Source organism: Pseudomonas sp. DR208 (assembly GCF_019823005.1).
Classification (GTDB): Bacteria; Pseudomonadota; Gammaproteobacteria; order Pseudomonadales; family Pseudomonadaceae; genus Aquipseudomonas; species Aquipseudomonas extremorientalis.
Genome location: NZ_CP081944.1, coordinates 3,193,976 through 4,116,721, shown reverse-complemented (window position 1 = coordinate 4,116,721; position 922,746 = coordinate 3,193,976). Strand labels below are relative to the sequence as shown.

The 922,746-nt window shown below is 61.4% G+C and carries 774 protein-coding genes, 2 tRNA genes, 14 pseudogenes and 2 riboswitches (2 of these 792 only partly in view); of the genes and pseudogenes, 429 read left to right on the top strand and 361 right to left on the bottom strand.

The features are described from left to right. From gspE to K5K89_RS18425, 4 genes are all read left to right on the top strand, one after another. A protein-coding gene (gene gspE / locus K5K89_RS18440) for a type II secretion system ATPase GspE (RefSeq protein WP_222539989.1) crosses the window boundary here: on the top strand, positions 1-936 show its 3' portion. It extends 483 nt beyond the left edge of the window; 936 of the gene's 1,419 nt are visible here — the last part of the coding sequence; its start codon lies off the left edge, out of view; the stop codon is at positions 934-936. Then, a complete protein-coding gene (gspF, locus tag K5K89_RS18435; RefSeq protein WP_071491221.1) occupies positions 936-2,147 on the top strand; it encodes a type II secretion system inner membrane protein GspF in 1,212 nt (403 codons plus the stop codon). Before gspE ends, gspF begins: the two co-directional genes overlap by 1 nt. Before the next feature lie 324 nt (positions 2,148-2,471). Next, a complete protein-coding gene (locus K5K89_RS18430; protein WP_071491222.1) occupies positions 2,472-3,659 on the top strand; it encodes a substrate-binding domain-containing protein in 1,188 nt (395 codons plus the stop codon). 205 nt (positions 3,660-3,864) lie between these two features. Continuing rightward, positions 3,865-16,107 (top strand): filamentous haemagglutinin family protein, encoded by a 12,243-nt coding sequence (locus tag K5K89_RS18425; protein WP_222539988.1) that lies wholly within the window; start codon positions 3,865-3,867, stop codon positions 16,105-16,107. Positions 16,108-16,174: 67 nt separating this feature from the next. On the opposite strand, the gene K5K89_RS18420 is transcribed toward K5K89_RS18425, so the two are convergent. The 3 genes from K5K89_RS18420 to K5K89_RS18410 form a co-directional block, all read right to left on the bottom strand. After that, the gene (locus tag K5K89_RS18420; protein WP_083351581.1) at positions 16,175-17,764 is read right to left on the bottom strand and encodes a hypothetical protein; all 1,590 of its coding nucleotides are present in this window, start codon (positions 17,762-17,764) and stop codon (positions 16,175-16,177) included. A 67-nt stretch (positions 17,765-17,831) separates the two neighbouring features. After that, the gene (locus K5K89_RS18415; protein WP_222539987.1) at positions 17,832-19,565 is read right to left on the bottom strand and encodes a hypothetical protein; all 1,734 of its coding nucleotides are present in this window, start codon (positions 19,563-19,565) and stop codon (positions 17,832-17,834) included. After that, positions 19,562-21,349 carry a tyrosinase family protein gene (locus K5K89_RS18410; protein WP_222539986.1) on the bottom strand — a complete coding sequence of 596 codons (1,788 nt, stop codon included), beginning with the start codon at positions 21,347-21,349 and terminating at the stop codon, positions 19,562-19,564. Before K5K89_RS18410 ends, K5K89_RS18415 begins: the two co-directional genes overlap by 4 nt. 159 nt (positions 21,350-21,508) lie before the next feature. Between K5K89_RS18410 and K5K89_RS18405 the strand changes: the two genes are divergently transcribed. The 11 genes from K5K89_RS18405 (at position 21,509) to K5K89_RS18355 (ending at position 32,771) form a co-directional block, all read left to right on the top strand. After that, positions 21,509-21,985 (top strand): Lrp/AsnC family transcriptional regulator, encoded by a 477-nt coding sequence (locus tag K5K89_RS18405; protein ID WP_222539985.1) that lies wholly within the window; start codon positions 21,509-21,511, stop codon positions 21,983-21,985. A gap of 752 nt (positions 21,986-22,737) precedes the next feature. Further along, the gene (locus K5K89_RS18400) at positions 22,738-23,331 is read left to right on the top strand and encodes a transposase (RefSeq protein WP_071491225.1); all 594 of its coding nucleotides are present in this window, start codon (positions 22,738-22,740) and stop codon (positions 23,329-23,331) included. 59 nt (positions 23,332-23,390) lie between these two features. Next, on the top strand, positions 23,391-24,974 hold the full coding sequence (locus tag K5K89_RS18395; RefSeq protein ID WP_222539984.1) for a ShlB/FhaC/HecB family hemolysin secretion/activation protein: 1,584 nt from the start codon (positions 23,391-23,393) through the stop codon (positions 24,972-24,974). 24 nt (positions 24,975-24,998) lie between these two features. Then, on the top strand, positions 24,999-26,798 hold the full coding sequence (locus K5K89_RS18390; RefSeq protein ID WP_222539983.1) for a DUF2341 domain-containing protein: 1,800 nt from the start codon (positions 24,999-25,001) through the stop codon (positions 26,796-26,798). Positions 26,799-26,809: 11 nt separating this feature from the next. Continuing rightward, on the top strand, positions 26,810-27,235 hold the full coding sequence (locus K5K89_RS18385; protein ID WP_010564254.1) for an ExbD/TolR family protein: 426 nt from the start codon (positions 26,810-26,812) through the stop codon (positions 27,233-27,235). Between the two features lie 3 nt (positions 27,236-27,238). Continuing rightward, positions 27,239-27,943, top strand: coding sequence for an energy transducer TonB (locus K5K89_RS18380; RefSeq protein ID WP_093513696.1), 705 nt, complete (start codon positions 27,239-27,241; stop codon positions 27,941-27,943). A 42-nt stretch (positions 27,944-27,985) separates the two neighbouring features. Continuing rightward, positions 27,986-29,686, top strand: a complete 1,701-nt coding sequence (locus tag K5K89_RS18375) for a putative porin (protein ID WP_222539982.1) — start codon at positions 27,986-27,988, stop codon at positions 29,684-29,686. Between the two features lie 18 nt (positions 29,687-29,704). Next, entirely contained in the window at positions 29,705-30,331 is a 627-nt protein-coding gene (locus K5K89_RS18370; RefSeq protein WP_071491231.1) for a DNA repair protein, read from the top strand. 20 nt (positions 30,332-30,351) lie between these two features. Next, positions 30,352-30,804, top strand: coding sequence for a YbjN domain-containing protein (locus K5K89_RS18365; protein ID WP_173668605.1), 453 nt, complete (start codon positions 30,352-30,354; stop codon positions 30,802-30,804). Next, positions 30,801-31,742 (top strand): peptidylprolyl isomerase, encoded by a 942-nt coding sequence (locus K5K89_RS18360; protein ID WP_093126658.1) that lies wholly within the window; start codon positions 30,801-30,803, stop codon positions 31,740-31,742. The genes K5K89_RS18365 and K5K89_RS18360 overlap by 4 nt, the downstream gene beginning before the upstream one ends. Positions 31,743-31,793: 51 nt before the next feature. Then, complete coding sequence (locus K5K89_RS18355; protein WP_222539981.1) at positions 31,794-32,771, top strand: LysR family transcriptional regulator; 978 nt, start codon at positions 31,794-31,796, stop codon at positions 32,769-32,771. 73 nt (positions 32,772-32,844) lie between these two features. Here K5K89_RS18355 and K5K89_RS18350 read toward each other — a convergent pair whose 3' ends face one another. Further along, positions 32,845-33,711, bottom strand: coding sequence for a LysR family transcriptional regulator (locus tag K5K89_RS18350; RefSeq protein ID WP_222539980.1), 867 nt, complete (start codon positions 33,709-33,711; stop codon positions 32,845-32,847). 93 nt (positions 33,712-33,804) lie between these two features. Between K5K89_RS18350 and K5K89_RS18345 the strand changes: the two genes are divergently transcribed. Genes K5K89_RS18345 through K5K89_RS18330 form a run of 4 tightly spaced genes read left to right on the top strand, consistent with a single transcriptional unit; the run spans position 33,805 to position 36,487 of the window. Then, entirely contained in the window at positions 33,805-34,353 is a 549-nt protein-coding gene (locus tag K5K89_RS18345; RefSeq protein WP_222539979.1) for a DUF4865 family protein, read from the top strand. 47 nt (positions 34,354-34,400) lie between these two features. Further along, positions 34,401-34,955, top strand: coding sequence for a histidine phosphatase family protein (locus tag K5K89_RS18340; RefSeq protein ID WP_222539978.1), 555 nt, complete (start codon positions 34,401-34,403; stop codon positions 34,953-34,955). A 45-nt stretch (positions 34,956-35,000) separates the two neighbouring features. Continuing rightward, positions 35,001-35,756 (top strand): precorrin-6A synthase (deacetylating), encoded by a 756-nt coding sequence (gene cobF, locus K5K89_RS18335; RefSeq protein ID WP_071491237.1) that lies wholly within the window; start codon positions 35,001-35,003, stop codon positions 35,754-35,756. Positions 35,757-35,767: 11 nt separating this feature from the next. Beyond that, entirely contained in the window at positions 35,768-36,487 is a 720-nt protein-coding gene (locus K5K89_RS18330; protein ID WP_222539977.1) for an alpha/beta hydrolase, read from the top strand. Positions 36,488-36,554: 67 nt separating this feature from the next. Here K5K89_RS18330 and K5K89_RS18325 read toward each other — a convergent pair whose 3' ends face one another. After that, entirely contained in the window at positions 36,555-37,109 is a 555-nt protein-coding gene (locus K5K89_RS18325) for a hypothetical protein (RefSeq protein WP_071491239.1), read from the bottom strand. Positions 37,110-37,182: 73 nt separating this feature from the next. Continuing rightward, entirely contained in the window at positions 37,183-38,991 is a 1,809-nt protein-coding gene (locus K5K89_RS18320) for a monovalent cation:proton antiporter-2 (CPA2) family protein (RefSeq protein WP_071491240.1), read from the bottom strand. Between the two features lie 117 nt (positions 38,992-39,108). Between K5K89_RS18320 and K5K89_RS28700 the strand changes: the two are divergent. The 3 genes and pseudogenes from K5K89_RS28700 to K5K89_RS18310 all read left to right on the top strand — a co-directional run. Next, a pseudogene (locus tag K5K89_RS28700) lies at positions 39,109-39,307 on the top strand (type II toxin-antitoxin system RelE/ParE family toxin); the annotation flags it as partial. Positions 39,308-39,451: 144 nt separating this feature from the next. Beyond that, positions 39,452-41,005 carry a DUF726 domain-containing protein gene (locus K5K89_RS18315; protein WP_222539976.1) on the top strand — a complete coding sequence of 518 codons (1,554 nt, stop codon included), beginning with the start codon at positions 39,452-39,454 and terminating at the stop codon, positions 41,003-41,005. Between the two features lie 41 nt (positions 41,006-41,046). Further along, complete coding sequence (locus K5K89_RS18310; protein WP_092245833.1) at positions 41,047-42,369, top strand: Nramp family divalent metal transporter; 1,323 nt, start codon at positions 41,047-41,049, stop codon at positions 42,367-42,369. Between the two features lie 23 nt (positions 42,370-42,392). Here the strand turns inward: K5K89_RS18310 and K5K89_RS18305 are convergent, their stop codons facing one another. From K5K89_RS18305 to K5K89_RS18295, 3 genes are all read right to left on the bottom strand, one after another. After that, positions 42,393-42,770 (bottom strand): type II toxin-antitoxin system VapC family toxin, encoded by a 378-nt coding sequence (locus K5K89_RS18305; protein ID WP_222539975.1) that lies wholly within the window; start codon positions 42,768-42,770, stop codon positions 42,393-42,395. Further along, positions 42,767-43,006, bottom strand: a complete 240-nt coding sequence (locus K5K89_RS18300; protein ID WP_222539974.1) for a type II toxin-antitoxin system Phd/YefM family antitoxin — start codon at positions 43,004-43,006, stop codon at positions 42,767-42,769. Before K5K89_RS18300 ends, K5K89_RS18305 begins: the two co-directional genes overlap by 4 nt. Positions 43,007-43,270: 264 nt before the next feature. After that, entirely contained in the window at positions 43,271-44,203 is a 933-nt protein-coding gene (locus K5K89_RS18295; protein WP_071491276.1) for a LysR family transcriptional regulator, read from the bottom strand. A gap of 116 nt (positions 44,204-44,319) precedes the next feature. Between K5K89_RS18295 and K5K89_RS18290 the strand changes: the two genes are divergently transcribed. The 6 genes and pseudogenes from K5K89_RS18290 to K5K89_RS18265 all read left to right on the top strand — a co-directional run bounded on the left by K5K89_RS18290 (position 44,320) and on the right by K5K89_RS18265 (position 47,662). Then, a complete protein-coding gene (locus K5K89_RS18290; protein WP_071491245.1) occupies positions 44,320-44,808 on the top strand; it encodes a DMT family transporter in 489 nt (162 codons plus the stop codon). Positions 44,809-44,812: 4 nt separating this feature from the next. Then, positions 44,813-45,265 carry a DMT family transporter gene (locus K5K89_RS18285; protein WP_222539973.1) on the top strand — a complete coding sequence of 151 codons (453 nt, stop codon included), beginning with the start codon at positions 44,813-44,815 and terminating at the stop codon, positions 45,263-45,265. Positions 45,266-45,354: 89 nt separating this feature from the next. Next, positions 45,355-45,525, top strand: a complete 171-nt coding sequence (locus K5K89_RS18280) for a metallothionein (RefSeq protein WP_081049255.1) — start codon at positions 45,355-45,357, stop codon at positions 45,523-45,525. A gap of 120 nt (positions 45,526-45,645) precedes the next feature. Then, positions 45,646-46,430 (top strand): annotated as a pseudogene (locus tag K5K89_RS18275) (AraC family transcriptional regulator). A gap of 68 nt (positions 46,431-46,498) precedes the next feature. Further along, positions 46,499-46,672: a DUF1427 family protein gene (locus K5K89_RS18270; protein ID WP_076955279.1), complete on the top strand. Its 174-nt coding sequence runs from the start codon at positions 46,499-46,501 to the stop codon at positions 46,670-46,672. Positions 46,673-46,702: 30 nt separating this feature from the next. Then, positions 46,703-47,662 carry a zinc-binding alcohol dehydrogenase family protein gene (locus tag K5K89_RS18265; RefSeq protein ID WP_222539972.1) on the top strand — a complete coding sequence of 320 codons (960 nt, stop codon included), beginning with the start codon at positions 46,703-46,705 and terminating at the stop codon, positions 47,660-47,662. Positions 47,663-47,671: 9 nt separating this feature from the next. Here K5K89_RS18265 and K5K89_RS18260 read toward each other — a convergent pair whose 3' ends face one another. From K5K89_RS18260 to K5K89_RS18250, 3 genes are all read right to left on the bottom strand, one after another. Next, positions 47,672-48,700: a purine-nucleoside phosphorylase gene (locus tag K5K89_RS18260; RefSeq protein ID WP_222539971.1), complete on the bottom strand. Its 1,029-nt coding sequence runs from the start codon at positions 48,698-48,700 to the stop codon at positions 47,672-47,674. Positions 48,701-48,714: 14 nt separating this feature from the next. After that, positions 48,715-49,662: a nucleoside-specific channel-forming protein Tsx gene (locus K5K89_RS18255; RefSeq protein ID WP_071491250.1), complete on the bottom strand. Its 948-nt coding sequence runs from the start codon at positions 49,660-49,662 to the stop codon at positions 48,715-48,717. 172 nt (positions 49,663-49,834) lie between these two features. After that, positions 49,835-50,755: an AraC family transcriptional regulator gene (locus K5K89_RS18250; protein ID WP_222539970.1), complete on the bottom strand. Its 921-nt coding sequence runs from the start codon at positions 50,753-50,755 to the stop codon at positions 49,835-49,837. Between the two features lie 232 nt (positions 50,756-50,987). Here K5K89_RS18250 and K5K89_RS18245 point away from each other — a divergent pair, with 232 nt between their 5' ends. Together K5K89_RS18245 and K5K89_RS18240 are read left to right on the top strand one after the other, a co-directional pair. Beyond that, positions 50,988-52,277: an ABC transporter substrate-binding protein gene (locus tag K5K89_RS18245; protein ID WP_222541726.1), complete on the top strand. Its 1,290-nt coding sequence runs from the start codon at positions 50,988-50,990 to the stop codon at positions 52,275-52,277. Between the two features lie 19 nt (positions 52,278-52,296). Next, on the top strand, positions 52,297-53,070 hold the full coding sequence (locus tag K5K89_RS18240; protein WP_222539969.1) for an L-iditol 2-dehydrogenase: 774 nt from the start codon (positions 52,297-52,299) through the stop codon (positions 53,068-53,070). Between the two features lie 64 nt (positions 53,071-53,134). Here the strand turns inward: K5K89_RS18240 and K5K89_RS18235 are convergent, their stop codons facing one another. Next, the gene (locus K5K89_RS18235) at positions 53,135-53,827 is read right to left on the bottom strand and encodes an NUDIX hydrolase (protein ID WP_071491254.1); all 693 of its coding nucleotides are present in this window, start codon (positions 53,825-53,827) and stop codon (positions 53,135-53,137) included. Positions 53,828-53,973: 146 nt separating this feature from the next. Between K5K89_RS18235 and K5K89_RS18230 the strand changes: the two genes are divergently transcribed. Genes K5K89_RS18230 through nadE form a run of 3 tightly spaced genes read left to right on the top strand, consistent with a single transcriptional unit; the run spans position 53,974 to position 56,661 of the window. Next, entirely contained in the window at positions 53,974-54,621 is a 648-nt protein-coding gene (locus K5K89_RS18230) for a nicotinamidase (protein ID WP_071491255.1), read from the top strand. Between the two features lie 11 nt (positions 54,622-54,632). After that, on the top strand, positions 54,633-55,850 hold the full coding sequence (pncB, locus tag K5K89_RS18225) for a nicotinate phosphoribosyltransferase (protein WP_071491256.1): 1,218 nt from the start codon (positions 54,633-54,635) through the stop codon (positions 55,848-55,850). Between the two features lies 1 nt (position 55,851). Beyond that, positions 55,852-56,661, top strand: coding sequence for an ammonia-dependent NAD(+) synthetase (nadE, locus tag K5K89_RS18220; RefSeq protein WP_222539968.1), 810 nt, complete (start codon positions 55,852-55,854; stop codon positions 56,659-56,661). On the opposite strand, the gene K5K89_RS18215 is transcribed toward nadE, so the two are convergent. From K5K89_RS18215 to K5K89_RS18185, 7 genes are read right to left on the bottom strand one after another with little or no spacing between them, the layout of a single operon-like run. Further along, complete coding sequence (locus K5K89_RS18215; RefSeq protein WP_071491258.1) at positions 56,662-57,693, bottom strand: ABC transporter substrate-binding protein; 1,032 nt, start codon at positions 57,691-57,693, stop codon at positions 56,662-56,664. Between the two features lie 14 nt (positions 57,694-57,707). Continuing rightward, the gene (locus K5K89_RS18210; RefSeq protein WP_222539967.1) at positions 57,708-58,805 is read right to left on the bottom strand and encodes an NAD(P)/FAD-dependent oxidoreductase; all 1,098 of its coding nucleotides are present in this window, start codon (positions 58,803-58,805) and stop codon (positions 57,708-57,710) included. Then, the gene (locus K5K89_RS18205) at positions 58,802-60,145 is read right to left on the bottom strand and encodes an NAD(P)/FAD-dependent oxidoreductase (protein ID WP_222539966.1); all 1,344 of its coding nucleotides are present in this window, start codon (positions 60,143-60,145) and stop codon (positions 58,802-58,804) included. Before K5K89_RS18205 ends, K5K89_RS18210 begins: the two co-directional genes overlap by 4 nt. Next, positions 60,142-60,432, bottom strand: a complete 291-nt coding sequence (locus K5K89_RS18200; RefSeq protein ID WP_093126731.1) for a (2Fe-2S)-binding protein — start codon at positions 60,430-60,432, stop codon at positions 60,142-60,144. The genes K5K89_RS18205 and K5K89_RS18200 overlap by 4 nt, the downstream gene beginning before the upstream one ends. Then, the gene (locus K5K89_RS18195) at positions 60,432-61,226 is read right to left on the bottom strand and encodes an ABC transporter permease (RefSeq protein WP_071491262.1); all 795 of its coding nucleotides are present in this window, start codon (positions 61,224-61,226) and stop codon (positions 60,432-60,434) included. The genes K5K89_RS18200 and K5K89_RS18195 overlap by 1 nt, the downstream gene beginning before the upstream one ends. Before the next feature lie 49 nt (positions 61,227-61,275). Beyond that, positions 61,276-62,076, bottom strand: coding sequence for an ABC transporter permease (locus tag K5K89_RS18190; protein WP_222539965.1), 801 nt, complete (start codon positions 62,074-62,076; stop codon positions 61,276-61,278). After that, positions 62,073-63,101: an ABC transporter ATP-binding protein gene (locus K5K89_RS18185; protein WP_071491264.1), complete on the bottom strand. Its 1,029-nt coding sequence runs from the start codon at positions 63,099-63,101 to the stop codon at positions 62,073-62,075. The genes K5K89_RS18190 and K5K89_RS18185 overlap by 4 nt, the downstream gene beginning before the upstream one ends. A gap of 242 nt (positions 63,102-63,343) precedes the next feature. Between K5K89_RS18185 and K5K89_RS18180 the strand changes: the two genes are divergently transcribed. From K5K89_RS18180 to K5K89_RS18160, 5 genes are all read left to right on the top strand, one after another. After that, positions 63,344-64,174: an IclR family transcriptional regulator gene (locus K5K89_RS18180; RefSeq protein WP_222539964.1), complete on the top strand. Its 831-nt coding sequence runs from the start codon at positions 63,344-63,346 to the stop codon at positions 64,172-64,174. A 291-nt stretch (positions 64,175-64,465) separates the two neighbouring features. Beyond that, complete coding sequence (locus K5K89_RS18175) at positions 64,466-65,599, top strand: hypothetical protein (protein WP_222539963.1); 1,134 nt, start codon at positions 64,466-64,468, stop codon at positions 65,597-65,599. Positions 65,600-65,958: 359 nt separating this feature from the next. After that, positions 65,959-66,531 carry a DUF2239 family protein gene (locus K5K89_RS18170; protein ID WP_222539962.1) on the top strand — a complete coding sequence of 191 codons (573 nt, stop codon included), beginning with the start codon at positions 65,959-65,961 and terminating at the stop codon, positions 66,529-66,531. 25 nt (positions 66,532-66,556) lie between these two features. Next, on the top strand, positions 66,557-67,912 hold the full coding sequence (locus K5K89_RS18165) for an MATE family efflux transporter (RefSeq protein ID WP_222539961.1): 1,356 nt from the start codon (positions 66,557-66,559) through the stop codon (positions 67,910-67,912). Positions 67,913-67,952: 40 nt separating this feature from the next. After that, positions 67,953-69,125, top strand: a complete 1,173-nt coding sequence (locus K5K89_RS18160) for an MFS transporter (RefSeq protein ID WP_222539960.1) — start codon at positions 67,953-67,955, stop codon at positions 69,123-69,125. On the opposite strand, the gene K5K89_RS18155 is transcribed toward K5K89_RS18160, so the two are convergent. Next, positions 69,126-69,428: a type II toxin-antitoxin system HicB family antitoxin gene (locus K5K89_RS18155; protein WP_222539959.1), complete on the bottom strand. Its 303-nt coding sequence runs from the start codon at positions 69,426-69,428 to the stop codon at positions 69,126-69,128. A gap of 126 nt (positions 69,429-69,554) precedes the next feature. On the opposite strand from K5K89_RS18155, the gene K5K89_RS18150 reads away from it, so the two are divergent. Both K5K89_RS18150 and K5K89_RS18145 read left to right on the top strand, forming a co-directional pair. Continuing rightward, on the top strand, positions 69,555-83,591 hold the full coding sequence (locus K5K89_RS18150; RefSeq protein ID WP_222539958.1) for a non-ribosomal peptide synthase/polyketide synthase: 14,037 nt from the start codon (positions 69,555-69,557) through the stop codon (positions 83,589-83,591). 3 nt (positions 83,592-83,594) lie between these two features. Then, the gene (locus K5K89_RS18145) at positions 83,595-95,444 is read left to right on the top strand and encodes a non-ribosomal peptide synthase/polyketide synthase (RefSeq protein WP_222539957.1); all 11,850 of its coding nucleotides are present in this window, start codon (positions 83,595-83,597) and stop codon (positions 95,442-95,444) included. Positions 95,445-95,602: 158 nt separating this feature from the next. On the opposite strand, the gene K5K89_RS18140 is transcribed toward K5K89_RS18145, so the two are convergent. Both K5K89_RS18140 and K5K89_RS18135 read right to left on the bottom strand, forming a co-directional pair. Continuing rightward, positions 95,603-98,038 carry a TonB-dependent siderophore receptor gene (locus K5K89_RS18140; RefSeq protein WP_222539956.1) on the bottom strand — a complete coding sequence of 812 codons (2,436 nt, stop codon included), beginning with the start codon at positions 98,036-98,038 and terminating at the stop codon, positions 95,603-95,605. A gap of 110 nt (positions 98,039-98,148) precedes the next feature. Continuing rightward, positions 98,149-99,801 (bottom strand): cyclic peptide export ABC transporter, encoded by a 1,653-nt coding sequence (locus K5K89_RS18135; RefSeq protein WP_092245732.1) that lies wholly within the window; start codon positions 99,799-99,801, stop codon positions 98,149-98,151. Positions 99,802-100,001: 200 nt separating this feature from the next. On the opposite strand from K5K89_RS18135, the gene K5K89_RS18130 reads away from it, so the two are divergent. Further along, on the top strand, positions 100,002-100,832 hold the full coding sequence (locus tag K5K89_RS18130) for a N(5)-hydroxyornithine transformylase PvdF (protein ID WP_071490807.1): 831 nt from the start codon (positions 100,002-100,004) through the stop codon (positions 100,830-100,832). Positions 100,833-100,896: 64 nt separating this feature from the next. Here K5K89_RS18130 and K5K89_RS18125 read toward each other — a convergent pair whose 3' ends face one another. The 3 genes from K5K89_RS18125 to pvdM are packed head-to-tail and all read right to left on the bottom strand — an operon-like array spanning position 100,897 to position 104,431. Further along, positions 100,897-101,757, bottom strand: a complete 861-nt coding sequence (locus tag K5K89_RS18125; RefSeq protein WP_071490808.1) for a formylglycine-generating enzyme family protein — start codon at positions 101,755-101,757, stop codon at positions 100,897-100,899. A 34-nt stretch (positions 101,758-101,791) separates the two neighbouring features. Next, positions 101,792-103,063, bottom strand: coding sequence for an aminotransferase class V-fold PLP-dependent enzyme (locus K5K89_RS18120; RefSeq protein ID WP_222539955.1), 1,272 nt, complete (start codon positions 103,061-103,063; stop codon positions 101,792-101,794). 18 nt (positions 103,064-103,081) lie between these two features. Continuing rightward, entirely contained in the window at positions 103,082-104,431 is a 1,350-nt protein-coding gene (gene pvdM, locus K5K89_RS18115; protein ID WP_071490810.1) for a pyoverdine-tailoring dipeptidase-like protein PvdM, read from the bottom strand. A gap of 142 nt (positions 104,432-104,573) precedes the next feature. Between pvdM and K5K89_RS18110 the strand changes: the two genes are divergently transcribed. The 5 genes from K5K89_RS18110 (at position 104,574) to K5K89_RS18090 (ending at position 134,248) form a co-directional block, all read left to right on the top strand. Then, the gene (locus K5K89_RS18110) at positions 104,574-106,193 is read left to right on the top strand and encodes a PvdJ/PvdD/PvdP-like protein (RefSeq protein WP_222539954.1); all 1,620 of its coding nucleotides are present in this window, start codon (positions 104,574-104,576) and stop codon (positions 106,191-106,193) included. Between the two features lie 388 nt (positions 106,194-106,581). After that, positions 106,582-119,409, top strand: a complete 12,828-nt coding sequence (locus K5K89_RS18105) for a non-ribosomal peptide synthetase (protein ID WP_222539953.1) — start codon at positions 106,582-106,584, stop codon at positions 119,407-119,409. Continuing rightward, on the top strand, positions 119,406-130,700 hold the full coding sequence (locus K5K89_RS18100) for a non-ribosomal peptide synthetase (RefSeq protein WP_222539952.1): 11,295 nt from the start codon (positions 119,406-119,408) through the stop codon (positions 130,698-130,700). Before K5K89_RS18105 ends, K5K89_RS18100 begins: the two co-directional genes overlap by 4 nt. A gap of 434 nt (positions 130,701-131,134) precedes the next feature. After that, positions 131,135-132,286 carry a macrolide transporter subunit MacA gene (macA, locus tag K5K89_RS18095; RefSeq protein ID WP_071490036.1) on the top strand — a complete coding sequence of 384 codons (1,152 nt, stop codon included), beginning with the start codon at positions 131,135-131,137 and terminating at the stop codon, positions 132,284-132,286. A gap of 3 nt (positions 132,287-132,289) precedes the next feature. After that, a complete protein-coding gene (locus K5K89_RS18090; protein ID WP_222539951.1) occupies positions 132,290-134,248 on the top strand; it encodes a MacB family efflux pump subunit in 1,959 nt (652 codons plus the stop codon). Positions 134,249-134,378: 130 nt separating this feature from the next. Here K5K89_RS18090 and K5K89_RS18085 read toward each other — a convergent pair whose 3' ends face one another. Both K5K89_RS18085 and K5K89_RS18080 read right to left on the bottom strand, forming a co-directional pair. Continuing rightward, positions 134,379-135,050 (bottom strand): response regulator transcription factor, encoded by a 672-nt coding sequence (locus K5K89_RS18085; protein WP_173668606.1) that lies wholly within the window; start codon positions 135,048-135,050, stop codon positions 134,379-134,381. Positions 135,051-135,206: 156 nt separating this feature from the next. Further along, on the bottom strand, positions 135,207-136,442 hold the full coding sequence (locus K5K89_RS18080) for a methionine gamma-lyase (RefSeq protein WP_092245702.1): 1,236 nt from the start codon (positions 136,440-136,442) through the stop codon (positions 135,207-135,209). Positions 136,443-136,565: 123 nt separating this feature from the next. Between K5K89_RS18080 and K5K89_RS18075 the strand changes: the two genes are divergently transcribed. From K5K89_RS18075 to K5K89_RS18055, 5 genes are all read left to right on the top strand, one after another. Then, positions 136,566-137,036, top strand: a complete 471-nt coding sequence (locus K5K89_RS18075; protein ID WP_071490032.1) for an Lrp/AsnC family transcriptional regulator — start codon at positions 136,566-136,568, stop codon at positions 137,034-137,036. A gap of 449 nt (positions 137,037-137,485) precedes the next feature. After that, positions 137,486-138,076, top strand: a complete 591-nt coding sequence (locus K5K89_RS18070; RefSeq protein ID WP_071490110.1) for an antibiotic biosynthesis monooxygenase — start codon at positions 137,486-137,488, stop codon at positions 138,074-138,076. Then, positions 138,073-139,911 carry an amidohydrolase gene (locus tag K5K89_RS18065; protein WP_222539950.1) on the top strand — a complete coding sequence of 613 codons (1,839 nt, stop codon included), beginning with the start codon at positions 138,073-138,075 and terminating at the stop codon, positions 139,909-139,911. Before K5K89_RS18070 ends, K5K89_RS18065 begins: the two co-directional genes overlap by 4 nt. A gap of 29 nt (positions 139,912-139,940) precedes the next feature. Beyond that, entirely contained in the window at positions 139,941-140,555 is a 615-nt protein-coding gene (ycaC, locus tag K5K89_RS18060; protein WP_071490108.1) for an isochorismate family cysteine hydrolase YcaC, read from the top strand. Between the two features lie 192 nt (positions 140,556-140,747). Next, complete coding sequence (locus tag K5K89_RS18055; RefSeq protein ID WP_058425557.1) at positions 140,748-141,629, top strand: LysR family transcriptional regulator; 882 nt, start codon at positions 140,748-140,750, stop codon at positions 141,627-141,629. On the opposite strand, the gene K5K89_RS18050 is transcribed toward K5K89_RS18055, so the two are convergent. Together K5K89_RS18050 and K5K89_RS18045 are read right to left on the bottom strand one after the other, a co-directional pair. Next, complete coding sequence (locus tag K5K89_RS18050) at positions 141,616-142,653, bottom strand: AraC family transcriptional regulator (RefSeq protein ID WP_071490107.1); 1,038 nt, start codon at positions 142,651-142,653, stop codon at positions 141,616-141,618. The genes K5K89_RS18055 and K5K89_RS18050 overlap by 14 nt on opposite strands. A 1-nt stretch (position 142,654) precedes the next feature. Continuing rightward, complete coding sequence (locus tag K5K89_RS18045) at positions 142,655-143,569, bottom strand: GGDEF domain-containing protein (protein ID WP_093126833.1); 915 nt, start codon at positions 143,567-143,569, stop codon at positions 142,655-142,657. A 380-nt stretch (positions 143,570-143,949) separates the two neighbouring features. On the opposite strand from K5K89_RS18045, the gene K5K89_RS18040 reads away from it, so the two are divergent. From K5K89_RS18040 to K5K89_RS18020, 5 genes are all read left to right on the top strand, one after another. Further along, complete coding sequence (locus K5K89_RS18040; RefSeq protein ID WP_222539949.1) at positions 143,950-146,463, top strand: TonB-dependent receptor; 2,514 nt, start codon at positions 143,950-143,952, stop codon at positions 146,461-146,463. 144 nt (positions 146,464-146,607) lie between these two features. Next, the gene (locus tag K5K89_RS18035; RefSeq protein WP_222539948.1) at positions 146,608-148,470 is read left to right on the top strand and encodes a phytase; all 1,863 of its coding nucleotides are present in this window, start codon (positions 146,608-146,610) and stop codon (positions 148,468-148,470) included. A 47-nt stretch (positions 148,471-148,517) separates the two neighbouring features. Then, positions 148,518-149,210 (top strand): protein TolQ, encoded by a 693-nt coding sequence (gene tolQ, locus K5K89_RS18030; protein WP_092245680.1) that lies wholly within the window; start codon positions 148,518-148,520, stop codon positions 149,208-149,210. 14 nt (positions 149,211-149,224) lie between these two features. Beyond that, the gene (gene tolR / locus K5K89_RS18025) at positions 149,225-149,671 is read left to right on the top strand and encodes a protein TolR (RefSeq protein WP_102593218.1); all 447 of its coding nucleotides are present in this window, start codon (positions 149,225-149,227) and stop codon (positions 149,669-149,671) included. Beyond that, positions 149,668-150,435, top strand: coding sequence for an energy transducer TonB (locus K5K89_RS18020; protein ID WP_222539947.1), 768 nt, complete (start codon positions 149,668-149,670; stop codon positions 150,433-150,435). The genes tolR and K5K89_RS18020 overlap by 4 nt, the downstream gene beginning before the upstream one ends. 7 nt (positions 150,436-150,442) lie before the next feature. On the opposite strand, the gene K5K89_RS18015 is transcribed toward K5K89_RS18020, so the two are convergent. From K5K89_RS18015 to K5K89_RS17990, 6 genes are all read right to left on the bottom strand, one after another. After that, the gene (locus tag K5K89_RS18015; protein WP_222539946.1) at positions 150,443-151,384 is read right to left on the bottom strand and encodes a D-isomer specific 2-hydroxyacid dehydrogenase family protein; all 942 of its coding nucleotides are present in this window, start codon (positions 151,382-151,384) and stop codon (positions 150,443-150,445) included. Further along, complete coding sequence (locus K5K89_RS18010; RefSeq protein WP_222539945.1) at positions 151,381-152,559, bottom strand: acyl-CoA dehydrogenase family protein; 1,179 nt, start codon at positions 152,557-152,559, stop codon at positions 151,381-151,383. The genes K5K89_RS18015 and K5K89_RS18010 overlap by 4 nt, the downstream gene beginning before the upstream one ends. Then, positions 152,556-153,905, bottom strand: coding sequence for an LLM class flavin-dependent oxidoreductase (locus K5K89_RS18005; RefSeq protein WP_222539944.1), 1,350 nt, complete (start codon positions 153,903-153,905; stop codon positions 152,556-152,558). Before K5K89_RS18005 ends, K5K89_RS18010 begins: the two co-directional genes overlap by 4 nt. A 12-nt stretch (positions 153,906-153,917) precedes the next feature. After that, on the bottom strand, positions 153,918-154,892 hold the full coding sequence (locus tag K5K89_RS18000) for an ABC transporter substrate-binding protein (RefSeq protein ID WP_071490097.1): 975 nt from the start codon (positions 154,890-154,892) through the stop codon (positions 153,918-153,920). An 85-nt stretch (positions 154,893-154,977) separates the two neighbouring features. Further along, positions 154,978-156,561, bottom strand: a complete 1,584-nt coding sequence (locus K5K89_RS17995) for a rhodanese-related sulfurtransferase (protein ID WP_222539943.1) — start codon at positions 156,559-156,561, stop codon at positions 154,978-154,980. After that, the gene (locus tag K5K89_RS17990) at positions 156,558-157,169 is read right to left on the bottom strand and encodes a cysteine dioxygenase (RefSeq protein ID WP_071490095.1); all 612 of its coding nucleotides are present in this window, start codon (positions 157,167-157,169) and stop codon (positions 156,558-156,560) included. The genes K5K89_RS17995 and K5K89_RS17990 overlap by 4 nt, the downstream gene beginning before the upstream one ends. Before the next feature lie 217 nt (positions 157,170-157,386). Here K5K89_RS17990 and K5K89_RS17985 point away from each other — a divergent pair, with 217 nt between their 5' ends. Then, entirely contained in the window at positions 157,387-158,292 is a 906-nt protein-coding gene (locus tag K5K89_RS17985; RefSeq protein WP_071490094.1) for a LysR family transcriptional regulator, read from the top strand. Between the two features lie 107 nt (positions 158,293-158,399). Continuing rightward, positions 158,400-159,197 carry a class II aldolase/adducin family protein gene (locus K5K89_RS17980; RefSeq protein ID WP_222539942.1) on the top strand — a complete coding sequence of 266 codons (798 nt, stop codon included), beginning with the start codon at positions 158,400-158,402 and terminating at the stop codon, positions 159,195-159,197. A 50-nt stretch (positions 159,198-159,247) separates the two neighbouring features. Here the strand turns inward: K5K89_RS17980 and K5K89_RS17975 are convergent, their stop codons facing one another. From K5K89_RS17975 to K5K89_RS17965, 3 genes are all read right to left on the bottom strand, one after another. Next, a complete protein-coding gene (locus K5K89_RS17975; protein WP_092245654.1) occupies positions 159,248-160,330 on the bottom strand; it encodes an LLM class flavin-dependent oxidoreductase in 1,083 nt (360 codons plus the stop codon). Between the two features lie 375 nt (positions 160,331-160,705). Further along, complete coding sequence (locus K5K89_RS17970) at positions 160,706-161,053, bottom strand: hypothetical protein (RefSeq protein ID WP_093126872.1); 348 nt, start codon at positions 161,051-161,053, stop codon at positions 160,706-160,708. Between the two features lie 146 nt (positions 161,054-161,199). Continuing rightward, positions 161,200-161,922: a pirin family protein gene (locus K5K89_RS17965; protein WP_071490090.1), complete on the bottom strand. Its 723-nt coding sequence runs from the start codon at positions 161,920-161,922 to the stop codon at positions 161,200-161,202. A gap of 180 nt (positions 161,923-162,102) precedes the next feature. Between K5K89_RS17965 and K5K89_RS17960 the strand changes: the two genes are divergently transcribed. Beyond that, positions 162,103-163,053: a GlxA family transcriptional regulator gene (locus K5K89_RS17960; protein ID WP_222539941.1), complete on the top strand. Its 951-nt coding sequence runs from the start codon at positions 162,103-162,105 to the stop codon at positions 163,051-163,053. 149 nt (positions 163,054-163,202) lie between these two features. Next, complete coding sequence (locus K5K89_RS17955; RefSeq protein ID WP_222539940.1) at positions 163,203-164,672, top strand: winged helix-turn-helix domain-containing protein; 1,470 nt, start codon at positions 163,203-163,205, stop codon at positions 164,670-164,672. On the opposite strand, the gene K5K89_RS17950 is transcribed toward K5K89_RS17955, so the two are convergent. Next, the gene (locus K5K89_RS17950; protein WP_222539939.1) at positions 164,619-167,381 is read right to left on the bottom strand and encodes an ATP-binding protein; all 2,763 of its coding nucleotides are present in this window, start codon (positions 167,379-167,381) and stop codon (positions 164,619-164,621) included. The genes K5K89_RS17955 and K5K89_RS17950 overlap by 54 nt on opposite strands. 58 nt (positions 167,382-167,439) lie before the next feature. Continuing rightward, positions 167,440-167,838 carry a helix-turn-helix domain-containing protein gene (locus K5K89_RS17945; protein WP_071490086.1) on the bottom strand — a complete coding sequence of 133 codons (399 nt, stop codon included), beginning with the start codon at positions 167,836-167,838 and terminating at the stop codon, positions 167,440-167,442. Positions 167,839-168,042: 204 nt separating this feature from the next. Here K5K89_RS17945 and K5K89_RS17940 point away from each other — a divergent pair, with 204 nt between their 5' ends. Both K5K89_RS17940 and K5K89_RS17935 read left to right on the top strand, forming a co-directional pair. Further along, positions 168,043-168,951 carry a LysR family transcriptional regulator gene (locus K5K89_RS17940; protein WP_071490112.1) on the top strand — a complete coding sequence of 303 codons (909 nt, stop codon included), beginning with the start codon at positions 168,043-168,045 and terminating at the stop codon, positions 168,949-168,951. Positions 168,952-169,719: 768 nt separating this feature from the next. Then, positions 169,720-170,157 carry a carboxymuconolactone decarboxylase family protein gene (locus K5K89_RS17935; RefSeq protein WP_071490085.1) on the top strand — a complete coding sequence of 146 codons (438 nt, stop codon included), beginning with the start codon at positions 169,720-169,722 and terminating at the stop codon, positions 170,155-170,157. A 3-nt stretch (positions 170,158-170,160) separates the two neighbouring features. On the opposite strand, the gene K5K89_RS17930 is transcribed toward K5K89_RS17935, so the two are convergent. Further along, positions 170,161-172,314, bottom strand: a complete 2,154-nt coding sequence (locus tag K5K89_RS17930) for a TonB-dependent siderophore receptor (protein ID WP_222539938.1) — start codon at positions 172,312-172,314, stop codon at positions 170,161-170,163. A 184-nt stretch (positions 172,315-172,498) separates the two neighbouring features. Here K5K89_RS17930 and K5K89_RS17925 point away from each other — a divergent pair, with 184 nt between their 5' ends. Further along, positions 172,499-173,278 (top strand): acetoin reductase, encoded by a 780-nt coding sequence (locus K5K89_RS17925; RefSeq protein ID WP_058425756.1) that lies wholly within the window; start codon positions 172,499-172,501, stop codon positions 173,276-173,278. A 130-nt stretch (positions 173,279-173,408) separates the two neighbouring features. Here K5K89_RS17925 and K5K89_RS17920 read toward each other — a convergent pair whose 3' ends face one another. Next, the gene (locus K5K89_RS17920; RefSeq protein WP_222539937.1) at positions 173,409-175,271 is read right to left on the bottom strand and encodes a sigma-54-dependent Fis family transcriptional regulator; all 1,863 of its coding nucleotides are present in this window, start codon (positions 175,269-175,271) and stop codon (positions 173,409-173,411) included. A gap of 298 nt (positions 175,272-175,569) precedes the next feature. On the opposite strand from K5K89_RS17920, the gene K5K89_RS17915 reads away from it, so the two are divergent. From K5K89_RS17915 to K5K89_RS17905, 3 genes are read left to right on the top strand one after another with little or no spacing between them, the layout of a single operon-like run. Then, positions 175,570-176,550 (top strand): thiamine pyrophosphate-dependent dehydrogenase E1 component subunit alpha, encoded by a 981-nt coding sequence (locus K5K89_RS17915; RefSeq protein ID WP_078048017.1) that lies wholly within the window; start codon positions 175,570-175,572, stop codon positions 176,548-176,550. Positions 176,551-176,573: 23 nt separating this feature from the next. Then, a complete protein-coding gene (locus tag K5K89_RS17910) occupies positions 176,574-177,593 on the top strand; it encodes an alpha-ketoacid dehydrogenase subunit beta (RefSeq protein ID WP_071490080.1) in 1,020 nt (339 codons plus the stop codon). After that, positions 177,590-178,693 carry an acetoin dehydrogenase dihydrolipoyllysine-residue acetyltransferase subunit gene (locus K5K89_RS17905; protein ID WP_222539936.1) on the top strand — a complete coding sequence of 368 codons (1,104 nt, stop codon included), beginning with the start codon at positions 177,590-177,592 and terminating at the stop codon, positions 178,691-178,693. The genes K5K89_RS17910 and K5K89_RS17905 overlap by 4 nt, the downstream gene beginning before the upstream one ends. Positions 178,694-178,808: 115 nt before the next feature. Here K5K89_RS17905 and K5K89_RS17900 read toward each other — a convergent pair whose 3' ends face one another. Continuing rightward, a complete protein-coding gene (locus K5K89_RS17900) occupies positions 178,809-179,696 on the bottom strand; it encodes a helix-turn-helix domain-containing protein (RefSeq protein WP_071490078.1) in 888 nt (295 codons plus the stop codon). Positions 179,697-179,835: 139 nt separating this feature from the next. Here K5K89_RS17900 and K5K89_RS17895 point away from each other — a divergent pair, with 139 nt between their 5' ends. From K5K89_RS17895 to K5K89_RS17870, 6 genes and pseudogenes are all read left to right on the top strand, one after another. Beyond that, positions 179,836-181,194, top strand: coding sequence for a glutamine synthetase family protein (locus K5K89_RS17895; RefSeq protein WP_071490077.1), 1,359 nt, complete (start codon positions 179,836-179,838; stop codon positions 181,192-181,194). Between the two features lie 23 nt (positions 181,195-181,217). Further along, positions 181,218-182,306 (top strand): polyamine ABC transporter substrate-binding protein, encoded by a 1,089-nt coding sequence (locus K5K89_RS17890; RefSeq protein WP_071490076.1) that lies wholly within the window; start codon positions 181,218-181,220, stop codon positions 182,304-182,306. Further along, the gene (locus K5K89_RS17885; RefSeq protein WP_222539935.1) at positions 182,303-183,598 is read left to right on the top strand and encodes an NAD(P)/FAD-dependent oxidoreductase; all 1,296 of its coding nucleotides are present in this window, start codon (positions 182,303-182,305) and stop codon (positions 183,596-183,598) included. The genes K5K89_RS17890 and K5K89_RS17885 overlap by 4 nt, the downstream gene beginning before the upstream one ends. Positions 183,599-183,670: 72 nt before the next feature. Further along, a pseudogene (locus K5K89_RS17880) lies at positions 183,671-183,820 on the top strand (aldo/keto reductase); the annotation flags it as partial. A gap of 17 nt (positions 183,821-183,837) precedes the next feature. Next, a complete protein-coding gene (locus tag K5K89_RS17875; RefSeq protein ID WP_222539934.1) occupies positions 183,838-184,635 on the top strand; it encodes an SDR family NAD(P)-dependent oxidoreductase in 798 nt (265 codons plus the stop codon). Between the two features lie 29 nt (positions 184,636-184,664). Next, positions 184,665-185,081, top strand: a complete 417-nt coding sequence (locus K5K89_RS17870) for an SRPBCC family protein (RefSeq protein WP_071490071.1) — start codon at positions 184,665-184,667, stop codon at positions 185,079-185,081. Between the two features lie 54 nt (positions 185,082-185,135). Here K5K89_RS17870 and K5K89_RS17865 read toward each other — a convergent pair whose 3' ends face one another. Both K5K89_RS17865 and K5K89_RS17860 read right to left on the bottom strand, forming a co-directional pair. Then, positions 185,136-186,530, bottom strand: a complete 1,395-nt coding sequence (locus K5K89_RS17865) for a sensor histidine kinase (protein ID WP_071490070.1) — start codon at positions 186,528-186,530, stop codon at positions 185,136-185,138. Continuing rightward, positions 186,508-187,191 (bottom strand): response regulator transcription factor, encoded by a 684-nt coding sequence (locus tag K5K89_RS17860; protein ID WP_071490069.1) that lies wholly within the window; start codon positions 187,189-187,191, stop codon positions 186,508-186,510. Before K5K89_RS17860 ends, K5K89_RS17865 begins: the two co-directional genes overlap by 23 nt. Before the next feature lie 323 nt (positions 187,192-187,514). Between K5K89_RS17860 and K5K89_RS17855 the strand changes: the two genes are divergently transcribed. The 7 genes from K5K89_RS17855 (at position 187,515) to K5K89_RS17830 (ending at position 195,591) form a co-directional block, all read left to right on the top strand. Then, positions 187,515-188,420, top strand: coding sequence for a hypothetical protein (locus K5K89_RS17855; RefSeq protein WP_071490068.1), 906 nt, complete (start codon positions 187,515-187,517; stop codon positions 188,418-188,420). Next, positions 188,392-188,514: a hypothetical protein gene (locus K5K89_RS28695; protein WP_259641577.1), complete on the top strand. Its 123-nt coding sequence runs from the start codon at positions 188,392-188,394 to the stop codon at positions 188,512-188,514. The genes K5K89_RS17855 and K5K89_RS28695 overlap by 29 nt, the downstream gene beginning before the upstream one ends. Before the next feature lie 150 nt (positions 188,515-188,664). Further along, positions 188,665-189,522, top strand: a complete 858-nt coding sequence (locus tag K5K89_RS17850) for a hypothetical protein (RefSeq protein ID WP_222539933.1) — start codon at positions 188,665-188,667, stop codon at positions 189,520-189,522. Between the two features lie 78 nt (positions 189,523-189,600). Further along, positions 189,601-189,939, top strand: a complete 339-nt coding sequence (locus tag K5K89_RS17845) for a hypothetical protein (RefSeq protein WP_222539932.1) — start codon at positions 189,601-189,603, stop codon at positions 189,937-189,939. A gap of 96 nt (positions 189,940-190,035) precedes the next feature. Beyond that, complete coding sequence (locus K5K89_RS17840) at positions 190,036-191,274, top strand: TolC family protein (protein WP_222539931.1); 1,239 nt, start codon at positions 190,036-190,038, stop codon at positions 191,272-191,274. Then, a complete protein-coding gene (locus K5K89_RS17835) occupies positions 191,267-192,496 on the top strand; it encodes an efflux RND transporter periplasmic adaptor subunit (protein WP_222539930.1) in 1,230 nt (409 codons plus the stop codon). The genes K5K89_RS17840 and K5K89_RS17835 overlap by 8 nt, the downstream gene beginning before the upstream one ends. Then, positions 192,493-195,591, top strand: a complete 3,099-nt coding sequence (locus K5K89_RS17830; protein ID WP_222539929.1) for an efflux RND transporter permease subunit — start codon at positions 192,493-192,495, stop codon at positions 195,589-195,591. The genes K5K89_RS17835 and K5K89_RS17830 overlap by 4 nt, the downstream gene beginning before the upstream one ends. 115 nt (positions 195,592-195,706) lie before the next feature. On the opposite strand, the gene K5K89_RS17825 is transcribed toward K5K89_RS17830, so the two are convergent. Beyond that, the gene (locus K5K89_RS17825; RefSeq protein ID WP_058425739.1) at positions 195,707-196,615 is read right to left on the bottom strand and encodes a MurR/RpiR family transcriptional regulator; all 909 of its coding nucleotides are present in this window, start codon (positions 196,613-196,615) and stop codon (positions 195,707-195,709) included. A 283-nt stretch (positions 196,616-196,898) separates the two neighbouring features. Here K5K89_RS17825 and iolC point away from each other — a divergent pair, with 283 nt between their 5' ends. From iolC to K5K89_RS17755, 14 genes are all read left to right on the top strand, one after another. Next, positions 196,899-198,836: a bifunctional 5-dehydro-2-deoxygluconokinase/5-dehydro-2-deoxyphosphogluconate aldolase gene (gene iolC / locus K5K89_RS17820; protein WP_222539928.1), complete on the top strand. Its 1,938-nt coding sequence runs from the start codon at positions 196,899-196,901 to the stop codon at positions 198,834-198,836. Positions 198,837-199,006: 170 nt separating this feature from the next. Next, the gene (iolE, locus tag K5K89_RS17815; protein ID WP_093126966.1) at positions 199,007-199,900 is read left to right on the top strand and encodes a myo-inosose-2 dehydratase; all 894 of its coding nucleotides are present in this window, start codon (positions 199,007-199,009) and stop codon (positions 199,898-199,900) included. Further along, complete coding sequence (gene iolB, locus K5K89_RS17810; protein WP_071490060.1) at positions 199,897-200,685, top strand: 5-deoxy-glucuronate isomerase; 789 nt, start codon at positions 199,897-199,899, stop codon at positions 200,683-200,685. Before iolE ends, iolB begins: the two co-directional genes overlap by 4 nt. A 29-nt stretch (positions 200,686-200,714) precedes the next feature. Beyond that, positions 200,715-201,530: a TIM barrel protein gene (locus K5K89_RS17805; protein ID WP_222539927.1), complete on the top strand. Its 816-nt coding sequence runs from the start codon at positions 200,715-200,717 to the stop codon at positions 201,528-201,530. Positions 201,531-201,540: 10 nt separating this feature from the next. Next, the gene (gene iolD / locus K5K89_RS17800) at positions 201,541-203,472 is read left to right on the top strand and encodes a 3D-(3,5/4)-trihydroxycyclohexane-1,2-dione acylhydrolase (decyclizing) (RefSeq protein ID WP_092245568.1); all 1,932 of its coding nucleotides are present in this window, start codon (positions 201,541-201,543) and stop codon (positions 203,470-203,472) included. A 19-nt stretch (positions 203,473-203,491) separates the two neighbouring features. Beyond that, positions 203,492-204,502, top strand: coding sequence for a Gfo/Idh/MocA family protein (locus tag K5K89_RS17795; RefSeq protein WP_092245565.1), 1,011 nt, complete (start codon positions 203,492-203,494; stop codon positions 204,500-204,502). A 91-nt stretch (positions 204,503-204,593) separates the two neighbouring features. Next, positions 204,594-205,622 (top strand): Gfo/Idh/MocA family oxidoreductase, encoded by a 1,029-nt coding sequence (locus K5K89_RS17790; protein WP_222539926.1) that lies wholly within the window; start codon positions 204,594-204,596, stop codon positions 205,620-205,622. 151 nt (positions 205,623-205,773) lie between these two features. After that, entirely contained in the window at positions 205,774-205,950 is a 177-nt protein-coding gene (locus K5K89_RS17785; RefSeq protein WP_188322575.1) for a hypothetical protein, read from the top strand. 48 nt (positions 205,951-205,998) lie between these two features. Next, positions 205,999-206,928, top strand: coding sequence for a sugar ABC transporter substrate-binding protein (locus K5K89_RS17780; RefSeq protein ID WP_071490055.1), 930 nt, complete (start codon positions 205,999-206,001; stop codon positions 206,926-206,928). 65 nt (positions 206,929-206,993) lie between these two features. Then, on the top strand, positions 206,994-208,547 hold the full coding sequence (locus K5K89_RS17775) for a sugar ABC transporter ATP-binding protein (protein WP_071490054.1): 1,554 nt from the start codon (positions 206,994-206,996) through the stop codon (positions 208,545-208,547). Positions 208,548-208,573: 26 nt separating this feature from the next. Beyond that, the gene (locus K5K89_RS17770; protein WP_016975559.1) at positions 208,574-209,596 is read left to right on the top strand and encodes an ABC transporter permease; all 1,023 of its coding nucleotides are present in this window, start codon (positions 208,574-208,576) and stop codon (positions 209,594-209,596) included. A 331-nt stretch (positions 209,597-209,927) separates the two neighbouring features. Next, entirely contained in the window at positions 209,928-210,332 is a 405-nt protein-coding gene (locus K5K89_RS17765) for a TraR/DksA family transcriptional regulator (protein WP_003191666.1), read from the top strand. A gap of 95 nt (positions 210,333-210,427) precedes the next feature. Beyond that, the gene (locus K5K89_RS17760) at positions 210,428-212,110 is read left to right on the top strand and encodes a methyl-accepting chemotaxis protein (RefSeq protein WP_409996274.1); all 1,683 of its coding nucleotides are present in this window, start codon (positions 210,428-210,430) and stop codon (positions 212,108-212,110) included. Positions 212,111-212,224: 114 nt separating this feature from the next. After that, positions 212,225-212,428 (top strand): hypothetical protein, encoded by a 204-nt coding sequence (locus K5K89_RS17755; RefSeq protein WP_071490052.1) that lies wholly within the window; start codon positions 212,225-212,227, stop codon positions 212,426-212,428. 7 nt (positions 212,429-212,435) lie between these two features. Here K5K89_RS17755 and K5K89_RS17750 read toward each other — a convergent pair whose 3' ends face one another. The 3 genes from K5K89_RS17750 to K5K89_RS28690 all read right to left on the bottom strand — a co-directional run bounded on the left by K5K89_RS17750 (position 212,436) and on the right by K5K89_RS28690 (position 213,737). After that, a complete protein-coding gene (locus K5K89_RS17750) occupies positions 212,436-212,672 on the bottom strand; it encodes a DUF2789 domain-containing protein (RefSeq protein ID WP_071490051.1) in 237 nt (78 codons plus the stop codon). A 67-nt stretch (positions 212,673-212,739) separates the two neighbouring features. Beyond that, positions 212,740-212,970, bottom strand: coding sequence for a hypothetical protein (locus tag K5K89_RS17745; protein ID WP_222539925.1), 231 nt, complete (start codon positions 212,968-212,970; stop codon positions 212,740-212,742). Between the two features lie 110 nt (positions 212,971-213,080). Beyond that, positions 213,081-213,737 (bottom strand): hypothetical protein, encoded by a 657-nt coding sequence (locus K5K89_RS28690; protein ID WP_231999497.1) that lies wholly within the window; start codon positions 213,735-213,737, stop codon positions 213,081-213,083. A 35-nt stretch (positions 213,738-213,772) separates the two neighbouring features. Between K5K89_RS28690 and K5K89_RS17735 the strand changes: the two genes are divergently transcribed. Both K5K89_RS17735 and K5K89_RS17730 read left to right on the top strand, forming a co-directional pair. After that, positions 213,773-214,222, top strand: a complete 450-nt coding sequence (locus K5K89_RS17735; RefSeq protein ID WP_050554011.1) for a hypothetical protein — start codon at positions 213,773-213,775, stop codon at positions 214,220-214,222. Positions 214,223-214,356: 134 nt separating this feature from the next. Next, complete coding sequence (locus tag K5K89_RS17730; RefSeq protein ID WP_222539924.1) at positions 214,357-215,373, top strand: ABC transporter substrate-binding protein; 1,017 nt, start codon at positions 214,357-214,359, stop codon at positions 215,371-215,373. Between the two features lie 138 nt (positions 215,374-215,511). On the opposite strand, the gene K5K89_RS17725 is transcribed toward K5K89_RS17730, so the two are convergent. Together K5K89_RS17725 and K5K89_RS17720 are read right to left on the bottom strand one after the other, a co-directional pair. After that, a complete protein-coding gene (locus K5K89_RS17725; protein ID WP_222539923.1) occupies positions 215,512-217,638 on the bottom strand; it encodes a TonB-dependent receptor in 2,127 nt (708 codons plus the stop codon). Between the two features lie 95 nt (positions 217,639-217,733). Further along, positions 217,734-218,123: a DUF2946 domain-containing protein gene (locus K5K89_RS17720; RefSeq protein WP_071490047.1), complete on the bottom strand. Its 390-nt coding sequence runs from the start codon at positions 218,121-218,123 to the stop codon at positions 217,734-217,736. Positions 218,124-218,216: 93 nt separating this feature from the next. On the opposite strand from K5K89_RS17720, the gene K5K89_RS17715 reads away from it, so the two are divergent. Next, on the top strand, positions 218,217-218,654 hold the full coding sequence (locus K5K89_RS17715) for a DUF3995 domain-containing protein (RefSeq protein WP_058425721.1): 438 nt from the start codon (positions 218,217-218,219) through the stop codon (positions 218,652-218,654). A gap of 29 nt (positions 218,655-218,683) precedes the next feature. Here the strand turns inward: K5K89_RS17715 and K5K89_RS17710 are convergent, their stop codons facing one another. Further along, the gene (locus K5K89_RS17710; protein WP_222539922.1) at positions 218,684-219,016 is read right to left on the bottom strand and encodes a hypothetical protein; all 333 of its coding nucleotides are present in this window, start codon (positions 219,014-219,016) and stop codon (positions 218,684-218,686) included. After that, entirely contained in the window at positions 219,013-223,647 is a 4,635-nt protein-coding gene (locus K5K89_RS17705) for an RHS repeat-associated core domain-containing protein (protein ID WP_222539921.1), read from the bottom strand. The genes K5K89_RS17710 and K5K89_RS17705 overlap by 4 nt, the downstream gene beginning before the upstream one ends. 253 nt (positions 223,648-223,900) lie before the next feature. Between K5K89_RS17705 and K5K89_RS17700 the strand changes: the two genes are divergently transcribed. The 6 genes from K5K89_RS17700 (at position 223,901) to K5K89_RS17675 (ending at position 229,339) form a co-directional block, all read left to right on the top strand. Continuing rightward, on the top strand, positions 223,901-226,402 hold the full coding sequence (locus K5K89_RS17700; protein ID WP_222539920.1) for a TonB-dependent siderophore receptor: 2,502 nt from the start codon (positions 223,901-223,903) through the stop codon (positions 226,400-226,402). 80 nt (positions 226,403-226,482) lie between these two features. Beyond that, complete coding sequence (locus K5K89_RS17695) at positions 226,483-226,812, top strand: hypothetical protein (RefSeq protein WP_071490713.1); 330 nt, start codon at positions 226,483-226,485, stop codon at positions 226,810-226,812. Positions 226,813-226,913: 101 nt separating this feature from the next. Beyond that, positions 226,914-227,609 (top strand): fumarylacetoacetate hydrolase family protein, encoded by a 696-nt coding sequence (locus tag K5K89_RS17690; protein WP_071490707.1) that lies wholly within the window; start codon positions 226,914-226,916, stop codon positions 227,607-227,609. 36 nt (positions 227,610-227,645) lie between these two features. Next, entirely contained in the window at positions 227,646-228,554 is a 909-nt protein-coding gene (locus tag K5K89_RS17685) for a helix-turn-helix transcriptional regulator (RefSeq protein ID WP_071490706.1), read from the top strand. Between the two features lie 77 nt (positions 228,555-228,631). Continuing rightward, the gene (locus K5K89_RS17680; protein WP_071490705.1) at positions 228,632-229,078 is read left to right on the top strand and encodes a GNAT family N-acetyltransferase; all 447 of its coding nucleotides are present in this window, start codon (positions 228,632-228,634) and stop codon (positions 229,076-229,078) included. Positions 229,079-229,081: 3 nt separating this feature from the next. Then, positions 229,082-229,339, top strand: a complete 258-nt coding sequence (locus K5K89_RS17675) for a hypothetical protein (RefSeq protein ID WP_071490704.1) — start codon at positions 229,082-229,084, stop codon at positions 229,337-229,339. Positions 229,340-229,605: 266 nt separating this feature from the next. On the opposite strand, the gene K5K89_RS17670 is transcribed toward K5K89_RS17675, so the two are convergent. Both K5K89_RS17670 and K5K89_RS17665 read right to left on the bottom strand, forming a co-directional pair. Further along, entirely contained in the window at positions 229,606-230,550 is a 945-nt protein-coding gene (locus K5K89_RS17670) for a GGDEF domain-containing protein (protein ID WP_071490703.1), read from the bottom strand. A 145-nt stretch (positions 230,551-230,695) separates the two neighbouring features. After that, a complete protein-coding gene (locus K5K89_RS17665; protein ID WP_170856113.1) occupies positions 230,696-230,836 on the bottom strand; it encodes a hypothetical protein in 141 nt (46 codons plus the stop codon). Between the two features lie 198 nt (positions 230,837-231,034). Between K5K89_RS17665 and K5K89_RS17660 the strand changes: the two genes are divergently transcribed. Genes K5K89_RS17660 through K5K89_RS17645 form a run of 4 tightly spaced genes read left to right on the top strand, consistent with a single transcriptional unit; the run spans position 231,035 to position 232,832 of the window. Further along, on the top strand, positions 231,035-231,346 hold the full coding sequence (locus tag K5K89_RS17660) for a YXWGXW repeat-containing protein (protein WP_071490702.1): 312 nt from the start codon (positions 231,035-231,037) through the stop codon (positions 231,344-231,346). Positions 231,347-231,361: 15 nt separating this feature from the next. Then, positions 231,362-231,940 (top strand): RNA polymerase sigma factor, encoded by a 579-nt coding sequence (locus K5K89_RS17655; RefSeq protein ID WP_071490701.1) that lies wholly within the window; start codon positions 231,362-231,364, stop codon positions 231,938-231,940. Further along, entirely contained in the window at positions 231,937-232,368 is a 432-nt protein-coding gene (locus tag K5K89_RS17650; RefSeq protein WP_071490700.1) for a hypothetical protein, read from the top strand. The genes K5K89_RS17655 and K5K89_RS17650 overlap by 4 nt, the downstream gene beginning before the upstream one ends. Next, positions 232,365-232,832: a periplasmic heavy metal sensor gene (locus K5K89_RS17645; protein WP_071490699.1), complete on the top strand. Its 468-nt coding sequence runs from the start codon at positions 232,365-232,367 to the stop codon at positions 232,830-232,832. Before K5K89_RS17650 ends, K5K89_RS17645 begins: the two co-directional genes overlap by 4 nt. Positions 232,833-232,868: 36 nt before the next feature. Here the strand turns inward: K5K89_RS17645 and K5K89_RS17640 are convergent, their stop codons facing one another. Beyond that, a complete protein-coding gene (locus K5K89_RS17640; protein ID WP_071490698.1) occupies positions 232,869-233,231 on the bottom strand; it encodes an NUDIX hydrolase in 363 nt (120 codons plus the stop codon). Between the two features lie 127 nt (positions 233,232-233,358). On the opposite strand from K5K89_RS17640, the gene K5K89_RS17635 reads away from it, so the two are divergent. Then, a complete protein-coding gene (locus K5K89_RS17635; RefSeq protein ID WP_222539919.1) occupies positions 233,359-234,339 on the top strand; it encodes a Gfo/Idh/MocA family protein in 981 nt (326 codons plus the stop codon). A gap of 36 nt (positions 234,340-234,375) precedes the next feature. Then, positions 234,376-235,005, top strand: coding sequence for a ribonuclease T2 family protein (locus tag K5K89_RS17630; protein ID WP_092248831.1), 630 nt, complete (start codon positions 234,376-234,378; stop codon positions 235,003-235,005). 26 nt (positions 235,006-235,031) lie between these two features. Here the strand turns inward: K5K89_RS17630 and K5K89_RS17625 are convergent, their stop codons facing one another. Then, complete coding sequence (locus K5K89_RS17625; protein ID WP_222539918.1) at positions 235,032-235,730, bottom strand: SDR family oxidoreductase; 699 nt, start codon at positions 235,728-235,730, stop codon at positions 235,032-235,034. Between the two features lie 106 nt (positions 235,731-235,836). Between K5K89_RS17625 and K5K89_RS17620 the strand changes: the two genes are divergently transcribed. Further along, positions 235,837-236,271: a winged helix-turn-helix transcriptional regulator gene (locus tag K5K89_RS17620; protein ID WP_222539917.1), complete on the top strand. Its 435-nt coding sequence runs from the start codon at positions 235,837-235,839 to the stop codon at positions 236,269-236,271. Between the two features lie 8 nt (positions 236,272-236,279). Here K5K89_RS17620 and K5K89_RS17615 read toward each other — a convergent pair whose 3' ends face one another. Then, positions 236,280-237,122, bottom strand: coding sequence for an alpha/beta fold hydrolase (locus K5K89_RS17615; RefSeq protein ID WP_071490693.1), 843 nt, complete (start codon positions 237,120-237,122; stop codon positions 236,280-236,282). 226 nt (positions 237,123-237,348) lie between these two features. Between K5K89_RS17615 and K5K89_RS17610 the strand changes: the two genes are divergently transcribed. Next, the gene (locus K5K89_RS17610) at positions 237,349-237,936 is read left to right on the top strand and encodes a LysE family translocator (protein ID WP_071490692.1); all 588 of its coding nucleotides are present in this window, start codon (positions 237,349-237,351) and stop codon (positions 237,934-237,936) included. Here the strand turns inward: K5K89_RS17610 and K5K89_RS17605 are convergent. From K5K89_RS17605 to gloB, 9 genes are all read right to left on the bottom strand, one after another. Further along, positions 237,878-238,753, bottom strand: coding sequence for an AraC family transcriptional regulator (locus K5K89_RS17605; protein WP_222539916.1), 876 nt, complete (start codon positions 238,751-238,753; stop codon positions 237,878-237,880). The two genes, K5K89_RS17610 and K5K89_RS17605, sit on opposite strands and share 59 nt — an antisense overlap. A gap of 49 nt (positions 238,754-238,802) precedes the next feature. Continuing rightward, entirely contained in the window at positions 238,803-242,294 is a 3,492-nt protein-coding gene (locus tag K5K89_RS17600) for a hypothetical protein (RefSeq protein ID WP_222539915.1), read from the bottom strand. Between the two features lie 158 nt (positions 242,295-242,452). Beyond that, complete coding sequence (locus K5K89_RS17595; RefSeq protein ID WP_071490689.1) at positions 242,453-244,054, bottom strand: ABC transporter ATP-binding protein; 1,602 nt, start codon at positions 244,052-244,054, stop codon at positions 242,453-242,455. 1 nt (position 244,055) lies between these two features. Further along, positions 244,056-245,075: an ABC transporter permease gene (locus K5K89_RS17590; RefSeq protein ID WP_071490688.1), complete on the bottom strand. Its 1,020-nt coding sequence runs from the start codon at positions 245,073-245,075 to the stop codon at positions 244,056-244,058. 1 nt (position 245,076) lies between these two features. Further along, positions 245,077-246,153 (bottom strand): microcin C ABC transporter permease YejB, encoded by a 1,077-nt coding sequence (locus K5K89_RS17585; RefSeq protein ID WP_025857226.1) that lies wholly within the window; start codon positions 246,151-246,153, stop codon positions 245,077-245,079. Then, positions 246,154-247,992: an extracellular solute-binding protein gene (locus K5K89_RS17580; RefSeq protein ID WP_092248855.1), complete on the bottom strand. Its 1,839-nt coding sequence runs from the start codon at positions 247,990-247,992 to the stop codon at positions 246,154-246,156. Next, complete coding sequence (locus K5K89_RS17575) at positions 247,989-249,818, bottom strand: extracellular solute-binding protein (protein ID WP_071490686.1); 1,830 nt, start codon at positions 249,816-249,818, stop codon at positions 247,989-247,991. The genes K5K89_RS17580 and K5K89_RS17575 overlap by 4 nt, the downstream gene beginning before the upstream one ends. Positions 249,819-250,026: 208 nt before the next feature. Then, positions 250,027-251,442, bottom strand: coding sequence for a lytic transglycosylase domain-containing protein (locus K5K89_RS17570; RefSeq protein ID WP_222539914.1), 1,416 nt, complete (start codon positions 251,440-251,442; stop codon positions 250,027-250,029). 98 nt (positions 251,443-251,540) lie between these two features. Next, positions 251,541-252,308: a hydroxyacylglutathione hydrolase gene (gene gloB / locus K5K89_RS17565; protein ID WP_071490684.1), complete on the bottom strand. Its 768-nt coding sequence runs from the start codon at positions 252,306-252,308 to the stop codon at positions 251,541-251,543. Between the two features lie 65 nt (positions 252,309-252,373). Between gloB and K5K89_RS17560 the strand changes: the two genes are divergently transcribed. The 5 genes from K5K89_RS17560 to K5K89_RS17540 all read left to right on the top strand — a co-directional run bounded on the left by K5K89_RS17560 (position 252,374) and on the right by K5K89_RS17540 (position 257,476). Further along, a complete protein-coding gene (locus tag K5K89_RS17560; protein ID WP_071490683.1) occupies positions 252,374-253,132 on the top strand; it encodes a class I SAM-dependent methyltransferase in 759 nt (252 codons plus the stop codon). A gap of 30 nt (positions 253,133-253,162) precedes the next feature. Next, the gene (rnhA, locus tag K5K89_RS17555; protein WP_071490682.1) at positions 253,163-253,615 is read left to right on the top strand and encodes a ribonuclease HI; all 453 of its coding nucleotides are present in this window, start codon (positions 253,163-253,165) and stop codon (positions 253,613-253,615) included. A gap of 70 nt (positions 253,616-253,685) precedes the next feature. After that, the gene (gene dnaQ / locus K5K89_RS17550) at positions 253,686-254,426 is read left to right on the top strand and encodes a DNA polymerase III subunit epsilon (protein WP_165447934.1); all 741 of its coding nucleotides are present in this window, start codon (positions 253,686-253,688) and stop codon (positions 254,424-254,426) included. A 204-nt stretch (positions 254,427-254,630) separates the two neighbouring features. Continuing rightward, positions 254,631-256,886 carry an Orn/Lys/Arg decarboxylase N-terminal domain-containing protein gene (locus K5K89_RS17545; protein WP_222539913.1) on the top strand — a complete coding sequence of 752 codons (2,256 nt, stop codon included), beginning with the start codon at positions 254,631-254,633 and terminating at the stop codon, positions 256,884-256,886. Between the two features lie 8 nt (positions 256,887-256,894). Then, a complete protein-coding gene (locus K5K89_RS17540; protein WP_083351445.1) occupies positions 256,895-257,476 on the top strand; it encodes a GNAT family N-acetyltransferase in 582 nt (193 codons plus the stop codon). Here the strand turns inward: K5K89_RS17540 and K5K89_RS17535 are convergent. Further along, positions 257,473-258,366, bottom strand: a complete 894-nt coding sequence (locus K5K89_RS17535; protein ID WP_222539912.1) for a LysR substrate-binding domain-containing protein — start codon at positions 258,364-258,366, stop codon at positions 257,473-257,475. The two genes, K5K89_RS17540 and K5K89_RS17535, sit on opposite strands and share 4 nt — an antisense overlap. Before the next feature lie 109 nt (positions 258,367-258,475). On the opposite strand from K5K89_RS17535, the gene K5K89_RS17530 reads away from it, so the two are divergent. Further along, positions 258,476-258,820 (top strand): hypothetical protein, encoded by a 345-nt coding sequence (locus tag K5K89_RS17530; RefSeq protein WP_222539911.1) that lies wholly within the window; start codon positions 258,476-258,478, stop codon positions 258,818-258,820. Between the two features lie 61 nt (positions 258,821-258,881). On the opposite strand, the gene K5K89_RS17525 is transcribed toward K5K89_RS17530, so the two are convergent. Further along, a complete protein-coding gene (locus K5K89_RS17525) occupies positions 258,882-259,118 on the bottom strand; it encodes a hypothetical protein (protein ID WP_058426290.1) in 237 nt (78 codons plus the stop codon). A 228-nt stretch (positions 259,119-259,346) separates the two neighbouring features. Here K5K89_RS17525 and K5K89_RS17520 point away from each other — a divergent pair, with 228 nt between their 5' ends. Next, positions 259,347-259,904, top strand: coding sequence for an NADPH-dependent FMN reductase (locus K5K89_RS17520; RefSeq protein WP_071490677.1), 558 nt, complete (start codon positions 259,347-259,349; stop codon positions 259,902-259,904). A 45-nt stretch (positions 259,905-259,949) separates the two neighbouring features. Here the strand turns inward: K5K89_RS17520 and poxB are convergent, their stop codons facing one another. Both poxB and K5K89_RS17510 read right to left on the bottom strand, forming a co-directional pair. Next, positions 259,950-261,674: a ubiquinone-dependent pyruvate dehydrogenase gene (poxB, locus tag K5K89_RS17515; protein WP_071490676.1), complete on the bottom strand. Its 1,725-nt coding sequence runs from the start codon at positions 261,672-261,674 to the stop codon at positions 259,950-259,952. Positions 261,675-261,751: 77 nt separating this feature from the next. Then, positions 261,752-262,984 (bottom strand): NADH:flavin oxidoreductase/NADH oxidase family protein, encoded by a 1,233-nt coding sequence (locus K5K89_RS17510; RefSeq protein WP_071490675.1) that lies wholly within the window; start codon positions 262,982-262,984, stop codon positions 261,752-261,754. Between the two features lie 71 nt (positions 262,985-263,055). Here K5K89_RS17510 and K5K89_RS17505 point away from each other — a divergent pair, with 71 nt between their 5' ends. Continuing rightward, positions 263,056-263,460 carry a MerR family transcriptional regulator gene (locus tag K5K89_RS17505; RefSeq protein ID WP_071490674.1) on the top strand — a complete coding sequence of 135 codons (405 nt, stop codon included), beginning with the start codon at positions 263,056-263,058 and terminating at the stop codon, positions 263,458-263,460. Positions 263,461-263,499: 39 nt separating this feature from the next. On the opposite strand, the gene K5K89_RS17500 is transcribed toward K5K89_RS17505, so the two are convergent. Both K5K89_RS17500 and K5K89_RS17495 read right to left on the bottom strand, forming a co-directional pair. Then, entirely contained in the window at positions 263,500-263,994 is a 495-nt protein-coding gene (locus K5K89_RS17500) for a DUF934 domain-containing protein (RefSeq protein WP_048727764.1), read from the bottom strand. After that, the gene (locus tag K5K89_RS17495) at positions 263,978-265,636 is read right to left on the bottom strand and encodes a nitrite/sulfite reductase (protein WP_222539910.1); all 1,659 of its coding nucleotides are present in this window, start codon (positions 265,634-265,636) and stop codon (positions 263,978-263,980) included. The genes K5K89_RS17500 and K5K89_RS17495 overlap by 17 nt, the downstream gene beginning before the upstream one ends. A gap of 411 nt (positions 265,637-266,047) precedes the next feature. On the opposite strand from K5K89_RS17495, the pseudogene K5K89_RS17490 reads away from it, so the two are divergent. Then, positions 266,048-266,462 (top strand): annotated as a pseudogene (locus tag K5K89_RS17490) (LacI family transcriptional regulator); the annotation flags it as partial. A 51-nt stretch (positions 266,463-266,513) separates the two neighbouring features. Here the strand turns inward: K5K89_RS17490 and K5K89_RS17485 are convergent. Both K5K89_RS17485 and metH read right to left on the bottom strand, forming a co-directional pair. After that, positions 266,514-266,732 carry a DUF2970 domain-containing protein gene (locus K5K89_RS17485; protein ID WP_058426282.1) on the bottom strand — a complete coding sequence of 73 codons (219 nt, stop codon included), beginning with the start codon at positions 266,730-266,732 and terminating at the stop codon, positions 266,514-266,516. Between the two features lie 52 nt (positions 266,733-266,784). Continuing rightward, on the bottom strand, positions 266,785-270,495 hold the full coding sequence (metH, locus tag K5K89_RS17480; RefSeq protein ID WP_071490672.1) for a methionine synthase: 3,711 nt from the start codon (positions 270,493-270,495) through the stop codon (positions 266,785-266,787). Positions 270,496-270,661: 166 nt separating this feature from the next. Between metH and K5K89_RS17475 the strand changes: the two genes are divergently transcribed. The 3 genes from K5K89_RS17475 to nfuA all read left to right on the top strand — a co-directional run bounded on the left by K5K89_RS17475 (position 270,662) and on the right by nfuA (position 274,707). After that, entirely contained in the window at positions 270,662-272,953 is a 2,292-nt protein-coding gene (locus tag K5K89_RS17475; RefSeq protein WP_071490671.1) for a fatty acid cis/trans isomerase, read from the top strand. A gap of 87 nt (positions 272,954-273,040) precedes the next feature. Then, on the top strand, positions 273,041-274,063 hold the full coding sequence (locus K5K89_RS17470) for an acyltransferase family protein (protein WP_222539909.1): 1,023 nt from the start codon (positions 273,041-273,043) through the stop codon (positions 274,061-274,063). Positions 274,064-274,122: 59 nt separating this feature from the next. Then, positions 274,123-274,707 (top strand): Fe-S biogenesis protein NfuA, encoded by a 585-nt coding sequence (nfuA, locus tag K5K89_RS17465; RefSeq protein ID WP_017528557.1) that lies wholly within the window; start codon positions 274,123-274,125, stop codon positions 274,705-274,707. 186 nt (positions 274,708-274,893) lie between these two features. Here the strand turns inward: nfuA and cobM are convergent, their stop codons facing one another. The 4 genes from cobM to K5K89_RS17445 form a co-directional block, all read right to left on the bottom strand. After that, complete coding sequence (gene cobM, locus K5K89_RS17460) at positions 274,894-275,640, bottom strand: precorrin-4 C(11)-methyltransferase (RefSeq protein WP_222539908.1); 747 nt, start codon at positions 275,638-275,640, stop codon at positions 274,894-274,896. A gap of 69 nt (positions 275,641-275,709) precedes the next feature. Continuing rightward, positions 275,710-276,102 (bottom strand): cobalamin biosynthesis protein, encoded by a 393-nt coding sequence (locus tag K5K89_RS17455; protein ID WP_222539907.1) that lies wholly within the window; start codon positions 276,100-276,102, stop codon positions 275,710-275,712. Continuing rightward, entirely contained in the window at positions 276,099-276,800 is a 702-nt protein-coding gene (locus K5K89_RS17450; RefSeq protein ID WP_222539906.1) for a CbtA family protein, read from the bottom strand. Before K5K89_RS17450 ends, K5K89_RS17455 begins: the two co-directional genes overlap by 4 nt. An 11-nt stretch (positions 276,801-276,811) precedes the next feature. After that, positions 276,812-277,000: a CbtB-domain containing protein gene (locus tag K5K89_RS17445; RefSeq protein WP_093127496.1), complete on the bottom strand. Its 189-nt coding sequence runs from the start codon at positions 276,998-277,000 to the stop codon at positions 276,812-276,814. A gap of 96 nt (positions 277,001-277,096) precedes the next feature. After that, a riboswitch (cobalamin riboswitch) is annotated at positions 277,097-277,303 on the bottom strand. 124 nt (positions 277,304-277,427) lie between these two features. Then, positions 277,428-277,628, top strand: a riboswitch (cobalamin riboswitch). Positions 277,629-277,720: 92 nt separating this feature from the next. On the opposite strand from K5K89_RS17445, the gene cobW reads away from it, so the two are divergent. The 4 genes from cobW to K5K89_RS17425 are packed head-to-tail and all read left to right on the top strand — an operon-like array spanning position 277,721 to position 284,204. Further along, positions 277,721-278,782, top strand: a complete 1,062-nt coding sequence (cobW, locus tag K5K89_RS17440) for a cobalamin biosynthesis protein CobW (RefSeq protein WP_071490665.1) — start codon at positions 277,721-277,723, stop codon at positions 278,780-278,782. A 3-nt stretch (positions 278,783-278,785) separates the two neighbouring features. Further along, positions 278,786-282,547, top strand: coding sequence for a cobaltochelatase subunit CobN (gene cobN / locus K5K89_RS17435; protein ID WP_222539905.1), 3,762 nt, complete (start codon positions 278,786-278,788; stop codon positions 282,545-282,547). Beyond that, complete coding sequence (locus K5K89_RS17430; RefSeq protein ID WP_222539904.1) at positions 282,547-283,548, top strand: ATP-binding protein; 1,002 nt, start codon at positions 282,547-282,549, stop codon at positions 283,546-283,548. The genes cobN and K5K89_RS17430 overlap by 1 nt, the downstream gene beginning before the upstream one ends. Further along, entirely contained in the window at positions 283,473-284,204 is a 732-nt protein-coding gene (locus K5K89_RS17425; RefSeq protein WP_222539903.1) for a vWA domain-containing protein, read from the top strand. The genes K5K89_RS17430 and K5K89_RS17425 overlap by 76 nt, the downstream gene beginning before the upstream one ends. A gap of 107 nt (positions 284,205-284,311) precedes the next feature. Here the strand turns inward: K5K89_RS17425 and K5K89_RS17420 are convergent, their stop codons facing one another. Further along, the gene (locus K5K89_RS17420; RefSeq protein ID WP_222539902.1) at positions 284,312-285,259 is read right to left on the bottom strand and encodes a DUF1853 family protein; all 948 of its coding nucleotides are present in this window, start codon (positions 285,257-285,259) and stop codon (positions 284,312-284,314) included. Between the two features lie 145 nt (positions 285,260-285,404). Between K5K89_RS17420 and K5K89_RS17415 the strand changes: the two genes are divergently transcribed. The 6 genes from K5K89_RS17415 to pepN are packed head-to-tail and all read left to right on the top strand — an operon-like array spanning position 285,405 to position 291,905. Next, positions 285,405-286,295 (top strand): NAD(+) kinase, encoded by an 891-nt coding sequence (locus K5K89_RS17415; protein ID WP_003217892.1) that lies wholly within the window; start codon positions 285,405-285,407, stop codon positions 286,293-286,295. Further along, on the top strand, positions 286,292-287,266 hold the full coding sequence (locus K5K89_RS17410; protein ID WP_162276401.1) for a metallophosphoesterase: 975 nt from the start codon (positions 286,292-286,294) through the stop codon (positions 287,264-287,266). The genes K5K89_RS17415 and K5K89_RS17410 overlap by 4 nt, the downstream gene beginning before the upstream one ends. Next, a complete protein-coding gene (locus K5K89_RS17405) occupies positions 287,263-288,132 on the top strand; it encodes a rhomboid family intramembrane serine protease (RefSeq protein WP_071490660.1) in 870 nt (289 codons plus the stop codon). Before K5K89_RS17410 ends, K5K89_RS17405 begins: the two co-directional genes overlap by 4 nt. A 14-nt stretch (positions 288,133-288,146) precedes the next feature. After that, entirely contained in the window at positions 288,147-288,407 is a 261-nt protein-coding gene (locus tag K5K89_RS17400; protein ID WP_017528545.1) for a YeaC family protein, read from the top strand. After that, positions 288,404-289,234: a DUF2797 domain-containing protein gene (locus K5K89_RS17395; protein WP_222541725.1), complete on the top strand. Its 831-nt coding sequence runs from the start codon at positions 288,404-288,406 to the stop codon at positions 289,232-289,234. The genes K5K89_RS17400 and K5K89_RS17395 overlap by 4 nt, the downstream gene beginning before the upstream one ends. A gap of 13 nt (positions 289,235-289,247) precedes the next feature. Beyond that, the gene (gene pepN / locus K5K89_RS17390; protein ID WP_222539901.1) at positions 289,248-291,905 is read left to right on the top strand and encodes an aminopeptidase N; all 2,658 of its coding nucleotides are present in this window, start codon (positions 289,248-289,250) and stop codon (positions 291,903-291,905) included. Between the two features lie 52 nt (positions 291,906-291,957). On the opposite strand, the gene K5K89_RS17385 is transcribed toward pepN, so the two are convergent. Next, positions 291,958-293,004: an aldo/keto reductase gene (locus K5K89_RS17385; RefSeq protein WP_222539900.1), complete on the bottom strand. Its 1,047-nt coding sequence runs from the start codon at positions 293,002-293,004 to the stop codon at positions 291,958-291,960. 162 nt (positions 293,005-293,166) lie between these two features. Between K5K89_RS17385 and K5K89_RS17380 the strand changes: the two genes are divergently transcribed. From K5K89_RS17380 to K5K89_RS17365, 4 genes are all read left to right on the top strand, one after another. Beyond that, on the top strand, positions 293,167-293,883 hold the full coding sequence (locus K5K89_RS17380) for a helix-turn-helix transcriptional regulator (protein ID WP_071490656.1): 717 nt from the start codon (positions 293,167-293,169) through the stop codon (positions 293,881-293,883). Positions 293,884-293,935: 52 nt separating this feature from the next. After that, a complete protein-coding gene (locus K5K89_RS17375) occupies positions 293,936-294,271 on the top strand; it encodes a nuclear transport factor 2 family protein (RefSeq protein ID WP_222539899.1) in 336 nt (111 codons plus the stop codon). A 15-nt stretch (positions 294,272-294,286) separates the two neighbouring features. After that, a complete protein-coding gene (gene zapE / locus K5K89_RS17370; RefSeq protein ID WP_222539898.1) occupies positions 294,287-295,390 on the top strand; it encodes a cell division protein ZapE in 1,104 nt (367 codons plus the stop codon). Between the two features lie 173 nt (positions 295,391-295,563). Next, a complete protein-coding gene (locus K5K89_RS17365; RefSeq protein WP_222539897.1) occupies positions 295,564-296,055 on the top strand; it encodes a GNAT family N-acetyltransferase in 492 nt (163 codons plus the stop codon). An 89-nt stretch (positions 296,056-296,144) separates the two neighbouring features. Here K5K89_RS17365 and K5K89_RS17360 read toward each other — a convergent pair whose 3' ends face one another. From K5K89_RS17360 to K5K89_RS17345, 4 genes are all read right to left on the bottom strand, one after another. Further along, positions 296,145-296,366: a hypothetical protein gene (locus K5K89_RS17360; protein ID WP_071490652.1), complete on the bottom strand. Its 222-nt coding sequence runs from the start codon at positions 296,364-296,366 to the stop codon at positions 296,145-296,147. Positions 296,367-296,510: 144 nt separating this feature from the next. Further along, complete coding sequence (locus tag K5K89_RS17355) at positions 296,511-298,739, bottom strand: TonB-dependent siderophore receptor (protein ID WP_222539896.1); 2,229 nt, start codon at positions 298,737-298,739, stop codon at positions 296,511-296,513. Positions 298,740-298,852: 113 nt separating this feature from the next. Continuing rightward, positions 298,853-300,610, bottom strand: a complete 1,758-nt coding sequence (locus K5K89_RS17350; RefSeq protein WP_093127750.1) for a phosphoethanolamine transferase CptA — start codon at positions 300,608-300,610, stop codon at positions 298,853-298,855. Between the two features lie 161 nt (positions 300,611-300,771). After that, a complete protein-coding gene (locus K5K89_RS17345) occupies positions 300,772-300,951 on the bottom strand; it encodes a DUF6026 family protein (RefSeq protein WP_255337132.1) in 180 nt (59 codons plus the stop codon). Positions 300,952-301,221: 270 nt separating this feature from the next. On the opposite strand from K5K89_RS17345, the gene gnd reads away from it, so the two are divergent. The 4 genes from gnd to K5K89_RS17325 all read left to right on the top strand — a co-directional run bounded on the left by gnd (position 301,222) and on the right by K5K89_RS17325 (position 309,399). Further along, positions 301,222-302,205 carry a phosphogluconate dehydrogenase (NAD(+)-dependent, decarboxylating) gene (gene gnd, locus K5K89_RS17340; RefSeq protein ID WP_222539895.1) on the top strand — a complete coding sequence of 328 codons (984 nt, stop codon included), beginning with the start codon at positions 301,222-301,224 and terminating at the stop codon, positions 302,203-302,205. Then, positions 302,202-303,725, top strand: a complete 1,524-nt coding sequence (gene zwf / locus K5K89_RS17335) for a glucose-6-phosphate dehydrogenase (RefSeq protein WP_071490649.1) — start codon at positions 302,202-302,204, stop codon at positions 303,723-303,725. Before gnd ends, zwf begins: the two co-directional genes overlap by 4 nt. After that, positions 303,722-304,567, top strand: a complete 846-nt coding sequence (locus K5K89_RS17330) for a Cof-type HAD-IIB family hydrolase (protein ID WP_071490648.1) — start codon at positions 303,722-303,724, stop codon at positions 304,565-304,567. The genes zwf and K5K89_RS17330 overlap by 4 nt, the downstream gene beginning before the upstream one ends. A 62-nt stretch (positions 304,568-304,629) precedes the next feature. Continuing rightward, the gene (locus tag K5K89_RS17325) at positions 304,630-309,399 is read left to right on the top strand and encodes a dermonecrotic toxin domain-containing protein (protein WP_222539894.1); all 4,770 of its coding nucleotides are present in this window, start codon (positions 304,630-304,632) and stop codon (positions 309,397-309,399) included. A gap of 1 nt (position 309,400) precedes the next feature. Here the strand turns inward: K5K89_RS17325 and K5K89_RS17320 are convergent, their stop codons facing one another. Beyond that, on the bottom strand, positions 309,401-309,661 hold the full coding sequence (locus K5K89_RS17320; RefSeq protein WP_071490646.1) for a hypothetical protein: 261 nt from the start codon (positions 309,659-309,661) through the stop codon (positions 309,401-309,403). 345 nt (positions 309,662-310,006) lie between these two features. On the opposite strand from K5K89_RS17320, the gene K5K89_RS17315 reads away from it, so the two are divergent. Beyond that, complete coding sequence (locus K5K89_RS17315; RefSeq protein WP_222539893.1) at positions 310,007-311,332, top strand: sigma-54 dependent transcriptional regulator; 1,326 nt, start codon at positions 310,007-310,009, stop codon at positions 311,330-311,332. 136 nt (positions 311,333-311,468) lie between these two features. On the opposite strand, the gene K5K89_RS17310 is transcribed toward K5K89_RS17315, so the two are convergent. The 7 genes from K5K89_RS17310 to K5K89_RS17280 form a co-directional block, all read right to left on the bottom strand. Further along, the gene (locus tag K5K89_RS17310) at positions 311,469-312,767 is read right to left on the bottom strand and encodes a hypothetical protein (protein WP_222539892.1); all 1,299 of its coding nucleotides are present in this window, start codon (positions 312,765-312,767) and stop codon (positions 311,469-311,471) included. 49 nt (positions 312,768-312,816) lie between these two features. Further along, entirely contained in the window at positions 312,817-313,560 is a 744-nt protein-coding gene (locus K5K89_RS17305) for a hypothetical protein (RefSeq protein WP_071490643.1), read from the bottom strand. Positions 313,561-313,598: 38 nt separating this feature from the next. Then, positions 313,599-314,279: a C39 family peptidase gene (locus tag K5K89_RS17300; RefSeq protein WP_071490642.1), complete on the bottom strand. Its 681-nt coding sequence runs from the start codon at positions 314,277-314,279 to the stop codon at positions 313,599-313,601. Positions 314,280-314,341: 62 nt separating this feature from the next. After that, positions 314,342-315,088: a hypothetical protein gene (locus tag K5K89_RS17295; RefSeq protein ID WP_222539891.1), complete on the bottom strand. Its 747-nt coding sequence runs from the start codon at positions 315,086-315,088 to the stop codon at positions 314,342-314,344. Positions 315,089-315,155: 67 nt separating this feature from the next. After that, the gene (locus K5K89_RS17290) at positions 315,156-315,707 is read right to left on the bottom strand and encodes an adhesin (protein WP_222539890.1); all 552 of its coding nucleotides are present in this window, start codon (positions 315,705-315,707) and stop codon (positions 315,156-315,158) included. Beyond that, the gene (locus K5K89_RS17285) at positions 315,704-316,138 is read right to left on the bottom strand and encodes a hypothetical protein (RefSeq protein WP_071490710.1); all 435 of its coding nucleotides are present in this window, start codon (positions 316,136-316,138) and stop codon (positions 315,704-315,706) included. Before K5K89_RS17285 ends, K5K89_RS17290 begins: the two co-directional genes overlap by 4 nt. 354 nt (positions 316,139-316,492) lie before the next feature. Further along, positions 316,493-317,488 (bottom strand): FecR family protein, encoded by a 996-nt coding sequence (locus tag K5K89_RS17280; RefSeq protein ID WP_071490639.1) that lies wholly within the window; start codon positions 317,486-317,488, stop codon positions 316,493-316,495. Between the two features lie 143 nt (positions 317,489-317,631). On the opposite strand from K5K89_RS17280, the gene K5K89_RS17275 reads away from it, so the two are divergent. Then, complete coding sequence (locus K5K89_RS17275) at positions 317,632-317,901, top strand: PepSY domain-containing protein (RefSeq protein ID WP_222539889.1); 270 nt, start codon at positions 317,632-317,634, stop codon at positions 317,899-317,901. A gap of 20 nt (positions 317,902-317,921) precedes the next feature. Here K5K89_RS17275 and K5K89_RS17270 read toward each other — a convergent pair whose 3' ends face one another. Beyond that, positions 317,922-323,000, bottom strand: coding sequence for a dermonecrotic toxin domain-containing protein (locus K5K89_RS17270; RefSeq protein WP_315901958.1), 5,079 nt, complete (start codon positions 322,998-323,000; stop codon positions 317,922-317,924). 288 nt (positions 323,001-323,288) lie between these two features. Between K5K89_RS17270 and K5K89_RS17265 the strand changes: the two genes are divergently transcribed. Then, positions 323,289-324,326, top strand: a complete 1,038-nt coding sequence (locus K5K89_RS17265; protein ID WP_071490636.1) for an Ldh family oxidoreductase — start codon at positions 323,289-323,291, stop codon at positions 324,324-324,326. A gap of 36 nt (positions 324,327-324,362) precedes the next feature. Here the strand turns inward: K5K89_RS17265 and K5K89_RS17260 are convergent, their stop codons facing one another. Then, a complete protein-coding gene (locus K5K89_RS17260; RefSeq protein WP_016979401.1) occupies positions 324,363-324,683 on the bottom strand; it encodes a YqjD family protein in 321 nt (106 codons plus the stop codon). Positions 324,684-324,846: 163 nt separating this feature from the next. Between K5K89_RS17260 and K5K89_RS17255 the strand changes: the two genes are divergently transcribed. Then, a complete protein-coding gene (locus K5K89_RS17255; protein WP_071490635.1) occupies positions 324,847-325,101 on the top strand; it encodes a hypothetical protein in 255 nt (84 codons plus the stop codon). Here K5K89_RS17255 and K5K89_RS17250 read toward each other — a convergent pair. After that, a complete protein-coding gene (locus K5K89_RS17250; RefSeq protein ID WP_222539887.1) occupies positions 325,073-325,987 on the bottom strand; it encodes a LysR family transcriptional regulator in 915 nt (304 codons plus the stop codon). The two genes, K5K89_RS17255 and K5K89_RS17250, sit on opposite strands and share 29 nt — an antisense overlap. Positions 325,988-326,069: 82 nt before the next feature. On the opposite strand from K5K89_RS17250, the gene K5K89_RS17245 reads away from it, so the two are divergent. Next, positions 326,070-326,996 (top strand): carbon-nitrogen hydrolase family protein, encoded by a 927-nt coding sequence (locus K5K89_RS17245; RefSeq protein WP_071490633.1) that lies wholly within the window; start codon positions 326,070-326,072, stop codon positions 326,994-326,996. A gap of 157 nt (positions 326,997-327,153) precedes the next feature. Here K5K89_RS17245 and K5K89_RS17240 read toward each other — a convergent pair whose 3' ends face one another. Then, complete coding sequence (locus K5K89_RS17240) at positions 327,154-327,615, bottom strand: LEA type 2 family protein (protein WP_222539886.1); 462 nt, start codon at positions 327,613-327,615, stop codon at positions 327,154-327,156. A gap of 12 nt (positions 327,616-327,627) precedes the next feature. Further along, on the bottom strand, positions 327,628-329,055 hold the full coding sequence (locus K5K89_RS17235) for a nucleobase:cation symporter-2 family protein (RefSeq protein WP_222539885.1): 1,428 nt from the start codon (positions 329,053-329,055) through the stop codon (positions 327,628-327,630). Positions 329,056-329,288: 233 nt separating this feature from the next. Between K5K89_RS17235 and K5K89_RS17230 the strand changes: the two genes are divergently transcribed. Next, positions 329,289-330,914: a methyl-accepting chemotaxis protein gene (locus K5K89_RS17230; protein ID WP_222539884.1), complete on the top strand. Its 1,626-nt coding sequence runs from the start codon at positions 329,289-329,291 to the stop codon at positions 330,912-330,914. Between the two features lie 136 nt (positions 330,915-331,050). Here the strand turns inward: K5K89_RS17230 and K5K89_RS17225 are convergent, their stop codons facing one another. The 11 genes from K5K89_RS17225 to K5K89_RS17175 all read right to left on the bottom strand — a co-directional run bounded on the left by K5K89_RS17225 (position 331,051) and on the right by K5K89_RS17175 (position 343,337). Continuing rightward, positions 331,051-332,028, bottom strand: coding sequence for an NAD(P)-dependent oxidoreductase (locus K5K89_RS17225; RefSeq protein WP_222539883.1), 978 nt, complete (start codon positions 332,026-332,028; stop codon positions 331,051-331,053). Further along, on the bottom strand, positions 332,025-333,317 hold the full coding sequence (locus K5K89_RS17220) for an MFS transporter (protein ID WP_071490628.1): 1,293 nt from the start codon (positions 333,315-333,317) through the stop codon (positions 332,025-332,027). The genes K5K89_RS17225 and K5K89_RS17220 overlap by 4 nt, the downstream gene beginning before the upstream one ends. A gap of 45 nt (positions 333,318-333,362) precedes the next feature. Beyond that, positions 333,363-334,304, bottom strand: coding sequence for a sugar kinase (locus K5K89_RS17215; protein ID WP_071490627.1), 942 nt, complete (start codon positions 334,302-334,304; stop codon positions 333,363-333,365). Continuing rightward, entirely contained in the window at positions 334,297-335,079 is a 783-nt protein-coding gene (locus K5K89_RS17210) for a sugar phosphate isomerase/epimerase family protein (protein ID WP_222539882.1), read from the bottom strand. The genes K5K89_RS17215 and K5K89_RS17210 overlap by 8 nt, the downstream gene beginning before the upstream one ends. A 44-nt stretch (positions 335,080-335,123) precedes the next feature. Then, a complete protein-coding gene (locus K5K89_RS17205; protein WP_315901957.1) occupies positions 335,124-336,137 on the bottom strand; it encodes a LacI family DNA-binding transcriptional regulator in 1,014 nt (337 codons plus the stop codon). 108 nt (positions 336,138-336,245) lie between these two features. Next, complete coding sequence (locus K5K89_RS17200; RefSeq protein ID WP_100490914.1) at positions 336,246-336,833, bottom strand: LysE family translocator; 588 nt, start codon at positions 336,831-336,833, stop codon at positions 336,246-336,248. A gap of 54 nt (positions 336,834-336,887) precedes the next feature. Continuing rightward, positions 336,888-337,727, bottom strand: coding sequence for an AraC family transcriptional regulator (locus tag K5K89_RS17195; protein ID WP_222539880.1), 840 nt, complete (start codon positions 337,725-337,727; stop codon positions 336,888-336,890). 73 nt (positions 337,728-337,800) lie between these two features. Continuing rightward, entirely contained in the window at positions 337,801-338,442 is a 642-nt protein-coding gene (locus K5K89_RS17190; RefSeq protein WP_078048145.1) for a DUF1345 domain-containing protein, read from the bottom strand. 127 nt (positions 338,443-338,569) lie between these two features. After that, positions 338,570-338,965 carry a hypothetical protein gene (locus tag K5K89_RS17185; protein WP_222539879.1) on the bottom strand — a complete coding sequence of 132 codons (396 nt, stop codon included), beginning with the start codon at positions 338,963-338,965 and terminating at the stop codon, positions 338,570-338,572. A gap of 130 nt (positions 338,966-339,095) precedes the next feature. Beyond that, positions 339,096-342,188, bottom strand: a complete 3,093-nt coding sequence (locus K5K89_RS17180; RefSeq protein ID WP_222539878.1) for an efflux RND transporter permease subunit — start codon at positions 342,186-342,188, stop codon at positions 339,096-339,098. A 6-nt stretch (positions 342,189-342,194) separates the two neighbouring features. Further along, entirely contained in the window at positions 342,195-343,337 is a 1,143-nt protein-coding gene (locus K5K89_RS17175; protein ID WP_058424858.1) for an efflux RND transporter periplasmic adaptor subunit, read from the bottom strand. Between the two features lie 288 nt (positions 343,338-343,625). Here K5K89_RS17175 and K5K89_RS17170 point away from each other — a divergent pair, with 288 nt between their 5' ends. The 4 genes from K5K89_RS17170 to K5K89_RS17155 all read left to right on the top strand — a co-directional run bounded on the left by K5K89_RS17170 (position 343,626) and on the right by K5K89_RS17155 (position 347,338). After that, positions 343,626-344,327, top strand: a complete 702-nt coding sequence (locus tag K5K89_RS17170) for a response regulator transcription factor (protein WP_058424857.1) — start codon at positions 343,626-343,628, stop codon at positions 344,325-344,327. Positions 344,328-344,330: 3 nt separating this feature from the next. Beyond that, positions 344,331-345,632: an ATP-binding protein gene (locus K5K89_RS17165; RefSeq protein ID WP_071490616.1), complete on the top strand. Its 1,302-nt coding sequence runs from the start codon at positions 344,331-344,333 to the stop codon at positions 345,630-345,632. A 58-nt stretch (positions 345,633-345,690) separates the two neighbouring features. Then, positions 345,691-346,461 (top strand): class I SAM-dependent methyltransferase, encoded by a 771-nt coding sequence (locus tag K5K89_RS17160; RefSeq protein WP_222539877.1) that lies wholly within the window; start codon positions 345,691-345,693, stop codon positions 346,459-346,461. Between the two features lie 91 nt (positions 346,462-346,552). Continuing rightward, positions 346,553-347,338 carry a sulfite exporter TauE/SafE family protein gene (locus K5K89_RS17155; RefSeq protein WP_222539876.1) on the top strand — a complete coding sequence of 262 codons (786 nt, stop codon included), beginning with the start codon at positions 346,553-346,555 and terminating at the stop codon, positions 347,336-347,338. An 84-nt stretch (positions 347,339-347,422) separates the two neighbouring features. Here the strand turns inward: K5K89_RS17155 and K5K89_RS17150 are convergent, their stop codons facing one another. Continuing rightward, the gene (locus K5K89_RS17150) at positions 347,423-348,664 is read right to left on the bottom strand and encodes an acyl-CoA dehydrogenase family protein (protein WP_222539875.1); all 1,242 of its coding nucleotides are present in this window, start codon (positions 348,662-348,664) and stop codon (positions 347,423-347,425) included. Between the two features lie 253 nt (positions 348,665-348,917). Here K5K89_RS17150 and sfnG point away from each other — a divergent pair, with 253 nt between their 5' ends. Next, positions 348,918-350,003, top strand: a complete 1,086-nt coding sequence (sfnG, locus tag K5K89_RS17145; RefSeq protein ID WP_071490612.1) for a dimethylsulfone monooxygenase SfnG — start codon at positions 348,918-348,920, stop codon at positions 350,001-350,003. Positions 350,004-350,046: 43 nt separating this feature from the next. Here the strand turns inward: sfnG and K5K89_RS17140 are convergent. Continuing rightward, positions 350,047-350,490, bottom strand: a pseudogene (locus K5K89_RS17140) (GNAT family N-acetyltransferase); the annotation flags it as partial. Between the two features lie 94 nt (positions 350,491-350,584). Here K5K89_RS17140 and K5K89_RS17135 point away from each other — a divergent pair. Then, a complete protein-coding gene (locus tag K5K89_RS17135; protein ID WP_261400672.1) occupies positions 350,585-352,171 on the top strand; it encodes a RimK family protein in 1,587 nt (528 codons plus the stop codon). A gap of 7 nt (positions 352,172-352,178) precedes the next feature. Beyond that, positions 352,179-353,117 (top strand): magnesium transporter CorA family protein, encoded by a 939-nt coding sequence (locus tag K5K89_RS17130; RefSeq protein WP_222539873.1) that lies wholly within the window; start codon positions 352,179-352,181, stop codon positions 353,115-353,117. Between the two features lie 28 nt (positions 353,118-353,145). On the opposite strand, the gene map is transcribed toward K5K89_RS17130, so the two are convergent. Then, the gene (gene map / locus K5K89_RS17125; protein WP_071490608.1) at positions 353,146-353,901 is read right to left on the bottom strand and encodes a type I methionyl aminopeptidase; all 756 of its coding nucleotides are present in this window, start codon (positions 353,899-353,901) and stop codon (positions 353,146-353,148) included. Next, positions 353,901-354,101, bottom strand: coding sequence for a ParD-like family protein (locus tag K5K89_RS17120; protein WP_222539872.1), 201 nt, complete (start codon positions 354,099-354,101; stop codon positions 353,901-353,903). Before K5K89_RS17120 ends, map begins: the two co-directional genes overlap by 1 nt. A 273-nt stretch (positions 354,102-354,374) precedes the next feature. Here K5K89_RS17120 and ilvA point away from each other — a divergent pair, with 273 nt between their 5' ends. Both ilvA and K5K89_RS17110 read left to right on the top strand, forming a co-directional pair. Next, positions 354,375-355,397 (top strand): threonine ammonia-lyase, biosynthetic, encoded by a 1,023-nt coding sequence (gene ilvA / locus K5K89_RS17115; protein ID WP_222539871.1) that lies wholly within the window; start codon positions 354,375-354,377, stop codon positions 355,395-355,397. Between the two features lie 234 nt (positions 355,398-355,631). Further along, entirely contained in the window at positions 355,632-355,901 is a 270-nt protein-coding gene (locus K5K89_RS17110; RefSeq protein ID WP_071490607.1) for a DUF1652 domain-containing protein, read from the top strand. Here the strand turns inward: K5K89_RS17110 and K5K89_RS17105 are convergent. From K5K89_RS17105 to K5K89_RS17050, 12 genes are all read right to left on the bottom strand, one after another. Continuing rightward, positions 355,898-356,296 carry a hypothetical protein gene (locus tag K5K89_RS17105; RefSeq protein ID WP_222539870.1) on the bottom strand — a complete coding sequence of 133 codons (399 nt, stop codon included), beginning with the start codon at positions 356,294-356,296 and terminating at the stop codon, positions 355,898-355,900. The two genes, K5K89_RS17110 and K5K89_RS17105, sit on opposite strands and share 4 nt — an antisense overlap. A 78-nt stretch (positions 356,297-356,374) precedes the next feature. Further along, the gene (locus K5K89_RS17100) at positions 356,375-356,644 is read right to left on the bottom strand and encodes a DUF2790 domain-containing protein (protein WP_092249050.1); all 270 of its coding nucleotides are present in this window, start codon (positions 356,642-356,644) and stop codon (positions 356,375-356,377) included. Between the two features lie 87 nt (positions 356,645-356,731). Then, entirely contained in the window at positions 356,732-357,670 is a 939-nt protein-coding gene (locus tag K5K89_RS17095) for a carbohydrate kinase family protein (protein WP_093127651.1), read from the bottom strand. A gap of 12 nt (positions 357,671-357,682) precedes the next feature. Then, the gene (xylB, locus tag K5K89_RS17090) at positions 357,683-359,164 is read right to left on the bottom strand and encodes a xylulokinase (protein ID WP_222539869.1); all 1,482 of its coding nucleotides are present in this window, start codon (positions 359,162-359,164) and stop codon (positions 357,683-357,685) included. A gap of 78 nt (positions 359,165-359,242) precedes the next feature. After that, positions 359,243-360,724, bottom strand: a complete 1,482-nt coding sequence (locus tag K5K89_RS17085; RefSeq protein WP_222539868.1) for a mannitol dehydrogenase family protein — start codon at positions 360,722-360,724, stop codon at positions 359,243-359,245. Between the two features lie 18 nt (positions 360,725-360,742). Beyond that, on the bottom strand, positions 360,743-361,846 hold the full coding sequence (locus K5K89_RS17080; RefSeq protein WP_071490601.1) for an ABC transporter ATP-binding protein: 1,104 nt from the start codon (positions 361,844-361,846) through the stop codon (positions 360,743-360,745). A 22-nt stretch (positions 361,847-361,868) separates the two neighbouring features. Next, positions 361,869-362,699 carry a carbohydrate ABC transporter permease gene (locus K5K89_RS17075; RefSeq protein ID WP_222539867.1) on the bottom strand — a complete coding sequence of 277 codons (831 nt, stop codon included), beginning with the start codon at positions 362,697-362,699 and terminating at the stop codon, positions 361,869-361,871. A 10-nt stretch (positions 362,700-362,709) separates the two neighbouring features. After that, positions 362,710-363,600 (bottom strand): carbohydrate ABC transporter permease, encoded by an 891-nt coding sequence (locus K5K89_RS17070; protein WP_071490600.1) that lies wholly within the window; start codon positions 363,598-363,600, stop codon positions 362,710-362,712. Positions 363,601-363,691: 91 nt separating this feature from the next. Then, positions 363,692-364,975: an ABC transporter substrate-binding protein gene (locus K5K89_RS17065; protein ID WP_371858640.1), complete on the bottom strand. Its 1,284-nt coding sequence runs from the start codon at positions 364,973-364,975 to the stop codon at positions 363,692-363,694. A 293-nt stretch (positions 364,976-365,268) separates the two neighbouring features. Beyond that, the gene (locus K5K89_RS17060) at positions 365,269-371,664 is read right to left on the bottom strand and encodes a hypothetical protein (protein ID WP_222539866.1); all 6,396 of its coding nucleotides are present in this window, start codon (positions 371,662-371,664) and stop codon (positions 365,269-365,271) included. A gap of 141 nt (positions 371,665-371,805) precedes the next feature. Continuing rightward, positions 371,806-372,711, bottom strand: a complete 906-nt coding sequence (locus K5K89_RS17055) for an AraC family transcriptional regulator (RefSeq protein WP_222539865.1) — start codon at positions 372,709-372,711, stop codon at positions 371,806-371,808. A 72-nt stretch (positions 372,712-372,783) separates the two neighbouring features. Next, positions 372,784-374,073 (bottom strand): glycosyltransferase, encoded by a 1,290-nt coding sequence (locus K5K89_RS17050; RefSeq protein ID WP_222539864.1) that lies wholly within the window; start codon positions 374,071-374,073, stop codon positions 372,784-372,786. A gap of 158 nt (positions 374,074-374,231) precedes the next feature. Between K5K89_RS17050 and tpx the strand changes: the two genes are divergently transcribed. The 7 genes from tpx (at position 374,232) to K5K89_RS17015 (ending at position 387,059) form a co-directional block, all read left to right on the top strand. Continuing rightward, a complete protein-coding gene (tpx, locus tag K5K89_RS17045) occupies positions 374,232-374,732 on the top strand; it encodes a thiol peroxidase (RefSeq protein ID WP_222539863.1) in 501 nt (166 codons plus the stop codon). Positions 374,733-374,963: 231 nt separating this feature from the next. Beyond that, the gene (locus K5K89_RS17040; protein WP_071490595.1) at positions 374,964-376,265 is read left to right on the top strand and encodes an MdtA/MuxA family multidrug efflux RND transporter periplasmic adaptor subunit; all 1,302 of its coding nucleotides are present in this window, start codon (positions 374,964-374,966) and stop codon (positions 376,263-376,265) included. Further along, entirely contained in the window at positions 376,262-379,363 is a 3,102-nt protein-coding gene (locus K5K89_RS17035) for an MdtB/MuxB family multidrug efflux RND transporter permease subunit (RefSeq protein WP_071490594.1), read from the top strand. Before K5K89_RS17040 ends, K5K89_RS17035 begins: the two co-directional genes overlap by 4 nt. Continuing rightward, positions 379,360-382,467, top strand: a complete 3,108-nt coding sequence (locus K5K89_RS17030) for an efflux RND transporter permease subunit (RefSeq protein WP_071490593.1) — start codon at positions 379,360-379,362, stop codon at positions 382,465-382,467. Before K5K89_RS17035 ends, K5K89_RS17030 begins: the two co-directional genes overlap by 4 nt. Next, the gene (locus K5K89_RS17025; protein ID WP_222539862.1) at positions 382,464-383,933 is read left to right on the top strand and encodes an efflux transporter outer membrane subunit; all 1,470 of its coding nucleotides are present in this window, start codon (positions 382,464-382,466) and stop codon (positions 383,931-383,933) included. The genes K5K89_RS17030 and K5K89_RS17025 overlap by 4 nt, the downstream gene beginning before the upstream one ends. A gap of 228 nt (positions 383,934-384,161) precedes the next feature. Further along, positions 384,162-386,258, top strand: a complete 2,097-nt coding sequence (locus K5K89_RS17020) for a putative bifunctional diguanylate cyclase/phosphodiesterase (RefSeq protein ID WP_222539861.1) — start codon at positions 384,162-384,164, stop codon at positions 386,256-386,258. A gap of 54 nt (positions 386,259-386,312) precedes the next feature. Beyond that, positions 386,313-387,059, top strand: a complete 747-nt coding sequence (locus K5K89_RS17015; RefSeq protein ID WP_071490590.1) for an SDR family oxidoreductase — start codon at positions 386,313-386,315, stop codon at positions 387,057-387,059. Between the two features lie 5 nt (positions 387,060-387,064). On the opposite strand, the gene K5K89_RS17010 is transcribed toward K5K89_RS17015, so the two are convergent. The 4 genes from K5K89_RS17010 to K5K89_RS16995 form a co-directional block, all read right to left on the bottom strand. After that, positions 387,065-387,505, bottom strand: a complete 441-nt coding sequence (locus tag K5K89_RS17010; RefSeq protein ID WP_071490589.1) for a hypothetical protein — start codon at positions 387,503-387,505, stop codon at positions 387,065-387,067. Between the two features lie 71 nt (positions 387,506-387,576). Further along, a complete protein-coding gene (mapR, locus tag K5K89_RS17005) occupies positions 387,577-388,986 on the bottom strand; it encodes a GntR family transcriptional regulator MpaR (protein ID WP_071490588.1) in 1,410 nt (469 codons plus the stop codon). A 31-nt stretch (positions 388,987-389,017) separates the two neighbouring features. After that, positions 389,018-390,427: a cytochrome c oxidase accessory protein CcoG gene (gene ccoG, locus K5K89_RS17000; RefSeq protein ID WP_071490587.1), complete on the bottom strand. Its 1,410-nt coding sequence runs from the start codon at positions 390,425-390,427 to the stop codon at positions 389,018-389,020. A 183-nt stretch (positions 390,428-390,610) separates the two neighbouring features. Further along, positions 390,611-390,850 carry a DUF3203 family protein gene (locus tag K5K89_RS16995; protein WP_071490586.1) on the bottom strand — a complete coding sequence of 80 codons (240 nt, stop codon included), beginning with the start codon at positions 390,848-390,850 and terminating at the stop codon, positions 390,611-390,613. A gap of 121 nt (positions 390,851-390,971) precedes the next feature. On the opposite strand from K5K89_RS16995, the gene K5K89_RS16990 reads away from it, so the two are divergent. Further along, entirely contained in the window at positions 390,972-391,460 is a 489-nt protein-coding gene (locus K5K89_RS16990) for an MgtC/SapB family protein (RefSeq protein WP_071490585.1), read from the top strand. A 21-nt stretch (positions 391,461-391,481) separates the two neighbouring features. Here K5K89_RS16990 and K5K89_RS16985 read toward each other — a convergent pair whose 3' ends face one another. Both K5K89_RS16985 and K5K89_RS16980 read right to left on the bottom strand, forming a co-directional pair. Then, the gene (locus K5K89_RS16985) at positions 391,482-392,951 is read right to left on the bottom strand and encodes a M10 family metallopeptidase C-terminal domain-containing protein (protein WP_222539860.1); all 1,470 of its coding nucleotides are present in this window, start codon (positions 392,949-392,951) and stop codon (positions 391,482-391,484) included. Positions 392,952-393,157: 206 nt separating this feature from the next. After that, the gene (locus K5K89_RS16980) at positions 393,158-393,334 is read right to left on the bottom strand and encodes a hypothetical protein (protein ID WP_165447927.1); all 177 of its coding nucleotides are present in this window, start codon (positions 393,332-393,334) and stop codon (positions 393,158-393,160) included. 204 nt (positions 393,335-393,538) lie between these two features. Here K5K89_RS16980 and K5K89_RS16975 point away from each other — a divergent pair, with 204 nt between their 5' ends. The 4 genes from K5K89_RS16975 (at position 393,539) to K5K89_RS16960 (ending at position 402,498) form a co-directional block, all read left to right on the top strand. Continuing rightward, positions 393,539-395,527 (top strand): alpha-1,4-glucan--maltose-1-phosphate maltosyltransferase, encoded by a 1,989-nt coding sequence (locus tag K5K89_RS16975; protein ID WP_222539859.1) that lies wholly within the window; start codon positions 393,539-393,541, stop codon positions 395,525-395,527. A gap of 156 nt (positions 395,528-395,683) precedes the next feature. After that, positions 395,684-399,046: a maltose alpha-D-glucosyltransferase gene (gene treS / locus K5K89_RS16970; RefSeq protein WP_222539858.1), complete on the top strand. Its 3,363-nt coding sequence runs from the start codon at positions 395,684-395,686 to the stop codon at positions 399,044-399,046. Continuing rightward, a complete protein-coding gene (gene glgB, locus K5K89_RS16965) occupies positions 399,043-401,280 on the top strand; it encodes a 1,4-alpha-glucan branching protein GlgB (RefSeq protein WP_071490581.1) in 2,238 nt (745 codons plus the stop codon). Before treS (K5K89_RS16970) ends, glgB begins: the two co-directional genes overlap by 4 nt. Positions 401,281-401,331: 51 nt before the next feature. After that, positions 401,332-402,498: a GGDEF domain-containing protein gene (locus K5K89_RS16960; protein WP_071490580.1), complete on the top strand. Its 1,167-nt coding sequence runs from the start codon at positions 401,332-401,334 to the stop codon at positions 402,496-402,498. Positions 402,499-402,513: 15 nt separating this feature from the next. Here the strand turns inward: K5K89_RS16960 and K5K89_RS16955 are convergent, their stop codons facing one another. From K5K89_RS16955 to K5K89_RS16935, 5 genes are all read right to left on the bottom strand, one after another. Next, positions 402,514-404,694 (bottom strand): GAF domain-containing protein, encoded by a 2,181-nt coding sequence (locus K5K89_RS16955; protein WP_222539857.1) that lies wholly within the window; start codon positions 404,692-404,694, stop codon positions 402,514-402,516. Between the two features lie 152 nt (positions 404,695-404,846). Continuing rightward, positions 404,847-405,698 (bottom strand): CAP domain-containing protein, encoded by an 852-nt coding sequence (locus K5K89_RS16950; RefSeq protein WP_071490578.1) that lies wholly within the window; start codon positions 405,696-405,698, stop codon positions 404,847-404,849. An 81-nt stretch (positions 405,699-405,779) separates the two neighbouring features. Next, entirely contained in the window at positions 405,780-407,105 is a 1,326-nt protein-coding gene (locus K5K89_RS16945) for an MFS transporter (RefSeq protein WP_222539856.1), read from the bottom strand. 58 nt (positions 407,106-407,163) lie between these two features. Continuing rightward, complete coding sequence (gene lhgO / locus K5K89_RS16940; protein WP_222539855.1) at positions 407,164-408,357, bottom strand: L-2-hydroxyglutarate oxidase; 1,194 nt, start codon at positions 408,355-408,357, stop codon at positions 407,164-407,166. A gap of 111 nt (positions 408,358-408,468) precedes the next feature. Beyond that, positions 408,469-409,179, bottom strand: a complete 711-nt coding sequence (locus tag K5K89_RS16935; protein WP_071490575.1) for a FadR/GntR family transcriptional regulator — start codon at positions 409,177-409,179, stop codon at positions 408,469-408,471. Positions 409,180-409,271: 92 nt separating this feature from the next. Between K5K89_RS16935 and K5K89_RS28810 the strand changes: the two are divergent. Beyond that, positions 409,272-409,388: pseudogene (locus K5K89_RS28810) on the top strand (LysR family transcriptional regulator); the annotation flags it as partial. Positions 409,389-409,410: 22 nt separating this feature from the next. Next, positions 409,411-410,076, top strand: coding sequence for a GNAT family N-acetyltransferase (locus K5K89_RS16930; RefSeq protein WP_071490574.1), 666 nt, complete (start codon positions 409,411-409,413; stop codon positions 410,074-410,076). Positions 410,077-410,175: 99 nt separating this feature from the next. On the opposite strand, the gene K5K89_RS16925 is transcribed toward K5K89_RS16930, so the two are convergent. Then, positions 410,176-410,769 carry a TetR/AcrR family transcriptional regulator gene (locus K5K89_RS16925; RefSeq protein ID WP_222539854.1) on the bottom strand — a complete coding sequence of 198 codons (594 nt, stop codon included), beginning with the start codon at positions 410,767-410,769 and terminating at the stop codon, positions 410,176-410,178. A gap of 69 nt (positions 410,770-410,838) precedes the next feature. Between K5K89_RS16925 and K5K89_RS16920 the strand changes: the two genes are divergently transcribed. Then, positions 410,839-411,438, top strand: coding sequence for an NAD(P)H-dependent oxidoreductase (locus K5K89_RS16920; RefSeq protein WP_222539853.1), 600 nt, complete (start codon positions 410,839-410,841; stop codon positions 411,436-411,438). Position 411,439: 1 nt separating this feature from the next. On the opposite strand, the gene K5K89_RS16915 is transcribed toward K5K89_RS16920, so the two are convergent. Together K5K89_RS16915 and K5K89_RS16910 are read right to left on the bottom strand one after the other, a co-directional pair. After that, complete coding sequence (locus K5K89_RS16915; RefSeq protein ID WP_071490571.1) at positions 411,440-411,829, bottom strand: hypothetical protein; 390 nt, start codon at positions 411,827-411,829, stop codon at positions 411,440-411,442. Positions 411,830-411,861: 32 nt separating this feature from the next. Beyond that, a complete protein-coding gene (locus tag K5K89_RS16910) occupies positions 411,862-413,118 on the bottom strand; it encodes a 3-phosphoshikimate 1-carboxyvinyltransferase (RefSeq protein WP_222539852.1) in 1,257 nt (418 codons plus the stop codon). 332 nt (positions 413,119-413,450) lie between these two features. Here K5K89_RS16910 and K5K89_RS16905 point away from each other — a divergent pair, with 332 nt between their 5' ends. Continuing rightward, positions 413,451-414,080 (top strand): lytic polysaccharide monooxygenase auxiliary activity family 9 protein, encoded by a 630-nt coding sequence (locus K5K89_RS16905; RefSeq protein ID WP_222539851.1) that lies wholly within the window; start codon positions 413,451-413,453, stop codon positions 414,078-414,080. Between the two features lie 7 nt (positions 414,081-414,087). On the opposite strand, the gene K5K89_RS16900 is transcribed toward K5K89_RS16905, so the two are convergent. Together K5K89_RS16900 and K5K89_RS16895 are read right to left on the bottom strand one after the other, a co-directional pair. After that, positions 414,088-414,642, bottom strand: a complete 555-nt coding sequence (locus K5K89_RS16900; RefSeq protein WP_092249115.1) for a UPF0149 family protein — start codon at positions 414,640-414,642, stop codon at positions 414,088-414,090. Between the two features lie 62 nt (positions 414,643-414,704). Continuing rightward, positions 414,705-415,973, bottom strand: a complete 1,269-nt coding sequence (locus K5K89_RS16895; protein ID WP_222539850.1) for a chloride channel protein — start codon at positions 415,971-415,973, stop codon at positions 414,705-414,707. Between the two features lie 192 nt (positions 415,974-416,165). Here K5K89_RS16895 and K5K89_RS16890 point away from each other — a divergent pair, with 192 nt between their 5' ends. After that, positions 416,166-416,978, top strand: coding sequence for a crotonase/enoyl-CoA hydratase family protein (locus K5K89_RS16890; protein ID WP_058427606.1), 813 nt, complete (start codon positions 416,166-416,168; stop codon positions 416,976-416,978). A gap of 5 nt (positions 416,979-416,983) precedes the next feature. Then, the gene (nudC, locus tag K5K89_RS16885) at positions 416,984-417,817 is read left to right on the top strand and encodes an NAD(+) diphosphatase (protein ID WP_071490566.1); all 834 of its coding nucleotides are present in this window, start codon (positions 416,984-416,986) and stop codon (positions 417,815-417,817) included. On the opposite strand, the gene K5K89_RS16880 is transcribed toward nudC, so the two are convergent. The 3 genes from K5K89_RS16880 to K5K89_RS16870 form a co-directional block, all read right to left on the bottom strand. Beyond that, positions 417,785-418,564, bottom strand: a complete 780-nt coding sequence (locus tag K5K89_RS16880; protein WP_071490565.1) for a TSUP family transporter — start codon at positions 418,562-418,564, stop codon at positions 417,785-417,787. The genes nudC and K5K89_RS16880 overlap by 33 nt on opposite strands. Before the next feature lie 179 nt (positions 418,565-418,743). Continuing rightward, positions 418,744-419,463, bottom strand: coding sequence for a phosphatidylcholine synthase (pcsA, locus tag K5K89_RS16875; protein ID WP_058427603.1), 720 nt, complete (start codon positions 419,461-419,463; stop codon positions 418,744-418,746). A 149-nt stretch (positions 419,464-419,612) separates the two neighbouring features. Beyond that, complete coding sequence (locus tag K5K89_RS16870) at positions 419,613-420,527, bottom strand: class I SAM-dependent methyltransferase (protein WP_222539849.1); 915 nt, start codon at positions 420,525-420,527, stop codon at positions 419,613-419,615. A gap of 191 nt (positions 420,528-420,718) precedes the next feature. Here K5K89_RS16870 and mdeB point away from each other — a divergent pair, with 191 nt between their 5' ends. Beyond that, the gene (gene mdeB, locus K5K89_RS16865) at positions 420,719-423,385 is read left to right on the top strand and encodes an alpha-ketoglutarate dehydrogenase (protein WP_222539848.1); all 2,667 of its coding nucleotides are present in this window, start codon (positions 420,719-420,721) and stop codon (positions 423,383-423,385) included. Between the two features lies 1 nt (position 423,386). Here the strand turns inward: mdeB and K5K89_RS16860 are convergent, their stop codons facing one another. The 4 genes from K5K89_RS16860 to K5K89_RS16845 all read right to left on the bottom strand — a co-directional run bounded on the left by K5K89_RS16860 (position 423,387) and on the right by K5K89_RS16845 (position 427,489). Further along, on the bottom strand, positions 423,387-423,875 hold the full coding sequence (locus tag K5K89_RS16860) for a DUF1289 domain-containing protein (protein ID WP_071490562.1): 489 nt from the start codon (positions 423,873-423,875) through the stop codon (positions 423,387-423,389). A gap of 136 nt (positions 423,876-424,011) precedes the next feature. Beyond that, positions 424,012-425,262 (bottom strand): ribonucleotide-diphosphate reductase subunit beta, encoded by a 1,251-nt coding sequence (locus K5K89_RS16855; protein WP_076955315.1) that lies wholly within the window; start codon positions 425,260-425,262, stop codon positions 424,012-424,014. A 185-nt stretch (positions 425,263-425,447) separates the two neighbouring features. After that, complete coding sequence (locus K5K89_RS16850) at positions 425,448-426,752, bottom strand: ATP-binding protein (RefSeq protein WP_071490715.1); 1,305 nt, start codon at positions 426,750-426,752, stop codon at positions 425,448-425,450. Then, complete coding sequence (locus K5K89_RS16845; protein ID WP_222539847.1) at positions 426,749-427,489, bottom strand: response regulator; 741 nt, start codon at positions 427,487-427,489, stop codon at positions 426,749-426,751. Before K5K89_RS16845 ends, K5K89_RS16850 begins: the two co-directional genes overlap by 4 nt. A 405-nt stretch (positions 427,490-427,894) precedes the next feature. Here K5K89_RS16845 and K5K89_RS16840 point away from each other — a divergent pair, with 405 nt between their 5' ends. After that, the gene (locus K5K89_RS16840; RefSeq protein WP_222539846.1) at positions 427,895-429,124 is read left to right on the top strand and encodes a M20/M25/M40 family metallo-hydrolase; all 1,230 of its coding nucleotides are present in this window, start codon (positions 427,895-427,897) and stop codon (positions 429,122-429,124) included. A gap of 166 nt (positions 429,125-429,290) precedes the next feature. On the opposite strand, the gene K5K89_RS16835 is transcribed toward K5K89_RS16840, so the two are convergent. The 4 genes from K5K89_RS16835 to K5K89_RS16820 all read right to left on the bottom strand — a co-directional run bounded on the left by K5K89_RS16835 (position 429,291) and on the right by K5K89_RS16820 (position 438,575). Beyond that, entirely contained in the window at positions 429,291-429,611 is a 321-nt protein-coding gene (locus K5K89_RS16835; protein ID WP_092250883.1) for a contact-dependent growth inhibition system immunity protein, read from the bottom strand. Continuing rightward, the gene (locus K5K89_RS16830) at positions 429,608-434,248 is read right to left on the bottom strand and encodes an RHS repeat-associated core domain-containing protein (protein ID WP_222541723.1); all 4,641 of its coding nucleotides are present in this window, start codon (positions 434,246-434,248) and stop codon (positions 429,608-429,610) included. The genes K5K89_RS16835 and K5K89_RS16830 overlap by 4 nt, the downstream gene beginning before the upstream one ends. A 134-nt stretch (positions 434,249-434,382) precedes the next feature. Beyond that, positions 434,383-437,466 carry an efflux RND transporter permease subunit gene (locus tag K5K89_RS16825; RefSeq protein ID WP_222539845.1) on the bottom strand — a complete coding sequence of 1,028 codons (3,084 nt, stop codon included), beginning with the start codon at positions 437,464-437,466 and terminating at the stop codon, positions 434,383-434,385. Positions 437,467-437,468: 2 nt separating this feature from the next. Continuing rightward, positions 437,469-438,575, bottom strand: a complete 1,107-nt coding sequence (locus K5K89_RS16820) for an efflux RND transporter periplasmic adaptor subunit (protein ID WP_092250270.1) — start codon at positions 438,573-438,575, stop codon at positions 437,469-437,471. Between the two features lie 100 nt (positions 438,576-438,675). Here K5K89_RS16820 and K5K89_RS16815 point away from each other — a divergent pair, with 100 nt between their 5' ends. The 4 genes from K5K89_RS16815 (at position 438,676) to K5K89_RS16800 (ending at position 443,043) form a co-directional block, all read left to right on the top strand. After that, positions 438,676-439,881: a multidrug effflux MFS transporter gene (locus K5K89_RS16815; protein ID WP_222539844.1), complete on the top strand. Its 1,206-nt coding sequence runs from the start codon at positions 438,676-438,678 to the stop codon at positions 439,879-439,881. 76 nt (positions 439,882-439,957) lie between these two features. Continuing rightward, on the top strand, positions 439,958-440,818 hold the full coding sequence (locus tag K5K89_RS16810) for a pirin family protein (RefSeq protein ID WP_071489550.1): 861 nt from the start codon (positions 439,958-439,960) through the stop codon (positions 440,816-440,818). Between the two features lie 68 nt (positions 440,819-440,886). Next, positions 440,887-442,332, top strand: a complete 1,446-nt coding sequence (locus tag K5K89_RS16805) for a mechanosensitive ion channel family protein (RefSeq protein WP_092250268.1) — start codon at positions 440,887-440,889, stop codon at positions 442,330-442,332. A gap of 84 nt (positions 442,333-442,416) precedes the next feature. Next, on the top strand, positions 442,417-443,043 hold the full coding sequence (locus K5K89_RS16800; RefSeq protein WP_071489548.1) for a transcriptional regulator: 627 nt from the start codon (positions 442,417-442,419) through the stop codon (positions 443,041-443,043). Here K5K89_RS16800 and K5K89_RS16795 read toward each other — a convergent pair. Then, positions 443,031-443,411: a RidA family protein gene (locus tag K5K89_RS16795; RefSeq protein ID WP_071489547.1), complete on the bottom strand. Its 381-nt coding sequence runs from the start codon at positions 443,409-443,411 to the stop codon at positions 443,031-443,033. The two genes, K5K89_RS16800 and K5K89_RS16795, sit on opposite strands and share 13 nt — an antisense overlap. Further along, on the bottom strand, positions 443,408-444,373 hold the full coding sequence (locus K5K89_RS16790) for a threo-3-hydroxy-L-aspartate ammonia-lyase (RefSeq protein WP_222539843.1): 966 nt from the start codon (positions 444,371-444,373) through the stop codon (positions 443,408-443,410). Before K5K89_RS16790 ends, K5K89_RS16795 begins: the two co-directional genes overlap by 4 nt. A 113-nt stretch (positions 444,374-444,486) precedes the next feature. On the opposite strand from K5K89_RS16790, the gene K5K89_RS16785 reads away from it, so the two are divergent. The 3 genes from K5K89_RS16785 (at position 444,487) to K5K89_RS16775 (ending at position 446,629) form a co-directional block, all read left to right on the top strand. After that, positions 444,487-445,104, top strand: coding sequence for an LpxA family transferase (locus K5K89_RS16785; RefSeq protein ID WP_222539842.1), 618 nt, complete (start codon positions 444,487-444,489; stop codon positions 445,102-445,104). Positions 445,105-445,196: 92 nt separating this feature from the next. Beyond that, positions 445,197-445,715 carry a sigma-70 family RNA polymerase sigma factor gene (locus K5K89_RS16780; RefSeq protein WP_102593273.1) on the top strand — a complete coding sequence of 173 codons (519 nt, stop codon included), beginning with the start codon at positions 445,197-445,199 and terminating at the stop codon, positions 445,713-445,715. Then, positions 445,712-446,629: a FecR domain-containing protein gene (locus tag K5K89_RS16775; protein ID WP_222539841.1), complete on the top strand. Its 918-nt coding sequence runs from the start codon at positions 445,712-445,714 to the stop codon at positions 446,627-446,629. Before K5K89_RS16780 ends, K5K89_RS16775 begins: the two co-directional genes overlap by 4 nt. Here the strand turns inward: K5K89_RS16775 and K5K89_RS16770 are convergent. Genes K5K89_RS16770 through K5K89_RS16760 form a run of 3 tightly spaced genes read right to left on the bottom strand, consistent with a single transcriptional unit; the run spans position 446,626 to position 449,127 of the window. Beyond that, positions 446,626-447,342, bottom strand: a complete 717-nt coding sequence (locus K5K89_RS16770) for an ABC transporter ATP-binding protein (protein ID WP_071489542.1) — start codon at positions 447,340-447,342, stop codon at positions 446,626-446,628. The two genes, K5K89_RS16775 and K5K89_RS16770, sit on opposite strands and share 4 nt — an antisense overlap. Continuing rightward, positions 447,339-448,160 (bottom strand): ABC transporter permease, encoded by an 822-nt coding sequence (locus K5K89_RS16765; RefSeq protein WP_222539840.1) that lies wholly within the window; start codon positions 448,158-448,160, stop codon positions 447,339-447,341. The genes K5K89_RS16770 and K5K89_RS16765 overlap by 4 nt, the downstream gene beginning before the upstream one ends. 10 nt (positions 448,161-448,170) lie before the next feature. Beyond that, complete coding sequence (locus tag K5K89_RS16760) at positions 448,171-449,127, bottom strand: aliphatic sulfonate ABC transporter substrate-binding protein (RefSeq protein WP_222539839.1); 957 nt, start codon at positions 449,125-449,127, stop codon at positions 448,171-448,173. 319 nt (positions 449,128-449,446) lie between these two features. On the opposite strand from K5K89_RS16760, the gene K5K89_RS16755 reads away from it, so the two are divergent. Next, complete coding sequence (locus K5K89_RS16755; protein ID WP_060752785.1) at positions 449,447-449,662, top strand: molybdopterin-binding protein; 216 nt, start codon at positions 449,447-449,449, stop codon at positions 449,660-449,662. Between the two features lie 37 nt (positions 449,663-449,699). Here the strand turns inward: K5K89_RS16755 and K5K89_RS16750 are convergent, their stop codons facing one another. The 5 genes from K5K89_RS16750 to K5K89_RS16730 all read right to left on the bottom strand — a co-directional run bounded on the left by K5K89_RS16750 (position 449,700) and on the right by K5K89_RS16730 (position 455,848). Then, complete coding sequence (locus K5K89_RS16750) at positions 449,700-453,050, bottom strand: hypothetical protein (RefSeq protein ID WP_071489539.1); 3,351 nt, start codon at positions 453,048-453,050, stop codon at positions 449,700-449,702. Between the two features lie 87 nt (positions 453,051-453,137). Next, positions 453,138-454,289, bottom strand: a complete 1,152-nt coding sequence (locus K5K89_RS16745; RefSeq protein WP_071489538.1) for a MalY/PatB family protein — start codon at positions 454,287-454,289, stop codon at positions 453,138-453,140. Positions 454,290-454,348: 59 nt separating this feature from the next. Continuing rightward, positions 454,349-454,942, bottom strand: coding sequence for an FMN-dependent NADH-azoreductase (locus tag K5K89_RS16740; RefSeq protein ID WP_071489537.1), 594 nt, complete (start codon positions 454,940-454,942; stop codon positions 454,349-454,351). Further along, positions 454,939-455,379 (bottom strand): GNAT family N-acetyltransferase, encoded by a 441-nt coding sequence (locus tag K5K89_RS16735; RefSeq protein WP_071489536.1) that lies wholly within the window; start codon positions 455,377-455,379, stop codon positions 454,939-454,941. The genes K5K89_RS16740 and K5K89_RS16735 overlap by 4 nt, the downstream gene beginning before the upstream one ends. Continuing rightward, positions 455,372-455,848: a carboxymuconolactone decarboxylase family protein gene (locus K5K89_RS16730; protein ID WP_071489535.1), complete on the bottom strand. Its 477-nt coding sequence runs from the start codon at positions 455,846-455,848 to the stop codon at positions 455,372-455,374. Before K5K89_RS16730 ends, K5K89_RS16735 begins: the two co-directional genes overlap by 8 nt. Before the next feature lie 131 nt (positions 455,849-455,979). On the opposite strand from K5K89_RS16730, the gene K5K89_RS16725 reads away from it, so the two are divergent. Continuing rightward, a complete protein-coding gene (locus tag K5K89_RS16725) occupies positions 455,980-457,353 on the top strand; it encodes a PLP-dependent aminotransferase family protein (protein WP_222539838.1) in 1,374 nt (457 codons plus the stop codon). A 126-nt stretch (positions 457,354-457,479) separates the two neighbouring features. Here the strand turns inward: K5K89_RS16725 and K5K89_RS16720 are convergent, their stop codons facing one another. The 6 genes from K5K89_RS16720 to K5K89_RS16695 form a co-directional block, all read right to left on the bottom strand. Continuing rightward, complete coding sequence (locus K5K89_RS16720) at positions 457,480-458,556, bottom strand: nucleoside hydrolase (protein ID WP_222539837.1); 1,077 nt, start codon at positions 458,554-458,556, stop codon at positions 457,480-457,482. A gap of 28 nt (positions 458,557-458,584) precedes the next feature. Then, complete coding sequence (locus tag K5K89_RS16715; protein ID WP_071489532.1) at positions 458,585-459,895, bottom strand: MFS transporter; 1,311 nt, start codon at positions 459,893-459,895, stop codon at positions 458,585-458,587. A gap of 161 nt (positions 459,896-460,056) precedes the next feature. Then, positions 460,057-460,689: an N-carbamoylsarcosine amidohydrolase gene (locus K5K89_RS16710; RefSeq protein WP_058426134.1), complete on the bottom strand. Its 633-nt coding sequence runs from the start codon at positions 460,687-460,689 to the stop codon at positions 460,057-460,059. A 171-nt stretch (positions 460,690-460,860) separates the two neighbouring features. Beyond that, complete coding sequence (locus K5K89_RS16705) at positions 460,861-461,613, bottom strand: Asp/Glu racemase (RefSeq protein ID WP_222539836.1); 753 nt, start codon at positions 461,611-461,613, stop codon at positions 460,861-460,863. Positions 461,614-461,627: 14 nt separating this feature from the next. Beyond that, positions 461,628-462,425 (bottom strand): alpha/beta fold hydrolase, encoded by a 798-nt coding sequence (locus K5K89_RS16700; protein ID WP_222539835.1) that lies wholly within the window; start codon positions 462,423-462,425, stop codon positions 461,628-461,630. Beyond that, positions 462,422-463,555, bottom strand: coding sequence for an FAD-dependent monooxygenase (locus K5K89_RS16695; protein WP_058426136.1), 1,134 nt, complete (start codon positions 463,553-463,555; stop codon positions 462,422-462,424). The genes K5K89_RS16700 and K5K89_RS16695 overlap by 4 nt, the downstream gene beginning before the upstream one ends. A 307-nt stretch (positions 463,556-463,862) precedes the next feature. On the opposite strand from K5K89_RS16695, the gene K5K89_RS16690 reads away from it, so the two are divergent. The 4 genes from K5K89_RS16690 (at position 463,863) to K5K89_RS16675 (ending at position 469,613) form a co-directional block, all read left to right on the top strand. Next, on the top strand, positions 463,863-464,915 hold the full coding sequence (locus K5K89_RS16690; RefSeq protein ID WP_071488452.1) for a 2,5-dihydroxypyridine 5,6-dioxygenase: 1,053 nt from the start codon (positions 463,863-463,865) through the stop codon (positions 464,913-464,915). Positions 464,916-464,975: 60 nt separating this feature from the next. Beyond that, entirely contained in the window at positions 464,976-465,410 is a 435-nt protein-coding gene (locus K5K89_RS16685; RefSeq protein WP_092250227.1) for a MarR family winged helix-turn-helix transcriptional regulator, read from the top strand. Positions 465,411-465,597: 187 nt separating this feature from the next. Next, complete coding sequence (locus K5K89_RS16680; protein ID WP_092250224.1) at positions 465,598-466,080, top strand: (2Fe-2S)-binding protein; 483 nt, start codon at positions 465,598-465,600, stop codon at positions 466,078-466,080. Next, on the top strand, positions 466,080-469,613 hold the full coding sequence (locus tag K5K89_RS16675; RefSeq protein WP_222539834.1) for a molybdopterin cofactor-binding domain-containing protein: 3,534 nt from the start codon (positions 466,080-466,082) through the stop codon (positions 469,611-469,613). Before K5K89_RS16680 ends, K5K89_RS16675 begins: the two co-directional genes overlap by 1 nt. A gap of 120 nt (positions 469,614-469,733) precedes the next feature. Here K5K89_RS16675 and K5K89_RS16670 read toward each other — a convergent pair whose 3' ends face one another. Beyond that, positions 469,734-470,381 carry a TetR/AcrR family transcriptional regulator gene (locus K5K89_RS16670; protein WP_092250217.1) on the bottom strand — a complete coding sequence of 216 codons (648 nt, stop codon included), beginning with the start codon at positions 470,379-470,381 and terminating at the stop codon, positions 469,734-469,736. Between the two features lie 160 nt (positions 470,382-470,541). On the opposite strand from K5K89_RS16670, the gene ggt reads away from it, so the two are divergent. Then, on the top strand, positions 470,542-472,266 hold the full coding sequence (gene ggt, locus K5K89_RS16665; protein ID WP_071488448.1) for a gamma-glutamyltransferase: 1,725 nt from the start codon (positions 470,542-470,544) through the stop codon (positions 472,264-472,266). Here the strand turns inward: ggt and K5K89_RS16660 are convergent. Continuing rightward, positions 472,260-473,381 carry an FAD-dependent oxidoreductase gene (locus tag K5K89_RS16660; protein ID WP_222539833.1) on the bottom strand — a complete coding sequence of 374 codons (1,122 nt, stop codon included), beginning with the start codon at positions 473,379-473,381 and terminating at the stop codon, positions 472,260-472,262. The genes ggt and K5K89_RS16660 overlap by 7 nt on opposite strands. A 74-nt stretch (positions 473,382-473,455) precedes the next feature. Here K5K89_RS16660 and K5K89_RS16655 point away from each other — a divergent pair, with 74 nt between their 5' ends. Next, positions 473,456-473,896: a MarR family winged helix-turn-helix transcriptional regulator gene (locus K5K89_RS16655; protein WP_222539832.1), complete on the top strand. Its 441-nt coding sequence runs from the start codon at positions 473,456-473,458 to the stop codon at positions 473,894-473,896. Here the strand turns inward: K5K89_RS16655 and K5K89_RS16650 are convergent. From K5K89_RS16650 to K5K89_RS16640, 3 genes are all read right to left on the bottom strand, one after another. Next, entirely contained in the window at positions 473,858-474,406 is a 549-nt protein-coding gene (locus K5K89_RS16650) for an AAA family ATPase (RefSeq protein ID WP_222541722.1), read from the bottom strand. The two genes, K5K89_RS16655 and K5K89_RS16650, sit on opposite strands and share 39 nt — an antisense overlap. After that, entirely contained in the window at positions 474,403-474,966 is a 564-nt protein-coding gene (gene pnuC, locus K5K89_RS16645; RefSeq protein WP_010210641.1) for a nicotinamide riboside transporter PnuC, read from the bottom strand. The genes K5K89_RS16650 and pnuC overlap by 4 nt, the downstream gene beginning before the upstream one ends. A gap of 98 nt (positions 474,967-475,064) precedes the next feature. Next, entirely contained in the window at positions 475,065-476,699 is a 1,635-nt protein-coding gene (locus K5K89_RS16640; protein WP_071488444.1) for a methyl-accepting chemotaxis protein, read from the bottom strand. A gap of 219 nt (positions 476,700-476,918) precedes the next feature. Between K5K89_RS16640 and K5K89_RS16635 the strand changes: the two genes are divergently transcribed. Both K5K89_RS16635 and K5K89_RS16630 read left to right on the top strand, forming a co-directional pair. After that, on the top strand, positions 476,919-477,749 hold the full coding sequence (locus K5K89_RS16635) for an undecaprenyl-diphosphate phosphatase (RefSeq protein ID WP_222539831.1): 831 nt from the start codon (positions 476,919-476,921) through the stop codon (positions 477,747-477,749). Continuing rightward, complete coding sequence (locus K5K89_RS16630; RefSeq protein WP_222539830.1) at positions 477,746-478,129, top strand: DUF1294 domain-containing protein; 384 nt, start codon at positions 477,746-477,748, stop codon at positions 478,127-478,129. Before K5K89_RS16635 ends, K5K89_RS16630 begins: the two co-directional genes overlap by 4 nt. Here K5K89_RS16630 and K5K89_RS16625 read toward each other — a convergent pair. Genes K5K89_RS16625 through K5K89_RS16615 form a run of 3 tightly spaced genes read right to left on the bottom strand, consistent with a single transcriptional unit; the run spans position 478,118 to position 480,818 of the window. Continuing rightward, complete coding sequence (locus K5K89_RS16625; protein ID WP_093120936.1) at positions 478,118-478,474, bottom strand: MmcQ/YjbR family DNA-binding protein; 357 nt, start codon at positions 478,472-478,474, stop codon at positions 478,118-478,120. The genes K5K89_RS16630 and K5K89_RS16625 overlap by 12 nt on opposite strands. Then, positions 478,471-479,379: a LysR substrate-binding domain-containing protein gene (locus tag K5K89_RS16620; protein ID WP_071488441.1), complete on the bottom strand. Its 909-nt coding sequence runs from the start codon at positions 479,377-479,379 to the stop codon at positions 478,471-478,473. Before K5K89_RS16620 ends, K5K89_RS16625 begins: the two co-directional genes overlap by 4 nt. 59 nt (positions 479,380-479,438) lie before the next feature. Next, entirely contained in the window at positions 479,439-480,818 is a 1,380-nt protein-coding gene (locus tag K5K89_RS16615) for an NAD-dependent succinate-semialdehyde dehydrogenase (RefSeq protein ID WP_222539829.1), read from the bottom strand. Positions 480,819-480,975: 157 nt separating this feature from the next. Between K5K89_RS16615 and K5K89_RS16610 the strand changes: the two genes are divergently transcribed. The 3 genes from K5K89_RS16610 to K5K89_RS16600 all read left to right on the top strand — a co-directional run bounded on the left by K5K89_RS16610 (position 480,976) and on the right by K5K89_RS16600 (position 483,877). Further along, the gene (locus K5K89_RS16610) at positions 480,976-481,902 is read left to right on the top strand and encodes an AraC family transcriptional regulator (protein ID WP_222539827.1); all 927 of its coding nucleotides are present in this window, start codon (positions 480,976-480,978) and stop codon (positions 481,900-481,902) included. A gap of 119 nt (positions 481,903-482,021) precedes the next feature. Next, the gene (locus tag K5K89_RS16605) at positions 482,022-482,633 is read left to right on the top strand and encodes an FMN-dependent NADH-azoreductase (RefSeq protein WP_222539826.1); all 612 of its coding nucleotides are present in this window, start codon (positions 482,022-482,024) and stop codon (positions 482,631-482,633) included. Positions 482,634-482,839: 206 nt separating this feature from the next. Further along, positions 482,840-483,877, top strand: coding sequence for an alpha/beta hydrolase family protein (locus K5K89_RS16600; protein ID WP_222539825.1), 1,038 nt, complete (start codon positions 482,840-482,842; stop codon positions 483,875-483,877). On the opposite strand, the gene K5K89_RS16595 is transcribed toward K5K89_RS16600, so the two are convergent. From K5K89_RS16595 to K5K89_RS16585, 3 genes are all read right to left on the bottom strand, one after another. Continuing rightward, on the bottom strand, positions 483,871-485,046 hold the full coding sequence (locus K5K89_RS16595; protein ID WP_222539824.1) for an MFS transporter: 1,176 nt from the start codon (positions 485,044-485,046) through the stop codon (positions 483,871-483,873). The genes K5K89_RS16600 and K5K89_RS16595 overlap by 7 nt on opposite strands. A gap of 318 nt (positions 485,047-485,364) precedes the next feature. After that, the gene (locus K5K89_RS16590) at positions 485,365-486,951 is read right to left on the bottom strand and encodes an ABC-F family ATPase (RefSeq protein WP_083351449.1); all 1,587 of its coding nucleotides are present in this window, start codon (positions 486,949-486,951) and stop codon (positions 485,365-485,367) included. 142 nt (positions 486,952-487,093) lie between these two features. Beyond that, the gene (locus K5K89_RS16585) at positions 487,094-488,332 is read right to left on the bottom strand and encodes an MFS transporter (protein WP_092250282.1); all 1,239 of its coding nucleotides are present in this window, start codon (positions 488,330-488,332) and stop codon (positions 487,094-487,096) included. Between the two features lie 154 nt (positions 488,333-488,486). Between K5K89_RS16585 and K5K89_RS16580 the strand changes: the two genes are divergently transcribed. Beyond that, positions 488,487-489,299: a class I SAM-dependent methyltransferase gene (locus tag K5K89_RS16580; RefSeq protein ID WP_071488434.1), complete on the top strand. Its 813-nt coding sequence runs from the start codon at positions 488,487-488,489 to the stop codon at positions 489,297-489,299. 31 nt (positions 489,300-489,330) lie between these two features. Here the strand turns inward: K5K89_RS16580 and K5K89_RS16575 are convergent, their stop codons facing one another. Next, positions 489,331-489,720 (bottom strand): TIGR03067 domain-containing protein, encoded by a 390-nt coding sequence (locus K5K89_RS16575; protein WP_071488433.1) that lies wholly within the window; start codon positions 489,718-489,720, stop codon positions 489,331-489,333. A gap of 283 nt (positions 489,721-490,003) precedes the next feature. On the opposite strand from K5K89_RS16575, the gene K5K89_RS16570 reads away from it, so the two are divergent. Next, a complete protein-coding gene (locus K5K89_RS16570; protein WP_222539823.1) occupies positions 490,004-491,347 on the top strand; it encodes an LPS O-antigen chain length determinant protein WzzB in 1,344 nt (447 codons plus the stop codon). A gap of 258 nt (positions 491,348-491,605) precedes the next feature. Further along, positions 491,606-492,505 (top strand): lipid A hydroxylase LpxO, encoded by a 900-nt coding sequence (gene lpxO, locus K5K89_RS16565; RefSeq protein ID WP_071488431.1) that lies wholly within the window; start codon positions 491,606-491,608, stop codon positions 492,503-492,505. 16 nt (positions 492,506-492,521) lie between these two features. On the opposite strand, the gene ligD is transcribed toward lpxO, so the two are convergent. Further along, the gene (gene ligD, locus K5K89_RS16560; protein ID WP_222539822.1) at positions 492,522-494,987 is read right to left on the bottom strand and encodes a DNA ligase D; all 2,466 of its coding nucleotides are present in this window, start codon (positions 494,985-494,987) and stop codon (positions 492,522-492,524) included. A 3-nt stretch (positions 494,988-494,990) separates the two neighbouring features. After that, positions 494,991-495,824 carry a Ku protein gene (locus K5K89_RS16555; RefSeq protein ID WP_222539821.1) on the bottom strand — a complete coding sequence of 278 codons (834 nt, stop codon included), beginning with the start codon at positions 495,822-495,824 and terminating at the stop codon, positions 494,991-494,993. A 185-nt stretch (positions 495,825-496,009) separates the two neighbouring features. Here K5K89_RS16555 and K5K89_RS16550 point away from each other — a divergent pair, with 185 nt between their 5' ends. Both K5K89_RS16550 and K5K89_RS16545 read left to right on the top strand, forming a co-directional pair. Continuing rightward, the gene (locus tag K5K89_RS16550; RefSeq protein WP_071488428.1) at positions 496,010-496,324 is read left to right on the top strand and encodes a hypothetical protein; all 315 of its coding nucleotides are present in this window, start codon (positions 496,010-496,012) and stop codon (positions 496,322-496,324) included. Between the two features lie 12 nt (positions 496,325-496,336). Continuing rightward, positions 496,337-497,494 (top strand): PQQ-dependent sugar dehydrogenase, encoded by a 1,158-nt coding sequence (locus tag K5K89_RS16545; protein WP_071488427.1) that lies wholly within the window; start codon positions 496,337-496,339, stop codon positions 497,492-497,494. A gap of 71 nt (positions 497,495-497,565) precedes the next feature. On the opposite strand, the gene K5K89_RS16540 is transcribed toward K5K89_RS16545, so the two are convergent. Both K5K89_RS16540 and K5K89_RS16535 read right to left on the bottom strand, forming a co-directional pair. After that, positions 497,566-498,045: a DUF1348 family protein gene (locus K5K89_RS16540; protein WP_071495778.1), complete on the bottom strand. Its 480-nt coding sequence runs from the start codon at positions 498,043-498,045 to the stop codon at positions 497,566-497,568. Positions 498,046-498,097: 52 nt separating this feature from the next. Next, on the bottom strand, positions 498,098-498,661 hold the full coding sequence (locus K5K89_RS16535; protein WP_093120943.1) for a TetR/AcrR family transcriptional regulator: 564 nt from the start codon (positions 498,659-498,661) through the stop codon (positions 498,098-498,100). 125 nt (positions 498,662-498,786) lie between these two features. Between K5K89_RS16535 and pssA the strand changes: the two genes are divergently transcribed. Both pssA and K5K89_RS16525 read left to right on the top strand, forming a co-directional pair. Beyond that, the gene (pssA, locus tag K5K89_RS16530; RefSeq protein WP_222539820.1) at positions 498,787-500,130 is read left to right on the top strand and encodes a CDP-diacylglycerol--serine O-phosphatidyltransferase; all 1,344 of its coding nucleotides are present in this window, start codon (positions 498,787-498,789) and stop codon (positions 500,128-500,130) included. Positions 500,131-500,442: 312 nt separating this feature from the next. Next, a complete protein-coding gene (locus tag K5K89_RS16525) occupies positions 500,443-503,451 on the top strand; it encodes a hypothetical protein (protein WP_222539819.1) in 3,009 nt (1,002 codons plus the stop codon). 51 nt (positions 503,452-503,502) lie between these two features. Here K5K89_RS16525 and efeO (K5K89_RS16520) read toward each other — a convergent pair whose 3' ends face one another. Genes efeO (K5K89_RS16520) through efeU form a run of 4 tightly spaced genes read right to left on the bottom strand, consistent with a single transcriptional unit; the run spans position 503,503 to position 507,727 of the window. Then, positions 503,503-504,321, bottom strand: coding sequence for an iron uptake system protein EfeO (gene efeO, locus K5K89_RS16520; RefSeq protein WP_222539818.1), 819 nt, complete (start codon positions 504,319-504,321; stop codon positions 503,503-503,505). A gap of 28 nt (positions 504,322-504,349) precedes the next feature. After that, positions 504,350-505,654, bottom strand: coding sequence for an iron uptake transporter deferrochelatase/peroxidase subunit (gene efeB / locus K5K89_RS16515; protein WP_071488458.1), 1,305 nt, complete (start codon positions 505,652-505,654; stop codon positions 504,350-504,352). Positions 505,655-505,668: 14 nt separating this feature from the next. After that, positions 505,669-506,871: an iron uptake system protein EfeO gene (gene efeO, locus K5K89_RS16510; RefSeq protein WP_222539817.1), complete on the bottom strand. Its 1,203-nt coding sequence runs from the start codon at positions 506,869-506,871 to the stop codon at positions 505,669-505,671. Positions 506,872-506,881: 10 nt separating this feature from the next. Next, entirely contained in the window at positions 506,882-507,727 is an 846-nt protein-coding gene (gene efeU, locus K5K89_RS16505) for an iron uptake transporter permease EfeU (protein ID WP_222539816.1), read from the bottom strand. Between the two features lie 167 nt (positions 507,728-507,894). On the opposite strand from efeU, the gene K5K89_RS16500 reads away from it, so the two are divergent. Continuing rightward, a complete protein-coding gene (locus tag K5K89_RS16500) occupies positions 507,895-508,911 on the top strand; it encodes an AraC family transcriptional regulator (RefSeq protein ID WP_222539815.1) in 1,017 nt (338 codons plus the stop codon). Between the two features lie 96 nt (positions 508,912-509,007). Beyond that, positions 509,008-514,404 carry a hypothetical protein gene (locus K5K89_RS16495; protein WP_222539814.1) on the top strand — a complete coding sequence of 1,799 codons (5,397 nt, stop codon included), beginning with the start codon at positions 509,008-509,010 and terminating at the stop codon, positions 514,402-514,404. Between the two features lie 102 nt (positions 514,405-514,506). On the opposite strand, the gene K5K89_RS16490 is transcribed toward K5K89_RS16495, so the two are convergent. Genes K5K89_RS16490 through mexE form a run of 3 tightly spaced genes read right to left on the bottom strand, consistent with a single transcriptional unit; the run spans position 514,507 to position 520,355 of the window. Continuing rightward, positions 514,507-515,922, bottom strand: coding sequence for an efflux transporter outer membrane subunit (locus K5K89_RS16490; RefSeq protein ID WP_071488417.1), 1,416 nt, complete (start codon positions 515,920-515,922; stop codon positions 514,507-514,509). Then, entirely contained in the window at positions 515,919-519,098 is a 3,180-nt protein-coding gene (locus K5K89_RS16485; protein ID WP_071488416.1) for an efflux RND transporter permease subunit, read from the bottom strand. The genes K5K89_RS16490 and K5K89_RS16485 overlap by 4 nt, the downstream gene beginning before the upstream one ends. Positions 519,099-519,113: 15 nt before the next feature. Continuing rightward, the gene (gene mexE / locus K5K89_RS16480; RefSeq protein ID WP_071488457.1) at positions 519,114-520,355 is read right to left on the bottom strand and encodes a multidrug efflux RND transporter periplasmic adaptor subunit MexE; all 1,242 of its coding nucleotides are present in this window, start codon (positions 520,353-520,355) and stop codon (positions 519,114-519,116) included. A 455-nt stretch (positions 520,356-520,810) separates the two neighbouring features. Between mexE and K5K89_RS16475 the strand changes: the two genes are divergently transcribed. Beyond that, positions 520,811-523,837 carry a TcdA/TcdB catalytic glycosyltransferase domain-containing protein gene (locus K5K89_RS16475; protein ID WP_222539813.1) on the top strand — a complete coding sequence of 1,009 codons (3,027 nt, stop codon included), beginning with the start codon at positions 520,811-520,813 and terminating at the stop codon, positions 523,835-523,837. A 27-nt stretch (positions 523,838-523,864) separates the two neighbouring features. Here K5K89_RS16475 and K5K89_RS16470 read toward each other — a convergent pair whose 3' ends face one another. Genes K5K89_RS16470 through K5K89_RS16450 form a run of 5 tightly spaced genes read right to left on the bottom strand, consistent with a single transcriptional unit; the run spans position 523,865 to position 531,400 of the window. Next, positions 523,865-525,478 carry a dipeptide ABC transporter ATP-binding protein gene (locus K5K89_RS16470; protein ID WP_222539812.1) on the bottom strand — a complete coding sequence of 538 codons (1,614 nt, stop codon included), beginning with the start codon at positions 525,476-525,478 and terminating at the stop codon, positions 523,865-523,867. Beyond that, positions 525,475-526,374 carry an ABC transporter permease gene (locus tag K5K89_RS16465; protein WP_222539811.1) on the bottom strand — a complete coding sequence of 300 codons (900 nt, stop codon included), beginning with the start codon at positions 526,372-526,374 and terminating at the stop codon, positions 525,475-525,477. Before K5K89_RS16465 ends, K5K89_RS16470 begins: the two co-directional genes overlap by 4 nt. Positions 526,375-526,377: 3 nt before the next feature. After that, positions 526,378-527,328 (bottom strand): ABC transporter permease, encoded by a 951-nt coding sequence (locus K5K89_RS16460; RefSeq protein WP_222539810.1) that lies wholly within the window; start codon positions 527,326-527,328, stop codon positions 526,378-526,380. Then, positions 527,325-528,935, bottom strand: coding sequence for an ABC transporter substrate-binding protein (locus tag K5K89_RS16455; protein WP_222541721.1), 1,611 nt, complete (start codon positions 528,933-528,935; stop codon positions 527,325-527,327). Before K5K89_RS16455 ends, K5K89_RS16460 begins: the two co-directional genes overlap by 4 nt. A gap of 44 nt (positions 528,936-528,979) precedes the next feature. Further along, positions 528,980-531,400 carry a TonB-dependent receptor plug domain-containing protein gene (locus K5K89_RS16450; RefSeq protein ID WP_222539809.1) on the bottom strand — a complete coding sequence of 807 codons (2,421 nt, stop codon included), beginning with the start codon at positions 531,398-531,400 and terminating at the stop codon, positions 528,980-528,982. A gap of 238 nt (positions 531,401-531,638) precedes the next feature. Here K5K89_RS16450 and K5K89_RS16445 point away from each other — a divergent pair, with 238 nt between their 5' ends. Beyond that, positions 531,639-532,100 carry an anti-virulence regulator CigR family protein gene (locus K5K89_RS16445; protein WP_092250118.1) on the top strand — a complete coding sequence of 154 codons (462 nt, stop codon included), beginning with the start codon at positions 531,639-531,641 and terminating at the stop codon, positions 532,098-532,100. A gap of 125 nt (positions 532,101-532,225) precedes the next feature. Here K5K89_RS16445 and K5K89_RS16440 read toward each other — a convergent pair whose 3' ends face one another. Next, the gene (locus tag K5K89_RS16440; protein WP_071488409.1) at positions 532,226-532,642 is read right to left on the bottom strand and encodes a VOC family protein; all 417 of its coding nucleotides are present in this window, start codon (positions 532,640-532,642) and stop codon (positions 532,226-532,228) included. A gap of 431 nt (positions 532,643-533,073) precedes the next feature. On the opposite strand from K5K89_RS16440, the gene K5K89_RS16435 reads away from it, so the two are divergent. After that, entirely contained in the window at positions 533,074-533,691 is a 618-nt protein-coding gene (locus tag K5K89_RS16435; RefSeq protein WP_261400667.1) for a contact-dependent growth inhibition system immunity protein, read from the top strand. Positions 533,692-533,920: 229 nt separating this feature from the next. After that, positions 533,921-534,781 (top strand): LysR family transcriptional regulator, encoded by an 861-nt coding sequence (locus K5K89_RS16430; protein WP_222539808.1) that lies wholly within the window; start codon positions 533,921-533,923, stop codon positions 534,779-534,781. A gap of 1 nt (position 534,782) precedes the next feature. Here the strand turns inward: K5K89_RS16430 and K5K89_RS16425 are convergent, their stop codons facing one another. After that, positions 534,783-536,240: an MFS transporter gene (locus K5K89_RS16425; RefSeq protein ID WP_222539807.1), complete on the bottom strand. Its 1,458-nt coding sequence runs from the start codon at positions 536,238-536,240 to the stop codon at positions 534,783-534,785. Positions 536,241-536,462: 222 nt separating this feature from the next. Here K5K89_RS16425 and K5K89_RS16420 point away from each other — a divergent pair, with 222 nt between their 5' ends. Continuing rightward, positions 536,463-537,221 carry an SDR family oxidoreductase gene (locus K5K89_RS16420; protein ID WP_093120958.1) on the top strand — a complete coding sequence of 253 codons (759 nt, stop codon included), beginning with the start codon at positions 536,463-536,465 and terminating at the stop codon, positions 537,219-537,221. A gap of 569 nt (positions 537,222-537,790) precedes the next feature. On the opposite strand, the gene K5K89_RS16415 is transcribed toward K5K89_RS16420, so the two are convergent. Then, the gene (locus tag K5K89_RS16415; RefSeq protein WP_261400666.1) at positions 537,791-538,705 is read right to left on the bottom strand and encodes a LysR family transcriptional regulator; all 915 of its coding nucleotides are present in this window, start codon (positions 538,703-538,705) and stop codon (positions 537,791-537,793) included. Between the two features lie 247 nt (positions 538,706-538,952). Between K5K89_RS16415 and K5K89_RS16410 the strand changes: the two genes are divergently transcribed. The 4 genes from K5K89_RS16410 to pgm all read left to right on the top strand — a co-directional run bounded on the left by K5K89_RS16410 (position 538,953) and on the right by pgm (position 545,256). Further along, complete coding sequence (locus K5K89_RS16410; protein ID WP_071488374.1) at positions 538,953-539,975, top strand: zinc-dependent alcohol dehydrogenase family protein; 1,023 nt, start codon at positions 538,953-538,955, stop codon at positions 539,973-539,975. 704 nt (positions 539,976-540,679) lie between these two features. Then, a complete protein-coding gene (locus tag K5K89_RS16405; RefSeq protein WP_222539806.1) occupies positions 540,680-542,104 on the top strand; it encodes a hypothetical protein in 1,425 nt (474 codons plus the stop codon). After that, a complete protein-coding gene (locus tag K5K89_RS16400; protein WP_222539805.1) occupies positions 542,101-543,507 on the top strand; it encodes a PLP-dependent aminotransferase family protein in 1,407 nt (468 codons plus the stop codon). Before K5K89_RS16405 ends, K5K89_RS16400 begins: the two co-directional genes overlap by 4 nt. Before the next feature lie 105 nt (positions 543,508-543,612). Further along, positions 543,613-545,256, top strand: coding sequence for a phosphoglucomutase (alpha-D-glucose-1,6-bisphosphate-dependent) (gene pgm / locus K5K89_RS16395; RefSeq protein WP_222539804.1), 1,644 nt, complete (start codon positions 543,613-543,615; stop codon positions 545,254-545,256). Between the two features lie 114 nt (positions 545,257-545,370). On the opposite strand, the gene K5K89_RS16390 is transcribed toward pgm, so the two are convergent. Continuing rightward, the gene (locus tag K5K89_RS16390) at positions 545,371-546,066 is read right to left on the bottom strand and encodes a pirin family protein (protein WP_222539803.1); all 696 of its coding nucleotides are present in this window, start codon (positions 546,064-546,066) and stop codon (positions 545,371-545,373) included. Between the two features lie 218 nt (positions 546,067-546,284). On the opposite strand from K5K89_RS16390, the gene K5K89_RS16385 reads away from it, so the two are divergent. Beyond that, complete coding sequence (locus K5K89_RS16385) at positions 546,285-548,732, top strand: UvrD-helicase domain-containing protein (RefSeq protein ID WP_222539802.1); 2,448 nt, start codon at positions 546,285-546,287, stop codon at positions 548,730-548,732. Between the two features lie 77 nt (positions 548,733-548,809). Here the strand turns inward: K5K89_RS16385 and K5K89_RS16380 are convergent, their stop codons facing one another. After that, positions 548,810-549,082: a DUF1652 domain-containing protein gene (locus K5K89_RS16380; protein ID WP_058425948.1), complete on the bottom strand. Its 273-nt coding sequence runs from the start codon at positions 549,080-549,082 to the stop codon at positions 548,810-548,812. Positions 549,083-549,339: 257 nt separating this feature from the next. Here K5K89_RS16380 and K5K89_RS16375 point away from each other — a divergent pair, with 257 nt between their 5' ends. The 4 genes from K5K89_RS16375 to K5K89_RS16360 are packed head-to-tail and all read left to right on the top strand — an operon-like array spanning position 549,340 to position 553,113. Then, entirely contained in the window at positions 549,340-550,149 is an 810-nt protein-coding gene (locus K5K89_RS16375; protein WP_222539801.1) for a helix-turn-helix transcriptional regulator, read from the top strand. A gap of 49 nt (positions 550,150-550,198) precedes the next feature. Continuing rightward, positions 550,199-551,605 (top strand): NAD(P)/FAD-dependent oxidoreductase, encoded by a 1,407-nt coding sequence (locus K5K89_RS16370; protein ID WP_222539800.1) that lies wholly within the window; start codon positions 550,199-550,201, stop codon positions 551,603-551,605. Between the two features lie 26 nt (positions 551,606-551,631). Next, complete coding sequence (locus K5K89_RS16365; protein ID WP_222539799.1) at positions 551,632-551,973, top strand: cupin domain-containing protein; 342 nt, start codon at positions 551,632-551,634, stop codon at positions 551,971-551,973. A gap of 60 nt (positions 551,974-552,033) precedes the next feature. Further along, the gene (locus K5K89_RS16360) at positions 552,034-553,113 is read left to right on the top strand and encodes a polyamine ABC transporter substrate-binding protein (RefSeq protein WP_222539798.1); all 1,080 of its coding nucleotides are present in this window, start codon (positions 552,034-552,036) and stop codon (positions 553,111-553,113) included. Positions 553,114-553,144: 31 nt separating this feature from the next. On the opposite strand, the gene K5K89_RS16355 is transcribed toward K5K89_RS16360, so the two are convergent. Then, on the bottom strand, positions 553,145-553,930 hold the full coding sequence (locus K5K89_RS16355) for a helix-turn-helix transcriptional regulator (protein ID WP_222539797.1): 786 nt from the start codon (positions 553,928-553,930) through the stop codon (positions 553,145-553,147). A gap of 201 nt (positions 553,931-554,131) precedes the next feature. Between K5K89_RS16355 and K5K89_RS16350 the strand changes: the two genes are divergently transcribed. From K5K89_RS16350 to K5K89_RS16300, 11 genes are all read left to right on the top strand, one after another. Beyond that, positions 554,132-555,496, top strand: coding sequence for an APC family permease (locus tag K5K89_RS16350; protein WP_222539796.1), 1,365 nt, complete (start codon positions 554,132-554,134; stop codon positions 555,494-555,496). A 9-nt stretch (positions 555,497-555,505) separates the two neighbouring features. Beyond that, positions 555,506-556,612: a P1 family peptidase gene (locus K5K89_RS16345; RefSeq protein WP_222539795.1), complete on the top strand. Its 1,107-nt coding sequence runs from the start codon at positions 555,506-555,508 to the stop codon at positions 556,610-556,612. Positions 556,613-556,975: 363 nt separating this feature from the next. Beyond that, the gene (locus K5K89_RS16340; protein ID WP_071488361.1) at positions 556,976-558,409 is read left to right on the top strand and encodes a serralysin family metalloprotease; all 1,434 of its coding nucleotides are present in this window, start codon (positions 556,976-556,978) and stop codon (positions 558,407-558,409) included. 43 nt (positions 558,410-558,452) lie between these two features. After that, positions 558,453-558,827 carry a protease inhibitor Inh/omp19 family protein gene (locus tag K5K89_RS16335; RefSeq protein ID WP_092243428.1) on the top strand — a complete coding sequence of 125 codons (375 nt, stop codon included), beginning with the start codon at positions 558,453-558,455 and terminating at the stop codon, positions 558,825-558,827. 103 nt (positions 558,828-558,930) lie between these two features. Beyond that, on the top strand, positions 558,931-560,682 hold the full coding sequence (locus K5K89_RS16330) for a type I secretion system permease/ATPase (RefSeq protein ID WP_071488359.1): 1,752 nt from the start codon (positions 558,931-558,933) through the stop codon (positions 560,680-560,682). Continuing rightward, entirely contained in the window at positions 560,679-561,992 is a 1,314-nt protein-coding gene (locus tag K5K89_RS16325) for an HlyD family type I secretion periplasmic adaptor subunit (protein WP_071488358.1), read from the top strand. Before K5K89_RS16330 ends, K5K89_RS16325 begins: the two co-directional genes overlap by 4 nt. Before the next feature lie 2 nt (positions 561,993-561,994). Beyond that, positions 561,995-563,329, top strand: coding sequence for a TolC family outer membrane protein (locus K5K89_RS16320; RefSeq protein WP_222539794.1), 1,335 nt, complete (start codon positions 561,995-561,997; stop codon positions 563,327-563,329). Positions 563,330-563,359: 30 nt separating this feature from the next. Next, entirely contained in the window at positions 563,360-566,317 is a 2,958-nt protein-coding gene (locus K5K89_RS16315) for an autotransporter serine protease (RefSeq protein ID WP_222539793.1), read from the top strand. Between the two features lie 43 nt (positions 566,318-566,360). Continuing rightward, positions 566,361-569,471, top strand: coding sequence for an autotransporter serine protease (locus K5K89_RS16310; protein WP_222539792.1), 3,111 nt, complete (start codon positions 566,361-566,363; stop codon positions 569,469-569,471). 87 nt (positions 569,472-569,558) lie between these two features. Beyond that, a complete protein-coding gene (locus tag K5K89_RS16305; RefSeq protein WP_222539791.1) occupies positions 569,559-570,989 on the top strand; it encodes a lipase in 1,431 nt (476 codons plus the stop codon). Positions 570,990-571,173: 184 nt separating this feature from the next. Next, positions 571,174-571,338 (top strand): hypothetical protein, encoded by a 165-nt coding sequence (locus K5K89_RS16300; RefSeq protein ID WP_165447925.1) that lies wholly within the window; start codon positions 571,174-571,176, stop codon positions 571,336-571,338. 47 nt (positions 571,339-571,385) lie between these two features. On the opposite strand, the gene K5K89_RS16295 is transcribed toward K5K89_RS16300, so the two are convergent. Beyond that, positions 571,386-571,610, bottom strand: coding sequence for a YgdI/YgdR family lipoprotein (locus tag K5K89_RS16295; RefSeq protein WP_071488353.1), 225 nt, complete (start codon positions 571,608-571,610; stop codon positions 571,386-571,388). A 186-nt stretch (positions 571,611-571,796) separates the two neighbouring features. On the opposite strand from K5K89_RS16295, the gene K5K89_RS16290 reads away from it, so the two are divergent. After that, positions 571,797-573,443, top strand: a complete 1,647-nt coding sequence (locus K5K89_RS16290) for a VRR-NUC domain-containing protein (protein ID WP_222539790.1) — start codon at positions 571,797-571,799, stop codon at positions 573,441-573,443. Continuing rightward, positions 573,440-575,695 carry an ATP-dependent DNA helicase gene (locus K5K89_RS16285; RefSeq protein ID WP_222539789.1) on the top strand — a complete coding sequence of 752 codons (2,256 nt, stop codon included), beginning with the start codon at positions 573,440-573,442 and terminating at the stop codon, positions 575,693-575,695. The genes K5K89_RS16290 and K5K89_RS16285 overlap by 4 nt, the downstream gene beginning before the upstream one ends. A gap of 71 nt (positions 575,696-575,766) precedes the next feature. On the opposite strand, the gene K5K89_RS16280 is transcribed toward K5K89_RS16285, so the two are convergent. Together K5K89_RS16280 and K5K89_RS16275 are read right to left on the bottom strand one after the other, a co-directional pair. After that, entirely contained in the window at positions 575,767-577,233 is a 1,467-nt protein-coding gene (locus K5K89_RS16280) for a sensor histidine kinase (RefSeq protein WP_222539788.1), read from the bottom strand. Next, positions 577,230-577,940, bottom strand: a complete 711-nt coding sequence (locus K5K89_RS16275) for a response regulator transcription factor (protein ID WP_071488349.1) — start codon at positions 577,938-577,940, stop codon at positions 577,230-577,232. Before K5K89_RS16275 ends, K5K89_RS16280 begins: the two co-directional genes overlap by 4 nt. 141 nt (positions 577,941-578,081) lie before the next feature. Here K5K89_RS16275 and msrB point away from each other — a divergent pair, with 141 nt between their 5' ends. Genes msrB through msrA form a run of 3 tightly spaced genes read left to right on the top strand, consistent with a single transcriptional unit; the run spans position 578,082 to position 581,029 of the window. After that, the gene (gene msrB, locus K5K89_RS16270; RefSeq protein WP_222539787.1) at positions 578,082-578,582 is read left to right on the top strand and encodes a peptide-methionine (R)-S-oxide reductase MsrB; all 501 of its coding nucleotides are present in this window, start codon (positions 578,082-578,084) and stop codon (positions 578,580-578,582) included. A gap of 32 nt (positions 578,583-578,614) precedes the next feature. Further along, positions 578,615-580,315, top strand: a complete 1,701-nt coding sequence (locus tag K5K89_RS16265; protein ID WP_222539786.1) for a cytochrome c biogenesis protein DipZ — start codon at positions 578,615-578,617, stop codon at positions 580,313-580,315. 15 nt (positions 580,316-580,330) lie between these two features. Further along, a complete protein-coding gene (gene msrA, locus K5K89_RS16260; RefSeq protein ID WP_222539785.1) occupies positions 580,331-581,029 on the top strand; it encodes a peptide-methionine (S)-S-oxide reductase MsrA in 699 nt (232 codons plus the stop codon). Positions 581,030-581,042: 13 nt separating this feature from the next. On the opposite strand, the gene K5K89_RS16255 is transcribed toward msrA, so the two are convergent. Beyond that, on the bottom strand, positions 581,043-581,993 hold the full coding sequence (locus K5K89_RS16255) for an alpha-E domain-containing protein (RefSeq protein WP_012724311.1): 951 nt from the start codon (positions 581,991-581,993) through the stop codon (positions 581,043-581,045). Between the two features lie 2 nt (positions 581,994-581,995). Next, positions 581,996-583,405: a circularly permuted type 2 ATP-grasp protein gene (locus tag K5K89_RS16250; RefSeq protein ID WP_058425921.1), complete on the bottom strand. Its 1,410-nt coding sequence runs from the start codon at positions 583,403-583,405 to the stop codon at positions 581,996-581,998. Between the two features lie 373 nt (positions 583,406-583,778). On the opposite strand from K5K89_RS16250, the gene K5K89_RS16245 reads away from it, so the two are divergent. The 3 genes from K5K89_RS16245 (at position 583,779) to K5K89_RS28680 (ending at position 584,768) form a co-directional block, all read left to right on the top strand. Further along, positions 583,779-584,324 carry a hypothetical protein gene (locus K5K89_RS16245; RefSeq protein WP_071488345.1) on the top strand — a complete coding sequence of 182 codons (546 nt, stop codon included), beginning with the start codon at positions 583,779-583,781 and terminating at the stop codon, positions 584,322-584,324. Positions 584,325-584,409: 85 nt separating this feature from the next. Next, positions 584,410-584,622 (top strand): hypothetical protein, encoded by a 213-nt coding sequence (locus K5K89_RS16240; protein ID WP_222539784.1) that lies wholly within the window; start codon positions 584,410-584,412, stop codon positions 584,620-584,622. Positions 584,623-584,633: 11 nt separating this feature from the next. Next, positions 584,634-584,768, top strand: coding sequence for a hypothetical protein (locus K5K89_RS28680; RefSeq protein ID WP_010210499.1), 135 nt, complete (start codon positions 584,634-584,636; stop codon positions 584,766-584,768). On the opposite strand, the gene K5K89_RS16235 is transcribed toward K5K89_RS28680, so the two are convergent. From K5K89_RS16235 to K5K89_RS16220, 4 genes are all read right to left on the bottom strand, one after another. Further along, positions 584,759-586,111: a cation:proton antiporter gene (locus K5K89_RS16235; protein WP_222539783.1), complete on the bottom strand. Its 1,353-nt coding sequence runs from the start codon at positions 586,109-586,111 to the stop codon at positions 584,759-584,761. The genes K5K89_RS28680 and K5K89_RS16235 overlap by 10 nt on opposite strands. 58 nt (positions 586,112-586,169) lie before the next feature. Continuing rightward, entirely contained in the window at positions 586,170-587,096 is a 927-nt protein-coding gene (locus K5K89_RS16230; RefSeq protein ID WP_071488342.1) for a LysR family transcriptional regulator, read from the bottom strand. Positions 587,097-587,343: 247 nt separating this feature from the next. Next, complete coding sequence (locus K5K89_RS16225) at positions 587,344-588,132, bottom strand: aldolase (RefSeq protein ID WP_222539782.1); 789 nt, start codon at positions 588,130-588,132, stop codon at positions 587,344-587,346. Between the two features lie 3 nt (positions 588,133-588,135). Beyond that, entirely contained in the window at positions 588,136-588,840 is a 705-nt protein-coding gene (locus K5K89_RS16220; protein ID WP_071488340.1) for a haloacid dehalogenase type II, read from the bottom strand. Between the two features lie 114 nt (positions 588,841-588,954). On the opposite strand from K5K89_RS16220, the gene K5K89_RS16215 reads away from it, so the two are divergent. Continuing rightward, positions 588,955-589,800 carry a LysR family transcriptional regulator gene (locus K5K89_RS16215; RefSeq protein WP_222539781.1) on the top strand — a complete coding sequence of 282 codons (846 nt, stop codon included), beginning with the start codon at positions 588,955-588,957 and terminating at the stop codon, positions 589,798-589,800. On the opposite strand, the gene K5K89_RS16210 is transcribed toward K5K89_RS16215, so the two are convergent. Genes K5K89_RS16210 through K5K89_RS16200 form a run of 3 tightly spaced genes read right to left on the bottom strand, consistent with a single transcriptional unit; the run spans position 589,786 to position 592,733 of the window. Further along, on the bottom strand, positions 589,786-591,015 hold the full coding sequence (locus K5K89_RS16210; RefSeq protein ID WP_071488338.1) for an EAL domain-containing response regulator: 1,230 nt from the start codon (positions 591,013-591,015) through the stop codon (positions 589,786-589,788). The two genes, K5K89_RS16215 and K5K89_RS16210, sit on opposite strands and share 15 nt — an antisense overlap. 9 nt (positions 591,016-591,024) lie before the next feature. After that, positions 591,025-591,408: a response regulator gene (locus tag K5K89_RS16205; protein WP_071488337.1), complete on the bottom strand. Its 384-nt coding sequence runs from the start codon at positions 591,406-591,408 to the stop codon at positions 591,025-591,027. Next, complete coding sequence (locus K5K89_RS16200) at positions 591,393-592,733, bottom strand: sensor histidine kinase (RefSeq protein WP_071488336.1); 1,341 nt, start codon at positions 592,731-592,733, stop codon at positions 591,393-591,395. Before K5K89_RS16200 ends, K5K89_RS16205 begins: the two co-directional genes overlap by 16 nt. A 323-nt stretch (positions 592,734-593,056) precedes the next feature. On the opposite strand from K5K89_RS16200, the gene K5K89_RS16195 reads away from it, so the two are divergent. From K5K89_RS16195 to xylB (K5K89_RS16175), 5 genes are read left to right on the top strand one after another with little or no spacing between them, the layout of a single operon-like run. Beyond that, positions 593,057-594,589, top strand: coding sequence for a sugar ABC transporter ATP-binding protein (locus K5K89_RS16195; protein WP_222539780.1), 1,533 nt, complete (start codon positions 593,057-593,059; stop codon positions 594,587-594,589). Then, complete coding sequence (locus tag K5K89_RS16190; RefSeq protein ID WP_025854715.1) at positions 594,582-595,559, top strand: ABC transporter permease subunit; 978 nt, start codon at positions 594,582-594,584, stop codon at positions 595,557-595,559. The genes K5K89_RS16195 and K5K89_RS16190 overlap by 8 nt, the downstream gene beginning before the upstream one ends. A 34-nt stretch (positions 595,560-595,593) precedes the next feature. Then, entirely contained in the window at positions 595,594-596,526 is a 933-nt protein-coding gene (locus tag K5K89_RS16185; RefSeq protein WP_071488334.1) for an ABC transporter substrate-binding protein, read from the top strand. Positions 596,527-596,547: 21 nt separating this feature from the next. Continuing rightward, positions 596,548-597,549, top strand: a complete 1,002-nt coding sequence (locus K5K89_RS16180; RefSeq protein ID WP_071488333.1) for a LacI family DNA-binding transcriptional regulator — start codon at positions 596,548-596,550, stop codon at positions 597,547-597,549. A 7-nt stretch (positions 597,550-597,556) separates the two neighbouring features. Further along, a complete protein-coding gene (gene xylB / locus K5K89_RS16175; protein ID WP_222539779.1) occupies positions 597,557-599,017 on the top strand; it encodes a xylulokinase in 1,461 nt (486 codons plus the stop codon). A 103-nt stretch (positions 599,018-599,120) separates the two neighbouring features. Here the strand turns inward: xylB (K5K89_RS16175) and K5K89_RS16170 are convergent, their stop codons facing one another. Next, positions 599,121-599,561, bottom strand: coding sequence for an Lrp/AsnC family transcriptional regulator (locus K5K89_RS16170; RefSeq protein ID WP_071488330.1), 441 nt, complete (start codon positions 599,559-599,561; stop codon positions 599,121-599,123). 109 nt (positions 599,562-599,670) lie between these two features. Here K5K89_RS16170 and K5K89_RS16165 point away from each other — a divergent pair, with 109 nt between their 5' ends. After that, complete coding sequence (locus tag K5K89_RS16165) at positions 599,671-600,573, top strand: DMT family transporter (protein WP_222539778.1); 903 nt, start codon at positions 599,671-599,673, stop codon at positions 600,571-600,573. Here the strand turns inward: K5K89_RS16165 and K5K89_RS16160 are convergent. The 3 genes from K5K89_RS16160 to fabF form a co-directional block, all read right to left on the bottom strand. Beyond that, a complete protein-coding gene (locus tag K5K89_RS16160) occupies positions 600,551-602,530 on the bottom strand; it encodes a peptidase U32 family protein (protein WP_071488328.1) in 1,980 nt (659 codons plus the stop codon). The two genes, K5K89_RS16165 and K5K89_RS16160, sit on opposite strands and share 23 nt — an antisense overlap. A 70-nt stretch (positions 602,531-602,600) precedes the next feature. After that, positions 602,601-602,981, bottom strand: coding sequence for a RidA family protein (locus K5K89_RS16155; protein WP_028616142.1), 381 nt, complete (start codon positions 602,979-602,981; stop codon positions 602,601-602,603). Positions 602,982-603,045: 64 nt separating this feature from the next. Further along, positions 603,046-604,314, bottom strand: a complete 1,269-nt coding sequence (gene fabF, locus K5K89_RS16150; RefSeq protein ID WP_071488327.1) for a beta-ketoacyl-ACP synthase II — start codon at positions 604,312-604,314, stop codon at positions 603,046-603,048. A gap of 107 nt (positions 604,315-604,421) precedes the next feature. Here fabF and K5K89_RS16145 point away from each other — a divergent pair, with 107 nt between their 5' ends. Beyond that, positions 604,422-604,910 carry a winged helix-turn-helix transcriptional regulator gene (locus K5K89_RS16145; protein WP_222539777.1) on the top strand — a complete coding sequence of 163 codons (489 nt, stop codon included), beginning with the start codon at positions 604,422-604,424 and terminating at the stop codon, positions 604,908-604,910. A 114-nt stretch (positions 604,911-605,024) separates the two neighbouring features. Continuing rightward, on the top strand, positions 605,025-606,380 hold the full coding sequence (locus K5K89_RS28805; RefSeq protein WP_071488325.1) for a methyl-accepting chemotaxis protein: 1,356 nt from the start codon (positions 605,025-605,027) through the stop codon (positions 606,378-606,380). 48 nt (positions 606,381-606,428) lie between these two features. On the opposite strand, the gene K5K89_RS16135 is transcribed toward K5K89_RS28805, so the two are convergent. Next, entirely contained in the window at positions 606,429-607,751 is a 1,323-nt protein-coding gene (locus K5K89_RS16135) for an OprD family porin (protein ID WP_222539776.1), read from the bottom strand. Between the two features lie 492 nt (positions 607,752-608,243). Here K5K89_RS16135 and K5K89_RS16130 point away from each other — a divergent pair, with 492 nt between their 5' ends. Beyond that, complete coding sequence (locus K5K89_RS16130) at positions 608,244-611,243, top strand: type III effector HrpK domain-containing protein (protein ID WP_222539775.1); 3,000 nt, start codon at positions 608,244-608,246, stop codon at positions 611,241-611,243. A 42-nt stretch (positions 611,244-611,285) separates the two neighbouring features. On the opposite strand, the gene K5K89_RS16125 is transcribed toward K5K89_RS16130, so the two are convergent. Continuing rightward, positions 611,286-612,155 carry an oxaloacetate decarboxylase gene (locus tag K5K89_RS16125; RefSeq protein WP_071488322.1) on the bottom strand — a complete coding sequence of 290 codons (870 nt, stop codon included), beginning with the start codon at positions 612,153-612,155 and terminating at the stop codon, positions 611,286-611,288. A gap of 605 nt (positions 612,156-612,760) precedes the next feature. On the opposite strand from K5K89_RS16125, the gene K5K89_RS16120 reads away from it, so the two are divergent. The 4 genes from K5K89_RS16120 (at position 612,761) to K5K89_RS16105 (ending at position 616,301) form a co-directional block, all read left to right on the top strand. After that, complete coding sequence (locus K5K89_RS16120) at positions 612,761-613,708, top strand: MBL fold metallo-hydrolase (protein WP_222539774.1); 948 nt, start codon at positions 612,761-612,763, stop codon at positions 613,706-613,708. A gap of 47 nt (positions 613,709-613,755) precedes the next feature. Continuing rightward, positions 613,756-614,628, top strand: coding sequence for a LysR family transcriptional regulator (locus tag K5K89_RS16115; protein ID WP_222539773.1), 873 nt, complete (start codon positions 613,756-613,758; stop codon positions 614,626-614,628). Further along, on the top strand, positions 614,625-615,521 hold the full coding sequence (locus K5K89_RS16110; protein ID WP_071488319.1) for an alpha/beta hydrolase: 897 nt from the start codon (positions 614,625-614,627) through the stop codon (positions 615,519-615,521). Before K5K89_RS16115 ends, K5K89_RS16110 begins: the two co-directional genes overlap by 4 nt. 165 nt (positions 615,522-615,686) lie before the next feature. Continuing rightward, a complete protein-coding gene (locus K5K89_RS16105; RefSeq protein WP_222539772.1) occupies positions 615,687-616,301 on the top strand; it encodes a dTMP kinase in 615 nt (204 codons plus the stop codon). 107 nt (positions 616,302-616,408) lie between these two features. Here K5K89_RS16105 and K5K89_RS16100 read toward each other — a convergent pair whose 3' ends face one another. Next, positions 616,409-617,158 carry an SDR family NAD(P)-dependent oxidoreductase gene (locus K5K89_RS16100; RefSeq protein WP_071488317.1) on the bottom strand — a complete coding sequence of 250 codons (750 nt, stop codon included), beginning with the start codon at positions 617,156-617,158 and terminating at the stop codon, positions 616,409-616,411. A 101-nt stretch (positions 617,159-617,259) separates the two neighbouring features. Here K5K89_RS16100 and K5K89_RS16095 point away from each other — a divergent pair, with 101 nt between their 5' ends. Next, positions 617,260-617,619 (top strand): winged helix-turn-helix transcriptional regulator, encoded by a 360-nt coding sequence (locus K5K89_RS16095; RefSeq protein ID WP_071488316.1) that lies wholly within the window; start codon positions 617,260-617,262, stop codon positions 617,617-617,619. A 60-nt stretch (positions 617,620-617,679) separates the two neighbouring features. On the opposite strand, the gene K5K89_RS29015 is transcribed toward K5K89_RS16095, so the two are convergent. After that, entirely contained in the window at positions 617,680-618,405 is a 726-nt protein-coding gene (locus K5K89_RS29015; protein ID WP_371917394.1) for a methyl-accepting chemotaxis protein, read from the bottom strand. Positions 618,406-618,537: 132 nt separating this feature from the next. Further along, positions 618,538-619,293: pseudogene (locus K5K89_RS29010) on the bottom strand (MCP four helix bundle domain-containing protein); the annotation flags it as partial. A gap of 155 nt (positions 619,294-619,448) precedes the next feature. Here K5K89_RS29010 and K5K89_RS16085 point away from each other — a divergent pair. Both K5K89_RS16085 and K5K89_RS16080 read left to right on the top strand, forming a co-directional pair. Next, the gene (locus tag K5K89_RS16085) at positions 619,449-620,657 is read left to right on the top strand and encodes a multidrug effflux MFS transporter (RefSeq protein WP_071488314.1); all 1,209 of its coding nucleotides are present in this window, start codon (positions 619,449-619,451) and stop codon (positions 620,655-620,657) included. 139 nt (positions 620,658-620,796) lie between these two features. After that, a complete protein-coding gene (locus K5K89_RS16080) occupies positions 620,797-621,654 on the top strand; it encodes an SDR family oxidoreductase (protein ID WP_071488313.1) in 858 nt (285 codons plus the stop codon). Positions 621,655-621,696: 42 nt separating this feature from the next. On the opposite strand, the gene xerC (K5K89_RS16075) is transcribed toward K5K89_RS16080, so the two are convergent. After that, positions 621,697-622,611, bottom strand: a complete 915-nt coding sequence (xerC, locus tag K5K89_RS16075; protein ID WP_093513243.1) for a tyrosine recombinase XerC — start codon at positions 622,609-622,611, stop codon at positions 621,697-621,699. 284 nt (positions 622,612-622,895) lie between these two features. Here xerC (K5K89_RS16075) and K5K89_RS16070 point away from each other — a divergent pair, with 284 nt between their 5' ends. Beyond that, entirely contained in the window at positions 622,896-623,393 is a 498-nt protein-coding gene (locus K5K89_RS16070) for a hypothetical protein (RefSeq protein WP_092243576.1), read from the top strand. Positions 623,394-623,418: 25 nt separating this feature from the next. Here the strand turns inward: K5K89_RS16070 and K5K89_RS16065 are convergent, their stop codons facing one another. Then, positions 623,419-624,216 carry a M949_RS01915 family surface polysaccharide biosynthesis protein gene (locus K5K89_RS16065; protein WP_071488310.1) on the bottom strand — a complete coding sequence of 266 codons (798 nt, stop codon included), beginning with the start codon at positions 624,214-624,216 and terminating at the stop codon, positions 623,419-623,421. 377 nt (positions 624,217-624,593) lie between these two features. Between K5K89_RS16065 and arnC the strand changes: the two genes are divergently transcribed. The 12 genes from arnC (at position 624,594) to K5K89_RS16005 (ending at position 637,593) form a co-directional block, all read left to right on the top strand. Next, positions 624,594-625,619 (top strand): undecaprenyl-phosphate 4-deoxy-4-formamido-L-arabinose transferase, encoded by a 1,026-nt coding sequence (gene arnC / locus K5K89_RS16060; protein WP_071488309.1) that lies wholly within the window; start codon positions 624,594-624,596, stop codon positions 625,617-625,619. Positions 625,620-625,621: 2 nt separating this feature from the next. Continuing rightward, complete coding sequence (gene arnA / locus K5K89_RS16055) at positions 625,622-627,613, top strand: bifunctional UDP-4-amino-4-deoxy-L-arabinose formyltransferase/UDP-glucuronic acid oxidase ArnA (protein ID WP_222539770.1); 1,992 nt, start codon at positions 625,622-625,624, stop codon at positions 627,611-627,613. Next, the gene (gene arnD, locus K5K89_RS16050) at positions 627,613-628,497 is read left to right on the top strand and encodes a 4-deoxy-4-formamido-L-arabinose-phosphoundecaprenol deformylase (protein ID WP_093530841.1); all 885 of its coding nucleotides are present in this window, start codon (positions 627,613-627,615) and stop codon (positions 628,495-628,497) included. The genes arnA and arnD overlap by 1 nt, the downstream gene beginning before the upstream one ends. Next, positions 628,494-630,149, top strand: coding sequence for a lipid IV(A) 4-amino-4-deoxy-L-arabinosyltransferase (gene arnT / locus K5K89_RS16045; protein WP_071488306.1), 1,656 nt, complete (start codon positions 628,494-628,496; stop codon positions 630,147-630,149). Before arnD ends, arnT begins: the two co-directional genes overlap by 4 nt. Continuing rightward, positions 630,146-630,493: a 4-amino-4-deoxy-L-arabinose-phosphoundecaprenol flippase subunit ArnE gene (arnE, locus tag K5K89_RS16040; RefSeq protein WP_071488305.1), complete on the top strand. Its 348-nt coding sequence runs from the start codon at positions 630,146-630,148 to the stop codon at positions 630,491-630,493. Before arnT ends, arnE begins: the two co-directional genes overlap by 4 nt. Then, complete coding sequence (gene arnF / locus K5K89_RS16035) at positions 630,490-630,903, top strand: 4-amino-4-deoxy-L-arabinose-phosphoundecaprenol flippase subunit ArnF (RefSeq protein ID WP_222539769.1); 414 nt, start codon at positions 630,490-630,492, stop codon at positions 630,901-630,903. Before arnE ends, arnF begins: the two co-directional genes overlap by 4 nt. Then, positions 630,900-632,279: a UDP-glucose dehydrogenase family protein gene (locus K5K89_RS16030; RefSeq protein WP_071488303.1), complete on the top strand. Its 1,380-nt coding sequence runs from the start codon at positions 630,900-630,902 to the stop codon at positions 632,277-632,279. Before arnF ends, K5K89_RS16030 begins: the two co-directional genes overlap by 4 nt. A gap of 3 nt (positions 632,280-632,282) precedes the next feature. Continuing rightward, positions 632,283-633,905, top strand: coding sequence for an ArnT family glycosyltransferase (locus K5K89_RS16025; protein ID WP_222539768.1), 1,623 nt, complete (start codon positions 632,283-632,285; stop codon positions 633,903-633,905). A 168-nt stretch (positions 633,906-634,073) separates the two neighbouring features. Next, positions 634,074-634,307 (top strand): type VI secretion system contractile sheath small subunit, encoded by a 234-nt coding sequence (locus K5K89_RS16020; protein WP_130898151.1) that lies wholly within the window; start codon positions 634,074-634,076, stop codon positions 634,305-634,307. Between the two features lie 175 nt (positions 634,308-634,482). Beyond that, a complete protein-coding gene (locus K5K89_RS16015; RefSeq protein ID WP_222539767.1) occupies positions 634,483-635,193 on the top strand; it encodes an HPP family protein in 711 nt (236 codons plus the stop codon). Between the two features lie 141 nt (positions 635,194-635,334). Next, the gene (locus tag K5K89_RS16010; protein WP_222539766.1) at positions 635,335-636,438 is read left to right on the top strand and encodes an enoyl-CoA hydratase/isomerase family protein; all 1,104 of its coding nucleotides are present in this window, start codon (positions 635,335-635,337) and stop codon (positions 636,436-636,438) included. Between the two features lie 3 nt (positions 636,439-636,441). Continuing rightward, positions 636,442-637,593: an acyl-CoA dehydrogenase family protein gene (locus K5K89_RS16005; protein WP_222539765.1), complete on the top strand. Its 1,152-nt coding sequence runs from the start codon at positions 636,442-636,444 to the stop codon at positions 637,591-637,593. Between the two features lie 56 nt (positions 637,594-637,649). Here the strand turns inward: K5K89_RS16005 and K5K89_RS16000 are convergent, their stop codons facing one another. The 4 genes from K5K89_RS16000 to K5K89_RS15985 are packed head-to-tail and all read right to left on the bottom strand — an operon-like array spanning position 637,650 to position 641,536. Further along, entirely contained in the window at positions 637,650-638,423 is a 774-nt protein-coding gene (locus K5K89_RS16000; RefSeq protein ID WP_017738134.1) for an enoyl-CoA hydratase, read from the bottom strand. 11 nt (positions 638,424-638,434) lie between these two features. Continuing rightward, a complete protein-coding gene (locus tag K5K89_RS15995) occupies positions 638,435-639,562 on the bottom strand; it encodes an acyl-CoA dehydrogenase (RefSeq protein ID WP_071488296.1) in 1,128 nt (375 codons plus the stop codon). Between the two features lie 9 nt (positions 639,563-639,571). Next, a complete protein-coding gene (locus K5K89_RS15990; RefSeq protein ID WP_409996272.1) occupies positions 639,572-640,756 on the bottom strand; it encodes an acetyl-CoA C-acyltransferase in 1,185 nt (394 codons plus the stop codon). Between the two features lie 12 nt (positions 640,757-640,768). Next, positions 640,769-641,536 (bottom strand): SDR family NAD(P)-dependent oxidoreductase, encoded by a 768-nt coding sequence (locus K5K89_RS15985; protein ID WP_222539764.1) that lies wholly within the window; start codon positions 641,534-641,536, stop codon positions 640,769-640,771. 201 nt (positions 641,537-641,737) lie between these two features. Here K5K89_RS15985 and K5K89_RS15980 point away from each other — a divergent pair, with 201 nt between their 5' ends. The 4 genes from K5K89_RS15980 (at position 641,738) to K5K89_RS15965 (ending at position 647,039) form a co-directional block, all read left to right on the top strand. Beyond that, on the top strand, positions 641,738-642,631 hold the full coding sequence (locus tag K5K89_RS15980) for a bestrophin family protein (RefSeq protein ID WP_222539763.1): 894 nt from the start codon (positions 641,738-641,740) through the stop codon (positions 642,629-642,631). Between the two features lie 70 nt (positions 642,632-642,701). Beyond that, the gene (locus K5K89_RS15975; protein WP_071488292.1) at positions 642,702-643,760 is read left to right on the top strand and encodes a tetratricopeptide repeat protein; all 1,059 of its coding nucleotides are present in this window, start codon (positions 642,702-642,704) and stop codon (positions 643,758-643,760) included. 106 nt (positions 643,761-643,866) lie between these two features. Continuing rightward, entirely contained in the window at positions 643,867-645,372 is a 1,506-nt protein-coding gene (locus tag K5K89_RS15970; protein WP_071488291.1) for an ATPase domain-containing protein, read from the top strand. Then, positions 645,369-647,039 carry an ATP-binding protein gene (locus K5K89_RS15965; protein WP_222539762.1) on the top strand — a complete coding sequence of 557 codons (1,671 nt, stop codon included), beginning with the start codon at positions 645,369-645,371 and terminating at the stop codon, positions 647,037-647,039. The genes K5K89_RS15970 and K5K89_RS15965 overlap by 4 nt, the downstream gene beginning before the upstream one ends. Positions 647,040-647,067: 28 nt before the next feature. Here the strand turns inward: K5K89_RS15965 and K5K89_RS15960 are convergent, their stop codons facing one another. From K5K89_RS15960 to K5K89_RS15940, 5 genes are all read right to left on the bottom strand, one after another. After that, positions 647,068-647,445, bottom strand: a complete 378-nt coding sequence (locus tag K5K89_RS15960) for a response regulator (protein WP_071488289.1) — start codon at positions 647,443-647,445, stop codon at positions 647,068-647,070. A 78-nt stretch (positions 647,446-647,523) separates the two neighbouring features. Beyond that, complete coding sequence (locus K5K89_RS15955; RefSeq protein WP_071488288.1) at positions 647,524-648,717, bottom strand: hybrid sensor histidine kinase/response regulator; 1,194 nt, start codon at positions 648,715-648,717, stop codon at positions 647,524-647,526. Beyond that, positions 648,711-649,316, bottom strand: coding sequence for a chemotaxis protein CheB (locus K5K89_RS15950; protein ID WP_071488287.1), 606 nt, complete (start codon positions 649,314-649,316; stop codon positions 648,711-648,713). The genes K5K89_RS15955 and K5K89_RS15950 overlap by 7 nt, the downstream gene beginning before the upstream one ends. Beyond that, positions 649,313-650,143: a CheR family methyltransferase gene (locus K5K89_RS15945; RefSeq protein WP_371322019.1), complete on the bottom strand. Its 831-nt coding sequence runs from the start codon at positions 650,141-650,143 to the stop codon at positions 649,313-649,315. Before K5K89_RS15945 ends, K5K89_RS15950 begins: the two co-directional genes overlap by 4 nt. Further along, complete coding sequence (locus tag K5K89_RS15940) at positions 650,144-653,641, bottom strand: response regulator (RefSeq protein ID WP_222539761.1); 3,498 nt, start codon at positions 653,639-653,641, stop codon at positions 650,144-650,146. A 278-nt stretch (positions 653,642-653,919) separates the two neighbouring features. On the opposite strand from K5K89_RS15940, the gene K5K89_RS15935 reads away from it, so the two are divergent. From K5K89_RS15935 to K5K89_RS15925, 3 genes are all read left to right on the top strand, one after another. Beyond that, positions 653,920-657,456, top strand: coding sequence for a YopT-type cysteine protease domain-containing protein (locus K5K89_RS15935; RefSeq protein ID WP_222539760.1), 3,537 nt, complete (start codon positions 653,920-653,922; stop codon positions 657,454-657,456). 330 nt (positions 657,457-657,786) lie between these two features. Next, on the top strand, positions 657,787-658,152 hold the full coding sequence (locus tag K5K89_RS15930; RefSeq protein ID WP_222539759.1) for a response regulator: 366 nt from the start codon (positions 657,787-657,789) through the stop codon (positions 658,150-658,152). 158 nt (positions 658,153-658,310) lie between these two features. Beyond that, complete coding sequence (locus tag K5K89_RS15925; RefSeq protein WP_222539758.1) at positions 658,311-659,711, top strand: DUF1254 domain-containing protein; 1,401 nt, start codon at positions 658,311-658,313, stop codon at positions 659,709-659,711. A gap of 60 nt (positions 659,712-659,771) precedes the next feature. On the opposite strand, the gene K5K89_RS15920 is transcribed toward K5K89_RS15925, so the two are convergent. Both K5K89_RS15920 and K5K89_RS15915 read right to left on the bottom strand, forming a co-directional pair. Next, positions 659,772-660,440, bottom strand: coding sequence for a DUF3313 domain-containing protein (locus tag K5K89_RS15920; protein ID WP_222539757.1), 669 nt, complete (start codon positions 660,438-660,440; stop codon positions 659,772-659,774). A 90-nt stretch (positions 660,441-660,530) separates the two neighbouring features. Further along, entirely contained in the window at positions 660,531-661,025 is a 495-nt protein-coding gene (locus K5K89_RS15915; RefSeq protein ID WP_222539756.1) for a hypothetical protein, read from the bottom strand. Positions 661,026-661,191: 166 nt separating this feature from the next. On the opposite strand from K5K89_RS15915, the gene ccoN reads away from it, so the two are divergent. The 4 genes from ccoN to K5K89_RS15895 all read left to right on the top strand — a co-directional run bounded on the left by ccoN (position 661,192) and on the right by K5K89_RS15895 (position 664,186). Then, positions 661,192-662,619: a cytochrome-c oxidase, cbb3-type subunit I gene (gene ccoN, locus K5K89_RS15910; RefSeq protein ID WP_222539755.1), complete on the top strand. Its 1,428-nt coding sequence runs from the start codon at positions 661,192-661,194 to the stop codon at positions 662,617-662,619. Position 662,620: 1 nt separating this feature from the next. Continuing rightward, positions 662,621-662,830 carry a cbb3-type cytochrome c oxidase subunit 3 gene (locus K5K89_RS15905; protein ID WP_071488279.1) on the top strand — a complete coding sequence of 70 codons (210 nt, stop codon included), beginning with the start codon at positions 662,621-662,623 and terminating at the stop codon, positions 662,828-662,830. Positions 662,831-662,920: 90 nt separating this feature from the next. Further along, on the top strand, positions 662,921-663,610 hold the full coding sequence (locus K5K89_RS15900) for an aspartate/glutamate racemase family protein (RefSeq protein ID WP_222539754.1): 690 nt from the start codon (positions 662,921-662,923) through the stop codon (positions 663,608-663,610). Between the two features lie 132 nt (positions 663,611-663,742). After that, complete coding sequence (locus K5K89_RS15895; RefSeq protein WP_222539753.1) at positions 663,743-664,186, top strand: hypothetical protein; 444 nt, start codon at positions 663,743-663,745, stop codon at positions 664,184-664,186. 88 nt (positions 664,187-664,274) lie between these two features. On the opposite strand, the gene K5K89_RS15890 is transcribed toward K5K89_RS15895, so the two are convergent. From K5K89_RS15890 to K5K89_RS15875, 4 genes are all read right to left on the bottom strand, one after another. Then, a complete protein-coding gene (locus K5K89_RS15890; protein WP_222539752.1) occupies positions 664,275-664,787 on the bottom strand; it encodes a GNAT family N-acetyltransferase in 513 nt (170 codons plus the stop codon). Between the two features lie 61 nt (positions 664,788-664,848). Continuing rightward, a complete protein-coding gene (locus K5K89_RS15885) occupies positions 664,849-665,913 on the bottom strand; it encodes a DUF1176 domain-containing protein (protein ID WP_222539751.1) in 1,065 nt (354 codons plus the stop codon). Between the two features lie 53 nt (positions 665,914-665,966). Next, on the bottom strand, positions 665,967-667,106 hold the full coding sequence (locus K5K89_RS15880) for a glycerate kinase (protein ID WP_222539750.1): 1,140 nt from the start codon (positions 667,104-667,106) through the stop codon (positions 665,967-665,969). 91 nt (positions 667,107-667,197) lie between these two features. Beyond that, a complete protein-coding gene (locus tag K5K89_RS15875; protein ID WP_071488274.1) occupies positions 667,198-668,304 on the bottom strand; it encodes a sugar diacid recognition domain-containing protein in 1,107 nt (368 codons plus the stop codon). Positions 668,305-668,464: 160 nt separating this feature from the next. On the opposite strand from K5K89_RS15875, the gene K5K89_RS15870 reads away from it, so the two are divergent. After that, the gene (locus K5K89_RS15870; protein ID WP_222539749.1) at positions 668,465-669,775 is read left to right on the top strand and encodes an MFS transporter; all 1,311 of its coding nucleotides are present in this window, start codon (positions 668,465-668,467) and stop codon (positions 669,773-669,775) included. 285 nt (positions 669,776-670,060) lie between these two features. On the opposite strand, the gene K5K89_RS15865 is transcribed toward K5K89_RS15870, so the two are convergent. Further along, positions 670,061-670,765, bottom strand: a complete 705-nt coding sequence (locus K5K89_RS15865; protein ID WP_222539748.1) for an SDR family oxidoreductase — start codon at positions 670,763-670,765, stop codon at positions 670,061-670,063. A 100-nt stretch (positions 670,766-670,865) separates the two neighbouring features. Between K5K89_RS15865 and K5K89_RS15860 the strand changes: the two genes are divergently transcribed. The 3 genes from K5K89_RS15860 to rarD all read left to right on the top strand — a co-directional run bounded on the left by K5K89_RS15860 (position 670,866) and on the right by rarD (position 674,012). Continuing rightward, a complete protein-coding gene (locus K5K89_RS15860) occupies positions 670,866-671,768 on the top strand; it encodes a LysR family transcriptional regulator (protein WP_222539747.1) in 903 nt (300 codons plus the stop codon). Between the two features lie 81 nt (positions 671,769-671,849). After that, a complete protein-coding gene (locus K5K89_RS15855) occupies positions 671,850-672,866 on the top strand; it encodes an aldo/keto reductase (protein WP_222539746.1) in 1,017 nt (338 codons plus the stop codon). 264 nt (positions 672,867-673,130) lie between these two features. Continuing rightward, complete coding sequence (rarD, locus tag K5K89_RS15850) at positions 673,131-674,012, top strand: EamA family transporter RarD (protein ID WP_093513417.1); 882 nt, start codon at positions 673,131-673,133, stop codon at positions 674,010-674,012. A 57-nt stretch (positions 674,013-674,069) separates the two neighbouring features. Here the strand turns inward: rarD and hppD are convergent, their stop codons facing one another. Together hppD and K5K89_RS15840 are read right to left on the bottom strand one after the other, a co-directional pair. Further along, positions 674,070-675,146, bottom strand: a complete 1,077-nt coding sequence (gene hppD, locus K5K89_RS15845; RefSeq protein WP_058425843.1) for a 4-hydroxyphenylpyruvate dioxygenase — start codon at positions 675,144-675,146, stop codon at positions 674,070-674,072. Between the two features lie 246 nt (positions 675,147-675,392). Continuing rightward, positions 675,393-676,316, bottom strand: coding sequence for a DMT family transporter (locus K5K89_RS15840; RefSeq protein WP_222539745.1), 924 nt, complete (start codon positions 676,314-676,316; stop codon positions 675,393-675,395). 78 nt (positions 676,317-676,394) lie between these two features. Here K5K89_RS15840 and K5K89_RS15835 point away from each other — a divergent pair, with 78 nt between their 5' ends. From K5K89_RS15835 to K5K89_RS15825, 3 genes are all read left to right on the top strand, one after another. Beyond that, the gene (locus K5K89_RS15835; RefSeq protein WP_222539744.1) at positions 676,395-677,282 is read left to right on the top strand and encodes a LysR family transcriptional regulator; all 888 of its coding nucleotides are present in this window, start codon (positions 676,395-676,397) and stop codon (positions 677,280-677,282) included. 346 nt (positions 677,283-677,628) lie between these two features. Beyond that, positions 677,629-679,170: an EAL domain-containing protein gene (locus tag K5K89_RS15830; RefSeq protein ID WP_222539743.1), complete on the top strand. Its 1,542-nt coding sequence runs from the start codon at positions 677,629-677,631 to the stop codon at positions 679,168-679,170. Positions 679,171-679,368: 198 nt separating this feature from the next. After that, entirely contained in the window at positions 679,369-679,731 is a 363-nt protein-coding gene (locus tag K5K89_RS15825; protein WP_071488246.1) for a histone-like nucleoid-structuring protein, MvaT/MvaU family, read from the top strand. A gap of 113 nt (positions 679,732-679,844) precedes the next feature. On the opposite strand, the gene K5K89_RS15820 is transcribed toward K5K89_RS15825, so the two are convergent. After that, a complete protein-coding gene (locus K5K89_RS15820; RefSeq protein WP_071488254.1) occupies positions 679,845-680,381 on the bottom strand; it encodes a DUF4946 domain-containing protein in 537 nt (178 codons plus the stop codon). Positions 680,382-680,576: 195 nt separating this feature from the next. On the opposite strand from K5K89_RS15820, the gene gloA reads away from it, so the two are divergent. Beyond that, entirely contained in the window at positions 680,577-681,098 is a 522-nt protein-coding gene (gloA, locus tag K5K89_RS15815; RefSeq protein ID WP_071488245.1) for a lactoylglutathione lyase, read from the top strand. A gap of 51 nt (positions 681,099-681,149) precedes the next feature. Here the strand turns inward: gloA and ahpF are convergent, their stop codons facing one another. The 3 genes from ahpF to K5K89_RS15800 all read right to left on the bottom strand — a co-directional run bounded on the left by ahpF (position 681,150) and on the right by K5K89_RS15800 (position 684,483). Beyond that, the gene (gene ahpF / locus K5K89_RS15810) at positions 681,150-682,715 is read right to left on the bottom strand and encodes an alkyl hydroperoxide reductase subunit F (protein WP_071488244.1); all 1,566 of its coding nucleotides are present in this window, start codon (positions 682,713-682,715) and stop codon (positions 681,150-681,152) included. Between the two features lie 127 nt (positions 682,716-682,842). Further along, a complete protein-coding gene (ahpC, locus tag K5K89_RS15805) occupies positions 682,843-683,406 on the bottom strand; it encodes an alkyl hydroperoxide reductase subunit C (RefSeq protein ID WP_010210361.1) in 564 nt (187 codons plus the stop codon). 144 nt (positions 683,407-683,550) lie between these two features. Further along, positions 683,551-684,483: a site-specific integrase gene (locus tag K5K89_RS15800; protein ID WP_222539742.1), complete on the bottom strand. Its 933-nt coding sequence runs from the start codon at positions 684,481-684,483 to the stop codon at positions 683,551-683,553. Between the two features lie 170 nt (positions 684,484-684,653). Here K5K89_RS15800 and K5K89_RS15795 point away from each other — a divergent pair, with 170 nt between their 5' ends. Further along, complete coding sequence (locus K5K89_RS15795) at positions 684,654-685,661, top strand: DNA-binding protein (protein ID WP_071488242.1); 1,008 nt, start codon at positions 684,654-684,656, stop codon at positions 685,659-685,661. Here the strand turns inward: K5K89_RS15795 and gorA are convergent, their stop codons facing one another. Both gorA and galU read right to left on the bottom strand, forming a co-directional pair. Further along, positions 685,662-687,020, bottom strand: coding sequence for a glutathione-disulfide reductase (gene gorA / locus K5K89_RS15790; protein WP_222539741.1), 1,359 nt, complete (start codon positions 687,018-687,020; stop codon positions 685,662-685,664). Between the two features lie 105 nt (positions 687,021-687,125). Continuing rightward, entirely contained in the window at positions 687,126-687,965 is an 840-nt protein-coding gene (gene galU / locus K5K89_RS15785) for a UTP--glucose-1-phosphate uridylyltransferase GalU (protein ID WP_003173830.1), read from the bottom strand. 308 nt (positions 687,966-688,273) lie between these two features. Here galU and K5K89_RS15780 point away from each other — a divergent pair, with 308 nt between their 5' ends. Both K5K89_RS15780 and K5K89_RS15775 read left to right on the top strand, forming a co-directional pair. Then, positions 688,274-688,459, top strand: a complete 186-nt coding sequence (locus K5K89_RS15780) for a hypothetical protein (protein WP_012724166.1) — start codon at positions 688,274-688,276, stop codon at positions 688,457-688,459. A gap of 143 nt (positions 688,460-688,602) precedes the next feature. After that, positions 688,603-688,884, top strand: coding sequence for a hypothetical protein (locus K5K89_RS15775; RefSeq protein ID WP_071488240.1), 282 nt, complete (start codon positions 688,603-688,605; stop codon positions 688,882-688,884). A gap of 9 nt (positions 688,885-688,893) precedes the next feature. Here K5K89_RS15775 and K5K89_RS15770 read toward each other — a convergent pair whose 3' ends face one another. Both K5K89_RS15770 and K5K89_RS15765 read right to left on the bottom strand, forming a co-directional pair. After that, on the bottom strand, positions 688,894-689,124 hold the full coding sequence (locus tag K5K89_RS15770) for a hypothetical protein (RefSeq protein WP_071488239.1): 231 nt from the start codon (positions 689,122-689,124) through the stop codon (positions 688,894-688,896). Positions 689,125-689,239: 115 nt separating this feature from the next. After that, complete coding sequence (locus K5K89_RS15765) at positions 689,240-689,593, bottom strand: hypothetical protein (RefSeq protein ID WP_222539740.1); 354 nt, start codon at positions 689,591-689,593, stop codon at positions 689,240-689,242. Between the two features lie 212 nt (positions 689,594-689,805). Between K5K89_RS15765 and K5K89_RS15760 the strand changes: the two genes are divergently transcribed. From K5K89_RS15760 to ada, 4 genes are all read left to right on the top strand, one after another. Beyond that, positions 689,806-690,108: a DUF1883 domain-containing protein gene (locus K5K89_RS15760; protein ID WP_003191319.1), complete on the top strand. Its 303-nt coding sequence runs from the start codon at positions 689,806-689,808 to the stop codon at positions 690,106-690,108. A 25-nt stretch (positions 690,109-690,133) separates the two neighbouring features. Then, the gene (locus K5K89_RS15755; protein ID WP_012724160.1) at positions 690,134-690,301 is read left to right on the top strand and encodes a hypothetical protein; all 168 of its coding nucleotides are present in this window, start codon (positions 690,134-690,136) and stop codon (positions 690,299-690,301) included. A gap of 4 nt (positions 690,302-690,305) precedes the next feature. Beyond that, positions 690,306-690,971 carry a DNA oxidative demethylase AlkB gene (gene alkB / locus K5K89_RS15750; RefSeq protein ID WP_222539739.1) on the top strand — a complete coding sequence of 222 codons (666 nt, stop codon included), beginning with the start codon at positions 690,306-690,308 and terminating at the stop codon, positions 690,969-690,971. 75 nt (positions 690,972-691,046) lie between these two features. After that, positions 691,047-692,099: a bifunctional DNA-binding transcriptional regulator/O6-methylguanine-DNA methyltransferase Ada gene (gene ada, locus K5K89_RS15745; RefSeq protein ID WP_222539738.1), complete on the top strand. Its 1,053-nt coding sequence runs from the start codon at positions 691,047-691,049 to the stop codon at positions 692,097-692,099. A 56-nt stretch (positions 692,100-692,155) separates the two neighbouring features. Here the strand turns inward: ada and K5K89_RS15740 are convergent, their stop codons facing one another. After that, on the bottom strand, positions 692,156-692,749 hold the full coding sequence (locus K5K89_RS15740; protein WP_222539737.1) for a CGNR zinc finger domain-containing protein: 594 nt from the start codon (positions 692,747-692,749) through the stop codon (positions 692,156-692,158). 173 nt (positions 692,750-692,922) lie between these two features. On the opposite strand from K5K89_RS15740, the gene K5K89_RS15735 reads away from it, so the two are divergent. The 8 genes from K5K89_RS15735 (at position 692,923) to K5K89_RS15700 (ending at position 701,250) form a co-directional block, all read left to right on the top strand. Then, positions 692,923-693,801, top strand: a complete 879-nt coding sequence (locus tag K5K89_RS15735) for an alpha/beta fold hydrolase (RefSeq protein ID WP_222539736.1) — start codon at positions 692,923-692,925, stop codon at positions 693,799-693,801. Positions 693,802-693,910: 109 nt separating this feature from the next. Further along, complete coding sequence (locus tag K5K89_RS15730) at positions 693,911-694,969, top strand: NAD(P)H-dependent flavin oxidoreductase (RefSeq protein ID WP_222539735.1); 1,059 nt, start codon at positions 693,911-693,913, stop codon at positions 694,967-694,969. Positions 694,970-695,088: 119 nt separating this feature from the next. After that, on the top strand, positions 695,089-695,847 hold the full coding sequence (modA, locus tag K5K89_RS15725; protein ID WP_071488232.1) for a molybdate ABC transporter substrate-binding protein: 759 nt from the start codon (positions 695,089-695,091) through the stop codon (positions 695,845-695,847). Beyond that, positions 695,848-696,528, top strand: a complete 681-nt coding sequence (gene modB / locus K5K89_RS15720) for a molybdate ABC transporter permease subunit (protein ID WP_071488231.1) — start codon at positions 695,848-695,850, stop codon at positions 696,526-696,528. A 5-nt stretch (positions 696,529-696,533) separates the two neighbouring features. Next, positions 696,534-697,613 carry a molybdenum ABC transporter ATP-binding protein gene (gene modC / locus K5K89_RS15715; protein WP_222541718.1) on the top strand — a complete coding sequence of 360 codons (1,080 nt, stop codon included), beginning with the start codon at positions 696,534-696,536 and terminating at the stop codon, positions 697,611-697,613. A gap of 78 nt (positions 697,614-697,691) precedes the next feature. Continuing rightward, on the top strand, positions 697,692-698,729 hold the full coding sequence (locus K5K89_RS15710) for a DNA topoisomerase IB (protein ID WP_071488230.1): 1,038 nt from the start codon (positions 697,692-697,694) through the stop codon (positions 698,727-698,729). 124 nt (positions 698,730-698,853) lie between these two features. Beyond that, complete coding sequence (locus K5K89_RS15705) at positions 698,854-700,476, top strand: ABC-F family ATP-binding cassette domain-containing protein (protein ID WP_222539734.1); 1,623 nt, start codon at positions 698,854-698,856, stop codon at positions 700,474-700,476. Between the two features lie 69 nt (positions 700,477-700,545). Then, on the top strand, positions 700,546-701,250 hold the full coding sequence (locus K5K89_RS15700) for a YoaK family protein (RefSeq protein ID WP_071488228.1): 705 nt from the start codon (positions 700,546-700,548) through the stop codon (positions 701,248-701,250). A 144-nt stretch (positions 701,251-701,394) separates the two neighbouring features. Here the strand turns inward: K5K89_RS15700 and K5K89_RS15695 are convergent, their stop codons facing one another. The 4 genes from K5K89_RS15695 to K5K89_RS15680 form a co-directional block, all read right to left on the bottom strand. Then, positions 701,395-701,748, bottom strand: coding sequence for a hypothetical protein (locus K5K89_RS15695; RefSeq protein ID WP_222539733.1), 354 nt, complete (start codon positions 701,746-701,748; stop codon positions 701,395-701,397). A 176-nt stretch (positions 701,749-701,924) separates the two neighbouring features. Next, positions 701,925-702,236 (bottom strand): AzlD domain-containing protein, encoded by a 312-nt coding sequence (locus tag K5K89_RS15690; protein ID WP_071488226.1) that lies wholly within the window; start codon positions 702,234-702,236, stop codon positions 701,925-701,927. Continuing rightward, positions 702,233-702,928, bottom strand: a complete 696-nt coding sequence (locus tag K5K89_RS15685; protein ID WP_071488225.1) for an AzlC family ABC transporter permease — start codon at positions 702,926-702,928, stop codon at positions 702,233-702,235. The genes K5K89_RS15690 and K5K89_RS15685 overlap by 4 nt, the downstream gene beginning before the upstream one ends. Positions 702,929-702,999: 71 nt before the next feature. Further along, positions 703,000-703,215, bottom strand: coding sequence for a hypothetical protein (locus K5K89_RS15680; protein ID WP_025856028.1), 216 nt, complete (start codon positions 703,213-703,215; stop codon positions 703,000-703,002). 177 nt (positions 703,216-703,392) lie between these two features. Here K5K89_RS15680 and K5K89_RS15675 point away from each other — a divergent pair, with 177 nt between their 5' ends. The 6 genes from K5K89_RS15675 to K5K89_RS15650 all read left to right on the top strand — a co-directional run bounded on the left by K5K89_RS15675 (position 703,393) and on the right by K5K89_RS15650 (position 707,762). Then, the gene (locus K5K89_RS15675; RefSeq protein ID WP_071488224.1) at positions 703,393-703,749 is read left to right on the top strand and encodes a metalloregulator ArsR/SmtB family transcription factor; all 357 of its coding nucleotides are present in this window, start codon (positions 703,393-703,395) and stop codon (positions 703,747-703,749) included. A gap of 19 nt (positions 703,750-703,768) precedes the next feature. Next, a complete protein-coding gene (locus K5K89_RS15670; RefSeq protein ID WP_071488223.1) occupies positions 703,769-705,052 on the top strand; it encodes an arsenic transporter in 1,284 nt (427 codons plus the stop codon). 13 nt (positions 705,053-705,065) lie between these two features. Further along, positions 705,066-705,536: an arsenate reductase ArsC gene (locus K5K89_RS15665; protein WP_071488222.1), complete on the top strand. Its 471-nt coding sequence runs from the start codon at positions 705,066-705,068 to the stop codon at positions 705,534-705,536. Positions 705,537-705,547: 11 nt separating this feature from the next. Continuing rightward, positions 705,548-706,234, top strand: a complete 687-nt coding sequence (arsH, locus tag K5K89_RS15660) for an arsenical resistance protein ArsH (RefSeq protein WP_078048549.1) — start codon at positions 705,548-705,550, stop codon at positions 706,232-706,234. Positions 706,235-706,283: 49 nt separating this feature from the next. Beyond that, positions 706,284-707,075, top strand: coding sequence for an AraC family transcriptional regulator (locus K5K89_RS15655; protein ID WP_071488220.1), 792 nt, complete (start codon positions 706,284-706,286; stop codon positions 707,073-707,075). Between the two features lie 75 nt (positions 707,076-707,150). Then, a complete protein-coding gene (locus K5K89_RS15650) occupies positions 707,151-707,762 on the top strand; it encodes a LysE family transporter (RefSeq protein WP_071488219.1) in 612 nt (203 codons plus the stop codon). Here the strand turns inward: K5K89_RS15650 and K5K89_RS15645 are convergent, their stop codons facing one another. Then, positions 707,763-709,070 carry an MFS transporter gene (locus tag K5K89_RS15645; protein ID WP_222539732.1) on the bottom strand — a complete coding sequence of 436 codons (1,308 nt, stop codon included), beginning with the start codon at positions 709,068-709,070 and terminating at the stop codon, positions 707,763-707,765. Between the two features lie 21 nt (positions 709,071-709,091). After that, positions 709,092-709,358 (bottom strand): metal-sensing transcriptional repressor, encoded by a 267-nt coding sequence (locus tag K5K89_RS15640; RefSeq protein WP_071488217.1) that lies wholly within the window; start codon positions 709,356-709,358, stop codon positions 709,092-709,094. A 440-nt stretch (positions 709,359-709,798) separates the two neighbouring features. Here K5K89_RS15640 and K5K89_RS15635 point away from each other — a divergent pair, with 440 nt between their 5' ends. The 4 genes from K5K89_RS15635 (at position 709,799) to K5K89_RS15620 (ending at position 714,297) form a co-directional block, all read left to right on the top strand. Continuing rightward, positions 709,799-710,092 carry a hypothetical protein gene (locus tag K5K89_RS15635; protein WP_071488216.1) on the top strand — a complete coding sequence of 98 codons (294 nt, stop codon included), beginning with the start codon at positions 709,799-709,801 and terminating at the stop codon, positions 710,090-710,092. 237 nt (positions 710,093-710,329) lie between these two features. Next, entirely contained in the window at positions 710,330-713,044 is a 2,715-nt protein-coding gene (gene mgtA / locus K5K89_RS15630; protein WP_222539731.1) for a magnesium-translocating P-type ATPase, read from the top strand. A 65-nt stretch (positions 713,045-713,109) separates the two neighbouring features. Further along, on the top strand, positions 713,110-713,457 hold the full coding sequence (locus tag K5K89_RS15625; protein ID WP_025999705.1) for a DUF2493 domain-containing protein: 348 nt from the start codon (positions 713,110-713,112) through the stop codon (positions 713,455-713,457). 18 nt (positions 713,458-713,475) lie between these two features. Next, on the top strand, positions 713,476-714,297 hold the full coding sequence (locus tag K5K89_RS15620; protein ID WP_222539730.1) for a hypothetical protein: 822 nt from the start codon (positions 713,476-713,478) through the stop codon (positions 714,295-714,297). On the opposite strand, the gene K5K89_RS15615 is transcribed toward K5K89_RS15620, so the two are convergent. Further along, on the bottom strand, positions 714,294-714,983 hold the full coding sequence (locus K5K89_RS15615; RefSeq protein WP_222539729.1) for a tellurite resistance TerB family protein: 690 nt from the start codon (positions 714,981-714,983) through the stop codon (positions 714,294-714,296). The genes K5K89_RS15620 and K5K89_RS15615 overlap by 4 nt on opposite strands. A gap of 125 nt (positions 714,984-715,108) precedes the next feature. Here K5K89_RS15615 and K5K89_RS15610 point away from each other — a divergent pair, with 125 nt between their 5' ends. Continuing rightward, positions 715,109-715,636, top strand: coding sequence for a DinB family protein (locus K5K89_RS15610; RefSeq protein WP_071488212.1), 528 nt, complete (start codon positions 715,109-715,111; stop codon positions 715,634-715,636). A 20-nt stretch (positions 715,637-715,656) separates the two neighbouring features. Here K5K89_RS15610 and K5K89_RS15605 read toward each other — a convergent pair whose 3' ends face one another. Beyond that, a complete protein-coding gene (locus K5K89_RS15605; protein ID WP_071488252.1) occupies positions 715,657-715,842 on the bottom strand; it encodes a DUF2188 domain-containing protein in 186 nt (61 codons plus the stop codon). 271 nt (positions 715,843-716,113) lie between these two features. On the opposite strand from K5K89_RS15605, the gene K5K89_RS15600 reads away from it, so the two are divergent. The 3 genes from K5K89_RS15600 (at position 716,114) to K5K89_RS15590 (ending at position 717,454) form a co-directional block, all read left to right on the top strand. Next, positions 716,114-716,200: transfer RNA gene (locus K5K89_RS15600), tRNA-Leu, on the top strand. A gap of 207 nt (positions 716,201-716,407) precedes the next feature. Further along, positions 716,408-716,746 carry a hypothetical protein gene (locus K5K89_RS15595; RefSeq protein WP_222539728.1) on the top strand — a complete coding sequence of 113 codons (339 nt, stop codon included), beginning with the start codon at positions 716,408-716,410 and terminating at the stop codon, positions 716,744-716,746. Between the two features lie 27 nt (positions 716,747-716,773). After that, on the top strand, positions 716,774-717,454 hold the full coding sequence (locus tag K5K89_RS15590; protein WP_222539727.1) for an SOS response-associated peptidase family protein: 681 nt from the start codon (positions 716,774-716,776) through the stop codon (positions 717,452-717,454). A gap of 153 nt (positions 717,455-717,607) precedes the next feature. Here K5K89_RS15590 and K5K89_RS15585 read toward each other — a convergent pair whose 3' ends face one another. From K5K89_RS15585 to K5K89_RS15550, 8 genes are all read right to left on the bottom strand, one after another. Next, a complete protein-coding gene (locus K5K89_RS15585) occupies positions 717,608-718,123 on the bottom strand; it encodes a lysis system i-spanin subunit Rz (RefSeq protein ID WP_222539726.1) in 516 nt (171 codons plus the stop codon). Beyond that, positions 718,120-718,653 carry a glycoside hydrolase family 19 protein gene (locus K5K89_RS15580; protein WP_222539725.1) on the bottom strand — a complete coding sequence of 178 codons (534 nt, stop codon included), beginning with the start codon at positions 718,651-718,653 and terminating at the stop codon, positions 718,120-718,122. The genes K5K89_RS15585 and K5K89_RS15580 overlap by 4 nt, the downstream gene beginning before the upstream one ends. A gap of 59 nt (positions 718,654-718,712) precedes the next feature. Continuing rightward, entirely contained in the window at positions 718,713-718,922 is a 210-nt protein-coding gene (locus K5K89_RS15575; RefSeq protein WP_222539724.1) for a hypothetical protein, read from the bottom strand. Next, a complete protein-coding gene (locus K5K89_RS15570; RefSeq protein ID WP_222539723.1) occupies positions 718,915-719,283 on the bottom strand; it encodes a hypothetical protein in 369 nt (122 codons plus the stop codon). Before K5K89_RS15570 ends, K5K89_RS15575 begins: the two co-directional genes overlap by 8 nt. A 2,184-nt stretch (positions 719,284-721,467) precedes the next feature. Then, positions 721,468-725,031 (bottom strand): host specificity protein J, encoded by a 3,564-nt coding sequence (locus tag K5K89_RS15565; protein ID WP_222541717.1) that lies wholly within the window; start codon positions 725,029-725,031, stop codon positions 721,468-721,470. Between the two features lie 58 nt (positions 725,032-725,089). After that, complete coding sequence (locus K5K89_RS15560) at positions 725,090-725,701, bottom strand: tail assembly protein (protein WP_222539722.1); 612 nt, start codon at positions 725,699-725,701, stop codon at positions 725,090-725,092. Positions 725,702-725,763: 62 nt separating this feature from the next. Then, positions 725,764-726,114: a hypothetical protein gene (locus tag K5K89_RS15555; RefSeq protein WP_222539721.1), complete on the bottom strand. Its 351-nt coding sequence runs from the start codon at positions 726,112-726,114 to the stop codon at positions 725,764-725,766. A gap of 86 nt (positions 726,115-726,200) precedes the next feature. Next, a complete protein-coding gene (locus K5K89_RS15550) occupies positions 726,201-726,692 on the bottom strand; it encodes a hypothetical protein (RefSeq protein ID WP_222539720.1) in 492 nt (163 codons plus the stop codon). A 160-nt stretch (positions 726,693-726,852) separates the two neighbouring features. On the opposite strand from K5K89_RS15550, the gene K5K89_RS15545 reads away from it, so the two are divergent. Both K5K89_RS15545 and K5K89_RS15540 read left to right on the top strand, forming a co-directional pair. Next, complete coding sequence (locus tag K5K89_RS15545) at positions 726,853-727,155, top strand: hypothetical protein (RefSeq protein ID WP_222539719.1); 303 nt, start codon at positions 726,853-726,855, stop codon at positions 727,153-727,155. Between the two features lie 81 nt (positions 727,156-727,236). Beyond that, the gene (locus K5K89_RS15540) at positions 727,237-727,491 is read left to right on the top strand and encodes a hypothetical protein (RefSeq protein ID WP_222539718.1); all 255 of its coding nucleotides are present in this window, start codon (positions 727,237-727,239) and stop codon (positions 727,489-727,491) included. Here the strand turns inward: K5K89_RS15540 and K5K89_RS15535 are convergent. The 22 genes from K5K89_RS15535 to K5K89_RS15430 all read right to left on the bottom strand — a co-directional run bounded on the left by K5K89_RS15535 (position 727,484) and on the right by K5K89_RS15430 (position 744,108). Continuing rightward, on the bottom strand, positions 727,484-727,690 hold the full coding sequence (locus K5K89_RS15535; RefSeq protein ID WP_222539717.1) for a hypothetical protein: 207 nt from the start codon (positions 727,688-727,690) through the stop codon (positions 727,484-727,486). The two genes, K5K89_RS15540 and K5K89_RS15535, sit on opposite strands and share 8 nt — an antisense overlap. 24 nt (positions 727,691-727,714) lie before the next feature. After that, positions 727,715-728,479, bottom strand: coding sequence for a C40 family peptidase (locus K5K89_RS15530; protein WP_222539716.1), 765 nt, complete (start codon positions 728,477-728,479; stop codon positions 727,715-727,717). 2 nt (positions 728,480-728,481) lie between these two features. After that, complete coding sequence (locus K5K89_RS15525; RefSeq protein ID WP_222539715.1) at positions 728,482-729,234, bottom strand: phage minor tail protein L; 753 nt, start codon at positions 729,232-729,234, stop codon at positions 728,482-728,484. Between the two features lie 11 nt (positions 729,235-729,245). Beyond that, a complete protein-coding gene (locus tag K5K89_RS15520) occupies positions 729,246-729,584 on the bottom strand; it encodes a phage tail protein (RefSeq protein ID WP_222539714.1) in 339 nt (112 codons plus the stop codon). Further along, the gene (locus K5K89_RS15515; protein WP_222539713.1) at positions 729,584-732,640 is read right to left on the bottom strand and encodes a phage tail tape measure protein; all 3,057 of its coding nucleotides are present in this window, start codon (positions 732,638-732,640) and stop codon (positions 729,584-729,586) included. Before K5K89_RS15515 ends, K5K89_RS15520 begins: the two co-directional genes overlap by 1 nt. 27 nt (positions 732,641-732,667) lie before the next feature. Further along, positions 732,668-732,940: a DUF1799 domain-containing protein gene (locus tag K5K89_RS15510; RefSeq protein WP_409996328.1), complete on the bottom strand. Its 273-nt coding sequence runs from the start codon at positions 732,938-732,940 to the stop codon at positions 732,668-732,670. A gap of 47 nt (positions 732,941-732,987) precedes the next feature. Next, positions 732,988-733,368: a phage tail assembly chaperone gene (locus K5K89_RS15505; protein WP_177024652.1), complete on the bottom strand. Its 381-nt coding sequence runs from the start codon at positions 733,366-733,368 to the stop codon at positions 732,988-732,990. A 2-nt stretch (positions 733,369-733,370) separates the two neighbouring features. Further along, on the bottom strand, positions 733,371-734,042 hold the full coding sequence (locus K5K89_RS15500; RefSeq protein WP_153649802.1) for a phage tail protein: 672 nt from the start codon (positions 734,040-734,042) through the stop codon (positions 733,371-733,373). A 68-nt stretch (positions 734,043-734,110) separates the two neighbouring features. Continuing rightward, positions 734,111-734,530, bottom strand: coding sequence for a phage tail terminator-like protein (locus tag K5K89_RS15495; RefSeq protein ID WP_222539712.1), 420 nt, complete (start codon positions 734,528-734,530; stop codon positions 734,111-734,113). After that, complete coding sequence (locus K5K89_RS15490; protein WP_222539711.1) at positions 734,527-735,123, bottom strand: hypothetical protein; 597 nt, start codon at positions 735,121-735,123, stop codon at positions 734,527-734,529. The genes K5K89_RS15495 and K5K89_RS15490 overlap by 4 nt, the downstream gene beginning before the upstream one ends. Then, a complete protein-coding gene (locus K5K89_RS15485; protein WP_222539710.1) occupies positions 735,120-735,488 on the bottom strand; it encodes a hypothetical protein in 369 nt (122 codons plus the stop codon). Before K5K89_RS15485 ends, K5K89_RS15490 begins: the two co-directional genes overlap by 4 nt. A 23-nt stretch (positions 735,489-735,511) precedes the next feature. Continuing rightward, positions 735,512-735,718, bottom strand: coding sequence for a hypothetical protein (locus tag K5K89_RS15480; protein WP_222539709.1), 207 nt, complete (start codon positions 735,716-735,718; stop codon positions 735,512-735,514). A 35-nt stretch (positions 735,719-735,753) separates the two neighbouring features. Then, positions 735,754-736,257, bottom strand: a complete 504-nt coding sequence (locus K5K89_RS15475) for a DnaT-like ssDNA-binding protein (protein WP_222539708.1) — start codon at positions 736,255-736,257, stop codon at positions 735,754-735,756. Positions 736,258-736,315: 58 nt separating this feature from the next. After that, positions 736,316-736,906, bottom strand: coding sequence for a hypothetical protein (locus K5K89_RS15470; RefSeq protein ID WP_222539707.1), 591 nt, complete (start codon positions 736,904-736,906; stop codon positions 736,316-736,318). Positions 736,907-736,952: 46 nt separating this feature from the next. Further along, entirely contained in the window at positions 736,953-737,915 is a 963-nt protein-coding gene (locus K5K89_RS15465; protein WP_090403895.1) for a major capsid protein, read from the bottom strand. Positions 737,916-737,927: 12 nt separating this feature from the next. Then, the gene (locus tag K5K89_RS15460) at positions 737,928-738,656 is read right to left on the bottom strand and encodes a hypothetical protein (protein WP_222539706.1); all 729 of its coding nucleotides are present in this window, start codon (positions 738,654-738,656) and stop codon (positions 737,928-737,930) included. Positions 738,657-738,772: 116 nt separating this feature from the next. Next, on the bottom strand, positions 738,773-739,201 hold the full coding sequence (locus tag K5K89_RS15455; protein WP_090403891.1) for a hypothetical protein: 429 nt from the start codon (positions 739,199-739,201) through the stop codon (positions 738,773-738,775). A gap of 36 nt (positions 739,202-739,237) precedes the next feature. Continuing rightward, positions 739,238-740,323, bottom strand: a complete 1,086-nt coding sequence (locus K5K89_RS15450) for a minor capsid protein (protein ID WP_222539705.1) — start codon at positions 740,321-740,323, stop codon at positions 739,238-739,240. Beyond that, on the bottom strand, positions 740,298-741,716 hold the full coding sequence (locus K5K89_RS15445) for a DUF4055 domain-containing protein (RefSeq protein WP_222539704.1): 1,419 nt from the start codon (positions 741,714-741,716) through the stop codon (positions 740,298-740,300). The genes K5K89_RS15450 and K5K89_RS15445 overlap by 26 nt, the downstream gene beginning before the upstream one ends. Beyond that, positions 741,713-743,014: a terminase large subunit domain-containing protein gene (locus K5K89_RS15440; protein ID WP_222539703.1), complete on the bottom strand. Its 1,302-nt coding sequence runs from the start codon at positions 743,012-743,014 to the stop codon at positions 741,713-741,715. The genes K5K89_RS15445 and K5K89_RS15440 overlap by 4 nt, the downstream gene beginning before the upstream one ends. Then, the gene (locus K5K89_RS15435) at positions 743,001-743,462 is read right to left on the bottom strand and encodes a DUF2280 domain-containing protein (protein WP_222539702.1); all 462 of its coding nucleotides are present in this window, start codon (positions 743,460-743,462) and stop codon (positions 743,001-743,003) included. The genes K5K89_RS15440 and K5K89_RS15435 overlap by 14 nt, the downstream gene beginning before the upstream one ends. Before the next feature lie 31 nt (positions 743,463-743,493). Further along, positions 743,494-744,108, bottom strand: coding sequence for a putative metallopeptidase (locus K5K89_RS15430; protein WP_222539701.1), 615 nt, complete (start codon positions 744,106-744,108; stop codon positions 743,494-743,496). 77 nt (positions 744,109-744,185) lie between these two features. Here K5K89_RS15430 and K5K89_RS15425 point away from each other — a divergent pair, with 77 nt between their 5' ends. After that, on the top strand, positions 744,186-744,620 hold the full coding sequence (locus K5K89_RS15425) for a hypothetical protein (protein WP_222539700.1): 435 nt from the start codon (positions 744,186-744,188) through the stop codon (positions 744,618-744,620). A 68-nt stretch (positions 744,621-744,688) separates the two neighbouring features. Here K5K89_RS15425 and K5K89_RS15420 read toward each other — a convergent pair whose 3' ends face one another. The 14 genes from K5K89_RS15420 to K5K89_RS15355 all read right to left on the bottom strand — a co-directional run bounded on the left by K5K89_RS15420 (position 744,689) and on the right by K5K89_RS15355 (position 752,602). Next, positions 744,689-745,036 carry a hypothetical protein gene (locus K5K89_RS15420; protein WP_222539699.1) on the bottom strand — a complete coding sequence of 116 codons (348 nt, stop codon included), beginning with the start codon at positions 745,034-745,036 and terminating at the stop codon, positions 744,689-744,691. A 146-nt stretch (positions 745,037-745,182) separates the two neighbouring features. Further along, the gene (locus tag K5K89_RS15415) at positions 745,183-745,527 is read right to left on the bottom strand and encodes a hypothetical protein (RefSeq protein WP_222539698.1); all 345 of its coding nucleotides are present in this window, start codon (positions 745,525-745,527) and stop codon (positions 745,183-745,185) included. Beyond that, entirely contained in the window at positions 745,524-745,862 is a 339-nt protein-coding gene (locus K5K89_RS15410; protein ID WP_003218335.1) for a hypothetical protein, read from the bottom strand. The genes K5K89_RS15415 and K5K89_RS15410 overlap by 4 nt, the downstream gene beginning before the upstream one ends. A gap of 173 nt (positions 745,863-746,035) precedes the next feature. Further along, positions 746,036-746,359, bottom strand: coding sequence for a hypothetical protein (locus K5K89_RS15405; protein ID WP_222539697.1), 324 nt, complete (start codon positions 746,357-746,359; stop codon positions 746,036-746,038). 8 nt (positions 746,360-746,367) lie between these two features. Then, a complete protein-coding gene (locus K5K89_RS15400; protein ID WP_222539696.1) occupies positions 746,368-746,559 on the bottom strand; it encodes a zinc finger domain-containing protein in 192 nt (63 codons plus the stop codon). Positions 746,560-746,659: 100 nt separating this feature from the next. Further along, positions 746,660-747,286 carry a hypothetical protein gene (locus tag K5K89_RS15395; protein WP_222539695.1) on the bottom strand — a complete coding sequence of 209 codons (627 nt, stop codon included), beginning with the start codon at positions 747,284-747,286 and terminating at the stop codon, positions 746,660-746,662. Between the two features lie 124 nt (positions 747,287-747,410). After that, a complete protein-coding gene (locus K5K89_RS15390; RefSeq protein ID WP_222539694.1) occupies positions 747,411-747,956 on the bottom strand; it encodes a hypothetical protein in 546 nt (181 codons plus the stop codon). Next, on the bottom strand, positions 747,953-748,531 hold the full coding sequence (locus K5K89_RS15385; protein ID WP_222541716.1) for a recombination protein NinG: 579 nt from the start codon (positions 748,529-748,531) through the stop codon (positions 747,953-747,955). The genes K5K89_RS15390 and K5K89_RS15385 overlap by 4 nt, the downstream gene beginning before the upstream one ends. Before the next feature lie 2 nt (positions 748,532-748,533). Continuing rightward, on the bottom strand, positions 748,534-749,049 hold the full coding sequence (locus K5K89_RS15380) for a hypothetical protein (RefSeq protein WP_021491154.1): 516 nt from the start codon (positions 749,047-749,049) through the stop codon (positions 748,534-748,536). Continuing rightward, positions 749,046-749,843: a hypothetical protein gene (locus K5K89_RS15375; protein ID WP_222539693.1), complete on the bottom strand. Its 798-nt coding sequence runs from the start codon at positions 749,841-749,843 to the stop codon at positions 749,046-749,048. Before K5K89_RS15375 ends, K5K89_RS15380 begins: the two co-directional genes overlap by 4 nt. Then, entirely contained in the window at positions 749,830-750,807 is a 978-nt protein-coding gene (locus K5K89_RS15370; RefSeq protein ID WP_222539692.1) for a phage replication protein, read from the bottom strand. Before K5K89_RS15370 ends, K5K89_RS15375 begins: the two co-directional genes overlap by 14 nt. A 1-nt stretch (position 750,808) precedes the next feature. Then, positions 750,809-751,633, bottom strand: coding sequence for a Rha family transcriptional regulator (locus tag K5K89_RS15365; RefSeq protein WP_222539691.1), 825 nt, complete (start codon positions 751,631-751,633; stop codon positions 750,809-750,811). Positions 751,634-751,702: 69 nt separating this feature from the next. Beyond that, positions 751,703-752,320 (bottom strand): hypothetical protein, encoded by a 618-nt coding sequence (locus K5K89_RS15360; protein ID WP_222539690.1) that lies wholly within the window; start codon positions 752,318-752,320, stop codon positions 751,703-751,705. 54 nt (positions 752,321-752,374) lie between these two features. Then, on the bottom strand, positions 752,375-752,602 hold the full coding sequence (locus tag K5K89_RS15355; RefSeq protein WP_012724032.1) for a helix-turn-helix domain-containing protein: 228 nt from the start codon (positions 752,600-752,602) through the stop codon (positions 752,375-752,377). Positions 752,603-752,645: 43 nt separating this feature from the next. On the opposite strand from K5K89_RS15355, the gene K5K89_RS15350 reads away from it, so the two are divergent. From K5K89_RS15350 to K5K89_RS15280, 16 genes are all read left to right on the top strand, one after another. Beyond that, the gene (locus K5K89_RS15350; RefSeq protein ID WP_222539689.1) at positions 752,646-753,353 is read left to right on the top strand and encodes a LexA family protein; all 708 of its coding nucleotides are present in this window, start codon (positions 752,646-752,648) and stop codon (positions 753,351-753,353) included. Beyond that, positions 753,353-753,595 (top strand): hypothetical protein, encoded by a 243-nt coding sequence (locus K5K89_RS28665; protein WP_261400656.1) that lies wholly within the window; start codon positions 753,353-753,355, stop codon positions 753,593-753,595. The genes K5K89_RS15350 and K5K89_RS28665 overlap by 1 nt, the downstream gene beginning before the upstream one ends. Before the next feature lie 127 nt (positions 753,596-753,722). Continuing rightward, positions 753,723-754,058: a hypothetical protein gene (locus K5K89_RS15345; RefSeq protein ID WP_222539688.1), complete on the top strand. Its 336-nt coding sequence runs from the start codon at positions 753,723-753,725 to the stop codon at positions 754,056-754,058. Positions 754,059-754,323: 265 nt separating this feature from the next. Beyond that, a complete protein-coding gene (locus K5K89_RS15340) occupies positions 754,324-754,845 on the top strand; it encodes a hypothetical protein (RefSeq protein WP_222539687.1) in 522 nt (173 codons plus the stop codon). Between the two features lie 111 nt (positions 754,846-754,956). Continuing rightward, positions 754,957-755,283, top strand: a complete 327-nt coding sequence (locus K5K89_RS15335; RefSeq protein WP_222539686.1) for a DUF2388 domain-containing protein — start codon at positions 754,957-754,959, stop codon at positions 755,281-755,283. A 187-nt stretch (positions 755,284-755,470) separates the two neighbouring features. Continuing rightward, positions 755,471-755,689: a hypothetical protein gene (locus K5K89_RS15330; RefSeq protein WP_222539685.1), complete on the top strand. Its 219-nt coding sequence runs from the start codon at positions 755,471-755,473 to the stop codon at positions 755,687-755,689. Positions 755,690-755,859: 170 nt separating this feature from the next. Further along, positions 755,860-756,111 carry a DUF1654 domain-containing protein gene (locus K5K89_RS15325; protein WP_222539684.1) on the top strand — a complete coding sequence of 84 codons (252 nt, stop codon included), beginning with the start codon at positions 755,860-755,862 and terminating at the stop codon, positions 756,109-756,111. A 1,265-nt stretch (positions 756,112-757,376) separates the two neighbouring features. Beyond that, positions 757,377-757,814, top strand: a complete 438-nt coding sequence (locus tag K5K89_RS15320; protein WP_222539683.1) for a hypothetical protein — start codon at positions 757,377-757,379, stop codon at positions 757,812-757,814. Then, positions 757,811-758,002 (top strand): hypothetical protein, encoded by a 192-nt coding sequence (locus K5K89_RS15315; RefSeq protein ID WP_155002907.1) that lies wholly within the window; start codon positions 757,811-757,813, stop codon positions 758,000-758,002. The genes K5K89_RS15320 and K5K89_RS15315 overlap by 4 nt, the downstream gene beginning before the upstream one ends. Further along, positions 757,999-758,193 carry a hypothetical protein gene (locus K5K89_RS15310; protein ID WP_222539682.1) on the top strand — a complete coding sequence of 65 codons (195 nt, stop codon included), beginning with the start codon at positions 757,999-758,001 and terminating at the stop codon, positions 758,191-758,193. Before K5K89_RS15315 ends, K5K89_RS15310 begins: the two co-directional genes overlap by 4 nt. Before the next feature lie 158 nt (positions 758,194-758,351). Further along, positions 758,352-759,446 (top strand): hypothetical protein, encoded by a 1,095-nt coding sequence (locus K5K89_RS15305; RefSeq protein ID WP_222539681.1) that lies wholly within the window; start codon positions 758,352-758,354, stop codon positions 759,444-759,446. After that, positions 759,446-760,189, top strand: a complete 744-nt coding sequence (locus tag K5K89_RS15300) for a hypothetical protein (RefSeq protein ID WP_222539680.1) — start codon at positions 759,446-759,448, stop codon at positions 760,187-760,189. Before K5K89_RS15305 ends, K5K89_RS15300 begins: the two co-directional genes overlap by 1 nt. Then, on the top strand, positions 760,186-760,749 hold the full coding sequence (locus tag K5K89_RS15295) for a siphovirus Gp157 family protein (protein ID WP_222539679.1): 564 nt from the start codon (positions 760,186-760,188) through the stop codon (positions 760,747-760,749). Before K5K89_RS15300 ends, K5K89_RS15295 begins: the two co-directional genes overlap by 4 nt. A 7-nt stretch (positions 760,750-760,756) precedes the next feature. Next, entirely contained in the window at positions 760,757-761,002 is a 246-nt protein-coding gene (locus K5K89_RS15290; protein WP_222539678.1) for a hypothetical protein, read from the top strand. Continuing rightward, positions 760,999-761,469: a hypothetical protein gene (locus K5K89_RS15285; protein ID WP_222539677.1), complete on the top strand. Its 471-nt coding sequence runs from the start codon at positions 760,999-761,001 to the stop codon at positions 761,467-761,469. The genes K5K89_RS15290 and K5K89_RS15285 overlap by 4 nt, the downstream gene beginning before the upstream one ends. A 69-nt stretch (positions 761,470-761,538) precedes the next feature. Then, positions 761,539-761,862 (top strand): hypothetical protein, encoded by a 324-nt coding sequence (locus K5K89_RS15280; protein WP_222539676.1) that lies wholly within the window; start codon positions 761,539-761,541, stop codon positions 761,860-761,862. 150 nt (positions 761,863-762,012) lie between these two features. Here K5K89_RS15280 and K5K89_RS15275 read toward each other — a convergent pair whose 3' ends face one another. Then, positions 762,013-762,609, bottom strand: coding sequence for a DUF6338 family protein (locus K5K89_RS15275; protein WP_222539675.1), 597 nt, complete (start codon positions 762,607-762,609; stop codon positions 762,013-762,015). 109 nt (positions 762,610-762,718) lie between these two features. Here K5K89_RS15275 and K5K89_RS15270 point away from each other — a divergent pair, with 109 nt between their 5' ends. Continuing rightward, entirely contained in the window at positions 762,719-763,351 is a 633-nt protein-coding gene (locus K5K89_RS15270; protein WP_222539674.1) for a hypothetical protein, read from the top strand. Between the two features lie 22 nt (positions 763,352-763,373). On the opposite strand, the gene K5K89_RS15265 is transcribed toward K5K89_RS15270, so the two are convergent. Further along, a complete protein-coding gene (locus K5K89_RS15265) occupies positions 763,374-763,670 on the bottom strand; it encodes a hypothetical protein (RefSeq protein ID WP_222539673.1) in 297 nt (98 codons plus the stop codon). Positions 763,671-763,777: 107 nt separating this feature from the next. Between K5K89_RS15265 and yejK the strand changes: the two genes are divergently transcribed. Further along, complete coding sequence (gene yejK, locus K5K89_RS15260; protein ID WP_222539672.1) at positions 763,778-764,785, top strand: nucleoid-associated protein YejK; 1,008 nt, start codon at positions 763,778-763,780, stop codon at positions 764,783-764,785. Positions 764,786-765,168: 383 nt separating this feature from the next. On the opposite strand, the gene K5K89_RS15255 is transcribed toward yejK, so the two are convergent. Together K5K89_RS15255 and K5K89_RS15250 are read right to left on the bottom strand one after the other, a co-directional pair. Next, the gene (locus tag K5K89_RS15255) at positions 765,169-765,669 is read right to left on the bottom strand and encodes a hypothetical protein (protein ID WP_222539671.1); all 501 of its coding nucleotides are present in this window, start codon (positions 765,667-765,669) and stop codon (positions 765,169-765,171) included. 102 nt (positions 765,670-765,771) lie between these two features. Continuing rightward, positions 765,772-766,431: a hypothetical protein gene (locus tag K5K89_RS15250; RefSeq protein ID WP_222539670.1), complete on the bottom strand. Its 660-nt coding sequence runs from the start codon at positions 766,429-766,431 to the stop codon at positions 765,772-765,774. Between the two features lie 37 nt (positions 766,432-766,468). On the opposite strand from K5K89_RS15250, the gene K5K89_RS15245 reads away from it, so the two are divergent. Next, positions 766,469-768,067, top strand: coding sequence for a DNA cytosine methyltransferase (locus tag K5K89_RS15245; protein ID WP_222539669.1), 1,599 nt, complete (start codon positions 766,469-766,471; stop codon positions 768,065-768,067). Here the strand turns inward: K5K89_RS15245 and K5K89_RS15240 are convergent. Beyond that, a complete protein-coding gene (locus K5K89_RS15240) occupies positions 768,058-768,291 on the bottom strand; it encodes a hypothetical protein (protein ID WP_222539668.1) in 234 nt (77 codons plus the stop codon). The genes K5K89_RS15245 and K5K89_RS15240 overlap by 10 nt on opposite strands. Before the next feature lie 95 nt (positions 768,292-768,386). Here K5K89_RS15240 and K5K89_RS15235 point away from each other — a divergent pair, with 95 nt between their 5' ends. Both K5K89_RS15235 and K5K89_RS15230 read left to right on the top strand, forming a co-directional pair. Then, a complete protein-coding gene (locus tag K5K89_RS15235; protein ID WP_222541764.1) occupies positions 768,387-768,887 on the top strand; it encodes a hypothetical protein in 501 nt (166 codons plus the stop codon). Beyond that, on the top strand, positions 768,880-769,272 hold the full coding sequence (locus K5K89_RS15230) for a hypothetical protein (RefSeq protein ID WP_222539667.1): 393 nt from the start codon (positions 768,880-768,882) through the stop codon (positions 769,270-769,272). Before K5K89_RS15235 ends, K5K89_RS15230 begins: the two co-directional genes overlap by 8 nt. Positions 769,273-769,522: 250 nt before the next feature. Here the strand turns inward: K5K89_RS15230 and K5K89_RS15225 are convergent, their stop codons facing one another. Next, positions 769,523-769,723 carry a hypothetical protein gene (locus K5K89_RS15225; protein WP_222539666.1) on the bottom strand — a complete coding sequence of 67 codons (201 nt, stop codon included), beginning with the start codon at positions 769,721-769,723 and terminating at the stop codon, positions 769,523-769,525. Positions 769,724-769,850: 127 nt separating this feature from the next. On the opposite strand from K5K89_RS15225, the gene K5K89_RS15220 reads away from it, so the two are divergent. From K5K89_RS15220 to K5K89_RS15210, 3 genes are read left to right on the top strand one after another with little or no spacing between them, the layout of a single operon-like run. Then, positions 769,851-770,477 carry a hypothetical protein gene (locus tag K5K89_RS15220; RefSeq protein ID WP_222539665.1) on the top strand — a complete coding sequence of 209 codons (627 nt, stop codon included), beginning with the start codon at positions 769,851-769,853 and terminating at the stop codon, positions 770,475-770,477. Continuing rightward, the gene (locus K5K89_RS15215) at positions 770,474-770,830 is read left to right on the top strand and encodes a hypothetical protein (protein ID WP_222539664.1); all 357 of its coding nucleotides are present in this window, start codon (positions 770,474-770,476) and stop codon (positions 770,828-770,830) included. The genes K5K89_RS15220 and K5K89_RS15215 overlap by 4 nt, the downstream gene beginning before the upstream one ends. Continuing rightward, complete coding sequence (locus K5K89_RS15210; protein ID WP_222539663.1) at positions 770,827-771,150, top strand: hypothetical protein; 324 nt, start codon at positions 770,827-770,829, stop codon at positions 771,148-771,150. The genes K5K89_RS15215 and K5K89_RS15210 overlap by 4 nt, the downstream gene beginning before the upstream one ends. A gap of 34 nt (positions 771,151-771,184) precedes the next feature. On the opposite strand, the gene K5K89_RS15205 is transcribed toward K5K89_RS15210, so the two are convergent. After that, the gene (locus tag K5K89_RS15205; protein WP_221440259.1) at positions 771,185-771,376 is read right to left on the bottom strand and encodes a hypothetical protein; all 192 of its coding nucleotides are present in this window, start codon (positions 771,374-771,376) and stop codon (positions 771,185-771,187) included. Positions 771,377-771,557: 181 nt separating this feature from the next. Between K5K89_RS15205 and K5K89_RS15200 the strand changes: the two genes are divergently transcribed. The 4 genes from K5K89_RS15200 to xerC (K5K89_RS15185) are packed head-to-tail and all read left to right on the top strand — an operon-like array spanning position 771,558 to position 773,272. Continuing rightward, entirely contained in the window at positions 771,558-771,767 is a 210-nt protein-coding gene (locus K5K89_RS15200; RefSeq protein ID WP_222539662.1) for a hypothetical protein, read from the top strand. A 36-nt stretch (positions 771,768-771,803) separates the two neighbouring features. Then, on the top strand, positions 771,804-772,022 hold the full coding sequence (locus K5K89_RS15195) for a hypothetical protein (protein WP_222539661.1): 219 nt from the start codon (positions 771,804-771,806) through the stop codon (positions 772,020-772,022). 2 nt (positions 772,023-772,024) lie between these two features. Then, on the top strand, positions 772,025-772,237 hold the full coding sequence (locus K5K89_RS15190; protein WP_222539660.1) for a DUF4224 domain-containing protein: 213 nt from the start codon (positions 772,025-772,027) through the stop codon (positions 772,235-772,237). Next, positions 772,238-773,272, top strand: a complete 1,035-nt coding sequence (xerC, locus tag K5K89_RS15185; RefSeq protein WP_222539659.1) for a tyrosine recombinase XerC — start codon at positions 772,238-772,240, stop codon at positions 773,270-773,272. Between the two features lie 422 nt (positions 773,273-773,694). On the opposite strand, the gene K5K89_RS15180 is transcribed toward xerC (K5K89_RS15185), so the two are convergent. After that, positions 773,695-773,892: a hypothetical protein gene (locus K5K89_RS15180; RefSeq protein WP_071488211.1), complete on the bottom strand. Its 198-nt coding sequence runs from the start codon at positions 773,890-773,892 to the stop codon at positions 773,695-773,697. A 197-nt stretch (positions 773,893-774,089) separates the two neighbouring features. Between K5K89_RS15180 and K5K89_RS15175 the strand changes: the two genes are divergently transcribed. Further along, positions 774,090-774,695, top strand: coding sequence for a cysteine hydrolase (locus K5K89_RS15175; RefSeq protein ID WP_222539658.1), 606 nt, complete (start codon positions 774,090-774,092; stop codon positions 774,693-774,695). Positions 774,696-774,752: 57 nt separating this feature from the next. Here the strand turns inward: K5K89_RS15175 and K5K89_RS15170 are convergent, their stop codons facing one another. The 6 genes from K5K89_RS15170 to pstS form a co-directional block, all read right to left on the bottom strand. Further along, positions 774,753-775,343 (bottom strand): hypothetical protein, encoded by a 591-nt coding sequence (locus K5K89_RS15170; protein ID WP_071488209.1) that lies wholly within the window; start codon positions 775,341-775,343, stop codon positions 774,753-774,755. Beyond that, entirely contained in the window at positions 775,343-776,041 is a 699-nt protein-coding gene (locus K5K89_RS15165) for a hypothetical protein (RefSeq protein ID WP_071488208.1), read from the bottom strand. The genes K5K89_RS15170 and K5K89_RS15165 overlap by 1 nt, the downstream gene beginning before the upstream one ends. Positions 776,042-776,070: 29 nt before the next feature. Then, positions 776,071-776,832: a phosphate ABC transporter ATP-binding protein PstB gene (gene pstB / locus K5K89_RS15160; protein WP_217649954.1), complete on the bottom strand. Its 762-nt coding sequence runs from the start codon at positions 776,830-776,832 to the stop codon at positions 776,071-776,073. 76 nt (positions 776,833-776,908) lie between these two features. Then, a complete protein-coding gene (gene pstA, locus K5K89_RS15155) occupies positions 776,909-777,802 on the bottom strand; it encodes a phosphate ABC transporter permease PstA (RefSeq protein ID WP_058427836.1) in 894 nt (297 codons plus the stop codon). Then, positions 777,802-778,767, bottom strand: coding sequence for a phosphate ABC transporter permease subunit PstC (pstC, locus tag K5K89_RS15150; protein WP_092243790.1), 966 nt, complete (start codon positions 778,765-778,767; stop codon positions 777,802-777,804). The genes pstA and pstC overlap by 1 nt, the downstream gene beginning before the upstream one ends. Before the next feature lie 74 nt (positions 778,768-778,841). Then, positions 778,842-779,870, bottom strand: coding sequence for a phosphate ABC transporter substrate-binding protein PstS (gene pstS / locus K5K89_RS15145; protein WP_071488206.1), 1,029 nt, complete (start codon positions 779,868-779,870; stop codon positions 778,842-778,844). A gap of 186 nt (positions 779,871-780,056) precedes the next feature. Here pstS and ppk2 point away from each other — a divergent pair, with 186 nt between their 5' ends. Then, a complete protein-coding gene (ppk2, locus tag K5K89_RS15140; RefSeq protein WP_071488205.1) occupies positions 780,057-780,974 on the top strand; it encodes a polyphosphate kinase 2 in 918 nt (305 codons plus the stop codon). A gap of 18 nt (positions 780,975-780,992) precedes the next feature. Here ppk2 and treS (K5K89_RS15135) read toward each other — a convergent pair whose 3' ends face one another. Both treS (K5K89_RS15135) and K5K89_RS15130 read right to left on the bottom strand, forming a co-directional pair. Next, positions 780,993-783,056: a maltose alpha-D-glucosyltransferase gene (gene treS, locus K5K89_RS15135; RefSeq protein WP_222539657.1), complete on the bottom strand. Its 2,064-nt coding sequence runs from the start codon at positions 783,054-783,056 to the stop codon at positions 780,993-780,995. An 86-nt stretch (positions 783,057-783,142) separates the two neighbouring features. After that, entirely contained in the window at positions 783,143-783,910 is a 768-nt protein-coding gene (locus K5K89_RS15130) for an AraC family transcriptional regulator (protein WP_222539656.1), read from the bottom strand. A 186-nt stretch (positions 783,911-784,096) separates the two neighbouring features. Here K5K89_RS15130 and K5K89_RS15125 point away from each other — a divergent pair, with 186 nt between their 5' ends. The 5 genes from K5K89_RS15125 to K5K89_RS15105 all read left to right on the top strand — a co-directional run bounded on the left by K5K89_RS15125 (position 784,097) and on the right by K5K89_RS15105 (position 790,513). Beyond that, on the top strand, positions 784,097-785,716 hold the full coding sequence (locus K5K89_RS15125) for an APC family permease (protein ID WP_071488202.1): 1,620 nt from the start codon (positions 784,097-784,099) through the stop codon (positions 785,714-785,716). A gap of 14 nt (positions 785,717-785,730) precedes the next feature. Continuing rightward, positions 785,731-786,657 (top strand): 4-hydroxyproline epimerase, encoded by a 927-nt coding sequence (locus K5K89_RS15120; RefSeq protein WP_222539655.1) that lies wholly within the window; start codon positions 785,731-785,733, stop codon positions 786,655-786,657. 33 nt (positions 786,658-786,690) lie between these two features. Continuing rightward, positions 786,691-787,638, top strand: a complete 948-nt coding sequence (locus tag K5K89_RS15115; protein WP_071488200.1) for a dihydrodipicolinate synthase family protein — start codon at positions 786,691-786,693, stop codon at positions 787,636-787,638. A gap of 61 nt (positions 787,639-787,699) precedes the next feature. Beyond that, positions 787,700-789,271, top strand: a complete 1,572-nt coding sequence (locus tag K5K89_RS15110; protein ID WP_222539654.1) for an aldehyde dehydrogenase (NADP(+)) — start codon at positions 787,700-787,702, stop codon at positions 789,269-789,271. 3 nt (positions 789,272-789,274) lie between these two features. Then, complete coding sequence (locus K5K89_RS15105) at positions 789,275-790,513, top strand: NAD(P)/FAD-dependent oxidoreductase (protein ID WP_222539653.1); 1,239 nt, start codon at positions 789,275-789,277, stop codon at positions 790,511-790,513. 87 nt (positions 790,514-790,600) lie between these two features. On the opposite strand, the gene K5K89_RS15100 is transcribed toward K5K89_RS15105, so the two are convergent. The 4 genes from K5K89_RS15100 to K5K89_RS15085 form a co-directional block, all read right to left on the bottom strand. Further along, a complete protein-coding gene (locus K5K89_RS15100; RefSeq protein WP_093513302.1) occupies positions 790,601-791,515 on the bottom strand; it encodes an ADP-ribosylglycohydrolase family protein in 915 nt (304 codons plus the stop codon). Positions 791,516-791,547: 32 nt separating this feature from the next. After that, the gene (locus K5K89_RS15095) at positions 791,548-792,555 is read right to left on the bottom strand and encodes a GlxA family transcriptional regulator (RefSeq protein WP_409996271.1); all 1,008 of its coding nucleotides are present in this window, start codon (positions 792,553-792,555) and stop codon (positions 791,548-791,550) included. A gap of 467 nt (positions 792,556-793,022) precedes the next feature. After that, the gene (locus tag K5K89_RS15090) at positions 793,023-793,631 is read right to left on the bottom strand and encodes a LysE family translocator (RefSeq protein ID WP_071488196.1); all 609 of its coding nucleotides are present in this window, start codon (positions 793,629-793,631) and stop codon (positions 793,023-793,025) included. Between the two features lie 250 nt (positions 793,632-793,881). Beyond that, on the bottom strand, positions 793,882-794,346 hold the full coding sequence (locus K5K89_RS15085; RefSeq protein WP_071488195.1) for a hypothetical protein: 465 nt from the start codon (positions 794,344-794,346) through the stop codon (positions 793,882-793,884). 207 nt (positions 794,347-794,553) lie between these two features. Here K5K89_RS15085 and gcvA point away from each other — a divergent pair, with 207 nt between their 5' ends. The 3 genes from gcvA to K5K89_RS15070 all read left to right on the top strand — a co-directional run bounded on the left by gcvA (position 794,554) and on the right by K5K89_RS15070 (position 797,153). Further along, positions 794,554-795,459, top strand: coding sequence for a transcriptional regulator GcvA (gene gcvA / locus K5K89_RS15080; RefSeq protein WP_092243828.1), 906 nt, complete (start codon positions 794,554-794,556; stop codon positions 795,457-795,459). A 75-nt stretch (positions 795,460-795,534) separates the two neighbouring features. Continuing rightward, positions 795,535-796,362 carry a DMT family transporter gene (locus K5K89_RS15075; protein ID WP_222539652.1) on the top strand — a complete coding sequence of 276 codons (828 nt, stop codon included), beginning with the start codon at positions 795,535-795,537 and terminating at the stop codon, positions 796,360-796,362. Positions 796,363-796,391: 29 nt separating this feature from the next. Further along, on the top strand, positions 796,392-797,153 hold the full coding sequence (locus tag K5K89_RS15070; RefSeq protein WP_093513304.1) for an SDR family oxidoreductase: 762 nt from the start codon (positions 796,392-796,394) through the stop codon (positions 797,151-797,153). Positions 797,154-797,167: 14 nt separating this feature from the next. Here K5K89_RS15070 and K5K89_RS15065 read toward each other — a convergent pair whose 3' ends face one another. Beyond that, entirely contained in the window at positions 797,168-797,881 is a 714-nt protein-coding gene (locus K5K89_RS15065; protein WP_071488191.1) for a CerR family C-terminal domain-containing protein, read from the bottom strand. Between the two features lie 99 nt (positions 797,882-797,980). Here K5K89_RS15065 and K5K89_RS15060 point away from each other — a divergent pair, with 99 nt between their 5' ends. The 5 genes from K5K89_RS15060 to K5K89_RS15040 all read left to right on the top strand — a co-directional run bounded on the left by K5K89_RS15060 (position 797,981) and on the right by K5K89_RS15040 (position 803,004). Further along, positions 797,981-799,090, top strand: a complete 1,110-nt coding sequence (locus K5K89_RS15060) for an HlyD family secretion protein (protein ID WP_093513305.1) — start codon at positions 797,981-797,983, stop codon at positions 799,088-799,090. Continuing rightward, positions 799,083-800,651 carry a DHA2 family efflux MFS transporter permease subunit gene (locus tag K5K89_RS15055; RefSeq protein ID WP_083351452.1) on the top strand — a complete coding sequence of 523 codons (1,569 nt, stop codon included), beginning with the start codon at positions 799,083-799,085 and terminating at the stop codon, positions 800,649-800,651. Before K5K89_RS15060 ends, K5K89_RS15055 begins: the two co-directional genes overlap by 8 nt. Beyond that, complete coding sequence (locus tag K5K89_RS15050; protein ID WP_222539651.1) at positions 800,648-802,066, top strand: efflux transporter outer membrane subunit; 1,419 nt, start codon at positions 800,648-800,650, stop codon at positions 802,064-802,066. Before K5K89_RS15055 ends, K5K89_RS15050 begins: the two co-directional genes overlap by 4 nt. A gap of 99 nt (positions 802,067-802,165) precedes the next feature. Beyond that, positions 802,166-802,420: a hypothetical protein gene (locus K5K89_RS15045; RefSeq protein ID WP_071488187.1), complete on the top strand. Its 255-nt coding sequence runs from the start codon at positions 802,166-802,168 to the stop codon at positions 802,418-802,420. Between the two features lie 197 nt (positions 802,421-802,617). Beyond that, entirely contained in the window at positions 802,618-803,004 is a 387-nt protein-coding gene (locus K5K89_RS15040; protein WP_222539650.1) for a DUF1090 family protein, read from the top strand. 147 nt (positions 803,005-803,151) lie between these two features. On the opposite strand, the gene K5K89_RS15035 is transcribed toward K5K89_RS15040, so the two are convergent. Both K5K89_RS15035 and K5K89_RS15030 read right to left on the bottom strand, forming a co-directional pair. Then, a tRNA-Cys gene (locus K5K89_RS15035) sits at positions 803,152-803,225 on the bottom strand. A 212-nt stretch (positions 803,226-803,437) separates the two neighbouring features. Beyond that, positions 803,438-805,723, bottom strand: coding sequence for an acylase (locus K5K89_RS15030; RefSeq protein WP_315901954.1), 2,286 nt, complete (start codon positions 805,721-805,723; stop codon positions 803,438-803,440). A 237-nt stretch (positions 805,724-805,960) separates the two neighbouring features. Between K5K89_RS15030 and K5K89_RS15025 the strand changes: the two genes are divergently transcribed. Further along, positions 805,961-806,341, top strand: coding sequence for a fe2+ zn2+ uptake regulation protein (locus K5K89_RS15025; protein ID WP_222539649.1), 381 nt, complete (start codon positions 805,961-805,963; stop codon positions 806,339-806,341). A 6-nt stretch (positions 806,342-806,347) separates the two neighbouring features. On the opposite strand, the gene K5K89_RS15020 is transcribed toward K5K89_RS15025, so the two are convergent. Next, positions 806,348-806,536 carry a hypothetical protein gene (locus tag K5K89_RS15020; protein ID WP_010210250.1) on the bottom strand — a complete coding sequence of 63 codons (189 nt, stop codon included), beginning with the start codon at positions 806,534-806,536 and terminating at the stop codon, positions 806,348-806,350. Between the two features lie 337 nt (positions 806,537-806,873). Between K5K89_RS15020 and K5K89_RS15015 the strand changes: the two genes are divergently transcribed. After that, positions 806,874-810,392, top strand: a complete 3,519-nt coding sequence (locus K5K89_RS15015; RefSeq protein ID WP_222539648.1) for a membrane-targeted effector domain-containing toxin — start codon at positions 806,874-806,876, stop codon at positions 810,390-810,392. A gap of 60 nt (positions 810,393-810,452) precedes the next feature. Here K5K89_RS15015 and K5K89_RS15010 read toward each other — a convergent pair whose 3' ends face one another. The 5 genes from K5K89_RS15010 to K5K89_RS14990 are packed head-to-tail and all read right to left on the bottom strand — an operon-like array spanning position 810,453 to position 814,857. Beyond that, positions 810,453-811,202: an ABC transporter permease gene (locus tag K5K89_RS15010; RefSeq protein WP_173668608.1), complete on the bottom strand. Its 750-nt coding sequence runs from the start codon at positions 811,200-811,202 to the stop codon at positions 810,453-810,455. 11 nt (positions 811,203-811,213) lie between these two features. Next, positions 811,214-812,413 carry an ABC transporter substrate-binding protein gene (locus K5K89_RS15005; RefSeq protein ID WP_071488181.1) on the bottom strand — a complete coding sequence of 400 codons (1,200 nt, stop codon included), beginning with the start codon at positions 812,411-812,413 and terminating at the stop codon, positions 811,214-811,216. Further along, entirely contained in the window at positions 812,400-813,203 is an 804-nt protein-coding gene (locus tag K5K89_RS15000) for an ABC transporter ATP-binding protein (RefSeq protein WP_071488180.1), read from the bottom strand. The genes K5K89_RS15005 and K5K89_RS15000 overlap by 14 nt, the downstream gene beginning before the upstream one ends. Then, positions 813,200-814,261 carry an acyl-CoA dehydrogenase family protein gene (locus K5K89_RS14995; protein ID WP_071488179.1) on the bottom strand — a complete coding sequence of 354 codons (1,062 nt, stop codon included), beginning with the start codon at positions 814,259-814,261 and terminating at the stop codon, positions 813,200-813,202. Before K5K89_RS14995 ends, K5K89_RS15000 begins: the two co-directional genes overlap by 4 nt. A 35-nt stretch (positions 814,262-814,296) precedes the next feature. Further along, a complete protein-coding gene (locus K5K89_RS14990) occupies positions 814,297-814,857 on the bottom strand; it encodes a carboxymuconolactone decarboxylase family protein (protein WP_071488178.1) in 561 nt (186 codons plus the stop codon). Between the two features lie 102 nt (positions 814,858-814,959). On the opposite strand from K5K89_RS14990, the gene K5K89_RS14985 reads away from it, so the two are divergent. Together K5K89_RS14985 and K5K89_RS14980 are read left to right on the top strand one after the other, a co-directional pair. Continuing rightward, the gene (locus K5K89_RS14985; RefSeq protein WP_222539647.1) at positions 814,960-815,871 is read left to right on the top strand and encodes an AraC family transcriptional regulator; all 912 of its coding nucleotides are present in this window, start codon (positions 814,960-814,962) and stop codon (positions 815,869-815,871) included. A 272-nt stretch (positions 815,872-816,143) separates the two neighbouring features. Further along, on the top strand, positions 816,144-817,511 hold the full coding sequence (locus tag K5K89_RS14980) for a M91 family zinc metallopeptidase (RefSeq protein ID WP_222539646.1): 1,368 nt from the start codon (positions 816,144-816,146) through the stop codon (positions 817,509-817,511). A gap of 23 nt (positions 817,512-817,534) precedes the next feature. Here K5K89_RS14980 and K5K89_RS14975 read toward each other — a convergent pair whose 3' ends face one another. Next, a complete protein-coding gene (locus K5K89_RS14975; RefSeq protein ID WP_071488176.1) occupies positions 817,535-818,452 on the bottom strand; it encodes a LysR family transcriptional regulator in 918 nt (305 codons plus the stop codon). 119 nt (positions 818,453-818,571) lie between these two features. Between K5K89_RS14975 and K5K89_RS14970 the strand changes: the two genes are divergently transcribed. The 22 genes and pseudogenes from K5K89_RS14970 (at position 818,572) to K5K89_RS14870 (ending at position 844,659) form a co-directional block, all read left to right on the top strand. After that, the gene (locus K5K89_RS14970; protein WP_071488175.1) at positions 818,572-819,567 is read left to right on the top strand and encodes an aldo/keto reductase; all 996 of its coding nucleotides are present in this window, start codon (positions 818,572-818,574) and stop codon (positions 819,565-819,567) included. 134 nt (positions 819,568-819,701) lie between these two features. Next, positions 819,702-820,835 (top strand): annotated as a pseudogene (locus tag K5K89_RS29005) (cache and HAMP domain-containing protein); the annotation flags it as partial. 15 nt (positions 820,836-820,850) lie between these two features. Then, positions 820,851-821,696 (top strand): methyl-accepting chemotaxis protein, encoded by an 846-nt coding sequence (locus K5K89_RS29000; RefSeq protein WP_371914421.1) that lies wholly within the window; start codon positions 820,851-820,853, stop codon positions 821,694-821,696. Positions 821,697-821,774: 78 nt separating this feature from the next. After that, entirely contained in the window at positions 821,775-822,233 is a 459-nt protein-coding gene (locus tag K5K89_RS14960) for an SRPBCC family protein (protein WP_071488173.1), read from the top strand. A gap of 87 nt (positions 822,234-822,320) precedes the next feature. Further along, the gene (locus K5K89_RS14955; protein ID WP_092243878.1) at positions 822,321-822,767 is read left to right on the top strand and encodes a DUF411 domain-containing protein; all 447 of its coding nucleotides are present in this window, start codon (positions 822,321-822,323) and stop codon (positions 822,765-822,767) included. Then, entirely contained in the window at positions 822,764-823,195 is a 432-nt protein-coding gene (locus tag K5K89_RS14950; RefSeq protein ID WP_222539645.1) for a YqaA family protein, read from the top strand. Before K5K89_RS14955 ends, K5K89_RS14950 begins: the two co-directional genes overlap by 4 nt. 56 nt (positions 823,196-823,251) lie before the next feature. Then, positions 823,252-824,253 (top strand): alpha/beta fold hydrolase, encoded by a 1,002-nt coding sequence (locus K5K89_RS14945; RefSeq protein WP_222539644.1) that lies wholly within the window; start codon positions 823,252-823,254, stop codon positions 824,251-824,253. A 26-nt stretch (positions 824,254-824,279) separates the two neighbouring features. Then, positions 824,280-825,233 carry a D-2-hydroxyacid dehydrogenase family protein gene (locus tag K5K89_RS14940; RefSeq protein WP_222539643.1) on the top strand — a complete coding sequence of 318 codons (954 nt, stop codon included), beginning with the start codon at positions 824,280-824,282 and terminating at the stop codon, positions 825,231-825,233. A gap of 480 nt (positions 825,234-825,713) precedes the next feature. Beyond that, positions 825,714-827,267 (top strand): glycogen synthase GlgA, encoded by a 1,554-nt coding sequence (glgA, locus tag K5K89_RS14935; RefSeq protein WP_222539642.1) that lies wholly within the window; start codon positions 825,714-825,716, stop codon positions 827,265-827,267. Between the two features lie 20 nt (positions 827,268-827,287). Then, complete coding sequence (treZ, locus tag K5K89_RS14930; RefSeq protein WP_222539641.1) at positions 827,288-829,033, top strand: malto-oligosyltrehalose trehalohydrolase; 1,746 nt, start codon at positions 827,288-827,290, stop codon at positions 829,031-829,033. Next, complete coding sequence (gene malQ, locus K5K89_RS14925) at positions 829,030-831,114, top strand: 4-alpha-glucanotransferase (RefSeq protein ID WP_071488166.1); 2,085 nt, start codon at positions 829,030-829,032, stop codon at positions 831,112-831,114. The genes treZ and malQ overlap by 4 nt, the downstream gene beginning before the upstream one ends. Then, positions 831,111-833,861, top strand: a complete 2,751-nt coding sequence (locus K5K89_RS14920) for a malto-oligosyltrehalose synthase (protein WP_222539640.1) — start codon at positions 831,111-831,113, stop codon at positions 833,859-833,861. The genes malQ and K5K89_RS14920 overlap by 4 nt, the downstream gene beginning before the upstream one ends. A 25-nt stretch (positions 833,862-833,886) precedes the next feature. Further along, on the top strand, positions 833,887-834,135 hold the full coding sequence (locus tag K5K89_RS14915; RefSeq protein WP_222539639.1) for a DUF2934 domain-containing protein: 249 nt from the start codon (positions 833,887-833,889) through the stop codon (positions 834,133-834,135). A gap of 120 nt (positions 834,136-834,255) precedes the next feature. Next, on the top strand, positions 834,256-836,415 hold the full coding sequence (glgX, locus tag K5K89_RS14910) for a glycogen debranching protein GlgX (RefSeq protein ID WP_071488163.1): 2,160 nt from the start codon (positions 834,256-834,258) through the stop codon (positions 836,413-836,415). Position 836,416: 1 nt separating this feature from the next. Then, complete coding sequence (locus K5K89_RS14905) at positions 836,417-837,415, top strand: acyl-CoA dehydrogenase family protein (RefSeq protein WP_071488162.1); 999 nt, start codon at positions 836,417-836,419, stop codon at positions 837,413-837,415. Then, positions 837,412-838,170 (top strand): PIG-L deacetylase family protein, encoded by a 759-nt coding sequence (locus K5K89_RS14900; RefSeq protein WP_071488161.1) that lies wholly within the window; start codon positions 837,412-837,414, stop codon positions 838,168-838,170. The genes K5K89_RS14905 and K5K89_RS14900 overlap by 4 nt, the downstream gene beginning before the upstream one ends. Beyond that, positions 838,167-838,766: an SAM-dependent methyltransferase gene (locus tag K5K89_RS14895; protein ID WP_222539638.1), complete on the top strand. Its 600-nt coding sequence runs from the start codon at positions 838,167-838,169 to the stop codon at positions 838,764-838,766. The genes K5K89_RS14900 and K5K89_RS14895 overlap by 4 nt, the downstream gene beginning before the upstream one ends. After that, the gene (locus K5K89_RS14890; RefSeq protein ID WP_071488159.1) at positions 838,763-839,422 is read left to right on the top strand and encodes a glycosyltransferase; all 660 of its coding nucleotides are present in this window, start codon (positions 838,763-838,765) and stop codon (positions 839,420-839,422) included. Before K5K89_RS14895 ends, K5K89_RS14890 begins: the two co-directional genes overlap by 4 nt. Positions 839,423-839,600: 178 nt before the next feature. Continuing rightward, a complete protein-coding gene (locus tag K5K89_RS14885; RefSeq protein ID WP_093121133.1) occupies positions 839,601-840,362 on the top strand; it encodes a PIG-L deacetylase family protein in 762 nt (253 codons plus the stop codon). Between the two features lie 246 nt (positions 840,363-840,608). Further along, entirely contained in the window at positions 840,609-843,020 is a 2,412-nt protein-coding gene (locus K5K89_RS14880; RefSeq protein WP_222539637.1) for an autotransporter outer membrane beta-barrel domain-containing protein, read from the top strand. 131 nt (positions 843,021-843,151) lie between these two features. Next, on the top strand, positions 843,152-844,180 hold the full coding sequence (locus K5K89_RS14875) for an alpha/beta fold hydrolase (protein ID WP_222539636.1): 1,029 nt from the start codon (positions 843,152-843,154) through the stop codon (positions 844,178-844,180). Continuing rightward, positions 844,180-844,659, top strand: coding sequence for a cytochrome P460 family protein (locus K5K89_RS14870; RefSeq protein ID WP_222539635.1), 480 nt, complete (start codon positions 844,180-844,182; stop codon positions 844,657-844,659). Before K5K89_RS14875 ends, K5K89_RS14870 begins: the two co-directional genes overlap by 1 nt. Before the next feature lie 203 nt (positions 844,660-844,862). Here K5K89_RS14870 and K5K89_RS14865 read toward each other — a convergent pair whose 3' ends face one another. Further along, a complete protein-coding gene (locus tag K5K89_RS14865; RefSeq protein WP_222539634.1) occupies positions 844,863-846,260 on the bottom strand; it encodes an amino acid permease in 1,398 nt (465 codons plus the stop codon). Positions 846,261-846,318: 58 nt separating this feature from the next. After that, complete coding sequence (locus K5K89_RS14860; protein WP_222539633.1) at positions 846,319-847,353, bottom strand: histone deacetylase family protein; 1,035 nt, start codon at positions 847,351-847,353, stop codon at positions 846,319-846,321. A gap of 121 nt (positions 847,354-847,474) precedes the next feature. Between K5K89_RS14860 and K5K89_RS14855 the strand changes: the two genes are divergently transcribed. From K5K89_RS14855 to K5K89_RS28800, 3 genes are all read left to right on the top strand, one after another. Next, positions 847,475-847,966 carry an Lrp/AsnC family transcriptional regulator gene (locus tag K5K89_RS14855; RefSeq protein ID WP_058426187.1) on the top strand — a complete coding sequence of 164 codons (492 nt, stop codon included), beginning with the start codon at positions 847,475-847,477 and terminating at the stop codon, positions 847,964-847,966. A 174-nt stretch (positions 847,967-848,140) separates the two neighbouring features. After that, positions 848,141-850,303 carry a TonB-dependent siderophore receptor gene (locus tag K5K89_RS14850; protein ID WP_222539632.1) on the top strand — a complete coding sequence of 721 codons (2,163 nt, stop codon included), beginning with the start codon at positions 848,141-848,143 and terminating at the stop codon, positions 850,301-850,303. A 167-nt stretch (positions 850,304-850,470) separates the two neighbouring features. Then, positions 850,471-851,967, top strand: coding sequence for a methyl-accepting chemotaxis protein (locus K5K89_RS28800; protein ID WP_222539631.1), 1,497 nt, complete (start codon positions 850,471-850,473; stop codon positions 851,965-851,967). Positions 851,968-851,998: 31 nt separating this feature from the next. Here the strand turns inward: K5K89_RS28800 and K5K89_RS14840 are convergent. From K5K89_RS14840 to K5K89_RS14830, 3 genes and pseudogenes are all read right to left on the bottom strand, one after another. Next, positions 851,999-853,876 (bottom strand): annotated as a pseudogene (locus K5K89_RS14840) (FUSC family protein); the annotation flags it as partial. Beyond that, positions 853,876-854,784, bottom strand: coding sequence for an HlyD family secretion protein (locus tag K5K89_RS14835; RefSeq protein ID WP_222539630.1), 909 nt, complete (start codon positions 854,782-854,784; stop codon positions 853,876-853,878). The gene K5K89_RS14835 and the pseudogene K5K89_RS14840, both read right to left, overlap by 1 nt. Before the next feature lie 10 nt (positions 854,785-854,794). Then, entirely contained in the window at positions 854,795-854,983 is a 189-nt protein-coding gene (locus K5K89_RS14830; protein WP_092243940.1) for a DUF1656 domain-containing protein, read from the bottom strand. A gap of 126 nt (positions 854,984-855,109) precedes the next feature. Between K5K89_RS14830 and K5K89_RS14825 the strand changes: the two genes are divergently transcribed. Together K5K89_RS14825 and K5K89_RS14820 are read left to right on the top strand one after the other, a co-directional pair. Continuing rightward, positions 855,110-855,922, top strand: a complete 813-nt coding sequence (locus K5K89_RS14825) for a helix-turn-helix domain-containing protein (RefSeq protein WP_222539629.1) — start codon at positions 855,110-855,112, stop codon at positions 855,920-855,922. Between the two features lie 132 nt (positions 855,923-856,054). Continuing rightward, entirely contained in the window at positions 856,055-857,392 is a 1,338-nt protein-coding gene (locus K5K89_RS14820; protein ID WP_222539628.1) for an MFS transporter, read from the top strand. Between the two features lie 123 nt (positions 857,393-857,515). Here K5K89_RS14820 and K5K89_RS14815 read toward each other — a convergent pair whose 3' ends face one another. Next, on the bottom strand, positions 857,516-858,682 hold the full coding sequence (locus tag K5K89_RS14815; RefSeq protein ID WP_222539627.1) for an MFS transporter: 1,167 nt from the start codon (positions 858,680-858,682) through the stop codon (positions 857,516-857,518). Between the two features lie 94 nt (positions 858,683-858,776). Between K5K89_RS14815 and K5K89_RS14810 the strand changes: the two genes are divergently transcribed. Next, positions 858,777-859,670, top strand: coding sequence for a LysR family transcriptional regulator (locus K5K89_RS14810; RefSeq protein WP_222539626.1), 894 nt, complete (start codon positions 858,777-858,779; stop codon positions 859,668-859,670). Here the strand turns inward: K5K89_RS14810 and K5K89_RS14805 are convergent. Beyond that, the gene (locus tag K5K89_RS14805; RefSeq protein WP_261400635.1) at positions 859,665-860,438 is read right to left on the bottom strand and encodes an NAD(P)-binding domain-containing protein; all 774 of its coding nucleotides are present in this window, start codon (positions 860,436-860,438) and stop codon (positions 859,665-859,667) included. The two genes, K5K89_RS14810 and K5K89_RS14805, sit on opposite strands and share 6 nt — an antisense overlap. A 116-nt stretch (positions 860,439-860,554) precedes the next feature. Between K5K89_RS14805 and K5K89_RS14800 the strand changes: the two genes are divergently transcribed. From K5K89_RS14800 to K5K89_RS28990, 5 genes and pseudogenes are all read left to right on the top strand, one after another. Further along, a complete protein-coding gene (locus K5K89_RS14800; RefSeq protein WP_222539625.1) occupies positions 860,555-860,911 on the top strand; it encodes a VOC family protein in 357 nt (118 codons plus the stop codon). Between the two features lie 243 nt (positions 860,912-861,154). Further along, positions 861,155-861,709, top strand: a complete 555-nt coding sequence (locus K5K89_RS14795) for an adenylate kinase (protein WP_222539624.1) — start codon at positions 861,155-861,157, stop codon at positions 861,707-861,709. A 108-nt stretch (positions 861,710-861,817) separates the two neighbouring features. Then, positions 861,818-862,003: pseudogene (locus tag K5K89_RS14790) on the top strand (LysE family translocator); the annotation flags it as partial. A 324-nt stretch (positions 862,004-862,327) separates the two neighbouring features. Next, a pseudogene (locus tag K5K89_RS28995) lies at positions 862,328-863,110 on the top strand (MCP four helix bundle domain-containing protein); the annotation flags it as partial. Positions 863,111-863,272: 162 nt separating this feature from the next. Then, positions 863,273-863,965 (top strand): annotated as a pseudogene (locus K5K89_RS28990) (methyl-accepting chemotaxis protein); the annotation flags it as partial. Between the two features lie 304 nt (positions 863,966-864,269). On the opposite strand, the gene K5K89_RS14780 reads toward K5K89_RS28990, so the two are convergent. The 3 genes and pseudogenes from K5K89_RS14780 to K5K89_RS28655 all read right to left on the bottom strand — a co-directional run. Further along, complete coding sequence (locus K5K89_RS14780) at positions 864,270-867,167, bottom strand: DEAD/DEAH box helicase (protein WP_222539622.1); 2,898 nt, start codon at positions 867,165-867,167, stop codon at positions 864,270-864,272. Positions 867,168-867,526: 359 nt separating this feature from the next. Further along, positions 867,527-867,964, bottom strand: coding sequence for a hypothetical protein (locus tag K5K89_RS14775; protein ID WP_231999500.1), 438 nt, complete (start codon positions 867,962-867,964; stop codon positions 867,527-867,529). 162 nt (positions 867,965-868,126) lie between these two features. Further along, a pseudogene (locus tag K5K89_RS28655) lies at positions 868,127-869,232 on the bottom strand (DUF4113 domain-containing protein); the annotation flags it as partial. Positions 869,233-869,719: 487 nt separating this feature from the next. Here K5K89_RS28655 and K5K89_RS14760 point away from each other — a divergent pair. Genes K5K89_RS14760 through K5K89_RS14750 form a run of 3 tightly spaced genes read left to right on the top strand, consistent with a single transcriptional unit; the run spans position 869,720 to position 871,253 of the window. Beyond that, a complete protein-coding gene (locus K5K89_RS14760; protein ID WP_222539621.1) occupies positions 869,720-870,340 on the top strand; it encodes a LysE family translocator in 621 nt (206 codons plus the stop codon). A 3-nt stretch (positions 870,341-870,343) separates the two neighbouring features. Then, positions 870,344-870,736 (top strand): ester cyclase, encoded by a 393-nt coding sequence (locus tag K5K89_RS14755; protein ID WP_071488131.1) that lies wholly within the window; start codon positions 870,344-870,346, stop codon positions 870,734-870,736. Between the two features lie 34 nt (positions 870,737-870,770). Beyond that, the gene (locus K5K89_RS14750) at positions 870,771-871,253 is read left to right on the top strand and encodes a VOC family protein (RefSeq protein WP_071488130.1); all 483 of its coding nucleotides are present in this window, start codon (positions 870,771-870,773) and stop codon (positions 871,251-871,253) included. Here K5K89_RS14750 and K5K89_RS14745 read toward each other — a convergent pair. Further along, positions 871,250-872,146 carry an SGNH/GDSL hydrolase family protein gene (locus K5K89_RS14745; protein WP_071488129.1) on the bottom strand — a complete coding sequence of 299 codons (897 nt, stop codon included), beginning with the start codon at positions 872,144-872,146 and terminating at the stop codon, positions 871,250-871,252. The two genes, K5K89_RS14750 and K5K89_RS14745, sit on opposite strands and share 4 nt — an antisense overlap. Positions 872,147-872,353: 207 nt before the next feature. Between K5K89_RS14745 and K5K89_RS14740 the strand changes: the two genes are divergently transcribed. The 4 genes from K5K89_RS14740 (at position 872,354) to K5K89_RS14725 (ending at position 877,558) form a co-directional block, all read left to right on the top strand. Continuing rightward, on the top strand, positions 872,354-873,745 hold the full coding sequence (locus K5K89_RS14740; RefSeq protein WP_071488128.1) for a hypothetical protein: 1,392 nt from the start codon (positions 872,354-872,356) through the stop codon (positions 873,743-873,745). Between the two features lie 293 nt (positions 873,746-874,038). After that, complete coding sequence (gene dapA, locus K5K89_RS14735; protein WP_222539620.1) at positions 874,039-874,902, top strand: 4-hydroxy-tetrahydrodipicolinate synthase; 864 nt, start codon at positions 874,039-874,041, stop codon at positions 874,900-874,902. 116 nt (positions 874,903-875,018) lie between these two features. Next, the gene (locus K5K89_RS14730) at positions 875,019-876,395 is read left to right on the top strand and encodes a pyridoxal-phosphate dependent enzyme (RefSeq protein WP_222539619.1); all 1,377 of its coding nucleotides are present in this window, start codon (positions 875,019-875,021) and stop codon (positions 876,393-876,395) included. Then, a complete protein-coding gene (locus K5K89_RS14725; RefSeq protein WP_222539618.1) occupies positions 876,392-877,558 on the top strand; it encodes a cystathionine gamma-synthase in 1,167 nt (388 codons plus the stop codon). The genes K5K89_RS14730 and K5K89_RS14725 overlap by 4 nt, the downstream gene beginning before the upstream one ends. 95 nt (positions 877,559-877,653) lie before the next feature. Here the strand turns inward: K5K89_RS14725 and K5K89_RS14720 are convergent, their stop codons facing one another. After that, positions 877,654-879,852 (bottom strand): OsmC domain/YcaO domain-containing protein, encoded by a 2,199-nt coding sequence (locus tag K5K89_RS14720; protein WP_071488124.1) that lies wholly within the window; start codon positions 879,850-879,852, stop codon positions 877,654-877,656. Positions 879,853-880,074: 222 nt separating this feature from the next. Between K5K89_RS14720 and K5K89_RS14715 the strand changes: the two genes are divergently transcribed. After that, a complete protein-coding gene (locus tag K5K89_RS14715; RefSeq protein ID WP_371322059.1) occupies positions 880,075-881,580 on the top strand; it encodes a methyl-accepting chemotaxis protein in 1,506 nt (501 codons plus the stop codon). Positions 881,581-881,847: 267 nt separating this feature from the next. Continuing rightward, complete coding sequence (locus K5K89_RS14710; RefSeq protein ID WP_222539616.1) at positions 881,848-882,468, top strand: LysE family translocator; 621 nt, start codon at positions 881,848-881,850, stop codon at positions 882,466-882,468. On the opposite strand, the gene K5K89_RS14705 is transcribed toward K5K89_RS14710, so the two are convergent. Beyond that, positions 882,455-883,117 carry an O-methyltransferase gene (locus K5K89_RS14705; protein ID WP_071488121.1) on the bottom strand — a complete coding sequence of 221 codons (663 nt, stop codon included), beginning with the start codon at positions 883,115-883,117 and terminating at the stop codon, positions 882,455-882,457. The genes K5K89_RS14710 and K5K89_RS14705 overlap by 14 nt on opposite strands. 111 nt (positions 883,118-883,228) lie before the next feature. Here K5K89_RS14705 and K5K89_RS14700 point away from each other — a divergent pair, with 111 nt between their 5' ends. The 3 genes from K5K89_RS14700 (at position 883,229) to K5K89_RS14690 (ending at position 885,340) form a co-directional block, all read left to right on the top strand. Beyond that, positions 883,229-883,861: a TetR family transcriptional regulator gene (locus K5K89_RS14700; protein ID WP_071488120.1), complete on the top strand. Its 633-nt coding sequence runs from the start codon at positions 883,229-883,231 to the stop codon at positions 883,859-883,861. 29 nt (positions 883,862-883,890) lie between these two features. Beyond that, the gene (locus tag K5K89_RS14695; RefSeq protein ID WP_222539615.1) at positions 883,891-884,685 is read left to right on the top strand and encodes a suppressor of fused domain protein; all 795 of its coding nucleotides are present in this window, start codon (positions 883,891-883,893) and stop codon (positions 884,683-884,685) included. A gap of 172 nt (positions 884,686-884,857) precedes the next feature. Then, positions 884,858-885,340, top strand: coding sequence for a GNAT family N-acetyltransferase (locus K5K89_RS14690; RefSeq protein WP_222539614.1), 483 nt, complete (start codon positions 884,858-884,860; stop codon positions 885,338-885,340). Positions 885,341-885,349: 9 nt separating this feature from the next. Here K5K89_RS14690 and K5K89_RS14685 read toward each other — a convergent pair whose 3' ends face one another. Then, positions 885,350-885,877, bottom strand: a complete 528-nt coding sequence (locus tag K5K89_RS14685; RefSeq protein ID WP_222539613.1) for a GNAT family N-acetyltransferase — start codon at positions 885,875-885,877, stop codon at positions 885,350-885,352. Between the two features lie 162 nt (positions 885,878-886,039). Between K5K89_RS14685 and K5K89_RS14680 the strand changes: the two genes are divergently transcribed. Then, positions 886,040-886,600, top strand: coding sequence for a cysteine hydrolase family protein (locus tag K5K89_RS14680; RefSeq protein ID WP_222539612.1), 561 nt, complete (start codon positions 886,040-886,042; stop codon positions 886,598-886,600). Between the two features lie 143 nt (positions 886,601-886,743). Here the strand turns inward: K5K89_RS14680 and K5K89_RS14675 are convergent, their stop codons facing one another. Continuing rightward, entirely contained in the window at positions 886,744-888,246 is a 1,503-nt protein-coding gene (locus K5K89_RS14675) for an FAD-dependent oxidoreductase (protein WP_222539611.1), read from the bottom strand. Positions 888,247-888,295: 49 nt separating this feature from the next. Here K5K89_RS14675 and K5K89_RS14670 point away from each other — a divergent pair, with 49 nt between their 5' ends. Then, complete coding sequence (locus K5K89_RS14670; RefSeq protein WP_261400627.1) at positions 888,296-888,793, top strand: MarR family winged helix-turn-helix transcriptional regulator; 498 nt, start codon at positions 888,296-888,298, stop codon at positions 888,791-888,793. Positions 888,794-888,873: 80 nt separating this feature from the next. Here K5K89_RS14670 and nirD read toward each other — a convergent pair whose 3' ends face one another. Next, positions 888,874-889,236, bottom strand: coding sequence for a nitrite reductase small subunit NirD (nirD, locus tag K5K89_RS14665; RefSeq protein ID WP_071487881.1), 363 nt, complete (start codon positions 889,234-889,236; stop codon positions 888,874-888,876). Continuing rightward, the gene (nirB, locus tag K5K89_RS14660) at positions 889,236-891,776 is read right to left on the bottom strand and encodes a nitrite reductase large subunit NirB (protein WP_222539610.1); all 2,541 of its coding nucleotides are present in this window, start codon (positions 891,774-891,776) and stop codon (positions 889,236-889,238) included. The genes nirD and nirB overlap by 1 nt, the downstream gene beginning before the upstream one ends. Before the next feature lie 581 nt (positions 891,777-892,357). Here nirB and K5K89_RS14655 point away from each other — a divergent pair. From K5K89_RS14655 to K5K89_RS28980, 3 genes and pseudogenes are all read left to right on the top strand, one after another. Beyond that, positions 892,358-896,332, top strand: a complete 3,975-nt coding sequence (locus tag K5K89_RS14655) for a bifunctional nitrate reductase/sulfite reductase flavoprotein subunit alpha (protein WP_222539609.1) — start codon at positions 892,358-892,360, stop codon at positions 896,330-896,332. Positions 896,333-896,471: 139 nt separating this feature from the next. Continuing rightward, a pseudogene (locus K5K89_RS28985) lies at positions 896,472-897,566 on the top strand (cache domain-containing protein); the annotation flags it as partial. Positions 897,567-897,653: 87 nt separating this feature from the next. Then, positions 897,654-898,421 carry a methyl-accepting chemotaxis protein gene (locus tag K5K89_RS28980; protein ID WP_371322060.1) on the top strand — a complete coding sequence of 256 codons (768 nt, stop codon included), beginning with the start codon at positions 897,654-897,656 and terminating at the stop codon, positions 898,419-898,421. Positions 898,422-898,455: 34 nt separating this feature from the next. On the opposite strand, the gene K5K89_RS14645 is transcribed toward K5K89_RS28980, so the two are convergent. From K5K89_RS14645 to K5K89_RS14635, 3 genes are read right to left on the bottom strand one after another with little or no spacing between them, the layout of a single operon-like run. Continuing rightward, a complete protein-coding gene (locus K5K89_RS14645) occupies positions 898,456-899,232 on the bottom strand; it encodes a nucleotidyltransferase domain-containing protein (RefSeq protein WP_071487884.1) in 777 nt (258 codons plus the stop codon). Next, positions 899,229-899,708 (bottom strand): AAA family ATPase, encoded by a 480-nt coding sequence (locus tag K5K89_RS14640; RefSeq protein ID WP_071487885.1) that lies wholly within the window; start codon positions 899,706-899,708, stop codon positions 899,229-899,231. Before K5K89_RS14640 ends, K5K89_RS14645 begins: the two co-directional genes overlap by 4 nt. 48 nt (positions 899,709-899,756) lie before the next feature. Continuing rightward, positions 899,757-900,785: a UV damage endonuclease UvsE gene (locus K5K89_RS14635; protein ID WP_222539608.1), complete on the bottom strand. Its 1,029-nt coding sequence runs from the start codon at positions 900,783-900,785 to the stop codon at positions 899,757-899,759. Positions 900,786-900,959: 174 nt separating this feature from the next. On the opposite strand from K5K89_RS14635, the gene K5K89_RS14630 reads away from it, so the two are divergent. The 3 genes from K5K89_RS14630 (at position 900,960) to K5K89_RS14620 (ending at position 903,653) form a co-directional block, all read left to right on the top strand. Beyond that, positions 900,960-901,373: a DUF2231 domain-containing protein gene (locus K5K89_RS14630; RefSeq protein WP_071487887.1), complete on the top strand. Its 414-nt coding sequence runs from the start codon at positions 900,960-900,962 to the stop codon at positions 901,371-901,373. After that, positions 901,370-902,662 carry a PQQ-dependent sugar dehydrogenase gene (locus K5K89_RS14625; protein WP_093513353.1) on the top strand — a complete coding sequence of 431 codons (1,293 nt, stop codon included), beginning with the start codon at positions 901,370-901,372 and terminating at the stop codon, positions 902,660-902,662. Before K5K89_RS14630 ends, K5K89_RS14625 begins: the two co-directional genes overlap by 4 nt. A 70-nt stretch (positions 902,663-902,732) precedes the next feature. After that, positions 902,733-903,653 (top strand): helix-turn-helix domain-containing GNAT family N-acetyltransferase, encoded by a 921-nt coding sequence (locus K5K89_RS14620; RefSeq protein ID WP_222539607.1) that lies wholly within the window; start codon positions 902,733-902,735, stop codon positions 903,651-903,653. A 37-nt stretch (positions 903,654-903,690) separates the two neighbouring features. Here the strand turns inward: K5K89_RS14620 and K5K89_RS14615 are convergent, their stop codons facing one another. Further along, entirely contained in the window at positions 903,691-905,094 is a 1,404-nt protein-coding gene (locus K5K89_RS14615; RefSeq protein ID WP_093121173.1) for an MFS transporter, read from the bottom strand. 143 nt (positions 905,095-905,237) lie between these two features. Beyond that, entirely contained in the window at positions 905,238-905,768 is a 531-nt protein-coding gene (locus K5K89_RS14610; RefSeq protein WP_222539606.1) for a GNAT family N-acetyltransferase, read from the bottom strand. Positions 905,769-905,921: 153 nt separating this feature from the next. Between K5K89_RS14610 and proP the strand changes: the two genes are divergently transcribed. The 3 genes from proP to K5K89_RS14595 all read left to right on the top strand — a co-directional run bounded on the left by proP (position 905,922) and on the right by K5K89_RS14595 (position 910,654). Next, positions 905,922-907,424, top strand: coding sequence for a glycine betaine/L-proline transporter ProP (gene proP / locus K5K89_RS14605; RefSeq protein ID WP_058424053.1), 1,503 nt, complete (start codon positions 905,922-905,924; stop codon positions 907,422-907,424). A 55-nt stretch (positions 907,425-907,479) separates the two neighbouring features. Continuing rightward, the gene (locus K5K89_RS14600) at positions 907,480-907,986 is read left to right on the top strand and encodes a GAF domain-containing protein (protein ID WP_071487893.1); all 507 of its coding nucleotides are present in this window, start codon (positions 907,480-907,482) and stop codon (positions 907,984-907,986) included. 73 nt (positions 907,987-908,059) lie between these two features. After that, positions 908,060-910,654, top strand: coding sequence for an EAL domain-containing protein (locus tag K5K89_RS14595; RefSeq protein ID WP_222539605.1), 2,595 nt, complete (start codon positions 908,060-908,062; stop codon positions 910,652-910,654). Here the strand turns inward: K5K89_RS14595 and K5K89_RS14590 are convergent. Then, positions 910,611-911,432 (bottom strand): AraC family transcriptional regulator, encoded by an 822-nt coding sequence (locus tag K5K89_RS14590; RefSeq protein ID WP_222541711.1) that lies wholly within the window; start codon positions 911,430-911,432, stop codon positions 910,611-910,613. The two genes, K5K89_RS14595 and K5K89_RS14590, sit on opposite strands and share 44 nt — an antisense overlap. A 98-nt stretch (positions 911,433-911,530) precedes the next feature. On the opposite strand from K5K89_RS14590, the gene K5K89_RS14585 reads away from it, so the two are divergent. The 3 genes from K5K89_RS14585 (at position 911,531) to K5K89_RS14575 (ending at position 915,255) form a co-directional block, all read left to right on the top strand. Then, complete coding sequence (locus K5K89_RS14585) at positions 911,531-912,742, top strand: MFS transporter (RefSeq protein WP_071487896.1); 1,212 nt, start codon at positions 911,531-911,533, stop codon at positions 912,740-912,742. Positions 912,743-912,862: 120 nt separating this feature from the next. Continuing rightward, complete coding sequence (locus K5K89_RS14580; protein WP_222539604.1) at positions 912,863-913,987, top strand: sensor histidine kinase; 1,125 nt, start codon at positions 912,863-912,865, stop codon at positions 913,985-913,987. Between the two features lie 92 nt (positions 913,988-914,079). Beyond that, positions 914,080-915,255: a GGDEF domain-containing protein gene (locus K5K89_RS14575; RefSeq protein ID WP_071487898.1), complete on the top strand. Its 1,176-nt coding sequence runs from the start codon at positions 914,080-914,082 to the stop codon at positions 915,253-915,255. Here the strand turns inward: K5K89_RS14575 and iolG are convergent. Both iolG and K5K89_RS14565 read right to left on the bottom strand, forming a co-directional pair. Continuing rightward, on the bottom strand, positions 915,237-916,247 hold the full coding sequence (gene iolG / locus K5K89_RS14570) for an inositol 2-dehydrogenase (protein WP_222539603.1): 1,011 nt from the start codon (positions 916,245-916,247) through the stop codon (positions 915,237-915,239). The genes K5K89_RS14575 and iolG overlap by 19 nt on opposite strands. A 33-nt stretch (positions 916,248-916,280) precedes the next feature. Next, the gene (locus tag K5K89_RS14565) at positions 916,281-917,306 is read right to left on the bottom strand and encodes a LacI family DNA-binding transcriptional regulator (RefSeq protein WP_222539602.1); all 1,026 of its coding nucleotides are present in this window, start codon (positions 917,304-917,306) and stop codon (positions 916,281-916,283) included. 125 nt (positions 917,307-917,431) lie between these two features. On the opposite strand from K5K89_RS14565, the gene K5K89_RS14560 reads away from it, so the two are divergent. Genes K5K89_RS14560 through K5K89_RS14550 form a run of 3 tightly spaced genes read left to right on the top strand, consistent with a single transcriptional unit; the run spans position 917,432 to position 920,366 of the window. Beyond that, the gene (locus K5K89_RS14560; protein WP_222539601.1) at positions 917,432-918,268 is read left to right on the top strand and encodes an SDR family oxidoreductase; all 837 of its coding nucleotides are present in this window, start codon (positions 917,432-917,434) and stop codon (positions 918,266-918,268) included. Beyond that, entirely contained in the window at positions 918,268-919,401 is a 1,134-nt protein-coding gene (locus tag K5K89_RS14555) for a phytanoyl-CoA dioxygenase family protein (protein ID WP_222539600.1), read from the top strand. Before K5K89_RS14560 ends, K5K89_RS14555 begins: the two co-directional genes overlap by 1 nt. A gap of 41 nt (positions 919,402-919,442) precedes the next feature. Further along, positions 919,443-920,366, top strand: a complete 924-nt coding sequence (locus K5K89_RS14550; protein ID WP_071487903.1) for a sugar ABC transporter substrate-binding protein — start codon at positions 919,443-919,445, stop codon at positions 920,364-920,366. A 66-nt stretch (positions 920,367-920,432) separates the two neighbouring features. Here K5K89_RS14550 and K5K89_RS14545 read toward each other — a convergent pair whose 3' ends face one another. Further along, positions 920,433-920,753, bottom strand: coding sequence for a DUF2834 domain-containing protein (locus K5K89_RS14545; protein ID WP_222539599.1), 321 nt, complete (start codon positions 920,751-920,753; stop codon positions 920,433-920,435). An 83-nt stretch (positions 920,754-920,836) separates the two neighbouring features. Here K5K89_RS14545 and K5K89_RS14540 point away from each other — a divergent pair, with 83 nt between their 5' ends. Together K5K89_RS14540 and K5K89_RS14535 are read left to right on the top strand one after the other, a co-directional pair. Beyond that, entirely contained in the window at positions 920,837-921,625 is a 789-nt protein-coding gene (locus K5K89_RS14540) for a helix-turn-helix domain-containing protein (protein ID WP_222539598.1), read from the top strand. Positions 921,626-921,679: 54 nt separating this feature from the next. Beyond that, on the top strand, positions 921,680-922,746 hold the 5' portion of the coding sequence (locus tag K5K89_RS14535; RefSeq protein WP_222541710.1) for an amidase. Its footprint extends 634 nt past the window's final position; the window shows 1,067 of its 1,701 coding nt (coding positions 1-1,067); its start codon is at positions 921,680-921,682; the stop codon falls past the right edge of the window.

Genomic DNA, 922,746 nt, shown 5'->3' with positions numbered 1-922,746 from the left:
AAGATCATGGCCCAACTCGATATCGCCGAAAAACGCCTGCCCCAGGACGGCCGTATCGCCCTGCGCGTGGCCGGGCGGCCCATCGATATTCGCGTGTCCACGGTGCCCACCGGCCATGGCGAAAGGGTGGTCATGCGCCTGCTGGACAAACAAGCCGGGCGCCTGCAGCTGGAAACCCTGGGCATGGAGCCGCAGCTGCTGGCACGCCTGGATACGCTGATCCGCCAGCCCCACGGCATCGTGCTGGTCACCGGACCCACCGGCAGTGGCAAGACCACCAGCCTGTACGCCGCCCTGGCGCGGCTGGATGCGAGCACCAGCAATATCCTCACCGTGGAGGACCCGGTGGAATACGACCTGCCGGGTATCAGCCAGATCCAGGTCAACGCCAAGATCGACATGACCTTCGGCCTGGCCCTGCGTGCGATCCTGCGCCAGGACCCGGACATCATCATGATCGGCGAAATCCGTGACCTGGAGACCGCACAAATCGCCGTGCAGGCTTCGCTCACCGGTCACCTGGTGCTGGCGACCCTGCACACCAACGATGCGGTGTCGGCGGTCAACCGCCTGATCGATATGGGGGTGGAGCCGTTCCTGCTGGCGTCGTCCCTGTTGGGGGTGTTGGCCCAGCGCCTGGTACGGCGCCTGTGCCCGCACTGCAAGCAGGAAGACCCCGCCGCGCCCGGCACCTGGCGCCCGGTCGGCTGCGCGCAGTGCAACCAGGTCGGCTACAGCGGACGTACCGGGATCCATGAGTTGTTCTGTGTCGACGATGCGGTACGCAGCCTGATTCATGAGGGCGCCAACGAGCAGGACCTGCGCCTGGCCGCGCGCCGCGCCGGGATGTTGAGCATGCGTGAAGACGGTGAACGCTGGGTGCGCAGCGGTGCCACCGCCCCCGAAGAAATCCTGCGTGTGACACGGGACGCCTGATGAATCGCTATCGCTATGAAGCCGCCGATAGCAGCGGCAAAGTCGAGGCCGGGCATGTGGAGGCCGACAGCCAGAGCGCAGCCTTTGCCAACCTGCGCAGTCGCGGTTTGACCGCGTTGCTGGTGCAGATCGAAGGCAATCAGCCGGCCGCGACGGGCAGCAGCCTGTTCAGCGCCAAACTGTCGGACAACGACCTGGCCTGGGCCACGCGGCAACTGGCGAGCCTGCTGGGCGCGAGCCTGCCGTTGGAAGCTGCGCTGAGTGCCACGGTGGAGCAGGCCGAGAAAAAGCATATCGCCCAGACCCTGGCCGCCGTGCGCGCCGATGTGCGGGGCGGCATGCGCCTGGCGGATGCGTTGGCGGCGCGACCTCGGGATTTTCCGTCGATCTACCGCGCGCTGATTGCGGCGGGGGAGGAGTCCGGTGACCTGGCCCAGGTGATGGAGCGTTTGGCCGACTACATCGAGGAGCGCAACAACCTGCGTGGCAAGATTCTCACCGCGTTTATCTACCCCGGTGTGGTGGGGCTGGTGTCCATCGGCATTGTGATTTTCTTGCTGAGCTACGTGGTGCCCCAGGTGGTCAGTGCGTTCTCCCAGGCCCGCCAGGACCTGCCGGGGCTGACCCTGGCGATGCTCAACGCAAGTGACTTCATCCGCGCCTGGGGCTGGCTGTGTCTTGCCGGGATCGTCGGCGGTTTCTGGAGCTGGCGCCTGTACCTGCGCAATTCCGTGGCGCGCTTGAATTGGCACAGTCGCGTACTGCGTTTGCCGCTGATCGGGCGCTTCGTGCTGGGCCTGAACACGGCACGATTCGCCTCGACCCTGGCGATTCTCGGCGGTGCCGGGGTGCCGTTGCTGCGTGCCCTGGAGGCCGCGCGGCAAACCTTGTCCAACGACCGGCTCGACCAGTGCGTCAGCGATGCCACCGCCAAGGTGCGCGAGGGCGTCAACCTGGCCCCGGCGCTGGCGGTGGAAAAGGTCTTCCCGCCGGTGCTGATCCACCTGATCGCCAGCGGCGAGAAAACCGGCTCGCTGCCACCGATGCTGGAGCGCGCGGCGCAGACACTGTCGCGGGATATCGAACGGCGTGCCATGGGCATGACCGCCTTGCTGGAGCCGCTGATGATCGTGGTGATGGGGGCCGTGGTGCTGGTGATCGTCATGGCGGTGTTGTTGCCGATCATCGAGATCAACCAACTGGTCACCTGACCGCACCTGCTCCCGTCCAACCTCGGGTTCCTCGTTCCGTCACATTCCGACAGCTCATGTCGCCTCCAGCCATACGCGCTGAAACCTGACTGTCACCTGCGCCCAAAGCGCTCGGAATCATGACCGGAACACCCGAGAATCTTTTTAAAAATCAAGGTGTTCCTCCCGAGGTTTTTTCCTACAAACGTCATCGGAAACTGCGAATTTCTGTCCCATGGTTTTAACCCCTGGCCACCCCCCTGAACACGGCTCGGGACCGAAGCCATGGCGTCATGCAAGAGCCCTCTACCCCAAACGTACAAACACGACGAAAGGAGATTCTTCATGTTTAAGCGCAACGTTCTCGCGGTATCCATGACCCTCGCTGCACTGTGCTCGGCCCAGGCTGCAATGGCTGACATCAACGGCGGCGGCGCAACCCTGCCACAAGCGCTGTACCAGACGTCTGGCGTGTTGACCGCAGGTTTTGCCCCGTACATCGGTGTGGGCAGCGGCAATGGCAAGGCAGCTTTCCTGACCAACGACTACACCAAGTTGAAGGCTGGCGTTTCCAACCTGAACGTGCACTGGGCGGGCAGCGATTCCAAGCTGAGCGCTACTGAACTGTCGACGTATGCGTCGGCCAAGCAACCTGCCTGGGGCAAGCTGATCCAAGTGCCATCGGTGGGTACTTCGGTTGCCATCCCGTTCAACAAAAGCGGGACTGCGGCCGTTGACTTGAGCATCAACGAGCTGTGCGGTGTGTTCTCCGGCCGTATCGCCGACTGGAGCGGTATCACAGGTTCGGGTCGCAGTGGCGCCATCAAAGTGGTTTACCGCAGCGAAAGCAGTGGCACCACCGAACTGTTCACGCGCTTCCTGAATGCCAAGTGCGCTGAAACCGGCACCTTCAATGTCACCACCACCTTCGGCACCAGCTACACCGGTGGCTTGCCTGCCGGCGCGGTTTCCGCAACTGGCAGCCAAGGCGTGATGACCACCCTGGCCGGTACCGACGGCGGTATCACCTACATGAGCCCTGACTTCGCCGCCCCGACCCTGGCCGGTCTGGATGACGCAACTAAAGTCGCTCGCGTGGGCAAGGACGTGGTCAACGGTGTGGCGGTCCAGGGTGTATCGCCGAAAGCGAGCAACGTATCCGCTGCCATCAATGCCGTGCCGTTGCCTGCTGTCGCTGACCGTGGCAACCCTGACGCTTGGGTGCCCGTGTTCGGCAAAGCCAACACCGCGGGTGTGGTGCCTTACCCAACGTCGGGCTACCCGATCCTGGGCTTCACCAACGTGATCTTCAGCCAGTGCTACGCCGATGCCACCCAGACCACCCAAGTGCGTGACTTCTTCACCAAGCACTACGGTTCGTCTGCCAACAACGACGCAGCGATCGAAGCCAACGCGTTCGTGCCACTGCCAAACAACTGGAAAATCGCTATTCGCGGCAGCTTCCTGACCGCCACCAATGCCCTGAGCATCGGCAACACCAACGTCTGCAACGGCATCGGTCGTCCGCTGTAACCCACGCTTTCAAAGACCCGCAACACCTGATCAGCAACGGCCTGCGCCGTTGCTGATTTTTGCGTTTGTGCTGTTCACCGCCGCGCCGACAGCGTCATGTGAACTTTGCATGACAGAAGTTCAGTCGTGTCCCTCGCCAACCGCCTAATCCTCATACGTGAGCCTGTCCTGCTCCCTGCGTAATAACAAAGAAGGAAGATTCCCGATGGTCCGCTGCAAATCGCCGGTCAACCTGAAAGCCCCCGAGACCGTCCTGCGTCTCAAGCCTTTGGCCCATGCCATTGCCTTATTGATGGTGGCGGGTAACGCCCAGGCAGCCACGGCGTTCAGTTCCGGCTGGTTTGCCGACAAGGGCGCGTCCCAGGCGGCCACGGCAGCGCGTACCGGTGCCGGCCAGGTGCCGGGGATTCCTTCATTGAACCAGCAGGCGCGGGTCAAGCAGCAGTTGGCGCGCTCCATCAGTACCTTGAACACCAGTGTCGCGGCCATTGCGGCCCAGCAGGCCGCGCAAGCGGCAGGGCGCCAGGCGGCGTTCGGTCAGGTCTCGGCGATTCCCGATGGCCTGGGCAAGGGCGGCCTGCAGGTCGACAACAGCCTGACCCAGGGTTGGACCCACGCCAAGAACCCGACCCAGATCCAGTCCGGCGGCAAGACCACGGTGACCATCGAGCAGACCGCCGACAAGGCGATCCTCAACTGGGAGACGTTCAACGTCGGGCGCAACACCACCGTGGACTTCCAGCAGCAGGCCAGTTGGGCGGTGCTCAACCGCGTCAACGATCCCAATGCGCGCCCCAGTGAGATCCAGGGCCAGATCAACGGCGCCGGTACGGTGATGATCATGAACCGCAACGGCGTGGTGTTCGGCGGCACCAGCCAGGTCAACGTGCGCAACCTGGTGGCGGCCGCCGCGAACATCACCGACGAGCAGTTCACCCAACGCGGCCTCTACGTCGATGCCAACGGCACCCAGCCGACCTTCACCGATGCGGCGGGCAAGGTCCAGGTGCAGCGCGGTGCGTTGATCCAGACCCACAATCCGGCCACCTCCACCGACGCCGGCGGCTATGCCTTGCTGCTCGGTACCGAAGTGGAAAACGCCGGCACCGTCATCACCGCCAAGGGCCAGACCACCCTGGCCGCCGGCGACAGTTTCTACATCCGCAAGGGTGTCGGCACCACGGGCAACGACCGCTCCACCACGCGTGGCAATGAGGTGGCGACCAGCCTCAACCCTGGCAGCAGCGCAGGCAAAGTCACCAACAGCGGCCTGATCATGGCCTCCACCGGCGATATCACCCTCACCGGCCACCAGGTGCAGCAAAACGGCGTGGCGCTGGCCAGCACCTCGGTGGACACTCGCGGCACGATTCATCTGCTCAACGCTGCCAGCGACAGCACCGGTAGCGTGACCCTGGGCGAGGGCAGCACCACCGCGATCTTGCTGGACGCCAGTGACAGCACCGCCCTCAACAGCCAGAAAGACAACGGGCTGGTCAAACTCGACGGAACACCCGCCAACCTGATCACCGGCCGGTTCAACCACCTCAGTGCCGTGGCTGACCGTACCGACCAATCACGCGTCGAGATCGTCAGCGGTGGCTCCGTGGACTTCCAGAAGGGTTCGATCACCCTGGCCACCGGCGGCCAGGTGGCGGTCAGCGCTACCGGGCGCAGCCTGGTGCGCGATGGCGCGATGATCGACGTCTCGGGCGCGGTCGGCGTCAAGGTGTCGATGGCATCCAACACGATCAAGATCAACGTGCAGGGTAACGAGCAGCGTGATGCTCCGGTGAACCGTGACGGCGGGCAACTGATCAACAACGATGTGTGGGTCGACCTGCGCGAGCTGGTGTTTGTACCGGCAGGCACCAACGGTTACGCGACGGATCGCTGGTACACCGCCGGCGGCTTGCTGGAAGTGGGCGGTTACCTCGGTACTCAAGGACATTCGGTCGGCGAATGGATGGCCCAGGGCGGCACGGTGACCTTTACCGGCAAGGATGTGGTCACTCAGACGGGCGCGCAGATCAACCTGTCCGGCGGCACCGTGGACGTGCAGGCCGGTTACATCCAGCAGACCTGGCTCAAGGGGCCCAATGGCCGCTTGTATGAATTGTCCAAGGCGCCCGGCGACATCCTCTATTCGGGGTTCTACAAGGGCTATGAAGACACCAGCGCGCGCTGGGGCCAGACCGAGTATTACTACAACCCGCTGATTGCGCCGCAACGCCGCTACGAGGCCGGCTACACCGTAGGCCGCGACGCCGGCAAACTGGTGGTCGGCACCACCAGTGCGGTGTTGGAAGGTCAGTTGATCAGTGATGTGTTCCAGGGCGATCGGCAGACCCAGGCGCCCAACATCAACCTCGATGGCTACCAGCAATCCAAGAAGGCCATGGCCCAGCGGGCGCAGTTGATCATCGGCCAGTACATTCCGATCTACAACAAGACCACCGGCACGCTGCGCTATGCCCTGAGCGGCACCACCGACCAGGTGCTGATCGATGGCAATACCCGGAAAATCGCCGATGGCCTGGACCTCACCACGGCGCTGCCAGCGGATCGCCAGGGCCAGATGGTGCTCGACAGCGACCCGCTCAACGGTTACCAACTGGGCGCGATCAAGGTGGGCGCCAAGCAGCAGATCACGGTGAATGGTGCGCTCAAGGTGGCAGACGGCGGCGACATCACCTTGTTCGGGCCGGGGGTCGGTATCAACGCCAATCTCACCGCCCGGGGGGGCAGTATCAACGCGGGCAACATCCTCACTCAGGTCAACCTCAACGCGGGCAACACCGTCGGCGATGTGATCCTCGCGGGCAGCGGACGGGTCGATGTGGCGACAGGCGTCAAGCTGGACGCCGCCGGGCGCTGGAACAACCTGGCGCTGGACCCGAGCCTTGGTGAAGGCGTGGCCTATGTGAACGGCGGCAAGGTGTCGCTGCGCAGCACCGGCAACCTGAACCTGGCGTCAGGCAGCGTGGTGGAGGCGTCTTCCGGCGCCACGCTCGGCGTGGATGGCAAGCTCATCGGCGGCAAGGGCGGTGACGTGACCTTGGGGGCACTGGGCAGCCTGGGGCTAGAGGGCGAGATTCGCGGTTATGGTGTCAATGGCGGCGGCACCCTGGCGTTGCAGGCCCGCAAGGTACAGATCGGCAACAGCACCGGGGCGCCTGACGTCGGCACCGTGCAACTGGCGCAAGACTTCTTCAACAAGGGCTTCTCGGCCTATGACATCACCGGCAACGAGGGCCTGCTGGTCACTGACGGCACCCAGGTGGATGTCACCACGCCGGTGTATCGCCTTGGCGAGCAGACGTCCGCTGCGCCAACGGGAGGCGACCCTGCCACGGTATTGGAGCGCTGGACCCCTGCGCTGTATCAGCAAGACGCTGCCAAAGGCGTGCTGACCCAGCGCCGTGGCGCCAGCCTGAGCCTGACTGCCGGTCGGCAGGAATCCACGGCGGCCGAACTGGCTACCACGGCCCTGACAGTGGGCCGGGGCGCGGTGATCAACGTCGACCCGGGCCAGAGCATCAACCTGCGCAGCGTCGGCCAGTTGACGGTCAACGGCACGCTCAATGCCTGGGGCGGCAGCGTCAATCTGGGAGGCCTGACCGCTGTCGGTTCCGAGGTGGCCAATGCCGCCGGGCATAACCGCTCGATTTGGGTCGGCGACCACGCGGTGATCGATGTGGCAGCCCGTGCGATCAGTGCCGCGGACAATCGCGGGCGCCTCTACGGCCAGGTCGGCCAGGGTGGCAGGATCAGCCTCGGCGGCGAAATTGACCTGGCCACCGGCATTGTCAAGGCCAGCGACCTGTTTGTGGTGGTGCGCGACGGCGCGCGCCTGGACGCTTCCGGTGCCCAGGCGATGCTCGACATTCCGGGCCAGGGCCGGGTGCAGGTGGCCAGCAATGGCGGCAGCATCAGCGTTGCGTCCAACAATGGCCTGTATCTGGATGGCAGCTTGGTCGCCCGGGCCGGCGGTGCCGCGGCGGCGGGCGGCAGTTTATCGCTGGCACTGGAAACGCCTTACTACCTCAAGGCGGCGGTCACCGACCCGATGCTCAAGGTGCGTGAACTGGTGCTCAGCCAGTCCCATCAAGCCAGCCCCCTCCCGGACACCCTCGAGTACGGCCATGGCCGCCTCGGTGTGGACCAGGTCACCACCGGCGGCTTTGATAACCTGGCCTTGCTCAGCAACGGCGTGTTGAGCTTCGACGGTGATGTGTCGCTGAACATGGGGCAAAGCCTGCGCCTGTACAGCGGCGCCATGGGCCTTGCCGAAAACGCCGCCGCCAACGCTCGCATCAACCTGTCTGCGCCTTATCTGCTGCTGGCCGGCATCCTTGCGCCGCTGGACCCCAGCAAGGACCAGTACCTGCATCCGGTGCTGGCGTCCAACCTGTCGCAACGTGGCAGCCAGGCGCTGTTCCAGGCCAGTGGCAATCTGATCGACGTGCGCGGCAATGTGCTGTTCGGCAACCAGAGTGACCTGACGCTGAGCGATGCCAGCAAGCAGAGCATCGATCGCCGTGGCTTCGATGATGTGCAGTTGAGCAGCCAGGGTGACCTGCGCTTCCTGGCCGGTGCCGGGGCGGACGTGATCGCGCAGGGCATCAGTACTCAGTTGATGACCAAAGGCGATATGACGCTGCGCGCCGCGCAGTTGTACCCGGCGACGGACGTTGGCGCACGGGTGCTGGCCGGTTTTATCGATGCCTTCTCTGGCTTCAAGTACGACCCGACCCGTACCTTGACGATCGCGCGCACGGGGACTGCTGATGCCGCCATGCCGTACTCGGCGTTTGGCCGCCTGCAACTGGGCGGCCCGACGATCAAGCAGGGCGGGGTGGTGCGTGCGCCCCTGGGCCTGATCGAAATCGGCAACCTCGGGGCCAGCCGCGTCGAGCTGCTGCCCGGCAGCCTGACCTCGGTGAGTGGCAAGGGACTGGTGTTGCCCTACGGCGGCACGGTAGACGGCCAGGTCTACAAATACAACGGCAAGACTGTGACGTTCCTTGGGCAGGGGGCGTTGCCTAACGCGAACGGCAGCCTGAATGTCGGGATGGTCCTGGGTGGCGAATCGGTGGTGGTGCAGCCTGACGCTACCGTGGACCTTTCCGGTGGCGGCGAGCTGCTTGGGGCCGGGTTTATTTCCGGGCGCGGCGGATCTACCGATGCGCGCTACAACCCCCTGGTGCAATTCGGGGCAACCGGCGGTTTTGTGTTGCCGGGGCTGGGCACCAACCCGGTCTACGCGATTGTGCCGGGCGCGCAACCGGGCTATGCCCCGGTGGGGCCGGAGGGCGGGGCGACCGACCCGTTGATTGGCCAGCAAATCACGATCGGTGCCGGTGTGCCGGGGCTGACAGCGGGCACCTACACCTTGATGCCGTCCACTTATGCCCTGATGCCGGGGGCCTTCCGCCTGGAAATCAACGGCTTGGCGGGGCTCGGCAGCGAAGGCACGACCCAGTTGCTGCGCAACGGCTCATGGTCCACTGCGGGGCGCTTGTCCATCGCCAATACCGGCATCGGCAACAGTACGGCGAGCCAGGTGATCCTCACCGCCGCCGACACCCTGCGCCGCTATTCCCAATACAACGAGACCCGTTATGCGCAATTCGCCGTGGCCGACGCGGCCCGCCTCGGGGTGCCGCGTGCGCTGTTGCCGGTGGATGCCAAGACCCTGCAACTGAACCTCAGCCCGGGGGCGGGTGCCAATGCCTTTTCGTTCAAGGGTATCGGTCGCTTCGAGGCCGCCGACGGCGGTTACGGTGGCACCGTGGCGTTGACCAATGGCAACAGGAGCACGGGCAAGGACATTGAGATCGTCGCGGCAGGCAAGGGCGCAACCCCGGGTTTCAGCGGCATCAGCGTCGAGGCCGAGAGCCTCAACGCGCTCGGCGCGGCGCGTCTGTTGATCGGTGGCCTGACCGTGGTGACCTACGGTCAGGGCGGCAACTACATCAACCTGGCCAACGGAGCCTTGAGCAACATCAACCTGCGCGAAGGCGCGAACCTGGCGGCGCCGGAAGTGTTGCTGGTGTCCTCTACCGGCAAGGTAACCGTCGAACAGGGGGCCTCGATCAACACCATCGGTCGCGGCAAGGCCAGTTATGACGCACGTGACGGCTTTGTGTACAACATGCCCAATATGCTGGCGGTGTCCAACGGCCTGCTCAACGTGGTCGCAGCAACGCCGATGGCCGGTGTGACCAGCGGCGGGATCGAGCTGGGGGCTTGCACTGGCACGCTGTGCAGCGGCCAGAGCGCTTTGTATTCCGAAGGCACACTCGTTGCCTTGACCGACAGCACCCTGCAGATGGGGGCGGACGTGCGTTATGGCACCCGTCACCTGAACCTGGGCGTATCCAGCATCAACGTCGGCAGCCCCGAAGCCTTGGCCGCCGCCGCTGCCGGCAATCGCCTGCCGGCGGGCATGACCCTCACCCAGCAAGTCCTGGAGCGCCTGCTGCGGGGGGACACTCAATTTGGCGCGCCGGCCCTGGAAACCCTGCAACTGTCGGCACGCGACAGCTTCAACTTCTATGGCACCACGACCCTGGACACTTATGACTCGGCGACTGGCAAGTCGATGCTGAGCAACCTGATGCTGTCCACGCCGGCTATTTATGGTGCGGGCGGCGCCAACGATGTAGCCACCATCCATACCGCCAACCTGATCTGGCAGGGGGCCGCGACACCGCCCGTGGCGGCAGTGACTGACGGTGCCGGCAGCGGCAGCGGGCGCCTGGATATCCATGCCGAGCGCATCGAGTTCGGCTATGGGGATTTTGCCCAGCCAAGCACCACCCAGTCCTTTGACCGCCTGGCCCTGGGCTTTGCCAACGTCAACCTGAACGCCAGCCAGCGCATCACCGCCAACCATAAGGGCAGCCTCTCGGTGTATCAGCGTCAGGGCGCCTATGACGCGATCAAGGGCTTTGCCTACAACGGCGGCAACCTGAATATCCTCACACCGTTGATGAGCGGTGAAGCCGGCTCAGTCAACCGGATCACAGCCGGTGGCGCGATTGATGTGCGCGCCTCGGCGGGGCCGGTGGGCGAAGCGAAGGGCATTGGCGGCGAGTTGTCCTTGCAGGGTGACAGCATCCGCCTGGCCAGCGCGGTGGTATTGCCCAGCGGCAAGCTCACCCTGGGCGCCCGTGGCGATGTGGTGTTGACTGATGCGGCCTTGATCGATGTGGCCGGCCGGGCCATTGCTTTCAACGACCTGACTAAATACAGCGCTGGCGGCGAGGTCCTGCTGGAAAGCCGTGCGGGCAACGTGCTGCAGGCGGTCGGTTCGACCATCGACCTGTCGGCGCAGCACAACCAGGCGGGTCGGCTGCGGGCGGTGGCCGTAGAGGGCGCGGCGGGCACCGTCGACCTGGCGGGCAGGATCGTCGCTGGCAGCAGCGGCGACTACGATGCCGGCGGTACGCGGGTGCCTTACCTGGCGGGCGCGGTGGAGATCCAGGCCCAGCGGCTGGGCACAAGCGGCACATGGAATGAACAGTTCGCCGCCCTCAATCAACGCCTCAATCAAGGCCAGGTGTATGGCTCGCGCAGCTTTCAGCTCAAGCAAGGCGATCTGATCATCGGCAGCGATGTGAAGGCCAACAGCGTCAACGTTTCGCTAGACAATGGCAGCCTGCGCGTTACCGGCCTGGTAGACGCCAGCGGCGAGCGCGTCGGCAGCATCAACCTGGCCGCCAGGAACGGCCTGGTCCTGGACAGTACGGCGGTGCTCGATGCCCATGGCACGCAAGTGCGCGTGGACAGTTATGGCAAGGTCATCGACGCGCCGAACCGCGCCACCGTTGTGCTCGGCTCAGGCCAGGGCCAGTTGACCCTGGCCGATGGCGTGCGCATCGACCTGCGCCATGGCACGGGGGCAGGGGCCGGTAATGACGGACGCAGTCTCGGCACCCTGGAGCTCAACGCGCCCCGTCTGGGCGGCGATGACATTGCCATCGATGCCAGTGGGCGCCTGACCATCACCGGCGCACGCTCCATCGCGCTCAATGGCATGGTCACCTACGACGATGCCCCGACCAGGACCGATGCCACCCCGAACGGACGTCCGTACCAGGCGATCGACCAAGCCTACCTCGACGGCAAGCACGCACTGAGCACGGCGTTCATCAATGCTGCGCTCGGCAATACCAACCTGCTGCAGAACAAACTGGCAGGCCTGAATAACGCCACCTACGGCGATGTTTTCCACCTGCGGCCTGGTGTGGAGATTATCAGCAAGACGCCCGACGGCGACCTGGTGGTACAGGGCGACCTGGATTTGTCCGGCTATCGCTACGCCAGCCTCAAGTCGACCCAACCTACCGAGGCCGGCAGCCTGACCCTGCGCGCCGGTGGCGACCTGAATATCTACGGCAGCATCAACGACGGCTTTGCGCCGCCGCCGCAAACCGATGATGACAATGGCTGGGTCCTGCGTGCAGGTATCGACTACACCGGCGGCACGGTGGTGGTGCCGGGCAGTGGTGTGACCCTGGCGGATGGCACCCTGTTCCCAGGCGGCGTGACGCTCAATTTCGATGTGCCGACGCAGCCGCTGTTCCTGCCTGCTGGCACGCGGTTGCCCGTCGCGGCAACGCTCAGCCAGTCCTTGGTGCTGCCTGCCGGGACGGTGTTGGCCGCCGCCGTGCGGGACGCATCGGGCAATGTGCTGTTCGCCGCGGGCACGCTGCTGGTTCAGAGCCAGACCCTCGCCGCCGGCAGCACGCTGGACGCCGGCACCTTGTTGGGCAGTGCGGCCAATGTCAACGGGCTGATCTGGCCCAAGGGAGTGCCTTTGGCTACCAGCCTCAAGCTGGCAGGCAGTAAAGTCTTGCCCCGTGGCGCGCTGTTGCCGTCGGGTACCGATGTCAAGTTGCCGGACGGTGCGGCGTCGGTACAGCTGCGTGTCGCCGATGCCGGGCGCCAGGGCAAGAACTGGGCGATTGCGCCGATGCTGGAGGAAGGCTCGCAAGCGTGGTCGATTCGGCTGGTGGCCGGCGCGGACACCGGCGCGGCGGACAGTCGCCTGCTGCAACCGCACCCGGTCACCGGCAACCTTCGGTTGGCCGACAGTCACTATGGGATGTACGGGCAGGGTGCGCTGGTCTGGACCGAGCAGGGCTCTTTGGATGTCTATGGCGACAACAGCATGGTGGGCAAGCCCATCGATGTGAATGATGGCTACGCCTACCCCGGGATTTGTGACGATATGCCGGAATATTGCTCGTCCGAGGGCGATGCCTACACCTTGCTGGCGGGCGGCAGTACGCGTTTCAGTGTCATCCGCACCGGCGCTGCGGACTTGGATTTGCTGGCAGGCGGCAACCTGAGCATGGAGTCGTTGTACGGTGTCTACACCGCCGGCAGCTCCTCCACGGGCACCTCGGCTGGCGACCCGTATAACCTCAAGCGTGCCCTTGGCGGCAATGGCAAGGTCCTGGGTAACGTCGGCGGTAACGAAAAGTGGGTCAACGGTGGCCCCGACAGCCTGTACCGCGCCTGGTACCCGGACACGGGCGGCAATGTGCTGGTCAAAGTGGGGGGCGACCTGACCGGCAATATCACCAGCCCTGCGCAGAATGGCGTTGCGCGTCCTGTGCCTGTCGACCTGGGGCTGGATTCAGCCAATGTCGGCAATTGGCTGTGGCGACAGGGTAATAACCTGGAGGGCAGCCAGGCACAAGCGACCGCCTGGTGGATCAATTTCGGTTCTTACGTCGCTAACGTGCGTTCGGACCAGATGGTCGGTTTTACCGGGTTCGGCACCCTGGGTGGCGGCAACCTCACGGTTGATGTGGGGGGCAATGCGGGAATCATCAGTGCGCTGTCGTCAACCGCCCAGAATGTCAGCCCACGCAGCCAAGGCCTCGTTCTGGCGGTCGGCGGTACAGGGCGGGTCGCGGCCGATGGCAGTGTGCAACTGAGCGGTGGTGGCGACTTGAACCTGCGGGTGGGCGATGCGCTGAACCCCGCCAGTCAGGTCACCGTCGATCACCTCAATGGCTCGTTGGTGAACCTGCGCGGCCACGTACAGGTGACGGGCGGCAGCCTGGGCAGCCTGACCTTGCGTTACGGCAACCAGTCCAGGGACCAGAGCCCCAGCGAAGTGCGCGCCTACGACCCGCTGCGCTCCACCTCGGCCATGGCGGCCGGCGGCTTGAGCCTGCTGCCAGGGGATTCGACCTTCAGCCTGGCTACCCGGGGCGACCTGGTCCTCCAGGATGTCGCCGATCCAGGCCGCGTACCGCAGATGAATGCCTTGGCCTACGCAAAGGAAGGCGTCAACGGGGTAGGACAGACCTGGTTCAGCCTGTGGACCGACCGTACGGCAGTCGATCTGTTCTCCTCCGGCGGTAACCTCACACCACTGACCCAGACGCTGGAAACCGATATGGCGGCGGTCTACCCCGCCACATTGCGTGCGGTCGCCGCCAGCGGCAGCCTGTACTACGGCCGTGCGTCGACGAGTAACCCGAATGTGCCGCAGCCATTGCAGGCGCTGGTGCTGGCACCGTCGGCCAACGGTCAACTGGAATTGCTGGCGGGCGATTCGATCTACGGCGGCGACTTGACCATCAGCCGTTCCAGCGCAAGTCCGCAAAGCCTGGCGACGATCCAGCGTCCGGCGTTCCTGGGCTTCATCAACAGCTTGCCGGTCGCAGGCAGCGGCAATCTTTCCAGTGATGGCAACATCGCACGCCTGGGGCTTCACCCGCTGTTCGCGTTTGGCCCTGACACCGCGAGCATGGCATGGGGCGGCGCCTTGGAACCGGCGCGTTTCTATGCGCTCAGCGGTGACCTGCTGGGGGTCAACAGTGGACGGGCGCTCAGTCTCTATGGGGCAAACGATCCACGCTTCGGTCAGACCTACTACGAAGGTGCAGGCCCGGTCTGGATGCTCGCCGGGCGCGATATCGTCAGCAGCGGCACCCGCTTGAATGGTGCCCTTGGCGGGGACGTGAGCACCGGTGAATACACGTTCATCGGTAACCTGTTCGTGCACACGGGGGCGACTGATATCTCCATTGCCAGCGCCGGGCGCGACATCCTCTACAGCAGTTTTAATGTCGCGGGCCCCGGGACCCTTGAGCTGACGGCCGGGCGCACTATCCAGATGGACGATCAGGTGGGCGTGAACAGTCTGGGCGCCGTGGCGGCCGGCGACAACCGAGCGGGTGCCAGCATCGTCCTGCAAGCCGGTGTCGGGCCCAAGGGGCCGGACTACCGTCGGTTTGTCGAGGCTTACTTGAACCCCGCCAACCTGGCGCTGCCGGGTGAGTCGATCCAGGGCAGCAAGGTCGCCAAGACCTACGAGAGGGAATTGCTCGCCTGGCTGGTCGAGCGCTTCGGGTTTACCGGAGACGCAGAACAGGCCCGCACTTACTACGCGGCGCTCCCCGCCGAGCAACAACGGGTGTTCGCTCGCGACGTGTACTTCGCCGAGTTCAAGGCCGCCGGCCGTGAGTACAACACCGCTGGCAGCGTGCGCCAGGGCAGCTACCTGCGTGGCCGCGCGGCGATTGCGGCGCTGTTCCCGGACAAGGACGTGGCCGGCAACCCGATCACCTACAAAGGCGACATCACGATGTTCGGTGGCGCGGGTGTGCACACCAACTTCGGGGGTTCCATCCAGATGCTCACGCCGGGCGGCAGCCAGACCTTCGGTATCGAAGGCGCGGCGCCACCGTCGACGGCGGGGGTGATCACCCAGGGCGCGGGGGATATCCAGCTGTATTCCCTGGGCAGCATCCTGCTGGGCCAGAGCCGCATCATGACCACCTTCGGCGGCTCGATCATGGGCTGGACCAGCGAAGGCGACATCAACGCCGGGCGCGGTTCCAAGACCACCGTGGTGTATACGCCGCCCAAGCGTGTGTATGACAACTGGGGCAACGTCGGCCTGTCGCCGTCGGTGCCGAGTACCGGTGCGGGGATCGCCACGCTCAACCCGATCCCGGAAGTGCCGGCGGGGGACATCGACCTGATCGCACCGCTGGGCACCATCGATGCCGGCGAGGCGGGCATTCGTGTGTCCGGCAACGTCAACATTGCCGCCTTGCGCGTGGTGAACGCGGCGAATATCCAGAGCCAGGGCAAGTCGTCCGGGGTGCCGGTGTCTGCTGCGGTCAACACCAACGCCATGACGTCGTCCAGCGCGGCCGGAGCGGCGGCGTCCCAGGCCGCGGAAGACGCGGCGCGCAGCCAGCAGGCGGCCGCCAAACAGGGCAGGCCGTCGATCATGACCGTGGAAGTGTTGAGCCTGGGCACCGAACCGTTGCCGCAGGAGCCTGCGCCGGCGCAGAAAACCTCCGGCTACAACCCCAACAGCCCGGTGCAGGTGCTGGGCGCCGGGCCGCTGAGCGAACAGGCGCGAGCGCGGCTGACGGATGAGGAGCGCAAGCAGATCAGTTTGTAAGGCGTTGGAAGGGACCTCTCGATGTACCGTTCGGGGCGATCAATGATCGCCCCTTTTTTTGCGCCGGTTACGGGTTGTCCTTGAGGGTCTTGAACGACTCGATGCGTTTGATCAGCCGCGTATTTTTCGCCGAGTCGGCATTGCCGAACAGGAACGAGAAGTCCGACGCCAGCCCGGATTTGCCGGCAATCGCCGCGTACTGGTGGCAGTCATTGCAGTTGTCTGTCTGCACGTAGGTTTCCATCGTGGTGTTGGCGACCACGACACTCTGGTCGCTGACAAACGGCCCATAGGACAGCGGCACCTTCACGTTCGGCCCAGGGCCTGGATCGTTGGGGGCGTTGGGCGTCTTGGACCACAGCACGTTCACCAGTTTGTAGTACTGGAACACCGACTGGCCCTGGGTCTGCTGGGCGAAGGTCTGCTGCACCGCCGTGTTCAGCGCCTGCATGTCCTGGGGCGTGGCGTTGAGCCGGGTGGCCTGCACCGGCTGGTCCAGGGGCGTGCAGTCGGGCGGCGTGTGGGTGGCGTCGCACTGCACGCGGGCGACGTTTGGCGCGCAGGCATCGCCGGTGCACTCGGGGTTGTTGAAGCTGTAGCCCTGGGGTGGGGCGGCGCCGCCATCGGGCACGTTGTCGATCTGCTCGAAGGTGGTCCAGATGAAGTTCGGCTGGGTCTGGGTCTTGTTGATGATATGCAGCCCTACCAGGCCTATCACTTCCTGGGTGCATTGCAGCGTGTCCGGGCGTTGCAGCCAGGCCACGGTGGTCAGGTAGCGCCCGTACAAGTCGGGCTTGTTGGTGAGCACGCGCCAGGCCGCCTTGAGTTCCAGGGCACCCAGCTCCTCCTGGGGCAGCGCCTTGGCCGGCAGCTCGCGCACCGGCTTGCCGGCCGGCAGTGACAGGCCGGCGGGGTGTCGGTTGTCGCTGTTTTGCGCCACGATCAGCTGGTTGGCGGCGTCGTACAAACCGTTATCGACGATGTAGTCGAACTCGGCCTTGCCCACCTTGCGCTCGAAAAACACCAGGTTGCCCGACTGGTCCGTGAGCCAGCCGCCGGACGCTTCCATGATCGAATCCGGCAGGGTCACCTGGGTGCCGCTGGACAGGTGGAAGCGGTGCTTGCGGTTGATCGCGCTTTCCGAGGTGGCGGTGATGAATTTACGCGCCCCCGTGGCAAACGCCTTGAGGTTGCCGGTGGCGGTGCAATTGGACGGCACCAGGGTTTCCACGCCCCAGCCGGACGGCTTGGCCGCGCCGGGCAGGAAGATTTCGCTGGCATCCTTGTAGCTGGCCCACACCGGGGCATTGCTCATCGGTTGGCCGGGGGTTGGCGGCACGCCGAACTGGGCCGCGCTGCTTTGGGTGTCCGGCTCACCGGCCAGGCTTGGGTTGGCCGGCCAGCCGGGATTGACCGGCCAGTTCATGGCGATGAACAACTGCCAGCCGAAACAATTGAGAAAAGCCTGCTCGGTGCCGAAATTGTTCACCGGCAGGAAGCCGCCGCTGGTGGGATCGAACACCAGCTGGCTGACGCAGCTCTGGGCGTCCGAGGCGGCATTGGCCGGTGTGGCGGCCAGCAGTGGGAGAAGGGTGCAGGTGATTGCGCAGGCAATACGCAAGCGTGCCCGGCGCAGCGGGCGAAGCCATCCGTTCATGATCGCATTCCTTGCTCAAGACTCAAGGGGCGGCCGCCCAGGCCAGGCATGGGCGGCCGGGAGGCACTCAGGCGCTGGGCACCAGGGCCAGGCCGCTTTCCCAGGGGTGCTCGGAGGCACTCGGGTTGGCCGCTTCGCTGGGGTTCAGCGCACGCACGCTGACCAGCCCCGGCGCCGCGTTGCTGCTGACGGTGATGGTCATGATGTAGCCCTGGGTGCCGCCGCCGTCGGTCTGGCCGGGAATCGCCGAGGCATCCGGCAGGAACTGCGTGACCTGGGCCGTGATGCCCGGGTTGGAGAACTGCACCCGTGCATCCGCCGCCGTGGTGTTCGGGTCGGCGCCTTGTACCACCAGCACGAACTGGCCCGAGCTGCCGGGGGCAAAGCTGGCTGGCAAGTCGCTGGGGGATTGGCCGTAGAACAGGTCAATCGGCAGCAACTGCACGGGCCAGGGTTGCGCATCGGTGGTGTTGGCAGCCACGCAGGCACACTCCTTGGGCTGGGCCGTGAGCGGCGCAGGGGTCACGCTGAGGGCCACGTTCAGTTCGTTGGCGATCACCCACACGTAGTCGATCGGCGTGCCGTTGATGGTGATCTCATTGATCGAAAACCCCGCGCTGGCCGGCACCTCGAAGACCGCCTGGAGAATCTGGTCGGAGTTGTTCGGGCCGGTGCCGGCGGTGCCACGGGTAACGCGCCAGTAGCTGCTGACATCCTGGCCTTGCGGGCCTTTCCAGGTGCTGAAGGACTTGGGTTGCTGCAGGTACAGGCCGATAGGGTTGGTCAACGAGATCAGGTTGTTGACCGCCGCCTGGTTCGCGGAGAACCCGATATGCGGGTCGGAGTTGCGGTAGTTCTGCCCGTATTGCGCGCAGCAGATCAGGCTCTGCTGGTTCTGGCTGCTGGTGAGTGGCCGCAGGATGGTGGCCGCCGCCGCCAGGTAGATCTCGGCACTCAGGGTATTGGGGCCGGAAGTCAGGTGCATCGCGCCGCCCGACACGCCCGGTATGCGCACGGTGCCGCTGTTCCATTTGTTCACGGTGTCGTAGGCGGGCTGGCCGGTGGTGGGGTCGAGTACCGGTTCGCCGGCTTTGCCGGTCGGGCCGTCGGCGGTGTAGCGCAGGTACAGGTCTTCGAGTTTCACCTGCGGGTCGACATACGCCTGGTACAGGCCCAGCACGGCACCCGGGTCGATGTTCCACATGGTCAGGAAATACGCCGGGTTCTCGCTGGTGAACATGATGCTGCGCATGTTGCCGTCGGGGTCGCGGGTGATCGACCACTCGCAGTATTCGTCCAGCCAGCCCCGTGGACCCGAGGGCGAAAAGTCGGCGTAGGGGCCGTTCCAGTTGATGGATTTGCACAGCACGCTGGGGATCTGCAGTTGGGTGGCCTTGGGGTCCGGGTACAGCGAATAGAGGGTGTCGTTGAGGGTGATCTGGCCGTGGTCGGTCAGTTGCATCACCTGGTCCAGGGTCATGGCCTTGCCGCCCAGTTGCGGGACCACGGCAGCGCCCTCGTTATAGAAAAACGTCCACAGCCGATTGGGGAAGGGCTGCCAGGTGATGGTCTTTGGCGTCAGCGTGCCGTAGCCGCTCTCCAGCGGGTTGTAATAGCCCGAGCGCGGTGCATCGTTGAGGTTGGACCAGGGGTTGCCGATGATCGACATCTGGGTCCAGCCGGTGACGTTGTTGTTCCAGTCGGTTTCGAACGCCGGCAACTGGTCCTCCAGGCCCAACTTGTTGTAGTCCTTGGGCGCTTGTTCGGCAGGGGAGGTGAATTGGGTGAAGGGTGTGCTCATGTCGGTTCTCCAGCATCGGTGTTGGTGGAGCAGCAACCGGCGCCCGGAGCGGGGCCGGCAGAGGTTTGGCGCGGGTCGTCCCACACCAGTTCGGCGATAAAGCCAGGCAGCGGCGCGTATGCATCGGCCGTCAATACCTGGCCACTATCGGAGTGGGTCACGACCAGCGATAACTGCGCTGTGTCGGTCGGTTTGAGCTTGAGTACCCGGGCATTGCGCGCAGCGTTCAGCGCCCGCGACACGCCCAGGGTGACGCAGCGGCCCTTGTCGTCGACCAGGCCCATGCCGATGCGGCTGAAGCGCCCGACGTAATGCGGGTTATCGGCGCGGGCGTGTTGCGCGGTGGCGTCGGGCTGGTTGAGGAAGGCGTCGATCAGGTAGGTGTCGTGGGTGCAGCGCACATGGTCGAACACCACCCACGGACCGGTGCCTGCCGCCTGGGACTGACGGCAGCACGCAGCCTTGGCCGCGCCGAACTGCGGGGCGACTGGCGTGCCATAGTCGTAGCCGATGTGCCGGCTGTCCTGGGCCATGTCGCCGAGGGTGGTGTAGCGCCAGGCGTCGGCGCTGGTGAAGGTCACGTCATCGGCCTGATGCCCGGCGAAGGGTTGCAACAGGCATTGGGTGGTGTACTGCGCCGCCGGGTTGGCGCGGATCCAGACCTCCAGCATGCGGTCGATGTTGGCGTGATAGGAGCAGAATACCGGGTCGAAGGCGGTGTAGGCGTTGTCGGCCATGTCGCCGCCGATCCAGCCGTGATAGTTGTCGTGGGGCTGCTCGTAGAGTCCGTCGAAATTCAGCGCACGGTTGGGGTACAGGTTGTCCGGTTGCGGCGGGTCGAAGGCCGTGATGTTGGCCCACGGATAGCCTGGCACACCCTGGGGCTGGCTGAAGGTGGTGAACGCCAGCGCATCGACCACCTGCTGCTGGAAGATCCGGCTCATGCCATACAGCTGGGTGCGCTCGAACCGAAAGGCCTCGCCCTGGGTGTAGAACAGCGGGTTGCGCTGCACGTACAGGCAGTCGACACCCTCGACCGGCGCGGTGGCGCAGACCTTGGAGCAGCCATCCTTGGCCGCCGCATAACGCAACGGGTTACGCCGCACCTCACCGGTGCGGGGGTGCACGTAGGTTTCATCGAGGAACGCCTGGGGCAAGCCGGCCTGGGGGCTGCCGTCGACACTGGCGTCTGCGGCCATCCAGTCCCAGTAGGGGATCGCGCAGTCGATCAGTGCTTCCAGGTACAGCAGGTAAGCGCGGTGCCACAGGGCGAAGGCTTCCTGGTAATGCAGGCACCAGTTGGTGTGGATGTAGGCATAGCGCTGCCAGGGCGAGCCACTGTCGGGGTCGCCGATGTGCATTACGTCATCCAGCTTGGCGCGGTACAGGTTCAGTGCTTCGGGGCTCAGGGAGCGGATGTCCTGGCGCACACGCTTGACCGGGTGTGGCAATGCCGGTGGCGGAATGCGCTCGGCCAGGTCAAACGGCGAGATGCTGTCCAGCCGCCAACCCTGGTTGACCCAAAGGCGGAAGGTTTCCAGGGCATCCATCGGCCAGAACTGTTGCTGATCGGTGGTCAGCGGCATGTTGCGCGAGGCCAGGTGCTGGTAGATGGTTTGCGACCAGGTCTTGACCGAGGCCGGGTCTTCCAGGAACACCTCATAGGCGTTCATGCAACCGACCCAGGTGGCGGCGACGGCGGCGCGCTGGGCGGCGGGTATCCAGTAGGGGGCGCTGAACAGCGCCTTGATATCACCGGTCCATGTCGGTTTCGCGACTATCATAAGATCCCTCTCATGCCGCCTTCAGGCCAGGTGTTGGCCGGGCTGCTAAGCTGGAACGATGTTAACTAGCCACTGCGCAGGATTTGTGCAAATTGGCCCGTCTTTGCGACGTATTCATTGCATTTTTTCAAGGACGATTCGGAACCGATGACAGACGCCATGGATTTGAAGATCCTGGGCAAGTTGCAGAAGGATTGCGACCAGAGCCTGGAGTTGTTGAGCGACAGCGTGGGGCTGTCTTCCACCAGTTGTTATCGGCGGATTCGCCGCATGGAGAGCGTGGGGATCATCAAGGCCAAGGTAGCGGTGCTGGATGAACGCAAATTGGGTATTCAGGTGACGGCGTTTTTCCTGATCAAGCTGGACAGGGATAGCCAGGATATTGACCGCAAGATGCAGCACATCCTTTCGACTCATCCGGAGATTCAGGATTGTTACCTGATGACGGGGGAGTTTGATTTTGTGATGGTGGCGAAGTTTCGGGATGCTGCGGAGTACACCGAGTATATCTATCGGTTTCTGGAGACTTATCGGGATATTCCGATTCGGACCTATTCGTCGACGTTGGTGGTTAGGACGGTTAAGAAGTCTTATGAGTTGCCGTTGCAGGGGGTTGGGTTTCGTTCTCGAAGTTGAGTACATATCCGTTTCTTCGGTAACGGCTACTTAGGGTTCCGCTCTTACAGCGGCTCACTTTTGGAAAGGCCGGAAGCCGGCCCAGCCAAAAGTAAGCAAAAGGCCTTCGCCCCAACACTCGGCACTTCGCCTAGGTTCGGCCAGCGTGTTTGACGGGGCGATCCCAGATCAAAAGCAAGAGCGCGGCGGCCTTGGAGCCGACCGGATTGTATGGCCGGTACTCGGTCAAAGTGTGGGAGGGGCTTGCCCCCGATGGCAGTGGGTCAGTCACTGATGAGTTGGCTGACACACCGCCATCGGGGGCAAGCCCCCTCCCACAGTTTGATCTTCATGTATCAGTTGAAGGGTGGTTTGCTCTGGCTCTGGCTCTGGCTCTGGCTCTGGCTTTTGATCTGCTTTTGATTTTGATGTTAGGCGGCCCCCCAAATCCCTGTCGGATTACGGGCACACCGAGCCTAAGCGAGGTGCCGAGTGTTGGGGCAAGAGCGTTTTGCTTACTTTTGACTGGGCCGGCATTCCGGCTTTTCAAAAGTGAGCCGCCGTAAGGGCGGAACCAATAGCCGCCGTTACCCAAATAACGGATATACACACCACCAAGAATTGCCCCCCACCCAATCCCAAATGAAGCTTTCATGACAAAAGTTCGGTAGCCCATGGCCACTCCCGTCTCCTCTGTGTAACGCGCTTGAGCCCACCAGAAAGGTGAGCTTTTCAGCCGCAAGCAGGATGCCAGGAGTGGGGCGATGGGAACTATGGAACGTTACTCGAAAGTGGGCATGCAGGAGCTCGACCAGCGCCTGTCGAAGATCGTCGAAGCGGCGCGCAAGAAGCCGGTGTCGGTCTATCGCTACGGCGCACCCTGGGTATGGATTGTCTCCCAGGAGGACTGGCAGGGCGCCCGCAAGGAAGTGGCCAGCTATATCCCGGCAGGCCATTCCCTGGTGTTGCTGCGCCCGCAGATCGACGAAGTGCTCGACCAGCACCGTGACTGGCTCACCGCCGAACCCGTGATGTCGATCCCTGCGCCGACCGTGCTGCAGATCCTGCTGCTGCAACTGCTGTATTCGGTGCCCAGCGAGCAGCAACTGCATGAACAGCTGAACTACAACCTGCTGTTCCGCTGGTTCGTCGGCCTGGACCTCAACCAGAAGGTCTGGAGTGTTCATGTCCTGACTCGCGACATCGCCACGCTGCTGAACAACCCGCGTGCGGTGCAACTCATCCAGAAAATCATCGGTGACGTGTTTTGTGGCGCCTTGCTGCACATGCCGGAGTTCTCGTTGAACTTCGCCTTGTTGCACACCTGGCTGGCACGCCACGGCAACACCGCGATCACCAGCAATTGAGCAGGCCGTACGCCGGGCATTCGGCGACGGTGCAAACAATCAGACAGTCAGGGGGCGGTGTGGAGCATCTGTTCAAATTAACGCTGGCGCTGTGTTGCGTAACGCTGGGGAGCCTGGCGCAACCGGTGTTGGCCGAGGAAGAGGCGGCGGCGCGCAGGGTCGACGTCAATGAGTACTTCGTGCGCGGCAATACCGTGCTCGATGCGGCGACGATCGAGGAGGCGGTGTACCCGTTCCTGGGGCCGCAAAAGACCCTGGACGATATCGAAGGTGCCCGCGATGCATTGCAGAAGATCTACCAGGCGCGTGGCTACCAGTCGGTGTTTGTAGAGCTGCCGGAGCAGAAGGTCGATGACGGCATCGTCTACCTGCAGGTGAGCGAAACCAAGGTTGGCCGCGTACGGGTGGTCGGCGCCAAGCATTATTCACCGGTGGAAATCCGCGAGCAGGTGCCGGCCCTGGAGGAGGGCGCGGTGCCGGACTTTGCCACGGTGCAAACCCAGTTGGCCGGCCTCAATCGCAGTGCCGGGCGCCAGGTCACGCCGCTGGTGCGCGAAGGCCAGCGCCCGGGCACGATGGATGTGGACCTGCAGGTGGAAGACCAGAACCCCTGGCACGCCACCCTCGGCCTGAACAACGACTACAGCGCCGACACCGAGAAGCTGCGTTCGGTCGCCACGCTGGGTTACGACAACCTCTGGCAGCTGGGCCACAGCATTTCCCTGACCTACTTCACCGCGCCCCAGGACACCGACAACGCCAAGGTCTGGTCCGGTTCCTACAGTGCGCCGTTGAACGAGCGCTGGACCTTGCAGTTCTCGGGTTACCAGTCCGACAGCAACATCGCCACCATCGGCGGCAGTAACGTGTTGGGCAAGGGCCATTCCTACGGCGTGTCGGCCATCTACAACCTGCCGGCGGCGGGTAATTGGGCCCATTCGTTCTCGTTCGGCGTGGACTTCAAGGACTTCGACGAGCAGATGAAATTCGGCTCCAGCAGCGACCAGGTGCCGCTCAAGTACGCACCGTTCACCTTGGGTTACAACGGCTTTCGCTACACCGAACAATCCCAGTTGGGCCTGGGCCTGAACCTGGTGGTGGGCACCCGCGCGTTCTTCGGCTACGGCAGCGATGCCGAAGAGTTCGACTACAAGCGCTACAAGGCCAGCGCCAGTTTCGCCGTGCTCAAGGGCGACCTGAATTACACCTACACCTTTGCCAACGATTGGCAGTCGGCAACCAAGGGCGGCTTCCAGCTCGCGTCGGGGCCGCTGGTTTCCAACGAGCAGTATTCCGCCGGCGGCGCCACTTCGGTGCGCGGTTACCTGGCGGCGGAGCGCACCGGGGATGAGGGTTACTTGCTCTCCCAGGAGCTGCGCACGCCGTCCCTGGCCAAGTTCCTCGGCAGTTATGTGCAGGAGTGGCGCTTTTATGCGTTCGCCGAAGGCGCGCGCATGCGCCTGCACGACCCGCTGCCCGAGCAAGAAGACGAATACAGCCTGGCCAGTGTCGGCCTGGGCACCCGCGCCAGTTTGAGCAAATGGTTGTCCGGCAGCCTGGATTGGGGCTACCCGCTGCTCGATGGACCGAACACCCAGAAACAGGACTCGCGATTGCACTTCAGTGTGCAGGCGACTTTCTGACTTTTTCTTCCGGAGACTTCACCCATGCAACGCCTATTCCTGAGCCTGTTGATCTGCCTGGGCTTCGCGCTCCCGGCCACCGCCCATGCCTGGTGGCAGGACGACTGGCACTACCGCAAACAGATTTCGGTAGACACCACCGCCCAAGGCGCCGCGATCAGCCAGGCCCTGGGTCGCACTGCACTGCTGGTGCGCCTGCACACCGGCAACTTCACTTTTGACGGGGTCAAGGACGACGGTTCTGACCTGCGTTTTGTGAGTGCCGACGACAAGACCGTGTTCAACCACCAGATCGAAAGCTTCGACCCACTGATGGGCATGGCGCTGATCTGGGTCGATGTGCCCAAGGTCGAAGGCGGCCAGCGCCAGGACCTGTGGATGTACTACGGCAACCAGAAGGCCCCGGCCACGGCCAATGGGCAACTGACCTTCGACCCGAGCTACACCGCGCTCTACCACTTTGACGGGGTCAATGGCACCCCGGCCCGGGACACCACGGCCTACGCCAACACCGCGTTGAACGCCACCGGCGCGAGCATCGACGGCGTGATCGGCCGCGCCTTGCAGTTGAGCGGCCAAGCGTTGATGTTGCCGGCCAGCCCCTCGTTACAGCACGCTGCGGGCGGCGCGTTCACGTTCAGCGCCTGGTTGCGCCTGGACCAGGCCAGCGGCGAGCAAGCGGTGCTGGCCCGTCGCGACGGCGGCCATAGTCTGTTACTGGGCCTGAACCAGGGCATGCCGTTCGTGGACGTCGACGGCCAGCGCGCCGTCTCCACTCAACCGCTGAACCCTGGTCAGTGGCAGCACCTGGCGTTCACCGCCGAGGGCGATAAGGTCACGCTGTACGTGAATGGCCGCGAAACCGCGACTCTGGCAGTGGCTCTGCCGGCGTTCAATTCTCAGACCGCCATTGGCGCCGACCTGCCGGAAGCCGGTAGCACCCACCTGCCATTCGCCGGTGCCATCGATGAGCTGCGCCTGTCCAAGGTGGCACGCCCGGCTGCGCTGTTGCTGGCCGATGCCAGCGCCCAGGGCGCCGAGTCGAAGCTGGTGGCCTACGGGGTGGATGAAGAACAATCCGGCTTCGGTTTCGGCAGCCTGGGCTTTTTGCTCAACGCCGTACCGGTGGATGCCTGGGTGATCATCCTGGTGCTGGTAGCGATGATGTTCCAGTCGTGGGTCATCATGCTGCGCAAGAACCGCCAGGTCAGGCGTGTAAGCAGTGCCAACGAGGTCTTCCGCGAGCACTTCGCGCAGATCGGCACCCGCCTGGAGATGTATGCCGACGACGCCCTGTTGGGTGAGCGCCTGACCCATTCTTCGCTGTGGCGCCTGTACCTGGTGGCGGTCAAGGAGATCCGCACCCGCCGTGCCCAGGGCGCGGACACTTCGTCGGTGTCGGCCGCCACCATCGAAGCCATCCGTTGCTCCATGGACGGCGTGCGCACCCGCGAGAACCAGGCCCTGAGTTCCAAGTTGTCGACCCTGTCCAACGCCATCGCCGGCGGCCCGTACATCGGCCTGCTCGGCACGGTGCTGGGGATCATGGTGGTGTTCCTCGGCACGGCGATGGCCGGTGACGTGAACATCAACGCGATCGCCCCTGGCATGGCGGCGGCGTTGCTGGCGACGGCCATGGGCCTGTTCGTGGCGATCCCCGCGCTGTTTGGCTACAACCGCCTGATCACGCGCAACAAGGAAGTCAGTGCGGACATGCGCGTGTTCGTCGACGAGTTCATCACTCGCCTGGCGGAGATGCACGGCGAGAGCCAGCACAGTGAAGCCGCGCACCGCCGCGAACATCACGCATCGGTTCCGGCCTGAGGAGAATCGCCATGGCTTCCGTAAATGCCTCCCACGACGATGACGATGACGCGGCCGTCGACAGCATCAACATCACGCCGCTGGTGGACGTGCTCATGGTGGTGCTGGTGATGTTTATCCTCACTGCGACCGCCCAGGTGTCGGGCATCCAGATTCACCTGCCCAAGGCCAGCGCCTCGGTGTCGTTGTCGCAGGCCAAGACCAAGGCCATCTCCGTGAATGACGGCGGCCAGGTGTTCCTCGACGCCTATCCGGTGACTCTCGGCGAGCTGGAAGAGCGCCTGCGCATCGAGAAAGCACTGAACCCGGACTTCCCGGTGATCGTGCGCGGCGATGCGATGGTGCAGTACCAGAAAGTCATCGAAGTGCTCGACCTGCTGCGCCGGCTGGAGCTGTCCCAAGTCGGGCTGGTCACCGGCAAACCGAGCCAGGGCTGAGTCATGACTGCACAGATCCCGATCGCGCCACCGCCTGTGAAAAACACGCCGCCGTTGCGCCCGTTGAAGTGGGGCGCCGGCCTGTTGCTGGGCGCCGTCGCCGCCTGGTTCTTGTGGCAGTGGGCCAACGACATGAGCGGCGTGCGCCGTGAAGCGCCGAAGGTGCCGACGATTATCCCGTTGCCGCCGCCACCTCCACCGCCGCCGGAAAAACCCAAGGAGCCCGAGCCCCAGGTCGAAGAAAAAGTCCCGGAACCGGTGCCGAGCCCCGAGCCCGAAGAGGTCAAGCCGGTCGAGGAAGCGCCGCCTTCGCCTAACGAGGATTTGGCCAACCCGATGCAGATCGATGGCGACGCCCAGTCCGGCAATGACGGTTTCAACATCGGTGCCGGCAAGGGCGGCGGTATGGCCGGCAGCGGTGGCGGCGGGCTGGGGACCGGCACCTACAAGCAGTACCTGGCCGGCACTTATCAACGGCTGATGCGCGAGGATCCTGAGCTGCGCAAGAAGGCCTTCTCGATACAGATAGACCTGTGGCTGGGCGCCGATGGCCAGGTCACCAAGGCGCTGGTGGCCAAGTCCAGCGGGGATGCCGAGACCGATGCGCAGATGCTCGCCTTGATCCAGGCGCCGCGTGCCACACAGAAACCACCGGCGTCGCTGACGCTGCCCATGCGCCTGTCCCTCAAGGGCCGGCGCCCGGATTGATTGAATCCTTTTTTCAACGGTTTTTACAGGAGTTGCGTACACATGATTTCCCCCGTGAATCGACTGACCCTGGCGGTCGGCATGGTCATCGCGACCCTGGTCGGCCAGGCGGCTGCGGCCCCGGTTGCGCCCTCGGAAAACGTCACCATCAACCTGATCCGTCTGCTGGTGCAGCAGGGCGTGCTGAGCCAGGACACCGCCAACGGGCTGATCGCCCAGGCCGAAAAAGAAGCCCGGCAGGCGCGTCAGGCGAATGCCGCGCCGCTGGTGGCCGCAGGCCCGACCGCAGCCCCCGGCGATGTGCGGGTGCAATACGTGCCGCAGGCGGTGAAGGATCAGATTCGTGACCAGGTCAAGGCCGAGGTCATGGCCACCGCCAAGCAGGAAAACTGGGCACAGCCCAATACTTTCCCGGACTGGATCTCGCGCATCAGCTTTGACGGGGATATCCGCCTGCGGGATGAGTCGCGCTACTTCTCGGGCAACAACAGCAACGAGATCGTCGACTACGCCAAGCTCAATGAAAGTGGCCCGTACGACACCAACAAAGACACCAACACCAAGCTGCCACCGCTGCTCAACACCACCAAGGACCGCGAAAACCTGTTCCGCCTGCGCGCGCGCCTGGGCATGAAAGCGGTACTGTCGCCGGACTGGACCGCCGGCATCCGGGTGGGCACCGGCTCCGACAACAACCCGGTGTCCACCACTCAGACCCTGGGCGGTGGCTTTGGCAAGAAGGACATCTGGCTCGACCAGGGTTACCTGAGCTGGAAGGCCAGCCCGGACGTGACCCTTACCGCCGGGCGCTTCGCCAACCCGTTCTATTCCACCGACATGATGTATTCGGGCGACCTGAACTTCGACGGTATCGCTGCCAACTTCAACCACGCGCTGAACAGTGAGTGGGGCCTGTTCGGCACCCTGGGCGCGTTCCCGGTGGAGTACACCTCCGACTCGGCCAGCAGCAACGGTTTCGACAAGGAAGACAGCGATACCAAATGGCTGTTTGGCGGGCAGATCGGCGCCAACTGGAAAATCAACCGCGAAAACAGCCTCAAGGGCGCGTTGGCGTACTACCACTTCGACGATATCGAAGGGAAGCGCTCCGGCGCTTGCCAGCCCTGGTCCGGCCAGCCGGCCTGTGACAGCGACGGTTCACGCCTGGCCTTCATGCAAAAGGGCAACAGCGTGTTCCTGCTACGCGACATCACCCCCAACCCGGCGACGCCCGGCCTGACCCCGCAGCCGCAGTTCGTGGGCCTGGCGTCCAAGTTCGACGTGCTCGACCTCAACCTGGCCTGGGATGCCGAGCTGCCGAGCGACTTCAAACTGCGCACCCAGGGCAATTACATCCACAACCTGGCCTACGACAAGGGCGAAATGCTCAAGCGCAGCGAAGGCCAGATCGTCAACAACATCAACAGCAACGGTCAGTTTGAAAGTGGCGGCAATGCGTTGATGGTTTCGTTCACCCTCGGCAGCGCGCTGGAAATGCGCAAGCGTGGCGACTGGAACGTACTGGCCGGCTACAAGTACATCCAGCCTGACGCCTTGCCCGACGGCTTCAACGATTCGTCGTTCCACCTGGGCGGCACCAACGCCAAGGGCTACTTCATTGGCGCCAACTACGGCATCGAAAAGAACATCTACGCCAGTGCGCGTTGGTTGAGTGCATCCGAAGTGTATGGCGCGCCGTTCGAGGTGGATGTGATGCAACTGGAACTCAACACGCGCTTTTGATGCGCAGGGAGATGCCACATGAACACGCGAATCTGCGGGCTGTTACTGCTGCTGGTCGCCAGCGGCGCGTCGGCTGAAGGCATGGAGGAGCGCCTGCGCACGCAACTGCGCAGCACCACCCAGCAATTGCAGGCCCTGCAAAGCGAGCAGGCTCAGGCCAGCGCCGCACGCCTTGCTGCGGAAAACCAGGCCAGGCAGGCCCAGGCGCAAATCAAGCAACTGACGGCCGAGCTGGACAAGGCCCGCGCCGTGGCCGAGCAAATGGCCGGCCAGCAACAGAGCCTGCACAGCCAGGCGCAGGCCCAGGTGGCGGCCAGCAATGAGCAGATCGGCAAGTTCAAGAAGGCCTATGACGAACTGCTGGTGCTGGCCAAGGGTAAAGAGGCCGAGCGAGCGCGCTTGCAGGCACAACTGAGTGAACGTGACACACAAGTGCAGCAATGTTCAGTCAAGAATCAACAGATGTACGGCGTGGCCCGGCAGTTGCTCACCGCCTACGAAAAAATCGACGTGGCCGAGGTGATGAGTATCCGCCAGCCGTTCGCCAGCAGCGTCCGGGTCAAGTTCGAGGAACTGGCCCAGGGCTTCGGCGACGATTTGTACAAGAGCCGTTTCGATGCGCCCCAGGCAACTGCCAATCATTGATAGACAGGGAAGAGATCTCCATGAGCGAATTGATCACCAGCGTCACCCCCCAGAGCCTCACCGAGTTGCTGCAGGAAGCCGGCTACCGGGTCAACCAGACTGAGCAAAACGGCATCGTGCAATTGCTCAGCGCCAGCCAGGGCATCGGCTTTGCGGTTCGCTTCGGCAACCCGGCGGCGGAGCAGGGCGGTTATGTGGATTTCACCTACAGCTGCGCACTGCGTATCCAGGGCGAGCTGCCCGAAGGCCTGGCCCAGGTGTGGAACGCTTCGCGGCGCTTTGCGCGGTTGTCGGTGCAGAGCGAATTCCTGCTGATGGAAATGGACGTGGTGGTGGCCGGTGTCGGCGCTACGCACCTGCGCAGCCAGCTGGAATTGTGGGACCGTCTGTTGCAGGAATTTATTGTTTACCTGCGTGAATACAGCCAGCAGGCGGCGCAGTTGCAGGCTGAAGCCGAGGCGCCGGTATTGTGAAAAAGCCAACCCTGATGGTCGGCGCGGGTGCGCTGGCCTTGCTGGTGGTGGCGGTTGGCTTGAGCCTGCGGCCGGGCAGCGACCCGGTGGCTGCGCAGCAACCGGCGCCGGTGAGCAACCCGGCAGCGAGCGGGCCGGCAGTGGCGCGCCTGGGCAATCAGCAGATTGACCTCATGGAACTGAAAACCGTGCTGGCCAGCCTGCCTGTCGAGTCCCGCGAGCAATTGCGCGGCAATCGTGGCGCGTTGGAAACCTGGATCCGTTCACGCCTGGCGCAAAAGGCGGTGCTCGAACAGGCTGACGCCCAGGGCTGGCGCCAGCGCCCGGACGTGGAGCAGCAAACCCGCGCCGCCGCCGAGCAGATTGTGTTTCGCGACTACATGTTGTCGGTCAGCCAGGTGCCGGCCGATTACCCCAGCGCCGCCGAATTGCAGCAGGCCTACGACAGCGGTAAATCGCAGTGGGTGACGCCGGCGTTGTATCGCGTGAGCCAGATTTTCCTCGCGGTGAATGACCCACAAGCCGTTGACAGTGTGCGCCGCCAGGCCCAGGAACTGAGCCGTCGCGCCCAGGCGGCGCCGAATGAGTTCGCCGCCCTGGCCACGCAGTTTTCCCAGGACACCGACTCTGCTGCACGCGGTGGCGACTCGGGCATGCAGCCGTTGCAGCAACTGGTGCCGGAAGTGCGCAGTGCGGTGTCGCGCCTCAAGGTCGGTGCCGTGTCGGACGTGGTGCAGAGCGCGGCGGGGTTCCATGTGCTCAAGCTCACCGGCCAGCAACCGGCACGCACCGCGACCCTCGACGAACTGCGTGAACGCCTGACCCAGGCCCTGCGTGCCCAGCGCCAGGAGCAGATCGCCAAGGCTTACCTCGAAGGCATGCTCAATACCGCCACCCTGAGTATCGACGGCGCCGAGTTGAACAAAGTGCTGGAGTAATACACGTCAACCCGCATTGGATGCACAGACTGACAAGACAGGGAGTCTCCCATGGCATTTCTAGAACCGTCTGCCCCTCAGGGGCCGTCCGCTTATCGTGCGCCAGCCGAGGGCCGCAACAGTTGGCTGGCCCTGGCCCATGAGATCGACCCGGAAGTGGCGCGCTACTTCCTGGTGAGTGCACGCTGCGGCTGTTTCATGCAGGCGGCGCGCAGTTTGAATATCAAGGCCACGCTGTTGCGCAAGCGTCTGGCGCAGTTGGAGGAACACCTGCGGCATTCGCTGTTCAGCTACCAGGGCAATGGTTTGGTGCTCAGTCGAGATGGCCAGCAGCTGCAGGCGCAGCTGATTGCCCTGGCCCATGAACGACGCCTGCCGGTGACGGAGCAGCCGCTGATTCGGCTGGCCGTGGCCGAGCCGATCCTGCATGACATCCTTGGGCGCGATCTGATCGCGTTGCTGCGCCGCAATGCCAGCGTGCGCCTGGAGATCATCTCCATCGACAGTCAGGTGTCGTTGCAGGCGGTGGATGTGGACGTGGTGCTGTGGCTGTCAGACGCCGACGGGCCGGTGCCGGGTCCGAGCTTTGCCACTGAGCCACCCCGAGCCTTGGCGCGCTTGCAGTATCTGCCGCATATCGCCAAGCGTTATTCGCGGTTGACCACGCGGCCGGACAGTGTGGAGGACCTCGACGATTACATGCTGGTGCAATGGCAGCCGGATGCGCAGGTGGGGGCTTTGCAGGCGTGGAACCAGGTTGTACAGGAGCGCCTGGCGGCAGTGGTGCAGGTGCAGGCGTATTCGCTGATGCTGGAGATGATCCGTTGTGGCGCGTGCATTGGGTTGCTGCCGCATTACATCAGCAGCTTTGACCGGGGGCTGGTGGCGTTGCCGGGGTTATTGACCGAGAGCATGCAGCGCCAGGTGTGGTTGGCGGTGAATGCGCAGGTGCGGGATGAGGAGGCGGTGCGGATGATTGTGGAACTGATCGTTGGCACCTTTGAAGGTCGGCGGGAGTGGTTTGACTGACAGATTTCTCTTAGATCACCGAATTCCCCTGTGGTGAGCGGGGCAAGCCCGCTCGCCACAAAAAACACTTATTTCAGTGTTGCAGCACGCCGCGAAAGGTCGCGCTCAGGGCACGCAGTGTCTCCCGTGAGCGCACATCGGTGATGCGGCTGTAAAGCACCACTTCACTCACCGGCAAGGGTGGCAGGCCGTATTGCTCGCTCACATCTACCGCGCCAGACGGCGCCACGCGGCGGGCGAGGGCGGCGACGCCCAATCCGGCGCTGACGGCAGCACCGACGGCCATGACGCCGCCGCCCACGAAGACTTCGGTCCAGTCGATGCGCGCCGCGTCCAGTGCGCGGGTCGCCAGGTGACGAACACCGCAGGGTGCGGCCATGGTCGCCATGCGCAGGGGCGTGCCTGGGGTGTGTTGCCAGGTGGGGGCGGCGAACCAGCCGAAGCGTTCCACTGCCAGCACTTCACCGTCCCGGCGGTCGCCCTCGTTGCGCACGATCACGGCGTCCAACTCATTGCGATCAAAAGCGGCAACCAGTTCGCGGGAGGAGGCGATGCGCACTTCGAGGATCACCAGCGGGTCGTAGGCGGCCAGGCGGCTGAGCCAGGCCGGCAGGTCGGGGCCGGCCACGTGGTCGCTGATGCCGATGACCAGGCGCCGGGGCGTGTGAGTCGCCATGTCGCCCAAGGCGCGTTCATGGGCATTGAGCAGGGCGCGGGCGGCGATGATGAACTGTTCGCCTTGGGGCGACAGCCGTACATGGCGAGGCGTGCGCTCGAGCAGGCGGTAGCCGAGGCGCTCTTCCAGGCGTTTGAGCTTGAGGCTGATGGCCGCCTGGGAGGTGTCGAGGGCTTCGGCGGCACGGGTGAAACTGGCGAAATCCGCCACCAGCACAAAGGCCTGGACGGTATCGATATCCAGCGGTCTGAGGGCGTCAGTCATATTCAATCCTTATCGCACATATATCGAAGGATATCTTGTTGAAATCATCGCCGCTGCGCAAGCTGAACGCTCATCTTGCACAGGAGTTCTCGCATGTTTGCCAAACAGTATTCACACCGCTTGCCAGCCGACTATGACATGGGCGTGATTCACCGGCGCGCCGCGCAATTGGGGCCGTTGTGGGATGACGCCGAGGGGTTGCTGTTCAAGGCGTTTATCGCCCGCGAGCAGGGGGGCAAAGTGTATTCGTCGGTGTACCTGTGGGCCGACCCGTTGCAGGCCGCTGACTTTTTATTGGGCGAGCGCTTCCAGAAGGTGCTCGACAGCTTTGGTCGCCCGCATATCGAGAGCTGGTTGCCGCTGGATGTACAACGTGGCCCGGCGCAGGGCGCAGTGAGTTTGTACCGCGAGGAATGGCCGCTGGAGGCGGGCGCGGACAGGGCGGTGGCCTTGGCCGAGGGAAAACGGCGCAATCAACAGGTGGCCGACAGCGCAGAGACCTTTGCGGTGTTCCTGGCGCTGGATGTGCAAGCGTGGCGCCTGGTGCGGTTCACCTTGTCGGCCAAGGCGCTGGACGCGCAGCACCCAGGGACGGGTTACCAGGTGCTCTATCTGGCACAAGGCGTTGCGCGACTGGGATAACTGCGCCAGTCTTGGTGGCCTCATTCCCTGGGTCCAAGCACGCTGCGATGCAAGCCACACGTCTGACACTTATTTGCCATGCCCTCACGCCCCTGCAAAAACAGGGGCGTTTCTGCGATGACGAGCCGGTGGCGATGGATTGGCAGGGGGCGGCCGGCTCTCTCGCTGGGCGTTATAGGAAAAAGCCGCGTTTACTCTGCGCTCCCGAGCTGCGTACTCGGCAGACGGCGGGCTTGTTCGGCAATGACGCGGTGATCGAAGACGCCCTGCGCGATGCTGATTTCGGCCAGTGGAAAGGCCAGGCCATCAACCAGCTCAATAGTGATGAGTTGAATACCTGGCTCACCGACAGCACCTTCGCGGCCCAGGGTGGGGAGTCAGTCGATGACCTATGTGCACGTGTAGCGCAGTGGCTGAAAACCCTCGAAACCCAACCCGGCCATATCGTCGCAATCACCCACCCCTTTGTGATCCGCGCCGTGTTGTTGCAGGTGATGCAGTTCCCGCTGTCGATGTTCTACCGTATCGACGTCGAACCGTTGTCCGCCACCGAGCTACGCTTCAACAACGTCTGGCGCCTGCGCCTGGAAACTCACGCCTGAGCGCCTGAACATGGCAAAATCCACGCCCCGCAATGAGAGCAACCCATGAAACGCATCCTGATCATCGGCATTGGCGCCGGCAACCCTGACTACATCACGATGCAGGCCGTGAAGGCGCTCAACCGCACCGACGTGTTTTTCCTGATGGACAAGGGCCAGAGCAAAGACAAGTTGATCGACCTGCGTCGCGAGATCTGCGAGACCTACATCACCGAGCCGGGTTATCGCTTCGTTGAGGCCGAGTGCCCGGAGCGCGTGCGCGGCGATATCGACTACACCACCGCCGTGCAGGACCTGAACCGCGACAAGCAACAGACCTTCGAACGCATGATCAACGAAGAAATGGCTGACGGTGAAGTAGGTGCTTTCCTGGCGTGGGGCGACCCGGCGTTATACGACAGCACCATCCGCATTTTGCAGGCGATTCTGGCCAGTGGCCGTTGCGCCTTTGAGTTCGAGGTGATCCCCGGTATCACCAGCGTGCAGGCGCTGGCCGCACAGCATAAAGTGGCGCTGAACCGTATCGGCAAGTCGGTCGAGATCACCACCGGGCGCCGTCTGGCGGCGGGGCAGGCGAGTGATGCGGACACCCTGGTGGTGATGCTCGACGCGGAAGACTCTTACCGCACCGTGGCCGATCAAGGCCTGGACATCTACTGGGGCGCCTACCTGGGCACGCCGGATGAAATCCTTATCAGCGGCAAGGTCAGTGAAGTGGCAGAAGAAATCGAACGGGTGCGCAAGGCGGCGCGCCTGGAAAATGGCTGGATCATGGACACTTATCTGCTGCGCAAACCCTGAGGTCACGTCCCATGTTCAAACTGTTTGCCCTGGCGCTGACCCTGGTGGTCGGCGTCGCTCATGCCGACGATACGCTGCACACCGACTTGCCGTTGTCGTACCTGGAACAGACCCAGGGCGATGCGCGCAACCAGCCGCTGGTGATTTTCCTGCACGGTTTCGGCAGTGACGAAGAGGATTTGTTCGGCATCAAGGACGCGCTGCCGTCCACCTGGACTTACCTGTCGGCCCGCGCGCCGATGCTGGTGGACCCCCACGGCTATCGCTGGTTTACCAAGACGCCCGGTGACGGCGAATACGATGGCGAGACCGCCGACCTGCAACGTAGCGCCCGGCTGATCGAAGACTTTGTCGGCAAAGCCACCGTCAAATACCACACCCAGCCGGATCGGGTGTTCCTGGTGGGCTTCAGTCAGGGCGCGATCATGTCTTACGAGGTAGGGTTGCGTCGGCCGGAACTGCTGCGTGGGATTGCAGCGTTGAGTGGCAGCGTGTTGCCGGTGCTCAAGGCTGAGCTGAAGCCGGATGCGTCACTGGGCAAGCTGGCGATTTTCATTGGCCACGGCACTTTGGACCAGGCGCTGCCTTATGCGTCGGCCACTCGGGCGAATGAGGTGTTGACGGGGTTGGGATTGAAGCCGGAGTTCCACGGATATCCGGGCATGCCGCATACCATCAGTGAAACGGAAGTGCAGGACCTGAAAGCCTGGCTGGAAAAGAGCCTGAATTAAACGCGGTCGAGCACTGTGAGAGGGGCTTGCTCCCTCCCACATGTGGATCGGGTTGTCTGGAAGATTGTTATTTCCCGCCGGTAATCTGCTTCACCAACGCGGCATGCCCCTTCGCATCATCCGCCCGCGAAATCGCCTGGATCACCAGCAGGTGATTGCCCGAACCGCCCAGGAACGTCGAATTCAGCGTCTTGCCGCCGCCCTGGGTGGCGGTGCTGTCCACCTGGCGCAGGCCCAGACCCTTGAAGGTCAGCTTCTTCTCGCTCTGTTTCTTGAAGTCCGGCAGGGCGGCGCTCTGGTCCTTGACGAAGCCGGCCACGGCGCCGTCCAGGAATTTCGCGTCGTTATCCCCAATAGTTACCCCATCGTTGCGCACGGTTTCGGCGACGATCACCACGCTTTTCGTGGTCTGGTTGGCGTACATCGTGCCTTGGGTATCGGCAGTGCCGTCCTCCGCCTTGCCAGCCGGCAGGGTGTCGGCGGCGTAGGCTTTGGGCAGGTTGAAGGTGAACTTGCCGCCCAAGGTGGAGATAGTTTGGGTGGTCGGCTTGGACGCGGCGAATACGCTGCCGGCGGTCAGCGCGAGGGCCAGCAGGACGGTGGTCTTGGTGAAAGTGGCCATGAAGCGCTCCAGGGGATGAACAAGATTGCGGCGTATTCTGTCAGAAAAGTCGCAATCTCGTTCACCGGCAGCCTCACAGCTTGTCGGACTCTTCCTCCAGTCGATCCATCTCAAACAGCCGCGCCAGTTCTGCCCGTGCTTCCTGGGCGGTTTGCATCACCTTGGCCGCGTCGTCGTACACTGCGTGTTGCGCGGCCAGCACTTGCAGGTCGTGGTTCTTGAAGCGGGTGATGCGTGCATCGGCCTGGGCCTGGCTCAAGCCGAGGCCCACCAGGGTGCGGCGGCTCATTTCCAGGCTGGAATAGAAGGTTTCGCGAACCGGCGAGGCGTCCAGGTCGACTAGGCGGTGCACGTGCTGGCGGTTACGTGCACGGGCGATGATCTGCATGTGCGGGTAGAGGTTGCGCACCAACTCGGCGGTCTTGATGTTGATCTCAGGGTCGTCCATGGCGATCACGAAGAACTCCGCCTGGTCGACCTTGGCCGCGTGCAGGATCTCGGGGCGTTGCGGGTCGCCGTAGAACACCGGCATGCCGCCGAAGCTGCGGGTCAGCTCGATGGTTTCCACCGAGGTGTCCAGGGCGATGAACGAGATGTTCTGTGCCCGCAGGATCCGCGCCACGATCTGGCCCATACGGCCCATGCCGGCGATCACCACGCGCGGCGCATCGCTTTCGATGGTGCGATATTCCTCGGGCACTTCCACCGGCTTGGCCTTGGGCTTGAACAGCTTCGGGCACACCAGCAGCAACAGCGGCGTCACCGCCATGGACAGGGTGATGGTCAATACCAGCACGTCGTAGAGGTGCGGTTCGAACAGGCCCTGGTCGCGGCCGATCTTGAACACCACGAAGGCAAATTCACCCCCGGCCGCCAGCACTACGCCCAGACGCAGGGCGCTTTCGCGATTGAGGTCACCCACCATGCGGCCCACGGCATACAGCAGCGGCAATTTCAGGCCTATCAACAGCAGCGTCAGGCCAATCACCACCAGCGGCGAGCTGAGCAACAGGCTGAGGTTGGCGCCCATGCCCACGCTGATGAAGAACAGCCCCAGCAGCAGGCCCTTGAATGGCTCGATCTGCGATTCCAGTTCGTGGCGGTACTCCGAGTCCGCCAGCAGCAGGCCGGCGAGGAAGGCGCCGAGGGCCATGGACACGCCCACCAATTCCATCAACCACGCCGTACCAATCACCACCAGCAGCGCGGTGGCGGTGGATACTTCACGCAGACCGGTCTTGGCCACGATGCGAAACACCGGTCGCAACAGGTAGCGTCCGCCGATGATCACCACGGCGATGCTGCCGAGGATCTGCAGTACGTGTTGCAGGCCCTGGGCCTCGGTGGTCGGGTGATCGCTGCCGGCCAGCAGCGGCACCATGGCGATCAGCGGGATCGCGGCGATGTCCTGGAACAGCAGGATGGCAAAGGCCAGGCGACCGTGGGGCTGGTTCAGCTCCTTGCGCTCGGCCAGGCTTTGCAGGCCGAAGGCAGTAGACGACAGCGCCAGGCCCAGGCCCAGCACGATAGCGCTGTTCCACGACTGGCCAAACAGCCACAACGCCACCACGCCCATTACCAGGCCCGTCAGCAGCACCTGCGCCAGGCCGACGCCGAACACCGCCTTGCGCATCACCCACAGACGCTTGGGTGACAGCTCCAGGCCGATGATGAACAGCAGCAACACCACACCCAGCTCGGAGAACTGCGCGACGCTTTGCGGGTTGCCGATCAGGCCGAGCACCGAGGGGCCGATGATCACACCGGCGAACAGATAGCCCAGCACCGCGCCCAGTTGCAGGCGTTTGGCCAGGGGCACGGTCAGCACGGCGGCGAGCAGGAACACCACGGCTGCTTGTAACAGGTTGCCTTCATGGGGCATTGGAAACTCCAGGATCTTCAAAACCAATCAACAGGCAGGTATTAGAGCGCTTTTTACATTTGGATAATTGTGTTTTTGCGGCGCAGGAGGGGGAACACGCAGTATTTTTCAAGGTTCCGAGCGCTTCGCGTGTTGTATGCCTTTGATCCGCCGATGTGCGTTGTTGCTGATCGGTGGAGACAAGACAGGGCGACACCAATGGTATGAGGAACAGGTCCCGATGGCAGAAAAGCTATATGACGTGCATTTGGAAACATTGCAAAAGCCCGGCACGTGCAGGGTTTTGTTTTATCCGGTTATCAATCGCCTTGCATGACCGCAACTTGCCCGACCGGTGCGAGATTCACTGGCCGGCGATACAACCCTACTGCCAACCGGGCGCCTTTTCCCCCAGCGGTACGGCGATGAGCCTCGTCCTTTGTTACTATCGCCGTCCCTTGTCGCCAGGAGTCACTGCCCCATGCAGCACCAGTGGGATGAAATGCACCGCACCCGCAAGCCCACCTTCGTACTGTGCGGCGAGCCTCAGGGCGACGTGCTCAATCTCTATGTTCACGGTTATTCGGCGTTCTTCAATCGGCAACAATTGGGTGGCTTCAAGGAGCAGTTGGCGAGTATCGAAGGTTCGACCAACCTGATGCTGTTCTGGCCGGCCGGGCATTTCCTGGAAAATCTGTTTGCACCCTTCAAGGAGGTGATCGGCGCAGTGCTGGGCGGCGGCAGCCTGGGCGCGGCGACCGTCGGGGTGGGCAAGGCGATTGCCTATTTTCTCGATCACTACAAAAGCGTCGAGGCGCGGGTGGACGAAGTCGCCAAAAGCCTGTTGCCGGAACTGGCCAACTACCTGCACGGTGAATCCCTTGATGTGCGGCGTATCAACCTGATCGGTCATTCCCTGGGGGCGCGCATCCTGGTCAAGAGCTTGCTCGCCAGCCCCGAAACCGCCCGTGAGCTGCCGTTGGACAACCTGTTGTTGATGGGCGGGGCGATCTGCACGTCGAGCCCGTGGGACGTGGTGTCGGCGCCGCTCAAGGGGCGAGTGATCAACTGCCACTCCAGCAAGGACTGGGCCTTGGCCATAAAGCCGGACACCGAACGCTGTATCGGCCGTTATGCAATCCCGGTGACACCGGCGCTCAAGGCCAAGGTCACCAACGTGCACCTGGCGACTTTCGATCACGCCGCCTATTGGCCGCAGTTGCAGACGGTGGTGCAGTACACCGACCTGCTGCACGAGCGGCGCGGCATGATCCGCTCTGACCAGCGCAGTGCTGAAGTACGTTTTGCCGAGGAGGACATCGATTTGTTCCCGGCGCTGGTGCAGGTCCGGCCGGAAGAGTTGAAGTTCCTCGCCGAATTGATGGCGCAAAAGCGCAGTGCATCGATAGACGCCACGGTGCGCGAGCCGCTCAAGTTGGCTGTTGAGCTGCAACGCATGGGCGGCGACAGCTTCATGAACCTGGCCCGTGGGCATGGTGTGGGTTACCGCCAGATCGCCGAAGATGTGGTGCGGCGGCTGGGGATCAAGTTCGACGAGGCGCTGGATACTGTCGCTCTGGCCGATCTCGAAGCCAGGGTCGCCGAGAAACTCATCGAACAGTACAAGGATAAACTCAGCAACGCGGACCGACAGGTGTTCGACGCAGAACTCAAGGCTGCCGCGCAAAAGGAGCAGGGCTTGTTCAGCCGTTTTGACGTAGGCCGTTCGGCTGCCACCGCGTTGAGCGGCACGGCGCTGGCCGGGCTCACCGGTTTTATCCTGCGCCGTGGCGCGGCCACGGCAATCCCGGTGGTGGGCCAGGCGTTGGCGGCGGCGATGCTGGTGGTGAGCGGCGTGCGAGCATTTTCCGGCCCGGCGTATTCGATCACCACGTTGGCCGTGCTGGTGATCGGCGTGATTCGCCAGCGCATGGAGCGTGAAGCGCTGAACCAGGAGATGGACCTGGTGGTGCAGGTAGTGGAGGCATTCGACCTGCCAAGGGACACGGTGATGCGCACGGTCGTGTCCGACTGATAAGCTGCATCCTTGTCTTGTATGTTTGCCTGGGATACCGCGTGAAATTCAGCCTGCCGAAAATTGCTACCGCCCCGTTCTGCCCGCCGGAAGTGGCCGGCTCCGTCGCCGTTGACCCCAAGGCCTCGTTCTTCAAGCGCATGTTGATGTTCGCCGGCCCTGGCTTGCTGGTCTCCATCGGCTATATGGACCCGGGCAATTGGGCCACGGCCATCGAGGCCGGTTCGCGCTACGGCTACAGTCTGTTGTTCGTGGTGTTGCTGGCCAGCCTGGCCGGGATGGCGGTGCAGTGCCTGTGCTCGCGGCTGGGCATCGCCACCGGCAAAGACCTGGCGCAGCTGTGCCGTGAGCGCTACAGCAAGGGTTCCGCTCGCACCCAATGGGTGCTGGCGGAAATCTCCATCATCGCCACCGACCTTGCCGAAGTGTTGGGCTGTGCCCTGGCATTCCACTTGCTGCTGGGGGTATCGCTGACCACCGGCATTGTGATCACCGCCTTTGACACGCTGTTGGTCCTGGCCCTGCAAAACCGTGGCTTCCGGCGCCTGGAAGCGATCATGCTGGCGCTGGTGGCGACCATCGGCGTGTGTTTCTTTATCGAACTGGTGCTGATCAAACCGTACTGGCCGGACGTATTCGGTGGTTTCGCCCCGTCACTCTCGGCCATCAGCGACGCGGCGCCGCTGTACCTGGCCATCGGTATCCTCGGGGCCACCGTGATGCCCCATAACCTCTACCTGCACAGCTCCATCGTGCAAACCCGCTTGATCGGCAAGGACCTCGCCAGCAAAGTGGATGCGGTCAAGCTGGCGCGTATCGACACCATCGGTTCATTGGCCCTGGCGCTGCTGGTCAACGCCGCGATCCTGATTCTCGCCGCCGCCGCTTTCCACAAGACCGGCCACACCGAGGTGGTCGAGATCCAGGACGCCTACCACCTGCTTGACCCGCTGGTGGGCGGTGCCTTTGCCAGTATCTTGTTCGGTATTGCGCTGTTGGCGTCCGGGCAAAGCTCTACCTTTACCGGCACCATCGCTGGGCAGGTGATCATGGAGGGCTACCTCAACCTGCGCATCCCCTGCTGGCAACGTCGGCTTATCACCCGTGGGTTGGCGCTGATTCCGGCGTTTGTGGGGGTATGGCTGATGGGCGACGATGCCATCGGCAAGCTACTGATCCTCAGCCAGGTGGTGCTCAGCCTGCAGTTGCCATTCGCGCTGTATCCGTTGATCCGCATGACCGGCGATAAACAGCTGATGGGGCCATTCGTGAATCGGCTGCCGACGCGGTTGCTGGCGTGGTTTCTGTTTGCGCTGATCAGTGGGGCGAATGCCTGGTTGATTGGGCAGTGGGTGTTTGGTTGAGGTGGTGCTGTCGTCGAGATGAGTTAGACCAGGATCGCCAAGGACGTGTATTGGGCGATGTGGGGATCGGCGGTCAACAGCCTCATGGGTTCGCTCATGGCTGTCGCAACGATGAGCCGATCAAAAGGGTCCTTGTGATGGTGTTCGAGATCCTTGACCGCGATGGCATGTTCCGAGGTGACGGGCAGCTCGACAAATCCGCTTTCCAGGCAGTACTCACGGATTTCATCCAGATCGACAGCGAGTTTCCCCAGGCCGACCTTGATTGCCATCTCCCAGAATGTCGCAGCGCTGATGTAGATCTCTGCGGCATTCTCAATCAGCTTCCTGGCTTTGCCGGATAGCCTGGGGTCTTCCGTCAGGGTCCAAAGCAGAATGTGGGTGCCCAACAGCACTCTCATGCACGCTTGCCTTCGAAGGCATCCAGCAGATCGTCAGGCAAAGGTGCGTCAAAGTCTTCGGGAATGATGAACCTGCCTTTCATGGCACCGATTCTGTGACCCTTGGATTTCCCCATGGGCACAAGCTGTGCCATCGCACGTCCATGTTTGGCTATGGTGATGACCTTGCCCGCAGCGGCCTCATCCACCAGTTTTGACAGATTGTTTTTCGCTTCGCCCAAAGGAACCGTGATCATGTGGTTATCCCCATATTTTGGCCAAAATATAGCCAAAACTGGGTGCGCTATCAAAGACGGCCAGACCACTGGCGGACGCGGCACGCTCAGATCGCGATGGTTTGTGATACGTGACTTTCATGGCAGTTCTCTAAAGGAAGATGTGGCGAAAGTCTGCCGTAACAGGCTTGGCCAGAAGAATACTGGCCCGAAAAAACAGAATGGAACTACTTCCTCCTGTAAGAAAATTCCTGATGTGGCGATGTTTCTCCCGAGCCTCTTTGCTCACCGATCCCAATACGGCACCCCCCCGAAACACTCCACAAAATAATCAATCACCGTCCGCACCTTCAGCGACAAGCGCCGGCTGCCCGGCCACAGTGCCGCAATCTGCTGCGGTTCCAGGGTTGTCGCCACTTCATAGTCGGTCAGCACCGCCTGCAACGTGCCTGCGCGCAAGCCTTCGCCGATCAACCAGGAGGGAAACACCACCAGCCCCAGCCCTTGCTCGGCGGCGTGGGTCAAGGTGTCAGCATGGTTGCCGGTGATCGGGCCCTTGACGCTGTAGGGCGTCCAGTCGCCCTGGCCCTTGCGAAAGAACCAGCGCTGCTGGCCGGTGACGCCTTTGTAGGCCAGGCATTGATGGTTGCTCAGCTCGTCGGGGTGCTGCGGGGTGCCATGTCGGGCCAGGTAGGCGGGGCTGGCGGCGATGCGAAAGCGTTGGGGCGCGAAGATGCGGGCCTGCATGCTGGAATCGTTGAGCACGCCGATGCGGAACAGCAGGTCGGTACCGTCCTGCAGTGGGTCGACGTAAGTGTCGGTCTGCTGGATGTCCAGTTGCAGCTTCGGATAGCGTCGGCACAATTCGCCCAGCCACGGTGACAGGTGACGCTGGCCGAATACCATGGGTGCATTGATGCGCACCAGGCCGCTGGGCTCGCTTTCCTGTTCCTGTAACGCCTGGCCGGCGGCTTCCAGTTGTTCCAGCATCAACCGCGCATGCCGCCCCAGCAGCCGACCGGCTTCGGTGGGGCTGACCGCGCGGGTGTGACGGTACAGCAACTGTTGGCCAAGAGCCTGTTCCATCAGCTGTATCTGCCGGGAGATAGAGGAGGGTGCCAGGCCTTCGCGGCGAGCCACTTCGGAGAAGCTGCCCAGGTCCAGCACGGCCACGAACAGGCGCAGCGCCTTGAAACTCAATTCATTCAAGCCTTGCATCATGTCTCCAGGCTGTGCGTTTTGCGCAAAGGTGTTGTCGACATGCTCCCATTTATCGCACAGCTCGGCCACCGGATAATGCGCGCCATGTTTCCTTTCTTGAGCGCGGGTGATGTATGCAAGCAAGTTCCATCGAGGGTGTGGCGCAAGCCAGGCCGAAAAAAAACGTCTTGAGGGTGCTGTTGCTGCCGCTGGTGATCCTGGCCGGCATGGGCCTGTCGGTAGAAGCCGGGTTGCTGGGCCCGCTGGGTGTGCAGGTCGGCCACTTGTGGGCGACCCTGAGCATTTTCGGGGTGGGCTCGGCGATCCTGTATCTGCTGCTGTTGTTCAGTGGCCCGCAAAAGGGCCCGGCGCTCTCCGAACTGCCGCGCTGGCAGCTGATCGGCGGTTTCCTGGGACCGATCTACGTGGTCGTGCTGACCCTGGCCACGCCGCACATCGGTATTGCGATGACCATGATCGCGATTTTGTCCGGGCAGGTCGGCAAGAGTGTGCTGATCGACCATTTCGGCTGGTTCGGCTCGGCGCGCAAGCGGGTCAATGGCGAACGCTGGATTGCCTTGGCACTGATTGTGGTGGCACTTGTTCTGATTGCACGAGGTTAAGGCGATGAATCTGATTCTGTTACTGGTAGTGGTGGTCGCCGCAGGTGCGGTGTTGAGCGTGCAAGCGGCGATCAACGGTCGCCTGGGCCAGGCGGTGGGGGTGTTGCGTGGCAGCCTGGTGACCTTCTCGGTGGGGGCGATTGTCACCGCGTTAATGATTTTCTTCTTTGAACCCGTCCAGGCGGTGAGCCTGCTGGACGTGCCGAAATGGCAACTGACCGGTGCGTTGTTCGGTGTGGTGTACATGATGGTGATGGTCGGCGCGGTGCCGGTGGTCGGCACGGCCGTTGCCACCGTCGCGGTGATCGTCGGCCAATTGGGCATGGGCATGCTGATCGACAACTTCGGCTGGCTGGGCAACCCGGCCATCGAGCTGTCGAGCAGCCGCATCGTGGCGATGGCCTGCCTGGCGTTGGCGCTGGTGTTCATGTATCGCAGCAATACCCGCACCGACTGATGGCTTGAACCAACGAAGGCGGGCCGCAGTCACTGCTTAAGGTGTCGGCGCCCGCCGCACCGGGACGACCATGAAGAAGGAGTCTGACCATGCCAGATAAAACCTGTGCCTGCCCACACTGCAAATGCGTGCTGGGACCTGATGCGGTCATGAAGGACGGCAAGGGCTATTGCTGCCAGGGCTGTGCCGAGCACCATGCCCATGGTGAGCCGTGTGCGGCTGCGACGGGGTGTGAATGTGCCAAGTCTGCCAAAGGCTAGCGGTGTTTGAACCGGTGGGGGCATGCGTGCTCCCACACGGTTTGCGGGCCGCAAAAATCGCTCGGATTGTCGTGCGGCGGTGATTACCATAGCGACTCTCCTTCGAATGATGTGCACCCCATGGCCCTGGCCGCGCCGCCTGACCTCAGTGATCCTGCCGTTCCCGTGCAACCTTTGGCGCGCACCTATCCGCGTGGGCTCTACATTGAACCCCACAGCCACGACTGGGGCCAGTTGCTTTATGCCATGAGCGGCGTGATGTGGGTCGACACCCCGCAGGAAGCGCTGGTGGTGCCGCCACAGCGTGCCGTATGGCTGCCGCCCGGCGTGGAGCATGGTATCCGCGTGGTCTCGGACTTGCAGATGCGCAATATCTACCTGCGCCCGGCCCTGGCGGCAACGCTGGACAGCCAGGTGCAGGTGATCGAAGTCGGTGGGTTGTTGCGCGAGCTGATCGTCACGTTGGTGGACGAGGGCGACAACGGTGAGGTGGCTTACTACGACGCGCTGGTCAGCCTGGCTTTGCTGGAGCTGCAACGGGCGCGTCGCTCGCCGATTCGCATCGCCATGCCGGTGGAGGCCGACCGTCGGCTGATCAATGCCTGTCAGGCGGTCATGGCTGCGCCGTCCCTGGAGATCCCTTTCGAGCAGCATGCCGAAGCCGCCGGCGCCAGCGTGCGCACCCTTGCGCGGCTGTTCCAGACCCACCTGGGCATGGGCTTTGCCGAATGGCGCCGCCAGGTGCAACTGGCCACGGCGGTGGCAGAGTTGATCCAGGGCCAGTCGGTCAGCGCCATCGCGCGTTCCCTGGGGTATTCGCCCAGCAGTTTCAGCGACATGTTCCGGCGTGAACTCGGTGTGGCGCCCTCGCAATACGTGGGCTGAGGGGTTGGCCGAAATCCTGAAGCACTTGGCCGATGCTTCAGGCTGGTGCTCTCTACACTGAGCGCATCCACCCACAAGGCGCTGCCCCATGAACTACCTCATTTCCCTGGCCATCGGCCTGTTTGTCGGCGTGATCTACGGCGCCCTCGACTTCCGCTCGCCCGCACCGCCGGCCATCGCCCTGATCGGCCTGATGGGCATGTTGCTGGGTGAAAAGCTCTGGCCCATGGGGCGGCAGCTGGTGGGCACCTGGTTCTCCTGATCTCTTTTTTCTCTTCGATGGATATTGGCCATGAAAGCACTGCAATTTACTGCCACCGGCGACCTCAACAACCTGCGCTTTGTCGACGTCGCCACCCCGGTGCCGGCCGTGGGTGAAGTGCTGGTCCAGATCAAGGCTGCGGGCCTCAACCCCAGCGACGTCAAAAACGTGCTCGGTCGTTTTCCCTATACCACCTTGCCGCGCATCCCCGGCCGTGATTTCGCCGGGATTGTGGTTGAAGGTCCGCAGGCGCTGGTCGGCCAGGAAGTGTGGGGCACCGGCCGTGACCTGGGCTTTTTTGCCGACGGCTCCCATGCCCAGTACCTCACCGTGTCGGCCAAGGGCGTGGCACATAAGCCTACCCACCTGAGTTTCGCCCAGGCCGCGAGCCTTGGTGTGCCGTACACCACCGCCTGGGATGCACTGGAGCGCAGTGGCGTGACCCAGGGCACACGCCTGCTGGTGATCGGCGCCAATGGCGCGGTGGGCAGTGCGACCCTGGCCCTGGCGAAGATCCGTGGCGCCCAGGTGCTGGCCGCCGTACGTCGCCCGGAACAGGTTGAAGTCTTGCAGAGCCAGGGCTTCGCCGCGATTGTCCTGGGCAAGCCGGAAGACCTGGGCGCGCACGTCAACGCCGTGTTCAAGGGCGGTGCGGATGTGATCTTCGATACCACCGGCTTCTGGCTGCCCGCCGCCGTGGCAGGCCTGGCACCGTTCGGCCGCATCGCCATTATCGCCGCACCGGTGGACGGCCATGTACAACTGCCGGCCCTGGCGTTGTACCGCAAGGGCGGTTCGGTGGTGGGGATCAATTCGTTGCTCTACAACTGCGAGCAGTGTGCGGTGATGCTGGAGCAGTTCGGGCGGCTCTTCGATGAAGGCTTGTTGCCGCTGCCCACCGGCCTGCGTGAAGTCGCGCTGGCCGATGGGGTGCAGTGCTTCGAAGAGGTGAACCAGGGCAGCGCAGACAAGCTCATCTTCCTGCCCTGATCCTGGCGGTCATGCCTCGGGAACACCTTTTTCCCAGGCCGACCAGTTGTTGAGGATCGCCTGTACCAGCGGGTTGCCCGTGCGGTACAGGTTCTCCAGCGCCGGGACAAAACCGCCCTGGTCCGCGTACTTCAACAGGTTATCCACTTCGCTGTAGCCCGGGTACGGCCGGTCGAAATCCGAACCGGCCCGCACCACCGCCAGGCGCTGGATGTCCACCAAACCTTCGCGGCTGGCGCGCAGCAGGGCCTCATAGGTGGAGTTGTCTTCCTGCTGCGTGGTGCAGTATTCGCCTTTGTTGTCGGTCAGCAGCTTGGTCCACACCTCGGCGCGCTCGCTCAAACGCGTGCCGGAGAACCAGGTGTTGCCCGCCAGGGTGTCGCAGCGCGTAACTTGTGGCGGCTGGTTGGCCGGCGCGGCCGGGTAGTGTTTGCGCCAGGCGCTGGATTCCTTGCTTTCCGTCAGCTCGACCTTCTGTGACAGGGCAAACGCCTTGGCCTGCAATTTGGGGTTCAGCTCAAACACTTCGGTCTTGTAGTCCAGCGGTGGTTTTTCGTTGGGGCCCTTTGTGTTGATGCCGAGATAGCCGGTCGGCCAATCCTTCGGCGCATCCCGTGAGTCCAGCTCCCATTGGGTGCCGAATTCCACCAGGTAATGCGCCCACGCGGCGGTGCCGATCGTGCCGTGCTTGGGGCTGATACCGGCGATCCCGGCGATCAGGAAATAGCTTTGGCGCAGGTCGAATTTGGGCGAAAGGGCCAATGCCAGGGTGGAGGCCGCGGCGTTGGTCTGGCCCATGCCGGTGACCAGCAGGCACACATCCCGGGTATTGCAGCGGATCACCGGATACTCGGCGGACAGGCCCGGCACGCGCACTTCCTGCTTGAGTTCCAGGCGGTCGATCCAGGTTTGCGCCTCGGGGGCGAACATGGTGATCAGCATCACCTTGGGCTTGATCGGCGCGGGTGCATCGGCCAGCACCACCTGGGGCAGAAAGGTCAGGCCAACGGCCATTGAGAGACGGGTCAATGCGTTCATCTAAAGCTCCTTGATCAGAATTGATAGCCCACGCCGGCGTAGTAACCCCAACCGTCCGAGCGGGCGCGGAAATTGCCTTCGCCGAAATTCAACTCGCTGCCGTCTTCCCAGTTGCCGCCGTTATGAAAGTAACGGCCGACCAGGGTGAAGCGCAGATGGGTAAACGAATACAGCAGCACGTTGGTGGCCACCAGCGAGTTGGCGGTGCGTGCAGGATTGTCCTTGTGCAGGTCCGAGCCAAAATCGTAGTTGGTAAAGCCGATGTAGGTCAGCGAGGCGCCGTTATCGAATTTGCCGATGGGCACGATGTACTTCATTTGCGCACGGTAGCCGTCCCAGGAATATTCGTTGCTGGCGCCATAGTTTTCCCACTGGTAACGCCCGTAGAAGTTGGCCGACAGGTTGACCCGCGAGTGGGTGTCGATATCGGTGCCCAGGCCGCTGTACAGCGTATTGGCGCGGTTGGCCTTGTTGCTGCCGTGGTCGTAGATCCAGTCGAAGGCCACGTACCATTCCTTGAATGGCCCGATGGCCAGGCTGCGGCCCGCCAGGTAGTCGATGGAAATCCGCGGCTCATGCTCCATGAACACCGGCGAGCCATGGTCCCACACGCCCTTGTCATTACTGTTACCGATGGTGAGGATCTTCGGCACGTCGATATAGCCGTACAACTCGAAAGGCCCCTTGCGACCGAAGTATTCGTACTCCAGATAGACGTCATCCTGCGGCTTGGGGCCGAAGCTGATGTCTTTGCTGCCGATCAGCGTCAGGTCCTGGTTGAACCAATCCGACAGGTACACGCCTTTTTTCGCCGGGTTGGCTTCCGGGCTGAGGGTTTCGCCCTGTGCTGAGTCATCGACGGGTTTTTCCTGCGCCAAAACGGGCGCGCTGAGTAGTCCCGTAACGGCGGTCAGTAGCAAGGAAACACCAAAGCAGGTAGGACGCCTTGAGGTGGAATGCATTGAAAATCCCTATTCGTACGCGGTTTGAACCCGATTCTTCGGGTAGAGGTGAACTTGGTCGCCAAGTTCGTACCGCAAACGTTTGCACAGGCTGTACCAACTTTGCTCAATCGATTGATCAGCTTGGAAAAAAATAGGATTAGTCGACCTTTTGGTCAGAATTGACCGGGTGTCATTTTTCGATGCGGTGGAACAGGTGCGTCGCGGTTTCCCGTCGATAGTCACTCGGCGTCTGATTCATCTCGATGCGAAAGTGCCGGTTGAAATTCGACAGGTTGGCGTAGCCCACTTCAAAGCAGATGTCCGCCACCGACATATCGCTTTGCAGCAACAGCCGGCAGGCGCGTTGTACCCGGAACTTGCGCATCAGTTCGATAAAGCCGTGGCCGGTGTTGCGCTTGAAGAAGCGCGAAAAGCCCGGTTCGCTCATCTCCAACTGTTGCGCGATCACCGACAGGCGCACATCGCCGGTCAGCTCGCGCATCAAATAGTCGAATGCCTTGTTGATGCGTTCGGCGCTGCGTGCATCCAGGGTCGGCGCGTAGCAGGGGCTGGCCAGGGCCTTGGCCTGCTGGGGCGGGGTGTTTTTCAGGGTGTCGAGCAATTGCAGGAACAGGATCAAGCGTTGCAGGCCCTGGGCGTTACCGATGGCTTCCATCAGGTGGGCCGCCTGCAGCGCCGTGTCCCCGGTGAACTCCAGGCCACGGCGGGCCTGTTCGAACAACGGCTGCAGGTCGCCCAGCTCCGGCAGGGTGTTGCGCAGGGCGAGGAGGGCGGCGCCGTCGAATTGCAGCACCACGTCGCGGCCGTTCAGGTATTCGCCGGGGGCCAGTTCGCCGATCCAGTCGTGGGGCAGGTCGGGGCCGATCAGTGCGACATGCCCGGCGCTGAATGCACCGATGTAGTCGCCCGCTACGAGTTTGCCGCTGCCTTGGCGGATCAGGTGGATTTCGAATTCGGGGTGGTGGTTCCAACGCGCCAGGTCGTAGGGGTAGTCGTGTTCGAACCAGCGGAAACAGTGGTCCGGCTCGGGCAGGATCACTTCCAGTTCGGCGGGGCGGTGCTCGAACAGCGTGGCACGGCTGATGGGCATGAGCGGACTTCTTGGGGTTCTTGTAATCGCTTCAAAATACGCGCCTCGGGCGTTCAGGCGCTACCCCCGCTTGCGTCCGGCACTGATACTTTTTTAACTCGCACGCCCGGGTTAAAAAAGTACCAGTCGAGCATCCGCCACGGGTTTGTGAGGGCCTGGCCAAGCTGCTGTAATCGGCGCTCAACAACAAAAACAACAGGTGGAAACCGCCATGTTCAAGCTTCCGCAAGTGATGTTCCTGCTGTCCGGCCTGGCGCTGGCCATGCCCAGCCACGCCGCCGACACCGTCACCATCGCCACGGTCAACAACAGCGACATGATCCGCATGCAGCGCCTGTCCAGGGTGTTCGAAGCCCAGCACCCGGACATCACGCTCAACTGGGTGGTGCTGGAAGAAAACGTACTGCGCCAGCGCCTCACCACCGACATCGCCACCCAGGGTGGGCAATTCGATGTGCTGACCATCGGCACCTACGAAACCCCGCTCTGGGGCGCCAAGCACTGGCTGGAACCCTTGGCCCAGCTGCCGGCCGATTACGATGTCGACGATATCTTCCCCTCGGTACGCCAGGGCCTGTCGGTCGACAACACCCTCTATGCCTTGCCGTTCTACGGCGAAAGCACTGTCACCTACTACCGCACCGACCTGTTCCAGCAGGCGGGCCTGAGCATGCCGGCGCACCCCACCTGGACCCAGCTCGGTGAGTTCGCGTCCAAGCTCACCGCCAAGGACAAGGGCCAATACGGCATGTGCCTGCGCGGCAAGGCCGGCTGGGGCGAGAACATCGCCTTGCTCAGCACCATGGCCAACGCCTTTGGCGCGCGCTGGTTCGACGAGCAGTGGAAGCCCGAGCTGACCAGCCCCGAGTGGACCGCGGCCGCCAACTTCTATGTCAACACCCTCAAGCAGTACGGCCCGCCGGGCGTGTCCAGCAATGGCTTCAACGAAACCCTGGCGCTGTTCAACAGTGGCAAATGTGCAATCTGGGTCGATGCCAGCGTCGCCGGCTCCTTCACCACCGATAAAAGCCAGAGCAAAGTGGCCGACAGCGTAGGCTTTGCTGCCGCGCCCACCGAGGTCACCGATAAAGGTTCGTCCTGGCTCTACGCCTGGTCCCTGGCGATCCCGGCCACTTCCAAACACAAGGACGCCGCCAAGGCCTTTATCAGTTGGGCGACGTCCAAGGACTACATCCAACTGGTGGCTGACAAAGAAGGCATCACCAACGTGCCGCCAGGCACCCGCCAGTCCACCTACAACGAGGCGTATCTGCAGGCGGCCCCGTTTGCCCAGGTGACCCTGGAGATGATGAAACACGCCGACCCCGCGCATCCGTCCGTCAAGCCGGTGCCGTACGTGGGTATCCAGTACGTGACCATCCCCGAGTTCCAGGCCATCGGCACCTCGGTCGGCAAGCTGTTCTCGGCGGCGCTGACCGGTGGCATGTCGGTTGACCAGGCCTTGCTGCAAGCGCAGTCCACCACCGAGCGCGAGATGAAACGCGCCGGCTATCCGAAGTAACTTTTGACGGGACCTACTGATGAAACGACTGGAAGGTAAAAGCGCGCTGATCACCGGATCGGCGCGCGGTATCGGCCGCGCCTTCGCCCAGGCCTACATCGAAGAGGGCGCCACAGTCGCCATCGCCGATATCAACCTGCAACGGGCCCAGGCCACGGCTGCCGAGCTGGGCCCGCAGGCCTACGCCGTGGCCATGGACGTCACCGACCAGGCCTCTATCGACGGCGCGATTGCCGCCGTGGTGGCCCAGGCCGGCAAGCTGGATATCCTGGTCAACAACGCTGCGCTGTTCGACTTGGCACCCATCGTCGACATCACCCGCAACAGCTACGAGCGGCTGTTCTCGATCAACGTCGCCGGTACGCTGTTCACCCTGCAAGCCGCGGCGCGGCAGATGATCCACCAGGGCCATGGCGGCAAGATCATCAACATGGCCAGCCAGGCCGGACGACGCGGCGAGCCACTGGTGGCGATCTACTGCGCGACCAAAGCGGCGGTGATCAGTCTGACGCAATCGGCGGGGTTGAACCTGATCAGGCAGGGCATCAACGTCAATGCCATTGCGCCCGGGGTAGTGGACGGGGAGCATTGGGATGGTGTGGATGCGCTGTTTGCCAGGCATGAAGGGCTGGCTCCGGGAGAGAAGAAGAAGCGGGTAGGGGCCGAGGTACCATTTGGACGGATGGGCACGGCGCAGGACCTGACCGGAATGGCGATCTTCCTGGCGTCAAAAGAGGCCGACTACGTGGTGGCGCAGACCTACAATGTCGATGGCGGCAACTGGATGAACTAGGGCCCAATGTGTGAGGGGGCAAGCCCCCTCCCACAGTTGAGCCTCTTTGTTCGTTGACTCGGGGCTAGTCCGCAAAACTGCGGTCGAAGAAGTAAATCTCTCCAGGCTTCAGGTTCTCCACCGTCGCCTGGGGCCTGCCGCCTTCACCCTGTTTCTTGCGCCCGGTCTCGCGCAGATACCCTGCCTCCGTCAGCTTCAACAACCGCTGGCGAATACTGGTCTTCAACACCGGCCGCGCCAGCACCAGGGAGAAAATCGTGGTCGCGTCCGGTGCGCTGAATTCATTGCCCAGAAACATCAGCGGCAAGTTGCTGTACAACGACTTGGAAAACAAACGGTCCTGCACCGCTGCCACAATGCTGTTGTGATCGAACGGCAACTTGATGCCGCCGCTCGCCACCGCTGTCAGCGAATACCAGCGCTGGTGGTCACCCAGCGTCACGTCCTCGTTCACGATCGCCAGGTAATAGGTGGACGATGACCAGCAGCGCGGATCGCGAAACGCATCCCCCACCGTCCCCACCTGTTCGCTCCAGGCCAGGTCCAGCCCGACCTTGTCACTCGCCCGCAAGCGCTCCACCGCAGCCTGGAGGCTCAGGTCCTGCACGCCGCCATTCACCACCACGCCCGGCAGCGCCCAGTGCCCGGCGAAGGGCTCGGCGTCGCGCTGGTTCAGCAGCAGTTTCAGTTCGCCAGAGATGCGGCAGTAAGACAGCACGCACAGGTCGACGGTATGGAGGTAGGCGCTACGGGGCATGTGATGTCCTTCTAAACAGCAGTGCGGCACAGTCTAACGGATCGAACAGATATGTCATGTACTGAGTCCAGGATAGATACGCAAATGTTTGTTGCAATGAAAGTACATGACGTGTACTTTTATTTCCAGGCCACAGGAGAACCACCATGACCCTCGCGACAACCGCCATTGCCTCATTCGACGTCGACGCCCAGAAGAGTTTCACGCCGCTGTGCCCCAACGAGTTGCCGGTGGCCGGCGGTGACCGGATCGGCGCCGAGCTCAACTACATGGCCAGCCTTGCCGGCCATCGTGTCGGCAGTAAGGACGCCCACACCCCGCACGCGCCCTGGGTGGTGGCGCAGCACAGCGACATGTTGCAACCCACCGGCCTGGCCCATGCCGATGTCACTTGGGTCAGCCACTGTGTACCCGGCACCGAGGGCTTCACCCTGCTGGATGAGTTGCCCACGCCTTATGACTACGACTATTTCATCTGGAAAGGCGTCGAACCCGACCTGCATCCCTACGGCGCCTGCTACCACGACCTGCACGACAAGCTGTCCACCGGCGTCATCGAGTATTTGAAGGCCCAAGGCGTGGTTCGCGTGATCGTCGGCGGCCTGGCCCTGGATTACTGCGTCAAGACCACCGCGTTGCAGTTGCTCAAGGCCGGCCTGGAAGTGGTGCTGCACTTGCCGGCGTGCCGAGGCATCAGCGAGGAGGGCGGTGTACAGGCGGTCAATGAGTTGCTCAAGGCCGGTGCCGCTATCAGCCGCACCCGCGAAGAACTGGCCGCAATGGCCACGCGTTAAGGAGAGACACCATGGAAAGTGCATACGACTACGAATCCCCGGTGATCCAGGGGTTGCTCGACACCGATTACTACACCTTCACCATGATGCAGGCGGTGTTGCACCAGTACCCCAACGTTGATGTGGAGTACAACTTCATCGTCCGCTCCAGGGAAAAGCTCGGCCACCTGATTCCTGAAATCCGTGCCGAACTGGAGAAACTCGCCAGCCTGCGGATGCGCGAAGGCGAGTTGCGCTTCCTGTTCAACCCGCGTTTTCGCGAATACCTCACCCCGGATTACGAGCGCTTCCTTGGCCTGTTCCGTTTCAACCTGCGCTACATCCACGTCAGTGAAGTCGACGGCCAACTCAATATCCGCGTGGTCGGCCCGATGCTGCACTGCATCATGTTCGAGCAACCGGTACTGGCGTTGGTCAGCGAGCTGCGCAACCGCGACAAATACCCCGATGTGACCCTGGAAGACGTCACCCGCAAGCTCTACCAGAAGTTCGACTGGCTGGAGAAAAACCTCAGCCGCGACGAACTGGCCGACCTGCGTGTATCGGACTTCTCCACTCGTCGGCGCCTGTCGTTCAAGGCCCAGCGCGAAGTGGTCGACATCATGCGCCGCGACTTCCCCGGCCAGTTCGTCGGCACCAGTAACGCGCACCTGGCCTACGAGTTCGACCTGCCGCTGATCGGCACCATGGCCCACCAATGGCTGATGGTGCACCAGCAACTGGGCCGGCTGCGCGAGAGCCAGAACGCCGCCCTGGAAAACTGGGTGCGCGAGTACCGTGGTCGCCTGGGGATCGCCCTGACCGACTGCATCAGCACCGACTTTTTCCTCAAGGACTTCGACCTGTACTTCGCCAAGCTCTACGACGGCCTGCGCCAGGACTCCGGCGACCCCATCGCCTGGGCCGACAAGGTGTTGGCCCGCTACAAGCAACTGGGCATCGACCCGATGACCAAGGACCTGATGTTCTCCGATGGCCTGAACTTCGAAAAATGCCTGCCGATCCTGCGTCACGTGCGCGGCAAGGCCAGGTTCGGGTTCGGCATGGGCACCAGCCTGGCCTGCGATGTGGACGGCGTCGAGCCGCTGAGCATCGTGATGAAACTGGTGCGGGTGCACGGCGAGCCAGTGGTGAAGTTCTCCGATGACCCGATCAAGAACGTCTGCGAAGACGCCTCGTTTTTGCAGTACGCAGCACAAGTGTTCAACGTTGGCAGTGTGGAGGTGTGACATGCAAGAACGTATCGCACGGGAACTGAACATCAATCGGGCGTTGACCCAAGGCGGCGAGCCCGAGGAAATCCAACGGCGCATCGACTTCATCAAGACCACCTTGCGCCACTCGCGCTGCAAGGCCCTGGTATTGGGCATCAGTGGCGGCGTCGACTCCCTCACCGCCGGCCGCCTGTGCCAAATGGCGGCAGAGCAATTGCGCAGCGAGGGTTACGCCGCACGCTTCATCGCCATGCGCCTGCCCTACAAGACCCAGGCCGATGAACGCGACGCCCAGGCCTCCCTGGACTTCATCACTGCGGACCACATCGACACCCTCAACATCGCCGCCAGCGTCGACGGCCTGATGGCCAGCCTGACCGCCGCCGAAGCCAGCGCCGAGCATGTCGATTTCATCAAGGGCAACGTCAAGGCCCGCACGCGCATGATCGCGCAATACGCCGTGGCCAACCTGCACAATGGCCTGGTGGTGGGCACCGACCACGGCGCCGAAGCGTTGATGGGTTTTTTCACCAAGTTCGGCGATGGCGCCTGCGACCTGGCCCCGCTGTCCGGCCTGACCAAAACCCAAGTGCGCCTGCTCGCCACGGCCCTCGGCGCACCGGACAACCTGGTGCACAAACACCCGACGGCCGACCTGGAAGAGCTGGTACCGGGCAAGCTGGACGAGCACGCCTACGGTTGCACGTATGCAGAGATCGACGCCTACCTGATGGGCGAACCGGTGAGCGAGCGGGTGAGGACGATTGTCGAGGGCGCGTACAGCAAGACAGCACACAAACGCGCGCTGCCGATTGCGCCCCTTTGATTAACGCTCGATCGACCGACTCCACCGCGCATTCCACTCCGGCCGCGCCTGGTTCACCTGGTCCCAGTCGATCGAAATTGCCGTCTGCAAGTAACCCTGCATCGCTTCCACCCGCGCACGGGTCTTGTCGGTGGTCGGTGTGGTCGGGTTCGACGGAATCTGGTCGCCTTCTTCCAGCGCCGGTGCCTGGGCTTCGGCGGTCAGCAGGAAGGCCGCGAGTTTCTGCGCCAGTTCTGGCTGGTCATTGCGGGCGATCACGCATTCGGCCACGTTCAGCACCACGGCGCCTTCCTTGGGCTGCGCGTATTCCATGGGCACGCCGAGCAGCTTCTGGGTGGCGACCTGGGTTGGGGTCAAAGGAAAGATCGCGGCTTCGTCGGTCTGCACCATCTCGGAGATTTTTGCCGAGCTGGCGATGTATTCCAGCACATTGGGCCCGACGGTTTTTGGCCAGGCCTTGAAGCCGGGCTCCACGTTGGTTTCGTCGCCGCCCTGGATGCGGTTGAACATCAGGAAGCCGTGCAGGCCGAAGGTGGACGATGCCAGGGACTGGAACACCACTTTCTCCTTGAAGCGCGGGTCGGCCAGGTCCATCCACGAGGTGGGCGCGGCCCAGCCTTTTTCCTTGAACATCCTGGCGTTGTAGCCCAGGCCGGTCACGCCGAGGGTCACGGCCACGGCTTCGTCCTTGATCTTCGCCTTGGCCGGGATCTGTTCCAGGGTCGGGCTCGGCGCCAGTTTGTCGCACAGGCCCATGGAGATCGCGCGGTACATGATGCCGTCGTCGAGGAACATCACGTGCATCTGCGGGTTGTCTTTGTTGGCCTGGACCTTGGCGAGGATGTCCGACGAGGTGCCGGGCACAATCACCACCTTGACGTTATTGGCCTTTTCGAACGCGGGCAGCACCTTGTCGGCGTACACCCGTTCCATGGTGCCGCCGTTCATGCCCAGGTACAGCGTGGGCGCGGCGTGCGCCGTTGAGGCGAGCAGGGCGAGGGACAAGCAGGACAGCGCAATACGTGGGTTCATGGATGTTTTTCCTCTCAGGCTTGGAAACGACGGATGGAAAACGCTTCGATGGGGTGGCGGCTGGCCCCGGCGCAGACGATCTCTGCCAGGGCTTCACCGACCGCGGGACCAAGCTGGAACCCGGCGCCGGCAAAGCCGAAACCGTGGAGCAAGCCCGGTTGGGTACTGCTGGGGCCGATCACCGGTTCGTGATCGGGGAGGTAACCTTCGGTGCCGCTCCAGGTGCGGATGGCCTGGGCGCCTTTGAGAAAGGGGTAGAGTTCGCCGGCATTGCGCAGGATCTCCAGCACCGCCGCCTGCCCTGGGCGCGCGGTCAACGGGCCCAGGGCAAAGCCGCGACCGCCGCCCAGGATGCAGTTGCCCCGGGCGACCTGGCGCGCATAAATCCCGCCGCCTTCAACGCCGGTACTCACGTTCATCACCACCGGCAACGGCTCGGTGACCAGCATCGCCGGGTGCGCGCAGGTGATCGGCACCGCTTCGCCAAACTGCGCGGCGACGCTTCCGGCCCAGGCGCCGGCGCAGTTGAGCAGCCACGCTGCCTGCAGGTGCAGGCCGTTGGCGCAATGCACCTGGAACCGGCGGCTGTCATGCTCGATGCGCATCACCTCGGCCTGCTCGTACACGGCGGCGCCACAACGCTGCGCGGCACGGGCGAAGGCAGGAGATACCAGACGCGGATTGGCATGCCCGTCTTCCGGACACAGCGAGGCGCCCACGGCAATATCGCCGACCCAGGGGAAGCGTGCGCGCAACTCGGCGTAGTCCAGCAACTGCAGGCCCAGGCCAAAGCCACGGGTCTGCTCGGCATACGCCTGCAACGCGGCGAAGTCGGCATGACTGCGCGCCAGCTTCAAATGCCCGGAGCGCACGTATTCGCCGTCGATGCCGATCAACCCCGGCAAGTCGGCCCACAGTTGATGGGCGCGCTGTGACAAGGGCAGTTGGTGCAGGGGCCGACCCTGGCGTCGCACGCCGCCATAGTTGACGCCACTGGAATGGGAACCGCAGAAATCCCGCTCCACCAGGGCCACGCGCTGGCCTTTCTGCGCGAGCATCAAGGCTGCCGAGGCGCCGACGATGCCGCCGCCGAGGACGATCACATCGATCATGGCTGCACCTCCACGCCAAACGGCAGCGGCTTGATCGGTGCCTGGCCGCGCAGGCGGCCCACCTGTTCAATCCCGCGACCGCTGCGCTCGGCGACGATTTCCGCCGCCGCCAGCCCACACATCCGGCCCTGGCAACGACCCATGCCAACGCGACAGTGAGCCTTGACCCGGTTGAGCTCCCAGTGGCCTTCATCCACCACCGCGCGTATCTCGCCGGCGCTGACTTCTTCGCAGCGGCACACCATCAATGCGTCCGGCGCTTGGGCCGCCCACTGCTCGGGGAAGGGGAACGCGGTTTCCAGCCCATGACGAAAACGCTGGATGCCCGCCAGTTGCTGCTCCAATACGGCGGGGCGGCGCTGATCAATCGCCACGCCCGAATCTTCCAGCACCGCCAGTGCCGCACGCTCACCGGTCATCTTCGCGGCGTCCGCGCCCATGATCCCTGCGCCGTCGCCGGCCAGGTACACACCGTTGACGCTGCTGCGCCCGGCGTTGTCCCGTTGCGGCAACCAGGCACGGTTCAAGGTGTTCCAGGCGAACTCACAGCCGAGCAAGTCCGCCAGTTGGGTTTCACTGCGCAGGGCATGAGCGAAAGCGACGGCATCGCACGCCAAAACATGGTCATCCCAGCGAATACCGCTGACTCGCTGTTCTCCGTCGATTTTCTGCAGCGTGGCACCCTGATGCACGGGAATCCCATGGGCCGTCAGCCAGGCGCGGTAATACATGCCCTTGGCCAGGGTCAGTGGCTGCCCAAGCAGCGCCGGCAACGCACGGCACTGCGCACTGAACGGCGCGCTGTCAAGTACCGCCACCACCTTGGCTCCGGCCTTGGCGTATTGGTAGGCGACCAGATACAGCAACGGCCCGCTGCCGCAGAACGCCACGCGCTCACCGATGGCGCAGCCCTGGTATTTCAAGGCGATCTGCGCCGCGCCCAGGCTGTACACGCCGGGCAGGGTCCAGCCCGGCACCGGCAGGATACGGTCGGTGGCGCCGGTCGCGACAATGATCCTGGCGTAGTCGACGCTCTCGGCACGGCCGTTGTCGAGCAGGTCCAGGCGACCGTCCTCGGCATTCCACACCAGGGTTTGCGGTCGATAGTCGATCAGCGGCGCCAGCTCATCCATCGTGCGGTGCGCGGCTTGCGCCTTGCTCGCTTCAAAGCCATAGATCTGCCTGGCACTGCGCTGAAAGCCCAAGGGTTGTCGCCGATAGATCTGCCCGCCGCCGTGCAGGTTTTCATCGACCAGGCACGGTGTGACGCCATGGTCGAGCAGGGTGCGCGCCGCGCTGATCCCGGCCGGGCCTGCGCCCACAATCACCACCGGCTTCATGGCTGGCGCCCCGGGTCGCGGCTGATCGCCTGGCCTTCTTCCAGCAGCGTCGAGCAGGCGCGCACGCGGCGACCGTCTTCAAGGCGCACCCAGCAATCCTGGCAGGCGCCCATCAGGCAGAAACCGGCGCGGCGCTCGGCGCTGAAGTCACTGCCGCGCAGGTGCTCGGCGCAGGTCAGCATGGCGGTGAGCAAGGTATCGCCGAGCAAGCCGCTGGCGGGTTGGCCGTCCAGGGTGAAGGACAGGGCAGGGCGCGCGGTCTCGGCCAAGCGTTTGAACAGGGCCATCAATGTTTCCCCACCAGCACGCGGTCCAGGCCGTAGACCCGGTCCAGCAGAATCATGGTGGCCGCCGTCAGCGCAATCACCAGCGCCGACACCGCCGCCATCATCGGGTCGATGGACTCGGTGGCGTACACGTACATGCGCACCGGCAGGGTTTGCGTGGCTGGCGAGCTGACGAAGATCGACAACGTCACCTCATCGAAACTGTTGATGAACGCCAGCAACCAGCCGCCAGCGACACCAGGCAGAATCATCGGCAGGGTGATCTGGCGAAACAGCGTAAAGCGGCTGGCGCCGAGGGATTCGGCCGCCTGTTCGGCACTGCGATCAATACCGATGGCGGCCGCCAGCACCAGGCGCAGCACATACGGCGTGACGATCACCACGTGGGCCAGCATCAGCCAGGTAAAGCTGCCGTTGACCCCCATCAGCGCGAACAACCGCAGCATCGCCACCCCCAGCACCAGGTGCGGGATGATGATCGGCGACAAAAACAACGCACTGAAAAAATTACGCCCGGGAAACGAATACCGGCTGATCGCCAACGCTGCCGGCACCGCAATCAACGTGGCCAGGCTTGCCGCAGTGAAGGCCAGCACCAGGCTGTTATAGAACGCCTGGATAAAATCCGCACGCTCGAACACCGCACGAAACCAGCGCAGGGAGAAGCCCGAGGTGGGCAGGCTCAACGTGTTTTCCGGGGTGAACGCCACCAGGCACACCACCACCAGCGGCGCCATCATGAACAGCACCACCAAGCCGTGGAAACCGAGGGCCAAAGGACCGTTTCTGGACATGCGCTCAAACCCCCAGGGACTTTTTATAGCGGCCTTCGACCATGCGGTTCTAGCTCAGCATGATCAGCAGATTGACCAACAGCAGCACCACCGCGATGGTCGCGCCCATGGGCCAGTTGAGTTCCGAGAGATATTGGTCGTACACCACGGTGGCGACCATTTTCAGGCGGCGCCCGCCAAGCAGGCCGGGGATCGCAAAGGAGCTGGCGGCCAGGCCGAACACGATCAGCGTGCCGGACAGCACGCCGGGCATGACCTGCGGCAGCACGATCTTGCGCATCACTGTGGCCTGGCTGGCCCCCAGCGACAATGCGGCCTGCTCAGCCGACGGGTCGAGTTTCTGCAGGGACGTCCACACCGGAATGATCATGAACGGCAACATCACGTGCACCAGCGCGATAATCACCGCGAAGGGCGTGTACAGCAGCTTCACCGGGCGCCCGCCGAGCAGTTGGATCAGTTGATTCACCAAACCATCGGCGCCCAATAGCAGGCTCCAGCCGAAGGCGCGCACCACCACCGAAATCAGCAATGGCGTGAGGATCAGGATCAGGAAGATCGAGCGCCACGGCGTACCCATGCGGCTGAGGATGTAGGCCTCGGGCACACCGATCACCACGCACAGCAGGGTCACCAGCGCGCTGATCCAGAAGGTGCGCCAGAAGATCTCGTAGAAGTACGAGTCGCTGAGCAGTGACAGGTAATGGGCCAAGGTCCATTCATCGGCCTTCACGCCCACCTGGTAATCGAACACGTTGAACGACAGGACCAGGGTCAGGCCCAGCGGCAAAACCAGCAGCCCGGCAAACAGCACCAGCGCCGGCAGCGACAGCAGGTAACCACGACTCATGCGTGCACCTCATCGGCTGCCAGCACGCGCAGCAGGTCCGAATGCCAGTCCAGGCCCACCGCTGCGCCACAATCCAGCGGCGCGCTACCGTCGTTGCTGCGCACCACGGTGATTTCGCCGAGGTCGGTGTGCACGCGGTACAGCCATTGGCTGCCGAAGAAATAGCGGTCGAGCACCTTGCCTTGCAGGCGACCGGCCCCCGCGTCCACCAGGGTGATTTTTTCCGGGCGCAGGCTCAGGACCAGCTCGCCGTCGCCGCTTTCATGTCGCACTTGCGCAGTGCCCAACTGATCGTAATCGCCGGCCAGCAGGTTGGCCTTGCCGACAAAGTCCGAGATAAAGCGCGTGCGCGGGTGTTCGTAGAGCGTGTACGGCGCGTCGATCTGGGTCACGCGCCCGGCCTGCATCACCACCACGCGGTCGCTGATGGACAGCGCTTCGGCCTGGTCATGGGTGACCATCAAGGTGGTGATGCCGACGGCGCACTGGATGCGGCGGATCTCGAACTGCATCTCTTCGCGCAGGTTGGCGTCGAGGTTGGACAGCGGCTCGTCGAGCAGCAACACCGGCGGCTCGATTACCAACGCACGGGCCAGGGCCACGCGCTGGCGCTGGCCGCCGGACAGTTCCCGCGGGTAGCGGTCGGCGTGGGGGGCCAGGCGCACCAGTTCGAGTACGGTCTTGACCTTGCTGGCGATCTCGGCGGCCGGCACTTTGCGCATTTTCAGGCCGAAGGCGACGTTGTCGCGCACGCTCATGTGGGGGAACAGCGCATAGCTCTGAAACACCACGCCCAGGCCACGGCTGGCGGGCTTGGCGTGGGTGATGTCGCGGCCGTCGAGCAGGATCTGCCCGCCGCTCACGTCGACGAAGCCGGCGATCATTTGCAGGGTGGTGGTCTTGCCGCAGCCCGAAGGGCCGAGCAGGGAAACGAACTCGCCTTTTTCCACCGCAAGGTCGGTGGCGACCACCGCGTCGACGGCGCCGTAGCGTTTGCTCAAGGCGTTGAGTTGGAGAAATGCCATGTCTGCGTTCCACCTTTTTTGAGTCGCGTCGAAACGCGCTTTTTTGTTTTGGGCAGATGCGAATGAGGTGTTGCCGGTGCGTTGGCGCTCGATCTTGAGTCGGCTGCCGGTTGTTGTTCATTTCGCCCCTGTGGACGCAGATTAGGGCGAAGACTAGGATGGGCGGAAGATGGAATTTCACTGAACGGACTATTATTTTCTTATTTATTCATTCACCGGAATTTGCAAAGAGATTGAAAGTCATGGATTCCACTGATCGAAATGAAAACAACAAAGAGGTCGGTGCCGGTGCGGTATCCCGGCTGTTCGCGCTGCTGCGCACCTTGGGTGACGTGCCGGAGGGCGGCGAACGCGTCACCCAACTTGCGCAACAGGTCGGCCTCTCGCAGCCCACTACCCACCGCCTGCTGCGTAGCCTGATGGACGAAGGCATGGTCGAACAGGACGCACGCAGCAAGCGCTATCGCCTGAGCCTGGAGTTTTTTGCCCTGGCGGCGAACGCGGGCAAGACCGGCAACCTGCGCGACCTGGTGCGCCCGAGCATGCTGCGCCTGAGTGCGTCATTGGGCGACTCGCTGTTCCTGCTGGCGCGCAGCGGTTTCGATGCGATCTGTCTGGACCGCAGCGAAGGCCCGTACCCGATCCGCACCTTCACCGGCGATATCGGCGGGCGCGTGGCATTGGGGGTGGGGCAGGGCAGTCTGGCGATCCTGGCCTTTCTGCCGGAGGAAGAGCGCGAAACCGTGATCCGCTACAACCTGCCACGGCTCAAGGACTTCCACCTGTATGACGAAGTGCTGTTGCGCTCGGAAGTGGAGAACGTGCGCAACCTGGGGTATGCGGCGCGCAATACCGGGGTGCTGGAAGGCATGGCCGGGTTGGCCGTGCCCATCCTCGATCGGGAGGGGCACGCGGTGGCGGCGCTCAGTGTGGCCACTATCAGCGATCGCCTGGGGCCGAGCCGGTTGCCGATGGTGGTGGAGTTGCTCAAGCGCGAAGCGGCGGCGATCGGGCCGCGGATCAATCCGTTTGATCCGACGTTACGCAGGCCCTCACAAACCTTTGGTAGGTAGTTCAGATGGCGGCCAACACTACCGACCTGGCCGTAGTACTGCACATATACAGGGGTGCGAATTAGTTATCCAGCAGGTAAGTTTTTTTGTTCATGTTTAATGGAACTGTCCTTTTACACGTTGCCACAGATGGATGTTGACTTAATGCTAACTGGCGCGTTGGTCGGCTTATTTGCATCAACTATCTGAGGTATTGCAATGACATCTACTCTTTTCGGTCCGTTCATACAAACTCACTACCCTTACTCTAATCCGTTGGACGGTGGCGCCAGGTTTGGTAATCAGCCCGCAATGAGTAACTTACTGGGGACCTCTCAGCTGCCTCCCCCTTCCACAGTTGCACGGGCCTTTGTCGACGCCTTCCCTTATTTCCAGGGAGAATCTGGTTTTGTCACGAGGGCAACGCTTGAGCATGCTGCCAATCGTCTACCGACCGGTGATCCGTATCACGATCAAATGACACAGCTGGCAAGGGACGTTCTTAGCCGTCCAGGAATGGTTGAGTCACTCGATGGTATCAACCATGGCGGCCATGAAGATGGTCTGATCAGCCTGGGTGATGCGCAGGCGGTGGTCTTTGAATACGAAGACCAGGAGGGAGCGTACATGCTGGGTGGACCGGATGCGTATAACGGTGGCACGCGAGGTGGGCCAGGAGGGAATTATGGTGGTATGCAAGGAGCGCCGGGGAATTATTACGGCAATATGCAGAGCCAGCAAGAGGGGTATTACGGTGGCATGCAGCGCAGTCGTTTTGAAAATGGATATGGCGCCAATGGGGCACGCAATTATTATCCGGCAGAGAGCGGCGTGAGCCCGCAGAATGCTGAGGTCGCAAATAATTTCAAACATGCCAAAGACTCAGATTTAACGACGGAGTTGGGTAATAATTTTGATTACTTCAAGCCAAACCAGGATGGCAAGATCACTCAGCAATCGCTTCGTGAAGTTGCAAATCGTCCTTTGACTGGTAACCCTGTGGATGACCGAATGGCCCTGTTGGCCAAGGAAATCATCAGTCGGCCGGGGCTCAATAGAAAACTGGATTCCGATCATGATGCTGACACGTCTGACGGGATTATCGGGCGCGACACTATTGAAAGGGTAGCCACGCAGAATGCAGCGCCAAGCTATCAAAAAATGAGCGATGTTGAACTGCTTCAGGCCCTTGACGAAAAGTTCAAACAGTACTGGAGTGCGGATAACTACATCAGCTTCGATAGTTTAAAAAGTGCCGCTGCAGAGTCCCCGCCGACAGATCGGTCTCGGCTCGCAGCTGAACTTCTCCGGCGCCCAGGCCTGATGAAGGAGGTCGATATTGGCACTGATGGCAAAGGCGGTAGGGGCGCAGAAGATGAAAGGTTTAACTGGGTCAACGTCGACCACGTAATAAGAGAAAAACAAGCGCAATCGTCGCGTGGTTGATTGTGGGCCGCCACATTCCGTGACCAGTCGGGGCTGATCATTCTTTCCGGCCGTACCTGTCGCTCATACTCTTCGGCGGTGATCAGTCCCAACTGCACCGCCGCCTTTCGGGTAACCTGCGCCACACGGTCATAACCCAGCAGGGGATTCAGCACCGTCGCTATCAATATCATCCGCCAGTATCGTGATGAAGATGGCGGGCTGATTACGGTGTCGGAAACGGTCTATCCAGCATGCCGTTTCACCTGATCCTGCAGATGAAGCGCGACAAGCTCTGACCCATACGACAATAACCTTGCATCTGGTAAAACTTTGGCTAATATGATCCGGGTAAAACACATATCACCCGGGTAATAACCATGCCTACGCACCCCCTTCCTGCTTGCACCGCCTTTGTTCGCCACCAACGTGTGGCGGCAGGTTCCTATGCCGACGTCGCCACGACGCTCGCCGAGCTTGACCAGCCCACGGGCAGCTTCCTGGTCTTCGACGATGCCACCGGCAACCAGGTCGATTTTCCCTGGCCTGCGGGCTATGCGCCCGAACCACCTGCCCAGGTCGACATGACTGACGAGCCTCCCGCTCCCCCCTCGGTCGGGCGCCCGAAGCTGGGGGTGGTCGCACGGGAAGTCACGTTATTGCCGCGTCATTGGGAATGGCTGGGCCAGCAGCGCGGTGGGGCTTCGGCGGCGTTGCGGCGGCTGGTGGATGAAGCGCGCGCTGCCCACGCTTCCCGTGATCGAATACGCCAGGCCAAGGAAGCCGGCTATCGGTTCATGAGTGCCATCGGCGGTGACCTGCCCGGCTTCGAAGACGCCTCGCGCGCGTTATTTGCCTTTGATGCAGCGGATTTTTCCCGCAAGATCGCGCACTGGCCGGTAGACGTGCAGGCCTACCTGGCCTGGCTGTCACGCGACGCCTTCCCTGTTTAACAACAACTCCTGGATCCGAACCCTCATGGAAGTCACCCAGCAACGGCCGCTGTGGCAGATCTACCTGATCTTTCTGGCACCGATGGTGCTGTCCAACTTCCTGCAAAGCTTTTCCGGCACCCTCAACGGTATCTATGTCGGGCAGATGCTCGGCACCCAGGCGCTGGCGGCGGTGTCTGGGATGTTTCCCATCGTGTTCTTTTTTATCGCCCTGGTGATCGGCCTGGGGGCGGGCGCCTCGGTACTGATCGGCCAGGCCTGGGGCGCGCAGGAAACCGCGCTGGTCAAGGTGATCACCGGCGCCACACTGACTCTGGGGGCGTTGGTTGGGGTGATCGCTGCGGTGCTCGGCAGCCTGTTTGCGCGCCCGGCCTTGCAGGCACTCGGCACGCCGGTCGATGTGCTCGACGACGCCGTGGGTTATGCACAGATGATGATGTTGATCATGCCGCTGCTGCTGGTCTTTATCCTCTACACCCAATTGCTGCGTGGTGTCAGCGACACGATCTCGCCGTTGCTCGCGCTGATGGTTTCGACCCTGGTCGGCCTGGTGCTGACACCGGCGCTGATCCGTGGCTGGATCGGCCTGCCGCCCTTGGGTATCCAGAGCGCGGTGTACGCCGGGTTGGTGGGTAACGCGGCAGCGATGCTGTTTCTGATAATGCGGCTGCGCCACAAGAACCATGTGATGGCGCCGGACCGTGAGTTGTTGGCGGCCCTGCGCCTGGATCGGATCATTCTCGGCAAGGTCCTGCGCATCGGCTTGCCCACGGGCTTGCAGATGGTGGTGTTGTCGCTGTCGGAGCTGGTCATCCTCGCCCTGGTCAACGGTCACGGTTCCCAGGCCACGGCGGCCTATGGCGCGGTGACGCAGATCGTCAACTACGTGCAGTTCCCGGCGCTGTCGATTGCCATCACCGCATCGATCCTCGGGGCCCAGGCGATTGGCGCCGGGCGTCTGGAGCGCATCGGCCCGATCCTGCGCACCGGCCTGCTGATCAACACCTGCCTGACCGGTGGCCTGATTGTGCTGGGTTATGTCCTGTCCCACTGGCTGCTCGGCCTGTTCATCACCGATGACGCGGCACGGGTCAAAGCCGAACACCTGTTGCACATCATGTTGTGGAGCATTTTGGTATTCGGCTTCCAGGCCGTGATCGGCGGGATCATGCGCGCAAGCGGCGTGGTGTTGATGCCGGTGGCGATCTCGATCTTCTGCGTGCTCTGCGTGGAACTGCCGATGGCGTACCTGCTCAACGCCCACTTCGGCCTGGAAGGGGTGTGGATGGCGTTTCCGTTGACCTACCTGGCCATGCTGGCGTTGCAGACTGCGTATTATCGGCTGGTGTGGCGACACAAGCAGATCAAGCGGTTGGTGTGATAAAAGGTTGCGCACCTTAAGGACAGAAGGTTTCTGAGCCATGGCAAACCCTTACGCCGAATTGTTCCAGGTCCCTGGCGCCCGGGCTTTTGTACTGGCGGGGATGCTGGCGCGCATGCCGGTGTCGATGACGGGGATCGGCTTGATCACCATGCTCTCGCAGGTGCACGGCGGTTACGGACTGGCGGGCTCGGTGGCAGCGGTATTTGCCCTGGCCACGGCGTTTTGCGCGCCGCAGGTATCCAGGCTGGTGGATCGCTACAGCCAAGGGCGGGTGTTGCCGATTGCCGCGTTGATCGGTGGCGGGGCGTTGCTGATGTTGCTGCTGTGCACTCGCTTGCAGGCACCGAACTGGACGTTGTTCCTGTTCGCCGCCCTGGCCGGTTGCATGCCCAACATGTCGGCCATGGTACGGGCGCGCTGGACCGAGTTGTACCGGGGCCAACCCAAGCTGCAGACTGCGTTTGCCCTGGAGTCGGTGCTGGATGAGGTGTGCTTCATCATCGGCCCGCCGATCTCGGTAGGTTTGTGCGTGGTGCTGTTCCCGGAAGCCGGGCCTCTGGTGGCCGCGTTGTTGCTGGCGGTGGGCGTCACCACCTTTGTGTTGCAGCGCGAGACCGAGCCACCGGTGCACGCGCATCAAGGCCATCACGGCCGCTGGCTGGTCGCGTCGCCTTCGGTGCTGATCCTGATGATCCTGCTGTTGGCCATGGGCGTGATCGTCGGCGTGGTGGATGTGGTCAGCGTCGCCTTTGCCCAGCATCAGGGCCAGCCGGCTGCTGCGAGCATCGTACTGTCGGTCTACGCCATCGGTTCGTGCCTGGCGGGACTGGCGTTCGGCACCCTCAAGCTGAAGGCGCCGCTGCCCCGGCAGTTTCTGTTGTGCGGCATCGCCACGGCGTTGACCACCTTGCCTTTACTGCTGGTGACCAACATTGCGGGGCTGGCGGTGGCGGTCTTTGTCTCCGGGCTGTTCTTTGCCCCCACCCTCATTGTGTCCATGGCCCTGGTGGAACAGGTCGTGCCCGCCAGTCGATTGACCGAGGGCATGACCTGGCTGATCACCGGCCTCAGCATCGGCGTGGCCATCGGCGCGGCCAGCTCCGGGTGGATGATCGACCACTTTGGCGCCACCAGCGGGTTCCGGGTGGCGCTGGCGGCGGGAGTAGTGGTGTTGGGGGCTGCGGTGTTGGGGTATCGGCGCCTGGGATGATCAGCCGATCGCGGGGCAGGCGTCTGTGCTGTGATGCTGCAGAAACTCGTTCAACGCCTGGCGGGTCAGGTCATTGAGTGTCACCTTTTTACGGGTCGCCGCCAGGTGCAGGTCATGGCCGGCTCGGACATTGAAGGAACCTTTGCAAGGTTTCTCTGGTGCATGCCCCAGGGTCTGGCAGGTGGTTTTCCCTTCGTAGCTCACTAGCGCCTTGATGAACAAGACCTTGCCGAACAGGCAGTTGTCTTCGAGGCTGGTTTCGATGGAGCCGATGTAGCCTTTGTGTTTCAGTTGGTTGTTCACTGATGTAACCCCTGATGACACCGTGCCCCGCGCCTGCCATCCCCCCGCTAATTTTTCCCTCTCCGGTTCGTTTTATAGGGACGACGTGCCTTTGTGCTTCCTGCCTATTGCTCCGGACTCCAAGAAATGAATGCTGAAGACTCCTTGAAACTTGCTCGCCGGTTTATCGGGTTGCCCCTGGAAAAGCGCCAATTGTTCCTGCAGGCCTTGCAGAAAGAAGGCGTGGATTTTTCCCGGTTTCCGATTCCGGCAGGGGTGGAGGCGCAGGATCGTCAGGCACTGTCCTACGCGCAGCAGCGCATGTGGTTTCTCTGGCAATTGGACCCGGCCAGCGGCGCCTACAACCTGCCGGGTGCAGTGCGACTCAAAGGGGCGTTGAGCCTCTGCGCGCTGGAGCAGGCGTTCGCCAGCCTGGTCGCGCGCCACGAAACCCTGCGCACAGCGTTCCAGCGCCAGGCAGACGAGCGCCTGTTGCAAGTGCCGGCGGACACGCCGTTGACCGTCGAGCAACTCGACTTTAGCCACTTGGACGCCCCCGCGCGCGAACAGGCCGTCAACGAGGCCGCGACCCGCCAATCGCTTTTGCCCTTCGACCTGGAAAACGGTCCGCTGCTGCGCGTGCAATTGCTCAAGCTCGACGCGCAGGAACACGTGCTGCTGCTGACCCTGCACCACATCGTCTCCGATGGCTGGTCGATGAATGTGCTGATCGACGAGTTCATCCGCTGCTACGACGCCCACGAGCGCAACGAAACACCGCAACTGCCGGCCTTGCCGATCCAGTACAGCGATTACGCCCTGTGGCAGCGCCGCTGGCTGGAAGCGGGGGAGCAGGCGCGGCAACTGGATTACTGGCAAGCGCGCCTGGGCGATGAGCACCCGGTGCTGGAGCTGCCCACCGACCGCCCGCGTCCGGCGATGCCGAGCTACCAGGGCACACGCCACAATTTCGCGATTGAGCCTGCGCTCGCCATGCAGCTGCGCAGCTGCGCGCAAAAACACAACGTCACCCTGTTCGTGCTGTTGCTCGGTGCTTTCAACGTGTTGCTGCATCGCTACACCGGGCAGCACGATATCCGCGTCGGCGTGCCGATCGCCAACCGCAACCGCACTGAAGTCGAAGGGTTGATCGGTTTCTTCGTCAACACCCAGGTGCTGCGCACCGAGCTGACCGGGCAAACCCGCATCACCGAGTTGCTGCAAAGCATCAAGGAGCACGCCCTGGGCGCCCAGGCCCATCAGGAGTTGCCTTTCGAGCGCCTGGTGGAAGCCCTCAAGGTCGAGCGCAGCCTGAGCCACACGCCGCTGTTTCAGGTGATGTACAACCATCAGCCGGTGGTGGCCGACATTACCAGTGTCAGCACCGCCTCCGGCCTGGAACTGGCATTGGTGGAGTGGCAAGGCCGCACCACCCAGTTCGACCTGACCCTCGACACCTATGAAAAATCCGGCACCCTGCATGCCGCGTTGACCTACGCCAACGACCTGTTCGACGCGCCAACCATCGAGCGCATGGCCGGGCATTGGCTCAGCCTGTTGCAGGCCATGGTGGCCGACGGTGAGCAGCGCATCGGCGAACTGCCGATGTTGGTCGCGGATGAGCAGCAGGTGCTGGTCCACGCATGGAACCAGACTGCCGAGGCGTACCCGACCGAGCGCGGCATTCATCACCTGATCGAGGACCAGGTCCGCATCACGCCCGATGCACCGGCGCTGGTGTTCGGTGCAACCACGCTGACCTACGCCCAGCTCGACACCCGCGCCAACCAGCTGGCCCACGCCTTGCGCGAGCAAGGCGTCGGCCCTGACACGCTGGTGGGGATCTGCGTCGAGCGCTCCATCGAAATGGTGGTCGGCTTGCTCGCCATTCTCAAGGCCGGCGGCGCCTATGTCCCGCTGGACCCTGAATACCCCCGGGAACGCCTGGCCTACATGATCGACGACAGCGGCATCCAGTTGCTGCTCAGCCAGCGCGACCTGTTGCCATTGCTGCCGACCGAGGGCATCCAGGTGATTGCCTTGGACCAGCCCGCGAGCTGGCTCGACGGTTACAACCGCCAGTCGCCAAGCGTCGACCTGCAGGCGCTGAACCTGGCCTATGTGATCTACACCTCCGGCTCCACCGGCAAGCCCAAGGGCGCCGGCAACAGCCATCGTGCGCTGGTCAACCGCCTGTGCTGGATGCAACAGGCCTATGGCCTGGACGCCAGCGATGCGGTGCTGCAGAAAACCCCGTTCAGTTTCGACGTGTCGGTGTGGGAGTTCTTCTGGCCGCTGATGACCGGCGCGCGCCTGGTTGTCGCCGCGCCCGGCGAACACCGCGAACCGGCGCGCTTGATCGAGACCATCGGGCAGCACTGCATCACCACCTTGCACTTCGTGCCATCGATGCTCCAGGCATTTATTCATGAGCCGGGGGTGCACGCCTGCAACAGCCTGCGACGCATCGTGTGCAGCGGTGAAGCCTTGCCGCTGGATGCGCAGTTGCAAGTGTTCGCCAAATTGCCACAGGCCAGCCTGTTCAACCTCTACGGCCCGACCGAAGCTGCCATCGACGTGACCCACTGGACCTGCGTCGACGAAGGCGCCGACAGCGTGCCCATCGGTCGACCCATCGCCAACCTCGCTACGTACGTGCTCGATGCCCAGCTCAACCCGGTGCCTGCGGGCGTCAGCGGTGAGCTGTACCTGGGCGGCGCCGGCCTGGCGCGCAGTTACCACCGGCGCCCGGCACTGACTGCCGAGCGTTTTGTGCCGAGCCCGTTCGGTGACGGTGTGCGCCTGTATCGCACCGGCGACCGCGTGCGCCTGCGCGCCGATGGGGTGATCGAATACCTCGGCCGCCTTGATCATCAGGTCAAGCTGCGCGGCCTGCGTATCGAGCTGGGCGAAATCGAGACACGCCTGATGCAACACCCCTCGGTGCGCGAAGCCGTGGTGCTGGTGCAGGGTGGCAAGCAACTGGTGGCCTACCTGGTGCTGGCCGACGAAACGCCGGTCGACCTCAAGGCCTGGCTGCTCGAAAGCCTCCCGGAATACATGGTGCCGACCCATCTGGTGCCCCTGGCTAAGCTGCCGGTGACCGCCAACGGCAAGCTCGACCGCAAGGCCTTGCCATTGCCGGATGCTGCGCCCCAGCAGGCTTATGTCGCCCCGGAAAGCGAGGTGCAAAAAGCCCTCGCGGCAATCTGGAGCGATGTGCTCGGCGTGGAGCATGTCGGCCTGGAAGACAACTTCTTCGAACTGGGTGGCGATTCGATCATCTCCATCCAGATGGTCAGCCGTGCGCGCCAGGCGGGCATTCGCCTGAGCCCACGGGACCTGTTCCAGTACCAGAGCGTGCGCAGCCTGGCGCGGGTGGCGACCTTCGAACAGGCGACGCTCGTCGACCAGGGGCCGGTCACCGGGGATGTGCTCCTCACACCGGTGCAACACAGCTTTTTCGAACAGGCGATCCCGGCACGCCAGCACTGGAACCAGTCGTTGCTGCTGACTCCGCGTGAGGTGCTGGAGCCCATGCGCCTTGAGGCCGCCTTGACTCGCTTGATCAACCATCACGACGCCTTGCGCCTGCGTTTTGTGCAACAAGCGGACGGTTGGCGCCAGGCCCACGCCGAGCCGGTTGCATCGGCTTCGTTATGGCAGTCCCAGGTCGCCGGCGAGGCTGAGTTGGCCGCACTGTGCGACGAGGCTCAACGCAGCCTTGATCTTGAACAGGGCCCGCTGCTGCGTGCGGTCCTGGCAATGATGGCCGACGGCACCCAGCGCCTGTTGCTGGTGGTGCATCACCTGGCAGTGGACGGCGTATCGTGGCGTATCCTGCTCGAAGACCTGCAACAGGCCTATCGCAACGCCGCGCTGCCGGCCAAGACCAGCGCCTACCAGCAGTGGGCGCAGCAGTTACAGGCCCACGCGCAGACGCTGGACGAGCAACTGCCGTACTGGCAGGCCCAAACCGCGAGCGCCGATCTGCCTTGCGATAACCCCCTGGGCGGCCTGCAAAACCGCCTGGGCACCACACTCGAAATCCGCCTCAGCGCCGAACACACCCGCCAACTGCTGCAAGACGCCCCGGCGGCCTATCGCACCCAGGTTAACGAACTGCTGCTGACCGCCTTGGCGCGCGTCATCAGCCGCTGGAGCGAGCAGCCCGCCGCGCTGATCCAAATGGAAGGCCATGGTCGCGAAGACCTGTTCGACACGCTCGACCTGAGCCGCACCGTGGGCTGGTTCACCAGCCTGTTCCCGGTGCGCCTGCAGGCCGGCGGCGAGCTGTCGGCGGCGATCAAGTCGGTGAAGGAGCAATTGCGTGCGGTGCCGCATAAAGGTATCGGCTATGGCCTGCTGCGCTATCTCGGCGCACCCGAGGCGCGTAAAGCCTTGTCGAACCAGGCGGCACCGCGCATCACCTTCAACTACCTGGGCCAGTTCGACCGCCAGTTCAACGAGGCAGCGCTGTTTGTTCCGGCGACCCAGGGCAGTGGGCAGGCTCAGGATTGCGAGGCACCGCTGGCCAACTGGCTGACGGTGGAAGGGCAGGTGTACGGCGGTGAGCTGGCCCTGCGGTGGGGGTTCAGTCGTGAGATGTTCGAGGTGGCGACCGTCCAACGCCTGGCGGATGACTATGCCGCTGAACTCCAGGCCTTGATTGAACACTGCTGCGCCACGCCGGCGGGGCAGGTCACGCCTTCGGACTTCCCCCTGGCGCGCCTGACCCAGCAGCAACTGGACGCCTTGCCCATCGCCGGGCCGGCGATTGCCGATCTCTATCCGTTGTCGCCGATGCAGCAGGGTATGTTGTTCCATACCCTGTATGCGCCCGAGGCCGAGGCTTACATCAACCAGTTGCGCCTGGACATTGAAGGCCTGGACTTGCTCGCATTCGGTCGTGCCTGGCAAGCCGCGCTGGATCGCCATGACATCCTGCGCAGCAGCTTCCACTGGCTCGGCCTGGACAGTGCCCATCAAGTGATTCAGCGTCATGTCGATGTGCAGTTGCAAGTGATCGAAGATGTCGATGCTGATTTTGATGCATTCGCCGCTGCCGAACGCGAGAAGGGATTTGCGCTGAATGCTGCGCCGCTGTTTCGCCTGATGCTGGTGCGCGGTGCCGGCGGTGCCTGGCACCTGATCTTCACCAGCCACCACATCCTCATGGACGGCTGGAGTAACGCCCAGTTGCTCGGCGAAGTGATCGCCCATTACGCCGGGCAAACCGTGCCGGTGCCGCAGGGGCAGTTCCGCGATTACCTGGGCTGGCTGCAACAGCAAGCGTCGGGCGAGGCGTTCTGGAAGTCTGCGCTGGCGCCGCTGCAAGCGCCAACCCTGCTTGCGCAGGCGCTGCGTGTGCCGTTCGAAGGCAAGGGCATGGCTGACCATCAGGTCGTGCTGAGCGACGACTTCACGCGTGCCCTGGGTGAGTTTTCCCGCCACCACAAAGTCACCCTCAACACCTTGCTCCAAGGCGCGTGGAGCGTGCTGCTGCAACGATATACCGGGCAGGACTGCGTGGCCTTTGGTGCCACCGTCGCGGGACGCTCGGCACCATTGCCGGGGATCGAACAGCAGTTGGGCCTGTTCATCAACACGCTGCCGATCATCAATGCAGCGTCGCCGGCCCAGCCGGTGGCCGACTGGCTGAGTGAGCTGCAAGCCCTCAACCTGAGCCTGCGCGACCATGAACATGTGCCGCTCTATGACATTCAGGGATGGGCAGGACAGCAGGGCAGCGCGCTGTTCGATACCTTGCTGGTGTTCGAAAACTTCCCGGTGGCCGAGGCCTTGAAGCCGGGCGCGCCTGCCGGCCTGACGTTCGGCCGCCTGCAAAACCACGAGCAGACCCATTATCCACTGACCCTGGGCATTGAGCTGGGCAGTTGCCTGCGCTTGGAGTTTGGTTATGACCAGGCGTGCTTCAGTGCTCGGCAGGTCGCTCAATTAAGCCGCAACCTGCACCACCTGCTGGTGCAGATGCTCGCGGATGCCCAGGCGCCCATTGGCAACCTGCTTCTGCTCGACCAAGCCGCACGGCGCGACATGCTTGCCCTCAGCCAGTCGCCCAGCCAGGCCCAGCGTCACCTGCGCGTGCACGAGCGTATCGCCGCCCAGGCCAGCGCCACACCCGACGCGATGGCCGTGCAGGCGGGTGAGGCACGCCTGAGCTACGCCCAGCTCAATGCTCGCGCCAACCGGCTTGCCCATCGCCTGCTGGAACTGGGCGTTGGCGCAGGCCAGCGCGTCGGCCTGGCGGCACGACGTGGCCCGCAGTTGATCGTCAGCCTGCTGGCGGTGCTCAAAAGTGGCGCCGCCTATGTGCCGCTGGACCCGAACTACCCCGCCGAACGCCTGGCCTACATGCTGACAGACAGCCGGCTTGACCTGCTGCTCAGCGAAACCGGGCTGCTGGCCGACCTGCCGTTGCCCCAAGGGCTGGCGCGCGAGAGTTTCACCGCGTCCGGCGAAGAACTGGCTGGCTACCCGTCGACCAATCCAACCAACCATGCCGCCGCTGCCGATCTGGCCTATGTGATCTACACCTCGGGCTCCACCGGGCTGCCCAAGGGTGTGGCCATCGACCATGCCGCCCTCGGCCAGTTCTGCGACAGCGCCGAGGCCTATAGCCGGTTGAGCGCGACGGATCGCGTGCTGCAATTTGCCACGTTCAGCTTCGACGGCTTTGTCGAGCAATGCTACCCGCCGCTGTGTGTGGGCGCAGCGTTGGTCATGCGCGGCGATGAGCTATGGGATGCCGGGCAATTGGCGCGGGAAATCGTCGAGCAGGGCGTGACCCTCGCCGATCTGCCCGCCGCCTACTGGTATTTGCTCGCCAAGGAGTGCGCCCTCGACCAGCGCACCCTGGGCAACCTGCGTCAGGTGCATGTCGGCGGCGAGGCGATGTCGGTGGAAGGGCTGCGCGCTTGGTACGCCGCCGGGTTGGGTGACGTGCGTTTGGTCAACACCTACGGGCCCACCGAGGCCACCGTGGTGTCCAGCGTGCATGACTGCCAATTGGTGGATGCCAGCGATGCGTTTGGTGTGCCGATTGGCCGGGCCATCGACGGTCGCTCCTTGTATGTGCTGGACAGTGGTTTCGAATTATTGGCCACCGACGGCGTGGGCGAGCTGTGCATCGGCGCCGAACACGGTTTGGCCCAGCGTTACTTCGATCGCCCGGCGCTTACCGCCGAGCGCTTTTTGCCAAACCCGTTTTCCGCCGTGCCCGGCGCGCGGCTTTACCGCAGTGGCGACCTGGCGCGCTATAACCAGGCGGGTGCGCTGGAGTATGTCGGGCGCATCGATCATCAAGTGAAGATCCGCGGGTTCCGCGTGGAAATGGGTGAGATCGAAGCCAGCCTGCAAGCCTTGCCGCAGCTGCGTGAAGCGGCTGTCATCGCACAATCGAGCCCGACGGGCACGCAATTGGTGGCATATGTGGTCGCCGCCAACGGGCAAAGCGTGGACTCCCCGGCATTGGCGGCCACCTTGCGCCAGTCCTTGCCGGATTACATGGTGCCGGGGCACTGGGTTGTCCTCGACGCCTTGCCGTTGAACAACAATGGCAAGCTTGACCGTCGCGCACTGCCGGCACCGGACCTGAACCAGGCGCGCCAGGCTTACCGGGCGCCGCAAACCCCGCTGCAATCGCGCTTGGCCGCCATCTGGCAAGCGGTGTTGCAAGTGGATCAGGTGGGGCTCAATGACCACTTCTTCGAACGTGGCGGTCATTCGTTGCTGGCCACCCAAGTCATTTCGCGGGTGCGCCACGCACTGCAACTGGAAGTGCCGTTGCGGGCGCTGTTCGAACAACCGACGCTGGAGGCGTTCGCCGATGCTTGTGCTGGGTTGCAGGCCAGCACTGCACGGCCTCTGGTGGTGCTGACGCGTGATCGGCCGTTGGCGCTGTCGTTCGCCCAGGAGCGCCAATGGTTCCTCTGGCAACTGGACCCGTCCAGCGCCGCCTACCACGTGCCGAGCGCGCTGCACCTGCGTGGCCGTCTGGACGTCGCGGCGCTGGAACAGGCGTTCCAGGCCCTGGTGCAACGCCATGAACCGTTGCGCACCACCTTTGTGGAAGAGGGCGAGCACACCTGGCAACGGATTCACCCGAGCCTTGCGCTGCCTATCGAACACCAACAGGTCGAGGTCTCGGCGATCGAGCCTGCCGTGGCGCAGGAGATCCAGCGCCCGTTCGACTTGATCAATGGCCCGCTGATGCGCGTCAAATTGCTTCAGATCGAGGCCGAGCACCACGTACTGGTGATCACCCAGCACCACATCATCTCCGACGGTTGGTCGATGCAGGTAATGGTCGATGAATTGGTGGCGCTGTATCAGGGCCAGGCTCAACTGCCGGCGCAGCTCATCCAGTACGCCGATTATGCCCAGTGGCAACGGGACTGGATGGCGGCCGGTGAGCAACAACGTCAACTCGACTACTGGCGCCTGCGCCTGGGCACCGAGCATGCCGTGCTGGAACTGCCCTTGGACAACCCTCGGCCGGCAGTGCAAAGCCATCGCGGCGCGCGCCGCCAGGTGCACCTGGACAGCGCGTTGGTCGCCGGGCTCAAGGCCCTGGCCCAGCGTCAGGACGTAACCTTGTTTGTGCTGCTGCTGGCGTCGTTCCAGGCCTTGCTGCATCGCTACAGTGGGCAATCCCGAATCCGGGTCGGTGTGCCGATTGCCAACCGCAATCGCCTCGAAACCGAGCGCCTGGTCGGCTTCTTCGTCAACACCCAGGTGCTGCAGGCCGACGTGCACGGGCAGATGGCGTTCGACCAATTGCTCGTCCAGGTCAAGCAGCGTGCCCTCGAAGCCCAGGCCCATCAGGACCTGCCGTTCGAGCAACTGGTGGAGGCCCTGCAACCGGAGCGTAGCCTCAGCCATAACCCGCTGTTCCAGGTGATGTTCAATCATCAGGACCGCCTGCGCGCCACCCCGCTGCAGTTACCCGGCCTGGACCTGCAAGCGCTGGATTGGGCAGGGCACAGCACCCAGTTCGACTTGAATCTCGAGACGGAGGAGTCTGCCGCAGGCCTGTGGGCCTCTCTGACCTACGCCACCGATCTGTTCGACGCCGCTACCCTGGATCGCCTGGCCGAGCATTGGCAAAACCTGTTGCACGCGGTGGTGCAGGACGCGTCCCAGGCTGTGGATGAACTGACGATGCTCAGCGCGCCGCAATGGCAGCAGATGGTCGAAACGTGGAACGACAGCGCTGTCGACTACCCCCGCGAACGCTGCGTGCACCAATTGTTCGAAGCCCAGGCCGTGGCACAGCCGCAAGCCCTCGCGGTGCAATTCAATGGCCAAACCCTGAGCTACGGCGAACTCAACCGCCGCGCCAACCGTCTGGCCCATCGCCTGATTGCGGCAGGTGTGGGGCCGGACGTATTGGTGGCGGTGCATGTCGAGCGCTCCCTGGATATAGTGGTCGGCCTGCTGGCTACCCTCAAGGCCGGTGGCGCCTATGTGCCCCTCGACCCGCAATTCCCGGCGGATCGCCTGGCGTTCATGCTCGACGACAGCCGTGCACGGGTCCTGCTGACCCAGCCACACCTGATAGGGCGCCTGGCGCACCCGCACGGTGTGCAGGTATTGATGGTCGACGCCGCCGACGCTGCGGAGCACAACCCGCAGGTCGAGGTCACGCCGGAACACCTGGCCTATGTGATCTATACCTCCGGTTCCACCGGCAAGCCCAAGGGTGTGATGGTACGACACCGGGCGCTGTGCAGCTTTACCTGCGGCATGGCCGATACCCTGGACATCGGCATTGGCGCACGGATGTTGTCACTGACCACCTTCTCGTTCGATATCTTCGCCTTGGAGCTGTACGTGCCCCTGACGGTGGGTGCCACGGTACTGCTGAGCGGCCAGGAGCTGGCCCTCGACCCGGAAGCGATCATCGATCTGGTCCACAGCCAATCGGCCAACGTGCTGCAAGCCACACCGTCGACCTGGCGCATGCTGCTGGAAAGCCCACGCGCCCAGCTGCTGCACGGTATCAAGAGCCTGTGCGGCGGCGAAGCGCTGCCGGCCGACCTGGCGCAGCGCATGCTCGACCTGCAAGGCCCGCTGTGGAACCTCTATGGCCCCACCGAAACCACCATCTGGTCGGCTGCCCATCGCCTGCACGAAGCACGGCCATTTGTGGGGCGGCCTATCGCCAATACCACGTTGTTCATCCTCAATGCCGGTTTGACGCCCAGCCCGGTGGGGGCCGCCGGTGAACTGCTGATCGGTGGTGTCGGCCTGGCTCGCGGTTACCACGAGCGCCCCGCGCTGACGGCCGAGCGCTTTGTGCCCAACCCGTATGGTGCGCCGGGAGAACGCCTGTACCGCACCGGCGACCTGGCCCGCTACCGTGCCGATGGCGTGGTGGAATACATCGGCCGCGTCGACCATCAGGTCAAGGTGCGTGGGTTCCGCATCGAACTCGGCGAAATCGAAGCGTGCCTGCGCGAGTGCGCCGGGGTGCGCGAAGCCGTGGTCCTGGCCGACAACGACCGCTTGATCGCCTACCTGGTCAGTTCCGCACCCGACACGCCAGAAGTCTACAGGGCGGCCCTGCGCGAGCGCCTGCCGGACTACATGGTGCCGGCGCACCTGGTGTTCCTCGATAGCCTGCCCCTGACCCCCAACGGCAAGCTCGACCGCAAGGCGTTGCCTGCGGTGGACGTGGCACGATTGAGCAAAGGCCATGTAGCGCCAGTGACACTGCGTGAACAGCAGGTCGCGGCGATCTGGGCCGAGGTGCTGGAGCTGCCGCAGGTCGGCCTTGACGATCACTTCTTCGAACTCGGCGGGCATTCGCTGCTGGCCACCCGTGTTGTCTCGCGGGTTCGCCAGGTGCTGGCGCTGGAAGTGGCGCTCAAGACCCTGTTCGAACACCCGCGGTTGGAGGATTTCGTTCAGGCGCTGGGCGAGGAGGGCGTGGTTGCGCCCGCGTTGCTCAAGGCTGACCGCAATCAACCGCTGCCGTTGTCCTATGCCCAGGAGCGGCAATGGTTCCTTTGGCAACTGGACCCGCAAAGCACGGCGTATCACATCCCCAGCGTATTACGTTTGAAAGGGCCGCTTGACCTGGCCGCGCTGCAGTGCAGTTTCGACACCTTGCTGGCACGCCATGAAAGCCTGCGCACCCATGTGCGCCAGGACGCTGGCGGCGCAGTTCAGGTGATTGAAGACTCGGGCCTGATCGAAATCAGCCTGCTCGACACCGAAGAAGACAGCCTCAAGGCGCGGGTCGCAGAAGTGGTTGCGCAGCCATTCGACCTGTTGCGCGGGCCGCTGTTGCGGGCCAGGTTGCTGCGCCTGGCTGTTGATGAGCACGTACTGGTGCTGGTGCAGCACCACATCGTCTCCGATGGCTGGTCGATGCAATTGATGGTCGAAAAACTGGTGCAGTTGTACGCCACCTTCAACCAGGGCCGGATGCCCGACCTGCCAGCCTTGCCGATCCAGTATGCCGATTACGCCGTGTGGCAGCGCAACTGGATGGAAGCCGGTGAGAAAGCCCGTCAACTGACTTACTGGCAGGCTCAACTGGGCGGCGTACAGCCGGTGCTGGAGCTGCCTTTCGACTACTTGCGCCCGGCGGTACAAAGCCAGCGTGGCGCGCGCCTGGGCATCGAGTTGCAACCTCAGCTGCTGACCGGTCTGCGTCAGTTGGCGCAGAGGGTCGGGGTTACCTTGCCGATGGTGCTGCTGGCGTCTTACCAGGCACTGCTGCATCGCTACAGCGGCCAGGAAGACGTGCGTGTCGGCGTGCCGATTGCCAACCGCAATCGCCTGGAAACCGAAGGGCTGATCGGCTTCTTCGTCAACACCCAGGTGCTCAAGGCCGATATCCATGGGCAGATGAGCGTGGTGCAACTGTTGCAGCAAGTGCGCCAGCGTTCGCTGGAGGCACAGGCCCATCAGGACCTGCCGTTCGAGCAACTGGTCGAAGCCTTGCAACCCGAGCGCAGCATGAGCCTGAGCCCGCTGTTCCAGGTGCTGTTCAACCATCGCGTGACCTCGGCCGCCAATCACTTGCAACACCTCGCCGAACTGGATGTCGAGGTGCTGGGTTGGGATGAAGGTGTGGCGCAGTTCGACCTGGCGCTGGATGTGGAGGAAAGCCAGGCGACGCTGCGTGCGTCCCTGAGTTATGCCACTGATCTGTTTGCCCCAGCCACGATCGAGCGCATGGCCGGCCACTGGCAGAACCTGTTGCAGGCGATGGTCGCCGATCAACAGCAACCCATCAGCCAACTCAACCTGCTGGGCGAGGATGAGCAACAACACATCCTGCGGCTGTGGAACCAGACCGAGGCCGGCTTCTCGGCCGAGCGCCTGGTTCACCAGTTGGTGGCCGACCGCGCCCGGGAAAACCCGGATGCAGTCGCCGTGAAATTCGACGCACAGACCCTGAGCTACGGCGAACTGGACCGCCAGGCCAACCGCCTGGCCCATGCGCTGATCGCCCGTGGCGTCGGCCCGGAAGTGCGCGTGGCGATTGCCATGCCGCGCAGTGCCGAAATCATGGTGGCGTTCCTGGCGGTGATGAAGGCTGGTGGTGTGTATGTGCCGCTGGATATCGAATACCCGCGTGACCGCCTGCTGTACATGATGCAGGACAGCCGTGCCCGGTTGCTGCTGACTCATAGCAGTGCCTTGCAGCAACTGCCGATTCCCGAGGGTCTGGACAGCCTGGCGATTGATCGCACCGAGGAATGGTCCGGTTACAGCGACACGGCGCCTGATGTGAAACTGAACGGCGACAACCTGGCCTACGTGATCTACACCTCCGGCTCCACCGGCATGCCCAAGGGGGTGGCGGTGTCCCACGGTCCGCTGGTGGCGCATATCATCGCCACCGGCGAGCGTTACGAAACCTCGCCCGCCGATTGCGAACTGCATTTCATGTCGTTCGCCTTCGACGGCTCCCACGAAGGCTGGATGCACCCGCTGATCAACGGCGCCAGTGTGTTGATCCGCGATGACAGCCTGTGGCTGCCGGAATACACCTACCAGCAAATGCACCGTCACAACGTGACCATGGCGGTGTTCCCGCCGGTATACCTGCAACAGTTGGCTGAGCATGCCGAGCGTGACGGCAACCCGCCGAAGGTGCGGGTGTATTGCTTCGGCGGTGATGCAGTAGCGCAAGCCAGCTACGACCTGGCCTGGCGCGCACTCAAGCCGACCTATCTATTCAACGGCTACGGCCCGACCGAAACCGTGGTCACGCCACTGCTGTGGAAAGCCCGCAAGGGCGATCCATGCGGCGCGGTCTACGCCCCCATCGGCACACTGTTGGGTAATCGCAGCGGCTACGTGCTGGATGCGCAACTCAACCTGCAACCCATCGGTGTGGCCGGTGAGCTGTATCTGGGCGGGGAGGGCGTGGCCCGTGGGTATCTGGAGCGCCCGGCGCTGACTGCCGAACGCTTTGTGCCGGACCCGTTCGGCAAGCCCGGCAGCCGTGTGTATCGCAGTGGTGACCTGACCCGTGGCCGCCCGGATGGTGTGGTGGACTACCTGGGGCGTGTCGACCATCAGGTGAAAATCCGTGGTTTCCGCATTGAGCTGGGCGAAATCGAAGCGCGTCTGCGTGAGCAGGACAACGTCGGTGAAACCGTGGTGGTCGCCCAGGAAGGCCCGACCGGCAAGCAGTTGGTGGCTTACGTAGTGCCCGCAGACGGCAGCCTGATCAACGAAACCGAGTTGCGCGACACCCTGCGCCGCGCCCTGAAAACCCGTCTGCCGGACTACATGGTGCCGACGCATTTCATGTTCCTGGCGCAAATGCCGCTGACCCCCAATGGCAAGCTCGACCGCAAGGGCCTGCCCGAGCCGGATGCGAGCCTGCTGCAACAGGCCTATGTGGCTCCCGAAACCGAGCTGGAACAACAGATCGCCGCGATCTGGGCCGATGTCCTGCGTCTGCCGCAAGTGGGTCTGAACGACAACTTCTTTGAAGTGGGCGGCCATTCCCTGCTGGCGATCCAGATCACCTCGCGGGTCCAGGCCGAACTGGGCCTGGAAGTGCCGCTGGTGGAAGTGTTCCAGACCGAAACGCTGCGTGCCTACGTGCAGGCCGCCGCCACCTTCCGCGCCGGCAGCGCGCAAGACTTTGATGATCTTCGTGACTTTTTGAGCGAACTAGAGGCGATTTGACCCATGCTTTCCAACCCTAATATCGATCTGGTTTCGCGCTTTCTTCGCCTGCCTCTGGAACAGCGTCAGCAGTTTTATCAGCGCCTGCAAAGCCGGGGCATGAGCTTCGCCCAGCTGCCGATTGCCTCGATCCGCGAGGACGGCCAGAGGCTGCCGTTGTCCTACGCTCAGGAGCGCCAGTGGTTTCTCTGGCAACTGGACCCGGACAGCGCTACTTATCATATTCCCGGCGCACTGCGTCTGCAGGGCCGACTGGACCTGGCGGCCCTGCAACGCGCGTTCGACAGCCTGCTGGCCCGCCATGAAAGCCTGCGCACACGCCTGGTACAGGACGGCGAGCGCCTGCTGCAAAACGTAGCGCCCGAGGCGCGCATCGAGATACACCAGGACGTTGCCCACGAACACCAACTGATCGCGCGCATCGAAGCCGAGATAGCCCGGCCTTTCGATTTGCAGGCGGGGCCGTTGTTGCGCGTGACCTTGCTGCAACTGGCCGAAGACGAGCATGTGCTGGTGATGGTGCAGCACCACATCATTTCCGATGGCTGGTCGATGCAGGTCATGGTCGAGGAACTGGTGCAGTTCTACGCCGCGCACAGCCAAGGCCAGGAGGTGCAATTGCCGGGCTTACCGATCCACTACGCCGACTACGCGCTGTGGCAGCGCAGCTGGATGGAAGCCGGGGAGAAGGCCCGTCAATTGGCCTACTGGCAGGACCTGTTGGGCGGTGAGCAACCGGTGCTGGAGTTGCCCCTCGACTATTCGCGCCCGGCGCAGCAAAGCCATCGCGGCGCCAGCTTGCAGGTGCATCTGCCGGCGGACTTGGTGGCTGGTATCAAGCGCCTGGCCCAGCAAGAGGGCGTGACCCCGTTCATGCTGTTGCTGGCCTCGTTCCAGACCCTGCTGTTTCGCTACAGCGGCCAGTCGGACATCCGCATCGGCGTGCCGAATGCCAACCGCAACCGCGTGGAAACCGAGCGGCTGATCGGCTTTTTCGTCAACACCCAAGTGCTCAAGGCCGACCTTGACGGGCAGATGAGCTTCGCCGAACTGCTGCAACAGGCCAAGCGTCGCGCCCTGGAAGCCCAGGCGCACCAAGACTTGCCGTTTGAACAATTGGTGGTGGCGCTGCAACCTGAACGCAGCCTGAGCCATAACCCGCTGTTCCAAGTGATGTTCAACCACCAGACCGACGCCCAGAGCGGGCGCCATGGCCAGCAATTGCCTGGCCTGCAAGTGGCGGAACTGGATTGGGAGAGCCAGACCACGCATTTCGACCTGAGCCTGGACACCCATGAGTCCGCCGAAGGCCTCTGGGCGGCGCTGACCTACGCCACCGACCTGTTCGAAAGCGCAACCATCGAACGCTTGGCGCAGCATTGGCAGAACCTGCTCCAGGCGGCAGTGAGTGCACCACGCAGCCGTCTTTGCGCGCTGTCGATGCTCGATGCACCCGAACAACAGCGGATGCTCAAGGACTGGAATGCCCCCGCCACCGTCGCCGCACCGCATGCCGTGCACCAGTTGTTCGAGGCGCAGGCCCGCGAACATCCGGCGCGCCAGGCACTGGCCTTGGATAAGCAAACGCTCAGCTACGGTGAACTGAACCGCCAGGCCAATCGCCTGGCGCACTACCTGATCGCCCAAGGCGTAGGCCCGGAAGTGCTGGTGGGGATCGCGGTCGAGCGCTCTTTTGCCATGGTGGTCAGCCTGTTGGCGGTGCTCAAGGCGGGTGGCGCCTACGTGCCGCTTGACCCTGAATACCCGCGTGAACGCCTGGTGCATATGCTCGACGACAGTGGTGTGCGACTGGTGTTGACCCAATCCCACCTGCGCGACCGCTTGCCATTACCGGCCGATCTGACGGCGCTGGACATCGATCTGGCCGACGCGCAGTTGGCGCAGTGTGCCGAGCACAACCCGCCTACCGCGTTCGAGCCCAGCAGCCTGGCGTATGTCATCTACACCTCCGGCTCCACCGGCAAACCAAAAGGCGTTGCCATCAGCCATGCGGCATTGAGCGAATTCGCCGGTATCGCGGCCGAGTATTCGCGCCTGGTCGCGGACGACCGCGTACTGCAGTTCGCGACCCTGAACTTCGATGGTTTTGTTGAGCAGCTGTACCCGGCTCTGACCCTGGGCGCGACGGTCGTGTTGCGCGGGCCGCAGTTGTGGGACGGCGCTGACCTGTACCGGCAGATTATCGACCAAGGCATCACCCTGGCCGACTTGCCCACCGCCTATTGGAAACTGTTCCTGCAGGATTGCCTGGCAGCGGGACCACGGCCCTATGGCGCATTGCGCCAAGTGCATATCGGCGGCGAAGCGATGCCGCTGGATGGCCCGGTGCTGTGGCGGCGCGCGGGGCTGGGGCATGTACGCCTGCTCAACACCTACGGGCCGACCGAGGCCACGGTGGTGTCCAGCGTGCTCGATTGCAGCGATGACAACGCCGTGATTGGCGCCACTGCCAGCCCGATTGGCCGCGCGTTGCCGGGGCGTGGCCTGTATGTGTTGGACCGTGACCTTGACCTGTTGCCGGTTGGCGCCGTGGGTGAGCTGTACATTGCCAGTGCCAGTGGCTTGGCCCGTCATTACCTGCAACGCCCGAGCCTGACCGCCGAGCGTTTTGTCGCCGACCCGTTCAGCCCCCTGGGCGAGCGTCTTTACCGCACCGGTGACCTGGCGCGTTATCGCGCCGACGGGGTGATCGAATACGTCGGTCGCGTCGACCATCAGGTCAAAATCCGCGGTTTCCGAATCGAGTTGGGTGAGATCGAAGCGCTGCTGTTGGCCCAGGAGGCGGTGCGCGAAGCCTTTCTGCTGGCGGCCGACAACCAGTTGGTGGCCTACCTTGTGCCGGCCCAGCCGTTGTCCGCCGCCGAGCATGCGGCGGCGGGCGAAACGCTCAAGGCCACCTTGCGTGAGCAACTGCCCGATTACATGGTGCCTGCGCACTTGATCTTCCTCGACCGCATGCCGTTGAACCCCAACGGCAAGCTTGACCGCCAGGCGCTGCCCAAACCCGATGGCAGCGCGGTGCAACAGGCCTGGCAGGCACCGGTTACGCCACTGCAACAGCAGGTTGCGGCGATCTGGGCTGATATTCTTGGCGTCGAGCGTGTGGGCCTGACCCACCACTTCTTCGAACTGGGCGGGCATTCGCTGATGGCCATGCAAGTGGTTTCGCGCATTCGTCAGGCATTGAAGCTCGAAGTGCCGCTCAAATTGCTGTTCGAACAGCCGCGCCTGGAGGGGTTTGTCGCCGCACTGACCACCCAGGCCCCAGGCGCGCCGAACGCGCCCGCGCTGTTGCCGGTAGGGCGGGACCAGCCGTTGCCGCTGTCCTACGCCCAGGAGCGCCAATGGTTTTTATGGCAACTGGAGCCGCAAAGCGCCGCGTACCACATCCCCAGCGCCTTGCGTTTGAAAGGGCAGCTTGATCTGGTTGCACTGCAACGCAGTTTCGATACCTTGCTGGCCCGGCATGAAAGCCTGCGCACCCATTTGCGCCTGGAGCGCGACCGCACGGTTCAAATAATTTCACCGCAGGTGTCGTTGCCGATAGCGCACGCCGAGGTACAGGAAGCGCAGCTCAAGGCGCGGGTCGAGGCCGAAATAGCCCAACCCTTCAATCTGGAACAAGGGCCTTTGCTGCGGGTTTCGTTGCTGCGCATCGCCGCTGATGAACATGTATTGGTATTGGTGCAGCATCACATCGTGTCCGATGGCTGGTCGATGCAGCTGATGGTTGAAGAGCTGGTGCAACTGTATGCGGCCTACAGCCAGGGACAGGTGTTGCAATGGCCGGCGCTGCCGATTCAGTACGCCGACTACGCCGTATGGCAGCGCAACTGGATGGAGGCGGGCGAGAAGGCCCGTCAACTGGCGTATTGGCGCGACATGCTCGGCGGTGAGCAGAGCGTGTTGGCGTTGCCGTTCGACCACCCGCGTCCTGCTGTGCAAAGCCATCGTGGCGCGCGCCTGGCATTCGAACTGCCCGGCGCGTTGACCCAAGGCCTCAAGGCCCTGGCCAAGCAGCAGGACGTGACCTTGTTCATGCTGCTATTGGCCTCGTTCCAGACCTTGCTGCATCGCTACAGTGGCCAGGAAGAGATCCGTGTCGGGGTGCCGATCGCCAACCGCAATCGCAGCGAGACCGAGCGTCTGATCGGCTTCTTCGTCAACACCCAGGTGCTCAAGGCCGATCTCCACGGCCAGATGAGCGTCGAGCAACTGCTGCAACAGGCCCGGCAACGGGCGCTGGACGCCCAGGCTCACCAGGACCTGCCCTTCGAACAACTGGTGGAAGCGCTGCAACCCGAGCGCAGCCTGAGCCACAACCCGTTGTTCCAAGTGATGTTCAACCACCAGACCGACGTGGGCCAGGCTCAGGTTCAGCAGCAACTGCCGAATCTTTCGGTAGAAGGGCTGGAATGGGAAAGCAAGACGGCGCATTTCGACCTGGACCTGGATATCCAGGAATCCACCGAAGGTATCTGGGCCACGCTCGGCTATGCCCAGGACCTGTTTGAGGCCAGTACCGTGCAACGCATGGCGCGACACTGGCAGAACCTGTTGCAAGGCATGGTTGCCGACCCACGGCAGAATCTCAGCCAATTAAACCTGCTGGACAACGCCGAACGGCAACAGATTCTTCAACTGTGGAACCAGAGCGACGCCGGCTTCTCGGCCAAGCGCCTGGTGCACGAGTTGGTGGCCGACCGCGCCTGGGAAACCCCCGAGGCGGTGGCGGTGAAATTTGGCGAGCAACAGCTGACTTACGGCGAGCTGGACCGCCAGGCCAACCGCCTGGCCCATGCGTTGATCGCCCGTGGTGTCGGCCCCGAAGTGCGCGTCGCGATTGCCATGCCGCGCAGCGCCGAGATCATGGTGGCGTTCCTGGCAGTGATGAAAGCCGGTGGCGTCTACGTGCCGCTGGACATCGAATACCCGCGTGACCGCCTGCTGTACATGATGCAGGACAGCCGCGCCCGATTGCTGTTGACCCATTCGGCGGTGCAACAGCGCTTGCCGATTCCAGATGGCCTGGAAGCCCTTGCCGTGGACCAGGCGCAAGCCTGGTCCGCTGACGACGACACCGCACCCGAGGTGGCGCTGGACGGCGACAACCTCGCCTACGTGATCTACACCTCCGGCTCCACCGGCATGCCCAAAGGCGTGGCGGTGTCCCACGGCCCGTTGGTGGCGCACATCATTGCCACCGGCGAGCGTTATGAAACGTCGCCGGCCGATTGCGAACTGCACTTCATGTCGTTCGCGTTCGATGGCTCCCACGAAGGCTGGATGCACCCGCTGATCAACGGCGCCAGCGTGCTGATTCGCGATGACAGCCTGTGGCTGCCGGAATACACCTACCAGCAGATGCATCGCCATCACGTGACCATGGCGGTGTTCCCGCCGGTGTACCTGCAACAGCTGGCCGAACATGCCGAGCGTGACGGCAACCCGCCGAAGGTGCGGGTGTACTGTTTCGGCGGTGATGCCGTGGCCCAGGCCAGCTATGACCTGGCGTGGCGCGCGCTCAAGCCGACTTACCTGTTCAACGGCTACGGCCCGACCGAAACCGTGGTCACGCCGTTGCTGTGGAAGGCCCGCCGTGGTGACCCGTGCGGTGCCGTCTACGCGCCGATCGGCACACTGCTGGGCAACCGCAGCGGCTACGTGCTGGACGCGCAACTTAACCTGCAACCCATCGGCGTAGCCGGTGAGTTGTACCTGGGCGGCGAGGGCGTGGCCCGGGGTTACCTGGAGCGCCCGGCCCTGACCGCCGAGCGCTTTGTACCGGACCCGTTCGGCAAGCCCGGCAGCCGGGTGTATCGCAGCGGCGACCTGACCCGTGGCCGCCCGGATGGCGTGGTGGATTACCTCGGCCGCGTCGACCATCAGGTGAAAATCCGTGGCTTCCGTATTGAGCTGGGCGAGATCGAAGCGCGCCTGCGCGAGCAGGACAGTGTCGGCGAAACGGTGGTGGTGGCCCAGGAAGGGCCGAGCGGCAAGCAACTGGTCGCCTATGTGGTGCCGCTGGACCCGTTGCTCGTCGACGACGCCGTGGCGCAGTCGACTTGCCGCGAAGCCTTGCGCCGCGTCCTGAAAACCCGCTTGCCGGACTATATGGTGCCCACGCACCTGATGTTCCTTGAGCGCATGCCGCTGACGCCGAATGGCAAGCTCGACCGCAAGGGCCTGCCGCGCCCGGATGTCAGCCAGATGCAGCAGGTGTACGTGGCGCCACAGAGTGAGCTGGAGCAGAAGATCGCGGCGATCTGGTCCGACGTGCTGCGTCTGCCACGTGTCGGTTTGCACGATAACTTCTTCGAGTTGGGCGGTGACTCGATCATCTCGATCCAAGTGGTCAGCCGTGCCCGCCAGGCCGGTGTGCGCTTCACGCCCAAGGATCTGTTCCAGCACCAGACGGTCCAGAGCCTGGCGGCCGTGGCCCGGGAAGGCGAGGGCGCGGTGGTGCTGGATCAGTCGGCATTGACCGGCGAGTTGTTGTTGCTGCCTGTCCAGCAGGCGTTTTTTGCCGATGATATTCCCCAGCGTCACCACTGGAACCAGTCGGTGGTGCTACAGCCACACCAGGCGTTGCAGGCGCCGCTGCTGGTGGCGGCGCTGCAGGCCTTGATCGTGCATCACGACGCCCTGCGCATCGGTTTCGTCCAGGGCGCGGCAGGCTGGAGCGCGGCGTATCGCGGGCCGCAGCAGCATCAGGCCCAGCAGGTCCTGTGGCAGACCACCTTGAATGCGGTCGAAGAGTTGGAGGCCCTGGGTGAGGAAGCCCAGCGCAGCCTCGACCTGAGCGAAGGGCCGCTGCTGCGTGCAGTGCTCGTCGACCTCGCCGACGGCTCCCAGCGCCTGCTGCTGGTGATTCATCACTTGGTGGTGGACGGTGTGTCCTGGCGCATCCTGCTGGAAGACCTGCAAACGGCTTACCGCCTGCTTGCCCAAGGTGCCACGGTCGTGTTGCCCGCCAAGACCAGTGCGACCCGGGCCTGGGCCGAGCGTCTGCAAACCTATGCACGCAGCGCCGCACTGGCGCAGGAACTGGCCTGGTGGCAGACGCAGTTGCAAGGCAGCCCTACCGGACTGCCGGGGGCCGATCCACAGGCCAGCTTGAGCAACCGGCATGCGCTGAGCGTGACCACCCATCTGGATCAGGCCTTCACGCGGCGTCTGTTGCAGGACGCCCCCAGTGCTTACCGCACCCAGATCAATGACCTGTTGCTGACTGCACTGGCTCGCGTCGTTGTGCGCTGGACCGGTGACGCGTCGATGTTGATCCGCCTGGAAGGCCATGGCCGTGAAGACCTGTTCGACGAGATCGACCTGACCCGTACCGTCGGCTGGTTCACCAGCCTCTACCCGGTGAAGCTGGTGCCGACCGATTCGCTGGCCGGCTCCCTCAAGCAGATCAAGGAGCAGCTGCGTGCGATTCCCGACAAGGGCCTGGGCTTTGGTGCCCTGCGTTACCTGGGGAATGCCGAGGCTCAACAGGCCCTGAGTGAACTGCCGCGCCCACGCATCACCTTCAACTACCTGGGGCAATTCGATGGCAGTTTTGACGGCGGCGAACAAGAAGGCTTGTTCGTCCCCTCCGGTGATGGCAGTGGTGCCGAGCAGAGTGCCGAGGCACCGCTGGGCAACTGGTTGGAAATCAACGGCCAGGTCTACGCCGGCGAATTGAAGTTGAACTGGAGCTTCAGCCAGCAGATGTTCGATGAGGCGACCGTACAACGCCTGGCGGATGACTACGCCGCGGAACTCAAGGCGTTGATCGAGCACTGTGGTGTCAACCAGGGTGTCACGCCTTCGGACTTCCCGCTGGCGCGCTTGTCCCAGGCGCAACTGGACAGCTTGCCGGTGACGGTGGCTGACATCGAAGACGTTTACCCGCTGTCGCCGATGCAGCAAGGCATGCTGTTCCAATCGCTGTACGGCGAAGGCTCGGGTGACTACATCAACCAGATGCGCATCGATGTCGAGGGCCTGGATGTACCGCGCTTCCGCCAGGCCTGGCAGGCGGCGGTCGACAGCCATGAGATCCTGCGCAGCGGTTTTCTCTGGCAGACCGAGCTTGAGCAGCCGTTGCAGGTGGTCTACAAGCAGATGCGCATGCCGTTCGCCGAGCTGGACTGGCAAGATCGGCCCGGCAGCAGTGCGGCACTCGATAGCCTGGCCGAGTCGGCGCGGGCCCAGGGGTTCGTGCTGGAACAAGCGCCGTTGCTGAGCCTGACGGTGGTCCGTACAGGGGCGTCCCGTTATCACTTGATCTACACCAACCACCACATCTTGATGGACGGCTGGAGTGGTTCGCAGTTGTTTGGCGAGGTGTTGCAACATTACGCCGGTGAACCGCTGCGTGCGCCCATCGGGCGTTACCGCGATTACATTGCCTGGCTGCAGGCACAGGACAAGTCGGTCAGCGAGGCATTCTGGAAAGAGCAACTGCTCAACCTGCAAGAACCAACCCGCCTGGCCCGTGGCCTACAGGCTGCGCACAGCGAGGCGCTGGCCGTCAACGGCGAGCATCGTCTGAACCTCGACGCCAGCCAGACCGCTCAGCTCAAGGCCTTCGCCCAGCGCAATAAAGTCACGCTCAATACACTGGTGCAAAGCGCCTGGCTGCTGCTGTTGCAGCATCACACCGGGCAGTCCACCGTGGCGTTCGGCGCCACCGTGGCAGGCCGTCCGGCGCAATTGCGCGGTATCGAACAACAGGTCGGTCTGTTCATCAACACCTTGCCCGTCGTGGCCACGCCGGATGCACAGATGACGGTCAGCCAGTGGCTGCAGCAGATCCAGGCGCAAAACGTGCGCTTGCGTGAGCAGGAGCATACGCCGCTGTTCGAGATCCAGCGTTGGGCCGGGCTGGGTGGCGAGGCGCTGTTCGACAGCATTCTGGTGTTTGAGAACTACCCGGTGTCCGAAGCGCTGGAGCAGGGCGCACCTTCGGGGCTCACGTTTGGCGCCGTCCACAGCCTGGAGCAAACCCACTATCCGTTGACGGTCTTGCTGGGCATCGGTGACACCTTGGGCCTGGAGTTCAATTACGACCGCCAGGCATTCAGCGCGGCGCATATCGAACGGTTGGCCGAGCACTTCCAGCAGGTGTTGCAGGCATTGGCAGTGGATGGCGCCCAGCGTCTGGCAACGTTGCCTTCGCTGGCCCGTTCCGAGCGCGAAACGGTCCTGCATGCCTGGAATGACACGGCCACGGACTACCCGCTGCACCTGCCGGTGCATCAGTTGATCGAAGCCCAGGTGGTGCGCACGCCGGACGCACCGGCGCTGGTATTTGCCGGGCAGGTATTGAGTTACGCCGCGCTTAACCGCCGGGCAAACCGCTTGGCGCATCGCCTGATGGCGGCCGGCGTCAGGCCGGATGTCCTCGTGGGGCTGGCGGTTGAGCGTTCGATTGAAATGGTCGTTGGCCTGCTGGCGGTACTCAAGGCAGGTGGCGCTTATGTGCCGCTGGACCCGGAATACCCCCGCGATCGATTGGCCTACATGCTGCAAGACAGCGACGTGAAGCTGTTGTTGACCCAGGCGCATTTGCTGGAGCAACTGCCGATTCCAGCGGGCTTGCACAGCCTGGTGCTGGAGCAGGGCGATGAGGGGTTGCAGGCCTACGCCGAGCGGAATCCGCAGGTCGCCGTCGATGGCGAAAACCTTGCCTATGTGATCTACACCTCGGGCTCCACCGGCCAACCCAAAGGTGCGGGTAACCGCCATTCGGCGCTGACCAACCGGCTGTGCTGGATGCAGCAGGCGTATGGCCTGGACGGCAGTGATACGGTCTTGCAGAAGACGCCGTTCAGTTTCGACGTGTCGGTGTGGGAGTTCTTCTGGCCGCTGATGACCGGTGCGCGCCTGGTGGTGGCCGCGCCGGGCGACCATCGTGACCCGGCCAGGCTGGTGAGCCTGATCAACGCCGAGCAAGTCACTACGTTGCACTTTGTGCCATCCATGCTCCAGGCCTTCTTGCAGGATGCCGGCGTCGGCGCCTGTCACAGCCTGCAGCGCATTGTGTGCAGCGGTGAAGCGCTGCCGGTGGATGCTCAGCAACAGGTGTTCGCCAAACTGCCGCGTGCCGGGTTGTACAACCTGTATGGGCCGACCGAAGCGGCAATCGACGTGACGCACTGGACCTGCGTCGACGAAGGGGGTGACGCCGTGCCGATTGGTCGGCCGATCGCCAACCTGGGCTGCTACGTGTTGGACGGCAACTTGGAACCGGCACCCGTTGGCGTGTTGGGTGAACTCTATCTCGGCGGCGTCGGCCTGGCGCGCGGTTATCACCGTCGGCCGGCGCTGACCGCCGAACGCTTTGTGACCGATCCGTTCGGCAGTGGCACCCGTTTGTATCGCTCCGGGGACCTGGCGCGTTATCGCGACGATGGGGTGATCGAGTACGCCGGGCGCATCGATCACCAGGTCAAGCTGCGTGGCTTGCGCATCGAATTGGGTGAAATCGAGGCCCGCCTGTTGGAGCACGCGTGTGTGCGTGAAGCGGCGGTGCTCGCCGTGGACGGCACGCATCTGGTGGGCTACCTGGTGCTGCAGGCGCCGAGCGAGGATTGGAAAGCACAGGTGGCGATGCACCTGGCGGCGCAGTTGCCGGACTACATGGTACCGGCGCAGTGGGTGGTGTTGACACAGATGCCGCTGAGCCCCAATGGCAAGCTGGATCGCAAGGCGTTGCCTAAACCGGAGGCGCAAGGCGCGGACGCTTATCAGGCCCCGCAAAGCGCCGTCGAGCAGCAAGTCGCGGCGATCTGGCGTGATGTCCTCGGTGTCGAGCGCGTAGGGCTGAACGACAACTTCTTCGAGTTGGGCGGTCACTCCTTGCTGGTGCTGATGCTCAAGGAGCGTATCCGTAAAGTCATCGGTGTCGGCTTATCCGTCAGCCAGTTGATGCTTAACCCGACGGTACGCAGCCAGGTCAACTGCTTGAAGGGCGACGCGCGCAGCTCGTTGATCGTCAAGCTCAACAGCCAGACCGAAGGCACACCGTTGTTCATGTTCCACCCAAGCTTCGGTTCGGTGCATTGCTACACCGCGATTGCCCTCGCGCTCCGGGAGCTGCGTCCGGTGTTCGGGGTGATTTGCCGTGCATTGGCCGAAGACGGTGCAGCGGTGCCCCAATGGCAAGCCATGGTCGAGGATTACGCCGAGCAACTCCTGTTGGCCCAGCCCCAGGGCCCCTTCCGCCTGGCAGGCTGGTCGTTGGGTGGCAACCTGGCGATGGAAGTCGCCTACGTGCTGGAGCAAGCGGGACGCGACGTCGAGTTTGTCGGCTGGATCGACTCCGCGCCGCCGCAGTGGCTCACGCCCTATTGGCAGGCGGTCGTCACCGAGGATGACCGTGAAGTCTCGGCGAACGAGCGGCGTGCGGCGTTGTTGGGCGTGATGTTCCCGGCGTTTGCCGAGCGGATTCAGGCGGCCTGGCAGCAATGTCAGCGCGATGCCCAAGACGAAGATGGGCAATGGCAAGGGTTTATCGCCTGGGCCGAGCAGACCCTGGGCGACACCTTTACCGGTATCAAGAACGAGTTGCTGCGTGGCAATGAGGCGCAGATTTCCTGGGAGGTCGACCGCGCGCTCAGTGAGCGTCTGTCGGCGGCGGACTTCAAGCCGATCAAGGCCCCGGTCAGTTGCTGGTGGGCGTCCATGAGCCGCGCCGGGCAGTTCAAAGAGCTGATCGAGCAGCACATGGCAAGCACCCTTGTTCAGGGGCGGATCGAGCGTTCAGTGGTGATTGAGACTGATCACGACGGGATCATCGACAGTGCCGAGTTCATTCGTAGCCTGGTGGCCGCCATGGAATAACACCTCAAGTGATGAACACTGAACCTGTGTCGAGGGGGCAAGCTCTCTCGCCACAGGGGACTCGCCACAGGGGAGGGCGGGGCACAAAAAAGCCCGATGAAAGCAGCGCTTCCATCGGGCTTTTGGTTGATCGCCGCCAGGGCGATCAAGGCATCACATCAGAAGTCCCAGCGGGTGCTGAACATCACGTTGCGCGGCTCGCCATAAGCGGCCGAGTTATAGAAGCCCACGTTGGTGTAGTAGGACTTGTCGAAGATGTTGTTGAAGTTGACAGTCGCCGAGAGGTTCTTGGTGACCTGATAGCGGGTCATCAAGTCCACCAGCCAATAGGACTCCTGGGTGATGTCCTGGTTGGTGTTGAGCGGCGAGTTGTAGATTTCATTCCAACCCTTGCTCTGCCAGCGCAGGCCGCCACCGATGGTGAACTTGTCGAGGTCGCCCTTGAGTTTGTAAGTGGTGTTCAGGTTGACCTGGTGCTCAGGTTCGAAGGTGGAGATCTTCTTGTCGTCTGCGTCCCGCACGATCTTGTGGGTGTAACCGCCTTGTACTTGCCAGCCGGGCGCCAGCTCACCTGAGATTTCTGCTTCGTAACCCTTGGTGACGGCCTTGGAGCTCTTGAACGCATAGTTTTGCGGGGAAGGAGTCTGGTTGTTATAGGCATCGTCCGGGATGGCACGGTTGTCTTCATGCACTTCGAAGTAGGCAATGCTGGTGTTCAAGCGACCGTCGAGAAACTCGCCCTTCAGGCCCAGCTCGTAGTTTTGGCCTTCGTCTGGTTCCAGCAACGTCTGGTTGCGGTCTTTGTACGTGCTTTCCTGGGGTTGGAAGATATCGGTGTAGCTGGTGTACACCGAGAGATTGTCGTTCAGGTCGTAGATCACGCCGGCATACGGCACGAACCGGCCGGTTTCCTTGTAGGAAGGGTTGATACCGGTGACGTGGTAGTTGGCGACGCGCCCACCGAGGATCACGTGCAGGTCATCCATCACGTTCAAGCGTGTGGTCACGTAGTAGCCGGTCTGGCGGATGGTATCGTCGATGTATTGCTGGACAGGGCCGTAGATCGGCTTGGCAATGTGGCCATTCCAGTTATAGAAATCGACTTTGTTGCCGCCTGGCCATTCCGGCGACCAGTACCCCTTGCCTTGCCAGCGCGACGTGCCGATCGAGCCGCCCACCACCAGTTCATGTTCGCGGCCAAACAGGCTGAAAGGCCCGGTGGCGTAGAGGTCGGCGGAGGTGCTTTTGGTTTCGCCGGTGTATTTCTGACCGTTGACCTCGGCGGTGCCATCGGCTGCCGGCTGGACAAACTGGATCGAACCGAGGTCGGCATGGTAGCTGTTGATCTTGTGGTCGAGCTGGAATTTGGTGACCCAGCCGTCACCCATATCATGCTCAAGCATGGCAAAGGCGGTGCGGGTGTTCTGTTCCCAGGAGCTCCAGGTGGCGCCGTTGTTGTAGGAGCGTGGCATCTTGTTGATGCTGCCGTTGGAGTTGACCAACGGGAACGAACCGGACCAGCTGGAGCCTTTCGGAATATTGTCCTGATAGTCGAAGCCGACGGTCAACATGGTGTCGGGGGACAGGTCGAACTCGGTAATGCCGTAGTAGGTTTCGGTCTTGCGCGAGTAGTGGTCCATGAAGGATTTTTTGTCCTGGTACGCCGCCACTGCACGGCCCCGGACATTACCGCTGTCGGTCAACGGGCCGCTCACATCCACTTCGCTGCGATAGTTGTCCCAGGAGCCGGCGCCCAGTTGCACATGGCCCTTGAACTCCGACGTCGGCTTCTTGCGGATCAAGTTGATGGTTGCGCCCAGGGAGCCGGCGCCGTTGAGCAGGCCGGTGGCACCCTTGAGCACTTCGACGCGGTCATAGATCGCCATGTCGCTGAGGGTATTCCCGGCCGAGTAGCCGACGTTGCGCACGGTGGACGGAATACCGTCGTACTGGAAACTGTTGACCGAGAACCCCCGCGAGTAATAGTTGGTACGGTCGGTGTCATAGGCCGATACGGTGATGCCAGGCGTGTGGCGCATCACGTCATCGACGTTGTTGAGGCCGAAGTCCTCGATATGTTGGCGGGTAATCACCGTGATCGACTGCGGGGTTTCCCGCGGGGTCAGGGTCAGCCGCGTGGCCGTGGCAATGGTGCCCGGCGTGTAGGAGCCGGAGCCCTCGGTGATGTTGCCCAGCACGTTGCCGGTCACTTGGGTCGGACTCAACTCCAGCCCGGCGGACGCGCCGGCGGCGGTAACGGTCAGCGCGTTGCCACTGAGGCTGTGAGTGGTCGAAGTGCCTGCCAGCAAGGTGTTGATCGCCTGCTGCGGATCCAGTTTACCTTTGATCGCCGTGCTGTTTTTTCCCGCCACGTCGGTCGGGCTGTACAGCACCTGCAGGTTGGCCTGGCGGCCGAATTCCTGCAGTGCACTCCCCAGTGCCTGTGCTGGAATATCCAACTCGATCTCCTGTGCCTGCACATAGCCGGCAACCGGCAGCGATACCGCTAGGGTAAGCGCGCTCGGCAGAAGGTTGATGTTCAGGGCCCTGGTTAGCGCTTTGCTCAGTGGGCTGAGACCGAGTCGTGCTGACATGGATGGTTTCTCTTCTATGTTTTAAGTGGGCAAATTCTGATGTTTATTGAGGTTAGTTCTCATTACCACTAGTGAGACGTTCCTACCTCGGAAAACCGGAAAAGAAAATTTCATGCAGGCTCCATTTCATGCACTACCTGGCCGGCGCGCAGCCGTACCAGTTGATCGGCGATGTGGAAATAGCGGTCGTCATGGCTGATCACGATGATGGTTTTGCCCAGGCGCTTGAGGTCCGGCAGCAGCTCGGTATAGAAAATCCGGCGGAAGGCCGGGTCCTGGTCGGCGGCCCATTCGTCGAACACCAGCACCGGGCGTTCTTCCAGCCAGGCGTTGACCAGTGCCAGGCGCTTGCGCTGGCCGGTGGACAGGTCGGTGGTGCTGAACACACCGTCCTTGACGCTGACCTTGTGCGCGATCTCCAGGCGTTCCAGGTATTTAGTGGCGCTGTCCAGTGACTGGGTGGCGCTGCCCTGGACCAGGTCGTCGAACAGGTAGTAGTCGGCGAATACCGTGGTGAACAATTGGCGATAGTCATCGCGCTCGGGGTCGGTCACGGCCTCGCCGTTGAGCAGGATTTCGCCGGACTGCGGCGGGTAGAGCCCCAGCAGCAATTTGATCAGCGTGGTCTTGCCACTGCCGTTTTCGCCGACGATAAATACGATGTCGCCTTGGGCAATGCTCAGGTTGATCAGCCCCAGGTGAAACGGCTCGCTGCCTTCCACGGCCGGAGGGCTGTAGCTTACGTTTCGCAGCTCAAGGCTGTTGACGATCGGTGTCGGCGCCTCGCTGTCATCCATCAGCAGGTGCGGTTCAGGAGAGGAGAAGCGCTCCGACAACTCGCTGATACGCCCGAAGGCAATCTTCGCCTTGCCCACCACGGGCAGGTAACCCAGCAGGTGTTCCAGCGGGCCTTTCATGTACAACAGCACCAGCACGAAGCCGGTAATCACGGTCGGGTCCGGGTTCGGGTTATAGGCCTGCATCGCCAGGGCCAAGCCGATGACCACGAAGAACAGCATTGAGCCGAAGGTCTTGGCGAGGATGTAGATGTTGACCGAACGCACCTGAATATCGCTGATGCGGTCCGCCGTTTCCTGGATACGGTGGGTGTTCATGCGAAAGCGCCGTGGCCGATGCATGCGCAGTTCCTTGGCGCCGGACGCGATGGCGTTGTAATAACGCTGCAATTCGTCTTCATGGCTGCGTGCAAGGTCGAAGCCTTGGATACCTTTGCCGCCGGCGATGAACTGCACGGCGCTGCCAATCACGATGGCGACGACCATCATCAGGAACATCGGCACCGACAGGTACGCCAGGTAGCCCAGGCAGCCCAGCGTCACCGTGGCGGCAATGGCCAAGGGCGTGAACGCGAAGGAGAAGTCGCTGATGGTGTCGACATCGTGGGTAAGCACCGGGATCAGTCGGTGGGAGCGGTAGCGCTCGATTTGCCCGATGGGCGCCGACAGCACCTTTTCACCCAGCTCTTTGCGCAGGGCGGCAATGATCCGTTGGCCGACGTAGTTGGTGCCGATGTCGGAAATGATCGAGCTGACCAGCGCCAGCACGCACAAGGCTGCAAAAGTCAGGATCACGCCCTGGGTCATGCCTTGTGGCGAGTGCAGGGCATTATTGATCGTCGCCAGCAACAACGTGATGGCCAGGCCGCCGGCCATGCCCAGGGCGACGGAGACGGTCACGATGGTGCGAAAGGGCCTGAGCAATGCGAGCAAACCTTTGAAGGCGCCGCGCTTGGGGTCGGTCATAAATACTTCCCGGAAAATGAAAAAGAGGGGGCTGGGCACACAGACCCTTACCCATGACAAACGAAGGATTGGCGCGACTATTTAGCGCGGCGTGCCCGGCGGTGGCGTTGATGGATAAATCAGGCGGGGGCTGGTTCGTTCTTGTGGAGTAGCCGCACGCGTTTTGGCGCGTGCCTGATTTATCCAGCGAGAGCGAAACAATGACGAAAAGGAATCTGGTGTACGTGTGGTCACTGCGCAATGCCGCCGCCGACAAGGCCGGGCAGCCAGTGGCCTACAAGGACCACGAACGCTACATGATGTCAGTGCTGGAATCCCTCGTAGGGGCACTGAATGACACGCCCCTGGGCGAGGCTTACCATCTGGTGGGCGTGGTGTACGACGATGACGAGCAGAACCCGCGTGACCAGCAACTGGTCCGCGACTACGGCTTTGCCTACCAGCCGGGCCGCCAATGGCTGTACCCGGCCGACCTGCGCGTGCAGGGGCGGCTGGTCAATGACCTGCTGCTGAGTGTGCCGTCCACCTACCGGCGCTTGCCACGGGGCAGCGCAGAACACATTGCCGGCAAGCAGGACTTCGAGCGCCGCCTGCACGACACGCTGGTGGAATTGAACGCGGACATCGTGGTGCTCGACGGCCTGCTGGTGATCCTCGATGAACTGGTACGTCCGGGTGCGCCGTTTGCGCGCCGCATCATGAACATCCACCCCGGCATTACCCGCCTCGAATCGCCGTACGAGCGCCGTGGTGCCTATGCCACCTGGAACGCGCTGTACGGTGCGCGCGGGCTGACAGTCACGGATTGGGCGACCAAGGCCACCACGCCCTCCGAGCCGCTGTACCTCACCGGCGCGTCGTTCCACTACGTGGACAACGGCATCGACTCTGGCGAAGTGTTCCACGACGTGCTCAAGACCGAGATCGCGCCGGACGACACCATCCTTGAGCTGCGCTGGAACAACTTCAATAACAGCCTGTTCCCGGCGTTGCATGAAGGGTTGGCGTTGTTGGCGCAGAAGGCAACCTAAAGCAGGCACGGTAAAAAATGTGGGAGGGGGCAAGCCCCCTCCCACAAATGAATTTCCAGTGCGGTTAGAGGTCGCGCACCACGCGAAACCCAATCCAATCCCCCCGCGTCTGCGGGTAGATGGTGTTGCGGTTGCCCGAGCGCGAGAACACCGGCGCCTCGCCCCAGTCATTGCCGCGAATCATGTAGCCCTCGCAGTTCGGCTCCATCCACACACTGCCGTCGGTGGGCGCGCCGATGTAGTTGGGGTGTTCGCAGTCGGCCACGCGCTCGTAGACATTGCCATGCATGTCGTACATGCCGAAGGCATTCGGCGGGTAGCTGCCCACCGGCGACGAATAGCTGTAGCCATCGGCCGGGCCATAGGTGTTGGCGTGCTTGGCGATGCTGTAGCCCTTGCCCTCATCGAACGGGAAGGGGAACGGCCCGGTGGAGCCGGCGCGTGCGGCGTATTCGCGTTGGGCTTCGCTGACCATGTGGTACTGCTGGCCGGTTTTCTTCGACAGCCAGGCCACGTACTGCTTGATGTCGTCCATGTCCATGCACACTGCCGGCTGGCGCGGGCCCTGGGGGTAGCGCGGCTTGCTGGCGATGCATTCGCGGCCGGGGCGGGTGTCGCCGTCGGCGATCTTCACGCCGGTCTGGCGGATGTAGCTGTCCCATTCACCGGCGGTGATATGAAAGCGGCTCATGGCGAACGGCTTGGCGAAAGTCACTTCGTGCATCGGGCCTTCATCCGGCTCACGGCCGACTTCGTCCTCGGGGGTGCCCATGGTGAAGGTGCCGGCGGGCAGCACCACCATCTCCGGGCAGTCCTTGCAGTCCTTGAACACTTTGCCAGGTTGCGGCGTGGCGGCGTGGGCCAGGTTGGGCAGCAAGGCGCCGCACAGGGCGGTAAGTGCCAATGCCGTGAGGGGTTTGTTCATGGGGGCCTCTCATTCAAAGTGGAAAAGCGGTGCGTTACACCCGTTGGCCCAGCAGCGTCATGAAGCGCTGGATCTCATCGGAGGAATTAAGCAGGCCGGGCGAGGTGCGGATCACCGGGCCGACATCACGGTCCACCGCGTCGATCACCACGCGGTTTTTCATCATGTAGTCGGCCACGGCTTCGCTGTCCTGGCCCTTGACCCGGAAGAAGGTGAAGCCGGCCGATAGCTCGGGACTGCGTGGGGTGACCAGTTCGATCTGCGGATGCGCCAGCAGGTGGTCTTTCAGTTCGGTATTCAGGGCGTGGATGCGTGCCTGCACCTGCGCCTTGCCCAGTTGCAGATGCAGCTTGAAGGCCTCATCCGCCGCCCAGCGATGTTCGAAGGCGTGAAAGCCGCCCGGGGTCATGGTGGTGGCGAAGTTCTGGTCTTCGGAGAAGGTCGGCACCATCGGGGTCACATACTTGTTTTGTGGGTCGCGGGCGCACACCAGCCCGGTGCCCCGGGGGCCGAACATCCACTTGTGGGTGCCGGCGATGAAAAAGTCGCAGTGCATGTCCGGGAAGTCGAGGTTCTCCACGCCGAAGCCGTGCACACCGTCTACCACATAGAGGATGCGGTCCCTGTCGTCGCGATTGCGGTTGTGGTCTTCCACCAGCTTGCCGATCTCGCCGATGGGCAGCTTCACGCCGCTGCCGGACTGCACCCAGGTCATGCCAAGTACGCGGGTGTTGGGGCGGATATTGCGCTGGATATTGCCCAGCACCTCGTCGACGGACACGCGATTGGCGTGTTCAAACAAGCGAATCTTGCGGACCCGGGTCTGCTCCTTGCGCACCCGGAAGTCCAGGCTGAACTCGGTGGCGTAGTGTTCGTGGACGGTAGTGAGGATCTCCTGGTCGGGTCGCACCTTGATTCCGCCATAAATCATCGCCAGCCCCTCGGAGGTGCTGCCGGTGAGGGCGATCTGCGCCGGCGTGGCCTTCAGGTAGCGGCCGGCCCACTCGCGCACCTGGCCTTCACGCTTCCAGGTTTCCTGCAAACCCCAGTCCATGGCCAGGCCCGGGTTGCGGTCGATCTGCGCGCGGTAGCGCTCGATGGCTTCTCGCACCGGCTTGGGGTGCGTGGCCACCAGGAAGTTGGAAAAGTGCAGGTAGTCCGGGTCCTGGTTGAACAGTTGCTTGAAACCCGTCCATGGGTCATTCGATGCAGGGGCGGCGATGGCCTGGGGCAACAGGGCGGTGCCCAGTGGCAGGCTGGCGGCAAATACCCCGGCCTGCTTGAGGAACGTACGGCGGTCGGTCATGGACTGGCTTCTGGATGATTAACGGTTGGCCAACGGCTTGGCGGCTTTTTGTACCTGGTCCCACACTCGCAGGAAGTTGCCGCCCCACAGCTTGGCGATATCGGCTTCGGAGTAGCCGCGCTGGATCAGTTCGGCGGTGACGTTGCGGATTTCACCGACGTTGTTCCAGCCCTGCACGCCGCCGCCATCGTTGAAGTCCGAGGCGAGGCCGACATGGTCGATGCCGATCTTGCGCACGGTGTAGTCAATGGCGTCGCCCAGGTCCTTGAGGGTGGCCTTGGGTTCTTCATCGAGGATGCCGTACAGCGCGCTGGCGTATTCGCCGAACTTGTGTTCCGGCCACGCGGCGATGATCGCGTCGCCTGGCATCAACGCCACGGCCAGGTTGGGCAGGGGCGGCAGGTCGAAGCGCGCACGCAGGGCGTTGAGCTTGTCCTGGGTCGGCTGGCTCAACGGGCGCAGGTAGGCGGAGAAGCCCACGATCTGCACCACGCCGCCACTCTGCTTGATCAGTTGCAGCTCTTTGTCGCTCAGGTTACGCGGGATATCCACCGACGCGCGCGGCGCCGAGTGGGACGCCACCATCGGCGTGCGGCTCAATTGCGCGACCTGTTCCAGGGCCTTGGTCGACATCTGCGACACGTCGATGATCACTCCCAGGTCATTGAGGCGGTGCACCGCTTGCTTGCCGATGTCCGACAAACCGTCGAGGGCGTCGGTGGAGTCATTGAAAAACGGCAGCGGGCGCGACGAGTCCGACCAGGCGTTGTTGCCCACATAGCTGAAGCCGAACATGCGCATGCCGCGCGCCGCCCACAGGTCCAGCAGGTTCAGGTCGTTGCCCAGCGGGTAGGCGTTGAGCATGCTGATAAAGATCGCGAACTTGCCTTCGCCATGCAGACGCCGGAAATCATCCGGGGTGTAGGCGATGGCGACCTGGTTGGGGTAGTCGCGCACCATGCCGCTGATGATCTTGTAGCGCACTTCCTGTTCGTTGCGGGCGGCTTCGACAAAACCATCGGTGGGCTTGTGCGGGGCGTTGGGGCCGTTCCAGATTTCCGGCCAGCCGAAAATCGTCAGTGCCGCACCGGACAGGCGCCCGCGTGCCGCCTTGGCCAGGTCGAACTGGCCGCTGCCGTCCTTGTCCGCCTCGTTGCCGGCGGTGCCGAAATCGATGGGCACGGTGATATGGCTGTCGAACGACAGCAACCGGTCCTGCATTTCATTGGCCTGCTTGATCACCGCCAGCGGGTAACCGGCATTGCCCTTGAACCAGTGATCCCAGACCAGGAAGCCGGCTCCGGCGCCGATGGCCAGTGCCAGCGGCAAGCCGATATACAGCGCCTTTTTCGAACGTGGTTTTGTCATTGCCATCTCAGTCAGTTGAGGCCTTCGCTATCAGGGAAGAACGAGTGATAGGTGGGGAAATTTAGGCGGGCAGGGCGCGCCGGTAAATTTCCCTGGCGTGCAAACGTTCTAGCTCTGATAAAGCCGTTTCCTAAGGTAGACAATGACCATCTCTCGACGTGGGTTCATCGCAGGCCTGGCGCTGACCGGCGCCGCTGTGCCGGCCGCCTTCTATGCCCATCGCGAGTTGACGCGCGAAGAAGAATTCCCCATCACTCCCGGCGAAGCCACGGTGGACCTGGCCGACACCGCCGGCCAGCACCTGGCGAACACATTGCGTGGGGTGTGGAGCCTGCGCCTGGAGGGCCGCGACGCCGGCCTCAAGGGCCTGCCGTTGGAAGGTCTGGAGCTGCTGCTCGACATCGCCCCGCGTGGACGTGGCTTGCGCGGTTACCTGGACACCGCCGCCCACCTGCGCGCCGAGGTCGAGCCGCGTTACCGCGTGCTGGGTGATCTGCTGACAGGCGAGAGCGCCGTGCTCTACTGGCGCCTGATCGACCGCGACTCGATTGACGGCGCCCCCGCCTATGAATTCAAGATGACCCTTGACGAGGTCTGGGCGGATTTTGCCAATGCCGGCAGCAGCACACTCAGCGGGCAGATCCTTGACCTTGATCGGCCATTGGCGCTGGTCGAGCGCGATAACCGCTTCATCGCCCGCAAACAGTGGTTCCCCGAGGCGCGGCAACGCATCGGCCTCAACCCGACCCTGCTGGCCTGGCTGATTTCCCCCGAACACCGTCTGTTCCACCAACTGTGGCACGCTACCCGTGACCAGTGGCACAAACTCTCCGAAGAAAAGCGCGACGCCCTGCGCGGCATCGGCTGGCAACCCGGGCCACGGGGCCAGGAACGCGACGCCCGGGGCAAGCGCAAGGATCGCAACGGCTCGGGCATCGATTTCTTCTTCATGCACCGCCACATGCTCGGCACCGCGCGCTCCATGCAGGACCTGCCCTCATGGTCGCAATTCCCCGAGCCGCAACCGGCCCTGGAGCATGATCGCCTGGGCTTTCTGCGCTACTTCGACAACCACGACGGCTTTGCGCTGCCGCCGACCTGGTCGGCGCCGGACGACAGCGACTACACCCAGTGGGTCAGCGACATCAAGAGCGCTGAGACCTACCACAGCAACTTCCAGGTGTGGGAGTCGCAGTACCGCGACCCACGCTACCTGGCCAGATTCACCCTGGGGCAGCTCGGTTCCGAAATGGAGCTGGGCCTGCACGACTGGCTGCACATGCGCTGGGCCTCGGTGCCCCGCGACCCGTCCAACGGTGCACCGGTGCCCATGGCCCGTGACCCCTCCGACTTTGCTGCGCGCTGGTACGCGGCGGAAAACGATTTCCTCGGCGATCCGTTTTCCTCCCACGTCAACCCGGTGTTCTGGCGCTTCCACGGCTGGATCGACGACCGCATCGAAGACTGGTTTCGCGCCCATGAGCGCTTCAATCCGGGGGAAGTCCGCCGCATGGAGGTCAACGGCGTAGCCTGGTTCGCGCCGGGCCGCTGGGTGGAAGTCGGCGATCCCTGGCTGGGGCCGGATACCCATGGCTGCAGCACCACGCCTGGGTTGCAGATGGGCCGGTCGATGGAGATGGACCCGGAGACCATGAAGCTCGCGTTGCGCATCACTTTCGGTGAAGACGAGAACATGCTGCAGGGGCTGTTCAAGCGGGTGCCGAGACGACCGTGGTATGCCCGTCACCTGAAACTTGCCTGAACCTGTAGTGAGCAGGCTTGCTGTGGTGAATGGGGCTGTTGTGGTGAGCAGGCTTGCCCTGCGTTGGGGCGCGAAGCGGCCCTAATCCGGCCACCTCGTTTTACCTGAAAGAACCAGCGGCTTTGATGGGGCCGCTTCGCAGCCCAACGCAGGGCAAGCCTGCTCGCCACAGCAAGCTAAATTGAACCAACCCCGTCCCGCCTTGTCCCCGCTTCCCATGTCACCCCCCGTCCGCCAAATCCCTTAATTTTCCAAGCCTGCCGGAAGCCTCTCCAGGCCCCCGGCTGCGCCCGCTTTTTTTAATGGCGGGCGTCCAGCAGACCCGATCCAAGCGGCAGCTGAAAACGGACTTTCTCCTCAACCGTGACTTATCAGGCAGGTTACCCCCATGCAGTTCAGCGAATTATTGGCAGCGATTTCCACCCATGCGATCCGTCTGCAACGGGAAGAAGGCGACCTGGTCATCCTGGGTGACGACGAGGCGCTGGACGATGCGCTGTGGGATCAACTGATCGCCCACAAGCCGCGCCTGCTGGAGCTGGTCGCCGAACATGGCGGTGACTGGCTGAGCCCGGCCTACCGCATCACGCCGGCCATGCTGCCGCTGGTCAGCCTCGACCAGGCGGCCATCGACCGTATCGTCGCTGCCATCCCCGGTGGCGCGGCGAATGTGCAGGACATCTACCCGCTGGCGCCGCTCCAGGAGGGCATGCTTTACCACCATCTGTCGGCGGAACAGGGCGATCCCTACGTGCTGCACGCGCAGTTCGAGTTCGATAGCCACGCACGTTTGCAGGCGTTTGCCGAAGCCTTGCAGTGGGTGATCGATCGCCACGACATCCTGCGCACTTCGATGGTCTGGGAGCGCCTCGACGAGCCGTTGCAGGTGGTGTGGCGCAAGGCGACCCTGGCGTGCGAGGCCGTTGGCTTCGAGGCGCGCACCGATCGCATGGACCTGGGCCAGGCACCGCTGCTGCGCCTGGTGTATACCGCAGATCCAGCGGACGGGCGTGTGGCGGCAACGTTGCTGTTTCACCACACCATCCTCGACCACACCGCCCTTGACGTAGTGCGCCACGAGATCCAGCTGTACCTGGCCGGCGAGCAAGCCCAGGCCGGTGAGCCGGTGCCGTTCCGCAGCTATATTGCCCAGGTGCGCCATGGCGTCAGCGAGCAGGCCCATGAGGTGTTTTTCCGCGAGATGCTGGCGGATATCGACGGGCCGACCCTGCCGTTCGGTTTGCAGGATGTGCAGGGCGATGGCCTGGGCATCGACGAGGCACGGGTCCCCGTCGACAGCGCACTGAGCCGCCGTCTGCGCACCCTGGCCCGCCCGCTTGGCGTGAGCGTGGCGAGCATGATGCACCTGGCGCTGGCCCGCGTATTGGGCGTGGTCGCCGGGCGTGACTCAGTGGTGTTCGGCACCGTGATGCTCGGGCGCATGGGGGCGGGCGAGGGCGGTGAACGGGCCTTGGGCATGTTCATCAACACCCTGCCATTGCGCGTGGATGTGGGCGAGCAGGGCGTGCGGGCCGGGGTCAAGGCCACCCACGAGCGCCTCACGGCATTGCTCAACCACGAACACGCGTCCCTCGCGCTGGCCCAGCGCTGCAGTGGCGTGGCGGCACCGACGCCGTTGTTCAGCGCCATGCTCAACTACCGCCACAGCGCCGCCACGGACATGGCCGAGGTGATCGAGGTGGCCGAGGGCATCCGCGTGCTCAGCGCCGAGGAGCGCACCAACTACCCGCTGACGGTCAACGTCGACGACCTGGGTGAAGATTTCGCGCTGACGGTGATGGTCGATGCCTCCATCGGCGCCGAACGTGTCGCCACCTACCTGCACACCGCCCTGGAAAGCATGGCCGACGCCCTTGAGCAGCGACCGGATATGCCGCTCAGCGGCCTGAACATCCTGCCTGACACCGAACGCCATACCCTGCTGCACGGCCTCAACCACAGCGCCACGCATTACGCCGATACCGCGCTGATCCACTCTCAAGTCGAAGCCCACGCCGCCGCCCAGCCTGACGCCATTGCCCTGCGCTTCGACAATCAGCGCATCAGCTACCGCCAACTCAACGAACGTGCCAACCAGGTCGCCCATCGCCTGCTGGCCCAGGGCATCCGCCCGGATGATCGCGTGGCGATCTGCGTGGAGCGCGGCCCGGAGATGATCATCGGCCTGCTGGGCATCCTCAAGGCCGGCGCCGGCTACGTGCCGATCGACCCGGCCTACCCGCAGGAACGCATCGCCTACACCCTGGCCGACAGCGCACCCTTGGCGGTGCTGGTGCAGGCCAATACGCGCCACCTGGTCGGCGACCTGCCGCAGATCGACCTCAACGGCTTGCGCGGCGAATCCATCGTCAACCCCCGCGTCGACCTCAGCCCGGCCCACCTGGCCTATGTGATCTACACCTCCGGCTCCACCGGCCAGCCCAAGGGCGTGATGATCGAACACCGCCAGGTCGCGCGCTTGTTCACCGCCACCGAACACTGGTTCGGCTTCAACCGCAACGACGTCTGGGCGTTGTTCCATTCCTTTGCCTTCGACTTCTCGGTATGGGAAATCTGGGGCGCGCTGATGCACGGCGGCCAGTTGCTGATCGTGCCGCAACTGGTCAGCCGCTCGCCGGACGAGTGCTACACGCTGCTCTGCGAAGCGGGCGTGAGCATCCTCAACCAGACGCCCAGCGCCTTCCGCCAATTGATCGCCGCGCAAGGCCAGAACCCCCGGTCCCATTCCCTGCGCCAGGTGATCTTCGGCGGCGAGGCGCTGGAACCAGGCGTGCTGAAGCCGTGGTACGCCCGGGCGATCAACGCCGGCACGCAACTGGTGAACATGTACGGCATCACCGAAACCACCGTGCACGTGACCTATCGCGCCCTGGAAGCGGCGGATGCGCAGTTGGTCGGCGTCAGCCCGATTGGCGTGCGCATTCCCGATTTGCAGTTGTATGTACTCGACGCGCGCCGCGAGCCGTTGCCGCTGGGCGTAGTCGGCGAGCTGTACGTGGGCGGTGCCGGGGTGGCGCGGGGTTACCTCAACCGTGAGGCGCTCACCGCCGAGCGCTTCCTGGTCGACCCGGCCACCGGCCAGCGCCTGTACAAGACCGGCGACCTTGGCCGCCTGCTGGCCGACGGCAGTGTCGAATACCTGGGCCGCAACGATGACCAGGTGAAGATCCGCGGTTTCCGTATCGAGCTGGGCGAGATCGAAGCGCACCTGGCCAGCGCGGAGGGCGTGCGTGACGCGGTAGTCATCGCCCGGGAAGACCAGCCGGGCGACAAGCGCCTGGTGGCCTACGTGATAAGCGAGGGCGAGCTGCGTGCGGCCGATCTGCGCGACCATCTGTTGCAGAGCCTGGCCGACTACATGGTGCCCAGTGCTTTTGTGCAACTGGATAAATTGCCGCTCACCACCAACGGCAAGCTCGACCGCAAGGCGCTGCCCGCACCCGATGCCGATGCCCTGGCGCGCCGGGGTTATCAGGCGCCCCAAGGCGCGGTGGAAACGGCCATCGCGGCGATCTGGCAAGACCTGCTCAAGCTTGACCGGGTGGGGCGTGACGACAACTTCTTCGAACTCGGCGGCCACTCCCTGTTGGCGGTCAAGCTGATCGAGCGCATGCGCCAGGTCGATCTCAGCGCCGATGTGCGCGTGCTGTTCGGCCAACCGACGCTGGCGGCGCTGGCCGCCGCAGTGGGTGGTCAGCAAGAGGTGCTGGTACCGGCCAACCGGATCACCACCGCCACCCAGCACATCACCCCGGACATGCTGCCTCTGGTGGAGCTGGACCAGGCCGGCCTCGACCACATCATCCAGAGCGTGCCCGGCGGCATCTGCAATGTGCAGGACATCTACGGCCTGGCGCCGTTGCAGGCCGGCATCCTGTATCACCACCTGGCAACCACCGAGGGCGATCCCTACGTGTTGCAGGTGCAGTTCAGCTTTGACGACCAGGTGGCGGTGGACGCGTTTGTCCAGGCGCTGCACAGCGTGATCGAGCGCAATGACATCCTGCGCACCGCGATCCTCTGGGAAGGCCTCAACGAGCCGGTGCAGGTGGTGTTGCGCCAGGCGGCGCTGACCGTGGAACGTATCGACGAACCGCTGGCGCAGTTGCAGCTACGCTTCGACCCGCGTCACTTCCGACTGGACTTGAGCCGTGCGTCGCTGATGCGCTTTGTCTACGCCGAAGAGCAGGGCCGGTTTGTCGGCATCCTGCTGTTGCACCATATCCTGCTCGACCACACGGCCTTGCAAGTGCTGGTGGAAGAAATGAGCGCCAGCCTGGCCGGCAACAGCGCGCAACTGCCCGCCGCCGTGCAGTACCGCAACTACGTGGCCCAGGCGCGGCTTGGGGTCAGCCAGGCCCAGCACGAAGCGTTCTTCAGCGAGATGCTCGGCGATATCGACGAGCCGACCCTGGCCTTCGGCCTGCAGGACGTGAATGGCGATGGCAGCGGCATCATCGAGGCCCACTTGCCTCTGGAGCCGGCACTGAGCCTGGGCCTGCGCGAACAAGCGCGGCAACTGGGCGTGAGCAGCGCGAGCCTGGTGCACCTGGCCTGGGCGCAGGTGCTGGGGCAGGTGTCCGGCCAGCAGTCGGTGGTATTCGGCACCGTGCTGCTAGGGCGCATGCAAGGCGGCGAAGGTGCCGACCGGGCGCTGGGGATGTTCATCAATACCTTGCCGCTGCGGGTCAGCCTCGGTGCCGTGGGTGTGCAAGCCGGCGTGCGCGCCACCCATGCGCGCCTGGCGCAGTTGCTCGGGCATGAACATGCGTCGTTGTCCCTGGCCCAGCGCTGCAGTGGCGTGCCGGGTTCGCTGCCGCTGTTCAGCACCTTGCTCAACTATCGCCACAGTGCGCCGGGGGACGCGCCGGGAGACAACCCGTTCGCGGCCTCCGGCATTCAGATCCTCAGTTCCGAGGAACGCAGCAACTACCCGCTGGTGCTCAACGTCGATGACCTGGGCACAGGCTTTGCCCTGACGGTACAAGGCGTCGCGAGCCTGGATGTACAGCGCGTGGGGGACTATATGCTCACCGCGCTGCGCCATCTGGTGGCGGCGTTGCAACAGGCGCCGACCACGCCGTTGCAGGCCGTGTCGATCCTGCCGGCCGCCGAGCGTCATCAGATACTGGTGGACTTCAACGCCACCGCCCGTGAGTACCCGGCGCACCTTACCGTGCACCAGTTGTTCGAAGCCCAGGCGCTGGCCCGTCCGGAAGCGGTCGCGGCAGTGCAGGGCGCATTGTCCCTGAGTTACCGCGACCTCAACCGGCGTGCCAACCGCCTGGCCCATCACTTGCTCAACCAGGGTGTGCAACCTGGCGAGAGCGTGGCGATTGCGCTGCCGCGCTCGCTCGACCTGCTGATCTGCCAACTGGCGATCCTCAAGTGCGGTGCGGTGTATGTACCGCTGGACATCAACGCGCCGGTCGAACGCCAGGCATTCATCGTGCAGGACAGCGGCGCGCACCGGGTGCTCACGACCCTGGCCGACTTGAACCTGGACACGTTGTCGCCGCGCAACCCTGAGCTGCCGCAGTCTGCCGAAAGCGTCGCCTATATCCTCTACACCTCCGGCTCCACCGGCGCACCCAAAGGCGTGCAAGTGCCGCACCGCGCCATCTCGCGCCTGGTGCTCAATAACGGCTATGCCGATTTCAATGCCCGCGACCGCGTGGCCTTCGCCTCCAACCCGGCATTCGACGCCAGCACCCTCGACGTGTGGGCACCCCTGCTCAATGGCGGTTGTGTGGTGGTGGTCGAGCATGCGGTGCTGTTGTCCCAGGCCGCGTTCGCCGCGTTGTTGCAGGAGCAATTCGTCAGCGTGCTGTGGATGACCGCCGGGCTGTTCCACCAGTACGCTGACGCGCTGTTGCCGGTATTCGCGCAGTTGCGCTACCTGATCGTCGGCGGCGATGTCCTCGACCCGCAGGTGATCGACCGGGTGCTCAGGCACGGCAAGCCCCGGCACCTGCTCAATGGCTACGGGCCCACCGAAGCCACCACGTTTTCCACCACCCATGAAATCACCCGGGTCGGCGAGGGCGGCATCCCCATCGGGCGCCCGATCGCCAATGCCCAGGCGTACGTGCTGGACCCGCGCCAGCAACCACTGCCGTTGGGTGTGGTCGGCGAGCTGTACATCGGCGGTGCGGGCGTGGCCACGGGGTATTTGAACCAAGCGCAACTCACTGCCGAGAAATTTATCCCGAACCCCTTCGGCGAGGGCCTGTTGTACCGCACTGGTGACCTGGCCTGCTGGCAGGCCGACGGCACCTTGCTGTATCAGGGGCGCAATGACCTGCAGGTGAAGATCCGTGGTTTTCGTATCGAACCCGGCGAGATCGAGACCTGCCTGGCCAGTTTCCCGGGCGTGAAGGACGTGGTGGTGCTGGCCCGCGAAGACCAGCCCGGCGACAAGCGCCTGGTGGCCTACTACACGGCCAGTGTGGCGCTGGAGATTGAAGCCCTGCGCGCTCACCTGCAAGGCCAGTTGCCGGACTACATGGTGCCGTCGGCGTATGTGTGGCTGGAGCTGCTGCCGCTCACCGCCAACGGCAAACTCGACCGCAAGGGCCTGCCGGTGCCGGACCAGAGCGCGCTGCTCAGCCGTGGCTTCGAGGCGCCGGAAGGCGAAGTGGAAACCCAGCTGGCGCAGATCTGGCAGGACTTGCTCAAGCTGGAGCGGGTTGGCCGTCATGATCATTTCTTCGAACTGGGCGGGCATTCGCTGCTGGCGGTCAGCCTGATCGAACGCATGCGCCAGGTCGGCCTGAGCTGCGACGTACGCGTGTTGTTCAGCCAGCCAAGCCTGGCGGCGCTGGCCGCTGCCGTGGGCAGTGGCCGGGAAATCGTGGTGCCGGCCAATGGCATCCCCAAGGGTTGCACCCGGATCACGCCGTCGATGCTGACGCTGGTGCAACTCGACCCCGCAGCCATCGAACGTATCGTCGCGAACGTGCCGGGCGGCGCGGCGAATGTGCAGGACATCTACCCGCTGGCGCCGTTGCAGGAAGGCATTCTTTATCACCACATCAGCGCCGAGCAGGGCGACCCGTACCTGCTGCAATCGCGCATGGCGTTCGACAGCCTGGAGCGCTTGCAGGGGTTCATGGGTGCGCTGCAACAGGTGGTGGCCCGCCACGACATCCTGCGTACCGGCGTGGTCTGGGAAGGCCTGGACAGCCCGGTGCAAGTGGTGTGGCGCGAGGCGAAACTGATCGTGCAAGAGGTCGACCTGGACCCGGTCGAAGGCGACATCATCGAGCAGTTGCATGCACGCTTCGATGCCCGTCACTACCGCCTGGACATCACCCAGGCGCCGTTGCTGCGCATGGTGTATGCCCAGGATCTTGCGAATCACCGTGTGGCGGCGATCCTGCTGTTCCATCACCTGGCGCTCGATCACACCGCCATGGAAGTGGTGGGCCAGGAAATGCGTGCGTTCATGTTCAACCAGGCCCGGGACTTGCCCGAGGCGGCGCCGTTTCGCAACTACGTGGCCCAGGCTCGCCTTGGCGTCAGCGTGGAGGAACACGAGGCGTTCTTCCGCGACATGCTCGCCGATGTGGATGAGCCGACCTTGCCGTTCGGTGTGCAGGACGTGCAGGGCGATGGACGCGATATCGAGGAAGCCGAACAGGCCGTGGATGCCGCGCTGGCCCAACGGGTACGCGAGCAGGCGCGGCAACTGGGCGTCAGCGCCGCGAGCCTGATGCACCTGGCCTGGGCGCAGGTGCTGGGGCTGGTATCCGGGCGTGACGACGTGGTGTTCGGCACCGTGTTGATGGGGCGCATGCAGGCCGGTGATGGCGCGGACCGTGCGCTGGGCATGTTCATCAACACCTTGCCCTTGCGCGTGGACGTGGCAGCCACTGCCGCCGCTGCGGTCAAGGCCACCCACGGGCGCTTGAGTGCCTTGCTCGGCCATGAACACGCGTCCCTCGCGCTGGCCCAGCGTTGCAGCGGCGTGGCAGGTGCATCGCCGCTGTTCAGCGCCTTGCTCAATTACCGTCACAGCAGCCCCGGTGAAATGGCCCGCGACGGCCACGGCATCTGGGAAGGCGTGCAATTGCTCGGCGGCGAAGAACGCAGCAACTACCCGCTGACCTTGAGCGTGGATGACCTGGGTGAAGGCTTTGGCCTCACGGTACTGGCGCTGCCGCAGATCGGCGCCCAGCGCCTGTGTGCCTATATGCATAACGCTGTAGAACAGTTGGTGGCCTGCCTGGAAAACGCACCGAAGACCCTGCTCAACCAGCTGACGATCCTGCCGGCGGCAGAGCGAGAAACCCTGCTGCGTGATTTCAACGCCACGGCCGAGGATTTCCCGCAGGGGCACACCGTCCACGGTGCCTTCGAGGTGCAGGCCGAACGCCAACCCCAGGCTATCGCGGTGATGCAAGACGGTGAGGCGTTGACCTACGAACAGCTCAACCGGCGCGCCAACCAACTGGCCCATTACCTGTTGGCACTCGGTGTACAGCCCGACGACCGAGTAGCCCTGTGCTGTCGTCGCGGCCCGCAGATGCTGGTGGGCTTGCTGGGCATTCTCAAGGCCGGTGCCGGTTACGTGCCCATCGACCCGGCGTATCCCGCCGAGCGCATCGCTTATTTGCTACAGGACAGCGCGCCGGTGGCGGTGCTGGCCGAAGCCAGCACCCGCGACCTGTTGGGCAACATCGCCACGGTGGACCTGCACGACCCATGTCTGCAGCAGCATGCCGTCAGCAATCCGCAGCTCAGCCTCCTGACCCCTGCGCACCTGGCCTACGTGATCTACACCTCCGGCTCCACTGGCCAGCCCAAGGGCGTGATGGTGGAACACCGCAGCGTGGAAAACCTGGTGCACTGGCACTGCGAAGCCTTTGGCCTGGATACGACGAGCCACACCAGCAGCGTCGCCGGTTTCGGGTTTGACGCGATGGCCTGGGAAGTCTGGCCGGCGCTGTGTGTGGGCGCTACCTTGCACCTGCCGCCGGCCGATGTCGGCAATGAAAACATTGACGAACTGCTGGCCTGGTGGCTGGCACAACCACTGGACGTCAGCTTCCTGCCGACGCCGGTGGCCGAGTACGCGTTCAGCCAGCAGTTGCAACACCCGACCTTGCGCATCCTGCTGATCGGCGGTGATCGCCTGCGCCAGTTCACCCAGGAGCGACGCTTTGCCGTGATCAATAACTATGGCCCCACCGAAGCCACGGTGGTTGCCACCTCTGGCCGCGTACGCGCCGGGCAGGTGCTGCATATCGGGCGGCCCATCGCCAACGGCCGTGTCTACCTGCTGGACGCGCACTTGCGTGCGGTGCCGGTGGGCGTGGCAGGCGAGTTGTACGTGGGCGGCAGCGGCGTGGCACGGGGTTACCTGAACCGTCCGGACCTGACCGCCGAACGCTTCCTGCAAGACCCGTTCAACGCTGGGCGCATGTACCGCACCGGCGACCTGGCGCGCTGGTTGCCCGATGGCAATATCGAGTACCTGGGCCGTAACGATGACCAGGTCAAGGTGCGTGGCGTGCGGGTTGAGCTGGGGGAGATCGAAAACTGCCTGGCTGCCGTGGAAGGCGTCGGCGAAGCGGTGGTGCTGGTGAGTGAAGGCCGCCTGATCGCCTGGTTCACCGCACGGCAACCGTTGGCTATCGAGACCCTGCGTGCCGACCTGCAAGCCCGGTTGCCCGAGGCCCTGGTGCCGGTCGCCTATGTGCAGGTGCAGGCACTGCCCCTGACCGCCAACGGCAAGCTGGACCGCAAGGCCCTGCCGGAGCCGGACCAGGCTGCGCTGCTGACACGCGAATACGAAGCCCCCCAGGGCGACGTGGAAACCACTCTGGCGGGCATCTGGTCCGAAGTGCTGCAGGTTGAACGGGTGGGGCGCCATGACCACTTCTTCGAGCTCGGCGGCCATTCATTGCTGGCCGTCAGCCTGATCGAACGCATGCGCCAGATCGGCCTGAGTGCCGATGTGCGCGTGCTGTTCAGCCAGCCGACCCTGGCCGCACTGGCCGCCGCTGTCGGCAGCGGTCGCGAAGTGCAGGTGCCGGCCAATCGCATTGCTGCCGATTGCCGACGCATCACCCCGGACTTGCTGACATTGGTGCAACTCGACCAGGCGACGATTGATCACGTGGTCGCCCAGGTGCCCGGCGGCGCCGCCAACGTGCAGGACATCTACCCACTGGCGCCGTTGCAGGAAGGCATTCTCTACCACCACATCACGGCCGGGCAGGGCGACCCGTACCTGCTGCAATCCCACCTGGCGTTCGACAACCTCGAGCGGCTGAATGCCTTTGCCCAGGCGTTGCAGCAGGTGATCGACCGTCACGATATCCTGCGCACCGCCGTGGTCTGGGAGGGCCTGGCGCAACCGCTGCAAGTGGTGTGGCGCAAGGCCGAGTTGGCGGTGCAGGCGGATGCGCTTGAGCACCTGCACCAGCGCTTCGACCCGCGTCAGTACCGTGTGCCGATGAGCCAGGCGCCGCTGGTGCGCCTGGTGTATGCGCCGGACCCGGCGCATCAGCGGGTGGTCGCGATCCTCTTGTTCCACCACATTGCCCTCGACCACACGGCGCTCGACGGCGTGCGTCACGAGATGCAGGCCAGCCTGCTCGGGCTGCCGCAGCCGAGCGGTGCGGCCACGCCGTACCGCAACTACGTAGCCCAGGCCCGCCTGGGCGTCAGCGAAGCGGAGCATGAGCAGTTCTTCCGCGGGATGCTCGGCGATATCAGCGAGCCGACGTTGCCGTTTGGCTTGCAGGATGTACGCGGCGACGGCAACGCCATTGAAGAGCTGCAACTGAACCTGGACCCGTCGCTCAACCAGCGCCTGCGCACCCAGGCCCGCTTGCAGGGGGTGAGTGCCGCTAGCCTGTTCCACCTGGCCTGGGCGCGGGTGCTGGCCAGCACGTCAGGCCAGGAACACGTGGTGTTCGGCACCGTGCTGCTGGGCCGCATGCAAGGCGGCAAAGGCAGTGACCGTGCCTTGGGCATGTTCATCAATACCTTGCCGTTGCGCGTGGACATCGATGGGCGCGGCGTACGCGCTGCGGTCAAGCAGACCCATGCACAACTGACCGCGCTGCTTGGCCATGAACACGCGTCCCTGGCCCTGGCCCAACGCTGCAGCGGGGTTGCCGCGCCGCAGCCGTTGTTCAGCGCGATGCTCAACTACCGCCACAGCGACAGCCGGCAGGCGCCGGTGTCCCAGGCCTGGGAAGGCATCCAGACCCTGACCAGCGAGGAGCGCACCAACTACCCGTTGACGTTGAACGTGGACGATCAGGGCGACGGTTTCCGCCTCACCGCGATGACCGCGAAGTCGATTGGCGCGCAACGCATCTGCGGTTACCTGCAGGTGACCTTGCAGGGCCTGGTCGACGCGCTGGAGCAGGCACCGCAGTGGGCGGTCAACCGCCTGCCGGTGCTGGAGGCACAGGAGCGTCAGCAACTGCTGGCCGGTTTCAATGCCACCGAAGTGGCTTACGACCTGGAGCAGACCCTGCACGGCCTGTTCGAAGCGCAGGTGATGCGGACGCCGGACGCCATCGCCGTCAAGGCCGATGACCGCGTATTGACCTATGCCGAGCTGAATGCACGGGCCAATCAATTGGCTCACCACCTGCTGGAATTGAGTGTGCAGCCGGATTCGCGGGTGGCGATCTGCGTGGAGCGCGGCCTGGACATGGTCATCGGCCTGTACGCGATCCTCAAGGCCGGCGCCGCCTATGTGCCGCTGGATCCGGCGTATCCGCTGGAGCGCATTGCCTACATGCTGGAGGACAGCGCACCGGTGGCGGTGCTGGCCCAGGGCGCGACGCGGGCATTGCTGGGGGATGTGCCGGTGGTCGATCTGGACCAACCGAGCTGGCAGCACCAGCCTGTCGACAACCCTCACGTGCCAGCCGTCAGTGCCTACGTGATCTACACCTCTGGCTCCACCGGCCAGCCCAAGGGCGTGATCAACGACCACCCCGGCGTGGTCAACCGCCTGCTGTGGATGCAGGACGCCTATGGCCTGCAAGCCCATGACCGGGTGCTGCAAAAAACGCCGTTCAGCTTCGACGTATCGGTGTGGGAGTTCTTCTGGCCGCTGTTCACCGGCGCCTGCCTGGTGATGGCGCGCCCGGGCGGTCACAAAGACCCGGCCTATCTGTGCGAAGTCATCGCGAAAGAACAGATCACCACGCTGCACTTTGTGCCGTCGATGCTCGACGTGTTCCTGGCCCATGGCGATGTAAGCCAGGCCGCCGGAATGGTCCGCGTGATGTGCAGCGGCGAAGCCTTGCCCGGCAGCCTGGTGCGGCGCTTCAAGCAGCAGTTGCCGGACATCGGCCTGTACAACCTGTACGGCCCGACCGAAGCAGCGGTGGACGTGACCGCATGGAACTGCGCACGGCCGGACGTCCCGGACAACACACCCATCGGCAAACCCATCGCCAACACCCGCATGTACGTGCTCGACGCACAGATGCAGCCCGTGCCATTGGGCGTGGTCGGCGAGCTGTTCATCGGCGGCGTGCAAGTGGCGCGGGGTTACCTGAACCGGCCGGAGCTGACTGCCGAACGCTTCCTCAAGGACCCGTTCACCGGTGGCCGCCTGTATCGCACCGGGGACCTGGGGCGTTACCTGGCCGATGGCAATATCGAGTACCTCGGGCGCAACGATGACCAGGTGAAGATCCGTGGCCTGCGCATCGAACTGGGCGAAATCCAGGCGCGCCTGCTGGAACATCCCTGGGTCAGCGAAGCCGCGGTGGTGGCCCGCGAAGAGCGACTCGTCGCCTACTACACCGGCACTCGCTCAGCCGATCTGCGTGAACATCTGTTGCAGCACCTGCCGGAGTTCATGGTGCCTGCGCTGTTCGTGCACCTGGACGCGTTGCCGTTGAGCCCCAACGGCAAGCTGGACCGCAAGGCACTGCCGGCGCCAGACGCCGATGCCTTGACCCTGCGCGACTACGAAGCCCCGGAGGGCGACACCGAAATCCTCCTGGCGCAACTCTGGGCCGAACTGCTCAACGTCGAACGGGTAGGGCGCCAGGACAATTTCTTTGAACTGGGCGGGCACTCGCTGCTCGCCGTGAGCTTGATCGGGCGCTTGCGCCAGGAAGGCATGGAAGCCGATGTGCGTGGGTTGTTCGAACAACCGACCCTGGCCGGCTACGCCGCAATGACTGAACGAATGGAGATCGTCCTGTGAGCATTCTCGAACTGCTGGCGACGCTGAAAACCAAGGATGTGCAACTCGCGCTCAAGGGCGAGCAATTGTCGGTGCAAGGCAACAAGCAAGCGCTGAGCGACCCGTTGATCCTCGCCGCCCTGCGCGAACATAAACCGGCGCTGATCGAGCTGATCAAGGCCGGTGACTACTCGGCGGCCAACGAGGTGCCGGCCAATGGCATCCCGGCTGGCGCCGCACAGATCACCCCGGCGATGTTGACCCTGTCCGAGCTGAGCCAGGACGAGATCGACCGTATCGTCGCCACCGTCGACGGCGGGGTGGCGAATATCCAGGACATCTACCCATTGGCGCCGCTGCAGGAAGGCATTCTCTTCCACCACGTCAGCACCGAGCATGGCGACCCCTATGTGATGCAGTCGCAGTTCGCCTTCGACTGCATCGAGCGTTTCGAGGCGTTTGCCCTGGCCCTACAAGGGGTGATGGACCGGCATGACATCCTGCGTACCGGCGTGGTCTGGGACGGCTTGCAGCAACCCTCGCAAGTGGTGTGGCGCACGGCAACGCTGCCGGTGCAGGCGCTGGAGCTGGACCCGGCCGACGGCGATATCGCCGCCCAGTTGCATGCGCGTTTCGACGCCCGCCATTACCGCCTCGACGTGACCCAGGCGCCGCTGTTGCGCCTGGCCTGGGCCAACGACCCGGCACAGCAGCGCATCGTCGCCATGCTGCTGTTCCATCACATGGCCCTGGACCACAGCGCCCTGGAAGTGGTGCGCCATGAAATGCAGGCGTTGCTGCAAGGCCACGCCGGGCAACTGGGGCACGCCGTGCCGTTTCGCAGCTACGTGGCGCAGGCGCGCCTGGGGGTCAGCGAGCAGCAGCACGAAGCGTTCTTCCAGCAGATGCTCGGCGATGTGCTGGAGCCGACCTTGCCCTTCGGCCTGCAGGATGTGCAAGGCGATGGCCGTGGCATCAATGAACTCGACTGGCCGCTGGCGGACACACTCAACCAGCGCCTGCGCGTCCAGGCCCGCGTGCTTGGGGTCAGCGTCGCCAGTCTGTTTCACCTGGGTTGGGCGCGGGTGCTGAGTGTGCTGGCTGGCAAGTCCCAGGTGGTGTTCGGCACCGTGCTGATGGGGCGCATGCAGGGCGGGCACGCCACGGACCGTGCCTTGGGCATTTTCATCAACACCTTGCCGTTTCGCGTGGACTTGGGCGACGACGACCTGCGCAGTGCGGCCAAGGCCACCCATGCGCGTCTTACCGGCCTGCTGCGCCACGAACACGCGCCGCTGGCCCTGGCACAGCGCTGCAGCGGGGTGCTGGCGCCGACGCCATTGTTCAGCGCGCTGCTCAATTATCGCCACAGCGGCACCGGCACCAGCAGCGAAGCGGTGGCGGCGTGGCAGGGCATCGAGACACTGCGTTCGGATGAACGTACCAACTACCCGCTGACCTTGAGTGTCGATGACCTCGGTGAAGGGTTTGTCCTGCGGCTGTTGGCGACTACCCAGGTCGATCCGCAGCGTGTCTGCGCCTACCTGCAAACCGCCCTCGACCATCTGGTGACGGCTCTGGAGGAGGCGCCGCATACCGCGCTGAATCAGCTGGCAGTGGTTCCCGCCGACGAGCAGCGCTTGCTGTTGCAGCACTTCAACTCCACCCACACGGATTTCCCCCAAAGCACCACGCTGCACGGGCGCATCGAAGCCCAGGCCGCGCTGAGCCCCGACGCCATTGCCGCCGTGCATCAGGGCCGCCAGCTCACCTATGCCGAACTCAACCAGCAAGCCAACCTGCTGGCCCATCACCTGCTGGCGCTGGGGGTCAGGCCTGACGACCGCGTTGCCATCGTCGCCCGTCGCGGGCTGGATACCCTGGCCGGCCTGCTGGCGATTCTCAAGGCCGGCGCCTGCTATGTACCGGTGGACCCGTCCCACCCGGCCGAGCGCCTCAACTACCTGCTCAGCGACAGCGCCCCGGTGGCGGTGTTGACCCAGCACGCCTTGCTGGAGCGCCTGCCGGCCCTTGATGTGCCGGTGATCAACCTCGACCGCTACACCTGGCAGCACCATTCGGCGAGCAACCCGAAGGTTGCGGTCACGCCGTCCAACCTCGCCTATGTGATCTACACCTCCGGCTCCACCGGTCTGCCCAAGGGCGTCATGGTGGAGCACCACACCGTCGCCAATCTGGTTGACTGGCATTGCCACGCCTTTGACCTGTGCGCCGGGCGCCACACCGCCAGCGTCGCCGGGTTCGGCTTTGACGCGATGGCCTGGGAAGTCTGGCCGGCGCTGTGCGTGGGCGCGACCCTGCACCTGCCACCGGCCCATGACGGCACCGAGGATGTCGACGCACTGCTGGCCTGGTGGTGCGCGCAGCCGTTGGACGTGTGCTTCCTGCCCACGCCGGTGGCCGAGTACGCGTTCAGCCAGCAGCTCGAACACCCGACGCTGCGCACGCTGCTGATCGGTGGTGATCGCTTGCGTCAGTTCGGTCGCGCCCAACGTTTCGACCTGATCAACAACTACGGGCCGACCGAAGCCACGGTGGTCGCCACCTCCGGCAAGGTCGAGGCCGGCCAGCCGTTGCACATCGGCAAACCCATCGCCAATGCCACGGTGTACCTGTTGGATGAGCAGCAGCGGCCGGTACCGCTGGGGGTGGCGGGGGAGTTGTATGTGGGCGGTAAAGGCGTGGCGCGGGGTTATCTCAACCGTGCGGAGTTGACGGCCGAACGTTTCCTGCAGGACCCATTCAACGCCGGGCGCATGTACCGTACCGGCGATCTGGCGCGCTGGCTGCCGGACGGCACTATCGAGTACCTGGGGCGCAATGACGACCAGGTGAAGATCCGTGGCATGCGCATCGAACTGGGCGAAATCGAAGCCCAACTCAACCAGTTGGCGGGTATCCAGGAAGCCGTGGTGCTGGTGCGTGAAGAGCGGCTGGTGGCGTATTTCACCGAAAACCGCCAGCTCGACCCGCTGGTGGTAGCCGAACTCCGCGCCCACCTGGTGGCGCACCTGCCGGACTACATGGTGCCGGTCGCCTATGTGAAGCTGGACGCGTTGCCCCTGACCGCCAACGGCAAGCTCGACCGCAAGGCCCTGCCGGCGCCGGACATGGCCGCAGTGTTTACCCGCGAGTACGTGGCCCCCGAAGGTGAAATCGAAACCGTACTGGCGCAGATCTGGGCCGATGTGCTGCAGGTGGAGCGGGTGGGGCGTCGCGATCATTTCTTCGAACTGGGCGGGCATTCCTTGCTGGCGATGCGCATGGTCTCGCAGATCCGCCAGCGCCTGGGTGTGGAGTTGCTGCTCGGCGATTTGTTTGCCAATGCCGAGTTGGCAGCGGTGGCCGAAGTGCTGGCCCAGTCCGGTCGCAGCACCTTGCCAGCTATCCTCCCGGCCAATCGTGATGAGCCCACGCCGCTGTCCTTCGCCCAGCAGCGCCTGTGGTTCCTGGCGCTGATGGAAGGCGCCAACACCGCCTACAACATTCCCATCGGGCTGCGTCTGCGTGGGCAGTTGCATGTGGAGGCGCTGCAACGGGCGCTGGCGCGCATCGTTGCGCGCCACGAAACCCTGCGCAGCCGCTTTGCCCAGCGCGGCGACGAGGCCCAGGTGGTGATCGTGCCCGCCGAAGACGTGTTGCCCCTGCAAGTGCAGGACCTGCGCCGCCACCCGCAACCACAGCAGGCGCTGGACGCATTGATTCATGGCGAGGCCTCGGCGCCGTTCGACCTGGAGCGCGGCCCGCTGCTGCGCGGGCGTCTGGTGGTAATGGCCGACGATCACCATGTGCTGTTGCTGACGCTGCACCATATCGTGTCCGATGGCTGGTCCATGGGCGTGCTCACCCGTGAACTGATGGCGCTGTACCAGGCCTTCAGCCACGGCCAGCCCGACCCCTTGCCGGCGTTGCCGATCCAGTACGGCGACTTCGCGGTATGGCAGCGCCTGTGGCTCAGCGGTGAAGTGCTGCAGCGCCAGAGCACCTTTTGGCAGCAGGCGCTGGCCGGTGCACCGGCCTTGCTCACGCTGCCCACCGACCGCCCGCGCCCGGCGCAGCAGGACTACGCCGGCAGTAGCGTCGAGGTGCGCCTGGACGAACGCCTCACCGCCGGGCTCAAGGCCTTGAGCCAACGCCATGGCACCACGCTGTACATGACCTTGATGAGCGCCTGGGCCTCACTGCTGGCACGGCTCTCCGGGCAGCACGATGTGGTGATCGGCTCACCCGTGGCCAACCGCACGCGCAGCGAAGTGGAAGGGCTGATCGGCCTGTTTGTGAACACCCTGGCGGTGCGCATCGACACCTCGGGCGAGCTGAGCACCGAAGCGCTGTTGGCGCGGGTCAAGGCCCAGGCCCTGGAAGCCCAGGCCCACCAGGACCTGCCGTTCGAACAAGTGGTAGAGATCACCCGGCCACCGCGCAGCCTGGCCCACAGCCCGCTGTTCCAGACCCTGCTGACCTGGCAGGACAGCAGTGCGCCGACCCTGGCCCTGGGCGACCTGGCCTTGGAAGGCATCGTCGAGGACAGTCACTTCGCCAAGTTCGACCTGTCCCTGGACCTGTCGGAAGTGCAGGGCACCATCATCGGCACGCTGGAATACGCAGTGGCGCTGTTCGACGCATCGACGGTGCAGCGTTACGTCGGCTACTTCACCCGTGTGTTGCAGGCCATGGTGGATAACGACCAGGCGGTGCTGGAACAGCTGTCGCTGGTGGATGAGCGTGAGCGCCAGCACCTGCTGTTTGATTTCAACGCCACCGAAGTCGCTTATGACCTCGAGCAGACCTTGCATGGCCTGTTCGAAACGCAGGCGACGCGGACGCCGGACGCGATTGCCGTCAAAGCCGATGACGGCGTGTTGACCTATGCCGAGCTGAATGCGCGAGCCAATCAACTGTCCCGCCACCTGCTGGAATTGGGTGTGCAGCCGGATTCACGGGTGGCGATCTGCGTGGAGCGCGGCCTGGACATGGTCATCGGCCTGTACGCGATTCTCAAGGCCGGTGCTGCCTATGTGCCGCTGGACCCGGCGTATCCGCTGGAGCGCATTGCCTACATGCTGGAGGACAGCGCACCGGTGGCGGTGCTGGCCCAGGGCGCGACGCGGGCATTGCTGGGGGATGTGCCGGTGGTCGATCTGGACCAGCCGAGCTGGCAGCACCAGCCTGTCGACAACCCTCACGTGCCAGCCGTCAGTGCCTACGTGATCTACACCTCCGGCTCCACCGGCCAGCCCAAGGGCGTGATCAACGACCACCCCGGCGTGGTCAACCGCCTGCTGTGGATGCAGGACGCCTATGGCCTGCAAGCCCATGACCGGGTGCTGCAAAAAACGCCGTTCAGCTTCGACGTGTCGGTGTGGGAGTTCTTCTGGCCGCTGTTCACCGGCGCCTGCCTGGTGATGGCGCGCCCGGGCGGGCACAAAGACCCGGTGTACCTGTGCGAGGTGATTGGCGCCGAGCAGATCACCACGCTGCACTTCGTGCCGTCGATGCTGGATGTGTTCCTGGCCCATGGCGATGTGAGCCAGGCCGAAGGGTTAGTGCGTGTGATGTGCAGCGGTGAAGCCCTGCCGGGCAGCCTGGTGCGGCGCTTCAAGCAGCAATTGCCAGGTAGCCAATTGCATAACCTGTACGGCCCGACCGAAGCCGCTGTCGATGTGACCGCATGGAACTGCGCCGGGCCGGTGACGCCGGACAACACGCCGATCGGCAAACCGATCGCCAACACCCGCATGTACGTGCTCGACGCACAGATGCAGCCCGTGCCATTGGGCGTGGTCGGCGAGCTGTTCATCGGTGGCGTGCAAGTGGCGCGCGGCTACCTGAACCGGCCGGAACTGACCGCCGAACGCTTCCTCAAGGACCCGTTCACCGAGGGGCGCCTGTACCGCACCGGCGACGTAGGTCGCTACCTGGCGGACGGGACGATCGAGTACCTGGGGCGCAACGACGATCAGGTGAAGATCCGTGGCCTGCGCATCGAACTGGGGGAAATCCAGGCGCGCCTCACCGACCACCCGCAGGTCAATGAAGCCGCGGTGATCGCCCGCGACAATCGCTTGATTGCCTACTACACCGGCGTGTCCAGCGAGATCGACGCCTTGCGCACGCATCTTTTGCAGCATCTGCCGGAATTCATGGTGCCGTCGATCTTCGTGCACCTGGATAACTTGCCCTTGAGCCCCAACGGCAAACTCGACCGCAAGGCACTGCCCGCGCCGGGCCTGGACTCGGTGGTGGTGCGCGAGTACGAAGCGCCCCAGGGCGACACGGAGATCGCCCTGGCCAGCCTGTGGGCCGAGTTGCTCAACGTGGAGCGCGTGGGCCGTCACGACAACTTCTTCGAGCTGGGCGGCCACTCGTTGCTTGCGGTGAGCCTGATGGGGCGCATGCGCGGCCTCGGGTTGTCGGCGGATGTGAAAGTGCTGTTTGGCCAGCCGACTTTGTCGGCCCTGGCGGCGGCCTTGGGCGCAGGGCGTGAAGTGGCGGTGCCGGTCAATGGCATTACGGCCGATTGCACGGCGATCACCCCGGACATGTTGCCGCTGATCCAACTGGATCAGCCGGCCATCGAGCGTATCGTCGCCTGTATCCCCGGCGGCGCGGCGAATGTGCAGGACATCTACCCGCTGGCGCCGTTGCAGGCCGGCATGCTCTATCACCATCGCGCCGCGCAGGGCGGTGACGACTATGTGCTACGGGCGCAGTTTGCATTCGACAGCGCCCAGCGACTGGAGGCATTTGCCCTGGCCTTGCAGGCGGTGATCCAGCGTCACGACATCCTGCGTTCGTCGTTCCATTGGGACGGCCTGGAAGAACCGGTGCAGGTGGTGTGGCGCGAGGCTTCGCTGCGGGTCGAACACGGGCCGGTGCCGGAGCGTCTGGACCTGTCCCAGGCACCGCTGATGCGCCTGGTGGTGTGTGACGGCAGTGCCATCTTGCTGTTCCACCACCTGGTGATGGACCACATCGCCCTGGAGATTTTGCAGCACGAAATGCAGGCGTTTCTCTCGGGCACGCCACACACCCTGGGCGCGCCGGTGCCGTATCGCAACTATGTGGCCCAGACCCGCTTGGGGGTTGATGATCACGAGGCATTCTTCCATGAGATGCTGGGCGAGATCGACGAGCCGACCCGCCTGGAAACCCTTGGCGGCAATGAGCAGGTTCACTGCCCCCTTGACCTGGAGCTGAGCCAACGCCTGCGCACCCAGGCCCGGCAATCCGGGGTGAGCGCCGCCAGCCTGATGCACCTGGCCTGGGCGCAGGTGCTGGGCAAGGTCTCGGGTCGGGAGCAGGTGGTGTTCGGCAGCGTGATGCTTGGCCGGCTGCAAGGCGGCGAAGGGGCCGAGCGGGCCATGGGCGTGTTCATCAACACCCTGCCGCTGCGGGTCGACCTGGGTCAGCACAGCGTGCGCGACGCGTTGCGCGCCACCCACGCACGCCTCACTCAATTGCTCAGCCATGAGCAGGCGCCGTTGGCCTTGGCCCAGCGCTGCAGTGGCGTGCCGGTGACCACGCCGCTGTTCGATACGCTGTTCAACTATCGCCACAGTGCGCCGCAGGTGGCGAGCGAGGCCTGGCAGGGCATCCGGTTGCTCAAGGCCGAGGAACACAGCAACTATGGCCTGTCGGTGAGCGTGGATGACCTGGGCGCGGGTTTCTCCTTGAAAGTCGTGGGGCAGGGCGCCCGTCGCGTGTGCGACTACCTGCACATCGCGGTGGAGCAACTGGTACAGGCGTTGGAACAGGGCGGTACGCTTGCCATCGCCTATGTGCCGATCCTGCCCGCCGCCGAACGCCAGCAATTGCTGGACCTGAACGCCACCACCCGGGCATTCCCGCGTGAACATACGGTGCAACGCCTGTTCGAAGCCCAGGCCCATGCACGGCCGGCTGCGCTGGCGGCGCTGCAGGGCGAGCAGTCACTCAGTTATGGCGAGCTGAACAGCCGCGCCAATCGCCTGGCCCACCATTTGCTGGGCCTTGGAGTACGCCCCGGCGATCATGTGGCGATCCTGTTGCCGCGTTCGCTGGACCTGCTGGTCAGCCAGTTGGCCGTGCTCAAGTGCGCCGCCGCCTATGTGCCGCTGGACATCAACGCCCCGGCGGAGCGCCAGGCGTTCATGGTGCAGGACAGCGGCGCGGCCTGGTTGTTGACCGGCAGCGAGCGTGTCGTCGACTACGCCGTGCAACGCCTGGACCTCGACACCCTGGCCCTCGATCCGCAACCGAGCCACAACCCGGACTTGTCGCAGTCCTCGGACAGCGTGGCGTACATCATGTACACCTCCGGCTCCACCGGCACGCCCAAAGGCGTGTTGGTGCCCCATCGCGGCATCACGCGCCTGGTGCTGAATAACGGCTACGCAGACTTCAACGCCAGTGACCGCGTTGCCTTCGCCTCCAACCCGGCGTTTGACGCCAGTACCATGGACGTGTGGGGGCCGTTGCTCAATGGCGGCCAGGTGCAGGTGATCGACCACGCCACCTTGCTCGATCCGGCTGCGTTTGGCCTGGCGTTGGCGGATGCGACGGTATTGTTCGTCACCACGGCGTTGTTCAACCAGTACGTGCAGCTGATTCCCCAGGCCCTGGCGGGCCTGCGCATCCTGCTGTGCGGTGGTGAGCGGGCCGAACCGGCGGCGTTCCGCAGTCTGTTGGCCCAGGCACCGGCATTGCGCCTGGTGCATTGCTACGGGCCGACCGAAACCACCACCTACGCCACCACCTACGAAGTGCGGTCGCTGGCCGAAACGGCCGACAGCGTGCCCATCGGCCGGCCGATCTCCAATACGCAGGTGCATGTGCTGGATGCGCAGTTGCAGCCGGTGCCCGTGGGCGTGACCGGTGAAATCTGCATCGGTGGGGATGGCGTGGCCAAGGGGTATCTGAACCGTCCTGAACTGACCGCTGAAAAGTTTGTGCAGGACCTGTTTATCCCAGGCGCCTTGATGTACCGCACCGGCGACCTTGGCCGCTGGACGGCGCAGGGCTTGCTGGAGTGCATCGGGCGCAATGACGACCAGGTGAAGATCCGCGGTTTCCGTATCGAACTGGGCGAGATCGAAGCGCGCCTGGCAAATGTTGCGGGTATCCAGGATGTGGTGGTGCTGGCCCGCGAGGACGCCCCGGGGGATAAGCGCCTGGTGGCGTATTTCACCTGGGCCGACACGCCTGTCGGCATCGACAGCGTGCGGGCTTGCCTGCAAGACCAGTTGCCGGACTACATGCTGCCGTCGGCCTTTGTGCCGCTGGAGTCCCTGCCGTTGACAGCCAATGGCAAGATCGACCGCAAAGCCTTGCCGGTGCCCGCCCTGGAAGCTTTGCACCGCCGCGAGTTTGAAGCACCGGTGGATGCGCTGGAGCAGACCCTGGCAGCGCTGTGGGCAGAGGTATTGAAGCTGGAACAGGTCGGGCGTCACGACAGCTTTTTCGAACTGGGCGGGCATTCACTGCTGGCGATCCGGTTGGTCAACCTGATGGAGGAAGCGGGTTTGCCCGTGTCCCTGGCGGAGTTGTTCCAGCATGCCAGCGTGGCCTCCGTCGCCGCGATGCTGCGTCAGCGCACTGATGAGCCTGTGCGCGATCCTGCGGTGATCACGGTGCGCAGCAGTGGTTCGCAGGCGCCGCTGTTCCTTGTGCATGAATTCAGTGGCATGGATGTGTATTTCCCGGCGCTGGGCCAGCATCTGCCCGGCGACTACCCGATTTACGGCCTGCCGGGCCTGGCGCTCGGCGAGCCGCACCTGGATACCATGGAAGGCCTGGCGGCGCGCCTGGTCGGGTTGATTCGGGGTATTCAACCCCATGGGCCTTACCGGGTCGCCGGCTGGTCGTTTGGCGGGGTGCTGGCCTATGAAGTGGCGATGCAACTAGTGGGGCTGGATGAACCGGTGGCATTCCTCGGTTTGATCGACAGCTACGTGCCGCGTATGACCGACCAGGGCAAGGCGCGCTGGAGTGGGCCGGACGCGCTCAAGCGGCATTTGTTGCTGCAGTGCACGGCGTATTGGAAAGCACAGGGAGGTGTGGATGAACTGGCGAACGTTGGGCAGTTGGCGTCGCAGATTGAACAGCTGGACTTTGCGGGCCTGCTGCAACGCTGTCGCGATCAAGGTCTGCTATACGCGCAAATGGCGGCGGCTGCGGACGCGGACCTCTTGAGCTTTATCGAACGGGAAGTAGGACACGGGCATGCGCTGGCGCACTACAGCCTGTTCCCGTTGCCCGTGGCGGTGCACCTGTTCAGCGCGGATGAGCGGCCGACCGAGTTGTCGCGGCGCAGTGAGTCCCTGGGGTGGCATGAGGTGTTGGCGCCAGGCCAGTTGCGCCAGGTACAGGTGCCGGGGGATCACCAGAGCATGATGCAAACGCCGCATATCCAGGCACTGGGGCGAGCGATGAGCGAGGTGCTGGCGGCCTGTTTGCCGCAGGCCCAGGCGCCGCATCAGCCGTTGTTGCGCATTCAGAGTGGCCGGGCGGGGTATGCGCCGGTGTTCTGCGTACCGGGGGCAGGGGACAGTGTCACCGGGTTCGTCGGCTTGGGCGAGGCACTCGGGCGTGACTGGCCTTTGTTTGGCTTGCAGCCGCGTGGGCTGGACGGCGAAGCGGTGCCCCATAGCCAGGTGGAAGCGGCGGCGGCTTGTTACTTGATGGCCTTGGAGCAGGAATGTCCGCACGGGCCGGTGCATCTGGTGGGGCATTCGTTCGGGGGCTGGGTCGCGCTGGAGATGGCGCTGCGGTTGCAGGCGGCCGGGCGGGAGGTGGCGTCATTGACGGTGATCGACAGTGAGGCACCTGGGGGGACCGCGAAGGTGTACACCACGACGGCGGCGATGCTGCGGTTGATCGAGGCGATGCAGTTGTCGGCGGGCAGGTCGCTGGGAATTGATCCTGGAGATTTTGCCGCGTGTGATGAGGAGGCGCAGCGGCAGCGGTTACATGCCGGCATGGTCGGGGCGGGGTTGTTGCCGGGGCGTTCTGCGGTGGATGCGATGGAGGGGCCGGCGCGCACTTATGCGGCGGCATTGCGTACGGCGTATCGGCCTGGTGCGCGGTTCAAGGGCGTGGTGCGGTTGGTGTTGGCTGAGGATCCGGCGCTGGACGCCGCGGGGAACCAGCGGGAGCAGGGGATGATGGTCGAGGGGTGGCGGCGACAGGGGAGTGGGTTGCAGGTTTGGTATGGCGGGGGGAATCACTTTACGTTGCTCAAGGCACCGAATGTGGCGGGGTTGGCACGGTGGTGGCTGGGGGGCGTGGTGGTTGGGGAGGTGGTTTCGTGAGTGGATTGTCGGTGTACATATCCGTTGCTTCGGTAACGGCTAGCCCGGCGGCCTCAGGGCCGACCGGTATTGTGTTTGTCGAGCGCGGCTCAAATGGGGGAGGGGGCTTGCCCCCGATGGCGGTGTGTCAGTTGATGCATCTGTGGCTGTCCCACTGCAATCGGGGGCAAGCCCCCTCCCACAGTTTGATCTCCATACATCAGGTAGATATCAGCCTGCTTTTGATCTGCTGGTGATCTGGCTTTTGCTCTCAGACGCCCCGTCAAACACGCTGGCATGCGTTCGGGCACACCGCGCCTAAGCGAGGTGCCGAGTGTTGGGGCAAGAGCCTTTTGGTCACTTTTGGGCTCTTTTCAAAAGTGACCCGCCGTAAGGGCGGAACCCCTATCAGCCGTTACCCAAGTAACGGATATGTACTCGATCAAAGGCCACCCATGGAAAAGTCAAAGTTACGCAAACTAGGAATGCTCACAGTAATCACAGTCGCCATCGGCCTGATCATCTACACGGTCCAGGCCCCCGCCGACGCCCCCCAATACCTCACAGCCACCGCTCAACGCGGTGACATCGAAAACGCCGTGCTGGCCACCGGCCTGCTCGAAGGCATCAAACAGGTCGACGTGGGCGCCCAAGTCTCCGGCCAATTGAAGTCCCTGAAAGTAAAGGTCGGCGACAAAGTGAAAAAGGGTCAATGGCTCGCCGAAATCGACCCACTGGTCCTGCAAAACACCCTGCGCAAGGCCCAGGTCGACGAAGAAAACCTTCAGGCCCAACGCCGCGCCACGGCGGCCCAGCTCAAGCAGGCCAAGTCCGTGTACGAGCGCTATAAAGGCCTGCAGATCGACGAGTCGGTATCCCGTCAGGACTTCGAAGACGCCGAGTCCAACTTCCAGGTGCAACAGGCCAACCTGCTGTCCCTGGATGCGCAGATCAAAAGCGCGCACATCCAGATCGACACCGCCAAGGTCAACCTGGCCTACACCCGCATCGTCGCGCCCATCGACGGCGATGTGGTGGGCATTGTCACCCAGGAAGGCCAGACCGTGATCGCCAGCCAACTGGCGCCGGTACTGCTCAAATTGGCGGACCTGGACACCATGACCGTCAAGGCCCAGGTCTCCGAGGCGGATGTGATCCACATCAGCCCAGGCCAGCAGGTGTACTTCACCATCCTCGGCGAGGCCGACAAGCGCTACTACGCCAAGCTGCGCGGCACCGAGCCGGCGCCGCAGAATTTCCTGGAAACCCAGACCGCCGGTACGCCAAAGCAGAACACCGCGGTGTTCTATAACGCGCTGTTCGACGTGCCCAACCCCGATCACCGCCTGCGTATCGCCATGACCGCCCAGGTGCGTATCGTGCTCGACACCGCCCAGGCCGCGTTGATGGTGCCGGTGGCGGCGCTCGGTGCGCGCAACAACGATGGCAGCTACCCGCTGCGGGTGCTGGATGCCAAGGGCAAGGCGGTGTCGCGGAATGTGAAGACCGGGATCAACAATAACGTCAAGGTGCAGATCCTCGAAGGCCTGGCCGAAGGTGACAACGTGGTGATCGGCGAAGCCACGCCGGCTGTGGCGGGGAACTGACGGATGACCCAGCCACTGTTGGAACTCAAGGGCATCACCCGCAGTTTCATGGCCGGCGAGCGTGAGTTCATTGCGCTCAAGGGCATCGACCTGACGATTCACGCCGGGGAAATGGTCGCGATCATCGGCGCCTCGGGCTCGGGTAAGTCCACCCTGATGAACATCCTCGGCGGCCTGGATTACGCCACGGCCGGCAGCTACAAGATCAATGGCATCGAAACCCGCTCATTGGGCGACGAGCAACTGGCCGAACTGCGCCGTGACTACTTCGGTTTTATCTTCCAGCGCTACCACTTGCTGGCGCACTTGAGCGCCTTGCACAACGTGGAGATGCCGGCGATCTATGCCGGTACGCCGGAGACCGCGCGCCATAGCCGTGCGCGGGAGCTGCTGGCCCGCCTGGGCTTGGCCAGCCACACCACCCATCGTCCCAGCCAGCTGTCGGGCGGGCAGCAGCAGCGGGTGAGTATCGCTCGGGCGTTGATGAACGGCGGTGAAGTGATCCTGGCCGACGAACCCACCGGCGCCCTCGACACCCACAGCGGCAAGGAGGTCATGCGTATCCTCGCTGAGCTGCACGCCGCCGGGCACACGGTGATTATCGTGACGCACGACCCCAAGGTCGCGGCGAACGCCCAGCGCATCGTCGAGGTGTGCGATGGCGAGATTGTCAGCGACAAGGCCAACGACAGTGTCGGCCTGGAGCTGCCCGGCGAAGCGCCCATCGAACCCAGGCGCAGTGGCGCCAGGCGTCTGGTGGCGAGCCTGGGGTTGTTCAAGGAAGCGTTCAACATGGCCTGGGTCGCGCTGGTGTCCCATCGCATGCGCACCTTGCTGACCATGCTCGGTATCGTCATCGGTATTACCTCGGTGGTGTCGATCTCGGCCATCGGCGAAGGCGCTAAGCGTTATGTGCTCAAGGACATTCAGGCGATCGGCAGCAACACCATCGATATCTTTTCCGGCACCAGTTTCGGTGACAGCCGCGCCTCGGCCATCGAGACGTTGATGCCCTCGGATGTCGACGCGTTGAACCAGCTGTATTACGTCGACAGTGCCACGCCGGTGGTGGGCCGCAACCTGTTGCTGCGCTTTGGCAATATCGACCTGGATGCGCAGGTCAACGGTGTGAGTGACCGCTATTTCAAGGTCAAGGGCCTGAAGCTCGAAGCCGGCATCGCCTTCAGCGAAAGCGACGCACGGCGCCAGGCCCAGGTGGTGGTGATCGACCACAACACCCGCCATCGCCTGTTCGGACCCAACGTCGACCCGCTGGGCCAGGTGATCCTGGTGGGCAACCTGCCGTGCACGGTGATCGGCGTAACGGCCGACAATAAAAACATGTTCGCCGCCAGCAAGGCATTGAATGTGTGGGTGCCCTATGAAACGGTGGCGGGGCGCCTGTTGGGTCAGCGCCATCTGGACAGTATCACCGTGCGCATCAAGGACGGTCAGCCAAGCAAGGTGGTGGAAGACAACGTCAACAAGCTGATGCTGCAACGTCACGGCACCAAGGATTTCTTCACCAACAACCTCGACAGCATCATGCAGACGGTGCAGAAAACCAGTCGCTCCCTGGCGCTGTTGCTGTCGTTGATCGCGGTGATTTCGCTGCTGGTGGGCGGTATCGGGGTGATGAACATCATGCTGGTGTCGGTGACCGAGCGTACCCGCGAGATCGGTATTCGCATGGCGGTAGGCGCCCGGCAATCGGACATTCGCCAGCAGTTCCTGGTGGAGGCGGTGATGGTGTGTTTGATCGGTGGGCTGATCGGAATCTCGTTGTCCTATGCCCTGGGCTTTTTGTTTTCAGTGTTCGTGAAGGAATGGGAAATGGTGTTTTCCCTGGGCTCGATTCTGACCGCGTTTGCCTGTTCGACATTGATCGGCATCGTGTTTGGCTTTGTGCCGGCGCGGAATGCGGCGCGGCTGGACCCGATCGAGGCCTTGGCGAGGGATTGAGTCCTGCTTGTCAATGAGAACCCAATGTGGGAGGGGGCTTGCCCCCGATTGCTGTGTATCAGCCACAATTCGGTTGCTGACCCACCGCCATCGGGGGCAAGCCCCCTCCCACATTTTGATCGGTGTGAGCTTAAAGCCCCGTACTTTCCTCGGTGGCATACATCCACCGCAACAACGAATGCCGCCCGCTGATCCCCAGCTTGATCGCCGCACGTTTCAGGTAACTCTCGATGGTGTTGACCTTCAATGCCAATTGCTCCGCCAGCTCCGGCGCCGTGCGCCCGGCCAGCAGGCCGACGCACACTTCGAGTTCACGGTTGGAGAGGGTCAGCCCCGATTGCACCAGGCGTTCCTCGATGCGCCGGCGCAGGGTTTCGAGGCCCTGGTTTTCCGGGGGCACCGGCTCGCTGTCCTGGCGGCAAGGCTGGATCGCGGCGATGTGTTTTTCGACCATGGGCAGCAGCAGGGTGGAGAAGTCCTGCAGCATGCTGCGCTCCTGCGGCGAGAAATTTTCGGACTGGTGTGAGCGATACACCGACAACACATAGCGCACGTCGTCGCGGCGGCGGGTGAGGTGCAATTGTGCGGCAGGTTGCTCTTCGCCCAAGGCTTCTACCGAGTCGGTGTAGACCGGGCTGATCTTGCGCCGGACGTGCCCTTCGGCACTCACCTGCAGTTGCGTGATATGGGTGGCGTCCACGGCCAGTTGGGTGAGGATCAGGTCATGCAGCATGCGCGGAAAATGGCGGCTGCCGGTGCTGGCGATGACCTTGCCAATATGCGGAAACAACTGTGAGTTCATCAATTCATCCATGAGGCGTGCAGGTATTCGGCCTTATAGCAGCGGGGATTAAGATGCAAGCCAATGCGAATAACCTACCGTGATAGTCCTTCCCGCCGGAACCTATGCTAGTACAGCCTGGCGGCGGGAAGGGGATCCAATCTTAAAAAATCGGATTTAAAGACTCACGAGCCTGGAAGGACGTTGCAGCGTGCGCGTGCATTTGGCCAGTGCCTGCTGTACATCCGCCAGCAGGTCGGCGATGTCTTCAAGCCCCACCGACAGGCGCACCAAGCCCTCGCTGATGCCGTGTGCGGCTCGCTCTTCCGGGGTGTAGGTGGAGTGAGTCATGCTCGCCGGGTGCTGGGCCAGTGATTCGGCGTCGCCCAGGCTGACCGCGCGGGTAAACAGCTTGAGTGCATTCATGAAGCGCCGGCCGGTTTCGATCCCGCCCTTGAGTTCGAAGGCGATCATGCCACCGGGCATTTTCATCTGGCGTGTCGCCAGTTCGTATTGAGGGAAAGAACGCAGGCCCGGGTAAGTCACGCGCTCCACGGCCGGGTGCGCCTGCAAGGCTTCGGCCACCGCCTGGGCGTTGCTGCAGTGGCGGTCCATGCGCAGGGCCAGGGTCTTGAGGCCGCGCATCAACAGCGAGGCATCCTGGGGCGACATGACGGCGCCGGTCAGGTCCTTGAGGCCTTGCAGGCGAATACGCTGGGCCAGCGCCTGGCTGCTCACGGCAATGCCCGCGGTGATATCGCCGTGGCCGCTGAGGTACTTGGTGGCCGAATGCACCACCACATCGGCGCCCAGTTCCAGGGGGCGTTGCAGGTAGGGCGTACAGTAGGTGTTGTCGACCACCACGGTGACATTGGGCTGGTGGTGGGCGAGGGTGGCGACGGCGGCGATATCCACCAGTTGCAGGTTGGGATTGGCCGGGGTTTCGCAGTAGATCATGCGCGTTGCGGGGCTGAGCGCGGCTTGCAGGGCCGCCAGGTCCGTGAGGTCGACATGCCGCACCTTGATGCCGAACTCGCCGATGCCGTGGTGCAGCAGGGCGAAGGTACAACCGTACAGCGTCTGGCTGACGATCACCTCGTCGCCGGGGCGTAGCAGGGTCCAGAACGTCGCGGCAATCGCCCCCATCCCGGAACTGAAGGCCACCGCCGCCTCGCCGTTTTCCAGGGTCGCCATGCGCGACTCCAGCAGCGCCAGGGTCGGGTTGGAAATACGCGTATAGAAGTGGCCGCTGGCTTCGCCGGCAAAACAGGCGGCACCGTATTCGGCGGTGGGGAAGGCAAAGGTGGCCGACAGATAAATCGGCGGGACGAGCGCGCCGTGGTGGTCCTTGGGGTCGTAGCCGTGGTGGATGGCGCGGGTGGAAAAGCCGAATGCATTGTGTTTATTGTTCATGTCGGACGCTCCTTATTTCCTACAATGCTATGCTCATAACCAGAGATGAACTTTGCAATATTTGCCGGTAATCCCCGCGTCCCGGGATGAAAACCTCATAAAAATAACGAATAGAGGCATGTTATGCCCATTAGTCTGGATCGCACCGATAAAGCGCTTTTAAACGCGCTGCAAGGCAATGCCCGCCTCACGGTGGCTGAATTGGCCGACCGCGTCTCCCTCACGACCTCGCCCTGTTGGCGCCGGGTGCGCAACCTGGAGGAGAGCGGGGTGATCAGCGGGTACCAGGCGATTCTCTCGCCCAAGGCGCTGGGGTATGGGGTGACGGCGTTTGTCAGCATCATGATGGAGAGTCATACCCAGGAAATTGCCCGGGCATTCGAGCAGCGTTTGTTGGCGATTCCCGAGATCGTGGCGTGCCATAACGTGTCGGGGCGGTATGATTTTTTGTTGGAAGTGGTGGCGAGGGATCTGGAGTCGTTTGGGGAGTTTGCGCGGGAGGTGTTGCAGACGTTGCCTTGCGTCAAGGAGATTTATTCGAGTTTTTCCTATAAGTCGGTGAGGGGGTTGCGGGTGATTCCGGTGCCGGGGTGATGGGGTGATGGCGGGGTGGTGTCGTGTTGTGTACATATCCGTACCTTAGAGCCGACCGGATTGTATGGGCGGTACTCGGTCAAAGTGTGGGAGGGGGCAAGCCCCCTCCCACAGTTTGATCTTCATGTATCAGTTGAAGGGTGGTTTGCTCTGGCTCTGGCTTTTGATCTGCTTTTGATTTTGATGTTAGGCCCCCCAAATCACTGTCGGATTACGGGCACACCGAGCCTAGGCGAGGTGCCGAGTGTTGGGGCGAAGGCCTTTTGGTTACTTTTGCGCTCTTTTCAAAAGTGACCCGCCGTAAGGGCGGAACCAATATCCGCCATCACCCAAATAACGGATATGTACTCAGCACAACCCCCCCCAAACAGCACGTACATCCAATTTTCCCCACCCCATCCCCCCTCAAACTCCCTCATCGCTGAATCTTCACGGCAGAGGGACACCCCATGGACCCAACCACAAAACCAGGCCCCGACGAAGTCGTCACTCTGGTGGTCAAGCACCTCATCAAACCCGGCCTGGAGGCTGACTACGAAGCCTGGCTGCGCCGCATCGTCCGCATCGCCGGCGACCGCCCTGGCCACCTCGGTGTCGACGTGGTGCGCGGCAAACAGGGCAACCTGGCGCTGTTTACCTGTGTGTTGCGCTACCGTTCCACCGATGACCTGCAAACCTGGCTCGACTCCCCCGAGCGCAAAACCCTGATCGCCGAAGCCGCGCCCATGCTTGCCGACGGTGACAACACCGAAATCGGCGCGGTGAACGAGTTCTGGTTCAACCCCGAAACCCCGAACGCCGCCAAGCCGCCGCGCTGGAAGCAGGCGGTGGTCACCCTGTGCGTGATCCTGCCGCTGACCCTGCTGGTGCCGATCGTGTGGGGCCCGGTGCTGCGCCTGCACCCGTTTCTTTCCAACTACGTGGTCGCCACGTTTCTGGTAACCGTGACCATCGTCGTGCTGGTGGTCTACCTGCTGATGCCGGCGGCCACCCGCCTGTTCGCTCCCTGGCTCGAAGCCTCTGTAAAGGAAACCCTATGAACGCCGACCTGATTCTGTTCAATGGCCAGTTCCACACCGTGGACCGTGAAAACCCGCGCGCCACGGCCGTCGCCATCCGTGAGGGGCGGTTTGTCGCCGTGGGCACCGACGGTGAAGCCATGGCCCTGCGCGGCAGTGGTACCCAGGTCATCGACCTCAAGGGCCGCACCGTCATCCCCGGCCTCAATGACTCGCACCTGCACCTGATCCGTGGCGGCTTGAACTACAACCTCGAGCTGCGCTGGGAAGGCGTGCCGTCACTGGCCGATGCCCTGCGCATGCTCAAGGACCAGGCCGACCGCACGCCGACCCCGCAATGGGTGCGCGTGGTGGGGGGCTGGAACGAATTCCAGTTCGCCGAAAAACGCATGCCGACCCTGGAAGAGTTGAACCAGGCCGCGCCCGATACGCCGGTGTTCGTGCTGCACCTGTACGACCGCGCCTTGCTCAACCGCGCAGCGCTGCGTGTGGCCGGCTATACCAAGGACACGCCGAACCCGCCGGGTGGCGAGATCGTGCGTGACAGCAACGGCAACCCCACCGGCATGCTGGTGGCGCGGCCGAACGCGATGATTCTGTACTCGACCCTGGCCAAGGGCCCGAAACTGCCGTTGGAATACCAGGTCAACTCCACCCGCCAGTTCATGCGTGAACTCAATCGCCTGGGCCTCACCAGTGCCATCGACGCCGGCGGCGGCTTCCAGAACTACCCCGATGACTACGCAGTGATCGAGCAACTGGCCAAGGACCAACAGTTGACGGTGCGTATCGCCTACAACCTGTTCACCCAGAAGCCCAAGGAAGAACTCAGCGACTTCAAGAACTGGACCGGCAGCGTCACCCTGCACCAGGGCGACGATTACCTGCGCCACAACGGCGCTGGCGAAATGCTGGTGTTCTCGGCCGCCGACTTCGAAGATTTCCTCGAACCGCGTCCCGACCTGCCGCTGACCATGGAGCAGGAACTGGAGCCGGTGGTGCGCCACCTGGTTGAACAGCGCTGGCCGTTCCGTTTGCACGCCACCTATGACGAGTCCATCTCGCGCATGCTCGACGTGTTCGAGAAGGTCAACCGCGACATTCCGTTCAATGGCCTGCCGTGGTTTTTTGACCACGCCGAAACCATTACCTCGAGAAATATCGAGCGTGTACGTGCCCTGGGTGGCGGTATTGCGATCCAGGACCGCATGGCGTTCCAGGGCGAATATTTTGTCGAGCGCTACGGCGCCAAGGCCGCCGAAGCCACGCCACCGATCAAGCGCATGCTGGCCGAAGGCGTGCCGGTGGGCGCGGGCACCGATGCGACGCGGGTGTCGAGCTACAACCCGTGGACCTCGCTGTACTGGATGGTCAGCGGCCGCACCGTCGGTGGCCTGGAACTGCATGCCGAAGGCCTGTCGCGCCTGACCGCGCTGGAATTGTTCACCCACGGCAGCGCCTGGTTCTCGTCCGAGCAGGGCAAGAAGGGCCAGATCAAGGTCGGGCAGTTGGCGGACGTGGCGGCGCTGTCGGCGGACTTCTTCAGTGTTGATGAGGAAGCCATCAAGTGGATCGAGTCGGTCCTGACCGTGGTCGGCGGCAAGGTGGTCTACGGTGCCGGTGACTTCGAAGACTTCGCACCCCCGCGCGTGCCGGTACTGCCGGATTGGTCGCCGGTGGTCAAGGTGCCAGGGCACTGGCGCCCAGGCTCGCCGTTGCAGGCGCAGGTGCACCAGTGCAGCGGCCCGTGCGGCGTGCATGCCCACAGCCACGAAAAAGCCCGCCATTCCAGCGTGCCGGTCAGCGACTTCCAGGGTTTCTGGGGTGCATTCGGCTGCTCGTGTTTTGCGTTTTGATTACCCATCCCCCCGTAAGGAGTTGAACCATGGCTAGCCCTCGTTTGAACAAAGATGACGCCGTTGTACTGTTGGTCGACCACCAGACTGGCCTGATTTCCCTGGTGCAGGATTTCTCCCCCAACGAATTCAAGAACAACGTCCTGGCCTTGGCCGATGTGGCGAAGTTCTTCAATCTGCCGACCATCCTCACCACCAGCTTCGAAAGCGGTCCCAACGGCCCACTGGTGCCCGAACTCAAGGCACTGTTCCCGGACGCGCCGTACATCGCCCGCCCTGGCCAGATCAATGCCTGGGACAACGAAGATTTCGTGAAGGCCGTCAAGGCGACTGGCCGCAAGCAGATCATCATTGCCGGCGTGGTGACGGACGTGTGCGTCGCGTTCCCGACCTTGTGCGCCCTGGAGGAAGGCTTTGAGGTGTTCGTGGTCACTGATGCGTCGGGCACCTTCAACGAAACCGTGCAACAAGCCGCCTGGGCGCGCATGACCGCCGCCGGTGCGCAACTGGTGAACTGGTTCGCCGTGGCTTGCGAACTGCAGCGCGACTGGCGCAACGACATGGAAGGCCTGGCCAACCTGCTGTCGCCGCGTATTCCCAACTACCGCAACCTGATGAACAGCTACTCGGCGTTTACCAAGTAACTGGCTCTCAAGTCTGTAGGTGATCCCTGTGGGAGGGGCGGTGCGACGATTCGACTTGCCCCCGATAGCGGTGTGTCAGTCACACTGCCATCGGGGGCAAGTCGAATCGTCGCACCGCCCCTCCCACATTTGATTTGTGGTGTGGCGACATACCCGTTATAAAAAACACCAAATGTCCACCGAGAAGCGACAATGAACCCCTTCGAAGACATGCGCCTGTTCTGCCAAGTCATGGAATCCGGCAGCTTCACCGCCGCCGCCGAACAGTTGGGCTTGTCCAAGCAATTCGTCAGCCGCCGCCTGATCCAGCTGGAAGATCGCCTCGGCGTACGCCTGCTCAATCGCTCCACCCGCCGCCTGGATGTCACGCCACTCGGCCAGAGTTACTACGAATCCGCCTTGCGCCTGCTCAGTGAAGTCGAGCAAGTGGAGCAGGGCATCGCCGGCCAGAACAGCGAACCGCGCGGCACCATTCGCCTCAGCGCGCCGTTGTCGTTTGCCATGGCCCATCTGGGTTGCCTGTTGCCGTTGTTCCTGCAGCGCCATCCCCAGGTGGCGGTGGAGGTCGACTTGAGCGACCGCCCCGTGGACCTGATCGGCGAAGGCTACGACCTGGTCTTGCGCATCGGCACCCTGGAAGATTCCACCCTGATCGCTCGGCGTATCGCCAGCATCCCCCGGGTGTATTGCGCCAGCCCCGACTACCTGGCCTTGCGCGGCACCCCGCAGAAACCCGATGACCTCGCCGACCACGATTGCCTGCCCTACGGCCATGGCCGCCAGGTGCAGTGGCGCTTCAAGGGCAAGTTGCAGGCGCTGAGCGTGAGTGGGCGTATGCGCGTGAACAATGGCGACCTGCTGCGCGATACCGCCATCGCCGGCCTGGGCGTGACCTACCTGCCGACTTTTATCGTCGGCGAGGCGTTGAAGGATGGCCGCCTGGTCACGGTGCTGGATGAGTTCGCCCCCGAAGACCTGACACTGTCGGCGGTGTACCCCCAGCACCGGCAAAGCTCGCGGCCGGTGCAGGCGCTGGTGGAGTTCCTGCGCGAACGCCTGGCTAGCGGCTGTTGAACAGCTGGCGGATCAGGTTGGGCGTACTGCCGGTCCAGCGCTTGAACGAACGGCGAAAGTTCGCCGCATCGTTGAAGTTCAGGTACGCCGCCACTTCATCATTGCTGTAGCCCTTGACCTGGTACAGGTGCAGCGCCACCTGCTTGCGCACGCGGTCCACCTGTTGCTGAAAGCCGGTGTCATGCTTGTGCAACTTGCGCTTGAGGGTCGCCGGGCTCATGGCGAAGGCCTGCGCGGCCTGTTCCAGGCTGGGCGGTTGGCGCACCTGTTCGCGCAGGTAGTCGTAGAGGCAGTCGAGAAAGCTGCTGGCAAAGCCCAGCTGTTCGATCTGTTCGCGGGCCTGCTGGCGTGCGACCTGGCCGGCGGTGGCCGAGGCGCCCGGCCACGCGCGGGTGAGGTACTCGCGGGGGATGCTCAGCATATCCAGCGGCCGTTCGAAGCGCGTCTCTTCGCCCAGGTGCACCCAATACTGCTCGATGTAGCGCGGTTCGGCATGACTGAAACAGCACACCCACGGCAAGCGCTCGCCACTGAGCCACTGGCTCATGGCAACCAGCGAGGTCATGCCGGCTTCCAGTAAAAACCGCCAATGCTCGCCGGCGCCGCAACTGTCCCGCCAGTACAGGTAGGCATGGTGCGCATCCAGTTCCAGGTGCAAGGTGACCAGCGGGCTGAGCAGCACCTGTTGCTGGATCAGGATCTCCAGGGCCTGGTGCAGGTTCTGCGCATGGCCCAGGGCATGGCTGGCCGCGCCGTAATAACCGGGCAGGAGTCGCTGGCCGAACAGAAAGCTGCTGTCGTCGGCGTCGAGCAATTTGCGACTGTTGCCGATCAACCCGAAAAACTGCTGCGGGCTCAACCGCGCCGTGCCGGCCAGGATGTCCTCGTGAAACAGTCCCGTGCCGCGCAGCAGGCGATGGCTGTCGATGTCCCGGGACAAGGCCAGGTCGATCAGCGTGGCGGGTTGGTAGTGCCCTGGTATGAAGCGGCTGTCGGCTTCATACCAGCTGGTTTTCACGGCCATCTCAGGCGCTTTTCGCCAGGGGTTGCTTGGCCCTGGCCAGGGCCAGGTTGAGGCGTTTGAGCAAGTCCTGGGGCGGCTCGTCCAAGGCCATGACCACGGCGGTGGTCGCTACCAGTTGCAGGCGTTCCCCGTGCAGCCGGGTCTTGTGTGCGAGGCCGCGCACCGCCTGCTGCAACTCCAGCGCCAGCTCCTTGGCCTGGCGCTCACCGGTGTTGGGCAGCAGCACCACAAAACGGTCGCCGGCCAGGCGGCACAGCAGGTCCTGGCGACGCAGGTTGAGCAACAGCAAATGGCTGAGGGCCTGCAACACCGCATCGCCTTCGGCATGCCCGTAGGCCTGGTTGATGGCGGCGAAGTGGTCCAGGTCCAGGGCCAGCAGGGACAGTGGTTGCTGCTGGGTCTGGCTGTCTTGCAGGCTGTCGGCCAACTGGCGCTTGAGGTAGTCGGCGCCGGCCAGGGGTGTGAGTTTGTCGAACAGCCGATGCTCGCGGAACAACCGTTCGCGTTTCTCCATCTGTGCGCTGATCGCCAGTTGTTCGCGGTGCCAGTGGTAGATGCCGATGGTCAGCAGGATCATGCCCACCGGCATCGGCCCGGACTCCAGCCAGTGGTCCCAGGTGATGCTGTCGGGCAGGCGGATGAATTCGTCGAGGCTGTCGATCCACCAGGAGAAGAAGATGCATGACAGGCCCAGCGCCAGGTAGTTGGTCACGCGCCCGGCCGGACGGCTTTTCAGCACCAGCCCCAGCCAGACCAGGGCGAGCAGGGCGGAGCCGCCTTCACCGAAGATATCCAGCCATGCCCACTCGCTGACGCTTTTCAACTCGCCGCAGGCCAGGTGCAGGATCAGCCCCAGGTTGGCCGCGATCAGCAGCAGGGAGAGTTTCCAGCGGTGGGGTTTGAGCACGGAAAACATGGCCGCGAGTCCTTGCAAGGTTCAGACGTGGGCGCCAGCACAGCAGATGGATGTGACGGTTGCATGACGGTGGGGGAGGGTCGAATCAGCTCATCCCGTCGACAATGAAAAGCAGAAAATGTGGGAGGGGGCTTGCCCCCGATAGCGGTGCGTCAGTGAGAAACCATGGGCTGAACCACCGCTATCGGGGGCAAGCCCCCTCCCACAGTTGATCTTCACAGGTCATTTCAGCTCATTCCAACCTAGGATCCTGCTCAAACCCCCGGTTTACCGGCCTTCCCACCACACCCTGTCACAGAACCGTCATCCCCCACCCCTAGCGTGCCCTCCCAGTTGCCGGGCCTCTTGCCTGGCGCCAACGGACTCTTGGGGAGGATTGCATGTACAAGCGCACCGGGCTCGTCAGCTTTACGCTTACTGCCTTGGCCCTGGCGATTGCCAGTGAGCGGCTCAATGCGGCCGAGGCGGCCAACACCGAGCACGTCGAAGTGGTCGGCCAGGCAGCGGCCATCGACCAGGCGCTCAAGGAGCAACGCAATTCCGACAGCATCAAGAGCGTGGTGCATGCCGACGGCGTGGCCCAGCTACCGGATGAAAACGTCGCCGAAGCGGCGCAGCGCTTGCCGGGTATCAGCGTGGAGCGCGACCAGGGCGAAGGGCGCTTCGTCAGCGTGCGTGGCCTGGGCCCGGACCTCAACAGCGTGACCATCAACGGCACCCTGGTGCCTGCCCCGGAGAGCGCCCGCCGCGCCGTGGCCCTCGATGTGCTGCCCTCCGAACTGGTGCAGTCACTGTCGGTGATCAAGACCCTCACCCCGGACATGGACGCCAACTCCCTTGGCGGCACCGTCGATGTGCAAAGCCTGTCGGCCTTCGACCACAAGGGCCTGTTCTACACCGGCAGCACCGAGGCCAGCTACGACAAGAACACGAGCCAGACCAGCCCCAAATTCTCCGGCGCGGCCAGCAACCGTTTCAGCCTCGGCGACGGCGTCGACAACTTCGGCGTCGCCGCCGCGCTGAGCTGGCAGAAGCGCGACTTCGGCTCGGACAACGTCGAGACCGGCGGCGCCTGGGAGTTCACCGACGGCGCCCGGCTCAACGAGTTCGAACAGCGTGACTACGACATCAGCCGCGAACGGGCCGGTGGCGGCCTGAACTTCGATTACAAGCCCGACGACTTCAGCAGCTACTACCTGCGCACTCTCTACAGCCGCTACAAAGACACCGAAACCCGCAACTCCACCAGCCTCGAATTCGCCGACCCGCAGGCCCCCGGCCAACTGGGCGATGCCGAGGGCAAGCGCAAGCTGAAGAACCGCGAAGAGACCCAGGAAATCCAGTCCTACGTATTCGGCGGCGAACGCATGCTCGGCCTGTGGACCCTGAGCGGCCAGGCCGGCTACAGCCAATCCAGCGAAGACAGCCCGGCGCACATCGCTGGTGCCACCTTTGACGGCGGCGACTTTGCCAACAGTGGTTTCCATGACAAGGACAAGCCACGCCCGATCATCGGCAGCGCCTTCTACGACGCGCGCAACTTCAGCCTCGACAAAGTCGACTGGGAAAAACAGAACACCCAGGACACCGAGAAAAACCTGCGCCTGGACCTGGCCCGCGACTACGACCTGAGCGGCTATGCGGCCCAGGTCAAATTTGGCGGCAAGGTCAGCCGCCGCAACAAGGACAACGACCTGGAGGCCTGGGTCTACAAAGACTTCGACACCCTCGGCTTCACTGCCGACCAGCTCAATCTCAGCCAGTTCCAGAAGGGCACTGTCGACTACCGCCTGGGCAGCTACGGCCCCGGCATCAGCCCCAGCGCGATCAAGCAGCTGATAGGCGGCCTCAACCCGGCGGACTTCTACGACGAGACCGAATCCCGGGTCAACGACTTCACCATTCGCGAAGACATCAACGCTGGCTACCTGATGAACACCGTCGACATCGACGACTGGCGCTTCATCGCTGGCCTGCGCTACGAAGGCACCGAGTTCGAAGCCAAGGGCACCGGCGCCACCGATGGCGTGTTCACCCCGACCGACACCCAGCGCCGCTATCACCATTGGCTGCCGGGCCTGCATGCGCGCTACCAGATCGACAAGAACACCCAGGTGCGCGCGGCCTGGACCAAGTCCGTGGTCCGCCCGACCTTTGGCCAGTTGGCGCCGGGTTTTGTGATCGATGATGACGAAGCCACCTTCGGCAACCCGGACCTCAAGCCCCTGGAATCGAGCAACCTGGACCTGGGCATCGAGCACTTCATGGGCCGCGCCGGCACCGTCTCGGCGTTCGTGTTCTACAAGGACATCAAGAACTTCGTCTACAACACCGACCTGGCCGGCACCGGCGCCTGGACCAACTTCGCCGAGGCCCACACCTACGCCAACGGCGACAGCGCCAGGCTCTACGGCCTGGAGTTGGCCTACTCACAGAAATTCGACTGGCTGCCCGCGCCGTGGAACGGCCTGTTGATCGGCGCCAACACTACGTTCAGCCGCTCCAGCGCCGACATCGAAGGTTTCGACAGTGCCAGTGGTACGAACCGCAAGCGCCACATCAGCCTGCCCAACCAGTCCGACACTGTCGGCAACCTGATGCTCGGTTGGGAAGACGACACGCTCAGTCTGCGCCTGTCGGCCAACTACAAATCGGCCTACCTCTTTGAGCTGGCGTCGATCAACGACAAGGCCCACGACCTGCATGTGGACGCGCAGACCTTTGTCGACTTCAGCGCGCGCTACTCGCTGACCAAGAACCTGCAAGTCAGCTTCGAAGCGCAGAACCTCACCGATGAGTCGTACTTCGTCTACACCGGCCACCGCAGCTACAACGGCCAATACGAAGAGTACGGCCCGACCTACAAGCTGGGCCTGACCTTCACCCACTTCTAACCCACACCTCCATTCCAATGTGGGAGGGGGCTTGCCCCCGATGGCTGTGGCCCAGCTGGCATCTGTGTTGACTGACACACTGCTATCGGGGGCAAGCCCCCTCCCACATTGGATCTCCATTGTTTTTGACGGATTGAGCCGTACATGAAGATTTCCAAGCTGTACCTACTAATAGCCTTGACCCTCTGTGCGCCGGCAATGGCCACGGACCTGGCCCTGACCCCTTGGTCACCCAGCCTCAATGCCGAGGCCATGGCCGTGCTGAGCAGCACCGAGCGCCTCACCGCCAGCACCCGCAACGGCCTGCAACTGCTCGACGCCAAAGGCACCGAACTCGCCCGTTTCAACGGCAACTTCAGCAGCCTCGACACCCGCGCTGCCGGCACCCAGGTACTGGTCGCCAGCCTCGACAACGACCGCCAGCAAGCCGTGCTGATCAACCTTGACGCGTCCGCCAAAACCTTTGGCACACCGCTGTACCTGCCCGCTCGCGACTACCCGGTAAACGGCCTGTGCCTTTATCGTGACGGCGCCGCCCACCTGTTTGTGTTCCTGGTGGGTGAAGAGGGCAAGGGCGAGCAATGGCTGGTGGGCAATGGCGCCACACTGCTCAGCGAACCCCAGCGCGTACGCGGTCTGCCGTTGCCGCCGTCGGCGCAGTTCTGCCAGGTGGATGACACAACCCATCAGTTGGTGGTGAATGAACAAAACGTCGGCTGGTGGGCCTACCCGGCGCACCCGGAAGCCGAGGTCAAGCGCACGCCGGTAGCGCTGTTCGACAACCCCAAGCGTGAAGCGGGCGCCATGGCGCTGGTGCCGGGCGGGATGGTCGCCCTCGATCCGAAGACGGCCCAGTTGCACCTGTTCCAGCACACCGGCAAGCGCTGGGTCGAACAATCGAGTCTGACGCTGCCAGGCCTCAAGGAGCCGGAACAACTCAGCGTCAACGGTCAGCAACTGCTGGTGCGCGATGACGACAATGGCAAGCTTTACCAGGGCAGGCTCGACTGGAAAGCCAAACCCGTGACGGCTGGACCGGTACTGCCGGAAGTCGCCGCCGTACGCCAGACCGACCCGGTCGGTCGCCAGGGCGACGCGGCGGATGACCCGGCGATCTGGGTTCACCCCGCGCAACCGGAAAAAAGCCGCGTACTCGGCACCAACAAGAAGCAGGGCCTGCTGGCCTACGACCTTGACGGCAAGCTGTTGCAGGAGCTGGCGGTGGGACGTCTCAACAATGTCGACGTACGCCCCGACTTCAAGCTCGGCGCGCAGACTGTCGACCTGGCCGTGGCGAGCAATCGCGATCACAACAGCCTGAGCCTGTTCAGCATTGACCGCCAGAGCGGCGAACTGCGCGAAGCCGGTGAAGTGCCGACACCGCTCAAGGAGATCTACGGTATCTGCCTGTACCAGCCCGCCAGTGGCGAGATCTACGCGATCGCCAACGGCAAGGACGGCACCTTCCTGCAATACCGCCTCAGCGCACCGGATGGTCGTGTGCAGGGCGAGTTGGTGCGCCAGTTCAAGGTCGACAGCCAGCCCGAGGGTTGCGTGGCCGATGACCAGCGCCAGCGCCTGTTTATCGGGGAAGAAGACGTCGGTGTCTGGGCGGTGGATGCCCGTGCCGACCAGCCGGCCACCCTCACCAGCGTGATCAAGGTTGGCCCGCAGCTGCACGCCGATGTCGAGGGCCTGGCGTTGTACCAGAGCGACAAGCGCGACTACCTGGTGATCTCCAGCCAGGGCAATGACAGCTACCTGGTGCTGGATGCCGAGCCGCCGTTCGCGACCCACGGTGCCTTCCGCGTCGGCCTGAATGCGCCGGCCGGGATCGATGGAGCCTCGGAAACCGATGGCCTGGAAGTCACCGCCCTCAACCTCGGCGGGCCGTGGAGCCAAGGCATGCTGGTGGTGCAGGACGGGCGCAAGCGCATGCCCGAGCAGACCCAGAACTTCAAGTTGGTGCCGTGGGCCGAGGTGACTCGCGCGCTGAAGTTGCCCTGAGCCGTCATCACCCGGTCATCACTTTTTTATCGAATAGGAGCTTCACCATGCACGCGACGATGGAACATATGACGATCTGGGGCTTGATCAGCGACGCCAGCCTGTTGGTCAAGGCGGTGATGATCACCTTGCTGCTGGCCTCCTTGCTCAGTTGGTACCTGATCATCCAGCGCGGCAGTGTGCTGCGGCGCCTGGAGCGCCAGTTGAATGGCTTTGTGCAGCGCTTTCGTGCTGCGCCGGACTTGCAACCGCTGTACCGCGACACCGTGCAGGCGGGCGAGGGCGGTATTGCGCCGATCTTTATCGCCGGCGTTCAGGAATACCAGCACCTGCACAGCCATGATCCGGCGGTGCTGGACGGTGTCGAGCGCGCCGTGCAGGTGGCGATCACCGAACAGGAAATCGAGTTGGAAAAAGGTCTGCAATTCCTCGCGACGGTGGGTTCGGTCAGCCCCTACATCGGCCTGTTCGGCACCGTATGGGGCATCATGAATTCGTTCATCGGCCTGTCCCAGGTGCAGCAGGCCACGCTGTCGACGGTCGCGCCGGGCATCGCCGAAGCGCTGATCGCCACGGCTATCGGCCTGTTCGCGGCCATCCCGGCGGTGATCGCCTACAACCGCTTTGCGGCACGCGGCCAGACCTTGCTCACCCGTTACTACGCCTTCGGCAACGAACTGCAAGTACGCCTGCACCGCACGCTGCGCGGCACGTCGAGCCACCTGGCCGTGGCCGCCTGAACAGGAGCGATTTCATGTTAGCAAGGCCGCAACGCAAGCACGGGCCCAAGGCCGAGATGAACGTGGTGCCCTATATCGACGTGATGCTGGTGCTGCTGGTGATCTTCATGGTCACCGCACCGATGCTCACCCAGGGCGTGAAGATCGAGCTGCCCAAGGTCGCCGCCGAGGCACTGGCCACCGACACCCGCCAGCAGATCCTCACGCTGTCGGTGAAGGCCGATGGCGGCTACTACTGGAACCTCGGCGGTGAACTCGACACCCAGCACCAGACCGACAGCGCGGTGACCCTCGACGAAATGGGCGCCAAGGTCATGCAGGTGGTGGCGGCGCGCAGCGACACCCAGGTGTACATCCGCGCCGACGATAACGCCGGTTACGGCCGTGTGGTCGCGGCCATGGCGGTGTTGCAGAAGGGTGGGGTGAGCAACCTGGGGCTGGTGACCGAGGCCCCGCAATGACGGCGATGATCATGCACAGTCCGATGCTGACGATGCCTTCCCGGAGGCCTTCCGGATTCTGGCGAAACAGTTTGGCGGCCAGCCTGGCGGTGGCGCTGCATGTGGGGGTGTTGGCCGCATTGATGCTTGGCTGGTCCACGGAAGTACCGCCAGTGGAGGCCCCCAGGGTGATGCATACCCAACTGGTGATGCTGCCGGCGGCGACAGCTCCAGCTCCAGCGCCTGAACCGGTGGCCGTCACACCCCCGGAGCCCGTCGCGGTTCCCGTACCGGTAAAGCCCACGCTCGATCCGCAGATCCAGGCGCGCAAACTCGAAAAGGCCGCCCTGGCGCGCAAACGCGTCGAAGAAAAGCAGCAGGAGCAGCAACGGCTGGCCACTGAACAGCACAATCGTGAGCAGGCACAACAGCGTGCTGACCAGCAGCGCCTGGCCGCTGAAACAGCGCGGGCCGCGACACCGGCCGTGACACCGGCTGCGGCACCGGCGTTCGACAGCCGCCAGTACCAGCCCTTGAGCAAGGAAGCGCCGGACTACCCCGAGCGTGCCCTGGACAAAAACATCGAAGGCGATTGTTCGGTGGAGTACACCGTCAACACCCAGGGCCGCGTGGAAAACCCCAGGGTGCTGGACGGCTGCCACCCGCTGTTCATGCGGCCATCACTGGCGGCGGCGAATACCTTCCGTTACCAGCCGAGGATCGTCGATGGCAAGGCTGTTGCGGTGCCGGCGGTGCGCAATACCTTTCATTACCGCATCAAGTAAGCGGCGATCAATTGGCACGGTTGTACAGCTCAACATTGGCAGCATACCGCGCCAGGTTCGCCAGGAACGTATCGGCGATTTCCTCCTTGCTGCGGGTGGAAATCGCCGAGGTGTGCGGCGACAGCCTTACCCGCGGATGGGTGTACAACGGATGCCCCAGCGGCAACGGCTCCGGCTCGGTCACGTCCAGCGATGCCAAACCAACCTGCCCATTGTCCAGCGCTTGCAGCAACGCCTCCTGATCCAGCAACCCACCCCGTGCGATATTGATCAGGTGCAACCCCGGCCTGGCGCTGGCGAGGACGTCGCGGTTGATGATATGCCGCGTGGTCTCGGTCAGCGGCGCCGCCACCACCAGGTGATCGGCGCGGGCGAACAGGTCGTGGATGTCCCTGGCGGCTTCCACGCCTGCGCTGAACGGCGCCGGGCTTTGACGCAGCGCCACCACCCTGATGCCCAGGGCCAGGGCCTTCTGCGCCAGGCGTTCGCCAATCGCTCCAAACCCCAGGATGCCCAGTGTGGTGCCCTTGAGCGGGCGCAGCGGGGTGAAGTGCCACTGGTCATCCTTGACCCAGATGGCCGGCAGGTGCTTGGACGCGGCAAAGATCGCCGCCAGGGCGAATTCGGCCAGGTTGTCGGCGGCGCTGCCACGCGATGTCGTCACCGGAGGGCCGTTGAACAGCCACTGCGGGTAGAAGTCGATGCCCGACGACACCAGGTGCACCCACTGTGCGCCGTAGGGCCAACCGGGTGGCGGAGTGTCCGGGGCGGTGTAGCCGCGCACGTTGATCGGGCGCAGCAGCAGGATATTCGCCTGGGGCGGCAGGTCGCTGGGCACCCCGACGGGCACCCCGATCACCTGGGCTTCGGGATGGATCGACGCCAGGCGCTGGCGGATCACCTCGTTGTAATCCTCGTCCAGCTGGCTGGCGATAATCACCTGGCTCATGTGCGCTCCTTGTGGCGTTGGGCGAAGGCGGCCTTGCCGACACCTTGTAATACAGCGTCGTTCTGTGGGGTATGCACGCGGCTGCACAACACGTCGCGGTAGTGCCGTTGCAGCGGGCTATGGCGCGACAGGCCCGGGTTGCCCGAGGCTTCGATGGCCAGCTCCACGGCGCGGATCGCGTTGTTCGTTACCAGGTACTTCAATTGCGCGGCGTTGGCGGCCGGGGTGTGGCCCTCGGCAGCAGCGTCGAGCAGGCTGCGATTGGCAAACAGCAGGGTGTCGATATGGCCAACGGTTTCCTGGAAGCGTGGCAGGGTCGACAGCGCCGCACCGAGGTTGGACGGTTGGCGCTCCTCCAGCCAGTTCACCAGCCATTCCCGGGCGGCCTGGGCCACGGCGTCGTACACCGAGGACAACAACACTGACATCCACAGGAAGCCCTCGGGGTCCAACTCTGGCGCCGGCGCACTCCAGGGGCTGACGCTGACAGCGTGGTCCAGCGGCACCAGCACGTTGTCGAGCACCACTTCATGGCTACAGGTGGCGCGCATGCCCAGGTGGTCCCAGGTGTCGATGATGCTCACGCCGGGGCTGTCCTTGGGCACCAGCCAGGCGCCCACCAGCGGGTCGGCGTCGTCACTGCGGGCCCACACGCTGAACCAGCTCAGGCCGTGGCTGCCGGTGGAGTAGATCTTGCGCCCGCTGATGCGCCAGCCCTCGGCGGTGCGCACGGCGGTGGTCGCCGGCAGCCCGCCACGGGCCGGGGTGCCGAGGTCGGGTTCGACGCGCAGGGCGTTGATCAAGGCGCCATTGCGCACCGCGTCTACGGCCACTTGCCTGCGCAGGTGCACGGGCCAGGTCTTGCTGTCTTGCAGGCGGGTGTGTTGCAGGTATTGCATCACCAGGATCAGCGCAGTGGACGGCTCGCCCTTGGCAATCGCACGGATCGCCTTGCGTGCCTGGGACAGGCTGGCCCCGCCGCCGCCCAGGGTCTTGGGCACGGTGAGGGCGAGCAGGCCGTGTTCGTGCAGCAACTTGAAGTTGGCGTGAGGGAAAGCGCCGCTCTCGTCGTAGAGATGGGCGGTGCTGGCCAGCTCGGTGGTGAGGCGTTCGAGCAAGGCGTCGAAGTGGGCGACTTCCACGGAGCGCAAGGAGGGCTGCGAGGATTGGCTCATGCCAGCGCCTCTTGCTGCGCTTCAACCTCGGCGGCGACGCTGTAGCGGTTCACCGGCACTTCCAGGTCCAGGTTGTCGCGCAGGGTCTGGCCGCTGTATTCGCTGCGCAGCAGGCCGCGTTGTTGCAACACCGGCGCCACCAGTTCGGTGAAGTACTGCAAGCCATCCGGCAGCACCGAGTTGATGATGAAACCGTCACTGGCGCCGCGCTCGAACCAGGTCTGGATCGCATCGGCGACCTGTTCCGGGGTGCCGACAAAATCACGTTTGGGCCGCGAGAAACGCAGGGCCACTTCGCGCAGGGTCAAGCCTTCGTCCCTGGCCAGTTGCTTGATGCGGTCGGAGCCGCCTTTCTGGCTGTTGGACCCCAGGTCCCCCAGTTCCGGGAACGGCGCGTCCAGCGGGTATTGGCTGAAATCGTGGTCATTGAACGGGCGGCCGAGGGCGACGATGGCATCTTCCACGGTGACCAGCTCCACGGCCTGCTGGTAGCGGCTTTCCACTTCGGCCTCGTCGCGGCCGACAATCGGGCGGATGCCCGGCAGGATCGACAGGCTTTGCGGATCGCGGCCAAAGCCCTTGGCGCGGCGTTTCAGGTCTTGGGAATAGGCCAGGCCTTCTTCGATGCTGTCCACGTGCACAAAGATCGCATCGGCGTTCTGCGCCGCGAAGTTGCGCCCGTCTTCCGAGGTGCCGGCCTGGAAAATCACCGGCTGGCCCTGGCGAGAACGCGCGATGTTCAGCGGGCCTTTCACCGAGAAGAAATCGCCCTTGTGGTTGAGTGCATGCAGCTTGCCTGGGGCGAAAAATTCGCCGGACTGTTTGTTGTAGGTGAAGGCGTCGTCTTCCCAGGAGTCCCACAGGCCCTTGACGGTATCCAGGTGCTCCTTGGCGATGCGGTACCGCACGGCGTGGGGCGGGTGCTCGGCCTTGCCGAAGTTGTCGGCGGTGCCGCTGAGCCACGAGGTGACCACGTTCCAACCGGCGCGACCGCCGCTGATATGGTCCAGGGACGCGAACTGGCGCGCCACCTGGTAAGGCTCGGTGTAGCTGACGGTCACCGTGGCGACGAGGCCGATATGTGTGGTGATTGCGGCGAGTGCCGACAGGATCGTCAGTGGTTCGAAGCGATTGAGGTAATGCGGGCTGGACTTGGCGTGGATATGCAGGCTGTCGGCGATGAACACGAAGTCGAACTTGGCGGCTTCGGCCAATTCAGTCTGCTGCTTGTAGAAGCCGAAGCTGGTGCTGGCATTCGGTTGGGCCTGCGGGTGGCGCCATTCGCCCCAGCCGTGACCGACGCCATGGACCATGGCTCCCAGTTTCAAATGACGTGGCTTGCTCATGTGCTGCTCCTTTTAGCGCGAGGCTTGGTTGAAGGGGACACGCTTGGCGTTGAAGCTCTTGTCGAAGCCCTGCGACACGTCGATGTGCTTGAGCAGCAGGCCTTCCTGTTGATAGGTGTCGGCGGTCGCTTGCAGGCCGCTGATCACTGCGTCGTCGATCGTGACCGGGTTCAGGCGGGTGTCCTTGGCTACCGTCACGTGCACGTCCAGCGGCAGGCCGGTGATCCTGGCCTGGGCGGCGGCGTATTCATCGGGGTGGGTATTGGCCCAGGCATAGGCGCGGTCAACGCGGGCGACAAAGTCGTCGAGCTGCGGGCGCTTGTCGGCGATGGCCTGGCTGGTGGCGGCAAGGTACAGGTGGTTGCTCAGCAGTTTATTGCCACTGACCAGCACGCGTGCCTGGCTTTGCGAGGTCACTACGGTGGTGTACGGGTCCCAGGTGGCCCAGGCGTCGGCGGTGCCGTTATCCAGCACCAGGCGTGATTCGCTGGGCAGCAGGAAAATGAACTGCACGTCCCGGGTGGTCAGGCCGGCGGTGGCCAGGGCCTTGATCGCCAGGTAATGGCCGATGGAACCACGCCCGGTGACGATCTTCTTGCCCTTGAGGTCGGCAACGGTCTTGATCGGTGAGTCCTTGGGCACGACCAGGGCGGTGGTGTTGCGCCCTTCGGAGTGGATGATGCTGACCACCTTGAGAGATGCACCGGCACCGAGGGCGAACACGTACGGCGCATCACCGAGGGCGCCGATGTCCACGGCACCGGCGTTGAGTGCTTCGCCCAACGGTGAGGCAGACGGGAATTCCGACCACTGGATTGTGTAAGGCACGTTCCGGGTTTCGCCGGAGGCTTCCAGCAGCGCCTTGATCGTCGATTTCTGGTTGGCCACCCGCAGCGGTTGCAGGTCAGCGGCAGCGGCGCTGCCGATCAGGCCAAGGGCGAGGGCGGTGCCCAGGAGCACGCGTTTGAAAGGGGTGGTGTAGAGCATGGGGCAAACTCCAGGCGTTTGTGGTGTTTCAAGGGATACCTCCGCCTGGAGAAGGGGTCGGATTCCATCACATGTACGGGGTGGGTCAGATCACATGGAAACCGTGGGTGCCGTCGCGTGCCAGCTGGTCGACCAGGCCGAATTCCCAGTCAAGATAGGCCTGCATGGCTTCCCTGGGGTTGTCGGTGCCTTCGTACGGGCGGCGGTAGCGGTCGATACGCGGCGAGGCCAGGTGGGTTTCGCCTTCTTCCAGCGGCAGTTGCGCGTTGATCCAGCCGGCGGTGCCGTCCTGCAGCAGGAACACTGGCTTGCCGGTAAGGGCTTCGACTTCAGCCACCGCCAGGCGCGCCAGTTGGCTGCTGCCGCAGGTCAGCACGTAGCGCTGGGCGGCGGGCACCTTGGCCAGGGCCTGGGGCAGTTGCGCACGCAGTACCCACCAGGCTCCGGGAATATGGCGCTTCACATAGTTGGCGCTGGCGGTGAAATCCAGTACCACGGTGTCGCCGTGGGCCTGCCAGTCGGCGAGGGTAGAGGGGCTGATCGGTTCGGCCTGGGGCGGCGCCGGCACCGGCGCGACCCAGGTACCTTGCTCGCTGAAGTGTTCCGCTTGCAGGTCATCCAGCACATGCACTTCCCAGCCCAGTTGGGCCAGCCAGGACGCAGACATGTTCGCGCGTACGCCGTCGTCATCCGCCAGCACCAGCCGCGCACCGCGCACGCTGGCAACGTGATCGGTTTCCTGCACCAGTTGCCCGCCCGGTGTGGAGCGCGCGCCTGGCAGGTGGCCGGCTTCGAATTCTTCCGGGGTGCGGACATCGAACAGGTAGGTGGTGCGTGTGGTGTCCTGCTGCCAGGTACGCAGGTCGCTCAGGGTGGCACGGCCAACGCGGGCCTTATCGGCCACGCGGCGTGCATCGATGGCGGCGGCCAGGCGATGCTCCTCGCTGGTCGGCGCAAAACGTCGAGATTGGCCATGGGCAAGCTTCTGCCCGGCCAGGGTCCAGCCGATGGTGCCGTTGCGCAGGGCCGACACCGGGTTGGCCACGCCGGCATTGATCAGCGACTGAGTGCCGATAATGCTGCGGGTACGCCCGGCGCAGTTGACGATGATGCGGGTGGCCGGGTCCGGCGCCAGTTCGCGGGCGCGCAACACCAGTTCGGCCCCCGGCACGCTGATGCCGGTGGGAATGCTCATGGTCTGGTATTCGTCGAAACGCCGGGCGTCGAGCACCACTACGTCGGCCTGGCTGTCGAGCAGCGCCTGCACCTCTTCAGCGGCCAGGGACGGCGTATGGCGTTCGCTTTCCACCAGTTCGCCGAACGCCTTGCTCGGTACGTTGACGTCGATGAACAGCTCGCCACCGGCGTTGCGCCAACCGTCCAGGCCTCCTTCAAGCAGGCTGACCTGGGTGTAGCCCAAGGCAACCAGGCGTTCGGCAGCGCGGGCAGCCAGGCCTTCACCATTGTCATACACGGTGACCTGGGTATCGCGCCGCGGAATGCGCGCATACACCTCCAGTTCCAGCTTGGACAGCGGGATGTTCGCGGCAAACAGTGGATGGGATTCGGCGAACGGCGCTTCTTCGCGCACATCGATCAGGGCGACTTCTTCTTGGTCCAACAGGGCTTGGCGAATCCGCGCAAAGCTGCGGGTGGAGAGGGTGGTCATAGGGCAGGGCTCTTTTCTTTGGACAAATCCCAGATATTCGGGAGAAAGGCGTTGGAATAACCGGAGATAAACAGTTTCTCGCTGCCGTCGGGCTGGTACACCGCGCGGCGCACCGCACCGATATTGGCGCCGTACACATGGATACTGATGGACACCTGGTCGCTATGGGCGTTGCTCACCTGGTGGATGTCGCCGACCTTGGGCGACACCGCTTCAACCTGGCCCGGCACCAGCCGTATCGGCTTGCCTTCAGCCACCAGGCTGCCGTCAGGGGCGCGTTCAAACCCTTGGGAAAACTCTGAGCCGCGCAGCATGCCAATCAGGCCCCATACCCGGTGGTCATGGATCGGTGTGCTTTGCCCCGGCCCCCACACAAAGCTGACGACACTGAAACGCTGGCGTGAATCGGCATGCAGCAGGAACTGCTGGTAGCGCTCGGGATCGGGTTGGGCGAATTCGTCGGGAAGCCAGTCGTCGTGGCTGACCAGTTGCGCCAGCAGCTTGCCGCCACGGTGCAGCAGGTCGCCTTCGCGTGGATTACCGTCGATCAATTCCGCCAGGGCGCCTATGAAGGCTCTGAGTCTCTCGGGGTGTCGGGCCTGGGTCATGACAGTTCCATCTTGCGGTCGGTGGTGATGGGTTTATATAAGCATAATGTTTATAGTTAATATGCTATTTTTTAATGATTAGCTTATAGCTGAAGGTAATTTAGAACTGGTCTGAATAGCGTTAGACGTTATCGATCACAGCGCGGGCTATCCAGGCGGCTTTCCTGCAACTATGCTTCGCACACATCTTAATGACTGTTCTCTATGTGCGGCCCAAATGAAAATTGACGATATCGATGCCTTTGTCGAAGTGATTCGTTGCCAGTCCATCAGCCACGCCGCCGAGTCGTTGCAACTGACCCAGCCGGCCATTACCCGTCGCGTGCAGAACTTCGAGCAGGCATTGGGGGTGGAGTTGTTCGACCGCAACACCAAGCCCCTCAAGCCCACGTTGATCGGCACCCGCGTCTACGAGCAGTGCCGGTTGATCCTGCGCGAGATGGACGCGCTGCGCGAACTGGTGGCCACCGATGCACCCCCCACTGGCCTGTTGCGCCTGGGCGTGCCGCAGACCATCGGCGACGTGGTGCTGCTGGATGCCCTCAAGCACCTGCGCACCGAATACCCCGACCTGCGTGCCCAGGTCGCTACGGGGTGGGGCAGCCAACTGGTGGGCAAGATCGAGCGCGGCGAGCTGGATGCGGCGGCGGCGTTGTTCCCGGCGGGCAAGATTTTCCCGGACAACATCGTCGGCGAGTCCATCGGCAAGATGGAACTGGTGGTGGTGTGCGCCAAGGCGCAGTTGCCGAAGAAACCGTGCAAGCTGGCGGATGTGTACCAGAACGGCTGGGTTCTCAACCCGGATGGTTGCGGCTTCCGCGCCGGTCTGCAGCGCACCTTGTCTGACCAGGGCCTGGCGTTGCGGGTCAACCTGGAAACCTTCGGCACCGAGCTGCAATTGGGCCTGGTGGCGGACGGCCTGGGCCTGGGTTTGGTGCCGCGACCGTTGCTGGAGCGCAGCGCCCATCGCGAACACCTGGCGGTGATGCCGCTCAAGGACTTCAAGCCGGTGATGGACCTATGGCTGATCTATCCGCACTTCCTGGGCAACCTGCAGGGGCCGGTGGATGCGTTTGGCAAGCTGGTCGCTGCCTCGTTGCACAAGATCAAGGAGGCTGCATGATATGAAAAAAAATAATAATTAGCTTAGATTAAAATGTGCTTTTTATTATTTTTTTGCATCCCCTAGGCTTGCCTGGAAGTCCTTAAGGCCATTCAGGAAGTTTTGCCATGAGCAGCGTCACCTCGATTTCCAGCGTTTCCAGCAACACCGTCCGACAACGCGTCACGCCAGAAGAATGGGAAGTGCGCGTCAAGCTGGCCGCCGCCTATCGTCTGGCGGCCTTATACAAGTGGACCGACCACATCTATACCCACTTCTCCGCCCGCGTGCCGGGCCCGGAGGAGCATTTCCTGATCAATGCCTTTGGGCTGCTGTTCGATGAAATCAGTGCGTCCAACCTGGTCAAGGTCGACCTCGACGGCACTATCGTGGATGACCCGACGGGCCTGGGCATCAACTACGCCGGCTATGTGATCCACAGCGCCATCCATGGCGCGCGTCACGACCTGCAAGCCGTGCTGCACACCCACACCCGGGACGGCATTGCGGTATCGGCGCAAAAAGACGGCTTGCTGCCGATCTCCCAGCACTCCATCGGTTTTTCCGGGCGCGTGGCCTATCACGGTTATGAAGGGATTGCCCTCGACCTTGACGAGCGCGAGCGGTTGGTCGCTGACCTGGGCGACAAAAGTGTGATGATCCTGCGCAATCATGGGTTGTTGACCGCGGGCGTCAGCGTAGAGCATGCGTTTCAGCAACTGCAGCAACTGGAGCGGGCCTGCAATATCCAGATTGCAGCCCAGACAGCGGGGAATGCGGAGTTGATCTTCCCGCCGCAGGAAGTGGTGGGCAAAGTCGAGCAACAGGCCAAGGCGCACGCCAGCGGCGAAGGTCCGGGCGTGGCGCGGCATTGGAATGCGCTGGTCCGGCAGTTGGAGCGTAGCGATACCGACTACAAAAACTGATCTTGATGTGGGAGAGGGCAAGCCCCTCCCACATTGGTTTTGCGTTTTTCTCAGGCTACTTGTTGTGCCTGTTCGCGTTCTGCGATCAATTGGCGGGTGAGGGGGATCAGGCGCTTGCCGTAATCGATCGCATCATTGAGCGGGTCGAACCCGCGAATCAGGAACGTGGTGATCCCCAGGTCGTAGTAATCCACCAAGGCTTCCGCGACCTGCTCAGCGGTGCCCACCAGCGAGGTGGAATTGCCCTGTGCACCGAGCAACCCGGCAATCCCGGTCCACAAGCGTTTATCCAGCCGGGCACCTTGAGCCGCCGCGGCGAGCAGGCGGCGCGAGCCTTCGTTGGGCGGTTCACGCCGCACAAAGCCGTTTTTCTCGGCCAGCTCGGTCGCCTGCTGCAGGATGCGCTCGGCCCGGGCCCATGCCAGCTCTTCGGTCTCGGCGAGGATCGGCCGCAACGACAAGCTGAAACGGATCGTACGCCCATGCCTGGCTGCTTCGGCGCGTACCTGGGTCACGATCTCGCGCACCTGCTCGTAAGTTTCGCCCCACAGCGCATACACGTCGGCATGCTTGCCCGCCACTTCGATTGCGGCTTTGGACGAGCCGCCGAAATACAGCGGGATATGCGGCTGCTGCGGCGACTTCACCGTGGAGTGCGCACCTTCGACCTGATAGTAGGTGCCCTTGAAGTCGAAGGGCTGTTCGCTGGTCCATTCCTGGCGTACCACGCTCAGGTATTCGTCGGTGCGGGCGTAGCGTTCGTCCTTGCCGATATGGCTGCCATCGGCGCGCAGTTCGCGGTCGTCACCGCCGGTGATGATGTGCACCGCCGTACGCCCGCCGTTGAATACATCAAGGGTGGTGAATTGGCGCGCGGCCAGTGTGGGCTGGGCGAAACCGGGGCGATGGGCGATGAGAAATTGCAGCCTGGTGGTCACGCTGGCGGCGTGGGAGGCGATCAGCGTGCTGTCCGGGCTGTTGGAGTGGAAGGCCACCAGGGCACGGTCGAAACCGGCCTCTTCGTGGGCGCGGGCCACGCTCTCGACATAGTCGGGTTGCAGGGTAGGGCCGCTGCGCGGATGGATCTCGGAAGCGTGATGGCCGCCAATGTAGCCGATGAATTCGATGCTCATGGTCTGTCCTTGTCTTGGGTGTGATTACCACCTCCACCGGGCAGGGGGTCGGTTATTCGCGTCCAAAGTAGGGGCAGGGGCGGGGTCTGTAAAATGCCGATTGGTTCTAACCTAATTATTAAAATGTTAAATTATAAAACTGATTAGATATCAATTAATTGCATTTTTAATGTCCGGGCGAATTATCCACCGGTTTTGCATGCGCCAAGGCTGACCTTGGATAACGTTGTATTTTTCCCGGCACTGAGGGCCTGGATCTTAACGGGTCGGTGTCGCCTAATTGGTGGTCGCGCCGATCAGGTCCATCAAGCGCCCAAAGGCGAAAAAAAAACCGGCTGATCAGGCCGGTTTGGGGTTCCCGCAAACAGCGCGGGATTATGCGTTGTTGCCTTGCAGGCGATCAGCACCGCCTTCGGCAAGACCACGTTCCTGCAAGCGGTCAGCACCGCCTTCGGCCAGGCCACGTTCCTGCAAGCGGTCAGCGCCACCTTCGGCTACGCGGTTACCTTGCAGACGGTCAGCACCACCTTCCGCGACACGGCGTTCCAGCAGGCGGTCCGAACCACCTTCGGCAACACGGTTGCCTTGCAGGCGGTCAGCACCACCCTCGGCGACGCGGCTTTCAATCAGGCGATCCGAACCGCCTTCAGCCACGACCGGGTGGGCAAAAGCATTGGCAGCGAGTACCGAGAAAGCGAGGCTAAGCAAGATTTGGCGTTTCATGAGAGTGTGCTCCGAGTGTGTTGGTTGGGGTGTTGCCTGGTATGGGGTTGATGTTACGCGTTGCATTTTTCAAGAGAACTTCATTGGGCTGATGGTGACTATCGACGCCAGCGATGGCTCGTTTTTGCGAGCCATCGCGGGGCCGGTCATGGCATCTGCGGCAGTTCCTGCGGGCGCAGGTCGAACACCAGCACCTCGGCATCTTCACCGTGGCTCAAGCGGATCTGCCGTTCATCCCGCACCCGGGCGCCGTCGCCTTCGCGCAAGCGCTGGCCGTTGATTTCAACGCTGCCCCGGGCCACATGGAGGTACACATGGCGATCGGGCGGCAGGTCCAGGGTCGCGGTTTCATCACCGTTGAACAGCCCGGCATACACCCGTGCGTCTTGGCGCACGCTGAGGGAGCCATCGGCACCGTCCGGCGAGATGATCAACTGCAGGCGCCCACGCTTCTGGGCCTCGCTGAAGTGTTCCTGCTGGTAGCGTGGTTCGGCACCGGCCACGGCAGGCACGATCCAGATTTGCAGGAAGTGCACGCCACGGGTCTGGCTGTGGTTGAACTCGCTGTGGGCCACGCCGCTGCCGGCGCTCATCAGTTGCACATCGCCGGGGCGGATCACCGAGCCGGTGCCCAGGGTGTCCTTGTGTTCCAGGGCGCCTTCGAGCACATAAGAGAAGATCTCCATATCACGGTGTGGGTGCTGGCCGAAACCTTTGCCGGCGGCGACACGGTCATCGTTGATCACCAGCAGGTCGGAAAACCCTTGTTCGTTCGGGTTCCAGTAGTTGGCGAACGAGAAGGTGTGGAACGACTTCAACCAACCGTGATTGGCGGCGCCGCGTTCGGAAGCTTTGCGAAGGGTCAGCATGGTCTTGTCCTCAAGTGAGAGCGGGCTGCGGCATGCAGGGCTCTTGCGTTGAGAAGAAGGTTAATGGTTACTGAAATATTCATTAAGAAGATGAAAACTGAATTACTGTCGCTTTAAAGTTGACAGTTTCAAGCGTGTCATAATGCCTGCCGTACTCCTTCCCGATGGACCTTTCCCGCTATGAAAACCGTGGCCATGGTGCTGTTTCCGGACTTCCTCCTGCTCGATATGGCAGGGCCGCTCGAGGTGTTTTCCATTGCCAACCGTTACCTGCCAGCGTCGGCGCACTACCAGATCCTCACCCTCGGCACCGAGCCCGGTCCATTGCGCGCCTCCAATGGCGTAGCCGTGCAGACTGACCTGCTGCTGGACCAGGCCCAGGATGCCTATGACCTGCTGCTGGTGCCCGGCGGCCCCGGTGCCTATAACGAATGTCATCCGGCGCTGCTGCCGTGGCTGAGGGCCGCGGCTCCGCGGGCGCGGCGCTTCGGTTCGATCTGCACCGGGGCCTTTGTGCTGGGGCATGCCGGGCTGCTGGACGGTCACCGCGTGACCACGCACTGGCACTACACCGAGCGACTGATCAAGGCGTTTCCCAAGGCAATGGTCGAAACGGATCGCATCTACCTGCAGGACGGGCGCCTGATCACTTCGGGCGGCGTCACGGCCGGCATCGACCTGGCGCTGTCGGTGGTGGCCCAGGACCATGGCAAACAAGTCGCCGTGGACGTGGCCAAGGTGTTGCTGGTGGTGATGAAACGCCAGGGCGGCCAGGCGCAGTTCAGCCCGATGACGGCGGCGGTGGCACCGCAGGAAACCACGATTACCCGGGTACAGAACCATGTGCTGGCGCATCTGGACCAACCGTTCACCATCGAGTCCATGGCCGAGCTGGCCGGTATGAGCGCGCGTCATTTTGCGCGGTTGTTTGCCAGGGAGGTGCAGATGACGCCCATGGTCTTCCTGCAAGGCGCGCGCATCGACCGCGCCCGGCAATTGCTGGAAACCACCGACCTGCCGCTCAAGACCGTGGCTTTTCACGCAGGCTTCGGCAGCGTGCGGCATATGCGCTTTCTGTTCAGTGAAAAACTGGGCCTCAACCCGACCCAATACCGACAGCAGTTCAGTTAACGACAGAATGTCCGTCTCGCGCACCCGAATGTCCGTATCGCTCCCTGTGCCAGCATTGTCCTGTCACGGGTAGCTGGCAAGATAGCGTCAAGCCCACGGAAAAGGATGCGCAAACGCCCAGGGCCGGGTGTTTCAGCGCTATTGCACACATGAACAATCCTCAGGCGATTGACGCTGATGGCACGGTACGCTTCGGTGCCTATGTGTTTCACCGGCAGCAGCGGTTGGTCAGCAAGTCGGGTTGGCCGGTGCCTGTGGGCGGGCGTGCGCTGGATATCCTCACGGCGCTGCTCGAAGCGCCCGGGCAGTTCATCAGCAAAGCCACCCTGATCGAGCGGGTCTGGCCGAACAGCGTGGTGGAAGAAAACAACCTGAGGGTGCACATCGCCGCACTGCGTCGCGTGCTCGATGGGCAGCAGTTCATTCTTAATGACCCTCTGCGCGGCTACTGTTTCGCAGCCCCGGTGCAGGGCGCGCAGCCCGCCGCGCTGCCTCGGCACAACCTGACGGCGCGGCTCAGTGCGGTGGTGGGCCGTGACGAGGTGTTGGGCGTGCTGGTTCGGCGTCTGTCCGGGCAACACCTGATGACCCTCACCGGGTGCGCCGGTGTCGGCAAAAGCACCCTGGCCCTGGCATTGGCCCAGCGCGTGTTGCCGCGCTACCGGGACGGCGTGTGGTGGGTTGACCTGGCCACGGTGGAAGCACCGATGACCATGCTTCGCGACCTGGCTGCCGCGCTGCACCTGGAACCCTGCGCCCACGCCAGCGAGCTGTGCCGTCAATTGGCCTCGCGCCAACTGTTGCTGGTGCTCGACGGCGCAGACCTGCTGCTCGGCGCCTGCCGGCATCTGGTGCGTGTGCTGCGCGAAACCGCGCCTCAGGTCAGCGTGCTGGTGACCAGCCGTGAAAGCCTGCAAGTCCCCGGTGAATGGGTACAGCGTGTGCCGAGGCTGGCGATCCCGGCGCCGGCGGCCATGGGCAGTATCGAACAGGCGATGGCTTACCCGGCGGTGCAGTTATTTGTTGCGCGGGTGCGTGCCGGCCAGCAAGGGTTCGCGCTGCGCCTCCATGACCTGGCGCCGCTGCGAGACATCTGTCGGCGTCTGGACGGTATCCCACTGGCCTTGGAGTTGGCCGCCGCCCAAGTCGATGCCCTCGGTGTGCGCGGTTTGCAGCAGCAGTTGCGCGCGGGCTTGCAGGTGCTGACCCGAGGCCGGCGCACCGCGGTGGAACGCCACCAATCCCTGACGGCGGCCCTGGACTGGACCTACCAGCGCCTGAGCCTGCCGGAGCGCTGGCTATTCCTGCAATTGGGTTTATTCAAGATGGCCGTGACCGTGCCCACCTTGAGTGAACTGGTCGCCGGGACCGAGTTGGAACACGCCGACCTGTCCTACCTGCTGGGGCGCTTGGTGGGTGCGTCGCTGCTGACCCTGGAACCGGGCCCAGGCAGCCCGCGTTACCGCCTGCTCAATTGCATGCGCAGCTACGCCCTGGCGCAACTGCGCGACCCGTTGCAGGTGGCGCGTTTGCAACAGGGCTACGGGCATTACCTGGGGCGGTTTTCAGGCCGGCCGTTTGTCCTGCAACTGGTCGAGCAGGCTGCGTACGCGGACTAGGTCCTGGGTGGCAAAGCCTTCGGTGAAGCGGGCGTAGATCGAACCCAGCAAATCGCGCGCCGCCTGTACGCGGCCTTGCGTCTGCCACAGGCTTGCCAACGAGGTTGCACTGCGTAATTCCCAGGCCAGCGCGCCTTGCTGGCGCGCCAGGCCCAGGGCTTCCAGCAGCAGGGCTTCTGCCGCACGGCTGTCGGCCAGGCTTTCGGCGCGCACTCGCAGGATTTCCGGGGTGCACCAGCCGGCTGCGCCACTTCTGGCGCGCTCGAAGGCCGCGTCACTGACCTCGATTGCATTGAAGGTCACCAGGATATCCTCGACCAGGCCCAACCCCTGCACATCCGCGATGGTTAGCGTGCCTTCATAACAACGCGCCCAGGTGTGAAACAACTGCACCGAGTGCTTTTGCGCCTGCAGCAGCAGTTGATCCTGGTGTTCGTGGGCCATGGCGCTGTCGCCGTTGTAGCGAGCGATGACCACCCCGGCCAATGCCAGGGTGTAGCAGATCGACGTACCGTGATTGATTTGCAAGGCCAGCGCCAGCGCCTGGCTCGCCGTACGCCACGCACGCTCCGGATAACCGCGCAGCCACAGGATGCGTGCAAGGATGGTCAGCGAGGCGACGCTCTGGTCGTACTGCACGCCAAAGCCATGGGTAAAGCGGTTGAGATGGCCGCTCTGGGCCATGCGCTGGATCACTTGCTCGGCATTGTGCTGCGCGAGGGCCTGGTGACCGGCGAAGTGCTGCGCCAACACCCGCAGGCGCTGGGCACTGAGGGACAGCAAAGGCTCGGCACGGGGGCCGAGCTGGTCGAAGTGCAGGCTCTGCGCCAAGGCCTCCCGGTAGTTGCCGCAGCACAGGTTTACCGCCATGTGCCCCGATACCGCACGTAACTGGCCAGCCAGGTCCTTGCCGGCTTCCGCCAGGCGACGCGCGCAACTGAATGCTGCAATGGTCTGCGGCGTGCCGCCCTGGGTGTGATAGGAAAAACTGCCCAGCGCCAGCTGCAAGGCCATGTTCAAGCGCTGGCTCGGCGCATTCGATTGCCTCAGTCGCGCCAGGGCCTTGCCCACATACAAGCCATGTTCGCGCAGCAGCGACAACTCCTGCCACAACGGCATCGCACTCACCGTCAGGCGAATGCCCAGCAGGTGCGCACCCTGGTCGCCCAGGCCCCAGTCGAGGGCGGCGCGGATGTCTTCGCGCAGCGGCGCATAACGGTCGATCCAGGTCTGGGTTGCGATCAGCTCCCAATCGTCCTGGGCCTGGTTCATCTGCGCCAGGCAGCGCTCGGCGTGGCGCTGGCGGGTAGCGTGGAGTTCCTGGGCGACGCTGAGTTTTTCCAGGGCATAGGTGCGGGTGATGTCCAGCAGGCGGTAGACCATCTCGTCATCGCCGGCTTCCACATTGAGCAAGGACTTGGCGACCAACTGGGTGATCGAACCCAGCACTTCGTGTGGTGCAATCTGCTCCCCGGCAATCACCGCCGCTGCGCTGGCCAGGCTGAACCCTCCGCGAAATACCGCCAGGCGACGCAGGCAGATCTGTTCGCAGGCGGTCAGTAGCGCAAAGCTCCAGTCCAGGGTGGCGCGCAGGGTTTGATGACGGGGCAGGGCGCTGCGCCGGCCTCGGGTGAGCAGGCGAAAGTTGTCTTCCATTTGCACCAGCAGTCCGGGCAGGCCGAAGCGTTCGATCTGCGCCGCCACGAGTTCGATGGCCAGGGGAATACCGTCCAGGCGCTGGCAGATATCAATCGCCAGCGGCAGCTCGGCCTCGCTCAGTTCAAAGCTGTCCTGATGGGACATGGCCCGCTCGATCAACAATTGCAGGGCCGGGTAGCCCAGCGCCTGGGCGCGGTTGCCGGTGGCGGGCGGGCAGGCCAGGGGCTCCAGGCGCTGCACGTGTTCGCCCTCGGCGCGCAATGCCTCGCGGCTGGTGGCCAGGATGTGCAATCGGGGCGCGTGGCGCAGCAGGGTTTCACTGATAAGGGCGATGTCGTCGAGCACGTGTTCGCAATTATCGATCACCAGCAGCAACTGGTGCTCCTGCAAGCGCCGCGCAAACGTGGGCAGGGCTTCGTGCTCAGCGTGGGTAAGGTCGAGCAGGGCGGCAAGGTTGGGCAGGATCATCGATGGCGCGCTCAGTGGCGCCAGGTCCAGTAAGCGGATGCCGTCGCGGTAGTGCCCGATCAGCAATTCCGCCACCCGCAGCGCCACTGTGGTCTTGCCGATGCCGCCGGCGCCGGTCAGGGTGATAAAGCGTTGCTCGGGCAGTTGCTGTACCAGGCTGTCGATCAGGGCCTGGCGGCCGAGCATGCGCGTACGGCGCAGCGGCAAATTGTGGCAGGGGCGTTGGGGGGCACCTTCGGTTGGCAGGGTCATCGGCTCGATGCTCAGTGGCGCAACAAAACTGTAGCCCCGCTGGGCTACGGTCACGATATAGCGCTGCCCGGCCTGGCCATCGCCCAATGCCTTGCGCAACGCCGCCATGTGCACCCGCAGGTTGCCGTCTTCCACCACGCTCCTGGGCCAGACGCGGGCAATCAGTTCCTGCTTGCTCACCACATTGCCGGCCTGTTCCAGCAGGATCAGCAGGATATCCACCGCACGCCGGCCCAGCCGCAACGGTCGACCGGCCTCCAGCACCAGGCGCTGGCGCGGGTGGATGCGGTAGGGGCCGAAATGCACGGCCTGGTCGCTGAGGTCGTTCATGGGTGGCCATGCTCGGAACGGGATGAGCGGCCAGCATAGGCCAGGCAGGCCAGGACCACTAGGCCGCGATCACTTGCGGTTTAGGGCGAGAGTGGTGATTTCGCCAGGTCATCGGGTTGACGCCTTCGCTACGGGTGAACATATGACAAAAGTGCGCCTGGTCGCAGAAGCCGCATTCCAGGCTGATTTGCGTCAGGCTCAAGGATGACTGGGCAATCAGTTCCTTGGCCCGCTGGATGCGCTGTTGGCGGATCCATTCCTGCGGCGACAGCCCGGTGGTGCACTTGAAGGCACGGGAAAAATGGCTGCGCGACAGGGCGCAGGCCTGGGCGATGTCGGCAATGGCCAGGCTTTCGCCGAGATTGGCCAGGATCAGTTGCTTGGCGATGCGCTCGCGCCGGGGGCACAGGCCCCCGGTGGCGGACAAGCGAGGGGTGTATTGATCGAGTCGGGCCATGACAGATATCCGCAGTCGATGGGAGCGTTCCCGGTGGATGGATGCAGTGTAGACGTGGCCAATCTTGTTGCCGGACCGTCCGGCTGACGAGTTAATCGTTGTTAATTTCGCCAGGTGCCGACCAGGAAAAGACAGCACAGGCGTGCAATGTGGCCGGCGCCTGGCGTGGTTATCTGTGAGCTTGCCAACCGTGTGGATATCATCATGAATCGCAACGACCTGCGCCGCGTCGACATGAACCTGCTGGTGATTTTCGAGGCGTTGATGTTCGAGAAGAACCTGACCCGGGTCGCCGAAAAACTCTTCATGGGCCAACCGGCGGTGAGTGCGGCACTGGGACGCTTGCGCGATCTGTTCGACGACCCGTTGCTGCTGCGCAACGGGCGGGGCATGGAACCCACGCCACGCGCCGTGGCGATACTCAAGGAGTTGCAACCGGCCATGGACACCATTTCCGGCGCGGTCAGCCGTGCCAAGGATTTCGACCCTTCCACCAGTTGTGCAGTGTTTCGCATTGGCCTCTCGGACGACGCTGAATTTGGCCTGTTCCCACCGTTGCTCAGCCAACTGCGCGAAGAGGCACCGGGGATCATCGTGGTGGTGCGTCGGGCCAATTACCTGTTGATGTCGTCGCTGCTGGCCAGCGGCGAGATTTCGGTGGGGGTGAGCTACACCACGGAATTGCCGGCGAATGCCAAGCGCAAGAAACTGCGGGATATTCCGTGCAAGGTCTTGCGTGGGGATGACGGTGTTGAACCGTTGACCCTCGACGACTACTGCGAACGGCCCCATGCGATGGTGTCGTTTTCGGGGGATTTGAGCGGCAACATCGACCTGGACCTGGCGCGCATTGGTCGTACCCGCCGGGTGGTGCTGGCGGTGCCGCAGTTCAGTGGGTTGCGGGCGTTGCTTGCCGGTACGCAGATTATTGCGACGGTGCCGGATTATGCTGCGTGTGCGTTGACGGAGGGCACGTCGCTACGGGCGCAGGACCCGCCGTTTGCGATCGATGCGGCGGAGTTGTCGATGGTGTGGAGTGGGGTGCATGACAATGATCCGGCGGAGCGGTGGTTGAGGGGCAGGATTGGGGAGCATATGGCTCGGGTGGTTTGACTGAGTACATATCCGATGCTTCGGTAACGGCTACTTATGGTTCCGCTCTTACAGCGGCTCACTTTTGAAGAGCGCAAAGTAAGCAAAACGCTCTTGCCCCAACACTCGGCACCTCGCCTAGGCTCGGTGTGCCCTCTCTCCGGCTTGAATCCGTGGGCCGCCGCAATGGGCCATCCATGGCCCAGTGCGGCTAACCCGGCGTCCTGCCGGGTTACCCACGGATTCAAGCCTGCGTTCGGCCAGCGTGTTTGACGGGGCGATCCCAGATCAAAAGCAAGAGCGCGGCGGCCTTAGAGCCGACCGGATTGAATGGCCGGTACTCGGTCAAAGTGTGGGAGGGGGCTTGCCCCCGATGGCAGTGTGTCAGTCACTGATGAGTTGGCTGGCACCGCCATCGGGGGCAAGCCCCCTCCCACAGTTTGATCTTCATGTATCAGTTGAAGGGTGGTTTGCTCTGGCTCTGGCTTTTGATCTGCTTTTGATTTTGATCTTAGGCCCCCCAAATCACTGTCGGATTACGGGCACACCGAGCCTAGGCGAGGTGCCGAGTGTTGGGGCAAGAGCCCTTTGCTTACTTTGGGCTGGGCCGGCATTCCGGCTTTTCCAAAGTGAGCCGCTGTAAGGGCGGAACCATAAGCGGGCGTTACCTAAATAACGGATATGTACTCACAAAAATTGGTCACCCATTCTTACCCCGAATTGGCTATTCCTCCCCCAAGGCCCGATGACTAACCTAGCCATCAATCCCCACTGCCCTGGAGCATCACCATGCAACCCCGTACCGATTTCTACACCGCTTCCCCAGACGCCATGAAAGCCATGCTCGCCCTGGAAGCCGCCGTGGGCAAACTCTCCATCGAGCTGCCACTGCTGGAACTGATACGCCTGCGCGTCTCGCAGATCAACGGCTGCGCCTTCTGCCTCGACATGCACACCGCCGACGCCCGCAAAGGCGGCGAGACCGAACGTCGCCTGTACACCGTGTCAGCCTGGCGCGAAACGCCGTTCTTCACCCCGCGTGAACGCGCTGCATTGGCTTGGGCTGAAAGCCTGACCCTGATCAGCCACACCCACGCGCCGGATGAAGACTTCAACGCACTGGCCGCCGAGTTCAGCCCCAAGGAACAGGTCGACCTCAGCGTGGCCATCGCCACCATCAACAGCTGGAACCGCCTGGCCGTGGGTTTCCGCAAGATGCCGAAGTAAGCCTCAGAAATTCACCGAGGCACTCAGGCGCGCCGTCAATGGCGCGCCCTGGAACAGGTAGTCATCGCCCATGTACTCGCCCGCGTCGCGCCAGTAGCGCTTGTCGAACAGGTTGTCGACGCTCAGGCGGAACACCGTGTCATAGCCGCTCACCTGGGTGGTGTAGCGGCTGCCCACATTCACCACCGCGTAATCCCCCACTTGCACATTGCCGCTGCGGTTGGCGTACTTCTTGGCGCTGTATTGCACACCGCCCAGCACCGCCAGGCCGTTCACCCAGGGCAACGCATAATCGGCATACACACTGGCGCGCAGCTTGGGCACGTTGATCGCCTGGTGGCCTTCGTAGTCCGCTGTGCCGCTGCCGGTCACTCGCGCACGAATCGCCGCCACGCTGGTTGCGATCTGCAGGCGTTCGGTGGCCCAGCCGTTGGCTGACAATTCCAGCCCGGTGTTCTTTTGCTCGCCTTGCTGCACGTAGTCGAATTTGCCCGTGCCATCTGGCTTGGCGTACTGATAGGCCTGGCGGGTCTGGAACACGGCGGCGGCGAAGCTGATGCGGCGCCAGTCGTATTTCACCCCGGCTTCGATTTGGCGTGAGGTGGTGGGGGCGAGGGTTTCGCCTTCGTTTCTGGTTGTCCACGGCGCCTGACCGCCCAGGGACAGGCCTTTGCTGTAGCTGGTGTAGAGCGAGATGTTTTCGACCGGTTTGTAGATCAACGACGCCTGGGGCAGGAACACGTACTGCTGGGTATGCCGTACCTCGTCACCAGAGGTACCGTCGAAGGCTTGTTCGTCCAGACGCACTTCGCGGCCACCGAGGATGGTTTGCCATTGCTCGTTGAGGCGGATGCGGTCGGTGACGAACAGGCCGTACTGGCGACTGTCGAGGTTGCGATGGCTGTCGTTCAGCGGCTTGTCGGTGGGGGTGAAAGTTGGGGCGTCGACGTTGATATTGGTGCTGCCGATGTATTCGTTGACCGACTTGCGCTTGTCGACTATCCGGCGAAAGGCGCTGGTGCCAAACGTCAGTTCATGACCCAGGCTGCCCGTGTTGAACAGCCCGGTCATGGCCGCCTGCACTTCGTCGTCGCGGCGGGTGTCGTCGGGGCTGCGGTAGTCGTAGACGTCGTAGTCGCCGGTGGGGCTGAAGAAGGCGGTGCCGCAATCGGTCACATAGAAGCAACCATAGGCGAACGAACTGTAGTCATCGATCACCACCTTGCTGCGCGCCGCGCTCACGCTGCCTTTCCACTGATCATTGAAGCGGTATTCAAACTTGGCGTTGAGATTCAGCGAATCAATGCCCACCTGCCTGGACCCGCTCTGGTGCCCCAGCAGTTTCTTCGGTGAGGCCCCGTGTGGCACCTCGGTGCCGCCCAGCAATTGGTAGCCCGGCACCGAGCGTTGTTGCTTGTCCTGGTACTCGGCGTCCAGTTGCAATACGGCATCGGGGCTGATGTTCCAGTCAAAGGCCAGGGACACAAAATCGCGCTGGCCATTGGCGTGTTCCACGTAGGAGGCGAGGTCTTCGTGGGCGACGTTGGCGCGCAGGCCGAATTGTTGCTCGCTGCCGAACCAGCCACCGACGTCGGTGGCGACATAGCCGCTGCCGCGATCATCGGTGGAAACGGTCACTGAGCGCACATCTTCCGGGCGCTTGGTCACGTAGTTGATCACGCCGCTGGGCTCGGAAATCCCGCTCTGCAGGCCGGCCAGGCCCTTGAGCACTTCGACCTGCTGCTTGTTCTCCAGCGCGACGTTCTGCTCGCCGGTGATGGTGCGTCCATTGATCTTGTAGCTGCTCGCCGCATTCAGCGAAAAGCCGCGCACCACGAAGTTTTCGTAGTAGCCGATGGGCGCATAGCTGTCGCCCACCGAGGCGTCGTTGCGCAGTACTTCACTGAGCAGGCGCGCTTGCTGGTCCTTGATCAGTGCGGCGTTGATCACCGTGATCGAGGCCGGGGTGTCGAGCAGTGGCGCTTCGTCGACGCCGCTCACCGAGGCGGTGTCGCTGCGGTAGCCGGATGCATCCTGGCCCTGGACCTTCACCGCCGGCAGTTCAAGGTCTGCCGCCAGGCTGTGACCGATGCCGCCGCTGAGCAGCAGACCGAGGGCGAAACGTGAGGTGACGACGGGACGAAAACGCAAAACCATGGGGGCAGGGCCTTAAAGCGCGGGCGGGGGGCGCATAAGCTAGGCATAAGTGCGCACTTTTACAAGAATGATTCGCACCTTGAGACATCCCGTCTCAGGCCGCATGCCAATCCATGTGCACCTCGACATCCCGCAGCGCACCTGCGATAGACAAGGCGTCCCTCATCAAATGCAGGAGAACCCCATGAGTATTGCTGGAAAAGTCGCGCTGGTGACCGGCGCCGGGCAGGGCATTGGCCGGGCCATCGCCTTGCGCCTGGCACAGGACGGTGCCGATATCGCCCTGGTGGACATCAATGGCGCCAAGCTCGAAGCCGTGGCCGCCGAAGTCGTCGCGCTGGGCCGCAAGGCCTCGGTGTTCGTCGCTGACGTGTCCAAGCGCGAACAGGTGGTGGCGGCGGTGGAGCATGCGCACCTGACCCTGGGTGGTTTCCACATCATCGTCAACAATGCCGGTGTGGCGCAGATCGATTCGCTGTTGGACGTCAGCCCGGAACAGGTCGAGCGCACCCTGGGCATCAACGTGCAGGGCGTGTTGTGGGGCATCCAGGCCGCCGGCAAGAAATTCAAGGCGCTCAAGCAGAAGGGCAAGATCATCAACGCCTGCTCCATCGCCGGCCATGAAGGTTTTGCGCTGCTGGGGGTGTACTCGGCCACCAAGTTTGCCGTACGTGCCTTGACCCAGGCGGCGGCCAAGGAGTTGGCGAGCGCCGGGATTACTGTAAACGCCTACTGTCCGGGCGTGGTGGGCACCGATATGTGGGTCGAGATCGACAAGCGCATGGCCGAGATCACCGGCGCCGAAGTCGGTGCGACCTACAAGAAGTATGTGGATGGCATCGCCTTGGGCCGGGCGCAGACGCCGGAGGATGTGGCAGGGCTGGTCGCGTACCTGGCCGGGCCGGATGCGGACTACATGACCGGGCAATCGCCGCTGATCGACGGTGGCCTTGTCTACCGCTGACATCTCAGATGTACCCAGTCCAATGTGGGAGGGGGCTTGCCCCCGATAGCAGTGTGTCAGCCACTGGAAGTATTAGCTGGTCCACCGCCATCGGGGGCAAGCCCCCTCCCACAGTGTTGACCCCGTTGTATCAGCGGGTTTTGTTCGGCATGTCGATGCCCAGTTGGTTGACGCGGCGGTACAGGGTCGCCCTTGAGATTCCCAGCGCCTGCGCGGTCGGTATCGGCTTCCAGCGATGCCGAATCAGCGCATCCAGCACCACCTGGCGCTCCGGGCTCGCGCGATCTTCCGTCAATGCTTCAACCTGTTCCCCACGCACTTCCACCGGCAAATCCGCCACCTGCACCGTCCCGCCCTCACACACCGCACAGGCATACGCCAGCACATGTCGCAGTTGCCGCACATTGCCCGGCCACGCGTACCCCAACAGCAACTCCAATGCCACCTGGCCGATACCCACCGTGATACCGCTGTTGCGCGCTTCCTGTTCCAGCAAACGGTTGATCAGCGCCAGTTTGTCGGTGCGCTCGCGCAGCGGCGGCAGGCAGAAGCGCGCGCAGCCGAGGCGAAAGTACAGGTCCTCGCGAAAGCGGCCCTCATTGACCAACACCGACAAATCGCGGTGACTGGCGCAAATCACCTGGATATCGACGGTGCGGGTTTTCGCCGCGCCCAACGGTGCCACTTCACCTTCAGCCATCACCCTCAGCAGGCGCGTCTGCAGGGCCAGAGGCATGTCGCCGATTTCATCGAGGAACAAGGTGCCGCCATCGGCCTGCACCAGCAGCCCGGGCATGCCTTTGCTGGCGGCGCCGGTAAAGGCGCCGGCCACATAGCCGAACAGCTCGCTCTCGATCAGGTTTTCCGGAATCGCTGCGCAGTTCACCGCCACGAACGGCCCACCGCGCCGGGCGCTGCGCTCGTGCAGTTGGCGGGCGAAGACTTCCTTGCCGGCGCCGGTTTCGCCTTGCACCAGTACCGGCAGGTTGCGGTCCTTGACCCGCACGGCCAGGCGCAGGTGTTCTTCGACACGGGCATCCACCAAAGGCACCAGCGGCGCACGCGCCTGTTTGCGTCGGGGCGCGTTGACCCGCACGTGCAGCGCACCCGGTTCTCCCAGCCAATGCAGTTGCTGGGTGGACTGGTCGGTGACGGTGCGCAAGGCGTTCAGGTCGAACACCTCGCCAATGTGCGCCGGCACCTGGCCAAAGCGCCGGCGCAAGGCCTGGCGCGCCTTGCTGTTCAAGGCCTGCAGGCGGCCGTCCTGGTCCCAGGCCAGCAGCAGGTCAGGCTGGCTGTCCACATAACCCGGCGTGCTGTGCGCTTGCAGCACCCAGTGCTGCTGGGCGCTGTGCATGAAGAAGGCGTTCTCGATGGCCTCGGCACTGTGCGCCACCAACTGGCGTATCAGGTGCTGGCTGCGGCGGTCATCCGGCGATTTGAGCGCCGAGGCGTCCATCACTCCCAGCAGGTTGCCCTGGGGATCGAAGATCGGCGCGGCGGAGCAGGTCAGGCCGATGAAGGCTGCGCGGAAGTGGTCGCGTTTGTGCACCGTCACCGCCGATTGACTGGTGAGCACGGTGGCCACGCCGCAGGTGCCTTCTTCGGCTTCCGACCAGCAGGTGCCGAGGTACAGGCCGGCCTTGCGGCAATCGCTGCGGATCGAGGCGTCCACGCGGTGGTCGATGGTCTGGCCCTGGGCATCGGTGAGCATCACGCAGTAGTCGGCCTGGCGCACACGGTGATGCAGTTGCCCGACGGCTTCGCCGGCAATGCGCATGAACAGTTCGGCGCGTTCGCGGCATTCCTTGAGCAAGGGTTCGCTGAGGATGCGTGGCCCCTGCAGGGAGCCGGGGTCCAGGTGGTGTTGCTCCATGGAGCGCCGCCACGAATCGAAGATCAGCGACGGCACCGGCGCCTGGGGCAGGCGGTCGGCATTGCGGACCACGCGACTGACGCAGTCGACGTGCTCCCTGGAGTTCGCGGCGAGCATAAGGCCTCCGGTTCTCGGTCTTTGTTGTTATGCCCGCCATTAAGCGCGCATGCGTCGGGCGCGACAAGCGCGGCCTGACCAACAGCCCGGGCTGAGACGCAGCGTCTCAAACCGGCTGAGACGCCGCCTTCGAGTCGCAATGCCGCGTCTCATTCTGCGATCCCGGCCCGGTTGCGACAACCGCTCTGGATCAAGGTTATGCCAGGTTTTTTACGGCCTTGGCACAGGCTGTGCTGAAGGCCCTGTAGCTGACCACGATCAGCCTTTTGTGTGCCGAGACAACCTGGAGAACAACAAGATGTCCACTCACCTGTCCACCGATCAACTGCTGCATGCCTACACCGTGATGCGCACCATCCGTGATTTCGAAGAACGCCTGCACGTGGAATTCGCCACCGGCGAGATCCCCGGTTTCGTGCACCTCTACGCCGGCCAGGAAGCCAGTGCCGCCGGAGTCATGGCTCACCTCAACGATGAAGATTGCATCGCCTCCAACCACCGTGGCCACGGCCATTGCATCGCCAAGGGCGTGGACGTGTTCGGCATGATGGCCGAGATCTACGGCAAGAAAACCGGTGTGTGTGGCGGTAAAGGCGGCTCCATGCACATTGCCGACCAGGAGAAGGGCATGCTCGGCGCCAACGGCATTGTCGGCGCGGGTGCACCGTTGGCGGCCGGTGCGGCGCTGGCCTCCAGGCTCAAGGGCAGCCAGGGCGTGGCCGTGGCGTTCTTTGGCGACGGTGGCTCCAACGAAGGTGCGGTGTTCGAAGCGATGAACCTGGCCTCGATCATGAAACTGCCGTGCCTGTTCGTTGCGGAAAACAACGGCTATGCCGAGGCCACCGGATCCGGTTGGTCGGTAGCGTGCAAGGACATCGCCGAGCGTGCCGTGGGGTTTGGCATGCCGGGGGTGATCGTCGATGGCAATGATTTCTTCGCCGTGCACGCAGCGCTTGGTGTTGCCGTGGAACGTGCGCGCAAGGGCGACGGGCCAACCTTGGTCGAAGTGAAATTGAGCCGCTTCTACGGCCATTTCGAAGGCGATGCACAAACCTATCGCGGCCCCGATGAAGTGAAGAACCTGCGGGAACACGCCGATTGCCTGGCGCTGTTCCGCCAGCGTTGCAGCACTGAAGGCTGGCTGGACGCGGCGCAATTCGAGCGCATCGATGGCGAGGTCGCCCAGCTCATCGACGACGCCGTGCGCCTGGCCAAGTCGGATCCCAAGCCCCAGGCCGCCGACCTGCTCAGCGATGTCTACGTCGCCTACCACTCATAACAACAATTCGTGGAGAGAATCTCATGGCTCGCAAAATCAGCTACCAGCAGGCAATCAACGAAGCCCTGGCCCAGGAAATGCGCCGCGACCAGAGCGTGTTCATCATCGGCCAGGACGTGTCCGGCGGCACCGGTTCCCCTGGCGAGCAGGACGCCTGGGGCGGTGTGCTTGGCGTGACCAAGGGCCTGTACCCGGAGTTTCCCGACCGCGTGCTCGATGCGCCGCTGTCCGAAGTCGGCTACGTGGGCATGGCCGTCGGCGCCGCCACCCGTGGCATGCGCCCGGTGTGCGAACTGATGTTCGTCGACTTTATCGGCTGCTGCCTCGACCAGTTGCTCAACCAGGCCGCCAAGTTCCGCTACATGTTCGGCGGCAAGACCACCACGCCGCTGGTAGTGCGCGCCATGTACGGCGCCGGGCTGCGGGCGGCCGCCCAGCATTCGCAGATGCTCACCTCGATGTGGACCCACATTCCCGGCCTCAAGGTGGTGTGCCCGGCCACGCCCTATGACGCCAAGGGCATGTTGATCCAGGCGATCCGCGACAATGACCCGGTGATCTTCCTCGAGCACAAGATGCTCTACAGCCTGCAGGGCGAAGTGCCCGAAGAGCTGTACACCGTGCCTTTCGGTGAAGCCAATTTTGTCCGCGAGGGCAGGGATGTGACCCTGGTGACCTACGGGCGAATGGTGCACATCGCCCTGGAAGCCGCGACCAGCCTGGCGCGACAAGGCATCGATTGCGAGGTGCTGGACCTGCGCACCACCAGTCCGTTGGATGCAGACAGCATCCTCGAAAGCGTGGAAAAAACCGGGCGCCTGGTGGTGATCGACGAGTCCAACCCGCGCTGCTCGATTGCCACCGATATCAGTGCATTGGTCGCCCAGCAGGGTTTTTCTTTCCTGCGCGCGCCAATCGAAATGGTCACCGCGCCGCACACGCCGGTGCCGTTCTCCGATGCACTGGAAGACCTGTACATCCCCAACGCCGCGAAGATCGAAGCCGCGGTGCTGAAGATCGCCGACAAGAGGAACGCCGCATGATCCATACCTTGACCATGCCCAAGTGGGGGCTGTCGATGACCGAGGGGCGCATCGATGTCTGGCTCAAGCAACCTGGCGACCGGGTGGAGAAGGGCGAAGAAGTGCTGGACGTGGAGACCGATAAGCTCTCCAGCAGTGTCGAGGCGTCGTTCAGTGGCGTCCTGCGCCGTGTGTTGGCACTGAGCGACGAAACCCTGCCGGTGGGCGCGTTGCTGGGGATTGTGGTGGAGGGCGAAGCCACCGAAGAGGAAATCGATGCGGTGATCGACAGCTTCAATGCCGGGTTTGTCTCCAGCAGCGCCGAAACCGAAGCTTCGGGACCGAGTGCGCAGAAAGTCGAGATAGGCGGGCGTCTGTTGCGCTATCTCGAGCTGGGCGAGGGTGGCACGCCGTTGGTACTGATTCACGGATTCGGGGGGGATCTGAACAACTGGCTGTTCAACCAACCGGTATTGGCCGCCGAACGCCGGGTAATTGCCCTGGACCTGCCAGGGCATGGCGAGTCGGGCAAGCAACTGCGCAGCGGCGATGCCGAGGAGCTGAGCCTTGCGGTGCTGGCCTTGCTCGATCACCTCAGGCTCGACCGCGTACACCTGGCCGGGCATTCCATGGGCGGGCTGGTCGCACTGACCGTTGCCGACCAGGCGCCCGCGCGTGTTGCCTCATTGACTCTGATCGCCAGCGCCGGCCTCGGCCAGGAGATCAACGGCGATTACTTGCAAGGGTTTGCCGACGCCAGCAACCGCAATGCGCTCAAGCCGCCACTGACCCAACTGTTCAGCGACCCCGCGCTGGTGACGCGGCAGATGCTGGAGGACATGCTCAAGTTCAAGCGCCTGGAAGGGGTGGACAAGGCGCTGCAGCAGCTCAATACCGCGTTGTTCGAGGGCGGACGACAGAAGCTGGACTTACGTCATCGCGTGGGCCGGCAGCCGAGCCTGGTGATCTGGGGCAGTGACGATGCGATCATCCCGGCCCGGCATGCCGAGGGGTTGGATGCCCAGGTGGAGATTCTGCCGGGGCAGGGGCATATGGTGCAGTTGGAGGCGGCGGAGCGGGTCAACCAGGTGATGGCCGCCTTCCTCAAATCCCAACCTTGAAATGCAATCAACTGTGGGAGGGGGCTTGCCCCCGATAGCGGTGGTTCAGTCAATCTTTGTGGCGACTGACACACTGCAATCGGGGGCAAGCCCCTCCCACCATTTGGATTGGATTTCAAACGGAACGCTTCAGGGTTTCGCTTGGAAGCTCTTTGAACAGGGCGCGGTAGCTGTTGGAAAACCGCCCCAAATGCCAGAACGACCAATTCATCGCCACCTCGGCCACGGTGGTCCCGGTTGAATTGAGCAACTCCCGCCGCGCCCCATTCAACCTGCGCAAGCGCAACCACTGCGCCGGGCTCATCCCGGTGTAGGTCTTGAACCCCTGTTGCAATTGGCGCAACGGCACCCCGGCAATCTGCGCCAGTTCCAGCAGGTTGACCGTTTCGTCCGGCGCGTCTGCTGCCCATTCGCCGATGCGCGCCATCAGCCGGCGTTCTTCGTTGCGGCGCTGCAAGGAGCTGCGGTCCAGGCACACGCAGGCGTTGTCGAGGATGAACAGGCAATCGTCGAGCAATTGCTGGATAAGCGCGGCAGGGTCGCTGACCGTGGACAAGCGTGTCAGCGTGCCACTGAGCCAACGGGCGAACAACGCGTTCTGCTGGCCGGTCAGCGGCGCCATGAACAAACCTTCCAGCGTCGCCACCTCCAACCCATGGCGCTGCACGAACTGCGGGCCGAACACCACCGCTACTTCACGGTAGTTTTCCGGGGTGATCCAGGTGTTGCGGCTTTCGCCATTGAGCAGGTACAGCGCGTTGTCGCTGCCGTCGAAACAGAACGCCAGGGAGCCGGCGGGCGCATTGAAATGCTGCTCGACGCGGGTGTTCATGCACTCTTCGTACACCTCCACGCCTTGCAGGTCGAGGTAGCGGATGCGCCCGGCAAAATGCCCCGGGGACATCTGTTGGTACTGCTGCACCCAGCCGGGTGTCGCACTGCATTGAGCGGCCACATCACCGGTGGTGAAGGCCTGTACGCGCAAAGCGGTTGCCTGTGTCATGGGAAGCCTGGGCGCACTCTATTGGTGCGTTGTGGTGCGTGCAAAGTGGATAGATGCCGGGGTGCGGCGGCCTCAAGATAGATCTCAATGCGCCAGGAGTACAAGCCGGTGCATGCACCCAACCCATGACGAGGTCCTTATGAACGCCCCCTTCGATCAGCTGTCCGCCTGGCTGAAAGAACACAAGATTACCGAAGTCGAATGCGTGATCAGTGATTTGACTGGCATCGCCCGCGGCAAGATTGCGCCCACCAATAAGTTCCTGCATGAGCGAGGCATGCGCCTGCCGGAAAGTGTGCTGCTGCAAACGGTAACCGGGGACTTTGTCGACGACGAGATCTACTACGACCTGCTCGACCCCGCCGACATCGACATGGTCTGTCGCCCGGTGGCCCACGCCACTTATGTGGTGCCGTGGGCCATCGAGCCCACCGCGATCGTGATCCACGACACCTTCGACAAACAGGGCAACCCCATCGAGCTGTCGCCACGCAATGTGCTGAAGAAAGTCCTGCAGCTCTACACCGACAAAGGCTGGCAGCCGATTGTCGCGCCGGAAATGGAGTTCTACCTGACCCAGCGCTGCGAAGACCCGGACCTGCCGCTGAAAACCCCCATTGGCCGCTCCGGCCGCGCGGAGACAGGCCGCCAGTCGTTTTCCATCGACGCCGCCAACGAATTCGACCCGTTGTTCGAAGATGTCTACGACTGGTGCGAAGCCCAGGGCCTGGACCTCGATACGTTGATCCACGAGGACGGCCCGGCGCAGATGGAAATCAACTTCCGCCATGGCGACGCCCTCGACCTGGCCGACCAGATCACCGTGTTCAAGCGCACCCTGCGCGAGGCCGCGCTCAAGCACAACGTGGCTGCGACCTTCATGGCCAAACCGGTGGCCGACGAGCCGGGCAGCGCCATGCACCTGCACCAGAGTGTGGTCGACATAGCCACCGGCAAACCGGTGTTCGTCGACGCCGAAGGCAACATTAGCCCGTTGTTCCTGCATCACATTGGGGGCCTGCAGAAGTACATCCCCAAGCTGCTGCCGATGTTCGCGCCCAACGTGAACTCGTTCCGCCGCTTCCTGCCGGACACTTCGGCGCCGGTCAATGTCGAGTGGGGCGAAGAAAACCGCACCGTCGGCCTGCGCGTGCCTACTTCCAGCCCGGACGCCATGCGCGTGGAAAACCGCTTGCCCGGCGCCGATGCCAATCCGTATCTGGCGATTGCGGCTAGTCTGCTGTGTGGCTATCTGGGCATGGTCGAGCAGATCGAACCGAGCGCAGCGGTGGAAGGCCGCGCCTACGAGCGTCGTAACCTGCGCCTGCCGTTCACCCTCGAGGATGCGCTGGCACGCATGGAGGACTGCGACACGGTCAAGCAGTACCTGGGCGATAAATTCGTGCGCGGCTACGTCGCGGTCAAACGCGCCGAGCACGAGAACTTCAAGCGGGTGATCAGTTCCTGGGAGCGTGAGTTCCTGCTGTTGAGCGTCTAAAAAACCAATAAAGGGGTGTCGATATGCGTCTAGTGAAACAGCTTCTCCCGCTGGCCCTGATGGCCGCGTTCAGCGCTGCCGGCCAGGCGGCGCCGACAGTCAGTATTTATAACTGGACCGACTATATCGGCGAGACCACCCTGGCCGACTTCCAGGCCAAGACCGGGATCAAGCCGATCTACGATGTGTTCGACTCCAACGAAACCCTGGAAGGCAAGTTGCTCGCCGGCCGCACCGGTTATGACGTGGTGGTGCCGTCGAATCACTTCCTGGCGCGCCAGGTCAAGGCCGGCGCGTTCCTCACGTTGGATCGTGCGCAATTGCCCAACTTCAGGAACCTCGATCCCAAGCTGCTCGCGCTGCTGGAGAAAAACGATCCGGGTAACGCGCATTCGGTGCCGTACCTGTGGGGCACTAATGGCATCGGCTACAACGTCGACAAGGTCAAGCAGGTGCTGGGCATCGACCACATCGATTCATGGGCGGTGCTGTTCGAACCGGAGAACATCAAGAAGCTCAACCAGTGCGGCGTGGCCTTCCTCGATTCGGCAGATGAGCTGTTCCCGGCGATCCTCAACTACATGGGCAAGGACCCGCGCAGCGAGAACCCGGAGGACTACAAGCAGGCCGAGGCCAAGCTGCTGACGCTGCGGCCGTACATCACCTACTTCCATTCGTCCAAGTACATCTCGGACCTGGCCAACGGTGATATCTGCGTGGCGTTCGGGTATTCCGGCGACGTGTTCCAGGCCGCCAACCGCGCCAGGGAGGCCAAGAACGGCGTGAACATCGCCTATTCGATTCCCAAGGAAGGTTCCAACCTGTGGTTCGACCTGCTGGCGATTCCCGCCGATGCGAGCAACCCCAAGGAAGCTCATGCGTTTATCAATTACCTGCTCGATCCTGAGGTGATCGCCAAGGTCAGCGCCTCGGTGGGCTATGCCAACGCCAACCCGGCGGCCAAGGCGTTCATGGCCCCGGAACTGGTGAACAACCCCGAGGTGTACCCGCCGCAGGCGGTGCTCGACAAACTCTACATTTCGACCACGCCGACCCCGGCGACCATGCGCCTGATGACCCGCGCCTGGAGCAAAGTGAAGACCAACAAATGATGCAGTCAACCGACCACGCCCGGTCTTACTACCGGGCTACGGCTAACGCCATGCCCGAGCGCCCTGCACTGGGCGGCGACCTGACCGCCGATGTGTGCGTGATCGGCGGCGGCTTCACCGGCGTCAACACCGCCATCGAGCTGGCGCAACGCGGGCTCTCGGTGATCCTGCTGGAAGCCCGGCGCATCGGCTGGGGCGCCAGCGGGCGCAACGGCGGGCAACTGATTCGCGGCATCGGCCATGACGTGTCGGGGTTCGCCAAGTACGTGGGCGAGGAGGGCGTGCGCTACCTGGAGCGCGCCGGGATTGAGTCGGTGGCCCTGGTGGGCCAGCGCATCCGCGAGCACGGGATTGACTGCGACCTGCGCTGGGGCTTTTGCGAATTGGCCAATACGCCCGCGCAGTTCGCCGCGTTCAAGGGCGAGCAAGCGCACCTGGCGGCGCTGGGGTATACCCATGAAACGCGCCTGGTCGGCCCGCAAGATATGCCGCACGTGGTCGGTTCGACGGTGTATGCCGGGGGGCTGGTGGACATGGGCTCCGGGCATTTGCATCCGCTGAACCTGGTGCTGGGTGAAGCGCAGTTGGCCGAGTCCCTTGGCGTGCGGATTTTCGAGCACACCGAAGTGCTGCAGCTCATTCACGGCGACACGGTGCAAGTGCGCTGCGTCGGCGGCACGGTGCGCGCGGCCAGCCTGGTGCTGGCCTGCAATGCGCATTTGGAGGAGCTGGAATCGCGTTTGAGCGGCAAGGTGCTTCCGGCCGGCAGCTACATCATCGCCACCGAGCCGTTATCGGAGGCCGTCGCCCAGCAGTTGATCCCGCAGAACCTGGCGCTGTGCGACCAGAAAGTCGGGTTGGATTACTACCGATTGTCCGCTGACCGGCGCCTGTTGTTCGGCGGCGCCTGCCATTACTCCGGACGCGATCCGGCGGACATCGCCGCCTACATGCGCCCGAATATGCTCAAGGTATTCCCGCAACTGGCGCAGACCGCCATCGAGTTTCAGTGGGGCGGCAAGATCGGCATCACCGCTAATCGTTTTCCGCAGGTGGGTAGGCTCAAGCAGTACCCCAATGTGTTTTATGCCCAGGGGTATTCCGGGCATGGGTTGAACGTGACGCACTGGTGCGCAAGGTTGCTGGCCGAGGGGATTCACGCGGGTGTGAGCCCTGGCCTGGATATTTTCAGCCAGGTGCCGCATATGACCTTCCCGGGGGGGAAGGCATTGCGGTCACCGCTGTTGGCGTTGGGGATGATGTGGTTTCGGTTGCGGGAACTGATGGGGTGATCAGACTGTGGGCTTGGTCAGCACCTTCCTGAAGATCTCCGCAGTCTAGAATCTGCTCAACGACCACAGCGACCCTTTGCACCTCTGGTGATTCCAGGTGCCAGTCGTCCGGGGCGGATTGCCGAAGACGTCGCGGCGTTGTCTGAACAGATCCCGGCAGCCTTCTGGCAGGCCCTGCGCGAGGCCCGACTGGTTTCGGACCGTGCGCCCCTGCCGCTTTAAATTCAGGAGTTCAACCGATGAAAATTGATGTGAGCGGTAAAGTAGCGATTGTCAGCGGCAGTACCGCCGGCATAGGCCTGGGAATCAGCCAGGCGCTTGCAGCCTCTGGCGCCACGGTGGTGGTGATCGGGCGTGAAGCCGGCAAGGTCGACGATGCACTGGCGAGCATCCGCCAGGCTGTCCCGGGCGCAGACCTGCGTGGGCTGGTGGCTGATCTTGGCACCGCAGAGGGCGCAGAGAAACTGTTTGCCGCCGAACCGCGTGCCGACATTCTGGTCAACAACCTGGGCATCTTCAACGATGTGGATTTTTTCGAGGCCTCGGACACCGAATGGACGCGTTTCTATGAGGTCAATGTGATCTCCGGCGTGCGCCTGGCGCGGCATTATGTGCCGGGCATGGTCGAACAGGGCTGGGGTCGGGTGATCTTCGTGTCGTCGGAGTCGGGCGTGGCGACACCGGCGGACATGATCAATTACGGCGTGACCAAAAGCGCCAACCTGGCGGTGTCCCATGGCCTGGCCAAGCGCCTGGCGGGCACGGGAGTGACGGTGAACGCCGTGCTGCCCGGCCCGACCTTTACCGACGGCCTGGAGCAGATGCTCAAGGACGCCACACAAAAATCCGGGCGCAGTGCGCGGGATGAGGCGGATGTGTTTGTGCGCAATGCGCGGCCGACGTCGATCATCCAGCGGGCGGCGAATGTGGATGAAGTCGCCAACCTGGTGGCGTACATTGCTTCACCGCTTTCTTCTGCGACCACAGGGGCTGCATTGCGCGTCGACGGTGGTGTGGTCGACAGCATGGCGATCTGAGTTGTTTTTCATTTTCTGGAGTATTTATCGTGGCAACAGCGTCTTCTGTGATTGAAATCCCGGTATCGGCCGATCAGGTCTGGCAATTGGTCGGCGGCTTCAACAGCCTGCCGGACTGGTTGCCGTTTATTGTCAAAAGCGAGGCGGGCGATGGCGGCCGTGTGCGTCATCTGCAGACCGCCGACGGTAGTGTGGTGGTGGAGCGGTTGCAGCGCTTTGATAACGTCGGGCGTACCTACAGCTATACCATCGAGCAGTCGCCGTTTCCGGTGAGTGCGTACCTGGCGACGTTGCAGGTCGAGGCGTTGGGCGAGGCGTCAGCGAAAGTGACTTGGTCAGGTGTGTTCACGCCGGTGGCGGGGACTACGGATGCGGCGGTGGAGGAGTTGTTTGCCGGTGTCTACAGCGGTGGCCTTGAGGCCCTGCGCGCCAACTTTCCGGCCTGATCCAGTCCAATGTGGGAAGGGCAAGTCCCCTCCCACATTGGGACACCAGTGGTTTCAGGCCTCGGGCATCAGTTGCTGGCGGCACTCCAGGACTAACCGGGCGCCGCCTTGTTCGCTCGTACCCACGTCCAACTTGAACCCATGCAAGTTGATGATCGCCGCCACAATCGACAGGCCCAAGCCGAACCCGCCTTGCTGGTCGCTTTCATCCACCCGATAGAAACGCTGGAATACCGCATCCCGCTCCGCCGCCGGTATGCCCGGCCCGGAGTCGTGCACTTCGATGCGCGTGCTGCCCGCATCATTGACCCCGCGCAGGATCACCGTGCCGCCCGGTGGGGAGAACTTGATCGAGTTGCTCAGCAGGTTGGCCAGGGCTTCGAACAACAGGGCGCGGTCGCCGGTGATCCACGGCAGGGACTCCGGGGTTTCGAGCTTCAGTTGCAGCTCGCCTTCCTCGGCCAGGGGCAGGTAGAAGTCGTGCAATTCGCGCAGTAGCGGCAACGGGTCCATGACCAGGAAACCTGAGCGACGCTGATGGTCTTCCAGCTCGGAGATACGCAACAGCCCGCGAAAGCGCGCCATCAGGGTGTCGGTCTCGGCAATCGCGTCATCCAGTTTCACCGCGTAGCCAGACTCTGCTTCGGCCTCCTGTTTGATGCGATACAGCTGCGCACGCAGGCGTGTCAGCGGGGTGCGCAGGTCATGGGCGATGTTGTCGCACACGCCCTTGACCTCGTTCATCAGCTTCTCGATACGGTCGAGCATGGCGTTGACGATGGCCGCGAGCATGTCCAGTTCGTCACGTCGGTTGGACAGTGGCAGGCGGTGAGTCAGGTCGCCGGCGACGATGGCTTCGGCACTGGCCTGGATCCCACGGATTCGCCGCAACGGGCGGCGGCGCAACAGGTGCCAGCCGGCGGCGCCCGGAATAATTGTCAGGGACAGTGCCCAGAGCAGGGCGTGCCAGATGATGCGGGTCACACCGAACAGTGAGCCGTTGGCCCGCACCAGCACCAGCCAGCGGCCGTCTTCGGTGTGGGTGGCCACGGCATCGCAGCTGTCCTTGGGCAACTTGGGGTCGTCGGACTCGACACAATTGACCAGTGCGTGGATCTTGCCGTCCAGGGGCAGGTCCGGCGGCACCGCGCGGATCGGCCCGCTCAAGGGGCGGAATTGCTCATCGAACAGGCCGTAGGCATCCACACCCTTCATGTCGAAGGTCATGCTGGTGGTCAGGGCTTCCACCAGTTCTTCGCCGTCGAAGCGCTGGAACAGGTGCTGGCGTTGCATAAGGGAGTGGCGCGACAGGTCGCCCAGGTAACCGGACACCTCGTAATACAGCACCCCCATGAGGATGCAGCTCCAGGCCACGAACAGCGAGCTGTACAGCGCCAGCAAACGGCTGCTGGAAGAGCGCCAGCCCTTAGAGGGGTTCAGCAATGACATAACCGGAGCCTCGCACCGTGCGGATCAGCGGCGGGAGGCCCGGTGGGTCGATCTTTTTGCGCAGACGGCCGATGTGCACGTCGATCAGGTTGGTACCCGGGTCGAAGTGATAGCCCCAGACTTCCTCGAAGATCATCATTCGCGACAGAATCTGCCCGGTATTGCGCATCAGGAATTCCAGCAGCTTGTATTCGGTGGGCAGCAGGCTCAGGGGTTGATCGGCGCGGCTGGCTTCGCGGCTGATCAGGTTCAGTTCCAGATCGGCCACGCGCAGGGCGGTTTCGAATTCCTGGACCGTGCTTTTGCGCCGCAGCAGCACTTCGACGCGCGCCGCCATTTCATCCGAGGCGAACGGTTTGGTGAGGTAGTCATCACCGCCGGCACGCAGGCCACGCACACGTTCGTCCACATCGGAGAGGGCGCTGATCATCAGGATCGGCGTGGAGACGCCGATGGTGCGCAGGGTGGTGACGATGGCCAGGCCATCGAGTTCCGGCAGCATGCGGTCGAGGGTGATCAGGTCGTAATCGCCGCTCACGGCGCGGACCAGGCCTTCGCGGCCGTTGTCTACCCAATCTACATCCAGTCCATGGCTACTCAGCTCGGCGACAATCTCGCGGGCCGTTACGGCGTCATCCTCGATGGTCAAAATTCGGGTCATGGGATTACCTTTACACTGGAAGACCGCAATCGCCGGTAAGCCGGCTCCTACAGAAGTGGGGGCATTTTGCCAAGAAATGGCTGAATGCTTCCTAAATAAAACTTCATGTTGGCAAAACTGACACAGATTTCATCGCCGGGCCGGGGAGTGCATAACGCCCGCTTCAAACCGCCATTTCTTGCAAGTTGCATGGATCAGGTTAGTTCAATTTACTTAACTATCTGAAATGTAAGGGATTTATTTTTTGCGCCGACTGGCATGGTGCCTGCACTGTCTGTTTTGAGACTTGTAACACTATTTTTCTGCCTTGGAGCAAAACAACAATGATCACATCCTCATCCACGCTGCAAGAGTCGAGCGCGCTCTCCGGGGTTTCCTGGGGGGCGATTTTTGCCGGGGCCGCCGCCGCGGCTGCGTTGTCGCTGATCCTGGTGCTGCTGGGCTTCGGCCTGGGCTTTTCGGCGGTGTCGCCGTGGGCTGACAGCGGTATCAGCGCAAAAGGGCTGGGCATTTCCACGATTGTCTGGCTGGCCTTTACCCAGATCGTCGCATCCGGCCTGGGTGGCTACATCGCCGGTCGGTTGCGTGTGAAGTGGGCCAATATGCACGGTGATGAGGTGTACTTCCGCGACACCGCCCATGGCTTCCTGGCCTGGGCTGTTGCCACGTTGATCACGGCGGTGCTGGTAGTCGGTTCGGTCGGCAGTGTGGTCAGCGGTGGTGTGAAAGCCGGCGCCAGCGTTGCAGCCGGTGCAGCCAGTGGTATCACCCAAGCCGCCGGCAGTGCCGCCAAAGGCGTCAACGGTGGCGATTTCGACTATTACGTCGACAGCCTGTTCCGTGATGATCGCCCGGTCGCCGTCAGCGATGACGCCGCCCACGGTGTGGTAGCGCGCATCTTCACCCGCACCCTCAGCAACGACGGTCAGCTTGCGCCAGAAGACCGTGCCTACCTGGCACAGCTGATCAGCCAGCGCACCAACCTCAGCCAGGCGGATGCCGAAGCGCGTATCGACAAAGTCTACGGCGATGCCCGTAAAGCGGTGGAAGACGCCAAGCTCAAAGCCAAGCAAGCCGCGGAAACCGCCGCCAAAGTCGCTGCGTACACCTCGCTGTGGACCTTTGTCGCGCTGTTGATCGGTGCGTTCTTCGCCAGCCTCGCCGCTACCTTCGGCGGTCGCCGCCGCGATGCCGTGGTGTATGTCGAAACCGAACACTTCGTTCGTTAATCAATTCAAGGAGAACAACATGCGCTCATTACTGCTCTGGTTCCTCGGCGTGCCTATCCCGGTGATCATCCTGATTGCGATCTTCATGCACTGATTACGGGTTTACCCAAGCCGCGCCTGTTTTTACAAGCGCGGCTTTTTACTGTCTGCAGGCACGAGGCTTATACCTGTCAGGTTTGACAGTATCGTCGGGCGTTGAAAGTGCTTAGTTTGGTCCAACCTCCAACTCAGCGAGTACACCGCCATGAACCAGACGACCGGCACGTTGACGGCACATGTCGTCAACCCACAAGTCACCCCACCGAACCAACCCTTTATCGGCGATCCGGGTGAAATGTTGATGTACCGATCAGGTGGCTTCATACAGATTGCCGCAACGCAAAGGTTGGGATCCACTGTCAATGATTACAACGGTCTCAATTTCCGTATACCGGACATCATTCCGGGCAGTGGGCAGCAAACTTTCGTATTTGATGTCGATGCTCAGGGCATTTATTGGGCTCATGAACATGGAGGTATCACTCCGTACCCGGCTGAAAATGGCACCATCGAAGTTTCACTGGACCTGAACGACACACTGGTGGGGGCGTTCAGCTTTTCAGGGAAAAACGGCAGCCATCAAGTCAGCGTCAGCCAAGGTCGGCTCGAGCTGACGGGCTTTATTACCCAGCCAGTACCGGTACGGCCGCCGCCGGTCACAGGTTCAGGCTATATGCGAGGTGATGTCGTAGGCGGACCTTTGCCAAACCCGAACTTTGACGCGGAAGTTGTCAGCCTCAGAGAAGTCGACGGTGGTGGCATTATCAAGAACTACTTTGAAATCATCGGCAGGCAGTACGATGAGTTCAGGGTTCAGAACTATGTTGCCATCTTGCTGGACATTGACCAGACGGCTTCGACTTACATGTTGGGGAGCAACCGTGAAGCCTGGGCTCTTTTTGCGATGATGGACTCCTTTGGGTTTGCGTATGCCATCAGCGGGTCGTTGAACTTCACCTCTTTGCCTGCCAGCGGTCGCGCGGCCGGCAGCCTCGACTGCATGGTACAGAAGAATCAGGAGCCACCCTTCCATGTCAATGTTGTGTTCGATATCGTGCCCTAAGTTCAGCCGGTGGGCCTGCCGAGTTCTCACGCAATTGTTAATAGCGGCTTAACCCGCGCTTGGCTAGACTCGCGCCCCATGACCCGCCTTCTGCATTTAGTCCTCGTCCTGTTGTTGAGCCTCACGCTTCCCCTGACCGGGATGGCGGGGGTGCCATCAAGCACCGAGCCGTGCCCGATGAAGATGTCGGACATGCCGATGATGAGCGACATGTCGCCTGACTGCTGCCAGGACGGCGCGGATCATGGCAAGGCCTGTAAACCCGGTCAGGAATGCAAGACCGGTGGCGTGCTGCAATTCTCCCTGCCGCTGCTCAAGGCTCCCTTGACCCCGGCCCATCCGCTGCTCGTCGGCACCGCTTCCGATTTTATCCCCGATCGCACGCCGTCCGGCGTCTGGCGCCCACCCCGGGCCTGATTCCTGTTGCACCTCAAGACGCATCCCCTGACCGGGATGGTTTTGCTGTGGGCCGCCTGACGCGGTGCACAGCGCAACGGAACAGGAATTTTCAACATGAATGCCTCCTACCTGCGCGCCCTGGTGGTGGGCGTGCTGGCGTGGCCGGCGTTGGCGAATGCGCTGACCCTGGATGACGCCCTGCGCCTGGCGCAAAACAATGCACCGTCGCTGCTGGCCGAGTCGGCCAAGTTGCAGGCCGCCACCCAGGCGGCGATCCCGGCGGGCGAATTGCCTGACCCGAAGCTGGTGGTCGGCCTGCAGGACTTTCCCATTGGCGGGCCCAATCGCGGCACGTTGTATGGCGATGAGATGACGCAACAGATGATCGGCATCCAGCAACAGATGCCCAGCCGCGACAAGCGCAAGGCCCGGGTCGAGCTGGCCGATGCAACCGTCGAGCGGGCGGCCGCCGAAGGGCGCATCGAGCGCCTGAACGTGCGCCAGGCCACGGCCCAGGCCTGGATTCGTGCGTATGCGGTCGCGCGCAAGCAAGCCCTGTTCAAGGACTTCTACCAACAGAACCGCCTGTTGCAAGACACCGTGCGTGCGCAGTTGGCCGGCGGCCGTGGCCAGGCCGCCGACGCGGTCATCCCTCGGCAGGAAGCCGCGGAGCTGGCCGGGCGCGAAGATGAGTTGACCCAGCAACGTACCCAGGCCCGCGCCGCGCTCAAGCGCTGGATCGGCCCGGCCGCCAACGAAGTCCCCAGCGGGCAACTGCCCGACTGGACCTTCGACCCCCATAGCCTGAACCACAATCTGCATCAGCACCCGGCACTGCAAGCCTACGTGCCACGCACCCGTGAAGCGCAGGCGCGGTTGCAGGAGGCCAAGGCGCAAAAGACCTCGGACTGGAGTTGGGAGGTCGATTACGGGCATCGCAGCCGTGAGTTCGGTGACATGGTCAACGTGCAGTTCACCTTTGACTTGCCGATCTTCCCCGGCCGTCGACAAAACCCCGGCATCGCCGCCAAGCAGGCCGAGTTGGACCAGCTCGACGCCGAGCGCGAGGCCGCTACCCGTGAGCATATCCAGATGCTCGATGACGACTTGGCCGACTACCAGCGCCTGGACCGTGCGGTGCAGCGTAGCCAGGACAGCCTGGTGCCGCTGGCCGAGGAAAAAGTCGGCTTGAGCCTGGCCGGCTATCGCGCCGGCAAAGGCGACTTGATGACGCTGGTCAACGCGCGCCGTGAACTGGTCGAAGCCCGTTTCAAACAGATCGATGCCATCGAGCAACGCGCCCTGGTCGGCGCGCAGCTGTATTTCGCCTATGGGGAACCCGCCAATGAATAACCGAATCGTGGCCGCTGTATTGCTGCTGGGCCTGGGAGCGGGCTACGGGCTGGCGCAGTGGCAGCCCGGCGCCTCATCCATGCCCGCCAAGGCCGACAGGCAGGCGCTGTACTGGTACGACCCGATGTTCCCGCAACAACAGTTCGATAAGCCCGGCAAGTCGCCGTTCATGGACATGCAGCTGGTGCCGCGCTACGCCGACGGGGCCGCATCGGCGGCCACGCCGGCGGTGCAGATTGACCCAGGCCTGGCGCAGAACATCGGCGTGCGCCTGGCGAGCGTGAGCCGCGGCGTGCTGACGTCCCGCCTGGAGCTGTCGGGTGTTCTGGCCTTCAACGAGCGTGATGTGGCGGTGGTGCAGGCGCGGGCGGCGGGGTTTGTCGAGCGGGTCTACGCACGGGCACCGGGGGATGTGCTCAAGGCTGGCGCGCCATTGGTGGACCTGCTGATACCCGAGTGGGCGGCCGCCCAGGAAGAGTTCCTGGCCCTGCGGCGCAGCGGCGAGCGCGGCTTGATCGACGCTGCCCGCCAACGCCTGCGTCTGAGCGGGATGCCGGCGGGGTTGATTGCGCAGATGGAGCGCAGCGGCCAGGTGCAGTCGGTCCTGACCGTGACCAGCCCGATCAGCGGCGCGCTGCAAACCCTTGAGGTGCGCGAAGGCATGACGGTGACGCCGGGGCAGACCCTGGCGCGGTTCAACGGCCTGGATCAGGTGTGGTTGCAGGTCGCCGTGCCTGAAGCCCAAAGCGCAATGTTGAACGTGGGGCAACGGGTGCAGAGCCACTTTGTCGGTTTACCGGGCAAGACGCTCGACGGCACGGTCAGCGCGATCTTGCCTGCCACCGCCATGGACAGCCGCACTGTGCAAGTGCGGGTCGAGCTGCCCAACCCCGACGGCGCCCTGCGCCCTGGCATGACCGCCCAGGTCAGTCTGGCGCAGACCGACGGGCAAGCGCTGTTGCAGGTGCCCAGCGAAGCGTTGATCCGCACCGGCAAGCGCGTGCTGGTGATGCTGGCCGAGGAGGGCGGGCGCTATCGTCCGGTCGAGGTTGAAACCGGGGTAGAAAACCAGGACCACACAGTGATCCTCAGCGGCCTGCAGGAAGGCCAACAGGTGGTCGCCTCCGGGCAGTTCCTGCTCGACTCCGAGGCCAGTCTCAAGGGTGTTACGGCCACCGCGGCCGAAGCAGCGATGAACATGCAGCCGGGAGCCCAGCCATGATCGCCCTGTTGATTCGCGGGTCGGTGGCCAATCGTTTTCTGGTGCTGCTCGCCACCTTGTTCATCACCGCGTGGGGTGTCTGGTCGGTGCAGAACACACCCGTCGACGCTTTGCCAGATCTCTCGGATGTGCAGGTGATCATCCGCACCCCGTACCCGGGCCAGGCGCCGCAGATCGTCGAGAACCAGGTCACGTACCCGATGACCACCACCATGCTCTCGGTGCCGGGGGCCAAGACCGTGCGCGGTTTTTCGTTCTTCGGCGACAGCTACGTGTACGTGTTGTTCGACGAAGGCACCGACCTGTACTGGGCGCGCTCGCGGGTGCTGGAATACCTCAGCCAGTTGCAGGCGCGGCTGCCCGCATCAGCCAAACCGTCATTGGGGCCGGACGCCACCGGCGTGGGCTGGATCTACCAGTACGCCTTGGTGGACCGCACCGGCCAGCACGACCTGGCGCAATTGCGCGCGTTGCAGGACTGGTTCCTCAAGTTCGAACTCAAGACCCTGCCAAACGTGGCGGAGGTCGCTACCATCGGCGGCCAGGTCAAGCAATATCAGGTGCAGCTCGATCCGCTGGCCCTGGCCAGTCGCGGCATCACCCAGGTACAGGTGAAAGCAGCGATTGACCAGGCCAACCAGGAAGCCGGCGGCTCGGTATTGAACCTGGGCGAGTCCGAGTATGTGGTGCGCGCCTCCGGCTACCTGAAGAATCTCTCCGACTTCCGTGCCATCCCGCTGCGCCTGGACGCCAACAATGTGCCGGTCACCCTCGGCGACGTGGCGAACATCCAGCTGGGCCCGGACCTGCGCCGGGGCATCAGTGAGCTGGACGGTGAGGGCGAAGCGGTCGGCGGCGTGGTAATCCTGCGCAGCGGCAAGAATGCGCGGGAAGCCATCGCGGCGGTCAAGACCAAACTGGAACAGTTGAAAAGCAGCCTGCCGCCCGGTGTTGAAATCGTCACCACCTACGACCGCAGCAAGCTGATCGACCGTGCCGTGGATAACCTCAGCCATAAACTGCTGGAAGAGTTCCTGGTGGTGGCGCTGGTGTGCGGGATTTTCCTGTGGCACCTGCGTTCGTCCCTGGTGGCGATCATCTCGTTGCCGGTGGGCGTATTGATCGCGTTTATCGTCATGCGTTTCCAGGGCATCAACGCCAACATCATGTCCCTGGGCGGCATTGCGATCGCCATTGGCGCGATGGTCGATGCGGCGGTGGTGATGATCGAAAACGCCCACAAGAAAATCGAAGCCTGGCACCACGCCCATCCCGGCCGGGAACTCAAGGGCGATGAGCACTGGAAGGTGATGACGGACGCCGCGGTCGAGGTGGGCCCGGCGCTGTTTTTCTGTCTGCTGATCATTACGCTGTCGTTTATTCCGGTGTTCACCTTGCAGGCCCAGGAAGGCCGTCTGTTCGGGCCGCTGGCCTACACCAAGACCTACGCCATGGCGGCCGCCGCCGGGTTGTCGGTGACCCTGGTCCCGGTGCTGATGGGCTACTGGATTCGCGGGCGCATACCCGACGAGCAACGCAACCCGCTCAATCGCGGCCTGATCAAGCTCTACCAGCCGGCGCTGGAGGCGGTGCTGCGCTGGCCGCGCATGACCTTGCTGGTGGCGCTGCTGGTGGTGGCGAGCGCGCTGTGGCCGGTGTCGAAACTGGGCGGGGAATTCCTGCCGCCGCTGGATGAGGGCGACTTGCTGTACATGCCTTCGGCGCTGCCGGGCTTGTCGACACAGACGGCGGGCGAATTGCTGCAACGCACCGACCGCCTGATCAAGACCGTGCCCGAAGTCGCTCACGTATTTGGCAAGGCCGGTCGTGCCGAAACCGCCACCGACCCGGCGCCGCTGGAGATGTTCGAGACCACCATCGCGTTCAAGCCCAAGGATCAATGGCGCCCCGGCATGACCCCGGACAAACTGGTCAAGGAGCTGGACCGCGTGGTGCAGGTGCCGGGCCTGACCAATATCTGGATTCCGCCGATCCGCAACCGCATCGACATGCTGGCCACCGGGGTCAAGAGCCCGATTGGCGTAAAGGTCGCAGGCACCCGCCTGATGCAGATCGATGCGGTGACCCAGGCCGTGGAGAAAGTCGCCAAGACCGTGCCGGGCGTGAGTTCGGCGTTGGCCGAACGCCTGACCGGCGGGCGCTACATCGACGTCGACATCGACCGTGCCGCCGCCGCGCAATACGGGCTGAACATCAGCGATGTGCAGTCCATCGTGTCGGGCGCGGTGGGCGGTGAAACCATTGGCGAAACCGTGGAAGGCCTGGCGCGTTTCCCTATCAGCCTGCGCTATCCGAAGGAATGGCGCGACTCGGTGGAGGCGCTACGCAACCTGCCGGTGTACACGCCGCAGGGCAGCCAGATCACTTTGGGCACGGTCGCCAGGATCAAGATCAATGATGGTCCGCCGATGCTAAAGAGCGAAAACGCGCGGCCTTCCGGCTGGGTCTATATCGACGTGCGTGATCGTGACCTGGCCTCGGTGGTCAGGGACCTGCGTGCGGCGATCAACCAGCAGGTGCAACTGCAACCGGGCATGAGCCTCAGTTATTCGGGGCAGTTCGAGTTCCTCGAACGCGCCAATCAGCGCCTGAAGCTGGTGGTGCCGGCCACCTTGCTGATCATCTTTGTACTGCTGTACCTGACCTTTCGCCGGGTGGGGGAGGCGTTGCTGATCCTGGCGACCTTGCCGTTCGCGTTGACCGGCGGCGTGTGGCTGCTTTACTGGCTGGGCTTCAACCTGTCGGTGGCCACGGGCGTGGGCTTTATCGCGCTGGCGGGGGTGTCGGCGGAGTTCGGCGTGATCATGCTGCTGTACCTGAGGAACGCCTGGGCCGAGCGCAAGGATGGCAATCTATTGGCGGCCATCACCGAAGGCGCAGTCATGCGGGTTCGGCCCAAGGCGATGACGGTGGCGGTGATCATCGCCGGGCTACTGCCGATTTTGCTGGGCAGCGGCACCGGCAGTGAGGTGATGAGCCGGATTGCTGCGCCGATGATTGGCGGGATGCTGACGGCGCCGTTGCTATCGCTGTTCGTCATTCCCGCAGCCTACTACCTGATGCGCCGCCGATAAACATGTGGGAGGGGGCTTGCCCCCGATAGCGCAGGATCAGGCACAAATCCAGTGACTGACACACCGCTATCGGGAGCAAGCTCCCTCCCACAAGGGATCTCCAACGCCGGCAGGTTCAGTCGTCGAACCCGACCTGCTCGTGAATCTCATCCACCTTCAACTCCAACCGGTACGCCACCGCAATAAACAACGCCTGGCACAGGCACAAGGTGGCACTCAACGAGCGGAAGGCGAACGACGAGCCTTCATTCACCAACAGCACCGCGTTAGCCCGCTTGGCCAGGGGCGACAGGTTGCTGTCGGTGATGATCAGCGTCTTGGCCTGGTGGTGCTGGGCGATGCGCAGGCAGTGCTGGGTCTCTTTGCCGTAGGGCGTGAAACTGATGGCGATCACCAGGTCATTGGCGCGCACGCTGCGCATCTGCTCGCGGTAGCTGCCGCCCAGGCCCGAGATCAGGTGGATGCGCTTGTTGGTGTGCTGCAGGTTGTAGACCAGGTAATCGGCCACCGCAAAGGAACGGCGCACGCCGACCACGTAGATATTGTCGGCGTTGACCACCAGGTCCACGGCTTTGTCGAACGCGGCATCGTCGAGCTCCAGCCCCAGACGCTCGATGCCGGACAAGGTCGCGTTGACGCATTCGCGCGCCAGGTCGCCGCCGCTGGCTTTCTGCGACTTGTTGGCGATCATGCTGCGGATGCGTTGCTGGTAGTTCTGCACCGGCGTGGTTTTGTGGGTGTAGGCCTCGCGGAACAGCGCCTGCATCTCGCTGAACCCACTGAACCCGAAACGCTGCGAGAAACGCACGATGGCCGACGGGTGCACTTCGCATTCACGGGCGATGTCGCTGATGCGGTCGACCATGATCCGGTCGCTCTGCTGGCTCATGTAGCTGGCGATGCGCTTGAGCTGGCGCGGCAGGCTCTCGTATTCGTCGGTGATCAGCTGCAACAGGCGCTCGGCATTGATCGGAGGGCTGGCGATAGAGTCTTCCAGGGTGGTCTCGGGATCGGTGCGGGACATGGGCAATCCTTCTGGCGTTTTCGTCTGTTGCGCTGATGGGTGGCGCAAGTCTACAGGGTAGGCGCAAAAAAATACCCCGGCATCACGGCCGGCGTGGCCTGCTGAAACGATGCAGTGTGGTGGAAGCGCCCCTGTACGAGCTTAATGGAAAAAATATTCCAATGAAAAAATATATGGAATAAATATTGATTGGTGCCGCCGGACGTTCTAGTCTGCTCCTACCAAGAGCGTTTGCCGCCCCACGGCGGCACAACGCAGGCTGATAAAAATAACAGGAGCCAGCATGGGCCAGACTCGTTTTGCCAGTGGGCGTCAATTGGATCTGATTTGCCTCGGGCGCCTGGGCGTCGACCTCTATGCACAGCAAGTCGGTGCGCGGCTTGAGGACGTGTCCAGCTTCGCCAAGTACCTCGGCGGGTCCTCCGCCAACATCGCCTTCGGCACTGCCAGGCTCGGGCTCAAGTCGGCGATGCTGAGCCGGGTCGGCGACGACCACATGGGCCGCTTCCTGGTGGAGTCCCTGGCCCGCGAAGGCTGCGATGTCAGCGGCATCAAGGTCGACCCGGAACGCCTCACCGCCCTGGTGTTGCTCGGCCTCAAGGACCGCGAAACCTTCCCCCTGGTGTTCTACCGCGAAAACTGCGCCGACATGGCCTTGCGTGCCGAAGACGTCAACGAAGCCTTTATCGCGTCCAGTAAAGCCCTGCTGATCACAGGCACGCATTTCTCCACTGACGGCGTGTACAAGGCCAGCATCCAGGCGCTGGATTACGCGGCCAGGCACAACGTCAAGCGTGTGCTGGATATCGATTACCGCCCGGTGCTGTGGGGCCTGGCGGGCAAGGCCGATGGCGAAACCCGTTTTGTTGCCGACCAGAATGTCAGCCAGCACGTGCAGAAGATCCTGCCGCGCTTCGACCTGATCGTCGGCACCGAAGAAGAATTCCTCATCGCGGGCGGCAGTGAAGACTTGCTCACCGCGTTGCGCAAGGTGCGCGAACTGACCCCGGCGACCCTGGTGGTCAAGCTTGGCCCGCAAGGCTGCACGGTCATCCACGGCGCCATCCCCGCACGCTTGGAAGACGGCGCCATCTACCCCGGCGTGCGCGTGGAAGTGCTTAACGTGCTGGGGGCCGGCGATGCGTTCATGTCGGGCTTCCTCAGCGGCTGGCTCAACGATGCCAGCGACGAGCGTTGCAGCCAGTTGGCCAATGCCTGCGGTGGCCTGGTGGTTTCGCGCCACGCCTGCGCACCGGCGATGCCGACGCCGGCGGAGCTGGAATACCTGTTCAACAGCCCGGTGCCGATTACCCGTCCGGACCAGGACGTGACCCTGCAACGCCTGCACCGTGTGACGGTACCGCGCAAATGCTGGAAGCAGCTGTTCGTGTTTGCCTTCGACCACCGCTGGCAACTGGTGGACCTGGCACAAAAGGGCGGCCAGGACCTTGCGCGCATCAGCGAGGCCAAGCAACTGTTTATCCAGGCCATCGAACGCGTCGAGCAAAAGCTCGCCGAACAAGGCGTAGAGGCCGATGTCGGCCTGCTCGCCGACCAGCGCTTCGGCCAGGACGCACTCAACGCCGCCAGCGGTCGTGGCTGGTGGATCGCGCGCCCGGTGGAAGTGCAGAACTCGCGGCCGCTGGCGTTTGAGCATGGCCGTTCGGTGGGCAGCAACCTGATTGCCTGGCCCCAGGAACAGATCATCAAGTGCCTGGTGCAATTCCATCCGGATGACGAACCGCTGCTGCGCCTGGAACAGGAAGCGCAACTGAAAGCGGTGTACGAAGCGTCGATTGTCAGCGGTCATGAACTGCTGCTGGAAGTCATCCCACCCAAAGACCACCCGTCCACCTATCCCGACGTGCTCTATCGCAGCCTCAAGCGCCTGTACAACCTGGGGATCTACCCGGCGTGGTGGAAGATCGAGGCGCAATCGGCCGAGGACTGGCGCAAGCTCGACGCCCTGATCCAGGAGCGCGACCCCTACTGCCGTGGCGTGGTGCTGCTGGGCCTGAATGCCTCGGCCGAATGCCTCGCCGATGGCTTCCAGCAGGCCCGCCTGAGCACCACCTGCCGAGGCTTTGCCGTGGGCCGCACGATCTTCCAGGCGCCGAGCCGGGCGTGGATGGCGGGGGAGATCGACGATGAAACCCTGATCCAGCAGGTGCAGGCCACGTTCGAACAACTGATCAACGCCTGGCGCAGTTCCCGAGGCTAAACCCAGTTCTTGATTTGAAATGCAATCCAATGTGGGAGGGGGCTTGCCCCCGATTGCGGTTGTTCAGTGACAGCAGTGGTGTCTGACACTCAGCTATCGGGGGCAAGCCCCCTCCCACATACAGCAAAAAGCAGATCTCAGTGATACCTGAAAATAATAAAGGTGCAGCCATGCCCGCAATCCGAATTGGCATCAACCCGATCTCCTGGAGCAACGACGACCTGCCGGCCCTGGGCGGTGAAACGCCCCTGAGCACCGCCCTCAGCGAAGGCAAGGAAATCGGCTACGAAGGCTTCGAGCTCAACGGCAAATTCCCCAAGGACGCCAAGGGCGTTGGCGATGTGTTGCGCCCGTATGACCTGGCGCTGGTTTCCGGCTGGTACTCCAGCCGCCTGGCCCGGCGCTCGGTGGCGGAAGAAATCGAGGCCATCGCCGGCCATGTCGAGTTGCTCAAACAGAACGGCGCCTCGGTACTGGTCTACGGCGAAGTGGCCGATTCGATCCAGGGCTCGCGCATCCGCCTGATCGAGCGCCCGCGTTTCCACAGCGAACAGGCCTGGCAGGACTATGCCGACAAACTCACCGAACTGGCGCGGTTCACCCTGTCCCAGGGTGTGCGCCTGGCGTATCACCACCATATGGGCGCGTACGTCGAGTCCCCGGAAGACATCGACCAACTGATGCAACGCACCGGCCCCGAAGTCGGCCTGCTGTTCGATTCGGGCCATTGCTACATGGGCGGCGGCGAGCCTCTCGCGGTGCTGCGCAAACATATCGACCGCGTCTGTCATGTGCATTTCAAGGACGTGCGCAAACCGGTGGTGCAACTGGCGCGCAACCAGATGTGGAGTTTTCCCGACTGCATCGTCAACGGCACCTTCACCGTGCCCGGCGATGGCGATATCGACTTCGCCGAACTGCTCGATGTGCTGCTGGCCGCCCACTATGAAGGTTGGCTGGTGGTGGAAGCCGAACAGGACCCGGCCGTGGCGCCCAGCTATATCTATGCGAAAAAAGGCTACGACACCTTGCGTGCGCTTCTGAATGAGAGGACCGGACAATGAGCTTGTTGGTCAAAAGCAGCAAACGCGGGCAGACCATGGTCGCCCTGGAGCCCGGGCGCCTGGAGTACGTAGGGTTCGCCGCCTACCGCCTGAGCCTGGGCGAAACCCTGCCGGTCAGCGCCGGAGACCAGGAGTTGTGCCTGGTATTGCTCAGCGGCCGCGTAAACATCGAGGGGGAGGGCTTCAACTGGCAGAACCTGGGGGATCGCCAATCGGTGTTTGAAGACAAATCGCCGTTCGCCGCTTACCTGCCGCCGGGCACCGATGCCCAGGTCACCGCCTTGAGCGATGTGCAGATTGCGGTCTGCGCCGCGCCCGGCGCCGAAGGCTACGAACCGCGGCTGATCCGCCCGGAAACCTGCAAGCGCAGCGTGCGCGGCAAAGGTGCAAACACCCGCTACGTGTGCGACATCCTGCCCGACAGCGAGCCAGCCCATTCGCTGCTGGTGGTGGAGGTGCGCACGCCGTCCGGGCATTCGTCGAGCTACCCGCCGCACAAACACGACACCGATGACTTGCCGCGCCAGAGCTTCCTCGAAGAGACCTACTACCACCAGATCAATCCGCCCCAGGGCTTTGTGTTCCAGCGCGTCTATACCGACGACCGCAGCATTGACCAGGCCATGGCCGTGGAAAACAGCGACCTGGTCGTCGTGCCCAAGGGCTATCACCCGGTCAGCGTGCCCTATGGCTACGAGTCCTATTACCTGAACGTGATGGCCGGCCCCAAGCGCGCCTGGCATTTCCACAACGACCCGCAGCACAGCTGGCTGCTGGACCTCTAATCAGCGGTTCCGGACGGAGAATAACAACAATGAAGTCGCCTCTACGTTTCGCCCTTAACCGCATCGTCGCGCCCAACCTGTCCCTGCCGGATTTCATCCAGCTGGCGGCGGCGCTCAAGTGCGATGCCATCGAGTTGCGCAATGACCTGGCGGACAAGCAGATCGAGTTCGGCACCCCGGCCAGCCGCGTGCGTGAGTTGTGCGCGGTGCAGGGCATCACGGTGCTGTCGATCAACGCGCTGTATCCCTTTGATGTGTGGAACGACGAGCGCCGTGCCCAGGCAATCCAGATGGCGACCTATGCCCGCGAGTGCGGCGCCCAGGGCCTGGTGATGTGCCCGCTCAACGAGCCGGGCGACACCCGCAACGAAGCCCAGCGTGCAGCCGGCTTGCGCACGGCCTTGAGCGAGCTGGCGCCGATCCTGCGCGAGTACGGCATCCTCGGGTTTATCGAGCCCCTGGGCTTTGAAGAGTGTGCGCTGCGGCGCAAACGCGTGGCGGTGGACGCGATCAAGTCCATCGGCGGCCTGGATGTGTTCCGGCTGGTGCACGACACCTTCCATCATCACCTGGCCAGCGAACATGAGTTCTTCCCGGAGTTGACCGGCCTGGTGCATATCTCCGGCGTCGAAGATGCCCAAGCGCCGCTGAGTTCGATTCGCGACGGCCACCGCGTGCTGGTGGGCGAGGGCGACATCCTCGGCAATGCGGCGCAGATCGACACCTTGCTCAGCACCGGCTACAGCGGCTACCTGTCGTTCGAGCCGTTTGCCGAGAGCGTGCACGGGCTGGCGGATATCCAGCAGGCCTTGGGCGCAAGCATCGCCCACCTGCAGAAACGATAAGGGGCGCGACATGACCACAACCCGACTGACCATGGCCCAGGCCTTGGTGAAGTTCCTGGACAACCAATACATCGAAGTCGATGGCGTGCAGAGCAAGTTCGTCGCCGGGGTATTCACCATTTTCGGCCACGGCAACGTGCTGGGCCTGGGCCAGGCCCTGGAGCAGGACAGCGGCGACCTGGTGGTGCACCAGGGCCGCAACGAGCAAGGCATGGCCCATGCGGCGATCGGTTTCGCCAAGCAGCACCTGCGCCGCAAGATCTACGCGTGTACGGCGTCCGTCGGCCCAGGCGCTGCCAATATGCTGACCGCCGCCGCGACCGCCACGGCCAACCGTATCCCGTTGTTGCTGTTGCCCGGCGATGTGTACGCCAGCCGCCAGCCTGACCCGGTGCTGCAACAGATCGAGCAGTTCCACGACTTGAGCATCAGCACCAACGATGCCTTCCGCTCGGTCAGCAAATACTGGGACCGCATCAACCGCCCCGAGCAGTTGATGAGCGCCGCGATCCACGCCATGCGTGTGCTCACCGATCCGGCTGAAACCGGCGCGGTGACCCTGGCATTGCCCCAGGATGTGCAGGCCGAGGCCTGGGATTATCCGGATTATTTCCTGCACAAACGTGTGCACCGTATCGAGCGTCGCCCGGCCACCGGCGCGATGATCGGTGATGCATTGGCCGCCTTCCGGGGCAAGCGCAAGCCGCTGATCATCTGCGGTGGCGGTGTTAAGTACTCCGGCGCGAATGCCGCGCTGCAAGCCTTTGCCGAACGCTTTGATATTCCCTTCGCCGAGACCCAGGCGGGCAAGAGCGCCGTGGTCTCCAGCCATCCGCTGAACGTGGGTGGCATTGGCGAAACCGGCTGCCTGGCGGCCAACCTGCTGGCGCCCGAGGCCGACCTGATCATTGGTGTGGGCACGCGTTACACTGACTTCACCACCTCGTCCAAATCGCTGTTCAAGCACCCTGAGGTGACGTTCCTCAACCTCAATGTCAGCCCCTGCGATGCCTTGAAGCTCGACGGCGTGCAAGTGCTGGCCGATGCGCAAGTGGCCCTCGAAGCATTGGCCGATGCCCTCGGCGATTACCGCTCCGGCTGGGGTGGGCAGGTCGTCGCGGCCAAGGCGCAGTTGGACGCCGAAGTGGATCGTGTGCACCAGGTGGAATATGACGGCGACGGGTTTGTGCCCGAGGTCGACGACCGTCTCGACCGTGGCGTGCTGCGTGAATTCATCGAGCTGACCGGCTCGTGCCTGACCCAGAGCCGTGTACTGGGTGTGCTCAACCAGACCCTGGCCGACGACGCGATCATCGTCGCCGCCGCCGGCAGCCTGCCCGGCGACCTGCAACGCGCCTGGCGCAGCAAGGGCGTCAACACCTACCACGTCGAATACGGCTACTCGTGCATGGGCTACGAGATCAACGCGGCGCTCGGCGTGAAACTCGCCGAGCCGACTAAAGAGGTGTACGCACTGGTCGGCGATGGCTCCTACATGATGTTGCACTCGGAGCTGGCCACCTCGATCCAGGAGCGGCGCAAGATCAACGTGGTGCTGCTCGACAACATGGCGTTCGGCTGCATCAACAACCTGCAGATCGGCAACGGCATGGACAGCTTCGGCACCGAATTCCGCTACCGCAACCCCGAGAGCGGCAAGCTTGACGGCGGCCTGGTGCCGGTGGACTTCGCCATGAGCGCGGCGGCCTATGGCTGCAAGACCTACAAGGTCAGCACCGTGGAGCAACTCGAAGCCGCGCTGGCGGATGCGCGTATACAAACGGTGTCGACGCTGATCGATATCAAGGTGCTGCCCAAGACCATGGTCCACGGCTACCTGTCGTGGTGGCGAGTGGGTGTGGCGCAAGTGTCCACCAGCGAACGCACGAATGCCGCTGCGAAAAAACTCAATGAACACCTGGCGAAGGCCCGGCAGTACTAATAACAAGAGGAGTGTTTGTATGTCTTTGAAGCTAGGTGTCATCGGTACAGGCGCTATCGGCCGGGACCATATCCGTCGTTGCAGCCAGACCTTGCTCAACAGCCAGGTGGTGGCGGTGACTGACATCAACCTGGAGCAGGCCGCCAAGGTCGTCGCCGATTTGAAGCTGGACGCCGAGGTGTACGCTGACGGCCATGCGCTGATCAACTCGCCGCAGGTCGAGGCCGTGCTGGTGACGTCCTGGGGACCGAGCCACGAAGAGTTTGTGCTCGCAGCGATTGCCGCCGGCAAACCGGTGTTCTGCGAGAAACCCCTGGCGGTCACCGCCGAGGGCTGTCGCAGGATCGTCGACGCCGAAGTCGCCTACGGCAAGCGCCTGGTGCAGGTCGGCTTCATGCGCCCGTATGACGAAGGCTATCGCGCACTCAAGGCCGTGATCGACAGCGGCCAGATCGGCGAGCCGCTGATGCTGCACTGCGCGCACCGTAACCCGACGGTGGGCGAAAACTACAAGACCGACATGGCGATCACCGACACCTTGATCCACGAACTGGATGTGCTCCGTTGGCTGCTCAATGACGACTACGTGTCGGTGCAGGTAGTGTTCCCGCGCAAATCCAGCAAGGCCCTGGCCCACCTGCGTGACCCGCAGATCGTGCTGCTGGAAACCGCCAAGGGCACGCGCATCGACGTGGAAGTGTTTGTGAACTGCCAGTACGGCTACGACATCCAGTGTGAAGTGGTGGGGGAGACCGGCATCGCCAAGCTGCCGGAGCCTTCCCAGGTGCAACTGCGCAGTGGCGCGAAGTTGTCCAACGCGATCCTGATGGACTGGAAGGATCGGTTTATCGGCGCGTATGACGTGGAATTGCAGGCGTTCATCGACAGTGTGCGCGCCGGGCAGGTCGGTGGGCCGTCGGCGTGGGATGGCTTTGCCGCAGCGGTGGCGGCGGATGCGTGTATTGAAGCGCAGGGCAGTGAGCAGATTGTGAAGGTGAGCTTGCCGGATCGCCCACGTTTCTACGGCTGAATCACTGAAGAAATGCTGTGAAAAATGTGGGAGGGGGCTTGCCCCCTCCCACATTTGAATCGGGTTTTCACTTCAAGCAAGGAGTGTAGGTATGCGAATCGGACTAGTCGGCTACGGCCATGGAGGGCGCTTCTTTCATGCGCCGCTGATTGCCACATTGGCCGGTGCCACATTTGTCGGCGTGGTCACCAGGTCTGCGGAACGCCGCCAGCAACTGGCAACCGACCACCCAGGCCTCAATGCCTTCGACTCCATCGGCCAGATCGTCGAAGCTGGCGTCGACGCCCTGGTCATCTCCACCACCCTCAAGGGCCGCCCCGCGCTGGTACTCGAGGCCATCGAACACGGCGTAACCGTGGTCAGCGACAAACCCTTCGCCGCCAGCGCCGAACAGGCCCAGGCATTGATCACAGCCGCCGAACGCCAGGGCTCGCTGCTCAGCGTCTACCAGAACCGGCGCTGGGACTCGGACTACCTGACCCTGCGCAAACTCATCGACGCCGGCGCCCTGGGCACAATCACCCGCTTTGAATCCCGCGTGGAGCGCTACAGCCCGCAAGCCGTGGGCAACGCCAGCGGTGGCGGTTGGCTGCGCGACCTGGGCAGCCACCTGGTCGATCAGGCCCTGCAACTGTTCGGCCCGGTGGATCGGGTGTTCGCCCAGTTGCACTACACCGCCGAACACCCCACGGTGGACCACGGTTTTTTTGTCTCCCTGACCCATGCCAACGGCGTCATCTCGCACTTGTGGGGCAATGCCTTGCAGAACTGTCAGGCCCCGCGTTTCAGAGTCAGTGGCACCGCCGGTTGCTACACCGTCGACGGCCTGGACGGTCAGGAAGAAGCGCTGCTGGCCGGCAAGTCGCCGAAAACCGAAGGCGAGCATTGGGGGGCAGAGGAACACCGACGCTGGGGCTGGTTCGAGCAAGGCGCGGAACGCGAGCGAGTGCCGTCGGAGAAAGGCTGCTGGACGCAGTTCTATCGCCAGTTGCAAATAGCCGTGCAAGGTCAGGGACCGCTGCCGGTGGATGCGCATGAGGCGCTGGAAACCACTCGTCTGTTGGACGCCGCGCGCCTGAGCGCGGAGCGTCGGCAAGTGATCGAGACAGCTCTGCCGTAGGAGATTTCGATAAAAATAGAACAAAATTCTAAATAGTGTTGATATGGAAATTATTTTCCAATAAAGTCTTTTCCAGGTTGCAGAAAGTACGTCCGGACTCGATCCTGGCGACTCAACAAAAACAAGATCAAAAACAACCAGGTACCGTCAGATGAAAATCTTCAACGCTGTACTGCGAGTTTTACGCCCTGCCCAAACGCCACGCGGACTGCCCCGCGCTCGGCCGTTCTACTTCTCCTTCCTTAATGTGCTGTGCGTCGAAAACCAGGGCGCGCTGGTGTGCTGCATTCCCGGCGCGCCGGTCGTCCGGCTGCCTGCCGAGCTCTGATAAACGCAACGTCCAGAAAACCAACAAGAAAGTGGAGACAGACCGTTCATGAAGACCCCGATCCGTTTTACCGCGCTGGCCTTGTCCATGCTGCTCGCCAGCGGTGTTGCCGCGGCTGCCGATCTCAAGATAGGCGTGAGCATGTCCGCCTTCGATGACACCTTCCTCACCTACCTGCGCGAAGACATGGACAAGCAAGCCAAGTCCTACCCCAAGGGTGACGGCGTGCAGTTGCAGTTCGAAGATGCCCGTGCCGACGTGGTCAAGCAGTTGAGCCAGGTCGAGAACTTTATCAGCCAGAAAGTCGACGCGATCATCGTCAACCCGGTGGACACCGCCTCGACAGCCAACATCATCAAGGCCGCCACGGCGGCGAAAATCCCCCTGGTGTTCGTCAACCGCCGTCCTGACAGCCCGACCCTGGCGCCGGGCGTAGCGGCGGTGACCTCCGACGACGTCGAGGCCGGCAAGCTGCAGATGCAGTACATCGCCGAAAAGCTCGGCGGCAAGGGCAATATCGTGATCCTGCTGGGCGATCTGGCGAACAACTCCACCACCAACCGCACCAAGGGGGTCAAGGAAGTCCTGACCCAATACCCGGGCATCAAGATCGAACAGGAACAGACCGGGATCTGGTTGCGTGACAAGGGCATGACCCTGGTCAACGACTGGCTGACCCAGGGCCGTGAATTCAACGCGGTGTTGGCCAACAACGATGAAATGGCCATTGGCGCGTCCATGGCGCTGAAATCGGCGGGCAAGAAGGGCGTGTTGATCGCTGGTGTCGATGGCACGCCGGACGGCTTGAACGCGATCACCAAGGGGGACATGACCGTGTCGGCCTTCCAGGATGCCAAGGGCCAGGCGGACAAGTCGGTGGAGACCGCGCGCAAGATGGCCCGGAACGAGCCCATCGAGCAGAACGTGGTGATCCCGTTCCAGCTGATCACCCCGGACAACGTCAAAGACTTCAAGTAGTCCCTACATAACAACAATAAGCCGGCAGGGCGGTCGTGCCCGCCTTGCCGATGGAGTACCTTCCTATGCTCGCTCAAGCCGCTGTCTCGCAGCCTCCCGGTATCCAGCCGCTGCCGCTGGACGAACCCTACCTGCTGGAAATCGTCAACATCAGCAAAGGCTTTCCCGGCGTCGTGGCCCTGGCCGACGTGCAGTTGCGCGTTCGCCCTGGCACGGTGCTGGCGCTGATGGGCGAGAACGGTGCGGGCAAGTCGACGCTGATGAAAATCATCGCTGGCATCTACCAGCCCGATGCCGGCGAGATTCGCCTGCGCGGCAAGCCGATTGTGTTTGAAACCCCCCTGGCGGCCCAGAAGGCCGGGATCGCGATGATCCACCAGGAACTCAACCTGATGCCGCACATGAGCATCGCCGAGAACATCTGGATCGGCCGCGAGCAGCTCAACAGCCTGCACATGGTCAACCACCGCGAAATGCATCGCTGCACCGCCGAGTTGCTGGCGCGCCTGCGCATCAACCTGGACCCCGAGGAACACGTGGGCAACCTGAGCATCGCCGAACGGCAGATGGTCGAGATTGCCAAGGCGGTGTCCTATGACTCCGACATCCTGATCATGGATGAGCCGACCTCGGCCATTACCGAGAAGGAAGTGGCCCATCTGTTTTCGATCATTGCCGACCTCAAGGCCCAGGGCAAAGGCATCGTCTACATCACGCACAAAATGAACGAAGTGTTCGCCATCGCCGATGAAGTGGCGGTGTTCCGCGACGGCCAGTACATCGGCCTGCAGCGCGCCGACAGCATGAACAGCGACAGCCTGATCTCGATGATGGTCGGCCGTGAGCTGAGCCAATTGTTCCCGGTGCGCGAGACGCCCATCGGCGATCTGCTGCTGTCGGTACGCGACCTTAGCCTGGACGGCGTGTTCAAGGACGTGTCCTTCGATCTGCATGCTGGCGAGATCCTCGGCATCGCCGGGTTGATGGGCTCGGGCCGTACCAACGTGGCCGAAACCATTTTCGGCATCACCCCCAGCAGCGGCGGCCAGATCACCCTGGATGGCAAGGCGGTGCGCATTACCGACCCGCACATGGCCATCGAGAAAGGTTTTGCCCTGTTGACCGAGGACCGCAAGCTCAGTGGCCTGTTCCCGTGCCTGTCGGTGCTGGAAAACATGGAAATGGCGGTGCTGCCGCACTACACCGGCAACGGCTTTATCCAGCAGAAAGCCCTGCGAGCGCTGTGCGAAGACATGTGCAAGAAGCTGCGGGTGAAAACCCCCTCCCTTGAGCAGTGCATCGACACCTTGTCCGGCGGCAACCAGCAGAAGGCCTTGCTCGCGCGCTGGCTGATGACCAACCCGCGCCTGCTGATCCTCGATGAACCGACCCGGGGCATTGACGTGGGCGCCAAGGCCGAGATCTACCGGCTGATCTCGTTCCTCGCCAGTGAAGGCATGGCGGTGATCATGATTTCTTCCGAGCTGCCCGAAGTGCTGGGCATGAGCGACCGGGTCATGGTGATGCACGAGGGCGAATTGATGGGCACCCTGGACCGCAGCGATGCGACCCAGGAAAAAGTCATGCAGTTGGCCTCCGGGATGACCGCAGTCCACTGACGTACAGAATAAAAAGGTGATGGGCTATGAACGCAATAACAGATAACAAACCTGCGACGGTGCCAACCAAAAGTCGTCGACGCATGCCCACCGAGCTGAGCATCTTCCTGGTGCTGATCGGCATTGGCCTGGTGTTTGAATTGTTCGGCTGGATCGTGCGCGACCAGAGCTTCCTGATGAACTCCCAGCGCCTGGTGCTGATGATCCTGCAAGTGTCGATCATAGGCCTGCTGGCAATTGGCGTGACACAGGTGATCATCACGACGGGGATTGATCTGTCTTCGGGCTCGGTGCTGGCACTTTCGGCGATGATTGCTGCCAGTTTGGCGCAGACGTCCGACTTTTCCCGGGCGGTGTTCCCCAGCCTGACCGACTTGCCGGTATGGATTCCAGTGGCCATGGGGCTGGGCGTAGGACTGTTGGCGGGGGCGATCAACGGCAGCATCATTGCTGTCACCGGCATTCCGCCGTTCATTGCCACCCTGGGCATGATGGTCTCGGCCCGTGGCCTGGCGCGTTACTACACCGAAGGCCAGCCGGTGAGCATGCTCTCGGACTCGTACACGGCCATTGGCCACGGCGCGATGCCGGTGATCATCTTCCTGGTGGTGGCGGTGATCTTCCACATCGCCCTGCGCTACACCAAATACGGCAAGTACACCTACGCCATCGGCGGCAACATGCAGGCGGCGCGCACCTCTGGGATCAACGTCAAGCGCCACCTGATCATCGTGTACAGCATCGCCGGTTTGCTGGCAGGTCTGGCCGGGGTGGTGGCTTCGGCACGTGCTGCGACCGGGCAGGCGGGCATGGGCATGTCCTATGAACTGGATGCGATTGCCGCCGCAGTGATCGGTGGCACCAGCCTGGCGGGCGGGGTAGGGCGCATTACCGGCACGGTGATCGGCGCGCTGATCCTCGGGGTGATGGCCAGCGGGTTCACTTTTGTCGGGGTGGATGCGTATATCCAGGACATCATCAAGGGGCTGATCATTGTGGTGGCTGTGGTCATCGACCAATACCGCAACAAGCGCAAGCTCAAGCGCTGAGGCGCAGCGGCAAGCCTCAAGCTGCAAGCATGCTGATGTTTGCAGCTTGTCGCTTGCCGCTTGCGGCTTATAGCTGCTTCACGAACTTTCCTGCTATAAACGCACTCCGATAACCATTCGCCAAGCCCGTCCTGGTGCCTTTTGGGGTTATCCGGGAAAAAATGCCTGTCATTTCAGTTGCTGCGCTCTCAAGTCGGCCTTAGACTGCCGCCCCTCGTAAATTGAGTGCCGGGTGGCGCTTGAAATGGACGGCGCCTTTCCGAGACCTGCAGAGGCCTTCCGGAACGCTCCCTTATTCGCCTTAATGCACGTATTTTTTATAGAGAAATCAATGACAAAGGAAAAGTTGCTGGCCATGCCGGCGGATGACTACATGAATGCCGAACAGCACGCTTTTTTCGAGAAGTTGCTGCAAGACATGAAAGTGGAACACCACGAGCGCATTGAACAGAACCGTATCGCCATTGAAAGCCTTGACACCCCGGCCGACCCGGCCGACGCCGCTTCCGTTGAAGAAGAGCGTACCTGGCTGGTCAACGCCATCGACCGCGACCAGCGCATGCTGCCGCAGCTTGAGCGCGCGTTGGAGCGCATCAAGGAAGATTCCTTTGGCTGGTGTGACGACAGCGGCGAGCCTATCGGCCTCAAGCGCCTGCTGATCAGCCCCACCACCAAGTACTGCATCGAAGCGCAAGAGCGCCACGAGCAGATCGACAAGCACCAGCGCCAAGCCTGATGCGTTGAAGCTGGGGAGCCGCCACGCGGTTCCCCAGGGCAAGACCCGTTACACCCCGTCTATTGATCTGCTGCAAGCTACCCCACTAAAGGCCCATGGATAATGGCCCGATAGTGGCGTTTAATGCAGTGACAATAATGACAAGCAGTGGGGTAACGAAGATGGCTGGAGACGGACCTCTGATGGGCGCAGCCGTGTCACCGCAACCGGTGGCGCGCGGGCTGCCCGGCTGGCTCACGCCGTTGTTGCAGAGCACCGCCCTGGTGCTGGTACTGCTGGGCCTTGCGTTCGCCAGCCTGCCGCTCTACCTTTGCCTGCCACTGGTCCTATTGGTGATCTGGCTGCCTCGCCTGAAAAGTCGCACACCAGTGATTGCAGCTTCCGACGCCGCCGATGCCATTGGCGAGTTGACTCGTGATCTGTCGTATACCACCAGCCACAACGCACTTTCCGCCGCCGGCGTGGCCTATTCGGTCAAGCAACTGGCGGCGCGCCTGCAGTCGCAGTTGAGCGCGGCCAGGCAGATCGTCAGCAGTGCCGAGGTGATGATCGGCACCGAAAAAGTCACCTCCCAGCTCAGCCGTGAGGCGTTGGGGGCTGCGAGCCAGGCCCATCAGCGCAGCACCGAAGGCCGTGAAGTGCTTGCCCAGTCGATCAGCCGCATGCACCAGCTCAGCCAGCGGGCCAATGCCAGCCGTGAGTTGATTGAGGCCTTGAGCCAGCGCAGCGAGGAAATCCAGCGGGTGACCCTGGTGATCCAGTCCATCGCCAGCCAGACCAACCTGCTGGCGCTGAACGCGGCGATTGAAGCGGCGCGGGCCGGTGAGCATGGTCGCGGGTTTGCCGTGGTGGCGGATGAAGTGCGTGGGTTGGCCGGGCGTACTGCCACGGCCACCGATGAAGTCGGTGTGATGGTGGCCGACATCCAGCAACGCACTGCTCAGGTGGTAGAGCAGATTCGCCAGCTCTCGGCGGACCTGCACACCGGTGTCGAGCAGGTAGAGCACGCTGGCGAGCAGCTGCAAAATATCGCCAGCCTGGCGGCGGATGTGGAAGGCCAGGTCAATGAAATCGCCCAGGGTACCGACACCAACCGCACCCAGCTCGACAGCCTGTTCCATGCCGTGGAGCAGATGCGCAGCGACCTGGCCGTCAGCGATCAGCAAACCCGCCAGCTGGCGGATGCTGCCGTACAAATGGAAGGCCAGGCCGAAACCATCAGCGAGCGCCTGGCGGAAGTCGGGCTGGATGACTATCACCAGCGCATCTATGACCTGGCCCGCGAAGGTGCCAGTCGAATTGCCGCGCAATTCGAAGCCGATGTGCAACAGAACCGCATCAGCCTGGACGACCTGTTCGACCGCAGCTATACGCCGATCGCCAATACCAGCCCAATCAAGTACCACACCCGCTTCGACGGCTACACCGACCAGGTATTGCCAGCGATCCAGGAGGCGCTGTTGCCGCGTCATGAAGGGTTGGTGTTCGCCATCGCCTGCACGCCCCAGGGCTATGTGCCGACCCACAACAAGGCTTTTTCCCAGGCGCTGACCGGCGATGCGCAGGTGGACGCCGTGCAGAACCGCACCAAACGCAAGTTTGAAGACCGTACCGGAATCCGCTGCGGCAGCCATCAGCAGGCGGTGTTGTTGCAAACCTATACCCGCGACACGGGTGAGCTGATGCACGATCTGTCGGTGCCGATCATGGTCAAGGGCCGGCACTGGGGCGGTTTACGCCTGGGTTACAAGCCCGAGGCCGCGAAAGGCGGGCGTTAGGATTATTGCCGTTTATGCAAGGGAGCTATTCCGGTAATAGCTTTTTCAAGCGGACGTAAAACCGTAGCATGGGCAATATTGTTAGCCAGCTAACTAATGCTGTGGAGAAGCCCCATGCAAAACAAAGTCGATGTTGCCGTGATGATTGGCAGTGGTGTACCGCATGCCTTGCGGGCATTGGGTCAAAAGGCCTGTTGGGTGGTATTGCTCAACGGTGAGCAGCGCGGCACGGCGTTCGCCAGTCGCGATGAGGCAGAGGAGTGCAGGGCTGCCTGGCAGGCGCTGATGCGCCTGGAGCAGTCAGACAGCCTGCATTGAGGGCTGTTTAGTGCGACTGATGCAGGCGCTGGTTCAGCTCATCCACCGCGATAGCCCATTCGGCGTCGTCACGCAGTTCTTCCTTGAGAAAGCTGGCTTGTTGTGCAGACCAGAATGGCGCATCGATCAGTTTCACGTCTTCAGGCAACGGATGGGCGACGATAAATGCATCGATGGCGTCCGGGGTTGAATCCAGGCCCAATTGTTCAAACAGGGTTTCAAGGGTGGGGATTGGCGCGTCCATTTCGTTCTCCATGCAGGGGGGCGTTATGCATGGGAGGGTTGTAGCGCGGCGGAGTTCTATCGAATGTTCAGGAATTAAGGGCCCCGGCATCCACGGCAGTCTTTAACGCCCTGGCGGCCTCTTTTGCAGCGGCGGCGGCTGCGTCGACGGTTTTGAACCAGCGGTCTTTTTCCACTTGGTGCGTGCTGACAGTGGTCAGCGGTGGCTTGGCCCGCATCACGATCACTGCTTGAAACTCACCCTCTACTTCCCTTGCGTCGCCATGGATGAAAAATTCGCCGATATCAAATTCCGTCACGTAGAGCCTTCCCTTGGAGATAACTGCACTGGAGAAACCTGGCCCGTGGGGCGCAAACTTCAGTGGACGGGCCAGTATGGCAGTTGTTGCGGGTCGGCGGCGCGGTAAAGTTACCGGGCGGACGAAACGATAGCTCCATGTTGGGCGTGCAACACGGCTTCGAGTTTTTTGGCCAGTTCGCAGGCCTTGACATGGTCGCTGCGGAAGCCTTTGATGCGGCCACTGAGCACTTCGCGCACGTGGAAGAAGTTCCGGCCGGCAGGTACGACTTGGTAAAGAACCGAATCCGGGTACCCCTCGAAGCTGTTCAAGCGGTAGTATTGCGCCTCGTCCTGACAGGATGAACGGGTTTGCGAAGACATAGCGCTGTAGGGTGATCTTTGCATGGCCTGCTCCTTTTCGATCTTGCGGGATGACTGGATTGCAGCGTTTTGAGTGGTCTTGATCCATGCTGCTGTTTTAGTATTGTCGTCAGCAGTCAGCGTCCGGTTCCATGACAGCGTGTTTATTTGTGTATGCATGTCGGAAAACTGCATTTTTAATTGGGTTATTCTCTGAAGTTGGTCGACCCGTATTCTCGGGCCGTTGAACCTGTGATCTCCTGTGGCGCCTGATGACCTTGCACAAGGCCCATCGCGCATGTCTGTACTAGTCTTTCGGCTCGACAGCAGGATTTTCTTCAGTTTTTTCAAAGAATGAGTTGTGTGATCGTGCCGTGATGGCCGTTTTTTGTGCTGCCCGCTTTGGCGGACAGCGCTCTTTTCCATGTGGGGGCGTTTCCTTGGCAGTCAGTAATCTGGATATGCACGCGTTGTTCGTGCTGGGTGATTTGCGCGCAAAGTTGGTCAAACAGTTCCAATCCCGTTTTGTCTACATCACCGAGCAGACGCCGGAAGGCATTTACATCGCCGAAATCGATACCGAGGCGGCGATGGTGGTGGATGACAAACCACGCCTTGAGCTCAAGGTCGGCGACCATTTTCGTGCAGCGGTATTGCCCAGTCGTGAGGGCGGCAAGTTCGAATTGAAGTTCCGCGACATCAAGTTGACGGTGTACGGCCTGGGCGACTACGCCTTTGTGTCGTCGGCCGAAGGCCAGGGCATCGTGTTCAAGGAAGGCCACAGCGTGATGCTGGTGTTCGCCGCCAACGAGCAATTGCAGGAAGGCCTGACCAAAACCCTGAAGGCTGTCACCGGCAAGGCCGCCAAATGGCGCAAGGGCGAACTGGTCACCTTCAAGGCCAGTGAATAATCAGCAAAAAAACGCGAACACCCGTTATCTCCCGGAACCTCTACTACAGTTGAGTTGACTTAACTATTCAGAGGCTTCGCGCATACGCAGCAAAGCCGTCCGCCATTGGCTGCGATATCGCGAGGTGCGAAGGCATGAAAGGATTGAGAACGCTGTTGGCTGCGTCCCTGACAACACTGGGGCTGTCAGTGGCCACGTTGCCGGTAAGCGCCGCCGAGGCGCCGGTACATTTTGCCGACCTGAACTGGGAAAGCGGCAGCCTGATCACCGAAGTGCTGCGGGTGATTGTCGAGAAGGGCTACGACCTGCCCACCGATACCTTGCCCGGCACCACCATCACACTGGAAACCGCCCTGGCAAAGAACGACATCCAGGTGATCGGCGAAGAGTGGGCCGGCCGCAGCCCGGTGTGGGTCAAGGCCGAGGCCGAAGGCAAGGTGGTGGGCCTGGGTGACACGGTCAAGGGTGCGACCGAAGGCTGGTGGGTGCCGGAATACGTGGTCAAGGGCGACCCCGCCAAAGGTATCAAGCCCCTGGCGCCGGACCTCAAGAGCGTGAAGGACTTGGCACGCTACAAGGATGTGTTCAAGGACCCCGAATCCCCCGGCAAGGGGCGCTTTCTCAACAGCCCCATCGGCTGGACCTCGGAAGTGGTCAACAAACAGAAGCTCAAGGCCTACGGCCTGGATGACAGCTACGTGAACTTCCGCAGTGGCTCGGGCGCGGCACTGGACGCGGAGATCGCTTCATCGATCCGGCGCGGCAAGCCGGTGCTGTTCTATTACTGGTCGCCGACGCCGCTGATGGGGCGTTACAAGTTGATCCAGCTGGAAGAGCCGCCGTTTGATGCCGAGGCGTGGAAAACCCTGACGGATGCGGATAACCCTGATCCGAAGCCGACCCGGTCGTTGGCGTCGAAGTTGAGTATCGGGGTCTCCACGCCGTTCCAGAAAGAGCATCCGCAGATTGTGCAGTTTTTCGAGAAGGTCGAGTTTCCGATTGAGCCGTTGAACAAGGCATTAGCGAGCATGAGTGAGAACCACACGGCGCCACGTGAGGTGGCCCAGGCGTTTCTCAAGGAACATCCTGAAGTCTGGAAGGCCTGGTTGACTGAGGATGTGGCGCAGAAGGTTGAGGCGAGCCTGAAATAACCACGGATCTTTCAGTTCAATGCGAAGCAGGTGTGGGAGGGGGCTTGCTGCCGATTGCAGCGAGTCAGTCACGGCATGGTTGACTGATCCAACACTATCGGGAGCAAGCTCCCTCCCACATTTAGCTGCATTCCAGGATCAGAACCGGGTCTGCACCGCCAACTCAAAGGTTCGTGGTGAGCCCAAGTAATACGCCGGCGACACATGGGCAAACTCGGCATACACCTCATTCGTCAAGTTGCGCACCCGGCCCGTCACCGAGGTGTGTGAGTCCACCTTATAGCGCAGGAACGTTCCGAACAGGGTGTAGGCCGGCACTGTCTGGGTGTTGGCGTTATCTGCATACACCTGGGCTACATATCGCGCGTCCACACCCCCTTGCCAGTCCTCGGCAAAATCATAGGTCAGCCACAGATTGCCCACGCGCTTGGGCACGTTGGTTGGCGTGTTGCCCTTGCGCGACACCACGGCGCCACTGGCGATTTTCTCGTTGAAGTCATCGTACTCGGCATCTACCCAGGCGAAGTTGCCTTCCGCCAGCAGCCTTGGCGTCATGCGCAGCGAGCTGGCCAATTCGATCCCTTTGGATGACTGCGCACCGACCGGAATGCTGTTGCTGGGGTCCTGCGGGTCGGTGACGGCAAAGTCCTTGCGCTCGATCTTGTATGCGGCAGCGGTGGCCGAGCCACGCCCGTCCAGGTAGTCGAATTTGCTGCCCACTTCCCACTGCTTGCCCGTCGAGACATCAAACACTTGCGTGGTGGTGTTCGGTTGCTCGGCGGCGGTGCTGTATTGCACATACACATTAGCCGTTGGGATGAACTGGTAGGTCAGGCCCACACGGCCGGTCACCGGTTCCCAGTTGCGTTTGAAGTGGCCGGGGTTGGTGGCGGTTATCGCACGGTGGTTGGTCACATCCAGGTCGATGGCGTCATAACGCAGGCCAGTCAGCAGCGACAATGTGTCGGTAAGGCCCAGGCGATTTTCCACGAACAGTGCCTTGGTGGTGACTTCGTTGGTCTTGTCCTTGCCGAAGCGTTCCCGGGTCCGTGGCAGGTCAAAGAAGTGTCCGGGGTTGAAGTTGTTCGGGTCTACCGTGCTGTTGCCTGGCACATTCCACGGAGTGTTGGTGGTGCTGTTGACTTTGTACTCGAAGCCGCCGGACCAGGTAGTCGACAGGCCGAAGAGGCTATCGTCGTGGCGCAGTTCGAACTGGTTGCCGTTTTGTTCGCCCTGATGACGTACCTGATAGGCCGTCGAGCGGTTTACCGCCGTGTTGTTCGCGTTGTACTGATAGGTTTCCAGGTTGCGGTAATCGCGTTGGCTGTCCAAATGGTAAAGGGTGTTTTTCAGCGTGGTGCTGTCGTTGAGCCGGTAGTCGATGATCGAGCGTGCCCAGATCGTGCGTTGTTCGTAGCGCCCGTCGGCGACGTTGTAGTTGTTGAACCGGTTGTGTCTGTCGATCTTCAACTCGCCTGCCTTGGGGTTGAGCACCGGTGTGCCCCAGTAGGGGCTGTCTTCGTGCTCATCCTGGTATTCCAGCGCCAGGGTGTGGGACAGGTCGGGCGTGAGGTCACTGAGCAGGGAAAACGCCAGGCTCCACGCGTCGCGCTGATCGCGGTCGATGTAGCTGTGGTTGGTGTTGCGGCTCACATCCAGGCGTGCGTAATGCTGTACCTCGGCGCCAGGTTCGGTCAGGGCATGGTTGACGCCGAAGGCCATGCCGGCGGTGTCGTAGCTGCCGTAGGTGAGCTGGCCTTCGGCGGCCTGTTCCTCACGGGTGGCCAACTTGGTCACGTAGTTGAGCGAGCCGCCCACGGAGCCTGCGCCGTTGATCAGCGAGGAGGGGCCACCCACCAGTTCCACCCGGTCATAGATCCACGCATCCACGGGGCGCGCCAGGCCGGTGGCGACGTTGATACCGTTGAACATCTGGGTGATCTGGCTGCTGGTAAAGCCGCGATAGGAAACAAACCCGCCAAACCCCGGCGGGGCGCTGGCGTTGACGCCGGGCAAGGTGTTGGCGGCATCGCGGAAGGTCTTGGCGCCATGGCGCTCGATGTCACTGCGATTGGCGATGGCCACCGACGCCGGGGTTTCCCGCACGCTCAAGCCCAACCGCGACGCCACGCCGCTGGATTGATCCAGGGCCAGGCCGGGTTCGGCGGTTTGCTCGCCATCGATGGTGGTCGGGGCCAACTCTAGGGCCCAGGCGCAGACAGGCAGGCAGCCGAACAGGCCTGCCAACAGGGGTAGATGTTTCATGGTTGAATCCTGAAAAACTTGGCTTGAAAACAACGCACAGCCGCCCGTACTTCCTTGCGGAAACGGTACTCAGTGCAGATCGGAAAGCGAAGGCATCAGGCGAAGGCAGGCGGCGCGCGCGGATTGGCCGCAGGCCAGGTGAAGCGGGCAGGGAGATCGGCAGCCAGGACGATGGCAGGCGGTGGAGCATGGGGCTGTGGCAACACCGCCACGTTCAGGCTGGAACTCAGCGCCGGGCCCATGCCGCCCGTGGAACACAGCGGGCAGCCAAACGCCTTGGACAGCGTCGGCAAATTCTCTTCAGTGGAATTGGACGGCTTGGGCGCCTGGGTACGTGGGTCCACCGTACAAAACTGGCCGCCGATGCCATTGAGCTGCATCCCGACCATCTGCCCATGCCCGATACTGCAGGCGAACACATTGAACAGGACGCAGCAGTAGAGCATCCAGGCAATGAGCGAGCGGTCGGCACGGGCAAGTTTCATGGGGCGGCACTTTACCATCAGCCGCCGACGAAATGCCTGCAAAAAATCTCAGGGCGACTATCCTGTTTCGCACCTTTTCAGGGAGAGCCAGCCATGAGCTTCGTTGTCGCACGATGGATTGTCGGCGTTTTTACCTGTATCAGCATGGTCCACCTGTACTGGGCCGCCGGCGGCAAACTCGGCTTCCAGGCCGCCATTCCCCAACTGCCCGGCGAATTTGCCAACGGACCCAGACCTGCATTCAAGCCCTCGGCACTGGGCACGTTCCTGGTGGCGATGGGGTTGGTGGCCATTGCGCTGTTGGTGTGCCTGCGCGCCGGCTTGTACTTCTCGGCGGTGTCCCACGGGGCGTTGCAGTGGGGCATCAGCGCGATTGCCGTGCTGATGTTTGCCCGGGCGATTGGGGATTCGGAGTTGGTCGGGTTCTTCAAGAAGGTCGGTGGGTCGAGGTTTGCGCGGTGGGATACTTATTTTTATTCGCCGTTGTGTTTGGTGTTGGGGGTGGGGTTGTTGGTGGTGGCGTGGGGGTGAAAGGGGACTAATGCAGGATTTGTAAAATTCTAGAAGAAGAAAAACAGGCCTGTTCTGTTTTTGATCGCAAGGGTGTTTAAAGCAATTATTTTGCTCATAGTAGATGAGTTTTCGTGCGTCAAATGGTTGTTGAGGATCTCTAAGGTTTTGGTGAGCTCCTCAAAGTTGTAAATGGCTTCGTCTTCGTAATCGTCGATGATTTTTCCAAGCGTGGTGTTTATCGCTTCAAGCACGCCGGACTCAATAAGTTGTCCGTACTCTTCGTGGGTAAGGGTAACGCTTTCGAGTAAAGATTCTGGGCATTCGTCTACGTCTAATAGACTCATGGCCTCTAAGGTGAGTGGGGTGCAGATTACTTTCATTTTTTGTGTGCCTTTTTATTAAAGTGTGTTGCTTCATTATATTCGCTTTGCGTTCTACCGATTTGCTTTCCTGAGGGAGATAACCTGTTGTTAGGAACCACGCCTTTAAGGCTCAAGTAGCGCCTTTTACCGGGCTGTGATGGGTCATGGATTCTGAAGTAGTCCCCGTTGAGGTCCTCTACAATTTCAATCCCATTTTCAGGGTTCTTGTAGATCTTCTTGCCTTTGTCTGTCGTCGTCACGATTGGGTGAGTGCCGGTAAACTTGACGATGTTTTCATCTAAGCTTGCTACCTCCCACTTTGAGGAGTACTTGGCTGCGCGTTCAGCCCCCCCAGTTTTAGGAAGTTCAGCCTCCCCTGGGTGCACTTGTGCTGACTTAACCGGATCCTTAGCACTTACCTCTTCCCTGCACCCGTTATCTCCAGGGCAGTTATTCAATCCCAACGGATCAATCCATCCAGTTGGGTTTGGCACGTACTGGTACGTATTGATCCCACCCGCCAGCTTCACCGGATCCGGTGTGAGGTAACGACCAACATCCGGATTGTAGTAGCGATGACGGTTGTAATGCAGCCCGCTTTCCTGATCGAAATACTGACCCTGGAAACGCAGCGGGTTGTCGATTTTTCCTATGTCGAGGCGGCTGATTTCGCCGTAGGCACGGTAATGCGTCGACCAGACGATTTCGCCGTCTTGGGCAGTGAGTTCCTGCGGGGTGCCCAGGTGGTCGAGTTGGTAGTGATAGGCCTTGGTTTCCCTGGGGCCGAAGCCTTCCAACAGCGCCAGCGGACGGAAGCTGTCCGGTTCGTAGAGGTAGCTGCGGTGGCGGTCCTTGTGGTGTTCGGCGATGAGCTTGTCGCCTTGCCAGAAAAACTCAGTGGTTACACCGTCGACAGTTTTACTGATACGCCGCCCAAACGGGTCGTAGCGGTAGCTGGCAGTCTGGCCGTTGGGTTTTTTAATACCGATCAGGCGGTGCTGACAGTCGTAGCGGTACTCGGTGACGAGTTGATGGCCCTTACCGCGGCGTTCGCGGATGAGGTTGCCGAAGGCGTCGTAGTCGTAATGGTGGTCGCCCTGGATCATCAGGCGGTTGCCAGCGACGATGTCGGGGCCGGGGCGGTTTTGCATGAGCAGGTTGCCGGCGGGGTCGTGGCCGAAGCGTTCCTGCTCGCCTTGGGTGTGGTCGGCGCGGGTGAGGCGGTTGAGTGGGTCGTAGTGGTAGCGGTGTTCACCTTTGCGAGTGTCGAGCAGGCGGGTGAGGTTGCCGGTTTTGTCGTAGTCGTAGTGGCGGCGGTAGACCGGGCCTTCGGCGTCATTGATGCTCTGGTTGAACAGGCGGCCTTGGTGGTCGTGTTGGTAGTGGCTGAGCAGTTGGCCTTGTTGGCGTTGCTGTTCGCGGCCAGCGTGGAACAGGTGTGAGGTGAGTACTGCGCTGTTCAGTTCGACGGTGGCGAGGTGGCCGCCTTTGTCGTGAGTGAAGGTGAGGCGGTTGTTGTCCGGCAGGCGCAGGTTTTGCAGGTGGCCGCAGGCGTCGTAGCCGTAGCGCAGGGTGCCCCAGCCTTGGTGTTCGGCGGTGAGGCGGTTTTGGCTGTCGTACTCGTAGGCCAGGGCCCAGTGGCCGTCTTCGACGCTGAGGAGATTGCCCTGGCGGTCGTAGGTGTAATCGACGGTATTGCCATCGGGTAGGGTTTTTCTGATGAGGCGTCCGGCATGGTCGCGCTGGTAACGGGTAACCAGCTGACTGCCGTCATCGCCGTGTTCGGTCTTTTCCTGAAGGTTGCCGTTGAGGTCGTATACGTACGCCGTGCGCTGACCGTCAAAACCGGTTTCCTGCTGGATCAGGCCGTTGTTGTGGTACTGGAGCCGGTAGGTTTCGCCCACCTCGTTTTCGATCTCGGTCAGCAGTAACCGCGCGTTGTCGTAGCGGTACTTGATCTGGCTGCCATCGGCATTGATGCGGCGGCTGATCAGGTGCAGGCCGTCGGCGTATTCGTAGCGGGTGACGTGGCCCTGTTCGTCGCGTTCGGCGGTGATTTTTCCGTAAGCGTTGTAGGTATATTTACGCGTGTCGCCGCTCGGCAAGACGACCTGGACTAACCGCCCAACGTCGTTCCACTGGTACTGGGTCAGCGCGCCATGCTCATCCTCACGCGCAATCTGTCGCCCCAGATCGTCATAGCGATAACGCTTGATCCCACCATTGGGCAACTGCTCCTCAAGCAACTGCCCGCGCTCGTTCCACACCAGCCGCTGACAGCTGTGATCCGGATACCAAACCCCAACCAACTGTCCGTATTTGTTGTAGGTGTAATCGGTAACGTGACCGTCAGGATCGGTCTTGCGCGTTACATCGCCCTGATCATTGCGCTCATACTTCCAAACCGCCTGACCCCGCCTTACAACCCGTACGAACCCGTTGTCATGCTCGTAGGTCGTCGGCTCATCGTCCCCCGGAAACACGGCCACCAAGCGCCCGGCTTCGTCGTACTGATACGCCGTGATCGCGCCCAGCGGATCCTGCTCAACCGTCAGCCGGCCTTTTTCATCGTAGGATTTGAAGTGCTCGGCCCCGTCAGGATCAACCCGCTGCACCAGCCGCGCCCGCTGGTCATGTACGTAGACTTCCTGGCTACCATCGGCGTTAAACACCGTGACCTGGCCGTTGTCATCCCAGGCATAGCGCGTGTCCATCTGCGAGAAACTCGCCCAATGCCGCACACACCGCGCCGTCTTGCCCGACCGTTCCCACTCCCAGTAGAAACTCGCTCCACCGGCCAAACCGCGCTCAAGAATGACGTGCTGTTCGTCGTACCGATAAACCTCGCTTTCACCGACGGCATTGGTCGCGCAAATCAGCCGTCCCAAGTCGTCATACGCGTAGGAAACAACCGTCTGCTCCGTCACCCAAACAAACGGACCCTCATCCACAACGCGATGAATCTGGTAATCCACCGCCACGATGCGGCCCGACGCGTAGCGCAAAAACAGCGAGCGCCCGACGCCGTTATCCACCCGCTCAATACGCCCCAGAAAATCCCGGGAAATGCGCAGGCGGTTGTCATACGCATCGCTGATCGCTGTCAGCACACCGTCGCGGAAGTGGTAGAAACGTGACGCCTGGGCCAGTACCAGTTCATCAGGCAGCGAACCCAGATAGATCGCCGCTTCGGCCAGGCTGTTGGTGATTGCAGGGCGAGAAGTCGACGGCAAGGGCAGGGTAGTGGAGCGGTTTTCATGATCGGTCCACACCACCGCATCACCCACAACCACCAGCCGATGCGCCAGCGCATGACTCCAGCCAAACCCCAACCCACAATCCACTTCAACCGCACTGGTGCGATACAACCGCGTCCACTCAAACGGCAAGATCCCGTCCAGCGTCCCATCGGTGAGGGTCAGGAATTCCTCGCCGGTGACCATCGACACCGGGCAGCCATTGGTGGCGGTCTTGTCCGCAGGTGCCGCCGCATCCCCATTCGGGTTTCGAGCAAAAACCGGCACATCATCCACATGCTCTTTCTGCTTCAGCACCGCGTTCTGCCGCGCCTTCCAGCGCATCTGCATCGTGCCTTGCTTGAGCCCGCCGACCACCCCGCGAACCGCCACCGCCTTGTAGCGATCCACCGCTTGCATGAACTTCGTCAGAATCGCAAGAAGACCCTTAACAAAACCCACCGCCGCCTCAAGAATCCGCACTCCATACTTGACCAACCGCAAACTCAAATACGCCACACCCGCGGCCGGCAAGGCGATGGTCAACACGGCGCCAATCACCAGGTCAATCAGCAGCGACACCACAAACCCTGCCGCTACCTCGGCCATTTCACTGGGCGGTAATGCGTCCAGCCAGAGCATCGCCGTGCGTACCATCAGGTACAGCGCCGCCTCGTCACTGGCCAGCAACATGGCCTGCTCCATGACCTTTGGCGTATCGGTGGCGACTTGTGCCAACTTGGCGGCTTGATCACCTAACTGCTCGGCGAACTGCATCGGGTCTTCAAGAATCGCCTGTACCAGCTTGATGCTGTCCCACACGTCGTGAATCGCCGCCCAACTGCCCGCCAACAGACCGCTGCCAATCGCACTGGCGGTCGAGCGCTCCCAGTGCGGTTTAAAGCCAGACCACTGCTCCCGAAGCCACTGCTGCAGATCCCCCATCAACCCGTCGTAGGAGGCAAACAACGCGTCGACTTGCTCGCTGGAAACACCGCCCTGCACCCGCACCTGATAGCGCCCACCCGCCGCGCAGTGATGTGAGCCCTTACCCTGTTCATCCAGCATGATTACGCTGGAACTGCCGTCATCCAGGCCGATGACCTCAACCGGGATATTGCCGATTGGTACGTCATATACCGACTCGAACTTGCTCTCGATCTTCAGTTCACCGCCCATCGGGCAGCGGGTCACGGTCGAAAAGTCAGTGTCGGAAAGGCTCACCGAACGCTGCGAATCGCCAAGCCGCAATACCCGGTCAATCCCCAGCAACGACGGCATGTCAGCCGCATGGCTCACTGAATCCAGCGCGCGCGAATACCAGGCGTTCATCTGCTGGCGATAAATCACCAGGCTCTGATGAAAGCCATCCAGCTCAAATTCGATCAGGGCAATGTGGGCAGCGTGGGTCATCCATGACGTCTCGGCAAAGGGCAAGGCGTCGGAGCATGCCGCAGCAAAATACGGTTGGATGAACGGTTGGAAAATTCAGAAAGAGCCCACTACGCAGGGGGAAAAACCGCGAAAAGTCAGCCCGAAGTGCTACACCGAAAAGCGATAAACCTGATTGCAAAATTGCCCGCCAAATAAAAATCGCTCGCATCCTTGCCCGATTTCCCGACATGGCCGTCATGGTTAATAGAACCTCCCTTACGCAGGATTTCCCATGTCGCGCCTTGCTCGTCCCTTGCACCCACTGGCTCTGTCAGTGGCGATGGCTTTTGCCGCCGTGCCGTTGTTGACCGTCCAATCCTCCTATGCCGAAGAGAGCAGCAGCGCGCTGCGCCGTTTCTCGATTCCTGCGGGTGACTTGAGCCAGGCACTCAATAGCCTGGCCGAGCAGGCGGGTCTGGTGCTGGCCTTCGATGCGGGCCTGACCCGGGGCAAGCGCAGCAAGGGTTTGAGCGGGCAATACGACACCGACGTGGCACTGAGCCAATTGCTCGCCGGCAGCGGCCTGCAAGCCTTGAAGATTTCCGCCGACCGCTACCGCCTCGAAGCCATCCCGGATAACGGTGGGGCCATGGAACTCCAGGCCACCACCATCAGCGGCGCGTACCAGGCCGAAAGCCCGACCGGGCCGGTGGCCGGCTATGTGGCCACGCGCAGCTTGTCGGGTACCAAGACCGACACCGCGCTGATCGAAACCCCGCAGTCGATTTCCATCGTCACCAAAGACCAGATGCGTGCGCAGAACGCCGAGAGCCTCAACCAGATCCTGCGCTACAGCGCCGCCGTCATCCCGGAAACGCGTGGCGCCACCGCATCGCGTCTCGATCAACTGACCATCCGCGGTTTCTCCCCGGCCACCTACCTCGATGGCCTGCGCATGCCGTCGAGCCGTGACGCCTTGCCGCAGAAAGACGCCTTCGACCTGGAACGCGTGGAAGTGCTGCGCGGCCCGGCGTCGGTGCTGTACGGGCAGGGCACGCCGAGCGGGGTCATCAACATGGTCAGCAAGCGCCCGCTGGACACGCCGTTTCATGAAGTGGGCGTGGAATACGGCACCTTCAACAAGAAGCGCACCACCTTCGACTTGAGTGGCCCCCTGGATGATCAGGGCGTGTATTCCTACCGTGTGGCCGGGCTTTTCGACGATGCCGATGGGCAGGTGGAGCACACCGAGACGCGCCGTCAGTCATTGTCCAGCGCCTTTACCTGGCGTCCGGACGACGCCACTTCGCTGACCCTGCTCGGGCATTTCCAGAAGGACCCCAAGGGGGCTTCCTACGGCTCGGTGCCGGCCTGGGGGTCGGTGCTGCACAGCCCGACTGGACGCAGCATCGATGTGGATTTCTACGATGGCGAAAAGAACTTCGAGAAAAGCGACCGCGAGTATTACTCGATCGGCTGGGCGTTCGAGCATCACTTCGATGACGTGTGGACTGTGCGCCAGAATGCGCGTTACCTGCGCAGCGAAGGCCAGTACCGCAGCCTCTATAACAATTACCTGATGGCGGATTACCGCACCATCCGCCGTTCGACCATCGCCAGCGATGTCGACCTGGATGCCTACACCCTCGACAACCAGTTGCAGGCCAGATTCGATACCGGCCCCTTGCAGCACACCTTGTTGATGGGCCTCGACTACCAGAACACCAGCACCGACACCAAGTCCGGTTCCGGCGTGTACACCGCAGGCCCGACCCTGGATATTTTCAACCCGGTCTATGGCGCGGCTGTCCCGGTGCCGGCCTACACCACCGACGGCACTTCGCGCAGCGAACAGACCGGCGTGTATCTGCAAGAGCAGATGAAGTGGGACAAATGGGTGCTCTTGCTGGGCGGTCGCTATGACTGGGCCAGCACCGACAGCAGCACCAAGACCCTGCGCACCGGCGCCAAATCCGAGTCGTCCCTGGACAGCAAGGCGTTTACCGGTCGTATCGGCCTGGTCTACCTCTTCGACAATGGCCTGGCGCCGTATGCCAGCTATGCGGAGTCGTTCAATCCGCAATCGGGCACCGGTTACGGCGGTTCGGTGTTCAAACCGACCGAAGGCAAGCAGTACGAAATCGGCATCAAGTACCAACCGCCGGGCAGCAACAGCTTCATCACTGCGGCCATCTTCGACCTGCGCCAGACCAACGTGCTCACCACCGACCCGGACCCCACCCACCTGTGCGGCACCGGGCGCTGCCAGAGCCAGGACGGCGAAGTGCAATCCCGTGGCTTCGAGCTGGAAGGCAAGGCCAGCCTCAACGACAACTTCGACATCACGGCAGCCTACGCGTACCTGGACAACCGCATCAGCAAATCCAACAACACTGTGCGCTATGCGCCCATCAGCGATATCGGCGTAGGCCCGGCCATCGCCGCCGAAGGCACCACCACCTACGGCGTGCCGCGCCACACTGCGTCGGCATGGGCTGACTACACCTTCCACGATGGTCACCTCAAGGGCTTCGGCGCGGGTGCGGGCGCGCGTTATGTCGGGTCTTCGTGGGGCGATACCGCCAACACCCTCAAGGTGCCGGGCTACACCTTGTTCGATGCCGCCGTGCACTACGACATCCCCAACATCACCAGCCTAAAGGACAACCTGCGCCTGGCGCTCAATGCCACCAACCTGGCGAATAAAGAGTATGTCGCGTCCTGCTACTCCTATTCGTGGTGCTGGTATGGCTCGCAGCGCACTGTGCAGGCGAGCGCAACCTATCAGTGGTGATAAGGCAATTTAATGGCCCCTTTGTAACTAAATCCTCGCCAGAATCGCTTTTATTTTCAGGTGGTTAGGTGGGGATGCAAATGCGCACTGTTGGAATCATGCTGATCGCCTGCTCCCTGGCCGGCGGCGCGGCAGCCGTGCAGGCTCGGGAGCTGCGCGAGGGTGACAAGTACATGTGCAGTTGGGGCGCCGGCACCGCGGCCAGGGCCCAGGAGTTGAAACTGTCGGGGGTGTCGCTGTACGCGGCGCGGCAGAAGATCCAGAGCATGAAGTTCAACAAATCCTGGATGCGCATGATGGCCATGGGCATCACCGAACAGACCTACGACAGCCGTTCGCGGCTCAAGCCCGAGGCGATTCGCCGGGGTTTCTATCAGGATTGCGTGCGCTACAAGGTCGCACGCAAATGATCGAGCAAGCACCGCCCCGTGCAAAATCTGCGTAAGCCAGTCCAACTTTCCCTCGGCGCCCCTGGCCATACTGGCGCCAGGCAAACCCAGAGGCACAGGCCATGACTGACTACGTATTCATCCCCGCACCAACCCCATCCCTCGCAGTACAGGGCAGTGATGCGCGCTTCCCGCTGCGCCGTGTGTTCTGCGTGGGCCGCAACTACAGTGAGCATGCGCGTGAGATGGGTCACGACCCGGACCGCGAGCCGCCCTTTTTCTTTATGAAACCGGCGGATGCCGTGGTGCCCGCCGAAGGTATGATCGCCTACCCACCGCTGACCGCCGACCTGCACCATGAAGTGGAACTGGTGGTGGCCATCGGCAAGGACGGCGTGGATATCAGTCCGGAACAGGCGGTTTCCCACATCTGGGGGTATGGCGTTGGCGTCGATCTGACCCGCCGCGACCTGCAAGCCCATGCGAAAAAACTCTCGCGGCCGTGGGAGTGGGCCAAGGCGTTTGATGCGTCTGCGCCGAGTACCGCATTGCGCCCGGTGAGCGCGGTAGGGCATCCGTCCAGCGGAAAAATCTGGCTTGATGTCAATGGCGAACAGCGTCAGGTGGGCGACCTGGCCGACCAGATCTGGTCGGTCAGCGAAGTGATCAGCCATGCCTCAAGGTCTGTCGCGCTGAAGGCGGGCGACCTGATCTTCACCGGCACCCCCGCAGGTGTCGGTGCCTTGCAGCCGGGCGATATGGTTACGGCGGGCATCGAGGGCATCGGCGAGTTGCAGTTCACCCTCGGCCAGGCTTGAGGCTAAAGTGGTGACCCGGCCACCCGAGAGACCGTTATGCCAGGCACCCGCGTTACCACCTACGGCATGCAGCAGCGCAGCGACCGCTCCGACTTCTACATCCGCGACAAGCGCGGGCGGGCGGCGCTGACCAGCCCGCATCGGCATGAATACTTCCAGATCCAGATCAACCTTGGCGGCGACACCGTGCAGCACATTGGTGGCGCGGTGCGGCCGTTTCCGCGCAAGGCCCTTGCCTTTATCCTGCCCCATCGCCTGCATGTGATTCCCCATCCCGAAGACGGCGAGTTCATGCTGATCAACTTCAGTCAGGGGTTTTTCCTGCCGCAACTGACCTGCGACCCCCTCGACCTGGAAGACATTCCCATCGGCCAGGCGCCTGAGCTTTCGCCGTTTCGCTTCCAGGAACAGCTGGACTTCATCCTCGATGACGCGGCGTTTGAGCAGGTGCAACGCTGGCTCGTTCACATGCGCGAACTGGACGCCCACCGTGCCTTTGGCGCCCGCGAGCGTCTCAAGGGCTACCTGTTTCAACTGATCGGCCTGGTCTGCGAACAGTATGCCGCGCCGTTGCAGGCGTTCGCCGCCAACAATGCCACCCGGCGCGGGCGCAAGGATGCGTTGGCGCGGGTGCAACGCTACATCCGCGAGCATCTGCACGAGCCGACCCTCAACCTTACCGACGCGGCGGCGGCGGCGTTCCTGTCACCCAACTACCTCACGCACCTGTTGCGCAAGGAGACTGGCAAGCCGTTTTCGCAACTGGTGCTCGACCGCCGCCTGCAGTTGGCGCGCACCTTGTTGCTCAACAGTGCGCAGATGATCGGTCCCATTGCGCACCGCTGCGGGTTTACCGATGAAGCGTACTTCTCCCGCTGCTTCCGCAAGGCCCATGGCCTGGCCCCAGGGCAATTCCGTCGCCAGCAACATGGCCAGGCCTTGTAGGGCGGCGGTTTTACAAATCCACGACAATCGCTGTGTTTCAATTTACATACAATTGGGTCCTTCATTGGGAGGCCAGTATGCAAACGCTTATCCGCGCGGCGACGCAGGACGATGTCGACACGCTCTTCACCCTTCGCACCTCGGTGGTGCAAAACCATCTGAGTGTCGAACAGATGGCCGAGTTGGGCATCACCCCAGAGGTGTTGGCTGACCGCATCCGCGAAGCCCCCTGCGTATGGATCGCCGAAGTGGATGGCCGGCCCGTGGCCTTCAGCATGGTCGACCTGGCAACCGGCGAGGTGTTCGCGATGTTCGTATTGCCGTCTCACGAGAACCTGGGGCTGGGGCGTCGACTGATGGAGGTGGCCGAAGCCGCACTGTTTAAACACCATGACAGGTTGTTTCTGATCACCGATGGGCGCGACGAAATCCGGGCCAACGGGTTTTACCAACGCCTGGGCTGGACGCTGGCGGCGCAGGTCGAGGACGGCGACGTGCGTTATGAAAAGAGCAGGGCGCAGTGAGCCATGAGTCCATCCGAGCCGCCGTCCAACAACTTTCGCTACTTCGTGATCGGAGTGCTTTGCGCGGCGGTGTTGCTGGGGGTCTATTTTGTGCAGCTCAATGCCCAGGTAGACCGCGAGCGGGATGCGACCAATGAGCGCTTGGCGCTGTGTCGACAGGTGGAAAGTGTGGCGCGCTCGGTGTTGCCCAATAGCCTCGATACACAAGATGCCTGCGAACAGTTGAGCGAGCGTATATCGAAAAGTGTGAAGTCGCCTTAACTCAATAACCCTTTCTTATCAGTGGAAATAGCACCAGTAGTTGCACCAAAAAGTGGCAATTATAGGGTTGGCTACCTTAAAAAACGTGTGGTTATTGAATGACTTACAGCGCTTTTAATCCGACGAAAGGATTAAAATAATCTTGTTACAGCTTTTTACAATCGTTACTATAGCCGGGCGTTCACCTCCCACGGTTTATGCATTTTTAAATCCCAAGTTTCCATCAGCTACTTGGGATTTTTTTTGCCTGGGATTTGACCTTCGCGTCAAACTTCACTGTCGGTGAACTCCGCGCGCATTCGTCCATTGCGTTTGGCCTGGTACAGCAACTTGTCGACCTCTTCGACGAACCCCAGCATCGGCGTATCAGGTTTGACGATACGTGTGCCCACGCCCAGGCTCAGGCTAAGGAGGTTCGACACCGCCGAATAACCATGCTCGATCTGTTGCTGGCGGATCAGGTGCAGACAGCGTTGAGCCACCTGCCTGGCCGATTGCGCATCGGTTTCCGGCAGCAACCACACGAACTCTTCGCCGCCGATGCGCGCAATGAAATCCCGTGGCCGATTGGCCGCCTGGGACAAGGTGTGTGCCACCTGGCGCAGGCACTCATCGCCTTTGATATGGCCGTAGTGGTCGTTGTACTGCTTGAAAAAATCGATATCCAGAATGATCAACGACAGTGGCAACTGGCTGCGCTGGGCACTGGCCCACTCCCGTTCCAGCACGGTGTCGAACATGCGGCGGTTGGCGATACCGGTCAGGCCATCCTGGTACGAATATTCCTCGAGTTGTTTCTGCAAGCGCACCAGGTGCTCTTCGGTCTTCTTGCGCTCGCTGATATCGAACATGAAACCGATCAGCGCCTCGACCTCGCCGTCCTTGCGCACCACGTGCACCACATCGCGGATCCACACGTAGTCGCCATTCACCGTCAGCGCGCGGTAATCCGCTTCGTGGTCGACCCCGGCGCGGGACTGCGATACGCAGAAATCCACCACATATTCACGGTCGTCCGGGTGCATGCGCTCGACCCAGTCGTCCACGCTGACCCAGCTTTGCGGGGTCCAGCCGAGCAACTCCTCGATCTGCGGGCCGATATAGCTGAAGGTCATGCTCTGCCAATCAATACGCCAGGGAATGGCCTTGGTCGACTCCAGCAAGGTCTTGTACACATCGCTGTCGGGCTGGCTCGGAGGGTCGATGCTCATGGGGCGGCTGCTCTGGATGATGGCGAAAAGCCAAGAGCGTCTTTCGATCGGGGCGCCGAGTCAAGCCTTCGGCGGTGCAGCAGACGAGAGGTCGCCGGACGGGGCGACCCTCTGTTGACCGGGGTATCCGGTGTACTGCGCTGGGTCAGGCATCGACGGTGTGGCTCGGGGCATCGAGCGCGCCGTAGTAGCGCCAGCAGCAATGGCGATGTTCCGGCAAGATCACGCAGCCACTGAGGCTGACGATCAGCAGTGCGGCAACCAGCATGTAAAGTCGGCGATACATGGTGTTTCCTCTTGGGTTGATCAGCGTTAATCCTTCAACGCGGCCACCGGCATAAATCCGTCGCAAAGCTTTCAAACATTTCATCAAGCCCTGCCACCCCCTGAGCAATACTGCCAAAAAATCTGCGACGGATTTTCCCGCCCCCGCCGTTCAACCCATCAGCACCCGCACTTTCGCGTGTTGCATGAAGGAGTTGCCATGAGACCCCTGGCCAAATTGCGCTATGCCTTGCTTGCTCCGCTGGCCCTTGCCGCGCTTGTCAGCACCCCTGTGTTTGCCCAGACCGAAATCATCATCCGCCAGGCACCGCCACCGGAACGCGTGGAAGTGATCCCCGTGGAGCGCCCGGGTTACGCCTGGGACCGCGGCCACTGGCGCTGGGAAGGGCACGGCTATGGGTGGGTGCCTGGGCACTGGCAGCCGGTGATGCGCAATGCGCGTTGGGAACCGGGCCATTGGGAGGCTCACGGCCCCAATTGGTACTGGCGTGAAGGGCATTGGATACGCTGACCGAGAATTGCCCGATTGAAAGACACTGATCCGGACGTTGAACTGCTGGCGCGCATCGGTAACAACGAACCGGCGGCCGTCAACGAAATGGTGACGCGCAAACTGCCGCGTCTGCTGGCGCTCGCCGGCCGGATCCTGGGGGATGCCGACGAAGCCAGGGACGTGGCCCAGGAAAGCTTCCTGCGCATCTGGCGCCACGCCGCCAGTTGGCGCAGTGGCGAGGCGCGCTTCGACACCTGGCTGCACCGGGTGGCGCTCAACCTGTGCCACGACCGTCTGCGCCGGCGCAAGGAGCGCCCGTTGGAGGACGAGGAAGCGTTGGCGCTGACAGACAGCGCACTGACGCCGGATGAACAGCTGGAAGCCGCCGACCGCAGCGCCCGGATGGCTGCCGCCCTGGCGGCGCTGCCTGAGCGTCAGCGCGAAGCGATTGTGTTGCAGTACTACCAGGAGCTGTCGAACATCGACGCCGCGGCCCTGATGAACATCAGCGTCGAGGCACTGGAGAGCCTGCTGTCGCGGGCCCGACGCCAGTTGCGCAGCCAACTTGCCGACACACCCGGGCTTGCCCGCCCAGGAAGGGGAAAACCATGACACCCGAACGTTTTGCTTACCTGGCCGACGCCTATGGCGCCGACCTGCACCGCTGGCCCCGCGCTGAACAGCCCGCAGCCCAGGCTTTGCTGGACAGCGGCAATGTGCTTGCGCATGAGGCCCAGCAACAGGCGCGCTGGCTCGACGGTCAACTGGACAGCCATCAACTGGCCTACGTCGATCCTTCGCTGGCGCGGCAGATTCGGCTGTCGGCCCCGCGCGGCCATTCATTCTGGTCGCGCTATGCCCGCTGGTTGTCGCCGGCCGGCCTGGTAGGCGTGGGTGTCGCGGGCATCGTCACCGGGATGCTGGTGGCCTCCCTGAGCGTGCCGCTGCCGATGCTGTCGTCCGAGGTGTTGCCCAGCGTCTTCGATCAAGGCGATGCGCAAGTCATCTTTACCGTCAATGCCGAGGACACCGAGCAATGAGCCTGAAGTCCCTCAAACCCTGGCTGCTGGCCTCGGTCTTGCTCAACGTGTTCCTGATCGGCGGCGTCGGCGGTGGCCTCTACCACTGGATGGCCAGCGCCAAGCCCGCGGAGGCGGTGGTCAACCAGCACGGCTTGCGCCAGGCGATGATCAAGCTGCCGCCGGAGCGCCGCCGGGAATTGCGCCAACTGCTGCGGCACAACCGGGCCGACAGCCAGCCGCTGATCATGGCCGGGCGTGAAGCGCGCATGGGCGTGATCAAGCAATTGGAAGCGCCGACCCTGGATCGGGATGTGCTGGTGGCGGAACTGGCCAAGGCCCGTGAAGCCGACATGGCGCTGCGTGCGTTGGTGGACACGACGTTGGCGCAGTTCGCCAGCACGTTGCCTCGGGAGGAGCGGCAGAAGTTAGTGGAGGCATTGTATCTGCGGGGGCAGGCGGCAGGCCGCAAGCCTCAGTCTTGAACGTGGCGCTTGTAGGTCTGCGCCCAGAGCGCTGAACTACAGGCGACGCAGGAAGGATTTGACGATGTGGCGGGTGGCGTCGGTGGTGTCCAGCTCGTCCATGGCGCCATAGGGGTGCCACTGGCAATCGACTATTTCATTGCAAGGTTTTGCATCGGCGACGTTCACCACCGACGCTTCGAACACGTGGTGCACGGTGTCGCGGGCCTTGAGTTCCTGCAAATACAGCAAGCCGTCCACGTTCAATCCGGTTTCTTCTTCCAGCTCGCGTTCGGCCGCGCCGACCGGGCGCTCGTTGCGTTCGACCTTGCCTCCCGGCAATGCCCATTTTGATCTGGCCTTGCGCACGAAGAGGATATTCCCCTCGTGTTCGCAAATGACCGTTGCACGTATTTTCATCGTCTGTGCCCCCGCAGCGGGATGAGTGTCATAAAAGTGTAATGCAATTGTCATGCTAAGTGCTTATGGCACTGACGTGTGGGGATGTGGATACTGCCCGATTGATCAAAACGCACGAGGAGGGCAGATGAGCACCGTACGCTGGGGCATGATCGGCTGTGGCAGTGTCACTGAATTGAAGAGTGGACCGGCTTTCTACAAAGCGCCAGGTTCTGCGCTGGTGGCTGTGATGGGGCGCCGCGAAGCGGCGGTGCGTGATTATGCGGCACGCCATGGCATTGCGCGTTTCTACACCGACGCCCAGGCGCTGATCAACGACCCCGAGGTGGACGCGGTGTACATCGCCACGCCGCCGGACAGCCATCTCGAATACAGCCTGATGGTCGCGGCGGCCGGCAAGCATTGCTGCGTCGAGAAGCCCATGTCGCTCAACGCCGAGCAGAGCGCGTTGATGCAGCGCACCTTCGAGCGTGCCGGGCTGTATCTGTTTGTGTCCTATTACCGCCGTTCACTGCCGCGTTTCCACCAAGTGCGCGACTGGTTGCGAGATGGGCGCATCGGCGAACTGCGCCACCTGACCTGGACCTTGTGCAAGCCACCGGGTGCCGACGACGCCAGCCCCGCCAACTGGCGCACTGACCCGACCATCGCTGGCGGTGGTTACTTCGCCGACCTGGCCAGCCATGGTTTCGACCTGTTCCAGTACCTGGCCGGGGACATCGTTGAGGTCACAGGCTTTACCGCGCGACAAGCCGGGCGCTATGCGGCCGAGGATGCAGTGACGGCGTGCTGGACGTTCAGTTCGGGCGCACTGGGCATGGGCTGCTGGAATTTTGTCGCGGACCGTCGCGAGGACCGGGTGGAACTGATCGGCAGCCGTGGGCGCATCCGATTCTCGGTCTTCGAAGACCAGCCGCTGCACCTTGAGGGTGAATCGTGCGAAGTGCTGGAAGTGCCGTGCCACGCGCATATCCAGTGGCACCACGTGTTGGCGATGAACGCACATATCCGTGGCGAAGCCGAGCACCCATCGCTGGGTATCGAAGCGTTGAAGACCGATCGGATCCTGGACAAGGTGCTACAACGTAACCCCCATCGTCCTGAGTAGGCGCGTTAGGGTTGTTTTTTTCCAAGGAATAGACAAATGAAATACTGGATGGCGATGTGGCTGGTGCTGGCCACCAGTGCGATGGCGGCTCCGCGCAGCCAAGGCACACCGGGGGAGTTTGATTTTTATGTGCTGTCGTTGTCGTGGTCGCCGACCTTTTGCCTGACGCACCCGGACAACGAGCAATGTTCCGGCAAGGGTTACGGTTTTGTATTGCATGGTCTGTGGCCGCAGTATGCGCGTGGCGGCTGGCCGGCATCCTGTGCGCCGCAGTCGCCGTTGAGTCGTGAAGAAATCGAGAAGGGCGCAACACTGTTTCCGACCCGTGCATTGCTCAAGCATGAATGGTCCAAGCATGGCACCTGCAGTGGCCTGGAACCGTCGGCCTACCTGGAAAAAACCGACCAGGCGCTGGGGGTGGTGAGCATTCCGCAGCAACTGCAGCCGTTCAATACGCCGCCGGCGTTGCAGGCCAGTGAGATCGAGGCGTTGTTCCGTGAGAGCAACCCGCGCATGGGCAATCATGGGCTGGCAGTCATCTGCAAAGGCAAAGTGCTGTCCGAGGTGCGGGTATGCCTGACCAAGGACCTGGCCTTTGCTGGTTGCCCGCGCAGTGTGAAAACCCAGTGCCGCGATGGCGACGTCCGGATTCCCGCGCAGCGGTGATAAGCCGCTGGCGGGCATCGGGTTGATCAGTTGTTGAGGTAGACCGGGCTGTCGGTGGACAACGAGGCCTTCACGGCCAGGGTCATGTCGGTGATCAGCACTTCCTCGCGGTCTTCGCTCAGGGCCTTGAGGGTGATGGCGACTACGTCCTGGGGCGTGCTCTTCGGCGCCTGCACGTCTGCCACCATATCGGTGTCGATGTAGGCGGGGTGCACGCCGATCACCAGGGTCTTCTGTTCGCGCAGTTCGCCGCGCAGTCCATTGGTCAGGCCCCACTGGGCGGACTTGGAGGCGCTGTAGCCGCCAGTGCCGGGCGGGCTGAGCCAGCTCAATACCGACAGCACATTGATCAGCGCGCCGCCGCCTTGCCTGGCCAGGATCGGCGCAAAGGCACGGCTGACGCGCAGGGTGCCGAAGGTGTTCACGTCAAAGTGCTGTTGCAGGTTTTCGACGCTGTCTTCAGCCAGCAGCGCGCCGTATTTCAGGAACCCCGCGTTGTTGATCACCACGTCTACATCGGTGCACTGCTCGGCGGCGCGCTGCACGCTGGCCTGGTCGGTGATGTCCAGGGCAATCGGCGTGCTGCCGGGGAGGTTCACGCTGCCTGGATCGCGTGCGCCGGCGTAGACCTTGGCCGCGCCGGCTTCCAGCAAGGCAATGACGAATGCTTTACCCAGGCCGCGATTGGCGCCGGTGACCAGTACCACTTTTCCACGAATATCCATGATGCGCTCCAGACAGTTAATTAGGTTTAATAATGAAACCGTTTTTATCCTGAGCCTGTTGGTCCTATAATGCAACCTTATTTTGCAAGTGCCCGGAGGCCCGACGATGAAACGCAAATGCCTGGAAGGCGATGGCTGCCCGGTTGCCCGCGCCCTGGACGTGGTGGGCGACTGGTGGACGTTGTTGATCATCCGCGACGCCTTTGCCGGAGTAACACGTTTCGGTGATTTTCAAAAACACCTGGGCGTGGCGAAAAACATCCTCGCCACACGGCTCAAGGACATGGTCGAGCAAGGTTTGTTGCAGACCAGCGAAGTCGGCGCACGCAGCGAATACCAACTCACCGACAAGGGCCGTGCGCTGATGCCGGTGCTGGTGACGCTGGCGCAATGGGGCCAGGCCTATACCGAGCCGGAGGATGTCGGCGCGCAAGTCTTGGATGCGCGCTCGCTCAAGCCACTGCGCAAGGTCGAGATCCTCGCCGAGGATGGCCGGGTGTTGGGCATCGGCGACATCGTCACCCAGATGCCCGGGGCTTGAGGCGGTGCCTATTTGCCGTCGAGGAAGCCCAGCAGTGCTGCGTTGAACAACGCCGGGTCTTGCAGGAACGCAAAGTGGCTGGTGTTCGGCAGGATCAGCAGGCCGGCGCCGGGGATGGTTGCGGCCATGTACTCGGTGTGTTCGCGCTTGATCGCTTCGTCATGGTCGCCATCGGCAATCAGGATCGGCGTCTTGATGCTTTGCAATTGTGCGTCAGTCCAGTTCGGCTGGCTGGCCCACATATGGCTGATCTGCTCGACAAACGCGTCGTACTCTTTCGGCGTCGGCGACAGCTTGGCGTACTCCTTGCCGGCGCGCTCGATGAAGGCGGCGAAGGTCGGGTTCTTCTCGACGCCTTCCTTCACCCCAGCGGTCTGGGTGTTGGCGGCGAAGGCGAAGACTTTGCCGAGGCGGTCCGGGTGACGCAGGGCCAGGTCGATGCCGATAATGGCGCCGTCGCTCCAGCCGACGATGTCGGCGCGGGGGATTTTCAGGTGGTCGAGCACGGCCACCACGTCATCGGCCATCAAGTCATAACCATAGGGTTTTTCGTCCCGCGAGCTGCGTCCGTGGCCGCGGCTGTCGATACTGATCACCGTGTGCCTGGCTGCCAGGGCCTTGACCTGATTACCCCAGTAATCGGAGTTGGACAGGCCGCCATGCAGCAGCACCACCGGCGAGCCATGGCCGGTACGGGTGTAGTAGACCTTGATGCCGTTGACGGCGGCATAGCCGGTCTTGGCACCGGCCACGGGGGCGGGTGTTGGCGGCAGCGTTTCCCAGCGCTCAGCGGCTTGGGCGGCGGAAAAACACAACATCAGACAGGCGGCTGCCAGCAGGCGACGTGACATGGCGGTTCCTTTTTTTGATCAGTAGGAATTGAACTCTAGCATCGGCCCCCGCACGGCAAATACGCATTTTTGCCTATCACAATCGCCTGTGCGAAAGAAAAAAATACAGTTATATCAATGGAATAAAAGCGTCTAAGCGAGCGAGGGGCATTTTCTTCAATACCTCGACCGAGCGGCCCCTTTACCGTGGTCCCATCGTCACCCGCTCGAATAACAAGGAACTGCAATGAGTCTGATCATTTCCATGGCTGCCTTCGCACTCGCCACGTCTATCACCCCCGGCCCGGTGAATGTGGTTGCACTGAGTTCGGGGGCGCGTTTCGGTTTTGTCGCCAGCCAGAAACACGTCTTGGGGGCCGCCGTGGGCTTCACCTTGCTGCTGGTGTTGATTGGCCTGGGGTTGCATGAGGTGCTGATACGTTGGCCGATACTGACCCAATTGATCCAGTGGGGCGGGGTGGCTTTTCTGCTGTACATGGCCTGGAAACTGGCGGTGGACGATGGTCGGTTGGACGCCGATGGCAGTGCCACGGCGCCGTCGATGCTGTACGGCGCGATCATGCAGTGGCTCAACCCCAAGGCCTGGCTGGCGTGTGTGGCCGGGATGGGGTTGTTCGTCGCTGATGGCGATGCACGGCAGGTGTGGTTGTTTGCCGGGCTCTACCTGGTGATCTGCTATCTGTCGGTGGCGTGCTGGGCCTATGCCGGCACGTTTCTGCGGCGCTACCTGGGCAACCCCCAGGGCGTGCGCATATTCAACCGTTCAATGGCCGCGTTGCTGGTGGCCAGTGTGGGTTATTTGCTGATGGCTTGAGCACGTCGCGGTATTGCCCTGGCGTTGCGGCGAAATGCCGTTTGAACGCGCGCTGGAAATGCGCCTGGTCGGCAAACCCCGCCGCCAGGGCCACGTCGGCGATGGGCGCGCCCTGACGCAATCGGGCGCGAGCGAACTGGATACGCTGGTTGACCAGGAAGGCATGGGGTGTCAGCCCGTAATATTGCTTGAAGGCGCGGATCAGGTAGGACGGCGACAGTTCGGCCGCCAGGCAGATGTCTTCCAGCTTCACCCCTTCGGTGCAGTGCGTGCGGATGTACTCGGCGGCCCGCTCCAGCTTGTGGTTGACCTCGCGCAGCGGGGTGCCGGCTGGGTTGAGGCGCTGTTGTACGTCGCTGAAGTAACTCACCAGCGCGTCCTGTTTCTGCAAGTGCTCGGCCTGTTCATCGACCAGAATGCGGTACAACTCCAGCAAGCCACGGTACAGCACGGCGTCCTGGGTATGGGGCGTATTGAACGGTCGGTAACCCTGGTCGGTGCTGAAGCCCAACTGATGCTGCAACTCCGTCAGCCAGGGCGTGTCGATGTACAGCATCTGGTAGGACCACGGCTCATTGTCGATGGGGTTGCAGGCGTGCACATCGCCCGGATTCATCAACACCACCGTGCCGGCGCTGATCTGGAATGTCTCGCTGCCGTAGTGGTAATAGCTGCGCCCGGTGGTGATCGCGCCGATGGAAAAATGCTCGTGGGCATGCCGGCTGTAGGTGACCTTGCGCCCATCGGCGATGGTCCGTGCCTCGATAAAGGCCAGCGCGGGGTCACGCCAGAAATACGGAGCAGTGGCAGCAGTCATGGGCGGGGGCTTCCTCGCAGCAGTTGAACGGGCAGGCGAGCAGCGTCAGCTAAAAGTCGCCATTATTCAAGCTCCAACGTACCGGCGGTGCACAGCGGCGCAGGTAGTCGGCCCATGGATCGTAACCGGCCACGGCCTCAGCCAGGGTGATCGGCTGCCGGGCCTTTTCACGCAGGGCCTCGCCGTCATGCAGCATATGCCGCTCGACGATCACACTCATCAAGGCGCGGGTGCGTGGTGAGTCGAAGGTGCGCGGCACCCGGCGTCCGAAGAGGTCCGGCTCGGGGATTTCGGCGGGCGCAAGGCTGTCGAGTTGATGGATGGTCAGGTCTGTTGCCGCCGCGGTCAGCGCCACCTCGGCAGGTCGGGTTCCTTGCGCGTAGGCCGGCCAGTCGAAACGCATCCAGGCACCGCTGGCACCGTCCTCGGCCGCCTGCATGACCTGCTCGTAGTCAAGGTCTGGACGTGGACGAACCAACAGGTGCCGGGGAAAAACTTCATAGAACTTTCTGTTGCTGTAATGCGAGACATACATCAGTACACCGAACCGGCCGACGTCGCCGTGCCTCTGGGTGAGACCGAAAAAAAGCACCAGGCCGTATTCCAGGGCTTCACGACTGGGCAGGGTCAGGTGCGACAAGCCGTAACGGAGCGCGGTCCCGTAGGCTTCTTTCAACTGCCCGAGCTTGCGATCAAAGGTGTCGAAATAAAGCCGATTGATCGGAGTGAGCAAGTGGAATTGCCGAGCCAATTCCCGGTATTTGACTCCAGCGTTTGTCGAGTGCCAGCGTTTAGAGGTGACATCCAGGGCACCGGCACTGTGCAGGTCGACGAACGAGTACAGAGGCCCCGTATACACGCCCTCGAAGCGGCCGTCTTCGGAAAACGGCGAATGCTCCGGCAGCCACATCAGTACTGGCTCTTCAAGCAAGGTGTTGTCGGCATACACTCGGCGCAGATCGTCCAGTGCGGTCTGGCGCAAGGTCACCACGGGCTGCGCAAACGTCTCGATGGCAGTGGCCAGGCTGGCACGCTGTCGATTGAGGCCTTCCAGTGCGGTATTGATCGCCAGCACGTCGTAATGCGGTCGAGGGTCCAGCATGCCGTTGACCACGGCCCATTCCAGCACCGGCGGCGTTGCTTCGCTGCTTTCGAGGAAGCGCTTCCAGCTGCCATGTGGCGCCAGCCCGGCCAGGAACATGATCTGCTTGTAAGTCAATTGACGGGAAGACCCCGGCATGACCTTTTCCATATACATGACGTATTGACGATACAGCACCCAGGTCTGGGCGCTCAGGCAAGGCGTGGCGTCGGGTATGTCGCGTACGAGCAAATGTGGACCCTTTTCGCTCAGCAACAGGTGCGCGGCCAGTGCTGCGGGGGCTGGGTGGAGCCCGGCCAGGCTGCTGTCGATGTACTGGCGTATGAACGGCACGTGCTCACCCCAGAAGTAATCGTCGTGCCAGTCGACCAGATTGATCCGGTTCGGGTACGCATCGGGCTCGGGGTCCAGGCTCAGGATCAGCGCTGCCAGTATCAGCGCACTGCGGCTGCCACTTTCCGTGCGCTCGCCGGCGTGGCCGCCATGCCAGTGCAGGGCGCTCGACAAAGCGTCTGCCAGTTGCTGGGCCAAGGGTGTTGCGAGCAGGCGGACCATGAGGAAATCCGCTTCCACCCGTACGTCGGCCACCGACTTGCCGGTGACGATGGGCTGGGCGAGGTACGCGAATAGCGGCACGTCCTGGTCGGCCGTGAAGCGCTCGATGATGCGCATAATCTGCGTGCGCTGGAGCACCGATAGTTTCCAGGCTGAGGGTTGTGAACCAGACAGTGGCTTGAGCGCTCGCCAGTAGTGGCCCTGACGCGCCGGCAGCGGTTGGCTGACGCTCAGTTGTTGCAACGTCAGACGTGCCTCGTGCAGTGTGTGGGGGCGCGCAAGGTGATAGAGCCTCAGTGCCTGGCTGAGCGTCACCTTGAAATGACTGCGCAAGTACCCGCCTGTCTTGGCGGCTACCAGCTTCAGGCGCGACACCACAGGGGCAAGTTCAACATTGCTCATCACTGGGTCGGTCAGGGTTTTCCAGGTGCCGTCCAGGCCATTGGCGCCAACGCTACCCTCGGCAGTGAGCAATACGTGGCTGGCAGGGTCGACGCGTTCCCGGGTGCGGATGGCCAGGAAGTCAGGGTGGTCGGTCAGCACGTGGATCTGGGCGTAGGCTTTTTTAACGGTTGCCTGGAGTGTGTCCGGGTCAACGCTGGCGTCTACCTCAAACCGATCGGCATCATTCAGGTTCCCGCCAGCGATCACCGTCGACAAGGCGTTGCGCAGCACGTGGCGATCATTGAGCAGGCCGATGTACTGCCGATAGCGATACAACTCGCCGAACGACCGGGCACTGTTCAATATCACCGGCACCGCAGGCGCCGGCCAGTCGCGCAGTCGTTGGCTCAGGAGGCTGACCTCCGTCTTGCTGAGCGGGCACTCGATGGCATACGCCTGCAAAGCCCCGGCCATACTGATGCGCTGGTCGGTATAGACATGGCTGCCCAGTTGTTCGCCAAGTGTGGCCAACCGGTTCCAACGCTCATCGGATGCCTTTGACACCAAAGTATTTATTTCGCGCCCGCTGTCCGGGCTCAGCACACACAACACTTGCCGCTGGTAATCGAAGTAAGCGGGCGCGGGGGCGTCGTCCGTGCTGCCCAGGTCGTGGCTATTGATGATCGCCTGCAACAGGCCAGCCGCCTCCTTGAGGTTTCTGGACAATCGCGAATCGGATGTCAGAGACAGCACGGTGCGGTAGATGTCCAGCGCGTCAAAGCTGTTCTCATCCTTGGCCAGCGGTTGCAGGGCCTCTGCCAACTGCCGATAGTCGAGCATCTGCTGGCCCAACTCGGCGTAGCTCATCGACTTGCTGCGCCCGTTATCGTCAAAGCCGGGAAAGCCCTTCAAGGCGTCGAGTTCTTCGACAATGGTCTGCGCCTGCAGGCGGTTGGCAGGCATCGGCAAGCCATGGAATGCCAGCGTCAGGTTCAAGGGGAATGTGCGTACGCCGGTGGGAGGTTCAGGTTCGATATACGGCATGCCCAGCTCTGTCGGGTCCACCAGTTGGCTGATGTAGATGATCGGGTTGGCCAGCGTCCACCAGGCGGACGCGTCGGCCAGGGTGTAGACCCTGGGCTGCCCGTGGGCCGCCACGCTGAGTCGGCTGTTGTGCACGCGTAGCGTGGCCAGATCAAACCCTTGGGCCTTGGCCCAGTCAATGAAGTCTTTCTGATTGATGGCCTTGCAAAAGACTTCGCACCATTGGCCCAACTGCGAATGCTGGACCATTGGCACGGGATGCGTGGGAGGCGGTAATGATTGGTTCGAGGCGATGGCCAGGAGGCGGTTCAAGTGGGCGATCAGGGTTGTGTCGCCTTCGCTGCGCAGGGATTGGCGTTCGTTCAGGTAGCCGATAGAAGGGCTGACACTGAGTGGCAGCGGCGTGTCGCCGGGCAGGCTGTCCCAGGTCAGGGCGAGGGCGTGGATGTCATCCATGAGAGCTGTTCCGGTTGATGAAACCCCGGATGATCAGCCGCGAGGATAGGGCATTTGTAGCAGGTGTTTCCTGCAAGTCCGTGGCTTGCGTCAGCCACGGCGGCAAGGCTCAGGCCTGCGGGCGGCAAGCCTTCTCTCAGATTTTTTTCAAAGTTGTGTCAGGCGGGAACCAGGAAAGCGGCTTCCAGCAACTGGCGGGTATAGGCATGCTGCGGATCCGCAAAGATCGCCTGCGCATCCCCTTGCTCCACCACCTGCCCATGCTTGACCACCATCAACTGGTGACTCAGCGCCTTCACCACCGCCAAGTCATGGCTGATGAACAGGTAGGTCAGGTTGTACTTGGCCTGCAGGCTGCGCAGCAGTTCCACCACCTGGCGTTGCACCGTGCGGTCGAGGGCCGAGGTGGGCTCGTCGAGCAGGATCAGGCGTGGCTTGAGCACCAGCGCGCGGGCGATGGCAATGCGTTGTCGCTGCCCGCCGGAGAACTCGTGGGGGTAGCGATGCCGGGATTCCGGGTCCAGGCCCACTTCCTTGAGCGCCGCGATAATCGCCGCTTCCTGTTCGGCCGGCGTGCCCATCTTGTGGATGCGCAAGCCTTCGCCGACGATCTCGCTGACGCACATGCGCGGGCTCAGGCTGCCGAACGGGTCCTGGAACACCACCTGCATTTCCCGGCGCAACGGGCGTACCTGTTGTTGGCTGAGCTTGTCCAGTTGCTGGCCTTCGAAACGAATACCGCCCTTGCTCGCGATCAACCGCAGGATCGCCAGGCCCAGGGTGGACTTGCCCGAGCCGCTTTCACCGACGATGCCCAGCGTCTGCCCTTGTGGCAGGCTGAAGTTGATACCGTCCACCGCCTTGACGTAGTCAACGGTGTTGCGCAAAAAGCCCTTCTTGATCGGGAACCACACTTTCAGGTCATCGACCTCCAGCAACGGTGGGCCAACATCGTTGGTCGCCGGGCCGCCGCTGGGTTCTGCCGCCAACAACTCCTGGGTGTACGGGTGCCGGGGTGACTGGAACAGCGTCTCGCACTCCGCCTGCTCGACGATGCAACCCTTTTGCATCACGCACACGCGGTGGGCAATCCGGCGCACCAGGTTGAGGTCATGGCTGATCAGCAACAGCGCCATGCCCAGGCGCGCCTGCAGTTCCTTGAGCAATTCCAGGATCTTCAATTGCACCGTCACGTCGAGCGCCGTGGTCGGCTCATCGGCGATCAGCAATTCGGGCTCATTGGCCAGGGCCATGGCGATCATCACCCGCTGGCGCTGACCGCCGGACAGTTCATGGGGCAGGGCCTTGAGGCGCTTGTGCGGCTCGGGAATACCCACCAGCTCCAGCAGCTCCAGGGTGCGCTGGGTGGCGACCTTGCCTTGCAACCCTTTGTGCAGGCCCAGCACTTCGTTGATCTGCTTCTCGATGGTGTGCAGCGGGTTCAAGGAGGTCATCGGCTCCTGGAAGATCATCGCAATGCGGTTGCCGCGAATGTGGCGGATGGTTTTTTCCTTGAGGGTCAGCAGGTCCTGGCCGGCATACTCGATGGTGCCGGAGGGATGGCGTGCCAGTGGGTAGGGCAGCAGGCGCAGGATCGAGTGGGCGGTCACCGATTTGCCCGAGCCGCTTTCACCCACCAGTGCGATGGTTTCACCGCGCTTGATATCGAAGCTGACATGGTTCACCACGCGGTGGTGGTGTTCGCCCGTGACGAACTCGACGCAGAGGTCGCGGATTTCGATCAGATTGTCCTGATTCATCTCATTTCCTCGGGTCGAAGGCATCGCGAGCGGACTCGCCGATAAACACCAGCAAACTCAACATGATCGCCAGCACGGCAAAGGCACTCATGCCCAGCCACGGCGCTTGCAGGTTGGATTTGCCCTGGGCCACCAGTTCACCCAGCGACGGCGAGCCGGCGGGCAAACCGAAGCCGAGGAAGTCCAGGGCGGTAAGCGTACCGATGGCGCCGGTGAGAATGAACGGCATGAAGGTCATGGTCGACACCATCGCGTTGGGCAAAATATGGCGGAACATGATCGCGCCGTTCTGCATGCCCAGCGCCCGCGCCGCCCGCACATATTCCAGGTTACGCCCACGCAGGAACTCGGCGCGCACCACGTCCACCAGGCTCATCCACGAGAACAGCAGCATGATCCCCAGCAGCCACCAGAAGTTGGGCTGCACGAAACTGGCGAGGATGATCAGCAGGTACAGCACCGGCAACCCGGACCAGATCTCCAGGAAACGCTGCCCGGCCAGGTCGACCCAGCCGCCATAGAAGCCCTGTAGGGCCCCGGCGATCACGCCGATGATCGAGCTGAGCACGGTGAGGGTCAGGGCAAACAGCACCGACACGCGGAAGCCGTAGATGACCCGCGCCAGCACGTCGCGGCCCTGGTCATCGGTGCCCAGCAGGTTGACGCTGGAAGGCGGCGCGGGGGCCGGCACCTTGAGGTCGTAGTTGATGCTCTGGTAGCTGAACGGGATCGGCGCCCACAACGTCCAGGCGTCCTTGGACTTGAGCAGTTCCTGGATGTACGGGCTCTTGTAGTTGGCCTCCAGAGGGAATTCGCCGCCGAATGTGGTCTCCGGGTAGCGCTTGAGCGCCGGGAAGTACCAGCCGCCGTCGTAGTGCACGGCCAGGGGTTTGTCGTTGGCGATCAGCTCGGCGCCCAGGCTCAGCACGAACAGGATCAGGAACAGCCACAGCGACCACCAGCCACGCTTGTTGGCCTTGAACCGTTCGAACCGGCGGCGATTGAGGGGGGACAGGTTCATCTCAATGCTCCCGGCTGGCAAAGTCGATCCGCGGATCGACCAGGGTGTAGGTGAGGTCGCCGATCAGCTTCACGATCAACCCCAGCAGGGTGAAGATGAACAGCGTGCCGAACACCACCGGGTAGTCGCGGTTGATCGCCGCTTCAAAGCTCATCAGGCCCAGGCCGTCGAGGGAGAAGATCACTTCCACCAGCAATGAGCCGGTGAAGAAGATCCCGATGAAGGCCGAGGGGAAACCGGCGATCACCAGCAGCATCGCGTTGCGGAACACGTGGCCGTAGAGCACGCGGTGGTTGGTCAGGCCCTTGGCTTTGGCGGTGATCACATACTGCTTGTTGATCTCGTCAAGGAAGCTGTTCTTGGTCAGCAGGGTCATGGTGGCGAAGTTGCCGATCACCAGGGCCGTGATGGGCAGCGCGAGGTGCCAGAAGTAATCGAGGATCTTGCCGCCCCAGCTCAGTTCATCGAAGTTGTTGGAGGTGAGCCCGCGCAGGGGGAACCAGTCCAGGTAACTGCCGCCGGCAAACACCACGATCAGCAGGATCGCAAACAGAAACGCCGGGATCGCGTAGCCGACGATGATCGCCGAGCTGGTCCACACGTCGAAGTGGCTGCCGTGCCGCGTGGCCTTGGCGATCCCCAGGGGGATCGACACCAGGTACATGATCAGCGTGCTCCATAACCCGAGGGAAATGGACACCGGCATCTTTTCCTTGATCAGGTCGATGACCTTGGCGTCACGGAAGAAGCTGTCGCCAAAATCCAGCTGGGCGTAGTTCTTGACCATGATCCACAGACGTTCCGGCGCCGACTTGTCGAAGCCGTACATCTTCTCGATTTCCTTGATCAGCGCCGGGTCCAGGCCCTGGGCGCCGCGGTAGCTGCTGGAGCCGGCCACCGACACCTCGGCGCCGCCGCCGGCAATGCGGCTGGTGGCGCCTTCAAAACCCTCCAGTTTGGCAATCATCTGTTCCACTGGGCCACCGGGGGCGGCCTGGATGATGACGAAGTTGATCAGCAGGATCCCGAACAGCGTCGGAATAATCAGCAACAGGCGGCGAAAGATATAGGCCAGCATTTAATCGCCTCCGCTCGCCGGATCGGCGCTGGTGTTGGTGTCCGGGATGACGGCCGGTTTGACGTCGGGCTTGGCCCACCAGGTGGCCGTGCCGACGTCGTATCGCGGTGGGACTTTCGGGTGGCCCAGGTGATCCCAGTACGCCACGCGGAAAGTCTTGATGTGCCAGTTGGGGATCACGTAATAGCCAAATTGCAACACGCGGTCCAGGGCCTTGGCATGGGCCACCAGGCTTTTGCGCGAATCGGCGTCGATCAACTCTTCCACCAACTGGTCGATGGCCGGGTCCTTGAGACCCATGTAGTTGCGGCTGCCGGGTTTGTCGGCGCTGGAAGACTTCCAGAATTCCCGTTGTTCGTTACCCGGTGAAGTGGACTGCGGGAAGCTGCCCACCAGCATGTCGAAGTCCCGCGAACGGATACGGTTGATAAACTGCGACACGTCAACCCGACGAATCACCAGGTCGATGCCCAGGTCGGCCAGGTTGCGCTTGAACGGCAGCAGGATGCGTTCGAATTCGGTCTGGGCCAGCAGGAATTCGATGGTCACCGGTTTGCCGGTGGTGTCGACCATCTTGTCATCGACGATGCGCCAGCCGGCTTCTTGCAGCAGTTGGTAGGCTTCGCGTTGCTGGGCGCGGATCATGCCGCTGCCGTCGGTCCTGGAGGGTTCGAAGGCCTGGGTGAAGACTTCGGGCGGGATCTTGTCGCGCAGGGGCTCGAGAATCGCCAGTTCATCCGGGCCGGGCAGGCCGGTGGCGGCCATTTCCGAGTTTTCGAAGTAACTGCGCGTACGCGTATAGGCGCCGTTGAACAGTTGCTTGTTGCTCCACTCGAAGTCCAGCAACAGGCTGATGGCCTTGCGCACGCGCACATCCTGGAACATCGGCTTGCGCATGTTGAACACAAACCCCTGCATCCCGGTGGGGTTACCGTTGGGGATTTCTTCCTTGATCAGCCGGCCCTGGGCGACAGCGGGGATGTTGTAGGCGTTGGCCCAGTTCTTCGCGCTGAATTCCAGCCAGTAGTCGAACTGCCCAGCCTTCAAGGCTTCCAGGGACACGGTGCTGTCGCGGTAGTAATCGGTGATGCGGTTGTCGAAGTTGTAGAAACCCTTAGTGATCGGCAGGTCCTTGGCCCAGTAATCCTTGACCCGCTCGTAGCGGATCATGCGTCCGGCCTTGACCTCGGCGACCTTGTACGGCCCGCTGCCCAGCGGTATTTCCAGATTGCCCCTGGCGAAGTCGCGGGTGGCCCACCAATGCTTGGGCAATACCGGCAGTTGTCCGAGGATCAGCGGCAATTCGCGGTTGTTGGTGCGCTTGAACTTGAACAGAACCTTGAGCGGGTCTTCGGCGATGACTTCGTCGACGTCGGCGTAATAAGTGCGGTAGATCGGCGAACCTTCCTTGATCAGTTCCTGGAAGGTAAATACCACGTCCTCGGCGCGGATCGGGTGACCATCATGGAAGCGCGCTTCCGGGCGCAGGTAGAAGCGCACCCAGCTGTTGTCCGGGGCTTTTTCGATCTTGCCAGCCACCAGGCCGTATTCGGTGATGGGCTCGTCCAGGCTTTGCATGGCCAGGGTGTCATAGATCAGGCCCAGATTGTCGGCCGGTACACCTTTGCTGATATAGGGGTTGAGGCTGTCGAAGCCGCCCATGGCCGACTCGCGGAACGTGCCGCCCTTGGGCGCGTCCGGGTTGACATAGTCGAAGTGCTTGAAGTCGGCGGGGTATTTCGGCGGTTCGTTGTACAGCGTCAACGCATGTTGCGGGGCGGCTTGGGCCGCAGTGCACAGCAGCAGGCTGCCGAGCAGGGCAGTACGCAAAGATATCATTGGGCTTTCTCCGAAGCTTTCAGCCACCACGCGCTCAGGCCCAGGTTGTAGGGCGGCGTGGTGACAAAGGCGAACCGGTTGCGGTACGCCAGGCGATGATAGTTGAGGTACCAGTTGGGAATACTGTAGTGCTGCCACAGCAGCACCCGGTCGAGGGCACGGCCGGCGGCCAGTTGCTCTTCGCGGGTCTTGGCGGCCAGCAGTTGCTCCAGCAGGTGGTCGACAATCGGGTTGTTGATGCCTGCGTAGTTCTTGCTGCCCTTGATCGCAGCCTGGCTGGAGTGGAAGTACTGCCACTGCTCAAGGCCCGGACTCAAGGTCTGGTTGAGGGTGATCAGGATCATGTCGAAGTCGAATTGGTCCAGGCGCTGCTTGTACTGGGCACGGTCGACGGTACGCAGGCGCGCGTCGACGCCGATGCTGATCAGGTTCTCGACATAGGGCTGCAGGATGCGCTCCAGGTTCGGGTTGACCAGCAGAATCTCGAAACGCAGCGGCTGGCCATCCTTGTTGACCAGGCGTTGTCCGGACAGCTTCCAGCCAGCCTCGCCGAGCAGGGCCAGCGCGCGGCGCATAGTCTCGCGGGGGATGCCGCGCCCGTCGGTCTGGGGCAGGCTGAAGGCTTGCGTGAACAGGTTGGCCGGCAACTGCTCGCGGTAGGGCGAGAGCATCAGCCATTCACGGCCGGTGGGTACGCCGGTGGCGGCGAATTCGCTGTTGGGGTAGTAGCTCAAGGTGCGCTTGTACGCGCTGCTGAACAGGGTGCGGTTGGTCCACTCAAAGTCGAACATCAGCCCCAGGGCTTCGCGCACCTTGGTCTGGCTGAACGTGGGCCGCCGCGTGTTCATGAACAGACCCTGGCTCTGTGTCGGGATTTGGTGGGCGATCTGCGCCTTGATCACGTCACCCCGGTTCACCGCCGGGAAGTTGTAGCCATTGGCCCAGTTCTTGGCCTGGTGCTCGATGTAGATATCGAATTCACCGGCCTTGAAGGCTTCGAAGGCCACATCGCTGTCGCGGTAAAACTCCACCTCGACTTTGTCATAGTTATAGAAGCCCTGGTTGACCGGCAGGTCCTTGCCCCAGTAGTCCTTGACACGTTCGAACACCAGTTGCCGTCCGGGCGTGACCTTGCTGATGCGGTAGGGGCCGCTGCCCAGGGGTGGTTCGAAGGTGGTGGCCTTGAAGTCGCGGTTTTTCCAGTAGTGCTGGGGCAATACCGGCAACTCGCCCAGGCGCAGGATCAGCAAGGGGTTGCCGGCACGCTTGAACACAAAGCGGATGCGGTGGCGGTTGAGGATATCCACCCGCGCCACTTCCTGCAGGTTGGTGCGGTATTGCGGGTGCCCTTCGGTCAGCAAGGTGCGATAGGAAAACGCCACGTCATACGCCGTGATCGGCTTGCCATCGTGAAAGCGCGCTTCGGGACGCAGGTTGAACACCACCCAACTGCGGTCCTCGCTGTACTCCACCGATTGGGCGATCAGCCCATAGCTGGAGGTGGGTTCATCGCCGGAGGGCGCGTACAGACCGGTGCCGACCATCAAGGGCTCATTCAGCTCGTTGACGCCATATTGCAGGAAGTTCGGCGTGGAAACCGGGCTGGAGCCCTTGAAGGTATAGGGGTTGAGGGTGTCGAAAGTGCCAAAGGCCATGACCCGCAATGTCCCGCCTTTCGGCGCTGCAGGGTTTACCCAATCGAAGTGGGTGAATTTGGCCGGGTACTTGAGGCTGCCGAACTGCGCATAACCGTGGCTCTCGGTAATCGTCGCGTTCGCTGCAAAGCTCAAGGCCAGACTTATTAGTAGAAGGAGGGGACGCTTCAAGTCAGAGATCCGATCCAGGCGGCTTGGGCTTTATGATGGGTACAGTAACAGCTTGTTCCGGTGGGAAAAAGCCAGTCGGCTGATGCAGGGCCAATGTGGGAGGGGGCTTGCCCCGATAGCAATGCATCAGCCAACAGATTCATTGGCTGGCTTACCGCTATCGGGGGCAAGCCCCCTCCCACATGGGGGCCCCATTGTTCCAGAGGCCTTAGCGTGGCCCGGAGACCACCAGCATCTGCCCAGGCTTCAGGGCCTGGCCGGTACGCGGGTTCCAGCGCTTGAGGTGTTGCATCTCGACATTGAAGCGCTTGGCGACGATGTACAGCGAGTCGCCTTTCTTGACCTTGTATTGCACCGGTTTCTTGCTGTCGGCCTTGGCCACCAGCTTGCGCGTGTCCTGCATTACCAGGGTCTGGCCGACCTTGAGGGCCTGGCCGTTGAGCTTGTTCCAGCGTTGCAGGTCATGTACGTCGACCTTGTTGGCCTTGGCGATCAGCGTCAGGTTGTCGCCGGTGCGTACCTTGTAGCTGCGAGTACGCCCGGCCACCCGTGCGGTCTCGACCTCGTCGAACACCTGCTTTTTCGGACGCATTGCCAGCAATTCTTCAGGCTTCATCGTCGAAAGGGTGCTGGTCAGCAGTTGCGCCTTGGAACTGGGCACCAGCAAATGCTGCGGGCCGTCCAGGGTAGTGCGTTGTTTCAGCGCCGGGTTGAGCTGGAACAGTTCGTCTTCGTCGATCTCGGCCAGCGCGGCAACCCGTGACAGGTCCATGCTCTGCTTGACTTCCACCACTTCGAAGTAAGGTTGGTTGGCAATCGGGTTCAGGTTGACGCCGTAGGCCTCGGGTGCCAGCACCACCTGGGACAGCGCCAGGAACTTGGGCACGTAGTCCTTGGTTTCCTGGGGCAGCGGCAGGTTCCAGTAGTCGGTCGGCAGGCCGAGCTTCTCGTTGCGCTCGATGGCCCGGCTCACCGTGCCTTCGCCGGCGTTATAGGCGGCCAGGGCCAGCAGCCAGTCGCCGTTGAACATGTCATGCAGGCGGGTCAGGTAGTCGAGTGCGGCGGTGGTGGAGGCGGTGATGTCGCGACGGCCATCGTAGGCACGGGTCTGGCGCAGGTTGAAGTAGCGCCCGGTGGAGGGGATGAACTGCCACAGGCCGACCGCATCGCTGCGCGAATAGGCCATCGGATTGTAGGCACTTTCAATCACTGGCAGCAGCGCCAGCTCCAGGGGCATGTTGCGTTCTTCAAGACGTTCGACGATGTAGTGAATGTAGAGGCTGCCGCGTTCTCCGGCATTCTCCAGGAAGGACGGGTTGCTGGCGAACCACAGGCGCTGTTGCTCGATACGCGGGTTGACACCTAGACCGTCCTGCAGTTGAAAGCCCCGGCGCATGCGTTCCCAAACATCCTGGGGAACGTCGGGAGCCGGTTTTTCTGAAAGCCAGATGACGGGTTTCTGTTTGATTTTGGCGGTGAGGTTTGGCTTGGGTTGCACGGTGGATTGTGCGCTGAAATTGCTTGATTGGCAGCCCGCCAGTGTGGCGGACACAGCCACCGCCACAGCTTGAGCCAGGCGGGTCAATGCGTCTGAATGGTTGGATTTACGAATAGATGACGACATTGGCTGGAAGTAAGTTCCGGGCAAAAATGTCGGGCGATTCTAGAAACCCGTTGGGTTCCGGTCAACCATTCAGAAATTGCGTATCAGATTGCTTCCCTTTAGAACTTATCTTTCCAAGCCCTCAAGCTAGCAAACACCTCGGCCCCAGAGCGGTTGTCACGGCCATTCCGTTCGTCCGCTTTTTGTTTAACGGATGTTTCAGAGGTGCGCAGAAAGGGGTTGGTCAGCTTTTCCAGGGCCAGGTTGGAAGGCAGCGTGATCTCGCCTCTGGCCCGCAGTTGGCGTACGTTCTCCACTCGTTCGGCTATATCGGTGTTGTCCGGTTCCACAGCTTGAGCGAACTTGAGGTTACTCTGCGTGTATTCGTGGGTGCAGTACACCAGGGTATCGGCGGGCAGGGCGGCCAGGCGCTCGAGGGAGCTGTGCATCTGTTCCGGTGTGCCTTCGAACAGGCGCCCGCAACCGGCGGCGAACAGGGTGTCGCCACACAACAGCACGCCCGGGTGATAAAAGGCGATATGGCCCAGGGTGTGGCCGGGAACGCTATAGATGTCGAAGTCCAGGCCGAGTACCGTAATGCGGTCGTTATCGTGCAACGCCACGTCCCGCGCCGGGATTTTCTCGTTGGCCGGGCCGTAGACCTTGGCGTCGGTCTCACGCTTGAGTTGTTCGACACCGCCGACGTGATCGTGGTGATGGTGGGTAATCAGGATGTCGCTGAGGCTCCAGCCAGGGTTCTGCTCGAGCCAGGCCAGCACGGGCGCGGCATCGCCGGGGTCGACCACGGCGCAGCGTTGGGTGCGAGGGTCCTGTAACAACCAGATGTAGTTATCGGTGAAGGCGGGCAGGGCACTGATCTGTATCATTCTTCGATTCGCCAAGCTGAACACATTGGTGCATCTTAGAACGTCTAGGCGAGTTGGAGAATGCAATGACTGATAAAGCGTTCGCCCAGGCCGATCCTGAGTGGCTGGCCCTGATCGGCGCGGCCCGCGAGTGGCTGTCCGGTCCCATCGGGCAATTTCTGCTGGACGAAGAACGGCGCATGCTCGAAGACGAGCTGGGCCGGTTCTTTGGTGGCTATCTGGTGCACTACGGCCCCTCGGCCGAAACGCCGCCCTGCGCGCCGCAGGTGCAACGTAATGTTCGCCTGGGTGCACCGTTGCCAGGTGTGGAGATCGTGTGCGAGGAACAGGCCTGGCCGTTGAGCGAGCATGCTGCCGATGTGGTGGTGCTGCAGCACGGGCTGGATTTCTGCCTGTCGCCCCATGGCTTGCTGCGCGAGGCGGCGAGCAGCGTACGGCCCGGTGGCCATTTGCTGATCGTGGGGATCAACCCCTGGAGCAGTTGGGGCCTGCGTCATGTGTTCGCCCATGACGGCCTGCGCCAGGCGCGCTGCATCTCGCCGCAACGGGTGGGCGACTGGCTGAACCTGCTGGGCTTCGCGCTGGAGAAACGCCGCTTCGGGTGCTATCGTCCGCCGCTTGCGTCGACCAAGTGGCAGGGCCGCCTGGCCGGCTGGGAACGCCGGGCCGGCGCCTGGCAATTGTCCGGTGGCGGCTTTTACCTGCTGGTGGCGCGCAAGATCGCGGTCGGGCTGCGCCCGTTGCAGCAGGTGCGCCGCGAGCCGATGGGCAAGCTGGTGCCATTGCCGATGGCCAAGGTCAACCGCAAGCAAAGCGATGCGTAATCCTCTTTTTGAATTGATACCGAGCAACCGATGACCGATAGCGTAGAACTCTTCACCGATGGCGCCTGCAAGGGCAACCCGGGCCCCGGCGGCTGGGGCGCGTTGCTGGTGTGCAAAGGCGTGGAGAAGGAGTTGTGGGGCGGTGAGGCCAACACCACCAACAACCGCATGGAGCTGATGGGCGCCATTCGTGGCCTGGAAGAACTCAAGCGCCGCTGCAATGTGCTGCTGGTGACCGACTCGCAATACGTGATGAAGGGCATCAACGAGTGGATGGCCAACTGGAAGAAGCGCGGGTGGAAAACCGCCGCCAAGGAACCGGTGAAAAATGCCGACCTGTGGCAATTGCTCGATGAGCAATGCAATCGCCATGACATCACCTGGAAATGGGTACGCGGTCATATTGGCCATCCCGGCAACGAACGTGCTGACCAGTTGGCCAACCGTGGCGTGGATGAAGTGCGGGGCTACAAGCAGAGTTGAAGGCGACTCACGTGGTAACATCGCGCCCTTTGAAATACACCAAACCGTTGAGAGCTGAACCCTGATGGCCATCCGATCTGTTGTACTCGATACCGAAACCACCGGCATGCCGGTGACCGACGGTCACCGGATCATTGAAATCGGCTGTGTCGAATTGATGGGGCGCCGCCTGACCGGCCGTCACTTCCACGTCTACCTGCAACCGGACCGCGACAGTGACGAAGGCGCAATCGCCGTCCACGGCATCACTGACGAATTTCTCAAGGGCAAGCCGCGCTTCGCCGAAGTCGCCGATGAGTTCTTCGAATTCATCAACGGTGCCCAGTTGATCATCCATAACGCGGCGTTTGACGTCGGCTTCATCAATAACGAGTTTGCCCTGATGGGGCAGACTGATCGCGCGGACATTTCCCGGCACTGCTCGATCCTCGATACCTTGATGATGGCCCGTGAGCGCCACCCGGGTCAGCGCAACAGCCTCGACGCCCTGTGCAAACGTTATGGCGTCGACAACTCCGGCCGTGAGCTCCACGGCGCCTTGCTCGACTCCGAGATTCTCGCTGACGTCTACCTGACCATGACCGGCGGGCAGACCAGCCTGTCCCTGGCGGGCAACGCCTCCGATGGCAGCGGCTCGGCGGAAGGCTCGGGCAACCGTCCTTCGGAAATCCGCCGACTGCCGGCTGATCGCAAACCCACGACGATCATCCGCGCCAGCGAACAGGACCTCGCGGAACACGCGGCCCGGTTGGAAGCGATCGCCAAATCGGCGGGCGCGCCGGCATTGTGGACCCAACTGACCCAGCAATAACCCCTGGATGAACTCGATTGAAACTGTGGGAGGGGGCTTGCTCCCGATAGCGGCAGGCCAGTCGAAACCTGTGTTGACTGATGTACCGTTATCGCAGGCAAGCCCCCTCCCACAATTGATTTCAATTGCCTGTCAATCTTCATTCGCGTCATGGCCGCCAAGCTTCTACCCTTGAGTGCATAGCCCTCAGGACGACAAGCACACATGTATAAAGACCTGAAGTTTCCCGTCCTGATCGTGCACCGCGACATCAAGGCCGACACCGTTGCCGGTGACCGGGTCCGAGGCATCGCCCGGGAGTTGGAGCAAGAGGGCTTTTCTATATTTTCCGCGGTGGACTACGCCGAAGGCAGGCTGGTGGCGTCTACCCATCATGGCTTGGCGTGCATGTTGATCGCCGCCGAAGGTGCTGGCGAAAACACCCACCTTCTACAGAACATGGTCGAGCTGATCCGCTTGGCGCGGCTGCGGGCGCCCAACCTGCCGATCTTCGCCCTGGGCGAGCAAGTCACCCTGGAAAACGCGCCTGCCGACGCCATGAGCGAACTCAACCAGTTGCGCGGCATCCTGTATCTGTTCGAAGACACCGTGCCGTTTCTCGCCCGGCAAGTCGCCCGTGCGGCGCGTACGTATCTGGATGGTCTGTTGCCGCCGTTCTTCAAGGCGTTGGTGCAGCACACGGCTGATTCGAACTATTCCTGGCACACACCGGGCCATGGCGGCGGTGTGGCCTATCGCAAAAGCCCGGTGGGGCAAGCGTTCCACCAGTTCTTCGGGGAAAACACACTGCGCTCGGATCTATCGGTCTCGGTGCCCGAGCTGGGTTCGCTGCTGGATCACACCGGGCCGCTGGCCGAAGCCGAAGCCCGTGCTGCGCGTAACTTTGGCGCCGACCATACGTTCTTCGTCATCAACGGCACCTCCACCGCCAACAAAATCGTCTGGCATTCCATGGTCGGGCGCGATGACTTGGTGCTGGTGGACCGCAATTGTCACAAGTCGGTGCTGCATTCGATCATCATGACCGGCGCCGTCCCGCTGTACCTGTGCCCGGAGCGCAATGAACTGGGGATCATCGGTCCGATTCCCCTGAGCGAGTTCAGCCCCGAGTCGATCCGCGCCAAGATCGACGCCAGTCCCTTGACCCGTGGTCGCCCGCCGAAAGTGAAGATGGCGGTGGTCACCAATTCCACCTACGACGGCCTGTGCTACAACGCCGAGCTGATCAAACAGCAATTGGGTAACAGCGTCGAGGTGCTGCATTTTGACGAGGCCTGGTACGCCTACGCAGCGTTTCATGAGTTCTTCGCCGGGCGCTACGGCATGGGCACCTCGCGCACGGCGGACAGCCCGCTGGTGTTTACCACTCACTCCACCCACAAACTGCTGGCAGCTTTCAGCCAGGCTTCGATGATCCATGTGCAGGACGGCGGTGCCCGCCAACTGGACCGTGACCGTTTCAACGAGGCGTTCATGATGCATATCTCCACATCGCCGCAATACAGCATCATTGCCTCCCTGGACGTGGCTTCGGCAATGATGGAAGGCCCGGCCGGGCGTTCGCTGTTGCAGGAGATGTTTGATGAGGCGCTGAGCTTCCGCCGCGCCCTGGCCAATCTGCGCCAGCATATCGCCGCCGAGGACTGGTGGTTTTCCATCTGGCAGCCACCGTCGGTGGCGGGGATCGACAAGGTCGCCACCGCCGATTGGTTATTGCATCCCCAGGATGACTGGCATGGCTTCGGTGATGTAGCCGAGGACTATGTGCTGCTGGACCCGATCAAAGTAACCCTGGTAATGCCCGGTCTCAATGCCGGCGGTGCCTTGAGCGATTGCGGGATCCCGGCGGCGGTGGTCAGCAAGTTCCTCTGGGAGCGCGGCCTAGTAGTGGAAAAGACCGGGCTGTATTCTTTCCTCGTGCTGTTCTCCATGGGCATTACCAAAGGTAAATGGAGTACCTTGCTCACCGAATTGCTGGAATTCAAGCGCAGCTACGACGCCAATATCAGCCTGGCCAGTTGTTTGCCATCGGTGTTTGCCCAAGGGCCGACGCGCTACCAAAGCCTGGGCTTGCGCGACCTGTGTGACCAGTTGCACAGCTGTTATCGCAGCAACGCAACGGCCAGGCATTTGAAGCGCATGTACACCGTATTGCCGGAAATCGCGATGAAGCCCGCCGACGCCTACGACCAATTGGTGAGGGGCGAAGTGGAGGCGGTTTCCATCGACGCCTTGCCAGGACGCATCGCAGCCGTGATGCTGGTGCCTTATCCGCCCGGCATTCCGTTGATCATGCCGGGCGAGCGCTTTACCGAGTCGACGCGCTCGATCATCGACTACCTGGCGTTTGCCCGGACGTTCGATAGCAGTTTCCCCGGTTTTGTCGCCGATGTTCATGGGTTGCAACACGAGGATGATGGCAGCGGTCGTTGTTACACCGTCGATTGCATCAAGGGTTAAGGATGTTTATGCAGGCTGTAATGAACCCGAAGTATCCCGGACTCAGTGTGCGGGTCGCAGATGAAGGCTTTGATGCCTATGTGTGGGGCAATGACTTCAGCTTTGAGGTCAGCGCCTACGGTGAGCCGCAGATGGGCAAGCGGGTCGATCAATGGCCCGTGGAGCGTATCTTGCCGTACCGCAAGTGCTACGGCATTGACCCTGAGGAGTTCGCCAGTTTCCGTGACGCGCCCGACAGTGCGATCTTCATGGCCTACCTGGACGACCGGGCGGTGGGGCACATCGTGGTCAGCACCAACTGGAACGGCTTTGCCCATGTCGACGAGTTGGCGGTGGCCTTGCCTGCGCGACGCCACGGAGTAGCCAAGGCGTTGCTGGATGTGGCGCAGTTCTGGAGCCGCAAGAAAAACCTGCCCGGCATGATGCTCGAAACCCAGAACAACAACCTCGGTGCCTGCCGCTTGTACGAGCGTTGCGGCTATGTGATGGGCGGCATCGACCATCTGCGCTATCGCGGTATCGACCCGCAGACCCGTGAAGTGGCGATATTCTGGTATCGGTTGTTCAAGAGCGAAGCCGGCAACGCTTAACCCGCCAACAAACCCTCGGCCTTCTGCGTCACGATCTCCAGCAGCGCATTCAGCGCCGGGGAGGTCGGGCCATCCTTGAGGGTCAGCGCATACAGGCTGATCATGATCGGCGGCGACACCGGGCACGCATCCAGCCCGGCCTCGCGGGCGCCGAACGCGGTGAACGGGTCGACCACCGCCAGGCCTTCGCCTGCTTCCACCATGCTGCGCATCATCTGGTAGGTCTGCACCCGCGTCTGCACCACCGGCAGCGGGCGCAAGGCTTGCAGCTTGGCGTCCAGCAGGCGGCTGAGCGGGTCCTGGCCCTCCAGGCCGATCATCGATTGTCCGGCGAGGTCCTGCAGCGCAATGTACTTCTGCTTGGGTTTGAGCCAACCATGGGGTGCCAGCAGTTGCAGCTTGCCCTGGGCGAGTACGGTGCAGTGGATCTGCGGGTGCTCCGGGTCATGCAGGCTCAAACCCACGTCGGCTTCGTGCAGCAGCAGGCTCCTGATGATCTCCCGGGTGGTTTGGCTCGACAGGTTGCAGGGCGTGTCCTGGAAGCGTCGGCGCAGCACCGCAATACTGTGCGGCAACAGCTGATTGGCCAGCGGCGGTGTGCAGAGCACGCGCAGGGCAGGGGCATGATGGTTTTTCAGGCGGCTGGCCAGGCGTTGCACCGGCTCCAGGGCCTCATACACATGGGCAATTTCCGCCTGCAGTTCCAGGGTTTCCCGGGTAGCCTGCAAACGCCCGCGCACACTGGCGAACAACATGAAGCCGAGCTGTTGCTCGGCGTCCTTGAGCGCCGCGTCCACATCGCCCACGGGAAGTTGCAACCACTCGGCGGCCGTGCCGAGGTGTCCGGTCTGCAAGATGGCCTGAATCACTTCGATATGACGTAAACGCATCGCCGGAGTCTATGTGCAGCGAGCCGGGTATTCAATAGAATGGCTGCGCTGATCATTAACGACCAAAGCCGGCTGCCGGCATTAACAACAAAAACAGGTCTGGTCTCACATGCCTCTACCCTCGATATTCCTCGGGGTAACGGTCAAGCAACTGCTGGTCCTGGTGACCGTAGGGTGCGTGGCTGCTTATCTCTTCAACAGTCAAAACGAAACCGCGCCGGAAAACCTGGTACTTGAAGCGTTTATCCGTTCCCAGGAACAGGTCATCGAACAGGTGGGGGCGGTGTTGGGTATTGAACTGGTCAGGCAGGTGGTGGCGTACCCAGGCTACAACACGGCGGGCTACCAGCGTTCCATGTTCGCGGTGGAGGGTGAGCGGGGGCGATTGGTGGTGACCGTGAAGAAGGTCGAGGGCGAGCAGGGCATTGAAGTCACCGAGATCCGTCGCCCGTGATCACCCCAGCCCAGTCAACGCCGTCAATGGCCAGGACTGAGCAGGTGGATAAGGCGGGATCTTATGACGCGAGGGTGGTTTGCGATTCGCGCACGAGAATGGTGCCCGATTGGATCAGCTTGAATTCGTCGCCTTCCAGTTTCTCTACACGGTCGCCAATGGCCAGCTTGTAGGTAATGGTAGGTGCCGAGCCAGCCAGGTCGCCTTGCGCCGGGTTGGATTCCTGGAACTCATGCACCGAATACACGCGTCCTTCTGCGTCTCTGGCATGAAACTGTCCGACTAATACTGCTGCCATCTGTTTAGAACCTCTGGAGATAAACACTCGATTTGCGGTTCTGTAGACCGTCATGGAGCTGGGTAGTTTACTTACGGAATAAAAATACTATTCGCCGATGTTTTAAGATGCTTCCTACATGATGCTGCGCAATGCAAGTGCCCGCAGGATTATCAAAAACCTTTTGGTGAACCCGTCGCGAAGACTTTATAACTACAAGCTCCTTTAGTCAGACGTCGGGAAACCCCAATGAGCAAGGTCTACACCATCGCCGTCGTGGTCGGCAGCTTGAGAAAAGACTCGATCAACCGCAAGGTCGCCCTGGCATTGGCTGAACTGGCCCCTGCCAACCTGAAGTTGAACATTGTGGAAATTGGCGATTTGCCGCTCTACAACGAAGACATTGACGGAGCATCACCGCCGGCAGCCTACAGTACTTTCCGCAAACAGGTGAGCTCATCCGACGCGGTGTTATTCGTGACCCCGGAATACAACCGCTCCGTCCCGGCCCCGTTGAAGAACGCCATCGACGTGGGTTCCCGGCCGTACGGGCAGAGTGCCTGGAGTGGCAAGCCGGGGGCGATCATCAGCGTATCGCCGGGTGCGATTGGCGGGTTTGGCGCCAACCATCACCTGCGCCAGTCCCTGGTATTCCTCGATGTGCCGTGCATGCAGCAGCCGGAGGCCTACCTGGGCGGCGCGGGCAGTGTGTTCGATGAGGCGGGCAAGGTGTCCGAGAAGACCAGACCGTTCCTGCAGGCCTTCATCGATGCCTACGGTAAATGGGTCGAAAAACAGCTCGCTTGATCGGGCAATCAGGTCCAGCAGTGGGAGCAAGCTCCCACGTTGGGTTCAGCGCAGCCAGTTGGTGCGTGCCAGTTCGATCACCTCATCGCCACGCCCACTCATCACCGCCTTGAGCATGTACAGGCTGAACCCCTTGGCCTGTTCCAGCTTGATCGTCGGCGGCATCACCAATTCCTGAGTGGCGGTGACCACATCCACCAGCACCGGGCCGTCATGGGCCAGGGCGCGGCGCAGGGCCGGTTCCAGGTCTTCGGATTGCTCCACGCGAATGCCGAGGATGCCCATGGCGTTGGACATGGCGGCGAAATCCGGGTTTTTCAGCTCGGTGCCGGCGTCCAGGTAGCCCGCCGCCTTCATTTCCATGGCGACAAAGCCCAGGGACGAGTTATCGAATACGATGACTTTGACTGGCAGCTTCAGTTGCGCCAGCGAAATAAAATCGCCCATCAGCATGGCGAAACCGCCGTCACCCGACATCGAGATCACCTGGCGATTCGGGAATGCCGCCTGCGCGCCAATGGCCTGGGGCATGGCATTGGCCATCGAACCATGGTTGAACGAACCGATCAGGCGGCGCTTGCCGTTCATCTTCAAATAGCGCGCTGCCCACACGGTGGGAGAGCCGACATCGGCGGTGAAGATCGCATCGTCATCCGCCAACTCACTGAGCAGGCGTGCCACGTACTGTGGGTGAATCGGCCGGTTGGCTTTCGACGGCTGGGCCAGGTCGTCCAGCCCTTGACGGGCTTTTTCATAATGCTTCAAGGACGTTTCGAGAAAGCTGCGATCAGTCTTGCGCGTTAACCTTGGCAGCAGCGCAGCGACGGTTTCGCTGACGTCGGCGGCGATACCCAGGTCCAGCGTGGCACGTCGACCGAGTGCCTGTGGGTTGCGGTCGACCTGGATGATCTTGGCGTCGGTGGGGTAGAACTGGCGGTAAGGGAAATCGGTGCCGAGCATGATCAGCGTGTCGCAGTCGAGCATGGCGTGGTAGCCGGAGCTGAAACCGATCAGGCCGGTCATGCCGACGTCGAACGGGTTATCCCACTCCACATGCTCCTTGCCACGTAGCGCGTGTACCACGGGGGCGCCCAGTGCGTCGGCGAGGGCGACCACTTGATCATGGGCTCCGGCACACCCGCTGCCGCACAGCAGGGTGACCTTGCGGCTGTTTTCGAGGATATCGGTGAGGCGTTGCAGGTCCTGTTCCGCTGGCAGCGTACGTGGTGCATGCAGGGCGGGCCACGGCTTGAGTTTGTCCTCGACCTCCAGCAGCGATACATCGCCCGGTATTACCACCACGGCCACGCCGCGATTGAGGATCGCCGAACGCATGGCGCGATGCAGTACCTGGGGCATCTGCTCGGGGTTGGTGACCAGCTCGATAAAGTGGCTGCATTCCTTGAACAGTTCCTGGGGATGGGTTTCCTGGAAGTAGTTCAGGCCAATCTCTGAAGATGGAATTTGCGCGGCAATCGCCAGCACTGGCACATGGTTGCGATGGCAGTCGAACAGCCCGTTGATCAAATGCAGGTTGCCCGGCCCGCAACTGCCAGCGCACACCGTCAGCTCGCCAGTAGCAGCCGCTTCGGCGCCGGCGGCGAACGCCGCCACTTCTTCGTGGCGCACGTGCATCCACTCGATGCTGTCCATGGTGCGCAGCGCGTCGGTGAGGCCGTTGAGGCTGTCGCCGGTCAGGCCCCAGATGCGCTTGATGCCCGCCTGTTCAAGGGTGGTCGCCAATTGCTGGGCCAGGTTGATTTTCGCCATGAAGAACTCCAATCGTCAGTGAGGTTAAAAACTGCTGATCAATAGGGGACAGTTCGATCACGGCGAATGCTCCGCCTTTAATGTGAAGATTGCGTCATGGCCGCGCGATATTGCCGGGTGCGCCGGGCCAGAAACCATTGGTCACGCACCAGCGCCATGCAAGGTGCGACGTGGGCCTTGGGCAGATGGCCGCGGCTGAGGCGGCGCATCTGGTAGCGCACCACGGCGAGAATGGCCAGGGATGCCAGGGGCTTGCGCTTCCAGTCGATGGGTTTGAGTTGCGGGTTGGGGTCGCGGCCTTCGCGCCAGTGCTGGATCAGTTGCGGTTCCAGCGTCAGGGCGGTGGCGATGCCGGCCATGGCGATACCGCTGTCGAGCACTTGTTGCACGATGGGCAGGCGACGGATGCCGCCGGTGACCATCACGGGCATCTGGGCAATGGCGGCGACTTCGCTGGCGAATTCAAGGAAATACGCCTCCCGGGCCAGGGTCCGGCCGTCCCGTGCTTCGCCTTGCATGGCCGGTGCTTCATAGCTGCCGCCGGACAATTCCAGCAGGTCGATGGACAGCGGATTGAGCATCTCGACCACGGCGCGTGCATCCGCTTCTTCGAACCCACCGCGCTGGAAATCAGCGGAGTTGAGTTTGACCGACACACAAAACGACGGGCTGACACCGTCGCGTACCGCACGGATCACGTCCAGGAGCAGGCGTGCACGGTTCTCCAGTGAACCGCCCCAGCGATCCGTCCGTTGGTTGCTCAACGGCGACAGGAATTGGCTGAGCAAGTAGCCGTGTGCACCGTGGATCTGTACGCCGGTAAAACCGGCTTTCTCGGCCAGGCGGGCGCTGGTGGCGAAGCGCTGGATCACGTCCTGGATGTCGGCCTCGGTCATGGCCTTGGGCGTGGCAAACATCTTTGAGAAACCGCCGAGGTCGAGCGCCACGGCGGACGGTGCAATGGCCTGCTGGCGCAGGTTGGCGGGTGTCTGGCGCCCAGGATGGCTGAGTTGCACCCAGAAGTGCACGTTCTTGCGCCGCGCCACGTCGGCCCATTCGCGAAAGCGCTGCAGTTGCTGCTCGTCCTCAAGGGCAACGCCGCCGGGGCCGGTCATGGCGCGGCGGTCGACCATCACGTTGCCGCTGATCAACAGGCCCGGCTCGCCATCGGCCCAGGCCGTGTAGAGCTGCTTCAGCTCGGGGGAGGGCGCTTGCCGGGCGTCCGCCATGTTCTCTTCCATCGCCGCCTTGGCGATACGGTTGGAAAGGACTTGGCCATTGGGCAGTTGCAGAGTTTCAAAGGGCGACATGAGTTGACTCCTGAGCAGGGGAGGCCTCAGGCTAAGCTTAAAGGTAACTTTAAGGTCAAGCAGGTAGTTCGATGAATATTGGAGAACTGGCAAAACAGAGTGGGCTGGCGGCGTCGCGTATCCGGTTCTATGAGGCGCAGGGCCTGATCAGCCAAGTGGGGCGGCAGGCCAACGGCTATCGACGCTATGCACCCGAAGCATTGCAGACCCTGCAATTGATCCAGAGCGCGCAGCAGGCCGGGTTCACCTTGCAGGAACTCAAGGCGTTGATGCCCGCGCCAGGGGAGCACAAGCGTGAGGCGTTGCTCGAAGCGCTGGAGCGCAAGGTGGAGCAGATTGAAGCCATGCAGGCGCAGTTGGCCCACAGCAAGGCGCAACTACTGGGTGTGATCGAGGCAGTGCAGGCGCAGCCGGAAGGGGTGCCGTGTTCGATGGGGCAGAAGCAGGTGCTGGCGTCGATCAAATCCAACCCATGAAAAAACCCTGGCATGCCAGGGTTTTTCATTTGCAGCGATTCAGCGCCGGCGGAACAACGGCAACGGCTCATCCGTTGCCGCCTGGTACGTCACCGAGAAGTCCTTGAGGCTCTCCAGTGCTTCGTACGGGTCTTTGTCGGCGCGCAGGGCGAAGGCATCGAACCCGCAGCGGCGCAGGTAGAACAGCTGGTCGCGCAGCACGTCGCCAATCGCACGCAACTCCCCCTTGTAACCGTAGCGGTCACGCAGCAGGCGCGCATTGGAGTAGTTGCGACCGTCGGTGAAGGCCGGGAAGTTCAGGGCGATGACCTGAAAGTGTTCCACGTCGTCGCCGATCTCCTCGGCTTCTTCATCGGCGTCCAGCCACACACCCAGGCCGCCGTCGCGGGCCTTGAGGGCGTGGCCGTGTTCGCGCCACAGGGCCAACGGCACGATCAGGTCGTCGCAGTTGGAAATGCCGTCGAAGCTCGCGTCCTTGGGCAGCAAGTGCCAGGTTTCGTCGAGGACTTCGTTGTTCTTAATGATTCGCTGCATAGACGCGCTCCTTGAACAGGTCAATGCCGATGCGCTGGTAGGTGTCGATGAAGCGCTCATCTTCGGTGCGCTGTTCGATGTACACGTCGATCAGCTTGCCGATCACCTCGGGCATGGCTTCCTGGGCGAAGGATGGGCCGAGGATCTTACCCAGGCTCGCATCGCGGCTGGCGCTGCCACCCAGGGACACTTGGTAGAATTCTTCGCCTTTCTTGTCCACGCCCAGGATGCCGATGTGGCCGACGTGGTGGTGACCACAGGCGTTCATGCAACCGGAGATGTTCAGGTCCAGCTCGCCGATGTCGAACAGGTAGTCCAGGTCGTCGAAACGGCGCTGGATCGATTCGGCGATCGGGATGGACTTGGCGTTGGCCAGGGAGCAGAAATCGCCGCCCGGGCAGCAGATGATGTCGGTCAGCAGGCCGATGTTCGGCGTGGCGAAACCGCCTTCGCGCAGTTCGCCCCACAGAGTGAACAACTGGCTCTGCTCAACGTCCGCGAGAATGATGTTCTGCTCGTGGGAGGTGCGCAGTTGACCGAAGCTGTAGCGCTCGGCCAGGTCGGCGACGGCGTCCAGCTGCTTGTCGGTAATATCGCCCGGCGCCACGCCGGTAGGTTTCAACGACAGGGTCACCGCCACATAACCCGGCTTCTTGTGCGCCAGGGTATTGCGGGCACGCCAGCGGGCGAAGCCTGGATGTTCTTTATCCAGCACGGCGAACTCGGCGTCCTGATTGCTCAGGACCTTGTACTCAGGGTCGACGAAGTGCTTGGCCACACGATGCACTTCAGCTTCGGTCAGGGTGGTCTGGCCGCCGCGCAGGTGTTCCATCTCGGCATCGACTTTCTGGGCGAAGACCTCTGGGGTCAGCGCCTTGACCAGGATCTTGATCCGGGCCTTGTACTTGTTGTCTCGACGGCCGTAGCGGTTGTATACCCGCAGGATCGCGTCGAGGTAGCTCAACAGGTCCTGCCATGGCAGGAATTCATTGATAAATGCGCCGACCACCGGGGTACGGCCGAGGCCGCCGCCCACCAGTACGCGGAAGCCCAGCTCGCCGGCCGCGTTGTACACCGGCTCCAGGCCGATATCGTGCACTTCGATGGCCGCGCGGTCTGAGGTCGAGCCATTGATGGCGATCTTGAACTTGCGCGGCAGGTAGGCGAATTCGGGGTGGAAGGTGGTCCACTGACGCACGATTTCACACCACGGGCGTGGGTCGATCAGCTCGTCGGCGGCGACACCGGCGAATTGGTCGGTGGTCACGTTGCGCAGGCAGTTACCGCTGGTCTGAATGGCATGCATCTGCACGGTGGCCAGCTCGGCCAGAATATCCGGCACGTCTTCCAGGGCCGGCCAGTTGAACTGTACGTTCTGGCGGGTACTGATGTGGGCGTAGCCTTTGTCGTAGTCGCGGGCAATCTTGGCCATCATGCGTACCTGGCGCGACGTCAGTTGGCCGTAGGGCACGGCCACCCGCAGCATCGGCGCAAAGCGCTGAACATAAAGGCCATTTTGCAGGCGCAGAGGGCGGAACTCTTCTTCGCTCAGTTCACCTGCCAGATAGCGTCGGGTCTGATCACGGAACTGCTTGACGCGGTCCTCGATGATGCGCTGATCGTATTCGTCGTATACGTACATATAGGTCCTGTTCTCGGCAAATCTGCGCGCACGGCCGCGCACTCCCAACGGAGCCGGCGCACGATACCAGTTTGCGTTTATGCGCAAAAGTGATGTTTGAGTATATGCAAATAACCAAATTGACTAATGAGAACGGTTATCGCGATACCCACATTTGTCATACGGGCAATCGTCAACTTTACTGTGAGCGTGTTTAAGCGTTATCTCCTATAAAACCGACAAGAGGCGATGCGATGAGCAATCCGACAAAAGCCCGTAAACCTGACAGTACCGTTGATGCCTGGGCCATTCTGTTTCTGATCATCCTGGTGGTGGGAACCGCCGTATTCTGGGTGAACCACCAGTAAAGAGCCTCGATTGACTGTCGCCTTGCCACTATCCATGGCGGTCAATGTTCAAGGCTTGATAACCCTGTCGAAGGTGCTGATTGCGTGTGTGTGGTTGCTGGGATCGGCGTATGGGGCCATGGCCCATGCCACGTCGGTGGTGTTTCTCAACCCGGGCATGTCGACGGAAACCTTCCGGGTCAGCTACGCGCAATTCATGCAGGCCGGTGCCAAGGACCTCGGCCTGCATCTGCGCGTGCGCTACGGATCGCCAGCATGGTCACCGATGATGAACAGGCCGGCTACCTGATGCTCACGGGTCTGCTACGTCTGCACGGTCCCGTTGCCGCTGGCCAATCCATCGAACTGCTGGCGTTCTCCGGCACCAAGACCGCTCCGGCTGCGCAGTTGCGTGAACAGGGCCTGCGCCGCGCTTGGTCGAGCACCTCGAGGTGCGCCTGCATCATTTGGTCTATGGCGATGCAGGCTTTCAACAGAGCGGGCGATTGCTTGGCAAGGACGTACCCCTTCAGCCTGCAACTGCTGCTGCGCTAGACGCCGGCCAGGTGCAGCACCAGCTTGACGATGCCGAACAGCGTCAAGGCAAACACCGCCGTGAACAGAATGCCCAGCACCACAAAGTGGCTGGGCTTGCCGTGGGTGAAGTCGCGGGCGCGGTTCTTGCCGCTCTGCACGCCAAACGCGGCCGCCACGACGCTGTGCAGCATCTGCCAGAAGGTAGGGGGTTTGTTGTTGACTGGATCGTCCATACATCCCTCGACACAAGGTGTGTGAGGGAGAGCATAGACAATCCAGCCGGGCTTAGTTGTCGTACCCCAGGTTCGGCGCCAGCCAACGCTCGGTCACGCTCAGGTCCTGGCCTTTACGCGCGGTGTAGCTGGTCACCTGGTCCTTGTCGACCTTGCCCACGGCAAAGTACTGCGCCTGCGGGTGCGCGAAGTACCAGCCGCTGACGGCAGCCGCCGGGAACATTGCGTAGTGTTCGGTGAGAAACACCCCGCTGCGGCCGGCCTGCATCTCGCGGGCCTCGGGGTCGAGCAACTGGAACAACTGGGCTTTCTCAGTGTGATCCGGGCACGCCGGGTAGCCCGGGGCAGGGCGGATGCCGCTGTATTGCTCCTTGATGAGCGCCTCGTTGTCCAGTTGCTCGTCCTTGGCATAACCCCAATGCTCTTTACGCACCTGCTGGTGCAGCCATTCGGCGCAGGCCTCGGCCAGGCGGTCGGCCAGGGCCTTGACCATGATCGAGTTGTAGTCGTCGCCCGCGTCCTGGTAGGCCTTGGCGACTTCTTCGGCACCGATGCCGGCGGTGGTGATGAAACCACCGATGTAGTCGGTCACGCCGCTGTCCTTGGGCGCCACGAAGTCGGCCAGGGAGAAGTTCGGCTTGCCGTCGGTCTTGATGATCTGCTGGCGCAGGTGATGCAACCGGGCAATCGGTTGGCCGTCGTCGCCATAGACTTCCAGGTCATCGTCCTGCACCTGGTTGGTCGGCCAGAAACCGAATACCGCACGGGCGCTGATGAGTTTTTCGTCGATCAGTTTCTTGAGCATTTCCTGGGCATCGGCGTACAGCGCAGTCGCGGCTTCACCGACCACTTCATCCTCGAGGATGCGCGGGAACTTGCCGGCCAGGTCCCAGGAGATAAAGAACGGTGTCCAGTCGATGTACTCGGCCAGCACCTTGAGGTCGATATTGTCCAGCACCTTGGCGCCGGTAAAGGTCGGCACCACCGGCGTGTAGCTGCTCCAGTCGAACTGCGGCTTCTTGGCGATGGCGGCCGGGTAGCTCAGGCGTTCGGTGCGGGCGCTGCGGTTGGACGTGCGTTCGCGCACTTCCACGTACTCTTCGCGGGTGCGCTCGACAAAGCCGGCCTTGAGTTCCTTGGACAGCAACTGCGTGGCCACGCCGACCGCACGCGAAGCGTCGGTCACGTACACCACCGCATCATTGCTGTACTTGGGCTCGATCTTCACCGCCGTGTGCGCCTTGGAGGTGGTCGCACCGCCGATCATCAGCGGCAGGTGGAAGTCCTGGCGCTGCATTTCGCGGGCCACGTGCACCATCTCGTCCAGGGACGGGGTGATCAGGCCGGACAGTCCGATGATGTCGCATTTCTGCTCCTTGGCCACCTGCAGGATCTTCTCCGCCGGTACCATCACGCCGAGGTCGACGATGTCATAGCCGTTGCAACCCAGCACCACGCCGACAATGTTCTTGCCGATGTCATGCACGTCGCCCTTCACGGTGGCCATCAGGATCTTGCCCTTGGCTTCCGGCTTGTCGCCTTTTTCCAGCTCGATGAACGGGATCAAGTGGGCCACGGCCTGTTTCATGACGCGGGCGGATTTCACCACCTGGGGCAGGAACATTTTGCCCGCGCCGAACAGGTCGCCGACGATGTTCATGCCGGACATCAGCGGGCCCTCGATCACTTCAATCGGACGCGCGAACGACAGCCGGGACTCTTCGGTGTCTTCAACGATGTGCGTGGTGATGCCCTTGACCAAGGCGTGTTCCAGGCGCTTGTTCACGTCCCAGCCGCGCCATTCCTCGGTCTCGGCTTCCTTGACGCTGCCGTCGCCCTTGTATTTGTCGGCGATGGCGAGGAGCGCGTCGGTGCCGTCCGGGGTGCGGTTGAGCACCACGTCTTCCACGGCGTCGCGCAACTCGACCGGGATCTGGTCGTAGATCTCCAGTTGGCCGGCGTTGACAATACCCATGGTCAGGCCGCTGCGGATCGCATACAGCAGGAACACCGAGTGGATCGCCTCGCGCACCGGGTTGTTGCCACGGAACGAGAACGACACGTTGGACACGCCGCCGGAGGTCAGCGCGTAGGGCAGTTCGTCACGGATATAAGCGCAGGCGTTGATGAAGTCGACGGCGTAGTTGTTGTGCTCTTCGATACCGGTGGCGACCGCGAAGATGTTCGGGTCGAAGATGATGTCTTCCGGCGGGAAGCCGACTTCATTCACCAGGATGTCGTAGGAGCGTTTGCAGATCTCTTTCTTGCGCGCTTCGGTGTCGGCCTGGCCGGCTTCGTCGAAGGCCATCACCACCACGGCCGCGCCGTAGCGCTTGCACAACCTGGCATGGTGGATGAACTGCTCGACGCCTTCCTTCATGCTGATGGAGTTGACGATGCCCTTGCCCTGGATGCACTTCAGGCCCGCCTCGATCACGTCCCACTTGGAGGAGTCGATCATGATCGGCACGCGGGAGATGTCCGGCTCACCGGCAATCAGGTTGAGGAAGGTCACCATGGCCTTCTTCGAATCCAGCATACCCTCGTCCATGTTGATGTCGATCACCTGGGCGCCGGCTTCCACCTGCTGCAGGGCGACTTCGAGGGCTTCGGTGTAGTTGTCTTCACGGATCAACCGGGCGAATTTGGCGGAGCCGGTGATGTTGGTGCGCTCGCCAACGTTGACGAACAGCGAACTGCGATCAATCGTGAACGGCTCCAGGCCCGACAGGCGGCACGCCTTGGGGATGTCCGGGATCACGCGTGGCGCATAACCGGCCACGGCCTTGGCGATGGCCTCGATATGGCCTGGCGTGGTGCCGCAGCAGCCGCCGACAATATTGAGGAAGCCGCTCTGGGCGAACTCTTCGATGACCTTGGCGGTTTGCGAAGGCAGTTCGTCGTACTCGCCGAATTCGTTGGGCAGGCCGGCGTTGGGGTGCGCGGACACGTGGGTGTTGGCCTTGTTCGACAACTCTTCCAGGTACGGACGCAGTTCGCTGGCGCCCAGGGCGCAGTTCAGGCCTACCGAAATCGGCTTGGCGTGGGCCACCGAGTTCCAGAACGCTTCGGTGGTCTGGCCCGACAGGGTGCGACCGGAGGCGTCGGTGATAGTGCCGGAGATCATGATCGGCAGTTCGGTATTGAGCTCCTCGAACACACCTTGCACGGCGAAGATCGCGGCCTTGGCGTTGAGGGTGTCGAAGATGGTCTCGATCAGGATCAGGTCGGCGCCGCCTTCGATCAGGCCTTTGGTGGCCTCGGTGTAGTTTTCCACCAGTTCATCGAAGGTCACGTTGCGGTAGCCGGGGTTGTTCACGTCCGGCGACAACGAGCAGGTCCGGCTGGTCGGGCCGAGCACGCCGGCGACGAAGCGTGGCTTGGCCGGGTTCTCCAGGGTCTTGGCGTCGGCGATCTTGCGCGCCAGGCGTGCGCCTTCTACGTTCAGCTCGTAGGCCAGCTCTTCCATACCGTAGTCGGCCATGGAGATGCGGGTGGCGTTGAAGGTGTTGGTTTCGAGGATGTCGGCACCGGCATCCAGGTAGGCTTTTTCAATGCCGCCGATCACGTCCGGGCGAGTGATCACCAGCAGGTCGTTGTTACCCTTGACGTCGCTCGGCCAGTCGGCGAAGCGTTTGCCACGGTAGTCTTCTTCTTCGAGTTTGTAGCTCTGGATCATCGTGCCCATACCACCGTCGAGGATCAGGATGCGTTCCTTGAGGGCTTGATGAAGGGCTTGCAGACGAACGCTACGATCGGACATGGGACTACTCTGGTCAGGCATTACGGAGGGCATGGATCATATCAAACCTGCGTGGTTTTGCAGCATGCGCGGCTTTTACATGAATATCGCTCATGTTGCAGAGGCGTATGGCCCGGTAGAATCACCGGCAATTTTTCAGCGCTCGCATTGAATCGGGACCGGATACATGTCACTTCGCCTCATCACCAGCGCCGTCCTGGCACTGGTCGCCTGCATCGCACAGGCCGACGGAGCCGCCCCGGCGATTTCGTACACCCGCGACATTCAACCGATCTTCACCGAGAAATGCGTGGCTTGCCATGCCTGCTACGACTCCGCCTGCCAGCTCAACCTGGGCAGTGCCGAGGGCGCGGCACGCGGCGCGAGCAAAGTGCCGGTCTACGATGGCGAACGCAGCCAGGCCACGCCGACCACTCGCTTGTTCTATGACGCCTTCGGCAAACAGGCCTGGCAGCAAAAGGGCTTCTATTCGGTGCTGGACGCCCAGGGCAGCCAGGCCGCGCTGATGGCGCGCATGCTGGAGCTGGGGCATAACGCGCCCTTGCAACCCAACGCCAAGCTGCCCGAAAACATCGTGCTGGGCCTGAACCGCGAGAACATGTGCGCCATGCCCGGCGAGTTCAATGCCTATGCCGGCGCCCACCCCAGGGAAGGCATGCCGCTGGCGGTCACTGGCCTGACGGACCAGCAGTACCAGACACTGCAACGCTGGCTTGCCTCCGGCGCGCCGATTGATGAACAAGGCCTGGCGCCCAGCGCGAAAGAAGCCCTGCAAGTGCAGCAGTGGGAAAGCCTGTTCAACCAGCCCGGCGCCCGCGAAAGCCTGGTGGCGCGCTGGTTGTTCGAGCATTTATTCCTCGCGCACATCTACTTCGAGAATGGCGAGCCCGGGCATTTCTTCCAGTGGGTGCGTTCGCGCACGCCGAGTGGCCAACCGATTGACCTGATCGCTACGCGCCGTCCCAATGATGACCCCGGCACCCGCGTGTATTACCGCCTGTGGCCGGTGCAGGGCGTGATCGTGCATAAAACCCACATTACGTACCCGTTCAGCGCCGGGAAGATGGCCCGCATCAAAGAGCTGTTCTACGCCGGCAACTGGCAGGTCAACGCCTTGCCGGGCTACGGTCCGGGCCGCCGTGCCAACCCTTTTGAAACCTTCGAAGCCATCCCGGCCAAGGCGCGCTACCAGTTCATGCTGGATAACGCCGAATACTTCGTGCGTACCTTTATCCGTGGGCCGGTGTGCCGTGGGCAGATCGCCACGGATGTGATCCGCGACAATTTCTGGACCCTGTTCCAGGACCCGGACCACGACCTGTACATCACCGATGCGCGCTATCGTGGCCAGGCCACGCCGCTGCTGGCCATGCCGGGGCAAAACGATGACGTGGGCAGCGTGCTCAGCCTGTGGTTGGCCTACCGCGATAAGCGCAACGAATACGAGGCGTTGCGCCGCGACAGCTACGCCGACCTGCCGCCGCCGAGCTGGTCGAGCCTGTGGGCAGGCAATGACAATGCCTTGTTGAGCATCTTCCGCCACTTCGACAGTGCCGCGGTCAACAAAGGTCTGATCGGCGAGGTGCCACAAACGATGTGGCTGTTCGACTATCCACTGCTGGAGCGCACCTATTACCAACTGGCGGTGAATTTCGACGTGTTCGGCAATGTGTCGCACCAGGCCCAGACCCGGCTGTACTTCGACCTGATCCGCAATGGTGCCGAGCAGAACTTCCTGCGTTTGATGCCGGCCGATTCCCGCGACGGTTTCCTCGACGATTGGTATCAGAACAGCGGCAAACTCAAGCTGTGGCTGGATTACGAGGCAATCGATGACGACAAACCCACCGGCCTGCACCTGAACGAAAACGATCCGAAGCGCGACTTTGCCAACCAGTTGCTCACCCGTTATGGCGATTTGAATGCCAGCCCGGACCCGATCAACCGCTGCAGCGGCGCCTATTGTTCCCGCGATGGGATCGACCCGGCCTTGCAGGATGCGGAGCAGGCCCTGAGCCGCCTGACCTCACGCCCAGCTGCCGGGCTCAAGGTGATTGATCAATTGCCTGAAGCTACGATGCTGCGGGTTGAAACCGCCAGTGGCAAACGTGTGGTCTATAGCATGCTGCGCAATCGTGCCCACAGTAATGTCGCGTTTTTGCTGGGGGAGGCTTATCGCTACCAGCCGGGCCTGGATACGGTGACGATTTATCCGGGTGTGCTGAGCAGCTACCCGAACTTCATGTTCAATATTCCAGCCCAGGAAGTGCCTGAGTTCGTGGCTGAAATGGAGCAGGCCAAGGATGCCAAGGGTTTCGAGGAGATTGTGGATCGGTGGGGTGTGCGACGCAGTCATCCGTTGTTCTGGCAGTATTTCCATGATTTATCGCAGTACATCCGCGAAACCACGCCGGTGGAAGAAGGGGTATTGGACATGAACCGCTATGAAAACCTATAACTAAGGGCAGTGATCCAGTCATCTCTCTGAGCGGGTGCTGAAGCGGTCGGATATCTATCTTGCGGGAGTGGAACAGGTATTCCGATCATGTTGATTTCAGTACAGGCGCTACGGGCGCTGGCGGCGTGGGTGGTGGTAGGGCATCACTTCATGGGGACGTTTTTCGATTATGAGGCACATAATCCTCTAGAGTTCGTGTTCGCCGATAAGGGCGGTATAGGGGTCGACGTATTCTTTGTCATCAGCGGCCTTGTGATTTTCCTGGCGACTGCTGACAAGTCACTGACACCCAGGCAATTCATACTTATGCGAGTGGCCAGGATAGTTCCGGCGTATTGGTTCTATACCCTGGTCACGGCTGTCGTGATCGCGCTCGTCCCCTCGATGTTTCCAGATGATCATCTCGAACTGGGTCATGCGCTCATGTCGCTGCTGTTTCTCTGCGCCGAACACCCAGGGGGTTATGGGGTCTACCCGCTGCTGAATGTCGGCTGGACCCTGAACTTCGAGATGCTGTTCTATGTCCTGTTTGCCATCGCCTTGTTGGTTCCCCCGTCCTATCGGTTGTGGGTGGTGGCGGTGCTACTGTTTCTCGCGTGCTACATCGGTCCTGCGCTCGACTTGACCAGCGATTTTTATCGTCAGGACATGGTTTTTGAATTCCTGATGGGCGTTGTGATCGGCATGCTGTACCGCCGCGGCCTGTTTCGGGCCAGGGCATGGCTGCCGTTGTTGGGAATCGTGGTGGCTTGTGCGGCGATTTACCAGGGGGCCGATGTACCGCGCGTGTTGGAGTGGGGGATGCCCAGCGCGATGCTGGTGATGAGTTTTGTGATGCTGGAGCCTTACTTTCAAGGCTCTCGCTTTATGAAGATGCTTGGGGATTGTTCCTATTCGGTGTATTTGCTCCACGACCTGGTGCTGTGTGCTGGGCGATGGGTTGTGGGGCACACTGGAATAAGCCCCTACTTGATATTGCCTGTTTGCATTGTACTGACGGCATCTGGCGCCTTTTACAGCTATCACTGGCTGGAAAAGGCTACATACCTCAGGCTCAAGCGTTGGTTTGGCGTGGAGGCTCCGGTTGTCCTTTCCCGACAGAAATACTAGGACTTTGTACCTGCGTAATATTTTGGCGTAAACTGCCGGCAAGCCTGTGAGGAGTTTCCATGACTGCCATAACCATTACCGACGCCGCCCACGATTACCTGGCTGACCTGCTGTCCAAGCAGAACACCCCGGGTATCGGCATCCGCGTCTTTATCACCCAGCCCGGCACCCAATACGCCGAGACGTGCATTGCCTACTGCAAGCCTGGCGAAGAGAAGCCTGAAGACACCGCCCTGGGGCTGAAAAGCTTCACCGCTTATATCGATTCCTTCAGCGAAGCTTTCCTTGACGATGCCGTGGTCGATTACGCCACCGACCGCATGGGCGGCCAATTGACCATCAAGGCACCGAACGCCAAGGTGCCGAACGTCAACGCTGACAGCCCGGTCAACGAGCGTATCAACTACTACCTGCAGACCGAGATCAACCCGGGTCTGGCCAGCCACGGCGGCCAGGTCAGCCTGATCGACGTGGTTGAAGACGGTATTGCCGTGCTCAAGTTCGGCGGCGGCTGCCAGGGTTGTGGCCAGGCGGACGTGACCCTGCGCGAAGGCATCGAGCGCACCTTGCTCGAGCGTATTCCGGAGCTCAAGGGCGTACGTGACGTGACCGACCACACGCAGAAAGAAAACGCCTACTACTGAGTAAGGCGTTCGCAGCGGAAATAAAAAACGGCGCCCCGTGAGCGCCGTTTTTTGTGCTTTAAATTCAATAGGTTACGCTATCTATCTAATGTTGAATGTTCATTGCGAGAGCTGGGCTGTCAGATTTCTTTTAATAAATTTACTCAATAAAATCAATGAGTTGTATCTGGTTTGTGATGTTGAATATCAAGGTCGATAAAGATGCGCATGCCCCGCCCGATACAACGATGACTCGCTGAAACTGTCACTCGCCAACACCCGACCCACCACAATCAACGCCGTACGCCGAAACCCTTTGGTCGCCACTTTTGCAGCGATGTCACTGAGGGTGCCGACCGCCCAATCCTGATCGGGCCACGTCGCCCGGTGCACCACGGCAACCGGACAATCCGCGCCATAATGGGGCAGCAGTTCGGCGACGATCCTGTCCAGGTGGTTGACCCCCAGATGAATCGCCATAGTGGTGCCATGTCGCGCCAGGCTGTCGAAGTCCTCACCGGCCGGCATGCTGGTTTTATCCGCGTAGCGGGTCAGGATCACACTCTGGGCAATGTCGGGCAGGGTCAGCTCGGTTTCCAGGAGGGCCGCGCAAGCGGCCACCGCCGTAACGCCAGGGATGATCTGGAACGGGATGCCCAGCTCGCGCAAATGGCGGATCTGCTCGCCGATCGCGCCATACAGGCTGGGGTCGCCGGAGTGCACGCGTGCCACATCCTGGCCCTTGGCATGGGCGGCCTTGATCAGGTCGATGATCTGTTCCAGGTGCAGTTCGGCGCTGTTGGTCACCGTTTCTGCCTGATGACCTTCCAGTACCGCCGCCGGCACCAGCGAGCCGGCATAGATGATCACCGGGCAACTGCGGATCAGCCGTTGGCCTTTGACGGTGATCAATTCCGGGTCGCCGGGGCCTGCGCCGATGAAGTAGACGGTCATGGGAAATCCTGATGAAAAACGGGCGAGCATGAAATCTGCTCATGATCGGAGAGGGCGATTATCGGGTTTTCAGTCGGCGTACGCCAATGCAAAGGTGGCCTGGGCGGTTTTCTGGCGGGTGATCAGCAGGCGCGCAGGGGCGTTGGCGAGCTGTTCGGCCAGGGCCAGGGCGGCGCTTTCGGCGATGCCGTAACAGCCGGTGTGGGCAAAAGCCACGTCCGATTTATGGCTCAGCCGGTCGGCATAAATCGCCAGTCGTTCAGCGTTGAAACACTGCAACGGCAGGTTCAGCAGCGCGGCCAAGGCCAGCAGCCCGGGTTCTTCCTGTTTGCGATCAAGACTGGCCAGGGCAGTGATACGGTGGCGCTCGATACCGCCCTCGACGAGGGCGGCATCAAACAAGGCCAGCAGGGTGTGGACATCACAGCCCTCCCGGCAGCCCAGGCCGACGACCAGTTTCACGCCGAGTATCGATCGTCACGGTTGCGGCGGAACAGCCAGGCGCTGATCAGGCCCAGGGCCAGCCAGAACGCCACGTTGGTCAGCTGCGAAGCAATCTTGAACTGCGCTTCCAGTGCTTCCGGGGCCAGCATCGAATGCACTTGCGGTTGTGGCGCGCCGATCACGTGCGGCACCACCAGGATTGCCGCGCCCAGCGCCTTGAGCAGCCAGTTGCGCCCGAACACGATCAGCGCGATACCGGCTGCAGTAGACGCGGCAGTACCGATCCACCAGATCTGCCGTTGGGCCAGGTCAGCGGCGGCGGTGCCCGGCAGCTCGGGCGGCAGGCCCAGCGTAGGCGCCAATACAAAGGTCGCATAACCCGCCAGGCCCCAGAGCAGGCCTTGGGCGGTACGGGTCGGTGCACGCAGGGTGTACAGGCCGGCCAGCATCAGGGCGAAGCCAACGGCGACCACCAGGTTACCACCCGTGGTGGACAGCACGCGTTGCCAACCGTCTTCAGGCTCCCAGGCTTCGGCGTCATGGGTATGTGCAGCTGCGCCGTCGGCGTGTGCGTGCAGCTCAGCCGCTGCCGGGGCCTTTTCAAAGGTCTCCGCCTGCAGAATGAGTGGGGCGACCCAGAAACTTTGCAGCAAAGTCAGCAACAGGGCAGCCAGAAGGCCGGTGAAACCTGCGGTTTGCGCAATACGCTTGATCATGTCGGCAAGCCTCAGTGGCACGGGAACGCGGCGCTGTGGCGGGTATCGTGGGCAGCGTTGTGTACCGCCTCGATATGCGAGAAGCCGGCGAAATACACCAGGCACGCGCCGAGGATCGACGCACCGATGGCGGCGGTCAGGCGTTGGCCCAAGGTAGAGGTGCTGCTGGTGGCGTGCGAAGTGCTGCTGATGATCGACATGGCGCGTCCCTTTCAGGTGTCAGGGTGAAACGAGCGCATGAAAGCCCCGCGAGCCAGGCACGCAGGGCTTTGAACAGCGCCCGCCCACCGCGGGTTTGTTATCTGATTTTTTCGGGCCGGTCTCCGGGCTTGCGAGGGGCTCAATGCCTGAAAACGTCGCCTTCCCATGCCGACTGGCACAGTGGATATGACGTTTCGCTCGCTTACCGTTGCGGGGGCAGCACCGGACTGTCATGCGTGTGTGCATGAGTCACCGGTTTCCCGTTTCACCCTTTGCAGGGCACCCGAAACAAGATGTGTAGGAGAGCATGGGGGTGGGAGGGGAGTCAATTGGGGATGTGCGTTCTGGGGGCATGTCCGTTACCGCAGCAATGGATATGTACTCAAGCCAACCCAACCCCATCATTGACCATCCCCCAAGCACTGCGTAGCCTTGCACCCTCGAGGTTCTTCGGCCCAGGCCGAAGCTAAGAAGGGAACGCGGTCCAAGCCGCGGCTGCCCCCGCAACTGTAAAGGGTTCAGCTGACTGCCACGCCACTGCCGACAAGGCGGGAAGGCGCAGCCAGCGCCGGTCGCAAGACCCGCAAGCCCCAAGCCAGGAGACCTGCCTCGCAACCGATTTTCTACTTCAACCGGGCGGGGTGATCCGGTGACGAAATCCGCTGCTGCGCGCCGTCGCAGCGCCAATCGTCCCATATGCCCGCCCCCAAGGGCATCCGATGAAAACACTGGCCAAACTCCCCGTTACCATCGTCACCGGCTTCCTCGGCTCGGGTAAGACCACCTTGCTGCGCCACATGCTCGACAACGCCCAGGGCCGTCGCATCGCGGTGATCGTCAACGAATTCGGCGAGCTGGGCATCGACGGTGAAATCCTCAAGCAGTGCTCCATCGGTTGCACCGAAGAAGAGGCCAACGGCCGCGTCTACGAATTGGCCAATGGCTGCTTGTGCTGCACCGTGCAGGAAGAATTCTTCCCGGTGATGCGCGAATTGGTCGCCCGTCGCGGCGATCTCGACCATATCCTCATTGAAACTTCCGGCCTGGCATTGCCCAAGCCATTGGTGCAAGCCTTCCAGTGGCCGGAAATCCGCAGTGCCTGCACCGTGGATGCGGTGATCACCGTGGTCGACAGCCCGGCCGTCGCCGCCGGCACTTTCGCTGCCTTCCCGGACCAGGTGGACGCACAGCGCAAACTCGACCCGAACCTGGACCACGAATCGCCGTTGCACGAGTTGTTCGCCGATCAACTGGCGAGCGCCGACCTGGTGATCCTCAACAAGGCCGACCTGATCAATGCCGAAGACCTGGCCCGCGTGCGCCTGGAAGTCGCCGAGGAGCTGCCGCCGGCGGTGAAGATCGTCGAAGCCAGCAGTGGTCGCTTGCCCCTGGACGTATTGATCGGCCTGGGCGCCGGTTCCGAAGAGCACATCGACGGCCGCCACAGCCACCACGATCATCACCACGAAGGTGAAGACGACCACGACCACGATGCGTTTGACTCGATTTCCATCGACTTGCCGCAAGCCGATGAAGCACTGCTGCTCGATGCCCTGACGCAACTGGTGGTGCAACACGGCATCCTGCGCGTCAAAGGTTTCGCCGCCATCCCGAACAAACCGATGCGCCTGCTGATCCAGGGTGTGGGCACGCGGTTCGACAAACACTTCGACCGTGCCTGGGGCGCTGAAGAGGCACGCACCACGCGCCTCGTGCTGATCGGCCAGGAACTGGACGCGGCGGGCCTCGAAGCGCAACTGCGCGCCGCCCTCAGCGTCTGACCCATGCACCTGCTCAGGACCCAGCCCGGTGGTTTCGTCTCGGACGACAATATTGCCGACCTTGGCCAAACCCCCGCTGACCTGGTGATCCTGTGCAGCGGCGATTCCAGCCTGGCGCTGCTGGCCGAAGCGGCCCGGCAGTTGCCCGACGACTACCCGAGCCTGCGCCTGGCCAACCCGATGCAGGTGCAGAACCATGCCTCGGTCGACTTGTACGTCGATGAGGTGCTGCGCCACGCCAAGGTCATCCTGATTTCACTGCATGGCGGTATCGGTTACTGGCGCTACGGCATCGAGCGTCTGGTGGAACTGGCCGAGCGCGGTGTGCAGCTGATCCTGGTGCCGGGGGATGATCGCCCGGACCCGGAACTCAGCGGGCTGAGCACCGTCGGTGCCGAAGAGCGTGATCGGCTGTGGCACTTCCTGCGTCAGGGCGGCCTGGGCAATGCCCTGGATTTCTATCGCTGCCTGGCCAGCGCCTACCTGGGGCGCGACTATGCCTGGGCCGAGCCCCAAACCCTGCCACGCACGGCGATCTATCACCCGCACCACGCCAGCGCCCGCCTGAACCATTGGCAGGCAGACTGGAACGCCGACTGGCCGGTGGCGGCGGTGTTGTTCTACCGCTCCCATTTGCAGGCGGCCAATACCGGTTTTATCAATGTGTTCTGCCAGCGCCTGCACGCAGCGGGGCTTAACCCGTTGCCGATGGCGGTGGCCAGTTTGAAAGAGCCCGGCTGCCTGGCGGTGGTCGAGGACCTGCTGGATGAGGTCGGCGCGGCGGTGATCCTCAATACCACCGGCTTCGCCCAATCCAGCCCCGAAGCGCCGCATTTGCGCCCGTTTCGCCGCGATATCCCGGTGATCCAGGCCATTTGTGCCCAGGACAACCAGCCCGGCTGGGAGGCCAGCGAGCAGGGCCTCGGCCCCCGCGACCTGGCGATGCACATCGCGTTGCCGGAGCTGGATGGGCGCATCATCAGCCGGCCCATCAGCTTCAAGGACCTGGCCTGGCGCAGCGAACGCAGCCAGTCGGACGTGGTGTGCTACCGCGCTGCGCCGGAACGCATGGATTTTGTCGCCGAGCTGGCGCGGCGTTGGGTCGAGTTGGCGAGGGTGCCGAATGCGGAGAAACGCATTGCGCTGATCCTCGCCAACTACCCGACCCGCGACGGTCGCATCGGCAACGGCGTGGGCCTGGATACACCGGCGGCGGCGCTGAACATCCTGCGTGCCTTGCAAGCCGAAGGCTATCCGCTGCCGGACGTATTGCCGGACAGCGGCACGGCGTTGATCCACGAGTTGCTCGGCGGCGTCACCAACGACCTGCACAGCCTCGACTTGCGCCCTTGCCATCAAAGCCTGGGCCTGGACGAGTACGAGGCGATGTTCCAGTGCCTGCCCGAAGCCAATCGCCAGGCAGTGCTGGAGCGCTGGGGCGCGCCGCAGAACGATCCGATGTGCCGCGACGGTCGCCTGATGATCGCCGGCCTGCGCCTGGGCCTGACGTTTATCGGCATCCAGCCGGCGCGGGGTTATCAGGTGGACGCCAGCGCCGTGTACCACGACCCGGACCTGGTGCCGCCCCACGCTTACCTGGCGTTCTACTTCTGGCTGCGCCACACCTACGGCGCCCACGGCGTGATCCATGTGGGCAAGCACGGCAACCTGGAGTGGCTGCCGGGCAAGGGCGTGGGCCTGTCGGAAAACTGCTGGCCCGATGCGTTGCTGGGGCCGCTGCCGAATATATATCCGTTTATTGTCAATGACCCGGGCGAGGGCGCCCAGGCCAAGCGGCGCACCCAGGCAGTCATCATCGACCACCTGATGCCGCCGCTGACCCGTGCCGAAACCTACGGCCCGCTGCGTAACCTGGAGCTGCTGGCGGACGAATATTACGAAGCGCAGTTGCTCGATCCGCGCCGCGCCCTGGAGCTGCAGAAGGACATTCTCAAGCTGGTGCGCGAAACCCGCATCGACCAGGAGCTTGAGCTGGAGAGCGACGCCGATGCCGCCGTGTGGTTGCCGCGCCTGGACACCTACCTGTGCGACTTGAAGGAATCGCAGATCCGCGACGGCCTGCATATTTTTGGCGAGTCACCCGAGGGTCGCCTGCGTATCGATACCTTGTTGGCGCTGCTGCGCATCCCGCGTGGCGATGGCCGTGGCCCGCAGTCGAGCTTGCTGCGCGTGCTGGCCAAGGCCTTCGAGCTGGGCTTCGACCCGCTGGACTGCGCCCTGGCCGAACCCTGGACTGGACGCCGGCCGCTGGTGCTACAGAAGATCGACGGGCAGTTGTGGCGTACCGCCGGCGATACCCGTGAACGCTTGGAGCTTTACGCGGCGCGATTGATCGAGCAAGCCCTGGAAGGGCCGCTTGAGCAATTGGAAGAGCCCGGTTGGGAGGACGTGAAGGCCGTAATCGAAAGCCTGCGTATTGTCGTGGCACCTCGGCTGGATGCCTGTGGCCCGGCAGAAATGCGCGGTTTGCTGGATGCCTTGAGCGGCCGTTTCGTGCCCGCTGGCCCCAGTGGTGCGCCGAGTCGTGGGCGTTTGGATGTGTTGCCGACCGGGCGCAACTTCTTCACCGTCGATGTGCGCAACCTGCCTACCACCACCGCCTGGCGCATCGGTTTCCAATCCGCCAACCTGATTCTGGAGCGGCACCTGCAAGACCATGGCGACCACCTGCGCCAACTCGGCTTGTCGGTTTGGGGGACCGCGACCATGCGCACCGGCGGCGATGACATCGCCCAGGCCATGGCGCTGATGGGCGTGCGCCCTGTATGGGCGACGGGCAGCCAGCGCGTGGATGACTTTGAAATCCTGCCCGTCAGCCTGCTGGATCGTCCGCGCGTTGATGTAACGTTGCGCGTGTCCGGTTTCTTCCGGGATGCCTTTGCCAACCTGATCCGCCTGTTCGATGCGGCGGTGCAGGCGGTGGCTGCGCTGGACGAACCGGACGAGCTGAACCCCCTGGCCGCCAAGGTGCGCAGTGAGCGTGAAGCGTTGCTGGCTTCGGGCCTGGACGCAGAGGCCGCGGCAAAACAGGCCGGCTGGCGCATCTTCGGTGCCAAGCCCGGCGCGTATGGTGCCGGTGTGCAGGGCGCGATCGACGGGCGTCTCTGGCAAAGCCGTGAAGACTTGGCCGAGGTTTACCTGAACTGGGGCGGCTACGCCTATGGCGGTTCCGACGAAGGTACTGCCGCCCGCGGGCAATTTGCCCAGCGCCTGAGCCAGGTGCAGGCCGTTTTGCAGAACCAGGACAACCGCGAGCACGACCTGCTCGATTCCAACGATTACTACCAATTCCAGGGTGGCATGCTCGCTGCCGTGGAAACCCTGAGCGGCGACAAGGCCGCCAGCTACCACGGTGATCATAGCCAGCCTGACCTGCCGAAGATCCGCACGTTGAAGGAAGAGCTGAACCGGGTGATCCGTTCCCGCGCCGCCAACCCCAAGTGGATCGAAGGCGTGAAGCGCCATGGCTATAAAGGTGCGTTTGAAATGGCCGCGACGGTGGACAATCTGTTCGCCTTCGACGCCACCACCGCACTGATTGACGATCACCAATACGCACTGTTGGCCGACGCCTACTTGCTCGACCCCGACACCCGGGCCTTTGTGCAACAGCACAACCCCGATGCACTGCGCGACATGACCGAGCGCATGCTGGAAGCCCAGCAGCGTGGCATGTGGCAGGAACCGGGGGCATACCGCGAGGCGTTGGAAAACCTGTTGCTGGATATAGAAGAAGACAGCTGATGACTGATATTCCCCATTTCCCGCTGTCCGCCGTGGTCGGCGCCGATGACCTGAAACTGGCGCTGTGCCTGACCGCTATCGACCCGAAGATTGGCGGTGTGCTGATCGAAGGCCCGCGCGGCATGGCCAAGTCCACCCTGGCGCGGGGTCTGGCCGACCTGCTGGCCAGTGGTCAGTTCGTGACCTTGCCCTTGGGCGCCACTGAAGAGCGCCTGGTCGGCACGCTGGACCTGGACGCTGCATTGGGCGAAGGCCGGGCGCAATTCTCCCCCGGTGTATTGGCCAAGGCCGACGGTGGCGTGCTGTACGTCGATGAAGTCAATTTGCTGCCCGACCATCTGGTGGACCTGCTGCTGGATGTGGCCGCCAGCGGGACCAACCTGATCGAGCGCGATGGCATTTCCCATCGCCATTCGGCGCGCTTCGTGCTGATCGGCACCATGAACCCGGAGGAGGGCGAGTTGCGCCCGCAACTGCTCGATCGCTTCGGTTTCAATGTGGCCTTGAGCGGGCAGACCTTGCCGGCCGAGCGTGGGCAGATCATCCGGCGTCGCCTGGATTTCGACAGCGACCCTGTTGCCTTTTGCGCCCAGTGGGATGTGCCACAAGCGGCATTGCGCGAGCGCTGTACCCAGGCACGGGCGCGGCTCGACAGCATTGCACTGGACGACCTTGCACTGGCGCAGATCACCGAGCGCTGCTTTGCGGCGGGGGTCGATGGCCTGCGTGCGGACCTTGTCTGGTTGCGCGGTGCCAGGGCTCATGCCGCTTGGCGGGGAGCCAGTGCCATTGCCGAGGAAGATATCCAAGCGGTTGCTGAATTCGCTCTTCGCCATCGCCGTCAGGAACAGTCTCCTCCACCGGCCAGCCCGCCGAGCGAAGGGCCGTCGCAGAAACCCTCCGACACCTCGCCCGGTCAAGGCCAATGGGGCGATATGCCCGCACCGGCGCTGCCCACTGGCGCACGCCGAGAAGTGCCCGCCTGGCCAAAAAAGCCCTAGGCATTCGCCCTCGACCTGACGCGGGGGCGGATGCGCGACCCAAGGCAGGGCGACTAGGTAACGGCAGGCAAGGCAAGGCTCGCAGCGCGAAGCAGGGCGCGATCAACTGGCCGGGCACCTTGCTCGGCGGTCGGCCGCAAACGCGAGAGGACTTGCTGTTTCACCTGCGCAGTCGTGCGGCCCATGAGCTGTGGTTGGTGATTGTCGATGCGTCGGCGTCCACCCGACGACATCGAGCGCTCTCCGACGCTAAGGGCTTGTTGGCGCAGTTGTTTGACGACGCCTACCGCCAGCGGTCGCGCATGGCACTGTTGACGGCCAGCGGGCAGGCGCCGAAGTGGCAGGTGCAGGGGTTGAAAGCGGCCAAGGGCTTGGCGGGTTGGCTGGAACAGTTGGGCGCGGGCGGCGGTACGCCATTGCTGGCGGCACTCACCGAGGCGGGGGACTGGTTGACGGTGCGGCGCAAACGGTATCCGGCCGAACAGCAGCGGCTGCTGGTGATTACCGACGGGCGCCTCAAGGACATTAATGGGCTGCCGCTGTTGGAGTGCCCGGGCCTGCTGGTGGATATCGAGCGTGGGCCGATCAGGCTAGGTCGGTCCCCGCTGTTGGCAATGAGGTTGCAGTTGGAGTATCGGCATATCGATCAGCTGTAGTGCCTGGGCAACCGCTATCGGGGGCAAGCCCCCTCCCACATTGGGAATGCATTCCCCTGTGGGAGGGGGCTTGCCCCCGATGAGGCCCTGACATTCACGACAAAACCTCAACCCGCCCCCGGCACATTCGGCCAAAGATCCGCCACCAGAAACAACCGCTCGGCTTCCTCCCAATCCTCACCCACCTGTACCAGCCGCACCAGCAGCTGCGCCGGAGCCATCGGGTCCAGGTCGGCCAGCCAGCCGTGCATCTGTTGTTCGCTCCACACTTCTTCCGTGGGGTAGTGCGCCGGCGCCAGCCAGGCATGCCGGGGCAGGGGCTGCCAACGGCCCGGTTGGCTGAGGCTGACAAACGCCTGCCAGTCACGCTGATGCAACCAGCGCCCACGCAAATGCTGCGGATGCGCGCCACTGGGAGCCATAGCCTGGCCGGGCCAGGGGTAGAGCAGGTAGCCGCCCAGCCACAAATGCGCATCAAACTGCTGCACATCCAACGCGGCCAGCACTTCACGGCTCTCCTCTCGCGCCGATATCGGCAACTGATGTTGGGCCAGATGCGCCAGCTTGCGGTCCAGTCGATCATGACAGCCCGGGCCGAGCCATTGCGCAGTGTCCTGGCCATTACCGTCCTGCGGGCCCAGATACAGCTTGATCGCCAGTTCCAGGTGATGCACGCCATCGCGGTCGCGCAGCAACATGTCCAGCTCGCCGAGGGTGTGCCCGGCACGGCGGATCGGCAGGTTGGCGGCCAGCAATTCCACGCCCGGCGCATGCTGCACCGCAAACTGCCACAGGCGTTCGTAATACAGGCCCAGGCGACGCGTACGTGACAGGCTCAGCCACTGCTGCAAGGCGCTGCTGTCCTGGTCCAGTTGGCGTAGCCAGCGTTCCAGCAGATGCGGCGCCTGCACCCAGTCGCTGCCGGCCAGCGGGTGACGTTGCGGCCATGGCGTTTGCGCGAGCATCGGCGGGGCGAGCATCACCCACGCCAGGTCGCGCACCTCAGGGTGGCGCAGCTGGCGGGGCAGGTTGTGCAGATCGGGGAACACAGTCATGGTCCGAGCATAGCCTTTTAACTGCGCTGAAGGTGGCTGAGAACCGTTGTCATCAAGGCTTCACGGCGACAAAGGATTTTGCCTGAGACGGCCTTTCGCCCATAATCGTTCTTTTTTGCCACACTCCACATCCCGCAGGAGCCCCATGGAGCAATTTCGCAATATCGGCATTATCGGTCGCCTGGGCAGTACCCAGGTGTTGGACACCGTCCGCCGGCTGAAAAAATTCCTGCTGGAGCGTCACCTGCATGTGATCCTCGAAGACACCATCGCTGAAATCCTGCCGGGCCACGGCCTGCAGACCTCGTCGCGCAAGATGCTCGGTGAAGTGTGCGACATGGTCATCGTGGTCGGCGGCGACGGCAGCCTGCTCGGCGCGGCCCGTGCCCTGGCGCGACATAACGTGCCGGTGCTGGGGATCAACCGGGGCAGCCTGGGGTTCCTCACCGATATCCGCCCGGATGAGCTGGAAGTCGAAGTGGCCAAGGTGCTCGACGGTCATTACCTGGTGGAGAACCGCTTCCTGCTGCAGGCAGAAGTGCGCCGCCACGGCGAAGCCATCGGCCAGGGCGATGCGCTCAATGACGTGGTGCTGCACCCCGGCAAGTCCACGCGGATGATCGAGTTCGAACTGTATATCGACGGTCAGTTCGTGTGCAGCCAGAAGGCCGACGGCCTGATCGTTGCCACGCCTACCGGCTCCACCGCCTACGCGCTGTCGGCGGGTGGCCCGATCATGCATCCCAAGCTGGATGCCATTGTGATCGTGCCGATGTATCCCCATATGTTGTCGAGCAGGCCGATTGTGGTCGACGGCAACAGTGAACTGAAAATCGTGGTGTCCAAAGATATGCAGATCTACCCGCAGGTCTCGTGTGACGGGCAGAACCATTTCACCTGCGCCCCCGGTGACACCATCACCGTGAGCAAGAAGGCACAGAAGTTGCGGTTGATCCACCCGCTGGACCACAACTACTACGAAGTGTGCCGCACCAAGCTGGGCTGGGGCAGCCGCTTGGGGGGTGGAGGCGACTGATGCTCGATCCCGCGCGTAGCTACGACCTGATTGGTGACGTGCACGGTTGCGCCCATACCCTTGAGCACTTGCTCGACCTGTTGGGCTACCACAAGCAGGGCGGCACCTGGCGCCATCCAACGCGTATGGCGGTGTTCCTCGGCGATATCATCGACCGTGGCCCGCGCATCCGCGAGGCGCTGCATATCGTCCACGACATGACCGAGGCCGGCCAGGCGCTGTGCATCATGGGCAACCACGAGTTCAACGCCCTGGGCTGGACCACACCGGCACCGCCGGGCAGTGGCAGGCAGTTCGTGCGTGAGCACAACCCACGGCATGCGCGGTTGATCCACGAGACCCTGACCCAGTTCGAACATCACCCGGCCGACTGGCACGATTTCCTCGGCTGGTTCTACGACATGCCGCTGTTTGTCGATGCCGGGCGCTTCCGCGTGGTGCATGCGTGCTGGGATGATGGCTTTATCCAGCCGCTGCGTGGCACCTTCCCGGACGGCTGCATCGACCAGCACTTCCTGCAGGCCGCCGCCGTGCCAGGCAGTTTTGCCTGCAATGCGTTCGACCGCCTGTTGCGCGGCACCGACATGCGTTTGCCGGACGGCCTCACGTTGACCGGTGGCGATGGCCTGACGCGCTCGTTCTTCCGCACCAAGTTCTGGGAAGACGACCCCAAGACCTACGGCGATATCGTGTTCCAGCCCGATGCACTGCCCGAGCCGGTGGCGCGTACACCGTTGTCGTCCACCGAAAAGAATTCCCTGCTGCGCTACGGCGTCGACGAACCGTTGTTGTTCGTCGGGCACTACTGGCGCAGCGGCAAACCGGCGCCGATCCGCCCGAACCTGGCCTGCCTGGACTACAGCGCGGTGCTGTACGGCAAGCTGGTGGCGTACCGCCTGGATCAGGAAACGCGGCTGGACCCGAATAAATTCGTCTGGGTCGACGTTGAGCGGCCCGAGGTCATCCAATGAGTACTGTGGCCGTATTGCGCCTGCCACTGAGTGTGGACCTGGGCGGCTTTATCCAACTGCTGCACCGCATGCAGGTGCCCCATCGCGTCAGTGAAGAGGCCGGGGAGCAAGTGTTATGGGTGCCCGAGACCATCAGCGACGACGTGCGCGTGCTGTACCAGCGCTTTCCCGCCGGTGACCCGGACCGGCAACTGGATATTCCCGAACAGGCAGCGACCAGGCGCCCTGGATTTGTCCAGCAACTGCGGCACAGCCCATTGACCGCACTGGTGTTGCTGGCAAGCATCATCGTCGGCGCGGTGACCTTGCTCGGTGAAAACCTGCAAGCCATGAGCTGGCTGACATTCCTGCAGTTTCGCATTATCGGCGAGTACATCCAGTTCACGCCGCTGGCCGACAGTCTGGCGGCGGGGCAGTGGTGGCGGTTGGTCACGCCGATGCTGATCCACTTCGGCATCCTGCACCTGGCCATGAATGGCATGTGGTACTGGGAGTTGGGCCGGCGGATAGAGGCGCGCCAGGGCAGTATCAACTTGCTGGGCCTGACCCTGTTGTTCAGCCTGGTCTCCAACTACGCTCAATACGCTTATGGTGGCCCCGGTCTGTTCGGTGGGTTGTCCGGCGTGTTGTATGGCCTGCTCGGGCATTGCTGGATTTTTCAACTGCTGTCGCCCAACCCGGCCTATCGCCTGCCCCGTGGGGTACTGGTGATGATGCTGGTCTGGCTGCTGCTCTGCCTGTCGGGGCTGGTCTCGATGATCGGTTTCGGCGAAATCGCCAACGCGGCCCATGTCGGCGGCTTGGTCATCGGTTGCCTGACAGGTTTGCTGGGCGGGCTGTACAGCCGTCGCAAATCGTCTATTTGATAAGGAAGAGCCTCATGTCCTCTTTTGCTGAAATGATCGAAAACATCACCCCGGATATCTACGAGAGCCTCAAGCTCGCCGTGGAAATCGGCAAGTGGTCCGATGGCCGCAAGCTCACTGCCGAACAGCGTGAGCTGTCGTTGCAGGCGGTGATTGCCTGGGAAATCCAGAACCTGCCGGAAGACCAGCGCACCGGCTACATGGGCCCGCAGGAATGCCAGTCGAAGTCGACCACCGTGCCGAACATCCTGTTCAAGTCGGATGCGATCCATTGATTGAAATCGGTCGCGGTGCAGTCAGCAAGATGTCGGCGCAACTCGGTGAGCCGACCGTTCAATACGCGTTTCGCTTAGGAAGTGCCGAGGTGCCGGTCAATCCGTTGATCGGCACCCACGTGCGCCTGGAATACCTCGGTGCCATCCATTGCAGCCATTGCGGCCGCAAGACCAAGACCAGCTTCAGCCAGGGGTATTGCTACCCGTGCATGACCAAGCTGGCCCAGTGTGACCTGTGCATCATGAGCCCCGAGCGTTGCCATTACGACGCCGGCACCTGCCGCGATCCAGGCTGGGGCGAGAAATTCTGCATGACCGACCATGTGGTGTACCTGGCGAACTCGTCAGGCATCAAGGTCGGCATCACCCGTGCCACCCAGTTGCCGACACGCTGGCTCGACCAGGGCGCGAGCCAGGCGCTGCCGATCATGCGCGTGGCTACCCGCCAGCAGTCCGGTTTTGTCGAAGACCTGTTCCGCAGCCAAGTGGCCGACAAGACCAACTGGCGTGCGCTGCTCAAGGGCGACGCCCAGTCCGTCGACCTCAAGCAGATGCGTGACCATCTGTTCGCCGCCTGTGCTGACGGCCTGCTGGGTTTGCAGGAACGCTTTGGCCTGCAGGCCATCCAACCGGTCACCGACATCGAGCCGCTCGAAATCCGCTACCCGGTGGAGCAGTATCCGGCGAAGATCGTCAGCTTCAACCTGGACAAGAACCCGATTGCCGAAGGCACGCTGCTGGGGATCAAGGGCCAGTACCTGATCTTCGATACCGGCGTGATCAATATTCGTAAGTACACGGCCTACCAGCTCGCCGTGCATCAGTAGAAGGATGCCACCCATGCGCACCGAACAACCGAAGATGATTTACCTCAAGGACTATCAGGCGCCGGACTACCTGATCGACGAGACCCACCTGACCTTCGAGTTGTTCGAGGACCACAGCCTGGTCCACGCGCAACTGGTGATGCGCCGCAATCCCGAGCGCGGCGCCGGTTTGCCGCCGTTGGTGCTGGACGGCCAGCAGCTGGAGCTGTTGAGCGTGAACCTGGCCGATCAGGCACTGAGCGCTGGTGACTACGAGCTGACCGACAGCCACCTGACGGTGCATCCGCAAAGCGCGACGTTTACCCTGGATACCACGGTAAAAATCCATCCGGAAACCAACACTGCCCTGGAAGGCCTGTACAAGTCCGGCAGCATGTTCTGCACCCAGTGCGAGGCCGAGGGCTTTCGCAAGATCACCTATTACCTCGATCGCCCGGATGTGATGAGCACCTTCACCACCACGGTGATCGCCGAGCATCACCGCTACCCGATTCTGCTGTCCAACGGCAACCCGATCGCCAGCGGTCCGGGTGAGGACGGCCGCCATTGGGCAACCTGGGAAGATCCGTTCAAGAAACCGGCTTACCTGTTCGCCCTGGTGGCCGGCGACCTGTGGTGTGTCGAAGATACCTTCACCACCATGACCGACCGCACCGTGGCGCTGCGCATCTACGTCGAGCCGGAAAACATCGACAAGTGCCAGCACGCCATGACCAGCCTGAAAAAGTCCATGCGCTGGGACGAAGAAACCTATGGCCGTGAGTACGACCTCGACATCTTCATGATCGTCGCGGTGAACGATTTCAACATGGGCGCCATGGAAAACAAGGGCCTCAACATCTTCAACTCCAGCGCCGTGCTGGCCCGTGCCGAAACTGCCTCCGACGCCGCGCACCAGCGGGTCGAGGCGATCGTTGCCCATGAATACTTCCATAACTGGTCGGGCAACCGCGTGACCTGCCGCGACTGGTTCCAGCTGTCGCTCAAGGAAGGCTTCACCGTTTACCGTGACTCGCAATTCTCCGCCGACATGAACTCGGCCACGGTCAAGCGCATCCAGGACGTGGCGTACCTGCGTACCCATCAGTTCGCCGAAGACGCCGGTCCGATGGCCCACGCGGTGCGCCCGGACAGCTTCATCGAGATCTCCAACTTCTACACCCTGACCGTGTACGAAAAGGGCTCGGAAGTGGTCGGCATGATCCACACCTTGCTCGGCGCCGAAGGCTTCCGCAAGGGCAGCGACCTGTACTTTGAACGCCATGACGGCCAGGCCGTGACCTGCGACGACTTCATCAAGGCCATGGAGGACGCCAACGGCGCCGACCTGACCCAGTTCAAGCGCTGGTACAGCCAGGCCGGTACGCCGCGCCTGGCTGTGAGCGAGTCCTACGATGCGGCGGCGAAAACCTACAGCCTGACCTTCCGCCAGAGCTGCCCGCAAACCCCGGACAAGGTGGAAAAACTGCCGTTCGTAATTCCGGTGGAGCTGGGCTTGCTGGACGGGAAGGGCGCTGGCATTGCCTTGCGCCTGGCCGGTGAGACGGCTGCGGGAGGCACGTCGCGGGTGATTTCGGTGACCGAGGCCGAGCAGACGTTTACCTTCGTTGATATCGCCGAACAGCCGTTGCCTTCGCTGCTGCGCGGGTTCTCGGCGCCGGTGAAGCTGAGCTTCCCGTACAGCCGCGACCAACTGATGTTCCTGATGCAGCATGACAGTGACGGTTTCAACCGTTGGGACGCCGGCCAGCAGTTGTCGGTGCAGGTGCTGCAGGAGTTGATTGAGCAGCATCAACAGGGCCAGGCCTTGAAGATGGATCAGCGCTTGATCACTGCGCTGCGCAGCGTGCTGAGTGATGAAAGCCTGGATCAGGCGATGGTCGCGGAAATGCTGTCGTTGCCGGGTGAAGCCTACCTGACTGAAATCAGCGACGTGGCGGATGTGGATGCCATCCATGCCGCCCGTGAGTTTGCGCGCAAGCAACTGGCGGACAACCTGCACGAGGCGCTGTGGTTGCGTTACCAGGCCAATCGCGAGCTGTCCAGACAAACGCCGTACGTGGCGGCCGCCGAGCACTTTGCCCGTCGCGCGTTGCAGAACATCGCGCTGTCGTACCTGATGCTCAGCGGTAAGCCAGAAGTGTTGGCGGCGACCATCGAGCAATTCGACACTGCCGACAACATGACCGAGCGCCTGACCGCGCTGGCGGTGCTGGTGAATTCGCCGTTCGAGGCGGAGAAAGCACAGGCGTTGGCGGTGTTTGCCGAGAACTTCAAGGACAACCCGCTGGTCATGGACCAGTGGTTCAGCGTGCAGGCTGGCAGCACGTTGCCGGGCGGGCTGGCGCGGGTCAAGGCGTTGATGGAGCACCCGGCGTTCACGCTCAAGAACCCTAACAAGGTACGCGCCTTGATCGGTGCCTTTGCCGGGCAGAACCTGATCAACTTCCACGCGGCGGACGGTTCGGGCTATCGCTTCCTGGCGGACCTGGTGATCCAGTTGAATGGCTTGAACCCGCAGATCGCTTCGCGCCAGTTGGCGCCGCTGACCCGCTGGCGCAAATACGACAGCGCGCGCCAGGCGCTGATGAAAGCCGAGCTGGAGCGCATTCTGGCGTCCGGTGAGTTGTCGAGTGATGTGTTCGAGGTGGTCAGTAAGAGCCTTGCCTGAGTTGCATCATTGAATAAAAAACGGCCTGTTCGACAGGCCGTTTTTTTTCGCCTCAGATAACCGGTGGTCGCGGGGTGTCCAGGCCGTTATCGACGGGGAAGCGCTCTGCGATGATCCCGTGCGGCACGCCCAGCGGGATGGCACTGGCGGTGTCAAGACGGGTGATTTGCTCGGCCGACAGATGCACATTCAACGCGCCAAGGGTGCTGTCCAGCTGGGCGCGGGTGCGCGAACCCAGGATCGGGACCAGCGCGGTGGTCGAGCGCCGGGCCTTGTCCCGCAGCCAGGCGATGGCGACGTGGGTCGGTGTGGCGTCGGTTTCACCGGCAACCGCCAGCAGCGTATCGAGCACTGCGGTTTCACGCGCAGTGTGTTCGGCGTGCACCAGGATCCCGAGTTTGTTGGCGCGGTTGTCGTCCTGGGTGTTGCGGTACTTGCCGGTCAGGAAGCCACCGCCCAGGGGCGACCATAGCGTGGCGGCCAGCCCCAATGCTTCGGCCATTGGCAGCAGCTCGCGGTCGGCGCTGCGCTCGACCAGGCTGTATTCCACCTGGATGCCGATGATCGGCGCGAAACTGCGTACCTCGGCCAACAGGTCGGCGCGGGCAATGCGCCAGGCGGGGAAGTTGGACAGGCCGGCGTAGTGGATCTTGCCGGCGCGCACCAGATCATCGAGACCGCGCAGGATCTCTTCCATGGGCGTGACGTTGTCGCTCATGTGTGCCCAGAGCAGGTCGATGCGTTCGGTGTTCAGGCGCTTGAGGCTTTCTTCCACCGAGCGCACCAGGTTCTTGCGGTTGTTACCGAGCCGGATCGTGCCTTCATCGGACGGTTCGGTGCGCAGGGTGTACTTGGTGGCCACCACCAGGTTGTCGCGTTCCGAGGCGATAAATTCCCCCAGTAGCTTTTCGGCCTGACCGAACTGGTAGCCATTGGCGGTATCGAGGAAATTGCCCCCGGCTTCGAGGTACCCGTCAAAAATCGCCTTGGCTTCGTCGCGTTCGGCGCCATGGCCCCAGCCCGTACCGAAATTACCGGTGCCCAAGGCCAGTTCGGATACCTGCAGGCCGCTGCGGCGGCCAAAGACTTTATTGCGCATACAAGGACTCCTGAGGCAGTGATTTTCTTACATGTTTAGTAACATGTATTTAATATGATCTTGGTAATGTATTCGGTCAAGGTGGGCTTTTTTACTGCTGACGTTTTCTGACAGGGGGCTCTGTTAAGCTGCGTCACTTTTCTATTCTCGGCAGGCGTTCCTGTGTCGCGAACCACTCGTCTACTGACTTTGCTCCAGGCCCTGCGGGGCAAGAAACGTCCCGTGACCGCTGCCGTGCTGGCGGCGCAGTTGGAGGTGTCCGAGCGCACGCTTTATCGCGATATCGCCGAATTGACTGCCTTGGGCGCGCCGATTTTTGGTGAGGCGGGGGTAGGGTATGTGTTGCGCAGTGGCTTGTTTCTGCCACCCTTGATGTTGAACGCCGAGGAAACCGAAGCCATCGTGCTCGGCCTGCGTTATGTCGACCAGCGTGGCGACGAGGTGCTCAGTCGCGCCGCGGCCAATGCCCTGGCGAAGATCGCCGATGTACTCGATCCCGCCGCCCAGGAAGCCTTGCGCAACCCGACACTGCTGCCTGGCCCGCCGGGGTTTGGTTACCCGGAAAACCGCGTGTCGCTCGATGTGTTTCGCGAGGCCATTCGCAACCAGGCCAAGCTGCAGATCGATTACGCCGACGCCAGCCAGACCCAGAGCCAACGGCTGATCTGGCCCCTGGCCCTGGGCTTTCTGAATGAAGTACGGGTGATCGTGGCCTGGTGTGAGTTGCGCGGAGCCTATCGCACCTTTCGCACCGACCGCGTGGCGAGTGCCGAGGTGCCTGGTGAACGTTACCCGGGCCGGCGCAGCGATTGGCTGCGGGCCTGGCGCAAGCTGATGGAACAGAATGAATCCGGTCCCTTCACTCCTGACAAAAACTGACACGACCCTGGCTTAGCATGGCACTACAAATCACCAAGAAAGGAGCTGTGCCATGTCTATCCCTGAGTTGGCGCCGGCCATCGTGGCCTATATCGCAGCGGCCAATACCCGTGACACCTCGGCTATCGCCCAGTGTTTTGCCGAGGATGCCAATGTGTTCGATGAAGGCCAGCACCAGGTGGGCGCCGCCGCCATTGCACGCTGGATGGAAGACACCGGGCGTCGTTATCAGCCGCGGGTCGAAGTGCTCAAGGTGCAACACCGTACCGGCAAGGTGTTGGTCAGCAATATCGTGTCCGGCAATTTTCCGGGCAGCCCATTGGAGCTGCGCTACACCTTTCGCTTGAACGAGCAGGGCAACATTTCGCGGCTGGATATTTCGCTGTAGTTCATACTGGCGGGCATGACTTTCGACACGCCCCTCGCTGCCTACCAACACGCCGTTGCCCAACAGGGTTTCGTCGCCGACGCTGCCCAGCGCCGCGCGGTGGACGCTCTGCAAGCCTGCCACGAAGCCCTGCACCACGGCCATGCGCCGATCACTGGCGTGTACCTGTGGGGCCCGGTGGGGCGGGGCAAGACCTGGCTGATGGACCAGTTCTATCAAAGCCTGCGAGTGCCCGCGCGGCGCCAGCATTTCCATCACTTCATGCAGTGGGTGCATCAGCGTCTGTTCCAACTGACCGGCACCCACGATCCCTTGCAGGCCCTGGCCCGGGAACTGAGCCAGGCAGTGCGTGTGCTGTGCTTCGACGAATTGTTCGTCAATGACATCGGTGACGCGATTATCCTGGGGCGGCTGTTCCAGGTGATGTTCGAAGAAGGCGTCGTGATGGTCTGCACCTCCAACCAACCACCTGACCAGCTGTATGCCGATGGCTTCAACCGCGAGCGCTTTTTGCCGGGCATTGCAGCGATCAAGCAGCACATGCATGTGGTTGCGGTGGATGGGGGAGAGGATCACCGGTTGCATCCGGGTGTAGGACTCCAGCGCTACTGGGTCAATCAACCCGAAGCGCTGGCGTGCGTGTTCCAGCGCTTGGCCCAGGGCGAGCCAACCCGCAGCGGGCCGATTGTCGTGGGGCATCGCGCCATCGTCGCCGTGCAGTCCAGCGACACCGTGCTCTGGTGCCGTTACGCCGACCTGTGCGAACAACCGCTGGCGGCCATGGATTTCATGCTGCTGTGCGATCGCTTCAAGGCCATCCTGATTGGCGAAGTCCCCAACCTCAGCGCGCAACAGCGTCCTGGCCGGATTGCCCGTGGCACCGAGGATGGCGTTCAGCGTGTAGTGGCCGGCGACCGTGAGTTGCCGGCGCTGTCGGTGCACGATGACAGCGTGCGTCGGTTTATCGCCCTGGTGGATGAGTGCTACGACCGTAAAGTACCGCTGTTCATCGAGGCCCAGGTGCCGCTGGAGCGACTTTATACCGAGGGCTACCTGGCGTTTCCCTTTCGCAGGACACTCAGCCGCCTGCAAGAAATGCAGTTGCAGCGTTTCGGCTGACGCCCGTACGAAAAAATCCAGGAATCGTCTGATTGCGCTTTTTCAACCACGCAACGTTCGCGTATTCATGCGCATATTTGTAGTTAATCTCCTTCATCTGGCGCTCGCTCCACGCTTACAATCGTGCCCCTCACAGGGAGCCGAATCCCTTGTAATCGTGATCGAGGAAGGACATGGACACCCCAGACATCCTGGTGCTGCAAGCCAGCTACACCAACCCCGTGCATGCCGACGCCATCGGCCGCGTGCTCAACCATTACGCTGAGGACCCGATGGGCGGTGGTCACAGCCTGCCCGCCGACCTCCTGGAGCAACTGCCGGGCGAGCTGGCCAAACGGCCCCATGCGTTCAGCGTGCTGGCGTTTGTGGGGGGAGAACCGGCGGGTCTGGTCAATTGTTTTGAAGGGTTTTCCACGTTTGCCTGCCGTCCTTTGGTCAATGTCCACGACGTGGTGGTGATGGATGCATTCCGTGGTTTGGGGCTGAGCCAGAAAATGCTGCAAAAGGTCGAGGAAATCGCCCGTCAGCGTGGCTGCTGCAAGATCACCCTGGAGGTACTGGAGGGTAATGCGGTGGCTCAAGCGGCGTATCGCAAGTTTGGTTTTGATGACTCGAAGTTTGACCCGGCCCACGGGCGCATGTTGTTCTGGAAAAAACCGCTTTAATAAATAACAGGCAAAAAAAGGCGCCATTGAATGGCGCCAAAGTTGACCTTGGCCAAAGGAGCGGGATGGCAAAGGGTATTACGGTTACATCAAGTGTTTGGTTGTTGCTCGGCAGCGGACTTGTCAGCGGTTTCTTTCTTCACGCTCTTTCCATCGGCCAGCGCGGTTTGTTCAGCGGTGCCGTGGGTTTGTTGCTGCACGAAGGTAAAGTCCTTGTAGAACGCCTTGGAACGCTCCGAGCCACCTTCGGCAAAGGCGGCGGCGGAGGTCAGGGTCATCAGGCTGGCAAGTATCAGGGTAGAGAGTTTCATGGCAGTGTTTCCGGTAAGTGTGATCGGTATCCGCTCTGTCCTTGATCAGATTCATGGGGCGAGTGTGGAGGGAGTTTATTAAGTAGGAATTAACGCCAGAAAAACCAAAAGCTAACAATTTCGTTAACTTTTGGTTAAAAAAACCTACAGCTTCCAGTCCAATGCCAAGGTGATCGAGCGTGGGTCACCCCAATACACGCCGTTATAAAAACCAACGCGCTCGTAATACTTTTTATCAAATAGATTGTTGACGTTAAGCGATGCCGTAACATGTTCGTCGAACTGGTAGCGGGACATCAGGTTGACCACGCTGTAGGCCTGCTGAGTGATCTTTGCCCGTGTGGTGATTCGATTTCCCTCGCTGTCACTGGCCCCCGTTGGCCGGTTGCCGAATTCATGGATATCGCTCTGCCAGTTCACGGCACCGCCTACCGTCAGGTTGCGCCATGCACCGGGTAAGCGGTAGGCACTGGAAACCTTCAGCAGGTTTAGCGGTTGGCCGGTGTTGTTGCGTTTGTCCGTGCCATTCACCGAGTGGGTATAGGTGTAGCCGGCCGTGAGGTTCCAGTCCGGCATCACCTCGCCGGCCACCTCGAGCTCGAAGCCGCTCACTTTGTTACCCTTGCCGCCTGACTTGTAGTACTCCTCGCCCGTGATCGGGTTCGGCGGTACGGAGTCATCCCGTTCCGCGACGTTGTCCTGCTTGCTCCAGAAATAGGCGGCCGCTACGTTCAAGCGCTCCTGCAACAAGCTCCCCTTGAGCCCCACTTCATAGTTGCTGCCCACCACGGGCTCCAGGTATTTGTTGCTGACGTCCTTGAGGCTCTGCGGCTTGAAGATGTCGGTGTAGCTGGCGTAGACGGTGTACTCCGGGGTGATGTCGTAGAGCAGCCCGGCGTAGGGCGTCCACATATCATTGTGGGTCTGGCGGGTCTTGTTGGCCCTGAGCAATTGGTCATTGGCCGTGTATTCAGGCGCCGCGCTTTCCAGCTCCCAGCTGCCATAACGGCTGCCGAGTACCGCATGCAGGCGCTCGGTCAGGCTCAGGCGCGTGGCCAGGTAGCCGGCTTTCTGTTGCTTGCTGCTGTGCTCACCCTTGAGGCCGGTCACGGTGTCGGGAAACTTGCCGATCCCGCCCATGTATTTCCAGTCTTCGATGCTGTAGTAGCCGTCCGGGATGTTGTCGCGCATTACCGGCGAGACGTCCCGCTGTGTGGCTTCGCCATAACCCATCATCAGTTCATGTTCACGGCCCAGCAGCGCATAGCTGCCAGCCAGGTTCAGGTCAATCGCCTCCATTCTCGAGGTGCCGCGCATATGGCTGGCCCAGGCCATCATGCCGCTGCGGTCGTCGTTGGGGAAACCTGCGCCGCCGTAGTACACCTTGCCATCCGTGTCGCTCTGGCGATGGGTGTAGGCCGCCTTCAAGTGCCAGTCGCCGCCCAGGTGGTGGTCGAGGCTGGCAAAGGTGGTCTTGTCGGTCAGCGGCCAGGAACTCCAGTGCGCTGCCATATTGGTGGAACGTGACAGTCCGGCCTTGCCACCCTGACTGTTCCAGTAGGGCACGGTGCCCCAGGAAGTGCCCTGTACCTGTTTGTCCTGGTAATCAAAACCGACCGCCAGCACGGTGTCGTCCGACAGGTCGCCTTCAAGGATGCCGTAGCCGACTGCCCGCTGCAGCGCGTAGTTGTCACGGAAGGATTGGCTGTCGCGATAGGCCAGCACTGTACGCCCGCGCAGCTTGCCGTCGTACGCCAACGGGCCGCCGACATCCACGAAACTGTAGTAGTTGTCATGGCTGCCACCGCTCACCCCGGTTTTCGCCTGCCACTGGGCGGTGGGGCGCTTGCGCACCATATTGACCGTGGCCGAGGGGTCACCGGCGCCGGTGGTCAAGCCGGTAGCACCGCGAACCACCTCGATGCGGTCGTAGATGATGGTGTCGGAATCGGACTTCATGTAGCCGAACGTGTTGAGCATCCCATCGATCTGGAAGTTGTTGATGCCGTAGCCACGAGAGGAATAGGACACGCGGTCGGAGTCGTTGTGCTGGACGTTGACCCCGGTGGTCTGGCGCAGCACTTCGGTCAAGGTATTGAGATTGAAATCATCCATCTGCTGGCGAGTGATCACCGAGATCGATTGCGGGGTTTCCTTGACCGACAGGTTCAGCCGCGTGGCGGTGCTCATCGAGCCGGTGGTGTAGGCCCCGGTGTGTTCGGTGGTGGCACCCAGGCCTTCGGCGGTGATGCTGGTGGCCCGCAGCTCGAGGGCTTTGTTTTCGGGGTCGGTTTCAGCCAGTAGATCGGGGCTTGCCACCACGCTGAAGAGGCCGATGGTAAGCGTCATGGAACGGGTGAAAGGCGCGAACATCGCGGAAGACTCCTTGTCGTCTTTGCGGCCTTTCCGGTCGGAATGGCCTTGGTTCAAAGACGAAAGGAGAGGGGGATCTTTAGGCTTAAACGAGAATGATTGTTATCTTTCTGTTACAAGGCCGGTTTTTCCTGGAGCACCACGTCGGTCGGGCTGGCCTTTTTCGGCTTGATCAGACTGAAGTCGATCAGGGGCTTCTGTTGGCGCTCGTAAGGGTTGCCAATCATCCGTGGGCGCGGCGTGAAGCTGTCACTCACCAGGCTTTTTGTACGGTCGAGTTCATTGAAGCTAAGACCGGCCATATCAGCCCAGGTGTGAATCAACTGCGAGCTGGAGTAGGGCCGTTGCAAGTCACCGGCGAAGCTCCAGTCGTGGGTTTCGCGCCATTTCGGTGAGGCATAGGCCATGAACGGAATGGTGTACATCGGCGCTGTCGGCTTGCCTTCGTTACGTCCCAGGGTGGTGTGGCCAATCGAGTCGAAGACATCCTCGCCATGGTCCGACAGGTACAGCAGGAAGCCGTTGGGATCGGTCTTGGCGTAGTCCTTGATCAGGCTCGACACCACGAAGTCGTTGTACAGCACTGCATTGTCATAGCTGTTGTAGGTCGGCAACTGATCGTCGCTGATGCCCGCCGGTACGCCCTGGCGGTCGGTGAATTTGTCGAAGGTCGGCGGGTAGCGATACTGGTAGCTCATGTGGGTGCCCAGCAAGTGCACCACAATGAACTTGCGCTCGGCCGGATCGGCCAGGGCCTTGGAAAACGGCGCCAGCACGTCGCCGTCGTATTGGCGGGCGTTCTGGTTGCGGTTGTTGTTCAGGTACACCTGTTCGTCGGCCTGTTCGGAAAAGGTCGTGAGCATGGTGTTGCGCTTGGTCATGGTCTGCTGGTTGGTGATCCAGTAGGTCTTGTAGCCGGCCTGTTTCATTACGCTGACGATGGACGGCGTCTTGAGGTAAAGGTCCGGGTTTTCTTCGTCGGCGAAGGTCAGCACCTGTTGCAGCGCCTCGATGGTGTAGGGCCGCGGGGTAATGACGTTGTCGAACACCGCCAGTTGGTCGCGCAGTTTGTCCAGCTCCGGCGTGGTGTTGCGCGGGTAGCCGTAGAGGCTCATGCGCTGGCGGTTGGTGGACTCGCCGATCACCAGCACCAGGGTCGAAGGTTGGCCGGCCATGGTGTCCTTGAGGTTGGTCAGGGGCGGGATCTGGCTGGCGCTGTCGAGCATGCCTTGCATGTTGTCCAACTGCTCGGTGTAGCGGCGGTAGGCGACGATCATCTGCCACGGCACCGCTGGTTCAATACGGGTTTCAAAACGATCGATGGCTTGTTCCATGTTGTCGCTGGTGGCGATCTGCTTGACCAGCGGATAACCCACCACCGCCAGCACAATCGCTGCCGCCGCCAGTATCGACTGGCCACGAGGCAGGTAGACCGGGCGCAGCCGCGTCCACAGGAATACCGCGAAGGCGGTATGGGCGATGAACGCCAGCACGATCCACCAGGCAAAATACTGGGTGGCGTATTCGCCGGCTTCCGAGATGTTCGACTCGAACATGATGAAGATGACGCTTTGGGAGAATTCCTGCTGGTAGATGAAGAAATAACCCAGGCTGGCCATGGAGCACGCCCACAGTACTGCGCCGATCAAGGCGGCGAGCAGTCGTGTACGGCTGGGGAACAACAGCATGGGCGCAAGCCACAGCGCACTCATGAAAAACGCTTGGCGAAAACCACTGAAACCGGAAGTTCCGGTCAGCTGGATCAGCAGTTGGGTAATGCCCGAGAAGTACCAGAAAAACAAGAACAGCCAGCCAAGGCCAGCCCAATCAAAGCCTTTCGCAGACGTGGTGCTGCGTTTGAACATCGCCATCCAGCGCTCCAACCCGATGATTTTCCAGTTGACGCGCAGGGCTGCACGCAACGGAGGCCACCCTTGCATGGGGTGGCCCTTGGGGGCTGGAGTATCGGGAGAGGCATGTGAAAACTTTGTGAGATTTTTGTAGCGGTTATCTTACAAAGCGATGACGCGGCTCAGCAGAGCGCGGGTTGCGCACCGGCGGGCTGGTCCAATTGGGCCTGGATGATATGGGCACGCAGGCGCAGGACTTCCTGCTGCAGCTGTTCGCGCTCGTCTTTCAACTGGCGCAACTCGTCGCGACGGATAGTGACGTAGAGGGTCTGTGGCGGACGTGTCATCTGTGCAGTGCTCATTGCTTACCTCGCAAATAGCCGGTGTGTCGCGGTGTGCCAGAACGCTTGAGTCGAGGTTCTCGGCAGCAGTCGGAGACAATTCTGAATTCTTTTTGCGGGCAATGGAACTTTTTTATTTTTGATGGTCGTGTGACTTTTTGTGCCGTGATGCTGAAACGATGGCAACTTTTTTCCATGAAACTAGCGGTATCCGCGCTGGACTAACCCTCATTAGCCGCATTGCGCTATAAACTATGTCACACATTTTTTAGTAGTTAGGAGCATCAGCACATGCAACTGGGGATTATCGGACTAGGCCGCATGGGCGGGAATATTGCACGGCGCCTGATGCTCAATGGGCATACCACCGTTGTTTACGACCGTAACGAAACATTTGTAAAAGGCCTGAGCGCAGAGGGCGCCACCGGCGTTTCCGACCTCAAGGCGCTGGTTGATGGGCTGCAAAAGCCGCGCACCGTGTGGGTCATGTTGCCGGCGGGCGCGCCCACCGAAGACACCATCAACGCATTGAGCACGCTGCTCGAAGACGGTGATGCAATCATCGACGGCGGCAACACCAACTACAAGGACGACGTGCGCCGGGCCAAGGCCCTGGCGGAAAAGGGCCTGCACTATGTCGACGTCGGCACCTCCGGCGGCGTGTGGGGTCTGGAGCGTGGCTATTGCATGATGATCGGTGGCGACGCCGAGACCGTGCAGCGTCTTGATCCTATCTTCAAGAGCCTGGCCCCGGGCCTGGGCAATATCCCGCGTACCAAGGACCGTTCCTCCAGCGCCGACCCGCGTGCCGAGCAGGGTTACATTCATGCAGGCCCCGCCGGTTCCGGGCACTTCGTCAAGATGATCCATAACGGCATCGAGTACGGGATGATGCAGGCGTTTGCCGAAGGCTTCGACATTCTCAAGACCAAGAACTCGGAAAACCTGCCCGAAGACCAGCGTTTCGACCTGAATGTCGCCGACATCGCCGAAGTCTGGCGCCGTGGCAGTGTGGTCTCGTCCTGGCTGCTGGACCTGACCGCCGATGCCCTGGCCACCGACCCGAAACTCGACGGTTACTCGGGCTCCGTGGCCGACAGTGGCGAAGGCCGCTGGACCATCGAAGCCGCCATGGAACAAGCTGTGCCGGTGCCAGTGTTGTCCACTTCGCTGTTCGCCCGCTTCCGTTCGCGCCAGCAGAGCACTTACGGTGACAAAATGCTCTCTGCCATGCGCTTCGGCTTTGGTGGTCACGTGGAGACTTCCAAAAAATGACCGCCAACGGCAAGAAACCCAAGGCCGAACCCGCTCCGCCCACCACCCTGTTTCTGTTTGGTGCCCATGGTGACCTGGTAAAGCGCCTGCTGATGCCGGCGCTGTACAACCTCAGCCGTGACGGCCTGCTGGGCGATGGCTTGCGCATTGTCGGCGTGGACCACAACGCCATCAGCGATGCCGACTTCGCCAAGAAACTCGAAGACTTCATCCGCACCGAAGCGGCGAGCAAGGTCAAGGGCAATGCCGACAACGCATTGGACCCCGCCTTGTGGGCGCAGTTGGCCAAGGGCATCAGCTACGTCGAGGGCGACTTCCTCGACGACAGCACCTACGCCGACATCGGCCGCAAGATTGCCGACAGCGGTACCGGCAACGCGGTGTTCTACCTGGCCACCGCGCCGCGCTTCTTCAGTGAAGTGGTGCAACGCCTGGGCAGTGCAGGCCTGTTGACGGAAACCGACGACAGCTTCCGTCGCGTGGTCATCGAAAAGCCCTTCGGCTCCGACCTGGCCACCGCCGAGGCGCTGAACGCGAGCCTGCTCAAGGTGATGAGCGAGAAGCAGATCTATCGCATCGACCATTACCTGGGCAAGGAAACGGTGCAGAACATCCTGATCAGCCGTTTCTCCAACGTGCTGTTCGAAGCGTTCTGGAACAACCATTACATCGACCACGTGCAAATCACCGCCGCCGAAACCGTCGGCGTTGAAACCCGGGGCAACTTCTTCGAAAAGACCGGTACCCTGCGCGACATGGTGCCCAACCACCTGTTCCAGTTGCTGGCGATGGTGGCCATGGAGCCGCCCGCAGCCTTTGGTGCCGATGCGGTACGCGGTGAAAAGGCCAAGGTGATCGGTGCTGTGCGCCCCTGGTCCCTGGAGGATGCGCGGGCCAACTCGGTACGCGGGCAGTACACCGCCGGCGAAATCGGCGGCAAGCCACTGCCGGGCTACCGTGAAGAAGCCAACGTTGCGCCTGACAGCAGCACCGAGACCTTCGTCGCCCTCAAAGTGATGATCGACAACTGGCGCTGGGTCGGCGTGCCGTTCTACCTGCGCACCGGCAAGCGCATGAGCGTGCGCGACACTGAAATCGTGATCTGCTTCAAGCCGGCCCCGTATGCGCAGTTCCGTGACACCGAAGTCGACGAACTCAAGCCCACCTACCTGAAAATCCAGATCCAGCCGAACGAAGGCATGTGGTTCGACCTGTTGGCGAAGAAGCCCGGGCCAACCCTGGACATGGCCAATATCCAGTTGGGTTTCGCCTACAAGGACTTCTTTGAAATGCAACCGTCGACCGGGTACGAAACCCTGATCTATGACTGCATGACCGGCGACCAGACTTTGTTCCAGCGTGCCGATAACATCGAAAATGGCTGGCGCGCCGTGCAGCCGTTTCTTGATGCCTGGAAGGAAGACGACGGCATCCAGGCCTACAAGGCCGGTGAAGACGGCCCGGCCGCCGCCGACGCGCTCCTGGCCCGCGATGGCCGCACCTGGCACCGCCTCGGATGAGTGATGCAGCGATTCATCCCATCCGTTTTATCCTCAGTGACGTGGACGGTACCTTGCTCCACCCCGACCACAGCCTCAGCCAGCGCACCGTCGATACGGTGCATGCGCTGCGTGACGCCGGGGTGTTCTTCAGCCTGGCCAGCGGGCGTCCGCCCAAGGCCATGCTGCATCTGATCGAAACGTTCGGTATCGATGTGCCAGTGGCAGGCTTCAACGGTGGCACGCTGATCAACCCCGATGGCAGCATTCTGGTTGCCCACCATTTGCCGGCGGAAGCGGCGCTGGTCACCCTGGCGCTGTTTTCCGGCGAGCCGGACGTGGAAGTGTGGGTGTTTGCCGATGGTGACTGGCTGCGCCGCGACCCGCCCGGGCCGATGGTGCAGCGCGAAGCCGATGGCCTGGGCTACGGGCCGGTGGTGGTGGAGAGTTTCGAGCCCTACCTCGATCGCATCGACAAGATCGTCGCCGCGAGCAACAACACCCAGCGGTTGGTCGAGCTGGAAGCACAGTTGCAGCCCAAGGTACAGGGGCTGGCCCAGGTGTCGCGTTCGCAACCGGTTTACCTGGATGTGACGGCGATGCTGGCCAACAAGGGCGAAGCCTTGAAGGCCCTGGCCGCACACCTGGGTATATCGCTGGAGCAGACTGCGGCGATCGGCGATGGCGGTAACGACCCGGCGATGTTCCAGGTGGCCGGGTTGTCGATTGCCATGGGGCAGGCGGAAGAAAGCGTCAAGCGCCAGGCCAGTGTGGTCACCGGCAGTAACGTCGAGGAGGGGGCTGCCGAGGCGATCGAGCGGTTTATCCTGGCGGGCTGCAAAGGCACCGACGTCGTGCGATAGACAGATACAGCAATGAGGCGGGGCACCGCGCCGACAATGGAAGCTGACTTAATGCGCCCGCTATGGCGGGGCGCTTCATCAGCAAGGAATGTCCCATGGTCGCCCTGTCTACTCCTCCCTGTCGCGAGCGTTGCGCGGAGCTTGCTCAGAACATCCTCCAACATTTTGCCGACCCCCCGTCGTTGCGGGAGGTTGCGTTGCGCGTGGTGCAACACAGCTTGGGCGTGCAGTATCCCTGGCTGCCCATCAATCACACCGAGCCGATATTGCTGCGACCGGTGTATCGCTATGACAACGGCAGTTACACCATTGAACGCCATGACGCACAAAACCTGCCGGATGCGCTGATCGAGTGGTGCGCGACGGGGCGGTTCGTCGATTTTGCCCAAGACCACTCCATCGCGCGCGACGCCGCCGGTTTGCCGCTGCCTTTGAGCGTCGATATCCGTCATGTCGAGCGAATGCTCAATCAGCAAGGCCCGGTGTTGCTCGAGCGCTATCAGGAGGCGCTGGTGGATTACTGGCTGAGCCCAGGCGACGATCAGACCATTCGCTACCTGTGGCTGGCCGATACCCTCAGGAATGCACTGCTGGATGTGGCGATCCACAGTTCGCTGACCGGGCACCAGTTTGACACGGTGATCAACCTGGTCAGCCGTTCGTTGCCGACCTCGCGCTTCCAGCCGGTCGATGGGCACGCCTATATCATCGATCAATGGGGCGAGCGGGGGGCGACGAACCTGGAGATGCTGCGCGGGCTTGTGTTGGTCAAGCAGTACGGCGAGCGCACCAGCGTGTTGCTGTTCACCCTGTCCAGGGGCATCCAGCGCTTCGACTCCCTGGCGCAACTGGGCGATTGGCTGGTCAACCTGATGAGTAAAATCACCCCAGGCCATTCGATGCAATGGCGCTTGTACCAACCAGCCGGGAACATCTTTCAAAGTTTCAGCCTGACCTTCCTGGCCAAGCAGTTAGTCGATATCAAGGCGGTATTGCCGCTGGTCCGGTCCATACCCAAGATACCCAAGCCGCAGAACGTATTGGCGCGTGCAGTCGAGGTGATCACCCATGACTTTGACAGCGCGCCCATCGGCTCAAGGCTCATGCAACGCCTGTATGACGCGCTGCCCGGCTGGCTGCTGCAGGCCCCCGTCGACCTGCAATGGCAGATGAGCCGCTATGCCATCGACCTGGCCAAGCGAATCCGGCAACCTGACTGGCGGCCATTTGACGAAGGCGTTCCCTCGTTGCTGGATTACGCCCGTCAGGCGCTGTCGGCACAATTGGCCGAGGACTATCCGGACCGACCGGTGATCGATCCTGATCGCATCAAGGTGATGATCGAACTCGATGAGCGTGACTTGCACGCGCAGCCCGGGTTGTTGTGGCAACTGCCGCCGCTTTACACCCATGGCACCTGGACCCTCAGTGAGTTTTCATGGTTGGCGTTGACGGAGCTTGATCCGAGTCGGGTCACACTCACCACAGCCCCCGGCCACCCGGCGGTGTGGCTCACGCCCAGTGACGCTATAAGCCTGGTTGGGCGTGCGGACATTCGGGGTGGGTACGGTCGGTTGATCAAAGAGAAATTCAAGGACAACCCGAGCGAGGTACTCTGGCGGAAGGCGCGTTTTACTGAGCAATTACGCCTGCAGGTGCCCATGCTGGCGCTCGAATACCACCTCAAGTACCCACAGGCGTTTTCCCGCAAAGCCTATGTGAGCGTGGCGGCCATTTTTCAACCGCGCACTGCTTTCACCGAGTCGGTAGTGCTGCGCCCTTTAGCCTTCAAGCCGGCAGTGAGTGAAGCGCCTGATGAAGTGCGCAACATGTTCATCATCGGGCCGCGCAGCCTTGGCGAAGGCCCGCAGATCCTCTATCGGCCGATGTGTGCCGTAAAATTCATCGAGTTCGCCACGGGGGATGCGCTGCTGGCTGCTATTGCCAGCCCGGGTCAGTTGCAGTTTCAGGTGTTGGCCTGGTTGCCGGAATCGGCGCGGTCGCGCTACCTGGTGCCGGACCTGACTGCGCCGAGTCTTGCGGCGTTCCAGCGGGTCGACTTCAACCGGTCGTTGTGGTCTGTTGAGGGCGTCACGTTGGCCGATATGGACGTCAAAGGGGACTATCTGACGGCGCTGTTCGAGAGCAGCGTTGAGACCGTCTTGAGTGTAACGGAGCTGTCGACGTCGTCCGAACTGGATGCCTTCTGGGGCTGGATCAAATGGCTGTTAGGGGTGGGCCTGCTTCTGCTGCTGACGTTTTATGGCGGCCCGGCGGGAAGGGCGTTGGGCTGGCTGTTTCTGGTGTGGTCGGTGGTGCAGGACCTGAGTAGCATCGGTGACAAGGACTCCGAAGACAAGGTCTCCAGCGTGGCGGACCTGCTGCTGAATATCGGTTTGCTGCTGCTCAGTCGCGGCCGCCTTTCCACCAAAGTTGCAGGGCGATCAAAGGCGGATGATTTGCTCGACCTGGCCCAGGGCGCCGATCTGGAGCAAAGCATTGAAATGAGCTGGAGTGAGCCGCCGGAGTATCTGTCCGAAGGTGGCCAGACCAGCCGTATGCAGACGCCAACGGTTCAGTTGCCGACGGTACGCAGTGCCCAGGAGTTGGTGCGGGGGGACCCTGGCCTGGAGCAGTTGTGGAGTGGTTTGTACCGACGGCTGTCGGTTATTCGTTTGGCGGAGTTGGCGTTGTACAAGGTCAGGGTGCCGCCGTTTGCCGAACGCATCAGCACGGGTAAGCAACGGGGCCTGTTCCGTGCGGGTGGAAGCCTGTACGTAAGCATCGATGGAGACATGTTCAAGGTTGAAGAGCACGATGGCATCACGCGCGTGGTGAACGATGACTTGGCAAACCGCCTGGGACCGCAAGTGGTGTCCGACGCCGAGGGAGATTGGTCATTTTCACCGGAGACGGCAGTACCCCACGACTTTCAGGAAGCCCTCGACCTGGAAAAACAACGGCTGGCGCAGCTTAAGAGTGATGAGCAACGACGCAAGACGCTCGATGAGGAGTACGACAAACTGGTGCTGCAGTTTGCAGACCTGAGCTTCCCCGACAGCGCTACGCTGCAGGCGCTGAAAGTGCGAACTGCCGAGCCCGGTATTCGGGAGTTGATCGAGGATGAGTTGGCCAGGGCGGATGCGACGCTTTGGTGTTCTACGGCCTTGATGGAGGCACTCACCCGACGGCGGCAGCTCAAGCTGGTCAGAGAGTACAGTGCGTTGTACAACCGGTTCAGCGCAGGTGCGGTCAAGGCCCGGCGTAACAGGGCATTGTTGCTCGCCAGTAAACGCGCGTTACTGCTCCATGAGGATCAACTCAACGCCGAGGCGTTCGACGCACAGAGCTTGAGTGTCGTGGTTCTGGACGCCAAGACCTGGCGTGGTTTTGCAGCCAAATTACCTGATTACGCGACGTTGCAGTTGAATGCGATTGAAGCGTGCCGGGACGCCGAGCTTCAGTTTGAAGAAATGAAGCGCACCGGTAAGGTCGTTGATACCGCAGTGACCGCGCTGGACACTGCGGACTGGGCGGGTCGGCGCATGTCCATGATGTGGCGGGAACTGCACCTGCGTACCCTGGCCTTGCAATGTTTTGATGGGCGGGTCACTGTCGCCAGGGACGCGACGCTGAACCTGATTCAGGAGGTCAGCACGCTATGCAGCATGAAGCTGCTGTCCTATCGGGAGTTGTATACCACGGGCGGTTTCAATCTGGACCAGAAACTGCGGGTCGCCAATGACGTGCTGGACGCGTTGGTGCTGGCCTATCACCGCCTGGCTTACCAGTTGAGTCCCTTCCCAATGTACGTCGTCCCCCGGGCGTTAGGGAGATTTCGCGCCTATGTCAAAGAATTGCAGCTATCGGTGGAGGAGGAACTGATCGACCTGTATCGGCAGTATGAGGAGGCCAGCCTGGAGGCGATTTCCGGTACAGTCCGCAACAGCGCCAAGATGTTGATTGATGAGGTTGCTGAAGGGGCGGTGATCGGCAATCGACGCAGCCCTGCCTTACCTGATGCAAAACAGGAATATCTTGATCTGCTGGAACCGTTCGATGATCGACGTGCCTTTACCTTCAAGCGCCTGGGGACCAAAGAGGCACCGGTATGGACGATGCAGCCAAATGTCCAGCCGCAGGCCGAGTCGGTCGATGTCGCTGAGTCGTTGGCGGTGATCGGCGGTGAGGCGCAACGCCTATGGCGAGATGCCAGGCGTCAGTACGGGTTGATTTCCGAGTTGGAATCCATGCCCAGGATATCGGCTCGTCGGGCACGCAGCGAATGGATTAACGCGATCAAACGTATGAGCCAGCAACGGGACCTGCTTATCGACGCGCTCAAAGTACCAGTGGCTTCACCCAAGCATCAGGACCTGCTGGCATTCTTCAAGCACACCCCCGGCGAGCTCTATGACGAGATTCTGCAGTTTATGGAGCAGGCCTCGGCGGTGCGTGACCGGATGATTCTAAGGTATTCGCCCACGTCGGAAGGATTGCTGCAGATTTCTCATAAGTCGAAGAAGGTGGATGTGCTGGAGTTGCCATCTGTGCGTCCATTGGTTCGGGAGTTTGTGGTGAACGAAACCTCCACCGGTCGGCCCTTATGGCTGGCCCGCTTCCACTATAGGACGCAAGATGCGCGCAATATTGGTTACCACTTTATCCGTGGCCATCTTAAACGTTATGCCCAACGGAACATCGGTTACCAAAAAATGAAAGACCACGCGTCTAACCGGGAACTTCTGATCAATGCCCTGCGCTCGAACATTGATCACGAAGTTGCCGAAACCGTGTTCTTCACCGAAGACGTCAGCTCAACGGTGCGTTGAATTACTTCGGCATGGCCCAGGTTTGCAATTGATAGCCGCTCTTGTCCAGCTCGGCACGAGCCTGCAACAGCAAGTTTTCCAACTGAGTTGGATCGGAATAGACGCCGGCATCCAGTTGCTGGCTGCCAATGCGGGTATTGGTGCGGTCGATGACGCTCAGGCTGAGGGCGCCATTGCCGTCATGCCAGGCCACGCACTGAAAGGGTTGGAAAGCACGGTCTGCGATCAAAAGAGCTTCGTTGATGCGGAGCGGGGCGTTCATGTGGGTCGTCTCTCTAAATGCCCATTCAAGTGACTGCCGGCGGTTGGGCTGACCGTGCGGCGGGTTACTTGTACTGATGCACGATGGCGGGGTACGGGTCACATGTTAGAACAACTATTTTCGGATTTTAGTGATTGACGTCATGTAAGCGGCTGTTTTGAAAGCTGAATGAAAGTTTCCAAGGTTCGCAATTTTCTTCGTTGAAAACACCGACCAGTGGCTTTTTGCCCGCACTTATAGCGAAATCGTACAAGCGTCGCGTCAAGATCTTGCTAGGGTTACGAGCAGACGTCACAAACTGTTGTTTCTAAATAACTTTAACGATTTTGACGCCAAGGAACAGTCATGGGTATGCCTCCCGTTCAACGTCGGTTGCTAGTGGTTGATCCCTGTGACGATTGCCATGACCTGCTGCCCGGTTTGCGCGCGGCCGGCTGGGCGGTCGACAGTTGCCCGCTGGAAGGGGTCGGCGAGCGGTCCTGTGATGTCGGCCTGCTGCGCCTGCAACCCTCTCACCTGGAACGCCCCGAAGCGGTCAAGGAGTTGATTGGCCGCAGCGGCACCGAGTGGATTGCCGTGCTCAGCCCGGACGTACTGCGACTGCAGAACGTCGGTGATTTTGTCTGCGAGTGGTTTTTCGACTTCCATACCTTGCCCTTCGACGTCGCCCGGGTGCAGGTCACCCTGGGCCGTGCCTTTGGCATGGCGCGCTTGCGCGGCAAGGGCCACACCCTGGTGGATGAGCCTGAGCATGAGCTGCTGGGCGACAGCCGGGCGATCCGTGAACTGCGTAAATTGCTGTCCAAGCTGGCGCCCACCGAATCGCCGGTGTTGATCCGTGGCGACAGCGGCACGGGTAAAGAACTGGTGGCCAGGACGTTGCACCGCCAGTCCCAGCGCCATGCCAAGCCCTTTGTCGCGATCAACTGCGGGGCAATCCCGGAACACTTGATCCAGTCCGAATTGTTCGGCCATGAAAAGGGCGCGTTTACCGGCGCCCATCAGCGCAAGGTCGGGCGTATTGAAGCGGCCCACGGCGGCACGCTGTTCCTGGATGAGATCGGTGATTTGCCGATGGAACTGCAAGCCAACCTGCTGCGCTTTCTGCAGGAAAAACAGATCGAGCGCGTCGGTGGCAGCCAGCCCATTCCCGTGGATGTACGGGTGTTGGCCGCGACCCACGTCGACCTGGAGGCCGCAGTTGAAAGGGGCGCTTTTCGCGAAGACTTGTATTACCGGCTCAACGTCCTGCAAGTGGTGACGGCGCCGTTGCGCGAACGCCATGGCGACGTGGCGATGCTGGCCAACCATTTTTCGCGCTTTTACAGCCAGGAGACGGGCCGACGCCCGCGCAGTTTCAGCGAGAGTGCTCTGGTGGCCATGGCCAAGCACGCCTGGCCGGGCAATGTGCGCGAGCTGGCCAACCGCGTGCGCCGTGGCCTGGTGCTGGCTGAAGGGCGCCAGATCGAAGCCGTTGATCTGGGATTGCAGAGTGAACAGGCAATTTCACCGCCGATGGCTACACTGGAAGACTACAAGCACCGCGCCGAACGCCAGGCGCTGTGCGATGTGCTCGACCGGCACAGCGACAACCTGAGTGTCGCCGCCCGTGTGCTGGGGGTTTCCCGGCCGACGTTCTACCGGTTGCTGCACAAACACCAGATCCGCTAGGGCGGGTAAACCGAAAAGCCCCGCAACGACCCTTATCGTTGCGGGGCTTTTCCTTGTGCTGCTGTGCCGAACGTGCTCGTTGTGGCGAGCGGGCTTGCCCCGCGTTGGGCTGCGAAGCAGCCCCCCCCGGCTCTCCCTAAAAGTAATACGGAAACTTCAAGCTGAACGTAAAGTCCGGCGCATCATCCGTCATCCCGATCGCCAGGTTCGGCACGATCGTCAGGTTATCCGACGCGGCAATGGTCATGCCCACGTTGAAGTAACCGGCGTTGGCATCGCTGGACACCACCGACTGCCAGTCCCCTCCGTTAGGCTTGAGCTTGCTCTTGCGCTGCACCAGATCGGAGACCGAGAACGACATACTCATCTTCTCGTTCAGGGCGAACGCGACGCCCACACCGAGTTGGAAACTGTCACCCAGGCTGACCTTGCCGCCGACTTTCTGGTTGACGTCGCTGCTGATGTCGTCAAACGACTCCTCGAAGTTATGGGTATAGGAGAACGAGCCAAACAGCACCGCAGGGTCGAAGGTCTTGACCAGCGAGATACCCGGGGTAATCGACCAGACACCATTACCCGTGGGCAGGTTTTCCGGTACATACAGGTTGTCGTTGGCAGTTGACCTGACCAGCTTGATGCCAAACGGTTCTTTGCCCGTTGGCGCCTTGACGCGCAGCGACACCACCGCATCCGGCAGGGTGGGGGTTTCGTCGAGGAACTTGTAGGCCACACCGAAGTTGACGTCGCCAATGGTCGGGTCACGGCTCACCGATTCTTCCGAGGTGGCGTTGGCATTGTTGCCGGCGCCGCCCGACTGGTAGGTCGACTCGCGGTACACCACCGGTACGTTCACATCGAACTGCCAGCGGTTGTCGACGTTGTAGCGCCCCGTCAGGTCCAGGGTCCAGTTATCCGACTTGATCCGGTCTAGGTTGATATTGCCCAGGAAGATCGAGTCCAGCGCCAGGAAGCCGTTTAGCGTCAGTTGGCGTGCATCGTAGCGCGCATAGGTGATGCCGGTTTCAAAGCTGAATTTGCCATTGCCGAAGAAGCCGCTGGCCTCGTTATAGAGGTTGCTCACGCTTTGCGCAGGCGCCGAATCGTCCTTGAGCGACTGCCCATAGGAGCTGCCGCCGCCTGCACCGCCGGAGGCCGCCGCCGCTCCCGTGCCTGCCACAGTGGCACCGCTGGCCTTTTGAAAGTCCGCCGGGGATTTGGCCAGGCGCTTGGGCGCGGGTGTCGCCGGCGTGTCCTCGACCTGGCGCACCCGTTGCTCCAACACCGCCAGGGCTTTCTGTTGCACTTCGTACCGCTGCTTGAGCTCCAGAAGTTCCTGCTTGAGGGCTTCGATATCGGCGTCTGGCGCGGCATACACGGATGCGGGCAAGAGCGTACTTAAACAGACCACCGCACGTAGCGATAACGATCGATGCATGAAATAAGCCGTCCTTTTGTAATGCGAAAGTGTCGAGGGTCAGCGTAGTTCAATAACCGAGAGTGCGTAGGCCTTTGAGTTGATCCAGATTGCAGTTCAACGCCGGGTTGTTCAATGCGTTATTCATGACCACGTTGAGTTGGGTCATGTTGTTGACGAAGTTACTGTTTCCAGTTAATACCGTGCCTTGCAGCAGCTGGCCGCCGCCAATCTGCTGGAGGCTGTTGCCTTGGTTATGATTGGCCTGGATCGCCATTTGCAAACCGCCATTGTTGGCCGATACGCTCACGCGGCCTGCCGCGCTGTCGCCGGTCACGGTACCGCCGGCCACCAGTACCTGTCCCGATTGCGCGGCATTGGAAGGTGCAAAGCCGTTTTCAGTGACGTTGATCCCGACATTGTTGTAGGCGGTGTTTTTGTCGCCGGCAGCACGCACGCTCTGGGTCACGCCTGTGCCGGTGCCCAGGCCGGCACCTCCAGTGACGTTACCGGTGCCGGTGTTCGGGTTGGTGCCATTCCCGGTCGAGCCGGTGGTCTGCACGTAGAACTGCGGTGTAATGGTCGATGAATCGACTTGCATGCTGGCCTTGCCGGTGAGGGTGTCGCCCACGGCATTGGTCCAGGTACTGCTCATGACAATACCGAAGCTGATGATCCGCCCCGGCATTACATAACGACCGCGCAATTCGGCCATTTCCGAATCCTTGAGTTCGATCGGCTTGAACGCCGATGAAGCATAAGCGGGCATTGAGGCTGCCAGACACAAGACCGTCAGCCAACGGGAAGTGTTCATCTGCTGCTCCTGGAGCGTCCTGCCCCTTATTGTGCTTCTTAAAAGAAGTCGCTCTGGATGAAACCGAAGTCCATCAGTTCGGCATCGCCTACGGGCCTGAACTCATTCAGTTGGTTCTTGGCGGTCAGCGGTGTGGGCGGGTCGAGCAAGGCATTGGCCTTGTCGTAGCCTTCACCCAGCACGGCGAACACGATGCCGTTCCAACCCTTGACGAAGTCGTCGCGCGAATAGCGCTTGTGGCCCAGCACCGGGTCGCCGATATAGACCCAGTCCTTGTCGGCCCGCTGCAACACCACGAAGTGCTTGTAGCCACGAATCTCCAGCAGCACTACCACGGGGATTTTCACGGTCACCAGGGTGTCCGGCGAAATCTTGTAGCCCCGGGCACGCATGCCGATGCTTTCGAGGTAGCGCTTCATGTCCAGCATGGAAAAACCCTGGGTGCGAACCAGGTCCTGGTCGGCATTGACCAGCATGCCTTTGATCACGTGGTCTTCGTCGACGTCGAGCCAATAGCCCTGGCGCAGGATGGTGGCGAGTGCCGCGGCACCGCAGCTGAAATCGGTTTTCTGTTCCACCAGGTTGGCGAATTTGCGTTCACGGATGCTCTCGACCTTCTTGTAGATGACTGCACCGCCAGGCATGGCGGAGATCGCCATGGTGCCTGCCCAGGTCGGGCCGGTGAGCAGCATCAGCAGGGAAAGGGTCGCGAGGCGCATGATCGTATGACCTAGTAGACACCGGAAAAAGAAAGGGGCCTTGTTGCCAAGGCCCCGTTGGATCAGAAGCGCACGCCGCTGCCGCAAACGCTGCAGCCTTCGCCTATAGCGAGGCTGTTGCTGCCTTGGTTGCCGGCACCGGATTGCAGGTTCACACCTACGTTGCCGGAGTTGCGGTTAACCGAGTTGTCGAGGCTCGAGTTGTTGGAGACATACTGAGGTTTGCCGCCATAGCCATAGCCGTGGCTGGTAGCCGCCGTGTTGAGGTAGTTGTTGGCGAGCGAGTTTTGCTCGGTGTTGGCGGCCGCTGCGATGTTTTTGCCATCAGCAGTGGTGATTACCAGGTTGTTTTTAGCCTGGTTGCCTTGACCGGCTTGGCCGTTGTAACCCACGTTGCCGGAGTTACCGTTGATGCCGTTATCCACGGAGGCGTTGTTTTGAGTGCCCTTGTTGATGAAGTTGTTCAGCGCGCTGTTTTGGTTGACATCGACTACCGCGAAAACAGTAGCAAAGTCGCCCTTGGCGCTGGAGATCGCGCCAGAGTTGTCAGCCAGGTTGCCGCTGCCGGATTGAACGTTAACGCCGACGTTACCGCTGTTGCTGTTCACCGAATTATCGTTGGACGCGTTATTTTCGGTCTTGGTGTCATCGAACTTGTTGCCGATACTGTTTTGCACGTCCGTAACCACCGAGGCAACCACACCGGTAGGTTGAGGCGCAGGATGCCAGCCACCCCCTGCTTGAGCAGCAGCAGCCATGAGTGCAGCGAGCGCGAAAACCATTGGTTTCAGAGCCATTTGAGGTTTCATGGTGTTTCTCCTTGCTTCTAATTAGTTGGTTAAGTGTTGGTACGGTCTAACGTGTGCTACCAAGCGGTTACTTGATAGTGATGCCCAGGGTGTTAGCCACTCGGTTCCCCACCCCGGCACTCTGGTTCACCTGTATCACTCCTCGGCTGCCGGTGAAGGCCTGGTCGCTTGTCACGACCTGGCGGCTGCCAGTGGTGTGGGTGAGCCCTGAGTCGGTTGCCAGCGTCGTCGTGTTCTGTTGCAACAGGACGCTGTCGTCGATGGCTTGCGGGCCAGAATTGACGCTGATCCGCACGGCATTGACTGATTGGTTATTGGCCCCGGCGGACTGGTTGACGCCCAACATGCCGTTGCCATTGGTAAAAGAAGTGCCCTCGATCGCCGCCTTGGCGTTCAGGGAAGGGTCGACCTTGCCATCCATCCTCTGGGTATTGCCGGTGGTGGCCTGGCCGCCCAGCGTGACAGCGCGGTTGTTTGCCGTTTGCTGCTGGTTGCCCGCCGCCTGGTTGATCATCAGGTTGCCGGTGTAGTCCTTGCCGCTGTTGTTGATGACGGCGGTGTTGTCGGCCATGGTCACGGCGCTGCCCAGCAGGGCCAGAATGAACAGGGCGCGTTTCATGGTTTGCCACCCAGCATGCCGCCCAGGTTGCTCAAGGGCGCCATGCCGCGCTGAATCGAATCGCTGATCTGCCCGCCCATGCTGCCGCTGCCGCCCGAGCGGCTGGCTGCTGCGCCGGCACCCAACGTGGACATACCGTTTTGCGTGGCGCTCAAGCCGGTGAGGTTGCTGTTGGGCTGGAGGGCGCGGGTAATGCCCAGGCCGCTGCTGACGCTACCGAAGTCACGGTCGCTCAGCTCGCCCGACAGGGCGCTGTTGATTTCTCGGCTGGGATTGGCGTTGGCGGTCTGGGGATAAGGGTCAGGACCAAAGGAGGAACGGCCATACATGTGGCCCTGTACGTTGCGGCCCGTCACGATCACGCCGTCACCTGCCAGGGCTGGAAGACTGATACTGGCGCTGAGTACACAGCTGGCCAGCAGTACGTTCATCGAACCTTGAGTGAATGTGATCACGGCGGCATTCCTTATTCTCAACGCTGACCCTAAACAACGTTGTCAGGGAAAGAGCAGAAGCCGTGCCGCTTTTGATTTATTACTGTTTTTCAAAGGCTTGCGATAACTGCAAGGCTAAATGATGGCCGTGCTGTATCAGCCATGAGACAACCGCCCTCGAAGGCCCGGCTATCCAGCCAGTGCACAACCGCTTCACCCCGTTGTATCAGCGCCGTAACACCGTGCATGACGAAACGATGAATCCGCTTTGCACGGGCGATCCAGGGACGGTGTGTGTAAAAAAAATGGACAGTGCTGGCGCAAGGATGCCTAAAGCACGACGCAACAGACTCAGCCTTTGGGGGCTTTACGCGGAATGGAATTGAGGACGGGATTGCCGTCCTGGTTCTGGGTCAGGTAGACCGGCAGAACCTTGGGCAGGGAGGGCACGAGGTTGTTGACCTCGTTGATGTTGTAGATACCGCCGATGCGAATCGTGCCAGTATTGGCGTCGGCCAGCATCACCGGTTTGCTGAGATAACGGTTGATCAGCGGCAATGCATCGGCCAGGGCCAGGTTGTCGAGGATCAGCTTGCCCTGGCGCCACGCCAGGGCCGAGTCATTGGGGCTGATTGCACGCACGCTCGGTGTGGCATCGCCCTGTTGATAGCTGGCCTGCATACCGGGGGTGAGGGGGACGCTGCCGTGCACCTGGTCGCTGCTGACCTGCACCGAGCCTTCCAGCAGCATCACCCGCACCTGGTCTTCATATTTCCAGACGTTGAACTGAGTGCCCGTGACGCGCACCTGGCCTGTGCCGGCGTGCACGATGAAAGGATGGGTACTGTCATGGCTGACCTTGAAAAACGCTTCGCCCTTGTTCAGCGTGACGCGGCGCTGGTCTTTGTAGTTGCTGTAGACCAGTTCGGTGCCCAGGTTGAGTTCCACCTGGCTGCCGTCGCCCAGGGTGACCTGGCGCAAGCCGTTGGCAGCATCGAAGCGTTCATAGGAACTCGGCAGCCAGCCCGCTTCCCAGCCGGTGAAGGCGGCGAGGGGCAGGGCGGCCAGGCAGATGGCCGCTGCCACGGCATAGGTGCGCACCCGGCTGCGGGGTTTGGAGGGCACTGTTACCGGCGGGATGTCGCTGCGCGGCAGGTGGTCGGCGACGTCCCAGATCTCCAGCATCGCGGCGTATTCAAAGGCGTGCAGGGGGTGCGAATCATGCCATTGGGCAAAGGCCTGACGTTCGCCGGGCGTGCAATCGCTTGCATGCAGGCGCATGCACCAATGCGCGGCGGCGTCGGTGATGGCGTCATATTCGGCTTCTGAAAGGGACTTTTCGCTCATTAACTCATCCTGATTTCCAACATTCTAACCTCCCAAGGTGGACGGCGAGAACAGCCGTCATGGCGATTGCACATCAATTGGAACTTATTCTCGTTTGGCGCTACCTAAAAATATTCAGGACATTCCCACAATGGAGTACGAAGATGCTGAAGAAAACCTTAGTCGCCCTGTGTGCAACCACCGCCTTGCTCAGTGCAGGCGCTGCCTTGGCGGACAAGCCGGGCGCAGGCTGGATTACCATTGAAAAAGCCATCGAAGTAGCCAAGACCAAGGCCGGCTACATCGAGGTCTATTCGGCAGAAGCCGACAACGACGGCTATTGGGAAGTCAAAGGCCGCAAGTCCGATGGCACCGTGTATGAAGCCCGTATCGACGGCGCATCAGGCAACGTTCTGCGTGACCAGAAAGACTGATACATCCTCCAGGGGCCTGTTCAGGCCCCTGGCTCCAAGCGCCTTCCCAGATGTGTAATCAGAAAGGTCACCGAGTCGGCATTGGCCAGGATGATGTCCATCCGAAGGTCAGCATTGCTCATGAATGTCTGCCGCGCCTCATCCAATGTCCTGGCGCCCGTGAGGTGCAGTACCCTGTCGCGCAGTTTGGTGGAGCCGGTCTTGCCGAAGTCTTCCCAGCGTTGTTCTAGTGCATCCCAGCTCTTGAACAGCATCGTTGCGGGCGTGAGCGCGGAGAGGGCAGTGCTTTGCAAAGTGGACAGGCTCGTGTGCTTGCGCAAGCCCTCGGCCGTACCGCGATGGATCAGGTCCACGAACGGGCGGATGGTGTCCATGTAGGCAATGTCTTCGGTGTTCGACGCCAAGTGACTGATCTCATGGATAAGGGTAGCCGCCCGTGCATGATCCTCGAGATCGAACGGTGCAGTGAGGTGCTCGCGGTATTGATCCATGCCGGTATTGAAAAAGCGATCCAGCAGATAGATTTTCCGCTCTGCATCCTCAGGAATCACAAAAGCGATTTCGTCGTCGATGGGCCAGCGTGAAGTGCCGGTGACAAATCGATTGGAGTCCAGGGTGAGTAGATCCTGCCGGGTCATCTCCTCCATGACTTCCATGACCCGGTTGCGGATTTTCTCCACTTGCCCGGGGTTGAAATTCAGCAGGCCGAACATCTCGCTCAAGAAGCGACCGACAGTGGATTCGGTAAGGCGCTGCAGTGAAAACTCCGCAAGGTTGCGCTGGCAGGTATTGGTGTAATACAGCGCAACGTTGAGTGCGCGGTCGATCGACAGCCCTTTGTCACGATCAAGCCCGCGAATGGCCGGCATGCCGACAGCCTCGATATTGATGGCGTCGCGTTCTGATAGATGGGTGCTGAACCGGTCCCTGATACGGGACACGGTTGGCCCGAAGCGCGGCTCGCGCATGGACAGATCGAACACCCACTGACCCTGTGCGTTGCGTTCGACAAAGGGCCCCAGTTCCCGAGCAAGGCTGACTCGCCATTGTGTGCCGCTGCGGGCGACCGGGTAGACTCGGCCGGCCACCGGCACATAGGTGCGGCTGTTGATCGGCTGGGTGTACACGTGGTTCTGGCGGTCGAGTGACAAATCGGTCAATGCCACCGTGACGTCTTCGAACCGCCGTAACCGAGTGCGCAATGGGTCCGTGATGTCCAGGGTTTCTAAGGTGGTGGCAGGTACCGGGCCTTCCCAGGTCGTGGGTGGCTGCGTGTCAGTCTCAGCCGCGGTCACACCGTCGAGCTCTTTGCGCAGCGACGCCATTGAAGCCACGCCTTGGATAAACAGGCGCAGACCGGCGCCAAAGTGCTGCTCTTGCAAATTCTCGGCGGAGGCTTCAAACAGCCTGAAGCTACGCCAGACCACCAGCGGAAACTTGAGTTTGCCCGCAATGAATTGCAGTCCCATGGGAATGCCTTTACGTACAAGGCTGGTTACGCCCTCCCACAGATGCTTGCCCTCTTTGGTGAATTGGTTGGAAAGCATGTTGATCAACTGGAGGGCATTGTCATGAAACAGCAGTCGCAGCAGGTTGCCTCTGATCGGATTCGAAGCCAGGCTGATGTTTTCTTTTTCTTTTTCTTTTTCCTGCGAGTTCGACGCTTCGAACAGATTGCGCCATGTTGCCTGTTCGGGATCCCCCATTTGGCTGATGATCCAGGCCTGAAGTGGGCCTGGGCGGCTGATGTCATCCAGCAATTTTTCTTCGTCGCCGTATTCCTTCAAAACGCTCAACGGGGCATAGGGTGCGTAGAGCACCAATGGCCCGCTTGTTCCGGCCTTTGCGCCTATCACATAAACGCCAGGCACCCTGGCCGGAGTCGCCCCGCGGGTGGCAATCAGTTCCAGCGGACGGATCATTGCGGTGGCGCCGCTGACAGCTTCCCGGGCAACGGCATCTGGCATATCGAAAATCTGTTGGATAAAACCCCACGCCGTCGTGCTCAGGCGTTCCGCCAGCTTTTCCTCGTGGGCATGCAGCAGTACTTGCCACGGAAGCTGCTGGCAGAATAGCTCGCGGCGTTTGCGCGCATCCTCGGTGTCAGCTGTCAGGTGGGTGGTCAACAGGTCGCGGTAGATTTTCCCGATGTCCAATTGGCGTACCAATTGGACGATCGCTTCGCCATTCAATGCGGCGGGCAAGGGTGTTGTGCCGCGTGCGTGCGGTGTGAGGTTATCGGGCTGCAGGTCGGGCAAATGGCGCAGGGCAAACTCAGTCAGGCTTTGGGTGTGCCCATTGAGTGCCAAGCGTGCCGGGATCAGAATGTCGTCCGGGGACAATGCCTGGTGTGGGAAGCGCGCGTTGAGCAGGGCGGTCAATGTTTCAGCGACCTGTTCCTCCAGAAGCGGCAGGCTATGAAGGTAATCTTGGTTATCCGGGGCGCTGAGACGATATTGCTCGAGCAGTTCGGCATGCAGCAACTGATCCTTTGGCGACGCCATGCCCAGCCAGGCAGGCAGGCCTTGCTGTTGGATCATGGCATTGGCAATGGCTTTCGCCCTGCCGATATTTGACGGTGCCACACGGCCCATCTCGGCATCCAGGCAGTCCTGCAACTGGATCGGTCCCAGAGGCATGGCGAGCCAGTAGTCGAGGGTATCCAGATGATGCACCAGGTGGCTCTTTTGGCGGTTGAGTAAAAAATGCTCGTCAATACGCTGCAATGGGCCCAGTCGGTATCGCTGGTGCGGGGAGCGCAGGCTGATGGGCAAGTTCTGCAGCAGGGCGGTGCGTCGGCCAGGGTGTTCCAGGCGCTGTTGAAGCCGGTTGCGCAGGCTGGTCAGCGAGTCGAAGGCTTCATGGCCGCGCTGCGGCGTCCACAGCACGACTGCACCGGAGAGGCGCGGGTCCAGTCCGCCCCGTTCCGTCAGCACAAAACAGTTGGCCAGGGGGTGAAACGGCTTGTCACCGTTGATGCTGACCGTGACCTCGAAAACATCCGGCAAGAAACCGTGCAATCCATGGCGTTTATCGCGGGTCATGCTGTCGCGACGCAAGACCGTATCCAGCATCGCGTAAGGGGTTTGGCCCAAGGTGTTGTTGAGCCGCCGTAGCTCTGCCTCACTGCACAGGCCGTGGAGGAGGCTTGCGATCATTTGATCACCATGGTTTTTCATGAATCGCCCGGGCAACGAACGTACGTCGCGTTTGACGAAGTAGGCGGTGGTCTGCGTGATCACTGCATTGAAAATATGGCTGTTGAGGTTGTTCAAGCTCAAGGCTGCGCCGTCGCGCCGCGCGCTGTAAAAACCGATGCGCGGTGAGCTGCCTATATCCGCGGCGGCGTTGGCCAGGCGCTTGATGAAGTGCTCGACCATGTTGACCGATGACTGCGGCAGTCGCTCTTCCCTGTCCTGCGCCTCGCTGGGGTAGGTATTGACGTAGACGTCGCTGGCATCCAGGCCCAGATGGCGCTTATTCATTTCCTCATTGAGGGCTTTGGTGGCCAGGCTACGCAGCGTCGGGTGAGTGGCCCGTGCGGCCAGCAAGGCGTTTTCATCGGTCTGCAGTGCTTGGAGTTGCAGCTTGGCGCGTTCTGCCTGCACGGTGGATGGCCGGCCGTTTCCGCTGCTGACAGGGTGCATGCTCCAGCGTCCGCTGGCGTCGAGGTCCAGCAGGCGGCTGTCGAGCATCTGACGGATGTCCAGGGAGCAATCGAGCAAAGCGGCCAGGTCCACGGTGCCCTCGCTGCGGCGGAATTGCGTCAGTGCATGCTCCAGGTTGCTCAGTTGCTTGTCTTGAATGTCTGTAAGCATCCCACCGAACACACTGCCCTGTGTCGCCCGCCCGCTAATCTGTACGCCACGCATGGCGAGGTAAATGCTGCGCTCCTCCAGGGAGAGGAAGTTCAACAATTCGTCTTGATGCCCGGCGGCCTTGAGCATGCTCAACAGCGTGTCGTTCAGGTCGTCGACATCCTTGAGCACCTGCAGCCCGCGTGATTGGGTGTACAGGTAGGCGTGCTCGTCACTGATCAACAATGTGGCGGCAAGCTCCACGTGATGTTGATAGGGCGCATGGATGCTGATTTTTTCGATGCGCAAGCCATTTTGCCACGCGTTGCGCTCAGCCTCGTCGGGGAGGAAGACGGCGAGCAGTCGGTAGGCGTTGTCTGAGGACAAAATGTCGCTTTGTGACTGGCGCTTGAGCAGCATGTCCAGGCGGAACTTGTCGCTCATGATTTGAGTAAACAAATCCAGGCGTGACATGTTCTGGCTGATGGGGGCATTCCACCAGGTTTGCAGCAGGGCGCTCAGCAGCTTGGAGAAGATTGCGCTGGCTTGCTGAACCAGGCTTTCCCAGCGTTGCAGGTCTTGTTGATGCTGGGCCGCGCTGAACCGGCTGGTGTCATGCCTGGGGTTGACGAAAGTGCGTGTGTGCTGCGCTGGCCAATCGTGCCTGGCGTAGTACTGCAGCAAGGTTTCAGCCAGGGTGGCCGAAGCCACCCAGTGGGAAGTGCTCCCGGGAATGTCCGGGGTTGATGAGACGAAACTGTTGACCCGCGTGTCTTTGAGCTTGAGCCCTTGAAAGTGTGGGCTCGCTGCCCCGACAAGGTCGAGGACCGCTTCCAGCAGGTCGGGCAGCGTCGGCAGGGTTTGCAGTTCTTTCAACGCCCACTGCAGATCCTGGGTCTGGTTGGCGCGCAGGGTGTTTTGCTGGTCTTCGAATACCGCGTGTTCAACCGTGGCGGTGCTGAGCGTGAAGGGGTTGCCGGGGTTGAACTGGTTGCGCCATTCAATAGGTACAAACCTGATTAAATCAAGGTATGAGGTTGGGTCTTTGAGTCGCCGGGTTATCTCATCCAGGCAGTCCTTGCGCTGATTGAATACCTCGATACCGGCATAGGGGGTGTAGAGCGCAGTCTTTTTCTCTTCGGGGCTCGAACTCATCATGAACGCACCGGCGAGCGCGACTGCACGCTTGCCGCGCCTTTTCAACATCAGGGTTTCCACGGTCATCGGCGCGTCACGATTATAGCGCCCGACATGGGTGGCGCCGTACACCGTACTCAGCCAATTGACATCCTTGAGTGTCAAACCCAGCGCCCGCTCTCGGTCGGTTGGGTGTTTTCTCGAAACCGGACGCAGGTACTCATCAAAAAAATACGGGGGATCTACATGGGCCATGAGCTGCTCTCTGTAAGGGCCTGGGGATGGCAACGATGATGAGCAGCACGTTAGGGGCAAAGGGTGCGATGACTGCGGTACATAACTGATCGGAGACGGCCATGCCGATAAAGTCGATTGACAGCAGGCCGTCGGCGCGTTGTTTAATCATGGTCTTTCGTCTTGTTGCGCCTTCCAATCATAAAATCGGAGCTTCAGATGTCTACGCCGTCCAACGTCGTTGAGGGTTCCCGCGTCACGGTCGCTTTCGCTGAACTGGTCGCGCTGTTGCAAGAGGTGTTCGTACGGCACGGTACGTCCCTTGAAGTCGCGGCGATCCTCGCCCACAACTGTGCCAGTGCTGAACGCGATGGCGCCCACAGCCATGGCATTTTCCGTATTCCCGGCTACATCAGCACCCTGGCCAGTGGCTGGGTAAATGGCAAGGCCGTGCCCCAGGTGACGGATGTCGCCTCAGGGTTTGTGCGCGTGGACGCCGCCAACGGCTTTGCCCAGCCGGCGCTCGAAGCCGCACGTGCGCTGCTGGTGGAGAAAGCCCGCAGTGCCGGCATTGCCCTGCTGGCGATCCATAACTCCCACCACTTCGCCGCCCTGTGGCCGGATGTCGAGCCGTTCGCCGAAGAAGGCCTGGTGGCCCTTAGCGTGGTCAACAGCATGACCTGCGTGGTGCCCCATGGCGCCGACCGCCCGTTGTTCGGCACCAACCCCATCGCCTTTGCCGCGCCTCGCGCCGATGGCTTGCCGATTGTGTTTGACCTGGCCACCAGCGCCATCGCCCACGGTGATGTTCAGATCGCTGCGCGCAAAGGCGAGCGCCTGCCGCCGGGCATGGGCGTCGACAGCCTGGGCCAGCCGACCCAGGACCCCAAGGCGATCCTCGAGGGCGGCGCACTCCTGCCGTTTGGCGGGCACAAAGGGTCGGCGTTATCGATGATGGTCGAACTGCTGGCAGCAGCGTTGACCGGCGGCAATTTCTCGTTCGAGTTCAATTGGGCCGATCATCCGGGGGCGCGCACACCCTGGACCGGCCAACTGTTGATCGTGATCGACCCGAGCAAGACCGCCGGGCAAGCGTTTGCCGAGCGCAGCCAGGAGCTGGTGCGGCAGATGCATGCGGTAGGGTTGCGGCGTTTACCGGGGGATCGGCGCCATCGCACACGGGCGAAGTCGCAGGAGCAGGGGATCGAAGTCGATCGCAAAGAGTTGGAACACTTGCGGGAAATCGCGCAAGGTTGAACAGGGCTGCGCCGCTGGCGCAGCCCCTGTAGCCGCTTAGTTGCGACGACCGAGCAGCAGGCCGACCACCAGGCCGAAGCCTGCGGAAATCGCCACGGTCTGCCATGGGTGGCCACCGATGTAGGTTTCGGTGGCATCCACCACCGGCTTGCTGCGCTCGCGCACGTTGGACACCGAGTCCAGGGCTTGCTTGAGCTTGATGGCGACCTGCTCGCGCAGGGTTTCGCCTTCTTCGCCTACCAGGGAAGCGCTGCTCTTGAGCAGTTTGTCCGATTCTTCGATCAGCGCGGTGAGTTCGCTGAAGGCTTGGTCCTTGATTTGGTCTTCGACGGCTTGGGCAGCGGTTTTGCGGGCCATTGTGTGACTCCTTGCGAGTGAATGTGGCAGTGAACAATGGAGTGTTGCCCAGCGGCAAAAGTTGCAGTTTTTTTGCCTCTGCCTGTTCTTGAGCAAAATCCGAATCAGGAAATTTCGACCTACAGTGTAAGATGTAGCCTATTTGTGCAGCAGGTAATTCAACATGAGCTTCAATCTCGCCAACAAGACCCTCGCCGAACGCGCCGAGCTGGAAGATGAAAAGTCCCGCCTCTACGACCTGTGGCAGACCAACCTGGGCAAAGCCAAGGGCGAAGCTGCACGCTTGTTCGGTGAGCGCGCCAAGCGCAAGGGCAAGTGGGCCGAATGGGTTCGCGCAGAGCTTGACGGCATGTCGCCGCCGGAGTTTTCCAACATGGTGCGCAGCGAAGTCAACAAGCTGATGGCGGCCAGCAAGTAAAGCCCGCCACGATGGCTTCACGCACTTTCAACAACAGCGGATCCAGCTGCGCCTGGGTGCGCCAGCCCAGCTCCACCGGGTAGCGCGGCAGTGCCAGCGGGCAGGGCAATACGCGCAGGCCGGTCATCTCGGCAATGGCCTGGGCCGCATGCCCTGGAATGGTCGCCACGGCTTGGCTGCCCTTGAGCAAAAAGGGCAGTGCGGCAAAGTGGCTGGTCGACGCGCACACCTGGCGGCTCAGGCCCTGCGCCGCCAGGCCTTCGTCGGTGATGCCGATAAACCCGCCTGACGACACCAAAATGTGCTCACGCGTGACGAACTCGTCCAGGCTGATGTGTGCCTGGTCCGAATCCACCAGGCAACGATAATCACCTTCCCCCAGCACCTGGCGGCTCAGCCTGCCCTGGGCAAAACCGCCGGCGGTGATTGCCAGGTCCAGGGTGCGGTCGAGCAGGGCGCCGGCGACGATCTGGCTGTGGGTCTGACGGAAAATCACCCGCAGTTTGGGCGCACGTTGTGCAATCGCTTCGATCAATCGGCGGCCGTAGGCCAGCTCGAAATCATCGGATAACCCCAGCACCACTGAGCGGCCCTGATATTGCTGGTTATCCGGGTTGACCATTGCCAGGCTCTGCCGACAGCGGTCCAGCGCCTCACTGATCACCGGTTTCAACTGGTTGGCCCGCAACGTCGGCGCCAGGCCGCGCCCGGTACGCACGAACAATTGATCCCCATACACCTCGCGCAAGCGCCGCAACCCCGCGCTGATCGCCGATTGCGTGACGCCAAGGCGCAAGGCTGCGCGACTGGCGCTGGACTCGTCGTGCAATGCTTCGAAGGTTTTCAGCAGGTTGAGATCTACCTGGTCGATATTTATTTGGCTCATATCATTCAGCACTGAAGTGGGCTTTATTCATGATCGAGGCTGGCGGGAGAATGGGCAACCCCCTTTACCTGGAGTGATCGTGATGCCTGTTTCTACTGTGGCGGCCCTGCAAATCGGTTCCTTGCCCGGCGGCAAGGGTGAAACCCTGGCGCAAATCCTGAGTTATGAGGACCAGATCCTGCGCAGCGGCGCGCAATTGGTGGTGATGCCTGAAGCACTGCTGGGTGGTTATCCCAAGGGCGAGGCGTTCGGCACACAGTTGGGTTACCGCCTGCCGGAAGGCCGCGAAGCCTTCGCCCGTTACGTTGCCAATGCCATCGATGTCCCAGGTGTGGAAACCGAGGCACTGGCCGGCTTGTCCGCACGTACCGGCGCCAGCCTGGTGCTCGGCGTGATCGAGCGCAGTGGCAGCACGCTGTATTGCACGGTGCTGTACTTCGAGCCGGCGGGTGGCCTGGTGGCCAAGCACCGCAAGTTGATGCCCACCGGCACCGAACGGCTGATCTGGGGCAAGGGCGACGGTTCGACGCTGCCGGTGATCGACACTGCAGTGGGCCGTGTCGGCGGGGCAGTGTGCTGGGAAAACATGATGCCGCTGCTGCGTACGGCGATGTATGCCAAGGGCGTGGAAGTGTGGTGCGCGCCGACGGTGGATGAGCGCGAGATGTGGCAGGTGAGCATGCGTCATGTGGCTCACGAAGGGCGTTGCTTTGTGGTCAGCGCGTGCCAGGTGCAGGCCTCGCCCGAGGCGTTGGGTATCGAGGTGGCCAACTGGCCTTCGGAGCGCCCTTTGATTGCGGGCGGCAGCGTGATTGTCGGGCCGATGGGCGATATTCTCGCCGGGCCGCTACTCGGCGAAGCCGGGCTGCTGACGGCGCAAATCAATACGGATGACTTGGTGCGCGCCCGGTATGACTATGACGTGGTGGGGCATTATGCCCGGCCGGATATCTTCGAGTTGGTGGTGGACGAGCGCGCCAGGCCCGGCGTGCGCTACCTGACGGATTGAGCAAAATCCTGTGGCGAGCGGGCTTGCCCCGTGTTGGGTGGCGAAGCCGCCCTGAAGCCAGCGACCGTTTTTGTCTGACACTGTGCGGAGCCTGGGCTGGGGCTGCTACGCAGCCCAACGCGGGGCACGCCCGCTCGCCACAAGTGAGCCGCGTCAATTACCAGGTGGCGGTATTGGGCAAGTCCAGCGTGCCACGGTCCATAAAGCGCATCGTACCGAACAGCCCACCCGCCAGTTTGCCCCGCAGCACGTAGGGCAGGTTGTTCAGGCTCTGGGTCTGGCTCAGGCCCAGGGTCTGACGCAACACGGAAAACGCCGAAACACTTACCGGCACCATCAGGACCGTCTCGGAAAAACGCGGGATGGAGCCGCTCTGGTCACTCACCCCCGACGCCAACGGTCGGCCATTGACCTCCAGGTCCAGGGCCACGCCGTTGTAGTCGATCGCCGTTTCATTGGGGTTCTGCACCCGCAGTTTCACGGCGAAGCGCACTTCCAGGTCCTGGCTTTGCAGGGGCTCGATGCCCACTACGTTGATGTTCACCGGATCACGGTTGGGGAACAGCGCACAGGCGCTCAAGTTCAGCAGCAACAGCGATAGAACCATGAGCCTGCGCATACAAAGGTGCTCCTATTTCGTGACGTCCGGGTCCTGCATCACTTTGAGGGTAGAGGACTCCGGATCAAATTCATCTTCTTCCAGCTCTATGAACTCTTCCGGCAGGAAAATGTTCAGCACGATTGCACAGAAAGCGCCCACGGTGATCGGCGACTCGAAGATGTTGTGCAGCGCCTTGGGCAGCTCGCGCAATACTTCCGGCACGGCAGCGACGCCCAGGCCCATGCCGAGGGAGATCGCCACGATCAGCACATTGCGCCGATGCAACCCGGCTTCGGCAAGGATCTTGATCCCAGCGACGGCCACGGTGCCGAACATGATCAGGGTGGCGCCGCCCAGTACCGGCTTGGGCATCAGTTGCAGCACCGCACCGATCATCGGGAACAGCCCCAGCAGCACCAGCAGGCCGGCGATGAAGTACGCCACGTAGCGGCTGGCTACGCCGGTCAACTGGATCACGCCGTTGTTCTGGGCGAAGGTCACCATCGGCAGGCTGTTGAAGGTGGCGGCCATCGCCGAATTGAGACCATCGGCCAGCAGGCCGGACTTGATGCGCTTGATATACAGCGGGCCCTTGACCGGCTGTTGGGAAATCATCGAGTTGGCCGTCAGGTCACCGGCTGCTTCCAGCGGCGAGATCAGGAAGATCACCGCCACCGGGATAAACGCCACCCAGTCGAACGAGAACCCGTACTTGAACGGCACCGGCACACTGATCAACGGCACCTCAGGCAGCGCCGCCATGTCCACGCGGCCCAGCAGCCAGGCCACGACGAAGCCCAGGGTCAGGCCGATCACGATCGAACCCAGGCGCAGGAAGGGGTTATTGAAGCGGTTGAGCACCACGATGGTCAGCAGCACCAGCGCCGCCAGGCCCATGTTGCTCGCCGCGCCAAGGTCGCTGGCGCCAAACCCGCCGGCCATGTCAGTAACCGCCACCTTGATCAGCGACAAGCCCATGAGTGTGATGATGGTGCCGGTGACCACCGGGGTAATCAGCTTGCGCAGCTTGCCGATGAACTGGCTGAGCACCACCTCGATAAACGCGGCGAAAAAGCAGATGCCAAAGATCGTCGAGAGGATCTCGTCAGTGCCGCCGCCCCGGGCCTTGACCATGAAGCCCGCGCTGAGAATCACGCTGATAAACGAAAAACTGGTGCCCTGCAGGCACAACAGCCCCGAGCCGATCGGGCCGAAGGTGCGTGCCTGCACAAAGGTGCCGAGCCCCGACACGAACAGCGCCATGCTCACCAGGTATGGCACTTCGCTTTCCAGGCCCAGTACGCCGCCGACGATCAGGGTGGGGGTGATGATCCCGACGAAACTCGCCAGCACATGCTGCAGCGCGGCAAATAGGGCGGCGGTGAAGTGCGGGCGGTCTTCCAGGCCGTAGATCAGGTCGGATTTATAGCGGGGGCGCAGGGCTTGAGCGTCAGACAAAATGCGGGCTCGGGTCAGAAAATGGAGGCGCAGGATGCCAGAAACTGCCTGTCGTCAGAAGTGTAAAAAAATATTTATAAAGCCCCTGCGGGAAACCGCAGCGCCTGCCGATAGCGTGGTTAGGCCCACATACTAATGACAACGGTGGTGACCAAGGTCTTGGCAGTGCGTTGACGCTGACAGATCGTTTCGCGGCAGGGACGCGCGCAGACACTACTTTTGAGAGCACCCCCATGTCCATCCGTAATCTGAATATCGCTCCTCGCGCTTCTCTCGGTTTCGCGTTTATTGCTGTGTTAGTGGTTGTATTGGGGGTATTTGCGGTCAACCGTATGACGCTGATCCGCCAAGCCTCGGTGGACATGAGTACCAATCAGCTGCCGAGCGTGACGTCACTGTCGGTGATCACCGAAAATGTGCTGCGTATGCGCATCCTTTCGTTCCGCGTGCTGGTCAACCGTGAGCCTGCCGGCCTTCAGGAAGCTGAAGTGCGTATCGGCGTGCTCGCCGACAAGGTGAAGACCGCCCAGGCCAGTTACGCAGCCTTGCCTGCCGGCCCCGAGGAGGCCGCCCTGTACAAGGTATTCACGACCACCCTGGACAACTATCTCAAGGCTCAGGCCGAGATGCTGGCGCTGTCCAGGGAGAACAAGGTCGATGAGATGCGCACCCTGATCAACACGCGGATCAAGGACGGCACCGACCAGATGGGCGAACAGCTGAACAAGCTGATCGCCATCAACGCGGCGGATGCCAAGCAAGCCAACGAGGAAGCCGGGCAAAATTACAGCAGTGCCATCACTGGCGCTATTGTCGTTTCGGTTGCCGCCGCATTGCTCACGGTATTGCTGGCCTGGCTGCTGACCCGCAGCATTGTCGCCCCCTTGCGCAAAGCCGTGGAGGTGGCCGAAACCATTGCCGGTGGCAACCTGACCAAGACCATTGAAGACGACGGCAAGGACGAACCGGCGCGCTTGCTCAACGCCTTGTCGACCATGCAAGGCAACCTGCGCCAGACCATCCAGCACATTGCGGGGTCGGCCACCCAGCTGGCGTCTGCCGCTGAAGAGCTGAGTGCGGTCACCGAGGAAGCCTCCAAGGGCCTGCAGCAACAGAACAATGAAATCGACCAGGCCGCTACGGCGGTCAACGAGATGACTGCGGCGGTGGAAGAAGTGGCGCGCAACGCGGTGTCCACCTCCGAGGCGTCGACCCAGTCCAACCAGGCGGCGCGGGAAGGGCGCGACCGCGTGGTGGAAACCGTCGGCGCGATCCAGACCATGACCCAGGACGTGCAGACCACTGCCGCGATGATCGAAGGCCTGGCCACCCAAGGCCGGGACATTGGCAAGGTGCTGGACGTGATCCGCGCGATTGCCGAACAGACCAACCTGCTGGCGCTTAACGCCGCCATCGAAGCGGCACGTGCCGGTGAGGCCGGACGTGGCTTTGCGGTGGTGGCCGACGAAGTGCGGGCATTGGCCCACCGCACGGCGCAGTCGACGCAGGAGATCGAGAAGATGGTCGCCGGTATCCAGAACGGCACCGGTGAAGCCGTGCAGTCCATGCAGCAGAGCAACCAGCGCACCCAGGACACCCTGGAAATGGCCCGCGCCGCCGGTGTGGCCCTGGAGCAGATCACCCAATCCATCAGCCTGATCAACGAACGCAACCTGGTGATCGCCAGCGCCTCGGAAGAACAGGCCCAGGTGTCCCGCGAAGTGGACCGCAATCTGGTCAATATCCGTGACCTGGCGACCCAGTCGGCGGCGGGTGCCAACCAGACCAGCGCGGCCAGCCATGAGCTGTCGCGGTTGGCGGTGGACCTGAATGGGATGGTGGCCAGGTTCGTTATTTAGCTGGCTGAAATAATGTGATTTAAATGTGGGAGGGGGCTTGCCCCCGATGGCGGTGTGTCAGTCGACATATCTATAACTGATCCACCCAGATCGGGGTGTAGCCCCCTCCCACATTTGTTTTGGGGTGGGTCAGGAACTACTGTTTCCACGCTGCAGCATTCACCAGGTTTTTCGGCCTTTGGCCGGCCAGAGCCTGCAGCAGATTCTCCACCGCACACGTCGCCATCGCCTCCCGCGTCTCATGGGTCGCCGAGCCGATATGCGGCGTGGCCACCACATTGTTCAGGCGCAGCAACGGCGAGGCATGATCCAGCGGCTCCTTCTCGAACACATCCAGCCCCGCCGCCCTGATCGTGCGCTGTTGCAATGCCTCCACCAGCGCGGCCTCATCCACCACTTTGCCCCGCGAGATATTGATAAAGATCGTCTCCGGGCCCATCAACGCAAACTGTTCGGCGCCGATGAGTTTCTCGGTTTCGGCGGTCAGTGGCAGCGTCAGGCAGACAAAGTCGGCCTGTTGCAGCAACTCGTTCAAGCTGCGGTACTGGGCACCAAAGCGTTTTTCCACCAAAGGCTTGGGCGAATGGCTGTGGTAGATCACCGGCATGCCGAAACCAAAATGCCCGCGCTGGGCCAACGCTTCGCCGATGCGGCCCATGCCGATGATGCCGAGGGTCTTGCCATGCACGTCGCTGCCGAAATGCGCCGGGCCGATGTTTTTGCTCCACTGGCCGGCGCGCACCATGTCGGCCAGTTCGACCACACGGCGCGCGGTGGCCAGGATCAGCGCAAAACCCGTGTCGGCAGTGGTTTCGGTGAGCACATCCGGCGTATTGCTGAGTAGGATGCCGCGCTCGGTGAGGTAGTCGATATCATAGTTGTCGACGCCCACCGACACGCTCGCCACCGCCTCCAGTCGTGGCGCCAGGTCCAGCAGCCTGGCGTCCAGGCGCAGGCTTGCGCCCAACAGGCCGTGGGCGCCGGGCAGGGCGGCGCGCAACTTGGCCAGGCCGGTCTCGTCCAACGCTTCGATCAGCGTGACCTCGGCCTGTTCATGCAGGCGGGCCATCAACGGTGCCGAGAGTTTCTTGTACAACACGACAGACTTTTTCATGCGGTCTTTACCTTCAATTCCGGGTTGGGCGCCGGCGTACGGTCACTGGCGCCGGGCTTGAGAAAAATCGTCAGCACCACCGACAGCAGCAACGCACCGCTCATCAGCAGGTAAGAGGCGCCAGGCGAACCGGTGCTGCTATTGAGATAGCCCACCAGGTACGAGCCGCCGAATGAACCCAGGGCGCCCATGCTGTTGATCAGCGCCATGGCGCCCCCGGCGACGTTGGCCGGGAGAATTTCCGGGACGATGGCGAAAAACGGTCCGTACGGCGCATACATGCACGCGCCGGCAATGACCAGCAGGGTGTAGGACCACCAGAAGTGTTCGGCGCCGAGCACATAGGACGCGTAGAACGCGATGGAGGCGATCAACAACGGCGGCCATACGAAGCGCTTGCGTTTTTGCAGCTTGTCCGAGCCCCACGACACCACCAGCATGCCGATCACCGCCGCCAGGTAAGGCAGCGCCGACAGCCAGCCGGCTTCGACCATGTCCATCTGCAAGCCTTGCTTGAGAATCGACGGCAGCCACAGTACAAAGCCATACACGCCGATGCTCCAGCAAAAGAACTGCAGCGCCAGGATGATCACCTTGGGCGAGCGGAACGCTTCGGCATAGTTCTTCACCGCCTTGATCCCGACTTGCTCGGCGGCCAGCGCGGTTTCCAGGTCCTGTTTCTCGGCGTCGCTCAGCCACTTGGCATCCTTTGGACGCTCATCGGCCAGCTTCCACCAGATAAACGCCCACAGCACGGCTGGCAGGCCTTCGATGATAAACATCCAGCGCCAGCTGAAATGCTGCACCAGATAGCCCGACACCACGGACATCCACAGCATGGTCACCGGGTTGCCGAGGATCAGGAAGGTATTGGCGCGCGAGCGCTCGGCACGGGTGAACCAGTGGCACAGGTACACCAGCATCGCCGGCATCACGGCAGCTTCCACTACGCCGAGCATGAAGCGAATCACGATCAGCATGTAGGCGTTGGACACCACGCCGGTCAGGGTGGCGAGGCCGCCCCACAGGATCAGGCTGACGAAGATCAGCTTCTTGACACTGCGTTTCTGCGCGTAGATCGCTCCCGGCACCTGGAAGAAAAAGTAGCCAAGGAAAAACAGCGCGCCCAGCAACGACGACATGCCGGGGGTGATCATCAGGTCTTCGGCCATCCCGGAGGCGGCGGCGAAGCCATAGTTGGCGCGGTCCAGGTACGCCAGGCTGTAGGTGATAAAAACGATGGGCATGATGTACCACCAACGGCGGGTGGCGAGTTTCACGGTGTCCATGGGGTTGCTCCTGAGCTTGTTGTAGTTGTGGCAACAGGGAATGGGTCAGGCAACGGATCGAATCGGTAACTCTGAACGGGTGGGCAAGCCTTCCATATCGCCACGGCTTTGCACGGCGCGGCTGCCGATCCAGTTGCCGCGCTGCACCGCCTCGGGAAAGCTGAGGTTTTCCAGCAGGGCGCTGATCATGCCCACGGCAAAACCGTCGCCGGCGCCAACGGTGTCGACCACCTTGTCCACCCGCACGGCGGCGACGAAGCCCTGGTCCATCTGGGTGCGGTAATAGGCGCCGTCCGGGCCAAGCTTGATCGCCACGGCTTCGGCGCCCTGGTCGAGGTAGAACGCAGCGATATCGGCCGGGTCCTCGAAGCCGGTCAGCAGGCGACCTTCACCCAGGCCCGGCAGGACCCAATCGGCCAGGCCAGCGAGGGCGTTGATTTCGCGGATCATCGTCTGTTGGTTGGCCCACAACGATGGGCGCAGGTTGGGGTCGAACGACACGCTGCGCCCGGCCTTGCGCATCTGGGTCATCAGCTCGGCGGACAACTCGCGGGTGGCGGCGGACAACGCCGGCGGAATGCCGGTGGCATGCAGATGGCGGGCTTGCAGCAGGGCAGGGCTGATGGCAGCGACGGACAAGTGGCTGGCTGCCGAGCCTTTGCGGAAATACTCGACCTGAGGGTCATCACCCGTTTCTTCACGGGACTTGAGCTGAAAGCCGGTGGAGTGCAACGGGTCGACCGCCACATGCCGGCAGTCCAGGCCTTCTTTGCTCAGGGTGTCGACCACAAAGCGCCCGAGAGAATCATTGCCGACCCGGCTCAGCCAGGCCACGTTGAAGCCCAGGCGTGACAGGCCGATGGCGACGTTGCTGTCGGCCCCGGCAATGCGCTTGTGAAACTGCGCCACTTGCGCCAGGTCGCCGGTCTGTTCGGCGACGAACATCGCCATGGTTTCCCCAAACGACAGGATATCGATCTCAGACATGGGCACTCTCCACGCGCGGTTGGCCAAGGATGGCGAGGGCGGCAATGTGCCGGGTGGTGACCTCGACCAGGTCATCGCCTTGCAGCGGGAATTCCACCGCCCGGGTAATCCCTTGAGTCATATGCTTGAGCAGTTGTTCCCACAGATGCAGGTCGGTGGCGCCCGGCGGCACAGCGACCAGCTTGCCATCCGGGCGACGGGCCACGGCCTTGCAGTGCAGGTAATCCACATGCCGGCCCAGCAGGCGCGCGGCGGTGAGGGCGGATTGGTCCTGCCATTGCCAATTGCCGATGTCGAAGGTCATCTTCACCGGCAGGCCCAGGCGCTCCACTTCGCTGAAGAAACGTTGCATGGGCTCGATGCGACCGCCGTGCAGGGTCTGGTCGTTTTCCACCAGCAATGTCACCGGGTGGCGGTTGAGCAGAGCGTGCAGGCTGTCCAGGTCGTTGGTGTCGGTGAAATAGCCGAGGGAGACTTTCAGCCACTGCGCGCCGAAAGCCTGAGCGCGGTCCAAGGTCGCTGCCAGTGAGGCATTCGCTTGCGCGCGGCCGGCGACCCACAGTTCCAGGGGCGATGAGAACACCGATTCCAGGTCCTGATTCGCCGCGGCCTCGGCCAGTTCCTGGGGCTGTTCATGGGTTAAAAGCTCTTCGCGCCATTCGATGCGCTGGGCGCCGGCGGCGGCGAGAACCTCGACAAAACTCGACTGGCCTTGCTGGCGTACCAAGTCGGCGCCGTAGCTGGAAAGGCTGATGGAGACGGGGTATTTATGCATTGTTGTTTACCTCTGAAACCGGTTTCATTTTTGTTCAAAATTTTTTAGAGGGGCCGGGTCGAACCACGGACGATCAGCTCGGGCAGGAAATCCAGGGTACGTGTTGGCTCGGTATCGCCGCGCAGGCGCTTGAGCAGGCAATCGAATGCCGTTGCACCGATGGATGCGGTCGGTTGGGCGAGGGCGGTAATACCCGTGCCTACCAGCGGATACCAGTCCAGGTCATCCAGGGCGATCAGGCCGATGTCGTCGAACAGGTTGCAACCCAGGTTCTTCAGCGCACGGGTGCAGGCCAGCGCCGCCACGCCGTTGGCACAGAACAGTGCCTTGGGGCCAGGCTTGGCAAGAAAGGTGTGCAGGTGTTGTTGCAGTGTTTCATCCAACGCCAGCACAGCGCCGGTCAATGCCGGGCGGCTGGCGATTTCAGCCTTGAAACTGTCCAGGCGCTCCAGGCGCGAACTGGTGCCATCGGTGGCTTCACTGACCATCAGCACATCGCGGTAACCCTGTCGCTCCAGATGTTCTACAGCCATACGCACCGCCGCCGGGTTGTCCAGGCCGACCAGATCGCTGTGCAGCGGCTCGACCTTGCGGTCCACCAGCACCAGGGGCATTTCCCGTTGCAGTTCCAGCAATTGGTCCAAGTGATGGCCGAGGGTATTCACGATCAGCCCTTCGATGTTGTACGAACGCAACGCCGCCAGGTGCTGGCGCTCCTGTTCGTCATCGCGGTCGGTGTTGCACACCACCAGGCTGTAGCCGTGCTGGCGGCAGGCGGTCTCGGCGCCGTGCATCACGGCAATGGAATAGGGGTTGCGGATATCGGCTACCAGCATGCCGATCAGGCGCGTGCGCCCGCGCTTCAAACCACGGGCCATCTGGTTGGGGCGGTAGCCGAGTTCGTCGATGGCCTGTTCGATGCGCCGGGCGATGGCATCGGAGAGCAGGGCGCGGTCGTCGCCGATAAAGCGCGACACGCTGGCTTTGGACACGCCGGCGTGTTGGGCCACGTCGAGCATGGTCACGCGGCTGCGCTGGGCGGCGGAAAAAGTGTTCACGGTCATCGACCTTCTGTTTTTATTGGAATGACTGAAACCGGTTTCAGGAAACCATCAAATGAGGAAAGTCGTCAAGCTGTTGTCGGACAAAGTCGGATGGCCGGTGCGTCAAATCACCACACTCAGCCAAGTCGCCACCAGCAGCAACAGCGCCATGCCCCGGTTGAAACGTTGCATCGCCCTGGCCGAACGAAACAGCCGTGCCGACCCCACGCCCAGCAACGCCCAAGTGCCCAGGCACGGCAGCGATATCAGGAAAAATACTAGGGACAGGTACACCACTTGGCTCTGGCGCTCAGCACCGTTGTCAGCGAATACGCTGACCACCGCCAGGGCCATCATCCAGGTTTTCGGGTTGATCAACTGCAGGCTGGCGGCGCCGATCAGGCCAAGGGGCTTTTCGCTGGCTTGCACGTGGATGGCTTGGGCGGGCGCGCTGAAGATCTGCCAGGCCAGGTAACTCAACCAGGCGATGCCGATCCATTGCATGGCCATTTGCACCTTGGGCACATGCACCAACGACTGGCCAAACCCGCTGCCCACCACCAACACCAGGCCCGCAGCACCTGCGCAGGCACCCAGAATGATCGGCAAGGCCGCCTTGAAGCCATGACGTGCGCTGTTGCTCAGCACCAGGATGTTGGTGGGGCCGGGGGTGATCGACGCCACAAAGGCGAACAACATAAACGGCAACATGACGGCAGACTCCAATAAACCAATCGATGGAGTCGATCTTCACAAGCCCGCTTGCTACCTGTCTGGAAGATTTGAGCAGCGCTTGCGGTAGGCCGCAGGTGTGAGGCCGTAGGCGCGTACAAACCAACGCCCCAAGTGGCTCTGGTCGGCAAAGCCCAGGGCAATCGCGACGTCCGCCGGTTGTTCGCCCCTGGTCAGAAAATGACGGGCGCGGGCCAGACGCAGTTGCACCAGATAGGCGTGAGGGGGCAGGCCAAATGCGCTCTTGAACGCACGGGTCAGGCGGAAGCGGTCGACGCCGCAGGCCAGGGCCAGTTCGTCCATGCCCACATCCACGTGCAGATGAGCGTGCAGGTATTCCCGCGCCTTGTGCGCAACAAGTGGCAGTCGCGGGTCTTCGCGGTAGCGGGTGCGCCAGTAGAGTTGGCCGGTGAGGCGCTCCAACAGATGGTCCATGGCGCGCTGGCGCACGATGCGCAGTTCGCCGCCGTGCAGGGTCTGGAAAGCTTGAGTGGTGGCGATGGCCAGGCGCGGGTCGCTGGTCAAGGTATTGGCGAAACTCAGTTGGCTATCGAGTGGTGCCTCTTCAAACACCGCGCTCACCTCCCGCGCCAACCACTGTGGGTCGAGGTAGAGCATGTGGTAGGTAAAGCCGTCTGCGGTGGGTGCGTCGCCGTCATGAAGTTCGCCGGGCTCCACCAGAAACACCTGGCCGGGCACGCTGTTGTGGCGGGTACGGCGGCAGTTGAATTGCTGCACGCCTTGCTCGGTCACGCCGATCAGGTAGCTGTCGTGCCAATGCGGGTCGTACGCATGGCCTTCGAAATGCGCGCGCAGGGTCTCGATGCCGGTGTCGGCGTCCTGGGACAGGTCGATCCAATTGTGCGCGGCCATAAAACACCGAGGCGGAATAGGTGAGGTAATTAGCGCCCAGCTGGGCATAAGCGTCTAGAAGGTTTGTGCAGCCTCAACCGAATAAGCCAGCGGCGATATTGATCGAGAACCCCAGGATCGCCGTGTTGAACAGAAACCCGATCAATGATTGACCCAGCACTACCTTGCGCATGCCTCGGGTGGCAACCCCGACATCAGAGGTCTGCACCGCCACGCCGATGGTGAAGGAAAAGTACAGGAAGTCCCAATAGTTGGGGGTCTGCAAACCTTCGGCAAAGCGCAGCGCCGGCTCCTTGCCGTCCCAGGTGTAATAAAGGCGCGCGTAATGCACGCTGAAGATCACCCCGATCAGCAACCACGAACCGATCACTGTCAGCCCGGTGAAACCGTAGTGCAGCAGGCGTTCCGAGGTGGCCAGGTCTTTGCTGCCCACCAGTTCGAAGGTGATGGTTGCCAGGCTGGCGAGAGCGGCGATGCACACCGTGAACAGCACCAGCCCGGCATTTTCATCTTCGATTTCGGCGATGCGCTTCACATCCTCGGCCTTGGCCCGCCGGGTCAGCCATAGCATCAGTACCAGGTAGGTCCAGACCCCGGCATTCCAGCCGATGAGGATTTTGCTGACGACGGTGTCTGCCGGCGCCAGGATGCCCACGGCAATACCCAGCACGGCGGCGGCGGAGAGGCGAGGGTGGGTGCGGGCGAGGAACGGCATGGCGGCTCACAATGAAATGTCTCTGCGAGCACCATAGCGCATTCTTTAGTCCCTGACTGACTGCGTCGAACACTCCTTTTTGTCAGTTGCACGTCCTGGCCATCAAACATGGCGGTTACAGCCGTGCTTATTCAACGTAACGGATGGCGCCGTCCGTGAGTTTGACTGCGGGGTAGTGCGCGACAGGAACCAAGATGGCTTCAAACGTCGCATCAAGCATTTTATGTGTAGGGTCCCACACGAAGGTTATGCTTCCGCTACCGGCATGGCGGGTAGGATAGCCGTACCGTTCGTAGGTGAGCTGCGAAGGGTTGCCAGGACCAACCGGTATGGCTGTTCCACCATTCCCAGGGTTATTGACCGTGATGATGAATTCTCCGGCTGAGTTTCCAGTGCCCGGTGCCTCAATACGCAGCAATTGGCTCGTATGGATTACTGTTAAGTCTTCGCTGACAAAAAAACTGTTTCCAATGCCTACCGCCAGGTACCCGTTGGAAAGCAGTAAGCCTGAGTGTTCGCTCATGGGAAGCTTCTCTTTACTGATCGTTCGGATTGAACAAAGGCACACTAAAACGAAAAAGAACCCTGCGAAACTGTCAACATTGACAGTTTGTAAGGGCTCTTTTCAGTGGGCTTGCGTCGGTTGACGTCGATCAGTCGCGGCGCTTTTTAACCAACTTTATCACCACCACAAAAAACACCGGCACAAACACCACCGCCAGTGTCGCGGTGATCATCCCGCCGATCACGCCGGTACCAATCGCTTGCTGGCTGGCGGAACTGGCGCCGGTGGCAATCGCCAACGGCACCACGCCGAGGATGAACGCCAGCGAGGTCATGATGATCGGGCGCAAGCGCAAGCGCGCAGCCTTCAGGGTGGCGCTCATCAGGTCTTCACCCTGGTCGTAGAGGTCCTTGGCGAATTCGATGATCAGGATCGCGTTCTTCGCCGACAGGCCGATGATGGTGATCAGGCCGACCTTGAAGAACACATCGTTGGGCATGCCCCGCAAGGCCACGGCCAGTACCGCGCCCAGCACACCCAGCGGCACCACCAGCAGCACCGAGGTCGGGATCGACCAGCTTTCATACAGCGCCGCCAGGCACAGGAACACGATCAGCAACGACAAGCCCAACAGCAACGGCGCCTGGGAGCCGGACAAGCGCTCCTGCAACGACAACCCGGTCCATTCCTGGCCCAGGCCGGCGGGCAATTGGCTGACCAGGCGTTGGATCTCGTCCATGGCCTCACCGGTACTGTGCCCTGGAGCGGCTTCGCCGGAAATCGCGATGGCCGGGTAGCCGTTATAGCGGGTCAGCTGGGTCGGGCCCTGGGTCCATCTGGCTTCGACAAAGGCGGACAGGGGCACCATCTTGCCGGCGTTGTTGCGCACGTTGATCTTCATCAAGTCCGCCACCTGGCTGCGTTGGTCGCCTTCGGCCTGCACCACCACCCGCTGCATGCGGCCCTGGTTGGGGAAGTCGTTGATATAGGCCGAACCGATGGCCGAGGACAGCACGTTGCCGACGTCGGCAAACGACACGCCCAGGGCGTTGGCCTGCTTGCGGTCCACTTCCAGCTGCACTTGCGGTGCTTCGGCCAGGGCGCTTTCGCGCACGTTGGCCAGGATCGGGCTTTTCTCGGCGGCGGCCAGCAATTCAGTACGCGCCGCCATCAGTGCGGCATGGCCGACGCCACCCCGGTCTTGCAGGCGGAACTCGAAGCCGCTGGACGTGCCAAGGCCGTCCACTGGAGGCGGCAGGATGGCGTAGGCGACTGCATCTTTCAGTTCGCTGAAGGCCATGTTGGCGCGGTCGGCAATCGACGATGCGGAGTCATCGCTGCTGCGCTGCGACCAATCCTTGAGCGTGGTAAACGCCAGCGCTGCGTTCTGCCCCGAACCGGAGAAGCTGAAGCCCATGATCATGGTGGTATCACCCACCCCAGGCTCTTCGGCGTTGTGCGCTTCGATCTGCTCGGCCACCTGCACCGTGCGGTTCTTGCTCGCACCCGGCGGCAACTGGATATCGGTGATGGTGTAGCCCTGGTCTTCCACCGGCAAGAACGAGGAGGGCAGGCGGCTGAACATCCAGCCCAGGCCCACCAGCAACACCAGGTAGATCAGCAGGTAGCGGCCGCTGCGCTTGAGGGCATAGGCTACCCAGCCTTCATAGCGGTCGGTGAGGCTTTCAAAACGCTGGTTGAACCAGCCGAAGAAGCCGCCCTTGGCATGGTGCTCGCCCTTGGGGATCGGCTTGAGCAAGGTGGCGCACAGGGCCGGGGTCAAGGTCAGAGCGAGAAACGCCGAGAACAGGATCGAGGTGGCCATCGACAGCGAGAATTGCTGGTAGATCACCCCCACAGAGCCGGCCATGAACGCCATCGGCAGGAACACCGCCACCAGCACCAGGGTGATGCCGATGATGGCGCCGGTGATCTGGCCCATGGCCTTTTTCGTCGCTTCCTTGGGCGACAGGCCCTCGGTGGCCATGATCCGCTCGACGTTTTCCACCACCACAATCGCGTCGTCCACCAAGATGCCGATAGCCAGCACCATGCCGAACATGGTCAGCACGTTGATCGAAAAGCCCAGCAGCAACATGGTGGCAAAAGTGCCCATCAGCGCAATCGGCACCACCAGCGTCGGGATCAGCGTGTAGCGCACGTTCTGCAGGAACAGGAACATCACCGCGAACACCAGCGCCATTGCCTCAAGCAGGGTGTAGACCACCTTGGTGATCGAGACCTTGACGAAGGGCGAGGTGTCATACGGGATCTTGTACTCCACGTTGGCCGGGAAATAGCGCGACAGCTCGTCCATCTTGGCTCGCACCAGGGTGGCGGTGCTCAACGCGTTGGCGCCAGGCGACAACTGCACGCTGACGGCGGTGGACGGCTTGCCGTTCAGGCGCGTGGAGAACTGGTATTCCTGGCTGCCGACTTCCACCCGCGCCACATCGCCGATGCGCACGGTGGAACCGTCCGGGTTGGCCTTTAGCACGATGTCGGCGAACTCGGCCGGCGTCGACAACTGGCCCTTGACCAGGATCGCCGCGGTGATTTCCTGGGTATTGGTACCCGGCAAGTCACCGATGCTGCCCGCCGAGACCTGGGCGTTCTGCGCGCTGATCGCCGCGTTCACATCGGCCGGCGTGAGGTTGAAACCGATCAGCTTCTGCGGGTCGATCCAGATCCGCATGGCACGCTCGGCGCCGTACAGCTGGGCCTTGCCCACACCGTCCAGACGCTTGAGCTCGTTCATCACGTTACGCGCCAGGTAGTCGCTGAGCGCCACGTCATCGAGCTTGCCGTCGTTGGACGTGAGGGTCACCAGCAGCAGGAAGCCGGCAGAGACTTTCTCCACCTGCAAGCCTTGCTGGGTAACGGCTTGCGGCAGGCGCGGCTCGACCGCTTTGAGGCGGTTCTGCACATCGACCTGGGCCATTTCCGGGTTGGTGCCCGGTTGGAAGGTGGCGGTGATGGTGGCCGAACCCAGGCTGCTCTGGGATTCGAAATACAGCAGGTGATCGGCGCCGTTGAGCTCCTGCTCGATCAGGCTCACCACGCTTTCATCCAGGGTCTGCGCCGACGCACCGGGGTACACCGCGTAGATCTCTACTTTCGGCGGCGCGACGTTGGGGTACTGCGCCACCGGCAGTTGCGGGATCGCCAGCAGACCGGCCAGCAGGATAAACAGGGCGACCACCCAGGCGAAGATCGGGCGGTCAATAAAGAACTGCGGCATGGCGGGTTATTCCTTTACGAGCGGGCTGTCGTCCACTTCAACTTTTTCACCGGGGCGCGCGTGCTGCAGGCCTTCGACGATGATGCGGTCACCGGCTTTTAGGCCGCTGCTGACGATCCAGCGATCGTTGACCACCGCGCCCAACTCCACCGGCTGCTGGCTCACGGTCTGCTCGGCGTCCAGCAGCAAGACCATCGGGATACCGGCGCTGTCACGGGTGATGGCGCGTTGCGGCACGCTGATGCCTTGCTTGTCGACGGCTTGCTCCAGGCGCACCCGTACAAAGCTGCCGGGCAGCAGGTCGAGGTCCGGGTTGGGGAACTCGCTGCGCAGGATGATCTGCCCGGTGCCCGGGTCGACGCTGATCTCGGCGAACAGCAACTTGCCCGGCAGTGGGTACAGGCTGCCGTCGTCCTCGATCAGGGTGGCCTTGGCCTGGTCCTGGCCGACTTGCTTCAGGCTGCCGGCACGGAAGGCACGGCGCAGGTCGTTCAGCTCGCGGTTGGACTGGGTCAGGTCGGCATGGATCGGGTCCAGTTGCTGGATGATCGCCAGCGGCGTGGCCTCGTTCTGCCCGACCAGCGCGCCTTCCGTCACCAGCGCCCGGCCGATGCGCCCGGAAATCGGTGCGGTCACAGTGGCATAACCCAGGTTCAAGCGGGCGCGTTCCACGGCTGCCTTGTTGGCGGCCACTTCGGCGTTGGTCTGGCGTACGGCGGCGCGGGCGTTGTCGTAGTCCTGGCCGCTGATGGCGTTGCCTTCCACCAATTGGCTGTAGCGCTGCTCCTGCAGGCGCGCCTTGAACGCATCCGCCTCGGCCTTGCTCAGGTTGGCCTGGGCGCTGTCGAGGTCGGCCTTGAAGGGCGCGGGGTCGATGCGAAACAGCACGTCACCCTGTTTCACGTCATGGCCTTCCTTGAACACCCGTTGCATCACCACCCCGGCGACCCTTGCGCGCACTTCGGCGATGCGCGGCGCGGCAATGCGCCCGCTCAGTTCGCTGCTGATCGACAGGGGCTTGGCTTCCAGGGTTTCGATGCGCACTTTGGCCAGGGGCATTTGCGGCGCTTCGGCGGCGGAGTCGCCACACGCGCTCAGGGCCAGGGTGAGGGCCAGCAGGCAAAATGGCGCAAACAGATTCTTCGACATGCTCTTATCCCAATATTGACTGGCGCATCCTAAAGTCACCTGCGCCGTGGTGCTGTGAAGCTGTGTAGCTCGTGTGTGAAGAAATGTAAGGTGCGGCGCGCGGGGCGCCGGGGGCGTATATCCTTGCACAATCCTGCAAACATGGAGATGCCATGTGGGAGGGGGCTTGCCCCCGATAGCGGTGTATCAGTCGAAATACGCTTCACTGAGCCACCGCTATCGAGGGCAAGCCCCCTCCCACATGGGATTTGTGTACGACCAACAACTGTATTTTCTGGAAACACCTTTATGCCCAACATCCTCCTGGTGGAAGACGACGCCGCACTCTCCGAGCTGATTGCCAGCTACCTGGAACGCAATGGCTACCACGTCAATGTGCTCAGCCGTGGCGACCATGTCCGTGAGCGCGCACGCCTGAACCCGCCGGACCTGGTGATCCTCGACCTGATGCTGCCCGGCCTCGACGGCCTGCAGGTGTGCCGCCTGCTGCGTGCCGACTCGGCGGGCCTGCCGATCCTGATGCTCACCGCCCGCGATGACAGCCACGACCAGGTGCTGGGCCTGGAAATGGGCGCCGACGACTACGTGACCAAGCCCTGCGAGCCACGTGTACTGCTCGCCCGTGTGCGCACCTTGCTACGTCGCAGCAGCCTGTCCGAGCCCCAGGTGGCCAACGACCAGATCATCATGGGCAACCTGTGCATCGACCTGTCGGAGCGCACCGTGACCTGGCGCGATCAGGCGGTGGAGTTGTCCAGCGGCGAATACAACCTGCTGGTGGTGCTGGCGCGGCATGCCGGTGAAGTGCTCAGCCGCGACCAGATCCTGCAACGCCTGCGCGGCATCGAGTTCAACGGCACCGACCGCTCGGTGGACGTGGCCATCTCCAAGCTGCGTCGCAAGTTCGACGACAACGCCGGCGAGGCGCGCAAGATCAAGACGGTGTGGGGCAAGGGCTACCTGTTCAGCCGTTCCGAGTGGGAATGCTGAGCCATGTTTCGTGTATTGCTGCGCCTCTACCTGATCACCATCGTCACCTACAGCCTGGCGATCTATTTGATCCCTTCGTTGGTGATCCAGCTGTTCGAACACCGCTACATGAACTACAACATCGAGCAGACCCGCGGCCAGCAAAAGCTGATCGTCAAGCAATATCAGCGGGCGCCGGTAGAGCGTTGGTCACAGGTGACCGAGCAACTGGGCCGCGATTTTGCGCCGCTGAAAGTGCAATTGCTGTTGCGCCAGGACGCCAGCTACACCCCGGCGGAAGAACAGCTGCTGGAGCAGGGCAAGTCGGTGGTGCGCCTGGGCGAATGGGGCTGGATGGAGCAGATCAGCTCGCCGATCAATGAGCAGTTCGTGGTCAAGCTGACCATTCCGCCCGACCCCATGGACATGAACGTGCTGTATTGGGCGATCAACGTGCTGATCGTCGCCGCGCTGCTGGCCTGCCTGCTCATATGGCTGCGTCCGCACTGGCGCGACCTGGAACGCCTGAAAAGCACCGCCGGGCAACTGGGCCAGGGTAACCTGGCCGAACGCACCGGTCTTCCGGCCAGTTCCAGCATCGGCAGCCTGGCGTCGGTGTTCGACGCCATGGCCGACGACATCGAGCACCTGCTCAACCAACAGCGCGATCTGCTCAACGCCGTTTCCCATGAACTGCGCACACCGCTCACGCGCCTGGATTTCGGCCTGGCCCTGGCGTTGTCCGAAGATTTGCCCGAGGCCAGCCGCGAACGCCTGCACGGCCTGGTAGCACATATCCGCGAGCTGGATGAGCTGGTGTTGGAGCTACTGTCCTACAGCCGCCTGCAAAACCCGGCGCAACTGCCAGAGCGGGTCGAGGTGGTGCTCGATGAGTTTATCGACAGCGTGCTGGGCAGCGTCGACGACGAACTGGAAAATCCCGAGATCGTCATCGATGTCGCGCTCGACTGTGCCGTGGAGCGCTTCAGCCTCGACCCGCGCCTCACCGCCCGCGCTTTGCAAAACCTGCTGCGCAACGCCACACGTTACTGCGACAAGCGCATTCAGGTCGGCGTAAAGGTCTGCGCCAAGGGGTGTGAAATCTGGGTGGACGATGATGGCATCGGCATCCCGCTTGACCAGCGTGAACGCATCTTCGAACCGTTCTACCGCCTGGACCGCAGCCGTGATCGCGCCACCGGCGGTTTCGGCCTGGGCCTGGCCATCAGCCGACGCGCCCTGGAAGCCCAGGGCGGCACCTTGACGGCGTTGGCGTCGCCATTGGGCGGGGCGCGGTTCCGAGTGTGGTTGCCCACTGTCGATTAGAAAATTGGCCAGGGAAGGCGCACACTATTCCCCCGCTTTACCCGAGGAGAGATTGGCAATGACTGGTGTGCACACGTCTGCTCAACAAGGTTTCTCTACCCAGGCCGTCACCTATGCCCAGGGGCGGCCGGATTATCCGAGGCAACTCACCGGCTGGCTGGCCGACACATTGCGCATCAGCGCGCAGTCCAGCGTGATTGACCTGGGCGCCGGCACTGGCAAGTTCACCCGCTTGCTCAGCGCCCTGGCACCGACCCTGATCGCGGTCGAGCCGGTGGCGGCGATGGGCGCGCAGTTGACCCGACTGATGCCGGAGGTGCGTCTGCTCAATGGCACCGCTGAATCCATCCCGTTGCCAGCCGCCAGCGCCGATGCAGTGGTGTGCGCCCAGGCCTTCCACTGGTTTTCCACCGAGGCGGCCCTGGCGGAAATCCATCGCGTGCTCAAGCCCGATGGTCGCCTTGGCCTGGTGTGGAATGTGCGAGACGAATCGGTGGATTGGGTCGCCGCGATCACCGACATCATCACCCCGTACGAGGGCGATACGCCGCGCTTTCATACCGGTCGCTGGCGTGACGCGTTCAGCGGCAAGTATTTTTCCCAGCCCGAAGTCACCTGTTTCCCCTATAGCCATGTCGGCAGTCCTCAAGAGGTGATCATGGATCGCTTTCTCTCGGTGAGCTTTATTGCCGCGCTGGACGATGAGCCCAAGGCCCGCGTTACCGCGCAATTGCAGGCGCTGATCGACACCCATCCGGCGTTGAAGGGGCGGGATACCGTGGCCTTTCCGTATCAGACCCAGGCTTATGTCTGTCATCGACTGGCCTAAAAGGCATAAAGTCAGATCATATTGGTATAAGTCGTTATAAGAAAAATCGCTATCCTGCGGCCAGAAATTTATAAGGCCGCAGGTAGCTGTAATGGATGTGGGTAATGTTGGTTTCGTGGTTGCCGGCCTGATCGTGGGTTTTATCGTGGGCATGACCGGTGTGGGCGGCGGTTCGTTGATGACGCCGATCCTGTTGTGGTTCGGCATCAACCCGGCCACTGCCGTGGGTACCGACCTGTTGTACGCAGCTATCACCAAGTCCGGTGGCGTGCTGGTGCACAGCAAGAACAAGAACATCGACTGGACCATCACCGGCTGGCTGACCCTGGGCAGCGTGCCGGCGGTGTTGCTGACGTTGTGGTTTCTGGCCAGCCTGCATACTGACCCCAGCGCCATGAATGCAGTGATCAAGCAGGCGCTCGGTGTGGTGCTGCTGCTGACGGCGTTGGCGATTCTGTTCAAGAAAAGCCTGTTGGCGTTTGCCCAGCGGCATGCGGGCGACAGCTATCACATGAGCCCGCGCAACCTGAATGCGCTGACGGTGGTGACAGGGGCGATCCTCGGCACCATGGTGGCGCTGACCTCCATTGGCGCGGGTGCGCTGGGGACGGTGGCGTTGTTTATTCTGTATCCGTTCCTGGCCACGCGGCGGCTGGTGGGGACTGAGATTGCGCATGCGGTGCCGCTGACTCTGGTAGCCGGGTTGGGGCATGCCAGCATGGGCAATATGGATTGGCATCTGCTCGGGTTTTTGTTGATGGGGTCGTTGCCGGGGATCTATATCGGTAGTCATATGACGGGGAAGTTGCCGGATGGGGTGCTGCGGCCGTGTTTGGCGGTTATGCTCATGGCTATTGGCTATAAACTGGCTTTCTGATTGGGGGCACATCCGTTGTTTAGGTAACGGCTATTTAGGGTTTCGCCATCACCTAAATAACGGATATACACACAGTCAAAAACCTCAACCCACTACGCCAGGCCCATTCCCAATCTGCCAGACAAACGGCGGCTCAGCCCCATTGACCACCCAATCCCCCACAATCCGCGCCTTGTAAATCAGCGGATTATGCGACGACACCGTCCGCGCATTCCGCCAATGCCGATCCAGCGCCTTACCCTGGCGCACATCCGAAGCCCCCAGCGCATTAAACAACTCGCTGGTCGCTCGCTGAATCAACGACGACACCACCACCTGTGCGGTAGCCGACTCAATCTCGGCCGCCACATTGGCTTCGCGCTCTACCGCATCATCGCCCCCGAATCGCGCCACATACGCCCGTTGCGCGGGCAGTGTCGCCTTCAGCGCGCTCGCTTCGGCGGCATACACCAGTGCCGCCACTTCACCCACCACCTGCTGAATCTGCGCATCCTGGCTGACATGCGCCGCATTGCCATGGCTGTAGATGCGCTTGCGGCTGCGCACCTGATGCGCCACATCGCGCAGTGCCGCACGGCCGATACCCGCCAAGGTGGCCAGCAGCACCAGTTGGTAGAACGCGGTCTGGTATTTGAAGCGCGTGGCAAAGTCGATGACGTTATCCGCGTCCACCACCGCATCGGTAAAGCGTGACGTGCCGCTGCCAGTGGTGCGCTGGCCAAAGCCATCCCAGTCGTCACTGTGCTCCACGCCAGGCTGACGGGCGCGGGTCGCGGCGATCACGTCGCCACCGGTGTCGCTGCGTTGGGCGTACACATCGATCCAGTCGGCGAAGATGCTGCCGGTGCTATAGAACTTTTCTCCGTTGAGCTTCCAGTGGTCACCGTCGGGGCTGACCTGGGTGACCACGTCGCCAATGGCCACGTTGCCGATCTCGGTCCAGGCACAGCCGACGATATCGCCGTCCACAAATCGCTTGAACCACACATCGCGTCCGGCGCCGGGCGGTGCATTCAGGCGGTCTTCGGCAAAGGCGAAGTGCCCGCGCAGGGCCTGGGGCACGTTGGAGTCGGCTTCGGCCAGTTCGATCAGCAATTCGAACAACTGCGGCAGTGACGCGCCGCCACCGCCATATTCCACCGGTACGCGCACCGCGCCAAACCCCGCCTCCTTGAGCCATTGGATCGGCTCATGGGGCAGGGTGCGGCTGTGTTCGCGCGCTACGGCGCCTTCGGCGATGCGCTGGAAGATCGGGCGAAAGCGTGACGCCAGCGTGGGGTAGTCGACGCCGGTGGACAGCGGGTTGATGACGTGATGTTCGGTCATGGCGAGGCTCCTGGGCAGTGATCGATGCAGAGGCGATTGCACAGTCCGTGCCGGGTGCCGGGGCGCGTATTTCCGGGGAAAAACAGCGGGTCACTGTTGCCCTGGCAACAGCGGATCGACAAACCAGCGCAATCCAAAACACTGGCGACGCCATAGGGTCGTTGACCCAAGCCGCCTGGCCTGGGCGTTTCGCCGGCCTGGCACGCTTGCTGCTCAAGCCCTGGTACATCCCTTTTGTGCGAGGTACCGTCCGATGACTCAACACGCCGTGAAATTTGCCTACTGGGTGCCCAACGTCAGCGGTGGGCTGGTGGTCAGCAAAATCGAGCAACGCACCCACTGGGGCATCGACTACAACCGCAAGCTGGCGCAACTGGCCGAGGCTGCCGGCTTCGAGTACGGCCTCACCCAGATCCGCTTCACCGCCGGCTACGGCGCCGAAAACCAGCATGAGTCCGTGGCATTCAGTCATGCGTTGCTGGCTGCGACCACCAAGCTCAAGGTGATCGCCGCGATCCTGCCCGGCCCGTGGCAGCCGGCACTGGCGGCCAAACAATTGGCAACCATCGACCAGCTCACCAATGGCCGTATCGCGGTGAATATCGTCAGCGGTTGGTTCAAGGGTGAGTTCCAGGCCATTGGCGAACATTGGCTGGAGCACGACGAGCGTTATCGCCGCTCCGAAGAGTTCATCCGCGCCCTCAAGGGCATCTGGACCCAGGATGACTTCACCTTCAAGGGCGACTTCTACCGCTTCAACAACTACACCCTCAAGCCCAAGCCGCTGGGCCAGCCCGAAGTATTCCAGGGCGGCAGCTCGCGGGCGGCGCGGGACATGGCGGCGCGGGTGTCGGACTGGTACTTCACCAACGGCAACACCCCGGAAGGCATCAAGGCCCAGGTCGACGACATCCGTGCCAAGGCGGCAGCCAATAACCACTCGGTCAAAGTCGGCGTCAACGCCTTTGTGATCGCCCGCGACACCGAGGAAGAAGCGCGCGCCGTGCTGGCGGAGATCATCGACAAGGCCGACCCGGAAGCGGTGAATGCCTTCGGCGATGCGGCGAAACAGGCCGGCAAGGCGTCGCCGGAGGGAGAGGGCAACTGGGCCAAATCCAGCTTCGAGGACCTGGTGCAGTACAACGATGGCTTCAAGACCAACCTGATCGGCACGCCGCAGCAGATCGCCGAGCGCATCGTTGCGCTCAAGGCGGTGGGGGTGGACCTGGTACTCGCCGGGTTCCTGCACTTCCAGGAAGAAGTCGAATACTTCGGCAAGCGCGTGTTGCCGCTGGTGCGAGAGCTTGAAGCCAAGGCGGCAATCAAACAGGTGGCTTGATCCGTGCGAGCTTGATCCGTGCAAGTAGTGAGCGGGCTTGCTACAGGTGTTTTTCCAGGCGCAGGGCGGGAGTGTGGTCTTCGTAGTAGTCGTTGATCAGGGCAAAGCGCCGATAACCGTTGCGCTCATAGAGGTTGAGGGCGCCGGGGTTGTCGGTGCGTACTTCCAGACGTATGCAGGTGTAGCCCTGTGCCACGGCGATAGCTTCCACGCCGTTCAGCAACTGCTTGCCCAAGCCAATGCCGCGTGCATGCTCGGCAATGGCAATCGAATACAGGCGCGCCGAGCAGGCGCCCCGACGAAACAACACCAGCGCATAGCCGAGTAACTGCCGGTCATTTTCCGCCACCAGCAACTGGCCGTGGGCGCGGCTGACCATCCACTGGAAACTGCGCGATGACAGCCGGTCGCTGCTGAAACAGCGCTGTTCCAGTGCCACCAGTTCAGACACATCGTTGGAGGTTGCAACGCGAAAGCAAAGAGCCATATGACCGCCGTAAAAGTTGCGTAACGAAACGGGACTTCTCTAAATGATCGTGCTTAATAGAAAAGGTCGAGTTCTCTAAAGCGGATCAACTATTATGTCGGCGGTACAAGGTCATTGGCGTGAAGTATCGGAGCAAACAGTCGCGACGACAATAACTGACAAGGGTTATTTTCTCGCCCCCCTCAAAGGAACCCGTCAAGTCGTGATCATTGTCGAGCGCAAGGAAGATTGGGCCTCCTACTTCCCCAGCGAAGACATCGTCACCGCCCAGGAGTACCTGGAACAGACCCGGGAAACCGAGACTGGCAAGCGTGTGCAGGTGATCAACCTGTGCCGCAGCTACAAGTACCTGGGGCACGGTTATTACTGCTCGCTGCTGGCCGAAGCCCGCGGGCACAAGGTGATTCCGTCGGTGCGCACCATCAGCGAACTGACGAAGAAGTCGCTGTACGGGCTGGCCCTGGACGACCTGGATAAAACCCTCGATAAAGCCTTGAGTCATCATCTTTACAGCAATACCGAAGGCTTTACCCTGACACTTTACTTCGGCCGGACCAATATAGAACCGTTGCAGGACCTGGCCCGTCAGTTATTTGAAGCGTTCCCGTGTCCCATCCTGTTAGTTGATTTCAAAAGGAATAACGGCTGGCATATCGAAGGGATCAAGTCCGGTGTATTGCACAAGTTGCGCGATGACCAGGAAGATCAATTCGCCCATGCGCTGGATAACTTCAGCCGCAAGATCTGGCGCCAGCCGCGCTCACGTCGCCTGGCCCGTTATGACCTGGCCATCCTGCACGATCCTCAGGAACAGTTGCCGCCGTCCAACGCCAAGGCATTGGATAATTTCATCCGCGTGGGCAAGGGCCTGGGCATCGATGTGGAGTTGATCGAGCGCAAGGACTATTCGCGCCTGGCCGAGTACGACGCCTTGCTGATCCGCGAAACCACCAGCGTCGACAACCACACCTACCGTTTTGCCAAGAAAGCCGAAAGCGAAGGCCTGGTGGTGATGGACGATCCGGCGTCGATCCTGCGCTGTACCAACAAGGTCTACCTCACCGACTTGCTCAACAGCCACCAACTGGGCATGCCCGCCACCGAGATTCTGTACAAGGAACGACCGGAAGACTTCGAACGGGTCGGCGAGCGCCTGGGCTTCCCGCTGGTGCTGAAGATCCCTGACGGATGCTTTTCCCGAGGCGTGATCAAGGTGGAAAGCCAGGAGGCTTTGCTCAAGGCCACCGCCGAGTTGTTCGAGCATTCGGTGCTGTTGCTGGCCCAGGAATTCTTCTACACCGAGTACGACTGGCGCATCGGCGTGCTCAACCGCAAGCCGATCTTTGCCTGCCAGTACTTCATGTCCAAGGGCCATTGGCAGATCTACAACCACAAGGCCATCGGCCAGGACATCAACGGTGAATGCCGCACCCTGGCGGTCCATGAAGCGCCCAGGGCAGTGGTGGAGCTGGCGGTGAAGACCGCCAACCTGATCGGCGATGGCCTCTACGGCGTCGACCTCAAGCAGTCCGGTGACAAGGTGGTGGTGATCGAGGTCAACGACAACCCCAACCTGGATGCGGGCATCGAGGATGCGTACTTGCAGGACGACTTGTATGGCCTGGTGCTGGAGGAGTTCGTGCGACGCCTGGAGTTGAAACGTCAGGGCCAGGTCTGGTGACCCGGCGATGATCCAGCGTTTCGACCTGACCGATGGCAAGCTGCAGGGCGGGGAGAGTGACGCAGCCCCGGTCATGTTGTTCAACAACCCTGACCTGCCCGAACGTGAGTGGCTGCGCGACCACCACAAGCTGGACGAACACGCCCTGGCCTCGGCCCTGGACCCGGACGAAGTCTCGCGTATCGAATTTCACCCCGACAATCTGTTCCTGATCTGGAAACGGCCGGAGAACTACTCCGGCGGCGGCAACCTGGTGTTCGAAGTGTCGTCCTGCGGCCTGCTGTTTTCTCCCAGCCGCCTGCTGGTGATCGCCACCGACGAAACCCCGCTCAGCGGCCTGGGCAAGCGCCGTCCACTGCACACGCCGCTGGATGTGCTGCTCGATCTGTTGCTCAACAACATCCACCATTACCTCGGCCACCTGAAGGTGATCAAGCTGGTCGCCCGCGAGTTGCAGCAGCAGTTCAATGCGTCCATGAGCAACCACCACCTGATGCAGATGTTCAACCTCAGCGAGAGCCTGATCTATTACATCAACGCGCTGCACAGCAACGGGGCGGTGTTGTCGCGGTTGCGCAACCACGCGGAAAAGGAACATTTCAGCGCCGAGATCATCGGGCTGATCGATGACCTGATCATCGAGAACCACCAGTGCTACAAGCAGGCGGAGATCTATTCCAACGTGTTTTCCGGCCTGATCGATGCGCGCGGCAACCTGATGAACAACAGCATGAACAACCTGTTGCGCAAGCTCACGCTGATCAACGTGGTGTTCCTGCCGCTCAACCTGATTGCGAGCATCGGCGGCATGTCGGAGTTCAGCATGATGACGGCGGGGACGCCGTGGTGGGTGTCGTATCCGTTGTTCCTGCTGGTGATGGGGCTTGGGGCGGGGTTGATGGTGTTGGGGCTGAAGCGGATAGCGGGCGGCGCCAATGTGGTATGAACACCGGCTCCTACAGGGGTTGTGTCGTTCAGGCGCCGGGTTGCAAGGTCAAGACCTCGAACCCATCCGCCGTCACCGCCACGGTATGTTCCCACTGCGCCGACAGGCTGTTGTCCTTGGTGACCACCGTCCAGCCATCCTTGAGGCTGCGTACTTTCGAGCTGCCCTGGTTGAGCATCGGCTCCACGGTAAACACCATGCCTTCACGCAGTTCCAACCCGGTGCCGGGACGGCCGAAGTGCAGGACCTGCGGTTCTTCATGCATCTGTCGGCCAATGCCGTGGCCGCAATACTCGCGCACCACGCTGTAGCCGTTGGCCTGCGCGTGGCTCTGGATCGCGTGGCCGATATCCCCCAGGCGTGCGCCGGGCTTGACCTGGCGAATGCCGGCCCACATCGCTTCAAAAGTCTGTTCCACCAGGCGCCGGGCCTTGGGCGCGACGGTGCCGATCATGTACATCTTGCTGGAGTCGGCGATAAAGCCGCCTTTTTCCAGGGTGATGTCGATGTTGATGATATCGCCGTCCTTGAGGATGTCCTTGGCGCTGGGCATGCCGTGGCACACCACCTCATTGATCGAGGTGTTGATGCAGAAGGGGTAGTCGTACTGGCCCAGGCTCGCCGGGCGGGCCTTGAGGTCATTGCGGATGAAGGCTTCGACGGCGGCGTCCAGCTCCAGGGTGGAGCGACCGGCGGCGACAAAACCGTCGAGCATGGTGAAAACCTGGGCCAGCAGGCGTCCGGATTCACGCATCACCGCTAGTTGTGCGGCAGTCTTGATCATCAACTGCGCCCCCGGATCAGGTCGGGCTTGTCCAACAGCAGTTTGTTGATCAGCTCGTTGTAGCGCAGCTGCGGATTGAGTTCGGCGAGCAGCCCGATCTTGATCCAGAATTCGGCCTGGGCGTTGATGGAGCGGTCCATCGCGGCGCTGGCCAGGCGCAGTTGTTCGTGCAATTGGTCGGTGATCTTGACGATGCCCATGGTGTTCACTGTGTGGTGGCAATATACAAAGCGTATATGTTTCGTATGTCGACAGTAAACCCCTGGGCGCCAAATGGCGCTTGACCATTGACTTGCCCGCAGGCCGCCGGTTAGTTTCGTCACATGACATTTCAAGCCTTTCGCAGCCAGCCAAGCATTATTACCGCCATTCCTCATTTGGCGGGATAGCGCACGGCTGTACCCAAACCCGCCCTAGAGGCGGGTTTTGTTTTTCCGTCTCCAGGGTTTCTGACAAAAAGCCAGGAGACACCCATGAGCACCTGCACCGCGCCTCACACCGCCGACCCGGGACTGCTTGAGCATTACGTGAAGAAGATTCTTGCCGCCCCGGTATACGACCTGGCGGTGCGCACGCCGTTGCAGGCGGCCCCGGCCCTGTCGGCGCTGCTGGGTAACCAGGTGTTGCTCAAACGCGAAGACCTGCAACCGACCTTTTCCTTCAAGATTCGCGGCGCCTACAACAAGCTGGTGCAGCTTACGCCTGAGCAAAAAGCCCGTGGCGTGGTGACCGCGTCGGCGGGTAATCACGCCCAGGGTGTGGCCCTGGCGGCACGGGAACTGGGGATCGAGGCACGCATTGTAATGCCCGCCAGCACCCCGGAACTCAAGGTGCAGGGCGTGCGTTCACGCGGCGCCGAAGCGGTGCTGCACGGCGCGAGCTTCCCGTTTGCCCTGGCCCACGCGCTGCAGTTGGCCGAGTGGTCCGGGTGCACCTTTGTTTCGCCCTTCGATGACCCGGACGTGATCGCCGGCCAAGGCACCGTCGCCATGGAGATCCTGCGCCAGCAGCAAGGGCCACTGGACGCGATCTTCGTGCCGGTGGGCGGTGGTGGCCTGATCGCCGGCGTCGCCGCCTACGTCAAATACCTGCGGCCCGAGGTGCGCATCATTGGCGTCGAGCCCGAAGGTTCCAGCTGCCTGTTGGCGGCACTGCGGGCCGGTGAACGGGTGATACTACCCAGCGTCGACGGGTTTGCCGACGGCACGGCAGTGGCGCAGGTCGGCGCGTATGGCTTCGAGATCTGCCGCGACTGGGTGGATGAAGTCATCACTGTCAGCAACGACGAACTGTGCAGCGCCATCAAGTTGATCTACGACGACACGCGGTCCATCACCGAGCCTTCCGGTGCGTTGGCGGTAGCGGGCATCCGCCACTACGTGGCCCGTCATCAATTCCGCGGGCATACCCTGGTGGCGATCAACTCCGGGGCGAACATCAACTTCGATAGTTTGCGACATGTTGCTGAAAGGGTGGCTGCACAGGGCGCCGTTTAACTTGAAGCCCAGGGTTAAACGATTAATCGCAGCGGTTCGACGACGATTCCGTCGACACTGTTCAACCTCTATAACAACGCACAGTGCTTATGAGGAAAGGTTACAACGAGGGCCGTTTTTGCCGAGTAGGCTTGGGAGTTACAAGCGTCTGCCAGGGTCGGCAAGACGTGGCGGGCACGCGCCTGCCAGGTTCATGACAATCTGTTGGCAGTCTCAGAAAAGGAGAGGTTGACCATGCTTTCGGAACTAGAGCTTCGCAGCATCATTGAAGGAAGTTTCCTGCCTAAACGGTGCGAATGCACCAAAGCCGAAGATGCCTCGCTGACGATCAAGATCTATGACGACCGTGACCGTGACCGGGTGGATTTGGAAGTCAAAGGTATCAACGCGGACAAACTCGACAGCAGTCGAGCGATTTGCAACCTGATTGCCGGGTTGCGCGAAGACCTCAAGCACACCCATGCACCCGCCCTGCAACGCGCGGGAGGGCGCAGCTTCTATTAGCTTGACGCTTGAGTATGAGGGACCGAAGACCTGTGGGCCTGGATAAACGCCAGGCCCAATACGGTTTCTGTTGCCACCGCCAGCAGGATGCCTGGCCCCGCATTGCCCTTGATCCACTCGCCAAACCCCAATAGCGCCAGCACCAGGCACCCGGCGACAAACCCGGTGGTCAGGGCGCGGCGCGTGTCTGAAGGAGGCGCGTGACGGGCGCGGTAGAACATGATGCCGATGCCCAGGAAGAGCGCGGCGTTGCGGCGCGACACCATCCCGGTGGCGTTGGAATACTCCACGCTCCACAACCACAGCAGCAGGTCGGGACGCAGGCCCCAGACCAGTGCGAGGGCGAAGCACAGCAGGGCGGTGAAGGTGGCGAGGGTACGGAAGTTCAAGCGCATGGCGAATCCTTTCAGCCTTATGACAAGCCCGCAAGCGTACGCCTATTTGTGCGAGCCTGGCTCTATTGTTTCAACGCCTCAGTTCTGGAAGTCGCAGGCTTCGGACATTTTTCGGTAGCTCACGTCTTCTACCTTGCCTGCTTTATCCAGGAACTTGATATCCGCCTTGATGACCTTGCACTCATCGGTCGGGGTTTCGTTCATGGCCAGCACCTTGTCGATATTCATCGGCAGGCCGTAGTGGTAAGGCACGGGTTTGACGGCGGCTGTTTGATCGTCGGCCTGGGCCAGGCCAGACGCAGCCGCCAGTGCAAGGGTGGCACCGAGCATCAACGTGCGCAGTTTCATGGTGTTTCTCCGCAACAAGTGAGTACAACTTCACTCTCGGCTTGCGGGATTAACCATCGATTAAAGTTTGCCTGGCTGACAAAAGCTTCATCCAAGCTGATGGCGATAGGGCAGGTCCGGCCCGGTCTTGCCGCAGGTCATCGCCGCGGCGCGAATGGCAAAGCCCAGCATGACGTCGATCTGTGCCCGCGTGAGCTGTTGCAGGCCCTCTACCGAGTCAAGCTGCTGCTCGGTCAGCCAGGCAATCAACGCCGCCTGGAAGGTGTCGCCGGCCCCCACCGTGTCGGCCATCACCACCTTGACTGCCGGTTGCGACCAGTTGCCGTGCTGGCGGCTGAACACACTGGCACCGTCGCCGCCACGAGTGAGGAACACCAATTGGCAACGGTGTTGCAGCCAGCCCTGCAGCACGCTTTCCGGCGACTGGTCCGGGTAGAGCAGGTGCAGGTCTTCGTCGCTGACCTTGATCAGGTCGGCATGCTTGACCAGCTCCGCCACGCGGTCGCGCCACAGCTGGATGTCCGGCTGCGGGTTGAGGCGCACGTTGGGGTCGAGGCTGATCAGGCGTTTGCCGCTTTCGCGCTTGACCAGGTTCAGCAGGGTGTCGCCAATCGGCTGCACCACCAGGGAAAACGAGCCGATATGCAGGCCGCGAATGTCAGCCCCCAACGCGGGCAGGTGGGCGACTTCCAGCAGGCGGTCGGCGCAGCCTTCGCCTCGGAAGTTGTACTGCGGTGAGCCATCGGCACCCACGGCGACCATCGACAGGGTGGTCGGCGCGGCGAACTCCACCAGGAACCGCTCGCTCACGCCTTCATCCTTGAGCACCTGCAATAAGCGGCGGCCAAGGAAGTCGGTGGACAAGCCGCCGAACAACCCGGCCTCGATACCCAGGCGGCGCAGGCCTACCGCCACGTTGAACGGCGAACCGCCGGCAATCGCCTTGTAGTTGACCTTGGAAGCCTGCCCGCTGGCATCTTCCTCGCTGAAGAAATCAAACAGCGCTTCACCACACACCAGATACATAGTCGTTCGCTCTTAAAGGGTTGCCACGAGTTGTTGATAGCGCTCGTAAGCCTGCTGGTAGGCGCCTACGCTGCCCGCCACCGGCAGGGTCCGGCTGGCGGGGTCGACGCTTACGCATTTGTCGCACAGGCTGGCCAGCGCTTCGCCGGACTGGCACCACGCCGCCTGGATCGCCGCGCCCAGGGCCGCGGCTTCGCTTTGTTCGGTGCAGACCACTTCGGTATTCATGATGTCGGCCACCATCTGCCGCCACACCGGGCTCTTCGAGCCGCCGCCGATCAAGCGGATGCTCTGGCTTTGCAGGCCGGTCTCGCGCAGCAGGTCGAGGCCGTAGCGCAGGCCGAAGGTGGTGCCCTCGACCACGGCGCGGCACAGGTTGGCGCGGCTCAGGTTGGTCATGGTCAGGCCGTGCAGGCTGCCGGTGGCGTGGGGCAGTGCGGGTACACGCTCACCGTTGAGGAATGGCAGCATGCTCACGCCGTCGGCGCCGATGGGCGCCTGATCGACCAGGGTGTTGAACGCGGCCAGGTCGAGGTCGAACAGCTCGCGCATGACCCCGGTGGCGTTGGTCAGGTTCATGGTGCAGATCAATGGCAACCAGCCGCCGCTGGATGAGCAAAACGTCGCGACCGAAGCCTGGGGGCTGACGTTGGGTTGGTCAGCAAATGCATACACGGTGCCCGATGAACCCAGGCTCATGGTGATCACGCCGGCCGCGATATTACCGGTGCCAATGGCGCCCATCATGTTATCGCCGCCGCCGCTGGACACGATGGCGTTGGGGTTGATGCCCAGGCGTTCGGCGATGGCCGGCAGGATCGTGCCGACGCTTTGATCCGCTTCGATCAACGCCGGCAGCGCCGCTTCAAGGCGGCCGCTGGGATCGATGTGCTTGAGCAGGTCCACATCCCATTCACGGCTGCGCACATTGAAGTAGCCGGTGCCGGACGCATCGCCGTATTCCGCGACGGCCTCACCGGTGAGCCAATAGTTGAGGTAGTCGTGGGGCAGCAGGATATGCGCAATGCGCGCGAACAGGTCCGGGTGCTGTTCGCGGGTCCACAGTAGCTTGGACACGGTATAACCCGGTGCAATCGCCACGCCGAGGCGTTCCAGCGAGCCGTTCTCACCGCCCAGATAGGCCAGCAGGCGCTCGTTTTCAGGCGTGGTTTCGGTGTCGCACCACAACTTGGCCGGGCGCAATACCTCACCGTGTTCATCCAGCAGCACCAAGCCATGTTGCTGGCCGGACACGCCGATACCGAGGATATCCTGGCCGTCCACACCGGCCTGTTGCAGGGCGCGGTGGGTGGCCTCGGTGAAGGCGTCCAGCCATTCCTGGGTGTGCTGTTCGCGGCGGCCATTGGCGCCGCTGATCAGGGTGTGCGCCGCAGCGCCGAGGCCCAGTACCCTGCCGCTGGAGGCGTCAAGAACGATGGCCTTGGTGCCTTGGGTGCCGCAGTCGATGCCGAGAAACAGGTTTTGCTGGGTCATGAGGGGGTGCTCAGCAGTTTATTGTTCGAGTTGGCAATGCATTCCAATGTGGAAGGGGGCAAACCCCCTCCCACATGTTTAAGTCGGTTTCTTCAGGAGATGCTCCAGGGTTTTGGTCACGCCGTGATCACGCAAGCTTGCATAACACCGTTCGAACGCTGCCACAAACTCGGCCGACTTGGGAATAGCCGTGCCAAAAATCTCTTCCACCCCCAGCAGGCGCTTGCTGATCAGTGCATCGTCACTCACCAGTCCCTGGCAGAACTCGGCACGCGGGTCGGGGATCTTGTAGCTCACGCCATGCTCATCCACGCCTTTCAGGTACAACGCCCAGGCCGCCACCACCAGCGCCGCACGCTCCGTCTCGCGCCCATCGGCAATCAACCGGTTGATGGTCGGCACGGTGAACTTGGGAAACTTCGACGAGCCATCGGAACACACGCGCTCCAGTTGATCGGCAATCGCCTGGTTGGAGAAGCGGTCTACCAACGTCTGCTTGTACTCCGTCAGGTCGATGCCCGGCACCGGCGCCAGGTTCGGCGTGACGTCCAGGTCCATATAGGCGCGCATGTAGGCTACGAACAGCGGGTCATTCATGGTCTCGTGCACAAACCGATAACCCTTGAGAAAACCCAGGTAGGTCAACGCCAGGTGGCTGCCGTTGAGCAGGCCGATCTTCATTTCTTCATAGGGCGTAACGTCATCGGTGAACTGCACGCCGACCTTTTCCCAGGCCGGGCGCCCGTTGACGAATTTGTCTTCCAGCACCCACTGCACAAAGGGTTCGCACACCACCGGCCAGGCGTCGTCGATACCGTGCTCGTCATGCAATTGCAGGCGGTGGGCGGTGCTGGTCATCGGTGTGATGCGGTCGACCATGGCATTCGGGAAGCTCACGTTGGCCTTGATCCAGTCGTGCAGCTCGGCATTGTGCAGCGCCGCGAACGCCAGCAGGGCCTTGCGGGTCACGGCGCCGTTGTGCGGCAGGTTATCGCAGGACATCACGGTAAACGCCGGGGTGCCGGCGGCGCGGCGCTGGGTCAACGCGGCGCAGATAAAGCCGAACACGGTTTTCGGTGCGCTCGGGTGCGCCAGGTCGTGCTGGATCTGCGGCAGGTGGGCCATGAACTCGCCGTTGCTGTCGTCGATGCAGTAGCCGCCTTCGGTGATGGTCAGCGAGACGATGCGAATGGCCGGGTCGGCCAGTTTGTCGATCAGCGCCTGGGCGCCGTCTTCGGCCAGCAGCATGTCGCTGATCGAGCCGATCACCCGCACCTCGGTGTCATCGGTGTCGCCCAGTTCGTACAGGGTGAACAGGTAGTCCTGGCCCGCCAGGTCGTCGCGGGCCTTGCGGTCCTCGGCACGCAGGCCGACGCCGCAGATGCTCCAGTCCAACCCTTCGCCAGTGTTCATCAGCGCATCGGTGTAATACGCCTGGTGCGCACGGTGAAAACCGCCGACGCCGATATGGGCGATGCCCTGGGTGGTGCTGGCAATGGCATAGGTGGGCAGCTTCACTTGCGGTGCCAGCTGGGTGAGGTTGTGTTTATTCAGTTTCATCAGTTCAATCTCGCGAAATCAGGCGGCAGCGCGCAGTGGGCGGGCCACGGCCACGCCATCGGTGTCGAACAGATGGCAGTGCGCCGGGTCCAGGTGCAGGTGCAGCGTCTCGCCGTACTGGCTGGCCATGTCGCCACGGATGCGCATGGTCAGCGGCTCGCCATTGGCGGTGATGACGTGGCAGAAGGTGTCGCTGCCCAGGCGCTCGCCGACGTCGGCGGTGACGGTCAGGGTGGTTTGGCCGGGCGTGGCGATTTCCAGGTGCTCCGGGCGAATGCCCAGGGTCACCGCGCTGCCGGCGCTCAGGGTGGCGCTGCTCAACGGCAGGTTGATGGTGGTGCCGGCATCCAGTTGCACTTCACAGCCCTGGCCTTCGACGCGGGTGACCTTGCCTTTGAGGAAGCCCATCTTCGGTGTGCCGAGGAAACCCGCCACGAACAGGTTGGCCGGCTGGTGGTACAGCTCCAGCGGCGAGCCGACCTGCTCGATACGGCCACTGTTGAGTACCACCACTTTGTCGGCCAGGGTCATGGCTTCGACCTGGTCGTGGGTCACGTAGATCATGGTCGCTTGCAGTTCTTTATGCAGGCGCGCCAGTTCCAGGCGCATCTGCACGCGCAGGGCGGCGTCGAGGTTGGACAGCGGTTCGTCGAACAGGAAGATCTTCGGGTTACGCACAATTGCCCGGCCAATGGCCACACGCTGGCGCTGGCCGCCAGACAGTTGCTTGGGCTTGCGCTCCAGCAATGGCCCAAGTTCCAGGATGCGCGCCGCTTCGCTGACTTTGCTTTCCACCAGTTTCTTGTCGACACCGGCCAGGTCGAGGGCAAACGACATGTTCTTGCGCACGCTCATGTGCGGGTACAGCGCGTAGGTCTGGAACACCATGGCCAGGTCGCGCTTGGCCGGGGTTACTTCGGTGATGTCGCGCCCGTCCAGTTCGATGGTGCCTTCGCTGACTTCTTCCAGGCCAGCGATCAGGCGCAGCAGCGTGGATTTACCGCAGCCCGAGGGGCCGACGAACACCACGAATTCCTTGTCGTTCACTTCCAGGTCGATGCCCTTGATGATGGAAAAGCCTTCGAAGCCTTTTTGCAGATTCTTGATTTTCAGGTTGGCCATGAGGGGCCTCCGCTAGGAATTATTATTTAACGGCGCCGAAGGACAGACCGCGCACCAGCTGTTTCTGGCTGATCCAGCCAAAGATCAGGATCGGCGCGCAGGCCAGGGTCGACACGGCGGACAATTTGGCCCAGAACAGCCCTTCGGGGCTGGAGTAGGAGGCGATCAGCGCGGTCAGCGGCGCGGCGGCGGACGAGGTCAGGTTCAGCGACCAGAACGCCTCGTTCCAGCACAGTATCAGCGACAGCAACACGGTTGACGCCAGGCCACCCTTGGCAATCGGCAGCAGTACGCGGACCATTTCCTGCCACAGGGTGGCGCCATCCAGGCGGGCGGCTTCGAGGATGTCCTTGGGGATGTCCTTGAAGTAGGTGTAAACCATCCAGACCACAATTGGCAGGTTGATCAGGGTGTAGATGATGATCAGCGCGATGCGTGTATCCAGCAGGCCGAAGCTCTTGGCCAGCAGGTAGATCGGCATCAGCACGCCCACCGGCGGCAGCATCTTGGTCGACAGCATCCACAGCAGCGTGCCTTTGGTGCGCTGGGTTTCGTAGAACGCCATGGAGTAGGCGGCCGGCACCGAGATCAGCAGGCACAGGGCGGTGGCGCTGAAGGCGATCAGCACCGAGTTCCACGCATAACTGAAGTAGTTGCTGCGCTCGTTGATGTGCAGGTAGTTCTCCAGCGTCGGCGTGAAGATGAACTGCGGCGGCGTGGCGAACGCATCGATCTCGGTCTTGAAGCTGGTCAGCACCATCCAGAAGATCGGGAAGAAAATCAGGATCGCGATGGCCCAGGCCAGGGTGCCGAGCAACAGGCTTTGCAGGCGGCGGGATTGTTGAAGCGTCATGGCGCGGCCCTCAAGGCTTGTCAGTCAGGTTTTTGCCGATCATCCGCACCAGGATGATCGCCGCGATATTGGCGATGACCACGGCAATCAAGCCGCCGGCCGAGGCCATGCCCACGTCGAACTGCACCAGCGCCTGGTTGTAGATCAGGTACGCGAGGTTGGTCGAGGCGTAACCGGGGCCGCCGTTGGTGGTGGTGAAGATTTCGGCGAACACCGAGAGCAGGAAGATCGTTTCGATCATCACCACCACGGCAATCGGCCGGGCCAGGTGGGGCAGGGTCAGGTGCCAGAAGATCGCGATGGCGCCGGCACCGTCCAGGCGCGCAGCTTCCTTTTGTTCCTGGTCGAGGGACTGCATGGCGGTCATCAGCAGCAGGATCGCAAAGGGCAGCCATTGCCACGACACGATGATGATGATCGACAGCAACGGGTAGTGCGCCAGCCAGTCCACCGGCTCGGCGCCGAACAGCTTCCACACGGCAGCGAGAATCCCCGACACCGGGTGGAAAATCAGGTTCTTCCAGATCAGCGCGCCGACGGTAGGCATGATGAAGAACGGCGAGATCAGCAGCACCCGCACCAGGCCACGACCGAAAAACTCACTGGCTTCGAGCAGGGCACTGATCAACACACCGAACACCACACTGATCAGCAGCACGCTGCCCACCAGCAACAGGGTATTGGTGGCGCCGGGCAGGAAGCCCGAGTCGGTCACGAAGTAAGCGAAATTTTCCAACCCCACGAACTCGTTTTCACCGGGGTAGAGCAGGTTGTAGCGGATCAGCGAAAAGTACAGGGTCATGCCCAGCGGCACGATCATCCACAGCAGCAGCAAGGCCACCGAGGGGCTGACGAGGAACCAGCCGGGGTTGGCCAGGCGGTTTTTGGCGGGTGTATTCATTAGGGTCAAGACCAGTCAGATACGAATCGGAGCGCGGTCAATGTGGGTGGGGGCTTGCCCCCTCCCACATTTGACTGTGGGTGGGGCTGGCTTATTTGGGGTAGCCCGCCCGCTTCATCTCACGCTCGGTGGTGGTCTGCGCGGCGGTCAAGGCTTGATCCACTGTCTGCTGACCGGTCAGCGCGCCCGAGAAGAACTTGCCGACCTGGGTGCCAATCGCCTGGAACTCAGGAATGGTCACCAACTGGATACCGATATACGGCACCGGCTTGAGCGTCGGTTTGGTCGGGTCCGCGACTTTCAACGATTCCAGCGTCACCTTGGCAAACGGTGCGGCTTTCATGTACTCGTCGCTGTAGGTCGACTTGCGCGTGCCTGGCGGTACGTTGGCGACGCCGTCGGTCTTGGCGACCAAGGCACCATATTCCTTGGAGGTGGCCCAGCTGGTGAACACCTTGGCGGCGTCCTTCGCCTTGGAACTGGTCGGGATCGCCAGGCTCCAGGAGTACAGCCACGACGTACCTTTGTCGGTCTTTTCATGAGGGGCAAAGGTGAAGCCGACATGGTCAGCCACTTTGCTCTGGGTCTTGTCGGTGACGAACGAGCCGGCCACGCTGGCATCCACCCAGATCGCGCACTTGCCGCTGTTGAACAGCGCCAGGTTTTCGTTGAAACCGTTGCTGGAAGCGCCCGGCGGGCCGGATTTCTTCATGTTGTCGACGTAGAAGTTCAGCGCGTCCTTCCATTCAGGGCCGTTGAATTCCGGCTGCCATTTCTCATCGAACCAGCGCGCCCCGTAGCCGTTGGCCAGGGTGGTGATCAGCGCCATATTCTCGCCCCAACCGGCTTTGCCGCGCAGGCACAGGCCGTATTGCTCTTTGCTCTTGTCGGTGAGTTTGCTGGCGAATTCGCCGATCTGGGTCCAGGTCGGGTGCTCGGGCATGGTCAGCCCGGCGTCCTTGAACAGATCGGTGCGGTAATAGGTGATCGAGCTTTCGGCGTAGAACGGCAGGGCGTACAGCGAGCCTTTGACGGACAAACCGTCACGTACTGAAGGGAAGACATCGTCGAGGTCGTAGGACGCCGGCAGATCCTTCATCGGCTCCAGCCAACCCTTGGCGCCCCACAGTGCAGCTTCGTACATGCCGATGGTCAATACATCGAACTGCCCACCCTGGGTGGCGATGTCGGTGGTCAGGCGCTGGCGCAGTACGTTTTCTTCGAGCACCACCCAGTTCAGCTTGATCTCCGGATGCTCGGCCTCGAAGGTTTTCGAGAGCTTTTGCATGCGGATCATGTCGCTGTTGTTGACGGTGGCAATGGTCAGGGTCTGCGCGCCAAAGCTGACGGCGCTGAGGGTCATGCAGGTGGTCATGCAGGTAGAGACGAGCAGTGCTTTTGCTGTGAACTTCATCGCGCACTCCATTTCCGCGCCCAGGGGGCTACGGAAGGACAGTTATTGTTGTTGTGTCTTCCTACAAGGAGTCAGGAAGAGTGTGCGTCGATTACAGCCTTGAAACGGCGATGTGACAAATCCTTGGGAGCACTAGGACTGATACTTTTTTGCACTTGAGTTCAGGTGGGTGCTTGAAGCCGGCGGGCATCCGAAAACCTGGCGCCCTGAATAGCGCGGTGGGGCCAGGTCTTCGCAGGTTACGACGTTACGGCTTAATAGGATCTTTTTTCATGCGTGGTCAGCTCTTTGATCCACTGTGGATCCACAGGCTTGCGCCATTGGCCACGGGTGTAAATTTTCAGGCCTTTTGCGTCCCACTCGGCCATCTTCTTCTTCACTAACTCGGTGTACTCGGATGCCCTGCATGAAGTTTCGGCCCAGGGGTCGACGATCCAGGCGTCTTTCCATTCGGATTGTGAAAAATCAATGGTGGCTTTACCTCCCGAGGCCGGTCCGCCGACAACTGTGAATACGTGGTCGCCTCTTTCCACATACCATGTTTGGGCCTTTCCTCCGCTTTTTTTGATGATGTTTTCGGATAGCAAAGCCATTTCCCCACAGTTTCCAACCCCGGACTTCACAATCAGGTTTGGACGGTTCAACGCCCCAGGCGGTACGGTCTTGCGCAACCAGTTAATCGTCATATCCGCGGCCTCAGCGCGGGCCAGGTCCGCTTTTGAGTGCATTTGGTTAGCAGGCCCCAGGCCGGTGGCTTTCATGGAACGGTTCACGCTGTCTCGCGCTTGTTGTGCGTAGAATTTGTTTTGCTGTTCAGCGGTCCACGATGTGAAGTTGGCGGGATGGTCCAGCGCGGTAACCTGGTTGGGTTGCAAGGCAATATCCGCTTTATCAATCGCTTTGGCCCGCTGTAGCTGATAGACAACCTCGCGTTGCTGTTCATCCGTCAGATTCTTGCACATTGCTTTTAACTCATCGATGTCCTCTTTCAAGTAGCCCGTGCGCTCCAGATCTTCAAAGGCAAATTTCAATTTTGGCAGCGCAATGAAATTGGCATCAAACGGTAAGTTGGCAACACCTTGACGGATGCTGAATTTATTCCGGTAAGCCCTCACCATCGGCAGCTCCCTAGGCGTGCATTTATTGAACGTCAGTTGGCTGCCGGGTGTCTCCTCCAATCGTGCGTAGTAGAACTCGGCGGTATCCGCCTCGATCACCAGGTATTTGGCGGTACTGCCGGGTGCCGTGTCGTTAACGATCACCCCACGCAGTTCACGTTTATCGTCGACAGCATCAGTGATGCGGTTGAGCTTGACCACGCGTGTTTCTCGCTCCAGCCCCTCACTGTTTTGTGCGCTGAAAAAGCCGAATTCGGGTTCATTTTTGAGTGTGCCGGTGATTTTTGATTTGTAGACAATGGGCTTGGTCCCAGGCACCGGATGCAATTTTGGCGCCCTTTCGCCGTCGACCATTTTCCAGCGGCGGCGTTCGAAAATCACAAACTGGCCCTTGCGCAGGAACTTCGGCGCTGAGGGAAACAGGCGCACGTGCTCAAGCGCCTGAAGTTCCTGCTTCAATTCGCCGGATACCTCCTCGATGAACTTGGTAAAACAGACGTCGTTGGCACCGCGCTTGACGCGGCCGCCGATACTCGGGGCTGGGCACCAGGCTTCAAAGCTTTCCAGCGGCGTGTAGTGGTCGGCTGACTCCAGGTCTCGTAGCAAGCCTGGTTGGCGAGAGTCGTAGCGGTAAACCTTGCCCTCGTTGATCAAGTCGAAGCCATGGGTGCGCGTGACGGTATAGGCATCTGCGGCCAAAGGCTTTTCGGTGACCAGGGCTTTGGTGCCGTCGGAAAAGGTTTCTTGTTTCAGGACCGAGGATGTGTCAGACACAAAACCCTCAAGCGCAGGACCATAAGCGGCCATGGTCTTTGCGTCGTAGGCATACCACTCACTGCCCTGGCGTATGGCGGTGATGTTGGCCCGGTCCTGAGCCCCGGAAAGCCACACGCTGCCATTGGCCATGTCAGCTGTCTGCTCAGTTAGCTGGCCATCCTGTAGCCGGCTCAACGAGCGGGTTGATTGCGTGGTAGTGGCAGCCGTGAAGTCCTTGAGCTCAATTGCTTCAACCTCTTTAACGCCAAACTTCTCGATAAACCCTGCGGATACCTTGGCAGCCGCCCAAGATGCAGCAGATTTGGCCAAGCTCCACAAAGTGTTGGCGCCCTCTGTGGCAACAAGGATCGCGACATCAATGCCAAGGTCTACGCCTGCTTTCAGGAATTGGCCGTGATAAAGGTCTTCCAAACTGCTGGTGCCGGGCAAGGAGTGCCATATGGCCTTGAAGAAGTCACGGGGTTGCGTGGCCGTTTCAAGTGTATTGCTGGACCAATTACGGTGAAGGTCGACAAAGTCGGATCTGTACAGGTATGTGGAGTCGACCATCACGTTGGCCAATTTCGATAGTCTTCCAGCCACATAATGGGGGGAGAACGCGTCATTTTCCTGGTGGGCAGGGAAGGACACCGGTAACGGCCAGGGTTCGTTGTTGTCATCCAGGAGGCGTTGATCGGTGGCTCTCAAAACGACTTCTGATTTAACCCCCGATTTAGGTTCAGTGCCGGTCTTGAAAGCCTCGGCATCGATTTCCAGGCTGACTTTTTGGCCTAGGGGGGTATCCGGATCAATGTCGGCAATTCTTATAATCTGGCCCCACGTCGGGTAAACCGCAAAATCTCTTCTGGCCCCGTTGTAGATCGACGTGATCACCATGCCGCTGCCGGCGCCTTCAACGTTCAAAAACTCTACGTCGCCATAAAGCAGGCTCTTGCGTTCTTCGACAGGCAGCTTGTTGAGCATATTCTCGAACAGTGTCGTGGTATGCCGCCTGCGAAGATTGAAATCCGCCTTTATAGCCTTGTCGAATTCATCGTTGATCACTGGAAAGCCAGGTTCCCTGGCCTTTTTACGCAGGCTGTCGACATCCACATGATTGCCTTCCTGCCCCCAGCTTTCATCCAGCCTGCCTGCTTCATAGATTTCTGCCAGGCTATAGTGTCTCCCGCTGATCAAACCAGCGAGTTCGTTTTCAATCATAAAGCGTTTTTCATAGTCGATATGGCTGCCGAACTGTTCTCTTAGTACTTTCAGTGCCATGTCCCTTCTATTGGGCGCTTCAACTGTTCTCAGCCACTGGACGGCTTCGGCGGTGGCCTGGGTGGATGCCTGGAGTTTCTGCTGGCTGTCTTTCAATTGCTCCAGGGTGTAGTTGTTCTTATCAACGTTGTTATGGATGGCCGCCCAATCCAATAACGGATTCATTTGCGCGTAGCTGTATATCTGCGCTTCCAGTGCTGAGATAGGCCGGATGTTATGAAGACTCATGATTTCCGGGTACGTCATGTTTGCGGTCGCGCCAGGAGCTGTCCATTCGATCCGGTTGACCGCAGTCGTAAACTCGACATCCTCCGGCGAGCCGAGCGTTACTTGTTTCGGTACATCCTTCACCAGTAATTGCGGTGCCGCCCCTTGTAGAAGCAAGTGCGCAACTGCCGGTGCAAGGTGACGAGGGATGCCTTTGTTCTCAACCAGGTGTTGCGTGAAGAGTTCGCGCCTGAAGTGAGTGTTGCGCCCAACGTTATCGTTGTCGGTCAAATCAGCTCCGGCAATGGTCTTGTGTTGAGTGCCGGCCGTTGGATCAACTTCCAGTACCAGGTACGTCAAAAGCAAATTCCTCAAGCTGGTTGAGGTTGCAGCCACCTTCATGCTGGTTTGCAGATCGGTGGCGAGTTCAAGCGCATCGCTGCTGGTAAGCAGTTGCTCCAGTGCCTGTTCAGGATCGGTACTGAGGTTGGCAACCCTCATGCCGAGGTAATTGAGGAGGGTGTTATTGGCGCCGATCTTTTTTTTCACCTCTTCGACCAGTTGATCGCGTTGCGCGGCATTCAGCGGCAGTGGCGTCGACAGGAACCCCCAGCGATTGCCCAGGGGAGGAGAGTGGGGAGCCCGCGTCTGCAAGGCCTTCAGCAAATTGTCGTTGTCTGCTTTTGATGACACTGGGTACCAGTTGTTGTGCGAGATGAATTCGGCAACCGTTGTCACGCCCTTGGGTTGATGGGAAGAGTCTGGATCGACCACAAGGCGCCTGGAGCCGCTGTCCGGTGTCCAGTTTTCCAAGGCTTGGATCAGTCTGTAACGGTCGTTGCTGTCACCCACTGCGGTGTTTTGCCGGGCCAGCCAGCCCATTGTGTTTTCTGGGTTATCAGGTGGATTGGGAAATTGTTGGGTGCGGCCCATCAAGGCAGCCTGTTGGTCAAATCTCGTGCTGCCGGGGGTGTCGCTGAGGCTATAAAAGTTGGCCACCCATTGGTAGGGAGCACCGTTGGATTCGGCGTGAAGCAGTGCAATGGGTTGTGTTTGATTCGCGAATGCCTGCGCTGCGGTTAGCACGGGCGCCAGCGCGTCAAAGTAATTGGGGTACTTTTGCGCGAATGCGGTGGCAGTGAAACGCTGTTCTTGCGCCCCAACCTTGCTAACCAGCGCGTTGTCCGTGGGGTCATAACGCAAGGAAGCCAGGTCAACCTTCTGCTCATGCGCCCACGCCTTGAAACCCTGGCTATTGAGGGCTTTGTGCAGGTAGGCCCGCCATTGACCGAACAGGCTGTTGGGCGGTATCAGTTGGATGATTTTCGATGCGGCTTGTTCGGGGGCGAGTTTCAGTTCAAGCATTGCACGATGAACAGTGGTGGCAAGCTCACCTTCGGCGCGCGCCAAAAGGTCTTCGGGGGTGTCTTCAGCTTCCACAGGCGCCGCCCGGCTGGCTTTGATGGCGGCGGCCAGTTTTTCAAGTGGCGAGGGGGAGAGCGGTGTAGAGGCCAGCATTTGCGTCACGGCCTGCTGGTTTTGCCGTACGGCGACAGACTTGGGGGCGTTCAACGAGGTGTCGACCAATGCGGGGAACGTTTTTTTCTGAACCAGCGCTAAACCACGGCTTAGCAAGGTGATCAGTTGGCGTTCTTTCCAGTCCGGTTGTTGGAGGGCTGGCTGAAGGTGAACTTCTTCATTGTAGAAACGCATCACCTCGTCCAGTGTTGCAGTGGGCGGAGCAGGGTAGTGCACATCGGCATCAGCGCCTGCGGCCATCCGTTGCACCACATCCTTTATTTCGACCCAGACATTACTCCAATCTTCTGACACATCGTTCAGGGTGAACGTGGTTTCCACGCCTTTCACCTTGGCCGTCAGGGCTCCTTCGACGGGGTTGATGCGGGCGGTCTTAGGGTCAAGGCCTTGTTTCTGCGCAAAGTCGGTAAAAGTGGCGCTTGTGAGCGCATTCAGAAGCTGCTGGCGAACTTGATTGAAGGTTGAATACTCGGGCACTTCATTGAGCAGAGGTGGTGTGTCATTTCCGCCATTCAACGCTGGCAATTGTTTTAGCAGCGTCTCGCTGCACTGCCATGCCAGCGCCTCGTCGGCCTCCTGAACCTTTTGGGCTGCGGTCAACGGCGCATAGCGAGCGAGGCGTTGATCCAGTTGCTCCGCTGGCAGATCCACGATTTGTTGCTTGGCTCGCTGTTGACGTTGCTTGACGGGGGCATACTGTTGCTCGTAAAGCGGGTCGGAATGACGTAGCGAAGGAAATGTTCCTTCACGAATCAACTGCCCAATTTTGAATAACGTATCCTCATTGTAGTTTCGGGAATAATCACGGGGCAGTTGCATGCCATAGAAGTTGGTAATCAGCTCAGGAAACGCCCGGTCTTGCCCGAAAAATCTGAAAGGTTCACGACTGGAGCCCGCCACCTTTGTGGCCGCTTTGAAAACCGCCGATGTTGCCTTTGAAAAACTGTCTTTGCCGTACTGGCTGATATCAATGTCGTGGTCGTGGTCCTCCGGCTGCAGGAAGAGGCGCCCGGCGGGGTCGATCACCAACGATTCAATATCGATGTCATGGGTTTGGGCAAACGATTTGAAGGGCTCCGAGCGCAGTGCATCATCCAGCTCGGCAAGGGCCAGGCCAAAAGTGGAGTCGGGCTCGACAGGAACCGTGTATTGGGTGCCTTTTAGAGCCAGCTCTTTATCGTTAAGCAACGTGTTGATCACGGTGTAGGCTGTATTGATCGCCAACTCCGCATCAGCCTTGTCAACCAACGTGTCGGCGAACTTGCGCAGCGAGGCGTTGCCTGTGTCTTGGCTGGGGGGCGTGTTCTGCAGATCTCGACGTACGCGCGAAGAAACAGGGAGAGTTTTCGGCGCGCTGGGTACAGGGCTGACAATTATTTCTTGAATCAACTGGGTGTAGGTTTTTTGCGGACTGAGCGCACTTGGCTGATCAAGAAGTTTCTCGACCTCTGCCCGTGCTGCGGGAGCTGTCAGCGGATCAGGCGAATCCATCAGTCGTTGCCTGATCTGCTCGCACAGGCTTGATTGTTCTTTTGTCGCTCTGAATCTGAGCAAGGATTCAATGCGCTGACGCGTGTGATCCGGCAGATCAACCGGCGGGGTGAAAGGTGTCTGGCGTTGGTCGACGGGGTTAGCGAAAAGTCCGATGACGATGGAGGTGACCGAGGTGCGGAGCGGGCCAGCCGGTGGTTTCGGGTTATCACGCTGTGCAGTGGTCGCGCGGTGGTTTGAGACTGGAAGCCCGATCATAAGAAGTCCTCAACAGCAGCGGATATAGGCAGGAAATTCCGCGCAAATGGAAAATGGAAGACACTTTTCTTACGTGGCAACCAGCGCTGTTAGGTTCCTTTTGAATTTCCCAATAGATCTATCTAGGGAGGCGTCGCTGTTTCAGGCGAGGTTCTGCTCAGTCAGTCGCTGCACCGCCAGGCGACGGTAGTGGGAAGGGGTCATGCCCTTGAGTTGCTGGAAGCGCCGGTTGAAGTTGGAGATATTGTTGAAGCCCGACTCGAAACACACATCCGTCACGGCTTTATCCCCATCGGCCAACAACTCGCAGGATTTGCTGATACGCAACCGGTTGACGAACTCGATGAATGTGCGCCCGGTGGCCTGTTTGAACACGCGAGAGAAGTAAGTGGGCTTCATGCCCAAGTATTCCGCCACTTCTTCGAGCGGCAACTCCCGCGCGTAGTGGGCGAAAATGTAGTCTACGGCGCGGTTGGTGCGGTCGATGCTGTGTTCATCGGCCAGTTGCGGCGTGGTCACACCGGAAAGCAGTTGGTAGTCCTCACAGGCGCTCAACACGTCCATCAGGATAAAGAAGTGCCCCAGGCGCGCCATGCCTTGGGCGTCCTCGATGCGTTGCATCAAGGTCATGGCCTGGGCGATGGTCTTTTTGCAGCGAAACTCGATGCCGGACTGCGCCCGCTCCAGCAGCGGCGCCAGGCTTTTGAGTTCGGCGAAGATGTGGCTGCCGTGCTCGAACAGCTCATCGGTGAAGTTCACCAACATGTCGCGCTTGGGCACCACCTCGTCTTCCTCCACCTGGCTGATCCAGTTATGGGGCAGGTTGGGGCCGGTGAGGAACAGGCTTTCCGGGTAGAAGTTGCCGATGTAGTCACCGATAAACACCTTGCCTGAGCTGGCGACGATCAGGTGCAGCTCGTATTCCTTGTGGAAGTGCCAGCGCACCAGCGGGCAAGGGAAACCGTGTTGGCGATAGATAATGGACAGGCCGTTGTGGTCGTCCATCAGTTCGTAGGAAGGGTCGGTGATGCGCGTTGCTCGGGTCATGCTGCCGTCGCTTTATTGTGGTTGCTGCGTAGGATAATGCCCCCTTGCGCACGACCTCGCCAGCGTCGATGTTTATACGTTGCGGTTTTTTGCCTCGATCCACTGGGACATGTACTGCGTACTTTTGTGGGCATGGTGGCGCAGCATGCTGCCGGTGAAGTTATCGCGGCGATGGGCCGACAGGCGGCCGCGGCACTGCTCCAGGCAGGCCACCAGCGCCGGGCCATGGATGTTCTGGTCATACCGTCGGGCCAGCAGTCGGCGACCGTCTTCCTGGGCCTGGTTCCAGCGTTCACGGTCTTGATACAGGGCAACCGCCGCTGCCGCGAGGGCCGGGGCGCTTTGTTCCACGGCGCCAGGCCACGGCTGTTCATCCCCCATGGCTTCGGCACCGATCGGCGTGGTGACGTTTGGCGTGCCGCACAGCATTGCATCCGCCAGCTTGCCCTTGATCCCGGCGCCGAATCGCAACGGTGCCAGGCAGATGCGCGCTGCCGTCATCACTTGCAGGGCGTCTTCGGCCCAGTTCATTACATGAAAGCCCTGCGCCGGGTTGTGCAGGGCCGTGGCTTTGGGCGGGGTGTAGGCGCCATAAATGTGCAATTGCGCTGCCGGGAGTTGCTGGCGGATCAGCGGCCACAGGCTGTTCTTCATCCACAGCACCGCATCCCAGTTGGGGGCGTGGCGGAAGTTGCCGATGCTGAGGAAATGGGCGCGGTCTTCAAATGGCGCGAAGGGCTCGGTCGGCGGTTCCAGCATCAGCGGGCACCAGTGGAGCAGGGCGGCGGGCACCTTGAACTGCTCGGTGAGCAGGCGTGCCTCTGCGTCGGAGATCATCAGGCTGATGTCACAGCGATAAATCGCGGCAATCTCACGCTTGGCAATGTCAGTGTCGGCCATGAGCCGGAATTCTTCCTCCAGGGCCAAATTGAACAGGGCGCTGAAGTCGTTACGGTCTGGATGCGTCCTCAGGTGGTCCTTGAGGTGCTGGTGCCGGGCATCGCGCAGGCTTTGCAGGTCGCTGGTTTCCAGGACGCGCAGGGCATCGGGGCATTGTTTCTCGACACGCCAGCCAAACTGCTCTTCCATCATGAAACGGTCGAACAGCACGATATCCGGGGCGAGTTCGCGGATAAAATCATCGAAACTGCTGTTATTGAGTTCGATGAGGCATTCGGCGATGCCCAGCGCAGGCAAATCGGCCTTGTGCTCGCCGATGGTTGCGGGGCTGCTGAAGGTTATGTCCCAACCTTGTGTCAGAAAGCTCTCGAGAATCTGCATCATATGCCCGCCTGCGGCCGAGGAACGCGGCTCCGGCCAGACATAACCAATGACCAGGACTTTGGTGGCAGGCTGATTCATCAACAACAGGTTCCTTGAAGGGCAGGGCGATCGGCGCGCAATTAAACCATAACCGGCGGCATGAGAATTTATGTCTGGCGGTAGGTAGCCATCGCACTTTGTGGTTAACTTCCGCCTCTCGAATTCGTTTCATCAAACCCAGCATAAGGATTCTGTTCATGGCTCAAGTCACCCTTCGTGGTAATCCTGTCCAGGTTGAAGGCGAACTGCCGAAAACCGGCTCCACCGCTCCTGAATTCAGCCTGGTTGCTGTCGACCTGTCGCAAGCGACCCTGGAAACCTTCGCCGGCAAGCGCAAGGTTCTGAACATCTTCCCAAGCGTTGATACCCCGACCTGCGCGACCTCGGTACGCAAGTTCAACGCCCAGGCCAACGACCTGAGCAACACGGTCGTGCTGTGCATTTCCTCTGATCTGCCGTTTGCCCAGAAGCGTTTCTGCGGCACCGAAGGCCTGGACAATGTGCTGAGCCTGTCGGACTTCCGCAACGCCGACTTCGCTGTCGACTACGGCGTTTCCCTCGCCGACGGCCCACTGCAGGGCCTGACCGCCCGCGCCGTGGTGGTACTGGACGAGAACAACACTGTGCTGCACAGCGAGCTGGTTTCCGAAATCGGCCAGGAGCCGAACTACGAAGCAGCCCTGGCTGTTTTGAAGTAACTGTTTCGGTACGTTACTGTCGTTTTGCAGTAACACGCGTGATGCATGATTGCGGCCTGGCCTAGTCCAGGCCGTTTTTATTTGTGTCTCAACTGCTTAGCGAAATAGCGGGCAGACTAAGATCAGAAGTTAAAAGTTGTAAGCCCAAGGTAAATAGCCGGTAAAGGCGCTTTTCTAAATGCGCCCCAGTGCTTATCTTTCAGCCTCCCAAAGAAGAAGCTCTCGCGCCCAATGGTTGATCACTCCATGCAATCCTCCCCTCGTAAGTCCCGCCGCTGGCTGTTCGGCCTGCTTGTGCTGCTGGTTATCGCCGGCCTGTGCTGGAAGTTCTGGCCCGGCAGCCATAAGGATGGCGCCGAAAAGCCCGCGGGCCATGCCGGCAAGACGGGGATGATGCGCCCGGGGTTCGGCGGCTCCGCCGGCCCGATACCGGTGCGCGTGGCGCCCGCCGTGCTGGGGGAGTTCCCGGTGTACTACAAGGCGCTGGGCACGGTGACCGCGCTCAACACCATCAATGTGCGCAGCCGGGTAGGCGGCGAGCTGGTGAAGATTGCCTTTGAGGAAGGCCAGATGGTCAAGGCTGGCGACCTGCTCGCCGAGATCGACCCGCGCAGCTACCAGAACGCCTTGCTCCAGGCCCAGGGCACGCTGATGCAGAACCAGGCCCAGTTGAAGAACGCCCAGGTCGATGTGCAGCGTTACCGCGACCTGTACGCCCAGGACAGCATCGCCAAGCAGACCCTGGACACCGCCGAAGCGCTGGTCCTGCAATACCAGGGCACGGTCAAGACCAACCAGGGCGCGGTGGATGACGCCAAGCTCAACCTCGAATTCACCAAGATCCGCGCACCGATCAGCGGCCGCGTGGGCCTGCGCCAGGTCGACGTAGGCAACCTGGTGGCGGCCAACGACACCACCTCACTCGCGGTGATCACCCAGACACAACCGATCAGCGTGGCCTTCACCCTGCCGGAAAACACCCTGGAAACCGTGCTCACCCGCTACCACGCCGGCAACAAGCTGCCGGTAGAGGCCTGGGACCGTGGCGACGTGAAGAAGCAGGCCACCGGCGTGCTGCAAAGCCTGGACAACCAGATAGACGTCACCACCGGCACCCTGAAGTTCAAGGCGCGTTTCGATAACAAGGACCAGGCGCTGTTCCCCAACCAGTTCGTCAATGTGCACTTGCTGGCCGATACCCTGCATAACGTGGTGCTGGCGCCGTCGGCGGCGATCCAGTTTGGCAACACCGGAACCTTCGTCTACGTGCTGGACGGTGACAAGAAGGTCAAGATGCAGCCCCTGGTGGTCGGTGATTCCGATGGCGACAACACGGTGATCAAAGAGGGCCTCAAGGCTGGCGACCGCGTGGTGTTGGAAGGCACCGACCGCTTGAAGGACGGCAGCGAGATCGAAGTGGTCAACGACAGCAGCGAAGTGCCGACCACCCCGACCGAACACTTGCAAGGCAAGCCTGCGGCTAAAGGGGAGACCGGTGCCACCGCCGGCAAGGCGCAAAAGGTCGGTTCATGAACCTGTCGCGGCTGTTTATCCTTCGCCCGGTCGCCACTACGCTGAGCATGCTGGCCATTGTCCTGGCCGGCATCATCGCGTACCGCTTGTTGCCGGTGTCGGCCTTGCCCCAGGTGGATTACCCGACGATCCGGGTGATGACCCTGTACCCCGGGGCCAGCCCGGACGTGATGACCAGTGCGGTCACCGCACCGCTGGAGCGCCAGTTCGGGCAAATGCCCGGCCTTACACAGATGGCCTCCACCAGTTCCGGCGGAGCGTCGGTGCTGACCCTGCGTTTCAACCTCGACATCAATATGGATGTCGCCGAGCAGCAGGTGCAGGCCGCGATCAACGCGGCCACCAACCTGCTGCCCAAGGACCTGCCGGCGCCGCCGGTGTACAACAAGGTCAACCCGGCGGACACCCCGGTGCTGACCCTGGCGATCACCTCCAAGACCATGCTGCTGCCCAAGCTCAATGATCTGGTGGATACGCGGATGGCGCAGAAAATCGCGCAGATCAGCGGCGTCGGCATGGTCAGCATCGCCGGCGGCCAGCGCCAGGCGGTGCGCATCAAGGTCAACCCCGAGGCCCTGGCGGCCAACGGCTTGAACCTGTCCGATGTGCGCACGCTGATCGCCGCGTCCAACGTCAACCAGCCCAAGGGCAACTTCGACGGGCCGACCCGTGTGTCGATGCTCGATGCCAACGACCAGTTGGTCTCGCCCGCGCAATATGCCGAACTGATCCTGGCCTACAACAACGGCGCGCCATTGCGCCTCAAGGACGTGGCGCAGATCGTCGACGGCGCTGAAAACGAACGCCTTGCCGCCTGGGCCAATGAAAACCAGGCGGTGCTGCTGAATATCCAGCGCCAGCCGGGTGCCAACGTGATCGAGGTGGTGGACCGCATCAAGGCATTGCTGCCCAGCATCACCGACAACCTGCCGGCCGGCCTCGATGTGACGGTGCTCACCGACCGTACCCAGACCATCCGCGCCTCGGTCAAGGATGTGCAACACGAATTGCTCATCGCCATCGCCCTGGTGGTCATGGTGACGTTCCTGTTCCTGCGCCGGGTCAGTGCAACGATCATCCCGTCCATCGCCGTGCCGCTGTCGCTGGTGGGCACCTTTGGCGTGATGTACCTGGCCGGATTCTCCATCAACAACCTGACGCTGATGGCGCTGACCATCGCCACCGGGTTCGTGGTGGATGACGCGATCGTGATGCTGGAGAACATTTCCCGCTATATCGAGGAAGGCGAAACACCATTGGCCGCCGCCCTCAAGGGCGCCAAGCAGATCGGTTTCACCCTGATTTCTCTGACGCTGTCGCTGATTGCAGTGTTGATCCCGCTGCTGTTCATGGCCGACGTGGTCGGGCGCCTGTTCCGTGAGTTCGCCATTACCCTGGCGGTGGCGATCCTGATTTCCCTGGTGGTGTCCCTGACCCTCACGCCGATGATGTGCGCGCGCTTGCTCAAGCGTGAGCCAAAGGAGGAAGAGCAGGGGCGTTTCTACAAGGCCAGCGGTGCCTGGATCGATTGGTTGATTGCGCGTTACGGGAGCATGTTGCAGTGGGTGCTCAAGCACCAACCACTGACCCTGCTGGTGGCCATCGCGACACTGGGACTCACTGTATTCCTGTATCTGGTGGTGCCCAAGGGGTTCTTCCCGGTGCAGGATACCGGCGTGATCCAGGGCATTTCCGAAGCACCGCAGTCGATTTCCTTTGCCGCCATGAGCCAGCGCCAGCAGGAGCTGGCCAAGATCATCCTGGCCGATCCGGCGGTGGAAAGCCTGTCGTCGTATATTGGTGTGGACGGCGATAACGCTACCCTCAACAGCGGGCGCCTGTTGATCAACCTCAAGGCCCACGGCCAGCGTGACTTGAGCGCAGCCCAGGTGATCACCCGTTTGCAGCCGGAGATCGACAAGCTGGTGGGCATCCGCCTGTTCATGCAGCCGGTGCAGGACCTGACCATCGAAGACCGTGTGAGCCGTACCCAGTACCAGTTCAGCATGTCCTCGCCGGACGCCGAGCTGCTGGCGCTGTGGAGCGACAAGCTGGTGCATGCGCTCAGCCAGTTGCCGGAACTCACTGATGTGGCCAGCGACCTGCAGGACAAAGGCCTGCAGGTGTACCTGGTGATCGACCGCGATGCGGCCTCGCGCCTGGGCGTGAGCGTATCGACCATCACCGATGCGCTGTACGACGCCTTCGGCCAGCGGCAGATTTCCACCATCTACACCCAGGCCAGCCAGTACCGCGTGGTGTTGCAGGCCCAGTCCGGCGAAACCCTCGGGCCGGACGCGCTGAACCAGATCCACGTGAAAACCACCGATGGCGGCCAGGTGCGCTTGTCCAGCCTGGCCCATGTGGAACAGCGTCAGGCGCAGTTGGCGATTGCCCATATCGGCCAGTTCCCGGCGGTGATGATGTCGTTCAACCTGGCCCCCGGCGTCGCGCTGGGCAAAGGCGTGGAGCTGATCAACCAGACCCAGAAAGACATCGGTATGCCGGTGGGCGTGCAGACTCAGTTCCAGGGCGCAGCCCAGGCGTTCGAAGCGTCGCTGTCGAGCACCTTGCTGCTGATCCTGGCGGCGGTGGTCACCATGTACATCGTGCTGGGTGTGCTCTACGAGAGTTACATCCACCCGATCACCATTCTCTCGACCTTGCCATCGGCGGCGGTAGGGGCGTTGCTGGCCTTGCTGCTCAGCGGCAATGACCTGGGCATGATCGCGATCATCGGCATCATTCTGTTGATCGGTATCGTCAAGAAGAACGCGATCATGATGATCGACTTCGCCCTCGACGCTGAACGCAACCAGGGCCTCGACCCGCAGACCGCCATTTACCAGGCGGCGCTGCTGCGCTTCCGGCCGATCCTGATGACCACCCTGGCGGCGTTGTTCGGCGCGGTGCCGTTGATGCTGGCCACCGGTTCCGGCGCGGAATTGCGCCAACCGCTGGGCCTGGTGATGGTCGGCGGTCTGCTGGTGAGCCAGGTGTTGACGCTGTTCACCACCCCGGTGATCTACCTGTACTTCGATCGCCTCGGCCGCCGCTGGCGCAAAGAGCCGCAAAGCCTGGAGCCGGTTGAGTCATGAACCTGTCCGGACCTTTCATCCGCCGGCCGGTCGCGACCATGCTGCTGAGCCTGGCGATCCTGTTGCTCGGCGGTGTCAGCTTCAACCTGCTGCCGGTATCGCCACTGCCGCAGATCGATTTTCCGGTGATCGTGGTATCGGCCAGCTTGCCCGGCGCCAGCCCCGAAGTGATGGCGTCTACCGTGGCCACGCCGCTGGAGCGTTCGTTCGGCGCGATTGCCGGCATCACCACCATGAGCAGTTCGTCGAGCCAGGGCTCCACCCGGGTGATCCTCGCGTTCGATTCCGACCGCGACATCAACGGCGCGGCGCGGGAAGTGCAGGCGGCGATCAACGCCTCGCGCAACCTGCTGCCCAGCGGCATGCGCAGCATGCCCACCTACAAGAAGATCAACCCGTCCCAGGCGCCGATCATGGTGCTGTCGCTGACCTCGGACGTGTTGCAGAAGGGCCAGTTGTACGACCTGGCCTCGACCATTCTTTCCCAGAGCCTCTCGCAGGTTCCGGGTGTGGGCGAAGTGCAGATCGGCGGCAGCTCCCTGCCGGCCGTGCGCATCGAGCTGGAGCCCAAGGCTCTCGACCAGTACGGCGTGGCCCTCGATGATGTGCGCAACACCATCGCCAACGCCAACCAGCGCCGGCCCAAGGGCTCGCTGGAAGACAATGAGCGTAACTGGCAGATCCAGGCCAACGACCAGTTGGAAAAGGCCAAGGACTACGAGCCGCTGCTGATTCGCTACCAGAACGGCGCTGCCCTGCGCCTTGGGGATGTGGCCAAGATCAGCGACGGTGTGGAAGACCGCTATAACAGCGGCTTCTTCAATAACGACTCGGCGGTACTGCTGGTGATCAACCGCCAGTCCGGTGCCAACATCATCGAGACGGTGCGGCAGATCAAGGCGCAGTTGCCGGCGTTGCAGGCGGTGCTGCCGTCCAGCGTCAAGCTGAGCCTGGCCATGGACCGCTCGCCGGTGATCACCGCCACCTTGCATGAAGCCGAGATGACCTTGCTGATTGCCGTGGGGCTGGTGATCCTGGTGGTGTACCTGTTCCTGGGGAATTTCCGCGCCTCGCTGATCCCGACCCTGGCGGTGCCGGTGTCGCTGGTGGGCACCTTTGCGGTGATGTACCTGTACGGGTTCTCGTTGAACAACTTCTCGCTGATGGCGTTGATCCTGGCCACCGGCCTGGTGGTGGACGATGCCATCGTGGTGCTGGAGAACATCTCCCGGCACATCGACGAAGGCGTGCCGCCGATGAAGGCGGCGTACCTGGGCGCACAGGAAGTCGGCTTTACCTTGCTGTCGATGAACGTGTCGCTGGTGGCGGTGTTCCTGTCCATCCTGTTCATGGGCGGGATTGTCACCAACCTGTTCCGCGAGTTTTCCATCACCCTGTCGGCGGCGATCATTGTGTCGTTGATTGTCTCGCTGACCCTGACCCCGATGCTCTGCGCGCGCTGGCTGAAACCCCACGTCAAAACGCAGATGACCGGTTTGCAACGCTGGAGCCAGAAGATCAACGACCGCATGGTCGCCGGCTACGCCACCAGCCTGGACTGGGTGCTGCGCCATCGGCGCCTGACCCTGCTCAGCCTGTTGCTGACCATCGGCATGAACGTGGCGCTGTACGTGGTGGTGCCGAAAACCTTCATGCCCCAGCAGGACACCGGCCAATTGATCGGTTTTGTGCGCGGTGACGACGGCCTGTCCTTCAGCGTGATGCAGCCGAAAATGGAGACCTTCCGCAAGGCGGTGCTCAAGGACCCGGCGGTGCTCAGCGTGGCCGGCTTCATCGGCGGCAACAACGGCACCAACAACGCGGTGATGCTGGTACGCCTCAAGCCCATCAGCGAACGCAAGGTCTCCGCCCAGGCGGTGATCGAGCGTCTGCGCAAGGATGTGCCGCTGGTGCCGGGCGGGCGCCTGTTCCTGATGGCCGACCAGGACCTGCAATTCGGCGGTAGCCGCGACCAGACCAGTGCGCAGTATTCCTACATCCTGCAAAGCGGCGACCTGGCGGCGTTGCGCCTGTGGTACCCGAAAGTGGTCGCGGCGTTGCGCGAGTTGCCGGAACTCACCGCCATCGACGCCCGTGAAGGTCGCGGTGCGGCGCAGGTCACGTTGATTGTCGACCGCGACCAGGCCAAGCGCCTGGGGATCGACATGAACATGGTCACCGCCGTACTGAACAACGCGTACAGCCAGCGGCAGATTTCGACCATCTACGACAGCCTCAACCAGTATCAGGTGGTGATGGAGGTCAACCCGAAATATGCCCAGGACCCAATCACCCTCAACCAGATGCAGGTGATCACGTCCACGGGCGCACGGGTGCCGTTGTCGACCATCGCCCATTATGAGAACAGCCTGGCCGACGACCGCGTCAGCCACGAAGGCCAGTTCGCCTCGGAAGACATCGCCTTCGACATGGCGCCCGGCGTGACGGTGGAGCAGGGTACGGCCGCCATCGAACGGGCGATTGCCAAGGTCGGCTTGCCGGAAGACGTGATTGCCAAGATGGCCGGTACCGCCGATGCCTTCGCGGCCACGCAGAAGGGCCAGCCGTTCATGATCCTCGGCGCGCTGGTGGCGGTGTACCTGGTGTTGGGCATTCTGTACGAAAGCTACATTCACCCGCTGACCATTCTCTCGACCTTGCCCTCGGCGGGTGTCGGCGCCATGCTCGCCATTTACCTGACGGGAGGCGAGTTCAGCCTGATCTCCCTGCTGGGCCTGTTCCTGTTGATTGGGGTGGTGAAGAAAAACGCGATCCTGATGATCGACCTGGCGCTGCAGCTGGAACGCAATGACCGCATGGGGCCGCTCGAATCGATTCGCAGTGCCTGCCTGCTGCGCTTGCGCCCGATCCTGATGACCACCCTGGCGGCAATCCTCGGCGCCTTGCCGTTGCTGCTGGGGGCGGGCGATGGCGCGGAAATGCGCCGTCCTCTGGGCCTGACCATTATCGGTGGCCTGGTGTTCAGCCAGGTCCTGACCCTTTACACCACCCCGGTGGTTTACCTTTATCTCGACCGCGCGCGCCACCGCTTCAACGCCTGGCGCGGCGTGCGGACCGATGCTGCCCTGGACACTGCGCTATGACCGATTCAACCTTTGCCCGATTGGCCCTGTTCCGGGGCTCCCGCGTGGCGAGCCTGGTGCTCTGCGGCGTGTTGCTCAGCGCCTGCGCCGTCGGCCCCGACTACAAACGCCCGGAAGTGGTCGAGCCGGCGCAATTCAAGGAAGCCAAGGGTTGGCGCCAGGCCACCCCCAGTGATTCCCTGGCCCGTGGCGCCTGGTGGGAGTTGTACGGTGACCGCCAGCTCAATGAGCTGGTGCTGCGCCTGAACAGTTCCAACCAGACCGTGGCCCAAGCCGAAGCGCGCTTTCGCCAGGCCCAGGCACTGGTGCGCAGTTCCCGTGGGGCGTTTTACCCCACCGTCGACCTGAGTGCCGGGAAAACGCGCGCCAGCCAGGGCACCGGCAGCAGCAGCGCCAGCCTGAGCAGTTCCAGCAGCGGTATCCGCGACACCCTCAATGCCCAGTTGGGCGTGAGCTGGGAAGCGGACATCTGGGGCAAGCTGCGCCGGGGCCTGGAAGCCAATGAGGCCAGTGCCGAAGCCAGCTCGGCGGACCTGGCGGCGATGCGCCTGAGCCAGCAGTCGGAACTGGTGCAAAGCTACCTGCAACTGCGCGTCATGGATGAACAGACGCGCCTGCTGCAAGCGACCCTGGAGACTTATCAGCGCTCACTGCAAATGACCGAAAACCAGTACCGCGCCGGTGTTTCCGGCAAGGACGCGGTGGCCCAGGCGCAGACCCAGCTCAAGACCACCCAGGCCAGCCTGATCGACCTGATCTGGCAGCGCGCCCAGCTGGAAAACGCGATTGCGGTACTGATTGGCGAGGCGCCGGCCAACTTCAACCTGGCGGTGAGCAAGGACATTCCGGCGCTGCCGCAGATCCCGGTGAGCCTGCCGTCGCAACTGCTTGAGCGTCGCCCGGACATCGCCTCGGCCGAACGCTCGGTGATCGCCGCCAACGCCAATATCGGCGTGGCCAAGGCCGCCTACTACCCGGACCTGACCCTGAGCCTGGCCGGTGGTTACTCCAGCAGCACGTACGCCGACTGGATCAGCCTGCCGAACCGCTTCTGGTCGGTAGGGCCGAAGCTGGCCATGACGCTGTTCGATGGTGGCCAGCGCTCGGCGGAAGTCGACCGTACCGTAGCCTCCTATGACGAGACGGTGGCCAAGTACCGCCAGACCGTGCTGGATGGTTTCCGCGAAGTGGAAAACTACATGGTGCAGCTCAAGGTGCTGGAGGACGAAGCGGTGGTCAGCAATGAAGCACTGGAAGCCGCCCGTGAATCGTTACGCCTGACCCAGAACCAGTACAAGGCCGGGCTGATTGCCTACCTGGATGTGGTCACTGTGCAAGCCACAGCCTTGAGCAATGAGCGCACGGTATTGACCTTGCTGCAGACGCGCCTGGTGGCCAGTGTACAACTGATCGCCGCCTTGGGCGGTGGCTGGGACGGGCAGACGCCGATTGCCGACAAAAATTGAAGATGAACTCGATCCCATGGGTGGGCTTGTTGTGGTGAGCGGGCTGCTGGCACAGTTGGCCTAGACAAACCCTCGGATTTGAGTCGTTTTTAAGTCATATGATTGGCGTCAAAATGCCACTGATGGCCCTCTGGTAATTAATCAACTGCCCGAGAATTATTCTCGCTACAATCGCCCGCTTTGCCATTTCGCACGGGCCTCTCGGGCTCGCTGCGCACGAGAAGTCCCATGCTCATCGGTAGTTATTCGCCCTCACTGGTCGTGATCTCACTGTTCGTCGCGATCCTCGCTTCCTATACCGCACTGGACCTTTCCGGGCGCATCGCCACCGCCAAGGGACGCGCCGTTTACTTATGGATCACTGGCGGATCCATGGCGATGGGAGTGGGAGTGTGGTCGATGCACTTCATCGGCATGCTGGCGCTACGTTTACCGTTTGCCCTGGGCTTCGACCTGGGGATTACCGCGCTGTCGTTGCTGATTGCGGTGCTGTCCAGCGGCTTTGCCTTATGGCTGGTCAGCCAACCGCGCCTGCCGGCCTGGCAGCTGGGATTGGGGGCGCTGATCATGGGCACCGGCATTGCCTGCATGCACTACACCGGCATGGCGGCGATGCGCATGATGCCGGGCATCGACTACGACCCGACGCTGTTTGGCGCTTCGTTATTGATTGCGGTGGTAGCCTCCGGTGCAGCGTTGTGGATCGCCCATAATCTGCGCCGCAATACGCCGTATGTGCGCCTGGCCCGGGGTGGCGCGGCGGTGGTGATGGGGTTTGCCATCGTCGGTATGCATTACACTGGCATGGCAGCCGCACGCTTTGCCGATGAGAGCTTCTGCGGCGCGGCACTGAACGGTTTGAGCGGCAAGGGCCTGGATAACCTGGTGCTGGTTACCACCCTGGCGGTGCTGGCCATCGCCTTGCTGACGTCGTTGCTCGACGCACGCCTGGAAGCGCGCACAGCGGTTCTCGCCGACTCCCTGAGCCAGGCCAACCAGGAACTGACCCACCTGGCCCTGCACGACATGCTCACCGGCCTGCCCAACCGCACCTTGCTTGCCGACCGCATCCAGCAAGCCATGCAGGCGGTGAAAGAGCAGGGCGGCTGTTTTGCGCTGATGTTTATCGACCTGGACGGCTTCAAGCCGGTCAACGATGCTTTTGGCCACCATCTGGGCGACCAGTTGCTGCGCGAAGTCGGCCAGCGCCTGCGCGAAGACTTGCGCAGCCACGACACCCTGGCGCGCATCGGCGGCGATGAGTTCGTATTGCTGGTGCAACTGACCCAGCCGGACGATGCCCTCGGCCTGGCCGAGCGTCAGGTGCTGCTGATCAACCGCGCCTTCCAGGTGGCCGAACATGAGCTGAAGATCTCCGCCAGCGTGGGTATCGCCATGTTCCCAGGCAACGGCAACAGCCCCCAGGAACTGCTGATGAACGCCGACGCGGCGATGTACCACGCCAAGGGCGTGGGCAAGAACGGCTACAGCTTCTTTGATGCGTCGATGAACACCAACGCGCGCAAGCAATTGCAGTTGTTGCAGGACCTGCGCAATGCGGTGGAACAGCAACAATTTCGCTTGTACTACCAGCCCAAGTTCGACGCGGCCAGTGGCATTGCGGTGGGCGCCGAAGCGCTATTGCGCTGGGAGCATCCACAGCAGGGCCTGTTGTTGCCGGCGACGTTTATCGAACTGGCGGAAAAGACCGGGTTGATCATCCCCATCGGCGAATGGGTACTCGATGAAGCGTGTCGCCAAATGAGCCTGTGGTACGCCCAGGGCTATGAAGATTGGCGTATCGCCGTGAACCTGTCGGCGCTGCAGTTCTGCCACGCCGGGCTGGTCAAGAGCGTGGCCGAGGCCCTGGAACGTCATCGGTTGCCGGCCAACAGCCTGACCCTGGAAATCACCGAGACCACCGCCATGAGCGACGCCGATGCGAGCATGACGGTGTTGCAGCAGTTGTCGGACATGGGCGTCGATCTGTCCATCGACGACTTCGGCACCGGTTATTCCAGCCTGATGTACCTCAAGCGCCTGCCGGCCAACGAGTTGAAGATCGACCGTGGGTTTGTACGCGACCTGGAACACGACAGCGATGATGCCGCCATCGTCTCGGCCATTGTTGCCCTCGGCCAGGCCCTGGGCCTGCGTATTGTTGCCGAAGGGGTGGAAACCGATGTGCAACAGAACTTTCTCACGCGCCTGGGGTGTAACTCCCTGCAAGGTTACCTGCTGGGCCATCCGTTGCCGGCGGAAGAGTTCATGGTCGACATCCAGCGTGCCGAAGACACCTTGGCGCCTGACAAAAGCCGTGCGTGACGGGTATTCTTGGATCCAGCCCTAAACATCAGGTTGAATCAGGAGACCGCACGCATGGACAAAGTCGTCATCATCACCGGGGGCAGCCGTGGGATCGGCGCCGAGACGGCGTTGCTGGCCGCTCGCCAGGGTTATCGCATTTGCATCAACTATCAGTCTGACGAAGAGGCTGCCCACCGTGTGCTCGAACAAGTCCGCGCCCTGGGCGCCCAGGCGATTACCGTGCGCGCCGACGTGAGCATCGAAGATGAAGTGATTGCGCTGTTCCATCGCGTCGACACCGAGCTGGGCCGTGTCACTGCATTGGTCAACAATGCCGGCACTGTGGGGCACAAATCCCGTGTGGATGAGATGTCCGAGTTCCGCATCCTGAAAGTCATGAAGACCAATGTGCTGGGGCCGATCCTGTGTGCCAAGCACGCGGTGCTGCGCATGTCGCCCAAGCATGGCGGGCAGGGCGGCAGCATTGTCAACGTGTCGTCGGTGGCGGCGCGCCTGGGGTCGCCCGGCGAGTATGTCGACTACGCTGCGTCAAAGGGCGCGCTCGACTCCTTCACCATTGGTCTGTCAAAGGAAGTGGCGGGTGAGGGCATTCGCGTCAACGCGGTGCGTCCTGGCTACATCTACACCGACTTCCATGCCCTTAGCGGCGACCCTGATCGGGTCAGCAAACTCGAATCCGGTATCCCCATGGCCCGTGGCGGGCGCCCGGACGAGGTGGCGGAAGCGATTATCTGGTTGCTGTCGGACAAGGCGTCGTATGCCACCGGGACGTTCCTCGATTTGGGCGGTGGCCGCTGAAGCATTCACGCGCCCAGGTTTCCTAGCACCTCATAGCCCTTTTGCGCAAAGGCCACCAGCACGCGTGCCTCCGAGTTCTTGCGGGTGGAATAGCCCGCATTGTGAAAACCGTTGATTTTGCCATCGCGGGGTTCGCTGTTGCCCACTGTGCGGTCATTCACGTTATCCAGGAAGTTGACCACCCGAGCCAGGTTGTAGGCTGCATCCGCGCGCGAACGGGCGCTGGGATTGGCGCGGGTCCAGTCACCCAGTTGACGTTTGAGCTGGTCGGTAGTGGGGTAGCTGTCCCGGCGCCGTAACAGATGTTTGACCGCCGGATTGGCGTTGATGAGTTGTTTGGCGCTGCGTTGGTCGCCGGCTGATCGACCTTCAGGGTGGCTGGGAGCTTTGAGCCAGTTCTGTTCCGGGAGGTGTATGGCCCTTGCAGGGTGATTGTTGATAGGCATGAGAAGCTCGGTATCGGGAGACGTCACTGGGTGGTGTCATGCCGGGTTCGGTTCCAATGACTTGCTCATGACTAAAACGACCGCACAATCCGCCCCAGTGTCTCCATCGCCTTTTCCGACGCCTCCGTCCACGGGCTGCCGTAGTTCAGGCGAATGCAATTGCGAAAGCGCTGGGTCGCCGAGAAGATCGGCCCTGGCGCAATGCTGATGCCCTGCGCAAGGGCCATCTGGAACAGCTTCAACGAGTCGGTCTGCTCCGGCAGTTCCAGCCACAGGAAGTACCCGCCGGCCGGTTGGCTGACCCGCGTCTGTGCCGGAAAGTAGCGCGCGATGGCGGCCAGCATGGCGCTTTGCTGTTCCTCCAGGGCATAGCGCAGTTTGCGCAGGTGCCGGTCGTAGCCGCCGTGCTGCAGGTAATCGGCAATTGCGGCCTGGGCCGGCATTGAGGGGCACAGCGACGTCATCAGTTTCAAGCGTTCGACCTTCTGCGCAAAACGCCCGGCCGCGACCCAGCCCACGCGATAGCCGGGGGCCAGGCTTTTGGCGAAGGAGCCGCAATGCATCACCAAACCTTCGGTGTCGAAGGCCTTGGCCGGCTTGGGTGCCTGCTGGCCGTAATACAATTCGGCATACACATCGTCTTCGATCAGTGGCACCTGATGCTCGCGTAGCAGTTCTACCAGTGCCTGCTTTTTCGACTCGGGCAAAGTCGCGCCCATGGGGTTCTGGAAACTGGTCATGGTCCAGCAGGCCTTGATCGGATAGCGCTGCAGGGATTGCGCCAGGGCGTTGAGGTCGATGCCGTCGCGCGGGTGCACGGGGATCTCCACCGCCTTGAGTTTCAAGCGCTCCAGCACCTGCAGGCACGCATAGAATGCAGGCGCTTCGATAGCCACCAGGTCACCCGGTTCGGTGACGGCTTGCAGGCACAGGTTGAGGGCTTCCAGGGCTCCATTGGTAATCAACAGCTCTTCCATGGGCAGCATCAGGCCGCCGACCATGTAGCGCAGGGCGATTTGCCGACGCAGTTGCGGGTTGCCCGGCGACATGTCGGTGACCACCAGGCGCGGGTCCATTTCCCGGCTGGCGCTGGCCAGGGACCGGGCCAGGCGCGGCAACGGGAACAGCATCGGGCTGGGGAACGCCGAGCCGAAGGGCACGGTGTTGGGGTCCTTGATCGAGTCAAGCACCGAGAACACCAGTTCGCTCACATCCACTTCGGTGGACTCATGCACCTGCTCGCTCACCACCGGCTCGGAAAACGGGCTGGGTGCGTGGGTGTTGACGAAGTAGCCGGAACGCGGCCGTGCCCGGATCAGGCCACGGCGTTCCAGCAGGTAGTAGGCCTGGAACACTGTCGACGGGCTGACGCCGTACGTCTGGCTGGCGTAGCGCACCGAAGGCACCCGCTGGCCGGGGCCGAGCACGCCGGAGCGGATCAGTTCTGCAATATCATCGGCGAATTTTTCGTAGCGTTTCATGGGGGCCCAATTAGCTTTTTATAGGTATCTTTCAGCGGTTCAGCGGCGCCACAAAGCGGCTGTCGGCAGCGCTATGGATCCACGGCTCATCCACATCCGAGACCTTGAAGCGCAAGGTCTGCGAGCTGCTCGCCGGTTTGTCCGCCAGCAATGCCACCGACACCGGCACATCGCTGATTTCCCCCGGTGCCAGGCTGATTTCGGTCTTGCCCTGCAACTGGAAGCCCTCGGCGTCCACCAGTTCCAGGCGGTAGTCCTGGCGCTGCTGGGTCTTGTTGATCACCTTGAGGCTGTAGATGTTTTCAATCTGGCCCTGGGCGTTCTCGCGGAACATGCCACGGTCCTTGGTCACGTCCAGCGACACCATGGGCCGTTCCACCAAGGCCACCACCAGGGCTGCGATCATCACCAGCAGCACCGTACTGTAGCCGATCAGGCGCGGGCGCAGCAGGTGGGTCTTGCCGCCTTGCAGTTGATGTTCGCTGGTATAGCTCACCAGGCCGCGCGCGTAACCCATCTTGTCCATGATCGAATCGCAGGCGTCGATGCACGCTGCACAACCGATGCACTCCATTTGCAAGCCATCGCGGATGTCGATACCGGTAGGGCAAACCTGCACGCACAGTTGGCAGTCGATGCAATCGCCCAGGCCGACGTCGGCGGGTTTCACTTCACGTTTGCGCGGGCCACGGTGTTCGCCGCGACCCACGTCGTAGGAAATGGTCAGGGTGTCCTTGTCGAACATCACGCTCTGGAACCGCGCATAGGGGCACATGTGCATGCACACCGCTTCGCGCAACCAGCCGGCGTTGACGTAAGTGGCGCCGGTAAAGAACAGCACCCAGAACAGGCTGACGCCGCCCATCTGCCAGGTCAGCAGTTCGCTGGCCAGCGGGCGGATTGGCGTGAAATAGCCGACAAAGGTCAGCCCGGTCAGCACACTGATGCCCAGCCACAAGGCGTGCTTGGCCGAGCGCCGCGCCAGTTTGTTCAGGCTCCAGGGCGCGGCGTGCAGCTTGATGCGCTGGTTGCGTTCACCTTCGGTGACCTTTTCACACCACATGAACAGCCAAGTGAATGAACTCTGCGGGCAGGTGTAGCCGCACCACACACGGCCAGCGAACACGGTGATCGCAAACAGGCCGAAGGCGCAGATGATCAGCAAGGCGGACAGCAGGATGAAGTCCTGGGGCCAGAAGGTCGCCCCGAAGATGTGGAATTTGCTTTCAGCCAGGTCCCACAACACGGCCTGCCGACCACCCCAGTTCAGCCACACGGTGCCGAAAAACGCCAGGAACAGAAAGCCTGCACCGCCTACGCGCAAGGTGCGGAACAGGCCGGTGAAACTGCGGGTATGAATCAGATTGTCGCTGGATTTGGCCTTCACCTTCTTCGGGTGTATGGGCTCAAAGGTGTCCACGGTGGGGATTCTTTCGCTCATGTCGTTCGCTCATCAGCCTCCATCAGGCCGATGAACTATGCGCGGGGGGCTGTTTGCATAACAGACTCAGGTAGCGTGATAAAAAGCGGATCAGATGGGTTGCGTTGGGTGTGCTGCGACAATGAGCTGCACCCCGTATCGCCTAGGGTGCAGCGCCATAACGGGTGTATTGATACAGATCAATCAAATCAGCGAACCAGGTTCTTCGGCCTTCACATGCTGGCGTCCATCGTGGGCTCCGGCGACCGTCAGCGCGTCGGCCTCGGCTTCAGTGATATAGATCCGCTCGGCCGCCAATTCCACGTAGGACATGGACTTTTCGGTGTCGGTCAGGACAGTGACCCGCGTCGCAGGCAAGCTCTGTTCCTGGCCGTTGTCGTCGAGGGTGAAGTAACACAGATGGTTTTCGATACGTAGGGGCATGCCGATCTCCTTTCTCTTAGGCTATGCAGAGTTAGGGACCTGCGATGTACAGGGGTTCCAGGCAACTGACTGGCGGTCGCCGCTGTCCATCCTTTACCCATAACGACAAAGGACGGCATCCATGGACGCCTGGTGGCATGAAGTGTGGCAAACCCTGCAGGCTGAATTCGCTGATATCGGCGACGCCAGGCAACTCACCCAGATCACCGTGCGCCTGCTGATTGCCGCTGTGCTGGGTGGCATCCTCGGTTTCGAACGCGAGAGCAAGGGCAAGGCCGCCGGGGTGCGCACCCACATGCTGGTAGCAATGGGGGCCGCGTTATTTGTAATGGTGCCGCAGATGTCCGGCAATCAGGCGGATGCAATGAGCCGGGTGGTCCAGGGGGTAATTGCCGGGATCGGTTTCCTGGGCGCGGGCACCATCATCAAAGGCAAGGACGATGAAGAAGGGCATGTCAAAGGCCTGACCACCGCCGCCGGCCTGTGGATGACCGCTGCGATTGGGGTCTCGGCCGGGTTGGGCCGGGAATCGACAGCGGTACTCAGTACATTGCTGGCCTTGGCGGTGTTCAGCGTGATGCCCAGGCTTGTGCGTATGTTGGAGAAGTAGGCCTATGCTGGGCGGCCAGCCTCATAGCACCACATCGCTTGGTTGTAGTTGGCCTCGTACTTCCACTTCAAAGGTCGCGTGTCCTGCCCCGTAATTTATCATCAGCGTGCTGACGTTTTCTTTTGGGTCATAGTAAATGGCGCCTTCGCCAGCTATCAGCCCGTGTCCCATCCCCTGCTCGAGGACGGACTCGTTCAAGCGTACCGGCTTGCCGCCGGTTACTGTGCGTATACCCGACACATCAATCTTGTCCTTGCCGCTTTCGAAATCCATGATGGTATCGACGCCGTTGAACATGCTCGAATCAGTCGGACTGCCGTAGACAAAGGTATCCGCGCCTTTCCCGCCCCACAGCTTGTCCCAGCCTCTGCCGCCATGAATAACGTCGTCACCGTCACCGCCTTCCAGGGTGTTATTGGCGTCGTTACCCACGATCAAATCATTGCCCTTGCCGCCTTTGGCGTTTTCGATGACCGCGCCCTTGGCTATACCGACATTGCCCTTGAGGCCGCCGACATCAGAAAAGGTCTGTTCCCTCAAGCTTATTTGCTGATTTTGCTCGTAGCTGGAAAAATCCAATGTGTCGTTGCCCCCTCCGTCCCAAATGGCCGCCACGATTTTGTCTTCAGGGGTTTTGACAGTCAGGAAGTCTCGATCTGTGTTCGAATTGAAACCGTAGGTAGTATCGCCCTTGCGGGTTTCGAAATTGGGACCGTATTTCTCTTGGTAGGCAGCAATATCGTCAAGTTGCGGGGCTGACGAACGGAAACCCCCATGGTTGCTATATCCGGTGCGCTCACCTCGGTAACTCATGCCGGAATGGCTCTGAGAGTCTTCGTGATGAGATACATTTGATTTGTCGAGCTTGTTTTTGCCGTCACCATTGTAACCGCCAGGGTGACTAAGCCCCATGGCGTGACCGATTTCATGAGTAATGGTGTGGCGACCCGCGTTACCTGGCGCTGCTAGAGGCACAGATTTTTCGGTCTTGGTGTCTACAAACCATACTTCAATGTCCGCCTGGTTTTTGGTGGGCAATGAAGAGTGGGGGAAGCCCTTGTAAGGGTGGCCTTTGGTATCGATCATTTGACCATAATTCCCGATCTTGATATGGCCTTCACTGTCAGCTGTCTTGGACCCCTCGGTAAACGTGACATTTGCAACATCTTCAATGGATTGCAGGCTTCGCCGGGTCTGGTTTCGCTGATGCTCGAGGATAGGTGTAAACCCGGTCTTGCCGAATTGTCGAGTGTTCTTGTTTTCCGGCTTTTCCGGCGGGGCCCGAAATTCGTAGGTCAAGTCATAGCGGCCGTCACCATTCTTGTCTGACCAACCTGGGCTGTTACGCCAGAGCCGTTTGACCGCGTCATCGGTTGATTTGGACTGCATGCCGTTGTGCTGAATATCCCCGCCACGATCATCTCGGTGTTTGAATTGCTCAATCCTCTGGTAGATTGAGCTGCCCTGTGAGCCTGCGTTGCTTATAGACATGATTTCTCCTGCTGAAGATGTTGCTCGACGATAGGGATTGGTCTCGTATTCCTACGGCCGTGATGCTTGGGAGTTTGAACATGTCAAAAATCACAGGGGGTGCGCATTATCTTGGTTGAGAGTGGGAAGAATCGCCAAAGGCAGCGAGAAAGAAGCAGCCAATCCATCAGATAGGCTTAGCTTCTGTATCGGTCATATAGCAATCCTCAAATGGTCGAAAAAACGCCGGCAATGACCGGCGGCATTGTCGTGGGGGGTTCCTCGACGGGCGGTGGCTGATGCTCCGGCGGTTCCTTTTCCGGAATCGGTTCCGGTTCGGTGGGTGGCAGGGTGGGGTTGTCGATATTCGGGTCCGGGGTTTCAGCCGGGATCGGGATATTCATCGGTGTGGCCTCCTTTGTGCTTTGCTCTATCGGTGGACAGCTGCCAGGTCGAATTGATTCCCCGCCCAATGGCAGCACATCCACCTGAACTTTTAACCGGCGTGCAGGCTCGGACCTATACGGCGCTGCTCAGGGAGAGCTCAGCCGTATCGCAATTTCGGATCAAGCAAAGAGCGTCCACAGGGCGTAAGGGGAAGATGCTCGATGACTGCTGAAACACAGGTTCCAGACACCTCCATATTGCCGCTGTCCCAGGCGCTGTTGCTGCCCCGGATCGCGATCGAAAGCACCACCCCCGTGATCGACGGCGGCGAATTTGCCGTCAAGGCCGTGGTCGGCCAACGGGTCAACGTCACCAGCAAGGTGTTTGCCGACGGCCATGAAAAGCTCGCCGTGCTGATCCGCTGGCGCCCGCTGCAGGACGAAAGCTGGCACAGCGTGGTCATGACCGACGTGGGCAACAACGGCTGGGAAGGCGCGTTTACCGTGACCCAGCAAGGCCCCCACGAATACTGCATCGAAGCCTGGATCGATACCTTCGCCAGCTTCTGTTACGAGCTGCGCAAGAAGCATGAGGCCGGCGTGCCGGTCAGCCTGGAGTTGCAGGAAGGCCGCAGCCTGGTGCTGCAGGCCGCCGAACGCAGTGACAACGAACTTCGCGACCGCCTCATGCTGCTGCACCACGAACTCTCCGGCCTGCTGGAAACCGAGCAGGTTGCGCAGTTCCTGCACGAAGACAGTGCACATTTGATGACCCAGGCAGACCACCGTGCCTACCTGAGCATCAGCACGGTGTACCCGATCGATGTGGAGCGTGAGGCAGCACTGTTCGCCAGTTGGTACGAGCTGTTCCCGCGCTCGATCACTGACGATCCCGCACGGCACGGCACGTTCAATGACGTGCATTCGCGCCTGTCGATGATCCATGACATGGGCTTCGACGTGCTGTATTTCCCGCCTATCCACCCCATCGGGCGCAGCCACCGCAAAGGCAAGAACAACTCGCTGACCGCCGGTCCCGATGATCCGGGCAGCCCGTATGCAATCGGCAGCGAAGAGGGCGGCCACGAAGCCATCCACCCGCAACTGGGCAGCCGCGACGACTTCCGCCGCCTGGTCCAGGCCGCCGCCGAACATGGCCTGGAAATCGCCCTGGACTTCGCCATCCAGTGTTCCCAGGACCACCCATGGCTCAAAGAGCATCCGGGCTGGTTCAACTGGCGCCCGGACGGCACGATCAAGTACGCGGAAAACCCGCCGAAGAAGTATCAGGACATCGTCAACGTCGACTTCTATGCGGCGGATGCCATCCCAGGCCTGTGGACCGAGCTGCGCGATATCGTGGTGGGCTGGGTGGAAGAGGGTGTGAAGACTTTTCGCGTCGACAACCCCCACACCAAGCCGCTGCCGTTCTGGCAATGGTTGATCAGCGACGTACGGTCCAAGTACCCGGAGGTGATCTTCCTCGCCGAGGCGTTCACCACGCCGGCGATGATGGCGCGCCTGGGCAAGGTCGGCTACTCCCAGAGCTACACCTACTTCACCTGGCGCAATACCAAGGCCGAATTGAGCGAATACCTGACGCAGTTGAATGAGTCGCCATGGCGTGAGTGCTACCGGCCGAATTTCTTCGTCAACACGCCGGACATCAACCCTGGCTTCCTGCATGAGTCAGGACGCCCGGGCTTTTTGATCCGCGCCGCGCTGGCAACCATGGGCTCGGGGCTGTGGGGCATGTATTCGGGTTTCGAGTTGTGTGAAGCGGCCCCGGTGCCCGGCAAAGAGGAATACCTGGATTCGGAGAAATACGAAATCCGCCCACGGGATTTCACCGCCCCCGGTAACATCATCGCCGAGATCGCCCAGCTCAACCGCATTCGTCGGCAGAACCCGGCACTGCAAACGCATTTGGGGCTGAAACTCTACAACGCCTGGAACGACAACATCCTGTATTTCGGCAAGCGCAGCGAGGATGGCAGCAACTTCATTCTGGTGGCGGTCAACCTCGACCCTTACAACGCCCAGGAAGCCAATTTCGAGTTGCCGCTGTGGGAGTTGGGGTTGCCGGACGATGCCCAGACCCAGGGCGAAGACTTGATGAATGGCCATCGCTGGACCTGGTATGGCAAGCACCAGTGGACACGGCTGGAGCCGCAGATGCCGTTCGGGATCTGGCGTATCACCACCTCTTAAACCCTGCGCGGGACAAATGTGGGAGGGGGCTTGCCCCCGATAGCAGTGTGTCAGCCACCGCTTCATCAACTGACACACCCTCATCGGGTGCAGGTCGAATCGTCGCACCGCCCCTCCCACATTGACCGAGTGGTTCAAGTATTTCAGGAGCTTCCAATGGCGAAGAAACCCAACGCTGCCACCTTCATCAAAGACCCGCTCTGGTACAAGGACGCGGTGATCTACCAGGTTCACGTCAAATCCTATTTCGACTCCAACAATGACGGTATCGGCGACTTTCCCGGCCTGATCGCCAAGCTCGATTACATTGCCGACCTCGGCGTCAACACTATCTGGCTGCTGCCGTTCTACCCGTCGCCACGCCGCGACGATGGCTACGACATCGCTGAATACCGAGGCGTACACAGTGACTACGGCACCATGGCCGACGCCAAGCGCTTTATCGCCGAGGCGCACAAGCGCGGTCTGCGGGTGATCACCGAGCTGGTGATCAACCACACCTCCGACCAACACCCCTGGTTTCAGCGTGCGCGCAAGGCCAAGCCCGGTTCGGCGGCGCGGGACTTCTACGTGTGGTCGGATGACGACCAGAAATACGACGGCACGCGCATCATCTTCCTCGACACCGAGAAGTCCAACTGGACCTGGGACCCGGTCGCCGGCCAGTACTTCTGGCACCGTTTCTACTCGCACCAGCCCGACCTCAACTTCGACAACCCGCAGGTCATGAAAGCCGTGCTGTCGGTGATGCGTTACTGGCTGGACATGGGCATCGACGGCCTGCGCCTGGACGCGATCCCCTATTTGATCGAACGCGATGGGACCAACAACGAAAACCTGCCTGAGACTCACGACGTGCTCAAGCAGATCCGTGCCGAGATCGACGCCCATTACCCCGACCGCATGCTGCTGGCCGAAGCCAACCAGTGGCCGGAAGACACGCAACTCTACTTCGGTGACAAAAAGGGCGACGACGGCGACGAATGCCACATGGCCTTCCATTTTCCGCTGATGCCGCGCATGTACATGGCCCTGGCCCAGGAAGATCGCTTCCCGATCACCGATATCCTGCGCCAGACTCCGGAAATCCCCGCCAATTGCCAGTGGGCGATCTTCCTGCGCAACCATGATGAGCTGACCCTGGAAATGGTCACCGACAAAGAGCGCGACTACCTGTGGAACTACTACGCCGCCGACCGGCGTGCGCGGATCAACCTGGGGATTCGCCGGCGCCTGGCACCGTTGATGGAGCGCGATCGCCGCCGTGTCGAGTTGCTCAACAGTCTGTTGCTGTCGATGCCGGGCACGCCGACCTTGTACTACGGCGATGAAATCGGCATGGGCGATAACATCTACCTGGGTGACCGCGATGGTGTGCGCACGCCGATGCAGTGGTCCATCGACCGCAACGGCGGTTTCTCCCGCGCCGACCCGGCCAGCCTGGTACTGCCGCCGATCATGGACCCGCAATATGGCTATCAGTCGGTCAATGTGGAGACCCAGGCCCAGGACCCGCATTCGCTGCTGAACTGGACCCGGCGCATGTTGGCGGTGCGCAAGCAGTCCAAGGCCTTTGGCCGGGGCAGCCTGAAAATGCTCTCGCCGAGCAACCGGCGGATCCTGGCCTATACCCGCGAATTCACCGGGGAGGACGGGCGCAACGAGATCATTCTGTGCGTGGCCAACGTGTCGCGCAGTGCCCAGGCGGCAGAGCTGGACCTGTCGGCGTTTGCCGGCATGGTGCCGGTGGAAATGCTCGGCGGTAATGCCTTCCCGCCCATCGGCCAGTTGAATTTCCTGCTGACCCTGGCGCCCTACGGCTTCTATTGGTTTGTGCTGGCGCCGGAAAACCAGATGCCCAGCTGGCATGTGGAACCGGCCCAGAGCATGCCCGACTTCACCACACTGGTATTGAAAAAACGCATGGAAGAACTGCTTGAAGAACCTTGCCGCGCGTCCCTGGAACAGACCGCTCTGCCGGCGTGGTTGCCCAAGCGCCGCTGGTTTGCTGGCAAGGACACGGCCATCGACAGCGTGCGCATTGCCTACGGTGTGCGTTTTGGCGACCCGCAGCATCCGGTGTTGCTCAGCGAGGTCGAAGTGACGGCCGCAGGCCAGGTCAGCCGCTACCAGTTACCGTTCGGTTTCCTCGGTGAAGACCAGTTCACCAGCGCCTTGCCCCAGCAATTGGCGCTGGCCCGCGTACGTCGGGTGCGTCAGGTCGGGTTGGTGACCGATGCCTTCAGCCTTGAACACTTTATTCGTGCGGTGATCCAGGGCTTGCAAGCGGGCACCGTGCTCGAGACTGGCGACGGTGAGCTGCGCTTTGCGGCCACACCGCACTTGGCCAGGTTGCAACTGACGGATCAGTCCGAGGTGCGTTACTTGTCGGCCGAGCAATCGAACAGCTCGGTGGTGGTCGGTGAGAGCCTGGTGCTCAAGCTGATCCGCAAAGTCGCCTCCGGCGTGCACCCGGAACTGGAGATGAGTGCCTATCTGACGGCCGCGGGCTACCCCAATATTTCGCCACTGCTGGGGTCGATGGTGCGCCACGACGCCGAGGGCCAGGACAACCTGCTGATGATTGCCCAGGGCTACCTGAGCAACCAGGGCGATGCCTGGAGCTGGACCCAGAACAACCTGGAGCGGGCGATCCGCGACGAACTGGCCGAGGCCATTTCCGAGCAGGAACAACACTACAACGCCCTGGGCGAGCTGGCGGATTTTGCCGGGCTGCTCGGCCAGCGCCTGGGCGAAATGCACCAGGTGCTCGGCGCAAAAACCACCGACAAGGCCTTCAAACCCGAAATCACCACGGCCAAGGACACCCAGGCCTGGGCCAAGGACGTCGGCGCACAACTGGAGCGTGCGCTGCACTTGCTCAAACTTCATCAAAGCCAGTTGAACCCGGCGGATCAAGCGCTGGTCAGTGATTTGCTGGCGCAGAAAAAAGCCATCGTCAGCCATGTGCAGGCTTTGGCGAAAGCCACGGCGGGCGGGTTGCGCATCCGCGTGCATGGTGACTTGCACCTGGGTCAAGTGCTGGTGGTGAAGGGCGATGCTTACCTGATCGACTTCGAAGGGGAGCCGGCGCGGCCATTGCATGAGCGACGTGGCAAGCACAGCCCCTATAAAGATGTGAGCGGCGTATTGCGCTCATTCGACTATGCGGCGGCGATGGCCCTGAATGTTCAAGGGGTGGATCACTCGCCCGAGGCGGACCAGGCGCGCAGACGCGTGACGGAACGATACCTCAAGGAAGCACGGCAGGCCTTTATCCGGGCTTATCAGGCGGCTACGGCTACACTGGCGCATGACTGGCAGGATGCCAGAGGCCAGGACGCCGCGCTGACGTTGTTCAGCCTGGAGAAGGCCGCGTACGAAGTGGCCTACGAAGCGGAAAACCGCCCGACCTGGTTGCCGGTGCCCCTGCAAGGGTTGCACGGTTTACTGAGCGGGATTGCTTCCATAAAGGAAGCACCTATATCGAACACTACACGCGGTGGGGAGACGTCATGAGTTTTACACATAAAGAACCGCTGCAACCGAAACTGACTGCATTGCCGGCGTCCAGGGACGTCGAAGCGCTGGTCCGCGCCGAACACCACGACCCGTTCTCGGTGCTGGGGCCGCACGATGATGAACACGGCGGCCAGTTTATCCGCGCATTCCTGCCCGAGGCCTTGAGTGTGCAAGTGCTGGCACGTGATGGCGGCGAGCAGCTGGGCAGCCTGGACGCGAGCCAGGTGCCGGGCCTGTTTGTCGGCCAGTTCAAGACCCGTCAGCCGTACCTGTTGAAAATCCAGTGGGCCGGTGGCGAACAGATCACCGAAGACCCGTACAGCTTCCAGCAACTGCTGCTGGGTGAAATGGACCTTTACCTGTTTGCCGAAGGCAATCACCGCGACCTCGGCAGTTGCCTGGGCGCCCAGGTGACCAGCGTCGACGGCGTGGCGGGCGTGCGCTTTGCCGTGTGGGCGCCGAATGCGCGGCGGGTGTCGGTGGTGGGCGACTTCAATATCTGGGACGGTCGTCGCCATCCGATGCGCTTGCGCCATCCTTCCGGGGTGTGGGAGATCTTTATCCCTCGCCTGCAACCGGGGGCGGCCTACAAGTACGAGATTCTAGGTGCCCATGGGATCCTGCCGCTCAAGGCCGATCCGGTGGCGCTGGCCACCCAGTTGCCGCCCGACACAGCCTCCAAGGTGGCCGAACCGTTGCAAGTGGACTGGCAGGACCACGCCTGGATGCAATCGCGGGTCGACAAGCAAAAGACCACGGCACCCCTGTCGATCTATGAGCTGCACGTCGGCTCCTGGCAGTGCGAGTTGGACGAGGCCGGCGAAGTGGCCCGCCAATATAACTGGCGTGAACTGGCCGAGCGCCTGATTCCCTACGTGCAGCAATTGGGCTTCACCCACGTCGAGCTGATGCCGATCATGGAGCACCCGTTCGGCGGCTCCTGGGGCTACCAGGCGCTGTCGCAATTTGCGCCGACGGCGCGGTTCGGCTCTCCTCAGGATTTCGCCTACTTCGTCGATGCGCTGCACCAGGCCGATATCGGCGTGATCCTTGACTGGGTGCCGGCGCATTTTCCCACCGATACCCACGGCCTGGCGCAATTCGACGGCACTGCGCTGTACGAATATGCCAACCCGCTGGAAGGCTTCCACCAGGATTGGGACACGCTGATCTACAACCTGGGCCGCACCGAGGTGCACGGCTTCATGCTGGCTTCGGCGCTGCACTGGCTCAAGCATTTTCACATCGACGGGCTGCGCGTGGATGCCGTGGCGTCCATGCTCTACCGCGACTATTCGCGCAAGGCCGGCGAATGGGTGCCGAACCGCCATGGCGGCCGCGAGAACCTTGAAGCTATCGACTTCCTGCGCCATCTGAACGACGTGGTGGCCCAGGAAGCGCCGGGTGCGCTGGTGATTGCCGAGGAGTCCACCGCCTGGCCGGGCGTGAGCCAGCCGACCCAGCAGGGCGGGTTGGGCTTCAACTACAAATGGAACATGGGCTGGATGCATGACTCCCTGCATTACATCCAGCAGGACCCGGTGTACCGTGCCCACCATCACAACGAACTGAGTTTCGGCCTGGTGTATGCCTGGTCCGAGCGGTTCATCCTGCCGATCTCCCACGATGAGGTGGTACACGGCAAGCACTCGCTGATCGACAAGATGCCAGGAGACCGCTGGCAGAAATTCGCCAACCTGCGTGCCTACCTCGCGTTCATGTGGATGCACCCTGGCAAGAAACTGCTGTTCATGGGCTGCGAGTTCGGCCAATGGCGCGAGTGGAACCACGATCAGCAATTGGACTGGTACTTGCTGCAGTATGCCGAACACAAAGGCGTGCAAAAGCTGGTGGGCGACTTGAACCGTCTATACCGCGAAGAGCCGGCGTTGCATGAACAGGACGATGCGCCCCAGGGCTTCCAGTGGCTGATCGGCGATGACGCGATCAACAGCGTCTATGCCTGGCTGCGCTGGAGCAAGGACGGTAAGCCGGTGCTGGTGGTGGCCAATTTCACCCCGGTGCCGCGTGAGGGTTATGCCGTCGGTGTTCCTTTTGCTGGACGCTGGAGCGAAGTGATCAACAGTGACGCCGATATGTACGCAGGTTCCAATTACGGTAACGGGGGCGAGGTATTTACCCAGGAAGAGCCCCGTCATGGGCAAGCGGTGTCACTGTCTTTGAATTTGCCGCCCCTGGGTGTGCTGATTCTGCGTCCGGAACCGCTTTAAAGGCTCTACCGTGCTGGATTCTGTTGTCCACGCTACTGGCAGGGTGCCACAATGGCGCCTTTGTCGTGGCAGTCGAATCAGGCGAATCTCATGAATGGCCTTGGGCGTGGGCAGGACCAGGATTGCGTTATAGAAGAGCAGGTGCGGACCGATCGTTTGCACCAGTTGTTCCGGCAATCATTTTCCGCCATTTTCGGCAGCTACTTGGGCGCCATAATGCTCTCCTGGCTGTGCTGGGACCGGTTTGATCATCAAGTCATCCTGGTTTGGCTGCTGGCATTGGCGGCCTCGACGTTATTGCGGCTCAAGATGTTCATGGAGTGGTTTCGCTGCCCCAACGCCGAGCGCACCCCGGATCGCTGGGAACGCCGCTACTGGATCACGCTGATGCTGTCGGCCGGCATCTGGGGCTTCGGCGCGCTGGCGGTGATGCCCACCGATGACCGACTGTCCCAGGCCCTGGTGATGCTGTTTACCGTGGGTATGTCGGTGAGTGCAGTGTCTTGCTATTCGGCGTACCGCTATATGACGCTGGGGTCCATGGGCCTGGTTTTGTTCCCGTGCACCCTCTGGCTGCTGTTCCAGCCTTCGCCGATGCAAATCGGCGTGGCCATCGCGGTATTGGTGTTTTCCACCTTTGTGGTGAGTGCCACGCGCAAGCTGTCCGATGCCTTGGAAAAGGCCTTTCGCCTGACCCGGCAAATGGAACGTGCCCACAACATCTCCACCCGCGCCGCCCAGACCGATGAACTCACCGGCCTGATGAATCGCCGCGCCTTCTTCGAGCATGCCCAGGTGTTGTATGAACAATGCCGGCACAATCGTCAGCCGCTGTGTGCGCTGATGATGGACATGGACCACTTCAAGGAAATCAACGACACCTACGGCCACCAGGCCGGTGACCAGGTGTTGCGCCAGATTGGCGGAGTGATCAGCGCTTCGTTCCGCCAGGCCGATGTGTACGGGCGCCTGGGGGGTGAAGAGTTCGCGGTGTTGCTGCCCAACACTTCGCTGGAAACCGCACGGGCTATCGCCGAGCAGTTGATCAAGGCGATCTCCAGCCTGTCTTCCGCGCCGGTGCATGGCTTGACCGCCAGCCTCGGTGTTGCCTCCACCCATGCCCAGGATCAAGACCTGCACGGCCTGATGAATACGGCCGACAAGGCGCTGTACCGGGCGAAAGCCCTGGGTCGTAATCAAGTGGCCGTGGCAGAGTAAGGCTTTGGGTCTCGGCTAGGGCATCGCCTTGGCCAATGCCCGGGCCACCTGGTCTGCGGAGTAGGGCTTGGCCAGGAACTCGAACCCTTCGTAGCCACTGTCGGCCAGTTCTTCGCTGTAGCCGGAGGTGAGCACCACCGGCAAGTTCGGGCGTCGCTGGCGCAGCACCTTGGCCATGGCCACACCGGTCATGCCGGGCATCACCACATCCGAGAACACCCCATCGAACCCCAGGGCATCGTCACCGGCCAGGGCGAGCGCCTGTTCGGCATCGGTGGCCCAGGTGGTGCGGTAGCCCAGGTCCTGGAGGATCTGGTTGGCGAAACGACCGACTTCCAGGTTGTCCTCTACGATGAGGATATGGCGCGGCGTCGCAGTGTGGACCGGTGCAAGATCCTCTGGGCGCGGCGCGAGAGGCATCGCGGGTGGGGCCACTTCCGGCAGATACAAGGTAAACACCGTGCCCTTGCCCACGCGGCTGGACACATCGACGTTGCCGCCGGACTGCTTGGCAAACCCGAACACCTGGGACAACCCCAGGCCAGTGCCTTTGCCCACGGCCTTGGTGGTGAAAAATGGCTCGAAAATGTGCTCGAAGGTGTCTCCCGCAATACCGCTGCCGGTGTCGGTCAGGGAAACGCTCACAAACCCTTCGTGCACCGCTGCGTCGCCGCGGATACGCGGCATTGCATCCACCGTGGCAACACGCAGGACCAGCGTGCCCTGGCCGTCCATGGCGTCCCGGGCATTGAGTGCGATATTGATCAGCGCGGTTTCGAACTGGCTGGAGTCGACGCGCACATGGCAAGGGGCATCAGGCAGTTCTACTTGCACGTGGATGCGTGCGCCGGTGACGCTTTCGAGCATCTCGCCGATGTTCCTGACCCGTTGGCCCGCATCGAAGACTTCCGGGTTCAGCGGTTGGCGGCGCGCGAAGGCGAGCAGTTGACTGGTGAGTTTGCTGGCCCGCTCTACGGTATCGGACACCGCGCCCATGTAGCGTTGGCGCCGTTCTTCGGATAACCCCGGCTGACGCAGGAAGTCCACCGAGGAGCGAATGATGGTCAGCAGGTTGTTGAAGTCGTGGGCCACGCCGCCGGTCAATTGGCCGATGGCTTCGAGTTTCTGTGACTGGCGCAGTGCGGCCTCGGCCTGGGTGAGGGCCGCGGTGCGTTCCTGTACCCGTTGTTCCAGCGAGGCGTTCAGCTCGGTGAAGGCTGCCAGGCCTTCGCGTACGGCGGCGTCGGCGCGTACGCGCTCGATATGGGCCCAGGAGCGCTCGGTGACTTCTCCTACCAGCGCCAGGTCATAGGGCGACCAGACCCGGGCCTTTTTGTCATGCACGGCCATCAAGGCGGTGAGGCGGCCGTGCTTGATCAATGGGAAACACACAGTGGCCAACGCGCCCAGCGCCTGATAGCTGGCGGCGTCTTCGGGGGCGAACTCGATGCGATTGTCTTGCACCACCAAAGGTTCGCCGGCGCGCAGGCGTTGCACTGCCATTGCGCCGAACGAGGCCAGGCTGTAGTGACCCACGATGCTCGGCGAGCCGGGCGCTGCCCAGTTGCCGCGAATGGTAAAGCCGTCTTCGTCGGCATCCATGTCGGCATACGCGCAGTTGGACACCTGCATGTGCTGCGCCAGCAGGCGCGTGGTGGTGGCCATGATGTGTTCGGCATCGGTGGCGGTGGCGACCGCATTGCCGATCGTGTCCAGGGCCGCCAGGCGCTGGGTGAGAAATACGGTGGTGGTGGTTTCGGTGACCGTGTCGAGCATGCCGACGATCTTGCCATCGGGGTCGCGGATCGGGCTGTAGCAGAACGTGAAGTAGGCCTGCTCCGGCCCCGCACCACGCTCAATGACCAGGGGGAAATTCTCGATGTAGGTCGCGTGCCCCTCGAATGCCGCGTCGGCGATCGGGCTGATCTGGTCCCAGACTTCGTGCCAGATTTCGCTGAAAGGGCGGCCCAATGCGGCAGGTTTATCGCCCAGGATCGGAATAAACGCATCGTTGTAGAGCGTGATCAACTGCGGTCCCCAGATGATGGCCTGGGGGAAACTTGAGGCGAAGCACAGTGCGGCCGTGGTCTTGAGCACATCCGGCCACTGTTCCAGCGGACCCAGGGGCGTACTCGCCCAATCATGCTGGCGAACCCGCTCAGCCATGTCGCTGCTACTCTGCAGCCAATTCATCATTGCAAGAACACCTTGTTTGCCGCGATCTGCGTAACGCCTTGAAGGGAGGGCCTGACATGCAACAGACCGGAAACCCCGCTGGCAGTTCAGCGGCATTATCGCGGTGATAGCAACTTGATGCACTCTGCGTGCGTGGCGATCTGCAAGCCGGCTTATTGCGCGCCGAAAACTGCCGTCCAATAAATCCCCGCGTCACTCTTAGGGTCCATCGCATAGGCCGCGCCCAGCTCGCGGAACTGCGGGTTCATCAGGTTGGCGCAATGGCCTGGGCTGGCGAGCCAGCCGTCGACCACCTTGCGTGGCGTGTCCAGGCCGGCGGCGATGTTTTCGCCGATGTTCTTCGCGATATACCCGGCCAGTTCCGCACGGTCGCCGGGGGTACGGCCGTCGTGGTCGAGGTGGTCGAAGAAATTGCCGTTGGCCATGTTTCGCGTGTGGCTGTTGGCGGCGCCGGCCAGGTCGTCATTCCACGACAAGGGCGTGGTGGCGGTAAACGCCTGGGTGCCGCATTGCCGTGGCTGCGATCGCGCGGCGTTGATCAGGTTGAGCAGTTGCTTGCCTTCGGTCTGCCAATCGCCCAGGCCACTGGTCAGCAGCGGGCGGGCGAGCACGATGCGCCAGTCCTGGCCGCTGTTGCTCACGCCGATATCGACGAATTGCGGGTCCAGCACCACGCGGCAGAAGCTCTCGCGCACGGCCTTCATGGCCGCCTGGGCATCCTTGGGTCCGGACAGGCTGATGGCCTGCACGTTGACCATCGGGTACGCGGCGCGTGCCAGCGCTTGCTGCAAGTCGCCCACATTGGTGGCCGGCAGCACCAGCCGGGTGTCGCTGGCCAGCGGTGGCAGTTCCTGGGAACCCTGGTCGCCGCAGCGTTGCACCTGGCTGCGGTATTGGTTGATCTGTTGTACCAACTGACTTTCTTCATTCGCCATCGCGCTGGCGCAGAACACCGTAGTGGCGGCCAGCGTCGTAAGACCCATCATCAATGACAGAACGCGCATGGACGTTACCCTTGAGCTTGAAAGTGCCCATGATGCGCGATCCGGGTGCATCCATGCACCCGTTAGTCCGAACTTTTTCCTTTAGTTTTTGAATGCCGAGTGTTTACGGCCCTGGTCGCACAAGGCAAACACCACCACTAACAGCGCAGAAATGGCCAGGATGATGACAACGCCATCCGTGGAGTGGGTAGCCGAGCCCGCCACCATCGACAGGGCGCCCAACGGTGCCAGGCCGCCCGCGATGGCCGTGCCGATTTCACGCCCGGTGCCAAAGCCCGAGGAGCGCGTCTGGGTCGGGAACTGACGGCTCAGGAACGAGCCTTGGGGGGCGAACATCATCGGCGCAAGAATGCCGGTGCCGACCCCGATGGCAATGTAGATCATCAGGCTTTCGCCGGTGTTGAGCAGGGCCAGGAACGGGTAGGCGAACAGCAGCGAGCACACCCCGCCGAGCATCAGCACGGCCTTACTGCTCCACTTGTCGCACAGCCAGCCGAAGCAGGGCACGGCGACGATGGCAACCAGGCTGGCAATCGTCACCGAAAGCGATGTGACGTGTACGTCCACGCCTTTGAACTGGGTCAGGTACGCCAGGGAAAAGGTCTTGAAGATGTAGCTCAGCGCGTTGTAGCCAATCGCCACGAAGAACACCACGGCCAGGCCTTTCAGGTCGTTCTTGAACAGCGCCTTGAGCGGCGAGGCTTTGGCTTTGTTCTCTGCTTTGCTCAGCTCACTGAATTGCGGGGTCTCCGGGATGCTGCTGCGCACCCACAGGCCGACGCCCACCAGCACGATGCTGCACACAAACGGAATGCGCCACCCGCCGGCCAGCAGGAACTCGTTGCCGTTGATGGTCAGCAGGTACACGGTGAGCGATGACAGCAACAGGCCCAGGTTAAGGCCCAATGCCGGCCAGGCACCCTGGCTGCCACGTTTGCCCTGGGCGGCGTGCTCGTAGGAGGTGACTGCCGCGCCGGACAACTCGGCGCCGGCGCCCAGGCCCTGGATGATGCGGATAAACACCAGCACGATCGGCGCCCAGATGCCGATGGAGGCGTAGCTGGGGATCAGGCCGATCAGCGTGGTGCACACGCCCATCAGGCAGAAGGTCAGCACCAGCACTTGCTTGCGACCGAACTTGTCACCCAGGTAGCCGAACAGGATGCCGCCGAACGGGCGGGCGATAAAGCCGATGGCAAAGGTGGAAAACGCCAGCAGCGTGGCGGTCTTGGGGTCGCCGTTATCGAAGAAGATCTTCGAGAACACAATCGCCGCCATGGTGGCGTACAGGTAAAAGTCGTACCACTCCAGCATCGAGCCGAAGATGGTGGCGGCGGCGACTTTGCGCAGGCGCTTGCGGGTTTGTTCGGGCGATTCGGTGGTGGGAATCGAGGCGGATGCCGTCATGCTGTACTTCCTTCCGGGTCTTTATAGTTATTGTCAAATGGACGTGTCGTGCAGGGTGTTACTCGGGGGTAAACAGGCGGTCAGCGATCATTGCGCCGATGGGCATGGCCGACGTCGCGGCGGGTGAGGGCGCGTTGCACACGTGGAGCATGCGAGGGGTCTGGGCGAACAGGAAATCGTGCACCAGGCTGCCATCGCGCATCACCGCCTGGGCGCGGATACCGGCCTCGCAGGGCAGCAAGTCGTCCAGGGCGAGCGACGGGCAATACTTGCGGCATTGCTCCAGGTAGCCGGACTTGAACAGCGAATTCTTCATCTCGGTGGTGCCGGAGCCGAGGTTCTGCCAGATGGTCTTCCAGAAACCGGGAAAGCTGGCGTACTGCGCCACATCGCGCCAGTTCACCGAGAACTTGCGGTAGTTCTCGCGGCCCAGGCCCAGCACGGCGTTGGGGCCGACGGTGACGCTGCCGTCGATCATGCGGGTCAGGTGCACGCCGAGGAACGGCAGCTCCGGGTCCGGAATCGGGTAGATCAAGTGGTTGACGATGCGGTTCTTCGATTCAGGCAGGCGAAAGTATTCGCCGCGAAACGGGATGATCTGGTGGTCGATCCTGATCCCGGCCAAGGTCGCCAGACGGTCGGACTGCAGCCCGGCGCAGACCACCAGGTGCCGCGCCTGCCAGGTTTCGCCATGGGTGCTGACGCTGACTTTGTCGGTGTCTTCGTGGATCGCGGTGACCGTGCGTTCCAGGCAGATCTCACCGCCGCGGCGGCGGATGACCTGGGCCATGGTTTCGCACACCTGGCGGTAATCGACGATGCCGGTGGCGTCCAGGAACAGTCCGCCCAGGCCGACGATGTTGGGTTCGCGTTGGCGCAATTGGTCGGCGTCCAGGCGCTCGACCTGCATACCGTTGAGCTCGGCGCGGGCATGCAGCGCTTCCATCCGCTGCATCTCCAGGGGGCTGGAGGCCACCAGCAGCTTGCCGCACACCTCGAACCTGATGCCGTGTTCGGTGCAGAACTGCTTGGTCTGTTCGGCGCCGCGCTTGCACAGCTCGGCCTTGAGACTGCCGGGGGCGTAGTAGATGCCGGCGTGAATGACGCCGCTGTTGTGGCCGGTCTGGTGCCTGGCCAGCGCCGACTCTTTTTCCAGGATCACCAGCGAGGCGCCGGGCTGGCGCTGGAGCAGCTCCATCGCGGTGGCGAGGCCGACGATGCCGCCGCCGATAATGCAAAAGTCATGGATCATTGCGTGGGTCTCTGAGCGTGGACATTTCGGTCTGCTTATCAGGTTGTCAGACTAATGGTCTTGTTAAAAAAATGGCGTGTCATGGACACGCTATAGACGGTCGGTATTCGGTCAGCGGGTGGCGGGCAATTCCAATTGCAGGCGCCGTGCGGCCGCGCGCAGGTGGGCTTCGGCACTGGCGGCGGCGCGCTGGGCGTCGCCGTCGGCAATCGCCTGGTACAGCGACTGGTGCTCCTCGGTGGCATCGGCGGAGCCGGTGGCAAAGCGCGATGCCGAGTTTTCCCAGGCGGTTTTGCGTGCGCTGGCCAGTTGGCTCCTGAGGAAATCATGGAATGCCACGAAGTAGTCATTCTTGCTGGCGTCGGCGATGGCGCGGTGGAATTCCACATCGGCCAGGGCGGCGGCTTCGAAGTTGTCGCGGTTGTCCTGCATGGCTTGCAACGCGCTTTTCATGCGTTGCAGGTCGGCGTCGTCGCGGCGCTGGGCGGCAATGGCGGCGGCCTGGGTTTCGATCCACAGGCGCACTTCGAACATTTGCGCCAGGTCGGCACGCCGACCATGCTGCTGGGGAAAGCGGAACACCGTGCCGGCAGGCGTTTGCGAAATGAACGAGCCCAGGCCACGGCGGGCGGTGATCACGCCGTCGGCCTTGAGCTGGGCAATGGCTTCACGCACCACGGAGCGGCTGACGTTGAGTTGTTCGGCCAGTTGCTGTTCGGTGGGCAGGCGCGACTCGGGCGGCAATTGGCCTGCATCGATTTCTGCGCGAATCGCGCTGACAACCCGCACAACCAGCGAATCGGGGCGTTGAAGCTCAAGCATGGGACAACCTTGATGATCAGGTTGTCAGACAATAGTCGTTACGATTTTATCTTGTCAATGTTTGTGTCAGATCGCAGCCGCCGCCCGAGCCGATCGCCAGCGTGCCCGAACGCTACACCACCCATCAACGTGCCGGCCTGGCCCACCGTTGGTTGCGCGGGTGTTTGCGTGAGGTATGCGCCGAACAGGTACAATCCGCGCTGCCTTGACGCTGAACCCCCAGGAATTTGCATGTACAGCCTTACCCGCTACACCACACCGTGCCCCGAGCCGATCAACAGCCAGATCCTGCAATTGGTGGTGGATAACCTCACTGACATCAGCAGCGTAGCGCTGCCGCCGAGCAACCTGCTGTACAACATCTACCAATATGCCACCGGCTTTGAAGTGCACCTGTACCTCGAAGCGCTCAACGGTGCCAAAGGCATTGCGGTCGAGTTGGTGGTGGCGATGGACGGGGACAAGCTGATTGGCTTTTGCCTGTACCTGCCCGTGAAGGATGATCCCGAGGCGTGCGGTGTTGCGTTCATGGCGGTGCAGGTCGGCTATCGGCGCCAGGGTGTGGCCCGCGCAATGATGCGTGACGTGTTGAGCCGTTATCCCCATGCTGAATTGGCCTGTTCGGTGGAGAAGGTGCCCGCCTTTGAGGGCATGGGCTTTCAAGTGCGTGGTGCGCGCGGCACCCAGGTGTTGATGAACACGCGGGACTACGGCACCGATGGCCTGATGGGCGTGCTGGATGTGGCGTCGATCTACCGCTCGCTGGAGGTGCGGCAGATTCATACGTACCTGCTGCAAAAGCATGGCAAGCGCGCCATGGTGGATGCGGAGAAGCAGCGTGACCGGCACCTCGATCAACTGGCGCGCAAGGTGCAGTTGTTTGTCGCCGGGCGTTGAGTGAACCCTTTTTGTGGCAAGCCCGCTCACTACCATGTGGCAATGTGAGCTGTCAGTTGCCGCCGCCGTGTCGGTTGTTGCATCGTCACCAAAAACTTTCTAGACGCGCCCACGATTGACCATCGCCAGGATGGTCGCCAGCAACTCCTGTTGCGCCTCTTCACGGCTGATCTCACCACTGGCCGCTGCCTGGGACAACGCTTCCGCAGCCCCCAGCATTGCCCTTAGACCCGGCTGGGAAATCCGGCCGAAGGGCGACAGCGCATCGCGGCATTTATTGAGAAAGATCGCCTCGTACTGGCGCTTGAGCGTCTCCAGCTCCGGCGAGCTGCTGAGCGCGGCGATCACCCCCGGAATTTCCCGACCCTGCAACAGCACGCAGTCCACATAGGACGCGGCGATCACCCAGGCACGGTCCTCAAGCGTAGCGCTGCTGGCCTCGATGGCGTCGACAAACACCTGGTTCTGGCGCGCATCGAAATCTTCATACAGCGCGGTCAGCAACCCGGCGCGGGTGACGAAATGGTCGTAGACCACCGGCTTGGTGACGCCCGCCAGTTCCGCCAGGCGGCCAAGGGTCAGGGCGTCTGTGCCTTCATCGCGCACCAGTTGCCAGGCCACATCAAGTAGTTGGCGCAGGCGATCTTCACGGGACAGGCGACGGCGTGGGGCAGGGGATGCGGGGCTTGACATGCTTATATACCAAAAGTAACTTACTGATCGTAACTTAAGCCCAGCCTAACCCTGAAGGGGAGTTTTGTCATGCATGCGTTGATTGTTGTTGCCCATCACGACCCGCAATCCCTCACCCACAGCGTCGCCGCGCAGGCGGCCGTCGGTCTCGGCGCATCCGGCCACACGTTCGAGATCGCCGACCTTGCCGCCGAAGGGTTTGACCCACGCTACAACGCCGCCGACCATGCGGTACACCGCAGCCGCGCCACGCCCCCGGCCGACGTGCTGGCCGAACAGGCCCGTCTCGACCGCGCCGACGCCCTGGTGCTGGCGTTCCCGATCTATTGGTGGTCGCTGCCGGGCTTGCTCAAGGGCTGGATCGACCGTGTATTCGTCAACGGCTGGGCCATCGAGTACGGCCCGGATACCCCGATGGTGAAAAAACTGCGGCACCTGCAGGTCCACCTGCTGGCCCTGGGCGCGGCGGATGGCGATGCCTTTGATCGGCACGGCTATGCCAAGGCGATGCGCACACAGATCGACTACGGGATTTTTGATTACTGTGGCGCGCAGGTGGTGACGTCCGAATTGTTGCTGGAGTCGGAAAGCGGCGGGGCGCAGGCGCATCTGGACAAGGCCAGGGCCGTTGGCCGGGGAGTGTTTGAAACCGAGGCGGTTGCCGGTTGATTCAAGCGTCGCGAAACAAGTCGTGGGCATCCAGCAGGCGGTAGGCGATTTCCGGGCGTTTTTCCATGCCTCGGCGGATCGCGGCCGGGATCGATTGGCGGGTCTTGCGACACATCCCTGGCAAATCGTCGATGACGATCTGGATCCCGCGCATGCTCTTGACCTCGGTATGGCCAGGGGCAATATGCACGCGGATGCCCAGTTGCTGGTACATCAGCTGTTGCATGCGCTCCAGGTCCTGCAGGCTCTTGAGGTCTTCAAGCCGGTCGAGCAGTTTCTTCTCTTCCTGGCGCGTGAGCCGGAGGATGCGCTGGTCGGCACCCGGCGTCTGCAACAGTTGTTCGCGGTCGCAGACGCAGGCGCCGGGTGGGCAGGGTTGGCGAATGGTCATGTGCAGAGCCTCCCCATTCCGACGCTGACGCCTTAATAGCTCAGCTGCACCCCGAGACTGCCCAGGGCCTTCCAGTACTCGGGATAGGTCTTGGCCACGCAATCCGGGTCCTGGATGCGAATACCCGAAACCTTCAGCCCGGCCAGGGCAAAGCACATGGCGATGCGGTGGTCGGCGTGGGTGTCGATCAGCGCGTTGCACGAGGTGCCGGCCAATGCGGGGTCGCTGGCTACCAGCAGATCGTCGCCTTCGATGGTCGCCAGGCCCGGGCGGATTGCATTGAGGCCGTCATGCAGTGCCTGCACACGGTCGCACTCCTTGACCCGCAGGTTGGCCAACTCGGTGAAACGCACCGGCGTGTTGTTGAACGCCGCGAGCACCGCCAGGGTCGGGATGGCGTCCTGCATCTGCGAGCCGACCACCGTGGCTTGCATGTGCGGGAACTGCGCGATCACGGCCTGGGCCTTGGCGTCCGGTTGGGTGAAATCCTGCGCGGCCACGCCGATGTCGATGCGCCCCCCGGTCAACACTTCAGCGGCCCACAGGTAAGTGGCGGCGGAGGCGTCGGGTTCGATCAGGTAGTCGTGGGCGATGTAGCCGGTCGGGGCCACGCGCCAGGTGGTGTCATCAACGGCTTCGACCTGGGCACCGAAGGCGCGCATGCAGTCCAGGGTCAGGTCGACATAGCCACGGGCACCGATGTCCTTGCCGGTCAGCGCCACTTCAATCGGCGCTTCGCCGCAGGCCGCGAGCATCAGCAGCGCCGACACGTACTGGCTGGACAGGCCGCCATCGATCTCGAAGCGCTTGGCCTTGATCTTGCCCACGCCATGCACGGTGACCGGCGGGCAACCGGTCGGGCTGTCGACCTGGATGCCGTTCTGGCCGAGGGTCGCCAGCAACGGGCCGATCGGGCGTTTTTGCATGTAGTCGTCGCCGGTCAGCACCACGGTGCCTTCGACCGTGGCCACCGCAGCCGTGAGAAAGCGCATGGCGGTGCCGGCGTTGCCAAGGAACAGCGGTTGCGGCGGCAGGTGCAGTTTGCCGTTGCCGGTGACGACGAAGGTGGTGTCGTCCGGCTCATCGATGGTCACGCCCATTTGGCGCAGGGCCACCGACATATGGCGGGTATCGTCGCTCTTGAGCGCGCCGCTGAGACGGCTGGTGCCCTTGGCCAGGGCCGCCAGCAACAGGGCGCGGTTGGTAATGGATTTGGAGCCGGGGGGCGCGACCTTGCCATTGAGGGGGAAATTGGGCGGTGTAACGGTCACGGTTTTCTGCGAACTCAAGGGACAGGGCTCCTGATCAAGGCAAGGTGGCACGGAGTGGCCGACGGGCGGACTCGAATAATCGGGCATAGGTACAGTACTTGTCGAGCAGGGAACGCCGCCGGCCGGCATTTTCCGCAGGGTTGTCGATTATCGGGACGCGCTGTAGGTGGATTGCCCTTGGCAGGGTAGGCGTGCGCCCCAACAGGGGGCAGGACAAGCGCGTCCGATCAATGAAATTCAGGAGTTGTGTAACTTTTCATACGCGGCGCCTCGATGGACAAGCCAGGGCGATAGGGTAAGTTCAAAGCGCGTCCCATCCCCGGGGCGTTTTCAATCAAGGAGTGACTGAAATGAACAAACCCCAGACTCAACTCAGACATGGCCGCGTCGTGACCCCGGCCAGCCGTGGCTCAGTGGCTGTTGAACGCGGGCTGCTGGGCAACTGGCAAGTCAACGAAATGGAAGGCGGCAAGAACTTCCCGGCGCTGACTGCCGGGCCGTTCCCCGCACCCTATCAAACCGACGACCAGAGTGTGACGCCGCCGGCCGATGGGCATATCTTGAGCGGCGGCAAAACCGACGAGCGCGATTGCATCAACTTCACCGATGAGGAGATGAGCAAAAAGCTCAACACGCCGTTTACCTGGCCACTGCTGAATGTGGAGGCCGGACAAGTCTTCAAGGTGCAGTGGGAATACACCGCCGCCCACGTTACCCGTGGTTACCGCTGGTTCATCACCAGGGATGGCTGGGATCCGAAACAGCGCATCAGTCGCGCTCAATTGGACACCCAGCCGTTCTTCGAGGATTTCTACACCCAGGTGCCGTACTACCAGCATGCCGATGAACTGAAAGCCAAGGTCGAGCATCAGGTGACATTGCCCAAGGGTAAGCAAGGCCGACATGTGGTGGTGCTGATGTGGATCGTGGCCAACACGGGCAACGCGTTCTACCAGGCGTTTGACCTGGACTTCAAATAAAGTCCGGTCAACGCTTGCTCAACCAGTAATCATGTAGCGCCCGCGCAGCCGGTTCGATTTCGCTGACCCGCTGTTGATGGGCGTCTACATCCAGGTCGGCCGGCAATTCGAAGTTGTCCTGTTCGGCGCACCAGGAAATCTTCTCCAACTGCGCGGCCTGCTCGGCGGGCAATTCCGGCCAGTTACCGATGGCGGCGCCACGGATGTAGCCAAAGCACCATTCCTCGGCGAGGGTCACGGTGTGGCCCTGGTGTTCGGTATCGTCGAAGCGCGCCTTGAAACCCGTAGCGTCAGTGGCCAGTTGTCCGGCCAGGGTGTTGATATGGCGTACGCACAGTTCGAGGAAGCTTTGCGCTTCATCCATGTTGTCCCATTCCGGGTTCTGGCCGCCCCAGATCGCCGGGAACCACTCGGCCACGTCCACCTGCACCGGGCTGGACACCAGCGCGGTGAAGTAGCCGTCGAGTTCGGCCAGGTTCAGCACCGAATGGTCATCGCCGTACTTGAGCAGGGTGTCTTCGATGAACTCGAATTCGGCGGCGGTGAGGGGTTGGGCGTGCATGGGCATATCCTTTAAACGTCGAGCGCCGCTGTCGGGGCGGCCTAAAGCGCGAAGGATGGCGCTTAGTCAGGCTTTTTTCCAGCAGTTTCCATGCGTTGGCACAGCTTGCCCACGCACACCGCGCCGACCACTGCGAGGATGATCGGCACCAGGAAGTCATGGTCGATGCGGGTGAATTCCGCCACCAGCACAACCGCGGTCAGGGGCATGTTCATGCTGGCGGCGAGGAACGCCGCTGCGCCGATGATTGCAAACGCTCCGAGGGGCACACCCGGCCACACCAGGCTCCAGGCGCCGCCGAGGATGATCGCCAGTAACGCGCCATTCGCCAGGCCGGGGGTGAGCAGGCCGCCTTCGGCCCCGGCGCGCAGGCTGCTGGTGGTGATCAGCACCTTGACCACCAGCAACAGTGCGGCCAGGCCGATGCTCAGCTCATTGTCGAAACCCAGTTGCGCCGGGCCTTTGCCGTTGCCGAGAATCTGCGGCAGCAGCATTGCCAGTCCGCCGATGACGCTGAAGTTGATCAACGCCAATACCGGCAGGCGCCAGCCTCTGGCGGCGTTCGCCCGCGCAGCGCCGGTGAGGCGGGTGAAACCATAGGCGGCCAATCCAAACACTGGCCCACACACCACGGCCCAGGCGATCAGCACCGGGCTCAGCACAAAATGCGGCACGACGTATTGCGACTCCGCCCCCAGCCCGATCCACGCCACCGCTGCACCAATCGCCGAAGTGGCCAGCGCAATCAGCGCCGCTGGCCAACTGAATGCGCCCACCAGTACTTCCAGTACAAACATCGCGCCGCCCAACGGCACGTTGTACACCGCCGCCAGCCCGGCCCCCGCGCCGCAAGCCACGATCAGGCGGTGCATGGGCGGTTCGAGCCGGGCGTGTCGGGACAGCCAGGTGGCGGCCAGTGCACCGACCTCACGGGGCGCCACTTCACGCCCCAGCGGCGAGCCGAGAGCCACGGTGATGATCTGCAACAGCGCGTGGGCGAGGGTGGTTTTGGGCGGCATGATCGGCATCTGTTCCGACACCGCCCGCTTGATGCTCACCAGCGGGCGGCCGTAGCGATAGAGCGTCCACCAGCCCAACCCGGCAACCAGGCCGCATACCACCAGCACCCGCAAACGGCGCTCCGGCGCGGCGGCGGTCACGCCCCACAGAAAGGTTTCGTGGCTGACCAGGCTGTCGAGACTGTACCCGTACGCCAGGTGCTGAATACCGTGCAGCAGCAGGGCCAGGAGCATCCCGCCCAGGCCCGCGCCAACGCCGGTCAACACGACCACCAAGGCAAGAATCAGCGACGAACGCAACGTGGACGGCATAGACGGCTCCAGGCAAGGGCCCTGATTGTATAGCCGATAAGCCGGGCCTCCGGGATCAAATGTATCGGTGCTGCCTGAACCTTGCGCCCACAACATTCCATTACGTTTGCCCGTCCCGTTTTTGGCCGATGTGCCGTCACACACACTTGTTATAGTTCGGGCCTTATCACTCGCCAGTCAGGGATCACTGCCATGTCCGAATACCAAGCTTTCGTCGTCGAACTCACCGGCAACGTTGCCCATGTGCAGATCAACCGCCCGGAAAAGATCAACGCGATGAACGCCGCGTTCTGGACCGAAATCATCGACATCTTCCAGTGGGTGGAAGACACCGACGCCGTGCGCGCCGTGGTACTCAGCGGCGCCGGCAAGCATTTCTCCTCTGGCATCGACCTGATGATGCTGGCCTCGGTCGCCAATGACTTTGGCAAGGATGTCGGTCGCAACGCCCGCCTGCTGCGGCGCAAGATCCTCGAACTGCAAGCCTCGTTCAACGCCGTCGACAACTGCCGCAAGCCGGTGCTGGCGGCGATCCAGGGTTACTGCATCGGCGGCGCCATCGACCTGATCAGCGCTTGTGACATGCGCTACGCCGCCGAAGGCGCGCAATTCTCGATCAAGGAAATCGACATCGGCATGGCCGCCGACGTCGGCACCCTGCAGCGTCTGCCGCGCATCATCGGCGACGGCATGCTGCGCGAGCTGGCCTACACCGGTCGCCAGTTCGGCGCCGAGGAGGCGCGCAGCATCGGCCTGGTCAATCGCGTCTACGCCGATCAGGACAGCCTGTTGGCCGGCGTGATGGAGATTGCCCATGAAATCGCCGCCAAATCGCCGATTGCGGTCACCGGCACCAAGGCCATGATCAGCTACATGCGTGACCATACAGTCAATGACGGCCTGGAATACGTTGCCACCTGGAACTCGGCTATGTTGCAATCCAACGACCTGCGCGTGGCCATCGCGGCCCATATGAGCAAGCAGAAACCCGAATTCGTGGATTGACTGACATGACCCCAGGCTGGATTACCACAACGCTGCTGGACAACGACGCCCCTGGCGGCTGGGCCGTCGCCCGCAGCCGCGACGGCTTTTTGCACGACACCAATGGCCCGCTGTTCCCGAGGGAATGGCTCAAGCGCCAGGACCTGTCGGTGTTCGCCGAGCATGGCATCGGCCACCTCGATGGCGAGCCGGTGTACCTGCTGGAACTCGACTCGGCGGCTGAAGTGCCGGGCTGCAGTTGGCAGGGCCTGCGCGGCTTCATGCTGCAAGGCGATCACACCTTGTACAAAGTGCTGGGCTATGCGGCGCAGATCGGTACTTGGGCACGGGAGCACCGGTTCTGTGGCAGTTGCGGCCAGGCCATGGTCCAGGTGCCACGGGAACGCGCGATGTACTGCCAGGCCTGCGACCTGCGTAGCTACCCGCGGATTTCGCCGAGCATGATCGTGCTGGTGACCCGTGGCGACGAGATCCTGCTGGCGCGTTCGCCACGCTTTGTCACGGGGGTCTACAGCACCCTGGCGGGGTTTGCCGAGCCGGGTGAGTCGGCCGAAGACTGCCTGGTCCGCGAGGTCCGCGAAGAGGTGCAGGTGGAGGTCAAGAACATCCAGTACATGGGCAGCCAGTGCTGGCCGTTCCCGCACTCGATGATGCTGGGCTTCCATGCCGAATACGCCGGTGGCGACATCGTGCCCCAGGCCGATGAGATCGAGGACGCGCAGTGGTTCAACATCCATGACCTGCCGCCGTTGCCGGCGTCACGTTCGATCGCGCGTTACCTGATCGACCTCTACCTGGCCCGTCGACTAGGCCACGCTGAACCAGTGTTGCCAGGCTAGGCGCACTGTCAGGCCGAGGACCACGGTGATAAACACCGGGCGAATGAATTTGGCGCCGCCGCTGATCGCGCTGCGTGCGCCAAAGAACGCGCCACACATCACCGAAACGCCCATGGCCAGGCCGACGATCCAGTCCACCGAACCATTGACGATGAACACCGTCAGCGCCGCTGCGTTGCTGACGAAGTTCATGCTGCGCGCCACGCCGCTGGCCTTGACCAGGTCGATGGGGTGCAACAGCATCGTGCTCACCGTCCAGAACGCCCCGGTGCCCGGGCCCGCCACGCCATCGTAGAAGCCCAGGCCGAAGCCCTGGGTGGCTTGCCATTTCTTCTTGATCGGCGCGTCGGCATCCAGCGGCGCCTTGGGCGTGCCGCCGAACAGCAGGTACACACCACAGGCGAACACAATCACTGGCAGCATCTTGTTCAGGGTTTCGGCCGGCAAGTAATGGGCGACCACGGCGCCGGTTAGTGCGCCGATCAGCGTACCGACGATGGCGTGCACCCACTGGCGCGGGTGGAACAGTTTGCGGCGATAGAAGGTGAAACTGGCGGTGGCCGAGCCGAAGGTGGAACTGAGCTTGTTGGTGCCCAATACCAAATGCGGTGGCATGCCGGCGGTGAGCAGGGCGGGTGTGGTCAGCAGGCCGCCGCCACCGGCAATGGCGTCGATAAAACCGGCGATAAAGGCAACCACCGCCAGGATGGCGAGGGTGGTGAGGTCTACGCTGAGTTCGAAGGGCATGGGCAGGGCTTATTCTTGGCAGGGCGCTATGCGAAAGGCCGCCATCTTACTCGCGGGGAGTCTGCAAATCCAAATGTGGGAGGGGGCTTGCCCCCGATTGCGGTGTTCCAGCTAACTCATCTGTAGCTGATCCACCGCTATCGGGGGCAAGCCCCCTCCCACATTGTTACTGCGTCGACTTACGATCGATGTGTTTCGATCCACTCCAACGCCGTACGCCAGATACAAATCCCGAGGAAATACGCCGACATCACCGACCACAATCCAAACGTCCACGGGTTGGTATTCGGGTAATCCACCACCATCAAGAAGCTGCACAGCAACCAGATCGTGGTCACCGCGATGTTGATCGGCATGAACCGCTTCACCCGGAACGGGTGCAGGAACTTCATCGGCGTCACGGTCAGCAGGGCCAGGCCAATCACGGTGAGCAAGGTGACCCAGGCTTCCGGCTGGATGATATACACGCACAGCGCCACCACGTTCCAGGCGGCGGGGAAGCCGACGAAGTAGTTGTCCTTGCTCTTCATGTTGACGTTGCAGAAGCAGAACAACGACGACACCAGGATCACCGACACCGTGAACAGGTGGGTAAAGTCCGGCAGGTCGATATAGCGGTAGATAAACAGTGCGGGAATGAACACATAGGTGAGGTAATCGATCACCAGGTCCAGCACCGAGCCGTCAAAGCTTGGCAATACCGTGCTGACATTCACCCGGCGCGCGAGCGAGCCATCGACCCCGTCCACCACCAATGCCAGGCCAAGCCACAGCAGGCAGGCCTTCGGCGAGTTTTCCAGCAGCGCCAGGGTGGCCAGGAAGGCCAATACCACACCGGTGGCGGTAAAGCCGTGGGCGCCCCAGGCTTTGAGTCTGGCTACATGCAGGGTCGATATCACGGGCGGTTCTCCAAAAGGTGAAACGGGGCAGCCGACAACGTGACGCCGTCGAGTCTGGCCGGGGAATGCAGGTATCGACCGGGAAGGGGGTAAGAAGGTTCACCACCCCGGTGTATCACTTAGCGTAGCAAGCGTAAGACATTTCGGCATCAACCCTGGCGGAACACCAGTGCCTTCAAGCCACTTTGCGGGTCGATATCCGGAAACTCCGGCGGGTTTGCCAGGCGCTCCACAAAGCGCAGGCCCGGCGCTTCGCGGGTCACGCCGTCGATCAGGAAGTCTTCGCCGAAGGCCGGGTCGTTCATGCAGGCCAGCACCGTGCCCTGTGGCGTGAGTAAATCCGGCAGCCGGCGCAGCACGCGTTGGTAGTCCTTGGTCAGCAGAAAGCTGCCTTTCTGGAACGAGGGCGGGTCGATGATCACCAGGTCGTAGGGGCCGCTGTTGGTAACCTTGGCCCAGGACTTGAACAGGTCATGGCCCAGGAAACTCACCTTGCTCAGGTCATGACCGTTGAGACGATGGTTGTCGCGGCCACGGCTCAAGGCGCTGCGGGCCATGTCCAGGTTCACCACATGCTCGGCGCCGCCTTCGATGGCCGCCACGGAAAACCCGCAGGTGTAGGCAAACAGGTTGAGCACACGCATGCCCCTGGCCTGTTCGCGCACCCAGTTGCGGCCATGACGCATGTCGAGGAACAGCCCGCTATTCTGTTTCTTGCCCAGGTCGATCAGGTAGCGCAGGCCGCCTTCGACGATGATCTGCTCTTCGACGGGCTCGCCTACCAGCCATTCGGTGGTGCTTTGCGGCAGGTAGCGGTGTTGCAGGGCCACGGTATAACGGCCGAACTGGCTGCGCAGCAGCTGTTTCAGCGCGTCCAGTTGTGCCGCGTCGGGCTCCTTGAACAATGACACCAGCAATACGCCTTGCAACCAGTCCACCGTCAGTTGCTCCAGGCCCGGCCAGCAACGACCACGGCCGTGGAACAGGCGGCGGGTTTCGCTCGGCGGAGCCTGCAGGGCAGCGAGCAAATGAGCGTGCAGGGTGGCGAGTGCTTCTGGGTTCATCGTTAAACGTCATTGATTGAGCGGGCGGCATTTTAAACACAGTTGCAGGGTTGCGGGTGGCTTGAGCACAACGTGCTGCAAAAAAGTGAGTTGGCAGTGATTCATGCTCAATATGCTGAAAGCAGCGCTTGAGAACAGGCAAAAAATCCTTCGGTGCCGACATAAACTGGAAAAAAAGCCTGGAGGTGCCCATGAACGGTTTCACGACAGCGGTGATTGACCAGCAAGAGCTGGATGAATGGCGCGACGCCCTCGCCTCACTGGCGGCGAACGCCGGCCCGGCACGGGCGCGCCAGATCCTCGATGTGCTGGCACAGGATGCCAGTGCCCCGCACATTGACTGGAAACCGCGCCACGGCACGCCCTACATCAATAGCATCAGCGTCGAGCAGCAGCCGGCGTTTCCGGGCGACCTCGCCACCGAAGAACGCCTGGCTTCACTGGTGCGCTGGAACGCCCTGGCCATGGTGGTGCGCGCCAACCAGGCCTATGGCGAACTCGGCGGGCATATCGCCAGTTACGCCAGCGCGGCAGACTTGTTCGAGGTGGGTTTCAACCATTTCTTCCGTGCCCGCAGCGACAGCTTTGGCGGTGACCTGGTGTTCTATCAGCCGCATTCCGCGCCTGGCATTTATGCGCGGGCGTTCCTTGAAGGCCGCTTGAGTGAAGCCGACCTGGCCCACTATCGCCAGGAGATCGGCGGGCCAAAGGGAGGCGCACGCGGCCTGTCCAGCTATCCCCACCCCTGGCTGATGCCGGATTTCTGGCAGTTCCCCACCGGTTCCATGGGGATCGGCCCCATCAGTTCGATTTTCCAGGCGCGCTTCATGCGCTACTTGCAGCATCGCGGCTTGCTGGACGCCACTGACCGCCACGTGTGGGGTGTGTTCGGCGACGGCGAGATGGACGAGCCGGAAAGCATGTCCGCCTTGACCCTGGCCGCCCGCGAAGGCCTGGACAACCTCACCTGGGTGGTCAACTGCAACCTGCAACGCCTCGACGGCCCGGTGCGCGGCAACGGGCGCATCATCGATGAACTGGAAGCCTTGTTTGCCGGCGCCGGCTGGAACGTGATCAAACTGGTGTGGGGCTCGGACTGGGATGCGTTGTTGGCCAAGGATGCCGACGGTTCGCTGGTCAACACCTTGTCCAATACGGTTGACGGCCAATTCCAGACCTTTGCCGCCAAGGACGGCGCCTACAACCGCGAACACTTCTTTGGCCAGAGTGAATCCCTGGCCCGGCTGGTCGAGGGCCTGAGCGACGAACAGATCGACCGCCTCAAGCGTGGCGGCCACGACATGGTCAAGATTCACGCGGCCTACCACGCGGCGCGGCGGGTCAAGGGTAGGCCCACGGTGATCCTGGCCCAGACCAAAAAGGGCTTCGGCATGGGCGAAGCCGGGCAGGGCAAGATGACCACCCACCAGCAGAAGAAACTCGACCGCGATGCGCTGATCGCCTTCCGCAATCGCTTCCAGTTGCCGCTGACCGATGAGCAGACCGAGTCCCTGAGCTTCTTCAAACCGGCAGACGACAGCGTCGAACTGCGCTACCTGCACCAGCGGCGCAATGCGTTGGGCGGCTACGTGCCCAGTCGCAGCCAGGCCGCCGCGCCTGTCGCCGTGCCGGCGGTATCGGGCTACGCCGGTTTTGCCACGGCCGCCGACGGCAAGGAAATGTCCACCACTATGGCATTCGTGCGCATGCTCACCAACCTGCTCAAGGACAAAGCCCTGGGCCCGCGCATCGTGCCCATCGTCGCCGATGAAGCGCGCACCTTCGGCATGGCCAACCTGTTCAAGCAGATCGGCATCTATTCCAGCGTCGGCCAGCGCTACGAGCCGGAAGACATCGGCTCGATCCTCAGCTACCGCGAAGCCACCGATGGGCAGATCCTGGAGGAGGGCATCAGCGAAGCCAGCGCCATCAGCTCCTGGGTTGCGGCGGCCACCAGTTATTCAGTCCACGGCCTGCGCATGTTGCCGTTCTACATCTATTACTCGATGTTCGGCTTCCAGCGCGTCGGCGACCTGATCTGGGCCGCGGCCGACCAGCGCGCCCGTGGCTTCCTGCTTGGCGCCACGGCCGGGCGCACCACCCTCGGTGGCGAGGGCTTGCAGCACCAGGACGGCAGCAGCCACCTCACGGCGGCCACCGTGCCCAACTGCCGCGCCTACGACCCGGCGTTTGCCGGTGAATTCGCGGTGATCCTCGACCACGGCATGCGCCAGATGCTGGAGCACGATGTGGACGAGTTCTACTACGTGACCCTGATGAACGAAAACTACCCGCAGGCGAGCCTCCCGGAAGGCGTGGAAACGGCGATCATCAAGGGCATGTATCGCTTGCAAGGTACGGTCGATGCCAAGGTGCGCCTGTTGGGTTCCGGCACGCTGGTGCGCGAGGCGCAAGCGGCGGCGCAGTTGCTGGCGGAGGATTGGCAGGTGGCGAGCGAGGTGTTCAGCGTGACCAGTTTCAGCGAACTGGCGCGGGAAGCGCGGGAGGTGGAACGCTGGAATCGCTTGCATCCGCAGCAGACGGCGCGTGTCAGCCACTTGGCTGAATGCTTGCCCAAGGGCGCGCCGGTGGTGGCTGTGTCCGACTACGTGCGGGCTGTGCCGCAGATGATCGGTTCGTATCTGGATTCCAGCTACACCGTGCTCGGTACTGACGGATTCGGGCGCAGTGATACACGGGCGGCGTTGCGCGATTTCTTTGAGGTGGATCGCCATCATCTCGTGCTGGCAGCGTTGACGGCGTTGGTGGAGCAGGGGCATCTGCAAGCGCGGGTGTGCCAGGAGGCTATCGAGCGTTACAACGTGCAGACTGAGCGCGGAGCCGCCTGGAACGGCTGAGTTAAAAGCTGGCTATCAGTGGAGGCCCAAAAGCCTCCCTGATAAACCCCGGCGCGATATACCGCTCGTAATGCGCCTCGGACAACAGGAAAAACTCCCGGTCAATCGCATCGCGCAGATCCGCCAGGCTGCGCTCGCGAAACTCCGGCAGCAACCCCAACCCATACGCCTCCAGTCTGGAAATCACTCTAGCCCCCCGCGCAATCAGCTGGTACGCCCAGCAATAGGGCGATTGGTGCGGCACAAAGCGGATCTTGCGATTCTCCAGTTGCTGGCGCAGCAGGTGCGCGTCGAACACCTGCAGCTTGCTGGCCATTACCTGCACCAGCAGTTGTTCCAGTCGCAGCCACACCGCCTGTTTTTCCTCGGCGTTGTAGCCGTTCCACTGGATCACTTCGTGGTGATAGCGTTTGCAGCCGCGGCAGACCAGGTCTCCGTAGACGGTGGAGCACAGGCCGACGCAAGGGGTCTTGATGGTTTGATTGGGCATAAGAGGCAATTTGCAAAGATTTATCGCGCACCGCAACCCATGTGGGAGGGGGCTTGCCCCCGATTGCGGTGCATCAGTCACTGAAGCTTGAGCTGAACGAACGTCATCGGGGGCAAGCCCCCTCCCACATGTGGAGTCAGTCCCAGCTCAGCGCGCCGCCAGTCTGGTACTCGATCACACGGGTCTCGAAGAAGTTTTTCTCTTTCTTCAAGTCCATGATCTCGCTCATCCACGGGAATGGGTTGGTGGTACCTGGGTACTCTTCCTTCAACCCAATCTGCGACAGACGACGGTTAGCAATGAACTTGAGGTAATCCTCCATCATCGCTGCGTTCATGCCGAGTACCCCACGCGGCATAGTGTCACGAGCGTATTCGATCTCCAGCTGAGTCCCTTGCAGGATCATCTGGGTCGCTTCTTCCTTCATCTCGGCATCCCACAAATGCGGGTTTTCGATTTTGATCTGGTTGATCACATCGATACCGAAGTTCAGGTGCATCGACTCGTCACGCAGGATGTACTGGAACTGCTCGGCGACGCCGGTCATTTTGTTGCGACGGCCCATGGACAGGATCTGGGTGAAGCCGCAGTAGAAGAAGATGCCTTCCAGGACGCAGTAGTAGGCGACCAGGTTGCGCAGCAGCTCCTTGTCGGTCTCGACGGTGCCGGTTTCGAACTTCGGATCGGAGATCGAGCGGGTGTACTTCAGGCCCCAGGCGGCCTTTTTCGCGACCGATGGGATCTCGTGGTACATGTTGAAGATCTCGCCTTCATCCATGGCCAACGATTCGATGCAGTACTGGTAGGCGTGGGTGTGGATCGCTTCTTCGAAGGCCTGGCGCAGGATGTACTGGCGGCACTCCGGGTTGGTGATCAGGCGGTACACGGCCAGCACCAGGTTGTTGGCGACCAGGGAGTCGGCGGTGGAGAAGAAGCCCAGGTTGCGCATGACGATGCGGCGTTCGTCGTCGGTCAGGCCTTCGGGGTTTTTCCACAGGGCGATGTCGGCGGTCATGTTGACCTCTTGCGGCATCCAGTGGTTGGCGCAGCCGTCGAGGTACTTCTGCCAGGCCCAGTCGTACTTGAACGGCACGAGTTGGTTGAGGTCGGCGCGGCAGTTGATCATGCGCTTTTCGTCAACGGCGACGCGGGCGGAGGCGCCTTCGAGTTCGGCGAGGCCTTCGGCGACGTCGAGTTTGTCGAGGGCGGCCTTGGCGCGGATGATCGCGGCGGAGTCGTTGGCGGTCACATTACGGGCTTCCAGCGCAGCCGCGGCGCCGGCGCCGTCGAGGCGGTCCATGTTGGCTTCGCTGGCGTGGCCGGCATTGGCGCCCTTGATCACCGCTGCACCGGTGTCTTCGTTGTCGACTTCATCCCAACTCAGCATGGAAATGCTCCTTCCTGGTATTCGAAAAATAAGTGTTTTTGCAGGCTTCAGGCATTGAAATACTGCGCATAGTGTGGTCGATAAATACCGAGGCTGCACACTATGTAGTGGTCTATTCTGTTTGTGGGCACACTATATGGTGTGTAACAAGACTGGTCAACGTGCAGGAATCACGTTGGCCTGCTTTAAAGGCTGATCTTGATCTGCGCGCACAACCCACCTTCCGGCCGGTTGCTCAACGTTAACGAGCCCCCGATCGCCACCACCAGTTGCTGGGCAATCGCCAGCCCCAGGCCGGTGCCGCCGGTGCCGCGGTTGCGTGAGCTTTCCACGCGGTAGAACGGCTGCATCACCTGCACCAGTTCGTCCTCGGCAATGCCCGGGCCGTTGTCGAGTACCTTGATCGACAGCTCGCCATCGGCGGTCGAACCGACCTCCAGCTGCGCGGCGCCGGCGAACTTGAGGGCGTTGTCCACCAGGTTCACCAGCACCCGGCGCAGGGCGTGAGGGCGGGTGTCGAGAACTACCGCGCTTTTGCCGCTGAGGCTCACCTGTTTGTGCATGTCCTGGTAGTCGAACACCAGGCTGTCAAGGAAGGCGTCGAGGTTGATACGGTGGCTGGCTTCGGTGGCGCCGTGGACGCTGCGTGCGTAGGCAACCCCCTCGCGCACCAGGTGCTCCATTTCCCCGAGGTCGCTCCAGAGTTTGTCGCGTTCGGCACAATCCTCCATGAATTCGGCGCGCAGTTTCATGCGGGTGATCGGGGTTTGCAGGTCATGGGAAATTGCCGCGAGGATCTGCATGCGTTCCTTCAGGTATTCGGCGATGCGTTGTTGCATGGCGTTGAACGCAACCGCGGCATGGGCTACTTCGGTGGGGCCTGTTTCGTCCAGCGGCGTGGGGTGAGCGTTAGGGTCCAGGGTCTCCACGGCGCGCGCCAGGCGGGTCAGCGGGCGGATGGCCAGGCGCACGGCGAACCAGGTGCAGCCCAGCAGCAGCGCCAGTTGCAGCACCAGCACCACCGGCAGCCAGTACGCGACGGGCAGCATGGAGGGGCGCACGTCGAGGGTGATCGGGTTGCCGTCGGCCAGGGTCAGGTGCGCCTGGAAGTGCTTCTGCATCCCGGGGATGTCGCGGAAGGTCAGCGCGTAGTGTTCACCCAATGCATCGGCAATCGAGGTGGCGGCCATGGGCACGTCGTCGCTGCGCATCGGCTCGCCGGTTTCGCCGGCGTTGAGCAGGTAGCGGTAGTTTTGCCGATCCAGGCGCGGCAGCCAGCTGGCGCGCTCGTCGGCGGGCAGCCGGTCGAGGATCGCCACCGAGGTGGCCACGTCGTTTTCCAGGTTGCCCAGCATGGCGGTGCGCGCGCTGATGTAGCGCTCATAGAACTGCGCGCTGAAGGACAAGCCATGGGCGCACACCAGGCTGATCAGGAAGATCAGCGACAACTGTGACGCCAGGGTACGCGGCCAGCCAAACCTTAAGGTCATTGCTCGGCCTCGAGGATTTCCACCGGCAGGGAGAACACGTAGCCCTCGCTGCGCACGGTCTTGATGTAGGCCGGTTCGCGGGCGTCGTCCAGCAGGCGTTGGCGCAGGCGGCTCACCAGCAGGTCGATGGAACGGTCGAACAGGTCGGCGTCGCGGCCCTGGGTCAGGTTGAGCAACTGGTCGCGGTTGAGCACGCGCTGGGGGTGATCGAGGAACACCCGCAGCAGGCGGTATTCGGCGCCGCTCAGGGCGACCAGGGTGTCGTCTTCGTCGAGCAGGTGGCGGGCGGTGGTGTCCAGGCGCCAACGGCCGAAACGGATCAGCCGCCCGGTCTCGCTGACCACCAGGTTCGGCGGCAGCATCCGCGTGCGGCGCAGCACCGCGTTGATGCGCGCCAGCAGCTCACGGGCGGCGAACGGTTTGACCAGGTAATCGTCCGCGCCCATTTCCAGGCCGATGATGCGGTCGGTTTCATCATTGCGTGCGGTCAGCATCAACACCGGCGTGGCTTTGTGCTTGCCCACCCGCAGCTCGCGGCACAGCTGCAAACCGTCGTCGCCGGGCATCATGATGTCCAGCACGATCAGGTCCACCGGGGTGGTCTCGAGGAAGCTGCGCATCTGGCGGCCGTCGGCGACCACGGTGGTGCGCATGCCGTTCTTTTTCAAGTAGTTGCCCACCAGTTCGCGGATTTCCCGGTCGTCATCGACGATCAGGATGTGATCGACATGATCCATGCTGCCTTCCTCGTTAAATGCTTGTTGGGGCGCAGTCTAGCCACTGGCGCCGGCCTTGCCTTGTACCCTTTGTATTCCAGTGTATCTGGCGATAAGGAGATACACGACGAAGCAAAAAGGCTGGTGCGACAGGTTTTATCCCGCTGCATAGCCGATAAACGGTTATGTACTAATAAACTTCTAATATTTCTAGTGAATAGCCACGGCCTTGGCTGGAAGCGAGCAGGTTGCGCCCGCGCAGGCGGTCGAGGGCTTCGTTGAGGGGGCACTTGCTCACGCCCTCTGATGCAACGCATCACGGCTGCTCTGCTGCTGGGTGTGGCGGTGCGGTGCGCGAGGGTTGGTTGCGATCAGTCTGTGGGGTAGGGTGTCACGGCACCTTCCAACAAAAACAAGGATCGGTTCATGCTCTTCACCTTCCGCCGTACACTCTTGGCCGCAACCTTGGCCATGTCCTTCGCTGTGCCGGCCTACAGCGCCGAGCCCCATAAACAGATCCAGGCCCAATCCGAACACTACAAGGCCGACGCCCTGAAACTGCTGGAGCGCCTGGTAAATATCGACTCGGGCTCAGGTTATGAACCGGGCCTGACCCAAGTGCGCGACATCGCCGTGGATGAGCTGAAACAGCTGGGCTTTTCCATCGAGCTGGTGCCGGACAAAGCCGCCAACAACAGCCACGTGGTCGCCACCCTAAAGGGCACCGGCAAAGCCAGAATCCTGTTGATGGCCCATATGGACACCGTGTTCAAGGAAGGCTCGGCCGCCGAGCGCCCGTTCCACATCAAGGACGGCCGCGCCTATGGCCCCGGCGTGATGGATGACAAAGGCGGCATCGTCGCCGGCATCTACGCGCTCAGAGTCCTCAAGGACCAGGGCTTCAAGGACTACGCGCAAATCACCTTCCTGCTCGATGCCAGTGAAGAAACCGGCTCCGACGCCGCCTCCGAGCTGATCCGCCAAACCGCCAAGGCCCACGACGTCACCCTCAACCTCGAACCCGGGCGCCCAGCCGATGGCCTGGTGGTGTGGCGCAAAGGCAGCGCTACCGCCGTGGTCGAGGTCAAAGGCAAAGCCGCCCACGCCGGCGTCTCCCCGGAACTCGGCCGTAACGCCGCTATGGAAGCGGCGCACCAGATCCTGCAACTGGGCAAGCTGGGGGATGCTGAGAAGAAAACCACCATCAACTTCACCGTGATCAAGGCCGGCGACCGCACCAACGTCATTCCCGACCAGGCCATGGCCAAGGCGGATGTGCGCGCGGCGTTGCCGGAAGAGTTTGATCGCATCGAGAAGGATCTGGCACGGGTGTCGGCCAACAAGCTGATCCCCGAGACCGAAGTGAAGACCAGCCTGCAGCGCGGGCTGCCACCGATGCCGCAGACACCGGAGTCGGACAAGCTGGTGGCGATTGCCCAGGGGATTTATGGGGAGTTGGGCAAGACGTTGACGATTGAAGGCAGTGGCGGTGCGGCGGATGCCAGCTTGTCAGCCGGGGTAGGCACGCCGACGTTGGATGGGTTTGGGATTGTTGGCGGGAATATTCATACGCCGGAGGAGTATGCGGAGGTGGAGAGTGTGGTGCCGCGGGTTTATCTGTTGAGTCGGATGATTATGGAACTTTCGAAGCGGTGATTTTCCGCTGATTGACACCCTTTTGTGGTGAGCAGGCTTGCCCTGCGTTGGGCTGTGTAGCAGCCCCAAAACAGACAATGCCGTTTCACCTGAAGACATCTATCGCCTGGATTGGGGCCGCTTTGCGGCCCAACGCAGGGCAAGCCTGCTCACCACAGGGTGCTTTTCAATCAGGATTTTCTCGTTTTACCAAGTACTCATTAAATTTCACAATAATGTGATTCAACCATGATCGTCCTGAAGCCCATTGACTGGGGTAGTAGTAATAACAGTGCTGCTCGTGTAGTAAGTTATTTTGAAGGGTGGACTCGTCTGTATAGTTACTTATTAGTTCTAGAATTTCATTTTTTACAGTTATTATTGTGCTTTCTGATGAGTCAAGTAGGAAAGAGTCAATGACTTCGTCAGCTGATGAGTGTTCCAGTGTCCAGTCTTGATTGAAGTAAGCACCGAAAAATTGCTGCAACTCTGTCAGTGGATTATTCATTTTTCTGGGTATCCTGTCAGTAATAGATAGCCATCCGGCATATTAGCTCTTTTCTTCAGAACTAAAATGAAATTGTAAACGGGTATGGGGGTTTCAGTGCCTCTAATAATACTCACGCCTACCGGCCGGTTAGAACTGTCTTTGATTAGATGTTTGTTATTTTCTCCTTCTAAGAACTCTAAAATTTCGTTCCGATGTTTTTTTAAGCTCCTAGATACTAGTGCTTCTGCTTCTTCTAGGTTTTTGAACGTTGATGCTGCAGGTATGTGCGGTTCCAGATTTAGCCTTGTAATCAGTTGTGCTTCCGTCTGTGCAACATGCTTTTCAATTAAGTGCCCGCCGGCATTTTCATGTGCTTCTAGTACGCCGCCAGGGCAATTTACAACTTTACAGCTCAGTCCTAGCGGATCTACCCACGCAGTCGGATTGGGTACGTACTGGTAAGCATTGATCCCTCCCGCCAGCTTCACCGGGTCCGGCGTCAGGTACCGACCAACATCCGGATTGTAGTAGCGATGGCGGTTGTAGTGCAGCCCGCTTTCCTGATCGAAATACTGACCCTGGAAACGCAGCGGATTGTCGACTTTTCCGATGTCGAGGCGGGTGATTTCCCCGTAGGCACGGTAATGCGCCGACCAGACGATTTCGCCATCCGGGGCGGTGAGTTCTTGCGGGGTGCCCAAGTGGTCGAGCTGGTAGTGGTAGGCCTTGGTTTCCTTGGGGCCGAAGCCTTCCAGCAAGGCTAGCGGACGGAAGCTGTCCGGCTCGTACAGGTAGCTGCGATGCCGATCCGCATGGTGTTCGGCAATCAGCTTGTCGCCTTGCCAGAAAAACTCGGTGGTGATGCCGTCGACGGTTTTGCTGATACGCCGCCCAAACGGGTCGTAGCGGTAACTGGCGGTCTGGCCGTTGGGCGTTTTAATACCGATCAGGCGGTGCTGGCAGTCGTAGCGGTACTCGGTGACGAGTTGATGGCCCTTACCGCGTCGTTCGCGGATGAGGTTGCCGAAGGCGTCGTAGTCGTAATGGTGGTCGCCCTGGATCATCAGGCGGTTGCCAGCGACGATGTCGGGGCCGGGGCGGTTTTGCATGAGCAGGTTGCCGGCGGGGTCGTGGCCGAAGCGTTCCTGCTCGCCTTGGGTGTGGTCGGCGCGGGTGAGGCGGTTGAGTGGGTCGTAGTGGTAGCGGTGTTCACCTTTGCGAGTGTCGAGCAGGCGGGTGAGGTTGCCGGTTTTGTCGTAGTCGTAGTGGCGGCGGTAGACCGGGCCTTCGGCGTCATTGATGCTCTGGTTGAACAGGCGGCCTTGGTGGTCGTGTTGGTAGTGGCTGAGCAGTTGGCCTTGTTGGCGTTGCTGTTCGCGGCCAGCGTGGAACAGGTGTGAGGTGAGTACTGCGCTGTTCAGTTCGACGGTGGCGAGGTGGCCGCCTTTGTCGTGAGTGAAGGTGAGGCGGTTGTTGTCCGGCAGGCGCAGGTTTTGCAGGTGGCCGCAGGCGTCGTAGCCGTAGCGCAGGGTGCCCCAGCCTTGGTGTTCGGCGGTGAGGCGGTTTTGGCTGTCGTACTCGTAGGCCAGGGCCCAGTGGCCGTCTTCGACGCTGAGGAGATTGCCCTGGCGGTCGTAGGTGTAATCGACGGTATTGCCATCGGGTAGGGTTTTTCTGATGAGGCGTCCGGCATGGTCGCGCTGGTAACGGGTAACCAGCTGACTGCCGTCATCGCCGTGTTCGGTCTTTTCCTGAAGGTTGCCGTTGAGGTCGTATACGTACGCCGTGCGCTGACCGTCAAAACCGGTTTCCTGCTGGATCAGGCCGTTGTTGTGGTACTGGAGCCGGTAGGTTTCGCCCACCTCGTTTTCGATCTCGGTCAGCAGTAACCGCGCGTTGTCGTAGCGGTACTTGATCTGGCTGCCATCGGCATTGATGCGGCGGCTGATCAGGTGCAGGCCGTCGGCGTATTCGTAGCGGGTGACGTGGCCCTGTTCGTCGCGTTCGGCGGTGATTTTTCCGTAAGCGTTGTAGGTATATTTACGCGTGTCGCCGCTCGGCAAGACGACCTGGACTAACCGCCCAACGTCGTTCCACTGGTACTGGGTCAGCGCGCCATGCTCATCCTCACGCGCAATCTGTCGCCCCAGATCGTCATAGCGATAACGCTTGATCCCACCATTGGGCAACTGCTCCTCAAGCAACTGCCCGCGCTCGTTCCACACCAGCCGCTGACAGCTGTGATCCGGATACCAAACCCCAACCAACTGTCCGTATTTGTTGTAGGTGTAATCGGTAACGTGACCGTCAGGATCGGTCTTGCGCGTTACATCGCCCTGATCATTGCGCTCATACTTCCAAACCGCCTGACCCCGCCTTACAACCCGTACGAACCCGTTGTCATGCTCGTAGGTCGTCGGCTCATCGTCCCCCGGAAACACGGCCACCAAGCGCCCGGCTTCGTCGTACTGATACGCCGTGATCGCGCCCAGCGGATCCTGCTCAACCGTCAGCCGGCCTTTTTCATCGTAGGATTTGAAGTGCTCGGCCCCGTCAGGATCAACCCGCTGCACCAGCCGCGCCCGCTGGTCATGTACGTAGACTTCCTGGCTACCATCGGCGTTAAACACCGTGACCTGGCCGTTGTCATCCCAGGCATAGCGCGTGTCCATCTGCGAGAAACTCGCCCAATGCCGCACACACCGCGCCGTCTTGCCCGACCGTTCCCACTCCCAGTAGAAACTCGCTCCACCGGCCAAACCGCGCTCAAGAATGACGTGCTGTTCGTCGTACCGATAAACCTCGCTTTCACCGACGGCATTGGTCGCGCAAATCAGCCGTCCCAAGTCGTCATACGCGTAGGAAACAACCGTCTGCTCCGTCACCCAAACAAACGGACCCTCATCCACAACGCGATGAATCTGGTAATCCACCGCCACGATGCGGCCCGACGCGTAGCGCAAAAACAGCGAGCGCCCGACGCCGTTATCCACCCGCTCAATACGCCCCAGAAAATCCCGGGAAATGCGCAGGCGGTTGTCATACGCATCGCTGATCGCTGTCAGCACACCGTCGCGGAAGTGGTAGAAACGTGACGCCTGGGCCAGTACCAGTTCATCAGGCAGCGAACCCAGATAGATCGCCGCTTCGGCCAGGCTGTTGGTGATTGCAGGGCGAGAAGTCGACGGCAAGGGCAGGGTAGTGGAGCGGTTTTCATGATCGGTCCACACCACCGCATCACCCACAACCACCAGCCGATGCGCCAGCGCATGACTCCAGCCAAACCCCAACCCACAATCCACTTCAACCGCACTGGTGCGATACAACCGCGTCCACTCAAACGGCAAGATCCCGTCCAGCGTCCCATCGGTGAGGGTCAGGAATTCCTCGCCGGTGACCATCGACACCGGGCAGCCGTTGGTGGCGGTTTTGTCCGAAGATGCCGCCGCATCCCCAGCCGGATTCTTCGCAACAGCCGGCACGTCATCCACATGCTCTTGCTGAACTAACGCCGTTCGCTGGGACTTGTTGCGCACCACCGGCACCGCGTTGGAAACCACCTGATCCCCGGCCTTCAACGGTGCATCCGGAATCACCCGGATCGGCGTCGCGGAGCTACCCAGCAGCAACGGCCTGGCCGCCTCGACATGCGCCTCCAACCGAGGCCCGACCAACTGGTCCGCGAGCATCTCCAGCCACTGGCGAGCCCGGCCAGGCTTGATGTGACTCATCACCTGGGCACCCAGGCGCACGGTCACGCCCATGGCTCCCGCAACCCTCACCAACAGCAAAGCGATCAACACGTCGCCGGTGATTTCCCCCATCACCTCGCTCATCGCTTGCGGCGGCAACATCCGTATCCAACTGCAGATCGCCGACAGGTAGATAAACATCAGCGGCTCGTCGCTGAGCACAAGCAGGCCCTGGGCAATGGTGTCCTTGCCCAGTTTCAACAGTTCATCCAGTTCAGCCTGGGAGACGTACTGCAGCAGTTTCTGGCTATTGCTCTTGAGGTCCGCCAGCAGGTCGTACAGTTGTGTGAAATTGTCCCAAAGGCTGTAGAACGCCTTACCCATGCCATGAAGAAACGCCTTCTCCAGCAGCCTGCGTTGATCAAGCGGGCTGGCGTCTGTGTAGTCTTTCCACTGGGCTTCGAAGGTGTTTTTCCACTCTTCGCGCAGGCGAACTTCCAACCCATCAATCACCGATTGATAAGACGCATACAGCGCCTTGAGGTGATCCTCGGAAACGTTGGGATAGAAGCTGACCCGGTATTGCTGGTCGCGCTCACACTGGTCGATTTCGAGGATGCCGCTCGGGCCGATGGTCGTGTGGATCGGCTCGCCCAGTGGGCCGCCGTTGGGGTCGACACACTGCACCATCACCGGCGTGTTGCCGATGGGTACAAATCGCGTGCTTTGGAACAGGTGCACCAGGGTCAGCTTGCCGTTGGCCTGGCAAGTCGCAACGGTGGTGCTTGGGTAAAGAGAACGGTTGACCGGCGCGACCAGCGCCACTTCATCCCCGACCTTGAAGACTTGCTCGACATCCAGCGCCGAAACGCTCCAAAAGCTTGAGGCCCATGCGTCAAAGGTATTCAGGCATTCCCGGAAATCGCGAAAGACGCGCTCGATATCGACCGTCTTCACATCCATTGGGGTCAGGGCCAGCCTGCCAATGGCCGGGTTCAAGAAACAGCTCCAACAACCAGAAAGTCCATCTGCAATCCCTCGCACTGTGTAGTCAGGCGAGGGACTTTGCGGACCTTTTCAGGGGAGGGGAGTAGAGCTTATCCGGCGCTTACGTGGGACGTTTCGACAACTCTCGTCTTCTCCCGCCCCAGCACCAGGCTGCACAGCGCCGGCAAGAACAACAGCGTCAACACGGTGCCCACCAGCACCCCACCGATGAGCACATAGGCCAGGGACGACCAGAACACCGACAACGTCAGCGGAATAAACGCCAGCGCCGCCGCCAGCGCGGTCAGGATCACCGGCCGTGCACGCCGCACGGTGGCTTCAATGATCGCCTCGCGAATGGCCATGCCGTGGTCCTGGTTCTGGCGAATCTGGTCGGTAAAGATCAGCGTGTTGCGCATCAGTATCCCGCCAATCCCGATCAAGCCCAGGATTGCGTTGAACCCGAACGGCTGGTTGAACAGCAGCAAGGTCGGCACCGCACCGATCAAGCCCAGCGGCGCCGTGGCGAAGACCATGAACATCACGCCGAACGAGCGCACCTGGAACATGATCACCGTGAGGGTCAGCAGGATCATGATCGGGAACAGCGCGGCCAGGGCGACGTTGGCCTTTGCGCTTTCTTCCACCGGGCCGCCGATGTCGATCTGGTAACCGGCGGGCAGTGTGGCAATCAGCGGCTGCAGGTCTTTGTACACGGCCATTTCCACGTCGGGCGGTTGCACGCCGTCGATGATGTCGGCGCGCACTTCGACGGTGGTCGCGCGGTTGCGGCGCTTGAGGATCGGTTCTTCCATCACCGCCTGGAAATGCCCGACCTGGGCCAGCGGCACGGAGGTGCCGGCGCTGTTGGTGAGGGTCATGTTGTTGAGGTTGCCGAGGTCTTCGCGCTGGCTGCCCTGGGCGCGAGCGACCACGGAGACGGTACGGTTGCCTTCGCGCACTTCGGTGATGGGGTTGCCGCTGAGCAGGGCGTTGAGCTGGGATTTGACCTCGTTGGGGGTGAAGCCCAGCAAGCGCAGGCGGTCCTGATCCAGCACCAGGCGATAGCCGCTGGTGCGCTCGCCCCAATCGAGGAAGGCATCCTTGGTCAACTTGTTGGCGGCGACGACTTTGCGCACGGCTTCGGACACGCCACGCAGCATATCCACATTCGGGCCGGACACACGGAACACCACCGGGAATGGCACAGGCGGGCCGAACAGCAACTGCGTGACGCGTACCCGCGCCGCCGGGAACTCACCGGCCGCAATCCGCTCGCGCATGCGCAGTTTCAATGCATCGCGGGCATGGGAGTCCGGGGTCTGCACGATCAGCTTGGCAAACGCCGGGTCCGGCAGTTCAGGGTTCAGCGACAGGAAAAAGCGTGGCGCACCGCCGCCAACATAGGTGTCGACCATCGTGGTTTGCGGCTCTTGCAGCAGGGCTTTTTCCAACCGTGCGGCTACCGCTTCGGTACTTTTAAAGGCGCTGCCCGGCGGCATGTACACCTCAAGAATCAGTTCGGAACGGTCGGAGTTGGGAAAGAACTGCTTCTTCACCACACCCATGCCCAGCCCGCACAGCACAAACGCCACCACCACCAGCCCGGTCACCAGCCAGCGCCTGCGCACACAGGCCTCCACCAGCGTGCGCAGTTTCTGGTAGTAGCGCCCGGCGTAGATTGCGTCATGCCCGCCGGGCACCGGCTTGATCTGCGGTAGCAGCTTCACGCCCAGGTAAGGTGTGAACACCACCGCCACCAGCCAGGATGAAATCAGCGCAAAACCGACGATCCAGAAGATATTGCCGGCATATTCCCCGGCGCCGGAGCGCGCAAAACCCACCGGTAGAAAGCCGATGATCGTCACCAGCGTGCCGGTGAGCATCGGCGCCGCTGTGGAGCTCCAGGCAAAGGTGGCGGCGTGGATGCGGTCGAAACCTTCCTCCAGTTTCACCACCATCATCTCGATGGCGATGATCGCGTCATCCACCAATAACCCCAGGGAAATGATCAGCGCGCCCAGGGTAATGCGGTCGAATTCACGCCCGGTCAGCAGCATGATCACAAACACCACCGACAAGGTCAGCGGCACCGCAGCGGCCACCACCAGGCCGACACGAAAGCCCAAGGCCAACAGGCTGATGACCATCACCACGGCGAGGGCAACGAAGAACTTGAGCATGAACTCGTTGACCGCCAGGCTGATGTTTTTCGCCTGGTCGGAGACTTTGGCGAAGTTGACCCCGAGCGGCAGGTCGGCCTGGATTCTGGCTTCCTGGGCCTTGAGGCTCTTGTCCAGTTCCAGGCCGTTCCAGTGTTTCTCCATGATCACGCCGAGCATCAGCGCCGGGTCGCCCTGGTGGCGGATGCGGTAGCTGGGCGGGTCTTCATAACCTCGGCTGACGGTGGCCACATCGGCGATGCGCAGCACGCGGCCGTTGACTTCCAGCGGCACGTTTTCGATCAGTGACAGGCTGTCGAACGCGCCGTCGATACGGATGTAGGCACGGGCGCCGGCGGTCTCTACAAAGCCCGACGGCGCCACGGCGTTCTGCGCGGCCAACGCCGAGAAAATCTGATCCGGCTTGATGCCCAGGGTCGCCAGACGCTCATAGGAAAACTCCACGAACACCCGTTGCGCCTGCTCGCCGAGGATATTGACCTTCTTCACCCCTGGCAGGTTGAGGAAACCCTGGCGCAGTTCCTCAGCCATCTGCACCTGCTGTCGATGGGGCAGGTGTTCGGCCTCCAGGGCGTACAGCGCAAAATACACATCGGAATATTCATCGTTGAAGAACGGCCCGCTCACGCCCTTGGGCAGTCTGGCGGCTTCATCGCTGAGTTTTTTTCGGGTCTGGTAGAACAGGTCCTGGATTTCGCTGGGCCGCGTGGACTCCTTGTACGTCATGCGCATTGACACGAAACCCGGCTGGGCGATGGTCTCGACGCGGTCGTAGTAGTCCAGTTCCTGCAGGCGTTTTTCCAGGCGGTCGGCCACTTGCTCCTGCATTTCCTGGGCGGTGGCGCCGGGCCAGGCGGCAGTGATGGTCATCACCTTGACGGTGAAGGACGGGTCTTCGGCGCGACCGAGCTTGCCAAACGAGAACACCCCGGCGGCCAGGATCGCAATGATCAGGAACAACGTGACCGCACGGTGCTTGACCGCCAGTTCAGAGAGGTTGATACCGCGCATGCTCAGTTGTCCTGTTTGCGGTTGAGGGCCAGTACCTGGGCGGGCAGCAGGCGTACGGCGTCACCGTCGTGCAGCAGGTGCGCACCCAGGGCGACGACGATTTGACCGGGGGTTACACCACTGTCGAGCAGCGCGTCTTCCTGGCCGAGGCTGGCGACTTTCACCGGGGCGAAACTGACCTTGTCGTCTGTGCCGATTACCCAGACACCGGTGCCTTGCCCGGCATCCTGCAAGGCGCCGATGGGCACGCGGGTTTGCTGGGCCTGGCCGTTGCCTTGCAGGCGCACGGTGATGGTCGAGCCGAGGGCGAAGCGATCGACGGCGCCATGCAATACGTAGCGGGCGCGGTAGGTGCGGGTGGTCGGGTCAGCGCTGGCGGACAGTTCGCGCAAGGTGGCGGTCACCGCCTGGTCCGGGGCGCCGAAGGCGAAGGCCAGGGCTTTCTGCGAGGCTTGTTCGCGTTGGTTTTCCGGCAGGTTGACGATAGCTTCACGGGCACCGTCGTGGGCCAGGCGCGCGACGATCTGTCCTTCGGCGACCACCTGGCCGCGGTCTGCCCGCACATCGGTGATGATGCCGTCGCCATCGGCCTTGAGCACCGAGTAGGTGCGGCGGTTTTCGATCTGGCTGGCGTCGGATTGCGCCGCGGCCAGTTCGGCTTCGGCCACGCGCAGGTTGGTCGCCGATTGGTCGAAGATCTGCCGCGACACGGCGCCGGTGCTGGCCAGGCGCTGATAGCGGTTTTCGTCGTCACGGCGTTGGCGCAATTGTGCCTGGGCGGCGCTGACGCGGTTTTTTGCCGAGCGCAGGGCCAGTTCGAAGTCGCCGATATCCAGCACCAGCAGGGTGTCGCCACGGGACACATGCTGGCCGGGGTCGACCTTGCGTTCGATGACCTTGCCGCCGACCCGGAACCCCAGGTCGCTTTCGGTACGCGCCGCGACCACGCCGGTATAGGCGCTTTGCTGGGTGCCGGCCGCTTCGACTTTGGCGGCCAGGACAGGGCGAGGTTGAGGAACTTCGGCGGCGGTGTCGGCCTTGCTGTTGCAGCCATTGAGGACGATCAACAGGGCCAGGGGCGTGAGAAGACGCAGGGGGAGAGGGTGCATGGCGGGCTCCGGGGTAACCATTGGGAAAAAAATTATGGACATAATTTTTTACGCATATTATGGTCGAAATATAAATTAATCCAGCCCCCGGATGCTCCCCATGACAAACGCCCCGCTCCCATCGCGAAGCCTGCTGTTTTTACTGGTGGCCCTGACGGCGCTGGGTGAGGTCTCGACCCAATTGATCATTCCCGGCCTGGGCGCCATCGAGCAGGCGCTGGCGGCGCCGGCGGGTTCGGCACTGATGGCGCTCTCGGCATTTGTCGCCGCTTTCGGCCTTGGGCAACTGTTGTTCGGCCCGCTGTCGGACCGTATCGGCCGGCGCCCGGTGCTGATCGGCGGCCTGGTGCTATACGTGCTGGCAACCTTGTCGATGCTGCTGGTCCACGACATCCACCAGTTCATTGCCGCCCGCGTGCTGCAAGGCCTGGGCGCCTGTGCTGCGCTGGTGCTGGCGCGCACGGTGGTGCGGGATGTGTGGAAGACCGAAGCCGGGCCGGCCCTGGCGCTGACCATGATCGGCATGCTCTACGCCATCGTGGTGGCGCCGATGGTCGGTGGCCTGCTGATCAAGCTGTTCGGCTGGCACGCGCCGATCGTCCTGGCGCTGGCGATTGGCAGCGTGGTGCTGTTGCTGGCGTTACTGTTCTTTCGCGAGAGCAACCACTACCTAGACCCCAAGGCCGGTCACTGGCGTACCCTCGGCGGGCAATACCTGGACCTGCTCAAGGGCCGCCAGTACCGGGCGTTCGCCGTGGCGCTGGCATGTACCTATGGCGCCATGTTTGCGGTGATCGCCGGTTCGTCGGCGGTGTTCATCAACCTGCTGGGCTTCAGCAGCCTGGAGTACGGCATCAATTTCGGCCTGATCGTATCGATGCTGATCGTGGGGTCCACCTATACCCGCCGCAACATCATGCGTCTGGGGCCTCAGCGGATTGTGGCGATGGGCGTGACGATGGTCGCCGCCGGCGGGGTGTCGGCCGTGGTCATTTATGAACTGTTCGGCCTGTCGGTGCTCGGCCTGGACATCCCGATTGCGCTGGTCACCCTGGGCGGTGGCCTGGTGTTGCCGGGTGCGGTGACCGGTGGCGTGATGCCCAATGCGCATCGTGCAGGCCTGGCGGCGGGACTGATGGGGTTTGCGCAGATGTTCGGCGCCACCTGCAGTGGTGTCTTGTTGAGCCAGTTGCGGGACGGCAGTGCCGCGCCGATGGTCATTATCCAGGCCAGCTTCGCGCTGACGGCGTTCGTGGCGTTTCACCTGCTGCGGCAACGTCAGGCCAAGGGATTGTCCTATACGTAGGACGAACAGGGCTGCTTTTGCCGGCTAGTGCTCAACCGCCAGCAGCCTTATGGTGTATGCACTTTGGAGGTACACCATGAAAAAGCTTATCGGCATCTACACCAGCCCCCGCGCCCATTGGGTCGGCGACGGCTTCCCGGTGCGCACGTTGTTTTCCTACGACGCCATGGGCAAGCACATCAGCCCATTCCTGTTGCTGGACCACGCCGGCCCGGCCGATTTCACCCCGACCGAGCAGCGTCGCGGCGTCGGCCAGCACCCCCATCGCGGCTTTGAAACCGTGACCATCGTCTACGACGGCGAAGTCGAACACCGCGATTCCACGGGTGCCGGCGGCACCATCGGCCCCGGCGACGTGCAATGGATGACCGCTGCCAAAGGCATCCTCCACGAAGAGTTCCACTCCGCCGCCTTCGCCCGCCAGGGCGGCGCGCTGGAGATGGTGCAACTGTGGGTCAACCTGCCGGCCAAGGACAAAATGGCCGATGCCGGTTACCAGACGATTGTGGATGGCGACATTCCGGTACTGCCCTTGGCCGACGACGCCGGGCAACTGCGCCTGATTGCCGGTGAGTTTGCCGGCACCCAGGGCCCGGCCCGTACCTTTACGCCGATTGACGTGTGGGACCTGCGCCTGAACCCCGGCAAGCCCGTCACCCTGGACCTGCACGAAGGGCGCAACACCGCCCTGGTGATCCTGCGCGGCACGGTACTGGTCAATGGCGAGCAAGTTGCGCGGCAGGGGCAATTGGCGTTGTTCGAGCGCGAGGGTAGCCAACTGACGCTGGAGTCCAATGATGACGCCAAGGTGCTGCTGCTCAGCGGTGAGCCGATTGACGAGCCGATCGTCGGGCACGGGCCGTTTGTGATGAATACCGAGCAGGAGATTCACCAGGCGTTCGTGGACTTTCAGTCGGGTCGTTTCGGGCAGATGTAAGCACACCCGCTATACCCTGGCGCGGCATTTCATGCGATCTTCACGGCATTCGCCCTGGAGTCGCCTGGATGCCCTCATTTATCGCTGATCACCCGATGCTGTGCGCCCTGGCGCTGATCTTGATCGACATCGCCGTGTGGCGCCTGATTTCCGCCAACCTCGCCAACTGGAAGCTGGCGGCGCGGTTGGTGATCTTCGCGGTGTTCAGCGCGGTGCTGTTCAACGACGGCATGAACCCCATGCAACTGGCACCCTATGCGGACAACACCGCCTTGCACCTGGCCGCCACGGCGTTGCAGATCGGCTGGTGGCTGTTCGCTGCGCGTACGCTGACGGTGTTGCTCGGCACGCTCATGATGCAAAGGGTCGGGCATACCGGCCGCCTGTTGCAGGACCTGATGGGGGCGGTGATCTTCCTGATCGCGATCATTGCCGCCATGGCCTACGTGCTCGACTTGCCGGTCAAGGGTGTGCTCGCCACCTCCGGCGCGGTAGCGATCATTGTCGGCCTGGCGCTGCAAAGTACCTTGAGTGACGTGTTCTCCGGGATCGTCCTCAACACCACCAAGCCTTATCAAATCGATGACTGGATCTCCATCGACGGCACCGAAGGCCGGGTGACGGACATCGATTGGCGCGCCACGCGCCTGCAAACCTCCCAGGGCAGCATGGCGGTGATTCCCAACTCCCTGGCGGCCAAGGCCAAGATCATCAATTTCTCGCGCCCGGCGGACATGTTCGGCCTGGCGGTCAGCCTGCAGGTCAGCCCCCATGCGCGGCCGCAAACGGTGATCGAAGCCCTGGAGCGGGCGATGCAAGGGTGTCGGCCGCTGCTGGGCACGCCGGCGCCAAGTGTGGCGTTCAAGACGTCGGCCAGTGGTGGCGTCGAGTATGAAATCAGCGGATTCGTACCGGCCATGGCCCTCAAGCGCGAAGTGCGCAACCAGCTTTACGACCTGGCTTTCCGGCATTTGCAGGCGGCGGGCGTCGGCGTGCTGTCGGCCACTGAAAGCAGCGCGCCACCGGCCATGTCCGCAGCGCGCGCTTTATTGGAGCGTTCGTCGATTTTTTCCACCCTGCGCCAGGAAGAGAAAGACACCTTCAGCCAGAACATGACCCTGCACACCTATCGCGCCGGCGAGATGATCCTGCCGGCCGGGGAGGTCAGCGATCATTTGTTCATCGTTGAGTCCGGTGTGGTCTCGGTGATGCTGACCAAGGGCGGGCACAAATTCGAAGCCGGGCGCATGGGGCCGGGCGAGGTGATCGGCGAGGCCGGGATCCTGTCGGACCAGGCGACGCTGGCGGATTTCTCGGCCAAGACGTTCTGCACCCTGTACCGCATCGAGAAGGAATACTTGAAGCCGTGCCTGGATGCGCGCCACGACATCGGCGAGGCGATGAAGGCCTTGCTGGATTTCCGTGTGCACGCCGCGCAGGCGCTGACGCAAGAGGCACCGGTGGTGCCTGTCAAGAAAGGCTTTCTGCAGTGGTTGCGCCAGCGTGGTCTCTGACCGCGCACGCCTCGGGTACGGGCGCCACACTGAGGGGCAGGGGGTAAATTGACGCCCTGTCCAGGACTGGATATGTTGTCTTGCATGAAAACCACCTCTCCCGACGATACTCACTTGATCAGCCAGCTCGAACAGATCGCCGAAGGCCTGAGCAAGACCTTCAGCCCCTTCTGCGAAGTGGTCCTGCACGACTTGCGCGACCCCCGGCACTCGATCCTGGCCATCCACAACAACTTGTCCGGGCGTGCACCGGGCGACCCGACCACCGAGCTGGGCCTGGCGCGCATTGCCGACCCCGACTACCCGCAAGTCATCGCCAACTACCAGAACCAGTTCAGCGACGGCCGCCAGGTCAAGAGCACGTCGATCGGCATCAAGGGCGCCGGCGGCGAGTACGTCGCGGCCTTGTGCATGAACGTCGACCTCTCGTTGTTCCGGGGCTTGCAAGGCATGCTCGAACAGTTCGGCTCGGTCAGCGGCGACAAGCTCATCGAGTCCCTGGACCCTTCCGGCGCCGACGTGATCCGTGCGCGCATCGATCAGTTCGCCGCACGCCTGGCCACCACTCCGCGCGCGCTGAAGACGGCCGACCGGCGTGTGCTGATGCAGGAACTCAAGGACTCGGGTTGCCTGGACATCCGCCGGGCCATGGAAACGGTAGCGTCCCATCTGGGCGTGTCGCGTGCGGCGGTCTACACCTACGCCAAGTAGCGCGCCATGGCCTCGATCTCGATCAGGTAACCGTGGTGCAACTCCGGCACCGGCACCACCGCACGGGCAGGGCGGTGCTCGCCCAGCGCGGCAGCATAAAGGCCATCGAAGGCCGGCCAATGCTCGACGCCGGCTACGTACACGGTGACCTTCACCAGGTCCTGCGCGGTTCCGCCGGCGGCGTTGAGGATGGCCAATAGATTATCCAGGGCAATCCGCGCCTGTTCGGCAAATGACGCTGCCAGGTTGTGCCGCCCATCCGGGCTCACCGGCAATTGGCCGGAGATATACAGCGTGTCGCCGTGGCGGATGGCTTGCGAGTAATGGCCGGCAGGCTGTGCCGCATGGGCGGTCTGGATGATGTTCATGAGGCCTCGCAGAGCAGGGCGGCGTACTTCTCGATATCGACGTTGCCACCGGTGACGATAATACCCACGCGCTGGCCCTTGAAACGTTCACCCTCGTTGAGCAACGCGGCCAAACCCAGGCAGCCGGTGGGCTCGACCACCATTTTCATGCGTTGCATAAAGAACTTCATGGCGCCGACCAACTCGGCATCCGACACGGTGAGGATGTCGTTGACCTGGTCGCGGATGATCGGGAAGGTGCAGTTGCCCAGGTGCTGGGTCTGGGCACCATCGGCAATGGTCGCCGGCGTATCGATGTGCACGATGCTGCCGCTGCGGAACGAGCGCTGGCCGTCATTGCCGGCTTCGGGTTCCACGCCGTACAGCTGGCAATCCGGCGCCAGGGCACGGGTCGACAACGCCGTGCCCGAGAGCATGCCGCCACCACCCAAGCCAACGAACAATCCATCCAGCGGGCCGGTGAACTCCAGCAGTTCCTTGGCGGCGGTGCCTTGCCCGGCAAGGATATGCGGGTGGTCGTAGGGCGGGATCAGGGTCAGGCCCTGCTCGGTAGCCAGGTCGCGGCCGATCTGTTCGCGGTCTTCGGTGAAGCGGTCATACAGCACCACACTGGCACCGTAGCCACGGGTCGCCGCGACCTTGGCCGCCGGCGCATCGTTGGGCATCACGATGGTTGCCGGCATGCCCAGCATCTGCGCCGCCAGAGCAATGCCCTGGGCGTGGTTGCCGGACGAGAACGCCACCACCCCGGCCTTGCGCTGCTGTGCATCGAACTGCGACAGGGCATTGAACGCACCCCGGAACTTGAAGGAACCGGCGCGTTGCAGGTTTTCGCACTTGATGAACACTTGGGCGCCGGTCAGTGCGTCGAGGGTGCGCGAGGTGAACACAGGGGTGTGATGGGCGACACCGTCAAGGCGTTGGGCGGCGGCGATGACATCTTGGTAAGTCGGCAATGGCATGGGACAGACCTCATTGACTGATCTGGATAAAATATCCATAAAAAGACAAATAGTAAAGTTTGGTGTGCGCATGTTAGCGTTTTGCACTTCTCTGACCGCCGGAGGATTCAACATTGATCCGCCTCACCGACTATATTTCAGACTTCGCCCAATCTCCTCTTGCACCCTGGGCTGACCTCGCGCCCTGGGCGCTGGCCGCCCAGGCGCCTGCCGTTGTTCGCCAACTCCTGGCCGAATTGCCGACAGACCAGTACGTCATCCAGGATGAGATCGCCATCCACCGTACCGCCACCGTCGAACCGGGTGCGCTGCTCAAGCCACCCCTGATCATCGGCGCCCATTGCTTTATCGCCAGCGGTTCGCTGCTGCGCGGCGGCTGCTGGCTGGAGGAACACTGCATCATCGGCCCGGGTGCCGAGTTGAAGACCTCCTTCATGTTCAGCGGCAGCAAGCTGGCGCACTTCAATTTCGTCGGTGATTCGGTGCTGGGGCACGGCATCAACCTGGAGGCGGGAAGCATCGTCGCCAACTACCGTAACGAGCGTGATGACAAGGAGGTGCGAGTGCGGGTCGACGGCACCTTGCAGCGTACCGGTTGCGACAAGTTTGGCGCGTTGCTCGGCGACCAGTGCCGTATCGGCGCCAATGGGGTGTTGGCGCCGGGTGCGGTGCTCAAGCCGGGGAGTGTGGTGGGGCGTGGTCAGGTGTTCGATGCTGAAGCCTCCCTATAAACACAGTGTTGAAAAGATCATGGTCAGTCAGCGCGATATTAAATAGAATGAATCTCATTTGAGACTCACTCGCGCCGTGCAGGTCGCTTGCCATGAATGATGCTGTTGTTCCGACCCACGCCCCCGAACTGACCTTGTCGAGCCTGTACCGCGACCATCGCAGTTGGCTGGAAAGCTGGCTGCGCCGGCGCCTGGGCAATGCCTGGGATGCTGCCGACCTGAGCCAGGATACGTTCCTGCGCGTACTCGCCAGCGCCCAGCCGATTGCGCAGATGCAGGAGCCGCGTGCTTATCTGGTGACCGTCGGCAAACGCCTGCTGGTCAATTTCCATCAGCGACGCAGCCTTGAGCAGGCCTATTTGAACGCCCTGGCGAGCCTGCCGGAAGCCTGCGTGCCATCGCCCGAACAGCGCTGGCTGGTGCTCGAGACCCTGCAAGCCCTGGACGAGTTGCTCGATGGCTTGCCGGTGCTGGTGCGCCGTGCCTTCCTGTGGAGCCAGCTGGAAGGCCTGGGCTATCGGGACATCGCCGATCGGCTCGAGGTGTCTGAGCGCACGGTCAAACGCTACATGGCCCAGGCCTACGAACATTGCCTGCTGGTGGACCTGTGAGCCGTGACGTCGCCCGCGCCGCTGCCCAATGGCTGGCGCTGCTCGAATCCGGCGCGGCCACCGAGCGTGACTACGCCGCGTTGCAGCACTGGCGAGACAGCCACCCCCAGCACGAGCAGACCTGGCAAAAAGCCCAGACCCTGCGCCAGCGTTTCAGTGACTTGCCCCAGGCCCTGGCAATGGCCAGCCTCGACCGTCCGCAACCGGGGCGGCGCGCGGTGCTCAAGCGTGCATTGGGTATCGCAGCCTTGGTGCCGACGGCCTGGCTGGTCAGCCGCCAGTTGCCCATCGAGGCGTGGCGCGCCGACCTGCACACCGCCACCGGCGAGCGCAGGCGCATGTCCCTGGCCGATGGCGGCAGCTTGCAGCTCAACACGGCGACAGCGGTGGACATGGACCTTGCACAGCGGCGCATCACACTGGTGGACGGTGAGCTGGCGCTGAATGTGCCAGGGCCAGCGGCGATGACGGTGCAGACCCGCTATGGCGAGTTGCGGGTCAGCCAGGCTGAGGTGTGTGTCCGTCAGATGGCCAAGGGTTGTCTGGTGTCGGTGCTCCAGGGCTCGGTTCAGGTACGCGACTTGACCGGGCAAATGGTGTCGTTGCCGGGTGGTCGGCAAGCCTCGCTGCAAGCCGACGGGCTCGGCGCCTGGGCTCCGTTCGATGTGTTGCAACCGGGCTGGCGCGACGGCGTGCTGACCGCACAGAACCAGACACTGGGCGACTTTTTACGGGAGTTGGAACGTTATCGTCCCGGTGTGTTGCGCTGGGATCCGAGCCTGGAAACATTGCGAGTGACCGGCAGTTTTCGCCTGGACGACACTGACCGCATCCTCAACCTGCTGGCCCAGACCCTGGGGCTCGAGGTGCAAGCGCGGACGCGGTACTGGGTGACCTTGCGCAAGATCGCCTAGATCACGTGTGCCTGCTGCAACGCCGTCAGTGACAGCGCCTTCAGTTGCGCCAGCCGCGGATCACGCCGGTCCCTGGGGTGTGGCAATTCCACTGCAAGCGCCTGGCGAATGCTGCTCGGCCGGTTATCCATCACCAGCACCCGATCACTCAAATACAACGCCTCGTCGACATCATGGGTCACCAGCAACAAGGCGATGGCATGGTGTTCGGCCAGTTGCAGCAGCAGGTCCTGCAGCTTCATGCGGGTAAACGCGTCTACCGCGCTGAACGGTTCATCCAGCAGCAATACCTGTGGGCGTGAGTACAAACCGCGTGCGATGGCCACTCGCTGCGCCATGCCGCCGGACAATGCCTTGGGCAACGCCTGGGCAAAGCCCTTGAGGCCGACTTCCTCTATCAGTTGCGTGACCCAGGCCCTGTCGTAATGGTTGTCGTCGCTGAAACCGATGTTCTGTTCCACTGTGAGCCAGGGCATCAGTCGGGGTTCCTGGAACACAAAGGCGACTTCGCCGTCGGGCCTGCGCAGTTCGCCCTGGAAGTCCTGTTCCAGGCCGGCGACGATGCGCAGCAAGGTGCTTTTGCCGCAACCACTGGGGCCCAGCAGGCTCACGGCTTCGCGAGGTTGCAGGGCCAGGCGCACGTCTTTCAGCACGGTGGTGTCGGCGAAGCGCTTGCGCGCTACATGAATATCCAACAACGCTCGCACGCTCATTGCCCTGCTCCCTGGAAGGTATCGCGCCAGGCCAGGCAACGTTTTTCCAGCGCGGCGAGCAGGCCATCGCTGACCTTGCCCAGCAGCGCCAACACGATGATCGCCGCCAGCACGATGTCCGGCCGCGAGGTCTCCCGCCCATCGCTGAGCAGGTAACCCAAGCCTTTGGTGGCCGCGATCAACTCGGCCGCCACCAGAAACATCCACGCCAGGCTCAAGCCGCTGCGCAACCCGGTGAACAGGCCGGGCAGGGCGGCCGGCAACAGGATACGACGCACCAGGCGCCGCCGACTGAAACCGTACATCTGCCCGACTTCCACCAGCTTGCGGTCGATGTCGCGGATGGCCGCCACGCCGTTGAGGTACACCGGGAAAAACGCGCCGATTGCGATCAGTACGATCTTCGAGGTTTCGTCGATGCCCAACCACAGCAGCAACAGCGGCACCCAGGCCAGGCTGGGGATCGAGCGCAAGCCGGCGAAGGTCGGTTCCAGATAGGCCTCGGCTTCACGGCTCAACCCCACCCAGGCGGCAAACACCAACGCCAGGCTGGCACCCATGACGAACCCCAGCACTACCCGGCCGAGGCTGGCGCTGATGTGTTTCCACAGTGCACCTTCGGCCAGGTCGGTGAGGGTCAGCGCAATTTCGCTGGGCGCCGGCATCTGGTAGGACGGCAGCCAGCCCACCCGAACCACTACCTCCAACACCAGCAGGATCAGCACCGGCAACACCAGGCCCTTGAGGCGCCTCGGCCAGGCACTGCGATTGATCGCCAAGGGCGTGGCAAGAGGCACTGCTTGGGTTTTGCTGGTCATCACGTGCTCCTCAGTGGCCGAACGAAGTGTCGATCAACTGGTCGATCACCTGGTCCACATTCACGCCTTTGCGCACCAACTCTTCGGACACCAGGATCGGTGCGGCGGCCTTGGACGACACCACGTCCTTGCTGCTCAAGAACGGCGTGCTCAGGTCGGTACGCGAGAGTTGCAGCCTGGCCACTTCCAACGGCAGGCCGGACTCGTCGGCCAGCAGCCTGGCAAATTCATCCGGGTGCTTGACCGCCCAGCCCCGGGCCTTTTCATAGGCGCCGATGACCTTGGTGATGGTTTGCGGATGAGCCTTGGCGAACTTCTCGGTGACGCTCACCACGCCGTAGCTGTTGAAGTCCTTGTTGCGGTACAGCAGGCGCGAACCAGCCTGGATTTCACTGGCGGCCATGTGCGGGTCGAGACCGGCCCAGGCATCCACGTCACCTTTTTCCAGGGCGGTGCGGCCGTCCGGGTGTTGCAGGTGCACCAGTTCCACGTCGTCCTTTTTCAGCCCGGCCTTTTGCAGGCTGCGCAAGGTGAACAGGTACGGGTCGGTGCCTTTGGTGGCGGCGATTTTCTTGCCCTTGAGGTCGGTGACGCTGTTGAGCGGTGAATCCTTGCGCACCACCAGGGCGGTCCATTCGGCGCGGCTGTAGACGTACACCGATTTGATCGGGCTGCCGTTGGCGCGGCTCAGTACTGCGGACAGGCTGGCGGAAGAAGCGAAATCCACGCCACCACTGTTGAGGTATTCCAGGGACCGGTTACTGCCCTGGCTCAATAACCAGCCCACTTTGGAGTCCGGCAAGGCTTGTTCGAGCCAGCCGAAATGCTTGAGCACCAGGCTGACAGGCGAGTAGTAGGCGTAGTCCAGGTTGACTTCGGCTGGATCGGTTTCGGTGGCGTGGGCCAGCGGTTGCAGGCACAGGGCAAGGGCGCAGGCGCCTAATAGACGTTGGGTGAAGGGGGTCATGGAACAGCTCCGGCAAGGCGTTGAGAGAAGGCTTTTCTTATATTCAGAAAAATAAAACTGCATGCTCCATCATGCTTTTAAAGAATATGCAGTCTCTGTGCCATTGGCTTCGGACGCGTAATCACGGGGGCTTCGAGGGGGAAGGGCTGTGGTGGGAGAGGGCAAACTGTTGATCAGCTGTTTATGGTGCAACAGCTTTTATATATCAATAAAGAATAAATAAAGAGATATATATTCCTTTTAATATCTTCGTCGATGGCGCATTTTGAGGGCCTGCGCATTCGTGCGGATTGACCCAACAGCCTGAAGGAAAGCCGACATGACCATTAAAGCCATCAATGTGCGCAACCAGTTCAAGGGCGTGATCAAGGAAATCCTGCAAGGGGAAGTGGTGTCGGAAATCGACGTGCAGACCGCGTCCGGCATCGTCACATCGGTGATCACCACCCGTTCGGTGCGTGATCTGGAATTGAAAGTGGGCAGTGAAGTGATTGCCTTTGTGAAGTCCACCGAAGTGTCCATCGCCAAGTTGTAAATGACAGCCCCCGCACTCAGGCGGGGGCTGGCATGACTCAAGCGATCTTCGGTCCACTGCCACCCGGTGGATGCGGCTGCGGTCTCTCCGGCGGCGCATCCGTCGGCAGGCTCTTGGGTTTCTCGTTCGGGTCCTTGTAGCCCTTGTGCAAGCCGCCATCCAGGCGGTTGCTCGACGAGCCGCCTTTTTGTGGCGTCTGGTCGAAGTGTTCCCACTCCGATTGCTGGAAGCGGAAGATGCTATCGTCGGTCGGCGCGTCACGGCCACCGTAATGGTGGATTTCGTAGTGGGCGTATTCGACCTTGTCGGCCCAGTTGTCCTGCAACAGACCGTCGCCCGCCAGGTCGCGGTACCAGTCGTTTTCCTTCTCGGTGGCCTTCTGCTTTTTGTTGTGGTCGACAAAGTAGCCGATGATCCCGCCGACCACCGCCAGCACCACACCCACCAGGAACAACGGCCCGGTCAACGCCGCCGCCGTGCCCGCGCCAAACAGCGCCGCAGCCCCCAGTACCCCGGCCGATGCACCGAACGCACCGCCGGCCACTTGCAGGCCGCCGGCCGCCTGGGCCAAGGGGTCTTTGTCCTTCACGCCGCTCTTGATCGCCAGTGCGCCCAGTACGATGTCGGCAAAACCGCCGGCAATGTCCGTGGCCGGGCCCAGCACCTTGATCACGGAACCGGCGATCTTTGCCGATTTGGACGCGCCGAGCTTGGCCGCGCCCGCAGCGGCCAGGCCGTCATCCAGGTGGGTGGCCAGGCCTTCGGTGGCTTCGGTGACGGCCTTGTCGCCCTCGCCGAACATCTTGGCGATGCCGTCGTACTGGCTGTCCGGCACCGCATCGAGGGCCGTGGCGATCTTGGCTTTGACATCCGAGGGCAGTTCGCTGACGCGGAATTCGAAGTTCGGCTCCTGCATGCCGGTCTTGCCCCAGATCTCCGGCAGGGTCTTGTCCAGCCCGAGGAAATCCACCAGGCCGCCTTTGCCCAGGCTCTCGCCGATCTTGTCGCCCAGGCGCACAAAGTGGCTGGAGCCGCCGGCAAAACTCAGGAAGTCCTTGGCGATGGTCATGCGTTGCGCTGGGGTTTCGCCGAGCTTGCCGCCTTTGCCCACCAGTTGGTAAATCCCGGAAAACAGGCTCACACCGGCGCCCAGTGAACCGAGGATGCCTTTGCTGTTGAGGGTGTTGAACACCTCGCCGAGCATGCCGCGATCGGCCACCGGGATGTAGGGTTTGCTCAGGGCGGTTTTCAGGTCGGCTTCGCTGATCACGCCGTTTTTCTGATACACGGCGCCCAGCTCTTCCAGGGCCTTGGTGACGGCGGCAGATTTTTCCTTGCCTTGCAGGCCTTCGTTGAGGAATTTCTCCAGGGTTTCCTGGGTGCGGCGCGGCAAGTCCAGCACGTTGCCCTTGAGCACGCCTTTGAGCAGGCCGAACAGGTCCTTGGTCGCCAGCTCCTTGTTCTCGTCGGAGATTTTGCTCGGGTCCGACAGAATGGCATTCAGGTCGGTGGTCAAGCCGTCCGCCTGGATGTTCTGCGCGGCTTTGCTGGCGGCCGCCGGGTCGAACAGCGACAGCGACGTCAGGGTGTCGCTGAGGTCTTTCTGCGCCTCGTAGGTCTTGCCCTGGCTTTGCAGGTCTTTGAGGTACAGCACGTAGTCCGGGTTGGAGGTGAGGTCCAGCAGCTTCTGTTTGATCTCGTCCTTGTTCGGCAGCTTGTTGATCGCCTCGTCCATCTTCGACTTGTAGTCGGCCTGCACGGTGGGGTCGTTGAACAGTTCGCCGATCTGCTTCTGCACGGCCTTGCCGTCGATGATGTCGTGCATGTCGGCCGAGGTCAGCTCGGTCTGCTTGTCATCGAACTCGCGCCAAGTCGTGCCGAATGGACGCTTGGCTTCCTCGTAGCCGGTGATGCCATGGCCGTTCTGGTACGCGGCTTGCGCTTCGAGGGCCCGGACCAGCTTCGCACGCGGGTCGTCCTTGGGGATCGAGCCGTTCTTCACACCTTCGCGGTAGGTGTCGATCAGTTGCGTGGTGGCCAGCTCGCTGACGCTGAGGGTCGGCGATTTATCGTCCTTTTCATCGGCGTGCACGCCGGTGTCCAGGTTCAGCACATCCAGGTCGTCGGCCTTGGGCAGGTTGTGCTTGGCGCGGGTGTCGTCCACCGAGCTGGCGCTCCAGGCTTCCCACTTGGCCGCCACGTCGTCGTAGAGCTGCGGGCTGAGCTCCTTGGAGACGATCACCTTGCCTTCGCTGGTTTCATAGCGGATCAGGCCGTCGCCCAGTTCATCCGGGGAGCCGAAGGTGATATCGGTGTTTTTCAGGAAGTCATTCGGCCCGGCCAGCTTGTAGCCTTCGCCCTCGCTGGTGTGGATCTTGGCCCAGGTGTCATTGGCGGTGGCGACGCTCTTGAACAGCTCGGGGCTGACGTCGGACGACACCACCACCTTGGTGCCGTCATGCAGCTCGTAGGTGAGGATGTGGTCTTTCTGGTCGTTGTTCCAACTGAAGTTCTTGTAGTCGTTCAGGCCCGGCAACGGGGTGTTGGCATCGGCCAGTACCGCGCCGTTGTTCAGTTCGCCTTCCACCACGGCTTTCTTGCCGGGGTCGGTGTAGACCGCGTGCAGGCCTGCCAGGTAGTCGAACAGCTTGGGGTTGTCGTCGCGGGCCACCACCATTTTCTGGCCGTTGCTTTCAAAGCGGATCAGGCCCGGGCCGACTTCATCCACAGGGCCCACCGTGGTGCCCGCGTAGGGCGGCCACACTTCATTGTCGCTGGCGCGCTTGTACCCGGCGTCTTCACTGCTGGACAGGCCGGTAAAGCTGGCATAGGCGTCCTTGGCTTTCTGGAAGGCTTCGGGGTTGTCACGCTGGCTGATGACGACCTTGGTGCCGTCTTGGGTCTCGTAGCGGATCACACCCGGTCCGGTTTCATCCGGTGGGCCGAGGGATTTGTAATCGGCGAGTTTGCCCGGCGCAGTGCCGTCGGCGCCGAGGCTCTGGTAGCCGGCATTCTGGCTGGCGACCACGCCGGTCAGTGCCTTGAAATCCTGGCTGACCTGCTTGAACAGCTCGGGGCTGTCCTGTTCGCTGACGATGACTTTCTTGCCGTCCTGGGTTTCATAACGGATCAACCCGGGGCCGACTTCATCGGGCGGGCCGATGGCCTTGTAGTCGGCCAACGTCTCTGGCGGCGTGGCATCCTTGGCGGCCAGCTCATAGCCGTCTTTTTTACTGGCCTCCAGCCCCGATGGTGTCTTGTCCTGGGCCTCGACCTTCTTGTTGTTGGCGCTTTGCTTGAGCAACGCATGGAACTGCGCGCCGGACTTGGGCGGCGTGCGGGGGAGGACTTTGGGGTCGGACGAGCGATCGAGGGGCTGGGTCGTCATGCCATGAAACTCCTGCTGTTACCGGTGGGGCGTATCGGCAAAAACAGTAACAGCAGGCGTTCGGCACGCGTTGCGAAAAATTGTGAATTAGGCTTGGCGGTGACGCAGGGCGCGCTCCATGCGCTGCAAGCCTTCCTCCAGCATCGCCCGTGGGCAGCCGAAGTTAAGGCGCACGAATTGCTGGCTGTCGTCACCGAATTCGATCCCTGCGCTCAAGCCAACCTTGGCCTGTTCCAGGAAGAACTGCTGCGGGTCATCCAGGCCCAGGGCGCTGCAATCCAGCCAGGCCAGGAAGGTGCCTTGCGGCGCATGCATGACCACGCCGGGCAGGCGGGTCTGCACGGCGTCGAGCAGGTAGTCGCGGTTGGCTTGCAGGTACTGCACCAAGGCATCGAGCCAGTCGGCGCATTCGCTGTAGGCGGCGCGGGTGGCTTCCAGGCCCAGGGGGCTGACGCTGTCGACCATGCCGCAACGGGCCTGGTTGAAACGCTCGCGGATCTCGGCGTTCTGCACCACGGCAAAGCAGGTCTTCAGGCCGGCGACGTTATAGGCCTTGCTCGCCGACATCAGCGTGATGGTGCGCTGGGCAATCTCGGGGCTGAGGCTGGCGGTGGGGATATGGCGGCGACCGTCGAAGCACAGCTCGGCGTGGATTTCGTCGGAGATGATCAGCGCACCCTGTTCCAGGCAGGCATTGGCCACGGCCAGCAGTTCATCGCGAGGGAAGACTTTGCCCATGGGGTTGTGCGGGTTGCTCAACAACAGCGCGCCGGCGCCGGTCAGTGCCTGGCGCATTGCTGGCAGTGGCGTGAGGTATTCGCCGTTGACCAACTCGAACGGCACTTCGATGCGCGGCAGGTTCCAGTGCCCCGGCGCGAGGCGGATCGGCCGGTAGTTGGGGGTTTGCAGCACCACCGGCTGGCCCGGCTCTACAAATGCATGCAGCGCCATATTGAAACCCGGCTCCACACCCGGCAAAAACAGCAACTCATCCGGCTGCACGCGCCAGGCGTACTTGTTCCACAGGTCGGCAATGATCGCCTCGCGCACATCCGGCCCCGCGACGCTGTAGCCCAGCACCTGTTGGTCGAGGCGTGCGTGCAGGGCCTTCAGCACGGCGGGTGGGGCGGCGATGTCCATGTCGGCGATCCACATCGGCAAAACGTCTTGCGGGTAGCGGTTCCACTTGGTGCTGCCGGTGCCGAGGCGTGGGTGGATCGTGTCGAAATCAAAGCTCATGGGGGGCTCGTATCAGGGCGTCAGGCGCAGGAATGGCGCTGATTCTAGCGCCATTATTTTTATAGGCCAGAGCTGATTGCGAGCGACAGTTGCCGATGGGCCTGTTCCAGCGCGCGATTGACCGCTTCTTCACCGCGCACCATGGCCGGCAGGTATACAAAATCTACCGACTCAATACCCACCGTCGCCAGGATCGCGGTCATGTACGGGGTAAGGAAGTCCGGTTCATGGCCTTTGCGGGCGTTACCCGAGCTGACCAGCACAAAGGTGCGCCGGTCCTCCAGCAAGCCGACCTTGGCCAATTGCGCATTCACCGTAAAGCTGCGCTGGATGCGCACCACGTGGTCGATCCAGGCCTTGAGCGCCGCCGGCACGGTGAAATTGTGCACCGGGGTGCACAGGATCAGCAGGTCGCAGGCTTCCAGTTCCACGATCAACTGTTCCGAGAGTGCCGTCGCCTTGCCGCTCAAGCCCCCCGCTGTGGTGAGTGCGTTGGCATATTCACGGGTCAGCGGCGGCAGCGCCTGGCCGCCGTAGTCACGCTCGGTCACCGTGGCGTGCGGCACCAGGTCGCGCAACAGGGCACGGGCCAGTTTGAAAGTCTGCGCGGCTTTACCGTGGGGGCTGAAACCGAGGAGCAGGGCACGGGTCATTGGCTGAGGTCCTGGGAAAAGTGCATGCCCAGGGGCAACAGGCCCTGGCGGAAATAGAAACGTTGGGCCAGGGCCATGTGCATGCCGGTGTCCAGCACCAGCCAGCGATAGCCGTGGGTGCGGGTTTCGTCACGCACGTGGTCAAGCAGTCGTTCACCGAGGCGGCGCCGCTGCAACGTGGTGTCTACCACCAGGTCATCGACGTAGATAAAGCGGCCATACAGGGTGTTCTCGGTCAACCGGTAGCCGGCCAGGCCGATCACCTGGCCGTGTTCCCGCGCGGCGAGCAGGCGATAGCCGTTTTGCCGTTGGCGCTGGACTTGCTCGGCGAACGCCTTGGCGTCGGTGAGGTGCGGGCGCAGCTGCTGCATCACTGCAAAGCTGGCGACGCAATCGGCCTCGGTTTCCATCTGGACGAACTCGACGTGTTCATTCATGGCCGTGGTTCTCCAGGTGAGCCTTGATTGCCGCCGGCACTTTGCGAAAGCTGATGGCGACACGATTGAGGGCGTTCATCAAGCCGATGGCCAGGGTCAGGTCGGCGACTTCCTTGTCGCTGAACACCGCCGCGACCTGTGCGTAATCCGCATCCGGCACCTGGGTTTGCGCGACCGGCGTCACCACTTCGGCCCAGGCCAGGGCGGCCTGCTCACGCGGGGTGTACAGCGGCAGACCCTCGCGCCAGGCGGCCAGCAGCATGATTTTTTCCAGGCTTACGCCCAGCTTGAGCAGGTCGCGGGAATGGCTATCCAGGCAATAGGCGCAGCCGTTGAGTTGCGAGACCCGCAGGTACACCAAGTCGATCAGTTCTTTTTCCAAGCCGCAGCCGTGGATATAGCTGTGCACCGAGCCCAGGGCTTTATAACCGGCGGGGGCGGCCAGGGCGTAGTCGAGACGGTGTTTCATGGGCGATCCTTATTGCGGTGAAGAGATGCGCCATTTTCGTGGCTGGCCGGGTGGCCTGACAGGGGCATGATTGGACAAGTGGGTTGGGACATGATCAGACTTCGACCTGTCTTCCCGCCGAGCCACTTGCGATGTCGTCACTGCCCAAATACCAGGAAATCTACCGGCGTTTTCGCCAGGCCATCGACCAGGGCCAATTGCGCGCCGGCGAGCGCGTGCCCTCGGTGCGGGCGCTGGCCCAGGAGCTCAAGGTGGCGCGGGGCACGGTGGAGGCGGCGTATCAACTGCTGGTCAGCGAAGGTTTCTTCGAGGCGCGCGGGCAAGCGGGAACCGTGATTGCCGAGGCGCTGCCGCAGGTGTCGGTGAAACCCATGCCGGTTGCGCTGCCGGTGACTTCAGGCCCTCGGCCGTTGCAAATGGGCCTGCCCGCCCTGGATGCGTTCCCCCGCAAATTGTGGGCGCGCCTGGTGACCCAGCAAGTGCGCCGCACCGATGCGGACAGCCTGGCGATGGGCGACGTGCGCGGCACCCAGGCGCTGCGTGTGGCGATTGCCAGCTACCTGGCGTTGTATCGCGGCGTGGAGTGCACGCCCCAGCAGGTGGTTGTGTGTGCCGGGTATGCGGGTGGCCTCACCCTGGTCTGCGAAACGCTGGCGATGGCGGGGCAGCGCTGCTGGTTCGAAGACCCCGGGTACTTGCATGCGCGGCAGTTGTTGAGGCATCGCGGTGTGGAACTGGTGCCGGTGCCGGTGGATCGCGATGGGCTGGATGTCGCGCAGGGCATTGCACGGGGGCGTGGGGCGCGACTGGCGATAGTCACCCCGGCGCACCAGAGCCCCTTGGGTGTGGCGTTGAGCCCGCTGCGTCGGCAGGCCTTGCTGGAATGGGCGCGAGAGCAGGGCAGTTGGGTGGTAGAGGATGACTATGACAGTGAATTTCGCTATCGCGGGCAGCCTTTGGCGGCGCTCAAGAGCCAGGATACGGATGACCGAGTGATCTATGCCGGAAGTTTCAGCAAGATGCTGTTCCCGGGGTTGCGCTTGGGGTATCTGGTGGTGCCTGTGTCGTTGGTGTCAGCGTTTGAGCGTGCGGCCGAGGCGTTGCAGCAGCGTGGGGCGCAGCTGTTGCAATTGACGGCGGCGGATTTTCTCGAGCAGGGGCATTTCACCCGGCATTTGAAGAAGATGCGCCAGTTGTATGCGCAGCGCAGGGCATATCTGGTGGAGGCGTTGCGCGTGCATTGTGCGGGGTATCTGCGGGTGGATGAGCAGGCGGGCGGGATTAATTTGCTGGCGCGGTTGGTGGTGGATGTGCCGGACCTTGTCGTGGCTGAGGCCGCTGGTAGAGCGGGGTTGGCCGTGCAGGCACTGTCTTCCTGGACGCTTGAGGCTGGGCGGGGGCAGGGGGTGTTGATGGGGTTTACCAATGTGGCGTCTATGTCGGATGCGGTGGGGATTGTAGTGGTTTTGCGTGAGGTGATTGATGGGTGCATATCCGTTATTTAGGTAATGGCGGCTTATGGTTCCACTCTTGGCACCAGCCCTTTCAAGGTCTTCAGGTAGAACCGACGATATATACCCTGTGGCAAGCCCGCTCGCCACAGGTGCAGTGTTCGTCTTTGCGCTGGCCGGTCAGTGCTTGACCGGCGTCGGCAGGGTCACGAGGTTGACGTAGCCATCCCAGAATTTTTTCTGGTCGACACCGAACACCACCTTGGCCTTCTGCGTGCCTACCGGGGCACCTTTGGCGTAGCCCAGTGCGCGGCCGTAGTCGGCGCCGAACGTGGCGTCCACATCCACCCACAGGTCGCGGGACTCGGTGACGATCCCGGGGTTGACCAGGTACAGCGCCGGCAAGCTGTCCCAGGTAAAGCTGTGGTAGCTCGGGTCCTTGTCGAACAGCGGGCCGAATTCATGCTTGTACAGGTCGGCAATCGGGCCTTTCTGGGCGATCACGCGCTGGTACACCGCCTTGTCGAAGGTGACTTTCTCGCACACATCGTTGGGGAAAATCACGTGCTCGATGGGTGAGCGCAACACGATCTTTGCCGCCTCCGGGTCGAACCACCAGTTGAACTCCGCTGCCGGCGTAGTGTTGCCCGGAATCTCCAGGGCGCCACCCATGTACACGATGCGCCTGATCAGCGGCACGATATCCGGCGCCGAGCGAATCGCCAGGGCGACGTTGGTCAGCGGGCCGACCGCCAGGATCGTCACCTGGTGCGGGTTGGCGCGCACGCTGTCGACGATGAACTGCGCGGCGGTTTCCTTGCGCAATGGGGTGTGGGTGGCCAGGCCGTCCGGTGGTGCGACCAACTGCGAAGGCGACGAAGGGCGAGGGTGTTTGAACGCCCCCGGCCAGCCGGCGCCGAACAGCGCCTGTTGCGCATCAAAGGTGGCGTAGTCGTGCAGCAGCGGGTAGGCGGCACCGGAGTAGACGCCCACCTCTTTCTCCACGCCCATGCGTTCCACGGCCTTGAGGGCGTCGACCTGTTCCTGGTCGACCCAGGCATTGCCGCTGACCAGGGTCATGCCCAGCAGCTCGATGCGTTTTTGCGCATGCAACTGGGCGAGCATGATGAAGGCCTGGCCGTCATCGTTGAGCACATTGAAGTCGGTGTCGAAGATGACCTTTTCCGCCGCCTGCGCGGTGCCGGCACACAGGCCGACCGCCACAAGCAACGCACAGCGTTTCAAGAAGCCTTGCATGGTGTTTCATCCGGAATAATTGGGGTTATCAACGGTTCACCAGTTTCGCCGGCAAGGCGATGACCAGGAAGCTGCTGAGAATCAGGCAGCCGGCGAAAAACCACAAGGCACCCGCACTGCTGCCTGTGACGTCAATCGCAACGCCCATCAACGAGTTGCTCACCAGACCGGCAATATTCGCCACCGAACAGGCCAGGGCAAAGCCGGTGGCCGCCGCGGTGCCTTTGAGGAACGTCGCCGGCAGGCTGAAAAACACCGGCACCGCGCCGATGATCGCCGCCGAGGCAATCGCGAACAGCGCCACGGTGGCCGCTACGTTATGGGTGAAGAAGGTGCTGGTGGCCATCGCCGCCGCGCCGATGAAAAACGGCACGATGATGTGCCAGCGGCGTTCGCGGTGTTTGTCGGAACTGGCGCCGATCAACAGCATGCCGAGCAGGGCGGCGACGCTCGGCAAGGCGGTGAGCACACCGATATGGAAGGTGTCGGTGACCCCGGCGTTGCGGATGAATGTCGGCATCCAGAAACCCATGGCGTAGGCGCTGAGCAGGATCGAGAAGTCGATACCGCCGAGCATCCACACCTTGAGGTTGAAGAACCCGTCGCGGAAGCTGTGCTTGCTGGCGGTGCCATCGGCGTCGTCCTTGTGCAGTTCGGTTTCCAGCAGGGCCTTTTCCTCGTCCGACAGCCATTTGGCTTGCTGGTAGGTGTTGGGCAGCGCCCAGAAGGTCAGTACGCCGAGCAATACGCTGGGCACCGCCTCGATCAGGAACAGCCACTGCCAGCCGCGCAGACCGCCGATGTGGTCGAAATGGCCCATGATCCAGCCGGACAGCGGGCCGCCGATCACGCTGGACAGCGGCAGGCCGATCATGAACAGCGCGATGATGCGCCCCCGTCGGTGGGTGGGGAACCAGGTGGTCAGGTAGTACAGCACGCCCGGCAGAAAGCCCGCTTCGGCCGCGCCGAGCAGAAAGCGCAGGATGTAGAACTGGGTGGTGGAGGTGACCAGCATGGTGCAGGCCGAGAGCAGGCCCCAGGTGATCATGATGCGCGCGATCCAGATCTTCGCGCCGACCCGTTCCAGCACCAGGTTGCTTGGCACTTCAAAGATGATGTAGCCGACAAAGAACAGGCCGGCACCGAGGCCGAACGCGGTTTCGCTGAACTGCAACTGGTCGAGCATTTGCAATTTGGCGAAACCGATATTGATCCGGTCCAGATAGGCGGCCAGATAACAGAAGCACAGGAACGGAATCAGTTTCCAGGTGATCTTGTGGTAAAGCGTGTTGACGGGATCGGCGACCGTGGTCGCCGGCGCTGCATTCGCAATGGGCATGGGGTGTCTCCTGGCGGTGACTTATGGTTTTTATACAGCCGCTTTTGTTCCAGCACTTCGGAGTGCTGTAGAAGCGACGTCCAAAGGCAGTGTCAGAAGACTGGGGCGTGTACCCCAGTTTTAGGCGAGACCGCACTCTATGGCGCGATTCTCGGTACCGTTTATTGCTCCCTGAATTTGCGCATCGCCTCCTGCTTGCTCACCACGTCGCCATACTTGCTGTCGATATCGAACAGATTGGCTTCATGGGGGGCCGGGTGCCGGTCGCCGACGCATTCGCGCACGACGATGGTGCGAAACCCGTGTTGCACTGCATCCACCGCCGTGGCGCGGATGCAGCCGCTGGTGGAACAACCGGCCAGTACCACGGTGTCGATGCCCTGTGCATGCAGCATCGGCGCCAGGCTGCTGCCGAAAAACGCACTGGCGTACTGTTTGGTGATCACCACTTCATCGGCCTGGGGCAGTACCTCGGCGCAGAACGCGGCCAGTGGGTTGCCTTCGACCATGTCTTTCATCACCGGGGCCTTCTTGACCCATATGCCTCCATCCAGGAAATGGCCGGGATGGTAGCGGATATTGGTGTGGACGACTGCAATCCCGTGCTGGCGTGCGCTGGCCAGCAGCTCCACGCTTTCAGCCACGGCCGTGACCACACCCGGCGCGAACAGCGGCGCGCCTTCGGTGGTGTAGCCTTGCATGAAGTCGATCATCAACAGCGCGGCCTTTTTGCCAAAGCCGATGCGGTTGCCCCATACGCCCTGGTAATTGGCGTCGGCGGATTGTTCGCTCATCGTTTAACCCCCTCATTTCTGGACAGTGCACTTACCTTGTGGCGAGCGGGCTTGTCCCGCGTTGGAGTGCGTAGCGCTCCCGCTTTTTTTTGGGCCGCTTCGCAGCCCAACGCGGGGCAAGCCCGCTCGCCACAACTAGCCCGCTTGCCACAGAAGCCCGCTCGCCACACATTAATAGGCGCCGGAGAGCAGGGCACCCGCGCCGGGCACGATGGGTTCCAGGTCCAGGGCCTTGAGCATGGCGTAGGTCGTCGCGATAGCGGCTGTGAGCACCGGCTTGCCGGTTTGCGCCTCGACCTTGGCCACCACCGGCAGCGACTGCATCTGCACGCAGGCGGACAGCACGATCACGTCGACACCTTCCAGGTTCATGCCGGCGACGATGGCCGGCAGGTTGGCCGGGTCGTGGCGGGCCACTTCGAGGTTGTCGGGGATCTCCAGGGCGCGCCAGTCCACCACGTCAAAGCCTTCTTCGCGGATGTAGTTCACCACCAGTTCGGTCAACGGCTTCATGTACGGTGCAACAATCGCGATGCGCTTGGCGCCCATGACTTTCAGGCCCTCGATCAAGGCACCGGCGCTGGTGATGACCGGGGCGTTGGCATCGTTGTCGGCAGTGGCCTTGCGCAGGCGTTGTTCGGAGTTGCGGTGATACCCCAGCCCCATGGCCATGATCGCCACCAGGCACGCATAACCCAGCACGTCTACCTTGGCGTCGGACAACTCGACGGCGCAACGGTCGGACTCACCGTCCATGGCCGCCAGTTCTTCCTTGCATACCTGCTTCATGCGCATGCGGCTGGAGTGAAAGGTAAAACGCTCGGGACGGATCGCCTGGCGCGCGGTGAGCATCGCCGGGATTTCGGTTTCCATGGTGGTGTTGGAGCTCGGCACGATCTGGCCGATGCGGTAAGGCTTCTGCATGGTGGTCTCCGTTTTTATAGTGTGAGGAAGTCGCCGAGGGCGTGGAAGAAACCGTCGAAGTCATCCCACGGAATCATGTGCCCGGCGTTGGGTACGCGGGCGACCTGGATACGCGGTTGCAGGCCCTGGATTTCGGCAATGTCCTCATCGAGGATCACCCCGCCGCGACCGGCCACCATCAACAGCGCAGGCGCCTTGAGGTGGGGCAGGTCCTGGTGGAAATCCACGGTGTGAAAATCATTGAAGGCGCGCACGATGGCGGGCTCAAAACAGGTGTGCAGCCATTCGGCACGCAGTTGCAGTTGTTCGTCGGTCCAGGTGGCGCAGAAGGCGCGCATCGCCTCGGCATCCATGCCGACCAGGGATTGGCGGATCGAATCCACGTACCACGGCAGTTTGCTCGGGTACTCACGCCGACCCGGGCCAGACACCGGCGGGTCGATCAGCACCACGCGCTTCACGCCCTGCGGATGTTTGACCGCACTGCGTACGGCAAAACGGGCGCCCATGGAATGGCCCATCAGGTGGTAGCTGTCCAGGTTCAGCGCATCGGCAAAGGCACCGATGTCGTCGGCGCAGGTGTCCGCGCTGTAGTCGAGTTCGGGGCCGGTGGAGGACAGCCCGCGACCGCGCACGTCCAGCACATAGGTGTCGAACTGTGCGCCCAGGCGCTCCGCGACGAACCCCCAGGTGATCGCCGGGCTGGTGATGCCCGGGATCAGGATCAACGCCGGGCCTTTGCCGCCGTAACGCAAGTAATGCTGGCGGATGCCGTTGGCCTGCACGTTGCCACCGTAGAGGAAGGTGCTCACGCGGCCACCCCCGATTTCAGTTCCTGGGCGTACAGGTCATAGCCGTAGACCCAGGCCGGGTCTTCCTGGGTGCGCAGCCAGGTGTTGGCGTTGGACACTGCCTGCACCCGGGAGGCACGTTCCTTGCGGTTGGCTTCGTACAGCTCGAAGGCGGTGCGGTAGTCGCTGATGCCGGTTTCCTGCAGGCAGCGGGTGAGCATGGCGGCGTCTTCGATGGCCATGCCGGCGCCCTGGGCCATATGCGGTTTCATCGGGTGGCAGGCGTCGCCGAGCAGTACCAGGCGACCACGGCTCCACAGCGGCAGTGGGTTGCGGTTGCGCAGCGGCCATTTGGTCACGCTGTCGGTGGATTCGATCAAGGCTTGCACAGTGGGGTGGTAGCCCTTGAAGGCATCGAACATCTCTTCGCGGCTGCTGTCGACGAACGCGCCCTGGAAGTCCCATTCGGCGTGGGGTACGCCGGTCACGTAGTAGTACTCGTCGCGTTTGCCGGTGGTGTAGTAGACCATCATGTGGCGGTCCTCGGTCCACCACTTGATGCAGTCTTCGAACTTCAAGTCGTACTTGGCGAGCTGGTCGCCACGGATCAGTGCGCGGTGTGCGACCCAGCCGCTGTACAGCGGTTTTTCCACGCCCAGCAGTTCTTCGCGGATCTTGGAATTGATGCCGTCGGCGCCGATCACGATGTCGGCGTAGGTCACCTGGCCGTCGGCGAAGGTCAGGCGCACCTGGGTGTCGGTTTCCTCGAGGCTTTCCAGGCGCTTGTTGAAGTGCAGGGTGCCGGGCTTGAGGGTGGACATTTGCAGCGCATGCAGGTCGCCACGGTGCACCGTGATGTAGGACGCGCCGTAGCCGGTGAGCGGGATGCGCGAGAGGTAGTCGCCGGTTTCGCCGCAGCGGCTGAACCAGTGCTCGGGGTGCGAGCCCATCAGGTCCAACTGCTTTTCGATGCCCATGCGGCGAAAGATTTTCATGATATTGGGGCCCATGTGGATCCCCGCGCCCAATCGGGAAAACTCCGGCGCCTGCTCATATACATTCACGTCGAAGCCGGCTTGCTGCAACAGGGTGGCAGCGGCGGCACCGCCCAGGCCTGCGCCGACGATGGCGATTTTTTGCGTGCTTCCCATGGGGCGTATTCCTCTGTCTTTGTGATTTTCGGCGGCGTCTGTCCGCAAGGTTTTTAAAGTGTATACGCTCATTTTTTGAAATGGGAAGCCTGTCTCTGAAAAATTATTTTCTGGCCGTACGGCTCCTGTGTAACGACATGTAGCCAATTAATATTGGAGTTGTTCCGATAGGTAACGTTGTGGCGCGCCGCTTGCAGTCTGTTCGCAATTCGGGTCTTATCGTTATTAAATGGCGTATACGCTATAAAAGTGCACTAGAGTGAAGCGCAGTGCCTGAACTTGGTGCGGGCCCACAGGAGACAGGAAAATGCCGGTAAGCGATTGCGAATTGACCCAGATGTTCGAGCACGTGTTGAAGCTGTCCAGGGTCGACCCGACCCAGAGCGTCGCCGTGCTCAAGAGCCATTATTCCGACCCGCGCACCGTGCGCGCCGCGATGGACGCCGCGCAGCGCCTGGGGGCCAAGGTGTATGCGGTGGAGTTGCCATCGTTCAACCATCCCAAGGCCATGGGCAACGACATGACCGCCTACTGCGGCGACACCGCGCTCACCGGTAATATCGCCGCCCAGCGCGCCCTGGAGGCGGCGGATCTGATCGTCGACACCATGATGCTGCTGCACTCGCCGGAGCAGGAGCAGATCCTCAAGACCGGCACGCGCATCCTGCTGGCCGTGGAACCTCCGGAAGTGCTGGCGCGCATGCTGCCCACCGAAGAGGACAAGGTGCGTGTGCTGGCGGCCGAGCAGTTGTTGAAGAAGGCGCGTTCGATCCATGTCAAATCCCGCGCCGGCAGTGACTTCCGTGCCGCCCTGGGGCAATACCCCTCCGTGACCGAATACGGCTTTGCCGATGAACCGGGGCGCTGGGACCACTGGCCCAGCGGTTTCCTGTTTTCATGGCCCAACGAAGAAACCGCCGAGGGCGTGCTGGTGCTGGACATCGGCGACATCCTGCTGCCCTTCAAGACCTACACCCGCGAGAAGATCACCCTGGAGATCGAGAAGGGCTTCATCACGAAGATCCACGGGGGGTTTGAGGCCGAGTACCTGCGTGACTACATGAAGTACTTCAACGACCCCGAGGTGTACGGCATCTCCCATATCGGCTGGGGCCTGCAGCCACGGGCACAGTGGACCGCCATGGGCCTGCACGACAAGAACGACGGCATGTGCATGGATGCGCGGGCGTTCTATGGCAATTTCCTGTTCTCCACCGGGCCGAACACCGAGGTGGGCGGGACACGCAAGACGCCGTGCCATATGGACATTCCGCTGCGCAATTGCGATGTGTACCTGGATGATGAGGCCGTCGTGATTGCAGGGGATGTGGTTGCGCCGCAAGCTTCGCGCGCGCGCTGATCACCGGTGTGGGGATGGAGTATCATGCGTCCCCACCTTAACCATCCACCGAGCCAAGCCGTGCCTGATTCCTACGTCTTTTCTGAACAAGTTGGCCACCTGCTGCGCAAGGCCTACCAGCGCCACCTGGCGATTTTTCAGCAGAATGTCGGCGACTCCCAGCTCACCGCCGTGCAGTTCGTGACCCTGTGCGCACTGCGCGATCACGGTGCAAGTTCGCTGACCGAGTTGGTCAAGGCGACTGCGGTGGACCAGGCGACCATCCGTGGGATCGTCGAGCGGCTCAAGGCCAAGGCACTGATCAGCCTGGAACCGGACCCGCAGGACAAGCGCAAGGTGGTGGTGGATCTGTCCCCGGCAGGCGCCGAACTGGTCGCCCAGACCACGCCCCGTGCCGCCCAGATCAGCGAATTGACCATGAGCAATCTCAACCCCGCCGAACGGGTGGCGGTGCTGTTCCTGCTGCGCAAGATGATTGACGATCCCCAGGACTGATTGGGGTGGTCGCCCCCCTCACCACAACATCCCCGCTCGCCACAACATCCCCTGGCACCGATCTTGCTCTAAGTTCGTGTAGTAAACACTTCACCAGTCAAGTGTGTCGCGAGGCCCCAGGTTCGCGACGCTTTTTTTTGGCTGTTTAATGTAGTGAGTACTTCATCAACTGTTACGGGCGAAGCACATGATCAGCCAGCACATCACAGTAGCGCTTGAGGTCAACGGGCAAACACACGAAGTCAGCGCCATGGCGGACACGCCGCTGTTGCTGGTGCTGCGCAATGACCTGGAACTCAATGGTCCCAAATATGGCTGTGGCCTGGGGGAGTGCGGTGCCTGCACTGTGATCATCGATGGGGCGGCGGCGCGCGCCTGCGTGTTTCCGTTGTCGGGGACCGTGGGCCGCGAGATTGTCACCCTCGAAGGCCTGGGCACGCGCCAGGCGCCGCACCCGGTACAACAAGCCTTTATCGACGAGCAGGCCGCGCAATGTGGCTACTGCCTCAACGGCATGATCATGACCGCCAAGGCCTTGCTCGACCGTAACCCCAACCCCAGCGAAGCCCAGGTGCGCAACGAGCTGTCGGGCAACCTCTGCCGCTGCGGCACCCATATCGAAATCCTGCGTGCTGTGCTGCGTGCGGCCCGCCTGATGACCGTGGAGTGATGACCATGCCGAACATTCCGCTTTCCCGTGACCAATGGCTGGCCAAGGCCGGTGTCCTGTTGATCGTCGATGATGTGCTGCCGCCCTCGGGGCCGGTGGCCAAGGGTGGCACGCCCACGGTCAAGCCCAAGGAGCTTGGGCTGTTTATTGCAGTCAACGATGACGGCCTGGTGTATGCGTTCAACGGCCATGTGGACCTGGGCACCGGCATCCGTACGTCGCTGGCGCAGATCGTGGCCGAGGAACTGGACCTGGCGATGGACCAGGTGCAGATGGTGCTCGGGGATACCGAGCGCGTGCCCAACCAGGGCGCGACTATTGCCAGCGCTACGTTGCAGATATCAGCAATCCCCCTGCGCAACGCGGCTGCCGAAGCCCGGCGTTTTCTGTTGGCGCGGGCAGCGGGGCGCTGGGGCGTGAGTACAGCCAGCCTGACAGTGGAGGCTGGCGTTATTCAAGCGCCGGATGGGCGCACCACCACCTATGGCGAACTGGTCAGCGGCCAGCACGACCAGCTGCGCATCAGCGGCGACGCGCCGCTAAAGGCCACTGAGGACTATCGCCTGGTGGGCAAGGGCGCCGCACGGGTGGATATCCCCGGTAAGGCCACCGGTGAGCTGACTTACGTGCACGACATGCGCGTACCGGGCATGCTCCATGGCCGGGTGATCCGCCCACCGTATGCGGGGCTGGATTGCGGCGATTTTGTCGGCAACAGCCTGTTGAGCGTGGATGAGTCGTCCATCGCCCATATTCCCGGCATTGTTGCGGTGGTGGTCATCCGCGATTTTGTCGGCGTTGTCGCGTTGCGTGAGGAGCAGGCGATCAAGGCCGCCAGTGCCTTGCAGGTGCACTGGAAACCCTGGAACAACGCCTTGCCGGACATGCGCGATGTCGAACAGGCCATCCGCGACAACCCTCGCGTGCGCCGCACCGTGCTTGACCAGGGCAATGTCGATGAAGCCCTGGCGGGTGCCAGCCAGCGCATGTCGCGCAGTTACCTGTGGCCGTACCAGATGCACGGCTCGATCGGCCCCTCCTGTGGCGTGGCGGATTACTCGCCGGCCGGCAGCCGGGTGTGGTCGGGCAGCCAGAACCCGCACCTGCTGCGCGCCGACCTGGCGTGGCTGTTGGAGTGTGATGAGGCGCTGATCGATGTGATCCGCATGGAAGCCGCCGGCTGTTATGGGCGCAATTGTGCGGATGATGTGTGTGCCGATGCCTTGTTGCTGTCCCGTGCGGTCGGCAAACCGGTACGCGTGCAATTGAGCCGTGAACAGGAACACCTGTGGGAGCCCAAGGGCACTGCGCAGTTGATGGATGTGGATGGCGGCCTGAACGCCGATGGCAGCATTGCCGCCTACGACTTTGAAACCAGCTACCCCTCCAACGGCGCGCCAACCCTGGCGTTGTTGCTGACCGGCCGCGTGGAACCGGTGGCGGCGATGTTCGAGATGGGCGACCGCACCTCGATTCCGCCCTACAACATCGACAACATGCGCGTGACCATCAACGACATGGCGCCCATCGTGCGTGCGTCGTGGATGCGCGGTGTGTCGGCGCTGCCCAACACCTTCGCCCACGAATCCTATATCGATGAGTTGGCCTTCGCCGCCGGTGTCGATCCGGTGGAATACCGCCTGCGCTACCTCAAGGACGAACGCGCCATCGACCTGGTCAAATCCACCGCCGAACGCGCCAACTGGACGCCGCGCACCGCGCCGATGCAAACCGCCAATGAGGACCATCTGCTGCGCGGCCGCGGCTTTGCCTACGCGCGCTACATCCACAGCAAGTTCCCCGGTTTCGGCGCGGCCTGGGCGGCGTGGGTGGCGGACGTGGCCATCGACAAGCAGACCGGCGATGTGTCGGTGACCCGCGTGGTGATCGGCCATGACTCAGGGATGATGATCAACCCGGCCGGGGTGCAGCATCAGATCCACGGCAATGTGATCCAGTCCACCAGCCGTGTGCTGAAGGAGCGCGTGACCTTTGAAGAGTCGACGGTGGCGAGCAAAGAATGGGGCGGCTATCCGATCCTGACCTTTCCTGAAGTGCCGCAGATCGACGTGATGATGATGCCGCGCCAGGACCAGCCGCCCATGGGCGCCGGCGAGTCGGCGTCGGTGCCCAGCGCGGCGGCGATTGCCAATGCGATCTACGACGCCACCGGCATTCGGTTTCGTGAGCTGCCGATCACCCCGGAGCGGGTGTTGGCGGCGCTGAATGCCGGTACCCTGGGCGAGCCGGCCAAGTCGCCGGAGAAACGGCGCAAATGGTGGTTCGGCGTACTGTTCGCCACCCTGGGCGCGGTGCTGGCGACGGCCTGGCCGTTCCACAATGAAATCGCCCCGATTGCGCCGCCCAGCGCCGGCACCTGGTCCAAGGCCACCCTGGAACGCGGGCGCTTGCTCGCGGCAGTCGGCGATTGCGCGGTGTGCCATACGGCGCCGGGCGGCGCGACCAATGCCGGTGGGCTGGCGATGCAAACCCCCTTCGGCACGCTGTACAGCAGCAATATCACCCCGGACGTGGAGACCGGCATCGGTGCCTGGTCGTACCCGGCGTTCGAGCGTGCGATGCGCGACGGCATTGGCCGCGACGGGCGCAACCTGTACCCGGCGTTTCCCTACACGGCGTTCCGTAATATCAACGATGCGGACATGCAGGCGCTGTATGCCTACCTGATGTCCCAGGCGCCAGTGAGCCAGGCGCCGACGCCGAATGCCATGGGCTTTCCGTTCAACATCAGGCCGTTGATGGCGGGGTGGAATGCACTGAACCTGCGACGTGGTGAAATCACCCCGCAGCCGGAGCGTGGCGAGCAATGGAATCGTGGCAACTACCTGGTCAATGGCCTGGGGCATTGTGCGGCCTGTCATTCCCCTCGCAATGTGATGGGAGCGGAGAAGGGCGGCAAGGCGTTCCTGGCCGGGGGCATGGTCGATGGCTGGGAAGCGCCGGCACTGACCGGCCTGTCCAAGGCGCCGACGCCATGGACCGAAGACCAGTTGTTCACCTACCTGAGTACCGGCTATTCCGACGCCCATGGCGTGGCCGCAGGCCCGATGGGACCGGTGGTGAGTGAATTGTCCAAACTGCCTAAGGCGGATATCCGCGCCATGGCGGTGTACCTGGCGTCGCTCAATGGCGAAGCCGCAGCCGAGGCCCAGGTGGCGGCCGCCGTCAGCGTGCCGAATCCCAATGGCCGACGCGTATTTGAAGGTTCATGCAAGGCCTGCCATGCCGAGGGGCTGGGGCCGAAGCTGTTTGGGGTGAGCCCGTCGCTGGCGACCAATACCAATGTGCACAGCGACCAGCCGGATAACTTGATCAAGGTGATTCTGCAAGGCATCAGCCACCCGGCGACCAAGGACCTGGGGTATATGCCGGGATTCAAGGACAGTCTGTCGAACAGCCAGGTGGCGGATCTGGCGGCGTATCTGCGCGGGCAATTTGCGCCGAATGCGCCGCAGTGGAAGGGGTTGGAGCAGAAGGTGGCGCATCTGCGCGCCAACCCCGGCACCCATTGACGCAATGGGGTAAAACAGGTGGGAGGGGGCTTGCCCGCGATAGCGGTGGGTCAGCTAAACATAGGCTGGCTGATGCACCGCCATCGGGGGCAAGCCCTCTCCCACAGTTGGATTCGGTTCTTACAGGGAGGTCGGGGTGACGCCGCGTACCACTAAATCGCTGATAAACCCCAGCCAATCCTGCTGCTGCCCTTTGTTCGCCAGGTCTTCACCGAGGAATGAGCTGAGGGTATGCCGGTTGGAGTTATAGAAGTAGCAGAGCGAGGCGATCATCAAGTACACGTGCTTGAGGTCGACATCCTGGCGAAACACGCCCTGGGCCTGGCCGGCTTCGATGATCGGCTTCAAGACGCCCACGGCCTCCCCCGACAACCTGCGCATCTCGCCGGATTGCTGGGCATGCTTGCCCTGGTGCAGGTTCTCGATGCTCAGGATCGCCACGAATTCCGGGTGCTTGACGTAGTAATTCCAGATAAACGCCACCAGGTCGCGCAGGGCCTGCTCCGGTGCGTCCAGGTCCAGCTTGAGCTTGCTTTCGGCTTGGTTGAACTGCTCATAGATGTGTTCCAGCACGCAGACGAACAGGTGTTCCTTGCTGCCGAAATAGTAATAAAGCATGCGGTCGTTGGAGTCGGCTTCCTTGGAAATGCTGTCGACGCGCCCGCCGGAATAACCGTCACGGGTGAACACCTTGACCGCCGCCTGGAGGATGCGCGCGCGGGTCTGGTCGGCCTGTTGGGCGCGAATGCCGGTCTTCTTGATCACCATGTCAGAGCGCCTTGCAGGACAGTCAGGGCGCGAAATATAGCATGGGCTTTTTCACGTCCGTTCCATGACCGACAAGTTCTGTAATAAAAACGCCATTGCGCTGGGGATTAAATCCGCAACGGGCTATTTTGGTGCGTCTCAATAACTAGAGTAGCCATGGATGAAATACCAACCTTTCAGCCGTACCTTGATTGCCACCGCCCTGGTGTTGACCGTCAGTGGTGTGCAAGCCGCTTCCCAGGCCCCGGTGGCCGGTGAAAACGGCATGGTGGTAACGGCCCAGCATTTGGCCACTCATGTGGGTGTAGACGTGCTCAAGGCCGGCGGTAATGCGGTCGACGCTGCCGTCGCCGTGGGCTATGCGCTGGCGGTGGTGTACCCGGCGGCGGGTAACCTGGGCGGCGGCGGTTTCATGACCGTGCAACTGGCGGACGGGCGCAAGACCTTCCTCGACTTCCGCGAAAAAGCCCCGTTGGCGGCGACCGCCGACATGTACCTGGACAAGGACGGCAACGTCATCGACGGCCTTAGCGCCAAGGGCCACCTGGCTGTCGGCGTCCCCGGCACCGTGTCGGGCATGGAACTGGCGCTGAGCAAATACGGCACCCTCAAGCGCGCCCAGGTCATCGCCCCGGCGATCAAGCTGGCGGAAAACGGCTTTGCCCTGGAGCAGGGCGATATCGACTTGCTGCACACCGCCACCGGCGAATTCGAAAAAGACAAGGACATGCGCGCAATCTTCCTGCACAACGGCCAGCCGATGCAGGTCGGCCAGAAGCTGGTGCAGAAAGACCTGGCCAAGACCCTCAAGGAAATCTCGGCCAAGGGCAGCGATGGTTTCTATAAAGGCTGGGTGGCCAAGGCGCTGGTGGATTCCAGCCAGGCCGGCAAGGGCATCATCACCCAGGCGGACCTCGACAAGTACAAGACCCGCGAACTGGCGCCTATCGAGTGCGACTACCGTGGCTACCACGTGGTCTCGGCACCGCCTCCAAGCTCGGGTGGCGTAGTGATCTGCCAGATCATGAACATTCTCGAAGGCTACCCGATGGCCGACCTGGGCTATCACTCGGCCCAGGGCCTGCACTACCAGATCGAAGCGATGCGCCACGCCTACGTGGACCGCAACAGCTACCTCGGCGACCCGGACTTCGTGAAGAACCCGATCGAGCACCTGCTGGACAAAAACTACGCGGCCAAACTGCGTGACGCCATCGAACCGCAAAAAGCTGGCGATTCCCAGGCGATCAAGCCGGGCGTGTCGCCCCATGAAGGCAACAACACCACTCACTACTCCATCGTCGACAAGTGGGGCAACGCGGTGTCGGTCACTTACACCCTCAACGACTGGTTCGGTGCGGGCGTAATGGCGAGCAAGACCGGGGTGATCCTCAACGATGAAATGGACGACTTCACCGTCAAGGTCGGCGTGCCGAACATGTACGGCCTGGTCCAGGGGGAAGCCAATGCCATCGCACCGGGCAAGGCGCCGCTGTCGTCGATGAGCCCGACCATCGTGACCAAGGATGGCAAGGCGGTGATGGTGGTCGGTACGCCGGGTGGCAGTCGCATCATCACGGCGACCTTGCTGACCATCCTGAATGTCATCGACTACAAGATGAACATCCAGGAAGCCGTGGACGCACCGCGTTTCCACCAGCAGTGGATGCCGGAAACCACCAACCTCGAGCGGTTTGCAGTGAGCCCGGATACCCAGAAGATCCTCGAAAGCTGGGGCCACAAGTTTGCCGGCCCGCAGGATGCCAACCACCTGGCGGCGATCCTGGTGGGCGCGCCGTCCCTGGATGGCAAGCCGGTGGGTAACAACCGCTTCTATGGGGCGAATGACCCGCGTCGCAATACGGGGCTGTCGTTGGGCTACTGAGGCGTGAGGTGGTGATGCAGGTGGGCCAGGGACAGCGCCAGGCTGTCGTGGGATAACTGGATGGCGGCGGCTTCGGCGCTGCCCTGGGCCGCCGGTATCACTCGTTCGAACATGTGGTTTTCATAGGCCTGCACTGCTGATGAGCAGTCGGGTGTCTCCAGCAGGTGCTGCGCCAGTTCGGCCGCATCCAGCATCGCCGCGTTCACCCCTTCGCCGCCAAACGGCGACATCAGATGGGCCGCATCGCCGATCAGCGTCAACCCCTGGCGGTGGGACCAGCGATGGCCGACGGGCAGGGCGTGGATCGGTCTCGCCAGTAGCGTCTCGTTCGCCGCATCAAACAATGCCAATACCTGCGGGTGCCAGCCATGGAACTGGGCTTTCAGTGCGGGCAGGCTGAGGTGATCGGCGCCCCAGTCGGACGGTACGCGAAAGATCGCATAGCCGCGCAAATGCGCGTTGGCGTTGCGCTGCACGATGATCGCCCTGGCTTCGCCGGCAACCTGCAGGGTGCCTCGGCCAACCAGTGCGGCGAGGTGCGGGTGCTGACGGTCTGCATCGTCGATGCCGAACTCGATGAAGGTCAACCCGCTGTATTGCGGCTGATAGGTCGACAGCAGCGGGCGTATTTTCGACCAGGCGCCGTCGGCACCCACCACCAGGTCGAAGGGGCCGTGGGTGAGGGCGCCTTGATGCAGCGTCCAACGTTCATCACCGGTCGGGCGAACGCCGGTGACGCTGGCACCCCAGCTCACACTGTCTGGCGGCAGTGAGTCCAGCAGCGCCTGGCGCAAGGCGGTACGGTCGACTTCAGGGCGGTCACCTGCGTCCGGGTTGGGGGCTTCGAACAGCAAGCGACCGTGCTGATCCATCAAGCGCGAGCCTTGGTCTTCGTAACGGGCGATGCGTTTGAATGCATCCTCCAGGCCGGCACGCTGCAAGGCGAGTTGGCCGGATTCGGCATGCAGGTCCAGCGTGCCACCTTGTGGACGCTCCAGCGGGCTGCGTTCACGTTCAAAGACGCTGGCGTGGACGCCATGGCGGTAAAGGATTCGCGCCAAGGTCAACCCGCCGGGGCCGGCGCCGACGATGGCGATGCGCAATGAGGTATTCATGAAATTGTCCTTGGCGATGTTTATAGGATCCTATACATTTAGTTCATAGGATCCTATGGAAAGTCAACGCCCTCATGAAGACTCAAACGCCTGCTCCAAACCCCATGCAACAGATCGGCCTGGCGAACCGCGGTTTCATCCGCCTCTACGAAGGTCGCCTGAGAGCGCTGGGCTTTGCTGTCGCGCAGGTTCCGGTGCTGGCGGCGCTCAAGCACAGCGAGGGTTTGCCCCAGGCCGAACTGGTGCGCATTGCCCGTGTCGAGCAGTCGAGCATGGCCCAGTTGCTGGGCCGTATGGAGCGTGACGGCATGATCGAGCGGGTGGCTGACCCGGCTGATAAACGCAGCCGCTTGATTACCCTGACCGATGCGGCGCGCGAACGCATGCCCGCTGCCCGCGCGATCATGCTGCAAGGCAGCGCGCAGGCGCTGGAGGGGTTCAGTGAAGAGGAAGAGGCGACCTTGCTGGCGTTGCTGCTAAGGGTGAATGCCAACCTGGAGCGTGCCGGCGAGTAGCTGTTCAACCGCGGCCAACGCGGTGGCGCGGCGCTGTGCCCAATGACCACGAATCACCAGGGCGGGCTGCTGATGGTGCTCGAGCCACTCCAGGCTGCCACGGAAGAACACTCGGCGATCCGCCAGGTCCGGCTGGCAGCGCTGCCCGTCGGCGGTCCATTCCACATCTTCCGGCGAGAGCAGCAGGTGCAGGTCGTAGTGGCGGGCCAGCAGTTCGCTGTCGAGCCAGGCGGGGTAGTCGCCGAACAGGGTCTGGCTCCAGAGCTTGTTGGTCAGCAAATGCGTGTCGAGGATCAACAGCGCAGGCTGTTGGGCGCGGGCGGCGTCTTCCCAGGCCAGTTGACCACGGGCAATGGCCGGGATATCGGCCAGGGTGGTGTCGCGCTGATGGTGATCGATGAAATGGCGCACGTATTCACCGACCATCAACCCGCCGAAATGCGCCTGCAACTCTGCGGCCAGCCAGCTTTTGCCGCTGGATTCCGGGCCGGCCAGTACCACCACCTTCATGCGTGCAACGCCGGATCGGCGCGCCATTCACGCCAGCCTTGCACGGCGATCACGGTGAACAGTGCATAGAGCGCGGCGGTAAGGTACAGGCCTTTGTAGAGGAACAGCCCGACGAAGATCACATCCACTGCGATCCACAGTGGCCAGCACTGCACGCGTTTCTGCGCCATCCACATCTGCGCCACCAGGCTGAAGCCGGTGAGGGCGGCGTCCAGCCAGGGCTGGGCGGCATCGGTCCAGTGCGCCATGGCGGCGCCGAGCAACAGGCTGCCCACTGCGCCCACGGCCAGGCTGGCCATGATCGCCGGCACTCCCAGGCTGGTGACCTGTCGCCCTTGCTTGACCTCGCCGGCGCGGGTCCACTGCCACCACCCGTAGACCTGCAGTGCGGCGTAGACCACCTGCAAGAGCATGTCGGAATAGAGCTTCACATCGAAGAACACCCAGGTGTAGAGCAGCACCATGACCAGGCCGATGGGCCAGCACCAGGGGTTTTGCTTGACGGTCAGCCACACCGCGATCACCCCGAGGGCGGCGGCGAACAGTTCAAGCCCGGACATGGTGGTTCCTTTGGAGAGTGGGAGAGGGCGGGGATTGTAACCAAAGAAGAATGCTGCGGGCATTATCTCTGTGGTAAGCCCGCTCGCCACAAGCAGCATCAGATTTTGAATTGGCGTAGCAGGCCGTCGAGCTGGTCGCTCAGGCCACGCAACTGTGCACTTGCCAGACTCGACTGCTCCGCTGCCAGTGCCGTGCTGTGGGACAACCCCGCCGCCTGGGTGACGTTCTGGTTGATGTCTTCCACCACATGGGCCTGTTGCAGCGTCGCGCTGGCAATCGAGGCGTTGAGGCCGTTGAGGTTGCGCAATGCCTGGCCTATGGCGGTCAGGCTGGCCCCGGCCTGGCCGGCTTGTTCGATGGTCAGTTGGGAGGCGCTGTGGCTATCGCTGATCACCTTGACCGCCGCTTCCGAGTGGCCCTGCAGGCGCTCGATCATGCCCTGGATCTCGGCGGTGGACTTTTGTGTACGCTGGGCCAGCAGCCGCACTTCATCGGCCACCACCGCAAAGCCGCGGCCTTGCTCGCCGGCACGCGCCGCTTCAATTGCCGCGTTGAGGGCCAGCAGGTTGGTCTGGTCGGCGATCGAGCGGATCACTTCGAGCACGCTGCCGATCTGGGTGCTTTCGGCGGACAGGGTACGGATCACCTCCACCGCCTGGCTGATGGTGCCGGAGAGCTGGTCGATCTGTTGCAGGCTGCCGTCGATATTGACCTGGCCTTGTTGCGCCTGGGCCTGGGCGTCGCGCATTTCGCTGGCGGCGTGTTCGGCGTTCTTGGCTACGTCCTGCACGCCGTAGGTGACTTCGTTGATGGCAGTGGCCACCAGCTCCATCTGCTGGGACTGCTGCTGGCTGCGATCATGGGCCTGGGTCGCATTGGTGCCCAGTTCCTGGGACGACTGGCCCAGGGCGTTGGCGCATTCCTGCAACTGGCTGACCACCTGGCGCAGTTTGGCGGTGAAGCTGTTGAAGTGCCGGGCCAGTTGGGTGACTTCGTCCTGGCCATGGGTGTCGAGGCTGCGGGTCAGGTCGCTTTCGCCGCTGGCGATGTTGCCCATGGCGTTCACCGCATCCTGCAACGGCCGCACGATGCTGCGGGCGATCAGCGCCACCAGCAATGCCATGAGCACCGCGATACCCAGGCCGATAAACGAGGCTTTCCACACCTGGCCGCTGAACTCGGCCTGCACATCGTCCACGTACACGCCGGAGCCGATGATCCAGCCCCACGGCTCGAACAACTGGATATACGAGGTCTTGGCCACCGGCGCTTCGGCACCCGGTTTCGGCCAGCGATAGTTGACGATGCCGGCGCCCTTGGCCTTGGCCAGGCTCACGAATTCGTTGAACACTGCAAACCCGTCGGGGTCGCGGATGGCCGAGAGGTTCTGGCCGTCGAGCTTGGGGTTGGCCGGGTGCATGATCATCACCGGCGTGAGGTCGTTGATCCAGAAGTAGTCGTCATGGTCGTAGCGCAAACCGCGCACGGCACTCAGGGCCTGTTTCTGGGCGGCTTCGCGGGTCATGACGCCGGTAGTTTCCAGGCCGTGATAAAACGTCAGGATCCCGCTGGCGGTCTGGACCACGTGTTGGGTCTGTTGGCGCTTGGCCTGGTAAAGGTCGTCGTGGATCTGCTTGAGCATCAATAAACCCAGGGCCAGCAGCATCAGCACGGCGACTATCAGGATCAGCCAGAGGCGCCGGCTGATCGACATATTGCGCAAACTGTTCATCGTCCTGTCACTCCGTGCTTTTTATAATTGTGGGCGCTGCATCGACTTTTCCGCCTTGTCTGATAGGCTTTCGGCTTGTATTCGGAAAACCTGAGTACTGTCTGATTTTTCACAAGATTTTTGCGTACCGGGTGTGAGAGTCACCCCTGGGTCTTGTCGTCAGTGAACCATTAAAAAGATCAATAAGGCTTGCCATAGAGCAAGACCTTTGGGGGAAGCATGGATTTTTGGACCGCCATACAGGCATTGATTCTTGGCGTTGTGGAGGGGCTGACCGAGTTCCTGCCGATTTCCAGCACCGGCCACCAGATCATCGTTGCCGACTTGATCGGCTTCGGCGGTGAGCGTTTCGAAGCCTTCAATATCATCATCCAGCTGGGGGCGATCCTCGCCGTGGTCTGGGAGTTTCGCCGCAAGATCCTCGACGTGGTCATCGGTTTGCCGACCCAGCGCAATGCCCAGCGCTTTACGATCAACCTGATCATTGCCGTGTTGCCAGCAGTGGTGTTGGGGGTGATCTTCGCCGACCTGATCAAGCACTACCTGTTCAACCCGATCACCGTGGCAACCGCCTTGGTGGTAGGTGGCATCATCATGTTGTGGGCCGAGCAGCGTCAGCACCATAGCCACGCCAACACCGTCGACGAGATCACCTGGAAAGACGCGGTCAAGATCGGCTTCGCCCAGTGCCTGGCCATGATCCCCGGCACGTCGCGCTCCGGTGCGACCATCATTGGCGGCCTGCTGTTCGGCCTGTCGCGCAAAACCGCGACCGAGTTCTCGTTCTTCCTCGCCATGCCGACCATGGTCGGTGCTGCGCTGTACTCGGGCTACAAGTACCGTGACCTGTTCCAGCCAGCGGATTTCCCGGTGTTCGCCATCGGCTTCGTGACCTCGTTCATCTTCGCGATGATTGCGGTCAAGGGCTTGCTCAAGTTCATCGCCAGCCACAGCTACGCGGCATTTGCCTGGTACCGCATCGCATTCGGCCTGCTGATCCTGGCGACCTGGCAGTTCGGCTGGATCGACTGGACGGCGGTCAAGCCTTGAACATCCAGTATCCGCGTTTGAAGGTGGCGATCTTCGCGCTGTTGTGCGCGCCGCCGTTGATAGGGGCCGCGCTGGTCTGGTATCGCGGCGAGACGCTGATCCCGCTGGCCGCCTATGGTGTCGTCAGCGTGATCGCGTTTTTCCTGTACTGGAGCGACAAGCGCAAAGCGCAGACCGACCGCTGGCGCACCCCGGAAAACATCCTGCACGCCGTGGAGCTGGCGGGTGGCTGGCCGGGAGCGTTGATTGCCCAGCAGGTGTTCCGGCACAAGACGCGCAAGGTGTCGTACCAAGTGCTGTTCTGGGTGATCGTGCTATTGCATGAGGTGTTCTGGCTGGACCAGTTGTTCCTCGGCGGCACCTTGCTCTCAGTCTTCTAGCCGCAACCCGACCTGCGTGCGCTTGGGCAACTTGCTCACCACCAACTGGTGGGAACGCTGCAACAAGCCGCGCAGTTCTTCGGCGCCCAGCGGGTAGGGCGTGTTCATGATGATCCACTGTGCACGCGCCAGGTACGGCGCCGGGTGGATGCCGGGGCGATCCACATGGCCGAGGAACAGCTCCTTGTCGACCTTGAACGCCAGCGAGTCACCGCGCAGGTTTTGCAGGGCGAACATCTTGTTGCCGGCAATCGAGAACACCCGTACGCCGCCCCATTTGTAGTCTTCGCGCGCGCCGGGCAGCGCCAGGCAGAACGCCGCGACTTGTGCTTCGGTCATCTTCATAGCAAGCGGTCTCCACAGCCTTTGAAACCTTCTTCGAGGTAGTCGATCCAGGCCCGGATCGCCGGCAGCACGCCGCGCCGATGCGGGTAGACGGCCTGGAGCCAACCGCCCGGCAACGACCATTCGGGCAACAGTTGCACCAACCGGCCATTTGCCAGTTCCTCTTCACAGTACATCATCGGCAGTACGGTAAAACCCAGGCCCATGATGGCGCTGGCTTTGCGCACGATAAAGTCGTCGATACCCAGGCGGGCTTCCATCGCCAGCTCGTGGGCGTTGCCCTGGGGATCGAGAATGCGCTGGTGCACCAGCCGGTCCGCTTCCAGTGCACCGAGGATCGGCAGCTGCTTGAGGTCGTCCAGGGTCGTGACCTGACGCCCGAGCATCAGTGCGGGGCTGGCCACCAGCACGGTCTGGGCCTGGCGCAGGCGTTTGGTCACCAACAGCGGATCCTCATCGCCCAGCTCACGCACGCGCAAGGCCACATCGATGCCTTCGGCCACCAGGTCGACGCGGCGGTTGACCAGGGTCATCTCCAACTGCACCTGAGGGTGGGCGGCAAGAAAACCGGCGACCAGCTCCGGCAGGATGTGCTGGGCCATGCCCACCGGGCAGCTCACCCGCAGTCGCCCACGGGGCTCGCTGGACATGCTGGCCACGGCCTCATCGGCCATTTCCGCCTCCAGCAACATGGCCTGGCAATGGCGCAGGTAGCGTTCGCCGACGGCGGTGAGGGTAAGCTGGCGGGTGGTACGTTGCAGCAGGCGTGCACCGAGGCGCTCTTCCAGCTCGGCGATGCGCCGCGACAGCCGCGACTTGGGAATTCCCAACAGCCGGCCGGCGGCGGCGAAACCGCCAGCATCGACGACTTTGGCGAAATAATAGAGGTCGTTGAGGTCTTGCATGGTCAGCCCATTGTCCTGTCAATGGGACGAACTATCCGCGCCTGACGAGGGCAAATCCACTACAAATGCGCACCGCCCATCAACACATACTTCACCTGCACATACTCTTCGATCCCGTAATAGCTGCCTTCGCGGCCATAACCGGACTGCTTGATCCCGCCAAACGGCACCGACGCGGTGCCGACCGAGCCTGAGTTGAGAATCACCATGCCGGCCTCCAACTGGCGCGACAGGCGCAACGACCGCCCCAGCGCGCTGGTGTAGGCATAGGCGACCAGGCCGAACTCCGTCTGGTTGGCGCGGGCGATCACTTCTTCTTCGTCCTTGAACGAGTAGATGGCGAACACCGGCCCGAAGATCTCCTCGGTCGCCAGGGGGGAGTCGTCCCGCAAACCGGTCAACACCGTCGGCTCGTAGAACAGGCCGCCCTTGGCGTGGGGCCTGCCGCCCATCAGCACGCTGGCTCCGGCAGCCTTGGCGGCTTCCACCAGGCGCACGACCTTGTCAAAGCCCGCTTGATTGACCAGCGGGCCGACCACAAAACCTTCACGCAGGCCCTGGTCCACTTCGATCCCGGCCACCGCATGCTTCACGCGCTGGATGAAGTCTTCGAGGATGCTGTGCTGCACAAAGATCCGGTTCGGCGATATGCATACCTGGCCGGAGTTGCGCAGCTTGGCACCGACCAGTCCCTTCACCGCCTCATCCAGATCGGCGTCCTGGAACACGATAAACGGGGCGTTGCCGCCCAGCTCCAGGGTCATCTTCTTGATGCTTGCCGCGCATTGTGCGGCAAGCAATTTGCCAACGTCGGTGGAACCGGTAAACGAGATCTTGCGGATACGCGGGTCGCCCGTGAGGATCAGGCCGATCTCCCTGGGGTCGCCCGCTACCACCTCCAGCACGCCTTCCGGGATGCCAGCCTTGCGTGCGTACTCCAGCAATTTGAAGGCCGTCAGCGGTGTATCCTCGGCGGGTTTGATCACCATGGTGCAACCGGCGGCCAGGGCCGTGGCGACCTTGCGGGTGATCATCATGAACGGGAAGTTCCATGGGGTGATGGCGGCGACCGGGCCGATGGCTTCCTTGGTCACCAGCACATTGGCGTTGCGGTCATGGGTGGGGATCGTGTCGCCGTACACGCGCTTGGCCTCTTCGGCATACCACTCGATAAAGCCCAGGCCGTAGTCGATCTCGCCACGGGCTTCACTGAGGCATTTGCCGTTTTCGCGGCAGAGCAATTCGGCGAAGGCTTCCTTGTCGGCTTTGACTGCGTCATGCCAGTGGCGCAGGAGGTCGCTGCGCTCCTTGGCCAGCCTGGACGACCATGCGGGAAAGGCGGCGCAGGCACGGTCGACGGCGGCCTTGACCTGGTGGGTGGTGTTCTGGGCGACGCGGCCGACTTCTTCGCCGGTAGCAGGGTTGTAAACGATAAGCATGGGGAGTCTCCGAGGGCTGAAAGTGCTGTTCCAGGCTACGCAGAGACAGTGTTTGAGCGAATATCCATTCCAATGTGCTGATTGCCTATTCCTATGAGGCCGTAGCCTGGATGCGGATTGCGCGCTACCGTGGCACTTTGCACAGAGGCCAGGATCCATGGACCGTACAGACAGAATCATCGCGCTGATGGACACCCTGGCGCCTGTCGAGGGCTATAACCTCAGCGCACTGGATGACGTGCGCTTCCTGCGCTCCAACCGCCCGTTGCAGCGGGTGCCGGTGCTGTATGACCCCGGCATCGTGATGGTCTGCCAGGGGCGCAAGCGCGGTTACCTGGGGGATGAGGTTTACCTGTACGACGCCCGGCACTACCTGGTGGTGTCAGTGCCGGTGCCGTTCACCATGGAGACCGACGCCAGCGAAGCCGAGCCCATGCTCGCGGTGTACCTGCGCCTGGACTTCACCCTCGCGGCCGAACTGATGGTGGCGCTGGATGAGTTTCCGGCGCTGGTCGACGCCAAACCGCGGGGCATGTATTCATCGCCCATGGATGACTTGCTCAGCGAGTCGCTGTTGCGCTTCCTGCAAGCCATGGGCACGCCGATGGACGCGCACATCCTCGGCCCGGCGTTGATGCGCGAAATCTACTACCGGATCCTTACGGGCGAGCAGGGCGGTTCGATGCGCGCCGCGTTGAATCGCCAGGGGCAGTTCGGCAAGGTGGCGCGGGCGATTCGCAAGATCCATGGGTGTTATGCCCAGCACCTGGACGTGGAGGCGTTGGCCCGAGAGGCGATGATGAGCGTGCCGAGCTTTCACGCGCATTTCCGCACGGTCACCGACACCTCGCCGATGCAGTACCTCAAGTCCACGCGCCTGCACCAGGCGCGTTTGCTGATGCTGCGCAGCGATATCAGCGCCGCCACTGCAAGTGCCAAGGTCGGCTATGAAAGCCCTTCGCAGTTCAGTCGCGAGTTCAAGCGCTTCTTCGGGCGCACACCCCAGGCGGAAATCCAGTGGATGAAGCGCACCTATGCGTTGCCGGCGCGTGCGTCGGCGTCGATTTACGTGTCGTCCCATTGAACATTGTCCTGCTGGCGGGACAAACAGTCGCGTTTCAATGGTCTAATCCTTTATTCGGATCATCTGTAGGATGAACCTCACTCGATCGCCCCACGGCGATCCTCACTTGGAGATTTCGCATGAAACTTTTGCATATCGATTCCAGCATCCTCGGCGACAACTCGGCTTCCCGTCAGCTCAGCGCGGGCGTGGTCAAGGCCTGGCAAGCGGCTGAACCGGGTGTGGAAGTGACCTACCGCGACCTGGCCAGCGAAGGCATCAACCACTTTTCCGGCGCAACCCTCGGCGCCCTCGGCACCGCCGCCGAACTGCGTGATGCCGCGCAGAAGCATGAGGCTGAGCTGAGCGCTTCGTCGCTGGCTGAATTCCTCGCCGCCGACGCGGTAGTGGTTGGCGCACCGATGTACAACTTCACCATTCCGACCCAGTTGAAAGCCTGGATCGACCGTATCGCCGTTGCCGGCCAGACTTTTCGCTACAGCGAAGCCGGCCCTGAAGGCCTGTGCGGCAACAAGAAGGTCATCATCGTGTCCACCGCGGGCGGCCTGCACGCCGGCCAGGCCTCGGGTGCTGCCCATGAAGGCTACCTGAAACTGCTGTTTGGCTTCCTGGGTATCACCGATATCGAAATCGTACGCGCCGAAGGCCTGGCCTACGGTGATGAAGTGCGCAGCAAAGCCCTGAACGACGCCAACGTGGTCATCAACGAACAATTGTTCGCCGTCGCGTAAGGCTTGTGTAAATTCCGCTTTTGCTCGGTTTCATTCTGAAGCCGGGCGCCTAAACTCTGTATTCTGCTCGCCTCAAAGCGAACGGAGTACGGAGTTTTTTCGTTTGTGCGCTGTCATTACTTTGGCCCAGGTTGTGCAAGCATGGGTTTAACACCCTGGACTTTTTTCGATATGTCGGTTCTCACGCAGCAAAGGTGGACATCCCCATGATGCGTCTTTGTGCCGTTATGGTTCTTTCCCTGCTCGGCGGCCTGATTTCAGTGCACGCCGCACCTGCGCCGCACCCGCATTGGAGTGTGGGCTTCCATCGCATGACGTTTCTGGATCCGTTGGACCTGCAGCCGATGAAAGCCGTGGCGTTCTACCCGTCCACTGGCCTTGAGCACACCACGCAATTGGGCGCCTACCGCGTCGCCGCTACCGAAGATGCCAAGATCGCCATCGGCCGTTTCCCGATGCTGATGCTGTCCCACGGCAACACCGGCACGCCGCTGGCGCTGCATGACCTGGCCACCTCCCTGGCGCGCAAGGGCTTTGTAGTGGTAGCGGTGCTGCACCCTGGCGACAACTACAAGGATCACAGTCGCCTGGGCACGGTGAGCAACCTGTACGGGCGGCCGATCCAGATTTCCGAAGCAATCACCGCCACCCTGGGCGACCCGATGCTCTCGCCATTCGTCAACGTGGACCAGGTGGGTGTCATTGGCTATTCAGCCGGGGGTGAGACCGCGTTGATCCTGGCCGGCGCCAAGCCGGATTTCGACCGCCTGCGCCGGTATTGCCAGGAGCGTCCGGAAGATCGCGACGCCTGCACCACCAAGGGCGAACTGGTGGTGGACCGTGATGACCTGCAACCGCAATCCGACCCGCGCATTCATGCCTTGATGTTGATGGCGCCGCTGAGCCTGATGTTCGGCCGTCACACCCTGGCCGATGTGCATGTGCCCGTGCTGCTCTACAGCGGCGACGGTGACAAGTTGGTGGCGGTGGACAAGAACGCCGCCGCGCTGGCGCGCAAACTGCCGGAGCCGCCGGACTTCAAGCTACTGGCCGGGGCAGGGCACTTCGTGTTCATGGCGCCGTGCGACAGCGATCAGTTGGCAACAATGCCGGCGATCTGCACGGATGCCGATGGGGTTGACCGCGAAGGCATTCACCGCGACCTGATCTCCGAGGCGGGGCGGTTCTTCAGTCACACCCTCGGCCAATCTACCCGGGCGGGCTTGCAGACCGCTGATCAGTAAGCGCGGCGCATAAGCAGCAGGGTCACGCCCAGGGCCGTGACCGACAACAGTGCGGCACAGAAGAAGATCCAGCCGTAGCCGAGGTTCAGCGCCACGGCGCCCATCAACGGCCCGGCAATCGCCAGGGCCAGGTCAAAAAACACCGCATACGCACTCAGCCCCGCGCCACGGCTGCTGTTGGGCACCTGCTTGATGGCTTCCACACCCAGCGCCGGGTACACCAGCGACAAGCCAAAGCCGGTCAGCCCGGCGCCGATCAATGCCACCCCGGTGGACGGCGCTAGCCACAGCAGGGTCAGGCCGAGGGTCTCGATGGTCATGCAGGCAATGGCTGCGCGAAAACCGCCGAAACGGCTGATGGCAGAGATAAACACCAGTCGCGACAGGATAAAGCACACGCCGAATACCGTGAGGCAGTAAGCCGCGCCGGCCCAGCCACGATTGAGGTAGTACAGGGTGATAAAGGTGGTGAGGGTGCCGTAGCCAATCGAAGCCAGGCACAGGCTGGCGCCAAACGGCGCGATACGTCCGAATACCGCCCAGAACGGCAGCCGCTCGCCACGTACCACCGGCACCGAGGGTTTATTGCGGATCAGCACCAGCCCTAGCGCGGACAATACCGTCAGAGCGATGCCGAGGCTGTTGTAGCCATATTCCGCGACCATCACCACGCCAAGCGGTGCCCCAATCGCGATGGCACCGTAGGAGGCAATACCATTCCACGAGATGGACCGTGCGGTGTGTTCCGCACCCACCGCGCCCATGCACCAACTGATGGTGCCCACGCCGATCAGCCCCTGGGCCACCCCCAGCAGCAGCCGCGCGACGATCAGGATGCCCAGGCTCAACGATGGCAGGCTTGCCACCAGCGTGGCGAAGAACGTCAGTACGCCACTCACTAGAATCCCGGCCAGGCCCAGCACAATCGCACGCTTGGTGCCGACGTTGTCTGACATGCGCCCGGCCATGGGGCGGCTGAGCAGCGTCGCCAGGTACTGCGAGCCGATGGTGATCCCGGCCACTACCGCGCTGAAACCCAGTTGTTCGTGTACATAGCCAGGAATCACCGCAATCGGCAGGCCGATGCAGATAAACGCGATGAAGGTGTAGAAGACAATGGAAACGATCTGCAGGGTGATCGATATCGAGCTGGGGGCGGCGGCAGGCATGGGCACTCGTTCGCGGGCGGGCGGTGCGGGCATGATGGCAAGGGCGCGGGGGAAAAGGAAGCTGGCTAACGACTTTGTCTGATGAATAGGTTTTGTGCGGCAAACGATGCTGTTGTGGCGAGCGGGCTTGTTGTGGCGAGCGGGCTTGCCCCGCGTTGGGGCGCGAAGCGGCCCTAAAAAACACCGCGCTCTGTCTGACAGAACTCGGTGTTTTCTATTGGGGCTGCTTCGCAGCCCAACGCGGGGCAAGCCCGCTCGCCACAACAGGCCCGCTCAATCACAACGGGCCCGCTTGGCACGGCTTTTTGGCGGAGTGCTTTAGAACACCACACCCTGGCTACGCAGGTAGTCGTCATAGCTGCCGCTGAAGTCGATCACGCCGGTGGCGCTCAACTCGATGATACGGGTGGCCAGGGACGAGACGAACTCACGGTCGTGGCTGACGAAGATCAGCGTGCCCGGGTAGTTCTCCAGCGCCAGGTTCAGCGCTTCGATGGATTCCATGTCCAAGTGGTTGGTCGGTTCGTCCATGATCAGTACGTTCGGCTTTTGCAGGATCAGCTTGCCGAACAGCATGCGGCCTTGCTCACCACCGGAAATCACCTTGACCGACTTCTGGATCTCGTCGTTGGAGAACAGCATACGGCCCAGGGTGCCACGGATCATTTGCTCGCCCTGGGTCCACTGGCCCATCCAGTCGAACAGGGTCACGTCGTCTTCGAAGTCATGCGCATGGTCCTGGGCGTAGTAGCCCAGTTCCGCAGCGTCGGTCCACTTGATGCTGCCGGCGTCCGGGGTCAGTTCGTTGACCAGGGTGCGCAGCAGGGTGGTCTTGCCGATACCGTTCGGGCCGATGATCGCCACGCGTTCGCCAGCTTCGACCTGGAAGCTGAAGTCCTTGAACAGCGGCTTGCCGTCGAAGCCCTTGGCCATTTTTTCGACCATGACTGCCTGGCGGTGCAGCTTCTTGTTCTGCTCGAAACGGATGAACGGGCTGACCCGGCTCGACGGTTTGACTTCGGCCAGCTGGATCTTGTCGATCGCCTTGGCACGGGAGGTGGCCTGTTTGGCTTTGGAGGCGTTGGCCGAGAAGCGGCTGACGAAGGATTGCAGTTCGGAGATCTGCGCCTTCTTCTTGGCGTTGTCCGACAGCAGTTGCTCGCGGGACTGGGTCGCCACGGTCATGTACTCGTCGTAGTTGCCCGGGAACAGGCGCAGCTCGCCGTAGTCCAGGTCAGCCATGTGGGTGCACACGCTGTTCAGGAAGTGACGGTCGTGAGAGATGATGATCATCAGGCTGGAGCGCTGGGTCAGGATGTTTTCCAGCCAGCGGATGGTGTTGATGTCCAGGTGGTTGGTCGGTTCGTCGAGCAACAGCACTTCAGGATCGGAGAACAGCGCCTGGGCCAGCAATACGCGCAGTTTCCAGCCAGGAGACACTTCGCTCATCGGACCGAAGTGCTGTTCCAGGGGAATGCCCAGGCCCAGCAGCAGCTCACCGGCGCGGGATTCGGCGGTGTAGCCGTCCATCTCGGCGAACTCGGTTTCCAGCTCGGCCACGGCCATGCCGTCTTCTTCGCTCATTTCCGGCAACGAGTAGATGCGGTCGCGCTCGGCCTTGACCTTCCACAGCTCTTCATGGCCCATGATCACGGTGTCGAGCACGGTGAATTCTTCGTAGGCGAACTGGTCCTGGCGCAGTTTACCCAGGCGTACGTTCGGTTCCAGCATGACCTGGCCGCCGGACGGGTCGAGGTCGCCGCCGAGGATTTTCATGAAGGTCGACTTGCCGCAACCGTTGGCACCGATCAAGCCATAACGGTTGCCAGCGCCGAACTTGACCGAGACATTCTCGAAGAGCGGCTTGGCGCCGAACTGCATGGTGATGTTAGCTGTGGAGATCAATTACTTTACCTATCAATGGGTTGCGAGCGTGTTGGCAAGAGCCTTCAGGCATGCGTCAACAGCGACATCAAGGCGCGAAACCCGGTCGCTGAGCAGAAAATGGGGGATGTGTGTTGGAATTTGGCGCGCATTGTCGCATATGTCAGGCGACAGTTGTATGTCCGGCGAAGGAAGGTTTCTCCAAGGTCTCCGGCATCGCCAGCCATAACAACGCCAAGGCCAGCGCCGCAACGCCGGCAAGCGTCAGGAAGGCAGCGTTGTAGCCGGCTTGCTGCACCACGAAACCCGCCAGGCTGCTGCTCAACGCCGCGCCCAGGCCAAACACGGTGGAGAGGGCGCCCAGGCTGACATTGAAGCGGCCGGTGCCTTGGGTCAGGTCCTTGACGATCACCGGGAACAGCGCGCCGAAGATCCCCGCGCCAATGCCGTCGAGCATTTGCACGGCCACCAGCCAGTAAGGATCATTGGACAAGGTGTAGAGCACGCCGCGCAGCGGCAGGATCATGAAGCCGATCATCAACAACGGTTTGCGCCCCCACAGGTCAGCCTTGAGCCCGACCAGCCAGGCCATCGGTACCATCACCAACTGCGCGGCGACGATGCATGCCGAAGTCAGCGGCGTGGCCATCTGCAGGTTGATCTGCGACAGTTTCTGGCTGACCAGCGGCAGCATGGCGGCGTTGGCCAAGTGAAACAGGGCGCAGCAAATGGCAAACAGCAGCAGCGGACGATTGGCCAGCAGCACTTTCATGCCGGATGGTTGTTCATGGTCGGTGTGATGTTCCGGGTCGAAGCCGCGGGCCACTTCATGGTCGATGGCCTCGGCGGACACACAGCTGATCGCAATGATGCTGGCGAGCGCCATGAACGCCATCAGGTAAAACACCACCACCGGACCAAACAAGTAGGCCAGGCCGCCGGCCAACAGGGCAGCCACGGCATTGCCGGCGTGGTTGAAGGTTTCGTTGCGTCCGGTGCGGCGGGTGAACGCGCGCGGTCCGGTGATTCCCAGGGAGATCGCGGAAATCGCCGGCGCGAACACCGAGGCAGCGACAGCGCTGGCGGCCTGGGTCAATGCCACCAGGCTGAACGAGCTGACAAAGGGCAGCATCAGGCAACTGACGGTCACTACAATGGCGGCCAGCGCAATCACCGCGCGCTTGCTGCGGGTGCGGTCGATCAACGCGCCCGCCGGGCCTTGGGTGATCAATGCCGCGATGCCTGCCAGGGTCATGACCACGCCGATGCTGGCCGGGTCCCATTTGTGCACGGCCAGCAGGTAAATGGCCAGGTAGGGTCCGAGGCCGTCGCGCACATCCGCGAGGAAGAAATTCAGGCTGTCGAGGGACAAGGTATTACGCAGGTCGGAATGGTTGGCCACGGCGAGCACTTCGCAAGCGGTGTTCAAGGACTGAACACGCATTGCGTTAGTGACCCGTTGGCCTTGCGTTAAGTTTCGTGCATTAGCTGGGTTTTATTCCGTGGGGACATGGCTTATTTTCTGAGCCCCTTTTTATGGATTACCTGGAGACGCAATGGACATGCCCTCAGCTCAACAGGCAATTGCCTGCAACAAAGACGCCTGGGATCAATCGGCCGGCCTGCACAAGACCACCGACACCTGGAACGCGTTGCTCAACAGCGTCGGCCAGGCGGACTTTTCCTGCCTGGACCCCACGATTACCGGCCTGCTGCAAGACGTTGGCGTGGCCGGCAAAGACGTGGTGCAACTGTGCTGCAACAATGGTCGCGAAAGCCTGTCGCTGTTTGGCCTGGGCGCGCGTTCGGTGGTCGGTGTGGATCAATCCCCGGCATTTCTCCAGCAGGCCCGGGAACTGGCGGATGTCTCGCCGCACAACCCTGAGTTCATCGAGAGTGACATCCATCATCTGCCGCCATCCTTGCACGAACGCTTCGATATTGCCCTGGTGACGATTGGGGTGTTGGGCTGGATGCCGGATGCAGCGCTGTTCATGCAGCATGTTGCGCGCACCCTCAAGCCGGGGGGCACGTTGGTGATGTATGAAACCCACCCGTTTCTGGAGGTGTTCGATCCCCGGGCGCAAAACCCATTCCTGCCGGCCAGTTCCTACTTTCAGCGCGAGCCGTTCGTGCTGCAGGAGTCGATTGTCTATGAAGGCCAGGGTGAAGTGGCCGGACCGACCTCCTATTGGTACGTGCATACCTTAGGCGACATAGTCAGTGCCGCGATCGGCGCGCAGTTGCAGATCGGCCACCTGCAGGAATATCCCCATTCCAATCGCGAAGAACTGTACGACCAGTACGAGCACCAGCCTGCACAGCTGCCGATGTGCTTTACCTTGACCGCCACCAGGCGTCTTGAGTGAGGGGGCTTTTCCAAAAGCAAAAACGCGCTGGTCAGGCGCGACGCACGAAAGTACGCATGGTTTGACCTGGGCCGGTATTGAATATGATTGGCCTGGGCATGCCTTCATCTGCAGCGATAAAAACGAATTCATCCCCTTCCAGGCGATAGCTTGCGGGCAATCGCTTGCCGGCATCTTCGCCGATGGAATCGATCCAAGTGATGCTTTTAGGAAGTGTGCGGCTGTCGAGGAAAAACTGGCCAGCCAGTAGCACTTCACCATTGACCGTAAGCACTTCAAATTGGTCACCGCTGATGGTGGTCAGTGCACCGGGTGCGCTATGGGCATCGTCAACGGGGTTTGGCACGCCGTTGTCTTCAAGGGCGATTTGCTCCCAGACGCCTTGGAGCAGTTGGTAATCCGGATCGCGAGTAATCGGCATAGAGAGTCCTTTCGGGTTTATTTCGGTTTTAAGGCAATTATTCAACTGAAGTTGTCTATTCTTATGACAAGCATATTTCCAGTCGTTGATGTCTGTAGGAATATTTACGCAACGCGCGGCGAACATAGTTTAATGGGTTGGGATTTTTCATTACCTTGAGTTGTCAGATTGCTCCGAAGACTTTTACATCGGTGTCGCAGGGCGTTGCCCCTGGCCCTTCAACGGGCTTTCCAAACATTTGCGGTGATGGCCGTTTAATGTCATTTTTTTAGGTGAGCTAATTTTGAATCGAAACGTCCCGCTTCATGTGACTCCTTCATCAGATGAAATTGACCTGTACGACCTCTTTCATTCGATCTGGCGGCAAAAAAGACTGGTCCTTGGGTGTGCGATCATTGCGGGGGTTTTGGGGGGCGGTTACGCGCTTCTGGCGCCCCGGACTTATGAGGTCAGCAGTGTATTGCGTCCTGCCGCGCTCAATGAGCTGGACGCGTTGAACCGTTCCGAGGTTTATAAGCTACCGCCCGCCGATGCGCTGTCAAAGGTGGGGTCGCAATTGGACTCTTACGAAACACGGCTGGAATTTTTCAAGTCGCACCAGCAATTGTTCAAGGCATTTCAGAAACCAGGCCAAAGCCTGGAGCAGTCTTTCGAAGACTTCAATCGCAACGCGGTCAACCTCATTCTGCCTGACCCCAAAAAGGCTGACTCGTTGAGCAGTTACATCCGCCTGGAGTTGCAGTACCCCGCCGATGTCGATGGTGTGGCGATTCTCAACGGGTTTGTCGATTACGCTATTGGCGCCGAGCGCGAGCAAGTGGGCGCGGACCTCAAGGTGATCGTCAATAACCGCTTGAACGAGCTCAAGGGCAAGATTGATGCCGCTCGCGCCAATTATGAGAACGAGAAAGAGTCGAAGATCGCCTCACTGCTGGAAAGCGACCGGCTCAAGCGTGCCCAGTTGCAAGATGAGCTCAGTGCGCTGCGTCTGCAGATGAAGATGGAGCGCAGTGATCGGCTGGCAGAACTGACCGAGGCCATCGCCATTGCCAAGTCCTTGGGAATCAAAACCCCGACGACGCCGTCGGCAATGGCGGATGCATCACGCGGTGGGAGCGGGCAGGTCATGCGTACTGAAGTCAACAACCAGAAAATCCCGCTGTATTTCATGGGCTCCAATGCGCTTGAAGCGGAGCGCGACGCACTCCAGCGACGCACCAGCGACGATTTCACCAACGCCCGCGTCGCCGAGATCGGCAAAGAATTGCAAATGTTGGAGGTGAACCGAAAGGTCGAGGTACTGCGCAGGCGCGACAATGAGGACATTTTCCTGCAGGATGTCGAGCCGCTGCGTGCCGAAGTCGCGCGGTTGCGCAACTTGAACATCGATATGAGCAACCTCAAACTGGTGACCATTGATCGTCGCGCCCAGGAGCCGCTGGCGCCGATAAAGCCGAAGAAAGCGCTGGTGGTTGCCTTGAGCCTGACTGCAGGGCTGGTGCTGGGGCTGGTCATCGCGTTGATCCGCTACGTTGTGCAGAATCGTGGACAATCGGCACCTTACTCGCCGCTGGAAGAGGGGCGTTTTTCCCGCCGAGAGCGCAAGGACGATGAACCTTTGCTGTAACAGCATCGCGCACAACGGCGGTCTATGCCCCGTGGTTGTGCGCCTTCGCAACATCCGTCAGAAGACAGCTTTTCACAATTCTTAGTTAACTTTTAGTTACAACCTGTGGCTAAATAACTGCAAAGGGCCACGCGCCGGGTGGTCACTCAGCCGGTCGTGCCGATTGTGTGAATTGTGATTTCAGGTGCTGCTATCCATCCTCGTCCGTTGTGGGCACGCAGGAGCAGCCTGTTCTCTTCTGACTTGTGACGAAATCCCTTGAAACTCATCATTGTTATTCTCTACGTTGCCTCGATTGCGTATGTACACCTGCGTGGGCGGGTGCGGCATAAGCTGGGGCGCCAACTCAGTGATCATTCGACCTTCCTGGCGCCGATCAACTGCTTTCTCTACCTCTTTTCCAAGCTGCCCAGCCGACCTTACCTGTCGCCCAGCGATTTCCCGGACCTGAGCCCGCTCCAGGAGCATTGGCAGGAGATTCGCGAGGAAGGCCAGAACCTGCTGCGCGCCGGCGAAATCAAGCGCTCGGAACAGTACAACGACGTAGGTTTCAATTCGTTCTTCAAGTCCGGCTGGAAGCGCTTCTATCTGAAATGGTATGGCGACAGCCACCCGTCGGCGATGAAGCTGTGCCCGCGTACCACCGAGCTGGTGCAGGGCATCGGTTCGATCAAGGCCGCGATGTTCGCCGAACTGCCGCCGGGCTCCAGGCTGGTGCGCCATCGCGACCCGTATGCCGGCTCGTATCGCTATCACTTGGGCCTGGACACGCCGAATGACCCGGGCTGCTACATCAACGTGGACGGTGAGAACTACTACTGGCGTGACGGCGAGCCGGTGATGTTCGACGAGACCTACATCCACTACGCGGAAAACACCACGCAGCAGAACCGCATCATTCTGTTCTGCGATATCGAGCGCCCGATGAAATATCGCTGGGCCGCTGCGTTCAATCGCTGGTTCAGCCGCAATGTGATGGCAGCTGCGGGCTCGCCCAACGATGCGGGTGACAAGACGGGCGGGCTCAACCGCGCCTTCACCCGGCTGTACAAGATTCGCTTGCGCGGCAAAGAACTGAAAAAGCGCAACCGTACGCGTTATTACCTGGAAAAATGGGCGATCTTTGCAGGGTTGGCCGCCATTTTCCTGCTGATCTGAAGGCTTCGGGCGCCATTCACTCCGGTGAATGGGCGCCCAGTTTGTCCCACATCTTTTTGCTGATCTTCTGTCGATTGGCATAGCCGTCCCAGGGATCGCTCTTCAAGCCGTCCAAGCGCTGCTGCAGATTGGCGACGGTCCATTGTTGGGCCCCGCGCAATCCCTTCAATTCCTCGCGACTGACCGGTACCGACACCGGCAAGCCTGGCCGCGCTCTTACAGAATAAGCGGCCACGGTACTGGCGCCCCTTGCGTTGCGCAGGTAGTCGATGAAGATCTTGCCCACCCGGTTTTTTGGCCCTGACGTCGCGGTGAAGCGTTCAGGCAGTTGCTCGGTCATGAATTGGGCAATCGCTTTGGCGAATGCCTTGACGGTGTCCCAGTTGTCCCGGCGCGCCAGCGGCACGACCAGGTGCAGGCCTTTGCCGCCACTGGTTTTGACGAAGGCTTGCAAGCCCAATTCGTCCAGGACCGAAAGGGTGAGTTGCGCTGCTTCCTGCATGCTTTTCCACGGCAGCGCGGGGTCGGGGTCGAGGTCGAGTACAAACAGGTCCGGGGTTTCGATCTTGTCGACAGTGGCGCCCCAGGTATGAAACTCCACGGTGCCCATTTGCACCGCCCCGAGCAACGCCTCGGCACTGTCGACTTCCATCAGGCGCGCATGGCCGGGATCGAGTGCCTGTTCCAACTGCTTGATGTTGGGAATGGCCAGGCGCTCCGAATGTTTCTGGAAGAACTGCTCGCCCTCGATGCCTTCGGGTGCCCTCAGCAGTGACACGGGACGGTGACGCAGAAAAGGCAGGATCCACTCGCTGATGCTGTTGTAGAACTGCGCCAATTGCTCCTTCTGCATGCCGCTCTGCTTATCGATCACGCGGTCCGGGTGGGTAATCTTCACGGTGCCGGTGGTTTTTTTCGCAGATTTCATGGATTTGACCGTGCGCGGTTGCTCATGAATGACCTGTGCGGCCGGTTTGTCGGTGCGCATCGCGACAAACGCCGCCTGGCGGATCACCCCCTCACGGGTCCATTCGGCAAACTGCACTTCGCCGACCAGTGTCGGTTCCACCCAGTGCACGTTACGGGCCTGGGCGCTGGTCAGGGCTTTTTCAAGGGGCGATGACTTACGCTCCAATGGCCTGAGTTGCGCATGGATCGCCTTCAGTGACGCTTGATCAAACCCGGTGCCTACGCGTCCGGCGTACACCAATCCCGAGGTGTCATTCACTGCCAGCAGCAGTGCACCGAAACCGCTGCGCGAACCCTGTGGCCGGGTGTAGCCGACGATCACGAATTCCTGGCGCAGGCGGCATTTGAGCTTGACCCAATCGGTGTTGCGACTGGACACGTACGGGCTGCCCAGGCGCTTGCCGATGACGCCCTCGAGGGCCAGGTCACAGGCGCTTTCAAAGATGTCCCGATGATGGGCAGTAAAGGCTTCGGAGAAGCGTAATAGCTTGCTTCTGCTGCCGGACAACGCAGTCTTCAGCGCTGCACGGCGATCTTCGACGGGGGCCTGGCGCTGATCCTGGCCATCCAGGAACGGCGCATCGAACAGGTAGTAGACAATGTCCAGGCTGCGCCCGATATCAAAGGCGTTTTGCAGCGCCTGGAAGTCCGGCAGGCCATCGCCGTTGAGGCTGACCACCTCGCCGTCGAGCCAACTGTCCTTGAGTTTGAGGGCGTACAAGGCCTTGGCCTGGCGCGGCAGGCGGTCGGTCCAGTCGTGGCCGTTGCGCGTGAACAGCCGCACCTCGCCGTCGCGGATGCGCGCGAGCATGCGGTAACCGTCGAACTTGATTTCGTACTGCCAATCGCCCTCGGGGGCGCGATCCACCAGGGTGGCCAATTGCGGAGTGAAGTGTTCGGGGAGGGCGACGCTGGTTTTCCGGGCTTTTGCGCGAGATTTGGGCTTACCCAGCGAGGCGTCACTGAGCACGCTGTCAGGCTGGGCCTGGACAATATCGTAGTCTTGGGCGGGTCGTGCCTGCGCGTCTTTTTCCTTGATCAGCAGCCATTGTTCCTTATCGCCGCTGCCTTTCAGGCGCGTGCGGACCAGTGCCCAATCGCCGGACAACTTTTCGCCGACCAGGGTGAACTTGAGCTTGCCGGCGGCGTAAGCCTTGCGGGGATCGTCATGGGGTTGCCACACACCGCGGTCCCACACGATGACGTCACCTGCGCCGTATTGGCCCGCCGGGATACTGCCTTCGAAACTGCCGTAGCTGAGAGGGTGATCTTCGACATGCACGGCCAGGCGCTTCTGCGTCGGGTCCAGGCTCGGGCCTTTGGGCACTGCCCAACTGAGCAGTACGCCATCCAGTTCCAGGCGGAAGTCATAGTGCAGGTTGCGCGCGTCATGTTTCTGGATCACGAACGACAGCGCCGAAGCGTTGCGTGTTCCTGCGGGCGCACTGCCCGCCGGTTCGCCGGTGACGCCGAAGTCGCGCTTGCGGTTGTATTCGCTGAGGGGCTTTGGCATGGCTTATGACGCCTTGGTGGCTTTCTTCGCGGCGGGCTTCTTGGCGGGTTTGCCGGCCAGGCTGCGCTTGAGTAACTCCGTCAGGTCGATCACATCGGCGGACTTACGCTCTTCACTGTCTTGGCTGGTTTCCACATCCTCGATCTTGCCGGCCTTGGCCTTCTTGGCCACCAGCGCCATGATCTTTTCCTGGAAGCTGTCGCGATATTCATCGGGCTGCCAGTCGGCGCTCATGTCGTCGACCAGACGCTTGGCCATGTCCAGTTCACCCTTGGCCAGGCTGGGTTTGGTCACGTCGCTGCCCAGTTCCAGTGCGTCCAGGCTGCGCACTTCGGCGGGCCAGCGCAGCATCACCAATACCAGCGCCGACTCCAGCGGCATGAGTGCCGCCAGGTGCTGCTTGGTGTGCAGGACCACGTTGGCCAGCGCGACTTTTTTGGTCTTCCTCAGCGTTTCCCGAAGCAGCGCGTAGACCTTGCCACCGCGCTTGTCCGGTGCCAGGAAGTAGGGCGTGTCGATGTTCTGCAACGGGATCTGGTCACTGGCGACAAACGCGATGATCTCGATGGTCTGGGTCGACTTGGGGTGGGCCGAGCGGATTTCCTCTTCGCTGAGCACCACGTAGCGGCCTTTCTCGAAGGCCACACCCTTGACGATGTTGTCTTTGGTGACTTCCTTGCCAGTGGTCTTGTTGATGCGCTTGTAGCCCACCGGGTCCATGCTGCGCTTGTCCAGCCAGTCGAAGTCAACGCCCTGCGATGACGTGGCCGAGACCAGCGACACGGGGATGTGCACCAGGCCAAAGCTGATGGCACCTTTCCAGATAGCTCGTGGCATCGGTGCGACTCCTTGAGTAGAGGGGGTGTTCTGGTGACTCGGTGCTGATGTGAAAAGTTTCCCCTGGCAGATGCGCGGACAGATCGTGTTACACCTGATGAGAAACTATTTACTGTCGAAAGCCGAACCCAAGGCGTAGCGTGTTATCGAAAGCACGTACTCCTCACTCCCGAGAGGCTTTGTCAATGAACACTTGTATGCGACACGTTGCAGCGCTGCTGTTGGGTCTGGCCCTGATCCCCGTGGCCCAGGCACAAAACCTGCCCGGCAGCAACAACGCCAACAACGGCCCGATCCACCGGGCCAACCCCAACAGCATGCAGGGCACCCAGCCCAACGCGCCGGCGGTTCGCGGGATTCAGACCGGGCCGACCACGCGCACGCCGACCCTGGAAAACGGCGGCATTGGCAACAGCTATCCCAAGCGCGACGCTGCGCCCAGCCGCCCGGCCACCGAAACCAAAGCCCCCACTTATGATGCCAACGGCAATCGCCGGTAAGGATTCCGTCTTATGTTTCTACGCAAAACCCTGCTAGCCGCGCTGTGCGCAACCTCTCTACTGCCGTTGACGGCCAGTTTCGCAGCCGATGCCCAGCAGTTCCCCAGCGAGCAAGGCAGCATCACCGTCACACCGATCGCCAAAGGCCTGGACCATCCCTGGGCCGTGGCTTTTCTGCCGGACAAGCAAGGTTTCCTGGTCACCGAACGGCCTGGCCACCTGCGTTTTGTCAGCCCTGACGGGAAATTGTCCGCACCACTGACGGGCGTGCCTGAAGTGTGGGCCAAAGGGCAGGGCGGCTTGCTGGACGTGGTGCTGTCGCCGGACTTCAAGCAGGACCGCATGGTCTACCTTTCCTACGCCGAAGGGGGCGGCAAGGGCGGAACAGCCGGTACTGCGGTAGGGCGTGGACGTCTGGCGGCTGACCTCAGTGGCCTGACCGACTTCAAAGTGATCCTGCGCCAGGAGCCGAAGCTGTCCACCGGCAATCACTTCGGTTCACGCCTGGCCTTCGACCGCGACGGTTATTTGTTTGTGACCCTGGGCGAAAACAACGACCGCCCGACCGCCCAGGACCTCGACAAACTGCAGGGCAAGGTGGTGCGCATCTACCCCGACGGCCGCGTGCCGGATGACAACCCCTTCGTCGGCCAGCCAGGCGTGCGCCCGGAGATCTGGTCCTACGGCCAGCGCAACCCCCAGGGCCTGGCGCTGAATCCCTGGAGTGGGACGATCTGGGAAAATGAACATGGGCCACGCGGGGGGGACGAGATCAATATCATCGAGCGTGGCAAGAATTACGGCTGGCCGTTGGCGACCCACGGCATCAACTACTCTCTGGCACCGATTCCCGAAGCCAAAGGCAAGACCGCAGAAGGCACCGTGCCGCCCCATCATGTCTGGGAAAAATCACCGGGTATCAGCGGCATGGCATTCTACGATGCAGACCGCTTCAAGCCTTGGCAGCACAATGTGTTCATCGGCGCGCTGGCCAGCCAGGAACTGATCCGCTTGCAGTTCGACGGTGACAAGGTGATTCACGAGGAGCGTTTGCTGGGCGGTTTGAAAGCGCGGATTCGGGATGTGAGGCAGGGGCCGGATGGCTTTTTGTATGTGTTGACGGATGAGGATGATGGCGTGCTATACCGAGTCGGCCTCAATCAGGACTGAAGCCGACAACAACCTGTAGGAGCCCGGCTTGGCGGCGATGGCGATTTCAGCCACGCCATCGCCGCCACGGTTTACAGGCCCAGGTCAGACAGCCCCGGGTGATCATCCGGGCGCCGTCCCAGCGGCCAGTGGAACTTGCGCTCGCTTTCCTTGATCGGCATGTCGTTGATGCAGGCAAAACGATTGGCCATCAGGCCGTTCTCGTCGAACTCCCAGTTCTCGTTGCCATAGGAACGGAACCAGTTGCCCGAATCGTCGTGCCACTCATAGGCATAACGCACGGCGATGCGGTTATCGGTAAACGCCCACAGCTCCTTGATCAGCCGATAGTCCAGCTCCTTGGCCCATTTACGGGTCAGGAAACCCTTGGCTTCTTCGCGGTTATGGGCGAACTCGGCGCGGTTGCGCCACTGCGTGTCGAGGGTGTAGGCCAGGGATACTCGGTGGGGGTCGCGGGAGTTCCAGCCGTCTTCGGCCAAACGCACTTTTTCGATGGCCGATGCGCGGGTAAACGGCGGCAGGGGCGGACGTGTTTCTGCAGTCGATGACATGGGGCAGTTCCTCAAACAATAAGGGTGTGTTGAAAGTTGCGCCGTCGTGCGATCAAAGTCCCAACAAGGTTTGCGCCATGCATTGCGCATTATCGGCAGCTGTTGAATCGCCCATCACCAGGGCAACGGTAATGGCGCCATCGATCAGGATCAGCAGGTGCGCGGCCTGCCGTTCAGGGTCGGGGGTGCCATGTGCTTGACACAGTTCGAGCAGGTACTCGAACAGTTTCTGTTTGTGGGCCTTGGCCAATTGGCGTACCGGGTCCTGCGGGTCGCCGGTTTCGCCGCTGGTGTTGATGAAGGCGCAGCCGCGGAAATCGGCGGAGCCAAACCAGGTTTTAAGTGCATCGAACACCGCCAGCAGGCGTTGGCCGGTGCCTTCGCTACATTCCACCTCTGTGCGCAGCCACTGCATCCAGCGCTCGTCACGACGCTGCAGGGCGGCAATCACCAAATCGTCTTTATTGGCGAAGTAGCGGTAAATGCTTTTTCGCGAGACACCCGCGGTTTTCACCAGGAAGTCCATGCCGGTGGCGGCGATGCCATGGCGATAGATCAACTTTTCGGTGACGTCGAGGATGATGTCGCGGGTTTCATTACTGGTCATATCGTTCATGTTTCTAACAGTAGAACGATCATTCTTCTTGGTCAATTAAAATTTTTCCATGCGCCACAGCAAGACCTGGGCCCACCCATGGTGTAAGCTCGGGGCCTCTTCGGATTCGACCCATTGCGAGCCTTATGCCGTCGTTCTTCAAACGCTCCCTGTTGCCCAAACTGCGCGGTTTCCCCCTGACTCCTGATGCGATTGACGTGCTGTCCGGCGCTGCTGCCTATCGCCGCTGCCTGCTGGAGAAGATCTCCCAGGCCACCCGGCGTATCTACATCGTCGCGCTGTATTTGCAGCAGGACGAGGCAGGGCAGGAGATCTACGACGCCCTGCACGCCGCCAAGGCGGCGCGTCCGGAGTTGGATGTCGTGGTGGTGGTCGATTGGTTGCGCGCCCAGCGTGGCTTGATCGGCGCCGGCAAGCAGCCGGGCAACAGTGCCTGGTACCAGGCCATGACCCAGAGCCACAGCAGTGAAGTGCCGATGTATGGCGTGCCGGTGCAAACCCGCGAGTTGTTCGGCGTGCTGCACCTCAAAGGCTTTGTGATCGACGACACGGTGCTGTACAGCGGCGCCAGCCTGAACAACGTGTACCTGCACAAGTTCGACAAGTACCGCTACGATCGCTACCACCTGATCCACAACAAGCCGCTGGCCGATTCGATGCAGCATCTGGTGGAGCATGGTCTTGTGGCGTCCAAGGCGGTGCATCGCCTGGACCTGCCCAACCCGCCCACCACCCGCAGCCTGCGCAACGACATCGGCGACCTGCGCAGCCGTCTCAAGCATGCGACATACGACACCACAGCCGGGCAATTGCCCAACGGCCATCTGTCGGTCAGCCCGCTGTTGGGCGTGGGCAAGAACAATCCGTTGAGCCGAGTGATCCTGGAGCTGATCGCCAGTGCCCAGCATCAACTGACCATCTGCACGCCATACTTCAACCTGCCGCTGCCAGTGACCCGCGAAATCAACCGCGCCCTGGCGCGTGGCGTGAAGATCGACATCATCGTCGGCGACAAGACCGCCAACGACTTCTACATCCCGCCCAGCGAGCCGTTCAAGGTGATCGCCGCGCTGCCGTACCTGTATGAGATCAGTCTGCGCCGTTTCGCCAAGCGCCATCAGCGCGACATCGACCACGGCCAGTTGAACCTGCACCTTTGGCACCACGACGACAACACTTACCACCTCAAGGGCATGTGGGTCGACCAGCGCTACACCTTGCTCACCGGCAACAACCTCAATCCGCGCGCGTTCCGCCTCGACCTGGAAAACGCCTTGCTGATCGATGATCCCAAGAGCGAGTGGCTGGAGCCGAGGCGTACCGAGTTGGCGCAGATTTTCCAGCACACCACGCGAATCGAGCGTTACCAGGACTTGCAGGCGTTGCCGGACTACCCGGAGGCGGTCGGCAAGTTCCTGCGCCGGGTCAGCCGGGTACGAATCGAGCGGTTGTTGTATCGGATTCTCTAGAGTCTCTGCCCGATTTCATCGCTGGTTTTAGGCGTCGGCTTATAGAACGGCTGTCTTTTCCCCTCTTACAGTGCCTTCCAACCGTTCAAGGAGGCACGGCTTTTCCCTCAATGGATTTGCCACAAAGAGGATAGCAACATGCCATCTATTCTTGCCCAAAGCGGTTCGGTCATCTGCGCGCCGGCCACTCCGGCGCCTGACCTGGCGCCCATGTCCCAACCTTCAATTTCCCTGGTTCCATCCAACCCCTGCGAAACTGTCCCTGAACGCCCCGGTACGCCCGCAATTGTGGCGCCCACCTGGACACTACCCATGTCGCCCAGTGCCGCCGGCACCGCCGGAGACTCCACCTTGGCTGAGCGTCTGGCACAGGCCCTCGACCGCGGCCAGAATAGTGTGGCAATCCCTAATGACAGCAGTCTCGGTGCGGCCTTGGCCCTCTACCGCCAGTTGCTTGATCAACCGTCTTCTCAGTCCTGGCTCTCGCTTAAAGGCTTGGCAATGGACACCCTGACACTGCGCAAGGATCGCGTAGAGGGTTTCACCGCCGCGGGGGGCATACGCACTCCCGTAGCGTTCAGCAGTACTGACGACAGTGGCTGGGGGAAGGCGAGCCGGCATCTACGGGCCATGCGCAATGTGCTTGACCCTGACGATAAGGGCTTGCCTTACGTCAGTCTTGATGAGCCTCGTATGCCCCTGCACGTCGTGCTGAATGCCTACGGCCTGGATCCCGGTGAATCCATTGAACAGAAGCGGGCACTCAAAGACCAGGTGGCGGCGAATGGCTTGACGGTACCCCCTCGGTTTTTGGCCGCGCTCGACGATGTGCGCGGCGTGATCAGTGACCTGGATGAGCGCGCCTTCCTGGCGAATTTGCTTGAAGAGCAGGTGCAGCAACTGGCGGATAGCCGTGCTACCGATTGGTCAACACTGAAGATCCAGCCCTCGCCAGCCTCTGCCAAGGGTATTGGGCCCCATTCCAGCTACGATGTTGCCCAATTGCTTGAGCATAAGGGGTTGGGCGTACCTCGTACGGCTGCGGCGACCCGCAATGTCATTCGGTGGTTGCGCACAGTCCTGCCACCGGCCCCGCCCTTGGGTGATTATTCTGGGTTGGTCCCGCTACAACCGGGCGATCCGGACTACAAGCCGCTGGCTACGCTCGCGATGTACACCCCGGCAACACTGAGTGCCGATCCCGACGCTCACCTTGGGAGGTTGAGCCAGGGCCCGGACGCTGTAGCGTTTGGCAACATCCTTGCTGCGGTGCTGCAAGGGCCTGCCGGTTCGGTAGGCGGTTACGCGCTTTACAGCCCCAGCAATGCGGGACGCACCCTGGGTGAAGTCCGCCAGGCTCTGGAACAGTATTTGTGTGACAACAAGGCAATGGACCCAAGCGTTGCATTCCTGGTGGCCCATGTGGCGCTGGCGAGGAAAGCCCCCGAGTTTCTGGTCCGGGACTTACCCGAGGGCATCAAGATCGGCACATCGGCCTGGACGGAATTGCGGCTTGGCTGCGCGATGGCTGAACGCATGTTGCCAGGCACCTCCCGGATGATGGATGAGCAGCAGGTCTGCGCATTGACGAGCCTGGAGCCTACGTCCGATGGTCAACGCACCCTCATGCAGGAGCAAGCCCTTGGCATATTGCTTGACTGGGGAGTGCTCAATGGTGTCATACCGGACAAGCCTCAAGGCCGGCATACTCAGGAGGATCTCAAGAAAACGTCGAGTGTGTTCTCGCGGCAACGGACACTGTCGGCTCGTTCGTTCAACCGTTTGAGCACCGCCTTGCCGTCGCGCAGGCAGATGGCGACCCAAGAGTTGCTCAAGGCCATGCCTCAGACCAGCCTCAGCCAATTGGAGGCGATGAAGGTTCATCTCCCCGACTCCGACGAACGCCGCAACCTGAGGCGCTCCGAACCGCGTACGCGCTCGCTGATCGAGGCTTACATGAGCGGCGATCTGACCAAGGACAGATGGGTCTTGACCACCGATATGTCCAACGCTGGCAAACGTTCGAATACCCCCTATAGGCATATTGATGAGTCCTCTACGAATTCGGCAACGGCTCGACAAAAGCTCAACGAAATCATCGAGCGGCTTCCCGCTTTGGACCCCTTGCTGGAAAGCGCCGTCACCCGTCACCACAACGATCAAAAGATGGGCTTTGTCACCAAGCTCAAACTGATGTTCGCGGGGTTGCCGTTGGTTGATCGCCAGCGCATCGAACTGGGCAGTGTGGAACTGTTCACGTTGCGCAAGGCCACTGGCAAACAGCAGGTGTGGGAGTCGGACCTGGACCGAGCGGCGGTGACCGCGCGGCAGGGGATATTGATGCGTGTCGTTCACGACAATACTGTCACCTATTACGAGGTGCTCTACAGCGCAAACATCATCAAGCACGACAGCCTTGAAGTAACGAATGCCCTGGATAAGGTGGCCTCAGACAGAAGCTACCTGGAAAAGTACAAATTGCTTGCAGACAAATACATCCGTCGCGGTCATGACGTCGGCCTGGATTTCAATGCGTATGCCAGCGGTGCACCGGCACGCGAAGGCGTCAGTTCTTCCGATGTCATTCTCGATAAAGTCGGTGTTACCAAGGGGCCGCGCCCACTCCCCGAAAACGTGACCAGGGAATCTTTTGTTCCTGATACCTATCAGTCAGACCGTATCGAGGACATTGCCGTTGAAATCACCGAGCGCAATTTCTACGAAAGTGCCGAGGACATGCTTGCACGGGCAAAGGGCCAGTTACCCGTGGAAAAAAGCCGCGAGGCCCATGCGCGGGATGTCAGCCTGCTGCTATCGCTGGTTCCCTTCGTCGGTGCCTATCAGGACTTTCGCGATGGTGATTTTGGCAAAGGCCTGCAAAGTTTGGCGTTGGACGGTGCAGGTTTGATGATCGGTGCGGGAGGCCAGGCACGGTCGCTGATCCGTTCGCTCAAGACCCTGGCAAAAAACACCAGTCGGCCGTCCATCGGCAGATTCAGCGCTCGCGTCACGCCGAGCACCCCAAAGGTTGCCTGGTCCTGGAATGAACCCAAGGTGCGCTTCAGCGACGCCGCGTTTGATTTTTCCAAGCAGACAGCACTGTTCTTTAACGCGGTCTTCAATCCGGTGGACGGTTATCCGCGCCTGATCAGTGCCGCGTCCAAAGGCCTGTCCAAGTTGTCCAGCCTGGGCGCTGTCAGTGCGGGCTTGAGCAAGGCAATGCCTCACCTGATGACGGTAGACGAAAAAATGCGCTGTTATTTTCTGGTCGGTACGGGCCTGGTAGACCCTACCAAACCGCCCGGATCGCAAGCTGCTTGAGCATAGCGACCGCTGCGCCGCTGATGGCTGAGCGGTCGCCGGGCCCCTGGGTCAGTTCAAACCCAACTTGCCGCGCAACGTGGACAGGTCTTCCGCCAGGGTATTGACCGGGCCCACCAAGGCCTTGCGGTCGGTTTCCTTGACCTTGTCATAGGTCTCGAAACCGCCGTCCTTGGTTTTGTACTTGGCGAGGATCTTGTCCACGCTGGCGAAGTTCTTGTCGACCTTGGCCAGGAAGGCCTTGTCTTGCTTCTCGATCTGGCCACGGAACAGGTCGACGATTTTCTTCGCTCCGTCGATGTTGCCCTGGAAGTCATACAGGTCGGTGTGGCTGTAGCGGTCTTCTTCGCCGGAGATCTTGGTGGCGGCGACTTCTTCCAGCAACGCTGCGGCGCCGCCTACGACTTTCTCGGGTGGGAAGGTCAGGCCGTCGACGCGGGTCTTGAGGTCGTTGACGTCGGTGTTGAGCTTGGCGGTCAGCGCTTCCAGGCCCTTGGTGGTGTTCTGCGAGAACAGCGCGTATTCGATGCGGTGGAAGCCGGTGAAATCTTCGGCGGTCACGCCTTTTTCGTGGTCGTCGACGCGGGAGTCGATGGACGCATCGAGGTCGCTGAACAGCTCGGCGATCGGCTCGATGGACTCATAGTGCACGCGGGTCGGCGCATAGAGCTTCTTGGCGGTGGCCAGGTCGCCCTGGTTGATGGCAGCGGTGAACGCTTGGGTCTGGGTGACCAGCTCGCCGATTTCCTCGGTGACGTAGATCTTGTAGTCCGACACCGGCCCTACCAGGTCCAGCGGCGCGGTGGCGGCGAACGCTTCCAGCGGCGAAAGGGTCAATAACAACGACAACGCAATAGTCGACTTTTTCATGGGACGGTATCCGCTCTGAGTGTGTTTTTCAGGTATTGGCAGTGGTTTGAGGGTGCGTTGCAGCGAGCAGCGCGCGCCCGAGGAAATCCTGGGCCCCGGTGACGCCTGGCAAGGTGAAGAAGTACCCGCCGCCGACCGGCTTGAGGTATTCCTCCAGAGGTTCGCCGTTGAGCCGGGTTTGCACGCTGATGAAGCCTTTCTCCAGGTCAGCCTGGTAGCAGATGAACAACAGCCCCATGTCCAGCTGACCGTTCTTGTTGACGCCGTTGGAGTAGTTGAACGGCCGACGCAGGATCAGGTTGGCCTGGGTCTGCGGCGTGCGCGGGTTGGCCAGGCGGATGTGTGCGTCGAGCTTGGTCAGTTTGCCTTCCGGGTCCTTGCTGTAGTCGGGCACCTGGGTTTCGTTGTGGCCATCCATCGGCGCGCCGGTGGGCTTTACCCGGCCGATGATGCTTTCCTGCTCCTGCAGTGGGGTGCGGTCCCAGCGCTCGACGAAGTTGCGGATGATGCGCACGGCCTGATAGCTGCCATTGGCCGCCCAGGCCGGTTCGTCGCTGCCCGGTTGTACCCACACAATCCGGTTCATCGCCTTGTCGTCGTTGGAGTTCGGGTTGGCCGAACCGTCACGGAAACCGAGGAAGTTACGCGCACTCTGCGCAGGCTCGCCGGGCTTGGCAGGCGCCTGGGGCGGTACGCTGCCTTCCTGTTTCCAGCGCACCAGCAGCAGGTCGGGCAGATTTTTCACGATGTCGCGCAGGGCGTGGATATTGGTGTCGGGGGTGTTGGAGCTGAACTGCAGGCTCAGGTCGCCATGGCACTGCGCCGGCTCCAGCGCATCGTTGGGGAAGCCGACCATGCGAGTCAGGCGCTTGGGTTTGGCTTTGGCGAGCCCGAAGCGCTCATCGAACAATGACTCGCCGACAGAAACGGTGATGGTCAGGTTATCCGGCGTGACTACCGGGCCGAGGATGCCGGAGTCGGTGGGCGGTAGTTTCGGATCGACTTGCGGCACGGTGCCGCCGGTCATCAGGAAGGCGATGCGTTCGCTCAGGGTACGGAACAGGCGTTCCAGGTCGTCACGGTCGCTGGCCAGTACGTCGAACGCCACAATCATGCCGCAGGCCGGGCGTGGGGTGACGATACCGCTCTGGTGTTTGCCGAAGAAATCGTGGTGGTCCTGGGTCTTGTCACTGCGCGGCGCGGTGGTGACTTGCTCCGCCGCAGCGGCCATGGCCGGGCAAGTCAGGGCGCTGCCGGCAATCGCGGCACCGGTGGCGGCCATGCCCAGCAAGACACGGCGACGCTGAAGGTTGGTGTGTTCTGAATCACTCATGTGTGCGGTCGTCTTCACTGCAGGCCGGAAAGGCCAAGGGCGGGGTCGATTCCATCGAGTGCAACGGCCAGAGCCTTGGCCTTGTCGGCGATCTGCTTGCGCTGATCGGCGGTCACGCTGTCGTAGCGGCGGTACTGGCCGTCGACTTTCAAACCATTGAGCTCGCTGTCGAAGGCCGTCAGGGCGCTGTCGACTTTGGGCAGCAGGTCGGCGGCGGATTTGGTCAGCAGCGGACGCATCAGCTCGACAACCTTGTGGGCGGCTTCCAGGTTGGCGGCGAAACCCTCCAGGTCGACATGGCTGTAGCGTTCTTCTTCACCGCTGATGGCGCGTACATCGGCCAGGCTGTTGAGGTTGCGTACCACAATGCCGACCAATTGCTCCGGCGGCAGGGATTGCGCCAGCAATTGTTGCTTGAGGGCGCTGACGTCGGTCAGCAGGCGCTGGGCAATCGGGGCCAGGCCGTCGAGGCTGCGTAGTTGGAACAGGCCGTATTCCAGGCGGTGGAAGCCGCTGAAGGCCGGGTCCTGTTCGCGTTTTTCAAAATAGTCGGCACGAGCGTTGATCGCGTTGTCCAGTTGCGCGAGGCGTTGCGATGCCGGAGCCAGGCGCTGGTAAGCCTCCCGAGCCGGTAGGTAGAGTGCTTGGGCCTGGGCCAGGTCGCCGCGGTCGATGGCCTGTTGCAACACGGTTACCGCCTTGACCAGTGCGCTGCCTTGGCCGCTCAAGTACACGCGGAATTCCGACAATGGGCCAATGAACGCCACCATCGACGGTTTGGCCTTGGCCTGGGCGTCGGACTCGGCGGTCGGTGTTACGTGCAAGGTGCCACGCGGATTGCTCAGCAGGCCACAGGTGATCGCGTAGTCACCGGGCAACAGGTTGGCGTTGATCACCTGGCTCAGGCCGGGAGCGATGTTTTCCCGTTCTTCGACCACCAGCACGCCGTCGAGGATTTCCCATTCCACCGCACGATCGGAGCGGTTGATGATGCGGAAGCTCGCGCGGCCGGCGGGGACCGTCAACTCATTCGGCTCGCAGGCGTGACCGTGAATGGTCACGGCGATTTCATTGTGGTTGGCCTGGCGTTTGCTGGCTGCCAGTTGCGAGGCGTAATAGAACAGGCCGCCGGCGGCGATCAGCACGACCACCGAGCCCGCCACGGCCCAGCGCAGGGCGCGGGGTGGCGAAGCCGGTTGAGGGGTTGGGTTGGACAAGAGACGGTCCTTACTGGCTGGAAACGGAGGAGGGTGTAACGGCCGGCTTGGGTGGCGCGGCGGGCAGGAAGAACATCACCAGGGCCACCACCAGGTAAATCAGGTAGGCGCCGAGGGTGCTGACGGTGGGCGCTTCCTGATAGCCGAACATGCCAGCGAGGACCGAGCCCAGTGGGCTGTCCATCGGCAGGGCGGCGCTGAAGTCGAAGAGCACGGTTTGCAGGCGGTTCCACACGCCTGCTTCGTGCAGGGCCTGTACCGAATTGGCGAGGATGCCGGCTGCCACCACCAGGATGAACAGGCCGGTCCAGCGGAAAAACGCACCGAGGTTCAGGCGCATGCTGCCGGTGTAGATCAGGAAACCGACGATGATCGCCAGGATCAGGCCGAGCAGGGCGCCAATCGGTGCGCCGGGGCCTTCACTCTGCTGGAACACCGCCAGCAGGAAGAACACGGTTTCCAGACCCTCACGGGCCACGGCGAAAAACACCATCAGGATCAGCGCAGTGACCTGGTGTTTGGAACCGGCCAACGCGTGATCGAGGGATTCATGCAGGGAATGCTTGATGGAACGCGCCACTTTACGCATCCAGAACACCATGGAACTGAGGATGCCCACGGCGACCAGGCCGACGATGCCTTCGAACAGTTCCTGTTGCTTTTGCGGAAACTCGGCGCTGACCAATTCCAGGCCGCCGCCGACCAGCAGGGCCAGCGCAGCGGCGAGAAACACGCCGATCCACACCGCAGGCATCCACTGGCCACGGCCGGTCTGTTGCAGGTAACTGGCGATAATGCCGACGATCAATGCGGCTTCAATGCCTTCGCGCAGCATGATGAGGAAAGGAACGAGCATTCGGCACCGCGTCACAACTAGATAGGAGGCTAAGTTGTAACATAATGATACTCATTGCTAAACAACAATTCTTGACGTTTGCTGAACATGGGCTGAACGGTGGTGGCGAATCGCAACCCACCTTATGATGCACGTCATTATTTGCGCCGCCGGATGCCCGTTTCCCCATGTCGGAAAAAGACACCATCTCCCTCCACCTCGTGCGTGAAGCCTTGCTGCAAAGCTGCGCGCCCGGTGCGGCCAGTGCCGAAGTGCTGCATAAAGCCGGGATTGAGCCGGCACTGCTGGCCGAGCCCAACGCGCGGGTCTCTGCCACCACCTACGCACGCCTGTGGCGCCTACTGGCGCGGCGCCTGGATGATGAGTTCTTCGGCATGGACCCGCGCAAGCTCAAGTCCGGCAGCCTGGCGTTCCTCTGCCGCGCCGCGATGGCGCAATCTACCGTCGCCACCGGGCTGGAAACCGGACTGGGGTTTCTGTCGCTGATGCTGGAGCGCCTGCCTGCCGAGTTGGTGCGTCAACAAAGCCTGGCGGAGATCGTATTGCTGGAGCCCGAGTCCGAACCCAATCGGGCCTTCACTTACTTTACCTATTGGATGATCGTGCACGGTGTGGCCTGTTGGCTGGCCGGGCGGCGGATCCCGATTCTGGCGATTGAGCTGCGTTGCTCAAAACCGGATTTCTGTGATGACTACCAGGTGATGTTCTCCGACAACCTGCGTTTCGACCGACCGCGCACGCGCATGATCTTCTCCGCCGACTGCCTGGACCTGCCGATCAAGCGCAGCTCAGAGGAACTCAAGCGTTTCCTCGCCCACGCGCCTGCCAACATCCTGGTCAAATACCGCGACCCCGCCAGCCTCGCCACCCGTATCAAGCATGATTTGCGCCAGATGCCCCCCGACACCTGGCCGGAAACCGAAGGCCTCGCCGCCAGCCTGTGCATTTCCGCCTCGACCCTGCGCCGGCGCCTGGCGGAAGAAGGGCAGACCTATCAGGGGCTCAAGGACAGTGTGCGCAAGGAGTTGGCGATTGTGTGGTTGGCGGAGCCGCAGATCAGTTTTGCCGAGATTGCCGCACGGCTCGGATTTGCTGATACCAGCTCATTCTACAAAGCCTTTCGCAAGTGGGCCGGTTCCAACCCGGGGCACTATCGCAGTCTGATTTTGGATGGCGCTGGCTGAGGGCTGAGTACCACAAAGCACTGCGACTTATCCGATAGGAGCCGAGCGCTCAATCCGCAACTCTCAGGCAACTTTCCTCGCTGAAGAGTCTGTCAGATGCCGCTGTCGATAACCTCTCAATCTCTCACTGCCTGTGAATCAGGATCGGGTAACGCTGCCGTGGCGCAGTTGCCAGTGACTACGAATGCAATACCTCGCAAGGAAAGCGAAGCGCTCGGCAACGAGTTGAACCAGTTACGCACTCAGATAAAACGTGAGTCCGACGCCTATCAACACCATATGTTACGGGCGGCATACGAAGATGTTCGCCCACGGCCGCTCAGCACCCGCCAGAAAATCAAGGACCTGTGGGTGAGCGTGCAAATGGCGGGGTCAGGGCACCAGCCGGGGCATACACCCAATCGGTCCCTGCAACAGGCGTGGAAGGCCAAGGAGCGGCTGGCCAGGTTGAACAACCGCTATATTCCCCTCGCCAAGGCTGAAGCGCTTGCGCAAATGGGCGAGCAACTGATGGACGCCGAGGACAGCCTGCGTGGGCTCACTGGCGATAAGGCCGCTGCGGTCAGCGTCCATGTCAATCGACTGAGAGAGCGTTTCGAGGCCGCCAAGTTTGCCTTCGCCATCGATGTCGGCGAAACCTTGGCAAAGGACACGGCGCCGCTACTGCCACTGTTCAACGTGCAGACCTATTTGGGATTACAGCAGGCCGGGCAGGGGATTCGGGATGCTGCTGATGGAATCAAGGGCATGTACAACAAACAGTGTGTGCGGCCCGACCTGCTGCAGGTCAAACAGACCCAGATGTACCATGAGGACGCGCTGCGGATGGCCGCAGTCGACCATGGTACTAATGTTGTCGATGATCTTCGGGAAAAACACGCAGCGGCCGCCCCAGCAGATAAACAATGGTTGGTGTCGTTCACTTCCCAAACCCGGCAGGTGCTGAACCGCATCGATGCCGCGTTGAGCCTGCCGGGTGCCGAAGGTGTCGAGTTGGAGGAAGTCAGAGTCCTGCTCAAAGACATGCTCGGCCAAGCCAGTCCGCCGACGTCGGGTCGTTACGCCACGGGCCCCAACGATGTCTACCGTGAAACCACAGGGCCTGTTGAGGAGCAAGGTTACACCCCAGAGATGCAACGCTTGGGCATTGCCTTGGGCAGTTGGTTGCTCGGCAATGGGGTTCTACTGACGCAACGCGTGGGCGATGCTATCGGAGAACATCCTGTGCTTGCGTTGGGGGTGCTTGCCGCCTATGGCGGCATCAGTACTTTTTATAGCAACTGGTTCCTGCCAGCTTCTCCAGGACTGGAAGATAACGAACGGCGGACGCATTCAAGCGATCGCTTGCCGATGCTGGACGCAGAGGTGGATATCGCACTCGAACAGGCACTGCCTGATCACCCGGATGTATTGATCGGGCAAGTGTTGCTGGATCAGTTGTACACAGGGAAGTCTCGCGCCCCTCGCAGTGTGGATGAAGGCAACCTTTCGGTTGCACGCACAGGCTCACTTGACGCAATGCTGAAGCATCGCGCCCATGGCGAAAACCAGACCAATAGTGAGCTTGTGCGAACCGCTGGAGGCATCGGTGCCGAGGTGGATGACACGATGCTGGCAGGGGCGATTACCACTGGATTGCAGCGCTTCGAACTTCAGCAAACCGAGCTTCAAGCGACGTATAAGAGAAAATTGGCCAATAGTCTGGAAGCGAACATTAAAGACTCCGTCGATTGGATGACCAACCTTTACGCCCCCATTTTGGACCCGTCTACTGCATTGGACGAAATCATCAATCAGCGTATCAAGGCATTTGAAAGACAGACGGGAGAGACCCTGAGTCTGCAACCTGACAGCAGGATTACCGTTTGGTACAAGGATAATCAGTCAGCTAACCCGAATCATCATCTGGTGTCCGCAGTAGAACGGAAAAAGTATTTCACTCTCAAGCAGGTCGTCACCGGCATTCACTTGAGCGATATAAGTCTGATGCGCGGACATCACGGTCAAGTCTATAAAGTTTCCCGAGTTTCCCATCAGCAGCTGGTCGACTTTATTGATAAAAAATTATTGAAGCGGACATTGGAAGCTAACCTCTCCGATTATAAAGCCCGGCCAGGCCTAGAGCAAAAATGGGTAGATTTCTATGATGGCAGGATCAAGAATGCTGCATTTAACTATCTCTCCAACACGTCCATTGAACATCCTGGTCATGTGTTGATGAGCCGATTTTTGAACGGAGAATTAAAGGCATCTGAGGTTGAGTTTCATGGCACGAAGGTCAGCGGTGTGTTTGCTGTCACTCACGGGCAGTCTGCGGTCATGTGCAGTGTGGATGACGACAACTGTTTTTACATCAGTGAAAAACGTAATACTTACTGGAAGTTCGGGGCGTCTTATACGGAGTTCATGCCTGTTTATCCAAACGATGAAAAATTCAACAGTTGGATCCGTATAAAACTGCCCATCATTGAGCAAGTCAAGGCTGCCAGGAATCCACAGGCGTTTGAGGTCACCCGAACAAAGATGTCAACAAACGTCCAAATAGGAATGGGCCGCAACGGTGGTCGGGTCAATATCAAACCCTTGACTTTTACGGCCCAGGAAAGCCCACAGCAACTGAGCGCCTCTTTGTTCAAGTCAAACATGGCCCGTGCCAAATCGGATATTGACACATTGATTTTTACCGATTGGGAGCACTTTTCGCTCGAAGCGCTGAATGCCCTCAACGAGATTCTGAAGGTCCAAGGCTTGTTATTAATGGTCGGCGCTCCCGGCACCGGCGCCGTATTGAAATCGATGATCTATGCCACTGGCCTGGGGTTGGCCAGCGCAGGCGCCCACGCATTGAAAGCTGAAATCAGCGACGATCCGACGGAGCGAGATACTGCCGAAAAGTCCGCTTGGGTTTCTCTTATTTCAACGGCTGTTTCACTCAGCATTCCTTTGGCGATTGGCGGAGCAAAAGGGGCATATACAGTGGCCTCGGCGGTCCATTATCACCGTTTTGCCAAGGAATACATTATTCGGCCTGACACGTTTCGCATAATAAAAGACGTGCTGGCAAGAAGGTACGGGACCAAGTTCAGCCCTGCCGCTTCTGCTCCCCACGCGCCGGCAAATACGGCTGCATTGCTCCCTAAAACTGCAGGCTCGCCACCTGCAACGGGCCAGGCTGTGGCATCAGGGGCGGCGCCAGGCGTCCAAGGGGTAGCAGGAAAATCAACGACCTGGAACAAAATGACCGATGCACAAAAGGTCAGTCACTTGTCGAATAAGTTAACGGCCTCCGGCATCGGCAAGAAGTTGATCGCGCGGACCAGTGAGCAGTCTGTCAGACAGTCGATTGCCAATAATCGGCGACAGGCTCTCACGACGGCGACAAATTGGAAGAGTGAACGTACTGAAATCAATCTTGCAAAAGCATTGCTTGAATCTGATTCAAAACGCGTCGATACCGTGGACCAGTTTATAAAACAACTGCACAAGCAGCCGCCGACCATTGAGACACGCGCCGTCAGTGGGCCACCTGTGCAGAGGGCAGCGGGGTGGATTGCGGCGTCCAGTAGCCCTTGGATACCGGAAGGGCGTTTGCAGCAGGTTATCGCTCAGTTTCAGCAGGCCGATTTGAGCAAGATCAGTGTGATTGATGATATTCACCGGGCAATTATCGGGACTTCCGAAGAAGCGGTTCGCCTCAGTGGAGACGCTGGTCAGCTGGGTTCTGATATCGCTCATGGTGCATTTGCACACCAACTGAAGAACTCGGGTGCTCCAACGGGATTGTCCCGAGCTGAATGGTTGTTCGGGTTGACCCAGAGTTTCCAACCCTATGCGACTAATAACGATCCATTGGCAAGGACACTCTATGCGTTGGCACATCTTCAGGATACCGACAACGGATTCAGTGCCCTCGTCAAAACCTCAGAATCACGCTTATCACCGCCTTCTATATCAGTTAAAAAGCCACCGGCCCGCGTACCTGCGGCGCCCACAAGCGCGTCTGATGTTGATACCCGAATCGAGCCCTTTCGACAGATTGAAGGCAGCCCTTCACGAGCACTACCCGTTGAGATGCATGGGTTCATGGAAACATTGCGCGCCAATCCCAAGCTGCACAATGCTTTCATGGCTCCCGCGGGACAGTGCGCAAGCGCCGCGGAAACGGTCGCCGAATTCATGCGTACAAATGGGTTTGAAAACATCAGGTTTCGAGGGATGCTGATCTGGAGTTCGCGCAACCCGGACGGTGTATTCAACCATTTTTTACCTGTAGGCGACTTCCAGGGCAAAACCTACGCGTTTGATCTGACGGCGCCACAGTTTGCCAATAAAGGCATGCCCTCGTTGACAGACCCGATGATTCTGCCGGAGCCGGCATTAATGCAGGCCTATCAGGCTGCTACGAACAAAGCACTGATCAAGTACAAGGACTTTTCCAACCTGCGTTCGGCAGAGGCAGCTTTTTCAGATTTTTCCGCACCCGGGCCTAAGCAGTTTATCGAGGGCGGCCACCTGCTCAGTTACGGCTGGAGCAAGCCAACCCTCGCGCAACCGAATGCAGCGTCCGGCCCTACGCCGCTGGACAAAGTGAGCACTCCCGTACGTGGGATTGCTCGCGTGCGCGCCCAGGATATTGCGAACAGTAAACCTGGTCTTCAACTACCCATATCCAGCCCTGCACCGGCCCCCCTTGCTATTGATAATCCAGGATTTCAGTTATTGGGTCCGAAAAGCTGGGGTTCACTGCCGGACAAGGACAAGATCGATTATCTGGTAAACCGACTGTTGCTAAGTGATGACGCCCGGGCGCTGATGGGTTCCACCGATAAAGCCACCGTTGTTCAATCCATTCGTAACAACTTGACGCTGGACGGTCTTGGCGTCCCGCGCCAGCGCTTTGCCTGGGGCGCGTTACAGAGCGAGGTAGGCCATGGTTTGCGTCGCCTGGCACAGGACCGTGCCCGCTTGGAGGCAACCAACGCCGCAGTGAGATCCCTGCTGGACAGCACCCCGGTGGTCCCTCGCGAGCTCAAACTGGGTAATCCCTACGAAAAGGCGGCGGAGTGGATTGTCGATACGAGTCGCTCCGATGGTCTAACGGCGGACGAGGTGCTGGGCGTGTTGTGGCGTAACCGAGACGTCGACCTGACTGACATTCACACGATTGATGAGATTCATGCACAGGTCTACAAACCCGGGCCGGGTGAGCCTTATCGTGACTTCCGCTCCAGCAGCGACCCTGTGTATATGGCGTCGGAGATCGGGCACGCGGGGTTCGTGAAGCTATTGCCTGAACTTGCTCAAAGCGCACAAGACGGCAAGTGGCTTCTGGCAGACGGCCTGTTCGCGGCAGCGGTCCGATTTCACCCCTATGGCGACGGCAATGGCAGGCTCGCGCGCGCGTTGTATGCATTGGCACAAATCAAAGCGGACGGACCGTTCTTCAAGGCATTGACACCTGAGGGGGAAAGCATTCTGAACCCGAGAATCTGATACAGCCCTTCACTGCTGCCCAGGCCAAAAAAAGCCCCGTGACCGAATGGACCACGGGGCAAAAAATTGGCTGGATGCGACCAACCAAAGGAGCTCTTTACCTCACTTGGCGCTGGCGACCACCGTGTCCGGCTGCCAGCCACCCCCCAGGGCCTTGTAGATCGCGACGATGCCGCGATACAGGTCCACTTCGGCCTGGGCCTGGGAATCTTCGGCGGCCAGGCGCTCGCGTTGCGCGTCCAGCAGCACCAGGAAGTCCACGGTGCCCTCGCGGTAGCGGATCGCAGCCAGGTCGGCGGCGGCGCGGCTGGATTCGCTTTGGCGGATCAGCGAAACCAGGCGTTGCTGACGCTTGCCGTAGTCGCTGAAGGCGTTCTCGGACTCTTCCAGGGCCAGCAGCACTTGCTGCTCGTAGGTCGCCAAGGCGCCATCTGCCTCGGCATCGGCGCCGCGCAAACGGGCGCGCACGCTGCCCAGGTCGAAGGCGGCCCAGGTGATGCTCGGGCCGAGGGCCCAGGCATTGGCGGCGGACGAGCCGATCTGGGAACCGCGCCCGGCGGTAAAACCGAGGAAGCCGCTGAGGCTGACCCGTGGGAACAGGTCGGCCTTGGCCACGCCGATACGCGCAGTGGCGGCGGCCAGTTTGCGTTCGGCACTGAGGATGTCCGGACGACGTTGCAACAGTTGCCCCGGATCGCCAATCGGCAAGGCCTTGGCAATCGCCGGCAGGTCTTTCGGGCTCAGGTCGACTGTCAATTTGTCGGGACGCTGGCCGAGGAGGGTAGCGATGCGGTTGCGCTCGCGCACTTGTTCGGCCTGCAGTTGCGGCACGCTGGCCTCAACCGCTGCGAGGCGGGCGTCGGCACGCTCCACGTCGAGCTGGTCGCCCACACCGGCATCGCGCAGGCTGACGGTGATGGCGCGCGATTCCTGCTGGTTCTTCAGGTTGTCCAAGGCAATGCGTTCACGCAGTTGCGCGCCACGCAGTTGGCCGTAGGCATCCACCAGTTCGGCGATCATGGTGACTTGCAGCTGGTACAAGTCAGCTTCGGCGGCCTGCTGGTCGGCGTCGGTGGCTTCCAGGTTGCGCTGGATGCGACCGAACAGGTCGAGTTCCCAGGCCATGTCCAGGCCGAGGTCGTAACGCTCACTGTTGACACGCTTGGTGGTCTGGCCCGGGATTTGACCCTTGGCCAGGTCACTGCTGGCGCGGCTGGTGATGGTCGGCATCGCATCATTGCTGGCGTCATCGCGGATCGCTCGGGCCGCCCGCAGGCGGGCAAAAGCGACGCGCAAATCACGGTTGCCTTGCAGTGATTGGGTCACCAACTGGTTGAGGGTCGGGTCTTCGAACTGCTGCCACCAAATGCCTTCGAACTTGGCGTGGTCATACTTTTTGGCGTCGGCAGCGGCCGTGATATTGGCCGCCTCCGGGGTCTGGGTTTTGTAGTCCGGGCCTACGGCACAGGCGCTCAGCGCCAGTACCAGCAGGCTCGGCAGGAATACGTTCACACTCATTGCTGTGTCTCCAGCTTCAAGGCCTTGGCCGCTTTGCGCGCTTCGCTGCGCTCCACAGAGCGACGGATCAGTACGTAGAACACTGGCGTCAGCAACAGACCGAAGAAGGTCACACCGATCATCCCGGAGAACACCGCCACGCCCATGGCATGACGCATCTCGGCACCGGCACCGCTGGACAACACCAGGGGTACCACACCCATGATGAAAGCGAACGAGGTCATCAGGATCGGCCGCAGACGCAGACGGCAGGCTTCCAGTACCGCAGCGAGCGGGTCGAGGCCTTCTGCCTGTTTGTCCTTGGCGAACTCGACGATGAGGATCGCGTTCTTGCACGCCAGGCCCACCAGTACGATCAAGCCGATCTGGGTGAAGATGTTGTTGTCGCCACCGGAGATGATCACCCCGGTAATCGCTGACAGCAGGGTCATCGGTACGATCAGGATCACCGCCAATGGCAGGCTCCAGCTTTCGTATTGGGCGGCCAGTACCAGGAACGCCAGCAGTACGCAGAGCGGGAACACGAACAGCGCGGTGTTGCCCGAGAGGATTTGCTGATAGGTCAGGTCGGTCCACTCGTAGGTCATGCCGTTGGGCAGTTCGTCTTTCAGCAGTTTCTCGATGGCCGCCTGAGCCTGACCCGAGCTGTAGCCCGGTGCAGCGTTGCCGTTGATTTCGGCGGTGATAAAGCCGTTGTAGTGCATCACGCGGTCCGGGCCCGAGGTGTCGCTGACCTTGATGAAGGTCGCCAGCGGGATCATTTCGCCTTTGTTATTGCGCACTTTCAGCTGGCCGATCTGGTCTTCATCGAGGCGGAACTGTTGCTCAGCCTGCACGTTGACCTGGTAGGTCCGGCCGAAGCGGTTGAAGTCGTTGGCATACAACGAACCCAGGTAGATCTGCAGGGTGTCGAAGATGTCGCTGATCGCCACGCCGTGGGTCTTGGCCTTTTCACGGTCGATGGCGGCATCGACCTGGGGCACGTTGACCGTGTAGCTGGTGAACAGGCCGAACAGCTCCGGCGTGGTACGGCTCTTGGTGATGATGTTCTGCACTTCTTTGTACAGCTCGTCGTAACCCAGGTTGCCCCGGTCTTCGATCTGCAGGCGGAAGCCGCCAATCGTACCCAGGCCCTGTACCGGCGGCGGTGGGAAGATTGCCATGTAGGCTTCCTGGATGCTGCTGTACTTGCCGTTCAAGGCACCGGCAATCGCGCCGGCGGACATGCTCGGGTCTTTACGCTCGTCGAACGGTTTCAAGGTCACGAACACAATGCCGCTGTTCGGGCTGTTGGTGAAACCGTTGATCGACAGGCCCGGGAAGGCCACGGCGGCTTCCACGCCCGGTTGTTTCAGGGCGATGTCGGACATGCGCTTGATCACGTCCTCGGTACGGTCCAGGCTCGCGGCGTCCGGCAGTTGGGCGAAGGCCACCAGGTATTGCTTGTCCTGCGCCGGTACGAAACCGGTTGGCGTGTGGGCAAAGCCCAGCCAGGTCAGGACCATCAGTCCGGCATACAGGAACAGCGCGATACCACTGCCACGGATCACCCGGCGTACGGTACCGACGTAGCCATGGCTGGCCTTGTCGAAGAAGCGGTTGAACGGTTTGAACAACCAGCCACCCAGCAACTTGTCGAGGAACTTGGAGAACCCATCCTTCGGCGCGTTATGGCTCTTGAGCAACACCGCCGCCAGGGCAGGGGACAAGGTCAGCGAGTTGAACGCCGAGATCACCGTCGAGATCGCAATGGTCAAGGCGAACTGTTTGTAGAACTGCCCGGTCAAGCCGCTGATGAATGCCGCGGGCACGAACACCGCACACAGCACCAACGCGGTGGCGATGATCGGGCCGGTCACTTCGCTCATGGCTTTTTCAGTGGCCGGGAAGGGGTCCAGGCCCAGCTCGATGTTCCGCTCGACGTTCTCCACCACCACGATGGCGTCGTCCACCACGATACCGATGGCCAGTACCAGGCCGAACAGCGACAGCGCGTTGAGCGAGAAACCGAACAGGTGCATTACCGCAAACGTACCGATCAACGATACCGGCACCGCCACCAGCGGAATGATCGAGGCGCGCCAGGTCTGCAGGAACAGGATCACCACCAGCACAACCAGGATCAGCGCTTCGAACAGGGTATGCACCACCGCTTCGATGGAGCCACGCACGAAGATGGTCGGGTCATAGACGATGCTGTAGTCCATGCCTTGCGGGAAGCTCTTTTTCAGCTCTTCCATCTTGCCGCGCACTTCGTTGGAGATCTCGATGGCGTTGGAGCCAGGGCGCTGGAAGATCGGGATGGCCACGGCCGGCTGGTTGTTGAGCAACGAGCGCAGGGCATATTGGCTGGAACCCAGCTCCACCCGAGCGATGTCTTTCAACCGCGTGATTTCACCGTTGGCGCCGGAGCGAATGATGATGTTCTCAAACTCTTCCTCGGTCACCAGGCGACCCTGGGTGTTCACCGACAACTGGAACGCGGTGGCGGTCGGCGCGGGTTGCGCACCCAGGGCACCGGCGGCCACTTGACGGTTCTGCTCACGGATCGCGGTCACTACATCGGTCGCAGTCAGGTTGCGCGAAGCGGTCTTGTTCGGGTCCAGCCATACGCGCAGGGAGTAGTCGCCCATGCCGAACAGCTGCACGTCACCCACACCGCCGAGGCGCGCCAACTCATCCTTCACGTTGAGCAAGGCGTAGTTGGACAGGTAGAGCATGTCGTAGCGCTGATCCGGGGAGGTCAAGTGCACCACCATGGTCAGGTCGGGGGAGGCCTTGTCCACGGTGATACCGATGCGCGTCACTTCCTCAGGCAGTTTCGGCTGAGTCCGGGTCACACGGTTTTGCACTTGCACCTGCGCGTTGTCCAGGTCGGTGCCCAGGGCGAAGGTGATGGTCAGGGTCAGCTTGCCGTCGGCGGTCGACTGTGAGGACATGTACAGCATGTTCTCGACGCCGGTGATCGCCTGCTCGAGAGGTGCTGCCACGGTTTCACCGATGACCTTGGGGTTGGCGCCCGGGAAGTTGGCGCGCACCACCACGGTCGGCGGCACCACTTCCGGGTATTCGCTGATCGGCAATTGGAACAGCGAGATCGCACCAGCGATCAGGATCAACAGTGAGAGCACCGCTGCGAAGATCGGCCGCGAAATGAAGAACTTGGAAAAATTCATCTTGAGTCGTTTCCCTTAACCGCGTGGAGCTGCAACGGCTGCGAGCTTGGGCGCGGTTTTTTCCGGCGCCACTTGCTCCAGGTTGCTGGCTTCAAGTGCTTGTCGTTGTTGGGCCAAGGCGGCGAGGGTTTCCTTGCTGGCCATCGGAATGGTTTCCGGGGCGACCGGCGACCCTGGGCGCACACGCTGCAGGCCCTTGACGATAATGGTGTCGTCCTTGTTCAGGCCACTGCGCACGATGCGCAAACCTTCGATCTTCGGCCCCAGTTCCACTGCGCGATAGGCCGGCTTGTCGCCTTCCATCACCAGCACGAACTTCTTGCCCAGGTCGGTGCCCACGGCTTCATCGTTGATCAGCACGGCAGAGTAGGTGCCGCTGCCGACCAGCTTCAGGCGGGCGTAGAGGCCAGGGGTGTATTCGCCCTTGCTGTTGTCGAACACGGCGCGACCACGGATGGTGCCGGTGGCCGGGTTGACCTGGTTGTCGACGAAGTTCATCTGGCCCAGGTGCGGGTTACCGGTCTCGTTGGACAGGCCCAGGTAAACCGGAGTGGTCGCACCGCGACGGCCTTGGCGGGCCAGCTCGGTGTATTTGAGGAACACCCGCTCATCGGCGTCGAAGTAGGCGTAGACCTTGTCGGTGGAAACCACGCTGGTCAGCGCGGTGACGTCGGCGGTCACCAGGTTGCCGGCGGTGATTTCGGCACGGCTGACGCGGCCGCTGATCGGCGAAGTCACGCGGGTGAAGCTCAGGTTCAGCTTGGCCAGGTCCAGCTGCGCCTGGATCCCGGCGACGGCGGCGCGGGCTTCCTGGGCGGCGGTGGTGCGCGAGTCGGCCAGTTCGGCGGAGATCGCATTGCTCTGGCGCAGGCGTTCGCCACGTTGCGCTTCGTTATCGCTGCGGGTCGCGGCAGCTTTGGTTTGGGCAAGCTGGGCTTCAAGGCGACGCACTTCGGCCTGGAACGGACGCGGGTCGATCTGGAACAGCAGGTCGCCTTTCTTCACCAGCGCGCCTTCGGTGAAGGCCACCTGGTCGATCTGGCCGGACACGCGCGGACGGATCTGTACGGTTTCCGGGGCTTCCAGGCGACCGGTGAATTCATCCCACTCGTTGACCGGTTGTTCCAGCACCTTGGCCACGCTGACTTTGGCAGCTGGCATGGCGGCCGCTTGTTCCGGGGTTTTACCGCACGCGCTCATCACCACTACCGCCAAAATGGCCAAGGGGAAGCGCAAATGTTTGAGTGACTGTTCCATGAGGTGCATCCGCCAATGTATTTGAGATGGGCGGATCATGCGCGGCGCTGTGCTATGTCACGAATCGAATGAAGCAAAGGTAACTATCATTCGGAATGATATAAGCGCGAGATTAGCCCTCTAGCATGGGGGTTTCGTTAGGGGGCTATCAATAGGCGTGATGACAAAGGTCTTTTGCGTGGTCTGTAAGGACAGGCGACCTTCAGGTGCGCTCAGTGCCCTTGATGCCTGCCTCAGCTCGTACAAAGGTGCGGAAAATGTGATTCCAAGCAAAGGTCGAGCCGGTCCCTGCTGTTTTTCGCCTTTGATATGTATTCCTACATTTGCGTTTGGAACCAGCAAATATCGAACTCCACGAAAGGAGTCGCACTGCCAGGAAACATCGAGGGCTGTGCAGGCAACCGATCAGATCGGTTGAATACCAGGACCTTTAAGGAAGAAGCTCAGGAGAGACTATGCATTCATTTTTGAACGCCGCATTGGTTACATCGCAGCCGCCATTCAACCCCCCCACTCAAGCGTCGAACGACAAACAGATTGCCAATCAGGGAATATCGGGCACTCGAAGCACTGATTCACGGTCCGACTCTCCGACTATCGGCGTGGCTTCTTTGCTTGACCCTGCCGAGATTATCGCTGGAACTGCCGCTACAGGTGCGCCGCGAGCAGACCTTTCCCTCGATCAAAGAAGGCGGCTTGTCCAGAACTATACCCATCGAATCAAGACGCAGATAAACAATATCGAGACTGGTTCTGAAGGTGAAAGAAATGTCAGGTATCAACACCTCAAACCTTTCTTGACACCGGCAGGTTATTTCAGCGGTGCTTTGTTGGCGGCAGGTTGCGACCCCCATCAAAAAGTAACGGTCACCCTGAAAACGTACACGGGCATGGGAAAACCGGAGCATCTGAGCAGCGCCGAAAAGAGAACCTATTTTGCTTGGGAGTTGGCCGCCGGTGCCCTTGAGCACGATAGAGTTGAGCGCGGTGGTCCCGTGAACTTCAGTTTTTTGCACATCGAGCCGGCAGATGAAGAACATGTAGAGGCCCTTGAGTCACTCGGGAAAGTGCTGCAAGCCAGTTGGGAGGCCGATGTCGCCAAGCCTATGCGCGACGAATCAGGTACTAGAGCCCAGCGTGCCGGGAAGGCGGATGCTTATGCCTTGCAGAGTATCTTAAACAGCCTGATGAGCGATAAGGCGCAGGGCGGGAAGTTAAGCGCTGAGGCCAAAGAAGCGGTGCGTCGAACAGTGCAGGAGAATGGACAGGTCATTGTTCCCAATATCTACGGCTACCCATTGTCCGGGTATGCTTTTATTGCTTACACGCCCTATGAGGGCAATTTTGAACATCGACCCAACAAGGGGTTGATGATTGATCTGGAACATGGAAAAGCACATGAAATCCAGGGCGATGACGATTTTGCACAATGGGCTAAACAAAATCGAGATGACCTCAATCGCAGCTTCAATGCACGTGATAAGCAAGGGGGCATAGATGTTCATTGGCCGCGTGCAAGTGATGTGCTGGATACATTGATTGCGGGTGGTGGGGCGACCTATGAAGGTTATAAGAGTCTGGTTGCTGACCAAGCGATTCCGGTGAGAGAGCTCTTTAACTATACGCGTGCACGACGCAGTGATTACCGGCTTAAGTTTGGACGGCTGAAGGGTAATAACGGTAAGGGGGTTGCCTCCAGATTCCAGGCTGTTAACGCAAACAATGCCCGATGGGCTGACCAGACTGAGGTTTTTGGTTCATCTCAACAGTCGTGGAAAGAGGCCAAAGATTTCTGGGGTAACACGTTCGGTTATGTACCGTTGGTCGGCAATACGGGGAATATCGTTTTTGGTATTCATGACGGAATTTATGGGAAAACTGCCAGCGATCGCGTTCAGGGCAATGCTGTGGCCGTTATATCAGGCTTGCAGTTGATACACGAGGTGGCTCAAGGCATGACGGATGCGAATGTTGCACTGCAAGAAGGCCTGGAACGTTACTCCGTTGGCAAACATTACCGCTGGGACTATGACGCGCAAACAAAAGATCTTCAGTTTGTAAGTACGCCAGTGGTCATGAACGCGGAAAAACTCGAGCCCCCCGCACAATACCCTGGGATGCGAGAGATAATGTTTCGGGGCAGAAAGTACTTTGCTGCAGAACAACCTGATATGGCTGATGGGCTCAGCTATCATCTGAGAATCCCAGACCCCAAGGATCCCGCAAAATTGGTCAGTGGCGCTATTGTCGCTAATCCTGACGAGGCCGGTGCCTGGCGAAGAACCGGGGTAGAGGGGGGCGGACGAGGTGAAGTAGCCGGAAAGCTCGAGACGTCAACGGTATTCAGGGGAATCCATGAACACACTGCCACGCGCGCTATCAGCTATATGGCCGAAGTTGACGGTTATTGGAAATCCGTTGAGTTTGATCTGCAACATAATACCTGGAGACTCGCGAGCACCCATCGACTACTGAAATGGGAGGAGGGCAAAGGGTTCAAGTATGCGCAACCCGAAGCGTTCGCCGGGGTGACGGATGAACAACGTCTTGCTTCTCTAAAGCAATTTGGCATTGAGGAGTTACCCACCCTGCCTCGTATTGAGGCGGCTGCAGGTCAAGTCGAGATCCCTAAACAAATTCATCAAATATGGATGGGCGATGCCGAGAAGCTGATGGAAAGAGCTAAGGTGATTGAAAAAAATGCAGCGCTCGCAAAAGAGCAGGCTGGCTTTTCAACCACTGTACACGTGTTATTGGATGGCATGCATGCCAACGAACAGTTAGCCGTGTTAAAAGAGGCGATGCCATCAGCGACCATCATTGATATGCGTCAAGAGCCATTTTTCATTGAATTTCAGAAAACAAAGTTTCATGAGCCCTTTGCACTGCTTGCCCGCGAGGGCAGTGATCGTAACCTATCGGCCGCCAGCGATATACTGCGTTATCCGATGATGGAGCATTTTGGAGGCATTTATCTCGATACAGATGACGAACTCCTACCTGGTTTCGGTACGTCAGTCTATAAGGTTTCACCGGGTGACTTGCTATTGAATGACGTTGTCAATGAACCCATGCTGGGGATGAAGCTTGACTTTAACTCAAGCAATTTCGGCACGTTGAAAGGTAACCCCTTGTTGAAAAAGATCCAGGAAGAAGGCTGGGCCCGTTATCAGGAGAATCCCGGTTTCTTTAAAGGTCGCCCACACGGAGCTATAACAGAAGCGCAGATCGACGACATGACCCAGTACATGACGGAGGAATCAAGAGTTTTTGGTCCAGGTCTTTTAAATGATGTGGTGCGCAAAGAGCATCCAAAATATCAAAGATATATATCAGCTTTTTCTTCGATCAATGACATAGCTGAAAAAGGAGTTGTGTTGTCAGTCGAACCTGTCGTGAAATGGATGGCCGAGGCAAATGCCCATTTTGCTCCGTTGGCAGAGCATATCAGTATTAATAGCGACCACACTTGGATTGAGTAACCCGATGCAGTCTGGGACAGGTCCTCTTCACGCTGCCTGAGTCGTAACGTGCCGGCCGGGGATGGCAGCAATCAATTCCCGCGTGTACTCACACCCCGGGTGACTGAATATCCGCTCCACCGAGCCGTGTTCAATCACCCGTCCATTGCGCAACACCAGCACCTCATGGGCAAAGTTGGCCACCACCGACAGATCGTGGGACACCAGCACATAGGCAATGCCCATCTCCCGTTGCAGCTCCTCCAGCAGCTCAAGGATGCGCGCCTGCACCGACACATCCAGCGCGCTCACCGGCTCGTCGAGCAACAACAGGTCAGGCTTTAACGCCAGGGCCCTGGCGATGGCGACGCGTTGGCACTGGCCGCCGGACAGCTCTCGCGGCAGCCGATCCAGGTAGCTGACCGGTAAATGCACGCGGTTGATCAACTCCCGCGCCGCCTGCTCCAGCGCGGCGCCCTTGAGCCGCCCGAAGGACACCAGCGGTTCGACGATGCTGTCGAACACGGTGAAGCGTGGGTCCAGGGCGGCAAATGGGTTCTGTTGCACCAGTTGCAGGCGTTGGCGCAGTGGGCGGAAGTCGCGCCAGTTCAGGTGGGTGACGTCCTGTTGCTCGAACCAGACCTGGCCCTGCGTCGGTTTTTCCAGGCCGAGTGCGATGCGCAGCGCGGTGCTCTTGCCCGAGCCGGACTCACCGACGATGGCCAGGGTCTGGCCGGGATACACCTGCAGGTTGAGGTCCTCAAGGGCCACGAACGTTGATTCTTCGCCCTTGACCTTGGGCAGCGCAAATGTCTTGCCGACGTTTTTCAGGCTCAGGATCGGGGCCTGGGTCGAGTCAATGCGCGGCAAGGGCTCGCGCCGTTTGGCAAACGCCGGAGCGGCGGCTATCAGTGCCCGGGTGTAATCGTGTTGTGGCGCGCCAAGGATCCGGCCTGGCGTGCCCTGTTCGACCACTTCACCGTGTTGCATCACCAGGATCCGGTCGGCGCGGTCGGCGGCCACACCGAGGTCATGGGTGATGACCAACAGCGAAATCCCCCGTTCACTCACCAGGCGTTGCAAGTGGTCGAGGATCTTGCGCTGCACCGTCACGTCGAGGGCACTGGTGGGTTCGTCGGCGATGATCAAGCGCGGGTTGCCCGCCAGGGCAATGGCGATCAGCACGCGTTGGCGCATGCCGCCGGAGAGTTCATGAGGGTACTGGCGCGCACGCAGTACGGGCGTGTCGATGCCCACCTGTTGCAGCAGTTCGACAATGTCCGCATCGACGCCAGGGTAGCGTTTGCCCCTGGCCAGGATCAGCGCCTCGGCGATCTGCTGGCCCACGCGCAGGGTCGGGTTGAGGCTGACCGTCGGGTCCTGGGGCACCAGGCCGATGGTGCGGCCGCGCAATGCGCGCTTTTGGCGTTCACTGGCGTGGGTCAGGTCGTGGCTGTCTACCCACAGCTGGCCGGCGGTGATCTGCGCACTGTCCGGTAACAGACCGAGGATAGCGTTGGCCAGGGTCGATTTACCGGAGCCGGACTCGCCGACAATCGCCACGGTTTCGCCCTGGGCGATGTTCAGTGACAGGCGATTGACCGCCGTGTGGCCGTGCCGATAGCTGACGCTGAGTTGACGAACATCTACTAGAACGCTCATCGCTGGATCTCCTCGAAGGTGCGGGCAATATGGTTGAGGCTGAACACCACGGCCACCAGGAACAGTCCGGGCAGCAGGGAAACCCAGGGAGCGGTGATCAGGAAGTGTCGACCGTTGGCGATCAAGGTGCCCCATTCCGCAGCCGGTGGCGCGGCGCCGAAACCGAGAAAGCTCAGGCCTGCGGTGGCCAGGATCGCCGCGCCGAAGTCCAGGGTCGCCAGCACGGCCACCGGCCCCCATGCGTTAGGCAAGATGTGCCGCAGCAAGGTGCGCCCCCAGCTGGCACCGCCCAGGCGCGCGGCCTCGACGTAGGGCAGGGTCTTGACCCGCAGCACCTCGGCGCGGGTGGTGCGGGCAAATCCCGGAATAATGCCGATGCCCACGGCAATCGCCACCGGCACCGTGCCGAAGCCGATGGCCGTGACAATCGCCAGGGCCAGCAGCAGGCCGGGCAGGGCCAGCAGTACATCGACAAAGCGCATGATCACCGCGTCGATGCGCCCCCCGGCAAAACCCGACAGGATGCCCAGGCCCAGCCCGCCCAAGAGGGCGATGCCCACCGCAAGGAACGCCGCCAGGACCGATAGGCCGGCGCCATGCACCACCCGCGTATAGAGGTCGCGTCCCAGCTCATCGGTGCCAAACCAGTGGATCAGGTTGGGCGCGCGCAGCTTGTCGACGGGCGAGGTGGCGTAAGGATCGAAGCTGCTCAACACGTGCGGCGCCACAGCCGCCACCCATGCAAACACCACCACCAGCAGCGCCAGGCTGAACCCCGGTCGGCGCAACAGGGGCAACACCGTCGCCGCCACGCGTTGCAGGCGGCTGCGGCGGCGCCACGGCGCAGGGCTGGCCGGGAGGGTATTGCGGCCCAGGTTCTGCTCAAGGACAGTCATGGTCTAGGACACCTTTGGGATGTGGGAGATGCGCGGGTCGAACCACGGGTACAACAGGTCGACCAGCAGGTTTACAAGGACAAAAGCCGCTGCCGACACCGAAACGATCGCGAGCACTACCGGAATGTCCTGGCGCAGCACCGCTTCCTGTGCGAGGCGGCCAATGCCGGAGCGCGCGAAGATGGTCTCCACCAACACCGCGCCCGACACCGTATTGCCCACCTGCAACCCGATCAGGGTGAGGATCGGCAGCGCGGCATTCTTGAAGCCATGGCGTGCCTGCACCTGGCCACGGCTCAGGCCCTTGGCGTAGGCGGTGGTGATATAGGACTCTTTCCAGACCCCCTGGAAACTGCGTTGCAGCACCTGGGCGTATACCGCCGCACTCGGAATCGCCAGGGTAATCGCCGGCAGCACCAGGCTTTCCAGGCCACGGCTGCCGGTGGCGGGGAACCAGCCGAGGCCGAAGGCAAACACCTGGATCAGCAACAGCCCCATCCAGAACACCGGCACCGAAAACCCCAGCGACGGCAGGCGCGCCAAGGCTGTTTTCAGCGGTTGCCAACGGATATAGGCGGTCAGGTAAGCCAGGCCGATTCCACCGAGCAGCGACAGCACAATGGCCAGGCCCGCCAGGGACAGGGTCTGCGGCAGGCGTTCGGCAAGCAACTCGGCCACCGGGCGATTCAGTGAAAGCGACTGTCCGAAATCCCCCCGCAACGCCCCCGACAGCAGATCGACATACTGCTCGAACAGGCCTTTATCCAGGCCGTAGTAGGCCCGCGCCTTGGCCAGGTCCTCGACCGACAGCGCGTCGGCCTCCATGCCCGACGCGCTGAGCATGATCGACAAGGTGTCGCCCGGCAGCAGATACAGAATGAAATAGGTGATGCTGTAGGCCCCCCACAGCACCAGCAGCGCCTGGCCGATACGGCCGATCAGGTAGCGGCTCATGGCGTGCCGATCTCGATATCACCCAGCAGCGCGAAGCCCTCGGCGGTCCAGCGGAAGTTTTTTACCTTGGGCGAGGTCGCCGCCTGCCACACGCGCTCATACACCGGGAATGCCGAGCTTTCATCGATGAGTAAATCCTGCAGGCTGCCATAGGCGGCAGCGCGTTGTGGGGCTTGAGTGGCCGTGATGCCGGCGTCGAACAAGCCCTTGGCCTTTTCCAGCACCGCCGGTTCATAGGTGTTGGTGGCCAGCGTGGAACTGTTGGCGCTGCGTGGATCGAGGATGGTCTGCAGGATGATCGGGTCGGCGCGGGTCATGTAGTTGATGGTCAGGTCATAGTTGCCCGCCGAGTTGTTGGCGACCCATTCGGCGCGGGTGACCACGCTGAGTTTCAACTCGATGCCGACCTTGCGCAGTTGGTCCTGGATCAGCACTTCGCCCGCGGTCTCGGCCGGGGTGATGTTGTAGCTCAGGCTCAGGCGCTTGCCGTTCTTTTGCCGGTAACCATCCGCACCCTTGGTCCAGCCGGCTTGCTCCAGCAGTTGCTCGGCGCCTGCCGGGTCATAGGCCAGCTTGGCGCCCTGGCTTTTGAAGTACGGCGTGGTCACATCGAAGATGCCGTCCACCACCGGGAACTCAGCGTTGTAGACGGTGCTGGCGTAGCTCTTGCGGTCGAGGGCCTTTTGCAGCGCCTGGCGCACGTGCCGGTCGGCCAGGACCCGCTCGCCACGGGTATTGGGGTACAGGTTCAGCGCCGGCCCCGGCAGCGAACGGCTCTGAATGGTCGCGCCCTTGGACTGGAACAGCTTCAGGTCGACCTCCGAGAACGGGTTGCGCGGCCACAGGATGTCGGCCTTGCCTTGCAGGAACAGGCCGTTGCGCACGCTTTCTTCGGGGATGTAGCTGATGTCCACCGCGTCGAGGTGCGCTTCACCCTGGTTTTTCATATTGGCCGAGGCCCAGGCGTAGCCCTTGCGCTTGGTCAGGTGCGCACCGACTTCCGGCGTGTAGCTGGCCAGTACGAACGGCCCGGTGCCGATGATCTTGCCCAAGGAGCGTTCCTTCACGCTCAGCGCGTAGGAAGCCGGCGCGAGGATCGCCAGGTTGGTGGTGGAGGTAGCTTGCAGGAAACCCGCATTGGGCTTGGACAGCACCAGCTTGACGGTGAAGTCGTCCACCACCTCGGCGTGGTCGAAGCCTGCCAGGTAGGTGGCGCCGAAGGTGGCCGGCAATTCGGTGGCCAGTGCCTTGTCGCTGTCGAAGGCGGTTTTCACCGCCTTGGCGTCGAAGCGCTCGCCGTTGCTGAAGGTTACGTCCTCACGCAGGTGGAAGGTATAGGTCAGGGCGTCGTCACTCACTTCCCAGCGTTTGGCCAGCCACGGAATGATCTGGCCGGTCTGCGGGTCCTGGTCGGTCAGGGACTCGGCCACGTTGCGCAGCAGCACGCGGTGCTCCAGCCAATAGACCTGGAACGGATCGACGCTGACCAGGGTGGTGTTATCGCCGAAAAACGCGATGTTCAGGGTCTTGCCCGCCTGGGTGTCATTCCCGGGCGAGCAGGCGGCAAGGCTCAGCGCCAGGGCGCAGGGGGCCAGCAGACGGCTCATCAAGTTGGCGGTATTCAATGGTGTGCCCTCATGTGGCGTGTGGATCAGAAGTCGTAGGCGAGCTTGGTGTACCAGTAGCCGCCGCCGGGGTAGAACGGCGGGTTGCCGTAGGCCGCGAGGCCGAGGTTGCTGTACACCGCGTGTTTGTCGGGGCGCACGTCGAAGATATTGGTGCCGCCGATGCTCACGGTGAGGCTGTCGACGAAGGTGTAGCTGACGTCCAGGTCGGTGATCCACTTGGCGCCGAAGCTGCGGTCGCCGGAGGGGTTGACGGCCAGGGTCTTGACCGCGCCGTAGCGCGCGGTTTGCAGGTTGACGGCCAGGTCCCGGACCTTCCAGTTGGCGCCAAGGACCCACTTGGTCTTGGGTGAGGCGTCGGTCAGGTCGCCTTCGCGGTCGCGGCCGACCAGGGTCACGCCGGAGCCGGCCAGTGCCGCCGGCGTATCGCGAGTGCCTTCAATCGTGGTCTTGTTCCAGTTGAAGCCCAGGCTCCAGCGCACATCGCCCCATGCCTCCAGCGGCGTGGTGTGGTCGGCCACCACGTCCAGGCCTCTGGTGCGGGTGTCGAAGGCGTTGGTGTAGTAGTTGACCCAGGTACCGGTGGGTACGCCCTGGGCGGCGAGAATGGCGTTGATCGCGCCGTTGCCACGGTCGTAGATATTGCTGGTCAGGGCGATGCGGTCATCGATGTCGATCAGGTAGGCGTCGGCGGTGACGCTGGTGCGTGGCGCTGGCTGCCAGGTCAGACCCAGCCCCAGGTTGCGCGATTTCTCCGGCTTGAGGTCATCGCCGCCCAGCGCCTTGGCCAGGTTGCTGCCGGAAGGCGTCAGGCGCGTCACGGCCGGCACCACGTTGCCGTTCACATCGGTCGCCACGCGGTTGTCGGCCACGGTGTAGCCGATCTGGGTCAGGGAGGGTGCGCGGAAACCGGTGCCCACTGTGCCGCGCACAGCCACGCTGTCGATGAGTTCGTAGCGTGAGTTCACTTTCAGGCCGAAGGTGTTGCCCGAGTCATCGTCGTAGTGCTCGACCCGCCCGGCGACGTCGAGGAACCAGCGGTCCGTCAGGTCGAAACCCAGGTCCAGGTAACCGGCGTAGTTATTGCGGATCAGGCTGACTTCATCTTCCGGACGAATCGTCACCGCCGCCTGTGCGCCCGATGCGGCGGGGTAGGTGCCGGTGATATAGGCCTCGCGCTCGCCGGCAAACGTACTGAAATGCTCCCAGCGGTGTTCCAGGCCGGCGGAGACCTGCACCGGCGGCGTCAGGTTGAACAGGCTGTCGTAGCGGCGGGTGAAGTCCAGGTTGTTGACCCACTGCTCGAAGCGGAAGGTCGCCAGGTTGTCGAATTTGGTCGGCGACGCGGTGCCCAGCGACGGGTTGATATTCAGGTCGCTGGAGTGGTGCACGTTGTTGCGCCCGTAGGTGGTGCTCAGGTCCCAGTTCCAGTCGGCCACCAGGCCCTTGCCGCCGAACAACAACTGGTAGTCGCGGTCCTTGATGTTGTTGAGCGGGAAGTAACCGTCGGGAAACACCTCGGGCACTGCGGCGGTGCCGGTCGGCAGGCGGAAGTAGTTGGCGGCCTCGGCATCGCGTTCACCGTAGGTGGAGAACGAATACAGTGTCAGGTCTTCCAGCGGCAGTTCGGCGTTGTAGGCCAGGTTGAAGGCCTTGAGGTCCGGGTCGCCGTTCTTGATCGCCACCCGGTCCCAGGCCGCTTCCTTGGTTGGGTCAGCAAACGCCCGCACGCTGCTGTCGGCCTTGTCGTTCCACGATGCGCTGCCACGTTTGCGCGCATCGGCGGAGAAGTGAAAGAAGCCGCCCTGGCCCAGTTCGAAGCCCTGGTCACCCGCGACCTTGATGGTCTCGCCCTGGCCGGAATACAACTGACCGTAACTGGTCTCCAGGTGGCCGCCGCTTTTCCCGGACTTGAGGATGATGTTGATCACGCCAGCGACTGCATCGGAACCGTACTGCGCGGCAGCGCTGTCCTTGAGCACCTCGATATGGTCCACCGCGCTGACCGGGATCAGATCGATGTCCACCGCATTCGCACCGCTGTTATCGATGGAACCGCGCTGGCCGGTGGCGCCGTTATGCCGGCGTTTACCGTTGACCAGCACCAGGGTGTAGGCCGGCCCCAGGCTGCGGTTGCTCAGCGGGCGGGTCACCGAGTTATAGCCGGCGATGTTGGTGCCGAAGTTGAACGACGGCAGCAGTTTGGCGATGGCTTCGGACAACTCGGCGCGGCCGGTCTTGAGCAACTGGTCGCTGTTGATCACATCGATCGGCGCCGGGCTGTCGGCCACCGTGCGTTGCTGGCCACGCAGACCGGTGGAAATCACGGTGACAGTGTCGAGCTTGGCGTCTTCGGCAAAAGAGGGCGCAGCAGTCAGGAGCAGGGAGCCGGTCAGGAGTGAAAGAGGTAATTTCTTGAGGGGCGTGGGGAAGGCGATGTCTGGCATGGAGGTAACCTGGAGGGTGTGGGTGCGTCCTCCGCCAGGTATGGGGTCGGTCTGTGAAATGAAGATATATCTATAAAAAACCTTGTGGAAAGTCTTTTTTGGAATAAGCTAATTATCAGTTAATATTATTTATATCTTAAATAAAATTACCTATTTTTATTATGTGAAAAACAGGCACGCTGCTTATCGCCAATGTCGACTACATTCCAAGGGAGGTTCCCTTACGGAGAAGACGATCATGTTCAAACCCCGCACGCTGGCGGTTGCTGTTACGTGCCTCGCTTTGGTCCTGGGCCCGGTGGCGGCGGTGGCCGACCCTGGCAACGGCAAGGGCCAGGGTTCCGCAAAGGGCAACGCACAAGGCGGCCAGGGTCATGGCAACCAGGGCCATAAGGGCAAAGGCGCAGACGCCGATGATAGGGGGCACGGCCCCAGTATCGACCGTGGCGGCATCCTGGGGGTGCTTGGTGGCTATCGTGACTATTGGAGCCCAGGCCCATCATTGCCGCCTGGCATACAGAAGAAGTTAGCGCGAGGCAAACCGCTGCCTCCAGGCATTGCCAAGAAGCTCGATGGGCGCCTGCTGGGCAGGCTGCCGCATTATGACGGCTACGAATGGCAGCAGGCGGGCACCGATCTGATCCTCGTGGCTATTGCTTCCGGCCTTATTTATGAGGTGCTCGAGGGGGCTTTCGATTAGGACGCCGAAGCCTGACGGTGGGGGCGCCGTAACGCGGTCGAACAGATTGAATTTACCGGGAAGGGTGCGTGCACAAGTTCACTGGCACAGTCGGATGATGACTCAGGCTCGACGCGTTCTAGCCATCAAGCCTGCACCGCAGGGCCTTTCAACTCGATCTGATTATCATCAGGATCATTGAGATACATCGATAACCCGGTTCCCTCCGCGCCATACCGCATCACGGCCGCTTCAGCGGATACCCCGGCTGCCGCCAGGTGCTGGAGAATGGCCTGTTCATCGAACGGCTCGACCCGCAGGCAAACGTGATCGACATTGTGTCTTTGCTTGCCCGCCGGCTCCCCGCCCTGACGCCCGATCGGTCCGTTCACATCAACCAGGTCAATCATGGATGTGCCAGCACTCAGGTGAATCATGCCGAGGTCGTCACGGCGTTTTTTGACATCACACCCCAGCACGGATGTGTAGAACGCCAGGCTGCGCTCAATGTCCTTGACCCGCAAAACAACATGATCGATACGTTGAAGGGTAAAACTGCGCATTTCCATCACTCCTGATTCTTGCCGTTGTCGAATGGGACATTGTTCAGGGTAGCCGTGTTCAGGGTAGCCGCAGTTTGTCTTATGTTTCTGCCTCGCATTGCCAAATGCACCTGTTGGGTCAGCCACAACGACGGGCAACGAGCCTGTGATGCGCATCGCCTCGGACCTCGGATACGCCAACGCCAGCGGGAGCTATCCGAATTCCTTGCCCGATTCCAAGTTACAGGCCTGGCAATCAGAGATCATAAACTCCGTAAAGAATATGCCTGAGGGATCGGCCAAAGCAGCCGCGGAGAGTGCACTCAAGGCTGGCAGGGTCGAAGGCTGGATAATCAATGGCCGCAATAGTCTAGAGGCAGATAACGTGAAAGAGTGGTCGTCGCTGTGCAGGTCGAAGGCGGGGGGGCGTCGTTGATCTACGGGAACAACGCGTGCTCGCCTTGGACGACGGCGCGTACAAGATTTCAGATAATCAATATTTTTTAGCTGACGCCTGTTCTGTTGAGGGAGAGGAAAAGATGAATGATGTCGTTAAAACAGCCTGGGCGGATGCCGGCGTCAATAAGGAGCTTTTTTACGTCACTACTTATTCTGGCTATCGCAGCAGTCGCGCTGACCCACAAGGTGTCGAGCACCAGTCCGACACCGAGATCGATGATCACGTGTTGGGCACCCTGGTGCTGGATGCGTTGGCCCTTAGCCGATTCGTGCTTCCCGAGCCACGCAGCGATGTCTGGATTCACCCTGAAGCGACATTCGATATGGACCTGTACGACCGTGACCTGTCCACTCAGCGATATGATCAGTGGGTCAGTCGGACGCTGGAGCGCTGGGGCTACAAGAGCAAGCGTGCTTTATTCAAGGACATGAAGAAGTGCAGTATCGAAAGGAAGGAAGGTCACATAACCTTTCGCCCCAGTCATCACGAAAAGTTGGAGGTTTGGACCAGCAAGGGAATCAATGACGCGCGCCATGTGCATATTCCCAGTGACAGCAGTCCTTCTGAGGTAGGGGCCGCTTTACGTTTGGCATTTAGTCGGTGTACTTAGTAGCTGAGGCGTTGAACGAGTTCGGTTGCTTCACCCAGCGATTGTATCGCTTGAGTGATCATCATGTACGCCCTGCAACTCCAGCATGAGCGACGGCGACAAAGTCGACATTTGCAGTCCCCGGTTGGTGTTTCAACGAAGGTGTATGCAGAGCAGTATGTCGGCCCTGGGATTGCTACGGCAGTGCCATTGCTGCACTCTCACTGCTCATTTTTGTACGGGGTAACGCATGGACTGGAGTGATGTGCGGGTCTTTCTTGCGATTGCCCGTAGCGGGTCGTTGGGCGCTGCCGCCAAGCAGTTGGGTGTCAGCCATCCGACCGTGGGGCGACGCTTGCAGGTGCTTGAGCAGTCCAGTGGCCAGCCCATTTTCCTGCGTACCACCCAAGGTCTGGTCCTGACCGACAGCGGAGAAAAGCTGCTCAGTCTGGCGCAGGAAATGGAACAAAGTGCCTTGGCAATCGAAAGGCGCCTGGCGGGGGACAGCGCACAGCCAGAAGGTGTGTTGCGCATTTCTTGCGCCGACTGGTTCGCCTGTTATGTGCTGGCCCCGGTCCTGAACGAACTGGGACGACGTTATCCGCTGATCGTGCCCGAGGTCATCGCAGGGCATCGATTGTTTGACCTGGCTCGTCGCGATGCCGACATTGCCTTTCGGATCGTTCCTTTCACCGAACCCGATATTGTCCACCGCAAACTGACTACCTTGAGCTACGGGTTATACGCGGCCGTCGGATCCGCTGACCCCGAGCCGCAGGGCGACGGGGTGGGTTTGATCACCATGAGTGTTGCCCAGTCTCACTATCCCGATGTGCAATGGCTGCAGCAGCGTTACCCTCTGGCCCGTAAGGTGTTCACCAGTAGCAGCCGCACAGTCCAGGCGCACATGTGCGCGCAAGGGCAGGGTGTCGCCGTATTGCCCCGCGTCCTGGGCGACCAGTTGACGGCGCTGCGGCTGATTGATCCGCATGAACCGCCACCGGGTCGCGACATCTGGATGGGTTACCACCAGGACATGCGGCAGATGGACAGTCTTCGTGCCCTTGCCGACCTTGCCTCGAGCATGATCGGCTCGCAGCAGGGCCGATGATTCATTCTACTGGGCGCAGCGCTGCCGTTTGCAATTGCGCAGCCGGTTGGCGCGCCAGGCTTAGGCTGAGTCCCGCGCCCAAGGCCAGGCATGCCGCGATGCAGAGTATGGAAACGGTGAAGGCGTGAGTGATGGCGGCCGCGTCCGTATCCGTGCCCAGAAGGGTGTAGAAAATGCCGCCTATTATCGCCACGCTCAGTGATGTGCTGATTTGCAGGGTAGAACTGGCAATGCCCGCAATCATGCCGGAATACGCGGGCGCCACGCGTCCTGTGATCATTCGCATCAATGTCGGCAGGGCCAGTCCTTGTCCGAAACCGATCAGAAACAGAATGACGGCGAGGGGCTGCTCAGGGGGCGTGACGGCCATCGGTGTGTGCGCCACGAGCCAGGCCAGGAGCACGAACCCCAGCACCTCAAGCCCCATTCCGACGGGGTTCACGTAAGCCCCCAGGAAACGCCTGAATTGAGGGGTGGAAAGCGGGCCCAGCAAAAATCCCGCGCCAAAAGGAAGGAAGATCAGGCCTGCATTGAGTGGGCTCGTATGCAGCGCTCCCTGTAAATACATGGAAAACAGCAGGAAAAACACGCCGATCGCGTAGAAGGTCAGGGCGACGAGCAGTGCCCGGCCCAACCCAGGCGTGCGCAATGCGACAGGATCAAGCAACGGTGAGCCTTGCGCCTGGTGCAAACGGGCTTCGTAGCGCCAGAACAGCCAGCCCAGCAGCGGTACTGCCGCAAGCGATAGCCAGGCCCACAAGGGCCAGCCGGCTTCACGCCCTTCGATCAATGGAACGATCAGCGCCCCAAGGGTCGCCATGGACAGGACGGTTCCACCCAGATCCAGCTTGCTTGTCTGTTGCGCGCGGGTTTCCCTGACCACGGGAATGGCGATCAGAATGACCAGCAACGCAATCGGTAGATTAACCAGAAATATCGCCCGCCACCCCAAGCCCATCAAGTCGAGCGATATCAATATCCCGCCAAGTGCCTGGCCGGCTACCGACGCCAGTCCAAAGACCGCGCCATAGAGACTCAGCGCCAAGGGCTTTTCGGACTCGGGAAATATAGCCTGCGCAGAAGCGAGTGCCTGGGGCGCCATGACGGCAGCCGTCACGCCTTGCAGCGAACGTCCGGCGATCAACACCCAAGGTGACTCGGCGACGCCGCAGATCAGTGAGGCAACTGCGAAACCAACCAGCCCAAGGAAAAACATTCTCATGCGACCGTAGATATCACCCAGCCGTCCGCCGGTAATCAGTGTCACGGCATAAAGCGCCGCGTACGACGAAATGATCAACTGTTCGGCGGAGGAGGCCGTGCCGAGCGATTGCTGGATAGAGGGCAGCGCCACGTTCACGATGAAAAAATCCAGCGGCGGTAAAAACGCACCGACCAATAAGATGGCGAACATCAACCAGCGCCGCGGTTCCGGTGGGGCGATTTTTGTCTGTGGCATAAGGTCTCCTGCCTGGAACCCTTCGGTTCCAGAATATTCACGATGGCGGGTCATGCTCCGAATCAATGGGGCCCAATCTAAACGATCAAACTTGAGCTGACGCCTCACAAAATTGAACGCCCAGCGTTCATTTATGGCAGTGCCGTCGAGTGCCTGATTCCTCTCAAAATGGCCGCACTGTGGTTCCAGTCGGTCCACACAAACGAGACTGAGGAGTCAGATATGTCAGGTAAATTCGCTGGTCAGGTGGCAGTGGTCACCGGCGCATCCACCGGGATCGGGTTTGCGATTGCGCAGGGTTTGATTGCAGAGGGCGCCAGGCGTGTTTACATCACTGGGCGTTCTGCAGCCACCCTGGAGGCTGCGGTGGCCAGGCTTGGCGATAGAGCAATCGCGGTTATTTCCGATGTCGCGCGCCAGGCTGATCTCGATCAGCTCAAGGCGACGATTGAGGGGCGCAACGATCAGTTGGACGCAGTGTTTGCCAACGCGGGTATTTGCGAAAAGAACCCGCTGGGCGAGACCACCGAGGCGGCGTACTTCAACCTCTTCGACATTAACGTGAAGGGCGTGTTTTTTACTGTGCAGACGTTGATGCCTTTGTTGAAAAACGGCGCTTCGATTGTGCTGACGGCGTCTATCTGCTCCAGCAATGGCATGGAAGGACTGAGCCTCTACAACGCATCCAAGGCTGCCGTGCGGTCCTTCGCCAGGACATGGGCCAACGAACTCAAAGGCCGCAAGATCCGAACGAATGTCCTGAGCCCTGGCTTCACCCGTACCCCCTTGATGGACAACGGCTTGAAGATGAGCGAAAGCGACATTGCCGCGCTGCGCCACCATGTCGAGCAGATCACTCCGCTGGGGTACATGGCCCAACCTGAAGAAATCGCCTCGTCAGCGCTGTTCCTCGCATCCGCCGATGCGAAATATGTCAACGGGGTGGAACTGATGGTCGACGGAGGGCTGTCGCAGATCTGACCTCCCGATCAAACCAGGTGCAACCCTTGCAGAGGGTTGCTTTTGTCGCTTTTGCGAAGCCCCCGCAGGACACCTCAACATGAACAGTGAAGAATTGAACACCCGACTGGACGCCCTGGAGGTCGCGCCGCCATCGAGTCGCTGATCAGCGCCTACGCCAATGCCTTCGATCGCATCGACGTGTCGCTCCTGAGCGGAATCTGGCACGAAGGTCGACACTGAAAAAGGCCCGGTCCAAGTCAGCGGGTTGTATCACGACAGGTTTGAACGTCGGAACGGAAAATGGGCGTTCCTGTCACGTCGTTTTGAACTGCATTTCCTGACACCGTTGAACGGCTGGGTACCCGTAGCGGGTGAGGAGAGGTTTGCACCAAGCGAAGATCAGAACATGAGTAAACTCAGAGAAGGTTGATTTGCGGAATGTTCAGGATGTGACAATCAACTTAACGAGCCAAAATTTGCCGCTGATTCGGTTTTGAACTCAGGGGAGCCAGACAAGCTGCGGCGCACTGGGTTAGTCGGTCATGCATGTTATTAAAGGTTTTTTTGAAGCTTGATGGGGACTTCGATTACAAACTGTCGGGGTCGCCAAAAAACATCTGAATCCGCGACCGCAACCACCGCTCTCCCGGGTCGTTATCCTGCGACCCGCGCCACGCCATATGCAGTTCAAACGAGCGCACCGGCAAGGGCGGATCCTCCGCCCGCAACCCACCCGCCGATGTCAATGGCTCAGCCGCATAATCCGGGACGATCGCCAGGATGTCAGTACCCGCCAACAACGTCCCCAGCCCGTTGAATTGCGGTACCGCCAAGACCACGTGACGTTTGCGGTCGAGCTTCTCCAGCTCTTCGTCAATAAAGCCACTCAGGTCGCCAGCGAATGACACCAGCGCGTGGGGGCGGGCACAGAAGTCGTCCAGGCTCAGGGAACCCGGCACGCTGTCGGCACGCAACAGTTTTGGCAGGCTGCGGCGTAGCACTTTGCGCTTGGCGTTGGCTGGCAGGTCGGCGGTGTAGCTGACGCCGATGGAGATTTCGCCGGAGGCCAGCAGGCCCGGCATCAGGATGTAGTTGACGCGACGCACCACCAGCACGATGCCGGGGGCTTCGGCGCGCAGGCGTTTGAGCAGTTGGGGCAGCAGGGCGAATTCGACGTCGTCGGACAGGCCGATGCGGAACACCGCCGTGCTGGTGGCCGGGTCGAACTCGGCAGCACGGCTGACGGCGGTGGAGATCGAGTCCAGGGCCGGGGAGAGCAGGGCGAAGATTTCCACCGCCCGGGCCGACGGCTCCATGCTGCGACCGGTGCGCACGAACAGCGGATCATCAAACAGCCCGCGCAAGCGCGACAACGCCGCGCTGATGGCCGGCTGGCCGAGGAACAGTTTCTCGGCGGCGCGGGTCACGCTGCGCTCATGCATCAAGGTTTCGAATACAATCAAGAGGTTAAGGTCGACACGACGCAGGTCGTTACGGTTCATCTTGTGTCCTGGAAGAGTCAGCAAACTTGACGAGAGCAGCCATATAAGAAGAATGACCGGCATGAATCTTACGGGTAAAGGCTGTTACTCTGCACAGGAAAATTGAGTTTTCTTACAAGCTCTGAGGTCTATTCCTCAGTTGCGGAATCAATGACAGGCATGTCGACTATTAATGGCGACCGGTGGTCTTACCCGCAAAGCCCAGATAGAGTTCATGGCATTAGAGGTTACTTTGACGAGGTTTGCGATGTCCCGCACGATCCGTTTTCACAAGTTTGGTCCGGCCGAGGTGCTCAAATGCGAAGAGCATGCAGCTGCGCAGCCCGCACCGGGCGAAGTGCAGGTGCGTGTCGAAGCGATTGGCATCAGCTGGTATGACATTCTGTGGCGCCAGAACCTGGCGTCTTCCCATGCACGCTTGCCGTCCGGCCTTGGCCATGAGATGGCAGGGGTTGTGGTCGCCGTCGGCGATGGCGTGGATGATTTGGCCGTGGGGGACAAAGTCGCCAGTTTTCCGGCTGAAAGCCCCAATGATTACCCGGTGTATGGCGAGCAGATCGTCCTGCCCCGTTCGGCCCTGACCCGCTATCCGGATGTCTTGAGCCCGATTGAAGCCAGCGTGCACTACACGCCGCTGCTGATTGCCTACTTTGCCTATGTGGATCTGGCCCGGGTCAAGCCTGGGCAGTTTGCCCTGGTCACCGATGCCAGTCACTGTGCCGGCCCTTCCTTTGTGCAACTGGGCAAGGCCCTGGGTGTACGGGTGATTGCCGCGACCAAGGACAGTGCGGAGCGCGAGTACCTGATGTCCCTCGGTGCGGAGAAGGTCATCGTCACCGAAGAGCAGGACCTGCTCATGCAAATCAACAAGTTCACCGACAACCGCGGTGTCGACGTGGTGTTCGATGGCTTGGGCGGCCCGCAGATGTCGTTGCTCGGCGATGTGCTGGCACCGCGTGGCAGCCTGGTGCTATATGGCTTGCAGGGCGGTAACCAGACGCCATTCCCGGCGTGTGCGGCGTTCCAGAAGAACATTCAGTTCTTTGTGCACTGCATTGGTAACTTCACCGGCAAACCCGAACTGGGCATCATCCAGGATCAGGTGGCTTTGCAGCGCGCCCTGCGGGATATCAACCAACTGACCGCCGACCGCGTGCTGGTGCCGCTGAAAACCACGGTGTTTCCCTTCAGCCAATTTGTGGAAGCGCACCGCTACATGGACGAATGCCCGTGCCGCGAACGCGTTGCGTTGCAGGTTGAAGCTGTTTAGGGCGTAGGAATATTCGTAAACAAGCGTTCCTGCAATCCGCCGCGTGAGGCAAATGCGCCATTTGACAGGACGGAACCTGCATCGCCCGCCAGGCGCCCAGCTGGCGCTTTAGCCCCTGAATCCGGCCTTCCTCTCTGACGCCGCCCTGAAATCCAGCGCGGCGTCTTTGTGTGCGTGTGATTAATACAGGCACCGGTGATTTATCTGCACTGGTTTTCGGCCAGGTTCTGTATCTATTAATCATTATTCCAGCACTGATAATTGCGCCTTAACTTTCATCTCAAGGACTGAGCAATGATTGAATATCCGACAGTGCAATCGCGAGTGCTCGAAGCAGAGACTGCTGCGCTTGTGTGGAATCAGGGAAGTCGATATATCCAGGACGAACCTCAATCCAATAAGTTGGAAAGTTCGTGGTTTTATTTGTCAGACACGTCTTTGAATGACTGGCTAAAGGCGCGTAGGAAATTGTAGGAATTTTCCTGGATTTCCAGCTTGGCCTCGTTTTGGCCTAGATAAATCAAGGGGTGGAGGATTTCAAGGCTGGGCTGATACCCGGGAATCTCCGTGTCGTTTTGTTGCTCGGTGCTACTGTTTATTTAGCGCTTCACAATGTGACGTGGAACTTTCTATGCGTGTAATAGATCGGGCAAACACGCTCAGTAGTTGCTCGAAACTGACATTTCAATTCAGGTAGTAGAACGATGAGCACTATTCACGAACAGGCTATGAATTATGTTTACCAGCAAGTTCTGCAGCGTTTGATCGGGCACTTTAATCGTGCGGAGCGAACAGCGCTTCAGTTGTTGGTCCAGCGAATTGTCGTGGCCGCGGGTGGCATGGAGCAGGTGGGAGAATACAAAGTGTTGATGGCCCATGGTGGAGGCGAAGTCAGCAGCTGTACCTTGGCATTGCTGCGTGCTGCACAGCTGACCATCGCCGGGCGAGCGCCACGAACCTTCAAGCTGCGGGTGGCAACGTTGCGCCATTCGGGCATGACCGACAGCAGGCTCGACAGCCTCAATCAGGGTTACGGGCGCTTGTTCCTGCACGATGATCCGAGGGTTGAACTGCTGATGGTGGAGAATCAGGAAGTACTGCCCTTCAACCATCAACGGCCGGTCTCTGCCATGGGGCGAGAAACCAGCCAGCGCAACATGCTGATGATCGGCCACCTGAGCTCAGGTGATTGCCGTGCCACTTTGTGCAGCGACACGTATCTGGCACTCGGGGATTTCTACCAGCGCGTGACCACCTGGAATGGCGGGGTGCATGCCCTGGTCAGTGGTGATTCCCCGCGCAAGCAAGGGCAGTTTCTGGCCTGGCTGAAGAAAACAGCCCAGAGCGCCGGCGTTCCGATCGCCAGCACTTGGCCGTTGTCACTCACCGGGTTGTTTGCGCGCATGGACGAGTGGAGCACCAGCTACTACCGCGAGGTGTACGGTGAACATTATGTCGCCAGTGCCAACCCCAGCAAGGCGGGTCACCGTCACTTGGCTTACATCAGCATTGCCGACCTGCTGGAGGACGTGGATACGCAAATGTCGCCGATATTGACAGAGTTCATGGCTTTTACCCCGGACCCACTGGGTTTCCATTTCAGCCATCCTACCTATTCCAACCCTCGGATGATGGCTCATCTGCGTGGCTTGCAGGCCCGTTGCCTGCGAGACCTTGACTACGAAGAGGGGGTGCACGGCTTTATCCGCCAGGCCTCGCAGTTCCTGCGTCGCCAGCACCTGCCCGAGGAGTGGCTGGCGCAGGTGGGCATCGGTGAAGACGCTGCCCTGCCGAGTACCGCCGCGCAGCAGTTCTTTGGGCTGGATGAAACACAGTTGGTGTGCCTGCTGTTCTCGCCGTTTATCCACCATGGGGAGCGGCTGGAAGGTTATTTGCGTCAATGCCACCCTGGCATGCTGGTGGCCTTGCCTGAGCTGCACAAGGTTCTGCAGGGCAAGCAATCGGCTGACATGTTGCAACAGTGGGTCAGCGACACCAGTGGCCTGCCGATGCCCTTGTTGCAGCACCTCTATCGCAAGCGTCCGGTGCCCGGCGCGAGTGGGAAATCGCACAATGCAGGCGTCATGGCCCATGGCAACACGCCCGCTTGCCAATTGTCCGGGCGATGACGCTGCGCGGCGAGCGACAAGCCGACTTCGCGTATCAGGCGGTCTACCGCTACATGATCAACCTGATCAACGAAGTCAGCACCGATACCCGTGTAAAGCTGCCATCGCTGCGGCAATTGGCGAGGCGCCCGAACGTATCGATCTCGACGATCCAATACGCCTACTCGCTGCTTGAGAAGGAGGGCAGAGTCTACTCGGTGGCCAAGTCGGGTTATTACGCCTGGCCGCTTTCATCAAGCACCGTGGCTGGGGGCGGCGGCGATTTGCTTGACCGGCTCTACGCGGCGGCACGCAACCCATGCATGGCGGTGTTCAGCGGCGATGAACCGGCGCTGCTGGCTTCGCTGGATGGGGCGCTGTTGCGCCTCGAACGGGAGCTGGTGCGCCAGTACCCACGTCATCTGCAACCCTGGTCACAGCCGTGTGGCGTGTGGGAACTGCGTGCGGCGCTGGCGGCGCGGTACACCTCGTCGCCCACGCGTTGCTGGCACGCCGACGACATCTACATCGGTGCCGACCTGCGCGGGGTGCTGGATATCCTGATTGAGGTGCTGGGCCTCAGGGGGACCACGGTGATTGTTGAATCCCCCTGTGACTGGCTGATTTTGCGCCTGTTCCAGGATTGCGCGGTGCGCATCATCGAGTTGCCCTGGACCCCGGAAGGGCGCCTGGACCTGACGACCCTTGACCAACTGTTGCGCGCTGAGCCGGTGCATCTGGTATTGCTGTCGTCAAAGGTCAGCCTGCCATCAGGCAATGCCCTGCCTGCCCATGACCGTCTCAGCCTGGCACAGATGCTGGACCGATACGGTTGCTGGCTGCTGGAAAACGACACCTTTGGCGAGCTGGGTTTCAAGGAGCCCCAGGCGGCCCTGCGCGAGTGGGTGAACCCGGAGCGCCTGATGGTGTTTTCCTCGTTCGAGAAGATACTGGGGGCGGAAGCGCCCTACGGCTATCTGTTATCTCGGCGCATGAGCAGTGAGTTGCAGCGCCAGTTTCTGCTGCGCTCATTCCGCTTATCGTCGATCCGCCAGCGCGCCATCGCCCGCCTTTATCAGAGCGGGCGAATAGACCCGCACTTGCGGGCATTACGCCAACTACTGCAGGCACAAGCGGCTGAAATGAGCGGGCGCCTTGACCAGCATCTGGGGCAGCAGGTGAGTTATCGGATGCCGACTGCCGGGGCGGCGTTCTGGCTGGGTTCCACCCAGGCCGTCGACATGCGTCAGGTCTTCAAGCGCCTGCTTGCCCAGCAGGTCGTGATTGCACCCGGTGAGCTGTTCAGTGTCAGTGGGCTGCATCATCAGCACTTGCGCGTGAGCCATACCTTTCATGGGCAGCCCAACCTGGAGATCGCCTTGGCTGCCATAAGCGAGGCCCTGCGTCAGGCTCAAATGGGATGATTGCGTGAAGTTTCTCTTACTGCTGTGGGATCGATACCGTCGCGCAGTAGTCCAACTCTCAGTAAACTGCCATCTTTTCCGAATCCTTCTTTCCGAGGTTTATGCATGACAATCAGTCCTTTTGCGGGCAAGCCGGCGCCAGCCCAGTTGCTGGTGGATATCCCGCGACTGGTCACGGCCTACTATACCGGCCAGCCTGATGCAGCAATCTCCACCCAGCGCGTGGCGTTCGGTACGTCCGGGCACCGTGGCAGCTCGTTCGAACTGAGCTTCAACGAGTGGCATGTGCTCGCCATCAGCCAAGCGATCTGCCTGTATCGCGAAGCCCAGGGCATCAACGGCCCGCTGTTTGTCGGCCTGGACACCCATGCGTTGTCGACGCCTGCCGGTGCCAGCGCCCTGGAAGTGCTGGCCGCCAACGGCGTGCACGTGATGCTCGCCGAAGGCGATGAATACACACCCACCCCAGCGATTTCCCACGCGATCATCTGCTACAACCGTGGTCGAACCACCGGTTTGGCTGACGGCATCGTCATCACGCCGTCGCATAACCCGCCGCAGAGTGGCGGCTACAAGTACAACCCACCCAATGGCGGCCCGGCCGATACCCACGTGACCAAGTGGATCGAAGCCAAGGCCAATGAACTGCTGGCGAACAAACTGGCCGGGGTCAAGCGCATCACTCACGCGCAGGCGCTCAAGGCCGACACCACCCATCGCCACGATTACCTCAACAGCTATGTGGCCGACCTGGTCAACGTGATCGACATGGACGCCATCCGCAGCGCCGACCTGCGCCTGGGCGTGGATCCGCTGGGTGGAGCAGGGGTGCGCTACTGGTCGGCGATTGCCGAGCACTACCGCTTGAACCTGAACGTAGTGAACACCGAAGTCGACGCGACTTTCCGCTTCATGAGCGTCGACTGGGACGGCCAGATCCGCATGGACCCATCCTCCAGCTACGCCATGCAGGGCCTGATCGGCCTCAAGGAACGGTTCGACGTGGCCTTCGCCTGCGACCCGGACCATGACCGTCACGGTATCGTCACGCCGTCCGGCGGCCTGCTGGCGCCGAACAACTACCTGGCGGTGTCCATCGACTACCTGTTCCAGAACCGTCCGGACTGGCGCGTAGACGCGGCGGTGGGCAAGACCGTGGTCAGCAGCGGCTTGATCGACCGCGTGGCGGCCCGCATCGGCCGTCGCCTGTACGAAGTGCCGGTCGGCTTCAAGTGGTTTGCCGATGGCCTGTTCGAAGGCTCGCTGGGCTTTGGCGGCGAAGAAAGTGCCGGCGCCTCGTTCCTGCGCAAGGACGGCACGGTCTGGAGCACCGACAAGGACGGCCTGATCCCAGCACTCCTGGCCGCGGAAATGACCTCGCGCAAAGGCCAGGACCCGAGCCAGCTCTACCGCGGCCTGACCGATGCCCTCGGCGAGCCGTTCGCGATTCGTGTAGACGCCAAGGCCACCCCGGCGCAGAAAGCCTTGCTGGGCAAGCTGTCGCCGGATCAGGTGACCTCGACCGAACTGGCCGGGGAACGCATTCAGCAGATCCTCAGTCACGCACCGGGCAACAACCAGGCGATCGGCGGCTTGAAGGTGATGACCGACAACGGCTGGTTTGCCGCGCGGCCATCGGGCACCGAGGATATCTACAAGATCTACGCCGAGAGCTTTATCGGTGAGGATCACCTCAAGCAGTTGGTGGAAGAGGCGCAAGTGCTGGTCGACGGCGCCATCTCCGGATAACGCCGTAATAACAATGTGGGAGGGGGCTTGCCCCCGATAGCGGCGTGTCAGTTTGCATCTCTTTTTCTGAAACACAGCCATCGGGGGCAAGCCCCCTCCCACAGTTGATCGAGGTCAGGCCAGGTCTACCAGGACGATTTCGCTGTCCTCGATCGCGGTTACCCGCAATACCTGTTCATTCTCTACAGCCACACCGTCTCGAGCTTGTGCGCGCAAGCCATTGACTTCAATCACGCCCGTCGCCGGTACCAGGTACGCACGGCGTCCGCCGTCCAGCCGGTATTCAGCACTTTCCCCAGCTTTCAGGTTCGCTGCCACCAGCCGCGCATCCGCACGAATGCGCAGGCTCTCGTTGTCCCCGGCCTTGCCGCTGGCCAGTGTCATAAACCCCTCACGATCACCTTTCGGAAATGGCTTGGCGCCCCACGAAGGCGGCAAACCGGCTTCATTCGGAATAATCCAGATCTGGAAAATCTTGGTCGGCGCATCTTCCAGGTTGTACTCGCTGTGGGCGATGCCGGTGCCCGCGCTCATCACCTGTAGATCGCCGGCCTCGGTACGGCCTTTATTGCCAAGGTTATCGGCATGGCTGATCGCACCTTCACGCACATAGGTGATGATCTCCATGTCGCGGTGCGGGTGCTGCGGGAAGCCGGTGCCAGGCGCAATGATGTCGTCGTTCCACACCCGCAGGTTGCCCCAGTGCATGCGCTTGGGGTCGTGATACTCGGCGAACGAAAAGTGGTGATGGGCGTCAAGCCAGCCATGGTGGGCACCGCCCAGGGATTTGAAAGGTCGAAGTTCAAGCATGATCGTCTCCTGTGGATGGCCCTATGATCCTGCAGCCCATGATCGATAAAAAGCGTAAAAAATGCCTGATTCCTATCGATTTAATGGATTGGTTAGCGGCGTTTTGACTTTCAGTTCATCGCCTAACTGCATGACCGCAAAGCAATTGGCTGGCACTGAACGTCGATTCCGGCGACCATGGCGCACTTGTCAGAACCCAGCTCATCGCAGGAGTCCGCGTGTCGCAACAAAAGCCTGATCTTCCTCCCGAACTGCGCCCCTTGGCCGAAATGCCGCTATTGAAACGCCTGGCCGCGCGCCTGTTTGGCCACGGCCTGACCCGCTTGCGCGCCCAGCACCGGTTTTCCTGGTTGCACGGACAGGCCGACGGTTTTCGCAGTGGGCACGAGGCGGGCGTGGAGTACGGTTACCGCGAAGGCAAGGCCGACGGCATCGAGGAAGGCCGGCAGGTCCTGTTGATTCGTGATTTCCGCCCGGATGAGCACCGTGCGCCGGGCGTGGACGATAGCCTGTTCGATGATTGGCGCCTGCCGCTCACCGCCGAGTTGAAGAAGCGTATCAAGGCAGATGTCGCGCGATTGCTGCCGGCCCATGCCCAGCCCAGTGCGGCGCAATGGAAGATGATTTTCAGCGATACGCCCTCAACGTCGGTGATTGCCGGAGCTGGCGCGGGTAAATCCACCTCGCTGGTGCTGCGTATCCTGTTGTTGACCCATTATCTGGGCTTTGAGCTGAGTTCGATGACGGTGGTGACCTTTACCCGGGAGTCGCGCAAAGACTTCATCAACAAGCTCATGGAAATTCTCAGCCTGTGGGGCCGACCCCTGGGTATGAAAGAAGCGCAGGCCGTGGTGCGCACCTTTCACTCGCGCATTCTGCCGATGGTGCGCAGCCTGCCGGGCTTTGAACGCCTGCAAGCGTTCGAAAACCTCAGCTCGGGTTTTGACGACGCCGACAGCAACCCCTTTGACTTGCGTATCAACGACGCCCAACGCCAGCAGATGAATGCCTGTTATCACCACCTGCACGGGCGGCACGCACGCTTTCGCGAGCTGATTGCGCCGCTGGCGCGCCATGGGCTGCAGCTCAAGGAGTTGGAGCGTGATCACCCTGACGTACAAAAACGCGTAGCGGTGACCGAACTGGCAGCCAAGCGTGATGAAGAACTCTGTGATGTGATCGAGGACCTGTGGTTCCGCGCCGGTGCCTGGCCGATCAAAGGCATCGAACCCAATCGCCAGACCGTGGAGATCAATGGCGCGCAATTTCATTGCCATGGCTATATCCCCGAGCTGGACGCCTGGGTGGTGCTGGGTTTCGATGCTCGGGAAAATGCTCAGCTCAGCCGGCCCAACGCGAAACTGTCAGTGCGCGCCGAGTGGGCGGTAAAGCGCACACTGTTTCAAGCTTTCTGTCGTAAGCCATTGATATGGCTCGATAGCTACGAATCATCAAAACGCCTTTTGAGTAGCCTGGCCGGTGATGCCGCTGCCGGGCCAGGCTTCGATTACAAAGTCAAAGGCGAGCTGGCGTCGGCGCCGTTGCTGGACAGTTTCGTGATGGCGGCCGGCTTTATCGAGAACCTCGGGCTGGATGTGCCTACCGCGGTTGGGCAGATGAGTTTCGCCAAGGATGATCCAGACCGCTTCTTCTTCGAGGCCCTGAGCATTTTCTGGAAGGCCCTGGAAGATCACCTGCTGGACCAGTCGCCGCCGATCATGACCTACAACCGCATGTTTTCGCTGTTCGGCGAGAACACCCCGGAAAACCTCAAGCTGCTCAGCGATCCGTTGTTACGGCCGCTGTCGCACCTGATGATCGACGAGTTTCAGGATGTTTCGCCACAGATCGTCTCGTGGATCCGCGCCAGCCTGCGTGAGATCCGCAGCCGTGGCCCGGCCATGCACGTCGGGCGCGGCGCCCAGCATTCATCACTGTTGTGTGTGGGGGATGACTGGCAGTCGATCTACGGCTGGCGTGGGAGTTCGCCCAAGTACTTCATGGAATTCAACAAGGAGTTCCCGTCGCCGGCCACCACCCGAGTGATGCTGGGCGAGAACTACCGCAGTCACCAGCACATCATCGACGCGGCCGAGCACATCGTGCGTGCCGCACCGGCTATCCCCGGCAAGAAAGCCAAGGCCAGCGGGGCGCCCAAGGATCTGGTGCCGGTCAAGGTGCTGGAGCGCGACGACGCTGCATTGGGACGGCAGTTGCTGGAGCATTACCAACGCGGTAAATCAGTGTTAATGCTTTATCGAAAAAGTAGCGATAAGTTACTGATTCAAGAGCATATCCAGCCTGCAGTTAATGTGGATTCTAGCTTGCCACCTCCAGCGCGCAGGCTGAAACAATTGACCTACCACAGCGCCAAGGGGCTGCAGGCCGATGCGGTATTCCTGCTTGGGGATTGCCAGCATGTCACCCATTCCCCGTATAAAAACCAGGTCTACCGCATGGCGGGCCTGGGCAAGGACGGGGACAGCGAGCCGTATGACAACGCCCAGAAAGACGAGGTGTTGCGCCTGGCGTATGTGGGCATCACCCGGGCGGTGAGTCATTGCTACTGGTATGTGGAAAAGCCCGAAGGCCAGGCAGTGAATGCGCCCAAGGCCTCAGAACGGGTAGATGGCAAGAAAGCCTTCTTCGACGACCAACGCAATTAACAGATCGATGCCATTCAAATGTGGGAGGGGGGCTTGCCTCCTCCCACAGAAGATAGGCGCTGTCTGAAGGATCGAGTTCAGGCCCGCAGGGACTGCGGCGGCACAAACGACTCCAACTCATCCTCCACCGCCTCGATGATCCGCTCCACATCGGCGGCATTCATCACCGTGGCGCAAGGGATGCCGGCGATGGCGATCAACGTCTCGCCGCTGGCCCGGTCGAACAGGCGGGCAATCATGCTGCCGGGCGCGTCCATGCTGCCCTCGAAGCCCATCGGATGGAAATGCCAGCGCATCAGTTGGCAGGCGTTGGGGAACGTCACTTTGTTCATGTTGCCCACCTTGTTCATTGAGCGCTTCCTTTAGCTCGCGGCAGGGGGCCACGACCTTCACTGGTCGTGGCGTTGTAGAGCTTAAAAATAGCATTCGTTCGTCACCGCAAGGTGACTTTTTCGGCCCCGTTCGGCGGTTGTTTTCCATAAGGTTGATGTGGGTCATGTCCTACTTGTGATTGGGCAATAGGCCATTAGTCAGAAGTACCAATTGGCCATTGAAGCACCCGCAGAAATTCGGCAATCTCCAGGGTTTACCCGCCGCAGAGCCTTCCATGCCCGACATCGCTGCAGACGATGAATGCCATCAATCCCGCGCCACACGCGAACTGGTGTTGCGCCACCACCTTTGCTGGCGCCACCGGGACCTGGAAGGCGTGATGTCCTACTACCACCCGGAAATCCAATACCACGACTTTTTCCAGAACCGTGTCGTCGGTTTCGCCGGCTTGCGCGATTACCTGCAAGCCAGCATGCCCCGTCAGGCTGACGAAGCGATCGAGCACAGCGACCGTATCCGCGCCGACGGCGATACCGCGTTCATCCAGTACCGCATCACCTTGCGGGGCAGCCAGGGCCTGGTGTCGTTCCGCACCAGCGAAGCCATAACGGTGCGCGACGGGTTGATCTGGCGGGTCAACGAATATGCTTCGCTGGTGCATGAACAGCCGGCCCAGGCCGCACGGCCCTCTGTCAGCCGCCTGGGCCTGTCGCCCCAGCAATTGGGGCACATGGCCAATGACCTGCAGCAGTATTTCGAACGCAAACAACCCTACCTGGACCCCGAGCTGGACCTGCAGCGAGTAGCCAAGGAGTGCGGCTACAGCCGCAATCAGATTTCCTACCTGTTGAACCAGGTGTTGGGACAAAGCTTCTACCGTTACGTCAACCAGGCAAGGCTTCAGCATTTACTGGCCGCGCTGGACCAGGCCGCACCGCCGATAAAGGTCGATGACCTGGCGTTTGCTGCCGGTTTCAACTCGCTGTCGGCGTTCTACAGTGCGTTCCGCCAGCATACGGGCCAGTCGCCCAAGGCCTACGTCAAACAAATTTCTGTGCGTGCACGCGCGCAAGACAACCCATGACACGGCGCTCTAGGATCGACCCTATCAAAACGAGGTAGGGGAACCTGGCATGCCGGCATGGCGCACTATCAGCTTATGGATGGACCAGTTGGACGACCCGCTGCAAGCGCGGCCGACGCTGGAGCATGACCTGGACGTCAACGTGGCCATTATCGGCGCCGGTTACACCGGGCTGTGGACGGCGTACTACCTGAAGCGCCAGGCCCCCGAGCTGAAAATCGCCATTATCGAAGCGCAAACCGCCGGTTTCGGCGCCTCCGGTCGCAATGGCGGCTGGCTGATGGGCAATCTGCTGGGCGAAGATCGCTTGCTCGCCGGCCTGAATCCCGAGCAACGCCGTGCGTCGTTTGACCTGTTGCACGCCATTCCCGACGAAGTGGCCCAAGTGCTGGCACGTGAAGGCATCGACTGCGACTACCGAAAGGGCGGCGTGCTGTACTGCGCCGCGCGTTACCCCGAGCAGGAAGGCAGCCTGCGCCGCTACCTGGAAAAACTCTACGCCCAGGGCCTGACCGAAGCCGACTACCGCTGGCTCGGCCCGCAGCAGTTGGCCGAACAGATCCGCATCGCCAAACCCTACGGCGGCATTTACGCCCCCCACGTCGCGACCATCAACCCTGCCAAGCTGGTGCGCGGCCTGGCGCGGGTGGTCGAGAGCATGGGCGTGACAATCTACGAAAACAGCCCGGTCACCCACTGGCAGTCCGGCAGCCTGCGCACCGCAAAGGCCAGCGTGCGTGCCGCCTGGGTGGTGCCGGCGGTGGAAGGCTATGCCACCACCTTGCCGCCGCTGGGTCGCTACCAGCTGCCGGTGCAAAGCCTGATCGTCGCCACCGAGCCATTGCCGGCCAGTACCTGGGATGAAATCGGCCTGAGCCATGGTCAGGCTTTTAGCGAAAGCAGTCGCCAGGTCACCTATGGCCAGCGTACAGCGGACAACCGCCTGGTGTTCGGTGCGCGCGGCGGTTATCAGTTTGCCGGGAAGCTGCGCCATGACTTCGATTTGACCGACAGCGAAGTCGAGCTGCGTCGCTACCTGTTTGGTGAACTGTTCCCACAGCTCAAGAACGTGAGGATCAGCCATTCCTGGGGCGGCAACCTGGGCATGTCGCGCAATTTCCGCCCGCACATGCTCTGCGACCACAAGACCGGCATCGCGCTGTCCGGCGGTTACGGCGGGGAGGGCGTTGGCGCGACCAACCTGGGCGGCCGCACCCTGGCCGACCTGATCCTGGGGCGCGACACCCCATTAACCCATCAACCCTGGGTCATCCGCGAACGCGGCCTCGAGGCACTCAAGCCCTGGGAGCCCGAGCCCTGCCGCTGGCTGGGCTACAACGCGATCATTCGCAGTTTTGTCCATGAAGACCAGGTACTGGCCAACCCCAATACCACGCCTTGGCGTCGCAAGCTGGCGACGAGCGTGGCTGGGTTCATGGAAGGTTTCATGCACTAAGTCACTTCATCCACACGGGAAAGCCCATGAGCATCACTCAATTCAAAGACACGCTGAACGCCTCCCTGCCGGACTCATCGCCCGTCGCCGTGCCCCTGGGCGAACCCATTGCCGTTGCGTCGACACTGAGCGTGGAGCGCGACGACGGTGTCGAGACCGGCATCTGGGAGTGCACCCCCGGGCGCTGGCGTCGACAGATCACATCCCAGGAGTTCTGCCACTTTATCCAGGGCCGCTGCACCTTCACCCCGGACAACGGTGAAGTCGTTCATATACAAGCCGGTGATGCACTGATGTTGCCGGCCAACAGCACCGGCATCTGGGATATCCAGGAGACCGTGCGCAAGACCTATGTATTGATCCTGTAACGCTTTGATCCTTGATCGCCTGCCATAAAAACAGCCCTAAAACCGCCAGGAAATCGAACCATGAAAGCCATTGCCCTGTTGCCCTTGATGTTGGTGGCCTCTATCAGCCAGGCCGCCGAGACGGTGAAAATCTACAACTGGTCGGACTACATTGCGCCGGACACCACCAAGAACTTCCAGAAAGAAACCGGTATCGGTTTCACCTATGACGTGTACGACAGCAATGAAACCCTCGACGGCAAGTTGATGACCGGTAAATCCGGCTACGACGTGGTGTTCCCGTCCAACCATTTCATGGCGCGGCAAATCCAGGGCGGCGCTTTGAAGAAACTCGACAAGAGCCAGTTGCCCAACTGGAAAAACCTCAACCCGGTGCTGCTCAAGGCCCTGGAAAACAACGACCCGGGCAATGCCCATGGTTTCCCGTACCTGTGGGGCAGCACCGGCATCGGCTACAACATCGACAAGGTCAAGGCCGTACTGGGCGACAATGCGCCGGTGGATTCCTGGGACTTGATCTTCAAGCCGGAAAACATGGCCAAGCTGCAGAAGTGCGGGGTGGCGATCCTCGACAACGGCCCGGAACTGCTGCCGGCCGCGCTCAACTACCTGGGCTTGCCGCACCACAGCAAGAAACCCGAGGACTACAAGAAGGCTGAAGACCTGCTGATGAAAGTGCGGCCTTACGTGGCGTACTTCCACTCCTCGAAATACACCGCCGACCTGGCCAATGGCGACATCTGCGTGGCCGTCGGCTTCTCCGGCGACATCCTGCAAGCCGAAAGCCGCGCCAAGGAAGCCAAGAACGGCGTGAACATCGGCTACAACATCCCCAAGGAAGGCGCCGCCATCTGGTTCGACATGGTCGCGATGCCCGCCGACGCGCCGGATGAAAAAGCTGGTTATGCGTTCATGAACTACCTGCTACGCCCGGAAGTAATGGCCGGCATCACCAACTACGTGCATTACGCCAATGGCAACCAGGCCGCCGACAGCCTGGTGGACCCGGCGATCAAGGCGGATACCAAGGTGTATCCAAGCCCGGTAATGATGGGCAAGTTGTTCGCGTTGGAAGCGATGCCGCTGAATATCGACCGGGTGCGTACACGGGTGTGGAACACCATTCGCACGGGTCGCTGAAGGGCGGGGCGGTGAGCGGCCCACGCACAGCTCAGGGATTTTCCAGATCATGCCCCAACGACTGGATAAACAACGAAAACAGCTCCGGCTGTGACGAGATATCCAGCTTGGCGTACAAATGCCGACGGTGCACCTTCACCGTGTCCGGCGAGATGTTCAGGCGCTCGGCCATGGCCTTGGACGAGAACCCGCGCAGCACCAGGCGGGCGATTTCCAGTTCGCGGTCCGAGAGCACCCCGCAGCCGAACTGACTCAGCGCATCCCGGATCTGGCTGTCCATCGCCGGGGCGCGCTGGGTGCTTTGCTGCCAATGCTGTTGCATCAGCGGCAACACCCAGGCCGCTACGGTGGTCATCAACCCGGTTTCCTCAAAGCTGAAGCGCCGCTGCATGCCCAACGACAGCGATAACGTCCCGGCGCCCTGCAGTTGCAGGATGAATTGCACCTCGTCTTCCAGCACGTTGTCGTGGAAGTAGTTGAGGAAGTACTCACTCTGGCGAAAATGATCCGGCGCCACTTCCTCCAGGCGGTACACCCCGCTGGCATACCCCTCGCGACAGGCCTGGAAGAACGGGTCGAGCAAATACAAGCCATTGAGGTACGCCAGCATCGACGCTGGTTTGCTGCTGGGCTGGGCGTCGTATTCTTCCAGGGCCAGTGGCGGGCCCTCCAAGGGGTAGAAGATCGCCAGGGCGTTATCGAAGGGCAGGCACTGGTGCAGCAACAGCACCAACTGCTTCCAGAAACGCTCAGTGCCGATGTGCGCAACGGTGCGGCCCAGACCGGCGTGCATCCCCACCTCGCGAAACAGGCTCATGTGACAGGCTCCCGCCGGCAAAAAGATCGGCCAAGGGTTCGGCTTTTGCCGGGTGGCGTCAAGGGGAGTACGCCAATAGGGGAATTGGCCGACATGCCCTCACGTATTAACGTCCGCATCATTCAGCGGGAAACATATCCCGTGACTTATCAGATTTTTCGTTTCTGCCTCATACCAAGAACAACGACAGAGGATAACGATATGAGCACTTCCCCCACGCCCGAAGGCGTGCTGAAACCCACCTTGAGTGTGTTCGATGTGGTCGCCATTACCGTATCAGCGGTGACGCCGGCCAGTTCCGTGTTTGTGATCGCACCGTTTGCCATCCAGCAGGCCGGCAGCGGGGTGTTCCTGGCGTTTGTGATGGCCGGTCTGCTCGCGCTGATGTTTGCCTTTTGCTACGCCGAACTGGGCCGTGCCCACAACAGCGCCGGTGGCGAGTATGTGTACGCCAAGCGTGTGTTCGGCGGCATGGCGGGTTATGCGACGTTCCTGACCGTGCTGGTGATGTTGCTGTTTATTCCTCCGGTACTGGCTACGGGCGCGGCAACTTACCTGAATAACGCCCTGGGCACGAAGTTTGATTCGCAGACTGTGGCCCTGGTGATCGTGGTGTGCAGCTACGCCCTGGGCATCCTCAATATCAAGCTCAATGCCTGGATCACCGGCACCTGCCTGTTGCTGGAAGTCGCAGCGCTGCTGGTGATCGTGGTGATCGGCTTTGGCAACCCGGTGCAACCGGCCAGCGTGCTGTTCCAGCCGCAGATCGTCGAAAACGGCGTGTTGCACCTGGCGCCCTGGGCCCTGGTGATCGGTGCCGTGGGCATCGGCCTGTTTTCCTACAATGGCTACGGGCCGGCGGTGTTGCTCGCCGAAGACATGAAATGCGGCGGCAAAGGCGTGCACAAGGCGGTGCTGTGGTCCCTGGGCCTGGTGGTGGTCATCGAATTGGTGCCAATCACCGCCCTATTGATCGGCGCGCCGTCCCTCAGCGAGATGATCAGCAGCCCTGACCCCATCGGCTACCTGCTGACCAGCCACGGCAATGAAACCCTGTCACGCCTGGTCAGTGCCGGGATCTTCCTGTCGGTGTTCAATGCGATCGTCGCCATCGTGATCCAGATCGGCCGCGTGGTGTTCAGCAGCGGGCGCGATGCGCTGTGGACGCCGGGCATCAACAAACTGTTCACACGCATTCACCCGCGCTGGGATTCGCCGTGGTTGGCGACGCTGTTCCTGGCGATCCCTTCGGCGCTGCTGAGTTTCAGCTCCAACCTGGCCGACCTGACCTCGTTCAGCGTATTGCTGATCATGCTGGTGTACCTGGTGGTGGCGTTGAGCGCGTTGATGAGCCGCGTGCTGCTGCGTGACCGCGAGCATCCCTACCGCATGCCGCTGTGGCCGCTGCCGGCGTTGGTGGCAGTGCTGGGCGCGGGCTATCTGTTAATGACCTTGATCGTGGCGGCCTCGATCCGCGACGTCATGATCATCCTCGGCCTGCTGGCCCTGTCGGTGATCCTGTATTGCATCAGTGGCCGGTTGAGTCCGGTCTTCCAGAAATTGTAAGGAGTGGTTATGCGCGCACGTCAATTGGGCATCACGTTAGGGCTGGGCACGCCCGGTGAGTGGAACGCCATCACCGATGTGCCGGGGGTGCGGGTCGGGCACAGCACGCTCAAGACCCGCATCGATGGCAAGCAGGTGCGCACCGGCGTCAGTGTGATCCAGCCGCGCGCGGGAGAAGCACGCCTGCAACCGTGCTTTGCCGGGTACCACGTGCTCAATGGCAATGGTGACGCCACCGGTCTCGAGTGGGTCAGCGAAGCGGGGCTGTTGACCACGCCGCTGGCGATCACCAACACCCACAGCATCGGCATCGTGCGCGACAGCCTGATTGCCCTGGAGCGCGAGCGCCTGGCCGATCCGGCAGTGTATTGGTGCATGCCGGTGGTGATGGAAACCTATGACGGCCTGCTCAACGACATCTGGGGCCAGCACGTGGGGCCCGAGCATGTGCGTGAAGCGGTGGACAACGCCGAAACCGGCCCGGTACAGGAGGGCGCGGTCGGCGGAGGTACCGGGATGATCTGCCACGAGTTCAAGGGCGGCATCGGCACATCCTCGCGGTGCCTGCCGGCGGAGCAGGGCGGCTGGACCGTCGGCGTGCTGGTGCAGGCCAACCATGGCAAGCGCCAGGAACTGCGGGTGGATGGCTACCCGGTGGGGCGCAGCCTGACGGACATTGCGTCGCCGTTCGCCGAGCAAGGCACGCCGGGCATGGGTTCGATTGTGGTGATCATCGCCACAGACGCGCCGTTGCTGCCGCACCAATGCCAGCGCCTGGCACAACGTGCATCCATCGGCATCGCCCGCACCGGCGGCGGCACCGAGGACTCCAGCGGCGATCTGTTCCTGGCATTTGCCACGGGTAACCAGGACTTGCCACCGGCCGATTACGGGCGCAAGGGCCTGCCGTTCAGCAGTGCATTGCAGATGGTCAACAATGACCATATTTCGCCGCTGTTCAGCGCGGCGGCGGAGGCCGTGGAGGAGGCAATCGTCAATGCGATGCTGGCCGGGGAGGACATGCTCACCGATCAAGGCGTGCGCGTGCCGGGCCTGGACGCCGACACGCTGTTGGCGGCATTGCACAACACCGGCTGGAGTGTGTCCCGGAAATAGGGGGCACACTTACTGATGACTGTAAGTAGTGGCTGTTTAATGTTGCCAATGGCACCGTGGCAATATATTGGATCCATTAATAGCGAATGCCACTCAACTTGAGCGGCATTAGTGCTATTTAATATTTAAATACCGGCGCGGTGTTTTTTGTCGGACAACATCGGTACTGCCCAATAAACATGGAGCGGAACTTACCTGGGGTGTTTGCCTGCCGATTTTTAGTGCTGGAAAAGATGTAGACGAAAGATTTCAAGTTGTGTCAGTTTTCTTACGCCTTCAAAAGAGGCGAGTGATAGGACGATCTCGCCCGCGGGGTTCCTATCGATCAAAGACTGATGCACTTGCAAACAAGGAAGTACGTTTATGTCAAAAGTAAAAGACAAGGCTATCGTGTCGGCGGCGCAAGCCAGCACCGCTTACTCGCAAATCGATAGCTTCAGCCATTTGTACGACCGTGGCGGCAACCTCACGATCAATGGCAAACCCTCCTATTCCGTTGACCAGGCGGCCACCCAGCTGCTGCGCGACGGCGCCGCGTACCGGGACTTTGACGGCAACGGCAAGATCGACCTGACCTACACCTTCCTGACCTCGGCCTCCTCGAGCACCATGAACAAACATGGCATCGCGGGCTTCAGCCAGTTCAATGCCCAGCAGAAAGCACAGGCCGTACTGGCCATGCAATCCTGGGCGGACGTGGCCAACGTCACCTTCACCGAGAAAGCCACCGGCGGTGACGGCCACATGACCTTCGGCAACTACAGCAGCGGCCAGGACGGCGCGGCCGCCTTCGCCTACCTGCCCGGCACCGGCGCAGGCTACGACGGCACCTCGTGGTACCTGACCAACAACAGCTACACGCCGAACAAGACCCCGGACCTGAACAACTACGGCCGGCAGACCCTCACTCACGAAATCGGCCATACCCTGGGTCTGGCCCACCCTGGCGACTACAACGCCGGGAACGGCAACCCGACCTACAACGACGCGACCTATGGACAGGACACGCGCGGCTACAGCTTGATGAGCTACTGGAGCGAGAGCAACACCAACCAGAACTTCAGCAAGGGTGGGGTCGAGGCTTACGCGTCCGCTCCGCTGATCGACGACATCGCGGCGATCCAGAAGCTCTACGGCGCCAACTACAACACCCGTGCCGGCGACACCACCTACGGCTTCAACTCCAACACCGGGCGTGACTTCTACAGCGCCACCTCCAATGCCGACAAGCTGGTGTTCTCGGTGTGGGATGGCGGTGGCAACGACACCCTGGACTTCTCCGGCTTCACCCAGAACCAGAAGATCAACCTCAATGAAGCGTCGTTCTCCGACGTGGGCGGCCTGGTGGGCAACGTGTCCATCGCCAAGGGCGTGACCGTCGAGAACGCTTTCGGCGGTGCCGGCAACGATTTGATCATCGGCAATAACGCGGCCAATGTGATCAAGGGCGGGGCCGGCAACGACCTCATCTACGGTGGCGGCGGGGCGGACCAATTGTGGGGCGGCGCGGGCAACGACACCTTTGTGTTCGGTGCCAGCTCCGATTCCAGGCCGGGCGCGGCGGACAAGATCTTTGACTTTACCTCCGGTTCCGACAAGATCGACCTGTCCGGCATCACCAAGGGCGCAGGCCTGACCTTCGTCAATGCCTTTACCGGGCATGCCGGCGATGCAGTCCTCACCTACGCCGCAGGTACCAACCTGGGCACCCTGGCTGTGGACTTCTCCGGGCACGGCGTGGCGGACTTCCTCGTCACCACCGTCGGCCAGGCTGCGGTCAGCGACATCGTAGCGTGATGCACGGGCGCGGCGCTTCGGCGCCGCGCCTTACGGATGGAGCATGAAGATGCGGCGTATGTTTAATGTGATCGCCTGCGTGTTGCAGGTGATGTTCGTGTCGGCAGGAGCCCACGCAATGGCGAGCAGTCTCGTATTACCTACCTCCGCCCAGTTGGCCGGGCATTGGCAGTTGCACCAGCAGGATCAGGTCTGCGCGCTGGACCTGCTGGAACAGGCCAATGCCTTGGGCGGCGATGTGGCGTGTGTCGCAAACTGGTTGGGCGACAAGCCTCTGACCTGGACGCCAACACCCGACGGTATCTGGCTGATGAACGCCGAAGGCAGTGGTATTACTCACCTCAACCGACAGAAAGAAGGTGAATATAAAGGCCGCACACCGACGGGTCTTGAAGTTGTACTGCAACGCGCACCTTAGTTGCCGTTATAAGTAAATAACTTGATTTCATTAGTTGACCGCTTCGTTCGCCGGGGCTGGGGAAACTATTGCGCGTAATTTGGTTCAAGGAAGATCAGACACCATGGCAAAATCCCATGCCGCCGCGCCGTTATTCAAGGCGCTGGGTGAGTACAAGAGTATTTTGATCAGCATTGGCTGTTTCACGGCGTTGATCAACCTGCTGATGCTGGTGCCGTCGATTTATATGCTGCAAGTGTATGACCGCGTGCTGTCCTCCCAGAATGAAACCACCCTGGTGATGCTGACGCTGATGGTCGTGGGCTTCTTTGCGTTTATTGGCCTGCTGGAGGTGATCCGCAGTTTTATCGTGATCCGCATCGGCAGCCAACTGGAGCGGCGTTTCAACTTGCGCGTGTACAAGGCTGCATTCGAACGCAACCTGCAACGCGGCCAGGGGCACGCCGGGCAGTCCCTGGGGGATTTGACCCATATTCGCCAATTCATCACCGGGCCGGCGCTGTTCGCGTTTTTTGATGCGCCGTGGTTTCCCATCTACCTGTTTGTGATTTTCCTGTTCAACGTGTGGCTTGGCGTGTTGGCCACGGCCGGCGCCGTGCTGCTGATCGGCCTGGCGTGCCTGAATGAATACCTGACCAAAAAGCCCTTGGGCGAGGCCAGTGGTTACTCCCAGCAATCCACGCAACTGGCCACCAGCCACCTGCACAATGCCGAGACCATCCAGGCCATGGGCATGCTCGGCGCACTGCGCAGCCGTTGGTTCGCGTTGCATTCGCAGTTTCTTGGCTTGCAGAACAAGGCCAGTGATACCGGCTCGGTGATCACCTCCCTGAGCAAATCCCTGCGCCTGTGCCTGCAATCGCTGGTGCTCGGCCTGGGGGCGTTGCTGGTGATCAAGGGCGATATGACCGCCGGGATGATGATCGCCGGCTCCATCCTGATGGGCCGGGTGCTCAGCCCCATCGACCAGTTGATCGCGGTGTGGAAGCAATGGAGTTCGGCCAAGCTGGCCTATCAGCGCCTGGATGACTTGCTGCGCGAGTTCCCCCCGGAGGTCGAGCAGATGAAGCTGCCGGCGCCCAAGGGCCAGGTCAGCTTCGAACAGGTCAGCGCCGGCCCGCCCGGGCGGCGTATGGCGACCTTGCACCAGGTCAGCTTCAATCTGGGCGCCGGCGAAGTGCTCGGTGTGCTCGGGGCGTCGGGCTCCGGCAAATCCACCCTGGCCCGTGTGCTGGTGGGCGTATGGCCGACACTGGCTGGCACCGTGCGCCTGGATGGCGCCGACATCCATCGCTGGGACCGCGACGACCTGGGCCCGCACATCGGCTACCTGCCCCAGGACATCGAGTTGTTCAGCGGCAGCATCGCCGACAACATCGCACGCTTTCGCGAGGCCGACCCCGAGCAGGTGGTGCGTGCCGCACAGCAGGCCGGTGTACATGAACTGATCCTGCGTTTGCCCCAGGGCTACGACACCGTGCTGGGCGACAACGGCGGCGGCCTGTCCGGCGGCCAGAAGCAACGGGTGGCCCTGGCCCGCGCCCTGTACGGCGGGCCGCGCCTGATCGTGCTGGATGAGCCCAACTCCAACCTCGACACCGTGGGCGAAGCCGCCCTGGCCAGCGCCATCGTGCAGATGAAAGCCCAGGGCAGCAGCGTGGTGCTGGTGACCCATCGTTCGTCGGCGCTGGCCCAGGCCGACAAGTTGCTGGTGCTCAGCGACGGTCATTTGCAAGCGTTCGGGCCGAGCCAGGAGGTGCTTCGCGCATTGTCCGGCCAGCAGGAAACGCCCAGGGAGAAAACGGGCGTGAGTTTCAGTCGTCAGTACCAGGCCGCAAGGAATCCAGGCGCATGAGCAGCATCACAGTTGAACCACGCTTCAAAGAGCACGACGCCAGGTTTTTTACGCGCATGGGATGGTTGCTGACCGTGGTCGGCGCCGGCGGGTTTTTCCTGTGGGCCAGCCTGGCACCACTGGACCAGGGCATCCCGGTACAGGGCACGGTGGTGGTGTCGGGCAAGCGCAAGGCCGTGCAAACCCTCAGCCCGGGCGTCGTCAGCCGGATCCTGGTGAAGGAGGGCGAGCTTGTAAAACAAGGCCAGCCGTTGTTCCGCCTTGACCAGACCCAGCACCAGGCCGACGTGCAATCCCTGCAAGCCCAGTACCGCATGGCCTGGGCCAGCGTGGCGCGCTGGCAGAGCGAGCGCGACAACCTCGCCAGCATCCGCTTTCCCGTCGAACTCAGTGCCGATCCCGACCCCGCCCTGGCGTTGGTGCTGGAAGGCCAGCGCCAGTTGTTCAGCAGTCGCCGCGAAGCTTTTGCCCGCGAGCAGGCCGGCATCCGCGCCAATATCGAGGGCGCCACCGCACAGCTGGGCGGTATGCGCCGTGCGCGCACTGACCTGACCGCCCAGGCCCAGTCCCTGCGCGATCAACTGAGCAACCTGCAACCCCTGGCCGACAACGGCTACATCCCGCGCAACCGCTTGATGGAGTACCAGCGGCAGTTGTCCCAGGTGCAACAGGACCTGGCGCAAAACACCGGCGAAAGTGGCCGTGTGGAGCAGGGCATTCTCGAGTCGCGCCTCAAGCTGCAACAACACAGTGAGGAATATCAAAAAGAGGTACGCAGCCAGTTGGCCGATGCGCAACTGCGCAGCCTGACCCTGGAGCAGCAACTCACCTCGGCCGGGTTCGACCTGCAGCACAGCGAAATCAACGCCCCGGCGGATGGCATTGCGGTCAATCTCAGCGTGCACACCGAGGGCGCCGTGGTCCGCGCCGGCGAAACCCTGCTGGAAATCGTGCCCCAGGGCACGCGCCTGGAAGTGGAAGGGCACCTGCCGGTACACCTGGTGGACAAGGTCGGCACGCACCTGCCGGTGGACATCCTCTTCACCGCCTTCAACCAGAGCCGCACGCCCCGGGTGCCGGGGGAGGTCAGCCTGATTTCCGCGGACCAGATGCTCGATGAAAAGACCGGTGCGCCTTACTACGTGCTGCGCACCACGGTCAGCGAAGCGGCCTTGGAAAAACTCCATGGGCTGGTGATCAAGCCGGGCATGCCCGCCGAGATGTTCGTGCGCACCGGCGAGCGCTCGTTGCTCAATTACCTGTTCAAGCCGCTGCTCGACCGTGCCGGCTCGGCGCTGACCGAGGAATGAGCATGAAACCCGTGTTTATTACCTTGCTGTTGACCTGCGCCAGTGCCCAGGCGGCCATGGGCCCGTTCGATGTGTACGAGCAGGCCCTGCGTAACGATCCGGTGTTTCTCGGTGCGATCAAGGAGCGCGACGCCGGCCTGGAAAACCGCACCATCGGCCGCGCCGGGCTACTGCCCAGGCTGTCGTACAACTACAACAAGGGCCGTAACAACTCCCAGGCCACCTTGCCAGACGGGCGCGGTGGCAATTATCACGACGACCGTAACTACAACAGCTACGGCTCCACCTTCAGCCTGCAACAGCCGCTGTTCGACTATGAGGCCTACGCCAACTACCGCAAGGGCGTGGCCCAGGCGCTGTTTGCCGATGAAAGCTTTCGTGACAAGAGCCAGGCGTTGCTGGTGCGGGTGCTGACCTACTACACCCAGGCCTTGTTCGCCCAGGACCAGATCGACATCGCCCGCGCCAAGAAGAAGGCCTTCGAGCAACAGTTCCAGCAGAACCGGCACTTGTTCCAACAGGGCGAGGGCACTCGCACGGACATTCTGGAAGCCGAATCGCGCTACGAGCTGGCCACCGCCGAAGAGATCCAGGCGCTGGATGAACAGGACGCGTCCTTGCGCGAGCTGGGCGCCTTGATCGGCGTACAGAGCGTCGACATCCACGACCTGGCGCCACTGAACCAGGGTTTTGCCGCGTTCACCCTGACCCCGGCCAACTACGACACCTGGCATGAGCTGGCGATCAGCAACAACCCCACGCTGGCCTCCCAGCGCCAGGCCCTGGAAGTGGCGCGTTATGAAGTGGAGCGCAACCGTGCCGGGCATCTGCCCAAGGTCACGGCGTATGCCAGTTCGCGCCAGCAGGAATCCGACAGCGGTAACACTTACAACCAGCGCTACGACACCAACACCATTGGTGTCGAAGTCAGCCTGCCGCTGTATGCCGGTGGTGGCGTCTCGGCCTCCACCCGCCAGGCCAGCCGCGCCATGGAGCAGGCCGAGTACGAGCTTGAGGGCAAGACCCGGGAAACCCTGATCGAACTGCGCCGGCAGTTCAGCGCCTGCCTGTCGGGGGTGAGCAAATTGCGCGCGTATCAGAAAGCCCTGGTATCAGCCGAAGCGCTGGTGGTGTCGACCAAGCAAAGCATCCTCGGCGGCGAGCGGGTCAACCTCGACGCCTTGAACGCCGAGCAGCAGCTCTACAGCACGCGGCGCGACCTGGCCCAGGCGCGGTATGACTACCTGATGGCCTGGACCAAGTTGCACTACTACGCGGGCAACCTGCGCGATACCGATCTGGCCAAAGTGGATGAAGCGTTCGGCCCGATGAAATAAGCCGCCATAACAACAATAAGGAGGGTTTCAATGCTCTGCGACTCACACCGTTTCAAACCGCTTGCCGCCGGTTCCTTGCTGCTGGTGTCCGTTGCGGCGCAGGCTGCCTATACCGAGGCCGGTCAACCGGGGAACGCCGCCAGTTGGCGTTCCGCCGAATTCCAGAGCGACTGGGGGCTGGGCCGCATGAAGGCGGATGAAGCTTACGCCGCTGGTATCACGGGTAACGGGGTGAAGATCGGTGCGCTGGACTCAGGTTTCGATCCCGACCACCCGGAAGCCGCCAAGGATCGCTATCACGCCGTCACCGCCAATGGCAGTTACGTCGATGGCCGCCCCTTCAGCACCAGCGGCGCGCTCAACCCCAACAATGACTCCCACGGCACCCATGTCACCGGCACCATGGGCGCAGCCCGTGATGGCGTCGGCATGCACGGCGTGGCCTATAACGCGCACATCTTCGTGGGCAATACCAACGCCAACGACAGCTTTCTGTTTGGTCCGACCCCAGACCCCAAGTACTTCAAGGCGGTGTACAGCGCCCTGGTGGATTCCGGCGTGCGCGCCATCAACAACAGTTGGGGCAGCCAACCCAAGGATGTCAGCTACCAGACCCTGGGTGATCTGCACGCCGCCTACGCCCAGCATTACAACCAGGGCACCTGGCTGGATGCGGCGGCGGACGTGGCCAAGGCCGGTGTCATCAACGTGTTCAGTGCCGGCAACAGTGGTTACGCGAATGCCAGCGTGCGCTCGGCGTTGCCGTATTTCCAGCCGGAACTGGAGGGGCACTGGCTGGCGGTATCGGGGCTGGATAAAGCCAATAGCCAGAAATACAACAAATGCGGCATTGCCCAGTACTGGTGCATTTCTACGCCGGGCGCGCTGATCAACAGTACCGTTCCCGGCGGTGGCTACGGCGTGAAGTCCGGCACCTCGATGTCGGCACCGCATGCCACGGGTGCGTTGGCATTGGTGATGGAACGTTATCCCTACATGACCAACGAACAGGCGTTGCAGGTGCTGCTGACCACCGCCACGCAGCTCGATGGTTCGATTACCCAGGCGCCCAACACCACGGTGGGTTGGGGCGTACCGGACCTGGGCCGGGCCATGCACGGTCCGGGGCAGTTACTCGGGCCGATGAACATCAGCCTGGCTGCCGGGCAGGGCGATGTCTGGAGCAATGGCATTTCCGACCAGGCCCTGCTCCAGCGCCAGGCGCAAGACGCCGCCGAGCACAGCGCCTGGCAGCAGACCCTGATCGACAAGGGCTGGCAAAACGGTGTGGGCGCCGCTGCCAGCCAGCAGGACCAGACCGATTACGCGGTCGGCACAGCACGCGACCAGGCGGCCGCGACACGGATTTATGAAGGCAGCCTGATCAAGTCCGGCGCAGGCACGCTGGTACTCGACGGCGACAGCACCTATCGCGGTGCGACCACCGTCAACGGCGGGCTGCTGGCGGTCAACGGTTCACTGACGTCTGCGGTGACCGTCAATGACCGCGGCACATTGGGCGGTTCCGGACGGATCGGCGCGCTGTCGGTCAACACGGGTGGACGAGTGGCGCCGGGCAATTCGGTGGGCACCTTGCAGGTGGCGGGTGACGTGAACCTGGGCGCGGGTTCCACCTATGCGGTGGAGCTCACGCCCACCAGTAGCGACCGTATCGTCGCCGGGGGCAAGGCGATCCTGGACGGCGGCAACGTGAGCCTGGCGTTGGAAAACAGCCCGACCCTGCTCAGCGGCGCACAGGCGCAAAGCCTGATCGGCCGCCAGTACAGCATCCTTCAGGCGTCGGGTGGCATCCAGGGCCGATTTGGCCAGGTGTTGCCCGGCTACCTGTTCCTCGGTGGCACCCTGGGTTACGTCGCCAATGGCGTGCAATTGGACGTGGTCCGCAGCGCCGCCACGTTTGCCAGCGTCGCGGCGACCCGCAACCAACGCAATGTGGCGATCGCCGCCGAGCAACTGGGCGCCGGCAACCCGGTGTATGAAAGCATCCTGCAGTCCGATTCCGTCGAGGTGGCGCAACAAGGCTTGCAGCAACTGTCCGGTGAAATCTACCCGGCCATCGGCGCCATGCTGATCAACGACAGCCTGCAAGTGCGCGACGCCGTGGGCGAGCGCTTGCGCCACGTGCCGGTCACTGCTGAAAGCAACCTGTGGCTCAAGGCACTCGGTGCCTGGGGCAAGCGCGACAGCCGCAGCGAAACGGCGGGTTCCACCACGTCCCTCGGTGGCCTGCTGGGCGGGGTCGATGGTGCGCTGGACGAGCAGACGCGCGTGGGCCTGGTCGCCGGTTACAGCGACAGCTCATTGAATATGGGCAGCGGCACGCATGCCTCGGCGTCCATCGACAGCTATCACCTCGGCGCGTATGTCGGGCGCGAGCTGGGTGATTGGCGCATCAGTGCCGGTGGCGCCTACAGCTGGCATCGTGGTGACGTGACGCGCGACCTGCACTACGGCGCCGTCAGCGGCAAGCAGAAAGCCAAACTGGAGGCGCGCACGGCGCAACTGTTCTCCGAAGCCGCCTACCGGATCAACCTGCAACCCTTGGCGCTGGAGCCGTTCGCCAACCTGGCCTATGTGCACCTGGACAGTGACGGCTTCCACGAAAAAGGCGACGCCGCCGCGCTTGAGCGTGGCAGTGATCGCCGGGACGCCGTGCTCGGCACCCTTGGCGTGCGGGCGTTGAAAACCATTGCCCTGAACGATCACCAGCCACTGCAGCTTTCCGCTTCGCTGGGCTGGCAACACAGCCTCACCGCCGTCGGATCCGCAGAGCACCTGGCGTTTGTCGCCGGTGGACCGTCATTCGCCGTGGGCAGTTCACCCTTGCTGCGGGACGCCGCGCTGGTCGGCGTGCAGGCCAGCCTGGCGTTGAGCCCCGCCATGCGAGTCAACCTTGATTACAACGGCCAATTGGGTGGACGGGAGAAAACCCAGGGGGTGGGGCTGAGCCTCAACTGGCAGTTCTGAAGCGACTTACACACGTTCAATAAGAAAACTAAGGAAGGTCAGCGTGAACAAAAGCAAGTCAGGGTTAACAACCGCCATCCACACCGCCTTGGGCTACCCGCTCAACGCGACCCGCAGCGCGCCATACGGTGCCTTGCTGTGCTGCCTGGCAAGCCTGGGAACCGCCCAGGCCGCACCCTATGTGGAAACCGGCAAGCTGGGTGACGCCGCCAGCTGGCGCAGCACTGAATTCAAGGCCGACTGGGGCCTGGGCGCCGTGCATGCCGACGCCGCGTATGCCGCGGGCTATACCGGCAAGGGGGTCAAGCTGGGGATCTTCGACCAGCCGGTGTACGCCCAGCATCCGGAGTTCGCCAGCCCCGGCAAAGTCGTGACGATTGTCACTGAAGGCATACGCCAGTACACCGACCCGTATATCCCGGTGAAGGCCGGCGATGCGTTTCGTTATGACGGCACGCCGTCGCTGGGCTCCAACGGCAAGCTGGGCAACCACGGCACCCATGTCGGCGGTATCGCCGCGGGCAATCGCGATGGCGGGCCGATGCATGGCGTGGCGTTCGATGCGCAAATCATCAGCGCCGAGAACGGCGACCCAGGCCCGGAAGACGGCATCATCCTTGGCAACGATGGCGCGGTGTACAAGGCCGGCTGGGACGCATTGGTCGCCAGTGGCGCACGGATCATCAACAACAGTTGGGGCATCGGCATCGGTGACCAGTACGCCAAGGGTGGGCGCGACCCGGCGTTCCCGAATTTCACGGTCAATGAAGCGCAGGCGCAGTTCAATCACATCCGGCCGATCCTCGGTACGATCGCCGGGGGCGCCTACCAGGGCGCCATCGACGCGGCCCGCAGCGGCGTACTGACGATCTTCGCCGCCGGCAACGACTACAACCGCAACAACCCGGATGCGATTTCCGGGCTGGCGTACTTTGTGCCCGAGATTGCGCCCAACTGGCTGTCCGTCGCGGCCTTGCAGCAGAACCCGGACACGGCGAGCGCCGACCCGTATGTGATCAGTACGTTCTCCTCGCGTTGCGGCTACGCGGCGAGCTTCTGTGTGTCGGCCCCCGGTACCAGGATCTACAGCTCCGTCATCAATGGCACCAACCTGGACAACCTCACCACCGACTATGCCAACTTCAACGGCACCTCCATGGCCGCGCCCCACGTGGCCGGCAGCGCGGCCGTGCTGATGCAGCGTTTTGCGTACATGAGCGGCGACCAGATCTCGACACTGCTCAAGACCACCGCCACCGACCTCGGCGCACCGGGCATCGACTCGCTGTATGGCTGGGGCATGATCAACCTGGGCAAAGCCATCAATGGCCCAGGCATGTTTGTCACGGCCGAGGACATCCCGGCCGAGTTCCGCATCGACGGCGCCTATGGCAGCGGCCAGTTTGTCGCGGATCTGCCGGGCGTGGGCGCGGTGGTCGATGCCGGCAAACCGACACAGCGGCTGTGCAACGATGTGCATTGCGGGCTGGATGTGTGGAGCAATGACATCGCCGGACACGGCGGCTTGACCAAACAAGGTATCGGCACCTTGGTGCTCACCGGCTCCAGCACCTACAGCGGCCCGACGCTGGTCAACCAGGGCCTGCTGGCCATCAACGGCTCAGTCATTTCGAACGTCACCGTCAGCCAGAGTGGGGTGGTTGGGGGGAGCGGGCGCATCGGTTCGCTGTTGGCGAAAAACGGCGGCACCGTTGCGCCGGGCAATTCCATCGGCACGCTGAACGTGGCCGGGGACGTCACCTTTGAGCCCGGGTCGACCTATGCCGTGGAGCTGTCGCCCACCAACAGCGATCGCATTGTGGCGGGAGGCACTGCCACCTTGAACGGCGGCACGGTGACCCTCGCGCTGGAAAACAGCCCGACACTGCTCAGCGGTGCCCAGGCGCAAAGCCTGATCGGGCGCCAGTACAACATCCTGCAAGCCGCCGGCGGCATTACCGGCAGTTTTGGCGCGGTGCTGCCCAACTACCTGTTCCTTGGCGGCAACCTGAATTACGCGGCCAACGGCGTGCAACTGGACGTGGCGCGTAACGCCAACAGTTTTGCCAGCGTGGGCGCCACGGACAACCAGCGCGCCGTGGCCAGCGCCGCTGAGCAACTGGGCGCGGGCAACGCCGTGTATGAAAGCCTGCTGTTGGCGCCGAACGCGGCATCGGCGCAAGGGGCTTTCCAGCAGCTGTCTGGAGAAATCTACCCGGCATTGGAAACGGCCTTGGTCAATGACAGCCGCTACGTGCGTGAAGCCGTGGGCGAGCGCCTGCGCAATGGCGAGATGGGCGCACCCAGCGAGACGCTCGACAGCCGTGGCAACGTGTGGGTGAAGGCCCTGGGCGCCTGGGGCAAGAGCGACAGTCGCAGCGATACGGCCGGCTACACCACGTCCGTCGGCGGCATGCTCGCCGGGGTGGACGGTGCGCTCGACGAGGCCACGCGCATCGGTCTGGTCGCCGGTTACAGCGACACGTCACTCAACATGGGCAGCGGTACCCATTCCCGTGCTTCGGTCGACAGCTATCACTTCGGTGCGTACGCAGGGCATGAGATCGGCGCCTGGCGCCTGAGCGGCGGCGCCACCTACAGCTGGCACCGCGCAGACGTGAAACGTGACCTGCAATACGGCGATGTTTCAGGCAAGCAGAAAGCCAAGGTTGATGCACGCAGCACCCAAGTGTTCGGCGAAGCGGCCTACCGGGTGACCCTGCAACCGCTGGCCCTGGAACCGTTCGCCAACCTGGCCTACGTGCACCTGGACAGCGATGGCGCGACTGAAAAAGGCGACGCTGCTGCACTCAAAAGTCGCGACGACAGCCGCGACCTGGTGCTAAGCACCCTGGGTATGCGTGCCTTGAAAACCTTCACCGTGAATGACCACCAGCAACTGGAGGTGTCCGGCACCCTGGGCTGGCAGCACAACCTGAGCAGCAATGACTCTGAACAGCACCTGGCGTTTGCCTCGGGCGGCCCGTCGTTTGCGGTGGAAAGTGCGCCGATGGTGCGTGATGCGGCGCTGGTCGGGGCGCGGGTGAGCCTGGCGTTAAGCAAGCAGGCGCGAGTGAACTTTGACTACAACGGCCTGCTGGCCAGCAAGGAAAAAGTCCATGGCGTCGGCTTGAGCCTGGACTGGGCGTTCTGAGGGTTCAGCGACCTTTGCGGGTGCCGGCACACCGGCACCCGCAGGTTTGGCTTTCTCGACAACTCCAACAAAAGAGAGGCACACCCCATGGGGATCTTTGACTATAAAAACCTCGGTGCCGAGGGCTCCAAGGCGTTGTTCGCCGATGCAATGGCGATCACGTTGTACACCTATCACAACCTGGATAACGGCTTTGCCGTGGGGTACCAGCACAATGGCCTGGGGCTTGGCCTGCCCGCCACGCTGGTCGGCGCATTGCTCGGCAGCACCGATTCCCAGGGCGTGATCCCCGGCATCCCGTGGAACCCGGACTCGGAAAAAGCCGCCCTGGACGCGGTGCACAAGGCCGGATGGACGCCGATCAGCGCCAGTGCCCTGGGCTACGGCGGCAAGGTCGATGCGCGAGGTACATTCTTCGGCGAAAAGGCCGGCTACACCACGGCCCAGGTCGAGGTGCTGGGCAAGTACGATGATGCCGGCAAGCTGCTGGAAATCGGCATTGGCTTTCGCGGCACCTCCGGACCACGGGAAACCCTGATCAGCGATTCTATCGGCGATCTGGTCAGCGACTTGCTCGCGGCCCTGGGGCCCAAGGACTACGCGAAGAACTACGCCGGCGAAGCCTTCGGTGGTTTGCTCAAAAATGTCGCCGACTACGCCAGCGCCCATGGCCTGAGCGGCAAGGATGTGGTGGTCAGTGGGCATAGCCTGGGTGGGTTGGCGGTCAACAGCATGGCCGACCTGAGCAACAGTAAATGGTCCGGCTTCTACAAGGACGCCAACTACGTGGCCTATGCCTCGCCGACCCAGAGTGCCGGCGACAAGGTGCTCAATATCGGCTACGAAAACGACCCAGTGTTCCGGGCCCTGGATGGCTCGTCCTTCAACCTGTCGTCCCTGGGCGTGCACGACACACCCCATGCGTCGACTACCGACAACATCGTCAGCTTCAACGACCACTATGCGTCGACGCTGTGGAATGTGATGCCGTTTTCCATCGTCAACCTGCCGACCTGGATCTCGCACCTGCCCACCGGCTATGGCGATGGCATGACGCGCATCCTGGAGTCGGACTTCTACGAGCAGATGACCCGCGATTCCACGGTGATCGTGGCCAACCTGTCCGACCCGGCACGGGCCAACACCTGGGTGCAGGACCTCAACCGCAATGCCGAGCCGCACAAAGGCGATACCTTCATCATCGGCAGCGACGGCAATGACCTGATCCAGGGCGGCAAGGGCGTGGACTTTATCGAGGGGGGCAAGGGTAATGACACCATTCGCGACAACAGTGGGCACAACACCTTCCTGTTCAGCGGCAACTTCGGTAACGATCGGGTGATCGGCTATCAGCCCACGGACAAATTGGTGTTCAAGGATGTGGCAGGCAGCACCGACTTGCGTGACCATGCAAAAGTGGTCGGCGCGGATACGGTGCTCACCTTTGGCGCCGACTCAGTGACCTTGGTCGGCATCGGGCAAGGCGGCCTCTGGGCCGACGGTGTGAGTATCGGGTGAATGATGCTTATGGCGTTCAGCCAGCCAATCCCCCAGGAAGGCCTGGGGTATCGGCTGAATGCAGCGGCGTGGAAAATCCTTCGGTAAATAAATATCTACCTGGTTGTCGCGACGGATCGCTCGGTGTGCCTGCGTTTAACGATCAAGCGAGCCGTTTCGCGTGATGACGTGGGAGGAACCGAGCATGTCCCGATTGCGATTGTTGCTGTGCGCCCTGGTACTGCTGGGGTTGGCTGGGTGTGCGGTGTACCCGGCGTATCCTGGCCCGTGCTGCTATCACCCGTACTACCACTCGTACTATTACCATCCCTACTATCACCCGTACTACCACCCGTATTACCGGTATTAACCGAGCGATAATGCAAAAAAAGCCCCGCACTGCGGGGCTTTTCATTGTTATTTTTCTTTGATAACCGTCGCGACGTCGGCGGCTTTGACTCGGATGCGCTTGCCGGCGATATCGGTAAATTCGTAGAACCCGTCGGCGGTCTTGGCGTTGGGGGTGTCCTTGGTCAAATACTGCGTGCCATTTTGCAGCGTCACTACGGTTTGCGTTGCGCAACCGGCCAGTACCAGAAAAGTGAGTGCAACCAGCGGCAGCCCCAGATTCTTCATGTTCATAACCCTTACCTTGACCTTGAAAAGTCCCGCGCCAGAGGCGGCGGGCGACAAATGTTACGCCATCGATTCTCCCATCTGATCACTTTTATAAGAAAAGTTGCAGGTGCCATTTATCTATTACCGATTGCAACAGGGCATTTGGGACGGCACTCTGTATGCATAACCAGTATTCGATCAGCGCGTGAAATGGCCAACCCCCTCGACGATCCCCTGTATTACCTGCATAACTTCCGCCGAGTGCTGCTCTGGCTGGCACAGCGCTATGCCGATTTGCTCGACCCGGACGAACAGCTTTTTATTCAGCAATTTGACAGGTTGCCGCAGGCGTCCCAGGCGCTTTTGGTGCGTATGGTGATGCGCAAGGGCGTGCATTTTCGGGCCGGCAAGCTCAATTACCTGGAGATTGGTTGCCCCCATGCCGCTGCCGGGCCGCTGATGGAACTGGGTTGGGTGGACGATCAGTACCTGCTGGCCTTTGAAGAGCTGTTCGCCGTGCTGCAAAAAGGTGAAATCCTGGCCGCGTTCAAGCCCTGGATAGACCAGCCCAAAAGCAAGAAAACCGATTGGCTGGAAGGGCTGTCGGCGCAATTCATGGACAGCCGCAGCTTTGCCACCTGGTGCCCCGAGCTGGCCGACAGGTTGTTCAGCCTCACTGTGATGGAGCTGTGCGACCGTCTGCGCCTGATGTTCTTCGGCAACCTGCATCAGGACTGGTCCGAGTTTGTATTGGCTGACCTGGGCATCTACACCTATGAAAAGGTCGAGTTCTGCGCCGAATCCCGTGGTTTGCGCCATCGTGACGATGTGCAGGGGTATCTGTTCCTGCACCACTGCCAGCAGGCCTTCGATGCCGGTGAGCCGCTGGAAGATGTACTGGCCGGGGTTGCCACGCTGGACACCGATAACCCCTGGCTGGAAAAACGCCGCGCCAAGCTGTTGTTCCAGATTGGTCAATATTGCGAGCGCACTGCCGAGCTGGCCGTGGCGGAGCGCATTTACCGGAACTGCACCTACCCCGGTGCCCGCTCACGGTTGATCCGCGTGCTGGAGCGCCAGGAGGATTACGCCCAGGCCATGGCCCTGGCGAACACGGCCCAACAGGCCCCGGAAAGCGCCGCCGAACAGCAGCACTTGCTGCGTGTCATCCCACGCCTGCGCCGCAAACTGGGCGAGCCGGCATTGCCCAAGGTCAAGCCACGGCCGGTCACGCGCCTGGATCTGGCCCTCACTCCGCCGGAACCCTTGATGTCGGTGGAGTACTGCGTGCAGGCGCACCTTAGCGAGCCGGATGGGCCGGTGCATTACGTGGAAAACGGCCTGATCAACTCGTTGTTCGGCCTGCTGTGCTGGGACGTGATTTTTGCGCCGTTGCCGGGTTCGTTTTTCCACCCGTTCCAGCGCGGCCCCGCCGACCTGCACAGCGCGGATTTTCACCAGCGCCGTGCGCCGCTGTTCGCCGCGTGTTTCGAGCAACTGCAGGACGAGCGCTACAAAACCACTCTCCGCCAACGCTACCGCGACAAATGGGGCATCCAGTCGCCCTTCGTGTTCTGGAACCTGCTCAGCGAAGAGCTGCTGGAGCAGGCCCTGGCCTGTTTGCCCGCCGAGCACCTGCGCTACTGGTTCGAGCGGCTGCTGCTGGACATCCGCGCCAATCGCGCCGGCATGCCCGACCTGATCCAGTTCTGGCCCGCGCAAAAGACCTACCGCATGATCGAGGTGAAAGGCCCCGGCGATCGCCTGCAAGACAACCAGCTGCGCTGGCTGGAGTTCTGCGGCGAGTACCAGATGCCGGTGACGGTCTGCTATGTGCGCTGGGCACAATCCGCTTGAGCTACACCGTCGCGGTGCGGGCGCTGTGCGAGTTCACGGCTAAGGTCGGTGACCTCGACCTGCGCTTCACACCGTCGCCGAGTGCCCAGGAAGGCATCGCCGGCCACCGTACCGTAGCGTCGCGGCGCAGTCAGCACTACCAGAATGAAGTGGCGCTGGAGGGGCAATACCAGCAGCTCACGGTGCGGGGCAGGGCGGACGGCTATGACCCGGATGCCAACCGCCTTGAAGAAGTGAAGACCTATCGCGGTGACCTCGATGCCCAGCCCGCCAACCATCGGCAATTGCACTGGGCCCAGGTCAAGGTGTATGGCTGGTTGATGTGCCGCAAACTCGGGCTCGCGCAAATCGACCTGGCGCTGGTGTACTTCGATATCGTCGGTGAGGGCGAAACCTTGCTCAACCAGCGCTTTCAAGCCAGTGAACTGGAGCCGTTCTTCAACCAGCAATGCGCGCTGTTCCTCGGCTGGGCCGAGCAGGAAATGCAACACCGCGCAGCGCGCAACGACGCCGCGCAGACCCTGGCGTTCCCCCATGCGGATTTTCGCCCTGGCCAGCGCTCACTGGCCGAGTCGGTGTACAAGGCAGTCAGCACCGGCCGCTGCCTGATGGCCCAGGCACCGACCGGCATCGGCAAGACCATCGGCACGATTTTCCCGTTGCTCAAGGCCCTGGCGCCCCAGCAATTGGACACGTTGTTCTTCCTCACCGCCAAGACTCCCGGCCGCAAACTCGCCCTGGACGCCGCCCAAGTGCTGTATGCCAGCAGCCCCGGCTTGCCGTTGCGTGTGCTGGAACTGGTGGCGCGGGACAAAGCCTGCGAGCACCTGGACAAAGCCTGTCATGGCGACTCCTGCCCATTGGCCAAGGGCTTTTACGACCGCTTGCCCGCCGCGCGCATCGCCGCGTCCAAGGTGCGTCTGCTCGACCAGCGCAACCTGCGTGACGTGGCCCTGGCGCATCAGGTCTGCCCGTATTACCTGAGCCAGGAAATGGCGCGCTGGGCTGACCTGGTGGTCGCTGACTACAACTACTACTTCGACTTTGGCGCCATGCTGTTCGGCCTGGCCCAGCTCAACCAATGGCGTGTAGCGGTGCTGGTGGACGAGGCCCACAACCTGGTCGAACGGGCGCGTTCGATGTACAGCGCCAGCCTCGACCAGTACCACCTCAAGACCCTGCGCGACAGCGCCCCGCAGCCGTTGAAGAAACCCTTGCAGCGCCTCAACCGTGAGTGGAACGCGCTGCACAAGGACCAGCTTGCGCCGTACCAGGCCTACGCCGCCCGCCCGGACAAACTGTTGCAGGCCCTGAGCCTGTGCGCCAGCGCCATGGGCGAATACTTCAACGAGCACCCCGAGTCCCTCAGCGGCGACCTGCAGGCCTTCTATTTCGATGTGCTGCAATTTGCCAAGGTGGCGGAGCTGTTCAACGAGCACTTCATTTTCGACATCAGCAAGCGCCAGCTCAGCGGCAAACGCAGCAGTTCCACCCTGTGCCTGCGTAATGTGGTGCCCGCCGAATTCATCCGCCCGCGATTGACGGCTGCCCGCAGCAGCGTGCTGTTTTCCGCGACCCTGAGCCCCCGACATTATTACGCCAACTTGCTGGGTTTGCCGGCGGATACGGCGTGGGTCGACGTGGAATCACCGTTCAAGGCCGAGCAGCTGCAGGTGCGCATCGTCGCTGAAATCTCCACGCGCTTTGTGCATCGCCAGGCCTCGCTGGAGCCAATCGTCGAGCTGATTGCCCGCCAGTACACACAACAACCTGGCAACTACCTGGCGTTTTTCTCAAGCTTTGATTACCTGCAACAGGTTGCGCAGTTGCTCGCCGAGCGACATCCGCAGATCGTGCTGTGGCAGCAGTCACGCGGCATGGCCGAGGCCGAGCGCCAGGCGTTCCTCGACCAGTTCACCGAACACAGCCAGGGCATCGGCTTTGCCGTGCTGGGCGGCGCATTTGGCGAGGGCATCGACTTGCCGGGGGCACGCTTGATCGGTGCGTTCATTGCCACCCTCGGGTTGCCGCAACTGAACCCGGTCAATGAACAGATGAAACTGCGCATGGGCGCGATCTTCGGCGCTGGCTACGACTACACCTACCTGTATCCCGGCCTGCAGAAAGTGGTGCAGGCGGCGGGGCGGGTGATCCGTAGCCAGCAGGACCGTGGCGTGGTGATGCTGATCGATGACCGTTTCGGCGAAGGCCAGGTACGCCAGTTGTTGCCGCGCTGGTGGGCGCTGGCGTGAGTTATTCCTGCCATCAATGAGGCTGGTGCCGGGGCCGGTCATCGACCTGGCGTTGCTCGAACCGGAGCGGGTCAACGCGCTGATGCTCGGGTTTCCAGGGAAAACGTAAAGGTTGCGCCTCGGCCAGGGCGGTCCACCAGGCTGATGCTGCGCCCGTGCAGTTGCAGGATGCGGTGCACGATTCGCAGGCCCAACCCCCCGTCGCGCCGGGCGCCGCCAATGGTGAATGCGCGCAGGAACAGGCCTTCGCGTAATTCGGCGTCGATGCCCGGGCCGGTGTCGCTGACGGTGACGGCTACCGCATGGGTTTGAGGCGACAGGATGACCTCGATTTCTCCGTTCACCGGGGTATGTCGCAGGGCATTGTCCAGCAGGTTGGTCAGCACCCGTTCGATCAACCCCAGGTCTGCCTGCACCGTCGGCACCTGCGGCGGCAGGCTGGCCGTCAGCGTGATGCCGCGTGCCTCGGCAGTCAGTTCGAATTTCTGGAAGATGTCCTGCACCAGGTCCGGCAATGAAAAACCTTCGATCACCGGCTGCACAAAGCCATGCTCCAGGCGCACCAGTTCCAGCAGCGATTGGGCCAGGCCGCCGACTTTACGGCTCTGGTCTAAAGCAATCCCGAGGTAGCGACGGCGCTCTTCCGGGCTGAGGCTGGCATCCTTGAGCGACAGGGTTTCCAGGTAACCGTGCAACGAGGCCAGCGGTGTGCGCAGGTCATGGGAGATATTCGCGACCATTTCCCGGCGTTCCTGGTCCTGGTGGGTGATGGCGCGCCACTGTTCGCCCAGGCGGTTTTCCATTTGCACGAAGGCGTGGTCCAGCACGGCGATTTCATCGCCGCTGGCGAGTGGCACTGCGACGGATTCTGCCGGTTTGGGCGCGCCATTGATGTCGAACTGGCCAACCTTGTCAGTGAGTTGACGCAGCGGTCGGGTGATCCAGGCAAACGCGATCAGGCCGGCCATCAGGCAGAGCAGGGCGACCAGGCCGATGGACCACAGGGCGATCTTCAAGGCCATGCCGGTGGCGTCCTTGGCGTCGTACGCATCGTGGGCTTCACCGAGCAGGACCACATACAGGAACCCGGTCTGCTGCCCGCCGGCGGTGAGTGGCGCGGCGCTGAATACCTTGCGCCCATCGACGCTGCGCGGGTCGTCTCCGAGGATCGGCAGCATGAAGCCCGCGAGGAAGCGCCGGATGGGCGCCAGGTCGACCTTGTCACGCAACAGGTGGCCGCTGGGTGCGGCGTTGCCGACCAGGCGGCCGTCGATGTCGAGCAGGTACACCTCGACGCTGGGGTTGACCAGCATCAACTGGCTGAACAGGTTGCGCACGGCGTCGGGCTTGAGGCCGTCGGCGTCCATCAATTGGGTGTCGCGGGCGATGTGCGCCGCGAGATCGCGGGACAGGCCTTGCACCACCTCCAGCTCGTGCATGCGGTTGGAACGAACCTGCAGCCACGCCGAGGTGCCGCTGCAGATCAACAGCAGTACCGCGAACACCAGCGACAGGCGCTGGGTGAGGGTGAGCTTCATGGCGGGCTCTCGGCAAACTTATAGCCACGGCCCCACACCGTGAGGATGCGCGCCGGGTTGGCCGGGTCGGCTTCGACCTTGGCCCGCAGGCGGTTGATGTGGGTGTTGACCGTGTGTTCATAGCCTTCGTGGCTGTAGCCCCACACCGCGTTGAGCAAGTCCATGCGCGAGAACACTTTGCCCGGTTGGCGCGCGAAGAAGTACAGCAGGTCGAATTCCCGTGGGGTAAGGTCCAGGCGCTGGCCTTGCAGGGTGGCGTCACGGGTCAGCGGGTTGATGAACAATTGGCCGAGGTCGAGGCTGCCGGCGTCCATCTTCAGGTTGCGCGCCATGGCGTCGACCCGGCGCAGCAACGCTTTCACCCTGGCCACCAGTTCCGGCATGGAAAACGGCTTGGCCAGGTAATCATCCGCGCCCAGCTCCAGGCCGAGGATGCGGTGCAGTTCGCTGGAGCGTGCACTGGTGATGATGATCGGGGTGTAGCGCGTCATGGCACGGGCGCGCCGACAGATCTCCAGGCCATCCACGCCGGGCAGCATCAGGTCGAGGATCAGCGCATCCCAGCCGCCTTGCTCCAGCAGGCGCAGGCCTTCATTGCCATCGGCGCTGTGCACCACGTCGAACTGTTCATCACGCAGGTGCAGGCAGATCAGGTCGGCGATATGGGCATCGTCCTCGACCACCAGGACACGTTTGGGCTGATCCATGTAAGAGAAACCTTCGCTTGTAGTTCGCGCATTGTGCGGCTTTTGCAACAGTGTAGTTATCACGAATTGTTTAACTCTGCGTGAGGATTCCGCGACGGTAAACAGCCCAACATTCCCGTTACTTCAAAGAGGGAAAACACCATGTACTCACGCCGACAAATATTCCTGGCCAGTGGCGGCCTGGGTGTCGCCGTCCTGGCGGGCGGCCTGCTCAAGCAACTCAATAGGGTCGCTGACGCCGAAGCCGCCGAAACCTTCGAGGTCAGCCACACCGACGCGCAATGGCACAGCCTGCTCACCGACGAGCAATACGCCATCCTGCGCGAAGAGGGCACCGAACGCCCCTACAGCAGCGCGCTCAACGATGAACACCGTGCCGGTACGTTTGCCTGTGCCGGTTGCGCGCTGCCGCTGTTTGCCTCGGCCGCCAAGTTCAACAGCCACACCGGCTGGCCCAGTTTCTGGCAACCGCTGGAGAACGCGGTGGCCAGCCGTACCGATACGTCCTACGGCGTGCTGCGCAAGGAAATCCACTGCCGTCGCTGTGGCGGCCACCAGGGGCACGTGTTCGATGATGGCCCGCCACCCACCGGCCTGCGCTACTGCATGAACGGCGCCGCCATGACGTTCGCGGCGGCGTAAGCCAATGTCTTTTTCTTATAAGGGTCCATCCCATGTGGCTTCTGGTTCTCGCGTACCTGGGCGGCGTGCTGACAATCGTCAGTCCGTGCATCCTGCCTGTTCTGCCTTTTGTCTTCGCTCGCACCGGGCAGCCGTTTTTGCGCAGTGGCTTGCCGCTGTTAGCGGGGATGGCGGTGACATTCGCCCTGGTGGCCTCGCTGGCGGCGGTGGGCGGCGGTTGGGTGGTGCAGGTCAATCAATACGGGCGCTGGCTCGCGTTGCTGTGCGTTGCCCTGTTCGGACTCACGTTGTTGTTGCCGCAACTGTCGGAACGCCTGACGCGCCCGTTGGTGGCCGCCGGCAGTCGCTTGTCGCAAGCCGCCGGGGCCGATGCCCGGCCGCGGCCGGGCGCGTCGTTCCTGATCGGCGTGGCCACCGGGCTGCTCTGGGCACCGTGCGCCGGGCCGATCCTGGGGCTGGTGCTCACCGGCGCGGCGCTGCAGGGCGCCAGCATCGGTACTACCTTGCTCTTGCTGGCTTACGCCGCCGGTGCTGCCACCTCCCTCGCGCTGGCGTTGCTGGTCGGCGGTAAGGTCTTTGGTTTCATGAAGAAGTCCCTCGGTGCCGGCGAATGGCTGCGCCGGGGCCTGGGTGGGTTGATGCTGGCCGGTGTGGCCGCGATTGCGCTGGGCCTCGACACGGGCGTGCTGTCGCGGCTGTCGACCGCGTCCACCGGTGGCCTGGAACAAAGCCTGGTGGATCGCCTGAGCGCCAAGCCGGTGAAGCCGGGCGGGGCGATGATGATGGCCGCCAATCACAGCGACACCTTGCCGATCGAGGGCGCGCTGCCGCCCCTTGACGGTGCCGTGCAATGGCTCAATAGCCCGCCACTGACCACCGAAGCACTCAAGGGCAAGGTGGTGTTGGTGGATTTCTGGACCTACTCCTGCATCAACTGCCTGCGCACCTTGCCGTATGTAAAGGCCTGGGCCGAGAAATACCGCGACCAGGGCCTGGTGGTGATCGGCGTGCATGCGCCGGAGTTCGCCTTTGAGCGCGACGTGAACAACGTCACCCAGGCCATGAAGGACCTGGGCATCACTTACCCTGTGGCCATCGACAACAACTACAAGATCTGGCGCGCGTTCAACAACCAGTACTGGCCGGCCCATTACTTCGCCGATGCCAAGGGCCAGATTCGCTACCACCACTTCGGTGAAGGCGACTACGCCGAGTCGGAGCGGGTGATCCAGCAGTTGTTGCGTGAAGCCGGCGCGAAGAACGTCGCGGGCGGCTTGATCGAAGCCGATGCCAAGGGCGTGCAACAAGCGCCGGACATGAACGAGGTGCAGTCGCCGGAAACCTACCTGGGTTCGCAGCGCGCCGAAAACTTCGTCAAGTCCGGCCCCCTGGCACTCAACCAGTGGACCCTGCAAGGCCAATGGAACGTCGGCGGCCAGCAAGCCACCCTCGACCAGGCCGGTGGGCGCATCGTCTACCGCTTCCACGCCCGCGACCTGCACCTGGTGCTCGGCCCGGGCGCCGACGGCAAGCCGGTGCGTTTCAAGGTCACGATCGACGGCCAGGCCCCGGGCGGTGCCCATGGCACCGACGTCGCACCGGATGGCAGCGGCACGGTCACCGAACAGCGTTTGTACCAGCTGGTGCGTCAGCCGGGCGCCGTGCAGGACCGCACCTTCACCATTGAATTCCTTGACCCCAACGTGTCGGCGTATGCCTTCACCTTTGGTTAACCCGGAGTGCCTGCCATGAATGTATTCAGATACCTGCCAGTCCTGGCCTTCGCAGCGTTCGTCGGTCAAAGCCTGGCCTTTTCCTTTGGCGCTGCCGCCGACGACGCCGTGGTGATCGCGCCACCCGCCCTGGACCTGCCCGCCGAAGCTGGCAACCTGCAAACCGCTGTGTTCGCCGGCGGCTGTTTCTGGGGTGTTCAAGGGGTGTTCCAGCATGTGCAAGGCGTGAAGAACGCCGTGTCCGGCTACGATGGCGGCGCTGCAAGCACAGCGCAATATGAGTCCGTCAGCGACGGCAACACCGGCCACGCCGAAGCGGTTTCTGTCACCTACGACCCGAGCAAAATCAGCTTCGGCAAACTGCTGCAGATCTATTTCTCGGTGGCCCACAACCCCACCGAACTCAACCGCCAGGGCCCCGACACCGGCACCCAGTACCGTTCGGCGATCTTTGCGCAGAACGCCGAACAGCAAAACGTCGCCCAGGCCTACATCGCCCAGTTGGACGCCGCCAAGTCTTTCGACAAACCCATCGTCACTAAAATCGAGATGGGCAAGGTGTTCTACCCGGCGGAGTCCTATCATCAGGACTTCCTCACCGAGAACCCGTCCTACCCCTACATCGTGATCAATGACCTGCCTAAAGTGGCGCAACTCAAAAAGCTGTTCCCCGACCAATACCGCGCCGAGCCGGTGCTGGTGAAAAACCAGTAACCGCGGTTGTGGATTACACAACCTCCAGGTACGAGCTATGAATCGCCCGCGCCAACTCGCGCACGGTGTCGATAAATTCCGTGAGACGGCTGTGCAAGCCGTCTTCAAGGATTTCATCAATCCCCGTATACCGCAGCCGCGCCTCGAACTCCGCCGCCAGGCGCTGCGCCGTGCGCCCATAACTGCCAGGCAGGTCCGCCAGGATATGGCTCAACTCCTCGATGCACGCATGCAACGAGCGCGGCACATCGCTGCGCAACAGCAGTAATTCGGACACGGAACGGGCGTTCAACGCGTTCGGGTATAGCTCCGTATACGCCTCGAAGGACGACAACGCGCGGAGCAGGGCGCTCCACTGGTAATAACCGCGTGCCGACAAGTCACTGACTTCTTCCGATTCCTCGCCGAACATCTCGTAGCGCGCATCCAGCAAACGCAGGGTGTTGTCGGCACGCTCGACAAAGGTGCCGAGGCGAATGAACCGATAGGCGTCATTGCGCATGATCGTCCCCGAGGTTGCCCCACGAAACAGGTGCGAGCGCTGCTTGACCCAATCACAGAAGTGGCTGATGCCGTGTCGCGCCAGGCCGCCGGCGGCGATACTGCGCATTTCCAGCCAGGTGGCGTTGAGGTTTTCCCACATGTCGGCGGTGATGCGCCCGCGTACGGCGTGAGCATTGCCACGGGCGGCGCGCAGGCAGTTGTAGATGCTGGCGGGGTTTTCTTCGTCGAGGGCGAAGAAGTGCAGCATGCGCTCGGCATCCAGCTGTTTATGGCGTTCAAGGTAGCTGTCCAGGGTGCCGCTGCTGAGCAACGACATGGCCAGTTCGTCCAGACCGTCGCTGCGCCCGGCTTGTGGCATCAACGACAGCGAGTAACTGACTTCGAGCATGCGCGCCAGGTTTTCGGCACGCTCCAGGTAACGGGACATCCAGTACAGATCTGCGGCGGTTCTACTCAACATACTCAGCCCTCCACCACCCAGGTGTCCTTGGTTCCGCCGCCCTGCGACGAGTTGACGATCAACGAGCCTTCCTTCAATGCCACGCGGGTAAGCCCACCGGGCACCAGGCGGGTTTCCTTGCCCGACAGCACAAAGGGCCGCAGGTCGATATGCCGTGGGGCGATACCGTTTTCAACGAAGGTGGGGCAGGTGGACAGGCTCAACGTCGGTTGGGCGATGTAGGCGTGGGGACGCGCCTTGATGCGCTGGCGGAAGTCCTCGATCTCGGCGGCGCTGGAAGCCGGCCCGACCAGCATGCCGTAGCCACCGGAGCCCTGGGTTTCCTTGACCACCAGTTCCGGCAGGTGAGCCAGTACGTGGGACAGTTCATCGGGCTTGCGGCACTGGAAGGTCGGTACGTTTTGTAGCACCGGTTCTTCGTCCAGGTAGAAACGGATCATTTCCGGCACATAGGGGTAGATCGACTTGTCGTCCGCCACGCCGGTGCCGATGGCATTGGCCAGCACTACGTTGCCGGCGCAATAGGCCGCGACCAGGCCGGGGACGCCGAGCATCGACTCGGGGTTGAAGGCCTTGGGGTCGAGGAAGGCGTCATCGATGCGCCGGTAAATCACGTCGACCGGCTTGGGGCCGTCGGTGGTGCGCATGAACACCTTGAGGTCGTGCACGAACAGGTCGGCGCCTTCTACCAGTTCCACACCCATTTCCCGGGCCAGGAACGCATGTTCGAAGAACGCGCTGTTGAAGCGGCCCGGGGTCAGTACCACCACGTTGGGGTTGTCCAGGCGGCTGGAGCTCTTCAACGTCTTGAGCAGCAGGTTGGGGTAATGGTCCACCGGCGCGATGCGTTGCTTGGCGAATACTTCGGGGAACAGGCGCATCATCATCTTGCGGTCTTCGAGCATGTAGCTCACGCCGCTGGGGGTGCGCAGGTTGTCTTCGAGCACGTAGTAGGTGCCGTCACCGTCACGCACCAGGTCGACACCCGAGATATGCGAGTAGATGTCGCGGTGCAGGTCCAGGCCGACCATGGCCTTCTGATAGCCCTCGTTGCCCAGCACCTGGTCCGCCGGAATGATCCCGGCCTTGATGATGCGCTGGTCGTGGTAGATGTCGGCGAGGAACATGTTCAGCGCATTGACGCGCTGGATACAGCCGCGTTCGATAACGCTCCATTCACTGGCAGGGATGCTGCGCGGGATGATGTCGAAGGGGATCAGGCGCTCGGTGTCTTGTTCGTCGCCGTAGAGGGTGAAGGTGATCCCGGCGCGGTGAAACAGCAAATCGGCTTCGCGGCGACGCTGGGCCAGCAGTTCCGGCGGCGTATTCGCCAGCCAGCGGGAGAAGTCCTGATAGTGCGCACGGCAGGCGCCGTTTGCGTCATTCATTTCATCGAAGAAAGATCGAGCCATTCCAGTACCTTGTCAGTGCCGAGGGACGCTTGGGTGGCACTGCCGTTTCAAAAAACGCATTTTTTATGAGCCCGTGGCTAAGGGTGCCACTGGGCCTGGTCCTTACTTTCTTGTGGGGTCGGCTCTGGGTCGGGGGGTAACGAATGCTCCTGTATGCGGGCAGATGAATGGATAAAGCAATGCCTGTGCCGAAACCCTGAATTGCTTGTACTGAGGGGCGTGTTGTGGCGAGCAAGCCCGCTCACGACAACACGCCCGTTCACCAGAAGGGGGCAGTGCCTGGCAGACGCCCCCGACTTGGTGCATGAACAAACTTGAACTTCACTCGCCGCTGATTCTTCTAACAGGACTTGAACCCGCAGGGAGCACCGTCATGCCCAGAATCATCTCTCCCCATACACCGGAAGCGGCCCTGACCGACCACAGCGAACACAACGCCAAGATCTTCGGTTCGCCCAAGGACCGTTTGGACTTCTACCGGCGCGAGATCCAGTACGAAACCACCATCCTGGCCAACCGCACCGACGCTTATCTCACGGCGCAATCGTTCCTGGTGATCGCCTTTGTTTCCGGCATGGGCAACCTCAACCCGGAGTGGGGCAAGCTGTTTACCCTGGTGGTGCCGGTGTTCCTGGTTTCGCTGGGCATTCTCAGCTCCCTGAATGCCTGGCCAGGCATTCGGGCGGCGTACGAAATCATCGATCACTGGCACTACAAGCAGAGCGAACTGCTGCGCAGCGAGCCGGTGATGGGCATGGCCTATGATGAGTCGCCGCTGTTTTCCGAAATGGAGTCGTCCCACAAGGGCTATCGCAAGTCGCTGCTGTTCTCCATGCGTGCGCCCTGGCTGTTCATGGTGTTCTGGCTGGTGCTGGGGATATACGCGTTCTATATCCAGGTCGACAACCCGATCCGCTGAGCAATCGGACGGAACTTCGCCGGGTGGCGCAGCGCCTTACCTGTAGGCCCTGCTGATTTTCCTGCGGCCTGTAACGAGGTGACCCATGAGCACAAGCAAAGACCCGCAACTCGATAACCGCAACGACCCGGCCATCGACGGCGGCGAACCGGCTCCCGGTACCGCTGCCGACGCGCCGAAAGATCCGGTCCCGGCCAAAGACCCCAAAGCCAGGGAAAACGACTACAGTCCAGACTTCAAGCCCCAGCGCGAGCCCAAGCCTGAAACCGATGCCGATATCGATACCCAGGGCGGTTAGAGGAGACGGTCATGTCCAAAGAACTCGACGACGAACTCAACGACCCGGGCAATGAAGACCCCGGTTCCTTGATGGATGATGCAGAAGTGCCGCTCAACGACCTGGATGACGCGGCAGACGTAGGCAATACAGAGCGTCAGGACTGAGCGTCCGCCTTGGCTCGTCGTTCATACCACACCAGCATCGGCTGGGTACTCAGGCCATGAACGACGATGCTCAGGGCAATGACTGACAAGGTCAGGTTTACCGCCACCGCGCTGCTGGTGCCAATCAAGCCGTGGTTGAGCGCGTAGAACAGGTAGTAAATACTGCCGATCCCGCGAATACCGAACCACCCCATCAGCCCGCGCTGCCGCAGATCAATCAGGCGGCCCCAAGGCATTGCCAGCACGCCCAGCGGGCGGATCACGCAGAACAGCAGTGCCGCTACCGCCAGTGCGCGCCAATCCCAGTGGCTGACCAGCACGATGCCCAGCACCGTCACCAGGAACACCTCCATCGAACGCTCCACCAGGCTGCCGAACGAGAGCATGTCGCCCATCATCACGCCGGCGGCAATCTGGGTGTCTTTCAGTTCGCTGACATCACCTTGCAATGCGTGTTCTGGCTCTACCTCCAGGTGACCCACCACCGGCAGCGCCAAATGCTCCGACGGGGTCTGCGAGTTCCCGGTCGAGCGGAACTCCGCCTGGCGCAAGCCAAGCCCCGCCGCGAACACTGACAGGAAGCCATAGCCGCCCACCGCCTCGGCGACCACATAGGCCAGTGCGATCAGTGCGAGCGTCAGGTAGTCATTGGGCGAGAGCGTGCTGTCACTGTTGCTGATGCGCAACCAAAGAGTCACGCGGCCTATGCCACGGCCCATCCAGTAGCCGATCAACAACCCGGCCGGCACCGCCCAGAGCAGATTCTTCAGCACCCAACCGCCCAGCCAGTCACCGTCGAACCCGCCGTGCTGCATGAACAGCAGGGCGAAAATCACAAACGGGAAGGCCGTGCCGTCGTTCAGGCCCGCTTCGCCGGACAGCCCGAAGCGCAGCGCGTCATAGTCCTGGGCGTTATTGACCTGCACCAGGCCTGCCAGCACCGGGTCAGTCGGGGCCAGAATCGCCCCGACCAGCAGTGACACACCCCACGACAATGCAAACAGGTAATGCAGCGCCAGGCAGATGCCGAGGATGGTCAACAGCATCACCGGCCCGGCCATGCCGAACGCGATGCGCCAGGTCCGGTGCTTGAGTGGCAGACGCAGCTTCAAGCCGCTGACGAACAGCGAAAACAGCACCGCGACTTCAGTGAGGTGCTCCATCCAGCGCGCAGAGTTTTTGATGTCCAGGTGCAACAGGTCGACGCCCAGCGGGCCGATGCCTACCCCCAGCAACAGGCACACCGCCGAGGTGGTGACCGGCATCCAGCGCAGGTAGGAAGAGGTGAGGGCAAGGGTGAGCAAGACAGCGCCCAGTACGGCCATCCATAGAATAAAAGTCATCGAGCGTGCACCGAGGCCGTGGTCTGTTCAGGTTGGAGGACCGCGGCCGGTGACGGGTTCAATGTGATTGGATCAACTGCGAGCCAATGGTTTTCACGCGGATCATGTCGATCAGCTGACGCAAACCCGGCTGCGGCTGGCGCCGGCTGGGGTAATACATGCACAACGGCTCGCCCATGCAGGCCCAGTCGGGCATGACCTCCACCAGGCGGCCGTCCTTGAGCTCCTGCTCCACGCGGTTGGACAGGCAGTAGGCGATGCCCACCCCTTGCAGCGCCGCGTTGACAATGGTCTCGGTGTCGGCCGCGCTGAAGTGGCCGGGCACGTCGATGCGTTGCTGGCGAGCGCCGTTGCCCAGTTCCCACTTATAGGTGGTGTTGTCGCCCAGGTACATGCGGATGCAGGCGTGTTGCAGCAGGTCCTTGGGCACCTGCGGCGTGCCCCGGCGGGCCAGGTAGGCGGGCGACGCGACCACGATCCAGCGCAACTCACCGGTCAAGGGCACGGCGACCATGTCCTGGGGCACGGTGGCGCCGTAGCGGATACCGGCGTCATAGCCCTCGGCGATGATGTCGATCATCTGGTCCTGCACGATCAGGTCCACGCGCAGTTGCGGGTAGGCGGCGCAGAACTCCCCGAGGATCGGCGCCAGCAGCAATACCGCCGCATCCCGCGGCACGTTCAAGCGCAGCCGGCCAATCGGCGCTTCGCGGTACAACTCCAGGGTGTCGAGGCCGTCCTTGATGGTGGCGAAGCCCTGGTTGAGTTTTTCTGCCAGCAGCGAGCCGGCATCGGTGGGTTCGACGGCACGGCTGGTGCGGTACAGCAGTTTGACCCCCAGGCGGGTTTCGAGGTTGCGCATGGTGTGGCTCAGGGCCGAGGTGGTCACACCCAATTCGTGGGCAGCATGGCGAAAGCTGCGGCGGCGGATGATGGCCATGAACACGTTGAGATCGGCCAGTTCGGAGCGGTTGAAAGCAGCCATGTTCAAGTCTCTTATTCAGGAGTTTGGCTGCATGCGGCGTTGAGCTCGATTCAACCGTGGATGACTTAGAGTAATTGTTTTTCCAAGCATTATTGCAAGCCACAGGATGTATTCATGCGCGTTGCGACCCTCAGAATCGCCGGTATCGACAAGCAGTCTGCCGGCCGCATGGTCACTGGCCACCGCGAGCGCCTGGTGGACCAGGGTTCGGCGGTCACCAAGTTCGGTCGATACCGCTCGAAATGTGTCATTGGTCGAAGTGTGAGCCTAATCGCTTCAACCGCCGCATCGCACTGTCCAGATGCGCCCGTGCACTCGCCGGATCGCCCGCGCGCATCTGTTCATACGCCAACTGCGCCACCGCCGGGTCAATCGGCTTGAGCGGCCGCCCGCTGGCCATCGCCTTCAGCTGCACCTGCGCCGCACGCTCCAGGTAGTACACGTCATCCCAGGCTTCAGCGATAGTCGGCGCAGCCACCATCACACCATGGTTCTTCAGGAACAGAATGTCCGCATCGCCCAACGCAGCGGCGATACGCTGCCCCTCACGGTTATCCAGGGCCAGGCCGTTGTAGTCCTCATCCACCGCCGTGCGCCCGTAGAACTTCAACGCCGTCTGCCCCAGCCATAACAACGGCGGCCCTTGCAGCAGGCATAGCGCGGTAGCGTTGGGCATATGGGTATGAAACGCCGCCTTGATGCGCGGCTGCTGTTGATGTAACCGGGCGTGGATGTAGAACGCCGTGGCTTCCGGCGTGCCGTGGCCGTCGAGCACATTGCCGGCGAAATCACACACCAGCAGATCGGACGCGGTGACTTCCTCGAAGGCATAGCCGAACGGGTTGACGAAAAACAACCCGTCATGCCCTGGCACCGTGGCTGAAAAGTGATTGCAGATGCCTTCCTCCATCCCATGCAGCGCCGCCAGTTGCAGGCAGGCGGCGAGTTCCACGCGGGCCTCGATGGCGGTCACCGTGTCGAGGTTCAAGCGCCCGGCGCGCGGGCCAAGAGAGGAGGGCGTAAAGATGTGGGCCATGGTTTACCACCCCAGGGAGTTGAATAGGTCGGGCACACCGTCGAGGGTCGACAGGGTCGCGTCGGGGGTGTAATCGGCGAGCAATTGTCGGCCGGTGCCACGGTCGATCCACACACACCGGAAGCCGATGTCCCGCGCCGCGGCGTGGTCCAGATGCGGGCTGGCACAGATATGCACCACCTGGTCGAGGCTCACGCCCAGTTGCTGGTGGGCATAGTCGAACAGTCGACGGTCGGGCTTGTAGGCGCCGGCCTGTTGGGCGGTAATCACGCGGTCGATAGTGCCGCCAAGTTGTGCCACGTTGCCGGCGATCACGTCGTCGTCGGTATTGGAGACGATGCACAGTTTGTAGCCCAAGTCCTTCAACTGCTTGAGCGTTGCCACCACCTCCGGAAACGGCGGCATGGCGCTGATGCTGTCGGTCAGGGTCGCGCCATCGCGGTCAGTGGCCGGCAGGCCCAGCTCTTTCAGCGCCAGTTGCAAACCCAGGCCCGCCAGGGTGCGAAAGCTGCGGTGCGGCGGGATTTGTTCCAGGGCGTGTTCATGGTGGTCGTAGACGCTGATCAGGGTCTCGCGGTCGACCTGATGCTCACCCTTTTCATCGAGTATCCGCTCGACGGCGGCGCGCAGGCCCTCGTCCCACTGGATCAGCGTGCCGTAGCAGTCAAAGGTCAGCCACAGCGGGCGAGGGGAGTGTTCGAGTGACATGGGGCACCTTCAGCCAAAAGGGGGGAGCGCTTGAGCATAGGAAACCTGGTAGTCAGTTGGAAATTAAATTAACCTCTACATCACAGTTGAATTGTCGATAAGAAGGTCGCTGCCATGTTGGATCTTGAACTGCTGCACACTTTGGTCTGCGTGGTGGACGAAGGCAGCTTCACTCGCGCCGCCGAGCGCGTGCACCGCACTCAATCCACCGTCAGCCAACAGATTCGCAAGCTCGAAGACAGCGTGGGGCAGGTGCTGTTGGTGCGCGACCGTTCGGGCCAGCAGGTCAGCGCGACCGAGCATGGCGAACTGCTGACCCAGTACGCCCGACGCTTGCTGAACCTGTCCCGCGAAGCGCGCGAAGCCTTGAACACCGAGGCCAGTGTGGTGCCAGTGCGCCTGGGCGTGCCCGAGGACTTCGACGCCACGCGCATGGCCTCGATGCTCTCGGGGTTCGTCCGCGCCCGGCCGGAAGCGCGCCTGGAAACGGTCAGCGGCATGAGCAGCGACCTGCGCCGGCAACTGGACAGTGGCGAAATCGACATCGCTCTGGTCAAGCGCGAAGCCGGCAGCGGCGAATGCCATGCCAGTTGGCCGGAGCCGTTGGTGTGGGTGTGCGGCCACGACCAGGATGTGCACGCCGAAACCTTGCCCCTGGCGTTGTTCCCCCAAGGCTGCATCTACCGCCAGCGCGCCATCCGCACCCTGGACAAGGCCCGGCGCAGTTGGCGCGTGGCGTTTGGCAGCCATAGCCTGACGGGCATCCAGGCGGCGGTGACATCTGGCCTGGGCGTCAGCATCTTGCCGAACAGCGCGGTTCTGCCCAGTCATAGGATCTGTAGCGAACTGCCGCCGGTGCTGCCCTCGGAACTGGCATTGGTCAGCGGTGCGCAGCGCTTGAGTGCGACCCACCGGGGGTTGATCGAGTGCCTGCGTGAGGAAATCTCACGGACTCTCTAAGCGCTCCAGCAACAGCCGCTCCAGGGTCTCCACCGGCAGCGGCCGGCTGAACAGATAACCCTGGATCTGATCACAGCCGGCCTCCTTCAAGAACGCCAGTTGCGCCTGGGTTTCCACGCCTTCGGCTACTACCCGCAGGCTGAGGCTGTGGGCCAGTTCGATGATGGTACGGGTGATCGCCGCGTCCTGCGGGTTACTGGTTACCTCGCGGATGAACGCGATGTCGATCTTCAGCGTGTCGATGGGAAACCGCCGCAGGTACGCCAGGCTCGAATAGCCGGTGCCGAAGTCGTCGATGGAAATCTTCACCCCCATGGCGTGCAGCCGCTGCAGGCTGGCGATGGTGTGCTGGGTGTTTTCCATCAACGAACCTTCGGTCAGTTCCACTTCCAGCCAATGGGGCTCGACCCCGGTGCGGGCCAGGGTGCGTGCGATATCGGCGATCAGGTCGCCTTCGATCAATTGATGGCCGGAGACGTTCACCGACACCTCCACCGGGCCAATCGCGCCGCGTTGCCATTCTGCGATCTGCTGGCAGACCTGCTCGATCACCCAGCGCCCCACGGGGACGATCAAGCCCAGGCTTTCCAGGATCGGTATAAATACCGCTGGCGACACCGCGCCGTATTCCGGCCTTTCCCAACGCAGCAGCGCTTCGAGGGCGCAGATGCGACCGCTCGGCACCTCGACCTTGGGTTGGTAATGCACTGTGAAGTCATTACGCGCTACCGCTTGGCGCAAGTCGTTTTCCAGGGACTGGTGCGCCAGGTCATGCACGCTCATGCCGATCTGGCGTTGCGTCAGCTCACGGGAGTGGCTGGCCAGGTCGCCGCGTTCCTTGAGCCGCAGCAGGTTGCGCACCCGCAACCATAGCTCGACACGTTCCACCGGCTTGCTGATGAATTCCTCGGCGCCGGTTTCAAGCCCGCTGACACGGGCGCTCGGTTCACTGAGGGCCGACAGCATGATGATCGGAATACCCGCCGTGGTTTCATCGCCCTTCAATTGGCTGGCGACTTCATAGCCGTCCATGCCCGGCATCATGATGTCCAGCAGGATCAGGTCCGGCGGCTGCCGGGCCACCAACTGCAAGGCTTCTTCGCCGCTGCTCGCGCTCAGGGTCTGGTAGCCCTCATGTTGCAGCAAGGTTTCCAGAAGCTTGCGCACCTGGGGTTCATCATCAACGATTAACAACGTTGCGGGTTGGCTGGCCATGGAGAGGACTCATGTGAGAGGGCGGATGTGCTGTTGCAGCAAGGTGTCGATCACCTGGTACAGCTCTTTGTAACGCAGTGGCTTGATGATGTAGGCATCGCACCCGGCGAGCCGGGTCTTTTCGCGGTCTTCTTTCATCGCCATTGCCGTCAGGGCGATCACCGGGATGTGAGCGGTGAGCGGGTCGCGCTTGAGCAAGGCGGTGGCGGCCAGACCGTCCATGCCGGGCAACTGGATGTCCATCAGGATCAGCGCCGGTTGCTGTTCGCGGGCCAGGGTCAGGCCGGTTTCGGCATCCGCGGCCCACAGCACAGTGTGACCGGCATTGACGAGTAACAGGCGCGCCAGGCGCATGTTGGCTTCGTTGTCTTCAACAATCAGGATGTGGGGCATGCAGCCTCCGGGGCGCGGTGCAGCGGCAGCCAGGCGACGAACCGCGCCCCGCAGCCTTCACGGCTGGCCACGGCGACGCTGCCGCCATGCAGGTCGGTCAACCGCTTGACCATCGCCAGCCCCAGGCCAGTGCCTTCGAATTTGCGTGCCAGGCTGCTGTCGATCTGGCTGAACGCCTTGAACAACTTGTCCATGTCCGCCTCGGCGATCCCGATGCCAGTGTCGCTGACGCTGAGTTCGAGGAACGGCTGATGAGCGCCGTCGGGCAAGGCAAAGCGGTACACCGGCCAGTCGCCGGGAATGTGCCCGACCTGTGCGCGGGGCACCTGGCGCACTGTCAAGGTCACTGAGCTGCCGTGTGCGCTGAACTTTACGGCGTTGGCCAGCAGGTTGTAGACGATCTGTTTGGTCTTGCGCAGGTCCAGCTGTAAAAGGCCGAGGTCTTCGGGACACTCCAGCTTCAACTGGATGCGTTGCAGCGCCGCCTTTTCCCGCACGATCAGCAGGCTGTTGGCCAACAGCCCCGCCAGTTCTGCGTTTTCCAGTTCCAGCTCCATCATCCCGGCCTCGACCTTGGACAGGTCGAGAATGTCGTTGATCAACGACAACAAGTGCTGGCCGCTGGTGAAAATGTCGCCGATGTATTCGCGCTGGGTCTCGCTCATGTCGCCGACCAGGCCATCCTTGAGCGCCTCGGAAAAGCCGATGACCGCGTTCAGTGGCGTGCGCAGCTCATGGGACATGGTGGCGAGGAATTCGGACTTCATGTGGCTGGCGTGTTCCAGCTCCAGGTTCTTTTCTTCCAGCGCCCGCTCGAAGCCTTTGCGCTCGGCTTCTTCCTGCTTGCGCGCGGTGTTGTCGGTGCCGATCAGCAAGTAGCCGATGATGGTGTCATGCCGGTTGCGCAGGGCGGTGACCGAGACCATGGCCGACAGACGACTGCCGTCCTTGCGGATGTAGGTCAGCTCGTAGATGTCTTCGATACCCCGCGAGGCCTTGAACACCAGCGCTTCGAAGCCCGGCGTGATCGGCGTATCCAGTTCCAGGCTGAGGGCGGCGGCGCGGGTGATCAGCTCGATCGGGTCGGAAATATCGGCCGGCGTGATGCGGTTGACCACATCGGCGGCGGCATAACCGAGCATGCGTTCGGCGCCGACGTTGAAGATCTGGATCACGCCTTTCTCGTCGGTGGCGATGCTGGAAAAGTACGCGCTGTTGAAGATTGCGTCTTGCAGGGCGCCGGTCTTGAGCAGGGTTTTCTGCCGCTTGAACTCGACGATCTTTTCAGCCCGCGATTGCGGTTGTTCGGGTAACGGTGTGTCCATCGCTTTGGCGTTCCGTGACGTTCAGGCCCGCCATCGTCAAGCGGCGATGGCGCAGAGCATGCTCGCAGAAGATCGCTGGGGGGCGACGAGGAGGAGATGAGGTCCTTGGACAATAGCAGAGATTGTGGCGTTTTGATGGCGGGCTACGGGCTGTTTCACTTCAAATGGATACCCTTGGGTGAAATTGGGTACTTTTCGGATTAATGACGGATGAAACGATTCACCTGTCGATAAATGATCGACGCAAGCGCTTGCGTAAGGAAATGTTTCTACATTAGAGTCGGCCCACTGACGACAAAAATAATAAAACCAGGAGCTCATCCATGAGCCTTGAACCCTTGCTCGAGATGCAGGGCATCAGCAAAACCTTCAACGGTTTGCGCGTGCTCAAGAATGTCGGCCTGAAGGTCTACCCCGGCGAAATCCACGCCTTGATGGGGGAGAACGGCGCCGGCAAATCGACGCTGATGAAGATCCTTTCCGGCGCCTACCAAGCCGACCCCGGCGGTGAAATCCGCATCGCCGGCCAGTCCATCCCCACATTCGACCCCGCCACCGCCAAAGCCCTCGGCATCGCCGTGATCTACCAGGAACTGAGCCTTTGCCCCAACCTGAGCGTGGCCGAGAACATCTACCTGGGCCGTGAACTGCGACGCGGCTGGACCATCGACCGCAAGGGCATGCAGGCGGGGTGCTTCGAAGTGTTGCAACGCCTGGGCGCGGAGTTCACTCCAGCCACGCAGGTCAGCAGCCTGTCGATTGCCGAGCGCCAATTGGTAGAAATCGCCCGCGCCTTGCACGCCCACGCCAAGATCCTGGTGATGGACGAACCGACTACGCCGCTGTCATCCCGGGAGACCGACCGCCTGTTCGCGCTGATCAAACAGCTGCGCAACCAGGGCCTGGCGATCATCTATATCAGCCACCGCATGGCGGAGATCTACGAGCTGTCGGACCGCGTGTCGGTGCTGCGCGACGGCCAGTACATCGGCGAACTGACCCGCGAGGCGCTGTCGGCCGAAGTGCTGGTGAAGATGATGGTGGGTCGCGACTTGTCAGGGTTCTACAAGAAGGAGCACGCCGCCTATAACCCCGGCAACGTGGTGATGCGCGTGCGCGACATGGCCGATGGCAAGCGCGTGCGTCAGTGCAGTTTCGACCTGCACGCCGGTGAAGTGCTGGGCATCGCCGGGCTGGTCGGGGCAGGGCGCACCGAACTGGCGCGCCTGATCTTCGGCGCCGACCCACGCACCTCGGGCACCCTGGAAGTGGTCGGCAAGACCGTCACCCAGTTGCGCACCCCGGCGGATGCGATCCGCGCCGGCGTCGTTTACCTCACCGAAGACCGCAAGGCCCAGGGCCTGTTCCTGGACATGAGCGTGGCGGACAACATCAATGTCTGCGCCTGCGTGCCGGATGCCCACGCCGGCGGGGTGCTCGATCGCGCCCATGCCGCGCAGCGCGCCACCGAGGCGATCAAGTCGCTGTCGATTCGGGTGGCGTCGGGCAAGGTCAACGTCGGTGCGTTGTCCGGTGGCAACCAACAGAAGGTGCTGCTGGCCCGGCTGCTGGAGGTCAAGCCGCACGTGCTGATCCTCGATGAGCCCACCCGTGGCGTCGACATCGGCTCCAAGTCCGAGATCTACCGCATCATCAACCAATTGGCCCAGGCCGGCGTCGGCATCGTGGTGATCTCCAGCGAGCTGCCGGAAATCATCGGCACCTGCGATCGCGTGCTGATCATGCGCGAAGGCCGGTTGGTCGCAGAAGTCGGCGGCGCCTCCGACGACGCTATTTCCCAGGAACGTATTATTGACCTCGCCACCGGTGGCGATCAGGTGGTGGCCCATGGCTGAATTGAATATCGCAACAACCGGTAAGGCAGAGCGCGCCCGCGAGCTGATGCGCACGGTCGGCATGTTGCCGGTGCTGATCCTGCTGCTGGTGGGCTTTGCCCTGGCCAGCGAGAACTTCCTGACGGTACAGAACCTGTCGATCATCACCCAGCAGGCGTCGGTGAACGTGGTGCTGGCGGCGGGCATGACCTTTGTGATCCTCACGGCGGGCATCGACCTGTCGGTGGGCGCGATCCTCGCCGCATCGGCGGTGGTGGCGTTGCAGGCGTCGATGTCGCCGCAATTCGGCATGTTCGGGATTGCCGCCGGTATCGGCTTCGGGTTGTTGCTGGGCCTGGTCAATGGCGGCTTGATCGCCTTTATGCGCCTGCCGCCGTTTATCGTCACCCTCGGTGCACTCACGGCCATGCGCGGCCTGGCCCGGCTATTGGCGGACGACAAGACCGTGTTCAACCCGGACCTGCCGTTTGCCTTTATCGGCAACGACTCGATCCTCGGGGTGCCATGGCTGGTGGTAATCGCCGTGGCAGTGGTGGCGTTGTCGTGGTTCATCCTGCGCCGCACCGTGATGGGCGTACAGATCTACTCGGTGGGCGGCAACCCGGAAGCGGCGCGGCTGTCGGGGATCAAGGTGTGGAAGGTGCTGCTGTTCGTCTACGCCATGTCCGGCGCGTTGGCCGGGCTGGGCGCGGTGATGAGCGCGTCGCGCCTGTTCGCTGCCAATGGCCTGCAACTGGGGCAATCCTACGAGCTGGATGCGATTGCCGCGGTGATCCTCGGCGGCACCAGCTTTACCGGCGGTGTCGGCACCATCGGCGGCACGCTGATCGGCGCGCTGATCATCGCGGTACTCACCAACGGCCTGGTGCTGCTGGGCGTCTCGGACATCTGGCAGTACATCATCAAGGGCATCGTGATCATCGGCGCGGTGGCGCTGGATCGTTATCGCCAGTCCGGCGCACGGACCTGAACTCACTCCAACAACAATCACAAGAGAGACCCCTATGAACCTCAAACGTATCTTTCCGGTCATTGCCTTGGCTGCCCTGATGTCCCAAGCCGTCGAAGCCCGCGAGTTGAAGGCCCTCGGCATCAGCATGGGCTCGCTGGGCAACCCGTATTTCGTGACCCTGGCCGATGGCGCAACCGCCCGGGCCAAGGAGCTGAACCCCAACGTCAAGGTCACCTCGGTGTCGGCCGACTATGACCTGAGCAAGCAGTTTTCGCAGATCGACAACTTCATCTCGTCCAAGGTCGACCTGATCCTGATCAACGCCGTCGACCCGTCCGCCATGGCCTCGGCGATCAAGAAAGCCCGCGATGCCGGCATCGTTGTGGTGGCCGTGGATGTGGACGCGAAAGGGGTGAACGCCACGGTGCAGACCGACAACGTCGAAGCCGGCAAGCTGGCCTGCCAGTACCTGGTGGACAAGCTCTCCGGCAAGGGCAATGTGATCATCCAGAACGGTCCGCAGGTCACCGCTGTGACCGATCGCGTCAAGGGTTGCAAGGCCGCACTGGCCGCCGCGCCGCAGATAAAGGTGCTGTCCGATGACCAGGACGGCAAAGGCTCCCGCGAAGGCGGCCTGAACGTGATGCAGGGTTATCTCACGCGCTTCCCGAAAATCGACGGTCTGTTCGCGATCAACGACCCGCAAGCCATCGGCAGCGACCTGGCGGCCAAACAGCTCAAGCGCAGCGGCATCATTATTACCTCGGTGGACGGTGCGCCGGATATCGAGAACGCGCTGAAAACCGACACACAGATTCAGGCGTCGGCCAGCCAGGACCCTTGGGCCATGGCGCAGACCGCCGTCAACGTGGGCAACGATATTCTCAATGACAAAGCCCCGGCCGAAGCGGTTACCCTGCTCACGCCAAAACTGATCACCCGTGACAACGTCGCTACGTACAGCGGTTGGTCGAGCAAACATTGATCCATTGAGAGGAACGGCGTCGTGGTCACCATGGATGACGTGGCAAGCAGGGCGGGGGTGTCGACGTCGACGGTGTCCCATGTGTTGAACGGCACCCGCAAGGTCAGTCCGGCAACGGTGCACGCGGTGCAGCAAGCGATCCAGGCGCTGGGTTACATCCCCAACACCCTGGCGCGTTCGCTGGCGCGGTCGAGCACCAGCACGATTGGCGTGGCGATCTCCGCGCTGTCCAACCATTATTTCAGCGAAACCGTGCACGCGATTGAAACCGAGTGCGCCAGGCACGGCTACATGATGCTGTTTGTCGATACCCACGACGACCCGGAACACGAGCTGCGGGTCGTCACGGCATTGCACCATCGGCGGGTGGACGGCATTGTGCTGGCGCCCTCGAATGGCTCCAAGGCCCTGGAGTATCTGCGGGCCAACGAAATCCCGGCGGTATTGGTGGACCGCATGATGAGCGAGCAATTCGACCAGGTCGGGGTGGAGAACACGCAGTCTACCCAGGCCTTGGTTACCCACTTGATCAAACACGGGCACCGGCGCATCGGCTTTATCGCCGGGCGTGAGGGGTTCAGCACCACCGATGAGCGGGTTGCCGGGTACCGTGCGGCACTGCAAGGGGCGGGGCTGGCGTTCGATCCGCACTTGTTGGTCAATGGCGGCTCCAACACCGAGCCAGCGCGTCAGGCGACGGTGCAGTTGCTGGGCCTGGCGGAGCCACCCACGGCGATCATGGCCGGCAATAACCTGATGACCCTTGGCGCCATGCAGGCCCTGCGTGATGCGCAGATCGACGTACCGGCGCAGATGGCCCTGGTGGGTTTTGATGATTTCGATTGGGCGGATTTCTTCGTGCCGCGCCTGACCCTGATCGCGCAGCCGGTCCAGGCACTGGGCACGCAGGCAGTGAACCTGTTGTTGCAGCGCATGGCGTCGCCCGACGCCCCCACTCACAGCGTGCGCCTGGCGCCGACCCTGCAATGGCGTAATTCATGTGGCTGTAATGGATTGGAATGACCCCCTTATGAGCAGTCCCGTTTCCCTCGGCATCGACCTCGGCACCTCGGAACTCAAGGCCATCCTCATGGACCTCGACGGTACGGTGCTGGCCCATGCCGGCGTGCGCTTGAGTGTGTCGCGGCGCCATAGCGGCTGGTCCGAGCAGGCGCCGGAAGACTGGTGGCAGGCGTGTTTGCAGGCGCTGGCACAGTTGCGTGTACATGAAGCGTTTTCGCGCGTGGCCTGTATCGGCCTGTCCGGGCAGATGCACGGCGCGGTGTTGCTGGGCAAGGACAACCGTGTGTTGTATCCGGCGATCTTGTGGGACGACTCCCGCGCCGTCGCCGAGGCCGATGAGTTGGGCCCGGCGTTTGCCGACATCACCGGCAGCCTGCCCATGGCCGGGCTGACGGCGCCGAAGCTGCTGTGGCTGCAACGCCATGAGCCCGAGGTGTTCAAGGCCATTGATTGTGTGCTGTCGCCCAAGGATTACCTGCGCTTGCGTCTGAGTGGCGAGCGCATCAGCGAGATGTCCGATGCAGCGGGGACGTTGTGGCTGGAAGTGGCGCGGCGTGAGTGGTTCGCGCCAATGCTGCGGGCGACGGGCCTGTCGCCGGAGCAGATGCCAAGACTGGTCGAGGGCGGCGCCGCAAGTGCTGTGTTGACGGCGCAGGGGCTGGGCTTGTCTGCCTCGGTGGTGATTGCCGGTGGCGGGGGTGACAACCCGGTAGCGGCCGTGGGGATCGGGGCGATCAATGCCGGCGATGGCTTCATCACCCTCGGTACCAGCGCTGCCATTGTCGCGATTACCGATCACGCGGCCGGTGATCCCGCAAGTGCCGTGCACAGCTTCTGCCATGCGCTGCCTGATCGCTGGTACACCATGGGCGCCATGCTGGCCGGCGCCAGTTGCCTGCGCTGGGTCACACGCCTCACGGGAACGACGGATGAACAAACCTTGCTGGACCAGGTGCAGGCACAACTGCCGATCGAGCAGCCAGTGCCGCTCGACACGCCGTTGTTCCTACCGTACCTGGCCGGTGAACGCACCCCGCATAACGACCCGCTGCTGCGCGGTGGCTTCATGGGCCTGGGCCATGACTGCACGCCGGCGATGCTCGGTTATGCGGTGATGGAAGGCGTGGGGTTCGGGTTGCTGGATGCGTTGCGCGCGGTGCAATCAGCGGGGGCCGACGTGGGCGCCTGCGCGTTGGTGGGTGGTGGTGCGCGCAGTGAGTACTGGGCGCGGTTGCTGGCCAACATCCTGCAACGGGACATCTTCACCCTGCACGGCAGCGAATTGAGCGCGTGTATCGGTGCGGCGAAGCTGGGGTTTGTGGCGATAGGGCAAGGCGCGCAATTGCTCGCGGCGGGGATGCCGGTCAAGGCCCGGTACAGGCCAGACCTTATGCCGCAGCCCGTATTGGAGGCGCGATATCGCAAGTTTCAAGGTTTGCTGAGCGCGGCCAAGGCCCTTCACGAGTAGCCTTCTGTAGTGAGCGGGCTTGTCTGGGGGGGGCTGTTTTGGTGAACTGGCCTGTTGTGGCAAGCCCGCTCACCACATCGGGCCCCACAACAAGCTGCTGCCGCTAGTCGCCCAAGGGCGGCAGACGCCGTTTCACCGGGGTTTTCTTGACAATGGCCGTGTTGGTTTCCGCGTAGGCGTTGAGCCGGTCAAGCAGGCTGTCCAGGTGATCCATGGTGCGCACATGCAGGCGTGCGATGAAGCAATCCTCCCCAGTCACCTTGTCACACTCGGTAAACTCGGGGATCGCCTGGATCTGCCGCTCCACCTCATGCAATTTGCCGGGCAAGGGGCGGATGCGCACGATGGCCTGCAGCAGGTAGCCGAAGTGCCTGGGGTCGATGTCGACGGTGTAGTGGGTCAGCACGCCGCGCTCTTCGAGACGCCGCAGGCGTTCGCCGACGCTCGGCGAAGACAGCCCGGTAATCCCGGCCAAGGCCTTGAGGGACAGACGCGAGTCGTCCATTAAAGCAGCGATCAGTTGCTGGTCAATGGTGTCAATCATGGTGTCCACCTAATAAGTAAAGGCAACTCAAGGCTTTTGCCTTTTTTAGTCGCTGGAGCCGGTCTCGATCAGATTGCCATAATTGGGCCTCACTTGAGGAGCTTCAATCATGGATACATCCATCCGTCGCGGGTCGTGGGAAATGGTTGCCGCCATGCTGATCTCGGGCACCATTGGCTGGTTTGTCCTGGTCTCCGGCGTATCGGTGATCGAAGTGGTGTTCTGGCGCTGTGTGATCGGCGGGCTGACGTTGTTGGTGGTGTGCGCACTGCTGGGGTATTTGCGCCTGGACCTGCTCAGTTGGACCAGGCTCGGCCTGGCGATGCTCAGTGGCGTGGCGATTGTCGGCAACTGGTTACTGCTGTTCGAATCCTATTCCCGCGCGTCGATTGCCATCAGCACGGCGGTGTATAACGTGCAGCCGTTCATGCTGGTGATGCTGGCGGCCGTGTTTCTAGGTGAAAAGATCACCGTGCAGAAACTCGCCTGGCTGAGCGTGGCGTTCCTGGGCATGTTGGCGATTGTCACCGCCCATGGCGATCAACCAACCGGCGACGATTACCTGACTGGCATCGCATTGGCACTCGGCGCGGCGTTGCTGTACGCGATTGCCGCGCTGATCATCAAACGTCTGAAGGCAGTGCCGCCACATTTGATGGCGTTGATCCAGGTAGCCACCGGCGCGTTGTTACTGGCGCCGCTGGTGCCATGGAATAGCTTGCCGGCCACAACCAGCGCGTGGGGCGCACTGGTGACACTCGGCGTGGTGCACACCGGCGTGATGTATGTGTTGTTGTATGGCGCGATCCAGAAACTGCCGACAGCCCTGACCGGTGCGCTGTCGTTTATCTACCCGATTGCGGCGATCTTCGTCGATTGGTTCGCCTTCGGGCATCGTCTGGGCTGGCTGCAATGGTTCGGGGTGGCGGCAATTCTACTGGCGGCTGCCGGGTTGCAGCGGGGCTGGTGGTGGCCCCGCGTGCAAAGGGTCAGTGCGTGCCCTGGAAAATAATGTTTTCCGGGTTGAAGTGCTCTACCGCGCTGCCCGGTTGTGGCAAGCCCAGGATATGCCCCTTGATCTTGCCCACCACGTGCATCTCGCAGGGTTTGCAGTCGAACTTCAGGGTCAGCACTTCATCGCCATGGATCAATTGCATCGGCGCTACCTTGGTCTTCACGCCCGTGACTCCCTTGGCCTGTTTAGGGCACAGGTTGAACGAGAAACGCAGGCAGTGCTTGGTGATCATCACCGGTACTTCGCCGGTTTCTTCGTGGGCTTCGAAGGCGGCGTCGATCAGCTTCACCCCGTGGCGGTGGTAGAAGTCGCGGGCTTTCTGGTTGTAGACGTTGGCGAGGAACGACAGGTGCGCGTCCGGGTACACCGGCGGTGGCGTTGTTTCCGCCTTGCGGCCACCCCGTGGGTGCGCAGCCACGCGTGCGGCGGTCAGCGCCTCGATCACTTCACGGCGCAGGGCCTTGAGCTGTGAGTTGGGGATGAAGAACGCCTGCGGCGCATCCAGTTGGATGTCGGTCGCGTGGTATTCGGTGGTGCCCAGTTGGCCCAGCAGGTCGCGCAGGGTGTCCAGCGCCTGTTCCGGCTTGTTGGCCACGCCGAACGGGCCGGGCAGGGTGACGCTGGCGCTGATGCCTTCCTCGCTGGTGGCGGTGACTTCCAGCTGCGCTTCGCGCAAGCGAGCGGCCCAGGTCAGGCCTATACGACGCTCGGATGAGGTCTTGAGCAGCGCCTGTTGCCAGTTGTGGTCCAGGTTGCGGTTCAGCGGGTGGTTCGGGCGCAATTGATGCAGGCCGGCCGGCATCTCGTTCGGCTCCACGCGGTAGCGGTAGCGCTTCTCGCCGTCTTCCTCGAACTCGCCTTTAGGCTCGGCGATGTTGGCACGGAAACCCACCACTTCGCGCTTGATCAGCACGTTCAGGCCATCGCCATTCGACAATGGCTCGTGGGTGACCACTTGCAGGTCGCGCTTACCGGCTTTTTCCACCACACCCACCGGCAGGCCGGTGAACGTCGGCGTGTCGAAGGCGCCGATATCGACCTTGCGGTCATTGACGAAATAGTCGGTGCTGCCCCGGTGGAAGGTCTTTTCCGGGTCAGGCAGGAAGAAGTGCGCGGTACGGCCGCTGGAGGCGCGGGCCAGGTCCGGGCGGTCTTCAAGCACGTCATCCAGGCGCTGGCGGTAATAGGCGGTGATGTTCTTCACATAGCCCATGTCCTTGTAGCGGCCTTCGATCTTGAACGAACGCACGCCGGCTTCGACCAGCGCACGGATGTTGGCGCTCTGGTTGTTGTCTTTCATCGACAGCAGGTGTTTCTCAAAGGCCACGACGCGGCCTTGATCGTCTTTGAGCGTATACGGCAGGCGGCAAGCCTGGGAGCAATCGCCACGGTTGGCGCTGCGGCCATTCTGCGCGTGGGAGATGTTGCACTGCCCGGAGAACGCCACGCACAGCGCGCCGTGGATGAAGAACTCGATGGCGGCATCGGTTTCGTCGGCAATGGCGCGGATCTCTTGCAGGTTCAGCTCACGGGCCAATACCAACTGCGAAAAACCGGCCTGGTCGAGGAACTTGGCGCGGCCCAGGGTACGGATATCGGTCTGGGTGCTGGCGTGCAGCTCGATGGGCGGAATATCCAGCTCCATCACGCCCAGGTCTTGCACGATCAACGCATCGACGCCGGCATCGTAGAGCTGATGGATCAGCTTGCGTGCGGGTTCCAGTTCGTTGTCGTGCAGGATGGTGTTGATCGTGGTGAACACGCGGGCATGGTAACGGCGGGCGAATTCCACCAGCTGCGCGATGTCGCTCACGTCGTTACAGGCGTTATGGCGTGCGCCGAAGCTCGGGCCGCCGATGTACACGGCGTCGGCGCCATGCAGGATGGCCTCGCGCGCGATGGCGACATCGCGGGCAGGGCTGAGCAATTCCAGGTGATGCTTGGGCAAGGACATAGTTTTTTTAGTCAGGCTTGTCACGGTTGAGGCGCGCATTGTAGCTGTGAAATGCCTGACCGGCACGCACTCAGGCTTGAGCGGCCATCGCCGTGACTTCCACGCGCATGCCGTCTACCGCCAGCGCGGCCACGCCAACCGCTGCGCGCACGGGCCAGGGCTTGGCGAAGAAGCGTTTGTAGACTTCGTTGAAGGCGGCGCGATCGGCCATGTCTGTCAGATAAATGGTCAGGTGCATCACCCGGTCCATGGAGCTGCCGGCCTTTTCCAGGGCAACTTTCAGGGCTTGCAGGGTGCATTCGCTTTGCAGGGTGATGTCGCCCAGTTCCAGGCTGCCATCGGCACGGGTCGGGATCTGGGTGGACACCAGGATGCCGTTGAAGCCGATCACGTCGGAGGAAATCGAATCGGCATCGGGGTCCGGGGTGTAGTGCAGGTCGTGGTTGGCCATGGGCGCCTCTCGTTGGCAGGTTCAGAAAGGCGCCATGGTCCCCGAAAATGACGGCAGGGGCAAACTACGCCCAGCGGCGGAACAGCACGCTGGCATTCACGCCGCCAAACCCGAAGCCGTTGGACAGTGCATAGTCAATCGGCATCGGCCGGGCAGCACCGCGCAACAGGTCGAGGCCCTCGGCGAGGGCGTCGGGGTGTTGCAGGTTGAGGGTGACCGGGGCGATCTGGTCGCGCAGGGCAAGCACGGTGAAGATGGCCTCGATACCGCCCGCAGCCCCCAGCAGATGGCCGGTGGCGGATTTGGTCGAGCTGATCGCAGGGCTGCCGTTCGCACCGAATACCGTCCTGATCGCGGCCAATTCGCCTTTGTCACCCACCGGCGTCGAGGTGGCGTGGGCATTCAGGTACTGCACCTGGTCCGCGTCGATCCCGGCCTGGCGCAGGGCTTGCAGCATCGCCCGGCGTGCACCGTCGCCGTCTTCCGGGCCGGCGGTCATGTGATAGGCATCGGCACTGGTGCCGTAGCCGACCAGTTCGGCAATCGGCTGCGCACCTCGGGCAAGGGCGTGCTCCAGTTCCTCGATGACCAGGATGCCGGCGCCTTCGCCCATGACAAAACCGTCCCGCGCCTGGTCGAAAGGCCGCGAAGCCTGCTCCGGGCTGTCATTGAAGTCACTGGACAGCGCCCGCGCCGCCGCGAACCCGGCAAGGCTGACCCGATGGATCGCCGCTTCGGCACCGCCGCATACCGCCACATCCACTTCACCTGCGCGAATCATGCGCGCCGCATCGCCGATGGCCTGTACACCCGCTGCACAGGCCGTCACCGGCGCACCCAGCGGGCCTTTCAAGCCGTAGTTGATCGACACGTGTCCGGCGGCCATGTTGCTCAGGAACGACGGAATGGTGAACGGCGACAACCGCCGTGGGCCTTTGCTGTCGGTGGTGCGTACCGCGTCGGCAATCGCCGGGAAGCCGCCGACACCCGAGGCGATGATGGTCGCGGTGCGCTCCTGCGCTTCAGGCGTGTTCGGCGCCCAGCCGGCCTGCTTCAAGGCTTCGTCTGCTGCCGCCAGGGCGAACAGGATGAAGCGGTCCATCTTGCGCTGTTCCTTGGCTGCCAGCAGGCGGTCGGGATCAAATCCGGCTTCAGGGTCCTCGAGTACGGTCTGCACCTGGCCACCGATGCTGACGGCCAAATCACCGATCAACGCTTGCGGCAGGCGACGAATACCCGATTGCCCGGCCAACAGGCGTCGCCAGGTAGATTCCACGTCAGCGCCCAACGGCGTCAGTGCGCCCATACCTGTTACAACGATGCGTTTACTCATGATCAATCGACTCCAGTTGCGGTGAAGGAACAGACCTTATGGACGTCACTATCATCATGAAAGTAACATGGCATCACGCACATTGGCACTGACCCACAGGAATCCCCATGCAACGCAAGTCCCTCATCAGCGACGAATGCCCCATCGCCCGCAGCCTTGAGCGGGTAGGGGAGTGGTGGAGCATTTTGATCATGCGCGATGCGTTGCACGGCCTGCGCCGCTTCGATGAGTTCTCGCGCAGCCTGGGCATTGCGCCGAATATGCTCACGCGCCGCCTGAACGCGCTGGTGGAGGCGGGCATGCTGGAGCGCCGTGCCTACAGCGAACGACCGCCGCGCTATGAATATGTGCCGACGGCCAAGGGTGAGGATTTCGGCATGGTGCTGATATCACTGGTTGCCTGGGGCAACCGGCATTACGCCGAGGAGGGCGCCAGTGTCGAGTTGGTGGAGCGTAAAACAGGCAGGCCGGTGCAGCCGACGCTCGCCCGTGCGGATGGGAAGTTGGTGGCTTTTGACCAGTGCGTGTTGCAGGCCGGTCCGGCGGCCAGTGCCGGCATGCGCGAGCGCCTCGCTTTGCTAGGCGCAAAACCCTGATTGCGCAAGTATTTGACGCCAGAAAATAATCCACTCAAGGCCGGTAAAGTCGCGTATTCCACAGCCGATAGCCCTATCAAGACACGGGTTTTTTCGCACGGCTGAGGGTACGTCATGTTCAACACAACACTCAAAACAGAACTGGCGGCCAGGACGGCCGAGGCCACCGAGTACAAAGGACTGATCAGCGCACTGGAACGCTCCATGGCCGTGGTCGAATTCGACCTCAACGGCAACGTGTTGCGGGCCAACGACAACTTCCTCAAGGCCCTGGGCTACAGCGCCAATCAACTGGCCGGCAAGTCCCATCGCGATTTTTGCCTGCCGGCGCTGACCAGCAGCCCGGCCTACAGCCAGTTCTGGAGTGATTTGAAAGCCGGCAAGTTTGTCTCCGGTACGTTCAAGCGCGTGGATGCCAACGGCCGGACCATCTGGCTGGAAGCCAGCTACAACCCGGTGCTGGATGAGCGTGGCCAGGTGTTGAAGGTGGTCAAGTACGCACTGGACGTCACCGCCCAAGTGGAGCAGGACGCGGCCACCCGCAGCAAATTGACGGCCGTGGACCGTGCGATGGCCGTTATCGAGTTCGATTTGAGTGGCCAGGTGCTGGACGCCAACGCGAATTTCCTCAATGTCATGGGCTACTCCCTGGCGGAAATCAAAGGCAAGCACCACCGGTTGTTTTGCGAGCCCGCGCTGGTTACCAGCCATGAGTACACCGACTTCTGGCGCCGCTTGAATAACGGTGAGTTCTTTACCGGGCAATTCAAGCGCCTTGGCAAGCATGGGCGTGTGGTGTGGCTGGAGGCCAGCTACAACCCGGTGTACGACGGCGACGGCAAACTGATCAAGATCGCCAAGTTTGCCAGCGACATCACCGAGCGCGTAGAGAAGTTCGAGGAAGACTCCCGTGGCGCCTCCCGGGCCTACCATATTTCCTCCGAGACCGAGCGTTTTGCCGAGCACGGCACCCAGGTGATCCAGGAGACCGCCACGGAAATGCGCCGTATCGCCGAGAATATCGGCGCGTCTGCGCGGCTGGTGGGGCAACTGGGCGACCGTTCCGAACAGATCACCGCCATCGTCAACACCATTCGCGGTATCGCCGACCAGACCAACCTGTTGGCGCTCAACGCAGCCATCGAGGCGGCGCGCGCCGGGGACCAGGGGCGTGGCTTTGCGGTGGTGGCCGATGAGGTCCGGCAACTGGCCGGACGCACCAGCCGCTCCACGGCGGAAATCGCCGAGATGATCGGCATGATCCTCTCGGAAACCCGCGACGCGGTCACCAGCATGAACGCGACCCAGGAAGGCGCACAGCGCGGCGTCAACCTGGCCGACCAGGCGGGGTCGGTGATCCTGCAGATTCGCACCAGCACCAGCGATGCGGTGCAGGCGGTGAGCATGTTTGCGTCGAAACTGGATGAGTCGGAAGTCATTCCCAAGACTGCGGTCGGCTGGGTGGGCTAACGCTTTCCAGCGGGAGGAGCGAGCCAGCTCGCTCCTCCAGGGGCGGGTTTAGAGCAGGGTAAACGGATAGTCGACGATCAGCCGCAGCTCGTTCAGGTCTCCATCGCGCTGGTCGGCATTCGACGCCACGATCGCATCACGCACGCGCAACGACAGATTCTTCGCCTGACCGCTCTGGATCACGTACTTGGCTTCCAGATCGGTCTCGTGGTGCGCGCCATCTGCACCGTAGTCGCCGACATAAGCGCTATGGGCCGGCGTATGGGTGCCATCGATATCCGAGCCGTTGATGTAGCGGCCCATGAAGCTCAATCCCGGCACGCCATAACTGGCCATGTTCAGGTCATAGCGGATCCCCCAGGACTGCTCGCCCGGGCCGTTGAAGTCGTTCCATTGCACCGAGTTCGCCAGGTACACCGAATCGCCGCCTTCGCCTGCGCCGTTGTTGCCGGTGCCGATGTAGTCGAACGGCGTGTCACCATGCACCTTCTGGAACGACAGCGTGAGGGTGTGCGCTTGCAGGAACGAATACGCCGCCGCCACCGAGTAGGTGGTGTTGTTGATCGCCCCCGCCTTGGCACTGCCGGTGTCGAGGGTGCGGTACAGGTTGCCGTCCAGCGCCAGGGACTGGTCATGCGCCAACGGGATCACGTAATTGAGATTGGTGTAGTACTGGCGCCAGATATCTTCCAGCTCGCCGGCATACAGGGTCGCGCTCAGGGACGGGCTGAAGGTGTATTTGCCGCCGACGAAGCTGGCGCTGTTGGCGGCGATGTTGGCGTAGGTGGCGTAGATATCGTGGTCATGGTTGCTGGTCATGCCACTGTTGGTGCTGGTGAAATGCCCGGCCTCCAGGTCCAGGCCGGCGATTTCGCTGCTGGTCAGGTCAAACCCGGTGGCGGTCTGGGGCAACAGGCGCGTGCCGCCGGTGGCGAAGACCGGGGCGGTGGGTTGCATGTCACCAAATTTGAGTTGGGTCTTGGAGACTTTGATCTTTACCGCCGCACCGACTGAGCCGTAGGCGTCTTCGGGATCGCCATGGCGGTCGGTGGGCAGGTTGCCGGTGCCGGCGTCCGCGTGGGTGGCGTCGAGTTTCAGTCCGCCGTAGGCATAGGCGTCGACGCCGAAACCGAGGGTGCCCTGGGTAAAACCCGAGGCGTAGTTGAGCATCGCGCCCTGGGTCCAGTCGATATTATCGGCCCGGCCGCCTTCACGGTTGCGGTTCATGTAGTAGTTGCGCAACAGGCCGGTGACGCTGCTGCCCTCGACAAATCCCTTGGCATCCGCCTGGTCGGTGACCGACTCGGCAAAGGCCATCTGGCTGATACCGGCACACACCGCCAGTGCCAACAGGCTCGACTGTTTAATCATGTTGTGACTTCCCCGGAATAATGAAGGCGCGCGCAGAAACACCGCACTGACTGGATGGCGCATAACGTTGTTTGGGCAGAGGTTTCTAGGTGAGCTGTTACGGTTTTTTATTGTGTCCGGCGTAGTTGCCGAGGTTGATTCTAAGCACAGTCGGCACGGCCTGCAGCGGGCGGGCGGATGAAACTCGATTAATTAAACTTCACGCTGTTTAACCACGTGCGGGTGTACGTTGAACCTGTCTTAGCCGCTCTGCTTCGACAACATCCTTTGGTTGCCGCCGCAGACTCTGCGGCGGATTTTTTCACAAGATTTCACAGCCGGGTTTCGGCCCTTCAGCATGGGCACCTCAGTGACCAGAAAGGCATGCAACACCGGCCCGGTGAGTCAGCCTGTCATCTTTCAGTAACCCTCAAGGTTTTTGCTCTCCTGACTGGCCCGACATGATCGCCTTTGACGATCGTGCCACGGCCCCCGTCTTCAAGGAGCACACGCATGTCAGCACCGGTGAGTAAGGCCCCCACGATCAGGAGCGTCACGGGCAAAGACACCAGCGCCGAATGGGGCAACGCGGTTGATCGGGCCAAGGCCAGGGATGCCGGCATCGAGTGGCAGCGGCCCAAGGATGACTCTCGCTCGGCCCAGGACATCATCGATGGCAGCCCACTGCTGAAAAACCTTGGCAACCAGAGCGGGGTGAAGGACAAGTTGCGCGAACGGGTCGGCGATTTCGAGCACGATGCGGACGCGGCCTACCGCGCCAATCAGGTGCTGGAGCATGTCGAGCGCTTCGACGAAAACGGCTCACGCCTGGCCGGCAATACCATCGACAACGGCCGCGTCGATGGTTTCACCAAAGGCGGTGACGCCAGGCACGGCACCGAGGCCGGACGCCTGCAAGACTTCGGCAAATATGGTTGGGAGAACCTCAAGGGTGAACGGCAACAGGTGGACGCTGTGGGTCAGGACGGCCAGCGCCGTGAGGCCGCAGAAAAGGTCGGCATCGTCTGGGAACTGCCCGAGGGTGACACGCGCTCGGCCCAGGACATCATCAATGACAACCCGTTGCTGAAAAACCTTGGCAACCAGAGTGGGGTGAAAGATGCATTGAAGGAGCAGGTCGGCGATTTCGACAAGGACCCGAACGCGGCCTTCCGTGCCAGCCAGGTGCTCGACCGGGTGGTGGGTTTTGACGAGCAAGGCCGCGCGCTGACGGGCAAGGATGTGGCCAACGGTAGTATCGACGGCTTTACCAAGAGCGGGGAAGCGCGCCATGGCACCGAAGCGGGGCGCCTGCAGGACTTCGGCAAGTACGGTTTCGAGGGATTGGCCAAGCCCTCGGCCAATGACCAGATCGGTAGCTATAAGGATTTTCTCGACACCCATCCGGATGCCGACGCGGGCTCCAGGCAGATCGCTCAATACGGCGCAATCCTGGATGCCAAGTACGATTCGATCCGTGGCAAGACTGGCGGCGAGAGTGCCGTCACCGAACAGAACATCCAGGACTACCTCAAGCAAAATCCGCAGTTGAGCAAGGAAGAGAAAGAGGCCCTCAACTTCTTTGCCCAGCCCGGCGCCTTCCGCAAGCTCGATACGGCCGGCAACAGTATCGGCGACAAGCCCGACGGCAAGGTCAGCCGCAGCGACGTGCAAGCCTGGCTGAAGACCGCCGCCCCCACCGATGCCCAGAGCCTGGCCAGCCTGATCACCGACGTGGCCACCGGCACTGTCACGGGCCAGGTCGACACCCGCAAGCTCGACAAGGACATCTTCGAACATCCGGAAAACTACACGGCCGAACAAAAGGCTGCGGTGCTGCTGGAACTGCAGGAAGCGCAGAAACTGGTGGTCGACGGCGCCAACGCCGGGGTCTGGAACAGCGATTATGGCAAGGTCTCCATCGCCAACCGCTCCGGCGCGATCTGGGAGCCGCAAAAGCTGCTGCAGGACATCAACGACCACATGGCCATCTTGCAGGGCGACAAACCCACCGCCGAGTACATCAGGAACGCAGGCGACCAGGCGGTGAAGACGTTGTTTGAAGACAATCCCGGCCTGAAGGATGCGGTCACCAAGACCTACGAGGATCAGGTGAAGTCGGGCAAGGCACTGGACGCCGCGTGGGATGCCAACACCAAGGACGGCAAGACCGACCAGCACACAGCGCTGGCCGGTTTCTACGCCACCGCCACCAGCCTGCAGTCGATGCTTGGCATTGACGATGCCAAGGCGATCCAGGGCGCGGTCGCCAAATCCTCGCATAACGAAGCATTCAAGACCTTCTACAAGGACCAGTTGGCCAGTGGCGACCGCCTGCGCGAGTTGCTCAAGGACAACACGCCGGAGCAGGCCGCTTCGGAGTTCAGCCTGGAAGTGGCGCTCTATAACGCCGCGCTTGATCCGACCTTCACGGCCCAGTATGACCAACAGCTCAATGATAATTTCTCCAGCATCGCCCAGCAGAACCTGTTCAAGGGCGCTGGCTTCGACGACATCAAGGCTGCGTTCGGCAAGGACGGCGGCGCGGAGCTGGACGAAGACAAGGTCCGCAAGCTGGTCGACCAGATGCGCCAGGAAAGCCCCGAGCTGCTGCTGAACCAGGACGGGACCGTGGCCACCACCGACCAGGTCCTGGCGGGCTTTCGTGGTAACTGGGACATGCTCCGCCAGGGCACCAAGGCCCTGGACAAAATGGGCAAGCTGTCGAACTTCGACCCCAACGGCGGCGCCAAGGGCGCCTACGGCAGCGGTGTGCTGCACGGGGTGAGCGGGCTGTTCCTGGCGGGTGTGACCATTGCACGCGGGGCGCAGAGCGGTGGAAAGCTGACCACGCGCAACATCGTCGACATCACCACCGGTTCCGTGCAGACCACCACCGTGCTGATCGAGGGCGGCACCAAGGGCTACCAGGAACACCTCGCCAAGTCGATCAAGAACGGTGAGCAGACCCTCAAGGATATGAAGGACGGCAAGGTCATGCTCGACCTGCTCGATGAGGTCAAGGACAACGTCAAGGACGGCAAGCACGCCAAGGTCGTGGCGAAGAACTTCGAGGAAGCCGCCAAAGGTATCGGCGGCCTGGCCGGTATCGTCGCCGGGGCTTATGGCATTTTTGATGGCGTCAACGCGCTGCGTCGTGGTGACAAGCTAAGCGGTGGCTTCGGTATTACCGCAGGCTCGCTGGGTGTACTGGCCGGCAGCGCCTCGGCCGCGGAGGGCGGCCTTGGCTTGCTCGGGGCGAACCTGCCGCGCTTTCTCCCGGGCCTGGCGGCCACGGCGGGCGTGCTGGGCTTCCTCGCGGCTGGCGTGGCGGTACTGGCGGCCATCGTGCCCGGGCTGGTCAAGGAAGGACAGGCACAGGCCAAGTCGGACAAGTTCGGCGAGATATTGGGGGATTCAATCGAGCGTTATGGCATCGATGGGGTCAAGGACGGGACCATTGCGGATATTCCCACCAAGGATTGGCCAGGCGGGGAGCAGTGGACATCGTGAGAACGGGAGGAGGGGGGAGACCCCCTCGCTCCGAGGTTGTCTTTACTCTTTGACGTCCATGAACTCTTCCGCCCAGGCCACGTAGCTTTCCGGCAACGTGTAGGTATGCGTCAGCTCGGTGGCACTGAGATTATCGGTGCTATGCGTCAACTGGCGCTGGGCACGCAGGCTGTCATACGTCGCCTTGATCGCGGCAAAGTAAGCCCCGTGGCCGGCCACCACCACCCGCACGCCGAGGCTGGCCAGACGCTGGGCGTCATTCAGCTTAGGGTTGCCGTAGGTCACCAGCATCAGCGGCACCGTCAGGTTTTCCGCGATCTTCTCCAAGTGCTCGAAATCGGCCACACCCACCATGCAAATCCCGTCGGCCCCGGCTTTCTGGTAGGCCTGGGTGCGCTCGATAACGGCTTCGGTCGGCAACACGCCGGCGTTGGTCCGGGCAATGATCGACAACTCGGGATCGACACGTGCTTCCAGCGCCGCGCGGACCTTGCCGATGCCTTCTTCAATGGAGATCAGATCCGTCGACTTGCGCCCGAACTGCGCCGGCAGCAACGTGTCTTCAATGGTCAACGCAGCCACACCGGCCCGCTCGAGTTCTTCGACGGTACGCATCACATTCAGGGCGTTACCGTAGCCGTGGTCGGCGTCGGCAATGAACGGCAACTGGGCAACGCGGCCGATACGGGTGGCTTGCTCAACGAACTCACTCAGGGTGATCAACGCAAAATCGGGTGCGGCCAATACCTGCAACGAAGCAACGGAGCCACCGAGGATGCCGACTTCAAAACCCAGGTCAGCGGCGATACGCGCCGACATCGGGTCAAAGACGGAAGCGGTTTCAACGCAGGTTGGGTTGGCGAGCAATTCACGGAAGTTGCGGCGCAGGGCTGAGTGAGAAATCTTTGGCATGGGCTTTCCTGGTTCTGGTCATCGTCTTGTGACGATCAATGTCTATTCGTGGTGGGGCGAGATTAACATGCGGGCGAGGGGGAGATGATGACGTTTCAGCATTAGGGATGGATGCGGGTTTACGGTTTTGGAGCGTCCAAGGTGCATCACTCCTCACATGGCCATAATCGTCATGTGCACGACACTCGATCCAGGTCTGACACCTTGCTGCCGATGCGGCCGAAACTCACCACCACGTCAGCCTACCTGGTGACGCCGATACGCCAGAATTCGCTGTCCCCCCCAGACTGAAGTATTCACCGATGGCGTCGCTGCTCGCCAAGTCACAGCGGAACTGTGAACGCCCGACATACTCCTGCACCGAATGCCCGCGTTGGCGCAACGCGACGGCGAGGGCGCTGGCGTGGCTTCATTGTCTTTCCAGTCGGGAAAGAATCCACGCACCTGATTACTGGAGACGAGGTCCACTCCCAATTCGTATTTGGCGAACGAACAACTGGGGGCGACGTACATTTTTGTACGCGCGGGTTTCACACAAAACCGTTTATTTCAGGGGGGCAATAACGGACAGTGTGTGCAACACAACCTACTTCAGGAACCACACTATGAAGCTATTTAAATCCATTTACTCAGCAGTACTGCCGTTCGCATTTGCACTGTCTATCTCCAATAGCGTGTTCGCATCTGCACTGCCCGACGCCCAGGCCAGTTATTCGATGAATGTCGGCAAGTTCAAGGTTGTCGCCCTCTATGACGGTTACCTTCCTGCCGATATGGTCAAGATTCTTGAGGGGGGCGATGGCGCCCGCATAAGCACGCTGCTTGAACAGGCAGGGCTGGATAAAGATGCGCGCATGTCCGTCAATGTTTATCTGGTCGATACCGGGGACCAGCAAATCCTGATAGACACCGGTGGTGGCGAACTGACCGGAAGCACCGCCGGCCGCCTGCAGGAAAGCCTGAAGGCCGCAGGCTACAGCGCCGATCAGATCGATGTGGTGCTGATGACCCATCTGCATGCCGACCATATCGGGGGGTTGTTGAACGGGCAACAACGCGCGTTCAAGAATGCGGTAGTGGAAGTCAACGACCAAGAGTTGAACTACTGGATGTCAGACCCTTCCGTTGCGCAGGGCAAAGAGGACAAACCTGAGGCATTCTCTGCAGTCAAACGTTATCTCAAGCCTTATCAGGAAGCTGGCCGTGTCAGGACATTCAAATGGGGCGACCAGCTTTTTGCGGGCATAGAAGCCATCGATTTGCGCGGGCATACCCCAGGGCATACCGGATTCAAGGTCAGTGAAGGAGGGGACCAATTGCTGTTCTGGGGCGATGTAATCCATGTGCAACCGGTTCAATTCCCTGAGCCGCAAGTCACTGTCATCTACGACAGTACCCCGAGCCAGGCAATCAGCACCCGCAAGGCGGCCTTGGAAGATGCCTCCACAGCCGCTCACCCATACTGGGTTGCCGACGCCCACATTGATTTCCCTGGTATTGGCAAGGTGCAAAAGAAGGGTGAAGACTACTTCTGGCAGCCCGTTCAGAAATGAGTGCTACGTGATTAAGCACAACGGCACCAAAGACAAGGAGCAATCATATGGAGTGGGGTGATGTTAAGGTCTTTCTTGCCGTTGTGCGTGCTGGAACCTATGCCGATGCAGCAACGCAACTGAGAGTGAGCCGGCCTACGGTCAGCCGCCGTGTGCAGGCCCTGGAAGAAGCGCTGGGGCAGAAACTGTTCCAGCGCACCGGTGACGGACTGGTGATCACAGCGGAAGGCGAATCCATTCTCGACCTGGCAGAACGCATGGAGCAAAGCGCTTTGGCGTTACATCGAAAGATCGCAGTACATGATGAGCACCTTGAGGGCGGTATAAGAATTACCTGTCCGGAGTGGTTCGCTGGCTATGTAATGCCTGACTTGATGGTGAGCGTCGCACGCAAACATCCGAATATTCGAGTGGAAATCCTGACTTCGCCGCGCATGCTCGATTTATCGAGGCGTGAAGCTGACGTGGCACTTAGAAATGTTCCCTTCGACCAACCTGATATCGTTCAGCGCAAATTGATGGACGTGAGATATGCGGTGTACGCGGCGCAGAACTACAGCGTCGCTAGCCATACAGGGGAGGGAGTCAACCTGATTCTGATGAATGCAGACTTCAACCATTTTCCGGATGTGGCATGGATACAGAAATTGCTGCCTGATGCCTCTGTCATGCAACGCAGTAATGATCGGATTATTCAGGCACAGTTATGCGCGGCGGGGCTAGGGCTCGCCGTATTGCCCGTGGTCGTGGGTCAAAAAATCCCGGGCCTTAAAGTGATTGATCTGCAAACGCCTCCACCCGGTCGGGAACTCTGGCTTGGCTACCATCGGGATTTGCGTGATGTACCGCGATTAAAGGCCGTTACGCGCGCGCTCTTCAGTGCATCGGCGACTAGTTTGAATTTGACGAGGACGTTATGAAACGCAGCAACATCAGTTTTGTGTCCGAGGGTACTCTATTAAAAGGCTGGCTTTATGAGCCAGCAAACACATCGTCTACAACACCCGCTGTTGTCATGGCACACGGTTTTACCTCGGTCAAGGAACAATATCTTGATAAATATGCGGAGGTATTCTGTTCGGAAGGTTTTCATGTACTGGTCTATGACCATGCAAACTTTGGCGAAAGTGAAGGAACGCCGCGCCAAGAGATGGACCCTGTATTGCAGCGCCGGGGCTATCGCGACGCCATTACCTTTCTGCAGTCGCTTCCAGGCATCGATCCACAGCGAATTGGTATCTGGGGAACAAGTCTGAGCGGCGGGCATGTCATAGAAGTTGCCGCAATCGATCGTCGCGTAAAGTGTGTTGTTGCGCAGGTTCCCTCCATCAGTGGCCATGAGTCGGCGAAACGTCGACTGCGCTCGGACCTTGTGCCTGCCATGCTTGCACGCTATGACAATGACCGGAAGGCCCGTTTTGCAGGTGCACAACCCGCAATCATTGCGGCGGTATCCGATGACCCTGGCGTTGCCTGTGCCATGGTAGGCGTAGATAGTTATGAGTATTTTATGAACACTAGGTCGTTTGCGCCGAATTGGAAGAATGAGGTGACCTTAAGGAGCACTGAGCTGTTTCGGGAGAACGAACCTGGGCATTTCATCTCGCGTATCAGCCCCACGCCGTTCCTGATGATTGTGGGGGATAACGATCTTTTGACCGCCACGGATATATGCCTCACAGCCTATGAAAAAGCGCTGGAGCCAAAGAAGCTTGTGATGATCAAAGGAGGGCACTTCACCCCCTATGTTGAACACTTCAAGGTCACCAGTGAAGCCGCCGCCAGCTGGTTCAATCAACACCTTAATACCTGATATGACCAAAGCCTTGACTTGGGCGGGCATCCCGGTATCAGTGATCGGCAATAGACGCGGAGCATACCTAGGGGGTAGGAAAATTACTTGTGAAAGTGCTTGGATGCGTGGCCTGCTGCAAATGCAGTTAGAGTGGTGATCATCGTCCTGACCGCTGTGTGAAAAATGAATGCTCCGCTTTTTGTTTCTCTGGACGGCCCCAAAGGCACCGGCAAAACCACGTTGTTGGAGGCCGTAACGGCAGCACTGAGGGCGGACAACAAGAAAGTCATCCGGCTTTGCGAGCGAAAAAGCGATCCCTACAGAGGGGAAACCATGGCCCTGGTGAACGAACTTGCCAGAAATCCCTCACGGGATCTGGAATGGGCTGTGTGCGAGCGCTTTGCCGAGAGTCGCAGTTGGATATCCCGGAATGTCCTGACTCGGCAGCCGTTGGGCAGCATCATATTGATTGATCGCTGGTATCCGTCTGAGGCTGCGTTTCGACACACGATTCCGTTTGCAGAGATTCTGCAGTTGAACCTGGAGCGAAGCGTGCGAGTGCCGGATCTGCATGTCGGTGTGATCACCGCGCCGAATATTTCATGGGCGAGAGCAACGGCACGTTCACGAGGATTGGGCGGCACTGTGATTCAGAAGTATGCAGAGCATGTTGCATGCACAGAGATGTTCGAGCGGGCGATTGTGGGTCAGGGCTGGGTGTTGTGTCGTAATGAGGGTGCGATTGAAGAGGCAGTGAAGCAGGTGGTTGCTGAGATCCATAAAGTAGCTGAGCGATAAGCCTAGAGTAATACATGATTTAACATAATATACATTATGCGTAATACCGTATTGCGCAATCAGAGGCAGTGCCCGTCAGATTTCAACGGGCAAAACCCCTGTCATGCTTAAACCTGAGCAAAGCCTCCATCGACAAACATTTCACTGCCCGTCATGAAGCTGCTCTCATCCGATGCCAGGAACAACGCGGCGGCTGCCACTTCTTCAGGTTGACCGATACGGCCCAGCGGAACCTGTGCCGTCATGTCGTCGATGATCGCTTCCTTCTGGCCCGTGCCTGACAACGCCGAGTCCAGACCTGGTGTCGAGATCGGGCCTGGCGACAGTACGTTCACACGAATGCCGGTGCCTTTGAGATCCAGCGCCCAGCTCCTGGCGAAATTACGCAGAGCCGCTTTGGTGGCGCTGTACACGCTGAACGCCGCGGTGCCCATTGTCCCGGTGGTCGAGCCAGTCAGGATCACGGAACCGCCGGCCTGCATCAGTGGCAAGGCTTTTTGCACGGTGAACAGCGTGCCTTTGACGTTGATGCCGAACGTGCGGTCGAATGATTCCTCGGTGATCGAGCCGATCGGTTGGAAATCCCCCAGGCCTGCATTGGCAAACAGTATGTCAACCCGGCCCTTGGCAGCTTTTACCTGGGTGAACACACGGTCCAGGTCGTCCAGCTTGGCAATGTCGGCCTGGATGGCGATGGCTCCAGGCCCGATCAGCGTCAGCGCCTTGTCCAGTTCTGACTGTCGACGACCTACAATCACCACCTGTGCGCCTTCAGCTGCAAAGCGAATCGCGGTTGCCAGGCCGATGCCGCTGTTACCGCCGGTAACCACTGCGATTTTCCCGTTGAGCTTGCTCATGATGACTCCAAAAAAGAATGTTGAGGCGCAACTCTAGATCCGCTCTATTCTTTTGAATAGTATGCACCTTTTAGTAAGTACCCTTGGGAGATACTTCAATCATGGCCAATAACTCATTCAATTGCGGACTTGAGGCTGCCCTGGCGGTGATTGGCGGCAAATGGAAGCCGCTGGTGCTATTCAACCTGGCGCAGAATGTTCATCGATATGGAGAATTAAGACGCGCGATTGGCGGTGTGACCGATAAGGTGCTGATCCAGCAACTCAAGGAATTGGAGCGCGATGAGATCATTTTTCGCGTGGATTTCCAGGAAATACCGCCCAAAGTCGAGTATTCCCTGACACCGTTCGGGGAGTCCCTGGCGTCGGCATTGGGTGGATTGTGCCAATGGGGTACGCAGCATATGCAAACGGTAGAGCGCATCGCTGCACGGCGGACGTCTGCCCTCTCCCAATCCTGAGCCCCCTGCCCTGATTGCCAACTCAACTAAATAGTCATTTAGTTGAGTTAAATCAGTAGGTTACAAGTGAAACCGATCAACTGACTGCGAAAGCTTACCGGCCAGGCCGGACAACTCATCCGTTGTCGACGCCGTTTGGCCAATGACGCGACTGTTGTTTTCCGACATGCCCGCAATCATCTCCACCTGGTGCGCAATTTCGTTGCTGGCCAGGCTCTGTTCACCAATGGTGCGGGAGATATCGTTGACCATTTCCGTGGTGTTCAAGGTGGCTTGCAGAATTTCGCGAATCGCCCGCTCCACCTCGGCGGTCACCGCCATGCCCTTATCCACTTGAGCCACGCCCTCCTCCATGCTGGTCACCGCTTCGCGCGTGCTTTGCTGGATACGCTGGACCATGCTGGCGATTTCCAGGGTTGAGGCACTGGTACGGCCGGCCAGGCTGCGAACCTCATCGGCAACCACTGCGAACCCCCGCCCCTGTTCACCGGCGCGGGCGGCCTCGATCGCGGCATTCAGGGCCAGCAGGTTGGTCTGGTCGGCGATCCCCTTGATCACTTGGATAATGCTGAAAATTGCCTCGGACTCCTTGTCCAGCGTACGAATCACCTGGGCCGACTGCTGCGCGGAGCGGGCAATGCCGCCCATGTCGTTGACCACCTGATGAATCACCCGCCCACCGTCCTTGGCCAAGGTCTCGGCCTGGTTGGCCATGTCCAATGCGCGCCCGGCATGCCGAGTGATTTCCTCGATACTGGCGGTCATTTCACTCGCGGCCGCGGCCATGGTGCTGGCCGCCGCACTCTGTTGCTGGCTGCTGCCGGCCACTTCATGGCAGCCGTGGCTCAGTTGCTCGCTCATGCCGCTGACGCCGTGGGCGTTGCTGCGCACCACTTCGATCATGCCGCGCAAGTCCCGTTGCATGGTGGCGAGGCTGCGAATCAAGGCGCTGGCTTCGTCTTTGCGCCGGGGTTCGACAATCGCTTCGCTCAAGTTGCCCCGCGCAATGCTGGCGGCAATGCGGCTGGCGGCCTGCAATGGCGCCATGATGCTGAGCATCACCCAGCGCCCCTGGGCCAACAGCAGTAAAAGGCTGGCGATCAACACTGCGCCCAGGGTGAAATTGGCGTTGCTGATGGTCTGCCGTGTGCCGACACTTGTCTGCTGGGTGTTGGTCTCGATCAGCTCGCTCAGCGCAGCCATTTGATCTTCAAGCTGAGTGAAGGCGGCATTGAACGTGCCCAGTTCCGCGCGAGCGGCTTCGGGATTGTCCAGCGCCAGCGCGACGATGCGCTCACCGGTGGCGATGTAGTTGTCCAGGCTCGGTTTGATTTTTTCCAGGTTGGCCTTGAGCGAAGCGTCCAGCGGCAGCGCGAGGTTATCCGACAGTACCTGGCGAAAGTGTTCGGCGTGTTCCTTGAGCGAAGCGCTGACCTCGGCCGGTGTGCTGGTGCTTTTGCCCAGGCCCACCAGCATCGCAGACAGCACATCGGCGCGCAGGGCGTCGTGCATCATGTCGGCTTCCATGTGGTTGCGCAGCACCGTCATGCTGACCTCGCTGTCCTGTACGGCATCGCCCATCCGTGAATTGCCCAGGTAACCGGTAAGGCTCATGATCAAAGCAGTGAGCAAGCCAGTCGCTATCAACAACATCAAGCGTAGTTTGATCGTCATGCAAAAATCCCCTTGCCTGGTCATCCGGTTGGGAGCCCAACCGCAGACGCCCCGCTTCTGATGTTATCGGCCACCGTCCCTGGTTATTGAAGCCTAAGTTTGCGGATCTGCGTGGATCCCTTAAGCTGACCGCCCTTTTCCGTGCGGAACCGCTCATGTCTCGACGTATCGCCCACCTCGCCCTGCTACTGGGGTTGATCACCGCCGTCGGCCCTTTCGCCATCGACATCTACCTGCCCGCACTGCCGACCCTCGGCGCGAGCCTGCATGCCTCGCCGGCGCGGGTGCAGATGAGCCTGACGGTGTTCTTCGTGATCGTCGGCGTATGCCAGTTGTTCTACGGGCCGGTCAGCGATGTATTCGGGCGCAAACCGCCGATCTATGCCGGCCTGGTGATTTTTGCCGTGGCCAGTGTCGGATGCGCCTTGGCGCCGACGATCGAAACCCTGATTGCCTTTCGCGCCCTGCAGGCTTTCGGCGCATGCGCCGGCATGGTGATTCCCCGGGCCATCGTGCGTGACCTGTACACGGGGCATGAGGCCGCGAAGTTGATGTCCTTGCTGATGCTGGTGATGAGCGTCTCGCCGATTCTCGCGCCATTGGCCGGCAGCCTGGTGATTTCGCTGTGGAGCTGGCGCGAAGTATTCGCCGTGCTGGCGGTGCTCGCGCTGGCGTGTCTGGTAATGACCATCGTGCAACTGCCCGAAACCCACCCTGCCGAACGCCGGTTGGGCAAGACCCTGGGCAGTGCCTTCAGCAGTTATGGCGCGTTGTTGCGTGACCCGGTATTCATCGGCCTGTCGGTGGTGTGCGGATTTGGCCTGGCGACCTTCTTCGTGTTTATCGGCAGCGCGCCGTTCGTGTACATCGAGCATTACGGCCTCACACCCACGCAGTTCAGCCTGGCCTTTGCGTTGAATGCCGCGTCGTTTTTCGCCATGAGCCAACTCACTGCGCGCCTCAGTGCGCGCTTTGGCCTGGCGCCGTTGATTCTTTGGTCGGTAGCGGCTGTGGCTGCAGTGATGGCTGTCCTGGCCGTCACTACGCTGTGGGTCGACAGCCTGGCCCTGACCATGGCCTTGCTGTTTATCGGCTTCGGCTTTCTCGGCCTGCTGCTGCCGGCCGCCGGGGTATTGTCCCTGGAGGATCATGGTGCCGTGGCCGGTTCTGCCTCGGCCTTGCTCGGTGCGATCCAGATGATCATCGGGGCCCTGTCCATGACCCTGATCGGGGTGTTCGCCGATCACACGCCGGCGCCGATGCTGATCGGGATTGCGCTGTGCGCCATAGCGGCGATGTTCACCACGGTGTGGACACTGCGGCGCCTGCCGGCTCACCTGGCGAGCGCCCCACCCTCGTCCTGAGGGCGGCCCATGCACTTGAGGTTGGCGTTGCCTGGGGCCAACGCCAACCACTCGTCGGCCCTCGGCGGCATCCGTTACAACTATCAACCGGCCGGCAACTACTAATCCCATAGCCACGTTGGAAACTATGGAGATTGACATGACTGATTACCCTCACCCTCCCTTCGCCCCCCAAGCGCAGACCGTACCTGGTTCGCAGAAGAAAATGGACCCGTACCCGGATTGCGGTGAACAGAGCTACAAGGGCTCCGGACGGTTGGCCAACAAGATCGCCCTGATCACTGGGGCCGACAGCGGCATCGGGCGCGCCGTCGCCATCGCGTTTGCCCGTGAAGGCGCCGATGTGGCCATCGCTTATCTGGATGAGCACGAGGACGCCAGGGAAACTGCGCGTTGGGTCGAGGAAGCCGGTCGCCAATGCCTGCTGCTGCCCGGCGATATCGCTCAGAAAAGCGTGTGCCACGAACTGGTCGACAAAACGGTCGAGCAATTCGGCCGTATCGACGTGCTGGTCAATAACGCAGCGTTCCAGATGAGCCACGAGACTCTTGAAGAAATCTCGGACGAGGAATGGGTCAAGACCTTCGATATCAACATCACCGCAATGTTTCGCCTGTGCAAGGCAGCGGTGCCGCATATGAAGGCTGGCAGTTCGATCATTAACACCACGTCCGTCAACTCAGACATGCCCAAGCCGACGCTGATGCCGTATGCAGCCACCAAGGGTGCGATTGCCAATTTCACCGGTGGCTTGGCGCAGTTGCTCGGCAGCAAGGGTATACGCGTCAACAGCGTAGCCCCGGGCCCGATCTGGACGCCGTTGATCGTGGCGACCATGACCGATGAAGATGTGCAGAGCTTCGGCAGCGAAACCCCGCTGGGCCGCCCTGGCCAACCGGTGGAAGTCGCGCCGATCTATGTGTTGTTGGCCTCGGACGAAGCCAGCTACATCTCCGGATCGCGCTACGCGGTCACTGGCGGCAAACCTATTCTCTAAAACTGCATCGCCCCCCCTGAGGGGGGGCTGCAATCGTCAACCCTACAGGTCAAACCGGTCCACCGCCCGCCGTCGCTCATTGTCGTCACGCACGTCATAACTGGCGGTGGTCTGGATATTGGTATGGTGTGCGAGCTTCTGCGCGATCGACAGGTCATGCTCCTCGATCACCCGGGTGATGAACGAGCGACGGAAGTCATGGGGCATGATCTTCACGCCCACCTGTTCGCCGCGCTGGCGGGCGATGTAGTAAATGGCATGTTTGGTGATGCGCTCGCGGGTGATGTGGCTGCCACGGCGGATACGGTTGAACAGGAAGCTGTCATCCTGCTCGCCCTCCTTGAGCTGCTCGCGCCGAAACGCCAGCCACGCCTGCAATTTGGCGAACGCCCAGTCCGGCGCGTACTTGATCAACTCCTTGTTGCCCTTGCCGATCACCCGCAGGCTGCGCTCTTCGAAGTTGATCTGGGCCAGGTCGAGATTGACCGATTCCGACTTGCGCATGCCGGAGCCGTAGAGAATACCGATCACTGCGGCGTCTCGCAGGCCCTGGGGCCGTGGGTCGGCGGCGCAGACTTCCATCATTTCGCGGATCAGGCTGCGCCGCAGGTTGCGGCCCTGGCCCAGGCGCGTGCCGGGTGCAGCCTTGACCGTGCGCATGCGCAACAGGTGCTCCTGGCTGATCAGGTTCAGGCGCCACGCCTCATTCATCACCCCGCGCACCGCGTTCACATACAACGAGGAGGTATTCGGCGCATAACCGTCTTCGCGCAAGGCGGCGACCAGGGCAATGACGTGTTCGGGCTGCAGCAAGTGCCAGTCGATGTCTTCGAGGTTGATGTCCTCGAAGCCCAGGCGATCGGCCGCATCTTGCAGCACGTAGCGCATGGTCAATTGGCTGGAGGGGGCCAGGCGGGTGAGGTAGAGGGTCAGCGGGTTGCGGATAGACTCAGTCAAGCTAGATCAGCCTTTGGTTCAAATACACCATTTAACTGATTGTTAAATCGACATATTTACGATTGAACAGAGCAAAGAAGTCTAGCCCATGAGTACCGCTGGTACAAAGTACTGAAACGTACCGCGAGGCGGTGCGTCAACGCGTCAGGTACGCGCCGTATTGTCCTATGGAGCGATAAGCCTAATCACTACCGGTCGAAGCATTTTCCTATGCTGCTTTGTAGGCGCCTTGCTTTATTTTCAGCTTTTCATCCCTGCTCATTCACTCAGACAAAGGTCACTTTATGCCTATTGACACTCCTACCTCGCGTTATGCGAACCCTAATCCCTGGGCTGTCAAGCACTCATCCATTGCTCCAGACAGCCAGCCTCCTGCGTACAACACAACACTGTATGCCCCCTCGTATTTTGCGACGGTGGAAAACAAAGCCAAGGTTGATATCTCCCGGGATGACTTCAACCAGATCAATAAGCAGGTCAATGCTCTCGATAGAAAAATCGAAAAGATAGAGCGATTTTCAACCCGATATCCAGCCGCTATAACAGGCAAAGACACTCAAACATTGCGCCAGACAATGCTCAACCTGCGCAACCATGTAGCGACTGGGAACGGCAAAAGCAATGAAATGCAGGCATTGGCCCAAACGGTCAACAATCAAACGACAGCCATTGCGCTGAAAGCGTTACAGGGCGTGCAGAAGAATGAACATGGCACGCCGGCTTTCGCTCAGAATCTGCAATTGCTTTCAGATGTCGAAAATATGCAGCAAAAAAAATACTGATGGTTTTACCTTGAGGCCTTGGCAGCTAGTCGGGCTCAACCGGGCCGTCCTCGGTTTGCGGTTGGCTCCAAGTCTCATCCTGTTTCTGCATCAACGCAAACCATTGGGTGCGCATGAAATCCAAGTACGGAGCGGGCGCCTTGGCAAAGTCCTTCTCATCGCCATAACACCCCGGCAACGGCAACTCGGTGCCCTGCTCTTTGTACTGGCTGACCAGCGCCTGCTGAGCGGCCACGCTGCAGTCCTTGGGCAGCGGCATGCCGCGCAGGGCGCCGGCCTCTTCGTCCCACCAGGCCGCACCGACGCGGTCGACCCCACGCAGGCGGTACTTCTGCGACTTGCCGACGTGCATGATCAACTTGAATTCGTTGGGGCTGACATCACTGGTGCAGGTGCGCGAATAGCCCACGGTGGCCTGGGTGATGCCGTCGCCAGTGAGGTCGGTGACTTTGGTTGCAGCCCTGTCAAAGCGCAGGGACGCATCGAATTCGCAGTGCTGCACATCGTCGTAGAGCATCCACACGCGCTTGGGGCGGTTGCCGTCGATCAGGTACTGGGCCGCATACACGAATGCCGACTGGGTGCCGTCGTCATCGCGCTCGCTGACTTGTTCGGCGAGCACCAGCAGGTTCTTGCCTTGTTTATCGTCCCAGGTATACGCGGCGATCTGCTTGCCGCGCACTTCCACGCCGTCCGGCACCTGGTCGATGCTGGTCAGCGCCACCCCATCATCGGCGCATACGGTGGTGATGCACGCGACGCTCATCAACAACCCCATCAACACTGGCCGCAATTGGCCGCGTAAAAGCTGCACGCTATTCATCCGTTCACCCTGGCAAGAGACGGCTTACTTTACCGGCACTTGGCGGGCATTGCAGAGAATATTCTTTACTGAACACCGGATTGAATAACATCGCGTCGCACTCGCCCGGACGCCTTGCCTGGCACCTCGTCCACTTAGCTGAACCCTAGCTGTCTACCTGTCAAATAAACGAGTTTTTCATCTGCCTTTCATATCTGTTCCACATTTTTACGCTTAATCTTGGATACAGCACTTCATAGCAAACCGCGCTATATCGTCTAACCTCTTGATTACGTTCTATCTTCAGTGCCGCTTTCCAACCTGCATTCTGGACGTTTGCCTAATGATTGCTGCTGTTTCCACGCTCCAAGTTGCTCTAACCCCGAGGTCATGAATCTTTGAAACCCTACCCTATTCATTGCGTGTCGATCGTTATCCCGGTCTACAACGAACAAGAAAGCCTGCCTGAATTGCTGCGCCGTACCACCGCAGCCTGCAAGCAACTGGCCTACGCATACGAAATCATCCTGGTGGATGACGGTAGCCGCGACAATTCGGCCCAACTGCTGGAAGACGCCGCCTCGGAAGACGGCAGCAACGTGGTCGCGGTAATTCTCAACCGCAACTACGGCCAGCATGCCGCGATCATGGCCGGTTTCGAGCAATGCCGAGGCGAAGTGGTGATCACCCTAGACGCCGACCTGCAAAACCCGCCCGAAGAAATCCCGCGCCTGGTCGAGCAAGCTGCCCTGGGCTACGACGTGGTTGCCACCGTGCGCAACAACCGTCAGGACTCGGCCTTTCGCCGCTGGCCGTCGCGCCTGATCAACCTGGCCGTGCAGCGCTCCACCGGCGTAGCCATGAGCGACTACGGCTGCATGCTGCGCGCCTACCGCCGCACCATTGTCGACGCGATGCTCGCCTGCCGTGAGCGCAGCACCTTCATCCCGATCCTGGCCAACGGCTTTGCCCGGCACACCACGGAAATCCTGGTGCACCACGCCGAGCGGGAACACGGCGAATCCAAATACAGCGCCATGCGCCTGATCAGCCTGATGTTCGACTTGCTGACCTGCATGACCACTACCCCACTGCGACTGCTGTCCATCGTCGGCTTCAGCCTGGCGGCGCTGGGTGTGCTGTTTGCCTTCGCATTGATCATCCTGCGCCTGGCCTTTGGCGCCGACTGGGCTGGCGACGGTTTGTTCGTGCTGTTCGCGGTGTTGTTCGTGTTCACCGGCGGCCAGTTCATCGGCATGGGCCTCTTGGGTGAATACCTGGGCCGCATGTACAGCGACGTGCGCGCCCGTCCACGCTTCTTTATCGAAAAAGTGCTGCGCAACCAACCGGCAGCACCGGCTCCCGTGGTCGTCGTAGACGGCCTGGTGTCCTCCCATACTTCTACTTCTGCTGATCAGGTCTAATCATGAGTTCAAAAGCTGTTGTATTCGCGTACCACGATATTGGTTGTGCAGGCATTGAAGCGCTGCTCAACACCGGTTACGAAATTGCTGCCGTGTTCACCCATGCCGATGACCCCAAGGAAAACAACTTCTACGGTTCCGTCGCACAACTGTGCGCGCGCAATGGCATCCCGGTGCATGCCCCGGAAGACGCCAACCACCCGCTGTGGATCGAGCGCATCGCCAAGCTGAACCCGGACTACATTTTCTCGTTCTACTACCGCAACCTGCTCAGCGAGGCCCTGCTGGCCACCGCCAGCAAAGGCGCGTTCAACCTGCACGGCTCGTTGCTGCCGAAATACCGTGGCCGCGCCCCGGCCAACTGGGTACTGGTCAACGGCGAGACCGAAACCGGCGTGACCCTGCACCGCATGGTCAAGCGTGCCGATGCCGGCGCGATCCTGGCCCAGCAGAAAGTCATCATCGAACGCAACGACACCGGCCTGACCCTGCACGCCAAACTGCGCGACGCCGCCAGCACCCTGCTGCGCGACGCCCTGCCGCAACTGGCCCAGGGCAAGCTGACGGAAACCGCCCAGGACGAAAGCCAGGCCACTTACTTCGGCCGCCGCACTGCCGCCGATGGCAAGCTGGAGTGGAAAAAACCGGCTGAAGAACTGTTCAACCTGGTGCGCGCCGTGACCCAACCGTACCCAGGCGCCTTCTGCGCCGTGGGCGAACACAAGTTGATCGTCTGGCAGGCCGAAGTGGTCAAGGGCAACGAAGGCCTGGCGCCGGGCCGTGTGATCAGCGTCAACCCGCTGCGCATCGCCTGCGGTGAAGACTCCCTGGTGGTCAAGTTCGGCCAGCGCAACGCCGACGGCCTGTTCCTCGCCGGCCCAGCCCTGGCGGACGCACTGGGCCTGGTCGACGGCTCCGTGCTGCGCGGCGCCGAGTCCGGCCGCAAGCCACGGCGTACCAGGGTGCTGATCCTGGGTGTGAACGGCTTTATCGGCAACCACCTGTCCGAGCGCCTGCTGCGCGACGACCGTTATGAAATCTACGGCCTGGACATCGGTTCGGACGCCATCGAGCGCCTGCGCAGCCACCCGAACTTCCATTACGTCGAAGGCGATATCAGCATCCACACCGAGTGGATCGAGTACCACATCAAGAAGTGCGACGTGGTCCTGCCGCTGGTGGCCATCGCCACGCCAATCGAATACACCCGCAACCCGCTGCGCGTGTTCGAACTGGACTTCGAAGAAAACCTCAAGCTGGTGCGCTACTGCGTCAAGTACAACAAGCGCGTGATCTTCCCGTCGACCTCCGAAGTCTATGGCATGTGCCAGGACCAGTACTTCGACGAAGACACCTCCAACCTGGTGGTGGGTCCGGTCAACAAACAGCGCTGGATCTACTCGGTTTCCAAGCAGCTGCTGGACCGTGTGATCTGGGCGTACGGTGACAAGGGCCTGAAATTCACCCTGTTCCGTCCGTTCAACTGGATGGGCCCACGCCTGGACCGCCTGGATTCGGCGCGTATCGGCAGTTCTCGCGCAATCACCCAATTGATCCTGAACCTGGTGGAAGGTACGCCGATCCGCCTGTTCGACGGCGGCGAGCAGAAGCGTTGCTTTACCGATATCGCTGACGGCATCGAAGCCCTGGCCCGCATCATTGATAACAAAAACGGCGAGTGCGACGGCCAGATCATCAACATCGGCAACCCGGAAAACGAAGCCAGCATCCGTCAGTTGGGCGAAGAACTGCTGCGTCAGTTCGAAGCGCACCCGTTGCGTGGCAACTTCCCACCGTTCGCCGGTTTCCGCGACGTAGAAAGCAAGGCGTTCTACGGCACCGGTTACCAGGACGTGGCGCATCGCAAGCCAAGCATCGAAAACGCCAAGCGCCTGCTGGACTGGGAGCCGACCGTGGAAATGAGCGAAACCATCGGCAACACCCTGGACTTCTTCCTGCGTGAAGCCATGCTCGAAATCGCGGACAAAAAGTAATGGATGCAGGTCTTCGCATCGACGTCGACACCTACCGTGGCACCCGTGAAGGTGTGCCACGGTTGCTCGAGTCCCTGGATGAAGCCTCGGTGAAGGCAACGTTCTTCTTCAGTGTCGGGCCTGACAACATGGGGCGCCACTTGTGGCGTCTCATCCGTCCGCAATTCCTGTGGAAGATGCTGCGTTCCAATGCGGTCGGCCTGTATGGCCTGGACATCTTGCTCGCCGGCACCGCCTGGCCGGGCAAGCCGATCGGCCGTGACCTGGGGCACTTGATGCGCCAGGCCAAGGCCGCCGGGCACGAAGTGGGCCTGCACGCCTGGGATCACCACGGCTGGCAGGCCAACACCGGGCGCTGGAGCGAGGCGCAGTTGATCGAACAGATTCGCCGTGGCGTCGACACCCTCAGCGACATCCTCGGTGAGCGCATCGACTGTTCCGCCGCCGCCGGTTGGCGCGCGGATGAACGCGTGGTGCAAGCCAAGCAAGGTTTCAACTTTCGCTACAACAGCGATTGCCGGGGCACCAGCCTGTTTCGTCCAACCCTGGCCGATGGCAGTGCGGGCACCCCACAAATTCCGGTAGACCTGCCGACCTTCGACGAAGTTGTCGGGCCGGTGGTGGCTGCCAAAGACTTCAATGGGTTCATCCTCGACCGTTTTGCCGAGTCGAAACTCAATGTCTATACGATCCACGCCGAAGTAGAAGGGATTCTGATGGCCAACGATTTTCGCCAGTTGCTCGCCCAGGCCGGGCAGCGCGGCATCGACTTCAAACCACTGGGCGACCTGTTGCCGTTGGACGTGACCACCCTGCCCCAGCAACAACTGGTACGCGGTGCGTTGCCGGGCCGCGAGGGTTGGCTCGGAGTGCAACAGGCATGATCCGCCGTTGGGCCTTGCCCCTGCTGCTGTTGGCGTTTGGCGTGTTCTACCTGCTGCCGCTGGCCACCCATGGCCTGTGGATCCCGGATGAAACCCGTTACGCACAGATCAGCCAGGAAATGCTGCTGACCGGCAAGTGGGCTTCGCCGCACTTCATGGGCATCCGCTACTTCGAAAAACCGGCGGCGGGTTACTGGATGATCGCGCTGGGCCAGGCGATCTTCGGGCAGAACCTGTTCGGCGTGCGGTTTGCCTCGGCCCTGAGCACCGGCTTGAGCATCCTGCTGGTGTACGGGGTGTCGCGTCGGCTGTGGAATGACCCGCGCAAAACCCTGGTCAGCACCGTGCTGTACATGAGTTTTGTCAGCGTGGCCTTGCTCGGTGGCTACGCCAATCTGGATCCGCAGTTCACCTTCTGGGTCAACCTGACCGGAGCCGCCCTGTGGTTCTGCTTCGACAGCACCACCCGCAATGGGCGCCTGGGGTCCTGGGCGTTGCTCGGTTTTGCCTGCGGCATGGGCTTTATGACCAAGGGCTTTCTGGCGTGGTTGCTGCCGGTGTTGATCGCCCTGCCCTATGCGATCTGGCAGAAGCGTTTGCGTGAGCTGCTGGGCTACGGCGTGGTCGCCGTGGTGGTGGCGATTGTCGTCAGCTTGCCATGGGCGCTGGCGGTGCACCTGCAAGAGCCGGACTACTGGAATTTCTTCTTCTGGCACGAGCATATCCAGCGCTTCGCCGGTGACGATGCCCAGCACGCCGAGCCGTTCTGGTATTACCTGCCGCTGTTGGTTGCGTTCTGCCTGCCGTGGGTGGCGTTGTTGCCGTCTACCCTCAAACAGGCGTGGCGGGACAAACGCAGCGCAAAAATCGGTTTTGTCGTGCTGTGGCTGCTGATGCCCCTGGCCTTCTTCAGCCTGGCCAAGGGCAAGCTGCCGTCCTACATCATGCCGTGCCTGCTGCCCCTGGCCTTGTTGATGGGCAATACCCTGGCGGACAAACTGGCCCAGGGACGCAGCCGTGCGCTGCGCATCAACGGCTGGCTGAACCTGATCATCGGTGTAGTGGCATTGCTCGCGCTGACCTGGCTGCAAATGAAGAAGCCGGTGTACGAGCACGGCCAGGAAACCCTCAGCCTGGTGTTGGTGTTCACCTTTCTGTTTGCCTGGATCCTGGTCAACCTGTTGCAGGCGGCCCGGCCTTTGCACCTGTGGGCCGCACCGGTACTCGGCAGTTGGCTGATGGTGGCCTTGTTGCCAGCTGCCCTGCCGCATTCAGTGGTGTACAACAAGACGCCTGACCAATTCATCATTGATCACCTGCAAGAGCTGCAACCGGCCACGGCCCTGCTGAGCAATGACCTGGGCGCAGCGTCGGCGCTGTCATGGCGCCTGGCGCGCCCGGACGTGACGCTCTACAACACCGTCGGCGAAGTCAAATACGGCCTGGCCTACGCGGACGCCACGCACCACAAGGTGGATACCACCCAAGTCCAGCAATGGATGAGCGATGCGCGCCAAAAGGGGCCGGTCGGCGTGGTCATGCGGGTCAAGGGCGACGATGAAATCGCCGAAGTCGACTTGCTGCCCAAGGACGGCAAGCGCTACGAACAAGGCAACATCGTGATCCTGATCTTCCCCCAGGCCGCGCAATGATCACCTTGCTGCTGTTACTGGCCGCCTGCCTGCTCACCTGCATGGGACAGGTCTCCCAGAAGTTCGCCGTGGAACGCTGGCGCGACCTGCCGGATGGCTGGGCGCTGAAACTGCGCTCGCCCTGGTTGTGGTCGGCGCTGGTGTGCCTGGGCCTGGGCCTGCTGGTGTGGCTGCTGGTGTTGCAACGCCTGGAAGTCGGTATTGCCTACCCGATGCTCAGCCTCAACTTCGTGCTGGTCACGCTGGTCGCGCGTTTTGTGTTCAAAGAGCACATCGATACCCGCCATTGGCTGGGTGTCGCGCTGGTGATCGGCGGTGTCGTGCTGCTGGGGCGCCAGGTATGAGCCGGATGAAGGGGTTTGCCCTGGCCCTGGGCAGCGTCGGCCTGGTCAGTGCGGCCCAACTGGGCATGCGCTGGAGCATGACGCGCCTGCCGCTGCCCAGCGGATGGCTGGATGCCTTGAGCCAGAACAGCATCGACCTGGGCGCCCTCGGCGTCGTGACCCTGGCGATCCTGGCCTACGCACTGTCGATGCTCTGCTGGCTCGGTGCGCTCAAGCATTTGCCGCTGGGCCGCGCCTATTCGCTACTGAGCATCAGCTATGCCTTGGTGTACCTGCTGGCGGCCAGCCTGCCGGTGTTCAACGAACATTTTTCCGTTTCAAAAACCCTGGGGGTGGCCTTGGTCATCCTCGGTGTTCTGGTTATCAACTCTCGTCGTGCTAGCGCCACAAGTCCCAGGAATGCCCCATGAAAATCAGTGTATTTGGTAGCGGTTACGTCGGTCTGGTGCAGGCCACCGTGTTGGCTGAAGTCGGCCACGATGTCATTTGCATGGACGTTGACAAGAACAAGGTCGAGTCACTGCAAAAAGGCCATGTGACCATCTTCGAGCCGGGGCTGGCTGCGATGGTCAAGGAAAACCTGGAGAGTGGGCGGCTGCACTTCACCCATGATGAAAAGTTGGCGGTGGAACACGGCGAAGTCCTGTTCATTGCCGTGGGCACGCCTTCGGACGAAGACGGCTCGGCCGACCTGAAATACGTGCTGTCGGTAGGCGACGCCGTCGCCCGCCACCGCAAAGAGCCGGTGATCCTGGTGGAAAAATCCACCGTGCCGGTCGGCACCGGCGACACCCTGCGCGCCCACATCGAAAAAGCCCTGCACCTGGCCGGCCGGCACCTGGAGTTCGATATCGTCTCCAACCCGGAATTCCTCAAGGAAGGCTCGGCCGTGGCCGACTGCCGCCGCCCGGACCGCATCATCATCGGTTGTGAGCGCGAAGAAGTGCGCGACGTGATGCGCGACCTGTATGCACCGTTCAACCGCAACCATGACCGCATCATTTTCATGGACCTGCGCAGTGCCGAGCTGACCAAGTACGCCGCCAACTGCATGCTGGCGACCAAGATCAGCTTTATCAACCAGATCGCCGAGCTGGCCGAACACCTGGGGGCGGACATCGAAGCCGTGCGTCTGGGCATTGGCGCCGACTCGCGCATCGGCTACCACTTTATCTACCCTGGCTGCGGCTACGGCGGTTCGTGCTTCCCCAAGGACATGCGCGCCCTGATCCACAGCGCCAGGCAAGCCAACTGCTCCAGCGACCTGCTGGAAGCGGTAGAAGCCATCAACCAGCGCCAGAAGAGCAAGTTGTTCGAACGGATCAATGCGTTCTTCAAGGGCGACCTGCGCGGCAAGACCTTTGCCCTGTGGGGCCTGGCGTTCAAGCCCAACACCGACGACATGCGCGATGCCCCCAGCCGCGTGCTGATGGAAGCGTTGTGGGCCGCCGGCGCCAACGTGCGCGCATTCGACCCGGAAGCCATGCAGGAAACCCAACGCATCTATGGCGATGACCCACGGCTGATGCTCATGGGCACCCCGGAATCCACACTGGGCGGTGCCGATGCGCTGATCGTCTGCACCGAATGGCAGCAATTCAAGGCGCCTGACTTCGACCTGATCCACCAGCGCCTGAAAACCCCGGTGATCTTCGACGGCCGCAACCTCTACGACGGCGAGCGCCTGGCACGCAAAGGCTTCCAGTACTACCCGATCGGCCGCGGTGATTCCTGCCAGTTGCCGATTCCCCAGCAACAGTGGCTGCCACAGGTTGTGGAAGCCTGAGACGTGAACAAAGCTCAACCGTCCCCGCTGAATGCAACGATCAGCCGCCAATCCCTTGGTTTGGGATTGCTGGCGTTGTTGCTGTTTATCGCTGGCAACTGGCACCAGGCAATCATCGGTTTCGACTCGCGCTTTGTGTTGTTTGCCCAGGAAATGCTGCGTCATGGCCCCAGCGTCTTCCCCACCACCTATGGGCAGCCTTATGCGGATTACCTGGCCACCTCGACACTGTTGACCTGGCTGGTTTCACTGCCCCTGGGCCAGGTCACCAGCCTCACGGCCTGGTTGCCCACGGCGATCGCCTCGGCGTTTATCGTCACCTTGGTGTATCGCCTGACGGCGCCCTACTCCCAGCGCTGGGGGCTGCTGAGCATTGCGCTCCTGTTGTTGAGCAGCAACTTCATCAGCGAAACCCGTGCGGTGTCCCTCGACCAAATGCTGGCTGCCATCGCCCTGGCGGTGTTTTACCTGGGTTACGCCCATGATCACTTCGGGTCCGCTAAACGCCTGCATTGGCTGTACCTGCTGCTGATCCTGGGCTTTGCCGTGCGTGGGCCGATTGGCCTGGTGATTCCTACGGGCGTGCTCTGCAGCTACTACCTCATCAACCGGCAATGGCGCCAGTTGTTCAGTTTCGGCTTGCTGGCGCTGGCATTGCTGGTGGCATGCGTGGGCCTGTTGCTGCTGATGGCCAAGTTGAGCGGTGGCGAAAGCTTCATGCAGGACGTGATCCGCATGCAGTTCCTCGGCCGCATGGATGGCAGCGAAGGTTCGAGCGGCATGCTGTACTACTTCACCAGTTCGCTGGGCAATTACGCCTTGGCGTATCCGATGGCGCTGCTGGTACTGCTGGCCATGGTGCTCAGCGGGCGCCGCGCGCCGGGACCGGCATTGCAGTTGGTGTGGTATTGCGCCGCCGCCGGCTTGCTGGTGATGGTCGGCCTGTCGATTCCCCAGGCGAAAAAAGCACGTTACGTGCTGCCGATGTTGCCCATGGCGGCGATCATTGCGGCATACCCGTTCCAGGTCGCACACGGACGGCTCTTCGCCGGGCTGCGTGGGCTGATGCTGGGGATCTGGACGTTGTTGCCGACGCTGTTGATCGTCGGCCTGCTGTTGGCACGACCGCGCTACCCTGAGCAGTTGAGCCATCTCGGCTGGATGTTGGGCGTGCTGGGCGGCCTGCAGGTGCTGGCCTTGGTGACACTCTTCAAGAGCCGCCTGCGTCCGGTCGGGCCGGCCTTTGCCGCGGTGCTGGCAGTGTGGGCCTCCTATATCCTGGTGGTCGAGCCGCTGGAGCGCAGTATCTACGACACCCGCACCTTTACCTTACGGGTTCATGAGCAGGTGATGCAGCAACGCGCGCCGGTGGTGCTGCATGGCTTGGGCAAAGACGCCAAGGCCATCAAGTACATGGTCAACCTCGATTGCGACCAAGTGCCGTTGTTCACTCAGCAAGCCGCCGACCTCAAGCCACTCCAGGGACCCGCCTGGCTGGTGATGAGCCAAGTGGATTACGAAGGCTTGCAAGACCCGCGCTTTCGTTCCATCACGCCGACCCTGACCGGCGAATTCGACCGCAACCCTTACGTGCTGCTGCACCTGGCCAAACCTGCGCAACCTTGAGTCTGCGCCGGCGCTGCCGGCGCGGAAAATTCCCACGCAGCTTTACGTAATAACTGGTGCCGTTTCTCTTTCCTGCGTCCAAAACCCGACGGTAAACTCGCTTGCCGGGTGCGGTATTCATGTACCGCCACAGGTCATGGGTGACCACAAGGACGAGAGGACAACGCCGTGCCAGATGATGCTTCGCTTGATAACCCAGCCTTGACCAGCACCGAAGTGCATGTCGGCTATATTCCCCTGCCACCGCTGGACCGGCTGATGGGGTTGCGCGACGCATTGGTGGCGTTGAAAGGCCCGCTGGCCAGTGAACCCGGTTTGCAGGAGAACCTGCGCAAGCGTTTTTTCGATGAAGAGTCCAGTAATCGAGTGCTGGGTAAAGTCTGCTGCTCGATAGTAGTATGACCGTATTCCAATTCATTATTTTTGCATTCAACCCTCATTAATATGCATTGGCGCCTCTGCTCCACGCGCGGCACACTGCATGGGTTCCTTCCCCCAAATGTTGGAACTTTCAAAGGGCTTTTCCGGGCAACCAGACAAGCCTTTTTTTTGCCCGCTGTTTATGGACTGCCTCCCAATGCTCGCTCGCTGGTTCCCCGCTGCTATCAATACCCGCCCCACCGAATGGAGCCGTGCCGCGATCGGCATGGCCCTTGGCACCTTGTTCAGCGTCTGGTTGTGCTCCCAGGTGTTTGGCATGGATGTCGCGTTGCACCTGCTTGGCCCGCTGGGTGCGTCGGCCGTCCTGTTGTTCGCCGTGTCATCGGGTGCCTTGGCGCAACCTTGGTCGATTATCGGCAGCTACCTGTGCGCAGGCGTGATTGCCTTGCTGGTCACCCGTGTCCTCGGCCCGTCCCTGGGCGGCGCCTGCCTGGCGGCCGGCATGACCGTAATACTGATGTGCTGGTTGCGCTGCCTGCACCCGCCCGCCGGTGGCCTGGCCATGACGCTGGTCCTGGCAGACCCGGCGTCCGCCGCCCTGGGCTGGTATGAGCTGGGTGCGGTATTGCTCGGCGCCGGTGCGCTGCTGGCCTGCGCACTGGCGTATAACAACGCCACGCGCACGCGTTATCCCAAAGGCGCGGTGGAAGCACCGGCACCGCTACCGTTCACCCCCAGGGCCGACCGAGACCCTGGTATTACCGCCGCTGATTTGACACTGGCGCTGGCGCAAATGGAGCAGTTCTACGATGTGGAGCCCAGCGAACTGGAACAACTCATCCACGCGGCGCAAACCCACGCCAGGCGCCGTAGCATCGGCGAAACACTGGCCAGCCGGTTACCCTGAGCCGGTCGTGCGCTTGCTGCATAAATGCAAAAACGACCTGCAGGATTGAAGGTTGTACTGGGCAAATTTGCACTGGTACGATCGCGAGAAGGTTCATCCGTGAACATCTTGATAAAGAACAATAAAAGCAGGGAGTTATCGATGACTGCTCAGGTTTCATCCGAAGCAAGCCACGCCCAGATACTTCAGGACGAAGTCCTCGCCGAGGTCCGCAACCATATCGGCCACCTCACCCTCAATCGCCCCGCCGGCTTGAATGCCATTACCCTGGGCATGGTGCGCAGCCTCACGTCCCAGTTGCAGGCATGGGCTGATGATCCGCAGGTGTATGCCGTGGTCCTGCGCGGTGCCGGTGAAAAAGCCTTCTGTGCAGGTGGCGATATCCGTTCTCTGTACGACAGCTTCAAGAACGGCGACACCCTGCACCAAGACTTCTTCGTCGAGGAATATGCTCTGGATCTGGCCATCCACCACTACCGCAAGCCAGTCGTGGCACTGATGGACGGGTTTGTCCTGGGCGGCGGCATGGGCCTGGTGCAGGGCGCTGATTTGCGCGTAGTCACCGAGCGCAGCCGACTGGCGATGCCGGAAGTGGCCATCGGTTATTTCCCTGACGTGGGTGGCAGCTACTTTCTGCCGCGCATCCCCGGCGAATTGGGGGTCTACCTGGGCGTGACCGGGGTACAGATCCGCGCGGCCGACGCGCTGTATTGCGGGTTGGCTGATTGGTACCTGGAAAGCCACAAGCTCGCCGACCTTGACCAGAAGCTCGACCGCCTGCAATGGCACGACTCGCCGCTCAAAGACCTGCAGGGCGTGCTCGCCAAACTGGCCGTGCAGCAATTGCCCGATCCGCCGTTGGCCGCTCTGCGCCCCGCCATCGACCACTTTTTCGCGCTGCCGGATGTGCCGAGCATCGTTGAACAATTGCAGCAAGTCACCGTGGCCGACAGCCATGAATGGGCGTTGAGCACCGCTAACCTGATGCTGACCCGCTCCCCCCTGGCCATGGCTGTTACGTTGGAGATGTTGCGCCGCGGCCGGCGCCTGCCCCTGGAAGACTGTTTTGCCTTGGAGCTGCACCTGGACCGCCAATGGTTCGAGCGCGGCGACCTGATCGAAGGCGTGCGCGCGCTGATCATCGACAAAGACAAAAGCCCGCGCTGGAACCCGCCCACCCTGCACGGGCTGGCCCTCAGCCACGTTGAGAGCTTTTTTCATCACTTCGAGAAGGTTGCGAAATAAGCCATGCAAGACATTGAATACACTGAAGAACAAGTAATGATCCGCGACATGGCGCGTGACTTCGCCCGGGGTGAAATCGCACCGCACGCCCAAGCCTGGGAGAAAGCCGGCTGGATCGACGACGCCCTGGTGGCAAAGATGGGCGAACTGGGCCTGCTGGGCATGGTGGTGCCGGAAGAATGGGGCGGCACCTATGTCGATTACGTCGCCTATGCCCTCGCCGTCGAGGAGATTTCCGCGGGTGACGGTGCCACTGGCGCACTGATGAGTATCCATAATTCAGTGGGTTGCGGGCCGATTCTCAACTACGGCACAGATGAACAAAAACAGACCTGGCTGGGCGACCTCGCCAGCGGCCAGGCGATTGGCTGCTTCTGCCTGACCGAACCCCAGGCCGGTTCCGAAGCGCACAACCTGCGTACCCGTGCCGAACTGCGCGACGGCCAGTGGGTAATCAACGGGGCCAAGCAGTTCGTCAGTAATGGTAAACGCGCCAAACTGGCGATTGTATTTGCGGTGACTGATCCCGACCTGGGCAAGAAAGGCATCTCGGCGTTCCTGGTGCCCACCGCAACCCCGGGATTCGTGGTGGATCGTACCGAACACAAGATGGGCATCCGTGCGTCCGATACCTGCGCCGTGACCCTGAACCAGTGCAGCGTGCCCGAGGCCAACCTGCTGGGTGAGCGTGGCAAAGGCCTGGCCATCGCGCTGTCCAACCTGGAGGGTGGCCGCATCGGTATCGCCGCCCAGGCATTGGGCATCGCCCGCGCGGCATTTGACGCAGCGTTGGCCTATGCCCGTGATCGGGTGCAGTTCAACAAGGCAATCATCGAGCACCAGAGCGTGGCCAATTTGCTGGCCGACATGCAAACCCAGCTTAACGCCGCACGCTTGCTGATCCTGCACGCCGCACGGCTGCGCAGTGCCGGAAAACCCTGCTTGTCGGAAGCGTCCCAGGCCAAGCTGTTTGCCTCGGAAATGGCCGAGAAGGTTTGCTCATCGGCGATGCAGATTCACGGTGGGTACGGATACCTGGAGGATTATCCGGTGGAGCGTTACTACCGGGATGCGCGGATCACGCAGATTTACGAAGGAACCAGTGAGATTCAGCGGATGGTGATTGCCAGGCAGCTGAAGAACTATCAGCTCTAGCAATGTGGGAGGGGCAAGCCCCCTCCCACCTTTGATACTCAGTCTTTGACACCGGGTTATTTGTCCTTGAACTCCGGCGCGCGCTTGGCCACGAATGCCGCCATGCCTTCCTTCTGATCCTGCGTGGCGAACGCCGCATGGAACACCCGGCGCTCAAAGCGCACGCCTTCCGACAAGCTCACTTCGAATGCTCGGTTCACGCTTTCCTTGACCATCATGCTGATCGGCACCGACTTGCCGGCAATCAGCGTCGCGACTTTCAGCGCTTCTTCCAGCAGTTCATCGGCGGGTACGATACGCGCGACGATCCCGCAGCGCTCCGCTTCCACCGCATCGATAAAGCGCCCGGTCAGGCACATTTCCATGGCCTTGGCCTTGCCCACCGCACGGGTCAGGCGCTGGGTGCCGCCCATGCCCGGCAGTACGCCGAGGTTGATTTCCGGCTGGCCGAACTTGGCGCCGTCACCGGCCAGGATGAAGTCGCACATCAACGCCAGTTCGCAACCGCCGCCCAGGGCGAAGCCGTTGACGGCGGCGATGATCGGCTTGCGGCGGTTGGCCACGCGGTCGCTGTCGCTGAACAGATCGTCGAGGTAGATCTGCGGGTAGGTCAGCTCGGCCATTTCCTTGATGTCGGCACCGGCGGCGAAGGCTTTTTTCGAGCCGGTCAACACGATGCAGCCGATTTCCGGGTTGGCCTCCAGGCCGTCCAGCGCCTGGTTCAACTCGCTGACCAGTTGCGCGTTCAGGGCGTTCAAGGCTTGCGGGCGATTGAGGGTAATCAGCCCGACGCGGCCCTGGACTTCGAGCAAAATGGTTTCGTAACTCATGTATCGGCTCCTTAGAGATTGCGTGAGATGACCATGCGCTGGATATCGCTGGTGCCTTCGTAGATCTGGCAGACCCGCACGTCGCGGTAGATCCGCTCCAGAGGGAAGTCGCTCAGGTAACCGTAACCGCCCAGGGTTTGCAAGGCGGCCGAACAGACTTTCTCGGCCATTTCCGACGCAAACAGCTTGGCCATCGAGGCTTCCACCAGTGCCGGCTTGCCGCTGTCGCGCAGTGCAGCGGCGTAATGCACCATTTGCCGGGCAACCGCGATTTGCGTGGCCATGTCCGCCAGACGGAAAGCAACGGCCTGGTGCTCGATGATGGGTTTGCCGAAGCTTTCGCGCTCGCGGGCGTAGTCGCGGGCTGCTTCAAAGGCGGCGCGGGCCATGCCCACCGATTGCGAGGCAATGCCTACGCGCCCACCTTCCAGGTTGGCCAGGGCAATCCTGTAGCCTTCGCCCTCCTCCCCCAGACGGTTGGCGACAGGAACCTTCACGTCCTCAAACAGGATCTGGCAGGTATCGGAGGCATGCTGGCCCAGTTTGTCCTCAACCCGCGCCACGCTGTAGCCCGGCGAGTCGGTTGGCACGATAAACGCGCTGATCCCGCGCTTGCCCGCCGCCGGGTCGGTCACGGCAAACACAATCACCACGCCGGCGTTCTGCCCGGAGGTGATGAACTGTTTGCAGCCATTGAGCACGTAATGGTCGCCTTCAAGGCGTGCGCGGGTCTTCAGGCTACTGGCATCAGAGCCGGCCTGGGGCTCGGTCAATGCAAACGCGCCGAGCATGGCGCCACTGGCAAGGGGCTTGAGGAATTGCTCTTTCTGCTGGTCGTTACCGAACTTGAGAATCGGCACGCAGCCCACCGAGTTGTGCACGCTCATGATGGTCGAGCAGGCCCCGTCACCGGCGGCAATTTCTTCCAGCGCCATGGCGTAGGCCAGGTAACCGGTGTCGCAACCGCCCCACTGTTCCGGCACCAGCATGCCGAAAAAGCCCAGCTCGGCCATTTCACCAATGGCTTGCGTGGGGAACCGGTGCTCGCGGTCCCACTCGGCGGCAAAGGGTTTCAGGCGTTCCTGGGCAAATTGCCGGGCGGCGTCGCTGATTTGCAGTTGTTCTTCATTGGGCAGCATGGTGGTTCCTTAGTACAGGCATTCGACGGCCATGGCCGTGGCTTCACCGCCGCCGATGCAGATGGCGGCGACGCCACGCTTGAGGCCTTTCTGGCGCAGGGCCGAAAGCAAGGTCACCAGGATCCGTGCACCGGAGGCACCGATCGGATGGCCCAGGGCGCAGGCACCGCCATGCACATTCACCTTGGCATGGGGGATCTCCAGCTTGCTCATGGTCACCAGGCTGACCACGGCAAAGGCTTCGTTGATTTCGAACAGATCGACCTCACCCAGGCTCCAGCCGGTCTTGCTCATCAGTTTGCGGATCGCTCCCACCGGCGCCACCGGGAACAACCCCGGCTGGTCGGCGAACGCCGCATGCCCATGGATCACCGCCAAAGGCTTGAGGCCACGTTTCTGTGCATCGGACTGGCGCATCAGCAACAAGGCCGCCGCACCGTCGGAAATCGAGCTGGAGTTGGCGGCCGTCACGGTGCCGCCTTCACGGAAGGCCGGTTTCAGGCTGGTGATCTTGTCCAGCTTGGCCTTGGGCGGCTGTTCGTCATGCAGGATGGTTTTCTGTTCTTTGCCCACGGTGACCTGCACCGGGACGATTTCTGCGGCAAAGCTGCCATGGGTAATAGCTTCTTGCGCCCGGGTCAGCGAAGCGATGGCGAACGCATCCTGGGCCTCGCGGGTAAAACCGTTGTGCAGGGCGCAGTCTTCGGCAAAGGTGCCCATCAGGCGGCCCTTGTCGTAGGCGTCTTCGAGGCCGTCGAGGAACATGTGATCGAGCACCTTGCCGTGGCCCATGCGGTAGCCGCTGCGCGCACGGTCCAGCAGGTACGGCGCGTTGGACATGCTTTCCATGCCACCCGCAATCACCACGTCGACGCTGCCGGCCAGCAGTGAATCATGGGCCAGGATCGCGGCCTCCATGCCCGAACCGCACATCTTGTTGAGGGTGGTGCAGCGCGTGCCCTTGTCCAGCCCGGCGCCCAGCGCAGCCTGACGTGCCGGTGCCTGGCCGAGGCCTGCGGGCAGTACGCAGCCGAACAGTACTTCATCCACGGCGTCGGGGGCGACACCGGCACGCTCGACGGCGGCGCGAATCGCAGCGGAACCCAACTGCGGCGCGGTCAGGCCCTTGAGGTCGCCCTGGAACCCACCCATGGGCGTGCGCACAGCGCTGACGATAACGATAGGATCGGTCATGGGAATTGCTCCTTATTTGGCCGCCATGCGCAAGGCACCGTCGAGACGGATCACCTCGCCATTGAGCATGCTGTTTTCAATGATGTGCCGCACCAGCGCGGCGTATTCGGCGGGTTTGCCCAAGCGCGGCGGGAATGGCACGCCAGCGGCCAGGGAGTCGCGCACTTCCGGCGTCATGCCGGCCATCATCGGGGTCTCAAAGATGCCGGGGGCGATGGTCATCACGCGAATACCAAAGCGCGCCAGCTCACGTGCCGCAGGCAGCGTAAGGCTGGCAATGGCGCCCTTGGACGCGGCATACGCCGCCTGGCCGATCTGCCCGTCAAACGCCGCTACCGAAGCGGTATTGATGATCACGCCGCGTTCGCCATCGGCATTTGCCTCGGTTTCGGCGATGGCGGCGGCGGCCAGGCGCAGCAGGTTGAAGCTACCGATCAGGTTGACGTTGATCACCTGGGCAAAGCTCGCCAGCCCATGGGGGCCCTTCTTGCCGAGGATTTTCTCGCCACGCACCACACCGGCGCAGTTCACCAGCCCATGCAAACCGCCAAACGCCGCAAGCGTCGCCCCCACCGCCGCTTCGGCAGCCGCTTCCTGGCTGATATCCGCCACGCAGCTGCGTGCGTTGTCGCCAAGCTGCCTGGCCTTGGCTGCCACGGCGTCGGCATTCAGGTCCACCAGCATGACCTTGGCGCCAGCGCCAATCAGCATCTCGGCAGTCGCCGCGCCCAAGCCCGATGCGCCCCCGCTGACCAGGAAGCTCTTGTTCTCAATCTGCATTGTTGTTTCCTTGAACGGTCCGAATCGTCGAAATAGTCGCGCCAGAGCCGCCCGCCGACAATGGTCAAAGCCTTCAACCTGCCTGACTGTTTTGGCCAGTCATCGACCCCACCGATCATCCGGTCGGCCCAAGCGATTGGACGCTTGCGACGCTTGCTTCTAACCTGATGGCTTGCGCCACCTGAAGAAGCCCATCTCTGCATGATAGTCCGCCCCAAACCCAACCTCCTCGGCATCCTGTTCTCGCTCAAGGGTTCGATTGCCAAGCGCATCGCCCTGCGCAGCCTGCTGGTCACGCTGCTGGCCTCGGTGATCGTGCTGGTGGAAACCCTGCACCCGGCCTACTTCTCCAAGGTCAATGCCACGCCGTTCACCCTGCTCGGGCTGTCGTTGTCGATTTTCATGAGTTTTCGCAACAACGCCTGCTATGACCGCTGGTGGGAAGGCCGCAAGCAATTGGGGCAGATGATCATCGATGTGCGTTCGCTGATCCGCGAAACCCAGGTGCTCACAGATCCGGCTGAGCGTGCTGGCCTGCTGCGCAGCCTGTGCGGCTTCTCCCACGGCCTGGTTGCACGGTTGCGCCATGAGGATGAAGCCCGGGCCATCAAGCCGTGGGGGACGGTCCAGGCCAATCACCCCAACCTCACCGACAGCCTGCTGCAACAGCTGGGCGCCCGGTTTTCGGTGCTGGCCGAGCAAGGTGTGATCAGCGAGTGGCGCTACACACAATGGGAAACCCGACTGGTGAGCCTCAGCCAGGTGCAGGCGTCCTGCGAGCGCATCAAGAGCACGCCGCTGCCCTTCCCCTATACCCTGCTGCTGCATCGCACCATTTACCTGTTCTGCATTTTGCTGCCGTTTGCCATGGCCGAGCCGCTGGGATGGTTGACGCCAGTGTTCACCGCGATTGTCAGCTACACCTTCTTCGGCCTCGATGAAATCGGCGATGACCTGGAGGACCCGTTCGGTTTTGACGAGAACGACCTGCCCTGCAATGCCCTCCTGCGCACCCTGGAACGCGAAGTGTTGGCCGCCCTCGGTGAAACCGACCTGCCGCCACCCCTGGAGCCGGAGGACTACGTGCTCACCTGACGCGGGTTTGACACCCGTCGTGGTCTGACCGAAGCTGACGGCTTTGCTGCCCTCGCTTTCGGACGCCTGCATGTCAAAGTCACGCCGTTATTCCATCGTCGGCCTGTGCGCCCTGCTGTTGATTGTGCTGCTCACCTGGTATTTCTCTCGCGCCACCCCGGCAGTCGTGCCCCCCGCGATTGCCCACGGTTATTCAAAAGCCTTGAAACAGGCGCGCAACGGTGAGCCCGGTGCGGCGCGTGTGTTGTACCAGCAACTGGGTCGACCGGATCTGTCGCCCGAGCGCCGCGCCGCGTTGCACGCCGAACTGCCCAACTACCCCAGCCCCCAGGCGCTGAAACTGGCGGACAAAGACCTGGCCAGTGACTCACCGCTGGTACGCGAGGCTGCCATCCACAGCATTGTCGGCCTGGTGCCCACCGGCCAGCGCACGCTGCTGCTCGGCCCGGTGCTGGATGATCCCGAGCAAGAGGTACGGTTTGCCGCCGCCAATGCCTTGCTTGGCCTGTCTCCCGATACTCTGGGCCTGTACTTCGGGCCGTTGCAGCAGGTGCTGGATGAGTTTGTGAAAAAGCTCAAGGCCCAGCCCGAAACCGCCGAAGGCTGGATTCAACTGGCGCGCCTGTACATTCACAGCGCCCTGCTGCCGGACGCACAAAACGCGCTTGAGCAGGCCATGCGCCTGCAACCGGATAACCTGCAAGCCGTGGTCGCGCAGATCGAGCTGCTGGACAAGCAAGGCAAGACCGAGGAGTCCCGCCAATTGTTGGCACGCCAGCTGGCCGCGCATCCGGAGTCGGCCTACCTGCAACATGCGCTGGGCATGTGGCTGCTGCACCATGGTGAACGCCCCTACGCCCTGCTCGGCCTGTCCAAGGCGGTGGAGCTGGAGCCGGATAATCAGGATTACCGCTACGACCTCGCGACGACGTTGCATGCGCAAGAGGAATTGGAGGCTGCGCAGCGCCAACTCGAAGAGATCATCCAACGCCACCCGGCCAATCGCAAAGCCCGGGTATTGCTGGTCAATTATTGGAAAGAAAGCGGCCAGTTGCAGAACGTCCAGGTCCTGCTCGCCCAGCTCGAGCAACAGAATCCGGACGATCCTGCATTGCAGCAAGGCCTGTAGGCCGGACTGGAATTTGTTGAACCGCCACAAATTGCTACGGTCAAGAGAACATGGCGCGTCCATTTGGGCGCGCATCCTCTACTCGTATGTGACCTGAGGGCACTTCTTGTCTACATCCCAAGCGCAATTACCCGAAGAGAAAGCGGCCACTGGCATTGACGGTCTTGATGACATTCTTGCCGGGGGGCTCTCGCGCAGTCACCTGTTCCTGCTGGAAGGTGAACCCGGCACCGGTAAAACCACGGTCGCCCTGCACTTCCTGCAGTCCGGGGCCAGAGACGGCGAGCGATCGCTGTACATCACCCTGTCGGAAACCGAGCGTGAGTTGCGCCAAGGCGCCAAGTCCCATGGCTGGGACCTGGATGACAATATCCATATCTTCGAACTGACGCCGCCGGAAAGCCTGCTCAACGCCGACCACCAGCAGAGCCTGCTGTACTCCTCCGACCTGGAACTGGGCGAGGCCACGCGCCAGATCTTTGAAGTGGTGGAAAAGGTCAAGCCAAAGCGTGTGGTCATCGACAGTCTTTCGGAGATCCGCCTGCTCGCACAAAGCTCCCTGCGCTACCGTCGGCAGATCCTCGCGATCAAGCACTATTTCGTGCGTTACGACACCACAGTGCTGTTGCTGGACGACCTGACCACCGAATCCCTCGATAAAACCGTGCACAGCGTGGCGCATGGCGTGATCCGCCTGGAAGAGCTGACCCCCAACTACGGTGCCGAGCGCCGTCGCGTGCGGGTGGTCAAGTACCGGGGCCAGAAATACCGGGGCGGCTTTCACGACTTCACCATCATGGGCGACGGCGTTCATGTATTCCCGCGCCTGGTGGCGGCCGAACATCGTGGCGGCTACAAGCGCGAGACCTTGAGCAGCGGCATCGCCGCGCTGGATGCGTTGATGGGCGGCGGTGTCGAGACCGGTTCCAGCAGCCTGATCCTCGGCCCGGCCGGTACCGGCAAGTCGTTGATCTCAATGATCTTTGCCGCAGCCGCCGTGGCGCGGGGCGAGAAAGCCGCGTTGTTTATCTTCGATGAAGAACTGGGGCTGCTGTTCGAACGCATGAGAAACATGGGGATCGACCTCGCCGCCCTGCAGGCGACCGGTAACCTGTTGATCGAACAGGTGGATGCGGCCGAATTGTCTCCGGGCGAGTTTTCCCACCGGGTGCGCCGCTGTGTCGATGAGCGCGGCATCAAGACGGTGGTGATCGACAGCATCAACGGCTACCAGGCGGCCATGCCCGAAGAAAATGCGCTGATCCTGCATATGCACGAGTTGCTGCTCTACCTCAACCGCCGCGGCGCAGCGACGTTCATGACCGTCGCCCAACACGGGCTGGTCGGCGACATGCAGGCGCCTGTGGACATCACCTATCTGGCCGATACGGTCATTCTGCTGCGCTACTTCGAAGCATTGGGCAAGGTGCGCCGCGCCATCTCGATCATCAAGAAGCGCACCGGCAGCCATGAAGCCACTATTCGTGAATACCGGATTGGCGCCCAGGGGATGACGGTTGGCGAACCGCTGGATAATTTCCAGGGGGTCCTGCGCGGTATTCCGACCTACATGGGCGCCGGCTCCCCGCTGCTCAAGGATGAGGGGGTGTGACGGGCCTCATTCCGGTCTCCGAGCGTGCAATCGTATTGGCGCCAATGGGACGCGATGGCTCGCTGGCGCTGATGATGCTCAATGAAGCCGGGTACGCCGGCATCGTCGCCAGCAACCTTGGGGCATTGTGCGAGGCCCTGCAGGAGGGCGCCGGGCTGCTGATCATCGCCGCCGAAGCCCTGCGTGGGGTGGATCTTGACCCGCTGTTGACCTACCTGCACCAGCAGCCGGCATGGTCGGACTTGCCCATTGTGTTGATGACCCACCACGGCGGGACCGAACAGAATGGCTCATCCCACCTGAGCGGCCTGCTGGGCAATGTGACCTTCCTGGAGCGCCCCTTCCACCCGGTAACGCTGATCAGCCTGGTGAGCACCGCCTTGCGCGGTCGCCGCCGGCAATACGAAGCCCGCGACCGCCTGATCGACCTGAGCGATAGTGAGCTGCGCCTGCAACGCACGCTTGAAACCCTTGAACAGCAAGTCGAGGAACGTACCGCCCAACTGCGCAGCAATGAAGAGGCACTGCGCCAATCACAAAAAATGGAAGCCGTCGGCCAATTGACCGGTGGTATCGCCCATGACTTCAACAATATGCTCACCGGCATCATCGGCAGCCTGGAGCTGCTGCGAAGGCGTGTGTCCCGAGGCAAGTTGGACGATCTCGACAGCTTGATCGACCTGGGGGTGACCTCGGCCAACCGTGCCGCCGGCCTCACCCACCGCCTGCTGGCGTTCTCGCGCCGTCAATCCCTTGATTCCAAACCGGTGCAGATCAACCGCCTGGTTACCTCCATGGGGGAGCTGCTGCAACGCAGCATCAACGAAAGTATTCGCTTGGATATGCGTCTGGCGACTGATCTATGGACGGCCGAGGCCGATCCCAACCAATTGGAAAGCGCCCTGCTCAACCTGGTCATCAATGCCCGCGACGCCATGCCCGGTGGCGGCAGCCTGTCCGTGGAGACCACCAACCGGCATCTCGACAGCGTGTTCACCGCCGCCTACGGCACCTTGAAGCCCGGTGACTACGTTGAGTTGAGCGTCAGCGACACCGGCTGTGGCATTCCGGAAAGTGTGATGGGCCGCGTGTTCGACCCGTTTTTCACCACCAAGCCCATCGGCCAGGGCACCGGCCTTGGGCTCTCGATGATCTATGGCTTCGCCCGCCAGTCCCATGGCCATGTGACCATCCATAGTGAAGTAGGAAAAGGCACCACGGTGAGCCTGTTTCTGCCACGGTTTATCGGTGAAGTTGTCGCCGATGCCGTGGTGGATCCGGCGTTGTTGCCGTTCGCCAATGCCGGTGAAACCGTGCTGATTGTCGAAGACGACCCGGCCGTACGGGTGCTGGTCAGCGCGGTTCTGAAGGAGCTGGGATACGGGTTTGTGGAAGCTGTCGACGCCAACTCCGCCGTGCCCATTATCGAGTCGGAACAGCGTATAGATTTGATGATCAGCGACGTTGGCCTGCCCGGTATGAATGGTCGTCAATTGGCGGAAATCGGCCGACAGATACGCCCGCAACTCAAGGTTCTGTTCATTACGGGGTATGCCGAGCATGCAGCCGTGCGGGGTGGGTTCCTCGACCCGGGCATGCAACTGATCACCAAACCGTTCACGTTTGATCTGTTGACGGCAAAAGTCCGAGAAATGATCAGGGATTAGGGCTGCATGCGAGCAGCCCTATTGCGCTTCAGGCCAGCAAGCGCTGGATATGTTCCTGCAGGGTATCCAGATCAAACGGCTTGGCCAGGATCGGCGCGTTGCGTGTGATCGGGCTGTTGCAGTCGAGGATTTCCTGCGGATAACCGCTGATAAAGATGACTTTCAGCTCCGGCCTCAGCAGCAGCGCAGGCTCGGCGATCTGCACACCGGAGATACCCCCCGGCAAACGGTAATCCGTGACCATCAGGTCCAGGTGCGGCTTGGTCGCGAGAATTTCGAAAGCCTGCTCCCCGTCGATCGCCTTCAACACCCGATAGCCCAGGCCGGCCAGGTATTCACCCAACACAAACATAATGGATTCGTCGTCCTCGACGATCAGAACGACATCTTGTGCATCTTCACTCATGGGAAGCCTTTGTCCGGTCAATAGCTGCAATTACGACCATGGGGTCACGCAGAGGTTGCGTCGAGGTGACGATTGAATTCAAGCCGTCGCCTGCAAGGGCAGGCACACCCTGAACAAGGCGCCCTCGCCTATCCGGCTCTCGACTTCGATGGTGCCGCCATGGGCTGCAACGATCTGCTCGGAAATGAACAGCCCCAGGCCCAGGCCGGCCGCAACCTGGCTGGCCGATACCCGTTCGAACTGCTGGAAGATACGCTTCTGGTTGTCTTCACTGATACCAATGCCGTGATCGCGCACTTCTACGCGGGCTTCGTCATGCTCGCTGTACACGCGCACTTCTATCGGACTCTTGGCCCCGTAGCGCAAGGCGTTGGTCAACAGGTTGGTGACCACTTGCTCAATGCGGAACTCATCCCAGTGACCCTCCACGGAGCCTTCGGCAGTCAGGGTCATGGATGAATCCGCCGCCGCGACCTGGGGCGCGAAGTTCTCCACCAGGCTGCTGACAAGCTGTGTGAGGTCAAACCGCGCCGGGCGTATCGACAGTTTGCCGGTGCGGATGCGCGACACGTCGAGCATGTCTTCAATCAGGCGGATCAGGCTCTGGATCTGCCGTTCGTCACGGTCGACCATGGCGTGCATCTTGTCCAGGGTGAACGCGGCGGCGTTGTCGCGGGCCAGGTGCATCTTGCGCAACTGGGTTTCGAGGATCAGCCCGTTGAGCGGCGTACGCACTTCGTGGGCGACGATCGACATGAAGTCATCACGCATGCGCACCGCCTGCTCCAGCTCGGCCTGGGTGGCCTGAAGACGCGTCAGCAGCAGTTCCTGCTCGCGACGGCTGCGCTCCAGGGCTTCGACCTGTAGCTTCATGGCCTTGCTCTGGCGGTACAGGTCGACGAACACATTGACCTTGCTCTTCACCGCATGGATATCCAGCGGCTTGTGCAGGAAGTCCACGGCGCCGCTTTCGTAGCCCTTGAAGGCGTAATTGAGTTCGCGGCCGGCGGCGCTGACGAACACAATCGGGATGTTCTTGGTTTTCTCGGTGCCGCGCATCAGTTCGGCCAGCTCGAACCCGTTCATGCCGGGCATCTGCACGTCGAGAATCGCCATGGCGAATTCGTGCTCCAGCAACAGGGACAAGGCCTCGTCGGCGCTCAAGGCCTTGAATACCTGGCGGTCCTCGCGCTTGATCAGCGCTTCGAGGGCGAGCAGGTTTTCCGGCAGATCGTCGACGATCAGCAGTTTGGCCTGGACAGTACTTAACATGGGGAATATTCCAGCGAAGCCAGCAATGAGCCAATGCGGCTCAACGTCAGAATGTGGTCGGGTGTGTGCAGCGCCAGGGCTGCTCGGGGCATGACGGCGACACGTGCTTCAGTGGGCTCCTGCACCACGGTGGTTCCGCCCTGCTGCTTGACGTGGGCCAGGCCACGGGCGCCGTCCTGGTTGGCGCCGGTCAGCAGGATGGCGAGCAAGCCCGTGCCGTAGGCATCGGCGGCGGACTCAAACAGGAAGTCGATTGCCGGGCGCGAATGGTGCACGCGGTCCTCCTGACTCAGGGACAGGCTGCGATCATGCTCCACCGACAGGTGATAACCAGGCCCGGCAAAGTACAGCGTGCCGGGCTTGAGCACTTCCTTATCGCGCGCCTCCACCACCGGCATGGCGACGCGGCGATCAAACACCTCGGCCAGCTGGCTGCGGCGCTCGTCGGGCAGGTGCAGCACGGTGATGATGGGCAGGCCGAAGTCCGCAGGCAATTGGGCAAATACCGTCAGCAACGCTTCTACGCCACCGGCGGAGGCGCCGATAACAATAGCCTCTATGCCCCGGACCTGTGCCGGGCTGGCAGCCGCTTGATTCATAGCTTTCGGTAGATCCGTTCCTGTTTGACCAACGGTTCGAATTGCTTGCTGTACGCGGAGAAATCCAGGGTCTCCTTGCTGCCCAGCACCAGGAAGCCGCGATGACACAGCGACTCATGGAACAATCCAAACGCTCGATCCTGCAATTTTTTATTGAAATAAATCAGTACGTTACGGCACGAAATTAATTGAGTTTCCGAGAATACACTATCGGTTGCCAGGCTGTGATCGGCAAAGGTCACATTCTCACGCAGTGTTTTATCGAAGATCGCGTAATCGTAAGCCGCGGTGTAGTAGTCGGCAAATGAACGTTGCCCACCGGCCTGCTGATAGTTGGCGGTATAGGCGCGTACGTTCTCCAGGGAAAAGATCCCCTGCTTGGCCTTGTCCAGCGACGCCGGGTTGATATCGGTGGCGTAGATGATCGTACGCTCCAGCAACCCCTCCTCGCGCAGCAGGATGGCCATGGAGTACACCTCCTCGCCGGTGCTGCAGCCGGCGATCCAGATCTTGATCGACGGGTAGGTCTTGAGCAGCGGCACCACTTCCTGGCGGATCGCGAGAAAGTGCGACGGGTCGCGAAACATCTCGCTTACCGGAATCGTCAGGAACTGCAGCAACTGCATGAACGCCGCCGGGTCGTGCAACACGCGCTCCTGCAAGGCGGAAATGGTCGCGCAATCAAACTGGCGCAAGGCATGAGCCACGCGGCGCTTGACCGACGCCCCGGAGTAATCCCGGAAGTCGTAGCTGTACTTGAGGTAAATCGCCTCGATCAACAGGCGCAGCTCAATATCGCTGCTTTTTTCCAAGAAACTTCGCTCCACTTAAATGCGTTCCATCTTCGGTAGCCACACGCGAATCAGTGAGAACAGGCGATCCAGGTCGATCGGCTTGGCCAGGTAATCGTTGGAACCGGCCGCGAGGCAGCGCTCCTGATCGTCTTTCATGGCCTTGGCCGTCACCGCGATGATCGGCAGCTTTTTCCAGCGCGGGTCCTGGCGGATCAGGGCAGTGGCCTCGTAACCATCCATTTCCGGCATCATCACGTCCATCAGCACCAGGTCGATATCTTCGACTTCATTGAGTTTGTCGATGGCCTCACGGCCGTTACGCCCGATGACCACCACCGCGCCTTTGTGCTCCAGGGCGCTGGTCAGGGCGAAGATGTTGCGCACATCGTCGTCCACCAGCAGGATCTTGCGCCCCTCGAAGACCTTGTCGCGGCTGCGGGCGGTCTTGAGCATCTTCTGGCGATCATGGGACAGCTGGGATTCGACTTTGTGCAGAAAGAGTGTGACCTCATCCAACAGGCGCTCCGGCGAGCGGGCGCCCTTGATGATGATCGAGCGCGAATACTTGCGCAGTTCGGCTTCTTCATCGCGGGTCAGGTTGCGCCCGGTATAGACGATCACCGGCGGGAACGAGCAGATGTCCTCGGTGGCCATGCGCTTGAGCAGTTCGTTGCCGAGCATGTCTGGCAGCTTGAGGTCGATGATCATGCAGTCATAGACGTTAGTGCGCAGCAGGTCCAGGGCGGCCTGGGCGTAGCCGACGTCGGTGATCTCGATGTCATCGTCGCCGATCAGGCGGGCAATGCTGTCGCGTTGCAGGTCATCATCCTCTACCAGCAGCACGCGCTTGACCTTCTGGGTCAGCTTGGCTTCCAGGCGCGCGAACACGTCCTTGAGCTCTTCGCGGGTGGTGGGTTTGACCGCATAACCGATGGCGCCCATGTGCATGGCGGCTTCCACGCGGTCTTCCACGGAAATCACATGCACCGGGATGTGCCGGGTATTGGCGTGTTCCTTGAGGCGCTGCAGCACGGTCAACCCGGAATGGTCCGGCAGGCGCATGTCCAGCAGGATGGCGTCGGGCACATATTCCTCGGCCAGGCTGTAGCCTTCGTCCGCACCGTGGGCCACCAGGCAGTGGTAACCCAGCTCATGGGCCAGGTCGAACAGGATACGGGCGAAGTTAGGTTCGTCTTCCACCACCAGGATACAACGTGTGGTGAACGGGGCCTTGTCGCGGTCATCGGCGAAGCGCGGGATCTGGCTGGCATCGGCCACCGGCAGCGGCGACACCTTGGCTGGAGCCGGTGCGGGCACCACCACCACTTGGCGCGGCGGCTCGATCGGTGCTGCGTCCTCCCCTGGCTCTGCATAATGTTCCGGCAGCACCAGCGTAAAGGTGCTGCCTTTGCCCGGCGCACTGGTCACGCTGATATAGCCACCCAACAGGGCCGCCAGGTCGCGGGAAATCGACAGGCCCAGGCCGGTGCCGCCGTAACGGCGGTTGGTGGTGCCGTCGGCCTGGCGGAAGGCTTCGAAGATGCTTTCCTGCTGGTCTGGCGCAATGCCGATGCCGGAGTCGCGTACCGTAAAGGCAATGCCCTCCTCCGATGCTCGCGACACCGACAGGCTGACCTCGCCCTGTTCGGTGAACTTGACCGCGTTGGACAGCAGGTTCTTGAGGATCTGCTCCAAACGCTGGCGGTCGGTGAACAGCATGGTCGGCGTGCCTTCCTGCACCTCTACCTGGAAGCCCAGCTTGCGATCAGCCGCCAGCGGCTCGAACATGCCGCGCAGGCCGTCGACAAGCCGTGCCACGCTGGAGTTTTCCGGGCGCATCTCCAGCTTGCCGGCCTCCACCTTGGAAATATCCAGGATGTCATTGATCAGGTTGAGCAGGTCATTGCCGGCGGAATAGATCGACTCGGCAAACTTGACCTGTTCGGCGCTGAGGTTTTCCTGGGGGTTCTCGGCCAGCAACTTGGCCAGGATCAACGAGCTGTTCAGCGGCGTGCGCAGCTCGTGGGACATATTGGCGAGGAATTCGGACTTGTACTTGCTGGAGCGCTGCAATTCTTCGGCGCGTTCTTCCAGTTCGAGCTGGGCCTGGTTGAGCTCGATGTTCTTGCGGTCCATGGCGTCGCGTTGTTCGGCCAGGGTCTCGGTCTGTTCGGCGAGTTGCTCGTTGGTCTGTTCCAGCTCGGCCTGTTGGGTTTCCAGATGGGCCTGGGACTCCTTGAGGATGCGCGACTGTTCTTCCAGCTCTTCGTTGGCGGTCTTGAGTTCTTCCTGCTGCACTTGCAGCTCTTCGTTGAGCTGCTGGGTTTCGGCCAGCACTTCCTGCAGGCGCTGGCGGTACCGCGCCGCTTCGATGGAGGTGCCGATATTGCCGGCGATCAGCTCCAGGAGCTCTTCGTCACGCTCTTCCAGCGGGCGCAGGAAGCCCAGTTCGACCACGCCATTGACGCGGTCATCATCACTGGTGGGCATGACCAGCACGCTGCGCGTAGGCCCTTCACCCAGACCGGAGCTGACCTTGAAGTAATCCACCGGCACGTCATCCAGGCGAATCAGGCGATCGAGCTGGGCAGCCTGGCCGACAATGCCTTCGTCACTGTAGATCGCTTGTTCCCGCTGTTCCTGTTCGCGGGAAAAACCATAAGTGGCCACGCGCTTGAGACCGCCGTGTTCTTCGCGCACATACAGCGCGGCAACCGCCGAGCCCATGTACTGGGCAAAAAATTGAAGGATGTTGCGCCCGAGCATATTAAGGGTCAGTTGGCCGAGCACCTGCTCGGCCAGTTCGGTCTGGCCATTACGCAGCCAGGCTTGTTGTTCCAGGCGTCGCGCAATCTTCTGCTGTGACATGAGGTTTGCGCTGTAACTCTCTGATAGAGATACGAGATTTTTACGGCCGATATATGCCAGGAAGCCACTCAAGCCCAGCACAAAGACCAAATACAGGGTGACGCTGATCACCGTGGTGCGGGTGACTTGTTCGTTGCGGGTGATGCGGAACTGCTGCTCCATCGCCACCGCGTCTTCGTATTCCTTGCGGATTTCATCGGTCAGGCGCTTGCCACGGCCGGCCTTGACCGCGCTGCGGTAGTCACCGCTGGTGCGCTGCATATCTATCATCGACTGGGCGTAGTTGTTCCACTCGGCCTGCAGGGCTTCCAGGCGCTTGAGGCGATCCACCTGCTGCGGGTTGTCCGCCACCAGCTCCTGCAGGTTACGCAGGTCGGCGATGATGCGCGGCTTGGCCACTTCATACGGGTCGAGGAAATGCTCGTCGCCGGTGATCAGGAAGCCACGCATGCCGGTTTCCAGGTCCACGGTCAGCTTGGACGATTCATTGAGGTTATTGATAACCCGATCGGTGTGCTCAACCCACTGGATCACCGACAGCAGGTAGGTGATGAGGCAGACGAAAAACACCGCGCTGAGCACGCCCACACCCAGGGGCAATGCGACGTTTCGGCTCAGCAGGTTACGAAAGCTCTTTTCATCGACGGACGAAGCGGGAGTCATGGGCATGCCTTGGCCAAGTGTGTAAAAACCGGAAGTTTGCCCCAAAGTCGCACAGGAACGCCATTTTTCTACCGTAAAACGACGAAAAGGGTGACTGCCATCGCGGAAAAGAGCCGCTTGGTCAACCCCTTGCATCCGGTGGACGTCGTACTTTTTCACACATCCTCGCGTCAGGCTCCGGAACGTTGAAGAGCAGCCATTCCACGTAAAGAGGCGTCTTAAGAACAGGGAGGCTCGACCACAGGGGCGCCACTTCCTTCCAATACAGGTGCTCACAGATGGCAATTTCCGTTCAACCCCGGCCACGCGTAACCCCGACGCCTCCCCCCCTGATGACTGATAACCCACACACGTCCACGTCCACCGCCGTGGCAAACAGTAAAAAGCCTGATCTCAAGAGCGCCCTGGCCGACAAACAGAACCTGATCACCCTGGGTATTGCACTGAATAAACTGGCCAAGCAACTTGGCGAGAACGCATCGGCTCCTGCGATATTGGCAGCGCTGAACGCAACATCAATGGTGATTCATCCCGATACGCGCTCCCCCCAGGACGCCGGCAACCGCGTCCCCCTTGAAGCATTCATCAGTAGCCTCGGCTTGCCACTGCCCGACAGTCACTTTGCGCTCACCGGTCTCGCGGCCGCCGTCACCGACCGCGGCCAGGTGCATCCTTTGGGCAATATGACCGGCGCGCTGTCCTGGCTCGTCCCGCCGAGCGCAGATGACAAACGACGCATTCGCCTCATTACCATGAACCATGGCGATCCCCACGGGCAGTATCCGCTCGTGATGCAGACCAATGGCCTGTTACTGGAGTTCTTGCGCAGCCGCACAGCGCTTCCCACCGGGGCGCTGAAGGACCCGGCCACAGCACGGGACGCGCTGCTCAGTTCACCCGAAGGACAATTGCTCGGCGAAACGCTGCAGAAAACCATGCGAGGTGTCGCCACCGACAGCAGCACGATGGACTACCTGCTCGCCGCCGTCATCTTGCAACTGGACCCGGAGTCCATCACGCAAACACGCCGCAATATGGTCGCAGGCTTCGATATGATGAGTGACAAGCACTGGGGCAAGCCGATGTCCACAGTGCTCAAATCGTTCGAACAGCATCTGGTCACCGAAAAAAGGACCAGCGCGGCCATGGCAGGCGTCGCTTCGAGTGTACTGCTGCCTAGTCGCGTAGCCGCCTTTGGGATCAAGGATATTCCAGCCTCCGTTACCTACGGCAGCCCAGCGTGGGCGGAGGTGTCGATAATCGCCGCCATTATTGAAGGACTCACCCCTGGCAAAGTCGCGAACATGACCTTTGCCGAAGTCATGCTGGCGGCTTCCAGCGTCATCGCGGCGGACCCGGCCTTGACCCAGCGTGCGCAACGTGAAGCCCTGGTGGATTGGGGGGTGATCAATGGGGTACTGCCCAAGAAAGATGATCATCTCTACAGCGCTGACGAACTTGATACCCTGCTCCTTGAGTTCAACACACGCAAAGTGCTGACCAGTACCGCGAACCAAGCACTGGACGCAGACATTCCGTCGCGTAAAGAGATGGCCCTGATCGAACTGAAAAAACGTTTCCCCGGGCAAGAAGCCCTGTTCGATCAGAAGCTGATTCACATCAGCCGCAGGGAAACCACGGCGAGTGGCGACGTTGGTTATCGAACGGTCGAGGTCGGGCCTCATTCGATGCTGGACATCGCCATGATGAAGTTGCCGCAAGTCGATCTGGTGTTTACCTCGAACGACGTACGTGTTCCATTGGCCGCCTTGACCGCCACACCGCATTTCGGGGTAGCCGACGCTTTTGAACCGCTGTTCACCCACGCCATTCAAGAAAAAAAGGCTGCGATCAACACCTACATCAAACACTTGATCAGCCAGGCGCCCCTGGAGGTCCGGGAAGATCTCGAGTACGGCAAGATCAGCTTCTTCCAGGAACATTCACACACCTTGGGGCCAGGGTTTACCGGCTCTACGCCGCGCCCGAAAAATGAAGAACTGCTGGTTCGAGTCGAGCGCAACGGGATAACCAAGGTGTACGCGATCAGCTTTAACAGGGGCACGATAGACGCAGTCGATTCATCGCGGGCAACCCCTCGCAGCCACCGCGAGGCGAACGTTGTGCACGACACAAAAGCCTTCACCCCCACCGGGGACGATGCCACGCGCCGCGCAGAGCAAAAGCGCCCGAATCAACGCCCGCCGAACAGCTTCGGCTCAGAGCGCACCGGCCTGATCGCCAACGCATTCGTGCAACATGTCGATCTGGATGACGATGCAATCAAGCAAGAGGCTCGCGGCCTTACTACTGCCGACAGCAATTACAGGCGCGGTGAAGCCGTCACCGGGTTTATCCTGGACCTGATCCCCTTTCGCTCGGCGATCAATAATTTTCGTAAAGGCGATATCGGTGCAGGCTTGTTCGACCTGGCCATTGACCTGTTCGGCATCGTGACGGCCGGTGCCGGGATCGGCGGCAAGGTGGTCAAGATCGCGGGCTCTGGCGTTTCCGCGGCCACCAAGGTGGCACGCTCAGCCAAAGTCATCGGAACGGCAACCATCAGTGCGCTCAACCCCCTGGACGGCGTGGGCGACTTGGCAGTGGGCGTCTGGAAAGGCGCAAACGCAGTGAGCACCGGCCTCAAACGCATGAGCGGCATAAAAGCGCGCCCCGACCTGATCGCGGCAAGTCGTCATTTCGACGCCGCCTCGATAGGCACATTCACACGCAAGGACGATATTCTTGAAAGCCAGGCGGTCCTCATCAACGACCAATGGTATGCCTACAACCCAACGACCCGACAACCCTATGGCTCCCCGCTGGAGAACTTTGTACCCTCCGCGCACATGGAGGCGCAAAACATGGGCAAATGGGCGACATCGGGGGATTCGGCTAAAACGATTGATGAGGACACTTTCAAGAGATGGACATCATCGGTCGTACGCCATAGAACCGGCCCGGAAGCGTCCGCCTTCGAAGCGGGGTACAACGCTGGAGATCTGCGAAGTATCAAGGGGATCTCCAAGTCCTCAAGCATTGCGGATCTGATAATACGGGGCTCGGATAAAAGCTTGACCGCAGAGCAGGTCGGTATTCTGGTCAGGCGATACGATGATCTTGCATACGAACTGGGCCGTATCGGCAGCGCCCGCTTTATCGACAATCTGGAACCGCGTTTCGGTACTGTGACACCGATACCACAAGTTCTTTATTTCTCGCTGACAAAGCAACTGTCTGACGGAGAATGCGCCGCACTCGCCCGAGTCATGGCAACGGCGGTGGAGGAAGGAAAGGAACTTGAGTTAATCCGTAACATGTATCGGGCTGCGGCTTTACCCAAGGACGCTGCGTCGATCATGTTCATGAAAAAGCTGAGGAAGCTGCAACTTCAGGTCGGCAGTAAAACAGCGTTCCATGCCAGTATGACCACTCGCCAACTGACTTATCAAAATATGGTGAAAGAGCTGAGTGACTCCACGGTTTCAAAATCAATCATGATTGACTCTCCCGGCCATGCCATGGCGGCTGGAGTCAAAGTCAACGGCGACAAGAAGGTTTTCTATTTTTATGACCCGAACTTTGGCTATGCGACCTTCTCCAGCGCAGACGCCATGCAGGGGGGCCTGACAAGGTTGTTCAATGACAGGAAACTGGTACCGCAATATAGAACCCACGGGACCGATCAAAACAGTCTGGAGTTCATCGTGTTTGATCACAATGACGACTGGCAGAAAAAAAACAGTGTTTTCCGCTCCGACATCGAAGAACTCTATAACGCGCCCATTGCAACCGGACCTTTGCCGCCTGCGTAACCCTTGGAATAACTTGGGTGGCATCGTCTTCGACGACAAGGATGGTGGCTGCACGTCAACGCAAGACATTGATAAGGATTGACTGTCGCTGAACTTCAGGAACTGGCCTTGCAACGCGGTTTGACGACTGAAGAAACCTGATGAACACCGTCGGCAGCTAGCACTCGGCGAGACGTCAGAAACTCCACCGCAGACTCATGCGGGACATTCTGTTGCAACACCGGCACAATACCGGCGTCGGTGAGGGAACTTGCCGAGATCGCCGCGACTCATTAGAGGATGGTCTTTGCACCGCTCACGGCCAATCCTTTTCACTCTCGGGAATTTTTTATGTCCGTCACCGCCTCCACCATCCTTGTCGTCGAAGACGATGCCATCGTGCGCATGCTCATCGTCGATGTCCTGGAGGAGTTGGAATTCAACGTACTGGAGGCCGGCGATGCTGAAGAAGCGCTGGCACTGGTGCGAAACACCGACCAGGTGATCGACCTGATGATGACCGACGTCGGTTTGCCGGACATGGATGGCAAGCAACTTGCCACCAAAGTGCGCGAACTGCGTGCGGACCTGCCGATCCTGTTCGCCAGCGGTTATGCGGAAAACATCGACGTGCCGACTGGCATGCACGTGATCGCCAAGCCGTTCTCGATCGATCAATTACGCGACAAGGTCAAATCGATGCTGCCCTCACGTTAATTCCGACCTGTACCCGGTGCCGCCTATATGGGCGGCATTTTCGCGTCAGGCGCTCAGAGATTAACGTGACCTTCGGTGAATAAAATCGGAAACTCAGCGCGTTCCCGCGCTATTCAGCGCGCGCCCCTACAACACGCACTCAGGAAGGACGCAACAACATGATTGGAAAACCGACGCGCCTGCTGTTGGCGAGCCTCTCGATACTCATGAGTACCGGCGCCTGGGCCGACTTCACGGCAACCCCGGCCGAAGCCCGGGCCATTGCCAAGGAAGCCTACCTGTATGGGTTTCCGGTGGTGGACATGTACAAGACGCTCTATACCCAGGCCGTTGACAAGGGCGGTGCCAACTTCAAGGCACCGTTCAACCAGATCGGCAATACCGCGCAGGTGCTCACGCCCAAGGACACGGCCTTCGTCACGCCCAACGCCGACACGCCCTACTCGTTCGTCTGGATGGACCTGCGCCGCGAACCGCTGGTGCTGACCCTGCCCAAGATCGAAGACGACCGCTACTACTCGGTGCAGTTGATCGACCTTTATACGCAGAACTTCGCTTACCTGGGCACCCGCAGCACCGGTAACAACGGCGGCCACTACATGATCGCCGGCCCCGACTGGAAGGGTCAGCAGCCGGTGAATGTCGACCGCGTGATCTACAGCGAAAGCACTATCGCCTACGCCCTGTACCGGACGCAGTTGTTTGATGAAAAAGACCTGGGCAAGGTCAAGCAGATCCAGGCCGGCTACAAAGTGCAGCCACTGAGCAGCTACGTGAAACAACCCGCGCCAGCCAAGGCGCCCAAGGTCGAATGGCCAAAGCCCACGGCGACCATGACCGAAGGCCCGCAACTGTTTCGCTACCTGAACTTCATGCTGGCCTTCGCCGCGCCGCAGGACAGCGAAAAAGACCTGCTGGCCCGGTTTGCCAAGATCGGAATCGCCCCGGGCGCGCCGTTCAAGGTCAAAGAGTTGACCGCCGAACAGCGCAAGGCTCTGGATGAAGGCATTGCCGACGCCCATGCCGAATTTGCCGCGTTCAAGAAAGACAAAGTGGACACTCACCAGGTCTCCAGCGGTGATCTGTTCGGCAGCCGCGACCACCTGAACAACAATTACCTGTACCGCTATGCTGGCGCCAACCTGGGCATTTTCGGCAATTCCGCCGACGAAGCCGCCTACATGAGCTACTTCGTCGACAGCGAAGGCAAGCCTGCCAACGGCGCACGACACAGCTACACCGTGCACTTTGCCAAGGACCAACTGCCGCCGGCCGATGCGTTCTGGTCGCTGACCATGTACGACGCCAAGACCAAGCTTTTGGTGCCCAACCACAAGAAGCGCTACCTGATCAATTCACGGATGCTGCCCACGCTCAAGCGTGACGCCGATGGCGGCCTGACACTGGCCCTGCAGCACCACGAGCCGCCGAAAGCCGAGCAAAGCAACTGGTTGCCGGCGCCCCCCGGTCCGTTCTACGCGGTATTGCGCATTTACCTGCCCAAGCCTGAGGTGGGTAACGGCCAATGGAAGCTGCCGCCGTTGACGCCGCTCAAGTAACGCCACGTACCCGGTCGCAACAAGGGTGAGGGCACCGCAGCCCTCACCTTCTCGCACGTTCTAGCGGGTAAGTTTCACGTACGACTGATGCAGGTCCGACGCCCAGCCATCAATCACGCTTTTCACGTCATCGGCCTTCATCACCTGCGAATCGTTGGACAGCGGCTTGCCTGTGCCTTTGCGCACCACCTGGGCGAGCACCTTGCGATTGGCGCCATCGAGGAACTGCGCCTCGGTGCCCAGGGTGGTTTCCTGATCACGGATCCCGGTGCCGGTGCTTACCGCCGCCACGACGAAGGCCACCGGAATATACTCATAGGGTTTGAGGCCTTCGGTCTTGCTGCTCACGGCGGTGATTGCTGCACGCACCACGATCACGCCTGGACCTGGCGCATTGGCCAGGGGCAGGGATTTTTCCAGCTCACGCTTGAGTGCCTGGTTGTAGTAGGTGTTGATGCCGTTGAGGGTGGTTAGCGGAATTTTCGCGGTGGCCTGGGGCTTAGGGTAGAACTGGGTCGGTTCGACGTACACCGCGTGATAGCGGCTCAGATCCAGCTCGGGATCGACCCAGCGCATCACCTCGGCCCCCGATGGAGACTTGGCTTCCTTGAGCCGGCTGTAGTCCGAGAGAAAGCCGGAATACTCATCCGGCGCGGTGATCTTGCTGGCACACCCCGCCAGCCCGAGCGAAGCGATGCACAACGTGCAGAGCAAATGCCTAAGTGTCATGTTTGAACTCCCTGGCGGTCGACGTTGGAACACTGAGCTGTAGGTATAGCCAATCCTGGCAAAATAACCCTGTTCCCATCATTCGACGTTTCAGCTGCGTTCGCGGGGGATCAGGCTTTGCAACTGCGAGGCCAGGAAGTTGGCGTCGAAACCAAAGGTGTCCGGATCTTTGAGGCCATTGGTTTTCTTCCACAACCAGTCGTTCTTATCCGCGGGCAATACCAGCGACACACTGCCGTGGCGCGCCGCGGTCAGGCCCATGACCGACACGGAGATCAAGCCGCCCGCGCCCATTACATCCGGCACGAACTCCACCGGTTTGCCGGTGATCTGCACGGTCAGTTTCTCGGTCTTGAATGTCGAGGTCTCCATTGGCACGCTCGGGCCGCTGGCTACATAAGCTTCACGGTGGACTTCAAGCAACCCCACCGTCTTCACCGGCTCAAGCCACTGCTCGATCTGCCCGAACAGCTCATCGAGCTTCTGCGTCCAACGGGCCGACTGCACGTCGAACTGTTGCTTCTTGTGCGCTTCGCTGTCGGCGTAATGACGAAGCATCTCGCCCAGTTGCTGTACATCGTCCATTGCGGCGTTCCTTGGGTGAGCCTGGTTGCGAAGCCTGATCATGGCAGATGCAGCCATTCGACGTACGGCTAAAAACTGATCCGCAACAATGAGGTTTTTCTGAGCCTGTTTTGTTTTACCCATGCTTCCTACAGTGCCGCCACTTGGAACCGTGGGAGGACTGAGCATGAGCAGCGCAACAATCGGACAGGCCTATAACTATAAAGTCGTCCGTCAATTCGTTATCGCCACTATTGCCTGGGGCGTGGTGGGCATGGCCATGGGCGTGTGGATCGCCTCGCAACTGGTCTGGCCGCAGATGAACCTGGATTTGCCATGGACCACCTTTGGCCGCCTACGCCCCCTGCACACCAGCCTGGTGATTTTCGGTTTTGCCGGCAGCGCGCAGTTCGCCGCCAGCTATTACGCGGTACAGCGTACCTGCCAGGTACGGCTGTTTTCCGACCGCCTGGCGGCGTTTACCTTTTGGGGTTGGCAGTCGGTGATCGTGATCATGCTGGTCAGCCTGCCGCTGGGTTACACCACCACCAAGGAGTACGCCGAGATCGAACTCTCCGGCGCGGTGTGGATGGCGGTGGTCTGGGTGGCGTATGCCATAGTGTTTTTCACCACTGTGGTGCGACGCCAAACCCGGCACATCTACGTGGGCAACTGGTTCTTCGGCGCGTTCATACTGGTGATCGCCATGCTGCATGTGGTCAACCACCTGGCGATCCCTGTGGATTGGTTCAAGTCCTATCCGGTGTATTCCGGGGCGACCGATGCCATGGTGCAATGGTGGTACGGGCATAACGCCGTAGGGTTTTTCCTGACCACCGGTTTCCTGGGGATGATGTATTACTTCGTGCCGAAACAAGTCGGACGCCCGGTGTACTCTTATCGCTTATCCATCGTGCACTTCTGGGCGTTGATCACCCTGTATATCTGGGCCGGTCCGCACCATTTGCACTACACCGCCCTGCCCGACTGGGCGCAGTCGCTGGGCATGGCCATGTCGCTGATCCTGCTGGCGCCTAGCTGGGGCGGCATGATCAACGGCATGATGACCTTGTCCGGTGCCTGGCATCAGTTGCGCACCGACCCGATCCTGCGCTTTCTGGTGCTGTCCCTGGCGTTCTACGGCATGTCGACATTCGAAGGCCCGATGATGGCGATCAAGACCGTCAACGCCCTCTCCCACTACACCGACTGGACCATCGGCCACGTACACGCCGGAGCCCTGGGTTGGGTGGCGATGATCACTTTCGGTTCGCTGTACCACATGATTCCCAACGTGTTCGGCCGCGAGCAGATGCACAGCGTGGGGCTGATCAACCTGCACTTCTGGCTGGCCACCATCGGCACCGTGCTCTACATCGCGTCCATGTGGGTCAACGGCATCACCCAGGGCTTGATGTGGCGGGCGGTCAACGATGATGGCACCCTGACCTATTCGTTTGTCGAAGCCTTGCAGGCCAGCCACCCGGGGTTTGTGGTGCGGTTTGCCGGTGGTGTGTTCTTTCTGACCGGCATGCTGCTGATGGCCTACAACACCTGGCGCACGGTGCGCATCGCGGATCTGCAAATAGCGCAGCTTGATGCGCGGATCGCCTGAAATGTGGGGCCTGTTGATGGTGGTATGCCTGTATGGCGCGGTGGAGTATTGCTTGCGCGGTCAATCGGACAAGAGCCTGGACGACGCCAGCCTGATGCCCTTTGCCGATGACCCGCAAGTGGCGCGGCGTGTGGAGTTGGCGACCGGCAAGCGGGTGCACGCAGTGGCACTGGATGAGGCCAAGCCCGGCTGGACCAGCCTGGACATGTGAAACTGCACCGGTCATTTCGCGGGCAACTGCGTATGACTAATCAATAGCCGATGGGTAAGGTGAAGCGACTTTCCTTGCCAGGAGCATCGCATGCGCACCATCGGCCTTATCGGCGGCATGAGCTGGGAGTCCAGCGCCGAGTACTACCGCATCATCAACCAGCGCGTGCGCGACCAGCTCGGCCCGCTGCGCTCGGCACAACTGTTGATGTACAGCGTGGACTTCGGCCCGGTGGAACAGGCGCAACATGCCGGGCGCTGGGATGGCACCGCGCTGATCCTCGAAGACGCCGCGCGCCGTCTGCAAGCCGGCGGCGCCGACTGTGTGGTGCTGTGTACCAACACCATGCATTTGGTGGCGCCACGTATCGAGGCGGCGGTGTCGATCCCCTTCCTGCACATCGCCGATGCGGCGGGTGCGGCTGCCGTGAAGGCCGGTACGCTGACGGTCGGCCTGCTCGGCACTGCGTTTACCATGGAACAGGATTTCCTCAAGTCGCGCCTGGCCGCCCAGGGCCTGACCGTGCTGGTGCCCGAGGCCAACGAGCGTCAGGCCGTGCACCGGATCATCTATGAAGAATTATGCGTCGGCGTGATCAGCGAAGCGTCACGCAAGGTCTACCAAGGCGTCATCGAGTCCCTGGCCGCACGTGGCGCCCAGGCGATTATCCTCGGTTGCACGGAAATCGGTTTGCTGATCAAGCCTGAACACAGCGACCTGCCATTACTGGACACCACCGAGCTGCATGCGCAGGCTGCGGTGGCGTTTGCCCTGGACTAGGCCGACTTGTGCAGGCGCGTCGGCTCACGGTGTCGACTGCACACACCCTGTTAGAACTGACAGTTTACGGTTAGGCAGAATGAACCAACACTAGCGACGCACCACCTTCATATTAACCAGGGAGAACTCGCTATGATTATTTTGCCAACTACCCTCGCAAAGAATGCGACGGGTGAGTTCAACGCGATTATCACGGATGTCGTCCCGCCGCCTCCACACGATCCCTTCCATAGTACGCAGGTTTTTCACTCTGACCATCTCTATTTCAAACATATCCTAAGGGCGGATATGCTGGATAACGGTGCGTTGGCGCGAAGGATGATACTTGTTTTTAGAGACGACCAGGTTGACGGTACCCACACCGTATGGACTGGCGCTGCGTACTCAATTACATACTGGGGAGCGACTAATATCGACCAGATTTTCGGTGCTGATGAATTTCAATTTTTCATCCTGACAGTCAGTAACAACGGAACACAGTTCAAGGGTGAGTTTAAAGATTTCACATTCCGTACAGCCGACCCCGATATCGAAAGCACGTGTAAGATCTCGGGAACTTTCAATGTGGTTTTATGATTTTTAGTGTGAACACTAACAAGGCAAACGCCACCGTTGTCAGGCAGGCCTGCCTCACTCCGACGACGGTGGTATTCGCTATACAGGACTAAGCGGAGTTGCGCAGACGCGCCATGCTCACCGTGTCGACAAACTGGCCGTCACGCAGGGCGTAATCACGCAATACGCCTTCGACCGCAAAGCCGAACTTGCGGTACAGCCGCTGCGCCGCTTCGTTGTCGGCGTACACCGTGAGTTCCACGCGGTGCAGGTTCATCCAGTTGTCGGCCACGTCCAACGCGGCCGTCAGCAGCCGCGAACCGACGCCCTTGCCCTGCCACGCCGTTGCCACGCCCATGCCGAACGTACCGACATGGGCCTGGCGCACGCGCAGGTACTGTTCCAGGCCCAGCTGGCCGACCACCTCACCGCCATGCAACGCCACCAGTTGCAGCCGCCGCTCGTTGTCCATCACCAGGCGTTTGCGCCACATCTCGACCGACTGGAAAGGCATTTGCAGCACCTGACGGCACACGGCCGGTTCGTTGTAGAGCGCAGCGACGCCTTCAAGGTGGGCCTCGGTGAAGCGCTGGATCACGATAGGGGGTTCAGGCGTGTGCATGGTGTTTCATCCTTTGAAAGACACGTGGCCGGCCAGTGTAGGGGCGACATTGAGCCGATGGCTAGGGGGCTGGCACGGTTGACCACAGCGACGGCCAGTCACCGTAACCGACCCCGGTGCAACGCGGCATCCGGTGGAACTCGCTGAGCTGGAAGCGCTTGCCGTCGAACACCCAGGAGGCCCCGCCGCCGCAATCACCGATGCCACGCTGCTTGTAGAAGTAACTCAGTGTGCCGGAAGCCTCGTCATAGCCGACCGAGCCTTGCAGCGCGGCGTCTTCCAGAGGCAGCGGCTGCAGGTCCATCAGCGTCTCGGTGTAGGGCGCCTGCCGCTCACGGCTGCTGACATTGAACTCGCAGTTGTAGGCCGCACAGTCATAACGTGTCACGGTCATTGCCTGGCGTGCCGTCAGGGCACCGGCTTTTGCCTCGGGCTCACCCTCTTCCGGCGTGACGGCCTGCAATGCAGCCGCCACCAACCCGGCCTGCTCCTGCGCGGTCAACGGCGGCGCTGGCGTAAACTTGCGCAATATCGGCGTTGGCGCCCGTGGTGGCACCTCGCTGGCCGCGCCCTTGCCAGGTCGAGCCAGGGCCGTCACGTTGTCCACGCGTCCCTGTACTGCATCCATCAACAGCAGCGAAGCACTCAACCCGCTCAGCGATACGTGCGCGGCGCCCTCGCCTGGCAACTGCAGGCGCTGTCCATTGCGCAGACGCTGCAACCAGCGCCGCGTCGCTGCGTCATCAATCACCCCGTACGACTGCACCTCGGGATCACCGCCCTGGTCATCCAGCTCAACGTGCAATTCCCGCGTCAGTTCCTGGCCCAGGGGCTGGCCGTCCAGCAGCAAGGTGGAAAGGTCTACGTCTTGACCTCGATGATCAAAGCGCAGACGCGGATACCCTTGCGGACCGGCCTGATGCCAGATGTGCAAGGTCAGCGAGCTGTAGTCCTCCTCATCCACGCCGCTGGGCGCGCTGAGGGCGTGACAATTGCGCAGGTTGTCGCAACCGACCACCCACTGCTTGATCTCGCGCAGCAGCGGTACGGTTTCGGAGGATGGTTGGGCGAAGACCGGGACAGTGGCGCCGGTGAGCAACAGGGCCAGGAATGCGGGACGCAGCATGGGGACTCTCCGTGTCGAAAAGGCGCGGATTGTCCCATGTTCGGGCTTGTCCGTCAGTGCTTGCCTGCGGTGCGCCACAGCCGCGCAACATCGGCTGCCCGTTCACTGAGCAGGCGCGGCGCCTCAGCGCAGGCCTGTTCCAAAGTCATGGGTCCTGAGGGCAAGGCAAATGCCGCATCCACGCCATGGGCATACATCTGCTCGTAGCCATCGCCCAAGGTGCCGGCGATCACGATAACGGGCACCTTGTGTTGCCGGGCGATGCGCGCCACACCGAACGGGGTTTTGCCGCGCAGGGTCTGGGCGTCGAAACGGCCTTCGCCGGTGATCACCAGGTCGGCGCCGCGTACGGCGGCGTCCAGGCCGACCAGTTCGGCCACTACCTCTACGCCAGCGCGGAACTGCGCGCCGAAAAAGGCCTTGGCCGCAAAGCCCAAGCCACCTGCGGCGCCGCTGCCGGGTTCATCGCGTACATCCTTGGATAGCACCTTGGCGCAGTGATCGGCGAAGCGGCCAAGGGCGGCGTCGAGTTGTTGGACTTGCTCGGGATTCGCGCCTTTTTGCGGGCCGAAAATCGCCGAGGCGCCGTGGGGGCCGCACAGCGGATTGTTCACGTCTGCGGCGATTTCAAAGCATACCTGCGCCAGGCGTGGGTCGAGGTGTTCCAGGCTGATCCGCGCCAGGCGGGCCAGGGCCAGGCCACCGGGTGCCAGCGGTTGGTCTTCGGCGTCGAACAGCTGCACACCGAGCGCCTGCATCGCGCCGGCACCGCCATCGTTGGTGGCACTGCCGCCAATCGCCAGGATGATGCGCTCAGCGCCGGCATCCAGTGCCGCACGGATCAGTTCGCCAGTGCCATGGGTGGTGGTGGTGCATGCGTCGCGCTGGCCCGGCGGCACCAACTGCAGGCCGCTGGCCTCGGCCATTTCGATGATCGCCGTGTGGCTGTCGGCCAACCAGCCCCAGTGTGCTTCAACCGCGGTGCCAAGTGGGCCATGCACGACGTGGTGGCGCAATTGGCCTTTGCACGCCGCGAGCACCGCATCCACTGTGCCTTCACCACCGTCCGCCATTGGGCATTGGACCAACTCGGCATCGGGCCACACCTGTGCCAGCCCTTCGGCAATCGCCTGGGCGACGCCTTCGGCACTCAGGCTGTCCTTGAACGAGTCGGGGGCGATGATGATCTTCATGGGCTTTCTCCAGTTTTTATGACGCCCATGCTGCCAGTTGGCACGGCTGCTGACGCCGGTCCAATGCACAAGTGTGGCGGTGCTTTGTTGTTCATTCCGACAAAGCCTGGGGCAACAGCTGTACGCCCAGGTAGAGGGCGAGCATGCCGTCCAGGGTCAACGGGTCGACGCCACTGAGTTCGGCAATCCGCTCCATGCGGTAACGCAGGCTGTTGCGGTGAATGCCCAGGGCCTCGGCGCAGGCCTGGCTTTGCCCGTCGTGTTCACACCAACTGCGCAGTGTGGCCAGCAGCTGGCCGTTGCCGTCCTTGGCCAGTACTTTGCGCAGCGGGTTGAGCAGTTCGTCGAGGGCGTCGTCGTTGCGATGGCGCCAGAGCATTACCGGCAGGCGATAGCGGTTGAGCGTCAGCAAGCGTGACTGCGGCAACACATCGCGACCGTAGGCCAGTAAATCACCGACGCGCCGATAGCAGCGACGCAGCCCCGCCAGCCCATCCGCTTGCCCGCCCACGGCAACACGCAGGACATGCCAGCCGAGGCCGTCGAGTTTTTCCAGCAGGCGCGGGTTGTCGACCGGAACCGCCGCCGGCCGGCACCACAACAATGAATACTGCGCCGAGCTGACACACCAACTGTCCGGATAACGCGAGGTCAGCCAGCTACCCAACGCCTCTGCCGATTGCCCCGCACCGAGTTCGAACAGATACGGGGTGCGCGCCATCTGCGGCTTGAGCCCCAGTTGCTGGGCTTCGTCCACCAGGCGTGGCGAGTCGCCGGTTTCCGCCAGCAGCAGGGCCAGCAGGTCATCGCAACGCTGGCGCCGCCATTGTTGCTCGGCCTGCTGGTGGCGATGGCTCACCAGCATTTCGGCGGTCATGCGCACCAGTTCGGCGTAGGTGCGCAGGCCTTCCGGCTCGCCGGTGATGCCCAGCACGCCGATCAGGCGCCCGTCGTGCAGCAGCGGCAGGTTGATACCGGGCTGTACGCCCTTGAGGTGCTTGGCGGTCTGGCCGTCGATTTCCACCACCCGGCCATTGGCGAGCACCAGTTGCGCGCCCTCATGGCGGGTATTGATACGCTCGGGTTCGCCGCTGCCGAGAATCAGGCCCTGGCTGTCCATGACATTGACGTTGTAGGGCAGGATCGCCATGGTCCGATCGACGATATCCTGCGCCAGGTCATGATCCAGCTCGAACATGCGGCTAAATTCCTTGAAAGGGTGATTGTTCATCGGCACAGCGCAAAGCAGGGTTCGCTGTGCGCAAGCACAAAGACAGCGGCCTGCCAGAGGGCCGAGACTCTTCAGGCGATCAACGTTACCCTCGCATCGCGAAAAATCATAATAAAGAGAGACTCCCATGTCACAGAGCGCCGCAGCCACACTGGCCACCGATGACGATAAAAACGCCATCTACAAGCGCATTACCCTGCGCCTGATCCCCTTCATTTTCATCTGCTATCTGTTCAACTACCTGGACCGGGTAAACGTCGGCTTTGCCAAGTTGCAGATGCTCGACGCGTTGAAATTCAGCGAAACCGTGTACGGCCTCGGGGCCGGGATCTTCTTTATCGGCTACGTGCTGTGCGGCGTGCCGAGCAACCTGGCATTGACCAAATTCGGTCCACGCCGCTGGATTGCGTTGATGATGATCGTCTGGGGCACGCTGTCCACCTGCCTGCTGTTCGTCACCACACCGACGCACTTCTACACCCTGCGCCTGTTCACCGGTGCCGCTGAAGCGGGCTTCTTCCCCGGTGTGGTGCTGTACCTCTCGCAGTGGTTCCCGACGTTCCGCCGTGGGCGGATCATGGCGTTGTTCATGTCGGCCATTCCGGTGTCCGGTTTGCTCGGCAGCCCGTTCTCCGGCTGGATCCTCAACCACTTCGCTGCCGGCCAGGGTGGCTTGGGGGGCTGGCAGTGGATGTTCCTGCTGCAAGGTATCCCGACCGTGATCCTGGGCGCCCTTGCCTACTTCCTGCTCAGCGACAGTTTCGCCAACGCCAAGTGGCTCAAGCCCCACGAACGCGCGGTGCTGGAAGCCGACCAAGCGACTGACCTGGCCAATAAGCCGAAAACCACCACCGATTCGCTGGCCGAAGTGTTCAAGAACCCGGCGATCTGGGCGTTCGGCCTGATCTACTTCTGCATCCAGAGCGGCGTGTACGCCATCAACTTCTGGCTGCCGTCGATCATCAAGAACCTGGGATTCAGCGATAACCTGGTGATCGGCTGGCTCAGTGCTATCCCCTACCTGCTGGCGGCGTTATTCATGCTGCTGGTGGGCCGTTCCGCCGACTTGCGCAAGGAGCGTCGCTGGCACTTGGTGGTGCCGATGCTGATGGGCGCAATCGGCCTGGTAATCGCGGTGAACTTCGCCACCACGCCGGCGATTGCGATCCTCGGCCTGACCATCGCCACCATGGGTGCGTTGACCGGCCTGCCGATGTTCTGGCCGGTGCCCACCGCCATGCTCAGTGCGGGCGCGGCGGCAGGCGGCCTGGCATTGATCAATTCAATGGGCCAGATGGCCGGCTTCCTCAGCCCGTATATCGTGGGTTTTGTGAAGGATGCCACCGGATCCACGGATGTGGCGCTGTACCTGCTGGCGGCGGTGATTGTCGCCGGCAGCGTGTTGGCGTTGCGGATGACGCGTACCCTTAAGGGCTAAGCGGCCTGCGTCAATAAGTGATTTTCGAATCGGGTGCTACGGGTTTCCCCTCCAGCACTCGCTTCTGGTCATCCGTCAGTGGTCTTTGTTCGGTGGGTTGCCGGCCTTGAATCGTGCCGATAATCGACTCGATGAGGGCGTTGGCCCCTAGGAACGGTGTAGGGTGATTCACTGTTGACATGGGCTCTCTCCAGAAAATGAACGTGAAGGGCTGCTCGGCTCGAGCAGCCCTCATGGGCTATGTGGTCTGCCGGACAATTTCGTTCAATCACCTTTCTCAACAAGCTACAGCGTACCGCCGCCGTCGATATCGATCACAGCACCGGTCATAAACCCATTCTCCATCGCCAACACATAGACCTGTGCTACTTCTTCAGCCTGTCCCACTCGCCCTACCGGCACCCCCTCTCCCACCTTGGCGAACATCGCCAGACGTTGTTCTTCAGACAACCCCGCATACGCTGGCGTATCAATCACGCCCGGGCTGATCACATTGACCCGACGCGGGGCCAGTTCTTTGGCCAACTGTTTGCCCAGAGCTTCGGTCGCCGCGTTGATCCCAGTCTTGATGAACTGGCCCGGCGCCAATTTACGTCCCAGTTGCCCAGAGGTCAGGCTGATGCTGCCGTGCTTATCCAGGAATGGCAGCGCCAGTTGGATCGCCCGTAACGAGCCCCAGAGTTTCACGTTGAAGTTGTCCTGAGCCTCGGTCAGATCGGTTTCGATCAAGGTCTTGGCACGCACGGTTGGACCTGAGGTGTAGACCAGGTGGTCGAACCGCCCCACGCGTTCGAACAATTGTTGCAAAGACCCTGGATCGGTGACGTTCACCGGTTCGCTGCGCAGGCCGTTTACCACGCCGCTGGTCAAGCGCCGCCCGGCCAGCACCACCTGCGCCCCGCGCGCAGCAGCGGCCTTGGCCACGGCCGCGCCGATTCCGCTGCTGCCGCCAATCACGATGACGGTTTTGCCGTTGAGGGAAGAAGTCATGGGGAAATTCCTGATTGAGAAAGTGAGGGTTCATCTTCCCAGCTTGGCAATCGACGAAAAATCCCGGTAAAACGACAAGATCTTTAAAGGATTTTTACAAATGAGCTCGACCCTCGACCTTGAAGTCTTCGCGCGCACCGCCGACACCGGCAGCCTGTCTGCCGCCGCCCGCGGCCTCGGCTTGACCCCGGCTGCCGTGAGTATCGCCCTCAAGCGCCTGGAAACCCGCCTGGGCATTCGCCTGCTGGCGCGCTCGACCCGCAGCATGCGCTTGACCGAAGAAGGTCGGCGCTACCTGGAGAGCGTGCGCGTCGCACTGGAGGCGCTGTCCGAGGGCGAGCAGGCGATCAAGCAGCAGGGCCAGAGCCTCAGTGGCCTGCTGCAACTGGCGGCGCCCTCGGACTTCGGGCGCAATGTACTGCTGGGCTGGCTGGATGCGTTCAAGCTCGAACACCCGAATATCCGCCTGCAATTGCTGCTCAACGACAGCAATGCCGACCTGTTCCGCGATACCGTGGACATTGCCCTGCGCTTTGGTGTCCCCCGGGACTCCAGCCTGGTGGCGCTGCCGGTGGTGCCCGACCACCACCGCATCCCCTGCGCCAGCCCGGATTACCTGGCGCGCCACGGCACGCCACGGGCTCCAGCCGACCTGGCACAACACAACGCGCTGCGCTACATGCGTCGGGGCCGTGCCAACAACACCTGGTATTTCCGTCAGGGCGCGGTGTTGCAGGAGGTCGAAGTGTCGGGGGACTACTTGAGCGATGACGGCGAAATCGTGCGGCGCTGGGCATTGGCCGGTCACGGCATCGCCTACAAGGCCAACCTGGATATTGCCCAGGACATCAAGGCCGGTCGGCTGGTGCCGTTGCTGCCTGACTGGCAAGGCGAACCGACGCCCTTCAACCTGATGTGCCCGCACCGGCTGCAGGTGTCGGAACGGGTGAAGGTGCTGCACCGTTTCCTGCAGCAGCGTTGTCAGGTGCTGCTGAGTCCATGAAGAAACGCGTGCAGGGCTTGTCCCAGAGCGGCCGAGTCTGGTATTGCATGGGACACGTTTCCCTGCCTTGAGGAGTTTTCCATGATTTACCGCACATTGGGCCAGTCCGGGTTGAAGGTCAGCGCCTTGACCCTGGGCACCATGATGTTTGGCGAACAGACCAACACCGAGGACTCGCTGCGCATCATCGACAAGGCCTGGGACCAGGGCATCAATTTTATCGACACGGCGGACGTCTACACCGGCGGACGTTCCGAGGAAATCGTCGGCGAAGCCATCGTGCGCAATCGCCAGGATTGGGTGGTGGCGTCCAAGGTTGGCATCGGCCCGGTGGACGGTTTGCCCAACCGCAGCGGCTTGAGCCGCAAACGTATTTTCAACGCACTGGAAGCCAGCCTGACCCGGCTCGATACCGATTATCTGGACATCTACTACCTGCACCGCGAAGACCACAACACCCCGCTGGAAGTGACGGTATCGGCGATCGGCGACCTGATCCGCCAGGGCAAGATCCGCTACTGGGGCTTGTCGAACTATCGCGGCTGGCGCATTGCCGAGGTGATTCGCGTGGCCGAACGCCTGGGTGTGGACAAGCCGATCATCAGCCAGCCGCTGTACAACATCGTCAACCGTCAGGCCGAAGTCGAGCAGCTCACTGCCGCAGCCGCCTACGGCCTGGGCGTGGTGCCTTACAGCCCATTGGCCCGTGGCGTGCTCAGTGGCAAATACGCGCCGGACGTCACCCCCGAGGCCGGCAGCCGTGCGGCACGCCAGGACAAGCGCATCCTGGAAACCGAATGGCGCGTGGAATCGCTGCGCATCGCCCAGCAGATCCAGCAGTACACCCAAGGGCGTGGTGTGGGGATCGTGGAGTTTGCGATTGCCTGGGTATTGAACAATTCGGCGGTGAGCTCGGCGATTGTCGGGCCGCGCACCGAAGCGCAATGGGATGCCTACCTCGGGGCGTTGGACGTGGAGATCACGGCGGAGGATGAAGCGTTCATCGATTCGCTGGTGACGCCGGGGCATTCGTCGACGCCAGGGTTCAATGACGTCGGGCACTTCGTGTCGGGGCGCGTGGCGCGCTTAAGCCGGTAACCCTGTTATTGAGCAGAACACAGTATTGTGGCGAGCGGGCTTGCCCCGCGTTGGAGTGCGAAGCGCTCCCAGTTTTTTGGGGCTGCTACGCAACCCAACGCGGGGCAAGCCCGCTCGCCACAGTTAGCCCGCTCCCGCAGCCAACTAACGCGAAAATTTGCTGAAAAACGCCCCAAAACAGCGCACCCCTCTCCTGCTAAAAGCACCATAATCCCCTCCTGAAATTTCCCCTCTTTCGTATCAATGGTTTTTCGCGAGGACAGCGTGTCTAAAGGTGTGGTGTTATCGGTCTTGGCCTCGGTGTTGTTTGCCGTGATGTATTACTTCACGTCACTGCTCACGCCTTTGAGCGGCCTGGAAATTTTCGGCTGGCGCATGTTGCTCACCGTGCCGTGCATGACGGTGTTCATGATCGTCAGCGGCGAATGGCGACGGGTGTGGGAGCTGCTGCGGATGTTGGCGGCCCGACCTGCCTTGATCGCGGGCGTGCTGGTGTCTTCGGCTTTGCTGGGCGTGCAGTTGTGGTTATTCATGTGGGCACCGCTGAATGGACGCAGCCTGGATGTGTCGGTGGGGTACTTCCTGTTGCCGCTGACCATGGTCCTGACTGGCCGCCTGGTGTGGGGTGAACAGCTGTCGTACTTACAACAGATCGCCGTCTGTTTCGCCGGCCTTGGGGTGCTCAACGAGCTGTACCAGGCCGGTGGTTTTTCCTGGGCCACGCTGGTGGTGATCATCGGCTACCCGGTCTATTTCATCGTGCGCAAGTACCTCAAGACCGACCATTTGGGTGGGCTCTGGCTGGACATGGCGTTGATGCTGCCGGTGGCCTGGTGGTTTGTGCAAAGCGGCGAGCAAGGCTTTGCGGTGCTGGATGCGCACCCCAAGCTGTACGCGCTGATTCCGACGCTGGGCCTGATCAGCGCGTCAGCACTGGTGAGTTACATCATCGCCAGCCGCCTGCTGGCGTTCAGCCTGTTCGGGCTGCTCAGCTACGTTGAGCCCGTGCTACTGCTGGGAGTGGCGTTGATCCTGGGTGAAGGGATCAAGGGCGGCGAATGGTTGACCTACATCCCGATCTGGCTGGCGGTGATGGTGCTGGTGTTTGAAGGGTTCAAGCACTTGGTACGCCAGCGTAAAGCCTGATCGGCAGACAGCAAAAAGCCCGGCCAGGTTACCCATGGCCGGGCTTTTTCGTGTGCGTTAGTCGGTGGTCAACACCCCACGACGCACCTGGTCGCGTTCGATCGACTCGAACAGCGCCTTGAAGTTACCCTCGCCAAACCCATCATCGCCCTTGCGCTGGATGAACTCGAAGAACACCGGCCCCATCAGGGTTTCCGAGAAGATCTGCAGCAGCAGGCGCTTGTCGCCTTCAACCGAGGAACCGTCAAGCAGAATGCCGCGTGCCTGCAGTTGATCCACCGGCTCGCCATGGTTCGGCAAGCGGCCTTCGAGCATTTCGTAATAGGTGTCCGGCGGCGCTGTCATGAAGCGCATGCCGATCTTCTTCAACGCGTCCCAGGTCTTGACCAGGTCGTCGGTGAGGAACGCCACGTGCTGGATGCCCTCGCCGTTGAACTGCATCAGGAACTCTTCGATCTGGCCGGCGCCCTTGGACGACTCTTCGTTCAGTGGGATGCGGATCATGCCATCCGGCGCGCTCATGGCCTTGGACGTCAGGCCGGTGTACTCGCCCTTGATATCGAAGTAACGCGCTTCACGGAAATTGAACAGCTTCTCGTAGAAGTTCGCCCAATAGACCATGCGGCCGCGATACACGTTGTGGGTCAGATGGTCGATGACCTTCAGCCCCGCACCCACTGGGTTGCGCTCCACGCCTTCGAGGTAGACGAAGTCGATGTCGTAGATCGAGCTGCCTTCGCCGAAACGGTCGATCAGGTACAGCGGCGCGCCGCCGATACCCTTGATGGCTGGCAGGTTCAGCTCCATCGGGCCGGTTTCGATGTGGATCGGCTGGGCGCCCAGTTCCAGCGCGCGGTTGTAGGCTTTTTGCGAGTCCTTGACGCGGAACGCCATGCCGCACACCGACGGGCCGTGTTCGGCAGCGAAGTAGGAAGCGATGCTGTTGGGTTCGTTATTGAGGATCAGGTTGATCTCGCCCTGGCGATACAGGTGCACGTTCTTGGAACGGTGGGTCGCGACCTTGGTGAAGCCCATGATCTCGAAGATCGGCTCCAGGGTGCCTGGCGTCGGCGACGCGAATTCGATGAATTCAAAGCCCATCAGGCCCATTGGGTTTTCGTATAGATCTGCCATGATTTGGCGCCTCATCATTCTTGTGTTTTGAAGGTTTCAATTGCCAGCAAGGATGGGGAGCACGGGCGGCGCACAGGAAAGACCTCGCACACTGCGGGCGAGGAAGTCACCAAAGATGAGGGGGGAGCCGAGTAGCTTCATGATGTCATCGGTCTCTGACGGCTTAGGCTTGCGTGAGCACAAGTCCATATTCTTGTATGCGTAAATCGATTCTACACAGCGTAACCGCGTTTGTCCGTACTCTTATCAAATCCCCATTACCCGCACCCGTGCAAGGGGTTTATTGCACAGGTAGATGCCCGCCAGGATGATCGCACCGCCCATCAGCATGGGCAGGGTGAACGGCTCGTCCAGCAGCACGGCGCCACAGATCACCGCCGTCAGCGGATTGAGCGCGATGAATACACCACTGCGGGTCGCGCCAATACGCCGGATGCCATCGTAATAGCCGATATACGCCAGGGCCGAGCCCAGCACCCCGAGGTAGAGCAAGCTGTACAACTGCGGCAGGTGGATAGCACTGAGCGCAACCAGAGTCAGCCGCCCGCTCAACAGCGTGGTGAGCGTAAGCATCAGCGTTCCCAGCAACACCGACCAGGTGACGGTCTGCAAAGGCCCCAGGCGCTGGTTAAGCGCGCGTGCGCCCAGCGAATAGAGGCCCCACCCCGCCACGCAGCCGGCGATCAGCAGATCGCCGCGCCAGGCGTTGGTCGCCCCCTGCAGCCCCTGTGGGTCGCGGTTGATGATGACAACCGCCGCGCCCGCCAGGCAAAACCCGATCCCCAGTGCCTTGCCAAGCCCGAGGCGTTCCTTGAATAACAGCCAGGATGTCAGACCAATCACCGCGGGGTTCAAGGCGACGATCAGCGATGCCCGCGAGGCGCCGATGTACTGCAAGCCGTAGAAGAAGCACAGGTTGTAGAAAAAGATGCCGAAAAATCCCAGCAATGCCAGTCGCCCCAACTGCGGCAGGTTTGGACGGGCCAGGGGAATGCGCGCAAACGCCATGAACAGCAGCAGCGCTGCGCTGGCCAGCATAAAACGCAGGCTGGCCGCCAGCAGCGGGTCGATGGCACCGGACAAATAGCGCCCGGCGACGAAGGTGCCGCCCCAGATCATGGAGACGGCAGCGAGCTTCAGGTAGGTCAAACAATCGCTGGAAGGTTTCATGGTGGTATTGCTCTGGTGCTGAACGAGTTAGCCTAGTGTTTGCCTGATACTTGATCATCGTAAAATGAGTAAATACTCATGACCCTGACCCAACTTGAAATTTTCTCCCTGGTCGCTGAGCTGCAAGGCTTTACCCATGCCGCCAACCGCCTGGGTATCAGCCAATCGGCGGTGTCGCATGCCATCAAGGGTCTGGAGCAGGAACTGGGGGTGGAGCTGTTCCGTCGTCATCAAGCCCATGTGGCGTTGACCGATATTGGCGAACAATTGTTGTTGCGCGCCCGCACCATGCTCGGCCTGGCCAACACCCTCGAACAGGAGGCCGCCGATGCCCGGGGCTTGAAGCGCGGCACGCTGCGCATCGGCTCATTCGGGCCAACGTCGTCCAATCGGCTGTTGCCGCAGATCCTTCGGCCGTTTCGCCAGGCCTACCCCGACATTGAGGTGCATGTCGATGAAGGCCCGGACCGCCAGGTCATCCAATGGCTGGATGAGCGGCGCATCGACGTGGGTTTCGTGGTGCTGGAGCAAGAGCGATTCGACACCTTCACGCTGTTCACCGATCAGATGGTCGCGCTGTTGCCGGCCAACCACCCCCTGGTCGCACACCCTGCCCTGCGCCTTGAGGACCTCTGCGACGCGCCCTTCATCCTGACCGAGGCCGGCTCGTCGGAGCTGGTCTCGCGCCTGTTCGCCGGTGCCCGGTTGACCCCGAAGGTGCGTTACCGTTGTGCGCAGTTGCTCAGCACGCTGGAAGCGGTGAGCCGTGGCGATGGCGTCAGCGTGGTGGCCCAGGGTTCCCTGCCGGTCACGGCAGACCCGCGTTATGTGGCACGTCCACTGGCACCGGCCATTACCCGTTCGATTGGACTGGCGGTGCTGGACCGCCGCCAGGCGTCACCCGCTACCCTGGCGTTTATTCGCGTGGCACAAGGCCTGGACTATGGGCATGTCCCGCCGCTATAGCGGCTGGCGATGATGGCGCAGCGCACCGTTGTCATCCACGGTACTGAAGCGCAGGCTGGCAGCGCCGGATGGCAACTTCAGGATCGCGTCGAAGGACAGGCGCGTGGCGGCCCGTGGGGCGATCAGTAGATATGGTGCGTGCCGTTGATGATCACACCGGCATCTACCGTCGCCGGTCCACCGTGCAGCAGCACTGCCAGTAGCAGTCCCAGATAACGCCCGCAAGGCTGCCTACTGACCGAACGGGTAGGTATCCCGAGCTTATTGCGGCGACTGCAACTATCATCGAGTCATGTCCGACCCGCCGTACTGACGCCTCTCTCACCTCGTACCAGGCTTTTACCCCATGCCCCTGACCGTCCAAGGCCCGCGCAGCCGTGCCACCCGTAACCTGATCAGCGTATTTTGCGCCATGGTGCCCGTTGCATTGGGCGTGGCTATCCTCCATTGGCAGGCCGAACGCACCCTTGAACAAAGCACCGCCCAGACCGCGCAGGAGGCTGTGCGCCAATTCGACTTGATGCTCGATAACACCGCCCTCGCCGCCCAGGCGTTGCTGCCACTGGCAGGTCAACCCTGTGATAACGGCGCGCAGCTGGCATTGCGCGAGCAGGTCACGCGCCGTCCATTCGTGCGGGCGACCACCTTGTCCTGGCAGAGAAACATCTACTGCAGCTCGCTGTTTGGTGACCAATACGCGTCACCGGTCAATCCGGATGATTATGTAGACGGCAAGTTGTGGTTGATGGATGGCAACCCGGTGACGCCGGATACCGCTCTGCTGGTGTACCGGCTGGTCGAGGGTGACAAGGCCGCATTTGCGTCGATCGACGGCTACCACCTGACCAACGCCTTGCGCCTGATCAGTCGTTACGCCGACCTGGTGCTGCAAGTCGGGCCCCATTGGCTGGGGGCCGATGGAAAAGTGCATGACACCGCGGTGCCGCTATTTGCCGTGGCGCACCATCATCTTGCATCCTCGCGTTATCACTACAGCGTCGACGCAGGCATGCCGGCTGGCGAAGTCTGGCGCTACATGCAGGCTCGATACCCGGCGTTGTTCAGCCTGCTGGTGTTCTTTGGCGTGCTGGCTGGGGCGCTGGCGCATTGGCTGCAAAAACGCTCTTCGGCCCCCACCCATGAACTGTATCGGGCATTGGCCGCCAACGAATTCATTCCGTACTTCCAGCCCGTGGTGCGCGGTGATACCCGTGAATGGGCAGGCTGCGAGGTACTGATGCGCTGGCAACACCCTAAGGAAGGGCTGGTGCGACCCGATCTGTTTATCCCCCTGGCCGAGCATTCGGGCCTGATCGTGCCGATGACTCGTGCTCTCCTGCGCCAGACCGCCGCGCAACTGGCGCCCCATGCCACGCGTTTCAGCCCGGGATTCCATGTTGGTGTGAACATCACTGCACGCCACTGCCAGGACCTGGCACTGGTGGAGGACTGCCGTGAGTTTCTCGCCGCCTTTCCCGTGGGCCAGGTGACCCTGGTGCTGGAGTTGACCGAACGCGAGTTGATCGAACCTACCGAGATTACCCGCCGCTTGTTCGATGCCTTGCATCAATTGGGAGTGATGATTGCCATTGACGATTTCGGCACCGGCCATTCCAGCCTGGGCTATTTACGCAACTTCAATGTGGACTACTTGAAGATTGACCAGAGTTTTGTCGCCATGATCGGTGCAGATGCACTATCGGGGCATATTCTGGACAGCATCATAGAGCTGTCGGGCAAGCTCGACTTGGGCATCGTTGCAGAAGGTGTGGAGACACGCGAACAGTGTGATTACCTGGCCGCTCAGGGGGTGGACTTCCTGCAAGGCTACCTGTTTGGAAAGCCTTTACCCTGTGATGAATTTATTAAATCGCTGGCGCGTCATTGAATAGCCATGCACTACCTGTACTGAAATAGTTGGGTCTAGAGAAAAGACATGATTTACTCGTGGCGCATTAACTACTACAATTTTTCCTGCCTGTGCAGAACTCGCGAGACGACTTCTTTCCTGGGTCGCCTTAAAGCGCTTGGCTTATAGCTTTGTCTGCAGTTGATATCAGCCAACTACACTATTGGAGTACAGATTTTGTCCAGACTCGCCGAATTTCGCGCAGCAGAAAAAGCCCTTCAAGAGCAGCTTGCCCAGCTGGAATCCCTGAAGAACGATGCTGGCCTGAAGAAAGAAATCGAATTCGAAGAAAAGCTTCAAGCCCTGATGAAGAGCTATGGCAAAGGCCTGCGCGACATCATTTCCATCCTTGATCCAAACCCGGGCAAGTCCAGCGCCGCCGCTGCCGCCCCCAAACAGCGCCGTGCGCGAGTGGTCAAGGTTTACCAGAACCCGCACACCGGTGAACTGATCGAAACCAAAGGCGGTAACCACCGTGGCCTCAAGGCCTGGAAAGAACAGTACGGCCCTGCCACTGTAGATTCCTGGCTTCGCGGCTGATCGTACCGGACTTATAAAGAGCCCCGCTGACGCGGGGCTTTTTTATCTTGTAAGGTTCGAAATCGAACTTAAATAACATTTCACTTTGTTCAAAATCGACAGACCTCACGCACTTAAAGTTTCAGGCTATCGCGTACCGAACTGACTTCCTCCTTGCTTGCTTCATACGCATCGGCCTGACCCGCGTATGAAAATACATACGCCTTATCGGTATCAACCGCGCCCACCAATGTTTGCGAGAGCACGTGCCGCCCGTTCTCGGTTATCACGCAAGTAGTTTCCAGCGCTTCAAGACGGCTCAATGTTGAAGGGCGCATCTTGCTGCACACGCTTTGATAACCGCCCTGGGCAAAATCCTTCTGGATGGATTTACGCATCTCCAGCAGTACGCCTTGAAGATTAACCTTGTGGCCAACTTCAATCGGTGTCCCGGTCAACTCCATGACCATCAGGGTCGTGCCGTTTTCATCATTCTTGATTGCCCGCTGGCGTGACACTGCCTGGGGTTTGACAGGTGCCTGGCCATCCGCGACGACTTCCTCAACCTGCCACCCACTAGGCCAATGAATTTCGGGCTCGGCGGCCACTACGCAGGAACTGCCCAACCACACGCACAGCATGCCCAACAGCGGTTTACGAAATTCAGTCATTACGAAAAACACCCAAGGTTCAATGGCCAAAGTTTGGGCCCCAGCCTCCACAGGCCGCAAGGCCTGCATGGCTTTTTCATCTGGCGACCGGGCCAAGCGTTGCGTATCATGGTCCGGCTGCACGGATGCCAGCCGCAAGCCAAGGAACCGCTCACATTTCAGAGCCGCGTTTGCCCCATTTTTTCTGGAGGGCCCATGAGCCTGCACGAACTGAACACTTTCCCGGGCGTTACCGCCCAACCTGACACCGCCACCGCCAATTTCGTGTTCAACCACACCATGCTGCGGGTCAAGGACATCACCAAGTCACTGGACTTCTACACCCGTGTCCTGGGCTTTTCCCTGGTTGAAAAACGCGACTTCCCGGAAGCCGAATTCAGCCTGTACTTCCTCGCTCTGGTCGATAAATCCCAGATTCCGGCCGACGCTGCCGAGCGCACCCAGTGGATGAAGTCGATTCCAGGCATCCTGGAACTGACCCACAACCACGGCACCGAAAACGACGCCGACTTCGCCTATCACAACGGCAATACCGACCCACGTGGTTTTGGCCATATCTGCATCTCAGTGCCGGATATCGTCGCTGCCTGCGAGCGCTTCGAAGCCCTGGGCTGCGATTTCCAGAAGCGCCTCACCGACGGTCGCATGAAGAGCCTGGCCTTCATCAAGGACCCGGATGGGTATTGGGTCGAAATTATCCAGCCGGCACCGCTGTAACAAAAAAAACCCCATGATCGCTCATGGGGTTTTTCATTTACGCGGCCTTCCTTACGCCGGGGCAGAAGTCCGGATCAGGTGGTCGAACGCACTGAGGGAGGCCTTGGCGCCCTCGCCCACCGCAATCACGATCTGCTTGTACGGCACTGTGGTGACATCACCGGCAGCGAATACGCCCGGCAGTGACGTCTCGCCACGCGCATCGACGATGATCTCGCCACGCGGCGTCAGTTCAACGGTGCCTTTGAGCCAGTCGGTGTTGGGCAGCAGGCCGATTTGCACAAAGATCCCTTCCAGGTCGATGGTCTTGAACTCGCCGCTGTCACGGTCCTTGTACGCCAGACCGGTGACTTTCTGGCCATCGCCTTTCACTTCGCTGGTCAGCGCGCTGGTGATCACATCGACGTTCGGCAGGCTGTAGAGCTTGCGCTGCAACACGGCGTCGGCGCGCAACTTGCTGTCGAACTCGAGCAAGGTCACGTGGCTGACGATACCGGCCAGATCGATGGCCGCTTCCACGCCGGAGTTGCCGCCGCCGATCACCGCCACACGCTTGCCCTTGAACAATGGACCGTCACAGTGCGGGCAGAAGCACACACCCTTGGCCTTGTATTCCTGCTCGCCCGGGACACCCATTTCTCTCCAGCGGGCGCCGGTCGCCAGGATCACGGTCTTGGATTTGAGAGTCGCACCGCTTTCGAAGCGAATTTCGTGCAGGTCACCGGCGTTTTTCGCCGGAATCAAGGCACTGGCGCGCTGCAGGTTCATGATGTCCACGTCGTACTGGCGCACGTGGGCTTCCAGGGCGCTGGCCAATTTCGGGCCTTCGGTTTCCTGTACCGAAATGAAGTTCTCGATGGACATGGTGTCCAGCACTTGCCCGCCGAAACGCTCGGCGGCGACGCCGGTGCGAATGCCTTTGCGTGCGGCGTAGATCGCAGCCGATGAACCGGCAGGACCGCCGCCGACGACGAGTACATCGAAGGCCTCTTTGGCGCTGATTTTCTCGGCGGCTTTTTCGATGCCGCTGGTGTCGAGCTTGGCGAGGATCTCTTCCAGGCCCATGCGGCCCTGGCCGAAGTTCACACCATTAAGGTACACACTGGGCACTGCCATGACCTGGCGCTCGTCCACCTCAGCCTGGAACAGTGCGCCGTCGATGGCGACATGGCGGATGTTAGGGTTGAGCACGGCCATCAGGTTCAACGCCTGGACCACGTCCGGGCAGTTCTGGCAGGACAGCGAAAAGTAAGTCTCGAAGCTGAACTCGCCTTTGAGGGCGCGGATCTGTTCGATCACTTCGACACTGGCCTTCGACGGGTGGCCACCGACTTGCAGCAGGGCCAGCACCAGCGAAGTGAATTCATGGCCCATGGGGATGCCGGCAAAACGCAGGCTGATCTCGGCACCCGGGCGGTTGATGGAGAACGACGGCTTACGCGCATCATTGCCATCGGTTTTCAGGGTAATCAGCGTGGTGAGGCTGACCACGTCCTGCAAAAGGGCAAGCATTTCCTGGGATTTCGCGCCGTCGTCGAGGGAGGCGACGATCTCGATCGGCTGGGTGACCCGTTCCAGGTATGACTTCAACTGAGCTTTAAGATTGGCGTCCAACATACGGGCGATTTCCTGTTCATTCGGTTTATTGCAGACAAAAAAACGCCCGAGCGAATCTCGCCCGGGCGTTTTGGGGGCGGATGCAGCTTACTTAAGTGCGGATTCCCGCCCTTGAGACTTCACAGACTTAGATCTTGCCGACCAGGTCCAGGGACGGAGCCAGGGTAGCCTCGCCTTCTTTCCACTTGGCTGGGCACACTTCGCCTGGGTGGGCAGCAACGTACTGAGCGGCCTTGATCTTACGCAGCAGCTCGGAAGCATCACGGCCAACGCCACCGTCGTTCAGTTCAACGATCTTGATCTGACCTTCCGGGTTGATCACGAAAGTACCGCGGTCTGCCAGGCCAGCTTCTTCGATCAGCACGTCGAAGTTGCGAGAGATGGTCAGGGTCGGGTCGCCGATCATGGTGTACTGGATCTTGCCAATGGCTGGCGAAGTGTTGTGCCAGGCAGCGTGGGCAAAGTGGGTGTCGGTGGAAACGCTGTAGATCTCGACGCCCAGTTTCTGGAACTCGGCATAGTTGTCAGCCAGGTCTTCCAGCTCGGTTGGGCACACGAAGGTGAAGTCGGCTGGGTAGAAGAACACAACGGACCACTTGCCTTTCAGGTCAGCGTCGGACACATCTACGAAGTTGCCGTTTTTGTAGGCGGTAGCTTTGAACGGTTTTACTTGGCTGTTGATGATAGGCATCGTTGACTCTCCGTCAGGTTTGTAGAAGGGCTTAGCAAGTTGATGAGGTGAATCCTACCCACTCTCTACGCCGATGGCTCATTGGCAAACCTGATGCTGACGATTGGTTTTCCCTATCAGGTGACTGTATTAATAGAAGAAATCTCAAAGCAGCGGTCGGGTCGCCAGGGTCATGCCGAGAAAGGGCGTGGCTTCAACATAGCGCATGGCGGATTTCATGTCGCTCCAGCCGACGTAACTCATCAACGACTTCAAATCCCAGCCGCTGCGATGAGCCCAGGTGGCAAAGCCCCGGCGCAGCGAGTGGCTGGTGTAGTGCTCGGCGGGAATGCCGGCGCGCTCCAGGGCCTGGCGCAGCAGCGGGATCACACTGTTGGGGTGCAAGCCCTCTTCCCCCAGGTTGCCCCAGCGATCAATACCGCGAAACACGGGGCCACGTACCAAAGCCGAGGCACTGAGCCACTCGCTATAGGCCTGCACCGGACACAGCCGCAACAGTGCCGGGGTGTGGTAGGTCTTGCCGAGGTTGTCGCGGTCGCTTTTGCTGCGGGGTAGATAGAGGCTGATCCCCGCTCCAGGCGTGGCTTGCACATGCTCGATGGAAAGGCGACACAGCTCATCGCTGCGAAAGCCACGCCAGAAGCCCAGCAGGATCAACGCAGTATCACGCTTGGCACGCAGCAACCGGGGCTGGTCCTGTGTCTGCGCCGCCTCTATCGCTTCAGCGTCAAGAGAAGCAACCACTTGTTCCAGATGCTTGAGCTGCAACGGTTCGGCTTGCTTCTCCTGCGCCGGGTGCACAGCACGAATGCCCTTGAGTACCTTGCGCACCACGGGCGCCTTGGTCGGGTCAGGAAACCCCTGGCTGGCATGCCACTGCGCGAGTGCCGACAACCGCAGCTTCAGCGTGTTGACTGCCAGCACACCTGCGTATGCGACCAGATAGCGCGCCACGCTGTCGCTGGTTGCCGGCAGGAACCCGCCCCAACTCACTTCGAAGTGCTCGATGGCCGCGCGATAACTGCGCCGCGTGTTATCGCGGGTGGCGGCGTTGAGGTAACGATCCAGATCGCTCATGGGAACCCTATTTGTACTACTGGCGCGGACTTTAGCGAATCAAACACGCATGATACGGGATAATACGCCAATATCCCATCTGTTAAACGCTGAGTCACAACAACTTTTTATTTATGATATGGTACGTATATACATACCACGTACCACATTACGAAATCGATGGAGACCCCATGGCTCGCGGCGGCATCAACAAAGCAGTAGTTCAAACAGCCCGCTTGGCAATCCTCGCCCGCGGCGAGAACCCCAGCATCGACGCAGTACGTATCGAGATGGGCAATACGGGCTCGAAAACCACCATTCACCGCTATTTGAAAGAGCTGGATGAAAGCGAAACGCGCACCACCATCACCGAAGCGCCGATCGACGACGAGCTTGGCGAACTGGTTGCGCGACTGGCCCAGCGCCTGAAAGAGAAAGCCCAAGAGCCAATCGACCTGGCCCTGGCGCAGTTCGAACAGCAGAAGGCCGCCCTGCTCGCCCAGGTGCAAGCCCTTGAGGAGGCCCATGGCCAACTCCAGCAGCGGTTCGATATCCAGGCGGCCGCCCTGGCAGAAGAAAGCGCAGCCCTGCAAACCGCCAGCACCAGCCTGCAGACCGAGCAGACCCGCAACGCCGGGCTGAGCCAGGCGTGCAGTGATTACGAGCTAAGGATCAACGACAAGGACGAGCAGATTCGCTCGCTGGAAGAAAAGCACCTGCATGCCCGGGACGCCCTGGAGCATTACCGCAATGCCATAAAAGAGCAGCGCGAACAGGAACAGCGCCGCCATGAAGGCCAGTTGCAACAGGTACAGGCAGAACTGCGCCAGGCCCAACAGAGCGCCATGGTGCGCCAGGATGAAATCACCCAACTGCATCGCGACAATGAGCGCCTGTTGATTGAGCACCGGGTAACGGCGAGGGAGTTGACTGCACTGCAAGAGCAATCCCGCAAGGATCAGGCCCGGCTGCTCAAGCTGACTGAACAGGTGAGCCTTATTGACAGCGAACGCACCCTGCTTCAAGAGCGCCTGCGAGTAGCAGCGCTGGAGAACCAGTCACGCCAGGAAGCGCTGGGCGAACAGCAGCAAGCCAATAAAACCCTGGAACTGGAGCTGATCAAGGCCCAGGCCAGTGTCGAGGCGCTGCGCCTGGCCGCCGCCGTTGCAGCGGCGCCAGAGGCAACGCCCAAGGCCTGATCAGCCCGCTACGGGCGTGCGCATGGTGACGAACTCTTCCGCCGCCGTTGGGTGCACGCCGATGGTTTCATCGAAGTGCTGCTTGGTCGCGCCTGCCTTGAGCGCGATCGCCAGGCCCTGTACGATTTCACCCGCATCCGGGCCGACCATGTGGCAACCCAGCACTTTGTCGGTGTCGGCGTCGACCACCAGCTTCATCAAGGTCTTTTCCTGGCACTCGGTGAGGGTCAGCTTCATCGGCCGGAAACGGCTTTCGAAGACCTGCACCTTGTGGCCCTTCTCCCTCGCCTCTTCTTCGCAGAGCCCCACGGTGCCAATGTTCGGCAGGCTGAATACCGCCGTCGGGATCATCTTGTAATCCACCGCACGATACTGCTCAGGCTTGAACAAGCGACGCGCCACAGCCATGCCTTCGGCCAGGGCAACCGGCGTCAATTGCACACGACCGATCACATCGCCGATGGCCAGGATCGAGGACTCGGCGGTCTGGTACAGGTCATCCACCTCAACAAAACCACGCTTGTCGAGCTTGACGCCGGTGTTCTCCAAGCCCAGGTTATCCAGCATCGGACGCCGCCCCGTGGCATAGAACACGCAGTCAGCTTCGAGCACCCGGCCGTCTTTCAGCGTGGCCTTGAGGCTGCCATCGGCCTGCTTGTCGATGCGCTCGATATCAGCATTGAATTGCAGGTCCAGGCCGCGCTTGGTCAGCTCTTCCTTCAAGTGCGTGCGTACCGAACCGTCGAAGCCGCGCAGGAACAGGTCGCCGCGGTACAGCAACGAGGTCTGGACGCCCAGGCCGTGGAAAATACCGGCAAACTCGACAGCGATGTAACCACCGCCAACCACCAGCACACGCTTGGGCAATTCCTTGAGGAAAAACGCTTCATTGGAGCCAATGGCGTGTTCGCGCCCAGGAATCTCCGGAATCTGCGGCCAACCACCCGTTGCGATCAGAATGTGCCTGGCGGTAAAGCGCTGGCCATTGATTTCGACCTGATGCGGATCCACCAGGCGCGCATGCCCTTCATGCAGGGTCACGCCGCTGTTGACCAGCAAGTTGCGATAGATGCCATTGAGGCGATTGATCTCGCGGTCCTTGTTGGCGATCAAGGTGGCCCAATCAAAATTCGCCTCGCCCAACGACCAGCCAAAACCGCTGGCCTGCTCGAAATCCTCGGCAAAATGAGCGCCGTACACCAACAGTTTTTTCGGCACGCAACCGACGTTGACACAGGTGCCGCCCAGGTAGCGGCTTTCCGCCACGGCCACCTTGGCACCAAAGCCTGCGGCAAAACGTGCCGCACGCACACCGCCGGAACCGGCGCCAATTACATACAGGTCAAAATCGTAGGCCATTTCACTCTCCTCGGCAGGACATCAGCATACCGACTTACATGGGGCTGAAAAACGAAAAAGCCACCCGAAGGTGGCTTTTTTGGAACAGGCTGCCTACACCGTGAATCAGTAAGCCTTGCCAGTCTTGTAGAAATGCTCGTAGCAGAAGTTGGTCGCTTCGATGTAGCCCTCGGCGCCACCGCAGTCGAAACGCTGGCCCTTGAATTTGTAGGCAATCACGCAACCGTCTTTGGCTTGCTTGAGCAGGGCGTCGGTGATCTGGATCTCGCCACCCTTGCCTGGCTCGGTTTCCTCGATCAGCTTGAAGATGTCCGGAGTCAGGATGTAACGACCGATGATCGCCAGGTTGGAAGGTGCGTCTTCCGGCGCTGGTTTCTCGACCATGTCACGCACGCGGATCAGGCCATCGCCAATGTCGTCACCGGCAATAACGCCGTACTTGTTGGTTTCGGTGGGGTTCACTTCCATCACGGCAACGATAGTGCAACGGTACTTTTGATACAGCTTGACCATCTGGGTCAGTACGCCGTCGCCTTCCAGGTTCACACACAGGTCATCCGCCAGTACCACGGCGAACGGTTCGTCACCGATCAGCGGGCGTCCGGTCAGGATGGCGTGGCCGAGGCCTTTCATCTGAGTCTGACGGGTGTAGGAGAACGAGCATTCGTCCAGCAGTTTGCGGATGCCGACCAGGTATTTTTCCTTGTCGGTGCCCTTGATCTGGTTTTCCAGCTCGTAGCTGATGTCGAAGTGGTCTTCCAGCGCGCGCTTACCACGGCCGGTCACGATGGAGATTTCGTTCAGGCCGGCATCCAGTGCCTCTTCGACGCCGTACTGAATCAGTGGCTTGTTCACCACCGGCAGCATCTCTTTGGGCATGGCCTTGGTCGCTGGCAAGAAGCGAGTGCCGTAACCGGCTGCTGGGAACAAGCATTTCTTGATCATATGGGTCCTTACAAAGGGCTGTGCGTACGGAATTCGGCGCAGTCTAATCAGGCCGCAGTCACCTTACAATGGGTCCTGCTGGCGTTGCGATGTCATCATAGAGAAAAAATCTCGGCGTAAGTTCCGCGTATCTTACGAAGCGCATCTGCATCGGCACGGCCAAATGAGCCTGCACGGGGTATTTCCAAGGGCTGTGACCTTTTTAGCATGCTTTTACAGCGGTAACACTGACCTAGAATAACTTGCGCGTGCCCGCGACATTTGGCGCTATCATAGGCCCCTGAACCAGACCACGAGATACTTGATAGATGTCAGAACCAAAAGGCGTGAACGGCTACCTGATCACCAAGCGAGCAGACGGTTGGCACCTGATCAACTTCCACGGCGACAGCGTCGCCGGCGCATTTGCCAGCGAAAGCCAGGCTATTGCCGTAGCCGAAGTGTTTGTGGATGAAGCAGGCCACGCTTCGAGCAAACGGCCCAAGGGCAAGTAAACGTCAACGCCCTGTGCAAAATGCCCCGGTGAACGGGGCTTTTTTGTGTTTGTCTGTACGTAGATGGCAGTTCGCTATAATCTCGCCAAAACGCCCCACGACAGTGTCAGCGTGCCCTCCAACACCCTCGATGATGAACCTAAATGAACAAGATTCTGGCACTGACTGCAGGACTGGCGCTCGCCGGATGCACCACCACCTCTGACGTCTACCTGAAAAACGGTGAGCAAGGCCTGACCATCGACTGCTCGGGCGAAGCCAATTCCTGGGCCAGCTGCTATGAAAAGGCCGACGCTTCTTGCGCAGGCACCGGCTACCGTATCGTCGGCACCGAAGGCACGCCTTCGCTCAAGGAAAGTGAAAAGACCCTGGGCCAGGACGTCGGCAACTTCAAAAGCCGCAGTGTCGTAGTCGTGTGCAAGTAAGCTTAGCGCCTACAACTGGATATCGGCGAACTTGATACCCAGGCCACGAATGGTCTCCACCAGGTCATCCAGCCGCGAGAACGACTCGACTTCATCCTGATCGTCCACCAGGAAAAAGCTGCGGCCACCGCTTTTCTTGAAAAATACAATCCACTCCCCCAAGTCAGCCGGGTTCTGGATGATGTGAGTGGCCGATATCTGGCCTTCGGCCTGGCGAGCCCTGACGTGTTCACGCTTCATAAAAGACTTCCCGAAAAAACAAATGCCGCACAAACCGGGGGTTTGCACGGCATTTTTGCATTGAATGGACGAGAGTTTAACGGATGCCCTGCCCGATCAGTGGGTGAAACGGCGCTTATGAACCGGAAATGCAATCTTCGCCGGCCTTCTTCACATCACCGGGACGGATCGGCACATTGGACATGCTCTCGTAGAGCTTGATACTGCTGCCGCTGGAGCGGTCTTCGATCTCGAAAATCGCCGACGGGTCCGCCGAGAATTTCTGCGGCACAATCACCTGCACACCGTCCTTATGCGGCTCGATCTGCGGCGGCCGGCGCGTGGTGGACAGTTTACGCACTACACAGGCAGCATATTCCTGCGGTTTCTTCCCGGAAATAACCGCCAGGGTCGGCGGGGTCTGCTTGATATCTGCAACCGAAGCACACCCACCAATCGCCAGGGCCAGAACCAACACACTCCACTTCATACAAAACCTCCGATAAAGACCCTACGACAGCGAGGATGGTATTTTTCTCCCGCCCACGTAGGATTTATCCCTGATAACTCGGTAAATAACTGTTTTAAATTGTCGACGTCGTTGAAGACGGGCCGATAATAAACGCGCTGGGGCTGATAAACTCCATCTTAACCTACGTATCGTTCTGATTTTTCAGAAAAAGCCCTTCTGGAGACACCCTCATGAAATTCATCCACCAGCGCGAGCACCTCAACGAGGGAGACATTGTTGTCATCGAATGCTCGCAGACTTGTAATATCCGGCTAATGAGCGATGCGAATTTTCGCAGCTTCAAGAATGGCGGCCGACACACCTACCACGGCGGCGCATTCGACAAGTTCCCCGCCAAAATCACCGCACCGAGCACCGGGTTCTGGAATATCACCCTTGACGTGGTCACACGCCGTGCCATCAGCGTGACCCGCAAACCCGCGCTGTCTCACAAGATCCGCATTGTGCGTCGCACCAGCTCCAAGCTGAGCTGACCCGACCCTCCCACAGGAAACGATCGTGACCGCTACTACCAAATACGTAATCAAGTACAAGCTCAACGGCGAACGCCGCTTTGAGTTCGCTCAACTGCAGACCAACAGCGTCGAAGAAGCCAAGCAAGCCTTGGCGAAAATTCACGATGCCAGTGATGAAATCACCGACATCAATGTGAGCAAGGCGCTGTAGGCGAATGCCCGGCCCCACCGAAGATCTGTTCGCCGAAGACGCCTTGCAGCAACCCGCAGGGCGCGAGCAAATTGGCGAACAGTCCTGCGTATTAAAAGGCTACGCCCTGCCCTGGATTGAGCGCCTTCTACCGGAACTACGGCAGGTGCTGGCTCAATCACCGTTTCGGCAAATGGTCACACCGGGTGGTTTTACCATGTCGGCGGCATTGAGCAGTTGCGGCGACCTGGGCTGGACTACCGACACCTCTGGTTACCGTTACTCATCCGTGGACCCACGTAGCCAGCAACCCTGGCCGCCCATGCCGGACGCCCTGCGTGAATTGGCGGTGCTGGCGGCCGCTGACGCCGGGTTCCCTGACTTTGCCCCGGACGCCTGCCTGATCAACCGCTATGTAGCCGGCGCAAAAATGTCGCTGCATCAAGACAAGAATGAGCGTCGCTACAGCGAACCCGTGGTGTCTGTCTCGCTCGGACTGCCGGCAATTTTTCTGTTTGGTGGGCATGCGCGCAGCGACAAGACCCGCAAAGTCTCGCTGTTCCATGGCGACGTGGTGGTCTGGGGCGGCGTGGACCGCCTGCGCTTTCATGGCGTGATGCCGATCAAGGAAGGCGTGCACCCGGTGATGGGTCCGCAACGCATCAACCTGACCTTTCGCACCGCCGGCTGATTTGACCGCAAGCTTCAGAGTGCCAGGCGTTGGCGACCCGGCTAATCTGGCCGGGATCCGTCAAGAGTGCCGAACATGACTACCGAACAAGACCCGCGCTGGGCCGCCGTACTTGCCCGTGACCCCAAGGCCGATGCGCTGTTCGTCTATGGCGTGAAGACCACCGGCGTGTACTGCCGCGCCAGTAGCGCTTCACGCTTGCCGCGCCCGGAAAACATCGAGTTTTTCGACACCCCGGCGCAGGCCGAAGCCGCCGGCTATCGCGCCAGCAGACGCGCGGCCGGTGACCGGACCCAGCTCGCGGCGCAGCATGCACAGCTGGTGGCCGATGCCTGTCGTCATATCGAACAGGCCGACACTCCACCCAGCCTGAATACGCTGGCACTGCACGCCAATCTCAGCCCTTTTCATTTTCACCGTGTGTTCAAAGCCGTTACTGGCCTGACACCCAAGGGCTACGCCAGCGCCCATCGTTCGCGCAAGGTGCGCGACGGTCTCAAGAGTGCGCACTCAGTGACGGATGCACTGTATGAAGCGGGCTTCAACTCCAACAGTCGCTTTTATGAATCCGCCGACCAACTACTTGGCATGAAGCCCGGCGACTACAAGGCCGGGGGCACCAACACTGCGATACTGTTCGCCGTCGGGCAGTGCTCACTGGGAGCGATCCTGGTGGCGCGGAGCGCTCGCGGCGTCTGTGCGATTCTGCTGGGGGATGACCCGGACCAACTGGTGCGCGATCTACAGGATCAATTTCCCAACGCGGAACTGGTGGGCGCCGACCCGGGTTTCGAGCAACTGATTGCGCAGGTCGTGGGGTTTATCGAAGCGCCCGCGCTCGGCCTGGACTTGCCACTGGACCTGCGCGGCACCGCATTCCAGGAACGGGTGTGGCAAGCCTTGCGTGAGATTCCACCGGGCAGCACCGCCAGCTACGCGCAGATCGCCGAGCGCATCGGCGCACCAAAGTCGTTCCGTGCGGTGGCCCAGGCGTGTGGCGCCAACAGCCTGGCGGTGGCCATTCCTTGCCACCGCGTAGTGCGTAGCAATGGTGAGCTATCGGGCTACCGCTGGGGGGTGGAGCGCAAGCAGCAATTGCTCGCCAGAGAACAGTCGTCTAAGACCTAGCGGATCCCTGACTGTCGCGACGTGCTGCTCCTGGATGCTGTGCAAGGCCATCTCCTTCAAAGCTTCAGTTTGCGTTTACGAAATTCAGCGACTTTATGCCGATTGCCACACAACGCCATGCTGCACCAGCGGCGCTTGTGGGCCTTGGTGCGGTCATAAAACCACAAGATGCATTCCGGATGCTCGCAGCGCCGGATCAAATTGAAATCTCCTTCCACCAGCAACGTGGCGGCCGCCTCGGCAATCGGGGCCAGGAACTGTTGCGCCGTCTGCTGCTTGCGCTGGCGCTCAAGCTTTGGCGCCTCGGACGCCGTCCACACCAACTGCGGATGGCTCACCGCCTTGCGTAAAAAGCCGTTGAGTGCCGCCGGATTGCCAGGTTGTCGCGCTTTGCGCGCAGCCACCAACTCACGAATCACTTCGCGCAACTCCCGCGCGGCGCTGAGCAACGCCCCTGGTTCAAACTGCGGAATACCGTGTTGTTCAACCCATTGCAGGCGCACCAACCAGGCGGCCACGTCGGCATCGGCCCGCCAGAAATCCCACGGCACGCCGTCGATGTTCGCCAGGGTATTGAGCATGTCCAACACCGGATCATCGGCCAGGACATAGGGTTCCGAGGGGGCGGAAGTGGATGGGGGAAGGGTCATGGGGCAATCCTCTTGTGAGCGTCCATATCGTAACCGCTATTACGACATCAGGATAGTTACAAACATAACAATTCTAACCCTAATAAATGATTTGACAGGTTACATTAATCAGCGCAGCTTTTTAAAAAGTAACCCGTAAATCAACTCAATCTAGTTACAAAGGGCATTCCATCATGACCACTCCAACCCCTGCCGTTCACTACCGCCACGTCGATGCCGACGGCGTGCGCATGTTCTACCGCGAGGCCGGTGCTGCATCGGCACCGGTCATGTTGCTGCTGCACGGCTTTCCCAGTTCGTCTCACATGTTCCGCGACCTGATCCCCTTGCTTGCCACGCGCTTCCGGGTCATTGCGCCGGACCTGCCGGGCTTCGGCTTCACCGAGGTGCCGGCTGAGCGCGATTACCACTACAGCTTCGACAACCTGGCAATCACGGTCGGGCATTTTGTCGATGCGCTGGCGTTGAACCGTTACGCCCTGTATGTCTTTGACTATGGCGCGCCGGTGGGCCTGCGCCTGGCGGTGGCGCATCCGGAACGGGTCAGCGCACTGGTGTCGCAGAACGGTAACGCCTATCTGGAAGGCCTGGGGGATGCCTGGGCACCGATTCGCACCTATTGGAACGAGCCGACCCAGGCCAACCGCGAGGTGATTCGCAACGCAGTGATCAGCCTGGAAGGCACGCGCTACCAATACCTGCATGGCGTAAAGCAGCCCGAGCGGGTAGCCCCGGAATCCTACATGCTCGATGTACTGCTCATGCAGCGCCCCGGCAATGACGAGATCCAACTGGACCTGTTCCTCGACTACCGCAACAACCTGGCGCTGTACCCGGCGTTCCAGGCGTTCTTCAAGGCCACACTCGTACCCACACTGGTGATCTGGGGCCAGAACGACCCGTTCTTTATCCAGCCAGGCGCCCACGCCTATAAAACTGACAACCCGAATGCCGTGGTGGAACTGCTCGACACCGGTCACTTCGCCCTGGAAACCCATGCCGCCCATATCGCCGAGCGGATTCACGCCGTACTCGGCAACGCCATTGATTGATGACGCACCACGAAACGCCGCGATCGTCCAGTGAATAAAACAGAGTGGCCGGGGGCCATGGGCCCTGTTAAAACAGCGAAAAGCCTCACTAACGCTGGAGACGCATCCCATGAGCACCTGGCCAGACACCCGCCTTCTCGACCTGCTGGGCATTCAGTTGCCCATCATCCAGGCCCCCATGGCGGTGGGCACGACCACCGCCATGGTTATCGCCGCCAATCAGGCCGGTGCGTTGGGTTCGCTGCCGGCTGCTGCGCTGAGCATCGAGCAGCTGCGCGAAGCGCTGACCGCCATCCGCCAGGCCAGCCCACGTCCGATCAACGTCAATTTCTTCTGCCACCAACCGCCCACGCCAGACCCCGAGCGTGATCGCCGCTGGAAGGCACTGCTGGAACCCTACTACCGCGAACTGGGCGCCGACTTTGATGCGCCCACCCCGGTCTCCAACCGTGAACCGTTCAATGACGCCGCGTGCCAGGTCGTCGAAGAATTCCGCCCCGAAGTGGTCAGCTTTCACTTCGGTTTGCCGGAAAAGTCCCTGCTGGATCGGGTGAAAGCCACTGGTGCCAACGTGCTGTCTTCGGCCACCACGGTGGAAGAAGCGATCTGGCTGGAACAGCATGGCTGCGATGCAATCATCGCCATGGGCAGTGAGGCCGGCGGGCACCGTGGATTGTTCCTCAGCGACGACCTCAATACCCAGATCGGCCTGTTCGCCTTGTTGCCGCAAGTCGTCGACGCCGTCAGCGTGCCAGTGATTGCCGCCGGCGGCATCGGTGATGCGCGCGGGATTGTCGCGGCGTTCGCCCTCGGCGCCTCGGCGGTGCAGATTGGCACGGCGTACCTGTTTACTCCCGAAGCCAACGTCACGGCCTCACATCACTATGCTTTGCGCCATGCCCAGGCCAGCGAAACCGCGCTGACCAACCTGTTCACCGGTCGCCCGGCACGGGGCATCGTCAACCGGGTAATGCGCGAGTTGGGCGCGATCAACCCGGCCGCACCGGCGTTCCCCACTTCCGGTGGCGCGTTGATACCGCTCAAGGCCAAGGATGAAGCGGGCTTCAGCAACCTGTGGTCCGGTCAGGCACTGCGCCTGGGCAAAGACACCACGACTTATGAACTGACCCGTGAATTGGCGGAGCAGGCGCTGGCCAAGCTCAACTAGCACTCGGCTGTGTGGCAACTTTGCACTGTACCGGCAAAGGCCAACCGCTATATATTCCCATACATAGCGGTTAAGCCTTCTACCTATAACAAGCCGTACACCCTCAAAGGAGCTGTTTCATGAAGAGTCATGCCTCACGCCTGGCCATCCTGGCCGTTGCCCTGGCATTCGGTTCGGCCCACGCCGATGAAGTCCAGGTGGCCGTCGCCGCCAACTTCACTGCACCGATCCAGGCGATCGCCACCGACTTCGAGAAAGATACCGGGCACAAACTGGTCGCGGCCTACGGTGCCACCGGCCAGTTCTACACCCAGATCAAGAATGGCGCGCCGTTCGAAGTGTTCCTGAGCGCCGACGACACCACCCCGCAGAAGCTTGAAAGCGAAGGCGACACCGTCAAGGGTTCGCGCTTCACCTACGCCGTCGGCACCCTGGCGCTATGGTCGGCGAAGGACGGTTACGTCGACGCCAAAGGCGACGTATTGAAGAAAAACGAGTTCAAGCACCTGTCGATTGCCAACCCGAAAGCCGCACCCTATGGCCTGGCTGCCACTCAGGTGTTGGCCAAGGAAGGTCTGACCGACAAGGTCAAGGACAAGATTGTCGAAGGCCAGAACATCACCCAGGCTTATCAGTTCGTGTCCACCGGCAACGCCGAGCTGGGCTTTGTGGCCTTGTCGCAGATCTATAAAGACGGCAACGTCACCAGCGGTTCGGCGTGGATCGTCCCGGCGTCCATGCACGACCCGATCAAACAGGACGCAGTGATCCTCAACAAGGGCAAAGACAGCGCCGCTGCCAAGGCACTGGTCGAATACCTCAAGGGGCCTAAAGCCGCTGCCGTCATCAAGTCCTTTGGTTACGAGCTGGCCAAGTAAATGCCGTTATCGAGTGCCGATTTCTCCGCTATCTGGTTGACCCTCAAACTGGCCTCACTGACCACCGTGATCCTGCTGGTCATCGGCACTCCGATTGCCTTGTGGCTGTCGCGCACCCGTTCCTGGTGGCGCGGCCCCATTGGTGCGGTCGTCGCCTTGCCGTTGGTGTTGCCGCCGACGGTGATCGGTTTCTACCTGTTGTTGACCATGGGGCCCAATGGCTATTTCGGCCAGTTCACTCAGTGGTTGGGCCTGGGCACCCTCACCTTCAGCTTCGCCGGACTGGTGATCGGCTCAGTGATCTATTCCATGCCGTTTGTGGTGCAGCCGTTGCAAAACGCCTTCTCCGCCATCGGCACACGCCCACTGGAAGTGGCCGCAACCTTGCGTGCCAACCCGTGGGACACTTTTTTCACGGTGATTCTGCCCCTGGCCCGCCCCGGCTTTATCACCGCCTCGATCCTGGGCTTTGCACACACCGTCGGCGAATTCGGCGTGGTGCTGATGATCGGCGGCAATATCCCGGACAAGACCCGCGTGGTCTCCGTGCAGATCTACGACCATGTGGAAGCCATGGAATACGCCCAGGCCCATTGGCTGGCCGGCTCCATGGTGGTGTTCGCGTTCCTCGTGTTGCTGGCGCTCTACTCCAGCCGTAAAACCAGGATGGGCTGGAGCTGATGTCGATGATCAATGTGCGCCTGAACCTCAAGTACACAAGCTTTGCCCTCGATGTGGACCTGCACCTGCCCGGCCGAGGCGTAACCGCGCTGTTCGGGCATTCCGGTTCCGGCAAGACCACCTGCCTGCGCTGCATCGCCGGGCTGGAACGCGCCGGAGACGGCTTCATCCAGATCAATGATGATGTCTGGCAAGACAGTCGTAACGGGCTGTTCGTGCCGCCGCATAAACGCGCGCTGGGCTACGCGTTTCAGGAGGCCAGCCTGTTCCCGCACCTGTCGGTACGCGCCAACCTGGAGTTCGGCCTCAAGCGGATTGCCCGTCAACAGCGTCGTGTGGACATGGCCCAGGCCACTGAGTTGCTGGGCATCGGTCATCTGCTCGAGCGCCATCCCCAACACCTCTCCGGCGGCGAGCGCCAGCGCATCGGTATCGCCCGCGCCTTGCTCACCAGCCCGAGCCTGCTGCTGATGGACGAGCCCCTGGCTGCCCTCGACAGTCAGCGCAAAGGGGAAATCCTGCCGTACCTCGAACGCCTGCACGATGAACTGGATATCCCGGTGCTGTACGTCAGCCATGCCCAGGATGAAGTGGCACGCCTGGCCGATCACATCGTGCTGCTCAGCGAGGGCAAGGCCCTGGCCAGCGGCCCCATCGGTGAAACCCTGGCACGTCTCGACCTGCCCCTGGCGCGGGGTGACGATGCCGGTGTGGTCATCAATGGTACGGTCAGTGCCTACGACGACCACTACCAATTGCTCACGCTGCAACTGCCCGCCAGCGCCCTGCACATGCGCGTAGCCCATGCACCGCTGGCGCTGGGCAAGGCGCTGCGCATCAAGGTGCAGGCGCGCGACGTGAGCCTCAGCCTGCAAGCCGAGGAGCACAGCAGCATCCTCAACCGCCTGCCGGTCACCGTCACCCAGGAAATTGCCGCGGACAACAGCGCTCACGTGCTGGTACGCCTGGACGCGGGAGGCTCGCCGCTGTTGGCGCGCATCACGCGATTCTCCCGCGACCAGTTGCAACTGCACCCCGGCCAGACGCTGTGGGCGCAGATCAAGGCGGTCGCCGTGCTGGCTTGAGCAATCTTTTGGCACGACCGCATACGGCTGCGGTCAATCAGACATACCGGCCTGATGTGTTGCCAAGGAACCCGCCCCATGTCTGACTCTGCGCTACCCCGCGACCTGCATTACGTTGACGACACCCAGCCCGGCATCCGTCGCAAGACGCTGCGGGGCAAGTTCCAGTATTTCGATTCCAAGGGCGAGCGTATCCGCGATGCGGATGAGATCAAGCGCCTCAACGCCCTCGCCGTACCGCCGGCCTACACCGATGTGTGGATCTGCGCCGACCCGCAAGGCCATCTGCAAGCGACCGGCCGCGACGCGCGCGGGCGCAAGCAGTATCGCTATCACGCGCGCTGGCGTGAGGTGCGCGACAGCGACAAATACTCGCGCCTGCAGGAATTCGGCAACGCCTTGCCGAAGCTGCGCAAACAGTTGGAAGCGCAAATCGCCGAACCCGGCTTTACGCGCGAAAAAGTCCTGGCCACGGTCGTCATGCTGCTGGACGCGACGCTGATCCGGGTCGGCAATACTCAGTATGCGCGGGACAACAAGTCCTATGGGCTGACCACCCTGCGCACCCGTCATGTGGATGTCAAAGGCAGCGAGATCCAGTTCCAGTTTCGTGGAAAGAGCGGCGTAGAGCACCAGATAAGCGTCAAGGACCGGCGCCTGGCCACGGTGGTCAAACGCTGCATGGAGCTGCCGGGGCAGAACCTGTTCCAGTACCTGGACGAAGACGGTGTACGGCACACCGTCAGTTCCCAGGACGTCAATGACTACCTGCACCGCCTCACCGGCGCCGACTTCACCGCCAAGGACTACCGCACCTGGGCCGGCACCGCCATGGCGCTGGCGGTGTTGCGCGAGCTGGAATGGCAGCCTGAGTCGGATGCCAAGCGGCATGTGGTGGCGATGGTCAAGGACGTCGCCAGGCAGCTGGGCAACACGCCGGCGGTGTGCCGCAAATGCTATATCCACCCGGCCGTGCTGGAGCATTTCAGCCTCGGCGAACTCTCCAAATTGCCCAAACCAAGACTGCGCAAAGGGCTCAAGGCCGAAGAAGTGGCCTTGGCGATGTTCCTGGAGCAACTGGCGCAAGACTTGCCGAAAAAAGCCAAGGCGGGTTAGGCTTTGCCTCCCTTCTGATGCGCAGGACGACCGCCGACGTGAACCACTAAGCCTTCCAAAATGTACCCGCAACGAGCCGCCTGGCGCGCTTGTTGGCCTGTCCGACATTTTTTTGGAGGTGCTGATGACTGACGTCAACCGGCTGCCTGTGCTTGTTTCCCTGCAACATTTATCCTTCCGGTTCGCCAATGGCGAGACGCTGCTGGATGACCTCAACCTGTCCATCGATTACACCCCCACCGGTATCGTGGGGCGCAATGGTCGAGGAAAAAGTGTACTCGCCAAATTGATCGCGGGGCTGTTGTCGCCCTCCTCCGGCTCGTTGAATTGCCCACGCAGCGTGATCTATGTAGCGCAGAACGTCGTGGTAGCGCCAGGCGATACCGTCGCCGATCTTACCGGCACCGCAGCGATATTGACCGCCCTTGAGCGCATGGCCCGAGGCGCCCCACAGATCGATGACCTCGAATTGATCGATGATCGTTGGGACTTGGCCGAGCGTTTGCGCAGTAGCTTGAATGCCGCAGGGTTGTCGCGGCTTTCTGTTGATACCCCAGCCCGTCAACTCAGCGGCGGCCAGTTAGCCAGGGTTGCGATCATCGGCGCGCTGCTGGCCGCGCCACAGTTGCTGGTGCTCGATGAGCCCACCAACTACCTCGATAGCGATGGCCGCGCCTGGCTGCTGCGTGTCCTCGACGAATGGCGTGGCGGCCTGGTGGTGGTCAGCCATGACCGGCAATTACTCAACGCAATGGGGCGCATCATTGAGCTGTCGCCGCTCGGCGTAAACCTATATGGCGGGAACTACGACGCCTATCGACAACAGCGCGACGCTGAACAGCACGCCGCCGTCGCCGCACTGGAACACGCTCGCCTGGAACGCACCCGCGAAAAGCGGCGCCTGCAAAAAGGCCACGACAACCTGCAACGCCATGCCGCCCGCTCACGCAAGCATGCGGAAACGGCCAACGTCGATCGCTTCACCAAAGCGCGCTGGAAAGGCGCTGCCTCGCAGATCGTCAGCACCGTGCGCAGCGCGCATGAGCAACACAAACAGGAGCTGGATGCCCAGGTGCGCCAAGCCTATGCTCGGGTCGAGGATGAAACGCCGACGCTGGTGGCATTGCCTGCGTCAGCGGTACCTAACGGCCGACAGGTGCTGTCGTTGATCAACGCGCAATTACCCTGGCTGCCGTCGACCTGCCTCAACGTGCACCTCACCGGCCCGGTGCGTGTGGCGGTGCATGGACCCAACGGTTGCGGCAAGTCCACGCTGCTCAAAGTGCTGGCGGGAGAATGGCGTGCAGAAAGCGGCGAATGCCACGTGCACGTGCCCAGCGCCTATATCGATCAGCACCTCGCGCTGCTCGACGACCACTGTTCCATCGTCGAACAACTGAACCTGCTGGACACCCCGCTGGCGGAAGGCGAATTGCGCACGCGCCTGGCCCTGCTGCAACTGGATGCCCTGCGTGTGACCCAACCCGCCGGGCAACTCAGCGGCGGCGAACGCCTGAAGGCTGCGATGGCGGTTGCCTTGTGGCGCGCAGTGCCGGCGCAATTGCTGTTGCTGGACGAGCCGACCAACCATTTGGACCTGGAATCGGTGATGGCGTTTGAGCAAGCCATGCAAGGTTTTGCCGGGGCAATGCTGGTGGTGTCCCATGACGCGGCGTTTGTGCAAGCGATCAGGCCGACGCACTTTCTGGACTGGCATCCTGCGGGTTGGACCCTGACGCCTGCCTGAGGTCATTGCATGCGCGCTTAAAGCGTCCTACGGTAGTGGCCGGATAATCTCACCGAGGAACCCGGCCCTATGTTGCCTTCGCCACGAAAGCCCTACGTCAATGCCGCACTGGCCCATCGACAGCGTTGGCGTGGCCGCGTCGGACTGATGCTGGTGGCCAGCCTGTCGGTGCTGGCGGGCATGACCGATGCCATCGGCTTCATGGCGAGCGGTGACTTTGTTTCGTTCATGAGCGGGAACACTACGCGCCTGGCGGTGGCGATAAGCGCGGGTGACCTGGGCCTGACCGGGCGGCTGCTGTTGCTGGTGGCAACTTTTGTGGTGGGTAACGCGCTGGGCGTGGTGGTCGGCCGACTCAGCCGTCGCCATGCCCTGCCCTTGCTGCTGTGTATTGCCGCCTTGCTGTGCGGCGGTGCACTCCTGCCCTTCGCCGATACGTTGCCCGCACTACTGGCGGCGATCATCGCGATGGGCATGCTCAATGCTGCGGTGGAAGAGGTCAACGGGCTGCCGGTGGGACTGACTTACGTCACCGGTGCACTGTCACGCTTTGGCCGTGGGCTGGGGCGCTGGCTGCTCGGCGAGCGCCGCAATGGCTGGCGCGTACAGTTGATCCCTTGGGCCGGGATGTTTGTGGGGGCGGTGATCGGTGCGCTGCTGGAGCAGCAACTGGGGCTCAAGGCGCTGATCGTCAGCGGTGTATTGGCGGGGTTTCTGGGGCTGGTATCGCTGAAGATCCCTCGGCGCTGGCACCTGGGCTTCATGCCCCGCTGAAGGTTAAAAGGAGCTCGCCCGACGTTTAGGCCTCGACGTCCGTGTACTGGTAAAGAGCCATCATGTCGGGCGAGCCGGTGAATCATAAGCGAATGCCTCGCGGCTGTCGTGCCAGGCATTTCCTAAATCGACTAAGGCAACGGATTACAGGCAGGTCGCCAGTGCGGCCAAACGGCGCTTGGCCGGCATGTTGTCTTCGATGGCGTAGTACTTGATGGTGGAACCGCTGCCCGCGCTCTGTACATCGACAAAGTAATCGCCAGCGGTGGTGTACACCGTGAAGCCACCCGCGCCGATCGGCTCCTTGAAGCCGCCGGCGTCAACGCCGAACACACTTTCGTCCTGCCAGCCGAACTGCACGCATTCGGCAATGACCAGGGTGGCCTTGTCCGAAGCCAGGGTCTTGTAAGGCGTGCCTGCGCGCGCGTCTTTCATCTTCGAACCCGCGCAACCGGCCAGGGCCGCCAGTACCAGTGCGCCAATTACCACCTTGGGCATGCCATTGCTCCGTTGGAAAAAAACGCGACTGTACCATTGCCACAGGCCGGACTGATGGCCGCATGAACTTTGTTTCACTGTAAAGGGGCTAGGCGCGACCTATAGTGGTCACGCTCATTTTTAGAAGTCTTCCTTCCGCCCGCGCTCCCGCGGGCTTTTTTTCGCCCCGGTTGTGCTCAGAGCAGCCAGCGGAACAGATAGAACAACGCCATGCTCAGCAGCACCGTCATCAACACATTGCGTGTCCAGAACATCAATGCCACGGCGCTGATACCCGCCAGCAGGTAAGGGTTGGCCGGGCTCAGGTTGAGCTGGTGGTCAGCCAGGAAAATGATCGGCCCGCAAATCGCCGTGAGCATCCCCGGCACCGCGAATCCCAGAAACTCCCGCGCGCCACGGTTGAGGCGCACCGGCAGGCGTGGCTCGATAAACAGGTAACGGTTGAGAAACACCACCAGGCCCATGGCCACGATCATGATGTAGATCATTGCTGCCCTACTCCCAGTCGCTTGCAGGCATACCCTGCGCTCATGCCCAGCAGGCCGGACACCACCACCGCCGATTCCCAATGCAGGAAGCTCAGCCACACCGAGAACAGCAATGACACCGCCACACAGACCACCGTGGGAACGTCACGCACCACCGGCGTAATCAAGGCGATGAAGGTGGCGGCGATGGAAAATTCCAGGCCCAGTTGGTCGAGGCCGGGAATGCTTTTACCAAGCACGATGCCGGCCAGGGTGAACAGGTTCCAGGCGATATAGAACGTCAGGCCGACACCCAAGGCATACCAGCGATTGAAGGTCTCGCGGTCATAGTGACTGACCAGCGCAAAGAATTCGTCGGTCAGCAGAAAGCCCAGGCTCATGCGCCAGCGGGTCTTGAGGGGAGAAAGGACCGGCCGCAAGTGCATGCCATACAGCAAATGCTGGGAGGTCAGCAGCAAGGTGGTCAGCACGATGGAAATCAGACTGGCGCCGCTCTTGACCATGCCGATGGCAACCAGTTGCGCAGCACCGGCGAATACGATGGCAGAAAGGCCCTGGGCTTCCAACGGGCTGAATTGTGCATCGATGGCCATGGAACCGGCCAACAGTCCCCAGGGCGCGCAGGCCAGGGACAAGGGAATGACGGCAATGGCGCCGCGAGCGAAGGCGTAATGAGGTAAGGCAGTAGGCATGGAAACGGCTCATCGACAGACAGTCGACAAGCATGCCAGCGCAACAATGGAGTTGTCTTGAACGATCTTGCTCAGGCGAGCCGGACCGACACTTGTTCCACCGAATCACGCGCTTCGCGCAGTTCGTGGGCATCCTGGTTGAGTCGGTGAATGGTATTGAGCAGGCGCTGGCGCAGCACTTCATCGCCGAGCTTTTCGACGGCGCGCATCAGGTCGAACGCCGCGGTTTCGTTATTTTCCGCGACGGAATCCAGGGTCTTGCGCAGGTTGCGAGTGGCACGGGTCACGCGGGGTCTTCCTTCATCAGCAATGGGCAGGCACTTTAGGACATTCGTGTTTCATTTTAATTTCAGACACTTGTGGTGATTTTCGAGACATATGATCCAAGTCAATTGAAACAGGATTTGACCGATACATATGGAAATACGTATATTCGGATAACCATATATACGAAGGCCTTGACCATGTCGGACCTCATCTCCCCGCCCACCCTGTTCAAATGCCTGGCCGATGCCACCCGAGCACGCCTGACGTTATTGATCCTGCGCGAAGGCGAACTTTGCGTGTGCGAACTGATCCATGCCTTGGACGACAGCCAGCCAAAAATCTCCCGTCACCTGGCGCAACTGCGCAGTTGCGGCTTGCTGCTGGATCGTCGTCAGGGTCAATGGATCTATTACCGCATCAATCCGGCATTACCCGACTGGGTCACTGCCGTGCTGCACACCACTTTGCAAGCCAACCAGCCCTGGTTGCACAGCGACGCACTGCGTCTGGATGCAATGGGCGACCGACCACAACGGGCCAGTACCTGCTGCTGAGCCACCGGAGCGTTTATCCATGCTTGTCGCCATCGCGATTTTTATCTTCACCATTGTTCTGGTCATCTGGCAACCCAAAGGCCTGGGCGTCGGCTGGAGCGCAACCCTGGGCGCGATCCTGGCCCTGGCTTTCGGCGTGATCAGCCTGGCCGACATCCCAGTGGTATGGCACATCATCTGGAATGCCACCGGTACTTTTGTCGCGCTGATCATCATCAGCCTGCTGCTGGATGAGGCCGGTTTTTTTGCCTGGACCGCCTTGCATGTGGCGCGCTGGGGACGTGGACGCGGACGGCGTTTGTTTGCCTACATGGTGCTGCTCGGCGCGCTGGTGTCGGCGTTGTTTGCCAATGACGGTGCAGCGCTGATCCTGACGCCCATCGTGATGTCGATGCTGCTGGCCCTGCGCTTTTCCCCGGCGGCAACCCTGGCTTTCGTCATGGGCGCGGGATTCATCGCCGACACGGCCAGCCTGCCGCTGGTGGTGTCGAACCTGGTGAACATCGTTTCGGCCGACTACTTCAAGATCGGTTTCAACGAATACGCCGCCGTGATGGTGCCGGTGAACTTCGTCAGCGTCGCGGCCACCCTGGCGGTGTTGCTGTGGTTCTTCCGCCGCGATATTCCACGAACCTATGACCCGGCCGACCTGGACGACCCCGCCAGCGCCATCCACGACCGCGCGACCTTCCGCGCCGGCTGGTGGGTGCTGGGCATCCTGCTGGTGGGGTGCTTTGCCCTGGAACCGCTGGGCATTCCGATCAGTGCGATTTCCGCCGCCTGTGCCCTGCTGTTGCTGGTGATCGCCGCCAAGGGGCACAAGATTTCCACGCGCAAAGTGCTGAAGGAAGCGCCGTGGCAGATCGTGATCTTTTCCCTGGGCATGTACCTGGTGGTCTACGGTCTGCGCAACGCCGGCCTGACCACCTACCTGGCCACCTGGCTCGACACGTTTGCCACTTACGGCGTGTGGGGCGCTGCCATGGGCACCGGTGTGCTGACGGCGCTGCTGTCGTCGGCGATGAACAATCTGCCGACGGTGTTGATCGGCGCGCTGTCCATCGAGTCCAGCCATGCCGTGGGTGTGGTCAAGGACGCGATGATCTACGCCAACGTGATCGGCAGCGACCTCGGCCCGAAGATCACCCCTATCGGCAGCCTGGCCACCTTGCTGTGGCTGCACATCCTGGCGCGCAAAGGCATCAGCATCACCTGGGGCTACTACTTCAAGGTCGGCATCGTGCTGACCCTGCCGGTGCTGTTGATCACCCTCGCCGCCCTCGCCTTGCGCCTGAGTTTCTAACGGAGATACCCCGATGAAAGTCCTGTTCATGTGTACCGCCAACAGCTGCCGCAGCATCTTGTCCGAAGCCATGTTCAACCACCTGGCGCCGGAAGGCTTCGAAGCGATCAGCTCCGGCAGTTTTCCCAAGGGCCAGGTGCTGCCACGTAGCTTGAGCACGTTGCAAGCGGCCGGGATCAGTACCGAAGGGTTGTACAGCAAGGGCAACGATGCCTTTGAAGGCAGCCCGCCGGATGTGGTGATTACGGTGTGCGACAAGGCCGCCGGCGAAGCCTGCCCGGTGTACTTCGGGCCGGCCGTGAAGGCGCACTGGGGGTTGGAAGACCCGTCGGACGTCCAGGGTGACGACGCCAGTGTGCAAGCGGCATTCGACGCCACACTGAAGACCATCGCCACACGCTGCAGGGCGTTCTTCGTCCTGCCCTTCGGCGAACTCAGCCCTGCCGACCTCAAGGCGGAACTCGCGCGCATTGCGCAGTTGTAATCGGAGGCCCTATGACGACGCTGCCCAATCTGGACCTGTCCCTGGTCGACTCAAAACCGGCCAGCCCGGACCAGCCGCCGCGCATCCTGCTGCTCTACGGCTCGACCCGCGAACGCTCGTTCAGCCGCCTGCTGGTGGAAGAAGCCGCACGGCTATTGCAGCACTTCGGCGCGCATACCCGCATCTTCAACCCCAGCGGCCTGCCATTGCCGGATGACGCGCCCAGCGACCACCCCAAGGTGCAGGAACTGCTGGAACTGATGCAGTGGTCCGAAGGCCAGGTGTGGTGCTCGCCCGAGCGGCATGGCTCGATGTCGGCGGTGTTCAAGGCGCAACTGGACTGGGTGCCCTTGACCCTGGGCGCGGTCCGCCCGACCCAGGGCAAGACCCTGGCGGTGATGCAAGTGTCCGGCGGCTCCCAGTCCTTCAACACCGTCAACCAGCTGCGGGTGCTGGGGCGCTGGATGCGCATGTTCACCATCCCCAACCAGTCCTCGGTACCCAAGGCCTTCATGGAGTTCGATGAACAGGACCGCATGAAACCCTCGGCGCTTTATGATCGGGTCGTCGATGTAATGGAAGAACTGGTGCGCTTCACCCTGCTGCTGCGCGACCGTCCCGACCTGGTGGACCGTTACTCGGAACGCAAGGAAAGCGCCGGTGAACTGTCGCGCCGGGTCAATCAACGGTCGATTTGATCACCCTTGCCAGCGTATGCTCGTGCCTGTCCCCGACTGAGTGAAATCGATGAGCGCCGTGCAACACGCCTGGCTGGGCAACTATGAAGTCAGCAGCACCACCTGCACCGGCCTGACTTTTGCCCGCCACAGCCATGATGAATGTGTGATCGGCGTGAACCTGGCAGGCGAGGAAAAGGTCTGGCTGGATCGTCGCGAGTTCCACGCCGGCCCAGGCTCCATCACCCTGTACAACCCCGGTCAGATTCAAGGCGGCGGTGCGGCCGATGGTGCGCCCTGGCACTTTGTGAGCCTGTACGCCACGGCGGATCAATTGGCGGCGGACCTGGGGCTGGTGCATCTGGAATTTGACCGTGCCTTATGTGTTCAGCCCGAGCTTGCCCTGCGACTGGCCGCCGCGATCAAGGGTGCGCTAAACGGTGACACGCTGGTTCGCGACGTGAATGAAGATGCCTTGGTGCTGCTGTTGGCAGAGGTCGTGAACATCAGCGGCGTACGTCTGCCCGGCACCGCCAGCCCCGGCAAACCCCTGATCAGCCGCGCCCAGGCATTACTCGCCGAACACCTGCATCAACCCCTGACCCTGGACCACCTGGGCGGCGAACTGGGGTTGTCCAAATTCCACCTGCTGCGTGCCTTCCAGAAAGAAACCGGGCTGACGCCCCGGGAGTGGGCCATGCAGTTGCGTACCCGTCGCGCCAAAGGCCTGTTGCGCAAAGGGGTTCCCGCCGGCGAGGCAGCCCACGACCTGGGCTTCGCCGACCAGAGTCACCTGAACCGGCATTTCCGGGCGGCCTACGGCATCACTCCTGGCCACTATCAAAGCACCGTGAAGCGCTAAACAGCGCAATCTGGTCCAAGACACCGCACCTGCACATCCTCACACTGCCCCACCTCACTTGAAGGAAATGCGGGCATGCTGACGATCTTTTTTTATGCACTGATATTCGGTTTTGTGTTTTGCCTCTCCCCCGGCGCCGTGCTCGCGGAGACCCTGCGCCGTGGCTTGCTGCATGGCTTTACACCCGCCCTGCTGGTGCAGTTCGGCTCATTGGTGGGCGATGCCGTGTGGGCGGTGATCGGCCTGACCGGGATCGCCCTGCTGATCCAGCATGACACGGTGCGTGTGCCGTTGACGGTGGTGTGTGCGTTGTACCTGGCCTGGCTGGGCGTACGCAGCCTGATCGATGCCTGGCACCTGCCACAACCGGACAGCGCGCCGGCCAGCACTCGGCAAAATGCCCTGGCGGTAGGCGCTGCAATTTCCCTGGCCAACCCGAAGAACATCGTCTACTGGGGCGCACTGGGCAGTGCGCTGTCGGGGATTGTCGGCACCACGCCCAGCCACGGGCAGACGCTGATGTTCTTTGCCGGGTTCATGCTCGCGTCGATCTTGTCATGCTTTCTGATTGCCGCTCTGGTGAACCTGTTGCGGCAGAACGCCTCGCCCACTTGGCAGCGCATCAGTTATGCCGCCTGTGGGCTGGTGCTGATCTACCTGGCGCTGCTGGCCTGGCAAGGCCTCTGATCAGGCCGGCCAGCGGCGGTGCAGGTCATCGATCACATAGGCATGCCCATGCACGCCGGCGTGATGGTGCAGCAGGTGCGGATGGCCGGCGGGCAGGTCGTGGTGTTCGTGCGCCACGCTTGCCTGCTCGTGTTCCGGTCGCCACAGACTGGCGCATGCGATCAAAGCCAGGGTGGCCACGAAGGCGAGGCTGGCAAATGTCTGCGCCATGCCGAAGTTGGCGCTGAGCCAACCGGCCAAGGGGTATGTCACCAGCCAGCAGCTATGCGACAAGGCGAATTGCGCGGCAAACAGCGCCGGCCGGTCCTCGGCATGGGCTGAGCGGCGCAGCAAGCGCCCGCCCGGGGTCTGCGCCAGGGAATAGCCCAGCCCCAGCACCCACCACAGCACCAGCATTTGCCGGTATTCAGACAGGTAGACGCCCACACTGAGCCCCAGGATCAGCAACCCACCGCCCGACAGCATGGCCGCGCGGTCGTTGAGACGCGCAAGCAACCTTGGCAACACCAGCGCCGCCATCATCGAGCCGGTGCCGAACGCGGCCAGCGCAAACGCCGTGAAGCGTTGCGGCAAGGCAAACCCGGATTGCACCAACACCACGCTGTTGACGATGACCATCGCACTGGCAGCCGCCACCGCCAGGTTCAGTGCCAGCAGACCGCGCAGGCGCGGCGTTGCCAGGAATATCCGCAGGCCACGGGTGGTGCGGTCATAGATACCGCGCCGCAGCGCCATCCGCGCCTGGGGCAAGAGCACCGACGACACCAGCAGGGCCGAGACCAGAAACCCTATCGAGGTCCCGGCGAACAGGCTGTGAAAGCTGATGACGCTCAACAGCATCGCCGCCAGGATCGGGCTGGCCACACTTTCCAGGTCATAGGCCAGGCGCGCCAGAGACAGCGCCTTGGTGTACTGCACCTCATCGGTGAGGATGTCGGGGATGGTCGCCTGGAAGGTCGGCGTGAAGGCCGCCGAAGCCGACTGCAGCACAAAAATCAGCAGGTAGACCTGCCACACCTCTGTGACGAAGGGCAACGCCAGCGCGACCAGCGCGCGTGTCAGGTCCAGGCCCACCAGCATCGCCCGGCGCGGCAAGCGCTCGGCAAAGGCGGCCGCCACTGGCGCCACCCCGATATAGGCCACCATCTTGATCGCCAATGCGGTCCCCAGCACGGTGCCGGCCTGGTCACCTGCCAGCTCGAACGCCAGCAACCCCAGAGCGACGGTGGTCAAGCCGGTGCCGATCAGGGCTATCACCTGGGCGAAGAACAGGCGACGGTAGGTTTTATTGCTGAGCACGTCGAACATGGGAGCCCCCTGGCGTGTTGCCTACAGGTATTTGGTCAGTTGCTTGAGCTCAGCCAGCGAGGCCAGGCTATCCAGCGTCACGCTGTCTTCCAGGCAATGGTCGAGATGGTCCTGGATCAGCGTGCGCTTGGCCTGGCAGATCGCCTTCTCCACCGCATGCAGTTGCTGGGCGATATCCACGCACGGGCGCCGCGCCTCGATCATGCTGGTGATGCTGCGCAAATGGCCTTCGGCACGCTTGAGGCGTTTGACGATGGCGTCATGGGTTTGGTGGACATGTTCGCTCATTGAGAGGCTCCTTCGAGGATGCCTGATCGTATCCCCCCCTGGAGGATACAGGCAAGCCCGTTCATCTCCACCTTCAAAAACAACTACTTCCCGCTCACAACGCTGAAGAAGTGCAAGTAACGATACAACCGAAGCAGAACTGAAACAGGCCTTCTATCTGAACAGACTCTGAACTTGTAATGAATTAATACATTAAGCGTTGACATCCTGCATCGCCCTGAGTAGATTGCCCGTGCCTGCAACTGGGGCCTTTTTTAAACCTCACAAAAGAAGCCAATGGACACAGTATCTAGTCGCTGTCCGAGCACCGCCTTGGCGGGCATCGGGCGCCAAACCCAGAACATGACAGGACTCGCCTCCCCGGTCCGGTAAGCTGCGCTAGAGCTTGATGCTCCACCGTAACTGCCTCGCCGGTCGCTTGTCCGGTCCCGAGGTGTGTTATGACCTTGCTAACCCTTGCTTTGCCCGATGTACGCACACTCGCGGCCGCCCTGCGTGCCAAGCTGTGCCGTGAGCCTGTGGGTTTTTCGCCTACCCGCTCAACCTTTGCTGCACCCTCCCCCCAAGTGCGCCCGGCCTACCCGCTGGCGCATTGGCGTATCTGCCCTGACAGCGGCCAACTGGTCCAGCACTGGGATCACGCCGACCCTCAAGACCCACAGAGACCCAAGGTTTCCAGCCTGGCCAAGGCCAGCTTGATGCTCGGTCTGTATGTGAGCGCTCGCGCCGCCTGACCCGGCTGGAAACAGCAACTTCCTGATTATTGTTCTGGCGTTCTTTTATGAACACGTCCAGTAGTAGCCCGCTGCGCGCTAATTAATTAACGCGCTGTTAGCGGGCACTGTAGAAGTTATGTGAACACCTTATTTAAACCGATCGCGAAGTTAGCGACTCGGCATGCTTTCGCTCGCCTGTCATCAGGCCGGTAACGGGTATGTTTTGTCGAAAAATTGGCGACAGGAGCACACACCATGAGCGCCGTAAGAAACGCCCCATTGAACAAAAAGAGCAGCAGCCACACCGACACCAGACTGTCGATGCGCGCCGCCCGCGAAGCCCAGAACGGATTGTCGGCCACCTTGGCCAACGTCCGCGCCACCAAGGACGGCCTCACCGAGCTGGACGCCCAGGCGCGCCTGCAACGCGAAGGCTACAACGAAGTTGCCCATGACAAGCCGCCTCACGCCATCGTGCAGTTCCTGCAGGCACTGAACAACCCATTCATCTATGTGCTGCTGACCCTGGGCGGTATCAGCTTCTTCACTGACTGCTGGCTGCCGATGCAGGAAGGCGAAGACGCCGACCCGACCAAAGTCATCATCATCATGACCATGGTATTGCTCAGCAGCCTGCTGCGCTTCTGGCAGGAACACCGCTCGGCCAAATCCGCCGAAGCCCTCAAGGCCATGGTCCGCACCACGGCCACCGTGCTGCGCCGTGAGCAAGTGGGCTCGCAACCGACCCTGCGTGAAGTGCCGATGCGCGAGCTGGTGGCCGGCGATATCGTGCAGCTGTCGGCCGGCGACATGATCCCGGCCGATATCCGCCTGATCGAGTCCCGTGACCTGTTCATCAGCCAGGCGGTGCTGACCGGCGAAGCCTTGCCGGTGGAAAAGTACGACACCCTCGGCGATGTCACACAGAAATCCGCCAGCGCCATGGCCGCCGACCAGGGCAACCTGCTGGACCTGCCCAACATCTGCTTCATGGGCACCAACGTGGTCAGCGGTCGGGCACAGGCTGTCGTCGTGGCCACCGGGGCACGCACCTACTTTGGCTCCCTGGCCAAGGCGATTGTCGGCTCGCGGGTGCAAACCGCGTTCGACCGCGGCGTGAACAGCGTCAGTTGGTTGCTGATCCGCTTCATGCTGGTGATGGTGCCGATCGTGTTCCTGCTCAATGGCTTCTCCAAGGGTGATTGGGGGGATGCGTTCCTGTTTGCCCTGGCAGTTGCCGTAGGCCTCACCCCGGAAATGCTGCCGATGATCGTCAGCGCCAACCTGGCCAAGGGCGCCACGGCCATGGCCAAGCGCAAAGTGGTGGTCAAGCGCCTCAACGCGATCCAGAACTTCGGTTCGATGGATGTGCTGTGCACCGACAAGACCGGCACCCTGACCCAGGACAAGATCATCCTCGAACACCACGTCAACGCCTTCGGCCAACGTGACGACGCCGTGCTGTCCCTGGCCTGGCTCAACAGCCATCACCAGAGCGGCATGAAAAACCTGATGGACCAGGCGGTGGTGGAGTTCTCGGAACGTAATCCGAAGTTCCAGGTGCCGTTTGCCTACAGCAAAGTGGATGAGTTGCCGTTCGACTTCGTCCGCCGTCGCCTGTCGATCGTGGTCAAGGATGCCGCCGACGATCAACTGCTGGTGTGCAAAGGCGCCGTGGAAGAGATGCTGAGCATTTCCACGCATGTGATGGAAGCCGGCGCTGCGGTGCCACTGGATGATCGTCGCCGCGAGGAACTGCTGGCGATCGCCAACGACTACAACGAGGACGGTTTCCGCGTGCTGGTAGTGGCGACCCGTCACATCCCTAAATCCCTGGCGCGTCAGCAGTACACCACGGCCGATGAGCGCAGCCTGGTGATTCAGGGCTTCCTGACCTTCCTTGATCCACCGAAGGAAACCGCCGGCCCTGCGATTGCCGCGCTGCAACAGATTGGCGTGGCGATCAAAGTGCTCACCGGCGATAACGCCGTGGTCACCAGCAAGATCTGCCGCCAGGTCGGCCTCGATCCAGGCCAGCCGTTGCTGGGCACCGAAATCGAAGCGATGGACGACGCGACGCTGCTGCGCCGCGTGGAAGAACGTACCGTGTTTGCCAAGCTGACACCGCTGCAGAAATCCCGGGTGCTCAAGGCGCTGCAAGCCAACGGCCACACCGTGGGCTTCCTCGGTGACGGGATCAACGATGCACCGGCGCTGCGTGATGCCGACGTGGGAATCTCGGTCGACACCGCCACCGATATCGCCAAGGAATCAGCCGATATCATCCTGCTGGAAAAGAGCCTGATGGTGCTGGAAGAAGGTGTGCTCAAGGGCCGCGAAACCTTCGGCAATATCATGAAGTACCTGAACATGACCGCCAGCTCCAACTTCGGCAACGTGTTCTCGGTGCTGGTGGCCAGTGCGTTCATTCCGTTCCTGCCGATGCTGTCGATCCACCTGCTGCTGCAGAACCTGATGTACGACATCTCCCAGCTGGCGTTGCCATGGGACAAGATGGACAAGGAATACCTGGCCAAGCCGCGCAAGTGGGATGCGAAAAACATCGGCCGCTTCATGATCTGGATCGGGCCGACTTCGTCGATCTTCGACATCACCACCTTTGCGCTGATGTGGTACGTGTTCGCCGCCAACAGCGTCGAGATGCAGACCCTGTTCCAGTCCGGCTGGTTCATCGAGGGCCTGCTCTCGCAAACCCTGGTGGTGCACATGTTGCGCACCCGCAAGGTCCCATTCTTCCAGAGCACCGCCGCGTGGCCGGTGTTGATGATGACCTGCGTGGTGATCGTACTGGGGATCTATGTGCCGTTCTCGCCGCTGGGCACCCTGGTGGGCCTGCAACCGTTGCCGATGGCCTACTTCCCATGGCTGGTGGGCACCCTGCTCAGCTACTGCTGCGTGGCCCAACTGATGAAGACGATCTACATCCGCCGCTTCAAGCAGTGGTACTGATCTCCCCCGCCGTTTAAACGGTGGCGGTCGCCCGGCCGCCACCGTGCACTACAAGGAAACACCCTATGCGCGTCTTGATCTGTGCAGGTCGTCATTACGCCGACACCAAAATGTCCCGCCAGGTGCTGGACGCTTACCACCGCCTGCGCCCGGTGCAGGTATTGATCCACGGCGGCAACCAGTTCCTTGGCAGTGACGTCGAGGAATGGGCGCGGGAACTGGGCATCGACGTAGTGCGCTACCCGCCCAACTGGCAACGCCACGGCAAACAGGCGGAACGCCAGCGCAACCATTTCATGCTGACCGACAGCCGCCCCGATGTGGTCATCGCCCTGCCCGGCGGGGACGACACCAGCGAGCTGGTGTGCCAGGCCAAGGCCAGCGGCATTTCGGTACTGACCGTAGAAAGCTGAATTCATGTGAGGTGCATCATGCACAAAAAACACACCCCAGCCCGCCAGGACGGGTTTGCCAAATACCGTGCGCGTCACTACCGCGGTGCACGCCACACGTTACTGCTGCTGCCACCGGCCAAACGCCGCGCATTGCAGCGCAATTTGATCTTTATCGGCCTGACACTGGGCATCCTGTTGACGATTGCCTTGCTGTCAAAAGCCAACGCAGCCGGCGGTTCCTATGTGGTCGACGACGGTGCGATCAACGCGCCGGGCGAATGCAACGTCGACGCCTGGTACACCGCTAACCGCCACGACGGCACTACGCATACAGAAACGCTGTCACCGGCCTGCACCTTCGCCGCGCTGCCGTCGGTGCAATGGGGCGCTGCCCTGTCGCGTGCAACCAGCACAGACAAGGGCGAAACCCAGGTGAACCCGCAGCTCAAGGCCCAGGTATGGTCGCGGGAGGATCTGGGCCTGGAGCTGGCCCTGTCCACCGGCGCGCATTTTGCCCTGGGTCGTCAACACGGGTTTGATGGCGCAGACTTCAATATCCCGTTGACCTGGCAACCGCTGACGCCCCTGCGGCTGAACCTGAATGCCGGCTGGTCCCATGCCTACAACGATGGTGACCAGCAGCACCGCCTGACCTGGGGCACCGGTTTCGAGTATCAGGTGGCACCGTTGTTGACGCTGATCGCCGAGCGCTACGGCCAGGAAGGCGGCGACCAGGCCTGGCAGGCCGGGCCCCGGCTGCACTTGGGCGAATTCGTCGACGTGGACCTGGTGGTCGGTCGCAGCCTGATCGGGGATCGGGCGCAGTGGTTGACCACCGGCGCCACACTGCGCTTCTAGGCCTTGGCTTGTTGTTCCAGGTGCAGTTGCAATTGCGGGTCGATTTGCAACTGCCCTGCCAGGTCGTCCAGGTAATTGCGTTCGGCGTCCTGCTGATCGTCCACCAGCATCACACTGGCCAGGTACACCTCGGCTGCCACCGCCGGGTCGCTGGCAAACTCGGCGAAATCCGTCGCATCCAGCGGCTTGGCCACTTCAGCGTCGAGCCATTGTTGCAGTTGCGGGTCGTCGGTATGCCGGCCCAATTCATTGGAAATCAACTGCTGCTCTTGCTCATCGATGCGCCCGTCTGCCTTGGCCGCCGCGATCAAGGCACGCAGTACCGCGTGGCTGTGGGCTTCGGCGGCGGGACCGGCGAGCTGGTCCACCGTCTGGAAGGCTAGCTGTGGCGCGTTGGCCTGCTGGCGTTGCCAGGCTTGATAGGCCTGGAATGCGGCCATGCCCAGGGACGCGAGTGCCGCGTAATTCATTCCCCCGGAACGCCCTTGGGCAGGACGAGCGCCCGTCGTACCGCCCAGCATGCCGCCAAGGCCGCCCAATAGATCACCCAGGCCGCCACCGGTGGAAGCGTTGCCGGTGCTGGTGCCTTTCAGTAAACCGCCCAGCAGCCCGCCGAGGCCGCCAGTGGAAGCACTGCCACCTTGCCCGGCGCGCAAGAGTTGTTCCAGTAAGTCGCTGGTGTTCATGGTGCTACCCTCCCAGAGCGCAGTGTTGGCGTCTGACAACCATAGCCCGGCCTTGCCGGAACACCATGACCGCCGGGCGGGCACGGCTTATCATCCCGTCACCGCGTCTTCGAGAAAACACCCACGTGAACCGGATTGAACACATCGCATTGATGGCGAACTACAACCAGTGGATGAACCGCAAGCTCTACGACGCGGCCAGTACGCTGTCGGACGCCGAGTTATTGATGGATCGCCAGGCGTTTTTCGGCTCGATCCTCGGCACGCTCAACCATGTGGCGCTGGGCGACACTGTGTGGCTCAAGCGGTTTGCCCGGCATCCAGCCGGCTACACAGCGCTGACGCCGCTGGAGGCGATTGCCGCACCGGTCGACCTGAGGCAGTTGGCATTTGCCGATATCCGCGAACTGGCCACCCACCGCGCCTGGCTGGACCAGCTGATCATCGACTGGGCCCACACCGTGCGCGAGCCCGACCTGGATCAGCGCCTGCACTACAGCAACATGCGCGGGGTGACAGCCGACAAACCCTTCTTCAGCCTGCTGGTGCATTTCTTCAACCACCAGACCCATCACCGGGGCCAGGCCACCACGCTGCTGTCCCAGGCGGGGCTGGATGTGGGCACTACGGATTTGCTGGCATTGATCGACTGAGTTCGGCAGCAAGCATCGATCTACCTGGCCATCGGCCTGCTACGGGCACGATACCCGGGCAGCGTGGCAGCATACGCCAGTGCCTGCTCACGGGAATTGAACGACGCCAACCGGTCCTTGGGCGTGCACACCCGCCAGGGTCCATAGTTTACCCGTACCACGTCGTACCCATTGATGTGCAGCTTGTTCAGCATTGGAGTGCTCATAATCACCTCGTCTGCCTGAGATGTTGCCAGCGTTGCAGGCTTTACCTTACACCCCGAATACCGCAATGGACGACCGCACGTCGTGTCGGATTTTGATGCCAGGGTCAACAGCGCGGGCCGACGACATCCTCCGGGCCGCTGCCGAAAACCTTTCTAGATCACTGATCTGGCAAGCTTTTTCGCCCACCCACGAATGCAATAAAGCCCCTCTGCGACCTTGCATCCAAGCGCCTGGATCTATATATTCCCAACCCTGCTACACCGCGCTACCGCCCGAATGGCGAAACTGGTAGACGCATGGGACTTAAAATCCCCCGCTCGTAAGGGCGTCCCGGTTCGATTCCGGGTTCGGGCACCAAATATATCAAGGGCTTGCGTAATTAACCTCATGCAGGCCCTTAGTGTTTCTGCTCCGCAATTTTAGACCTTGCACCGCAATTTTTCTCCCCACGGCGTCCTGCCGAATGATTACCAAACCCAAATCAGTTACAGCTCGTCGCCTCAAATCGCGCCACGCTTAAACCTCGATTACTGTACGAACATACAGTATTTGAGTTTACCCACCATGAACCTCGACGAAGACACCTGTGAGTGGCTCGGCCTCCCCTCGCCGCTGGAAATGTACCAACAGCATTGCCTGCTGCTGGAGAATGAAATCCAGGAGCTGAACTTGCTGCTGAGCAAAGCTCGCGCCGACATCTTCGGTTTGGTCTTGATGCTAGATGAGGCCCGGGCGAAGAAAGATGAGTTCGCCGGCTATCTCCGACAACGTGGTAGTGAAGCTGCGGCGATGAGGAAGCAAATTTCCGACCTCACCTCTTCCGCGATCGTGAGCAAGCGCGAGGCCGATAACCTCAGGCTGATCGTAAATGAATTGAGGTCTCGAACGACCACGATTGTCTAAGCTCACTAGTACACAGAGGGCATGACCATGTGCGGAAGACTTTCACAGTATCGGGGTATCCACGACTTCGTTGCAGCATTGAGCATGCCCAATGCCCTGGCAAACTCAGTGGGTGATCATCCCATTGAGCGCTATAACGTCGCCCCTTCCACCCAGGTCGCACTCCTCCATATCCAGGGTGACCTGCTGCACGCCGATTCCGTGCGCTGGGGATGGCGGCCACACTGGGCGAAAGACCGCGCCGCGCCGATCAATGCCCGCGTGGAGAAGGTAGCGCACGGGCCGTTCTTCCGGGCGATCTGGCCGTACCGGGCAATCACGCCCGTCGATAACTGGTTTGAATGGGTCGATGAGGGTGGGCCCAAGAAGCAGCCCTACCTGATCCGCCGCAGGGATGGCGCACCGGTGCTGTGTGCAGCAATCGGCCAACTACCCGATGCAGATGAAGGCCCGGGCGAACATGACGGCTTCGTAATCATCACCGCCGACAGCGCCGGCGGCATGGTGGACATCCACGACCGTCGACCCGTTGTGCTGACTCCGGACCTGGCCCGGGAATGGCTGGACCCAGCTACACCGAAGGAGCGCGCTGAGCAGATGGTGCTGCATCAGGGTGAGCCGGCCGAGGCCTTCGAATGGTTCAAGGTCGATACGGCCGTGGGTAACGTGCGGAACAACGGGCCAGAGCTGATTCGCCCCCTGCGTTAAGGTTCCGAGAAATACCACATCACAAACGCTACCGCCGCAACCCAGCCCAGAGTCAGCAGAAACGAAAGGCCAGCTAGCATCTTATCCATGACGCCCTTCAATAAACCGTATGCTCGCAATAGAAACCGACTCCGAGAGAGTAGTTCAGCGGTCTCAGGGCGCAACTGTCCGGACATACGACTGGCACGCACGTAGTGCGATCAGTCCTTGGTCACCGGCGTCGGTGATGGCGATAATTCGTTGAGCATGCGCTGGGTCAAGTTGGGCTCGACGGGCTGCATGAACCACGCCGGCGGCGCCGGGGGTGGAAGGCACGTTGCAGCCACTGGCTGGTTCCTCGGCAAGGAGGACTGACAGCCGGACATCAGCAGTAGCAAGACGGTCACGCAGGAGAGCCTGGTTGCGATGGGCATCGGATAATTCCTTGATGTGTTGTTGGTCCTGGGTGGCGAGCTGCTGCTCGGTGGCCAGGCGCTTGTCATGCTCGGTGCGGGCCTGGGCGGCGGCGGCATTGCTGATCGCGGCCAGGTCATCCTTGTGCAGGCCGGCCTGCTCGGCGAGCTTCTCTCCCATGCGCCAGTCCTGCAACTGCCAGGTCACGCCCGCGGCGCCGGCCATCAGCACCAGGATCATCGCCACCAGGCCGGCCAACTTCTGCACCGGCGTCATGCCAGCACCTTCAGCGCCTTGTCGTACAGCGCCTGGCGATCGTCTTGGCCGGTGAGCCCACCGTTGATGCGCCTGGTGATCTTCGCAAAGTCCTTTTGGTCTGCCAGGGTATTCAGCCCACGGGTTGACCAGAACCAGGCCGCCGACATCGCCGCGTTCTGTGGCAACTCGAGCAGCTCTGGGTTGTTGATCAGGTCCAGGCCCAGGGCTTCACCGCATGCGGCATAGTTCGCCCGCCCGGTGATCTGGATCAGCCCGCGCCCCCGGTACTTCGAGCCGTCACCCTTGACGGTGTTGCCCAGGTCGGCACGGCCTTCGTACGTAAGCTGCTGCGCCGTTGGCCCCCAGATCTCGCGCACATAGCGCAACTGGCCGGACTCATGTCCAACCTGAGCGATGAACGCAGCGGCGCGGGCTGTGCCAACGATCCCGTAACGGCTCATGGCCGTATTCAGGGCTGGAAAGAAAACGCCGGCATTGCTGCCGGCGTTCGGGAGGATCTGCAGCAGCTGCTGCTCGGTGATCGGCATACTTTTCTCCAGGCAAAAAAATACCCGCTCATTGGCGGGTTATCTTGTTCCTAAGCGTGTCAGATAGCGGGTCGAGCAAGCCTTGCAATAGTCGCCCTGGCATCAATACGTGCTGCCTTTACGTCTTCCGGTATTGGCGTGCCCTCCTCGACTAGGGCAAAAGTGTGCCGGTTGGTTTCTTTCAAGTAAGCACGCGCCCGGGCCAGATCAATCTGATCCGTAATATCCTGGGCGGATTTTACCGGCTCAAGCTGGCTCAAATCAACCATTTTCCGGCACCTCCGATAGTTCAATAACTGGTTGCTCAATTACGATTGGCGCACTGTCGGGGAATTTAACCGGACCACTACGCGCATCAATCACGATAGGCTCAATTGGGTTCATTACTTCCGGCGGACTGTCCCACTGAACAGGAAAGCGTAAGGTAAAGTGTAAAGTCTTACCAATTCGCTCCACATAGTCGCCAGAACCCCCGAGGAAGAACTTGTTACCAACTGCACTCCCTGGCAATCTGAAACCATCTGGAATACCTGACAGGTCAATAGATTCGCCATTGATGGTAATTACATCACCATCAATGGAAGCCTCAAGGGGCCAATCGGACAAAAAGGGGAATAGTTTAATTTTCATTTCCATCGACCTTTAACGTTTATTGTAGGTTGAAATGTTTGCGGTGTAGCACCATTCCTTATAACTATACCGATAGTCGACGGGTCCGACATGTATTCCGCGATTACCCCGTATGAGTCGTACGTCTGTTGAGGCTGAACCCGCGTAAGGGATGAAAAACAAAACCCAAGGGATCCATTAACCAGTGTAATCGGCAGGGCAATCGTAAGCACTCTAAGTTCACCCGCCGTTACTTGGGGTGTTAAAGGCGCAACTCCCCTAATTTCAACTTCACCATTAAGGTAACGGTTGACTAAATAGCCCCCAACCAAGGCGGATGACATTAAGCCGGGCGCTGAGCTGGTTGGATCAAGGTTTGAATTGTCGGCGTTATAGACAGGGGCCCATGTCCGCCATACTCCGTTTACATAATGTCGCTGATAGCTACCCCATGATGGATCAAGACCAACCCAGCGTTGAATCATATAACCGCCGTCCGACCAAACTATTGCGGATAGATACCCCTGGTTACGTCCGTCCGTACCTGCATAGGGACTTCCAGTCCAAGTGGCTGGTGTGGCGTAGACTGGTCCAGAGGGTATGGCCACGTTAGCGTTTGACCCTGGCAAGGCCGGGCTAAGGGATGCCCCAAACCCTAGCCACCCGACTGTGACCAATCTTCCAGGGTTCACATCCGTTTTGCTTGAAACTGGAACCAGATCGAGTTCAGCCTGCATGCCAGCCGTGTCCGTTCGCCCAAGTAGTGCCCGAGCCTTGGCTGAGATCACGGCAAGTGAAAGGGCTCCCGCCCCAGTGAAATATGGAAGCCTGTTAGCATCGCCAGCAAGCCCTGAAAATGCAGTCAGGTTGTCGCTCTTATCCTGCTTGCTAACCGGCATATCACCGAGAGCTTTCGTTGCGGCGCGCAATTGATCTGCGGAATCTTTGACATATCCCTGCACGGGCATGATGGCGTAAGCCGCTCCAGTTACAGTAGCCCCCTTGTAAGCCGGCAGAATCGAAATCACTGTAGCGCTTGCGATGTTGGAGACTTCATAATTCGAGCCGTCCGGCCCAATAAAGGAATCACCCACCCTGGAAGTTGCGGCGAAATCAACATTGACACCTGTTACGGTTGTGCTGCCGTTTTGGACAGAAACTGTCCCGGCCCTTTGCCATACCATATTTTTCTCCAGACGATAAAAGTTTGATAAATCAGTTTTGGAAATCGACCAAATTAATAGTCAAGATATAGGCTTAGCAAAGACAACAGGCACAAAGAAATTAGTACTAGGGGTAACACCAATAGCAAACATGAGTATGCGGTTGTTATTATACTCCCAAGTGCAATATAGCTTTGATGACCTCGACGAACCAGCAACATCCATACCAATGTTATTAATCAACATGTAGTCACCAGTATCCAATGGCGATACCGCCGTATAGTTACAACGGATTAGCCCTTGGCCGGTATTTGATGCCCCCAAGTAAGTCCAGCTAGATATGGTTCTTGTAAACTGAGCGCAAGGTGTATCGTTATCGAAAAGCAAATCCCCTGCCCCACTCCACAACCTTAGCCCGTAAGTTGCTGTGGGCAGTGACTTGAAGGCCGCACAAAAGTAGCTACCAGCGCCACCACTTATGAACGAGAACCCGGTCCAGTTGCCTGGCGTACCGCTTATCGTTGCGTACTGAAAAGTTGAAGACGCATCAGGCCGAACAAATACAAGCGGCGGCTCTTGGGTTGCGATCGCTGGAGAAAACGCGGCACCACTTGAGTATCTGCCAGTCTGAAGAACGACCAGCCTTGAGAACTCAGAATCAAGCGTCACCACATTGCTTGCATTGGTAAACTGGAACCCATAAGACATTACCTATACCTCATAACAAGCAGGCGCTGAGGGGCCAAGCCAATAACACCGCTTGATTGAGTTCTATTTCCAAACCAAACGACCACCCCACCCGGAACTACCTGAGGCTCATATTGCACTGCGCGATAGTCTTGGGCGTTTTGGTCTTGAGGGTATGCGCCAATAGGAATGCAAACGGCTGAATGTGTTTCAGGAGTAACGCCAGCGATTGTGATAGAGAGACTTCTACCACCGCTGGCTGATGACACAACTGCCGAATAGACGACCCTAACAGTGAATGAGTTCTCATCGATTTGCAGGTTGCCTGTAGCCCCCCATATACGCATGCCATGACTCATTCGGTTAGATCTCCAATCTGAACTCGCTTTACGTTGTTCACGTCCCAAAAACGAAGAGACCTATTGGTCATGATCGACCTGCCCTGACCAGGCACTACACCGTTAATCTCAAAGGTGCCGTCCTTATTGAGAATCCACCCCTGCTGACCCGCGATGTAGTTGGTCGAGCTGATGTATTCGCCGATCTTGGCGTTCGTAATGGTGCCGTCCTGGATGAAGGCTGACCGCATGAAAACCTGGCCGTTCAGCACCGTGAATGGCGAAGAAAGCACCCCATTGATGTTGTTCACCACGGCGAACCTGTCAGCGCTCACCAGAAACTGGCTCTGCAACTGACCATCAACGTTTTCGATGCCAAGCCCGATGCCTGCTGCGACGTATTGGCCGTTTTGGTTGAGCTGCATCTTCACAGACCACATCGTCGCCAACTTGCCGTCGGTCCCGGCCTGGGCCTGACTCACAGTCTGAATGTTGGCCGAGTTCTCGCCGACCTTCACACCGATCTGCTGGATGGCCTGCGCGGTCACCTGGCGGTCGGTGGCAACAACACTTTCCAGCGCAGTCACAGATCCACTGACATTGCCCACCTCGGCAGTCAGCTCTGTCGTGCGCTGCACCAGCGCCGAATTCTTCGAGGCTTGGGTCTTCACCTCCTGGGCAAAACTGGCTGAAGCGTTGTAACCCTGGAGTGCATCCGCCAGGTCACCCTCCCCCGTGTCATCCCGGTATGCAGAACGCAACGCCTGAAGGCTTGACGCCTGAGCCGTGACCACGCCGTCCAGCTCGGTGATATCGGCGGTGTTGGTAGATACCTGCTGGGCCAGGCCGTTGGCCGTTTCAACGGACTGTCCCACATCGGTCCAATAGGTAGTGTTCGGCGGCGGGGTGTTGATGGGAACAGCCTGGGCAGCCTGATAGATCCTCCCACCTTCGACGACCATCTGGCCTTTCAGGTATGTCTCATCCTCGTCGTAACCCTTCAGCCCGTCCAAGGCATCGATCTGGTCTTGCAGCCCTGGGATCTTGTCGATCTCGTCCAGGATGTCCTTGCCGAGCTCCGTTCGCCCAACCTGGCCGGCGATCAAGTCCAGCACGGGATCTGCGTCTGCGCTCGCCATCCCCATTACACCGTTTCCAACTGGATAGAACGGCCCGACGTTGCCGGTCCGGTCCACCAGGCGCGCCCAGAAGAACAGGGTTGCGCCAGCCAACAGCTGCTGCATGCGATAGTCCGACTGGGGATATGCCAGGTCGGCCAGCTTGGTTGCGGCGCCCAGGTCGTTCGCGGGGCCATACCACAGCTCGGTGCGCTGGGTGTCCTCCGCACCAGGTGGGAAACCCCACTTGATGCTGATCCCGAACAATTCGCTGGTGGTGGTCAGCGACGACACCGCCGGCGGCAGGCCGGTCTTGCCTTCAAGGTTGGTCAGGCTGGAGTTTTTCCAGATCGACGAGATTTCGAAGGCACTCACCGACCGAACACGTGCCACGTAGGCGCCCGAGTAAATACCGGTGACGTCAACGCTCGTCGAGCCCGTCCGCTGCACCTTGATCCAGTTGCCGCTGTCCTTGCGCCACTCCACGTCATAAGCGACCGCGCCGGCGACGGCAGGCCACGAGATGTTCATGGTGCTGATCGCGATGCCCTGGTTAACGGCGTAGCTCGATGTCAGGGAAACGCTCGCCGGTGCCGGCACCACGGTGATCGGCACGACGCTGATGGGCCTTTCTTCCAGGCGCGCCCCGGTGTCGATGTGAGCAAACTTGCTCGGATCGTACTGAACGGCCGAGATTTCGAACACGCCAGGCTCTGGCCGGGCCACGCTGAGCACGCGGTATAGCGGGATTGCCAAGTCATCGGCGTCCAACGCCCAAACGAGTTCGCGCTCTGGCGGCACAGAGTAGGCAACGGTCACGGTTAGCTGGCGGCCACTTACCAGTTGCACGGTGCGGCCCTCGCACTTGCCGTCGGGCAGGTTGAGGATAAGCCGGTCGCCGGGCTTGGCCTGGGTGTCGCGGTCCAGGGTGATGACCTTGCCGTTCACTGCCGAGATGCGCCCACCCACCGGACGGCCGGCGAGAAGTTCGTCGGCGATCGGAATCACGTAGCCAGGGAGCGGGATGCGCCCATCGAGGCCGACCTTGAAAGTGACGGCACGGTCTTTGGAGTTGGTGAGCAACGCCCACTTGCCTCGGCGCTGGGCCTCGGACTCGCGGGTACAGCCGATGGCACTTATCTCCAGGGGGTTATCGCCGTAGCGCCGCTGGAGCTTTGCATCGGTCACAGCAGTGACGTCGGTGTCGTAGTTGTTCAGTGGATTGTCGTAGCTGATCAGCGCACGGGTGTAGCGGGTACGCTCCGACGCACTGGAATAGGTGAACTTTCCGTCGATGACGTTCGCCCGGGTGTATGCAAAGTCGAAGTCGGTTGCGCGCGGCATATCTGCCAGGGTGAACACCTGGCCCTGAGCCCAGTAGGTCATGCCTCGGTATATGGTCGAGATGTCGCGCAATAGCGACCAGGCGTCAGCCTTGCTCTGCAGGTTCAAGTTGCAGATGAAGCGCGGCTCCTGGCCGCCCTTCCCGTTCGGCACCAACTGGTCGCAATACTGCGAGATGCGGTACAGCTCCCACTTGTCCACCATCCATGGCTTGATGCGGCGGCCCAGGCCGAAGCGATCTGCGGTGGTGATGTCGTAGGTCATCCAAACCGCATTATCGGTCCAAGCCTGTTTGAATGTGCCGTCCCAAACGCCGGAATAAGTACGCGATACCGGGTCATAGTTGCTCGGTACCTGCATCTTCTTCAGTTTTGTCTCCACCGTGACGGCCGGAATGCTGCGGAACTGCTCGGCGGAGAATTCGATGTAGAGCAGCGCAGTATTTGGGTAGCGGATCTTCGCGTCGATCACCTCGGTGAAGCCGGCGATCTGCATGGTGTCGGAGATTTTGTTGTTGTTCTGGTTGATGGTGAGGCGTGTGATACGCATCAGCCAGCCGGTGGTGGCCTTGGGCAGATCAATACGGCGCGTGCGCTCGTACAGGCTGGTGGTCTTGCCGTCGACAGCCTCGCTCAGAACCTGATGATAGGCGCCGCCGTCGGTGGCGAGCTCAACCTTGTATTCGATCCGGTAGCCATTGACGTTGCCGCCAGAGTCCACGGACTGAAGCGCAGGCCACGCAAAACGGACGCGAACAGCGGAAAGCTGGGTATTGCTGATGGCTCGCACCCACGGCGTCCCGCTGCGCAGCTCGGTACTGATCGTGGTCTCGTTCTCGATCGATGGGATGCCTTGGATATAGCTCTGGTCCACGGCCCCGGTGCGCCACTCCCACTTCACGTTCGGGAAATTCATGTTGCCCTGGGGGTCTTGCAGTGGGGTGTTGTCGAGGTAGATGTCCTTCGCGGTAGGCGTTCCTTCGAACTCACCTTCCCCTACAGCGATCAGCATCTTGGCGATAGCGACAGAGCGCAGGCTGTCCGGCGCCTCGGTTGGGGTTTTTGGCTTCTCGGAGCCGCCCTTGGCACCGTAGATGTCGAGCTTCTGTGCTGCGCCCATGCGTTTCTCCAGGCAATAAAAAACCGGCTCATGGCCGGCTGTGGTGGTGCGGATTTCGCTACATCTGATCTTCTGCATAGATAGCGGCGCTGATGATCGCTCCGCCTACCCGGCGTTTGCCGTAACAAAGCGGAACCGGATTGCCAGACGCCGTTGTGTTCTTGGCGCTGCCGAAGGCGTAACCGGGTGTGTTTTCGGGCGCGGCGCTGGTCTTAAGGCCGCCGGCCTGTGGGCTGAGCATTTGAATCACACCACCCAGCACCATCGACCCGCCCATCATGATCAGGGCCGAGCCAAAAGGCGCACCTGCACCAAAGGTGCCGCCGGTGATGACGAGGCCGACGACGATCAATACTGCGCCGATAATGGTCTGCAGTGCCCCGCCTCGCTTGCTGCCGGTGATGACTGGAGCGATGCGGATGTCACCCTCCCCCGTGAATCCAAGTTCCTTTTCTGCCAGATTCGTCTTGCCGCGAAAAACGGCGAACTCGATCCCTTTGGATTTTGCGTTGGATAGGAAGCGCTCAAAGCCTGGAATTTGAACGCAAAGAGCTTTCACCGCCTCGGCGGGAGACCTCACAGCCATTCGGAATGAGCGCCCAAACTGCCGAAGCTGGCCGTAAAGCAGGATCGTGGTCATGGGCTGATAATTAATGGCCAGTGCCGCCATGTGCTTTTCTCCGGACAGTAAAAAGGCCCGCCGAAGCGAGCCTTGTTTGAAAGTGGTTACTGCTACAGGCAGCCCTGCAGCGCGCCCAGTCTTTTGTTGGCAATCCAGTTGCCAACCACTACGTAGTACTTTGCCTCAGATCCGGTGCCCTTTGGCTGTATATCAACAAAGTACTGCGAGCCCTCAGTGAATACCGTGTATCCGGTGTCGCGGCCAGGCTGAAGCGTTGCGCCAGGCGTACCGCCGAAGATCGACTGGTTCTGCCATTCGTACTGGACGCATTTGGCGAGCGCGGCATCTGTCTTCTTGGAGGTCAACACCTTGTAAGGTCCGCTTTGGCGTGCCTCATTCATCGTAGGCGCCATACACCCCGCCAGCATCGCCACCGCTGCCGCTGCTATCAAAATACGCATGTCGTTCCCTCTTTGGTTTGGCGGGACTGTAGCACTCAGGGGGAGATGCAAAAAGCCCAGCACGGGGCTGGGCTTGGGCATCATGCTTAGCGAAGGGCAGACTTTGAACGGATTGTTATTTCGACTTGCTCAGCATCGACACTAAATCGTCTAGCGACTGACTTCGAGGCTTCTTCAATATCGAAGCTTGGCAAAACATCCGCAGGCCTTTGTTTAGCGCCTTGAGACAAGCCCTCTTGAATCGGGGTCAACTGATACCCAGTCAACCAATGAATTTGGCTAAATGGAGTTGAGAGCCGCGAGGATAGCCCTTCGACGTTGTCCGAAAGTAGAGAAAAACTCGCCGATCTCTTGCAATCATCACCGACTTCAAAGCTCCATCGATCAATCTCGCCAATCGACTTCATCCTTCCATCTACAACAAAGGCAACGTATCGGCACCGCCTCAACGCTTCAAGCGACGACTTGTAGCTATCAGGTATATCGAAGCTCCACGGCACCAAAACATTCTGATACTCGGCACCATTTAAATGCACTACGACACCAACCCGTTCCTTCTCTTCCGTGGTAATACTCACAACTGGACTCCTTTTCATTGGCCAAGTGCCATCATCCCCCGTAAACAATTTGAATTCCACCCTGTCCAAGCATCCAGCGTGGATGGAATGCCAGTAACGCCCAAACCGCACACGATAGTAGCCTCTGGCCTTTATGAAATGGACTTTCAGAGGACCGAGCATGAACGACCCCCAGCAAGCTCTAGAAAAAATCGACGAGCTGATTCGCGCAGCACGCGCCACGGATGATCTCTTCTCGCGTGCAGCAGCTTTCTCCGCAGTATCGATATTGATACTGCGACTGGACGATTATTTTGAAGAGAAAGCCTCCTACGCAGGAGAGAACCTAGAGCGACTTCGGTTCCATTCGGCGGCGATGCTGGGATACGACATCACGAACGGCCACGGAATTGAGGAGCACCATGTTTGGGCGCTGAGCGCTATCTCGGCGCTGAATCATGTACTCCATAAGCTCAAAGCATAAAGGATTTCCCCAGTCCTTCGCCTGCAAGCCCAAGGACTGGGATTGCGCCAATATCGGCGCATTTATGACCTGGAGGTCAATGTGAACGAAGGACAAACCATCTTCCCCTACATCATCGTCACCTCGAAAGAAGACTACATCCCCGTAGCGACCAAATTCGCATACAAAGATGTTGAGGTGGGGTGCGGTGTCATTACGTTTCTTTCAGAGTCGAGCTTTCAAACCATTTCGGACGAGCTTAAGGCCGTAGGCCCAGGGTATGCCTTAATACTAGCCGACAACCTTAACTACTTTGGTGACGGTAGTTTCTCCAGGACGTTCCACCACATCAACTGATCTTGAGGCAGCCGCCGGTAAAAAGAAGCCTGCCACCAACAACTTCGATTTTACCGCCTTCGGAGAGCTTGTACGGGCCGCTGAGCAAATACTCGGCGCGCCCATCTTGAACATCAACCTCTACCGGCTCGCGGTTTGGCTTGCTCCCCAGCATTGATCGCCAAGCGATTACCGGGCTGAACTGATCATTCTTCTGCATACACTCTCCTGCGGCCATGCCGCGTCATGTTGGTTGTCTTGCGTCTTTGTGCCTGAGGATCAGGCGTGTCCGGTCATTCCAAGGGCCGCCGTAGACGATTATCTCGGACGGCCTACCGTACAGGTGGTGTAGGAGGAACGGTCCGGGGCCGAAAGTGCCCGACTCTTCACCAGGTAACGACGGATCGGTACTCAGGTAAATCCCAGCGTGGTTAGGGTGAACTGTCCGCCCCACATGCATAATGATCAAATCGCCGCGCTGCGGCCGGTCGACGCGCACGAAGCCCGCAGCCTCGTAGTTCGCCTCGTACAAGCTGGCGTTCTTCGCACTCTCCCACCAGCCGTCGGTGCGCTGGAAGGCTTCGAATTCCAGGCCCCACTCGCGGGCATACCAATCGGCGCACACCTGCCAACAGTCCCAGGCGCCGTGCACAAACGGGCGCTTGAGCAGCGGCGTGCTGCCTGTTGGCGTGATCGTCCGCAGGTCGCCTTCGGGCCAACTCAGGATGTGCCAGGGCAAAGTCGTGGCCTCGCACATGGCCAGGTCATGCGGTGACGGTCTGCTGGTGGCGTCCGGGTGCGAGTGAACGATGCCGATCACCTCGCCCAAGTCTTCCGCAGCAGCGTAGTTCTCAGGATCCAGCCGGAACTCTTCGCTCGGTTCCGTGGCGATGTTCCGGCACGGGTAGTACTTCTGCGCCCGGCCAACGGCCAGCAGCAGGCCGCAACACTCACGGGGGTATTCCTCTGCAGCGTGCGCCTGGATCGCCGCGATGATGTGCTTGCGCATGGTCAGCTCCGGGCAATCAGGGAAACGGCGGGGAATCCGCCGAAGGACAGTTCGTTGTTCTCGCCGAAGCGCAGTTTGCAGGACGACAGGCACCCTTTGCACTGATCCAGAGCCGGGTCATCCGTGGGGCTGTCCTCGTCGTCGAACATGGCCGCACCGGTGTAGCCGCAGTCCGGCCCCCGGTAACCATTGGTCATGGCCCAGTGGCAGAACGTTGTCATCTGCCGGCCGGGCAAACCGTGGTTATCGATCTCGCCCGGGGAGGACAGCTCCCAGACCACCGCCTCGCCGTCCTCGCTTGTTTTCTGGTCGATGTACCAGATCTCCAGCGCCTCCTGGGTTGGGTCGGCAGTCGGGTTGCCTTCGGGGAAGTTCGCCGCGTCCAGATACTGGGCCAGCGTCTCGCGAACCGTCAGCTTGAACTTGAGCATGTCCTCGAAGGCAAGGCACAGGGCTGTGACACGCCCGTTGACGTTGCCGGCGGCGAAAGTCGGCCGAGAGGCGGTACCGTCGCTGCTCGAAGAAATACCTTCAATCTGCACCGGCCAGGCCGCGTACTCTTGGCCCTGCCAGATAATCGACTTGGCGGGCAGATCCTCTTCGGAGCCCTCGTACGCGAGCAATTCCTCTGGCGTGTGCGGGATGGCGTGCCCGTGGAAGCGCAGGTAATCGGCGCCGTATTCCGTCCCGTCAATTTCAAACAGGCGAATCTCTCCGCCGGGCTCCAGTTTCTGGATGTCCGTGATCAGTGCCATGGGCGGTTATCTCAGGGATGAAAGGTTTGCTGGAAAGTCGCGTTGATGGCGTAGACCTGGCCGCCACGGTGCACAGGCTTGTAGCCGTTGCACTTGTAGAGGCCAAGCTCGCCGAGGGGCGGCTCCCAGAGGAAACCCTTTGCTCCCTTGTGTCGGTCGAGGAAGGCCATGATGTCCTTGATGCGGCCCTTTATGCCCGTGAAGGTCACGGGCCAGGATTGCGACCGGTTGTTGAGGCCATCCTCGACCGACTGCTCGTAACCATCGCCAAACTGCTTGGAGCGGACACGCTGGGCGATATCTCCCTCCGCGCCCTTCTCTGTCGCCCAGGTGAATCGTTCGATAGCCATCATCGCCCCTTGATTGCGTTGTTGATCACGCCACCCTGGCGCATGTCCTTGTTCCGCAGCTCCTGATACTTCTGCTCAACGAACGTCGCCAGCTCCTTGCCGAAGAGGTCATAGCCAGGCGCGTCAGCGGTTGACGATGCGTTTCCGTCGCCGTCGATATGTACCTCGACATTGATCTGCGTTCCGCCAGACCCGCTGCCGCCCATGGCCATGACGCCGAGCTTGCCGCTCGACGTCCGGGTCAGGGGCATAATTGCCTCCTCCCCGGCCTCACCCATAACGCCGGTCTTGCCGTTGGCCATGCCAAACGCCGTGGGTTTGCTGACGATTGAGTTCGTGAATGCACCGCCATCGGCGAACAGCTGCACACCGCCCGACCATGCGCCGCCGTTGGCTTGTGGGAAGTAGGTGTTGGAGTAACCAGCCGCCGAGGCGCCGAGATTCGACGACGCTGCGCCAGCGGAACCTGCAGCGAGACCATTACCTCCGCCGGCCGCACTGCCACCGAAGTAACTTGCTGCCGCCCCCACCAAACTACCCAGCAGCGCCGAACTGGCCTGGCGTGTGGCAATGCGCGCCATGTCCGCAAGGATGGACTTGGTGAAGTCGGCAAACGATGCCTTGCCCGAAATGGCGAAGTTGACCAGTGAGTCCTCCATGGAACTGAAGGCATTGCCGAACAGGCTTTTGGTTTGCCCGGCGATGTTGCGCGCCGAATCCAGGTAGTTATCCCAGGCTGCCGTTGCGCCCTTCGTCCAATCGCCCTGGGCATTCTCCACATCCGCATAGTTCTGCCGGATCTGGTCGGTGGCGGCCTTGTTCGCATCGGCAAGCGCCTGCGACTTCCGCTTGAACTCTTCCTCCGACATGTTGCGCGAAGGATCGGACTTCTGGTTGGCAAGCTCCAGCGACTGCTGAGCAAACCGGTCCTGCTGGCTGTTCAGCTCGCCGCTGAGCGCGTTCTGGCGATCGCCTTGCCCTACGCCGAGCACTGCGCGCTGACCTGCAAGCTCCAAGGCCCTCTGTTGCTGCCCCAGCGCCTGCACGTACGTGCTGATCGCCCGCTCCTGCTTTGCCAAGCGCCCGGTTTCGTTGGTTGCGAGCACTTCAAGCTGGCTGTCCGCGTCCTTCTGCGCCTTGACCATCCCGGCGCGCGCGTCGGCGATCTTTTGGTCCAGCTGGATGCTTTGCGCAGCCGACGTGGACTTCTTGCCCTTGGCGGCCTCAAGCGCCGCAATCTCTGCTTCGTAGGCTGCCGTTGTCTGGTCGAGCTGATTCCCGATCAGCGCCTGGCGCCGCAGCAGATAGTCTTCCTCGGACAGCAGGCCGGCCTTTTGAGCTGCTTCCAGTTCCTTCTGGTAATTTTTGTAGGTGTCGGTGATCGCTGCAAGGTTGTTCTTGGCATCATTGAAGCTCGTCAGGTCAACCTGGGTGCCGGCTGTTTTGGGATCCTTGAACTTCTCATTGATGTTGGCAATGTTCTTGTCGATCGCCGCCTGATTGAGCCGGGAATCTTTCGGGTCGATCTTGCGGATATCCTCCAGCCATTTCTTGTACTCCTTTACCGCCTCGACGCGCTTTTGCTCGTTCGTCCATGAAGACTTTGTGAGTGCATCGATCTTACCCATGGACGACACTGCATTGCCCTGAGCCTTCGCTTGTTCGCCCTCCCACTTGGCAATATCGGCCTGAGCTGCCTTTTCGTCCTCCAGCATATTCAGGCGGTTTTGCCTGAACTCGATCATCTCTTTTTTATTTTGGAACAGCCCAATGTTGCCTTTCTGTGCATCAGCCAGATCGCGGCGAGCTTGCTCAATATCTGCGTCAATATCAGGACGACCAATGTTCTTTATTCCGTCAGCGGCGCGCGCTACAGTGTTGTAAGCCCTTTCCCATAGGCTTAGATTCGCCAATATCTTCGGCGTGCGCTCATTGATCGCGTCAGCGTAGGACTCGGTCGCCAGCTTCACGGCTCCCGCGTGGTCGCCCTGCTCTTCCAGCGCGGCGATCTGCGAGTAAACCGAGGCAGTCAGGTAGTGATACTGCTCGTTGAGCGCAGCGGATGCCTTTACCGGGTCATCGGCCAGCTTCACGAACTCGGCAACCGTCTCGCTTACTGCCTTGCCTGTGGCTTCCTGCATCGATACGGCGGCATGGGTGATGCCTTCGAAGCTTTCGCCAGCGATCTTGCCATTATCTGCGAGCATGGCCAGAACTGCCGCAGCCTGGCCGGTGGTGCCCACGGTAGCGCTGACCTGCCGCGCCATATCGCCCAACTGGCCCGCACTCACGCCGGCGTAGTTGCCAGTAAGGATCAGCGACTTGTTGTAGCTGTCCTGCTCTTCGCTGCCTTTGTGGTAGGCGTAGGCCAGGCCGCCCACAGCGGCGGTAGCCAGGGCCAGCGGCGCCAGAATTGCGAGAAGTCCAGCAGCGCCGGCACTAGCACCTGCGCCCAGCTGAGCCACAGCGCGAACACCACTCCCCCAGTCACCCGACGACAGCGCATTACCCAACTGCACCACGTTTTCCTGAGCTTGGCGGGTGCCGAGCCGCAGCTTGTCGAAACCGGTGGTGGTCTTTTCGAGCTTGGCGTAATCCTTATCGATCTTGCTCAGGGCAGTGTTGTACTGATCCTGGCTGATGCGCCCCTCATCCAGGTGCTTGCCAAGCTGTTCGACCTGCGTGTCCAGCTTTGCCAGTGCTGCGCGAGCCGGGTCGATGGCACCCAGAAGGCTGTTCAAGGCCTTCTGTTCATCCATCGCAGACTTGGCCAGGGCGATCTGCTGCTTGTCCAACTGAGCTGAGATCTTAGCCGCCTCAGCCTCACCATAGGCGCCGGTCTTGGTCAACTTTGCGAGAGCGTCACGCTGCTTCGCCAGGTCCTGAGTGGTTTTGGCGCTGCTGGAAAGCGATTTCTCCAGGGCCTGCATTTCGTTCATCAGCGAAACGGCGGACTGCTCGGCCCGGCCGCCGGCCTTCGCCATATCATCCAGGCTCGTTTTTGCCTGGATTGCATCTGCCGAGTCGATCTTGACGCCGAGTTCTGCAATGTTCATCGACTCACCTTGAATAAGTGCCCGTGGTTACGGGCTGTTTTCCCTTTCCTCCGCCATAACGCGCAGGGCTTCGCCTTCCAGCACCTGAAGGTCAGGGAAGATTTCGGCGAGTTTCTTTTTCTTGATGCCGAGGAAGCCGGCCACGTCGCGGATGCTGCTGTAATCGAGACCGATCGCGCCGCCGGCGCCTGCCCGCCATTGGGTAGACATGCGATTGAACAGCAAGAAGGCTGGCCAAAGGCACGGCCAAATATCGAACTCTTCTTCCATGTCCTCTGCGTCCCAGCCGAATGCAGCGATCTGCTCGGCATCCGGCGGGGACTCATACAGGGCGCGGGCGGCGCGTATCAGTTTCCCGTGCGGGCCTTGGAATAAGCATCCTGATAGGCGTCTACGACTGCCTCGGTTGTGCCATGACAGGACGTCACCAACGCCTTGATGCTCTCGTCATCAAACTTATCGTCGAACTCCCAAGCCACAACCAAATCCTTGATTTGCTGAATCTGGTTTTCGGTGTCAACGGCAACGATTTCGGACACGGAGGGTTTTTCGCCGAACTTATCGAGGCCGTCCTTGCGCCGCTGGTTCCACTCATCGAACAACGCTGCAAGCTCAATACGGTTTCGGTATTTGAAGGTGAAGCCCACCTTCACCGGATCCTGGCCGACTACAGGGACCATCACGGCCCCCAGAAACGTCGGTGATTGGGCAATCTTGAATTTCGCCATGATTAAGCTCCGCCGCCAGCAGCAACAGGCGCGCGATACGCAGTGATTTCCGCGTTAATGGTGAACCCGAAGGAGACAGCAGCGCCTTCGTTGCGCACCAGCGTCGGCGTCTTGTTGAAGGAGGCATAACCGGCGTAGTAGATCGTTTTGCCGTTGGGCAGCGACATACGCAGGATGCGTACTTCCTTCTCGCGGTCAGCCTTATCGAGCTCTTCGTACCAAGCCAGGCTGTCATCATCGGCCAGCTGAAAGGCGAAGGCCTGCGCATTCTTAGTGGTCGGGATCTGCTTGTCGCGGCGCGCTTCGAGCGGCGCATAAGTCCAATATTGCTGCTCGCCGCCAGACATGGAATTTCCGATCACCTGGTTGACCGCTACCCAGCCGGTAACTTTCTTGGCAGTGCCGCCGCTGATGCCGTCCGGGAAGAAAGCAACATTGGACGTGTCAATGCCTTCCAGGGTAAATGCGCCTGCGGCAGCGTTGGATACCCGCACAGCGCGCTCGTTGATGTCCTCCCAGCCCGAGGTGACGAGCAGAATATCGCCATTGGCAAAGCCATTTGCGGCGCTGGTGGCGACACCGGGGTTCGCGTTGCTGATTGCGGTGATCAGCTTGGCAGCAGCGAACCCGCTGGAAATCGAAAGCGTTGCCCCGTTGGGGAAATAGACAGACATGGGTTTTCCTCTTTGCAGAAATGACAAAACCCGCTCAATGGCGGGTCAGGATTTGCCCAACGGGCGGGTTATGGCGTGGTGTCGGACCGGTAAGAGAACGACAGAGGTACCGTATAGGCTGAATCGCCAGTAATACCTGGGCCGACATCCACGGGAGTCATCGGTGTGACAACGAAGCCATTCTTCACATCGCGAACGTACAGCGGGAATAGGGCGATGATCTCGGCAGCAATAGGGTTGGTCTTGCTCTTGCCGGTCCCCGCCGGCGCGATGATGCTGACTTGAAACACGCCTGTGTACAGCCGATGATCGCCGCCGAGCGTGTTGCTTGCGGTATCGCCGGGGATGGTGAAAGCCCGCAGATAAGTCTCGCCCTCCCCCGGCATGTAAGCGGTGTTCTCGAACACGATCTTCAACTTCTCCAACCTGGCAGTGTTCCAGGCGATGAGCTTTGCCTCGTAGATCGAAGCGATGATTGCGTGACTCATACCTGGTTGTTCCTGATGGCCTCCAGCACGATCTGCTGGAAGCGAGCCACGGTTACCCTGACCATACCGCCGGGGGCCTGGGTGGAATGGCCGAACTCCAGCGGGATCGCATAGGGCAAGTTGTTGATGATGTAGGCCATCTGGCCGGCGGTGAAATCGCTCATGGCGGCGACCAGCGCAGCGGTGGTTTCAGCACCACTTGGGTCTACCTCGTCGAAAGTGACGCTCTCGACCACGCCGAGCGATATGTGCCAGTTCGCACGGAACCGGCCGCCGACGTAGCCTTCGGGCGCCTTGATGTCCATGCCGTCATTGAGCTTGCGGCCCTTCTTGAGCCTGCCACCCTTCGTGAGGTTTTCCGGGTCACTGCGCAGCGCGCTATTGTGGTCGTCGACGGCCTTGTTGTACTGGTTCGCCACTGCGTTCTGCGCCCAAATCTCCGGGCTACCCACGGGAGACATGCGGATCAGGCTGCTGCCGACCTCAATGATGATCTCGCGCACGCTGGCGTTGATGGCTTCACTGGTTTGGGCGGCGAACTCGGCCAGACTCAAGGCGAAGCTGCCGGACTGGCCGGCGCCTGCCCGGCTCACGACCGCACCTGCAGCTCATACAAGATGGGCGTACCGGCCGGATTGACCTCTTTCAGTGGCGGCACGATTGACCAGGTGCGGCCTTGGGCAACCACCTTGTCGAGCAGACCCGGCGCCCAGGCCAAACCCTGCGCGGCGATCTTGAGCTTCTTGTCGCCCTGCTTTATGAGACTGTTGTTTTGGAATTCGAGGCCGGTAAAGTCGAGCAGGATGCCCTGGGCGGTTTGCTTTGCGGTCGCACCAGGTGTTTCGCCTCCCGTCTCGGGGTCGTACTCGCCCGGCTCCGTCTTACTGATGATCACAGGCTGGCCGAACTCTGCGATCATTTCCAGAGCCATCACGGCCATTTCGTCGTAGAAGGCCATGGTGGCTCCAGTGTTAAAGAAAGCTACCGAGACGCAGATTTACCAAACTGGTATTCATTAGCGGCATCAGTTCGAGCTTTACGTTCGAGCAATAATTGATCGGCTGCTTGAGCTGCTTTAGCAGCGGCTTGTGCCAGAGAATGATCCCCTTTAGCGATCAAGCCATTGAGTGCTGCAGCTGCAAACTCATCCCACGTAGCCGTATCGTTTCCAAAAAGCATTGCAGTCATAATCACCTCCGATTCATGAAGGCACAAAGCTACCATTACGCACGGATTGCGAACAGCCCGCGCTTTTGTAGGTAGTCGGCAAACTGCGTCGCGCTCGGCCGATCCGGCGCCGCCGGCAGCAGTCGACCGCTGGTATTTGAGATCGCCGCGTACTCGCGAGTCACCGCCCCTTCGACGCGCTCCAGAGTGACAGCACCCTTGCGCTTCTCCACTGGGTCGATGTCGTCTTGATGGATCTCGGCGGCCAGGGCCATCTGGCCATACTGGATCCGCGCCGGCAGGTAATTGTCTGGCTTGATCTGGCAGTCCAGCTCAACACCCCGACGCGGCCACGCCAGCGCTTGCTCGCTGCTCATCTTGCGGCCTTTCCAGGTTTTTCCATCCATTGCCAAGGCAGCCCGGCGCAGCAGCGCTTCCTGCTCGGGAACGCCCGCGGGGATGACCGTGCCGAATTTCACGGCATACAGGGCCAGATCCTCGGCACTGGCGTAGCTTTCGGCGTCAGGCTTGCCGGTGCCGTCCTCGATGATGAGTGTCATGCGTCAACTCGCTGGAATGGTTTGAGAGCGGCCACCGGGTCACCGGCAGCCAGCATTATCACGCCTTCGGCAGATCAGCGACGAGCTTTTCCAAGGATTCTTTCGAGGCGTTTGCCCGGTATGGCACCTTCGCTTCGTCGAGCTTGGCTTTCAGCGCCGCGATTTCTCCAGTCTCATCAACCGGCGGCGAAATGGCGGCCTTCTTCAGCGCTTCAACCTCGTTGCGCAGTGTATCTACAGTCACGAGCAGGCCGTCACGCTCAGTAGTCAGCTCTCCAACCGAGGTGTGGATGGTGCCCAGTACGCCAAACAATCGCAGCGCAATTTCGCCAACTTCGGGTCGCTGAATTTCGCCAGCCTCCATGCCATCAGCCAGGAGAATGACCGCGCCATTTTCAGTCCGCAGCCTGGCAATTTCCTCTGCCAGCTCATCGGGCAGTGCCGCTGGCACGCTGACTGCGGAAGGTTCCGGGACCTCAGCAACCGAAACGGCAATGCCTGCGGCCTCATAGGCGGCGACGATGTCTGGATGGTCGCCAACGACCACCACTGCCGTCGCGCCGCGTTCAATGCCGCGAAATAGACTGGCAGTCCGGTAACGCTTCTCCGGCTCAAAGCCCTCAAGCTGGTTCGTGTAAATCAGTTCCATGGGAATCTCCGTAGCGGCCGTTGCCGACCGCTTCCTGGGGTGAATATCAGCCGCCAGCTGGTGGTGTAGTGGTGAGAGTGATCATCACGCCTGCGGTGACCTTGTTGCTGTCGGCGTGCTTGACCCAGTTGGCCGCAGAACCGACAGCCGCCAGGGTTGGGTTCGCGCCCCCGGCGGTTTCCTTCCAGCTGTAACCCAGGACGTCAATGTTGACGGTTCCCTCGGCGCGGTAGCCGATGCCCAGGTTTTCCTCGTCGTCCACGTTGTACGAGCGAAAGCCGGGGGCCTGGGATTCGGTGATCACTACGGCATTCGGCAGCAGGCCGAAGATCACGTCCGATGGCGCGGTGTCGGTCACCAGTACGGGCTTGCCCAGGGTGCCAGGCAGGCCGCCATAGATAACGACGCCAGCCTCTTCGTAGATTTTGTTGGTGATGGCCTCGTCGACGATGTCGAAGTACGCACTGGAGTGCATAACCCACAACGCAATGCGGCCGAACTTGTCGCCGAATTTGCGCATGCCGCGGGTCAGCGTCTTCTTGCCATCGGTTTCGATGTTCGCCGAGACCACCATGCCGGCGTTGGAGCCGATGGCTGCGCGCAGCGCGGCGGTGGCGTACTGGATGAAGCCTTCCAAGGTCGCGTCGGCAACGTCGGCACCGATGATCTGGGAGAACTCATCAACCGGGCGGCCGCGACGCTTGAACGCCTCTTCGGTGGTCTGGTACGGGCCGTATTTCCACGGTGCTTTGACACCGACGGCCTCACCGGCGCCGATCTTTTTGGCGGTCACCTTTCCGGTGGAGTTGACGTCGCGGTGTTCCAGCGAGCCGCCAATCTTGTAGAAAGCGCGCTTGCGGAAGTCGCCCTCGATCAGCTCGTTGTCGAGGACGATCGCGCCATTGGAAGATGCGTTGAACACATCCAGGTTGTCCTGGACGCGCTCCAGGTATGCGGTTTGCGCCTCATCGTTGTAGATGATCAGGTCGCTGTTGACGGTTGTCGCCATGGGTATTTCCCCTTACTTGGGCAATTGCAGGAATGCGGTTTGGCCGTGCTTGCGCTGGTATTCGCGCTTTTGCTCGGAGGTCATTTCGGAGCGCTTGAATGCAGCCTGGCCGCCGCCCCCGCCCGGGGCTTGTGTCCCTGAAGCCCTTGGCCACAGGTGGGGTGCGCTTTCGCGCAGGGATTCCGCCCATTCGAGCGGAGTCAGAGGGGTCTTGCCGTCTTTGCCGAGGATGGTCTGTCCATGCTCATCGACGGCGACCGCTTCGCCCTCTTCGTTCAGAGAGAACACGCCTTTGGCGCGCAGGATGATGTCGTCGGTTGCTTCCGGCAGTGCGCCAGCTTTCAGTGCAGCGCCGCGCACCGAGTCGCCCAGGACCTTGCCCTGGAACTTGGCGGCGAAGGCTTCGGCCTTCTCGGCGCGGACGGTGATAGCCTTCAACTGCTTGTCATAGTCGCCACGCAAGCGTTCGGTGCGGCGGTTGAAGACCTCGTCGACCTTGCCCTCGGTCAACAGCTTGGTTTCTTCGTCCTGGCCCGCACGACTGAGCAGGCCTTTAACGGCGTCGATGTCGATGCCTTCGAACTGGGTCTCGAATTGGGTCAGCTTGCCGGTGGTTTCCTTCAGCTTGCCCAGCAGCTCATTGTTTTTGGACTTCAACCCAGTCACGGAGGCTTCAACGGCAGTCGCGATAGCGGCCTTGATTGCCGGGTTTTCCAGGTCGATCTCGTTTTCTTCTGCCACGTTGATGCACCCCTTGGGTTTGGTCGGCCCGCTTTGCAGGCATAAAAAAACCCCGGCAATTAACCGAGGTCTTGTTTGTTAGCCCTCCAATTACGGAGCGCAGCTATCAATGATTATTAGAATTTTTCCAGCCGGCTGAGAATGGCTTCAAAGACCGATTCGGCGACTGCCTGATAGCGATCATCGCTATCCAGGACAATTTCAAAATTTATTCCAGGTATCGATAAATTGATGTGGTTCGATTTTTTACCGATCACTGCGGGGATGGCGATGTCGGACTTCGGTAGTCCACCGTCGCCGCCAAGGCTCACAACAAGTTCGAAGTGGACCGACTCTCCATGTTCAAGCACTGCAAGAGTCGAGAAAACGTTTGATCCATTCTCTGAGACTATTCGCACTATATCGGTGTCGACAACAATGAGCCCGAGGTGCTTCCGAACGGCATCACGAATTTTCGTGAGCGCATCTCTCGCCTCTTGCCTATAAACAATCAACGCCTGAGTGTTCACCGCGTATGCATCTGAAAGCTGCTTATATCTCGACATTTTACGCTACCTTGAAATCCATTTAAGGTACGAAATCTAAATGTTTGCTCTTTCAAATGCCAGCGGCTCTAGCCCTTTCATTTGCACCAGAGTCAGCGGCGCGAAGTTCCGATCAAGCTGCAGTTCGGCGAAGCGCTCGACGGTCAACCCGCCCTCCCGGAACAGCTTGGCCCGGATCGGGCCGATAGCCACGTTCTGGAACGATGCCGGCTGCTGCTGGAGCCAGTGGTAGTAATCCAGGCTCGCACTGACCTGCTGGCCGCCATCGGCACCCAATGAAGCGCGGGTAGCACCTTTGGCGAACATCTCACTGAGCTTGGTCAGCAGAATGAAGGTGGTTCGGCAGTTAGGGTGAAACGGTGGCCGAGGCCCCGAATCAACCGGAAACCGTCGTTTGTCCATCGACCGACATTGCTGACTGGTCTTACTGTCCAGCGTGGCCACCATCTGGATCTCTTTCACGATATCCGTGTTGGCCTTGGCCACCTCCATCCGCGCCTGGGACGACACATGCTGAATGGCGGTGTGAACGACCGTGCTGGCATTGCGGTTGGTGGTGGCCAGGATGCCGTCTTTGTAGCCTGCCGCTTTGGTGCCGCGAATGTTGCGGATGATCTGGAAGTTCGTCTGCCCTTCGAAGAAGCCCTGCCGGATGGTGCCGGTAACCCGTTCACGCTCTTCACCGGTCCAACCCTTGATGAAGGCCTTCAGCAGCTTCCCGCCGCCTGTGCCGCGCACACTGAGCGGATTCGTCAGCACTGCCGAACGGATCGCAGCAGCCGTTGGTGCTACCACATCGAGCGACACGCCAACCGGCGCCGACCTGGCAAGGTTGGTCGCCTCAAATTCGGCCTCGTAGTTGGCGATGTCCACCAGGTCCAGGTTCAGTTGCACGCTATAGCGGTCGAAGATGCCCAGCAGTAGGCTATCCACCTCCTTCAGCAGCGCTTCCAGGCGCTTGACGTTGTACTCAGTCAGGTCCGACTGGGTCAGCCGATCCCGTATAGATCGGTCAATCTCCTTGAGGAAGGGTGCAAACTTGCCCACCTCCCCCGCCTTGAGCTTTTCGAGGAAGACCGCGTGCCGGATCGTAGCGTCAAGGATTGCTTGGTTTGCGGCCATTTGGTTTGTCCTCATCGTCCAGACCTAGACCGTCGCCCTGCTCCTGCAATTCACCGTCGATCTGCAGGTCTGTACGCTCTGGCGCAATCAGGCCCAGCTTGCGCAGGTAGGCCCGAAGGTCTGCCTTGGCGAAGCCGCCTTGCTGCCACAAGCCAACCAAGGCCGTGATCATCTGCGGATCAGCCGTGAGTTCGACGAACTCCTGATTCACCTGGTAGGCGACCTTCTTGTCAGCAATGCCCATGTAGGCGCAGCACCACATGATCGCCCGGGTGTAGGCCTCGCTGACGTTTGCCACGCAGCCGGCCAGAACCGAAGTAGATGCCGACTGATCGCCGCGGGACTCCGTTGCGGTCTTGGCGGTCAGTGACGCCACCACCATCCGGGCACCCAGTTCGATCATCATCTGATTCTTGTCGGCCATAGCCTCCTTGACCAGAGTGTTCGGCAGTGGTTGCGCGTAGCCGAACTGGCCACCGGACGGCAGCATCATCGGCGCCCTGGAGCCGACATAGACGCCGTTCTTCTCCATCCAGTCGCGCCACTGCTCGTCCAAGCCAGAGATCCACGGCTGGGCCTGGCCGCACCAGAAGACGCTGTCTTCGTAGTCGGCGCTGTTGCGGTAATGACCCAGGTTGATCATGGCGATGTCGTAGAGAGGCGACTCATCAATGCTTGGATCATTGTTCTGTGCGCCGACGAAGGTGAACGGGATCTCCTTGAGGCGACCGGTTACACCTTCTGGCTTGAACTCTTCAATGACTGCCAGTGGCCCACCACCTTTCGGACCGGACCGGCGCCAAACACGGCAAACGAATCCGTCATCCTCAAGCGCCAGTTCCCGGTACTGCTCAGCCGTCTTGTAGCCGAACCCGTCGGGAATTTCCGGAGACTCGCGCAGCACTACCAGCGTCAAAACGCTATGGCCGTTCACCATACCGGTACGCCAGTTGATGATGTCCTCGGCGCAGTAGGAAAGGATCACCGAGTGCCCACCGATGCCGTCGTCTTGGTGATAGTCGACGTACAGACCGTGGCGACCAGCTTCAAGCACCTTTTCAAGCGTGCCCTGTGAGTGCTGGTAAATGCTCACCCCGGAACCGTTGGCATTGTCCTGCAGGTATTCCAGCTTCTTCGGTACCGTGAGCGTCGGGTCTTTATGAAAGGCCAGGCCCAACAACCCGTTACGAGTGTGCCCGGTGGCGTTCTTGAACACCGCCCGCTCGCGGTAAGCACGGTTCCGGTCTTCGTTTTCCGGAGACTTGTCGTGCGCGTTGATGTATGGCAACCGATCGACAACCCGGTGCTGGCCGGCGCAGACGTCGCGAACGGTGGCCCAGCGGTCCAGCACTGCTGTGTATTCCGCCCGTTTGAAGGAGACGTCGTTGCTCATCGGGCGTATCCCATTTTGATAGCGGTGACCGGTTTGATGATCGGGTACTCGCGGTGGATGAAGTAGCCGCCGGCATCGTTCGCGTGATCGATGCCGGCGGTTTTGTCTGGCTCCCCGTTCGTGCCCCACACCTGCTGCTCCAGGCCATCGGCGTAGGTCGGACAGGTGAGCGGGTTGACCAGGTAGCGGCGCTCGCCCTGCGCATTGCAGAAGACTGCGTTCATTGCGTTGATTCGGTCTTTCACCGGCGGGTTTGCCGCTGGAGCGATGACTGCGAACCCGGCCTGCTTGAGCATGGCAAGGTCGGTGATGCTGGCGTTCACAGACTTGCGCGAATCGCCCGAAGCGTCCGGGTAGATCCTGATCTCGCAGGTTTTCCTGAAGTCGTTGCCGTCGTGCTGCCAGTAGCGCTCCTTGATGCGGCGGATCATGTCGGGCGTGTCGTAGCCGTCGATCAACTCATCCACTGCCCTGGGCAGCCCCTGGTCGCGTTTGACGTGGGTGATCGCAGCCATCTTTCCGACGTTGAAGTCCATTCCAATGAACAGCGGCTCGCCGGGCTGCAAGGTGTCGAAGCACCCGTTGAGCTTGCGGTCGTAGGCTGTGTAGATGGTGCCGGAGGTCAGGTTGACGAACTGGCCGCGAAGGTACGCCTGGATGAGTTGAGGCGGGTACGACTCCATCAGTGATGCGATGTAGTCATCTGGCAGGTTCAGCTCGTTATCGAACGTGCTGGCCTGCACCAGGCCGTACATGTCATTCAGCGCGGGCTTGTCGCGCAGCTGCTTCACGAACTGCTGGTAGACGAACTTGAAGCCCTCGGGGGTTGTAGTTACGTCCACGCCGTTCTTCAGCCCTGGCAGGTTGTAACGCATCCGGGCAATGATCTTGCGCCAGGCCTGTTGAGCCTTCAGCAAGCTCATCACGTCCAGCTCATCGACCAGGGCCTGGCCGATCTTGAAGCCGACGATGGTCTGCGGCTTCTCCATCGAGCGGCAAATCACAGTGCCGCGATACTGCCGGCCGCTGTAGATGTGAACTTCGTGGTTCGCCTGGTTGATCTTGGTCTTCAGCCCCCAGTCATAGGCCACCTCATCCATAGTCGGATAGAAGATGTCCCGGATCTGCGGGTAAGTCGGTGCGAAGTAGCCAGCGTTGACGCCGGGCCACTCCATGAAGTGCTTACTCAGCGCCGAACAGCCCACCCAGGTCTTGCCTGAGCCGAACCCGGCAACGAACGCACGGAATTTGTGGGGCAGCGTGAGGAACTGAGCCTGCGGAACATTAAGGCTCGGCATTCGGCTTCCTCGCATCCACCACGTCGACCTGGATGCGGGTCGGGATCACCGGTTCATCACCCACCTCTTCCTTCTTGGCTCGGTTGACGTAGATGTCACCGGTTTCTTTCGCCGCCTGCTCGAGGATCTGCATGGCCAGACCGATGTTCTTCATCGATTCGGCCTTCTCCACGAAGCGATTCATGGCGCGGAGGCGGAATGCACGGTTGGCGATTGGGATCTCGGCAGTTTCTTCACGGAAGCGCTTGCGGGTGTCGTTGAACAAGGTCACCCACTTCACAGCAAGTCCCTTCCCAGCAGACTTGGTTGGGTCGTGCGTCTCCACCTGCTGGCGGCTTACCACAACCCCGTATTCGTTCTTGACGGCTTCCACCACCTGGGACGGTGTGTCAAAGCACGCCAGCGCCTGAACGATGAAGCCCTTCACCTCATTTTTCAGGACTGTCATAAATTCTCATCCGTCTAGAGCCTGTCAAGAATCAGGCCGATCTGAGCAGACAGGTTCCGCAGGCCCTCGCAATGTTCAATTTCCCCACCTCGGCGGGACTGTTTGCAGCATCCACCAACGCCTGAACGTCAGGGCTTGCGCCGTAGCGGCGGACGACACCAACGAACTCTTCTACGTCGTGGCCGCGCATCTCAAGCTTTGGCGCGCCCTCCTTGTTGAAGGCTGGCTGGCCGTACTTATCGTTGGCGTGAGCGATGTGGTACAGCTCGTGCTCTACCAGAGCACAGAAGTCGGTGTCGCTGCACTGGGCGCAGTAGTCAGCAGCCAACGTGATGATGAAAGCCGGCAGATCACCGAACCAATCACGCATCTGTTGCTCCATCCGGGCCTTCTGCCAGCCGCCGGCGCGGAACGCTACCTGTTCGGCCTGGCCCAGGACTGTCCGGCCCTGCTTGTTAAAGCTCGACGACGCCCACATGATCCGGATGTCTGCATTCAGAAGGTGGGCATGGTCTTCGTTGTGAATGCTGCCGGTGTCGGCGAGGATCTCGGCTTGGAGCCACTCCCAAACTTCTGGAGCAGGACTCAGCCGCATCGTGAAATCGGCCTGTGTAAGTAGTGAGGGTGGAGGATATGGCCTGTTCATCATTCACCCTTTAAGCTTGAAATAGTGGCCCATAGCCGGTATTTGTGTGCGCCTCGAAAAGTAAGGACGCCCAACTCATGCGAATTCAACAAACTTCCCTCGTCGCCACTGCTCTCGCCGTAATCACCCTTTCTGGCTGTGTGACCGCTCCAACATGGACCAACAGAGGGCCGTCGACGATTGTCACCGCCAAAGGGTTGATCTCTTGCTACGAAGACGCAAACATCATCGATGGAGAGCGGATGCAAGGCACGATTTGCGCCACTCCTGAATCTGGCTTCTTCGGCGGCGGCGAACCAGAGATCTACTTTGGGCCATGGAATCGGAAATTCATGAAGGAACCAGCAAGCACAACAACGGCAGGTGTGACACGAGATTATCAAGGCAAGAAGGTGTTTCTGCAGTGTGACCCGGTATTTGCACCCGGTACAAAGACTGAAACCGGTCGGGCGTGCAAGGTCACCGTCAACGGCCAGCTCCTCGTCACAGCCAATGTTGAATTCAAAAAATAGACCGCTCCGTGCCGCACTCGCCTGCGGCACACCTAAACTGTCAAACCTATCGACGGTCCGAGATGTGGCTACCCGCCCCACTGCTGCTTATAGGCCGCGACGTGCTCAGGAAAGACATCACCATATGCTGGGTATTCAATACCTAGAACGACCACCTCCATGTCATCCGCATCAGAATTAACGGAATAGTCGGCGATGGATGCACCGGAAGCAGTAATTTCTACTCCGTCTAAGCGTACCGTAAATTTGAAATGGCGCTGATCACGCTGGGTAGAGGCTCTAATCTGCTCCTGGATGCCGGAGTATCCTGGGCCTGGAATAAACAAACCATGCGCAACTCCCATGGGTGGATCGCCATGCTCAAAGTCGGACCAACCGATATGCTGCCCATTACTAAAAATCTCAAACCGCGGCATGGCAATGACCTAAAGAGCAAATAAGAATTACCCGAAGGATAACTCATCAGCCCAGTAGCGAGCATTCACCCTCTGCGAGCGGCTTTTCGTCAACATTACTTCCGTTGTCGCGCCACGATTTGGCGCATTCGAAAACGTGGCGCGGATTACTGCTTCCGGCGATCGATGCCTTCCGGCGCCTTCGAGCACCCCATGCAGTGCTCACAGCTCAGCGTCCGGCACAGCCAGGCTTTCACCGGCTGCCAGTACGTGACCATGAAGATGTGACGTGCACCGGCCAGGGCCAGGGACACATGCAGAGTCAGGCCAGCAGTGGTCGGGCCGAAGAAGATGTTCTGGCTGCGGGCCATGACGACGAAGCCGCTGATGGCGATGGTCGAGTAGATCAGCTTCCCAAGGATGCCGTCCCTCACCTTCCCGCTCAATACACACCAGGCTGCCCATAGCGCGATAAGGCCGCATGCGATGGAGTTGATCAATTCAAGATTCATGGTGGATTGCCTCCCCCGAACCGCTGGCGAATAAGCGCCCAGAGGTCAGCGGATTTAATGGCTCGATTGATGGCCGCCAAGAGCGAGCCGCCGAAGGCTCCCAGCAGGAAGCCAATGCCGGCGACGATCTTCGGCTCGGTCACGCCCAGATAGGTGCTGACCATGCTCGTCAGGTAGATCGAGCAGGCCATGCCGGTGATGAGGAAGATCATCCAGGCACGCCAGTCGTTCAAGTCGTCCTTGTGCCACCAACTGGCGATCACTGCCCCAACGAGGCCCGCAATCAGCAATTCGAACCTGTCGATCTTGTCGAGCAGGCGCTGTAAATACTCCATGCGCTCGACTCCGTGGGGCATGTTTGAATAGGTCAGCCCCAGCAGCACTCCCAGCTTAGAGCAATGGGTGTGGTGGAGCCGAAAAAAAGAAGGCCCCGACAAATGCCGGGGCCTTGGCCTGTCAATAGTGGACAGGATAAAAGCAAACGGCTGCATAAGCAGCCCACCGCGCCTTAAGGCAGCAGGTCGTAGGTCACGTAGGCCGTACCGCCACCATTCTGTGTCATTGCTACCCATAGGCCCTGACCCGCAGGAATGGTTACAGAGAATGGAAGAGTGGAAGAACCGCTAACGGCGGACAAGATAACGGGCACGTTGGTCACCCAGCGCCCTTCCGGAATGGTCGTGCCGGTACTAATAAATCCATTCCCGACGGGGCTGATCATCGTAGCTGTTCGAACTACCGCGCCATTAACGTTCTGCGCCGGAGTGAAAACTGCCTCTGCGTAGCTTGTTGCGATCGATTTGAAACGGCTGCCGATTTGTACTGGTTCCATGTTTTCACCTATTGAGTCGACTGATTGTTCGCGGAAGATTCCGCATTCATGTCGCTCAATGGCGATTGCTCGAGGCTCATGGCCTTCACATGATTCAACGTGCCGCATCGGGAACACTTGATCTGGAGCTCTGTAAACCCACCCGTACGGGCGAGAAGTCTTTTGCAGTTTCCGCATCTGAATTCTTTCAACATCTGCAAACTCCTTTTGCTGAATCGCCCTTTCCATAGGCAATAAAAAACCCGCACGGGGCGGGTTCAAGGAAATGCCGAACCTGGCGGGCATTAAAATATGTAGCTATCAGTCCGCGATGTCTCGTTGAGACTTTGCGACTCTACTTACAGCAGCTTTCGTTTCCATCCACGAATGTAAAAGATCGACAAACTCATCGTTTGTTCCCCACCTTTTACCAAATGAAGGAAGACTATATTTTTTCCTCAGTTTGCTAGCAAGTATGTAGGCCTCATACCCGAAGTAACCTACAACATTCGCCTCGTGCCTGTAGACATCGATCGGCGTGCGTGCAGCTTCGTTAACTGCATATAAATGGTGGCTGGCAAGAGCCTTCTCTGTAGCTATCCATGCCAAATCACTAGCGTGTTCGTAACTGAGACACTTTAGCTCTTCATTTGTTATGCCGGTCTCAGGATACGAACAACTCGGCCAGTTCAGGTAGTCTCTGTGCGGATCTAAAGATGCAATGTGCTCGAAGTAGTTGCGGACGTTGGTTCGAGACTGAAGTGCGTAGAGGTCAAGCTTCGCAATCACTCCGATAGCGGAAAACTTTGCGTCTCGCGATCGATCCCTCTGCTTGAAGATCCAATCCTTTATCCATCCGATGGCAGCTGCCACAACACCGCTCGCCAAGACAATTTTTAAAATGTCTCCCCAGCCGAGAACAGTGGTTCCAACCTGAACGGGATCCACTAAATAACTCCTTACAAAAAAGCCCGACTCAATGGCCGGGCTTCAAGCATCAATCCCTAACGCGCAAGATCGACAGGATGGGTAAATAATCTCTCACTTTCTCACTCATTGCAACGGCTACTTGCTACGCCGCACAACTTTCTATCAATCCCTCCGCGTCGAGCAGTTCCTGAGCGGCAGTGAGCGCTTCGTTCACCTGGTCATCAAGCGTCTTTCGGATCCCTGAGCGCCAACGGTACCGGGTCGACTCTGGTTTGCCGTCGTTGTCCCAATTGGTGATGTCGTACCAGGCCGCCGGCAGCACCGCGGCGGAGCGCTTGCCCTCGGCACCGGCAACTTGTGGAATGGCCCAGGTCAGCACCGCGCATTCCCGGAAGCGCTTGGGCGCCGGCGTCTTCACCGAATTCAACAGTTCCAGGATGGCGCCATGCTTGCGCTCCTCATGCGTCGAGTACTTCGCCACAAGTGCCCGCCAGTGCGCCGGGGTCAACGCCTTGTGCAGCCTCCCAAACACCCAGCAGTCCTGGAGAAACGCCGCCTCCTTGCCGACGATCTCCCCCTTCTGCTTGGCGCACTGCACCTTTGGCTCGAAGTCGCAGCCGCCGGCGGAACTGATGGTCTCGGCCGCAAGCGCCCGAACGACTGCTGAAACAACGTTGCGATAGGTCATGCGGCTTCCCCTTTTTTCAGCTCTCTGGTCATTGCCCGGTATTTCGCCTTGATGGCCTGCAACTGCTCGATGGTGTAGCGCTGAGGCTCATGAGGCCCTTCCAGCCAATCCACTTTGTCGGCGCCGATGCGTTTCACCAGCTCCAACCGGTAATTCACGATGTCGCCCGACTTATGGTTGTTGCACGGTGCACACTGGCGCCACACGTTCAGCGGCTCGAAGCGGAGCTCAGGATTACCGCCAACCGTGCGGTAATGCCCAGCGTGCCACTGGCCGTTGTGGTGACGGCCACAGCTCACGCATGGAAGGCCGATGTCCCGCTCGCGGATCCATGCGTTGAACGCGGCCTGGGCCTCTTTCATGTGCTGGGCACGCGTCTTGATCTTCACCTTCGCGGCGCGCAGCTCCTTGCGACCGAGCTCGGCCAGAGCCTTGCGCGCCTTCGGTTCATGCCGGGGAGCGTCGATCATTGCGCAGGCCGGACTGCACACCGACTGGCCCATGCGCGAAGGGACGAATGAGGCCCTGCACGTAGCAAGGCGGCATTTCTTCGGCTTTGGCTGTTTCCGTTCGATAGTCATGCGGCCTCCTTGAATGCTTCAAACTCTGCCATTTCGGTCAGGCGCTCCTCCGTGAGCGTCGGCCAATCGTGTAGCACCAAGTACGCGCAGCACTGGCGCCAAAAATCTTGGAATGTCTCCTCCCCCATCGAATCGTAAGAAAGGCTGCGGGGTGTCTTGCGAGTGAGCTGGCCCAGGCCCGGGATGTCGAACGCTTCCTCATCGCAGTACACGCCTGACTCCAGCTGCAGGGCCTTGATTGCGTCGTGGGACTGCTTGCCAGAGAAGCGGTCAATGTTCTGACTCAACACCCGGCCCAGGCCGTGGACCAGACCGTTGAACCGTGGGTTGCGCGGTTGCTTGAGGTCAGCACGAATCTTCGTGTTGATCCGAAAATCCCGCTCGCGAAGGATTGACCGGTCGGCGTCGGAGGACGGCACGAACGCTGCAACCTCCTTGCCGGTAGCAGGATCGACCAGGCGGCGCAGCACCAGGTACACGGGCATTGGGCGAGGCTTGGCTGGCTTGGTCATTGCGCTGCCCTCTTCGCTTCCAGTTCCTGGGCCTGCTTGATCAGCAGTGCCCGGCGATCCGCCAACTCATTTGCCGCATCAATCCGCATTTCGGTTTTCCGTTCCGCACTGGCCTTGCGCATTTCCAGCATCGAGTTTTTCACCAGCTCCAGCTTCTGACGGAGCGCCGGCTCTGGCCGTGTGACGGTGCCAGTTAGCAAGCCAGCGATGGCACGACCTTCTTCTGTGATCGGTTCGACGCTCAGGTCCGCCAAGTACTTCTGAGCGTGTTCGTGGGGAATGCGCTTCAGCTCCATTGCCTTGGTCACAGCCTGAATTCGGCGGTTGGCGTCGAAGCCTACCGACACGTACCAGTTGACCGGCTTCGCATCCTCGCGGGCCTGGCCCACGAACCGCTGGTAGGCGTCGATGAACGCCATGCGCGCACCGATTTTGTCGCCGCCATCCAAGATGGGTTTCGCAGCGGCCAGGGCAAGCTGGATCTCGTCAGTCAGCACCACGGTTTCAAATTCATCGTTGGTGGTCATGGCGATGGCCCAAGCCTCATCCTTCCTAGGGCGGCCATCGGAGGTCTGGACGCGCTGCAGGATGTCAGCCATAGCCAGCTTGCCCTTCACTTCGAAGCGGCACGCCTTCAGCGCCGCCTTGACGACGGGCACCGGGTAGGCACAGAGGTCTTCAGCCATCATCGCGGCTGTGCCAGGGTTCATTTCCTGACCCATGGCCTCGGCCGTCGCGCAGATGGCAGCGGCCAGTCCGGCAACCTGCTGGTCGTTCATTTCAGAGGTATTCATTGCGGTCACCTGCTTGGCGTTTTGCCAGAACTATCTGGGCGGCCTGCTCCGCTGCGGAGTGGTTTGCCTCGGTCCGTTCCATCTGGCGGGCGGTTGTGCCGTTGATGCGCTGTCCGGTCACCCACTGGGTGTGGTAACTCTCGGCGTTGGCCAGCAGTTCGTTGAGGCTGTGGCACTTGCGCAAGACGGCGGCATCGCTGGTTTTCAGGAAGTGCGCGGCGACGTGGTGGGCGACATCGGCACCGAGGCGGTCGACCAGTTGGCCGAGCTGGCCGCCCACCTTGGCGTTCCACACCGGCCAGGCGCTGTAGCGCTTGCGGTAAGCCATGGCGTAGTTCGCCCAGACCTTGAAGGTTTTGCAGGTCTGGTCTTTGGGGCCAGGCATGTCGGCCGGGATCTCAACCCGTGGAGTGTCGGTGCTATCCACCACCAGGACCAAGCCGCGGGATTGAGCCGGCTTGCCGGTGGCGTCCTGCAAGTCCTGACTGGTGTCCTGATCTGTATCCTGATGATTGGTATCCTGATTTGTCGGAGATTTTTCCGACCCTTGCCCGGATTTTTTTCCAACCTTGATCGGAGATTTATCCGAGGTAGATCGGATTTTTTTCCAACCCTTGTTATTTGGTGGGGTCGGATATTTTTCCGACCCGTCCAGCTTCTGGTTCCACTCGACAGCCTTCTCGGTCAGGCGAAAAAGCGTGATGTTCGAAGTGCTGGAAAGCTCAATCAAACCGGCCTCTTCCAGGGCCTTCAGCATGCGGTAAGCGGTGTCCGGCTTATCAGTGAGCAGTGGCAACTCCTCGATGATCTTTGCCTTGCTCAGCGCGAAGAAGATTCCGTCATCAGTCTTGATTGGCTTGGTCCAGCTCGGGCAACCGTAGACGAACGCGAACAGCAGGGCCTGCTGAGAATTCAGCCCCCACTCCAGCGCCTTCACCTGGTTAATCGTGACGGTGTATTGCATGTCAGGCCTTCCCGACCTTAGCGGCCAATTCAAGGAAGCGATCCACGTACCAGTGAGGCTGTGTCTCGCGGGGGCATTTAGGGCTGGCGAGGTTTTTGCCGTAAGCCAGGCCCTTCTCGGTCACGGACCAGAAGTCCACCATTTCCTGCTTGGAGTTTTTACGCTGAAGGACCTTGAGGAAGCCGTGGGCCTCAAGAGCAAGGTTGAAGGCACGGGCGGTGCTGGCGATGGCGTGATCTTTGATCAGGGCGGTGATTGCCTTGGTCGGCATCGAGGAGCCGCCAGCGGCATCTGTCGCGACGTCCACGGCATAGCCTGGGAGGAATTTGGCATCCAGGCCATTGTTGGCGGCGATCTCGGCCAGCATCAGCATTTTGCTGGAGGGCGCAGGCTTCAGCAGGCGGTCGAAGCACTCCAGAATGGCGAGCTCACCGATGATCTTTGGATTGCTTGGCAGTGCGCGGGCGCGCTCACGATCCTCAAGCGCTGTCATGCGATCGAACACCAATGCCTGAAGCTCGTAGCTGTACGACATGGCGATCAGACAGGCTTCACGCTTGGGGAACACAAAACACTTTTGTACGCGGCTACGGGCATCAAGGTAATCGGCTGAAAATTTAGCCGATTGATCGGCGCCAAGAACACGCGGCACTTTGGCGATCAGGTTTTTGTGCGTCAGTGTCGGCTGGCCCTTCTCGCGCTTGGAGTTGATGAAGTCCACCAGCTCAAGGCTGGACATTGAAACTCCGCGCGCCACGTTTTCTGATTGCGAAAAACGTGGCGCGAGATTGTTGGGGCTATTGATCGATTCGGTGTGTTGATGCATGATTCGCTCCAGTTGTTTACCGCTGTAGAAAAAGCCGACCTCGTACGTCGGCTTTTTTGTGCCTGGAATTCAGGCGATGGATTTCAAATTCGGCCGGGCGTCCTTCATCAACTGCTCAGCCCTGCGCCCCAGCTCACCCGCCTTCGCCTCAACCTGACGGCATTGCTTGGCGAACGCCGGCAAATGCGGCAGGTCCTGCTCGCACATCACCTGGTCGTCAAACACTTCGCTGCCGGTGTCGATGACGTCGCCGAACGCGCGGATCAGCGCACCGAAGCTTTTATTCGCACATTGGTCGCTGGTCATCTGGCGGGCGCCGGTCAGGCCGTGGCGGCTCGCCAGCTCGTTCAGGCAGTGATCTCGGTATTCAGGCTCAAGCGCATTGACCCACGACTCTTCCAGCCAGGACGGCATTTCCTGATCGCCAGATAGCCAGCGCTGAACACGCTTAAGCCAGCGTCCGGTCGCCTTCACGAACTCATTCACGTCGCCGGTCAGGTCGGGCGAATTGAAATCAGGGACGACCTTCTCCTTGGCGCGATCAGGTATCGACAGGTGCAGCTCTCGGCTCAGCGCCTGGGCGAAATCGTCCTGGCTCAAGCTGGTGCGAGCGATCTGGTTTTGAGCATGGGCGACCAGCACCTGATCACGGGTTTGTACGGTGTGTCTGGAACTGGACGTTTGCATGGGGACTGCTCTCTTCTAATCTGGCTTCAATGGAACGGCGGACAGGGATGTCACTTAGGCGGCCCGAACATCCGCAGAAGATTGCTGCGGAAAAACGCGATCCAAAGTGCATTTCGCACCTAATTCATTCAGCGCCTGGACGATCTTCCGGGCGTCATCAAGCTTCAATGGGCGTGCCCCCGACTCGTAGTTAGCGAGCCGCGACTGCTTCCAGTTGAGCTTTCGGTGTAAGGCTGCCTGGGTGATTCCGGCCTCCTCACGAAACTCTGCTATGAGGTTCATTGCGTTGCTCCTGCGGTCAATAAAACAAGGATAAACACATAACGTGTTATTGGCAAACACAATAAGTGTGCGGAATTTATTTCACTCCGTGATTAAAATTCGATCCATGAAGACACTCGGATCGCGCATCGCGCACTACAGAGAAAAAGCAGGGCTTTCTCAGGCTGCCTTGGCAAAGGCGTGCGGGTGGAAATCCCAATCGCGCATAGGAAACTATGAGAAAGATGCTCGGGAGCCAAACCTTGACGATATCTCCAAGATTGCCCATGAACTGAAAATCGATCCTGCAGCGCTGCTTTTGCCTGGCGAAAGCCCCTCGAATATTTCAATCGCCGCACAGCCCACCAAATCATTCCGCTACCCGGTAGTGAGCTGGGTTGCCGCTGGCGCCTGGGCGGAAGCAGTGGAGCCCTACCCGGCCGGAATCTCGGACACCTACGAGTTTTCGGAGTACGACGCCAAAGGCCCGGCGTTTTGGCTGACAGTCAAGGGTGACTCTATGACAGCGCCCGCCGGCCAGAGCATCACCGAAGGCACGCTGATCCTGGTGGACACCGAGGCTGAGGTTGCACCAGGTAAGCTGGTCGTGGCCAAGCTGCCAGACAGCAACGAAGCTACCTTCAAGAAGCTGGTCAGCGATGGCGGCAGGCTGTTCCTGAAGCCGCTGAATCCGAGCTACCCCATTGAGGCCGTCGACGAGAATTGCAGGATCGTGGGCGTGGTTGTGCAGGCGCTGCAGAAGTTTTACTGATGCCATCCGCCCTTGGAAAACCTTCGACCTCATGGCGAGAGCAGTCCTTCTGGAGCAAGGTTGGGGTCATTGCTTGGCTGGCGCTGCTTATGATGATCCCCGGCTACTCCGACGCGGCTGGTCTTAGCTTGGGCTCGTCCGGTCGAAAGCGGGTCTTCAGCCCTGGCTTCGTTGTGCTCTGCACCATCGTGGCTGTGGTTGAGCTGATAGTGCTGAATCACTTCTATGGTGTGCATGGATAAGGTGAAGGCGGGGCAGATAAATCGAGAGAGGGCCTAATAAACTTGTATTTTTGCAGGGCCTAAACGTGTAGGTGGCAGCAACAGAGTGGTAAGCATAATTTCTAATTTTATTCAGGGAGAATGATGCGTGAGTACAGTGAAGCGAAAAGTTGAAGCTAAGAAAAAGACGCCACAGATATTATCAGACAGCTATATTGACGAAATATGTGACAATGCGGTGGTAGTTGGTGTCAAGGATAAGGAAGGCTCTCCTCAGCACATTAGTCTGCTGTTTTCCCGAAGAGCGGTAACGCCGATTTTAGGAATACCTAACACTGAACCGTTTGAGCTCACGAAGCGCTACGTGGCTAGCATCACTATGGAAGAGAGCGATGCAAAACGTTTAGCCCTCAATATCTTGAAGGGGTTGGGGGTAAAAAGCCTCGATCCGGAGGATCAGGAAATAGTCAGCGATGACGAATGATCGCCATCGGGCTGTAAAGCGATTCTCATCTCAACCCGCTAACAATTCCGCGATATTTATTAGTGTGGTTATGGACGACCCGGAGCTCCTAGAGGCCGCGCGCTCAGAAGGATTCGTGATTTTCCCTGAATCTATGGACGTTGAGTGCTTAACTCCAGAAGTAGTCGCTATTGGGGGTAGTTACGCATCCACAGCGGAGACGATTGGATCTGGGTCAACGAGGCAGGTAGATGACAATTCTCTACGTACCGACGATACTAAATCTATGACCGATATGACCCGAGAAGAATTGAGCATAACCCTATCCGCCCTCGAAGAGCGGATGGATAAACGTGTCGAGAGAATGGAGAAGGATTCGGTCCGACGCTCGGACGATATCCGCCGCGAAATGCGCCTGCGTGAGCGTTCAGCTCGCCGGGAATCCATCGCGATGCATGAGTCGCTCCAGGCTCACATTCAATCAAACGATAAAGCAGTATCTTCAACACTCGCAGCTCTCGAGCGCACAGAGCAAGAGTTTGGCAAAGTCAGGCAGGCGAATAAAGAGCAGCGTTATTGGATGGCCGGCATCGGCGTTGCGATTGTGCTCGGTATTATGGGCGCGAATGCGACAATTTTCAGCGGCGGAAAATCGTTTTTCGACGGCGGAAAGGAGGCTGTACAGAACCAAAAGGCCGTTGACGCTATCATTCAGAAAGCCCAGGAGCAAACTGACGCTAACCGGCGTGTTTTGGACGAGATAAAGGCATTCCAATTGTCGCTCCCAAAACAGCAAAGCGGGAAATAGATTACATAGCGAGAGCCCGGCCCAGCGCCGGGCTTCTTGTTTCTGCCAAGCGCCCTACTCTGCTATCGTGGCGCCCTCTGAACGCAACGGACGCAACGGACGCAACGAAGCATGGACTCATGGAAGACCCTGGCGATCGCCCTACTGGCATCGGTCAGCACGCAGGCCGTATCAGGTGATGGCGCCAACCCTATTGCTGCTGCGATATTTCTCACAATTTCCGCACCAACCATTTTGATTGGTGCGACCACATCTCTCACGACCGAGCCGCCAAAGGTTTTCAAGTCAGCTAAGACCGACGCCCTGGCCTTCATTGGTTCAGGCGGTGAGATTCGCGGTGCGGAGTTTGAGCAGGCATCCAGATACTACCAGTCGGCCTACCCTTCTCCGCTCATGTCAGACATGCAGCTGGCCCAGTCGATAGCTACATCATTCTAAAAGCGGCCTTCAAGCAGTCCGCGATGCGAGACCTTTCGTTTCGGCGACATCCTTTTCACCTGGCATTTACAGGACAGGGCTCAAACTCACCCTACTCCTTTGAAGAATTCCCTTTAGGCCCGCACATAAGCGGGCCATTTTTTTGCCCGCGGCTATGCTTTCCATGCCATCTACTGGAGACCAAGCGATGCCCTCGCCCGAATACTCCCTTGCAGACACTCTGGAACGCATATATGAGAACCAGCTCGCCCTAGAAGCTGCGCTGATGGAGTTGACGCTGCTCGTCGAAAGCCAAGGCCATGCCAAGATCGGCGAGAATGTGCGCGGCGCCCTGGAGGCGATCGGAGAGAACGCCGGGCATATCAAGCAGGGCTTGGCCAGACTGAAGGCCCGGGAGCCGGATTGACGGATTGACGGATTGAGTCTGCGAGCCCGCCGCTAAGCGGTTTTTTTGTGACCGCAAGAAAAACCAATGGTCAATATATGCGTTTATGCATAAATTTACCTCTGAGGCTATTGTCAATGTACGCCAACGCAAATACTGTAATTACATACAGTAATCGCAAGGAGCGAAGCATGAGCCAGACACCCTACCCGACGTCGAAACCCCGGAACTCCTACGAACTCGTCGGCCATCGCCTGCACCGCATAATCGCCTCTCCTCGGGTGCAGAGAGTTCAGTTGGTTGAGGTCTCCAGACGCGACGATGAAAGTCCTGAAGCTTGGCGTCAGGTCATCCAAGACATCGGCGACACCGCCGGCATAAGGATCGAGCATTTGGATGATGGCGCCGTAAGGATCGGCTGGCGCGAGTACTGCGATTCCTAAATGAGCACGCCGGCAGGCGAGTTCAGCGCCCCGTCCTTCTCAATCTCCCTATAAAAACCACACAGCGTGATCCAATCATGAAAAATACAAACACAATGTGTGTTGACACGACAAACACACTCTGTGATTATCACCTCAAGCCAGCAATGAAAGATGCCGGCCAGCAGCAAGAGCTGCACCGCTCTTTAGCGACACCCCTTGCCGGATCACCACCGGCCCAGATTCAAAGGCAGCGATGAACCGGCCTAAACGGTTCAGAGGGTTGGCAACTGACCCGGGCGTGCAGCGTAAAGCGCCAAGAACAGTTATCCAGCGGGAGAACAAGCCGAAAGGCCCGCGGCTGGAAGAACATTTGATTCAAGCCGGCGACCGACGCCAGTAGCGGGTCACGGCGGAAAGCATCACTGAGCAGCCTTCTTGCGAGGGCTGCTTGGGATGACAACCGAGGGCAAGACGATGAACAAAGTAATTCACATCACAGGGCATGGTGAGCTGCAGGTGTTTGCGGACGAGAGCCTGGCCGCCTGCATTCGAGAGGCGAACAGGCTCAACGCTGAGCGTGGATTCACCAGTGGCGTTCGTGTTGTTGAGTGCGCAGACGGCCATCGAATGACGGCGGCTGACTGCAAGGCTACCGCATGACGGATCTTTTCACTGATGCCCATCCAGAGCGGTGGGCACTGGGAAAATTATTGATAGCAGCGTGACCTCTGAAGCTACGTTGAATTTCAATTTCCAGATTTCAACCGCTGCCAGCACTCAAGTGACGCGTTCGAAATAAGCGTCCACTTCACCCACCTCTCGCCGCACGCAATGCAATCCATCGGCAATCCATCTCGCAATTTCTCGCGTATGGACGGCCCACTACGCCTTAGTCGCGCGGTTTCGAAATCAGGAAGGTTAGTTGGCTGAGAGCAATTAAAACAAACCATGATTTTTCACTCACTGGAACGTGGAGTCGAATTCAGACTACGTGCAAACAGTGCTCGTAAACAGCTATCGACCCCATAGCGATGGGCCGCTCCAATTGATTCCTTGATGTGCAAGAAATCGGGGCTTGTTACTGCCCCCCCCCTCCCCGAACATCGCGACAAAGCGGATAAATGCGCCGGGTTTCCCGCCGCGCTCAAGCTTTTATCCGGCCATCTGCACTCGCTTAGCCGCCTCTATTACGTCAGCACTCCTCCCCCGCGCCCATCGGCAACCAGCGGGAGGCATGAGTGTTGACGAATACAGGTGAACAACCCGCCACTTTGGAGGCGACCATGAACGCAGCATTGAAGATATGCCAGGAGCGGTTCGACGCTCAGTTGCCTCCAGAGGTCAGCGAGGCGAGCGCGGAGCAGGAGTGGCTGGAACACTCGGCCGAGCAGTTGGTGTGCGGAATGGACATCAAGTGGAAACGCCGCTACGGCCAGCCGCAGGTGGTGACGTTCGACCGGTTCTGCACCTACCTGCAAGGCGTCCTAAATCAGCGTCAGATCGACGGCCTGGACCAGCGCGATTCGTTCGCCCGGCTGTTCCTGTCTTCGATCCTGGGCAGCCAGGCCGATTCACGTGGTCATGCTGCTGACCTGATCGGCCAGCCCCGCCCCATCGAAGCCGCCGAGAAGGTCGCCATGGACCTGCTCAGGCCCTACGCCGCCGATGCAGTGGCAGCAGAACGGGAAGAGGCCGAAGACGATGTGGATGCAGATCTATGAGCCCGCACATCCTGATCGATGAGGCGCTGGAGGCCCTGGAGCATCCCGCCAGCGAGCCCGGCGCCCAATCCGTCGTCGTGCGGATGATCACCAACATGCTCACCGGCGACGCAATCACCGTCGAAGAATTCAACCACTACTGCCAGCGCCTGCTGAAAATAACCAGGCACCGCAAGGAGGCTGCATGACCACTGCACCGTTTAAATCACTGATCGACGAGCAGCTCGACGACATCGAGCGCCGCATTGCCATCCTGGGCTTCGGCCTCCCCTTCAATGAACTGATCGGCCGCAAGCGTGAAGACTTGGTGCGGGATCTGCCGCAGCGCCTGGCGCCGACAATGAAGGGCGGGCGGATCGCGGTGAGGGTTAGGCCTTGACCACCCACCAGCGCACCCGGCGCCTGCTGATCTGGCGCGGATCCTTCTCCGCCCTCTCCGTCTGCACATTCCTGATGTTGCTCAGCGCCCTCGCTGATCGAATTACTCAATAACCAATACCTCACAGCGCCCCGCAAGGATGGCGCGGGAGTATCGCCATGCTCGCAGCAATTGCAGATCGCATCCGTTCCAAGTCCTACGAACTTCCTCTGTCCCGTGATTACGTCCGTCACTGGGGCTTGAAAGAGGCCATCCGGGAACTGGTACAGAACGCCCTGGACAGCGAATCGCCGTTTGAATACGCATTCGCCGATAGCCAACTGTTCATCACCAGCCGCTTTGCAAAGTTGGAAGCCAGCACGCTGGTGCTGGGCAGCACTTCCAAGGCTGACCGTTCGGATGCCATCGGAAGTTTCGGCGAGGGCTACAAGATCGCCCTGCTGGTACTGACCCGCAACGGCTACGACGTGAAGGTCCTCAACGGCAATAAACAATGGATGCCTGAGTTCCGACATAGCGACCAGTTCGACGCTGAGGTGCTGTGCATCAACGAGACTCCAGCGCACCGGCAAAATCAGGGCGTTGAATTCATCGTGTCTGGCCTCACCGAAGATGACGAAGCTGAGATTCGCAGCATGTGCCTGCGCATGCAGCCTCCCATGAGCGACGTCATCGGCACCAAGTACGGCCACATCCTGCCCTCACGCCCAGGAAAGCTCTACGTCGGCACGCTGTTCGTGTGCGACACCGATCTGACCTACGGCTACGACATCCTCCCTGAACACCTGCAGCTTGAGCGCGACCGCCAAACGGTCAGCGGGTGGGACCTGAAACAGGTGTCGAAAAACGCTTGGATCGACACCGGGCGCCTGGATGAGATGGCCGAGAAGATCGAGGCAGGAATTCCTGACGTTGAATATGTCGAGTACGGCAGCACCGAGCTTGTGCGGGAGGCCTGCTATAGGTTGTTCCAGCAGAAACACCCCGGCGCCATTGCCGTTCAATCCCAGGAGGAGCTGAACAACCTGGTCAAGCAGGGCATGACCAACACCGTGGTCGTGCGCGGAGCTTACTACTCCCAGGTTGCCAATTCGACCTCGTACAAACAACAGGTATCCCACGTCGTTGCCATCCAGACGCCCAAAGCCGCCCTGGAAGAATGGTATCGCGACAACAAAAAATACATGAGCAGGCTGCCGGCGGCTTCCTTCAAGGAGCTGGCCAAGCGTGCTGACGGCTGGAGGAACAAGTGATGTCCGAGAACACCAGGATATGGGATCAGGTCGAAACTACCGACCCCGAGGTCACCAAAAAATTTACCGGCGCAGGCGGTTTCAAGGGTACCGCTATCAGGCCCACTTACCTGATGCATCGGGCCACAGAGCTGTTTGGCCCGTGCGGTGAAGGCTGGGGCTGGACTGTCCTTGAGGATCGCTTCGACGAAGGCGCTCCGCTCCAGGCACCGACGAAAGAGTGGCCAGGCGCTCCGATGATCTGCGCAAAGGTACACACCGTAAAAGTAGAGCTTTGGTACACGGGCAAGAACGGGCAAAAGTGCACGATCCAACAGTACGGCCACACGCCTTTTGTATACCTGCAGCAGGGGAAAATCCTGACTGATTGGGATACGGCGAAAAAGTCCCTCACCGACGGCATCGGTAAGTGCCTGCAAGCCTTGGGCTTCGCAGCTGACATTTACCTGGGCATGTTCGACGACCCCACCTACGTCGACACCATCACCGAAGAATTCAAGATCGAGAAGGCTGAAGACAAAGACGCCGAAATTCTGCGCCAAAAACAGGAGCGCATTGACTGGCTCGCCTCGGCCGTCGAGACCATCGACAAGGCGGTAACCGCCTACGAGCTGAAAACACTGAACGTGAAATACATTCGTGAGGCAACCCGCCGTAACGAGCCGGCTTTCATCGCGCGCATCACCCGGGCGTTCGAAGAGCGCAAAGCCACCCTGGAAAAATCGACTGAGGACGCAGCATGACTCAACTCTACGCACTGACCGGCAAGCTGGCTGAACTCCAGGCCATGGCCGACACCGACGATGAAGGCCTGAAAGAAGCCCTTCAGCATGCCATGGACGAAGTCCAAGGCGACTTCAACGACAAGGCCGACAACATCGTTATGTTGCGCCGCAATATCGAAAGCGACGTGACGGCAATCGAAAACGAAATAGACCGCCTGGCCGAACTCAAGCGGATCAAGTCCAACAGCGTGTCACAGATCAGCGACTACCTGCGCCGCAACATGGAAGCTGCAAACATCAAGTCGATCAAGCGTCCGCTCTTCACCATCACACTGGCCATGGGCAGCGAACGGGTGATCGTAGACAACGAAGATGCGGTGCCGGACGAGCTGACCACTGTGAAATCGAGCATTGCTCCGGACAAAAAGGCCATTGCCGCCAAGCTCAAGGAGATCCGCGAGCATAACGAAGCGGTGCGCAAGCGCATGGCTGCCGGTGATGATGCTGAACATGAACTTCTACCCGAACCTACCTGGGCTCACTTGGAGCGCGGCGACAGTTCGATCCGAATCAAGTGAGGTCGCCATGTACGTCAGCAACCACCTCAGCATGGTCGAGCAGCACCGCCAGGACGCTTACTCGATATCGGAGCGCACGGCGGAGTTCTTGGCCGCTGGCGGGACGGTCGCGCAGTTGCCAAGCCCGCCACGCAAACCGCTGCCACCACCCCACTCCACCAAGATCGATCCCGAAACGATCCTCAAACGCCGCGAGCCGCCTATCACAGCGGCAGAACGTAAGGCGCTGCGCAAACTCGCGGAGGCATTATGAGCAAGCGCAAGCCGCATAACCTTCAGGCCCGCATCGCTCGGTCGTGCCGGTCATTGCTGGCATCCAACCACGTCGCAGTTGTGAACATCGACCCCAGCGGCCGCCAGGGCATGATCAATTACAAGTCGCTGAAGAACATCGCGCCGGGGAAGATTGGCCAGGCCGTCTGCGGTATCCCCCACCGGTGGACGATATACCTCAGCGCCCTATGCATCGACGCCCGCGGCGACCGCTACAGCAAATCGGTGGAGGTGGCGCCCGATGGTGTTTACCTCTCCGACCACCTGGACGACGTGATCGAGCATTGCTACAAGAAGCTGCGCGACGAGGCAAACCAAAGCCAGATGGTGGCTTCGGGCTGGATCGCCATTCCCGAAGCGATGTCGCTGGACGAGGAACACGCTGCGCGGATTTTCGAAGCGGTCGGTGCCTGGCGCCAGATGAAGGTCGATTCATGCGCCGCATAGCCCGCATCCAGCAACGCAAACGTCAAACCTGGCTCGCACTGCCGGCCAGCGGAATAGAAGAGGTAGGCCATGGCGAAAACACCGAAGGAACGCTCGGCCAAAACCGCCAGGAAGCGCGTGGCGAATGCCGAAGAGGAATTGAGGCTCAGGGTTCGCCCAGGCACGCGCCAGGCCCTGGCCGACCTGATGGAGTGGTCAGGCATTACTGAGCAGGGCGAAGCGATGACGCTGATGATTCATCACCTGCACGCCATGGGCGCTTCGAAATGCCAGCCTTTACTGAATCCGCCGCGCCACGAAATCGAGATATCGCAAATCGTGGCGCGGGAATTCCGAAATAAAAGCCTTCTCGCCATCCAGAAAGACCCGGGCGACGAGATCATCGAGCCCTAGACTAGCGTCGGTTAGGTGCGGGCGGCGCAGCCGGTGCTGGCGGACGAACGCTCGTAGGGCTAGGAGGATTCGCGTTATTTTGCTGGCGATCGTTTCCAGGCCTTACAACATGTACTGGCATTGGTGTTGGGGCTTTGCTTGTCATAGGTATCACCAAGTTTTAGGAGTGAATTCAACCCAAAGTACGTTTGAAGCATCTACCACCAGCAGTTCAGCCGCAAGTGGCAGCTCTTTCCCTGTGCTGTCAAGCCAGGATGGCTCCTGGATGACAAACTGCCCTTGTTTCGGCTCAGAAGGCCACTCTAAAGGCCAGCCGTAAAGGCGTCTCTCATCCACGAAATGTAATACAACGAAACGCTTATGGTTGGCGAAGGCACTAAACCACTCAGTTGGGTAGGACGTTTGCACGGTAATGTGCTTGTCCCTCAACCAAAAGTGAAGTTTATCGTTGTTAGCGAGATAGCAGGCGAGAAGCCCAAGAGTGAGCGAAACAACGAATGACCAGAAAGCCTCAACTTTTAATCCCCAGCCTCCAATCGCCAACCAATTTTCTCCAAGCCAGAACAGCCCTGTCTTGATCAGCACCACAGCGCTATGGATGACAAAGGTGAAAATCAGGGCTTGTACAATCTGGCCGAATGTATCGGGCCTTCTGAAGGCTGTTAGAGAGTAGAAGATCCATGCGGTGAGGAACCCTGGGATCAAATATTGTAGTAACGGGATCACTTCTTTAACCAGATCATCCATTCGAGCTCAACATCCAATGTTTTCAAACTAGGTCTCCCCCTAATACCTCAACCCAAACCAAATTGCCACCATCGGTCACCGGAGGGCGGCGCCTGACTGGAGATAATCCATGGAAGATGAGTTCTATCTGCAAGACAGCCGCAGTCACGCCTACGTCGGCGACGGGTTGTCGTTCTGGGGCTTCGGTGGCTCAGGGTATGTCACCGACTTGGCCAAGGCGCAGGTGTTCACCCGGGACGGCGCTTGCGATCACCGCGACACTGACATCCCCTGGCCCAAGGCCTATGTGGACGCCAGGGCACGAGTCGGCGTCGATTGCCAGAATGTCAAATTGAGCGAGGCGCTGGACCAACACCCCGACGCAGCCGAGTTTTACATCCAGAAGCCGCAGTGCTGGAACGGCAACAACTTGATTTGGCTTTGCGAAGATGGCGTGTTCACAAGCGACCTTTCCAAGGCTGTGGTGGTGCCGAGAGCTCACACCGTGACCTGGATCGGTAAGCTCGGTCAATCAGGTGCAGTGGTCTGGCCCAGGCCCTACATAGACGCGCATAGCCGACGGTTGGTCGAACGCGATGACGTGAGCATCAAGGAAGCGTTGCGCGGCACCAGCATCAAGCTGGCCAAGCCGAAAAAGCCGCGAATGATGATGTTCAATTGTGATGGCTGCGGCCGGTTCATCAGTGACGCGCAGCGCTACCGCGAAGACTGCCGGAACTGCGGCGCGAGCAACACGCCTTGAGGGAAAGGCCCACAGAGCTTAATCACTTTTGCATTATAAGGACGATATCAATCGCATCAGTCGATCCTTCGGGGAGGGTTTCCGGGATTGTTGAAACCACTTCGGCGTCATGGATTCCACCGCCAACCAGATCAATCGTCGCCTGCCCGGCCCCAGTTTCGTTTGACCCGAAACCATATTGCCCAGACTTCAAACTGATTTTATAGGTGCCGTCCGTAGACCGCACCAAGTAAACAGGCTCGTTGCCTGCTGACTTTTGATAAATCAAATGATCTGTGCCGCGATTCACGAACAAGCTCTGAATTTCCTGACGAGACATTTTTTGCTCCTTGATCCGGCTCCATGCCGGTCACCCGTAATACCCCAACCCAAACCAAATTGCCACCACCGGCCACCGGAGGACGGCGCTTACATGAGGTAAACGAAATGCCTGTACGCCATAGCGTCATCCACAAGATCGACAAGAAGCCTGATGGAAGCCCGGCTATCCTGTTCTTGGGTGCATCCGAACAGGTCGAAAGCCAGGCCCCCGACGACCTGATGAGCCAGCTCAACGAAAGCTACAACTCCACGGCAGGCAAGGGCTGGGGGTTCTTCCACCCAGAATCAGGCGCTTTCCCGTTCAGCGGCTGGCTCGGCAAGTACCTGGCCGGCGTCACCGACTTCCTTTCGTTCAGCACCACCGCCGTCGAACACCTGACCAAGCTGATGGAAGAGTCGAACCTCACTACCGGTGGGCACGCCCTCTTCTGCCACTACCAGCAAGGCATGACCGATTACCTGGCGATTGCCCTGGTGCAGGAAACCGAAGCGGTGACCATGACGGAAGAGCTGGCCCTGATGACGGTGAAGCGCCTGGACCTGGACCACATCCGCCTGGCCGCGCGCATCAACATCAGCGAATGGCAGAACAACCAGCAGTCGAAGCAGTACATCTCGTACCTGAAGGGCAAGCAGGGCCGGCGGCTGAACGATTACTTCCGCGACTTCATCGGCTGCCAGGAAGGGATCGACGGGCCGGGCGAAACCCGAACGCTGCTGAAGGCGTTCAGCGACTTTGTTGAAAGCGAAGATCTGCCAGAAGAGTCGGCGCGCGAGAAGACGCGCACCCTGGTCAGCTACTCCATGGCCCAGGCTAAGTTGGGCGAGCCGATCACCCTCGACGGGTTGTCAGGTCTGATCGACGAAGACCGGCCGAAGAGCTTCTACGACTTCGTCAAGGCGAAGGACTACGGGATTTCCGAAAGCCTGCCGCCGGATAAAAAGACACTCAACAAATTCCGGCGCTTCACCGGCCGGGCCGAAGGAATGTCGATCAGCTTCGAGGCACACCTGCTGGGCCACAAGATCGAGTTCGACGAAGCCGGAGGCACGCTGACCTTGCGTGGACTGCCGACCGAGCTAACCGAACAACTCAAACGGGCGGGCGGCTGATTCAAGGAAGCGACGGGTCAGGCGGATATGGGCCCATCACTTTATGGATGTTGGGCCAAACCATAAATGCCTGAGTGACTTTTTCGCCGCGCTGGCAGTAGACCAGAAATTCGGATTTGCTCCCTCTGCTGACGCGGTATCGGTATTTACCACAACCCTCAACATCCGCCTCAGAAAGCGCGCGCGTGATTCCTGGGTTGTCGGCCTTAACCCATGGTGCGGGGTATTGCTCCTCCAGTGAGCTGGCAGAAACAACCAGCGGGAGTAACCCGCAAAAGGCAATCCACATTCGTTTCAAATTTCGCTCCCTGATCCGGCTCCATGCCGGTCACCCGTAATACCCCAGCAAAGCCTGATTTGCCATCACCAACTCATGACGGAATTTAATAGGTGCCGATTGAATGGGCCATCATTAGATGCGGATTGGCTTTCATATACATCAGCCACTTGTCTTCAATGCCGGCGTCGACGAAGTGGTCAACGACCTGAGGGAGTAACCAGCACACCGTTTGGAGCAGTAAGTTGTCTGACCCTCGCGGCGCTTTTTCTTCGTAAATGTAGCGAAGACTTTTGAAGACGTCCTTCTTGCTTTCCAACAGACCGACCTGAGAGGCTAGTCCGACCTTTTCCGCAACATCAGCGGGAACCTGATTGTAAAGCCCAATCAGATCGTGCCCATCTTTCAACTTTATGTGCCTGGTGCTGTACTGTTCGAGCACCGTTCCTCTTCTCGGATTATCCACTGCCTCGACCAGCAGGCTCTTGATCAAAAGCTCCATGGCCAATGCAGCGTTAACCTCGCTCTCGTAAGAAAGATGCGCGTTAAGAAGGATTGCTGATGCCTTCGCGTACCTGTAAGCGGACTCCAACACCCAGATCGCCATGTCCACTCCTCAAGCGTTTTGGATAGATTTACCAATACCCCATATCAACAAATGACGCCAGCCGTTGAGGATCCACCACGCCTATCCATCGTTTACGAGCATTTACGCACCGGTGGCCTTTTTTCGCTTCAGCAACCACGACATTTTTGGGAATATCAATCTTCGACCGAAACCAAGGTCGTTTTTAGTATCCACCCAAGCCTGTTCGAGTTCCGCCCTTAGCAAATCGCGGTATTCTTTTATTTTTTGAAGCGGTTTAACTGTAGGACTTTCATGCTCAACTCTGATCGCCAACAAGTTAGCTTCACCACCGAACTTTATTAGTTTTCTAGAACGCTCATCATTTCGACTTAAAAGAAGATTAACTCTCGCACGCAGTTGCGACATCCTAGCGCACGCTTTGTAGTAGTCATCGGAGCCTTTAAACCCTTCTTGCTTTGAGTTCATATTGACAACATATGTCATAAGAGAAATCAATTCTGCGGCCGCTTCTCTAAGCTCGGCCATCCAATGATGTCTGAAATTACTCAAATTCCCTTGAATTTGATTCCTCTGAACGCCAATCGTTAACCACGCCACTAAAAGCGCTACTATCACTCCAGCTGCAGCCGGAACAACTGTTGCCCAGTCCGTGCCTGAGTCGACATGTATATATATTGGCGAATCTTTAACGCCGATCTCAGTGCCAACTTGATTCGTCAATACTTGCCCTTCGTACTTGATATCAGAAGCGTTTAGTTCAAATGACTTAGGTAAGTCCATATCTTAGCCCGAGTTTAAATCAAGAAGGATACACCATATGGCCATCACTTATGGAAGCGTGTGCAGCGGCATCGAAGCCGCGACACAGGCCTGGCACCCGCTGGGCATGCGCGCCGCCTGGTTCGCCGAGATTGAGCCGTTCCCCTCGGCGGTCCTGGCCCACCACTACCCCGACGTGCCGAACCACGGCGACATGACAAAGCTGGCCGCCCTGGTGCTGGCCGGCAAGATCCCGGCGCCGGACGTGCTGGTCGGCGGCACCCCGTGCCAAGCCTTCTCGGTTGCCGGTATGCGCGAAGGCCTCACCGACCCGCGCGGTGCCCTCACCATCAAATACGTGGAGCTTGCAGATGCAGTTGACTATGTTCGAGCCGGCCAGCGAAAGCCCGCCAGCGTCATCGTCTGGGAGAACGTCCCAGGCGTCCTCAGTGACAAAGGGAACGCCTTCGGATGCTTTCTTGGTGCGCTTGCTGGGGAAGACTGCGAGCTGCAGCCTCCGGGGAAGAAATGGCAGGACGCTGGTTGTGTGTATGGACCCAAAAGAACAATCGCGTGGAGGGTCCTGGACGCCCAATATTTCGGCCTGGCCCAACGACGCCGTCGTGTGTTCGTTGTCGCAAGTGCTCGAGACGGGTTCGATCCCACCGAGGTACTTTTTGAGCGCGAAGGCGTGCGCCGGGATACTGCGCCGCGCCGAGGCGAGAAAGCGGACTCTCCCGCCGGCGCTCTTAGAAGCACTGACGGCGGCAGCGATGTCGACCACGCAATAGCAGGTCATCTGCAGTCAGTAGCGTTCGGCGGCGGCGCCAACTGCGAGCAGACCCAGGTAGCAACAGCCCTTAGCGCACACCCTGGCGGTACAAGGATGGATGCTGAAACCGAAACGTTCGTCGTGACCGCACCGCTCACAACAAACCAGTACGGCGACCATGAGAGCCGGGAAAGCCTACTGGTCGTGGCAGGCACGCTTCAGGCCAACGGTAAGGCGGCCGGCAGCGCAACCCAGCAGGATGCCGAATCAGGCTTGCTGGTGGTGCATGGCACGCAAGACCCCGGCGTCAGTGACAAGCTCGCCTTTGCCCTGGGAAGGAACAACGGCCAGGAAAATGCCGTTCTGGCCTTCTCCTGCAAGGATCATGGTGCTGACGCCGGGGAAATCTCCCCCACGCTCCGCGCCATGAATCACTCAGGCAGCCATGCCAACGCCGGCGGCCAGTTAGCCGTATGCATCACCGGCGACATCACCCACACGCTGAAGGCTGAAGGGTTTGATGGTAGTGAGGACGGCACAGGACGGGGCCAGCCGATAGTCACTCATGCAATCCAAGCTGGCGCTCTGCGCACAAATCCAGCCAGTGGACCAGATGGGGTGGGGGTCCAGGCAGATCACGCTTACACGCTTGAAGCCCGCGCCGAAGTTCAGGCTGTACAAGCAGGCACCTCTGTACGGCGACTGGTACCCGGCGAGTGCGAACGCCTCCAAGGCATGGCCGACAACTACACGCTGATCCCCTGGCGCGGAAAGCCTGCCAGCGAATGCCCGGACGGCCCCCGCTACAAGGCGATCGGCAACAGCAAGGCCGTTACCGTGGTTCGCTGGATCGGTAAAAGACTGCTTAGGCAGCTTCAGGCATAGATGGCAACAGATGAAGTAATCAGTGGCGCGGGGTTGGTCACTCGATTTATCGCCAGCCACTGCCTTGTTTGTTGCACGTCAAATGATTGGCCGTTGTTTTTCATCGTCGCGAACAACGTGCCTGAAACCCGATAGCGCCCGCATCCGTCCTCGCAATTTCTTTCTTGATAGTCGTCGATAGGCTGGACGGTTTCAGCCGCGGCACCGCAAATCAAACAAGCCATTTTCTGATCCTCCTTGTGAATGACCAACCAACTTTAGCTGGTCTCTCCAGATCCACCACTCCACCGCCCGGGCACGGCCCGGCAAGGAAACTACTGTGTCCGAAGTTCACCGATACCAAGTCGTAACGATGCTTTCAGCAGCTGGCGCGACCATTGGCTACGACCCACACGGGCCTGACGTTGTGATGGCGGCCGAGTTCGACCGGGTAACCGCCGAGCGTGACGCCCTGCAACAGGACCTCAATCAGCGAGACGAGCAGATAGCCACACTGGATCTGCAGCGAGAAGCCCATCTGCGCAACTCGCAGGTAACGGAGCGGCGGGTGGGCGTGCTGGACGGGTTGTTGCGTAGATGCCAGCCGCATCTGCCACGGTATGCGACTGCACTTCGCACAGAGTTGCATGCCGCACTCAAGCCAGCAGAGGGCTCCAACACAACCACCTGCACCTGGTCATCGCTTGAATTTTCCTGGCAATCAAGCTGCGGGATGGATGGTTGGGAGTTCACAGACGGCGGCACACCGGCCGAGAACGGCATGCACTTCTGCCACTCCTGCGGGAATAGGCTGCTTGTCGAGGTTAAAGGCGATGAGTAACCAAACGATTGACGGCGTGCCGCGTAAGTGGCTCGAAGAGTATGAGGTGTTAGCAGATTTAACGTCAGGTGATGCGCAAAAGCTGCGCGGACTGCTGAATGCGCCCGCTCCTATCGGCCAAGCCAAGCCAGTCCAGGAAGACCTCAAGCGGGCCTGGCAGGCAGGTTACGACACGGGCTATTACGCGAAGAGTCCAGCGCACGAGCGGCCAGCCGCCCAGCCCCAGGGCGAGCCGGTGGCCTGTCTGCCTGTTGAGCGATGCTACGACGTACGAGCGAAGATGATCATTGCCTTCAACCATGCCAGGCAAAACGGTGGTGATTTGGATGATGCGCTCGACGCCGCATACAAGTCAGCGTTGCGCTTCTCACCCCACCCGGATTGATGGTCAGCTCGAACCAGGCGGAATTCCATCCTTGTTGAAGTCCTTCAGGCGCTCCCGCTCTTCCTCGGTGGAGTGTGCCGGGGTTTCTTGCTCAGGTTCTTTCTTCTTTTCTTCAGTCATCGCTATGTCCTCTGGGTGGTAGCTGTTTCGGCACCTGATGGAATCAGCAGTTCAAATCAATCAAATCCACCGCCCGGGCAGTCCGCACCGAGAACAACCCATTACGGTTGTAAATGTGGGATTTGGTCTGCTAAGCCTTATTGGAAGCTGCCGCGTCTAGAAGAAACCTCACCCACTCGGAGTGAGCGGCGTCGTAACGAGCCATCGCTTGAACCCATTCGGCGCCTAGCGTCTTTCTGGAGGCGACGAGCTTCATCAGCTCGGCAACTGAGGCGTCAATTTCAAGCAGATAGTTGTGTGATTCAAATCGAAGATCGTCATCGTTGATCATGGTTCTTGCGCCTGTTGTGCACCGTGAAAACTACTAGGCGTAGCTGTACAAAAACTTGGACCATGTACAGCTTTTACAAATTCCCTCCCCCTTCAAAGTCAGCCGCTATAGCGGCAAGGAACCCGGCATGCCTGAAATAAAGGAACGGCCAATACTCTTTTCGGCGCCGATGGTGCGCGCCATCCTGGAAGGCCGGAAGACGGTCACGCGTCGAGCGGTGAAAGGCTCCGGCTTGGTTTGGCTGGACAACTTCTTGGCAGAGTACGTCGCAGATCCAGAAAATAATCTCTGCCCCTACGGAAATCCAGGAGACCGGCTATGGGTTCGCGAGACCTTCATTGATCTGCGCGGTACCGGCGTCGAGCACCGCCCAGACCCGGACGGCCCTCTCCAGCGCTACGCCTACGCCGCCGACTGCCGCCCTGGATCACACAGCGACGAGGCAAGGAAAGACTTCGGCCTGAAGTACAAGCCCAGCATCCACATGCCCCGCGCCGCGTGCCGCATCCTGCTGGAGATCACCGACGTCCGCGTCGAGCGGTTGCAGGACATCACCGAGGAGCAATCGAAGGCCGAGGGCGTGCGGCTCTACACCGATCATGCGGAACTGGGTGACTGGTGGCACGTCGAGGGAATCGAGACATACAGCGCTGACCCGCGCAAATCGTTCGAACTGCTCTGGTCATCCGTCGGTGGAGCCTGGCAAGCCAACCCGTGGGTATGGGTGGTCGAGTTCAAGCGGGTGACGCCATGAAGCTCACAGAGAAACAGCAACTCGTCCTCCATGAGCTGCGCAAGATCGGACGGAAAAACGCCAACCTATATCGAGATAGCCAGCCGTACCTGCATCAGAAGGATTGCGAGAAGCTGGCGCTTGGTGACCAGGCATGCGTGTTCGGCATGGGCGGCCTTACCTACCAGGTTGGGCACCGCCTCGGCGTATCAGCATCTTCCGTGCTCAGCATCTTCAAGGCCCTTCGCCGAAAGGGCCTGGTGATTCGCGAAGAGAGCTATCCGGATTATCAGCGTGCGCGCTATTGGTGGCCGGTTGGCCTGGCCGCCGAGCTCCACGCTGAATTACAGGCGGCTGGGAGGGTGACGCCATGACAGAGCACGAGCTGCTAAAGCTGTCAGCCAAGGCCATGGGCTTCGAACTGGAGTATCGGCGTGGAAGCGATGCCTTCTACTACGACGATCCAGAATCTGGCCGTGAGCAATGGCAGCCACTGAGCGACGAAGGCCAGGCCATCCGGCTGGCGGCACACCTCCAGCTCAACATCCTCTGGTTCACCAACCTGCAGTACGTGATGGTCGAGCGCAACGGCTTCGGCGAGAAAATCGGCTGGACCGACAAAGCGGATCGAGGTGGCGCGCTCCGCCAGGCAATCACCATCGTAGCAGCGCAAATCGGCAGCACGCTTCCTTGACCCCAATCCCCTGTGTACCTGCCTTCGAATGGCGTCAGGGCAATTGACTATCAACCCAGCGCTCAGCAGCAGCCATTGCCTCATCGAGCGCCGCCGGATAGTCGGGCCAGGGCCCGGTCAGTTCAGCAGCAACTTCGCCCAACCCATCAATTGACGCGGGCTCGATGATCTTCGCGGCAACCGGTGCATCGTCGTTCGGGCGTCGCCAGTCGAACTTGAGAAACATCGTGTGACCCCGATACGCGTGGGCAATCGGAACATCTATTTGGTGTGACACACGCTCTCCTGGCAAGTGAATGGGTTGATTCCCTGTTTTACACCCATCCCAACAACACAGATATCTAGGCATAACGCCATCACTCCATCCCCCTACATGCCTGCCGGTGAGCGGCGGGCGAGGTATTCCTATGTCCGAAAGAATTCCGTGTAGCGAGTACGACGCCGAGAAAGTGCGCTGCCTCAGCGGGTTTCCCGTTCTGCATTCGGTATGCCACGGCGCTCAGTCCGGGTGTCCGACCTGTGGCGTGCCGGGCACCTCTACCATGTGCATGCGCGAAGACCTGCCTGCGCACTTGATACGTCCTGACGGCATGCCGATCGGCTGGCCGAACAAATAACCCACCTTCTGCCGCCCAGCGCGGCAAGGACACCCCATGTTCGCTATGAAACTCACCCTGATACTGCTGGGCGCCTTGCTGTACCTGGGCGGAACCGGCACCTGGTTCATCTGGATCGGCCCTGACCTCGTTGGCACCGGCACCACAGAGGCGCTGCTCTACGCATTCGCCGGCACCTGCGCCTGGCTGCTGATCACCTTCGGCCTGGCCATTCAAATCATCAAGACAGCGCGGCCCACGGCCGGCAAGAGGTAGGTATGGACGAAATTCACTTCCTGTCGCACGAAGACGTCTGCACGCTCACCGGTGCCAGAACCAAAGCTGGCCAGATTCAGGTGCTCAAAAGGAACGGCATTCGCCACACCATCAAGCGCAGCGGATGGCCATGCGTCATCGCGTCCTCCCTTACCGGCGAGGCGATTGCTGTATCAGCAGAGAAACCAAAGTGGCAGCCACGGCTGGTGAGTTAAATGGGAAGGAAACCAACAAACCCTGACAGCGTTACCCGCCTCAGGAAGCGCAAGCAGCGCAGCGGGATCATCTATTACTACTACGACATCGGCGGCTCTCCAAGGAAGGAGATCGCCCTGGGCAGCGACTATGGGCTGGCGATTGTCGAATACGCAAAGCTGGAAAAGAGTCGCGCCTCGTCTGCCATGGTGCAGGCGGTGCTGACATTTGCCTATGTCGCAAACATCTACATGGGCGAGGTGGTCCCCACCAAGAGCCCGGCAACACAGAAGGATAACGCCCGGGAGCTGAAGCAACTGCTGAAGTTCTTCGATGATCCGCCGGCGCCCCTGGAGGCGATTGAGCCGCAGCACGTCGTGCAATATCTCCGACAGCGGGGCAAGACAGCCCCAGTGCGCGCCAACCGAGAGAAGGCGCTGCTCAGCGCCATATGGAACTTTGCCCGAAGCAGCGGCTATACCGCTTTGGCCAACCCGTGCGCCGGCGTCAAAGGACACAAGGAGGCCGGCCGCGACCAGTACATTGAGGACGAGATGTTCTCTCTCGTCTACCAACACGCCGAGCAACCGTTAAGGGATGCTCTGGACCTGTTCTACCTGACGGGTCAGAGGATCGCCGACACCCTGAAAATGGATGAGCGCGACATCCGCGACAATCGGCTGGCCGTCATGCAGGGCAAAACCAATGCGAAAAGGAGGATTGAGATTACTGGACAGCTAAAGGTCGTGATTGATCGAATCCTGGCGAGAAAGGACGGGCATAAGATTCGAACAAGCCGGCTCATCGTTATGGATAACGGACAGCCAATGACCAAGAGCATGTTGCGCGGGAGGTTTGACGCGGCCCGAGAAGCGGCCGGTGTTGAGAAAGGAGATTTTCAGATGCGCGATCTGCGCGCTAAGGCGGGTACTGACAAGGCCGAATCGAGTGGTGACATTCTCCAGGCGCGCGACCAACTTGGGCACACCACTGTGGTAATGACCGAGAACTACATCAGGAAAAGGATCGGCAAAAAGGTCACTCCGACCAAGTGAATTTTGCACCGCAATCATTTTTACCCCCTTGAAAACAAAGGGCTACAAGGGAGGTAACACCAATGCATAGCGGTGCAGAATAATCGCTAACCTGTTGATTTATTGGAAATACCTAGCGGACTTAAAATCCCCCGCTCGTAAGGGCGTCCCGGTTCGATTCCGGGTTCGGGCACCATCTCTTGTTCCATGGGCAGCCAGTAACGTCCATGAAGCCTTTTAAAACCCGCCCCAGGTCGGGTTTTTTCGTTTCAATCCTCAGAGCGCCCCTGGCCTGACGGTACTTTCCCTGTGCAAATCAAGGCTTGCCAATCTACAGAAGGGAACCATGTGTAGCCTGCATCGCACCCTCTACTGATCAGCAGCGGACCGGCCCAACAAAAATCCCTACGCAAAGGTAGGGATTTTTTGTGCCGGGAGGCTCATCAATTGTCGGGGTGTTCCCGCGCGACTGAATCGGCAGCATCCACGTCAGACATATCCTCTTCAAGCGGTGCCTCGTCGTCTGGCGGGAGCGGGATATTATCCTCGTCATGCCTTGGATCATGCCCGGTCTCGTTGTCTGTGCCGCGGGTCACGTCCTGTTGTGAAATATTCCCTGGGGCGTTTTCATTGATGTCCATACGGGTTCTCCATTTGTACGCTCGGGTTATCCGCGCTTATTGTTCAGAGACGGTACGGCGCCTGGAGTGCCCGGCATTAGACGAATGGCGAAATATAAAACCAGGGTCAAACCGGTGGTTGCGGGATAACGCGCCAGAGGTGTCTATGCTGAAGCGACACGCCGCCCCTCTGTCATCAACCCTATCGGAGACCCGACATGAATCCAAACGCCACAGCCCTTGTCCTGATCGAGTTCCAGAACGACTTCACCACGCCAGGGGGCGTGTTTCATGACGCCGTCAAAGACGTCATGCACCAGTCCGACATGCTGGCCAACACCGCAACCACGGTGCAACAGGCACGCAAGTTGGGCGTAAGGATCATTCACCTGCCAATCCAGTTTACCGATGGCTATCCCGAACTGACCACGCGTGACTATGGGATTCTCAAAGGCGTTGCCGACGGCAGCGCGTTTCGCACAGGCAGTTGGGGAGCCGAAATCACCGATGCGATTCCCCGGGAAACCAGCGACATCCTCGTGGAGGGCAAGCGCGGGCTGGATGGGTTTGCAACCACGGGACTGGACTTGGTGCTGCGCAACAACGGCATCCACAACCTGGTAGTGGCAGGGTTCCTGACCAACTGCTGTGTCGAGGGCACCGTGCGCTCAGGCTACGAAAAAGGCTACAACGTCGTGACCTTGACCGATTGCACGGCGACATTCACCGAAGAACAGCAAAAGGCTGCCGAGAACTTCACCCTGCCGATGTTTTCCCAGGCGTTACGGCATACCGAGTTCCTGGACGCATTGAGCGCCAAGTAGAAAAAAGGGGCGACTGATCAATCAGTTGCCCCTTTTGCTTGATGCCCGTTATTGCGCTCAGCCGTTCAGCGTCAACCCCGGATAAGCCTGCACCGGCACCTTGTGGCGCTGCGGTTGCTGGCGTGCAAGCTGCGCCCGGACCTGCGCGACCGCATCCAACACCCGTTGCGCCCACTGCTCGTCTTCCGGGTCGACGACCACCACGCGAAAACCATGGTCGACACCTTCAAGCTGCACACCCTCGGAATCATCGACGTGCAGGTCGATGTCGAAGGCCGGTGGGAATTTCGACGGTGTACTCGTCAGCCCACGCTCGCTGAGCGCCTGGTTGTGTCGCACGCTGTTGACCACGCCGTCCACATGAATGCCGTACAGCAGCAACCAACGACGGATGTAGGACGGCGTACGACCCGACGAGGTGTAGACCCACACACTGCAGCCCTGGCGGCGCAGCTCGCGGGTCAGGGACCGGGTGCCGCTGCGCAGCGGCTCACCCAGCCAACGGTGCACACACGCTGGCAAGCGGCTGTGTTCGGTCGCGCTGTGGTGCAGCTGGCAGGCCAGCGTGTCATCGATATCGAATGAGATACGGACGCGTTGACGCTTGAACACCTGCTTGATTGTGTCGAGCACGGGGTACCTTCCCATCATTGATTTCCCTGATACACAGGCACAGGTGTGTCGCTCAGGAAAAACTCCATTGGATCAGGGGCCTTATCTTCCAGGAACGCGGCATATTTTTTCTTGATCTTGGGCAATTCGTACAAAGCCATGACGCCATGCTTGGCGGAGTTACGTATGACCGAGGACGGGTTGAAATAGCCCTCGGCGTTGTCCAGCGTCAGCACAAACGGCGCCAACCCCTCGCGCATCAACAGGTAGCTGACGATCAGCGAGCCACTGCGGTGGTTGCCTTCAATGAACAACTGCGGCTTGCTGAGCACTCGCACATACACCCCGGCGGCCCGCTTCCACACCGACTCGCTGTGGTGCTTGCAGTACCAGTTGTACAAGTCCTTGATGCCACCTTCGACATTATTGAAAAAGTGCACTTCGGTGGCCGCCAGGTGCTGGGCGTATTCACGCCGGCGTCCCGGGTCTGTGCCGCACAGCACGGTGGCGTTGATCTCCAGCATCAGGTTCAACTGCTGAAGGTCGAACAGATCCACACCGCGCGCAACATAGTCGTCAATCAAGGCGTAGCCTTCAAGCACATTCTGCAACACTTCGTCCGTCAGGGGGTCGCGTGGCTCGGTAAAGTCCCGGCTGAGCTGGGCAAAACGGCTCTGGACTTTACGTAGGGCGCGTTCGATGGCGAGCAAATCAAGACGACGTGTTGCAGTCATTGGCAATCCTGAAAACGATGAATGGCGGGTCAGCTGAACTTGCCGCTGATGTAGTCCCCGGTCATTTGTTCACGCGGGTTTTCGAAGATCTGCGTGGTCGCGCCCATTTCCACCAGGTAACCGGTACGGGTGCCCTGGGAGATATCCACCGAGAAAAACGCGGTGGTATCGGCCACACGAATCGCCTGCTGCATGTTGTGGGTGACCAGCGCGATGGTGTAGTCCTTTTTCAACTCGACCATCAGTTCTTCGACACGGCGTGTGGCGATGGGGTCGAGTGCCGAGCACGGTTCGTCCAGCAACAGCACTTCCGGCTCGGTGGCGATGGCGCGGGCGATGCACAGGCGTTGCTGCTGGCCGCCGGACAGCGAGAGGCCGCTGACCTTGAGCTTGTCCTTGACCTCATCCCACAGCGCAGCGCCTTGCAGGGCGTGTTTGACGCGGTCGCCGAGGTCGCCTTTGTAGCGGTTCAAGCGCAGGCCAAAGGCCACATTGTCGAAAATGCTCATCGAAAACGGGTTCGGCTGCTGGAACACCATGCCGATGTAACGGCGCACGACCACCGGGTCAACGCCCTTGCCGTACACGTCCTGGCCGAGAAAGTGCACGTGGCCTTCGAAACGGAAGCCCTTCACCAGGTCGTTCATGCGGTTGAGACTACGCAGCACAGTGGATTTGCCGCAGCCGGACGGGCCGATGAAGCCGGTGATCTTGTTTTTCTCGATCGGCACATGGCTGTCACGCACCGCCATGAAATTGCCGTAGAAAATCTTGTCCAGCTTGCAGTCCATGACCACAGGCGACTGGGTGATAAACGGAGCGGCTACTTGCGCAGTTGACATGTTCAAAATTCAGATGCTCCCGTTCTTAGTACTTGGGCTTGCCGAAAATACGGCTCACGATATTCACGACCAGCACGATCATCACCAGCACCAACGAAGCCGCCCAGGCAAGTTCGAGCTGGTTGTCGAACGGCATGCCGGAGAAGTTGTAAATCAGCACGGCCAGGGACGCCGTCGGATTCATCACTGCCAGGCTGCCGTCGTGGTAGATCCAGTAGTTGCTGAACAGCGCGGTGAACAACAGCGGTGCGGTTTCGCCGGCGGCGCGGGCCACGGCGAGCATGACGCCCGTGAGGATCGCGGGCATGCCGGTGGGCAAGACGATTTTCCAGATCACCTGCGAGCGGGTGCAGCCCATGCCGTAGGCGGCGTCCTTCATGATCTTGGGCACCATCTTCATCGACTCTTCAGCCGTAAGTACCACGATCGGCAGCATCAGCACGGCCAGCGCCACGCCACCGGCCGGGGCCGAGTAAGTACCGGTGGTCATCACCACCAGGGCGTAGGCGAACACACCGGCCAGGATCGATGGCAAGCCGGTCAGCATTTTCGCGGCAAAGCGCGAGGCGTTTGCCAGCTTGCTGTCCGGCCCCAGTTCCGCGAGGAAAATCGCCGCCAGGATGCCGACCGGCACCGCGATGGCGGCGGCAATACCGACCATCACGAAGGTGCCGGCCATGGCATTACCAAAACCGCCGCCGGTCTCGAAACCGGTAGGTGGCAATTCGGTGAACACTTCCAGGCTCAGGCGCGCACCGCCACGGGTGATCAGCATGTAGAGCACGGAAATCAGCGGCACGCTGGCCAGCAGCGCGCCGAACCACACCAGGGTGGTCAGCACCAGACTGCGCAGGGCACGGCCTTCGAACCGGCGCTGCAGGCTCGGCATCGCCGTCATAGGCGTAGAAAGGTCAGTCATTATTTAGTCCCCCGCTGGGCGTAGACCATGATCATCGAACCGATGATGTTCACCAGCAGCGTGATGAACATCAGCACCAGGGCGGCGTACATCAACACTTCGATCTCGTTGGGGCCGGCTTCGGGGAAGTTCAGCGCCAACAGGGCCGCCAGGGTGTTGGCCGGCGCAAACAGCGACAGCGAGATGTTGTTGGCGTTACCGACCAGCATGGCCAGGGCCATGGTTTCACCCAGGGCACGGCCCAGGCCGAGCACCAGGGAACCGAAAATACCGGTCGCAGCGGACGGCACCATCACCTTGAGAATCGCTTCCCAGTGGGTAGTGCCCATGCCGTAGGCCGCTTGCTTGGTTTTCATAGGCACTGCGGTGAGGGCGTCCTGGGAAACGGCGGCGATGGTCGGCAGGATCATGATCGCCAGCACCAATGCAGCCGGTAACAGGCCAGGCCCGCTGAGGGACGTGCCGAAAAAAGGAATCCAGCCGAGTTCGCTGTTCAGCCACGCAGTGAGCGGGCGGATGGCCGGGATAACCACATAAATGCCCCACAGGCCGTAGACCACGCTGGGGATGGCGGCGAGCAATTCGACGATGGTGCGAAACACCGCCGCCAGTTTTGCCGGCAGGAAATCCTGGGTGAGAAAAATCGCCATGCTAACGCCGAAAAAACCCGCGATCAGCAACGCGATAAGGGCGCTGTAAAGCGTGCCCCAAATAGCTGGCAGAATGCCGTACTTGCCTTGGTTAACGTCCCAGACACTGCCGAACAGCACGTCGAAACCGTGCTTTTCCATGCCGGGAAGTGCCTTGCGCCCTACTTCGAAGACCAGCGCGAACACCAGCGCCAGCACCAACACCACGCCTATGCGTGCAAGCGCACGGAAGGTACGGTCAACCAGGAAATCCTTCGTAGAGGGTGGCTGGCACGCAGAATCCGGGTTGACCGGTACGACAAAGGGTTTGTTCATTGGTTGATTCCGGAACAAGGGGGGATCGCTCCCGACATGGCTGACCGCCCATGCCGGGAGTGGCGTGGCGAGCCTTACTGGATGTTGGCGGAAGCTTTGCGAACCTGGTCGACTACCGATTTAGGCAGCGGGATGTAGCCCATCGAGTCGGCGATTTTCTGGCCTTCGGTCAGGCTGTACTCGACCATTTCACGCATTGCTTTGGCTTTGGCTGGGTTGCCGTTGTCCTTGCGGAAGATCATCCAGGTGTAGGAAGTGATCGGGTAGGACTTGGCGCCATCCGGATCCGGCAGCCAGGCCACCAGGCTTTCCGGCATTTTCACCGCAGCCAGGGCTTCGGCGCCGCTTTCGGCGTTCGGTACCACGTATTTGCCGGCCTTGTTCTGCAGCTGGGCAAAGTCAACCTTGGCCAGTTTGGCGAAGCCGTATTCGATGTAGCCGATCGCGCCTGGGGTCTGGCGTACGGTGGCGGTCACGCCGTCGTTCTTCGGCGATTTGATGAACTTGTCGCTGGCGGGCCAGTTGACGGTGTTGCCTTCGCCCAGGTCTTTCTGGAACTCAGGGTTGATCGCTGCCAAGTGCTTGGTGAATACCGCAGTGGTGCCGCTGGAGTCCGCACGCACGACCACAGTGATCGGCAGATCCGGCAGTTTCAGGCCTGGGTTGGCGGCAGCGATCTTCGGATCGTTCCACTTGGTGATCTTGCCCAAGAAGATGTTGGAGTAAACGTCGCGCGGCAACTTGAGCTCTTTAGGATTGCCCGGCAAGTTGAACGCCAGCACGATTTCACCCGCCGTCATCGGCAGCAGTTGCACGCCTTCGGCCACCTTGGCGATGTCTTCGTCTTTCATGGCCGAGTCGCTGGCGGCGAAGTCGACGGTTTTATTCAGGAAGTCCTGTACACCCGCACCGCTACCCTTGGACTGGTAGTCAACGGTGACGCCCTCGCTCTTCTTGCTGAAATCCTTGAACCAGGTGAGGTAGATCGGCGCTGGGAAACTCGCACCGGAACCGGTCAGACGGATGCTCTCGGCAGCAAACACCGAGGTGGCACTGAGAGAAACCGCAACGGCGAGTGCAGCAGACTTCATCAGACGTTTCATTCAGGAAAATCCTTGTGAATTACGGGCTGGGGAACTCTGCAACAATCTTGTTACGGTTTTATGAATGTGGAATGGCAAAACGCTTGGTTGTCCCCCTCTCCCGCCGCAATCCGGCAGTTTAACGTCATTGGTTCGTAACAAATTGAGACTAAGACTTTGCCATCTCCCACCACGCGAGTTCCGTCCATGTCCTCGAGCGAAGACGCCCTGATGCAACGCATCCACCGTGAACTGCTGGATCACAGTGACGAAGAGCTGGAACTGGAATTGTCCGAAGACGGGCACGATCTCAACGCGCTGTTTGACGAACACGTCGGGGAAAGCCGCGAAAAAGCCGCGCGCCGCATCTACTTCAGCGAGCTGTTCCGCCTGCAAGGCGAACTGGTGAAGTTGCAGAGCTGGGTGGTCAAGACCGGCCACAAGGTGGTGATCCTGTTCGAAGGGCGGGATGCCGCCGGCAAAGGCGGTGTGATCAAGCGCATTACGCAGCGCCTGAACCCCAGGGTTTGCCGGGTGGCCGCCCTGCCCGCGCCGAACGACCGCGAACAGACCCAGTGGTACTTCCAGCGCTACGTCTCACACCTGCCAGCCGCCGGTGAAATCGTGCTGTTCGACCGCAGTTGGTACAACCGCGCCGGCGTCGAGCAGGTCATGGGGTTCTGCAACGCCGAGCAGTACGAAGAGTTTTTCCGCAGCGTGCCGGAGTTCGAACGCATGCTGGCCCGCTCCGGCATCCAGTTGATCAAGTACTGGTTTTCCATCTCCGACCAGGAACAGCACCTGCGTTTTCTCAGCCGCATTCACGACCCGCTCAAGCAGTGGAAACTCAGCCCCATGGACCTGGAATCCCGTCGGCGCTGGGAAGCCTACACCAAGGCCAAGGAAATCATGCTTGAACGCACCCACATCGCCGAAGCGCCATGGTGGGTAGTGCAAGCCGATGACAAGAAGAAGGCCCGCCTCAACTGCATCCACCATTTGCTCGGGCAGATGCCGTATGAAGAAGTGCAATTGCCGGTGATCGAATTGCCACAGCGTGTGCGGCAGGAAGATTATTCCCGCAGCCCCACGCCGCCTGAACTGATCGTGCCGCAGCTCTACTGAATCAGCTCGCGCCTGCAATCACAGGGGCGAGTTGCTCACCACCCGCAGCGCCAGGCCCTCATAGGCATCCAGCGTAATCGTAAACTCGCCCTGCGCCGTCAAGTCACCTTCGACCCGTTCATTGATGATGTCCACCACCATGCCCGCGCCAATATCCGGCAAATGCAGGATTTCGGTGATGGGCGTGGCACCGAAGTTCAACGCGGTGATTTGGATGCCTTTGCCGGCGGGCAATTCGTGGACCATCACCAGCAGCCCCGGGTTTTCCACTTCCGGCACCTGGATCTGGCGGCTGGCGGCGATGTCGTAGGCACGGCGCACCGCGAGGATTTTTTGCAGCTGCGAGGCAAACGACTCGGGGTCCTGCAATTGGCTATTGAGGCTGCCATACAGGCTTTTCGAGCGCGGCATCTGGCCTGCGGACAATTCGGCGTCCGGGTTCAAATCCACCAGGTCATAAGCCCCGCGATGAATCCAGCGCGTATCGCCGTCCTGCATCAAGTGTTCAACCTCTTCGGCCGCCAGCGGCAGCGCACCCACCAGGTCCCAACCCGACAAGGCAAACACCCCCGGCTGCATGGCGTTGTACATCACCAGCAGCAAATGGATCTGGCGGATCTGCTGGATATCCGCTTGGGTGATGGCGTCCAGGTCTCGGATCCCCAATGCCGCCGTGATGATGCTGGCGGTGGTGCAGGACACACCGTTGGTGACGAACTTGAGGTTGTAAGGTGCCTGTTCGCCCGTCAATCGCTCATACATCTGCTCACGGATATGCTCGCGCAGGATATTCCCGGGAAAGGTCTGGCCCTGGTACAGGAAAGTGTCATGGGCATGCAGCGTCCAGAAGTGCACCAGTTCCAGGGTCAGTTCATCGTGGTTCTGCAACGCGTGGATCAGTGAGCCGGGGTCGATGCCCTGGCGGTGCATTTCGCGCAGCATCAGGCGCAGAAACTCGGCATCGCCCATCAGCAACGCGTGCTGGTAAGCGGGACGGGTGATGAAGTCATAGGACAGGTCGGCACCGCCATGGGACATGGACGCGATGTCATCCACGGTGAGGTTCAGCTCCTGGAAACTGAAACCGCCCGCCTTGCGAATCGCCCCGCCCAGCAACTGGTTGCCGGTGATCGACAGCGGATGGCTTTCGGACCAGGCCGTACCATCCAGCTTGCGCTCCACGCCGAGGAAACCGTTGGCGTCCAGGCGCAGGATCTTCGCGCCCATCACATCGATGGCATGCAAAGCGTCGCCGATGATCATCTGCTGTGCGGCAAAGGTCGGGTCCAGCCAGTTCAGCGATGGCTGGCCTTCCTTGAAGTAATGCAGGTACACCCAGCGACGCGGCTTGCCATCCACGCCCAGCACCACGTCCGTGGCGCTCCAGTCGGTTTCTTTGACGCCGGGCTCGAAGAAGATCACCCGCTGCAACTGGCCGACGATGTAGTGTTTGTCGCGCAAGGCATCGACCTGCACCGGGCTGAGGTTCTGCGCATCGCGCCCTTCGGCGACGTCGGGCAGCAACGGCCAGTCTTCTTCGCGGATTTCCACCATGTGGTACAGGCCGGGATAGTCCTCGTAGGCCATCTCGGCCAGGCGGAAGTCCGCGCCCTTGCCGGTGTGGGACGGGATCACATCGTCGATGATCACCGCATTGTGCGCTGCGGCCATGCGCGTCAACGCCTGCAACTGCGCCTCGGTGCCCAGCTGCGGGTCGATCTCGAAACTGATGCGGTCGAAGTTGCCGTCGATGGTCGGCGTGTGCTGCATGCCATTCAGGCCACCGGACTTCTTCAACGGGCCGTTATGGATGCCCTGGATGCCAATCTTCGACAGCGCATGCCACAGCGCCTCATCCCCCAGCGCCTCCAGCACCGTGCCGCCTTCCCGGGTCACAATTGACGCCGGGTACGCCGTAAACCATACCGACGACAACGCCGAAGCGTCCCGAGGCCGGGTCTGCGCGTAAGGCTGCTGCCACAACCGGCCCTGGCCCGAATAGAGCTTGGCGCGCTGGCGGGCCGCGTGCAGCATCGATTGGTCCACCAGCCAGTTCACATGGTTGTTTTCAGCCGCAGTCATAAGTCGGATACCTGTCGTCGTGCAAAGGTTACTCGTAAGCATAGGAGCCACAACCGGAGGCATTCGTTGCATTGCAATGTGGCCGACTACGCCAACTGACGATACTGCCTCGGGGTAAACCCCGTAGACGCCTTGAATTGGCGGGTAAACGCGCTGTGGTCGGTGTACCCGCACTGCAGCGCCACTTCGGTAATCGGCAGGTCGCTGTGCAATAACCGGTGGGCGTGTTCCAGCCGCACTTTCTGGATCATCTGCCGGGGGGTGAGGTGGAACACGCGCTTGCAGTAACGCTCCAGCTGCGCCACGGAAATCCCGGCAATGCGCGTCAACTCACCGAGGGTGACGCGGCGGTTGAAGTGCGTGCGGATATGCGCGTCCACGGCGGCCAGGCGTTGGTAGGCGGGGTGGCTTTCGCTGGCGGTTTGCAGGTCGACCGAGATGCCGGCCAGGCCGATGATCGCGCCCATGTGGTTGTACAGCGGCCACTTGTGGGTCAGGCACCAGCCGGGTTCCCGGGTGCCATACAGGTGCAGTTCGAGCTGGTCTTCCAGCACAAAGCCCTGTTCCAGCACGCGTCGGTCCTGCTCGGTGTAACCCGGCCCCAGTTGTGCGGGGAACACTTGTGCGCTGGTCTTGCCCAGCAGCGGTTGCAGCTGCTTGAGGCCGCAGCGGTGCACCAGGGTGCGGTTGGCGAGGACGTAGCGGGCCTGGGTGTCCTTGATGAAAATCGCCGCATTGGGGATCACATCCAGCATCGGCAAGAGCTGCACCACGCCGGCCAGGAGCTGCTCGATGCTGTGGGGCCGATTCGCCTCATTCCCTTGGCACAGGGCCGCAAACGCAGTCTGCAACATGACTTTCGATCCCCGTTGAGTGCCTCGACGCACGCAGATTGCCCGATGCCCGGCGCCCTGTCGAGCCACGAAAACTGTGCCGATTTCGTCATCGATGTCGGCAAAAAACATCAATCGCGCCGCCGCCTGTGAGTTCACTGTATGGCCACTGCATGCCTATCCAATAACTCACAAGAAGGCGACGCTATGTCAGGTCAAGGCAAGTTCAAGAAACAACTTTCATTGATGGACCTCACTTTTATCGGGCTGGGGGCCATCTTCGGTTCGGGTTGGTTGTTCGCAGCCAGTCATGTGTCGGCCATTGCCGGCCCGGCAGGGATCATCTCCTGGCTCATTGGCGGGTTCGCGGTGTTGCTGCTGGGCATTGTGTACTGCGAGTTGGGCGCCGCACTCCCCCGCGCCGGTGGCGTGGTGCGCTATCCCGTCTACTCCCATGGCCCGTTGCTGGGCTACCTGATGGGCTTTATCACGCTGATCGCGTTTTCCAGCCTGGTCGCCATCGAAGTGGTCGCCTCGCGCCAATACGCGGCGGCCTGGTTTCCCGAGCTGACCAAGGTCGGTTCCAGCGACCCGACCACCCTCGGTTGGCTGGTGCAGTTCGCCCTGCTCTGTGTTTTTTTCGCGCTCAATTACCGCAGTGTGAAAACCTTCGCCATCGCCAATAACCTGGTCAGCGTGTTCAAGTTCATCGTACCGTTGCTGGTGATCGGTGTGCTGTTCACCTTCTTCAAACCGGCGAACTTTCAGGTGCAGGGCTTCGCGCCGTTCGGCCTGTCCGGGATCGAGATGGCGGTGTCGGCCGGCGGGGTGATTTTTGCCTACCTGGGGCTCACTCCGATCATCTCGGTGGCCAGTGAAGTGAAGAACCCGCAGCGCACGATTCCGATTGCGTTGATTCTTTCGGTGTTGCTGTCGACTGCCATCTACGTGCTGCTGCAAACCGCATTCCTCGGTGGCGTACCCACGCAGATGCTTGCCAACGGCTGGGCCGGGATCAGTAAGGAACTGGCGCTGCCTTACCGGGATATCGCCCTGGCACTGGGCGTGGGCTGGCTGGCCTACCTGGTGGTGGCGGATGCGGTGATCTCCCCCAGCGGCTGCGGCAACATCTACATGAACGCCACGCCGCGGGTGGTGTATGGCTGGGCGCAGACCGGCACGTTCTTCAAGATTTTCACGCGCATCGATGAGAAGTCCGGCATTCCGCGTCCGGCGCTGTGGCTGACGTTTGGCTTGTCGGTGTTCTGGACCCTGCCATTCCCGTCCTGGGAAGCGTTGATCAATGTGGTGTCCGCCGCGTTGATCCTCAGCTACGCAGTGGCCCCGGTGACCGTCGCCGCACTGCGCCGTAACGCACCGCAGATGACGCGGCCGTTCCGGGTCAAGGGCATGGCCGTGCTCGGTCCGCTGTCGTTCATCATCGCTGCGCTGATCGTGTACTGGTCCGGCTGGGGCACGGTGTCCTGGCTGCTCGGCCTGCAAATCCTGATGTTCGTGGTGTACCTGCTGTGCGCGCGCTGGGTACCGACCGCGCACCTCAACCTCAAGCAACAGGTGCGCTCGTCTGCCTGGCTGATCGGCTTCTACGCAGTGACCATCCTGCTGTCCAAACTCGGCAGTTTTGGTGGCATCGGTGCGATCGGCCATCCGCTCGACACCATTGTGGTCGCGGCTTGCGCACTCGGCATTTACTACTGGGGCGCCGCCACTGGCGTGCCAGCTCACTTGGTTCGGCTGGAACACGAAGCCGATGAAAGCGAAGCGGTTGACGAGCCTCGCGCCCCGCTGACGCCCGCGACCTACTGATTCAGGAGCGTTTTATGAAGCGACTGCATGTGATCGACTCCCACACCGGCGGCGAACCGACGCGGCTGGTCATGAGCGGTTTTCCGGCGCTGGAGGGCGTCACGATTGCCGATCAGCTGCACCACCTGCGCACCGAGCACGACCAATGGCGCCGCGCCTGCATCCTGGAGCCACGTGGCAATGATGTGCTGGTCGGCGCACTGTACTGCGCGCCGGTCACGCCGGGCGCCATCTGCGGGGTGATCTTCTTCAACAACGCTGGCTACCTGGGCATGTGTGGCCACGGCACCATTGGCCTGGTCGCGTCCCTGCATCACTTGGGTCGCATCGCGCCAGGCGTGCACACAATCGATACCCCCGTCGGGCCGGTCGCGGCGACCTTGCATGAAGACGGCGCGGTGACCTTGCGCAATGTTCCTGCCTACCGCTATCGCGAGCAGATTGCAGTGCTCGTGCCCGGTCACGGCATAGTCCATGGCGATATCGCCTGGGGCGGCAACTGGTTTTTCCTGGTGTCGGAGCATGGCCAGCGCCTGCAGATGGACAACGTCGATGCCCTCACCGACTACACCTGGGCAATGCTCAAGGCCCTTGAAGACCAGGGCATCCACGGCGCCGACGGTGCACTGATCGACCACATCGAACTGTTCGCCGCCGACGACCACGCCGACAGCCGCAATTTCGTGATGTGCCCCGGCAAAGCCTACGACCGCTCGCCCTGCGGCACCGGCACCAGCGCCAAGCTGGCCTGCCTGGCCGCCGATGGAAAACTCGCGCCCGGCGAAACCTGGGTGCAAGCCAGCATTACCGGCAGCCAATTCGAAGGTCGCTACGAATGGGACGGCGAACGCGTGCGCCCCTTCATCACCGGCCGTGCCCACATGACCGCCGACAGCACCTTGCTGATCGACCCGCAAGACCCTTTTGCCTGGGGCATCTGAGCCCTCCCCCTACTGGAAACTGGAGTGATAAAAATGAGCGACAACATCTTCACCGGCTGCATCCCTGCCCTGATGACCCCATGCACCGCCGAACGCAAGCCGGACTTCGACGCCCTGGTCGCCAAGGGCCGCGAGCTGATCGATATCGGCATGAGCGCCGTGGTGTACTGCGGCTCCATGGGTGACTGGCCGTTGCTCACCGAGGCCGAGCGCCAGGAAGGCGTGGCACGGCTGGTGGCGGCCGGTGTGCCGACCATCGTCGGCACCGGCGCGGTGAACAGCCGTGAAGCCGTGGCCCATGCGGCCCACGCCGCCAAGGTCGGTGCCCATGGCTTGATGGTGATTCCGCGTGTGCTGTCCCGGGGGGCCTCCGCCACCGCACAAAAGGCGCACTTCTCGGCGATCCTCAAGGCCGCGCCCAACCTGCCGGCGGTGATCTACAACAGCCCCTACTACGGCTTCGCGACCCGCGCCGAGCTGTTCTTCGAACTGCGCCGCGAGCACCCGAACCTGATCGGTTTCAAGGAATTCGGCGGCGGTGCCGACCTGCGCTACGCCGCCGAACACATCACCTCCCAGGACGACAACGTGACCCTCATGGTGGGTGTCGACACCCAGGTGGTGCACGGTTTCGTCAACTGCAATGCCACTGGCGCCATCACCGGCATCGGCAACGCGCTGCCTCGGGAGGTGCTGCAACTGGTGGCCCTGAGTAAAAAAGCCGCCAGGGGCGATGCCAAGGCCCGTCGCCAGGCGCGTGAGCTGGAGGCCGCGCTGGCGGTGCTGTCATCCTTCGACGAGGGCTGCGACCTGGTGCTGTATTACAAGCACTTGATGGTGCTGAACGGTGACCAAGGCTACGCCCTGCACTTCAACGAAACCGACGCCCTCAGCGATGCCCAGCGTCGTTACGCAGAGCACCAGTACGCCCTGTTCCGCCAGTGGTACGCCAACTGGTCGGCGGAACAGAACGTCGCCTGACCCTTCGCGCGCCGCTGCGACGCTCGCAGCGGCCAACCTCCTTTTATCCAGGAAATCCCCCATGACTCTGACGGGCAAGATGCTGATCGGTCAGCACGCCACTGCCGGCAATCGCGAAGCAATCCAGGCGATCAACCCCGCCACCGATTCCGCCTTGGAACCGGCCTACCTCGGCGGCAACGGCGAGCATGTCGCGCAGGCCTGCGCCTTGGCGTGGGCGGCATTCGATGTCTATCGCGAAACCTCTTTGGAAGTGCGCGCCACATTCCTTGAGACCATCGCCGCGCACATCGAGGCCCTGGGCGATGAGTTGATCGACCGCGCCGTCGCCGAAACCGGCCTGCCTCGCCCCCGCATCCAGGGCGAACGAGGGCGCACCTGCGGACAACTGCGCACCTTCGCCCGCACCGTGCGTGCCGGGGAATGGCTGGATGTGCGGGTCGATCACGCACAACCGCAACGCCAACCCCTGCCTCGCCCAGACCTGCGCCAACGCCATATCGCGGTGGGCCCGGTCGCGGTGTTTGGCGCCAGCAACTTTCCACTGGCGTTTTCCGTGGCCGGTGGGGACACCGCCTCTGCGCTGGCTGCCGGTTGCCCGGTCGTCGTCAAAGCCCACGGCGCGCACCCGGGCACCAGTGAACTGGTGGGGCGTGCGGTGGCGCAGGCGGTCAAGGCGTGCGGTCTGCCGGAAGGTGTGTTTTCACTGTTGTACGGTTCGGGCCGTGAGGTGGGCATTGCGTTGGTGACCGACCCGCGCATCAAGGCCGTCGGGTTTACCGGCTCGCGCAGCGGTGGCCTTGCGTTGATCCAGGCAGCGCAGGCACGGCCGGAGCCTATTCCGGTCTACGCGGAGATGAGTTCGATCAACCCGGTGTACCTGTTTCCGGCAGCGTTGGCAGCCAGGGCTGAAGCATTGGCCCAGGGTTTTGTGGCGTCGTTGACCCAGGGTGCGGGGCAGTTCTGTACCAACCCAGGGTTAGTGATTGCAGTACAAGGGCCTGCCCTGGATCGCTTCATCAGTGCCGCCAGTGGGTTACTGCCGAACTGTGCGGCGCAAACAATGCTGACACCCGGCATCGCCAGTGCCTACACGTCAGGCATAGACACACTGACGGGACACGCCGAGGTAGTCGCACAGGGTTCGGCGACTGAAGGTCCCAACCAGGGCCAGGCCCACCTGTTCGTGACCCAGGCAACTGCGTTCTTGAGCAACGAACACCTGCAAGCCGAAGTCTTCGGTGCGGCTTCATTGGTTGTGGTGTGCGCGAATAACGAAGAAGTGCGCCGGGTATCCGAACATCTGGAAGGCCAACTCACCGCCACGCTGCACATGGATGACGACGATGTGCCAAGCGCCAGGGCCCTGCTGCCGGTGCTGGAGCGCAAGGCTGGCCGCCTGCTGGTCAATGGCTGGCCGACCGGCGTTGAGGTGTGTGACGCCATGGTCCACGGCGGCCCCTTCCCCGCCACCTCGGATTCGCGCAGCACTTCGGTGGGCACGGCGGCCATCCAGCGGTTCTTGCGCCCCGTGTGCTATCAGGACTTCCCCGACGCGTTGTTGCCGGATGCGCTCCAACAGGGCAATCCGTTGCGGCTGCGGCGTTTGCTTGATGGCCAGAGAGAGGCATAGGCCATGTCCGATCCCGATATCGTCGTAGTCGGCGCCGGCATTATCGGCGTCGCCTGCGCCCTGCAACTGGCGCGTCAGGGCCAGCGCGTGGTGGTGGTCGATCAACAGGAACCCGGCATGGGCGCGTCCTATGGCAACGCCGGGCACCTGGCGACCGAACAGGTGTTCCCGATTGCCGACGTGTCGATCCTCAAGCGCTTGCCCGGCATGCTGCTGGACCCCATGGGCCCGCTGCGCCTGGATTGGAAATACCTGCCGCGCGCCCTGCCCTGGTTTGCGCGGCTGCTGTTGAACCTGCGTCCGGCGCGCTATCAGCGTACCGTCGCGGGTATTCGTGCGCTTAACGAAGGCAGCCTGGGCGCCTGGCAGCGCCTGCTGACCAGCATCGGACGCGCGCACCTGCTGCGTGAAGACGGGTCATTGTTGGTGTACGAACGAGCGGACTCGCGCGACGCGCTCCGGGCCTTGCAGCAGCACATGCAAGCGCAGCAGGTGCCCGTGACGTTCTGGACCGCCGATGCCATACGCCAGGCTGCGCCGCAGTTGAGCGAGCACATCCAGGGCGGGTTGTTTTTTCCGGGCACCGGGCACTTCCTCGACCCGTTCCAGGTGGTGTGCGAACTGGTCGAGGCCGCCAAGGCCAGTGGCGTGCAGTTCCTCAAGCGCCAGGTACTGGATGGGCGGCTTGACCAACACGGCGTCTCCCTCACCACCGCTCAGGGCCCCCTGAGCGCACGCCAGGTGCTGATTGCCTGCGGCGCCCACTCAGCCAGATTGACCGCTGCCCTGACCGGCAAAAAAGTCCCGCTGGACACGGAACGCGGCTATCACCTGATGCTGCCCCACGAGCCGCATCGCCTGCCGTTTGCCGTCACTTCCCTGGAACGAAAATTCATCATGACCCCCATGACCGACGGCCTGCGCCTGGCCGGTACAGTGGAGTTCGCCGGCCTTGACCGCCCGGCGAATATGCAGCGTGCCTGGCAGTTGCATCGGTTGAGCAAGGGGTTGTTTCACGATGACCTCAGCGCAGAGGGTGCGACACCGTGGATGGGGTTTCGGCCGTCGCTGCCGGACTCGTTGCCGGTGATTGACCGGGTGTGTGACGGGAAGGTGCTGCTTGCGTTCGGGCACCAGCATCTGGGGTTGACGCAGGCGGCGGTGACGGCGGAGATGATTGGGGAGTTGGCGAGCAAGGGTCAAACTCCGTTATTCACGCCTTATCGTCTGGACCGATTCTGACCAACGCGTTTTTTGCGGTGAGTTGCCTGTTGTGGCGAGCGGACTTGCCACAGCAAGTCCACTGGTCACACAAGCGGGGGGGCTTAATCATGGGGTTTGAGCAGCCGTGCTGTAGAGTGCGTCAGCCATTTCCTCAATTTCATCACGCATACAAAGCTTGTCCAGCCAACCCGTCGGGATGCCTTGCACGCCGTAATATGCACCCGCCAACTGACCAACGATGGCGGCAGTAGTGTCAGCGTCGTCACCCAGGTTCGCGGCAGCCAACACAGCGTCGGCGAAGCTGTCAGTATGTTTTACGCACCACAGCGCCGCCTCCAATGACGCCACGGCGTAACCGGAACCCGTTATCTGCGCACGGGTCTTGTTGCAATACTCCCCCTGGGCAATCGCGACGACTTTGGGCGCAGAAAGACCCGCGCAAGAGATATTCAACAGGTGCACCTTTGTTGCTCCACTCAACGCGATACCGATGGCTCTCGCCAACACCACGCAACACTCGATTGCCTCTTGGGCTCCGTGAGTCGTACGGGAGCTTTCTCGGGAAAAGTCATCAACGCTTTTCAGGTTTGGAAAGTAAAACAGCACCAGCGGCGCGAGGCGCATCATCGAACCGTTGCCTGCGGAAAAAGGCTCTGTTGAACCTGCAAAGGGATCACCTTGCGACTCAAACGCCGTGAGCGCCGTGCGCACGGTCATGCCTATATCAAAGCAATCACCGGTAGAGCTCAGGTAGCCCCACTTCCACCAGTTCAGGTATCGCCCCATCTGATCAGCTGCATCAAAACCACCTTTACGCAACAAGCTTTCCGCAAGGCACAACGCCATCGAGGTGTCGTCCGTCCATTGGCCCGCTTTCAGGTTGAACGGTCCTCCTCCAACCATGTCGGTGACCGGTGTGAATGTGCCACGAGGCATGAATTCAACAGTGGTACCCACTGCGTCGCCACAGGCCAAGCCCAGCAGGCTGCCGCGGTAACGATCCAAAAGCGTGAGAGACATTTGTCATCCTTGAAAGAGAGTGAGTCAGCACTTTACTTGACCAACCGCTTCTCCTTCGAGGGGCGATAGCCGAAATACGAGCTATAGCACTTGCTGAAATGGCTCGGCGACACGAACCCACATGCCACCAGCACCTCCACCTGCGACAACTCGGTGTGCTGCAACAGCCGCCGCGCCTCGGTCACGCGCAGTTCCATGTAGTACCGCTGCGGGGTGGTGCCCAGTTGTTCCTTGAACAAGCGCTCCAACTGGCGCCGCGAACGGCCGGCGTAGACTGCCAGTTGGTCCAGCTCCAAAGGTTCTTCGAGGTTGGCGTCCATCAGTTTCACCACTTCACGCAACGGCGCACTGACGCTGACGTTTTCGGTGGGTTTGATGCGGCGGTAGCGGGACTCTTCGAAGGCCAGGATGTCTTCGATGCCTTCAACGAGTGCCTTGTCATGCAGGCCCTTGATCCAGTCCAGCGCCATATGGAAGGCCCCGGACGGGCTGGAAGCGGTGAGGCGGTCGCGGTCGATCACGTAGGGTTCGCTGGTGACGTGGGTCGCCTTGGAGACTTCCGCCAGCGCCGGACGGTGTTCGGGGTGGATGGCGCAGCGATAGCCTTGCAACAGGCCGGCACGACCGAGGAACCAGGCGCCGTTCCACAGCCCCGCAAGGCAGATGCCCTGTTCGGCGGCGGTGTGCAGCAGGTGGATGAAGGCTTCGCCAGCCTTGAGTTCGGTACGGAAACCGCCACAGATCACCAGCAGGTCCAGGTCGTGCAATGCTCCGGCATCCAGGCGCGCATCGGGGCGTATCACCAGGCCCAGGTCGCTGATGACTTCGCCATCGTCACAGCCGAAGGTGCGTGAGGCGAACAGGTCGGGGCGCAGCAGGTTGGCGGTAACGAAGGTGTCGAGGGTCTGGGTGAACGCCGGCAGGGAGAAATGTTCAAGCAACAGGAAGCCGACGCGGGTGACCGACGCCGGCTGTTGGGTTTCGTTGAGGTAGCGCAGGTTCTTGCCTTTCATGCCACCGCTGAATTGACGTCTTTCCATCGAGGGTTGGCCCACTCTTATTGTTGAGGTCTTTGAAAAACCGGCCATTAAGGGCGAACACTGTAGCTGTGGCGAGCGGGCTTGTCCCGCGTTGGGTTGCGAAGCGAGCCTGGATTGAGGAATGCGCTGAGTCAGGCACTCTTTGGCCGCTGGTTTTGGGGCTGTTTCACAGCCCAACGCGGGACAAGCCCGCTCGCCACAGCGTACTTATCGTTTGATGTCCTGCGCTGATCCTGAAACAGCCACACGCGCTGAAAGCCCCCGGCTGAACAGCGGCAAGCGCATCTGATACGGTTTTTTCTTTGCTATCTGCAGCTGTATCGAAACGCCGTCTGGGCGGACAATGGCCCCATCCCCACTCCCTTCCCTTCGGAGGCCTTATGACCAAGATGGCACTTTTCCTGTTCGGCTTTTTGGTACTGACCATCGGCATCGGCCTGCTCGCGACCATCTCGCCGGTCTGACGCTCAGCCGGCAAACAGCATCGGGTACAGCGACAGCACCAGCAACCCGGCCATCGTCCAGTTGAACAGGCGCAGCCAGCGCGGCTCACGCAGCACATTGCGCAAGCCGCTGCCACACCCGACCCATACGCACACACTGGGCAGGTTGACCACGGCGAACACCAGCGCGATCACCAGCACATTGGTGACGTAGCCTTCGGCCGGCGTGTAGGTGGTGATAGCGCCCAGCGCCATGATCCAGGCCTTGGGGTTCACCCACTGGAACGCCGCCGCGCCGAGGAAAGTCATGGGTTTGCCCTGTTCATCAGGGCTGTCGGACATGCCGCCCGCCGTCGCGATCTTCCACGCCAGGTACAGCAAGTACGCAGCCCCCACGTAGCGCAACACCGTGTAGGCCCACGGGAACACCTTGAACACTTCGCCCAGCCCCAGCCCCACCGAAATCACCAGCAGCATGAACCCGATGCTGATCCCCAATGCATGGGGCATCGAGCGGCGAAAGCCGAAGTTCACCCCCGAGGCGAGCAGCATGGTGTTATTGGGCCCGGGCGTGATCGAGGACACGAAGGCAAACAGCACAAAGGCGGACAACAGGCTGGTAGACATGAACATGACGCGGCATCCAAACGGAAGTGGTATGCCTGCGACAGTAGAGGGTTATCGACCGCCCTGCCCCGTAAAGCCATGGCGGGATTGAGGCATACACTTTTTTGCCGTGGTTTTCACAAACCTTTCACAGACAAGCGCCTAGGGTGGCCTCAGCTCCTAATGAACATCCCTTTAGCCCGCGCTCCCCACGCGGGCTTTTCTTTGCCTGGGCTATCGTGTAACCCGTTGGCAAGGGACAGTACAACGCACTGTTTTAGTTCTGCGGCCGTTGTTTGGTCGAATCCAGCTCGGCTTTTTTACCCGTGGAAATCTCGGTGATCTGCGCAGACTTGGCAATCGCGAAATCGAACGTGTCTTGCATCTTCGCAATCGCGTCGGTCGACGTGCCGTTCAATCCACCGTTGGCGGCCCAATCGAAGTTCCACACGCCGGAGAGGTTATCGGCGCCCGGCACATCGTGGGTTTCGATGGCGGTGAAAACGTCGGGATGACGCTCCATGTACTTGGCCGCATCGCAGACTTCGGCCGGCACCTTGCCCGAGGCGTTGTTGGCCAGTTGGGTCAGCTCCTGCTTGGTAATGGCCGACTTGCCGGTCTGGCGCATGTAGTCGGCAATCACTTTGCTGGACTTGGCGATGTTCAACTTGTCATCGAACGCCGACGGTGACGCTTTAGGTGTGTTTGCCCCGCTGCCGGCGGGCGTTACGGTGGTAGACATCGGCGCTGCTCCCCTGATGGTACGAATGAAATCGTCGTGCTGACGATAGCCAGGAACAGACGTTAGCATGGGCAATGGGCCATTAATCTGTGCTTCACAACAATTCACAAGGCCATGGTCTACAGCTTCTGTGAAAGCCTGCCAATCCATTACCATGAACCTGTATTCATGCCGATTAATTGCCAGCCGCCGACCCGGACCCCAGTCATGAGAGACCTACCGCCCACCGCCACGCTGCGAGCTTTCGAAGTAGCGACCCGGCATGCGACGTTCACATCGGCTTCAGAAGAGTTGCATGTGACCCAGAGCGCCGTCAGCCACCAACTCAAGCACCTCGAGGACCTGTGGGGCTTGCAGCTGTTCCAGCGCGGCAAGGCGTTGCGGCTGACCCCGGCCGGGGCCGCACTGGCGCCCATTGTGCGCGAGTTTTTCATGAACCTTGAGGCCACCCTGGCTGACCTGCGGGAACAAAAAGGCCGGGTTCGCCTGAAGGTCAGCACCACGTATTCGTTTGCCTTGAAATGGCTGCTGCCCAGGTTGCCCAGCCTGTCGCAGCAACATCCGGAAATCCTGATCACGCTGGAGACCAGCGACAAGGCCATCAAGTTCTCCAGCTCAGACCCGGATGTGGCCATCCGGCTGGGCAACGGCAATTATCCCGGCCTGCACTCGGAATTCATGCTCCGCGAGCAGATCTTCCCGGTGGCCAGCCCGGATCTGCTCAACCGTTTCGGCGCGCCCCACGAGCCCGCTGAGCTGCTGCGTTACCCGTTGCTGACGCGCGACGGCGCAGACCTGGTGCCCAAGTGGGACGCCTGGTTCGAGCATATCGGCGTCAGCATTGCACCCCTCAAGGAAAGCGTCAGGTTCGCTGACACCAACATGACCATCGAGGCGGCGCTGCTGGGCCAAGGTATCGCGCTGGCACGAAGCGGCCATGTTGAAGCTGAAATCAACGACGGCCGCCTGATCAGGCTGTTTGAGCTGCCGTTCGCGTCGCCGGTCGGCTACTACTTTGTCTGCCCCAAAGGGATCGAAACCCAGCCACACATCATCAGCTTTCGTAACTGGCTGTTGGCCGAGTCGATGCAGGCACAGCAAAATTATCAGTGATGCATGAACATTCACTCATGACAGGATGAAAGGACTTCGCTGTTAAACACGCCCTTGTGGTGTTTAACATGGCGCATGCCTTTACCCATCGTTCTACTCATCCTCTTCGCCGCCCTCTTGCATGCCAGCTGGAACGCATTGTTGCGTGTCGGCGCCGACCGGCTGTGGTCAATGACCATGATGTGCGTGGCGGTCGCCATCGCCAGCAGTGTAATAGCCTTGTTTCTCGCCCCTCCCGCGCCAGCCAGCTGGCCCTACGCCGTGCTGTCGGGCGTGTTGCACGTGGGCTATAACCTGTTCCTGGTGCGAAGCTACAAGGTGGGCGACCTGGGGCAGACGTACCCGATCGCCCGCGGTTCCTCGCCCATTCTGATCACGCTTTGCGCCTTGGTGTTTGCCGGTGAAACGCTCAGCACGAACGCCCTCATCGGCATCGTGCTGGTATCCGGCGGCATTATTTCTCTGGCCTTCAGACAGCGCACACTGGCGGTGCCCAGCCTGCCCTACGCCCTGGGCACGGGTTTTTTCATCGCGGCCTACAGCGTCACGGACGGTATTGGCGCGAGGCTGTCCGGCGCACCGATGGCCTACACCGTATGGATGTGTGCGCTCTGGGGCGTATTGATGCCCCTGGTGTACATCGGCCTGCGCGATACACGCAGCCTCTTCGCACCACGCCCCGGCGTCATCACGGCCTTGATCGGGGGGCTTGTGTCCCTCCTGGCCTACGGCATCGTCATTTACGCCATGTCCCACGCGCCGATGGGCGCCGTTTCGGCCCTGCGCGAAACCAGCGTGCTGTTCGCGGCCTTGATCGGTTATTTGTTTTTGGGCGAGTCGCTGACTGTCCGCAAAGTCCTGGCGTGCGTGGTCATTGCGACCGGCACGATGCTGATAGGCTGATCCTTAACCCCTCAAAGGAGGTCCAAACAATGAGTACTGTGTCTTCGACACCGCTGATTCTGATTACCGGCGGCAGCCGCGGTGTCGGCGCGGCAACCGCGCGCCTTGCAGCGGCGCAAGGCTACGATGTCGCGATCAGCTACGTCAGCAACGAGGCGGCCGCGCTCGGCGTGGTGGCGGATGTGCAAGCGTTGGGGCGCCGTGCCTTGGCCATCCGCGCCGACAGTGCGGACCCTGCTCAGGTCGCGCAGCTGTTCGCAGCCATTGACCAGACGTTTGGCCGTATCGATGTGCTGGTCAACAACGCCGCGATCATTGCCCTGCAGTCACGCTTTGAAGACCTCGACTTTGCCCGCATGCAGCGCATCTTCGCGATCAATGCCATCGGCCCGATGCTGTGCGCGCAGCACGCGGTGAAACGCATGTCGCTGCGCCACAATGGCACGGGTGGCAGCGTGATCAACGTGTCCTCCGCCTCCGCCCGGCTAGGCAGCCCCAACGAGTATGTCGATTACGCTGCCTCCAAAGGCGCCCTGGAGACGTTCACCATCGGCTTATCCAAGGAAGTCGCCCGTGAAGGCATACGCGTCAACTGCGTACGGCCTGGGCATATCTACACCGACATGCACGCCAGCGGCGGCGAACCGGGGCGTGTGGATCGGGTCAAGGACAGCATTCCCATGGGCCGTGGCGGCGAACCCGAAGAGGTGGCCCGCGCTATCCTGTGGCTGGCCGGTAAGGAAGCGTCGTTCATCACCGGGACCTTTCTGGATGTGACAGGCGGCAAGTAGGCGGCAATCGCCGATTAACGGGAGGCGTGCTGGTCCCGGTGCCGGGCCAGCCCTTCCAGGGTGAACCGCGCTTGCATCAGCACCACCTCCCGCACCTGTTCCATTTCCTTCTGGTTCACTTCGCTCCACTTCAACGCCTCCAGCAGCTTGGGCTTCTGGATGCGGAACGCCAGGCCCTGGGTAAACAGCGCCATGGAATGGATCACCGTGCGCTCATCCTCCAGCGCCAGGCCGGCCACGCGAGCGATCAGTTGGCGGATGACCCGCGCAATACGCGCCTTGAAACGCTCCTCGAAAGCCATCGTTGCGCTTTGCGGGCACAAGCCGGCCTGGTGGCGATCCATGAACGCACGCCAGGCCGTGGTTTGCGGGCTGTCCTGGATGGTTGAAACCACGGTGCCCAGGATGCCCAGCGAGGCGTCGATCAGCGCGTTGTCGCCGGAATCGGCATCGGCCAGCACGCTTTCCGCCGCCTCCACCGGCGGCGACATCTTGCGCCACAGCAGCGTGATCAAGTGCTCGACGCACGCCAGGTACACGCCTTCCTTGCCATCGAAGTAGTACTGGATCGCAGGTGCGTTGACGCCGGCAGCCGTAGCGATATCACGCGTGGACGCCCCATCGTAGCCACGCGCGCCGAATACCTCGACGGCCGCCTCGATAATGCGGGCGCGGGTTTCTTCGCCGCGCTGGTAACCACCCTCGGCGGCAGGTTTGTGTCGTGCCATGTGCAGCTCCCTTCGAATACCGGACCAAAATATACCAGTTGACAAAAATTCGCGAAAAAAGGAATTTATTCCACTCGTTATAAATCTGGAGTGACCTCGATGTCGGCTGCACCTCCCTCCCCTCAGGTCATGCCTGAAGAAACCGTCAACGGTCAACGTGGCAAGGCCCGGCGCATCCTGCTCAGCGTGGCCGGCGTTGCCGTGCTGGCGGGCGTGTCATGGGGCGCCTGGTGGTGGATCACCGGGCGGTTTATCGAGACCACCGATGACGCCTACCTGCAAGCCGACAGCATCAGCGTGGCGCCAAAGATCAACGGCTACGTGGCCGACGTGCTGGTGAGCGACAACCAGAACGTCAAGCGTGGCGACGTGCTGGTGCGCCTGGATGCGCGCAAGTACCAGGCCGTGAGCGACGAAGCCTCCGCGACCATCGCCGCACGCAATGCCGACTTTGCCAAGGCCCAGGCCGACCTGGTGCAACAGGATTCCACCATCGCCGAAGCACGCGCCCAATTGCAGGGCGCCGAGGCCGATGCCCGGCATGCGCAGACCGAAGTCGCCCGCTACGCGCCGCTGGCCCGCTCGGGCGCCGAACCGGAAGAGCGCCTGGCCCAACTGAACAACCAACTGGCACAGGCCCGCAGCACCGTGGCGGCCAAACAGGCGGCGCTGCGGTCCAGCCAGACTCGCTACGGCACGTTGCAGGCTCAGCTCAAGCAGGCCCAGGCGCAACTGGGCGTAGCCAAGGCCAGCGAGGCGCAAAGCCAACTGGACGTCGACGACGCGGTCATCCGCAGCCCGCTGGACGGCCGTGTGGCTGACCGTGGCGTACGCGTGGGGCAGTACGTGCAACCTGGTACGCGTTTGCTGACCGTGGTGCCGATCAGCGCGATCTACCTCACCGCCAACTACAAGGAAACCCAGATCGGTGGCATGCGCCCCGGCCAGACCGTCACCGTGCATGTCGACGCCCTGCCCGGCCGCGACCTGCAAGGCCACATCGACAGCCTGGCGCCCGGCACCGGCGCGCAGTTCGCCCTGCTGCCGCCGTCGAATGCCACCGGTAACTTCACCAAGATCGTGCAACGGGTACCGGTGCGCATTGCCCTGGACATACCGGATGACCTGCGTGCCGCATTGATGCCAGGCCTGTCGGCCACCGTGGAAGTCGACACCCGCACCCACGCCGCAGACGCCAACCATGGCTGAGGCGAGCATGGCCGGGGTGGCTGCCGAGAAACCGCGCAACGCCTCGCTGACCGACTGGATCGCCGTCGCCGCCGGTGCACTGGGCGCCTTGCTGGCGACCCTGGATGTGTCGATCACCAACTCGGCGCTGCCGCAGATCCAGGGCCAGATCGGCGCCACCGGCACCGAAGGCACCTGGATCGCCACCGGCTACCTGATGTCGGAAATCGTGATGATCCCGCTCGCGGCCTGGCTGACCCGAGTCTTCGGCCTGCGCCGGTTTCTGATCGGCACCGCACTCACCTTCACCCTGTTCTCGATGTTCTGCGGCTTGTCCACCAGCCTTGGCGCGATGATCGCCGGGCGCATCGGCCAGGGCTTCGCCGGCGGCGCGATGATCCCGACCGCGCAGACCATCGTGCGCACGCGTCTGCCGCCCCACCAACTGGCCATCGGCACCACGATGTTCGGCATGACCGTGATCCTCGGCCCCTTGCTCGGCCCGGTGATCGGCGGCTGGCTGACGGAGAACATCAACTGGCGCTGGTGCTTCTTTCTCAACCTGCCCATCAGCATCGCGCTGATCACCCTGCTGATCACCGGCCTGCCCAGCGAGCGCATGAACCTGCAGCGCTTTATCAGCGCCGATTGGCTGGGCATTCTGGGGCTGGCCATGGGCTTGAGTTCGCTGACCGTGGTGCTGGAAGAAGGCCAGCGCGAGCACTGGTTTGACTCGCTGCTGATCGTGTGGCTGAGCATTGCCACGGTCACCGGTTTTTTCCTGATTGCCGTGGGGCAATTGCGCTCCAGTACGCCGATCCTGCGCCTGCCACTGGTGCTCAACAAAAGCTTTGGCAGCGTGTTGCTGATCGGTACGGCGGTGGGTGCGGGGCTGTATGGCACGGCGTATCTGGTGCCGCAATTTCTCGGGATTCTGTCCGGCTACAACGCGCAGCAGTCCGGCGCGATCATGCTGTTGTCGGGGATTCCGGCGTTTTTGCTGATGCCGATCCTGCCGCGAATGCTCGGCCGCTACGACCTGCGCTGGATGGTCGGCGCCGGCCTGCTGCTGTACTGGGCCAGTTGCTTTGTAGACACCCTGTTGACCGCCGACAGCGTCGGCCATGATTTTGTGTGGTCGCAGTTGCTGCGCGGCTTCGGGCAGATCCTGGTGATGATGCCCCTCAGCCAACTGTCCATGCGTTCGGTCGAGACCAAGGACGCCGGCGACGCGGCCGGGCTCTACAACATGTCGCGCAACCTCGGCGGCACCATTGGCCTGGCGTTGCTCGGCGTGTTGATGGACCGGCGCAGCCACTTCCATGACGACCGGCTGCGCGAAGGCATCCTGGCCAACAGCCAGTTGACCCAGGACCACATGGCCAGCAACACCGCCAGCTACCTGGCACAAACCGGCGACGCCTCCACCGCCTCGTTGCAAGCCATGGCCCAACTGGCCAACGACATCGCCCGCCAAGCCTCGGTGATGGCCTATAACGATTCGTTCTACGTATTGGGACTCGCAATGCTGGCGTGCCTGCCCCTGATCTTCATCCTGAAAAAGCGCACGGTACAGCCATGATTGCTCGCTCGTTTCCTCTGCTCCTGACCGTTGGCCTGCTGTCGGCCTGCACCGTAGGCCCGGACTACTCAGGCGCACCCGACGCCGCGCCGAAAACCCTGGCCGCCGGGCATTTGCCCCATGCCGACCGCCAAGCGCCAAGCGCCCCGGCTGTGGCGCAGTGGTGGCGAACGTTGAATGACCCGCAGCTCAATGAGCTGGTCGAGATGGCGCTGAACAACAGCCCCGACATCGCCACCGCCCAGGCCCGCTTGAAACACTCCCGCGCCAGCCTCAGCGGTGCGCGGGCCGACGCCCTGCCCAAGGTCACCGGTGACGCCGCGATGCTCAAACTGCGCTCGCCCGACACCTCCGCACTGGGTGGCGGCGGTGGCGGTCGCGGGCCGTTGACGCTCTACCTGGCCGGCTTCGATGCCAGTTGGGAGGCCGACCTGTTCGGCGGCACACGTCGCGCCGTCGAAGCCGCGCAAGCCGAAGCCGACGCTGCCCAGGCGCAACTGGCCGACGCCCAGGTGCAACTGGCCGCCGAAGTGGTGCAGGCCTACACCGACCTGCGCGACCAACAGGCACGGCTGGCGTTGGTAGACGCGAGTGTCGACATTGAAAACCAGGCCCTCGACCTGACCCAGCAACGTCGCAGCCGTGGCGTGGCCTCACAGCTGCAACTGGAACAAGTCCTCACCCAGGCAGAAAACACCCAGGCCCAGCGCCTGCCGTTGCAAGCCGCCATCGTTGAATCCCTGGATCAACTCGGCCTGCTCTGCGGCCGGGAGCCCGGCGAACTGGATGGCCGCCTCGCCACCGCCAAAGCCCTGCCCGCCATGCCCGGTGTGGTACCCGTGGCAGACCCCTCCGCCCTGCTCAAGGCCCGCCCCGACATCCGCGTCGCCGAACGCAAACTGGCCTCCAGCAACGCGCAGATCGGCGAGAAAACCGCCGACTGGTTTCCCAAGCTCAGCCTGATGGGCGACCTGTCATTCTCTGCCGGCGACCCCGGCCACCTCGCCCGCAAGGATAACGGCACCTGGCTGATCCTGCCGCGCCTGACCTGGAACGCGCTGGACTTCGGCCGCGTGGCCGCCAGCGTCAAAGGCGCCGAAGCCGGTCGCGACGAAGCGCTCGCGCAGTACAAAAGTGTGGTACTGAGTGCGCTGCGCGACGCCGATGTGGCCCTGGCGCGGTACGGCCATCAACGCCAGAACGTAGTGCTGTTGCGCAGTGTGGAGTCCTCGGCGGTACGCGCGGCGGACCTGACTCGCCAGCGCTACCGTGCGGGCACCGCCAGCACCCTGGATTGGCTGGATGCGGAGCGTACCCGCTACCAGGCCCAGGAGAACCGGATTTCCGGGGACGCGGAACTGCTCAAGGATTTTGCTTCACTGCACAAGGCATTGGGGCTGGGCTGGACGTTGTGACACATCAGGCGTTTGATGGGAGAAATTCCATTCAAGACCGATCTGGCGGAGATCGGGATGGATATCATGGGGTTTGACCTGAAGCGGGAGGGGCAATAAATGAAAGAATTGATCCAGGGGCTCGACGGCCCCAGAACGGCACAGCAGGAATTGTTCTACGACCTGGAGGACGCCGCCGCTGTGATTGGGTGGTCGGTGGTTGAGTTGACCGCTTTGGCCGCCAACGGTCGCACGCCGGATGAGGCGCTGGCGCTGATGAAAATCTGCGCGTTGCTGGCAGCGCAACAGGAAAGGCTTCACGCGTATGCAGGTGAGGTGAAAGACCAGCGCATCGCCAGGTCTGAAATCCTGTAATCACAGGAGGCATACCCCAATGGCGCGCAGCCGACGAACAACGTGAAAGAATTCACATTTATTGACACTGGATATTGAAGCTCAAAATTTGACCAAATAATATTTTGCCGCAACCGAGCACACACCTTTATACGGATATTGCTCTGCACCAGCTCGGGAGCCACGCGCGTGCAGACAATAAAACATTGAGGTTTGCCATGCGTCTTTCCAAGCTCGCTCCATCCGCCGCCCTGTTCAGTCTGATCGCCCTATCCGCACAAGCCGCTGACTTGAGTGCCCTGACAGGGGCTCTGTCCTCTGCTCTGGGTGGTGCAAACACCACCACCAATAACACTAATTACTCCAATAACGCCTCCTCCTGCCAGCAACAGGTCCGCGACCTGCAGGCGAACATCAATGCAGCCAATGCCAAGGGCGATACCTTGCGCGCAACCGCCTATCAAGCTGCGCTGACCCAGACAAACAAGAGCTGCAGTAACGCCAGTTACAACACCCAGGCCCAAGTGAATACCAACCCGCAGCACCAACAAAACGTGAACAAGGCAGCGGATGCGATCAATGCAATCGGTGGGCTGTTTAAATAAGCCGGAAAGTCGTGTGCGAGAGGCCCGCAATTGCGGGCTTTTCTATGCCTGCGGGACGGACCATGCAAAAACCTTGATCGGCACGCCCGTACTTTCGCCCAGGCAATAAAAAACCCCGTAGACGTTAATCTACGGGGTTTTCAAGAGTGGAGGCCGAGGTCGGAATCGAACCGGCGTAGGCGGATTTGCAATCCGCTGCATAACCATTTTGCTACTCGGCCTCAAACGATCAATGTCCCGACTGCTGACACTTATCGCATAAAAACTTGAGTGGGCTGTATAACCCTGCCTCTACTCTAACTCATTGAATACATTGAAGTTTTTAATGCTTCATTGCGTTCGATGGGCGCCATTATGTACGTATTTGCCTAGGCGTGCAACCCCTTGATTTCAAAAATATTTCGTATTGGCATCAAGGGGTTGCGGGCCTGCCCTACTCCTTGATGCGCAGTTGTTGGTACTGCGGGTCGGCCTTGATTTGGGCTTCGGTGAAGGGCAGCGGGCGCAGTTGTTTTTGGGAGAAGGCTCGGGTCTGGTCCTTGGCGTGTGGGGAAGCCGGGTTGCTGGACTCGGAGAACGCGAGCACGCCTTGGGCATGGGGCCCCTGGTCGTCGAAGGTGACGATTTGCAGGTAGCTGGTGCCGCTGACCACTTCGCGCTTGCCGTCGGCGCGGGGCACGGTTTGCATGGCGTTGTAGATGCCGAGTTCCTGCGGGCCGCCGTGGATCGGGGTTTGCCCGGCGACTTGGACCTCACCCCAGGTGCTGCTGGCGGTCAAGCCGCGTTTGGCGACGTCGGCGGTGGAGGCCAGCATGGCTTCGCGCAGGGCTTTGGCCACATCGGCGCGGTCGATGGCCAGGCCGCGTGGGGTGGTGAGGGGTTGGGCCGGGTCGAAGGCCACGCGCCAGGCGTCGGGGATCTGCTGCAGGTGCTGCACCAGGTTGATGAAGTGCACCAGGCCGAGGCCGCTGTCGAGGTTGGCGCGCTGGTCCCAGGTTTTCAGGCTGGAGCACAGGGCGTGCAAGGCAGTGGCGTCGCTGCCGAGGTGTCTGGCGCAGAACGCGAGCAGATCGGGCATGACTTGGCCGGCCAGGTACACCTCGTTGTCCATCACCATGTTGTGCAGATCGCTGACGCTGATCGGTTTAGCCAGGGATTGCAGGCGTTGCAGGGCAAAGCGCGCGCGTGGGCCGAGGCCGATATGGTCCTGGCTGATCAGCGGGGAGAAACCGGTCAACGGCGCCTTGGGGTTGGCCAGCCACGCCGAGTCATTGGAGTGCTGCACGTAATCGGTGCGTTGCAATTGCGGCAACTGCTCGGCCGGGAAGATGCCGGCCTGGGCGGCGCGCGGATCAACGTCCCAGGCACAGGCGCTATGGGCGCCGTCGAGCATGATCATCTGCAGGCCGGCGCGTGGGTCGCTGCATTGCGCCAGTTTGGCCGCGCTGACGTTGGGCACCACCGACAGGTTCATGTACAGGCTCTGGCCCTGGTCATCGGCGGCCAGGGTGTTGACCCACGGGATGCCTTGCAGGGTGTGTACCGAGGTTTTCAACTCATTGAGGCTGGCGGCGCGGTTCATGGCGTACCACTGTTGCAATACACGGTCGTTGCCCAGGTTGGCATCGCGCAGGCTGAAGGCGTAGTGGCTGTCCCAATCGAGCTTGCCCGGCCACTGCACCACCGGGCCGAACTGTGAGCTATAGACCGTGTGCGATTGGTCCTTGAGGCTGCCATCGGCCTGTTTGACCTGCACGGTCACCGTGGTTTTATCCAGGGCGACCGATTTGCCGTCGAGCATGTAGCGCGTGGAGTCCTTGGGGTCCAGGGTCAGGCGGTACAGGGTGAAGTGCTTGGACGTGTCCACCGTATGGGTCCACGCCACATGCTGGTTGAAGCCGATATTGATCACCGGCAGGCCCGGCAGCGCAGCGCCCATCACATCCAGTTGGCCGGGAATGGTCAGGTGCATCTCGTAAAACCGCATGCCGCCCACCCAGGGGAAGTGCGGGTTGGCCAGCAACATGCCGCGCCCGTTGAACGAGCGGTCACGCCCCACTGCCACGGCGTTACTGCCACGATCGAAGGCGAAACGCTGTTGATTGGCCGCGACCCGTTCAAAGGCCTTGACACTGCTCGACACATTGGCGATTGCTTGAGGCGGCGCCGCACCCACCAGGGCTTCGGCGAATTGCCCGACACCGCCTTCGACCAACAGCCTGCGGGTCAGCTTGACCAGATCTTCAGCCACCAGTGGCCGTACCCACGTGGCCTGGCACTGCACAGGCGCGCCCTGCTCTTTCAGATAACGGTTGTAGCCGGCCACATAACCTTCAATACGCTGCTGGATCTGCGGGCTCTGCGCCTTCCAGAATGCCGCCACCGCATCCGGCGTATTGAGCCAGCCAAAGAACAGGTCGCTGGCCAGGTTGTTGCGCTCTTCCAGGGTCGCCTGCTCGGGGCCGAAGAAGCGGGCGCGCTGGCCATTTACGGTGACCACTTCATTGGCCAGCAGGCACAGGTTGTCCTGGGCGTACGCGTAGCCAATGCCGAAGCCCAGGCCACGTTCATCGTTGGCGCGGATATGCGGTACGCCGTAACTGGTGCGCCGGATGTCCGCCGACGCTGGCGTCACCTGCTCCCGCGCAGAGGCGGCCAGGCCCAACCCCAGCAACACTCCGGCCATGCAGACCCTGGACAACCCATTGGAAATAATCACGCAGACTCCACCGTCAGATTTAACCGTTTCACAAGGGGCAATAACCCCACCGTAAGAACGCAAATCACCGGGAATAATTTAACGCACGGGGTCGTTTATTTAAGGCGGTGGGGATGTGACAAAACCGATACCGACGAAATTTCTACATCCGACACTTCATGATTTCGCTCGCTCGTTCGTCTTATTAACCAAGAGCGCTCATTTTTTCCTGATCAGGCTCTGATAAGGAGTTTTTGCATGTACAACCCGCAAGTGCCCACGGATGGACATTCACACGCGGCCGAAGCCAGTTTCGGCAGCGGCACGCAAGCGTTCGGCAAAACGCCCGAACAGCAAGGCAACCAGCGTATCCGCCATCTGCTCAAGTGTTTTGGCCTGCGTACCAGCCTGATCCGGCTGAAGGTCATCGACGCCCTGCTCACCGCCGCCGACAACCAGCGCACCCTTGGCGTACGCGGCGTGCACAGCCACTTGCTGGAGCTGGGCATTCCACTGTCGTTTCTCAGCGTGCGCGAGGTACTCAAGCGCCTGTGCAGCGAAGGTGTGATCACCCTCAATGCGGACAAAAGCTACAGCCTCCATGAAGAGGCTGCCAAGGTACTCGAAGGCCGCGCCTGATCGCCGTTAAAGCTTGACCTTGCGGCGCATGATGCCGTTGATCACCACCACGACCACTGCGACGGCAATGGCGATGGTCTGGAATGTCTTCTCGCTGATGACCCCAGTGTTCTGCAAGTAGGACAGGCCAAACATCGTCGCCAATACGGCCAGGGCAATCAGAATCGAATATTTCAAACGCTGCTTTTGGGTCATCAGGGGGTCCTGTATCTGGGAGTGGATCGGGATCAATAGGCGCTCATATTACAGGCGATGAAAAGCTTTGGCTCGTCTGGCGCACGCTACGATAAACCAGCCCCCCAAGTAAGCAGAAAATATTCCCTTACAGTGCAATGCTGACGCTGTCGTCGGTACGGAACTGACTGCATTTGACCAGCCCGCCTACTCCCCGCCTACATCCGATCTTACAAACCCTGGTACCCGCAGCCGGAACGCGAACGGGCGTTTTCAGCACACAGCGGTGCGCCATGGGAAAAGGGAACCTCCCGTTGACAGGCGCTTATTCTCAGCACGTCTGAATAGGTACCCAACAATGACCCATCTAGATACTCGCTCGCCTCAGCAGTCATACACGTATCAACCGCCCCTCCCTGACGGCCGATCTCTATCAGCCCTCCATGATACTGCCAGCGCAAACCTCGACTCGGCAGCAGGCCCCACTCTTCTGCCACAAACAGGCAAAAGCCCAGACAGCGGTGACTTCAAGCAACAGCTCGCAGACCAGCAGAACTTCAGGACCCTGGCACGCAAACTCACTGAGCTGGCTGCCCAATTGGGTGAAGCGGTCACCCCGCAGGCTGTCCTCGCGGCGCTCAAGTCCACACCGATGGTGGTAGCGCCTGGCTCATCTTCCTTTGAGGAGCTAGGCAGAACCACACTGGAGAACTACATCGCCTACAACGGCCTCCCCCTACCGGACAGCCATTCGTCCTTGATCGCCCTGGCCAGTGCCCTGGTCGACAGCGCCCTGGAACACCCCCTGGGCAATTTTGGGGGTGCCTTGAGCTGGCCTATCCCCTTGAGCAGAGACGATCAACGGCGCCTGCGTTTGATTGCCATGAGCCACGAACATCATCTCGAGGAAAAGCCCCTGGTCATGCAAACCAAAGGGGGGTTATTAGAGTTTTTGCGCTATCAGGCGCCACTCCCCGAGGGCGTCCTGAATGATCCCATCCGGGTGCTGGAAACCCTGATCGGTTCTGCCCAGGGGCAATTGATGGGCAAAGCTCTGCAGCAGAAAATGAATGGAGTTGACACCGCCGAGAGCGCCAACGATTACCTCATGGCAGCAATGATTCTGCAATTGGACCCGGAGTACTTTGCCGAGCCTGCCCCCAATAAGGTGGCAGGTTTTGATTTGTCCAACAAAGCCCATTGGGGCAAGCCTTTGTCGATGATTGTGGACGGTTTGAGTACGCACTTGAGCGAATCCGGCAGAACCTCCGCCGAGATGGCCAAGACCGGGGCGCACCTCTTGCTGTCAAAGAAAACCCCCGAACTCTTGATTAAAGACATTCCTGGCACGGTGGTGTATGGCAGCGCCGCCTGGGTCAGGCTGTCGATCGCCGCAGCATCGATAGAGGCCCTGACGCCAGGAAAAGTGCAAAACATGACCTTTAACCAGGTCATGGCTGAAGCTGACATTGCCGCCCTTAGCAACCGGCAAGACACTCAGCGTGCGCAGATTGCTGCCCTGCGGGTGTGGGGGTTGGTCAATGGCATCCTTTCGCCGGAGCGGGCCGGTCGATACAACGACGCCGACATCGAGGTGGCCAGAAGCGCGTTTAACCAACAGGCCACTGCACAGATAGAAGCATCCAGCCTGATCCAATCCGACATGCCCAGCCGCAGGGATATCGCCCTCGCCCGCCTCAAGGAGCGTTTTGGCGAAAATGTTCCGTTTGAAGAATGGCTGCTGAAAGTCCATGACAACAAGCAACCGTCCATCCAGCCGGTCTACGACCCTAATCGGGCGCCTGCCGGCATGATGTCGCTCCTGGACATCGCCATGAGTGGGTTGCACAACTACGAATGGGTGAGCCAGGACCCGCGCATCAATGCCGCGCTGAAAGGTAAGTCGCTCGATCTGGGAGTCAATGCCGAATTCAACAGCCAACTTGTCCAGGCCATCAGCGACAAGAAAAAAGGCATTGGCGTGGCGATCAAACATATGATCGCCCAGCTTCCACTGGCTGACAGGCAGAACCTAGAGTACGGGCAACTTGAGTTCTACCAGCTCGACACCTACCGCCTGGGCCCCGGGTTTACTGGCAAAACCCTCGACCATAAAAATGAAAAGCTGTACGTCAAGGCCACCGGCGCGAATGGCACGGCCACGTATGAGCTGGACCTTAGCAAACACGCTATCACAGCGGTCAGTAACAGCGTGCTGACTCACGAGCGTGAGCGCGAAGCCAATAGGGTCTATCCGATCGAGAAATTCACACCCGTTGCTAACGCCGACTTCAGCCAGAACACAAAAGCCGGATCACCGCTGCCTACCCCCTCGAACTTCACAAGCACGCGAACCCAGGCTATTGCAGATACATTTGTGAAACACCTGCAGATTGATAGTCGGGACGTGATCAAGCAGGCCAAGGGCGCGACCAGCTTCGACAATCAGATGGATGCCGAATGGAACTTGACCAACTTTTTCCTGGATTTGATTCCCTTCAGATCGGCCATTCGCAACTTTCAGGAGGGTCATTACGCCGACGGCGCTATAGACCTGTTCATGGACGTCTTCAGCTTTGTCACTGCTGGTGCAGGGGCCGCAGCGAAAGCCACCAAAGTCGGTTCCAAAGCCATCAGCCTGACGAAGAAGGCTTTGCAAGTCTCGAAAATCGTCGGGACCACCGTTATCAGTGAGTTCAACCCATTGAGTGGTGTAGGCGATTTGTTGCTCGGAGGCACCCGCCTCGCAAGCAAAGGCATTACCAAAGCCAAGATTGCGGCCGGCTTGACTCCGCCGCCTTACGGTGATGTCACATGGGGAACCTTAAAGGTTGGGGAGCAAACCCTGGAGACCAGCAGCGTTATTCATAATGGGCAACGGTATGCCTATGACCCGGTCACGAGGAGGCCTTACGGCCCGCCACTGAAGGATTTCAACGTGCTGGAGACCTTGAGCCCCACCGTTCCCCAAACACACTCCCCCAGGCAATCCAGCAGTCGCCGTCGACGCCCCCCCTCGAATACTGGCGCTCGTCAGGTTCACGTCAGAAAGCCGTTACCCAAGGGCGACTACGTAGAAAGCCTGCAGGGCAAATTCGAGACTGACCATTTCTTCCAGCCGGATATCAAGGCAAAAACACTGGAGAAGTTCAAAGACGAAATGAACGCTTGCTATGACGCCCTGGCCGAAACAGGGCTACCGCCACGCCCTGTCATCCCATCGGTGCCTGAACCCATCAGCGCGCCAGAACTGTTCGCAGAGGCATTCAAGGCGTCTAACGGCATAGTCTTGGGGGAGTCGCATAAGCAGATGGCCAGTTTCAAGGTGCTTTTCGATAACGTGGAAACGTTAAAGAACCAAGGCGTCAAGAAAGTGTATTTCGAAGCACTTATCGATACGCCGGATGGCCTGATCGATGACGGTATAGGTTACCTGGGGGATGGCAGAACACTTAGAACTGATCCAACGTTCAAGGAACTATGCGAAAAGCTTGAGGCCAATGGCATAGAAGTCATGCCCATTGATCACATCTACCTCACGCGCCACAAAGGCGATCTCCATAAAGCGCCTACAACAACGGGCGAACGTTCGCAACGCCGCCTTAAAGAGTTCAACTATTACGCCTCGGAAACCATCCAGGCGACTTCAGGCACTGAAAAATGGGTCGCACTGGTTGGGTGCTCCCATATGAACACCTCCGAAAACGTACCAGGCCTGGCTGAGTTGACAGGCAGCATCGGCATCGGCGTATTTAACAATAAGAACGTCACAGGACAGATTGGCACCCGGGTAATTGGCCGGCCTCAAGACCCTACACAACCGGTAGGCTGGGGACGCGGCATTCCGGGTGATCTGCAGATTTATGTAGAACCCTGACCTTACTCGCTGCTCTCCCGCAAACAACGGCCCGGGGATGTATCCGGGCCGTTGTTTGCCCTATTGGCCAGCATGCACCCACCGCTGGTGCAGCCACCGCGCCAATGCATCCAGTGCAAAGCCCAACAAGCCGATCAACACCACCATCGCCATCAGCTCCGAATAGGCGAGCCGATCACGGGTATCGAGGATGTAATACCCAAGCCCCGCACTGACCCCCAGCATCTCGCACGGCACCAGCACGATCCACAGAATGCCGATGGCCAGGCGCACGCCCGTCAGCACATGCCCCACCACGCCGGGAATGATCACCCGGCGCAAGGTCTCCCAGCGGGTCGCGCTCAAACTGGCGCTCAACTGCAACCAGCGCGGGTCGAGCTGACGCACCCCGGCGGCGGTGTTGAGCATGATCGGCCATACGGCAGCAAAGGCCAGCAGGAAATAGATCGGCCGGTCGCCTACCCCCATCAGCATCACCACGATGGGCATCCACGACAGCGGCGAGATCATGCGCAGGAACTGGAACGCCGGTGTGGTCGCCGCCTCCAGGTTGCGCGAACTGCCCACCAGCAATCCCAGCGGCACGCCGACCAGCAAGGCCATGAGCAACCCAACGAAAATACGCTTGAGGCTCACGGCGATGTGCAGGTACAACTCCCCGCGCCCGAGCAATTCCCACAGGCTGGCGGCCGTGGCGGCCAGGGAAAAGCGTGCCGACAAGCCGCCCGCCGCGCCAAACACTTTCACCCCCAGCCACCAGAGCAACAGCAACCCCGCCAAGCCACTCAACCCGAGCAACCAGCCCGGGATTTCCCGTTTGTTCAAACGCCAATCTCCTCATGCCGCTCAAACCCATCAGGCAAACCAAAGGTCTTCATGCCGCCCACGGACTCAATGGCGTTGCGCACGAAACGGTCGTCTACCAGGTCCTTGGCGACAAACGCCGGGTCCAGGTCGGCGAGGAATTTCTTGTCGCCCTCGATCAGCGTGTCCTTCAGGCGGCGCACCAGTTCCTCGGTGTAGCTGGGGAATGGGTAGGGCTGGAAATCGATGCGGTGCTCATCCCAACTCCCATGCTGAATCGCGCCGTCGGCCAGGTAGGCCACACGGTCGGCCGCGGCGGGCGCCAGCACTTTGCTCAACACCGGCTCGGCATGCGGGGTATAGCGGTTAGGGCCGTCCTTGGACAGCAGCTTCACCGCCGCTTCGCGGTTGTCGCGGGTCCACACCTGCGCCTTGACGATGGCATTCACCACCTTCTGCGACCACTCCGGGCGGTTGGTCAGGTCGTGCTCGTGCATGAACACCACGCAGCATGCGTGGTTGCGCCACACGTCACCGGTGAAGCGCTGCACGCGACCGACCTTGAGGTTTTCCGCCAGGGCGTTGAACGGCTCGGCGACGATATAGCCGTCGATACGCTGGCTGGCCAGGGCCGGTGGCATGTCCGACGGTGGCAACACGATGAGGTTGACCTCATTGGCCGCAATCGCACTGCCCGCCGCCCGCGCCACCGGCGTCAGCCCGTTGTCGCGGAACAGTTGCTGCACCACTACGTTATGGATCGAATACCAGAACGGAATCGCCACGGACTTTCCGCCCAATTGCTTCACATCGGTGATGCCCGGCGCCACGGTCAGGCCCGAGCCACCCACATGGTTCCACGCCACCACTTTGGCCGGCACCTTGCTGCCATAGCGTGCCCACACGGTCATTGGCGACAGCAGGTGAATCACGTTGACCTGGCCCGAAATAAACGCCTCGATCACCTGCGCCCAACTGCGCAGCAGCACCGGGCGCTCGGCCTTGATGCCTTCGGCTTCGAACAGGCCATTGTTATGCGCCACCAGCAACGGTGTGGCATCAGTGATTGGCAAGTAGCCAATGCGCACGGGTGCGTCCGGCTCGCTGGCAGCGCGGGCCTGCAGGCTGCTCAGCAGCGGCAAGGCGCCGGCGGCACTGAGCACGGCGGAGAGTTTTAGAAAGTCGCGACGCGAGTGGGTCAGGTCATCCAGGCACATGGACAGGCTCCAGCAGGTCAAGGGGGTTGAGTTGAGGGCGGCTCGCCTGCCGTAGGGTTTTGAGGATGTCGATGCGCAGCGCGCCGATGGCTTCCACCTGTTCTTCGCGCGGTTGCGGCAGGTCGATCAGCCACTCGCCCAACGTCCGCGCCGGGCGGTTGCCCAGTAGCAGGATGCGGTCCGACAGCAGCAGCGCTTCGTCAATGTCATGGGTAATCAACACGGCTGCCGAGCCCTGCTCGCGGTTGACCTTGAGCAGCAGGTGCTGCATGTCGGCGCGGGTCACCTCGTCGAGGGCACCGAAGGGCTCATCCAGCAACAGCACCTGGGGCTGGCGCGCCAGGCAACGGGCCAGCGCCGTACGCTGGGCCATGCCGCCGGAAAGCTGCGCCGGGAAGTGCTGGCGCGCATGCTCCAGGCCAACGGCGGCGATGGCGTGGTCGACACGCTGGCGGCGTTCCTCAACGCTCAAGTGTGGCTGGCGGGCGAAGTCCAGGCCGAAGGCAACGTTCTTTTCCAGGCTCAGCCAGGGCAGCAGGCTGGGGTCCTGAAACGCCACTGCGACACGCGGGTGAGGGCCATCCACAGGTTCACCGAGCACCCGCACACTGCCGCCTTGCGGCGCCTGCAAACCGGCGAGCACCCGCAGCAGGCTGGACTTGCCTACCCCGCTGGGACCGAGGATCGACACCACTTCGCCGGGCTGCAGTTGCAGGTCAAAGCCCTGCAACACTGGCCCGCCGGCGTACCCCAGGCAAATCCCCCGGGCATTCAATACCGCGTTCGTCATAGGTTGGCCTGGCGCTGTAACTCGGTGCGCAATTGCACCAGGCTCGGGGTCACGATCGGCACGAACGCCGACTCACGCCAGCGCCGCGCAAAGCCACTGCCGTGGGCAGTGAGGTAGGCCTTGCCGCCGCTGGCCTGCAACTCCAGCTGCACGGCGCTGGCGGCCGTTTCGGCGAGGGCGATGCGCAGCTTGAACAACGCTGCCGGCTCGGCCGCAAAGCGCCCGACCAACAGGCCGTTCTTCAAGTCAGTGACCAAGTGATCCAAGGTGACGCGCAGCGTCTCCAGCTCTTCGCGCAACACCGTACGGGTCGCGCCCAGATGGTTGGCCACTTCCGCCAGGGAGCGCCGGGCCAGGCCGATGGACATGCCGCACTGCAACCCCAGGAACGCCGGGCGCACCGCAGGTAAAAACTTGCGCGCATCCTCATGCAGCAACCAGTCGCGACTCAACGCCACGCCTTCCAGTCCCAGGGCCGCCGTGTTGCTGGACTGCAAACCCAGTAGTTCGAGGTCGCGGGAGCGCTGTAAGCCGGCCACCGAATCCGGAATCGCCAGGATAAACGGCGCACCACCGCCGGCATGCTCGATGGCAGCCGCAGCGACAAAACCGCTTTTGCGCAGGTTGGTCACCCAATGCAGCCGGCCGTTGAGGGTCCAGCCGTCGTCGGTAGGCTCGGCGCTGATCTGCAGGGCTTCAATACCCGACAAGAACTTCATCGCGTTGGACAGCCCCGTGGCCCCCGCCAACTTGCCGCTGAGCAGGTCCGGCAACAGTCGCTCACGCAGTTGCGCATTCGGGCTTTGCAGCAAATATTCGATAAACGAACGCTGGCCCCAGCACACAAACGCCGCCGCCAGGGAATGGCTGGCAACATTGGCGATAGCCTCCACCGCGCCCGCCACATCCCCGCCCAGGCCACCAAGCTGAGCCGGCACGCCGATACGCAATACATTGACTTCTGCCAGCCGTGGCAGCACTTCCTGTGGATCGCAACTGCCCACGTCCAGGGCCTGCGCTTGAACATCGAGCCAACGGCTCAAGATTGGGTCAAGCATTCATGTTTCTCCTTTTCACAGCGGGTGGGTCATCTTCAGCTTGCGGGTTTTTCCCAGCGGTATTGCGCCAGCTCCGGGTTCAACGGGGTGCGCGCAAACACGTTAGCGAAGTTGCACAGGGTTGCCAGGCTCACGCCCAAAATAACTTCCAGCGCCTGGCCCCGGGTATAACCGGCGGCCAGGAACGCATCAAAACCGGCATCGCTGACATCGCCACGGGTGGCGATCACTTCGCGGGTAAACCCAGCCAGTGTTTCATAGCGGGCATTGGGCAGCTCACCGCGCTGGCGCAGGGCGTCGATGACTTCTTCCGGCAATTTGGCTTTGTTGCGTGCCACGGCAGTATGGCCGGCCACACAGAAATCGCAGCCGTGGGTGGTGGCCGCAATCAACTGCACCACTTCGCGATCGGCCAGACTGAGTTCGGCCTTGGCGTTCAGCCCGGACACGGTGATATAGGTCTCCAGCGCCGCCGGAGCGTTGGCCAGTACCGCCAACAGGTTGGGGATGAAACCCGAGCCTTTCAGCGCGTTTTCCAGGAAGGGCTTGGCCGCGTCCGGCGCGGTTTCAGGGGTAAGCAGGGGTACACGGGACATGGAGTGGTCTCCTGATGGGTTCGTGTATCCAGTCTGTTGGTTATAAGAAATCGTCTCAATAGGCTAAAGTAGCGATTACTTGCTCTTGAGTCTTTCCATTAGATGAATTCGTCCAGTGCACTTGTCGATTGGTTATTAGACAGCCTCGAACTCGACACCAGTCTGTTCCATGTGGGCCGCTACTGCGGCGACTGGCATGCGAGCACCCACGGCCTGGCGAGCGCCAGTTTCCACCTGATTGTGCAGGGCCAGTGCTGGCTGCATATCGAAGGCGACGCCGCGCCGCATCGTTTGGATAACGGCGATGCAGTGTTCCTGTTGCGCGACCTGGAATATCGCCTCTCCGGTGAGCCCACCGCCGCCGGCGCCCAGGAATGCCCACGAGTACCGATGGCGCCCCTGGACAGCGCCGCCAGCGATGGCGTCGGCCTGGTCTGCGGGTTCTTTCACTTCCAGTCCGGCTTGTCGGCGATGATCGTCGACACCCTTCCCGCCTGGATCATCCTGCGCGCAGGCGACCCTTCGCTGACCGCCGCGCGCAACCTGTTCGACCTGATCCTGCAAGAGTGCGAGCGCGTGCCTGCGCCCTCCTCTGCCTTGCTTGAGCGGCTGTGCCACCTGTTGTTCCTGTATGTCCTGCGCCAACAAGTGCTGGACAACCGTGAACTCGGCGGCCTGGCGGCGCTGGCCCGGCAACCGGCGTTCGCCAACCTGCTGGAGCAGTTGATCGCCCGTCCCGCCGACGCCTGGACCCTGGAAAGCATGGCCGCCTGCACCGGATTGTCGCGCTCGGCGTTTTTCAAGCGTTTCAATGAACTGTGCGGGCAGTCGCCAGGGCAAGTGCTGCTGATGATGCGCATGCGCCATGCCTGCCAACTGTTCAAGCAGGACCAGACGGTGGCAGACGTCTCGCTGGCCGTGGGGTATCAGTCGGTGGCAGCGTTCACCCGGGCGTTTCACAAGGTCACCGGGCAACAGCCTGGGGCGTATCGCAGGACCCAGGTGCAGAATTGAGTCGCTAAACAGGAAGATTCGGCGACTGCGGTAGTAAGAAAATGGAACGATCTGCGCGAGGATGCCACCCATCAGGCTCTCACTCGACAGATTTTGGATGCAATCCCGTGCCCCATCTCCCCAATCTCATCAGCACAACGAGCAAACAATATCCCCCTATCCTTCCAACGCGCCCCGACGCTCAACACTCGATCTACACCCCAGCTCGTTTCTCCGACCCCGGCATTGGCCCCTTTCGGTCCAAATCCGAAACACTGGTCGATAACGGCTACATGACCATCAAGCGAGAGGCTATGTGGGACCTGTCCGAAGACGAGCCCCGACTCAAGCGTGTCAGCTTGGTTGTCGACACGGGGAATAAAGCCGACACCGTGTACGTTGGCAAGAGCCCGGACGGTCGCCTGAACCTGCAAATCAATGGCAATGCTTATGCATTCGACAGCACTGACCAAAAGGGCCAGCCCATCAATTTGCAGATCAACACCCGCGGCGGGAATGACAGCGTCACCATCAGCCCTGATGTGAATAATCCCGCCACGATTGATGGCGGTGACGGGAACGATGCACTGACTGCTGGCGGTGGCAAAACCCGCCTACTGGGCGGTGCGGGCAACGACACCCTTCGCCTCGGCAGCAACACTGGCTACGCGGAAGGTAATGACGGCGACGACATCCTCATCGGCGGCTCCGGCAACACCGTCATGTATGGCAACAATGGTAATGATCGGCTGTATGCCGGCGCCGGGCCCGTGAACAAGCAAAGCTACTTGGATGGCGGAAGTGGTGACGACCGCCTCTATGCTGGCAACGGACATACGATCCTCCATGGCGGTAAGGGCAACGACCAATTGGTAGGGTATGACCGAACGACCTTCTATACCGGCAAAGGCAAAGACCAGATCTTCAACAATAGGCGTGGCGATCTGATATACGCAAAAGCGGGTGATGCCTACGGCTCCTCCCAAGGCTCCACATTTACCAAGGTGAAGACCAGCAACGCCGGTGACGACGGCTTTCGCGTCGTTGGTCGTCCTGAGTTCAAGCAGCGTGTCGCCGATGATTTCGAGTTCTTGCGCAGTTCGCCTACCGGGCAAAAGATGCTTGAGGACATGGACAGGGAAGCTGCAAATGCTGGAGGAAAAGTCATCGTTCGAGAAGAACGCGAAGAAGGCAGCGGCTACGCTTTTGGCAGCTCGGAACTGGCTAAGCTGCCACCCGACATAGGCAGAAATATAGAACGTGACGACCCAAGACGCGGCAGGCTCCATGACGGCCAGCCCGGAGCCCGCGCCGATAAGGGGCTGTTGAATTTCGATCCGATGGACCTGGGTTCCCCTAGACAAGACACCCTGGCACCGCCCATCATCGGTTTAGTCCACGAAATCGGGCACGCCTACAATGGCGCAACAGGTACCTACCTGCCAGGCCGGACCCTGGAGCACTCGCCGTCCGATCCAGAGATTTCAGATCTAACTCCCAACAGCGAGCTTCAGGTGGTCGGCTTGCCGAACAGCGCGCGCCCCCATAACTTCGATAACGATCCTGCTACCCCGCCCACCACCATCAACCCCGAGCACTTCACGGAAAATGGCATGCGCCGGGAACTAGGGTTGCCTGAGCGCAAGAGTTACCTCTTCTGAACACCCTGCTAATGCGCCCAGACTCACGTCTGGCGTTGCAATGGGCTGTCCGGATGGGTGCACACCTCCACCAGCCAATCGATAAATACCCGCACCCGCTGTGACAGTTGGCGATGGGGTGGATACAACGCAGTGAGCGCCATGGCGGGGGGAGCAAGATGTGGCAGCACTTCCACCAACGAACCTTGGGCCAGTTGCCGCGTGGCGTGATAGTACGGGGCCTGAATCAAGCCATAGCCGGCTTCACACGCGGCGAAATAACCGTCGGAACTGCTGACGGCAATCACCTTTTCCAAGTTGATCTCGCGCAACTCACTGCCCACCTGGAATTCCAGGCCAAAGCGTTTGCCGCTCGTACGGGAGACATACTCCACCATCCGATGGTTGGCCAGATCGTCCAGCGTTTCCGGTACGCCGAAACGCTCAAGGTAAGCACGGCTGGCCAGAGTCAGCTGGTCCATCATCGCCAATGGCCGGGCAACCAGCGACTCATCGAGCGCCTGACCGCCGCGCAGCACACAGTCCACACCCTCGCGAATCAGGTCTACCGTGCGATCGTTCAAGCTGATCTCTAATTCAATCTGCGGGTAGCGGGCCGTGAAGGTAGGCAAGGCCGGAATCACGATCAATCGACCAATGCCTGACGGCATGTCAACACTCAAGGTGCCGCGCGGGTTCTGGCGTTGCGTGGAAAACACCGCCTCGGTTTCCTCAAGGTCCGACAGCAACTGCACACAGCGTTGGTAGTACGCCGCGCCATCCAGCGTCGGGCTGACTTGCCGCGTGGTGCGCTGCAACAGTTGCACGCCCAGGTGCGCCTCCAATTGCTTGATCAACACCGTCACCGAGGCGCGAGGCAATTGCAGGCTGTCGGCGGCCTTGGCAAAGCCGCGCAATTCGACAATCCGAGTGAACACGCGCATCGCGTTGAAACGGTCCAAGGGGCGGCTCCTTGCGCTGATTATTCAGATATTACGAATAGTGTTAGTGCTTTTAGCCGGTTTATCCCGGTTTTGTCGAGCGTGACAATACAGGCCTTCCCACCCAAGGAGCACAACCCATGCATACCCGCACACTGGGCACCCACGGCCCACTCGTCTCAGCCATCGGCCTCGGCTGCATGGGCATGAGCGATTTCTACACCCCCGGCAGCGACACCCGCGAAGCCACGGCAACCCTGCACCGCGCGTTGGAGTTGGGCATCAACCTCCTCGACACCGCCGATATCTATGGGCCGCACACCAACGAAGCACTGATCGGCAAGGCCATCGTCGGCAAGCGCGACCAGGTGTTCCTGGCCAGCAAGTTCGGCATCGTGCGTGACCCGGCCAACCCCGCCGTGCGGGGTGTGAACGGCCGCCCTGAATACATCCGCAAGGCCATCGACGGCACGCTGCAACGACTTGGCGTAGAAACCCTCGACCTGTATTACCAGCACCGTATCGACCCGGAGGTCGCCATCGAAGAAACCGTCGGCGCCATGGCCGAGCTGGTGCAACAGGGCAAGGTGCGTTACCTGGGGCTGAGCGAAGCCTCCGCCGCCACCCTGGAACGCGCCCACAAGGTGCACCCGATCAGCGCCCTGCAAAGCGAATACTCACTGTGGAGCCGCGACCAGGAACACAACGGCTGCCTCGCTGCCTGCCAGCGCCTGGGCATCGCCTTTGTGCCCTACAGCCCGCTGGGCCGTGGCTTTCTCACCGGCGCGCTGCAAAGCCCGGACGACTTCGGCGCCGATGACTACCGCCGCTTCAGCCCTCGCTTCCAGGGCGAGAACTTCGGCAAGAACCTCGAACTGGTGAAGAACGTGCAGGCATTGGCCGCCGACAAGGGTATCAGCGCCGGGCAACTGGCGTTGGCGTGGGTGCTGGCGCAGGGTGATTTCATCATCCCGATTCCCGGCACCAAGCAGCGCAAATACCTGGAAGAGAATGTCGCCGCGCTGTCGGTCAGCCTCAGCCCGGGCGAACTGGCGGCGCTGGAGGCCATCTTCCCTGCCGAGGCGCCCGCCGGCTTGCGCTACCCCGAGGCCGTCATGGCTATGCTGGATATCTGAATAAATACCGCGCCGGTCACCGGCGCGGTATTTTCTTGCACCATCGTACCTAAAGCTCTGTCCTGCCAAGCCGATAGCCCTACGAAGCTCTAACAAAGCCGCGTCGACAATAAACGCTTCGTAAGGACGACCCCATGCCCCCACTGCGCTCCATCCAAGCCCGCTATACCCTGTTCCTGGTGCTGTTCGTCCTGGTGTTATTTGTGTTGACCGTGGTGGGTATCGGCCAGTTGGTCGCGCCCAAGCTACAGCACACCGAAGAGCAGGTAGTGCTCAACCGTGTCGCCGAGGTCGCCGAGCAGATCCAGGGCGAACTCAACAAGGTCCAGTCCCAGCAACGCAGCATCACCCAGACCATTCCATTGCTCGACAGCGATGCCATCGACAAGGTCCTGCCGGGCCTGGTCGACCAATATGGCGAGTTGAAAGTCTTCGGCGGCGGCATCTGGCCGCTGCCCAACCAGCGCACCCCTGGGCGCAACAAGCACAGCACGTTCTGGCACCGCGATGCATCGGGCAAGCTGACCGTGAACACCTTCTGGAACAGCGACCCGGCGCCCAATTATTACGACCAGAGCTGGTACAAGGGCGGCCTCGCTTCGCCACGCGGTCAATGTGCCTGGGCCGCCGCCTACAAGGACGACGCCAGCCAGGAGCCGCGCACCAACTGCGCCATGGCAATCCAGCGCGACGGCGTGCCTTATGGCGTCGCCACCATTGACGTGACCCTGGGCTTCTTCAATGATCTGGTGGCCAGCAAAGAGAAAGACATCGGCGGGCAAATGCTGATCGTCGAAGGCGACGGCAAGATCATCAGCAACAGCTCGCGCATCAGCGGCCCGGTTGTGTTGAAAAACATCAGCGAACTCACCGGCACCTCCGCGTTTGCCGCCCAGGTCAGCAAAGCCCTGGCCCATCGTGACCAGGCCCTGCAACGTAATGAGTTCGACAACCAGGGCGTGGCCAGCACCTTCTACATGCGCCCTATCGAAGGCACACCGTGGTTCCTAGCCACCGCCCTGCCCACCTCGCTGATCACCGCCCAGCGCAATGACGTGCTCGGCAGCCTGGCGCTGTTGCAGATCCCCATGGTGTTGCTGCTGGTGCTGCTCGCGGTGTATGCGATCCGCCAACTGGTGCAGCGCATGAAGTCACTGAAAACCAATATCGACGCACTCTCCGCCGGCGACGCCGATCTCACGCGACGCATCACCATCCGCGCCGAAGACGAACTGGGTGCCATCGGCCATTCGGTGAACCGCTTTATCGTCTACCTGCAAAACATGATCGGCGAAGTGACCCAGGCCACCGGCGCCATGTCGTCGAGCCTTGCGCAGTTGCAACAGACCTCGGCGCACACCAACCAGATCCTGGTGCGGCATGCCTCGGAGACCGACCAGACGGTAACCGCCATTACCGAAATGAGCTCCACCGCCGACACCGTGGCGCAAAACGCCGCCGAAACCGCCGCGTTCACCCAGCGTGCCAACGAGCATGCCGATCGTTCCCGCGTGGTGGTCGGTGAGGCGTCCAACAGCGTCAGTGCGTTGATCGGCGAAGTCTCCAGCGCTACCCACAGCGTAGAGAACATGCGCCAGGACGCTGCACGCATCACCGAAACCCTCGGCGTGATCGGCGCGATTGCCGGGCAGACCAACCTGCTGGCCCTCAACGCCGCCATCGAAGCGGCGCGGGCTGGCGAGCAAGGCCGTGGGTTTGCGGTGGTTGCCGATGAAGTGCGCGCGCTCGCCGCACGCACCCAGGCCAGTACCTCGCAGATCAACGACATGCTCACGCGCCTGACCGCAGGCGTGAGTTCCTCGGTGGCAGCGATGGAAAACACCCAGGCCAGTTGCCAGTCAGCGGCGGACGCCACGGCGCGGGTGAATACCGGGCTGGATGAAATGGCCGGCTCCGTCAGCCATATCAACAACCTCAGCACCCAGATCGCCACGGCCGCCGAACAGCAAAGCGCGGTGACCGAGGAGATCAACCGCAGCATGGTGCAGATCCGACAAATGGTCGAAGAGCTGGTACAGAGCGGCCACGCCACCGAAAACAATACCCAGAGCCTGCTCGAGGCGAATGGGCGGGTGATTACCCTGATGAGTCGTTTCAAGGTGTGCTGATAAACGGCTGAAACACTCCCGTGCAATGTGCGGGAGTGGGACTATTCTGACAGTTCGAAGACGCACAGGAGGTGTGCCATGCGCGCAGCCGAGCAGTCGGTCCGCTTGGAACGGATCAGTCAGGAACGCTTTATCCAGGCTCCCATCGATGCCGTTTATGACTATGTGACCCAGCCGGATCGCTGGCACGAATGGCACCCCACGTCCCTCGGTGCCGACACCGGCACCACTGGCTCACTCCCCGCCGGCGCCCGCTTCACCGAAATGATCGACCTGCTGGGTGTACGCGTGCCCATGAGCTACCGCGTGCAGATCGCCCGGCGCCCCGGCGAGTTCAAGACCGTGTTTACGTCCCTGGCCGTGGATGGTTCGATTCATTACTTCCTCATGCCCCACCAGGGCGGCACGCTGTTCAAACGGGTGCTGACCTATGAAACCGAATTGCAACTTGCCACCTTGCATAAACGCATGATCGAACTGTCGGCACTTGCCCTGGACCAGCTCAAGCACCGGCTGGAAAATCCACCGCTCGTATAATCTTGAAACATTCTCGCCCTGTGGACACTGGCCTGCCTGCGATGACGTCGTCATGATCGCCGCCATCCCACCTGCACGCGAGATCCTATGAAAATCCCATTGCGCCTGGCCCTGCTGTCGACCCTGTTCACCGCCACCCTGGCCCAGGCCGCCGACCTGATCCCCATCGACGTGCACCGCGACGCCAACTGCGGTTGCTGCAAAAAATGGATCAGCCACCTGGAAAGCAACGGCTTCAAGGTCAATGACCACGTCGAAGCCGACATGAGTGCCGTCAAGCAACGCCTGGGCGTAGCGCCGCGCCTGGGCTCGTGCCACACCGCCGTGATCGACGGCAAATTCGTCGAGGGCCACGTCCCCGCCGAACAGGTGCTGGCCTTGCGCAAGCGCGACGACCTGCTGGGAATCGCCGCGCCGGGCATGCCCATGGGCTCGCCCGGCATGGAAGTGGAAGGCCGCAGCGAGGCCTATCAGGTCATCGGCCTGACCCGTGAGGGTAAAGATGTCGTCGTGGCTGAATACCCGGCGCAATGATCGCGGGCTACCTGGGGTTATTCTTCGCGGCGTTTGGCGCCGCGACCTTGCTGCCCCTGCAATCGGAAGCCGTGCTGGCCGGCCTGCTGCTCAGCGGGCATTACGGCCTGTGGCTGTTGCTGGGTATCGCCACCCTGGGCAATGTGCTCGGTTCGGTGGTGAACTGGTGGCTGGGGCGCTGGGTGGAGCACTTCAAGGGGCGACGCTGGTTTCCGGTCAGCGACCAGCAACTGGACAAAGCCCGCCAGCATTACCAGCGCTGGGGCCATTGGACACTGTTGCTCAGTTGGGTGCCGATCATTGGCGACCCGCTGACGTTGGTAGCCGGAGTGATGCGCGAGCCATTGTGGCGATTTCTGTTGCTGGTGACCCTGGCCAAAAGCCTGCGCTATGGCGTGCTGGCCGCCGTGACTTTGCAATGGGTTTAATCGCTGCTTAATCCTTGGGCAACAGCATCCGAACCACCTTTCCAGGAGCCCTGCCCATGCCTCTGTTCCGCGCTTTTTGCATCGCCGGCCTGATCACGGCCACCGCCGCGCCGGTATTTGCCGCCACCTACGGTCCTGAACTGCAAGGCTTCGACTACCCCTATCCGCTCAAGCATTTCGAGTTTCAATCCCAAGGCGAGTCGCTGCAAATGGGCTACATGGACGTTCCGGCCAATGGCAAGCCCAACGGTCGCAGCGTGGTGCTGATGCACGGCAAGAACTTCTGCGGCGCGACGTGGGAAAGTTCGATCAAGGCCCTGAGCGACGCCGGCTACCGCGTGATCGCGCCGGACCAGATAGGCTTCTGCAGCTCCAGCAAACCCGATCACTATCAATACAGCTTCCAGCAACTGGCTCTCAATACCCACCAACTGCTGGAAAAGCTCGGTGTTCAGAAGGCTACCCTTGTCGGCCATTCCACCGGCGGCATGCTTGCCACGCGCTACGCCCTGATGTACCCCGGGCAAACCGAACAGTTGGCGCTGGTGAATCCGATCGGCCTGGAAGACTGGAAAGCGCTGGGCGTGCCCTCGCTCAGCGTCGACCAATGGTATGCCCGTGAGCTGAATGTCAGTGCCGAGGGCATCCGCAAGTACCAACTCAACACTTATTACGTCGGGCGCTGGAAGCCGGAGTACGAGCGCTGGGTAGACATGTACGCCGGCCTCAGCAACGGCCCCGGGCATACGCGGGTCGCATGGAACTCGGCGCTGATTTACGACATGATCTTCACCCAGCCGGTGTACTACGAGTTCAAGGACCTGAAGATGCCGACGCTGCTGCTGATTGGCACGTCCGACAACACCGCCATCGGCAAAGACGTCGCGCCGCCAGCCGTCAAAGCCAAGCTCGGCAACTACGCCGTGCTCGGCAAGCAGGCAGCCAAGCTGATCCCCCATGCCACCCTGGTGAAATTCCCAGGCCTGGGGCATGCGCCACAAATGGAAGAGCCGGCCCGGTTTCACGCAGCACTGTTGCAGGGGCTGAACGCCCTTTAATCCAACCTTTTTCGAGGCACTCGTGAATGTCGGTACAGATCGCAGTCATTGATGATTGGCAGGACGTGGCCAGAGGCGTGGTGGATTGGTCAGTCCTTGAGACGGTGGGCCAGGTGCACTTCCTGCACGATTACCCGGCGGATACCGCCACGATGATCGAGCGTTTGCAGGGGTTCGAGGTGATTTGCGTGATGCGCGAACGCTCCACGTTCGACAAGGCACTGCTGCAAGGCCTGCCCCGGCTCAAGTTGCTGGTAACCGGCGGCATGCGCAACGCCGCCATCGACATCCCCGCCGCCAAGGCCCTGGGCATTCAGGTCTGTGGCACCGACAGCTACAAACACGCCGCGCCGGAACTGACTTGGGCATTGATCATGGCTTCCACCCGCAACCTGGTGGCCGAAGCCAATTCGCTGCGTGCCGGCCATTGGCAGGTGGGCCTCGGCGGCGACCTGCACGGCAAGACCCTGGGGATTCTGGGCCTGGGCAGCATTGGCCAGAAGGTCGCGCAGTTCGCCCAGGTGTTCGGCATGCGCGTGATTGCCTGGAGTGAAAACCTCACGCCGGAACGTGCCGCCGAGTCCGGCGTGACCTGGGTCAGCAAGCAAGCGCTGTTTGAACAGTCGGACATCCTTACCGTTCATCTGGTACTCAGCGACCGTAGCCGTGGGCTGGTGGATGCCCAGGCGCTGGGCTGGATGAAACCCGGCGCGCGCCTGGTCAACACTGCACGCGGGCCGATTGTGGATGAGCAGGCACTGGTGCAGGCCCTGGAAAGCGGTCGCCTGGCCGGGGCGGCGCTGGATGTGTATGCCGAGGAGCCGTTGCCGGCGGATCACCCGTTGCGCAGGTTGCCGAATGTGCTGGCCACCCCGCACGTGGGCTACGTGAGCGAGCAGAATTACCGGCAGTTCTATTCACAGATGATCGAAGACATTCAAGCCTGGACGAACGGCATGCCCATTCGCGTGCTGGGCTGACGCACCGTTTCTGTGCGTTCGAACTCTTATACCGAACCGCCTTGCTGTGGCGAGCGGGCTTGCCCCGCGTTGGAGCGCGAAGCGCTCCCCCATGCTACATAGCCCAACGCAGGGCAAGCCTGCTCGCCACAGAGTCCGGTCCACCCTGGCATATGGTTACAATTATTTTGTCCTACAAAATATTCCCAGAAAGCCTACAGGCTCTGGGATCTGTCCTAGACTCATGACCGATGGGTCCGTTCCAAAACAAAAACCCCGCAAAAAATCTAAACTTTTCAACTCGGCCATTGGTCAAGTTTTAAGGTACGACGAGCACACACGGTTCCAGCCCGATGCCCGTCCATCCAATCTATATCTGCCAACCGTGCAACTGGCATAAGCCTTGCCAGATCTGTACAGCGCTTGTGCGCGTGGCCGCAGGATGCGGTCGACGGAGTTAATGGCAGCCGGCCATTAGCCGACCAACACGTGGAGAGAATTATGATCAGTGCCGCTGCAAGTATTCAGGGAGAGCGTGTTAGTCAGGGCGTTGGCGGGGTCGCCGCGTTGGCTGACCTCACCACAGTGCGGCCGGTTCCGAGCCACAACCCCAACCGTAAGAAAGTCCTGTTTGTGACCTCCGAGTTTGCCGACCTGGTGAAAACCGGTGGCCTGGGCGACGTCTCCGCCGCCCTGCCCCGCGCCATGGCCCACCTGCACGATGTGCGGGTGCTGATCCCCGGTTATCCGCAGGTGATGGAAAGCGACAACCCGATCCATATCATCGGTGAGCTGGGCGGCCACGCGGCGCTGCCGCCGTGCAAGATCGGGCGCATGGACCTCAAGGATGGCCTGGTCATCTATGTACTGATCTGCCCCGAGCTCTACGAGCGCGAAGGCACGCCCTACGGCGCCAACAACGGCCGCGACTGGCCGGACAACCATATTCGTTTCGCCCGCCTGGGCCTGGCCGCCGCCGACATGGCCGCCAACCTGGCACAGATCCACTGGTGCCCGGACCTGGTGCACGCCCACGACTGGCCCGCCGGCCTGGCCCCGGCGTACATGCACTGGCGTGGATCACGCACGCCGACATTGTTCACCATCCATAATCTGGCCTATCAAGGCGTGATCAGCCTGGCGTCGACGCCAGAGCTGGGCATTCCACCTCACGCTTTGCAGCAGGAGGGCATGGAGTTCTACGGCAAGATGTCGTTCCTCAAGGCCGGCATGGCGTATTCCAGTCATATCACCACGGTGAGCGCCACCTATGCCCGGGAAATCACGACGCCCGAGTTCGGCTGCGGCCTCGATGGCTTTTTGGCCAGCAAGACCCAGCAAGGTTTGCTCAGCGGTATTCCCAACGGCATTGAAGACAGCTGGGAAACCTCCACCGACCCGCACTTGACGCACAACTTCAACATCGGCGACTGGGAAGGCAAAGCCGTGAATGCCGCACAGGTGCGCAACCTGTTCGGCCTGCATGACTCGACCGGCCCGCTGTTCGCCGTGGTCTCGCGCCTGGTGTTCCAGAAAGGCCTGGACCTCACCGAAGCGGTGGCCAGTTTTATCGTCGAGCAAGGTGGGCAGATCGCCATTATCGGTCGCGGCGAGCCGGAAGAAGAAAACGCCATGCGCGAACTGGCGCTGCGCTTTCCCGGCCAGATCGGTGTGCGTATCGGCTTCAACGAGACCGATGCCCGCCGCATGTTCGCCGGCAGCGATTTCCTGCTGATGCCTTCGCGCTACGAGCCCTGCGGCCTGAGCCAGATGTACGCCCAGCGCTTCGGCTCCCTGCCCGTCGCCCGCAACACCGGCGGCCTGGCCGACACCATCGAAAACGGTGTGACCGGCTTTCTGTTCAATGAATCCACGGTCGACAGCTACAAAGAAGCCTTGAGCCGCGCGTTCAAGGTGTTTGCCTTCCCTGGCCTGCTCAATGCCATGCGCAGCCGAGCAATGACCCAACCGTTCAACTGGAGCCAGGCGGTGGAACCCTACGCCGAGCTGTACGAGCGACTGGTGGCTAAAGCACTGGGGAAATCCGCTAAATAATCATCGGGAGGTCTCTATAGATGCCGTTACGGACTCTGGAAACCTGGCCCCACGGCGCAATCATGCTGGACGCGCAACACACGCGTTTTGCCTTGTGGGCGCCAGACGCGTTTTATGTCAGCGTTGAATTGGAACACGGCAAATCTGTTGCCATGCTGCCGCAGGCAGATGGCTGGTTTGAAACCGAAATAGCGTGCCCGGCGGGCACGCGCTACCGCTTCAATATCGATGGGCAAATGGATGTACCCGACCCGGCCTCGCGGGCCCAGGCTGCGGATGTGCACGGTTGGAGCGTGGTGGTCGATTCCCTTGCCTATCACTGGCGCCACAGCACTTGGCAAGGCCGCCCCTGGCACGAGGCCGTCATCTATGAACTGCATGTCGGCGCCATGGGTGGTTATGCCGGCATCGAGCAACACCTGCCACGCCTGGCCGAGCTGGGCGTTACCGCGATTGAATTGATGCCGTTGGCGCAATTCCCCGGTGATCGCAATTGGGGCTATGACGGGGTCCTGCCCTACGCGCCCCAAGCCTCCTACGGCACGCCCGAACAGCTCAAGCACCTGATCGACAGCGCCCACGAGCACGGCCTGGCGGTGATCCTCGACGTGGTCTACAACCACTTCGGGCCGGACGGCAACTACCTGGGTCAGTACGCCAAGGGCTTCTTCCAGGAAGACGTGCACACGCCCTGGGGCGCCGGGATCGATTTCAACCGGCGCGAGGTGCGCGACTTTTTCCTGGATAACGCCTTGATGTGGTTGCTCGAATACCGCTTCGACGGCCTGCGCCTGGACGCCGTCCACGCCATCGACAACCCGGACTTCCTCAAGGAACTGGCGCACCGGGTGCGCGAGCAGGTGGATTCGGGCCGGCACGTCTGGCTGATGCTGGAAAACGAACTCAACCAGGCCAGTCTCCTGCAGCAGGATTTCGACGCGCAATGGAACGATGACTTCCATAACGTCCTGCATGTGCTGCTGACCGGCGAAACCGACGCGTATTACAGCGACTTCGCCGAAGAGCCCACGGCCAAACTGGCGCGCTGCCTGGGCGATGGGTTTATCTACCAGGGGCACACCACCCGGCATGGGCATGAGCGTGGCGAACCCAGCGGGCATCTGCCGCCGAGCGCGTTCGTAGCCTTCCTGCAGAACCACGATCAGATTGGCAACCGTGCCCTGGGCGAGCGCCTGCATCAACTCTGCTCGCCGCAGGCATTGAAGGCGGCGACCGCCCTGCTGTTGCTCTCCCCGATGATCCCGTTGATGTTCATGGGCGACGAATCGAACGCCCGCGAGCCGTTCCTGTTTTTCACCGATCACCATGGCGAACTGGCAGAAGCCGTGCGCGAAGGCCGTCGCAATGAGTTCAAGGATTTCGCCGCGTTCCAGGACCCGGAGCGACGCGAACGCATCCCCGACCCGAATGCCCTGACGACCTTTTTGCAGACCACGCCAAGCTTTCACGAGAACGAGCACACCGAGCTCTACCGCCAACTGCTGAGCCTGCGCCACGGCCACATCGTGCCGCACTTGCCCGGCAGCGTGGCCCTGGGCGCCGAGGTGCTGGCCGAAGGCGCCGTCAGCGCTCGTTGGCGCCTGGGTAATGGCAGCCTGTTGCAGATCGATCTCAACCTGAGCGCCACGCCGCTGGATTATCCGGCGACGGCGCCTGTGCTATTTGAAACGCCTGCCAACGCCGGCGCGCACCTGCCGCCGTATAGCGCACGCGTCACCCTATCCCCTGTTGGAGAGCACCCTTGAGCGAAGCGAACCTGGAAATCCTCGCCAGCCGAGCGGGCCTGGCCGTCGATTGGATCGACGCAAACGGCCGCCCGCAACGTGTTAAACCCGACGCCCTGCGCGCCGTCCTCAAAGGCCTGGGCCACCCCGCCGACACCGATGCCGAAGTCAACGCCAGCCTGCGGGCACTGGAACAGGTGCAACAAGACAAACACCTGCCGCCCCTGCTGACCATCGACAGCGGCGCAGGCCTGGACCTGGCCCGCTACTTCGAACCGGACACCCTGTGCCGGGTCTGCCTGGAAGACGGTGAAACCCTGGAGCTGCGCCTGGATGGCGACGCCGTCCTGCCCGGCGTCATCGCCCTCGGCTACCACCAGGTGCATATTGCCGACCAGACCTTCACCCTGGCCGTCGCGCCCACCCATTGCTACAGCGTGGCCGAAGCGGTCGACAGCCGACCTGCCCGCGCCTGGGGCCTCAGCGCGCAACTGTATAGCTTGCGGCGCCTGGGCGATGGCGGCTTCGGCGACACCCTGGCCCTGGAACACCTGGCCCGCTCAGCGGCCGAGCGCGGCGCCGATGCCCTGGCGATCAGCCCGATGCATGCGATGTTCAGCGCCGACACCGCGCGCTACAGCCCGTACTCACCCTCCAGCCGCTTGTTCCTCAACAGCCTGTATGCCTCGCCGGGTTGCATCCTGGGCGAGCGCGAAGTGCGCAACGCCATCGAAGCCAGCGGCCTGGCGGATGAACTGCACGACCTTGAGCAACACAGCCTGATCGACTGGCCCACCGCAGCGAACGCCAAGCAGCGCCTGCTGCGTGCGTTGTACGAAGACTTCCGCCACGGCCACCACCCGCAACACGCCGACTTCCAGAGTTTCCGCCAGGCCGGCGGTGAGGCCCTGGAAAACCACTGCCGCTTCGAAGCCGTGCAAACCGCCCGCGCCGCCGCCGGTGAAGACCTCGACTGGCGCCATTGGCCAGAAGAGTGGCGCACCCCACAGAGCCCGGCATTGGCCCTGTTCGCCGAAGACCACCGTGAAGAGATCGGCTACTTCGCGTTCTGCCAATGGCTGATCGCCCGTTGCCTGGAGCGCGCGCAACAAGCCGCACGCGGCAGCGGCATGGGCGTCGGCCTGATTGCCGACCTGGCGGTGGGCGCCGACGGGGGTGGCAGCCAGGCCTGGAGCCGCCAGGATGAATTGCTCGCCGACCTGACCGTGGGCGCGCCACCCGACATTCTCAACCGCGCCGGCCAGGGCTGGGGCATTTCCGCGTTCTCCCCCGAAGGCCTCAAGCGCCATGGCTTTCGCGCCTTTATCGAAATGCTGCGCGCCAACTTCGCCCACGCCGGCGGCTTGCGCATCGACCACGTGATGGGCTTGCAACGCCTGTGGGTGATGCCCATGGACGCCTCGCCGCGTGACGGCGCCTACCTGTATTACCCGGTGGACGACCTGCTGCGCCTGCTCGCCCTGGAATCCCATCGCCACCAGGCCATCGTGCTCGGTGAAGACCTGGGCACCGTGCCGGATGGCCTGCGCGAAAAGCTCATCGCCCGCTCGATCCTGGGCATGCGTGTGTTGCTGTTCGAACAGAACCACGAGGGCCAGTTCAAGCCGATCCTCGACTGGCCGGACAACGCCCTGGCCACCACCAGCACCCACGACCTGCCGACCCTCAACGGCTGGTGGCACAGCCGCGATATCGAGTGGAACATCCAGCTGGGCTTGATCGATGCGCCGACCGTGGAGCAATGGAGCGAGCACCGCCTGCGCGAACGCCAGGCACTGCGCCAGGCCTTGAGCCAGGATCCGCAGAACTTCGTCGAAGAGATCCGCAATGAAACCGACCACATGATCGACGCCAGCGTGCGCTACCTCGGCCACACCCGGGCCCCACTGGTGTTGCTGCCGCTGGAGGACGCCCTCGGCGTTGAGGAACAAGCCAACCTGCCCGGCACCACCGATACCCACCCCAACTGGCGCCGCCGCCTGCCGGGCGAGGCGTCCAGCCTGCTCGACAATGCCGGCGCCGCCCGCCGCCTCGAACTGTTGGCCGTCGCGCGCAACCAAGCCTATGAGCGTGACCGATGAAAGCCCTGCCCCTGCGCGCCACCCAGCGCCTGCAATTCCATAAAGGTTTTACCCTCGATGACGCGGTGCCCCTGGTGCCGTATTTCGCCCGTTTGGGCATCAGCCACCTGTATGCCTCGCCGCTGCTGAGTGCACGCGCCGGTTCCATGCACGGCTACGACGTGGTCGACCCCACCACGGTCAACCCGGAACTCGGCGGCGAACCGGCCCTACGGCGCCTGGTCGCTGCGCTGCGTGAACACGACATGGGGTTGATCCTCGATATCGTCTCCAACCATATGGCCGTCGGCGGGGCCGACAACCCCTGGTGGCTGGACTTGTTGGAGTGGGGCCGCCTGAGCCCCTACAGCGAGTTCTTCGACATCCAGTGGCATTCGCCCGACCCCTTGCTCAAAGGCCAATTGCTGATGCCGTTCCTCGGCAGTGACTACGGCGAAGCCCTGCAGGCCGGCACCCTGACCTTGCACTTCGATGCCGACCACGGCGCGTTCTATGTCGAGCATTACGAACACCGTTTCCCCATCTGCCCCAAGGATTACGCGGCGATCCTGGGCACCGATGAACGGCTCCATCCCCTGGCCGAGCGCTTCAGCGCCCTCGCCCACCAGGACGACGCTTACCACGCGGCCGCGTCGCTCAAGCAAGCGCTGGCCGAGCGTGCCACCGACGTGCTGCCGGCGATCGAACAGCGCTTGAAGGCTTTCGACGGCCGCCAGCCCGAGGGCTTCAAGCGCCTGCATCAGTTGCTGGAACAACAGGCCTATCGCCTGGCCAGTTGGCGCACCGCGGCGGACGATATCAACTGGCGGCGCTTCTTCGACGTCAACGAACTCGGTGGCCTGCGCGTGGAGCGCAGCGCTGTGTTCGAGGCCACCCATGGCAAGATCTTCGAACTGATCAGCGAAGGCCTGGTGGATGGCCTGCGCATCGACCACATCGACGGCCTGGCCGACCCGCGTGGTTACTGCCGCAAGCTGCGCCGTCGGGTGGACTCGCTGTCACCCGAACGGCACTTGCCGATCTTCGTGGAGAAGATCCTCGGCGAGGGCGAAACCCTGCGCGACGACTGGCAGGTGGACGGCACCACCGGTTACGAGTTCATGAACCAGTTGTCGCTGCTGCAACATCACCCGGACGGCTTCGCGCCATTGGCCGCGTTGTGGACCCGTCACAGCGAGCGGCCTGCTGCGTTTATCGAAGAAGCGCAATTGGCCCGCCAGCAGATCCTCAACGGCTCCCTCGGCGGCGACTTTGAAAGCGTGGCCCAGGCCCTGCTGCAAGTGGCCCGCGACGATGTGATGACCCGCGACCTGACCCTCGGCGCCATCCGCCGAGCCTTGCAGGAACTGATCGTGCACTTCCCGGTGTACCGCACCTATATCAGCGCCCGTGGCCGCAGTACCGCTGACGACAGGCTGTTCCAACAGGCCATGGATGGCGCCCGCACCACCCTGGGCGAAGGCGACTGGCCGGTGCTCGACCACCTGGCCAACTGGCTGGGCGGCCAGCCGTGGCGCAATCGCCCGGTGGGCCGTGAACGCAAGATCCTCAAGCATGCCTGCGTGCGCTTCCAGCAACTGACGTCGCCCGCCGCCGCCAAGGCTGTGGAAGACACCGCGTTCTATCGCTCGGCGGTGTTGCTGTCGCGCAACGATGTGGGCTTCAGCACCGAACAGTTCAGCGCCCCCTTGGCCGACTTCCATGGGGTCAACCAACAACGCCTGCAGAGCTTCCCTGACAACCTGTTGGCCACCGCCACCCATGACCACAAGCGCGGCGAAGATACCCGCGCGCGCCTGGCCGTGCTGAGCGAGTGCGCGGCGTGGTACGCCGAGCAGGTCGAGCAGTGGCGCGCCCTCGCCGCGCCACTGAAGACGGATGCAAGTACGCCTTCAGCGGGCGATGAATTGATCCTCTACCAGGTGCTGCTGGGCAGTTGGCCCCTGGACCAGACCGATGACTTCGAGGGCTACCGGCAGCGCCTGTGGCAATGGCAACAGAAAGCCCTGCGCGAAGCCAAGTTGCAAAGCAGCTGGAGCGCGCCCAACGAAGCCTATGAACAAGGCGTCGAAGCCTACCTGTCGCGGCTGTTGCTCAGCGATGAAGGCCAGGTGTTGCGCACTGCCATCGGCGCGGCGGCCCAGGCCATCGCGCCGGCCGGTGCGCTCAATGGCCTGGCGCAATCCTTGCTTCGCATGACGGTGCCGGGTGTACCGGACCTGTACCAGGGCGCCGAGTTCTGGGACTTCAGCCTGGTGGACCCGGACAACCGCAGGCCGGTGGACTTCAACGCCCGGCAACAGGCGCTGGATACCCCACCGGACATCGGCGAACTGTTGTTCAACTGGCGCGACGGGCGTATCAAACAGGCATTGATTGCCCAGGTGCTGGGCTTGCGCAAGGCCTGTCCCGAGCTGTTCCGCAAGGGAACCTACACACCGCTGCAAGTGCTTGGCAAACACGCCGAACGGGTGGTCGCGTTCGCGCGTGAGCACCAGGGCAACTATCTGCTGGTGGTGGTGCCGAGATGGCCGCATGACCTGCTTGAAAACGGTGTGCATCCCAAGATCAATGCGCAGGTTTGGGGCGACACACGGGTGAAATTACCGTTCGCCGCGACAAACAAAAACTGGAAGGGACTTTTTCATACAGGCGCAGTCACACCAGACAAGGAGCTGTTGATCAGCACTGCCCTGGGGGATTTCCCGGTCAATGTCCTTATCAATCCTGATGATCAAGAAAGCTGAAAATTTTCTGTTGAGGAGCATTGCGATGAGTACTGACGAAAAACGCATAAAAGAGTTGGCGCACCAGATCTGGGAGTCCGAAGGCAAGCCCCATGGGCAAGACGCGCGGCATTGGGAGATGGCGCGCAAACTGGCCGAAGCTGAAGCGCTGACGCCGAGCAAACCCAAGGCGGCCGCCAAGCCCAAGCCAGCCGCCAAAGCCAAGCCTGCGGCCAGCAAGCCGGCGCCACCGGCCGCGAAAAAACCACCCGCGCCGAAGAAACCCAAGCCTTGATACCCCCCTCTTGTCGGCACGGTCGGCAAGAGGTGATTCCACCTTCCAGATTCTCAGCTGAAATTTCGTCGGCACGGCCGCGTTCGGCCTGAAAAACATCTTTGCAGGAGCAAGTTTTCAATGAGCAAACCCGATAAAACCCCACCGACGCCGGGCAATGAACCGTCGCGGATCCGTGAAGGTTTGCCCTTCCCGCTGGGCGCCACCTGGGATGGTCTGGGCGTCAACTTCGCCCTGTTCTCGGCCAACGCAACCAAGGTCGAACTGTGCCTGTTCGATGATTCCGGCGAGGTCGAGCTGGAACGTATCGAACTCCCCGAATACACCGACGAGACCTTCCACGGCTATCTGCCCGACGCCCACCCCGGGCTGATCTACGGCTACCGCGTGTACGGTGCTTACGACCCGGCCAACGGCCACCGTTTCAACCACAACAAATTGCTGATCGACCCCTATGCCAAGCAACTGGTGGGCGAACTCAAATGGTCGGAGGCGCTGTTCGGCTACACCATCGGCCACCCGGATGACGACCTCAGCTTCGACGAGCGCGACAGCGCACCCTTCGTGCCCAAGTGCAAGGTGATCGACCCGGCGCACACCTGGGGCAACGACCAACCGGTACGCGTGCCGTGGGACCGTACGATCATCTACGAGACCCATCTTCGCGGTATCAGCATGCGTCACCCTTCCGTAGCCGATGAAGTACGCGGCACCTGCGCCGGGCTGATGGAAGACGACGTGCTCAAGCACATCCGCCAACTGGGCGTGTCGTCGGTGGAGCTGCTGCCGGTGCATGCCTTCGTCAATGACCAGCACCTGCTGCAAAAAGGCATGACCAACTACTGGGGGTACAACAGCATCGCGTTTTTTGCCCCCGACCCGCGCTACCTGGCCAGCGGCAAGATTGCCGAGTTCAAGGAGATGGTCGCGCACCTGCATGAACAGAAGCTCGAAGTGATCCTCGACGTGGTCTACAACCACACCGCCGAAGGCAACGAGCGCGGCCCGACACTGTCCATGCGCGGCATCGACAACGCTTCGTACTACCGACTGATGCCGGACGACAAGCGTTTCTACATCAACGACTCCGGCACGGGTAACACCCTTGATCTGAGCCACCCGTGCGTATTGCAGATGGTCACCGACTCGCTGCGTTACTGGGCCACCGAGATGCACGTCGACGGCTTCCGTTTCGACCTGGCGACCATTCTTGGCCGCTACCGCGAGGGTTTCGACGAGCGTCACAGCTTCCTCGTGGCTTGCCGCCAGGACCCGGTGCTGCGCCAGTTGAAAATGATCGCCGAGCCCTGGGACTGCGGCCCCGGTGGCTATCAAGTGGGCAATTTCCCGCCGGGCTGGGTGGAATGGAACGACCGTTTCCGCGACACCGTGCGTGCATTCTGGAAAGGCGATGACGGCCAACTGGCCGACTTCGCGGCCCGCATGACCGCCTCCGGCGAAATGTTCAACCACCGTGGGCGCCGTCCCTACAGCTCGGTGAACTTCATCACCGCGCATGATGGTTTCACGCTGCATGATCTGGTCTCCTACAACGACAAGCACAACGAAGCCAACGACGAAAACAACCAGGATGGCAGCAACAACAACCTGTCCTGGAACCACGGCGTCGAAGGCCCGACCGACGACCCGCAAATCAACGCCCTGAGGCTGCGCCAGATGCGCAACTTCTTCGCCACATTGCTCCTGTCCCAAGGCACGCCGATGCTGGTGGCTGGCGATGAGTTTGCGCGCACCCAGCACGGCAACAACAACGCTTACTGCCAGGACAGTGAGATCGGTTGGATCAACTGGGACCTGGACGAAGATGGCAAGGCGCTGCTCAAGTTTGTGAAGCGCCTGATCAAGCTGCGCCTGGCCTACCCGATCCTGCGTCGTGGCCGCTTCCTGGTGGGCGACTACAACGAAGACATCGGCGTGAAGGACGTCACCTGGCTGGCGCCGGATGGCAACGAGATGACCACCGAACAGTGGCAGGACAGCAACGGTCGCTGCCTGGGCATGTTGATGGATGGTCGCGCCCAGGAAACCGGGATTCGCCGTCCCGGCGCCGACGCTACCTTGCTGCTGGTGGTCAATGCCCATCACGACATGGTCAACTTCCGCTTGCCGCCGGTGCCTGAAGGTGAGTTCTGGACCTGCATGCTCGACACCAACGAGCCCGCCGTACGCGGCCAGGAACGCTTTGAGTTCGATCACGAGTACGCCGTGACCGGGCGCTCGCTGTTGTTGTTCGAGTTGCAGCGCGAAGACGAGGTGTGAGATGGCTCTGCATGGATTCCTTCAAGGCTTCCAGGGCTATGCGGACACGCAAGCCCTGGGCGACGCCCTGAAGGCCCTTCAGGAAGAAGGCCTGGACCAACTGCCGTTGCCCGGCGGCGGTCAGACCCTGGCGCGATTCAGTCGCCTGGCGCAGGTGGCGGGTCATGACCTGCGCCTGTGCAAGCTGTTCGAAGGCCACACCGATGCCCTGGCAATCATTGCCGAGCTCAACTCCCCACTGCCGCCCCTGGGCAGCACGTGGGGCATGTGGGCCGCCGAGCCGCCAACGGCGAAGGTGCGCGTGCGCCAGGAGGGCCATCGCCTGCGGGTGCAAGGCCGCAAGGCCTGGTGCTCCGGCGCGGCGGTGGTGAGCCATGGGTTGTTGACCGCCTGGGACGAAGACGATCGCCAGCAGTTGGTGGCCGTGCACATGGATCAACCCGGCATTGTGGTCACGGATGAGGGGTGGAACGCGGTGGGTATGGCGGCCACCGGCAGTGTGGAAGTCGTGTTCGACGGGGCCTGGGGATTGGCGGTGGGCGGACCGGGGGATTACCTCGCCCGCCCAGGCTTCTGGCAAGGCGGTATCGGTATCGCCGCCTGCTGGTACGGCGCCGCGCAACGCCTGGCTGAGGTCTTGCGCGCGCAGTGCAGTAAACGCCCGGAACCCCACGCCATGGCTCATCTAGGCGCCGTCGACAGCGCACTGAACAGCGCCGCCTGTGTGCTACGTGCCAGCGCGGCACAGATCGACCTTGAGCCCAAGGCTGACGCCCGGCAATTGGCCCAGCAGACGCGGGCCTGTATCGAAGACACGGTTGAACAGGTCATACGCCATGTCGGGCGCGCCGTCGGCGCCGGTCCTTACTGCAAGGACCCGCACTTTGCCCAGTTGATGGCAGACCTGCCGGTGTATGTACGCCAGAGTCATGCCGAACGCGACTTGGCCGGGCTCGGAGAGCTGGTGGCCGGTGAACCCACAGGGAGGTGGCAGTTATGAGACCCAATCCAATCGTTGGCCAGGGCACGCCGCTGCATCACTGGCAGGCCTCGCCTAAAATGGCCGATTTACCGTCGATCAGCGTCGAGCAGTTGGTGCCCGCCGGCCACCGTGCGGTGATCATCGCACCACATCCGGATGATGAAGTCCTCGGCTGCGGCGGCCTGATGCAGGGCCTGGCGGCACTGGGTCGGCCGATCCAGCTGATCTCAGTCACTGATGGCAGCGCCAGCCACCCCGGTTCACAGCGTTGGCCGGTGGAACGTCTGAGCGTAGTGCGCCCGCAGGAATCGGCACAGGCCCTGCACCGCTTGGGGTTGCCGCTGCACAGCCTGAAATGGCTGCGCGCCGGTTTTACCGACAGCCAGGTGGCGGCGCGGGAACAGGAACTTGTAGGGTTTATCCAGCGCTACCTCAAACCTACCGACGTAGTGTTTACCACCTGGCGCGAAGACGGCCATTGCGACCATGAGGCCGTTGGGCGTGCAAGCGCCCAGGCCTGCACGGCGGTCGGCGCTACCCTGTATGAGCTGCCGGTGTGGACCTGGCACTGGGCAACGCCCGAAGACAGCGGGGTGCCCTGGCACCGTGCACGCAAGATTCCGCTGACCTGTGAAGCCGTTGCCCGCAAACGGCATGCCATCCACGCCTTCGCCAGCCAACTGGAAGGCGACCCGCAGATCGGCCTCGCGCCGGTGCTGGCGCCCTATGTGGTGGAGCGTCTGCTGCAACCCTTTGAAGTGGTATTTGTATGAGTGTGGCCACGCCTTACTTCGACCAACTGTTCGCCGACAACGATGATCCCTGGGCCTTTCGCCAACGCTGGTATGAGCGGCGCAAACGTGCGCTGACCCTGGCGATACTCACGCGGCCACGCTACGCCTCGGTGTTCGAACCCGGCTGCGCCAATGGTGAGCTGAGTTTCGAACTGGCACCGCGATGTGATCGCCTGCTGTGCTGCGACACCGCCGCGGCCGCCGTGGCCCTGGCGCGCACTCGCTTGCTGGGGTTCCCCCAGGCCCAGGTGCAGCAGTGCCGCTTGCCCGAACAGTGGCCGGCGGGCCAGTTCGAGCTGATCGTATTGAGCGAGTGGTGCTACTACCTCGACGCCGATGACCTGCGCCAACTGATCGATCGCGTCCGCACCGCGCTGACCGCCGACGGCCAACTGCTGGCCTGTCACTGGCGCGCGCCTATCGACGGTTGCCCGCAAACCGCGGAGCAGGTACACGCCCTGCTCCAGGAACGCCTGGACATGCCTCGCGTCGCCAGCCACCACGAACCTGATTTCCTGCTCGACCTCTGGAGCCGCGACGGCACCTCGGTCGCCACCCTTGAGGGCCTGCGATGATCGGCATTCTGATCCCGGTGCATAACGAAGAGGCGTTGCTCGGCGACTGCCTGGAAGCCGCGTTGGTCGCCGCCCGCCATCCTGGCTTGCTCGGCGAAACCGTGACTATCCTGGTGGTGCTCGACAGCTGCAGCGATGCCAGTGCCGCCATTGCCCAGGCCTACCCGGTGCAGTGCCTGGAAGCCCAGGCGCGCAACGTGGGGCATGTGCGTGGCGTGGGTGCGCGGCATTTGCTCAATCAGGGCGCACGCTGGATCTCCTGCACCGATGCCGACAGCCGGGTAGCCCCCGACTGGTTGGTGGCCCAATTGGCGCTGGAGGTGGACGCGGTGTGCGGCACCGTCACGGTCGATGCGTGGAGCGAGGGTTTCGACCCCGTCGCGCAGATTCGCTACCACCAGGGCTACGAGGCGCGCGACGGTCATCGGCATATACACGGGGCCAACCTGGGGGTGAGCGCCGGTGCGTACGTGCGCGCCGGTGGTTTCGAGCCGTTGGCGTGCCATGAGGATGTGCAATTGGTGCGCAACCTGGAACTATGCGGCGCCTCCATCGCCTGGAGCCACGGCCCGCAGGTGATTACCAGTGCGCGCCTGGACGCCCGTGCACAAGGGGGATTCGGTGATTACTTGAAGAGCCTGATGCACGCCACTTGAAAAAACGCCGTTACCGAATGTGAAACCGAGCAATCCTTGTCTATGCTGAGAACGCCTTGCTGGCATTCCAGGGTTGGGATGCCATGCAGCCACTGCGGCGGAGCCTGTGGTGGAAACAAGAGAGTCGTCCCGTCAACGGGGCACGACCCCGCATCAACCGACAAGGATGTGACACCCCATGAAGCTTGCTTCCTTAAGCGACGGCCGCCGCGGCCCCGCGCAAGTCTGGAACAGCGCCCCGCAACTGGCGCTGATCCCCCCCGTTACGCCCTCCTCATTAGTGCCGCCTGGCGCACGCGTGGTGATCATCGCGCCTCATCCCGGCGATGAAGTGCTGGCCTGCGGCGGCTTGCTGCAATTGCTCAGCACGCTGGAACACCCGCTGCAACTGATCTCCATCACCGACGGCAGCGCCAGCCATCCTGGGTCCAACGTGTGGCCGGCGAGCCGCTTGAGCGTGGTCCGCCCCCAGGAAAGCGCTGAAGCCCTGCGCCGCCTGGGCATGCCGCTGCACAGCCTGAAGTGGATTCGCGGTGGTTTCTGCGACAACGCCCTCGCCGCCCGCGAGCCGCAACTGAGCCAATTCATTGCGCGTTACCTGCAGCCCGGCGACGTGGTGTTCAGCACCTGGCGCAACGACGGCAATGATGACCATGACGCGGTCGGTCGTGCCAGTGCCAAGGCGTGCAGCCTGGTGGGCGCGCAGTTGCACGAACTGCCAATCTGGGCCTGGCACTGGCCTGCTCGCGAAGGCGCGCTCATCCCCTGGCAACGCGCGCGCAAAGTACGCCTGGACACCTGGACCGTGGCGCGCAAACTCCACGCCGCCCATGCCTATGCCAGCCAGTTGGCCGGTGACCCGCAAATCGGCTTGCCGCCCATACTGGCCCAGGTGCTGCTGGAACGAATGCGTGAGCCTTATGAAATCGTGCTGTCCTGACACCCAACTCGTTCATACCTGTTAATTCTGACAGTGGCGGCCTGGCGAATGGGTGGCTAGGGTGGAAAAAGCGCTGCACCACGTCAGGTGCAGTCGAGAAAGCCATGCCAACCCTTTGCATTGGCCGGTGTTTTCAGAACGGGTAACCCGCTGTCCCTGCTCCGTATCGCGCATCACGTTGTCATGGTCTGGCCCACACTTGCCTTTGCAGGCACGGGCAACCATCACCTCGAGCGAGGAGCGATCATGCGCGTACGGACACTCTCCTGGTTGTACCCGATTGTCATAGCGGTATGGCCGCTGGCCTCTTATGGGGCCTGCACGATCAACAATACGGCCGGCGATGACATCTCCACCTGCGACAGCGACTCAGCACCAGGCTTTACCGACACTGGGGGCAACAACACGCTCAATGTTTCCGGAACGGGTCAGGTGAACGGCAATGTAACGTTTGGCGGGGGGGTAGATAAGGTGGAGATCAGCGGCGGTCAGGTCGGCGCTATCAGCCAGGGGGCCGGTATCGACAGCTATGCCCAGAGCGGCGGCACTGTAGCGTCCGTGGCTCAAGGCGACGGTCGGGATACCTTCAGAATGAGCGGTGGCACCATCACAGGCGCCTTCGAAGACGGCGACGATGCCAAAATGACCGGCGGCACCATCGGCCGCGTCGACATGAAACTCGACAACAACATCTTTGATATGTCGGGTGGCCGCATCATCGGCAACCTGGTCACCGGCTTAGGCAACGACACCATCCTGATCTCGGGCACCGCATTTGTGGGCGGCAACATCAGTGTCAGCGGCGGTGACGACCACGTGACCGTCTCGGGCGGTGAGGTGAACGGGCAGATCCTCCTCAGTTTCGGCAATGACGACTTCATCTGGACCGGCGGCAACCTGCATTCGTTTGTGCTGATGGGTGCGGGGGATGACACGGCACTGCTGCAGAATCTGACAAGCGCTCAATTGGCGGCAGCGCAACTGGTGGACGGCGGCCTGGGCAACGACAAACTTACCCTGGACAACACCAAGGCCGGGGACCCTGGCCTGCTGCCCAACTGGGAAACCATCCAGCTGGACAACGGTTCCGAACTGACGCTGAGCGGTACGACGCTCAAGCTGGGTGACAGCGGCTCCGGTACCGGCACGCTGGGGCTGGATGGCACGAGTACATTGCTGGTCGGTACCGGGGTCATCGAAGCCTTTACCGCCGGCCAATTGGTGAGCGTCAGCAACAGCGGCCTGATCGACATGACCACGGGCAGTTCCAGCCCCAACGATACACTGACCCTCAAGGGCAATTACACCGGCAATGGCGGGCGCCTTGCACTGCAAAGTGTTCTGGGGGGCGACGGTTCGCCCAGCGACAGGTTGGTGATTGACCAAGGTGTCATTGGGGGTAGCACAGCGATCAGCGTGACCAACCTGGGGGGAGCGGGCGCGGCGACGCTGCAGGATGGTATCCAGGTGGTGCAGGCCCTTAATGGTGCCTCCGGCAGTGCCAACGCCATCACCCTCGCCGCCCCGGTCTCCGCGGGTGCGTTCGACTACCGCCTGTTCAAGGGCGGTGTAACCGCAGGCACGGCAGAGAATTATTACCTGCGCTCCACTGTCCCGGTGCAGCCACCAGGCCCTGAGATCATCGTACCTTTACCGAGCCCGGGCGAGCGTCCCTTACCCCCTAACCCAGGGACCGAGCCAGAACCTATCTACCGCAAGGAAGTGCCGATCTACGCCGCACTGTTTCCGGCTGCCAACCAGATCGTGCTCGCCATGCTGGGGACCTATCACGAACGCATGGGGGACCAGAGCCAACAACAGAGCGGCAACGGCTTGGTCGGCTGGGGCCGAGTCTACGGCGGCAGCAGCCGTCAAGGGTTTGCTGGCACGGTGAGCCCGACGCTGGACAGCACGGTCAAGGGCTTCCAGGCAGGCAGCGATGTCTACACCGCTACCGACGACAGCGGGCGTACCCATCGCGTGGGGCTGTTTGTGAGCCACAGTACGCTCAAAGGCAGCGTCAAGGGCTTCAACGGTGGCTGGCAAGATCTGGACGCCGGCAAGACCACCTTGCGCGCTGACAGCCTGGGAGTGTATTGGACGCTGATCGGTGCCAATCAGGCGTATCTGGACCTGGTACTGACGGGTAGCCGTTTCAATGGCAACAACGAATCGGACCGTGGCGTGAAGATGAAAACCCGTGGGCATAACATCACTGCGTCCGCTGAAGTCGGCTGGCCAGTTCAGGTCACCCAGGACTGGACGGTGGAGCCGCAGGCTCAATTGATCGTCGGCAAGACAAAGCTCGATAGCCAGAACGACGGCATTTCCGACGTCAAGTACGACGCCGATACCAGCGTCACCTCCCGCCTGGGTGTAAGGCTACGCGGTGATTACAACGTCCGTGGCATGCCGTGGCAGCCCTATGCGCGCGCGAACGTCTGGCATGCCAGCGCCGGGGACAACAGTGTGATTTACAACCGCACCACCCGGATCGATACCGAACAGAAATCCACCACCCTGGAAGTCAGCCTGGGCGCCACTGTGCAGGTTGCGCCCGATGTGAGCCTGTATGGCGAAGTCGGCTACAACCGCAATCTGGACAGCAACACTTACAACGGCCGCGAAGGCACTGTGGGTGTCAGGGTGGCGTTCTAGGTTTGTATCGCAGTGTGTACGCAGCCCGCTGCGATACACAGCCTTTAACTCGGCGGGTTTCCTGAAACAGGCCAGATACAGCCGGGCGTTCAACTGAGCACCGGCACACATCCAGCCGCAGGAGGCTCGCCATGCACGCTCAGTTGAACCGCCGCTCCACACCACTTTTCCTGGCCATTGCCCTGGCGCAATTCGGCATCCTGGGCATGGCCCACGCCGAAATGCCCGAGGCACCGACCCAGGTTGTCGCCAGTGCGCAAACCGCCTTCGGTGCCCTCAAGCACGTCAAGGCCGGCCTGCTCGATGTGGCCTACGCCGAAGTCGGCCCCGCCACCGGCCCGGCGGTGATCCTGCTACATGGCTGGCCCTACGACATTGACAGCTACGCCCAGGTCGCGCCTTTACTGGCGGCCAAGGGCTATCGCGTGTTGATCCCTTACGCACGGGGTTATGGCGACACACGTTTCCTCTCGAATGACACCCTGCGCAACGGCCAACCGGCGGCGCTGGCCAGTGATGTGATCGACTTCATGGACGCCCTGAAGATCAAGCAAGCGGTACTCGGCGGCTACGACTGGGGCGCGCGCTCGGCGGACATCGTCTCGGCATTGTGGCCGGAGCGGGTCAAGGCGCTGGTGTCGGTCAGCGGTTACCTGATCGGCAACCAGGCCGCCGGCAAGAACCCACTGCCCCCCAAAGCCGAGTTGCAATGGTGGTACCAGTTCTACTTCGCCACCGAGCGCGGCGCCGCCGGCTACCAGAAAAACACCCACGACTTCGCCAGGCTGATCTGGCAATTGGCGTCGCCGCAGTGGAAATTCGATGACGCCACATTCGACCGCAGCGCCAAAGGCCTGGAAAACCCGGATCACGTGGCAATCACCCTCTTTAACTACCGCTGGCGCCTGGGCCTGGTTCAAGGCGAGACGAAGTACGACCCGCTGGAGCAGAAACTCGCCCAGGCGCCGTCCATTGGCGTGCCGACCATCACCCTCGAGGGCGACGCCAACGGCGCCCCGCACCCGCAGCCCGAGGACTACGCCAAGCGCTTTACCGGCAAGTACGAGTTCCGCCTGATCAAGGGTGGCATTGGCCACAACCTGCCGCAGGAAGCGCCCGAGGCATTTGCCAAGGCGGTCATCGATGCGGATCACCTGTGATGAAGCGCCTGTGCATGGCCGCATTGGCCCTCGCGAGTTCGACCGGCGCCTTCGCCGACAGCGCAGCCTCGCCGATCTACGGCGTGACCATCCCCGACGGCTACCGCCAATGGGAACTGGTGGCGCCGGCCCAGGAAGCCGACCCGTTGAACGAACTGCGCGTGGTGCTGGGCAACAGCGCTGCGCTCAAGGCTTACCGGGAGGGCAGGTTGCCTTTCCCGGATGGCACCGTCCTGGCCAAGTTGGCGTGGAAACACGAGCCGTCACCGGACTTCAAGACCGCGTCCATCCCTGGCGCGGCGACCACGGTGCAGTTCATGGTCAAGGACTCGAAAAAATACGCTTCCACCGGTGGCTGGGGGTTTGGACGCTTCATCAATGGCAAACCCGCCGATGAAGCGCAGCACCAGACGTGTTTTGCCTGCCACCAGGCGTTGGTGAAAGACCGCGATTACGTCTTCACCAGGCTGGCACCCTGAAAGCCAGCCCGTTAAAGGTCTGGCGATAAGTACCCTGTGGCGAGCGGGCTTGCCCCGCGCTGGGCTGCGGAGCAGCCCCAACACCAGCGGCCGAAGAGTGCCTGATTCACCGCATGCCTCCTTCCAGGGTCGCTTCGCAACCCAACGCGGGGCAAGCCCGCTCACCACAAATGGGAGGGTATCAGCCAGATATGGCCGGTTTTTCAACGACCTTGAAAGCGCAGACCCTGAAAACGCGAAAACTGATAGGCGATTCCCAGCCAGATGAACCAGGCCGGCATCACGCACAGCGCGAGGCGCGTATCCGGCCGCAACGCCAGCAGGCCCAGTACAAACGCGAGAAACGCCAGGGCAAACCAGGCCATCGGCACGCCGCCTGGCATCTTGTAGGTGGATTGGGCGTGCAGGTCCGGGCGTTTTTTGCGGTAGGCGAGGTAGGACGCGAGGATGGTCGACCAGGTAAAAATCACCAGGATCGCCGACACTGTCGACACGATGGTGAAGGCGGTCATCACCTCCGGCACCACAAACAGCAACACCAGCCCCAGCAACATCAGCAAACTGGTAAACGCCAGGCTGATAAACGGCACGCTGCTGTTGGACAAGCGCCGGAAGATATCCGGCGCATCACCCAGGTCGGCCAGGCCGAACAACATGCGGCTGGCGGAAAACACCCCGCTGTTGGCCGACGACGCTGCCGAGGTCAGCACCACGAAGTTCACGATGCCCGCTGCGGCGGGAAACCCTGCGACGAGGAACAACTCGACAAACGGGCTCTTGCTCGGCGACACCTGCTGCCAGGAGGTTACCGCAATGATGCACGCCAGGGCCAGCACGTAGAACAGGATGATGCGCAGCGGGATCGAGTTGATTGCCTTGGGCAAGGTCTTTTCCGGCGCACGGGTTTCGGCGGCGGCCGTGCCGATCAACTCGGTGCCGGCAAAGGAAAAGATCGCCATCTGGAAGCCAGCAAAAAAGCCGAACAGGCCATTGGGAAATGCCGCCTGTTTATCCAGCAGGTGGCTCAACGAAGCGGTGACACCGGTGGGCGAGACGAACGAACTGGCGATCAGCACTCCACTCACCCCGATCAAGGTCACCACGGCGACGATCTTGATGATCGCGAACCAGAACTCCACTTCGCCGAACAGCCTGACCGTCAGCACATTCACTGCGAACAGGGTCAGCAACATGCTCACCGCCGGCATCCAGGCCGGTACATCGGGGAACCAGTACTGGAAGAAACCGCCGACCACAACGGCGTCCCCCACCACCGCCACGCTCCAGCTCAACCAGTACGACCACCCGAGAAAGAACGCCGCGCGCGGCCCCAGGTAAGCACCGGCAAAGTCGGCGAAACTCTTGAAGTTGAGGTTGGACAGCAGCAGCTCGCCCATGGCACGCATCACGAAGTACACGAACAGCCCGATGATCATGTAGATCAGGATGATCGAGGTGCCGGACAGCGCGATGATCTTGCCGGAGCCCATGAACAGGCCGGTGCCGATCGCGCCGCCCATGGCCATCAACTGGATATGGCGGTTGCTCAGGGTGCGTTGCAACGCAGGCTGTTCACACAGCCCGGGCGTGGTTGTTTTCATCACAAAACCTCTTGTTATGTTTTTGAGTTTTGGCAGAAGAAAAGTCGAGGGGTCGTTGTTATTGGCTGTGGTGTTCGAAACCGTGCAGCACGTTGACCGCATTGATGCCGATCTCATCGACCATGTAGCCGCCTTCCATCACGAACAGCGTGGGCACGCCGACGCTGGCGATAATCTCCCCCATGCGGAGGAAGTCTTCGCTGTCGAGCAGGAAGTGGCTGATAGGGTCGTCCTTGAAGGTGTCGACACCCAGGGAAATCACCAACACTTCAGGGGCGAAGCGGCGCAGTTGCTGGCAGGCGTCGATCAGGGCGGTGCGGTAATGGGGCCAGGTGGTGTTTTTCGGCAATGGGTAGTTCAGGTTGAAGCCCTCCCCAGCGCCGACGCCGCGCTCGCTGCCGGCACCGGAAAAGTACGGGTAGGACACCGCCGGGTCGCCATGCAGGGAGATGAACATCACGTCCGGGCGGTCGTAGAAAATATTCTGGGTGCCATTGCCATGGTGGAAATCCACATCCAGCACCGCCACGCGCCGGGCGCCCTGGGTGATGGCGTGCTGCGCGGCAATCGCGGCGTTGTTGAGGTAGCAGTAACCACCCATGTATTCACGGGCTGCGTGATGGCCCGGTGGGCGGCACAGGGCAAAGGCGCTGCGATGGCCTTCGTCGAGCAACGCCAGGCCGGTCAGTGCGATGTCGGCGCTGGTCTTCACCGCCTGCCAGGTGGTGCGGGTAATCGGTGAACCGGCGTCCATCGCGTAAAAACCGAGCTTGCCGTCGATGAACGCCGGCACCTGCTGGTTGGCCAGGTCGCGTACCGGCCACACCAGGGGCAAGGCGTCATGGCTGCGGCCGATGGCGGTCCATTCGGCCCAGGCGGTTTCGAGGAACGCCACGTAGCGTTCGCTGTGGGCGGCGACGTAGCAGGCCCGGTCAAAACGGCGCGGCGTGATGATATCGCCCAGGCCAACCTGACGGACCCGGTCACGCACGGTGTCGGCGCGGCTGGGTTGTTCGAACGAGGGCTTGAGCACGCCGTCCTTGAGTTCGGTGCCATGGTGCAAACGGTGGGCTTCGCTGAAAACAGTCAACATGTGAGGGCATCCGCCAATAAAAGACAGGGTCTATTTTGTTCTGGCGGCAGTGGGCTTTCTTTGCTTTTACTTACGGCACTGTTAGGTTTATCGGGAATATTTACCTCAGCGGCGCATGATTATGAAAAATAAAACCAAACAGGTCGTTCTTGACGACACCGATCTCGCCATCCTCGCCCTGTTGCAGCAAGACGCCAGTATTTCCAACGCGCAGTTGAGTGAGCGCCTGTCCCTGAGCCTCACGCCCTGCTGGCGCCGACGCAAGCGCCTGGAAGAAGAAGGCGTGATCAAGGACTACCAGGCCAACCTCGACCGCAAGATGCTCGGGCTGGACATCCTGGCGTTCGTGCATGTGCGTTTTGCGATCCATACCGACCATGCGCCCGACGCTTTCGAGGCCGTGGTGAAGGAACTGCCGCAGGTGTTGTCGTGCCACAAGATCACCGGGGATGCCGATTACCTGTTGCAGGTGCTGGCCGAAGATCTGGACAGCTACAGCGAGTTCGTCGAGAGCGTGTTGCGGCGCCAGTTAGGGATTGCGTCGATTCAATCGAGCCTGGCGCTGAGGGAGGTCAAGGCGACGAGTCGGGTGGCGATTCCACAGCGCGAATAACCGGCGCATTTCAGGGGGGCGATGTGGCAAATCGCCGCCACTGCGATGTGAAAAATTCGTTAACTAATTCTCCCTGAAGGCTTTTTCCTGCAAGAACAATCTGCCAGACTAATGCGAATAATTATCAACAGATTTATTATTCGCCAGGGACGGCGTTCGGGGAGAGTCAGTTCCATGTCTGTGCAACAACACGGCGGTAACGTTTTTTCACCCAGCCTGATGGCATTGGCGGTCTGTCTGGCCAGTTCTTCCGCGGTCTTTGCCGCCGATACCCAGGCACCGGCCGCCCCCCTTGAGTTGGGCGCCACGCAAATCTCCGGCGAAGAGCAACTGGGCGAAACCACTGAAGGCACCCAGTCCTACACCACTGGCGCGATGAAAACGGCAACCAAGCTGCCGTTGACCATGCGCGAAACCCCACAGGCCGTCACCGTCATTACCCGCCAGCGGATGGATGACCAGGCGATGACCAGCATCAACGATGTGGTCAAGGCCACCCCGGGTTTGTTCCTGAATTTTTCCAGTGGCCCTGGCCGGCAGTCCTACACGTCACGCGGCTTCGACATCGACAACCTGATGTATGACGGCATCCCCAGCGGCTACAACGGCGTCACTGTCGGCGCACAACCGAACCTGGCGATGTTCGATCGCGTCGAAATCGTGCGCGGCGCCACGGGCCTGGTCACCGGCGCGGGCAACCCTTCCGCCGCCATCAACCTGGTCCGCAAGCGCCCACTGGACGAGCAGAAAGTCACGCTGACCGGCGCCGCTGGCAGTTGGGACGACTATCGCGGCGAACTCGACGCCTCCAGCCCGCTCAACGACAGCGGCACCTGGCGCGGTCGCGTGGTTACCTCGTACCGCGATGCCAACAGCTTCATCGACAACGCCGAGGAGTATCACGGCCTGTTCTACGCCGTCACCGAAGCCGACCTGAGCGAAGACACCACCCTGACCCTGGGTTTCTCCAACCAGAAGGACAAGACCAATTACTTCTGGGGCTCGTCGATGGTCGGCCTGGATGGCCATCACCTTAACCTGCCGCGCTCCTACAACCCCGGCACTGACTGGGAAAACAAGGACCAGGAGATCAACACCGTATTCGCCGAACTGCGCCAGCAACTGGCCAACGACTGGAAACTGCAAGTCAACGCCAACTATGCCGAACAGAACGCGTTGTTCTCCGGTTCCTACCAGTCGCGCTGGGTCGCCAACACACTGGCGCGCACGGTCTACCAGGCGGCCTACGATGAAAACCAGGCAGGTGCCGACGTCTTCGCCAGCGGCCCCTTCCAGGCGTTCGGGCGTACCCATGAACTGGTGGTAGGCGCCAGCCGGCGCATCTACGACATGACCACCCACAACTACAGCCCCTACAACACCAACTGGCCGCTCACAGCGGGCAAACCTGACTTCGTCCATACCACCAATGACCGTGACGTGACCACCCAGGATGGTGTCTACGTCACTACCCGCCTGAACCTGGCCGACCCGTTGAAGCTGATCCTCGGGGGGCGCCTGGACTGGTACGACTACGACGCCCATGGCAGCAACACCGGCGACTACAAGGTCACCCGCAACCTCACCCGCTACGCCGGCCTGATCTACGACCTGGACGACCACCACTCGGTGTATGTCAGCTACAGCGACATCTTCACGCCCCAGAGCGAAAAAGACACCTCCGGTAGCCCGCTCAAGCCCATCGTCGGCAAGAACTACGAGGTGGGTATCAAGGGTGAATACCTGGGGGGTGCGCTCAACGCGAGCGTGGCGCTGTTCCGCGTCGACCAGGAAAACCGTGCCGTCGGCGTGACAGTCGCAAACTGCCCGCAGGCCTCCTGCTCTGTGGCCTCCGGCGAGATTCGCAGCCAGGGCATCGACTTCGAACTGCAAGGCGCCCTGACCGAGAACTGGCAGGTCGGCGGTGGCTACACCTACGCGCGCACGCACACCATCAAGGACGCCGCCAACCCGCAGAAGGTCAACAAGCAGTTCGACACTGACACCCCGGAGCACCTGTTCAAGCTGACCACCAACTACCGCTTCCAGGGCCCGTTGGAAAAACTCCGCGTGGGCGGCAACGTCTCCTGGCAGAGCCGCATGTACAACGACTTCAAAGTCGCGGATGGCAGCACCTACCGCCTGCAGCAGGGCGCCTATGCCGTCACCGACCTGATGGCCGGCTACCAGGTCAACCAGCACCTTGACCTGCAGCTCAACGCCAACAACATCTTCGACCGCCGTTACTATCAGTCCATCTCCAACTCCGTGAGCTATGGCGGTGACTCCTACGGTAACCCACGCAATATGATGCTGACCGCCAAGTACAGCTTCTGACCGCCCTCCGAACCACGGCTATCCGCCCGGGTAGCCGCCCCTAAAGTCCCGCCTACCGATGCCGATACACGTTTGGCATCACTGAATCCAATAACAATCAAAAACACCTGATTCGCTCCACCCTGCCCTTCGCTTTGTTCCGGCCAGACCACATGGAGTAAGTGTGAATGCCCACCCGCACGCGTTTTTCCGAGCACTACCGTAAAGCCGACCGCATCATGCTGGCGCTGGTCTGGCTGATGTTCCTGTTTTCCCTGGGCCTGGCGTTCTGGCACGACACCCTGGTGCAGGCCGTGTTAGTCGGCGGTAGTACCAGCGTGGTGCTGACCGCGCTTTACCGCGCCATCGGTGGTACCCGTGTCATGCGCTGCGCGCTCGGCGCGGGCTTGATGGTCATGGCGGCATTGCATATCAACCAGGCCCAGGGCTTGATCGAAGCGCACTTCGGCATCTTCGCGTTGCTCGCGGTGCTGACGTTTTACCGTGACTGGCTGCCGATCCTGGTGGCGGCGGCCACCATCGCCGTGCACCATGTGGTTTTCCATGCGCTGCAACATCAAGGCTTTCCAGTGTTCGTGATGGAACACCACGGCGGCTGGACCATGGTGTTCGTGCATGCGTTCTACGTGGTGATGGAAACCGTCGCCCTGCTCTACCTGGCCGTGCACAGCCAGGCCGAAGCGGTCGAGAGCCAGGAAATGCTCGAGAAGATGCTGGCGGTCACTTCCCAGCTCACCGTTGAAACCGCCCAAGGCGACCAGGGCAAGACCCACGTCTCCCTCGCCAAGCGTTTCGACCATTTTCTGCATCAGTTGACCGGCCTGATCGACGGCGTCGCCCGTGACTCCCACGGCCTTGGCCAACTCGGCCAGGAACTGGCCAGCGCCAGCGGCACCCTGGAAAAAGGCGCACGGCACCAACTGGCGCAAATCACCGAGATGAGCGGCTCGATGCAGCGCATGGAAGACGCCATGGGCCACATTGCCGTGCACGTCGAGCAAGCGGTGGATCATGCCGGCAAGGCCAGCCAACAGATCCTGCGCGGCCAGGAAAGCGTCGGCCGCGCCCAGCAGGAAATCACCCAACTGGCCACCCGCCTCAGCGGCACCCACGACACGGTGCAGGGCCTGGCCCTGCAAACCGAACAGATCGGCACCGTGCTTGAAGTGATCAGCAGCATTGCCAACCAGACCAACCTGCTGGCCCTCAACGCCGCCATCGAAGCCGCCCGCGCCGGCGAGCAAGGCCGTGGTTTCGCCGTGGTTGCCGACGAAGTGCGCAACCTGGCGCAACGCACGGCGGTATCCACCCAGGAAATCAAAACCATCATCGAAGGCCTGCAACACGGCAGCCGGCAGGCGGTGCAAGCCATGCATGATAGCCGCGAGGGCGTAGAGCGCTGCGTGGAGGACAGCCAGGTGGCCGTTGACATGCTGCGCGCAGTGGGCGACGACATCGCCCACATCGATGACCTCAATGGCCGTATCGTGACCACAACCCGCGAGCAGACCACGGCGAACCTGGAGATTGTCGGGCGTCTGCAGTCGGTGCAGAGCATTGCACAAAGCACCGCGGACGATGTGGAAACCCTGGCACGCAGCAGCGAGCGGTTGCCGCCGATCGCGGTGCGCCTGGATGCGTTGGGGCGCAGGTTTCATCAATGATGTCTGGTTTGTCAGCAGCGCCCGCAAGGTTTGCATAGTGCGCCAACAGGCGGGCAACCACCTGGTACCGCTCAGCCAGACCAGGCTCACCGAGCCGCCCCAACGCGTTCGCCGTCCGCCGCGCCTGAAGTGCGTTGATTGCAGGGTGACCGGCATACCGGGCCAGGCGATAAGCACCGCGATCTGCGCATTGTGCAATCGAGGTTCCTGGGACCAGCAGCCTGGCGGCGTTATGCAGCCGCTCCAGGCTGCGCCCCAGTTCGAGTGACAGATAGCCCAGTGCATCGACTGGCGAGTCATCCGTGCCCGACAACGCCCGCAATGAGACCAGCCGATGCTGCTGCCTGGCGTGCCACTTCGACAGGTTCATACGTCCCCCGGCACGCAGTAGTCGCAAGATGTCCCGATGAAGCGCGTGCTGTAGGGCACGCACATGGCTGCCGGGTTTCCTCGGCAGGATCTGGAACGCCAACATACAGATAGCCATCGCCACCAACCAGGCGAGCGCCTGATTGGCGAAGTCGATGAAATCGTAATGGGCCGTGCCGCCGGTGCCGACCAGCGTGTTGAACGCAATCAGGTAGGCAATGCCTTGCAGGGCATGGCGCGGCTGGGTGGTAGCCTGGATACCCCATACCCAGAACACGCTCAATACAACGCTGAGCAGCGCAAAACCATTGATCTGAGGCAGCAGCAGAAACTTGCAGGCAGCCGCCGCCACAATGCCGTAGAGCGTGCCCCTGAGGAAGCCGTCAAGCCCTCGGGTGGGCGCCGGGTGGGTCGCCAGCAAGGTGCAACACGGCCCCAACACCGCCAGCAAGGTCGGGCCCTGGTCCCAGCCCGTCAGGTACCACACCGCGCCGGTCACCAGGGTGGCGGCCAAGGCGCGGACCCCATTGCGCAGCGCATCGCCATAATGACGATGGAAAGCTACCGTCCGTACAGGCGGCGGGGTGGCGCTTTCAAGGCTGGCAAAACTCGATAAGGCGCCGGACAGGTCCGCCAATGCCTCGGCCAACCCATCCGGGGATTCACTTTCATGCTCAAGAACGCCTTGCAGGACGCTGACCCGCGCGGCAGCCGTGACGAAATCGAAGGGGATCTGCGCCAGTTGTTCAAGGGCCTGGCCCGCTCCAACGCACGCGGGCAACGGGGGCAGGCTTGGAGTGACCAGCACGGCGGCCTGCAAATGCGCCAGCCCACCCTGGAGCGTCTTGAGCCTGGAACGAATCAGGTACGACTCACCTCGCCCGATCCCGAGCAGTTCATCCACCTTATTGATATCGAGGGCGAGTTGCGCGGGGTCGCCTGCGTCGCCCTTGAATCGAAGGGCCAGTAACCGTAGCGTGCGCGTGGAAACGTCCCCAAGCGCCTGCTTCAGTTGTGCCTCGACCGTCTTGCGCCCCAGCAGCGAGGCCACCAGGCTCAGGCTCAAGACCCCAAGGACCACCGCCGTTCCCCGTGTGACGATGTGATCGAAGCCTTGCTCAGGCGCAACGATGGCAGGGCCAAGGGCAAGGCAAACGGTATAGCCCGCAACCACGGCCGCCGTGGCGTGATAGTGCCGCAGCAGGGTCATGGCTGCGACACACAGCCCCAACCACACGCCGATCCCCAGAATGAACAGCAGCATCTGTTGGGCGAACATCCCTATCAGGATCACGGCAACGGCCAACCCCAGCAGGGTACCCACGACGCGCATCACACCTTTGCCCACCACCGCGCCCTGGATCGGATGAATCAGTAGCAACACCGTCGACGCTGCCGAGAACGGCGAGTCCAGGTGCAATTGCAAACCCAGCCACAGTGCCAGCACGGCCGCTACCACACTGCGGCCCACATAGCCCAAGGTATCCCGGGTCCATGGCCGCGGCAGCGCGGCCAACCAGCACCACACATGCACGGCCATCACATGAACGCCTGCAGCCAGCGCGTGAGCCGCCAACGCGCGTCGGCATTTGCCTGGCCGACTTCAATGCTCGCCGTCATGCCCGCCGCCAACTCCACTCCCTGTGGCACGCTGTCCAACTCGATCCGCACAGGCACGCGCTGGGCCAGGCGTATCCAACTGAACGTCGGTGCCACCTGGGGCAAGCCGCTGTCACCACGCAGCTCGTTAGTGTCGGCGATGCCCCGGCCAATACTGGCGACATGCCCTTGAAGCAGCGGCGCAAACCCCATCAGTTTGATCGACGCCGGCGCGCCCAACAGCACGCCAGGCAGCTTGGTTTCTTCAAAATAGGCGGTCACCCAGAAACTCTGGCTGTCGACCACATAAATATTGGTGCTGCCCGCCACGGCGTAGTCACCCGGTTGAAGCCGAAGTTGCGTCACATACCCTTCGACCGGCGAACGCACGGCAGTGCGCCCCAGGTCGAGCTGGGCCTGGGCCAACTGGCTGCGCGCCGCGTCCAGCCGGGCTTTGGCCACAGCCAATTCCTGGGCGGCGTTGTCGGTTTCTTCCCGTGCAATCGCATCGCCGAGTTGGCTGCGGCGCCTGAACTGCGCAGTGCGCTGCTCGAAAATACTGCGAGCCTCGGCCAGCTCCGCCATGCGCTGTTGCTGGGCGATCTGGTAGGCACGCTGATCGATCTCATACAGCAATGCACCTTTGGCAACCCATTGGTTGTCGCCCACCAGCAAGCGTTCCACCTGCCCGGACACCTCGGGCGCAATGTGGATGACCTGGGCGCTGACCCGCCCATCCCGCGTCCAGGGCGCCAGCACATAGGCGTGCCACAACTGCATGCAGAACAACAGGGCAACCAGCCCCAACCCCAGCGTCACAGCCATCTTGAACAGTTTATTGAGCGTCATGGCGCCGCCCTCACAGCTTCAGCACGAGGGTCGAGAGGACAATGAGCGAGACAAAAAACCGCGCCAGGCTGGGGTGCCAGGTCCGGTCCAGCCAAGTGCGCACGACCCGCTCCAGCACACCGTAGACCAATGCCGCCGCTCCCACGTACAGCAGGAACGGCGGCAGGTAGAGGTTGGCAATCGTGATTTCGCTCAGCATGGTTCAAGTCTCGTAACGGCCTTCAGGGTGAGGCCCTTGGTGAGCATGGTAGGGCGTGCCAGAAACGGCCGATATTGAGTATGCTGCCAGCCTATAATCAATTTCGGACAGTCGACGGGGGATTTAATGAACGAGACAACCCTGTACACGGTGGATCAATTCGAACTCGACGACCTGGGTCAACCCGCCGTGGCGGTGATGCTGGGCGCACAGCGCAACGATGCAGAATACGCGGTGCACACCCATCGCAAAGGCCAGTTGGTGGTGGCCTATCACGGCGGCATCGTGTGTACGGTGGAGGATGGTGTATGGATGGTGCCTACAGGATTCGGCGTGTGGATTCCGGCGGGTATCGCTCACAGCAACCGCATTACCGCCAACGGCAAAGTCGGTTTTCTGTTCATAGAGCCCAATGCGGCTGCGTTGCCACAAACCTGCTGCACGCTGGTGCTGTCGTCACTGATTCTCGAACTGATCCTGCACCTGAGCACCCTCGACCAGGACTATCCGGATCCGAGCGCGAGCGCACGCCTGGCCCGCGTGCTGCTTGAACAACTGGAGCAGGCCCCTTCGGAGCGACTGTACCTGCCCCTGCCCGCTTCGGCGCAGCTGCGCGTCATCGCCCGTCGTCTGGCCGAGGCTCCGGATAACCGCTGCACCATGGCGCAATGGGCGCAGCAGGTGGCGATGAGTGAGCGTTCCCTGGCGCGCCTGGTCAAGCGCGAAACCGGGCTGACCTTTGGCCAATGGCGCAAGCAATGGCAAATCATCGTGGCCTTGCAGAACCTGGCCGAGGGCGAGTCGGTGCAGCGTACCGCCGAGGCGCTGGGGTACGAGTCCGTCAGCTCGTTTATCAGCATGTTTCGCAAGACGCTGGGGTCGTCGCCAGCACGCTACATCCGCAGTACCCGACCGACGACGCCTGGCGCCATTGCCTGACCTGGCCCAATTCCTGCGTGCCTCCCCCCACCCCGTCGCTACTGACTACGCGGACGACTCTTTTGGGCCCCGCCGCCCAAGCACCTGCACCGATAATCGGTCATCCCCCCAGCTATCCCGAGGCCTTCCCCCATGACGAGCCCCTCCACCGAACAGGTCAGCCCGCAACCCCTGCGCAAGGTCATCATCGCCGCCGGCATCGGTAATTTCGTCGAGTGGTTTGACTTCGCCGTCTATGGCTTCCTCGCCACCACCATCGCCCAGCAATTCTTCCCCAGCGGCGACGCCAGCGCGGCGCTGCTCAAGACCTTCGCCGTGTTTGCCGTGGCCTTCGCCTTCCGGCCCTTGGGCGGTATTTTTTTCGGCATGCTCGGCGACCGCATCGGCCGCAAGCGCACCCTGGCCATGACCATCCTGTTGATGGCCGCTGCCACCACGTTGATCGGCCTGCTGCCCACCTACGCCGCCATCGGCGTCACGGCGCCGATTCTGTTGTCGCTGATCCGCTGTGCCCAGGGCTTCTCCGCCGGCGGTGAATACGCCGGTGCCTGTGCTTATCTGATGGAGCACGCGCCGAGTGACAAACGCGCCTGGTATGGCAGCTTCGTGCCGGTGTCGACGTTTTCCGCTTTCGCCGCCGCCGCCGTGGTGGCCTATGCCCTTGAGGCGTCATTGTCCACCGAAGCCATGGGCAGTTGGGGCTGGCGCCTGCCGTTCCTGATCGCCGCGCCTCTCGGCCTGGTGGGCCTTTACCTGCGCTGGAAGCTGGACGAGACGCCTGCCTTCCAGGCCGTGAAGGAAGAGCACGCCGTCGCCCACTCCCCGCTCAAGGAAACCTTGCGCAACCATGGTGCGGCAATCTGCTGCCTGGGCGCTTTTGTGTCACTGACGGCGTTGTCGTTTTATATGTTCACCACCTACTTCGCGACGTACCTGCAAGTAGCGGGCGGGCTGAACCGGGCGATGGCGTTACTGGTGTCGCTGATCGCGTTGATTTTCGCGGCGGCGATCTGCCCGCTGGCGGGGCTGTATTCGGACCGGGTCGGGCGGCGCGTCACGGTGATGACTGCCTGTGTGTTGTTGATCGTGGTGGTGTATCCGTCGTTCCTGATGGCCAGCTCCGGTTCGTTTGCGGCGTCGATTGTCGGCGTGATGTTGTTGGCGGTTGGGGCGGTGCTGTGCGGCGTGGTCACGGCGGCCTTGCTCTCGGAGACCTTCCCGACCCGTACGCGCTATACCGCTTCGGCGATCACCTACAACATGGCGTACACGATCTTCGGCGGCACCGCGCCGCTGGTGGCGACATGGTTGATCAGCACCACGGGCAGCAACCTGTCACCGGCGTTTTACCTGATTGCCGTGGCGTTGCTGGCACTGGCCGGTGGGTTGGCGTTGCCGGAGACGTCGCGGATGTCCTTGCACGACGTGGGTGGTGAGCAAACAAGCACCGCACCTTTGCTTTCACGGTAAACAGCAGGAGGATGAACGCCACTGGACGCAGGTAGGATCAGTTCGACACCTGCCTGCTGCCGCATCCAGACCATCAACAGCGTTTTCTGCAGGCGCCGCAGTGAACCCTTTGGTGCGCATCTGCTAAACCGCCGCAGCCATGCGCGCTCTAGAACCCCAGGCGAACATCACGACCATCAGCAACCCCATGCCCGCCATCGCCGCGCCGGCCAGGGAAATCGCCGGGTAGCCCAGCCCTGCGTTGATCACTGCTCCCCCCACCGCTGCACCAATCGCGTTGCCGAAGTTGAAGGCGCCGATGTTCACGGCCGAGGCCAGGTTCGGCGCATCTTTGGCCGCTTCCATCACACGCATCTGCAACGGCGGCACAACGGCGAAGCTGGCGATACCCCAGATGAGGATGCTCACCGCTGCCGGTATCGGCCAACGCATCAGGAATGCAAAGGCCAGCAGGACCAGAATCAGTGCGCTCAGCGAGACGATCAGGGTCCGGTCGATCGAGCGATCTGCCGCCTTGCCACCCCATACATTGCCCAGGGTCAACCCGACGCCGAACAGCACCAGCATGGCCGTGATAAAGGGGGTAGACGCATGGGTCTCGTTGCTCAGGATCGGCGCGATGTAGGTAAACACGGTGAACATAGCACCGGAACCCACCACGGTCAGGGCCAGAGCCGCCAGTACCGAACCACGCCCCAGCACCTTGATTTCGGCCAGCACACCGTCGCTTTTCGGCAGCGGCAGGTCAGGCAGCGCGAACCACAGCGCGACCATGGTCACCAGGCCCAGTCCGCCAATGCCCCAGAACGCCGTACGCCAGCCAAGCAGTTCACCCAACCAGGTCGCCAGTGGCACGCCACCAATGGTCGCCAGGGTCAGGCCCATAAACATCGCGGCGACTGCTCCGGCGCGCTTGTCCGGCGCGACCACACTGGCCGCGACGATGGAACCGACACCAAAAAACGCGCCGTGGTTGAGCGAAGTGATGACGCGGGCAATCAACAGATCGTAATAGCCGGTTGCAAGCGCCGACATCACGTTACCCAGGGTGAAAATGGCCATAAGCCCGACCAGCAAGTGACGACGGGGAATCTTGCCAGTGGTCAAGATCATCAGTGGCGCACCGAACAATACCCCCAGGGCGTAGGCGCTGACCAACAGCCCCGCAGTGGGAATCGAAACGCCCAGGTCATTGGCGATGGTGGGCAACATGCCCATGGGCGCGAACTCAGTGACGCCAATGCCAAAGGCACCGACAGCAAGGGCTACAAGGGGTGGATTGATACGCATGGAAGACTCCTCATTTATGCCGCAAATGCTACGATCAACGCTTTGACGGCACTAGACCGTTTAATTGGCAATCACCTTTGCGCGCGAGGCAAAAATGGATTTCAACGGCAGATCGGGTGAGATGACGGTATTCGCAATGGTGGCGCAGGAAGGCAGCCTGTCGGCAGCAGCGCGGGCATTACGATTGACGCCCTCGGCCGTCAGCCGCGTCATCGCACGCACAGAACAACGCCTGGGCACCCGCCTGTTGATTCGCACGACCCGCGCCCTCGCCTTCACAGCCGAAGGCGAGGCGTACCTTCGCGGCGCCCGGCGCATCCTGGCCGACATGGCGGAAGTCGAAGAAGCCATCGCCGACCAGGGCGCGCCCAAAGGCCGGCTGCGGGTCAGTGCGGCCCTGGGCCACGGCCGCATGGCCATCGTGCCGTTGGTGGCGGCGTTCAGCGCCCGCTACCCAAACATTGTGGTGGACCTGACCTTGGGCGACGAAGTGGTCGACATCCTCGGCGGCCAGGCTGACGTGGCGATCCGCTTTGGCGACCTGCCAGACAGCCCGCTGACCGCGCGGCGCATCGGCGACACCGGCCAGGTCCTGGTGGCGTCGCCGGAGTACCTTGCGCAACACGGCACGCCTCTGGAACCCAACGACTTGCTGCGCCACAACTGCCTGCGCTTCAACTTCCGCCGCGCCCAATCCGACTGGCCCTTCGCCCGTGACGGCAGGGAGTTTTCCCTGAAGATAAACGGCAATATCGAATGCAGCAGTGGCGAAGCCCTCGCTCAACTGGCGCGATTAGGCGCCGGTATCGCACGCATCGGCGAGTTCACGGTTGCACAAGACCTGCAACGCGGTCACCTGGTGCCCCTGCTGGAATCCTGGAACCCCGGCGACCGGGAGCCGATCCACGTGGTGTTTGTCGGCGGTGCGAGCATGCCAGCGCGGATCCGCGTGTTTGTGGACTTTTTGCTGGAGCATCACCGGCTATAAACGTGCAGGCTTGTGCAGCCGCTCAAGCACCTCGTCAGCCGCCTCGCGCCATGCCTGCGTCGCGCCATTGTTTCTCAACACCTCCAACCCGGCCGCCGTAAAGGTGCCCGGTGTGGCAATGGCGCTACCCAATGCTGCCAGACTCGCGGATGGCTGGTGGCGGGCGCTGGCCAGACAGTCTTGCAGGTTGCCCATCACCAGTTGGGCGGCCTGGTCCTTGGACAGGCCTTTGTCGGTAAACCACTGCTGAAGATCACTCAGGAAGAAATAGAACCAGCCGCTCATGCAGGCCGCGACAGTGGCCAGTTCGAACGCCTCTTCCTCGTCCAATACAACCAATGAACCGAGCGCGCCCAGCAGCGTTGCATGGGGTTCGCCACCGGGCGTGACCACCACGGTCGCCTGGTTGATCTGCGCGGCATAGGACAGCATGGCGCGCACCACACGCGCTTGCGGGAACCGGCGTTGAAGCTCGGTCAGCTTCAATCCCGCCACCAGCGACACCAGCGTTTGCTCAGGTCTGAGCTGCACTTCATTCGAAAGCTGATCGACCACCTCCGGGCGCACGCCCAGGACCAACAAGTCCGCCCCATCGACAACCTGTTGATTGTCAGCCATCACCTCACAGTCCCACTGTTCAGCGAGTTGCTGCGCACGTTGGTGGTTACGCGGGGACAGCAGCACCCGCCCGCCAAACTCGCTGCGCCGCAGGCCGATCACCACCTTTTCCGTCAGCTCACCGACGCCCAGGATTCCAATCTTCAGCACGCTGTCCGCTCCGATTAATTCTGTAGTCGAGTGCATCATAGGCACGATTGCTGTCTTCATGCAGGCAGGCGTTCACGCTACACTCGCCGCTCTTAACATCGGCCAGGAAGGCAAACATGAGCACTCAAGGGAAAGACCGGCAAATCGACAACATCGAATTCAACGTCAGCGATATTGCCCGCAGCAAAGCCTTCTACGGCGGCGCGTTCGGCTGGACGTTTGTCGATTACGGCCCCACCTACACGGAGTTCAGCGACGGGCGCCTGACAGGCGGGTTCACCACGGGGGAGTCGGTTCGGCCGGGTGGGCCTCTGGTCATTTTGTACGCCGATGACCTCGATGCCACGCAGCAGCGACTCAAAGCCCTAGGGGCTGTCATCACCCGCGAGACATTTTCGTTCCCTGGTGGACGCAGGTTCCACTTCACCGATCCGGATGGCTATGAACTGGCGGTGTGGAACGCTGATCAATAGGTCTCGACCCGACGCTTAGGCGAAGGCATCAATCGCTCTCCCTCACGCCCCACCTTCACAGGCCCTTTATTGCAGGGCTCGCCATGGGCGGTTCGCAAATGTCCTGCCTTCCCGCGCCTGTCACACTCATTCCCGAGCCCGGTAAAGACTATGCAATGGAACTTCAGAGGGTCAAAATCAGCACGTTCAAGGCCGGTTGCGTGATTGCCGTTCGCCAACCCGGCTTGTATTCATGGAGGAAAAATGCGGATCTACATCACAGGTGCATCTTGCGCGGGCGTCACCACGCTGGGTCGCAACCTCGCGATACGGCTCGGTATACGACACGTCGACGTCGATGATTTTTACTGGATGCCCACAAACCCTCCATTCACCACCAAGCGACCTCCCGGCGACCGCGTGTCCCTGATGCAACAAGCACTCGGTGACGACGACTGGGTGCTGACCGGTTCGTGCATGATCTGGGGCGATGCGTTGATCGCCGATGCTGACTTGATTGTGTTTGTGGTCACACCCACGCCCGTTCGCCTCGAACGGTTGGCGGCCCGCGAAAAGGCCCGCTTTGGCGATCGGATCACACCCGGTGGTGATATGCATGCGATACACGCGGCCTTCCGGGAATGGGCTTCGCAATACGACGCCCCGAATTTCTCAGGGCGCAACCGGGCGTGGCACGAATCATGGCTGTCACAGCAGACGGTACCGGTCTTACAGATTAACGGGATGCGCAGTGCTGAACAGATGGCCGCTGAAGTCGCTCAGGCGGTGTCGCAAATGCCGAAACAGCTCAAAACATGAACGGCTGAGACTGTCCAACGACTTCCACTCCCCTTATCCTCACACCTCCCCGCACCCGCGAACCCGGAGCCGCCATGGACCTCGCCACCCTCGCCCTATTCCTCCCCGGCGGTGGTGCTGCAGACGTCGGAGCTGTTGTTCTACGGAATCAAGATTCTGGGAGCGGCGTAACTGTTTTACCTGGCGTTGCAGTTGTGGCGCGCGAATCCCGAGGCTGAGGCGCAGGCGAGTACGGCCAAGGTCGGTTTGTGGGCATTGGCACGGCAGGAATTTTTAGTGGCGGCGGGCAAGCCAGGCGATGCTCAATATAAACTTGTATGACAGACTGCTTTCGCCCCTTTACGGTCGTTGAAGTAGGCAATCGCCTGGCTTACATTCGCTTAAAACCCGGGTTAAATTATTTAAACCCTATCATTTATGCATGCGCTATCGACTCGATAGAAATTCTATTGTGTTATCTCGTTCAGCTGTTGATTACTATCAAAAAACCAGGCTCCGCCTTAAAAAAGGTCATTTATCAGGACAATAAAATAAAAATTATAGTTATGGGTTTTTCTTCCGACACAGTACTCGCACCAAGCCTGATTGGATAACCAATTAATAATTTTCGAGAGTCTTATGGACGCATTACGTAGAACCAAGCTTTCCTCGCGACTGATTTCTGCTTTTTTAGTGTGCGCAATGATCACCTTAGGAGTGGGATTCTTAGGCTATTCAGGTATCACTAAGCAAAAAGAAGCAATAGAAGGCATTGTAAGCAATAATTTAATTTCTGTTTATAATACAGCTAATGCCCGCGCAAGTGTTTTTTCGTACTCCAGATCTTTACACGCTGCTCTACTCTACAAGTACGCAAAAGAAGATCTTAAATTTGACACTGCTGTTCAATCCATGTCTGAAAACGAGAAAGAGGCTGACCGACTTTTCAAGGAGTACCGACAGACTCCTCTCGCTGATGACGAGCGTGCGGCAGGTGATCAGTTCGAAAAGAACTGGCCAGCCTATTTGCAGGATGCACGCACAGTAATCCAATTAGCTAAGGCAGGTGATATTGATGGCGCTACCAAGATTTTCCAGGAGAAAGTCTCGCCGGCATTCAAGGGAGTAAGTGATAATCTTCAAGTTATTGTTGCTTCCAACTATCGCCAAAGCGGTGAGGTAGCAGATGCAGCAAAGGCCGAGACAAAGAGTGCTTACTGGATATTGGGTATAGGTGTAATAATTGCTTTCCTAGCAGCCATCGCTTTGGGACTGATTATCACACGTTCAATCACTCTTCCTCTATCCATCGCGTTGCGAAGCGCTGAGGAAGTGGCTGATGGTGACCTTTCTAAACACATTGTAATCAGTGGACGAGATGAAGTCGGTGTACTGCTGAGCGCACTCGATAAAATGCAGAATAACCTACGAACTACGGTAAGCGAAATTGGCAGCGCTGCTGACCAATTGGCCTCTGCATCTGAAGAGCTAAACGCGGTTACTGAAGAAAGCTCACGCGGCCTGACGCGGCAGAATGATGAGATTCAGCAAGCTGCGACGGCGGTGAACGAAATGACTGCAGCCGTGGATGAAGTAGCCAGAAATGCGGCGGGTGCCTCTGAAGCCTCGGAGCAAGCCAGCCGCAATGCTGTAGAAGGTCGTGATCAGGTACGCAGAGCTGTTAATTCAGTTGGATTGATGGCGGATGAGATTTCAAATTCAACTGCCAAAGTTGAGGTGCTTGCCACCCGCATCAACGAGATCACTAAAGTTCTTGATGTGATCAGAGCCATTGCCGAGCAGACTAACCTCTTGGCCTTGAACGCAGCCATCGAAGCGGCCAGGGCGGGTGAGCAAGGGCGTGGGTTCGCTGTTGTAGCGGATGAGGTGCGCGCTCTTGCCCATAGGACCCAAGCATCGACGGCGGACATTGAATCGATGATGCAACAGGTGCGCTCTGGAGCTGATGAAGCCGTCTTCGCGATGAATAAAAGTAAAGAGCTGGCAGCCGATACGCGGGCGCAGTCCGTGGAGGCTGGCCAGGCTCTTGAACGAATCACCGAGGGTGTTTCAACCATCAGTGAAAGGAACCTCGTGATCGCAAGTGCCGCTGAAGAACAGGCTCAGGTTGCACGTGAGGTTGATCGTAATCTGATAAACATTCAGGACCTTTCAACACAAACAGCGGCCGGAGCACATCAAACCAATGCTTCAAGCTACGAATTGTCGCGCTTGGCCACATCCTTTGGCGTGTTGATTAGTCGATTTAAAGTTTGAGTAATGAACGGTCCTTTCTGTTCCGCTCATACTCGTCTCGGATAAGCCCCACTAACCAGCAAATTGCTGCCTGTCGTAAAGGGCCGGTAGCGGTTGCTTGCATACGTCCGCTTATGGCCGAAAGCGGCCGCTCAGGAACGACTGCTTTCGGCCATAAGCAGTCAGTCGGAAATGTCCACGAAACCATGGGCAACTCATCACAATTTTGAACGTCATCAAGATCGCCCAAGCACTAAAGATAAAGCCTTCAGCCCTACTAGAAATAGCAGGGCTATAGGTCTCACAAATTTCTCCTAGAAACTAATCAATTGTACAAACGAAATGGTAGGTCTTCAGCGACGGCTTGACCAGGTGTGCAGAGCCACTGCCACACTTGTTGTTGTGTTAGGCTTCCCTCGCACAATCGCAATAGAGCTTCACCCAAATCCCCGCTTTCAACTACGCTTAACCGGCCACAGGATGCAATTTGTTGTGGCACACTCGGATCTACTCCGGGATGGCAAAGAGTCACGCAAAAACAATCTCTAAAGCTATGTATTTCGGAGGCCGCTAAAACCTCTACCGCTTTATTGTAATCGACAAGCTTATCTCCCTCTTTCGATTTTAGCTCGACTACAACCGAAGGCGAATCGAAGAATTTGACTAGATAGTCGGGCGCGCCAGTTTTTGTCTTGTCATCTAATTTCTCAAACGCTACACCTAGCTGAACAAGCACCTGTTCGAACGCCACCTCAAACGCATCACCTTTTGCCTCGTAGTAGTTTTCAATTAGAACCTTGCTGTCGCATCTGCTAGCTCGTTTTAGATGCCTAACAGACATTCGCTTCCGCTGGTCAACTTTCCAATCTCGACAAGCGTCTCGTACCCAATTTGCTTTAGCTTGCGCATTAGGCTTGGATTTTAGAAAAGCTAAAACTCTTGCTGAATTCGCCTCAGGACTGCCAAGCATAAGCAATTGCGGCGATGTGACTCCATGGTGCTTCAAGAGCAACATTTCATGCCTATAAAGCTTTAAAGCACTACCCGCCGCAGATACCCCTGTCATCCAGAGAATATCGTCCGGCAATCCCTCTTGGACTCTGTATGCCAATCTTCGAATGTAGCGCGTCAGCTTAGATATAGCGCGCAGCAAAGTATCATCCAATCTTAATTGGGGCGGACGAAGAACTGGCGGCACGCGCTTATCGGCGGCGGACATAGCTATCCCAGCTAAGCCCTGCAGGACCCAGGATAGGTTTCTGTTCATTTCTTTGACAGCGCCAGCACTCAGAGATTTAACTTCACGCTCAATTGCCCTAATCTCAACACCGCTAGTCCATTTCTGGCACAACCATGCCGCATTAGTAGGTACTGGATCAACTTGCCAAATTGATTCCATTAGGTCATCTGCGAGGTGCTGCGCATCATAAATAGGATCTTTCAACTGATAAGGCAGGAACCGAGTAGGTTTAACTCCATTTCTCGGACGAAACTCAGGGCTGGATAAGCATGCGGAAAAGATAAGCATCTCTAGCCTGGACTTGAGATCCGCCGATTCAAGATGCCCAATGAGCTCTGCCAAATAAAGTGATTTCTTAGACAGAAAGTTGATTAAAAACACCCCAGTTTCAGGTAGCAAGCCACTGAACCCGACCGCTCGCCCCACTGGCGTAGGGCTTAGGTCCCCACCAGATGTTTCAACGACGAAGCCAGCATCAATCAATCCGGCCAGAGCAACACCGACTTTACTCGGCCACGTCATAAATGCAGTTAAGTTATTATCTTCTTCCCTTAATGCACTGAACGTTGTGCAAACAAGCTCTTCAAGCTCGGCTCTGTTGTTGCACAAACCTGAGGATATCAGTTGCAGTGAAAGCTGACCGAACCTACCAGGCACAATTCGCGCTTTGATTTCAGGAAGCTGCTCTATTGATAGATAATTTGTAGCTAGTGCGCGTTGCGGCCCGGTACCAAAATATATTACACGCCCTTCTGCATGTTCAAACCCCATACGCCCGACCCGCCCGGACATGTTGTGGAACTCTGCGCTATCTATTGCGACATACTGCCTTTGCTGGCCGTCCCAACGTTCCCAATTAGCAAATACTGCTGCCCCTAGAGGAAAATTCACGCCTGCTGCTAAAGTGCTAGTAGCAAATACAACATCCAGCTTATTTTCCGACAAATAACGTTCCACTACTCCTCGTTCTTCGTCAGTCAAATCCGCATTATGACTTGCAACTCGAAGATCCAGTATCTTCGCTAGCATCGTGTTAGCTGAAGTTTCAGGCAAGGTATCAAACTCTAACGACATCTGTCCTTGCTTACCCTTGTGGTACGAAGCTACAAAAGCCTCAGCAAGATCATAAGTATCTTGCTTTTTCATGCAAAAAACTATGATTGGAAGCGGGGGATTTTCTTGCTTAAGCAGATATGTTAAAGCTGAAATCGTTTCCGCTTTGACTCCAGCAGGCAGTCGCTTGTCCGATTCCATCACATCAGGTTTCGCACTGCTTACCGAATAAATCTGATCGCCAATCCAGCATTCATACCGTAAATGTTTCTCGCGCTTTTGCTCGAAAATAAGCTGAACCCGCAGCCAGTTCGCTAAGTCTTGGGCGTCCTTGCTTTTTAAAACTGCTGACAATCCTACAAACTGTTTCCAACCCGCGTTCCGCATAAGTGTTAAAAGGACTTCAACATTTTGCCCGCGGTTTTCGTCTCCCATCAGCTGAATTTCATCGCACACGACAATCGTATTTTGCATGCTTTTCGGCACCCCAGATGCCGACAGTAGCGCTAAATATTTTTCATATGTAGCAATTACCAGAGGAGCACTTAGAGGAGCCGCAGAATACTGTCCCGTGGCATCTTCGACGTAGTCTCCCGTGGCAATAACTATGGAAGCACCATCGCTCTCCAAATATCTGTCCAACAACAACGTTTTGAAGTCTTCAAATTTCTGCTTGGCCAGTGCGCGATGGGTCACCAAATAAACTGTTTTATTCCCAGCGAGCAGTCCTTCAGCAATAGCCCAGAGCCCAATTTGAGTCTTTCCTGTGGAGGTTGGGGAAACCACCAGCATGCTTTGTCCATGCGCCACGCCAGACTCCAACGCGAGGTACTGAACATCAGTGAGGGAGATCGCCCCCTCGGATCGGTAAACCAACCCATCGGCCACAGATGCGGACAGACCGTGTTCTACTGGAAAGGTATCCCTCATGCCTAGCAACTCCTGTCATGCGTTTGGGTGCAAGCGCCCAGAGCGATCTGGGCGCCGAGTGTCCGAATCCGGCAGAAGCATACGTAGCATTAAATGGCCATATTGACCATCCTACTAAGCGTCAGAGCGGCAATCTGGGAAAAACAGGGCGGTGAAATGCATAGCCATACAATCTGTAACTACATAATTTTTAATAGAATTGCACATGGATCATGTAGTGGAATTGCTTTTCCCGACCACCACTTTAAATCGCTCCTAGTTTCTCAGAGACCGAATGACTGGTTCTGGCCGACTGCTGCCGGTTGTGAGGGGGAGGAAACGGCCAAAGGCTGCCTGTCGTAATCGCCCTATAGCTGTCATTAAATTGAGGTAACGAAGCGGGTTTCGAGGCCTACACTTACTGGCGGTAGCGCATTAATCAATACGACGGCGTCGTCGCCCTGGTTAAGGTAGATCAATGAGTCTCCGGTCTCGAACGTAACTCTGAATCCGGCCAGCCAAGGCTCTTGCCCGTTGAGAGAGTCAAGAATTCCCTCAACTGCGCAAATTTTTGTGTTCTCGAGGTGGGTTGCTGATAGACCTGCAAGTAGGTTTTCCCTATTCCAGGAGCAGGTCACGTTCGGCTCTATCTCGAAGGAAACCGGCGTATCAGAAGGCAACAAGTCCGCGCCTACTCTATCGCCATCACTCAAGAGATACATGGATAAAACTTCTCGCTCGCCAAAACGCCACTCTAGAGAACCTACGTATCCCAGATCTTTCTCGTCGTTGAAATAGTACTGATAGTGCAGCAGCACGCTCAGCCGCTTTCCCAAAAGCGAACGTGCGTTTTGCAGGTCTAGGGCAGCTCTTGTAGGGGATGGGGAGTGTCGGCTAGACATCGGGCACCTCATACAGGTGGGAAGAGAGGCAGATACTACACAAACGCCATTACGTCCGCTTCTGTCCGAAAGCTGTCGCTACCTACAGGCGACGGACCAAAGCTGATCGAGCTTCGTCGTATAACTCTGACTCATCATATCGCGGCGCATGCCCCAATCAGAATCTGCCGGCACACAAGCCGAGCGCAACGTTCCCCTACCCCATCGCTCATTGATCTGGTCCATGACCGTCATCACCCGAGTCGCCTCCGCCGGCTGTGATATAGCAAACAAATCATCGGTGTACTCTCCAGGCTGGCAGAGGTTCAGCAACATCACCTCAACCTTGCTGTACTTAAACCTAGTCGAAATATCCGATCAAGCGCACCCAGCGCCGCTTGAGTAAGCAGCCGCACGTCATCAGTGGGATATGGCATATCCACCACCACCCCATTGGCATACTTCGCCTCCTCCGGATTGAACATGCCAGTTCGAATGCACACGCGTACCTTCTTACACAGCGATTTCTGAGCGCGGAGCTTCTCAGAGGCACGCATCATGTAGGTGGCCACCGCCTCTCTTATTGGCGGCAGCTCTGTCAGCCTCATGCCGAACATGCGGCTGCAGCAGATCTCCTGCTTTGGAGGATCCGGCTCATCCAGTTCCAGGCAAGGCGTGCCGCCCAACTCCCTGGCAGTCTTCTCGATCACAATGCTGAACTTCTTACGGAGCGTCCAAGGATCGGCCTTAGCCAGGTCCATAGCCGACTTGATACCCATGGCATCAAGATGGAGTTTCATCTTTCGACCGACACCCCACACTTCCGCCACGTCCGTATTGCGTAGCACCCAGTCACGCTTAACCGGATCGGTGATGTTGACCACCCCACCGGTTTGGGATTGCAGGCGCTTCGCGGTGTGGTTTGCCAGCTTCGCCAGAGTCTTTGTGTGAGCGATACCAACACCGACAGGGATACCCGTGCAGCGAAGCACCTGGGCACGAATCTGCCGGCCTAAGGCATCCAACTCACCAATACCAGTCAGGTCGGCGGACGCCTCGTCGATGCTGTACACCTCAACCGCCGGCACCATCGCCTCGATCAGGCTCATCACGCGCTCGCTCATGTCGCCGTACAGCGCATAGTTGGAGGAGAACGGGACAATGCCGTGCTGCTTGAGCTTGTGCTTGATCCGGAAATACGGCTCTAGACTAAGGAGTCCTGGACAATATGACCCTATGTGCGGCTTTGTGCGCCACCCATACTCTTACAACCTTCTAGTTGCCCCCAAAAGCCAATGCCGCTTATAGTCCGCCCCGTCGCCCACATGGCGATCAGGTTTGGCGACCTGACTATCGGATGCAAAAGCACTGCGCTCTTTTGTAGATGCTGTTGCACACCTGCAAAATTGTCTCAATGGCGGCTGTGCGCGGGAGACCTTCGGGTCTGCCGGGTTTTCCGATACCGGTTCGCCAACCTGCGTACAGCTGTCACCCTATCGTTTGGCGACGACTGAGTGGCGGTCAACTACTACGGCTGCGCTCCGAGGTTTCAACCCCCGAAGAAGCACCTGCAAGCCAGAGCTAAGCTGAGCCGCGCGCGTTGGTGTCGTCTTAGAACCAACGCGCGCATTGTCCAACCGCCCCGCTCCCCTTATCCTCACCCCTACCCGCCCCCGCAAACCCGGAGCCGCCATGGACCTCGCCACCCTCGCCCTTTTCCTCCCCGCCTGCTTCGCCCTGAACATGGCGCCGGGCCCGAACAACCTGCTGTCCGTGAGCAACTCCACCCGCTACGGCTACCGCACTTCGTGCCTGGCGGGCATTGGCCGTTTGCTGGCCTTTGCCGGCATGATCGCCCTCGCCTCTGCAGGCTTGGCGGTGGTGCTGCAGACGTCGGAGCTGTTGTTCTACGGGATCAAGATTCTGGGAGCGGCGTATCTGTTGTATCTGGCGTTGCAGTTGTGGCGCGCGAATCCCGAGGCCGAGGCGCAGGCGGGTACGGCCAAGGTCGGTTTGTGGGCATTGGCACGGCAGGAATTTTTAGTGGCGGCGGGCAATCCGAAGGCGATCCTGATCTTCACGGCCTTCCTGCCGCAATTCGTGGTGCCCGGCGAGCCGATCACGCCGCAGTTCGCGCTGCTGGGCGCGCTGTTCCTGGGACTGGAGTGGATCGCCATCAGTGCCTACGCCTATATGGGCCTGCATATGCGGCGCTGGTTTGCCGAGCCTCGGGGCAAGCGGATCTTCAATCGCTGCTGCGCCGGGTTGTTGTCGGCGGCGGCGTCGGTGTTGTTGATGGCGCGCAGGGCCTGAACGATGACTCGCGACGAACTCGCTGCCTTTTACCAAGGCTATATCGACTGCCTGAACCGTCAGGATTGGGAGCACTTGGGTGACTTCGTGCACCCGGACGTGACCTACAACGGCGAAGTCGTCGGCCTCGCCGGCTACCGCGCCATGCTGGAGCGGGATTTTCGCGAGATACCGGACCTGGTGTTCCGCATCCAGCTGCTGGTGGCCGACCCGCCGACCGTGGCCAGTCGCCTGAACTTCAAGGTCACGCCCAGGGGCGAGTTCTTCGGGTTGCCGATCAATGGACGCCAGGTGACGTTCGACGAAAATGTGTTCTATGAGGTGGTCGACGGCACGTTCGCCCACGTCTGGTCGGTGATCGACAAAGCGACCATCGCGCAACAACTGGGCGGCTAAACTCCACAGGGCCATTCTCACGTGGAGACCGATCATGCCCCACAAAAACACGCTCTGCCTCTGGTACAACGGCACCGCCCTTGAGGCCGCGACCTTCTATGCCCTGACCTTTCCGGACAGCCGGGTGAATGCCGTGCACCTGGCGCCCGGCGATTATCCGTCCGGCAAACAGGGCGATGTATTGACCGTGGACTTCACCGTCTTGGGCATCCCCTGCATTGGCCTCAACGGCGGGCCGATCTTCTCGCATACCGAGGCGTTTTCGTTCCAGGTGGCCACCGATGACCAGGCCGAAACCGACCGTTACTGGAACGCCATCGTCGGCAACGGCGGCCAGGAAAGCGCCTGCGGCTGGTGCAAGGACAAGTGGGGGCTGTCGTGGCAGATCACCCCACGCGTGCTGACCGATGCGGTGACCCACCCCGACCCGGCGACGGCAAAGCGCGCCTTTGACGCGATGATGACCATGAGAAAGATCGACATCGCGACGATTGAGGCGGCGATAGCGGCGGGCTAAGGCAGGGCATCCAGCATGGCGTTGGCCGCCAGGGCATGGACCTTGCGGGTGGGGTGCCATTCGTCCCAGTAATAATGCGCGTCGGGGTTGGCGCACACCGGTTCAGCCTCCGGATAAGTGGCCTGGCACGGCGTATCGAGGTCGGTGAAACCATGGGCTGTCGGGTTGGCGCGCAGTGTGTCGCTGAAAGCCAGGTGGTCGAAGTAGCTGACCTTCGCCGTACCGATCTGCGCCAGCACGGCCGGGAGTTTCTGCGCGAGCAACTGCTGGTATTTTTTCGCATTGTCGACCTGGTTGCCCTGCACCACCGCAGGCACATGGCTGAGGTCTGTGGTGCCCACCACCATCACATGCCGGGCACCCGCTGCCACCAGTTGCTCAGTGGCTTTGCGGATATTCGCCAGGCTCGATTCGCTCAGTGCCTCAAGGGTTTGCGAGTGGGAGAAGTCGGCCCACTCGAAAAAGTCATTGGCCGAGATGAAGATGAAGTACAGCGCCTTGGGGTCGGCCTTGTGGGACTTGGCAGCCTGCAAGTGCTCGGCGACCTGCCCCAGGACGCCGGTGTCCTGGGAAGGCATTATCCAGGCGTAGTAATTGCCGTGGCCACTTTTGGCGCCGCCCACCGCGTAGTCGGTCAGCGGTGTGTGCAGAGCCTGGGCCAGGCCCTCGACGGCGGTCGGGCCGTTGCTCCAGCGCCCCTTCCAGTACAGCGGCCCAGGCAACGCCTGGGCGTCCTTTATGTTCTGTGCGGCGAGCTGTGTGGTGAGCGCTTCGCCCGCGCCGTTGTCGGAATAGCTGTCACCGAAGGCATACAGGTGATCGTAGGTCGAGGCGCCAAAGGCGGTCGAGGCGGACAGGCTCAGCAGAGCGGCCAAACACGCACGTCGGATCATTGCGTTTCTCCCGGAATGTCTGCACAGACTACCGGTTGGCGGCAACCACACAGGAACGATTGCGACGCGCACATATCCAGCGGCGGCCACATCACGGCTGTACAGCGACCACCCGGCTGGTTAGGCTTGGCGCCTGCAACATCCCGTTAAAGTTTCCGCGTCACCCGCCGTCACCCTGACATCCCGAATGGACTCAACGAGGCTCTCGTGCGTTTTATCACTCCGCTTTTGCTGATCGGTGGCATCGCCACCCTGGCCGGTTGCGCCACCCAGAAAACCCAGGTCGAAACCATGCTCGCCGGCGCCCTCGCCCAGCCCCTGGTGGAAAACAGCATCGTGCGCGAAGGCGACGTGCTCAGCTTCGAGCTGTTGATGCCTGGCGATCCGGGCGCCCTGCGCCGCACGTTGCAAGTCGAGGCCGCCTGTTCCTCGCCGCAACTGCACCTGCTGTACCTGGATGGTTCGCAACGGGTCTACCCCGCCAGTGCCGGCCGCTACAGTTCGCCCCGCAGCTTGTCGCCACAGCTGCGTGCAACCCTGGCCGCCAACCAGACCTTCGTCCGTGCCTGCGCCGAAACACCGAAGCCCGACTGGCGCCTGGTACAGACCAACGAGCGCGACAACCAGGTGCTGATCGACGCCAACAGTATCAAGAACGTCAACGGCGAAACGCGCTTCTGGGCCGCCTTCGACAACCCGACGGTGCTCAACGACCTGCCCTACAACGCCCCGTACGCGCAAAAACGCGAGCACTTTGCGGTGTCGTGCAAAGGCGGCACTTACAAGCAGTTGGCCGGCTACGACATGGATGCCAACAACCGCGTCAGCGACGGCCGGGTCGACAGTTTCCCTACGCCGCAGAACATCGCTGGCAGCAATGCCGACTACGAATTGCTGTTCAACAAAGTCTGCGTCAGCCCGGAAAAGATCGCCGCACTGCCCGCGTTCAAACCGCGCATGAAAGCGCCGGCCACCATTGCCCTGACCTCGGTGCAACCGGCGGTGCTGGCGGCCATCACCCAGTTGAACCTGGACAAGCCCACCCGCTCGTTCAAATACGTCCAGTTCGTGGGCACCAGCAACTACCGTGGCAAGACCAGCGATAACCAAAGCACGCAGTTCATCAGCCAGGACACACCAAGCGGCCAGTTGGCCCTGGCCACCCGTGGCGACGGCTATGAGAGCCAGGCCGTGAGCTGGCGCAACCTGTTCCACCTGGTGTCCAAAGCCACCTACGGCGGTTCGGGCATGGCGGAAAGCTCGACCCTGACCCAACTGAGCTTCACCGGTAACTGGAAGGCCCTGCCCGTGGGCGAGACCGTCACCTACACCACCGTACGCTCCAGCCTCAACAGCCTGATCGGCAGCAGCACCAACACGCAGACCAACCGTTGCCAGGTCGAGCGTGAACTGCCGGCCAGCGAACTCAACGCGAAACTGGCGGGCAGCGCCAAGGCATTGTCCTGCCGAACCGACGACGACAAGTACAAGCGCGTCAACCACCTGTACTTCCTGACCGACTACGCCTACTTCTTTGAATCGAGCACCGACAAGAACGAGTTTTTCTACTCTGACTCGCGTATCGATAAATTCGAATAAGCCCCGTTGACACACTCTGCAATATTCCATGAAGATGGAGGCCTTGTTCAGGGTGTGTCAGCTTATGTCCGCAATGCCTTCCGTTAACCGTTCCGTCATTGGCTTGATTGCCAAGGCGCAAGGTTGCGTTGCGCACGCCCTCAAATCGAAGAAACAGTCGCTCATGTGACCGGGGCGCGCTGTCCCGTCAGATGAGCTGACAGGACATTGAGCGCGACGGTCTACTCTCCCTTGCACAATTGCCCCTGCCCTTCTGACGGTGACTCAAGCGGTCAATCATCAGGAGAAAGTGCATGTCATCGTTTCAAGGTATCTGGGTTCCCGTGGTCACGCCGTTCCATGACGGCGCCATTGATTTCATTGGCCTGCACCGCCTGGTCAACCACCTGCTGGAAAAACACGTGGCCGGGATCATGGTGTGCACCACCACCGGCGAAGCGGCGTCGCTGAGTCGGCAGGAACAATTGGCGGTGCTCGATGCGGTGTTGCAATGGGTGCCGGCGCACCGCGTAGTGATGGGCCTGGCGGGCTATAACCAGATTGAGCTGCTGCACTTTCAGCGTGAAATCCTGCAACGCCCGGTGGCTGGGCTTTTGGTACCGGCGCCGAGTTACATCCGCCCGTCCCAGGCCGGCCTGGAAGCGTTCTTCCGCACCGTGGCCGATGCCTCCAGCGTACCGATCATTCTGTACGACATTCCCTACCGCACCGGCGCCACGTTCGAGCAGGCCACCTTGCTCAACATCGTCGCCCACGAACGCATCGTGGCGATCAAGGACTGTGGCGGCAACCTGGACAATACCCTCGCACTGCTGGCCAGCGGTGAGGTGGATGTGTTGTGTGGCGAAGACTTGCAGATCTTCAACGCGCTGTGCCTGGGCGCGACGGGCGCGATTGCAGCCTCGGCGCACGTCAACACGGAACAGTTCGTGGCGCTGTGCCAGCAAGTCCGCGACAACCAGTTGGCCGACGCGCGGGCAACGTTCATGCAGTTGGTGCCGCTGATCAACACGCTGTTCATGGAGCCCAACCCGGCACCGGTGAAAGCCGCCCTGGCCCTGCAAGGCTTGATCGGCAGCGAGTTGCGCGCACCGATGCAGGCAGCCAGCGTGGCAGTTGTCGCCCGTTTGCGGCAGGTGCAGAACCTGCTCGGCTAATGCGCCAAAAACAGACAACGAGCGGACCGTCCGGTTGCGACCGGACCGATCCCGGCCTATCGTCGAACCCAGGCTTTGCCTTTTGCTGTCCAACCCATCCGTATTCAGGTGACGACATGCCCACGCTGCCCCGCCCCGCCGTGCTCGAACTGATCGGCAACACGCCGCTGGTTCGGGTCAGCCGGTTCGATACCGGCCCTTGCACGCTGTTTCTCAAACTCGAATCCCAGAACCCCGGTGGCTCCATCAAGGACCGCATCGGCCTGGCCATGATCGACGCCGCCGAACGCGATGGCCGCCTGCGCCCCGGTGGCACCATCATCGAAGCCACCGCCGGCAACACCGGCCTGGGCCTGGCGCTGGTCGGCCGGGCCAAGGGCTATCGGGTGGTACTGGTGGTGCCCGACAAGATGTCCACGGAAAAAGTACTGCACCTCAAGGCCATGGGCGCGGAGGTGCATATCACCCGCTCCGATGTGGGCAAGGGCCACCCCGAGTATTACCAGGACGTGGCCGCACGCCTGGCCAGGGATATTCCGGATTCGTTCTTCGCCGACCAGTTCAACAACCCCGCCAACCCCCTGGCCCACGAAACCAGCACCGCGCCGGAGATCTGGGCACAAACCCAGCACGATGTGGATGCGGTCGTGGTGGGCGTCGGCTCGGCCGGCACCCTCACCGGCCTGACGCGCTTCTTCAAGCGCGTGCAACCGGCACTGCACATGGTGCTTGCCGACCCGGTGGGTTCGGTGATGGCCGAGTACAGCCGCAGCGGCAAGCTGGAAACGCCAGGCTCCTGGGCGGTAGAAGGCATCGGCGAAGACTTCATCCCGTCGATTGCCGACCTGTCCAGCGTGCGCCACGCCTATTCCATCAGCGATGAGGAAAGCTTCGATCACGCCCGGCAGTTGCTCAAGGCCGAGGGCATTCTCGGCGGTTCCTCCACCGGCACCCTGCTCGCCGCCGCCCTGCGTTATTGCCGCGAACAAACCACGCCCAAGCGTGTGGTCACCTTTGTCTGCGACACCGGCACGCGCTACCTGTCGAAGGTCTACAACGACCAATGGATGACCGACGCCGGCCTGTTGCACTACAAGCACTACGGTGACCTGCGCGACCTGATTGCGCGGCGCTTCGAGGACGGCCGCGTGATCAGCGTGAGCCCCGACGACACCCTGCTCACCGCGTTCCAGCGCATGCGCCTGGCGGATGTCTCGCAACTCCCGGTACTGGTGGACGGCCAGCAACTGGTCGGTGTGATCGACGAATCCGATATCCTGCTCGGCCTGCACCAGGACGCCAGCCACTTCACCCTGAACGTCGCCAGCGCCATGACCACGTCCCTGCAAACCCTGGCCCCCAGCGCCAGCCTCGCGCAGTTGCAAGCCGAGCTGGATCGCGGCCTGGTCGCCATCATTGCCGACGCGTCGGGCTTCCATGGCCTGATCACCCGCGTCGACCTGCTCAACCACCTACGGAGATCCCTTGCATGAGTCAGTCCGATAAAAGTGCGTTTGCCACCCGCGTGATCCATGCCGGGCAATCTCCCGACCCAACCACCGGCGCGCTGATGCCGCCGATCTATGCCAACTCCACCTACCTGCAAGACAGCCCCGGCGTGCACAAGGGCTTTGACTATGGTCGCTCCCACAACCCTACGCGGTTTGCCCTGGAACGCTGCGTGGCCGACCTGGAAGGCGGCAGCCAGGCGTTTGCCTTTGCCTCCGGGCTGGCGGCGATTTCGACGGTGTTGGAGTTGCTGGACGCCGGCGCCCATGTCGTGTCCGGCAATGATTTGTACGGCGGCACCTTCCGCCTGTTCGACAAGGTGCGCCAACGCAGCGCCGGGCACCGCTTCAGCTTTGTCGACCTGAGTGACCTGTCGGCCTTTGAAGCGAGTCTGCAGGACGACACGCGCATGGTCTGGGTCGAAACCCCGAGCAACCCGCTGCTGAGCCTCACCGACCTCAGCGCCATCGCACGCATCTGCCGCGCTCGCGGGATCATCTGCGTGGCCGACAACACCTTCGCCAGCCCGTGGATCCAGCGCCCGCTGGAGCTGGGCTTTGATGTGGTGGTGCACTCCACCACCAAATACCTCAACGGCCATTCCGATGTGATCGGCGGCATTGCCATCGTCGGCGACAACCCCGAACTGGCCGAACGCCTGGGCTTTTTGCAGAACTCGGTCGGCGCCATTGCCGGGCCCTTCGACGCCTTCCTCACCCTGCGTGGCGTGAAAACCCTGGCCCTGCGCATGGAGCGCCATTGCAGCAACGCCCTCGACCTGGCCACCTGGCTGGAACAACAGCCGCAAGTGGCGCGGGTTTACTACCCGGGCCTCGCGTCCCACCCGCAGCATGAACTGGCGCGCAAACAGATGCGGGGGTTTGGCGGGATGATTTCAATCGACCTGAACAGCGACCTGGCCGGCGCCAGGCGCTTCCTGGAAAACGTCAGGATCTTCGCCCTGGCCGAAAGCCTGGGTGGTGTGGAAAGCCTGATCGAACACCCGGCGATCATGACCCACGCCAGCATCCCGGCGGCGACGCGGGCGCAACTGGGAATTGGCGATGGGTTGGTGCGGTTGTCGGTGGGGGTTGAGGATATGGAGGATCTGCGCGCGGACCTGGCGCAGGCCCTGGCGCTCATATAAACAGCTTGCCTTGATCTATGTGGCGAGCAGCCCGCTCGCCACAACAGGCCCGCTCACCACAGCACACCTGCTCAGCACAGCAAGCCAGATAGGCGTCAGGCCAAGGCGACCTTGGCCCGCGCCGCATGCAGCTTCTTGTAGCTGTCGATCAAGCGCAGATGCCGGTCCAACCCTTCCAGCTTCATGCTGGTCGGCGTCAGGCCATAAAAACGCACATCGCCCTTCACCGAGCCAATCACCGCATCCATCCGCTCATCGCCAAACATGCGGCGGAAGTTGGCTTCGTAGTCGGCCAGTTCCAGGTCGTCGTCCAGTTCCATCTCCAGCACCGCATTCATCGCCTGGTAGAACAGGCCGCGCTCGACGGTGTTGTCGTTGTATTGCAGGAACATCTCCACGCACTCCTTGGCCTCTTCATATTGTTGCAAGGCCAGGAAGATCAGCAGTTTCAGTTCCAGGATGGTCAGTTGGCCCCAGGCGGTGTTGTCGTCGAATTCGATGCCGATCAGGGTGGTGATATCCGTGTAGTCGTCCAGTTCGCTTTCGATCAGGCGCTCGACCAACGCCTGCAGTTCCTCCTCGTCGAGGCGGTGCAGGTTGAGGATATCCTCGCGGAAAAACAGCGCCTTGTTGGTGTTGTCCCAGATCAGGTCATCCACCGGGTAGATTTCCGAGTAGTCCGGCACCAGGATGCGGCAGGCGGTGGCGCCGAGGTGTTCGTACACGGCCATGTAGGACTCTTTGCCCATGCCTTCGAGAATGCCGAACAGGGTCGCGGCTTCCTGGGCATTCGAGTCTGCGCCTTCGCCAGTGAAGTCCCACTCGACGAATTCGTAATCCGACTGGGCACTGAAGAAGCGCCACGACACGACGCCGCTGGAGTCGATGAAGTGCTCGACAAAGTTGTTGGGTTCGGTCACCGCCTGGCCTTCGAAGGTCGGCTGCGGCAAGTCGTTCAGGCCTTCGAAGCTGCGGCCTTGCAGCAGTTCGGTAAGGCTGCGCTCCAGGGCCACTTCCAGGCTTGGGTGGGCGCCGAAGGACGCAAACACGCCGCCGGTGCGCGGGTTCATCAGGGTCACGCACATCACCGGGAATTCGCCGCCCAGGGAGGCGTCTTTGACCAACACCGGGAACCCCTGGGCTTCAAGGCCCTGGATGCCGGCGAGGATGCCGGGGTACTTGGCCAGCACCTGCGCCGGTACGTCCGGCAAGGCGAACTCGCCTTCGATGATTTCACGCTTCACGGCACGCTCGAAGATCTCCGACAGGCACTGCACCTGGGCTTCGGCCAGGGTGTTGCCGGCGCTCATGCCGTTGCTGAGGTAGAGGTTCTCGATCAGGTTGGACGGGAAGTACACCACTTCGCCATCCGACTGGCGCACGAACGGCAGCGAAACGATGCCGCGTTGTTCATTGCCGGAGTTGGTATCGAACAGGTGCGAACCGCGCAGTTCGCCGTCGCGGTTGTAGATTTTCAGGCAGTAGGCATCCAGGATCTCGCTCGGCAGCTCGTCGTTGGGACCTGGCTGGAACCAGCGCTCATCCGGGTAATGCACGAACGGTGCGTTGGCCAGTTCCTCGCCCCAGAACTGATCGTTGTAGAAGAAATTGCAGTTGAGCCGCTCGATGAACTCGCCCAAGGCCGACGCCAGGGCGCCCTCCTTCGTCGCACCCTTGCCGTTGGTGAAGCACATCGGCGAATGCGCATCGCGGATGTGCAACGACCAGACGTTAGGCACGATATTGCGCCACGACGCGATCTCGATCTTCATGCCAAGGCCTGCGAGGATGCCGGACATGTTGGCGATGGTCTGTTCCAGCGGCAGGTCTTTGCCGGCGATGTAGGTGCCGCCCTCGGAAGTCGAATTCGGCATCAGCAACGCCTGGGCATCGGCGTCGAGGTTCTCGACTTCTTCGATGACAAACTCAGGCCCGGCCTGTACCACTTTCTTGACGGTGCAGCGGTCGATGGAACGCAAAATGCCCTGGCGGTCCTTCTCGGAGATATCCGCCGGCAACTCGACCTGGATCTTGAAGATCTGGTTGTAGCGGTTTTCCGGGTCGACGATGTTGTTCTGCGACAGGCGAATATTGTCGGTGGGGATATTGCGCGTCTGGCAGTACAACTTCACGAAGTACGCCGCGCACAGCGCTGACGACGCCAGGAAGTAATCGAACGGCCCCGGTGCCGAGCCATCGCCTTTGTAGCGAATGGGCTGGTCGGCAATCACCGTGAAGTCATCGAACTTGGCTTCAAGCCGGAGGTTGTCGAGAAAGTTGACCTTGATTTCCATGGGGGCACACCAGAATAACGGCTAAACAAAAATGGCCGCCATTATGAGGTGTTTCACCGCGAAGTTTCAGGCTTTTGACCAATGGCTGGCGAATTGGCCAATGTGGATTAACCTTTTTGCGTTTGGCGCCGATGGACTGAGGGCAACCAGGGAGTAGTCGGAATGCGCAATAACCAGCCCGTAACACAGCGTGAGATTTCCCTCGCGCCTTCGCAAAAACTCATCTCCGCCACGGATGTCCGAGGGGTCATCACTTACTGCAACGACGCCTTTGTCGACATCAGCGGCTTTGAACGCGCCGACCTGATCGGCGCGCCGCAGAACATCGTGCGCCATCCGGATGTGCCACCCGCCGTGTTTGCGCACATGTGGGGTGCGCTCAAGCAAGGCCTGCCGTGGATGGGCATCGTCAAGAACCGCTCGAAAAACGGCGATCACTATTGGGTCAACGCCTACGTCACGCCGATCTTCGATGGCAGCCAGGTCGTCGGTTTCGAGTCGGTGCGGGTCAAGCCCACGGCCGATGAAATCCGCCGGGCCCAGGCCCTGTATCAACGGATCAGCCAAGGCAAACCGGCCGTCCCGCGCCAGGACGCCTGGCTGCCGGCAGCACTCGGTTGCGTGCCTTACGTGGCCACCGCAGTGGCCGGCAGCCTCGCAGGTCTGTTCTTCGACGCGCCGCTCGCAATTGCCGTGGCCGTCGCCGTCGCGGTGCCGGTGGGCGTGCTCTGCTCACGCTGGCGCCAAGGCAGCACACTGCGCCTGCTGCAGGGCGTAGAACCCTCGACTTCGGACGCCTTGATCGCCCAGATGTACAGCGACGCCAGCGGGCCACAGGCACGCCTGGAAACTGCGTTCCAAAGCCAGGCCGCGCGCCTGAAAACCTGCCTCACCCGCCTGCAGGACAGTGCCGAACAATTGAGCGCCCTGGCCGGGCAATCCGATCAGTTGGCCACCGCCAGCTCCAAGGGCCTGGACCGCCAGCGCGTCGAAACCGAACAGGTCTCGGCCGCCGTCAACCAAATGGCCGCCACTACCCAGGAAGTCGCCAGCCACGTCCAGCGCACGGCGGATGCCACCCAGCAAGCCAATGTGCTGACCGGGCGCGGCCGTGAAGTGGCACGGGACACCCGTGAGGCCATCGAACGTTTGTCCAGCGTGGTCAGCGAAACCGGCGCGACCGTAGCGCAACTGGCGCGGGACAGCGACGAAATCGGCAGCGTGGTGGACGTGATCAAGGCCATTGCCGACCAGACCAATCTGCTGGCCCTCAACGCCGCCATCGAAGCAGCGCGGGCCGGTGAGCAAGGCCGTGGCTTTGCCGTGGTCGCCGATGAAGTGCGCCAACTGGCACAGCGCACGTCCCAATCCACCACCCAGATCCACGGGCTGATTACCCAACTGCAGGCGTCGTCCAACAACGCCGTGCAAAGCATGGAGAACGGTCAACGCCAGGCCCAGGAAGGCGTGGCCTGGGTACTCGAAGCCGACCAGGCCCTGGTGGGCATCAGCGAGGCGGTGTCGCATATCACCGACATGACTACCCAGATCGCTGCCGCCACCGAGGAACAGAGCGCGGTAGCCGAAGAGATCAGCCGCAACATCACCACCATCGCCGAACTGGCCGACCAGACGTCGACCCAGGCCCGTCAATCCACGGACCTGAGCAAGGAACTGACGAACACTGCGTCCACCCAGTATGCGTTGGTGGAGCGGTTCAACCGCTGAGCCTTTGCTGAACACCTGGCTAGCCGGTTTGTTGTGGCTAGCCGGTGTCCTGTAGCTAACCGGTGACCTGTGGCGAGCGGGCTTGCCCCGCGTTGGGCTGCATAGCAGCCCCAAAACCAGACACTGAGGAATACCTGACACATCGCAGCTCTCATTGATGGGGCTGCTGCGCAGCCCAACGCGGGGCGAGCCCGCTCGCCACAACAATCTCCTTCACTACAACATAGTATGCTTGGGTTCACCTCCACCCAATCACGAAGCCCGCCCATGTCCATCACGGATAACCTCCTCGCCTTCACCTTCGCCGCCACCCTGCTCACGCTCACACCCGGCCTCGATACAGCCCTGGTGCTCAGGACGGCGACGGTGGAAGGCAAGCGCCAGGCGCTGCAAGCTACGCTGGGCATCAACGCCGGCTGCCTGCTGTGGGGCGCAGCGGTTGCCTTCGGTCTGGGCGCACTGATCGCTGTGTCGGAAGTCGCCTTCAACCTGCTCAAGTACTGCGGCGCCGCGTACCTGGCCTGGCTGGGGTTGAACATGCTGTTGCGTCCGCGCCGCTCACTGGCCAGCGCCGAGGTGCAGGGCAAGCCGGCCGGCAACTGGTTTATCAAGGGCATGCTGGGCAATGTGCTCAACCCCAAGGTGGGGATTTTCTATGTGTCGTTCCTGCCGCAGTTCATCCCCCAGGGCCAGCCGTTGATCCTGTGGACGTTCGGCCTGGTGGGCATCCATGTGCTGCTCGGCCTGGTGTGGTCACTGGTGTTGATGGGTGCCACGCAGCCGCTGTCCGGTTTCCTGCGCCGGGAAAAGGTCATCCAGTGGATGGACCGCACCACTGGAATGATCTTCATAGTGTTTGCAGCGCGGTTGGCATTCAGCAGGCGCTGAGCCGTATGGACAGTTCGATGTCATCGGCAAACGGTACAGACACGTAGCCGTTCTCCGGGGCGCGTACGTGGGCCAGGTATTCAGGGCAGTAATCGGTGTTGTCCGCCACCACCAGCGCGCCGGGGCGCAGGTGCTTTTCCACCAGGCCCAGCACGTCGCCATACAGCGTCTTGGCGCCGTCCAGCAGCAGCAAGTCCACACTGTCCGGCAGGTCGCTGGCCAGGGTGACCAGTGCGTCGCCTTCGCGGATATGGATCAAGTCACTCACCCCACCTTCGATGAAGTGCTCACGCGCCAGGGCAATCTTCGAGGCTTCGAATTCGCTGCCGATCAGCACACCGCCGCCGTTGTCACGCAGCGCAGCGGCCAGGTGCAAGGTGGACAGGCCGAACGACGTGCCAAACTCCACAATCGCCCGCGCCTTGCTGCTGCGCGCCAACAGGTAGAGCAGCTTGCCGGTGTCCCGCGAGACCGGCAGCCACAGGTCCTTGAGCAGCGAATACAGCGCCACGTATTCTGTCTTGCTGCGCATCAGCCGATCGCGTTCCTCCTTGGATACCGAGTTCACCAAGGGGCTGGTAGCGGCGCTGGCTTGGGTATAAAGACGTTCGATCAGGGGCGCCAAAGGCGCAGTGGTCAGACTCGACATAATGGATTTCCGTAGGGTTGGGGCTAAGATGCGACTCATTCGTCGCATTAAAAGTATGCGAGTGATTCCCATCCTTCGCTATTCGCATTCGCCCTGCTTACGGAGCCCCGTATGACCCGCCGTCAGCCCCCGTGTATTTCCACGCGCAAACAGCCACAACAGGCGCGTTCCACCGAGCTGGTGGCGGCGATTCTCGAAGCGGCTGTTCAGGTTTTGGCCAAGGAAGGCGCCACCCGTTTCACCACCGCTCGGGTCGCTGAAAAGGCCGGCGTGAGCGTAGGGTCGGTGTACCAATACTTCCCCAACAAAGCGGCGATTCTGTTCCGTTTGCAAAGTGATGAGTGGCAACAGACCACCCGGATGCTGCGCAACATCCTGGAGAAACACGATGAAGCACCGCTGGATCGCCTGCGCACGTTGGTGCATGCCTTTATCCAGTCGGAATGCGAGGAAGCGCAGATGCGCGGGGCATTGAGCGATGCGGCGCCGCTCTATCGCGATGCACCGGAAGCGCTGGAAGTCAGGGCGGCGAGCCGGGAGACTTTCGACGCATTCATGCTGGAGTTACTGCCTCAGGTCTCCGAGCAGACGCGCGCGCTGGCCTGCGACTTGATTCTCACAACGCTCAGTTCGGTGGGTAAGGATTTTTCTTGCAGCCCACGCACGGCGCAAGAAATCGCTGTGTATGCCGAGGGGATGGCTGATATGTTTCGCGCTTATGTGAATGCGCTGAACCATCCCTGAAGCGCTCTCCCTCCAGCAAAGGACTGCCCATGAATTTCTTCAAGAAACTGTTCGGCTCGTCAAAAACAGTCGATACCCCACCAGTGGCTGAAGTGGATTCGCCCGACCCCGACAGCGCCAACCTGGCCGCACGCCTGGCCAGCGCCGAATGCCTGGACCGTCACTGGCAGTCTGTGGGCACCGTCGAACAAGACGTCCTCGCCTACCTGATCAGCCCTAGCTTCACCGGCGGCCCTCACTGGCCGTCCACGCGCCAGGCCTACCGCGTGGTACGCCGCGCCAACAGCATCGTGCTGGCAACCGAAGGGTTATCCGACCCGTTCGACGATGCCGAAGGCCTCGGCAATGGCTTCGAAATGGAACTGTTCCTGGAAACCCCCGACATCCCCGAAAATGCCCGCGGCAACCTCGGACACGTCGACCCGCTACGCCATAGCTGGGCATTCGAACTGCTCGAACACGTCGCCAAAACCGTCGCCAACGCCGGCGGCATCACCCAGCAACTGGAAAGTCATGGCGTCCTCTCCCTGGAGCTGCCCGGTTTCAGCCAGTCGCACCTGATGAGCGATCAGTTGCCCAACTTGTTCGTCACCGCAGACGACGCCACCGGCGTCCTGCTGGGCGGACCCGCCCCGGACTTCCCTACCCGCCTCGACGACATGCCGCTCTCACCGGTGCAACTGGTGCCGGTGGTGTTGATCACGGCGGCGGAGCTTGAATATGTGCGTGAAGGTGGGCGCGCAGCGCGGGAGGATCTGGTGGCACGGTTGCAGGCGGCGGGGGTTGGGCATGTGAGTTGTGTTGGTCGGGAAAGTTTGGTTTAAGGTGTTTTCATGGGTGGCGGAAATAGCTGCCTCTCGCGACAGGCATAAAACGGCCACACGGAGCCTGTCGGATGCCGCCGGGAAATCAGGGGCAATTCAGTGAGGCTGACTTGGGAACCACATATCAGGCTCTCCATACTGGCCTTCCATGGTGGTAAATAGAGCGCAAAATATGCCCGTCACACCCGATCTAAATTCCCCAGTCATTCTGGTCCCAGCTCAACAAGACGACCTGGACAATCTCGTAGCCATTCGAATTGAGGCTATGCGTGAAAGTCTGGAGCGTGTCGGGCGATTTGATCCGGTTCGCGCGCGAGAGCGGTTTCTTAGCGGTTTTGAAGCTCGCAACACACACTACATCGAGGTACTTGGAGAGAGGGTTGGTTTTGTAGTGGTCAAGCATCACCACAATGAACTCTTGCTCGACCACTTGTATGTGAGACCGAGCGCGCAAGGATCAGGTATAGGCTCTGTTGTTCTCACTCAGATTTTTAAAGTAGCGGATGCGGTTGCGCTCCCTATTAGAGTTGGAGCTCTCAAAGACAGCGCTTCGAATCGCTTTTACATCCGCCATGGCTTCCAATTCGTCGAAAGCAGTGAATTCGACAATTATTATGTTCGTCAGAGCGTTCCGGGGGTTGGCCCAGCTTGCTAGCTGGATGTGTCAACCCTGTTGTGCAGAAAAGACCAACCGATACCTGACTTCCTCGAGTGTTGCACCGCCTCTCACCAGGTTGCGCTCAGTGCCAGGGTCTGCGACACAGCCCGCCCTGCGATAAAACCGTATAGCTCGTTCATTACGGCTCAACACCCAAAGTGTCAGGCCCTGATGGCCCTGCTCGCTCAGATACTCAACGCCGGCCGTCCACAACGCCAGCCCCACGCCTGTTTGCCAGTACCCGGCCAACACATAGATGGCCATGACCTCACCGGTGTTGGCACCCGCAGCCTCCTCGTCACGGCTGGCACCGACCGATATCCAACCGACCATCTGTCCGTCCACCTCCGCGACCCAAACCTTGGGCTCGTCCGACTCAATCGAGCGCATCCAGAAGGATTCACGCTGCGCCAGGGTCGCTTGCAACCCGCTCAAATACTCGGCCGGCATCAGGTCACGATAGGCGTCCTGCCAACTGCTGATATGCACCTGGGCAATGGCCCTTGCGTCGTCGGGTAATGCCTTGCGGATCATGCCGGTATTCCTTTTTCGAGCAATGGCCTTCCAGTAAACCCACGCCTCATGACCGTTTATATTCGCCGGGTGGCGACGGGGCTATCTGGCTTCGAACAAATCGCTGTCTGGGTGCCCAGGTTGGCTGATATGTTGCGAACCTCACGAGCAAAGGGATGCACCATGCCACCGTTAGCCAGCAATGCCGCACTGCTGATCATCGACATGCAGCAAGGCATGAACCAGCCGAAGCTTGGGCGACGCAACAACCCCGGCGCCGAAGCGCAGATACAGCGCCTGCTGCAGGCGTGGCGGCAGTCCAACCGCACGGTGGTGCACATCCGCCACATATCCCGCTCGCCCGACTCGGTGTTCTGGCCGGGCCAACCGGGTTGCGAGTTCCAGCCGACCCTGCAACCGCTGGCGCATGAGCACGTGGTGGAAAAGAACGTCCCGGATGCTTTCACGGCCACGGGTCTGGAGCGCTGGCTGCATGCGCGTGGGATCCGCCAACTGGTGATCGTCGGCGTGATCACCAACAACTCGGTCGAGTCCACCGCACGTTCGGGCGGCAACCTGGGTTTTGAGGTGACGGTGGTTGCCGACACCTGCTACACCTTCGACCAGACCGATTTGTCCGGGCGCCTGTGGCCGGCCGAGGATGTGCATGCGCTGTCGCTGAGCAATCTGGCGATGGACTATGCCAAGGTTGTAGAGACCACTGAAATCCTGGATAGGTTGTGAGCATGACGCATCAGACCGGCAAGCGAATCGCCTTGCGCAGGTCTCCATGCTCGCTTTCGGCATGTGGCAGCGCATGCGTCCAGTCATAAAACGGCCCGCACGCGCCTCGATATCAGTTTATATGACGAACTGATCCAGAGTTATCAGGCCGCCGGGCTTATCCCGGCGTGAACCAACAGATAAGACTCCAGTTCCTCTCGTTGCCCGGACGTTACAATCGCGCCGATATACCCATCAGGCCGCACCAGCACCCACTCGCCAATCGCCAGTTGGTAGGCACGTTGAAACTGACCTTGCTCGTCAATCACATCTCCCTCAGGCCCAACGATATGGACCTGCACGCCCGGCCAAGCGGGCACTGAATCACGCGTGACGTCATACCCCAGCAGTGTCCAGTGCGTGCCCTGGAACAGATGGAACAGCCGCAGCACCTGCCCGGCGGCACCTCGGACCGGCGCGTCCGGCGCCCGGTCGCCCGCTGCAATGCCGCTACGCACGGGGTGCTGCAACGCCAGTGAGGACTCGGGGTAGCCAATGTCCAGTTGATGCACTTCCCTGCCCCGGCGCAGTTCGCCGTGCTGCATTTCTCCCAGCAGTCTGGTGGACAAACCGAGCACGGAGGCGGCCACCGGCCGGCGCTCTTCTTCATAGGTATCGAGTAAAGCCTCGGGGGCGCCCTGCACCACCGCTGCCAGCTTCCAGCCGAGGTTGTAGGCGTCCTGCACACTGGTGTTGAGGCCCTGGCCCCCGGTGGGCGGGTGGATATGCGCGGCGTCACCCACCAGCAGCAGCCGGCGCAGGCGGTAGTGATCGGCCAGGCGTGCATTCATGGTGTAGGCCGATGACCAGCTCACGCTGTGCACCTGGACATCGGCGCGACCGGTGCGTTGGGCGATCAGTGCGGTGAGCCCTTCGGCGCTGAAGTCGATGTCGCCCTCGGCCGGGATCGGCCCCTGAAGCTGGAACAGGTCGGTGCCAGCCAGCGGACAGATCGCAATCTGGCGTTGCATATCCCCTTCGCCAAAGCGATGCCAGGCCTCACGCGTCAGGCCGGTAAGCACCCCATCCGCCACCAGGGCGCGCACGCCCAGGGTCTTGCCGGGGAAGCCGATAGCCAGCGCATGCCGGACAAAGCTGCGACCACCATCGGCCCCCACCAGCCAGCGGGCACGCAGGCTTTCTTCGCCGCCCTGGCCGGCCAGCCTGGCGGTGACGCCATCGGAATCCTGTTCGAAGCCGACCAGCTCACAACCGAACTCAGGCCAGTGGCCCAGTTCAAGCAGGCGCTCGCGCATCACCTGTTCCGTCAGAAACTGCGGCACCATCAAGGGTTGCCGGTAGGGCTCGGCCGGTGTCGGCGCCTTGGATGCAGTGAATTCGGCATCGCTGTAGCTGCCATCGTCGCGGTAGCGCCGGTCAGTCGGATAGACTCCACCCTCCGCCATCAAACGGTCGAGAATCCCCAGGTCCTCGAAGACTTCCTGGGACCTGGGCTGGATACCCTTGCCACGTGAGCCCTGGAATGGCTGGTGGTTTTTTTCGATCAGGCGGAAGCTGATGCCCCTTCTCGCCAGGTCGATCGCCAGGGTCAGGCCGGCGGCACCGGCACCGCAAATCAGTACATCGACAGCCAATTGCGCTTTCATATGGATCACCTATATGTGCAATACGCACATATTAAGAGAGGCCAACACCGTGTCAATTAAAAGCGTGCAAAAGGCACATATATCCGCCCAGCTGCGTGACCTGCATGGCTCGTTGGTCGAGATCGTAGGGGTGATGAACCGCCCTCAGCGCGACGAAGCAATGGTGCGCGAAGCCGGGATTTCCCTGGACCGCGCCCTGTTTCCGTTGCTGGTGCTGGTCGAGCGCCTGGGGCCGATTGGCGTGGTCGAACTCGCCGACCGCGTGGGCCGCGACTACACCACGGTCAGCCGGCAGGTGGCGAAGCTGGAAAACCAGGGGCTGGTTACGCGCCAGGCAAGCGCACTCGACCGCCGTGTGCGCGAGTCGGTGATCACCGAGAAAGGCAAGGCCATGACCGACCGCGTCGATGACGCGCGGGAAAGGATCGGTATGTCGATCTTCTCCACCTGGGAGGAAGGCGATTTCGACAACCTGGTGCGACTGATGCGCAAGTTTGCCGAGGACATCAAGGAGGATTCCGTGCGTGCGACGAAGGGTATTTCCTGAAGCCATCCATCTGCAGGTTTGCTGTGGCGAGCGGGCTTGCCACAACAAGCCCGTTCACCTCAGCAAGCCCGCGCACGGCATCAATCCAACGCCAACTCCACCACCCCACCGTTCAACCGCACCGGCCATACCCGCAAGCGCTGCTCCGGCGCCTCCAGGCACTGCCCGTCTGCCAGGCGGTAATGTTGCTTGTAGATCGGCGCCGCCACCACCAGGTCACCCTTGATGCTGCCGATCAAACCGCGACCGATCACATTCGCCCCCGACTGCGGGTCGTGATTGTCGATGGCATACAGCGTCTGCGCCTGCGCGCCCGGCAGATAGAACAGTGCGACTTGCGCGCCGTCCAGCCACACCACCACGCCGGAGTTGCTCACCAGGTCTTGCTCGCGGCACACCTGCGTCCAGGTGGCCAGGTTGCGTTGGGTAGTGGCTTGGCTCATCAGGCAATCTCCTCGGTGGCGGCAATCAGGTTGAGTTCGGCGGCCATGATTGGCCGGCGCTGGCCGCGTTCCTGGACGAAGTGGATGTCCGGGTCGGGGCGTTTGTCGTTGACGAAGGTGCGAAAGCGCTTGAGTTTTTCCGGGTCCTTGAGGGCGTTGGCCCACTCGCATTCGTAGCGGTCGACCACCCGTTGCATCTGCGCTTCGAGTTCGGCGCCCAGGCCCAGGCTGTCGTGCAGGATCACGTCCTTGAGAAAATCCAGGCCGCCTTCCAGGCTCTCGCGCCACACCGAGGTGCGCTGCAGCTTGTCGGCGGTGCGGATGTAGAACATCAGGAAGCGATCGATGTAGCGAATCAGCGTGGCGTCATCCAGGTCGGTGGCGAACAGCTCCGCATGGCGCGGGCGCATGCCGCCGTTGCCGGCGATGTAGAGGTTCCAGCCTTTCTCGGTGGCGATCACGCCCACATCCTTGCTCTGGGCTTCGGCGCACTCGCGGGTGCAACCGGACACCGCGAACTTGAGCTTGTGCGGCGAACGCAGGCCCTTGTAGCGGTCTTCGATCAGCAGCGCCATTTTCACGCTGTCTTGCACGCCGTAGCGGCACCAGGTGCTGCCCACGCAGGACTTCACCGTACGCGTGGACTTGCCGTACGCATGGCCGGTCTCGAAACCGGCCGCGATCAATTCGCCCCAGATATCCGGCAACTCGTGCAGCTGTGCGCCAAACAGGTCGATGCGCTGGCCGCCGGTGATCTTGGTGTAGAGGTCATATTTCTTCGCCACTTCACCGATCACAATGAGTTTGTCGGCAGTGATCTCGCCACCCGGAATACGCGGCACCACCGAGTAGGTGCCATTCTTCTGCATGTTGGCCATGAACGTATCGTTGGTGTCCTGCAACGGCACCAGGGACGGATCCATGATCGGCTGGTTCCAGCACGACGCCAGGATCGAGCCCACCGCCGGCTTGCACACGTCGCAACCAGTGTGACCACGGCCATGTTTGGCCAGCAGTTCGTCGAAGGTGACGATGCCTTCCACGCGCACCAGCGCGTACAGCTCCTGGCGGGTATGGGCAAAGTGTTCGCACAGGCTCTTGTCGACACTCACGCCACGGGCGATCAGCTCATGCTCGAACACCTGCTTGAGCAACCCGGCGCAGCCGCCGCAACCGGTGCAGGCCTTGGTCTGCGACTTGAGCAGGCCGAGGTCGCTGCAACCGCCGTCGATGGCAGAGCAGATCGCGCCTTTGGTCACGTTATGGCAAGAGCATACGGTAGCCGATTCCGGCAGCGCACCGGGGCCGAGGGTGGGTGCGCCGCTGGAAGACGGCAGGATCAGGCTGGCCGGTTCAGACGGCAACGCGATGCCGTTCTGCATGTACTGCAGCAACGTGTCGTAGTAGCTGTTATCGCCGACCAATACGGCACCGATCACCTGCTTGCCCGAAGCATCCACCACCAGGCGCCGATAGCTGGCACTGGCCTCGTCGATGAATTGATAGCTGCGCGCCCCGGGCGTGTGCGCATGGGCGTCGCCGATGGACCCCACGTCCACGCCGAGCAACTTGAGCTTGGTCGACATGTTGGCGCCCACAAACGGCTCGGCGGTTTGCGCGCAGAGCAGCGCGGCGACGCCCCGCGCCATCTGGTAGCCCGGCGCGACCAGGCCGAACAGGCTGCCGTTCCAGGAAGCGCACTCGCCAATCGCGTAGATATTCGGGTCGCAGCTCAGGCATTCATCGTTGATCACCACACCGCCACGCGGACCGATGTCCAGGCCGGCCTGGCGGGCCAGTGCGTCCTGGGCGCGGATGCCGGCGGAGAACACGATCAGGTCGGTTTCGAGGAATTCGTCATTGGCAAAGTTCATGCGGTAGCGGTACTGCTCGCCGGCGCTGATCGACTGGGTCGCCCGTGACAAATGCACGCCCACGCCCAGCCGCTCGATCTGCGCCTTGAGCGCCAGGCCGCCGAAGTCATCCAGTTGCACCGGCATCAGGCGCGGCGCGAACTCCACCACATGGGCTTCAAGGCCCAGGCTTTTCAGCGCATTGGCGGCTTCCAGGCCCAGCAGGCCACCGCCCACTACCACACCGCGTCGGGCATTGGCGGCGGCCTTGCGGATCGCATCCAGGTCTTGAAGGGTGCGATACACCAGGCGTGAGTCGCCCTCGGCGCCTTCGATCGGCGGCACGAACGGATAGGAACCGGTGGCCAGTATCAGCTTGTCGTAGGCGACACAGCCGTCGGCGGTGATCACTTCACAGCGGGCGCGGTCGATCTCCAGCACCGGCACGCCCAGGTGCAGGGTCACCCCCGGCGTCTGGTACAGCGCAGCGTCGGACAGCGCCAGCGACTCGGCATCGCGCCCGGTGAAATACTCGGACAGATGCACCCGGTCATAGGCGCGCATCGGCTCCTCGCTGAACACGTGCAAACGGTAGTGAGCCAGCGCGCCGCGTTCGATCAGTTGCGCCACACAGTGGTGGCCGACCATGCCATTGCCGACGACGATCAAGGTTTTGAGAGAATTCATAGTAAGCACCTGACAACGCTCATCACGGTTTTAAAAGCAAAAAAAAACGCCTGAAACCTTGCGGTTCCAGGCGTCTTTGCCTGTTCTTGTGCGGGTTCGGATCAGGCGACTGCGCCGGATTCACCGCTATTGCCCTGGTTGTCGATCGTCGTTGACCGAGGTGGGTTGATGGGGAGCTTGCAGGGTCTGTGCCAAGCGAAGACAAAGCCCGCACTCAAGGCATCACACGCAAAACAACGGCGATGAAACTGCGCGTAATCGCCTCCAACTGGTGCACCTCGCGTCATAAAAGTGCACAAACCCCTTCTGCGGCGAGCGGGCTTGCCCCGCGTTGGGCCGCGTAGCGGCCCTAAAGGAAAACGCCGCGATCTTTCTGGAAGCTCGCGGCGTCTGGATCAGGGCTGCTTCGCAGCCCAACGCGGGGCAAGCCCGCTCGCCACAAAAAAACCTGGCGCGTGACTTGCTAGGAACACTCCAACCAGGCAGTCAACGCAGACTGCCCTCTCACGACAAAGGCGCCGTGTAACCCCCGTTCTGAATGGAGGGTTACAAGGCGCCTTTTTTGTTTATACGGGTTTCAGATGGCCAACCAAAACATACGCAGTGTGTGTCCCTATTGTGGCGTGGGCTGCGGCATCATCCTGCAGGTCGAGCACAATAAAGTGGTCAAGGTGATCGGCGACAAGGCCCACCCCACCAACTTCGGGCGCCTGTGCACCAAGGGCACTACCTGCGGCCAGGCCATCGCCGAGTCCGGCCGCATGGAGAACGCCTATGTGCGCCAGGCCCGCGACCATGACCCCGTACGCCTCGGCATGGACAAGGCCATCAGCGAAACCGCCCGGCGCCTGCGCCAGACCCTCGACACACACGGCCCGGACGCGCTGGCCTTCTACGTATCAGGCCAGATGTCGCTGGAGTCCCAGTACCTGATCAACAAATTGGCCAAGGGCTTTGTGCGCACCGCCAACATCGAGTCCAACTCGCGCCTGTGCATGGCCAGCGCCGGCAGTGGCTACAAACTGTCCCTCGGTTCCGACGGTCCACCGGGCTCCTATGAAGACTTCGACCGCGCCGACCTGTTCTTCGTGATCGGCGCGAACATGGCCGACTGTCACCCCATCCTGTTCCTGCGCATGATGGACCGGGTCAAGGCCGGGGCGAAGCTGATCGTGGTCGACCCCCGGCGCAGCGCCACGGCAGACAAGGCCGACCTGTTCCTGCCGATCAACCCCGGCACCGACCTGGCCCTGCTCAATGGCCTGTTGCACCTGCTGGTGAAAAACGGCCATACCGATCCTGCCTTCATCGCGAACTTCACCGAAGGCTGGGAGGCGATGCCGCCATTTCTGGAGAACTATTGCCCCGAGCACGTCGCCGCCATCACCGGCCTCGCCGAAGCGGATATCCGCCAAGCCGCCGACTGGATCGGCCAGGCCACCGAGTGGATGAGCTGCTGGACCATGGGCCTCAACCAGAGCACCCACGGCACCTGGAACACCAACGCGCTGTGCAACCTGCACCTGGCCACCGGCGCCATTTGCCGCACAGGCAGCGGGCCGTTTTCCCTCACCGGCCAACCCAATGCCATGGGCGGGCGTGAGATGGGCTACATGGGTCCGGGCCTGCCGGGGCAGCGCTCAGTGTTGGTGGACGCGGACCGCGCCTTCATCGAAAACCTGTGGCAGATCCCCCACGACAGCCTGCCGCGCCAGGCCGGCAGTGGCACCGTGGCGATGTTCGAGCAGATGGCCGCCGGCCGGATCAAGGCCTGCTGGATCATCTGCACCAACCCGGTGGCCAGCGTGCCCAACCGGCAAACCGTGATCAACGGCCTGCACACCGCCGAGCTGGTGATCAGCCAGGACGCCTTCCTCGACACCGAGACCAACCGCTACGCCGACATCCTGCTGCCCGGCGCACTGTGGGCCGAGGCCGAGGGCGTGATGATCAACTCCGAGCGCAACCTGACCCTGATGCAAAAGGCCGTGGACGCGCCCGGCGAGACCCTGCCCGACTGGCAGATCATCGCCCGGGTCGCCTGTGAGATGGGCTTTGCCGAGGCCTTCACCTACGCATCCGCCGCCGAGGTCTTTGAAGAAATCAAACAGGCCTGGAACCCCAAGACCGGCTACGACATCCGTGGCGCCAGCTACCCGCGCCTGCGTGAAAACCCTGTGCAATGGCCCTGCGCATCGGTTGAGGCAGCGCACCGCAACCCGATCCGCTACCGCCATGGCGGCACCCTCACCTTCGCCACCGAAAGCGGCAAGGCGCGGTTCTTCGCTCGCCCGCATATGCCGCCCGCCGAGATGCCCGACGACGGATTTCCCTTCGTACTCAACACCGGTCGTGTGCAGCACCAATGGCATACCCTGACCAAGACCGGCAAGATCGCCACCCTGAACAGACTCAACCCCGGCCCCTTCGTCGAACTGCACCCCGAAGACGCCGTCCGCCTGGGCATCAAGGACAAGGACCGGGTCGAAATACGCTCCCGACGCGGCCATGCCGTGCTGCCCGCCGTAGTCACCGACCGCGTGCAGCCGGGCAACTGTTTTGCGCCGTTTCACTGGAACGACGTGTTCGGCGAACACCTGGCGATCAACGCAGTGACCCATGATGCGGTGGACCCGATTTCCCTGCAGCCGGAGTTCAAGTGCTGCGCCGTCGCCCTCAGCCGTGTCGAGCTGATCGACCACCAGTTCCTCGACCTCCCTTCCTCCGTAGCAGAGGACACCGCCATGTCGCGCCTCGACGCCTTCGCTGACATCACCGGCATCCGCCACCTATCGCCACCGCCCCTGAGCGACAACGAACGCACCTACCTCGCCGGCTTCCTCAGCGGCTTGCACACCAGCGCCGCGCGCCAGGGTTTCGGCGTACCGACCCTGCCGGCGACTGCGCCGCTGACCGAGGCGTCACGCTTATGGCTGAACGGCTTGCTCGCCGGCTTGTTCAGTCCTACTGAACCCCTCGCCGCGCCCTCCCCGGCCGTCACCCTGCTGTGGGCCTCGCAGACCGGCAATGCCGAAGCCCTGGCCGAACGCTTTGCCAAGCGCCTGCGCGAAACAGGCATCAGCGTGGAACTGAGCGCGATGGCGGATTTCCCCGCGAGCAAACTGGCAAGCACCCACACCCTGGCGCTGATCAGCAGCACCTTTGGCGACGGCGACCCGCCTGACAACGGCGAAGGTTTCTGGCATAGCCTGCGCACCGCCGAGACTCGCCTGGAGTCGTTGCGCTTTGCGGTATTGGCCTTGGGCGACGCCAACTACGACCAGTTCTGCAACCACGGCAAGCAACTGGACCGGCGCTTGCTGGAACTGGGGGCAACGCGCCTGCTGGAACGGGTGGACTGCGACACTGAATTCGAAGCCGCCGCGGATGCCTGGCTGGCGCGGTTCCAACAGGCACTCAACCCGGCAAAACCGGTGGCACCGGCCACTCCCGCCGGTAAAACCAAGCTGTACGGCTCGCGCCTGCTGCTCAACCGCCATCTCAACCCGCACAGCGCGCACAAGGAAACCCGCCAGTTCGCCCTGGACCTGGCCGACTCCGGGCTGACCTATGAAGCCGGGGATGCGCTGGGTATACGGCCACGCAACTGCCCCGAACTGGTCAGCGAACTGCTCGACCTCACCCGTCTGAACGCCAGTACTTGCGTGAACATCGACACCTTCGGCGATGTGCCGTTGCAACAGGCCCTCACCCAGCACTTCGAAATCGCCCGGCCCAGCAGCGACACCCTGGCCTTCATCGCCGAGCGCAGCGTCAACCCGGGTCTCAAGCACTTGCTCAACCCCGAGCACAAGGCCGAACTCAATGACTGGCTGTGGGGTCGGCAACTGGCGGATGTGTTGCAGGAATACCCCATCGAGTGCTCGGCGGACGAGCTGCTGGGCACCCTCAAGCGCCTGCAACCGCGCTTATATTCGATCGCCTCCAGCGCCAAGGCGTACCCGCACGAGGTGCACCTCACCGTGGCCGCCGTGCGTTATGGCAAGCGCAAAGGCGTGTCCTCGACCTTCCTCGCCGACCGCGTCGGTGACGGGGAAGTGCCGCTATTCGTGCAACCGTCGAAACACTTCCGCACACCCAGCGATGGCCAGGTGCCGATGATCATGATCGGTCCAGGCACCGGCATCGCGCCGTTCCGTGGGTTCTTGCAGGAACGCCGGGCGCTGGGTCATCAGGGGCGCAACTGGCTGTTTTTCGGCGAGCAGCACGCCGCCAGCGACTTCTACTACCAGGACGAGTTGCAAGGTATGCAGCGCGATGGCCTGCTCACCCACCTGAGCCTGGCGTTCTCCCGCGACCAGGCGCAAAAGGTGTATGTGCAGGACCGCATCCGCGAACAGGGTGCCGAGCTGTGGCGCTGGCTACAGGACGGCGCCAGGCTGTACGTCTGCGGCGATGCCAGCCACATGGCCAAGGACGTCGACCAGGCCTTGCGTCAGGTCGCGCAAAACCACGGCGGGCTTGGCGTTGAGGGCGCCGTGGAGTACTGGCGACAGATGAGCGAACAGAAACGTTATCTGCGTGATGTGTATTGATTGGATACAGAACAATACGCACTTTGTATTGTGTACAAAAAACCCTAAAGATTTATCGGTGCCAGGCCGAAACAGCAGTGATAGCAAATCGCCTGATTCCTGATCAAGGAACGCAGCGATTTGGCCGCCCTTCACGCTGATGGTCGTCTCGATGAAAATAAAAAATAAGCTGGTCCTGGCATTTGTCTCTGTTGCATTTATTCCGGTCAGCCTGGTGGCCGTGATTTCGGTCATGAACACGCGGACCCAGGCGGTGGATCAGTTCATCGATGGCAGCACCCGGGAAATTCGCCAGATCGACGGCAACATTCGCCAGTTCTTCGATGGCACGTTGCAAAACGTCGATCAGATGGCCACTGATCCTGTATACACTTCCGTCAGCACGCTGAAGAACTACCAGGCCGCCGATGCCGCCAGCCAACCGCTGCCGGCCGAGGCGCAAGCCGTGATCGAGCGCTTCGCACGCTTTGGCGCCACCCACCCGGCGGCGGCGATCCTGTCCATCGGCCTGGAAGACGGCACCTACGCCAAATGGCCGGATGACCCCCAACTGGCCAAATACGATCCGCGCACCCGCCCCTGGTACAAGGCGGCCATGGCCAGCCCCGGTAAAACCGTGCGCACCCCCGCGTATTACTACGACAAGGACGATGTAGCATTGGTGGGCACCGCCCGGGCGATGCTGGAAAACGGCAAGGCCAAGGGCGTGTTCGTGGTCAGCGTCTCCCTGAAAAACCTCACCGAACTGGTCAAGAGCATCAAGCTGGGCGAAAGCGGTTACGTGATGCTGATCGAAGACGGCGTGGTGCTGGTGGATCCGCGTGACGCCGCCCACAGCTTCAAGCCGCTCAAGGACCTGGGCGCGCCCTATGCGCAGCTGGCCGACACACCTCAGGGATCTACTGAGGTGGTGATCGACGGCGTGCGCTACATGGCCAACGTGTGGACCTCCCCCGGCCTTGGCTGGCGCTATATCGGCCTGATCGAACACCGTGAAGTCATGGCCGAAGCCACGCGCATGACCTACCTCACGGCCATCATCGTCGGCGTGCTGGTGCTGATTTTCGGGCTGATCGCGGCGGCGTTCTCCAAGGTCATCGTCAAGCCCATCGGCCAGGTCAGCACCGGCTTGCAGTCCATCGCCCAGGGCGAAGGCGACTTGCGCCACGAACTGCAGGTGCAGGGCAAGGATGAAACCGCCGAGCTGGCCGGCTGGTTCAACAAGTTCCTCGCGGCGATCCGCCAACTGATCCAGCACATCGGTGCGGCGTCGGCCAATTTGCAGAACGCTTCCAAGGTCAACAGCGAGGTGGCGCACAATATGAACGAGGCGGCCGGACGCCAGCGCGAGGCCGTTGAATTGGTGTCGACCGCATTCAATGAAATGGTCGCCACCGCCAACGAAGTCGCCCGCTCCTGCAGCGGCGCCGCGGAGTCCGCCGAAAACGGCCACCGTCGCGTGGCCGAGGGCAAGCAGCAGATCGAAGTCACCACCGACAACGTCAACCGCCTGGGGCGCCGTCTCACCGAGTCGTCCCAGGCCATGGTCGAACTGGAAGCTGGCAGCCGCAGCATCAACCAGATCCTCGGCACCATCCGCGCGATTGCCGAACAGACCAACCTGTTGGCCCTCAACGCCGCCATCGAGGCCGCCCGTGCCGGTGACCAGGGCCGTGGCTTCGCGGTGGTGGCCGATGAAGTGCGTGCCCTGGCCAAGCGCACGTCCGACTCCACCGGCGAGATCGAGCAACTGCTCGGCACCCTGGAAAACAAGACCCAGGAAGTCACCCAGAAGATGGGCAGTTGCCTGGACTTGTCGCGGGCCAGTGTGTCATCCATCGAAAGTGCGCGGGACAGCTTCGAAGGTATCCAGACGTCGGTGAACGAGATCCGCGACCAGAACCTGCAGATTTCTGCCGCCGCCGAGGAACAACACAGCGTGGCCGAAGAGATCAACCGGCACATCCAGCAGATCTACGACGAGGCACGCCTGGTGGAGAGCCTGGCCAACTCGGCGCAGGACGACTCGGGGCGCTTGTCCACTCTGTCGGATGAATTGAATGGATTGGTGGGGCGCTTCAAGTCCTGAGGAAGTCAGTGCTCTGGCGCCACATGGCAAACGCTCAAATGCGCGATTGCGCAACCATCCAGGCCTGGAACGCCTGAAGTCGAGCCGTGAATGTTTCACGGTCGGCACTCGGGTTCCGGGCCTCGAACAAAAAGAAGGCCACCTGAGTCATCTTGGATGGGTACTCCTTTACGAACAGCGCCACATGCATTTCCAGCGTATGCGGCCACGATGCCTGCTCACCGCAGAGTATCTGGGTGGCTCTGAGCAGCTTGCGTGACGCTTCGCGCTGCAGGCGGAGTCGCTCCTGTTCGTTGGCGGCATGTGCGATGCGGCCAAGGTAAGCGGTGAGCACCGCTTCAAAGTCACCGTTCACGGCCAGGGCAATATCCAGTGATGGCCGAAACCGCTCGAACTGCGCCGACAGATCATTGCCCCACACGCACCGGCAGTGGTGCTTGAGCCAGAATCCCCAGCTGTTGCCGTTTTCGATGGCCAGTACCTGTGCGCGGCTGCCGATATCGAAATCCACCTTGGTGACTTGCGGGTACCGCACGGCCAGGTCACATCGCACCCGCTCCAACCGCTCCAAAACTGCAGAAGTCGGCGGCTCACATAGCACCACTGTCAGATCAAGATCGGAAACGCCCGGCAGCGCATCGCCACGCGCGACGCTGCCATAAAGATAAAGGCCGTCCACTCCCAAGTCAGGCTGCGAGAGCACGTTGCAGGCAGCCTCGAGCAGTGGCTGAAACTCACGCTGCACGGGGACGTGGGGAACCGTAAGGATAAAGCCCTCGGCGTCCACCCCCACGGATTGCGCCGGGCTCATGGGTGATGCCTCTCGATCACCAGGCCTTCAGCCTCGCTCGGTACACTGAAATGGCGGGTAATCAGATCAAACTCAGCATCAGTGGCGGCAAAGTCATGCTCACCCTGGGCGTTGCGCGCATGCAGCCTGGCCCGGCAGGTGGCGTCATCCAGTTCCAGGTAGTGCAGGCAGTGCCGGGCCTTGGCGGCGTGTGCCAACCCCAGCAGCCATTCGCGACTGGCCACTGTATTGGCAGGGAAATCCAGCACCACGTCGAGGCCCGACTGCAGCACATTGATCACCAAGGGGCCCAGTACGCCGCGAATACGCTGGGCGCATTTGATGTAATCCGCAATGGCGTGGATTTCACCGGGGTAAAGCGTGGCGAGCCAGTGGTCTTCACTGAGCACAATGGCAGCGTGCTCAGTGGCGAGGGTCTTGGCGAGCGTGGACTTGCCGGAGGCGATCTTGCCGCAGAGCAAATGCAGGGTTGGCATGGGGCGGTTCCTTATGTCAGTCCCGCCAGCATGACTGCCATGGATTGATCACACAACGCCCCGTTTCCAATGATCGTGGAACGCCAGGGCCGCGACATTCTTGTCCTTGGCTTCGAGCATGATGTCGAAGCGGTCGAGAAACTGCAGCGCATAATCGTTGGTCCAGCGGTTCCACATCTGTGCGCTGTGGGCGTAGAGGTCGCGCTTGGACACCACCTGCAACAGCGCGTCCATTTCCAGCTTGTGCTCGGCATCAAAGCCCAGCTCTTGCAGGCTCTCCGGGGGCTGGGAGTAATGCATGGTCGGTCGCACGCCGCGCCAGCTTTCAATCACCCGGGCGACCCGCTCCGAGTAGGGGTCGATGTAGTCGTTTTCGTTGATCCAGCAGTGGTGGATGTCCAGGACCACCGGTGCCAGGTCGGCGACTTGCAGGCAATGGTCCAGGCCATAGGTCTTTTCGTCGTTCTCGAACGTGATGCAGTTGCGCGCCACCTCCGACAGGCGCGACCACACGGCGCGGGTGCCTTCCACGCCGAGGCGGCCGGCGATATGCACGTTGCACTTGAGGTCCTGGAAGCGCCGGCCATAACCCATCATGCGGATCATGTCGGCGTGGTATTCGAATTCGGCGAGGCTGTTTTCCACCACGCCGGGGTTTTCGGAGCCGAGTACACAGTATTGGCCCGGGTGGAATGACAGGCGGATATCCGAGGCGCGGGCCAACTCACCGATGGCGGCAAAACCCTCAACCAATTGACGCTCGATAGCCGGGTCCTTGTAGACGCTGGCCACTTTGGCATGGCTGTAGAACGGCAACAGGTCGCTGCTCAAGCGCAGCATGCGCAGGGTCGAAGGCAATTCAGCGACATACGCCAGCAGGCGCAATTGAGCGGCCAGGTTGTGCGTGACCACTTCCACCAGTTTGTCCCGGGCCACCTGCGGTGTAACGCTGTCCATCCAACGCAACGTGGTGGTGCGCGGGTTGAACGGACCTTCGATCAGCTTTTGGGCGCTGGCCGACAGTAGCCGTTCGGGATGTTTGTATTGGCACGCGAAGCCAATGCGTGGGTGAGTCATGGAGGCGCCTGGCGTAGGAAAAAGGAGCGAATGATACGGGGTTAGTCCGGGGTCGACCCAGGCGGGTTCCCACTATTTCGAAACGTTTCACGCTGAACTTTCTCACCGGCGCTGCGTTCACTTCTTATGCGCTGCCCCGTCCAGGGGCGTTGTACAACAAGGAGCCGCCCCCGTATGACTACCCTCCCCGTTTACCGATATGCCCCAGGGCCGCTGCATGCGACCTTGCTCGCCGGCACCGTGCCGTTGTTTCTTGGTGCCTTGCTCAGCGACATTGCCTACACCCAGACCTACCAGATCCAATGGGCCAACTTCGCCTCCTGGCTGATTGCCGGCGCGTTGGTGTTCGCCGGTTTCGCGTTTCTGTTCGCGCTGGTCAACCTGCTGCGCGCCGAGCACAAGGCCGGTCAACCCACCCGCTATGTGCTGTTGCTGTTGGCCACTTGGGTACTGGGCCTGGTCAATGCCTTCCAGCATGCCAAGGACGCCTACGCCTCGATGCCCGGCGGCCTGATCCTGTCGGCCATTGTCTTGCTGCTGACGTTGGCGGCCACCTGGACCGGCCTGCGTTCGGGAGGTGTCAAATGAAAACGTCCAGCACCCTGACCCTATTGAGCGCCGCGCTGTTGCTGAGTGCCTGCGGTGGCGAAGGCGACAAGACCCAGGCCCGTGGCCCCGATCCCAAGCTGCCGGAACAGCAAAGCAGCCTGTTGCCGAGCATGAAAATCGCCGAACCTGCGCCCTGGGGCGAACAGAAACCCAAGGTGCCGGACGGCTACAGCATCACCGCGATTGCCACCGACCTGGCCATCCCACGCCAGACCCTGGTGCTGCCCAACGGCGATATCCTGGTTGCCGAAGGCCGTGGCGGCAGTGCGGCCAAGCTCAAGCCCAAGGATGTGATCGCCAGCCTGATCAAGGCCGAGGGCAACACCAAGGTCAAGAGCGGCAACCGCCTGACCCTGCTGCGCGACGCCGATGGTGACGGCACCTACGAACTCAAGACCGTGTTCGCCGACAACCTCAACGCACCCTACGGCCTGGCGTTTGCCAACGGCAAACTCTACGTGGCCAACCAGGACGCACTGGTGAGCTTCGACTACGCCGACGGCCAGACCAAAGCCAGCGGCCCGCCGAGCACCGTCACCGACCTGCCGGCGCAGATCAACCATCACTGGACCAAGTCCCTGGCCGTGAGCGCCGATGGCAGCCAGCTTTATGTGGGCATCGGCTCCAACAGCAACGTCACCGAACGCGGCATGGAAGTGGAGATCGACCGTGCGATGGTCTGGCAGATCGATGCCGCCACCGGTGCGCACAAGCCCTACGCCACTGGCTTGCGCAACCCCACGGCACTGACCATCCAGCCGGACACCGGGCAACTGTGGACGGTGGTCAACGAGCGCGACGAACTGGGCCCGGACCTGGTGCCGGACTACCTGACCTCGGTGCGTGAAGGCGCGTTCTACGGCTGGCCGTACAGCTATTGGGGTCAGAACGTCGACCCACGCGCCCAACCGCAGAACCCGGCCAAGGTGGCCGCCGCAATCAAGCCGGATTACAGCCTGGGCTCCCACGTGGCCGCCCTTGGCGTGGACTTTTCCATCCCGCAGATGGGCGAGCAGTTTGCCGATGGTGTGTTCGTCGGCGAGCACGGCAGTTGGAACCGCGACAACCCGGTGGGCTACAAGGTGATCTTCGTGCCGTTCAGCAATGGCAAGCCGTCCGGTGAGCCCATCGACTTCGCCACCGGCTTTCGCGGCGACGACGGCAAGACCCGTGGGCGCCCGGTGGGTGTGACGGTGGACCCGAAAGGCGCGCTGATCATTGCCGATGACCTGGCCAATACCGTTTGGCGCGTGACGCGGAACCGCTAAACAAAATGTTTGACATGGTTGCCTGAAGCAACAATATTGTTGCCTCAGGCAACCATTCGAGCATTTGAGCATGTCCACCCCCTTGCTTGTCGAACGCGCCGGCATCGTGCGCGCCTTCAACCGCTTCTACACCCACCAGATCGGCGTGTTGCAGGAACACTTGCTGCAAAGCGACTACTCCCTCACTGAAATCCGCGTGATGTACGAGTTGTCTTCCCGGGGGGACCTTACCAGCGCCGACCTGTGCCAGATGCTCGGCCTCGACGCGGGTTACCTGAGCCGGCTGACCAGTGGCTTTGAAAAAAAAGGCCTGATCCAGAAAGTCCGCTGCGCCACCGACGCCCGCGCCGTGCAATTGCACCTCACCGACCACGGCCGCGCCGTGCTGGCGCCGCTGGAGCAGCAAACCCAGCGCGAAGTCATCGCCCTGCTCGAGAGCCTGCCCGAACCGCAACAGCAACAACTCACCGAAGCGATGAAGCGCATCCAGGCCCTGCTGCAAGGCACCGCGCCCAGCTATCTGTTGCGTGACCCGCAACCCGGCGACATGGGCCGCGTGGTGCAGCAGCAAACCGCGATCTATGCCCGTGAATACGGCTGGAATTGGGAATTCGAAGCGCTGGTGGCGGAGATCGTCGCCAAGTATCTGCGCGAATATGACCCCACGTGCGAGCGCTGCTGGATCGCGGAAAAGGACGGCGAGGTGGTGGGCTCGGTGTTCGTGATCCGCCATGACCAGAGCACGGCCAAGCTGCGCATGCTCTACGTGGATGCCAGCGCACGGGGCATGGGTATTGGCCAGCGCCTGGTGGATGAGTGCGTACGTTTTGCCCGCCAGGTGGGCTACACACGCATGCTGCTGTGGACCGTGGATATTCTGACCGACGCGCGCAAGCTGTATCAGAAAGCCGGGTTCGAGCTGGTGGAGGAAGAGCCGATGGTCAGCTTCGGCAAAGCCCTGGTCAGCCAGACCTGGGCTCGCCCGCTGTGAAACAGCCCCGCGCCATGGCGGCGCGGGACGTGGAGCCTTACAGGTCAGTGATTTCCTTGTGGCGCGGCACCAACGTCTTCATCACGCTCCAGGCCACCAGGTAGGCCAGCGCACAGATCGCGAACATGATCATGTAGCCGGTATGGATGTCGTTGATGGACTTGTAGTAGTCGAACACCCAGCCGCCGATCTTGGTCATGACCACGCCGCCCAGGCCGCCGGCCATGCCACCGATACCGACCACCGAGGCCACGGTTTTCTGCGGGAACATGTCCGAGACGGTGGTGAAGATGTTGCACGACCACGCCTGGTGCGCCGAGGCGCCCACACCGATCAGCAGTACCGGCACCCAGAAGCTGATATAGCCCAACGGCTGGGCCAGCAACACCACCAGCGGGAACAATGCGATCACCAGCATGGCTTTCATGCGCCCGTCGTACGGTGCATCGCCGCGCGCCATGAAGTAGCTGGGGAACCAGCCGCCACCAATGCTGCCGACCATGGTCATGCTGTACAGCACCGCCAGCGGCATGACGATATCGGCGCCTTTCATGCCGTACTGCGCCGACAGGTAGGTGGGCAGCCAGAACAGGAAGAACCACCACACGCCATCGGTCATGAACTTGCCGAAGGCAAAGGCCCAGGTCTGGCGATAGGTGAGCAACTTGAACCACGAGACTTTTTTCTCCACGGCGCCGGCCGGTGACGGGGTGAACGGCTGCACGGTCTGGTCACTGCGGATATAGGCCAGTTCTGCGGCCGACAGGCGTTTTTGCTCCTCCGGCTTGCGGTAGAGCGCGATCCACACCGCGACCCACACGAAGCCGAGCCCGCCGATCACGATAAACGCCGCTTCCCAGCCCCACAGACCGGCAATCAATGGCACGCAGATCGGCGCCAGGATCGCGCCCACGTTGGCGCCGGAGTTGAAGATACCGGTGGCCAGCGAGCGTTCTTTCTTGGGGAAATATTCGGCGGTGGCCTTGATCGCGATCGGGAAGTTGCCCGCCTCGCCAATCGCCAGTACCGCACGGGACAACATGAAGCCGGCAATCGACACCGGGATCACCGCCAGGCCGATCGCGCCGCTGATGACCGCGATGCCCTCGCCCATCGGCACCGAGAAGGCATGCATGATCGCGCCCGTGGACCAGATGCCAATCGCCACCACATAGGCCGCCTTGGTGCCGATCTTGTCGACGAAGCGCCCGGCGAACAGCATGGAGATCGCGTAGACAAACTGGAACACCGCCGCGATGTTCGCGTAGTCGGTGTTGCTCCAGCCAAATTGCGTGGACAACTGCGGTGCCAACAGGCTGAGCACCTGGCGGTCGAGGTAGTTGACGGTAGTCGCGAAGAACAGCATCGCGCAGATGGTCCAGCGATAGTTGCCTACCGCTTGGCCAACGCGGTGAGCGTGGATGGGCTCGTTCAAGTTCATGGCATCACTTTTTATTTTTGTTAGGTAAGACATATGTAACGTCATATGTCGTCGTACAACTGCGACTTTTATATCGGGCCGCCTACCGGCTGTCAATCCGAAAGATTGCCGTTTATCGAGGTTCTACGTGGGTCTGTAAAAGGTCAGGCAAATACAGTTGTAGGATGACAAATACGCATGACCAGGCTGGGCGCTTTGCCCGGTACATCGTCGAGCACACCAAAAGGCTGCATGCCGATCTTTTCCAGCACCCTGATCGAGGCCCCATGATCCGGTCGCACCAGCCCGAACACCTCGGGCAACCCCAGGCTGTCGAATGCCAGTGCCAACGCGTCGCGCCCCAACTCGGTGGCATAGCCCTGCCCCCAGGCCTCCACCGCAAAACGGTAACCCAGGTTGATGCGCCGCTCGGTCAGGTAGTTGAGCGGCGCGATACCGCCGAAGCCGATGATGTGGTCCGGCGTCTCGCGCCGTGCAATTGCCCACCAGCCGTACCCTTGGGTCGCCCACTGTTCCCGCCAGTGATCCAGCAGGCGCTGCGCCGCCGCCAGGCTGGCCATGGGGCCCGATGGGTTGAACAGGTTGGTCTGCGGGTCGCCGAAGATCGCGAACAATCGCTGCAGGTCGCCCGGCTGCGGCTGGCGGTAGACAAGGCGGGAATGGGCGGCTGGCATTCGCATAACTCGTGTGTGGGCGGACAAAGTTCAATCCATCTGCAAAAAAACGCAAATAGTGGTGAATTATTTCATGTCCGCTTGTATCTGAAGTGACAGAGCGGTGCCATCGCAGTGATGGCGCCTCCCCTGTTCTGCTTTAGAGTGCCCCGCATGAAATTACGTAAGAAAAGCGTCAAGCCCATCGGATTGAAAGACATCACCATCGTCGACGACACCAAGGTGCGCAAGGCGATCACCGCCGCCGCCCTGGGTAACGCCATGGAATGGTTCGACTTTGGCGTCTATGGGTTTGTTGCCTATGTGCTCGGCAAGGTGTTCTTCCCCGATGCCTCGCCCAGCGTACAAATGATCGCAGCACTGGGCACCTTCTCCGTGCCGTTCCTGATCCGTCCCCTGGGTGGCCTGTTCTTCGGTGCACTGGGGGATAAATACGGGCGGCAAAAGGTCCTGGCCGCGACCATCGTGATCATGTCCCTGAGCACCTTCGCCATCGGCCTGATCCCCTCCTACGCCTCGATTGGCATCTGGGCGCCGATCCTGCTGTTGCTGTGCAAAATGGCCCAGGGGTTTTCGGTGGGTGGCGAATACACCGGTGCGTCGATCTTCGTCGCGGAGTATGCGCCGGACCGCAAGCGCGGCTTCCTCGGCAGCTGGCTGGACTTCGGCTCCATCGCCGGCTTCGTGCTGGGCGCCGGTGTGGTGGTGCTGATTTCCAGCATCCTGGGCGAAGCCGACTTCGAGTCATGGGGCTGGCGCCTGCCGTTCTTCCTTGCCCTGCCCCTGGGCATCATCGGCCTGTACCTGCGTCACGCCCTGGAGGAAACCCCGGCGTTCCAGCAGCACATGGACAAAATGGAACAGGGCGACCGTGAAGGCTTGACCCACGGCCCCAAAGTCTCGTTCAAGGAGGTCGCGACCAAGCACTGGCGCAGCCTGCTGACCTGCATCGGTATCGTCGCGGCCACCAACGTGACGTACTACATGCTGCTCACCTACATGCCGAGCTACCTGTCCCATAACCTGCACTACAAAGAAAACAGCGGCGTGCTGATCATCATCGCGATCATGGTCGGCATGCTGTTCGTGCAGCCGTTCATCGGTTTTGTCAGCGACAAGATCGGCCGCAAGCCGTTCATCATCGCTGGCAGTATCGGTCTGCTGTTCCTGTCCATTCCGGCGTTTATGCTGATCACCAGCGGCAAGATCGGCCTGATTTTCGCCGGCCTGCTGATCCTCGCGGTGATCCTCAACTTCTTCATCGGCGTAATGGCCTCCACACTCCCCGCGATGTTCCCCACTCACTTGCGCTACAGTGCATTGGCCAGTGCGTTCAATGTCTCGGTATTGATCGCCGGTGTCACGCCGACCGCCGTGGCCTGGCTGGTGGAAAGCACCGACAACCTGTACATGCCCGCCTACTACCTGATGGTGTTTGCGGTGGTCGGCCTGGTCACTGGCCTGACCATGAAGGAAACCGCCAACAAGCCATTGCGTGGCGCAGCGCCGGCGGCGTCGGACATGGAAGAAGCCAAGGAGTTGTTGCAGGAACATCACGACAACATCGAGCAAAAGATCGAAGATATCGACGCGCAGATTGCCGAATTGGAAGCCAAGCGCCAGACCCTGGTGCAGCAACATCCGCGTATCAACTGAAGCCTGACCCTGCATGGCGGCCCCACCCGCCGCCATGTTTCTGGAGAGTTCAACCATGGTTCCAAGCGTCACCGCACCACAGTCGTTGCTCAGCGCAGATGAACGCGCCGCCATTGCCGAAATAGAAGCCACCACCAGCATCCTGCAACTGGTTACCCGCCTGACCGGCATGCGCTTCGCCGGCATCGCCAAATTCACCGACCTGGAATGGGTGGTCTGCTCCGTGCATGACACCGTCGACATGGGCATTCATGTCGATGACGTGCTTGAGCTGGAAACAACATTGTGCAGCGAGTTCTGTATCAACCCACAGACCCTGTTCATCCCGCAGATCAGCCAGAGCGGCCGCTTCGCCGCACGTCCGGTGGTCAAGCAATTCGCCATCGAGAGCTATGCCGGTGCACCGATTTTCCTGCCCGACGGCCGTCTGTTCGGCGCGCTGTGTGCACTGGATTCGCGGGCAATGCTGTTCGAAGATCCCAACCTGCCGGAAACCCTCAGCCTGTTTGCTCGGCTGATCGGCTGCATTTTTTTCGCCAACCTGACGACCAGCGATACCTGAGCGTTCAGTTTTCCAGCAGCGCCGCCGATAACCAGGGATACCCCTGACTTGCAGCGCTGCCCTGCGGGAAACAATGCCGAACACTCTCGTCCCGATCACCCGAACGTTCTCCAACCGCACCAGCCTGTCGCTGACACGGACCTCACTGTTCAATTTCACGGCCCTGTTGGTCCTGGTATTTGCAGCAGCGGCCTACTCGCTGATCTACCTGGCCCATGACCTGGACCACGCCGAGCAAGAGGAAAACGCGTTTTACACGCGTAAAGCCGTGCAGTCCCTGGAAAAATCGCTGCGGGTGACCGTCAAGGACTACGCCTTCTGGAGCGATGCCTACAAGCACTTGCACCTCAAGGTGGACACCGATTGGGCCTACGGTCGCGGCAACGTCGGCGCCACACTGTTCCAGGATTTCGGCTTCCAAGGGCTGTTTGTGGTCAACGACGCCAACCGCACGGTGTACGCCGTAGTCGAAGGCGAGCTGCAACCCATTGACCTCAGCGACTGGCTCGCCCAGCCCATCACCCAGGTCCTCGAACAGGCTCGTGCCGGAGCCGAACAGGAAACGCCGGTCACCGCCTTCATCAACGTGCGCGGCAGCCCGGCACTCGTGGCCGCAGCCGCCATCACGCCCGGCACCGACCCCACGGTGAAGGTGGATGGGCGCCCTGCGTCGGTACTGGTGTTTGTCGACATTCTCGACAGCGCCCACCTGGCCCTGATCGGCAATGATTTCGGGGTGAATCAACTGCATATCGCCAGCGCCGATGAGGTCGGCAATACCTTGCTGGTCCCCCTGGGCGAAAACGGTGCTGCCGGCAGCCTGCATTGGCAGCCGGCGCGCCCAGGTGTGCGGTTGATGGGTGTTGGCTTGCCGCTGCTGGGCCTGGCCGCATTGCTGGTATGCCTGATGACCTGGGTGATCCTGCGTCGCGCCAGTGCCGCTGCCCTCGCCCTGGATGCCAGCCATGCGTCGCTGCTAGACAGCCAGAATGCCCTGACTACCAGTGAAGCGCGCTTTCGCGATGTGGTGGAAGCCAGCTCCGATTGGGTCTGGGAAATCGACGCCGGCTGGCGTTTCACGTACTTGTCGGAGCGCTTCGAGAACGTAACCGGCCTGGCCCGTCATACCTGGATCGGCGCCGCCATCAACGAGCTCCTGGACACGGAAGCCGGCGCGCTTTCGCAATGGCTGAACACGCCCAGCCGTACCGCGGACCTCAGCGTGCAATGCCGCTACGTCGACGCCCACGGCCAGGAACGCACCACACGGCTTGCGGCAAGGCAAATGCCCTGTGGCGGTTTCCGCGGAACCGCCACCGACGTGACCGAGGAAGTCGAAGCACGGCGGCGCATTGAATTCCTGTCTCAGCACGACGCGCTCACCGGGCTGGCCAACCGAACGCGCCTGCAAGCGTTCCTCGACGACAAGCTCAAGACACTGCCTGCGTCGGGGCAGCCTTTGGTCATGCTCAGCCTGGACCTGGACCGCTTCAAACCGGTCAACGACCTGCTCGGGCACGCCGCAGGCGACCACGTGCTCAACGAAGTGTCGACCCGCCTGGCCGATTGCGTGCGCCACGGCGACCTGGTGGCCCGGGTGGGTGGCGATGAGTTTGTGATGATCCTCACGAATGCGGGTACCCAGGACGATGTCGAGTCCTTGTGCCTGCGCTTGATCGAGTCCGTTGAACAGGCGGTCAGGATCGGTGAGCAGGAAGTGTTCGTCAGCGCGAGTATCGGCATCGTGCTGGCCCCCGACGATGCCAGCGAAGCCGCCGAACTGCTGCGTTATGCCGATATCGCGCTATACGAAGCCAAGGCTGCTGGCCGCAACACCTGGCGGTTTTACTCAGGGGAGATGAATGCACGGATCATCGAGCGTCGCCGCCTGGAAAGCGACCTGCGTTTTGCAATCAAGCACAATGAACTGCGCCTGCACTTCCAACCACGCTATCGCATTGCCGATGGGCGGATGGTCGGCGCCGAAGCGCTGGTGCGCTGGCAGCACCCACAGCGCGGGCTGATTCCACCCGACACCTTCATACCGATTGCCGAAGAGTCCGGGCTGATCCTGTCGCTGAGCGACTGGGTACTGCAAACCGCCTGCGCCTGCGCCGCCCAGTGGCCCGAAGCACTGTTTGTGTCGGTGAACCTGTCGTCCACGGAGTTCAAGCGTGGCGACCTGGTAGAGCGCATTCGCAACGCCCTCACGACCTCGGGGATCGATCCGGCGCGAGTGGAACTGGAAATCACCGAAAGCGTGATGCTCGAAGACGCGGCGGGCGCACTGGCGGTAATGCACACCCTCAAACGCCTGGGCATACGTATTGCCATGGATGACTTCGGCACCGGGTATTCCTCGTTGAGCTACCTGCGGGCCTTCCCCTTCGACGGGTTGAAGATCGACCGCAGCTTCCTCAGCCGCCTGGAAGACAGTGAGGATGACAAGGCGATCATCCAGGCCATCGTCGGCCTGGGGCGTGCCCTGGCATTGACGGTGACCGCCGAGGGTATCGAGACCTCCGGGCACCTGGAGATGCTCCGGGCGGTGTCCTGCGACGAAGGCCAGGGCTACTACCTCAGTCGGCCGCTGGATATCGACACGTTCAACGGGCTGCTCGGCACTAGCGGAAAAACTGACTCGGCGTCTTGCCAAACTGTTTCCTGAACATGCTGGTGAACGCACTCGGGCTGTCATAACCCAGCTCCATGGCGATATCGATCACCTTCTCGCCCACCGCAATGCGCTCCAGCGCCAGCAGCAAACGTGCCTGCTGGCGCCATTGGCCGAAGGTCATGCCGGTTTCCTTGCGAAACAGGCGCTGGATGGTTTTCTGGTCCAGGTGCAGGCGCTCGCTCCAGTCCGCCACGGTGGAGGCATCGCCCGGCTCTTCCTGCAACGCCAGGCAGATGCGCTGCAGGCGCGGGTCGGCGGGCTGCGGCAAGGACAGCGGTAACGCCGGCAGGATCGCCAGTTCATCGAGGATCAGGTGCATGATCCGCGCATCCCGCGAGTCTTCGGCGTACGGCGGCTTCAGGCTCACGGACGCCTTGATCAGCTCGCTCAGCAACGGCGAGATACTCACGGTTTTCGGCTCGCCGGGCATGTTCGGGAAGCGATCCGGGCGCACAAACACGCTGCGCATTTTCAGGGTGCCCACGCAACGCAGTGAATGCACGTGCCCGGCGGGCATCCAGATGCCACGGTTGGGCGGCACGGTCCACTGGTTCAGCGCCGAGTACACCACCATCACGCCTTCGATGGCGTAGAGCAGTTGATGCTTCTCGTGGCTGTGGTCGGGGATCACCCAGTTTTCCGGGTAATCGGTGGCGGAACTGATGACAGCCCAGGCGCCTTCGTTGATTTCCTGGAGAAATTCGTTCAGCGGTTTGATCATTTCGCCCTTTTTGCGACAGTTGCCGCCCCAATTGCGCGAGACAGGCATTACTGACAAATCTAGCATGAACGCCGAATCATTTTGTAATGGATGGCCACCTTAAGAAGTGACCGCCTCTGATTAGCTGCCTTGTATGGAATGCCTGCATGTCGACCCTTACCGCGTCACCCGCCGCTGCAACCACTGCACCCCAGGCCAGCCCGTTGGTCATGCGCATCCTCGGTGCCTGCGCCCTGGCCCACTTGATCAATGACCTGATCCAGGCTGTGCTGCCATCGATCTACCCGATGCTCAAGGCCAACTACGGCCTGACATTTACCCAGGTCGGGCTGATCACTCTCACCTTCCAGTTGACCGCCTCCCTGCTGCAACCCTGGATCGGCTATCACACCGACCGCCACCCCAAACCCTGGCTGCTGCCGGCGGGCATGGTGTGCACCCTGGTCGGCATCCTGATGCTGGCGTTTGTCGGCAGCTTCCCGGCGATCCTGCTGGCGGCGGGCCTGGTGGGCGTGGGCTCGTCGACCTTCCACCCGGAAACCTCCCGCGTCGCGCGCCTGGCCTCCGGCGGGCGCTACGGCCTGGCGCAGTCGACCTTCCAGGTCGGCGGCAACACCGGCAGCGCCTTGGGCCCTCTGCTCGCAGCGGCGATCATCATCCCCTACGGCCAGGGCCATATCGCCTGGTTCGGGCTGTTTGCGGTGTTTGCCATCCTGGTGCTGTATGGCTTGAGCCGCTGGTACCGTCACCACCTCAACCTGTTCAAGCTCAAGCAAGGCGGCAAAGCCACCCATGGCCTGTCCAAAGGCCGCGTGACCTTTGCCCTGGTGGTGCTGGCCGTACTGGTGTTCTCCAAGTACTGGTACATGACCAGCCTGACCAGCTACTTCACCTTCTACCTGATCGAGAAATTCCAGCTGTCGGTCGCAAGCTCGCAGATGTATTTGTTCCTGTTCCTCGGCGCCGTGGCCGTCGGCACCTTCGCCGGCGGGCCGATCGGCGACAAGATCGGCCGCAAGAAAGTCATCTGGTTCTCGATCCTCGGCGCGGCACCGTTCACCCTGGCCCTGCCCTACGTCGACCTGTTCTGGACGGCGGTACTCAGCGTGGTGATCGGGTTCATCATCGCATCGGCCTTCTCGGCCATCGTGGTGTATGCCCAGGAACTGGTGCCCGGCAATGTGGGCATGATCGCCGGGATCTTCTTCGGCCTGATGTTCGGCTTCAGCGGGATTGGCGCGGCGCTGCTCGGTTTGCTGGCGGACACCCACGGCATCGAGTATGTCTACAAACTGTGCTCGTTCCTGCCGCTGGTGGGCATCCTGACCCTGTTGCTGCCCTCGACCAAAGGCGCCTGACCACGCCCGTTACCCGCTTGGCGCAGGCAAGCACGCCTGCGCCAGGCCAATCCGTGCTTAAATCCTTGTTTGGCAGCTTCCCGTGGGTTTCTGCTCGCCGCCTCCACAAGGACTCCCCACATGCGCCTGCCCGACTTCATTCTTGCGAACCTCGAACCGATCCTGCAGGCCTGGGAAGACTTTGCCGATACGCTCAAGACTCCCGGCGCCGACCTTGATCGTGTTGGCCTGCGTGACCACGCCGAGCAGATGTTGCGCGCCATCGTGCTTGACCTGCGCACCACCCAGACCGTCCAGGAGCAAATCGCCAAGGCCCAGGGCATGGCCCCGCAGAGTGAAGAGGAAACCCCGGCTGAAACCCATGCGATGACCCGGCTGATGGCCGGCTTCTCCATCGACCAGATGGTCTCCGAATACCGCGCGTTGCGCACCAGCGTGCTCAGCCAGTGGCTCAACCAGGTCAAGCACGGCACGACGCTGGAAATCGACGACATGAACCGCTTTCATGAAGCCATCGACCAGGCATTGGCGGAGTCCATCGCCAGTTACTCGCGCGCGGTCGAAGCCTCACGCAATGTGTTCCTGGGCATACTTGGCCATGACCTGCGCACGCCCCTGGGCGCGATTCTGCTGGGGGCCGATATGCTCAGGTGCTCGCCCACCCTGGACAAGCGCGGCACCCGCGTGGCCACGCAGATCTACACCAGTGTCCGACGCGCCAGCCAGATCGTCGGCGACCTGCTGGATTTGACGCGCAGCCAGATGGGCCCGGGCATCCCGGTCAAGCGCACACCCATCGACCTGGCACCGCTGTGCGAACGTATCGTTGAAGAAATACGCGCCTTTCACCCGCACGCCGACATCCTGTTCGAAGCCCAAAGCCCGGCCACGGGTGCGTTCGATGGCCCGCGCATGGAGCAGGTGTTTTCCAACATCATCAGCAACGCCGTGCAACACGGCGCTGTGCAGTCGCCGATCACGGTGCGATTGTCGGCTGCGACAGAAACGGTGCTCTTTACCGTGCACAACCACGGCAATCCGATTCCGGCCGAAGTGCTGCCGTTTATCTTCAATCCCATGGGGCGCTTTTCCCAACGTTCGGCAACCGAGCCCAGCCCGGCGGAAGGCTTGGGGCTTGGCTTGTTTATCGCCTCGGAAATCGTGACGGCCCATCACGGCGAGATCCAGGTTGAGTCAGATCCGGCATCCGGCACAGTATTCCGCGTGACGGTCCCGGTACGGTGACAGGCACACGTTGATAGCCGTTCGCCAGTAAGGCTCCGAAAAGGCCGCGCGAACGCTTACAATCGCGGTTTTCAACGCAAACCTGGCAGCACATGACGCTCGACCCTCCTACCATTTTGGCACTCACTGTTGCCCTGGCAGCCGCTGCCGCCCTGTACCTGGCCGTTGAATGGCGCAGTGTGCGCGAACCTTCGCTGCTGTGCTGGAGCGCCGGTTTCGCGACGATCACCGTCGGCTCCACCCTCGCCCTGCTGCGGCTCAATGGCTTGCTGATGATCGGCATCTGGTTCGCCAACGGCCTGCTGGTGACCGCGCACTTCCTGTTTTTACTGGGTGTGGCGCGGTTCACCCAAACGCGGCTGTCGCCCGTGTGGTTGCTGATGCTGCTGGTCTGGCTGGGCATGCTGATGTTGCCGGCCGATCCATCCTGGTCCAAAGCCATGCTGGCGGTGCAGTCCCTGTTGGTGGCGCTGCCGACCCTGCGCGCCAGCTTCTTGCTGCGCCCCCACGGCAAGTCCCTGAGCATCGGCGCGGTGCAGTTGCGTTATGTGCTGCTGATCCATGGCGCGTTCTATGTGGCCAAGGCCTTGTCGGTGCTGATACCCGGCACCTTGATCGACCTCGCCGCCTTCAAGGGCGAGATCATCCAGATCTCCCTGGTGGAAGGCGCCATGGCGATCATGCTCATCGCACTGTCGATGACCGGCTCCGAACGCTATCGCCGCGAGCAGCAGATCGCCCGCCTCGCCGCGCGCGACCCGCTCACCGCCCTCTACAACCGCCGTGCCCTCGACCTGCGCGCACCACGCCTGCTCGCCCAGGTATCCCCCGCACAACCGGGCGCCCTGCTGCTGATCGACATCGACAACTTCAAATCGGTCAACGACCTCCACGGCCACAGCGCCGGCGACCGCCTGCTGATCGCCCTCAGCGAGATGATCCGCAGCGTGGTGCCCCGAGGCGCACTGGCCGCCCGCCTGGGCGGGGATGAATTCGTGATCCTGCTGAACCCGGCGTCCACCGAACAGATTGTCGAACTGGGCAGCAGCCTGCGCGACCAGTTCCAGCAACTGTCCGCACAGAGCTTCACCACACCTGCCCCGGTGACCCTGAGCATCGGCGCGAACCTGTTCGACCAGCCGCCGCCGAGTTTGACGGCACTGATCGAGCAAGGCGATACCACGCTGTATGAAACCAAGCGCGGTGGGCGCGATAGCATTCGCCTCGTCGACCGCACGGGCGCCAGCCCCTATGGCGCAAGGTCGTAACTCACCGCCACATTACTCCCAGTCCTCACCGACTCCAACGCACACTCCGCCAAATGCAACGCATACAACCCGTCCCGCACGCCGGTGGGCAATGCTGTGCCGTTGTTCAACGCGTCGATGAACTGCGCCAGCTCATTACGATACGCATCCGCATAGCGCTCCAGGAAAAAGTGCTGCAACGGCTCAAGCGCCTCGGTGTGCTCGGCACTCCAGTGGCGCAAGGTGCTGGGGCGGTGGTTGTCGGTGAGCAGCACGCCGGTGGCGCCGGAGACTTCGACGCGCTGGTCGTAGCCGTACACCGCCTGGCGGCAGCAGTTGATATGGCATTGCTTGCCGGAGGCGGTGCGCAGCAGCACCATCACGCTGTCGTAGTCGTCGATCTCGGCCAGAGTGGGGTCGACCAGGCGGCTGGCGATGGCGCTGACCTCCACCGGTTCTTCGCCGAGCAGGTGGCGGGCGGTGTCGAAGTCGTGGATGGTCATGTCGCGCAGGATGCCACCGGAGTGGGCCAGGTAGTCACGCGGGGCCAGGCCGGGGTCGCGGCTGGTGATGATGACTTGGCGCACCGCGCCGATCTGCCCGGCGTCGAGGGCTGCGCGCAGGCGCAGCATGTCGGGGTCGAAGCGCCGGTTGAAGCCGAGCATCACGCGGCCGCCCTGGCGCTCCACGGCTTGGGCGGCGCTACGGGCCTTGACGATATCGAGGTCGATGGGTTTTTCGCAAAGCACCGCCTTGCCTGCGGCGACCGCCGCCAGCAACAGGTCGATATGGGTGTCGGTGGGCGTACCGATCACCACGGCGTCGATGTCATTACGCGTAAGCACCGCGGCGCAATCGTAGGCCGCCTCACACCCCAGTTGGGTACTCAAGGCGTCGACCCCTTCGCGCCAGGGGTCGGCCACCAGCACCAGCGTGGCATTGGGATGGGCGGCGACATTGGCGGCGTGGATCCTGGCGATGCGCCCGGCACCCAGGACGGCGATTCTCAGCATGGTCGAACTCCTGATGTTGTTATTGAGGGAGATTCAGTCCGGCAGGTTGAACGGCGTGACGATCTGCACCTGGGACGGTGCAATCGGCCCGGCCTTCCATAGCCGGTGGTAGTGCAGGATGTGCAGGAACACGTGGCGGGCATCGATCTGCAGGTTGTGATCGATGATCGCCGCGACCTTTTCTTCGCGCAGCAATTGGCGGTTTTCTTCGTCAAGGTCGTGACCGATAAACACCTCCAGTGGCCGATCCAGGGCCGCGAACGCGTCGACAATCGCGCGGTTGCCGCCGCCGACGCTGTACACCGCCTTGAGCTCGGGATGCTGTTGCAGCGCCTGGGTCACCCGCTCGAAGGTGCGGTCGTACACCCCAAAGCCGCCGCTCACGTCCAGCACTCGCAGGTGCGCGGCACGCCCACGCAGCCAGGCACGAAAGCCCATCTCGCGCTCTTCTTCGCCACGGAACAGTTCGCTGCCGATCACCACGGCCACGTCCTGGGGCTGCGCCTTCAGCCAGCGCGACATCAGGTAGGCGGCCGTCTGGCCGGCGGTGCGGTTGTCCATGCCGACATAGCCGATGCGCTCGCTTTGCGGCAAATCCGTAACCAGGGTCACCACCGGAATCCCCGCCGCGATCAGTTGCTTGACCGCCAGGTTCACCGCCGGCTCATCGGCGGCCTTGAGCACCACGCCCTGGCTGCCGGTATCCAGGCAGCGCAGCAGTTGGTCGTGCATGGCCTGGGGTTCGATCTCTTCGAACAGGTGAAAGCGCGGGGCAATGCGGAACGGCGCCAGGCTGCCCAGTTGTGCGGTAATCGCCGTCTGCACCGCGCTACTGAAGCGCTTGGGCGTGTGCATGATCACGTCGACGTGGAACGTGCGCCCTACCGCCAGGCCGTTTTTTTCCTGGGACTCCAACTCCTCCAGCGCCTGCTCGATACGCCGCCGGGTCTGGGCATGCACGCTGCCACGCTGATGCAGGACGCGGTCGACCGTAGCTTTGCTGACGCCGGCCTGCGTCGCCAGTTGCTTGATGGAGAAGTGTTTGGCGCGTTCGAGCATGGGGCCTCGCATGAGGTGTTTTTGAGGTGTTTTTTGGGTATTACTGAGGTTTTGCAATGCTAGTCTCAGTTTTGTCCGGCGTCGAGCCGGGCGATGCACAACAACAAAAACTCCTGGAGAACTGCATGCCTAACACCGATCTCGCCACGTCGTTCAGCGGCCAATACTTTGTCGTCACCGGCAGCACCCAGGGCCTGGGCGCGGCGGTCGCCCGTACCCTGGCGCAACGTGGCGCCGCCGGGCTGATCATCTGCGGGCGACGACGCGCCCAGGGCGAGGAGCAGGTGCGGCAGTTGGCCCAGCTGGATTGCCCGGCGTTTTTTGTCGAGGCGGACCTGGAGAAGGTCGAGGATTGCCGCGCGATCATCGATGCGGCGCGTACCCACTTCGGCACCTTGCATGGGCTGGCCAACTGCGCCGGGATGTCGGATCGCGGCACCATCCTGGACACCTCGCCCGAGCTGTTTGATCGGCTGATGGCGGTGAATGTGCGGGCGCCGTTTTTCCTGATGCAGGAGGCGCTGAAGCTGATGATCAGCAACGGCGTGGAAGGCGCGGTGGTGAATATCCAGAGCGTCACCGGGCACGGCGGGCAATCGTTCCTGAGTGCCTATGCCGCGTCCAAGGGCGCGCTGGCGATCCTCACCAAAAATGTGGCGTTCAGTGCCCTGCGCAATCGCATCCGGGTCAATGGCCTGAACATCGGCTGGATGGACACGCCCCACGAAGATGACATCCAGCGCCAGTACCACGGTGCCCAGGATGGCTGGCTGGAAAAGGCCGAGCGCGCGCAGCCGTTCGGGCGCCTGCTCAAGCCTGAAGAAGTGGCGCGCAGCGTGGCCTTCCTGCTCTCCAGCGAGTCGGGAATGATGACCGGCTCGGTGATCGACCTGGAGCAAGGCGTGGTCGGCTGTACCGACGGCGGCAGCCCGCAACCGAATCAGGCGCTGGGAGGTGTGTGATGTCGGCGTTCGTGACGGAACAGGCCGTGCGCCTGGTGGATTTCAATGACCTCTGTGCGCAACGCGTGAGCCGAGAGGATTACCCTCTCTGCGCTCAAGTGCAGAGCAATGTGCCGATCTATCAGGCCCACACCCTGCGCAACAGCGACCGCCTGGCGGTGATGAATGAACTGCACCACCTGTTCCGCGAGGGGCCCGGGGTGATGGTGGTGCGCCGGGCCTATGAAGACCTGGAAGTGGTCGACCGCCACAGCCAGGTGTTCGAGGCGATCTTTGCCCATGAGGCGGCGCAGGGCGTGGCGGCCGATCACTTCGCCAAGGCCGGCAGCAACGGGCGCATCTGGAATTCATTGCAGAAAGCCGCGCTGCAGTCGCCGGCGTCGTTTGTGGAGTACTACGCCAACCCGCTGTTGGGGTTGATTGCCGAGGCGTGGCTGGGGCCGAGCTATCAGGTCACGGCGCAGGTCAACGTGGTGCATCCCGGTGGCCAGGCCCAGCAACCGCACCGCGATTACCACCTGGGCTTTCAGACCAATGATGTAGTGGAGCGCTTTCCCCTGCCCCTGCACCTGCTGTCCCAGTACCTGACGTTGCAAGGCGCGGTGGCGCACTCGGACATGCCGCTGGAAACCGGCCCGACCCAGTTGCTGCCGTTTTCCCAGCAATACGCCCTGGGTTACCTGGCGTGGCGGCGTCCGGAGTTTATCGACTATTTCCAGCAGCACGCCGTGCAACTGCCGCTGAACAAGGGCGACCTGCTGTTCTTCAACCCGGCGCTGTTCCATGCCGCCGGCACCAACCGCACAGCCGACCGCCAACGCATGGCCAACCTGTTGCAGATTTCCTCGGCGTTCGGCAAGCCCATGGAAGCCCTCGACCGCGACCGCATGATGCTGGCGGTGTACCCGGCCTTGCTGGACAACACCGCACTGGATGCCCAGGCCGTGGCGGCGGTGATCGCCTGCACCGCCGACGGCTATTCCTTCCCCACCAACCTCGACACCGACCCGCCCTTGAAGGGCCTGGCCCCGCAAACCGGGCAGCAACTGATGCAGCAAGCCCTCGACGAACGCTGGCCATTCCCGGCGTTTGCCGCTGCCGTGGAGCAACTGCGGACCAAGCGCCAGGCGTGAACCCTCTGTTTCAACAACAACAAAAACAACGGAGCACCATCATGAAGAAGCAAATCCTTGCGGCACTCCTGACCCTGGCGATAAGCCCCTGGGCGCTGGCCGATATACGCATCGGCGTGAGCATCGCCCAGGTCGACGACGTCTTCCTCGCGCAGATGCGTGACTACATGGCCGCCCACGCCAAGCAACTGCCCGGCGTGACCCTGCAATTCGAAGACGCCCAGGGCGACGTGGTGCGCCAGCTCAACCAGGTGCAGAACTTCACCGCCCAGGGCATGGACGCGATTATCGTCAACCCGGTGGACACTGCCGCCACGCAAAAAATGACCGCCAACGCCCAGCAAGCCAAGACGCCGCTGGTGTACGTCAACCGCCGCCCGGATGCTCAGCAGTTGCCACCGGGCGTGGGGTATGTGGGCTCGGACGAGGTCAAGGCCGGTGAAATTCAGATGCGTTACCTGGCGCAAAAGATGGGTGGCAAGGGCAACCTGGCGATCATGCTCGGGCTTCTGTCCAACAACGCCACGCATAATCGGACGCTGGGGGTGAAGACCGTGCTCAAGGAGTATCCCGACATCAAGATCGTCGAGGAACAGAGCGCGGAGTGGCAGCGCAGCAAAGCGATTGACCTGATGAACAACTGGATCGTGTCCGGGCGCAAAATCGATGCGGTGGCGGCAAACGCGGATGAGATGGCGATCGGCGCGGCCATGGCGATCAGCCAGGCGGGCATGCAGCCGGGCAAGGACATCCTGGTGGCGGGCAGCGACGGTGGGGCTGCCGGGCTGGATGCGGTGAAGAAAGGCCAGTTGCTGGTGACGGTGTATCAGGACAACAAGGGCCAGGCCGTGGGCTCGATCGACCTGGCGGTGAAGATGGTGAAGAAGGAGCCGTACACCGCTGAGCTGACCATTCCTTATCAGCAGATCACCAAGGACAACTACCAGGCCTTCCTCAACCCTTGAGCCGAACGAACCTGTTGTGGCGAGCGGGCTTGCCACAACAAGCCCTCTCACCAAAGGGAGTTTGCGTCAACCGGTCTTCTCGCTGAACGGTTCAAGCCCATTCACCACCAGATAAAGCAACGGCCCCACCGACACAAACACCGCCGTCAGCACAAAATACGGCACCAGCGAAGCCACCGACCGCCCGCGCCGCCGCGCATCCCGGTACATCCACACGCCCGCCAGCAGCGCCATCAGGTACAGGTCGATCACCACTTGCGCGGTGTCCGGTCGCGACATCAATTCGCGCCCGAACGCCAGCAGCGACTGCTCGGCCGTCAGCAGCGTGAACAGGGTGTACAACGAAAACAGCAGCAAACCGACCAGCGCAACACGGGATCTTTTCATGGGTTCTTCCTTGGGGTGATGAAGGCTCACGTTAGTGATAAGGTTCGGCCCCTCGCAATGACCTCGGAGGTCATGATCCCGCCATGGACACCCCTGCCACCGCCGGCGAACACCTGCGCCACTTGCGCCGGCAAGCCAAGCTCAGCCAGCTCGACCTGGCCCTGATCACCGGTGTTTCCCAGCGCCACCTCAGTTGCCTCGAAACCGGGCGCGCCAAGCCGAGCCCGGGTACCTTGCACAACCTGCTGACGGCACTGGAAGCGCCGCTGGACCAGCGCAACCGCGTGTTCCTCGCCGCTGGCTACGCCCCGCGCTACAGCGCCACGCCACTGGCCTCACCGGCGATGGCCGCGATCCGCGAAGCGGTCAGCCATGTGCTGCACGCCAACAACCCCGTGCCGGCCATCCTGCTGGACAGCCAGTGGCAGGTGCTGGCAGCGAATGCCAGCACCGCCGTGCTGTTTGAACTGGCTGGCATCCCGTCCGATTCAGCCGAGGGCTTGAACCTGCTGACCACGCTGTTGCAGTCGGGCGGCCTGGGCGATCACCTGATCAACGCCAACGAGGTCCGCACCCTCGCCTGGCAACGCGCCACCCGTGAGGCGCTGGGCAATCCTGAACTGGCCGCCCTGCTGGCGCGTTTACCGACACCGGCCAGCACCGAGCTGCCCGCCGACATGCCACCGCTGGTGCTGACGCGCATCCGCTCAAGCCGGGGCGAACTGAGTTTTCTGTCCACCTTCACCACCTTCGGCATGCCTCAGGACATCACCCTCTCCTCCCTGCGCATCGAACATCTGATTCCTGCCGACGACGCCACTTGGCAGGTGATGCGCGCGGCCTATGCGAGTTATGCCGCGCTGGTTTTGTGAAATATCTGTACGTAGACTGCCGCCATACCCCCACCTGAAGGCGGCGAGAAAAACCTGATGCAAGTTACCGAAGTCTCCATTGCCCAATTGCGCGCGGCACTTGAATCCGGCCAGACCACGGCCGTTGAACTGGTAGAAGCCTACCTGGCGCGGATCGAGGCCTATGACGGTCCGCAGACCGCCACGGCCTTGAACGCCGTGGTGGTGCGCAACCCACGGGCGCTCGAAGAAGCCGAGGCGTCCGATGCGCGCCGGGCCAAAGGCGAAACCCTGGGGCCTTTGGATGGCATTCCCTACACCGCCAAGGACAGCTACCTGGTCAAGGGCCTGACGGCGGCCTCCGGCAGCCCGGCGTTTGCCGACCTGGTGGCCCAACGCGATGCGTTCACCATCGAGCGCCTGCGCGCCGGCGGCGCTATCTGTCTGGGCAAGACCAATATGCCGCCGATGGCCAATGGCGGCATGCAGCGTGGCGTCTATGGTCGGGCGGAAAGCCCGTACAACGCCAACTACCTGACGGCACCGTTTGCTTCCGGCTCGTCCAACGGTGCCGGCACGGCGACGGCAGCCAGTTTCTCGGCCTTTGGCCTGGCCGAAGAAACCTGGTCCAGCGGGCGCGGTCCGGCGTCCAACAACGGCCTGTGCGCCTACACGCCGTCCAGGGGGGTGATTTCGGTGCGCGGCAACTGGCCGCTCACACCCACCATGGACGTGGTGGTGCCCTACGCACGCACCATGGCCGACCTGCTGGAAGTGCTCGATGTGGTGGTGGCCGAAGACCCGGACACCCGTGGCGACCTGTGGCGCCTGCAGCCCTGGGTGCCGATCCCGAGCGTCGCCTCGGTGCGCCCGGCGTCTTACGCTGACCTGGCCGTGAGCGCGGCCTCCCTCGCAGGCAAGCGCTTTGGCGTACCGCGCATGTACATCAATGCCGACCCCGACGCCGGCACCAGCGAGAAACCCGGCATCGGCGGCCCCACCGGGCAGAAGATCAACACCCGCGCCAGCGTTATCGACCTGTGGAACGACGCCCGCCAAGCCTTGGTGGCGGCCGGCGCTGAAGTGATCGACGTGGATTTCCCGCTGGTGTCCAACTGCGAAGGCGACCGCCCCGGCGCGCC

What these genes read in the sequence shown, in the direction of transcription:
- K5K89_RS17980 (WP_222539942.1), top strand. Translation starts at nt 158,400, where the DNA reads ATGAGCAGCGTCACCTCGATTTCCAGCGTTTCCAGCAACACCGTCCGA.
- K5K89_RS16670 (WP_092250217.1), bottom strand. Translation starts at nt 470,381, where the DNA reads ATGGTGATCAAGAAGACCGGCATTCGCGCCCAACAGGCCGACCAGACC.
- K5K89_RS18125 (WP_071490808.1), bottom strand. Translation starts at nt 101,757, where the DNA reads ATGAACAAACCCCTCACGGCATTGGCACTTACCGCCCTGTGCGGCGCC.
- K5K89_RS15990 (WP_409996272.1), bottom strand. Translation starts at nt 640,756, where the DNA reads ATGACCGATCCTATCGTTATCGTCAGCGCTGTGCGCACGCCCATGGGT.
- K5K89_RS16105 (WP_222539772.1), top strand. Translation starts at nt 615,687, where the DNA reads ATGAATGCTCCGCTTTTTGTTTCTCTGGACGGCCCCAAAGGCACCGGC.
- K5K89_RS18020 (WP_222539947.1), top strand. Translation starts at nt 149,668, where the DNA reads ATGACGGCGATGATCATGCACAGTCCGATGCTGACGATGCCTTCCCGG.
- gloA (WP_071488245.1), top strand. Translation starts at nt 680,577, where the DNA reads ATGAGCCTGCACGAACTGAACACTTTCCCGGGCGTTACCGCCCAACCT.
- K5K89_RS16255 (WP_012724311.1), bottom strand. Translation starts at nt 581,993, where the DNA reads ATGTTGAGTAGAACCGCCGCAGATCTGTACTGGATGTCCCGTTACCTG.
- K5K89_RS17535 (WP_222539912.1), bottom strand. Translation starts at nt 258,366, where the DNA reads ATGCGTTTACGTCATATCGAAGTGATTCAGGCCATCTTGCAGACCGGA.
- K5K89_RS18055 (WP_058425557.1), top strand. Translation starts at nt 140,748, where the DNA reads ATGAACCCCTTCGAAGACATGCGCCTGTTCTGCCAAGTCATGGAATCC.
- K5K89_RS14980 (WP_222539646.1), top strand. Translation starts at nt 816,144, where the DNA reads ATGACCATCAAGCGAGAGGCTATGTGGGACCTGTCCGAAGACGAGCCC.
- K5K89_RS16760 (WP_222539839.1), bottom strand. Translation starts at nt 449,127, where the DNA reads ATGACCCCCTTCACCCAACGTCTATTAGGCGCCTGCGCCCTTGCCCTG.
- K5K89_RS15495 (WP_222539712.1), bottom strand. Translation starts at nt 734,530, where the DNA reads ATGAGTCACGCAATCATCGCTTCGATCTACGAGGCAAAGCTCATCGCC.
- K5K89_RS15105 (WP_222539653.1), top strand. Translation starts at nt 789,275, where the DNA reads ATGTCCGATCCCGATATCGTCGTAGTCGGCGCCGGCATTATCGGCGTC.
- K5K89_RS15505 (WP_177024652.1), bottom strand. Translation starts at nt 733,368, where the DNA reads ATGGCGAAATTCAAGATTGCCCAATCACCGACGTTTCTGGGGGCCGTG.
- K5K89_RS16250 (WP_058425921.1), bottom strand. Translation starts at nt 583,405, where the DNA reads ATGGCTCGATCTTTCTTCGATGAAATGAATGACGCAAACGGCGCCTGC.
- K5K89_RS16890 (WP_058427606.1), top strand. Translation starts at nt 416,166, where the DNA reads ATGTCCGAATACCAAGCTTTCGTCGTCGAACTCACCGGCAACGTTGCC.
- K5K89_RS14940 (WP_222539643.1), top strand. Translation starts at nt 824,280, where the DNA reads ATGTCGGTACAGATCGCAGTCATTGATGATTGGCAGGACGTGGCCAGA.
- K5K89_RS17255 (WP_071490635.1), top strand. Translation starts at nt 324,847, where the DNA reads ATGAGCTTCAATCTCGCCAACAAGACCCTCGCCGAACGCGCCGAGCTG.
- K5K89_RS15645 (WP_222539732.1), bottom strand. Translation starts at nt 709,070, where the DNA reads ATGTTCGACGTGCTCAGCAATAAAACCTACCGTCGCCTGTTCTTCGCC.
- K5K89_RS15795 (WP_071488242.1), top strand. Translation starts at nt 684,654, where the DNA reads ATGGCTCGCGGCGGCATCAACAAAGCAGTAGTTCAAACAGCCCGCTTG.
- K5K89_RS15330 (WP_222539685.1), top strand. Translation starts at nt 755,471, where the DNA reads ATGCCCTCGCCCGAATACTCCCTTGCAGACACTCTGGAACGCATATAT.
- K5K89_RS17240 (WP_222539886.1), bottom strand. Translation starts at nt 327,615, where the DNA reads ATGCGCAGGCTCATGGTTCTATCGCTGTTGCTGCTGAACTTGAGCGCC.
- K5K89_RS15875 (WP_071488274.1), bottom strand. Translation starts at nt 668,304, where the DNA reads ATGTTCGAGCTGGATCATGACCTGGCGCAGGATATCGTCGATCGGACC.
- metH (WP_071490672.1), bottom strand. Translation starts at nt 270,495, where the DNA reads ATGTCCGATCGTAGCGTTCGTCTGCAAGCCCTTCATCAAGCCCTCAAG.
- K5K89_RS17095 (WP_093127651.1), bottom strand. Translation starts at nt 357,670, where the DNA reads ATGTATCTGGTGTGTGGTGAAGCGCTGTTTGATTTCTTCAGCGAGGAA.
- K5K89_RS18305 (WP_222539975.1), bottom strand. Translation starts at nt 42,770, where the DNA reads ATGAGAGTGCTGTTGGGCACCCACATTCTGCTTTGGACCCTGACGGAA.
- K5K89_RS15775 (WP_071488240.1), top strand. Translation starts at nt 688,603, where the DNA reads ATGAACAAGATTCTGGCACTGACTGCAGGACTGGCGCTCGCCGGATGC.
- K5K89_RS17135 (WP_261400672.1), top strand. Translation starts at nt 350,585, where the DNA reads ATGTCGGCGGTACAAGGTCATTGGCGTGAAGTATCGGAGCAAACAGTC.
- K5K89_RS15515 (WP_222539713.1), bottom strand. Translation starts at nt 732,640, where the DNA reads ATGAACATTGCAGAACTCGGCGTCAAGATCGACTCGGCAGATGCAATC.
- K5K89_RS15290 (WP_222539678.1), top strand. Translation starts at nt 760,757, where the DNA reads ATGTACGTCAGCAACCACCTCAGCATGGTCGAGCAGCACCGCCAGGAC.
- K5K89_RS16465 (WP_222539811.1), bottom strand. Translation starts at nt 526,374, where the DNA reads ATGACTGTCCTTGAGCAGAACCTGGGCCGCAATACCCTCCCGGCCAGC.
- K5K89_RS18355 (WP_222539981.1), top strand. Translation starts at nt 31,794, where the DNA reads ATGGCATTTCTAGAACCGTCTGCCCCTCAGGGGCCGTCCGCTTATCGT.
- K5K89_RS16410 (WP_071488374.1), top strand. Translation starts at nt 538,953, where the DNA reads ATGTCCCGCACGATCCGTTTTCACAAGTTTGGTCCGGCCGAGGTGCTC.
- K5K89_RS16815 (WP_222539844.1), top strand. Translation starts at nt 438,676, where the DNA reads ATGACAAACGCCCCGCTCCCATCGCGAAGCCTGCTGTTTTTACTGGTG.
- K5K89_RS15085 (WP_071488195.1), bottom strand. Translation starts at nt 794,346, where the DNA reads ATGTCTACCACCGTAACGCCCGCCGGCAGCGGGGCAAACACACCTAAA.
- K5K89_RS14835 (WP_222539630.1), bottom strand. Translation starts at nt 854,784, where the DNA reads ATGACGCTCAATAAACTGTTCAAGATGGCTGTGACGCTGGGGTTGGGG.
- K5K89_RS17835 (WP_222539930.1), top strand. Translation starts at nt 191,267, where the DNA reads ATGAATAACCGAATCGTGGCCGCTGTATTGCTGCTGGGCCTGGGAGCG.
- K5K89_RS16845 (WP_222539847.1), bottom strand. Translation starts at nt 427,489, where the DNA reads ATGGATCATGTCGATCACATCCTGATCGTCGATGACGACCGGGAAATC.
- K5K89_RS17990 (WP_071490095.1), bottom strand. Translation starts at nt 157,169, where the DNA reads ATGACCCAGGCCCGACACCCCGAGAGACTCAGAGCCTTCATAGGCGCC.
- K5K89_RS14685 (WP_222539613.1), bottom strand. Translation starts at nt 885,877, where the DNA reads ATGATCCGCAAGGCATTACCCGACGACGCAAGGGCCATTGCCCAGGTG.
- K5K89_RS18370 (WP_071491231.1), top strand. Translation starts at nt 29,705, where the DNA reads ATGAACACGCGAATCTGCGGGCTGTTACTGCTGCTGGTCGCCAGCGGC.
- K5K89_RS15695 (WP_222539733.1), bottom strand. Translation starts at nt 701,748, where the DNA reads ATGCCCAAGGTGGTAATTGGCGCACTGGTACTGGCGGCCCTGGCCGGT.
- K5K89_RS15000 (WP_071488180.1), bottom strand. Translation starts at nt 813,203, where the DNA reads ATGACGAACGCGGTATTGAATGCCCGGGGGATTTGCCTGGGGTACGCC.
- K5K89_RS15800 (WP_222539742.1), bottom strand. Translation starts at nt 684,483, where the DNA reads ATGAGCGATCTGGATCGTTACCTCAACGCCGCCACCCGCGATAACACG.
- K5K89_RS15075 (WP_222539652.1), top strand. Translation starts at nt 795,535, where the DNA reads ATGCCTTTACCCATCGTTCTACTCATCCTCTTCGCCGCCCTCTTGCAT.
- K5K89_RS15205 (WP_221440259.1), bottom strand. Translation starts at nt 771,376, where the DNA reads ATGTTTCTCAAGTTCGACTGGCGACGCCCGAACGACGATGCACCGGTT.
- K5K89_RS18040 (WP_222539949.1), top strand. Translation starts at nt 143,950, where the DNA reads ATGTACAAGCGCACCGGGCTCGTCAGCTTTACGCTTACTGCCTTGGCC.
- K5K89_RS14560 (WP_222539601.1), top strand. Translation starts at nt 917,432, where the DNA reads ATGCCTAACACCGATCTCGCCACGTCGTTCAGCGGCCAATACTTTGTC.
- mapR (WP_071490588.1), bottom strand. Translation starts at nt 388,986, where the DNA reads ATGAAACGCTACGAAAAATTCGCCGATGATATTGCAGAACTGATCCGC.
- K5K89_RS14900 (WP_071488161.1), top strand. Translation starts at nt 837,412, where the DNA reads ATGAGACCCAATCCAATCGTTGGCCAGGGCACGCCGCTGCATCACTGG.
- K5K89_RS17275 (WP_222539889.1), top strand. Translation starts at nt 317,632, where the DNA reads ATGCTGAAGAAAACCTTAGTCGCCCTGTGTGCAACCACCGCCTTGCTC.
- K5K89_RS18290 (WP_071491245.1), top strand. Translation starts at nt 44,320, where the DNA reads ATGCAAGCAAGTTCCATCGAGGGTGTGGCGCAAGCCAGGCCGAAAAAA.
- K5K89_RS17040 (WP_071490595.1), top strand. Translation starts at nt 374,964, where the DNA reads ATGGTTGATCACTCCATGCAATCCTCCCCTCGTAAGTCCCGCCGCTGG.
- treS (WP_222539657.1), bottom strand. Translation starts at nt 783,056, where the DNA reads ATGACTGCGGCTGAAAACAACCATGTGAACTGGCTGGTGGACCAATCG.
- K5K89_RS16660 (WP_222539833.1), bottom strand. Translation starts at nt 473,381, where the DNA reads ATGAATACCTCATTGCGCATCGCCATCGTCGGCGCCGGCCCCGGCGGG.
- K5K89_RS17210 (WP_222539882.1), bottom strand. Translation starts at nt 335,079, where the DNA reads ATGCATAAATACCCCGTCTCCATCAGCCTTTCCAGCTACGGCGCCGAC.
- K5K89_RS17180 (WP_222539878.1), bottom strand. Translation starts at nt 342,188, where the DNA reads ATGCCGCAGTTCTTTATTGACCGCCCGATCTTCGCCTGGGTGGTCGCC.
- xerC (WP_222539659.1), top strand. Translation starts at nt 772,238, where the DNA reads ATGGGAAGGAAACCAACAAACCCTGACAGCGTTACCCGCCTCAGGAAG.
- K5K89_RS15015 (WP_222539648.1), top strand. Translation starts at nt 806,874, where the DNA reads ATGACCCATCTAGATACTCGCTCGCCTCAGCAGTCATACACGTATCAA.
- K5K89_RS14590 (WP_222541711.1), bottom strand. Translation starts at nt 911,432, where the DNA reads ATGCCTGTCTCGCGCAATTGGGGCGGCAACTGTCGCAAAAAGGGCGAA.
- K5K89_RS15305 (WP_222539681.1), top strand. Translation starts at nt 758,352, where the DNA reads ATGCTCGCAGCAATTGCAGATCGCATCCGTTCCAAGTCCTACGAACTT.
- K5K89_RS17660 (WP_071490702.1), top strand. Translation starts at nt 231,035, where the DNA reads ATGAGACCCCTGGCCAAATTGCGCTATGCCTTGCTTGCTCCGCTGGCC.
- K5K89_RS18070 (WP_071490110.1), top strand. Translation starts at nt 137,486, where the DNA reads ATGGACCCAACCACAAAACCAGGCCCCGACGAAGTCGTCACTCTGGTG.
- K5K89_RS16880 (WP_071490565.1), bottom strand. Translation starts at nt 418,564, where the DNA reads ATGCCCTTCGAACTCAGCGTAGACCTCACCACCCTCGCCATCCTGGCG.
- K5K89_RS18165 (WP_222539961.1), top strand. Translation starts at nt 66,557, where the DNA reads ATGGAAGTCACCCAGCAACGGCCGCTGTGGCAGATCTACCTGATCTTT.
- iolG (WP_222539603.1), bottom strand. Translation starts at nt 916,247, where the DNA reads ATGCTGAGAATCGCCGTCCTGGGTGCCGGGCGCATCGCCAGGATCCAC.
- K5K89_RS14555 (WP_222539600.1), top strand. Translation starts at nt 918,268, where the DNA reads ATGTCGGCGTTCGTGACGGAACAGGCCGTGCGCCTGGTGGATTTCAAT.
- K5K89_RS16950 (WP_071490578.1), bottom strand. Translation starts at nt 405,698, where the DNA reads ATGCGCGTTCTGTCATTGATGATGGGTCTTACGACGCTGGCCGCCACT.
- K5K89_RS18240 (WP_222539969.1), top strand. Translation starts at nt 52,297, where the DNA reads ATGAAACGACTGGAAGGTAAAAGCGCGCTGATCACCGGATCGGCGCGC.
- K5K89_RS15975 (WP_071488292.1), top strand. Translation starts at nt 642,702, where the DNA reads ATGTCAAAGTCACGCCGTTATTCCATCGTCGGCCTGTGCGCCCTGCTG.
- K5K89_RS16355 (WP_222539797.1), bottom strand. Translation starts at nt 553,930, where the DNA reads ATGAGCCTGTTTCGCGAGGTGGGGATGCACGCCGGTCTGGGCCGCACC.
- K5K89_RS15570 (WP_222539723.1), bottom strand. Translation starts at nt 719,283, where the DNA reads ATGAAAATTAAACTATTCCCCTTTTTGTCCGATTGGCCCCTTGAGGCT.
- K5K89_RS17700 (WP_222539920.1), top strand. Translation starts at nt 223,901, where the DNA reads ATGTCGCGCCTTGCTCGTCCCTTGCACCCACTGGCTCTGTCAGTGGCG.
- K5K89_RS15730 (WP_222539735.1), top strand. Translation starts at nt 693,911, where the DNA reads ATGAGCACCTGGCCAGACACCCGCCTTCTCGACCTGCTGGGCATTCAG.
- K5K89_RS14545 (WP_222539599.1), bottom strand. Translation starts at nt 920,753, where the DNA reads ATGAAAAGATCCCGTGTTGCGCTGGTCGGTTTGCTGCTGTTTTCGTTG.
- K5K89_RS17995 (WP_222539943.1), bottom strand. Translation starts at nt 156,561, where the DNA reads ATGACCACCCTCTCCACCCGCAGCTTTGCGCGGATTCGCCAAGCCCTG.
- K5K89_RS14640 (WP_071487885.1), bottom strand. Translation starts at nt 899,708, where the DNA reads ATGCCAACCCTGCATTTGCTCTGCGGCAAGATCGCCTCCGGCAAGTCC.
- K5K89_RS15065 (WP_071488191.1), bottom strand. Translation starts at nt 797,881, where the DNA reads ATGGCACGACACAAACCTGCCGCCGAGGGTGGTTACCAGCGCGGCGAA.
- K5K89_RS16215 (WP_222539781.1), top strand. Translation starts at nt 588,955, where the DNA reads ATGTTGGATCTTGAACTGCTGCACACTTTGGTCTGCGTGGTGGACGAA.
- K5K89_RS15900 (WP_222539754.1), top strand. Translation starts at nt 662,921, where the DNA reads ATGCGCACCATCGGCCTTATCGGCGGCATGAGCTGGGAGTCCAGCGCC.
- K5K89_RS17840 (WP_222539931.1), top strand. Translation starts at nt 190,036, where the DNA reads ATGAATGCCTCCTACCTGCGCGCCCTGGTGGTGGGCGTGCTGGCGTGG.
- K5K89_RS15230 (WP_222539667.1), top strand. Translation starts at nt 768,880, where the DNA reads ATGAGTAACCAAACGATTGACGGCGTGCCGCGTAAGTGGCTCGAAGAG.
- K5K89_RS18300 (WP_222539974.1), bottom strand. Translation starts at nt 43,006, where the DNA reads ATGATCACGGTTCCTTTGGGCGAAGCGAAAAACAATCTGTCAAAACTG.
- K5K89_RS16235 (WP_222539783.1), bottom strand. Translation starts at nt 586,111, where the DNA reads ATGACTTTTATTCTATGGATGGCCGTACTGGGCGCTGTCTTGCTCACC.
- K5K89_RS17935 (WP_071490085.1), top strand. Translation starts at nt 169,720, where the DNA reads ATGCAACCCCGTACCGATTTCTACACCGCTTCCCCAGACGCCATGAAA.
- K5K89_RS16065 (WP_071488310.1), bottom strand. Translation starts at nt 624,216, where the DNA reads ATGAATAGCGTGCAGCTTTTACGCGGCCAATTGCGGCCAGTGTTGATG.
- K5K89_RS15530 (WP_222539716.1), bottom strand. Translation starts at nt 728,479, where the DNA reads ATGCGCAAGCACATCATCGCGGCGATCCAGGCGCACGCTGCAGAGGAA.
- K5K89_RS17950 (WP_222539939.1), bottom strand. Translation starts at nt 167,381, where the DNA reads ATGAACGACCTCAGCGACCAGGCCGTGCATTTCGGCCCCTACCGCATC.
- K5K89_RS17540 (WP_083351445.1), top strand. Translation starts at nt 256,895, where the DNA reads ATGCAGGCTGTAATGAACCCGAAGTATCCCGGACTCAGTGTGCGGGTC.
- K5K89_RS14820 (WP_222539628.1), top strand. Translation starts at nt 856,055, where the DNA reads ATGACGAGCCCCTCCACCGAACAGGTCAGCCCGCAACCCCTGCGCAAG.
- K5K89_RS15665 (WP_071488222.1), top strand. Translation starts at nt 705,066, where the DNA reads ATGAAAGTCCTGTTCATGTGTACCGCCAACAGCTGCCGCAGCATCTTG.
- K5K89_RS16905 (WP_222539851.1), top strand. Translation starts at nt 413,451, where the DNA reads ATGAACAAACCCCAGACTCAACTCAGACATGGCCGCGTCGTGACCCCG.
- K5K89_RS16220 (WP_071488340.1), bottom strand. Translation starts at nt 588,840, where the DNA reads ATGTCACTCGAACACTCCCCTCGCCCGCTGTGGCTGACCTTTGACTGC.
- K5K89_RS16555 (WP_222539821.1), bottom strand. Translation starts at nt 495,824, where the DNA reads ATGCCACGAGCTATCTGGAAAGGTGCCATCAGCTTTGGCCTGGTGCAC.
- K5K89_RS17015 (WP_071490590.1), top strand. Translation starts at nt 386,313, where the DNA reads ATGGACAAAGTCGTCATCATCACCGGGGGCAGCCGTGGGATCGGCGCC.
- K5K89_RS17665 (WP_170856113.1), bottom strand. Translation starts at nt 230,836, where the DNA reads ATGTATCGCCGACTTTACATGCTGGTTGCCGCACTGCTGATCGTCAGC.
- iolE (WP_093126966.1), top strand. Translation starts at nt 199,007, where the DNA reads ATGCCCGCAATCCGAATTGGCATCAACCCGATCTCCTGGAGCAACGAC.
- K5K89_RS16745 (WP_071489538.1), bottom strand. Translation starts at nt 454,289, where the DNA reads ATGAGCTTTGATTTCGACACGATCCACCCACGCCTCGGCACCGGCAGC.
- K5K89_RS17035 (WP_071490594.1), top strand. Translation starts at nt 376,262, where the DNA reads ATGAACCTGTCGCGGCTGTTTATCCTTCGCCCGGTCGCCACTACGCTG.
- K5K89_RS17985 (WP_071490094.1), top strand. Translation starts at nt 157,387, where the DNA reads ATGAAAATTGACGATATCGATGCCTTTGTCGAAGTGATTCGTTGCCAG.
- K5K89_RS16705 (WP_222539836.1), bottom strand. Translation starts at nt 461,613, where the DNA reads ATGCAGAAGCCTTACCGCATCGGCCAGATCGTGCCGAGCTCCAACACC.
- K5K89_RS14990 (WP_071488178.1), bottom strand. Translation starts at nt 814,857, where the DNA reads ATGTCCCGTGTACCCCTGCTTACCCCTGAAACCGCGCCGGACGCGGCC.
- K5K89_RS16425 (WP_222539807.1), bottom strand. Translation starts at nt 536,240, where the DNA reads ATGCCACAGACAAAAATCGCCCCACCGGAACCGCGGCGCTGGTTGATG.
- pstB (WP_217649954.1), bottom strand. Translation starts at nt 776,832, where the DNA reads ATGGACTGCAAGCTGGACAAGATTTTCTACGGCAATTTCATGGCGGTG.
- K5K89_RS17680 (WP_071490705.1), top strand. Translation starts at nt 228,632, where the DNA reads ATGCAAACGCTTATCCGCGCGGCGACGCAGGACGATGTCGACACGCTC.
- K5K89_RS14950 (WP_222539645.1), top strand. Translation starts at nt 822,764, where the DNA reads ATGATCGCGGGCTACCTGGGGTTATTCTTCGCGGCGTTTGGCGCCGCG.
- K5K89_RS15090 (WP_071488196.1), bottom strand. Translation starts at nt 793,631, where the DNA reads ATGTTCATGTCTACCAGCCTGTTGTCCGCCTTTGTGCTGTTTGCCTTC.
- K5K89_RS17625 (WP_222539918.1), bottom strand. Translation starts at nt 235,730, where the DNA reads ATGGATATTCGTGGAAAAGTGGTACTGGTCACCGGCGCCAATCGCGGC.
- K5K89_RS17830 (WP_222539929.1), top strand. Translation starts at nt 192,493, where the DNA reads ATGATCGCCCTGTTGATTCGCGGGTCGGTGGCCAATCGTTTTCTGGTG.
- K5K89_RS17910 (WP_071490080.1), top strand. Translation starts at nt 176,574, where the DNA reads ATGGCTCGCAAAATCAGCTACCAGCAGGCAATCAACGAAGCCCTGGCC.
- K5K89_RS15535 (WP_222539717.1), bottom strand. Translation starts at nt 727,690, where the DNA reads ATGCAGAAGAATGATCAGTTCAGCCCGGTAATCGCTTGGCGATCAATG.
- K5K89_RS14575 (WP_071487898.1), top strand. Translation starts at nt 914,080, where the DNA reads ATGACGCTCGACCCTCCTACCATTTTGGCACTCACTGTTGCCCTGGCA.
- K5K89_RS17445 (WP_093127496.1), bottom strand. Translation starts at nt 277,000, where the DNA reads ATGTCGATCATCAGCAGCACTTCGCACGCCACCAGCAGCACCTCTACC.
- K5K89_RS16765 (WP_222539840.1), bottom strand. Translation starts at nt 448,160, where the DNA reads ATGACCAGCAAAACCCAAGCAGTGCCTCTTGCCACGCCCTTGGCGATC.
- K5K89_RS14760 (WP_222539621.1), top strand. Translation starts at nt 869,720, where the DNA reads ATGGACCTCGCCACCCTCGCCCTTTTCCTCCCCGCCTGCTTCGCCCTG.
- K5K89_RS15455 (WP_090403891.1), bottom strand. Translation starts at nt 739,201, where the DNA reads ATGTCGAGATATAAGCAGCTTTCAGATGCATACGCGGTGAACACTCAG.
- K5K89_RS18390 (WP_222539983.1), top strand. Translation starts at nt 24,999, where the DNA reads ATGCAACGCCTATTCCTGAGCCTGTTGATCTGCCTGGGCTTCGCGCTC.
- K5K89_RS17545 (WP_222539913.1), top strand. Translation starts at nt 254,631, where the DNA reads ATGTATAAAGACCTGAAGTTTCCCGTCCTGATCGTGCACCGCGACATC.
- K5K89_RS18430 (WP_071491222.1), top strand. Translation starts at nt 2,472, where the DNA reads ATGTTTAAGCGCAACGTTCTCGCGGTATCCATGACCCTCGCTGCACTG.
- K5K89_RS17795 (WP_092245565.1), top strand. Translation starts at nt 203,492, where the DNA reads ATGTCTTTGAAGCTAGGTGTCATCGGTACAGGCGCTATCGGCCGGGAC.
- K5K89_RS15595 (WP_222539728.1), top strand. Translation starts at nt 716,408, where the DNA reads ATGAACCTCGACGAAGACACCTGTGAGTGGCTCGGCCTCCCCTCGCCG.
- K5K89_RS15735 (WP_222539736.1), top strand. Translation starts at nt 692,923, where the DNA reads ATGACCACTCCAACCCCTGCCGTTCACTACCGCCACGTCGATGCCGAC.
- K5K89_RS15375 (WP_222539693.1), bottom strand. Translation starts at nt 749,843, where the DNA reads ATGAATACCTCTGAAATGAACGACCAGCAGGTTGCCGGACTGGCCGCT.
- K5K89_RS15780 (WP_012724166.1), top strand. Translation starts at nt 688,274, where the DNA reads ATGTCAGAACCAAAAGGCGTGAACGGCTACCTGATCACCAAGCGAGCA.
- K5K89_RS14675 (WP_222539611.1), bottom strand. Translation starts at nt 888,246, where the DNA reads ATGAAAGCGCAATTGGCTGTCGATGTACTGATTTGCGGTGCCGGTGCC.
- zwf (WP_071490649.1), top strand. Translation starts at nt 302,202, where the DNA reads ATGACCGCCAACGGCAAGAAACCCAAGGCCGAACCCGCTCCGCCCACC.
- K5K89_RS18170 (WP_222539962.1), top strand. Translation starts at nt 65,959, where the DNA reads ATGCCTACGCACCCCCTTCCTGCTTGCACCGCCTTTGTTCGCCACCAA.
- K5K89_RS18380 (WP_093513696.1), top strand. Translation starts at nt 27,239, where the DNA reads ATGACTGCACAGATCCCGATCGCGCCACCGCCTGTGAAAAACACGCCG.
- K5K89_RS16655 (WP_222539832.1), top strand. Translation starts at nt 473,456, where the DNA reads ATGAAGACTCAAACGCCTGCTCCAAACCCCATGCAACAGATCGGCCTG.
- K5K89_RS17215 (WP_071490627.1), bottom strand. Translation starts at nt 334,304, where the DNA reads ATGTCTGAGATCGATATCCTGTCGTTTGGGGAAACCATGGCGATGTTC.
- K5K89_RS16855 (WP_076955315.1), bottom strand. Translation starts at nt 425,262, where the DNA reads ATGCTGAGTTGGGATGAAGTCGACAACGAAGACACCGGTGCAGCGGTG.
- K5K89_RS17170 (WP_058424857.1), top strand. Translation starts at nt 343,626, where the DNA reads ATGCCCAACATCCTCCTGGTGGAAGACGACGCCGCACTCTCCGAGCTG.
- K5K89_RS17195 (WP_222539880.1), bottom strand. Translation starts at nt 337,727, where the DNA reads ATGGCCGCGCACAATTGGATCGACCTGTCCCAGGACGCCGACACCGGC.
- K5K89_RS15335 (WP_222539686.1), top strand. Translation starts at nt 754,957, where the DNA reads ATGGACTCATGGAAGACCCTGGCGATCGCCCTACTGGCATCGGTCAGC.
- K5K89_RS16005 (WP_222539765.1), top strand. Translation starts at nt 636,442, where the DNA reads ATGCAAGACATTGAATACACTGAAGAACAAGTAATGATCCGCGACATG.
- K5K89_RS17645 (WP_071490699.1), top strand. Translation starts at nt 232,365, where the DNA reads ATGAGCCTGAAGTCCCTCAAACCCTGGCTGCTGGCCTCGGTCTTGCTC.
- K5K89_RS17860 (WP_071490069.1), bottom strand. Translation starts at nt 187,191, where the DNA reads ATGACCCGAATTTTGACCATCGAGGATGACGCCGTAACGGCCCGCGAG.
- gorA (WP_222539741.1), bottom strand. Translation starts at nt 687,020, where the DNA reads ATGGCCTACGATTTTGACCTGTATGTAATTGGCGCCGGTTCCGGCGGT.
- K5K89_RS16275 (WP_071488349.1), bottom strand. Translation starts at nt 577,940, where the DNA reads ATGGATCAGCCCAAACGTGTCCTGGTGGTCGAGGACGATGCCCATATC.
- arnT (WP_071488306.1), top strand. Translation starts at nt 628,494, where the DNA reads ATGATCCGCCGTTGGGCCTTGCCCCTGCTGCTGTTGGCGTTTGGCGTG.
- K5K89_RS18085 (WP_173668606.1), bottom strand. Translation starts at nt 135,050, where the DNA reads ATGAACTCACAGTTGTTTCCGCATATTGGCAAGGTCATCGCCAGCACC.
- K5K89_RS15485 (WP_222539710.1), bottom strand. Translation starts at nt 735,488, where the DNA reads ATGGCCTTCTACGACGAAATGGCCGTGATGGCTCTGGAAATGATCGCA.
- K5K89_RS14730 (WP_222539619.1), top strand. Translation starts at nt 875,019, where the DNA reads ATGCCCACGCTGCCCCGCCCCGCCGTGCTCGAACTGATCGGCAACACG.
- K5K89_RS17805 (WP_222539927.1), top strand. Translation starts at nt 200,715, where the DNA reads ATGAAGTCGCCTCTACGTTTCGCCCTTAACCGCATCGTCGCGCCCAAC.
- K5K89_RS17640 (WP_071490698.1), bottom strand. Translation starts at nt 233,231, where the DNA reads ATGAAAATACGTGCAACGGTCATTTGCGAACACGAGGGGAATATCCTC.
- K5K89_RS16185 (WP_071488334.1), top strand. Translation starts at nt 595,594, where the DNA reads ATGAACCTCAAACGTATCTTTCCGGTCATTGCCTTGGCTGCCCTGATG.
- arnF (WP_222539769.1), top strand. Translation starts at nt 630,490, where the DNA reads ATGAGCCGGATGAAGGGGTTTGCCCTGGCCCTGGGCAGCGTCGGCCTG.
- K5K89_RS14880 (WP_222539637.1), top strand. Translation starts at nt 840,609, where the DNA reads ATGCGCGTACGGACACTCTCCTGGTTGTACCCGATTGTCATAGCGGTA.
- K5K89_RS18015 (WP_222539946.1), bottom strand. Translation starts at nt 151,384, where the DNA reads ATGAGCCAGGTGATTATCGCCAGCCAGCTGGACGAGGATTACAACGAG.
- K5K89_RS15225 (WP_222539666.1), bottom strand. Translation starts at nt 769,723, where the DNA reads ATGATCAACGATGACGATCTTCGATTTGAATCACACAACTATCTGCTT.
- K5K89_RS14825 (WP_222539629.1), top strand. Translation starts at nt 855,110, where the DNA reads ATGAACGAGACAACCCTGTACACGGTGGATCAATTCGAACTCGACGAC.
- ilvA (WP_222539871.1), top strand. Translation starts at nt 354,375, where the DNA reads ATGAGCACCTGCACCGCGCCTCACACCGCCGACCCGGGACTGCTTGAG.
- K5K89_RS14915 (WP_222539639.1), top strand. Translation starts at nt 833,887, where the DNA reads ATGAGTACTGACGAAAAACGCATAAAAGAGTTGGCGCACCAGATCTGG.
- K5K89_RS15255 (WP_222539671.1), bottom strand. Translation starts at nt 765,669, where the DNA reads ATGGCGATCTGGGTGTTGGAGTCCGCTTACAGGTACGCGAAGGCATCA.
- K5K89_RS16240 (WP_222539784.1), top strand. Translation starts at nt 584,410, where the DNA reads ATGAGCACAAGCAAAGACCCGCAACTCGATAACCGCAACGACCCGGCC.
- K5K89_RS15615 (WP_222539729.1), bottom strand. Translation starts at nt 714,983, where the DNA reads ATGAACACCAGCGACTTACTGGAACAACTCTTGCGCGCCGGGCAAGGT.
- K5K89_RS18110 (WP_222539954.1), top strand. Translation starts at nt 104,574, where the DNA reads ATGACCATCTCTCGACGTGGGTTCATCGCAGGCCTGGCGCTGACCGGC.
- K5K89_RS15940 (WP_222539761.1), bottom strand. Translation starts at nt 653,641, where the DNA reads ATGACTCCCGCTTCGTCCGTCGATGAAAAGAGCTTTCGTAACCTGCTG.
- K5K89_RS15765 (WP_222539740.1), bottom strand. Translation starts at nt 689,593, where the DNA reads ATGAAGTGGAGTGTGTTGGTTCTGGCCCTGGCGATTGGTGGGTGTGCT.
- K5K89_RS17020 (WP_222539861.1), top strand. Translation starts at nt 384,162, where the DNA reads ATGCTCATCGGTAGTTATTCGCCCTCACTGGTCGTGATCTCACTGTTC.
- K5K89_RS17570 (WP_222539914.1), bottom strand. Translation starts at nt 251,442, where the DNA reads ATGTCGTCATCTATTCGTAAATCCAACCATTCAGACGCATTGACCCGC.
- K5K89_RS18405 (WP_222539985.1), top strand. Translation starts at nt 21,509, where the DNA reads ATGGATTTGAAGATCCTGGGCAAGTTGCAGAAGGATTGCGACCAGAGC.
- K5K89_RS17715 (WP_058425721.1), top strand. Translation starts at nt 218,217, where the DNA reads ATGAGCTTCGTTGTCGCACGATGGATTGTCGGCGTTTTTACCTGTATC.
- K5K89_RS18075 (WP_071490032.1), top strand. Translation starts at nt 136,566, where the DNA reads ATGCCCATTAGTCTGGATCGCACCGATAAAGCGCTTTTAAACGCGCTG.
- K5K89_RS16490 (WP_071488417.1), bottom strand. Translation starts at nt 515,922, where the DNA reads ATGAGTGTGAACGTATTCCTGCCGAGCCTGCTGGTACTGGCGCTGAGC.
- K5K89_RS14865 (WP_222539634.1), bottom strand. Translation starts at nt 846,260, where the DNA reads ATGAAAACAACCACGCCCGGGCTGTGTGAACAGCCTGCGTTGCAACGC.
- K5K89_RS16975 (WP_222539859.1), top strand. Translation starts at nt 393,539, where the DNA reads ATGACTGCTGAAACACAGGTTCCAGACACCTCCATATTGCCGCTGTCC.
- K5K89_RS16690 (WP_071488452.1), top strand. Translation starts at nt 463,863, where the DNA reads ATGCCGGTAAGCGATTGCGAATTGACCCAGATGTTCGAGCACGTGTTG.
- K5K89_RS18230 (WP_071491255.1), top strand. Translation starts at nt 53,974, where the DNA reads ATGACCCTCGCGACAACCGCCATTGCCTCATTCGACGTCGACGCCCAG.
- K5K89_RS16470 (WP_222539812.1), bottom strand. Translation starts at nt 525,478, where the DNA reads ATGAGCGTTCTAGTAGATGTTCGTCAACTCAGCGTCAGCTATCGGCAC.
- K5K89_RS15415 (WP_222539698.1), bottom strand. Translation starts at nt 745,527, where the DNA reads ATGAATCTTGAATTGATCAACTCCATCGCATGCGGCCTTATCGCGCTA.
- glgX (WP_071488163.1), top strand. Translation starts at nt 834,256, where the DNA reads ATGAGCAAACCCGATAAAACCCCACCGACGCCGGGCAATGAACCGTCG.
- K5K89_RS16755 (WP_060752785.1), top strand. Translation starts at nt 449,447, where the DNA reads ATGACCATTAAAGCCATCAATGTGCGCAACCAGTTCAAGGGCGTGATC.
- K5K89_RS18285 (WP_222539973.1), top strand. Translation starts at nt 44,813, where the DNA reads ATGAATCTGATTCTGTTACTGGTAGTGGTGGTCGCCGCAGGTGCGGTG.
- K5K89_RS15265 (WP_222539673.1), bottom strand. Translation starts at nt 763,670, where the DNA reads ATGTCTCGTCAGGAAATTCAGAGCTTGTTCGTGAATCGCGGCACAGAT.
- K5K89_RS14580 (WP_222539604.1), top strand. Translation starts at nt 912,863, where the DNA reads ATGCGCCTGCCCGACTTCATTCTTGCGAACCTCGAACCGATCCTGCAG.
- K5K89_RS17350 (WP_093127750.1), bottom strand. Translation starts at nt 300,610, where the DNA reads ATGGCGATGTTCAAACGCAGCACCACGTCTGCGAAAGGCTTTGATTGG.
- K5K89_RS16895 (WP_222539850.1), bottom strand. Translation starts at nt 415,973, where the DNA reads ATGCCGTCCACGTTGCGTTCGTCGCTGATTCTTGCCTTGGTGGTCGTG.
- K5K89_RS14585 (WP_071487896.1), top strand. Translation starts at nt 911,531, where the DNA reads ATGTCGACCCTTACCGCGTCACCCGCCGCTGCAACCACTGCACCCCAG.
- K5K89_RS17780 (WP_071490055.1), top strand. Translation starts at nt 205,999, where the DNA reads ATGAAGACCCCGATCCGTTTTACCGCGCTGGCCTTGTCCATGCTGCTC.
- K5K89_RS17975 (WP_092245654.1), bottom strand. Translation starts at nt 160,330, where the DNA reads ATGAGCATCGAATTCATCGGCTACATTGGCGGCCATCACGCTTCCGAG.
- K5K89_RS28805 (WP_071488325.1), top strand. Translation starts at nt 605,025, where the DNA reads ATGTTCAACACAACACTCAAAACAGAACTGGCGGCCAGGACGGCCGAG.
- K5K89_RS17050 (WP_222539864.1), bottom strand. Translation starts at nt 374,073, where the DNA reads ATGAATCAGCCTGCCACCAAAGTCCTGGTCATTGGTTATGTCTGGCCG.
- K5K89_RS18320 (WP_071491240.1), bottom strand. Translation starts at nt 38,991, where the DNA reads ATGCCCCATGAAGGCAACCTGTTACAAGCAGCCGTGGTGTTCCTGCTC.
- K5K89_RS14635 (WP_222539608.1), bottom strand. Translation starts at nt 900,785, where the DNA reads ATGACTCACCCACGCATTGGCTTCGCGTGCCAATACAAACATCCCGAA.
- K5K89_RS15280 (WP_222539676.1), top strand. Translation starts at nt 761,539, where the DNA reads ATGGCGAAAACACCGAAGGAACGCTCGGCCAAAACCGCCAGGAAGCGC.
- poxB (WP_071490676.1), bottom strand. Translation starts at nt 261,674, where the DNA reads ATGGCGAAAATCAACCTGGCCCAGCAATTGGCGACCACCCTTGAACAG.
- K5K89_RS17500 (WP_048727764.1), bottom strand. Translation starts at nt 263,994, where the DNA reads ATGCAGCGAATCATTAAGAACAACGAAGTCCTCGACGAAACCTGGCAC.
- K5K89_RS16750 (WP_071489539.1), bottom strand. Translation starts at nt 453,050, where the DNA reads ATGACGACCCAGCCCCTCGATCGCTCGTCCGACCCCAAAGTCCTCCCC.
- nfuA (WP_017528557.1), top strand. Translation starts at nt 274,123, where the DNA reads ATGACTGCCATAACCATTACCGACGCCGCCCACGATTACCTGGCTGAC.
- K5K89_RS17300 (WP_071490642.1), bottom strand. Translation starts at nt 314,279, where the DNA reads ATGCGCCTCGCGACCCTTTCCCTGCTGATGCTGCTCACCGGCCCGACC.
- K5K89_RS15275 (WP_222539675.1), bottom strand. Translation starts at nt 762,609, where the DNA reads ATGGATGATCTGGTTAAAGAAGTGATCCCGTTACTACAATATTTGATC.
- K5K89_RS17075 (WP_222539867.1), bottom strand. Translation starts at nt 362,699, where the DNA reads ATGACGCTTCAACAATCCCGCCGCCTGCAAAGCCTGTTGCTCGGCACC.
- K5K89_RS17400 (WP_017528545.1), top strand. Translation starts at nt 288,147, where the DNA reads ATGTCCTCTTTTGCTGAAATGATCGAAAACATCACCCCGGATATCTAC.
- K5K89_RS15355 (WP_012724032.1), bottom strand. Translation starts at nt 752,602, where the DNA reads ATGAACCTCATAGCAGAGTTTCGTGAGGAGGCCGGAATCACCCAGGCA.
- K5K89_RS16345 (WP_222539795.1), top strand. Translation starts at nt 555,506, where the DNA reads ATGCGCGCACGTCAATTGGGCATCACGTTAGGGCTGGGCACGCCCGGT.
- K5K89_RS15050 (WP_222539651.1), top strand. Translation starts at nt 800,648, where the DNA reads ATGATTGCTCGCTCGTTTCCTCTGCTCCTGACCGTTGGCCTGCTGTCG.
- K5K89_RS15690 (WP_071488226.1), bottom strand. Translation starts at nt 702,236, where the DNA reads ATGATCTACATCATGATCGTGGCCATGGGCCTGGTGGTGTTTCTCAAC.
- K5K89_RS16610 (WP_222539827.1), top strand. Translation starts at nt 480,976, where the DNA reads ATGGACCGTACAGACAGAATCATCGCGCTGATGGACACCCTGGCGCCT.
- K5K89_RS17885 (WP_222539935.1), top strand. Translation starts at nt 182,303, where the DNA reads ATGATGCAGTCAACCGACCACGCCCGGTCTTACTACCGGGCTACGGCT.
- K5K89_RS17930 (WP_222539938.1), bottom strand. Translation starts at nt 172,314, where the DNA reads ATGGTTTTGCGTTTTCGTCCCGTCGTCACCTCACGTTTCGCCCTCGGT.
- K5K89_RS15370 (WP_222539692.1), bottom strand. Translation starts at nt 750,807, where the DNA reads ATGCAATACACCGTCACGATTAACCAGGTGAAGGCGCTGGAGTGGGGG.
- K5K89_RS17865 (WP_071490070.1), bottom strand. Translation starts at nt 186,530, where the DNA reads ATGTCATTGCTGAACCCCTCTAAGGGCTGGCGCTCTTCCAGCAGCCGT.
- K5K89_RS14655 (WP_222539609.1), top strand. Translation starts at nt 892,358, where the DNA reads ATGGCCAACCAAAACATACGCAGTGTGTGTCCCTATTGTGGCGTGGGC.
- K5K89_RS17585 (WP_025857226.1), bottom strand. Translation starts at nt 246,153, where the DNA reads ATGCTGGCCTATATCTTTCGCCGCCTGTTGCTGATTATTCCGACGCTG.
- K5K89_RS17505 (WP_071490674.1), top strand. Translation starts at nt 263,056, where the DNA reads ATGAATATTGGAGAACTGGCAAAACAGAGTGGGCTGGCGGCGTCGCGT.
- K5K89_RS15270 (WP_222539674.1), top strand. Translation starts at nt 762,719, where the DNA reads ATGGAAGATGAGTTCTATCTGCAAGACAGCCGCAGTCACGCCTACGTC.
- K5K89_RS17530 (WP_222539911.1), top strand. Translation starts at nt 258,476, where the DNA reads ATGCCTCTACCCTCGATATTCCTCGGGGTAACGGTCAAGCAACTGCTG.
- K5K89_RS15950 (WP_071488287.1), bottom strand. Translation starts at nt 649,316, where the DNA reads ATGAATCAAGCGGCTGCCAGCCCGGCACAGGTCCGGGGCATAGAGGCT.
- K5K89_RS17470 (WP_222539909.1), top strand. Translation starts at nt 273,041, where the DNA reads ATGTTGATTTCAGTACAGGCGCTACGGGCGCTGGCGGCGTGGGTGGTG.
- K5K89_RS15895 (WP_222539753.1), top strand. Translation starts at nt 663,743, where the DNA reads ATGATTATTTTGCCAACTACCCTCGCAAAGAATGCGACGGGTGAGTTC.
- K5K89_RS15655 (WP_071488220.1), top strand. Translation starts at nt 706,284, where the DNA reads ATGAGCGCCGTGCAACACGCCTGGCTGGGCAACTATGAAGTCAGCAGC.
- K5K89_RS17365 (WP_222539897.1), top strand. Translation starts at nt 295,564, where the DNA reads ATGGACACCCCAGACATCCTGGTGCTGCAAGCCAGCTACACCAACCCC.
- K5K89_RS17495 (WP_222539910.1), bottom strand. Translation starts at nt 265,636, where the DNA reads ATGTACGTATACGACGAATACGATCAGCGCATCATCGAGGACCGCGTC.
- K5K89_RS15905 (WP_071488279.1), top strand. Translation starts at nt 662,621, where the DNA reads ATGTGGGGCCTGTTGATGGTGGTATGCCTGTATGGCGCGGTGGAGTAT.
- K5K89_RS15685 (WP_071488225.1), bottom strand. Translation starts at nt 702,928, where the DNA reads ATGCCTACTGCCTTACCTCATTACGCCTTCGCTCGCGGCGCCATTGCC.
- K5K89_RS16620 (WP_071488441.1), bottom strand. Translation starts at nt 479,379, where the DNA reads ATGCAAGACCTCAACGACCTCTATTATTTCGCCAAAGTCGTCGATGCT.
- K5K89_RS15365 (WP_222539691.1), bottom strand. Translation starts at nt 751,633, where the DNA reads ATGCATCAACACACCGAATCGATCAATAGCCCCAACAATCTCGCGCCA.
- K5K89_RS16540 (WP_071495778.1), bottom strand. Translation starts at nt 498,045, where the DNA reads ATGTCATCGACTGCAGAAACACGTCCGCCCCTGCCGCCGTTTACCCGC.
- alkB (WP_222539739.1), top strand. Translation starts at nt 690,306, where the DNA reads ATGCCCGGCCCCACCGAAGATCTGTTCGCCGAAGACGCCTTGCAGCAA.
- K5K89_RS16360 (WP_222539798.1), top strand. Translation starts at nt 552,034, where the DNA reads ATGAAAGCCATTGCCCTGTTGCCCTTGATGTTGGTGGCCTCTATCAGC.
- K5K89_RS15560 (WP_222539722.1), bottom strand. Translation starts at nt 725,701, where the DNA reads ATGGCGGCACTGGCCATTAATTATCAGCCCATGACCACGATCCTGCTT.
- K5K89_RS17025 (WP_222539862.1), top strand. Translation starts at nt 382,464, where the DNA reads ATGACCGATTCAACCTTTGCCCGATTGGCCCTGTTCCGGGGCTCCCGC.
- K5K89_RS17030 (WP_071490593.1), top strand. Translation starts at nt 379,360, where the DNA reads ATGAACCTGTCCGGACCTTTCATCCGCCGGCCGGTCGCGACCATGCTG.
- K5K89_RS17105 (WP_222539870.1), bottom strand. Translation starts at nt 356,296, where the DNA reads ATGCGCTTGAACTTCCGTACCCTCGCCACCTTCACCGCCCTGCTGTGC.
- K5K89_RS17420 (WP_222539902.1), bottom strand. Translation starts at nt 285,259, where the DNA reads ATGACTGTGTTCCCCGATCTGCACAACCTGCCCCGCCAGCTGCGCCAC.
- K5K89_RS14905 (WP_071488162.1), top strand. Translation starts at nt 836,417, where the DNA reads ATGGCTCTGCATGGATTCCTTCAAGGCTTCCAGGGCTATGCGGACACG.
- K5K89_RS28695 (WP_259641577.1), top strand. Translation starts at nt 188,392, where the DNA reads ATGTCGAAACCGAACACTTCGTTCGTTAATCAATTCAAGGAGAACAAC.
- K5K89_RS18345 (WP_222539979.1), top strand. Translation starts at nt 33,805, where the DNA reads ATGTTTGCCAAACAGTATTCACACCGCTTGCCAGCCGACTATGACATG.
- K5K89_RS16675 (WP_222539834.1), top strand. Translation starts at nt 466,080, where the DNA reads ATGACCATGCCGAACATTCCGCTTTCCCGTGACCAATGGCTGGCCAAG.
- K5K89_RS15190 (WP_222539660.1), top strand. Translation starts at nt 772,025, where the DNA reads ATGGACGAAATTCACTTCCTGTCGCACGAAGACGTCTGCACGCTCACC.
- K5K89_RS15445 (WP_222539704.1), bottom strand. Translation starts at nt 741,716, where the DNA reads ATGAGCAACGACGTCTCCTTCAAACGGGCGGAATACACAGCAGTGCTG.
- K5K89_RS16305 (WP_222539791.1), top strand. Translation starts at nt 569,559, where the DNA reads ATGGGGATCTTTGACTATAAAAACCTCGGTGCCGAGGGCTCCAAGGCG.
- pstS (WP_071488206.1), bottom strand. Translation starts at nt 779,870, where the DNA reads ATGAAACGTCTGATGAAGTCTGCTGCACTCGCCGTTGCGGTTTCTCTC.
- K5K89_RS18410 (WP_222539986.1), bottom strand. Translation starts at nt 21,349, where the DNA reads ATGATAGTCGCGAAACCGACATGGACCGGTGATATCAAGGCGCTGTTC.
- K5K89_RS18340 (WP_222539978.1), top strand. Translation starts at nt 34,401, where the DNA reads ATGCAAGCCACACGTCTGACACTTATTTGCCATGCCCTCACGCCCCTG.
- K5K89_RS17220 (WP_071490628.1), bottom strand. Translation starts at nt 333,317, where the DNA reads ATGGACACCGTGAAACTCGCCACCCGCCGTTGGTGGTACATCATGCCC.
- K5K89_RS17615 (WP_071490693.1), bottom strand. Translation starts at nt 237,122, where the DNA reads ATGTCACGTCGCCTGCTGGCAGCCGCCTGTCTGATGTTGTGTTTTTCC.
- K5K89_RS28800 (WP_222539631.1), top strand. Translation starts at nt 850,471, where the DNA reads ATGCCCACCCGCACGCGTTTTTCCGAGCACTACCGTAAAGCCGACCGC.
- K5K89_RS14700 (WP_071488120.1), top strand. Translation starts at nt 883,229, where the DNA reads ATGACCCGCCGTCAGCCCCCGTGTATTTCCACGCGCAAACAGCCACAA.
- pgm (WP_222539804.1), top strand. Translation starts at nt 543,613, where the DNA reads ATGACAATCAGTCCTTTTGCGGGCAAGCCGGCGCCAGCCCAGTTGCTG.
- K5K89_RS18160 (WP_222539960.1), top strand. Translation starts at nt 67,953, where the DNA reads ATGGCAAACCCTTACGCCGAATTGTTCCAGGTCCCTGGCGCCCGGGCT.
- K5K89_RS18215 (WP_071491258.1), bottom strand. Translation starts at nt 57,693, where the DNA reads ATGAACCCACGTATTGCGCTGTCCTGCTTGTCCCTCGCCCTGCTCGCC.
- K5K89_RS14705 (WP_071488121.1), bottom strand. Translation starts at nt 883,117, where the DNA reads ATGTCGAGTCTGACCACTGCGCCTTTGGCGCCCCTGATCGAACGTCTT.
- K5K89_RS18365 (WP_173668605.1), top strand. Translation starts at nt 30,352, where the DNA reads ATGAGCGAATTGATCACCAGCGTCACCCCCCAGAGCCTCACCGAGTTG.
- K5K89_RS14780 (WP_222539622.1), bottom strand. Translation starts at nt 867,167, where the DNA reads ATGAGGGATACCTTTCCAGTAGAACACGGTCTGTCCGCATCTGTGGCC.
- K5K89_RS16370 (WP_222539800.1), top strand. Translation starts at nt 550,199, where the DNA reads ATGCCGGCATGGCGCACTATCAGCTTATGGATGGACCAGTTGGACGAC.
- K5K89_RS15420 (WP_222539699.1), bottom strand. Translation starts at nt 745,036, where the DNA reads ATGCCGCGGTTTGAGATTTTTAGTAATGGGCAGCATATCGGTTGGTCC.
- fabF (WP_071488327.1), bottom strand. Translation starts at nt 604,314, where the DNA reads ATGAGTAAACGCATCGTTGTAACAGGTATGGGCGCACTGACGCCGTTG.
- K5K89_RS17630 (WP_092248831.1), top strand. Translation starts at nt 234,376, where the DNA reads ATGAAATACTGGATGGCGATGTGGCTGGTGCTGGCCACCAGTGCGATG.
- K5K89_RS18400 (WP_071491225.1), top strand. Translation starts at nt 22,738, where the DNA reads ATGGAACGTTACTCGAAAGTGGGCATGCAGGAGCTCGACCAGCGCCTG.
- K5K89_RS17635 (WP_222539919.1), top strand. Translation starts at nt 233,359, where the DNA reads ATGAGCACCGTACGCTGGGGCATGATCGGCTGTGGCAGTGTCACTGAA.
- K5K89_RS17940 (WP_071490112.1), top strand. Translation starts at nt 168,043, where the DNA reads ATGAATCGCAACGACCTGCGCCGCGTCGACATGAACCTGCTGGTGATT.
- efeO (WP_222539818.1), bottom strand. Translation starts at nt 504,321, where the DNA reads ATGAAAAAGTCGACTATTGCGTTGTCGTTGTTATTGACCCTTTCGCCG.
- K5K89_RS14610 (WP_222539606.1), bottom strand. Translation starts at nt 905,768, where the DNA reads ATGCCAGCCGCCCATTCCCGCCTTGTCTACCGCCAGCCGCAGCCGGGC.
- nirB (WP_222539610.1), bottom strand. Translation starts at nt 891,776, where the DNA reads ATGAATTCTCTCAAAACCTTGATCGTCGTCGGCAATGGCATGGTCGGC.
- K5K89_RS15220 (WP_222539665.1), top strand. Translation starts at nt 769,851, where the DNA reads ATGCCTGAAATAAAGGAACGGCCAATACTCTTTTCGGCGCCGATGGTG.
- K5K89_RS16130 (WP_222539775.1), top strand. Translation starts at nt 608,244, where the DNA reads ATGTCAGCACCGGTGAGTAAGGCCCCCACGATCAGGAGCGTCACGGGC.
- K5K89_RS17080 (WP_071490601.1), bottom strand. Translation starts at nt 361,846, where the DNA reads ATGGCCAACCTGAAAATCAAGAATCTGCAAAAAGGCTTCGAAGGCTTT.
- K5K89_RS16835 (WP_092250883.1), bottom strand. Translation starts at nt 429,611, where the DNA reads ATGAATAATCCACTGACAGAGTTGCAGCAATTTTTCGGTGCTTACTTC.
- tolQ (WP_092245680.1), top strand. Translation starts at nt 148,518, where the DNA reads ATGCACGCGACGATGGAACATATGACGATCTGGGGCTTGATCAGCGAC.
- K5K89_RS18145 (WP_222539957.1), top strand. Translation starts at nt 83,595, where the DNA reads ATGCTTTCCAACCCTAATATCGATCTGGTTTCGCGCTTTCTTCGCCTG.
- K5K89_RS15055 (WP_083351452.1), top strand. Translation starts at nt 799,083, where the DNA reads ATGGCTGAGGCGAGCATGGCCGGGGTGGCTGCCGAGAAACCGCGCAAC.
- K5K89_RS18120 (WP_222539955.1), bottom strand. Translation starts at nt 103,063, where the DNA reads ATGACCGACCGCCGTACGTTCCTCAAGCAGGCCGGGGTATTTGCCGCC.
- arnE (WP_071488305.1), top strand. Translation starts at nt 630,146, where the DNA reads ATGATCACCTTGCTGCTGTTACTGGCCGCCTGCCTGCTCACCTGCATG.
- K5K89_RS17670 (WP_071490703.1), bottom strand. Translation starts at nt 230,550, where the DNA reads ATGAGCATCGACCCTCCGAGCCAGCCCGACAGCGATGTGTACAAGACC.
- K5K89_RS17785 (WP_188322575.1), top strand. Translation starts at nt 205,774, where the DNA reads ATGAAAATCTTCAACGCTGTACTGCGAGTTTTACGCCCTGCCCAAACG.
- K5K89_RS15565 (WP_222541717.1), bottom strand. Translation starts at nt 725,031, where the DNA reads ATGGGCGCAGCACAGAAGCTCGACATCTACGGTGCCAAGGGCGGCTCC.
- msrA (WP_222539785.1), top strand. Translation starts at nt 580,331, where the DNA reads ATGAATGTATTCAGATACCTGCCAGTCCTGGCCTTCGCAGCGTTCGTC.
- K5K89_RS15450 (WP_222539705.1), bottom strand. Translation starts at nt 740,323, where the DNA reads ATGGCCGCAAACCAAGCAATCCTTGACGCTACGATCCGGCACGCGGTC.
- K5K89_RS17675 (WP_071490704.1), top strand. Translation starts at nt 229,082, where the DNA reads ATGAGTCCATCCGAGCCGCCGTCCAACAACTTTCGCTACTTCGTGATC.
- gcvA (WP_092243828.1), top strand. Translation starts at nt 794,554, where the DNA reads ATGAGAGACCTACCGCCCACCGCCACGCTGCGAGCTTTCGAAGTAGCG.
- K5K89_RS17290 (WP_222539890.1), bottom strand. Translation starts at nt 315,707, where the DNA reads ATGAAACGCGCCCTGTTCATTCTGGCCCTGCTGGGCAGCGCCGTGACC.
- K5K89_RS17955 (WP_222539940.1), top strand. Translation starts at nt 163,203, where the DNA reads ATGAACAATCCTCAGGCGATTGACGCTGATGGCACGGTACGCTTCGGT.
- K5K89_RS17970 (WP_093126872.1), bottom strand. Translation starts at nt 161,053, where the DNA reads ATGAAACGCCAAATCTTGCTTAGCCTCGCTTTCTCGGTACTCGCTGCC.
- K5K89_RS17245 (WP_071490633.1), top strand. Translation starts at nt 326,070, where the DNA reads ATGCCTGTTTCTACTGTGGCGGCCCTGCAAATCGGTTCCTTGCCCGGC.
- K5K89_RS15675 (WP_071488224.1), top strand. Translation starts at nt 703,393, where the DNA reads ATGTCGGACCTCATCTCCCCGCCCACCCTGTTCAAATGCCTGGCCGAT.
- K5K89_RS15210 (WP_222539663.1), top strand. Translation starts at nt 770,827, where the DNA reads ATGACAGAGCACGAGCTGCTAAAGCTGTCAGCCAAGGCCATGGGCTTC.
- K5K89_RS15430 (WP_222539701.1), bottom strand. Translation starts at nt 744,108, where the DNA reads ATGAACAGGCCATATCCTCCACCCTCACTACTTACACAGGCCGATTTC.
- K5K89_RS15650 (WP_071488219.1), top strand. Translation starts at nt 707,151, where the DNA reads ATGCTGACGATCTTTTTTTATGCACTGATATTCGGTTTTGTGTTTTGC.
- ada (WP_222539738.1), top strand. Translation starts at nt 691,047, where the DNA reads ATGACTACCGAACAAGACCCGCGCTGGGCCGCCGTACTTGCCCGTGAC.
- efeB (WP_071488458.1), bottom strand. Translation starts at nt 505,654, where the DNA reads ATGAGTGATTCAGAACACACCAACCTTCAGCGTCGCCGTGTCTTGCTG.
- K5K89_RS17735 (WP_050554011.1), top strand. Translation starts at nt 213,773, where the DNA reads ATGCACGCGTTGTTCGTGCTGGGTGATTTGCGCGCAAAGTTGGTCAAA.
- K5K89_RS15770 (WP_071488239.1), bottom strand. Translation starts at nt 689,124, where the DNA reads ATGAAGCGTGAACACGTCAGGGCTCGCCAGGCCGAAGGCCAGATATCG.
- K5K89_RS16245 (WP_071488345.1), top strand. Translation starts at nt 583,779, where the DNA reads ATGCCCAGAATCATCTCTCCCCATACACCGGAAGCGGCCCTGACCGAC.
- K5K89_RS15475 (WP_222539708.1), bottom strand. Translation starts at nt 736,257, where the DNA reads ATGACACTCATCATCGAGGACGGCACCGGCAAGCCTGACGCCGAAAGC.
- K5K89_RS17775 (WP_071490054.1), top strand. Translation starts at nt 206,994, where the DNA reads ATGCTCGCTCAAGCCGCTGTCTCGCAGCCTCCCGGTATCCAGCCGCTG.
- K5K89_RS15855 (WP_222539746.1), top strand. Translation starts at nt 671,850, where the DNA reads ATGATTTACCGCACATTGGGCCAGTCCGGGTTGAAGGTCAGCGCCTTG.
- K5K89_RS16420 (WP_093120958.1), top strand. Translation starts at nt 536,463, where the DNA reads ATGTCAGGTAAATTCGCTGGTCAGGTGGCAGTGGTCACCGGCGCATCC.
- K5K89_RS16985 (WP_222539860.1), bottom strand. Translation starts at nt 392,951, where the DNA reads ATGTCTATAAGCAACGCAGGCTCACAGGGCAGCTCAATCTACCAGAGG.
- K5K89_RS17705 (WP_222539921.1), bottom strand. Translation starts at nt 223,647, where the DNA reads ATGACCCACGCTGCCCACATTGCCCTGATCGAATTTGAGCTGGATGGC.
- K5K89_RS16500 (WP_222539815.1), top strand. Translation starts at nt 507,895, where the DNA reads ATGTCGGAAAAAGACACCATCTCCCTCCACCTCGTGCGTGAAGCCTTG.
- K5K89_RS16415 (WP_261400666.1), bottom strand. Translation starts at nt 538,705, where the DNA reads ATGAACCGTAACGACCTGCGTCGTGTCGACCTTAACCTCTTGATTGTA.
- K5K89_RS17690 (WP_071490707.1), top strand. Translation starts at nt 226,914, where the DNA reads ATGACTGACTACGTATTCATCCCCGCACCAACCCCATCCCTCGCAGTA.
- K5K89_RS16440 (WP_071488409.1), bottom strand. Translation starts at nt 532,642, where the DNA reads ATGCGCAGTTTTACCCTTCAACGTATCGATCATGTTGTTTTGCGGGTC.
- K5K89_RS17305 (WP_071490643.1), bottom strand. Translation starts at nt 313,560, where the DNA reads ATGAACACTTCCCGTTGGCTGACGGTCTTGTGTCTGGCAGCCTCAATG.
- K5K89_RS16650 (WP_222541722.1), bottom strand. Translation starts at nt 474,406, where the DNA reads ATGAAGGTGGTGGTACTGGCCGGCCCGGAATCCAGCGGCAAAAGCTGG.
- ppk2 (WP_071488205.1), top strand. Translation starts at nt 780,057, where the DNA reads ATGTCCTCGAGCGAAGACGCCCTGATGCAACGCATCCACCGTGAACTG.
- K5K89_RS14620 (WP_222539607.1), top strand. Translation starts at nt 902,733, where the DNA reads ATGTCCACCCCCTTGCTTGTCGAACGCGCCGGCATCGTGCGCGCCTTC.
- K5K89_RS17280 (WP_071490639.1), bottom strand. Translation starts at nt 317,488, where the DNA reads ATGAGCGAAAAGTCCCTTTCAGAAGCCGAATATGACGCCATCACCGAC.
- K5K89_RS15360 (WP_222539690.1), bottom strand. Translation starts at nt 752,320, where the DNA reads ATGCAAACGTCCAGTTCCAGACACACCGTACAAACCCGTGATCAGGTG.
- K5K89_RS16315 (WP_222539793.1), top strand. Translation starts at nt 563,360, where the DNA reads ATGCTCTGCGACTCACACCGTTTCAAACCGCTTGCCGCCGGTTCCTTG.
- K5K89_RS17130 (WP_222539873.1), top strand. Translation starts at nt 352,179, where the DNA reads ATGATCCAGCGTTTCGACCTGACCGATGGCAAGCTGCAGGGCGGGGAG.
- K5K89_RS18195 (WP_071491262.1), bottom strand. Translation starts at nt 61,226, where the DNA reads ATGTCCAGAAACGGTCCTTTGGCCCTCGGTTTCCACGGCTTGGTGGTG.
- K5K89_RS18235 (WP_071491254.1), bottom strand. Translation starts at nt 53,827, where the DNA reads ATGCCCCGTAGCGCCTACCTCCATACCGTCGACCTGTGCGTGCTGTCT.
- K5K89_RS16810 (WP_071489550.1), top strand. Translation starts at nt 439,958, where the DNA reads ATGAAAAAGCTTATCGGCATCTACACCAGCCCCCGCGCCCATTGGGTC.
- ligD (WP_222539822.1), bottom strand. Translation starts at nt 494,987, where the DNA reads ATGCCAAAGCCCCTCAGCGAATACAACCGCAAGCGCGACTTCGGCGTC.
- K5K89_RS15885 (WP_222539751.1), bottom strand. Translation starts at nt 665,913, where the DNA reads ATGCTGCGTCCCGCATTCCTGGCCCTGTTGCTCACCGGCGCCACTGTC.
- K5K89_RS15705 (WP_222539734.1), top strand. Translation starts at nt 698,854, where the DNA reads ATGACTGACGTCAACCGGCTGCCTGTGCTTGTTTCCCTGCAACATTTA.
- K5K89_RS16405 (WP_222539806.1), top strand. Translation starts at nt 540,680, where the DNA reads ATGAGCACTATTCACGAACAGGCTATGAATTATGTTTACCAGCAAGTT.
- K5K89_RS17475 (WP_071490671.1), top strand. Translation starts at nt 270,662, where the DNA reads ATGTCACTTCGCCTCATCACCAGCGCCGTCCTGGCACTGGTCGCCTGC.
- treS (WP_222539858.1), top strand. Translation starts at nt 395,684, where the DNA reads ATGGCGAAGAAACCCAACGCTGCCACCTTCATCAAAGACCCGCTCTGG.
- arnA (WP_222539770.1), top strand. Translation starts at nt 625,622, where the DNA reads ATGAGTTCAAAAGCTGTTGTATTCGCGTACCACGATATTGGTTGTGCA.
- K5K89_RS16640 (WP_071488444.1), bottom strand. Translation starts at nt 476,699, where the DNA reads ATGAACAGTTTGCGCAATATGTCGATCAGCCGGCGCCTCTGGCTGATC.
- K5K89_RS28680 (WP_010210499.1), top strand. Translation starts at nt 584,634, where the DNA reads ATGTCCAAAGAACTCGACGACGAACTCAACGACCCGGGCAATGAAGAC.
- ccoG (WP_071490587.1), bottom strand. Translation starts at nt 390,427, where the DNA reads ATGAGCGAAAGAATCCCCACCGTGGACACCTTTGAGCCCATACACCCG.
- K5K89_RS14960 (WP_071488173.1), top strand. Translation starts at nt 821,775, where the DNA reads ATGCGCGCAGCCGAGCAGTCGGTCCGCTTGGAACGGATCAGTCAGGAA.
- K5K89_RS15625 (WP_025999705.1), top strand. Translation starts at nt 713,110, where the DNA reads ATGCGCGTCTTGATCTGTGCAGGTCGTCATTACGCCGACACCAAAATG.
- K5K89_RS15300 (WP_222539680.1), top strand. Translation starts at nt 759,446, where the DNA reads ATGTCCGAGAACACCAGGATATGGGATCAGGTCGAAACTACCGACCCC.
- cobW (WP_071490665.1), top strand. Translation starts at nt 277,721, where the DNA reads ATGAAAACACTGGCCAAACTCCCCGTTACCATCGTCACCGGCTTCCTC.
- K5K89_RS17175 (WP_058424858.1), bottom strand. Translation starts at nt 343,337, where the DNA reads ATGTCGAAGAATCTGTTTGCGCCATTTTGCCTGCTGGCCCTCACCCTG.
- K5K89_RS15285 (WP_222539677.1), top strand. Translation starts at nt 760,999, where the DNA reads ATGAGCAAGCGCAAGCCGCATAACCTTCAGGCCCGCATCGCTCGGTCG.
- K5K89_RS15870 (WP_222539749.1), top strand. Translation starts at nt 668,465, where the DNA reads ATGTCACAGAGCGCCGCAGCCACACTGGCCACCGATGACGATAAAAAC.
- K5K89_RS16230 (WP_071488342.1), bottom strand. Translation starts at nt 587,096, where the DNA reads ATGGCTGCTTTCAACCGCTCCGAACTGGCCGATCTCAACGTGTTCATG.
- K5K89_RS17200 (WP_100490914.1), bottom strand. Translation starts at nt 336,833, where the DNA reads ATGTTGCCGTTTATGTTGTTCGCCTTTGTGGCGTCGATCACCCCCGGC.
- K5K89_RS15520 (WP_222539714.1), bottom strand. Translation starts at nt 729,584, where the DNA reads ATGGCTATCGAACGATTCACCTGGGCGACAGAGAAGGGCGCGGAGGGA.
- K5K89_RS16200 (WP_071488336.1), bottom strand. Translation starts at nt 592,733, where the DNA reads ATGGACACACCGTTACCCGAACAACCGCAATCGCGGGCTGAAAAGATC.
- K5K89_RS18270 (WP_076955279.1), top strand. Translation starts at nt 46,499, where the DNA reads ATGAACTACCTCATTTCCCTGGCCATCGGCCTGTTTGTCGGCGTGATC.
- K5K89_RS17765 (WP_003191666.1), top strand. Translation starts at nt 209,928, where the DNA reads ATGACAAAGGAAAAGTTGCTGGCCATGCCGGCGGATGACTACATGAAT.
- K5K89_RS16960 (WP_071490580.1), top strand. Translation starts at nt 401,332, where the DNA reads ATGGCGCCTTTGTCGTGGCAGTCGAATCAGGCGAATCTCATGAATGGC.
- iolD (WP_092245568.1), top strand. Translation starts at nt 201,541, where the DNA reads ATGACCACAACCCGACTGACCATGGCCCAGGCCTTGGTGAAGTTCCTG.
- K5K89_RS14855 (WP_058426187.1), top strand. Translation starts at nt 847,475, where the DNA reads ATGAAAAATAAAACCAAACAGGTCGTTCTTGACGACACCGATCTCGCC.
- K5K89_RS16915 (WP_071490571.1), bottom strand. Translation starts at nt 411,829, where the DNA reads ATGACCATTCGCCAACCCTGCCCACCCGGCGCCTGCGTCTGCGACCGC.
- K5K89_RS16840 (WP_222539846.1), top strand. Translation starts at nt 427,895, where the DNA reads ATGCTCTTCACCTTCCGCCGTACACTCTTGGCCGCAACCTTGGCCATG.
- K5K89_RS15995 (WP_071488296.1), bottom strand. Translation starts at nt 639,562, where the DNA reads ATGCTGCCCAATGAAGAACAACTGCAAATCAGCGACGCCGCCCGGCAA.
- K5K89_RS15670 (WP_071488223.1), top strand. Translation starts at nt 703,769, where the DNA reads ATGCTTGTCGCCATCGCGATTTTTATCTTCACCATTGTTCTGGTCATC.
- K5K89_RS17750 (WP_071490051.1), bottom strand. Translation starts at nt 212,672, where the DNA reads ATGGACGCGCCAATCCCCACCCTTGAAACCCTGTTTGAACAATTGGGC.
- K5K89_RS14565 (WP_222539602.1), bottom strand. Translation starts at nt 917,306, where the DNA reads ATGCTCGAACGCGCCAAACACTTCTCCATCAAGCAACTGGCGACGCAG.
- K5K89_RS14850 (WP_222539632.1), top strand. Translation starts at nt 848,141, where the DNA reads ATGTCTGTGCAACAACACGGCGGTAACGTTTTTTCACCCAGCCTGATG.
- K5K89_RS17560 (WP_071490683.1), top strand. Translation starts at nt 252,374, where the DNA reads ATGACTGATAAAGCGTTCGCCCAGGCCGATCCTGAGTGGCTGGCCCTG.
- K5K89_RS17905 (WP_222539936.1), top strand. Translation starts at nt 177,590, where the DNA reads ATGATCCATACCTTGACCATGCCCAAGTGGGGGCTGTCGATGACCGAG.
- K5K89_RS17725 (WP_222539923.1), bottom strand. Translation starts at nt 217,638, where the DNA reads ATGAAACATCTACCCCTGTTGGCAGGCCTGTTCGGCTGCCTGCCTGTC.
- K5K89_RS17285 (WP_071490710.1), bottom strand. Translation starts at nt 316,138, where the DNA reads ATGAACGTACTGCTGGCCAGCTGTGTACTCAGCGCCAGTATCAGTCTT.
- K5K89_RS16780 (WP_102593273.1), top strand. Translation starts at nt 445,197, where the DNA reads ATGAATGATGCTGTTGTTCCGACCCACGCCCCCGAACTGACCTTGTCG.
- K5K89_RS14550 (WP_071487903.1), top strand. Translation starts at nt 919,443, where the DNA reads ATGAAGAAGCAAATCCTTGCGGCACTCCTGACCCTGGCGATAAGCCCC.
- K5K89_RS16625 (WP_093120936.1), bottom strand. Translation starts at nt 478,474, where the DNA reads ATGAAGATGACCGAAGCACAAGTCGCGGCGTTCTGCCTGGCGCTGCCC.
- K5K89_RS16160 (WP_071488328.1), bottom strand. Translation starts at nt 602,530, where the DNA reads ATGTCCTTGCCCAAGCATCACCTGGAATTGCTCAGCCCTGCCCGCGAT.
- modC (WP_222541718.1), top strand. Translation starts at nt 696,534, where the DNA reads ATGATCAATGTGCGCCTGAACCTCAAGTACACAAGCTTTGCCCTCGAT.
- K5K89_RS16955 (WP_222539857.1), bottom strand. Translation starts at nt 404,694, where the DNA reads ATGATGAATTGGCTGCAGAGTAGCAGCGACATGGCTGAGCGGGTTCGC.
- K5K89_RS16615 (WP_222539829.1), bottom strand. Translation starts at nt 480,818, where the DNA reads ATGCTTATCGTTTACAACCCTGCTACCGGCGAAGAAGTCGGCCGCGTC.
- arnD (WP_093530841.1), top strand. Translation starts at nt 627,613, where the DNA reads ATGGATGCAGGTCTTCGCATCGACGTCGACACCTACCGTGGCACCCGT.
- K5K89_RS15410 (WP_003218335.1), bottom strand. Translation starts at nt 745,862, where the DNA reads ATGGAGTATTTACAGCGCCTGCTCGACAAGATCGACAGGTTCGAATTG.
- K5K89_RS17230 (WP_222539884.1), top strand. Translation starts at nt 329,289, where the DNA reads ATGTCCATCCGTAATCTGAATATCGCTCCTCGCGCTTCTCTCGGTTTC.
- K5K89_RS18295 (WP_071491276.1), bottom strand. Translation starts at nt 44,203, where the DNA reads ATGCAAGGCTTGAATGAATTGAGTTTCAAGGCGCTGCGCCTGTTCGTG.
- pnuC (WP_010210641.1), bottom strand. Translation starts at nt 474,966, where the DNA reads ATGTCCGGGCTTGAACTGTTCGCCGCCGCCCTCGGGGTGATCGCGGTG.
- K5K89_RS16945 (WP_222539856.1), bottom strand. Translation starts at nt 407,105, where the DNA reads ATGACGGCATCCGCCTCGATTCCCACCACCGAATCGCCCGAACAAACC.
- K5K89_RS17160 (WP_222539877.1), top strand. Translation starts at nt 345,691, where the DNA reads ATGACTGGTGTGCACACGTCTGCTCAACAAGGTTTCTCTACCCAGGCC.
- K5K89_RS15830 (WP_222539743.1), top strand. Translation starts at nt 677,629, where the DNA reads ATGCCCCTGACCGTCCAAGGCCCGCGCAGCCGTGCCACCCGTAACCTG.
- K5K89_RS15860 (WP_222539747.1), top strand. Translation starts at nt 670,866, where the DNA reads ATGAGCTCGACCCTCGACCTTGAAGTCTTCGCGCGCACCGCCGACACC.
- K5K89_RS16825 (WP_222539845.1), bottom strand. Translation starts at nt 437,466, where the DNA reads ATGCGCGGTATCAACCTCTCTGAACTGGCGGTCAAGCACCGTGCGGTC.
- K5K89_RS18045 (WP_093126833.1), bottom strand. Translation starts at nt 143,569, where the DNA reads ATGTTTTCCGTGCTCAAACCCCACCGCTGGAAACTCTCCCTGCTGCTG.
- glgA (WP_222539642.1), top strand. Translation starts at nt 825,714, where the DNA reads ATGATCAGTGCCGCTGCAAGTATTCAGGGAGAGCGTGTTAGTCAGGGC.
- K5K89_RS15120 (WP_222539655.1), top strand. Translation starts at nt 785,731, where the DNA reads ATGAAGCGACTGCATGTGATCGACTCCCACACCGGCGGCGAACCGACG.
- K5K89_RS15005 (WP_071488181.1), bottom strand. Translation starts at nt 812,413, where the DNA reads ATGTGCCTGGATGACCTGACCCACTCGCGTCGCGACTTTCTAAAACTC.
- K5K89_RS16720 (WP_222539837.1), bottom strand. Translation starts at nt 458,556, where the DNA reads ATGCAAGGCTTCTTGAAACGCTGTGCGTTGCTTGTGGCGGTCGGCCTG.
- yejK (WP_222539672.1), top strand. Translation starts at nt 763,778, where the DNA reads ATGCCTGTACGCCATAGCGTCATCCACAAGATCGACAAGAAGCCTGAT.
- K5K89_RS16475 (WP_222539813.1), top strand. Translation starts at nt 520,811, where the DNA reads ATGCATTCATTTTTGAACGCCGCATTGGTTACATCGCAGCCGCCATTC.
- K5K89_RS17620 (WP_222539917.1), top strand. Translation starts at nt 235,837, where the DNA reads ATGAAACGCAAATGCCTGGAAGGCGATGGCTGCCCGGTTGCCCGCGCC.
- K5K89_RS17060 (WP_222539866.1), bottom strand. Translation starts at nt 371,664, where the DNA reads ATGATCGGGCTTCCAGTCTCAAACCACCGCGCGACCACTGCACAGCGT.
- K5K89_RS28690 (WP_231999497.1), bottom strand. Translation starts at nt 213,737, where the DNA reads ATGGAAAAGAGCGCTGTCCGCCAAAGCGGGCAGCACAAAAAACGGCCA.
- K5K89_RS16575 (WP_071488433.1), bottom strand. Translation starts at nt 489,720, where the DNA reads ATGCCGATTACTCGCGATCCGGATTACCAACTGCTCCAAGGCGTCTGG.
- K5K89_RS14725 (WP_222539618.1), top strand. Translation starts at nt 876,392, where the DNA reads ATGAGTCAGTCCGATAAAAGTGCGTTTGCCACCCGCGTGATCCATGCC.
- K5K89_RS16980 (WP_165447927.1), bottom strand. Translation starts at nt 393,334, where the DNA reads ATGAATATCCCGATCCCGGCTGAAACCCCGGACCCGAATATCGACAAC.
- K5K89_RS17185 (WP_222539879.1), bottom strand. Translation starts at nt 338,965, where the DNA reads ATGAGCGAACACTCAGGCTTACTGCTTTCCAACGGGTACCTGGCGGTA.
- K5K89_RS15040 (WP_222539650.1), top strand. Translation starts at nt 802,618, where the DNA reads ATGCGTCTTTCCAAGCTCGCTCCATCCGCCGCCCTGTTCAGTCTGATC.
- K5K89_RS16110 (WP_071488319.1), top strand. Translation starts at nt 614,625, where the DNA reads ATGAAACGCAGCAACATCAGTTTTGTGTCCGAGGGTACTCTATTAAAA.
- K5K89_RS16375 (WP_222539801.1), top strand. Translation starts at nt 549,340, where the DNA reads ATGCCCGACATCGCTGCAGACGATGAATGCCATCAATCCCGCGCCACA.
- K5K89_RS17295 (WP_222539891.1), bottom strand. Translation starts at nt 315,088, where the DNA reads ATGAAACCTCAAATGGCTCTGAAACCAATGGTTTTCGCGCTCGCTGCA.
- hppD (WP_058425843.1), bottom strand. Translation starts at nt 675,146, where the DNA reads ATGGCAGATCTATACGAAAACCCAATGGGCCTGATGGGCTTTGAATTC.
- K5K89_RS29015 (WP_371917394.1), bottom strand. Translation starts at nt 618,405, where the DNA reads ATGGCCGCGGCCGCGAGTGAAATGACCGCCAGTATCGAGGAAATCACT.
- K5K89_RS16725 (WP_222539838.1), top strand. Translation starts at nt 455,980, where the DNA reads ATGTCGTCACTGCCCAAATACCAGGAAATCTACCGGCGTTTTCGCCAG.
- K5K89_RS16595 (WP_222539824.1), bottom strand. Translation starts at nt 485,046, where the DNA reads ATGCCTGCCGCCGCCCCCAGCTCGATATCGATCACCCTGCAGATCGTT.
- K5K89_RS14920 (WP_222539640.1), top strand. Translation starts at nt 831,111, where the DNA reads ATGAAAGCCCTGCCCCTGCGCGCCACCCAGCGCCTGCAATTCCATAAA.
- K5K89_RS15315 (WP_155002907.1), top strand. Translation starts at nt 757,811, where the DNA reads ATGAGCCCGCACATCCTGATCGATGAGGCGCTGGAGGCCCTGGAGCAT.
- K5K89_RS15115 (WP_071488200.1), top strand. Translation starts at nt 786,691, where the DNA reads ATGAGCGACAACATCTTCACCGGCTGCATCCCTGCCCTGATGACCCCA.
- modB (WP_071488231.1), top strand. Translation starts at nt 695,848, where the DNA reads ATGCCGTTATCGAGTGCCGATTTCTCCGCTATCTGGTTGACCCTCAAA.
- K5K89_RS15240 (WP_222539668.1), bottom strand. Translation starts at nt 768,291, where the DNA reads ATGGCTTGTTTGATTTGCGGTGCCGCGGCTGAAACCGTCCAGCCTATC.
- K5K89_RS14710 (WP_222539616.1), top strand. Translation starts at nt 881,848, where the DNA reads ATGTCCATCACGGATAACCTCCTCGCCTTCACCTTCGCCGCCACCCTG.
- pncB (WP_071491256.1), top strand. Translation starts at nt 54,633, where the DNA reads ATGGAAAGTGCATACGACTACGAATCCCCGGTGATCCAGGGGTTGCTC.
- K5K89_RS18200 (WP_093126731.1), bottom strand. Translation starts at nt 60,432, where the DNA reads ATGGCCCTGTTCAAACGCTTGGCCGAGACCGCGCGCCCTGCCCTGTCC.
- K5K89_RS14895 (WP_222539638.1), top strand. Translation starts at nt 838,167, where the DNA reads ATGAGTGTGGCCACGCCTTACTTCGACCAACTGTTCGCCGACAACGAT.
- K5K89_RS17915 (WP_078048017.1), top strand. Translation starts at nt 175,570, where the DNA reads ATGTCCACTCACCTGTCCACCGATCAACTGCTGCATGCCTACACCGTG.
- K5K89_RS18050 (WP_071490107.1), bottom strand. Translation starts at nt 142,653, where the DNA reads ATGGCCGTGAAAACCAGCTGGTATGAAGCCGACAGCCGCTTCATACCA.
- K5K89_RS17010 (WP_071490589.1), bottom strand. Translation starts at nt 387,505, where the DNA reads ATGCCTATCAACAATCACCCTGCAAGGGCCATACACCTCCCGGAACAG.
- K5K89_RS18105 (WP_222539953.1), top strand. Translation starts at nt 106,582, where the DNA reads ATGCAGTTCAGCGAATTATTGGCAGCGATTTCCACCCATGCGATCCGT.
- K5K89_RS16455 (WP_222541721.1), bottom strand. Translation starts at nt 528,935, where the DNA reads ATGAGCCGTCTGCTGGCCCCCTGCGCCCTGGCGCTGAGCCTTGCCGCC.
- K5K89_RS15935 (WP_222539760.1), top strand. Translation starts at nt 653,920, where the DNA reads ATGGCAATTTCCGTTCAACCCCGGCCACGCGTAACCCCGACGCCTCCC.
- K5K89_RS17605 (WP_222539916.1), bottom strand. Translation starts at nt 238,753, where the DNA reads ATGACTGCTGCCACTGCTCCGTATTTCTGGCGTGACCCCGCGCTGGCC.
- K5K89_RS15635 (WP_071488216.1), top strand. Translation starts at nt 709,799, where the DNA reads ATGACCTTGCTAACCCTTGCTTTGCCCGATGTACGCACACTCGCGGCC.
- tpx (WP_222539863.1), top strand. Translation starts at nt 374,232, where the DNA reads ATGGCTCAAGTCACCCTTCGTGGTAATCCTGTCCAGGTTGAAGGCGAA.
- K5K89_RS16290 (WP_222539790.1), top strand. Translation starts at nt 571,797, where the DNA reads ATGGCCAACCCCCTCGACGATCCCCTGTATTACCTGCATAACTTCCGC.
- K5K89_RS17225 (WP_222539883.1), bottom strand. Translation starts at nt 332,028, where the DNA reads ATGAAAAAGTCTGTCGTGTTGTACAAGAAACTCTCGGCACCGTTGATG.
- K5K89_RS15170 (WP_071488209.1), bottom strand. Translation starts at nt 775,343, where the DNA reads ATGGGAAGGTACCCCGTGCTCGACACAATCAAGCAGGTGTTCAAGCGT.
- pstC (WP_092243790.1), bottom strand. Translation starts at nt 778,767, where the DNA reads ATGAACAAACCCTTTGTCGTACCGGTCAACCCGGATTCTGCGTGCCAG.
- K5K89_RS17895 (WP_071490077.1), top strand. Translation starts at nt 179,836, where the DNA reads ATGAACGCCCCCTTCGATCAGCTGTCCGCCTGGCTGAAAGAACACAAG.
- K5K89_RS16710 (WP_058426134.1), bottom strand. Translation starts at nt 460,689, where the DNA reads ATGAGCGAACAATCCGCCGACGCCAATTACCAGGGCGTATGGGGCAAC.
- K5K89_RS17510 (WP_071490675.1), bottom strand. Translation starts at nt 262,984, where the DNA reads ATGTCGCCCTTTGAAACTCTGCAACTGCCCAATGGCCAAGTCCTTTCC.
- K5K89_RS17085 (WP_222539868.1), bottom strand. Translation starts at nt 360,724, where the DNA reads ATGAAACTGAATAAACACAACCTCACCCAGCTGGCACCGCAAGTGAAG.
- K5K89_RS17610 (WP_071490692.1), top strand. Translation starts at nt 237,349, where the DNA reads ATGAGTCTGATCATTTCCATGGCTGCCTTCGCACTCGCCACGTCTATC.
- K5K89_RS15045 (WP_071488187.1), top strand. Translation starts at nt 802,166, where the DNA reads ATGAAAGAATTGATCCAGGGGCTCGACGGCCCCAGAACGGCACAGCAG.
- K5K89_RS16525 (WP_222539819.1), top strand. Translation starts at nt 500,443, where the DNA reads ATGTCGCCCAGTGCCGCCGGCACCGCCGGAGACTCCACCTTGGCTGAG.
- K5K89_RS18325 (WP_071491239.1), bottom strand. Translation starts at nt 37,109, where the DNA reads ATGGCCACTTTCACCAAGACCACCGTCCTGCTGGCCCTCGCGCTGACC.
- K5K89_RS15740 (WP_222539737.1), bottom strand. Translation starts at nt 692,749, where the DNA reads ATGACCCTTCCCCCATCCACTTCCGCCCCCTCGGAACCCTATGTCCTG.
- K5K89_RS14720 (WP_071488124.1), bottom strand. Translation starts at nt 879,852, where the DNA reads ATGGAAATCAAGGTCAACTTTCTCGACAACCTCCGGCTTGAAGCCAAG.
- K5K89_RS16265 (WP_222539786.1), top strand. Translation starts at nt 578,615, where the DNA reads ATGTGGCTTCTGGTTCTCGCGTACCTGGGCGGCGTGCTGACAATCGTC.
- K5K89_RS18180 (WP_222539964.1), top strand. Translation starts at nt 63,344, where the DNA reads ATGGATTCCACTGATCGAAATGAAAACAACAAAGAGGTCGGTGCCGGT.
- K5K89_RS15340 (WP_222539687.1), top strand. Translation starts at nt 754,324, where the DNA reads ATGACCGATATGACCCGAGAAGAATTGAGCATAACCCTATCCGCCCTC.
- K5K89_RS14750 (WP_071488130.1), top strand. Translation starts at nt 870,771, where the DNA reads ATGCCCCACAAAAACACGCTCTGCCTCTGGTACAACGGCACCGCCCTT.
- K5K89_RS14955 (WP_092243878.1), top strand. Translation starts at nt 822,321, where the DNA reads ATGAAAATCCCATTGCGCCTGGCCCTGCTGTCGACCCTGTTCACCGCC.
- K5K89_RS17770 (WP_016975559.1), top strand. Translation starts at nt 208,574, where the DNA reads ATGAACGCAATAACAGATAACAAACCTGCGACGGTGCCAACCAAAAGT.
- K5K89_RS15245 (WP_222539669.1), top strand. Translation starts at nt 766,469, where the DNA reads ATGGCCATCACTTATGGAAGCGTGTGCAGCGGCATCGAAGCCGCGACA.
- K5K89_RS18190 (WP_222539965.1), bottom strand. Translation starts at nt 62,076, where the DNA reads ATGAGTCGTGGTTACCTGCTGTCGCTGCCGGCGCTGGTGCTGTTTGCC.
- K5K89_RS16390 (WP_222539803.1), bottom strand. Translation starts at nt 546,066, where the DNA reads ATGCTTGAACTTCGACCTTTCAAATCCCTGGGCGGTGCCCACCATGGC.
- efeU (WP_222539816.1), bottom strand. Translation starts at nt 507,727, where the DNA reads ATGCTCGTTCCTTTCCTCATCATGCTGCGCGAAGGCATTGAAGCCGCA.
- gloB (WP_071490684.1), bottom strand. Translation starts at nt 252,308, where the DNA reads ATGATACAGATCAGTGCCCTGCCCGCCTTCACCGATAACTACATCTGG.
- K5K89_RS18210 (WP_222539967.1), bottom strand. Translation starts at nt 58,805, where the DNA reads ATGATCGATGTGATCGTCCTCGGCGGCGGCATCGTCGGCGCCTCGGCA.
- K5K89_RS17730 (WP_222539924.1), top strand. Translation starts at nt 214,357, where the DNA reads ATGAAAGGATTGAGAACGCTGTTGGCTGCGTCCCTGACAACACTGGGG.
- K5K89_RS16010 (WP_222539766.1), top strand. Translation starts at nt 635,335, where the DNA reads ATGACTGCTCAGGTTTCATCCGAAGCAAGCCACGCCCAGATACTTCAG.
- K5K89_RS17425 (WP_222539903.1), top strand. Translation starts at nt 283,473, where the DNA reads ATGGGGCGATATGCCCGCACCGGCGCTGCCCACTGGCGCACGCCGAGA.
- K5K89_RS15310 (WP_222539682.1), top strand. Translation starts at nt 757,999, where the DNA reads ATGACCACTGCACCGTTTAAATCACTGATCGACGAGCAGCTCGACGAC.
- K5K89_RS15325 (WP_222539684.1), top strand. Translation starts at nt 755,860, where the DNA reads ATGAGCCAGACACCCTACCCGACGTCGAAACCCCGGAACTCCTACGAA.
- K5K89_RS17945 (WP_071490086.1), bottom strand. Translation starts at nt 167,838, where the DNA reads ATGGCCCGACTCGATCAATACACCCCTCGCTTGTCCGCCACCGGGGGC.
- K5K89_RS14625 (WP_093513353.1), top strand. Translation starts at nt 901,370, where the DNA reads ATGAAAACGTCCAGCACCCTGACCCTATTGAGCGCCGCGCTGTTGCTG.
- K5K89_RS15110 (WP_222539654.1), top strand. Translation starts at nt 787,700, where the DNA reads ATGACTCTGACGGGCAAGATGCTGATCGGTCAGCACGCCACTGCCGGC.
- K5K89_RS14645 (WP_071487884.1), bottom strand. Translation starts at nt 899,232, where the DNA reads ATGAGCCCGGCGCAATCCGTGGGGGTGGACGCCGAGGGCTTTATCCTT.
- K5K89_RS17650 (WP_071490700.1), top strand. Translation starts at nt 231,937, where the DNA reads ATGACACCCGAACGTTTTGCTTACCTGGCCGACGCCTATGGCGCCGAC.
- K5K89_RS15640 (WP_071488217.1), bottom strand. Translation starts at nt 709,358, where the DNA reads ATGAGCGAACATGTCCACCAAACCCATGACGCCATCGTCAAACGCCTC.
- K5K89_RS17595 (WP_071490689.1), bottom strand. Translation starts at nt 244,054, where the DNA reads ATGAATCAGGACAATCTGATCGAAATCCGCGACCTCTGCGTCGAGTTC.
- proP (WP_058424053.1), top strand. Translation starts at nt 905,922, where the DNA reads ATGAAATTACGTAAGAAAAGCGTCAAGCCCATCGGATTGAAAGACATC.
- K5K89_RS15880 (WP_222539750.1), bottom strand. Translation starts at nt 667,106, where the DNA reads ATGAAGATCATCATCGCCCCCGACTCGTTCAAGGACAGCCTGAGTGCC.
- K5K89_RS17100 (WP_092249050.1), bottom strand. Translation starts at nt 356,644, where the DNA reads ATGAAACTGCGCACGTTGATGCTCGGTGCCACCCTTGCACTGGCGGCT.
- K5K89_RS16225 (WP_222539782.1), bottom strand. Translation starts at nt 588,132, where the DNA reads ATGGCCCACATCTTTACGCCCTCCTCTCTTGGCCCGCGCGCCGGGCGC.
- K5K89_RS14995 (WP_071488179.1), bottom strand. Translation starts at nt 814,261, where the DNA reads ATGCTTGACCCAATCTTGAGCCGTTGGCTCGATGTTCAAGCGCAGGCC.
- K5K89_RS15020 (WP_010210250.1), bottom strand. Translation starts at nt 806,536, where the DNA reads ATGACCCAAAAGCAGCGTTTGAAATATTCGATTCTGATTGCCCTGGCC.
- K5K89_RS15480 (WP_222539709.1), bottom strand. Translation starts at nt 735,718, where the DNA reads ATGACTGCAATGCTTTTTGGAAACGATACGGCTACGTGGGATGAGTTT.
- K5K89_RS16080 (WP_071488313.1), top strand. Translation starts at nt 620,797, where the DNA reads ATGACTGATTACCCTCACCCTCCCTTCGCCCCCCAAGCGCAGACCGTA.
- K5K89_RS17890 (WP_071490076.1), top strand. Translation starts at nt 181,218, where the DNA reads ATGCGTCTAGTGAAACAGCTTCTCCCGCTGGCCCTGATGGCCGCGTTC.
- K5K89_RS15180 (WP_071488211.1), bottom strand. Translation starts at nt 773,892, where the DNA reads ATGGACATCAATGAAAACGCCCCAGGGAATATTTCACAACAGGACGTG.
- K5K89_RS15295 (WP_222539679.1), top strand. Translation starts at nt 760,186, where the DNA reads ATGACTCAACTCTACGCACTGACCGGCAAGCTGGCTGAACTCCAGGCC.
- K5K89_RS16740 (WP_071489537.1), bottom strand. Translation starts at nt 454,942, where the DNA reads ATGACCCGTGCCCTGCTCCTCGGTTTCAGCCCCCACGGTAAAGCCGCG.
- K5K89_RS18140 (WP_222539956.1), bottom strand. Translation starts at nt 98,038, where the DNA reads ATGTCAGCACGACTCGGTCTCAGCCCACTGAGCAAAGCGCTAACCAGG.
- K5K89_RS16340 (WP_071488361.1), top strand. Translation starts at nt 556,976, where the DNA reads ATGTCAAAAGTAAAAGACAAGGCTATCGTGTCGGCGGCGCAAGCCAGC.
- K5K89_RS17310 (WP_222539892.1), bottom strand. Translation starts at nt 312,767, where the DNA reads ATGCATCGATCGTTATCGCTACGTGCGGTGGTCTGTTTAAGTACGCTC.
- K5K89_RS16190 (WP_025854715.1), top strand. Translation starts at nt 594,582, where the DNA reads ATGGCTGAATTGAATATCGCAACAACCGGTAAGGCAGAGCGCGCCCGC.
- K5K89_RS17405 (WP_071490660.1), top strand. Translation starts at nt 287,263, where the DNA reads ATGAGTACTGTGGCCGTATTGCGCCTGCCACTGAGTGTGGACCTGGGC.
- pstA (WP_058427836.1), bottom strand. Translation starts at nt 777,802, where the DNA reads ATGACTGACCTTTCTACGCCTATGACGGCGATGCCGAGCCTGCAGCGC.
- K5K89_RS15070 (WP_093513304.1), top strand. Translation starts at nt 796,392, where the DNA reads ATGAGTACTGTGTCTTCGACACCGCTGATTCTGATTACCGGCGGCAGC.
- gspF (WP_071491221.1), top strand. Translation starts at nt 936, where the DNA reads ATGAATCGCTATCGCTATGAAGCCGCCGATAGCAGCGGCAAAGTCGAG.
- K5K89_RS16485 (WP_071488416.1), bottom strand. Translation starts at nt 519,098, where the DNA reads ATGAATTTTTCCAAGTTCTTCATTTCGCGGCCGATCTTCGCAGCGGTG.
- msrB (WP_222539787.1), top strand. Translation starts at nt 578,082, where the DNA reads ATGTACTCACGCCGACAAATATTCCTGGCCAGTGGCGGCCTGGGTGTC.
- K5K89_RS18000 (WP_071490097.1), bottom strand. Translation starts at nt 154,892, where the DNA reads ATGCTCTACACCACCCCTTTCAAACGCGTGCTCCTGGGCACCGCCCTC.
- K5K89_RS15580 (WP_222539725.1), bottom strand. Translation starts at nt 718,653, where the DNA reads ATGCCGATCACCGAGCAGCAGCTGCTGCAGATCCTCCCGAACGCCGGC.
- K5K89_RS17855 (WP_071490068.1), top strand. Translation starts at nt 187,515, where the DNA reads ATGATCACATCCTCATCCACGCTGCAAGAGTCGAGCGCGCTCTCCGGG.
- K5K89_RS18250 (WP_222539970.1), bottom strand. Translation starts at nt 50,755, where the DNA reads ATGCCCATCAGCCGTGCCACGCTGTTCGAGCACCGCCCCGCCGAACTG.
- K5K89_RS16095 (WP_071488316.1), top strand. Translation starts at nt 617,260, where the DNA reads ATGGCCAATAACTCATTCAATTGCGGACTTGAGGCTGCCCTGGCGGTG.
- K5K89_RS15250 (WP_222539670.1), bottom strand. Translation starts at nt 766,431, where the DNA reads ATGGACTTACCTAAGTCATTTGAACTAAACGCTTCTGATATCAAGTAC.
- xylB (WP_222539869.1), bottom strand. Translation starts at nt 359,164, where the DNA reads ATGACCCAGCAAAACCTGTTTCTCGGCATCGACTGCGGCACCCAAGGC.
- K5K89_RS14630 (WP_071487887.1), top strand. Translation starts at nt 900,960, where the DNA reads ATGACTACCCTCCCCGTTTACCGATATGCCCCAGGGCCGCTGCATGCG.
- pepN (WP_222539901.1), top strand. Translation starts at nt 289,248, where the DNA reads ATGCGCACCGAACAACCGAAGATGATTTACCTCAAGGACTATCAGGCG.
- K5K89_RS17385 (WP_222539900.1), bottom strand. Translation starts at nt 293,004, where the DNA reads ATGCGCAATAAAGTCTTTGGCCGCCGCAGCGGCCTGCAGGTATCCGAA.
- K5K89_RS16795 (WP_071489547.1), bottom strand. Translation starts at nt 443,411, where the DNA reads ATGAACATCATCCAGACCGCCCATGCGGCACAGCCTGCCGGCCATTAC.
- K5K89_RS16995 (WP_071490586.1), bottom strand. Translation starts at nt 390,850, where the DNA reads ATGCCCCTACGTATCGAAAACCATCTGTGTTACTTCACCCTCGACGAC.
- pssA (WP_222539820.1), top strand. Translation starts at nt 498,787, where the DNA reads ATGCCGTCGTTCTTCAAACGCTCCCTGTTGCCCAAACTGCGCGGTTTC.
- K5K89_RS17150 (WP_222539875.1), bottom strand. Translation starts at nt 348,664, where the DNA reads ATGACCGAACATCACGTCATCAACCCGCTGTCCACCGGCGTCGACTAC.
- cobF (WP_071491237.1), top strand. Translation starts at nt 35,001, where the DNA reads ATGAAACGCATCCTGATCATCGGCATTGGCGCCGGCAACCCTGACTAC.
- K5K89_RS16715 (WP_071489532.1), bottom strand. Translation starts at nt 459,895, where the DNA reads ATGCCCATTGCGAATGCAGCGCCGGCGACCACGGTCGCCGATCCCGTC.
- K5K89_RS17070 (WP_071490600.1), bottom strand. Translation starts at nt 363,600, where the DNA reads ATGAATACACCCGCCAAAAACCGCCTGGCCAACCCCGGCTGGTTCCTC.
- K5K89_RS14885 (WP_093121133.1), top strand. Translation starts at nt 839,601, where the DNA reads ATGAAGCTTGCTTCCTTAAGCGACGGCCGCCGCGGCCCCGCGCAAGTC.
- K5K89_RS17165 (WP_071490616.1), top strand. Translation starts at nt 344,331, where the DNA reads ATGTTTCGTGTATTGCTGCGCCTCTACCTGATCACCATCGTCACCTAC.
- K5K89_RS15545 (WP_222539719.1), top strand. Translation starts at nt 726,853, where the DNA reads ATGAACGACCCCCAGCAAGCTCTAGAAAAAATCGACGAGCTGATTCGC.
- K5K89_RS15100 (WP_093513302.1), bottom strand. Translation starts at nt 791,515, where the DNA reads ATGTCTCTCACGCTTTTGGATCGTTACCGCGGCAGCCTGCTGGGCTTG.
- K5K89_RS17065 (WP_371858640.1), bottom strand. Translation starts at nt 364,975, where the DNA reads ATGACCACCTGCATGACCCTCAGCGCCGTCAGCTTTGGCGCGCAGACC.
- K5K89_RS15890 (WP_222539752.1), bottom strand. Translation starts at nt 664,787, where the DNA reads ATGCACACGCCTGAACCCCCTATCGTGATCCAGCGCTTCACCGAGGCC.
- K5K89_RS16125 (WP_071488322.1), bottom strand. Translation starts at nt 612,155, where the DNA reads ATGCCAAAGATTTCTCACTCAGCCCTGCGCCGCAACTTCCGTGAATTG.
- K5K89_RS17845 (WP_222539932.1), top strand. Translation starts at nt 189,601, where the DNA reads ATGACCCGCCTTCTGCATTTAGTCCTCGTCCTGTTGTTGAGCCTCACG.
- K5K89_RS16635 (WP_222539831.1), top strand. Translation starts at nt 476,919, where the DNA reads ATGGATTTTTGGACCGCCATACAGGCATTGATTCTTGGCGTTGTGGAG.
- K5K89_RS14755 (WP_071488131.1), top strand. Translation starts at nt 870,344, where the DNA reads ATGACTCGCGACGAACTCGCTGCCTTTTACCAAGGCTATATCGACTGC.
- K5K89_RS17330 (WP_071490648.1), top strand. Translation starts at nt 303,722, where the DNA reads ATGAGTGATGCAGCGATTCATCCCATCCGTTTTATCCTCAGTGACGTG.
- K5K89_RS15320 (WP_222539683.1), top strand. Translation starts at nt 757,377, where the DNA reads ATGAACGCAGCATTGAAGATATGCCAGGAGCGGTTCGACGCTCAGTTG.
- K5K89_RS15955 (WP_071488288.1), bottom strand. Translation starts at nt 648,717, where the DNA reads ATGTTAAGTACTGTCCAGGCCAAACTGCTGATCGTCGACGATCTGCCG.
- K5K89_RS18205 (WP_222539966.1), bottom strand. Translation starts at nt 60,145, where the DNA reads ATGAAGCCGGTGGTGATTGTGGGCGCAGGCCCGGCCGGGATCAGCGCG.
- K5K89_RS15165 (WP_071488208.1), bottom strand. Translation starts at nt 776,041, where the DNA reads ATGACTGCAACACGTCGTCTTGATTTGCTCGCCATCGAACGCGCCCTA.
- K5K89_RS17590 (WP_071490688.1), bottom strand. Translation starts at nt 245,075, where the DNA reads ATGAACCTGTCCCCCCTCAATCGCCGCCGGTTCGAACGGTTCAAGGCC.
- K5K89_RS14680 (WP_222539612.1), top strand. Translation starts at nt 886,040, where the DNA reads ATGCCACCGTTAGCCAGCAATGCCGCACTGCTGATCATCGACATGCAG.
- K5K89_RS14970 (WP_071488175.1), top strand. Translation starts at nt 818,572, where the DNA reads ATGCATACCCGCACACTGGGCACCCACGGCCCACTCGTCTCAGCCATC.
- K5K89_RS17315 (WP_222539893.1), top strand. Translation starts at nt 310,007, where the DNA reads ATGGGTATGCCTCCCGTTCAACGTCGGTTGCTAGTGGTTGATCCCTGT.
- K5K89_RS17450 (WP_222539906.1), bottom strand. Translation starts at nt 276,800, where the DNA reads ATGATCAAGCGTATTGCGCAAACCGCAGGTTTCACCGGCCTTCTGGCT.
- K5K89_RS17965 (WP_071490090.1), bottom strand. Translation starts at nt 161,922, where the DNA reads ATGCTGACCCTTCGCAAAGCTTCCGAACGCGGCGCCGCCAATCACGGT.
- K5K89_RS16680 (WP_092250224.1), top strand. Translation starts at nt 465,598, where the DNA reads ATGATCAGCCAGCACATCACAGTAGCGCTTGAGGTCAACGGGCAAACA.
- K5K89_RS15390 (WP_222539694.1), bottom strand. Translation starts at nt 747,956, where the DNA reads ATGACCTATCGCAACGTTGTTTCAGCAGTCGTTCGGGCGCTTGCGGCC.
- K5K89_RS17055 (WP_222539865.1), bottom strand. Translation starts at nt 372,711, where the DNA reads ATGACCCGAGCAACGCGCATCACCGACCCTTCCTACGAACTGATGGAC.
- K5K89_RS17960 (WP_222539941.1), top strand. Translation starts at nt 162,103, where the DNA reads ATGAAAACCGTGGCCATGGTGCTGTTTCCGGACTTCCTCCTGCTCGAT.
- K5K89_RS17360 (WP_071490652.1), bottom strand. Translation starts at nt 296,366, where the DNA reads ATGAAACTCTCTACCCTGATACTTGCCAGCCTGATGACCCTGACCTCC.
- K5K89_RS18265 (WP_222539972.1), top strand. Translation starts at nt 46,703, where the DNA reads ATGAAAGCACTGCAATTTACTGCCACCGGCGACCTCAACAACCTGCGC.
- K5K89_RS17265 (WP_071490636.1), top strand. Translation starts at nt 323,289, where the DNA reads ATGTCTACGCCGTCCAACGTCGTTGAGGGTTCCCGCGTCACGGTCGCT.
- K5K89_RS16030 (WP_071488303.1), top strand. Translation starts at nt 630,900, where the DNA reads ATGAAAATCAGTGTATTTGGTAGCGGTTACGTCGGTCTGGTGCAGGCC.
- K5K89_RS18415 (WP_222539987.1), bottom strand. Translation starts at nt 19,565, where the DNA reads ATGAGCACACCCTTCACCCAATTCACCTCCCCTGCCGAACAAGCGCCC.
- map (WP_071490608.1), bottom strand. Translation starts at nt 353,901, where the DNA reads ATGATCAAGACTGCCGCACAACTAGCGGTGATGCGTGAATCCGGACGC.
- dapA (WP_222539620.1), top strand. Translation starts at nt 874,039, where the DNA reads ATGTCATCGTTTCAAGGTATCTGGGTTCCCGTGGTCACGCCGTTCCAT.
- K5K89_RS16495 (WP_222539814.1), top strand. Translation starts at nt 509,008, where the DNA reads ATGCCGCTGTCGATAACCTCTCAATCTCTCACTGCCTGTGAATCAGGA.
- K5K89_RS17720 (WP_071490047.1), bottom strand. Translation starts at nt 218,123, where the DNA reads ATGAAACTTGCCCGTGCCGACCGCTCGCTCATTGCCTGGATGCTCTAC.
- K5K89_RS14890 (WP_071488159.1), top strand. Translation starts at nt 838,763, where the DNA reads ATGATCGGCATTCTGATCCCGGTGCATAACGAAGAGGCGTTGCTCGGC.
- mgtA (WP_222539731.1), top strand. Translation starts at nt 710,330, where the DNA reads ATGAGCGCCGTAAGAAACGCCCCATTGAACAAAAAGAGCAGCAGCCAC.
- K5K89_RS16165 (WP_222539778.1), top strand. Translation starts at nt 599,671, where the DNA reads ATGGATACATCCATCCGTCGCGGGTCGTGGGAAATGGTTGCCGCCATG.
- K5K89_RS16925 (WP_222539854.1), bottom strand. Translation starts at nt 410,769, where the DNA reads ATGTCAAGCCCCGCATCCCCTGCCCCACGCCGTCGCCTGTCCCGTGAA.
- K5K89_RS16550 (WP_071488428.1), top strand. Translation starts at nt 496,010, where the DNA reads ATGAACACTTGTATGCGACACGTTGCAGCGCTGCTGTTGGGTCTGGCC.
- K5K89_RS17355 (WP_222539896.1), bottom strand. Translation starts at nt 298,739, where the DNA reads ATGTTCGCGCCTTTCACCCGTTCCATGACGCTTACCATCGGCCTCTTC.
- K5K89_RS14875 (WP_222539636.1), top strand. Translation starts at nt 843,152, where the DNA reads ATGCACGCTCAGTTGAACCGCCGCTCCACACCACTTTTCCTGGCCATT.
- K5K89_RS15425 (WP_222539700.1), top strand. Translation starts at nt 744,186, where the DNA reads ATGCGAATTCAACAAACTTCCCTCGTCGCCACTGCTCTCGCCGTAATC.
- K5K89_RS17755 (WP_071490052.1), top strand. Translation starts at nt 212,225, where the DNA reads ATGCAAAACAAAGTCGATGTTGCCGTGATGATTGGCAGTGGTGTACCG.
- macA (WP_071490036.1), top strand. Translation starts at nt 131,135, where the DNA reads ATGGAAAAGTCAAAGTTACGCAAACTAGGAATGCTCACAGTAATCACA.
- K5K89_RS15525 (WP_222539715.1), bottom strand. Translation starts at nt 729,234, where the DNA reads ATGGCACTGATCACGGACATCCAGAAACTGGAGCCCGGCGGAGAGATT.
- mexE (WP_071488457.1), bottom strand. Translation starts at nt 520,355, where the DNA reads ATGGAACAGTCACTCAAACATTTGCGCTTCCCCTTGGCCATTTTGGCG.
- K5K89_RS17120 (WP_222539872.1), bottom strand. Translation starts at nt 354,101, where the DNA reads ATGGGCATCGTCAAGATCACCGACCAATTGCACGAACAACTGCGCCTG.
- K5K89_RS16330 (WP_071488359.1), top strand. Translation starts at nt 558,931, where the DNA reads ATGGCAAAATCCCATGCCGCCGCGCCGTTATTCAAGGCGCTGGGTGAG.
- K5K89_RS18065 (WP_222539950.1), top strand. Translation starts at nt 138,073, where the DNA reads ATGAACGCCGACCTGATTCTGTTCAATGGCCAGTTCCACACCGTGGAC.
- K5K89_RS16295 (WP_071488353.1), bottom strand. Translation starts at nt 571,610, where the DNA reads ATGAACATGAAGAATCTGGGGCTGCCGCTGGTTGCACTCACTTTTCTG.
- K5K89_RS15710 (WP_071488230.1), top strand. Translation starts at nt 697,692, where the DNA reads ATGTCTGACTCTGCGCTACCCCGCGACCTGCATTACGTTGACGACACC.
- K5K89_RS14795 (WP_222539624.1), top strand. Translation starts at nt 861,155, where the DNA reads ATGCGGATCTACATCACAGGTGCATCTTGCGCGGGCGTCACCACGCTG.
- K5K89_RS15200 (WP_222539662.1), top strand. Translation starts at nt 771,558, where the DNA reads ATGTCCGAAAGAATTCCGTGTAGCGAGTACGACGCCGAGAAAGTGCGC.
- gnd (WP_222539895.1), top strand. Translation starts at nt 301,222, where the DNA reads ATGCAACTGGGGATTATCGGACTAGGCCGCATGGGCGGGAATATTGCA.
- K5K89_RS16210 (WP_071488338.1), bottom strand. Translation starts at nt 591,015, where the DNA reads ATGGCCAGCCAACCCGCAACGTTGTTAATCGTTGATGATGAACCCCAG.
- K5K89_RS16730 (WP_071489535.1), bottom strand. Translation starts at nt 455,848, where the DNA reads ATGAAACACCGTCTCGACTACGCCCTGGCCGCCCCCGCCGGTTATAAA.
- iolC (WP_222539928.1), top strand. Translation starts at nt 196,899, where the DNA reads ATGGGCCAGACTCGTTTTGCCAGTGGGCGTCAATTGGATCTGATTTGC.
- K5K89_RS14810 (WP_222539626.1), top strand. Translation starts at nt 858,777, where the DNA reads ATGGATTTCAACGGCAGATCGGGTGAGATGACGGTATTCGCAATGGTG.
- K5K89_RS16115 (WP_222539773.1), top strand. Translation starts at nt 613,756, where the DNA reads ATGGAGTGGGGTGATGTTAAGGTCTTTCTTGCCGTTGTGCGTGCTGGA.
- K5K89_RS15925 (WP_222539758.1), top strand. Translation starts at nt 658,311, where the DNA reads ATGATTGGAAAACCGACGCGCCTGCTGTTGGCGAGCCTCTCGATACTC.
- K5K89_RS16155 (WP_028616142.1), bottom strand. Translation starts at nt 602,981, where the DNA reads ATGGCCAACCACGACCTGCACTACACCCCGGACCCCGATGCCGATTCG.
- cobM (WP_222539908.1), bottom strand. Translation starts at nt 275,640, where the DNA reads ATGACCGTCTACTTCATCGGCGCAGGCCCCGGCGACCCGGAATTGATC.
- K5K89_RS16300 (WP_165447925.1), top strand. Translation starts at nt 571,174, where the DNA reads ATGTCCCGATTGCGATTGTTGCTGTGCGCCCTGGTACTGCTGGGGTTG.
- nirD (WP_071487881.1), bottom strand. Translation starts at nt 889,236, where the DNA reads ATGAGCCAAGCCACTACCCAACGCAACCTGGCCACCTGGACGCAGGTG.
- K5K89_RS16990 (WP_071490585.1), top strand. Translation starts at nt 390,972, where the DNA reads ATGGACGCCTGGTGGCATGAAGTGTGGCAAACCCTGCAGGCTGAATTC.
- K5K89_RS14595 (WP_222539605.1), top strand. Translation starts at nt 908,060, where the DNA reads ATGCCGAACACTCTCGTCCCGATCACCCGAACGTTCTCCAACCGCACC.
- K5K89_RS15980 (WP_222539763.1), top strand. Translation starts at nt 641,738, where the DNA reads ATGATAGTCCGCCCCAAACCCAACCTCCTCGGCATCCTGTTCTCGCTC.
- K5K89_RS14540 (WP_222539598.1), top strand. Translation starts at nt 920,837, where the DNA reads ATGGACACCCCTGCCACCGCCGGCGAACACCTGCGCCACTTGCGCCGG.
- K5K89_RS18175 (WP_222539963.1), top strand. Translation starts at nt 64,466, where the DNA reads ATGAGTAACTTACTGGGGACCTCTCAGCTGCCTCCCCCTTCCACAGTT.
- K5K89_RS18350 (WP_222539980.1), bottom strand. Translation starts at nt 33,711, where the DNA reads ATGACTGACGCCCTCAGACCGCTGGATATCGATACCGTCCAGGCCTTT.
- K5K89_RS18080 (WP_092245702.1), bottom strand. Translation starts at nt 136,442, where the DNA reads ATGAACAATAAACACAATGCATTCGGCTTTTCCACCCGCGCCATCCAC.
- K5K89_RS14860 (WP_222539633.1), bottom strand. Translation starts at nt 847,353, where the DNA reads ATGTTGACTGTTTTCAGCGAAGCCCACCGTTTGCACCATGGCACCGAA.
- treZ (WP_222539641.1), top strand. Translation starts at nt 827,288, where the DNA reads ATGCCGTTACGGACTCTGGAAACCTGGCCCCACGGCGCAATCATGCTG.
- K5K89_RS15125 (WP_071488202.1), top strand. Translation starts at nt 784,097, where the DNA reads ATGTCAGGTCAAGGCAAGTTCAAGAAACAACTTTCATTGATGGACCTC.
- K5K89_RS17485 (WP_058426282.1), bottom strand. Translation starts at nt 266,732, where the DNA reads ATGGACGATCCAGTCAACAACAAACCCCCTACCTTCTGGCAGATGCTG.
- K5K89_RS17260 (WP_016979401.1), bottom strand. Translation starts at nt 324,683, where the DNA reads ATGGCCCGCAAAACCGCTGCCCAAGCCGTCGAAGACCAAATCAAGGAC.
- tolR (WP_102593218.1), top strand. Translation starts at nt 149,225, where the DNA reads ATGTTAGCAAGGCCGCAACGCAAGCACGGGCCCAAGGCCGAGATGAAC.
- ahpC (WP_010210361.1), bottom strand. Translation starts at nt 683,406, where the DNA reads ATGCCTATCATCAACAGCCAAGTAAAACCGTTCAAAGCTACCGCCTAC.
- K5K89_RS16545 (WP_071488427.1), top strand. Translation starts at nt 496,337, where the DNA reads ATGTTTCTACGCAAAACCCTGCTAGCCGCGCTGTGCGCAACCTCTCTA.
- K5K89_RS15605 (WP_071488252.1), bottom strand. Translation starts at nt 715,842, where the DNA reads ATGAGCACTCCAATGCTGAACAAGCTGCACATCAATGGGTACGACGTG.
- K5K89_RS15700 (WP_071488228.1), top strand. Translation starts at nt 700,546, where the DNA reads ATGTTGCCTTCGCCACGAAAGCCCTACGTCAATGCCGCACTGGCCCAT.
- K5K89_RS14600 (WP_071487893.1), top strand. Translation starts at nt 907,480, where the DNA reads ATGGTTCCAAGCGTCACCGCACCACAGTCGTTGCTCAGCGCAGATGAA.
- K5K89_RS16205 (WP_071488337.1), bottom strand. Translation starts at nt 591,408, where the DNA reads ATGCCCCACATCCTGATTGTTGAAGACAACGAAGCCAACATGCGCCTG.
- K5K89_RS16860 (WP_071490562.1), bottom strand. Translation starts at nt 423,875, where the DNA reads ATGCCCAATCAAACCATCAAGACCCCTTGCGTCGGCCTGTGCTCCACC.
- K5K89_RS16350 (WP_222539796.1), top strand. Translation starts at nt 554,132, where the DNA reads ATGAGCACTTCCCCCACGCCCGAAGGCGTGCTGAAACCCACCTTGAGT.
- K5K89_RS17685 (WP_071490706.1), top strand. Translation starts at nt 227,646, where the DNA reads ATGCCAGGCACCCGCGTTACCACCTACGGCATGCAGCAGCGCAGCGAC.
- K5K89_RS16870 (WP_222539849.1), bottom strand. Translation starts at nt 420,527, where the DNA reads ATGAACCCAGAAGCACTCGCCACCCTGCACGCTCATTTGCTCGCTGCC.
- K5K89_RS16935 (WP_071490575.1), bottom strand. Translation starts at nt 409,179, where the DNA reads ATGCTTGAGCTTCAACGCCCCGATTCGCTGGTTGTGCGGGTTGTCAGC.
- K5K89_RS16790 (WP_222539843.1), bottom strand. Translation starts at nt 444,373, where the DNA reads ATGCCATTGCCGACTTACCAAGATGTCATCGCCGCCGCCCAACGCCTT.
- K5K89_RS16450 (WP_222539809.1), bottom strand. Translation starts at nt 531,400, where the DNA reads ATGCCAGACATCGCCTTCCCCACGCCCCTCAAGAAATTACCTCTTTCA.
- K5K89_RS17920 (WP_222539937.1), bottom strand. Translation starts at nt 175,271, where the DNA reads ATGCTCGCCGCGAACTCCAGGGAGCACGTCGACTGCGTCAGTCGCGTG.
- K5K89_RS28665 (WP_261400656.1), top strand. Translation starts at nt 753,353, where the DNA reads ATGCCATCCGCCCTTGGAAAACCTTCGACCTCATGGCGAGAGCAGTCC.
- K5K89_RS17710 (WP_222539922.1), bottom strand. Translation starts at nt 219,016, where the DNA reads ATGAAAGTAATCTGCACCCCACTCACCTTAGAGGCCATGAGTCTATTA.
- cobN (WP_222539905.1), top strand. Translation starts at nt 278,786, where the DNA reads ATGCACCTGCTCAGGACCCAGCCCGGTGGTTTCGTCTCGGACGACAAT.
- K5K89_RS17695 (WP_071490713.1), top strand. Translation starts at nt 226,483, where the DNA reads ATGCGCACTGTTGGAATCATGCTGATCGCCTGCTCCCTGGCCGGCGGC.
- K5K89_RS17900 (WP_071490078.1), bottom strand. Translation starts at nt 179,696, where the DNA reads ATGACACAGGCAACCGCTTTGCGCGTACAGGCCTTCACCACCGGTGAT.
- K5K89_RS16930 (WP_071490574.1), top strand. Translation starts at nt 409,411, where the DNA reads ATGTACAGCCTTACCCGCTACACCACACCGTGCCCCGAGCCGATCAAC.
- K5K89_RS16920 (WP_222539853.1), top strand. Translation starts at nt 410,839, where the DNA reads ATGCATGCGTTGATTGTTGTTGCCCATCACGACCCGCAATCCCTCACC.
- K5K89_RS15130 (WP_222539656.1), bottom strand. Translation starts at nt 783,910, where the DNA reads ATGTTGCAGACTGCGTTTGCGGCCCTGTGCCAAGGGAATGAGGCGAAT.
- K5K89_RS17825 (WP_058425739.1), bottom strand. Translation starts at nt 196,615, where the DNA reads ATGTCCCGCACCGATCCCGAGACCACCCTGGAAGACTCTATCGCCAGC.
- K5K89_RS17520 (WP_071490677.1), top strand. Translation starts at nt 259,347, where the DNA reads ATGAGCAAGGTCTACACCATCGCCGTCGTGGTCGGCAGCTTGAGAAAA.
- K5K89_RS16605 (WP_222539826.1), top strand. Translation starts at nt 482,022, where the DNA reads ATGAAACTTTTGCATATCGATTCCAGCATCCTCGGCGACAACTCGGCT.
- K5K89_RS18185 (WP_071491264.1), bottom strand. Translation starts at nt 63,101, where the DNA reads ATGGCATTTCTCCAACTCAACGCCTTGAGCAAACGCTACGGCGCCGTC.
- K5K89_RS16580 (WP_071488434.1), top strand. Translation starts at nt 488,487, where the DNA reads ATGGACATGCCCTCAGCTCAACAGGCAATTGCCTGCAACAAAGACGCC.
- mdeB (WP_222539848.1), top strand. Translation starts at nt 420,719, where the DNA reads ATGAACGGTTTCACGACAGCGGTGATTGACCAGCAAGAGCTGGATGAA.
- K5K89_RS16600 (WP_222539825.1), top strand. Translation starts at nt 482,840, where the DNA reads ATGATGCGTCTTTGTGCCGTTATGGTTCTTTCCCTGCTCGGCGGCCTG.
- K5K89_RS29000 (WP_371914421.1), top strand. Translation starts at nt 820,851, where the DNA reads ATGATCGGCGAAGTGACCCAGGCCACCGGCGCCATGTCGTCGAGCCTT.
- K5K89_RS17790 (WP_222539926.1), top strand. Translation starts at nt 204,594, where the DNA reads ATGCGAATCGGACTAGTCGGCTACGGCCATGGAGGGCGCTTCTTTCAT.
- K5K89_RS15575 (WP_222539724.1), bottom strand. Translation starts at nt 718,922, where the DNA reads ATGGTTGATTTGAGCCAGCTTGAGCCGGTAAAATCCGCCCAGGATATT.
- K5K89_RS15985 (WP_222539764.1), bottom strand. Translation starts at nt 641,536, where the DNA reads ATGCAGATTGAGAACAAGAGCTTCCTGGTCAGCGGGGGCGCATCGGGC.
- K5K89_RS18035 (WP_222539948.1), top strand. Translation starts at nt 146,608, where the DNA reads ATGAAGATTTCCAAGCTGTACCTACTAATAGCCTTGACCCTCTGTGCG.
- K5K89_RS16805 (WP_092250268.1), top strand. Translation starts at nt 440,887, where the DNA reads ATGCCCTCATTTATCGCTGATCACCCGATGCTGTGCGCCCTGGCGCTG.
- K5K89_RS15840 (WP_222539745.1), bottom strand. Translation starts at nt 676,316, where the DNA reads ATGAAACCTTCCAGCGATTGTTTGACCTACCTGAAGCTCGCTGCCGTC.
- K5K89_RS15500 (WP_153649802.1), bottom strand. Translation starts at nt 734,042, where the DNA reads ATGTCTGTCTATTTCCCCAACGGGGCAACGCTTTCGATTTCCAGCGGG.
- K5K89_RS14870 (WP_222539635.1), top strand. Translation starts at nt 844,180, where the DNA reads ATGAAGCGCCTGTGCATGGCCGCATTGGCCCTCGCGAGTTCGACCGGC.
- K5K89_RS17190 (WP_078048145.1), bottom strand. Translation starts at nt 338,442, where the DNA reads ATGCCGTTCCTCGCCCGCACCCACCCTCGCCTCTCCGCCGCCGCCGTG.
- K5K89_RS28980 (WP_371322060.1), top strand. Translation starts at nt 897,654, where the DNA reads ATGAACGAGGCGGCCGGACGCCAGCGCGAGGCCGTTGAATTGGTGTCG.
- K5K89_RS15960 (WP_071488289.1), bottom strand. Translation starts at nt 647,445, where the DNA reads ATGAGTGAAGATGCACAAGATGTCGTTCTGATCGTCGAGGACGACGAA.
- K5K89_RS16145 (WP_222539777.1), top strand. Translation starts at nt 604,422, where the DNA reads ATGCAACGCAAGTCCCTCATCAGCGACGAATGCCCCATCGCCCGCAGC.
- K5K89_RS16695 (WP_058426136.1), bottom strand. Translation starts at nt 463,555, where the DNA reads ATGGGAAGCACGCAAAAAATCGCCATCGTCGGCGCAGGCCTGGGCGGT.
- glgB (WP_071490581.1), top strand. Translation starts at nt 399,043, where the DNA reads ATGAGTTTTACACATAAAGAACCGCTGCAACCGAAACTGACTGCATTG.
- K5K89_RS16735 (WP_071489536.1), bottom strand. Translation starts at nt 455,379, where the DNA reads ATGAATGAACACGTCGAGTTCGTCCAGATGGAAACCGAGGCCGATTGC.
- pvdM (WP_071490810.1), bottom strand. Translation starts at nt 104,431, where the DNA reads ATGACAAAACCACGTTCGAAAAAGGCGCTGTATATCGGCTTGCCGCTG.
- K5K89_RS17325 (WP_222539894.1), top strand. Translation starts at nt 304,630, where the DNA reads ATGGCGGGGCGCTTCATCAGCAAGGAATGTCCCATGGTCGCCCTGTCT.
- nudC (WP_071490566.1), top strand. Translation starts at nt 416,984, where the DNA reads ATGACCCCAGGCTGGATTACCACAACGCTGCTGGACAACGACGCCCCT.
- K5K89_RS18135 (WP_092245732.1), bottom strand. Translation starts at nt 99,801, where the DNA reads ATGACCGACCCCAAGCGCGGCGCCTTCAAAGGTTTGCTCGCATTGCTC.
- K5K89_RS16445 (WP_092250118.1), top strand. Translation starts at nt 531,639, where the DNA reads ATGTTCAAACCCCGCACGCTGGCGGTTGCTGTTACGTGCCTCGCTTTG.
- K5K89_RS16770 (WP_071489542.1), bottom strand. Translation starts at nt 447,342, where the DNA reads ATGAGCGTGCGAGCGTTGTTGGATATTCATGTAGCGCGCAAGCGCTTC.
- K5K89_RS17415 (WP_003217892.1), top strand. Translation starts at nt 285,405, where the DNA reads ATGGAGCAATTTCGCAATATCGGCATTATCGGTCGCCTGGGCAGTACC.
- K5K89_RS15465 (WP_090403895.1), bottom strand. Translation starts at nt 737,915, where the DNA reads ATGGCGACAACCGTCAACAGCGACCTGATCATCTACAACGATGAGGCG.
- K5K89_RS18385 (WP_010564254.1), top strand. Translation starts at nt 26,810, where the DNA reads ATGGCTTCCGTAAATGCCTCCCACGACGATGACGATGACGCGGCCGTC.
- K5K89_RS15930 (WP_222539759.1), top strand. Translation starts at nt 657,787, where the DNA reads ATGTCCGTCACCGCCTCCACCATCCTTGTCGTCGAAGACGATGCCATC.
- lhgO (WP_222539855.1), bottom strand. Translation starts at nt 408,357, where the DNA reads ATGATCCATGACTTTTGCATTATCGGCGGCGGCATCGTCGGCCTCGCC.
- K5K89_RS16325 (WP_071488358.1), top strand. Translation starts at nt 560,679, where the DNA reads ATGAGCAGCATCACAGTTGAACCACGCTTCAAAGAGCACGACGCCAGG.
- ccoN (WP_222539755.1), top strand. Translation starts at nt 661,192, where the DNA reads ATGAGCAGCGCAACAATCGGACAGGCCTATAACTATAAAGTCGTCCGT.
- K5K89_RS15820 (WP_071488254.1), bottom strand. Translation starts at nt 680,381, where the DNA reads ATGACTGAATTTCGTAAACCGCTGTTGGGCATGCTGTGCGTGTGGTTG.
- K5K89_RS18280 (WP_081049255.1), top strand. Translation starts at nt 45,355, where the DNA reads ATGCCAGATAAAACCTGTGCCTGCCCACACTGCAAATGCGTGCTGGGA.
- K5K89_RS14985 (WP_222539647.1), top strand. Translation starts at nt 814,960, where the DNA reads ATGAATTCGTCCAGTGCACTTGTCGATTGGTTATTAGACAGCCTCGAA.
- K5K89_RS15435 (WP_222539702.1), bottom strand. Translation starts at nt 743,462, where the DNA reads ATGACAGTCCTGAAAAATGAGGTGAAGGGCTTCATCGTTCAGGCGCTG.
- K5K89_RS15585 (WP_222539726.1), bottom strand. Translation starts at nt 718,123, where the DNA reads ATGACGCCGGTGCAGAAGTTGGCCGGCCTGGTGGCGATGATCCTGGTG.
- K5K89_RS18425 (WP_222539988.1), top strand. Translation starts at nt 3,865, where the DNA reads ATGGTCCGCTGCAAATCGCCGGTCAACCTGAAAGCCCCCGAGACCGTC.
- K5K89_RS15920 (WP_222539757.1), bottom strand. Translation starts at nt 660,440, where the DNA reads ATGACACTTAGGCATTTGCTCTGCACGTTGTGCATCGCTTCGCTCGGG.
- K5K89_RS15405 (WP_222539697.1), bottom strand. Translation starts at nt 746,359, where the DNA reads ATGGAACCAGTACAAATCGGCAGCCGTTTCAAATCGATCGCAACAAGC.
- sfnG (WP_071490612.1), top strand. Translation starts at nt 348,918, where the DNA reads ATGACTCAACACGCCGTGAAATTTGCCTACTGGGTGCCCAACGTCAGC.
- K5K89_RS16015 (WP_222539767.1), top strand. Translation starts at nt 634,483, where the DNA reads ATGCTCGCTCGCTGGTTCCCCGCTGCTATCAATACCCGCCCCACCGAA.
- K5K89_RS18420 (WP_083351581.1), bottom strand. Translation starts at nt 17,764, where the DNA reads ATGAACGGATGGCTTCGCCCGCTGCGCCGGGCACGCTTGCGTATTGCC.
- K5K89_RS17250 (WP_222539887.1), bottom strand. Translation starts at nt 325,987, where the DNA reads ATGAGCCAAATAAATATCGACCAGGTAGATCTCAACCTGCTGAAAACC.
- ahpF (WP_071488244.1), bottom strand. Translation starts at nt 682,715, where the DNA reads ATGTTGGACGCCAATCTTAAAGCTCAGTTGAAGTCATACCTGGAACGG.
- K5K89_RS14800 (WP_222539625.1), top strand. Translation starts at nt 860,555, where the DNA reads ATGAGCACTCAAGGGAAAGACCGGCAAATCGACAACATCGAATTCAAC.
- K5K89_RS16000 (WP_017738134.1), bottom strand. Translation starts at nt 638,423, where the DNA reads ATGAGTTACGAAACCATTTTGCTCGAAGTCCAGGGCCGCGTCGGGCTG.
- K5K89_RS18330 (WP_222539977.1), top strand. Translation starts at nt 35,768, where the DNA reads ATGTTCAAACTGTTTGCCCTGGCGCTGACCCTGGTGGTCGGCGTCGCT.
- K5K89_RS16135 (WP_222539776.1), bottom strand. Translation starts at nt 607,751, where the DNA reads ATGATTAAACAGTCGAGCCTGTTGGCACTGGCGGTGTGTGCCGGTATC.
- K5K89_RS15620 (WP_222539730.1), top strand. Translation starts at nt 713,476, where the DNA reads ATGCACAAAAAACACACCCCAGCCCGCCAGGACGGGTTTGCCAAATAC.
- xylB (WP_222539779.1), top strand. Translation starts at nt 597,557, where the DNA reads ATGAGCAGTCCCGTTTCCCTCGGCATCGACCTCGGCACCTCGGAACTC.
- K5K89_RS15835 (WP_222539744.1), top strand. Translation starts at nt 676,395, where the DNA reads ATGACCCTGACCCAACTTGAAATTTTCTCCCTGGTCGCTGAGCTGCAA.
- K5K89_RS16100 (WP_071488317.1), bottom strand. Translation starts at nt 617,158, where the DNA reads ATGAGCAAGCTCAACGGGAAAATCGCAGTGGTTACCGGCGGTAACAGC.
- zapE (WP_222539898.1), top strand. Translation starts at nt 294,287, where the DNA reads ATGACTTTCGACACGCCCCTCGCTGCCTACCAACACGCCGTTGCCCAA.
- ggt (WP_071488448.1), top strand. Translation starts at nt 470,542, where the DNA reads ATGAAATACCAACCTTTCAGCCGTACCTTGATTGCCACCGCCCTGGTG.
- K5K89_RS14815 (WP_222539627.1), bottom strand. Translation starts at nt 858,682, where the DNA reads ATGCGTATCAATCCACCCCTTGTAGCCCTTGCTGTCGGTGCCTTTGGC.
- K5K89_RS18245 (WP_222541726.1), top strand. Translation starts at nt 50,988, where the DNA reads ATGTTCCTGCTGTCCGGCCTGGCGCTGGCCATGCCCAGCCACGCCGCC.
- K5K89_RS17375 (WP_222539899.1), top strand. Translation starts at nt 293,936, where the DNA reads ATGTCTATCCCTGAGTTGGCGCCGGCCATCGTGGCCTATATCGCAGCG.
- arsH (WP_078048549.1), top strand. Translation starts at nt 705,548, where the DNA reads ATGACGACGCTGCCCAATCTGGACCTGTCCCTGGTCGACTCAAAACCG.
- K5K89_RS15590 (WP_222539727.1), top strand. Translation starts at nt 716,774, where the DNA reads ATGTGCGGAAGACTTTCACAGTATCGGGGTATCCACGACTTCGTTGCA.
- K5K89_RS15060 (WP_093513305.1), top strand. Translation starts at nt 797,981, where the DNA reads ATGTCGGCTGCACCTCCCTCCCCTCAGGTCATGCCTGAAGAAACCGTC.
- K5K89_RS16900 (WP_092249115.1), bottom strand. Translation starts at nt 414,642, where the DNA reads ATGCACGCCCAACCCCTCACCGCCGCCGAATTCGAGTTCATCGAAGAC.
- K5K89_RS18150 (WP_222539958.1), top strand. Translation starts at nt 69,555, where the DNA reads ATGAATGCTGAAGACTCCTTGAAACTTGCTCGCCGGTTTATCGGGTTG.
- K5K89_RS15555 (WP_222539721.1), bottom strand. Translation starts at nt 726,114, where the DNA reads ATGCGTATTTTGATAGCAGCGGCAGCGGTGGCGATGCTGGCGGGGTGT.
- K5K89_RS17850 (WP_222539933.1), top strand. Translation starts at nt 188,665, where the DNA reads ATGAACCAGACGACCGGCACGTTGACGGCACATGTCGTCAACCCACAA.
- K5K89_RS15025 (WP_222539649.1), top strand. Translation starts at nt 805,961, where the DNA reads ATGTACAACCCGCAAGTGCCCACGGATGGACATTCACACGCGGCCGAA.
- K5K89_RS17525 (WP_058426290.1), bottom strand. Translation starts at nt 259,118, where the DNA reads ATGGCAGCAGTATTAGTCGGACAGTTTCATGCCAGAGACGCAGAAGGA.
- K5K89_RS17760 (WP_409996274.1), top strand. Translation starts at nt 210,428, where the DNA reads ATGGATAATGGCCCGATAGTGGCGTTTAATGCAGTGACAATAATGACA.
- K5K89_RS16335 (WP_092243428.1), top strand. Translation starts at nt 558,453, where the DNA reads ATGAAGATGCGGCGTATGTTTAATGTGATCGCCTGCGTGTTGCAGGTG.
- K5K89_RS17925 (WP_058425756.1), top strand. Translation starts at nt 172,499, where the DNA reads ATGAGTATTGCTGGAAAAGTCGCGCTGGTGACCGGCGCCGGGCAGGGC.
- K5K89_RS18255 (WP_071491250.1), bottom strand. Translation starts at nt 49,662, where the DNA reads ATGCATTCCACCTCAAGGCGTCCTACCTGCTTTGGTGTTTCCTTGCTA.
- K5K89_RS16195 (WP_222539780.1), top strand. Translation starts at nt 593,057, where the DNA reads ATGAGCCTTGAACCCTTGCTCGAGATGCAGGGCATCAGCAAAACCTTC.
- K5K89_RS18130 (WP_071490807.1), top strand. Translation starts at nt 100,002, where the DNA reads ATGACGAAAAGGAATCTGGTGTACGTGTGGTCACTGCGCAATGCCGCC.
- K5K89_RS16800 (WP_071489548.1), top strand. Translation starts at nt 442,417, where the DNA reads ATGAAAACCACCTCTCCCGACGATACTCACTTGATCAGCCAGCTCGAA.
- K5K89_RS16280 (WP_222539788.1), bottom strand. Translation starts at nt 577,233, where the DNA reads ATGAAGCTCACCCTCACCCAGCGCCTGTCGCTGGTGTTCGCGGTACTG.
- K5K89_RS17155 (WP_222539876.1), top strand. Translation starts at nt 346,553, where the DNA reads ATGGATGTGGGTAATGTTGGTTTCGTGGTTGCCGGCCTGATCGTGGGT.
- K5K89_RS18090 (WP_222539951.1), top strand. Translation starts at nt 132,290, where the DNA reads ATGACCCAGCCACTGTTGGAACTCAAGGGCATCACCCGCAGTTTCATG.
- K5K89_RS14945 (WP_222539644.1), top strand. Translation starts at nt 823,252, where the DNA reads ATGCCTCTGTTCCGCGCTTTTTGCATCGCCGGCCTGATCACGGCCACC.
- K5K89_RS16820 (WP_092250270.1), bottom strand. Translation starts at nt 438,575, where the DNA reads ATGCACCCTCTCCCCCTGCGTCTTCTCACGCCCCTGGCCCTGTTGATC.
- K5K89_RS17110 (WP_071490607.1), top strand. Translation starts at nt 355,632, where the DNA reads ATGCTTTCGGAACTAGAGCTTCGCAGCATCATTGAAGGAAGTTTCCTG.
- K5K89_RS16535 (WP_093120943.1), bottom strand. Translation starts at nt 498,661, where the DNA reads ATGAACGATATGACCAGTAATGAAACCCGCGACATCATCCTCGACGTC.
- K5K89_RS18260 (WP_222539971.1), bottom strand. Translation starts at nt 48,700, where the DNA reads ATGAACGCATTGACCCGTCTCTCAATGGCCGTTGGCCTGACCTTTCTG.
- K5K89_RS17320 (WP_071490646.1), bottom strand. Translation starts at nt 309,661, where the DNA reads ATGAACGCCCCGCTCCGCATCAACGAAGCTCTTTTGATCGCAGACCGT.
- K5K89_RS15440 (WP_222539703.1), bottom strand. Translation starts at nt 743,014, where the DNA reads ATGCCGAGCCTTAATGTTCCGCAGGCTCAGTTCCTCACGCTGCCCCAC.
- K5K89_RS17430 (WP_222539904.1), top strand. Translation starts at nt 282,547, where the DNA reads ATGACTGATATTCCCCATTTCCCGCTGTCCGCCGTGGTCGGCGCCGAT.
- nadE (WP_222539968.1), top strand. Translation starts at nt 55,852, where the DNA reads ATGCAAGAACGTATCGCACGGGAACTGAACATCAATCGGGCGTTGACC.
- K5K89_RS15380 (WP_021491154.1), bottom strand. Translation starts at nt 749,049, where the DNA reads ATGACCAAGCCAGCCAAGCCTCGCCCAATGCCCGTGTACCTGGTGCTG.
- K5K89_RS15760 (WP_003191319.1), top strand. Translation starts at nt 689,806, where the DNA reads ATGAAATTCATCCACCAGCGCGAGCACCTCAACGAGGGAGACATTGTT.
- K5K89_RS15175 (WP_222539658.1), top strand. Translation starts at nt 774,090, where the DNA reads ATGAATCCAAACGCCACAGCCCTTGTCCTGATCGAGTTCCAGAACGAC.
- modA (WP_071488232.1), top strand. Translation starts at nt 695,089, where the DNA reads ATGAAGAGTCATGCCTCACGCCTGGCCATCCTGGCCGTTGCCCTGGCA.
- K5K89_RS16170 (WP_071488330.1), bottom strand. Translation starts at nt 599,561, where the DNA reads ATGATTGACACCATTGACCAGCAACTGATCGCTGCTTTAATGGACGAC.
- K5K89_RS17345 (WP_255337132.1), bottom strand. Translation starts at nt 300,951, where the DNA reads ATGAGCACTGCACAGATGACACGTCCGCCACAGACCCTCTACGTCACT.
- K5K89_RS16850 (WP_071490715.1), bottom strand. Translation starts at nt 426,752, where the DNA reads ATGACCTTAAGGTTTGGCTGGCCGCGTACCCTGGCGTCACAGTTGTCG.
- rnhA (WP_071490682.1), top strand. Translation starts at nt 253,163, where the DNA reads ATGACCGATAGCGTAGAACTCTTCACCGATGGCGCCTGCAAGGGCAAC.
- K5K89_RS16430 (WP_222539808.1), top strand. Translation starts at nt 533,921, where the DNA reads ATGGACTGGAGTGATGTGCGGGTCTTTCTTGCGATTGCCCGTAGCGGG.
- K5K89_RS18005 (WP_222539944.1), bottom strand. Translation starts at nt 153,905, where the DNA reads ATGAGCAAGCCACGTCATTTGAAACTGGGAGCCATGGTCCATGGCGTC.
- K5K89_RS15865 (WP_222539748.1), bottom strand. Translation starts at nt 670,765, where the DNA reads ATGACTTCTTCCCTCAACGGCAAAACCGTCATCGTGATTGGCGGCAGC.
- K5K89_RS17875 (WP_222539934.1), top strand. Translation starts at nt 183,838, where the DNA reads ATGAAAATTGATGTGAGCGGTAAAGTAGCGATTGTCAGCGGCAGTACC.
- ycaC (WP_071490108.1), top strand. Translation starts at nt 139,941, where the DNA reads ATGGCTAGCCCTCGTTTGAACAAAGATGACGCCGTTGTACTGTTGGTC.
- K5K89_RS16400 (WP_222539805.1), top strand. Translation starts at nt 542,101, where the DNA reads ATGACGCTGCGCGGCGAGCGACAAGCCGACTTCGCGTATCAGGCGGTC.
- K5K89_RS18375 (WP_222539982.1), top strand. Translation starts at nt 27,986, where the DNA reads ATGATTTCCCCCGTGAATCGACTGACCCTGGCGGTCGGCATGGTCATC.
- K5K89_RS14830 (WP_092243940.1), bottom strand. Translation starts at nt 854,983, where the DNA reads ATGCTGAGCGAAATCACGATTGCCAACCTCTACCTGCCGCCGTTCCTG.
- K5K89_RS15215 (WP_222539664.1), top strand. Translation starts at nt 770,474, where the DNA reads ATGAAGCTCACAGAGAAACAGCAACTCGTCCTCCATGAGCTGCGCAAG.
- K5K89_RS16830 (WP_222541723.1), bottom strand. Translation starts at nt 434,248, where the DNA reads ATGGATGTGAAGACGGTCGATATCGAGCGCGTCTTTCGCGATTTCCGG.
- K5K89_RS15470 (WP_222539707.1), bottom strand. Translation starts at nt 736,906, where the DNA reads ATGGAACTGATTTACACGAACCAGCTTGAGGGCTTTGAGCCGGAGAAG.
- K5K89_RS15195 (WP_222539661.1), top strand. Translation starts at nt 771,804, where the DNA reads ATGTTCGCTATGAAACTCACCCTGATACTGCTGGGCGCCTTGCTGTAC.
- K5K89_RS15095 (WP_409996271.1), bottom strand. Translation starts at nt 792,555, where the DNA reads ATGGAAAGACGTCAATTCAGCGGTGGCATGAAAGGCAAGAACCTGCGC.
- K5K89_RS15915 (WP_222539756.1), bottom strand. Translation starts at nt 661,025, where the DNA reads ATGGACGATGTACAGCAACTGGGCGAGATGCTTCGTCATTACGCCGAC.
- K5K89_RS17580 (WP_092248855.1), bottom strand. Translation starts at nt 247,992, where the DNA reads ATGATATCTTTGCGTACTGCCCTGCTCGGCAGCCTGCTGCTGTGCACT.
- K5K89_RS14695 (WP_222539615.1), top strand. Translation starts at nt 883,891, where the DNA reads ATGAATTTCTTCAAGAAACTGTTCGGCTCGTCAAAAACAGTCGATACC.
- K5K89_RS16380 (WP_058425948.1), bottom strand. Translation starts at nt 549,082, where the DNA reads ATGAACAAGGTGGGCAACATGAACAAAGTGACGTTCCCCAACGCCTGC.
- K5K89_RS18315 (WP_222539976.1), top strand. Translation starts at nt 39,452, where the DNA reads ATGCAGCACCAGTGGGATGAAATGCACCGCACCCGCAAGCCCACCTTC.
- K5K89_RS16120 (WP_222539774.1), top strand. Translation starts at nt 612,761, where the DNA reads ATGAAGCTATTTAAATCCATTTACTCAGCAGTACTGCCGTTCGCATTT.
- K5K89_RS16085 (WP_071488314.1), top strand. Translation starts at nt 619,449, where the DNA reads ATGTCTCGACGTATCGCCCACCTCGCCCTGCTACTGGGGTTGATCACC.
- K5K89_RS14615 (WP_093121173.1), bottom strand. Translation starts at nt 905,094, where the DNA reads ATGAACTTGAACGAGCCCATCCACGCTCACCGCGTTGGCCAAGCGGTA.
- K5K89_RS16320 (WP_222539794.1), top strand. Translation starts at nt 561,995, where the DNA reads ATGAAACCCGTGTTTATTACCTTGCTGTTGACCTGCGCCAGTGCCCAG.
- K5K89_RS14745 (WP_071488129.1), bottom strand. Translation starts at nt 872,146, where the DNA reads ATGATCCGACGTGCGTGTTTGGCCGCTCTGCTGAGCCTGTCCGCCTCG.
- K5K89_RS16460 (WP_222539810.1), bottom strand. Translation starts at nt 527,328, where the DNA reads ATGAGCCGCTACCTGATCGGCCGTATCGGCCAGGCGCTGCTGGTGCTG.
- K5K89_RS17600 (WP_222539915.1), bottom strand. Translation starts at nt 242,294, where the DNA reads ATGGATGACATCCACGCCCTCGCCCTGACCTGGGACAGCCTGCCCGGC.
- K5K89_RS16365 (WP_222539799.1), top strand. Translation starts at nt 551,632, where the DNA reads ATGAGCATCACTCAATTCAAAGACACGCTGAACGCCTCCCTGCCGGAC.
- K5K89_RS14690 (WP_222539614.1), top strand. Translation starts at nt 884,858, where the DNA reads ATGCCCGTCACACCCGATCTAAATTCCCCAGTCATTCTGGTCCCAGCT.
- galU (WP_003173830.1), bottom strand. Translation starts at nt 687,965, where the DNA reads ATGATCAAGAAATGCTTGTTCCCAGCAGCCGGTTACGGCACTCGCTTC.
- iolB (WP_071490060.1), top strand. Translation starts at nt 199,897, where the DNA reads ATGAGCTTGTTGGTCAAAAGCAGCAAACGCGGGCAGACCATGGTCGCC.
- K5K89_RS18010 (WP_222539945.1), bottom strand. Translation starts at nt 152,559, where the DNA reads ATGAGCCAATCCTCGCAGCCCTCCTTGCGCTCCGTGGAAGTCGCCCAC.
- K5K89_RS16070 (WP_092243576.1), top strand. Translation starts at nt 622,896, where the DNA reads ATGCCTATTGACACTCCTACCTCGCGTTATGCGAACCCTAATCCCTGG.